Source organism: Streptomyces sp. R-74717, from assembly GCF_047305335.1.
GTDB lineage: Bacteria > Actinomycetota > Actinomycetes > Streptomycetales > Streptomycetaceae > Streptomyces > Streptomyces atratus.
Genome location: NZ_CP102361.1, coordinates 1,996,249 through 2,865,000, shown reverse-complemented (window position 1 = coordinate 2,865,000; position 868,752 = coordinate 1,996,249). Strand labels below are relative to the sequence as shown.

Genomic DNA, 868,752 nt, shown 5'->3' with positions numbered 1-868,752 from the left:
CCGTGGGAGCGTCGCTGTATGTGCTTGCACATGCAGTCGTGACTGCGTGCCTTTTGAAGAATGAGCCTGCGAGTTTGCGGTGTGTTGCGAGGTTAACCCGTGTGGGGAAGCCGTAGCGAAAGCGAGTCCGAATAGGGCGTTTCAGTAGCACGCTCAAGACCCGAAGCGGAGTGATCTAGCCATGGGCAGGTTGAAGCGGAGGTAAGACTTCGTGGAGGACCGAACCCACCAGGGTTGAAAACCTGGGGGATGACCTGTGGTTAGGGGTGAAAGGCCAATCAAACTCCGTGATAGCTGGTTCTCCCCGAAATGCATTTAGGTGCAGCGTCGTGTGTTTCTTGCCGGAGGTAGAGCACTGGATAGGCGATGGGCCCTACCGGGTTACTGACCTTAGCCAAACTCCGAATGCCGGTAAGTGAGAGCGCGGCAGTGAGACTGTGGGGGATAAGCTCCATGGTCGAGAGGGAAACAGCCCAGAGCATCGACTAAGGCCCCTAAGCGTACGCTAAGTGGGAAAGGATGTGGAGTCGCAGAGACAACCAGGAGGTTGGCTTAGAAGCAGCCACCCTTGAAAGAGTGCGTAATAGCTCACTGGTCAAGTGATTCCGCGCCGACAATGTAGCGGGGCTCAAGCGTACCGCCGAAGTCGTGTCATTCGTACATGTATCCCCAACGGGAGTACGGATGGGTAGGGGAGCGTCGTGTGCCGGGTGAAGCAGCCGCGGAAGCGAGTTGTGGACGGTTCACGAGTGAGAATGCAGGCATGAGTAGCGATACACACGTGAGAAACGTGTGCGCCGATTGACTAAGGGTTCCTGGGTCAAGCTGATCTGCCCAGGGTAAGTCGGGACCTAAGGCGAGGCCGACAGGCGTAGTCGATGGACAACCGGTTGATATTCCGGTACCCGCTTTGAAACGCCCAATACTGAATCAGGCGATGCTAAGTCCGTGAAGCCGGCCCGATCTCTTCGGAGTTGAGGGTAGTGGTGGAGCCGACGAACCAGACTTGTACTAGGTAAGCGATGGGGTGACGCAGGAAGGTAGTCCAGCCCGGGCGGTGGTAGTCCCGGGGTAAGGGTGTAGGCCGTGTGGTAGGTAAATCCGTCACACGTTAAGGCTGAGACCTGATGCCGAGCCGATTGTGGTGAAGTGGATGATCCTATGCTGTCGAGAAAAGCCTCTAGCGAGTTTCATGGCGGCCCGTACCCTAAACCGACTCAGGTGGTCAGGTAGAGAATACCGAGGCGTTCGGGTGAACTATGGTTAAGGAACTCGGCAAAATGCCCCCGTAACTTCGGGAGAAGGGGGGCCATCACTGGTGAGCCGATTTGCTCGGTGAGCTGGGGGTGGCCGCAGAGACCAGCGAGAAGCGACTGTTTACTAAAAACACAGGTCCGTGCGAAGCCGTAAGGCGATGTATACGGACTGACGCCTGCCCGGTGCTGGAACGTTAAGGGGACCGGTTAGCTGACTTTCGGGTCGGCGAAGCTGAGAACTTAAGCGCCAGTAAACGGCGGTGGTAACTATAACCATCCTAAGGTAGCGAAATTCCTTGTCGGGTAAGTTCCGACCTGCACGAATGGCGTAACGACTTCTCGACTGTCTCAACCATAGGCCCGGTGAAATTGCACTACGAGTAAAGATGCTCGTTTCGCGCAGCAGGACGGAAAGACCCCGGGACCTTTACTACAGTTTGATATTGGTGTTCGGTTCGGCTTGTGTAGGATAGGTGGGAGACTTTGAAGCGGCCACGCCAGTGGTTGTGGAGTCGCCGTTGAAATACCACTCTGGTCGTGCTGGATGTCTAACCTGGGTCCGTGATCCGGATCAGGGACAGTGTCTGATGGGTAGTTTAACTGGGGCGGTTGCCTCCTAAAGAGTAACGGAGGCGCCCAAAGGTTCCCTCAGCCTGGTTGGCAATCAGGTGTTGAGTGTAAGTGCACAAGGGAGCTTGACTGTGAGACCGACGGGTCGAGCAGGGACGAAAGTCGGGACTAGTGATCCGGCAGTGGCTTGTGGAAGCGCTGTCGCTCAACGGATAAAAGGTACCCCGGGGATAACAGGCTGATCTTCCCCAAGAGTCCATATCGACGGGATGGTTTGGCACCTCGATGTCGGCTCGTCGCATCCTGGGGCTGGAGTCGGTCCCAAGGGTTGGGCTGTTCGCCCATTAAAGCGGTACGCGAGCTGGGTTTAGAACGTCGTGAGACAGTTCGGTCCCTATCCGCTGTGCGCGTAGGAATATTGAGAAGGGCTGTCCCTAGTACGAGAGGACCGGGACGGACGAACCTCTGGTGTGCCAGTTGTCCTGCCAAGGGCATGGCTGGTTGGCTACGTTCGGAAAGGATAACCGCTGAAAGCATCTAAGCGGGAAGCCTGCTTCGAGATGAGTATTCCCACCAACTTGATTGGTTAAGGCTCCCAGTAGACGACTGGGTTGATAGGCCAGATGTGGAAGCCCGGTAACGGGTGGAGCTGACTGGTACTAATAGGCCGAGGGCTTGTCCTCAGTTGCTCGCGTCCACTGTGTTTGTTCTGAAATAACGAACGGCCGTGTTGTGTTCCGGTGTTGGTTAATTTCATAGTGTTTCGGTGGTCATTGCGTTAGGGAAACGCCCGGTTACATTCCGAACCCGGAAGCTAAGCCTTTCAGCGCCGATGGTACTGCAGGGGGGACCCTGTGGGAGAGTAGGACGCCGCCGAACTCCTTTTACGGGAAAGCCCCGTGCCCTTGTGGCACGGGGCTTTTCTGCGTTCAGCCACGCGTGCGGCTGGCCGGCTCGGACGAGGCAGGCCGGGCCACGCATCGTGGCGAGAGGGGCGACGAGGTCCGGTGACAGACCGTCAGAGTCTTGTGTGGTCAGTGGTTCTGAGTACCCCTGAGTTCAGGGTATGCTTTACCTCGTTGCCACAGCGCAGCAGGCCCCAATAGCTCAGTCGGTAGAGCGTCTCCATGGTAAGGAGAAGGTCTGCGGTTCGATTCCGCATTGGGGCTCAGGCAAGACGAAAGGCCCCCGCCACTCGGCGGGGGCCTTTCGCATGTTCCGATGCTTCCGTGCTCACTGCCCGCCGGCGTGGTCGTCCGTGCCCGCGTTGCGGGAGTCGAGGCTGTAGCGGTTCTGTACGCGCACCACCAGGGCGACGGCCCAGGCCTTGGCGAGGTGATTGCCCTTGATTCCGGAGATGCCGAGGCGGCGGATGAGGCCGGCGTCGCGGAACTCGGACAGGGAGCCGAAGTGTTGTGGGTGAGCGCCTGGTTGATCAGTTCGCCGGCGAACCGCAGCGACGAGAAGTGGAATGCGGCGGTGTCGATGTGGTTCACGCCGAGCTCGATCGCACGCCGGAGCGCGCTGATGGACTGTTCGTCTCTGAAGTCATGGGCCGGAGTTTTTCGGAGCCTTCGGCCCGATGAAGTGCGGTCAGGTAGTGGGCGGTTCAGGTACGCGCATGGCGAGGATGGCCATGTCGTCAGAGGCCGGCTCAGCTGCGAAGCGTTCGACCGCCCGCAGGATGCGTGCTGCCACCGCGCCGGCCGTGAGGCCGGTACAGGTGGCCAGGACGTCCGCCAGACCGTCGTCGCCGAGCATACGGGTGCCCTCACGGCGTTCCGTGACGCCGTCGGTCACGCACAGCAGGACATCGCCCGGAGCGAGGGTCACCGTCTGCTCGTACAGTTCGAGGTCCTCGATGACGCCCAGCAGGGGCTGAGGTTCGGCCGCTGACTCCACCGAGCCGTCCTGGCGCAGGCGCAACGGCAGCGGGTGCCCGGCGCAGACCACCTTCAGGAGTGCGCTGCCGTCCTCCTGGGGCCGCAGCTCCCCGTACAAGAGGGTCAGGAAGCGGCTGCGGGCGCCTTCGTCCAGGATGGCGGCGTTGAGGCGCTCCAGAACGGCCGGACCGCCGAAGCCTTCGCGGGCGAGGAGGCGCAGGGCGTGGCGGGCGAGACCCGTGACGGCCGCGGCCTCCGGGCCCGTACCGCAGACGTCACCGATGGCGAAGCCGTAGGCGCCGTCGCGGATGGGAAAGACGTCGTAGAAGTCGCCGCCGACCTCGTTGCCCTCGCCCGCCGCGCGGTAGATGACCTCGATCTCGACATTGGGGACCTCGGGCAGCCCCGGCGGCAGCAGGCTGCGCTGCAGGGACTGACTGATCGCCATACGCTCCGAGTAGAGGCGGGCGTTGTCGAGGGCGAGGGCCGCGCGACGGGAGAGGTCCTCGGCCAGTTCCAGGATCTCCTGACGGAAGTGGTCGTCGGAGGGCTTCCCGAGCGTGAGCATGCCGATGACGCGGTTTCGGGCGACGAGTGGCAGGACCACCGTCTCCCCGCCCACCGCGGCCGCGGTGGCGAGCGTCGTACGGATGCCGGAGCCGATCCCGCCGGGTTCGCCGAGGCCGAGCGTACGCATCGAGGTGCGCAGGGCTGCTTGGTGGGCGGCCTCCGACGGGGCCGCCCAGACACGGGCACCTGGGGTCGGCACGGGGTCCGGAGGAGCGATCTTGGAGAGCAGGGCCTTGAGGCCGTCGATGAGCTCCTCGTCCTCATGCAGCACATAGGAGAGATACGGCTCCGAGGACTGGTCCGCGATCGTGTAGACGGCGCACCACGTGGCCAGGGTGGGGACCGTCATCTGGGCCATCAGTGCCAGGGTCTGGTCCCGGTCGAGGGTGCCCGCGAGCAGGTCGGAGGCCTCGACGAGGAAGGAGAGAGAACCGCGGCGCAGGCGTTCCAGCTCGCCCAGGCGGGCCGATTCGACGGCCAGCGCGATGCGGTCCGCGGCGAACTGGAGGCGTAGAGCCTCCTCGTTGGAGTAGCGGCCTGCTGCTTCCGCGGCGACACCCAGCGAGCCCGTGAGGCGACCCTCGACCTTCAGCGGGACGGTGACGACGGAGCGCATCCCCGTGCCGCCGAGCAGGGGGACGGCGCCGGGCACGTTGTCGAGGTCTTCGTGGACGGCGGGCATCCGGGCGGAGCCGTAACGTCCGGTACCGGCCTCCACCGGAACCCGGGCGAAACGCTGGCGGGCGGAGGGCAGACCGGTCGTGGCCCGTACCTCCAGTTCCGTTTCGTCGTCCGTCGCCAGCAGCAGGAAGGCCGAATCGGCGTCGAGCATGTCGCGCGCCCGCTCGACCGTGCGCTGGAGCAGGCCGTCGAGGTCGTCGGGGGCGGGGGAGCCGATGAAGATCTCGAACGGGTCCGTCTTGTGGCTCTCGGCATTCGCGTCGGAGACCGGTGTGCGTACCGGGGACTGGAGCACGGCACGTTCGTAGTCGCGGACGAGCAGACAGACCGTGGACGGTTCGCCGTGGGTGTCGCGGACCCGGAGATGCGAGGCGTAGACGGGGATGGTGCGGCCGTCGGCGCCCCGGATTCCGTAACTGCCCTCCCAGCGCGAGAGCTGCAGTGCGTCCACGATGCCGGTGTTGGTGCCTGGTGTCTGCGGCCAGGCGGTGAAGTCGGTGAGTTGCTTACCGGTGACCTGGTCCGCGGCGTATCCGAAGAGAAACGCGGCGTCCTCGTTCCAGGCGGCGATGGAACCGGTGCTGTCGATCTGGACGACGGCCACCCGCACGCGTTCATCGGCGACCGGGAGCAGGCCGACCGGGAGCAGGGGGCCGGCGGAGCGGATGCCCACAGGGCGCTCGGGAAGATCGAGCTGGAACCAGACATGTTTATGGGTGGGCGAATACTCGACGCCCCACCGGGAAGCGAGCGCCGCGCAGAGCAGCAGTCCGCGGCCGTTCTCACGGTCCGGGCTGCCGAAGTCCAGACCTGTGCTCTGGAGGGGGATCTCGCGTTCCGGGTAGTGGTCGGAGACCTCGATCCGGACGCCGTCCTCCGTGCGCAGACACAGCACGTCCGCGGCGGTGCCTGCGTGCACCACCGCGTTGGTCACGAGCTCGCTGGTGAGTACGACGGCGTCGTCGACGACGTCTGTGTATCCCCACCCTTGGAGGGTGTCACGGACAAAGGCGCGGGCGGTCGCGACGGAGCGCCCGACCGGGTCGAAGGTGGCAGCCGCGCGCGCGGTGATCACAGCACTCCCCATATGGTGTCTCGTCGCTTCCCCGAGTCCTGTGCCCGTTTCTCGCCGCTTCGATTCGCCTGCCAGGCTAGACGCTCGCTCTCGGTACCGGGTACACGAGGGCTGACTTCGGGCAGGAACGACCAGGAACAGGCATGTGAATGGACAAGTGTGGGCTTCCCAACAGGGCGATGCGGGACAACCGTTGGAGGCTGCACCCCGATTGGTTCGGGCCTGGTACGTTTCAACGATTTGACGTCCGCATGGTCACCCGTCGACGGTGGGCTGTGGCGGTGAGCCAATGAGGAACTGGGCAAGCTCCCAGATAAGGCCCGAGCGATACGGTCAACCCCTGCGGGAGGGATCACGGTGGAGTCTGGCGTGGCGGCGCGGGGAACAGGCACGCGCACAAAAGGCGGACAGTCCGTGAAGAAGCAGCGCAATGGAACCATCGACGTCGACACGGCAGCGCTCAACAGACTGTTGGCAGGTCTGGTGGCGATGCGCGACGGGAACTTCCGCAGGCGCCTGACCGTCTCGGGCGACGGCGTGATGGCGGAGATCGCGGCAGTCTTCAATGAAGTCGCCGACCGGAATCTCCATCTCACCGGCGAGCTGGCCCGGGTGCGGAGGGTGGTCGGACGTGAGGGGAAGCTCACCGAGCGGCTGGAGACGGGCGCCTGCGAGGGCTCCTGGGCCGCCGCGATCGACGCCTCCAACGAGCTGGTCGACGATCTGGCGCGCCCGGTCTCGGAGGTCGGGCGGGTGCTGTCGGCGGTGGCCGACGGTGATCTCGAACAGCGGATGGAGCTGCGGTCGCACACGGCCGACGAGACGGTCCGGCCGCTGCGCGGTGAGTTCCTCAAGGTCGCCCGTACGGTCAACAACCTGGTCGACCAGCTGTCGGCGTTCACCGAGCAGGTGACGCGGGTCGCGGTCGAGGTGGGTACCGAGGGCAAGCTGGGCGGGCAGGCCCAGGTGCGCGGGATGTCCGGGTCTTGGAAGGACCTCACGGACTCCGTGAACACCATGGCGTACCGGCTGACCGCGCAGGTGCGGGACATTGCCCTGGTGACGACGGCGGTCGCCAAGGGTGATCTGTCGCGGAAGGTCACCGTCCATGTGGCCGGCGAGATGCTTCAGCTCAAGAACACCGTCAACACGATGGTCGACCAGCTGTCGTCGTTCTCCTCCGAGGTGACCCGGGTGGCCCGTGAGGTGGGCACGGAGGGCGAACTGGGCGGGCAGGCGACCGTGCCCGGTGTGGCCGGGGTGTGGAAGGACCTCACCGACTCCGTCAACACCATGGCCGGGAACCTGACCTCCCAGGTGCGCGGGATTGCCGAGGTGACGACCGCGGTCGCCAACGGTGATCTGTCCCAGAAGGTCACTGTGAGCGCCCGCGGCGAGGTCGCACAACTCGCCGAGACCATCAACCAGATGACCGAGACACTGCGGACCTTCGCCGACGAAGTGACCCGTGTGGCCAGCGAGGTCGGTGGCGAGGGGCTGCTCGGCGGGCAGGCGCAGGTGCCGGGTGCGGCGGGGACCTGGAAGGACCTCACCGACTCGGTGAACACGGTCTTCCGGAACCTGACGACTCAGGTGCGCGACATCGCGCAGGTGACCACGGCGGTGGCCAGCGGCGACATGACGCAGAAAGTCACCGTCGACGTGGCCGGCGAGATGCTGGAGCTGAAGAACACCGTCAACACGATGGTGGACCAGCTCCAGTCCTTCGGTTCGGAAGTGACCCGGGTGGCCCGGGAGGTCGGCGTCGAGGGCCGGCTGGGCGGTCAGGCCGAAGTGCCGGGTGCGGCGGGGACCTGGAAGGACCTCACCGACTCGGTGAACACCGCGTTCCGGAACCTTACGGGGCAGGTGCGGGACATCGCGCAGGTGACGACCGCGGTCGCCAACGGTGACCTCTCGCAGAAGGTCACCGTCGATGTCGCGGGCGAGATGCTGGAGCTGAAGAACACCGTCAACACGATGGTGGCGCAGCTGTCGTCCTTCGCCGACCAGGTCACGCGGATGGCGCGTGACGTGGGCACGGAGGGCCGCCTCGGTGGCCAGGCGCGGGTCGACGGCGTTTCCGGTACGTGGAAGGAGCTCACCGACTCCGTCAACTTCATGGCGGGGAATCTGACCTCCCAGGTGCGCCAGATCGCGCAGGTGACCACGGCGGTGGCACGCGGCGACCTGTCGCAGAAGATCGATGTGGACGCGCGCGGCGAGATCCTGGAGCTGAAGAACACCATCAACACGATGGTCGACCAGCTCTCCGCCTTCGCCGAGCAGGTGACGCGGGTCGCCCGCGAGGTGGGCACCGACGGACGGCTCGGCGGGCAGGCTCAGGTGCCCGGCGTGGCCGGTGTGTGGCGTGATCTGACCGATTCGGTCAACGGCATGGCGGGAAACCTCACCGCTCAGGTCCGTAACATCGCGCAGGTCGCCACCGCGGTGGCGCGCGGCGACCTGTCGCAGAAGATCGATGTGGACGCGCGCGGCGAGATCCTGGAGCTGAAGAACACCCTCAACACGATGGTGGACCAGCTCTCGAACTTCGCCGAGCAGGTGACGCGGGTCGCCCGTGAAGTGGGTACGGAAGGCATCCTCGGCGGCCAGGCCGAGGTGCAGGGGGTGTCCGGTACGTGGAAGGACCTCACCCAGTCCGTCAACGGCATGGCCAACAACCTGACCCTGCAGGTCCGTAACATCGCCGAGGTCACCACAGCGGTCGCCAAGGGCGATCTCTCCAAGAAGATCACGGTCGACGCCAAGGGCGAGATCCTCGAACTGGTCACGACCGTCAACACCATGGTCGACCAGCTGCTCAACTTTGCCGACGAGGTGACGCGGGTCGCCCGCGAGGTGGGTACCGAGGGCATCCTGGGCGGTCAGGCCCGGGTGCGCGGTGCGACCGGTATCTGGAAGGACCTCAGCGACAACGTCAACCTGATGGCCAACAACCTGACCAGTCAGGTGCGGAACATCTCCCGGGTCTCGTCCGCGGTCGCCAACGGCGATCTGACGAAGAAGGTCACCGTCGAGGCGCGCGGCGAGGTCGCCGAGCTCGCCGACACCGTCAACACGATGGTGACGACGCTGTCCTCGTTCGCCGACGAGGTGACGCGGGTCGCCCGCGAGGTGGGCACGGAAGGTGAGCTGGGCGGCCAGGCACGCGTTCCGGGGGTCTCCGGTACGTGGAAGGACCTCACCGAGTCCGTGAACTCGATGGCGTCCAATCTGACCGGGCAGGTGCGCCAGATCGCCACGGTCACCACGGCCATCGCCAAGGGCGACCTCACCAAGAAGATCGACATCGACGCCCGTGGTGAGATCCAGGAACTGAAGAACACCATCAACACGATGGTCGACCAGCTGTCCTCGTTCGCCGAGCAGGTGACCCGGGTCGCTCGCGAGGTGGGCACGGAGGGGCAGCTGGGCGGCCAGGCCCGGGTCCGGGACGTCGACGGCACCTGGCGCGACCTCACCGAGTCCGTGAACGAGATGGCCGGGAACCTCACCCGTCAGGTGCGGGCCATCGCGGCCGTCGCCACCGCGGTGACCCGCGGCGATCTCAACCTCAAGATCGATGTGGACGCGGCCGGCGAGATCCAGGCCCTGCAGGACAACATCAATACGATGATCGCCAACCTGCGTGACACCACGGCCACCAACAAGGAGCAGGACTGGCTGAAGGGCAATCTCGCCCGGATCTCCGGTCTGATGCAGGGGCGGCGCGATCTCGACGACGTGGCCTCGCTGATCATGAGCGAGCTGACCCCGGTCGTCTCCGCGCAGCACGGTGCGTTCTTCCTGGCCATGCCGACCGGTGACACCGACACGGTGGGATCGGACAGCGACAAGGACAGCTCGTACGAACTCCGCATGAGGGGCAGCTACGGATACTCGGCGGGATCGATGCCGACATGCTTCCGGCCCGGTGAGACGCTCCTCGGCACGGCGGCGGAGGAGAAGCGGACCATCCAGGTGGACAATGTTCCGCCGGGTTATCTGAAGATTTCCTCCGGGCTCGGTGAGGCACCGCCCGCGCATGTGATCGTGCTGCCGGTGCTCTTCGAGGGGAAAGTTCTCGGTGTGATCGAGCTGGCCTCCTTCCAGCCGTTCACCCATATCCAGCGGGACTTCCTCAATCAGCTGGCCGAGATGATCGCGACGAGCGTCAACACCATCAGCGTCAATACGAAGACCGAGAAGCTCCTTGAGCAGTCGCAGGAACTGACAGAGCAATTGCGGGACCGTTCACAGGAGCTGGAGAACCGGCAGAAGGCACTTCAGGCCTCCAACGCCGAACTGGAGGAGAAGGCCGAGCTGCTGGCCCAGCAGAACCGCGACATCGAGGTCAAGAACACCGAGATCGAGGATGCCCGGCAGGTCCTGGAGGAGCGCGCCGAGCAGCTCGCGGTCTCGATGCGTTACAAGTCGGAGTTCCTGGCGAACATGTCGCACGAGTTGCGTACCCCGCTCAACTCGCTGCTCATTCTGGCCAAGTTGCTCGCGGACAACGCCGAGGGCAATCTCTCGCCGAAGCAGGTGGAGTTCGCCGAGACGATCCATGGAGCCGGTTCCGATCTGCTTCAGCTGATCAATGACATCCTCGATCTGACGAAGGTCGAGGCGGGCAAGATGGACGTCAGCCCGACCCGGATCGCACTTGTCCAGCTGGTCGACTATGTGGAGGCGACATTCCGGCCGCTCACCGCGGAGAAGGGGCTCGATTTCTCCGTACGGGTCTCGCCGGAGCTGCCGGCGACACTGCACACGGACGAGCAGCGGCTGCTCCAGGTGCTGCGCAATCTCCTTTCCAACGCGGTGAAGTTCACCGACAGCGGGGCGGTCGAGCTGGTGATCCGGCACGCCAACGAGGATGTGCCGAATGCCATCCGTGAGCAGCTCCTGGAGGCCGGCTCGCTGCGTGACGCCGATGCCGATCTGATCGCCTTCTCGGTCACCGACACCGGTATCGGGATCGCGTCCAGCAAGATGCTGGTGATCTTCGAGGCGTTCAAGCAAGCGGACGGTACGACCAGTCGCAAGTACGGCGGTACGGGGCTCGGCCTGTCCATCAGCCGGGAGATCGCCCGGCTGCTGGGCGGCGAGATCCACGCGGCGAGCGAGCCGGGCCGCGGCTCGACATTCACGCTCTATCTGCCGCTGCACCCGAGCGAGTTGCCGCCGCAGGGCTATCCGCAGATCGGTCCTGGGCCCATCGAGGCACACGGTGCCGCAGTCGAGGAAGGTCTGCTTCCGGAGGCCGGTCCGGGCGCCGACTCGACGGCCACCGTGCGCGATTCGGCGGGCGCCGCCGGGCTGATGCGGCGTCGCCGCAAGACTCTGGGGAGCGCGGAGCGGCGGCCCGCGCTGCCGTCCCGTGCCGCGGCCCCGGCTGCTCCGCAGGAGCCGTGGACGCTTGCCGGGCAGGAGGAACCGGAGGTCCGCAGGACGTTCCGGTTCCACGGCGAGAAGGTGCTGATCGTCGACGACGACATCCGTAACGTCTTCGCGCTCACCAGCGTGCTGGAGCAGCACGGTCTTTCGGTCCTGTATGCGGAGAACGGACGTGTGGGCATCGAAGTCCTGGAACAGCACGACGATGTGACGGTCGTACTGATGGACATCATGATGCCGGAGATGGACGGCTATGCCACGACGGCTGCGATCCGCAGGATGCCGCAGTTCGCCGGGCTGCCGATCGTCGCGCTGACCGCGAAGGCCATGAAGGGTGACCGGGAGAAGGCGATCGAATCAGGCGCCTCCGACTATGTCACCAAGCCTGTCGATCCCGATCACCTTCTTTCTGTTATGGAGCAGTGGATGCGCGGAGAGTGATCACTAATTGAGAGAATCGCGATGAGTTGATGAGTGGCTGTGCTCGCAGGGGTGTGAGAGGGCGCTGTACGGGGAACCTTCTGGTCCCCCACCGCGTTTCTGTTGTGTGCACAGTGACATCATGGTGACAGGGTGTGGTGACGGGCGGGGTGCGGCTACCATGACCGGCACAAGGACGGACGGCGTAAGGGAGTCGTCCCCTGGGGCGGCGCCCGGTGCAATTCCGGGGCGAGGAGGACGGGCCATGGTACAGAAGGCCAAGATCCTCCTGGTCGATGACCGGCCGGAGAATCTGCTGGCGCTGGAGGCCATCCTCTCTGCGCTCGATCAGACACTGGTACGGGCATCGTCAGGGGAGGAAGCGCTCAAAGCGCTGCTCACGGACGACTTTGCGGTCATTCTGCTGGACGTCCAGATGCCAGGCATGGACGGTTTCGAAACCGCCGCGCACATCAAGCGGCGGGAACGGACCCGGGACATCCCGATCATCTTCCTCACCGCGATCAATCACGGTCCGCATCACACCTTCAGGGGTTACGCGGCGGGCGCGGTGGACTACATCTCGAAGCCGTTCGATCCATGGGTGCTGCGGGCCAAGGTTTCGGTCTTCGTCGAGCTCTACATGAAGAACTGCAAGCTGCGCGAGCAGGCGGCGCTGCTGCGGCTCCAGCTGGAGGGCGATGCCAACGGCAGCGCGGGCCACGAGAAGGAGCCCGCAGGGCTGCTGGCCGAGCTCTCGGCGCGGCTCGCGGCCGTCGAGGAGCAGGCCGAAGCGCTCTCCAAGCAGCTCGACGACGAGTCGGCGGACGCCGCGGCCGTGGCCACCGCCGCCCATCTGGAACGCAAGCTGACCGGCCTGCGCCGGGCACTCGACGCGCTGGAGCCCGGCACCGGCAGCGGCGCGGCAGCCCTTCCCTCGTAGCGCCGTACCGTCCCGCCACTCCGTGGCGGGGAGCGGTCCGGCGGTACGACCTCAGGTCGAGGAACGGGCGGTTGTCAGGACGCTCGGCCCAACTGCCTTGCCGTCTCGGCCGTTCGACGGTTCGGCGGCAGGGGCATCCAGCGGCGCGGCGGCGTGAGGACGCGTCAGTTTCCTGCCTCTGTACAGCGACACGGTCGGGTGAAGCGGCAGGCACACGTGTTCACGGCCGTCGACACCGGTAACCTCGGCACCATGGCCTCACGTACGTCCGGCAAGGGTTCCCAGGGCACGGCGGGCACCGCGAAGCGCGTCGGCCGTACCGCGGGGCCGGCAAAGAAAGCCGCACCCGCGAAGAAGACCGCTGCGAAGAAGACCGCGCCCGCGAAGAAGGCCCCCGCCAAGAAGGCGGTGGCCAAGAAGGCGGCCGCGCCCAAACCGGCACCGTCGCCCACCGGCGGTGTGTACCGCCTGGCGCGCGCCGTCTGGCTCGGTGCGGCCCACGCCGTCGGCGCGATGTTCCGTGGCATAGGGCGCGGCGCCAAGGGACTCGATCCCGCGCACCGCAAGGACGGCATCGCGCTGCTGCTGCTCGGTCTCGCGCTGGTCGTCGCCGCGGGCACCTGGTCGAATCTGCGCGGGCCCGTCGGCGACCTCGTCGAGATGCTCGTCACCGGAGCCTTCGGCCGACTCGATCTGCTCGTGCCGATACTGCTCGGCGCCATCGCCGTACGGCTGATTCTCTACCCGGAGAAGCCCGAGGCCAACGGCCGCATCGTCATCGGGCTCTCGGCCCTGGTCATCGGGGTGCTCGGACAGGTCCACATCGCGTGCGGATCGCCCGGCCGGGGAGACAGCACCACGGCGATGCAGGACGCGGGCGGACTCATTGGCTGGGCGGCCTCCAAGCCGCTGGTCTACACGATGGGCGAGGTCCTCGCCGTACCGCTGCTGCTGCTGCTCACCGTCTTCGGACTGCTGGTCGTCACCGCCACCCCGGTGAACGCCATTCCGCAACGGCTCCGGCTGCTCGGCACCAAGCTGGGCATCCTCGACCCGGTGTACGACCCCGACGCGGACGAGGAGAGCGACGACGAGCGCTACGACGAGCAGTGGCGCGAGGCGCTGCCCGCCCGCTCCCGCCGCTCCTCCGCACGCCGCTCCGAAGCGCCCGCGGAGTACGACCCCGAGCAGGCGGAAGCCGACGCGCTCTCCAAGCGCCGCAGGCCGCGCAGGCCCTCCGTACAGCCCACGATGAACCGCACCATGGACGCGGTGGATGTCGCGGCCGCCGCGGCCGCTGCGCTCGACGGGGCCGTGCTCAACGGCATGCCGCCCTCGCCGATCGTTGCCGACCTCACCCAGGGCGTCTCCGTCGAGCGCGAACGCCCGGGCACGCCGGTGCCGGGCGCCAGGGAGGGCGAACCCGCCGGCGGGGGAGGGAAACCGGAGAAGGGGGCGGTGGCCTCGGGCGGCGTACCCGATCTGACGAAGCCCGCGCCCGACCGGTCGCAGTCCGAGCCGTTGCCCGCCCGCGCCGAACAACTGCAGCTCTCCGGCGACATCACGTACTCACTGCCCTCGCTCGACCTGCTGGAACGAGGCGGGCCCGGCAAGACCCGCAGCGCCGCCAACGACGCGATCGTCGCGTCCCTGACGAACGTCTTCACCGAGTTCAAGGTCGACGCCGCCGTCACCGGCTTCACCCGTGGACCCACGGTCACGCGGTACGAGGTGGAGCTCGGCCCCGCGGTGAAGGTCGAGCGGATCACCGCGCTCGCCAAGAACATCGCGTACGCAGTCGCCAGTCCCGACGTCCGGATCATCTCCCCGATCCCGGGCAAGTCGGCGGTCGGCATCGAGATCCCCAACACCGATCGGGAGATGGTCAACCTCGGCGATGTGCTGCGCCTCGCGGACGCCGCCGAGGACGACCATCCGATGCTGGTCGCGCTCGGCAAGGACGTCGAGGGCGGATATGTGATGGCCAACCTGGCGAAGATGCCGCACGTGCTGGTGGCCGGTGCGACCGGTTCCGGCAAGTCGTCCTGCATCAACTGTCTGATCACCTCGGTCATGGTGCGGGCGACGCCGGACGATGTACGGATGGTGCTGGTCGACCCCAAGCGGGTCGAGCTGACCGCGTACGAGGGCATCCCGCACCTGATCACGCCGATCATCACCAATCCCAAGCGCGCCGCCGAGGCTCTCCAGTGGGTCGTGCGGGAGATGGACCTCCGGTACGACGATCTCGCAGCGTTCGGGTACCGGCACATCGACGACTTCAACCAGGCCGTACGCAACGGCAAGGTCAAGCCGCCGGAGGGCAGCGAGCGCGAGCTCTCGCCGTACCCGTATCTGCTGGTGATCGTCGACGAGCTGGCCGACCTGATGATGGTCGCTCCCCGTGATGTGGAGGACTCCATCGTCCGTATCACCCAGCTGGCCCGCGCTGCCGGTATCCACCTGGTGCTTGCGACCCAGCGGCCCTCGGTCGACGTCGTCACCGGTCTGATCAAGGCGAATGTGCCCTCCCGGCTCGCCTTCGCGACGTCTTCGCTGGCCGACAGCCGCGTCATCCTTGACCAGCCCGGCGCCGAGAAGCTCATCGGAAAGGGTGACGGTCTGTTCCTGCCGATGGGGGCCAACAAGCCCACCCGTATGCAGGGTGCCTTCGTTACCGAGGGCGAGGTCGCGGCCATCGTCCAGCACTGCAAGGATCAGATGGCGCCCGTCTTCCGCGAGGACGTGGTGGTCGGCACCGCCAAGAAGAAGGAGATCGACGAGGACATCGGCGACGACCTGGATCTGCTCTGCCAGGCCGCCGAACTGGTCGTCTCCACCCAGTTCGGGTCCACCTCGATGCTTCAGCGCAAGCTGCGGGTCGGCTTCGCCAAGGCCGGCCGGCTGATGGACCTGATGGAGTCGAGGAACATCGTCGGGCCGAGCGAGGGATCCAAGGCGCGCGACGTCATGGTGAAACCGGACGAGCTGGACGGGGTGTTGGCACTGATCCGCGGGGAAACCGCTTCATAGGAGAAGTACGGGCAACCGTTTCGTCGGGTCGTACGTCAAGTTGAAGGGAGGGGCGGCAAGATTGTCCTTCCAGGGGTGTCCCAGAGAATCGGACGACGTTCGAGTCTGATGGCGTACAAAGTCCTTCCTCCCGGTTGCCCCACCCTTTCGTACCCCCCCTAGACTGAACACCCAGCAGGTGGCTCACGCTCGAAAGGCGCCCCCGTGTCCATCGGCAACTCCCCCGAAGACGACCGGCCTTCGATCGGTCGAGTGCTCCAGCAGGCTCGTATCGCCGCAGGTCTCACGGTCGAAGAGATCAGTTCGTCCACCCGGGTGCGCATCCCCATCGTGCACGCGATCGAAGAGGACGACTTCTCCCGCTGTGGCGGCGACGTGTATGCGCGCGGCCATATCCGTACCTTGGCGCGTGCCGTCGGGGCCGATCCGGAACGGCTGGTTTCGCAGTACGACGCCGAGCACGGCGGCCGTCCCGCACCCACGCCCGCGGCGCCGCTGTTCGAGGCCGAGAGAATCCGTTCCGAACCCCGTCGGCCCAACTGGACGGCGGCCATGGTCGCCGCGATCGTCGCTGTCGTCGGTTTCGTCGGCTTCACCTTCTTCAAAGGCGGCGACGACGCCTCCACGACCACACAGGTCGCGGAGGGCTCGACGCCGAACACGAAGAGCCCCAAGCCGAAGACCGGCAAACCCGTCGACCCCAAGCCGCAGCCCTCCGACAGTGCCATCGCCGCGGCCCCCAGGGACAAGGTGACGGTGAAGCTCAGCGCCAGCCAGGGCAAGAGCTGGATCTCCGCCAAGGACCACAACGGGCGACTGCTCTTTGACGGGCTGCTGCTGCAGGGCCAGTCCAAGACCTTCCAGGACCAGGAGCGGGTCGACCTCGTCCTCGGTGACGCCGGGTCCATCGAGCTCTTCGTGAACGGCAAGAAGGTCGAGGACAAGTTCCAGCCGGGCCAGGTCGAGCGACTCTCGTACACGAAGGGCGACCCGGCGGTCGGCTGACCCGTACACGCACGGTTTCCCAAGCGGCATCAGCAACACGGCGAGCGCCCGGCAATCCTGCCGGGCGCTCGCCTGCTTTGTCACTCGGTGTGACGGTGGAACCCTGCACGGCAGGGCGAGTGCCGGGACAAAGTAGTCTTGAGCCCATGCCCGAACGCCGTACCGTCGCCCTTGTCACTCTTGGCTGCGCCCGTAACGAGGTGGACTCGGAGGAGCTCGCAGGCCGCTTGGCAGCGGACGGCTGGGAGCTCGTCGAGGATGCCTCCGACGCGGATGTCGCCGTCGTCAACACCTGTGGATTCGTCGAGGCCGCCAAGAAGGACTCCGTCGATGCCCTTCTCGAAGCCAATGATCTGAAGGACCACGGCAGGACCCAGGCCGTGGTCGCCGTCGGCTGCATGGCCGAGCGCTACGGCAAGGACCTCGCCGAGGCCCTGCCCGAGGCGGATGGCGTCCTCGGATTCGACGACTACGCCGATATCTCCGACCGCCTTCAGACCATCCTCAACGGTGGCATCCACGCCTCGCACACCCCGCGCGACCGTCGCAAGCTCCTGCCGATCAGCCCGGCCGAGCGGCAGGACGCCGCCGTGGCCCTGCCGGGGCACGCACAGGAGGCCGCACCGGCCCCCGCCCCCGAGGACCTCCCGGACGGAGTCGCTCCGGTCTCCGGGCCGCGGGCGCCGCTGCGCCGCCGGCTGGGCACCAGCCCCGTCGCCTCGGTGAAGCTTGCCTCCGGCTGCGACCGCCGCTGCTCCTTCTGCGCCATTCCTTCCTTCCGCGGTTCCTTCATCTCGCGCCGCCCGTCGGACGTGCTGGGGGAGACCCGCTGGCTGGCCGAGCAGGGAGTGAAGGAGGTCATGCTGGTCTCCGAGAACAACACCTCGTACGGCAAGGACCTCGGCGACATCCGGCTGCTTGAGACGCTGCTGCCGGAGCTCGCCGACATCGAGGGGATCGAGCGGATCCGGGTCAGCTATCTTCAGCCGGCGGAGATGCGGCCGGGCCTCATCGACGTACTGACCTCGACCCCGAAGGTCGCCCCGTACTTCGACCTGTCCTTCCAGCACTCGGCCCCCGGCGTGCTGCGGGCGATGCGCCGCTTCGGTGACACCGATCGCTTCCTGGAGCTCCTGGACACCATCCGTAGCAAGGCGCCGCAGGCCGGTGCACGCTCCAACTTCATCGTGGGCTTCCCTGGCGAGACCGAGGCCGACCTGGCGGAGCTGGAACGCTTCCTCACCGGCGCCAGGCTCGACGCCATCGGCGTCTTCGGCTACTCCGACGAGGAGGGAACCGAGGCGGTCGGTTACGAGAACAAGCTGGACGCCGACGTCATCGCGGAGCGGCTCGCGCACATCTCGCAGCTGGCCGAGGAACTGACCTCGCAGCGCGCCGAGGAGCGCCTGGGCGAGTCCCTGCAGGTGCTGGTCGAGTCCGTGGACGAAGAGGACGGTGCGGTGGGGCGCGCGGCGCACCAGGCCCCCGAAACGGACGGCCAGGTGCTCTTCACCGCACGCGAGGGCCTCGTGCCCGGCCGTATGGTCGAGGCAAAGGTTGTGGGCACCGAAGGAGTGGACCTGGTGGCCGAGTGTTCCGAGCTCGTGGAGGCGGCCAGATGACGGGAGTCCCGGCATCCGCGGCAGGCGGCTCCGGCGCGAAGCCGGTCCGCGGCGGCAAGCTGGGTACTGCGGCCGTCAACCAGGCCAGCCTGTGGAACATCGCCAATCTGCTCACCATGCTGCGGCTGGTGCTGGTGCCCGGCTTCGTGATGCTGCTCCTGCACAACGGCGGCTACGACCCGGTCTGGCGGTCGTTCGCCTGGGCGGCGTTCGCCATCGCCATGATCACCGACCTGTTCGACGGCCATCTCGCGCGCACATACAACCTGGTCACCGACTTCGGGAAGATCGCCGACCCGATCGCGGACAAGGCGATCATGGGTGCGGCTCTGATCTGTCTGTCGTATCTCGGTGATCTGCCCTGGTGGGTCACGGGCGTGATCCTCTTCCGCGAGATCGGCATCACGCTGATGCGGTTCTGGGTGATACGGCATGCGGTGATCCCGGCCAGCCGCGGCGGGAAGATGAAGACTCTGGCACAGGGGACGGCTGTCGGGATGTACGTCCTGGCGCTGACCGGTCCACTTGCCACCCTGCGCTTCTGGGTGATGGCGGTGGCTGTCGTGCTGACGGTCGTCACGGGGCTCGACTATGTGCGCCAGGCCGTCGTGCTGCGACGCCAGGGGCTCGCGGCCGAGCGGGCCGCCGCGGAGGAGGCTGTTGGGGGGTCCGGAGCCGCTGGGGCGTCCGGGGTATCTGCGGGGCCTGGGGTGTCCGGGGCCGCTGAGGGTGCAGGGCCGGTCTCCGGGGCCTCGGGTGCCCGTGGTTCGGTGGAGGCCGAGCGGTGACTGCCGCGGCCCGGGTGCTGGAGCTGCTCGTGGAGCGCGGTGAGACTCTTGCCGTCGCCGAGTCGCTGACCGGCGGTCTGGTCGCGGCGGAGCTGACTTCCGTACCGGGTGCCTCGAATTCCTTCCGCGGGTCCGTGACGGCGTACGCAACGCCCCTGAAGCGGGATTTGCTGGGTGTCGACGGCGTCCTCCTGGCGGAGCACGGTGCGGTCGACCCGGAGGTGGCGCGGCAGATGGCGGCAGGTGCGCGCCGCGTTCTCGGGGCAGACTGGGGTATGGCCACCACCGGCGTTGCGGGCCCCGAGCCGCAGGACGGCAAACCCGTCGGCACGGTCTATGTTGCGGTGGCCGGGCCGGACGGCGCGGAGAAGGTGACCGCGCTGCGATTGAACGGCGGGCGTGCGGACATCCGTAGAGCGAGTGTACGGAGCGTGCTGGCATTGCTCTCCGCCGAACTCGGCAAGAATGCAAGCGCACAGGATACGGAACAGAACGGGGGGAATTGATGTTTGCAGCCCTGAGTGAACACGACATCGCTCCCCGCACGGCCGCGGCGCAAGGCGGTACGGTGGGGCGTGAAGGATGCGGCTACGCGGTCCGAGGAGGGAGCCACCGATGATTCTGCTCCGTCGCCTGCTTGGTGACGTGCTGCGTCGGCAGCGCCAGCGCCAAGGCCGTACTCTGCGCGAAGTCTCCTCGTCCGCCCGAGTCTCGCTCGGCTATCTCTCCGAGGTGGAGCGGGGGCAGAAGGAGGCATCCTCCGAGCTGCTCTCCGCTATTTGCGACGCGCTTGACGTACGGATGTCCGAGCTCATGCGTGAAGTGAGCGATGAGCTGTCGCTGGCCGAACTGGCCGAGTCGGCAGCAGTCAGCGATCCGGTGCCTGTGCCGGTACGTCCAATGCTCAATTCCGTCTCCGTGACGTCGGTGGCAGGCGTGCCGACGGGACGGGTGACCATCAAGGCGCCCGCGGAAGCGGTGGATGTCGTCGCCGCCTGACCCGCGAGGTCCGGTGTGAAGCGGAGCCCCGGCCGCCCCTCAGGGGGCGGCCGGGGCTTCTGCATGGTCCGGGGCGGGTGGGCGTGGTCAGGTTCTGGATGCGGCTCGGGAGTGTCTGGGTGAGACTGCGAGTAAGAGGCATTGATCAGGAAGATCACGGTGGCCCGACACGGTCTGACGTGGCCTGACATGTCTTGCTGTGGCCTGCGCCGGGGTGCCTGAGTGCCTCTGGCCCGGGTGGAGCCGCGATCCGGAGCAAGCCCGGATGTCCCGGGCGGAGAGCGCACAACGGTCTGCGGCAGCGCACTGCGCGCCGGTGGTGCACCGATGCGCCCTCCCGCCGGGCGAGCGGGCCGGACTAGGTTCGGCCGGAGGAGGCAGCCATGGTACGGCGATGGGTGCCGGCGCTCGTTCTCGGCGGGGTGTGGTGGTGGGCCGTGCTGCGGCTCGTGCTGGAACCGGCCCATGCGGGGCTTGTCGAGGGTGCGGTGGCGGCGGGCGGATGGGGGCTGAGCCTCCTGCCCGTGCATGTGGCCGCGGCCGCTGGGCCGACGGGGGCGCGCGTGGCGGATGCGGGTGCGGGGCTGTGGTCTGCTCTTGGGATGCGGTGTGCGGGTTGGTGGTCCGACACCGGGACGCGGTGCCTGCGGCGGTGGTCCGCACTTGGGATGCGGTGCGTGAATCGATGGTCCGCTGCTGGGGTGCGGTGCGGTGGCCGGGCCTGGCGGACTACCAAGGCATGGCTACGCCGCCGTTCGGGCGGAGGATCTGACCGGTCATGAAGGCCGAGGCATCGGATGCCAGGTAGACCAGGGTGTGGGCGACGTCCTCGGGCTCGCCGACCCGGCCGAGCGGGGAGATCCGCGCCATCGTGGCCTCCGCCCGTTGTTGTTGTTCCGCGTCGTGGCGGGCGGTCATGGGCGTACGGATCCAGCCCGGGGCGACGGCGTTGACACGGATGGAATGGGGCCCCAGCTCGGTTGCGAGGGTCTTCGTCAGCTGGACGACCGCCGCCTTGGCCGCGCTGTAGCAGAGCAGCCCGGGGCTCGCGGCGTCGACCGCTCCCGAGGCCATGGTGATCAGCGAGCCGGGTGCGCCGCGCGCGATCATGCTGCGGGCAACTTCCTGACAGGCGTACAGAACGCCCTTGAAATTGACCGAGAGGACGCGATCGAGGTCGTCGTCCGCGGTCTCCAGGACGCTGCTCGTATGCATGATTCCGGCTACGGCGGCCAGGATGTCGAGGTTGCCCGCGGCGGCCACCGCGGCCTTGATCCGGCTGCGGTCGGTGACATCGAGGGTGTGGATGTGGGATGTGCCACCCGCTTCGGCGATCAGGTCCCGGGTCTCCAGCAGGCCCTTCTCGTCGTGGTCCGCGCAGTGCACAGTGGCGCCCGCCGCTGCGAGCAGGATGGCGCCTGCGCGGCCGATGCCACCCGCCGCGCCGGTGATGAACGCGGAGCGGCCCGTGAGGTCGTACGCGGTGAGGGACATGACCGGACGGTACGACTGGATCTGACGGATCGTCAACTAGCTTGTGGGGCCCGATTGGCAGCGCGGGCACCAGTAGGTGGGGCGGGCGTCCTGATCGGCTGTGCGGATGGGTGTGCCGCAGCGCAGGCAGGGGCGGTTGGTCCTGCCGTAGACCCAGAGCCGTTCGTTCGCGCCGTATCCGCGGGGGGCTGCGCTGGTGGTCGTGCGCATGGGGCGGTCTCGGTTGGCTTCGAGGAGTTGTTTGGCCGTGGTGACAAGACGGGCGGCGGTGGGGGCGGCCAGGTCGCCGATGGGGAGCCAAGGGGTCGCACGGGCGAGGAAGCAGAGCTCGGCCTTGTAGATGTTGCCGATTCCGGCCAGGTTGCGCTGGTCCAGGAGGGCCTCGCCCAGGGGGCGGGCGGGGTCGCTGAGCAGATTGTGCAGAGCGGTTTCGGCGCTCCAGTCGGGGCCCAGCAGATCGGGGCCGAGGTGACCGACCGCTTTCTCTTCGTCCCGGGTGCGGAGAAGTTCGAGGGCCGGGAGCCGGTAGCCGACGGCGGTGTGTTCCGCGTTGGCTAGCACGGCGCGGATCTGGTGGGCGGGGCCGCCGCGCCAGCGCTCGCCCGGAGCATAGATGCGCCAGGCGCCGTCCATCTGCAGATGGCTGTGGAGGGTCAGGCCGCCCTCGATACGGGTGAGGAGATGCTTGCCGCGCGAGGTGACGTCCAGAACCGTCCGGCCGGTGAGGTCGGCGGTGGCGAACCGGGGGACGCGCAGGTCGGAGCGGGTGAGGACCCGGCCGGCGAGTGCGGTGTGCAGACGTTTGGCGGTCTGCAGGACGGTGTCTCCTTCGGGCATGCCTCCATGATGCGGGGTCGGGTGGGGAGTGTGGCGTGCTGGGCGGGGGCGGCGTGGGGTGGTTCGGATGGTGTTGGCGGCGGGCGGAGTGGCCTACGAGGCGTGAGGTGTGCAGGTTGTTCAGGCGCGCAGGCGGAGTCCCCTCGGGGTGGCCAGGAATCCGGCCGCCTCCAGCGTGCGGCCGAGCGGGGAGGTCAGGGACGAGGCGCCGTTGGTGCGCTCCACCGTGACTGTGCCGAGTGCCCCCGCACGGGCGGCTGCCGCCAGTGCCCCGGCAGCCGCGAGAAGTGCCGGGTCCTCCGGGTCGGTGGGCCAGGCCAGCAGCGTCTTGCCGCCACGCTCCATGTACATCGCCAGTTCGCCGTCGACCAGCACCACCAGGGCGCCCGCCTTGCGGCCGGGCTTGTGCCCGGCGCCGTCCGGCGGCTCGGGCCAGGGCAGGGCCGCGCCATAGGCATTGGCCGGGTCCGCCGCGGCGAGGACCAGGGCGTGGGGTGCGGCGCCCGGCTCCGTACGGTCGCGGACGGCGGACGTGGCACGCAGCCGGTCTACCGCGCCGTCCATCGCGAACTGGGCCGCTCCCAGGCCCTCGACGACATAGCCGCGCCGGGCCTGCCCGTTGTCCTCGAAGGCGGAGAGGACGCGGTACGTAGCGGAGAAGCCGCCCTCGACGCCTTCGGCCTGGACCGCGCCGCGGGTCACCACCCCATGGCGGTCGAGAAGCGTGCGGGCCAGGGCGTGCGCACGGTGCGTGGGGTCGGGTTCGGTGGCGGGCAGCAGGGACCAGCGGCCCGAGACAGTAGGTGGTCCGGTGCGGGACACAGGCCGGGCGGCGGCGGTGAGTGAGCCGTAACGCCCGCGCGGGACGCTCCGTTTGGCGCGGTGGGCGGTCGATCCTGCCGTGCGACCGGAGCCGAGGAGTGAACGCAGCGGGGCGAGCGTGTCATTGGTGAGCCGGCCCGACCAGGCCAGGTCCCAGACTGCATCGGCCAGTTGCGGATCGGTGCAGTCCGGGTGGGTGGTGGCGCGGACCTGGTCGGCGATCTGCCGGAAGAACAGTCCGTATCCGCCGGTCAGGGCCGTCAGGACGGATTCGTGCAATGCGCTCAGTTCGAGCGGGTGCGGGGGCGGGAGGAGCAGAGGTGCGCTGTCGGCGAGGTAGAGGGACAGCCAGCCGTCCTTGCCGGGAAGGGCACCAGCACCGGCCCAGACGACCTCGCCGGTGGTGGTCAGCTCGTCCAGCAGCGCGGGGGAGTAGCCGGTGACCCGGCCCGGCAGGATCAGTTTCTCCAGGGCCGACGCCGGGACGGGAGCACCCTGCAACTGCTCGATGGCGCGGGCCAGTCCGTCGATGCCACGCAGGCTGTGGTTGCCCAGGTGCTGCCACTGCGGTAGGAAGCCGGCGAGGGCGGCGGGCGGGACCGGCTCCAGCTCATGTCGGAGCGCGGCGAGCGAGCGGCGGCGCAGTCGGCGCAGCACGGTGGCGTCGCACCACTCCTGGCCGATGCCGGCGGGGTGGAACTCGCCCTGGACGATCCGGCCGGTCGCGGCGAGCCGCTGCAGTGCGCCGTCCGTGACAGCGGTGCCGAGGCCGAAACGGGTGGCGGCTTCGGTGGAGGTGAACGGGCCGTGCGTACGCGCGTATCGGGCGAGGAGATCACCGAGTGGGTCCTTCACCGGTTCGGTGAAAGCCTCGGGGACACCCACCGGGAGGGCAGTGCCCAGTGCGTCGCGCAGCCGTCCCGCGTCCTCGATCGCGGCCCAGTGGTCCGCTCCGCCGATCCGGACCCGGATGGCCCGGCGGGCAGCGGACAGCTCCGGAGCCCAGAGCGGCTGGGCGCCGCGCTCGGCCAACTCCGCTTCGGTGAGCGGACCGAGGACCCGAAGGAGATCGGCGACCCCTTCGATGTCCTTGATCCGGCGGTCCTCGGTCAGCCACTGGAGTTCCTGCTCCAGCTCGGTCAGGACGTCGGCGTCGAGCAGTTCGCGCAGTTCTGCCTGGCCGAGGAGCTCGGCCAGGAGGTGGGAGTCGAGGGAGAGGGCGGCGGCCCGCCGCTCGGCGAGGGGCGAGTCGCCCTCGTACAGGAACTGGGCGACATAGCCGAACAGGAGCGAGCGGGCGAAGGGCGAGGGCTCCGGGGTGGTCACCTCGACCAGCCGGACACGGCGTGCTTCGAGGTCGCCCATGAGTTCCGTCAGCCCGGGGACGTCGAAGACGTCCTGGAGGCATTCGCGGACCGCTTCCAGAACGATCGGGAAGGAGCCGAACTCGGAGGCGACCTGGAGGAGTTGCGCGGCGCGTTGGCGCTGCTGCCAGAGCGGGGTGCGCTTGCCGGGGCTGCGCCGCGGCAGCAGCAGGGCGCGCGCCGCGCATTCGCGGAACCGCGAGGCGAACAGGGCAGATCCGCCTACCTGGTCGGTGACGATCCGGTTGATCTCGCCCTGATCGAAGGTCACGTCCGCAGCGCCGACGGGCGGTTGTCCGCTGTCGTACGAGGGGCCCGGCAACGGTGCCGGATCCTGGGCCGGGTCCTGAGCCGGATCGAAGTCCAGGAGGTCCAGGCCCATCAGGTCTGCGTCGGGCAGCCGCAGCACTATGCCGTCGTCGGCATGCATCACCTGGGCGTCCATGCCGTACCGCTCGGCGAGGCGGGCATTCAGCGCCAGCGCCCACGGGGCATGTACCTGCGCGCCGAACGGGGAGTGGACGACGACCCGCCAGTCACCCAGCTCATCACGGAAACGCTCGACGAGGATGGTCCGGTCGTCCGGTACGTGACCGCAGGCGCGGCGCTGTTCGTCGATGTACGACAGGGTGTTGTCGGCGGCCCAGGTGTCGAGACCGGCGGCGAGCAGACGCTGCCGGGCATCCTCCTGGGACAGTCCGCCGATCTCGCGGAGGAACGCGCCGAGCGCGCGCCCCAGCTCCAGCGGACGGCCCAGTTGATCGCCCTTCCAGAACGGCAGCCGGCCGGGAACCCCGGGGGCCGGCGACACCAGGACCCGGTCGCGGGTGATGTCCTCGATTCGCCAGGACGTGGTGCCCAGTGTGAAGACGTCGCCCACCCGGGACTCGTACACCATCTCCTCGTCCAGCTCGCCCACCCGGCCGCCGCCCTTCTTGGGGTCGGCGCCGGCGAGAAAGACCCCGAAGAGCCCGCGGTCGGGGATGGTCCCTCCGGAGGTGACGGCGAGTCGCTGGGCGCCTGGGCGGCCCGTGACCGTACCGGCCACCCGGTCCCAGACCACACGCGGGCGCAACTCGGCAAAAGCATCGGACGGATAGCGTCCGGCGAGCATGTCCAGCACGGCCGTGAATGCCGACTCCGGGAGCGAGGCGAAGGGGGCCGCGCGACGTGTCAAAGCCAGCAGATCATCCACCTGCCACGTGTCCAGGGCGACCATGGCGACGAGCTGCTGGGCCAGCACATCCAAGGGGTTGGACGGGATCCGGAGCGCCTCGATGGACCCCTCGCGCATCCGCTCGGTGACCACGGCAGCCTGCACCAGATCGCCCCGGTACTTCGGGAATACCACTCCGGTGGAGACCGCACCGACCTGGTGCCCGGCCCGGCCGACCCGTTGCAGCCCGGAGGCGACCGACGGCGGCGACTCCACCTGGACGACCAGATCGACCGCCCCCATGTCGATGCCCAGCTCCAGACTGGAGGTGGCGACCACGGCCGGCAGCCGGCCCGCCTTGAGGTCCTCCTCGACCTGGGCGCGCTGTTCCTTGGAAACCGAGCCGTGGTGTGCGCGGGCGAGGAGCGCGGGGGCGCCCTTCGCCGCGCCCGACTGGGCCATGATCTCGGCCGGGGAGTGTGCTTCCGGCAGCGTCGTGGCGGAGCCGTGTGCATCGAGCACAGTGCCGGTGGCTCGCTCGTACGCGATCTCGTTGAGCCGGTTGCAGAGCCGTTCCGCGAGGCGGCGGGAATTGGCGAAGACGATGGTGGAGCGATGCTCCTGGACGAGATCGACGATGCGTTCCTCGACATGGGGCCAGATCGACGGCTTGTCCGCCTGGCCCGCCTGGTCGGTGTCGGTGGCGGGGGAGCCGCCGAGCTCGCCCAGATCCTCGACCGGCACGACCACCGACAGGTCGAACCGCTTGGTGGACGGTGGCTGGACGATCTCCACCTTCCGCTGCGGTGAGAGGAAGCGCGCCACCTCGTCGACCGGACGGACCGTCGCCGACAGGCCGATCCGCCGTGCGGGCCGCGGCAGCAGCTCGTCGAGACGCTCCAGCGATACGGCGAGATGGGCACCCCGCTTCGTACCCGCCACGGCATGCACTTCGTCGAGAATCACCGTCTCGATGCCGGACAGTGCCTCCCGGGCCGATGAGGTGAGCATCAGGAACAGCGATTCGGGCGTGATGATCAGGATGTCCGGCGGCCGGGTCGCCATCGAGCGGCGCTCGGCGGGCGGGGTGTCGCCGGAGCGGATTCCCACCCGGACCTCGGGCTCGGGCAGCCCCAGACGTACCGACTCCTGGCGGATGCCGGTCAGCGGTGAGCGGAGATTGCGCTCGACATCGACGGCGAGGGCCTTGAGGGGCGACACGTACAGCACGCGGCAACGCTTCTTCGTCTCGGCGGGCGGCGGGACGGACGCAAGACCGTCCAGCGCGGCGAGGAACGCGGCCAGGGTCTTGCCGGAGCCGGTCGGCGCGACGACCAGCACGTCCGAGCCCTCGCCGATCGCGCGCCAGGCGCCTTCCTGCGCGGCGGTGGGCGCGCTGAAGGCACCCGCGAACCAGTTGCGGGTCGCAGGGGAGAACGAGTCGAGCGCAGAGCCGGCCATGTCCCCCATCGTGCACCCCGGCACTGACAACGGCTGTGACGGCCATCGGCGACCGAGCCCGGGAGCTGCGAGAATTCGTCCATGGTGGCAATACCGGAGTCGGGGTCCGGGGAGTGGGCGAGGCACTGGCAGTACGCGGAGCTGCCCGACCTCGATCTGCTGCGTGCCCGGTACGTGCGCCACACCTTCCCGCGCCACAGCCACGAGGGCTATGTCTTCGGCACCATCACCCGAGGGGTGGAGGACGTCGGGCTGCCCGGCGGCACCGTCGTACATGCGGGCCCCGGCACCGTAGTCATGATCAATCCGGAGGTGCCGCACACCGCCCGCGCGGGTGTTCCGGAGGGCTGGGTGTACGCCACGCTGTACCCGTCCACGCAGGTGATCAACGACATCGCGGCCGATACGATGAGTCTGCGCGGCACGGTCGGCTTCACCGAGACCAGCGTCATGGACCCGTACGCCGCCCGGCTGATCGGCGAGGTCCACCGGGCCGCCGAGGAGGGCAACGCACTCGCCGCGGACACCGTGCTGCGAGTGATGGTCGCGCGGCTGCTGAGCCTGCACGGCAGCGCACTGCCCGCACGCGTGCCTCGCTCGGCGGGTGCCCGCGACGCGGCGCGGGCCCGCGCCGTGCTGGAGGGCAGGATGGCGGAGCCGCCCACCCTGGAGGAGCTGGCGGCGGAGCTCGGCACCAGCCCGTTCGCGCTGCTGAGGGCCTTCAAGAAGCAGTACGGGATGCCGCCGCACACCTGGCTCACCGATGCCCGGGTGCGGGCCGCGCGCCGGATGCTCGACGCGGGAACGGCACCTGCGGAGGCAGCCGCCGAGGTCGGCTTCACCGATCAGCCGCACCTCAACCGTCACTTCACCCGGATCGTGGGAGTGCCGCCCGGCGCGTACCGGCGCGAACGTGCAAGAACGTACAAGACCGGGCGCGACCTGCCCACATAGCGTTCCGGGCGTGGCAGAACAGACAACTCTCCCAGAGGGCGTCGGCGAAGCAGCCGGCGCAGCCCAGGGCAGCGCGACCGTTCCCGAGGTGCAGCCGGACGCTGCCGGGGCGAAGTCGGATGCGGCCGTCGTGCGCGACGCGCTCGGTGTCGGCATAGCCGTCGGACTCTCCGGCTTCGCCTTCGGCGTGACCTCGGCCGGTTCCGGACTGAGCCTGCTGCAGACCTGCGTGCTCAGCCTCGCCGTCTTCACCGGCGCCTCGCAGTTCGCCCTCGTGGGCGCTCTCGCGGCGGGCGGCAACCCGTACACCGCGGCTGCCGGGGCCTTCTTCCTCGGCGTACGCAACTCGTTCTACGGCCTGCGGCTGTCGCAGTTGCTCGCCCTTCCACGTGCGCTCCGTCCCTTCGCCGCCCAGTGGGTCATCGACGAGACGACTGCCGTGACACTGCCGCAGCCCACCCGGCGGGCCGCACGGATCGGTTTCGCCGTCACCGGACTCACCCTCTACGTGCTGTGGAACCTGACCACGCTGCTGGGGGCCCTCGGCGCCGAGGCGCTCGGCGACACCGACGCCTGGGGGCTGGACGCGGCATCGCCCGCGGTCTTCCTCGCCCTGCTCGCGCCGATGCTGAAAAGCACGACGGAACGCATCACCGCCGCAATCGCGGTTCTGCTCGCGCTCGGGCTGCTGCCCGTACTGCCCGCAGGCGTCCCCGTCCTGCTGTCCGCGCTCGCCGCACCTGCCGTCCTCTTCCTGAGCGGACGCCGGAAAGGAACGAGCCGGGGCACGGCCGCGGCGGAGGAGAACCGATGAACATCTGGATCGCCATCGCGCTGACCGCCGTCGGCTGCTACCTCGCCAAACTGCTCGGACTGCTGGTGCCCGCCGGTGTGCTGGAACGTCCGCTCGCGCAGCGTCTCGCCGCGCTGCTGCCCGTGGCGCTCCTGGCCGCCCTCACCGCGCAGCAGACGTTCGGCGACGGGCAGCACCTGACGCTGGACGCCAGGGGCGCGGGGCTCGCCGCGGCGGCGCTCGCACTGGTTCTGCGCGCGCCCTTCCTCGTGGTCGTAGGGGCCGCCGTGGTCGTCACTGCAGGGGTACGTGCCCTCGGACAGGCACCTTGGTGAGACACGTGTGTTGAGACACGTGTGTAAGGGGCTCGGTTCCCATAGGACCGAGCCCCTTACACACGTACTTGTCGACCTGTGTCAGTGCACTGCGAGGCCCATCGGCGCGGTCTGGGCCACATCCAGCCGTGCCGCGTCCTTCTCCGGCCGGAGGAAGCAGACGGCGAGCACTCCGGCCACCGCCACCAGCCCCGCCATCAGCAGATACGCCGAGTGGTAGCCCGTGGGCACGGAGGCCGCCGCGTCCACCATCCGGCCAGTGACGAGCGGCGACAGAATCCCGGCGAGCGCATAGACGAAGGCCAGCGCGCCCAGCACCACTCCGCGCTGCCCGGCCGGTGCGATCCGGGCGACGGCCGTCTGCGAGACGGTGAGGATCACATTCGTCAGCGCCATCGGCCCGACCATCAGCGCGATCTTCACGCCCACTGCCTCCACCTCGGCGAACACTGCGATCGACAGGGCGGCCACACACATCAGAAGACCGCCGCCGAGCCCCACGGGCAGCCTGGGCGCGGTCCCGTTCCGGGCCGTCCGTCGTGCCAGCAGCCCATGCCCCAGCAGCACCACGGCGTTACCGACAGCCGTTGCCGTCACTACCGCCCCCGACTGCTTCAGCGTCAGCCCCGACACCTCGTGCAGATAGTCCGGCGCCCAGGTCAGACCCGCCGAGAGCATCCAGTAGGCGGCGAACGCCCCGAAGGCAGCGGTCAGCCAGGTGCCGGAGAGCAGCAGCCTGCGATACGGAACGGACGGACCGGTCCCGCCGGAGACAGCAGAGACGCCCCTTCCCGAGGGAGGCGCGAGCGGCCCCTCCTCGCCCCGTACGTACCAGCACACCGCCCACCCCAGGCCGACCAGCCCCACGGCGCCGAAGGCCCAGCGCCATCCCCACACATCGATCACCACGGTCAGCAGCGGAGCGGACACCGCCACTCCGCCCGCCGCACCGACCATCAGCACGGCGGTCGGCAGCGTCCGTTCCTTCTGCCCGAACCAGCCGTGCAGATGGTGCACCGCCACCGGCGCCGCAGGCCCCTCGGCAGCCCCGAGCAGCACCCGGGTCGCGATCAGCGTCCCGAACCCGGCGGCCCCGAGCAGCATCGGCAGCTGAGCCACCGACCACAGCAACGCCATCCCGAGCAGCAGCACGGTGGTGCGGACGCGACGGGTCAGGAACGACACCCCCAGCGCGGCCAGGCTGAACAGGGCGAAGAACGAGGACTGCGCCGTGCCGAACTCACCCCGGGTCAGTCCCAGTTCGTCGCGGATGGGGTCGGCGGCCAGGCCCATGACGGTCTTGTCCGCGAAGTTCACCAGCATGAAGGTGAGCAGCAGCCAGGTGGTGCCCCAGGCGCCCTTGCGCACCTGCTCCTCCGCGGCGGCCCCGTCTCCCGTACGGAGCCGATCCATGGTCACCCGTCCTCCCCGGGCGCCCCGCCGCAGCCGCACTCGTCCTCGTCCGCGACTCCGACGCTGATCATTCCGGCGGCCCGCTTCCGGCCTTCCGGGGAGCGCGTCAGCTCGGTCTCCAGATCGGTCCCCTCGGCCACCGCCGCCGACTCCGCGGCCGCCCAGTTGAACACCCCGCGGGCCATGGTCGACGTTTCGGACCTCGCCCGCTGCGCGTACACCCGTGCACGTATCCGTGCCACTTCCACATCGGCAGGTGCCGCCAGCGCGGCGGTCTCCGCCAGATGCGAGGCGAGCCTCAGCTCACCCTCCTCCAGCAGCTTCAGCGCCCGCTGAGCCAGTACGGAGGCGCCGCCCGCTGCGTCCGCGAACTCGGTGGCGACCGCGGCGTCCGGGGCCGGCTTGAGGTGGGCCGGGTTCTGGTCGTACCAACCGCCCCAGAGCCGCCACAGGTTACGTACGACGAACTCCGGCTCGTCGTAGGCGGGATGCAGATAGGGCTTCTCCAGCAGTTCCTGCGACACCTGTACACCGTGCAGCACGGCATCGAGGCGGTGACCTGCGTTCATCAAGGCCCTGGTCTGTTCACAGAGCGACTCCAGGAGCCGCGCAGTGTCGTCGAGCGCCCGGTTCACGCGCTCCCTGCCGACGATCGGCACGCCGTGGCCGGGGAGCAGCAGTTCGGCGCCGAGCTCCTGCATGGCGCGCAGCGCCCGCGCCCAGTCCTCCGGGTACCGCTGCACCTTCTGGGGGTTGCCCGCGTTCGGGGTGTTCCAGATGAAGAGGTCACCGGTGCACAGCGTCTTGAGTTCGGGAACCCACACATAGGTGCTGTCGTCCGTCTCACCCTTGGCATGCACCAGCTCGAAGGTCAGATCACCGCGCTCCACGGTCATCCGGTCGCGGTAGGTGGTGTCGGGGTAGCGGTAGGTGGACGGCCAGTCCAGCGACGGTACGCCGAACTGCTTGCGGTTGATCCAGGAGTTGTAGCCCGCCGTGCTGATGTATCGGTCGAAGCGGGCCGTGACCGCCTCGTGTGCGATCACCTCGGGCCGTGTACGCCCCTCGTTGTCCGCCTGCGCGTCGAACGGTGCAACACCGAAGACATGGTCGACATGGCCGTGCGTATAGACGACGGTACTGACCGGTTGTTCACTGAAGGCGCGCACCGCCTCGTGCAGAGGACGCGCCGTGCGGATGTCGCCGGAGTCCACCAGCACCAGCCCGTCGCCGGTGTCGAACACCGCCACATTGGCGAAGGCGGGCAGGAAACCGACCCGCTCGCGCACGGTCACCAGCTCCGCGCCCGAGTACGCCCCGGACAGATGTGCCAGTAGTGTGTCCTCCCCCTGCCACACCCGGTCGATGTAGCTGAGATAGTCCGTCGACTTGTGCTCGGTCATACCTGCGGCTCCTTCGGTGCTGTACGGCGGATCGCCCGGAACCTGAGTGTCGGCCCAATAAGTGACCTGCGACACCCATCCTCGTCACACTTCGATGAGCTGCGTACTGTGACGCATCACAAGGACCGCCGGGGGAGAGGGAACACCGCCATGCCACTGTCCGACGGGGCCAGGGTCCTCGCCCTGCGCTGCGAGCCCAAGGTCAATGAGCTGGCGCGGCGCATGACCCGCCAGTCCTTCGAGCAGCTCCCCGGATATGCCGGACTCCCGGACGACGTGAAGGACCTGGAGATCGCCGCGACCATCCGGCACGGCGTACGTCTCTTCCTTCGCCGCGCCACGGAACCGCACCCCGGTCCCGGCGGTCTCCGCCTCTTCCGCGAACGGGCGGCGCAGCGTGCCGAGGAAGGGATGCCGCTGCATCTGCTGCTGCGCAGTCACGCGCTCGGCATGTACGTCCTGTGGCAGTCGCTGCGTGAGACCGCGGAGCCGGGTGAGGAGGGTGCGCTCATCGAACTGGTCGATCTGCTGCTCCAGTCGCACCACTCTCTGGTCGGTGCAGTGGCCGAGACCTATATGGACGAGCGATCCGCGCTGGAGGCGGAACAGCGCGAGCAGCGCCGCTCCCTGGTACGCGGCTTTCTCGACGGGACGCTGGAACCCGGCCGTGCCCTGCTCGAGCAGCTGGGCCTCGACGGGCCCGCGCTCGTGCTCGCAGTCGTCATGGAACCCTCGGCCGACAGCGATCCGGAATCGGGCGGTTCGGAACTGGGGAGCGCGGTGACCGTACGGCGTCGGATGCGTCGCATCCAGACCGTGCTCGACCAGGGGTTCGGCACGGAACTGCTCTTCCTCTTCGACGCGGGAACCGGACGGGCCGTCGTACCGCAGGGCTGCGAGCCCCCCGGCGACCTGGTCGAGCGTCTGACCCGTGCCTGCGGGGCCGAAGTCCGGGTCGCCGCCGTCCCGGCAGCGGCACCCGAGGCGGTCCCCGAGGCGTCCCGGACGGCCGTGGAGATCCTCCAGGTCGCCCGCGCGTGCGGGCTGCCGCCCGGGTTGCACAGCCTCGACGACGTACTCCTCGAATTCCATCTGTCGCGCCCCGGCCCCAGCAGCCACCGCATCGCCGCCCTGCTGGACCCCGTCGCAGGCCGCCCGGAACTGCTGCAGACCCTCCGCACACACCTGGCACAGCACCAGGACAGGCGCCTCACCGCGGCACTGTTGGGGCTGCATCCCAACACCGTGGACAATCGGCTGGCCAAGCTCACCGAGCTGACCGGACTCGATCCGGCCTCGCCACGTGGCGCAGCGCTGGCCATCGCGGCCCTGTTGCTGCGCGACTCCGCTGCCGGGGCCGACGGCGTGTCCGCAGCCGGCTGACCGATACGGACGGCAACATGCACGGCGACACGACCTGGGGCACGGGCCACGACGCACTGCATACAACGCGCAGTGCACGGGGCCGGGCTACGAGCCCGCTCCGCCGCCTTGCCCGCCCGGTCTCAGTCGAGGCTGCGTCCATGGGCCCGCAGTGTCAGGAGCGCCTTGAGCGTCACGATGGGCCGTCCCTCCAGAGCCGTCCCAGGCGCCCACTGCCGCCAGTTCACCGGCCAGCCGCCGTCCGTCTGCTGCTGGGCCGCAAGGTGGTCGAGCGAGCGGGCCAGCTCCTCGTCGGTGAACCAGTGGCGGGCGAGTGAATCGGGCGTACGGGCGTAGTCGTACGGGAAGTGCTGCTCGCCCGGTGCGTATCCGGCCGCCACCGGGTACTCCGCGTTCCTCTCCGGATCCAGCACGGCGAGCCGCTGTTCCCGCACCAGCCGCCCGAGCCGGTCGGCCGCCGCCTCCGCACGGGCCCGGTCCGGAGCGCCGTCCAGAAAGGCGAGCGCCGCCTCGATCTCGTACGGATGCGACTGGTCCAGAGCGTCGACAGCCGCCCAGCAGAAATCGGTGGCCCGGAACAGCCAGGCATGCCACACCGCATTGCGGTGCAGGAGCCCGACGACGGGTCCGGTGGTCAACAGTGCCGCGGGCGGGTCGTCGACGATCGGGATGAACGGTGCCGCCGGATAGCCGCGCTGCGACGGCAGGAGAGCGGGCAGTGCCCCCTCCTTGGTGGACACCTCGGTCAGGAAGCGGCAGATCCGCTCCACTCGCAGCCCGCTGCAGCGGCCGATGGAGTCGAGGACGTTGAGTGCGTGCGCGGTGTGCAGTGGCTGACTGACGGGGCCACGCAGATCAGGTTCGAGTGCGTGCCCGTATCCGCCGTCCTCATTCAGATAGGCGGCGAGTGCGGTCTCCACGGCCTCCGCACTTCCTTTCAGGAAGTGATGGGCGAACCGCCGCTGTTCTAGGACACGGGCCGTGAGCCAAATGAACTGCTTGGCACGGTTGAGGGTACTTGTTCCGGTTCCAGCCATGGACCGACCGTAGGGCGGTAAGCGCTCTCGGCAGGACTTAGCGGCCTGGCTGCACTCTCAGGAGCGGGATACTGAGGTCATGCGGTTGACGATTTTCTGGGAACGGATGGCGGACCACTTCGGCGCGGGATACGCCGACTCGTTCGCGCGCGATCATGTGATGGCCGAGCTCGGCGGGCAGACGGTGCACCAGGCGCTGGCCGCGGGCTGGGAGGCCAAGGATGTCTGGCGCGGTGTCTGTACCGCGGTCGGCATCCCCGCCGACAAGCGCTGATCGCTGGCTCGTCAATGTCCGGACCTGTGATGTTGTCCGGGGTGGGCGACTGTTTGTCACAGCAGTAGGCGAGACTGGAGCGGTGTCACCGACAGACGAGACAGCCCAGACCCAGACGCCTCTGACCCAGCCCGCCCCGCCGGTCCCGCCGTCCGGCTACGGGCCGGCCCGTATGCCCGCGTGGCTGCCGCGTGCCATGGTGCTCGCCCTGGCGCTCTACGCCTGTTTCCAACTCGGCAGCTGGGCGTTCGACCAGCTCATCGGGCTGCTGATCAATGTGCTGATCGCGTTCTTCCTGGCGCTCGCCATCGAGCCCGCGGTGAGCCGGATGTCGTCGCGCGGCATGCGTCGCGGCCTCGCCACTTTCCTGGTCTTCCTCGCCGTGCTGATAGCCGCCGCCGGTTTTGTCGCGCTGCTCGGCTCGATGCTCGCGGGTCAGATCGTCGACATGGTCGAGGAGTTCCCGAAGTATCTGGACTCGGTGATCAACTGGGTCAACCAGAGCTTCCACACCGAGCTCTCCCGGGTCGAGGTCCAGGACAGCGTGCTGCACTCCGACTGGCTGCAGAAGTACGTCCAGAACAGCGCGACCGGAGTGCTCGACATCTCCACCACCGTGCTCGGCGGGCTGTTCCGTCTTCTGACGATCTTCTTGTTCTCGTTCTACTTCGCCGCCGACGGCCCCAGGCTGCGGCGCGCCCTGTGCTCCGTACTGCCACCCGCCAAGCAGGCCGAGGTCCTGCGGGCCTGGGAGATCGCAGTCGACAAGACCGGCGGCTACCTCTACTCGCGCGGCCTGATGGCACTCATCTCCGGGATCGCGCACTACATCCTGCTGGTGATCCTCGGTGTTCCGTACGCGCCCGCGCTCGCCATCTGGGTCGGGCTGGTTTCCCAGTTCATCCCCACGATCGGTACGTATCTGGCAGGCGCCCTGCCCATGCTGATCGCGTTCACCGTCGACCCCTGGTACGCGCTGTGGGTGCTCGGATTCGTCGTGGTCTATCAACAGTTCGAGAACTATGCGCTGCAGCCCAAGCTCACCTCCAGGACCGTCGACATCCATCCGGCGGTCGCCTTCGGATCGGTCATCGTGGGCACGGCGTTGATGGGTGCCGTGGGTGCGTTGATCGCGATCCCGGCCGTCGCCACGCTCCAGGCGTTCCTCGGCGCCTATGTGAAGCGGTACGACGTGACGGACGACCTGCGGGTGCACGGCCGCCACCAGCAACGTGGTGAGCCGGTGCTCACGCGGCTGCGCCGGTCCTGGGGGACTGCCGGGAGCAATGAGGGCCGGGGCGGACAGGACGGGGCCGAGGAGCATCCGGAACGTGCCTGACCGGCTCGGTGGTGGGGGCTCGTCCCAGCGGTAGCCCGCGACGTCGGCCGGCCGGCCCGGGGCCTGGACCTCGGTGACGTGTCTCCAGGCATCGGGCCACCCGAACCGGGATTCCGTGGCCGCCGGCCTCGTCCATGAGAGCCGCTGTCTCCCCGACGGTCTCGGGGCGGTTCATCTGCGAGCGCTGCGACCCGCTCGTCCGCCCCGTGACGTAGACGGTCGCTGCGGTCGCTCCCGGCTGGACAGCGATGCCGCGGCCCGCACCCCGCGTCGCCCCGGTCACCAGAGCACTTTGCCTGTCGGCTCTGTCCCCATATGGGTGGAATCTGGCGTGGTGTCGATCGCTGATCTTGACTCCCCCGAGGGTGAAGTGCTAGGGCGCTACGCTGGGGGCGGTTCGGTGCGGCGCGGTGCGCTTGACACCAAAATCGAACATCCATTCTCATGGGATTCCGGCCGGGTTTTCCCGGGCCCGACCGTGGAGTTATCCACAGGCCGGGAGGACGTCGAGGCCCATTGTCAGTGGCAGGGGTTAGCGTCTTTGACGTGAAGCGATCGACTCAAGCAAATCGGGTGGAACCCATGGCAGGAACCGACCGCGAGAAGGCGCTGGACGCCGCACTCGCACAGATTGAACGGCAATTCGGCAAGGGCGCGGTGATGCGCCTCGGTGAGCGGCCGAACGAGCCCATCGAGGTGATCCCCACCGGGTCGACTGCCCTCGACGTGGCCCTCGGCGTCGGCGGCCTGCCACGCGGCCGTGTGGTGGAAGTGTACGGACCGGAGTCCTCCGGTAAGACGACGCTGACGCTGCACGCGGTGGCGAATGCGCAGAAGCTCGGCGGCTCGGTGGCCTTCATCGACGCGGAGCACGCCCTCGACCCCGAGTACGCGAAGAAGCTCGGCGTCGACATCGACAGCCTCATCCTGTCCCAGCCGGACAACGGTGAGCAGGCCCTCGAAATCGTGGACATGCTGGTCCGCTCCGGCGCCCTCGACCTGATCGTCATCGACTCCGTCGCGGCGCTCGTGCCGCGTGCGGAGATCGAGGGCGAGATGGGCGACTCGCACGTGGGTCTGCAGGCCCGCCTGATGAGCCAGGCACTCCGCAAGATCACCAGCGCGCTCAACCAGTCCAAGACGACCGCGATCTTCATCAACCAGCTCCGCGAGAAGATCGGTGTGATGTTCGGCTCGCCGGAGACCACGACCGGTGGCCGGGCGCTCAAGTTCTACGCCTCGGTGCGCCTCGACATCCGCCGGATCGAGACGCTGAAGGACGGTACCGACGCCGTCGGTAACCGCACTCGCGTCAAGGTCGTGAAGAACAAGGTCGCGCCGCCCTTCAAGCAGGCCGAGTTCGACATCCTCTACGGCCAGGGCATCAGCCGCGAGGGCGGTCTGATCGACATGGGTGTGGAGCACGGCTTCGTCCGAAAGGCGGGCGCCTGGTACACGTACGAGGGCGACCAGCTCGGCCAGGGCAAGGAGAACGCCCGTAACTTCCTCAAGGACAACCCCGATCTCGCCAATGAGATCGAGAAGAAGATCCTTGAGAAGCTGGGCGTCGGCGTCAGGCCTGATGCCAACACCACCGAGCCCGGTGCGGATGCGGCGGGCGGCGCCGCGGCTTCGGCTGACAGCGCGAAGTCGGTGCCCGCTCCGGCCGGCAAGGCCAAGCCGGCCAAGACCGCGGCGGCCAAGAGCTAGACCGTGACGCGTCGTACGGAGTGGCCGGTCAGCGCCACTGACCATGGCGCCGGTCCCGGCCCCGAATTCGCCGCCGGACACACGGCCGAGTCCGAGGGCGCGTACGAGCCGGAGGCCGGCCACGGCACCGGCTCGGGCACCGGATTCGGTGAGGGGGCGGGGCGTGGTGCCCGCTCCCGCTCCAGGAGCAGCGGCTCCCCTTCCTCGTCGAGGGCCGAGAAGGGGGAGCCGCGAGACCCGGTCGAGCAGGCGCGCAACATCTGTCTGCGGCTGCTCACCGGGACCCCGCGCACCCGAAAGCAGCTTGCGGATGCCCTGCGCAAGCGGGAGATCCCGTATGAGGCGGCCGAAGAGGTGCTGTCGCGCTTCGAGGATGTCGGGCTGATCGACGATGCCGCGTTCGCGGATGCCTGGGTGGAGTCCCGGCACCACGGCCGAGGGCTGGCCCGCCGCGCACTCGTCCGTGAGCTGCGTACCAAGGGGGTGGATTCCGTCGTGATCGACGAGGCCGTCGGGCAGCTCGACTCCGAGCAGGAGGAGGCGACAGCCCGAGAGCTGGTCGCGCGCAAGCTGCGCTCCACCCGCGGCCTGGACCGTGACAAGCGGCTGCGCCGCCTTGCGGGCATGCTGGCCCGCAAGGGATACGGGGAAGGCATGGCCCTGCGCGTGGTGCGACAGGCGCTGGAAGAAGAGGGCGAGGACACGGAAGGCCTGGACGAGCCCTTCTGACCGGGCCCGTAGTGGGCGGGGCGGTTGTGGTGATTACTGCCCGGCGCGAGCGGCGCGGCTGATGGTGGCGTCGATCAGGGCGAGTGCATCCGCGGCGGTGCGGCCGGGGTGCCGGTTCCAGGGTCCGATCAGCCCGGTCCAGCCCTGGGAGCGGAGCTCGGCGACGAGCCAGACGCCGGCCCGGTCCACGGTGTCGCGAGAGCCGTAGCCCAGGCGGTGCGCGGTGAGAAGGGCGCCGCAGATGCACCGCGCGCCGCGGGCGTTGCGCAACCGGTACGGGGTGTTCTGCCAGCCCCACTCGGTCAGGATCTGACGTGCGTAGGCGAGATGGATGGAGGGGCGCACCTCGGGCTGCCCGATGCGCCGCCAGGAGTGGAGCCGGTCGGGGAGGATCGCCCCCAGGCGCCCGGGAAGAGGCCGTTCGCGCGGCGCGGTCGCCGGCAGGGCACGGGCGGAGTCGGCGATGAGCTGGTCGACCGGTACGGACAACAGGTCGCGCCAGTCGGCCGGGTGGCTGACCGGCAGTTGTTCCGCGGTGCCGGGGGAGGAGGGGAGCAAGGGTTCGGGGGTGGCGAGGTCCCAGCCGGAGACGATCTGTTGCCACGCCTCGGTGTCATGGAGGCGAGCGGCCCGAACGTCGAGTTGGTCGGGGGTGAGGGTGGGGGTCGGCATGGGTGCGAGGTCTCCGTCACGTCGGTCCTTGGCGTTGAGGTGAATGTCTGTCGGGTACGGGGATCGCTCCACCGGAGCGTGGCATTCGGGTGTGTCGGGGCGGATTCGAGGGACCGGCGAACGGCGTGCGGGGGATAGCCCCAGCACGAAGACGCAGGCGCGCTCCAGTGCACGGACTTCTGTGCACAGAGCACTGTGTGATGCATGGCAGAGAAGCGACCTATGGCAGCCGCGCACGACACACACGCCGTGCACGACACGGACGCTGCCCACGCCACCAGCCACCACCCGCGTGCACCGGCCCTACGCGCCGACCTCGCCCTCTTCGAGCAGCTCCGACGCGGAAGCGACCCGGCCCCGGACCCGACCGGGATCCCGGACCCGGCAGTGACCCCGGCGGACAACAACAGAAAAGAGACGGACGCACCATGATGCTGCGCTATGCCCTGCAGACGATCCGGGACCGCAAGGGCGGATTCCTCGGTGCCTTCCTGGCCCTCATGTGTGCCGCCGCCCTCATCACCGCCTGCGGCACGCTGTTGGAGACCGGCCTGCGCGGAAGGATCGCCACCGAACGCTATGCCGCCGCGCCGCTCGTGGTCTCTGCCGACCAGAACGTCCACCGCACCACCGTCAAACACAAGGGCAACGGAAAAACCAAGGTCAAACACAAGGCGAAGCCGGTCGCCGAGCGCGCCTGGCTGCCCGCGGCCGTCGCTGACCGGATCAGCAACCTGGAAGGCGTACGGAAGGTCGTTCCCGAGCTGACCTTCCTGGCCCAGCCCGTGACTCGGTCCGCGCCCCAGTTCGCCACCCACCCCTCGTACGGCCACTCCTGGGCCTCCGCCCCACTCACCCCCTTCGCTCTCGTCTCAGGCCGCGCCCCCGCCTCCGAGGACGACGTGGTGATCGACCGCGGCCTCGCCGAACAGAAGGGCCTGAAGCCCGGTGACCGGCTCGTCGTCCAGTCCACCAGCACCCCCCGCCCGTACCGCATCAGTGGCATTGCGGCCCCGGCCGGCCGGGGCGATCTCCGGCAACAGTCCTCGCTCTTCTTCTCCACCGCCGAGGCCGAGCGCCTTGCCGCCCGCCCCGGCCGGATCAGCGCCCTCGGCGTGATGCCCGCGCCCGGTACCGACCTCAACCGGCTGAAGCAGCAGGTCGAACAGGCGCTCAAGGGCACCACCGCGCAGGTCGCCACCGGTGACGACCGCGGGCCCGTCGAGTTCCTGGACGCCGCGGGAGCCCGTATCAAGCTGGTCTCCATGGGCGGCGCCATGGGGGGTACGTCCCTCCTGGTCGCGATCCTCGTCGTGGTCGGCACCTTCGCGCTCTCCATCCAGCAGCGCCACCGCGAACTGGCCCTGCTCCGCGCCATCGCTGCCACCCCCCGTCAGGTCCGCCGCCTCCTCGGCCGTGAGGCCCTGGCCGTCGGAGCCGTTTCCGGTGTCCTGGGCGCACTCGCCGGACTGCCCCTCGCCGACTGGCTGCACAGTCGATTCATCGACATGGGCGTGATCCCGGCGACCCTGGAACGCACCGCAGGCGTTTTCCCGGCCTGCGCAGCCCTGGCCGTCACTCTCCTCGGCGCCTGGGCGGCGGCGAGGATCTCCGGCCGCCGCATCGCCCGTATCCGTCCCGCCGAGGCCATGGCCGAGTCCACGGTCGAGCGCGGCCCGGCCCGCGGCCGGATCGTCGCGGGTCTCGTGCTGCTCGCGGGCGGCGCCGCTCTCGTCGGCGTACTGAGCGTCCTGCGTACCGAGGCCGCCGCGACCCCTGTCACGTTCCTGGCCGTCGTCGTGTCGGCCACGGCCGTGTCACTGTTGGGCCCGTTCCTCGTGCGACTGGCTTCCGTACTGCTTGCGGGACCACTTCGACTGGCAGGTTCCGGGGGACCGCTCGCGACCGCGAACATCCGCGGGAACTCCACCCGGATGGCCTCCGTCGTCACCCCGCTCACCCTGCTGATCGGGATGACCTGCACGGTTCTCTTCGTTCAGCCGACGCTCGGCGACGCCGCCCGCGCCCAGGCCCACGACGGCGTCCGCGCCGCCTGGGTACTGGCCGCGCAGGGGCCAGGTGTCCCGTCCGCGGCCGCCGAGACCATCCGTAGGACGCCGGGTGTCACGGCCGCCACCGAGGTCGTACGGACCACCGTGCGCGTCGGCCTCGACAAGTACCCGGCCCAGGGCGTCACCCAGGCCGGACTCGCCCGCACCTGGGACCCTGACGTGACGAGCGGATCGCTCACCGAGTTCACCACCGGCCCCGGAACCGCCGCGATCAGTGAACTCGCTGCCGACCGGCTCGGCCTTCACCCCGGCAGCAAGCTGAGACTCCACCTCGGCGACGGCACCCCTGCCACCCTCACCGTTGCCGCCGTCTACAGCCGAGGCCTGGGCTTCGGCGACCTGACCCTGCCCCATGAGCTGCTCGCCCGCCACATGGACAACCCTCTTGCCGCCACCGTCCTGGTCGCCGGGAACAGCAACCGTGACGAACTCACCGCCGCACTCGAGCAGTTCCCCAGTGTCTCCGTACTCGCCCCCGCGACCGCCGACCGGCTCCAGGCGGACCGACAGCAGGAGAATGCGGCGGTCAACCATCTCGCCATGGGCCTGGTCCTGGCGTTCACCGCCATCGCGGTCGTCAACACCCTTGCCATGTCCGTGTCCGAACGCATCAGGGAGTTCGCCATGCTCAGGCTGGCCGGCGCGACCCGGCGTCAGGTCCTGCGGATGCTCCGCATCGAGGCCCTGTCGGTACTGCTGATCGCCGCTGCCCTCGGCAGCGGTATCGCACTGGCTGTACTGACCGCCTTCAGCATCGGCATGACCGGCAGTGCGGCGCCCGCGGTTCTGCCGCTGGTGTTCGCGACGGTGGTGGGCGCCGCCGCACTGCTGGCACTGACCGCCACGGCGCTGCCCGGGCGACTGGCACTCAGGGTCCGCCCGGTGGAGGTGGCCACGTCCAGGCAGTGAACCTCCGACGGGATCAGGCGTCGGCGTCCTGCGGCTGGGACGCCCCGCCCGACTCCACCCGCCCCGACGCCGTCCTCCAGCTGGACACTCCCGCCCCTGCTCCGTCCCAGCGCCGTCCGTCAGGCCTCGACCGGAAGCCCCGCCGCGCGCCACGCCTGGAATCCGCCGATGAGATCGGTCGCCCGATGCAGCCCCAGCTGCCGCAGGGACGCGACGGCGAGACTCGACGCATAGCCCTCGTTGCAGAGCACCACGATGCGGAGATCGTGACTCACCACCTCCGGAGCCCGATGGCTTCCCTGCGGGTCGAGCCGCCACTCCAACTCGTTGCGCTCGACGACCAGCGCCCCCGGAATCAGTCCGTCCCGTTCCCGCAGCTCCGCATAGCGGATGTCCACGAGCAGCGCACCGTCCGCAGCGGCGGCGACCGCCTCCTGCGGGCCGACCCGGACGAACCCGGCCCGGACCCGTTCCAGCAGTTCGTCGATCCCGACCGGCTCCGTACCACCCCGACGGCTGTCGCTCACTGCCAGTCCTCCGGCCGTTCGACCTGCTCAAGACGGAGCACCGCACCGGTACGGCTGTAGCGCCGGATCTGCGGCAGTGGTGGGTAGTACGCATGGACGGAGACGGCGTGCTCCGTGCCGGACTCGTTCAGCACCTCGTGGACGTGGTGGCGGCCGAATGCCCTGCCCTGGCCGGGGGCCAACTGCCGGGAACGGTCGATGCCCTCGGTGAGTTCGAGGGTCTTCCAGCCGTCGGTGGGCAGCCGGGCGGCGAGCGACAGTTCCTTGAGGGTGCCGACTGCGGTGGTGAAGGCGCCGATCGAGTCGGCGTGGTCGTGCCAGCCGGTGCCGGTACCCGGCGGCCAGCCGATCAGCCACGCCTCACTGCCGCCCGGTCCTTCCAGCTGGGCCCAGGTGCGGCCCTCGGGATCGAGGGGGAGCGAGGCGACGATCTCGGCGTCGGCGGCGACCCGGCGGACGAAATCGAGCAGCTCTGCGGCCGTCGGACCGGTAGCACCGTCGGCGGCGGAGGAGGGCATGCGTACAGAGGGTGACGCAGGGGCAGACATAGAGACCGTCCTGAGGGTTCGCGCGGATGCACGGCCGCACGACAGAGCGCACGGCGCGGCAGGAGGAGGCGATTCAGCAGGACGGGCGACACACGCAGCCCGCATAGCGGACGAGGTCCATATGGACCCTCCGCCACAGGCGCACATCGGTGTCGGTCACGTTTCGGAGTACACCATGTGCGCCTGCGACGGTCAATTGATGTCCGCTGTCCGGTCGGAGGGTACTGAGGTGCGTGCCGCGCCGCCGCGCGTCGCGTCCGCCGCCGCGAAGAGTTCCTGGGGCCGTACCCCGTCGAACGACGCCACCAGGTGACCGTCCGGCCTGATCAGCAGCACGGTGTGCGCCGACGCCCCCGGATAGCTCTCGGTCACCAGCAGCTCGCCCTTCACCGGCAGCGCGTCGACAGCCGCGACGAGGCGGGGCATGACGCCCGCGGACATCCAGTGGCGCCGGTCCCACACCCCGGTTCCGGGCGCCACCAGGACCACCAGCAGATGACCCTGCCCCAGCCGCTCGCGCAGCCGCACGGTCGTGCCATCGGGTGCCGTCACCCGTACATCGGTGACCGGCGCACCGGGGGGCGTACCCACAGATGTGTGCGCCTCGGCGCGTGCGGGCGCAAGGGGCGAGTGCGAGTACGAGGGGGGCGCACCGAGGGGGCCGCACCCCAGATGTCCATCGGTGAGCAGTGAATCGTGCCCCCGTGCGCTCCCCGGTACCAGGGTCCGCAGACCTCCGCCGCCGCGCAGTATCGGCAGCGACTGGTCCGCGGCGCGCAACCGTGCGGCGACCGCGGCCCGGCGCTCCGCCTGGTAGCTGTCGAGCAGTACGTCGGAGGCGCCGTGGTGCCAGGCCTGGGCCAGCTTCCAGGCCAGGTTCTCGGCGTCCCGCAGCCCCTCGTCGAGCCCCTGGGTGCCCAGCGCGCCCAGCAGATGCGCGGCGTCCCCGGCCAGGAAGGCCCGGTCGACCCGCCAGCGCAGGGCGAGCCGGTGGTGCAGCGTGTACACGCCCGTGTCCAGCAGCTCGTACGGCGGTGTCTCGCCGCACCAGCCCGCCAGGGTGTCCCGGACCCGGGTGATCAGGGCGTCCGGGGTGACGAGCTCGCCACGCGGCGGAAGTAGCCAGTCCAGCCGCCAGGCGCCGTCAGGCAGCGGCCGCGCGGTCACCTCGGCGCCGCCGGTGCGCCACGGCGGCAGCCGGTGCAGCACGGCCCGCCCGGGCCAGGGGAGTTCGGTGCGCAGCGCGGCGACGGCATGCCGCTCCACCGCCGTACGTCCGGGGAAACGGATGTCGAGGAGCTTGCGTACGGTGGACCTGGCGCCGTCGCAGCCCACCAGATAACTCCCGCGCCACCAGGTTGCGTTCGGCTCCCTGGTGTGCACCGTGACCCCGGCCGGGTCCTGATCGAGCGTGTCGATCCGGCTGGGCGGAGCCACCTGCACCAGCTCCTGTGCGGCCACCGCGTCCCGCAGCCCGCGTGTCAGGACGTGCTGCGGCAGATGGATGGGGGCCGACAACGGATCACTGTCGGGGGAGTCCTCGCCGAGCGGCAGCTCACGCACCAGCTGCCTGCGCCGCATGGATCGCCAGCCGGACCACCGCATGCCCTCGTGCCGGAGCGCTTTGCAGCCGAGCCGCTCCACCAGGGCCGCTGTGTCCTCGCGCAGCACCACGGTGCGGGCGGGGCGCGTCTCGTCCTTGGCCGGGTCCTCGTCGAGAAGGACGGAAGGGACGCCCTGCGCCGCGAGGGCGAGCGACAGCACCAGACCGACGGGCCCGGCGCCGACGACGATCACCGGGTCCACGACGAGGCTCCTCGAATCCGTGCAGGCAATGCAGGCGAAAGAAGCGAAGCGGGCGTAGGGGGCGGAGGAGGTGTGGCGGCGGGGGCTCGGTGCGCGATCACAGAACGTATGCAACTAAGTGCTACCGCTTGCGTCAAGTGACAGTGATGCGTGGCCTCAGTCATGTTGCCCCTGCCGTAGCCCAATAACTCTCCAGCGTCTCGTGGATGGGGGCGGCCCGACACGCTGCTTAGGGGGCCGTGGTTACGGCCACGAAGAGTACCGGCGCATGGTCTGGCACAAGGCGTTGAGCCCGCGATCCCCTACCGCGGCATCACACGCGGATCTGGACTCTGCTTCCACTGCCGGGTCGTCGCACCGTCGTCCGGCTCCGTGGCTTTGCCGACTACGTATCTGATGGGAGCAGGCGCGACGCGTCGCCACCTGCCTCACCCAACGTCTTTGCCAGGACCTCTCGCAGGGGCCTGGTCGCCCGGGCTACCGGAGGCGAGGTATGTAAACCGCTCCTCCCCCTGCGAGCGCGCGGCCTCGTATGTGCTCGCACCGCCCCCTGGCTGGGCTCCAGCGCGTCGATGTTCTCGCCAGAAAGATCCCGCGCCGGGCCTGGAAGAAGGTGTCCGCCGGAGCGGGCGCGAAAGGCCACTGCTTCTACGACTGGGTCTTGATCGGCATCACCGAGAACGAGGTGATGGATATCAACACTTACTGACCCGCCGCAATCACACCAGCGGCGAGCTGGCCTTCCATCGTTGCTGCTCGTTGTGACCGGTCCCGCTGACCACCCTGGTCACGGTCGCGAGTGGCGGCTGGACGAAAGAGGAGACGTTCGAAAGCTCGAAGACTCTGACCGGGCTGGGGATGAGTACCAGGTGCGCTGCCGGAACTCCTGGCTCCGTCAGGTCATCCTTGCTCTGCTCGCCGGTGCTTTCCTTACCGCCAGCACTGCGCCCGAACACTGCGTCGTATCAGCGGAGCTCAGATTTAGCTCAAGATGCCGCGTGTGGCATTGAGGTAGCGGCAAGTGCATGACAGGATCTCATTCAGGGCGGCGGTTCAAAACCACCGCAGCGTGAGTCACTAAACGACCAACTCGCGCAAGGGGGAAGGTTAAATTGAACTCCAAATTGAAATCCGGGCTCGCCGCAGGTCTGATGACCATAGGCGCACTCGCAATGACGACATCGAATGCGGAGGCGGCTTCCAAGCACGCTCGTCTGGAGCTTGGGAATGGCTGCTATGCTGACGTGTACGTCACGAACACTAATACCGCTGGAAAGATAAAGGGATTCTTCGGTGCCTTCTGTCGGCCAGGCGGTGAGCTGTGGATAACGCCAGGCATCACGGTCTGGAAAGAGACTCCCAGGCCTCGAGACCGTCCTACGGGTGTGAGTCCCGGAATTCGCGTTATCAACAAGAATCATAGCGTGAACTATAGCTACTCAAGGAGTAATGCAAAGGGAAAGCAGTGCTACAAGGCTTTCCTGCTCGTACAGCTTTTTGATGGCGGGGACGTCATATCGACTAAGTCCAAGGCTACGCCTTGCCTCAACGTGTAGTCCCGTCCCGGTCATGAATGCGTCCCCACGGGTCAGCAGGTGCCGCATGCATGGGATGTGCGGATACAGCCTCGTGAATCTTGCTGATGGGGTCGAGAACGGGTGCGGCCACCGGTGATCACCGGTGCGCGAGGACAGAAGATCAGTTGGTGGCCGTAAGTAGCAGTGTAGATCCTGCCTGTTGGCGGGAAAGGTTCGAGGTGGTGAGCGTTTTCCAACCTCGTGGTGGTGAGCACGGGTTGGACGCGCCTGCCCAACGGCGAAGCTCCTGGTGGACGGGTTCTCGACCGAGATCACCCGTGTCTGCCAGGAGCTTCGCGTGCTTGTCTGTCCGTCCTCGATCGATCTGTCCGGCCGTACCCTTCGGCTTCAGGCCAGACAACTGGCCATCCGGTGGAGGGAGGTCGGGACGCGGTGGCGGCCCTTGTCGGTCGGGCGTCAGGCTCTACTGGCCCTGGCCCACCTGCGGTGCGGCGACGCCTGCGCCCAACTCGCTGGCCGGGTTCGGCATTGGAGTTGCGACCGTGTATCGCTACATACGCGCCGTCATGGTGCTCGCCACTCTCGCCCCGACCCTGGCCGAGGCGATGAAGACGATCCGGCGAAGGCGTTCGTCATTCTGGACGGTACCCTGCTGCTGATCGACCGGATCGCTGCTGATACCCCGCACCACTCCGGGAAACACAAACGCCACGGGATGAACATCCAGGTCCTGACCGATCCTGTCCGGCGCCTCCGCGGTGCGACCCGCGATCTGACCGCCGCCAGCAGCACGGAATCATCGAGAACCTCGCTGATGTGGGGCTCAAATGTTGCGCGGCCAAAACATCCCAAGGAACTACCGAGGCCATTCGGGCCCGCCGACTCAAGAGATGGAAGCGTCGGCACAACAGCAACCACGCCAAAACCCGTTGCCTCAGCGAGCAAGTCATGTTCGCCCCGAAAGGGTTGGCCATGGCTCTGAGGTGACCCCCGGAGTGTGGACACAGGGGTTCATGCTGCGAGTGAGAGTTTAGCTGTCTTGTGGTGGTGCTGTTCGAATTCCATCGGGGAGAGGTAGGAGAGCGCGCTGTGTCGGCGTCGGGCGTTGTAGTAGGTGAGCCACCGGAATATCTCGAGCCTCGCCTGAGACATCGTCACGAACACTCTCCTGTGCATCGTTTCTCGCTTCAGTCCCTGCCAGAAACTTTCGGCCAGGGCGTTGATGCCCCTATGGATGTCAAGCGGCACCTCGGGCTGGTCCCGTGTCGTTGGCCACGGTGTTTGTGGGGACGATGAGCCGGTAGGTCTCTCGTGCGACGTACCGCTTGAGGCAGCGGATAATCTCGCGTTTGGTCTTGCCCTCCGCGAGTCGTCGCCGCAGGTAGTCCTGGGAACGCCCCTCCCATCGCAGGCGGCTGAGGACGATCCGGTAGAGGGCGGCGTTGGCCTGTCGGTCACCGCCTCGGTTGAGTCTGCGGCGCTGGGTCTTGCCGGAGGACGCTTCGACGGGGCTGGCGCCGCACAGGGCGGCGAAGGACGCCTCGTTGTCGAGGCGTCCGGGGTTGTCACCGGCCGAGATGAGCAGGACAGCGGCGCTGTCCGGGCCGACGCCGTGGACGTCGAGCAGATCAGGAGTAGTCGCTTTGATTGCTTCGGTTATCCGCTTGGTGAGGTCGTTGATCTCTTCGGTCAGGTGCTGGATGCGGCGGGCCAGCAGTCGCAGGGTGTGACGCGCGGCTTCTGCCGGCCCGGAGATCTCCGGCTCCGTTAGTGCGGCGCATTGCTGGAACAGCTTCGGGTTCCTCAGCCCGGCCAGGGACTCGCGAAGTTCGGCGTCGGCGCAGACCAGGACTGTCGGCGTACACGTGAACGCGCATAGCCGCGTACGGATGAACGTACAGAGTTCTTGATGCGCTGAGAGTCCGCCCCCGGCACTCTGCTGCCTGTTGTCCAAGGTTGCAGAGAGGGGTGGGCCATGGTCTTGGACCCGCAGCGCTGGCTGGAGCTCCGGCGCTTCCGCGGCCTGGTGGAGTCCGGGGCGATGAGCCTGTCGGAGGTCGCCAAGGAAACCGGGCTGAACTGGCGAACGGTCAGCAAGTACCTGTCCGCTGACTCGTCCGCGCCGCCGCGCCGGACGGCGAGTGGTCAGCCGCGCAAGCGGGTGGTCGACGAGGTCGCTCCGCTGATCGACGCGATGCTGCGGGCCGAGATCCTGATGAAGGCCGCGGTGATTCACGAGCGGCTGGACAAGGAGTACGGATTCACCGGGAACTACCAGCGGGTCAAGCTCTACGTGCAGGAGGCCCGCCCGCGGATCGCGGAGGAATTGGGGATCACCCCACGGGAACTGGCGGGGATGCATCGCAGGTTCGAGGTGATCCCGGGTGCTCAGGCTCAGGTGGACTGGGGCGATGAGGGCAAGATCCTCGCTCATCTGGGCATTCCGAAGGTCTACTCCTTCCATATGGTGCTGTCGTACTCGCGTGATCCGTTCTGCTGCTTCACCACCAGCCTTGACCTGCAGACGTTCTTTGACTGCCACCGGCGGGCATTTGCGCACTTCAACGGGGTGCCGATGACGATCGTCTACGACCGGACCAAGACGGTCGTGCGCCGTCACGTCGCCCCGGGTGAGGCGGTTCCGCTGCATCCGGAGGCGGTTGGCTTTGCCGGCCACTACGACTTCGACATCGATGTGCTGGCCGCCTACCGGCCCCAGGGGAAGGGCCGCGTCGAACGCCAAGTGCTGATCGTCCGTGACCACGTTCTCTCCGGCCGGGCCTTCTCCTCCGTCGAGGAGATGGATGCCGCGTTCGCCGGTTGGGTGCCGCAGCGGCGGGCTCAGATCCACAAGACGCACCGCGAGGTGATCGGGCACCGTGCTGCCCGCGACCACGCGGCTCTCAAGCCGCTGCCGCCAACTCCGTTTTTGGTGGCCGAGCGCCATCTGCGGCCGGTCGGTAAGGACTGCCTGGTCGCCTTCGGCGGGAACCTCTACTCGGTCCCGGCCCGCAAGGTCCGCCCCCGTCAGCTGGTGGAGATCAGGGCCACGAAGTCACAGGTCATGCTGCACTCCACTGTTGCCGACTCCAGCGGTGAGACGCTGCTGGCCACGCACCCACGGGCCGTCGGACGCGGGGTCCGTGTCGTTGAGGAACAGCACTGGGACGGCCTGCCCACCGGCAAAGGGCGCCGGACCACCACCAGCGATGTCCCGCCCCGGCCGCGTCACGAACGCCCGCTGGGCGAGGAGACCGGACCGCTGCAAGCCCTCCTCAACCGGGCTGCGGCGACCCGCATCGAGGTCGGCCGCCGACCGTTGTCGGTCTATGACGAGCTGACCGGGACCCGCCCCTTCACCACCAACCGAGCGACGAAGGAATCGTCTTGAGCGAGCTGACCGGCAACCGCATCCGCACCACGGCGACCAAGCTCGGCCTGCCCCACCTGGCGGAAACCATCAACGAGTACACCCGGCGGGCGGACGAGGCCAAGATGGGCTACCTCGACTTCCTCGACCTGGTCCTCTCCGAAGAACTCGCCGTCCGCGACGACCGCCGCTTCCGCCAGGGCCTGCGGCTCTCCCGGCTGCCACACCACAAGACGCTGGATGAGTACGACTTCTCGTTCCAGCCCGAGCTCGACCCGCGCAAGGTCAAAGACCTCGCTACCTTGTCCTTCGTCGAAGCGAAGGCCAATGCTGCCCTGCTGGGGCCGCCCGGCGTCGGCAAGACCCACATCGCGATCGCATTGGCGGTCGCGGCCTGCCGGGCCGGATACTCGATCTACTTCACCAGCCTCGACGACATGGTCCGCAACCTCAAGGCAGCCGAGGCGGCAGGGCGCCTGACCAGCAAACTGGGCTCCTACCTGCGGCCGAGCGTTCTCGTGGTCGATGAAGTCGGCTACCAGCCCCTCGAACGCGCCGAGGCGAACCTGGTCTTCCAGGTCATCTCAAAGCGCTACGAAAAGGGCTCCATCATCCTGACCTCGAACAAGACCTTCAGCGAATGGGGCCAGGTCTTCGGCGACGAAGTCCTCGCCACCGCCATCCTTGATCGGCTCCTGCACCACTGCGAAGTCGTCGCCATCAACGGTCCCAGCTACCGGCTGAAGAACCGCCTCAAAGCGATCGAGCGCGAGACCGACGTGGCCTGACCCGGCTCCAGCCGTTCGGTGCTGGACCGAGTGAGGTCCTGGCCTGCAGGGATACGGTCACGGAAGACTCTCCGCCACTCTCAACTGCAGGCAACCGCCTCTAAAGTGGCGTCAAGAATGCTCACCGAGCGGCCCGGAGATTCCATGCCTGTGCAGATGAAGCTGATCGCGATAAACCTCGACTGCCCCGATCCGTTGGCGCTGGCGTCGTTCTATCAGCAGGCCACTGGCCTCGAATCCCACCCGCAGTCGGACGCCCACTTCGCCGGCCTCAACGGTGACGATGGACTCTTCATCGGCTTCCAACGAGTCGACGACTATCGAGCTCCGAGCTGGCCTGATCAAACCGTTCCTCAGCAACTTCATGTCTGCTTCAAGGTCGAGGACCTAGACGAGGCAGAGGCCCGGCTGCTGGAACTGGGTGCCGACAAACCGCAGCAGCAGCCTAACAAGGACAAGTGGCGGGTCCTCATCGACCCAGCGGGACACCCGTTCTGCCTCGTCACGTCTTGACTGCCTCGGCTCAGACATCACCATCTCGAAGAGTGAGCACGCCCACCATGAGGGATGGATTGCTCTGCACGTTCATTCGTACCTGACTCTGCACATAGGCATGTACTCCGACAAGGACGCTCTTGAGCTGGTTGATGGCCTGGGTCCTGGACTTGATGGCGGATCCCTTCGCCAGCTTGAAGAGCCGCAGCATCTCCACCGGGCCGTCGCTGGTCTTCGCCGTGGCGGTGGCACGACCGGACAAGACGGCGCGGGCAGCGGCTTCGGCATCGACGGCGTCGGTCTTGCCGTGACGCCGTCGGGCGGCCTTGTCGGGCTGGTTGACCTCGGTCACCTCGATGCCTTCTGCCCGCAGGTGTCGGGTCAGGGCAGCGCCGTAGGAGCCGGTGCACTCGACCCCGGCCCGGTGCAGTCTGCCGAACGAGCGGGCCCAGGATACGAGTTGACGATAGCCATCGGCAGTTGCCGGGAAGCTGCGGCCGTCCAGGGCGGCGCCGAGCGTGGTGACGACGGCTGCGGCGTGGATGTGCTTGTGGGTGTCAACGCCGAGCAGGATGTCTTCCCCGGTGTCGGCCGGGACGTGACATGAGGCCGTGGGCTGCGTGATGCTGGTCAAGGTCGCCTGTCTCCTGATCGCCTTGGGTGCGGGTGGCCGTCGCCGGGCCGGGGCGGTCAAGACTGTGACGGTGCCTGTCGCGAAGGCCCCTATCGGGACACGTCCCCTGCCCGGCGGCAGCGAATACCGCTCCAGGCAGCGGCCGACAGATCAACGCCAAGGCAGCAACGCCAGTCGTAGCTCGGGTCAGGCCGCCGCCCGAAGCGGCATCTGATCATCCTCACAGTCGTAGCTGGAGCCGACCCTGCCCATGTTTCTGCGGATGCCGTGCAGGTCGCAGACCTGGGCGAACGCGGCCGAGGTGTATTGCGATCCGCGGTGCGTGGAAGATCACTCCGGTCACGTTGCCGCCGCGGGTCGCGACCGCGGCCTGGAGTGCGTCGATGACGAGCTCGGCCCGCATGTGCGGGGCCATCGGCCAGCCGAGCACTCGGCGCGACCGGATATCGATGACGCAAGCGAGGTAGAGCCACGCGGCTCCGACCTGCACATATGTGATGTCGCCGCACCACTTCTCGTCCAGCGTACTGGCGGTGAAGTCCCGCTGGACCAGGTCCGCCACTGGCGGCGCGAGGCGGTCCGAGATCGTGGTGCGCTTCTTCTTCCGCAGGTGACGGCCGACGATGCCGTGCTTGCGCATCAGCCTGGCCACGCGCTTGTGGTTGACCGTGTGGCCGAAGCCGCGCAGTTCGGCATGGACTCGAAGCGCGCCGTAGTTCCCGCGGTGTTCGGCATGGATTTCGCGGATCTCCTCGACCAGGGCGTCCTCCTCGAACTGCCGCCCCGCCCGCGCCTCAGCGCCGGTGATCCACCGGTAGTAGCCCGAGCGGGAGACCTCCAGCACCCGGCATATCCGCTTGATGCCGAACATCTCGGCGTGGGTGGAGACGAAGTCCCAAGCGGCGGTCTTCACTTCATCTCCCGGGCGAAATAGGCCGCTGCCCGACGCAGGATCTCCCGCTCCAGCTGTCATTCCTTCTCCGCCTTGGCCAGCCGCGCGTTCTCCGCCCGCAGCCGGGCCAACTCGGCCTCGGTGTCCTGCGACGCGCCTGCGGCGACTGGACGACCGTCGGCATCACGCACCCAGGTCCGCAGCGTTTCGGGGTTGACGTTCAGATCAGCCGCGACGTCCTTGAACGTCCGCCTGCCGGCCGAAGCCCGCCACAACGCGATCGCGTCGGACCGGAACTCCGCACTGTACTTCGAGGGCCGTGCCACGTAGATCTACACCTTCCAGGATCAGCAAGATCCATTGTCAGGTGTGTCCACACCACAGGGGTCACCTCAGCTGCCGCTCGTCCAGGTGTGGGAACAACACCTGGAACCTGGCGGCCAGTTGATCTCGAACCTCTTGCGATATGCCCATACCACGTCAACGAGCCACATCACCGGAAGCAACACGTTGATTCTCTGCGAGCCCTTAGGGCCCGTAAAGAATCAACACGTTGGTTTGGTCTCTGTCGTGAGGGTCGTGCCGTGTGCGGTGGCGTGGACGAGGAGTCCTGCCAGGGTGCTGAGGTGTGCTGCTGGGGGCTGGGGTGTGTGCGCGTGCTGGTCCATCAGTCGTCGGATCTCGCTGGTGGTGTGGCGGATGGTGTCCTTGCTGACGTCGAAGAGGTGGGCCAGCACTGTAGGCGGCAGAGCGAGGTTTTGTTGCAGCACGGTGGCCAGGACCCGGTCGGCCAGGTCGAGTTTGGCTTTGCGGCCGCCGCCCGGGGCCCGGCGCCTGGTGCCGCCGTCGCGTCGGGTGGCCGGGTCCTGTTTCTGCAGCGCCTGCCAGCCGGGGGTCAGGGTCTCGGTCAGCTCGGTCAGTGCGGTGCAGGTCATGCCGGTCAGTACGGGATGTGACAGGGCAGCACGGTCGAAGACCGCCGTCGGCCCGGGCGTCGGCCTGGTAGGGCCTGCCGGGCTGGCGGGGCGGGGGTGCACGGTGTAGTTCCATTCGCCGTGGAAGGCATGCCCGGTGACCGGCACCGCGTTCAGCTCGGCGTCGCTGACCTTCACACCGGTGGGATAGGTGCCGGTGTCGAGTTCCGCCTGGACGGTGAGACCAGTGCGGGTGGTGGTCGCGGCGATGGACTGCACGACGACCTCGTGGCTGTTCAGCGGTCTGCCGCGCCAGTTCATGGTGATCGCGGAGAACAGCCGATGCTCCACCTTGTTCCAGTGTGTCCTGAATGCAGAGGGGAATTCGATGTAGGACGAGTTTCTTGAAGCAGTGCTGCGTGACCGATGAAGGATTGGCCCTTCGAAGTCGCCCTGCGGGGGGAGGCTTCAAACCGCCTCATGCTGCGTTAGCCGAAGACTGTCGTGGTGAGCGATGAGGAAAAGGCGTCCAAGAGGCGTCAGGTGGGGATCAGGGAGACGAACGCAAGTGAATCGTTGCTGACGTGTCGAAAGGATTCCGACGACATCAAAACCGGGAAGCTTGGAACCGTCCCGGGATAAGCCTGGCGGGAGCCCGCCGACTGGCTAGGCGGTGTCCGGCATGGAGACGACGTGAACCTGATCTGCCGCGGTCATGTGGAACAGGAGAAGGCGCGTACCGATACAGCCCGTCCTGGTAGGGCCGGGCGAGAGGGAGCACCCCGAGCGGTTGTGCCGCGAAGGGGCCGAGTACCGACGCGAGACGTGCCGGCGGACCGGCTCGTAGTAGTGGAGAAGCCCCTGTAACGGGGGTGGAGCGAAGGGGCCGGGTCGTCCGTGACTGTGTTGATCGCATCAACCGGACGGTGTCCGGGAGGAGTTCGGTGAGCCAGTTGAAGTCACAGGCCAAGCCGTTTGAGATTTCTAAGTGGGAAGTCAAGGAAGCATGGGAGGAAGTCAGGGCTAGCAAGGGAGCGCCGGGAGTGGACGGGCAGAGCATCGCCGAATTCGAGAAGGACCTGAAGAACAATCTCTATAGGGTCTGGAATCGGATGTCGTCGGGCTCCTACTTTCCTCCGCCGGTGCGTGCGGTGGCCATTCCTAAGCCGCATGGCGGCGGTGAGAGGATCCTCGGGATTCCTGCCGTCGCTGATCGTGTGGCTCAGACCGTAGTGGCCCGGCATCTGGTGCGGAGGGTGGATCCTATTTTCCATCCGGACAGCTTCGGATACCGGCCCGGACGGTCCGCCTTGGATGCCGTGGAGAAGTGTCGGGAACGCAGCTGGAAACGGGACTGGGTTGTCGAGTTCGACATCTCACAGTTCTTTGACAGTGTGCCCTGGGGCCTCCTGGTCAAGGCGGTGGAAGCGCACACCGACGCCGTTTGGGTGAAATTGTATGTGCGGCGGTGGCTTGCCGCCCCGCTCAAGATGCCCGACGGCACCCTGCTGGAGCGGGAGTGCGGGACGCCACAAGGAGCCCCGGTTTCTCCCGTCTTGGCGAACCTGTTCCTGCACTACGCGTTCGACGTATGGATGGCCAGGGAGTTCCCTGCTGTCTCGTTCGAACGCTATGCGGACGACGCGGTCGTGCACTGCGTCACCGAGCGCCAGGCCCGCCAGGTGCTGGCCGCGCTCTCGGACAGGATGGCCGAGGTCGGGCTGCGTCTGCACCCGGCCAAGACCCGGATCGTGTACTGCCAGGACGGATTGCGGCGCGGCTCGTACGAGCACACGTCTTTCACGTTCCTGGGGTTCACGTTCCAACAGCGCCAGATGCGGGACAAGAACGGCCGCATCAGATGGTCGTTCCGTCCCGCGGTCAGCAGGGACGCCCTCAAACGACTCGGCGAGGAGGTCCGCTCCTGGCGGCTCCACCGGCGGGTCAACCTCACCGTGGAAGAACTCGCGCAGCGGATCAATCCGATCGTCGCGGGCTGGATGCAGTACTACGGCCGGTTCTACCGATCGGCCTTGTATCCACTTCTGATGCGCATCAACGCCTACCTGGTGCGCTGGCTCCGCAACAAGTACAGACGGTTTCGCGCGATGAGGAAGGCCATCGCGGCCTTCCAGCGGGCAGCCAAGCGCCGCCCGGGGATGTTCGCGCAGTGGAGATGGGTCAGTTCCCCCTCCTTGGCCTGGTGATCAGGACGACAAGAGCCGTATGACGAGAGATCGTCACGTACGGATCTGTGGGAGCCGGAGGGTGCGAGTCCCTCCGGCTACCCGACCTTCGATGTGCCCGGCGGCATGTGGCAGACCGTGACGGCCAGGCCGGTCCGGGCGGCGAACGCGGCCAGCTCGGTCTTGAAGGCCCGGGTGCGGTAGCCGTTGGAGCCGCCGGCATCGGCAGTGATCAGCAGACGTCTGGCCTGCGGGTAGTCGAGGCTCCCTTGCCCGTTCCACCAACGGCGGATCGATTCGACCGCGAAGGCTGCGGTGTCGTGATCCGTACCGACATTCACCCAGCCGGTGTCCGCCGCCAGATCGTAGATGCCATAAGGCAGGGCCTTGCCCAGTGCATCACCGGGGAAGTCATGGACGTCAACCCGCACGGGTTCACCGGCCGGCCGCCACTGACGTCCCACATTCTTGAACTCCCCAACGACTTCCTTCTTCTTCGTGTCCACACTGACCACCGGCTCGCCCTCCGCCTGATGGTCCTTGACCTGGTCGTTGATGTACCGGAACTGCGCGTCCCGGTCGGGGTGCTGAGCGCCCTCAAGGGTCTTGGCATTGGCCTGCAGACTGAAACCGTTCTCCCGCAGCAGCCTGCCCACGGTCGGCGCTGACGCGGCATGGCCTGCCGCGTCAGCTCCCCGGCCAAAGACCGCAGCGACTTGGTCGTCCACCGCAGCGGCGACATCGGATCGCCCCGCTCATCCGGCTCGACCAGCGCCAGCAACGCTGGAACGAGCAGCCGGTCAAGCTTCTCGGCGCTCTTGCGACCGCCGCCGTCCCGGCGGACCCGGCCATCGGGCAGTGGGTCCTCACCGCCCTCCAACTCGAAGACACCCTTCCGCACCGTCGTCTCGCTCACCCCTGCGGCACGCGCGACGGCCCGGACCCCGCCGTGCCCCAGCAGCCGGGCCTCGGCGGCCAGCGCCAGTCGCTGCTGCCGCTCATTCAGATGAGGGAACAACACTCCGAATCTCAGGGCAAGTTGGTCACGAACCTCGCTCGGTATGCGCATACCACACCAACGACAGGGAGGTCGTGAAGCAACGTGTTGATTCTTTACGGGCCCTTAGCAAACCGAGGAGCTGGCGGAGCTGGCTCGATTTGCACCGGAACGCGGCGAAGGGCGGGGGTAGCCGCACCCCGCCCCTTGGGAATGTCTGTCGACGAGCTGTCAGACGGCACTTCCATTGTCGCTTAGGCGCGACGGCGCACCGATGGTTTCCGGCGCATCCCCGGGGCCCGAGCTCTTCCTAGTCCGCCGTCCGCGCTTCTCGATCCAAGTGGCGAGCGCCGAGAGTAGAAGGCACATGCCGACGTAGATGGCGCCGATGACGATGATGGTCGAGACGTACGGGTACTGCCCGTTCACCTGTGTGTTGGAGGCGATCAGACGGGCGGTCTGAAGCAGCTCCGGGTACAGGATGATGAAGCCCAGCGAGGTGTCCTTGAGGGTGACCACGAGCTGGCTGATGATCGTGGGCAGCATGGCTCGTACCGCTTGCGGGATCAGCACGCTGACCATCACCTGGGTCTTGCTCATACCCAGGGCGTAGGCGGCTTCGCTCTGCCCCTTGGGTACGGAGTTGATACCTGCGCGCAACACCTCGGCCTGGACGCAGCCGTTGTAGACCGACAGGCCGAGTGCCAGTGCCCACATCGAGTAGTCGGTGAGGAAGCCGACCCAGATCGCGTAGATGGTGATCAGCAGCGGGATCGAGCGGAACAGCTCGATGAACGCGGTGGCCAGCCAGCGGACTGGCTTGTGGTCCGAGAGGCGGCCCATCGCGAGGATCACACCGAGGATCAGCGAGCCGATCGCGGCCAGGCCGAAGGCCTTCAGAGTGGCGAGTACGGCGTCGGCGATGTTCTGCCGGATGCCGGCGTAGTTGAAGATGTCCCACATCTCGGGGGCCAGATGCCCCTTGTCGGACAGCCGCACGAAGCTGAGGACGAGCAGAGCCAGGATGGCCAGGGACCCGACGACGGCGTAGAGCCGGTTGCGTACGGTGGCCTTCGGGCCCGGTGTGTCGTAGAGAACGCTGGCACTCATCGGGCGACCTCCATACGACGTTCGACCAGCCAGAACAGACCGCTGATGGCAAAGGTGACGACCAGATAGCCGAGGGCCACCCAGATGAAGACAGGAGTGATGGCGTAACCGCGGTCACTCATGAGCTTCTGCCAGCCGAACAGCTCCGTGACGCTGAATGCGCCGGCGATTGCCGAGTTCTTGGTGAGTGCGATGAAAATGCTGCTCAGCGGCGGAATGACGGTCCGCGTGGCCTGCGGCAGCACCACGATCCTCAGCGTCTGGGAGAACGTCATACCGATCGAGCGGGCGGCCTCGGCCTGCCCCAGCGGAACGGTGTTGATGCCCGAGCGGACTGCTTCGCACACGAATGACGAGGTGTAGAAGCCGAGTGCCAGCGAGCCGAGCAGGAACGGGCTCATGCCGGGGAAGAAGATCTCCGGTACGACGAAGAAGGAAACCAGGAAGAGGAGGGTCAGAGGGGTATTGCGCAGCAGCGTCACCCACGCGGTGCCGAAGATCCGCAGCGGCGGCACCGGCGAGACCCTGAGTCCGGCGACGAGGACACCGAGGGCCAGTGCGATGACCGAACTGACAGCGGTGATCGACACGGTTCCTATGAAGCCGTCGCGAAACTCTGGAAAATTGTCGAGCAGTACATTCATGAGGTCTCCGCGTCGGCAGGCAGCGGCATCGGGGCAGGGGAGAAGGGGTGCCCCGTACGCGCTCGGGGAGGCAAGGGCGCGTACGAGACACTTCAGTCAACTGGAGGCGTCAGTAACGCTCGACAGCCGGCGGAGCGGTGTACTTCGAGCCGGACAGACCCAGGGTCGCCTCGTAGATCTTCTGGTACGTGCCGTCCCCGACGTGCTTCACCAGCGAGTCGTCGATGGCGTCGCGCAGCACCTTGTCGTCCTTGTTGAGGCCCACGCCGTAGGGCTCCTCGGTGAACGGCTTGCCGACGACGCGGAGCTTGCCGTTGTTCTGCGCCGCGTAACCCTTCAGGATCGAGTCGTCGGTGGTGACCGCGTCGACCTGCTTGGTCAGCAACTGCTGTACGCAGTCCGAGTACTTGGCCAGTTCGACGACATTCGCGCCGTACTCCGGCTTCTTGATCTCCTGGAGCGGAGTGGAGCCGACGATGGAGCAGACCTTCTTGCCCTTCACGGCGTCCTTGCCGGTGATGGACGTGTCGTCCTTGCGTACGAGCAGGTCGGCGCCTGCCTTGTAGTAAGGGCCGGCGAATCCGACCTGCTTCTTGCGCTCATCGTTGATCGTGTACGTGCCGACGAAGTAGTCGACCTGCCCCTTGGAGATCGCGGTCTCCCGGATGCCCGAGTCCACGGTCTTCCACTCGATCTGGTCCTTCGAGAAGCCCAGATCGGCCGCAATCATCGTGGCGATCTCGATGTCGAAACCGGAGCGTTCCTTCGTCGACTGGTCCTCGAACCCGAGGTAGGGCTGGTCGGCCTTGGCGCCGATGATCAGCTTGCCGCGCTTCTTCGCCGCCTTGAAGGTCGGCGAGTTCAGGTCGACACCCGTTGCGACGGTGTACTTCGGCAGCTCGGGGGCGCCCGAGGCACCGGGCTTGGTCCCGGTCGGCTTGTCGCCGGCCGAGCCTTCCTTGCCACCACAGGCGGTCGCTGTCAGGGCGAGCACGGCGATGGCCGCAACGGCGGCCGACTTGCGGAGCTTCATGTGAACATTCCTTATGTCGTAAGTCGTTGTCGTCAGTGGTGAAGGATCTTCGACAGGAAGTCCTTGGCCCGGTCACTGCGCGGGTTGCTGAAGAACTGGTCGGGCGTGGCCTTTTCGACGATCTTTCCGTCCGCCATGAAGATGACGCGGTTCGCCGCCGAGCGCGCGAAGCCCATCTCATGGGTGACGACGACCATCGTCATGCCGTCCCGGGCGAGCTGCTGCATGACCTCCAGCACCTCATTGATCATCTCCGGGTCGAGCGCGGAGGTCGGCTCGTCGAAGAGAATGACCTTGGGGTCCATCGCCAACGCCCGGGCGATTGCGACGCGTTGCTGCTGACCGCCGGAGAGCTGGGCGGGGTACTTGTCGGCCTGCGTCGCCACGCCCACCCGGTCCAGCAGCGAACGGGCCTTGTCCTCGGCAGCCTTTTTGTCCGTCTTGCGGACCTTGAGCTGGCCCAGCATCACGTTCTCGAGCACCGTCTTGTGCGCGAAGAGATTGAACGACTGGAAGACCATGCCGACGTCGGCGCGCAGCCTGGCCAGCTCCCTGCCCTCCTGGGGCAGCGGCTTGCCGTCGATCGATATGGCGCCCGAGTCGATCGTCTCCAAGCGGTTGATCGTGCGGCACAGCGTGGACTTCCCGGACCCGGAGGGCCCGATGACGACCACGACCTCGCCACGGGCGACGGTCAGGTCGATGTCCTGGAGCACATGCAGCGCGCCGAAGTGCTTGTTGACGTTGCTCAGTACGACAAGGTCGTTCGCCGCGGGTGCGGCGTCCTCGGCGCCCTTGGTCACTGAAACTCCGCTCATCGGCTTCATGCTCCGTCCTCCTCGGTTGGGAAGGACCCTAATGACGCAGTGCGACCAGCGTCATTACATCTGAGCGGAAATTGAGCATAACGATCCGGCGGCAACCGGACACTCCGCGTGAAGGGGACGGCGGGCGGGACTCCCGGGGCGTACCGGGTGGATAACAGATGGCTCGATGCAGTGGGCGGGCCCTTGACTGACGTACCGGTCATCGGAGTGGATGCCCTGGTACGCCATGACGTGAAACACCTCGGTACGGGGAAGTGACGAGAGGCGTACGAGAAACCGCACCGACACGCACCGGCGCCGCACCGACGGAAGACCGGCGCGCCACACCTTTGGAAAGGGGGGCCATGAGACTGCTGCTCGTCGAGGACGACAACCACGTCGCCGCCGCCCTCTCCGCGATCCTCGCCCGGCACGGCTTCCAGGTCGTGCACGCGCGCAGCGGCGAGGAGGCACTGCAGGCGCTGCTGCCCGCGGACACGGAGCCCTTCGGCGTCGTGCTCCTCGACCTCGGCCTGCCCGACCAGGACGGCTACGAGGTGTGCGGGAAGATCCGCAAGCGCACCTCCACCCCGGTGATCATGGTGACCGCGCGCGCCGATGTCCGGTCGCGGATCCACGGCCTCAACCTCGGGGCCGACGACTACGTGGTCAAGCCGTACGACACCGGCGAGCTCCTCGCCCGTATCCACGCCGTCAGCAGGCGCAAATCGGCCGGCGAGGACACCGTTCCCACACCCGTCGCCGCTCTGCGCCTCGGGCACGTCCACATCGAGCTGCCGACCCGCCGGGTCAGCGTCGACGGATCGGAAGTCCAGCTCACCCGCAAGGAGTTCGACCTGCTCGCGCTGCTCGCCCAGCGCCCCGGTGTGGTCTTCCGCCGGGAGCAGATCATCAGTGAGGTGTGGCGCACGAGCTGGGAGGGAACGGGGCGCACGCTCGAAGTGCACGTCGCGTCCCTGCGTTCCAAACTGCGGCTGCCCGCACTGATCGAGACGGTGCGCGGGGTCGGCTACCGCCTCGTCGCCCCGTCCGCGTAGAGGCGTACGTCCCAGGTGCGCACCCGGCTGCTTCCCCTGCTCATCATTCTCATGGCGAGCGTGCTGCTCGCCCTCGGCTTCCCGCTGGCCGTCAGCGTGGCCGGCGCCCAGCAGCAACGCGTCGTCATCGACCGCATCGACGACACGGCACGCTTCGCCGCGCTCGCCCAGTTCATCGCCGAGCGGACCCCCGGTTACGACGAGAGGCGCCGCACCCTGCGGAGCGAACTCGACACCTACGCATCCGTATACGGCATCCGCGCCGGTGTCTTCTACCGCGACGACAGTGCCATGGCGAAGGCCCCGGCCACCTGGCAGCTCCCGATCGAGGGGGAGGGGAGAGAGGCCTTCAAGGAGGCGCTCCTGGGTCGTCGCAGCCACGATCCGCCGCAGGTCTGGCCCTGGCAGCGGGGCAGGGTCGTCGTCGCCTCACCTGTCGTACGGGACGGCGATGTCGTCGCCGTCGTGGTCATCGACTCGCCCACCTCCGAAATGCGCGCACGCACGCTGCGCGGCTGGTTGCTCATCGCAGTCGGCGAAGTCGTTGCGATGCTGGTGGCGGTCGGCGCCGCGATCCGGCTCACCGGCTGGGTACTGCTGCCCGTACGGACCCTGGACGCGGCCACCCACGACATCGCCAGCGGCCGGATGAGATCCCGGGTCGCGGCCTCCGGAGGGCCGCCGGAACTGAGGCGCCTGGCCCGCTCGTTCAACGAGATGGCCGACAACGTCGAGGATGTGCTGGAGCAGCAGCGTGCCTTCGTCGCCGACGCCTCGCACCAGCTGCGCAACCCCCTCGCCGCGCTGCTGCTGCGGATCGAGCTCCTCGCGCTCGAACTCCCCGAGGGCAACGAGGAGATCGCCTCCGTGCGCACGGAGGGCAAGCGCCTCGGGCAGGTTCTCGACGATCTGCTCGACCTGGCGCTGGCCGAACACGCCGATGCCGATCTGCAGCTCACGGACATCGGCGCACTCACCGCGGAACGCGTCGCTTCCTGGCGGCCGGTCGCCGAGGAGAAGGGAGTACGGCTCAGGGCGGACGGCTCGTCCGCCGTGACCGCCTGGGCGGACCCCATCGCCCTGTCGAGCGCCCTCGACGCCATCATCGACAACGCCCTGAAATTCACCCCTGCCGACGAAGAGGTCCTCGTCACGGTCGCCTCCGGCCGCGATGACGTCACGGTCGTCGTCGCCGACCGCGGACCGGGCCTCACCGCACAGGAGATGGAGCGCGTCGGCGACCGCTTCTGGCGCAGCGCCCAGCATCAGAACGTGAAGGGTTCCGGCCTCGGGCTCTCCATCTCCCAGGCCCTCCTGGTGGCGGGTGGCGGCTCCATCGGCTACGCCGCCCATGAGCCGCACGGGCTGCGGGTGACGGTGTCGGTGCCACGCCAGGGCCCGCAGGGCTGAGCGCGGACGGGAGAGGGCCCGGCTCGGGGACCGGGCCCGACGGAGTGGCGGCGGGGATCAGGGCTTGACCGAGCGGTAGTAGCGCTTGGCCCCTTCGTGCAGCGGCAGCGGATCGGTGTAGATCGCCGTACGCAGATCCACCAGCTGGGCCGCGTGCACCTCGCGCCCGATCCGGTCCCGGCTGTCGATCACGGTCCGGGTGAACGCCGCGGTCATCGCCGGATCCGTACGGTCCGTGGTCACCAGTACATTGGCGACCGCCACCGTCGGCACCGCCTGCCCCTGCTGCGCATTGCGGTAGGCATCGGCGGGCATCACGGCCGACCGGTAGTGGCGGGCGGACCCGCCCACGGCCTGAAGCTCCTTGATCAGCGGTGCCTCCAGCGGCACCAGCCGGATCGCGAACCGGTCCGACAGCTCCTGCACGGCGGAGGTGGGCAGTCCGCCGGACCAGAAGAAAGCATCTAGCAGGCCGTTCTCCAGCTTCTTCGGCATGGTGTCGATACCGTCGGGAACCGGCCTCACATCGTTCGCGGGATCGAGACCGGCGGCCGTCATCAGCCGGTCGGCGACCAGCCGTACGCCCGAACCCGGCTGCCCCACCCCGACGCGTTTGCCGATCAGGTCCGAGACCTTCCGTACCTCCGAGTCCCGGGGTACGACCAGCTGGATGTAGTCGTCGTACAGCCGCACACAGCCCCGCAGCCGGTCGGCGCCGGGCTTGCCGCTGCGCAGATAGGTGGCGAGGGCATCGGTGGTGGCGATGGTGAAGTCGGCCTTCCCGGTCGCCACCCGCGTGATGTTCTGCTGCGATCCCTCACTGGTCTGCAGCCGTATCGACACCTCGGGCAGGTCCTTGGCCAGGTCCCCCTTGAGCCGCTCGCCGTAGCGCTGGTAGACCCCGCTGCGTACGCCGGTACTGAAGGTCAGCGCGCCGCTCGGCGCCGGTTCCCCGAGTGGGAGCAGCCACCACAGCAGCAGCCCGAGCACGACGACGAGGGCGGCGCACGCCTGAAGGGTGCGGCGCCGGCCGGTACGGGACAGTGCCTGGAGCATGGCGGCGATCCTGCCAGCCCGCCGGGGCGATGACCAGGGCCGGGCCCCGGTGGCCCGGAGCACCCGGACACGGAGGCCGTGAGCCCGTGCCGGAGAGGTATTCATCATTGCGGCCCGATCGGAGCCCTTACCCTGGACGGGTGAGCGGCAACGACGTGGCTGGTGGAGTAGTGGACGGTTTGAAGACGTACGAGGTGCGCACCTACGGGTGCCAGATGAACGTCCATGACTCCGAGCGGCTGTCGGGGCTGCTGGAGGACGCGGGTTACGTACGTGCCGCCGAGGGCTCCGACGGCGACGCCGACGTCGTCGTCTTCAACACCTGCGCGGTGCGGGAGAACGCCGACAACAAGCTCTACGGCAATCTCGGCCGGCTCGCCCCGATGAAGACCAAGCGGCCCGGTATGCAGATCGCCGTCGGCGGCTGCCTGGCGCAGAAGGACCGCGACACCATCGTCGAGCGGGCCCCCTGGGTGGATGTCGTCTTCGGTACGCACAACATCGGCAAGCTGCCGGTGCTGCTGGAGCGCGCCCGTATCCAGGAAGAGGCGCAGATCGAGATCGCCGAATCCCTGGAGGCATTCCCCTCCACGCTTCCCACCCGCCGCGAGTCCGCCTACGCGGCGTGGGTCTCCATCTCCGTCGGCTGCAACAACACCTGCACCTTCTGCATCGTCCCGGCGCTGCGTGGCAAGGAGAAGGACCGTCGCACCGGCGACATCCTCGCCGAGATCGAGGCACTGGTCGCCGAGGGCGTCTCGGAGATCACCCTGCTCGGCCAGAACGTGAACGCGTACGGTTCCGACATCGGCGACCGCGAGGCCTTCTCCAAGCTGCTGCGTGCCTGCGGGAAGATCGAGGGCCTGGAGCGGGTCCGTTTCACCTCGCCGCATCCCCGCGACTTCACGGACGACGTGATCGCGGCGATGGCCGAGACGCCGAACGTGATGCCCCAGCTGCACATGCCGATGCAGTCGGGCTCGGACACGATCCTCAAGGCGATGCGGCGCTCGTACCGGCAGGAGCGCTTCCTCGGCATCATCGAGAAGGTGCGCGCCGCGATGCCGGACGCCGCCATCTCCACCGACATCATCGTGGGCTTCCCCGGCGAGACCGAGGAGGACTTCGAGCAGACCATGCACGCGGTCCGCGAGGCGCGCTTTGCCAACGCCTTCACTTTCCAGTACTCCAAGCGCCCCGGAACCCCGGCCGCCGAGATGGAGGGGCAGATCCCCAAGGAGGTCGTCCAGGAGCGGTACATGCGCCTGTCCGTCCTTCAGGAGGAGATCTCCTGGGAGGAGAACAAGAAGCAGGTCGGTCGAACGCTGGAGATCATGGTTGCGGAGGGCGAGGGTCGCAAGGACGGCGCCACCCACCGCCTCTCCGGCCGTGCCCCCGACAACCGCCTGGTCCACTTCACCAAGCCGGACGAGGAGGTGCGTCCGGGCGATGTGGTGACGGTCGAGATCACCTACGCGGCCCCGCACCACCTCCTCGCCGAGGGCGTTCCGGTGGGCGTACGGCGGACCCGGGCCGGGGACGCCTGGGAGAAGCGCACCGCCACCGAGGCCGCCAAGCCCGCCGGAGTGATGCTCGGGCTGCCCGGTATCGGCGCCCCGGCGCCGCTGCCGGCCGCTGCGGCCCCCGGCTGCGGCTGCGACTGACACCGGCAGGACTCAGACGGCGGCGGTGGCCGACGGGCGCATCGCACCCAAGCAGTACGCTGCCCACCATGCTTGTCGCCGCCGCTGTCTGCCCCTGCCCGCCCCTGCTGGTACCCGAGGTCGCCGCCGGTGCCGCGCCCGAGCTCGACGCCCTGCGGGACGCCTGCGCCGATGCCCTCGGCGTGCTCACCGCCGCCCGGCCCGATCTGCTGCTCGTGATCGGGCCTGCGGACCGCGCGGGGCGTGGCCCGCATCCCGAGGGGGCCACCGGTACCTTCAAGGGCTTCGGCGTCGACCTCGGTGTACGGCTGGGGCGCGAAAAGGGGCCGGTGGCTGACCGCCCGCTTCCACCGTCCCTCGCCGTCGGTGCCTGGCTGCTCGCCCGCGCGCAATGGGCCGAGGCGCCGGTCGAAGGGCTCGGCGTGGGGGAGCCGCTCGAAACCATTCGCTGTACCAGTACCGGACGGGATCTGGCCGTCAGGGCGGACCGGGTGGCCCTGCTGGTGATGGGCGACGGCAGTGCCTGCCGCACGCTCAAGGCCCCCGGCTATCTGGACGACCGAGCCGAAGCATTCGATGCGGCGGCCGCCCATGCGCTGGGCACGGCGGACCCCGACGCGCTGATCGCTCTGGACGAGTCGCTGGCGTACGAACTGAAAGCGGCGGGCCGGGCGCCCTGGCAGGTGCTCGCGGGCGCGGCCGAGGGGGCGGGCCTGGGCGGCCGGCTGCTGTACGAGGACGCCCCGTACGGCGTTGGCTACCTGGTCGCCACCTGGTCCTGAGCCCCGTCCGTACTCTTGCCCGCTTGCCCGAGCAGATACGGCCGACGGCCGTGCAGCGTTGTCGCTCCACGGCCGTCCGTCGGGCTTGATCGGTTGATGTTCAGGAAGTGGGCGGCGTGCCCGGCGGCGTACCGCCCGGCGGCGTTCCGCCTTCGTCGTGCTTGGTACCACCCTCGTCGTGCTTGTGGGACAGGCGCTCGACCGCTTCCTTGGCCTTCTTCGTGCCGGACTCGATCTTGTCGCTGTACTTGCCCTTGGTCTTTTGGTCGACCGTCCGTGCGGCCTTGTCGAGCCCTTGGTCGATCTTGTGCCCGTGCTGATGCGCGAGATCGCCGACCTTGTCCTTGGCGGGGCTCAACTTGGCCTTCAAATTGTCCAGGAAGCCCATCGGGCACCTTCCCTGCTAGGGGCTAGGGTCGGGCGTCCTCTCCGACCTCGCTGCCGACGACCTCATCAGGCGGCCCTGAGAGTAAACGGCAAACCGTGAAAAAACGCCCGTATTCACTTACGAATTCTACTGGCACGGGCGAAGATCCGCGCCGCTCGGAGCGTCGCACCCGGCTACTCGCCCTGCCCCGGGGCCAGGGCCGGGGGCTTGTGGCCGGAACGACAGGCGACTCCCGTTCGGAGCCGGTCACCCGACTCGTTCCGGAAGAGGGCCGGAGGTTTGCGAGACTGGGGCGGTGAGAAGTTCAGCTCCCGCACCGCGGGTCATCACCGTCGTCGGTCCCACTGCAGCCGGAAAGTCCGATCTGGGGGTATTTCTTGCTCAGCAGCTCGACGGCGAAGTGGTCAATGCCGATTCCATGCAGCTCTACCGGGGGATGGATATCGGCACTGCGAAGCTGACGCTCTCCGAACGCGGAAAAGTTCCGCACCACCTGCTGGACATCTGGGACGTCACCGAGACCGCCAGCGTCGCCGAGTACCAGCGGCTGGCCCGCGCCGAGATCGACCGGCTGCTTGCCGCAGGCCGTACCCCCGTCCTGGTCGGGGGCTCCGGGCTCTATGTGAAGGGCGCCATCGACGCCCTGGAGTTCCCCGGCACGGATCCCGGCGTACGGGCCAGGCTGGAGGATGAACTGGTCGAGCGCGGCTCCGGGGCACTGCACGCCCGGCTCGCGGCCGCCGATCCCGAAGCGGGCCGGGTCATCCTGCCGAGCAACGGCCGCCGAATCGTCAGAGCCCTCGAAGTCATCGAGATCACAGGCAAGCCCTTCACGGCCAATCTCCCCGGTAACGATGCGGTGTACGACACCGTCCAGATCGGCGTCGACGTGGCCCGCCCCGAGCTCGACGAACGCATCGCGCTGAGGGTCGACCGGATGTGGACGGCCGGACTCGTGGACGAGGTGCGCGCCCTGGAGGCGCACGGTCTGCGCGAAGGACGGACCGCGTCCAGGGCACTCGGCTACCAGCAGGTGCTTGCCGCGCTGGCCCAGGAGTGCACCGAGGACGAGGCGCGTGCCGAGACCGTACGCGCCACCAAGCGATTCGCGCGCCGTCAGGACTCATGGTTTCGCCGCGACCCGCGGGTCCACTGGCTGAATGGCGCCGCGGAGCACCGCGGGGAACTCCCGCACCAGGCGCTGGCGTTGGTCGCACGAGCGGTTACAGCCTGATCACGTGATGGCATCGGGAAGCCCTGCCCGTCATTTCGGTGACCGGGAGCGTGCCATCATCGAGCATCGATCGACCAGTGGAGTCCGAGTTGGGAGGGCGCGTGGCGATGGAGGCCGGCCCTCGCGACACAGAACAAGACGCACCGGACACGCTGCACGAGGCAGGACGCTTGAGCCCCGACGGGCCCGATGAGCTCGAGGTGACCCCCGAGGTCGAGGTCGAGCTGCGGCCCGCGCGGCGTCTGCGCATCTGGCAGCTCGCACCGATCGTCATGCTCGCCGCCGTGGGATCGCTGATGTTCGCGTTCCCGCTGGCCTTCGCGTTCGGCGACGGCGGCGCGGTCGTCGCCATGCTGGGCCTGCTGATCAGCTGCTGCGCCGCGGGCTGGGGCATGATGGCCGCCCGCCGCGTGGGTTACACCTGGCCCGGGCTGCCGCAGCGGGGCTCGGGCGAGCGATCCGACTGGCGCGTGATCGCGCTGTACATCACCGTGTGCGCCGCACTGGTCGCACTGGCCGTCTGGCGCGTGGCACGGCTCCGCTGACGGACGCGGCGGCTCCACCGGCGAGACGTCCGGCTTCCGCCCGGTGTGCTGCCCGTCTCCCGTCCGGTGCGCCCGGGCCGGTTTCATCGGCTGTCGGTGCCGCCTCGTACAGTTGCCCTGTGAGCACCTCGCAGATCGCCTTCCTCAAGGGCCACGGCACCGAGAACGACTTCGTGATCGTTCCCGACCCGGACAACGCCCTCGACCTGCCCGCCTCCGCCGTCGCCCGGCTGTGCGACCGCCGGGCCGGTATCGGTGGCGACGGGCTGCTGCACGTCGTACGGTCCGCCGCGCACCCGGAGGCGCGGGCCATGGCGGGCGAGGCCGAGTGGTTCATGGACTATCGCAACGCCGACGGCTCGATCGCCGAGATGTGCGGCAACGGCGTACGGGTCTTCGCCGGCTATCTGCAGCGTGCCGGGCATATCGAGGAGGGCGACCTCGCCGTCGCGACGCGGGGCGGTGTGAAGAAGGTGCACATCGCCAAGGGCGGCGACATCACGGTCTCCATGGGACGCGCGCTCCTCCCCGAGGAAGGCGTCACGGTCAGTCTGGACGGCCGCAGCTGGGACGCCCGCAATGTGAACATGGGCAATCCGCACGCGGTCGCCTTCGTCGACGACCTGGCGCACGCCGGCGATCTGTTCTCCGCGCCGCCGTTCAGCCCCGCGGCCGTCTACCCCGACGGCGTCAACATCGAGTTCGTCGTGGACCGCGGACCGCGCCATGTCGCGATGCGGGTCCATGAGCGCGGTTCGGGCGAGACCCGCTCCTGCGGCACGGGCGCCTGCGCCGTGGCCGTCGCCGCGGCCCGCAGGGACGGCGCCGACCCCGCGGAGACCGGCACCCCGGTCACGTACACGGTGGATCTGCCAGGCGGCACCCTCGTGATCACCGAGCGGCCGGACGGCGAGATCGAGATGACCGGAGCCGCCGTGATCGTCGCCGAGGGCTTGATCGACTCCGCCTGGCTCGAAACGGCGATCGGCTAGAGCTTCGCTCGAATGGGTGATCCGTTTCACGCTGAGCGAGAGCCGGACTCCGCCACGTGGTGGGCTCGGTAGCATCAAGCACCGGCCCGGAGGCGCGTCCGCACCTCCCCACCGCCGGTCGACGTCGCCGGAGGTGCCCCATGAGTGCAGAGGCCACCAACCCAGGTGCTCCCATCCGCAGACGGGGCCGTCCCCGGATCGATCTCCGCAGGCTCGGCCGCGTCGCGCTCGGCCCCGTCTCCCGCGACCGGCTGCCCGACGCGATCGGCCATGTTGCCGAGGCCCACCGCGCGCACCACCCGGATGCCGACCTCTCCATCCTGCACAGGGCCTACGTACTCGCGGAGTCCTCGCACCGCGGACAGATGCGCAAGAGCGGCGAGCCGTACATCACGCACCCGCTCGCCGTCACACTGATCCTCGCCGAGCTCGGCGCCGAGACCACGACACTCACGGCCTCACTGCTCCACGACACCGTCGAGGACACCGAAGTGACCCTCGATCAGGTGCGGGAGCAATTCGGAAAAGAGGTCTGCTACCTCGTCGACGGCGTCACCAAACTCGAAAAGGTCGACTACGGAGCGGCGGCCGAGCCCGAGACCTTCCGCAAGATGCTGGTCGCCACCGGGGACGACGTCCGGGTGATGTCGATCAAGCTCGCCGACCGGCTGCACAACATGCGAACCCTGGGCGTGATGCGTCCCGAGAAACAGGTCAGGATCGCCAAGGTCACCCGCGACGTGCTGATCCCGCTGGCCGAGCGGCTAGGCGTACAGGCCCTCAAGACCGAGCTGGAGGACCTCGTCTTCGCGATCCTCCGCCCCGAGGAGTACGAACAAACCCGCGCACTGATCGCCGCCGCGTCGGTGCAACCGGACGCCTCCGGCGCCCCGGCCACCCAGGACCCGCTTGCCACCATCGCCGAGAACGTCGCAGCGGTGCTGCGGGAGGCCGGCATCCCCGCAGAAGTCCTCATCAGGCCGCGCCACTACGTCTCCGTACACCGCGTCAGGACCAAACGCGGCGAACTGCGCGGCACCGACTTCGGCCGGCTGCTGGTTCTCGTCGGCGAGGACGCCGACTGCTATGCCGTGCTCGGTGAACTGCACACCTGTTTCACCCCGGTGATCTCCGAGTTCAAGGACTTCATCGCCGCCCCCAAATTCAACCTGTACCAGTCACTGCACACTGCGGTCGCGGGCCCCGACGGGGCGGTCGCCGAAGTCCTCATCCGTACGCACCGGATGCACAAGGTCGCCGAGGCGGGCGTCATCGCCCTCGGCAATCCGTACGCCGCGGACAGCGGCTCCGCCCCGCAGTCCGCCGAACCCGCTGACGGAGAACGCGCCGACCCGACCCGGCCCGGCTGGCTCTCCAGGCTCCTGGAATGGCAGCAGTCCGCCCCGGACCCCGACACCTTCTGGACCACACTCCGCGCCGACCTCGCCCAGGACCGGGAGATCACGGTCTTCCGCACCGACGGCGGCACGCTCGGACTGCCCGCCGGAGCCAGCTGCGTCGACGCCGCCTACGCACAGTACGGGCACGAGGCGCACAGCTGCATCGGTGCTCGGGTCAACGGCCGGCTGGCCACCCTCGGCACCGTACTGAGCGACGGCGACACCGTGCAGTTGCTGCTCGCCGAGGACGCTGCCTCCGGCCCCTCGCCCGACTGGCTCGACCACGCTCGAACCCCAGCCGCCCGTATCGCCATCACCGGCTGGCTGGACGCCCACCCCGAGGATGCCCAGGGCCCGCACAACAGCAGGCCCGCGGAGTCCAGGCACGAACCACAGCCCCAGGAGAACACCGACCCCGGGCGAGCCAGGTCCGCGAGCCGCGCCGCGAGCGCCGTGGTGGACCGGCCGGATGCCACCGTACGACTCGCGGGCTGCTGCACCCCCGTACCACCCGACGCCGTCACCGGATTCGTCGTGCGCGGCGGCGCCGTCACCGTGCACCGGACGGAGTGCCCCGCGGTGGCCCGGATGCAGTCCGTCGGCCGTGCGCCGGTCTCGGTGAACTGGGGCGACGCGGCAGGGTGCCGGGTCACCCTGGTCGCCGAGTCCTTCGGACGGCCCCGGCTGCTCGCCGATCTCACCGAGGCGATCGCGACGGCGGACGCGGCGATCATCTCCGCCACCGTCGAACCACCCAGCGAACAGCGCGTCCGGCACACCTACACATTGCAGCTCCCCGATGCCGCCGCACTGCCCGCGCTGATGCGCGCGATGCGTGACGTACCCGGGGTGTACGACGTGAGCCGCGCCCAGCACCCCGCCGCCACCGTCTGACCCCGCCGCGCAGCGCCATCTGCCACAGCGATCTCGTTCGAGTGGCGTGGCGCGCGCCGCACCTGCACGGGTGGGAGTCGCTGGTAGCGGTAGTTCATGCCGATCATCTCCCGCCGTCTGCGGGCCGCTCTGCTGGCCACCGCATCGGCCGCACTCGTTGCCGCCGCCCTCCCCTCACCCGTGCCGCTCGGAATCGGTGATCCACTCTTCCCGCGCCTCGGCAATCCCGGGTACGACGTCCTCTCGTACGACATCGGACTGACCTACCAGGGCAGCAACAGCAAGCCGCTGGACGCCGTCACCACGATCGAAGCGCGGACCACCGAGCCGCTGGACCGGATCAACCTCGACTTCGCCCAGGGCACTGTCCGTACGGTCGAAATCAACGGTGTGCGGGCCGACTTCGCCGCGGCGGACGAGGACCTGGTCATCCAGCCCCCCGGCCGGCTCCCGGCCGGAGCGCCGCTGCACATCACCGTCCGGCACACCAGCGACCCGAACGGCGGCCAGGACAGCGGCGGCTGGCTGCGCACCGCCGACGGTCTGGCCATGGCCAATCAGGCCGACGCCGCGCACCGGGTCTTCCCGAGCAACGACCACCCCGCCGACAAGGCGTTCTTCACTTTCCGGATCACCGCACCCAAGGACCTCACGGTGGTCGCCAACGGCCTGCCCGCAGGCACGGCCCGCAACGGTGCCGAGACCACCTGGACCTACCGGACCGAACACCCCATGGCCACCGAACTGGCCCAGGTCACCATCGGCCGTTCCACCGTCCTGAAACGGACCGGGCCGCATGGACTGCCGGTACGCGACGTGGTGCCGAGCGCCGACCGCAAGCGGCTGGAACCCTGGCTCAGCAAGACACCCGGTCAGCTGGAATGGATGGAACAGCAGGTCGGCCCCTACCCCTTCGAGACATACGGACTGCTGGTCGCCGCCACCGACACCGGCTTCGAGCTGGAGACCCAGACACTCTCGCTCTTCGAACGGTCCCTGTTCACCCAGACCGCCTACCCCAAGTGGTATGTCGAATCGATCATGGTGCACGAGCTCGCGCACCAATGGTTCGGCGACAGCGTCTCCCCACAGGCATGGTCCGATCTGTGGCTCAACGAGGGACATGCCAGCTGGTACGAGGCCCGCTACGCCGAGGAGCATGCCGACAGGCCGCTGGAAAGCCGGATGTACGACGCCTACATCAGGTCCGACGGCTGGCGCGCCGCGGGCGGCCCCCCCGCCCGCCCCGACGTTCCGGCGCCCGGACAGAAGCTCAGCCTCTTCCGGCCGGTCGTGTACGACGGCAGCGCACTGGTCCTCTACGCGCTGCGCCAGGAGATCGGCGAGAGCGCATTCGACCGGCTGGAGCGGAGCTGGGTGAAGAAGCACCGGGACTCCAACGCCGCCACCGCGGACTTCGTCCGGCTGGCGTCACAGACCGCGGGCCGCGACCTGACCTCGTTCTTCGACGGCTGGCTGTACGGCGAGAAGACCCCGCCGATGCCGGGACACCCGGACTGGCACAGTGCCAAGCCCGACGGACAGCGATAAACCCGGGTGACGGGCCCGGCGGACCATGCCACTATCGACGGGTCGCCGCAGCGGCCGGACCGGATTCCCGACAGCGGGAATCATCGGGAGAGGTCACGCGTTGTGACTGATGTAACGGACTTCCATCGACGTAAGGATCCAATGACCTCCTCTTCTTCCCTTCCCCAGGACGCGCAGGACGCGCAGAGCGCTACGGAGAATGTCACCGAGAGCCTCACCGAGAGCCTTCGGGCCGACGCCCTGATGGAAGAGGACGTCGCCTGGAGCCACGAGATCGACGGAGAGCGGGACGGCGAGCAGTTCGACCGCTCCGAGCGCGCGGCACTGCGGCGTGTGGCAGGACTCTCGACCGAGCTCGAGGACGTCACCGAGGTCGAGTACCGGCAGCTGCGCCTGGAGCGTGTGGTGCTGGTCGGTGTCTGGACCTCGGGAACCGTGCAGGATGCGGAGAATTCCCTCGCGGAGCTGGCCGCACTTGCGGAGACGGCAGGCGCCATGGTGCTGGACGCCGTCTTCCAGCGCCGCGACAAGCCCGACCCGGCCACCTACATCGGCTCGGGCAAGGCGCTGGAGCTGCGCGACATCGTCCTCGAATCAGGGGCCGACACCGTCGTCTGTGACGGTGAGCTCAGCCCCGGCCAGCTGATCCATCTGGAGGACGTCGTCAAGGTCAAGGTGGTCGACCGGACCGCCCTGATCCTCGACATCTTCGCCCAGCACGCCAAGTCCCGAGAGGGCAAGGCGCAGGTGTCGCTGGCACAGATGCAGTACATGCTGCCGCGGCTTCGCGGCTGGGGTCAGTCGCTCTCCCGTCAGATGGGCGGTGGCGGTTCCAGCGGCGGTGGCGGCATGGCAACCCGTGGTCCCGGTGAGACCAAGATCGAGACGGACCGACGTCGGATCCGCGAGAAGATGGCGAAGATGCGCCGGGAAATCGCGGAGATGAAGACCGGCCGCGAGATCAAGCGCCAGGAGCGCAAGCGCAACAAGGTGCCCTCGGTCGCCATCGCCGGCTACACCAATGCGGGCAAGTCCTCGTTGCTCAACCGGCTGACCGGTGCGGGCGTCCTGGTGGAGAACGCACTGTTCGCCACCCTGGACCCGACCGTGCGCCGGGCCGAGACGCCGAGCGGCCGGATCTACACCCTGGCCGACACCGTCGGGTTCGTACGGCATCTGCCGCACCACCTCGTCGAGGCGTTCCGCTCCACCATGGAGGAGGTCGGTGAATCCGATCTGATCCTGCATGTGGTGGACGGCTCCCACCCGGTGCCGGAGGAACAGCTCGCCGCGGTGCGCGAGGTGATCCGCGAAGTGGGCGCGGTGGACGTGCCCGAGGTCGTGGTGATCAACAAGGCGGATGCGGCCGATCCGCTGGTGCTGCAGCGGCTGCTGCGCATCGAGAAGCATGCGATCGCCGTCTCGGCGCGAACCGGCGCCGGTATCGACGAGCTGCTCGCACTCATCGATACCGAACTGCCTCGGCCCTCGGTCGAGATCGAGGCCCTCGTCCCGTACACCCAGGGCGGGCTCGTCTCCAGGGTGCACGCCGAGGGCGAGGTGATCTCCGAGGAGCACACGCCGGAGGGCACCCTGGTCAAGGCACGGGTGCATGAGGAGCTGGCAGCCGTCCTCTCCTCGTTCGTCCCCGTGGCGCACTGACCGCAGCGCGGTACGGCTCAGAACGGACCGAAGGCCCGCTCCCTCGCTATCGTCGGCGTCAGTGACCGCACGGGCCGGAAGTGGCGCAATGGTCGCAGTGCCGACCGGCGGCAGAAGGCGGCACCACCGATTTCCAGAGTGGTGCCGCCTTCTGGTGCGTCCAGTTACCTGCGTGAGGAGGAGCGGATCCACATCGCGGACCGGTTGCGGGAGAAGGCCACGGTGCGGGCGATCGCCGCCGAGCTGGGCCGCAGCCCGTCTACTGTCAGCCGGGAGATCCGCCGCAACCGCACCGACGGCACACGCGGTCAGTGGCACTACCGGCCGCAAGCGGCCCAGGCCCGCACGGACGGCCGCCGGCCCCGCCCCAAGCCCCGAAAGATCAGCCAGAACCCGGAGCTGCGGGCCGCCGTCCAGGCGATGCTGGACGAGAAGTGGAGCCCGGAGCAGATCTGCCACGCTCTACGGCAGAAGTTCCCCGACCGGCCCGAGATGCACGTGGTCCACGAGACCGTCTACCAGGCGCCCTACGTCCAGGGCAGAGGCCAGTTGCGGCGTGAGCTCGCAGGCGCCCTGCGCACTGGTCGCGCCCGCCACAGGCCCCAGCGGCAGGCCAACAGCCGCCAGCCTCGTTTCACCACCCCGATGGTGGTGATCAGCGAGCGGCCGGCCGAAGCCGAGGGCCGGGCCCTGCCCGGCCACTGGGAGGGCGATCTGATCATCGGCAAGGACGGGAAGTCCGCGATCGGCACCCTGGTCGAACGCGCCACCCGCTACGTCATGCTCCTGCACCTACCGGGCGGCGAGAGCGGTATGTACGCGCATATTGCGCTCCTTTGTGTCTAAAGGGATCAAATGGACAGGAGCTGTCCGCCCGGCAGTCAGCAAAACCCACCGGAGTTGAAGATCACTCGATCGGTATTGCACGCGCCGGTGGCCGCATGTCAGGACTACTCCGTTCCGGCCGGAGCTGGCTCGCTGTCGCTTCAGGCTCCCCAGGCGAGCGGTCACAGGGTGGTTTACTCGATCGGCTCCAAAGTGAACTTGACGCTGTCGCCCTCCTGGATCGCTGCATGGCAGCCGCCGTTGGTGACCAGGACGTCGTTGACGTAGATGTTCCACTGGTGAGCGCTGTCGGCCTCGTCGACGTCGGTGGCGGTCACCACGAAGTCCTTGAGGGACTCATCGAACGTGGCCTGCACGTTGAACTCGAACTTGTCGGAGGCGTCGGCCAGGGCAGTGGTCGCCGTCGCGCTGTTGCTGCCGGCGTCGCAGAGCATGCCGTCGATGACGGGATGCGGGCCGGTCGTGATGGGGATGGTGCCCGAGAAGTCCTTCCCGTCGATTTCGAGAGCTACCCTGACCATCCCGGCAGCTGTGGCCGCCGGCGCGGTCCCGAAGGTGAGGCCGAAGGTGAGAGCGGCAGCGGTCCCCGGTGCGAGCTTGCGGAGCACCGCGAGCGTGATTTTCTTCATGGCCGGTAAACGGTCAAGGTCTCAGGAAGGTGCGGCAGCTGCGACCGCTCGCCCGGGGCGCCTGAAGTGACGGCGAGCCGGCTCCGGCCGGAACGGCGGGCGTGGCCGGCCAGTTCCAGGGCAGCGAGCGGCCAGGGGTATCGGAGCCGCTCAAGGTTCGAGTCACCGTTGGCGTCGTAGTAGAACCCGCGCCTTCCTCTGCAGGCCCCCGTCCCGCAGCGCCTCGGCGAGCCCGCCGAGCGGTTTCCGCCCCCCTGGATCGTCACCACCTGGGTGCCGGGCGCGCCAGCCGACCGCGCCCCCGCCACGCGCGCTGCGGAGGCGGCCGACACCCTGGCCGCCTTCCTGACCGCTCTTCACAACCTGTCCCCGAAGGGGCGCCCGTCGGCCGTGGGGGGCCGCTGGCCGACCGCGCTGAGCAGTTCGTCGAGCAGCTCACCTCGGCTACCGAGCTGGGGCTGATCCCCGACCCGGACGTCGTCCGCGCGGTCTGGGAAGACGCCGCCGCGCCCGACTGGGAGGGCCCGGCACTGTGGCTCCACGGCGACCTGCATCCGGCCAACGTCCTCACCGCGGGCGGCACCTTCTGCGGCGTAATCGACTTCGGCGACCTCTGCGCGGGCGATCCGGCCTGCGACCTCGCCGCCCCTTGGGTACTGCTGCCGGACGACGCCACCGACCGCTTCCATGGCGCCTGCCAGCCGGCCGCGGACGCCGCGACCCTGCGCCGCGCCCGCGGCTGGGCGGTACTACGCGCCCTCACCGGCATTCTCATCGGAGAGGCTGGCGTTTACGGCCGCCCCGGCGGCAAGCCCACCTGGGGTTCACCCGTCCACGCCGCACTGCGACGCCTCATCGCAACGGCCCGCTGAACGACCGGGCCGAGCAGGCCGCCGGAGCTGGAGCAGGCCGGCCGCTGCGACCTCACTCGTCCGTGGACGACCGGGCCGTCCTCCCACCTGGAGGTACGGAAATCCCCCTGCGGCCGAAGGGGTTGGCATCATTGGTTTTCGACGGCGGTGCACTTCCCGTCGGGCGGGTGGCCGTCGAACCGCGTCCTCGTCGCCGGCGTCGCTGACGGGACGGGGCGGGACGGAGAAGCGTCTCGCGCTTGTCGTCGACATGTCATGTGATCCAGATCACGGGCCGCAGGTGCATCGTGGGTCGTGTGCCAGTGCCTTCTACAGGGTGTAGGCGACCGGCGAGAACAGGGACAGTGTGGATGGAGCAGAGTCGAGCCCGTGCGTTCGATGAGTTCGTGGCTGCCCGCTGGTCGGTGCTGGTCCACCTGGCCCGTCTGCTCGTCGGAGGCGATCGGCATCGGGCCGAGGACTTGTTGCAGGAGTCCTTGGTCAAGCTCTGGTTCGTCTGGCCCAGGGTCGCGGATGACGCACCGGAGCCGTACGTCCGCAAGGTGATGGTGCGTGCGGCGGCACGCTCGGGACAGCGGCGTTGGTGGGGTGAACGCCCCGTCGAACAGTTGCCCGAGGCGGCGGTGGTCGGCGATGTGTCCGCGGATGTGGTGGAGCGTTCTCGGCTGGAGGCCGCGCTGGCCCAGTTGTCGCCGAAGCAGAGGGTGGCGGTGGTGCTGCGCTACTACCAGGACCTGCCCGAGGGGCAGGTGGCGGAGGCGCTCGGGTGCCCGGTGGGCACGGCTCGGTCCCATGCCGCACGCGGAGTGGCGCAGCTGAGGAAGCTCCTGGGCAATGTGAACGAGCCGGTGCGGTGAAGGGGAACCCCATGGATCACTTCGAGCGGCAGCTGGCACGGATGATGCGCGACATCGAGGCGCCCGCGCCGTTCGAGCCGAAGCACCGGGAACGTCTCTGGGCAGGGGTGCGTGTCCGCGGTCGCAGACGGGCCGCGCAGAGGGCAGTCGGCTCCGTCCTGGCCGTCGTCGGCCTCAGTGCCGGGCTGTTCCTGCTGCCCGGCCAGGCGACCCGGGTCGAGCCCAGCCACCCCGGCCCGCAGCCCGCGACGAGCCTGTCGCCCTCCGCTTCGCCCGCGACACCCGACGTGTCCCCGAGCGCGCCCTCCTCCTCGGGCACCTCCACTGCCCCCGCGTCCCCGGACGGGACCGCCTCAATCATGCCGCCGGCCACGACCGGGAGTACGGGCACGGCCACCGAGTCCCCGCCGGGGAGCACGGAGGGCGCGCCGCCGCCCTCGACCTCGGCCCCGCCTTCGGGTACGGCGACCGCGCGGAACCAGCCGTCGACCGCCTCGTCCTCGCTCGTCACCCCGTAACGCCGTAGCACACCATCGGCCCGAGTGTCTTCGACCTACCCCATACAAGGTCACAAAAAGGACAAAATATGAGACATCAAGGGTCACTTGCCCTGAAAGACCCGAGCCGACTGCCGCACCGCGCACCGGTGGCGACGCACCACCCGGAGCCCGTCCTGGACGTGGTCGTCCCCGTGTTCAATGAGGAGAGAGATTTGGAGCCGAGCGTGCGGCGGCTCCACGCACACCTGTGCGAGACCTTCCCCTATCCGTTCCGTATCACCATCGCCGACAACGCCAGCACGGACAGCACCCCGCGGATCGCCGCTCGGCTGGCAGACGAACTGCCCGAAGCACAGTGGATTCGGCTGGCCGAGAAGGGGCGCGGCCGGGCGCTGCGTACCGCCTGGTCGCTCTCGTCGGCCCCCGTACTCGCGTACATGGACGTGGACCTGTCCACGGAACTGACGGCGTTGCTGCCGCTCGTGGCCCCGCTGCTCTCCGGCCACTCCGATATCGCCATCGGCACCCGCCTGGCCCCCGGTTCCCGGGTGGTGCGCGGCCCCAAGCGAGAGATCACCTCTCGTTGCTACAACGCCCTCCTGCGCTCCGTCCTCGCCGTGGGCTTCTCCGACGCGCAGTGCGGATTCAAGGCGGTGCGGCGTGATGTGGCCGAGCGACTGCTGCCGCTCATACAGGACTCAGAGTGGTTCTTCGACACCGAACTGCTGGTGATCGCCGAGCGTGCCGGGCTGCGCATCCATGAGGTGCCGGTCGACTGGGTGGACGATCCCGACACCCGGGTCGACATCCTCGCCACGGCACTGGCCGACCTGCGCGGCATCGCCAGGATCGGCAGGGCACTGGCGCGGGGCACGCTGCCGCCGGGCGGGTCGCTCCGCGACAGTGGCGCCGACGCACCGGGCAGGCTCGCCACCCAACTCGTGTGCTTCGCCGCCGTAGGAGCCGTCAGTACCCTCGCTTACCTGCTCCTTTACGCGGCGCTGCGCCCGGTGGCCGGATCCCAGGCCGCCAACGCACTCGCGCTGCTGGTCTGCGCCGTCGTCAACACGGCCGTGAACAGGCGGCTCACCTTCGGCCTCCGTGGCCGCGGCGGTGTGCTGCGCCACCAGGGCAGGGGCCTGGTCGTCCTCCTGATCGGCCTGGCGCTCACCGGCGGATCGCTCGCCGCCCTGCACCACGCGGTGCCCTCGGCCGGGCAGGCCACCGAACTCGCCGTACTCCTCGCCGCCAACCTGGCCGCGACGCTGCTGCGGTTCCTGTTCTTCCGAGCGTGGGTGTTCCGCGCATGATCAGGACCACCGCCCGTACGACCGCGACCGGCACCCTGAGCTGGAACGCGAGGCTGTCGCAGCAGCCCGCCGCCACGTGCCCCGACCGCCGGCGTCGGCTGCGCCGCACAGCCGAGCACTACGGCCCCGTACTGGCCGTCTACGGCACGCTCAAGTTCATCGGCTTCGCCGCCTTCATGTGGCTGCTGCACTCCGCCGGGGACTACCGCACGAAGAACCCGCGCTTCGGCGGCGGCGCCCACCCGTGGGACGTCCTGGCCAGCTGGGACGGCTGGTGGTACCAGCAGATCGCCGCGCACGGGTACGACCCTCGGCTGGTCCCGATCCCCGGCGCCACCGGCCCGATCACCCTCGAAGGGAACTCGGCGGCGTTCTTCCCGCTCTACCCGGCGCTGATGCGGCTGGTCTCCGAGCTCACCGGCCTCGGCCTGTACGGCGCCGGCCTGCTGGTCTCCGTCGTCGCCTCCTTGGCCGCCGCCCTGGGCATCTACGCCATCACCGAACGCCTCGGCGGCAGACGGGCCGGGCTGGCCGCGGCCGGGCTCTGGGCCGTCTGGCCCGGTTCCGGCGTGGAATGGGCGGTCTACTCCGACTCCCTCTACGTGGCCCTGGCCGTCTGGGCCTGCCATGCCGTCCTGAGCCGCCGCTGGCTCACCGCCGGTCTCCTCACCTGCGTGGCAGGGCTCAACCGGCCCACCGCCGTGGCGCTGATCGCCGCCGTCGCCGTCGCGGCCCTGCTCGCGCTCCACCGTCGCCGGGACGGCATCCTGCGTCCGGTGGCCGCCATGGCCGTCGCCCCGCTCGGCCTCCTCGCCTATCTCGGCTGGGTGGGTCACCAAATGGGCGACTACGGCGGCTACTTCAGGCTTCAGTCCGATGCCTGGGCCCACGAGTGGGACTACGGCCGGCACACCCTCGACGTCCTCACATCCGTTCCGGTGGGCCACTCCGACTATCTCTCCGCCTGGCCCTTCGCGGACCTGGTCGGCGTCGGTGTCGTCCTGCTCGCGCTCGCACTGCTCACGCTGCTGATCCGGCTGCGTCCCCCGGCCGTCCTGGTGGTCTACACCGTCCTCACCCTCGTCCTCGTCCTGGGCAGCCAGCAGATATTCGGCAACGTCTCCCGCTATCTGCTCCCCCTCTTCCCGCTCTTTCTCCCGCTCGCCCTCGCCCTGCGCCGCCTCAGCCTGACCCACCAGCTCATGCTCCTCGGCATCGCGGCCCTGGCTTCCGGCTCGTACGCGGGCTACGGCCTTTTCGAACTCGGCGTCCCGTAACCGACGGACCCAGGAACGGATGCCCGATGACCACGACCCTGCCCACCGCCAAACAGTCGGCCCGTACGGAACCCCACCGGCGCCTTCGAGCAGCGGCGACTGCTCGACCGACTGACCCTCACGGACCTCCGGGTGCTCCGGCTCTACCTGTTCACGCGCCTGGGGCTGTGGCTCGTCGCCTACTGCGCCGCCTGGCTGTCCCCTGCCGGATCCGACGCCAGGACACCCGCCCCATGGCCGTCCCGCTGGGAGCAATGGGACTGGGCGCACTATCAACACATAGCCCAGTACGGCTACTTCGACCCCTTCCCGGGAATCGATCCCGCGTCCGACAACCGGGTGGCCTTCTTGCGCTGCCGCCTGCTCATCAGCCAGAAATTCCACCGGCACCCGGCGGACGTTAGTCATCCCTCGCCAGCGGCCGACGATCTTCCGGGGAAACCCGACGCGGTACCCCAGCCCTGTGCTGGACGACGTGATCAATCTCAGCGCCAACCACGGTTCCATTGATCCCCGGGGCCGGACTTCGTCCGCCGGTCAACGGTCAAGACTGAACCCCGTTCACAACCTCGCCGCCCACCGGCAGGCCACACAGCCGCGCCGGATGGACCCGACCATCGCGCAGGCGGCGGAGCGGCAGACGTCCGCGGTGCGTGAGCTCAGCCGCCGCGCCTCCCCCGAGACCGAGGCCATACCTCAGGATGCGCCGGTCCCGATCGAGGACGCCCGCGCCCAGCGCCGCCGCCAAGCCGCGGCGACCGAGGCGGCCGCGCTGCGCCGGGCGCGTGCTGAGCGGGCCGGACAGCTGACCGGCGATGCCGCGTCCGCGTTCCGGGAGTCGGACTGACCGGCCTGGTCTGGCTAGGGAAGGGGGCAGGTGAGCGGGAGGACGCGTTCGGTCAGCTGGCCGGTGAGGTGGGTGTCGGTGACGACGGCTTCGGCGAGCCAGTCCGCTGCGATCAGCTGGTCCACCGGGTGCTGCAGCTCGCCGGGGCCCAAGGGGCACCAGGCGGCGAGAGGCTCCAGGCCGACGCCCTGGCCGCAGCGGCCGAGTCGTCCGTCGGCGCTGGTCTGGGTGACCAGCATCAGGGCGAGCAGCCGGGTGCCTGCGGTGGCCTTGGCCTTGCGGAGCTTCTTGTCCGAGACGATCTTCTGGGCCCACCCGCTGAGCTTGGGGCGCATCTTCTTGCCGAACGTGAACGGGCCCGGGCTGTCCCCGTGGGGCGTGAGGGACGGGACGGTGACAGGGGTGGGGTTTTCCGGCCGGGAGGCGAGCAGGTCCCCGGCGGTGCCGGGGATGTTCAGCCAGCCGCAGTCGGTCAGCTGCTCCACCAGGTGCTCCGGGTCGGTCAGGCCTAGCGCGGTGAGGTCCTGCCCGATGAGGTTGCCGGTGCCGGTGTGCGCGGTGCGTAGGGTCAGCATCAGCATCAGCAGGCGTGCTTCCGGGCCGGGCAGCGGGGTGTGGTCGGCCACGTGAGCGAGGACGGCCCGTGCGTGCTCCCACTGCGTCGGCGCGGTCAGCATGCGGGTCACCGCCTGCCCACCGCTGTCCGCACTGTGGCCGGTGCGCTGCTGGTGCTGGAGGCGGGCGGCGGTGGCGGCCTGCTCGGCGCGCTGGGCGTCCAGCCGCAGGCGCGTGTCGCCGGTGACATCGGCCCAGGTGGCGAAGGCGAGTGCCTTGCGCGCCTGGAGGTCGGCGAGCAGCGCCAGGTCGGGTTCGGTGCGCTGCTGGTAGGCGCGGAAGAGATTGCCGAGTTCGACGAGCTCGTCGCGCAGGACAACGGGCCGCAGATCGTAGGGGATGACCCGCTGCGCGATCTTGCCGTACGGATGGCGGTGCCGTGCGGGCGCGGAGCGGGGTGCCGGTACCTCCCGGGGGCTGGCCACGGGTGAGGGGCGGTCGGAGAATTGCGGGTCGCCCGCGGGAGCGGTCGACGGGCGGTCGGCAGTGGCTGGGGCGTCGGCCGTCGGGCCGGTGGCAGCCGGGGTGGTGGTGACGGTCTTCGCGCCGGGCGTGGCGGCCGCGCAGCGTGAACAGCACTCCATGGCCCGCCACCAGCGGCCTTCCCGGTCGGTGACCACGGCCAGGACGACCGCCCCGCCGCACCGCCAGGGTTCGGCACGCATCTGCCGGTCGGCGGGACGGACGTGCGTGTGGCAGCTCTCGGCCCTGCACGCGCAGTACGCCTGGGCCCGAGGCCCGGGGGCGGCCCGTAGGTGGGCCTTGAGGTGGGCGACCGCGGCCGCACGGCCGGCGGCCGCGGACGGCAGACGCTGTTCGGCACAGGAGGGACGGCTGCACGAGACGCGCACCGCTGCGCTGCCACGACCGGCAGCGTCCAGACGCACTGTCCACCTGCGCCCCAGTACCCGTTCGTCCAGCTCGCTCGCCGTGGTCTCTGTCATCCTGCTCTTCCTCCCGTGCCGTGCCCCCACTGCCCGCACCCGTCCTCACCACGACGGACAGGGCGCGGCGGCCGGGCCCACCGTACTCGGCAGGCGGCCCGATGACCGGGGAACTCGCCCTGTTCCGTGGACACCTCGTCAGGGCGACGCCGGGGGCAGAGGTCGGGATGATTCAATCCGGCCCCACTGCCGGAGGCAGGTCGGTAGCGTCTCAGCTCGCTACGGCCGGGTACGCAGCAGCTCGGGTACGCGGCTGGTCTGCCCGAACCAGGTGGCGACGTCCTTGTCGATGCGGTCGCCCGGCACGTTGCCGAACGTGACCCTGCCGCACGTCGTAGGGCGTGACGGCTGCCCTGCTTCAGCGTGGGTCAAGAGATAGGAGACCGGGCCTTGAACGAGTGCAGGTCGGCTACAGCGAGGGTTTGCTCCGCGTCATGCGCCTCGAAGGTGCCCATGCGCTGGAAGCCGAGACGGGTGGCGAGCTTGAGGGAGCGCGCGTTGGCCGTCTGGGTCACCACCAGGACCGGCTGGTCGGGCAGCTCGCTGGCGGCGGCACGCAACATACCGGTGGCGGCCTCGAATGCCAGCCCCGTACCCCAACTTCCGCGCCGGAGCAGGTAGGTCAGCTCCAGCTCCCCGCCTTCCTTGGTGACGTGTCCGGGAAGGTCGGCGGAGCGGCGGTCGAGTACGAGTGTCCCGATGAACCGGTCGGTTTCCTTATCGGCGATGACGTAGGTACCAGGCTTGCCTGCAATAGCGCTGATGCCGTTCCCGTCGAAGTACTGCTCAACGACGCTACGGGGCCGCGGGCCGCCGAGGTGGGCACGGACCTGTGGATCGGTCTGGAGCTCGATGAGGCCGTCGATGTCGGCGTCGTGCGCTTTTCGCAGCCGGAGACGATCAGTGGTGATCTCAGTGGCAGACAGCGTCGGTAATGCGTTCATGAGATCCATTGTCCCGGCTCATTGGATCGAGCCACCAGTCCCGATGCGGCGGCCGGCTCACCCTCGGAGATGCGTGGTTGGGGGGCACTGCTGGTACCCGGGCGGTCAGGTCTAGGTTGAGACGGCTCGGTGAGGGTGTCGGCCCACTTCGGGTCGGCGAGGACCTGCTGCATCAGCAGCGTGTTGACGTGGACCAAGGCCGACTGGAGCGACGGATGCGATGGAGACCGGCTGCTGGACGTCAACCCGATGGCTGGGTGTGACCTCTTCCAGTCGCATTCCTTTTCGAGCACGGGAGGAACCGGCGCGCACGGAGCCCTTGGCGCGCCGCGCGCTGGTGGGAGTGCACCATCTGCCGCGCCCCCGGTAAGGGCGACGTCCCAGAGAGCGGCGCGCGGGGCTTCGCGATGCCCGACGGCAATGTGGTGCCGCTGACGGATGAGGATCTGGCCCACCTTCCGCTGCCGGCCAAGCGTGTCATCGAGGTACTCGGCTTCGTCCCGGGCCAGGACATCGACCCCATCAGCTACGGCAAGCTGTACTTCGCGGGGCCCAACGGTCCTGGGGCCGACCGACCGTACGTCCTGCTCGTCGAGGCCCTCGCCCGAACCGGATTCGTGGGCGTTTCCAAGATTGCCATCAGGAGCCGGGAGCGCCTGGCGCTGCTGCGTCCACGGCACGGAGTGCTCGTTGTCCAGACCCTGCTCTGGGCCGACGAGCTGCGTGAACCCGGTGATCTCGCTCCGTCCGCGCCCGTCACAGACCGGGAGCTCGAACTCGCTGAGACGTTGATCGGATCACTGCCCGGCATCGAGGAGAGCGAGCTAGCAGCGCCCTCGGACCCAGGGCGGCGGATATCTGCATACAGCCTTGCCGTCACGCCAGGCTCGCCAGGGACACGGCGAACCCGGCCACCGCCCGACGTTGCCCAGCGCCGACCGAGCGCATCGATCGCGGCCTGGACGGTCTCTTCGTCCGCCGCGGTGAGGTCGACGTCCAGCAGGCCCGGTTCCGAGACGTGAAGAGGGTCGATCTGTTCCATCCGGGCCGACGCTCCGACGATGGCAGACAGTTCGCTGCCGGTTGCAGTTCCACCCATACGAGCACTCCAGAGGCAGGCGGGGGCGCAACCGACGGTTTCCGCCCCCTCGGTGGTGACGGGGGCAGTCGGACGCCGCATTCGACGGATGTCCTTGAACGGAGAATTCCGGCAGGGAGGTGTCTGCCGAGATTCTCCGACGCCTTGCAGGTCGACTAACTGCGCGCGCAGTTACTCGGAGACCGGCAGAAAACGCCAGGCCGGCCTATCCCCGGGAACGACCGGGAATGCCTTCACGACAACGTTGCTGGTGTCCTCAGTGGCCAAGAGGTACTCCGCCCCGATCGGGGAAGCGGCGTCGGGATGGATGGTGAACACATCGTCAGCGGTGCCGGCGTTGATGACCCGCCACGAGGCCGGGGGAGGGTTCACAATGACCGGCCCGGCATCCCCGGCCTGCTCGGGAGCCAGCCCCGACTCCGGCAGCTGGGAATCAGCAAGGGGGAGTTGGTAGACATCTTCTTGGTCGGACGCAGCCACCCGCCATTTTTGCCGGTCGACGGTGTCAGACCGTGTTTGAGATCTCGCGTTGTGGTCGGGTGGCCGGGGATCAGCAATGGTCTCCGGCCACCCGGCCACATGCATTCACGAGAGAATCGTCTGGTGACTGTATCTCTCGACCGTAGTCGGTCCCTTGAGGAGCTTGAACGTGATCGCTGGCAGGCGCCCCCGCCTGACGCCACCCGTCTCATTGCGACGGCGCATGCCCTGCGGAGTCGGCCGGTCGGGACTCTGACCGTTGAGGACCTGCGCCTGCTGATCGGGCAGGACATTGGGCTGCCGGTGCTTCTTCCGCTCGCGGTGGAGGTGCTTCGTGACAACCCGCTGGCCGAAGGCGACATGTACGAGGGCGACCTGCTGTGCGCGGTCCTGACCAGGAACTCAGCTGTCTGGAGCGCTTATCCGGAACTTGCGAGGCAACTGACCTTCATCGTCGGCGGCCTCTCCGACCTCTCGCCAGACCTGCGGAGCAAGGTCGAGCGGTTCGTAGGCGCCGTCCAGAATTCCTGACGCGTTGCAGGTGCCTGTCGTCTACTCCGGGCCTGTCCACCGAAGACGCCGTGGTCCTGGCCGTTTGGCCGGGCAACCTCGGGTGAGCCGGCGGACCATGATGCCGATCATCGCCCACCGGATCATGGTCTCGGACCGGGCAGGACCGGCCTCGTAGTCACGGGCAAGCCGCCGGTGCGCGGTCATCCAGGCGAACGTCCGCTCAACGGCCCAGCGCTTGGGCTGGACCTGTTCCTCGCTGGTCAGGCGCTTTACGGACGATCTCCAGCTCGCGGCCGAGGATCGAAGCGCTCCAATCGGCCAGCCGCCCGGAGAAGCCATGGTCCGCCCAGACCTTCTGGATGCTCGGATGGTCGAGGCGGGTCCAAAGCAGAGAGCGTTTCGCGCCGTCACGATCCTGGACGCTCGCGGCAACAGCGTGTACCGCCAGCAGGAGGCCGAGCGTGTCGGTGACGATGAACCGCTTGCGGCCTTTGACCTTCTTGCCCGCGTCAAACCCTCTGGTGGAAACGGGGACGGTGTCGGCCGTGCGCACGGACTGCGAGTCGATGAGCCCCGCGCTAGGTTCGACGCTGCGGCCGTCGGCCACTCGGACCTGGTCGCGCAGCGCGTCGTGCAGCCGCTGCGGCCACTCGGGGCCGTAGCGCGACGGAAAAGGCCCCGGCGGGCAGCAGCCGAACCGGGGTCCTTGATGTGCCGTCACCGTCACCCGAACCCGGCCGGGCGACGGTCCGTCGTCACTGCCCTGCGTACTTCTTGCTGACCGACTCGTAGACGCCCTTGGCTTCCTTGCCGAAGTGCGGTCCAGCCAGCCAGCCGGCCGTCACCGGGCCGATGGAGGTGTTCGAGACGAGGGCGGGCTTGCCGTCCTGGCCCGCCGCGACCCAGCCACCACCGGAGGCACCGCCCGTCATGGTGCAGCCGATGCGGTACATCGTGGGGTCCTGTGCGGTCAGCGAGAGCCGACCCGGCTTGTCCGCGCACTGGAAGGCCTTCTGGCCGTCGTAGGGCGGAGCGGCCGGGAAGCCGGTGGTGGTCATGCTGTCGATGCTCGGTACGGCCGGGGCATTGAACTCGACAGGCAGCGCGGAGCCGACCGTTTCCTCCAGGGACTTACCCGTCGAGCCCTTCTCCGGCGTGACATGCAGCACCGCGAAATCGTACGGGGCGCCCTGCCCGCCGATCGAGGACCCCTGAGAGATCCACTGGTCGGACGTCTGCGCCCACTGGCCCCACCACACGCCGTAGGGTGCGATCTCCTGCTTGGTCGCCTTCTGCAGCTCGGCCGTCGACAGACCGCTGTTGTTGTACGACGGCACGAACGCGATGTTGCGGTACCAGCCGCCCTTCTTGCCCGCGTGCACACAGTGACCCGCGGTCCACACCAGGTTGGACTTTCCGGGGTGTGCCGGGTCCTTCACCACGGTCGCGGAGCAGACCATGGAGCCCTCGGGGCTGTCGAAGAGCAGCTTGCCGGACTCCGCGGCATTGGCGTGGTACGGCGTCCGGACACCGGCGGCCTGGACCGGCGCGGGCGTCGGGTCCGTCACACCCACGTCACCCGAGATGTCATTGTCGACCGGCTTCTCCGGCGACTTGTCGGCATCCTGCATCCGGTCCGGGTCCCAGAGGCCCTCGATGATCGGGTTGACGAAGTCCTTGGCCTCGCGCAGCCACTTGTCCTTGTCCCAGTTCTTCCACTCGCCGTTCTTCCACTGGTCGAGGTCGATCCCGTGTTCCTTGAGCCGGTCCTTCAGATCGTCCGGAATGATGATCTTGCCGTCCGAGGACTGGCCGGCGGAACTGCTCGGCTTGTCACTGGCGTTGTCCTCGCTCGGACCGCAGGCAGTGGCGGTGAGTGCAAGGACCGCAGCGACCGCTGCCACGGTGAGCACCGAGGAACGCGTGCGACGTGCGCTCCCCTGACGTGCGGTGAGAGCTGGTCGAATGAGTCGCATGTGGTGATCCCCCTGGGACTTCGTAACTCAACACTTCTGTACTGCACTTCGGTACTGCTCCGAGCCACCGGCTCCGAACGTCCAGCGGACTCCCGGAAATCTGCCCGAGCCCTCCGTGCGGCCCCCACTATGCCGGTGCCGATGGGGACGGTGCGCAGCAGGGCCACGGTTCCGCCCCGCAAGGATCTTCGGATTTACCCGTGATCCCCTGCGTTCTGCGTCGTTGGATACGTGCGAGGGACTCGTGGGCAGCGTTCATCCCCGCAGTCCGTCCGTGCGCCGACGTACTGATGTGCAACGCAACTGTTACAGCGGGAGGACCAACAGCCGTGGCCGTGACCGAACCAGCCCCGGTGGCAGCACCGGCGGTGCACGAGGGGATCCTGCGCCGTCAGTCGCTGCGCGAATCCGCCGCCCGTACCTATGCGCGTTCACTGCCGATCGTGCCGGTGCGCGCCCGTGGAATGACCATCGAAGGCGCGGACGGGCGGCGATACCTCGACTGTCTCTCCGGAGCCGGCACCCTGGCGCTCGGGCACAACCATCCGGTGGTTCTGGAGGCGATCAGGAAGGTGATCGACTCGGGCGCACCGCTGCATGTGCTCGACCTCGCCACCCCGGTAAAGGACGCCTTCACCACGGAGCTGTTCGCCACCCTGCCGCGGCAGTTCGCCGACAACGCCCGGATCCAGTTCTGCGGACCTGCCGGTACTGACGCCGTCGAGGCGGCGTTCAAACTGGTCCGTGCCGCGACCGGCCGCAGCGGACTCCTCGCCTTCACCGGCGCCTACCACGGGATGACGGCAGGAGCCCTTGCCGCCTCGGGCGGTGCCGAGGACGTACGGGTGACGCGTCTGCCCTTCCCGCAGAACTACCGTTGTCCCTTCGGTATCGGCGGTGAGCGCGGCGCGGAGATCGCCGCCCGGTGGACCGAGAACCTCCTGGACGACCCCAAGGGAGGCGCGCCCGCGCCGGCCGGGATGATCCTCGAACCGGTGCAGGGGGAGGGCGGTGTGAACCCCGCCCCCGACAGCTGGATGCGCCGGATGCGCGAGATCACCGAGACCCGGTCCGTCCCCCTGATCGCCGACGAGGTCCAGACGGGCGTCGGCCGCACAGGTGCCTTCTGGGCGATCGAGCACAGCGGGATCGTGCCCGATGTGATGGTGCTCTCCAAGGCCATCGGCGGTTCCCTCCCGCTCGCGGTGATCGTCTACCGCTCCGAACTCGACACCTGGCAGCCGGGCGCCCACGCCGGCACCTTCCGGGGCAACCAGCTCGCGATGGCGGCGGGCACAGCCACCCTTGCCTTCGTGCGGGAGTACCGTCTCGCCGAGCGTGCCGCGACACTCGGCGCCCGGATGGTTGCACGCCTCCAGGCACTGGCCACGGACCACCCGTCCATCGGAGACGTCCGCGGACGGGGCCTGATGATCGGGGTGGAACTCGTCGACCCCGAGGCCGCTGCGCGGAGCGGCAGCCCTGAGCCACCGCCCGCCCCGGTCCTCGCCGCAGCCGTCCAACAGGAGTGCCTGCGCCGCGGGCTCATCGTCGAACTCGGCGGACGCCACTCCACCGTCGTACGACTTCTACCGCCCCTCACCCTCACCGATGAACAGGCAACAGCGGTCGTGGACCGCCTCGCCGACGCCCTGGCGGCCGCCGAGCGCCTGCCGCACCGCCGGACCACGACCGGGTCGATCCACTGACCCCGGACACCATCACAAGAAAGACCGCCGTGAACCCCACCCCCGCACCCCAGGCCGACGGCCCTCCCCCCAACCAGCAGCGAGGACAGGCCGGAGTGACCGGCAACCTCGTCGTCGAGCAGACCACCGTGCCCCGTCAGATGGCGGCACTGCACGACGAGCGGTACGCCCCGAAGGCCACGTTCACCTGTGCGGCACCGGCCGACCTCCTCGACCATCCGGACCCGCTGAGGGCCGCCGACACGGCGGGTGTCGAGAATCTGCTCCGCTGCTGGGTCCGGGAGTGCGACCTGCCCCGGCCGGCCGGGGAAACGCTCCGAATCCCGCTCCCCGCCAGCGGAACCGCTCTGCTCGTCCCCGTCCTCTACTGGTCCGCCACGGGCTGGCACCGCTTCGGCATGCCTGCCCTGGAGGGGGCACCCGAAGGAGCACTGCCCACCGACGCCGTCACGGTCGCCGCTCTCCTGGGCCGCGAGGCCGACCGCCATGAAGGCGCCGACATGGTGGCCCGGGTCGCCGACTCGGTACAGCGGACGGCCGGCTTCATCGCCGAGCGGCGTCGCACCCCCGGCGCCCCGGCCGAAGCGGACCTCTTCCTCACCGCCGAGCAGTCACTTCTCCTCGGACATCCGCTCCATCCCACCCCCAAGAGCCGTGAAGGCCTCTCGGACTCCGAATCCCGCCTCTACTCACCCGAGTTGCACGGCTCCTTCCCGCTGCACTGGATGGCTGTCGACCGGTCCGTGCTGGCCACCGACTCCGCCTGGACCGACGGAGGCCGTCCCGTATCGGCCACGGAACTGATCACCTCCCATGCCGAAGGACTGCAACTCCCCGACAACGCCACACCGATTCCGCTCCACCCGTGGCAGGCCCGCGAACTCGGACACCGGCCCGCAGCCGCCGCCCTGATCGACGCCGGACTCCTGCACGACCTCGGACCGCACGGGAAGCACTGGTACCCCACCTCATCCGTCCGTACCGTGCATCGGCCCGGTGCGGAGCTCATGCTCAAGCTCTCCCTCGGCGTTCGCATCACCAACTCCCGTCGAGAGAATCTCCGCAAGGAACTCCACCGTGGAGTGGAGGTCCACCGGCTGCTCCGCAGCGGACTCGCCGCGCAGTGGCACGCCGTCCATCCGGGCTTCGACATCGTCCGCGACCCCGCTTGGCTCGCCGTCGACGGCCCGGACGGCGAGCCTGTCGCAGGCCTCGACGTGATGCTGCGCCACAACCCGTTCGGTCCGTACGACGACGCGGTCTGCATCGCCGCGCTCACCGCCCCGCGCCCCTGGCCGGGCCGGACGGGCATGCACTCACGCCTCGCCGAGATCGTGATCTCCCTGGCCGCTGCCACCGGAAGAGCTGTAGGTGCCGTCGCCACCGAGTGGTTCCTGCGCTACCTCGACCGCGTCGTACGCCCTGTGCTCTGGCTCGACGCCCACGCAGGCGTGGCCCTCGAAGCCCACCAGCAGAACACCCTGGTGCTGCTCGATCCCCACGGCTGGCCCGTCGGCGGCCGGTACCGTGACAACCAGGGCTACTACTTCCGTGAGTCCCACCGCGCGGCACTGGAGCACCGGCTCCCAGGCATCGGATCGGTCAGCGACACCTTCGTCTCCGACGCGGTCACCGACGAGCGCTTTGCCTACTACCTCGGCATCAACAACGTGTTCGGCCTGATCGGAGCCTTCGGTGCCCAGCACCTCGCCGGCGAACACGTTCTCATCGCCGCGTTCCGTCGATTCCTCGGCTCGGCCGCCGCACTGGGCTCCCCGCTGCCCGCACATCTGCTGGAAAACTCCCACCTGCGGTGCAAGGCCAACCTGCTGACCCGGCTGCACGGCCTCGACGAACTCGTCGGGCCTGTCGACACCCAGTCCGTCTACGTCACCATTGCCAACCCCCTGTGTGCCTGAGGGAATATGACCACCGCCTGAACCGCCGAGAGGAGAGCGACACCGTGGCTCCCGCCGATGCGCACACCGACGCCGGTACCGGCCCTGCCCCACAGGCCGACACAGGCGCCGAGGACACCCTGGACCTGCCGCTCTCCGAAGAACTCCTCGTCCTGTTCGGCGAGGAAGCACCCGCCACCGCGACACGCCCCCAGCCGCCGAACGCGTCCGCGTCATCCGAACCGGACGACGCGGGCCCGGTCACAGGCACGCAGGCAACCATGAGCAGGCCGGCCGCCTCGGATCTGCTCGACCACCCTGCCGACTGGGGACCGGTCACCACCCCGGCCGGCGTGTTCCAACTCGTCCCCGTGCGACTGGAACGCGATCTCGCCGCGATCAGCCGCTGGATGAACGACCCCGCAGTCGCCGCATTCTGGGAACTCGCCGGATCCGAATCCGTCACAGCCGACCATCTGCGCCCTCAACTCGACGGTGACGGACGCAGCGTCCCGTGCCTCGGCGTGCTGGCAGGCGTTCCCATGAGCTACTGGGAGATCTACCGCGCGGATCTCGATCCGCTGGCGCGTCACTACCCCGCGCGACCGCACGACACCGGAATCCACCTCCTCATCGGCGGTGTGAACAACCGCGGACGCGGAGTCGGTACCACCCTGCTCCGGGCCGTCTCCGACCTCGTACTCGACAACCGTCCCCTGTGCGCACGTGTTGTGGCAGAGCCCGACCTGCGTAATACCCCTTCCGTCTCCGCCTTCCTCAGCGCAGGCTTCCGCTTCTCCGCGGAAGTCGAACTCTCCGACAAACGAGCCGCCCTGATGGTCCGCGACCGAACCCACCGTGCCCAGCTGTGAACGATCTGCTGCTTTGCATACACCGCTCGAACCCCATCGGTTTCATCCCGAGGAGTCCCCGTGCCGAAATATCCTGCGAGCCGTGATTCGGCGGAGTCTGCCGACCTGCTCAGCACGCCAGAATTGAACCGGACGGTCTGGGACGGAGCCGCTGCCCGGCTGCTCGCGAAGATGCTCGCTCAATTCGCCTACGAGGAAGTCATCGAGCCGGTCCGGCAGGCCGACGGGGGTGATACGTACACACTCGGGCTCGATGACGGTGGAACCCTGAGCTTCAGCGCCCGGCGGGGCGTGTACGGCAGTTGGCGCATCGCCCCCGATTCGGTTCTGGAGACGTGCGGGAGCGCCCGGGAGTCGCCGGCGGACTCGATGCGGGACAGCGACCGGGGCGCGCCTGCCGAGCCACTGCGGGACCGGAACACCGACACCGTCCCCTTCCGTGACCCACTGCAGTTCCTCGCCCGCGCCCGCCACATCCTCGGGATCGACGGCGCCACCCTCGGCCACCTCATCCGCGAGATCACCACCACCCTTGCCGCCGACGCCCGGCTCGACCACACCGCGCTCTCCGCCGACCGGCTGGCCGATCTCGACTACGCCGAGCTGGAAGGGCACCAGACAGGACACCCCTGGCTCGTCGCCAACAAGGGACGCCTCGGCTTCTCCGCCACCGACGCCTCCCGTTACACACCGGAGGCCCGCACGCCGGTCAGGCTGCCGTGGATCGCCGTCTCCACCAGGATCGCCGCCTACCGCGGAGTGACCGGCCTGGCCACACCCGAGCAGTTGTACGTGCAGGAACTCGACTCGTCGGTCCGCGACTCCTTCGCCGCCGTGCTCCGCGCCCGCGGCCTCGATCCCGGCAGCTATCTGTGTCTTCCCGTGCACCCCTGGCAGTGGGACGAATGGATCGTTCCGGTCTTCGCCCCGGCCATCGCCGCAGGCGACATCGTTCCGCTCCACACCGACGCCGATCTCCGGCTGCCTCAGCAGTCCATCCGCACGTTCACCAACGTCGCCCGCCCCGACCGGCACGCCGTCAAACTGCCCCTGTCGATCCTCAACACGCTGGTCTGGCGAGGACTGCCGACCGAACGCACCCTCGCGGCCCCCGCCGTCACCACCTGGGTCCAGGGCCTGCGCGACCGGGACGCCTTTCTGCGCGACACCTGCCAGGTCATCCTCCTCGGCGAGGTGGCCTCCGTGACCGTCGAGCATCCGCTCTACGACCGCCTCCCGGAGACCCCGTACCAGTTCAAGGAGATCCTCGGCGCGATCTGGCGAGAACCCCTCCAGCCCCGGCTCGCGCCGGGCGAACGGGCCCGGACCCTCGCCTCGTTGCTCCACACCGATCCACAGGGCCGCGCCTTCACAGCCGAGCTCGTCGCCCGCTCGGGGCTCACGCCCACCACCTGGCTGACCCGGCTCTTCGCCGCACTGCTCCCGCCGCTGCTGCATTTCCTCTACCGCTACGGCACCGTGTTCTCCCCGCACGGCGAGAACGCCATCGTCGTCTTCGACAACCAGGACGTACCGGTGCGCCTGGCGATCAAGGACTTCGTGGACGATGTGAACATCAGCGCCCGGCCGCTGCCGGAGCATGAGTCGATGCCACAGGACGTACGCCGCATCCTGCTCACCGAGGAGCCCTCCTTCCTCACCCAGTTCATCCACTCCGGACTGTTCATCGGTGTCTTTCGCTTTCTGTCCCCACTGTGCGAGGAACAGCTGGGAGTTCCGGAGGGCGATTTCTGGTCACTCGTGCGGGCCGAGATCCTGCGGCACCACGCCCGCTTCCCCGAGCTCAAGGAGCGATTCGAGATGTTCGACATGCTGACGCCCCGCATCGAACGTCTCTGTCTGAACCGCAACCGCCTGCACGTGGACGGCTACCGGGACCGCCCCCGGCGCCCGCACGCCGCCATTCACGGGACCGTTCCCAACCCGCTCCACCTCTCCGTCTGAGTCCGGGAGTGATCGCCGTTGTCAGTGGTGGCCCGTAGGCTGGTCGAGCTATGACAAAGCCATCCCTCCCCGAGCTCCTCCACGCCGCCGTGACCGCCGTCGGCGGTACGGAACGGCCCGGCCAGGCCGCCATGGCCGAAGCCGTTGCCGAGGCTGTCGACGACAATGCCCATCTGCTCGTCCAGGCCGGCACCGGCACGGGCAAATCCCTCGGCTACCTGGTGCCCGCGCTGGCACACGGGGAGCGCGTCGTGGTGGCGACGGCGACCCTGGCACTGCAGCGCCAGCTCGTGGAGCGCGACCTTCCGCGCACGGTCGACGCCCTGCATCCGCTGCTGCGCCGCCGTCCCCAGTTCGCCATGCTCAAGGGCCGCTCGAACTATCTCTGCCTGCACAGGCTCCATGAAGGAGTGCCCCAGGACGAGGAGGAGGGGCTCTTCGATCAGTTCGAGGCAGCGGCCCCGTCGAGCAAGCTCGGTCAGGATCTGCTGCGGCTGCGGGACTGGTCGGACGAGACCGAGACCGGCGATCGCGACGACCTCACCCCGGGCGTATCCGACCGTGCCTGGGCGCAGGTCTCCGTCTCCTCCCGTGAATGCCTGGGCGCCAGCAAATGCGCGTACGGCGCGGAGTGCTTCGCGGAGCAGGCCCGTGAGCGTGCCAAGCTCGCCGATGTCGTCGTCACCAATCACGCCCTCCTCGCCATCGATGCCATCGAGGGCGCTCCCGTGCTTCCGCAGCATGAAGTACTGATCGTCGACGAGGCCCATGAGCTGGTTTCCAGGGTCACCGGAGTGGCCACCGGCGAGCTCACCCCCGGCCAGGTCAACCGCGCGGTGCGCCGAGCGGCGAAGCTGGTCAACGAGAAGGCCGCTGACGCCCTGCAGACCGCGTCGGAGGGCTTCGAGCGAGTGATGGAGCTGGCGCTCCCCAGTCGTCTGGAAGAGGTCCCCGAGGACCTCGGCTACGCACTGCTGGCCCTTCGTGACGCCGCGCGTACGGTGATCTCGGCCCTGGGCGCCACGCGGGACAAGTCCGTCCAGGACGAGGACGCCGTCCGTAAGCAGGCACTCGCATCGGTGGAGACGATTCACGGCGTCGCCGAGCGCATCACCCAGGGCTCGGAGTACGACGTCGTCTGGTACGAGCGGCATGACCGCTTCGGCGCCTCTGTGCGGGTCGCCCCGCTCTCCGTATCCGGGCTTCTGCGCGAGAAACTCTTCGCCGAGCGGTCCGTCGTCCTCACCTCGGCCACGCTCAAGCTCGGCGGGGATTTCAACGGGGTGGGGGCGTCGCTCGGACTCGCTCCCGAAGGCACTGCGGGCGACGACATTCCGCAGTGGAAGGGGCTCGACGTCGGGTCGCCGTTCGACTACCCGAAGCAGGGAATCCTGTACGTCGCCAGGCATCTGGCCACGCCCGGTCGGGAGGGTTCGCGCACCGACATGCTGGATGAACTCGCCGAACTGGTGGAGGCGGCGGGCGGGCGCACCCTCGGGCTGTTCTCGTCCATGCGGGCGGCCCAGGCCGCCGCCGAGGAACTGCGCAGCCGGCTCGACAAGCCGATCCTGCTGCAGGGCGAGGAGACCCTCGGCGAGCTGATCAAGAACTTCGCAGCCGATCCCGAGACCTGCCTCTTCGGCACGCTGTCGCTCTGGCAGGGCGTGGATGTGCCCGGGGCCAGCTGCCAGCTGGTGGTCATGGACAGGATTCCGTTCCCGCGTCCCGACGACCCACTGATGAGCGCACGCCAGAAGGCGGTCGAGGAGGCCGGAGGCAATGGGTTCATGGCCGTCGCGGCGACGCATGCCGCGCTGCTGATGGCTCAGGGCGCCGGCCGACTCGTACGGGCCACGGGCGACAAGGGTGTGGTCGCGGTGCTCGATCCGCGGCTGGCCAACGCCCGGTACGGCAGCTATCTGCGCGCCTCGCTGCCCGATTTCTGGTACACCACCGACCGTAACCAGGCGCGCCGCTCACTCGCGGCTATCGATGCGGCAGCCAAGGCCAACGACCAGTAGCCCGCCCCCAGTGCCCGACGGCACAGGCAGGGCCCCGGGATCGGCGCAGTGGATCCCGGGGCCCGGTCGGAACCGGCGAGTCTTCACACCCGCCGCAGCACCGCCACCACCTTGCCGAGAATTGTCGCCTCGTCGCCCGGGATCGGCTGGTACGCGGAGTTGTGCGGGAGCAGCCACACATGGCCGTCCTCCCGCTTGAAGCGCTTGACCGTGGCCTCGCCGTCCAGCATGGCTGCCACGATGTCGCCGTTCTCCGCGACCGGCTGGCGGCGCACGGTGACCCAGTCGCCGTCACAGATCGCCGCCTCGATCATCGAGTCACCGACGACCTTGAGGACGAACAGCTCTCCGTCACCGACCAGTTGGCGGGGGAGCGGGAAGACGTCCTCGACCGATTCCTCGGCGAGGATCGGGCCACCGGCTGCGATCCGGCCGACCAGCGGCACATACGACGCCGCGGGCTTTCCTGTGGTATCGGTGGGCTGCGAGCTGGGCTGGTCCGATCCGCGCACCTCGTACGCCCGCGGGCGATGTGGGTCGCGACGCAGGAAGCCCTTGCGCTCCAGGGCCATCAGCTGATGTGCGACGGAGGACGTGCTGGACAGGCCCACCGCCTGACCGATCTCCCGCATCGAGGGCGGGTAGCCACGCCGCTGCACGGAGTCCCGGATCACCTCGATCACTCGCCGCTGCCGGTCCGTGAGCCCCGAGCTGTCCGCCCGGATACCTGGAGGTCGGCCGGGCAACGAGCGCGCCGGGCGCACGGGCTCTGGCCCCTCCGTGTTCGTGACTGAGTCATTCATGGCATGCACCGGCTCGAGTCGGCTCTGGGAGCGGTCCTGGGCAGTGATGGTGGCACTGTCTGCGGTGGTGGTCACGTCGGCCCCTCTCGAATGGTCTCCCTAGCTGGACAACGGTAGTAGCTTTCGAAAGGTTGCGCCAAACACACGTTCGAGTGAAAAACGAATAAAAGCCTGTCGTGTGTTCACTGCTGGGTGTATGCGCAATGGCTGGAGTGACCGGGACTCTGCTTGGGTCGGCCTCTTGGGCCGACCGGCAATTCGGACTATTACGGTAGCGCTCGCCGGCGCGGCGTCGCCAAGCGGGGTGGCCTCCGCGTCGTTGTCCGAGTCTGACAGCAGGAGCCCCGCAATCCTGGCAGCCGCGCGGTTCCCGTAACCTCGTGCTCGGCCGTACGCTGCCTGCGGTCCGCCCGCGATGCGCGACACGCGCTAGGGCTGAATGAGCGGCCAAACCCAAGATCTAGTGGTTGGATTGTCCCAACCGCCCAGAAGTTGTGGTCCCCGGTCCGCCGGGGGTGCGGCCATCGCCTATGCTTGTGACAGCTTCGAGGGGCCCTGACGGGCCCTGAAGAGGCTATTCAGTCGTGCTGTGAAGGAGGGTTGGGAGCCATGCACTGCCCCTTCTGCAGGCACCCCGACAGCCGGGTCGTCGACAGTCGCACCACCGATGACGGCACGTCGATCCGCCGTCGCCGGCAGTGCCCCGACTGCTCCCGCCGTTTCACGACGGTGGAGACCTGCTCGCTGATGGTGGTGAAGCGCAGCGGTGTGACCGAACCCTTCAGTCGTACCAAGGTCATCTCCGGCGTGCGCAAGGCATGCCAGGGGCGGCCGGTCACCGAGGACGCCCTCGCCAAGCTCGGCCAGCGGGTCGAGGAGGCAGTGCGTGCCACCGGCAGTGCCGAGCTGACCACCCATGACGTGGGTCTGGCCATCCTCGGCCCCCTGCAGGAGCTCGATCTCGTCGCGTACCTGCGTTTCGCGTCCGTGTACCGGGCGTTCGACACACTTGAAGACTTCGAGGCCGCCATCGCGGAACTTCGCGAGCGGCGGCCTTCCGTGGAGGAGCGCGGGAGGGGCGAGACCCTTGAGGTCCCCGTTCCCGCCGTCGCCGCCGACTGAGCGGCACCGGCCGATCGACACAGGTCCGTGGATCGGCGACAGGGCGGCTGCATATAGACCCGCTCCGGGTGCTGTGCGTGGCACCCGAAGCATCAGAGACAGACTGTGCCCCGGGAAGTTCTGGGCACTTCAGGGCGTTTTTGCCCACATATGGGAGGCGGCATGACAGAGACGGCGAGCGGCCCGGCACGAGGTTCCCGAGTCAAGGGATCCAAGTCGAGCAAGGGTCTGCGTATCGAGCGCATCCATACCACCCCCGGCGTACATCCGTACGACGAGGTGGCGTGGGAGCGCCGTGACGTCGTCATGACCAACTGGCGCGACGGCTCGATCAACTTCGAGCAGCGTGGCGTCGAGTTCCCCGACTTCTGGTCGGTGAACGCGGTCAACATCGTCACCAGCAAGTACTTCCGCGGGGCCGTCGGCACCCCGCAGCGCGAGACCGGTCTGCGACAGCTCATCGACCGGATCGTGAAGACGTACCGCAAGGCCGGTGAGGACCACGGCTACTTCGCCTCTCCCGCGGACGCCGAGATCTTCGAGCACGAGCTGGCATACGCCCTCCTGCACCAGATCTTCAGCTTCAACTCGCCGGTCTGGTTCAACGTCGGAACGCCCCAGCCGCAGCAGGTCTCCGCCTGCTTCATCCTGGCCGTCGACGACTCCATGGAGTCGATCCTCGACTGGTACAAGGAAGAGGGCATGATCTTCAAGGGCGGCTCCGGCGCCGGCCTGAACCTCTCCCGTATCCGCTCCTCCAAGGAACTGCTGTCCTCCGGTGGCAACGCCTCCGGTCCTGTCTCCTTCATGCGGGGCGCCGACGCGTCCGCCGGAACGATCAAGTCCGGTGGCGCCACCCGTCGTGCGGCCAAGATGGTCATTCTCGACGTCGACCACCCCGACATCGAGAACTTCATCGAGACCAAGGTGAAGGAAGAGGAGAAGATCCGCGCCCTGCGTGACGCGGGCTTCGACATGGACCTGGGCGGCGACGACATCACGTCCGTCCAGTACCAGAACGCCAACAACTCGGTCCGTGTGAACGACGAGTTCATGAAGGCCGTGGAGTCCGGCGGCAAGTTCGGGCTGCGCGCCCGGATGACCGGTGACGTCATCGAAGAGGTCGAGGCCAAGTCCCTCTTCCGCAAGATGGCCGAGGCGGCCTGGGCCTGTGCCGACCCGGGCATCCAGTACGACGACACGATCAACCAGTGGCACACCTGCCCGGAGTCCGGCCGGATCAACGGCTCGAACCCTTGCAGCGAGTACATGCACCTGGACAACACCTCGTGCAACCTGGCCTCGCTGAACCTGATGAAGTTCCTCAAGGACGACGGCAAGGGCAACCAGTCCTTCGAGTCGGAGCGCTTCGCCAAGGTCGTCGAGCTCGTCATCACCGCGATGGACATCTCCATCTGCTTCGCCGACTTCCCGACCCAGAAGATCGGCGAGAACACCCGCGCCTTCCGTCAGCTCGGTATCGGTTACGCCAACCTCGGCGCCCTGCTGATGGCGACCGGCCACGCGTACGACAGTGACGGCGGCCGTGCCCTCGCCGGTGCCATCACCTCGCTGATGACCGGCACCTCGTACAAGCGCTCTGCCGAGCTCGCCGCGGTCGTCGGTCCGTACGACGGCTATGCCCGCAACGCCGAGCCGCACCAGCGCGTCATGAAGCAGCACGCCGACGCCAACGCCGCGGCCGTCCACATGGACGACCTGGACAACCCGATCTGGGCCGCCGCCACGGAGGCCTGGCAGGACGTGATCCGCCTCGGCGCGAAGAACGGTTTCCGCAACGCGCAGGCCTCGGTCATCGCACCCACCGGCACCATCGGTCTCGCGATGTCCTGCGACACCACCGGCCTCGAGCCCGACCTCGCCCTGGTCAAGTTCAAGAAGCTGGTCGGCGGCGGCTCGATGCAGATCGTCAACGGCACCGTGCCGCAGGCCCTGCGCCGCCTGGGCTACCAGGAGGAGCAGATCGAGGCGATCGTCGCCCACATCGCCGAGCATGGCAATGTGATCGACGCCCCCGGTCTGAAGACCGAGCACTACGAGGTCTTCGACTGCGCGATGGGCGAGCGTTCCATCTCCGCGATGGGCCACGTGCGCATGATGGCCGCGATCCAGCCGTGGATCTCCGGCGCGCTCTCCAAGACGGTGAACCTGCCGGAGACGGCCACCGTCGAGGACGTCGAAGAGGTCTACTTCGAGGCGTGGAAGATGGGCGTCAAGGCGCTCGCGATCTACCGCGACAACTGCAAGGTCGGCCAGCCCCTCTCCGCGAAGACCAAGGAGAAGGGAAAATCCGCAGCGGATGCAGTCACGGCCAAGGCCGAGGAGACCATCCGTACCGCGGTCGAGAAGGTCGTCGAGTACCGCCCGGTCCGTAAGCGCCTCCCCAAGGGCCGTCCAGGTATCACCACCTCCTTCACGGTGGGCGGCGCCGAGGGCTACATGACCGCCAATTCCTACCCGGACGACGGTCTCGGCGAGGTCTTCCTGAAGATGTCCAAGCAGGGCTCCACCCTCGCGGGCATGATGGACGCCTTCTCCATCGCAGTCTCGGTCGGTCTGCAGTACGGCGTCCCGCTGGAGACGTACGTCTCGAAGTTCACCAACATGCGCTTCGAGCCGGCCGGCATGACGGACGACCCGGACGTACGGATGGCGCAGTCGATCGTCGACTACATCTTCCGCCGCCTCGCGCTGGACTTCCTGCCCTTCGAGACCCGCTCGGCACTCGGCATCCACTCGGCCGAGGAGCGCCAGCGGCACCTCGACACCGGTTCGTACGAGCCCTCCCTGGAGGACGAGGAGCTGGACATCGAGAGCCTGGCCCAGTCCGCCCCGGTGCGGACGGAGCCCCTGAAGGCGGTGGCCGCCGTACAGGAGGCCGAGAAGCCGGCCCCGAAGACGGCGCACACCTCGGCGGAGCTCGTCGAGATGCAGCTGGGCATCAGCGCGGACGCGCCGCTCTGCTTCTCCTGCGGTACGAAGATGCAGCGCGCCGGATCCTGCTACATCTGCGAGGGCTGCGGCTCGACCAGCGGCTGCAGCTGACACCGGGCGCCATCGCGTGGGACGCAACGTCCGACGTAACCTGCGCGCCTAGCTGATCAGCAGCTCGCTCGAAGGGGATCGACCGACGGTCGGTCCCCTTCGTCGTGCCGCGGCTCCGGGGCAGGGGCGGGACGCGTGCTGCGTGGACCGCGCCCTGTGACATGTCACGTTCCGGGCGTACGGCTTCCCATCATTCCGGCGAACGAATCGGGGTCCCCGTCGAAGCCCCGGACCGATCCGTGGAACTCCCAGCCGCCGGAGGCACCGCGGATGAATTCGGCGACGGTTGCCGCGGTGGCGGCGCCGACCGCGGAGAAGTCGTCCTCCGCGAGATTCGTGTAGCCCTCCCGAATCTGAACGCCGGTGTTCGCTATTTCGGCGAATGTCCTGCGGCCGTCGCGCTGCTGAATGGCGACTCCGACGACGACCCGGGTGTACGTGGTCGACAACCGGTCCAGTTCCAGAGTCATGGCCTCGTCGAAACCGAGGCCCTGGCCGGTCCTGCTGTCGCGGTTGAGGGTGATGGTGCCGTCCGGGGAGCGGCTGTCGAAGTGCACGAGATATGCAGGGCTGCCGTACGGCGCCTCCGCGAGGTAGGTCGCCGCGATGATGTCGAGGTCATGGGCCGGGGCGCCCGGAGGGCTGGGATCCCATTTGAGCCTGACTTCGACCTTCTCTATGTCCTTGTTGGGCGTGCTCATCGGACTTGCCTCCCTGGCTTGCCGCTGGGCCGTCGTCGGGCTGTTCATACCACCCGATCATGTCCGTAACCGACCGTGGATCCAACTGGCTTGGCCGCCGGCGATGGATTCGGGCCACTGCCGGTTCGGCGGTTCAGTGCGGAATCCGGCGTGGTGGTCTCTGGCGGACCTCTTCCCGGAAGATCTCGATGGCGCTGCTGACCTGTCGGATGAGGTGGGTGTGCTCGATACGGTCGAGGTAGAGGCAGTTGCGGGCCACTCCGTCCAGCTCGAAGGCGAAGCAGAGTGTCATCAGAGGGTTGATGAAGAGTTCGCTGCCCCGGGTGCGCGAGGTGAACTGGGCGTCTCCGAAGGCTCCCTGGACTGCTGCGGCAATCGACCCGTTGACGATGCTGGGGTGGTCGGGAGTGTGATGCTGAGCGTGTGCCACCGCATCGACGAAGAGGGCGCCTTCGCGTGTCGTACGGGACACGGAGAATGCGCCGAGGAAGGAACCGTCGCGTTCGAGGGCGGCGATGTTCTCCAGTACGAGGCCGTGGCTCACCCCGTGATAGGCGTCGATCCCGAAGCCGATGGACACAACCAGGCGTTCCGGTACGTCGATTGCGGCGAGTGCCGCGACGCTGGTCAGGTCCTCCTCCGGTGTGCCGAGGCCGGATTCGTCGCCGCGCATCAGGATGTCCGTACCGCCGTCGACCAGGACGACCGCATCGATGTCGTATGTCTCGATCAACGCCCGGTAGGCGGCGCGCAGCGGTTGCACGCCCACTCGGGAGAAGGCGTGCACACTGCTCGGGTAGCCGTGCAGGGCGAGCCACTGGGCGAGGGTGCGTTCCGGGAAGTAGGCCTGGTGGAGGGCCGTTTCGGGGGTGATGACGGCGGCGTCCGGCGCGAGCCAGGTGTCGACGGGCAGCCCTTCGAGAGCACTGAACGACAGATTGGCGAGCTGGACGTGCTTGCCCTGGTGGAGCAGGGAGAGCGCGATGGGGAGCCCCGCATAGATGTCGAAGCCGCCGCCGGCCCCTGCGACGAGGATGCGTTCTGCGGATTCGAGTCGGGAGAACAGGGAGTTGGTGTGCAACGAGGGCATGGAGATCATTCTGCGAGTCACGGCCATTGTTTCGGGCGCACTCCAGCAGAGCGTGACCCGTGCCACGTTCGGCACCGTACGATGGCGCAGTGCTGGTCAAGTGGATTCGTTGCACCGTGGTGGACCGTCGAGGTTTTGAACGGGGACAGCGAAAGTGGGCGGGGCTGCTGGGTGAGCCGGGGTTCAGAGGACAGGGCGGCGGGTGGAGTCGAGGGCGTCCGGAAGTGGCCCACGTCTTTGCTTTCTGGGAGAACCGCGTCTTCTACGACTCGTTCATGGCGCGTGCGCACGACCGACTGGCTGCCGAGCAGTCCGGCACGTACAGCAGCATCCAGGTCAAGCTGTTCGAGTACCGCTTCGATGTGAAGACCGGCTTTGAGCCCCGCTTCACCGATGCGGATGTTGTCAGGGTGGCGCACAGCAAGGTGCACGAGGACCGGGTCGAGCATTTCGCATTGATGCAGGAGCGGGTGTGGAATCCGGCGATGGCCGGATCGCCGGGCATGCTGCGAGGGGTGTTCGGGGAGGCGCCGGGGCACGAGTTCCTCGTGTTGTCCATGTGGCAGTCGAGCGCCGAGCGCGGCAAGTATCGGGCGGGGAGTATTGAGCGGCTGACTCAACGGGCTCGGACCGAGGACGATGTGGCGGCGGTGGCGGGAGACGTCGTGCAGCTTGAGCCGTCCTGGACGGTGTGATCGGCCGACACGGATCGGTGGGGCGGGGACGGTGCGCCGGGGCGATTCGGCTGCTGATCAGGCAAGTTCGGCCGAGATGGGCGGAGTGCTGAAGACGCCTGCTCGGGCAGCTGCCAGGGCCGCGTCGGCAGCCCGGTCGGCCAGCGTCTCGCCGATGGGCTCGCGGGTGATGAACAGCCTGAAGAACAAGGGTGAGGCTACGGCCCTGACCAGCGCTCCCGCGTCCGTGTGCCGCTCCAGTTCGTTGCGGGCGACGGCGCGCGCGACGATGACCTCGCAGCGGGCGAACCGCTCCGAGTAGAAGGCGCTCAGCGCTTCGGCGGCGCGCTGGGACTGGAAGGCCGCGGCGATGAACGCGATCGGTGCGGCTGCTGCGGCAGGGTCCGTGAAGGCGTCGGCTGTCGTGTGCGCCAGGGCGCGCAGATCGCCTTCCAGGCTTCCGGCGTCGGGCGGTGTCCAGCCGTCCTCTCCAGCCAGGTCCAGGGCGTCCACGACGAGCCCTTCGAGGTTTCCCCAGCGGCGGTAGAGGGTCGTCTTGTGGACGCCGGAATGCTCCGCGACGTATTCGACGGTGAGGCCTGGGTAGCCGTGCTCGACCAGGCCGGTGAGGACAGCGTCCCGGACCGCCGCGCGGGTACGAGCGGTGCGACCGCCCGGGCGGTGAGCGCCGGGGGCGAGCGGGGCTGCCGGAGCGGCAGTCTCCGGGGCGGCTTCCTGCCCGGCCTCCCCGACGCCTCCTTGTCCAGTCAATGGCTGCTCCTGTTGCGTTAGCGCCTTCCAGTCTGCCGTACTCGCCTTAATGCGACATCGATTGCGTTTATTCGCGGTTGCGGGGCGGGGCTGTCCCCGGTCGTTCCCCGCCGGTCGCCTCTGTTTCCGTTGCCTGTTGGTTGTCCTGGTTCGCAGGCCCCTTGCCCACACAGATCTCCCTGCATGATGTGACCGTGTCCCGCGGCGAAAGGCTGTTGCTCGACGATGTCTCGCTGGCCGTGCGCCCAGGTGAGCGGATCGGCATCGTGGGGGAGAACGGCGCGGGGAAGACGACGCTGCTTCGCCTGCTCGCAGGCCTCGAACCGCCCGCTTCCGGTCGTGCGTTCACAGCTGCCGGCCGCGGCATGGGTCTGCTGGCCCAGACTCCACGGCTGCCGCCCGACAGTACGGTCCAGGACACGATCGACGACGCCCTGGCGGAACTGCGCACCATGGAGCGGAAGTTACGGGAAGCCGAGTCGGAACTCGGCACGGTCGACAGCACCGCGCTGGCCGCCTACGGAGACTTGCTCACGGCGTTCGAGCTGCGCGGTGGATATGAAGCGGACGCCCGCGTCGAAAAGGCGATGCACGGCCTCGGCCTGGCACACATACGGTCGGTCAGGAGGCTCGGCAGTCTCTCCGGCGGTGAGCAGGCACGGCTCGGCATCGCCTGTCCGATGGCGGCGTCCCTCGAGGTGATGCTGCTCGACGAACCCACCAATCACTTGGACGGAGCCGCTCTCGAATGGCTGGAGGGTGCCCTGCTGTCCCATCCGGGCACGGTGATCGCCGTGTCCCATGACCGGATCTTCTTGGAACGCGTGGCCACAGCAGTCCTGGAGGTCGACTCCGACCGCCGGACGGTTGTGCGCTACGGCGGTGGATATGCGGGATTCCGGACGGAGCAGAACGCAGCGCGGCGGCGCTGGGAGCAGTCCTATGCGCAGTGGTGCGAAGAGACGGCGCAACTGGATGAGTACACGGCGACCACGGCTCACGATGTCGCGGCCGGCCGCACCATCAAGGACAACAACAAGATGGCGTACGACCGGGCTGCGGGCCGGGTCCAGGCCTCGGTGTCCGGGCGGATCCGCAATGCTCGCAAGCGTCTGGAGCGCCTGCGGAAGGAGCCTGTCCCCAGGCCGCCGGACCCGTTGCGCTTCACCGCTCGGCCCGCGGCCGGCGCGACAGAAGGGGAACTGGTGTCCCTGACGGATGTACGGGTCGGTGATCGCCTCGCAGTCGACCGGCTCTGCGTGGCGGCAGGCGACAGACTGCTGATTCACGGCGGCAACGGGGCAGGGAAATCCACTCTGCTCCGCGTTATGGCAGGCGTACTCGAACCGGACGCGGGCCGAGTGGTCCGGCGGGGTGGAATCGGCTGTCTCGCGCAGGAAATACCCATGCACCGCCCGGCGGAGCGGGTGCTCGCGACATTCGGCCGAGGACTGGCGCTCACCGACGAAGAACAGGCGGAACTGCTGCTTTCGTATGGACTGTTCCGGTCCCGGGATCTCCAGGTGCCGGTCGGATCACTTTCCGCGGGGCAGCGCAGACGGCTCGCACTCGCCCGTCTGCTGGCCCGGCCCGCGGACCTGCTGCTGCTCGACGAGCCCACGAATCATCTGGCACTCGGACTCGTGCAGGAGCTGGAAGAAGCTCTGACCCTCTGGCAGGTCGCGCTCGTGGTGGTCTCCCACGACCGGCTACTGCGCCGCCGCTTCACCGGCGACATCCGTCGGATGGATTCCGGACAACTGCTCGAATGAGCCGCAGTCGATCTAGGGTCGGTACATGGCACGACCGCAACGCATTGTCCTCGTCCGGCACGGAGAGTCCGAGGGCAATGCCGACGACACGGTGTACGAGCGTGAGCCGGACCATGCGCTGAGGCTCACCGCCACAGGGCTGAGGCAGGCCAGGGAGACGGGTGTGCGGCTGCGCGAACTGTTCGACGGCGAGCGGGTCAGTGTGTATGTCTCGCCCTATCGCCGCACGCACGAGACGTTCAGGTCTTTCGGGCTGGACCTGGAGCGGGTGCGTGTGAGGGAGGAGCCGCGCCTGCGGGAGCAGGACTGGGGGAACTGGCAGGACCGGGACGACGTGAGGCTGCAGAAGGCATACCGGGATGCGTACGGTCACTTCTTCTACCGCTTCGCGCAGGGAGAGTCCGGGGCCGATGTGTACGACAGGGTCGGGGCCTTTCTGGAGAGTCTGCACCGCAGCTTCGAAGCCCCCGACCACCCGCCGAATGTTCTGCTGGTCACGCACGGCCTGACCATGCGTTTGTTCTGCATGCGCTGGTTCCACTGGTCGGTGGCGGAGTTCGAGTCACTGTCCAATCCGGGCAACGGGGAGACCCGGACGCTCATACTCGGAGAGGACGGGCGCTACACCCTTGACCGGCCGTTCGAGCGCTGGCGTACCCCTGAGCCGTACGGCATCACCGGATAGAGTGGAAGGGCGATGACAACCGCTGACTCTGCTTCCGACCAACGTTTCGAACGCGCCCTGGCCAGCCTGCGAGGGCTGTCCGTGGGGGACGCACTGGGTTCCCAGTTCTTTGTGCCAGCCAACTATCCGCTGCTGAAGCAGCGCGAACTTCCCCCCGGCCCCTGGCAGTGGACGGACGATACCGAGATGGCCTCGTCGGTGCTGGCCGTGCTGGTGGGGCACGAGCGAATCGACCAGGACGCGCTCGCTCGTTCCTTCGCCGAGCATCATGACTTCGACCGGGGATACGGTCCCGCCGTGAACCGGCTGCTCAGGCTTGTACGGGAAGGCGGCGACTGGCGGGAGCTGGCGTCGGCGCTGTTCAACGGCCAGGGCTCCTGGGGCAACGGCTCGGCGATGCGCATTGCGCCGCTCGGCGCCTGGTACGCGGACGACCCGGAGCAGGCCACACACCAGGCCGAGATCTCCTCGTACCCCACGCACCAGCATCGCGAGGCGGTCGTGGGCGCGATGGCCGTTGCGGCCGCAGCCTCTCTGGCGGCGGCGACCGCGGGACCACCCTCCCCGACGGAGCTCCTCGACGGCGTGATCGCACTCGTACCGCGCAGCGCGGTCGGTGCCGGACTGCGCCGGGCACGCGACATGCTCGACTACGGCGATGCCGGGACGGTCGCCGCGGTTCTCGGCAACGGCCGACGTACCAGTGCACATGACACCGTTCCGTTCGCTCTCTGGTCGGCGGCGCGAAGCCTTGGCGATTTCGATCAGGCTTTCTGGCTGACGGCCCAAGCGGGCGGCGACATCGACACGACCTGTGCGATCGTCGGAGGCATCGTCGCAGCGGGCAAGGTGGGCGCACCGCCTGCCGCATGGTCGGCACAGACGGAAGAGCTGCCGGACTGGCTCCCGCGATAGTCCGAGGGCGACGACAGTGCCGCCCTCGATGCGGCCGCGTCCAGCCGGGCCACCCGACTGTCACGGTACTGCCACAGCCCTTCCTCGCGCGTTCGGAGACAGTAAGGGGAAGCTACTCTTTCGGCCACGCCGCCCTCGGTGATCATCCTGACGGGTGTGCACCGAAATGAGACGCCGGGGTGCCCCCGCGCTGCCCAGCGGCGGTGCGCGCAGACCCCGGTGGGGGAGGGGTCCCATGTCCGATCACATGTCAGAAACGCCCCGGCAGGAAGATGCTCCCGAGCGGTCCGAGCCCTCGGGTCAGGCCGGGACGTCCGAGCCGACCGCGTTGTCGAAGACTCCGCTGCCGGAGCCTCGCGGAGCCGCTCCCGAGCCGCCGAAAGTGCCGGCATACGCGCAACAGGGCGGGCAACAGCATTCGCCCAACCCTTGGCAGCCAGCCAAACCCCAGGTCTCGGCGCTCTCGCGACTGCGCCCGGCCAGGCCCGCCATCATTCAGAGCGCGACGCTCTACTCCGTCCTCGCCACCGCGATACTGAGCGCCCTGCTGCTGGGTGACGGCCTCGGCCTGAATCTGCTGGTCGTCGCGGTCCCCGCAGCGCTCGCGGCCTTCTTCGCCGCACAGGCGGCCGGCCGCCGCCTCCGCCCATGGACAGCTGTCTGGGCGGTCGGTGGCTTGGCGCTCCTCGCCGTCCCGGCCCTTCGGGACGCCGGATGGCCCACCTTCCTTGCCGTCGTGTCGGCCGTCGCACTGGGCTCGCTCGCCCTGCACAGCAGTCGCAGCTGGCTCGGGGTGTTTCTCGGCTCGCTGGGCCTGTTCAGCTCCATCGCCGACGGTCTGGCCTGGGGCGGGCGAGGCGTGCGCGAGCGGATGGCGGGCTCCCGAGGCCGGTTGGGCGTGGTATTCCGCACCACTGCGGTGGCGGTCGTCCTGCTCATCGTGTTCGGGGCACTGTTCGCAAGCGCCGATGCCGCCTTCGCCGATGTGCTCGGCAACCTGATACCCGATGTTTCCGTAGGCGGCAGCCCCTGGCGGTTGTTCCTCTTCGTCGTCGGCCTGATCGGTGCGCTCGCCGCCGCGTACACCGCAGCTGCCCCGGTGCGCTGGGACGGCATCGCCGTTCGTCCGGGGAAGGCCCGTGGGCGGCTGGAATGGGCCCTGCCGCTCATTGTGCTGAATCTGCTGTTCGCCGTCTTCATCGCCATCCAGCTCACTGTGCTGCTCGGCGGATACGACAAGGTGATGGCAGAGACCGATCTCAGCTACTCCCAGTACGCCCGGCAGGGTTTCTGGCAGCTTCTCTGGGCCACACTCCTCACGCTGCTGGTGATCGCACTCGCCCTGCGCTGGTCCCCTCGCGGACGGGGGAGCGACCGCACTCTCGTCCGGGGCGTGCTCGGCGTGCTCTGCCTGCTCACCCTCATTGTCGTGGCGTCCGCGCTGAGGCGCATGGGCCTGTACGTCGATGCGTACGGCCTGACGCGGCTGCGAATATCCGTGGCTGCGGTGGAACTCTGGCTGGGTGTGGTGCTCGTCCTGATCATGGCGGCCGGGGTGTTCGGCGCCCGCCTGCTGCCGCGTGCCGTGGGTGCGAGCGCAGCCGTCGCCGTGCTCGCGTTCGGACTGATCTCGCCCGACGGGCTGATCGCGGAGCAGAACGTTCAGCGGTACCGCAACGACCACTCGATCGACATCGACTACCTCCGAGGCCTGTCGGCCGACGCCGTACCCGCCCTGGACACACTGCCCGAGCCGCTCCGCTCCTGTGCCCTCATGGACATTGAACGGTCGCTGCGAGACTCCGACGATCCCTGGTACGCCACCAGCTGGGGCGAGGCGCGGGCCCGGGACATTCTGAGAAAGCGGAGTTCGAACGATCTGGCGCAGGCATGCAACGCCTCGCGTACAAGCGGCGGAGGCAGTGATCGCGGCGGTGACGGAGACGACCCCTACGACCCCTACGACCCGTACTGACGTGGGCTGACCCGCACAGGTGCAGGCCGAGCGACCGTGGTGCGGCCTGCACTTGCTGTGCGTGTGGCTGCGGCGGCGTGCCCATGCTCTGTGTGACAGCCAGAAGGTCCGCCGCCCCGGCTCGGCGCTGCGTTCCGTGCTTCACGAATGTGATGCAGTCACTGCTGAGCACCTCAGTTGGTGGTCCTCAGTCGCGTTTTCCTGGGGTCGGCACAACATTTCGTGAGCACCGCCTTCGTGCGCACAGCTCTTCGGGCGCATGTACCGCAGCAAACTGAACGCCGGGGCCCATGACCGTGTCGCAATCCGCTCTGCGGCTCGGTATGCGGCCGGGGCGGCCGTCGGGCGCCCCGGGGTGTTGTCGGCGCCCCCATCGGCGTACGCTGACAGGCGCCATGCCGTACGAACCACCCACGCACACCGTCGAGCGCTCACTGCGCGCTACCACTGGTGCCAAGACCGTCGCCGGTGTCGACGAGGTCGGACGCGGAGCGTGGGCGGGACCGGTCACCGTGTGTGCGGCCGTCACCGGCCTTCGCAGACCTCCCGCCGGACTCACCGACTCCAAGCTGATCAGCCCCAAGCGCCGCGCAGAGCTGGCCCCGTTGCTGGAGCGCTGGGTCACTGCGTTCGGTCTGGGTGATGCCTCTCCGCAGGAGATCGACGACTTGGGGATGACGGCCGCACTGCGCCTCGCCGCTGCGCGCGCCCTCGAAGCCCTGCCGATGCGGCCCGACGCGGTGATACTCGATGGCAAACACGACTACCTGGGACGGCCCTGGCAGGTCCGGACAGTGATCAAGGGCGACCAGTCCTGTATCGCGGTCGCGGCTGCTTCGGTGATCGCGAAGGTCCGACGGGACACGATGATGGCCGAACTGGGCGCGGATTCCGGCGAGTACGACGCCTTCGCCTTCGGCGCCAACGCAGGATACCCGTCGCCCGTGCACAGGGCCGCGCTGGAGGAGTGGGGACCCACGCCCCACCACCGCCTCTCGTGGTCCTACCTCGACGCGCTGCCCAGGTGGCAGCACCTCAAGAAGGTCCGCTTCTCCGCCGAGGCGGCTGCACTGGAAAGCGGGGGCCAACTCGGCTTCGACTTCTGATCGCGCACATGTACCCACCCGCTGATGCCTTGCGTGTCGGCGTTTGATAGACAACCACCCATGCCTCTCATCCCCGAGGAGCCTCAGATTCACGAGAGCGTCCAGGGTCCCCGCGTCACTCCGGCCGCAGGCCGCACCGCGTCGACCCCCCGTCCTGTACCTGGTCCGCGTTCAGCGGCCATGCCGCGCCCCGGTCGCCCGGGCCCCGGCCCCGCGAGGCCCGCGCCCCCGGCGCAGCGTCCGCACTCAACCTCCGGCCAGCCACAGGCGGCCCGGCCGGAGAGTCGTTCCGCACCGCAGATCCAGCTGATTCCCGCCTCGGCTGCCAGCGCACTCGACGCTGCCGACGAAGCGGTGGACCTGCTGCTCGATTCCGGACGAGCACCGGGCGACATCCTGGTGATCACCACTGGTGAGCAGCACCCGTGGGCGGCACACGAACTCTCCTTCGGCGAGGCCGCCTACTGGGCGCAGCACGAAGCCGGCGAAGACGTGTTCTTCGCCGGTGCCGCGGTCACGGAGCGGGTGAAGCCCCGCCCCGTGGTGATCGTCGCCGTCAACGGCGACGGAGGTGACGCCGTTGCCGGTGCACTGTCCGGTGCGCGGGAACGCGCCGGTGCTCTGCTGATCGTCTGCGGGGACCCGCAGCGGATCAACACGGTGCTCGGCGCCGGCGTCTGATCCGTAGGGGGCACAGGGCCATGGTGACCCGGCTGCCCGACAGGGCAGCCGGGTCCGCAACCATGGGTCAGCGTGCCGCGGTGCGTCGCAGCGCCTGAGCCGCACCGCCGCCGGTGCGCAGCGGGACCGGATCATGGTCGAGCAATGTGTCGGCAAGAGCGGACGGCTGCGATGTCGAGCTGGGCCGACGCCCGCCCCGGCCCTCGCCCAGCACCTGCCAGCCGCTGCGGGTCAGCGTGATGTACGCGCCGCACCGAAGGCCGTGCAATGTGCAGGCGTCCCGCAGGCCCCACATCCACGCTCCATCTTCCTCCGTCCAACGCTCGTCGCCCTCGCGGCAGTAAAGCAGTACTGCGGTACGGACAGGTGTGCGGCGACGCAGGTCGTGCGGGATGACCCGCCGCAGATGCCCCAGCAGCGCGTTGCGGAACTCCCAGCCGTCCGCGGCTAGGGAGCGGCGGGCGAACGAGGCGCTGGCCGTAAGGCGTTCCTCATGGTCGAGTACGGCGACGACAGCGGTCGCCGGAGTCGGCCGGTGCCGGGCGTGCAGGCCGCTGACCACCTCGCGGGGGCTGCGCAGCAACGGTATGCCCGCTTCGGCCCACTCGGCCGGTTCGAGCATCCTGGCAAGGCGGTTGGCGGAATCGGCAGATGCCGAGGACGCCGACATCGAAGTGGCTGCGGACGGAGCGAATCCGAAGGTCACGATCCTCCCTTCGCATACGCGCCCACGGTGCGGGCAGGGTCGGGTGAGGGCGCACCGCGGCACAGCCCTTCCGGGCCGCGAAAGGGCCGTGCGGGGAGCGAGTCCAATTCTTGCTGGCGTATCGGCAGGCGGCAACGAGCAATTGGCGCAGCTGACGGGAATCAGCCGGAATGACTCTGATATCCCTGCCCACGCCGTGCATGGATGACGCTTCCTGTCACGCCTGAACGGCAAGGACCAGCGGAAACACTCCCTGCGCCCCCGCCCGGCGCAGCAGCCGCGCGGCCACGGCCAGTGTCCAGCCGGTGTCCGAGAGATCGTCCACAAGCAGCACGGGACCGCCCGCCGCGGCCATGGCGTCGGCCAGCTCGGGCTCCACGACCAGTGCTTCGTGCAGAGCCCGGACCCGCTGTGCGCTGTTGGTCTGCGAGATCCGTACACCGGCGGCCGCCGGTGCATAGGCGACGCTGCCGAGCAGGGGCATCCGGCCGACCTCGGCGATGCGGCCGCCGAGTGACTGGATGAGCTGCGGCTTGCTGCGCGAGGCGATGGTGACCACCCCGACCGGTCGGGGCGCGGCGTCCTCCGCCCCGGATGCCCAGCCCCCGGGCCCCTTGGCCCAGTCGGCCAGCACGCTCACCACCGCGTTGGTCACGTCGTCCGGCACGGGGGCATCCGGTGTCTGCGCCGCCAGCATCGGGCGCAGCCGGTTGCCCCAGCCGATGTCGGAGAGCCGGCCCAGTGCGCGGCCGGTGAACGACAGTTCTCCGGCAGGAATACGGCCCTTGAGATCGACGCCCACGGCGGCGAGACCGGTCGGCCACATCTTGCGGGGCTCCACCTCCACGCCGGGCCTGCCGAGTTCGCCCCGCGCACCGTCCAGGGCCGCATCGGACACGTGGTCGTCGAAGCGGGCTCCCGCGCAGTTGTCGCAGCGCCCGCATGCGGTTGCCTGCTCGTCGTCCAACTGGCGGCGCAGGAACTCCATCCGGCAGCCGGTTGTCGTCGCGTAATCGCGCATCGCCTGCTGCTCGGAGGCCCGTTGGCGGGCCACCCAGGCGTAGCGCTCGGAGTCGTACACCCAAGACTCACCCGTGGAGATCCAGCCGCCCTTGACCCGCCTGACCGCGCCATCGACATCGAGCACCTTGAGCATGGTCTCCAGCCGGGTGCGTCTCAGGTCGACCAACGGCTCCAGAGCCGGCAGTGAAAGCGGACGGCCGGCCTGGGCGAGAGCCTCGATCGTCCGCCGGACCTGCTCCTCGGGAGGGAAGGCAACCGATGCGAAGTACTGCCAGATCGCCTCGTCCTCCTTGCCCGGGAGCAGCAGCACCTCCGCATGCTCGACACCGCGGCCCGCGCGTCCCACCTGCTGGTAGTAGGCGATGGGGGACGAAGGTGAGCCCAGATGAACGACGAAACCCAGGTCGGGCTTGTCGAACCCCATGCCCAGCGCGGACGTTGCCACCAGGGCCTTGACACGGTTGGCAAGGAGATCGTCCTCGGCCTGCTGGCGGTCGGCGTTCTCGGTGCGGCCGGTGTACGACGCCACCGTGTGCCCGCACTGGCGCAGATATGTGGTGATCTCCTCGGCGGCCGCGACCGTCAGCGTGTAGATGATCCCCGAGCCGGAGAGTTCCTTGAGATGATCGCCCAGCCAAGCCAGCCGGTGCGCGGCATTGGGCAGTTGAAGGACGCTGAGGCTGAGGCTCTCCCGGTCCAGCGGGCCACGCAGTACGAGCGCATCCGTACCCGCGCCGGTGCCCAGTTGCTCAGCGACATCCGCGGTCACCCGTGCGTTCGCGGTGGCGGTGGTCGCCAGCACGGGTACGCCGGCAGGCAGGTCGGCCAACATGGTCCGCAGACGTCGGTAGTCGGGCCGGAAGTCATGGCCCCAGTCGGAAATGCAGTGCGCCTCGTCGACCACGAGCAGCCCGGTCGCGGCGGCGAGCCGGGGCAGGACCTGATCCCGGAAATCGGGATTGTTGAGCCGCTCGGGGCTGACCAACAGCACATCCACTTCCCCGGCCGCCACCTCGGCCTGGACGGTGTCCCACTCCTCGGTGTTGGACGAATTGATCGTGCGGGCGCTGATTCCGGCCCGGGCCGCTGCCGTGACCTGGTTACGCATCAACGCCAGCAGCGGCGACACGATCACGGTCGGTCCACCGCCCTGCGCACGGAGCAGCGACGTCGCGACGAAGTACACAGCGGACTTGCCCCAGCCGGTTCGCTGGACGACCAGGGCTCTGCGCTTGTCGGCGACGAGAGCCTCGATGGCCCGCCACTGGTCCTCCCGCAGCCGTGCAGTGCCTGAGGTGTCCCCGACGAGTCGGGCAAGTACGGAATCGGCTGAGGCCCTGAGCTCTGCGCGGTCTGCGTTGGTCATGCCCCCATGCAACCCGATGGCTACGACAAACCGCGAACGGCCCCGCGACCCCTGTGGATAAAGTTATCCACAGGGGTCGCGGATTCTGGCCTCCCGCGGGACGGTCATGCCATGAACCAGCACCACGAATCCACCGGTCCGGCCGACGAGCAGCAGATCACTCTGCGGGGGCCTGCCGAACTCGCCGATGCCCTCCCGTATCTCATGGGGTTCCACCCGAACGACAGCGTGGTCATGGTCGCCCTGCACGGCGGCCGGGGCCGTTTCGGCGGGCGGCTCAGGCTCGGGATCCCGCAGTCACCTCAAGAATGGCCACCCGTCGCCGAGCAGCTGGCCGAGTGCCTGATCAAGGGGAGCGAGCGGCGTGGGGAGCGGCCTGACGCGATCGTTATCTTCCTCTGCCAGGATCCTGCCGAAGGCGAGAGCGGCAGTCAGATCATGGAGCGGCTGAAGCCCCTTGCCCAGCGTCTGCGTACGGCCTGCGGTGCGCTCGACGTACCCGTACTCGAAGCGCTCTGCATCTCTGGCGGCCGGTACTGGTCGTACTGCTGCCCGGACGAGCGTTGCTGCCCGGCCGAAGGGAACCAGCTGGCTCTGCCCGGCACCTCGGTGATGGCGGCTGCCGCCGCATACGCGGGCATTCAAGTGCGCGGAACGCTTCGGGAGATGGAGGCCAGGCTTGCCCCCCTGAACACGACGGTGGCTGCAGCACAGCAGCGGGCACTCGACTCGGCCGGGGCCGAGCTGGTGCCGAAGATCCTGGACGAGGTGGGACGCAAGGACGTGGCGCGAGAGACCTTGGGGCTTGCCCGAAGGCTCATGAAACGCCTCAGGGACGCGCCGATTACGGTGCCCTCCGCGTCGGACATCAATGACGACCGGCTGATCAGCCATGACGAGGCCGCTGCGGTGATCCTCGGTCTGCAGGACCGGGAAACCCGTGACAAGGCCGCCGAATGGATGGAAGGGCCCGAAGCCGATTCCGCGTTGCGACTCTGGCGGGCGCTGTCCCGTCGCTGCGTCGCACCGTACGAGGAGCACGCCGCGGCGCCGCTGACCCTGGCCGGGTGGGTCTCCTGGTCGACGGGCGATGAACCGGGCGCACGGGTCGCGCTGGGTCTCGCCCTGCGGGTGGATCCCGGGTACACCTTTGCTCAACTTCTCCATGAGGCGTGCAACCAAGGCCTTGATCCGGAGACGCTGCGCCGATGTCTACGGGGGGAGCGCAGTGCTCGGACGGGCCGTCGCGGCCACCGTACGGTCCGGAGCACGCGGTCCCGCACGCCACGCCCGACTGCCACACGGCGAAGGAAGACCCCATCCGGCTCCGCCCGCCCCGAAACGGCCACCACCCGACGCCGGTCAGGGCAAGCCTCCCCCAGCCGTCGCGGGTCCAGGAGCGGTCGATGACCCTCGTGCCTCGTTGCTCCGACCCAGCAGCACTCCCCGCCTGACGGGGCCGACAGCGCCCGGGCTGTCGTCGTGGACGGCCCTCCTCGGAGGTTGTGAGGGCGGCCTGGGTGCAGCGGCGGTGTGGGTGGCGGCGCTCCGTACGACACCCGGCTTGAGGGGGTACACGGCCCACTGTGGCGAAGTCGGTGCCGACTCAAGGCCGGCTGCGGTTCGACCCCCACGCTGCGGGGACGGCCGGCAGGAGTCGCCATGGTGCGCGGACTCGGTGATCTCCAGGGCGTCCATGACCGGTGCCCTGGAGATCACCGGCCGGCGAGCGGGCCGGGGCCACAGCGAGGATTCCGGCGTCATGACGCACGAAGAGCACGGCGAAGGGAGTGTTTATCGTCAGGCAGACGACTATGATCACCGCATGCCGCCCTACGACCCGTCGACCTTCCCGCCCTTCGCTGTCACCGTCGACCTGGTCGTGCTCACGGTGCGCCGTCATGCGCTCTGCGCGCTGGTGGTGCGCCGCGGTGAGCCGCCGTTCCAGGGCCGATGGGCGCTGCCCGGCGGGTTCGTCAAAGCCGATGAGGATCTCGGAGCCGCAGCAGCGCGCGAGCTCGTCGAGGAGACCGGCCTGTGCGCCCAGGATCCCGCAGCCCCGGCGGTCGGCAACGGCGCCCATCTCGAACAGCTCGCCACCTACGGTGACCCTGGGCGTGACCCCCGGATGAGAGTTGTCAGCGTCGCTCACCTCGCTCTGGCCCCTGATCTTCCGGCCCCCCGGGCGGGTGGCGATGCGAACAGTGCGCGTTGGGCGCCTGTCGAGGATCTGCTTGGACTGGAGGGTGGCTGCGGTCATGAGGGTGAAAACCAGGCCCCACTCGCCTTCGATCATGCGCAGATCCTTGCCGACGGCGTCGAACGGGCGCGTTCCAAGATCGAGTACTCCTCTCTGGCCACCGCTTTCTGCCCGCCGGCTTTCACGGTCGGCGAGCTTCGGAGGGTGTACGAGGCGGTGTGGGGTGTTGTTCTCGACCCGCGTAACTTTCACCGCAAGGTGACAGGCACGCCCGGCTTCCTGGTGCCTGCCGGCGGGACGACCACTCGGCAGGGCGGCCGCCCTGCCCAGCTCTTCCGGGCCGGTGCGGCCACGGTGCTCAACCCGCCGATGCTGAGGCCAGAAGTCTGACCTTGCGGAACGCCCGCAAGGCCGGTGCTGCGCAAAAAGTCGGACATGTCGCGTTATCTTGCTGCGGTACCCGCCCTGCCGCCGAGCGGTCTCACCTTCCGCGAGAGAAGCGATGCTCCAGGCCATCGGACTCACCAGCGCCCGCCGCCGTGGCCTTCCGGCCGCCGTGGACGATCTCACCTTCGAAGCCCGGCCCGGCCGCGTCACCGCACTTCTGGGCGCCCCCGGCTCGGGTAAGACCACGGCCCTCCGCCTGATGCTCGAACTCGACTCGGGGCGAGGGGTCACCTACTTCCGGGGCAGACCGCTGCACCGTATCCCGCACCCCGCGCGTGAGGTGGGCGTACTTCTCGGGGATGTACCGGGTCACCCCGCCCGTACCACCCGCGGCCAGCTCCGCATGCTCTGCGCCGCCGCAGGTGTACCGGCGTCCAGGGCCGACGAACTGCTCGAGGCCGTCGGTCTTGCCGGACTCCGGGATCAGCGCATCGGCACACTCTCGCTCGGCACGAACCGCCTGCTTGCCCTCGCTTCGGCGCTGCTCGGCGACCCGCACACGCTCATCCTCGACGACCTCGCCGAAGGTCTCTCTCCGCGCGAGGAGTGCTGGTTGCATGGGCTGCTGCAGGCCCATGCCGCCCAGGGCGGGACCGTTCTGTACACCACGACCGATCCCAAGGAGGCCGCGCGAGCAGCCGACCATGTGGTCACCATCGACGGCGGACGTCTCGTCGCCGACCAGAGCATCAGGGACTTCTCCCGGACCCGCCTCCGCTCCCGGGTCGCAGTCCGTACCCCACACGCAGCCCGCCTTGCCGCCGTCGTCAGCCGCGAGGCCCGAGCGGCCCGGCGCTCGGTCGAGGTGGTCACCGAAGCAGGCAGCCTCCTGTCCGTGTATGGCTCCACCTGCGCGGAGATCGGCGACGCGGCATTCCGGCACGGGCTCCCGGTGCACCGGCTCGCCGACGAGGTCGGCGACACCGGTCCCGCAGAACCTGCAGATGCCGCAGACCCCGCTGTCGGCGAAGGCGAGGGGCAGGCCGAACCGCGACCGGCCGCGCGGGCGGCCGGCTCGGAACTGTCGTCGCCGATCCGACGCCGCCCGCCCCGTGGTCCGCTCCACCCGCTGCGATACGAACTGCGCCGCCTCCTCGGTGTCAGAACAACAGCCTTGATCGTGGGCGCTGTTCTGGTCGTCTCGGTCGGGCTTTCCGTCCTCCTCGCCCGCTCCGGTCATGCTCAGCTGCCGAAGGTGTTGGCGGCCTGGCCGTCGCTGCTGCCACTGCCGCCCGCAGCGGTCGGGGCCGGACTGCTCGGTGCCCTCTCGTTCGGCGACGAGTTCCGCTACCCCGCGCTGGCGGCGGGGAGAGGCAGCGTTCCGCGCCGCCTGGGGTTGCTTCTTGCCAAGCTCGTGGTGTCAGCAGGCGTCGCCCTGGTGCTTGCTCTGGCAGTCGTGCTGGCCTCCGCCGAAGCCCTTCACCTTGTGTACGGCAACGAGATCAAGGTTCCTTCGAATTCGGAGTATCTGAGCGCGAGTTGGGCGGGTCTGACCGTGGGATGCGCATGGGCGGGCCTCCTGACTGCCGGAGTCTTTAGAGTGACGACGGCCGGTATCGCTGCGGTACTTGCCGTTCCTGTGCTCGTCGTGCCGATTGTCCAGGGCTTGCTGGCGGGTCCGGCCTCTCGTCCGGTCGTCGGGCTTACAGCCAGGCTCCGTGAGCTGGTGTGGCCGCGCTGGCCGCAGGAGACGGACCGATGGGTGGCAGTTGTCGTGCGCGTGGTGGCACACCCGGTGGGGACTGCGTTGTCATTGTCGTTGTCGGTCCTGATCTGTGCGTATCTGTTCACCAGCCTTCGCGGCAGGGTCCGTTGGTGATCGCAGGGCGGTGGCGGATCACTCCGAGCCTCACAACCTCCTTAAAGGTGCCCGATTTCAACCAATAAGGCGTCAATTGGGGGGTGGGTGCCGATCACCCTTTCGTGTGCTTTTCACCAAAGACCTCAAGGGGCGGCTGGGCCGCGCCGACAAAGGATGCGTGAGTACCCTTGCGCACACCATGATGACCGCCGCCCGCTCCGCCGATTCCGGCCTCGCCGGCCCGGGTGAACTCGACCGCTACCCGTATGCGGAGGCGCCGGCCGGCGAGCGTGCCGTTCTTCGCTCCTGGGACGGTGCCGATGCCGAGCTCGGCCGGGCGAGCCGCCGAGGCTCGGCCAGCCGTGGCCGTGGCCTCCACGGCCAACTCGTTCAGCAGCTGGGCCAGATGATCGTCTCCGGTGATCTGGGTGCCGACCGCCCCCTCGTACCGGAAGAGATCGGTCAGCGCTTCGAGGTCTCCCGCACCGTCGTACGTGAATCGCTGCGCGTTCTTGAGGCCAAAGGACTGGTCAGCGCCCGGCCCAATGTGGGCACCCGGGTCCGACCCGTCAGTGACTGGAATCTGCTGGACCCTGACATCATCGAATGGCGTGCATTCGGCCCTCAGCGCGAGGATCAGCGCCGTGAACTGGGGGAGCTCCGGTGGACGATCGAGCCGCTCGCTGCCCGTCTCGCCGCAGGTCACGGCCGTGAGGACATTCAGCAGCGCCTCGGTGACATGGTCGAGATCATGGGGCACGCGCTCGGGCAGGGTGACGCGATCACCTGCTCCCGGGCCGACGTGGAGTTTCATTCCCTGCTCATCCAGGCGGCGGGCAATCGCATGCTTGAGCACCTCTCCGGCATCGTCTCGGCGGCGCTGCAGGTCTCGGGCAGTCCCGTCACGGGCTGCGACCGCCCCAGCGAGACATCCCTCGGCCACCATGCCCGGATCGTCGACGCCCTCGCATCCGGCGACTCGGCGGGCGCCGAAGCCGCCATGCGTCAACTGCTCGTCGTCCACCCCGAGGTGGAGCGGGTGGTGCCCGCGCCCCGCGAGCACTGAGCGCAATACGGCCAGGGTGTACGAACCACGTGTCGCCGGGCCCCAGCGGTCCGGCGGCACAATTGTGGGGGGATGGTACCTCTGGTCACGTTCGTCGCAAATGAGGTGTGACTCGGGCCACGCGGATTGGGCGTAACACTCCTCGAAACAGTGCGATGACTTAAGAGGTGACCGCCGCGGAAGGAATACAGCAGCCATTCAGTGCGCTGTGCAGTTCTGAGGCCAAACCCGCGCCGTCGGTACATTCCCAGCCCGACGGTCGTCGGCTCCAGCCCCCTCCAGGGCCGGGCCGGAAGCCGTTTCCATCGTTCCGAGAGGTTGTTCGTGTCGGCCAGCACATCCCGTACGCTCCCGCCGGAGATCGCCGAGTCCGAGTCTGTGATGGCGCTCATCGAGCGGGGAAAGGCTGATGGGCAGATCGCCGGCGATGACGTGCGTCGGGCCTTCGAGGCTGACCAGATTCCGCCAACCCAGTGGAAGAATGTTCTGCGCAGCCTCAATCAGATCCTCGAGGAAGAGGGTGTGACGCTGATGGTCAGTGCCGCGGAGCCGTCAAAGCGTGCCCGCAAGAGCGTCGCAGCAAAGAGCCCGGTCAAGCGCACCGCCACCAAGACTGTCGCGGCCAAGACGACCGTGACCAGGACAGTCGCGGCCACTGCCGCCCCGTCGGCAGAGACCGTGGACGTGGTGGCTGACGACGCTGCCGCGGCCGGCCCTGCGAAGAAGGTGGCAGCCAAGAAGACGGCTGCCAAGAAGACCGCCGTGAAGAAGACGGCGGCCAAGAAGACAGCAACGAAGAAGTCCGGAAAGCAGGACGACGAGCTCCTCGATGGCGACGAGGCGGCCGAAGAGGTAAAGGCCGGCAAGGGCGAGGAAGAGGAGGGCGAGGGCGAGAACAAGGGTTTCGTCCTCTCCGACGACGACGAGGACGACGCACCTGCGCAGCAGGTCGCCGTCGCCGGCGCAACCGCCGACCCGGTCAAGGACTACCTGAAGCAGATCGGCAAGGTTCCCCTCCTCAACGCCGAGCAGGAGGTCGAGCTCGCCAAGCGCATCGAGGCCGGTCTGTTCGCCGAGGACAAGCTGGCGAACTCCGACAAACTCGCGCCGAAGCTCAAGCGCGAACTGGAGATCATCGCCGAGGACGGCCGCCGCGCCAAGAATCACCTGCTGGAGGCCAACCTCCGTCTCGTGGTTTCGCTGGCCAAGCGCTACACCGGCCGCGGCATGCTCTTCCTGGACCTCATCCAGGAGGGCAACCTCGGTCTGATCCGCGCGGTCGAGAAGTTCGACTACACCAAGGGCTACAAGTTCTCCACGTACGCCACCTGGTGGATCCGTCAGGCGATCACCCGCGCCATGGCCGACCAGGCCCGCACCATCCGCATCCCGGTGCACATGGTCGAGGTCATCAACAAGCTCGCCCGTGTGCAGCGTCAGATGCTCCAGGACCTGGGCCGCGAGCCCACGCCGGAGGAGCTGGCCAAGGAACTCGACATGACCCCTGAGAAGGTCATCGAGGTCCAGAAGTACGGTCGTGAGCCGATCTCCCTCCACACCCCGCTGGGTGAGGACGGGGACAGCGAGTTCGGTGACCTGATCGAGGACTCCGAGGCGGTCGTCCCGGCCGACGCGGTCAGCTTCACGCTCCTTCAGGAGCAGCTGCACTCGGTGCTCGACACGCTCTCCGAGCGTGAGGCGGGCGTGGTCTCGATGCGCTTCGGTCTCACCGACGGGCAGCCGAAGACGCTGGACGAGATCGGCAAGGTCTACGGCGTGACGCGCGAGCGCATCCGTCAGATCGAGTCGAAGACCATGTCGAAGCTGCGCCATCCGTCGCGTTCGCAGGTGCTGCGCGACTACCTCGACTAGGGCGCAGGAGTAAACAGACCGAGGGCCCGGATCCCGTAGGGAACCGGGCCTTCGGCCTATCTGCGGGTGCGGTCGGCGACGGGTCGCATGACTCTGGGTGTGAATGGTTCACCACAGAGTCAGGAGTGTGCATGTCCCGTACAGTTTTTCGTGCCATGGCCGGGGTGTCCGCCCTTGTTGCCGCCACGGCCGCGATACCGCTCGGATCCCCCGCTGCGGCTGTTTCGGACAGCATCGTCATCGGTGGCCAGCCCGCACACGTCAAGGACAGCCCCTGGGTTGTGGCACTGTCCAGCCGTGACCGGTTCGGAGAGCCACGCGCCGGGCAGTTCTGCGGCGGTGTCGTGGTGGCGCCGAAGAAGGTACTGACTGCTGCGCACTGCCTGAGCCGGGAGGCGCTCGGCGTCGATGTCGGTCAGGTGCGCGATCTGCGGGTCATCTCCGGCCGGGACGCCCTGCGCGGGACCGGAGGGCAGGAGACACCGGTACAGGCGGCGTGGAGCAATCCGGGGTTCGACCCCACCACGAACGCGGGGGATCTGGCGGTGCTCACCCTGGCCGACGCGCTGCCCGCCAAGAGCGTGATCCCGATGGCTGAATCCGGTGACGCGGCATACGAGCCGGGGACCGGTGCCATCGTCTACGGGTGGGGTGACACGACCGGCAACAGTGACTATGCGTCGTCACTCCGCTCCGCCGAAGTGAGCGTCCTGCCGGACAGCCTGTGCCAGCAGGCCTACCCGGGTGGCAGAGACGGTACGTACGACGCCTCAGCGATGCTCTGCGCGGGCGAACTGCTGGGTGGGCACGACGCATGCCAGGGCGACAGCGGCGGGCCGCTGGTGGCCCGTGGGCGGCTCATCGGGCTGGTGTCCTGGGGAAACGGCTGCGCCCGGGTCGGGAGCCCCGGCGTGTACACGCGGATCTCCGCTGCGATCGGCTGGATGCCGGGCGGCGGCTGAACGACATCACTGCGGGTGCGAGAACGGGCGGCTCCCCAATCGGGAAGCCGCCCGCCGTCAGGTCCGGGACCTGACCCTGGCTCGTCGTGGATGCGAGGTGTCAGTGTTGTTCCTCTTCGGCGGCTTGGGCCTGCACGGCCGTCAGCCGGTCCGTCTCATCCTGTATTTCCGCGGCGATCTTCTTGAGTTCCGGCTCGAACTTGCGACCGTGGTGGGCGCAGAAGAGCAGTTCACCGCCGCTGATCAGGACGACGCGCAGATATGCCTGGGCGCCGCAACGGTCGCAGCGGTCTGCTGCGGTCAGCGGGCTCGCGGGGGTCAGAACAGTAGTCACGTCGCCTCTTCTCTAGCTCGACGAGCTGTCGTACCAGGGTCAACATCCAACCAGGCCGAAAACGTTCCCGCTCGTGGCTTTTCTTCGAAACTTCTTCTCAAAATGGCTGTCTGTTGCCGGTTGGCGGCGAATGTGCCGTATTGCGTAGCGCTACGGTTTCGCGTTGCTTGTCTTGGTGGATCCTCCCGGCTGGCTTGCCGGTTTGTTCATGAGGACGTGCCCGGAGCCTAAATGGTTCATGCCTGGAAGGGAACGTGATGTTCACGTCACTCCTACGAGGGATCGAACGCGTATGCGAGGCTGGACTAGTGTGAGGGTTCTGGAGGGTGGCGTTACAACCGCTCTACCAGGCCTCGGTACCCTCTCAGCGGCGACCGAAGCCGAGCCCGCTACCGACTGGGCCCCAAATGAAATTCAGCGAGGAGCGAACCGCGTGACCGCCGATACGTCCGTGCCGTCCACTGCGCTGCTGACCGGAGCAGACCGAGACGGTTCCAACTACACCGCGCGGCACCTGCTCGTACTCGAGGGGCTCGAAGCGGTCCGCAAGCGTCCCGGGATGTACATCGGGTCCACCGACAGCCGCGGGCTCATGCACTGCCTCTGGGAGATCATCGACAATTCGGTCGACGAGGCTCTGGGCGGCTACTGCGATCACATCGAGGTCATTCTCCACGACGACAATTCCGTGGAGGTCCGGGACAACGGGCGCGGCATCCCTGTCGACGTCGAGCCCAAGACGGGCCTGTCCGGCGTCGAAGTCGTGATGACCAAGCTGCACGCCGGTGGAAAGTTCGGCGGCGGCTCGTACGCCGCGTCGGGCGGTCTGCACGGCGTCGGTGCCTCTGTGGTCAACGCGCTTTCGGCCCGGCTGGACGTCGAGGTCGACCGGAACAGCGCGACCCACTCGATCAGCTTCCGGCGCGGAGTCCCGGGGATCTTCACCGAGCAGGGGCCTGACAGCCCGTTCGACCCGGCCAACGGCCTGCTCAAGGGCAAGCGGGTGCCGAAGGCGCGCACCGGCACCAGGGTGCGTTACTGGGCGGACCGGCAGATCTTCCTCAAGGACGCCAAGCTCAACCTGGAGACGCTCCACCAGCGGGCGCGGCAGACGGCCTTCCTCGTCCCCGGCCTCACGATCGTCGTCCGTGACGAGCGCGCTCTCGACGGCGAGGGCAAGACCGAGGAGACCTTCCGCTTCGACGGCGGAATCAGTGAATTCTGCGAGTACCTCGCCCAGGACAAGGCGGTCTGCGACGTCCTGCGCCTGACCGGCCAGGGTACTTTCAAGGAGACCGTGCCGGTCCTGGACGAGCGCGGACACATGACGGCGACCGAGGTCACCCGCGAACTCGCCGTCGACATCGCCCTGCGCTGGGGCACCGGATACGACACCAACCTCAAGTCCTTCGTCAACATCATCGCCACCCCCAAGGGCGGCACCCATGTGACCGGATTTGAACGCTCCGTGACCAAGACGGTCAACGAGGCGCTGCGCTCCGCCAAGCTGCTCCGCGTCGCCGAGGACGACATCGTCAAGGACGACGCACTGGAGGGTCTCACCGCGGTCGTCACCGTGCGACTGGCGGAGCCGCAGTTCGAGGGCCAGACCAAGGAGGTGCTCGGCACCTCGGCGGCCAACCGGATCGTCGCCAACGTCGTGGCCAAGGAACTCAAGGCGTTCCTGACCTCGACGAAGCGCGATGCCAAGGCTCAGGCCAGGGCGGTCCTGGACAAGGCCGTGGCTGCCGCGCGCACTCGCATCGCGGCCCGCCAGCACAAGGACGCACAGCGCCGCAAGACAGCGCTGGAGTCCTCCTCGTTGCCGGCGAAGCTCGCCGACTGCCGCAGCGACGACGTGGACCGCAGCGAGCTCTTCATCGTCGAAGGAGACTCCGCGCTCGGTACGGCCAAGCTCGCCCGGAACAGCGAGTTCCAGGCGCTGCTGCCGATCCGGGGCAAGATCCTCAATGTCCAGAAGGCATCCGTCTCGGACATGCTGAAGAACGCCGAGTGCGGTGCGATCATCCAGGTCATAGGAGCCGGGTCGGGGCGGACCTTCGACATCGACGCCGCTCGCTACGGGAAGATCGTCCTGCTGGTGGACGCCGATGTCGACGGCGCGCACATCCGCATTCTGCTGCTGACGCTGTTCCAGCGCTACATGCGACCCATGGTCGAGGCAGGTCGGGTCTTCGCCGCCGTACCCCCGCTGCACCGGATCGAGCTTGTCCAGCCCAAGAAGGGCCAGGACAAGTACATCTACACGTACTCCGACGGCGAGCTGCGTCAGCGGCTGCTGGAACTGCAGCGGAAGAACATCCGGTACAAGGACTCGATCCAGCGCTACAAGGGTCTGGGCGAGATGGACGCCGACCAGCTGGCGGAGACCACGATGGACCCCCGGTACCGCACACTGCGGCGGATCAACATCGGCGACCTGGAATCGTCCGAGCAGGTCTTCGATCTGCTGATGGGCAATGAGGTGGCGCCACGCAAGGAGTTCATCACCAGCTCGGCCGCCACCCTGGACCGCTCACGCATCGACGCCTGAGCGTCGCCGTCTCCACCCCTGGGTGGAGACGGCGGCCCCTGGGTGGAGACGGCGGCTCCACCCGGGATCAACCCCTGAGCCGATCCCCTGACCTGGTGGTTTCCGTAGCGTCGAAGGCGTTCAACCTTCCCGCATCTCGGAGGCAGCCATGTCCGGGCTTGTCAATGTCCTGGTGATCGTCGCCGTCATCGCTGTTGTCGTGGTCCGCCAGTGCTCGGCACGGCGGATCTCCGACGACAAGCGCTGGTGGATCCTGCCGGGCATTCTCCTCGTCATGTCGCTGCGCGAGCCCGGGCTGGTGGATCCGCGTCACGAGGCGCTGTCCCTGGCGGTCCTGGGCGCAGAGCTGGCGGTGGGGCTGGTGACCGGCGCCGGCTGGGGCTGGACCTCTCGGCTGTGGCGCGCGGCGGACGGCTCGCTGTGGAGCAAGGGCAGCAAGGCCACCGTCTTCATCTGGACAGGGGGACTGGCGCTGCGGGCGGTTCTCTACGAGGCTGCCGCGCTGACGGGCATACATCAGGGCAGCGCCGCACTGTTGTCGGCTCTCGCAGTCACGTTGGCGGTGCGCAGTGGTGTGCTGATGTGGCGGGCCGGGCAGATGCGTCCGGCGTACGGTGGCTCTGCCGACGGGATGTCGTCGCAGCCGGCGTGGAAGGGCCGCGTGTGACCCGCACGATCTGGACGAGCTGGCCGTCCAGGGAAGCCCTCTCACGGGCGAGCCGCGCCCGCCCACGGGCGGCGATCGCCTGGTCCATCCGGCTGGGTCTGCTCACGGCCATGCTCTGGGGCACATTCACCGGCGAACGGTTCGGGCCCTGGGAATTTGCGCTCGGGCTGGTGGGCGTTCTGGGCTGTGCGGTTGCCGCGTGGGCGTTCTTCCGAGCCAGCCTGGAACACCGGCTGTGGCCATCGCTGGGACTTCTGGTGTTGCTGATGGTGGCGGCACTCGGTGCGCAACAGGCCGGCGCCGGTGTGCCCGCAGTGATCCTGTGGTGCGGTTGCGCGGTCGCCGCGCTGGAGAGGTTGCCGCTCGCGGCGGGCCTCCCGACCACGGCCGTCGCACTCGGCGCGTACACAGCCGTCAACACCGACGGCTGGCTGACCACGGCCATGACCACAGCGGGCCTCTCCCTGGCGGGCTACGTGATCAGACTGGATGCCGAGGCCCGCGGCAGCGCCCAGAGACTTCTCACGCAGGAGCGGGCGGCCCGCGCGGCGGAGGCCGAGACGGCTGCCCTGGACGAGCGGGCCAGGATTGCCCGGGAGATCCACGATGTGCTCGCTCACAGCCTCTCGGCGCAGCTGGTACATCTGGAGGCGGCGCGACTGCTGATCGAGCGGGAGCCCGCGGGGGAGTTCCGGGACCGGGTGCTCGAGCGGGTGGTGGCTGCACGCTCCATGGCGCGTGAGGGGCTTGCGGAGACCCGTCAGGCTCTGTCGGCGCTCCGGGGGGAGGTGTCCCCGGTGGAGGATTTCCTGCGGCAGCTGGTGGCCGCGGAGCCCGCAGAGGTGAGCGTGTCGGGGGAACAGCGGGCGCTGACTGCTGAGGCGTCGCAGACGGTCCGGCGGGTGGCGCAGGAGGCCCTGACCAATGTGCGCAAGCACGCACCGGGGGCCAGGGTCCTCGTACGGCTGGAGTATCTGCCGGACGAAATCGCCCTGGAAGTGCGGGACTCGGGTGGGCACGGACGCGAGGAGGAGCTCGCCGTCAGTGGCTCCGGATACGGTCTGCTGGGGATGCGGGAGCGGGCCGAGCTGATGGGCGGGACGCTGGAGGCCGGTCCCGGCGAGGAGGGTTTCGTGGTGAGTCTGCGGGTGCCCGCGTGAACGCGCGGGTCGTGGTCGCCGATGACCAGTCGGTGGTGCGCGAAGGAATCGTGATGCTGTTGGGGCTGCTTCCCGGAATCGAGGTGGTCGGGTCGGCGAAGGACGGTGAAGAGGCCGTCGCGCTCGTGGCCGAGCTGGCCCCCGACGTGGTTCTGATGGATCTGCGGATGCCCCGTTGCGACGGGGCGGAGGCAACACGGCGGATCCGCAAGGAGTATCCGGGAACCCAGGTGGTGGTGCTCACGACATTTGCGGATGACGACTCGCTCTTCCCCGCACTGCAGGCGGGAGCCCGGGGCTATCTCACCAAGGACGCCGGGGGCGATGAGATCGTGCGGGCCATCCAGGCCGTGCTGTCGGGCGAGGCCGGGCTCTCGCCTTCCGTGCAGCGCCGTCTGCTGGAGCGCGTCACCACGCAGCCCCCGCCGCCTGGTTCGGCCCCCGAGCCCCAGCTGCCCGACGGTCTGACACCACGTGAGCTGGAAGTGCTGGTTCTGATCGCGGAGGGGCTGTCCAATCTGGAGATCGCCCGCAGGCTGCACATTTCGCAGGCCACCGTGAAAAGCCACATCAACAACCTCTTCGCCAAGGCCGGAGTACGCGACCGGGCACAGGCCGTTCGCTATGCGTACGTTCGGGGCCTCGCACAGCCGCCCGGGTCAACCTTCACCTGAAGAGGTGAAGACCGGCGAATGAATGCCCGAGATCTTCCCGATCTGCCCATTCTTGGGTACGCGGCCGAAGTGGTCCGTGGACAAGGGGAGTTGTTCGGTGGAGAAGGAAGCAGGGCACGAGGCCGCAGCGATGCGACTCGACGACCCGTGGGACGACGCGCTGGCCTCCGGATGGGGCGAGTTGGACGGTGCGGGGAGCTTTGCTCCCGCCGGACCACCCGGGCACGCTGACCCGCAGCGCGGCCACAGTGCGGCCGACATCTATCTGGAGGTGCAGCGCAGCGAGGCCTTCCAGGAAGTGCGCCGTCGGTACCGGCGGTTCGTCATCCCCGCCACCCTCGCCTTCCTCGTCTGGTATCTCGCCTACGTCGTCGCCGCGATCACTGCACCCGGGCTGATGGCCCGTCCGGTGGCCGGCGCGGTCAATGTCGCAATGGTCGCAGGGCTCGGGCAGTTCCTCACGACGTTCCTTCTCACCGGGGCATACGCACGTCACGCACGACTGCGCAGGGACCGGGCCGCACTCGATCTGCGCTGGGAGACACAGGAGATGACGCGGGGGATCGGGCGTTGAACGGGAACCACCAGACCCTGGCGCTCCTGCTGTTCAGCGCCTTCATCGCAGTGACGCTTGCCATCACCACCTGGGTGAGCCGTAACCGGCACGGTTCGGCAGAGGAGTTCTATGCGGGCGGCCGGCTGTTCTCCCCCATGGAGAACGGTTTCGCCATCGCCGGCGACTACATGTCGGCCGCGTCCTTCCTCGGCATCTCAGGCCTGATCGCCCTCTTCGGCTACGACGGCATGCTCTACTCGGTCGGGTTCCTCGTCGCCTGGCTCGTTGTCCTGCTCCTGGTCGCCGAACTGGTCCGCAACTGCGGCCGGTTCACACTCGCCGACGTGGTGGCGGCGCGGATGGCGGAGCGCCCGGTCCGGATCGCCGCCGGCACCTCGTCCGTCACCGTCTCCGTGCTCTATCTCGTCGCACAGATGGTGGGTGCGGGCAGCCTGGTCGCGCTGCTTCTCGGCGGTACGAGCAGCGCCGCCCGCTCCTGGACTGTCATCGGTGTCGGGGCGCTCATGGTGGTCTACGTATCGCTCGGCGGGATGCGCGCCACCACCTGGATCCAGATCGTCAAGGCTGTTCTGCTGATGGCGGGAGCGGTCGTGCTCACCGTGCTCGTCCTGGTCCACTTCCACGGCGACTTCAATGCCCTGCTCAGCTCCGCCGCCGAACGGAGCGGGCATGGAAGCCGGTTCCTCTCGCCCGGCCTCCGGTACGGCGGATCCTGGACGGCACGGATCGACTTCATCAGCCTGGGCCTGGCCCTGGTACTCGGTACGGCGGGGCTGCCGCACATCCTGTCGAGGTTCTACACCGTGCCCACCGCCCGTGCGGCCCGCCGTTCGGTCGTCTGGTCCACCGGGCTCATCGGCAGCTTCTACCTGATGACGATCGTGCTCGGATTCGGAGCGGCGGCACTGGTCGGCTCGGCGGAGGTACGAGCGTCGAATTCCGCGGGGAACACAGCGGTTCCGCTGCTGGCCCTGGTGCTCGGCGGTGGCGAAGGATCCACCGGGGGAACGATTCTGTTCGCCGTGGTCGCCGCCGTCGCCTTCGCGACCATCCTTGCAGTCGTCGCGGGGATCACCCTCGCCTCGTCCGCCTCTGTGGCCCATGACCTCTACGCCTCGCTCAGGCATCCTGGCTCCAAGCAGTACAGCGAGGTCACCGTGGCCCGGGTCGCCGCAGCGGGGATCGGGGTGGCCGCCATCGGACTCGGTCTGGTCGCCCAGGATCTGAATGTGGCGTTCCTGGTGGGGCTCGCCTTCGCCGTCGCCGCTTCGGCCAACCTCCCCGTGCTGCTGTACTCCTTGTTCTGGCGGAACTTCACCACCCGGGGAGCGGTCTGGTCGGTCTACGGCGGGCTGATCCCCGCCGTGCTGCTCGTGCTGCTCTCCCCGGTCGTCTCCGGCAGCCCCACCTCGCTCTTCCCCGGCGTCGACTTCCAGCTCTTTCCCCTGGAGAACCCCGGCCTGGTCTCCATCCCGCTGGGCTTCCTGGCCGGCTGGATCGGAGCGGTCACGTCCACCGAGCCGCCCGACGCCGCCAAACATGCGGAGACCGAGGTGCGTGCGCTGACCGGGGCAGGGGCGGTGTAGCCGCGCGTGCGCACCGTACGGACCGGATCTCTCAGGCCTGCCCGCCGGTGGACCAGGTGTAGCGGTGTTCCGGGCGGCCCGTCTCGCCGTACCGCAGCGTCAGCCGCACCCTGCCGGTCCTTTCCAGCAGCTTCAGATAGCGCTGGGCGGTCTGCCGGCTCATCCCGGCGCTCTCCGCGATCTCCTGTGCGGAGAGCGGCCCTTCGGCGCTCCGGAGTGCTTGTTTGACCAGCTCTGCCGTGGTCGGTGAGTGGCCCTTGGGCAGGTCGGGTTCGCCCGCCGCCCACAGGGCGCCGAAGAGCCGGTCCACCTCACCCTGCTCCGCCTCGCCGCCGCCTTCGAGGGTGTGGCGCAGAGTCGCATACGCCTCCAGCTTGGTGCGCAGCCCCGCGTAGGTGAACGGCTTCACCAGGTACTGCAGCGCGCCGTGTCGCATGGCCTCCTGGACGGTGGCGACGTCGCGCGCCGCCGTCACCATGATCACGTCGGTGTGGTGACCGAGTCTGCGCAGCTCACGCACCATCGTCAGACCGTTGCGGTCGGGCATGTAGTGGTCCAGCAGGACCAGGTCCACACGCTGTTCCTCGATCGTGGCGAGGGCTTCGGCGGCGGAGTGCGCCTGGGCGGCCACCCGGAATCCCGGCACCCTGGAGACATAGGCCGCATTGACCTTCGCGACCCGGATGTCGTCATCCACGACCAGGACCTCGATCACTGAGCCTCTCCCGCGATGCCGGTTTTCGGTTCGGTCATTTCCCGTTCAGTCATTTCAGGATCCGTCATGTCCTGGACGGCCAAGGCTTCCGGCAGCACGACGGTGAACTCGGCGCCACCGTCCGCGGCCCCGTCGACAGTGACTCCGCCACCCTGCCGTTCCGCCAGCCGCCGCACCAGTGCAAGGCCCAGGCCACGCTTGCCGTGCGCCGGGAGTTCCTTCGTCGACCAGCCCTCCGTGAAGATCGATTCGCGTTGCCCGGGCGGAACCCCGGGGCCGCTGTCGCGGACCCGCAGCACCACGGTACGGCCCTCGGCGCGCAGGCCCACCTCGATCAGGGCGCCGTCCGCTCCGGCCGCCGCGTCCAGTGCGTTGTCCACGAGATTGCCGACGACAGTGACCAGCCCGCGAGGGTCCACCAGCCGGTCCGGTAGCAGGGTCCCGGGGGCCATGCGGAGCGCGACGCCGCGCTCTGCCGCGACCGTGGCCTTGCCGACCAGGAGCGCGGCCAGCAGTGGGTCGTGCACCTTCTCGGTGACCTGCTCGGCCGTTGCCCGGTGGACGCCGACGACCTCGGTGACGTACTCCATGGCGTCCTCGTGCATGTCCAGCTCCAGCAGCCCCAGGAGGGTGTGCATCCGGTTGGCGTGCTCGTGGTCCTGGGCCCGCAGCGCGTCGATCAGGCCACGGGTGGAGTCGAGCTCGCGGCCGAGATGTTCGAGTTCAGTGCGGTCGCGGAGGGTGGCGACGGCGCCGCCGTCGTCGGTCGGCATCCGGTTGGCGAGCAGGACCCGGGTGCCCTGCACCGTCAGCAGATCGTCGCCGATCACCCGGCCGGCCAGTACATCGGCGGTCCGCCCCTCGCCGAGCACGGCGTCGAGCGGGCGGCCCGCGGCATCGGGGCCGAGCCCGAGCAGCCGCTGCGCCTCGTCGTTCAGGAGCCGGATGCGGCCGGTCCGGTCGAGTGCCACGACCCCTTCGCGGATGCCGTGCAGCATCGCCTCGCGCTCCGTCAGCAGCGCGGAGATATCGGAGAAGGCGAGGTCATGGGTCTGCCGCTGGAGGCGCCGGGAGATCAGATAGGCGGCCAGCGCCCCGACAGCGAGCGCCCCGCCCGCGTAGGCGAACAGCCCGGGAATCGCCGCGAGGAGCCGGGCGCGGACACTGTCGTACGCGATCCCGACGGAGACCGCGCCCACGATGTGGTCCGTCCCGTCGCGCAGAGGTACCTTCCCGCGGGCCGAGCGGCCGAGCGTGCCGCTGTCGATCTCCATGACGTTCCGGCCGGCGAGCGCGTCACTCGGGTCGGTGGAGACGACCTTGCCGATCTGGTCGGTATCGGTGTGCGACCAGCGCACCCCGCGCCGGTCCATGACGACGATGTACTCGGCGCCGGTGGCGCGTCTGATCCGCTCGGCCGCGGTCTGTACGGGCCCGGTGGGGGTCGGGGCCGTGGCGAGCAGTGACTCCGTGATCTGGGGCTGGGCCGCCGTGCTCTGCGCGATGGCGAGTGCACGGCGCATCGCCTGATCGTCGAGCTGCGCGCTGAGGGGTGCCAGAAAGAGGCCGGTGGCGAGTACGGTGACACCGGTGGCGATGGCCAGCTGCATCAGCAGGACCTGGGAGAAGACCCGCTGCGGCCAGCCGAGTCGGCGTGCTCTCCTGGCGGTGGGCGATGGGGCGGTCATCATATGAACGGTAGAGGACATTCCGGCGCTTTCCGAAATCCCCTTCCGCTTTCCGAGATTCTCCTCGTCTCCATATTTGCGTAATCCGTTTGGGCTTCTTGCGTTAATCATGCGCGCATGGCGCGACGACTTGCTCAGGTGGCGCAGAAGGTGGGGGTCAGCGAGGCCACGGTCAGCCGGGTGCTCAACGGCAAGCCCGGCGCCTCGGACGCCACCCGGAAGGCCGTCCTCTCCGCGCTCGACGTCCTCGGTTACGAGCGCCCGACCCAGTTGCGCGGTGAGCGGGCCCGGCTGGTCGGCCTGGTCCTGCCCGAGCTGCGGAACCCGATCTTTCCCGCCTTTGCCGAGGTCGTCGGCGGCGCGCTCGCCCAGCAGGGCCTCACCCCGGTGCTGTGCACCCGGACCAAGGGTGGCGTTTTTGAGTCCGACTATGTGGAGCTGCTCCTTCAGCGGCAGGTGTCGGGCGTGGTCTTCGCCGGTGGGCTCTACCATCAGGCCGACACCCCGCACGACCACTACAAGGTGCTCGCCGACCGTAGGATCCCGGTCGCCCTGATCAATGCGGCCATCGATCATCTCGGCTTCCCCGGCATCTCCTGCGACGACTCCGTTGCCGTGGAACAGGCCTGGCGCCATCTTGTCTCGCTCGGCCACGAGCGCATAGGCCTGGTGCTCGGCCCCTACGACCACGTCCCCTCGCAGCGCAAACTGGCCGCCGCCCGCGCGATAGCCGCGGAGTCGGGGACGACCGTGCCGGACGAGTGGGTGGCCCGGGTCATGTTCTCGCTGGAGGGCGGGCAGGCCGCCGCCATGCGCCTGGTCGACCAGGGCGTCACGGGCATCGTCTGCGCCAGCGATCCGCTCGCGCTAGGAGCTGTGCGCGCCGCGCGCCGTCGAGGACTTTCGGTCCCCGCCGATGTCTCGGTCGTCGGTTATGACGACTCGGCCTTCATGAACTGCACCGAGCCTCCGCTGACCACCGTCCGACAGCCGATCGAGGCCATGGGGCGCGCCGCCGTCGAGCTGCTCTGCGTGCAGTTCGGGGGCGTACCGTGCCGTCCGACGAACTGCTCTTCGAGCCGGAACCGGTGGTGCGCGGCTCCACCGCCCAGTCGCTGGGCACCACTTCTCGCTGACCGTCGCGATTTTGCGTTGCACGAACCGTCTATCGCAGCGGCCCATCCGCGGGGGTGGGCAGCGGCTGAGGGGGATGGGGGCCTTCGTACTGGCCACTGGGGCGTATGCGCAGCGGCCGTTCCCCGTATTCCTCCAGTGCATGCGCGATCCAGCCCGCCGTGCGCGACACCGCGAACACTGTCTCGCCTGCCTCCGCGGCCATGTCCGAGGAGACCGAGAGCACGGCGAGCGCCAGGTCGACATTGGCGTGCAGGGGTGCGTGGCGGGCGGTCGTGGTGACCACGTCGCGCGCTGCGGCGAGCGCGGGGGCCGCCTGCGGGACGTCTGCGAGCAGGGCGAACAGCGTCTGCGCCCGCGGGTCCTCGGAGGTGTACAGGCGGTGGCCGAGCCCGGGGACCATGCGTCCCGTACGGAGATGATCCGCGACCACCGGTACCGCGCTGCCCCGCTCCAGGACCTCGGTCAGCATTCGGTGCGCCAGACCGCTCGCGGCCCCGTGCAGCGGGCCCTCCAGGACTCCCAGGCCGGCGGAGACCACCGCGTACGGATGGGCATGGGCGGATGCGGCGACCCTGGCGGCCAGTGTCGACGCCGCGAGATCGTGGTCGATCAGCAGGGCGAGGGCGGTGTCCAGAGCGGCGACTGACGGCTCGTCGGCCGGCCGGGCAGTGAGCTTCGGCCACAGTCGCCGTGCCAGCCCGGCCCCGCTCCCGTCCGCCCTCCCTTCGGGTCCGTCACCTGTCGAAGATGTGTCCGAGGCCAGGGGCAGCGCTCCGACCAGGGTCGGAATCAGGCTCCGTGCACTGGCGAGTACTGCCTCGTGCGAGAGGTCGAAGCGGAGCGGATCGGCGGTCGCCGCGGCGATCACGGCCACCCGCAGCCGGTCCGTCGAGCCGCTGTGCGCGGGCAGCGCGTCGACCGCCCGGCGTGCCGCAGCCAGCGCCTCAGCTGATGCCGTGAAGCGGATGCCGGGCCGCAGATTGCCGGTCCAGAGCCATTCGGCGACCTCCTCGTAGGCGTACTGCCTGGCCAGTTCGGTCGCGTCGACGCCACGGAAGTAGTAGCGGTCGCTCTCGATCAGGGTGATGCCGGTGCGGAAGACCAGATCACCGGTGGCGGCCGAGGACTCCCGGCGGCCCGTGCGCCGGGCCAGTGCATCGACCTCCGCGACGTCGAACGTGCTGCCGCGTCCGCCGGGAGCGCGCCTGCTGCTCAGCTGGCCCCGGCTGACATAGGCATACACCGTCTCGGGCTTCACACCGAGGCGCTCAGCCGTCTCCCGGGTGCTGAGCCGCTGCGGGGCCGTCGCACCGGGGCCGTCACCGTGTGCTGCTTGATCCTTCATGTCGCCAACCGTATCCATATTGATTCAATCAACATTGACAGGATTGAAGTCAATCATAGATGGTCGAATCAATATTGATGAGATCCACCGGGACGTTCACGGAGGAAGAGATGCCGACCATGACCAGCGGAACCCCGCTCGACGTACCCCGAGGGCTCTCCGGAGTCGTCGTCACCGACACGGCCCTCGGCGATGTCCGTGGGCGCGAGGGCTTCTACCACTATCGGCACTACTCGGCGATCGAACTGGCACAGACCCGCAGCTTCGAGGACGTCTGGTACCTGATGTTCGAGGGCACGCTGCCCGATACCGCAGCCAGTGCCGAATTCGCCGCCCGCACCGCCGCACTGCGCCGACTGCCCGCGGAGGTACGTGAGGCCCTGCCCGCCATAGCCCGCGCGGGAGCCGTCTCCGGACCCCTGGCCGGCCTGCGCACTGCCCTCTCGCTCCTCGGCGCCTCGGCCGGCTTCCGGCCGGTGTACGACATCGACGCCGGCCGGCGCCGCAGCGACGCCCTGGCCGCCTGCGCCGCAGTCCCCACCGTGCTCACGGCCCTGCACCGGCTCGGCCAGGGCCTCGAACCGGTCGAGCCACGCGACGATCTGCCCTACGCGGCCAACTACCTCTACATGCTCACCGGTTCCGTACCGGACGCCGCACGCGTCAGGGCCGTGGAGCAGTACCTGATCTCCACCATCGACCACGGCTTCAACGCCTCGACCTTCACAGGCCGCGTCGTCGCCTCCACCGGCGCCGACGTCGCAGCCTGTCTCGTGGCGGCCGTCGGCGCGCTCTCCGGACCGCTGCACGGTGGAGCGCCCAGCCGCGCCCTCGACACCCTGGACTCCATAGGCACCCCCGACCGCATCGACGGCTGGATCCGCGAACGGGTGCTCGCGGGCGAGCGGATCATGGGCTTCGGTCACCCCGTGTACCGCACCGAGGACCCGCGCTCACGCATGCTGCGCGGAATCGCCCAGGGCTTCGGCGGCCCACTGGTCGACTTCGCCGTCGAGGTCGAACGGCAGGTCGAGGCGATCCTCGCCGAGCTCAAGCCGGGCCGTGAGCTGCACACCAACGTGGAGTTCTACGCCGGAGTCGTCATGGAGCTGTGCGGGCTGCCGCGCGAGATGTTCACGCCGACGTTCTGCGCGGCGCGGGTGGTCGGCTGGAGCGCCAATATCCTGGAGCAGGCGGAGGACTCGAAGATCATCCGTCCGGCGGCCCGCTACGTCGGTACGCCCCCGCCGCAGCCGGTACCGGCGCCCTGACGTCCCCGAGGAAGGTCCCCGTTGAACCCGTCGTCCCCGCCCCGCAAGCAGCAGATCCCGGTCATCGTCCTTGCGGGGTTCCTGGGATCCGGCAAGACGACACTGCTCAACCACCTCCTCCGTAACCGTGCGGGAAACCGGATCGGCGTGATCGTCAACGACTTCGGCTCCATCGAGATCGATGCCATGACGGTCTCGGGGCAGGTCGGCTCGACGGTCTCGCTGGGCAACGGATGCCTGTGCTGCGCGGTCGACGTGAGCGAACTCGACACCTTCCTGGAGACGCTGACCCGGCCCGCCGCCCGCCTCGACGTGATCGTCATCGAGGCCAGCGGACTCGCGGAGCCGCAGGAGCTCGTGCGCATGCTCCTGGCCAGCGACAATCCGCACATCGTGTACGGGGGACTGGTGGAGGTCGTCGATGCCGCGGAGTTCGACGCCAGCCGGGAGCGCCATCCGGAGATCGACCGCCATCTCGCTGTCGCCGATCTTGTCGTGCTCAACAAGACCGACCGGGTCGGGAGCGAGGAACAGGCCCGTATCCGCGACGTCATCGCCGCGGCGAGTGCCCCGGCCGACGACGCAGCGGCGGGTGGCAGCGCGGCCGCCGTCATCTGCGCCACGTACGGACGCATCGACCCCGAGCTGCTCTTCGATCCGGCGCTGCGGCCGGACGGTGAGGAGAAGGCGCGTCAGCTCACTTTCGAGGATCTGCTCCTGGCGGAGCGGGCCGAGGATGAGGCCGGCGCCGGACACGGTCACCATCTGCATGCCGCGTACGAGAGCGTGTCCTTCACCGCGGACGTACCCATGAACCCCCGCCGATTGACGGAGTTTCTCGACTCCAGGCCGCAGGGTCTCTACCGGATCAAGGGGTTCGTCGACTTCGGCGTGGGCGACCGCGGCAACAAGTACGTCCTGCACGCGGTCGGCAGGTTCCTGCGGTTCGCCCCGCAGCCGTGGACCCGCGACGAACCGCGCCTCACGCAGCTGGTGCTGATCGGCTCAGGCATCGATCCGGAGCAGCTGCACAAGGAGCTGGCCGACTGCCGCGAGAGCGCCGCCCCGACGCCTGACACGACGCAGGACGCCGCACATGAACGAAGCATGTGGGGCGTCCTGCGGTACGTGCAACAGCCCGACGACGACGCGTAGCGGCAGGCCCCCCGTCGTCGGCCGACTGCCTACACCGGCCCCGCGATCACTGCGACCGGCTTGGCCAGCGGCGTCCCCGAACCGTCGCGTCGCGGGTCGGGCTCCGGCAGCTCGGTCGGCGTGCCGTTCTTCTGCGCGGCCCGGGCAGGCGTCGCGCCCGCCCAGCCGAACACCAGAACGTCCTCGCCCTTGAGGAACCGCTGGCAGCGCACCCCACCGGTGGCCCGGCCCTTGCGCGGATACTGGTCGAACGGGGTGAGCTTGGACGTCAGCACCGAGTCGTCCAGCGTGCCGTGCGAGCCCGCCACCGTGAACACCACGGCGTCCGCCGCCGGATCCACCGACGTGAACGAGATCACCTCGGCATCCGCCGTGAGCTTGATCCCCGCCACGCCTCCCGCGGGCCGGCCCTGCGGCCGCACCTGTGCCGCCGGGTAGCGCAGCAACTGCGCGTCGGACGTGATGAAGACCAGGTCCTCCTCGCCCGTACGCAGTTCGGCCGCGCCGACGATCCGGTCACCGTCCTTGAGGGTGATGACCTCCAACTCATCCTTGTTGGCAGGGTAGTCCGGCACAACCCGCTTGACGACTCCCTGAAGAGTGCCGATCGCCAGGCCGGGGGAGGCCTCGTCGAGCGTGGTGAGGCAGATGACCTCCTCGTCGCTCTCCAGCGTGAGGAACTCCGAAACCATCGCACCGCCCGAAAGGTTGGGTGCGGCATGGGTGTCCGGCAGCTGGGGCAGATCGATCACCGCGAGCCGCAGCAGCCGCCCCGCGGACGTCACCACGCCCACATCGCCGCGGGCCGTCGCCGGTACGGCCGACACGATCACATCGTGCTTGGCACGCTTGGCGTCCTCGGCGAAGACGATCGGATCGTCATTGGCGGTACGGGCCAGCAGGCCGGTCGAGGACAGCAGCACCCGGCACGGGTCGTCCGCGACCTCCAGCGGCACCGAGGCGACCTGCGAACCGGCCGACTCCAGCAGCACCGTACGCCGGTCGGTGCCGAACTTCTTGGCGACCGCTGCCAGTTCGGAGGAGACGAGCTTGCGCAGCTCGGTGTCCGATTCGAGGATGGCGGTCAGCTCGTCGATCTCGGTGTTGAGCTGGTCCCGCTCGCTCTCCAGCTCGATCCGGTCGAACCGGGTCAGCCGGCGCAGCGGGGTGTCCAGGATGTACTGCGTCTGGGTCTCGCTCAGCGAGAAGTGCTCGATGAGCCGCTCCTTCGCCTGCGCCGAGTTGTCGCTGGACCGGATGAGCCGGATGACCTCGTCGATGTCGATCAGCGCGACGAGCAGGCCCTCGACCAGATGCAGCCGGTCGCGACGCTTGCCCCGGCGGAACTCGCTTCGTCGGCGCACCACGTCGAAGCGGTGGTCGAGATAGACCTCGAGGAGCTCCTTGAGGCCCAGAGTGAGCGGCTGTCCGTCGACCAGCGCCACATTGTTGATACCGAAGGAATCCTCCATGGGAGTCAGCTTGTAGAGCTGCTCCAGCACGGCCTCCGGCACGAAGCCGTTCTTCACCTCGATGACCAGGCGCAGGCCGTGCTCGCGGTCGGTCAGGTCCTTCACGTCCGCGATGCCCTGGAGCTTCTTCGCCGAGACCAGATCCTTGATCTTGGCGATCACCTTCTCCGGGCCGACGGCGAAGGGAAGTTCGGTGACGACCAGACCCTTGCGGCGCGCCGTCACATTCTCCACGGCGACGGTCGCACGGATCTTGAACGTTCCGCGCCCGGCGGCGTACGCGTCCTTGATGCCGCCCAGGCCCACGATCCGGCCACCCGTCGGCAGATCGGGACCGGGGACGAACCGCATCAGGGTCTCCAGGTCCGCACCCGGATGCTTGATCAGATGGCGGGCGGCGGCGATGACCTCGCCCAGGTTGTGCGGCGGCATATTGGTCGCCATGCCGACCGCGATCCCGGACGACCCGTTGACCAGGAGGTTCGGGTACGCGGCCGGGAGAACGGTCGGCTCCTGCTCCTGACCGTCGTAATTCGACTGGAAAGCGACGGTGTCCTCGTTGATCGACTCCGTCATCAGTGACGTCGCGTCGGCCATCCGGCACTCGGTGTACCGCATGGCGGCCGGCGGGTCGTCGTTTCCGAGCGAGCCGAAGTTGCCGTGGCCGTCGACCAGGGGGAGCCGCATGGAGAACGGCTGCGCCAGACGGACCAGCGCGTCGTAGATCGACGTGTCGCCGTGCGGGTGCAACTTACCCATGACCTCGCCGACGACACGGGCGCACTTCACATAGCCGCGGTCGGGGCGCAGGCCCATCTCGTTCATCTGGTACACGATGCGGCGGTGCACCGGCTTCATGCCGTCACGGGCGTCCGGCAGGGCCCGTGAGTAGATCACCGAGTACGCGTACTCAAGGAAGGAGCCCTGCATTTCGTCGACGACGTCGATGTCGAGGATCTTCTCCTCGAAGTCGTCCGGCGGCGGGGTCTTCGTGCTGCGGCGGGCCATCGCTGCTGCGACTCCTTCACGGATTCTGTTCGGGCAACCTCAGGTTCTGACGCGGACCATTGTGGACCGCCGCACTGACATCGCCGACCTCGACCCGTCCCAAGAGCCGTTCCCGACCCCTGTCGAGGTGGTTTCACGACCCGTCCCGCGGGGGATGCGCCCCTCTTTCACGCGAACTTCCGCGGTATGGGAACTTCGCCAGGCGTCTGTGCGCTTGCTTACAGTGGCAGGTCTCGCAGGAAATCCAGTATCGCGATCGAAGGGACGTACATGCCCATGGGTCACACGGCCACAGCCCAGGCCGGCTCCGGCGGCTTGACAGCGACCGAGCACCGTCTGGCCAACGGCCTGCGCGTGGTGCTCTCCGAGGACCATCTGACCCCGGTCGCCGCGGTCTGCCTCTGGTACGACGTCGGCTCGCGCCACGAGGTCAAGGGACGCACCGGTCTGGCTCACCTCTTCGAGCACCTGATGTTCCAGGGCTCCGGCCAGGTCAAGGGGAACGGACACTTCGAGCTCGTGCAGGGAGCCGGAGGTTCGCTCAACGGGACCACCAGCTTTGAGCGCACCAACTACTTCGAGACCATGCCCACGCACCAGCTGGAGCTGGCTCTCTGGCTAGAGGCCGACCGGATGGGCTCGCTGCTCGCCGCGCTCGACGAGGAGTCCATGGAGAACCAGCGCGACGTCGTCAAGAACGAGCGCCGCCAGCGCTACGACAACGTCCCCTACGGCACGGCGTTCGAGAAGCTGACGGCACTGGCCTACCCCGAGGGTCACCCGTACCACCACACGCCGATCGGCTCGATGGCGGACCTGGACGCCGCGACCCTTGAGGACGCCCGCACCTTCTTCCGTACGTACTACGCGCCCAACAACGCGGTGCTCTCGGTCGTCGGCGACATCGACCCCGAGCAGACCCTCGCCTGGATCGAGAAGTACTTCGGCTCCATCCCGTCCCATGACGGCAAGCGGCCGCCGCGTGACGGCACGCTCCCCGAGATCATCGGCGAGCAGCTGCGCGAAGAGGTGCGCGAAGAGGTTCCGGCACGGGCGCTGATGGCCGCTTACCGGCTGCCGCACGACGGCACCCGTGAGTGTGACGCGGCAGACCTCGCGCTGACCGTGCTCGGCGGCGGCGAGTCGTCGCGGCTGCACAACCGCCTGGTCCGCCGTGACCGCACAGCCGTGGCGGCCGGGTTCGGGCTGCTGCGGCTGGCCGGTGCGCCCTCGCTCGGCTGGCTGGACGTCAAGACGTCCGGCGGCGTCGAGGTGCCGCAGATCGAGGCCGCGGTCGACGAGGAGCTTGCCCGGTTCGCCGCCGAGGGCCCCACGCCCGAGGAAATGGAACGTGCGCAGGCCCAGTTGGAGCGCGAGTGGCTGGACCGGCTCGGTACGGTCGCGGGCCGCGCCGACGAACTCTGCCGGTTCGCCGTGCTGTTCGGCGACCCGCAGCTCGCCCTGACCGCCGTACAGCGGGTGCTCGATGTCACCGCGGCAGAGGTCCAGGCGGTCGCCGAGGCCCAGCTGCGCCCCGACAATCGGGCGGTGCTGGTCTACGAGCCGGTCGAATCGGCCGAGCCCGCAGACGCAGCGGACACCGAGACCGGCGCCGACGGCGCCGACGACACCGACGCGCACGAAGGAGCGGACAAGTGACCGACGCTGCCGCGACTGGAGTTTCGATGCAGTACCACCCGCAGCCGGCCCCCGGCCTCGCCCGCCCCTGGGCCTTCCCCGCGCCGGAGCGTGGCGCCCTGCCCAACGGCCTCACGGTGCTGCGCTGCCACCGCCCCGGCCAGCAGGTCGTGGCGGTCGAGATCTTCCTCGACGCCCCGCTGGACGCCGAGCCCGAGGGCCTCGACGGCGTGGCCACGATCATGTCGCGGGCGCTGTCCGAGGGCACCGACAAGCACACCGCCGAGGAGTTCGCCGCCGAGCTGGAGCGCTGCGGCGCCACCCTCGACGCGCACGCCGACCACCCCGGCGTCCGGGTCTCCCTGGAGGTCCCGGCCTCCCGGCTGGCCAAGGCGCTCGCGCTGGTCGCCGAGGCGCTGCGGGCGCCCGCCTTCGCCGACAGCGAGATCGAACGGCTGGTGCGCAACCGGCTCGACGAGATCCCGCACGAGCAGGCCAACCCGGCCAGGCGCGCCGCCAAGGAGCTCTCCAAGGAGCTCTTCCCGGCCGCGGCGCGGATGTCGCGCCCGCGCCAGGGCACCGAGGAGACGGTGGAGCGGATCGACTCGGCGGCCGTGCGTGCCTTCTTCGACGCCCACGTCCGGCCGTCCACGGCGACCGCCGTGGTCGTCGGTGACCTCACCGGCATCGACCTGGACGCCCTGCTCGCCGACACTCTCGGCGACTGGTCGGGAGACATCGCAGAGCCTCGTCCCGCCCCTTTGATCACCGCCGACGACACCGGCCGAGTGGTGATCGTCGACCGTCCGGGCGCGGTGCAGACGCAGCTGCTGATCGGCCGGATCGGCGCCGACCGGCACGACAGCGTGTGGCCGGCCCAGGTGCTGGGCACGTACTGCCTGGGCGGCACGCTCACCTCCCGGCTGGACCGTGTGCTGCGCGAGGAGAAGGGCTATACCTACGGGGTGCGGGCCTTCGCCCAGGTGCTGCGGTCGTCGGCTCCGGATTCCGCCTCGGGGGCGAGTGGTGCCGCGATGCTCGCCATCAGCGGATCGGTGGACACGGAGTCCACGGGACCGGCGCTGCAGGATCTGTGGACGGTCCTGCGGACCCTGGCGGCCGAGGGACTGACCGATGAAGAGCGTGAGACGGCCGTGCAGAACCTCGTGGGTGTCGCACCGCTGAAGTTCGAGACGGCGGCCTCGGTCGCGGGCACGCTCGCCGACCAGGTCGAGCAGCACCTCCCGGACGACTACCAGGCACAGCTGTACGCCCGGCTGGCGGAGACCGGCACGGTCGAGGCGACCGCTGCGGTGGTCAACGCCTTCCCGGGCGACCGGCTGGTCACGATCCTCGTCGGTGACGCGTCACAGATCGAGGATCCGGTCCGGGCCCTGGGCATCGGAGAGGTGTCGGTGGTCGCCGGCTGACGGGCGTACCCGTTGTGGACACCGGACGACCGGCCGGGCCGAGGCGGGCGACCCCCGCCCGTCCGGCCCGTTGCGTGTGACAGTCCACCGGCCGACTTTCACGTTCGACCGAGCACCGAAGGCCACGGCCGGTCCACAGACCCGTCATACGCCTGCATATCGGGACAGAAGGAAGACCCCTGTGAGTGAGATCTCACCGGAGTCTTCCTTTTTGTCTGTTTTGGCAGGGAGGTTGCCTGTCTGCCCTGTGGGATGCGCTACAAAACGACCTGTCCGTTTGGTGAATGCAAGTGACCCCGCTTAGCGTCGGCTGGGCTGTCCGTCACTCGTATGCCGCATCCGTGACGTACCGGGCAGCCATCGCCGAGTCCCCGTCAGGCGCGAGCCTGGGGAGCCGGGGACCCATGCAGTCCCTGGGGTGAATCGGGTGCCTGAGCCCGGATGAGGCCAGGGCGCCCGTAGGAGACCTTCCTGCTCCGAACCCGTCAGCTAACCCGGTAGGCGAGAAGGAAGGAAAGGATCAGCCACTTCATGGCGTTCACCCGTGCCACCGGGAAGCATCGTGCCCCGAGCCGACTGACGCGCAGCAGCGCGAAGATCGCCGGCGTCGCGGCTCTGGCCACCACCGGCGTCATCGGCGGCATGGCCTCTCCGGCCCTCGCCGCGGACTCCTCCGTCAGTGAGACCGGTCTGAACCAGGTCATCGCCATCGAGGGCGCCCTCGCCGACCAGATCGACGCCCAGGCCGACGCGCAGAAGCACCAGGCCGATGTCGCGGCGAAGGCGAAGGCGGAAGCCCAGCGGAAGGCCGAGGCCAAGAAGAAGGCCGAAGCGAAGGCCAAGGCCGAGGCGAAGCGCGCGGTCGAGGCCCGCGCCGAGAAGGCCCGCGCCGCCCGGTCCGCCGAACGCACCCGCCTGGGTTCCTTCCAGCTCCCGGTCGCAGGTTCGTACGTCACCACCGGCTACAAGTCCAGTGGCTCGCTCTGGTCCTCCGGCAGCCACTCGGGCATCGACTTCCACGCCGCGTCCGGCAGCTCCGTCGTCGCCGTCGGCGCCGGTACGGTCGTCGAGGCCGGCTGGGGAGGCGCGTACGGCAACAACATCGTGCTCCGGATGACGGACGGCACGTACACGCAGTACGGCCACCTCTCCTCGATCGGCGTCTCCGTCGGCCAGAGCGTCGGCGCGGGCCAGCAGATCGGTCTCTCCGGCTCGACCGGCAACTCCACCGGTCCGCACCTCCACTTCGAGGCCCGGACCACGCCGTCCTACGGCTCCGACATGGACCCCGTCGCGTACCTGCGCGCCCACGGCGTCAACGTCTGACCGACGCTGCACCCGCAGTACCCCCTTCGAAGGCCCCGGCGGCACGCCGGGGCCTTCGCCGTGCCCGGCCTCCGCGCCCGTCCGCAGTACCTGCTCCCCGAACCGTCCTCTGGCCAAAAGATATTCATGAATTTCCACCCGGCATCGGATATGCGGCCACATCGCAATAGAGTTGCAGAACAGGCGTCGGTCGGCCGCGTTTCGCGGGAATTGAGGCGGAGGTTCGGACATGCGCATTCCGGCGCATTCGGTATGCATGGCGATCCGTGACGATATCGTCTCCGGTGTCTTCGAGCGCGGAAGCCGGCTCACCGAGGAGTTGCTGGCGCGCCGTTACGGGGTCTCCCGTGTCCCGGTACGGGAAGCGCTGCGCACCCTGGAGTCCGAGGGCTTCGTGGTCACCCGCCGGCACGCGGGTGCCTGCGTCGCCGAGCCCACCGAGGAGGAGGCCGCCGACCTCCTGGAGGTCCGGATGCTGCTGGAGCCGCTGGGTGCCGCGCGCGCCGCGCAGCGCCGCACCGAGGCGCATCTCAAGGTGTTGCGCGGTCTGGTCAGGCTCGGCCAGGAGCGGGCCCGGCGGGGTGAGGGAGAGGACCTGCGCTCACTGGGCGGCTGGTTCCACGAGACGTTGGTACAGGCCTCCGGCAGTCCCGGCCTGATCGCGCTGCTCACCCAGCTCCGGCACAAGATCGCCTGGATGTACACGGTCGAGCAGCCGGCCCGCCCGGTGGACTCCTGGGCCGAGCGCGGGGCCATTGTGGACGCGGTGGCGCGGCGTGACGCGGAACGGGCCAGGGCGCTGGCCGCCCAGCATGCCGAACGGGCCGCGGCCGCGCACCGGCTGCGCCGTGCCGACCGGCCGGGCCGCCGGGCCGACGCCTCGCACGCCGACCGGGTGAGGACTTCGCAACATTCCGTAAACACCACAGGCGTTCGGAATTAACAATTACGCCGTATACAAAGAGTCGACAAAGAGTCGTGATTCCATGAGGGCTTTCTTTGGGCTGCCCGAATTTACTCCCGTCGTCCTGGGTCGGGAAAGCGAAAAAGCCGCGGCCCTCAATAAGGGTGCCGCGGCTCTCTCGCAGGAAATGGTTCAGACGGTCTCCGGAAGCTCGTCGAGCCCTTCGGCGACCAGCTTCGCCAGACGGTCCAGGGCGGCTTCGGAGTCGTCGGCCTCGGACGCGAGCACGATCTCCTCGCCGCCGTGTGCGCCGAGACCGAGCACCGCGAGCATGGAGGCGGCGTTCACCGGGTTGCCGTCGGCCTTGGAGATCGTCACAGGGACGCCGGAAGCCGTGGCGGCACGGACGAAGATGGAAGCGGGGCGGGCGTGCAGGCCCTCGGCCCAACCGACGTTGACGCGGCGCTCAGCCATGGTTCTGCCCTTCGCGAATCAATGGTTGTCTAGACCAGTCTCTCATGTGGTGCGCGATGCTCCGGCCGACCCGCGGCACGCCCACAACCCGCGCTGTACCGCCGATCGGCCCCCTCAGACTGCCCCGGCCCCAAGACCTACGCGACCGCTGACGGAGCCGTAGTCTTTGCGCATGCAGCCCTCGCCGGAGCAGAGTCCGCATCATGCGTACCCCGACCACTGGGAAGCGGACGTGGTCCTCCGCGACGGAGGAACCGCCCGGATCAGGCCCATCACCACGGACGACGCCGAGCGGCTGGTCAGCTTCTACGAGCAGGTCTCCGACGAGTCGAAGTACTACCGCTTCTTCGCCCCGTACCCGCGTCTGTCCGACAGGGACGTGCACCGCTTCACCCATCACGACTACGTCGACCGGGTGGGGCTCGCGGTCACGGTCGGCGGCGAGTTCATCGCGACCGTCCGCTACGACCGGATCGACGAGCGGGGCAGGCCCGCTTCCGCGCCCGCCGACGAGGCCGAGGTCGCCTTCCTCGTCCAGGACGCGCATCAGGGCCGGGGCGTGGCATCGGCGCTCCTCGAACACATCGCGGCCGTCGCCCGTGAGCGAGGAATCCGCCGTTTCGCTGCCGAGGTGCTGCCAGCGAACAACAAGATGATCAAGGTGTTCCGGGACGCCGGGTACACCCAGCAGCGCAGCTTCGAGGACGGCTCCGTCCATCTCACCCTGGACCTCGAACCGACCGCAGAGTCGCTCGCCGTGCAGCGCGGCCGTGAGCAGCGGGCCGAGGCGCGCTCCGTGCAACGGCTGCTCGCCCCCGGATCCGTCGCCGTCATCGGCGCGGGCCGGACTCCCGGCGGGGTCGGCCGCACGGTCCTGCGCAACCTTCTCGGGGCCGGCTTCACCGGCCGTACGTACGCAGTGAACCGCGCCTTCGCCGCCGACCAGGGCACGATCGACGGTGTTCCCGCCCACCGTTCCGTCGGCGAGATCGACGAACAGGTGGATCTCGCGGTCGTCGCCGTCCCCGCCGACCGGGTTCCGGAGGCCGTCGCCGACTGCGGTGAGCACGGTGTCCAGGGCCTGGTCGTCCTCTCCGCCGGGTACGCCGAATGGGGCGCCGAAGGCAGGGAACGGCAGCGTGAACTGGTCCGCCAGGCCCGCTCGTACGGGATGCGGATCATCGGGCCGAATGCCTTCGGTGTCATCAACAACTCCGAAGCCGTCCGGCTGAACGCCTCCCTCGCCCCCGAGCCGCCCGCCCCCGGGCGCATCGGCCTCTTCACTCAGTCCGGAGCGATCGGCATCGCGCTGCTCTCCGGGCTCTACCGGCGCGGCGCAGGCCTGTCCACCTTCATCTCCGCCGGCAACCGCGCCGACATCTCGGGCAACGACTTCCTGCAGTACTGGTACGAGGACCCGGACACCGATGTCGCCCTGCTGTACCTCGAATCGCTGGGCAACCCCCGCAAATTCACCCGCCTCGCGCGGCGCACCGCGGCCGTGAAGCCGGTGGTCGTGGTGAAGGGCGCCCGGCACAGCGGCTCCACCCCGCCCGGCCATGCGGTGCCGGTCAGCCGGATCCCGGACGCGACGGTCTCCGCGCTCATGCGGCAGGCGGGCGTGATCCGCGTCGACACCGTGACGGAGATGGTCGATGCGGGTCTTCTTCTCGCCGATCAGCCCCTCCCGGCGGGCCCGCGGGTCGCGATCCTCGGCAACTCCGAATCGCTCGGCCTGCTCACGTACGACGCCTGCCTGGCCGAGGGGCTGCGCCCGCGCCCGCCCCGCGACCTCACCACCTCCGCCACCCCGCAGGACTTCCGGGACGCCCTGGCCGAGGCCCTCGCCGACGAGGGCTGCGACTCGGTGGTCGTGACGGCGATCCCGTGGGTGGGCGAGAACGGCGAGGCGGAATCCGGCGACGGCGAGGTGCTGGCGACCGCGCTGCACGCGGCCGCCGCGGCCGGTCCCGCCAAGCCGGTGGCTGTCGTCCATGTGGAGATCGGCGGCCTGGCGGAGGCCCTCGCCGCGGCCACCAGCACGGTCGCACTGCCGCGTCCTTCGACACAGTCCTCCGCAGCCGCGACACCCCCGCGCGCCGGAGTCGCCACCACGACCGGCCCCGCCCCTGCGCATACCCCCTCAGTACCCGGAACCGGCAGCGGCACAGCCACCGCCTCCACCGATGCGGGCGCTGACGGCGGCCCCGGCATCCGGGCCGGCCGGATTCCCGCCTACCCCGCCGCCGAACGGGCCGTACGTGCCCTGGCCGAAGCGGTGAGGTACGCACAGTGGCGACGGCAGGCCGCCGTGCCCGGCAAGGTGCCCGAGTTCCTCGACGACACGATCGACGAGCCGGGCGCCGCCGACCTGATCGACACCCTCCTCGGCCCCGACCCCGACCCGCGGGGCAGACCGCTCGCCCACGACGAGGCGCGCGAACTTCTGGGCCGCTACGGCATCACCGTACGGCCGACGCTTCCGGCCCCCGACCAGGAAGTCGCTGTCGCCGCGGCGGCACAGCTCGGCTATCCCGTGGCGCTCAAGACCACCGCACCCCATCTGCGCCACCGTGCCGATCTCGGCGGTGTCCGGCTGGACCTCGCCAACGAGGGCGCGTTGCGCCGGGCGTACGGCGAACTGACCGACCTGCTCGGCAAGCCCGCCGAGCTCCAGCCCGTCGTCCAGGCCATGGCGCCGCGTGGCGTCGACACCGTCGTACGGGCCACGATCGACCCGGCGGCGGGTGCCGTCCTCTCCTTCGGGCTCGCGGGCGCGCCCTCCGAGCTTCTCGGCGACACCGCGCACCGCCTCGTTCCGGCCACCGACCGCGACGCCGCCGAGCTGATCCGGTCCATCCGGGCGGCGCCGGTGCTGTTCGGCTGGCGTGGCGCGGCACCCGTGGACACCGCGGCGCTGGAAGAGCTGCTGCTGCGGGTGTCCCGGCTGGTCGACGACCATCCCGAGGTGGTCTCCATCGCCCTGGAACCGGTCGTGGTCGCCGCCCAGGGGCTGACCGTCCTCGGTGCGAGCGTCCGGCTCTCGCCGCCCCCGGCCCGCACCGACCTCGGTCCCCGCCGCCTCCCCAACTACTGATCGGCGACGCACCGTTTCGTCCCCGATCGCCGGACGGGCGCGAAACCGGGTCCCTTCACCGCTGGGGCCCCGGTCCGCCCTGCTGCACAACGTCCCCGGCAGTCATCCGTCCCCCGTAGGATGGTCCTCATGGCAAAGACCGGTACGACGACCAAGGGGCTGCGCGCGGCGATCGAGCGCAGCGGCTACTACCCGGCCCTCGTGGCCGAGGCGGTGGAGGCCGCTGTGGGCGGTGAGCCGGTCGCTTCGTACCTGGTGCACCAGGAGACCACCTTCGACTCGAACGAGGTACGCCGCCATGTCACGGTCCTGGTCCTGACGGACAACCGTTTCATCGTCAGCCACACCGACGAGCAGAACGCGGACACCAGCTCCCCGACGCCGTACGCCACGACCTCCACCGAGTCGGTCAAGCTCGACCGGATCTCGTCGGTCGTGGTCAGCCGTGTCGTGGCCAACCCCGAGAAGTACGTACCGGGCACGCTGCCCCGCGAGGTCGTCCTCACCATCGGATGGGGCGCGGTCTCCCGGATCGACCTGGAGCCGGCCGCCTGCGGCGACCCCAACTGCGAGGCCGACCACGGCTACACCGGCAGCTCCACCGCCGACGATCTGAGCCTGCGGGTCAGCGAGGCCGGTGACGGCCCGGACACCGTGCGCCAGACCCTCGCCTTCGCCCAGGCGCTCTCCGAGGCCACGGCCGCGACCGCGGCGACCGGCCGCTGATGGCCCAGCCGGCCTGGCAGGACCCCGTTCTGCTCCCCGTCGACACCGCCCCCGTCCCGGAGTACGGCAGCGGCTCGCTCTCCGATCTGCTGCCCACGCTCGCCGCCGGACAGGGCGTACCCGGCTTCACCGCCGCGATCCCCGAACTCACCCCTGCCGACCGGAACTGCGTGTTCCTGATAGACGGTCTCGGCTGGGAGCAGATCAAGGCCCACCCGGACGAGGCACCGTTTCTGCACTCCCTGCTGCCCACCTCGCGCGGCGGCACCGGCCGTCCGATCACGGCGGGCTTCCCGGCCACCACCGCGACCTCACTGGCCTCGGTCGGTACCGGACTTCCGCCGGGGGAGCACGGCCTTCCCGGCTACACCGCGCGCAATCCGGAGACCGGCGAGCTGATGAACCAGCTCCGCTGGCAGCCCTGGACCTCGCCGAAGGCCTGGCAGCCGTACCCCACCGTCTTCAAGCTTGCCGACGCCGCCGGCGTGCGCACCGCCCAGGTCTCCGCCCCCGCCTTCGAGCAGACTCCGCTCACCAAGGTTGCGCTCAGCGGGGGCTCGTTCCTCGGCCGGCTGTCCGGCGAAGAACGGATGGACGTCGCCGCCGAACGGCTCGCCGCAGGTGACCGCTCGCTCGTCTACACGTACTACAGCGAGGTCGACGGCAAGGGCCACCGCTTCGGCGTCGACTCCGACGCCTGGCGCGGACAGCTGATGTACGTGGACGGGCTGGCCCGACGGCTGGCCGAACAGCTCCCGCCCCGCTCGGCCCTGTACATCACCGCCGACCACGGCATGATCGACATCCCCTTCGACGAGCAGTCCCGGATCGACTTCGACGAGGACTGGGAGCTGCGCGCGGGGGTCGCCCTGCTCGGCGGTGAGGGCCGGGCCCGTCATGTGTACGCCGTCCCGGGGGCCGAGAGCGACGTGCTGACCGTCTGGCGGGAAGTGCTCGGCGAGCAGTTCTGGGTGGCGAGCCGGGACGAGGCGATCGCGGCCGGCTGGTTCGGCCCGAAGATCGACGAACGTGTCCATGGCAGGATCGGTGACGTCGTCGCGGCGGCCCGCGACGACGTGGTGATCACCGCGTCGGTCAATGAGCCGCACGAGTCCGCGATGGTCGGCATGCATGGTTCCATGACCCCCGTCGAGCAGCTCGTCCCGCTGCTCGAAGTACGCTCGTAGGCGCGTTTTCCCTCTCCAGCGTTTCCCCACCACCATTTCCTTCCGCCCTGCTTCGCCCCGCCCGAAAGGTGCTCAGCCCCTCATGCCCGAGCTTGTGTTCTTCTCCGGAACGATGGACTGCGGAAAGAGCACGCTGGCGCTGCAGATCGGCCACAACCGTTCGGCGCGCGGCCTGCAAGGCGTGATCTTCACCCGTGACGACCGGGCGGGTCAGGGCAAGCTCTCCTCACGTCTGGGGCTGGTCACCGAGGCCGTCGAGGCCGATGAGGGCATGGATCTGTACGCGCACCTGGTCGACCTCATCAGCCGGGGCGGCCGGGCGGACTACGTGATCGTGGACGAGGCGCAGTTCCTGGCCCCCGTCCAGATCGACCAGCTCGCCCGTATCGTCGACGACCTCGGCATGGACGTCTTCGCGTTCGGCATCACCACCGACTTCCGGACCAAGTTGTTCCCCGGATCCCAGCGGCTGATCGAACTGGCTGACCGGGTCGAGACGCTCCAGGTCGAGGCGCTCTGCTGGTGCGGTGCACGGGCCACGCACAACGCCCGCACGATCGGCGGCGAGATGGTCGTCGAAGGTGCCCAGGTGGTCGTGGGAGACGTCAACCAGCAGGCGGGCGAGGTCGGTTACGAGGTGCTGTGCCGGCGACACCACCAGCGCAGGACGACCAGCGCGAGCGCCCGCGCGGCTGCGCTCTCGCCGGACGTGCTGCCCGTCACCTCTGCCTGAACCGTCCCCTCGGGCGTCCGGCGGAGATGCTTAGGATGACGCTGTGAACACGGTGAGCGGAAAAGAGGCCGAGTCCGAATCGGGCCCGTCGGGCAGGGTGCAGCCGAGGCAGCTGATCGTGACGGTCTACGGGCTGTACGCGCGCGACACCGAAGGCTGGATGTCCGTGGCCTCGCTCATCCAGCTGCTTGCCGACCTCGGCGTCGAGGGGCCGACCGTCCGGTCCTCGGTCTCCCGGCTGAAGCGCGCCGGACTGCTCGAAGCCGAATCGGTCTCCGGAGCTGCCGGATACCGGATCTCACCGGAGACCGAGCGGATTCTGCGCGACGGCGATCCGCGGATCTTCGCGGCGCGGCGGGCCACCGTGGACGAGGGCTGGGTGCTGGTCGTCTTCTCGGTGCCCGAGTCGGAACGCGCCAAGCGGCACACCCTGCGCACCCAGCTCACCCGGCTCGGCTTCGGTTCCGTGTCCGCCGGGGTGTGGATCGCACCGGGACATGCGCACGACGAGGCGGAGGACATGCTGGCCCGGCACGGGCTGCGCTCGTACGCCGACCTGTTCCGGGCCGACTATCTGTCGGTAGGCGGGGGCACGGACGGGGGCGGGGACCTTGCGGCGAAGGTGCGCTCCTGGTGGGACACCGTCCGGCTGCAGCAGCTGTACGTCGAATTCCTCGCGGTGCATCGTCCGGTGGCCGAGCGGATCGCGAGCGGAAGTCCGGTGACGGACCGCGAGGCGTTCACGACGTACATCAGGGTCCTCACCGACTGGCGCCGGCTCGTCTACCTCGACCCCGGTGTTGCGCATGAACTGCTGCCGGCCGAGTGGAGCGGAACCGAGGCGTCCGAGCTCTTCGACGAATTGCACGCCCGGCTGGCCGGCCCCGCCCATCGGCATGTCGAACGGGTCCGGGCCTGCTGACCAGCCCTCGCAGCCCGGCGGCTCAGCGAGCGGCCGTGCGTAGGATCGTGAACACCGCGCCCTCAGGGTCCGCCACGGTCGCCACCCGGCCGCTCGACCCCTCCCGGGCCGGCTGCAGGATGTATCCGCCGAGTTCCACCACGCGGTGCGCGGCCGCGTCGGTGTCGGTGACCTCGAAGTACGTCATCCAGTGCGGGCCCCGATCGCGCGGCACGGCGTGGCCCACGCCGTGCAGCGAGGCCACCGGACGGCCGTTCAGATGCAGGGTCTGGTAGTCGAAATCGGCCGAGACGACCGCCTCCGCCTCGTAGCCGAAAACCGTCTGGTAGAACTTGCAGACCGTCGAGGTCTCGCTGGTCACCAGCTCGTTCCAGACCGGTGTGCCGTGGGCTCCCGCGAGCGCCGTACCTACGTGCGCGGCGGCCTGCCAGATCCCGAAGACCGCGCCGCTGGGATCGGAGGCGATGGCGAGTCTGCCCGCCTCGCCCGCGTCCAGCGGTCCGACGGCGACCGTGCCGCCGCAGGAGCGGATCATCTCCGCCGTGACATCGGCGTCGTCGGTGGCCAGATAGGTCGTCCAGGCGACCGGCAGATGGCGGTCGGGCGGCAGCTGTCCGATGCCCGCGATCACTTTCCCGTCGATCAGTGCGCGGACGTAAGGACCCAGCTGGTCCGGTCCGGGCACGAACTCCCAGCCGAACAGATCGGCGTAGAAGGCCTGGGTCGCGCTCAGGTCGTGCACGATCAGACTCACCCAGCATGGTGTTCCGGGCGTGCGCCGGGCGGCAGCCTCGGTCATCGTCACTCTCTCCTCGGACCATCGTGGTGGCCGTACGGGGGGAACGGGGCCGGTGTGCCGCCGTGCGGTACAGGATGTGTACGCCCCGTGCAGATGCTTGCACCACCCGGCGCACGATGTGCCCCGGCCGCGCCGCACTTTCCGGGATCTCGACAGAGAGAGTCCGGTTTCATGCGATGCGTCCGTTTCAAAGGTGTTACGGGTGGGGCGGCTCCTGCGCGAGGATGGCACCCATGAAGCCCATCATCACCGCATCCGAATGCGCGAGCGAGTCGGCGGGGCCACGTCCGCCGGTGCTCCTGGACGTACGTTGGCAGCTGGGCGGCCCGCACGGCCGTCCCGGCTACGAGGCCGGGCACATCCCCGGTGCGGTATTCGTCGATCTTGATGCGGAACTTGCCGGTCCGGCAGGCAGCGGCGGCCGTCACCCGCTGCCCGATCCGGAGGAATTCGGCGCGGTGATGCGCCGAGCCGGGGTCTCCCGTGACAATCCCGTGGTCGTGTACGACGGCGGTCAGGGCTGGGCGGCGGCGCGCGCCTGGTGGCTGCTGCGCTGGACGGGGCACGAGGACGTCCGGGTCCTGGACGGCGGTCTCGCGGCCTGGAAGGGGGAGCTCCAGACGGAGACCCCGACCCCGGCCGAGGGTGACTTCCGGCCCGTACCCGGCGCTCTGCCGCTGCTGGACGCGGACGGGGCGGCGGCACTGGCCCGCTCGGGTCTGCTGCTCGACGCGCGAGCCGCCGAGCGCTACCGGGGCGATGTGGAGCCGATCGACCGGGTGGGCGGCCACATCCCGGGTGCAGTCTCGGCCCCGACCTCCGAGAACGCGGGGGACGACGGCCGATTCCTGCCCGCCGAATCGCTGGCGGCACGCTTCGAGAAGCTCGGTGCCGACCGGGCGCCGGAGGTGGGCGTCTACTGCGGCTCCGGTGTCTCCGCCGCCCATGAGGTGCTGGCCCTGGCCGTTGCCGGGGTCCCGGCGGCGCTGTACGCGGGCTCCTGGTCCGAGTGGTCCGGTGACGCGTCCCGCCCGGTCGCAAAGGGCCCCGACCCCCAGTAACGGAGCGCACACCGGCCCGAGGGCCAGGAACCGCCGTAACAGGTTCCGTACGCGCACGGTACGAGCGGCGCACACGGTACGAGGGATGCATGCGGTACGAGCGGCGCGCACGGCACGAGGTCCGCATGCCGCATGAGGGCCCGTACGCAACGGCGTACGGGCCCTCGTCATGCTGCGGTCACCCCGCCTCAGTCCTGCTTCTTCCGGCGTGTACCGAAGACGATCTCGTCCCAGCTCGGCACGGCGGCCCGGCGGCCCGGTCGGACGCCGTCCGCCTCGGCCTGGCGGTCCGTCGTCCCGGTCAGTCGGTCGCGGTGGCCGGCCACCGCTCGCGGCATGAGCACATCCGCGTAGGCGGAACCGGCGCCTGCGGAGGCTGCCGCGGCCGGCGGCTCGTCGGCCTCCGGCTCCTGCACGGCGGGCTCGATGGCCGGAGGCTCGGGCGGTGCGGGCCGCTCCGGCACCACCATGTCGCCGCGGAAGCTCGGCACCGCCTCCAGCAGGCTGGTCAGCGAATCGCGCTCGCCGGCCGAGATGCCTCCGATGCCGATGTGCTCTTCCGGCTCGGGCACGGGCGCCGTGGGGCGCTCCATCTGGCGGTCCAGGGCACGGTCCAGCGGCCGGTCGCGGGGCAGCCGGGCGATCCGCGGCACGAACGGGAAGCTCGGCTCGGGCGCGGCGACGTCGTCGGTCTCGCCGATCAGTGAACGCGCCTCGTCGTCCACGGCCTGGACCAGCCGGCGCGGCGGGTCGTACGTCCAGCTCGCCGAGTGCGGCTCGCCCGCGACCCGGTAGACCAGCAGGACTTCCCAGGTGCCGTCGTCACGGCGCCAGGAGTCCCACTGGACGGTCTCCTTGTCGGCGCCACGCAGCAGCAGTCGCTCCTGCACCGCCTCGCCGAGCTGGGGGCCGGTGTTCTCGCCGGGACGGCGCACGGGAGTCTTCCGGGCCCGCTCGGCCATGAAGGCACGCTCCGCGAGCACAGGGCCCTCGAAGCGGCGGACACGGTCGACCGGAATCCCGGCGAACTGAGCAACCTCCTCCGCGGAGGCACCGGCTCGTATCCGGGCCTGGATGTCGCGGGGGCGGAGGTGACTCTCCACCTCGATCTCGATCTGGCCGAGCCGCGCGCGGTCGTTGCGCACGGCGGCTCGCAGCCGCTCGTCGATCGGAAGCGTGTACTCCGTGCTGTCCGCAGCCTTGAGCACCAGTCGTGTGCCGTCGTTGGAGACGGCCACGACACGCAGTTCGGGCATGGGGACCTCCCGGGTGGTGCCTGCCGACGTCACGTGCGTCGCTGCTTCCGCTAGTCGAGTGTGGCCTGCCCGGGTGCAGCCTGCCACAACATTGCCGTGTTGCCCGGCGTGTCGGGCGTGAGCCCTTGATCGCCGATATGACACGGTGACCTATTGTGCAACACGAAGTGACTGATGGTCGCTTCATGTAGCCAGTCTCCGTGCGATGCCGTGGCGCCGCCGGATCGAGTGCCTCCTTCGGCCCCCTCCCGAAGATCCCGGACGCCCACGTGGGAGTCCGGCCCCAGGGCTCGCCACAGTACTCCATTCGGGCCATGTGGGTGGACCGCCGCGCCGCCGAAGTTCTCGTGAGGTGCGGGAGTTGGGCCACCCGGCCGGGTGCGGGGCGACCTCCATGCGTGTCCTGCTTCACAGAATCTCCCGAAGCGGAACTATTCACTTCGCTCAAATGTCCCTTCCTGTTGCATGGTGGGAGAGATGTCAACCAAGGGCTGGAAATGGTGCAGAAGCCAGAAAGTGACATAGAACCCAAAGAAAGGCGTATAGATCTGAGCCTGCCGCAGGTGGCGGGCAGCGCCGTGGCAGCAGTCGCGGCAGCGGTGGCGGCCTCCCAGCTGGGCGTGTACGGAACGATCCTCGGTGCCGGGGTGATGAGCGTCGTCGCCACATGCGGCGGTTCGGTCTTCCAGCACTTCTTCCGCCGCACGGGGGAGCAGATCCGCGAGGTCACGGTCCAGGTGAAGCACCCGGGCCGCGAGGTGACCGTACATACGCGTGAGACGGGTGGTGCGCGCGTAGCCACGGCCGTGCAGCGCGAGACGGACGCCACGACCGTACTGCGCAACGTGGCAGACGATCCGGACCGTACGCAGTTGCTGAGGCCGCTCGACGGGACCCAGTTGCTCACCACGGGGCGCCCGGTCCCGGACGAGGAGTTCTCCGAAGCCACCACCCACGGCACCCGCATCCGCGGCTGGAAGAGGTCGGCGCTCGGGGCGGTCGTGGTCTTCGCCGTGACGATGGTCGGCATCACCACGTTCGAACTGGTCTCCGGCAACGACCTGAGCGGTGGCAAAGGAACGACCGTCGGCTCCGTCGTACGCGGCGGGGAGCGGGGCTCCGGGTCGCACGACCCGGCACCGGCGACCAGCACCGATCCCGGCCAGGGGCGGACTCCGGACCAGGAGAGCGGCGCGACGCCCGGTACGGATTCGCAGGGCGGACAGAGCCGGAGCCCGGACTCGGGTCAGGGCGACGGCTCCTCGGCCGATCCGACGCCCAGCCCCACACCGTCCGACAACACAGGTGGCCAGACGAATCCGCCCCCGGCGGCCACGCCCTCCCCGGCAGCGCCCGGCGACGGCAGCACAGCCGGCCCGGACCCGGCGGGTGCGGGCGGCGCCACGGTGCAGGGCGACCACGCCACCAGCGGCACGGGCACCGCGCAGTGAACGGCCGCGGCGCTCAGTCGCCCAGCACCCGGCGCAGATAGTCGTTGCCGAAGAGACGGTCCGGGTCCAGCCGGTCGCGTACGGCGGTGAACTCGCCGAACCGCGGATACACCCCGGCGAGGTACTCGGCGTCGCGGGTGTTGACCTTGCCCCAGTGCGGGCGGCCGGCGTGGGCGGTCATGATCCGCTCGACGGCGGTGAAGTACGCCTGGTAGGGCGTGCCCTTGTACAGATGGACGGCGATGTACGCGCTCTGACGGCCCGAGGCCGTGGAGAGCGCGATGTCGTCCGCGGGGGCGGTACGGACCTCCACCGGGAAGCTGATCCGCAGGGGTGAACGCTCGACCATCGCCTTGACCTCGCGCAGCGCCTCCACGACGGCCTCGCGCGGCAGCGCGTACTCCATCTCCACGAAGCGGACCCGGCGCGGGCTGGTGAAGACCTTGTACGGGATGTCGGTGTACGTACGGGCCGACAGGGCGCGGCTGGAGAGCTTGGCGATCGACGGAATGGCGGCGGGAACCGCCCGGCCGAGCGAACAGGCCACCTGGAAGATCCCGTTGGAGAGGAGCTCGTCCTCGATCCAGCCGCTGACCTTTCCGGGCGGGGCGGCGGGGCCCGCGCTGCGGTTGTTGCGCTTGGTGTTGCAGTTGCCGGTGTGCGGGAACCAGTAGAACTCGAAGTGTTCGTTCTCGGCGACCAGCTCGTCGAAGTCGTCCGTGACCCGGTCGAAGCTCATCGGCTCCTCACGGGCCGTCAGCAGGAAGACCGGCTCCACGGCGAAGGTGATCGCCGTGACGACCCCCAGGGCGCCGAGCCCGATCCGGGCGACGGCGAAGATGTCGGCGTTCTCCTTCTCCGAACAGGTCAGCACCGTGCCGTCCGCCGTCACCAGTTCGAGGGCGCGGATCTGGGCGGATATGGACGCCGAGTCGCGGCCGGTGCCATGGGTGCCGGTCGAGGTGGCGCCGGCGACCGTCTGTTCCATGATGTCGCCCATGTTGGTCAGCGACAGGCCCTCCCGCGCCAGGGCGGTGTTCAGCCGCTTCAGCGGGGTGCCTGCCTCGACGGTCACCGTCATCGCCTTGCGGTCGATCTCCCGGATGCCGGTGAGCAGATCCGGACGGATCAGCACACCGTCGGTGGCCGCCGTCGCGGTGAACGAGTGCCCGGTGCCGACCGGCTTCACCCTCAGACCGTCCTCGGACGCGCGGCGCAGCACCTCGGCGAGCTCCGCCACGGAGGCGGGGGACACGGCCCGTGCCGGACGGGCGCTGACGTTCCCCGCCCAGTTACGCCACGCGCTCGTCGTCGTCCGTGCGTCGGTGTCGGTCATCTTTCCCGCGCCCTTCCGTAGGAACCGGCCCGCTGAGCCGGCGATACCCCAGGAACGCCACCGCGGCCGCGAGCGCTCCCGCCACGGCGGGCACCGCGTACCCCGCCTCGGCTCCGGACGCGTCGACCACCCAGCCTGCGGCCGAGGAGCCGAGCGCCACACCGACGGCGAGCCCGGTGCTGGTCCAGGTCATGCCCTCGGTCAGTTCGGTGCGCGGTACGTGTTGCTCGACGAGGGCCATGGTGGTGACCATCGTGGGTGCGATGGCGAGGCCCGCGACAAAGAGCGCCACGGCCAGAAACGGGAGGTTCCCGGCCAGTTGGAGGGGGATCATACTCACGGCCATCGCACACACACCCACCAGCCACCGGGTGGACGGCTTCCCCTTGAGGTGCAGCAGACCGAAGACCGCTCCGGCCAGGCAGGACCCCAGCGCGTACACGGCCAACACGAGGCTCGCCGCGGCCTTGTGACCCTGCTCCTCGGCGAAGGCCACCGTCACCACGTCGACCGCTCCGAAGATCGCACCGGTCGCCACGAACGTGACCACGAGCACCTGGAGGCCCCGCGAGCGCAGCGCGGAACCGCCGGTGTGCTGCTCGCGCGGATGCGGCACCGGCTCGGTGGCGCGCTGAGCGGTCAGCCAGAAGACACCGACCAGCAGGAACCCTGCGGCGAGAAGCGGCCCCGCCTCGGGGAACCAGGCGGTGGACAGACCGATCGAGATGATCGGCCCGAAGATGAAGCACACCTCGTCGACGATCGACTCCCATGAGTACGCGGTGTGCAGCTGCCGCGGTGAACCGCGGTAGATCTCCGCCCAGCGGGCCCGGATCATCGAACCCACGCTGGGGACGCATCCGGCGCCCGCCGCGAAGACGAAGAGCGTCCAGTCCGCCAGCCGCTGCTGCGCGCAGATCAGGAGACCGGCCACCGCCGCCAGCGCGACCAGGGTGGCGGGACGCAGGACGCGGCGCTGCCCGTGCCGGTCGACGAGCCGGGAGATCAGCGGGCCGATGACCGCCGCCGACATCGCCAGCGTCGCGGAGAGCGCGCCCGCGAGCCCGTAGCGGCCGGTGAGCTGGGACACCATGGTGACCACACCGATGCCCATCATGGACAGCGGCATCCGGCCGAGGAATCCGGCAGCCGAGAACCCCTTGGTGCCGGGGGCGGCGAAAATCGCGCGGTAGGGACTGGGCAAAGGAGGGCTCCGGAACAGCGTGATCACACGCGCTTGTAATGCGTGAACGTAGCCGATACAGCTTATGGTTCGGGTGGTCCGTGCGACACCGGGGTGGGCCCGGGAGCCGATGTCGATGGGAGCGCTGTCCGAGGCGAGTGGCAGGATCGATGCCATGTCCGATCTGCGCGATCCCGCTCCCTATGACGCCCTGCTGCTGCTCTCCTTCGGCGGCCCCGAAGGCCCGGACGACGTGGTCCCGTTCCTGGCGAACGTGACCCGAGGCCGTGGCATCCCCGAGGAGCGGCTGAAGGAAGTCGGCAAGCACTACTTCCTGTTCGGTGGCGTCAGCCCGATCAACGCCCAGAACAGGGCCTTGCTGGAGGCCCTGCGCAAGGACTTCGCGGAGCACGGACTCGATCTGCCGGTGTACTGGGGCAACCGCAATTGGGCGCCGTACCTCACCGACACCCTGCGCGAGATGACCGCGGACGGACACCGCCGCATCGCAGTCCTCGCCACCAGCGCATACGCCTCCTACTCCGGCTGCCGGCAGTACCGCGAGAACCTCGCCGAGTCGCTGGCCGCCCTGGAGGCCGAGGGGCTGCCGGTGCCCCGGGTCGACAAGCTCCGGCACTACTTCAACCATCCCGGGTTCGTACGGCCCATGGTGGACGGCGTCCTCGCCTCCCTGGCCGACCTCCCCGAGGACGTAAGGGCGGGAGCGCACATCGCCTTCACCACGCACTCCATCCCCGTCTCCGCCGCCGACACCTCCGGCCCCGTGGAGGAGCACGGCGACGGCGGCGCCTACGTCGCCGAACACCTCGACGTCGCCCGCCTGATCGTCGACGCGGTACGCGAGGAGACCGGCGTCGAGTACCCCTGGCAGCTCGTCTACCAGTCGCGCAGCGGCGCCCCGCACATCCCGTGGCTGGAGCCCGACATCTGCGACCACCTGGAGACGTTGCACGGCGAAGGCGTCCCCGCCGTGGTGATGGCCCCCATCGGTTTCGTCTCGGACCACATGGAAGTGCTGTACGACCTCGACACGGAGGCCACCGCGAAGGCCGCCGAACTCGGACTTCCGGTGCGCAGGTCCGCGACCGTGGGCGCCGACCCGCGGTTCGCCGCGGCCGTGCGCGAACTGGTGCTGGAGCGCGCCGCCACCGAACGGGGGCGCATCGCGCAGCGGTGTGCGCTGGGCGCGCTCGGCCCGAGCCATGACCTCTGCCCGGTCGGCTGCTGCCCGGCCCGGGCCCTCAAGCCCGCCGTCGCGGGCGCCGACAGCCCGTACGTGTAAAAGAGCCCCTGCCTTACGCCTAGAGCCCCCTGGAGCGCCGTGACCGACCCGAACCTGTCCGAACTGCTCGACCTCGCCCTGGAGGCCGCCCGCCGTGCCGGTGCGCTGCTGCGCGACGGCCGCCCGGCCGATCTGGGGGTGGCCGCGACCAAGTCCAGCCCGATCGACGTCGTCACCGAGATGGACATCGCCGCCGAGAAGCTGATCACCGGCTTCCTCACCGAGCGCCGCCCCCAGGACGGCTTTCTCGGTGAGGAAGGAGCGAGCGCGGAGGGCAGCAGCGGTATCCGATGGGTCATCGACCCGCTCGACGGCACCGTCAACTACCTGTACGGACTGCCGACCTGGGCCGTCTCCATCGCCGCTGAACGGGACGGCGAGCGGGTCGTGGGCGTGGTGGAGGCACCGATGCGCCGTGAGACGTACCAGGCGGTGCTCGGCGGCGGTGCATATGCGAAGGGCGGTGCGTACGGCGAAGGCACCTCCCTTCGCTGCCGGTCCGCGCCGCCGCTCGACGAGGCGCTCGTCTCGACCGGCTTCAACTACGTCGGCCACGTCCGTGCGCACCAGGCGGACGTGGCCCAGAAGCTGATCCCGCGGCTGCGTGACATCCGGCGCAGCGGCTCCGCCGCCGTGGACCTCTGCGATGTGGCGTCCGGCCGCCTCGACGGCTACTACGAGCGTGGGCTCCACCCGTGGGACCTGGCGGCCGGCGACCTCATCGCCCGCGAGGCGGGCGCCCGCACCGGCGGCCGCCCCGGGCTGCCCGCCGACGGTGATCTGACCGTCGCCGCGACGCCGGGTGTCTTCGAGCCCCTGCAGGGCCTCCTGGAGGAGCTCGGAGCCTGGCACGACTAGAACCCGGTCGACCGGGTTCTTCTGGACGCGAGAAGGGCCCCTGACGCCGGTTGCGGCATCAGGGGCCCTTCTCGCGTGGCTCAGACGCTGGTGGCGCCGATTTCAACGCCGTGCTCGGCGGCGAGGCGGTGCAGGTCGTCCAGCTCGCCCTGCTCGACATCCGCGAGGAAGTCGTCGCCCGTCTCCCGAGCTTTCGTGAGGTCGGACTCGGTGGTCTTGATTCGTTGCAGCAGACCTGCGGTGAAAGCGTCCATAATGCGCCCCCTCATCGTGGGTCGGTGGCACGGGGGTGTGCCCGGGTTTCCCTCCGCACGGAGGCGGTAGGGCGGGTGATCACGCGCTCTCCGGGGACGGAGCGGCCTGTGGCACGCCACATTCAAGGCGTGATCGCGGGTGTGAATTCGTCCTCCCCAGCCCAAAGCTCAGAGAAACCTCAACTGGCCCGGAAATCCGGTGATTTCCCCGGAGCCCCAGGTCGGCCAGCGTCGTCTTACCGCCGGTTTATACGCGTTGAGGGCAGGATGGAGCCGCAGACCAGTGCCGATGAGCGGTCCGGACCACGGACCGTGGTCACGTCGGGACGTTCTGAAGTCACCTACTGAAGTTTCTAAGGAAGGACAGCGCCGTGCGCGTACTCGTCGTTGAGGACGAGCAGTTGCTCGCCGATGCGGTGGCCACCGGATTGCGCCGTGAGGCCATGGCCGTCGATGTCGTGTACGACGGTGCGGCGGCCCTGGAGCGCGTCGAGGTCAACGACTACGACGTCGTGGTGCTGGACCGGGACCTCCCCCTGGTGCACGGCGACGACGTCTGCCGACGGATCGTCGAACTGGGCATGCCCACCCGGGTGCTCATGCTCACCGCGTCCGGGGACGTCAGCGACCGGGTGGAGGGGCTGGAGCTGGGCGCCGACGACTATCTGCCCAAGCCGTTCGCCTTCAGCGAGCTCACCGCGCGGGTACGGGCGCTGGGCCGGCGCACGACGGTGGCCCTGCCGCCCGTCCTGGAGCGCGCCGGAATCAAGCTCGACCCCAACCGCCGCGAGGTCTTCCGGGGCGAGGCGGAGATCCAGCTCGCGCCGAAGGAATTTGCCGTGCTGGAGGTCCTGATGCGCAGCGAGGGCGCGGTCGTCTCGGCCGAGCAGCTGCTGGAGAAGGCATGGGACGAGAACACCGACCCGTTCACCAATGTCGTCCGGGTGACCGTCATGACACTGCGCCGCAAACTCGGCGAACCGCCGGTGATCGTCACCGTGCCCGGCTCCGGCTACCGGATCTGACGGCCGATGCCCAACGTCCCGGCGCCGCCGACGGCGCCCCCGAAGCCCACCTGGGAGCCCAAACAGCAGGAGCCGCCGTACTGGCTGCGTCCGACCATCCGGATACGGCTCACGCTGCTCTACGGCGGCATGTTCCTGATCGCCGGCATCCTGCTGCTGGCGATCATCTACATGCTGGCAGCCGAGGCCCTCCATGTGGGCAGCGAGCTGCCGTTCAAGATCGTGAGCGGCCAGGTCGCCAGTGACGTGTGCAACTTCAGCGGCAAGACCACACCCGACGCCGCCAACGCGGCCATGAACACCTGCGTCAACCACCAGCGCCAGCAGGCGCTGGACACCCTCCTCAACCGGTCGCTGCTGGCGCTGGTCGGCCTCAGCGTCATCGCCTTCGCCTTCGGGTACGCCATGGCGGGCCGGGTGCTCTCCCCGCTGGGCCGGATCACCCGCACCGCCCGCCAGGTGGCCGGAACCGATCTGTCCCGCCGGATCGAGCTGGACGGCCCGGACGACGAGCTGAAGGAGCTCGCCGACACCTTCGACGAGATGCTCGACCGCCTGGAGCGCGCCTTCACCGCCCAACAACGGTTCGTCGGGAACGCATCGCACGAACTGCGTACCCCGCTCGCGATCAACCGCACGCTGCTCGAGGTCCATCTCTCCGACCCCCAGGCCCCGCCGGAGCTGAAGCAGCTCGGCAAGACCCTGCTGGCCACCAATGAGCGCAGTGAGCAGCTCGTCGAGGGCCTGCTGCTGCTCGCCCGCAGCGACAACCAGATCGTCGAGCGCAAACCGGTCGACCTCGCCGAGGTGGCCTCGCGAGCGATCGACCAGACGCACGGCGAGGCCGAGGAGCGGGGCGTGGAGATCCGTGGCGAGCGGGCCCCGGCCGTCATCCAGGGCAACGGCGTCCTGCTGGAGCGGATCGCACTGAACCTCGTACAGAACGCTGTGCGCTACAACGTTCCGGAGGGGGGCTGGGTGGAGGTCACCACCGAGCTCCAGTCCGGCCAGGCCTTGCTGGTGGTCTCGAACACGGGCCCAGTGGTGCCTGCGTATGAGATCGACAACCTCTTCGAGCCCTTCAGGCGGCTGCGTACGGAGCGAACAGGCAGCGACAAGGGGGTGGGGCTCGGTCTGTCGATCGCGCGCTCTGTGGCGCGCGCTCACGGCGGCCGTATCGGCGCGGAGCCCCGCGAGGGCGGTGGTCTTGTGATGCGCGTCTCACTTCCGGTCTGAGAGGCTGGGCGGGGCGAGTCGTGCCCGAATTATTTTGTTCGCTTTGAGCGGAATTTTCGGGACCTGCGCCCGAGGTTGCCGTGTGTGATCGATCACAGGAGCGAATTTCTGGATGTCAACGCTCCGTGATCAGAGCCGTCACCGGAAAACCCGCAAAAGTCGGGGTTTTCGGGGTTCGATATCACGGGAAGTACACGGGGTGGCGCCCGTGAAGCGCGAGACCGGGACCGTGTACGGTCCCCATCGCCACCCAAGGCGACCACTCCCGAGCGGTCCTTTTGGGTGTCGATTGAGTAACAGACCTTGATGTGAGGCAAAATCTCCGCCTCAGGTCGGGCACAAGTCCGGCCTCTCACGCGTTACGTGCGCTGAGACACCGCAGACACCCAGAGGGGGAGAGCGACATGGCAACGGATTACGACACCCCACGCAAGACCGATGACGACGTCGACCAGGACAGCCTTGAAGAGCTCAAGGCTCGCCGGAGCGACAAGACGGCGTCCGCCGTCGACGTCGACGAGTTCGACGCGGCCGAGGGACTGGAGCTGCCCGGAGCAGACCTGTCCAACGAAGAGCTGGCCGTGAGGGTCCTGCCCAAGCAAGCCGACGAGTTCACGTGCATGAGCTGCTTCCTCGTGCACCACAGGAGCCAGCTGGCGCGCGAGAAGAACGGTCAGCCGATCTGCCGCGACTGCGACTAGGTCGAACCAACCGTGGCAGGCGACACACCGTTCCGGAAGCGACGCTTGCGGCGCAAGAGGTCGTCGGAGGCGAATCAGGGCGGCACAGGCCCGGCAGAAGGCGTAGCAGCGCCTGCTGAGCGGTCCGCCCTGCCACCCTCCCCGGGTGAGCGGGACGACGAGCGGGGCCGGTCGGCCTCGCTCGAAGCAGTCGCGGCAGTTGAAGGAGTCGAAGGAGTCGACACGGCCGATGGGGCCGGACAGGTCGACAGGGCGGAGTCCGTGACCGGGGCAGGCCGTCTGAGTTCAGTGAAGCGGGGAGTACACAAGGGTGGGGAGAGCGCCAAGGCAGCGATCGGTCATATCGCCGACCTGATCATCGAGACCGCTCCCCGCATCCCTGTGCGCGACCTCGCGACCCTGCGCAAGCAGTTCCCGGGCCTCGGGCCCGAGGAGCTCGCCGACAAGCTCATCGCGGGCGCGAGCAGGGCCACAGCAACCGTCGGCGCCGGTATCGGCGCGGCGGCCATGATGCCCGTACCGCCCGCCATGCTCGCCGAACTGGCGGCGGAGATCACCGGTGTGGCCGCGATCGAGATGAAGCTCGTCGCCGAGCTGCACGAGGTCTACGGGCTGCGCCCGCCGGGAGGCCTCACCCACCGTTCCACCGCCTACCTCACGTCCTGGACGGAGGAGCGGGGTATCGATGTCACCCAGCCCGCGACGATCAATGCGGCGCTGGGCGGCCAGATGAGGCGTGAGCTGCGCCAGCAGATCACGAAGCGCATGGTGCGCGATCTGCCGAACCTCTTCCCGTTCATGGTCGGCGCCGCCGTCGGCGCGATGATGAACCGGCGTGACACCAGAAAGCTTGCCGAACGGGTCAGGAAGGACCTGCGTAAGCGCCAGGTCCCCTGGGACCGGCTTCCGGAGCTGCCTCCGCTGGAGCGGCAGGGGGGCCTGCGCAAGGATCTCCCGGGCGAGCTGGAGAGCTAGGGCATCCAGGCGCCGGGACGGGGCCGGTCCCCGCCCGACAGGGCCTGTGGGGCCCGGGAGGGCCCGCGAGGAGTCCTCCCGGGGGAAATCCCGAAGCTAGGCCCGCACCGCGCTGAGCGCTGCGACCAGGGCCTGCGGCTCGCGGGTCGACAGATAGACGTACGGAGTCGGGTCCTGCGGGTCGGTGACCTCGACCCGGACCGCCGTCGGGATGTAGCTGCGCAGCAGCATGAACGCGCGGGTGTCCGCCTTGTACGAGCGCCACGCGCGTGCCTCCTCCGCCTCCAGCACCTCGGCCTCGCCGAGCGCCGTCACCGGAATCTGCGCGTCGCCGGCCACCAGGGCGCCCGCGACCACCCGGATCCTGGCCGAACCGTACGAGCTCACCGCGACCGCCGACAGGGCCGTTCCGCCCACCAGACCGGCCAGCAGGGGCAGGGTGCCGAGCGGCAACAGCATCAGGGCACAGGCGATGCCGACCAGGAAGGCGATGAGCCACCACGAACGGGGCGCGGTCAGTCGTTCGTCGAAAGGCGGGGTGGAAGGCTGCATGAATCCAAGCTTGGCACGGCGCGACCTGCGGGTGGCCGCGCGGGTAAGGTCTGCGCCTGTGAGTGGAACATCTGTGGCTCTGAAGCCCCCGGCCGACGCGGTGAAACCGGTCCGGCACCCCGAAGCCCCGGCCCCCGGCGAACTCCTCGGCGCGCACTACGATCACTGTTTCGGGTGCGGCGAAGGACAGCCGCACGGGCTGCACCTCCAGGCGCGGGCCGGCGAGGGTGTCAGAATCACCGCCGAGTTCACCGTGAAGGCCGCCCACCAGGGCGCCCCGGGCCTGGCCCACGGTGGCGTCCTGGCCACCGCGCTGGACGAGACGCTCGGCTCGCTGAACTGGCTGCTGCGGGTGATTGCGGTGACCGGGCGGCTGGAGACCGACTTCGTGCGCCCGGTGCCCGTGGACACCGTGCTGCACCTGGACGCCGAGGTCACCGCGGTGCACGGCCGGAAGATCTACTCCCGGGCGACCGGCCGGATCGGCGGTCCGGACGGACCGGTGGCGGTCCGCGCCGAGGCCCTCTTCATCGAGGTCAAGGTCGACCACTTCATCGAGAACGGCCGCCCGGCCGAGATCCAGGCAGCGATGGCCGACCCGGACCAGACCAAGCGCGTCCGTGCGTTCGAGGTGAATCCCTGATGCGTCACCCCGTAGACGTACTTATCCGCCGTGTCGACCCGGACGTGCCGATTCCGGCCTACGGACACCCGGGCGACGCCGGGGTCGATCTGGTGACCACCGAGGCCGCCGAGCTTGCCCCGGGCGAGCGGGCTGTGCTGCCCACCGGGGTGTCGATCGCGCTGCCCGACGGATACGCCGCGTTCGTGCACCCGCGGTCCGGCCTCGCCGCGCGCTGCGGAGTCGCTCTTGTGAATGCCCCGGGGACGGTTGATGCCGGGTACCGTGGAGAGATCAAGGTGATCGTCATCAATCTCGACCCGCGCGAGCCCGTGCGGTTCGAGCGGTTCGACCGGATTGCCCAACTGGTCGTCCAGCAGGTCGAGAAGGTGCGCTTCCACGAGGTGGCGGAGCTACCCGGCTCGGCCCGCGGTGAGGGAGGCTTCGGATCTACCGGAGGGCATGCTTCCGGTGATGTTGATGGCGTCAGGGGCGGGATTACCCAGGGCGGGAACAGCTACGCTTCGGTCGTACCCGACCGGGAAGGACAGTGACGTGTTCGGACGTCGCAAGAAGAGTGGTTCCGCCGAGGACGTGGCGGACGAAGCGCGCGAGGCCGAGCAGGTCGTCGACGAGCTCGATGACGCCGATGGAGCCGACAGCGGCTCGCGTCGGGTGAATCTCCCGCCGGCGCCGCGGCCGGACGGACCGTGGGACATCACCGAGGTCTCCCAGCCCGGCGAGGGCCGGGTCGACCTGGGCGGCGTCTTCGTGCCCGGCGTCGAGGGCATGGAACTGCGCGTCGAGGTGGCCGGTGACGCGATCGTCGCCGCGACCGTGGTGCTGCGCGACAGCGCCATCCAGCTGCAGGCCTTCGCCGCCCCCAAGAAGGAGGGCATCTGGGGCGAGGTCCGCGAGGAGATCGCCTCCGGCATCACCCAGCAGGGCGGGATCATCGACGAGGTCGAGGGTCCGCTTGGCTGGGAGCTGCGTGCCCAGGTCCCCGTACAGCTCCCGGACGGGACGAACGGCGTGCAGCTGGTGCGCTTCGTCGGCGTCGACGGGCCGCGCTGGTTCCTGCGTGGAGTGATCTCCGGCCAGGGTGCCGTGCAGCCGGAGGCCGCGGGGCTGCTGGAGACGATCTTCCGGGACACCGTGGTCGTCCGTGGCGAGGGCCCGATGGCGCCGCGCGACCCGATCGTCCTCAAGCTCCCCGACGACGCCCAGATGGTGCCCGAGGGCGTCCAGCAGGAGAACCAGGAGGGCTCGAAGTTCTCCGGTGGCATGGGCCAGCTCCAGCGCGGACCCGAGATCACCGAGGTGCGCTGAGCTGATACGGGCAGCCGCCCGGCACAGCCGCAGAAAGGCCGGTGGGCCGTACCCCCTGGAAAGGGGGTACGGCCCACCGGCCTTTCTGCGCCAGGGGCGCACGACAGGGGCGCGTATGGAGCGCGTATAGGGCACGTATGTGCACCGTCAAGGGCTCGCCCTTCCCCGTAAGGAAGCCATCAACGCAGGCCGGGACGGCTGTGACGCGAGGTTTGCTCATGAGGTCCGAGAATCCGTACCTCATCTAGGAGCACACGATGGCCGATGTGGCCTTCGTCGTCACCACGATCGCGGTGTTCGCGTTGGTGGCTCTCGTCGCCAGGGGGGTGGCGAAGCTGTGACTGCCGAGAACATTGTCGGTCTGATCGTGGCCGTTGCCCTGTTGGGCTATCTCGTCCTCGCCCTTCTGTACCCGGAGAGGTTCTGAGCCCGATATGAGCCCCGTCCTCGCTGGTGTGCTCCAGCTGCTCGCGCTCGTTGTGGCGCTGGGTCTGGCGTACCGTCCGCTCGGTGACTACATGGCCGGCGTCTACTCCTCGAAGAAGCACCTCCGGGTGGAGAAGTGGATATACAAGGCCATCGGCGCCAATCCGAACACGGAGATGCGCTGGCCCGCGTATCTGCGTGGGGTGCTCGCGTTCTCCGCGGTGAGTGTCCTCTTCCTCTATCTGCTGCAGCGGCTCCAGGGCGCTCTGCCCGGCTCGCTGGGCTTCGTCTCGATCGATCCTGATCAGGCGTTCAACACGGCGGCGTCGTTCGTCGCGAACACCAACTGGCAGTCGTACTACGGCGAGCAGGCCATGGGCCATGTCGTCCAGACCGGTGGCCTGGCGGTGCAGAACTTCGTCTCGGCCGCCGTGGGTATCGCGGTCGCGGTGGCGCTGGTGCGCGGCTTCGCCCGTTCCCGCACGGGTGAGCTGGGCAATTTCTGGTCCGACCTGGTGCGCGGCACCGTACGGATCCTGCTGCCGATCTCGGTGGTCGGTGCGCTGGTGCTCGTGGCCTGTGGTGCGATCCAGAACTTCTCCGGCATCCATGAGGTCGGGCAGTTCATGGGCGGCTCGCAGGAGTGGAACGGTGGCGCGGTCGCCTCGCAGGAGGCCATCAAGGAGCTGGGCACCAATGGCGGCGGCTACTTCAATGCCAATGCGTCCCACCCGTTCGAGAATCCCAATGGGCTCTCCAACCTCCTCGAGATCTTCCTGATCCTGGTGATTCCGTTCGCGCTGACCCGCACGTTCGGCCGGATGGTCGGTTCGCTGAAGCAGGGCTACGCGATCCTGGCGGCGATGGGCGTCATCTGGCTCGGGTTCACCGCGCTGATGATGTGGACCGAATTCGCCCATCACGGGCCCGCTTTCGACATTGCGGGCGGGGCGATGGAGGGCAAGGAGACCCGGTTCGGGATCGGCGGCTCTTCGATCTTCGCGGTGGCCACGACGCTGACGTCGACGGGTGCGGTGAACTCGTTCCATTCCTCGTTCACCGGTTTCGGTGGCGGGATCACGATGCTGGGCATGCAGCTCGGTGAGATCGCTCCTGGTGGTACGGGGTCGGGCCTGTACGGAATGCTGATCATGGCGATCATCGCGGTGTTCATCGCCGGTCTCATGGTCGGCCGCACCCCGGAGTATCTGGGGAAGAAGATCGGTACCCGGGAGATCAAGTTCGCGGCCTGCTACATCCTGATCACGCCGACGCTGGTGCTGTGCTTCACCGCCGCGGCGATGGCCCTGCCCACCCCGCCCCACTCGATGACGAATACCGGCGCGCACGGCTTCTCGGAGATCCTGTACGCCTACACCTCGGGTGCGAACAACAACGGTTCGGCGTTCGCCGGGCTGAACGCGGACACGCAGTGGTTCAACACGACGATCGGGCTGGCGATGCTGCTGGGCCGGTTCCTGCCGATGGTGTTCGTCCTCGCGCTGGCCGGCTCGCTCGCCGAGCAGAAGCCCGTACCGGCGACCGTGGGAACCCTGGGCACGCACAAGCCGCTGTTCAGCGGGCTGCTGGTCGGCACGATCCTGATCATCACCGGGCTGACCTACTTCCCGGCACTCGCGCTGGGACCGCTGGCCGAAGGGCTGGCGTCATGACCACTCGTCTGAAGCAAGAGGACTCGATGTCCACTGTCACCCCCACCCGGGCACCGCACCAGGACGCGCCCACGGGCCACCAGAGCGAAGGACGCGTCGGCGGGGGCCTGTTCGACCCCAAGCAGCTGCTCAAGTCCTTCCCGGACGCCGTCCGCAAGCTCGATCCCCGGGTGATGGTCAAGTCACCTGTGATGTTCGTGGTGCTGATCGGCTCGGTGCTCACCACCGTGCTCGCGGTACTGGATCCGGGCGACTGGTTCGGCTGGGCGATCGCGGTCTGGCTGTGGCTCACGACGATCTTCGCCAACCTGGCGGAGGCGGTCGCCGAGGGCCGCGGCAAGGCGCAGGCCGACACGCTGCGCAAGGCCAAGACCGACACCGTCGCCCGGCGGCTGACCGGCACGAACGAGGAGCGGGTGCCGGGGACCGAGCTGCGCATCGGAGACCTGGTGGTCTGCGAGGCCGGTGACATCATTCCCGGAGACGGGGATGTCGTCGAGGGTGTCGCGAGTGTGGACGAGTCCGCGATCACGGGCGAGTCCGCGCCGGTCATCCGGGAGTCGGGCGGCGACCGCTCGGCTGTCACCGGGGGTACGAAGGTGCTCTCCGACCGGGTCGTCATCAAGATCACCACGAAGCCGGGCGAGACGTTCATCGACCGGATGATCGCCCTGGTCGAAGGCGCCGCCCGGCAGAAGACACCCAACGAGATCGCCCTGAACATCCTCCTGGCGTCCCTCACCGTCGTCTTCCTGCTCGCCGTCGTCACTCTGCAGCCCTTCGCGATCTACGCGGGCCAGAAGCAGTCGATGATCGTGCTGACCGCACTGCTGGTCTGCCTGATCCCGACGACCATCGGCGCGCTGCTCTCGGCGATCGGCATCGCCGGTATGGACCGGCTGGTGCAGCGCAACGTCCTGGCCATGTCGGGGCGTGCCGTCGAGGCCGCGGGGGATGTCTCGACCCTGCTCCTCGACAAGACCGGCACCATCACGCTCGGCAACCGCCAGGCCGCCGAATTCCTCCCGGTCAAGGGCACGACCGAGGCCGAAGTGGCGGACGCCGCCCAGCTGTCCTCACTCGCCGACGAGACTCCCGAGGGCCGTTCCATCGTCGTGCTCGCCAAGGAGAAGTACGGGCTGCGCGAACGACACCAGGGCGAACTGCGGCACGCCGAGTGGGTCGCGTTCACCGCCCAGACCCGCATGTCGGGTGTCGACGTCGACGGACGCAAGGTCCGCAAGGGCGCGACCGGTTCGGTCGTCGCCTGGGTGAAGGAGCGCGGCGGAAGCGTCACGCAGGACGCGCAGGCACTCACCGACCAGATCTCCCAGGCCGGCGGCACACCGCTGCTGGTCGCCCTGGAGGACGAGCACGGCGCCCGGGTCCTGGGTGTCATCCACCTCAAGGACGTCGTCAAGGAGGGCATGCGGGAGCGGTTCGACGAGCTGCGCCGCATGGGCATCAAGACGGTCATGATCACCGGGGACAACCCGCTGACCGCGAAGGCAATCGCCGAGGAAGCAGGCGTCGACGACTTCCTCGCCGAGGCCACCCCCGAGGACAAGATGGCCCTCATCAAGCGCGAGCAGGCCGGCGGCAAACTCGTCGCGATGACCGGTGACGGCACCAACGACGCACCGGCGCTGGCCCAGGCGGATGTCGGCGTGGCCATGAACACCGGCACCTCGGCCGCGAAAGAGGCCGGGAACATGGTGGACCTGGACTCCAACCCCACAAAACTGATCGAGATCGTCGAGATCGGCAAGCAGCTCCTCATCACCCGCGGAGCCCTGACCACCTTCTCGATCGCCAACGACGTCGCGAAGTACTTCGCGATCATCCCGGCAATGTTCGCGGTCGCCTACCCCAGCCTGGACAAGCTCAACATCATGCAGCTGTCCTCGCCCCAGTCCGCGATCCTGTCCGCGGTCGTCTTCAACGCGCTGATCATCATCGCGCTCGTACCGCTCGCCCTGAAGGGCGTGCGCTACCGGCCCAGCAGCGCCGACTCGATGCTCCGCCGCAACCTCGGGATCTACGGACTGGGCGGCCTCATCGCCCCGTTCATCGGCATCAAGATCATCGACCTGATCATCTCCCTCATCCCCGGAATCGGCTGACCTGCCATGAACAACTCCGTAGGAAACACCGCCCGGCTCCTGTGGGCCGGACTGCGCGCCCTGCTCGTCCTCACCGTCGTGTGCGGCGTCATCTACCCGCTCGCCGTCACCGCAATCGCCCAGGGCATCTTCCCCGACAAGGCCAACGGCTCCGAGATCAGCTCCAACGGCAAGGTCGTCGGCTCCGAACTCATCGGCCAGCGCTACGACCTGCCACTGAAGAAGGGACAGGAAACCGCGGCCCCGGACCTCAAGTGGTTCCAGCCGCGCCCCTCCAACGGACTCGGCACCAACAGCGTCAACACCCAGTACAAACTGATCCTCTCCGGCGCGACCAACCGCTCCGGCGACAACAAGGAACTCATCGACTGGGTCACCGCCGCCAAGGCCGCCGTCGTCAAGGACAACTCCGTCCCCGGCCACCCCGTCAACCCCGCAGACGTGCCCGCCGACGCCGTCACCTCCTCGGGCTCCGGCCTCGACCCCGCCATCTCCCCGGCATACGCACAGCTCCAGACACGCCGCGTCGCCGAGCGCAACCACCTCGACGTGACCCGGGTCGAGAAGCTCGTCGAACAGCACACCGACGACCGGATCCTCGGCTTCGTGGGAGAACCGAGAGTCAACGTCCTCCAGCTCAACGTCGCACTCAAGCAGCTTGTGAACGGGTCTTGAGGACTTGAGGTCTTGAGGGAGCACTGAGGCCGGCCGCAATGGCCGGCCTCAGGCCGTTGACGGACGGGGGAACGGGCCCCGTGGTGCGCCCGTTCAACCAGTCGGCGTGCCCAGGCTGCCCGGATAGAGGTACTTCTCCGGCGGGATGACCGTTCCGTCGGCCCACGCCCCGAAGAACCCCTTGAGGTCCTTGCCCGAGACCTTCGCCGCCAGCGCCTCGAACTGCCGGAACGAAGCATTGCCGTACGCGTGGTCGCGGGTCCAGGTCTTGAGCGTCCCGAAGAACGCATCGTCACCCACTGTGCGCCGCAGCGCGTGCAGCATCAGGGAACCCTTGAAGTACAGCGCGGAATCCAACTCCTTGCCCTGGCCCGGGTCATAGAGCCTGGTGGACCAGAACGACGGGTTGTCCCTGCTGTCCTCGACCTCGGACCGGTAGTAGTCCTTGTCGAGATCGGCGCCCTTGTGCTCCTCCCACAACTGGCCGGCGTACTGGGCGAAGCACTCCGCGACGCAGCCGTCCCGCCAGTCCTTGAACGACACGCTGTCGCCGAACCACTGGTGGGTGTTCTCGTGGACCACCGAGGCGTCGAAGAGCATCGCGCCGTACGTGGGGCGGCTCTGCGTCTCCAGGGCGATGGGGCCGCCGATGGGCTCCTTCGTGGTGCCGACGACGATGGCGCCCGCCGAGGAGAAGGGGTACGGGCCGAACTTCGTGGTCAGGAAGTCCAGAATCTCCGTCTGCTCGGCCTCCGCGTCCGGGTCGATGACGGCGTCCGGGCTGTATGCCGTGATGACCGGTGTTCCGGCGGCCGTCTTCCCCCGGTGGACGGTGAACCTGTCGATGGCGACCGTGCTGAGGTACGTCGCCAGCGGCTTGTCCTCGTACCAGCGGAACGTCTTCCTGCCGTCCTTGACGGCGGCCGGGCCGGGCAAGCCGTTGCCGACGACCGTCCAGCCGTCGGGCACCGTCGCGGTGAGGGCGAAGGTGGCCTTGTCGGACGGGTGGTCGTTGGCGGGATACCAGGAGGTCGCGGCATGTGGTTCGCCCGCCACGTACGCGCCGCCGCTCTTCAGCGTGTGCCAGCCCTCGGCGTCGGGCTTGCCCGCGTACTTCACCCGGACCGCGAACGCCGCGCCCTGCACGACCGGGCGGGCCGGGGTGATGACCAGCTCATGGGCGCCGGACCGGGAGAACGCCTTCACCGGGGTGCCGTTCACCGTGACCGATGCCACGGTGAAGCCCTTGAGGTCCAGGCTGAAGCGGTCCAGGCCGGTCAGGGCGCGGGCGGTGACGGTGGTGTCGCCGTCCAGGTGGTCGGTGCGCGCTGGGTCGTAGGCGATACGTACGTCGTAGTGGGACACGTCGTAGCCAAAGTTGCCGTCGTCGGGGAAGTACGGGTCACCGATGCCCGGGCCGCCGATGGCGGCGGAGGCGGGGACGGTGGCCAGGACGACGCCGCTCACCACAGCGGCCACGAGGGCAACGGCGGCTCTGCGGCGCGGGTTCAGTAGTCTGCGCATGTCTCGTTCCTGAGGATGGGGGTCAGCGCCGGGGCGCGGTGGTGGCGAGCTTCCACAGCACACCGATGAGGGCGTCGGTGCTGGTCGTCTCCGTCTTCGGGTCCACATTGGAGAGGTCGTCGCACGCCTCATGGATGCAGTCCGAGATGCCGGTGCTGAAGCCGGACGACGGGATGCCGGCGTTCCCGAACGACTCGTGGTCCGAGCCGCCGACGCCGATGTCGAACGTGGGGATGTCCCGCTCGGCGAACCATGCCTCGAACGCCTGCTGGGCCTCTGTCTCGCCGTGCTCGTCGTCGTGGATCACGAGCCATTGCCGGGTGTTCCTGCTGCCCGCCTGATCGAAGTTGAGATAGACATCGATCCTGCGGCGGTCGGCCCCGGAGAGTTTCTTGACGTATTCCGCCGAGCCGATCAGGCCCTGCTCCTCCGCGCCCCACCACGCGAACCGAAGGTGCCGCTCGGGCTTGAGGCGGGACTTGGCCACCTGAAGGGCGGTGGCCAGGACCGCGGCAGAGCCCGAGCCGTTGTCGTTGATTCCCGGGCCCGCCTTGACGCTGTCGAGGTGCGCGCCGGTCAGCAGCACATGTTCGGGATCGCCGCCCGGCCAGTCGGCGATCAGGTTGTGGCCGGTGGTGCCGTCATAGGTGAAGGGCACCAGTCTTGTGCGGAAGCCCGCCCGGTCAAGGGCGCTCTTCACACACGCCACCGAGTCCGCGTATCCCTTCGTGCCATGCGCCCGGTTGCCGCCGTTGCGGTCGGCGATGTGCTGCAGGGCGCGCAGGTGGGGCATCACCTGCTGCTCGGAGACGGTGGGGGCGGTGGGGCCCTGCGCATTCGCGGGGGAGGTTGCGGTTGCGGTTGCGGCGGGGACCGCGGACAGGACCAGGGATATCCCGAGGGCTCCGGCGGCCAGACCGGGAAGGCTCCTTCGTAACGTCATGCGCACCCTTTCAAGGACGGGGCACTCGCCCCGGTGGACCCTGGAAAGGCTGGTCAGCCGGTGTCAGGAAGTTGTCGGGAAGCGGTTGTGCTCCGATAAAGAAATCGTCCGTGCCGTTCGGCGCTGTGAAGTGACCGTCCGTCAAGTTCACGCCTGGTGATGGTGTCCAACTTGTCCCGGCCATTGCGGCCCGTGTGGGGTCCACCCATACTGGCCCGATCATCCGGGGGGGGATGCGAGGGGTCAGGGGGACTGGTGGGGAATCGAGGACCGATGCTCTCCGGGCAGGTGCGGCGTACGGTACGCATCCGCGACGGCCGGACCTCCGCGGAGACCCTGCGCGACGGCGGCCCCGACGGCGGCGTGGAAGAATTCGCCGGACTCGACCCGGTGGGGCGGCTGCAGCTGCCCGACGACCATCTGCGACGGTACGGCCTCCGCCGCCGGGTGCGCCTCACCGCCGAGGACGACCACGTCGGCGTCCGGCCGGACGCCTGACCACTGTCCTTCGGCCATTGCCCAGCACTGTGCCCGATGCACATACTGGCGGCCGACGGGACCGAGCACGTACGGGGGAGAGGCATGAACGACAACACCGGCCGGACGAGCACCGGCGGGCAGAGCGGCGCGGCGGTCGCCGAGGACCCGGCCCGCGGGCCCATGGTCCGGGTCGAGGACCTGCACCGCTCGTACGGCACCGGCGCCGCGGCCGTGCACGCGCTGCGCGGGGTGTCCTTCGAGGTGCCGCGCGGTGAACTCGTCGCACTCAAGGGACGCTCGGGCTCAGGCAAGACGACGCTCCTCAACCTCGTCGGTGGCCTCGACAGCCCCGACGGCGGCCGGATCACCGTCGGCGGCACGGTCCTCGCCGAACTCGGCGAGAACGGGCTCCTGGAACTGCGCCGGGACCGGATCGGCTTCATCTTCCAGTCGTTCGGCCTGATCCCGATCCTGACCGCCGCGGAGAACGTCGGCGTACCCATGCGGCTGCGCAAGGCGGACCCGCGCGAGCGCGAGGACCGGGTGGCGCTGCTGCTCTCCATGGTCGGCCTCGCCGACCACGCCGCTCAGCGCCCCGGCGAACTCTCCGGCGGCCAGCAGCAGCGCGTCGCGATCGCCCGCGCGCTGGCCAACCGTCCCGCGCTGCTGATCGCGGACGAGCCGACGGGGCAGCTCGACGCGGAGACCGGACTCGCGGTGATGGAGCTGCTGCGGGCGGTGGTGCGGAGTGAAGGCGTCACAGCGCTGGTGGCGACGCATGACGCGCAGCTGCTGGGGTTGGCGGACCGGGTACTGGAGCTGAGCGACGGGCACATCGTCGAACACGAGTAGTGGGGCGGGACGGGGGCCGGGTCCGTCCGAGGCGTCAGAATCCTGTCAATTCGGCCCCTCGCCCCACCCCCCGTCCCATTTGTCGAGAATCCTCGGGGTAGCTTCGAACCGGCTGCCGCATCGGCGGCAGCCGGTTCAGAGAAGACAATGGGGCCATGGCACGCGGCAAACTTCGGATCTACCTGGGTGCGGCACCCGGCGTCGGCAAGACGTACGCGATGCTCTCCGAGGCCCACCGCCGTGTGGAACGGGGCACCGACTGCGTCGTCGCCTTCGTGGAGCACCACGACCGCCCGCGCACCGAGGTCATGCTGCACGGCCTGGAGCAGATCCGGCGCCGTGAGATCGAGTACCGCTCCGCAGTCTTCACCGAGATGGACGTCGACGCGGTCCTGGAGCGCGCCCCGGCCGTCGCCCTGGTGGACGAACTGGCGCACACCAATGTGCCGGGCTCCCGCAACGCCAAGCGCTGGCAGGACGTCGAGGAGCTCCTCCAGGCCGGCATAGACGTGATCTCCACCGTCAACATCCAGCACCTGGAATCACTCGGCGACGTCGTCGAGGCCATAACCGGCGTACGGCAGCGCGAGACCGTCCCCGACGAGGTCGTCCGCAGGGCCGACCAGCTCGAACTCGTCGACATGTCGCCCCAGGCGCTGCGCCGCCGGATGGCCCACGGCAACATCTACAAGCCGGACCGGATCGACGCGTCCCTGTCCAACTACTTCCGCCCCGGCAACCTGACCGCCCTGCGCGAGCTGGCCCTCCTCTGGGTCGCCGACCGGGTCGACGAATACCTTCAGCAGTACCGCGGCGAGCACAACATCCGCACCACCTGGCAGGCCCGCGAACGCATCGTCGTCGGACTCACCGGCGGCCCCGAGGGCCGTACGCTCATCCGCCGCGCGTCCCGGATGGCGGCCAAGGGCTCCGGCAGCGAGATCCTCGCCGTCTACATCGCCCGCAGCGACGGACTGACCTCCGCCTCGCCCAAGGAACTCGCCGTCCAGCGCACCCTCGTGGAGGACCTCGGCGGCACGTTCCACCATGTCATCGGCGACGACATACCGTCGGCCCTCCTCGAATTCGCCCGTGGGGTGAACGCCACGCAGATCGTCCTCGGCTCCAGCCGCCGCAAGGCCTGGCAGTACATCTACGGACCGGGCGTGGGAGCCACTGTCGCCCGCGAGTCCGGCCCCGACCTCGACGTCCATATCGTCACCCACGAAGAGGTCGCCAAGGGTCGCGGTCTGCCCATCGCCCGCGGCGCCCGGCTGGGCCGGGTCCGGATCATCTGGGGCTGGCTGGTCGGTGTCGGCGGCCCGGCCCTTCTCACGCTGCTCCTGACGCGCCTGGACAACGGCCCCGGACTCGCCAACGATGTCCTGCTCTTCCTCTTCCTGACCGTCGCCGCGGCCCTGCTCGGCGGGCTGCTGCCCGCCCTGGCATCGGCCGCCGTCGGCTCGCTGCTGCTGAACTACTGGTTCACCCCGCCCACCCACACCCTGACCGTGCAGGACCCGGAGAACTTCGTCGCCATCGTGATCTTCTTCGCGGTGGCGGTCTCGGTCGCCTCGGTCGTGGATCTGGCGGCCCGCCGCACCCATCAGGCGGCCAGGCTGCGCGCCGAGTCGGAGATCCTCTCCTTCCTCGCCGGCAGTGTGCTGCGCGGCGAGACCACCCTGGACGCCCTCCTGGACCGGGTCCGCGAGACCTTCGGCATGGAGTCCGTCGCTCTGCTGGAGCGGCAGAGCGACGTCGATCCGTGGACGTGCGCCGGGAGCGTCGGACCGAGCCCGGTGGCCCGGCCGGAGGACGCGGATGTGGACATGCCCGTCGGCGACCACATGGCGCTCGCGCTCTCCGGCCGGGTGCTGCCGGCCGAGGACCGCCGGGTGCTCGGCGCGTTCGCCGCCCAGGCCGCCGTCGTACTGGACCGCCAGCGCCTGGTCGACGAGGCGGAGGAGGCCCGACGGCTCGCCGAGGGAAACCGGATCAGGACGGCCCTCCTCGCCGCCGTCAGCCACGATCTGCGTACCCCGCTCGCCGCCATCAAGGCCGCCGTCAGCTCCCTGCGCTCCGACGACGTCGCCTGGTCCGACGAGGACCAGGCCGAACTCCTGGAGGGCATCGAGAACGGCGCCGACCGCCTCGACCACCTCGTGGGCAACCTCCTCGACATGTCCAGGCTGCAGACCGGCACCGTCACCCCGCTGATCCGCGAGATCGACCTCGACGAGGTGGTCCCGATGGCGCTCGGCGGCGTCCCCGAGGGCAGCGTGGACCTGGACATCCCCGAGACCCTGCCGATGGTCGACGTCGACCCCGGGCTGCTGGAGAGAGCCGTCGCCAACATCGTCGAGAACGCCGTCAAGTACAGCCCCTACGCAGAACGCGTCACGGTGGCCGCCAGCGCGCTCGGCGGACGCGTCGAGCTACGGGTGGCCGACCGCGGCCCCGGCGTCCCCGACGACGCCAAGGAGCGTATCTTCGAGCCCTTCCAGCGCTACGGCGACGCCCCGCGCGGCGCAGGCGTCGGACTGGGCCTCGCCGTCGCCCGCGGCTTCGTGGAGTCCATGGGCGGCACGCTGGACGCCGAGGACACCCCCGGCGGCGGCCTCACCATGGTGCTGACCCTCAAGGCGGCATCGGGATACGTTCCCGTCAGCCCCGACCTGCCCGCGCGGGTCACCTCATGACCTCGCAGGTCACCTCATGATCTCCGCAACGTCCCAGGAGATCGCCATACAGCAGAAAGGCAGGGCCCCCATGACCCGGGTGCTTGTGGTCGACGACGAGCCGCAGATCGTACGCGCCCTCGTGATCAACCTGAAGGCGCGCAAGTACGAGGTGGACGCCGCGCCCGACGGCGCGACCGCCCTCCAGCTCGCCGCCGCCCGCCATCCCGATGTCGTCGTCCTCGACCTCGGACTGCCGGACATGGACGGCGTCGAGGTGATCAAGGGGCTGCGCGGCTGGACCCGGGTGCCGATCCTGGTGCTCTCCGCCCGCCACACCTCCGACGAGAAGGTCGAGGCCCTGGACGCCGGAGCCGACGACTACGTCACCAAGCCGTTCGGCATGGACGAGCTGCTGGCCCGGCTGCGCGCCTCCGTCCGCCGCGCCGAACCCGTCGGCCAGCACGGCTCCGACGACGTCGTGATCGTCGAGACCGAGGGGTTCACCGTCGACCTGGCGGCAAAGAAGGTCCACCGCGAGGGACGCGACGTACGGCTCACCCCCACCGAATGGCACCTGCTGGAGGTCCTGGTCCGCAACAGCGGCCGGCTGGTCAGCCAGAAGCAGCTGCTCCAGGAGGTCTGGGGGCCCTCGTACGGCACCGAGACCAACTATCTGCGGGTCTACATGGCGCAGCTCAGGCGCAAGCTGGAGGCCGACCCCTCGCACCCCCGGCACTTCGTCACCGAGCCGGGGATGGGCTACCGCTTCGAGCGCGGCTGAACGGGCCACCGGGTCCTGTCCCGTAACCCTTGCGAGTATCTCGTTCGAGTGAGACCCGGGACACCCGCCCGGAGTACGGGAGACCGGTACCCTTCGGATATGAGTGCTGTTCCTCGATTCGAGAAGCCCGGCAAGGCTGTGAAGCCGTCCGGCCGCTTCCGGCGGATGCTCGACCGGCTGTCCAGCTCCCAGGAGGACCTGGAGTCCGAGGAGCTGCAGGAGGACTCGCAGGCTTCGGGGTGCACGCGGATCTCCGAATGCACCGACCGCCAGATCGTCAAGGTGACTGGTACGTTGCGGACCGTCACCCTGCGGCCGCGCGCCGGAGTGCCCGCCCTGGAGGCGGAGCTCTTCGACGGCACCGCGCCGCTGGACGTGGTCTGGCTGGGCCGGCGCTCCATCGCGGGCATAGAACCGGGCCGCAGGCTCATCGCCTCGGGCCGGATCGCCATGAGTCATGGGCGCCGGGTGCTGTTCAACCCCAAATACGAACTCCGACCGCTCGGCAAGGAGTAGCCGGTGACGTCTCTCGACAAGCCGACGTCCGACAAGGACCGCACCACCCGCACCGACCAGCAGGAGGCCGACGCGAAAGCGGTCACCGAGGCCGCGCTCTTCGAGGCGTTCGGCGGTGTCCGGGGGATGGTGGAGACAGTCGTTCCCGGGCTGCTCTTCGTCACGATCTTCACGATCAACAAGGATCTGCACCTCTCCGCCATCGCGGCCCTGGTGGTGTCCCTGGTCCTCGTCGCCGTACGGCTGATCCGCAGGGACACCGTCAAGCACGCCTTCAGCGGTGTCTTCGGCGTGGCCTTCGGTGTGGTCTTCGCGATGATGACCGGCAATGCCAAGGACTTCTATCTGCCGGGCATGCTCTACACCCTCGGCCTGGCACTCGCCTACCTGATCACCACCCTCGCCGGGGTGCCGCTGATCGGTCTGATGCTGGGCCCGGTGTTCAAGGAGAACCTCTCCTGGCGCACCAGGAACCCCGGCCGCAAGAAGGCGTACGCCAAGGCCAGCTACGCCTGGGGGCTGATCCTGCTCGCCAAGTGCGCGATCCTCTTCCCGCTGTACTGGTGGGCCGACACCACCCAGTTCGGCTGGGTCCTGGTCGCCCTGAAGATCCCGCCGTTCCTGCTCGCGGTGTATCTGACCTGGGTCTTCCTCGCCAAGGCGCCGCCGCCCATCGATGTCTTCGCCGAGATGGAGGCGCAGGAGCAGGCCGAGAAGGCCCGCAAGGCGGAGGCGGCCGCCGCCGCGACGCGCCACCAGGAGTTCTGAACCGCCCACGACAGACGGAAGGGGCCCGGCACCGTGTGAGAACGGTGCCGGGCCCCTTCCGTCTGCCTGCCCTGTGCCGGTCAGTCCTCCGGGTCGCCCCGGCGTACCGACAGCAGGTCCTCCAACTGCTCCTCGCGTGCCTGTGCGGCCACGAACAGCAGCTCGTCACCGGCCTCCAGCGTCTCCTCGGTGCTCGGCGTCAGAACGCGCTGCCCGCGGATGATGGTGACCAGCGAGGTGTCCTCGGGCCAGGCCACATCGCCGACCTGGGTGCCGGCCAGCGCCGACTCCGGGGGCAGCGTCAGCTCGACCAGGTTGGCGTCGCCATGGCTGAAGCGCAGCAGCCGGACCAGATCGCCGACGCTCACCGCCTCCTCGACCAGGGCCGACATCAGACGCGGCGTGGAGACCGCCACATCGACGCCCCAGGCCTCGTTGAACAGCCACTCGTTCTTCGGGTTGTTGACCCGGGCGACGACCCTCGGCACGCCGTACTCGGTCTTGGCGAGCAGCGAGACGACCAGATTCACCTTGTCGTCGCCGGTCGCGGCGATCACGACGTTGCAGCGTTGAAGCGCCGCCTCGTCGAGTGAGGTGATCTCGCAGGCGTCCGCCAGCAGCCACTCGGCCATCGGCACCCGTTCCACCGAAATGGCCGTCGGCGCCTTGTCGACGAGCAGCACCTCGTGCCCGTTCTCCAGCAGCTCGCCCGCGATGGAACGGCCCACCGCACCGGCCCCGGCAATCGCGACACGCATCAGTGACCGCCCTCCTCAGGACCCTCGGCGAAGGCCGCCTCGACCTTCGCGATCTCGTCCGTACGCATCATCACGTGGACCAGGTCGCCCTCCTGCAGCACCGTCTGCGAGGTGGGCAGAATGGCTTCGCCCAACCGGGTGAGGAACGCCACGCGGACGCCCGTCTCCTCCTGCAGCGTGCTGATCTTGTGGCCGATCCAGGAGGGTGTGGTGTGCACCTCCGCGAGCTGCACACCGCCGCTCGGATCCCGCCACAGCGGCTCGGCGCCCGAGGGCAGCAGCCGCCGCAGCATCTGGTCCGCGGTCCAGCGCACGGTGGCGACCGTGGGGATACCGAGGCGCTGGTAGACCTCGGCGCGCCGGGGGTCGTAGATCCGCGCCGCGACATTCTCGATGCCGAACATCTCGCGGGCCACCCGGGCGGCGATGATGTTCGAGTTGTCGCCGCTGCTCACCGCGGCGAACGCACCGGCCTCCTCGATCCCCGCCTCACGGAGGGTGTCCTGGTCGAAGCCGACACCGGTGACGCGCCGCCCACCGAATCCTGACCCGAGGCGCCGGAACGCCGTGGGGTCCTGGTCGATGACGGCGACCGTGTGCCCCTGCTGCTCCAGGGTCTGCGCGAGAGCGGCCCCCACTCGCCCGCAGCCCATGATGACGATGTGCACCTTGCGCCTACCTCGCAGTCCTGGTCGTCCGGCTGACCTGCGAAAACACCCTGCTCACACTTCTTCCTCAGCTTGCCGGGCAAACAACGGGGCAACGGTCTGTCCCGTTGCCCAGGATGAGCTTATGCGGCTGGAAGTGCGAAGCCTCATCCGAGTGCGCTTTCGCCGCGCCCCGTGATGGGCGCGGGGAGGACCGCCGGATGCAGCCACTGCGGGACGGGCCCTTGAGTGCGACGACTACGGACATCTAACATGTCAGTTCATGGAGACCCTGCGCCCCGTCCGACGGACCCTGCTGCGGGACACCGCGTACGAGGCGATCCGTGACGCCATCGTCCGCGGGGACATCCCGCCCGGTTCCCCCGTCCGCGACGCCGACCTCGCCGAGCGCCTCGGACTGTCCCGGGCCCCGGTCCGCGACGCACTGTCCCGGCTCTCCGGCGAGGGACTCGTCGAATCCAAGCCGCAGAGCTACACCCGGGTGACCCGGCTGGTGCCGCGCGACGTCCGGGACGCGGCGGCGGTCGTACGGGCCATGCAGGAACTCGCCGCCAGGACGGCCGTACCCCTCCTCACGGATGCGGACACCACCGCGATGCGCGTGGCGAACGACCGCTTCCGGGACGCGACCCGCCGCGGCGACGTGGCGGACGCACTGCGCGCCGACGACCGGCTCCACGACGTCCTCGTCACCGCCTGCGGCAACCGCGCGGTGGCCGCCACCGTCCGGCGCTACACGCCCCTGATCCGGCGCCTGGAGTGGCGGCAGTTCGGCACGCCAGGCGCGGCACACGGCTCGGCGGAGCTGCACGACCGGCTGATCGAGGCGTGCGCGGGGCGCGATGCCGAAGCCGCGGCCCGGGTCACCGCGGAGATCTGGCGGGCGCTCGAAGAACTCGCCGACGAACCGTCCGACTAGGCCGACGGCCCGAGCACCGTCCGGACGAGCCGCCAGGCTGCGGACGAGCCGACCGGCATCACCACGCCAACCCCCGCCCGTCATCACCAAACCACCCCCGGCCAAGGGAGCCCCTGTGACGCCCGCATCGCCCGCAGCCCCGTCCTCCCCTTCCCTCTCCTCCTACGACCGCTACCCCCTCCTCTTCGGCCCCTCTCCCGTGCACCGCCTCGACCGGCTCACCGACCACCTCGGCGGCGCCGCGGTCTGGGCCAAGCGGGAGGACTGCAACTCCGGCATCGCCTATGGCGGCAACAAGACGCGCAAGCTCGAATACCTCGTCGCCGACGCCCTGGCGAAGGGCTGCGACACGCTCGTCTCCATCGGTGGCGTCCAGTCCAACCACACCCGCCAGGTCGCGGCGGTCGCCGCCCGTACCGGCCTCAAGTGCGTGCTCATCCAGGAGAGCTGGGTCGAGTGGCCCGACGCCGTCTACGACAAGGTCGGCAACATCCTGATCAGCCGCCTGGCCGGTGCCGATGTCCGCCTGGTGCGCGCCGGGTTCGGCATCGGCGTCAAGGAGAGCTGGGAGCAGGCGCTGCGCGAGGTGGAGGAGGGCGGCGGCAGGCCCTACGCCATCCCTGCGGGCGCGTCCGACCACCCGCTGGGCGGGCTCGGCTTCGCGAACTGGGCGTACGAGGTGGCCGAGCAGGAACGCGCGCTCGGTGTGTTCTTCGACACCGTGGTCGTCTGCTCGGTGACCGGCTCCACCCAGGCCGGCATGGTCGCGGGCTTCGCCGCGCTGGAGGAGGCGGGCGCCCGCCCACGACGCGTACTGGGCATCGACGCCTCTGCCGAGCCCGCCCGTACCCGTGAGCAGATCGCCCGGATCGCGGCCGGCACCGCACGGCTCATCGGGGTGCGCCGGGAACTCACCGTGGACGACATCGAGCTCGACGAGCGCTATCACGCGGGCACCTATGGCATCCCCGACGACACGACCCTCGACGCCATGCGGCTGGCCGCCCGTACCGAGGGCATGGTCACCGACCCCGTGTACGAGGGGAAGTCGATGGCGGGAACGATCGACCTCGTGGGGCGCGGCGAGATCGCCCGGGATTCCACCGTCCTTTACGCACATCTCGGCGGTCAGCCCGCATTGAATGGTTACAGCGCACTTTTCGCGGACGCTTAGTGCAAGGATTTCGTTAAGGATTTCGTGGCTTTCTCGTCCGAGCGCAGGAGATTGCGGGGCCACGGGGGTGGTGGGTCCGCGGCTTCCATACGGAACGCTTACGATCCTCTGCGTGTCCAAACTGACCGACGTGCCCAAACGGATCCTGATCGGGCGCGCACTGCGCAGTGACCGGCTCGGAGAAACGCTCCTGCCGAAGCGCATCGCCCTCCCCGTCTTCGCCTCCGACGCCTTGTCCTCCGTTGCCTACGCGCCTGGCGAGGTTCTGCTCGTCCTGTCTGTCGCGGGCGTGTCGGCGTACCACTTCAGCCCGTGGATCGCCCTGGCGGTCGTGGTGGTGATGTTCACCGTGGTGGCGTCGTACCGGCAGAACGTGCACGCGTACCCCAGCGGCGGCGGCGACTACGAGGTCGCCACCACCAACCTCGGCCCCAAGGCCGGCCTGACGGTCGCCAGCGCGCTGCTCGTGGACTACGTCCTCACCGTCGCCGTCTCCATCACCTCCGGCATCGAGAACCTGGGCTCGGCGATCCCGTTCGTGGTCGAGCACAAGGTGCTGTGCGCCGTCGCGGTGATCCTGCTGCTGACGCTGATGAACCTGCGCGGCGTCAAGGAGTCCGGGTCGCTCTTCGCGATTCCGACGTACGTGTTCGTCGTGGGCGTCTTCATCATGATCGCGTGGGGTGCCTACCGCGCTCTCGTGCTCGGCGACACCATGCGCGCGCCCACCGCCGACTTCCACATCAAGGCGGAGCAGGAGGGCCTCGCGGGCTTCGCCCTTGTCTTCCTGCTGCTGCGCGCCTTCTCCTCCGGCTGTGCCGCGCTCACCGGCGTCGAAGCGGTCTCCAACGGCGTCCCGGCCTTCCGCAAGCCCAAGTCCAAGAACGCGGCGACGACGCTCTCGATGATGGGCGTGCTCGCCATCACCATGCTCGTCGGCATCATCGCCCTCGCCCTGGTCACCGACGTCCGGATGGCCGAGAACCCGGCGCAGGACCTGCTGAAAGGCGGTGTGCCGGTCGGCCCCGGCTATGTGCAGGACCCGGTGATCACGCAGGTCGCCGAGGCCGTCTTCGGCAACGGCAGCTTCCTGTTCATCGTGCTCGCCGCTGCCACCGCCCTGGTGCTGTTCCTCGCGGCGAACACGGCGTACAACGGCTTCCCGGTGCTCGGCTCGATCCTCGCCCAGGACCGCTACCTGCCGCGCCAGCTGCACACCCGCGGCGACCGCCTCGCCTTCTCCAACGGCATCGTGCTGCTCGCCGGCGCGGCCGCCCTGCTCGTCGTCATCTACGGCGCCGACTCGACCCGGCTGATCCAGCTCTACATCGTCGGCGTGTTCGTGTCCTTCACGCTCAGCCAGACCGGCATGGTCCGCCACTGGAACCGGCACCTGCGCACCGAGAAGGACGCCGACAAGCGCCGCCACATGATCCGCTCCCGTGCGATCAACGCCTTCGGCGCCTTCCTGACCGGCCTCGTCCTCGTGGTCGTCCTGGTCACCAAGTTCACCCACGGTGCCTGGGTCGCGCTGCTCGGCATGGTGATCTTCTACGGGACGATGACCGCGATCCGGAAGCACTACGACCGGGTCGCCGAGGAGATCGCCGCGGAGGAGACTCCGGTCGACGAGACGATGCGGCCCTCCAGGGTCCACTCGATCGTCCTGGTCTCCAAGCTCCACCGGCCCACGCTGCGCGCCCTCGCCTACGCCAAGCTGATCCGCTCCGACCGTCTGGAGGCGCTCTCCATCAGCGTCGACCCGGCCGAGACCAAGGCGCTCAAGGAGGACTGGGAGCGGCGGGGCATCGACATCCCGCTGAAGATCCTCGACTCCCCGTACCGCGAAGTCACCCGCCCGGTCATCGAATACGTGAAGGGCCTGCGCCGGGAGAGCCCGCGCGACGTCGTGAGCGTGTACATCCCGGAGTACGTGGTCGGCCACTGGTACGAGCACCTCCTCCACAACCAGAGCGCCCTGCGCCTCAAGGGGCGGCTGCTGTTCACCCCGGGCGTGATGGTGACCTCCGTGCCGTACCAGCTGGAGTCCTCCGAGGCGGCGAAGAAGCGCGCCAGGAAGCGCGCCGAGTGGAACGCACCGGGCTCGGTGCGCCGCGGACCCGTGGAGCGCAGGCCCAAGGAACCCGCCAACAAGGGCTGACCGCGCCCGCCCGCTCGTGGTAAACGGCCGGACGACACCCACGTAGACTCGTAGGTTGTTGTCCGGCCGTTTTCACTTGATCTCTGGAGCCACCCCCTCATGCAGAACGAACCCACGTCGTCGCTGGTCGGGGAGGAGTACGAGGTCGAGGTCGGGCCCGTCGCACACGGCGGCCACTGCGTCGCCCGCACCTCGCAGGGCCAGGTCCTCTTCGTACGGCACACGCTTCCCGGCGAGAAGGTCATCGCCAAGGTCACCGAGGGCGAGAGCGACTCCCGCTTCCTGCGCGCCGACGCGGTACGGATCATCGAGGCGTCCAAGGACCGCGTCGAGGCGCCCTGCCCGTACGCCGGTCCCGGCAAGTGCGGCGGCTGCGACTGGCAGCACGCCAAGCCCGGCGCCCAGCGCAGGCTCAAGGGTGAAGTGATCGCCGAACAGCTTCAGCACCTCGCGGGCCTCACCCCCGAGGAGGCGGGCTGGGACGGCACCGTCATGCCGGCCGAGGGCGACAAGCTTCCGGCGGGCGAGGTGCCGGCGTGGCGCACCCGGGTCCAGTACGCCATCGACGAGGACGGCCGTGTCGGCCTGCGCAAGCACCGCTCGCACGATGTGGAGCCGATCGAGCGCTGCCTGATCGCGGCCCCCGGCGTCACCGAACTCGGCATCGAGAAGAGGGAGTGGCCCGGCATGGCCTCGGTGGAAGCCATCGCGGCCACCGGCTCCCACGACCGCCAGGTGATCCTCACCCCGAGGCCCGGCGGCCGGCTGCCCCTCGTCGAGCTCGACAAGCCCGTCTCGGTGATGCGCGTCGACGAGCGCGACGGCGGCGTCCACCGGGTGCACGGCCGCGCCTTCGTCCGCGAGCGCGCCGACGACCGCACCTACCGGGTCGGCTCGGGCGGCTTCTGGCAGGTCCACCCGCAAGCCGCCGACACCCTCGTCCGCGCCGTCATGCAGGGCCTGCTGCCCCGCAAGGGCGACACCGCCCTCGACCTCTACTGCGGCGTCGGCCTGTTCGCGGGCGCCATCGGCCAGCGCATCGGCGAGAAGGGCGCCGTCCTCGGTATCGAGTCCGGCAAGCGCGCCGTGGAGGACGCCCGGCACAACCTGAAGGACCTGGAGCGGGTCCGCATCGAGCACGGCAAGGTCGACCAGGTCCTGCCGCGCACCGGCATCACCGAGACCGACCTGATCGTCCTCGACCCCCCGCGCGCAGGCGCCGGCAAGCAGACGGTCAAGCACCTGACCGGCCTCGGCGCCCGCCGCATCGCCTACGTCGCCTGCGACCCGGCGGCCCTCGCCCGCGACCTGGCGTACTTCCGCGACGGCGGCTACCGGGTGCGGACGCTGCGGGCGTTCGATCTGTTTCCGATGACGCATCATGTGGAGTGCGTGGCGATCCTTGAACCGGCCGTGAAGGGTTCCTGACCTGCTGTTTTGTGCGTGCGCATTATGTGCGGTGTGGGCGTTACGAGCGATATCCCGACGCTCGGGACGCTCGTTCTGACGGGGTGTCAGGCGAGTGTGGGGGCAGGCCAGGACAGGTGCTCTGTCACCGGCGGTCGCGCGCTGCACTGTTGAAGAAGGGGAGCACATCTGACCCTCTGTCAGCATCCTCCGCATCTCGGGGGAACCCCAGGCCCCCGCCCGCTGCTCCCGTCGCGCGGGCACCCGCCCGCAGAGGCAGCGCAGGGCAAGCGCGGGCTTGCATAGACTGACTCCGGTCCGGGTCTGCCCGCAGTCCAGAGCAGTGGTTGCAAGCCATACAGGGGGAGGCGTAGCGCCGTGGAACCACTTCGAGACAACGACCCGAAGTCGATCGGGGGCTTTGCGCTCGTTTGCCGGATCGGGGCCGGCGGTATGGGCCAAGTGTTTCTCGGTGAATCCGCAGCCGGTCATCAGGCCGCGGTGAAGGTCATCAAGGCCTCCGTGCTCGACGAGGACACCCGCGCCCGGTTCCTGTCCGAAGTGGACAGCATGCGTACCGTGTACGGGCCGTTCGTCGCGGGTTTCGTGGGCGCCGACGCGGCCGCGGAGCAGCCCTGGCTCGCCGTGGAATACGTCCCCGGCCCGGATCTGCGCACCTACGTCGCCGGGCACGGCCCCCTCCCTCTCGCCGAGACCGCCAGTCTCGGGGCGCTGCTGGCCGAGGGCCTCGGCACGGTCCACGATGCGGGACTGCTCCACCGTGACCTGAAACCGCAGAACATCCTGCTGTCCGAGTACGGTCCCAAAGTGATCGACTTCGGCCTCGCCGTGCTCGCCGAGCGTCGCACCATGCTGACGGCGACCGGCTTCGTCGTCGGCAGTGTGTTGTGCATGCCGCCGGAGCAGGCCCGGGGCGAGCACCAGCTGGAGCGGTCGGCCGACGTCTACGCGCTGGGCGCGGTGCTGCTGTTCGCCGCGACCGGACGCTACCCGTACGAAGGGCCGACCTGGCAGGCCGTCGCGCTGAAGATCGAGGACCCTGCGACGCCGCCCGACCTGACCGGCCTGCCCCCGGAACTGGACGGACTGGTCACGGACATGCTGGCGCTGGACCCTGCGGCCCGGCCGACGCTGCCGCAGGTCATAGAGAGGCTCGTCAAAGTCATCCGCGGCCTGGGCCTGACCGCCCTACAGGCCAAGCGCCGGCTCGCCGCCCTGACCCCCGAGATCGTCGTGCCGCAACTGCCCCCGCCCGTTCTCGAACCTGGCGGAAGCGACTCGGCCTACACACCCACCATCGTCGACGCGGCAGCGGCCGAGGACGACGAGGAGACGAGCGCACCGGCGCGCGCCGGAGCCGAGCGGCTCGGCCTCGGTACAGAGCCCGGCGAAGAACCCGAGGACGCCGTCCCCGCCGTACCGACGGGGGCGGTTCCCGGGCCTGGCGGAACCCCGCCCCGAGGCCGCGCGGCCACTGCCGTCCGCCCCGCAGCGCCCCTGCGGATCGCCGAGCGGATCCGTGCCGCCTATGCCCGGGAGGCACGCTTCTGAGCTGTGGCGTCACCCCTCTCGGAAGCACGGCCGGCTGCCCTTGCCCCACGTGACAGACTTGGCGTCGCAGGGCCGCACAGGCGACGACGGAGGGACGACGGGTGACCGACCAGGGGGCGAAGCCGGGGGAGACCCGGTTCCCGCCGGGGGCGCAGATCCTCGTACGCGACGAGGAGTGGCTGGTCCGCAATACCGCCCAGACCGATCACGACGGCGAGCGGATCGATGCGGTCGGCGTCTCGGAGTTCGTCCGTGACGAGGAAGCCGTCTTCTTCAGCGGGATCGACCGCGTGGAGCTGCTCGACCCGGAGAAGACCCGCCTGGTCCCCGACACGTCCTCGTACTTCCGGCGCAGCCGCCTCTTCCTCGAAGCGGTCCTGCGCAAGACGCCGCTGCCCCAGTCCGAGCGGGGTCTCGCCCTGGCCGACCGCTTCCTGCTCGACCCGCTCGTCTACCAGCAGCGCCCCGCCGAGCTCGCCCTGTCCATGCGCAACCTCCGGCCCCGGGTCCTGATCGCCGACGTCGTGGGCCTCGGCAAGACGCTGGAGATCGGCCTGACCCTCGCGGAGCTCATCCGCCGGGGCCGGGGTGAGCGCATTTTGATCGTGACCCCGCAGAGCATCCTGGAACAGTTCCAGCACGAGCTGTGGACCCGCTTCTCGATCCCGCTCGTGCGGCTCGACTCCCTCGGCATCCAGCGCATCCAGCGCGAGATCCCGGCCGGCCGGAACCCGTTCACGCACTACAAGCGCGTGATCATCTCCGTCGATACGCTCAAGAACATCGGCCAGTACCGCCACCACCTGGAGCGCATCCGCTGGGACGCCGTCGTCATCGACGAGTCGCACAACCTGATCAACCCCGGCAGCCAGCGGCGCGCCCTCGCCGAAATCCTGGCCCCGCGCACGGACGCCCTGCTGCTCGCCAGCGCCACCCCGCACAACGGCGACAAGCGCTCCTTCGCCGACCTGATCTCGCTCCTCGACCCGGCCGCCATCGCCGACCCCGACCACTACGACCCGGCCGAGGACCTCGGCCACCTCTACATCCGGCGGACCAAGATCAGCCCCGAGGTCCGGGACGAGATGGGCACCGAGTGGCCCGACCGCGGCCCCACGGTCTCCCTCCACTGCGCCGCCGGTGAGGCGGAGGAGCGGATCTTCGCCGAGCTCGCCGAGCACTGGCTTCCCGCCCCACAGGTGAGTACGGAGTTCGGCACGGCCGACCAGGACCGCACCTCGGTCGCCACCGAGCAGCTCTTCGCCTACAACCTGCTCAAGACGTTTCTGTCCTCCCATGTCGCCCTCGGCGAGACGGTCGACAACCGTGTCGCCACGCTCGGCGAGCGGGTCCGCAAAGCCGGGCAGAAGGGGCTGCGGCCCGACCCGGCCATCGCCCCGGAGCAGGCTGCCCTGGCCCGGCTGCGGGAGATCGTCGCGGGCATGGGCGACGGCACCGCACCCGGTGACTCCGCCAAACTCGACGCGCTCGTCGAGCAGTTGAAGGACATCGGCGTGGGCCCCCGGTCCGCGACCCGGGCCGTGGTCTTCTCCGAACGCGTCCGTACGCTCACCTGGCTGGCCGAGGTCGTCCCGGCCCGCCTCGGCTTCCCGGTCGGGGCCGACGGCACGGCGAAGGCCGTCACCGTCATGCACGGCGGCCTCAGCGACGACGAACAGGCCAAGGTCCTGGAGGCGTTCGGCCTGGCCGACAACCCGGTCCGGCTGCTTTTCACCGGCGATGTCGCCTCCGAGGGCGTCAACCTGCACCGTCAGTGCCACCACCTGATCCACTACGACATCCCGTGGTCGCTGATCCGCATCGAGCAGCGCAACGGCCGTATCGACCGGTACGGGCAGAAGCATGAGCCCCAGTTCCGCGCCCTGATTCTGACCTCCGCGGTCCCCGGTGCCAAGGACGACCGCACGGTCGCCGAGAAGCTGCTCCTCCGGGAGGAGGAGGCGCACAAGCTGGACGGGACGGCCGAGGCCGTGTCCGGTCTCTACCGGGCCGAGGAGGAGGAGCGCCGGCTCATCAGGGAACTGGTCCGCGGCGGCACGGTCGAGGACTTCCTGGAGTCCGCCCCCGCCGAGGACACCGCCCTCGCCGACCTGTTCGGCCAGGTGGGCACGATCACCGAGCAGGAACTGCCCGCACGCGCCGAGCTGATCTCCCTCTTCGAAGGGGACACGGCCGACTTCGTCGACACCGCTCTCGACGAGGTCTACGAGGACCGCGCCCAGGACCTGATCGGCCTGGCGTCCGGCACCGACGCCAAGGGCGGCGCGTACTTCTCGCTCTCCCCGGCCCTGGCCCCCGACCTGCTCCACCGCCTCAAGGCCCTGCCGCCCTCCTACCTGAAGGAGCAGCGCGTCGCCGAGCGGATGCTGGTCACCTTCGACCGCACCCTTGCGCAGCGCAAGCTGACCGAGGCCAGGGAGAGCAGCAGCACGATGTGGCCGGAGGTGTCCTTCCTCACCGACATCCACCCGGTGGTGGAGTGGCTGACGGACAAGGTCCTCGTCGAGTTCGGCCGGCAGGAGGCCCCGGTCATCACCACACCCCACGTCGAGGGGCCCGTGTTCCTCGTCCAGGGCATCCATTCCAACGCTCTCGGCCGCCCCACCGTGGTGCGGTGGATGGCCGTGACCGGGCTCGGCGCCGACGGCACCGGGACACCCGAGGTGCGCCCCATGGCGGACGCGCTGCGTGATGCGAAGGTCGGCCCGAGGCTCGCCCGCACCGGCGGGCCGCGCGACCCGGACCGGCTCCAGGCCCTCGTTCCGGCCGCCGTCGCTGCAGCCCGCACGCACCTGGATACGGGGAGGGCCGCCTGGGAGGAACAGATCAGCGAGCCGCTCGCCACCTACCGCGGCCATGTCGCCCAGTGGCGTACGGAATCCCTGCTGCCCGGCATCACCGGCCGCCGCGAACGCCTCGTCGAGGAGACCGCCGACGAACTGGCCCGGCTGCTCGACCAGTTGCACACCACCGGCCGTCCGCTGCTGCGCGTCCTGGCCGTCCTCGACCGCCCCGGAGACCCGGACGCGACCGGCACCGGGAACGACGCGGACTCATCGGCCGAGTCGTTCACTTCCCACCCTCACCCGTCCGACGCCCAGGCGGAGAACTGACGTGACGTACGACTCGCTGGTCAACCAGGGCGACTACCTCTCGGCCCACTATCTCGCCGAAGTCCTCCCCAAGGATCTCAAAGCCAAGGACGGCCTCCTCGCCCGCTGGGCCGCGTTCGAGGAGGAGGAACGCCGCCGCCACGCCGACGCCGTCGCCGAGGCAAAGCGCCAGGGTCTCGACCCCGCCTCCGTACCGCCGCGCGTCCGCACCCCCCGCGAGGGACTGCGCGCCCTGCGCGGCCCCTACTTCGCGGGCCGCGCCGCCCTCGCCGAGGACGCGGAAGCGCTCGCCGACCCCGACGCTCCCGAGCCCGAGGGCTGGCAGAAGCGGTTCACCGAAGTCCATCTGGACACCCTGCACGTCCTCGGCTACACCGACGCCCACGAGCAGACCGTCACCGTCCACCGCGCCGACCACGCGTACACCGTCCAGGTCGCCCATGCCGAACCCGGCCTGTACGCCGTCTCCTGCGGCTGGACCACCGAGCCCGACGCCGCTCTCGACCCGGACGGCGCCGGCCGACTGCTCCACCCCGTCGCCCTGGAGGGGTCGGCGATCATCGAGGACGCCAAGGCCGTCACCGACTTCCTCTTCGCCTGCGACACACCCCCGCGCTATGTCCTCCTGCTCGTCGGCGGCGTCATCGTCCTCGCCGACCGCCTCGCCTGGCACGAGGGCCGCTACCTGGCCGCCGACCTCGACGCGGCACTCAACCGCCGCGACGACCGCCACGGCGGCGAACTCGACACGGTGGCCGCGCTGTTCGGCGCCGACTCGCTGCGCGTCCCCACCGAGGGCGGCACCGCGCCGCTCGCCGCCTTCCTCGACAAGTCCGGCAAGCACGCCGTCGGCGTCTCCACCGAACTGCGCGAGGGCCTGCGCCTGAGCGTCGAGTGGATCGCGGGCGAGGTCCTGGACCGCCTGCGCGAACCGGAGAACGGCATCACCCCGGCCGAACTCGACGACCCGGCCCGCCTGGCCAAGGAGCTCAGCCGCGAGTCGCTGCGCTACCTGTACCGGATCCTGTTCCTGCTGTACGCCGAGGCCAGCCCGGCGCTCGGCATCCTCCCCTCCGACTACCCGGAGTACGAGCAGGGCTACGGCCTCCAGCGCCTCGGCGACCTCGTCCTGCGCGACCTCGTCGGCGAGCGCTCCCGGCGCGGCTTCCACCTGTACGAGTCGCTGGACCTGCTCTTCGACAAGGTCGAGAACGGCCACCGCCGCTACGGCACCGAGCCCGAGGACCTGACGGCCGAGGCCGCCGCCCGCGAGGCCGCCCGGGCCGAGCAGGAGGCGGCCGAACTCCTCGCCGCCGGCACGATCACCCGGGCCGAGCACACCGAACGCGTCCGCGAGGCCGACCGCGCCCGCCGCGCCGCCGCCCGCAGCACCAGTGCGGGACTGCGCTTCGAGGCCCTGAGCTCCGAACTGTTCACCAAGGAAGCCGTCCGCCTCATCTCGGACGACCAGATCGAGAACCCGGCGTACCGGGGCGGCGAGGGCGAGCGCCGCCGCCCGTTCCTGGACACCCGGCTGCGCAACGAGACCCTGCACAAGGTGCTGCGCCGCCTGATGCTCACGAAGGGCCGGGGCAGGGAGCGCGGCGGGTTCATCTCGTACGCCCAGCTCGGCATCAACCAGCTCGGCGCGGTGTACGAGGGCCTGATGTCGTACTCCGGTTTCATCGCCGAGGAGGAGCTGTACGAGGTCGCCAAGGGCGGCGACCCCTCGGGCGGCAGCTGGATGATCCCCGCCTCCCGCGTCCAGGACTACCGGGACGAGGTCTTCGTCCAGCGGACCAACTCCGAGACCGGCCGCCCGGAGCGGGTGGTCCACCCGAAGGACACGTTCGTCTACCGGCTGGCCGGCCGCGACCGCCAGACCTCCGCCTCGTACTACACGCCGAAGTCATTGACCGAGGTCACGGTCGAACTGGCCCTCAAGCACCGCCTGGACCAGCACGACACCAGGACCCCGGCCAGGGAACTCCTGGAGTGGAAGATCTGCGAGCCGGCTCTCGGCTCGGGCGCGTTCCTCAACGAGGCGATCGACCAGGTGGCCGCCGAGTACCTGAGGCGGCGCGAACACGAGCTGGGCCGCCGCATCGACCCCGAACTGCGGCAGATCGAGCTCCAGAAGGCCAAGGCGTACGTCGCCCTGCACAACGCCTACGGGGTCGACCTCAACGCCACGGCGGTGGAGCTGGCCGAGGTCTCCCTGTGGCTCAACTCCATGCACCCGGGCATGCGGGCCCCCTGGTTCGGCCTGCACCTGCGGCGCGGCAACTCGCTCATCGGCGCGGGCCGCAAGGTCTACAAGGCCGACGTCCTGACCGACGGCCAGTGGCTGGCGAAGAAGAACACCCTGCCGCCGACCGACCTGCCGTTCCGGGACGGCCCGCTGCCCGAGGGCGCGGTGCACCAGTTCCTGCTGCCCGCGATCGGCTGGGGCGCGGTCGCGGGCGAGGCGGAGGCCAAGAAGCTCGCGGAGGACGCGGCGAAGGCGCTCGGCAGGTGGCGCAAGGGCGTGCAGAAGGCCCCGAAGGGGCCGAAGCCGTTCCAGGAGCGCGGCGACGAGACCGACGAGGCACGGCAGAAGCGCTACGACCGGTGGCAGAAGGCGGCGGAGAAGACCGAACTGGGCCGGCTGCAGGGCGTGGCCCGCCGCGCCGAGTTCCTGTGGTCCCTTGTCGCCACCCGGCTGGAACTCTCCGAGCGGACGATCGCCCGCCGTATCGACGTGTGGGGCGCGGACTGGCTGGAACAGTCGTCGGAGGCGGCGGACAAACAGAAGGTCCTGGACGACCTGACGCGCCACGGTACGCCGTACTGGCGGCTGAAGACCGTGATGGACGCGTGGTGCGCGCTGTGGTTCTGGCCTCTGGACAAGACCGGCGAACTCGACGGCACGGACCCGGTGTACGGGATGGGGGGCGCGCTGGTCGACGAGTCGTCGGTTGCGGGGCTGATGCGCGGGGCGCGCGCGGCGGTAGCCGCCGAGGTGCCGGTGGAGTCGACCGCCCCCGCCCCCGGGGACCAGCTGTGGCAGGCGACCGGGCTGTTCGACGACCCGGACGGCGAGCAGGAGGAACTGGGCGCGGGCGCCGGGCTGGCGACCGGGTCCAAGCGGGGCTCGTCGGGCCGCCGGGCCCAGGTCAAGGATCAGCGGCGCGCGTGCATCCCCCTGGTGACGTTCGCCGACTGGCTCGACTTCCTGGAGTCGGTCCTGGGCAAGGAGGACCTGCCCGAGGGTTCGTACCTGGCGGGCATCGAGGACCTGGACCCGGACGATGCGCTGGAGCTGCTGAGTGATGTGGAGGACCGCCTGGAGGGCCTCCTCGGCATGGACACCCCGGCACGGCTGCCGTTCCGCTACCCGTGGCTGAACACGGTCGAGGACATCGCCGGCACGACGGAGAAGGACATAAAGGCGGAGGACGGCCACGGCTTCTTCCACTGGGAGCTGCACTTCGCCCACGTGTTCCGGGGGCGGGCGGGCGGGTTCGACCTTCAGGTGGGGAACCCGCCTTGGGTGCGGCCGGACTGGAACGAAGGCGTGGTACTGGCCGAGTTCGACCCGTGGTTTCAGCTCGTCGAGAAGCAGTCGGTCACAGCGCGGAGGGAGCACAAGAGCGCGATTCTGGAGAACGCCTCCTATCGCATGGCGTACTTGCGTGACTTGACCGCGACGGCAGGTACGGCCGAGCTTCTGAGTAGTGCCGTGTCGTATCCGTTGATCTCGGGAACGCGACCGGACCTGTATCGGGCGTTCATGTGCCGGACCTGGGAGCACTTGGCCGAGAACGGCACTGTGGGTCTCGTCCACCCCGACTCCCACTTCAGTGGGGACAAGGAGGGCCGACTGCGCGAGGCCGCCTACACCAGGCTCCGGGTCCACGGCGACTTCGTGAACGCGGGGAACCGCTTCTTTCCGCCCCCCGTGGGTCGATCCAGCCACTTCGGTGTCCACGTCTACGGTCAGGCGGGAGAGATCGGCTTCGACCACCTGTCGTGGCTCTTCTCCGTGGACGCCCTGCGCCTGTCGGCGGACGACGACGGAACGGCTCCCGACCCCGGGGTCCGCTTCAGCGACAGCTGGGACGAACGCCCGCACCGCAGGCGGATTGTCCGGGTGGACGAGGCCACGCTCGCCCGGTGGCAGAAGTTGACCGGCGACGAAGCGCAGCCCGTACGTCAGGCCCGGCTACTGTCGCCGGTGAGTACGGCGGAGGCAAAGGCGATCGAGGCGCTGGCCGACTACTCGCTGAGACTTGCGGAGTACGACCCACAAATCACCAGCGGCTACAACGAGAAGATCGCCAAGGACGACGACCTCATCGATTACAACGCGCCGGACGACGCGGGTGTGGTCCGGCGGCCAACCGACTGGTCTGAGGTGATCCTTAAAGGACCGCAGATCGGCCTGGCTAACCCCATGTTCAAGCAGCCGAGCCAGGGCGTCGGCGAGATCCTGGGCCTCAATCCGATGACCCTGGCGGACGATGCCTTGCCCGAGTCCGAGTACGTCTACGTTGCAAAGCCTGAGGTGTACCGGGCTGTTCAGGACGTATGGAGCGATGGCAGGACGCTGGAGCAGCTCAAGGCGTCCGAGCGCGAGGTGACCCGGGCGCTGAACGCCGCAGCGGGGCGCATCGGGGTGGCATCGGCCGACGTCACGGACGAGCAGGTGGAGGCGGAGCTTTTGCGGCGGCTGCGACGGCCGTACACGGAGTTCTACCGGGTGGCGTGGCGGCGTCAGATCGCACCGGACACGGAGCGGGCGCTGTATGCGGCGCTGGTGCCTCCGGGACCCGCTCATATCCATATGGTGCACAGCCTGACCGCTGGCAACGATAGAAGGACAGCGCTCGTTGGGGCCTTCTGGGCTTCTCTCCCCGTCGACTACTTCGTACGAACAACAGGCCGAGGGGACCTGCAAGTGCGGGGTGCGCGATCGCTACCCGCACCGAAAGAGGATCACCCACTCGCTTCCTCTTTGCTCCTCCGCACTCTCCGTCTCAACTGCCTTACCAAGACGTATGCGGACCTCTGGGAGGAGCTGTATGACCCCACGTGGCCTGCCTACGAACCGTGGGCGTGCGACTGGCCGGACCTGCAGCCACTGCACACTGTCGGCCCGGCATGGAATCGGAACACTGCCCTCCGCACAGAGCGTGCGCGGCGAGCAGCCCTCGTGGAGATTGACGCGCTCGTCGCCGTCTGGCTCGGCGTCAGTGCTGAAGCTCTCGTAGCCATGTATAAGTCCCGCTTCCCGATCATGCAGGACTTCGACGCAGTCACATGGTTCGACGCCAACGCACGCAAGATCGCGGGCAATCGGTACACGTACGGCTTCGGCCAGACCAAGGAGCACTACGAGCACCTCCTCGCCTTCCAGAAGAAGGAGCGGCCCGAGCCTCCCGAGGGCTACACCGCGCCCTTCTACAAGGCCGACCGGGAGAAGGAGATGCGCGCAGCGCACGCCTACTTCTCCGCACGGCTTCAGGAGGCCGTCGACAAGGGGAAGTGGACGCCGCCTGCCCGGTGAACGGCAGCGCCCCGCGCCGGACGGGTCCGGCGCGGGGCGTGAGGGTCAGCCCTGGGTGGCGTAGGAGACGAAGTCGCCCCACGCAGCGGGGGAGAGGGCGAGTTCGGGGCTCAGTTGGTCCTTGGAGTCGCGGACGTGGATCGCCTGCGTCCCCTTCGCCACCTCGATGCAGGCGTCACCGTCCGAACCGCTGTAGCTGCTCTTGAACCAAGCCCGTTCGTCGATGCTGCTCATAGCGCTCCTCGCAGTTGCTTCAGCAGGCTCCTGGAGTCCTCGGAGGTGAGAGCCTGTGAGCGCAGTTTCGCATACCGCTGGAGTGTGATGCTGACCTCCTTCGGGTCTGAGATCAGCATGCCGCCACGCTGTCCCTCCGCATAGCCGAACCACTTGTTGTCCTGCGATTCCAGCAGCATCAACGGGCCGTCGAACCCAGCATGATCCGGCTGGTATCGCGGCATGATCTGCAACTCGACGTTGAACTGCAACGACCGCTCCAGGAGGCTGTCGAGCAACTCCCGCATCACGTCAGGGCCTCCCGTACCGCGCTCGATAAGCGCCTGTTCGACGATGAAGCTGAACGCGATCGGTGGCTTACGCTCGAACAGTTGATGGCGCTCCAACCGAGCCGTAACCTGCTTGGCTACCTGCTCCTCGTCCTTTACGGGCGGCACGCTTACTGTCACGGCTCGCGCGTACCGCTCGGTCTGGAGCAGTCCGGGAATCACCCGGCACTCATAGGTCCACAAGGTCACCGCTTGCGTCTCCAGCCGCGCCCACTGCCGGAACCAACTCGCCAGCCCCGCCTGCCGCGTCAGATGTGGCGCCGCCTTCCGTAGCGCGCCGGTGTTCCCGAGCGCTTCCTCCGCGCGCTCCACGAAGTCGCGGTCCGGCATCCGGCGGCCCTGCTCGATCGAGGCGACCGTGTGCTTGGAGAAGCGCACCAGGTCGCCGAACTCCTCGCGGCTGAAGCCCGCGTGCTCCCGTAAAGCCTGGACGAACGCGCCGAACGTACGCAGACTGTCCGACATCCCTGGTTCGGCGCCGGCTCCCGCGCCCGTTCCTCCCGTCGCCGCTCCAGCAATGCAGCCATCCGTGTTCTCGTAGGCCACCGTCGGCCACCTTTCGCGCGCACCCACCCCGCCGTACCGCTTCTGACTCGGCTCCATCGTCACGCGGAGTGATGCGTACTGTCCACTCATTGTGTGCGTACGCTGACGCAGCGTACGCACGGCGAGGGTGGTGCATCGTAGTGTCCGCCCCATGCGCGGGGCGCCCGACCGCTTGCCCCGCTCCCCGCCCGTCGAAGTGGCGGCAGATGTACTTCAGTTCAGGCGGAAGCGCGCGGTGGCTCACCTCGACGGTGATACCGGGCTTGGCGGAGGCCCGGACGCCGGCCCCGGAACTCGGGTCCCGAGTCTTGAGGCTTGAGCACCGTGCACCGTCCTGTCACTCGTTCGGTGGTCCGGGAGAGGTGCGCGGCCCGACGCTTGAGCTCCGGGGTTCGAGGGTCGGGATCCGGGGTCCGGGGTCCGAGCGGTGTTGTTCATCCGGGAGGTAGGTAGGGGGTTTTGGGGAAACCTCCCCACCCTCCCCGCCCCGTCCCGGCCGGACAGTATGACTAATTGTGAGCAAGTTGCAGCGGAGAGTCGCGGCTGCTTACGGTGCCCGCAACGAAACGACCCCGACGCGGTGTTACCAGCACCGGCCGGGGTCTCACCTCAAGATCGCACCCATAGAAAGACGATCTCGTGGCTATTCAGCATCCTAACTCCGCGCTGCCCGCCCCCGCAGCCTCACGTCCGTACGGCAAAGCCCGCACCGGCTACGGCAAGCAGTCCGTCCCCGGCCAAGGCCAGCCCGGCGGCCACGACTTCGCCTTCCTGCCGGAGCGTGAGCGGTATGTCGCCGGGTATGTCGACCACCTGCCCGACGGCGCCGCCATGGACATCAAGTCCCTGGCAAAGGACCTTCCCCTGTACGGCCAGATGGCCATCGGTACCGCCCTGCGCGCCCTTGCCGTGGCCGGGCACCTGCGCCGCGTACGCTGCCGCGTCGAGAGCGGCGGTCAGCACCGGTGGGTGACGCTCACCTACTGGTCACGCGCCGCCCACGACAACGAGTGGTGGGCAGCCAGGCTCGCAGATGGAGCTGCCGCGCCGGAGCAGGCATCCGCACCCTCCGCCGTCCCCGGGCCCGAGCCAGTCGTACCCCGGCAGCGCACCGCGGAGCCGTCCCCGGACCGGCCGCTGGAAGCAGGCGCCACGGCGCTCCCCGGACCGAACCCGCCGGTACCCCCGGCGCCGGAATACCAGCCGCCCGCAGCCGACCCTTCGGCTGCTGCGACTCCTTCGCCCGAGTACCTCGCCCTGGCCGAACTCGGGCGCCGCGAACCCCGCCTGGCGCTCTCCGCCGCCGACTGCGCCGCCCTGGAGCCACTTGCCGCCGCCTGGTTCGCGCGCGGTGTCAGCGCCGACTACCTGACTTCGGCGCTCACCGCCGGGCTTCCCGAGCGGATCGGATCACCCATCGGCCTGGTGCGCCGCCGCCTCACCGACAAGATGCCGCCCCAACTGCCCGTGGCACCGGCACCGGCATCGGGCCTGCCCGGCACTCCCGTGCGCAGTCTCCTGGTCGAGTGCGCCGAATGCGGCCGTCCCGGCCCGGCCGAGGCACTCCCGGACGGCCTCTGCAATCCCTGCCGTACCGTGCATCAGAAGCCGGAATCGCCCGACACGGCGGCCCCGAAGCAGGGCGAACGCGATGTCGCAGCCCTCGTCGCCAGCCTCCGCAACCTGATCCGCAGCCCCTGAACGGCCCCGCGCACAGCCCGGCGGGAGGTCGCGGAGTCCAGCCCCGGCGTCACCACGATGGCCGGTCCCCGGCCGTCGACCCGGATCAGATGGCAGACAGGGTCGTCGCCACCGACTGGAACCAGGCGCCGTGGGAGAACGGCTCGGGCGGGCCCACCTCCATGCCGAGTTCGGCGGCGGCCAAGGCGTAGTCCCCCTCGTCCAGGGGGAGCGCGAGCAGCTCGTGGAGTTCGCCCACCAGGCGCGCGACCAGCTGGGGGTCGGTGGTGGCCGCGTAGTCGGCGACGGCGGCGTCGTGGTCGGGGAACTCGTCGACGATGTCCTGCGAGAACCAGCCGCCGAGCAGTTGCGCGGTTTCCGGGAAGCGCGCGTGCCACTCCCAGTGCGTCTGTGGGGATGACGGCTGCGGGACGTCGCCTTCCTCGATGCTCTTCTTCAGGTGGTCGGCCAGCACCATCAGCCAGTCGCCGATCTCCGACTGCGGCTTCCCGGTGTCCGGGATCGCGTAGAACTCTCCCAGGCCGTGCCGGATGCGGCCCGGAGGGTTGCGGCTGTACTCGCGCAGCTGGCGCTCGGCCTCCGCGATGGCCGAAGGGCGGGTGTGCCAGGTGTGACGGAGGTACGCGTCCAGCGCACGACTGCGCCGCTCCGGGGTGTCGTCGGCCGGCTGCCCCAGGTACGCGCGCATCACCTGGTCCAGCTCGCCGTACCGCCGGTCGTGTTCGAGGGGCTTCATGGACATGTGCGTGCGACCCCTACAGGTAGAACGGGACGGTCGTGTGGACGACGAAACCGTGCGGGCTCGACGGCTCGCGGCGCAGCACCACGCGCGCCGCACGGACGTCGACGGGTCCGCGGCCCGCCAGCAGCTCGGCTTCCAGCTGGACCCGGCCCACGGGCTCCTCGCGGAAGGGCCAGGCGGCCTCGACGGTGAGGCGGGCCCGCGTGTTCTGGGCGAGCCAGCGGTGGATGGCCTGCTCGTTGGCGGTCACCACCTGCTGGGTGGCCCATTGGGCGGTCTCGCGGTCGGGGTACGTCGCGGATCGCGTCAGCATGGTTACCTTCCTCCAAGGCGCCGGGAACGGTTGACTCCCGGTCTGTGTGCGTGTTCTCAGTTCGCGTTGAACGACCAGAAGACCCCGACCTCGTCCGCGCTCACGGCGATCAGTCCGAGGTCCATCAGGTGGTAGGTGAAGGCCCGGCCGCCGGCGAGTTCACCGGCTAGGAAGTCCGGCGAGGCGGAGGTCCGGGCCAGGTCGGAGGAGGTACGGAAGTCGGCGTCGGCTCCGAACCGGCCGAGCACCATCCGAGCGTCGGCCAGCACATCGTCCCGGTCGGCGCGCGTCCGGACGGGGCGGCCTTCGAAGAACCACTCCTGGGTCAAGGAAGCTAGCAGCTCGGCGGCGGCAGAGGCCGTGACGGGATACGTCCACGCATGCACCTGCTCGGCCGTGAGCGGAAGAAACGGAAAGGAAGGACGGACGTTCTCGCGCCCCTCCTTGTCGATCTGCCACTCCAGTGTTTGCCAGCCCCGCGGGTCGGTGACCGACCGGTCCATGACGGCCAGGACGTCCCGTCCCCAGTCCTCGTCCCGCCGGGGCCCGGTCATCGCAAAGGCATACACGTCGTCGAGGAGCCGCTCCAGCGTGGCGTCCCAGAGAGCGCTGTCGATGGAGTTCATTCGGCTTCCGGTCGGTCGGTCACGGGGCGGGCATGGACGTAAGGATGATGGAGGGCGGACCGAGTCTGGAATCGTACTTCAGGACCGTATTTACGTTCTTTACGTCGATCGCCCGCACGTTGAGCCCGTGGTTCTTGTACCGGGTCATGGGATGGTGTTGCCCGACCCGTCCGGACGGATCAGTAGTCGGCGAAATTCCAGAACATGCCCACCTCGGTGTCCGAGACGACGATCAGGCCGCAGTCCTCCGAGTAGACGCTCAGCGGGTTGTACGCCCAGCTCGACGACGTGAAGTCGAGCGTGCCGCGAACGTGGCCGGGCATGTTGATGTTGGTGTGATAGCCGGCCCCGTCCCCGTAGCGCGCGAGGATCGTGCGCGCCATCGCACGCAGTTCATCCTCGCCTTCCGTGAAGCGCCTCAGGTTGGACAGGGTGCAGCGGTCGTCCGTGAGGGCAAGGAGCAGGTTCTCGGCGCTGTCCCGGTCGATCTCCTGGAGACGCCTCGCGATGTACTCCGGGGGGTGGGCGACGAAGGGGTACGTGGGGGACGCCTCGCGCTCCGGGTTCTGGGCCGCGTCGTCGAGACCGGCCCAGCCGCGGGGGTCCGGGACCCTCGCCATCAGCGCGAGGACGTCGAGGATCCAGTCCTCGTGGCGGCGTGGGCCCGTGGCGTCGTACGGGTACGCGTCCTCGTACAGGTGGCGTACCGCGGCTTCCCAGGACTTTTGGTCGACGGGCATGTGGTGCTGGCCTTTCTCGGCGGAGCGCTAGGGCTTGTAGGGCATCGACGTCATGACCGTGAACGGCGGGTTGCGGCTGCTGTCGTACCGGATTCGCGTGTCGATGCCGTTCACCTCGTACCCCTTGGCGTTCAGGCCGCCCTGCTTGTACCCGGACAGCGGGTCGTTCGGGTCCACCGGTTGTTTGCTCACGCTGCGGCCACTGGTCTCGCCGTTGGGCGCCGTCGAGTGGAACGGCTCGACGGCGCCGTCGGCCGGCGGGGGAGGGCCCTTGATCCACGCCTCGATGGCGGCTTTGTTCTGGTTGAGGTTGTACTCGGTCAGTTCCTCCGCACGCTGGTAGTTCGGGAAGGCGGAGGAACTGCCGATCTTCGGCTTGCCGTGCGGCCAGGCCAGGGTCGGTCCGTTCGACTGCTGGTCACGCAAGCGCTGCGCCAACTGCTCGTCCGTCTTGCCGACGTGCTTGTCCAGGGTATGGCCGTCTCCCATGTACTCGTTGGCGGCGAGGTTCAGGTCGTAGTTGCCGTTCGAGTCGATCTTCAGCCAGACCTGCGAGCCCTTGAACTCCTCCAGGGCCCGAGTGCCGAAACCGTGCGCACGGGCGACGCCGGCCTCGAACTTGGGGGCACTGCGGTACGCCTCGTCCAGCGGCCCCTTCAGCGCCTCCATGCGGGTGGTCAGGCCTCCCAGGATGCCGGTGTACTTATCGACGATCCCGTTCAGCTTGCCCGTGTCGATGTTCAGTACCGTCTTGACGTCGAACGACAGGATCAGGCCCGCACCCTTGCCGATGGCGGAAGTGACGGTGGTGAGGATGCTCTTGGGGTCCTTGGGCTTGGCGAGGTCCTCGAGGATCTCGTTGGCGGCCTTCCACATGGCGCGGTGGAGCTCGTCCGGGACGTCGCGGTTGAGGTCGACGGCGGCCTCGGCGTACTCGCGCAGGATGGTGGCGATGTTGTCTGCCGTGTCCTTCAGTACGGCCAGGACGGGCTCGGTGCCCGTGGGGACGCGCGGCGTGCCCGGACCGGAGTTGGCGGTCTGCCCCCACTGGTAGCCATGCTGCTGCTGTCCCCAGGCCGTCCCTCCCCACAAGGCGCTGCAGAAGGTCCGCATCGCGGCTTCCCAGTCGGCCTGCTGGTGGTTGGTGATGGCACCGACGGCCTGGGTGAGCTGGTCCGCCCCCAATGACGCGACGATGGAGACGTTCATCCAGCTGTGGCACAGGGAGTTGAGGTAGTGCTGCTGCGGGAAGGGGTGGACGTCCGCCACCCTTCCGACCCGGAACACGTGCTTGCACAGCGGCTGGAGGACGTCCCGGACGATCTCGGGGATGCCTTCCATCAAGCCGCGCAGGATGTCGTCGCCGCCGTCGTCGTCGCCCCACTTGATGTCGGGCACCGAGCCGAAGTTCGGGGCCTTGTCGATGACCGCGGGCCGGGGGCGCTGTTCGGCCGTCTTCCCCGGTTTGGGGTGGGCCGCCACGTCAGCCCTGGTGTAGGCGTTGGCCGTCTCGGTGAACCCGACTGCGACGCCGCCGACGCTGAGTACGGACCGGCCCCAGACCTCCAGCCAGCGGTTGCCGATCTTCTTGTACGCCTGGGCGAACTTCTGGGCCTCGGTGCCGGCGCCTCCTGCGTCGGGGTACTTGCCCAGCTCCTCCAGAAGCTTGTTGGCACCGCGCAGCAGGAACTCCTGTTGCGCGGCGACCCGACCGGAGACCGACCAGAGGTCGCTCGGCTTGACGTCGATGGTGCCGTTGCCGCCCGGCGACTGGGCGGGTGCGGAGGGGCCGGCCATCAGGCGCCGCCTCCCCAGCCTTCGAGTACGGACCTGTTGGCCGCGGTGTAGTTCAGGTGCCCTTTCACCACTACCTCGTGGAGCCAGGCCTGGGTGGCTTTGAGGTCGTCGGCGGAGTGGCTCCACTTGTCCAGCTCGTCGATGAAGGCCTCGCGTGCCTCACCGTCCCAGCTCAGCACGGCTTTGGCGGTCCGCTCGTACAACGTGTCCAGCTTCTCGTTGAGGACGCGGAGTATCGCCTCGAGATCGCCCGAAAGGCGCTGCAGGGTGGCGAAATCGACGGTTATCCGGTCTTCGTCCTGCAAGGTGCTGATCCCCCTCGGTTCAGACGTCCGCGATGCTGCTCATCGGTTGGGCGGCATCAGGTGCGGGCACCGTGTCGAGCATGCCGATCATATGGCCGTCCCATCGGTTGCCCGCCCTTGAGGGATAGGGGATAAGGGTGATGGAGGGGGCGGAGGGGCAGTCGCCACAAGGGCGGCAAGGGGCCCCTATTCCGCTTGAGGGTCGTCCCCCGTGGTGTGGGATATCGCAGGCCTGCGGAGGTGTGACCGCGTTGCTAGGGTGGCTTGCGGCTTGCAGCACAAGTTCGAATGCGGGGGACCGGCATGGGCGATGAGCCCCAACTCGCTTATACATCGTCGCAGTTGAAGAAACTGGCGGACGATTTGGATGACATGCAGGAGTATCTCGGCGAACAAGTCAAGCGCATGGACGAGATCGTCGACGGCATCGAGACCGGCTGGCGGGGTCCCACTGCCAAGTCCTATCGATCGCTCCACCGTGGCGCCGCGGAGGATGCCGTTCGCATCGGGCAGACCATCCAATTCTTGGCGGAGGCCATTCGTCTGAGCGAAGGCGGCTTCACGGACCAGGAATTCGAGACCCTCGAACAGTTCCGCAGAGTCCAGGCCGACGTCGATGTCGAAGTAGCCGCTGACGCGCTGTCCACGCCGGCGACCCAAGCGCCTCGCAGTCGCCTGCACGACTTCTGACGCACGGGAAGCCGTCCGCTCGACCCGGCCGACGGTCTCCAGGGTGCCGTCTCGCGACGGGCCCGGCCTTGACGGTGCGGTTCGGTGCTCCGGCCGTCGTTCGGTCGTCACCGTACTGCCCGCGACGGGCCCGGCCGCCGTGGGCGAAGGCTCGGCTCGGCGTCACGCCCGGTGCCGCGTACAGGCCACCCGGGGTGTGCGTACGCCGATGCGGCGTACGCGCGTCGCCGCTGGTGAAGGGCGCTGAGCGCCGCCATCGTGGGCGCATGACTGCACCGTCCACCCCCGCGACCGGTCAAGCGCTGCTCACCGTAGGTGTGTTCGTCCAGCGCTTCAGCTCCACTCCGCGTGGCGCACGCCTCGCCCGCCGGCTCGTACTGCACCAGCTCGACGCCTGGGGCGTGCCGTACGGCAGCGAGGCGTCCGACACCGCCGCCCTGCTCGTCGCAGAGCTCGCCGCCAACGCGGTCACGCACGGCCGCGTCCCCGGCCGGGACTTCGAGGTCACCGCCGAGATCCTCGGCCGGACCCTGCGTATCGCGGTCTCCGACACCCGGGGCGAACTCCGGCCGCCCGCCCCGGGCGCGCCACGCCCCCCGATGCCGCCGCTGGCGGAGACCGGCCGGGGCATGCTCCTGGTGGAGGCGCTCGCCGACCGGTGGGACGTCCTTGACCGCGTGCCCGTCGGCAAGACGGTCGTGGCCGAGCTGGACCTGCCGCACTGACGGTGCCGACGGCCCCGGACGGTCGCGCTGACAGGCCGTGAGGCCCGTCTATAGGCTGGGCCGGGAACGGCTTCGGACGGCGGCGGAGGGCAACGGGGACCATGACGGGCCTGGAAGACAGCGACGGCGGCGGGGCCGCCGGGCGGAACCTGCCGGTGGGACCCCACGGGTACGCCGAGGCGGAGGACGTCGACGAGCCGGACGCGCTCTTCCTGCCGCTGGGTGCGCCCCTCGAAATCGGTTCCGACGGTCGGCCCACCGGCGTGGAGCTGGAGCTGCCTGCCGACGAGGAGGGCGAGGACTACAGCGACGCGGAGGGTCTCTCCGCCCCGTTCCGGCCCGACAGCATCAAGATCCATACGGAGACCACCACCGTGGACCTGCTGCTGTCCCGGCTGCGGGAGGGCATGATCGACCTCGCGCCGGACTTCCAGCGCCGGGCCGGGATCTGGAGCGACCGTTCGCAGAGCCGGCTGATCGAGTCGCTGCTGCTGCGCATCCCGATCTCCAACTTCCACATGGCCCAGGACGACGAGGACAAGTGGGCCGTGGTGGACGGCGTCCAACGGCTCACCGCCATCGCCCGGTTCATGGAGCCCAAGCTCACGGGCCTCGGCCCGCTGGCCCTCCGGGGCCTGGACTACCTCTGGAAATTTAACGGCAGCACGTACCAGGACCTGACCGGGCGGCTGAAGATCCGGTTGCGTGAAACCCAGCTCACCGTCCACATCATGCAGCAAGGCACCCCGGAGGCCGTCAAGTACAACGTGTTCTCCCGGATCAACACCGGCGGTATGCCACTGAAACCGCAGGAGCTGCGGCATGCGCTGGTGCGGGGTCCCGTCCGGGCGTTCCTCGCCGACCTGGCCGAGGACCCGGCGTTCGGTGAAGCCACCCGGTGGAGCGTGTCCGACGAACGGATGGCCGACCGGGAGATGGTGCTGCGCTTCCTCGCCTTCCGCCTGACCAATCCGGCCGAGCACACCGAGAAGGACTTCGACCAGTTCCTCATCAACGCGATGTACAAGGTCAACGGCCTTACCGAGGAGCGGCGGGAACAGCTGACACGAGAGTTCCGGGTGGCCATGCGGTGCGCGCGGGAACTGTTCGGTGAGCACGCCTTCCGCAAGTGGCGTGGGGGGCCGCGGAGTTCCCCCGCCATCAACAAGGCACTGTTCGAGACGATCTCCGTCCATCTCGCACTACTCGACGATCACGAGCGGGGCAGACTGGTAGCGTCTCGGGCGAAGGTGCACCACAGGTTCTTCGAGCTCATGGACGACTGGGACTTCGACCGGTCGATCTCCGTAGGCACCGGGGGGCCGGGGAAGGTCCGCACCCGATTCCAGGAAGTGGCACGACTGTTCCGAGGGGTGGCTGAACAGTGATCGACTGTCTGACGCTGCATAACTTCAAGGCGTTCCAGCAGGCGGAGCTCCCGCTCGGGCCACTCACCCTCCTCACCGGGCTCAACTCCTCCGGCAAAAGCAGCGTCCTCCAGGCCATTGCGCTGCTGCGCCAGTCGTACGAGGCGGGCGACCTCGCGGTTTCCGAGTACCTCCCCGAAGCGCGACGGGCGGGAATGACGGCCAGTGTCGCGAACCAGGGCTTTCTGCTCAACGGTGAACTCGTGGGTCTCGGCACCGGTGTCGACGTCCTGCACGAGGACTTCCCGGGAGGTGGCGAGCCCCTGATCGGCCTCGGTGTCGGCGAGGGGCCGTACCACTACAGCTGGCTCGTCGAGTACGAGGCCGAGCAGAACTTGCTGCCCCTGTTCCACGCGGATCTGCCGCTGACCTCGGAGGGGGCCGCCGCGCCCACCGGGCCCGAGGCCGTCACGCCGTCGTTCCTCACCGCCCCCTTCCAGTACCTGCACGCCGACCGGATCTCGCCCGCCGAGTTCTACCCGCGCGACCACCATGCCGCCATCGGCCGCGGCTTCCTCGGCGTCCGTGGCGAACACACCGTCAACTTCCTCCGCCACCACGCCCGTGACGAGGTCCCCGAGGGCCCACTGCGCCACCCCCGTGCCGAGTCCTACCTCCTCCTCGACCAGGCCGCCGCCTGGATGGGCGAACTGTGCCCGGGAGTGGACATTCAGGCCGACGCCATCGAGGGCGCCGACGCCGTACGCCTCTCGTACGGGTTCCAGGGCACACTCGGCGCCACCCGGCGCCGCCGCCCCACCCACGTCGGCTTCGGCCTCACCTACGTCCTGCCGATCGTGGTCGCCTGCCTCACCGCACGCCCCGGCTCCCTGGTCCTCCTGGAGAACCCGGAGGCGCACCTGCACCCGCAGGGCCAGACCCGGATGGCAGCGCTGGCCGCCGCGGCCGCCGCGCAGGGCGCGCAGGTGATCATGGAGACCCACAGCGACCACGTCATCAACGGCGTGCGGCTCGCCGTCAAGCGGGGGCGGCTCGCCCCCGCGCAGGTGGTGCTGCACTACTTCCGCGGTGACGGCACCGGCGTGGACTTCGTCAGCCCGCAGGTCGACACGGACGGAATGCTCGACCAGTGGCCCGAAGGCTTCTTCGACGAACTGGAGAACACGCTCGACCAGCTCATAGGCTGACACCCGCCGGGGGATGCGGGGCAAGGCGCACACCATCCGGAGGGGGATACGTGCCGCAGCTGTTCCTGAATGAGAAGTCCTGCGAGACCCGTGCCGACGCGCAGCGGGTCAACCATGCCATGACCCAGATGGTCAAGGCCGTCCTAGCCGCGGCCAGGGAGGACCGGGCCGGGACCCTGCTAGTCTCCCGAGAGCCGGTCACCGCGTTACAGCTCGCCGAGGGCCACGCCATCGGCAAGTGGATCGGTACCCCGGGCACCAAGGAGCTGTGGCAGCGGCTGCTGATCCTCCAGTCCAAGTGGCCCCACCGAGAAGCCTTTCCCGAGGGGGAGACCTACTCGGACGTCGAGTACCGGCACGACGGGGACACCGTCGAGGGGCTCGGAGCCGCGCACCTGACCGGAGGTCTGGGCATCTCCCTGCCTGTCGAGCCGCGCTGGAACGCCGACCGGCTGACCCTCGTCCGCGAGGAACTCCTCGACGACCAGGACGGCGGCTCCGCCCTGACCGAGGTGGAGATCTCGCACGCCGCCACCCCCGAGCACATCACGGCCCATCTGCCGTGGATCCGGCGCGGCGCGAACACCGTCCGGCAGAAGGCCGTCGAAGGCCTGCGGTCCGGTACCGAGCTGTGGGGCCTGCGGGCGGACCTTTTCCCGCTCCTGCAGTTCACGTCGCTAGCGGAGCAGCACTTCGCCGAACTCCCCGAGGTATGGGTGCGGCCGGTGGGCGAACGGCTCGGGGAGCTCCAGGACGCGGTCAGCGATTGGGATCCAGTGCGACAGCCCGTCGCGCCCCAGTGGCGTTCCTACGTTCGCACCGAATTCGAGGCCCGGCGGCGGCTGTGCTGGTTCCCCGACACCGACGGCGAGGACCGGCTGTTCGACTGGCACTGCGACTTCCTGCCGTCACCGGGCCGTATGCACTTCCGGCTGGTCCACGAGGAGTGCACCCTGCGCATCGCGTACGCCGGGCGGAAGCTCGGCATCTGAACCGGTCCGGGATCGGCCGTGGGCCCCCGCTACCGTAGGGCGGTATACGGGAGACCCCGGCCTGCCCCGCTCCCACCCGCCCCACCAGCACCAAGGAGGACCGCGCGTGCGTCCCACCCTCGCCGCCGACCAGGTACGGGCCAGTCTGAGCCAGTACCTCGCGACGACGTACGCGCTGGCCGACGAGAGCACCCGCCGCGCCCTGGAGGGCTTCCTCGGCGACGCCGACGACGGCATCTTCCGCGGCCCCTACCTCCGTATCCGCACACCCTTCCGGAGCGCCGAGGGCGACGACTGGCAGCGGCACCTGACCTGGTGGCCCCGCGATTTCACCCCGCACCGGCACCAGGAGCTCGCCTGGGAGAGGCTGTCCACGCTGCACGGGCCGGCGCGGCCCACCCTCGTCACCACCGGTACCGGGTCCGGGAAGACCGAGTCGTTCCTGATCCCGCTGCTCGACCACTGCCGCCGCGAGCGCGAGGCGGGCCGGGAGGGCGTCAAGGCGATCCTGCTCTACCCCATGAACGCCCTCGCCACCGACCAGGCCCACCGCATCAACAAGCGGCTCGACGACCCCCGGGACACCCGGCTGCGTGATGCGGGTGTGCGGGCCGGGCTCTACATCGGCGACAAGCCGTCGCAGGAGTTCAAGCAGGCCAACCCCGCGATCACCGTCGACCGGGACGAGATCCGGCGCACCCGGCCGGACATCCTGATCACCAACTACAAAATGCTCGACCTGCTCCTCCAGCGTCCCGAGGACCAGCGGCTGTGGCAGGACCCCGCGCTCGCGTACGTCGTCCTCGACGAGTTCCACACCTATGACGGTGCCCAGGGCACGGATGTCGCCATGTTGCTGCGCCGCCTCGGGTCCGTCACCGGACTCGCGGAACCCGGCCGCCCGCTGGGGCCGGTCTGTCCCGTCGCCACGTCGGCCACGCTGGGGGAGAACGACCCCGGTGGGACCGGGCGGGCGGGCGGCGGGCCCGGCATGCTGGAGGTCGCCGAGCAGGTCTTCGGCGTGCCGTTCCCGCCCGAGTCGGTCATCGGTGAGGACCGGCGCTCCACCAAGGACTTCACTGGCGAGAGCGACTTCACGCTGCCGTTCCCCTCCCCGCAGGAGGTCGCCGCGCTCGGCGACCCCACCCGCGATCCGGACGCCATGGACGGCCTCGTCACCGCATTCACCGGCCTGAGCGGTCCCAGCCCCGAGGAGCTGGGCGGCGTGCTGCGCCGCCACCGGCTCACCGCCGCCGTCCTGGAGATCCTCGACGGCACCCCCAAGACCCTCGCCGAGATCACCGAGGTGCTGCCCCGCTACGCCTACCACTGGGGCATGGCCGTGCAGCAGCGGCCGCGCATCGCCGCCCAGGCACTCGCCTGCTACATCGCCCTCCTGTCGTACGCCCGCGACCCCGAGCACCCCGGGCGGCCACTCCTGGCCATCGAGATCCACCAGTGGGTACGGTCGGTCTCCCGCGTGCTGCGCGGCATCAGCGCGGCCCGTGCCGAGTTCCGCTGGGACGACGAGCGGGTCACCTCCCGCGGCGCACTGGCCCGCAAGGACCACGGAGAGGCCGCCCGGACCTCGCCGTACGACGGGGAGGGCCCCGTCGTACCGGCCGACGCGGCCGAGCCGGCCGCCGTACCCGCCGACGACAGCGCCCCGCCGCCCGCCGAGGTGTTCCTGCCGGCGGTCTTCTGCCGTGAGTGCGGACGCTCCGGCTGGGCCGCGTACTCGCCGGAGGTCGACCCGGCCGAACTCGACCTGAACGCTTCGAAGGTCCGCCGCGCCTCGGTCGGCCGCGACAAGCGCCGGGTGCGCAACATGATCGCCGCGACCCCGCAGGAAGTGCACGACGCCGCCTTCGCGGTCGGGGCGGAACGCCGGCGCGGCGGACCCGCCGTCATGGTCCTGGAAGGTGCCGGCGGACGGCTGCGTCCCCTCTCACCCGAGACCGACTTCACCGCCCCCGCCGACGGCGACGGACCACGCCGGGCCAGGCCCCTTCACAACGCCGCGTTCGTCCACGCCGACCTCGACGGCGACCGGGCCGCCGAACGTGACCAGTGTCCCGCCTGCCGCACCTTCAACTCCATCCGCTACCTCGGCACCGGTCTGGCCGCGCTTGCCGCCGCCGCCGTCACCCAGCTCTTCACCGGCGGCGAACTGGACAAGAACAAGGGCGAGAACAAGACCCTCCTCTTCAACGACTCCGTCCAGGACGCCGCCCACCGCGCCGGATACGTCGCCAGCCGCTCCTACACGTTCTCGCTGCGCGCGCTGCTCGCCAGCCGCATCGACGAGGACGAACCCATCACCCTGAGCGATCTGGCCGCCGACCTGATCGCCGACGTCGTCGACAGCAAGGCGGTGCAGGCAGCCGTCATCCCGCCGGACCTGCACCTGATCCGGGGCGTGGACACCCTGCTCTCCGGACGCAGCCGCGGATCACGGGCCACCTGGGAACTGATCGCGCAGCGCCTGGCGTTCGCCACCGTCATGGAGTTCGGCCTGCGGTCCCGGCAGGGCCGCACCCTGGAACTCACCCGCACCGTCGCCGCCGACGTGCCCCTGCCCGACGCCGACGCCGTCGCCGACCTCGTACGGGAGACGCTGCTCACCACACCCGGAGAGATCGCGCTGCCCGACGGATCGGTGCCCGGCACCGACCGGTACACCGGCTTCGTCCGGGGCCTGCTGGAGCGGCTGCGTATCCGGGGCGCCGTCCGGCACGCCTGGCTGGACCCCTGGCTCGACCAGGCAGGGGTGCGCCGGTGGGCGATCTGGGGCGGACGCGAGACCGGCATGCCGGCCTTCCCCCGCGGGGTCTCCGCGCCAGCGTTCCTGCTCGGCACCCCCAAGCAGGGCAGTGAGGACTTCGATGTCCTCACCGGCCGGCTCGGCTGGTACCAGGACTGGGCCGTACGCGCCCTCGGGCTGCGCAGGGAGGCCGCCACCGACTTCCTGACCCGGCTGCTGCCCGCCCTCGCCGACACCGGGGTCCTCGCCGTGCGCACCGCACTCGACGGGGCCACTCGCGTCTACGGCCTCCAGCCCGGACACATCCGGGTCCGCAGACTCGCCGACGACACGCTGCCCGACGCCACCGCGCACTGCCCGGTCTGTTTCTGGGAGCAGACCGTCCACCCCGACCTCGCCGACCAGTGGCACGGGCAGCCGTGTCCGCGCTACCGCTGCGCCGGAATCCTCGCCACCGGCCGCGACCTCGACAGCGGCCTGCGGCAACGGGACTTCACCGACGACTTCTACCGGCGTATGTACCGCGAGGCCGGCGTCTTCACCATCAACACGGCGGAACACACCGGCACACTCAGCCGCGCCAAACGCGAGGCCGTCGAGAAGGCCTTCCGCGAGGGCACCGACGTCCACTACGCCAACCCGCAGGTGCTGTCCTGCACCCCCACCCTCGAACTCGGCATCGACATCGGCGACCTGTCGGCCGTCGTTCTCGCCTCCCTGCCGAAGGGCCCGGCCAACTACATCCAGCGCGTGGGCCGGGCCGGTCGCTCGACCGGCAACGCGTACCTGCTCACCATGGTCGACCGCGGTCCGCGCGACCGCTACTACCTGGAAGAACCCCGGCTCATGATCGCCGGGGACGTCCTGCCGCCCGGCTGCTACCTGTCCGCGGCCGAGATCCTGCGCCGCCAGTACCTCGCCCATCTCCTCGACCTCGCGGGCGCCGGACGGCTGACCGCCCCCGACGGGACGCCACTGCGGCCGCTGCCCGGACGCGCCACCGATCTGTTCGGGGCCTCGGCCTGGCAGGCCGAGTTCGCCGAAGCCGCGCTCGCCGGCGGACCACGGCTCGTGCAGGGCTTCCTCGACCTGTTCCCCGCGTACGACGAGAGCCGCGGCACGGGCGTCAGCCCGCAGGCCCGCGCCGCTCTCGTCACCTACGCGACCGACACCGGCGAGGAGGGCCTGGGAGGCGCCCTGGAAGCCGCGTGCCGGCGTTGGGAGGACCGCCGCGCCGACCTGCAGCGCCGGACCGAGGCCATCGACCGGGCCTACGGACTGCTCGTCGCCGGTGACCCCGACCACGAACGGCAGGGGCGAGAACTGCGCGCCGAGCGCCGGGACGTGGCACGCGTCTCCCGCGACATCAGCCGCACCACCGCGCACGGTGCGCTCGTCGATCTCGGCCTGCTGCCGAACTACAGCCTGATCGACTCGGCGACCGAACTGGAGGCCACTCTCACCTGGACGGAGAAGCAGGCCGACGGCACCCGTAAGGACCACAGCAAGACCCTCCACCACAGTCGTCCCGCGCGCCTCGCCCTGACCGAATTCGCCCCCGGCAACCACTACTACGCCCAGGGCTACAAGCACCGTGTCACCGGACTGGACATCGGCAGTCCCGGCCGCCCGGCCTGGATCTGGTGGCGCGTCTGCCCCGACTGCGGGCACGTCCGCACCCACCGTGCTGAGCAGGACCCCTCGCCCTGCCCCCGCTGCCGGTCCGCGGCCATCGGAGACGTCGGCTGCCTGCACAAGGTCCTGGTGCCGCGCCGCGTCACCTCCCGGGACGAACGCGACGACGTCCGCGTCCGCGACGACAGCGACGAACGGGAGAGGCGGCACTACACCGTCGTGCCCGCCGTCGACATCGACGCGAAAGACGTCGAACAGGCGTGGAAGCACGAACACGCCACCTTCGGATGGGAGTTCACCCGCCAGGCACGCATCCGCCACATCAACACCGGAGCCACCCGGGTGGACGGCGGTACCGACACGGCCTTCGCCGGGCGGGAGGTCCGCCTCAATCCCTTCTGGGTCTGCGACGCTTGCGGCTTCGCCGACCCCGACGGCGGCCCCGCCGCCCAGGACACCGGTGACGCGGCCGCGTACGGCAAGTACCACCGGCCCTGGTGCCCCAGGCGGCGCGGCGGGGCGGATATCGCACGGCGGGGCGAGAGGGTGCTGCTCGCCCACGAGCTGCGCACCGACGCCCTGCGCATCCTCATCCCCGCCGTCACCGCCCACACCCAGGAACGGCTCGCCTCCTTCAAGGCGCTGCTGCTGGCCGGTATCGCCCGCAGCTACGGCGGCGACCCCGACCACCTCGCCGTCGTCACCGACTCCATGCCCGAGGAAGGCGGCGAGGCCGCTCTGCGCCGCCACTTCCTCGTGCTGTACGACACGCTGCCCGGCGGCACCGGATATCTGCACCGCCTCGCCGGCCAGGACGGCCTCAGGGGCGTCCTGGACGACGCCCGCCAAGTGATCGAGACCTGCGTGTGCGTCGGCCAGGGCCGGCCCGCGTGCCACCGCTGCCTGCTGCGGCACGTCACCGATGGCGAGTACGAACTCGTCTCCCGCGAGCACGCGCTGGACATGCTCGGCGACCTCTTCGGCCGCACCGCCGACCGATGGAGTACCGAACCCGTCGCCACCGCCCGGGACATCACCCTCGTGCACCAGGTGGAGAGCGAACTGGAGGCACTTTTCCGGCACGGGCTGCTCGAATGGGCCGAGCGGGTGGACGAGGTCAGCGTCCGCACCGCACTCACCGCCGACGGCACCAGGGACACGACCCTGCGCTTCACCGCACCCGACGGCACGGTCCGCGGCTGGCAGATGGAGACGCAGACACCGCTCGGCTTCACCCGGCCCGACGTCGTCTTCCGCAGCACCGACGACGACCGGCGGGTGGCCGTCTACCTCGACGGCTATCGCTACCACGCGAGCCCCGAGCACCTCACCGCCGAGGACGACGCGGGCAAACGCACCCGTCTGCGGGCGGAAGGCTGGCAGGTCTTCCAGCTCACCTGGGACGACGTGCAGGAGTGGACAGGGCGGACGAAGCTGCAGGCCGACCCCGTCTGGAAGCCGTATCCGAACACCGCGCAGAAGACGGCCATGGACGTTCACCGGCGTATGCACGGCGGAGACACCCGGGACCTGTCGCGCTTCGTGTGGGCCAACCCCGTCGAGACACTGATCGGGTACCTCACCGACCCGGACCCCGACGCCTGGCGGCGCCGCACCCAGAGCGCGCTCGCGGGCTTCGCCGCCGTATCGGCGACCAGCAGGGCGTTGGCCGACAGCCAGGAAACCGGCCGCAGGATCAGCGAAGCGCTGCACGGGCAGCGGCTCGCCGGAGGACAGGGCGCCGTCCAGGTCATGGCGACCCGGGACACATCTGGGTGTCCGCTCACCATCGCGCTCGACCTGCGCAGGGGGCAGACCGGGGCGGTCTGGACGGCACTGGCCGTGCTCGACGACAGCACAGACGCGGTCACGGCGGACGAGGCCGCCCACCGGCGGCGCTGGCAGGCCTGGCTCTACTGGAGCAACCTGCTCCAGTTCCTCGACGCGGGCGAGGGAGACGGGGTCCAGCTCACAGCCGCCATGCTGTCGGGATTCGACCCGGCCGAACTGGCGGTCACCGGCGGCGCCGGGTGGCTCACCTCCCAGCGGCGGGCACACGACCCCGAGGCGGTCGGGCAGACCGCCGAGGAAGCCCCCGCGGCCGTCCGCGAACCCGCCTGGGACGAGGTCATCGAGTTCCTCATCGACGACCCCGGCCTCCCCGACCTCGCACGCGCCCTCGCAGGCCTCGGCCTGCCCGCGCCCGAGGCGGGCTACGAACTCGGAGCAGCCGCCTGGCCCGCCGAACTCGCCTGGCCTGCCCGGCGGATCGGTGTCGTCCTCGCGCACCGGCCGGACCCGGGCAGCAACCGGGACATCGACGCCGAACAACGCGACCGGGCCTACCGGGATGCGGGCTGGCAGGTCCGCACCGCGACGGAATGGGACGCCGGCGAACTCGCCGGGCTGGTGAGCGGAGTCGCCGGTCCGGCCACGAACGAAAACGAGGAGAACGAGCGATGACGGTCACCGGCGCGCCCAGGACGGGCGTGACCCTGCGCCTGCTGGACAAGGCCGACAAGGAAATCGTCAAACTGGACCGCGCCGTCCTCGGGGCGTTCTACAAGTTCCAGCACGACTTCCGCCGCAACCCGGACGCCGGCGGCTTCGACCTCAAACAGCTGGAAGGCCACGACCGGCTCTGGTCGGCGCGCGTCAACCGCGAGTGGCGTGCCCTGATGATCCGTCTCGGCGGTGACGACTGGCTTCTCGTCTCGGTCAAGCACCGCAGCCACGTCCACAAGAACCTGGACCGGCTCAACTACGGCATCAACCACATCACCGGCGCCATCGAATACGTCGACCTCCAGGTCGTCGAGGAGCACGTGCAGCGCCGCGAACCCGCGCCGCGCGCAACCCCCGCTCCGGAACCCGCCCCTCGGCGCAAGCCGGTGGAAGAGCCCCTGTTTGCCGCGTACACCGACGAACAGCTCGCGGACCTCGGCGTCGCCGAACCGCTCATCCCGATCGTCCGGAAGCTCACCACGGACGACGAGCTGCTCGGTCTCGCCGAGTACGCGCCCCGCCACACCGGGGAAGTCCTCCTACGGCTGCGCGACGGTGTTCCCTACGAAGCGGTCATGGACCAGGTCACCGCGCCCGTCGCCGTGAGCGAACCCGAGCAGAACCTCGACACCGACGACTGGCAGGCGGCCGTCGACCGTTCCCAGACCGTGGTGATCACCGACGACGAGTTCCTGCAGAGCATCCTGGAGGAGGGTGACTTCGGGCGGTGGAAGATCTTCCTCCACCCCACCCAGGAGAAGCTGGTCCACCGGCGCTACTCCGGCCCGGCCCGGGTCGGCGGCGGGCCGGGGACGGGCAAGACGATCGTCGCCCTCCACCGTGTGTGCCATCTGGTGCGAGCGCTCCCGCCCGGTCGTAACAAGCCCGTCCTGCTCACCACGTTCAACAAGAACCTCGCTGCCGACCTACGGTCCCGGCTCCTCTCGCTCGGCGGCCCCGACGTACTGGCCCGGGTCGACATCGCCCACGTCGACCAGCTCGCGACCCGCCTGGTCAGCGAGGCCGACCCGGGCAGCGCCAAGCGGCGGATCGACGACACGGCAGCCTTGCGCGAGTGGCGGGAGCTGCTGGTGGAGGCGGGGGAGACCCGCTGGAGCGCCGAGTTCCTCAGCGACGAGTGGAACCAGGTCATTCTCGGCCAGGCCGTGACCTCCCGGAGCGACTACTTCGCCGCCCGGCGCGCGGGCCGAGGACGCAGCGTCACACGCGCCGAGCGAGCCGGAATCTGGCAGCTTGCCGAACGCTTCACCCAGCGCCTGGAGACCAAGGGGCTGGAGACCCACCGTCAGGTCGCCGAGCGAGCGGCACGGCTGGAGATCGCTCGCAAGGCCAGAATCGACCGGCGGTCGGAGGAACGCGACGACCGGGGAGGCCTGGACAATCGTCACGTCGAGGCCGGCTCCGGTGCCTGGCTGCGGTACCGCTACCGACACATCGTGGTCGACGAGGCGCAGGACCTCAGCGCCGCCCACTGGAAGATGCTGCGCGCCATGGTGCCGGCCGAGCCCGACGACATCTTCCTCGTCGGCGACACGCACCAGCGGATCTACGACAATCAGGTCACGCTCGGCAGCCTCGGCGTCCACATCCGCGGCCGGTCCTCCCGGTTGACCCTCAGCTACCGCACCACGCGGGAGATCCTGCGGGACGCCATCCGGGTCCTGGACGACGCGGACTACGACGACCTCGACGGCAGTGCCGAGACGATCGCCGGTTACCGCTCCGTCCTCCACGGTTTGAGCCCGTCCCTGCGGGGCGCACGCAGTTGGGACGAGGAAATGGACCTCGTCGTCGAGCAGCTACGCGACTGGCACGACGTGCCCCGCGAGTCCACGGCGATCTGCGTCCCCACCAACGACATGGTCACCCAGCTCGCCGACCGCCTAGCGCGACGCGGCATCACCCCGACGGAGATCACACAGGACGGACCGCGGAACGACCAGGGTGTCCACATCGGCACCATGTACCGATTCAAGGGACTGGAGTACCGCTGCCTGATCATCGCTGGGGTGGCCGAGGGACTCGTACCCCGCGCCTCTGTGGATGCTTGGGAACGCACGGACCCGAGCCGCCACGAGCGTGAACTGCACCGGGCGCGCTCGCTGCTCTTCGTCGCGGCTACCCGCGCCCGTGACGCGCTCGTCATCACCTGGCACGGTGAGCCGAGCCGCTTCCTGGCACCGCTGCTTCCGCCCCGGTGAAAGGGCGCGCTTCTCTCCACCAGCGTTGCTGACCGTTGAGGCGTGATGTCGTTGGAGTTGTCGGAGTGTTATCGATGCGGTAGGCCGTTCCGCCGGCAACGCGATGTCGGCGGACCGGTTTACGCTCCACTGCGTACCCCATGAGACTTTTCGCTTCGCACCACGGTGCCACCGTGCATATTGCCTTCTCGGTGACAACAACCGACGACGGTGTGTGGTGAAGACCGATTCGCTGAGGGATCTGTCTTTGTCGCGATCGCCTACCGGATAGGTGGTGAACGCTGGAGCGGGTCTCGTCGTTGAATCAACGACGAGACACCACGGGTCAACCTCAGGAAGAGGAAACGCGGCTCTCGTCGGTCTGTCCTTGTAGCCGTACCTGTAGCACTGGTGCGGACCACCTACCGATGTCCGGAAGCACGTGAAGCTCCGACCTCAGCACAGGTACACCAAGATTCGGGCCATCGTGCCGATGTCGGCCGACTTTGCAGGGTCCGCCCCGTCTCCATCAACTCGGCGTCGTTGTGGACGAACTGAGAGACGGCCCCGTCGGCGCCCACCACGGCGTCGGCCGTCATTCCCGTCCTCGCCCAGCCGGGCAGCCATCGGCTCGACCGACTTGCGCTGCCCGTCCATGAGCAGGCCCCGTAGGTAGACCTGCCCCCACCGACGCTGGTCGTTCCTCGCGAACGGCTCGAAAACCTCCGCCGCGAAGCCCTCCAACTCACCACGTACAACGGCAATCTCGTCCGGAGTCACACCCTCTCAACGCAACACCGAGCCAGAAGGAAACGCTCACTACAACCGACCTGACCAAGCCCTACTAGGGCCTCCCACTGAACAGCGGCGGGACTTCCTCTGCGCTCGTCCAAGCAGGCACACCACAGCGCATAGGCGCGACCACGCTCACCATCCTGAAAGGCGACCTCAACTACCGCCGCCTGGTGGAGGACCGGCTGTGGAGTGCCACAGTGTCCTTCGCCGCCGCCCGCACCGCGTACTTCCCTGGAGCCGTCGCGGCCTTGCGCACACTGAAGTGCGACGTCATTGTCGGCCTGGACTGGTTTCAGAATGCGGCTGGGGCGGTCGCTCGTCGTTGAGTCGCTGGAGGATCTGCACGAAGTCTCCGGAGTCGAGCAGACCGGCGAGCGCGCGGGTCATGTTGTCGATGTCCGGATCCCGGACAATCAGGCCGTCGGAGCACCAGAAGTGGCGGCCGTCCAGGTCCTCGCCAGTACGGGACCCCTTCTCCATCAGGCGCTCGACCTCCGCGATGGTGAACACCGTCGCGCTCCAGCGCGAGCCGTCCTCTACCGATCTGACCTCGACATCGACATTGGAGACGGCATCCAGATCCTCACCTGTGCCGGGCAGGAAGGAGGCTTCGAAACGGTCCGTACAGATGCGATACCAGGGTTCGTCCCAACCCTGTTCCGTGGCTGTGGACTGGGCACTGCTGGTCATTCGGGGAGTGTGGCGAGCCGACCCGTCGGGCTCAACCGGGTTGTCTGGCAAGCTCCTCCGACGGCTCCGTAGATCATTCTGAAACGATCAGTGAGCCATCGTGTCCGGCCACGCCCGGAAGAGCGTGGCCGGACAGTCATTCCCCGCAACCGGATGTCAACTTGTCACAGGATCTGGATGGCGACGACCTTCGGTGGCTGGTTCGGGAAGGTGATGTCGTGCCAGCGCTCGATCTTCACCGAGTCACCGTTGGCGTCGTAGTAGATCAGGTCGTTGTTGCCCGTGGAGATCCGGTCGATCCACCACCCGCCGAAGTCGGTCTTCCCGCCGTTCGCGTAGCAGTCGACGCTCTCACGGCCATCGAGGTGCGACCAGATCTTCAAGAAGTTTTCCCCGCCGACACATTGGACGTGGTCGATGGCGAAGGCGTTACCGCTAGGCATGCTGATGGTGAGCGCGGCAGTTGTGGCGAGCGCCACGGCCACGGAACGCGCGGCCCTCTTGCTTTTCGAGATCACAGATTCCCCTTCACGCGAAGGCCGGCGCACGGGCCGACCCTGTCGGCGATGTTGCTTCATGACGGAACGGTGCTTCGTCGAGCCGACAACCGGATACGACCCGCCAGGCAGCCATGAGACCCCATCGGGCAGCTCGAACGATGCTGTCTCCACGCTACAAACGGAACGAGGCAATACCGGCCGCAGTCAGGGAAAACACATCAAAAAGGTGATAACCCGCGGTAAGGTCGTGGCGTACGGTCGAGCAGGCAACAGCCCGAACCCCCGCCGGCCCCGCCCATCCGCCGCTCCGGCAGCGTGCTGATGGGCCCGGCAGACGGTGGAGCCGACGTGTACGTCCCACTTGAGACGACTCCGAACCTCATTCTGAGGAGTCCACCTCGAACTTCCTGCTCTTGACCCCGTGGTACGTCGCGTTTGCCGGCCTGCGCCCGGCCGCTGCGTCAGCCAACCTGACGAACCCTTCACTGCGGCGCACGACGCCCAGGAAGACTCTCAAGGCGTCCTTGTCGTCCCACAGGGCCTGGGCTGCGTTGGTGATCAGACCCTTGAGGGACTCCTCGGCATAGTTGATGTGCGCAGTGGCTTGGTCGGCGTCGAGGGGCGTCTGTGCGTCGGCCGACGGGTCTTTCACAGCTTGTTGGCGCGTGTCTCCGGCGTATTGCTTCGGCTGTCCTTCCGGAGACTCGGCAGGGGCTCCGTTTCGTCGCCGCCGAACGTAGTGGCTTCCGTTGGCGGCTGTACTGATGCCTGCGCGAAGTCGGCGGCAGCACTGCTGATCCCTCGGTCAGAGTCTTCAGGCACTCACCGGGCGCACCGCGCCCTGATCCTGGCGTTCGTCTTCCGTCTTCTCACGCCCCGGAAGCAGCGCCACCACCAGCACGGTGGTGACAGCGGCCAGGGCGGCGCAGATCAGCGCCACGGCCGACATGCCGGAGACGAAGGCGTCCCGGGCGGACTGCGCGATCGCCTTCGCCTGGTCGGCCGGCAGTTTGTCGGTGACGGCAGCGGCTCCGGAGACGTTGTCGTGGATCGCCTCCCGTGCCTGCTCGGGCAGCGTCGACGGGATGTCGTCGTCGACTCCGTTGCGGTAGGCGGAGTTGAGGGCGCTGCCGAGCACGGCGACGCCCACGGAGGCGCCGATCTGGCGCATGGAGTGGCGGCGGCTCCGGCGCCCAGGATCAGTCCTTCTGGTGTGTCGACGAACATGACGAGGGCCGAGCCCGCGCCGAACAGCAACAGGCCGCCGATCAGGACGAGTCTGCGGCCGATGCGATCCCCCAGGACTCCCAGCGGCAGCAGGAGTCCGGCGAAGGGGAGGGTGTAGGCGTCGGTGAACCACTGCAGTTCGGTGGTGGTCGCATCCAGGTCCGAGGCCAGCGTGGGCAGGGCGACGGTCAGGATCGTCGCGTCCAGGCCGACGATCATCAGGCCGAAGACGGGCGCGGCAAGCGCGAGTCAGCGTTTGCGCAGCAGCCCGTTGGTGTCGGCCGATGGCGTATCGGCTGTGGTCTTATGGGGGTTGGCCATTGATGCTCCTCAGCACCTCACGGTGGATGTTCCTCAAGAGCGCAGGGGTCGTCGGCCCGCGTCGCCTCAGCGGTGCACGAGCAGCAGCAGCGGCGGATGCGGGGGTTGAGCCCTGCCGGACGGTCAGCCGGTCCGGAGCGAGACGGTGGCGGTCGTGCCGGTCAGTTGCAGCACGAACAACCCGGGGCGCATCCGCAGTTGTCCTGGGCTTCCCCTGTTTTGGTGACGGTGAGTCCGGCGGGTGTGCAGCAGCCGTCGCCCCGCCAGGCTTCTCTGCCTTCCTTGACCGCGACGACGGCGATGACCAGTGCGGCGATCGGGTCGGCCCAGGCCCAGCCGAGGGCGGCGTTGACCACCAGGCCGACCAGCAGCACCGCGGACAGATAGGTGCACAGCAGGGTCTGCTTGGAGTCCGCGACGGCGGAGGCGGAGCCGAGTTCCTTCCCGGCCCGCCGCTGGGCAGCGGACAGGAACGGCATGATCGCCAGTGACAGGGCGGCCAGCACGATGCCGGGGATCGAGCGATCCGCCTCGCCGGTTCCGGCCAGCGCGCGTACCGCGTCAAAGGCCACGTAGGCGGCGAGCGTGAAGAACGACACTGCGATGATCCGCAGGGTGAGCTTCTCGCGCGCCTCTCGCACCGCGTGCTCCCGGGCGGAGAACTGCCAGGCGACCGCCGCGGCCGAGGAGACCTCGATGACCGAGTCCAGGCCGAAGCCGATCAGCGCGGTGGAGGAGGCGATCGTGCCCGCGGTGATGGCGACAACCGCCTCGATCACGTTGTAGGTGATGGTCGCGGCGACGAACCAGCGTATGCGGCGGATCAGGACGTCCCGCCGTGTGGGGCTCAGACCCAGGGATACCTCGACGGCCATCAGTAGCAGCCTCTCTGATCGGTGTTCTGGCGCATACAAGTCCCCGGCGACAGTGCGCAGCGCGTGCGGTACGCGCTTGCGGAGCAGGTGGACGAGGAGCTGCGGACAGCAGTGGGCAGCACCCCGACGATGTTAGTACACGCTATCCTGAATTCACAATAACCTGAACTAGTGATGGGTGAGGTGGGTGCTGGTGAGTACACCGCTCGGTGAATTCACGGTCTCGTACCCTGGGGATGTGCTGACCATTGCCCCGGACATCGAAGTTCTCGCCCGCTTCGGGCGGGCTCTGGCCGACCCGATCCGCTGCCAGCTGCTGCTCGCGCTGCGTGAGGCGCCCGCACATCCTGCCGATCTTGCGGAACGGCTCGGCATCTCGCGCACCCGGCTGTCCAACCACCTGGCCTGCCTGCGGGACTGCGGCCTGGTGGTCACGGTCCCGGTGGGGCGCCGTACACGCTATGAGCTCGCCGATGAGCGGCTGGGGCATGCGCTGGACGACCTGCGCACCGCGGTCATCGCGGTCGAGGCCGACCGCACCTGCCCGGATGCGGAGGAAAAGGGCTGCTGCTGATGGATGCGGCGCCGGCGGCGAGGCCGTACTCGTTCGCAGAACCTCGCCGCGGGCAGGTGGCTACGCCGATTGGTGTGCCGCTTCCAGGGCTTCCTTCAGGCGCTGCAGGGTGACCTTCATGCCCTGGCGGTTGTGGGTGGCGCGGTCGTGGATGCCGCTCACCTTCGGGCCGATGAAGAGCATGGCCCTGCCCCGGGTGTCGGTCCAGGTTTCGGTGACCTTGGTGCCCTGGTCGTCGTCCGTCGGCTCGAAGCGGTAGCTCCAGATGGAGATGGCAAGACCGATGCGGGCGACGCTGAATGTGAAGCGTTCCCCTGGATCCGCGGCCGTCACGGTGCAGTTGGTGGTCCAGGGCCGGGGCTTGAGCTCGGAGGAGTTACGTCCGGTGAACCGCATCCCCACGTGCACGGCTCCGGCGCCCTGTGGGACGTCGGCGCCCGTGCACTCCGGGCTCCAGCGGCCCATCTCGGCGACATTGGTGACGGCGTCGTACGCCACACGGGGCGGGACGGAGATTTCTATGGTTTCCGAGACGGTCTGGGACATCGGCGTTCCTTTGGGGAGACGGTGGTCGGCGGGACCCTCGAAGGTGCGGGTGCGAGGGGGCGGTCAGCGGCAGATCCACGTGCATGCGGCGGACAGGGCCCCCGCGGCGATCAGTGCGATCGGAGCGATGGTGACAAAGCAGGCCGCGCCGAAGGCGGTTGAAGCGGTCGGTGAGCTGCAACATCGGTCATTGGCCAGCAGGTGGTGGCGCCGGGCGGCGACCGGACAACTGGATCCGGACAGGGGCGCGTCCGCCTCGGTGCTCCAGCGGGCCAAAGCTTGCGCGGTGGCGCGGCGCCCGCACTTGAGGCGGGCGGCGCAGTCCGCACGCATCTCGATCAGGCCGCTGTACCGCTCGGCGAAGCGGACAGCGAACTGCTTCCGCTTGAGCTGCCGTTTCCCACGCGGCTCCGGCACCCCACCCCCGCCAGCACCGTCTTCAACCGGTCCCGGGCCAGGGTCACCCTGATCAGCTTTCGCGGACTGCCGGATCCGGTCGTCGCCGCGCTGCTGTTCGGGACCCAGCAGCGTCTGGACCGGCACGTTCAGCTGCCACACACCGCGTTCAAACTGCTCTGCAATACCGCCCGCGCTCAGCAGATCACCAGTCTGAGCCACTTGGCCGTGGAGCCGAACACGCGCCTGCCAGGGATGTGGCGGAGCATGACCGCCGACATCCGAGTCGGTCTGACCACTCCGGAGCTGGAACGGCTCAAGGACGTCTGGGACGCGGAAGTCTTCGGCCTGGTCGGGGCCGGACGCTGAACTTCACGGGCCTGCGCCAGGAGCGGATGCGCCGCTCGGACATCGAGGCCTTCCAGTAACGGCTGGCCCACCTGGAGCGCACCGGCCGGATCAGCCTGGGCCTGCGGGCGCACCTGCCGGTGGTGCGCCCGCTTCCTGCGCGAGATCCGCGAGATGGGGCTCGCCCGTCCCGGGCAGATGCCGGCCGACCTGCCGGATGACTTCGCGTTCCGCAAGGGCGACATCCCACGCCCGCCCGAAGGCGAAGACGAAGAGGAAGGCACCGGCCGGGCCTTGATCCGTGAGGTCCTGGCCCAGCTGTGTGAGCGGCTTCCCGACCTGGAGACCTGCCGACGGAACGGCCGACGCGGAAGCCCAGTCGGGGGCCGACCCGCCTGGATCGCGCTGGAAGTCCGCCCTGGCTGATCTGCTAAAATGCAGGCCTACGCGAGCCTTCTCGGTGCGGATTTCGATCCGCCGGGGAGGCTTTTTTCATGCCCTGGGCCAGCCTGCCCCGGCACAGGTGGACCCACTTCGAAGGTACTCGCCCCGCCGAGCGACCTGAACGCGCCGCGGGTCCCCGTTCCCAGCCCGCAAGAGGAGATCCAACTCATGAGCCCACGGACGAACACCGCAGCAGCCTCCAGTACATGGCAACTCGGTGACCTGGCCGTCAATCGCGTCGGGTTCGGCGCGATGCGCCTGACTGGTACCGCACCCTTTGACCGCGGCGTGCCGCGTGACCGCGAGCAGTCGATCGGCGTGCTCCGGCGGGCGGTCGAGCTCGGCGTGAACCACATCGACACTGCCGCGTTCTACTTCTCGGCGACGTGCTCCGCCAACGAGCTGATCAACCGGGCGCTGGCGCCGTACCCGGAGGATCTGGTCATCACGACCAAGGTCTGGCCGGGCCGCGATTCCTCGGGCTCGTGGTGGTGGGCCGCACCGTCGCAGTTGCGCGGCCAGGTGGAGGAGAACCTGCGCCAACTCGGGCGCGATCACCTGGACGTGGTGAACCTGCGCGTGCCGCCGAGTCAGCGGACCGGCTCGATCGGCGAGCACTTTGGCGTGTTGGCCGAACTGCGCGAAGCCGGGCTGATCCGGCACCTCGGTATCTCCAACGTCACGTCCGAGCAACTGGCCGAGGCCCTGGCCATCGCCCCGGTCGTCTGCGTGCAGAACCCTTACGGGATCGGTGCGTCGAGCGAGGACCGGGCTCTCCTGCGGCTCTGCGGTGAACTCGGCCTCGCCTTCGTCCCGTTCCTCGCGATCGCCGGTTCCGGGCGCGAGGCGGGTCCGGCGGCCCGTGACAGCGAGGCGGTGCGCGCCGTCGCCCGCGCGCACGGTGTGTCCGTCGCGCAGGTCCGCCTGGCCTGGACCTTGCACCAGGGGCCGCATGTGCTGGCGATCCCGGGGACCGGTGATCCTGACCACCTCGCGCAGAACATGGCAGCCGGCGCGCTGCGGCTCTCGGAGGAGGAGATGACATGCCTCACCTCAGTGCAGCCGGCCGGCGCGTAGCAGGCCGTTGCCCGGCCGCGCGCCGACATCCATTCGGTGCTCAGCGAGATCTGCCAGTCCTGGGCTTGACGGCCTTGCCCTCCACCACGGGGAGCAACCAGGAAGAGATCGCACGCCTCCGGCACTGACGCGAGAACTCCTCCGCAAAGATCAGCGTCTACGACAGCTGTCGTGCAGTATCCGGGCCGACGGCAGGGGGGTGTGGGGCGGGCGCGACCAGGGCCTTTGCGGCCGCCCCGCTCCAGCCGAATGTCCGGAAAACAGCAGTGCGTGACGGGGCGTCACCTCCAAACTGATTCCGTAGCGCTCAATCCCTCCGCCGCCGAATCCTGTCCGGTCCTCGACGCCACGACGGCCAGGCACAAGGGTGCCGCCCCACGAGACGGCGGCCTGCAGACTACATACGGGGAACACCATGACGGAGCGTGCCTCGCACAACATGCAGGTTTCTGGAGGACCTCTGCGAGTGATCGTCCATCGAGGTGGAGGACGCCATCTTCAGCCACCCGGCGGTCGCCGAGGTCGCCGTCATCGGGGTGCCGTACGAGAAGTGGGGCGAGACGATCAAGGCCCTGGTGGTCCTCGCGGAGGGGGCGACGGCGCTGGAGGCCGACATCGTCGCCCACTGCAAGCAGCGGATGGCGGGCTACAAGGCGCCGACGAGCGTCGAGATTCCGCGACGCCACCCCGCGCACCGCCACCGGGAAGATCCAGAAATTCAAGCTCCGCGAGCCGTACCGGGCCGGACACGAGCGGAAGGTCAACTGACTGTTGCGGTTCAGTTGACCTCCAAGGGGCACCCCGGCCGGCCCCAGGACGTGGCAGGCCCGGGGGAGCCGGTCTCATCCGCTCCCCTCCCGCCCCGCGGGACCTACGCGTCCCTGCGCCTCAGGGACCACCACCCCGCCAGCACCGCCACGCCCGCCCACAGTGCCGTAACCCCAAGACCCGCCCACGGCGCCAGGTCGCTCGGCGGGTCCACGTACAGGACCTGCTGTCCGGCGCGGTCGGGGAGGTAGTCGGCGACGGAACCCGACGTCTCGCCCAGGATCATGGAGACGATGAGGATGAACGGGATCAGGATGCTGAGCACGGCGAGGCCGCTGCGCAGCACCGCCGTCAGGCCGGCCGCGAAGAGCGCCATCAGCGCGAGGTAGACGGCCCCGCCCAGGCAGGCGCGCAGCGCGTCCGCGTCGCCCAGGCTCAGCGCCGCGTCGCCCAGGAAGGCGCTGCCGCCCAGGAACGACACGAACGTCGTCACCAGGCCCATCGCCAGCGCGAGGCCCGCCACGTTCGCGAGCTTCGCCGCGTAGAACAGGCCCCGGTTCGGCACCGCCGTCAGCGACGCGCGGATGGCTCCCCCCTGGTACTCGGACGACATGGCCAGCGTGCCGAAGGAGATCGCCGCGATCTGACCCAGATTGAGGCCGAGGAAGACGGAGAAGAGCGCGTCGAAGTCGGCGCTGTCCGCTTCGGAGTCGCCGGTTGCCGCGTTGGCCGCGACGGCGAAGCCGGCCGTCAGCAGGAAGACGGCCAGCAACGACCACGCGGTTCCGCGCAGGGTCCTGACCTTGATCCACTCGGAGCGGAGTACGGCTGCGGTGGACATGGTCAGGCCTCCTGCGGGGCTCGTGCGGAGAATTCCGTGGCGGTAGCGGTGAGGTCGAGGTAGGCCTGCTCCAATGTGGCCTCTTCGGCGGCGAGTTCGAGAAGAGCGATGCCCTCCTGGGCGGCCAGCGGGCCGATGGCGTCGATCTCGGCGTCGTCGATCAGCATGCGCCCGTCGTCCGAGTCGACGGGGGTGTGGCCGTGCCGCAGCAGCACCTCGCGCAGCCGTGCGGGCTCCGTCGTACGGACGCGGACACGCGGCTTGATGCGGGCCGCGATGAAGTCCTTCGTCGGCGTGTCCGCCAGCAGCCTGCCCTTGCCCAGGACGATCAGGTGGTCGGCGAAGGAGGCCGTCTCGCCCATCAGATGGCTGGAGACCAGCACGGTGCGGTTCTCCCGCGCGAGGCGGCGCATCAGCTCGCGGATCCAGATGATGCCCTCGGGGTCGAGGCCGTTCGACGGCTCGTCGAGCAGCAGCACCTGGGGGTCGCCGAGCAGGGCCGCGGCGATGCCGAGGCGCTGGCGCATGCCGAGGGAGAACGTCTTCACCCGGCGGGACGCCACGCTCGCGATGCCCGTCAGTTCGAGGACCTCGTCCACCCGCCGGTCGGGGATGCGGTTGCTCGCGGCGAGAGCCAGAAGGTGGCTGCGGGCGGTGCGGGAACCGTGCGGCGCCTGGGCGTCGAGGAGGGCGCCCACATGCCGCAGCGGCTCGTCGAGCTGCGTGAACGGGCGACCGCCGATCGTCGCCGTGCCGGAGCTCGGGCGGTCGAGGCCGAGCATGAGGCGCATGGTGGTGGACTTGCCCGCGCCGTTGGGGCCGAGGAACCCGGTGACCTGGCCGGGCCGGACGGAGAAGGTGAGGCGGTCGACCGCGCGCACCTGTCCGTAGACCTTGGTCAGGTCCTTCACATCGATGGCTGTCATGGTGACGACGGTGCCGTCCACAGGGGGGTGTCCGCTTCCCCCGGCGGAGGGAACGTCCTCCCCCACGCGGGGGAGGCAGCTGCCCTGCCCCGCTGGGACCATGGCCCTCATGAAGCGTTTCCATCGGCTGCTGCGGCCCGTGTCGCGTGCGGTCACGTACACCCGGTGGCTGCACCTGTTCATGGGCGCGGTGGCCGCCGTGGTGGTGGTCGGGGTGGCCTTCCCGGGCCTTGAGGACCCCAGCGCGCTCCTGCTCTTCGTGCCGCTCCCGCTGCTCGCGCTCGCCGCGTTCATCCCCGGCACCCGGGTCGCCGAGACGATGCAGGCTCGGCTGCTGCTCTACCCCGGGCCGCAGGCACCGCACGAGCATCCGGCGCCGGAGATCGCCGGTTCGCCCTCGTCCTCGTGGGGCGACCGATGGCGGGTCTTCGTGTGGCTGACCCTGCGCCTGTGGCTCGGCTTCGGAGTCACCGTGGTCACGCTCAACGGCGTCGTACTGACGCTGGGTCTGCTGATGCCGTCCCTGTGGCCGCCGTTCGGGCCCGCGCCCATGCTGCTGCCCGGGCGATGGGGGTGGTGGTACCCGCTGCTGGCCCCGGTGTCCGGCGCCGCGCTGGTCGTTGTCGTATGGGGGGCCGGCGCGCTGATGGCCGGTCTCGCACCCCGGCTGCTCGGCCCGTCCCCGGCGGAGCGGCTCGCGGAACTGGAGGAGCGGACCGAGCGGTTGCTGGAGCGCACGCGGCTCGCCCGCGAGCTGCACGACACCATCGGGCACGCGCTCACCATCGCCGTGGTGCAGGCGGGCGCGGCGCGCGCGGCCGGGACTCCGGAGTTCACCGACCGGGCACTGGCCGCCATCGAGGACACCGGGCGCGAGGCGCTGTCCGAACTGGACGCGGTGCTCAGGCTGTTGCGCGAGGACGCCGACCCGACGGCGCAGCGGCCCACGCTCGCGCACGCCGGACGGCTGGTGGAGTCGGCGCGCGGGTCCGGGGCCGACGTGACGACCTGGATCAGCGGGGACCTCAACGCCGTGCCCGGGCCGGTCTCACGCGAGGGATACCGGATGCTGCAGGAGTGCCTCACCAACGTGCTGCGGCACGCGGGCTCGGTGCCGGTGACCGTGCGGATCGAAGTCCTTGACGGCCGACTGGAGTTGGAGGTGCGCAACAAGCAGCCGGCCGAGTCCGGCGGGTCCCGCGGCGGCGGCTCCGGGCTGCGCGGGTTGCGTGAGCGGGCCGTCCTGCTCGGCGGTGCGGCCGCGTACGGGCCGCACGACGGGGTGTGGCGGGTGCACGTCACCCTGCCGTTACAGTGACCGGCATGCCGATCACCGTCCTGCTCGTCGACGACGACGCGCTGGTACGCGCCGGGCTGCGCGCCATCCTGGAGGCGCAGCCCGACATCGAGGTCGTCGGCGAGGCGGCGGACGGCGCGGCCGTCATTCCCCTGGTGGGGAAGGTGAAGCCGGACGTCGTCGCCATGGACGTACGCATGCCGCTGATGGACGGCATCGAGGCGACCCGGGCCGTGCTGCGGACGGTCACCGACCCTCCGAGGATCCTCGTCATCACCACGTTCGAGGAGGACGAGTACGTCTACGGGGCGCTGTGCGCCGGCGCCGACGGGTTTCTGCTGAAGCGCGCCCGGCCCACCGAGATCGTGCACGCGGTGCGGATCGTCGCCGAGGGCGAGTCGTTGCTCTTCCCGCCCGCGCTGCGCTCCCTCGCCGCCGCGCACGGCAACGAGTCGGCGCGGCGCGCACTGGAGAAGGCCGCGCTCACCGAACGCGAGGGCCAGGTGCTGCGGTTCGTCGCGCGCGGCCTGACGAACGCGGAGATCGCCGCCGAGCTGCACCTGGGCACCGAGACGGTGAAGACGCACGTGAGCGCGGTGCTGGCGAAGCTCGGCGCGCGCGACCGCGTCCAGGCCGTGATCACGGCGTACGAGTCGGCCTTCATCACCGCGGGGGCGGACGAGTAGTGGCCCGCCCCGGCCGCACCGGGGCCCACGGGCCGGGCCGGGAGGGGCACTTCACCGTGTAGTCCGGTGACAGAACCGCGCCCGCCCGCGGGGCTAGCCTCTGTGTCCATCGAGCCCACGACGCGATACGTGAGGAAGCAGATGAGCGGTGTGTGGGAGCTCCCGGAGGACTGCACCACGGTGGATCTGGCCGACCCCTGGTTCTTCCAGCTCCACGACCAGTACGAGCTGTGGCGCAGGCTCCGGGCCAGGAACCCGGTGTTCTGGACGGAGCCCGGCGAGGGCCGGCCGGGGTTCTGGTCGGTTACGCGCTTCGAGGACGTGCAGCGCGTCTACCGCGACAACCGGCGGTTCACCTCCGAGCGCGGCAACGTGCTCACCACGCTGCTCGCGGGCGGCGACTCGGCGGCCGGAAAGATGCTCGCGGTCAGCGACGGCGAGCGCCACCGGGAGCTGCGCAACGTCATGTTGAAGGCGTTCTCGCCCCGGTTCCTGCGGTCCGTGGAGCGCCGGGTGCGGGACATGGCCGACCGGCTGATCTGTGAAGTGGTGGAGCGGGGCGGCGACTTCGCGGCGGACGTGGCGGAGAAGATCCCGATGGGGACGATCTGTCATCTGCTGGGAGTTCCGGAGAGCGACCAGGCGTACCTGCTGACCCTCACCAAGTCCGCGCTGAGCTCGGAGCACGAGGACGCCACCGAAGAGGCCGCCGTACGCGCGCGCAACGAGATCCTCCTCTACTTCCTGGACCTCCTGGACGGCATCAGGAAGACGCCCCGCGAGGGCGCCATCGCCGCCCTCGCGGACGGAGCGGTCGGGGGCCGGCCGCTCACGGAGGAGGAGATCGTCTTCAACTGCTACAGCCTCGTCATCGGCGGGGACGAGACCAGTCGGCTCTCCATGATCGGCGCGGTCCACGCGCTGGCGGAGCACCCGGAGCAGTGGAACCTGCTGCGCGCGGGGGAGGTGGGGACGGACACCGCCGTGGACGAGGTGCTGCGGTGGACCACCCCGGCCATGCACTTCGGGCGGACCACGCTGGAGGAGGTGACGATCGGCTCCCGCACGATCGGGCCTGACTCCGTCGTCGTGCTCTGGAACACCTCGGCCAACCGGGATGAGGAGGTGTTCGAGGAGCCCGACCGGTTCCTGCTGTCACGTACGGCGAACCGTCATCTCACCTTCGGCTACGGACCGCACTTCTGCATCGGGGCCCACCTGGGGCGCGCGGAGGTCGGTGCCGTACTGGACGCCCTGCGCACCCACGCCTCGGCGTTGGAGCTCACCGGCGAACCACGGCGGGTGCATTCGAACTTCCTCAACGGCTTCAGCAGCCTTCCGGTCGCCTTCGCCCCGGCCTGAGGAGGGGCCGGGGCTCCGCCCTCGTCAGGCGAACCGCTCGCGGGCGTGCAGCCTGGTGAGCACCGGGAACGCGTAGCGGCCCGCGGAGTCCGGCCCCTCGAGGAGCTGGTGGTCGACGAGTGTCTCGGCCGCGTCCTCGGCGGCGATCAGGCTGCAGCCGAGCGAGGCAGCGGCGGCCCGCAGGGTGAAGGAGCCCCCGCAGGCCCTCGCCAGCGCCAGCAGGGCCCGCCGGGAGGCGCTCGCCAGGGACACGAAGTGCGTGTCGAGGCGGGCGCGGACGTCGAGCTCGCCGTGGGACAGTTCCGACAGTCGGCTCTGTTCGTCGGTGAGCCGCTGGACCATGCGCGACAGGGACCAGTGGGGGCGGGTGACCAGACGCTGGCCCACGATCCGGATGGCGAGCGGGAGATGCCCGCACAACTCGGCGATCTCCTCGGCCATCTGACGCTCGGCGAGCACGCGCTCCTCGCCCACGATCCGGGTCAGCAGCCTGACCGACTGCTCGGCGGTGAAGAGGGAGAGCGGCAAGTGCCGGGCCCCCGGGATCGTGGACAGCGGCGCCCGGCTGGTGAACAGCAGGGCGCTGGTGAACCCGCCGGGCAGCAGCGGCTGCAGTTGCTCGTCCCGTACGACGTTGTCGACGACGACGAGGACACGGCGCTCGGCGAGCAGGCTGCGGTACGCGGAGATCCGCTCGTTGAGCCCGCGCGGGATCTCGGCCTCGGCCATGCCCAGCGCCCGGAGGAAGCGGTGCAGCGTGGTGTATGCGACGTGGCCGTCGGCCTGGGTGTCGCTGCGCAGGTCGGCGTAGAGCACCCCGTCCACGTAGCGGAGCCTGCACGAGTTCGCCACGCGGACCGCGAGGACGGACTTGCCGACCCCCGGCGGTCCGTAGATGGAGGCGACCGGCGAGGGGCCGAACAGGCCGCCGGGCGAACCGCTCTGGGTGAGGTGCTGCAGCACCTGATGGTGCTCGCTGCGGCCCACCAGGTCGGGGGTGTCCGGCGGCAGCCCGTACGGACGCTTGGCCTCCGCCCGGGGCGGGGCGGCCTGCACGCCCTTGTCGTCCGTGGCGCGGCTGACGCCACGCAGCACGGACAGCTGCGCGGCGCGCAGTTCGGGTCCGGGGTCGATACCGAAGTCGATCCGCAGGGTGCGGTCCAACTTGCTGAACAGGCTGAGGGCTTCCACCTGTTGCCCGGCTCCGGCCAGCGCGACCATCAGCTGGGCGTGCAGGCCCTCGTGCAGCGGATGGTGCCGCACGAGGGGCTGCAGCTGGTCGATGGCTTTCTCGTAGTGGCCGTAGGCGACGGCGAGTTCCGCGAGGCGCAGCGCCGCGGTGATCTGCCGCTGGTTGGCGTCCAGGGCGAGCGGGTGCTGCTGCAGCCGCGGCGAGGAGCCGTGCAGCACCGGACCGGACCACAGGCGCAGCAGGTCCGTCAGGAGCCGCACCTCAAGGGTGAGATCCCCGCTGACCCGGGCGTGTTCGGCCTCCTTGGCCAACTCGCGGAAGCGCAGCAGGTCCAGCTGGTCGGCGCCGATCCGCAGCTCGTAGCCCGCGTTGCGGCGCACGATCGCCGACGCGTCGGAGCTCGGGTCGCTGTGCTTCGCCAACAGCGCGCGCAGCCGCGAGACATACGTGTGGACCAGCTGGTTGAAGGAGTTCGGGGGGGCCTCGCCCCACAGCACGTCGACGATCTCCGCCTGGGAGACGCTCTCGTTCGCGTGCAGGGCCATCAGGCCGAGCAGGCTCTGCTGCATGGGGGTGCCGGCGTTGAGCACGCTCCGGCCGCGTACCGCGCTGAGCGGACCGAGGACCCGGAGTATCAGCCGGTCGTCCTCGCCGTACGCGGCCTCGTCCAGCAGGGACTTGGCGGCCGCCTGGTCGAGCAGGCGGGGTTCCTGTAGCACTTCGGCCAGACGCTGTATGGAGTGCCGCCGCGGCAGGCGTACCCGGCCGTTCTCGATCTCCCGCAATGTCCGGAGGCTGATTCCGGACCGCTCGGCCACCACCCGCTGACTCAGCCGGGCTCTGTCTCTCGCGTTTCTCACCAACTCCCCGAGATCGTCGGTCTGGTCTTGCAATGCGCCTTGGACCGCCATCAATTCCCCGTTCGTTGACGAGCAGCCGTTCCTGACACCCATTCCGGCTAGGTATTTCACACGTCTGTACGACGCTACGGAAGAGGCAGATCGTGCATCCAGTGTCTATCCAGTGAGAAGCGTGAGCGCCATGGAAATATTTCTGCGCGTCGACGAAGATCCGCTTTGAAATTGATTGTGCTGGATGATCCCTTGTAAGCGAAGTGTTAGGGTGGGCGTGCCCGGGTGGGAGTGACTCAGCCATGCTGATTCGCGAAAGCAGTGCGCGACTGACCCTGATTGAGCTGGGCGACCTCGCGCGAAATGACCTTCCCTCATGGCTTGAGAAGCATGAGGAGTCCCTGCGTGAAATAGTTGAGTGGGCGTCCAGCTACCTTTCCCGACCCCACCCCGAAGTGGGGCGAAAGGGGCATGTCTGCCCGTTCGTCAAGACGTCGATGAACAGAGAGCTGTTCTATCTGGCGGTGGAATCAGGGGTTCCGGAAAGCTCCGCGGAGACCGCGGAGGCGCTTCGCGGATACCGTGACTGGTTTGTCGAACTCGCCCGTCAGCATGGGGGTGCCGCGCAGTACACGACGATTCTCGTGCTCTTTCCCGATCTGCCGCGGGACAGGGTGGTCGAAATTGTTGAGAACACCCAGGAATTACTGAAAGCGGACTATGTCTCGCGCGGGCTGATGATAGGCGAGTTCCATGACGGTCCGCCGGCCAAGGGTGGCTTATGGAATCCGGAATTCCGCCCGCTGAAGAGCCCTGTGCCGTTGCTGGCGATACGTCACATGGTGCCCACAGATCTGCCGTTTCTGAAGGACGATCCGGAGCAGCTGGCAGAGTACCTGCGCCGCTACGGCAAGGACACACCGCCGGCCATGGCCGCGCGGCCTCCCGCGCGGGAGCGGGGCGAGGGCCACTGAAGAAACCGCCGGCCCCTGAAGAGGGGCCGGCGGTGCCGTGGACCGGACGACCGGGGCTCGTCAGTCGCAGAGCTCCTTGAGCCGTGACAGCAGCCCGGCCTCCGTCTGGCCGTCCTGGGGCACGGGGACGACCTGGAGTTCGGTCACCCCGGCCGCGCGATACGCCGCGACCCGCTCCTTCACATAGCCCTCGGGCCCGCACAGCGTGGTGGCCTCGAGGAGTTCCGCCGGAACGGCCGCCGCCGCCCCCGCGCGGTCACCTGCCCGGAACAGTCGCGCCACGGCCTCCGCCTGGGCCCGGTAGCCGTACCTGCAGACCAGGTCGTAGTAGTAGTTGTGCCCCGCGGCGCCCATCCCGCCGATGAAAAGGGCCAGTTGGCCGCGGGCAAGCTCCCTGGCCCGGGCGGCGTCCGGGCCGATGGCGAGCAGCCCGCCCGCCGAGATCCGCAGCGGGCCGAGCCCCGGGTCCCGCCGCGCCGCCCCGGCCCGCAGGTCGTCGCCCCAGACCTCGTCGCACCGTTCGGGGTCGAAGAACATGGGCAGCCAGCCGTCGGCGACCTCGGCGGTCATCCGGACGTTGCGCGGGCCCAGCGACGCCACCCAGACGGGGACGGCCGGCCGCACCGGCGGGGTCAGCAGCTTCATGGCGGTGCCGAGCCCCGTGCCGCCGCCCTCGCCCGGAGGCAGCGGCAGGCGGTGCACCCGGCCCTCGTACGTCACCGGTTCCTCGCGCCGCCAGAAGGCGCGCAGCACCGCGATGGTCTCCCGGGTCCGTGCCACCGGCTCGCGGTACGGGACACCGTGCAGCCCCTCGACCACGCGGGGGCCGGAGGTGCCAAGTCCCAGATGACAGCGGCCGCCTGAGAGTGCGTCGACTCCGGCGGCCGTCATCGCGAGCAGCGCGGGCGTGCGGGTGTAGACGGACATGATGCCCGAGCCGATCTCCACCCGTCGGGTGCGAGCGGCGATGAACCCCATGAAGCTCGGGGCGTCGTGGCCGTAGGCCTCGGGCACCCAGATCAGGTCGAGACCGGCGCGTTCGAGCTCCGCCACCTGCTCGGCGGCGGCCACGATGTCGCCGTCGTACCGCAACTGCATGGAAATACGCATGGTGCGCTCCGGGTTCAGGGGGTTCAGGCAGTGGAGGTGCCGCTGTCGAGACGTTCCAGGCGGCCGCTGACGGCGAGTTCGGCGACGCGGAACCGCTGGACCTTCCCGGAGGCGGTGAGGGGGAGGTCCGCCGCCAGGAACCAGTGGACCGGGATCTTGTACGGCGTGAGCCGCCCCTCGCACTGGGCCAGCAGGGCCTCCAGGCAGAGCGCCGCACCCGGCACGGGCTGGACCACGGCCGCGACCTCCTCGCCCCACACGTCGTCGGGGACCCCCACGACCACGGCCTCCCGCACCCCCGGGACCTCCGCGAGGACCTCCTCGATGGCGGCGGGCGCGATGTTCTCGCCGCCCCGGATGATGAGGTCGTTCAGCCGCCCGTCGATCCGCAGGGCCCCGGTGACGTCCATCGAGCCGAGGTCGCCGGTGTGCAGCCAGCCCTCCGCGTCCACCTTGCCCGCGGTGGCGGCGGGGTCTCCGTAGTAGCCGATCATCTGCTGGTAGCCGCGGGCGCAGATCTCGCCCTGGACACCGAGCGGCTGCACGGCGCCCGACTCGGGGTGGACGATCTTGCACTCGGCGTGCGGGAGGGGCCGTCCGACGGTGCCGGCCTTGTCCTCGACGGTGTCGTCGGGCCGGGTGAGGGTGAGGACGGAGGCGAGCTCGGTCTGGCCGTAGAGGTTGAACACGGTGGTCGAGAAGAGCCGTTCGGTCTCCGCGATGAGCTGCGGGCGGACCGGGGCGGCACCGGTCAGGACGGACGAAAGCACTGGGCGGTCCGGGACGTCGCGGGCGGCCTCGTTGAGCGTGCTCAGTACCGTGGGAACACTGGTCAGCACCGCGCCGGGCGCCTCGCTCAGCGTGCTGAGCAGCACCTTGGGGTCGAAGCGTTCGAGCAGCACGAACGTGCCGCCGCTCCAGAGCGGGCCCAGACACGAGATGACGCAGCCGGCCGTGTGGAACATGGGGAGCGGACTGACGACCGTGGCGCCCGGACGCACCCCGAGGGCCTCGAAAGTCAGCTTGGGAACGTTCACCACGGCCTGGTGGGACAGGAGAACGGCCTTCGGGGCGCCCGTCGTCCCCGAGGTGAACTGGATCTGGGCCGGGGCGGTCGAGGACGGCTCGTGCTCCGCGGGCAGCGGCCCGCTGCCCTTGAGCTCGTCCCAGTCGGAAAGGGAGACGACATGGCGCAGCCGAGGCAGCCCGGCGGCGACCGATGACACCACGGCCGCCATGTCGTACGTGCGGCTGCGGTCGGCATGGACCAGCATCTCCGCCTCGGAGACACCGAGGGTGTGCGTCAGGTCGGCGGCACGGAACGCCGGGTTCAGGGTCACCAGGGTCACCCCGGCGAGCGCCGCCGCGTATTCGAACACGGGCCACTCGGGGACGTTGGGCGCCCAGATGGCGACCCGGCTGCCGCGCGGGAGCCGGGCGAGGATGCCGGACGCGACGCTCTCCGCCTCGGCGAGCAGCTCGGCGTACGTCCACTGCCGGGGCGTGCCGCCGCCGTCCGGGACGCCGCGCAGGGCGACGGCCTCCGGGCGGCGGGCCACGGTCTCGCGGAGCAGCGCGCCGATGGTCCGGTCGGCGAGCGGGCTGCGCCCGTCCGCGGGCCGGACCGAGCCCGGGCGCGGTCTCGGGCTTCCGTTCACTGCCCGTACGGTTCGGCCGGTCACTGTGGCTCCTCACGTCGTCGGTCTGCGGCGTCGATCTCCGCCAGAACCTCGGCGGTGTGTTCCCCGTGTGCGGGAGCCGCGCCCCGCAGGGATTCCAGCCCTGCTCCGAAGAGCACGGGGAAACGGACCTGGTTCTGCGGGGCGCCGCCGGGCGGGCCCGGAACGGTGCCGACGAGGCCGCGGGCCGCCACGTGCCCGTCGGCGAGGAACTCGTCCGCCGACTCGTAGACCGGGGCCCAGGGCACGTCGAGGTCGGACAGGGCGGCGGACCACCATGTGAGGTCATGCCGCGCGAACACGTCCGCGAGCGTCGCCCGTACCTTCTCCTTGGCCCGGGTGCGGTCGGCCCGCCGGTCGTACGCGTCGTCGGCGAGCGCGGGGAACTCCGCTGCGAACCGGCGCCGGAAGGCGATCCAGAACTTGTCCTCGAAGGTGGCGAGGGTGAGTCGCCGCCCGCACGCCAGGACGAACACATCGTTGTCCCCGGTGACCAGCGGATTCCCGCCCGGCCCCGCCCGGCCGTGGCGCGACAGGGCGAGCGGGGCCGCCCAGGCGGCTGCGGCCTCGTGCAGGGAGACGTCGAGGTGCTGGCCCTCGCCCGTGACCCGTGCCGCGAACACCGCCACGGCCGTGGAGAGCGCCGCGTACATGGCGCCGGCCGTGTCGGCGACCCGGACGCCGACCCGGTCCACCGGGCCCGCCTCGCGGTGCGGCACCGCGAAGAAGCCGGACAGGGCGAGGAAGTTGAGGTCGTGGCCGGGCCGTGTCGCGTACGGCCCGGTCTGGCCGAAGCCGCTGATCGAGCAGAGCACGACCCGGCGGTTGGCGGCGCGCAGCCGCGCGTAGCCCAGCCCCATCTTCTCCAGCACACCCGGCCGGTGGCTCTCCACGACGGCGTCGCTGCGCTCGACCAGGCGCAGCAGCGTGTCGCGGCCCTCGGGCTCCCGGAGGTCGAGGACCACCGACCGCTTGTTGCGGTTGAGCGCGGCGAACGTGTCGGGGTCGACGAGCCTGCCGTAGTCGCCCCTGTCGGGGCTCTCGATCTTGATCACGTCGGCGCCGAGGTCGGCCAGCAGCAGCGTGGCGAAACCGCCGGGCAGCAGGCGGGACAGATCCAGCACCCGCAGCCCGGTCAGGCCGGGCCACCCTGCCGTCCCCGCGGTCTCGGCCGCCCCTGACGTCGCGTCCATGGCTGTTCCTCCCCTGTCGGTGTCAGTGCGGCAGCCGCGTGCCGAGGCCCAGTTCGGCCGCCCCGGTGTGCACCGCGGCGGCCACCGCGATGTCGTGCACGCCCATGCCGAACGGATTGATCACCACGCGGTCCCGGTCGCCCACCTGCCGCCGGTAGGCGCCCGCGAGCAGGTCGGGGAGGGCGGCGTCGACGGACCGGCCGCCCTCGGGGGCGGGGGCGCCGGGACCGGTGATCCGGCCCGCGCCGGCGAGCACGCCCAGCAGGCGGTGGTCGTCCTCGGCGACCAGCTGCCAGTCGTCGACGAACAGGTGGTCGCAGCCGAGCAGCAGGCTCTCGGCCGCGTCGTCGAGGGAGACGTTGACGAAGGTGCCGCCCTCGGGCACCCAGTCGAGTTCGACGTACGGCTCGGTCGTGGTGGTCACCGCGAACGTCAACTCGGCGCGTGATACGGCCTCTTCGGGCCTTTCGACCACGGCCTCGACGACGGGCAGCTCGGCGCAGACGCGTGCCACGTCGGCGCTCGCGAGATAGGTGATCGGTGGCGGGGTGTGCACGGTCATGGCTTCGCCACTCCTTCGGTGACCGGGGGTGTGCCGGGGTGCGCGTACTCGTCGGAGCGGGCGTGCGCCAGGGCGTCGAGGGCCGCCGCGACCTCGGCGGTGACCCCTTCCGGGCTCCGCGTCACGACGCCGGTGAGCTGTGGGTACTTGTCGCCGCCGTCCGGGCACACACAGGCCGCGTCGGCCGTCCCCGGGCGCCGGGCCGCGTCCATGACGGTGGCGAGCACCGAGGCGCCCGCGCTGCCGCCGAGCGACAGGCCGGTCCGATCCCGGATCCGCGCGCAGGCGGCGACGGCGTCCAGGTCGCGGACCCGCACCAGGCGGTCCCAGTGGTGGCGCGCCACGAACCGCGAGGCCTGCCCGGAGCCGAACCCGGCGAGCTTGTCCGGGCGGTGCACCGGGGTCCCGCCCAGCGCCGCCGATCCCACGGCGTCGACCGCGATGATCCGGGTCGAGGGCCGGTGCGCCCGGAAGTAGTCGGCCACCCCGGCCAGCGTCCCACCCGTGGAGACCGCCACGGCGACCGCGTCGAAGCCCCCGCCCGGGGCGTCGCGGGCCAGTTCCACGGCGGTCCGGGTGGTGTGGACGCGGGGGTTGGCGCTGCTCTCGTACTGATCGGTCCACACGGCGGTGTCGTCCTGGCGCAGGATGTCCCTGACCGCTTCCAGCCGGGCGTCGAGAGTTCTGCCGGACGGCAGTTCGGGCACGGTCACCACGTCCGCGCCGTACTCCGTCATCAGCGCGACGCTCGCGCGCGGGGTGCTGGGCTCGACGACCAGGGTGCACCGGTAGCCGCGGGCCGCGCACAGGCCGGCCAGCGCGATGCCCAGGTTTCCCGAGGTCGACTCCACCACCCGGTGCCCGGGGCGCAGCCTGCCGGCCTCCTCCAGTGCGTCGAGCAGCGCCTCGGCGGTACGCGCCTTGATGGAGCCGAAGGGGCCCAGCGCCTCCAGCTTGAGCCACAGGCGCAGGGCCCGCCCGGGCAGGGGAACGCGTACGGGCAGCAGGGGAGTCGGTGAGTGGGTCACGGTCCGGTCAGCTCTCAAGGTTCTCGGCGGAGGTGTGGCCGAGGGCGAGGGGGCCCTGGTGGGTGCCCCGCGCGTGCTCGGGGCCGATGTCGCTGATCCGGTAGCCGCGCGGATAGCCCGGGTACGTCCTGGCGGTCGGCCGGGTCAACAGCCGCGCCATCAGCGCCGGCGCCGCCCGCTCGGCCCGCGCGTGGGCGTGCAGCCCGATCCGGTGCAGGGCTCTGGCCGGGGGAGACGCCCGCGGTATGCCCAGCGCCTGCTGGGCGGCTGCGTCGAGCCGGCACGGCAGCGTGGCGGCCACCAGGTCGGATACGGGACGCGGATACCAGGAGGAGTAGAGCTTCATGACGGCGGCGCCGACCCGCACGCTGCTGGGGGTCAGCCGGAAGTTCGCCCGCTCGTACTCCACGTTGAACCGCTCGAACTCGGTGTACTCGCTGGGGAGGTCCTGGATGTTCATCCGGGCCCCCACTTCCCGGTAGAAGTAGAAGGCGGACAGCCGCTCCGTCTCGACGGTCCCGCGCCAGGCCCAGCGGTCGATCCATCGGATGGGCTCGAAGACGAACGTGGACAGCACGTACAGCATGTCGTCGTTGGAGATCGAGTAGCGGCGGTGCGCCAGGTTGATCTGCCGCAGGGCCTGCCGGCCGCGCTCGGAGGCGTAGCCGTTGCGCACGATCTCGCCGAGCAGGATCCGGGTGTCGTCGTAGCGCTTCTGTGCCTGCCGGGCGAACTCGCTCGTGCCGTCCAGGAGTTCGGCGATGCTCGGTATGCAGCAGGTCCGCCAGATGGCCACCTCGAGACCCCGGCCGTAGTCCCACGGGAACTCCCGGTCGGAGGACGTGCGGTGGATCTCCTCGTGGTCCGCCTTCGGGTCGAGGGACCGCAAGTACTCAACGGTGGCATACCGGTTCCGCATGTCGCTCCTCGATCCGGATCGTGTGGTGTGGCCGTGGACTACAGCGGGGTGGAGCCGGCGGCACTGGTCACTTCGGGGCGCGTGGGGTCGAAGCGCCGGGTCTCGTAGCGCCACCGGAGCTGGCCGGTCAGCCAGCTGCGCAGGCCCGCGACATGGCGGGCCAGCGGAGCGAGCAGGGACGGATCGAGGGAGTCCCGCAGCGGCGCGTCGGGGAACGTCCGGCTGAGGTCGGTGAAGGTGGTGACGCGGCCCTGGACCATCTCACCCACCGCGTCCGCGGCGGTCTGGAGGTCGGTGCCATGGGCGTGCCGGTGGACGACCACCAGGTTGTGCGGGTCGCCCAGCAGGGCCTCCTTCTCGCAGGAGAAGAGGTCGTTGGTCCACAGGTCGGCGTCGGAGAGGGACTGGTTCAGCTCGGCGAACACCGGCAGCCGGTATATCTCCGCCGGGATCTCGAAGTGCGTGGTGACCTCGATGAGGTCCAGGTACGGCATGAGGGCCCGGCCGCGCATCGCGATGTACTCGTCCAGCTCCGGCGTGCGCCCCGTGAGACGGTTCTCGGCCTCCCAGGCGCAGGTGTCGAAGAACGCGCCGATGTGCCCGGCGAGCCGGGTCCGCCAGGCGTCGGAGGTGTACGGACGGGTGCGGCGCCACAGGTCGGCGAAGGCCGGCCGGAAGGCCGTGACCACCGAGTGTTCCGCCGTGTCGGGCACGGCCTCGGCGACGGAGCCGTCGGGGGTGAGCCAGCCGAGCACCTCGCGGCACACCGCGCGCAGCCGCCCGGGGTCCTTGCCCAGGTCCGTCTCGTCGAACTGGTCGTCCAGCACCAGCATGCAGCTGATCCAGTCGGTGACCAGGGCGAGTTCGGTGCGGCCCGCGTGCGGATAGGCACGCGACATCAGGGTGCCGAGCAGCGACCGCTCGTGATGCCGGCGGGCCACCTCGTCGGGCACGAGGCCGAACCGCCGGACGAACGCGCGGGTGCTCTCTTCCACCTGGTCCCGGAAAGGGCTGAGTTCCGTGGGGAAGTCCACCCGGATCTGGGGCATTCGGAGGGTCACGATGACTCCGGCGTCGAAGGAGCGGGCAGGGAGTGGATCGGCGGAACGGACACGCACGGGTGCGGGGGAGAAACAATTCGGGAAAAGTGGAGCGGTCCGCATCCATGGGCGCGCCACATACCGCCGTAAACAGAATTCACGGGCAGAGGTTCCATGCGGGGCGATTACAGCCTACGGGAGAGCTGTTCCCGGGACTGGAAGCAACCTGTACGGCCAACTGCCCCTGCCCGAAAGGGCAGTGACGATGGATGAGGAACCGGCTAGGGTGCCGATTCGGAAGTGACCGACGGTTGTTTGCCGCCCGATGGAGAGGCGACCAGTGTCCTCATCCGCAATTCCCGCTCAGCGTTCCGAAAGCGCCTGGCTCAAGCGGTTCGAGCCGGTGCCGGCGCCTCGGATCCGACTCGTCTGCCTGCCGCACGCGGGGGGTACCGCGGGCGCCTACCATGCCTGGACCCGCGACCTGCCCGCGGACGTGGAGCTCGTCGCCGTGCAGTACCCGGGCCGCCAGGAGCGGTTCGGCGAACCGTGCGTGACGGAGATGGGCACGCTGGCCGACCACGTCACGCGGGTGCTGCTGCCCCTGACCGACCGGCCGTTGGCGCTGTTCGGGCACAGCATGGGCGCGAGCGTGGCGTACGAGGTGGCGCTGCGGCTGATCGTCCGTCACCAGGTGTGCCCCCAGATGTTGTTCGTCTCCGGCCAGACCTCACCGCTGAGCCGGCGCGAGGGCAGGGACCTGCACCTGCGTGACGACGAGGCGCTGTTGGCGGGGCTGCGCGCCCTCGGGGGCGTGGAGGAGGAGGTGTACGCCGACCCCGACCTGCGGCAGTTGGTGATTCCCTCGCTGCGGTCCGATATGCGGCTCATCGAGAACTACCGGCGCACCCAGGTGCAACGGGTGGACATTCCGGTGACGGCGTACGCGGGTGATTCCGACCCGGAGGTCTCCGCCGCCGACATCGGGGCATGGCGTGACCTCACCACGGCGGAATTCGCGGCGCGCACACTTCCGGGCGGTCATTTCTATCTGCGGGATCGGCAGGCGGAACTCGTCGCCGATATCGCTGCACGGCTGACTTCGGTCCGCGCCCGGTAGTTCGAAGGGAACCCACGATGGACAGCAATGACTACGAGTTGGCGGGCGTCGTACGGAAGCTCATGACCGACGTCCTCGACCTTCGGCTGAGCCCGGAGGAGATCAAGGACGGGATGTCGCTCTACTCGCCGACGATTCAGCTCGATTCCCTGAATCTGCTGCAACTGCTGCTGGCGGTCGAGGACGAGTTCGGCGGCCACATCGACGACGAGGATGTCATGGAAGCCGATCTGGAGACCGTCGGCGACCTCATCGGACTGGTGTCCCGGCATGTGCGGGAGAACCGTTCGGAGGCCGGCGCGTGAAGGCGAACCGCAACCAGTACCTTTTGGACGAGAGCGACGTCCCCACCCACTGGTACAACATCCTGGCCGACCTCGACGTGCCGACGGAGGGCGTGCGCAGGGCCCGCCCCGCCCCGAGCGCCCCCACGGCCGCGGCGGAACGGCAGGCACCGAACATCCCCCTGTCCATGTACCGGGACAGCGTCGGCGGCAGGCGCCACGTGGAGATCCCCGACGAGGTGCGTCGGCAGTACCAGCGCTGGCGGCCCACCCCCCTGGTGCGCGCCCACGCGCTGGAGCGGGCCTTGGACACCCCCGCGCACATCTACTACAAGTACGAGGGCGCCAACGCGGCGGGCAGTCACAAGCTCAACTCAGCGCTGGCGCAGGCGTACTACTACAAGAAGGCCGGCGTCCAGGAACTGACCACGGGCACCGGAGCCGGTCAGTGGGGCACCGCGCTGGCGATGGCCTGCCAGGCGATCGGCCTCGGCTGCACGGTCTTCATGGTCCGGTGCAGCTTCGAGCAGAAGCCGTACCGCCGTGTGCTCATGGAGCTCAACGGAGCCCGGGTGATCCCCAGCCCGAGCGGCACCACCGAGGCGGGCCGTGCACTGCTCGCCGCGTCCCCGGACAGTGAGGGAAGCCTGTCCATCGCCAACGCCGAGGCGATCGAGCACGCCAGGTCGGTGACGGGCGGACGCTTCGCCGTCGGCAGCGGCGAGAACCACGTACTGCTGCACCAGACCGTCATCGGCGAGGAGGCGCTGCGCCAGATGGAGATGGCGGGCGAGTTCCCCGACGTGGTCATCGCGTCGATGGGGGCGGGCAGCAACTTCGCCGGACTGGCCTTCCCCTTCTACCGGGAGAAGCTGCGCACCGGGGCGGACACCCGGCTGGTCGCCGTGGAGCCGGAGGCGTGCCCCAAGATGACCAGGGGGCGCTACGCCTGGGACTACAACGACTACTCCGGCACCACGCCGATGACGAAGATGTACACCCTGGGGCACACCTATGTCGCGCCCGGGGTGCACGCCGGCGGTCTGCGCTACCACGGGGCCGCGCCCCTGGTCAGCCTGTTGCACCGGCACGGACGCATGGAGGCCGTGGCCGTCGGGCAGAACGCCGCGTTCGAGGCGGGCGCCCTCTTCGCCCGCACGGAGAACCTCGTGCCCGCCCCCGAGTCCGCGCACGCCGTCCGCGGCGTGATCGACGAGGCCGTACGGGCCCGCGAGGAGCGCCGCGCCACGGTCATCCTGTGCAACATCAGCGGCCACGGCATGCTCGACCTGTCCGCCTACGACCAGTACCTCGCGGGCACGCTCAAGGACCACACGGCCACCGACGAGCAGATCGCGGCCTCGCTGGCCGCCCTCCCGGACGTCGAGCCCGCCGGCGCGGCGTCATGAACCTCAGCCCCACCGAGGAGCAGGTCGCTCTCGGCGAGCGGCTCCGCGACGTGGGCGCCACCCAGCTGGGCGCGGACGTCGAGGCGAGGGAGCGGACCCACAGCCTCCAGCCGGAGGACTGGGAGCGGTGCGCGCGGGCCGGGATCCTCGCGCTGCCCGTGCCGACGACGTACGGCGGGCTCGGACTCGACCCGCTGAGCTGCGCCGTCGGCATGGAGGGCCTCGGCCACGGCTGCCGGGACAACGGCCTGCTGCTCTCCCTCGGCGCCCACATCTGGGCGGTCGAGATCCCGATCCTGGAGTTCGGTACCGAGGAGCAGAAGGAGCGCTACCTGCCCGCGCTGTGCGACGGCCGGATGGTCGGCGCCCACGCGCTCACCGAGCAGGAGGCCGGCTCCGACGCCATGGCGTTGACGGCACAGGCCCGCCGCGACGGGGACGGCTATGTGCTCAACGGCACCAAACGGTTCGTCACCAACGCCCCGATCGCCGACGTCACCCTCGTCTACGCCACCGTCAACCCGGCCCTCGGGTTCACCGGGGTGACCGCGTTCCTCGTCGACCGGGACACCGAGGGGCTGACCGTGGAGAGCCGGTTCGAGAAGACGGGGATGCGCACCGCGCCGTGGGGGGAGATCACCCTCCGGGACTGCCGTGTCCCGGCCGGCGCCCGGCTCGGCGCCGAGAAGCAGGGGTCGCGCATCCTCGCCCGGGCGATGGCCTGGGAGCGCTCGCTGATCCTGGCCCCGCTGCTCGGTACGATGCGGCGCCAGATCGAGCAGTGCGTGCAGTACGCCAGGAGCCGCAGCCAGTTCGGCAAGAACATCGGCCGGTTCGAGTCGGTCGCGCACCGGATCGTCGACATGCAGCTCCGGCTGGAGGCGGCGCGGCTGCTGACCCACCAGGCGGCCTGGAAGCTGGGCCTCCAGGATGCCTCGTACGCCCCCGAGGCGGCGAAACTGACCACCAGCGAAGCAGCCGTGGCGACCTTCCTCGACGCCATGCAGGTGTACGGCGGGCTCGGCTACACCACCGACACGGACATCGAGCGGAACCTCCGTGACGCCCTGGGCACCCGCATCTCGTCGGGCACCTCGGACCTCCAACGGGTGCTGATGGCCGAGAAGATGGGGATCACGGCCAGGGCGCGCCGCACGCCCCCGCCGCGGCCGGCGGCCGCCGCCCGGCCCGGGGGTGAGCGGCGTGCCGACGCTCGTTGACGCCCTGGCGCGGTCGGTGGCCGAGCACCCCACGGGCGAGGCGGTCAGACTGCGCGGCCGCTCCCTCGACTACGCCGGTCTCGACCGGGCCAGCAGCGCCCTCGCCGCCACGATGCGCGAGGCGGGCGTGGTCCCGGGCGACCGGGTCGGGCTGTGGCTGGGCAAGTCGGTGGAGACCGTCGTGGCCGTGCACGCCGTGCTCAAGTGCGGTGCCGCGTATGTGCCCGTGGACCCGGCGGCGCCGCCCGCCCGCGCCGCGTACATCCTCAAGGACTGCGCGGTGGCCTGCCTGGTCACGGACCGCGGACGGCTCGACCTGCTCGCACCGGACACGCAGGGGCAGAGCACGGACGGGCAGGACGGCAGCGACGGACACAGCACGGACGGGCCGGGCACGGACGGCTGGTCGGCCGCGGTCCGGCTCGTCGTGGTCGTCGACGAGGAGGAGGTCGAGGACGGGCAGGCGACGGACGCCGCACCAGCCGTCTTTGTCCCCCCTCGCCTCGGCTGGGGCCGGGCGGCGCGGCGGCCCGTCCCCAAAGGGTTCCGGCCCGCATCCGTGGCCCCCGGCGACCTGGCCTACGTCCTCTACACCTCCGGTTCGACCGGCGTCCCCAAGGGCGTCATGCTCTCCCACCGCAACGCCCGTGCCTTCGTCGACTGGGCCGTCGCGGAGTTCCGCATCACGTCCGATGACCGGCTCGCCTCCCACGCACCCGTCCACTTCGACCTGTCGGTCTTCGACATCTTCGCGGCGGCGGGCACCGGAGCCTGTCTCGTCCTCGTCCCGGAGCACCACAAGGCCCTCGGCATGGCGCTGAACCGGCTCGTGGTGGCCGAGAAGATCAGCGTCTGGTATTCGGTCCCGGGCGCGCTGGTGCGGATGCTCGACGCGAGGAACAGCGGCGAGCTCGCCTCCTGCGGGCTGCGGACGGTGCTGTTCGCGGGCGAGGCGTTCCCGCTCAAGCACCTCAGAAGGCTGCGCGGCGTGCTCGGCGGGGCGGAGCTCTACAACCTCTACGGGCCGACCGAGACCAACGTCTGCACCTTCCACCGGGTCACCGACGAGGACCTGGCACCGGACCGCGTCGCGCCGCCGCCCATCGGCACCCCCTGCCCGTACGCCACCACCACCCTGCTCGACGCGGACGGCCGCGCCGTACCGGACGCACCGGGCGCCGAGGGCGAACTCGCGGTCCGCGGCGACTCGGTGATGCTCGGCTACTGGACGCCCGCGGGCCCGCCCGCCGAGCCCGCGCCGGTCCACCGGACCGGAGACATCGTCAGGTCCGACGGCGCGCGGACCTACACGTTCGCCGGGCGGCGCGACCACATGGTCAAGGTCCGCGGCTACCGGATCGAGCCGGAGGAGATCGAGGCGACGCTGCTGGCGCTGCCCGAGGTCCACGAGACGGTCTGCACGGCCGTCGGGGCCGGGGAGGACGACGTACGCCTGGAGGCGTACGTGGTACCGGAGTCCGGGGCGTCGATCGACGAGGCGCGGCTGCGCCACCACTGTGCCCGGACCCTGCCGCGCTACATGGTCCCGGCCCGCTTCGCCGTCGTGGACGGTCTTCCCCGTACGTCGACGGGCAAGGCCGACCGGCGGGCGCTCGCCGCCGCGGCGGCCCGGAGCGAGGAGGGGCCGTGCACACCCGAGTCATGACCCTGTGCTGGCCCAGCCGGGCGCTGGGCCGTGACAAGCGGGTCAACGTCGTGCTGCCCGACACGTACACGGACCACGGCCCCGCCCACCCGGTGCTGTACCTCCTGCACGGCTACGGCGGCGGGCGGGACACCTGGCTGCGCCGTTCCGTGCTGTGCCAGGCCCTGGCGGGCAGCCGGCTGATCGTCGTCCTGCCGGAGAGCGGCCGCCGCTGGTTCATCAACGACCACGCCGGGCAGCGGTACGAGGACTACCTCGCCGAGGACCTCGTGGCGAGCGTGAACAACGAGTTCAACACGGTGGCCCGCCGCGAGGGCCAGGCGGTCGGCGGATTCTCCATGGGGGGCGCCGCCGCGCTGTTCCTGGCGCTGCGGCACCGTGGGCTGTTCGGCGCGGCCGCCGCGCACGCCGGTGCCTTCGAGGCGGGCACGCGCATCGGCGACCCGTACGCCGCGTTCCGTGGGGACCCCGGCTTCGCCATGCCCACGGAAGAGGTCCACGAGCGGGTCTGGGGCCCGCCGGGCAGCGCCACCCGCCGGCTCTACGATCCGCGCCGGCTGGCCGACGAGCCGCACGACGGCCCCCGTCCGGCTCTTTACCTCGACGTGGGCACCGGCGACCACGACCGTGTGATCGGGATGAACCGCCGTACACGGGACACGCTGCGGGAGCGGGGCTGGCGGCCGGAGTACCACGAGCGGCAGGGCGGTCACGACTGGGACTTCGTGAACCGCGCCCTGCCCGAATCGCTGAAATTCGTGATGCATCACCTTTCCGGAGCGACTGCTGCGGAACGACTGTGAACGGGGTGTCTGCTGCGTGATCTTCGTCGAGGAAGCCATAGGTCTGGTCGAGCGGTACTACGACCTGGTCGACCGGAATGACATTCCCGGTCTTGTGTCGCTGTTCACGACGGATGTGGTGTACGAGCGGCCGGGATATCCGTCCCTGCACGGAATCGGTGAACTGGAGCGGTTCTACCGGCAGGACCGTGTCATCGAATCAGGAAAGCATTCATTGCGCGGAGTCGTGGCGAACAAGGAACTGATCGCCGTGCACGGCGATTTCGAGGGCCGGCTCGAGAACGGGAAAGACGTGTGCGTACGGTTCGCGGATTTCTTCCAGGTCGCCGAGGACGGTCTCTTCCGCCGGCGTGACACCTACTTCTTCAGCCCCCAGGTGTGAGCGGCATGACCGAGGAACAGGGCCCGCTCCTGGTGACCCGCCCCTCTCCGGAGATCGTCGTCGCCGCCCTGCACCGGCCGCACCGGATGAACGCCCTGACCGAGGGGATGTTCCGGGCGCTCGCGGACCTCTGCGCCGAGCTGCGCGCGGACGCCGGCGCGCGCGTGCTCGTCCTGACGGGGACGGGGACGGACTTCTGCTCCGGGTACGACCTCGACGAGGCGGGGCGGATCGCCGCCCTGCCCCCGGCGGAGCTGCTCGGCCTGCTCGAACGGCAGTCGGCCGCGGTGACCGGGCTGCGCGACATCCCGCAGCCGGTGCTCGCCGCCGTGGACGGCGTCGCGGTCGGCGCCGGGCTCTCCCTCGCGCTCGCCGCCGACCTGCGGGTCGTCACCGCCCGCGCCCGGCTGCGGGCCTCCTTCGTGAACATGGGCCTGTCCGGCGGGGACATGGGCGCCTCCTGGCTGCTGCCCAGGCTCACCGGGCTCGGCTTCGCCTCGGAGATGATGCTCACCGGCAGGTTCGTGGCCGCGGACGAGGCCCTGGACCAAGGCCTGGCGAACACGGTGACCGACCCGGACGACCTGCACACCACCGCCCTCGACCTGGCCCGGCGGATCGCCGCGCACAGCCCGGTCGCGGTGGCCCTGACCAAGCGCGTCCTCCAGGCCAACGCCGACGCCCCCTCGCTGGCCATCGCCCTCGAACGTGAGGCGCCGCTTCAGACCGTGGCCGCCCAGTCGCCCCGGATCCGGCAGGCCGTCGCGGACTTCCGCTCGTCGAGGGCCGCCGGGGACACCGAGAACGCACCGGACGCCGCCCCCCTGACACCTACGACACCTACGGAGAACTGATGGTCGACACCGCCCAGACCTGGCGGCCCCTGGAGGTGGATCCGGGCAGCGTCGGCGTACCGGCGAGCCCCGAGGGGCTGGCGGAGTTCCTGCGGGGGCAGGACGTGACGGAGTTGCTGACCCGGGAGAAGGCCGTGGTCTTCCGGGGGTTCGGGACCAGCGCGGAGTCGGCGTCGTACGACATGGCGGCCGATCTGCTGCTGCCGAACCGGCTGGCGTACGTGCACGGCAACTCGCCCCGGACCAAGGTCGGCAGGAACGTCTACACCTCGACCGAGTACCCGGCCGAGTTCGAGATCTCCATGCACAACGAGATGTCGTACAGCCACACCTGGCCCCGGCGCATCCTGTTCTGCTGCGCCTACCCGGCCGCGACGGGCGGGGCCACGCCCGTCGTCGACGGGGCGCTCTGGCTCGCGTCCCTGGACCCGGAGGTACGCGCGGCCTTCGCGTCCGGCGTGCGCTACACGCAGAACCTGCACGACGGGATGGGGTTCGGCAAGAGCTGGCAGGCGACCTTCGAGACCGAGGAGCGGGATGAGGTCGAGGCGTTCCTCGACGGCACGGGCGCCCAGTGGCGGTGGCTCGCCGACGGTTCGCTGCGGATCGGCCGGACCGCGCCCGCGACGGTCGAACACCCCGTCACGGGAACCGAGGTGTGGTTCAACCAGGCCGACCAGTGGCACCCCGCCGGGGTCGGCGAGGAAGCGGCCCTGCTGGCGGAGATGCTGGCCGAGGACGAACTGCCGCAGAGCGTCTGCTTTGCCGACGGCAGTTCCATCCCCGCCGAGTACATCACCCACGTCCAGGAGACCGGGCTGCGCCTGGCGGTCGACGTGGACTGGCGGCGGGGAGACCTGCTCCTGGTCGACAACGTGGCCGCGGCCCACGGCCGCCGGCCCTACACCGGCGAACGCCGGGTGCTGGTGGCCATGTCGGACTAGCCGCACGCCCGGCCACCGGCAGGCGGGGCCGATGAAAGGCCGCGCCGAATTCCTCGCGCGGCAGATATCCGTATAGCGGTCGTCCAGGTGTACAGGACACCCCCTGGATAGTGTCACGACAGTGAGTAATGGGTAGACGGGCGCCGGTCGGCGCGAGCTCGGTCCGAATGATCAGGGCACGTAATTCCGCACGGTCAATTCCCGCTCCACATCGTGCGCGTGTCCACGGCGGAGAGCCCCGTCCTCCTTGAGTTGCCCCCCATCAGGTGAATGTCGAGGAGCTATGGATCGATCGCGGTCTTTCGCCGATGCCGAGCAGGAACTCACGCCGGACGATGCGCGGGAACTCCCGCTGACCGGTGCGCAGGCGGGAGTCTGGTTCGCACAGCGGGTCGATCCGGACCTGGCGATCTTCCGGGCCTCCGAATACCTGGAGATCCACGGGGCGGTGGACCCCGAGCTCTTCGAGCGGGCCCTGCGCCAGGTGACCGACGAGACCGACACCCTGCACATCGCGTTCCTGGACACGGACGACGGACCACGGCAGCGGATCGGCGTGCGGCCCGACTGGCGGCTGAACGTCGTCGACGTCTGCGCCGAGGCCGATCCGCGGCGCGCCGCCGTGGAGTGGATGGAGCGGGACCTCGGCCGGCCGATGGAGCTCACCGAGGCACCGCTGTTCACCTACGCGCTCTTCCGGATCGCCGCGGACCGCTGGTACTGGTACCACGCGTACCACCACATCCTCCTCGACGGGGTGGGCGCCGGACTGCTCGTCCGCAGGGTCGCGCAGGTCTACACGGCGCTGGTGGAGGGCCGGGACCCGGGCCCCGCGCCCTTCGAGTCCGTACGCACCCTGCTCACCGAGGACCTCGACTACCGCCAGTCGCCCGAGTTCGCCGCCGACCGGGAGTTCTGGCTCGGGCAGTACGCCGACCGGCCCGATCCGGTGGCCCTGTCGCCCCGCCCGCTGCGGCCCACCGCGGACTTCATCCGGCGCAGCGCGCACCTGCCCGCCGAGGTCCACCGCGCCCTGACGGAGGCGGCCGAGCGGGCCGGTGTCTCCCGGTCCCGGATCATCGTCGCCGCCACCGCCGCGTTCCTGCACCGGATGACCGGGAACCCGGAGGTGATCCTCGGTCTCTCGGTGACCGGCCGGACCGGCGAACGGTCCTTCAAGGCGCCAGGCATGGCGGCGAACGTCCTGCCGCTGCGCGTCCCGGTCGACCCCGCCATGACCGTCCGGGCACTCCTGGACGGCGCGCGGTCCGCCGTGCGGGGGGTGATGAGCCACCAGCGCTACCGGGGCGAGGAACTCCGCGGCGACCTGGGGCTGCCCAGGGACCACCGCAGGTACTTCGGACCGCAGCTCAACATCGTGCCGTTCGACTACGACGTGCGCTTCGCCGGCAGCCGGGCGGACGCCCACAACATGTCGCAGCGCCTCATCGAGGACCTGGCGATATCGGTCTACGACCGGGTCGGCGACCGCGGCATCAGGGTGGACTTCGACGCCCACCCCGGGCTGTACGACGCCGGTGAACTCGCCGCCCACCAGGACCGCTACATCGACTTCCTCGGACGCATGGCACGCGCGTCGGCCGAGCCCGGCACCTTCGTGGGCCGCGTCGGCCTGCTCGGCGACGAGGAGTACGCGGCCGCGGCGCCGCCGGCCACCGCCCCCCACGAGCCGGGCCCCACGCTGCCCGCCCTCTTCGAGCAGCAGGTGCGCCGTACGCCCGCGGCCACCGCCGTCGAGTGCGAGGGCACCACCCTCGACTACGCCGAACTCAACAGCAGGGCCAACCGCCTCGCCCGGCTGCTGGCGGCCCGGGGAGTCGGGCACGAGGACCGGGTAGCGCTGCTCCTGCCCCGTTCGGAGCTGTTCGCCGTCGCCGCGCTCGGCGTGCTGAAGGCGGGTGCCGCGTACGTGCCCGTCGACCCCGGCTACCCCGCGCGGCGCATCGGCCACATCCTCGACGACGCCGCGCCCACCTGCGTCGTGGTGGCGGCCGGCACCGCCTCCCTGGTGGCCGGTGCGGACGCCCCCACCCTCGTGCTCGACGCGCCCGACACCACGGCCTCGCTCGGCGGGTACGCGGCCGACGACCTCACCGACGCGGAGCGCACGGCCCCGCTGACCGCCGCCTGCCCCGCGTACGTGATCTACACCTCGGGTTCCACCGGGCAGCCCAAGGGCGTCGTCGTCACCCACGCCGGCATCCCGAACCTGACGCGGGCCGTCGTCGCGCACCTCGGGGTGCGGCCGGGCAGCCGGGTGCTGCAGTTCGCGTCCATGGGCTTCGACGCCATGGTCCTCGAACTGTGCATGAGTCTGCTGACCGGGGCGACCCTGGTGTTCGCCCCGGGGGAGAGGCTGCTGCCCGGCCACCCGCTGGCCGATTTCACCCGGCAGGCCGGCATCACCCACGCCCTGCTGCCGCCGTCCTCGCTGGCCGTACTGGACCCGGAGGGCGACCTGCCGCCGGACATGGCCTTCTTCGTGGGCGGCGAGGCGTGCCCCGCCGAGGTGGCCGCCCGCTGGTCGGCCAAGCACCTCATGGTCAACGCCTACGGCCCCACGGAGATCACCGTGGCCGCCACCATGAGCGGGCCGCTCACCGGTGACGGGGAGCCGCCCATCGGCGGCGCCCTCGACGGGACCTGCCTTCACGTGCTCGACTCCGGGCTCGCCCCGGTGCCGCCCGGCGTGCCGGGAGAGCTGTATGTCGCGGGCACCGGAGTCGCCCGCGGGTACCTCGGCCGTCCGGCGCTCAGCGGCGAGCGCTTCGTCGCCAACCCCTTCGGGGCCCCCGGCGAGCGCATGTACCGCACCGGGGACCTGGTGCGCCAACGCCCCGACAGGACACTGGAGTTCGTCGGCCGCGCGGATGAACAGGTCAAGATCCGCGGCTACCGCATCGAGCCCGGTGAGGCCGAGAACGCCCTGCTGAGGCTGCCCGTCGTCGCCCAGGCCGCTGTCGTCGTACGCCCGGACGCGAACGGCGCCCCCGCGCTCGCCGCGTACCTCGTGCCGAACGACGGCGCCGCCGTCGACCCCGCCGCGGTACGGGACGGACTCGCCGAGCTGCTCCCGGCCTATCTGGTCCCCGCGACCTTCACGGTCCTCGACGCGATACCGGTCACCCCCAACGGAAAGACCGACCGCAAGGCGCTGCCGGACCCGGTCGCCGCGGAGGAGAGCTCCGGGACCGCACCGCGCACCGCGCGCGAGAGCGCCCTGTGCGTGCTCTTCGCCCAGGTGCTCAAGACCGAACGGGTCGGCATCGACGACAACTTCTTCGACCTGGGCGGACACTCCCTCCAAGTGGCCCGCCTGGTGCTGCTGATCCGCTCCGGGCTCGGCGTCGAGTGCGGCGTCGAGACGGTCTTCGACGCGCCGACCGTACGCGAGCTGGCCGCACGCCTCACGGGCGAGGCGGACACGGCCAACGCGCCCACCGGGCCGGTACCCGTACCGCGCGACGGCGACCCGGAACTCTCCTTCGCCCAGCGGAGGTTGTGGTTCCTCAGCCGCCTCGACGGGCCGAGCGCCGCCTACCACATCCCCCTCGTCCTCACCCTGGACGGCGCCCTGGACGGCGGCGCGCTGGAAGCCGCGCTCGGCGACCTCACCGATCGCCACGAGAGCCTGCGCACCCTCTACCGGGAGCGGGCCGGCGTGCCGGTCCAGCACATTGTCGCCGCGGGCCCCGCGTCCCGGCCGCGGCTGCCGCTCGCCGACTCCGACGACGACCGGCTGTACGACGAGCTCACCGCGGCCGTGGCCCGGCCCTTCGACCTCGCCGCCGAACCCCCACTGCGCGCCATGCTGTTCTCCCTCGCCCCCGACCGGCACGTGCTGCTCCTGTTGCTGCACCACATCGCGGCCGACGCCGAGTCGTTCGGTCCGCTGCTGCGCGACCTGACCGCCGCCTACACGGCGCGCCGGGACGGACACGCGCCGGACCTCGCCCCGCTGCCCGTGCAGTACGCCGACTACGCCGTCTGGCAGCGCCGCGCCCTCGGCGACGAGACGGACCCCGACAGCGTCGTCGCCAGGCAGGCCGACTTCTGGAAGCGGGCACTGGCCGGGCTGCCGGACCACATCGACCTGCCCTTCGACCGGCCGCACCCGGCCGGCGCGGGGGCCGTGCCCTCGGGACACCTGGTGCTCCGCCTGGACGCGGAGCCGCACCGCCGCATCGCCAAGCTCGCCCGGGCCACCGGCGCCAGCACGTTCATGGTGCTCCAGGCCGCGCTCGCGGTCACGCTGAGCAGGCACGGCGCGGGCGACGACATCGCGGTCGGCGCCCCGGTGGCCGGCCGTCCCGACGAGGCCCTGGCCGACCTGGTCGGCTTCTTCGCCAACACGGTGGTGCTGCGCACCGACACCTCCGGCGACCCCACCTTCCGTGAACTGCTCGCGCGGGCACGGGAGTTCTCGCTCGCCGCCTACGACCACCAGGACCTGCCGTTCGAGCGGCTCGTCGAGGCCCTCAATCCGGCGCGCTCGATGTCCCGGCACCCGCTCTTCCAGGTGATGCTGTCGATGGACAGCTCCCGGCGCGCGCTGCCGTCCGTCGCCGGACTGGAGCTCGGGCTGCTCGACCTGCCCGCGGGCAACGCCAAGTTCGACCTGTCGCTCAACGTTCGCGAGGCCCTCACCGCCGACGGCGCCGCGGACGGCCTGCTGATCGCCATGGAGTACCGGGCCGACGTCTTCGAACAGGCCACCGCCGAAGCCCTGTTGGCCAGGTACGGCCGGCTGCTGCGGGCCTTCGCCGCCGACCCGGACACCCGGATCGGCCGTGTCCCCCTCCTTGACGCGCAGGAGCAACGGCGTCTGCTGCGGGAGTGGAACGAGACCGCCGCGGCCGAGTCCCTCCAGGACGTGGTCGCCCGCGTCCGGTCGCTGGCCGCCGAACAGCCGTCCGCCGTCGCGGTCACCGACGAGGACGGAGACCTCACCTACCGCGAACTCGTCGACCACACCGACAACCTGGCCGCCCGCATCCAGGAGTCGGGTGCCGCCCCCGAGTCGCTCGTCGCGGTCCTCGCCGACCGCGGCCGCCTGCCCGTCGTCGGGTTCCTGGCCGCCCTCGCGGCCTCGGCCGCGTACCTCCCGCTGGACACCGACGCGCCGGCCGAACGCTCGGCCGAACTGCTGACCGACGCGGACGCGCCCCTGCTGCTGGCCGGCCCGGAGCACGGCGACCTCGCCGACGCCATCGCGGCGGCCGCCGGACGCCCGGTGACGGTCCTGCGGATCGGGGAGCCCGGCACCGCGCGCCCGGCACGACCGGCGGCCCCGGCCGCCGACCAACTGGCGTACACCATCTTCACCTCGGGCTCCACGGGCCGCCCCAAGGGCGCGATGGTGCACCACCGCGGCATGAACAACCACCTGCTGGCCAAGGCCGGGGACCTCGGGCTCACCGCGACGGACACCGTCGTGCAGAACGCCCCGCTGACCTTCGACATCTCCATTTGGCAGATGATCTCCCCGCTGCTCGTCGGCGGCCGGACGCTCGCCGTGGGCAGGGCGGTCGCGGCGGACCCGGACGAGCTCCTGCGGCGGGTGGTCCGCGAGCGGGCGACCGTTCTGGAAGTGGTGCCCTCGCTGCTGCGCGCCGCGCTGGAGGCCTGGGACGAGGACACCCCCGTACCCGCCCTGCCGGATCTGCGGTGGCTGGTCGTCACCGGCGAGGAGCTGCCCGGCGAGCTGTGCCGCCGCTGGTCCGCCCGCTTCCCGGCGATCCCGGTCGTCAATGCCTATGGCCCCACCGAGTGTTCGGACGACGTCACCCACGCCGTCATCACCCGGGACCAGGGGGCCGGGCGTACGACCGCGCCGATCGGCCGGGCGATCCGCAACACCCGCCTGTACGTGCTCAGCGACGAGCTCCAGCCCGTACCGGTCGGCGTGGTGGGCGACCTGTACGTCGCGGGCGTCGGCGTGGGCCGCGGCTATCTCGGCGACCCGGCCAAGACCGCGCACACCTTCGTGGCCGACCCGTACGGGACCGGGGGTGGCAGGCTCTACCGCACCGGAGACCGGGTGCGGTATCTGCCGGACGGGCAGCTGGAGTTCCTCGGCCGCCGGGACAACCAGGTCAAGATCCGGGGCCGGCGCATCGAGCTCGGCGAGGTCGAGGCGCGGCTGCGCGAACAGCCCGGGGTGAAGGACGCCGTCGCCACCATGACGACGGGCCCCGGCGGCCTCCCGCGGCTCGTCGCCCACGTGGTGGGGGACGCGGACCCCCGGGCGGTTCGCGAGGCGCTGGCCCGCGCGCTGCCCGACCACCTGGTGCCCTCGGCGGTGCACGCCCTGGACGCCATACCGCTCACCCCCAACGGGAAGACCGACCGCAAGGCGCTGGTGACACCCGAGGAGCCCGGCGGGCCGGCCACGGCGGGCCGGGCTCCGCGGACCGCGCAGGAAGAGCTGCTGTGCATGCTGTTCGCCGACGTCCTCGGCGTCGGCCGGGTCGGGGTGGACGACAACTTCTTCGAGCTGGGCGGACATTCGCTGCTCGCCACCCGCCTGGTGTCCCGGATCCGCTCGGTGCTCGGCCTGGAGGCGCGGGTCGCCGCGGTCTTCGAGGCGCCGACCCCGGCCGCCCTGGCGGCGCGCCTCACGGCCACCGGCAGGCCCCGCCCGGGCCTGGTGCGCCGCGACCGGCCCGAAGTGCTGCCGCTGTCGCACGTCCAGCGTGGGCTGTGGTTCATCAACCGGCTGGAGACCACGCAGGGCACCTACAACATCCCGTTCGTGGTGCGCCTGACCGGCGAGCTGGACACACGGGCGCTCGAAGCGGCGTTCGCCGCGGTGGTGGCCCGGCACGAGAGCCTGCGGACCGTCTTCCCGGAGGTCGACGGCGAACCCCGCCAGGTCGTCCTCGACCCCGCCGCGGCCGCTCCGGCCCTGACCGTGGTCGACACCGTGGGCCACGACCCGGCCGCGCCGATCGCCCGGGCCGCCGGGGAGGGCTTCGACCTCGTCACGCAACCGCCGCTGCGCACCACCCTGTTGAGGACCGGTGAGCGCGAGCACGTGCTGGTCGTCGTCGTGCACCACATCGCCGGCGACGGCTGGTCGTCGGCGCCGCTGGCCCGCGACCTGTCCGAGGCGTACGCCGCCGCCCTCGACGGCGAGACACCCGCCTGGGCGCCCCTCCCGGTCCAGTACGCCGACTACGCCCTGTGGCAGAACGAGCTGCTCGGTGACGATGCGGATCCGGACAGCCTCATCAGTCGCCAACTCGCGCACTGGAAAGCAAAGTTGGCAAACCTGCCGGAGGAGCTGCCGCTTCCCTTCGACCGGCCGCGGCCGGTCGGGACCGGACTGCCGGGCGGCCGCGTCCCCTTCCGGCTGACGGCCGGAACCCACCGCGCGCTGCTCCGGCTGGCCCGGGAGCGCGGCGCCACGCCGTTCATGGTGCTGCACACCGCGCTCACGGCGCTGCTGTCCCGGCTCGGCGCCGGCACCGACATCCCGGTGGGCACCTCCGTGCACGGCCGCGGCGAGGAGGCCCTCGACCCTCTCGTCGGCTACTTCATCAACTCCCTGGTGCTGCGCGTGGACAGCGCGGGCGACCCCACCTTCGAGGAGCTCCTGGAGCGGGTCCGGCAAGCCGACGTCGCCGCCTTCGCCCACCAGGACCTGCCCTTCGAGCGGCTGGTCGCGGCCCTCAATCCGCGGCGCGTGCTCAACCGGCACCCGCTCTTCCAGGTGAAACTGCTGCTGCAGAACCTGACCCGCGCCGACTTCACGCTGCCTGAACTGGCCGCCGAGGCGCTGGACCACGACCCCGACATGGCCAAGGCCGACCTCCAGTTCAGCCTCTCCGAGACCTTCGACGGGCACGGCGAACCCGCCGGCGTCGAAGGGGCGGTGGGCTACTCGGCCGACCTGTTCGACCGGTCCACGGTGGAGTCGTTCGCGTCCCGCCTGGTCCGCCTGCTGGAGGCCGCCCTCGCCGACCCCGGCAGCCGGCTCGGCGCCCTCGACGTCCTTGACCCGGCCGAGCGGCACGAACTCCTGGTGACCCGCAACAGCACCGCCCATCAGGTGCCGGACGCCACGCTGGCGCAGTTGTTCCAGGAGCGTGTGGCGCTCGCCCCGGACACCCCCGCCGTCGTCGACGGCCCGCTCCGCCTGACGTACGCCCAGCTCGACGCGCGCGCCAACCGGCTCGCCCGGCTGCTGGCCGAGCGGGGCGCGGGAACCGAGACGCTGATCGCCCTCGCGCTGCCGCGGTCGGCCGACGCGGTGGCCGCGATGCTGGCCGTGGGCAAGGCCGGCGCCGCGTATCTGCCGCTCGATGCGGACCAGCCGGGCACCCGGCTGGCCACGGTGCTCGCGGACGCCCGGCCCGCCCTCCTGGTGACCTCGACCGGGACACTGGCCGGCACCCCCGCGCTGGCCGAGGCGGACATCCCGCTGCTGCTCCTGGACACGGACGACACGGTCGCCGCGCTGTCCGGGCGGCCCGCCGACCCGCCGCGGGTGAACAGCCGGGCGCATGACGCCGCGTACGTCATCTACACCTCGGGCTCCACCGGCCGTCCCAAGGGCGTCGTGGTCGAACAGCGCTCCCTGGTCAACTACGCGCTGCACTGCGTGGCCCGGTACCCGGGCCTCGCCGGGCGGACCCTGCTGCACTCCCCGCTCTCCTTCGACCTCGGACTCACGGCCCTGTACGGCACGCTGCTCGCCGGCGGCTGCCTGTACGTCGCCGACCTCGACGAGCAGCTGGACGTGCCGGGCGGCCTCACCTTCGCCAAGGTCACCCCGTCGCACCTGCCGATCCTGGAGACGCTGCCGGAGGTTTTCGCGCCCACCGCCCAACTCGTCGTCGGCGGCGAGGCGTTGCGCGCCGACCAGCTGACCGCGTGGCGCGCCGCGCACCCCGAGGCGGACGTCGTCAACCACTACGGCCCGACCGAGACCACCGTGGGCTGCCTGGACCACCACATCCCGGCGGGGACACCTCTCGCTGACGGTTCTGTGGTGGTGGGTGGTCCTTTGTGGAATACGCGGGTGTATGTGTTGGATGGTGGTTTGGGTGTGGTGCCGTTTGGTGTGGTGGGTGAGTTGTATGTGGGTGGTGTGGGGGTGGGTCGGGGGTATGTGGGGCGGCCTGGTGTGACGGCTGGGCGGTTTGTGGCGGATCCGTTCGGGGGTGTGGGTGAGCGGTTGTATCGGACGGGGGATTTGGTGCGGTGGACGGTGTCGGGGTTGGAGTTCGTGGGGCGTGTGGATGGTCAGGTGAAGGTGCGGGGGTTTCGGGTGGAGTTGGGTGAGGTGGAGTCGGCGTTGCGGGGGGTTGTGGGTGTGTCGGGTGCGGTGGCGTCGGTGGTGGTGGGTCCGGATGGTGGGGGGCGGTTGGTTGGGTTTGTGACGGGTGGGGTGGATCCGGTGGTGGTGCGTGGTGTGGTGGCGGGGGTGTTGCCGGGGTATGCGGTGCCGTCGGTGGTGGTGGGGTTGGCTGAGTTGCCGTTGACGCCGAACGGGAAGGTGGATCGGGGGGCGTTGCCGGTGCCGGTGGTGTCGGGTGGGGTGGGGCGTGGTCCGCGGTCTGCGGGTGAGGAGATTTTGTGTGGTTTGTTTGCCGAGGTTCTGGGTGTGGGGGTGGTGGGGCCGGAGGACGACTTTTTTGCTTTGGGTGGGCATTCGTTGTTGGCGACGCGGTTGGTGTCGCGGGTGCGGGGTGTGTTCGGGGTTGAGGTGCCGGTGCGGGCGGTGTTCGAGGCGCCGTCGGTGGCGGGTTTGGTGGGGTGGGTCGAGTCGGGTGTGGTGAGTGGGCGTGCGGGGGTGGTGGTGCGGGAGCGTCCGGAGACGGTTCCGTTGTCGTACGCCCAACGACGCCTGTGGTTCATCAACCGACTCGAAGGCCCCAGCGCCACCTACAACGTTCCGCTCGTCCTGCGTCTCACCGGCGAGATCGACCGCCCCGCCCTCCGCGCGGCCCTGAAGGACCTCGTCACCCGTCACGAAAGCCTGCGCACCGTCTACCCCGAGCGCGACGGAGTGCCCTGCCAGCGCATCCTCGACCCGACGGAAGGCGCCCCCGAACTCGAGGAGTCACGGGTCGCCCCCGACGAACTGCGGGCAGCCGTCGAGGAGGCCGTCCTGCACGGCTTCGACCTGGCCACCCGGCCGCCGCTGCGCGCCGGGCTGCTCACCACCGGCACGGACACCGCCGCGCTCGTCCTGGTCATGCACCACATCACCGGCGACGGCTGGTCGCACACCCCCATGCTGCGTGACCTGTCCACCGCCTACGCGGCACGCCGGGCGGGCGAGGCCCCGCAGTGGCAGCCGCTGCCGGTCCAGTACGCCGACTACACGCTCTGGCAGCGCGAGATACTCGGCGACGACGGCGACCCGGACAGCGAACTGAACCTCCAACTCGCATACTGGAGCAAGGTGTTGGCGGGTCTCCCCGAGGAGCTGGAGTACCGCACCGACCGCCCGCGCCCCGAGATGGCCACCCATCGTGGCGACAGCGTGCCGCTCGAACTCGGCCCCGCGGAGCACGCCGCCATCGTCGAACTGGCCAGGGCGAACGGGGTCAGCGTCTTCATGGTGCTCCAGGCGGCCCTCGCCGCGCTGCTGACCCGCATGGGCGCCGGGACCGACATCCCGCTCGGCGCCCCGACCGCCGGCCGGACCGACAGCGCGCTCGACGACCTCGTCGGCTTCTTCGTCAACACCCTGGTGCTGCGCACCGACACCTCGGGCGACCCGACCTTCCGTGAACTCCTGGCGCGCGTACGGGAGTCGGACCTCGCCGCCTACGCCCACCAGGACGTTCCCTTCGACCGGCTGGTCGAGGAGATCAACCCGGCGCGCTCCCTCGCCCGGCACCCCCTCTTCCAGGTCATGCTGATCCTGCACAACACCGCGGAGCCCGACGTCGACCTGCCCGGGCTGCGGGCACGGGTCGAGGGGGCAGAGGCCCCGGTCGCCAGGTTCGACATGTCGTTCAGCCTGTGGGAACGGTACGGGGACGACGGCGGCGCGCAGGGCATCCAGGGCCAGATACGGTACGCCGTCGACCTGTTCGACCGGTCCACGACGGCCGCCCTCGCGGCCCGCTTCCAGCGGCTGCTCACCGCCGCCGCCCACGACCCCGAACTCACCGTCGACGCGCTCCCGGTGCTGGACGAGGAGGAAGGGCGCGAGCTGCTGGTGGCCCGCAACGACACCGCGCACGCCTTCCCCGACGGCTCCCTGCCCGAACTCTTCCGCGGCCAGGCGGCACGCACCCCGCGGGCCGTCGCCTTCGAAGACGGGGCGACCACGCTCACGTACCAGGAACTGGATGAGCGCTCCGACCGCCTCGCGGCCGCGCTCGCCGCCCACGGCGTGGGCACGGAGGACCGGGTGGCGCTGCTGCTCGGCAGCCGGGCTGAGCACGTCGTCGCGGTCCTCGCCGTGGCCAAGGCCGGCGGGGTGTACGTCCCGCTGGACCGGCGCAGCCCGCAGGGCAGGCTGCGGCACATCCTGGACGGCACCCGGGCCGTGGCCGTCGTCGCGGACCGCACGACCCTCGCGGACGTCCCGGACGGCCCGGCCGCGATCGTGCGGGCCGACGAACCGGCAGCGCCCGCGGCCCAGGAGTCCGGGCTCCGCGGGCCGGGACCCCGCACCCCCGTCCATCCCGACCAGCTCGCGTACGTCATCCACACCTCGGGCTCCACAGGTGTGCCCAAGGGCGTCGCCGTCTCCCACCGCAGCGTCGTCGACATGGTCCACTACCGCTGGTGGGGGCACGGCGCCGACGACCGCGTGCTGATGCATCTGCCCGTCTCCTTCGACGCCTCGACGTACGAGCTGTGGGGGCCGCTGCTGCGCGGCGCGCGGATCGTCGCCTTCGACGGCGAGGCCACGGACATCGAGGGCCTCGCCCGCACGATGACCCGACACCGGGTGACGGCGGGCCTCTTCGGCGAAGGGCTGTTCCGGCTCCTCGCGGAGAACCACCCGGAGTGCTTCGCGGGGCTGCGTGACATCTACGTGGGCGGCGACGCCGTCTCGGCGACCGCCGTGCGCAAGGTCCTCGCGCACGCCGGCGCGGCACGGCTGACCAACACGTACGGCCCCACCGAGTGCACCCAGTGCGCGGTCCACCACGCTCTGACGGCCGAGGACGTGGCGCGCAACTCCGTGCCCATCGGGCGGCCGCTCGACAATACGCGCGTCTACGTGCTCGACGACCGACTGCGGCCGGTGCCGCCCGGCGTCACCGGCGAGCTCCACATCGCCGGCACCGGCCTGGCCCGCGGCTATGCCGAGCAGCCGGGGCTCACCGCCGAACGCTTCGTCGCCGACCCGTTCGGCCCCGCCGGAAGCCGCATGTACCGCACAGGCGACCGCGTCTGGTGGCGCCGCGACGGCGTCCTGGAGTTCGCCGGGCGGACCGACACCCAGGTCAAGATCCGCGGATTCCGCATCGAGCCGGGCGAGGTCGAGTCCGCGGTCGCCGCCTGCCCCGGGGTCTCCCAGGCCGTGGTGGTCGCCCACGAGGCACGACCGGGGGACCGGCGGCTGGTCGCGTACGCCGTGGCCGAGCCGGACGCGTTCGACGAGGCCGCGCTCACCCGGCAGGTCGCCGCGGCGCTCCCCGACTACATGGTCCCTGCCGCCTTCGTCCGCCTGGACGCCCTTCCGCTCAGCCGCAACGGAAAGCTCGACAAGTCGGCCCTGCCCGCACCGGAGTTCACGGTCGGCGCCGGGCGGGCGCCGAGCGGCGCCCGTGAGCGCGTCCTGTGCGAACTCGTCGCGGAACTGCTCGGCCTCCCCGAGGTCGGCGTCGACGACAACTTCTTCGCCGTCGGCGGCGACAGCATCGTCTCGATCCAGCTGGTGGCGCGGGCCCGGCAGGCGGGGCTGCTCATCACGCCGCGCGACGTCTTCCAGTACCAGAGCGTGGCCGCCCTGGCGCCGGCCGCCAGGGACGTCGCCGCCGCGCGGACGCCGGCCGACGACGGCGTCGGCGCCGTCCCCGTCACGCCGATCATGGCGTGGCTGCGCGAACGTGGCGGCTCCTACGCCGGGTTCAACCAGTCGCTGCTGCTGCGCGTGCCGCCCGCCCCGGACCGTGCCGGGCTGGTCCGCGCGGTCCAGGCGGTCCTCGACCGGCACGACATGCTGCGCGCCGTCCTGTTCCGCTCGGACGACGGGCGGTGGACGCTGGAGACCCGGCCCGTCGGCGCGGTGCGCGCCGAGGAGTGCGTACGCCGGGTCGCGCTGCCGCCCGGCGGCGAGGAGGCCGACTGGGCGCGGACCATCGCCGACCACGGCGAGGCGGCACGGCGCGAACTCGCCCCGGACACCGGCGTCATGACGCGGGTCGTCTGGTTCGACGCGGGCCCGGACCGCGAGGGCCGGCTGCTGGTGATCGCCCACCACCTGGTCGTCGACGGAGTGTCGTGGCGTGTCCTCGCCCCGGACCTGATGTCGGTCTGGCACGACCGTACGGCCGGTTCCGCGGCCGAACTCGCGCCCGTCGGCACCTCCTTCCGGGGCTGGTCCCACCGGCTCGCCGAGCAGGCTCTCACCCCCCAGGTGCGGGACGAGCTGCCCTTCTGGCGGGCCGTGGGCGCCACTGCCGATCCGCTGCTCGGCCACCGGCCGCTGGATCCCGCCAGGGATACCGTCGGGACCACCCGCCGGGTCACCGCCGAACTGCCCGCCGAGGACACGGCGCCGCTGCTGACGACGGTGCCCGCGGTGCTGCGCGCCGCCGTGGACGAGGTCCTGCTGAGCGGCTTCGCGCTGGCGCTGGGACGCTGGCGGGCCGACGGTGGCTCCGCCGCGTACCCGCAGGGGCCTGCCCGGCACACCGCGGCCCTCGTCGACCTGGAGGGCCACGGCCGTGATGAGGCGGACGAGGAAGCGGACCTGAGCCGCACCGTCGGCTGGTTCACCACCCTGTACCCGGTCGCGGTCGACCCCGGTGTCGTCTGGCGCGAGGGCGACGCGGCGGCCGCGGGAGAGGGTCTGCGCGCCGTCAAGGAGCAGCTGCGCGCGGTGCCCCGCAAGGGCCTCGGCCACGGCCAACTGCGTCATCTCGACCCGGAGTCAGCCGGCGAGCTCGCCGGGACGGCGACGCCGCAGATCGGGTTCAACTACCTGGGCCGGGTGCGGGTGGACGCCGGTGCGGAGCGCTGGGGAGGCGCGCCCGAGGACGTCCGGATCGCCTCTGCCGACCCGGACATGCCGTGCGCCCACGCGCTGGAAATCAGCGCGATCACGCATGACACACCGTCAGGACCGCGCCTGCGGGCGACACTCACCTGGCCCGAAGGCCTCTTCGACGAGCGGCGGGTCCAGGCCCTGGCCGGCCTCTGGTTCGCCGCACTCGGATCGCTGGTCCAGCACGCGGCGGACCCGGCGGCAGGCGGACACACCCCCTCAGACCTGACCCTGGTGGACCTCACCCAGGACGAGATCGACGAGCTGGAGGCAGAGCTGTGAGCGGAGACCTGCTGACCCGCCTTCTGGTGGGCGCCGCCGTGATGATGGTGCTGTGCCGGGTCCTCGCGGCGCTCGCCGCCCGGGTCGGGCAGCCGCCCGTCGTCGCCGAGATGGTGGCCGGCATCGCCCTCGGACCCTCGCTGTTCGGGCTGGTGCTGCCGGACGCCCAGGCGTGGGTGTTCCCGGCCGACAGCACACCGGTGCTGTACGCGCTCGGCCAGCTGGGGATCGCCTTCTACATGTTCCTGGTCGGGCTGGAGTTCAGCGGCTCCCTCGTCCGGGGATCGGGCCTGGCCCGGCGCTTCGTGTCGGTGTCGTTCGCGGGCATGGCCGCTCCGTTCGTGCTCGGGATCGCCGCGACCTACGCGGTGTTCCGGGCCCAGCCCTCGGCCGTACCGGAGAAGGGCTTGATCGAAGGAATCCTGTACGCCGGTGTGGTCGCCTCCGTCACGGCCCTGCCCATGCTCGCGCGGATCATCGAGGAGGAGGGCCTGCTCGGGTCCCGCGCCGGGACGGTCGCGCTCGGCGCGGCCGCCGTGGACGACGTGGTCGCCTGGGTGGGGATCGGGCTGATGCTCGCGCTCACCGGGGCGGGCCACACCGACCCGCTGCTCACGGTGGCCGGCTTCGCCGTGTTCGTCGCGCTCCTGTTCACCGTGGTGCGGCGCGTACTGCGCACCTTCCTCGCGACCTCCCTGGGCCGGGGTGGGCAGGGATTCCTCCCGCTGGTGTGCGCGCTGCTCTTCGCGGCCTGCGCCGCCACCGAGTTCCTCGGCCTGCACGTGGTGATCGGCGCGTTCGTGCTGGGCCTGGCCTTCCCCAAGAGTGAGGCGCTGTCCCGCTGGGAGGCCTCCGTCCGGCCGTTCGCGGTGGGCGTGCTGCTGCCCTTCTACTTCGTCTACACGGGGCTGCGCACACAGATCCAGGCCCTCGACGCGGGCCCCCTGCTCCTGGGCGTGGGGGTGCTCCTCGCCGCGTCGGTGATCGGGAAGCTGGGCGCCTGCACGGTGGCGGCCCGGCTCCAGGACCCCGGCTGGCTGCCGGCGCTCCGGGTCGGCGTCCTGATGAACACGCGCGGCCTCGTCCAGCTCATCGCGCTCAACATCGGCCTGGAGGCCGGGCTGCTCACCCAGACGCTGTTCACCCAACTCGTGATCGTGGCCGTCCTGTCCACGATCCTGACGGCGCCCGGAATCGCCCTGACCGCCCGGCTCGAACGCCGTCGCCGCCCGGCGGACGCGCCGCCCACGGGAGAGCGGGCGGCCCCGATCTCCGCTCTCCCCGAAGACCGCACCGGTCGACCCGCTCGACCATGATGAAGGGACTGTACGTGTCAGCACCGACCTCGCCCGTCCTGGCGCCCCACGAGGCGCTCGCCCGCGACGGCTTCGTGGGCCCGTTCCCGCGCTTCGCCGACGAAGACACGATCGGCGAAATCGCCGAGTTCTACCAGGACATGCTCGACAACCCGCCCGTGCAGCCTCTCTACAAGAGGTACTCGGTACGCGACTGGCACCTGGTCAACGACAAGGTGCGCGAGCTGCTGACCGCACCGGAGCTCCTCGCCAACCTGCAGCTGGCCACCGGCGCCGAGTCGATGATCCTCTGGCGCACCAAGCTCTTCGAGAAGTACCCCGGAGACGGTGCGATCGACTGGCACCAGGAGTACGGCTACTTCGACGGCGAGGAGGTCGGCGGCCACCGCCCGGCCCTCTTCCCCTTCGGCTCGCCCGGCGAGTGGGACTGGACGCTCTGGCTCGCGCTCACCGACGTGTCCGAGGACGACGGCGTGATGGAGTACGTCAAGGGCTCGCAGCGCAGCGCCTACCCGAAGCGCATGGTCAAGCTCACCGAATCCGGCGCCTTCGTCGACCCGCGCAACCGGATCGAGACCAAGGAGGAGCTGCTGTCCCGCGCGGCCGACAACAGCCTCATCCTCGACATCGACACCCGCCGCGTGTACGAGGGCGTCGACCCGCGACAGCACTCGCTCGACGAGCTGTTCGACATCCTCACCGCGCACGTCGACCAGCTGCAGGCCGTCGTCACCGAGCCCTTCGAACTGAAGCCCGGCGACACCCAGACCATGCCGATGAAGGCCGGCGAGTACGTCATCTTCAGCGAGCGCTGCATGCACCGCTCCCGTGCCTCGCTGCCCGGCGCCAAGATGCGCCTGGCCGTCAACGCCCGCTACACCCTCGGCGACACCTGGGTGTACCCGCAGCGCGTCACGGGCGACACCTTCGACGGCTCGAACCTCGACATCAGCGGCCACCGCTGCGTCCGCCTCTTCGGCGACCGCTTCAACCCCGCCAACGCCTACCTCTGATCGCGGAACCCGCCGGGCCACGGACCCCCGACCCGCCGACACCGGGCGGGCGGGGGCCGGGCCCGTGCGCCTGACCACGACGTACCGCCGAGTGCGACGCTGCCTGGAGGACGACAAGTGACCCGCAAGACACGCTCCGGCGATGCCCGGCCCGCACTCGACGACGTACTGCCCCTGACCTCCCTGCAGGAAGGCATGCTCTTCCACTCCCTGTACGACGACCGGCGGCCGGACGTGTACACCGTCCAGCTCGCCGTGGGCCTGGCCGGACCCCTGGACGCCGAGCGGCTGCACGACGCGGCCCGCGCGCTGCTGCGCCGCCACTCCAACCTCCGGGCCGGGTTCCGGGTGACCGGGTCCGGCAAGGCGGTCCAGTACATCCGCAGCGACACCGAACCGCACTGGCGGGAGACGGACCTGACCGGCCTCGCCCCCGACCGGCGCGCGGCCGCACTCGACGCACTGCGCGAGGAGCAGCGCACCACCCGCTTCGACCTCGACCGGCCGCCGCTCATCCGCTTCCTGCTGGTCCAAGAGGAACCGGAGCTGCACCGCCTGGTCGTCACCAACCACCACATCCTGATGGACGGCTGGTCCGGCCCGCTGCTGCTGCGCGACCTGATGGCACTGTACGAGCACCGGGGCGACACCGCGCGGCTGCCGGCCGTCACCCCCTACCGCACCTTCCTCGGCTGGCTGGCCGGACAGGACACCGAGAGCGGGCTGCGCGCCTGGAGCGCGGCGCTGGACGGGCTCCAGGCTCCGACGCTGCTGGCCCCCCGGGGCGAGACGGCGCCCCCGGTCCGGCCCGAGCAGCTCACCGTGGAGCTGCCGGACCGGCTCGGTGAGGCGCTCCAGCGCCAGGCGGCCGCCCACGCAGTGACCGTGAACACCGTGGTCCAGGCCGTGTGGGCGCTGCTCCTCGGCCGGCTGACCGGCCGGGACGACGTGGTGTTCGGGGCCACGGTCTCCGTCCGGCCGCCGGAGATCCCCGGCGTACAGGGCATGGTGGGCCTGTTCATCAACACCGTGCCCGTCCGGATCCGGTTGCGGCCCGCCGAGACCTTCGCCGACCTCCTCACCCGGGTGCAGCGCGAACAGGCGCTGCTGATGGACCATCAGCACATCGGGCTCGGCGACATCCAGCGGACGGCCGGCCTGGGCGGCCTCTTCGACACCACCGTGGTGACCGAGAACTTCCTGGTGGAGCGGGAGTCGCTGGAGCGCGCCGTGGCCGGCGTGCGGCTGACCTCCGCCGACGGGCACGACGCCACGCACTACACCCTCGGCCTGATAGCCGCGCGCTCCGGCGAACGCCTGGAACTGCGCCTGGAGCACCGCCCGGACGTCTACCCGCGCGCCGCCGCCGAGGCCCTCATGCGGCGCTTCAGGCTGCTGCTCGAAGCGCTCGCGGACACCCCCGACCTGCCCACGGGCCGGGTCGGTGTGCTCAGCGCCGACGAACGCCGCGTCCTGCTCGACGACTTCAACGACACCGCGTTCCCGCTGTCCGGCGACTGTCTCGTCGACATCTTCCAGCGGCGGGCCGCGCAGACCCCCACGGCCGCGGCCGTCGTGCACGACGGCGAGAGCACCGACTACGCCGGGCTCAACGCCCGTGCCAACCGGCTCGCCCGGTATCTGACAGGCCTCGGCATCGGCGCCGAGGACGTCGTGGCCCTCGCCCTGCCCCGCTCCACGCGGGCCGTCGCCGCCCTGCTTGCCGTGCTCAAGACCGGTGCCGCGTATCTGCCGGTCGACCTCGACGACCCGGCGGACCGCGTCGCCGGGCTCCTCGCCGACGCCCGCCCCGCCCTGCTGCTCACCGAGTCCGGGCCGCTGCGGCGGCTGCCCGCCACCGACGTCCCCGTCACCCTCCTCGACGACCCGGACACGGCCGACGCCCTCGGCGGGTGCGCGGCCACGGACCCCGGACCGGCGGAGCTCCGGCGTCCCGTGCACCCGGACCACGCCGCCTACGTGCACTACACCTCGGGCTCGACCGGAACGCCCAAGGGCGTCGTCGTGCCCCGCGGCGCCCTCGCCAACCTCTTCCTCAGCCACCGGGAACACGTCTTCGCGCCCGCCGCGGCCGGCGCCGGACGGGAACGGCTGCGGGTCGCCCACACCGCCGGTCTCTCCTCCGACGCGCTCTGGCCGCCCCTGCTGTGGATGATCGCCGGACACGAGCTGCACCTGGTCCCCGACGACGTGCGACGCGACGCCCAGGCGCTGTGCCGGTACGTCGCCGAACACCGCGCCGACATCGTGGACGTCACCCCCACCTATGCCCAACTCCTTCTGTCCCAGGGGATCCTGGAGTCCGGCCTGCGGGGCTTCATGGTCGGCGGCGAGCAGGTCGGCGAGGGCCTGTGGAACGATCTGCGGGCAGCAGGTGTCGTGGGCAGGAACTTCTACGGTCCCACCGAGACGACCGTCGACTCCCTCGTCGCCTCGCTCCAGGACGACGACCGGCCCGTCATCGGACGCCCCATCGGCAACACCCGGGTGTACGTGCTCGACGGCGGGCTCCAGCCGGTGCCGCCGGGCACCGACGGCGAGCTCTACATCGCCGGCGCCGGACTGGCCCGCGGCTATCTGGGCCGCGCGGCGCAGACCGCCAGGCGGTTCGTCGCGGACCCGTTCGGCGGCCCGGGCGAGCGCATGTACCGGACAGGGGACCTGGTGCGCCAGCGCGCCGACGGCGTGGTGGAGTACCTCGGACGCACCGACGACCAGGTCAAGATCCGCGGCTTCCGCGTCGAGTTGGGCGAGGTCGAGGAGACCCTGCGGGAACTGGGCGACCTGGCCCAGGTCGCGGTCGTGGTACACGAGGTGACCCCCGGCGACCGGCGGCTGGTCGGCTACGCCGTGCCGCGCCCCGGTGCCGCGCTCGACCCCGACGCGTTGCGCCGGGCCGCCGCCGCGGCGCTGCCCGCCCACATGGTCCCGGCCGCCGTCATGGCCCTGGACGCCCTCCCGCAGCTCGCCACGGGCAAGGTGGACCGCAAGGCCCTGCCGGCACCGGAGTTGACCGGCAGCCGCGATGCCCGCGGCCCGCGCGACCCGCGGGAGGAGGTGCTGTGCGGCCTGTTCGCCGAGGTCCTCGGCGTGGCACGGGTCGGCGTCGACGAGGGCTTCTTCGACCTGGGCGGGCACTCGCTGTCCGCGACCCGTCTGGTGAGCCGGATCCGGGCGACGCTCGGCACCGAGCTGCCGGTCCGCGCGCTCTTCGAGGCGCCGACGGTGGCCGCGCTCGCGGAGCGGCTCGCGCACGCCGACGAGCGGCCGGCCGAGCCCGTGGTGCCGGTGGCCCGGCCCGAGGTGGTGCCGTTGTCGTCCGCCCAGCGCCGGATGTGGTTCCTCAACCGGCTCGGCGGCCAGGCCTCCGCGTACAACATCCCGGTGGCCGTGCGGCTCCGCGGGGAGCTGGACCGAGGCGCGCTGCGCGCCGCGCTCGCCGACGTCGTGGCCCGGCACGAGGCGTTGCGGACGCTCTTCCAGGAGACCGGCGGTGAGCCGCACCAGGTGGTTCTCGACGCCGCGGACGCCGTCCCCGCGCTCGACGTGGTCGAGACGGACGAGACCGGGCTGGCCCGGGAGATGTCCGGGTGCATCGGCCGGGGCTTCGACCTGGCCGGCGAACTCCCGCTGCGCGCCCGGCTCGTCGCCCTCGCGCCGCGCGAGCACGTACTGGTCCTGGTCACCCACCACATCGTCAGCGACGGCTGGTCGTCGGCGCCGCTCGCCAGGGACCTCGGGACGGCCTACGCCGCGCGGTGCGAGGGACGTGCCCCCGCGTGGCGCCCCCTGCCCGTCCAGTACGCCGACTACACGCTCTGGCAGCACCGGCACCTGGGCGCGGAGGGCGACGAGGACAGCCGGATCAGCAGCCAGCTCGCCCACTGGACCGAGACCCTGCGGGACCTCCCGGACAGCCTGGACCTGCCCTTCGACCGGCCCCGGCGCACGGCCGAGGGAACGCCGGGCCGCACCGTGCGCTTCACGCTCGACGCGAAGCTCCACGGCCGCATGGCCGCCCTCGCCCGGGCCCGCGGTGCGACCGTCTTCATGACGCTTCAGGCCGGTCTGGCCGCGCTCCTGTCCCGGCTGGGCGCGGGAGACGACATCCCGATCGGAGCCCCGATCGCCGGGCGCACGGACGAGGCGACCGAGGACCTCGTCGGCCTGTTCCTGAACACCCTCGTCCTGCGGACGGACACCAGCGGCGACCCGAGCTTCCGGGAGCTGATGGACCGGGTGCGCGCCGTCGACCTGGCGGCCTACGCGCACCAGGACCTGCCGTTCGAGCGGCTCGTGGAGGTGCTCAACCCCGATCGCGTCCCGGGCCGCAACCCGCTCTTCCAGGTGTCGCTCACCCTGGACAACGCCCCCGACGCGCACCTGGCACTGCCCCGCCTGGAGGTGGCCCCGGAGCCGCTGCCGGGCGCGGCGGTCAAGCTCGACCTGCTGTTCAACCTCCGTGAGCGGCGCGGCGCCGACGGCAGCCCCGGCGGCATCGAGGGCATCGCGCAGTACAACGCGGACCTGTTCGACCACGCCACCGTGGAAACCCTCATGGAGCGTCTGGAGCGGCTGCTGCGCGCCGCCGTGGCCCAGCCCGGCCGCCCCCTCAGCGGCCTCGACCTGCTCGACCCCGGCGAGCGCACCCGGCTCCTCGCCGAATGGGGCACGGGGAAGGGCGGCCACCCGGATGCGGACCCGGCCGTGCTGCTCCCCGCCCTCTTCGAGCGGCAGGTGTACCGGACGCCGGACGCGCCCGCGGTCACGGACGGCGATACCGAGCTCTCGTACGCTGAGCTGAACGCCCGCGCCAACAGACTGGCCCGGCTGCTGATCGACCAGGGCGCGGGCCCCGAGCGGCTGGTGGCCGTGGCGCTGCCCCGGTGCGCCGACCTGGTCGTCACCCTGCTCGCGGTGCTGAAGTCCGGTGCCGGCTACCTCCCCGTGGAACCGGAGCTCCCCGCCGACCGCGTCGCCGCCATGCTGACCGACGCCCGGCCCGTCCAGGTGGTCACCGGCAGCGGTGTCGCCGGGCCGCTGCCGGCCACCGCGATCCGGCTGGACGCGCCCGCGACCCGGGCCGCGCTGGCCGCCCGCCCGGCGGACGACCCGGACGACGGCGACCGGACGGCGCCGCTCACCCCGCGCCACCCGGCCTACGTCATCTACACCTCCGGAACCACCGGCCGCCCCAAGGGCGTGGTGATCGAGCACCGCTCCCTGCGCGAGTACCTCGGCTGGGCCGCCGCCCGTCATCCGGGCACGCGCGGTGTGACGGCGGTGCACTCGCCCGTCTCCTTCGACCTGACGGTCACGGCGCTGTACACGCCCCTGGTGTCCGGCGGCTGCGTACGCGTCGTCGATCTCTTCGGCGCCTCGGGTCCGGGGCCCGAGGTGACGCCCGAGCCCGGCTTCGCCTCCTTCATGAAGATCACGCCGAGCCATCTTCCGCTGCTGTCCGCGCTCGACGACGGCTTCTCCCCTTCGGAGGAACTCGTCGTCGGCGGCGAGGCGCTGACCGGCCGTGACCTCGCGCGGTGGCGGCGCCGCCACCCCGGGGCCACCGTCGTCAACGCCTACGGACCCACCGAGTCCACCGTCAACTGCACCGAGTTCCCGGTGGCGCCCGGCGACGCCCTGCCCGACGGGAACGTCCCCATCGGCAGGCCACGGGGCAACTGCCGGGTCCTGGTCCTCGACGATGCGCTCCAGCCCGTGCCCGCGGGAACCGTGGGACAGCTGTACCTCGCCGGACCGCAGCTCGCGCGCGGCTATCTGGGCCGGCGCTGACCGCCGAGCGGTTCGTCGCCGACCCCTTCGGCGGCCCCGGCGAGCGCGTGTACCGGACCGGAGACCTGGTGCGCTGGCGCGCCGACGGCAACCTGGAGTTCGTCGGCCGGGCCGACGACCAGGTCAAGATCCGCGGATTCCGCGTCGAACTCGGCGAGATCGAGGCGGCGCTCGCCGCGCACCCCACGGTCGGCCAGGCCGTGGCGACGGTGCGCGAGGACCGCCCCGGGGACAAGCGGCTGGTGGCGTACTGCGTGCCCGCCGACGCCGGGGCAGGGAGGCACGAGACGCCGGACCCGGCAGCACTGCGCCGGTTCGTCGCCGGACACCTGCCGGAGTACATGGTCCCCGCGGCGATCGTGGTTCTCCCCGAGCTGCCGCTGACCGCCAACCGCAAGCTGGACCGCGCCGCCCTGCCCGCGCCGCGCCACGGCTCGGCGGAGCAGGCCCGGGGACAGCGCACCCCGCACGAGGACATCCTCCGCGGCCTGTTCGCGGACGTCCTCGGCACCGACGAGGTCGGCCCGGACGACAACTTCTTCACGCTCGGCGGCCACTCGCTCCTCGCGATCCGGCTCCTGAGCCGGATCCGTCGGGCCTTCTCCGTGCAGCTGGGCATCCGCACCCTCTTCGAGACGCCCACCCCGGCGGCCCTCGCCGAGGTGGTGCGCGGCTCCGACTCGGGACCGCGCCCGGCGCTCGCCCCCGCCGACCGACCCGACCCGCTGCCGCTGTCGTACGCCCAGCGCCGCCAGTGGTTCATCAACCGGCTCGACCCGGACAGCCCGCTCTACAACCTGCCGATCGCGCTGCGGCTGCGCGGACCGCTGGACCGGGCGGCCCTGGACGCCGCGCTGGCCGACGTGGTGGCCCGCCACGAGAGCCTGCGCACCGTCTTTCCCGAGCGGGACGGCGAACCCGGTCAGCGGATCCTCGACCCCGCGTCCCTGGCCGGCCGGCTGCTGCGCACCGTCGCGGTGTCCGAGGCCGACCTCGGCGAAACCGTCGACGAGGCCGCCCGGGAGGGCTTCGACCTGACGGTGCGCCCGCCGCTGCACGCGACCCTCCTCGAACTGGGCGAGCGCGACCACGTGCTCGTCCTGGTCCTGCACCACATCGCGGGCGACGCGATGTCGATGCGCCCGCTCGGCGCGGACCTGGCCGCCGCGTATGCGGCGCGCCGGGAGGGCGGGGCCCCGAGGTGGGAGCCGCTGCCGGTCCAGTACGCCGACTACACGCTCTGGCAGCGCGAGGTACTCGGCGACGAGAGCGACCAGGACAGCGAAATGTCCCGACAACTCGCCCACTGGAAGCAGAGGTTGGCGGACCTGCCCGAGGAGCTCGCGCTGCCCGCCGACCGGCCGCGCCCCGCCACGGGGCCCCAGCGGGGAGCGCGGCTCCGCTTCTCCTGTGACGCCGCCCTGCACCGGCGGCTCCTCGAGCTGGCCCGTGCCACCGGCACCAGCCTGTTCATGGTCGTCCAGGCGGCGTTCGTGGCCGTGCTCAGCAAGACCGGCGCCGGTGACGACATCCCGATCGGTACCCCCATCACCGGACGGTCCGACGGGGCCCTGGACGACCTGGTCGGCTTCTTCCTCAACACCCTGGTGCTGCGCACCGACACCTCGGGTGACCCGACCTTCCGTGAGCTGCTCGCGCGGGTCAGGGACACCGACCTCGCCGCGTACGACAACCAGGAGCTGCCGTTCGAGCGGCTGGTGGAGGAGCTGAACCCGCCGCGCTCGCTCGCCCGTCACCCCCTCTTCCAGGTGGCCCTGACCGTGCAGAGCGGCGGCGGCGCGCAGCTGACGCTGCCGGGCCTCGCGGTCGAGGCCGTGTCGAACGAGACCCTGTGGGCGCGCTTCGACCTGTCCCTGGCCCTGGGTGAACTGCGTGACCCGGACGGCGCGCCCGACGGGCTCGACGGCGTCGCCGAGTACTCCGCCGAGCTCTTCGACGCCTCGACGGTCGAGTCGCTGCTGCGGCGCCTGGAGCGGGTGCTCGTCGCGGTGACGGACGACCCCGGCAGCCGGCTCGGCGCCCTCGACGTCCTTGACCCGGCCGAGCGGCACGAACTCCTGGTGACCCGCAACGACACCGCGCACCCGGTCCCGCAGGCCCCGGTGCACCGGCTCGTCGAGGACCAGGCCCACCGGACCCCGGCGGCCGTCGCCGTGACGGACCATCAGGTGACACTGAAGTACGCCGAGTTGGATGAACGGGCAAACGGCTTGGCGCGCCTGCTCGCCGAGCGGGGCGCGGGGCCGGAGTCGGTGGTGGCGCTCGCCGTGCCGCGGTCCGTGGACGCGGTCGTGGCGATGCTGGCGGTGTCCAAGGCCGGTGCGGCGTTCCTGCCGGTGGACGTGGACTTCCCCGCGGAACGCGTGAGTTTCGTCCTCCAGGACGCCGCCCCGGTGCTGGTGCTCGCGACGCGGGAGACGGCGGCGAAACTGCCCGCCGAGCCGGCCGTCCCCATGGTCCTGATCGAGGACGCGCGGCCGGTCCCCGAGTGGGCGGCCGCGGTGCCGGCCCTGCCGGAGAATCCCGCGTACATCCTCTACACCTCGGGCTCCACCGGCCGCCCCAAGGGCGTCGTGATTCCGCACGCCGCGCTGTGCAACTTCCTTGCCTCGATGGGCGAGTTGGTGCCGCTGACGCCGCACGACCGCTGGCTGGCCGTGACGACCTTCGGCTTCGACATCTGTCTGCTGGAGGTCTTCCTGCCGCTGGTCTCGGGAGCGACCGTGCTGGTCGCCGGGAGCGACGTCGTCCGCGATCCCGCGGAGCTGGCCCGCCGGCTGCGCGCCGACGGCGCCACGGTGATGCAGGCGACGCCGAGCCTGTGGCGGACGCTGCTCGACGCCGCCCCGGACGCCGCCGACGGGCTGCGGGTGCTGGTCGGCGGCGAGGCCCTGGACGACGTCCTCGCGGCCCGGCTCGCGGACCGGGCGCTGTCCGTACGGAACATGTACGGCCCGACGGAGACCACCATCTGGTCGACTTCCGCCCCTGTGGTGCCCGGTGGTTCTGTGGTGGTGGGTGGTCCTTTGTGGAATACGCGGGTGTATGTGTTGGATGGTGGTTTGGGTGTGGTGCCGTTTGGTGTGGTGGGTGAGTTGTATGTGGGTGGTGTGGGGGTGGGTCGGGGGTATGTGGGGCGGCCTGGTGTGACGGCTGGGCGGTTTGTGGCGGATCCGTTCGGGGGTGTGGGTGAGCGGTTGTATCGGACGGGGGATTTGGTGCGGTGGACGGTGTCGGGGTTGGAGTTCGTGGGGCGTGTGGATGGTCAGGTGAAGGTGCGTGGGTTTCGGGTGGAGTTGGGTGAGGTGGAGTCGGCGTTGCGGGGGGTTGTGGGTGTGTCGGGTGCGGTGGCGTCGGTGGTGGTGGGTCCGGATGGTGGGGGGCGGTTGGTTGGGTTTGTGACGGGTGGGGTGGATCCGGTGGTGGTGCGTGGTGTGGTGGCGGGGGTGTTGCCGGGGTATGCGGTGCCGTCGGTGGTGGTGGGGTTGGCTGAGTTGCCGTTGACGCCGAACGGGAAGGTGGATCGGGGGGCGTTGCCGGTGCCGGTGGTGTCGGGTGGGGTGGGGCGTGGTCCGCGGTCTGCGGGTGAGGAGATTTTGTGTGGTTTGTTTGCCGAGGTTCTGGGTGTGGGGGTGGTGGGGCCGGAGGACGACTTTTTTGCTTTGGGTGGGCATTCGTTGTTGGCGACGCGGTTGGTGTCGCGGGTGCGGGGTGTGTTCGGTGTTGAGGTGCCGGTGCGGGCGGTGTTCGAGGCGCCGTCGGTGGCGGGTTTGGTGGGGTGGGTCGAGTCGGGTGTGGTGAGTGGGCGTGCGGGGGTGGTGGTGCGGGAGCGTCCGGAGACGGTTCCGTTGTCGTACGCCCAACGACGCCTGTGGACCCTCGGCAAGCTGGCCGACACCGGCTCCCTCTACCACATCTCCCTGGCGGCCCGGCTGCACGGCGCCCTGGACCGGGACGCCCTGGAGATCGCGCTGGCCGACGTGGTGGCCCGCCACGAGAGCCTGCGCACGGTCTACCCCGAAGTGGACGGTGTGCCGCACCAGGTGGTCCTGGACCCCGACGCCGCGCGTCCGCGCCTCGGCGTCCTGGAGGTCCGGCCCGAGGAGGCGGGCCGGGCGGTCGACGCCGTCGGCGCCGAGCCCTTCGCCCTGGCTGCCGAGCCCCCGCTGCGGGCGAGGCTGCTCACGTTCGGGCCGGAGAGCCACCTGCTGGTCCTGGTCCTCCACCACATCGCCGGTGACGCCGGTTCGGTGCGGCCGCTGGTTCGGGACCTGTCCGCGGCCTACGCGGCGCGCCGGGCGGGCGAGGCCCCGCGGTGGCAGCCGCTGCCGGTCCAGTACGCCGACTACACGCTCTGGCAGCGCGAGATACTCGGCGACGACGGTGACCCGGACAGCGAGCTGAACCGCCAACTCGCCTACTGGCGGCAGAAGTTGGCGGACCTGCCCGAGGAGCTGGCACTGCCCGCCGACCGCCCGCGCCCCGCGGAGGCCCGGCACGAGGGCGGCGTCGTCCCCTTCGAGGTGGACCCGGAGCTGCACCAGAAGCTGCTGGACCTGGCCCGCGCGCACGGCGCGACGCCGTTCATGGTGCTGCACGCAGCGCTCGGCGTGCTCCTGACCCGCCTCGGCGCGGGAACGGACCTGCCCATCGGCGCCGCCGTGTCCGGGCGCGGTGACGAGTCCCTCGACGACCTCGTCGGCTTCTTCGTCAACACCCTGGTGCTGCGCACCGACACCTCGGGCGACCCGACCTTCGACGAACTCCTCGACCGGGTCAGGGAGTCGGACCTCGCCGCCTACGCCCACCAGGACGTCTCCTTCGACCGGCTGGTCGAGGAGATCAACCCGGCGCGCTCCCTCGCCCGGCACCCCCTTTTCCAGGTCATGCTCGTCCTGGACAACTTCACCCGGCCCGAGACCGGACTCGACGGACTGGGCGGCACGGAGCCGGCGGGCGACGCCACGGCCGCCGCCGTGGAGCCGCCGCCCGAGGCGCCCGGCCGGGCCAAGTTCGACCTGTCCGTACGCCTGGTGGAGCAGGCCACCGACGGGGAAGCGGCGGGCCTGGCCGGATCGGTCGCCTACGCGCGCGATCTCTTCGACCGGTCCACGGTCGCCGCGATCGCGGAACGGTTCGTCCGGCTGCTGCGCGCCGTGGTCACCGACCCCGGCCGGCCCATCGGTGAGGCGGACATCCTGGGCGAGGCCGAGCGCGACCGGCTGCTGCGCGGCTGGAACGACACCGAGCGCCCGCTGCCCGCGCTGCTCCTGCCGCAGCTGTTCGAGGAGCAGGTCGCGCGCACCCCGGACGCCCCGGCCGTCATCTGCGGCGCGGACACCGTGTCGTACGCGGAGCTCGACGCCCGCGCCAACCGGGTGGCCCGGTTCCTGGCCGAGCGCGGCGCGGGACCCGAGAGCGTGGTCGCCCTGATGGTGCCGCGCTCCGTGGAGATGATCGTCGCCGTCCTGGCCACGCTGAAATCCGGCGCCGCGTACCTGCCGGTGGACAGCGAGTACCCTGCCGACCGGATCGGATACATGCTCGACGACGCGCGTCCGGTCCTCGCCGTGACCACCAGGGCGACCGCGGACCGCCTGCCGTCCGCCGTCGACCGGATCGTGCTCGACGACCCGGCCACCGCCGAGGAGCTGTCGCGCCGTTCGGCGGCCGACCTCACCGACGCCGACCGGCGGGCCCCGCTCACCCCGCGCACCCCCGCCTACGTGATCTACACGTCCGGCTCCACCGGCCGGCCCAAGGGCGTGGTCGTGGAGCACCGCTCCGTCCCGAACATCGTGCTGGCCAGGATCGGGGCGTACGGCATGGGGCCGGGCAGCCGGGCGCTGCAGTTCGCCTCGCTCAGCTTCGACGCGGCCGTGTCCGAGATCTGCACACCGCTGTGCGCGGGAGCCTGCCTCGTGCTGGGCCCCGCCGACATGCTCGACCAGGCCGACCAACTGCCCACGCTGATCCGGCAATACGGGGTGACGCACGCGACGCTGCCGCCCGCGATCCTCGCCCAGCTCCCCGGCGACAGCCTGCCCTCCGTGGTGAACCTGGTCATCGCGGGCGAGGCGGCGCAGGCGTCCCTGGTGCCCAAGTGGGCCGCCGGACGACGCATGTTCAACGCGTACGGCCCCACCGAGACCACCGTCTCGTGCACCATGGCCGGGCCGCTGCCCGCCGTGCCGGGCGTGCCGCCGATCGGCGGACCGCTGCCGAACGCCCGCGTGTACGTCCTCGACGACGCGCTGCGGCCCGTCCCGGTCGGCGTGCCCGGAGAGCTGTACGTGTCCGGCCTCGGCGTGGCCCGCGGCTATCTGGGGCGCACGCCACTGACCGCGGAACGCTTCGTGGCGGACCCCTACGGCCCCGCCGGAAGCCGCATGTACCGCACGGGTGACCTGGCGCGCCGGCGGGCCGACGGCCAACTGGAGTTCGCCGGCCGCGCGGACGGCCAGGTGAAGATCCGCGGCTTCAGGATCGAACTGGGCGAGATCCAGAGCGCGTTGACGTCCTGCCCCGACGTGGGCAGGGCCGTCGCCGTCGTGCGGGAGGACCAGCCCGGCCGCAGGCGGCTGGTCGGCTATGTGACCCCGGCGCCGGGCGCCGGCACCGAGGTCGACACCGAGCGGATCCGCGCCCGGCTCGCCGAGCTCCTGCCCGAGCACATGGTGCCGACGGCGGTGGTGGTGCTCGACCGCATACCCCTGACCCTGAACGGCAAGGTGGACCACGCGGCCCTGCCCGCGGTCCGGCCGGTCGCGGCCGACACCGCACGCCGCCCCGGCGACCCCCGGGAGGAACTGCTCTGCCAGGTGGTCTCGGACGTGCTCGCGATACCCCGGATCGGCGTCGACGAGAACTTCTTCGCCCTGGGCGGCGACAGCATCACCGCGCTCCAGGTCGCCAGCCGGGCACGCGCCGCCGGACTGGTCGTCACCCCCAGGGACCTGTTCCGGCATCAGACCATGGCCGAACTCGCCGCTGCGGTACGCGAGTCCGCGCACCAGGACGACCGACGCCGCGACGACGGCATCGGCGCCGTACCGGCGACCCCCGTCATGCGCTGGCTCGCCCAGCGGCGCGGCCCGGTCGCGCACCTCAACCAGTCGGTCCTGCTGACGGTGCCCGCACTGGGACTGGAGGCACTCGTCGCCGCCGTGCAGAGCCTGCTCGACCACCACGACGCGCTGCGCGCCACCCTGGTCGGCGGCGCCACCAAGGTCACCTGGGGCCTGAAGGTCGCCCCGCGCGGCGACCTCCCGGCGCGGGAGCGCGTGCGGCGGGTGGACATCACCGCCCACCCGGACGGCTCCCCGGAGCTCGCTGCCCTGGTCGCCCGGGAGGGCGAGGCCGCGCGGGACCGCCTGGACCCGGAGTCCGGGGCGATGTTCCAGGTGGTGTGGTTCGACGCGGGGCCCGAACGCCCGGGCCGACTGCTGCTGATCGCCCACCACCTGGTCGTCGACGGGGTGTCCTGGCGCATCCTGGTGCCCGACCTGGCCCAGGCGTGGCGGACCGCCGCGACCGGCGGCGAACCCAGGCTCGCCCCGGTGGGCACCTCGCTGCGGCGCTGGGCCCAGATCCTCCTCGCCGAGGGCCAGGACCCGGAGCGCGCCGCCGAACTGGACCTGTGGACCGGCATGCTGGACGGCGACGACCCCCGCATCGGCGCCGGGGCGCTCAGGCCCGCCCGGGACACCCGGGGGACGGCCGAGTACCTGACCGCCACCCTGCCCGCGGACCTCACCGGCACGCTGCTCACCTCCGTACCGGAGACGTTCCAGGTCCGCATGAACGACATCCTGCTGACCGGGCTCGCGCTCGCCGTCGCCGACTGGCGGGAGCGGCACGGCTGGGGCACCGACCGCACCGTTCTGCTGGACGTGGAGGGCCACGGCCGGGAGGAGATCGCCGACGAGATCGACCTCTCCCGCACCGTCGGTTGGTTCACCAGCGTGTTCCCGCTGCGGCTCGACCCGGGAGAGGTGGACCCGGGCCGGACGCCGACAGGGGAGCCCGCGGTGGTCGACGCCCTCAAGCGGATCAAGAGCCGCCTCAGGGAACTCCCCGACAACGGGCTGGGATTCGGACTGCTGCGCTACCTCAACCCGGACACGGCCGGTGTCCTCGCCCCGTACGGCTCCCCGCAGATCGGCTTCAACTACCTGGGCCGGATGAACGGCGGCGCCCTCGACGGCGAGAGCCCGGTGCCCATCGAGTGGTCGGTCAGCACGGACCTCGCCGCCGGCGTCGACCCGTCCGACGACGACCTGCCGTTCGCCCACGCCCTCGAACTGGCGGCGGCCGTCCGGGACATGGCCGACGGGCCCCGGCTGAGCATCAGCTGCGCCTGGCCCGCCGCACTGTTCCCCGCCGAGGAGGTCCAGGACCTGCTCGACTCCTGGCTGCGGGCGCTGCGCGCCCTGGCCGACCGGGCCGGGCGGTCCGGCGCCGGCGGACTCGTCCCCGCCGACCTGCCGCTCGTCTCCGTCACCCAGGAGGAGATCGACGCCTGGGAGGCCGAGCCGGACGGCGTCGAGGACGTCCTGCCGCTCTCGCCGCTCCAGGAAGGACTGTTCTTCCACGCCCTGTTCGCGGGTACCGGCCCCGACGTCTACACCATGCAGACCACGCTCGACCTGACAGGCCCGCTGGACGCCACGGCGCTGCGGGCCGCCGGGCAGGGCATCCTGGACCGCCATCCCAACCTGCGGGCCGGGTTCCGTCACCGCAGCGGGGGCGACAGCGTCCAGATCATCCCCCGGCGGGTCGAACTGCCCTGGACGGAGGTGGACCTGTCGGGGCTCGACGAGCCCGCCGGACAGGCCGAGTTGACACGGCTGACCGACGACGCCCGCACCCGGCGGTTCGACCTCGGCCGGCCGCCGCTGATCCGGTTCACCCTGATCAGGCTCGGCGAGGACAGGCACCGGCTGCTGATCCTCAAGCACCACATCCTGCTCGACGGCTGGTCGGTGCCGCTGTTCATGCGCGACCTGTTCGCGCTCTACCGGCACGGCGGCCAGGGCGCGCTGCCGTCGGTCGTCCCGTACCGCGGCTATCTCGACTGGCTGTCGCGGCAGGACCGCGCGGCGACCGAGGCGGCCTGGCGCGAGGCCCTGGCCGGTGTCCCGGAGCCCACGCTCCTGGCGGGTGCCGAGCCGGGCCCGCCGACCGAGATGCCCCGCAACATCGTCCGTGACCTGCCCGCCTCGCTCACCACGGCGCTCCAGGAGCAGGCGGCACGGTCCGCAATCACCGTCAACACGTTCCTGCAGGGGGCGTGGGCGGTGCTGGCCGGCCGGCTCCTCGGCCGCGACGACGTGGTCTTCGGGACCACGGTCTCCGGCCGCCCGCCGGAGATACCCGGCATCGAGTCCATGCTCGGCCTGTTCATCAACACCATCCCGGTCCGGGTCCGGCTGCGGCTCGGCGAGACCTGGCAGGAGCTGACGGCCCGCATCCAGCACGAGCAGACCGCGCTCAGCGCCCATCACCAGCTCGGACTCGCCCGCATCCAGCAGCTGGCCGGCGTCGGCGAACTCTTCGACACGCTGGTGGTCTACGAGAACTTCCCCGCGCCCACCTCCCGGGAGTCGACCGACACCGGGCTGAGCGCCAAGGCCAGGGAGGGCCGCGCGGCGGCGCACTACCCGCTCGCCCTGATCGCCAACATGACACCGACGGGACTGCGGCTGCGCCTGGAGTACCGGCCCGAACTCCTCGCCCACGAGCGGGTCGAGGAGCTCCTGGACCGCCTCGTACGCGTCCTGGAACAGGTTGTCGACGACCCGCGGCGGCCCGTCGGGCGGATCGACGTCCTCGACCCGGCCGAGCGGCGACAGCTCCTGGACGGCTGGAACGGCGACACGTTCACGCCGGCCGCCGCCCGGCCCGCCACGATTCCCGGCCGGTTCGCCGACGCCGTGGCCCAAGGGCCCGAGGACACGGCGATCCGCTACCGCGACCAGCGGCTCACCTACCGTGAGCTGGACGAGCGCGCCAACCGGCTCGCGCGGCTCCTCGGCGAGCTGGGGGTGGGCCGGGAGACCCGCGTGGCGGTGCTCCTCGACCGGGGCGTCGACCTCGTCGTCGCCGTCCTCGCCGTCCTCAAGGCCGGTGCCGTGTACGTACCGCTGGAGCCCGGCACCCCGGAGCGGCGCCAGCAACTGCTCGTCTCCGAGACCGCCGCGCCCGTCCTGCTCACCCACGAGGGACTCACGCCCGCGTGGACCGCCGGGCCCGACGCGGGGGTCCGGGTCGTCGCGGTCGACGGCGTCCCCCGGCTGTCCGGCCAGGACGTCACCGCGCCGCACGTCGACGTGGCACCCGACCAACTGGCCTACGTCATCTACACCTCCGGATCCACCGGCACCCCCAAGGGCGTCGCCGTCACCCACCAGAACGTGGTGGAGCTCGCGGCGGACCGCTGGTGGGGCCTCGACAGCCGCCGCAGGGTGCTCTTCCACTCGCCGCACGCCTGGGACGCCTCCACGCTGGAGTGGTGGGTGCCGCTGCTCAACCACGGGGAGATCGTGGTCGCCCCGCCGGGCAAGCTCGACCTGGACGCCCTCGCGACCCTCGTGGTCGAGGAGCGCGTCACCGGCCTGTGGGCCTCCGGCGGCCTGTTCCGGCTGCTCGCCGAGGAACACCCGGAGTGCTTCGCCGGCCTGAGCGAGGTGCGCACCGGCGGCGACGTGGTCCCCGCGGACGCGGTGCGCAGGGCACTGCGCGCCTGCCCGGACACGGTGGTCACCGCCGGGTACGGGCCGACCGAGACCACGGTGTTCTCCACCCGGCACTCGATGCGCGCGGGCGACCCGGTGCCGGAGAGCGTGCCCATCGGCCGCCCGCTGGACGGCACCCGGGCCTACGTCCTCAGCCCGGGCCTCGAACCCGTGCCGGTGGGCGTCGTCGGCGAGCTGTACCTGGCGGGCTCCGGGGTGTCGCGCGGCTACGAGAACAACCCGGCCATGACGGCCGAGCGCTTCGTCGCCGACCTCTACGGCCCGCCCGGCACGCGCATGTACCGCACCGGCGACCTCGTCCGCCGGCGCGCGGACGGGCTCATGGAGTTCGCCGGGCGCGCCGACGAGCAGGTCAAGCTGCGCGGATTCCGGGTGGAGCTGCGCGAGGTGGAGGTCGCCGTCACCGGCCACCCCGGGATCGGCCAGGCGGTCGCGCTGGTCCGGGAGGACCGCCCGGGCGACAAGCGCCTGGTCGCGTACGTGGTGCCGGACGCCGGCTCGCCGGCCCCCGACCCGGCCGCCCTGCGGGAGCGGCTGGCCGGTCTGCTGCCGGAGTTCATGGTGCCGTCCGCCTTCGTCGTCCTCGACCGGCTGCCGCTGACCGACAACACCAAGCTGGACCGTGCGGCGCTGCCCGCACCCGACCACCGGGCCGAGCAGACCCGCCCGCCGCGCACCCCTCAAGAAGAGGTGCTGTGCGGTCTGTTCGCCGACGCGCTCGGCGTGCCCGAGGTCGGCCTCGACGACGACTTCTTCATGCTGGGCGGCAACTCGCTGACGGCCGCGGCGCTCGTCAGCCGCATCCGCGCCACCCTGGGATCCGGGCTGAGCGTGCAGGCGCTGTTCACCGCGCCCACCGTCGCGGCGCTGGCGCGCCGGCTGGAGCCGGACACCGGCCCCGACGAGCACGGCGGCCTGGAGGTACTGCTGCCGCTGCGGACCACCGGAGACCAGGCCCCGGTCTTCTGCTTCCACGCCGGCGGCGGACTGAGCTGGCGGTACGCGGGACTGCTGCGGCACCTGCCGTCCGAGCACCCGGTGTACGGACTGCAGGCCCGCGCCTACAGCACGCCCGGCTACCGGCCGACCGGCGTCGAGGAGATCGCCGCGGACTTCGTCGAGCAGATCAGGAAGGTACGGCCCACCGGCCCCTACCACCTGCTCGGCTGGTCCTTCGGCGGCCTTGTCGCCCACGCCGTGGCCGCGCGGCTCCAGGAGGACGGCGACGAGGTCGCCACGCTCGCCCTGCTCGACGCCTACCCGGTCGAGGCGGGCACCGAGCCGCCCGCGGCGGCCGGCGACGACGGCGAACTGCTGCGCGCCCTACTGGAAGTGACGCACGCGGCGCCTTCCTCGCCCGGCACCGAAGCCGTCACCCGAGAGGAGGCGGCCACGGCGCTGCGTGCCCTCGGCAACCCGCTCATGGAGCTGCTCGCCGACCGGCTCGACACGGTCCTCGAGACCTTCGAGGACCACGTGGACCTGCGGCAAGCGTTCGTCCCGCAGGTGTTCCGCGGGGACGCTCTGCTCTTCGCGGCCCTGCCCGACGGCGCCGGCGCCCAAAGCCGGGCCGAGCGCTGGCAGCCGTACGTCGAGGGACGGGTGCACGCCCACGGGGTGCGCTGCACCCACGAACACATGATGGATCCGGAGCCGCTCGCCGAGATCGGGCGGATCGTCACCGCGCGGCTGCGCCGCACCACGAGGGGAACGGACCGCTGATGGGCCAGGACATCTACGAGATCGGTGAGATACCGCCGCTGGGGGAGGTGCCGCGGTACATGCACGCGGCCATGATCCGCCAGGAGCGCTACGGCGCGCCCGCCGACGCCATACGCATCGAGCAGACCGAGGTGCCGCCGGTGGGCCGGGGCCAGATCCTGCTCCTGGTGATGGCGGCCGGGGTCAACTACAACGGCGTGTGGGCCGCGCTCGGCGCGCCCGCCGACGTCATCGCGGCCCGCCGCAAGCAGGGTGATCCGCACGACTTCCACATCGCGGGCTCCGAAGGGGCCGGGGTGGTGTGGGCGGTCGGCGAGGGCGTCACCCAGTACCGCGTCGGCGACGAGGTGATCGTGGGCGGGGTCCGCTGGGACGAGTCCGCCCCCGACATCCGGCTCGGCACCGACCCCACCGCCTCCCGGTCGCAGCGCGCCTGGGGCTATGAGCTCAACTACGGTTCCTTCGCCCAGTTCACGGTCGTCGACGAGTACCAGTGCCACCCGAAGCCGCCGCGGCTGACCTGGGAGGAGGCCGGCTGCTTCCTCGGCGGCGGCTCCACCTCGTACCGCATGCTGACCAACTGGCACCCGCACCATGTGCGGCCCGGTGATCCGGTGCTGATCTGGGGCGGCTCCGGCGGCCTCGGATCGATGGCCATCCAGATCGTCAACCACTTCGGCGGGATCCCCGTCGCGGTCGTCTCCGACGACGCCAAGCGGGACCACTGCATGCGGCTCGGCGCCCACGGGGTGGTCAACCGGCGTGAGTTCACCCACTGGGGCGCCCTGCCCGGCCCCGACGACACCGCGGCGTACGACGCGTGGCTGGACGGCGCGCGCTCCTTCGGCCGTCGGATCTGGGAGGTGCTCGGCGAGCGCCGGTCACCGCGCATCGTCCTCGAACACCCGGGCCGGGACACGCTCGCCACGTCGGTGTACGTCTGCGACAACGCCGGCATGGTGGTGACCTGCGCGGGCACCAGCGGCTACATCGGCCACATCGACCTGCGCTTTGTGTGGATGTTCCAGAAGCGGCTCCAGGGCTCGCACGCGGCCAACGTGCGCGAGACCCGGGCGATCATTGACCTGGTGGCGGCCGGACGCGTCGATCCCTGCCTGAGCGAGACCGTGCCCTTCGAGGAGATCGGCCGGGCCCATCAGCAGGTGTACGAGAACCGGCATGCGGCGGGCAACACCGCGGTACTCGTGAACGCCCCGGGCCCCGGCCTGACGGGCATGCCGTGACCGGCGGCCCGCCGGCCGGGCGGCACCCGTTCCGGTTCGGTGTGTACGCGGGGGCGCTCTCCGGCATCGGCGCCCTGCGCGCGCTGGCGGTGGGCTCCGAGGAGGCGGGCTACGCGTCCCTGCTCGTCCCCGACCACCTGGACGAGCGCTGGTCGCCCGTGGTCTCGCTGGCCCTCGCGGCCGGCTGGACCTCACGGATCGCCCTGGGCACCCTGATGCTCTCCGCCGACCTGAGGCGCCCCGCCGTGCTGTTCAAGGACCTGGCCACGCTCGACCAGGCGGCACCGGGGCGCCTGGAGATCGGCCTCGGCGCCGGCTGGTATCCCCCCGACTTCGCCCGCGCCGGCATCCCCATGGCCCCTCCCGGCATCCGCATCGAACGGCTGGCGGAGACCGCGCACATCCTCAAGGAGCTCTGGGAGAAGGGGGCGGTCTCGTACGAGGGACGCCACTGCTCGGCCGTCGACGCGATCGGCGCGCCTCGGCCGGGCCCGGCCGCCTGGGTCATGGGAGGAGGTGGCCCCCGGATGCTGCGGACCGCCGTGGAGCACGCGGACATCGTGTCGCTGACCGCGCGGCTCTCCTCCGGCCGCCGTGACAAGCCGCTCGGCGACAACGCCCGCGCCGAGCGGTTCGACGAACGGGTGTGCTGGGTGCGGGAGTTCGCGGCCGAGGCCGGCCGGACCTCCGCCCCGGAGCTGCAGTGCCTGCTCATCGACGCCGCGGTCGTCACCGACTCCGAGGAGTACGCCACGCGCGAGCTGGCCCCCCGGTTCGGCCTGCCGCCCGGCGAGGTCCTGGACTCGCCCGTGGTCCTCGCGGGCACCGTCGACGAGATCTGCGCGCGGCTGCGGGATCGCCGCGAGCGGTTCGGGATCAGCTACTGGGTGCTGCCCGCGGCACGGTGGGAGGAGTTCGTGCCGGTCGTGGAGCGGCTGACCGGCACATGAGCCCCGCCTCCGTCAGCGCAGCAGCCCGCGGTGCGCCGCCCAGCCCGCGGCGATGTCGGCCTCCAACTGATTCAGCCGCGCCGTGACCACCTGGTCGAAGCCGTCCATGAAGTACTCGTCACCGGCCCGCGGGGCCACCGGGGCGCGGGCCGTGACGAAGTCCCCGACCACGTCGAGCAGTGAACGGCCCGGCTCCACCCGTCCGGCGATGTAGCGGTCGGCGCCCTCCAGGCCGGGGAAGCCCGCCTCGCGGTACAGGTACACGTCGCCCAGCACGTCGACCTGGACCGCGATCTGCGGATGCGCCCGCGGCCGCATCGTCTCCGGCCGGATGCGCACCAGCTCCGCCTCGGTGCCCGACTTGAGGGCGTGCAGGGCGTAGCCGTAGTCGACCCGCAGGGCGGGGGCCAGGCGCCGGGCCTTCTCCTCGAAGGCGAGCAGGATGTCCTGGAGTTCGGTGCGCTCGGCCGCCGAGAGCGCCCCGTCCGGCCGTGCGCTGTAGTCCTCGCGCAGGTTCAGGAAGTCCACGGGCCTGCCGGGGGCGGCGGCGTCCAGCTCGGCGACGAAGTCCAGCACGTCGAGCAGCCGCCGGGCGCGCCCCGGCAGGATGATGTGGTTCAGGCCGAGCCGCACGGGCGCCTCGCGCTCGGCCCGCAGCCGCTGGAAACGCAGCAGGTTCGCCCGCACACGGCCGAAGGCCCGCCGCTTCCCGGTGGTGGCCTCGTACTCCTCGTCGGACACCCCGTACAGCGAGGTGCGGACGGCGCCGAGGTCCCACAGTCCCGGCTGGCGCTCCAGTGTCTGCTCGGTGAGGGCGAAGGAGTTGGTGTACAGCGTCATGGGGAAGCCGCGCCCCGCGGCCCGCCGCACCAGGTCGCCGAGCCCGGGATTGGTGAGCGGCTCCAGGCCGCCGGAGACGTACAGGGACTCGGGGGAGCCGGCGGGCAGTTCGTCGATGACCGAGGCCAGCGCCGCGTTGCCGTCCGCCAGCGCGGAGGCCGGATAGCGCGCCCCCGTCACCCGTACGCAGAAGTGGCACCGGAACATGCAGCTCGGCCCGGGGTACAGGCCGACGATGTGCGGGTGGCCGGGCCTGCCCTCCAGGACCGCGTCGAACACTCCGCGCCGCTCCAGCGGCAGCACGGTGTTGGACCAGTACTGGCCGGACGGGCCCGCGATCACCGCGTCCCGGAGCTCGGGAAGCCGCCCGAAGAGGTCGAGGAGCCGCCGGAAGCGGTCCGTGTCCAGGGCGAGTTCCCGCCGTACCTCCTCCAGCGGCGTGAACGGCCGGTTGCCGTAGTGCCGTGCCAGGGCGACGAGTCGGCCGGCGGCGGTGTCCGCCTCGTCCGGTGGGCAGTGGCGGCGCTCCGTCAGCAGGTGCCGCACGGCCGCCGCCGCCGAGTCCGGGTCGTGGCCGGGGGTCGCGCAGCGCGCCACCGCCCCGGTACGCGGATCGAGTGCCGACGTCATGTGGGTCGTCCCTTCATCTGCTGCCAACGGGAGGTCACTTCATCGCTGCGGGAGACGACTAGCCGCAGCACGTCGCAGATCCTGCGGATGCTCTCGCGCGACACGGCCGAACCGGTGGGCAGGGCCAGCACGCGCCTGGCGAGCCGTTCGGTGTGCGGGAGCCGGAAGGTGCGGCCGGACCGGTAGGGCTCCAGTTCATGGCAGGCGGGGGAGAAGTACGGCTTCGCCATGATGTGTTCGGCCTGCAGGATCTCCAGGACGAGGTCCCGGTCGACACCCGCCACGGACTCGTCGATCTCGATGATCACGTACTGGTAGTTACGTGACTCCGACGGGTCGTGCGGCACCAGCCGCACCCCGGGGATTGCGTCCAGCCCCGCGGCATAGGCGTCGAAGTTCGACCGGTTGTGGGCGACGGCCCGTTCGAATCCGTCGAGCGAGGTCAGCGCCATGGCCGCGGCGGCCTCGCTCATCTTGCCGTTGGTGCCGCCCGCCGGACTGCCGGCCCCCGGTCCCATACCGAAGTTGCGCAGGCTGCGCAGCCGCCCGGCCAGGGCGTCGTCGTCGGTGACGATCGCGCCGCCCTCGAACCCGGCCACCACCTTGGTCGGGTGGAAGGAGAAGACCGACGCGTTGCCGAAGGAGGCGACCGGCCGTCCGTCGAGGGTGCAGCCGATGGCGTGAGCCGCGTCGAAGAAGAGCGGAAGCCCGTAGTCGACGGCGACCTTCTCCAGCTCCGGGGCCGGGCACGTCCGGCCCCACAGGTGCACGCCGAGGATCGCCGAGGTGAGCGGGCCGACCGCCTCGGCCGCGAGGGCGGGATCCAGCTGACCGGTCTGCGGGTCGACGTCCACGAACACCGGGTCGAGGCCGACCCAGCGCGCGGCGTGCGCGGTCGCGGCGAACGTGAGCGAGGGCATGATCACCTCACCGCTGAGCTCCAGCGCATGGCAGAGCATCTGGAGCGCGACCGTCGCGTTGCAGGTGGCGACGGAGTTGCGCACACCGGCGAGCTCGGCGGTCCGGGCCTCGAATTCCACGGCCAGCGGGCCGCTGTTGGAGAGCCACTGGTTGTCCAGTGCCCAGTTGAGGCGGTCGAACAGGCGGTCACGGTCGACCGTGTTGGGGGAGCCGACGTACAAGGGCCGCAGAAAGGCGTGTACTCCACCGAATATCGCGAGATCGCCTGTGGTCAGTTTCACAACGCTCCCCTGTATATTCGCCTATTCATTCCGCGCGGTCGCGGTCGCGGGATTCCGGAATGGGTGGCAGAGCTTACAGATAACCAACTCCCTTGCCAGATCGTTATGTTGACAGAAGAGTCGATGGATTGCGACGGCAGTTTCGCGTACAGGTCGGGTACAGCCGATCCGCACCCGTGTCGTGCACCATTCGAATTCCATGACTCTCGCGATTTCAGGACACAAACCCAAGGGAGTGCCCGCATGACGAACCCGTTCGAGAATCCTGACGGCCGGTATGTTGTGCTGGTCAACCACGAGGGCCAGCACTCGCTCTGGCCGGTCTTCGCGGAGGTGCCGGCCGGCTGGACGGTCGCCCACCCGGAGGACAGCCGCCAGGCCTGCCTCGACTACATCGAGGAGCACTGGACCGACATGCGGCCCAAGAGCCTCGTCGAGCAGATGGGGGGCCGATGACCGGGACCGGGGAAGGGGCGGTCCAGGCCCCGCCGAGCCGCACGGTCACCGGCTGGAGCGGCGACGCCGACTACTTCAGCTTCCCCGAGCACCGCGAGTTCCGCCCCGAGCTGGTCGTCGACGTCCTGCGCGGCCGCCGCGCGGGCGTCATCTTCCGGGGCATGGTCGCGCGGGACGTCTGCGCCGAACTCGCCGCCCGGTTCTGGGACAGCCCGGACCGGGGGCGGCGCAGCACCGAGGCCCCCAGCTACCACCTCGGCGCGTACCACTACCACAAGACGACCGAGCACTACCTGGACGAGTCCGAGCGCGGCGCCGCCGCCCTCGACAAGGTGCTCGACCTGCCCGACGACCCGCTGACCGCCTTCTACACGGGCCTGGCCCAGGAGCTCGCCCCCGAGGGTGTGGACGTGCGCCTGGCCCGCCACCACGGGCGCACCGCGTCCCGCGGCCTGCTGCGCTCCTGGCACGGCGACGGCAGGTACGCCCTGGACCCGCACGAGGACCGCTCCCAGTGCACCGAGCCCCGGCAGGCGGACTTCGAGATCCAGCGGGTGGTCGACCACGAGGTCTGCGCCCTCAACATCTGCCTGGAGAAAGGCGACGGCGGCCGGCTGCTGGTGTGGAACATCCAGCCGGACGACGCGTCCAAGCGGCGGATGGGCCTGCACCGCACGGGCTCCCCGTATCCGACCCAGACCTTGGACGGCATCGAGTGCCGGTGGATCGACGTCCACCCGGGAGACGTCTACGTCTTCAACGGCTCCCATGTGCACGCCGTGGAGCCCAACTCCGACCCCGGCAGCAGGCGTACCTCGTTGGCGGGGATCTTCGGGTTCATCGACGACGCCACGGTGGTCTCATGGACGTGACCGCCCGGCACCGACGCGGCGGGTGGTGGGGCCGGAGGAGAAACCGGCCGCGCCCAAGGGAGGCCACGTCGTCGTCGGCGTGTACCTGTTCACCCCGGCGGTCCACGAGGCGGTGCGCGCCATCTCCCCCTCCCGGCGCGGCGAGCTGGAGATCACCCACGCCGTCCAGTGGCTGATCGACCGGGGCGCCGACGTCCGCTCCACGACCCACTCCGGCTACTGGAAGGACACCGGCAACGTCGCGGACCTCCTCGACGCCAACCGGGTCGCCCTGGAGTCCCTGGAGCCGCTGGTGGCCGGGGACGTGGACCCGGCCACGGAACTCGTGCGGCCGGGTGCGGATCGCGGAGGGGGCCGTGGTGCGCGGTTCACGCATCGCGGGCCCCGTGGTCGTCGACGCCTGCACGGTGATCACCGGTTGTCGGGTGGGCCCGTACACCGCGATCGCCGAGCGGTGTCACGTCGAGGACAGCGAGACCGAGTTCTCGATCGTGCTCCCCGGCTCCTCGATCACCGGCGTGGGTCGCATCGAGGCGTCCCTCATCGGCCGCCATGTGGAAGTCACCCCCGCCGCCCACCGCCTCGTCCTCGGCGATCACTGCAAGGTGCAGATCTCCTCCTGACCACCAGGATCCTCGTCACCGGCGGAGCCGGGTTCATCGGCTCCTACTCCGTACGTACGCTGCTGGGGCCGCGGGGGCCCGAGGACGTCCGCGTGACGGTGCTCGAACGCCTCGATTACGCGGGCAACCCCGCCGATCTCGCTCCGGTCTGCGCCCGCCCCGGCTTCGCCTTCGTCCGGGGCGACATCTGCGAACCGGCCCTGGCCGAGGAGCTCGCGGGCCGGCACGACCAGGTCGTGCACTTCGCCGCCGAGTCCCATGTGGACCGTTCCATCCTGGGCGCGGCGGAGTTCGTGCGCACCGGCGTCCTCGGCACGCAGACGCTGCTTGAGGCCGCGCTCCGGACCGGCCTTGCGACCTTCGTGCACATCTCCACGGACGAGGTGTACGGCGACGTGCCCGAGGGCCGCTCGACCGAGTCGGACCGGCCGGCCCCCAGCTCGGCGTAGGCGGCGTCCAAGGCGTCGGCCATCGGCCGCGCAAGGACTTCGACACCGGGTTCGCCGAGACGGTCCAGTGGTACCGCGACCACCGTGCCTGGTGGGAGCTGCTCGTCCGGCGCGCCGCACCGTGAAGGGCGGCGCGCCGCACGGTCAACCTGCCGGGGGCGGCGGGACGTCAGCGCCCCCGCACCCCCTCGGCGTGGACCTTCTCCAGGACCCGGACCGCCGCCCCCAGCCCGTCCTCCGCGCCGAGCAGCGCGCCGAAGCGGGCGGCGGCGGCCGCGATCCCCGGGTCCGTCACCGCGTGCCGGATGTCGGCGGCGAGCCCCTCGGGGGTGAGGTCGCGCTGCATGACGGGGGGCGGGGCCACCCCCAGCCGGTTGAGGTGCTCGCCCCACATCCGCTGGTTCGTCTCGAACGGGCAGATGACCTGGGGGATTCCGGCGCGCAGCGCGTCGTTGTACGTGCCGGGCCCGCCCGCGTGGACCACTGCGCGCACCCGTGGCAGCAGCCACGGGTAGGGCACGTCCTTGACGGTGAGGATGTCGTCCGCGTAATCGGTGACCTGGATGCCGCCCCAGCCCTCGACGACCACGGCCCGCTGCCCGGACGCCCTGACACCTTCGAGGACGACCCTGGCCGTGGCCTGCGGATCGGGGCTCAGGGTGCTGCCGAAGCCCACGAACACCGGCTTCTCGCCCGCCTCCAGGAAGCGCACCAGTTCGGCCGGCGGCTGCCAGCCGGGAGCCGGCGGCAGATGCCAGAAGCCCGCGGTGTGCACGGTGTCGGGCCAGTCGGCCGCGGGCGTGATCACGTCCGGGCTGAAGATGTGCAGCACCGGGGTGGGGCTGCCGTCGGCCCGGTACCGGAAGTCCAGGAAGCCGTCGCGGGGCGGCAGGCCGAGCGTCTCGGACCGCCAGTGCTCGATCATCGTGATCAGCTGCGGCGGAATGTAGCTGTACGGGTCCGCCCCGCTCTCGTCCACCTGGTCGCTGAAGACGTCCGACAGCCGGCCGAAGGCCGGGTACTGGCTGGAGACCACGAAGTTCGGGTAAAGCACCGCGAACACGTTCGGGATTCCCAGCTTCTCCGCGATCTGGGCTATCTGTTCGCGTGACGCCTGCGAGTGGATGATGATGTCGGCGCCGTCGGCCGCCGCCTCCCACATGTCCTTGAGGATGATCGGGTAGCGGTCCACCGCCTCCTGCTTCAGGGCGGCCCGCTGACGCTCCGTCTCCGGCGTCCGCCGGTCGCTCGTCCAGCGCAGCTTGCGGACCTCGGGCCTGCGCCACAACGTGATGGACCAGTCGTCCAGACCGGCGAATTCCACGTCGTATGCGGCGGCGAAGGGAGCGAAGAGCCTGGGCGCCACCAGGGTCGCGGAGTGCCCGGCCCGGTTCAGGGCATGGGCCAGGGCCAGATACGGCTGTACGTCCCCACGGCTCCCGTGGCAGTACACCAGAGCCTTCATCTCGGTCTCCTCCGCTGGTGGACGACGTGGATCACGGTCATGCTCATCGACCGCCACGGCACTGACAAGAGGCAGCTCCCCGCGTGCAGACGGCGTCCAGCCGGCCACGGTCCGGCGCCCCTAATGTCGCCGGGATGAAGGTGCTCATCTATTCCCATGGCACGCGTGGCGATCTGCAGCCCTATCTGGCCGTCGCCCACGCGCTCAATCGCGCCGGGCACACCGCCACCCTCGTCGGTCCGAGCATTTTCGAACCCTTTGCGGAGTCGTACGGTGTGCGGTTCGCCCCGGTGACCGACGAGGGCGTGAAGCTGCTGCAGCGGCCGGACGTCCGCAAGCTGCTCCTCACCACGGACCCGGAATCCGAGGAATACCGAAAGGCCCGCGAGGCGATATTCCGCGAATTCATGCCCAAGACGTACCCCGTCCTGCTCCGGCAGTTCTGGGACGCGGCACGCGGCGGGGCCGATCTGCTGGTCCACTCGCACCATTCACGCCAGGTCATGCACCAGATGGCCGAGAAGCTGGGCATCCCGAGCGTGCTCGCCACGCACCACCCCAACCTCGTGCCGTCCCGCCGCTACCCCGCACAACTCGGCTCGCTGGAGGCCAGGCCGGACAACCTGGAGCAGCACGCCCGGGTGAACAGCGCTCCCCTCAATCCGCTGCTGGCGGAGATGATCTCCACGTGGCGGACGGAGACCCTGGGGCTGCCGCTCCGCGACGACTACCTGGACTGCCGGCACCGCCCCGACGGCAGGCCCACCCCGGTCCTGCACGGCTTCAGCCCGCACGTCCTCGAACCGGCCCCGGAGTGGCCCGACTGGGTCCACACCACCGGCTTCTGGTCACTGCCCGCCAACCAGCGGCCCTCGGCGGAGCTGCTCCGCTTCCTGGAGGCCGGCGAGCCACCGGTCTTCTTCGGCTTCGGCAGCCTCTCGCACGGCGATCCGGAGAAGACCGGGCAACTGGTGCTGGACGTGGTGCGCCGGACGGGCGTGCGTGCCGTGGTCGTCACCGGCTGGGGCGGCATCAGCATCACCGATCCGCCCGCGAACGTCCTGGTGGAGAGCGACGTTCCGTACGACTGGCTGTTCCCCCGGGTCCGCGCGGCCGTGCACGCCGGGGGCCCGGGCACTCTCAACGCGGCGCTCGAGGCCGGCATCCCCCAGATGGCCTGCCCCTTCCACAAGGAACAGCTGATGTGGGGCAACCACCTGCGCGACCTCGGTGTCGCACCGGCGCCCATCCCGTACAACGACCTCACCATGGACGGACTCGTCGGGGCGGTGCGGCACACGATCACCGACCCCGGGATCGCCGACAACACCCGTCGCCTTGCGGAGAAACTCAAGGGGGAGAACGGAGCGGAGAACGCGGTCAAGGCGCTGGAACACATCCACCGGGAAGCCTGAGGCCGGCGTGGCGCGTGCGGGCGTGACCGTGCTGTGGGGACCCACGGCCGGCGACGCACGCGCCGCGGCGCACACCGCCCTGCTCCGCGGCGCGGCGCTGCTGACCGGGGAGCCGGCCGACGCGTTCCGCCTGACGTACGAACCGGGTGGCCGCCCCCGCCTGGCCGGCGCCGCCGCGCCGCCGCACGTGAGCATCAGTCACGGCCGCGGTGTCTGGGCCGTGGCACTCGGCACCACGGGGCCGGTCGGCGTGGACGTCGAGGCCGTACGGCCCGTCCCCGCCCTGCGCATGGCCGGGCGGTGGCTGGACGCCGCCGCCGCGGACTGGCTGGTGTGCGTCCCGCCGGCCGCGAGGCCCGCGGCGTTCCTGTGGCTGTGGACCCAGAAGGAGGCGATCGGCAAGGCGCGTGGCCGGGGACTGCGCGGCGGAGGCCTCGGCCGGCCGGTGCCGGTCCCGGAGCGCTGGCCGCCCACGCCCGCGGCGTGCGGTCTGCCCGCCCTGCGTCCCCTTGCCGACGACCCCGGGATCTTCTGTGCCGCCCTGCTCGCCGACTCCGGACGGCATGTCCTCGCGCTGGCCTCGGCCGCCCCCACGACCGTCGAACTGCGCGGACGCTTCGGACCCGGTGGCGGAGACCCGGCCGATGTTCGCCGCGCGCGAGGGTAGGCGCCCGAAGGTCGGCACTTCGCGCGTAGCACCCACTCCGTACGCACTGCACATCAACGTTGTGCCTGATGTGCGCCAGACGGGCTTCGGGTCTGCAGCTTCCTTCCGGGGACTCCGCTGCCGAGCGAGAGTGAGCGGCCGCCGTTGCACTTTGCAACGGCGGCCGCATTCAGAAGGCCGTTACGACAGCTCGCGCTCGATCTGGCTTTCGTTGATCTTCTCTTCTCGCATGGTCTTCTCGTTCTGGACGGCGTAGCGAGTCTGCGCCCCACTGCCCTCGGTCTGCCGGATCTCGCCCTGCTGCTTCTGGTTCTGCTGGTCCCGGTACTCGACGCGCTGTCCCTGGCGGTATGTCATGGGAATCTCCAAGTCTCGTGTGGGTTGACGGAGGGCCGACCCCGCCCGTTCGGCGAGGGGCGCGCCTCCTCGGCGCCTGCGACTGTCGCTCGGCGTCCTCTGACAGCCCACCCCCACGTCCGTGCTACAGCAACCACTGCGAGGCGAATGGGGTATGGCTCGCGCCGGCCGAGGTCGCACTCGGCGACCGGGTCGACAGGGCTCGTACGCCCTGGCTCGGCAGGCGCAGGACCGCGTCGAAGGAGTCGCCTTCGGGGCCGGGTGGCGCGGTCGGCCGCACGTCGGCCCGTGCCGGCCGGTGCGACGTCAGCGGCGGCCCTGCCGGTCACGGCACTGTCGGCGCCCGGGATCCGGTTGCAGACGCCACGCACCCGGGCACCTTCGTCAACCCCATCGGCGTCGGCTGACGGAGGCGCGGGCGTTCGGCGGCGGGGAACCCGGGGGCGTACGGCACACCTGGCGACGTGTCACCTCAATGCGGTGCGGTATGCGCAGTGTTCGGGGGAGTGAGTTCGGGATCGTGATCCCGTCGGCCGTGCTCGCACGGACGGACTCCGTCGCCATGTCCCTCGTCCCGTTCACGCTGCGGGGTGTCACCGATGCCGGGTCGCCATTCCCCGCTCGCACCCTGCCGCAATGACGGCGATCCGTGGTTGCCGTGCTAGGAACGGGTGCGTGGCCGATATGCGGATTGACGTGGTGATTGCTGATGACCAGGAACTGGTGCGGGCTGGATTCCGCATGATTCTGGAGGCGCAGCCGGGCATCGACGTGATCGGCGAAGCCGTGGACGGTGTGGAGTGCGTTGATCTGGCACGCCGGTTGCGCCCCCAGGTGGTGCTGGCGGATATCCGGATGCCGCGGCTCGACGGCCTGGAGGTGACCCGGCAACTGGCCGGACCCGGGGTGGCTGATCCGATGAACGTAGTGGTGATCACGACGTTCGATCAGGACGACTATGTGCGCACCGCTCTGCGGAATGGCGCGTGCGGGTTTTTGCTGAAGGACGCCACGCCGGTATTGCTGGTGGAAGCGGTGCACGCGGCTGCCCGGGGGGACGCGTTGGTGTCGCCGGCGGTGACGGTGCGGTTGCTGAAGAGACTGGAGCAGGCCGAGCTCGGCACAGCATCCGGCGGTGCTGAGGCCTTCGGGCTGAGCGGACGGGAGCTGGATATCGTCCGACTGGCTGCGGTGGGCCGTACCAACCAGGAGATCTGCGATGAGCTGTTTCTGTCGCTGTCGACGGTCAAGACCTACCTGAGCCGTATCCAGGCCAAGCTGGAGGCCCGCAACCGAGTGGAGGTCGCGGCGTGGGCGTGGGAACACGGGGCGGTCCGGCCAGGCAGATGAGCATCGGCCTCGGTCAGACGGTCGGTGGGCGCTGGGCTGACGAAAGGCGCTCTGGCCGGGGGGCTGGTGCGGGCAGCGGCAAGGCTGCTCTGACCTCCCACCCGCCGTCGGGCAGCGGGCCGGAGTGGAGGGTTCCGTCGAGTGCTTCGACACGTTCGCGCAGGCCGATCAGTCCGAAGCCGCCATGTCCGCCGGCGGGGGACGGCGTGCGCTTGAGGGCTGCGGTGTTGGTGACCGTCACCCACAGCCAGGTGCCGTCGGTGTCGAGGCGCACACCGGCCTGGGCTCCGGGGGCGTGGCGGCGGATGTTGGTGAGAGCCTCCTGCACGACACGGTGGGCGGAGATCTCCACTTCGGGGCTGAGACGGGCGGTGCGTACGGCAGCGGTTGCCTCCAGCCGCGCGGCGGAGGGTGAGGCGTCGGCGGCCGCGGAGTGGCTCGCAGTCAGCTCGGAGAGTTCGCTCAGCAGATCACCTGGGCGCAGCGCGGTGTGGTTGTCCTCTCTCAGTACGCGCACGAGGCGGCGCATGGATTCCAGTGTCTCGGTCCCGGCCTGGGCGATGTTCTGCAGGATCGGCTCGACCTTGTCGGGCGCGGTGGGGTAGATGGCCGTCGCGGCGTGGGCCTGGACGATGATGCCGGTCATGTGGTGGGCGATCAGGTCGTGCAGGTCGCGGGCGAGCGCCATACGCTCGGCCTGCCGGACATCGGCGATGGCCCGTCGGCGGCGGGCTTCCAGGGCGCGGAGGGCACAGCCGATGGTGATGGCTATGGCGAGCGCGACGGTCAGGACGTAGCCGCCCGCCACGATTGCCGACCACGAGCCCCTGCGCACGGGCAGCGCCAGGACGGCGAAACTCAGGGCGGCCGCCGAGGCGGCTGCTGTGGCTGTGCGCGGGGTCTGGGCGGTGGTGCGGATGACCAGAACGACCAACCCGGCGCTTTCCAGTCCGCCGAAGGACGAACCGTGCTGGGGCACGGCGATGCTGACGCAGCTCAGCGTCAGCGACATCACCACGATCACCCAGACGCGCCGCGGCAATGGGGGCGAGAAGCGTGTCTCCATGGCGGCGAGCGTTGCGACAGGGCCGGTGACCAGGACGGGCAGCCAGTTGGTGGTGGGGTGGAACGGATCGGGGCTGCGAGTCAGCAGAGCGATGTCCGCCAGCCACGTCAGGGCGAACGCGAGCAGACCGCAGACGGTGATGAGGCGCTTAACAGCCGGAGTAAACGGAAGGTGCCAGTCCACGCCCACCAGCGTAGGGACCGGTCCGGATTGCGGTGTCGGCCGAATGACCGACAGACCGGCGCCAGGACGGTACGTACGGCTGACACCGGTGGACGGCTGAGCGGGCCACCATAGTGATCAACGGCGACCGACCCTCCCCCGAGACCGGTCGCCGGTACATATTCGGCGCCGTCGACGGTGAGGCGCACACTCCCAGCGGCGCGGGGTTGTGCGTGCGGCCGGCCCTGAGGTTCATGGGGCGGGCGGCGCCGCTGAGTGACCGGCCCATGGCATGCGTGGCGACAGAGCCGGACGGCGTTGACGGCGGCGCCACCGGGGTCACCACCGGCCTCGCCGGGGCCGGGCAGTGATCCGCGGTCCGGCTGCACACGGCCGGAGCCATCCGGGGTCCCCGCCATCGTCCGTGCGGTCAGCACTCCTGTACGCGTACCGCGCTGTGTGGACGGCGCCTGTCCCTCGACCAAGCACCTTCTTTACGGAGTCTCACACTCTCATGGCTACTTTCCTGCACAGGATCGGCCGGCTCGCCTTCCGGCGGCGCTGGCCGGTCGTCCTCTTGTGGGCTGTCGTCCTCGGCGCCGTGGGCGCCGCCGCCGCCAGCAGTACGGGCTCTGCCAGCTCAACCATCACCCTGCCCGGTACGGAGGCCCAGCGCGCGTTCGACCTCCTCGGTGAAAAGTTCCCCACGGCCAACGCCGACGGTGCAAGTGCCCGCGTCGTCCTGCGGGCGCCCGACGGCCGGAAGATCAGTAACGCTGACACCCGGGCTGCCGTGGAAGCGACCCTGAAGGACCTGAAGGACTCGTCCCCGCGCGTCGGCCAGGTCAGCGATCCCTTCGCGGCCAGGACGGTCAGCGCGGACGGCACCACCGCCTACGCCCAGGTCACCTATACCGTCAAGGGCACCGACCTGACCGACGCCGATCACACCGGCATCGACGAGGCCCTTGCCGACGGCCGTGACCGGGGACTGACGGTCGAGGCGTCGGGGGACGCACCGGCCGCGCCCGAGGGGAGCGCCTCCGCCGAAGCCATCGGCTTCGCCCTTGCCGCCGTCATCCTGGTCATGACCTTCGGTTCTCTGATCGCCGCGGGCCTCCCCATGCTCACCGCCGTCGTGGGGGTCGGCGTGAGCATCGCCGCCATCAAGGCTCTCAGCGCGACGTTCGACCTCAACAGCAGCACCTCCGCACTGGCGACGATGCTGGGCATTGCCGTCGGCATCGACTACGCCCTGTTCATCGTCTCCCGGTACCGTTCCGAACGTGCCGCCGGATACGGCGCGAGGGAGGCCGCCGCGCGTGCGAACGGCACGGCCGGCTCCGCCGTCGTCTTCGCGGGCCTGACCGTGGTGATCGCCCTCGCGGGCTTGGCCGTGGTCAACCTGCCCATCCTCACCGCGATGGGGCTCGCCGCCGGCGGCGCCGTCATCATCGCTGTACTCGTGGCCGTCACCCTCGTGCCCGCACTGCTGGCATTCGCCCCCGAACGGGTACGGGGCAAGGCACGCAAGCAGACTGTCCGGGAGACGCCCGCAGTCAAGTCGGCCAAGGCGACGCCGGGGCAGCGATGGATCGCATACGTCCTGCGCAAGCCGGTGAAGGTCCTGGTACTCGCGGTGGTCGCCCTCGGTGCCCTCGCCCTGCCCGCCACGCAGCTGCAGCTCGGACTGCCGGACGACGGTTCCAAAGCCACTTCCTCCACACAGCGCAAGGCCTACGACATGCTGGCCGAGTCGTTCGGCCCCGGCTTCAACGGTCCGCTGACCGTGACTGTCGACGACCAAGCCCCTGGTACCGCCCGCAGCGCCGCAGCTGACATGGGTGAGGCCATCGCAGACCTGCCGGATGTGGCGACCGTGGCACCCGCCGTCTTCAACGAGGCCGGTGACACCGCCATCATCAACGTCATCCCCAAGAGCGGACCGAGCGGCGATTCCACCAAGGATCTGGTCGCCGACATCCGCTCGCTGGCCGCCGACACGGAGTCGGCCTCCGGGGCCCGCTCCATGGTCACCGGCACCACCGCGCTCAACATCGACATCTCCGACAAGTTCAGCGCCGCGATCATGCCCTATCTCGCCCTCGTTGTCGGCTTGGCCGTCCTCGTGCTGATCCTGGTCTTCCGTTCGGTCCTCGTGCCGCTCAAGGCCGCGCTCGGCTTCCTGCTGTCGGTGCTGGCCGCCCTCGGCGCACTCGTCGCGGTCTTCCAGTGGGGCTGGCTCAAGGACCTGGTCGGCCTCGACCAGACCGGCCCGATCATGAGCCTGATGCCGATCCTCATGGTGGGCATTGTGTTCGGACTGGCCATGGACTACCAGGTGTTCCTGGTGACCCGTATGCGCGAGGCATACGTCCACGGCGCGGATGCCCGCACGGCGATCGAGTCCGGCTTCCGGCACAGCGCGAAGGTCGTCACGGCCGCAGCCCTCATCATGATCTCCGTATTCGCCGGCTTTGTCGGTTCGCACGACGCCATGCTCAAGTCGATGGGCTTCGGCCTCGCGATCGCGGTCCTCTTCGACGCCTTCATCGTCCGCATGACAATCGTGCCCGCAGCGCTTGCCCTGCTCGGCAAGCGCGCCTGGTCCCTGCCCGGCTGGATCGACCGCATCCTGCCCGACGTCGACATCGAAGGCGAAAAGCTCACCCAACGGGCACCGGACAAGCAGCACGAGGACGAGGACAAGCTCCCGCAGTACAGCAGCAGCCACTGACCGAAATTCTGGGGTGCAGCACGCCCGTGTGCTGCACCCCAGGCATGTATCCCAAGTCCTGGACCGACGGCTGCAGGACTTTTGACGTCATTGACGGCATGCGCGTGCGGGCGAGTAAATCCCGAGGTCATCCAGGTGTGCGGCCCGTGACTGGTGTCACGTAGCACTGCTTTGCTTTCGCCCTGCGCGGTCAGTCGAACAGGTCCGGATCGGATGCCGTGATCTGGTCCCACAGCGGGCGGGCCTGGAACCAGCCCGCCAGGTGGGTGCCGACCTGGCCGCGGGGCGTTTTCGGGGATTTCCAGGTATCTACTGGTGTGGCGGTGGAGTCCGGCCCCGCGTGCGCCGTTACCAGCGGCTCCAGTTGCTGCTGTGGGCCGCTGCGACCGGAGTGCCGGCCGCCACGCCGACAGTCGGTAACGCGTTCGGTCTGCTCCCGTCGGGCCGCATCGTCAGGACAGTTGCCCTGGTCCACGGCCGGGAGAGCTGATGAACCGGCAGCCTCCCGATGCGCGACTGGCGTTGTGCGAGCCATGAACGACTGGTCCGCGCTCTCTATGAAGGATGTTGTGAACGCGGCAGCGGAACTGGTGTCCATGGGCATCGCAGTCGTCCCGGTCATGATGGTGCTGGCCCGCGTCTTCGCCGACGGCCGGCGCAGCCGCTGGGGCGACGGACGCATTGGCCCTGGTGGCCGCCATGGGAAGAACGGGTTGGCCGGCCGGGCCCGCGGTGATCGGCTTCATGGCGAGCGCCGACAGCCTGGTGTGGGGCATGGGCGCCGTTGCCGCCTCGGCCATCCCCGTATCCCTGTGTGCCACACAGATCCGTTGGCCGAGCCTCGCCGAGACGCAACCCGATCCCTCGGTCCTGACGTGACAGTGGCAACACCGGTCCGGTTCGCGACGAACTGAAAATTCTTCAGTCTTCAGGCAGGCTTCAGAGACGATGCAGAGGATGGATCAACCAGCCGGTACGAGGGGGAACATGATCGAGAAGATTCTGCCGTCCCAGGTGGCCGTTGCCGAGGCGCTCTCCGACCCGCCCGACGCGGCTCTCTTTCCTGGCGAGGCCGAGCTGATCCGAAATTCCGTGGAGGGCCGCCGCAAGGAGTTCACCACCGCACGCTGGTGCGCCCGGCGCGCGCTCGGCGAACTCGGTCTCGCACCCGCCCCCATCCTGAAAGGCGAACGCGGTGCGCCGATATGGCCGGGAGGAGTGGTCGGAAGCATGACCCACTGCGCCGGCTACCGAGCAGCTGCAGTGGCTCGCCGGGCGGATGTGCTCACCGTCGGCATCGACGCCGAACCGCATGAGCCGCTGCCCGACGGGGTGCACGAGTCCATCGCGCTCGAGACGGAACTGCAGCGCGAGCTCGAGCTGCGTCGGACGTGCCCCGAGATCCACTGGGACCGGCTGCTGTTCAGCGCGAAGGAGAGCGTCTACAAGGCGTGGTTCCCGCTCACCCACCGCTGGCTCGGCTTCGAACAGGCCGACATCGTGCTCCATTCGAACGGCAGCTTCACCGCCGGGCTGCTGATCTCCACCACGGTGCCAGACCCGGCCGCGGGGGCAACGGCGACCCCCACGGCTTTCAGTGGCCGCTGGCTGGTCGCGGACGGTCTCGTGGTGACCGCCATCGCTGCCGGGAGCGAGGCGAACGGGCCCACCGGGTAGCGGGGCGCCGCAAGCGGTCACCGCTGCGGTACTTGGCACGGCGCGCCGTCAGGGGTGACGCGTGCGGAGACCGGCGAGAGCCATGCCGGTGACCGGGCGCGTCGTCCCGGACATCAGCGGTGGGGAGGCCGGATACGACGAATTGTCGGCTCGCACCTCGTCCGACGTGCGGGTGTACCCGTAATCTCTGACCGCATGAGCGCAGACCGCATGGGCGAAGACCGCAAACGTGCACGTGAGTTGGGCATCCCTCTGGCAGGTGAGCCGGGGCCGTGGAACGCGATCACGGACGTGCCCGGTGTCGAGGTCGGGTACGTCACCCTGGTCGAGGGCGAGGACGTACGCACCGGAGTGACGGCGCTCCTGCCGCGCGGGCGGGACGGTGTGGGTACGCCCTGCGCGGCCGCCTGGCACTCGTTCAACGGCAATGGTGAGATGACCGGAACCGCCTGGATCGAGGAGAGCGGCTCGCTCGCCGTGCCGGTGGTCATCACCAACACGTACGCGGTCGGCCCAGTGCACCGCGGCGTGGTCGAGTGGGTGCGTGCCAACCGTCGTGGCATGGCGCCGGAGTGGCTGCTGCCGGTGGTCACCGAGACCTGGGACGGCCACCTCAACGACATCCATGGCTCGGCCGTGGAATCCCGTCATGCGGCGGACGCGATCGAGGCGGCGGCCTCCGGCCCGGTCGAGGAGGGATGCGTCGGCGGCGGAACGGGCATGCGCTGCTACGGCTTCAAGGGCGGCTCGGGTACCGCATCGCGGATGGTGCAGTACGGCGAGGACCGCTACACCGTCGGCGCCTTCGTGCAGGCCAACTTCGGCGCGCGGCGCGAACTGGTGGTCGCCGGTGTGACGATGGGGCGTGAGCTGTCCGATCCGGCCGAGACGCCGGCCCCCGAACCGGCGCTCGGTGGGGAGCCCCAGGTGCCGCCCGGCGCGGGCTCGGTGATCGTGGTCGTGGCGACCGACGCGCCCCTGCTGCCGGGGCAGTGCAAGGCGTTGGCCCGTCGGGTGACGCTGGGCCTCGCCCGGACCGGCACCACCGGCAGCCATTTCTCCGGGGACCTCTTCCTGGCCTTCTCCACGGCCAACCCGTCCGCACTGACCAGTACGTTTCCCACGGACGACGGCAGCACGCCGTACGAGTCGATGCGCTTCGTGCCGTGGGGCCGGATGGATCCCTTCTACGGTGCCGTGGTCGAGTCGGTGGAGGAGGCGGTGCTCAATGTGCTCACCGGCGCACACTCGATGACCGGCCGGGCCGGCCACCACGTCCCGGCGCTCCCGCTGGACCAGGTGACCGAACTCCTGGCGGCGCGAGGACAGTGATGCCGCGCGGCAGGTGCTGCTGACGGCGCATTCGGAGGTCGCAGCCGGCGGAGACAGGCGCAGGGCGTGGTGGTCACTGGTCTCGTACAGGTTCGTCGGCCATACTGCCCGCCGTGGAGCAGCGCATAGATCCAAACACTCAGCCCGGCTACGCCGCGGGAACAGACCCGGCGTACATCCCTGGTCTCACGGCCCCCGCTACTGCCGGAAAGCCGGATACGAGCCAGGAGCAGACGGACCAGGAACGGACGGACCAGGAAAGGACAGAGAAGCGGGCGCCCGGCGCCGCCGCCCCCGACGATGCCGTGGCGGAGGCCGTATCCGAGGATGCGGAAGCCGACGGGGAGGCCACTGCCGAAACGGCGGCTGACGACAAGGAGGCAGAGGACGGCCCCGCATTCGAGGTGAGCGACCGCCGTGGGTCGATCACCGCGAACCGTGACGGGGTCCGGTTCCGGCTGGACGACCAGGAGGCCGAGTTCCGCTGGGACGAGATCGGTGCGGTTGAGGTGAAGACTCCTCGGTTGGGCCGCCGGTTCACCGTCACGGTCCATGTGTCGACCCGTCGATGGTTCAACGCCGAGGTCGAGGCACCGGCCAGGAGCGACCTCAAGCAGTGGGCGGGAGAACTCGACGCGGTCCTGGACGTCTACTTCGAGGAGTCCTGACCACGGCGGTGTCGCCCGAGAGGCTGGGCCGGCGGCCGAAACGACCGTCGGCCCCGTCGCGACCGCAGGAATGGCTCCGCCCCTGACCCGCCGACCGGGCATACGCCGGGCGGTGGGGTGGCTGAGAGGCCGGCACGGGGCGTGCGGCAGCGCGGTGCGTGAGGGGACCTGGCGCCCGGCCGGGGCCTCGGCCGTCGCCGCAGCGGACGCCTGACACTCAAACACAGCGGCGGAGACCTTGACACTCAAGCGCCGCGTCGGACACTGACGCTCAAGCGCCGTCACGCGCGCCGCAGCAGACGCCCGACGCGCTCGAGTGCCTCAGACGCCACCCTGACACGCGCCGCGAAGCACGTCGAGGATGTGGGGCCAGGCTGCCGCGCCAAGTGCCGCGTCCGCCGCGGGTGAGCCTCCGTACAGGAAGTGCGCGGATGAGGAAGCAGGGCCCTCGCCCGGAAGCCGTGGGCGGTGGCCTGCGTCGGGGCTGCTGATCACCCGTACGGGCAGGCCGGCCGCCCTGCGACGGGCGGCCAGTTCCTCGGCGTAGGGCAGCGAAGGCCACATCGCATCGTCCCCGCCCGCGACAAGCACGAATTCGGCAGTGGACTTCTCCACCGCGATCGTCGCCGCATCGACGCGGTCGGCGAATGTCTGCCGGCTGCGCTCGTACCAGCCACGGATGGCGACGGGAACGCCCTCGGGCTGTGCGGGCGCCGGCGCCCAGGAAGTGTCATAGGGGACGAACGGCAGCGGCTCACCCCGCCAGGTCCAGGAAGACCGGTGGGGCCGGGTCTGCCCATCCCGGCCGGGGCCGACGTTTGCCCAGGTCATTGATGTGGGGGAGACCGCCACCACCGCGTCGATACCGGGCAGCAGCACGGACAGGTGCAGAGCGGCTTCAGCCCCCTTGGACACACCCAGAACGCCGATCCGCCGGGCACCGCCCGCGCGGAGCACCTCGATCGCGGGCCCGAAAGTCTCCAGCGGGATTTCACAGAGGCCGGGCGGCTGCCCGACCCCGCCGAACCAGCGGATCGACAAGGCCGTCAGGCCCTCCCGGGCCAGTATCCGGCACCGCTCGCCCTCGATGCGCCCACTGGACCCGGAGAGGACGAGCACCCCGATATCGCCGCCGCGTACGCGGCCACACGCGGGCCTGGCCAGAAACCCCTCACGAATGCCCGGGTGAGGGACTTCGTAAGGGGTTCCGTGGGCAGCCTTGCGAGCGCCCCCGCTCGGACCGTTGAAGGTGCGCTCGACGATGTCCATCGGTCGGTCAGGCGCCCGCGAGCACCACCGAGCGGGTCAGGTGGCGAGGGCTGTCCGGGTCCAGGCCGCGGGCGGCGGCGCGGGCGATCGCCAGACGCTGGACGCGTACCAGCTCGGCCAGCGGGTCCAGGCCGCTCTCCACCCAGCGGGCGCCGGTCGAGAGCACCTGCTCGGCAAGGCCCTCGGGGGCGGTGCCGAACATCCAGGTCGCGGTGCCGGTGGTGGCGATGCTGATGGGGCCGTGACGGTACTCCATCGCGGGGTACGCCTCCGTCCAGGACAGGGACGCTTCCTTCATCTTGAGCGCGGCCTCGTTGGCGAGACCTGCCGTCCAGCCACGGCCGAGGAAGGTGAACTGGGTGCAGTCCAGCAGGCCTTCGGGCAGCGGCTCTGCCAGTGCGGTCTCCGCATCGCGGACCACGGCGTCGGTGTGCAGACCGAGGTGGGCGCGGAGCAGTGTGAGCAGGGTGGTGGCGAACCGGGTCTGTACGACGGACTGCTCGTCGGCGAAGTCCAGCACGACAACCTCGTCGGCGGACGTCATGACCGGGGTGTCCGGGTCGGCGGTGATGGCCACTGTGCGGGTGACACCACGGAGCCGGTCGAGCAGTTCCAGCACCTCGGTCGTGGTCCCCGAGCGGGTGAGGGCGACGACCCGGTCGTAGCCGCGGCCGAAGGGGAACTCCGAGGCGGCGAAGGCATCGGACTCGCCCTGCCCGGACTCCTCACGGAGCGCGGCGTATGCCTGAGCCATGTAGAAGGAGGTGCCGCAGCCGACGACCGCGATGCGCTCACCGGTGGCGGGCAGAGCGGCCGCCTGCGTCTGGGCCAGCTCGGCGGCGCGGCGCCAGCACTCCGGCTGACTGGCTGTCTCGATCTCGACAAATGACACTCTTGCACTCCGTATTCGTAGTGGGATGCTCGTTTATGCACGTTACACATGAGGCGCACGCATTATCAAGCATCCTGCTTGCAGGAGGCTTGACTGGGCGAAGCCTTGTGCGACGCTTGCGCGTGTCCGGTGACACGTACCCAAGGGGATGGGTGCCCGAAGCCCGGGCTCGTAAGGAGATTTCTCTTGTCCAGGGATGCCCGGTGGAACGCGCTGCTGGAACTTGTCGGTAAGAACGGCAGGGTGGAGGTCGAGGACGCCGCCGCGACGCTGGATGTCTCGGCTGCGACCATCCGTCGTGACCTGGACCAGCTCGCCGAGCAGCAGCTGCTCACGCGTACCCGCGGCGGCGCGGTCGCGCACGGCGTCAGTTACGAACTGGCCCTGCGCTACAAGACCGGCCGTCACGCCCCGGAGAAGCAGGCCATCGGCCGCGCCGTCTCGGAACTGGTGGCGGTCGGCGAAGTGGTGGGGCTGACCGGCGGTACGACGCTGACCGAGGTGGCCCGTTCGCTGGCGGTGCGCTCCGATGTCGTCGGTGACACCGCGGCAGGGATGGGCGGTCAGCCGACCCTGACCGTTGTCACCAACGCCCTCAACATCGCCAACGAGCTGGTCATCCGGCCGCAGATCAAGATCGTGGTGACCGGCGGAGTGGCCAGGCCGCAGTCGTACGAGCTGACGGGCCCGCTGGCCAGCGGGGTGCTGGGCGAAATCACGCTGGATGTCGCCGTGCTGGGCGTCAACGCGATCGACACCGAGCGCGGCGCATATGTACACCACGAGGGCGAGGCCAGCATCAACCGGCTGCTCGCCGAGCAGGCGCAACGGGTGGTCGTGGCGGCCGATTCCTCGAAGATCGGCAAGCGGGCCTTCGCGCGGGTCTGCGATCTCGGGCAGGTCGATTTCCTGGTCACGGACAAGGGGATCACGCCCGAGGCGACCGCCCGCTTCACGGAGGCCGGCGTCACCGTCATTGCCGTCTGAACCAGTCGTCCGAACGGCGGGTCGCCACCACGGGGTGGCGACCCGCCGTTTCCGTTTCGTGGCCGGAACCGGGTGCGGCCACGCAGAAGGGCGTATGGGTGGCGTCCCGGACCCTGCTTGAGGATGTTGTCAGAAGTGGCCTTGAGCGCATGATCGTGCGTGATCGAGCATTCAGGGACCGGCTCCGGGCCTACCGGCAGGACTCCCTGATGGTCTCTTCGTGCCCCTTCCGTGCCACTTCTGTGCCCTTTTCGGGTCTTGGGCAACGCCGACGAGGTGCTCATGGGGTCCACGCGGAAACTTTTCTATGCCAATAGATGTTCGTTACCTCTGCGAAATGAACAAGTCTTGCCATCGGAGCGCACAGTCGTGAACTATGTGCCTGTCGCCGCGAAGGAGCGTCGGCCGCATCCACGGTGGTGCGGGCCGCCTCCGTGGATGCGGGACACTCCCTTGCTCCATCAGCCCTGGAGGTGCCTGTGACGATGGCAGATGCGCCGGTCTCGGCCGTGCGGTCGCCTGTGCCGCAGCCCCGTGATCCCGACGACGCGGATCGCTCCGCCGGGAAGAAGCGCAAAGACATACGAACAAAGCAGCCGCTCCGCCACCGCCTCAAGCGGGACAGGGCACTTCTGCTGTTCTGCCTGCCGGGTGTTCTCTACTTCGCGCTCTTCTTCTACCTGCCGCTCGCAGGCAACGTCATCGCCTTCCAGGACTACCAGCCGTTCCTGGGCTTCAAGCAGAGCCCGTTCGTCGGCCTCGCGAACTTCACCGCGCTGCTGGCCGAACCGGACTTCTGGAGCGCGGTCTCCAACACCCTGCAGATCACCGCGATCCAACTGCTGCTCTACTTCCCCGCACCGATCGCCCTGGCGCTGCTGCTCAACTCGCTCATCAGCGAGAAGATCAAGCGGTTCATCCAGACCGTCGTCTACCTCCCGCACTTCCTGTCCTGGGTCGTCGTGGTCGCGATGTTCAAGCAGGTGCTCGGCGGCGCGGGTTCGGTCACCACGCTCCTGATGGAGCACGGGGTCAACATCGGCAACGTGATGACGGACCCCGGCACCTTCAAGCTGCTGATCACCGCCCAGGCCATCTGGAAGGACTGCGGCTGGGGGACGATCATCTTCCTGGCGTCCATCGCCTCGATCGACATGGCCCAGTACGAGTCCGCCGCGATGGACGGAGCCGGCTGGCTCCGCAGGATCTGGCACATCACCCTGCCGGGCATCCGGCCGGTGATCCTCATGCTGCTGATCCTCAGGCTCGGCGACATCCTCTCGGTCGGCTTCGAGCAGATCATTCTGCAGCGCGACGCCGTCGGCCCGGACGCTTCCGAAGTCATGGACACATACGTCTACTTCCACGGCGTCATCGACGGCGACTGGGGGATGAGCACGGCCGCGGGTCTCATGAAGGGCGTCATCGGATTTGCCCTCATCCTCGCCGCAAACAAGCTGGCCCACCGCTTCGGTGAGCAGGGAGTGTACCGATGAGTCAGCAGACCCTTGCGTCACGGCTGCGCACCGCCCGGTTCGGCCCCCGCCGCGCCTCGTCCGGCCGCCCGCCATGGATGGAGCGCCCGCACTGGTACGGGCAGGGCGCGAAGGCAGCCGCCCTGATCGTCCTGACAGTGATCGTGCTCTACCCGTTTGTCCTCGCCATCGGCACCAGCCTCGCCGGACGCGAGGAGCTCAACGCCAACGGCGGCTACGTCCTGCTTCCCAAGCACCCGACGCTGGAGGCATACCGGGTCGTCCTCTCCGGCGGAGTCGTCACCCAGGCGGCCGTGGTCTCCATCTTCATCACGCTGATCGGCACCGCGCTGAGCCTGGCGTGCACGGTGATGATCGCGTACGGCACCTCGCGGCCGGGCACCGTTCTCGGCAAGCCGATCCTGCTGCTGGTACTGGGCACCTTCCTCTTCGCCCCGGGCATCATCCCCACGTACCTGGCCGTCCAGCAGTTCAAGATGCTCGACACCTACGCCGCGCTGATCCTTCCCGTACTGCTCAACGCGTTCAACATCGTGGTCGTGCGCTCGTTCTTCCAGAGCATTCCCGAGGAGCTGTACGACGCCGCGCGGATCGACGGCGCAGGTGAGGCGACCGTCCTCTTCCGGATCGTCCTCCCGCTCTCCAAGGCGGTCCTCGCCGTGGTCGGCCTCTTCTACGCGGTCGGCTACTGGAACAGTTTCTTCAACGCGGTGCTCTACCTCAACGACTCCAGCAAGTTCCCCATTCAGGTGATCCTGCGCAGCTACGTCCTCAACGGCCAGAGCATCAACGCGCAGGCCATGGGCGTTCACGCGGTGCCGCCCGCGACCTCCTTGCAGATGGCCGTGCTGATCATCGCCATCGTGCCCATCTTCTGCGTCTATCCCTTCCTGCAGAAGTTCTTCGTCAAGGGCGTCCTCACCGGGGCGATCAAGGGCTGATCCGCCCGCCCGGACACCGCCCCACGCACTTCACAAACTTCAAGGAGCATCCATGTCCACCAACTTGTCCAGGCGCGGTTTCATGGGCGCGGCGGGGATCGCCGGCCTGACCGCGACCGGTCTGACGTCCCTGACCGCGTGCGGCAGCGGCGCCACCATCAGTAAGGGCGGAGCCAAGGCGTCCGCCAAGCTGAAGCTCCCGGCGTACGTCGCTGCGCAGACAGCCCCCGCGGACCTCGCGGGCAATGCGGCCGGGCTGGACGCCACATATCTGCGCTACCCGAAGAAGCTGACCAAGTCCGTGGCCAAGGTGCCCGGCGACGGCAGCCGCATCACGGCCCTCACCGAGACGTTCACCACCCCCGCGCCGCCGCAGGCCAAGAACGCCTACTGGCAGGAGCTGAACAAGCGTCTCGGGGCGCAGTTCGACATGACGATCGTCGTCGACCAGGGCGTCGACGCCTACCTCACCAAGTTCAACGCCATGATGGCCAGCGGTGACATCCCCGACCTGGTCTGGTTCCCCCCGAACCAGGGCATCCAGCGGGTGCCCGAGCTGCTGGACGCCAAGTTCCACGACCTCACGCCGCACCTGTCCGGCGACGCGGTCAAGCAGTACCCCAACCTGGCGAACCTGCCGACCACCGCGTGGAAGACCGCCGTGATCAATGGCAAGATCCGCGGCGTCACCGTCGCCTACGGCTCCATGGGCCAGGTCTACGTCGTCAACCAGGACTTCTGGAAGCCGGTCGGTGGCGCCGAGTTCACCAGCGCCGAGGACTTCCTCGCCAAGGGCAAGGAGCTCCTCGACGCCAAGCGCAACAAATACGTCCTGGAGCCGGTGTACGTGAACCACGTCGGCATGTTCGGTCAGTGGTTCGGCGCTCCCAGCAGTTGGCGGCTGGAGGGTGGCAAGCTCACCCATATGTACGAGACCGATGAGTACCAGGAAGCCCTGGCCTTCGGCGTCAAGGTGGCCAAGGCCGGTCTCTTCTGGCCCGACCCCAACCTCTCCACGACCATGGAGAAGATGGCGCAGGGCTCGCTGGGCGCCTATGTGCAGTCTTTCCCCAGCTTCCTGGTGGACGTCAAGAACTACGACTTCCCGTTCGGCGTCATCGTGCCGTTCGCCGCCAAGCCCGGCGCGAACCCGCGGTACACCATGGGCTACGGCTCCGTCGGCTACACCGCCATCAGCAAGAAGGCCGACGACAAGCGGGTCAAGATGCTGCTGGGCGTGCTGGACTACCTGGCGGCTCCATTCGGCACCGAGGAGCGGCTCTTCCTCGACAACGGTATCGAGGGCAAGCATTTCACCCGCGCGTCGAACGGTGATGTCAAGCTCACGGCCAAGGGGAACGCCGAGGCAGTCACCACCGCCATGCCGCTGGCCTTCCTGGCCGCCGGGCCCGAGTACATCTACCTGCCCGGCAAGGCAGAACTGGCCGGCCAGATCCACGGCTGGCAGCAGGAACTCCTCAAGATCAGCCAGACGAACCCGGCCAGCGGTCATTTCTCCGACACATACACCCGCAAATATGCGTCTCTCACCACGGCCATGAGCGACGTCCAGAAGGACATCGTCGCGGGCCGAAAGCCGATCTCCGCCTACAAGGAGGAGTTGCGCAAGTGGCGCTCCGGTGGCGGCGACAGGATGCGCGCCGAGTACGAGGCATCGCTCGCCGGTAAGTAGCCTCCGTCCGCACCACCAGCACGGACACGCCCGCACCACCAGTACAGACAGAAGGGACCACCGTGTCAGACCTGCGACTCGGCGTCATCGGGCTCGGCCTGCGCCGTTCCATCGCAATGTCCGCCCACCACCCCGGGCAGGGTTCGGCGATCACCGCCGTCTGCGACCTCGACCCCGAGGTGCGACAGCGCGAAGCCGAGCGCTTCGGTACCGATGTCGCGGTCGAGGACTACAAGCTGCTCCTCGACCGGGACGACCTCGACGCGATCATCATCGCCACACCGGACGACACGCACGAGACCATCGCCATCGATGCGCTCCGGGCCGGCAAGGCCGTCTTCGTCGAGAAGCCGCTCGGCATCACCGTCGAGAGCTGCGACAACGTCCTGCGTGCCGCGTACGAGACCGGAACCCGGCTGTACGTCGGACACAACATGCGCCACATGGGTGTCGTGCGGCTGATGCGCGACATCATCGCCCGCGGGGACATTGGCGAGCCCAAGGCCGTGTGGGTGCGGCACTTCGTCGGTTACGGCGGTGACTACTACTTCAAGGACTGGCACGCCGACCGGACCCGTACCACCGGACTGCTGCTCCAGAAGGCCGCCCACGACATCGACGTCCTGCATTGGCTGGCCGGCGGCTATACCCGCCGGGTCAACGCGCTCGGCGACCTCCTCGTCTACGGGGATCTGCCGCGCCGCGAGCCGGACACCCCGCGCCCGGCGAACTGGCTGCGCGAGTTCGACTGGCCGCCGACGGCCCGCAAGGACCTGCACCACATCGTGGACGTCGAGGACGTCTCGGTGATGAACATGCAGCTCGACAACGGCGTCGTGGCCGCCTACCAGCAGTGCCACTTCACCCCGGACTACTGGCGGAACTACACCGTCATCGGTACCGAGGGCCGTCTGGAGAACTTCGGTGACAGCCCCGGTGACGAGGTCAAGGTCTGGAACACCGGCCCCAGCGGATACCGCCGCGACGCCGACATCACCTACCGGGTGCCGGACGCCGGCGGTTCGCACGGCGGCGGGGACACCCGGATCATGGAGGAGTTCTGCCGGTTCGTGCGCGACGGGGGCGTCACCGACACCTCGCCGGTCGCCGCCCGGATGAGCGTCGCCGCCGGTGTGCTCGCGACCCGTTCCCTGCGCGAGGGCGGTGCACCGTACGACGTACCGGCCCTCGGCCCGGAGCTGATCGCGTACTTCGAACGTGGTCAGGTCCGCTAGGAACCGGCACGAGACGTTTCGACGACCTTCGGTGACTGCGCTTCCGGCGCCGTCACCGAAGGTCTTGGTGCAGCTGTTTTCAGCCATGCTCGGTGGGTAGTCGGCTCTTTCGGGTTTGGCGACGGCGCGATCGGTGTCCGCCGCGAGGTGTGACCCCGTTGGGTGAATTGTGGGTGATCATCCGGAAGGTGTCGTATGGGGGTGCGGGGCGCCGGTCTCGTAGGGTCACCGAGCCTCCGGTGCCGGAGAGTATGAGCGGCGATTTTGCGCCAATGGGATCTCGTGGTGGCCGAGTTCGAACGCATGGCCGGATCATGGTCGGCATAATCGCGTCCATGTCGATCACGGGTGGAGACGTCGTTGACCTGGGGCGGGGCCTGTACGCATGGCTCCCGCCGAAACGGGGCTGGGGGCTGGCGAACTGCGGTCTCCTCGTCTCGCCCCGTGGCGCGCTCTGGATCGACACCCCGTACGACGCCGCGCTGGCCGGCCAGTTCCTGGCCGAGTCCACGAAGCGGCTGCCCGACGGTGTCTCCATCGACCGGGTGATCGTCACCCACGCCAACGGGGACCACTTCTGGGGCGCGGGCGTACTCCCGGACGCGGAGATCATCGCGACCCGCGAGGCCCGCGAGCACATCCACTACGAACCCACGCCGCAGCAGCAGCACGCCCTTGTCGCGGCCGGTGATCGGGCCACCCCGCTCGGTGGGTATCTCGCGCGTCACTTCGGCACCTTCGACTGGTCGCGGACCGAGCCGGTGGTGCCGACCACCTACTTCACCGGCGAGCTCGAACTGACGCTGGGGGAGTACCCGGTCCAGATCTCCGCGCTGCCGTCCGCGCACACCACCGGCGACCTGATGGTCCATCTGCCCGCGCAGGGTGCCGTGTTCACCGGGGACATCATCTTCTCCTCCACCCCGGAGCAGCCGGGCGACCACCCGGTGCACTGGGCGGGCCCGCTGAGCAATCTGATCTCGGCCTGCGAACGGGTGCTGGCCACCGGCGCCGAGACCGTAGTCCCGGGACACGGCCCGCTCCTCGACCGGGCCGGGGTACGCGATCACATCGTGTACCTGGAGTACGTGCGCGAGCGCGCCCACGCCTTCCACGCGGCCGGGATCCCCGCCGTCGAGGCCGCCCGCCGGGTCATCGCCGAGGGCCGCTACCCGGAGCTTGGGCTTCCCGAGCGGCTGGTGGTGACAATCGGCAGCGAGTACCGGCAGCTCGACGGCTCCGAACTGCCCGGTGTGCTCCAGGTGATGACCGAGGTCGCCGTGGTCGCTCAGGAACTGGAGCAGCCGCATGAGCCGGCCGGACCCACGGAGCGGTAGGGGCGTTCCTGCCAGGAGGGCTACCCCTTTTCCCCGGACGACCTGTCCGACAACAGAAACGCGGTGACGGCATGGGATGGATAGTGGCGGTGATCGCCGTCGCCGCCGCCGTGGCGGCGATGGTCCACGCGGAGAACATGGCGCGTGCCCAACGCATCGCCGCGGCCCGCGCCGAGCTGGCCGAACGGCAGATGAAGGCCGCCGAGGCCCGTACCGCGGCCCTCACCGACGAGATCGGCCAGCTGGCCCGGGAACGGATACCCGTCGCCGCGCTCGCCCTCTCCCACCCCACCGCCCAGGTCCCCGGACTGCGGGAGGCGGCCGAGATCGACGGCGATGCCGCGCGGCTGCTCACCGAGGCGGTGCAGGCCGCGCGCACGGCCGTCCTGGAGGAGCGGGGCCGCGTCGACGCGGCCGCCCGCGCGGCGATGCGCGGCACCTCCGCCAAGATCCAGTCCCTGCTCAACCAGTCCCAGCAGCTGCTGCACGAGCTCCAGCACGAGTACGACGATCCGCGCATCCTGCAACTGGACTTCCGCAACGAACTGGCGCTGCGACGCACCCAGGCCACCGCGGTGCTCTGCGACGCCTGGCCCGGCCTCGCCCGCCAGAACTCGCCGCTCGTCGAGATCGTGCTCGGCGCCCAGTCCCGGGTCGCCGGCTACGAACGCGTCAAGGTCGCCAACCACCTGCGCGACGAACGGCTCGGCCTCGTCGCCCGTGCCGCCGAACCCCTCGCCATCGCCCTGGCCGAACTGCTGGCCAACGCCACCGCCTACTCGCACCCCGACACCGATGTCCAGGTCACCCTCCAGCAGAGCGGCGGCCGGGGCGCGTTCCTGATGGTCGACGACGCGGGCATCGGCATGGACGACGACGCGCTCGACCGGGCACGGGCCCTGGTGGCGGGCCCGCCGGAGATCCTGCTGACCGAGCTGGGCGATCCGCCGCAGACCGGCTTCGCCGTCGTCGGCCGGCTGGTGCTCCAGTACGGCTTCAACTGCCACATCGAGGAATCGCCGTTCGGCGGCATGCGCACGATCCTGCGCGTCCCCGCCCATCTGCTGACCGTGCTGGAGGACGACCGCAGCCTCTCCGCCCTCGCCCCGAAGCCGGTGCGGACGCTCGCCTCGCCCACCGTTCCCGCGCCGACCGAGCAGGAGACCGCCCCCGTGCCGCAACCCGCCGGCGGACAGGCCCCCGCGCTGCCCAGCCGACGCCGTCGCACACCACGCCCGGCCCCGGCCCCGCAGGCGCCCGTCGGCGCCGCCCCGGAGCGCGAACAGGTGCCCCGTACACCCGAGCAGGCCGGGGCTTCCTGGGCGGCACTCCAGCAGGGCACCCTCAACGGCAGGAGCGTCGCCGGGCCGCCATCCGCCCCGGCACCGGACGACCACGACCACCCGGACGACCGGGACGAGCAAGGAGACGACCAGACGTGAGCGCCCCCACTTCCACCACCGGTGACCTCGCATGGGTGCTGACCCCGCTGCTGGAGCTCCCCGGAGTCCAGCACGCCGTGGTCGCCACCGGAGACGGCCTCGTCGAGGGCGCCTCACCCGGCCTGGACCGGGCCTCCGGCGAACGGGTCGCCGCCATGACCGCCACGCTGCACGCCGCGGCACGCGCCTTCACCACGGCCTTCACCGACGTCGAGGCACCGCGCCTGGCCCAGACGGTCGTCGAGTCCGACCAGGGCTTCGCCATCGTCGTACCGGCCGGGAACAACACCACACTCGCCCTGTTCGCGGAACCGGGAGCCAAACTCGGCGACATCGCCTACCAGATGCAGGTGCAGGTCACCGCCCTGACCCGGGCGATGAACGCGCCCGCCCGCCAACCGGACACTGCCGCCCGGCCATGACCTCCGGCCCCGGACGCCGTCTGATCCCCGCCTATCTGGTCACCGGCGGCCGGACCCGGCCCGCCGGTCCCGCGCTCGACCGGCTCGCCGTGCTCGTACGCACCGACACGGACCTGCCCCCGGACACCGGCTCGGAACAGCGCAGGCTGTGCGAGCTGCTGGAACCGGGCGCGCTCACCGTCGTCGAATCCGCGGCCCACCTGGATCTGCCGGTCAGCGCCACCGTCTTCCTGGCCACGGACCTCGCGGCCGCCGGACACCTGTACACCCGACCGCCCGTCCCCAGCGCCGGGGAGATCGACCGGTCGCTCGTCGAGAGGCTGCTCGTTGGACTCCGCTCCCTCCACTGACCGCACCGGCATCGGCTATCTGCCGCCCGCCGCCCGGAACCTGATGAAGATCGTCGTCACGGGTCCGTTCGGCGTCGGCAAGACCACCCTGATCCGTACGCTGTCGGAGATCGCCACGCTCCACACCGAAGAGGCGATGACCCAGTCCAGCACCCGGCTCGACGACACCGCGGGGCTGCCGGACAAGACCACGACCACCGTCGCCGTCGACTTCGGCCGGCTGACCGTCCTGGACGACCTGGTGCTCTACATGTTCGGCACCCCCGGCCAGCAGCGGTTCCTGCCGCTCTGGGAGGACATCGCGCGCGGTGCGCTCGGCGCGGTCGTCCTGGTCGACACCCGCAGGCTCGCCGACTCCTTTGCGGTCATGGACATGGTCGAGGAGCAGGGCCTGCCGTACGCGGTCGCGGTCAACCGTTTCCCCGATGTCCCCGCCCACGCCGACGAGGTCCTGCGCAAACACCTCGACCTCGCCCCCGAGACCCCGCTGGTGCAGTGCGACGCCCGCGAACGCCGCGGCAGCATCGACGCCCTGATCGCGCTGGCCGAGCACGTACTCACCAAGATGCCCAGGCCCGAGGACCCGTCATGACAGCGTTCGCACAGCCGCCGGAGCCGCTCGCCCTGTACGGTCCGGAATTCGCCGCCGACCCGCAGAGCCACTACCGGCGCCTGCGCGAACACGGCCCCCTCGCGCCCGTCCGGCTCGCCCCCGGCATCGACGCCCTGCTGGTCACCGACTACCAGGCCGCCGTCGATCTGCTCCGCGACACCCACACCTTCACCAAGGACCCGCGCGCCTGGCAGGCCACCGTCCCCGAGGACTCGCCGGTCCTGCCCATGCTCGGCTACCGGCGCACCGCGCTGTTCAGCGACGGCGACGTGCACGCCCGCTACCGTGGCGCCATCAACGACAGCCTCGCACTGATCGAACCGCACGCCCTGCGGGCCGAGGTCACCCGGGTCGCGGGGCGCCTGATCGGCGAGTTCGCCGCCACCGGAAGCGCCGACCTCATCGCCCAGTACGCCCGACGGCTTCCGCTGCACGTCCTCGCCATCTGTTTCGGGGTGGAGCCGGGTGACGGCGAACGCATCGTCAACGGCGTCGCCGGCATGTTCAACTCCGCTGAGAACGCCGCCGCCGCGTACGCGGACCTCGTCGAGGTCGTCACTGCGCTGGTCACCGACCGCCGTGCCTGCCCGCGCCGCGACCTCACCTCGTACCTGCTGGGCCACCCGGCCAATCTCGACGACGACGAGACTGTGCGTCAGATCACCCTGATCATGAGCGCGGGCCACGATCCGACGACCAATCTGATCGGCAACGCGCTGCTGCACATGCTCACCGACGCCCGCTACGCCGGTTCGCTGCACGGCGGCGCGATGACGGCACACGAGGCGATCGACGAGGTCCTCTGGCAGGACCCGCCGCTGGCCAATTTCGCGGCCCACTATCCGCGCCACGACACGGAGTTCCACGGCGCCCGACTGCGCGCCGGACAACTGCTCCTCGTCTCCTACGCCGCCGCCAACACCCAGTCCGTGCCCGGCCTTTCGGACCCCGGGGTCCGCTCCGGCGCCAGTGCCCATCTGGCTTGGTCGGCCGGTCCGCACCGGTGCCCGGCGAAGCAGCCGGCGCTGCTCATCGCCATGACCGCGATCGAGCAGCTCACCAGCCAGCTGTGCGACGCAGAACTGGACGTTCCGGTCAGCGGACTGAAGTGGCGGCCGGGACCGTTCCACCGCGCTCTGGTGCGGCTTCCGGTACGTTTCACGCCCGTCGACCTGACTACGGAAACGGACCGGCACGACGCGGCCGAGGGTGCTTCGGACGGGCCGTCAGAGGTGTCGATCAGTCCGTGAACCGTGTCGGTGGTACGCCGAACGGGTGAGGGACGAGAGAATTGCCCGATGAACAGCGAGCGCAGCGGGCGCAACGCCGACCGAAGCACAGACGGGGTGGTCCGGTGAGCAGGTACGACAGGTACGACGTCACGGACGAGCAGTGGGAGGGGCTTGCCCAGGTCGTACCTCTGCGCGGCCGCGACGAGTGGCCGTCCAGGGTCGATCACCGTACGGTCCCCGACGAGAGCGCGGCAGCCGCACAGCGGCGCCTCGTCGTGCTGCGGGTCCAGGTCTTCGCGGACGCGCGGGAGGTGGCGGAGTACCTGGTCGCACAGATCCCGGTACTGCTCGATCTGACCAGCGCGGAGACGGATGTGGCCAAGCGCATCCTGGACTTCACCAGCGGGGTGGTCTTCGGTCTGGGCAGCGGAATGCACCGGGTCGACCGGAATGTCTTCCTGCTGTCGCCGCTCGGCATGGAGGTCGAGGGGGTTACGGCGGCAGGCGTACCCGGGTCGTAGGAAGGCCGCCGGGGGTGTTGGCGGGGTGGGCGCGGCGGTGGACGTCCTTCGATCGTGGGAATGCCGTCCGGGGCGGGGTAGCCGCGGCAGGCGTAGCCCGATCGTAGGAAGGTCGTTCAGGCGGAACGGTTCGCCGCTCCGCGGTCTGCATACGGTCCGCCCATGAGTGCACTCCGCCCGGGGACCACCCCGCCACCGTCCGCCCGTACATCCGTGCCTGATGATGCGCCTGCCGCAACCGGCACGTCCGTGTTCGGTGACGGCCCCGCCGCTACGGACACGTCGGCCCGCCCGGAAGCCCTGTGGCGTTCCGGCGGTCCCGTCCGCTCCGCCGGACCTGTCGTCACCGAACTGCGGTTGTCCGCCTTCGCCTCGCACCGGGGCGCCAACTTCCCCATCGGCCCGGTCACGCTCTTCGCCGGCCCCGGCGGCAGCGGCAAGTCGAGTGTGTTGCGGGCGTACGAGGCGCTGGCGCGGCTGGGCAGCGGAGACCCGCTCGACGAGGTCTTCCCGGACCCGGCGGGGTGCGTACCGGAAGGCGCCGTGGCCGATGTGCAGGGCCGCCGCGGATTCCGGATCGGCTGCACGACGGACGGTCCGGCAGGACCGGTACGGCTCGACCTGGCAGTCCAGGCGGAGCCCACCCTCCGTATCGTCGGTGAACGGCTCACCGGCGGTGGCGAGACCCTGCTCACCACCGCATTGCGCGACCCGGGGCGTTCGACGGTCCAGGCGGCCTGGCACACCGCGGGCGCTGTCCCGGTGACGCGTGCGCCCCTGCCGGACGACCGCCTCGGAACGGCCCTGCTGCCGCTGCGAGTGGCGGGCAGGACCGAGGGGCAGTTACAGGTCCTTGCCGCCGCCGAACAGATGGTCGTGGCCCTGCGGTCGGTCTTCGCCTGTGAACCGCAGCCGCCGCGGATGCGTGGGCCCGTACCGGCGGGCGACGGCCGGCTGCGCCGCGGCTGCGACAACCTCGCGGCGGTGCTGGAGCGCACGCACACACAGTGCGCCCAACGCCACGCCCGGCTGGTCGCGGCGGCTCACACCGGATGCGCGGGACCGGTGACCGCACTCGGTGTCGAGCGGTTCGCGGACGGGTTGCTGCGCGCGACCGTCGGGCGCGACGGGGGGCATGCGACGCCGGTCGGCCGGCTCGGCGACGGTGAGCTGAGGTATCTCGCGCTCGCTCTGGTGCTGCTCACCGGCCCCGGGGTGCTGGCGGTGGACGCCGCGGGCGAGGTGCCGTCGGCCATGCAGACCCTCACCGTGCTGGCCGACGGACTCGACCGGGACTTGGACGGACGGCAGTTGCGCGGACTGCTGGATCTGGCGGCGTCGATCGGGGCGGCCGGGCACCTCAGACTGGTGGGGACGGTCACGGAGCCGGGTGCGGTGCGAGCCCGGGAGACGGCCGGGGTGACGGTGGTAGACCTGAAGCCGTGACAGAACTTGATGTACGTGCCCTGCAGCAACGGCTCGCCGCGTTCGCGGCTGCACGGGACTGGGAGCAGTACCACACCCCGAAGAACCTGGCGGCGGCACTGAGCGTCGAGGCATCCGAACTGGTCGAAATCTTCCAGTGGTTGACGCCGGAGCAGTCGGCGCGGGTGATGGAGACACCCGAGACGGCGCACCGGGTGGCGGATGAGGTCGCGGATGTTCTCGCCTATCTGCTGCAGTTCTGCGAGGTGTTGGGGATCGACGCACTGACGGCGCTGGCGGAGAAGATCGACCGGAATGAGGCCCGATTCCCGGTGCCGGAGCCCCCGGACACCCTTGATTCGCCAGATCGTCACTCTTCGGAGTGATCCACTTATTCACAGTCGACTTCGTGTCCACAGATTTCCGAATTCCCCTGGCTTTTCGGTACCGACGCCCTCACTGTGGGTAATGGATGAGTTGAGCGGCTTTTCGTACGGATGGGGGTAACGCATGGAAGCGGAGCGGCTTGTGGGAGTCAGCCGGCGTGCTCTGGCACAGAGCCGCTGCACGCCGGACATCATCGCCGAGGCATGGCAGGCCCAGGCGCTCGCTCAGGCGATCGGCAGTCGGCTGGCGGCGGACGGGCCCAAGGAACTACGCGGAGAGGCGCGCGGGCTCAGCGAAATCGGCGGAAGGAGCGGCGGGGCGCTGGACCACCCGGCGGCGCGGGCCGGAGTGGCGCGGGCCGCGCAGCTCTCCGAGCTCGCCGAACCGCGGGCGACGCTGACGGGGCTGGGCACACTGCTCGGAGAGGTGGGGATAGCCCTGGTCGGGGTGGCCTGCGAGACCGACGAGCAGGGGCTCTACTGGCAGTGCATGGAGGCGATCGACGCGGCCGACGAGTCCATGGACCGGGTGCACGGAATGCTCCGGCGCCTCGACGAGCAGGACCGGGAGCGGCAGCAGGATCTGGAGCGAGGCCGGGGGCGGGACGGCCCCTACGGTGCGATCCGCGGACCGGCGGGCTCGGCGGCGGGCCAGCCGTGACCGCGCAGGATTCAGGGAGTGACGAGGGACGGGACGGTGTACGGGACGGCCGTGACCGTAGATGCCTTCGGCAGCGGCGGCGCGTGGGAGGGAGAAGGAGGGGAATGACCGGCATCCGGAGGTGCAGGATGGATGCATGGATCTTCGAATCTTCACCGAGCCCCAGCAAGGGGCCGACTACGACACCCTGCTCACCGTCGCCAAGGCGGCCGAAGACCTCGGCTTCGACGCCTTCTACCGCTCCGACCACTACCTCCGCATGGGCCCGGGGGACGGGCTGCCCGGCCCGACCGACGCGTGGATCACCCTGGCCGGGCTGGCGCGCGAGACCAAGCGGATCCGGCTCGGCACGCTGATGACCGCGGGCACCTTCCGGCTCCCCGGCGTGCTCGCCATCCAGGTCGCGCAGGTCGACCAGATGTCCGGCGGACGCGTCGAGCTCGGCCTCGGCGCAGGCTGGTTCGAGGAGGAGCACAAGGCTTACGGCATTCCGTTCCCCAAGGAGAAGTTCGGCAGGCTGGAGGAGCAGCTGGAGATCGTCACCGGGCTCTGGGCGACCGAGATCGGCAAGACGTTCAGCTTCGACGGCACGTACTACCAGCTGACCGATTCGCCCGCGCTGCCCAAGCCGGCGCAGGCCAAGGTGCCGGTGCTGATCGGCGGTCACGGTGCGACGCGCACACCGCGGCTGGCCGCCCAGTACGCGGACGAGTTCAATATTCCCTTCGCGTCGCTGGAGGACAGCGAGAAGCAGTTCGGCCGGGTCAGGGAGGCGGCGAAGGCGGCTGGCCGCGGACCGGACGACCTGGTGTACTCCAACGCCCTGGTGGTGTGCGTCGGCAAGAACGACGCCGAGGTGGCGCGGCGCGCCTCCGTCATCGGCCGTGAGGTGGCGGAGCTGAAGGCGAACGGGCTCGCGGGCTCACCCGCCGAGGTGGTCGACAAGATCGGCAGGTACGGCGCGATCGGGTCGTCCCGGATCTACCTCCAGGTCCTGGATCTGGACGACCTGGAGCACCTGGAGCTGATCTCCTCCCAGGTCCAGTCCCAGTTCACCTGAACCGGGAACCGTCCCGGGCTCACCTGGACCGGGCACCATCCACGCTCACCCGAGTCAGGGATCGGTCGCCGCTCACCCGAGCCAGGTCCGGGCCCGGCTCACGAGGGAGTCACCCGTGCAACCCGTCCGGTCAGTCAGCGGTCCGCCCGCCCGTGTGCTCGATCGTGCCCTCTTGGAGGGGACGGTCCTGCTCGACGGTGGTCTCTCCAACCAGTTGGAGGCGCAGGGCTGCGATCTGTCCGACGCTCTGTGGTCGGCCCGGCTGCTGGCCGACGGGCCGGGGCAGATCGAGGCCGCGCACACTGCCTATGTGCGGGCGGGTGCGCAGGTGCTCATCACGGCCAGTTACCAAGCGACCTTCGAGGGATTCGAGGAGCGGGGGATCGGACGGGCCCAGGCTGCGGAGCTGTTCGCCCGCAGTGTGCGGCTGGCACGGCGGGCCGCGGGTGCGGTGGAGCGGGAGATCTGGGTCGCCGCCTCGGTCGGCCCGTACGGGGCGATGCTGGCGGACGGCAGCGAGTACCGGGGCCGCTACGGGCTCTCCGTCCGGGAGCTGGAGCGGTTTCACCGGCCGCGGGTGGAGGCGCTGGCCGCCGCAGGGCCCGATGTGCTGGCGCTGGAGACGGTGCCGGACATCGACGAGGCCGAGGCGTTGCTGCGGGCGGTCGAGGGGTGTGGGCTGCCCGTCTGGCTCTCGTACAGCGTGGCGGGGGACCGGACCAGGGCGGGGCAGTCGCTGGAGACGGCCTTCGCCCTCGCCTCGGGGCAAGACCGTGTGCTGGCAGTCGGGGTGAACTGCTGTGATCCGGCGGACGCGGACCGGGCGGTGCGGGTGGCGGCGGAGGTGGCCGGGAAACCGGTCGTGGTCTATCCGAACAGCGGTGAGCGGTGGGATGCCGGCGGACGGGAGTGGGCTGGTGCCCCCACCTTCGAACCGGGGAGAGTACGGGCCTGGCAGGACGCCGGCGCCCGGCTGGTGGGCGGCTGCTGCCGGGTCGGCCCGGAGACCATCGCGGAGCTGGCCGGGCTGCTCGGCGCAGCGACGGCAGGCGAGGGGAAAGGAGGGGCAACAGTGCCGTAGACACATGAAAATACCTGGTGGGGGGCGAGTGAAGCGGACCATACTCGGACGTGTGTTCCTGACAATCAGCACGACCGGCAACCCGGAACGTCCCGCGACCGATCTCGGCTTTCTGCTGCACAAGCATCCCGAGAAGGCGCAGACGTTCTCCACCTCCCATGGCACCGCGCATGTCTTCTATCCCGAGGCATCCGCCGAGCGCTGCACAGCGGTGCTCCTGCTGGAGGTGGATCCCGTGGCGCTGGTGCGGCGCGGCAAGGGCAAGGGCCGGGGCGGCGCCCCCGATGCGGCGCTCGCGCAGTACGTCAACGACCGTCCGTACGCGGCGTCCTCGCTGCTCTCCGTCGCGATGAGCATGGTGTTCAAGACCGCACTGAACGGTGTGTGCCGCGCACTGCCCGAACGTGCACAGGCGCCGCTTCCACTGAGAATCGAGGTGCCCGCACTGCCGGCGCGCGGCGGCGCGGAACTGGTGCGCAAGCTGTTCGGGCCGCTCGGCTGGAAGAGCGTGGACGCCGTGGCCGTACCTCTGGACGAGCAGTTCCCGGAGTGGGGGGACTCGCGGTACGTACGGCTGGTGCTGGAAGGCGAGTTGCGGCTGGCGGACGCGTTGCGGCAGCTGTATGTCCTGCTGCCGGTGCTCGACGACGCCAAGCACTACTGGGTCGCACCGGACGAGGTGGACAAGCTGTTGCGGGCCGGTGAGGGCTGGCTGGCCGGCCACCCCGAGCAGAAGCTGATCACCAGCCGCTATCTGTCCCGGCGCTGGGGGCTGACCCGGCAGGCGATGCAGCGGCTCGAACTGGTGCGGCTCGCCGAGTCGGACGACCTGGACGTCGAGAGCATCGACAACGCGGTGGACGAGACGACCGACACCGAGGAGAAGCCGGTGCCGCTCGCCGAACAGCGGCGCACCGCGATCCTCGACGCGCTGCGCACCGCCGGGGCGAGCCGGATCCTCGACCTGGGGTGCGGTCAGGGCCAGTTGGTGCAGGCACTGCTCAAGGACGTGGGCTTCACGGAGATCGTCGGCGTCGATGTCTCGATGCGCGCCCTCACCATCGCCTCACGACGGCTGAAGCTGGACCGGATGGGGGAGCGGCAGGCCGGACGGGTCACGCTTCAGCAGGGCTCGCTCACCTACACCGACAAGCGGCTCAAGGGGTATGACGCGGCCGTGCTCAGCGAGGTCATCGAGCACCTCGACCTGCCGAGGTTGCCCGCGCTGGAGTACGCCGTGTTCGGTTCGGCCCGACCGCGGACCGTGCTCGTGACGACGCCGAACGTCGAGTACAACGTCCGCTGGGAGACCCTTCCGGCCGGGCATGTGCGCCACGGCGACCACCGGTTCGAGTGGACCAGGGCCGAGTTCCGCGACTGGGCCCAGGAGGTGGCACAGCGGCATGGATACGCGGTCGGTTTCGTCCCCGTGGGGCCCGACGACCCCGAGGTGGGGCCGCCCACACAGATGGCCGTGTTCACGATGACCGCGGCCGATGAGAGCAGGAACGAGAGCAAGAACGAATCCTGGCACGAGACTGCCGACGAGACCGAGAAGGGGGCGAAAGTCGCATGACCAGTACTTCGCGCACGTTGCCGGTGACCGACCTCTCCCTCGTGGTGCTCATCGGAGCCAGCGGTTCCGGCAAGTCCACCTTCGCCCGTGAGTACTTCAAGCCCACGGAGATCGTCTCCTCGGACTTCTGCCGCGGCCTGGTCGCCGACGACGAGAACGACCAGAGCGCCAGCCGTGACGCCTTCGACGTCCTCCACTACATCGTGGGCAAGCGGCTCGCCGCCGGGCGGCTGACCGTCGTGGACGCCACCAGCGTCCAGGCCGAGAGCCGCAAGCAGCTGGTCCAGCTGGCCAGGAGCCACGACGTGCTGCCCATCGCGATCGTTCTCGACCTGCCCGAAGAGGTCTGCATCGCGCGCAATGCGGCCCGCCCCGACCGCGCCGACATGCCGCGCCACGTCATCCAGCGCCACCGTCGCGAGCTGCGCCGCTCGCTGCGCGGCCTGGAGCGCGAGGGCTTCCGCAAGGTGCACATTCTGCACACCGAGGAGGAGGCGGAGCACGCCGAAGTGGTGCTGGAGCGCCGCTACAACGACCTCCGCCACCTCACCGGCCCCTTCGACATCATCGGCGACATCCACGGCTGCAGTTCCGAGCTGGAGGCCCTGCTCGGCAAGCTCGGCTACGTCGACGGCGCGCACCCCGAAGGGCGTACGGCGGTCTTCGTCGGCGACCTCGTGGACCGCGGCCCCGACAGCCCCGGGGTACTGCGCCGCGTCATGTCCATGGTGTCGGCGGGCAACGCCCTGTGCGTGCCGGGCAACCACGAGAACAAGCTCGGCCGCTATCTCAAGGGCCGCAAGGTCCAGCACACCCATGGACTCGCCGAGACCATCGAGCAGTTGGACCGGGAGGACGAGAAGGACCCCGCCTTCCGCGAGCAGGTGCGGGAGTTCATCGACGGGCTCGTCAGCCACTACGTCCTCGACGAGGGCAAGCTCGTCGTCTGTCACGCCGGACTGCCCGAGAAGTACCACGGGCGCACCTCCGGACGGGTCCGCTCGCACGCGCTGTACGGGGACACCACCGGTGAGACCGACGAGTTCGGCCTGCCCGTGCGCTACCCGTGGGCGGAGGAGTACCGCGGCCGTGCCGCCGTGGTCTACGGCCACACCCCGGTGCCCAATACCTCCTGGGTCAACAACACCATCTGCCTGGACACCGGTGCGGTCTTCGGCGGGAAGATGACCGCGCTGCGCTGGCCGGAGCGCGAGCTCGTCGACGTACCGGCCGAGAAGGTCTGGTACCAGCCGGCCAAGCCGCTGACCACCGAGGCGCCCGGGGGCAGGGAGGGCAGGCCGCTGGACCTCGCCGATGTGCACGGCCGCCGGATCGTGGAGACCCGGCACATGGGACGCATCTCGGTCCGCGAGGAGAACGCCGCGGCGGCGCTCGAAGTCATGAGCCGGTTCGCCGTCGACCCGCGGCTGCTCGGCTACCTCCCGCCGACCATGGCGCCCACCGCCACCTCGCACGAGGACGGTTACCTGGAGCACCCGGCCGAGGCCTTCGCCCAGTACCGGGCGGACGGTGTCACCGAGGTCGTGTGCGAGGAGAAGCACATGGGCTCGCGTGCGGTGGCGCTGGTCTGCCGGGACACGAACACCGCCCGTGAGAGGTTCGGCGCAGGGGGAACCTCCCACGCTTCCGCCGGTGAAGGAGGCCCGACCGGGGCGCTCTACACCCGCACCGGAAGGCCGTTCCTCGACGACGTCGCACTCACCGAGGTGATTCTCGGCAGGCTGCGCACCGCCGTCACCGCCGCCGGACTCTGGGAGGAGTGGGACACCGACTGGGTGCTGCTCGACGCCGAGCTGATGCCGTGGTCTCTCAAGGCGGCCGGGCTGCTGCGCTCGCAGTACGCCGCGGTCGGTGCCGCATCCGGGGCGGTCTTCCCGGAGGCCAACGTGGCCCTCGCGGCAGCGGTGGCCCGTGGGGTGGACGTGGGCGCGCTCGCGGACCGCCAGCAGGGGCGGGCCGAGGACGCGACCGCGTTCACCGAGGCGTACCGCCGCTACTGCTGGAGCACCCAGGGCCTGGACGGGGTGCGGCTCGCGCCGTTCCAGATCCTCGCCGTGCAGGGCCGCTCGCTGGCCTCCGTACCGCACGACGAGCAGCTGGCCTGGCTCGACCGGCTGGTCGAGCACGATCCGACCGGGCTGCTCCAGGTCACCCGCAGGCTCGTCGTCGACACCGGTGACGAGGCGTCGGTGCGCTCCGGCATCGACTGGTGGCTGGAGATGACCGGCCGCGGCGGCGAAGGCATGGTCGTCAAGCCGCTCGCCGCGTTCGTACGGGACGGCAAGGGCAGGCTGGTCCAGCCGGGCATCAAGGTGCGCGGCCGGGAGTACCTCCGGATCATCTACGGCCCCGAGTACACCCGCCCGGAGAATCTGGAGCGGCTGCGCGGCCGGTTCCTCGGCCACAAGCGGTCGTTGGCGCTCCGGGAGTACGCGCTGGGCCTCGAAGCGCTGGACCGGCTGGCCGACGGGGAGCCGCTGTGGCGGGTCCACGAGGCGGTGTTCGCGGTGCTGGCCCTGGAGTCGGAGCCGGTCGACCCGCGGCTGTAGGCAGTGGTGCCGACGGGCTTTCCGATGAGATCAGCGGAAAACCGCTGGCGATTCGCCGGGTGCACGGCGCTCCGCACGGTGAGGATGGATGCATGGGATTCCATGTCGACTCCGAGGCCGGGCGGCTGCGCCGCGTCATCCTGCACCGCCCCGATCTTGAGCTGAAGCGGCTCACCCCCAGCAACAAGGACGCGCTCCTGTTCGACGATGTGCTCTGGGTGCGCCGCGCCCGCCAGGAGCACGACGGCTTCGCGGACGTGCTGCGCGACCGCGGAGTGGAGGTGCACCTGTTCGGCGATCTGCTCCGTGAGTCGCTGGAGATCCCGGTGGCCAGGCGGCTCGTCCTGGACCGGGTCTTCGAGGAGAAGGAGTACGGCCCGCTCGCCACCGAGCATCTGCGGGCCGCCTTCGAGGAGTTGCCCAGCCCCGAGCTGGCCGAGGCGCTGGTGGGCGGGATGACCAAGCGGGAGTTCCTGGAGCGGCACAGCGAGCCGACCTCCGTCCGCTTCCATGTCATGGACCTGGACGACTTCCTGCTCGGCCCGCTGCCGAACCATCTCTTCACCCGGGACACCTCGGCCTGGATATACGACGGGGTGTCGATCAATGCGATGCGCTGGCCGGCCCGGCAGCGCGAGACCGTCCACTTCGAGGCGATCTACCGCCACCACCCCCTCTTCACCGGCCCCGACGCGGGCGTCTTCCACCACTGGTCGGAGGGGCAGGACGACTACCCCTCCACCATCGAAGGCGGCGACGTACTGGTCATCGGCCACGGCGCCGTACTCATCGGGATGAGCGAGCGCACCACCCCGCAGGCGGTGGAGATGCTGGCCCGTGGACTGTTCGACGCCGGCTCGGCGCACACGATCGTGGCGCTCGACATGCCCAAGCGCCGGGCGTTCATGCACCTCGACACGGTCATGACGATGATCGACGGCGACACCTTCACCAAGTACGCGGGCCTGGGCATGCTCCGCTCGTACACCATCGAGCCCGGTGAAGGGCCGAGGGACCTGAAGGTCACCGACCATCCGCCCGAGCACATGCACGACGCGATCGCGCACGCCCTGGGCCTGGACTCGATCCGGGTTCTCACAGCCACCCAGGATGTGCACGCCGCCGAGCGCGAGCAGTGGGACGACGGCTGCAATGTGCTGGCCGTCGAGCCGGGCGTCGTCGTCGCGTACGAGCGCAACGCCACCACCAACACCTATCTGCGCAAGGAGGGCATCGAGGTCATAGAGATCCGCGGCAGCGAACTCGGCCGGGGCAGGGGCGGCCCCCGCTGCATGAGCTGCCCCGTGGTGCGCGATCCGGTGTAGCGGCGCACGACCCGGTGCGGCGGTACGCGACACGGCGCAAGGAAGGAGACTCCGCACGCACAAAGAGTCTCTGCGTGAAGCGACTCCGCACGAAGCGTCTCTGGCCGAAAGACTCCGCCCAGGAGCCGTCGTACAAGGAAAGAGGCTCCGTATAGCGATGCAAGGCTTCGTATAGACTTCCAGGGTCACTGTATGCGCGATCCTCGCCCGACCCAGGAGCAGTCTCATGGCCATAGACCTCGCAGGCCGCCACTTCCTCAAGGAGCTGGACTTCACGGCCGAGGAGTTCCGCGGCCTGATCGACCTCGCGGCCGAGCTCAAGGCCGCCAAGAAATCGGGGACCGAAGTGCAGCGGCTGCGCGGCAAGAACATCGCGCTCATCTTCGAGAAGACCTCGACCCGCACCCGCTGCGCCTTCGAGGTGGCGGCCGCGGACCAGGGTGCGTCCACGACGTATCTCGACCCCTCCGGCTCGCAGCTGGGGCACAAGGAGTCGGTGAAGGATACGGCCCGCGTCCTCGGCCGGATGTTCGACGGCATCGAGTACCGCGGTGACAGCCAGGTGGCCGTCGAGGAGCTCGCTGCGTACGGCGGCGTTCCGGTCTTCAACGGACTCACCGACGACTGGCACCCGACCCAGATGCTCGCCGACGTCCTCACCATGGCCGAGCACAGCGAGAAGCCGCTGGAGCGGATCGCCTTCGCCTACCTCGGCGACGCCCGCTTCAACATGGGCAACTCCTACCTGGTCACCGGTGCCCTGCTGGGCATGGACGTGCGGATCGTCGCGCCGAAGTCGTACTGGCCGGCCGAGGAGATCGTCACCGAGGCCCGCAGGCTGGCCGAGGCCGGCGGTGCGACGGTCACTCTCACCGAGGACATCGCCGAGGGCGTCAAGGGCGCGGACTTCGTCGCCACCGATGTCTGGGTCTCCATGGGCGAGCCCAAGGAGGTCTGGGGCGAGCGCATCGAGGCCCTCGCGCCGTATGCCGTGACCATGGACGTCCTGCGCGCCACCGGCAACGCCGACGTGAAGTTCCTGCACTGCCTCCCGGCCTTCCACGACCTCGGCACCAAGGTCGGGCGGGAGATCGAGGCCGCCCACGGGCTGACGGAGCTCGAGGTCACCGACGAGGTCTTCGAGTCCACGCACTCGGTCGTCTTCGATGAGGCCGAGAACCGGATGCACACGATCAAGGCTGTTCTGGTGGCAACCCTGGCGGCCGCAAGCTGACTGCTGCATGATCATGCGCCCGATTGGGTGAACATGCGTGAAGGCGACTAATATGTTGTCTCTTGGTGGGGTTCGAGCTCGCACGCTCGAACCCCATTTTCGTGTGTGTCACCAGAGCCCGGAGCTCCCCCACAGGGCCCCGGGTGCACACCCCCCCCACATGCTCCACCAGAGAAGAGACCATCCCCGTGAGTCCGCTGCGCCCACCGAGCTCCCTGCGCCCCTCCGGGCCACGCATCAAGAGCCCCCACCAGCTGATCGCCGAGTCCGGCGCCGACCTGGAGGGGCACGGTCTCAAGCGCACCATGGGACTCTTCCAGCTGGTGTGCTTCGGTGTCGGCGCCGTCGTCGGCACCGGCATCTTCGTCGGCCTCTCCGACAGCGTCGCCGAGGCGGGCCCCGCGGTCGTGCTGTCCTTCGTGCTCGCCGCGATCACCTGCATCTTCACCGCGTTCTCCTTCGCCGAGCTGGGCAGCGCGATCCCGGTGTCCGGCAGCTCGTACTCCTTCGCCTACGCGACCCTCGGCGAACGCATCGCGTTCCTCGTCGGCTGGTGTCTGCTGCTGGAGTACGGAGTCTCGGTCTCCGCGGTCGCCGTCGGCTGGAGCCAGTACGTCAATGAGCTGCTGAACAGCTTGTTCGGCTGGCAGCTGCCTGCGGCCCTCTCGGCGGGGCCCGGCGACGGCGGAGTGATCAATCTGCCCGCGGTCCTGGTGGTCATGATGGCCGCCACCCTGCTGGTGCGCGGCGTCCGGGAGAGTGCGGGGGCCACCACCGCGATGGCGGTCCTCAAGATCGCCGTTCTGATCATGTTCTGCGTCATCGCCTTCACGGCCTTCGAGCACGGGAATCTCACGCCGTTCGTCGCCCACGGGGCGGGCGGGGTCACCGCCGGTGCGTCGCTGGCCTTCTTCTCGTACATCGGCTTCGACGCCATCACCACCGCGGGCGAAGAGGTCAAGAACCCGCGGCGGAACATCCCGATCGCGATCATGGTCTGCATCGGCCTGGTCACGCTGCTCTACTGCGCCGTCGCGCTCGCGGCCATCGGTGCCCTCGGCCCGCAGGCCGTCGCCGACAAGCCGGCCGCGCTCTCGATCGTCGTCGACCAGGTCACCGACTCGACCGTCGGCGGTGGAATCATCGCTTTCGGAGCGGTCGTCGCGATCGCATCCGTCGTGCTCGCGGTGATGTACGGGCAGACCCGCATCCTGATGTCGATGTCCCGCGACGGTCTGATCCCGCGGGTCTTCGAGCGGGTCTCGGCGCGGACGGCGACGCCGGTTGCGAACACCTGGATCGTGGCGGTCGTCTTCGCGGTCCCGGCGGCCTTCTCGTCGCTCGACGTGGTGGTGAATCTGACGACCATCGGCACGCTGGGCACCATGGTCGCGGTGAACATCGCGGTGATCGTGCTGCGCCGTCGAAACCCGGAGGTGACGGGCTCGTTCCGGGTGCCGCTCTACCCGGTGAGCCCGCTCCTGGGCGTCGTCTTCTGCCTCTATCTGATGTACGGGACGGGCTGGGCGACCTGGGTGCAGTTCGCCGTCTTCCTGATCGTCGGTGCGGCGGTGTACGCCTTTTACGGCCGCAGTCGTTCCAGGCTGGCCGCGGCCGACGCGGGTTGATGAGCGCGACCGGTCGGCTCCGAGATGTCCGATCAGCTCCGAGGTGTACGGGACGGCAGGGTGAACCACACCGCCTTGCCCTGCTCCGTCGTGCGGTGACCGCAGGACGAGCTGAGTGTACGGATCAGCAGCAGACCCCGGCCGTGTTCCTGCCAGGGGTCCGCCGCACTGCCGGGCTCCGGATGGGAGAGATCGCCCGGCGGGGCCGGGTCGCGGTCGTGCACCTCCACCTGGCAGCCGGTCGGCAGGAGCTCCACCACCAGCTCGATGGGTTCGTCGCTGCGGGTGTGCTCCACGGCGTTGGCGACCAGTTCGGCGGTGAGGAGCTCGGCGGTATCGGAATCGGCCGGTGCTTCGATGTCCGCCAGTGCCGTACGGATCAGGGCGCGAGCGACCGGTACGGCCACCGTCGAATGCGGCAGGGCAATCCGCCAGGAGGCGGGGAGAGGGGCATCGGAGGGCACAGCACGGTTTCCGTTCCGGAGTTCATGAACTTTCTGGAGGTCGAGACTTCTCGGTTTCAACCTTACGAAGTGCAACGACACGGGCAAGGGGCCGCCGACCGGCACAAAGGGGACGTTCGGCACTGAGTTCTCACGCTCCACCTATTGCGTGCTCGTGACGGGAGTCACGTACGAGTGATAAGTTCGTTCGCAGGTAGCAGCCCGACGGCTGAAGGGGAGCCCCCTCGATGAGCCCGTTTCCCAGCTCCGCCCCCCGTACGGATGACTGGCGCCATCTGCGGCTGACGACGGACGACGGAGTCGCCACCGTCACCCTCGCCCGCCCCGAGAAACTCAACGCTCTCACCTTCGGTGCCTACGCCGACCTGCGCGACCTGCTTGCCGAACTGTCCCGCGAACGCACTGTGCGCGCTCTGGTGCTCGCGGGGGAGGGCCGCGGTTTCTGCTCAGGCGGAGATGTCGACGACATCATCGGCGCGACACTCGCCATGGACACCGCCCAGCTCCTCGATTTCAACCGCATGACCGGACAGGTGGTGCGGGCCCTACGTGAAACCCCCTTCCCCGTCATCGCCGCCGTACACGGCGTGGCCGCAGGTGCCGGTGCGGTTCTTGCGCTCGCCGCCGACTTCCGGATCGCCGATCCGTCCGCCCGCTTCGCCTTCCTCTTCACCAAGGTCGGTCTCTCCGGCGGCGACATGGGCGCCGCCTATCTGCTTCCGCGCGTCGTCGGCCTCGGCCATGCCACCCGGCTGCTGATGCTCGGCGAACCGGTCCGCGCACCCGAAGCGGAACGGATCGGACTGATCAGCGAGCTGACCGAAGAGGGCCAGGCGGATGTGCGCGCGGCAGCGCTCGCCCGCCGCCTCGCCGACGGACCGGCCCTCGCCCTCGCCCAGACCAAGGCGCTGCTCACCGCCGAACTCGACATGCCGCTCGCCGCCGCGGTCGAGATGGACGCCGCGACCCAGGCCCTGCTGATGCACGGCGACGACTACGCCGAATTCCACGCAGCCTTCACCGAGAAGCGGCCACCGAAGTGGCAAGGCCGGTAGCACGATGCCGCCCGACACGAGTGCGACCGGAACCGGGCCGTCCGCCGGGACGGCGCCCGGCGCGAATCGGACCGGCGTGAAGCGCATCGCGGTCATCGGCGGCGGCCCCGGCGGACTCTACGCCGCGGCCCTGCTCAAGCGGCTCGACCCGGAACGCGACATCACCGTCTGGGAGCGCAACGCCCCCGACGACACGTTCGGCTTCGGCGTCGTCCTCTCCGACGAGACGCTCGGCGGCATCGAGCACGCCGACCCCGTCGTCCACCGGGCACTCCAGGACGAGTTCGTACGGTGGGACGACATCGACATTGTCCACCGCGGCGTGACGCAGACCTCCGGCGGCCACGGCTTCGCGGCGCTGGGCCGGCGCAGACTCCTGGAGATCCTGCATGAACGCTGCGACTGGCTCGGCGTACGGCTCCGCTTCCGCACCGAGGCACCGCCGGCCGCCGAGCTGGCCGCCGCATACGACCTGGTGATCGCCGCCGACGGTGTACACAGCCTCACCCGCGCCGCTCACGCCGAAACCTTCGGCCCCCGCCTCACCACCCACCGCTGCCGCTACATCTGGCTTGCCGCCGACTTCGCCCTCGACGCCTTCCGCTTCGAGATCGCCGAGACCGCGTACGGGGTGATGCAGTTCCACGGCTACCCCTTCTCGGCCGACGCCTCCACCGTCATCGTCGAGATGCGCGAGGAGGTCTGGCGCGCCGCCGGATTCGACACCTGCGACGTGGAGCACTCGACCGTACGCTGCGCCAAGATCTTCAGCGAGGCGCTCAGCGGCCGGCCGCTGCGCTCCAACAACTCCTCCTGGCTCACCTTCCGTACCGTCGTCAACGCCCGCTGGTCGCACGGCAACACGGTCCTCATCGGCGACGCCGCCCACACCGCGCACTTCTCCATCGGCTCCGGGACCAAACTCGCCGTCGAGGACGCCCTCGCGCTCGCCGCCTGCATCGAGGAACAGCCCGACCTGCCGGGCGCACTGGCCGCGTACGAGACCGAACGCCGGCCGGTCGTCGAATCGACCCAGCGGGCCGCCGCGGCCAGCCTGCGCTGGTTCGAGGAGCTCGGTACCTACGTCGATCAGCCGCCCCGCCAGTTCGCCTTCAACCTCCTCACCCGAAGCCGCCGCGTCACCCACGACAATCTGCGGCTGCGCGACGCCTCCTTCACCGCCGCCGTCGAGGAGGAGTTCGGCTGCGCCCCGGGCACCCCGCCGATGTTCACCCCGCTGCGGCTGCGCGGCCTCGAACTCCGCAACCGCGTCGTCGTCTCACCCATGGACATGTACTCGGCCGTCGACGGCGTCCCCGGCGACTTCCACCTCGTCCACCTGGGCGCACGTGCACTCGGTGGCGCCGGGCTCGTCATGACGGAGATGGTGTGCGTCAGCGCCGAGGGCCGCATCACCCCCGGCTGCACCGGCCTCTACACTCCCGAACAGGCTGCCGCCTGGACCCGGATCACCGACTTCGTCCATGCGAGCGCACCCGGTACGGCCATCGGCGTCCAGCTCGGCCACTCCGGGCGCAAGGGCTCCACCAAACTGATGTGGGAGGGCATCGACCAGCCCCTCGACCACGGCAACTGGCCGCTCACCGCCGCCTCCCCGATCCCGTACGCCGACGGCGTCAACCAGGTTCCGCACGCCCTGGACCGGGCCGGCCTCGACGCCGTACGCGAACAGTTCGCTGCGGCGGCCCGGCGCGCCGACCTCTGCGGCTTCGACCTGCTCGAACTCCACTGCGCCCACGGCTACTTGCTCTCCGGCTTCCTCTCGCCGCTCACCAACCACCGCACCGACCACTACGGCGGATCGCTGCAGGGCCGGCTCCGCTTCCCCCTCGAAGTCTTCGACGCGATGCGCGCCGACTGGCCCGACGACCGGCCCATGACCGTCCGTATCTCCGCCACGGACTGGGCCGAGGGCGGCACGACGGCCGAGGACGCCGTAGAGATCGCCCGCGCCTTCGTCGCCCACGGGGCCGATGCCATCGACGTCTCCACCGGTCAGGTCGTCCCCGACGAGCGCCCCGAGTACGGCCGCTCCTACCAGACCCCGTACGCCGACCGGATCCGCAACACGCTGTGCGTGCCCGTCATCGCGGTCGGTGCGATCTCCTCCTGGGACGACGTGAATTCACTGCTGCTCGCGGGCCGGGCCGACCTGTGTGCCCTGGCCCGTCCGCATCTCTACGACCCGCACTGGACGCTGCACGCAGCGGCCGACCAGGGCTACAGCGGACCGGGCGCGCCCTGGCCGCTCCCGTACCGCGCGGGCAGCCGCACCCCGCCGACGGGCCGCACGGACGCACCGAAGCCGCGGCTCACTCTGGGGTGACGGGCCCCTCCGCCGCGCTGATCAGCAGCCGGTCCGAGACCGCCCGGTAACCGATGCGCTGATACACGCCGTTGCTGGTCGGGTTCGCGAGGTCGGTGAAGAGCAGCACCTCCTGCGCGCCCGACTCCCGTGCCGCCCGGCTGGTCTCCGCCGTCACCGCGGCCGCGTACCCCTGGCCGCGGTACTCGGGAGGTGTGTAGACCGGCGCGATCCGCACCATGCCCGCGATCCGCGGGGAGACGCCCGCCATCGACACCGGGACGCCGTCGGCCTCCCAGAGGGTCAGCCTGCCGGACGCCGTCCGGTCGTCCACCTGCCGTTCGGCATGGGTGGCGGGCCGGCCGACCTCATCGGCGAACGCGAGGAACCAGCGCACCAGTAGTTCCCGGTCGGTGGCGGTGGCGGTCCTGGGCCGGCCCGAGGGGGCGGGGGAGGGCGGGATCAGCGTCTTCAACCGGTAGAGCCGCTGCTCCTGGACGACCCGGTGGCCGGGCCAGGTGGCGGCCAGCGCCTCGGCGATGGCCCGGTCCGCGTTGACCGCGGTCAGGGGGAGCGAGGCGGCCAGCGGAGCGACCGCCTCCGGGGTGACGGCTGTCAGTACCGGCGGATACGGCGGGGTCTGCACCAGCGTCCCCGCGACCTCGCCGTCCGCCCCGCGCCACCAGCCCAGCAGCGGGGCGGCGTCCCCGTAGGCGTGCGGGCCGCTGCGGCGCAGGGTCGCGGTGACGGTCAGAACCAGGGTGTTCTCGGCGGGCCGGGCGGCCAGCGAGGCGCCGGTCGCATCGAGAAAGACGTTGACGTCATCGGTGAAGGTCCAGGTCATGCCTCATCCTGCCGGGTGTGCGTGGAGCGCGGCACCCGCATTTCCGGGTCAGTCGTTCCGCAGCCGGAAACGCTGCAGTTTCCCGGTGGCGGTCCGGGGGAGGGTGGGCAGGAACTCGATGACGCGCGGGCATTTGTGCGGGGCCAGCTCGCTCTTCATGTACGTGCGCAGCTCGTCGGCGTCCAGTTCCGCGCCCTCGCGCAGCACCACGTACGCCACCACGATCTGTCCGCGCAGCTCGTCCGCACGTCCCACCACCGCGGCCTCGGCCACCGCGGGGTGGTGCAGCAGGGCGTCCTCGACCTCGGGGCCCGCGATGTTGTACCCGGAGGAAATGATCATGTCGTCGGCGCGGGCGACGTAACGGAAGTAGCCGTCCGGCTCGCGCACGTAGGTGTCGCCGGTGAGATTCCAGCCGTGCGCCACATAGTCGCGCTGGCGCTCGTCGGCGAGATAGCGGCAGCCGACCGGACCTCGGACGGCGAGGAGTCCGGGCTCCCCGTCCGGCACCTGCCTGCCCTCGCGGTCCAGTACCCGGGCCTGCCAGCCGGGCACGGGAACTCCGGTGGTGCCGGGGCGGACCGCATCGTCGGCGGCGGAGATGAAGATGTGCAGCAGTTCGGTGGCGCCGATGCCGTTGATGATGCGCAGACCCGTCCGCTCGTACCAGGATCGCCAGGTGGCGATTGGGAGGTTCTCGCCGGCCGAGACACAGCGCCTCAGCGCGCTCAGATCGTGGTCGTCGATGTGGTCGAGCATCACGCGGTAGGCGGTCGGCGCGGTGAACAGCACCGAGACACGGTGGGCCGCGAGCGCGGGCAGCAGCTGCGTCGGGCCGGACTGTTCGAGCAGCAGGGCACTGGCACCGGCCCGCAGCGGGAAGACCACCAGACCGCCGAGCCCGAAGGTGAAGCCGAGCGGCGGACTGCCCGCGAACACATCGTCGGACGTGGGGCGCAGGACATGGCGCGAGAACGTGTCGGCGATGGCGAGCACATCCCGGTGGAAGTGCATACAGCCCTTGGGGCGCCCGGTGGTGCCCGAGGTGAACGCGATCAGTGCGACATCGTCCGCCGCCGTGTCCACCGGACGGTACGGCCCCGTCCTGGCCTCGGCCAGGTGCAGCAGATCGTCCGGGGCGTCACCTCCGTACGCCGTGATCCGCAGCCCCGGCACCTGGGCCTTCACCAGGTCGTCGACCGTCCGGATGTCGCACAGTGCGTGGCTCACCCGGGCGATCGAGCAGATGGTGGCGAGCTCGGCGGACCGCTGCTGGGCCAGCACCGTGACGGCGATCGCGCCCGCCTTCAGCACCGCGAGCCAGCAGGCGGCCAGATGGGGTGTGGTGGGGCCGCGCAGCAGGACGCGGTTGCCGGGTACGACCCCCAGATCGGAGGTGAGGACATGGGCGATCCGGTCCACGTGGTCCCGCAGCTCCCCGTAGCTCCAGACTCCGCCGTCAGGGGTACGGAAGGCGGGGCGCCCGGGGCCGAAGCGGTCGACCGTACGGTCCAGCAGTTCGGCCGCGCAGTTGAGGCGGGCCGGATACTGCAGTTCGGGAAGGTCGAAGAGCAGTTCCGGCCACTGGTCCGCGGGTGGCAGGTGCTCCCTGGCGAAGGTGTCGAGGTGCGCTGAGGTCTTCGGGTCCATGACGGATCGCCCCCTTGTCGCCTCTGGAGCGTATCGTTTGGGTGACGGTAGTCAACGGTCCGCGATAAGAACAGAAGACGAGACGCGACAAGAGAGGCGCCGGTATGACGGCATTCTCGCTCGATCCGGCACAAATCGCCTGGTGTGAAGAGCTAAGAGTCCTTGCCGAGCAGCAACTGCGCCCCCTCGCCGAAAAAGGCGAACCGGGCCATGTCAACCGCCCCCTGATCGCCGCACTCGGTGAGTCCGGCCTCCTCGACCGGCTGCTGAATTCCGGCGCCCTCGACCTCTGCCTGCTCCGCGAGTCCCTGGCCCGCGGCTGCACGGAGGCCGAAACCGCACTGGCCCTCCAGGGCCTCGGCACCCACCCCGTGGTCCAGGCAGGCACTCCGGCCCACCGCGAACGCTGGCTCCCCGAGGTGCGCGCCGGCCGCGCCGTCGCCGCCTTCGCGCTCAGCGAACCGGGCGCGGGCTCCGACGCGGCGGCCCTGGCCCTGAACGCCGAACACGCCCCCGACGGCTGGCGGCTGACCGGCGAGAAGTGCTGGATCTCCAATGCACCCGAGGCCGACTTCTACACCGTCTTCGCCCGTACGACCCAGGGCGCCGGATCTCGTGGCGTCACCGCGTTCCTGGTCCCCGCCGACCGACCCGGACTGACCGGCACCGCACTCGACATGCTCTCGCCGCACCCCATCGGGGCCCTGGTCCTCGACGGCGTCCCGGTCACCCCCGACGATGTGCTCGGCGAACCGGACCGCGGTTTCCGGGTCGCCATGAACACCCTCAACCTGTTCCGCCCCAGCGTCGGCGCCTTCGCCGTCGGCATGGCCCGCGCCGCCCTCGATGCCACGGTCGCGTACACCGCCGAACGCACCGCGTTCGGCGGTCCGCTGAAGGACCTCCAGGCCGTCTCCCACCAGGTCGCCGAGATGGCCACCCGCACCGAGGCCGCCCGGCTCCTGGTGTACGCGGCCGCCGCCGCGTACGACGCGGGGGAAGCCGGAGTACCGCGCCGCGCGGCCATGGCGAAGCTGTACGCCACCGAGACCGCGCAGTTCGTCGTCGACACCGCCGTCCAACTGCACGGCGCCCGCGCCCTGCGCCGCGGCCATCTTCTCGAACACCTCTACCGGGAGGTCCGCGCCCCACGGATCTACGAGGGCGCCAGCGAGGTCCAGCGCACGATCATCGCCAAGGAGCTGTACGCGAACCGGGAGGCGTCCGCATGAGTCCGGTCCACCGGATCAACCCCGCCGAACTCTCGCCGCCCGCGGGCTTCTCGCACGCCGTCACCGCCACCGGCGGCCAACTGGTCTTCCTGGCCGGGCAGACCGCCCTCGACCAGGACGGCAAGGTCATCGGCACCGCCCTGCCCGAGCAGTTCGCGACGGCGCTCACCAATCTGCTGACCGCCCTGCGCGCGGCGGGCGGAGCCCCGGCGGACCTGGCCCGGGTCACCGTGTACGCCACCGACGTGGCCGACTACCGGGCCCATGCCGGGGAACTGGGCCGTATCTGGCGGCAATTGGCGGGCCGCGACTATCCGGCGATGGCGGTCATCGGCGTGGCGAGACTCTGGGACGAGCAGGCCCTCGTCGAGATCGACGGGGTGGCGGTACTGCCGTGAACGCGCCGGACGGGACTGGCATGCCGAGCCCGTCCGGCAACGCGCGGATCCGCGCGGATCAGTACGGCTTCACCAGCACATGCGCCGCGCCCGGAATGCCGATCTTCAGCAGTTCGTCCTCCTCGGGCGTGGTCTCGTTGCCGGTCTCCTGCTTGAGCACCGCACGCGACATGGCCTGCACCCACATGGCCCGGGGGCGGCGGCGCGCCTCCCACGCTTCGAGGGCCGCTGCCACATCGGCCTCGGTGTCCAGCGACTCGGCGAGCACCAGCGCGTCCTCGACGGCCATCGCCGCACCCTGGGCGATGTGCGGGGTGGAGGCGTGCGCGGCGTCACCGGCCAGCACCACCCGGCCGACGTGCCACGGCTCCTCGACGGTCACCTGGGAGATCCGCGAGTACACCACCGCGGCCGGGTCGGTGACGGTGGCGAGCGCCTCGGCGACCGGTCCGGAGAACATCGCCAGCCGCTCCGTGAGCTCCTCATGGGCCCGCTCCGGGTCCGGCCGGAAGTCCTCGGACTCCGCGAACACCGCACCCAGGTACATCAGTTCATCGGTGATCGGGGTGAGGAGCGCCTTGGCCTCCTTGCCCGCGGTGCCCATCACCACGCCCCGCACCTGAGGCTGCCGGGGCACTGTCACCCGCCAGTTGGCGAAGCCGGTGTACTCGGGGGCGTAACGGTCCCCGTACAGGCGGGTGCGCAGCGGCGAACCGATGCCGTCGAAGCCGGCCACCAGGTCCCAGCGGCCGGTGCAGCCGTCGGAGAGGGCGACGTCCACGCCGGATCCGTCGTCGGTCAGCTCGGTGATGGTGGTGCCGAAGCGGATCGTGGCCCCGGCGGCGACGGCGGCGGCGTTCAGTACCTGGGCCAGGGCGGGGCGCGGGATGCCGTTGTTGGAGGGGGCGTCGCCCATCCGCGGCTGCGGGATCTCCGCGAGCGTGTTGCCCGCCGGGTCGGCGATGGTCAGGATCTCCCACTCGAAGCCCGCCCTGAGGCAGTCGTCGAGAACCCCGATCTCCCGCATCACATGGAGGGCGTTGGACGGCTGGATGATGCCGACGCCGAGTGCGTCCAGCTCGTCGCGGAGCTCGGCGATCTCGACGGTGTGGCCGCGCCGGGCCAGCGCGGTGGCGAGGGTGAGCCCGCCGATGCCGCCGCCGTGAATCAGGACGCGCAGGGGTGATGCCATCTCAGATCTCTCCAGAGTGGGAAAAGTAGGACCGACCGGAAAATGGGGGGTGGGGGAAGGAGCGGGGCTGGGTGCATGCAGTTGCAACGCGGAGCGTTGTCGACCGCCGACAACGCTCCGCAGATGTGCGTGCCCAGCCCCGCGACGCCGCCCCCTATTTGCCGGTCGGTCCGAGAGGGAACCGAACGGTCAGCCGGCCGCGACGGGCAGGCTCATCAGGTGGTCCACCAGGGCCAGCAGCACGTCCCGGCCGAACGGCCGCTCACGTACATCGCCGATCAGCAGCGGAACATGCGGATCGAGGTCGAGAGCTGTCCTGATCTCGTCCGGCGTACGGGTGTTGTGGCCGTGGAAGCAGTTGATCGCGACCACGAACGGGATGTCCCGGCTCTCGAAGAAGTCGATCGAGGCGAAACTCGTCTCCAGCCTGCGGGTGTCGGCGATCACGACACCGCCGAGCGCCCCGTTGACCAGGTCGTTCCACATGAACCAGAAGCGTTCCTGGCCGGGGGTGCCGAAGAGGTAGACCACCAGCTCGGAACTGACCGTGATCCGCCCGAAGTCCAGGGCCACGGTGGTGGTGTCCTTGTCGCCGACACCGGCCAGGTCGTCGACACCGATGCTGGCCTTGGTCAGGTACTCCTCGGTGCGCAGCGGGGCGACCTCGCTGACCGCGCCCACCATGGTGGTCTTGCCGACGCCGAAACCTCCGGCGATGAGGATCTTGACGGCGGCGGAAGCCGCCTGACTGCTTGTCATCTTGGTTCAGAGTCTCCGGAGTCCGTCACGAACGGTGGCCAGCAGGCCCATGTCGACCCCGCCGGCCACACGCGCCACCGAGAGCGGGGCACGGGCCAGCAGCAGGCCCGGGGCGACGAGGTCGGCCAGCAGGATCTTGGTCACCGACACCGGGAGGCCGAGGTCGCACGAGACCTCGGCGACCGCGGACGGGCGGCGGCAGCGCTCCAGGATCAGCCGGTGCTCAGGCTGGAGCTTCCCCGGCAGGATCGGCGCACCGTGCTCGTCCCGTGGGTCCTGCGCGGTCGTGAGCACGGTGATGAGGGTGAAGTCGTCCCGCTCGGGAGCGGTCCGGCCGCGGGTGATGGTGTACGGGCGCACCATCGTGCCCGCCCCGTCCTCCTCTTCCTCCTCCCAGTACGGGGTCACGCGCGCTGTCCGTCTCCGGTGCTGAAGGCGTCGAACTCACCGCGGGCCGGGGTGCCGAGCTTCTGGCCGACCTGCTGCACGAGGTTGTGCATGGCGAGCGACATGATCTCGGCATCCACCTCCTGGGAGGCGATCACGGCCAGGTGGGTGCCCTGGGCGGCCGCGATGATGAAGAGCCAGAGGTCGTTCAGCTCGACGATGACCTGGTGCACGCTGCCGCCGTCGAAGAGCTGGCCGACGCCGCGGGCCAGGCTCTGCTGGCCGGTGCAGATGGCGGCCAGCCGCTCGGCGTCTGCACGCTCGATGGTGCGCGAATGACTCACCACCAGACCGTCGTCGGAGAGCAGGACGGCGTTCCGGGTCTCGGCCACCGAGTCCACCAGGCCGTCGAGCAGCCAGTCGAGATCCTGATGGGTTGCAGTTGTGCGTGTCATGACCGTTCTTCTCTCGTGGGGAGGGGGGTGGCGGACTGTGTCGGCGGCTCGTCGGTCGCGCGGGCTGCGCGGGACCGACGCTGGAACGCCCCGATCGCGGCTCCGGCCCGTTGCGGGGCTGGTCGCAGCAGCGGGTTCTCGTACCGGCTCGCCGGCTTGGGCTCGGCGGACCGGGCGGCCGGGTCGCTCCGCAGTTCGTCTGCCAGGTTGGCCTGCCGTACCCGGCGCGGCAGCGGGGGTTCCGTGCCGGGCGCGGGGAGGGCGGGCCGGTCGGACCGGTTCTCCGTGCGGACGGCCTCCGGCTCCGGCGGGGCCGAGTGATCGGGTACGGACACCGGCAGCTGCGCGGGGCGGGCGGTGTCCGGTCCGGAGTGCCGGGGCCCGGGGATCGGGAGGCAGGGACGGTCCGCCTCGACGTCGGAGGGGTACGGGGCGGCGTAAGGCTGCTGCGGGGCCGGGTACGGCTCATCGGTCGTCGCGTACGGCGGCTGGTCCACGGGGTACTGGCCGGCGGCCGTCATGTACGGCTGCTCGGGCGGGCCGTACGGGGCCTCGTGCGCGGCGTACGGGCTCGTAGGCGCCCCATAGGGCTCGTCCCACGCCGGAATCGTGTTCTCCGGTGCCGCGTAGGGCTGTTCCTGGCCGCCCGTGAACGCGTCCTCGGACGCCTGGTACCGCTGCTCTTCCTGCTCCGGCGCCGAGTACGGCTGCTCCGGGGCGGAGTAGGGCGCGCCTGCCGTGTTCAGCGCGGTGACTCCGGCCAGTGCCTGACCCTGGATGCGGGTGGGCAGTGCACCGTCGGCGGCGGGGGCGGCGGGGGCCGCGGGGGCGACGGGCGCGGGGGCGGCGGGGGCGGTAGCAGCGGGAGACGGCACACCGACCGGACCGGTCTGCGGTGCGGAGACGGTGAGCTCGTCGGGGACGAGCACGACCACCCGGGTACCGCCGTACGCCGAGGAGCGGAACTCCACCCGCAGGTCGTGCTGGACCGCGAGCCGTGCGATCACGTAGAGACCGAGACGGATGTCGTCGGAGTGGGCGAGCATGTCCATCCGGGGCGGCCGGACCATCAGCTCGTTGGCAGCGGCCAGCTGATCCTCCTCCATCCCGAGGCCACGGTCCTCGACCTCGATGACCAGACCGCGGCTCACCCTGGCGGCCCTGACCTCGACCGGGCTCGGCGGCCGGGAGAAGCTCAGCGCGTTCTCGATGAGCTCGGCCAGCACATGCGAGACCGGGCCGACGGCCCGCTCCGACAGCCAGGGGCTGCCGTCGAGATCCAGCACCACACGCCGGTAGTCCTGCACCTCGCCCTGGGCGGAACGCATCACGTCCAGCAGCGGAACCGGCTTGCGCCAGCGCCGGTGCGGGGAACCGCCCGCGAGAATCACCAGGTTCTCCTCGTACCGCCGCAGTCGGGCGGTGAGGTGGTCGAGGTCGAAGAGGCCGTCCAGCACCTCAGGGTCCTCGTGCTTGCGCTCCAGCTCGTCCAACTTCTTGAGCTGCTGACCGATCAACTGCTGGGTGCGGCGCGCGATGCGCTGGAGCAGCCGCTCGAAGCCGCGGTGCTGGTCGGCCTGTTTGACGGCCGCCGCCAGCGCACTGGTGCGCGCCAGATTGAGCGCGTCGCCGAGCCGGCTCAGCTCGTCGGTCTTGCTGCCCTTGCTGTCGTGCTCGATGGCGCGGGCCTCGGCCTCGACATCGATGCGCTCCCCCTGTCCGAGGCGCTCGACGACATCGGGCAGGGCCTTCTCCAGCTCCTCGGCCCGCTCCTGCAGGCTGCCGATCCGGCGGCGGAGGTTACGTGTGAGGCGCCAGGTGGTCCAGATGACCGCGATCACGGCGATCAGGCTGACCACCGTGGTCAGCACCATCTTGAACAGCAGCGACATCACATTGCTTTCGCCCTCCTCGATCACGAGAGCGGTGGAGTGCTCCAGCAGCTCTTCGATCTGCGGGCCGACCTCGTCCATCGCGCCGCGCCAGGCCTTCTCCTCGGCGTCGATGGCGACGAACCCGTCCGCGTCGGCATCGGCCGGACGCAGCACCTCGTTCTCCACCCGCGTCTTGGTCTTCCAGGCCGGACTGCGGGTGATCTTCTCCCACATGGCCTTCTCGTCCGGCGGCAGGTAGGGGATGACCTTGGTGGAGTACTGGAGCGACTGGCCGGAAACAGCCTCTCGAACCTGCTTCAGATCCTCGGTGCTCAGCTTCCCCTTCGACCAGCCGCGCGCCAGCAGAGCATCCGAACGGGAGATCATCTCCTTGGTCCAGAACAGGTCGGCCAGCGGCTGTGAGAGCGTGGTGATCCTGCCGTTGTCGACATGGCTGAGCGCCGTGAAGAGCTGGAGGTCGACCGCGATCAGGTCCGTGTAGTAGCCGTATACGACCTGCTGCTGGTCGTTGCCGCCCTCGTTGACGAGGGCGCGCTGGGCGGGCAGTTGATTGATCTCCTTGCGGGCCTCGGTGACCGCGTCACGGACCTCGGCGGGGGCGGCGTCGGCCGCCACATCGGAGAGCGACTGGAAACTCTCGATCGCCTTGTCGGTCAGCCTGCGCTGCTTCTGCAGCGCATCGGTGGCGCCCTTGTGCCGGGCGAGCGCCTCGGCGCTGAGCCGACGCTCCTCCTGCAGGTTGTAATACACGATGTTGGAGGGCTGGCCCGCCTTCTGGGCCAACTGCCCCTGGGCTGACTGGCGCTGGAAGTCCAGCAGGGTCTGACCACTGGTGTCGGCCCAGAAGGCGGCCAGTGTGACGCCGGGAACGATAGCCAGTACGAGCAGGGCTGTCCGCAGCGACATGGTGGTCGACTCGGTCCGCCGTGAGGCGCGCGTGCGCAGGGCGTGCTCCTTGATGGTGGTGCCAGCCTCACGACTGGTCAAATCAGTTGAGAACTTTGACACATTGATATTAGTTGCACTGCAAGAATGGCAAGAAAGTGGGCTCACAAGCGCATCACTGATCAACTAAATCTCTGCCACCGAGCCCCGGAGGTGACCGGTTCGAACCGGTTCGGGCCGGTTCGAGTAGCGGGCCGGGTGATCGCGCGGGACGCTTGAGGCGTCCGTAAGGAGCCACGAACCGACCGAGGAAGGTCACCGGTGGGCGCCGACCGCCCCCGCGCCCTGCGGCGAGCACAAGTGAACCCACCGCGCCGAGCGGGGCGCGGCGCGCCGTACGGGTGAAGCGCGGTCGGGGATATATCTGTATTTAGTGCTCTTTGCCCTTAACGCATCGCCCAGGCCCCGGATGCCCGTCCGGGGCGGGCGCGGGACGCCCCCCGGGGCCGTATGACCGCGCTTATCGTCTGCCACTTCGTCCTGGCCGCCTGCGCGCGCCCGCTGGTACGGACGCTGGGCAGGCGCGCCTTCGTCGTCCTCGCACTGCCACCGGCCGCCGCCACCGTATGGGCGGCCACGCAGTGGAACACCGCGGCGTCCGGCTCCGCGGTCACCTGGTCGTGGCGGTGGATGCCGGCGTACGACGTCACCGTCGACCTGCGGCTCGACGCGCTCGCCGAACTGATGGTGCTGCTCGCGGCCGGAATCGGCACGCTCGTCCTGCTGTACTGCGCCTCGTACTTCACGGACGAGACCCCACAGCTTGCAGGCTTCGCCGGGAACCTCCTGGCGTTCGCGGGCGCCATGCTCGCCCTGGTCCTCGCCGACGACCTGATCTCGCTCTACGTGTTCTGGGAACTGACCACGGTCTTCTCGTACCTGCTGATCGGGTACGACAGCGAGCAGAAACACAGCCGCCGCTCCGCGCTCCAGGCGCTCACCGTGACCACGCTCGGCGGCCTCGCGATGTTCGTCGGCTTCCTGATCATCGGTCAGTCGGCGGGCACCTACCGGATCTCCGCCATCCTCGCCGACCCGCCCGGGGCGAGCCTCGCCGTCTCGGTCGCCGTGGTGCTGATCCTGTGCGGGGCCCTGTCGAAGTCGGCGATCTGGCCGTTCAGCCTCTGGCTGCCGAACGCCATGGCCGCGCCCACCCCCGTCAGCGCCTACCTGCACGCCGCCGCGATGGTGAAGGCCGGTGTCTACCTGGTTGCCCGGCTTGCGCCAGGCTTCGCCGACGTGCCGGTCTGGCGCCCCGTCGTGATCGTCCTCGGCGCGGCGACCATGCTGCTCGGCGGTTGGCGCGCGCTGCGCCTGAACGACCTCAAGCTCGTCCTCGCCTACGGCACCGTCAGCCAGCTCGGCTTCCTCACCCTGCTCGCCGGCGTCGGCAGCCGGGACGCGGCACTGGCCGCCGCCGTCATGATCCTGGGCCACGCCCTGTTCAAGGCCCCGCTGTTCCTCGTCACCGGCATCGTCGACCACGCGGCCGGTACCCGTGATCTGCGCAAGCTCTCCGGTGTCGGCCAGGCGTTGCCGCACGTCTGCACGGTCGCGGCACTGGCCGCGGCGTCCATGGCCGCACTGCCCCCGCTGCTCGGCTTCGCCGCGAAGGAGGCCGCGTTCGAGGCGCTGCTGCACGGAGACACCGCCGACCGCTGGGCGCTGGGCATCACGGTCGCGGGCTCGGCGCTGACCGTCGCGTACACCGTGCGGTTCCTCTGGGGCGCCTTCGCCCGCAAGCCCGGCGTCGAGGACACTCCGGTCCACCGGGTGGGCTGGGCGTTCCTCGCGTCGCCTGCTCTGCTCGCGGTCTGCGGGCTGGTGCTGGGACCTGGCGTCGGATGGACCGACCGGCTGCTCAGTGCGTACGCGGACACGTTCCCCCCGTCCGCGCATCCCTACCATCTCGCGCTCTGGCACGGATTCGGGACCGCCCTCCTGCTCTCGGCCGTCGCCCTGGCGGGCGGCGTGGTGCTCTTCGCCGTACGCACCACCGTGACCCGGCTGTCCCGGCGGATCGCCTGGCCGACCGCCGACAGCGTCTTCGGGCACCTGCTGCTCGGCCTGGAACGGCTCTCCCTCCAGCTCACCGGCCTCGTCCAGCGCGGCTCGCTCTCCGTCTACCTCGCCACCACCCTGCTCGTGATGCTGGCCGGCCAGCTCACCGTCCTCGGAGTGGACCGGCCCTGGCACGGGGCGGCCGCCCCGAGGGTCTGGGACGTCCCGCTGCAGGGCGCCATCGCCGTGCTGACCTGCGCGGCCGCACTCCTCTGTCTCACCGTCAGCCGCCGGATGAAGGCCGTGGTCCTGGCCGGGCTGACCGGATACGGCGCGGCGCTGCTCTTCGTCGTCCAGGGCGGTCCGGATCTGGCGCTCACCCAGTTCTGCGTCGAGACCGTGTCGATGATCGTGTTCGTGCTGGTGCTGCGGCGGATGCCGGTGCACTTCCAGGAGTCGGCCAGTACCTGGCGGCGTGCCGTACGCATTCCGGTGGCGCTGGCCGCAGCGGCGACGCTCGGCGTGGTGGTGTGGGTCGCTGCGGCCGCCCGCAGGGCCGCCCCGGCGGGCGCGGCCATGGTGGAGGAGACCGCCCACCACGGCCTCAAGGACGTCGTGGCCACCATCCTGGTCGACCTGCGCGCCTGGGACACGATGGGGGAGTCCGCCGTGCTCGCCGCGGCGGCGATCGGGGTGACGAGCCTGATCTATCTGCACCGCCGTACCGAGGGATCGTCACTGCGGGAAGAGCTGCACGGGCGTACCGCGTGGTCGCTGACGGCCCCCGAGATGACGGGACTTCCGCACGGCGACGAAGGGGCACCGGAGCGCAGCTGGCTGGCGGCCGGCTCGACGCTCGCACCCGAGCACCGCTCGATCGTCTTCGAGGTCGTGGCCCGGCTGCTGTTCCACCCGATCCTGGTGCTCTCGGCCTATCTGCTGTTCTGCGCCGAGAACATGCCGGGCGGCGGCTTCGTCGGCGGGCTCGTCGCCGGGCTCGCCCTGATCACCCGCTACCTGGCCGGCGGCCGTTTCGAACTCGCCGAGGCCGCGCCGCTGCAGCCCGGACTCTTCACCGGCCTCGGCCTGTTCATCTCCACCGGCGTCGCCCTGCTCGGCCTCGCCGAGGGAACGGTCCTGCACGCCTGGACCCACCACGGCCGGCTGCCCCTGATCGGCGAGTACCACCTGGGCACCCCGGTCCTCTTCGACTTCGGCGTCTATCTGCTGGTCCTGGGCGTGGTGCTGGACATCGTGCGCGCCCTCGGCGCCAAGATCGACCGGCAGATCGAGCGAGCAGCGGTCGAAAAGGCAGCCGCGGCGAACACCGCCACCCCACCGGGAACAGCACCCGGGACGGGAGGAACGCCCGGATGACGGTCAGCTTCTCGCTCCTGGCCACCGCCGCGGTGCTGTGCGCGGTCGGCGGCATCCTCATGCTCACCCGGCCCCTCACCCGCATCCTGCTCGGCGCGGTGATCGCGGGCAACGGCATCAATCTGCTCGTCCTCGCCGCGAGCGGATCGGCCGGCCGGGAACCGCTCCTCTACGGCGTCCCGCTGGGAAGGGTCACCGACCCCCTGCCGCAGGCCATCGCGCTCACCGCGATCGTCATCACCCTCGCCACCACGGCGTTCCTCCTCGCCATGGCCTACCGCAGCCACCAGCTGACCGGCACGGACGAGGTCCACGACGACCTGGAGGACCGGCGCATCGCGCTGCGCTCCGAGGTACTGGGGGAGCGGGACGAGCTGCGTGAGCGGTACCGGGCCGCCCCGGACGTCACGGACGAGGAACGCGCCCGGTACCGCGAGGAGCGCCGCCGCCTGAGGGCCAGGCTGCGCGCCGACCGCGCCCTGCAGGCCCGCGGCCGGTACGCCACCGGGGACCTCTGGCACGACGTACTGGGCGCGGACCCCGCGGACTACGCCCAGCAGCAGGACCACCCCGCCGGCGCCGACCCGGGAGCCACCGGATGAACGCACTCGTCCCCCTGCCGGTGCTGCTGCCGCTCTGCGCCACCGGCCTGAGCCTCGCCTTCGGCACCCGGCTCAAGCAGGTCCAGCGCCTCATCAGCGTCGCCGTGCTCAGCGCCGTACTCGGACTCTCCCTCACCCTGATGATCGTCGCCGACACCCGCGGCCCGCTCTCCGTCCACCTCGGCGACTTCGCACCACCGCTCGGCATCACCCTGGTCGCCGACCGGCTGTCCGGGCTGATGCTGACCGTCTCCTCCGCCATCACGCTCTGCGTGCTGGTCTACTCCCTGGGCCAGGGCATGGCCGACCGGGACGAGGTAACACCCGTCGCGGTCTTCCACCCCGCGTATCTGATCCTGGTCGCCGGGGTCTCCTGCACCTTCCTCGCCGGTGACCTCGTCAACCTCTATGTCGGCTTCGAGATCATGCTGGTCGCCAGCTTTGTCCTGCTCACCCTCGGCGGCACCGGACCCCGCGTCCGCGCAGGCTCCACCTACGTGATCATCTCGCTGTTCTCGTCGATGCTGTTCCTCACCGCCATCGCCATGACATACGCGGCGACCGGCACCGCCAACTTCGCCCAGCTGGCCGGACGGCTCGCCGAACTCCCGCTCGGGGTACAGACCTTGATCCAGTCGATGCTGCTCACCGTCTTCGCCATCAAGGCCGCCGTCTTCCCGCTCGCCGCCTGGCTCCCCGACTCGTATCCGACCGCGCCCGCACCCGTCACCGCGGTCTTCGCCGGTCTGCTCACCAAGGTCGGTGTCTACTCCATGCTGCGTACGGAGACCCTGCTCTTCCCCGGCAACCGGCTCGGCGACCTGCTGATGGCCGCCGCACTCGCCTCGATGGTTGTCGGCATCCTCGGAGCCGTCGCCCAGACCGACCTGAAGCGGCTGCTCTCCTTCACCCTCATCAGCCACATCGGCTACATGGTCTTCGGTATCGGCCTCGCCACCCGGGACGCTTACGGCGGCGCGATCGTCTACGTCGCCCACCACATCACCGTCCAGACCACGCTCTTCCTGGTGGCAGGGCTGATCGAACGCCGGGGCGGCACCACCGAGCTCACCCGGATCGGCGGACTGGCCAAGGCCGCCCCGCTGCTCGCCGTCCTCTTCTTCGTACCCGCCATGAACCTGGCCGGCATCCCGCCGCTGTCCGGATTCATCGGCAAGCTCGGGCTGATGCGGGCCGGTGTCGCCGACGGCAGCGTCTGGGCGTGGATCCTCGTCATCGGGTCGGCCGTGACCAGCCTCCTCACGCTGTACGTGATGGCCAAGGTCTGGAACCTGGCGTTCTGGCGGGCCGCGCCCCCCGGGCAGGCCGCGTACGGCACCGTCCTGGAGTCCGACTCCGACGAGGACGACAACGACGCCGACGAGGGCCCCGACCACATCCCGGGCAGCGGCGACGAACCCGTCCGCCCCCGCCATCAGCCCGCCGGACGCGCGGTCGCGGCCACCCTGCACGGACACGCCGTCACCACCACCACGAAACTGCCGCGGCCGATGACCGCGGCCACCGCCGCAGCCGTCGCCCTCGGACTCGCCTTCACCGTGTTCGCCGGACCGCTGACCTCCTACACCGACCGCGCGGCCGCCGAACTCCTCGCACGCACCCCCTATGTCGAGGCGGTGCTCGGCCGGTGAAACGCCAGATCAAGCCGTCCTTCCGGAACAAGGACCTGCCGCCCTTCAGCTGTGAGTTCGGCGGGCGGGGACGTGTGCTCGACGTCCCGCTGATCGCCTGGCTCACCCTCATCTGGGTGCTGTTGTGGTCCAGCCTCAGCTGGGCCAACGTACTGACCGGCGTGCTCGTCGCGGTCGCCGTCTGCCTGGCCTTCCCGCTGCCGCGGGTCGACCTCGGGCTCCGCCTGCACCCATGGGGCATCCTGATGCTCGCCGGCTATCTGTTCTACGACATGTACACCTCGGGTGTACGGGTCACCCGGCAGATCTTCGTCGACCATCCGCACCGGGCCGCCGTCATCGCCGTACCGCTGCGCTGCCGCTCCGACCTCATGCTCGCGGCCACCGCCGTCGCCGTGTCGAATGTGCCCGGCGGATCGGTCGTCGAAGTGCGCCGCGCCACGGCCACCGTCTTCCTGCACGTCCTCGACGCGGACAGACCCGCCGCACTCGACGCGGCGCGGCACTCCGTCTGGCGGCTCGAGGAGCTGACGGTACGGGCCTTCGGCACCCCCGACGAGATCGCCCGCGTCGCCGAACCACCGCCACCGATCAGGTACGACAGGGGGGAGGGCGCATGAGCGGGCCGGAGTCCGTCGACCGGGTGCTGCTCACCGCGGCCGTCGTCTTGATCACCATTGCCGGAGCGGGGCTCCTCACCCGGATCTGGCGAGGCCCCTCCATGCTGGACCGGGCCATCTCGCTGGATGTGTGCGCCGCCCTCATCATCGCGGGTCTCGGCGCCAAGTCCGCCTTCGCGCGCGACCCCTTCTACTTCCCGATCATGCTGGTGCTGGCCTTTCTCGGGTTCACGGGGTCGGTCGGCATCGCCCGCTTCATCGCCGCACGCGACCGGCCGACGCTGCGGCGAGGTGCGGACGGAACCGAAAGCAGCGACGGACGCGAGGGGGAAGCCCGGTGAGTGTCTGGCTCCAGATCCTCGACACCACCGGCGCGGTGCTGGTCTTCATCGGTGCGGCCATCTGTCTGCTCGGTGTGATCGGGATGCTGCGGCTGCCGGACGTGCTGTCCCGCAGCCATGCCGCCACCAAACCGCAGACGCTCGGCATGCTCCTGGTCCTCGCCGGGGTGGCCCTGCGGCTGCGCAGCGGCATGGATCTCGCCACCCTCGCGCTGATCGGCTTCTTCCAGCTGATGACCGGCCCGGTCGCCGCCCACCTGGTGGCGCGATCCGCCTACCGGACCGGCCAGACCGGCCACAGTGAGCTGCTCTTCGACGAACTGGACGAGCAGCTGACCGAGGAGCGCTGACCCTCTCCCGCTGTCAGCAGTCGTGGTGCGCCGCACTCCGGCCGAGAGCGGGCGCGGTTCGGTACGGGGGACATCGGTGCCGTCCGGCGCCCTGAATGTGAGGCGGGATGACGGTCAGCGCGTCGGGGTTCGCGCGGCCCGGCGGGTGTACTGGTCCGGGGAGGTGCCCACGGCGGCGGTGAAGTCACGGACGAGGTGGGACTGGTCGCTGTAACCGAGTTCGGTGGCCAGTTCCGCCCAGTCGATGGACGCCCGGCGCATGGCCGCCTCCGCGGCTTCGTGGATCCGGCACCGGTTGATGACCCACTTGGGGCTGAGGCCCACATGATCGGCGAACAGCCGTTGCAGCTTGCGCGTGTTCATGCCCAGCCGATCGGCGAGATCGCCCACTCGGGTCAGCGACCTGTCGGCGACGATGAGGCCGACCACGGCGTTCAACGGCCCGGTCTCGGGCAGCGGTTGTGCGTCCAGGGAACGGAGGAGGTTCTCGACGACGGCCGTCGACCCGTTCACGTCGTCGGCCCCGGCCAGCACACGGGCCGTGTCGTCGGCCTCCGCGCCGAACACGGCCGACGCCGCGAACCGCTGCCCGGCTACGGCGGACACCCGGCCACGCAGGAAGGGCCGGAATCCCGCCGGCCGGAATTTGACGCCGAACACCTGGCCACGGCGCTCCAGCCGCCGCACGAACTCGTGCGGCGAAATGGCCTCGATCGTGGCGGCACCGGCCTCGAACACCAGATGTACGGCAGCGTGCGGGATCACGCGCTGTTCGTAGGACTCCCCGTCCGGCATGTCCCAGCGAACGACCCAGTAGCAGTCGACTGCCCAGGCCAGGTCGGGCGAGGGCAGGTGCCGGGTCAGCTCGAAGTGCTCGAATCCGGTGCGGGGGTCGACGATGCCGCGGGTGTCCTGATCGGTCGGCCGGGTCACGGAACCATGCTAGCGAGGCCGCGGTGTCGTGTTTCTTCAAGACTGCTTTCCCGGCCCCGTCTAGGCTCCGGCCATGAGTGAAGTCGATCTCCTTGCGGGTGTGCTGTCCAAGACCGGCGACGTCATCGAGGGAGTCGGAGCCGGCCAACTCGGCCTTCCGACCCCGTGCGACGACTACGACGTCGAGGCCCTGATCAATCACATCGTCGGGTGGCTCCTCGTGTTCGAGGCCGGCGCCCAGGGCCGGTCCCACGACGCCGATGCGGCCGACCACAGTTGCGGCTCCGACCCCGCCCGCGAGTTCCGCGCCGCCGCGGCCGGCGTCGTCGAGGGCTGGGAGAAGTATGGCTTCGACCGCCAGGTCAGCGTCACGGGCGGCAAAATGCCGGGCGAAACGGTGTTCAGCATGACCCTCATGGAGTATCTGACCCATGGCTGGGACCTGGCGGTCGCCACCGGGCAGCCGATTCCCTACACCGACCAGGAAGCGGCAGAAGCCCTCGCCCGTGCGGAGGTCACCCTGCCGCCGCAGTACCGGGGCGAGAACCTGCCCTTCGGCCAGATCGTTCCGGTCGACGCGGACGCGTCGGCCGTGGACCGGCTCGTGGCATTCCTCGGACGCCGGCCGGTGCCGTCCCCGGCGCGGTAGCCGCTGCTCCCGGACACGGCCCATGGCCATGCGGCAGCGGAACGGCCAGGCTCTCAGTCCGGCCGGGAGTACCCTGGAGTCACCGAGGACAATCCGTGCGCCCGCTTTCAGGCTGGTGCCGCTCTCGGCGATTCACGACACCGGGCCGGTCATGACCGGCCCGGGGCAGGGTTCGCGTCATGACCGCGACCATTCAGTACACGTCCGCGGTCGAAGACCGGACCCCTTCTTCGTTGCCGCTCCGACTCATGCTGGCGCCCGCCGGCACCTCTCCGGCTCTGGTCGACGGTGCATGGTGGCCCCGCTCCCGCGACCTGACGGCGGAACTGCCGTCGCTGACGGCCGTACTGGATCCGTTGTGGGGCCGGATCACCCGGGTCACCGTGAACCCCACGTTCTGGCCGGTCGTCCCGCACAAGGTGCGCGTCGCCGGGCATCTGGTCCATGTCGGCTGGTTCAAGGCCGAACAGGACCCCCATAAGCTCCTGCTGCTCTCCTACACGACCGGTCGCTGGGACCTGCTGGTGGTCCCGCCGGAAACCGGCCCGGCCACAGCTGCCCGGCTGATGACCGCAGCCACCGATCCCTTGCGGGTTCTCACCGCGAGCGGTCTGATGCGGGAGGCGGAGTTCTTCCGGATCGCGGCCGAGGCCGACTGGGACTCGACCCGGGAACTGGTCTGGGACTCCGAGGGTGGCCAGGGCGCATCTCCCCGGATGCCGGCCGCCCGACGAGCCGTTCCCGAGGGAACGGCCCCGGGCGGAGGGGCATGAAGATCTTCGGCACCAAGGGTTGCCGGATCCAGCAGGTGATCTCCAGACAGGTGGCAACTCATGACTGCCGACGAACGTACCCCGGAGCTTCTCCTGCTCCTGGCGGACACCAGTGATCACCCGGTGCCTGGTAGTGCTGTTCTGCGGATGGAGACGACCTCCAGCCGGGCCGGGTTCTTCGACGGCGCCTGGTGGCCGCGCTCCCGTGACATCAAGAGCCAGTTGCCCGACCTGATCGACGCGCTGACGGTCAGGCTGGGCCCCATCGCGCGGGTCGGCCTCGACGCGAGTGCCTGGGACGAAGCCCCGGGACACCTGGTCATCGGCGACCGCAGGATTCGTATCGACTGGTCCGCAGTCGACGACAGCACAATGATCATCACCCGCGGCCATCAGGACCACTTCTCGTTCCTGGTGATCCCGCCGCAGGCCTCCGCCTCGGCCGCACACACCGCGATGACCATGGCCGTACGGGACGGTAACTGCACATCGGCGGAGCAGATTCTCGACGCCGCCGGCATCGTCGCCACGTAGCCGGGAGGCAGTACATGACAACGACCCCGGCAATAAGCGCCGGGGCCGCCCTTCCGGGCCGTGCACGTGAGCGTGCACCAACCCGAACCCCATGATACGCCTGGGGGACATTTACGTCATAAGGCGTCAATGGTGCGGACTGATGGGCTGAAGCGGCGCGGGCCCGTCATCCCCGCCCCACGTGCTGCTCCATGATGTGCAACACCGCCGCCCCGACCGGTTTCTCCCACGAGCGGGTGGTGCCCGCGACTAGCCTCCGAACATGCTGCGTATCGCCGACACCCGCACCGGTCACCTCGTGGAGATCCCCGCCGCACCCCGCCGCCTGCTGCGCAGCTGCGTCCATCTGCCGGCCATCGGTACCGGGGCCGGCCCGATGTACCTGCGTGTGCCGCTGGTCGGTGACGTACTGGCGCGCACCGCGGAGCTGAACGGTTTGCAGGTCGTCACGGTGCTCACCACCCCGGACCTGACGCACGATCAGGCCCGGGCGCTCGACCGCGTCATGACGGTGTTCGGCATCCATCCGCCCCTCGTCGTCGCAGGCCACCATCCGGACGGGGCACTCGGCGGCCCCGCCGACGTACACGTGGTCGCCCAGGGCACCGACACGGACGACGCCATGGGCGGGGTCCGGATCGATGTGGGGCAGGTCAGCACGGCGCCGTTGGACGAGGGCGTCCCCGACCCCGGCCACCTTCTCTCGCCGGATCTACCGGACGTACTCGTACCGGAGGTCGCCGATCCACTGGCTGTGCGCCTGCTGTTGCTCGGCCGCCCCTACGGCACACCTGTCACGGTCACCGGTGGAGCGCTGGCCGACGCCCGGCGCACACTGCGGCAGTGGCGCCGGCAGGTGGCCGACTGGGCGCAGGAGCCGTCCAGGCCGATCCCCGCCGACCTGCTGCGACAGTCTCATGCGGCGCTCGTCGACGATCTCGGTGTCGACGCCGTACTGGATCTGCTGGCCGACGTCGCGGGCCGGTCCGATGTGCCGGCGGGTGCCAAGTTCGAGACCTTCGCCCATCTCGACCGCGTCCTCGGCCTGGACCTCGTCCGCGACGTCGGCCGCCAGAGCGGCCCGGACCGGCCGACGCCCCGGTGAACAGGCACGACCAGCGGTTTCGGCGCCCCGACCGGGCGGAATGCCGATTCCCGGGACCAGGCGCATGGCCACGCCCAGGGCCGGCTCGTCCGGCTGCCGTGGAGGATCGTGATTCGGGGCGGGTCCTCCCAGGTCGTAACTGGTCCCGCTCAGGAGACCTTTACCGAGGCGGGCAGCGTGCTGGGCACGACGGGCTTGTTCTGGCAGTCGAGCGTGTTCGCCATGACGCGGGCCGAGTGCAGGAGGAGCGCGAGATGGTCTCGAACGTTCACACCGTCGGTGAGCGTGTCGGTCAGCTCGCCCGTCAGAGGGACTTCGCGCTCCTGTCCTGCCGGGGTGCCCGGTACCTTGCACTGCACGTAGACCTGGTATCTGGCTTCCCTGTATTCATCGGTCCCGTAAACGAGCTTCACGTCCGAGTTGACCTGCGTCAGACGAGGCTCCGAAATAATTCCGTTCTTGGTCCCTTTGTCGAAAGCGGTATCGAAAGGGAAGGGAGAAGGTTTGTATGTGAGGCCGATTTGCATCCCCGTGGAGATATCGGTCCGGATCATGCACATATTCGACTCGACGTACGGGGTTGGCTTACTCTCGGGAGTCCACTTCCGGACTTGATCACGGTGGCGAGATCGGGCATCGGCCAAAGAGGCCGGGCTCCTGAAACGCAGCTCTTCGGATCCTTCGACCCCACGGTCTATCTGTTTCAGCCCGGACGCGCCGAGCAGTTCCTGGCATGCCTTGCGCTGTGCGGCAGCCACATCCGCATCTGTTTCATCCGTCGTTTCCGAGCAGGCGCTCACTCCGAGAGCCAAGGAACACATCACGAGGATGTGGATAGGTGTAAGTGTCCTCATACGTCGCCACCCCCGGGCGTCGTCGGTGTCGCTGAGCCGTCCGCCCCTGTTGTACGCGTCCTCAGCCTTGTCCCTCAACTCGCGGACCTCACCGCTCTCCATGTTCCTTGAGTCACTGCATGGTTTCGTTGCCGAATTGTGTGTTGGCAGCGCCGCCGATGGTCTCGATGGCCAGAGGAAGAGCAACCACGTTTTGCGCGCGGCCTCGATAGCAAGCGCGATCCGGTGCACGGGGTTCGGCGGTGCCGTCTCCCGCAGCGACACGATGCCGACCCAGCGTTTCATGCCCCTCCCTCCGACCGGGCAGAGCGGAGGCGGTACCCACTTGGTAGCGCATCGGCACGCTCCCCCGCGGCACCGGACCCTCCCCACCCTGCTGTTCTCCCCTCCCGTTGTGCACCACCGACCGCGGCGGCCACAGCGGGACTCCCGAGCCAGGGTAGATCCCCAACTGCGCGTTGGGCAGGGGATTCGAGGGGTGCGGATCGTCCCGTCTTGCCCGTAGCGTGAGACCGGCAGGACACGGTCCGGAGGAAACGTCCCACAGTGCTGACCGGATCTGTCGGCCCTGTGGGTGCTGCAGTTCGGTGGTTGCCGTGCTTGCCCGCGGTGGCCGCGGTTTCCAGCCGCTGGTGAGACAACACCAACTACCTTGTAAGTAAAATGACTTCATTGGTGCTGGCTGGGGGGAATGCGACCATGACGTTCAACGACGAATGGGCAGCGCTGAAGGCCAATGCGGCTCGCCAGGTGCAGATGCGGCTCAACAGCACCATGTCCGGCTCGGTGGACGACGGCGATCTGGTCGTTCACCAGGACGATCTGGGCGCGGTCGGCAACGCTGCCTTCCGGCTTCACAGCGACCTGCGGAAAAAGGCGGACATCGCGGGTGCGGGTTTGAACAGGGAGGGCGCCGGATCCACCGCTCAGGCAGCCACGGAACTGTCGGCTCACAACTTCACCGCCGGCGGAGAGCTGATGACCACGCTGGAAGTGTGGGGTTCGCAGGTCAAAACGGTGCTCCAGATGTGCGCCCATATATCCAACCACCTCGATTACTCGAAGAAGGCCCACGCGAAGGATGACGATTGGATCGCAGCCGAGTTGACTCACCGGAACGGCTCGGCCGCAACGGTCTCCGAGCTCTCCAAGTACGCCAAGTAGCGGGACGGTTATGAGCACGTTCACGTACACGGATCTTCAAGAGGTGGACCTCGGCAAGCTGGCCGCGGCGTCCGTCGACTGGAAAACGATGGTGGCCGGACTGGAGCAACTCCGCACCGACGTGGACGAAGGACTGGTGCCTCTCTCCGACGCGGCCCGGTGGGCCGGCACCAACGCGGGGGTCACCAAGGACTTTGTACGTAAGGCAGCGAAGGAGTTCGACGATCTCTGCCGTGAGGCCAAAAGCATCACGAGTATCCTGGACGACGCGCACAGCGAGCTGACCGTCATCCAGAAGCGTGCCGGCGAGATCGCCGCCGAGGCACGCAGGGGTGATCCCACCCGAATGCCTCCCGATTCCGGCCTTGTGGTGACGGACCCCGGGGACGGCACGGTACGGGTCATCGAAGCGGTCTGTACGGCCGAGGGCCCCACCCAGCGCACCAGGGATCTGATGCAGTGGTACGCCGATACCCTCACCGGACTGGTCTCGCACGCCGCCGAGATCGACGCATCCGTCACCCGGGCACTGAAGAAGAGCCACGGAGGCGACCCGCACAACGCCGGGCATGCTTCATACACGTCTCTCGACGAGGACATGGTGCCCCGGGCGACCCGGCTTGCCGCGCTGGGTGACGACGCCGACCCGAAGCAGCGGGCGGAGTTGCGGCGGCTGTGGCAGTCCTTGAGCCCGCAGTCCCGCGCGGAGCTCTGGAACGCACACAGGGACGACCTGCTGGCGGCCGGGCTGCTGAGCCCCACCACCAAGAGGGCGGCTCCGGACGAGGGATCCGGAAAGCACGGCGCGGAGTCCCCGGGCTTCGACGAACGGGTGACCCGCGAGAAGGTCAGGATGCTCGCCGAGGGAGCCGACTGGAAGGGCATGGGCGACGCGTCACGGCACATGCAGCACTACCTGGACAACAATGGCGAGCCGCTCGATCTGCCCGTGGACAAGATGATGCACGATGACGAGGGCTTCCAGACACACATCGCCCAGACCGTCCGGGACCACCAGGACGTCTGGCGCGAAGAGGCGCTGGCGGAGTTCCACAGGAACGGCGGTCAGCCGGTCGCCATTCCGGTGCAGACGAAGAACCACGACTACAGCTTCCCCCAGAGCACCGACGAGAACTGGTACTTCGCTGTGGGGTCGACCAGGTCGAATGTCACCGGTGTCGTTACCGTGGTTCCAGGGCCTGGCGGCGAACCGGAAGTCGGGCTCGACTACCAGGCAAATGCCTGGGACCGTTACAACTGGGACGAGGGCAAGGCCGTGGACATCGGACCGCTGCACATTCCGGACGGGCAGATGGCCAGGCTGCACACCACGGGACTGGCCCAGGAGTACGACATGCAGGGCAGCAGTTCTGTCAAGCACTACGATCTCGGGTCCAGCGCACCCAATGGCGGCCCGCTCCCGTCGCCGGACGAGCCGGGCCGTGACGGTGGCCGGACCGATCCGGGCCGGGAGGGCACGTACCGTTGAGCAGCTCGCGCACCACCCACACCCGGCAGTCCTCCCTGCGGCCGCTGCTCCTGGCTCTCGGCGTCACCGTCGTGGTCGTGGTCGGCGGGATCGTGGCTTTTTCTGTCCTGTCCGACAAGTGGCTGTCCGACGCAGCGAAGAAGGACAAGAACTGTTGTTGGGAACAGAGCGCCACACCGGTCGGCATCAGCGAGCGGATCGGTATTCGGATTCCTCAGGGCGCGGTGGACCGGCGCGCCGCTTTCAAGAGCAACTCCCGTTACGACACGGGCATCCTGGCCTTCACCCTGCCCACCGACGAGGCCGACGGCTACGTCGGGCGCCTGATCGACGCCGACACGAGGATGGCCCCCAATGTGGCTCCCAAGCCGGACGCCTACCAGGGTGACGCGCCGTTCACCCACCTCGGTCTCCCCGAGCCGGAGACGCTCGCCTCGAATCTCGGGCGCTCTTCGGTGTGCCCGGAGGACACCGAGACCGTCGAGGGGAAGTACCTCCGCAACTGCGTCGACGTCTACGCCCACGAGTTCGAGCCGGGCAGTACGCGCATCTACATCCGGTCACACATCGAGGCGGGGAGCAGCGGCAGCTGATTCAAGCAGTGTGTGAGGGCGTCAGGTCTGCCCGAAACTGCCTCAGTTCGAGGAACGCCATGTGGGCATGGCCGGGCCGATCGGTGGTCGGTGCATGACCGGGTGCCCGTGGGGAAGACCGTACGGGCGGAACTCGACCTGCCACGGCCGTCCGTAGTCCCTCGCAGGGGAGCTGGGCCTGCGGTGCCGTCAACGGCCCCTTCCGGCCCGCTGCCTCTATAGGCTGGTCCGACGGGCGGCGACGCGCAGCGAGACGGGGAGGGCGGCAGGGCAACGAGATGGGCGACCTGGAGGGCAGCGGCTTCCGGCGGTCGACGGGGCGGGAGCGGACCGTTGGGTAACAGCGGTACGTCGTCGACTGGGAGAAGGACCCGCTCCCGGCCGTGCACAACCCCGTGGAGATCGGCTCGGACGGATTGCCGGCCGGCGTCGAGCTGGAACAGCCCGCAGACGAGGTGGAGTCGCAGGCCGCGGCGTTTCCGTTCACTTCGGTCGCTGGAAGGTCTTCCTGCACCCGACGCAGCGCAAGCTCGTGGACCGTACCTACAGCGGCTCCGCCAAGGTCGGCGGCGGTCCCGGCACGGGCAAGACCATCGTGGCGCTCCACCGGGTCAAGCACCTGGTCGACCAACTGCCCCCCGGCCATACCAAGCCGGTCCTGTTCACCACGTTCAACAAGAACCTCGCCGCCGACCTCCGTGCGCGGCTGCTGTCCCTCGGCGGCCTCGACACGCTGGCCCGCGTGGAGATCGTCTACGTCGACCAGTTGGCGACCCGGGTCGTACGGGAGGCCGACCCCGGCAGTGCCAAGCGGCGCATCGACGACGGCCAGGCTCTGCGCGAATGGCGTCAGATGCTGGTCGAAGCCGGCGAGAGCCGCTGGGAGGCCGAATTCCTGAGCGACGAGTGGAACCAGGTGGTCCTCGGCCAGGCTGCTCACACCCGCTCCGACTATTTCCAGGCCCGCCGGGCCGGACGCGGACGCAGCGTGAACCGTTCCGAACGGGCCCAGATCTGGCAGCTCACGGAACGCTTCACCCAGCGCATCGACCTCAAGGGCCTGGAGACCCACCGACAGGTCGCCGAACGCGCGGCTCGGCTGGAGATCGCCCGTAAGGCCAAGATCGACGAGGCCCAGCAGACGAAGGACGACAACGGCGGCCTCGGCAACATCCACGTCGAATCTGGCACTGGCGCCTGGCTGCGCTACCGCTACCGCTACCGGCACATCGTCGTCGACGAGGCGCAGGACCTGAGCCCCGCACACTGGAAGATGCTGCGGGCCATGGTCCCCACCGGACCCGACGACATCTTCCTCGTCGGCGACACCCACCAGCGCATCTACGACAACCAGGTCACCCTCGGCAGCCTCGGCATCAACATCCGCGGCAGATCGGCCGAACTCACCCTCAGCTACCGCACGACCCGCGAGATCCTGGGCTCGGCACTCGGCGTCCTGGACGGCACGGAGTACGACGACCTCGACGGCGACACCGATTAACTGCTCCGTGCTGCACGGCTTGCGCCCCACCCTGCGTTCCGCGCGGAGCTGGGAGGAGGAGCTGGACCTGGTGGCCGACCAGGTACTGGCCTGGCACGACGTCCCCCGCGAATCGGTGGCGGTCTGCGTCCCCACGAACGACATGGTCACTCAGGTCGCCTACCGGCTGAAGCAACGGGGCATCGAGCCGACCGAGATCACCCCGGAAGGCCCGAAGAAGCCTGAGGGAGTACATATCGGCACCATGTACCGTTTCAAGGGCCTGGAATACCAGCGCATGATCAGCGCGGGCGTCTCCGAGGGCCTGGTCCCACGGGCGTCGGTGGACCAGTGGGAACGTACCGACCGCACCCGCCACAAGCGCGAACTGCAGCGCGCCCGCTCGCTGCTCTTCGTCGCGGTGACCCGCGCGCGGGACGCCCTCGCGATCTTGTGGAACGGAGAGCCGAGCCGTTTTCTGACGCCCCTGCGGGCGGCTGTCACCGATCGGAACCAGTGACCGCCACACCGCAGGACGTTGGAGCGGGATCACGCGTCGGGACGCTGCCGGAGCACATTCGGTCCAGCATCCACTCCGGCAGATCGTTACGCGTGGTGGGGTGCAGTGGCCCTTCGGGCAGGACCCGTTCAGATGTCCCGGAAGATCTCGATCTGCGCGCCCACGGAGTTGAGCCGCTCCGCCAGCTCCTCGTAACCGCGGTTGATGACATACACATTGCGCAGTACGGAGGTGCCTTCCGCCGCCATCATGGCGAGCAGCACCACCACGGCGGGCCGCAGCGCGGGCGGGCACATCATCTCGGCGGCGCGCCAGCGGGTCGGGCCCTCGACCAGTACCCGGTGCGGGTCCAGGAGCTGCAGCCTGCCGCCGAGGCGGTTCAGATCGGTGAGGTAGATGGCCCGGTTGTCGTAGACCCAGTCATGGATGAGGGTCTGGCCTTGGGCCGAGGCGGCGATGGCCGCGAAGAAGGGCACATTGTCGATGTTGAGCCCGGGAAACGGCATGGGGTGGACCTTGTCGATCGGCGCCTCCAGCTTGGAGGGGCGGACCGTGAGGTCGACCAGCCGGGTACGGCCGTTGTCGGCGGCGTACTCGGTCGTACGGTCGCAGTCGACGCCCATCTCCTCCAGCACCGCGAGCTCGATCTCCAGGAACTCGATCGGCACCCGGCGGATCGTCAGCCGGGACTCCGTCACCACGGCGGCGGCGAGGAGACTCATCGCCTCGACCGGGTCCTCGGAGGGGGAGTAGTCGACGTCCACGTCTATGTGCGGGACGCCGTGCACGGTCAGTGTGGTCGTGCCGATGCCGTCCACGCGTATGCCCAGTGCCTCCAGGAAGAAGCACAGGTCCTGGACCATGTAGTTGGAGGATGCGTTACGGATGACGGTCGTGCCGTCGTGCCGGGCGGCGGCCAGCAGCGCGTTCTCGGTCACGGTGTCCCCGCGCTCGGTCAGCACTATGGGACGGTCGGGCGTGACCGAGTGGTCTATCTGGGCGTGGTAGAGCCCTTCCGTCGCGGCGATCTCCAGCCCGAACCGGCGCAGCGCGATCATGTGCGGCTCGATGGTCCGCGTACCGAGGTCGCAGCCGCCCGCGTACGGAAGCTTGAACGAGTCCATCCGGTGCAGCAGCGGACCGAGGAACATGATGATGGAACGGGTCCGGCGGGCGGCGTCCGCGTCGATGGCGTCCATGTCGAGCCGGGCCGGCGGGACGATCTCCAGATCGACTCCCTCGTTGATCCACCTCGTCCGCACGCCGATGGAGTTCAGCACCTCCAGGAGCCGGTAGACCTCCTCGATGCGGGCCACGCGGCGCAGCACCGTACGGCCCTTGTTGAGCAGCGAGGCGCAGAGCAGTGCCACGCACGCGTTCTTGCTCGTCTTGACATCGATGGAGCCCGAGAGCCGGCGCCCGCCGACCACCCGCAGGTGCATGGGCCCGGCGTAGCCGAGCGAAACGATCTCGCTGTCGAGTGCCTCACCGATGCGCGCGATCATCTCAAGGCTGATGTTCTGATTGCCGCGCTCGATGCGATTGACGGCGCTCTGACTGGTGGCGAGCGCCTCGGCGAGCTGACTCTGTGTCCAGCCCCGGTGCTGACGGGCGTCACGGATGAGCTTGCCTATGCGTACGAGATAGTCGTCTGACATGACGAAAGGTTATCTCAGATATGAGATGGGACCTGTGGCGGGGTGTGGTGTTCGGGTGACGGCTGCGTGTGGAGGCACGGCAGTTACGCAGCCTGATGTGCGTGAAAGGTGCGGCTACGGGTGCACCGTGCGTTCCATGGTCCACCCGGATCGCCGCGACGGCGCGCGGTGTACGTCCATCCGGGGGGACGGGCGTCGGGCTCGCCCCGGCCCCACTCGCCGGGCCGGGGCGAGGCCGGGGAACGGCGCAGGCCTGACGGAAGCCTGGCGTCGAATCAGCCCTCGAATCAGCCCTCGAAGCCGCCTTCGGCCAGGATCTTGTCGATACGGGCGCGATGCGCTTCCTCCCACACATCGAGGGATTCGCCGGCCTCCTTGGCCAGCTTCTTCCGGGCGTCGAGGAGTACCTGCTCCCGGCGGGCGCGGGGAGTGACCGCGATGCCCTCTTCGTCGGCCACCACGATGTCGCCCGCGTCGACGCTCACGCCGCCGCACCGCACCGGGCCGTTGAGCGGCTCAACGGCCTTCTTGGCGCCAGGGACGGGGATGACTCCCCTGGCGAAGACGGGAAAGCCCATCTCGCGCACCTCGGCGAGGTCACGGATCACCCCGTCGGTCACGAACGCCGCGATCCCGCGGCGCTGAGCGACGGCGCACACGTTTCCTCCGGCGAGTGCGTAGTCGACGTCACCTGCCTCGACGACGATGACCGAGCCCGGCTCCGCGCGGTGGACGGCCGCGTGGAGCATGAGGTTGTCGCCCGGAGGGCACCGCACGGTGAACGCCGGGCCGGCGACGCGCGGGATCGAGGGCCACAGGGGGCGGATGCCGATGTCCATGACCTGCTCGCGGCCCAGGAGATCGGCGAGGGTGGTCGGGGAGATGTCCTTGAACTCGGTGACGTCGTTCATGTTCCTCCTTCGTCCGGGCGCCCGTACCACCGATGACGGCACGTTCCCGCGCCGCCGCGGGATCGATATGTTCATCGGAAGAAGAGGTGTGCGGCGGCGAGACTAGCGGGCGCGGCGCAGCCGTGCCTGTCCTTTGACAGTGAAGTTAGTCGTCTTGGTCGCGCTGACCTGCCACGACTGAGTTGGTTGGCAAAAGATCACGTGAGATGGGCCGCGGTGCCGACGGTCACGTGGGCAGGTCAGTCCCAGTCGGACGCTGGCTGATCGACTCGGCCGCCTGTGTGCGGTGTGGGGATGTAGTCCTTCGCACCGTCGGGCAGTTCGGCGACACATGCCGACGAGCAGGCGCTGACCAGCAGAGGAAGCACGTCGGTGGCCACGCGTAGCGAGATCCATACCTGATGGAATCCGCTCTGTGCGATCGGATGGTTGCAGACACTGCAGCGATGGATGGCGATGATGCCCCATCGCCGGGGATCCAGGTTCTCCGGATCGAGGTCCGCGACGGAGTCCTGGGCAGGCTGAAGCCTTGGGAAGGGTGGCCGCAGCTTCTCGTTGCCGAACAACGCGCGCGTGCTCACGGTGCTGCGGGTCAGCTTCTGGCATCGGTGAGAGCCGCCGCTGAAGATGAGACTTGACATGCCCTCTGACCTGGCCACTGTTGATTTGATGAATATCTAATCGAGGCCATTCCGGGGCATGGGAAATGAGAGTGGAGCTGACCAGGGGGTTCTCGCTGCGTGTGAGCTCAGATCGCCATCACGCCGCCGCTTTTGTCGTGGACGATGGCCTGCCACTCCAGCACCGGGCAGGCGGCGACCAGCAACGTGTCCAGCCCGTCCACGCCACTCCCTTCCGGCTACATTTCCGCACCGGCTCCATTCGAGGGGCCATTTTCGACGCCCCCGCCATCGGGCAGGGGCGTTGCTCGAGATGGTCTGTTTCAGGATGCCTTTTGGTCGGCGGGCTTCTCGATCTCGGTGGTCACCCGTGCCCCTCGGAAGAGCACCGGGAGCCACAGGAGACATGCCAGCAGGGGGACCGCGGCGTAGGTGGCCATGCCCACACTGGAGCCCAACCCGCCCATGAGCGCGCCGAGGACGAGATAGCCGATGCCGATGAGCGCCGACTCCACGAATGCGATCACCGACAGCAGGCTCGCCCGGTGGCGCGACGGCACTGCCTCGTTGAACACGTTGTCCACGATCACGGCGGTGATCTCGGGAATTCCGACCAGGACCAGGAACGCGGCGATGGTGACCCAGACAAGGCCGAGGCCGCTCAGGCCGAGCGCCACGGCGAGCGTCAGGAGAGACACCGGGACGATGACCCGATACCCGATGCGCCGGTCCGCGCGGTCCGACAGCAATGGAGTGAGCCCGCCTGCGAAGAATCCCGCCGATATGACCACGCTGACCAATGCGGTGCCCGCTCCCTGATCGGAGAGGGTCTTCTGCGTAAAAATGATGTACGGCGTCAAAGTCGCATGCATCAATCCGGACACCACGACAAGCGTCACGAGCGCCGGCGTGGCGACCCGAAGCATCGCCCGCCATGCTGTGGCGTCGCCGTGCTCCTCCTCGGCTCCGTCCTGCTCGTCCACCGCGTCCGCGCCGCGGATCTCGGGCACCCGTGACATCAGCACCACCACGGCCAGGACGAGGCACGCCGCCGAACCGACGTAGACGACTCCCCAGGAAATCTGCTGCAGTTGGCCGCCGAAGACGATGGCGGCTCCCGAGGTGACCGTCCCGAGCATGGTGAACCGGGACTTGATCTTGACGTAGCTGGCCGTTGCACCACGACGCACGAGCAGGTCGTACAGCAGGGCGGTGTCCGAACCGGACACACATGCCATGCCCACGCCCTGCCCGATGAACAGCGCCAGGAACACCCAGTAGTTGGAGAACGCCACCTGACCGAGCAGACATCCAGCTATCAGCACCTGGCCGATCACGATGCTGGCACGCCTGCCGATTCGGTCGGCGATGACTCCCGTCGGCAACTCCGCAAGTCCGCTGACCAGGTAGAGCAGTGTCTGCAGTAGGGCCACTTGCCCGGCGGAGAAGCCTCGCTGATAAAGGAAGAGGACGAATACGCCGCGCTGGAACAGCGTGTTGGCGAGCACGGCGTATACGTAGAACGGGCGCGTGACGCTTCGTGCTGCATTGTCGACTGCAGCCGACCCGCCAAGGGCCTCCGTGGTGCCGGTCATGCTGCGGGCTCCCCCTGGTGACTCCGGTGATCATTAGTGTTGGACCTCCGCCGCCGAGATGACGATGCGTCGGCGGGGACCAAGACGCGTGTCGTCGACGGAGATGAACGCCGGACCGCGCCGTGCGAGGAGCTGCGCATCAGCTCGCTCGAACGCCTCGCCCGCCCGAGGAGCCGTGACCAGCGCTAATCGCCGTGGCGACACGCGCGCACCCCCCCGAAGGCGACCCCATCACTCTCATCTCGGGGTTCACACTATGAAAGTGCACTACCAGGTTGGGGTCCGCACTCTCATTCTGAGCTTCGGCTCTCAATCGGGTGATCTCGTAGGGGAACCAGCGAAGTCGGTATGAGGTGTATGGGGTGAACTCCTCCAGGCTGGTCATGGATCCGATCTCGGGCGGGATGCGGACCAAGTTGCTGCCGTAGAGCACCAGGTGTTTGACCGCTGTCAGCCTGGCGATGCTCGGCGGCAGGGTGATTACCTGCTGCCGCTCTTCCAGGCTCAGCTCGGTGAGGGGGCGGAACTCTTCGCGCCCGTCGGCGGCGGCCTCATCGACCAGCTCCAGCAGGTGTTGCCAGCCCGGGGCAGAGGTGTCCTGCCGTTCGGTGTGGAATCCGACGCGGGCTCGCGGGTGCGGCCTGGACTGGTCGAAGCACGAGCACGCGTCCTGGCGGGGCCCCCGCCGCTCCGGGGCTGGATCTGATGTGTCGCCCCAGCGGTTCACGTAGAGCTTCGGTTCTTCCGTGTCCGTCATGGCACCAAGATACGGAGGTTGCTGAGGGCCGCTTCAGTGACTATGCGCGCGCGAGAGACTCAGGGGCGAACGCTTGCGTGGGGAAGCTGGCGCTGCTGATGGGGAATTGCGTGACGTTCCACATGCGGACGGGACCGGAAGTAGACGTTGATGGAGGAGTAGGACACTGAGGCGTCGTGGTCGTCCATCAGCCGGTTCCAGATCTCTCGGAGATCGAGGCGTTGGGCGAGCTGGCGTCAATCAGGGTTCGTGTTGAGTCGTTGATCGCGGGGGCGGGCCGTCTGGCTGGCTGCCCCGTCCTGGGACCTTTCCTGGACCTGTAGGTGCTCGGCGCCGGCATTTCCAGGATGGTGCGGATGGTCTGGGAGGGCAGTTGGTGGCGTCTGGACAGGTCACGGATGGTCGCGGTCCCGGACTGGGCAGTCTCGCGGATGCGGAGGGCCAGGTCCGGGCGGTCGGCCAAGGGGACGGTGCTGGGGCAGCGGACGTTCGGCTTGTTGCGTCGTCGTGGCGATGCGACGTCGGCCAGGGCCCGTTCGAGCGAGCGTCTGGGGCGGCCGGAGGCTGCTGCGAGGCGGGAGAGACTGTCCGCGATCCTGCCCGTCGGAGGCACTCGTCGCACTTTCCCCGTCACCGTCCACCTCCGTCCGCCAGGCGCACGATGGTGGACGGCCCCAGCAACTCGACCGCCAGTCCCTCGGCGGCCACTTCCTGGAGCCAGAGGAGATGGAACAAGCCAGGCAGCGTCTCAAGCCGGTCGCCGGCGGCATCGGCTCCGATCATCAGCGGGACCGGGGCCGAGAGAGCTGCCCGGAGCCGGTTCACGACCGGTCCGTGCAGGCACCGCGGGTGCCGGTAGCGCGACAGCCACCGAACATTCGCCAGAAGCACCGCATCCGGCACCCCGACCCGCTCGAAGCCCCATCCTGCCTGGCCGCAGGCCAGGCGGGTGACCTCGAACGCTTCCGCGTCCTTCGGCTCGATCCGTTCATCGGCGCGGACATCGACGGCCACCGCCGAGCCGTCCGTGCGGCGTACGAAGTAGTCCGGAGCGTGCCGACGCTCCCGCTCGCCGTCGTGCCAGTGCAGCCAGAAGGGTTGCGAGGCGATTCCCACCACCTCGGGATCGAAGTCCATCAGCAGAAGCCGGTCCCGCTCCAGCCACGATTCGAAACCGACGTGCTGCCCGGTCGTTGCCGCCCAGTACCAGCCGGAGAAGTGACGCTCACCGCGCGCCCAGCGAAACGGCCGTACGGCGGCCACGTCCTCGAACCGGGCCGTCACACAGTCCAGCAGCGGACGCCGCCGACGCTCGCGTACAGCATCCACGTACGACAGCTCGACGTACGGCTCTGCAAGATTTACCCCGACCGGTACGGCCATCCAGCACCCCCAGCGCGTCACCTCGTACGACTAGGTTCGCTGGCAAGGAAGCCGAAACGACTGGGTTCGCTGCCAAACGCCTCGATTGGATGGCAGCGGTCAGTGCCGCCCGCGCATGACCGTGCGGCGGTGATGTACTAGAGTTATCTCGACATCGAGATATATGCCGAAGGCGCACCGCAGTCCGCCAACCGGTAAGGGTTACCTAACTAAGCCTTACCTTAGCGGATGGTCGAGGGGCCGTAGGCGGCACCACGCGGCGCCCGCCGTAATGAGGCGCGGCGCGGAGTACGCGCACATTGATGAAGGAGACTGTCGTGTCGGCGAACAGCTTCGACGCCCGCAGCACGCTGCGCGTGGGCGACGAGTCGTACGAGATCTTCAAGCTGGACAAGGTCGAGGGCTCCGCGCGCCTCCCTTACAGCCTGAAGGTGCTGCTGGAGAACCTGCTCCGCACCGAGGACGGCGCGAACATCACCGCCGACCACATCCGGGCGCTCGGCGGCTGGGACTCCCAGGCGCAGCCCAGCCAGGAGATCCAGTTCACGCCGGCCCGCGTGATCATGCAGGACTTCACCGGTGTGCCGTGTGTCGTGGACCTCGCCACCATGCGTGAGGCCGTCAAGGAGCTGGGCGGTGACCCGGCCAAGATCAACCCCCTCGCCCCGGCCGAGCTGGTCATCGACCACTCCGTCATCGCCGACAAGTTCGGCACCAACGACGCGTTCGCGCAGAACGTCGAGCTGGAGTACGGCCGCAACAAGGAGCGCTACCAGTTCCTGCGCTGGGGCCAGACCGCCTTCGACGAGTTCAAGGTCGTCCCCCCGGGCACCGGCATCGTCCACCAGGTCAACATCGAGCACCTGGCCCGTACGGTCATGGTCCGGGGTGGCCAGGCGTACCCCGACACCCTCGTCGGCACCGACTCGCACACCACCATGGTCAACGGCCTCGGTGTGCTGGGCTGGGGCGTCGGCGGCATCGAGGCCGAGGCCGCGATGCTCGGCCAGCCGGTCTCCATGCTCATCCCGCGCGTCGTCGGCTTCAAGCTGACCGGCGAGCTGAAGCCCGGCACCACCGCCACCGACCTCGTGCTGACCATCACCGAGATGCTCCGCAAGCACGGTGTCGTCGGCAAGTTCGTCGAGTTCTACGGTGAGGGCGTCGCCGCCACCTCCCTCGCGAACCGCGCCACCATCGGCAACATGTCGCCGGAGTTCGGCTCCACCGCCGCGATCTTCCCGATCGACGACGAGACGCTGAAGTACCTGCGTCTGACCGGCCGTGACGAGCAGCAGGTCGCGCTCGTCGAGGCGTACGCCAAGGAGCAGGGCCTCTGGCTGGACCCGGCCGCCGAGCCGGACTTCTCCGAGAAGCTGGAGCTCGACCTCGCCACGGTCGTTCCCTCCATCGCCGGCCCGAAGCGCCCGCAGGACCGCATCGTCCTCGCCAACGCCAAGGAGCAGTTCGCGCAGGACGTCCGCAACTACGTCTCCGAGGACGAGGAGTCCGGCAAGGAGTCCTTCCCGGCCTCCGACTCGCCGGCCTCCTCCAACGGTGTGCCGTCGCGTCCGACCACGGTCACGGCCCCCGACGGGACGACGTACGAGATCGACCACGGCGCCGTCACCGTCGCCGCGATCACCTCCTGCACCAACACCTCGAACCCGTACGTCATGGTCGCCGCGGCGCTCGTGGCCAAGAAGGCGGTCGAGAAGGGCCTGACCCGCAAGCCGTGGGTCAAGACCACCCTCGCCCCGGGCTCGAAGGTCGTCACCGACTACTTCGACAAGGCGGGCCTGACCCCGTACCTCGACAAGGTCGGCTTCAACCTCGTCGGCTACGGCTGCACCACCTGCATCGGCAACTCCGGCCCGCTGCCGGAGGAGGTCTCCAAGGCGGTCAACGAGCACGACCTGGCCGTGACCTCGGTGCTCTCCGGCAACCGTAACTTCGAGGGCCGGATCAACCCCGACGTCAAGATGAACTACCTGGCGTCCCCGCCGCTGGTCGTCGCGTACGCCATCGCCGGTTCGATGAAGGTCGACATCACCAAGGACGCCCTGGGCATCGACCAGGACGGCAAGCCGGTCTACCTCGCGGACATCTGGCCCTCCGAGGCCGAGGTCAACGACGTCGTCGCCAACTCCATCGGCGAGGACATGTTCAACAAGTCCTACAAGGACGTCTTCGCGGGCGACGCCCAGTGGCAGGCGCTGCCGATCCCGACCGGCAACACCTTCGAGTGGGACGCCGAGTCGACGTACGTCCGTAAGCCCCCGTACTTCGAGGGCATGACGATGGAGACCACCCCGGTCTCCGACATCGCCGGCGCGCGCGTGCTCGCCAAGCTGGGCGACTCGGTCACCACCGACCACATCTCCCCGGCCGGTGCGATCAAGGCCGACACCCCGGCCGGCAAGTACCTGACGGAGCACGGCGTCGAGCGCCGCGACTTCAACTCCTACGGCTCGCGCCGCGGCAACCACGAGGTCATGATTCGCGGCACGTTCGCGAACATCCGTCTGCGCAACCAGATCGCCCCGGGCACCGAGGGTGGCTTCACCCGCGACTTCACCCAGGCCGACGCCCCGGTGTCGTTCATCTACGACGCCTCGCAGAACTACCAGGCCGCCGGCACCCCGCTGGTCATCCTGGCGGGCAAGGAGTACGGCTCCGGTTCGTCCCGCGACTGGGCCGCCAAGGGCACCGCGCTCCTCGGCGTCAAGGCTGTCATCGCCGAGTCGTACGAGCGCATCCACCGCTCGAACCTCATCGGCATGGGCGTCCTCCCGCTCCAGTTCCCGGAGGGCGCGACCGCCGAGGCCCTCGGCCTCACCGGCGAGGAGACCTTCTCCTTCACCGGCGTGACCGAGCTGAACAACGGCACCACGCCGCGCACGGTCAAGGTCTCCACCGACACCGGTGTGGAGTTCGACGCGGTCGTCCGCATCGACACCCCCGGTGAGGCGGACTACTACCGCAACGGCGGCATCATGCAGTACGTGCTCCGCAGCCTGATCCGCAAGTAGGCGCCAGGCAGTCAGCAGAGCCGAAGGGCCGCATCCCGGGTCTCCCGGGGTGCGGCCCTTCGCGTTGTACGACGCCTGCGGTCGTCCCTACCGCTTGATGGTCTGCACGAACGCTGCCCAGCCTGCGGCCCGGAAGGCCAGGACCGGGCTGTCGGCCAGCTTGGTGTCGCGTACGGGGACGAAGCCGGGGACGTTGTCGGCGACCTCGACGCATTCACCGCCGTCGCCGTTGCTGTACGACGACGTACGCCAGTCAGCGGTACTCAGGTCAGGTGTGACGCTCATCGGTCGCGAACTCCTTCGCCGCCGACACGATCCGATCCAGGGACGCCTCCGGCGACAGCGCGGCGGCCCTGGCCAGATCGTATGCGGATCGGTACTGCTCCACCAGCCGTGGTTCTTCGACGAGTTGGCCGCTGTACGCGCTCTCCGTGTACACGACGGACGGAGCCTCGGCGAACTGCATCAGTGTCATGGACGAGTGCAGGAAGGGGTGCGCCCCGGCAGAGAACGGGAGCACCTGGGCGACGACACGAGGGCGGGAAGCGATCTGCTCGGCGAGATGATTGAGCTGCTCAGTCATGACCGCAGGCCCACCAACAGGCAAGAGCAGCGCGGCTTCGTGAAGCACCACCCAAAGCACTGGTGCCGTGGGCGAGTCGAGAAGACTGGTGCGTTCCATGCGCGTCTTGACATGTCCCTCGATGACTTGCGCGTCGGCGAACGGGTGGGCAGCCCGGGTCAGCGCACGTGCATAGGATTCTGTCTGTAGCAGTCCGAGGACCACCATCGACGTGTAGCTTTCGATGGACGAGGCTTGCAGCTGGAGTTCCGCCGCATCCGCGAAGTACCCCGCCACCTTCGACTTCCGCGCCAGCCGGCACAGCCGCTGAAGGTGCTCGCCGCTCCCCAGCAGTTCGTCGAAGGCACGGGACATGTCCTCCTGCGGGCGCCGCTCCGCCATCTCGAACAGCCCGATGTACGTGCCCGAGCAGAAAACCTTGTCGCCCAGCTCGCTCTGGGACATCCCGGCGGCCTCGCGCAGGCGGCGCAACTCGGAGCCGTAGAAGGAGCGGGCGTCGGTGTACGGATCGAGGTCCTTGGGCTGCGGCATACGCCGAAATGTAACGGCGCACGGACGTGCCGGTCCGGGAACCGGGGAACGCGCCACCCGTAGGTGGCTGCCGCCGCCCGGTTGTCGAGGGCCGCCGCGCGGTAAACGAGTTGACGGGCGGCGCGCGCGAGCGTTCGTATGGCCGTCGGCCGCCAACCGTCGGCCGGTGCCCCACTCCTGAAGGGTCCTCATGCACACGGGCAAGATGCATGCCGACGAACCGGACATCGGCGAATCCCTCGTGCACCGGCTGATCGCCTCGCAGTTCCCGGGCTGGGCCGGACTGCCCGTCGAACCGGTCGTCCCCGTGGGCACGTCCAACGCCATGTACCGGCTCGGCGAGGACCTGGTGGTGCGACTGCCCCGTACCGCGGGAGCCGCCGACGACGTGGAGAAGGAGCACCACTGGCTGCCCCGGCTCGCCCCGTCGCTTCCCGCCGCGATCCCCGTACCGCTGGGCAGGGGCGGGCCCGCGGAGGGCTATCCGTGGCACTGGTCGGTCTTCCGATGGCTCGACGGCGCGAACCCGGCGGTCGGGGAGGTCGTCGAACCCGGCCCGCTCGCGGCGGACCTGGCGGACTTCGTCGCCGCGCTGCACCGGATCGACCCCGCCGACGGGCCACCCTCCTTCCGCAGCGAGCCCCTGGCGGCCCGCGACGCCGCGACGCGCGCCGCGATCGCGGAGCTGCACGAGGCCGTGGACACCGGCGCGGCGCTCGCCGTGTGGGAGGCGGCGCTGCGGGCCTCCGCGCCGACAGGTCCGGCCGTCTGGATCCACGCGGATCTGCAACCCGGCAACCTGCTGCTCGTGAACGGACGGCTCAGCGCCGTCATCGACTTCGGCTGCATGGGGCTGGGCGACCCCGCCGTCGACCTGATCGCGGCGTGGTACCTGCTGCCGGCGCACGCGCGCGGCGTCTTCCGTACGGCTCTGCGGGCCGATGACGCGGCCTGGGCACGAGGCCGCGGCTGGGCGCTGTCCACCGCGCTCGGCGAGCTGAGTTACTACCGGGACACGAACCCCGCCATGGCGGCCATCGCACGACACGTCATCCACGAAGTGCTCACGGACGATGAGCGGGCCGCGTGACACCCGCCTGCACGAGGTCACGGCTGACCTTCGTCGGGAGCCCGGCGGCGGCCGGAAGGGTGCGGATCCGGGTGATTGTCGAGAGAGCGTCGGCGGCGTACTGCCGGTGGCCGCCATCGTCGCGGTGCGAGGTGAGGAGGCCGTGGTCCTCGCAACAGCGCAACAGGCGCACACTCACGCCCCTCTCACGGGTGGGGCTGCGTACATCGGCACCACGCTGAGCCCCTGCCAGGCGATCGACAGCAAGCGGTCGAGCCGGGCCGAGGAGCGGCATCGGAGCCCCCCCGGCTGGGACATCTGAAGGAATGTCACGGACCGCGGGGCTGCCGTACCCGGAAACGAGGCATCGTCCGCCCTGTCTCGGGTGCGCGGAATGCGATGGTGGAACAGCGGGTTTGCAGATCTGCGAGCTACGCGGAACGAACGGCACAGAGAGCGGATGACACCCATGGGCGAGCTGATCCTGATCCGGCACGGCGAGACGGAGTGGTCGCGGTCCGGGCAGCACACGAGCCACACCGACCTCCCCCTGACCCCCCTCGGCGAACGTCAGGCACGCGCGCTGGCGCCCCTGCTCGCCGACCGGCAGATCGCACTCACCCTGGTCAGTCCCGCGGTGCGCGCCCGGCGCACCGCGGAGCTCGCCGGACTCGTCGCACCCCGCATCACACCCGAGCTGCGCGAATGGGACTACGGCGGCTACGAAGGGGTGACCACCGAGGAGATCCACCGCACCCGTCCCGAGTGGAACCTCTGGACCGACGGAGTCGCCCCCGGCCCCGAGGCGCACCCCGGAGAAACCCCTGCCGAGGTCGGAGCCCGCGCCGACCGGGTGCTGGCCGAAGTCGCGGAGGCGGCGAGCCGCGACGCGGACGAGGACATCGCGCTCGTCGCCCACTCCCATTTCCTGCGCGTACTGACCGCCCGCTATCTCGGCCTGACCCCGGCCGAGGGCACGCTGTTCCAGCTCGCCACGGGGGCCGTCTCCCGGCTCGGCACCGAGCACGGTCAGCCGGTCATGACGGCGTGGAATGTGACATTGCCCGAGGGCCTGTTCCCCCGGGCTGTTCCGGATTCCCCGAGCGGGAGCGAGGGCGTCGTGCCCAGCTGAGCGGGCACCGGCTGCTGCCTCGTCGTCCTGAGCGCCGTGGCCGACCGCAGCCGCGATGTCGTCCCCGCCCCACCGTCGGAGCGCGCAGGACGGCCGGTAACCCACAGGGGAGGTACCGGCCGTCCGTGTGAAACGCGGGTAGTGCTACAGGCGAGGTGAGCGTCGGATCAGGAGAGCAACTCCAGCTCCGCGAGCGTCCCTTCACCGGCGAACACCAGGCGGTAGTGCGCGTACGAGCCCGGCGTGCTCACCGAGAACACCCTCGTCTGCTTGTCCCAGGCGAACGACTGGGCCGACCGCTTGTCGAGGTTCTTCCATGTCGTGCCGTCCGACGAGCCCTGCAGGACCCACCCGGCCGGGGCCTTGTCCGCCGCGCTCGATGTCAGCGTGTACTGGACCGCGTTCGTGGCCGAGGGCACCGGCAGGTCCACCGAGGTGACCGATGCCGAGGTGGCCGATGTGTTGTCGAACAGGGCACCCTCGCCCTTCAGCACGTCCGCCTTCGGCGATGCCACCTTGTCGTCCGTGGTGATGGAGGTCGGCGCCGCGTCCTTGCCGGTGCCCCACGACGACGGCTCGGCGCCCATGTCGAAGTCCAGCACACCGCCCTTGGCCAGCAGGTCGTGCGGCAGTGAAGTCGAGTTCCACTTCTTGCCGTTGACCTTCAGGCCCTGCACATAGATGTTCTTCGCGCTGTTCTTCGGCGCCCTGACGACCAGGTCGTGGCCGTTGTCCAGGTGGACGGTCGTCTTTGTGAAGAGCGGCGAGCCGATCGCGTACTCGCCACTGCCCATCACCAGCGGGTAGAAGCCGAGCGAGGAGAAGAGGTACCAGGCCGACTGCTCGCCGTTGTCCTCGTCGCCGTGGTAGCCCTGGCCGATCTCGCTGCCCGTGTAGAGACGGCCGAGGACCTCGCGGACCTTCTCCTGGGTCTTCCAGGGCTGCGACGCCGCGTCGTACATGTACGTGACGTGGTGCGCGACCTGGTTGCTGTGGCCGTACATGCCCATCCGCACGTCACGAGCCTCCGTCATCTCGTGGATGACACCGCCGTACGAGCCGACGAACTCCGGGCCCGCTGTCTCGGGAGTGGAGAAGTACGTGTCGAGCTTCTTGGCCAGGCCGTCGCGGCCGCCGTACAGGTTCGCCAGGCCCTTGCTGTCCTGCGGGGCCGTGAAGGCGTAGCCCCAGCCGTTCGTCTCCGTGTAGTCGTAGCCCCAGACCCGCGGGTCGTACTGGTTGGACGGGAGCCGCCAGTCGCCCTTGGCGTCCTTGCCCTGGAAGAAGCCGGCCTTGCTGTCGAAGAGGTCGACGTAGTTGCGGGCGCGGTTCAGGAAGTACTCGGACTCCTCCTTGTACCGCTCCTTCTTCGTCTTCTTGTAGAGCGCTCGGCCCATCTGCGCGATGCCGTAGTCGTTGAGGTAGCCCTCCAGCGACCAGGACAGGCCCTCGTGCGTGGAGGTGTTCGCGTAGCCGACGAACGGGGACGTCTGCATGCCCTTGCGGCCGACGCCCGAGGACGGCGGGACCACGGTGGCGTTCTTCAGGGCCGCGTCGTACGCCGCCTCGGCGTCGAACTTCACGCCCTTGACGTAGGCGTCCGCGAACGCGACGTCCGAGGAGGTGCCGGTCATCAGATCGGAGTAGCCGGGGGACGACCAGCGGGAGATCCAGCCGCCGTCCTTGTACTGCTGGACGAAGCCGTCCACCATCTCGCCGGCCTTGCCCGGTGTGAGGAGGGAGTAGGCGGGCCACGTCGTCCGGTAGGTGTCCCAGAAGCCGTTGTTGACGTACACCTTGCCGTCGACGATCTTCGCGCCCGTGTGGGTCGGGGTGTCGGAGCCGACCTGCGGTGAGAAGGGGCTGGCGTACTTGTCCTTGCCGCCGACCTTCTCGAAGCCCGAGTTCGGGTACAGATACAGGCGGTACAGGCTGGAGTACAGCGTGGTCAACTGGTCGGCCGTCGCGCCCTCGACCTCCACCTTGCCCAGGATGTCGTCCCAGGCCCGCTGCGCCCGGTCCTCCACCCGGCCGAAGGAACGGGAGGCGGGGATCTCGGCGGCGAGGTTCTGCTTCGCCTGGTCGATGCTGATCAGTGAGGTCGCCAGTCGCAGGTTGACCGTGCGGTCCTTGCCCGCGTCGAAGCGGAGGTAGCCGGTGACATCGTCGCCACCGCCGCCGGACAGCTTACCGCTCGCGGTGACCGGCGCGTCGAAGACGCCGTAGACGAAGAGGCGGGTGGCTCCGGTCGAGCCGCCGCTCTTCACATCGGAGAAGCCGGTGAAGGAACTGCTCTTCGGGTCGAGGGTGAGCCCGCCGTCGTTGGAGACGTTGTCGAAGACGATGCTCGCGTCGTCACCGGGGTAGGTGAACCGCATCCGGGCGGCGTGGTCGGTCGGTGCCATCTCGGCCTTGAGACCGTTGTCGAATGTCACACCGTAGTAGTGCGGCTTCGCCGTCTCGTTCTCGTGGTGGAACGGCAGCGCACGCGCCGTCCGGGAGGCGTCCGGGGTGCCGGAGACCGCCGACGGCATCAGCTGGAAGGTCTGCCGGTCGCCCATCCAGGGACTCGGCTCATGGCTGGCGCTGAAGGCCTGGAGGGTGGGCAGGTTGTCGTCGTTGTTGCCACGCGCGTAGTCGTACAGCCAGCTGGTCGATCCGGCGTTGGTGACCGGCGTCCAGAAGTTGAAGCCGTTCGGGACCGCGGTGGCGGGGAAGTTGTTGCCGCGCGAGAAACCACCGCTGGAGTTGGTGCCACGGACCGTCGACGCGTAGTCGGAGAGGTGCGAGCGGCGCTTCTCGGGTGCCTTCGGGGCGATCTTGATGTCGTCGATCCAGCCCTGGAACTTCGCCGGGCCCTTGGGGGAGTCGTACGCCACCAGAATCCGGTCGACGGTCTTGCCCGCCGCGACCGAGCCGATCGTCGAGTCGACCTTGTTCCACTGGTTGACGTACAGCCGCTTGGCATCGGCCTGGCCCTGCGGGGTCAGCAGGCCGCCGTTGCTGTCGGTGGCCCGCAGATCGCTCAGATACGTGCCGTCCGTGAACGCCAGGTCCACCGAGACATGCGTCGCCGGGTAGGAGAGGTCCGTCTCGCCCATCTGGGGGTAGATCAGATAGGAGAGTGAGGTGTCACGGGTGACAGCCGTGTTCACATCGAAGATCTTGTTGTACGAGTAGGCCCGGCCGTCCGCCTTGTGCGTACCGGCGTACCGCAGGGCCTTCTTGCCCGTGAAGCCGGCGCCCGCCTTGGCGGTGGGGGAGCCGGACGGGCCGCGGTCGGTCTGGCTGCGCATCTCGTCGGGCGCCGGGACCGAGGTGTCGCCGTCGGAGAACTGGACGTCGGCGAGCTGGGTGGCGTCCAAGGCGCCGTTGTTCTTCGTGATCTGCAGCCGGTAGTGCTGGTATGCCGTGTGAGATGTGAAATCGTACGACTTCGTCTGGAACCGCTCGGTGAACGTCTGGCCGGTCCGGGAGTCGAGGTCCTTCCAGTCCTTGCCGTCGGCGGAGCCCTGCAGGGTCCAGTCCTTCGGATCGCGCTCGTCGTGGTCATTGGCCGAAGTCAGCGCGTATGTCACGACCTTGACCGGTTCGTCGAGATCGAACTCGATCCAGCCGGTGGGTTCGAAGGCCAGCCACTTGGTGCCGGACTCCCCGTCGATCAGATTCTCCTTCACCTCCCCGCCGCCGGTGTTCTCGTCACTGGCGCGGACATCTGTCACCTTGTCTGTGACATTGCCCGGTATTCCTGCGGAGAAGCCGCCATCGACACCCGATGACCGCTTCTTTCCATCAGGGCCTTCTTCTACGGTGTTGCGCCAGTCCGGCTGCTTTTCGTCCGATTCGAAGGACGAACCGAATGTCCGTTCCCCCAAGGGGCTTTGGCCCTTTTCGCCTGTCGCGGCCGACTGAGCGGCGGCCGCGGTGGGGGCTGTCACGACCAGAACCAGTGAAGCCGCGATCAGCGCGGCCGTACGGCTTTGTCTCTTGCGAGAACCATGTCGGGGCTGCATGCCGAGCCATTCCTCCCGAGGAAGTGCGCTTGGACAACGTTGTCATGGAGATGCGCAAGGTCCAGTAGGGAGCCAAGTGCCGGGATGTGTCAAGGGTGTTGGGCGTGAATCGCCAGCCGAATCGACCGTAATGCGGAAATCGTTACACCCGGACCGGGGCGCACGGGGCCCAGGTATCCGCGAGGTCTCAACTCGGGAAAGACTGCTGCTCAACCTTGCATTCGATCTTGCTCAGGCGGCCGTGAGTGGACTATACCTGTCGGCGTCCGCACAGCTTTTTCCGGCGACGCGGGCAAGGGGGACACGGGGGAACGGCCAAGGAGTGCACAACAAGTGCATCCGATGCCCGTTCTCCCGAAGCCCCCCACTGCACATGGCTAGCCTGAGATCAGCACTACCCAAGCGCAACTGACCGCGGTGGCGGGGCCCTTCGCCTGAGGCGAGATTCGACGGGCGACCGGTACACACCGCCTGAGTCCTGGAGAAGGCGAGGACTTGAGCATGGGATCCACCTCCGCCCACAAGAATGAGGGCCTTGGCCGTCGCGATGTGATCAAGCGATCGGCCGCACTCGGCCTGATCAGCGTTCCGACGATGGGCTTCCTGTCGGCGTGCGCCAGCGGCGACAGCAGCAGCGACAAGAAGGTCGAGAAGGGCAAGGTCACCAAGGCCAACCCGCTCGGCGTCAACGAGACGGCCCCGCTCGAGGTGGTCATCTTCGACGGCGGCTTCGGTCAGCAGTACGCGATCGACGCGGAGAAGAAGTACAACGCGGCGTTCCCGAAGGCCCCGAAGGTCAAGCACGTCGCGACCCAGAAGATCCAGTCGCAGCTGCAGCCGCGCTTCAACGGTGGCACCCCGCCGGACCTGATCGACAACTCCGGCGCCGAGCAGATGGACATGGGTGTCCTGGTCGGCAAGAAGCAACTGTTGGACCTGACGCCGCTGATGGACGCCCCGTCCATCGACGACCCGGCCAAGAAGGTCCGCGACACGCTGCGCCCGGGTGTCCTGGAGATGGGTCAGTTCGACGGCGACCCGGTCTGGATCATGTACTACGCGTACACCGTGTACGGCGTCTGGTACTCGCAGACCGCGCTGGAGAAGCTCGACGCGCAGTACCCCGAGAACTGGGACGACATGCTCGCCCTCTGCGCGAAGGCGAAGAAGCAGGGCATCGCGGGCTGGACGTACGCCGGTAAGTACCCGTACTACCTGCCGTTCTCGCTCTACCCGTTCATCGGCAAGATCGGTGGCCGGGAGGTTCTCGACAAGATCGACAACCTGGAGCCGAACGCCTGGAAGGACCCCGCGGTCAAGGCGGCGTTCGAGGCGTACTACGAGCTGTACAAGAAGGGGTACATCCTCAAGGGCACCCCCGGTCTGACCCACATCCAGTCGCAGACCGAGTGGACCAAGGGCAAGGCGCTCTTCCTCCCGAACGGTTCGTGGGTGGAGAACGAGGCCGCGCCGACCACGCCCAAGGACTTCAAGATGATGGTCGCGGCGCCGTCCAGCCTGGACTCGTCCGACAAGATGCCGTTCGGCACCATCTGGGCCTCCGGCGGCGAGCCCTTCGTCGTCCCGGCCAACGCGAAGAACCCCCAGGGCGGCATGGAGCAGCTGCGCATCATGCTCTCCGAGGAGTCCTCGAAGAACTTCACCAAGCAGGTCAAGTCGCTCAGCGCGTTCAACGGCGGCACCGACGGTCTGACCCTGTCGACCGCCATGCAGTCCGGTGTCGACGCGCTGAAGAAGGCCGGCGACAACGTGGTGAACCCGCGCCTGCAGGACTGGTACGTGAAGCTCCAGAAGGAGCAGATCGGTGTCGCCGGTATCGGCGAGATGATGGCCGGCCGCGCGACCCCGGCGGAAGCCATCAAGAAGATCCAGGCCTTCGCCGACGCGGCGGCCAAGGACCAGTCCATCAAGCACTACAAGCACCAGTGAGCAACCGTCACCAGCGGCGGCACCCGCGGAAAGATCGGGGTCGGTAAACGATGCAGCACGGCAAGTACCGTTTCATCGTGGGATTCTTGGTACTCCCACTCGCGTTGTACGCGGTCTTCGTCATCTGGCCGTTCATCCAGTCCATCTACTACTCGTTCACGGACTGGACCGGCCTGAGCCCGGACTTCAAGATGGTCGGGTTCGACAACTACACGAGGATGCTGAAGGACGACATCTTCTGGAAGTCGTTGCAGCACAGCGTGTTGCTCGTGCTGCTGCTGCCGCTGGTGACGCTGGGCCTGGCGCTCTTCTTCGCCTTCATGCTCAATGTCGGGGGCCGGCGGCGCAAGAACGCCGCGGTCTCCGGCGTGCGTGGCTCAAGTTTCTACAAGATCGCCTATTTCTTCCCGCAGGTGCTCTCGATCGTCATCGTGGCCCTGCTCTTCCAGTTCGCTTTCAACCCCCGTGACGGGATGCTGAATTCGACACTGGAAGGAATCGGTCTGGGTTCCATCCAGCCGGACTGGCTGGGCGACCCCAGTCTCGCACTGGTCTGCGTCATGTCGGTGCTGGTCTGGTCGACGGTCGGATTCTTCGTCGTCCTGTTCTCGGCCGGAATGGCGTCCATCCCGAAGGACTTCTACGAGGCGGCGCTGCTCGACGGCGCCAACCGCTTCACCACGTTCTTCAAGATCACACTTCCGCTGCTCTGGGACACGGTGCAGTCGGGCTGGGTCTACATGGGGATCCTGGCCCTCGGCGTGGAGGCATTCACCGCTGTACAGGTCATGACCGTGGGCCCCGGTGGTCCCGACTACTCGACCACGGTCCTTCCGCTGTACGTGTACCAGACGGCCTTCCGCGACGGGCAGGCCGGATACGCAACGACGATCGGTGTCGGACTGCTCATCGTCACCATGGCCTTCGCCGCCATCGTGATGCGACTGGGCCGGCGCGAGCGGCTGGAGTTCTGATGCTGCGATTGACGGGAGACGGCCCCCGGACCCCCAGCAGGCACCACAGGTCGGCCTCCGTGTCCGGCTCGACAGTACGAGGTGAGAACACGTGAAGACCACTGACACCCCGCCCGCGGTCCCGGACGTGGACCCGGCCCCCGTGGCCAAGGCGTCGGCGCCCGCAGTCAAGGAGAAGAGCAGCGAGGGCCAGGTCCTCAATGTCTTCTCGCACGGTGTGCTGATCATCTGGGCGATCCTGGTCGTCATGCCGCTGCTGTGGGCGGTGATGGCGTCGTTCAAGACCGACGACTCGATCCTGTCGACGCCCTGGGCGCTGCCGGACAAGCTGCACTTCGACAACTGGTCGCGCGCCTGGAGCCAGGCGCACATGAGCGACTACTTCTTCAACACGGTCGTGGTGGTGGGCTGCTCGCTCGTCGGGACGCTGCTGCTCGGCTCGATGGCGGCGTACGTACTGGCGCGGTTCGACTTCCCCGGCAACCGTTTCCTCTACTACCTGTTCATCGGCGGGATGAGCTTCCCGATCATCCTGGCGCTGGTTCCGCTGTTCTTCGTCATGAACAACATGGGTCTGTTGAACACGCGGCACGGACTGATCATGGTCTACATCGCGTACTCGCTGCCGTTCACCGTCTTCTTCCTCACTTCGTTCTTCCGGACGCTGCCGAGCTCGGTGGCGGAAGCGGCGATGCTCGACGGGGCCTCGCACACCCGGACGTTCTTCCAGGTGATGCTGCCGATGGCGAAGCCCGGCCTGATCAGCGTCGGTATCTTCAACTTCCTCGGGCAGTGGAACCAGTACATGCTGCCGACGGTGCTCAATACCGATCCGGGCCACCGGGTGCTCTCCCAGGGGCTGGTCGAACTGGCCAACAGCCAGGGATACAAGGGTGACTGGTCCGGTCTCTTCGCCGGTCTGGTGATGGCGATGCTGCCGGTCCTCGCGGCCTACATCATCTTCCAGCGTCAGGTCGTCGCAGGGCTCACCGCGGGTGCGGTGAAGTAGCACTCGCACCCTCCGTACACACACGAACCGCCCGCCGGCCACGCGCCGGCGGGCGGTTCGCGTGTGCAGGTGGCTGCCTCGGTGCGGGCAATGTGCTCATCCGAGGCTTCGCATGCTCAAGGTCTTGACGGGGAGCACCCCAAAACGCTCAGCTTAGAGTTCACATGTTAGAGAAAACGGTAGGAGTGAGAGAGTCGATGGAGACTCCGGGGTCGCAGACATCTCTGCATCGCGCCAACCTTGAGCGGGTCGTGCGCGCGGTACGTATGGCCGGCTCGCTCACCCAGGCGGAGATTGCACGGAGCACCGGCCTGTCAGCGGCCACCGTCTCCAACATCGTTCGCGAACTGAAGGACGGCGGCACGGTCGAGGTGACCCCCACCTCGGCGGGCGGCCGCCGGGCCCGCAGCGTCTCGCTCAGCGGTGACGCGGGCATTGTGATCGGCGTCGACTTCGGGCATACGCATCTGAGGGTGGCGGTCGGCAATCTCGCCCACCAAGTGCTCGCCGAGGAGGCCGAGCCGATGGATGTCGACGCCTCTGCGGCGGAGGGGTTCGGACGGGCGGAGCGGCTGGTCAAACGGCTGATCGAGACGACCGGGATCAGCCCGGACAAGGTGATCGGGGTGGGCCTCGGTGTTCCCGGCCCGATCGATGTCGAGTCCGGCACACTGGGCTCCACGTCGATCCTGCCGGGCTGGACGGGCATCAACCCCAGCGAGGAGCTCGCCGGCCGTCTCGGCGTTCCGGTGTACGTCGACAACGACGCCAACCTCGGGGCGCTCGGGGAGCTGGTCTGGGGGAGCGGGCGCGGGGTCAAGGACCTCGCCTACATCAAGGTCGCCAGCGGTGTCGGCGCCGGTCTGGTGATCGACGGGCGTATCTACCGGGGGCCGGGCGGCACGGCCGGTGAGATCGGGCACATCACGCTCGACGAATCGGGCCCGGTGTGCCGCTGCGGCAACCGGGGGTGCCTGGAGACGTTCACGGCCGCGCGATACGTCCTTCCGCTGCTCCAGCCCAGTCACGGGCCCGATCTCACCATGGAACGGGTGGTCCAGCTGGCCCGCGGGGGCGATCCGGGCTGCCGTCGGGTGATCGGGGACGTCGGGCGGCACATCGGCAGCGGGGTGGCCAACCTCTGCAATCTGCTCAACCCCAGCCGGGTGGTGCTCGGCGGATCGCTCGCCGAGGCGGGCGAGTTGGTGCTCGCGCCGATCCGCGACTCGGTCTCCCGCTATGCCATTCCCAGTGCCGCCAGGCAGCTCTCGGTGCTGCCCGGGGCGCTCGGCGGCCGGGCCGAGGTGCTGGGCGCGCTGGCCCTGGTACTGAGCGAGATGGGGGATTCAACCCTTTTGGAAAGCAGCCTGTCGACGGCGACCCCTGTCTTCACTTAGATAACGAATGGCACCGTTGTCATCTCGTTAAGGATTTACTCCTTGACGCTGACGTCGCGGCCGAGTTGACTTCCAGCCACCTCGGCCGCAACGTTGCGGCCTCGTCAGGGAGGCAAACCCGCAATGAACGCAATGACGCGACGCATCGTCATAGGCACGGCCGCAGTTTCGATGGCCGTCTCCCTCGCAGCCTGCGGCAAGGCGGGCGGTGACAAGGACAGCGCCGGCGGTGGCGACGGCAAGACCATCGGTCTGCTGCTGCCGGAGAACAAGACCACGCGTTACGAGACGTTCGACCGCCCCATCATGGAGGCGAAGATCAAGGCGCTCTGCGCCGACTGCGAGGTCAAGTACAACAACGCCGCGCAGGACACCGAGACCCAGAAGAAGCAGTTCGACGCGCTCGTCACGCAGGGTGTGAAGGTCATCATCCTCGACACCGTCGACTACAAGGCCGCGAAGTCCTGGGTCCAGCAGGCCGCGAAGAAGGACGTCAAGGTCGTCGCGTACGACCGTCTCGCGGAGGGGCCGATCTCCGCCTATGTGTCGTACGACAACGAGAAGATCGGCCAGCTCCAGGGTGAGGCACTGGTCAAGGCGCTGGGCGCCAAGGCCAAGGACAGCAACGTTGTCATGATCAACGGCTCGCCGACCGACCCGAACGCCCCCTTCTTCAAGAGGGGCGCGCACAGCGTCCTCGACAAGCAGGTCAAGAAGGTCGTCTACGAGCAGGACATCCCGGACTGGTCGGCGGACGAGGCCAACAAGAAGATGGGAGCGGCCATCGACTCCCTGGGCAAGGACGGCTTCCAGGGTGTCTACTCCGCCAACGACGGCATGGCCGGCGGCATCATCACGGCCCTGAAGAAGCAGGGTGTGAAGGTTCCGGTCGGCGGTCAGGACTCCGAGCTCGCCGGTCTGCAGCGCATCATCGCGGGCGAGCAGACCTTCTCGATCTACAAGCAGATCAAGCCGGAGGCCGAGACCACCGCCGAGATCGCCGTCAGGCTGCTCAAGGGCGAGAAGATCGACGATCTGGCCCCGATCAAGGTCGACAGCCTCTCGGGCGAGTTCAAGGGCACCCCGTCGAAGCTGTACGACGCCTCGGTCGTGACCAAGGAGAACATCGCCTCCACGATCGTCGCGGACAAGGTCTACAAGGTCGAGGAGATCTGCACCGCCCAGTACAAGGCGGCCTGCGACGCAGCCGGCATCAAGTAACACCCGAGGGCAAGCTCCCCCGGGCACCTCTGCCAGTCCGGCACCCACCCCGTCAACGCCCCGCAAGCGGGGGCGGGCGCCGGACTCCTTCCCAGGTCCGGTCGTCTGACCGCCGCCGCCCCCTCGGGCGACGGCGGCGGCCCGACGACGGGACCTGGAGGCGCGTCGTCACCCCGCCGTCTGTCGAGCGACGGCCCTCCGGGGCAGGACAGCGGTCGGACGACGGCCCTACCCCCCTGTGCTCAGCAGCACCATCCCCGCCGGTCAGGCGGCGAAGGAGATGATTCACGTGTCCGCTACGCCCGTGCTGGCGTTGCGCGGAATCTCCAAGCGGTTCGGCGCCGTCCAGGCGCTCACCGACGTGGACCTGGAGATTCACCCCGGCGAAGTGGTTGCCCTGGTCGGCGACAACGGCGCCGGCAAGTCGACCCTCGTCAAGACCATTTCGGGTGTCCACCCGATCGACGAAGGCGCCATCGAGTGGGAGGGCGAGACGGTCCGGATCAACCGGCCGAACGACGCCCAGGAACTCGGAGTCGCCACCGTCTACCAGGACTTGGCCCTCTGCGACAACCTCGATGTCGTCGCCAACCTCTTCCTCGGCAGCGAACTGCGCAAGGCCTCCGTCCTCGACGAGATCGCGATGGAGAAGCGCGCCAAGGAACTGCTGGACACGCTGTCCATCCGGATCCCCAGCGTCCGCATCCCGGTCGCCTCGCTCTCCGGTGGTCAGCGCCAGGTCGTGGCCATCGCCCGCGCCCTGATCGGCGACCCCAAGGTCGTCATCCTGGACGAGCCGACCGCGGCCCTCGGTGTCGAACAGACCGCCCAGGTCCTCGACCTGGTCGAGCGGCTGCGCGAGCGTGGCCACGGCGTCATCCTCATCAGCCACAACATGGCCGACGTGCGCGCCGTCGCGGACAAGGTCGCGGTGCTCCGCCTGGGCCGCAACAACGGTGTCTTCGACGTCGCGAGCACCTCCCACGAAGAGATCATCGCCGCGATCACCGGCGCCACGGACAATGCCGTCACGCGCCGCCAGGCACGCACAGATACGAAGGAGGACGCGAAGTGAGCGACCTCGCCAAGACCCCCGGGAATTCCACCGAGAAGCCCGCCGCCACGGCACCGGCCGCCGAGCAGCCGGCAGCCCCGATCCCCGCCGTGGACCCGCGGCTCCTCGTACGTGAAGAGGGCTTCAAGGGCTACTGGTCGGAGTTCACCCGCAAGGTACGTGGTGGTGAGCTGGGCTCCCTGCCGGTCTTCGTCGGCCTGATCGTCATCGCGATCGTCTTCCAGTTCCAGAACAGCAACTTCCTCTCCGCCAGTTCCGTCGCCAACGTCGCGGTCTACAGCTCCGGCCTCGGCATCATGGCGGTCGGCATCGTGTTCGTCCTGCTGCTCGGCGAGATCGACCTCTCGGTCGGCTCCGTAGCCGGCGTCGGCGCGGCCGTCTGGGCCGTGCTCAACGTCAACAACGGCTGGAACGAGTGGCTCGCGATCATCGTCGCCGTGCTCTCCGGAATGGCTCTCGGTGCGCTGCACGGCTTCTTCTTCGCCAAGATCGGTGTACCGGCGTTCGTCGTCACCCTGGCGGGCTTCCTCGGCTGGAGCGGTCTTCAGGACTGGATGATGGGCGGGGAAGGCTCGATCAACACGCCATCCGGCAGCGCCGTCGAGAACCTGACCAACTACTTCTTCGAGGACAAGGCCGCCGGCTACGGACTCGCCCTGGTCGCCGTCCTCGCGTACGCCGCCTCGCTCCTGGTGGACAGCAGGCGCCGCAAGGCCGCAGGCCTGACCGCCCGGCCAACCAGCGAGGTCGTGCTGCGCACCGCCGTCGTCGCGGTCCTGTGCTTCGTCGTCGCGTATGTCCTGAACGAACCCGAAGGCGCCCGTGGCCTGCCGCTCGCCCTGGTGCTCTTCCTCGCCGTCCTGGTCGTCGCGGACTTCGTCGCCCGGCGCACGAGCTTCGGCCGTCAGGTCTTCGCGGTCGGTGGTAACCCGGAGGCCGCGCGCCGTGCCGGCATCAACGTCGACCGGGTCCGGATCACCGTCTTCGCCCTGTCCGGCACGCTGGGCGCCTTCGGCGGCCTCTTCATCGCCAGCCTCTCCGGCGGCGCCACCAAGAGCGTCGGCGGCGGCAACACACTGATGCTGGTCATCGCCGCCGCCGTCATCGGCGGCACCAGCCTCTTCGGAGGCCGGGGCAAGGTCTGGTCCGCGCTGCTCGGCATGATCGTGATCCAGTCGATCCAGCAGGGCCTGAACATGATCGGTATGGCCAACGCCATTCAGTACATGATCACCGGCGCGGTTCTGCTGGCCGCCGTGGTCATCGACTCGGTCTCCCGCCGCACCCAGAAGACCGCAGGTCGCGCGTAACATCACGCCCGCCCGATCCAGTGCCCGGCGCCCGATTCGGGCGCCGGGCACTGTCGGCTGCGGGGAGGGGTGTGACAGCACACCCCCTGCCCGATGCGGGCGACGACGGACGGAACATTAGACTCATCGGATCGGCATGCTCGACCAGCTCGAACGCAAGGAGGAACGGGTGGCTCTGCTGACCCGCATCGGTGGACCGCGTGACCTGGACCGGCTCACTCCCGAGCAGCTGGACCAGCTCGCCGAAGAGATCCGGACCTTCCTCGTCGACGCCGTTTCGAAGACCGGCGGCCACCTCGGCCCCAACCTGGGCGTGGTCGAGCTGACCATCGCCCTGCACCGGGTCTTCGATTCGCCGAAGGACAAGGTGCTGTTCGACACCGGTCACCAGAGCTATGTGCACAAGCTCCTCACCGGTCGCCAGGACTTCTCGAAGCTCAAGAGCAAGGGCGGCCTCTCCGGCTACCCCTCCCGCGCCGAGTCCGAACACGACGTCATCGAGAACTCGCACGCCTCCACCGTGCTCGGCTGGGCCGACGGCCTCGCCAAGGCCAACGAGGTGCTGAAGAAGGACGACCACGTCGTCGCGGTCATCGGCGACGGCGCACTCACCGGCGGTATGGCCTGGGAGGCGCTGAACAACATCGCCGCCGCCAAGGACCGCCCCCTCGTCATCGTCGTCAACGACAACGAGCGCTCCTACGCCCCGACCATCGGCGGCCTCGCCAACCACCTCGCCACCCTGCGCACCACCGACGGTTACGAGCGTTTCCTGGCCCGCGGCAAGGACATCCTGGAGCGCACCCCCGTCGTCGGGAAGCCGCTGTACGAGACGCTGCACGGCGCCAAGAAGGGGCTGAAGGACTTCATCGCCCCGCAGGGCATGTTCGAGGACCTCGGCCTGAAGTACGTCGGTCCGATCGACGGACACGACATCGAGGCCCTGGAGTCCGCGCTCCAGCGCGCCAAGCGCTTCGGCGGGCCCGTCATCGTGCACTGCCTCACCGAGAAGGGCCGCGGCTACACCCCCGCCCTGCTCGACGAGGCCGACCGCTTCCACGCCGTGGGCAAGATCCACCCCGACACCGGCCTCCCGGTCGCCACCTCGGGCCTCGACTGGACCTCCGTCTTCGGCGAGGAGATGGTCAAGCTCGGCAAGGAGCGCAAGGACATCGTCGCGATCACCGCGGCCATGCTCCAGCCCGTCGGCCTGACCAAGTTCGAGAAGGCGTTCCCGGACCGGATCTACGACGTCGGCATCGCCGAGCAGCACGGCGCGGTCTCCGCGGCCGGCCTCGCCACCGGCGGACTGCACCCCGTCTTCGCGGTGTACGCCACCTTCCTCAACCGTGCCTTCGACCAGGTCCTCATGGACGTCGCCCTGCACAAGTGCGGTGTGACGTTCGTCCTGGACCGGGCCGGTGTCACCGGCACCGACGGGGCCTCGCACAACGGCATGTGGGACATGTCGATCCTGCAGTGCGTGCCCACCCTCCGGATCGCCGCCCCGCGCGACGCCGACCAGGTCCGCGCACAGCTGCGCGAGGCCGTCGAGGTCGACGACGCCCCGACCGTGGTCCGCTTCTCCAAGGGCGCCGTCGGCCCGGCGGTCAAGGCCGTCGGCCGGGTCGGCGGCATGGATGTGCTGCGCACGTCCGACGCGCCCCGCCCGGACGTCCTCCTGGTCTCCGTCGGTGCGCTCGCCCCGATGTGCCTGGAGATCGCGGACCTGCTGGACGCCCAGGGCATCACGACGACGGTCGTCGACCCGCGCTGGGTCAAGCCCGTCGACGAGGCCATGGCCCCGCTCGCCGAGCAGCACCGGGTCGTCGTCACCGTCGAGGACAACAGCAGGGCCGGCGGCGTCGGCTCCGCAATCGCCCAGGCGCTGCGCGACGCCGGGGTGGACGTACCGCTGCGCGACTTCGGCATCCCGCCGCGCTTCCTCGACCACGCCTCCCGCAAGGAGGTCATGGCCGAGATCGGACTGACCGCGCCGGACATCGCCCGTCAGGTCACCGGCCTGGTCGCCAAGCTGGACGGCCGCTACGAGACGGAGACGGACAGCAGCTCCGTGATCGAGCCCGTCCGCGACTGACCCGTACGACCCCGGTCCTCGCGGCCGGTACGCGATACGGCCAATGGGCCGGTCGGCCACCCTGTACGAGTGGTCCGACCGGCCCATTCGTGTGAAATCGCCCGATGCGGAGTCCTGCACCGCAGATACGGTCCCAATCATGGCGTACACGACGAGTGCGTGGAGGTACGCCGGTGACTGCCCAGCAGGACACACCACCCAGCAGTGGCGGACTGTTCCGGACCAAGACGGTCGAACAGTCCATCCGCGATACCGAGGAGCCGGAGCACGCGCTCAAGAAGTCCCTCTCCGCGCTGGACCTCACAGTCTTCGGAGTGGGCGTCATCATCGGCACCGGCATCTTCGTGCTCACCGGCAAGGTGGCCAAAGAGACCGCGGGTCCCGCCACCGCCCTCGCCTTCGTGGCCGCGGGCATCGTCTGCGCCCTGGCCGCGCTCTGCTACGCCGAGTTCGCCTCCACCGTCCCGGTTGCCGGCTCCGCCTACACCTTCGCGTACGCCTCGCTCGGCGAACTGGTCGCCTGGATCATCGGCTGGGACCTGGTGCTGGAGTTCGCACTCGGCACGGCGGTGGTGGCGGTCGGCTGGTCCGGTTATGTCCGCTCACTGATGGACAACTTCGGCTGGAACATGCCCGAAGCGCTCTCCGGACCCGATGTGGCGAAAGGATTCGGCTTCGACATCCTGGCCTTCGCCCTGGTACTCGTTCTGACCGTCGTGCTGGTGCTCGGCATGAAGCTCTCCGCCCGGGTCACCACCATTGTGGTCGCCATCAAGATCGCTGTGGTCCTGATCGTGATCGTCGCGGGACTGTTCTTCGTCAATGCCGTCAACTACTCGCCCTTCATCCCCGAGGCGCAGCCACAGTCCTCCGGTTCCGGACTGACCGCACCGCTGATCCAGCTGATCTTCGGCTATGCGCCCACGAACTTCGGCGTCCTGGGCATCTTCACCGCCGCCTCCGTCGTCTTCTTCGCCTTCATCGGCTTCGACGTGGTGGCCACCGCCGCCGAGGAGACGAAGGTTCCGCAACGTGACATGCCACGTGGCATCCTCGCTTCGCTCCTCATCTGCACCGTGCTCTATGTCGCCGTGTCACTGGTGGTCACGGGCATGCAGCACTACAGCGAGCTGTCGGTCGAGGCCCCGCTCGCCGATGCCTTCAAGGCCGTCGGCCATCCCGTCTACGCGGGATTCATCAGCTTCGGCGCAGCGATCGGCCTCACCACGGTCTGTCTGATCCTGCTGCTCGGACAGACCCGGGTGTTCTTCGCGATGAGCCGCGACGGTCTGCTCCCGAGGTTCTTCTCCGTGACGCACCCCCGCTTCCGCACCCCGTACCGCCCGACCATCCTGCTCGGCGTGATCATCGCGATCGTCGCGGGCTTCACGAGCATCAACGAACTGGCGACGCTGGTGAACATCGGCACGCTCTTCGCGTTCGTCGTCGTGGCCCTGGGCGTCATGGTGCTGCGCCGCACCCGCCCCGATCTGCACCGCGCGTTCCGCACCCCGTGGGTGCCGCTGATCCCGATCCTCTCGGTGGCCGCCTCGGTCTGGCTGATGCTCAATCTGCCGGCCGAGACCTGGCTGCGGTTCGCCCTCTGGATGGCCATCGGCGTGGTCATCTACTTCGTGTACGGGCGCAGGCACAGCCGGATCGACGAGCCCGTCGGCCGGCCGTAGATCAGTCGCTGCGCGACGGAGGCAGCGGCCGTACCGCACGGGGGCCCACGCACTGCGCTCCGTACGCCTCCACCCGCTGCCGCAGCCCCCGGTCGGCGGTGACGACCACACAGATACGGTCCTCCGTACGGGACATGGCGTCGGCGACCAGCTCGACGATCCGGTCGTCACCGCTCCCGGGGGCCGATTCCACCCGTACCCCGGGAAGCGGTTCGATGCCCCGGGCCGCGCCCTCGACGACCAGGATCAGCTCGGCGCGACCGGGAAAGGCGTCCAGACCGTCCGCGGCGAACGGGACCAGCGAATCCCGCAGCCGTACGGCCGCCCCACGCCGGTCCCGCCACCATCCGTCCGGTACCGACCCGACCACATTGGCCGCGTCGACGATCACCAGGGTCGGTTCGCTCAGCATCCCCGAAGGGTGCCATGTGCCGACCGCGGCCGGAGTCCGTCAGCCGCCGGTGGCCGGTGACTTCTTCGCGGACTCCGGGATCGTGGCGTCCTCGCGGATCGCCTTCCACAACGTGTTGGCCTGCGGCTGCGCTGCCACGACCCGGTTCGGATCGGCCTTGTCGTACGCCACCGGGAGCATGATCGTCTCCATCGAGGCAGGATCGACGCCCTGCATGGAGCGGGCGAACTTCGAGAGCGACGTCAGCGAGGCGAGACCTTCGTCGGTCGTCAGCGACTCGGTCGCCGAGTTGGCGATCTTGTACGTGTCCGTCGGGCTGCTCAGCAGATCCTGCGACTTGACCTCGCTCAGCAGCGCCAGCAGGAACTGCTGCTGCAGCCCGATCCGGCCGAGGTCGCTGCCGTCCCCGATGCCGTGCCGGGTGCGTACGTACGCGAGTGACTGGGTGCCGTCGAGCTTGTGCGGCCCCGCGGTGAGGTCGAGGCCGGACGACTTGTCGTGGATGTCCTGCGGAACATCGACCGTGACACCGCCGATCGCGTCGACCAGATCCTTGAACCCGGCGAAGTTGATCTCCAGGTAGTGGTCGATCCGGACCTTGGACATCTTCTCGACGGTCTTGACCACACAGGCCGGACCGACCTGCGAATAGACGGAGTTGAACATCACGCGGTTCGCCGACGGAACGGCCGAGCCGTCGGCCTTCGTGCACTCGGGCCGGGTCACCAGGGTGTCACGGGGTATGGACACGGCGACGGCCTTGGTGCGGCCCTCGGGAATGTGCACCACCATCGCGGTGTCGGACCGGGCGCCGCTGACGTTTCCGCCGCCGCCCAACTCCTTGTTCTCGGCACCGGCCCGGGAGTCGGAGCCGAGAACCAGCAGGTTCTGACCGCTGGTCGGCAGCTTCTCGGGGCGGTCGTCGCCGAGCGCCTTGTCGATGTCGACGCCCTTGATGTTCCCGTCGAGGCTGCTGTAGAGCCAGTAGACGGTGCCACCGCCGGCGAGCAGCAGCACGAGCAGAACACCAAGGGTGATCTTCAGGCCGCGTCGGCGCTTTCGGGGGGCCCGTCTTGACTGGTGGTCATGGGATATGCGCGATCCGGTGCCAGTGGTCTGATCTGTCATGGATTTGTCTGGTTCTTCCGTCGGGACACGCCTGAATGCGTGCGGGAGGAGAGGAATGGATAACGGGCGGGCCATATGTGCCGAAGTCGCTCCGTGGGGTACCGCGCTTCTGCCCGGGCATGATTCGTGCCTCAAAGTCGCATTGTGCGACAGGAATCACCCAGAAATCGCCCCCTGTCGAGTAGTATTGTGACATCAGTTGTTGCTGTTATGGCGAAACTGGACGCTCGACAGAGATACATGGGACTCCGACCAACGCCGTTCGGCACCGGAGAAAGCATTCAGTGGAGAACGGTCGGGGAACGATGAGTTTGCGTACTGGGCGTAGGCGTGCCGCAGTTCGTTCCGGGAGGGGCCCTGCCGACCCGGCCCAGCGGGCCGCGGCGGCACCGGAGGCACTGGCGGCAGCACCGCCGAGGGCCGGCTGGCTGATATCCGCGCCGGACGGCCGTCTCACCGCGTACGCCCCGGCCCGGACCGGAGGTGTCGTCCGCTGGACCGAGACGCCCGAGGGCCGCAACGGCTGGACACCGGCCGAATGCCTGCTTCCCGACGACCGGCTGCTTCCGTACCTCTCCGTGGCACACGGCTCGACAGGCTTCGTCGACCTGTTCGGCCTGCGGCGCAAGGGCGACAGCCCCCAGGCGCCCGTCGAGATCGTGTATGCCTCCCAGTACCAGACCGGCCGTCCGATGACCGGCTGGCACACGATCGGCAACCCGCATGCCAACGACGCCGAGCAGGCCGCGGCCATCGGCGCGCCCGTCGCCGTTGTCGACGGCAGCGACGCACTCCATGTCTTCGTCCGCAATGCCGTCGGGGGCGTGTCCACCCGCAGGCGTGACCCCAAAGGCGTGTGGGGCAAGTGGACGGCCATGCCGTGCAAGCGGGTGCGGGAGGGACTGTCCGCCGTCGTCACACGTTCCGGTCGCATCGAACTCTTCATGCCCGCCGACAAGGGGGTGTACGTCTGGCGTCAGGAAGCCCCGGGGGGCCCGTTGGACCGCGCCCCGAACCTGGTCTTCATCGCCCGGCCCGATACGGCCTGCGGCACCGAGTCCTACGAGGGCAGGATCACCCACTACTGGCGTGACGAGGAGGCCGGCGAGGTGGTCGCGTACCGCCTGCCGGCAGCGGGCGTCCCGGATGTGCCGCCCGCCCCGCTGGGCGGGCACTCGGGCCGCGGACCTCTCGCCCTCACCCGGTGTCTCGTCGACGGCTACGACTGCACCGTGCTGGCCCAGAGGGAGGAGACGGGCACTCTTGCCCTCACCGCCTACCCGACCGAGCTGGAATCCGCCGGAGCCTGGTGGGCGGACACCCGCGAACCCTGCGAGGGCACACCGGCGCTCACCCTGGACCGGAACGGGCGGCTGGTCGTCGCGATCATCGGCCGGGACGGCCGGCTGAACGTCACCAGGCAGCGCACCGACCAGCAGGGAATGGCGCTGGAGGGCTGGCTGCGGCTGTGAGCCGCTGCCGGTGATCCGTGTGCGGTGCCCCTGGCCCGCTGTTCCGGTCATGTCCCACGTACCGCCGTCACTCGGCCTTCTCGGAGACCCGGACGGACAGCTCCGTACCGGCCGTGTAGTACGGCTTCACCATGACCGGCGGCCCCTCATCGGTGGGCACGACCACGGTGGGATAGGCGAACACACTCTTCACGTCCACCACATCCGTCAGGAAGCGGCCCAGCCGCGCTACGACCGGGTCGTGGCGTCGGCCGACCCACAGGTCCCACAGTTCGTGCCGGGACACCAGATGCTCGGACAGATCGGATGCGGGCAGCGAGAAGGAGAAGTCCGCGCCGCCGGAGGAGACACCGGGCAGCCAGAAACCCGATTCCTCGACACCGCGTCTGCGCATCAGCAGCAAGGGCTCCGCAGTGCCGAAGTCGGAGCCGTAGAGCAGACCCCGCAGATGCATGACTCCTTGGTCGACCCAGACCTCGGTCGCCTCGGCGTGACGCTCCCGGGTCCAGGTACGCAGCGCGAGATGGCCACTCTCGGAGGCGTAGGGAAGCTGCACCACGGTGTACGCGGGTCCGGTGGCCACCGGACCGAAGCCACGCAGATCCAGGGTTCCGGGCCGCACCTTCGTCGGTTTGCCCTCCCCGGTGTCCAGATGGACGTCCCAGCGGCCCTCCGCGAGGACACCCGGGTCCGATGGGACGAGGGCCTCGTACTGATGGGGAGCGGGCCCCTCGGCCGGCACCAGCGGCAGCGTGACGGGCCGTTCGTCGCGCGCGGCCTTCCGCTTGCGCAGCACCAGCCGGAGGTCGTCGCGGCCGTCCCGCACACCTTCCAGGCGCAGATTGATCAGCCCGCTCGGCGCCACCGAGCAGGAGACGGTGACCTCGGCGGCGGGTCGGGCCTCCCGGCGGGTCCTGCGGGCCATTCTGATGACACTCTCGAACCGTCCCGCCGAGACCTCCGGACCGTAGGCACGGGCATCCTCCCGCGCCTGGCGGCCCAGCGCGACGCGTGCCGGGTCGTCGTCGATCAGGCGCAGCAGCGCGGCGGCGAACGCGTCGACGTCGTCCACCGGAGTGAGCAGGCCGTTGATCTCATGGCGGACGATCTCCTGCGGCCCGCCCGGGCAGGCGGTGGAGACGACAGGCACTCCGCACCGCATGGCCTCGGCCAGCGCCAGACCGAAGGACTCCCGGTCCGACGTCACGGCGGCGATGGCGGCCGCGGCCCACTGAGCCTCCAGCCGAGGCTCCTCCATCATCAGGAACACATGGTTGTACAGGTCCAGTTCGGCCACCAGGGCCCGCAGTTGACCGTACTCCGGACCGGTCCCGAAGATCCGCAACTGCCAGTCCGGATGGTGCTCCACGACCCGCGCGAACGCCTGGACGAGCAGGTCGAAACGCTTCTCCGGAGCCAGTCGCCCGGCAGCCATCACCACCCGGGACCGTCCGTCGGCGGGACGCACCCGGGGATCGGGCACACAGTCGGGATGGGCGTAGACCGCGATGTCGCCCGCCAGCCCCGCCTCGGTGATCGCCCTCGCCTCGTCGGCGCTCGGCACCACAACCGCGTCGAGCCTTCCCAGCCCGGCCCAGGCCCGGCTCTGCTCCTGAGCGGAGAGCACGGTGCTCAACTTGTGCAACTGGCCCAGGCGCAGCGCCCGCGGCCGGCCCCAGCGCGCGACATAGGCGGCCAGTTCGAGGCTGGTGCCGACGATCACCTGTGCCTGGCTCGCCCGCAGGTGCTCCTCGACCTTGTCGTCCGTCAACTGGCTGTAGCGCCAGGACATCTCCTGCGTACGCGGAATGATCCGGGACGGAGTGAGCCTGCGCACATCCTGTTTGTCCGGACGGCGGCCTTCGCGCAGATCGAGCAGTGAGACGATCCGTACCCCGTGGGCGGGTGCGATGGCGGGACGGTCGAGCCAGCGGAACACCGAGACCACCCGGACCTCGTGCGTATCGGCGAGCGCGCCCGCGAGGTTGAGCACGGCGCGGGTCGAGCCGTCCGCGGCGTAGGCGTTCTGAATCAGGAATTCGATCTTCATCGCGTCGCCGCGGTTTTCTCGTACGGGCTCGGAAGCGGAAAGTACGCCTCGAAGAAGGGGTGGATCAGCGCTTCCTGATCGGCCACATCGTCCTCGGTGGTGAAGGAATCGTTCACGCAGAAGACCGCCGCGTCACGCCGCTTGAGCAACCGGTCCAGTTTCTTGGAGAGCTGGACCATCGAGAGATGGAGATAGGCGTACGGAATGGTGTCGGGCACCCCGCGCCCCGTGAAGTAGGAGTAGTACGGATACATGCAGGTGCCGACGTCGATATCGGTCCGGCTGCGGAATCGCGCGGCCGCGGTTGCCCGGAACACCTCCGCGAACTCCCGCTCCATCTCCTCCAGCACACTGCGCCGCAGCGGCACGGGGGTGTGCTTCATCGCATCGATGATGGTGCGACCGAACCGGTCCTCCAGCAGGGCCCGGACGTTCTTGCGGGCCACCTCGTGCGGCAGGTCTTCCGGCTGAACCGGTCCCATGGGGATGCGGACGCTGTCCGGGTAGTACTTGGACGCCCCGTTGGGCAGGAAGAACTCGTGCGGGGTGATCGGCCGGCCGACGAACACATCGTCGTTGAAGTGGATGAAGTGCTCCGAAAGCCCCGGCACCCGGTGCAACTGGGCACTGATGGCATGAGAGTTGAAGACCGGGAGCCGGCTGGTCTCGCGGAAGATCTCCCGGTGCGAGACCACGGTGATGCCTTCGGCCGCCTCATCGAGCCACTGGGGGACCTGATCGTCGGTGACCAGGAAGATGTGTCGCACCCAGGGTGCGTACATGTGGAGCGAGCGCATCGAGTAGAGCAGCTCGTCACGGTTGATGTAGCGCCCGGCGCTCGCCGATTCCTCGTGGAAGACGTCGCCGGAGGCCTCGGCGCGGCGGCGCTGCCAGGCAGGGTCGTCGCTGTCCACCCAGGTGTAGACGACGTCGATGGGGAAGGTGATCTCGTCGGCGCCGGTGCAGACGAATTCCTGTCGGGTCGGCAGTCCGCTCCGTTCCGGTTTCCGACCCCAGCGGCGCTGCTTGTGCGGGACGTCCGCCTGCGGTGGGGCGAGGCGGGAGAAGCGGTGCGGCGAGACGAGCGTCATTTCGCCGTGCGCAGGCAGGAAGCTCGCGCCCCGGTTGATCCGCGGCGGTAGCAGCCGCCCTTCCTCCTCCCGCCAGAACTCGATGTCACAGCCGTACTCGGTGCCGTACACCAGCTCACCCGACGGATCGGCCTGGAACCAGACGGCACGCAGCACGTCGACGGTCTCCAGCCCCTGCCAGGACGCCTCGCGGGATCCGAGGTGCAGCAACTCGCTGGTGCGCTGGACGGGCACCTTGCGCTGGATGTACCCGGGGCTTCTCCTGAAGAGCGACCGCAGCGTCTGGGCGACCCGTCCGCGATCGGTGTCCCGGACGCCGATCGCGGACGAGGTGTCCTCGGTTCCGGGCACCACGAAGTGCTCGACGCCGGCCTGGGTCAGCGCCGCGGACACCAGCGACAGGTGCTGGGCGCGGACCGCGAGCGGCGTGAGGCCGGGCTGCACGTGCGCCAGGCGGCGGTGCATGCCTACGGGAACCTCGTGCAACCCCGGTGGCAACGGGTGCTGTGGACGGGCGACCGCGGCGTTGATCGGGTGGATCACCGAATTCTCCAGTACATCAGTGCGTCCTCAAGACGCCGGAACGACTCCGTCGGGCCCGGGGCCTGCGGGACAGGACCCCGGGTGCCGGACGAGTCAGACGGAGGCCAGCGGCTGGCCGGGCGTCAGATCGACGGCGGTCCTGCTCGCGGCCGCCGAGAGTACGGCTTCGGCCACCGCGACAGTCCCGGTGGCCTGCTCCAGCGTCACGATGTCGGCCTCCTTGCCGAGCACGGCGTCACGGAAGGTTTCGTGCTCGACGAGCAGGGGTTCGCGCTTGACGATCGCGTAGCGCGTCACGTCACCCTCGGAGACGCCCCGGAACTGCCGCAGTCCCTCCCACTCGGTGGGCTGCGAGCCGTTCGCGTAGAACCACAGGTCCGCGGTGAGAGTGTCGGCCACGAAGCAGCCGTGCTCACCCGTCACGATGGTTACCCGCTCCTTGAGCGGGGACAGCCAGTTGACGAGATGGCTGGTGACGGCCCCGCCCGAGAGGTGTCCGACGAACGCCACCATGTCCTCATGAGCCCGGCCGCTGCGCGAAACGGTTGCCGAACTCACCGACTCATAACGGCTGTTGGTCAGCCATGCGGTCAGGTCGATGTCGTGCGTGGCCAGGTCGTACACCACGCCGACGTCCGCGATACGGGCCGGGAAGGGGCCCTGACGGCGTGTCACTACCTGGTAGATGTCGCCGAGTTCGCCCAGATCCAGACGAGCGCGCAGCTCGCGGAGGGCCGGGTTGAAGCGCTCGATGTGACCGACGCCGGCCACCAGGCCGCGTTCCTCGAAGGCCCGCCTGATCGTCTCGGCCGATCGCACCGAGGGGGCGATCGGCTTCTCGATGAGAACGTGGATACCACGTCCGGCCAGATCGAGGGCGACCTCTTCGTGCAGCGCCGTGGGGCAGGCGACGACCGCGTAGTCGATCCCTTCGGCCGCGAGCTCGGCCACCGAGCGCACCACGGGCACGCCCGAGGGGGCGCTGCTCGGGTCGGCCACCGGGTCCGCCACGGCGACGAGTTCGACGCCCTCCAGACCGTGCATGACACGGGCGTGGTTGCGGCCCATCGAGCCGAGGCCGATCAGTCCTGCCCGCAGCGGCTTCTGCGTGCTCATGCCTGGCCTCCCACGACCTCGTTGACGGTGGCGATCAGGCGGTCGAGCTCCTGCGACGTGAGCATCGGATGGACGGGTATGGAGAGCGCCTCCGCCGCGGCCCGCTCGGTCTCGGGCAGATCGCCGACGGCGTATCCGAGCGCCTTCTCGCCGGTCGCGAACGGCGCCAGACGGTGCACCGGAGTGGGGTAGTAGACGGCGTTGCCGATGCCCCGCTCCTGCAGTTCGCGCGATACCGCGTCGCGGTGCTCGCTGCTCCCGTCGCCCACTCGGATCGTGTACTGGTGATAGACGTGCTCCGCCCCTTCCGCGACCGGCGGGGTGACCACTGCGCGCAGACCGGCGTCGAGTGCGGCCGCGTTGGCCCGGCGCTGCTGCGTCCAGGTGTCGAGACTGCGCAGCTGTACGCGGCCGATCGCGGCGGCGACATCGGTCAGCCGGACGTTGAAACCGACGATCTCGTTGGCGTACCGCTGCTCCATGCCCTGGTTGCGCAGCAGACGGAGGGTTCGGGCGACCGCGGCGTCGCCCGTGGTGACCATGCCGCCTTCGAGGCTGTGCATGTTCTTGGTCGGGTAGAAGCTGAAGCAGGCGGCTGCACCGAAAGCACCCACCGGCGTGCCGTCCAGCGAGGCGCTGTGGGCCTGTGCCGCGTCCTCGACGATCGCGATACCGTGCCGCTCGGCCAGCGCGGTGAACCGGCCCATCGCGGCCGGATGCCCGTAGAGGTGCACGGGCATGATCGCCGCGGTGCGCGGGGTGATCGCGGCCTCGGCCGCCTGCGGGGAGAGGCAGAAGCTGTCGCGCTCGATGTCCGCGAAGACCGGGGTCGCGCCGACCAGGCGGACGGCGTTGGCGGTTGCCGCGAAGGTGAAGGACGGGACGATCACTTCATCGCCGGGACCGATGCCGAGCGCCATCAGCGACAGGTGCAGCGCACTGGTACCGGAGTTGACCGCGACGCAGTGCCGGCCGTCGACGAACTTCGAGAACTCCTCCTCGAAGGCGGCGACCTCGGGGCCCTGGGCGACCATGCCGCTGCGCAGTACGCGTACAGCGGCCTCGATCTCGTCCTCTCCGATCACCGGAGCTGCTGCGCGGATCACGCGCTGGTCATTGGTCATCGTTCCACTTCACAAAGGTCGGGGTGCTGGGTGTTGCTCAAAGCGGCCGGTGTCCAACCGGTTCGCGGGAGGCTGTGGCGAGCCCGGTCCGGGTCGCTCGTAGGGGCTGGGTACGGGGAAGTAGCTCTCCAGGAAGGTCTTCAGCATCGACGTGCGGGCCTCCGCCGTGTCGGGGTCGTCCACCGTGTCGTTGATGCAGAAGGTGTGGTAGTCGCGCTGGGCGAGCAGGCGGTTCAGATGCCGTCCGGTGTTCGGCGCGGCCAGATCCAGGTAGGTGTAGCGGATCTTTCCCGTCACGGAACGGCTCGTCTGCTGCCCGTAGTAGTGGTGCAGCGAGGAGGTGATCGACAGGTCGCTGGAACTGCGGAACCGCGAGTGCTGGGTCAGCCGGTGCTCGGCCGCGTACCGCTCTTCGATCTCCTGGAGGATGTCGCGGCGCAGCGAGTGCGGCACATGCTTCATCTTCCTTGTCAGTACCCGGTCGAAGGTCCCGGCTATGACGACGCGGTTGTTCTTCGCGGCGATCTCCGACGGCGGGTCCTGCGGCGAGGGCGGGGTCATCGGGACCAGCGCGTTGGAGGGAAAGTACTTCGAGAGTCCATTGGCGTGGAAGAACTCTCCCGGCGTGACGCTGCGGCCGAGGAAGACGTCGTCGTTGAAGTACAGGAAGTGGTCGGAGAGGCCGGGAATGTGGTGCAGCTGGCTCTCGATGGCATGCGAGTTGAAGGTCGGCAGCGCGGTGGCGTCGGTGAAGATGTCGCGGTGGTGGACGACCTTCACGCCGGGGTGATCGCTGTTCAGCCAGGCCGGCACCTGACCGTCCGTGACCAGGTAGATGGTGCGCAGCCAGGGGGCGAACTGGTGCAGTGAACGCAAGGAGTAGCGCAGTTCGTCGCGGCTGGTGAAGCGTGCGGCGCTGACGGCCTGCTCGTGGTAGTCGGTACGGCCCAGGGCGGTGGCCCTGCGGCGGATCCACTCCGGGTCGGCTCCGTCCACCCAGGTGTAGACGGCGTCCACTGGGAAGGTGACTTCGTCCGGGAGGGAGAGCGTGAACTCCGACCGGGTATCCACCTGCGGTGGGGTGCCCACAGTGCCGCTGATCGGTCCGGTGAAGTGGCTGACCGGTACCTGCACGGCACTCTCGGCGGCGACCACGGCCGTGGCGGTGAGGTTGGGGACGGGGGCGATCAGCAGGCCCTTGTCCTCGGCCCAGAACTCGATGATGCAGGCGTGGTTGGGCCCCAGAGTCCAGCGCCCCATAGGGTCGGTGAGCAGCCACCAGATGCGCAGAATCGTTTCCTCGCCGAGCTGCGACCAGGAGCCTCGCTGATCCGCGCGCAGCGGGCGGCCCCCCGTCGCGCCGCCCGCGAGCAGCGCGCCCTCGGTGAGCGGGCTCACCCGCAGCGCTCGTTCGGCCCGGGCTCGTTCGCTCGTGGGGACCGCGACGGCGGTCATCGTGACGGAATTGCCGCGCACGCAGAAGTGCGGGATGCCGTGGCGCTCCAGGACCTCGCAGACGCGCAGGAGGTTGGTGGCCCGGGCGACGGAGGCTGTCAGGCCTTCGGTGATCTCGGCGGCCCGTACCTTGCGTCCGGACCAGACCAGTCGTACGCCGGCCCGGCGTGCGTCCCGGCGGAGCCGCTTGCCGAGTCGCAGGGCCAGGTGTTTGCGCAGGCCGCGCCAGGCGCCGCCCAGGCCCGCGAGGCACTGCTGAAGGAACAGCCGACTGTCCGCCGGGAAGATCCTCACGAGCCGCCGTCGCAGCGCATGGGGCAGGAGACGCCTGTAAAAGCGCACCAGTGTAGAGGCCTCGGGATTACCCATCGCTCGACTACCTCATGCTCCCCCGCTCTGCCTCTGGCCGAGCGACCACTACCGGTGACAAGGACATGCTCATCTGCTCGATCCGGCGGAGTGTGGGGGTGGACGTCCACCGTTCAGTGCTGCCGAGTGAAACAAACATGTCGTAGGGGTGAAGATTAACAAGAATCTAAGGTTGAGTCTGCAAGTAAAAGGTTCCGATCCGGCTACGTTTCGGACTTTTGGTACGCGAAAGCGGGCCGTACGAGGGGTTCGTACGGCCCGCCGGGGTTCCGCTTGTGTGTATTTCGTGGACGTGCGTCAGCTGATCAGTCGCACTGAGCCGGAACGCTCGCCACGCCCGGCTCCAGGAACTTCTTGCCGTTGACCCGCTCCGAGACGCCCTCACGGTCCAGGTATGGCGTGATGCCGCCCAGGTGGAAGGGCCAGCCCGCACCGGTGATCAGGCAGAGGTCGATGTCCTGGGCCTCGGCGACGACGCCCTCGTCCAGCATCAGACCGATCTCCTGCGCCACCGCGTCCAGGACGCGGTCGCGGACCTGCTCCCCGGACAGGACGACATCGCCCTGCTTGAGGAGCGCGGCGACCTCCGGGTCCAGCTCCGGCTTACCGGAGTCGTACACGTAGAAGCCGCGCTTGCCGGCCTTGACCACCGCGGCCAGGTTCTCGGAGACGGTGAAACGCTCCGGGAAGGCGCGGTTCAGGGTCTCGGAGACATGCAGACCGATGGCCGGGCCGACCAGCTCCAGGAGGACCAACGGGGACATCGGCAGGCCGAGGGGCTCGATCGCCTTCTCGGCGACCTCGACCGACGTGCCCTCGTCGATGACGTTCTGGATCTCGCCCATGAAGCGGGTGAGGATGCGGTTGACGACGAACGCCGGGGCGTCCTTCACCAGCACCGCGGTCTTCTTCAGCTTCCGTGCCACACCGAACGCCGTGGCCAGCGAGGCGTCGTCGGTCTGCTCGCCGCGGACGATCTCCAGCAGCGGGAGGATCGCGACCGGGTTGAAGAAGTGGAAGCCGACGACCCGCTCCGGGTGCTGCAGCTTCGACGCCATCTCGGTGACCGAGAGGGACGAGGTGTTGGTGGCGAGGATCGCGTGCGCCGGGGCGACCGCCTCGACCTCCGCGAACACCTGCTGCTTGACGCCGATCTCCTCGAAGACGGCCTCGATGATGAAGTCGGCGTCGGAGAAGCCCTCGGCCTTGTCCAGCACACCGGAGACCAGGGCCTTGAGGCGGTTGGCCTTGTCCTGGTTGATCCGGCCCTTGCCCAGCAGCTTCTCGATCTCGGCGTGGACATAGCCCACACCCTTGTCGACGCGCTCCTGGTCGATGTCGGTCAGGACGACCGGCACCTCCAGGCGGCGGAGGAACAGCAGCGCCAGCTGCGAGGCCATCAGACCGGCACCGACGACGCCGACCTTGGTGACCGGGCGGGCCAGGGCCTTGTCCGGAGCACCGGCCGGGCGCTTGGCGCGCTTCTGGACCAGGTTGAAGGCGTAGATCCCGGAGCGCAGCTCGCCGCCCATGATCAGGTCCGCGAGCGCCTGGTCCTCGGCGTCGAAGCCGGCACTCAGGTCGCCGTCCTTCGCCGCGGCGATGATGTCCAGCGCGCGGTACGCGGCCGGGGCGGCACCGTGCACCTTGGAGTCGGCGATGGCCTTGCCACGGGCGACGGCCTGGTCCCAGGCGTCACCGCGGTCGACCTCGGGACGCTCCACCGTGACCGTGCCGTTCAGCACGTTCGCGGTCCAGATCAGCGACTGCTCCAGGAAGTCCGCACCCTCGAAGAGGGCGTCGGCGATCCCGAGCTCGAAGACCTGCTTGCCCTTGAGCTGGCGGTTCTGGTTCAGCGAGTTCTCGATGATCACGGAGACCGCACGGTCGGCACCGATCAGATTCGGCAGCAGTGCGCAGCCGCCCCAGCCGGGGACCAGACCGAGGAAGACCTCGGGCAGCGAGAACGCGGGCAGCGCCTTGGAGACGGTGCGGTACGAGCAGTGCAGGCCGACCTCGACGCCGCCGCCCATCGCCGCGCCGTTGTAGTACGCGAACGTCGGGACCGCGAGGCCGGAGAGGCGGCGGAAGACGTCGTGGCCGCCCTTGCCGATGGCGAGCGCGTCGTCGTGGTTCTTCAGCAGCTCGACGCCCTTGAGGTCGGCGCCGACCGCGAAGATGAACGGCTTGCCGGTGATGCCGATACCGGCGATCGCACCCTCGGCGGCCTCCTTCTCGACCTGGTCGATGGCGGCGTTCAGGTTCGCCAGCGACTGCGGTCCGAAGGTGGTCGGCTTGGTGTGGTCCAGGCCGTTGTCCAGCGTGATGAGGGCGAACCTGCCCGCGGCCGCCGGCAGGTCGAGGTGGCGTACGTGCGCCTGCGTGACGACCTCGCCCGGGAACAGCTCGGCCGCGCCCTTCAGAAGCTCAGTGGTGGAGCTCACTTCTTGCCTCCGTCTGCCTTGTCGAAGTGCGGGTTCTCCCAGATGACCGTCGCGCCCATGCCGAAGCCGACGCACATGGTCGTCAGGCCGTAGCGGACTTCTCGCTGCTCCTCGAACTGACGGGCCAGCTGTGTCATCAGACGCACACCGGACGAGGCCAGCGGGTGACCGTACGCAATGGCGCCGCCGTACTGGTTGACGCGCGCGTCGTCGTCGGCGATGCCGTAGTGGTCGAGGAAGGCGAGCACCTGGACGGCGAACGCCTCGTTGATCTCGAACAGACCGATGTCACCGATCGACAGACCGGCCTTGGCGAGGGCCTTCTCCGTCGACGGGATCGGGCCGTACCCCATGACCTCGGGCTCGACACCGGCGAAGGCGTACGAGACGAGGCGCATCTTGACCGGGAGGCCGAGCTCGCGGGCGACGTCCTCGGCGGCGAGCAGCGAGGCGGTGGCGCCGTCGTTGAGACCCGCGGCGTTACCGGCGGTGACGCGGCCGTGGGGGCGGAACGGGGTCTTCAGACCGGCCAGGGACTCCAGCGTGGTGCCCGGACGCATCGGCTCATCGGCGGTGACCAGGCCCCAGCCCGTCTCGCCGGCCTCGGCGTTTGTGCGGCGCACGGAGATCGGCACCAGGTCCTGCTGGATCTTGCCGTTGGCGTACGCCTTGGCGGCCTTCTCCTGCGAGCGGACCGCGTACTCGTCGGCGCGGAGCTTGGTGATCTGCGGGTACCTGTCGTGCAGGTTCTCCGCGGTCATGCCCATGAACAGGGCGGACTCGTCGACCAGCTTCTCCGACACGAAGCGCGGGTTCGGGTCCACGCCCTCGCCCATCGGGTGGCGGCCCATGTGCTCGACACCACCGGCGACGACGACATCGTACGCGCCGAAGGCGATGGAGCCGGCCGTCGAGGTGACGGCGGTCAGGGCGCCCGCACACATGCGGTCGATGGAGTAACCGGGGACGGACTGTGGCAGACCGGCCAGGATCCCGGCGGTGCGGCCCAGCGTCAGACCCTGGTCGCCGATCTGGGTGGTCGCGGCGATGGCGACCTCATCGATCTTCGCGGGGTCCAGGGCCGGGTTGCGGCGCAGCAGCTCCCGGATGGCCTTCACGACGAGATCGTCGGCGCGGGTCTCGTGGTAGATGCCCTTCGGGCCCGCTTTGCCGAACGGGGTGCGGACGCCGTCGACGAAGACGACGTCCCGGATGGTACGAGGCACGGTGGCTCTCCTCCAGGGTGCGGGATGGCACTGCTGCAGGGCACGCCCACAGGCGCGCCGCTCCCCTCATGCTACTTGCGGGTAACCAGACTGCCCAGCCCTTGGGGCGGGAGCGGCGAAGGTCACATGCGGGTGGGGCGGGCGCGAGGGCCGTTTCGGCCTCGGACGCCGGCCGTGTCGAGGCTGCGCCGGAAAACGGCAATCGCCGGACGGGGCGGTGAAAGCAGCCCGTCCGGCGATTGAGGACAGAGTGCGGCCGGAGGCCGCGCAACCTGGCGTGATTACGACCCTCAGGGGCGAGCCCTCAGGCCGCCGACATCAGCGCTCGGACCAGGAGCGGGGTCACCTGTTCGATCTGCCAGCGCCGCGCACCGTACTCGGTGAGCGTGGACTCGATCGCGTCCGAGGTCGGATTCTTCGGCGGCTCCCAGCAGACCCGGCGCACCGTGTCCGGGGTGATCAGGTTCTCCTGCGGCATGTGGAGCCGCTCGGCGAGCTCCGACACCGCGGCGCGGGCGGCCGAGAGCCGGGCCGCTGCCGCCGGGTCCTTGTCCGCCCAGGCGCGGGGCGGCGGCGGACCGGCGAGGGTCTGGCCGGGCTGGGGGAGTTCGGCGTCCGGCAGCGCCTTGGCCCGGTCGATGGCCGCCTGCCACTGCTCGAGCTGACGCCGCCCCATGCGGTGGCCGAACCCGGGCAGCGCGGTCAGCGCATGCGTGTTCGGCGGAAGCGCGAGCGCCGCCTCGACGATCGCGGCGTCACCCAGCACCTTGCCGGGAGAGATGTCCCGGCGCCGGGCGACCTGGTCACGGGCGGTCCACAGCTCCCGTACCACCGCCATCTGACGGCGGCGGCGGACCTTGTGCATGCCGGAGGTGCGGCGCCACGGGTCCTTGCGCGGGGGAGCCGGCGGCGCCGAGGCGATCGCGTCGAACTCCTCCCGCGCCCACTCCAGCTTGCCCTGCCGGTCGAGCTCGTCCTCCAGGGCGTTGCGCAGATCGATCAGCAGCTCGACATCGAGCGCCGCATAGCGCAGCCACGGGTCGGGCAGCGGACGGGTTGACCAGTCGACGGCGGAGTGGCCCTTCTCCAGTGAGTACCCGAGCACGCTCTCGACCATGGCGCCGAGGCCGACCCGCGGGAAGCCGGCCAGCCGTCCGGCCAGTTCGGTGTCGAAGAGCCCGGTGGGAGTCATCCCTATTTCGCGCAGACAGGGCAGGTCCTGAGTGGCGGCGTGCAGGATCCACTCGCTGCCGCTCAGGGCGCTGCCGAGTCCTGACAGATCGGGGCAGCCGACAGGGTCGATCAGTGCGCTGCCCGCGCCGTCGCGGCGCAGCTGCACGAGATAGGCGCGCTGGCCGTAGCGGTAGCCGGAGGCGCGCTCGGCATCGACGGCCACCGGACCGGAGCCCGCGGCGAAGGCGGCGATCACCCGGGCGAGGGCGTCGTCGGATGCCACCACCGGGGGAATGCCCTCTCGAGGTTCGAGCAAGGGGATCGGCGCCGGGGCGACGTCGTCCGGGGGAGCGCCCCCGGTGGTTCGCAGTGAAGTGTCTGCTGCGGTCTCTTGGGCGTCGGTCACGTGTCAAGGGTATCTGTGTATGTACGGCGCCCGTCGACGGAACGTTCCGTCGACGGGCGCCGATGAATGTAAACCAGCCGGTGCGGCCGGCTGTGTGTACTTGCCGGGGTACGGGGGTCAGTGGATGATGCCCGTTCGCAGGGCGACGGCGACCATTCCTGCGCGGTCTCCGGTGCCGAGCTTGCGGGCGATTCGGGCGAGGTGGCTCTTGACGGTCAGGGCGGACAGGCCCATGGAGACGCCGATGGCCTTGTTGGACTGGCCTTCGGCGACCAGCCGGAGGACCTCGACCTCGCGGCCGGACAGTTCGCGGTAGCCGCCCGGGTGGCTCGGGGTGCCGGGGGGGCGGCGGTGCATACGGGCGGCAGTGGCGCCGATGGGAGCGACGCCGGGACGGGTGGGGTGGCCGATATTGGTTCGGGTGCCGGTGACGACGTAGCCCTTCACGCCGCCCGCGAGGGCGTTGCGTACGGCGCCGATGTCATCGGCGGCGGAGAGGGCGAGGCCGTTCGGCCAGCCGGCGGCTCGGGTCTCGGACAACAGGGTCAGCCCGGAACCGTCGGGCAGGTGGACGTCGGCTACGCAGATGTCGCGTGGATTGCCGACGCGGGGACGGGCCTCCGCGATGGACGACGCCTCGATGACGTCACGTACTCCGAGTGCCCACAGATGGCGGGTGACGGTGGAACGGACGCGCGGGTCGGCCACGACGACCATGGCCGTCGGCTTGTTCGGGCGGTAGGCGACCAGGCTTGCGGGCTGCTCTAGGAGAACGGACACCAGGCCTCCTGGGGAGTGGCGGGACGGGCCGGCTCGGGGATGAAGCCGGGGCGAACCGTGCTTGAAGGGTCATTGACCTCTTCGGCAGCAGAGCCGTCCTCCTTTAGAGGAAGATCACTATTTGGTGAGTAACAATTCGGGCAAATCGGACACGCGATCGATTGTACGAAAAAATTGCCGGTGACATTGCGACGGTTGTGACGCAGTGTTACCGGCAAGGGGAAGGGTTCGGGGCAGATTCAGGACAGGTTCAGGGAACCTGGGGGCCGCGCCGCTGGGGGAGTGTCACCACCGCGGCATCGGCGGGGCCGGATGGTGGCAGGCCGGCGATCTGACACAGCAGATCGCCCCACGCCATCAGATGCGCCGCCGTGTCCGGCACCCCGCCGCGGCCCTCGCGCGGTGTCCATGACGCCCGGATCTCGATCTGCGTCGCCGGGCGTCTTGTGGCCAGTGTGCCGAAGTAGTGCGACCCCGCCCGGGTCACCGTGCCGCCCGCCTCCCCGTACGACAGACCGCGCGCCTCCAGCGCGCCGGTCAGCCATGACCAGCACACCTCCGGCAGCAGCGGATCGGAGGCCATCTCCGGCTCCAGCTCGGCCCGTACCAGCGTCACCAGGCGGAAAGTGCCGTGCCAGGCGTCGTGCCCGGCCGGATCGTGGAGCAGTACGAGGCGGCCGTCGGCGAGATCGTCCTCGCCGTCCACGACCGCGGCCTCCAGTGCGTACGCGTACGGGGCGAGCCGCTTGGGCGGCCGCGTCGGCTCCACTTCCAGCTCGGGACGCAGCCGCGCCGAGCGCAGCGCGTCCACTGCCGACCGGAACGCGGGCGGGACGGAATCACCCTCCGCGCTGTCCTTGCTGTCAGCGCCATCGGTTTGATCGGAGAACTGTCCCTGAGCCGGAGCCATGCGGGGAAGAGTAGGCGGAACCGGAGCCTCGCGCAGGGAGGGACACCCGGGCGGGCCCGGCTGCTTGCGGCTTCGTGCGAAGATTCTGTGTGTGAGTGCCAACGACCGCCCCATGGGCCAGCAGACGAAGACATCCACCACCCATGAGTCGGCGTTCCTGAAGGCGTGCCGCCGCGAGCCCGTGCCGCATACGCCGGTCTGGTTCATGCGCCAGGCAGGGCGTTCGCTGCCGGAGTACCTGAAGGTGCGCGAGGGCATCCCGATGCTCGACTCCTGCATGATGCCGGAGCTGGTCGCGGAGATCACGATGCAGCCCGTCCGCCGCCACAAGGTCGACGCCGCGATCTACTACAGCGACATCGTCGTACCGCTCAAGGCCATCGGGATCGACCTCGACATCAAGCCCGGCGTCGGCCCGGTCATCGCCGACCCGATCCGCACCCGCGCCGATCTGGCCCGGCTGCGCGACCTCACGCCCGAGGACGTCGGCTACGTCACCGAGGCCATCGGCCTGCTCACCGCCGAACTGGGCTCCACCCCGCTCATCGGCTTCGCGGGCGCGCCCTTCACGCTCGCGAGCTACCTCGTGGAGGGCGGCCCGTCCCGCAACCACGAGCACACCAAGGCCCTGATGTACGGCGACCCGCAGCTCTGGGCGGATCTGCTCGACCGGCTCGCCGAGATCACCGGCGCCTTCCTCAAGGTCCAGATCGAGGCCGGCGCCTCGGCCGTCCAGCTCTTCGACTCCTGGGTGGGCGCGCTGGCCCCCGCCGACTATCGGCGTTCGGTGCTCCCCGCCTCGGCGAAGGTCTTCGAGGCCGTCGCCCCGTACGGGGTCCCGCGCATCCACTTCGGTGTCGGCACCGGCGAACTCCTCGGCCTGATGGGCGAGGCGGGCGCGGATGTCGTCGGCGTCGACTGGCGGGTTCCCATGGACGAGGCCGCGCGCCGCGTCGGCCCCGGCAAGGCGCTCCAGGGCAACCTCGACCCCGCGGTGCTGTTCGCGCCGACGGCGACGGTGGAGGAGAAGACCCAGGAGGTGCTGGACGCGGCCGCAGGTCTCGAGGGCCATGTCTTCAACCTGGGCCACGGCGTCATGCCGTCGATGGACCCGGACGCGCTGACGCGGCTCGTGGAGTACGTGCACGAACGGACCGCGCGCTGAGCGGGAGAGGACACCGGGCACCGCGCACTCAGGCGGTGCCCGCCCTCCGCAGTGCCGTCACCGCCTTGCGGGCCGCCACCAGGACGGGGTCCCAGACCGGTGAGAACGGCGGGGCGTAGCCCAGGTCCAGGGCGGTCATCTGGTCCACCGTCATCCCGGCCGTGAGTGCCACGGCCGCGATGTCCACGCGCTTGGCCGCCCCCTCCCGGCCCACGATCTGCACACCGAGGAGCCGCCCCGTGCGGTACTCCGCGAGCATCTTCACCGTCATGGGCTGCGCCCCCGGGTAGTAGCCCGCCCGGCCCGTCGACTCGATCGTCGCCGTGACGAACCGCAGGCCCACCGCGCGGGCGTCCTTCTCCCGCAGCCCGGTGCGGGCGATCTCCAGATCGCACACCTTGCTCACCGCGGTGCCCACCACCCCCGGAAACGTCCCGTAGCCGCCGCCCGCATTGGCCCCGATGATCTGGCCGTGCTTGTTGGCATGGGTGCCCAGCGCGATATGGCGGGTACGGCCCGCCACCAGGTCGAGGACCTCGACACAGTCGCCGCCCGCATAGATGTTGTCGTGCCCGACGACCCGCATCGACAGATCGGTGAGCAGGCCGCCGTGCGGGCCCAGCGGGAGGCCGACGGCCCGCGCCAGCGTCGTCTCCGGCTCCACACCGATACCGAGCACCACCACGTCCGCCGGGTAGGAGGTGTCGCCCGCAGCGACGGCGCGGACCCGGCCGTCCGGGCCGGTGCGGACCGCGGTGACCTCGGCCCGGTTGACCGTGGTGATGCCGAGGCCGTCCATCGCGTCATGGACCAGCCGCCCCATGTCGGGGTCGAGCGTCGCCATCGGTTGCTCGCCGCGGTTGAGCACGGTCACCTCGAAGCCGTGCTTCAGCATCGCTTCCGCCATCTCGACGCCGATGTAGCCCGCCCCGACGACGACCGCCCGCCTGCGCCCCGGCGCCACCCGGTCCAGCGACTCCAGCAGCGCCTGCCCGTCGTCCAGCGTCTGCACCCCGTGCACCCCGGACGCGTCCATGCCGGGCAGCGCCGGACGCACCGGCCGGGCTCCCGTCGCGATCACCAGCTTGTCGAAGCCCGTCCAGTACGTCTCACCGGTCTCCCGGTCCAGGGCCCGCACCCGCTGACCGGCCACATCGATCTCGGTGATCTCTGTTCGCATCCGCAGGTCGATGTCGCGGGCCCGGTGCTCCTTCGGCGTACGGGCGATGAGGGCGTCCCGCTCCGCGACATCGCCACCGACCCAGTACGGGATGCCACAGGCGGAGTACGAGGTGAAATGGCCCCGCTCGAAGGCGACGATTTTCAGCTCGTCGGGACCCTTGAGCCTGCGGGCCTGGGACGCGGCGGACATGCCCGCCGCGTCACCGCCGATGACCACCAGTTGCTCCGCCGTCATGCCTGGTCCCTTCGACACCGAGTCCGAAGGGACCACGCTACGACGCCGGGGGCGTGGACGAGGACTCGGACCGCTCGGGCGCCCGCGGCGCGCGGCGTCCGGGCAGGCGGCCCGGGAGCAGCCGCCACAGCAGCAGGAGTACGGCGGCCGCGGCCAGGAACGGGGCCGCGGCACCCACCGCCATCGCGAGCCACCGCAGCATCGTGACGAACGCGTGCCAGCCGCCGCCGAGCGCGTCCAGGAAACCGGGGTCGTCGTCGCCGTCCTTCGTCACCGTCTCCGGCTCGGAGAGGTCGAGCGTGATCGTGGCGAGCGTGGTGCGGTCCTTCAGTGACTCCTGCTGCGCGAGCAGCGACTCCAAGGAGGCCTGACGACTGCTTAGTTCACCTTCCAGCGCGACCACGTCGGTGAGCTTCTCGGCCCGGTCCATCAGCTTGCGCACCCGCGCCACACTCGCCCGCTGGGTGGCGATCCGGCTCGCCACGTCGACCACCTGGTCGGTGACGTCCTTCGCGGACGACGTGCGCGACAACAGCTTCCCGGCGCCCGCGAGATCCCGCAGCACCGCGTCGTACTCACCCTGCGGAACACGCAGCACGATATGTGACATTTCATGTGTGTCGTCGACCCGCTCCGTCTCCTCGCGGGCCACCAGACCGCCCGAACTCTCCGCGGCCGAGCGGGCGGCCGCGGCGGCCTTCGGAACGCTCTTCACCTCCACCGAGAGCGTGGCGGTACGGATGACATGGGTGCCGGCGGGCAGGGCGTCGGGCTTCTTCCGTTCCGCCGACGAACCGCCGGCCGCCTGCGGATCCTGCGCCGTCTTTCCGGCCGCGGCGCCCCGCTCGTCCGCGGAGATCGCCTTCTTGCTGTCCCCGGAACTCGCGTCGCTCGCGCTGTCGCCGGCGCCGCAGCCGCTCAGCGAGAGGAGGCCGGCCAGCAGCCCGGCGGCCAGGATCGCGCGCGAACGACGGACGGATGAACGGCCAGGATGCCGGTCTGTCTGCATAACTGCTCCCCCGAGGTGGGTGGTTGATGGTGCCGGTTCGACGCGCGGGGCGGTGGTGTGGGTTGCCTGATACCGGTTTCGAACCGGTCACGTTCAGGACTCGGAAGAGGTTTGAGAGAGTGGAGGCATGCAGCGTTCAATTAACCGCGCGGACACAGATACGGGTCATGTCGTCGTCATCGGCGGTGGTATCGCCGGTCTCGCCGCCGCCCACCGGCTCCTCGGGGCCGGGCTGCGGGTCACTCTCCTCGAGGCCACCGAACGGCTCGGCGGCAAACTCATGACCGGTGACATCGCGGGTACCCGGGTCGACCTGGGCGCCGAGTCGATGCTCGCCCGGCGCCCCGAAGCGGTCGCCCTGGCGCGCGCCGTCGGGCTCGGCGACCGCCTTCAGCCGCCTGCCACCGCCACCGCATCGGTCTGGACGCGCGACGCCCTGCGGCCCATGCCCAAGGGCCATGTGATGGGTGTACCGGGCGACCCGGCGGCGCTCAGCGGGGTGCTCTCTCCGGAGGGCCTCGCGCGCGTCGCACAGGAACGCGACCTCACCCCGACCACCGTCGGCGACGATGTCGCGGTCGGCGCGTACGTCGCCGACCGGCTGGGCCGCGAGGTCGTCGACCGGCTCGTGGAACCGCTGCTCGGCGGCGTGTACGCGGGCGATGCCTACCGGATCTCGATGCGTGCCGCCGTACCGCAGCTCTTCGAGGTGGTGCGGGAGGGCGGCTCGCTGCTCGACGGTGTCCGGCGCATCCAGGAGCGGGCCGCGGCCCGGCAGCAGACCGGACCGGTCTTCCAGGGCATCGACGGCGGCATCGGCACCCTGCCGTACGCGGTCGCCGACGCCGTACGCGCGGCGGGCGGGGAGATCCTGACCGCCACCCCCGTCCTCGGTCTGACCCGTACCACCGACGGCTGGGACGTTCGCACGGACACCCGGGTGATCACCGCCGACGGCATCGTGCTCGCCGCCCCGGCCTGGTCCGCCTCCACCCTGCTCGCGGCCGAGTCCCCGGCCGCCTCCGCCGAGCTCGCCGGTGTCGAGTACGCGTCGATGGCACTCGTCACCATGGCGTTTCGCCGCTCCGACGTGGCCGCCACCGGCGCACTCGACGGACGCTCCGGCTTCCTCGTGCCGCCGGTCGACGGCCGCACGATCAAGGCCTCCACCTTCTCCACCCACAAGTGGAACTGGGTCGCCGACTCCGCCCCCGACCTCTTCGTCCTGCGCACCTCCGTCGGCCGGTACGGCGAGGAGGACCACCTGCACCGCGAGGACAGCGAGCTGGTCGACGTATCGCTGCGTGACCTCGCCGAGGCGACCGGACTGGCCGCGAAGCCCGTGGACACCGAGGTCACCCGGTGGATCGGCGGACTGCCCCAGTACCCCGTGGGCCACCTCTCCCGGGTCGCCCGGATCCGTGACGAGGTCGCCAAGCTGCCCGGCCTGCGGGTCTGCGGAGCGGTCTACGACGGGGTCGGCATTCCGGCGTGCATCGCGAGCGCCCACCGTGCCGCCGACGAGATCGCCCGCGACCTCGCCGGCGGGTCCGGGGAAGAGATCATCGCCACGTCGACCCTGGTTCAGGGCACACGGAGCGAGGCGGGACAATAGCCGTATGAGTGCGCCTGAGAAGATCCCCAACGCCGGTAAGAAGGCCAAGGACCTCAACGAGGTCATCCGCTACACGCTGTGGTCCGTCTTCAAGCTGCGCGATGTCCTGCCTGCGGACCGTGCCGGTTACGCCGACGAGGTCCAGGAACTGTTCGACCAGCTCGCGGCCAAGGACATCACCGTCCGCGGCACCTACGACCTCTCCGGTCTGCGTGCCGACGCCGACATCATGATCTGGTGGCACGCCGAGACCGCGGACGAGCTGCAGGAGGCGTTCAACCTCTTCCGGCGCACCAAGCTGGGCCTGGCGCTGGAGCCGGTCTGGTCGAACATGGCGCTGCACCGCCCCGCCGAGTTCAACAAGTCGCACATCCCGGCGTTCCTGGCCGACGAGACGCCGCGCAACTACATCAGCGTCTACCCCTTCGTGCGCTCCTACGACTGGTACCTGCTGCCGGACGAGGACCGTCGCCGCATGCTCGCGGACCACGGCAAGATGGCCCGTGGCTACCCCGACGTCCGGGCCAACACCGTCGCCTCCTTCTCGCTCGGCGACTACGAGTGGATCCTCGCCTTCGAGGCCGACGAGCTGCACCGCATCGTCGACCTGATGCGCCACCTGCGGGCCTCCGAGGCGCGGATGCACGTCCGCGAGGAGGTTCCGTTCTACACGGGGCGCAGGAAGTCGGTTGCAGACCTGGTGGCCGGACTCGCGTAGCGAGCGGGCTCCGACCACCCCAACCCGGAAGATCAGACGACGGGCACCGGCGCGTTCCGTGCTGCCCGTCGTTCCAGCGACACCGGGTTCGGCTCCGGGTTCGCCGCAGGCTCCGACCTGCGGCGACCCCGGAACCCACAGAGAAGCACGCGGACCACGGTTCCCCTCTGCGGTGCTGTTGAAGGCGCGGTGCTCGAACGGGACAGCTGTCTCTTCGAGTTGCCCGCAGCACAGCCCGGAGTGGCGAGGCTAGAGACTCAGCGTGATGGCGGCGCCGATGCCGCCGAGACACAGCGCGAAGGCGGCTTCACGCCAACCGCCCTTTCCCCAGCGGAAGGGCCGGTCGAGAGCGAGCCGTCCGGGGCCGATGGCGGCGATGGCGAGTGCGACGACTGTGATGCACAGGTTGTACTCCACGCCACCCTGTGTTGCCCATAGACCGTGTGTCGCGCTGACGGTCACCATGGCGTTGATCATCACGCCGATCAGGGCAGCCGCCGCCAGTGGCGTGAACAGTCCCAGAGCCAGACCGATGCCTCCCAGGAACTCGGAGCCGCCGCCGATGGCGGCGTAGACCGTCCCGGGGCGGTAGCCCAGTGCGGCGAACCCCTCGCCCGTGGCGGTGAGGCCGTCACCACCGAATATTCCGAAGAGTTTCTGACTGCCGTGCCCCGCCATCAGCAGGCCGAACGTGATCCTGATGAGAAGCAGCCCGCAGTCCCCGGCGGACACCGCCGACCGCGCCGGGGCGTCGGCCGCAGGCTTGGGTGGGGCGCGCAGCCGCTCAACCATGTTCTTCACCGGGGGCTCTCTTCTGCTCCGAGGTTTCGGGGCGGTGCCGACCGACCACCAAGGAAACGGCAGGGCGGGTTCAGCCACTATGGCGTTTGCAAGGGAATGCCGTGGGCGGAAGACCGCGACGATGCCGGGACACAGTCGCAACAGTAAGTCCGCTGGACTGTCGCCACCGTTCTCGCATCAGTCCGGCCAGCCCGCCGGTCATTTTCATGAAACGTGAAATACGTGACGTCGGCTGGTCAATCTCCATCATTACTCCTTCCCTCCCCTGATGCCGAGCCTGCAGCGGGGGAGTGCATGAGTTACCTGCGGGAGAAGGTGACAACCGACTGGACCGGCTGTGATGCGGAGGCATCAGCCCGTCCTGGTGTCGGCCCGTCGTGCCACTGCTGTCCTTGCTTGTCAACGGCGGCCTCCATGACGGGAACTGACTCACCATCAGTGATCAGCTGGATGGACGATGGACCCCGAGCGCGGCCCGCAGCGCCGGATCGTCCACGGCGCGCACACCCCGCACGGCAATCGCCGCCAGGAGGCCATGGTCCTTTGACGCCGCCGGGATCTCGTTCGCGGCAAGCAGTCGCTGCCCGGCGGGTGAGGCCCAGGAGCTGTACGGATGGATCTCCATCCGGGCGATGACCAGACAGCCCAGCGTCAGTGCGAGCGGCAGTCCGAACCAGACGAGCAACGGGACCACCGGACCGTCTGCGCTGCGTTCCTGACCGGGTGTCAGCAGCGCGACAGCGCCCATCGCGACCACCAGCAGAGCCGCGCCGCGCACCGCCCGGACCGCGGCGGCGACATCGGTTCCGGCCCCGCCGGGGACGGCCAGGCCCGCGGCGACGAGCCGGTCGGCCAGGGCGCGCACGGTTTCGGCAGCCGCCGCGGCCGTCCGTACAGGCGGTATGGGGGACTGGCCCTGCGGACCGATGGCACGGATCACCGTGCGCTCCATCTCGTCCCGGCCCTCCGGGTCGAGAACCGTTGCCCACCCGGTGTGGGCGAGCAGCAGGCGCCGCCGCAGATGCATGGTGACCAGCGCCAGATCGACCACCCGGTGCGGGCCGCCGGCCAGGAACGCGGTCTCGTACAGGGTCAGTTCAGGGCCGTCCGGCACCTTCCGTACGGAATCCGCGGATGCGTCGTGCAGCAGCCCCGTGCGGGCGGCGACGATGCAGAGCCGGATGCACGAGATGGCTGCCGCACCCCATGCGACCAGCAGAAACAGTACCCAGAGCATGGCGGATTTCTATGCGGGACGGGCGTGGAACGCCAGGGCCTGTTCATCATACGGACGGTTCGGCGGCGTGGGACGAGTGGCGGGACTCCGCCGTCGCTCATGAGCTGCTGCCACAACTGGAGCCGCCACCGCAGCTGGAACCGCTGCTGCTGGAGCAACTGGAGCCGCTCGACCCGCCGCAGCCGGACCCGGAGCTGCAACTGGACCCCGAACCACAGCTCGACCCCGAACTGCACCCGCCACCACCACCACCACCTCCGCCGCCGCCACCTCCGCCGCCACCACCGCTGCTGCCACCACCACCATTGGCGCTTCCGCAGCTGCCGTTGCGGGGGCCCGTACCGGCGCACCACACCGCCGGTGCGACGAACATGCCGGAGGAGTCCGAGGACGAGCGCGAGCCCGAGTGCAGGGGCCGTCCCGCCGGGCGCATCCGGGCCGCCGCGATCAGCTGCGTCTGCAGTACGGGATCGGGGAGTGCCCGCAGTCCGTGCGTGGCCACCAGATGCGCCGGCTGCGGGTTGTACGCATGGGCGGTGCGGTACGCCTCGGCGGCCCGGCGCCCCGCCTCGGTGACCCGCCCCCGGGCGATGGCGGCGCAGACGAAGCCGATCGGGAAGCCGACCAGCAGGAAGGGGAGGACTTTGAAGATGAACGGTATGGAGAAGCCCACGTCGGCCGCGTAGTCGTTCACGGACTGCACAGCCGTCGTCACGGCCGTGAGCGGGATGGCCAGCACACAGACCAGCCCCTGCGCGATGCCCCAGCGGAGCCACGTACGGCTCGCCGTGGGCGAGGCCAGCAGACCGCGGGCCGCGAGCCCGTCGCCGATCTCCTGCACCGCGGGGTGCCGCATCACCGCGTCGCGCAGGGTGTGCAGTGCGCCACTGGGTGCCATGGAGTGCTCCTGGAGCACCGCACGCTCCACCGGGTCACGGGCGTCCACCTGCTGGACGGCGACGATGCCGGGACCGCCGATGGCGAGCCGCCCGTCCGTCTGCATCGCGGTGAGCGCGGTGTCCACCACCCTGCCCGGACCACCGTTCAGGAAAGCGACTTCGAAGAGGTCGTGGGCGGGGCCGCCGGACCCGCCACGGGCACGGGTGAGCCCCACGATCAGGAGGACCGAGGAGACCACGATGCCGAGATCCACCAGCAGTGCGAGGGTGTTCATGCCGTTCACCTTCCGACCAGGGCCGCGCGGGCCGCTCGTACCAGCAGGGTGGAGCGGCGCGGCGGTCGCGCGGCGGCCCGGTCCTGCCACCAGTGGGTCAGCCGGCGCCGGGCCGCGTCGTCGGCCGGCAGACCGGTGATCAGCAGCCCCTCGGCGAAGTCCAGCGCGTCGCGCCGGTAGCCGGCGGACATGGGACGGGTCCTCGCGTACGCGAGGAAGGCGTCCCGGTAGCCGGCGCCCAGAATCTCCGGCAGCTCGGGCGCCACCTTGGCGACGACCCCGGCCCGTTTGGCGGCCAGGGCACGGCTCTGGATCCCGAGACGGCGGTGGTCGAAGCCCTGCGGGGCGGGGGTGCCCGCGACGAGGGCGGAGAGCAACGCGGTCTGGGCGACCGCGACCCGGTCGCGCACGGATTCCGGGGGCGGACCGGGGCTCCGGGCAGGTCGCGATACGCAACTCCCGGTGTGCGCCGACGTACCGGCGCCGAGGGCAGCAGCCCGGTCCAGCGTGGCGCGGATCGTGATCAGTTCGCCCGCCAGCTCCTCGGCCGGCGGGAAGTCGTCGTCCCGTTCCAGGAGTACGCCGGGCGGGTCGACCCGGGAGCGGAGTTCGGCGAGGATGCCGAGCACGGGCTCGGTGACCGGGTGGGCGTGGGTGTCGTGCCAGACGCCGTCCTTCTCGACGCCGCCCGCCACATGCACGTACGCGATGGCCTCCACCGGCAGCTCGTCGAGCGCGGTGGCCGGGTCCTCGCCGCGGTTGACGTGGTTGGTGTGCAGATTGGCGACATCGATCAGCAGCCGGACGCCGGTTCGTTCGACCAGCTCCGCCAGGAACTGCCCTTCGCTCAGCTCCTCGTCGGGCCAGGAGATCAGCGCCGCGATGTTCTCCAGTGCCAGTGGCACCGGCAGCGAGTCCTGCGCGATCCGTACGTTCTCGCACAGCACGTCCAGCGCGTCCCAGGTCCGCGGCACGGGCAGCAGATGGCCCGCTTCCAGCCCCGGCGAAGCGGTGCGTGGCCCCCCGGCCCGTACGAACGCGATGTGCTCGGTGACCAGTGGCGTGGAGAGCAGCTCGGCCCGGGCCGCGAGATCCGCGAGCCGGCCCGCGGCGGGGCGCTCCGCCCCGCCGAGGCCGAGCGAGACGCCATGCGGGACGACGGTGACACCGCGTGCCCTGAGCCGCACCAGCGAATCGGGCAGATGGTCGGTGCAGATGTTCTCCGCGACCGCCTCCACCCAGTCGATCCCCGCCAGTGCCTCGACGGCGTCCGCGATCTCCGGCCGCCAGCCGATGCCGGTTCCCAGCTTCATGTCGTCCCCCTCCTCCACTCCGTGCAGGGCTAATGGCCCTGGCGGGCGGTGGTGAATCCGAAGAGGGTGACGTTCAGAGGTTGATTTGAGGTTCCCGGTCCGGGGCGGTCAGGGCATCGGCATCGTGGAAGGCCGCGAGGTGAACGACATGTCCCCGGTCGGCTCCGCCGGCACCGGCGGTACGACTGTGCCGGCCCGGAGCAGGCGGCCCTGTCGGGCCGGCCGTCGCCGCGCCCGCTGTCTCGCGCGCGATCGCGTCGAAGTCGAATACTGCCGGTACGGCAGTACCGGCAGGTACGCATCACCGCACCGGGATGTTCAACGGGCCCCGCGGACAAGGGGGAGCGGCCCCCGTCCCCGCTCAGCCGCGCAGCGCGGGATGGTCGGCGACCACGGTGCACGACCCCGGAGCGATCTCGGTGAACCCGGCGTCACGCACCACCGGAAGCCCGCTCACCGTGAGTTCCTGCCAGTGGCCCGCCTCCGGAGTGGCGACCGACAGCGGGAAGCCCGCCTCGCGCCACGCCTTGCGCTCCGTCTCCGACAGCTCCCACCAGGCGAGCTGCGCACCGTGCCCGGCCTGCGCCATCGCCTTGCCCGCCGACATGTCCAGCTCCGGGTTCAGCCACAGCACCGGGCCCGCGGTGTCGGGCGCGGCCGGCGGCTCGGGGTCGTCCAGATCCGTCCCCGAGACCTGGAGCTTCGCCAGTTCCTTCGGCCAGCCGTCCAGAGGCACGGGCGGGAAGACCCGCACCTCGGCGCTCTCGCCGGTGACCGTGATGCCGGGCAGCGTGGACGCCTTGCGCCACTCCGCGCCGCGCGCCCGGCGCACCACCTTGCGGATCCGGGCGTCCTGCCAGTCCCGCATCGCCTGCGCCCACTCGCCCTCGCCGGCCGACCGCTCGTCGGAGAGCATCACGAGCACGGCGCGGGCGGCGGTCCGCAGCGCGTCGGTACGGGCCGGGGGAGCCGTCTTCTCGATGTGCACGACCAGCGGCAGCACGTACTGCTGGGCCTCGTCGCGGTGTGTCCGCTCGGACCTGAACGGGCTGTCCGCCACGGGGGAGTAGGACGTGGCCGGGGATTCCGACGGGGATACGGGGGTGTCGTTGTCGCTCACTCGTCCCAGTCTGCCAGCCGCCCGAGAAACGCTTCTTGGCGGAATGAATCGCTCCGGGTGAGGATGCACCGCATGAAGAGCGATCTCTTTTCCAGTGAGAACATGGCGCAGCAGGCAACCGCCCCCGGAATGACCCTGCAGAACGCCAAATCCATCAAGTACGCCGTCAACGGCGAGATGCACGCACGCCAGGGATCGATGATCGCCTTCCGCGGTGATCTGCAGTTCGAGCGCAAGGGCCAGGGCCTCGGCGGCATGCTCAAGCGCGCCGTCACCGGCGAGGGGCTGCCGCTGATGGCGGTCCGCGGCCAGGGCGAGGCCTGGTTCGCGCACGAGGCCGCCAACTGCTTCATCGTGGACATGGAGCAGGGCGACGTCCTCACCGTCAACGGCCGCAACGTGCTCTGTTTCGATGCCACGCTCTCCTACGAGATCAAGACCGTGAAGGGCGCCGGGATGACCGGCGGCGGCATCTTCAACAGCGTCTTCACCGGATATGGCAAGCTCGGCCTCGTGTGTGAGGGCCACCCCATCGTGATACCCGTCACGCCCCAGCAGCCGGTCTGCGTCGACACGGACGCGGTGGTCGGCTGGAGCGCCAACCTGACCACATCGTTGCACCGCTCGCAGAGCTTCGGCTCCATGATGCGCGGCGGGTCCGGAGAGGCCGTCCAACTGCGGCTGGACGGGGAAGGATTCGTGATCGTACGGCCCAGCGAGCTCAAGCCCGAGAAGGCGTCGGCCAACTGAACCTGCGCGGGGTGGGCCGCCGGTACGGCCTCGGCGGCCCATGGGTGCTGCGCGGGATCGACCTCGACCTGCCCGCGCACACCCTGATCCGGATCGAGGGTGCCAACGGCACCGGCAAGTCGACGCTGTTGAAGCTGCTCGCCCGTATCGACGCCCCGACGGAGGGCCGGATCACCGGCCGCAGGCCCCGTACGGCATACGTGCCCGAGCGCTTTTCGGCCGCGCTGCCGTTCACCGCGGCCGGGTACCTCGTCCACCTCGGCCGGGTCCACGGCCTGCGGACCTCCGAGGCGGCGGACCGGGCGCAGGCGTGGCTCGCCCGTTTCGGGGCCGCCGGCCATGCCCGTACACCTCTCCCGGAACTCTCCAAAGGGACCAGTCAGAAGGTCGCCGTCGCCCAGGCGCTCCTCGCCGAACCGGAGCTGCTGGTCCTGGACGAGGCATGGACCGGCCTGGACGCCGCGGCCCGCGACGAGCTGGACCGGGCCGTGGCCGAGCGGGTCGCGGCGGGCTCCACCGTCGTCTTCGTCGACCACGACCCACGCCGGCTCGCCGGGGCGGTCCACGCCGTGTTCCGGGTCGAGAGGCACGGACTCGCCGCCGTACCCGTGGCACGAGCCGAGGGGGCCGGGCCGCAGGTACGCATCGAGGCGGCGGGCCCACCGGGCGCCGCACTTCCCGCCCAGCTGCCGGGTACGCCCGAGCGCACGCCCGCGGCAGACGGGGCAGTACGGCTCACCGTCGCGGCCACGCACTCCGACGCGCTGCTGCGCGCCCTGCTCGCCGCGCGCCCGCCCTGGCACATCCGACATCTGACGACCACCCCCGGCGCCGCTCCGGAACCGGAGGCCGCTCCGCATCCGAAGGCTGCCCCGGCCCCCGGTGCCCGCTCGACCCCCGAGGCACCATGACCGCCCTCCTCCGTTACCAGACCGCCCTGCTGATCCGCTCCCAGCGCTGGCTCGCCCCCGTTCTGCTGTACGCGGCCTTCCTCGGCATCGGCGTGCAGTCGGGGCAGCCCGTCCTCGACTCGCTCGGATACGCCGCCGCCGGGCTCCTGCCCGTCACCGCCTGGCTCGTACAGCTCTGTGTCAACCAGGAGCCGCCCGCCGCCCGGACCGTCACCGCCGCGGTGGCGGGATCGCCGCGGGTCCATCTGGCGTCGCTGCTCGCCGCGCTGGGGTGCGCCGGGCTGCTGGGCGCGGCCGCCACTTTGATCGTGCTGCTGATCAGCAAGCCGGCCAGCGCCGACAACGCCGTCCGGGTGCCACTGCTGCCCGCCGGGCTCGCCGGACTGCTCGCCGCCGTCTGCTGCGTGCTGCTGGGGGCGGCTGTCGGTGCGCTGTGCACCCGGCCACTGCTGCACCGGCGCGGCTGGTCCGTTGCCACCACCGTGCTCGCCGCACTGCTGGCCCTGGTGACCAGCGGCTCGCCCGCGAACCACGCCGTGACGGGCCTGGTCACCGGCTCGCGGACCGGCACGGTGCACGTGCCGCTCCTGCCGCTCGTCGCAGCCGCCGCTCTCGCAGCGGCGGTGGCCGCGCTCGCCTGCAAGCTCACTTCGCTGCGCGGCTGAGTAGGCTCGTACGCATGGATGAGCGCATCGACGTACGCGTGGACGAGTCGTACTGCGGAACGCCCGCCGTGGCCCCCGCGCCCGCCGCGGGACCTCCGTACGCAGAGTGCGTGCTGTGCCGGAAGCCGACCGAGTACCCGGAGTCGGTCAAGGGCGTCACGCTCTGCCCGGTCTGCGAATGGCAGGAGGCCCAGCGCACGGCGTGCTCCGGCTAGGACGGGCGCGTTCGCATCAGGTCGAGCGCAGCGACCTGCCCGGTATCGGTGTCGTCATCGACCGTGACGAGGCCCGCGAGTACCGGGCCACTGCCGCCGAACGGCCTCATCTGCGCACGGTGGACAGGGCGTTCACCCATTGGTAGAAGGCTTCGCAGAGGCCCGGCCCCGTAGTGTGCAGGGGGCGGGCAACAGCTGCCCGCCCCCTGCACATCAACGCATCAACGCATCAACGCATCAGCGCATCAGCGCATCAACGCATCAGCGCATCAACGCATCAGCGCATCAGCGCATCAGCGCATCAGCGCATCAGCGCATCAGCGCATCAGCGCCACGGCCCCGTCACCGCGAACGTCGTTCCTGGCGTATAGCAGTTGACGAACATCGTCCCGCCGTCCGGAGCGAACGTGACCCCGGCGAACTCGCCCCACGCGGGCTCCTCGGACGTCCCGATGTTCTGCCGGCCCCGCGCCATCGCGTACACCTCGCCTCCCCGCGTCACGCCGAACACATGCTGCGCGCCGTCGCCGTCCTCGCACACCATCAGTCCGCCGTCGGACGCCAGGCAGATGTTGTCGGGGGACTCGCCGGGCAGTTGCACGTCCGTACCGGGACCGAAGACGATCACCAGCGTGAGACGGCGCCGCTTCGGCTCGTACTTCCACACCTGGCCGTAGTGGTCGGCCGCCGAACCCTGCGAGCTGTGCGCGAAACTGGAGACGAAGCAGACCGCGGACCCGCCCCAGTAGCAGCCCTCCAGCTTCTGCGCGTGCGTGATGCCCTTCGGACCGAAGTCCTGGAACCGGATCGGAGTCCCGGCCGCCTGCGGATCCGGTACGGGAACCCACTCGACGCCCTCGAAACTCGCACCGGTCTCCTGGATCACGGAGAGGTCGGGGACACCGGGCACCCGCATGGCCTCCAGATGGCCGCCGGCCCGCAGCGAGCCCGTCCCGCCGAGCGGTTTCCTCGGCAGGAAGCGGTAGAAGAGCCCGAACGGCTTGTCGAACGCGTCCTCCGTCTCGTACACGATCCCGCTCTTCGGGTCGATCGCGATCGCCTCGTGCTGGAAGCGGCCCATCGCGGTGAGCGGCACGGCCCCGGTGCGGTGCGGATCGGCGCCGTCCACTTCGAAGATGAAGCCGTGGTCCTTGGTGTAGCCGTTGGTGCCGGCCTTGTCCTCGGTCTCCTCGCAGGTCAGCCAGGTGTTCCAAGGGGTGCGGCCGCCCGCGCAGTTCACCGCCGTACCGGCGATGGCGACGCGTTCGCCGAGGACGTTGTTGCGGCCGTCCAGCTCCAGGGCGGTACAGCCGCCCTTGCCCATCGGGTCGTAGGTGAGGCCCTCGACGGTCGGGACCGGGATTCTTCCGGTGGCGCGGTTCTCGTGATTGCGTATGAGACGGACGTGTCCGTGCCGGCCCATGAAGGCAGCCATGCCGTCGTGGTTGCTGGGGACCTGGCCCTCGCCGGAGCGGAGCGGGTCGCCCTCCCGGGACAGGACCCGGTAGCGGAAGCCCTTCGGGAGGTCGAGCAGACCGTCCGGGTCGGGCACGAGCGGGCCGTAGCCGCTGTGCCCACGGGCGGCGGCGGTACCCGCGAAGAGTTCGGAGAACGCCCCGGCGAAGGCGACCGAGGCAACGGCCGCGCCGCTGCCGGCCAGGACCTGTCGTCGTGTTGCGAGTCGTCGTGCTGCTGCTGATGACATGAGGCAACTCCCTGCTGGCGGACAGGAGAAGTGACCCGCATGTGTGTACCACGCGTATCGCCGCGCGGGAACCATGCGGGTCACTGAGCCTCGTGCGTGTCACGGGCCCGCAGGGGCCCGTGGGGTCAGGCCAGGGACGCGGTGAGCGTGATCGTCGTGCCCGTCAGCGCCTGGCTGACGGGGCAGTTCGCCTTGGCGTCCTCGGCGGCCTTGACGAAGCCCGGCTCGTCGAGACCCGGCACCTCGCCCTGGACGGTGAGGTGAATACCGGTGATGCCGGTACCGGGCTGGAAGGTGACCTCGGCCCGGGTGTTCAGCCGGGTCGGAGGGGTGCCGGCGGTGGCCAGGCCGTTGGACAGCGCCATCGAGAAGCAGCTGGAGTGTGCCGCCGCGATGAGCTCCTCGGGACTGGTCTTTCCGTTCGCCTTCTCCGCGCGGGACGGCCAGGAGACCTCGTAGTCGCCGATGCCGGAGGAGTCGAAGGTGACGACACCCTTGCCCTCGATCAGGTTGCCTTCCCAGACCGTGTGCGCCTGACGCGTGGTAGCCATGCTGGATCCCTTCAAACGGTGTGCGCGGTGATACGGGAGATACGAGGCGCGCCGGGGCACCTCGGTGATACGCCCCCGAAGGGTGGTACGCCCCGAACCTACTGCGCCACCAGACCCTTTGCGTCGCGTGCCAGCGCCGTCAGCCGGGAGATCGCCCGGAAGTACTTCTTCCGGTACCCGCCGTTCAGCATCTCCTCACTGAACAGCTTGTCGAACGGCACCCCGGAGGCGAGCACCGGAACCTCCCGGTCGTACAACCGGTCGGCGAGGACGACGAGCCGCAGCGCGGTCGACTGGTCCGGCACCGGCTGGACCTCGGTGAGGCAGACCGCCCGCAGTCCGTCCGTCAGCGCGCCGTAGCGGCTCGGATGGACCCGGGCGAGATGGTCGAGGAGCGAGGGGAAGTCGTCCAGGCTGGCGCCCTCGGTGGCGTACGCGGCCTTGGTGACCTGCTCGTCGGAGTACGGCGCGGGAGCCTCGGGCAGCCCTCGGTGGCGGTAGTCCTCGCCGTCGATCCGCAGCGGACGGAAGTGCGAGGACAGCCCCTGGATCTCCCGCAGGAAGTCGGCGGCGGCGAACCGGCCCTCACCGAGCTTGCCGGGCAGCGTGTTGGAGGTGGCGGCGAGCGCGACCCCCGCCTCGACCAGCCTGCTGAGCAGCGATGACACCAGTACCGTGTCACCCGGGTCGTCCAGCTCGAACTCGTCGATGCACAGGAGCCGGTGCCCGCTCAGCGTCTGCACGGTCTGCTGGAAGCCCAGCGCACCCACAAGGTTGGTCAGCTCGACGAAGGTGCCGAACGCCTTCAGTGACGGCGCGGCGGGCGTGGCGTGCCAGAGGGAGGCCAGCAGGTGCGTCTTGCCGACGCCGTAGCCGCCGTCGAGGTAGACCCCGAGAGGCGACGCGGGCGCCGCCGGCTTCTTGCTGAACCGCCCACCCGTCGCCCGCCACCATCCCTCCGAGGATGCGCTTCGCGCTCTTCTGTTCTTGCCGGAGCCGGTGGCGTGTGCCCCGCCGAGCCCGGCCGCGAAGCCGCTCAGGACCTTGACCGCCTCGACCTGGCTCGGCTGGTTGGGGTCCGGGACATACGTATCGAAGCGTACGGAGTCGAAGCGCGGCGGCGGCACCATCTCGGCGACCAGGCGGTCGGCGGGGACGTGCGGCTCAAGGGCACACAGGGACAGCGGGGCCGTTTCGGCTATGGGGCTCTGCCCCGGCACGGCGGTGGAGGACGACACAACTCTCAACCTTAAGCGCCGTGCCAGACTGCAGAACATGCGACGCCTCTTCCCTGTGACCGACCTGACACCGCCTGACGACGAGGGGGAGTGGAGTCTGGACCATCTGGCCGACGCCTACGCGTACCCAGAGCAGGACGGCCCCTGGCTGCGCGCCAACATGGTTTCGACGCTCGACGGCGCCGCTCAGCACGACGGGCGCTCGCAGCCGATCTCCTGCGAGAGTGACATGCGGATCTTCGGCACCCTGCGCGGTCTGGCCGACGTGGTCGTGGCGGGGGCGGAGACCGTACGGCTGGAGGGCTACCGGCCCGCCAGGGCCCGCGAGGCCTTCGCCGCCCGCCGGGCAGCGGCCGGGCAGGGGCCCGCACCGGCGATCGCCGTGGTGAGCGGCAGCCTGGACCTGGACTTCTCGTTGCCGCTCTTCGTCTCGCCGCTCGTCCCGACTCTCGTGCTGACCGGCAATGGAGCCCCTGCGGACCGGATCGAGGCGGCGCGGAAGGCGGGCGCCGAGGTGGTGATCGCGGGGGAGGGTTCCCGGGTGGACCCCGCCAGGGCCGTACGGGAGCTGGCGGACCGCGGACTCAAGCGGCTGCTGACCGAGGGCGGACCCAGGATGCTGGGCCAGTTCGTGGCGGCCGGGGTGCTGGACGAGCTCTGTCTGACCCTCTCGCCGATGCTGACCGCCGGAGACGCGCAGCGGATCGCCGGTGGCCCCTCGGTGGCCGTGCCGGAACGATTCGCCCTGACATCGATGCTGGAAGAGGCCGGGTTCCTCTTCACCCGATACCGTCGGATCTGACAATCGTCGGAATTTGTCGTTCCGGTTAGCCCCCGGTGGGCACAATTACTCGCAGACCCCGTGCGAGCACGGGGAAGGATGGTTTCGGCAGAGACTGGCGACGGTTACTGAAGCAGAAGGGCGCCCGTGGTGTTCACCAGCGTTTTGATGATCGAGAAGCCCCTCACTTCCGAGGACGTCGAGTTCGTCACCACCCTGCACGGGGAGGAGCGGACCTCCTTCGTCGTGCTCATGCAGCCGCGCGGTGACCAGGCCGATGTGCTGTTGCGGGCCATCGACGACCTGGCGATGGGCGAACTGAAGGAAGCCGCCCGGGAGCGTGAGGAGCCGGAGGGCAAGAATGCCAGGCAGTCCGCCGAACTGGCGCTCGAAGTGTCGCTCGAGGCCCTGCGTCAGGCAGGCTCCGAAGCGGTCGGGCAGGTGATCGAGGAGCACCCGCTGGCCAAGCTGAAGTCCGTGGTCGACGACGCGGAGGCCGATGAAGTCATCGTGCTGACCGCGCCCCACTACGTGGAAGAGTTCTTTCACAGGGACTGGGCGTCCAGGGCCCGGCACAAGGTCGGCGTACCGGTGCTCAAGCTCTTCGCGCACAGCGAATAGGCTGGGCGGGTACTCGTTTCGACTTCTGGGGAGACACACGTATGGCACCCGGTATTCCTGCCGCCATGGAACGACCGCACTTCATCGGCATCGGCGGCGCCGGAATGTCGGGCATTGCGAAGATCCTCACCCAGCGCGGCGCGAAGGTCGCGGGCAGTGACTCCAAGGAGTCGGGTACGGCCGAGGCGCTGCGAGCCCTGGGGGCGACCGTGCACATCGGGCACGCCGCCGGACATCTGGCGGACGACGCCTCGTGCGTGGTCGTCTCCAGCGCCATCCGCGCCGACAACCCGGAGCTGGTGCGCGCCGCCGAGCTGTCGATCCCCGTCGTGCACCGCTCCGACGCGCTGGCCTCCTTGATGGGGGGCCTGCGCGCGATCGCGGTGGCCGGTACGCACGGCAAGACGACCACCACATCGATGCTGGCCGTCGCCCTGTCCGAGCTGAACCTCGACCCCTCGTACGCCATCGGCGGCGACCTCGCGGGCCCCGGCACCAACGCCGCGCACGGCGAGGGCCAGATCTTCGTCGCCGAGGCGGACGAGAGCGACCGCAGCTTCCAGAAGTACGACCCCGAGGTCGCGATCGTGCTCAACGTCGAGCTGGACCACCACGCGAACTACGCCTCGATGGACGAGATCTACGAATCCTTCGAGACGTTCGCAGGCAAGATCGTCCCCGGCGGCACCCTGGTGATCGCCGCCGACCAGCCCGGCGCCGTGGAGCTGACCAAGCGGGTGCGCGCCCTGTCCTCGGTGAAGGTCGTCACCTACGGCGAGTCCGAGACCGCCGACGTACGCGTCCACAAGGTCACCCCGCGCGGTCTGACCAGCGAGGTCACGGTCATCCTGAACGGGAAGTACCTCACGTTCACGGTCTCCGTGCCCGGCCGCCACTACGCCCACAACGCGGTCGCGGCCCTCGCCGCCGGTGTCGCCCTCGGCATCCCGGCCCACAACCTGGCCTCGGCCCTCGGCAAGTACACCGGGGTCAAGCGCCGCCTCCAGCTCAAGGGCGAGGCCGCGGGCGTGCAGGTCATCGACTCGTACGCACACCACCCCACCGAGATGACCGCGGACCTCGAAGCGATGCGCGGCGCCGCGTCCGACGCCCGCCTCCTGGTCGTCTTCCAGCCCCACCTCTTCTCCCGCACCCAGGAGCTCGGCGCCGAGATGGGCCAGGCCCTCGCACTGGCCGACGCCTCCGTGGTCCTGGACATCTATCCGGCCCGCGAGGACCCGATCCCCGGCATCACCAGCGACCTGATCATCGACGCCGCGAGGTCCGCGGGCGCCGATGTCACCGCCGTCCACGACAAGGCGGCCGTCCCCGAGGTCATCGCGGGAATGGCGAAGCCCGGCGACCTCGTTCTCACCATGGGGGCGGGCGACGTCACGGACCTCGGCCCGCAGATCCTGGACCACCTGTCGAGCTGAGGGAGCGACGTGTCGTACGACATCGAGAAGCCGGACGAGCAGTGGCGGGCGGAGCTGACGCCCGCCGAGTACGCGGTCCTGCGCCAGGCCGGCACCGAACCCGCCTTCGTCGGCGAGTACACCGACACCAAGACCACGGGCGTCTACTCCTGCCGCGCCTGTGACGCGGAGCTGTTCCGCTCCGACACCAAATTCGAGTCGCACTGCGGCTGGCCGTCCTTCTACGACCCGAAGGACACGGACGCGGTCGAACTGATCCAGGACCGCAGCCACGGCATGGTCCGCACCGAGGTCCGCTGCGCCCGCTGCGGATCGCACCTCGGCCATGTCTTCGAGGGCGAGGGCTACCCGACCCCGACGGACCAGCGGTACTGCATCAACTCGATCTCACTGCGCCTGACGCCCGACGAGGGCTGACGGCCTCGACCCGAGCGAGGGCTGACGCCGGGCGTCAGCCCTCGTCCTCGCCCTCGGGGTTCTCCGGCCGCAGCAGCGGGTGGGCGACCCCCGGGAAGACACTGGCCCGCACGACCGGCTCCGCGGACCCGCCCTGGACGACCGTCTCGGCGACACCCCACGGCCGGCCGGGCAGCGCGACCGTCAGGATGTACGAGGAAGCGCAGCCCGTGCAGTCGTAACGGTCCGCCCAGGTCTCCACGTCCGTGACACTGCCGGGGTAGCGCGCCACATGCCGGTGCAGCGCATGGCAGCGCTCGCACCGCTCGCCCGGCTCGCACGTACCACCGCAGGGGCACGGAACGTCGAACGAGTCGGCGGGACGCCAGCGCTGGGTGAGGACGGCCTCACGCGTGGCGCCCATGTCCTTCATCGCCTTCAGATTGCGGGCGGCGACGTTGTACGACTCGCCGGTCGCGGCCATCCGGTCCCGGATGACGTCCTTGCGTCCGCGGTTCGTCGTCATGGCTTCCTCATCTGTTCCTCTGGCGGTTCACGCAGTCCGTCAGGAGGCCCACGAGATCGTACGTTCTACGGTACCGGTCGCTCCGGGGAAGCCGTGACGTATGTCCGGCCGGGTCCGGAAGCTCAGGACGGGCCGCAACCTCACCGCCACCCTTCAGTGCGCCTGGGTGTGCCTCAGCTCGTGCTGGAATTGCTGGCACGGCACGCTGTCCGGGAAAGCCCACTCGTCGCCCTGCTACGCACGAGCGTTTGGAATTCTTTCCGGTCACGCCACTATGAACTGATGCGCCCTCTCGCTACCCTCCGCGCATGATTTCCACGGTTGTCTGGGGTACTGGCAACGTCGGCCGCGCGGCGATCCGTGCCGTCGATGCCCATCCGGCGCTGACGCTCACTGCCGTGCTCGTCCACAACCCCGACAAGGTCGGCCGCGACGCGGGCGACCTCGGAGGGCTCGACCGCGGTCTGGGGGTTGCCGCGACCGACGACATCGACAGTGTGCTGGCCTCCGGCCCCCAGGCGGTGGTGTACGCGGCGTCCGGCGACATCCGCCCCGACGAGGCCCTCACCGACATCATCAGGGCCATCCGGGGCGGAGCCGTAGTCGTCACCCCTGCGGTGTACGCGCTCTACGACCAGCTGGGCGCCCCGCCGGAGTTGCGGGATCCGGTGCTGGCCGCCATCGCTGAGGGCGGCGGCTCGCTGTTCGTCTCCGGTGTCGACCCCGGCTGGGGCAACGACGTGCTGCCGCTGCTGATCAGCGGACTCGGCACCACCGTGGATGTGATCCGCTGTCAGGAGATCTTCGACTACTCCACCTACGACCAGGAGGACTCGGTCCGGTACTTGGTCGGCATGGGACAGCCGATGGACTACGAGCCGCTGATGCTCGCGCCGACGGTCCCCACGATGGTCTGGGGCGGCCAAGTGCGACTGATGGCCAGGGCCCTCGGTGTCGAACTCGACGACATCCGCGAGACGTTGGACCGGCGCCCTCTTGAGACCATGGTGAGTACCAGGACGATGGGCGAGTTCGAGGCGGGCACCCAGGGCGCTGTCCGGTTCGAGGTGCAAGGCATCGTCGAGGGCGAACCCCGCATCATCATCGAGCACATCACGCGCATCCATCCGTCCTGCGCACCGGACTGGCCGACGCCGCCCGACGGCGACGGCGCACATCGGGTGGTCATCGAGGGCCGCCCGCGCATCGAGGTCACGGTCGAGGCCACCGACGAGGGCGAGAACCGGTCCGCGGGCGGGAACGCCACCGCAGTCGGCAGGCTCGTGAGCGCCATCGACTGGCTTGTGGGCGCGGACCCCGGACTTTACGACGCGCTCGACGTCCCACTGCGCCCCGCGGTCGGCAGACTCGGAAGGAGACAACGATGAACATCGATATCCCCGAAGGCAAGGATGCGATCGAGTACGTGTGGGGGGAGATGATCCCCGGGATCGGGATCGCCGCCGCGAATTTCTCGATGTCGGTGTATGCCCACACGACCCTCGGACTACGCGAGTTCGAGGCCGCGCGGTTGCGGATCGCACAGATCAACGGGTGCATCTTCTGCCTTGATTGGCGGACCGAACGGGACGGAGCGAAGGTCGAGGAGGAGTTCGCCGACGCGGTGGCCCAGTGGCGCACCACTGACGCCTTCGACGACCGGACCCGGTTGGCCGCCGAGTACGCCGAGCGGTACGCCCTGGACCACCACGGCCTCGATGACGAGTTCTGGACTCGGATGACCGCGCACTACAGCCAGCCCGAGATCGTGGAGCTGAGCATGAGCATCGGCTCGTGGCTGGCGTTCGGCCGGCTCAACCATGTGCTGGGCCTCGACACCGTGTGCGCGCTGCCCGGGCACTGAAGTGGTCCGGGGCCGCTCGGCGAGCCCGCCCGGCCCCGGGCTTCGATCTCACCGTTACAGGTCGGCAGCGATGATCTCTTCGATGTTCCGTTCGGCGAGCGCGGTGATGGTGACGAACGGGTTGACACTGGTGTTGCCGGGGATCAGCGAGCCGTCGATGACGTACAGGCCGGAGTAGCCGTGGAGGCGGCCGTAGTTGTCGGTGGCCTTGTTCAGCACCGCGCCTCCGAGCGGGTGGTACGTGAGGTGATCGCCCCAGATCTTGTAGGTGCCGAAGAGGTCGGTGCGGTAGATCGTCCCCTCCGTCTGGTTGATCTTGTCGAAGACCGTCTTGGCCGCGTCGATGGACGGCTGCTTCCAGGAGGTCTGCCAGCTCAGATCGACCTTGCTCGTCGCGGCGTTCCAGGAGAACTCGGCGCGGTTCGGGTTCTTGGTGATCGACAGATAGAACGAGGCGTACGTCTCGATCCCGGTGGGCAGCGGCGCGACCTCGGCGAACGCACCACCAGTAGCCCAGTTGTCGATGCCGCCCGTGGGTATGGACGCCTGGACCTTGCCGGTCGGGTCCCACAGGTGGTTGGCGCGGCCGCACATGACGTTGCCGTTGTCGCCCCAGCCCTTGCCGATCTCGTCGTTCAGGCGGGGCAGCGCTCCGGTGGCCTTCAGCGTGACCAGCAGCTTGCTGGTGCCGACGCTGCCTGCCGCGAAGAACACCTTGTCCGCGGTCACGGACTTGGTGGTCGCGGTGTCCCCGTTGGTGTCGATCTGGTCGATGAGGACGGTGTAGCCGCCACCGGCCGCCGGGGCGACCGAGGTGACTTTGTGCAGTGGAGAGATGGTGACCTTGCCGGTGGCCCTGATCTGGGCGATGTAGGTCTTCGCCAGCGACTTCTTACCGTAGTTGTTGCCGTAGAGGATCTCGCCGTCCAGCGCCGATCTGGGGACGGTACCGGCCGCCTCCTGCTTCATGTAGTCCCAGTCGTACACGGTGGGAACGAAGACGAACGGGAAGCCGGAACGCTGGGCTTGCTTACGGCCGACCCGGGCGTACTGGTAGCACTCGGCGGTCTCGAACCAGGCCGGGTCGATGGTGTTGACCCCGAGCCCGGCGTTGGCACGCGGGTAGTAGATGCCGTACATGTCGTCGGCGTTCACCGACGGGAGGATGGCGCCGAAGTTCTCGCGCTTGGGAGTGACCGCCATGCCGCCGTTGACCAACGAACCGCCTCCGACACCGCGCCCCTGATAGACCGTGATGCCGCCGAATTCCTCGGCGTCCAGGATCCCGGTGTAGCGGGAGATGTCCTTGTCGATGGGGAAGCCGAGGAAGTTGCTGAGGGGCTGTTTGGTTTTGGTGCGGAGCCAGTAGGACCGGTTGTCCGGCTGGGTCGTGTTGGCGAAGATCTTGCCGTCCGGGCCGGGCGTGTCCCAGGCCATGCCCATCTCGATCATGTGTACGTCGATGCCGGCCTGGGCGAGACGCAGGGCGGCTACGGAGCCCCCGTATCCGGTGCCGATCACCAGGGCCGGGACATGGGTCCCGGAGTCGATCGGAGCCGCAGTGGAGACAGCTTTCGCCTGAGCCGAGGTGGCGTGGCCGATGAGAGCCACGGCTCCCAGAATAGAACTGGTTCCTGCGATGAACCTTCGACGCGAGACACTCTTGGATCCAGCATCATGCATGGTGGTGTCATTCATGTGGCGTCCTTCACTCTCGACAGAGTGAAGCAGGTTCTACTGTCGATTGCGCACAAAGTCACTACATACTTATAGGTAACTTCCGCCTGATCACGGACTCCGGGCAGCACGGTCCGGCACAACTGACGCCCGCGGGTTGCCCGAGGACTCGCGACCTCTTGATGTCCTGAGCTCGGCTACGACCGCCGCACCCGTGCCGTCAGCCTGCTGCCGAGCCGTCTGCCGAAGCCGCCCGGCCGGTTCCACGCCCGGAACGCCTCCGCCGTGCGGCTGCTGCCCGTACGCTCGGCGGCCTCCTCCACGGCGGCCACCTCGCCGCCGGACAGTCCGCGCACCACAGGCCGCAGCACCTCCTCCAGCAGCGCCGCCCGGGTCTCGTTCCAGGCGCGGCCCGCATGCGGGTGGGAGCTCCAGACGGTGAAGCAGTCGGCCACATAGGCGGTTTCGGAACGCAGCCGGCCGAGGACCGTGTCCTGGCGGGCGGCCCTGCCGTAGGCCGCGATGAGGTCCGCGTCGTCGCTGTGGACGAACGCGTACAGCTCGGCCTCGGGCCGGTCCGGAGCGAGCAGCCTCCCGGCCAGGGCGCCGAACGCCTGGTCGCGCACGCCCGGCTCCACCGGTTCGACCCCGGCGCACAGCTTCCGGGCCCGTTCCGTCCAGCCGGGCTCCGCCGCCCCCGACCGCACGTCCCGTGCGAAATCCAGGAGCAGCAGGGCGCCGCGCACCCGCGCGTCGATCTCCTGCGGGAAGCCGCGCAGCAGGTCATGGGCGAGTTCGGGGGCCTCCTCGTCGGCGGGGGCGCCGAGCGCCGCCGCGACAAGAACGGACCACGTACCGGCCATACGGTGTGCGTCGGAGGTGGTCCCGCCGAGCAGCAGCCGCGCCTCGCCCGCGGTGGGTGTGTCCTCGCCCCAGACCAGCCCCACCGCCGTGCGCAGCACCAGTGGTTCGGTGAAGGGTGACATTCCACCGGCTCGGAGCACCGTGTGCAGCACCTTCACGCGGTCGCCGTCGCCCGCCCTGGCGTCCGGTGCCGCCGCGCACATCCGCAGATGCGGCAGCGCCTGCGTCCCGGTGAACGGCAGGGCGACACCGGTCAGCAGCCGCTCCGTTCCCGCCGGATCGTGCGGGGCGATCCGGTCCAGCTCGCCCAGCAGCGTGGTACGGACATCGAACTGTTCGTCCAGGAGGTCGAGCAGCACCGGCCCGCAGCCGGCCGCCCCTTCGTCCAGCAGGGACCGGGCCATCCGGTGTACGACATCGGGGAGCAGGTCCGCGCAGTCCACGTCGAGCAGCCGCGCGATCCGCAGCAGCTGCACGGTGCGCGCCACACTGCGGCCGGGCACGGTGGGCGCACCGGTGGCGAGTTCGGTACGGAGGTCGTCGCCCAGGGCCGTGACGAGTGCGGCGGAGGCGCGCTCCCCGGCCGGTTCGGCGAAGGCCGAGCGTGCTGGGGGTTCGAGTGTGACATCGCCTCCGTGTACCGCCTCCGTCACCAGCAGAGCGGCGAGCGATGCGGTCGTCGCGGCGGGCGACCGCCCATCGAGTGCGGTCAACAGCCGTGCCACGCAGGCGAGTTCGTTGCTCGTGCGGTCGACGCCGGGGGCGGTCAGCGCGTCGGTCAGCAGCCGCGTCCGCTCCTCGTCCAGCGCGTACGGCCGCTCGGCGGCCCAGTCGGCGGCCGCGGCGCGCTCGACGGTGCCGAGCGCGACGCCCGCGCAGAGTGCTGTGACGGCGAGCGGTCCGGCGGCGAAGGGCTCTCCGGGCAGCTCCGCCGCCGCCCGGAACAGCTCCGGGGACCGACTCCGCCAGATCCGGGCGCAGGTCTCGGCCCAGGCGTCATCCACCGGCCCCGCCGGGCGTGGCCCGGTGCAGTTGTGCACCCGGAGCCCGTGCCCGTCGTCGGAGCGGTTCGGTTCCGGTACGTCCTGCGGCAGCACTCCGACGACCTGGTGCGGAGACTGCGCCGGATGGCGCGTGTAGGTCGTGAAGGTCAGCCGCCGCGCGTTCTCCGGCGGGAGTACGGCCCCGGCCAGGGCGATCCACCGGGCCACATCGGCGCTCTGCCGCTCCACGAGTACCACTCGCGTCGACGACGATTCCTCGCTCGCCCGGCGCAGGTCGGCGAAGACCGCCGCCAGCCAGGGGCTCCGGGAGACCGCGAAGTCGTTCAGCGCCTCCGGCCCGAAGGCGGCGGAGGCGGGCAGGGAGGCCATTCGGCCGGGCGTGCCGCCGTGCGGTGTGGTGGAGGCCCAGTTCGGCGACCGCCAAGCCGTGATCGCCGGAACGTCGCCGGGCAGCCCGGTACCGGCAGGCAGGTGCACCGCGTGCGCGTGGAAACGGCCGGCGCCGGAGCCGCCGAGCGCCACTGTACGGCTCAGCAGATGGCTGCCGTCGGACAGTGCACTGAAGCTGAACGCCTCGGGGAACGAACGGAGTTCAGCGGTCGTGGGGTGGTACGGGGCCCCGGCCGGCGGCTCGTAGCCGAGGAGCTGCTCGGCCTCGGCCAGCACCGGCGTGGGTATTCCGGCGCTGACCGCCGTGAACCGTGCGCCGCCCCCGTCTTCCCCCGCAGAGGCAGAGGTGTAGTGCAACTGCGCGAGGCTCATGCGTCGGCCCTCTTCGTCCTTGCCGCGAACGTCCCCGTAGCGTCAGCACGCCCGCTCCGTCGGCCGTCGAGGGCAGGCCGTCCGGGCGCAGCGACGACCCCGGCGGGGAGCGGTCCGCAATCGCGGGAGCGACGCTATCAAGGCGCACCGTTCCCGCATGCACCGTGCCGGAAGGTCGCCCGGTCATCCCTTGCCGGGGCATTCAGTCCAACGGGGCGGTACGCAGCGCCCGTACGCCCGGCACGGTCGGGGTTCCGACGTTCAGTCGGCCCTTGTGGGCCGCTCAAGGCGCCGAGAGGTGAAACCACACCCATCATGACAGTTCAACGGCCCTTTTTCGTAGGACCGACGGCACAGCTCAGGAGCCTTGTCCCGCAGTGTTTCCGGCTCTCAGAATCACCGTCATGAATCTTTCCGAGAACGTCGATCAGGACGCGGTGCTGCGGGCACGGACGATGCTGCTCGGATCCGGTGGGCTGAGCGTCGAGCAAGAGATCGACGCGTACCGGGTGCTGGCCGAGGTGAGCCCCCTGACCTACCTGCCGAAGCTGTCCAAGGCACTGCTCTCGTTCGGTTACGCGCAGGAGTTCCGGGACCGCCCGGACATACAACTCGCTCTGCACGCCCAGGCGGCGGCCGCCGCCCGGCGGATCGGCGCAGGTGAGCCGAGAAGGACGGAGTTTCTTATCCGTGCCCTGACCGCCTACCAGCACCAGCTGTACTCCGCCGGCCGACGAGTGGATGGCTTCGCGATATGCGAGGAGATGGCCGAGGCCGGGCGGCAGGGGTTCAAGCAGGGGCAGGTGCAGAGCCCCGTGTACGGGCACGGGCGGCTGGCCGCCGTACTGGCCGAGGAGGGACGCCACCGGGAGGCTGCGGAGATCTGCGGGAGGATCGTCCAGGCCGCACGCTCGGAAGGCTCGGCCGATGTTTCCTTCTGGGCCACGGTGGAATGGGCGGCTGAACTGGACGCAGCCGGATTTCACGACGCGGCCCTGGACGCCTTCGCGGAAATGGTGGACGCCGACCGCAGCAAACTCGTTGCCGGGAGCACGTCGCTGGCCATCCTGACGTGGGAACTGGTCCGCCATTCCCAGATGCTGGACGCCGCCGGGCGCCGGGCCGGGGCCGGAGCGGCCCGGAAAGAGGCTCTCGGCCTCCTTGCCGAGCTGGGGGAGACCGGGGAGCGCAGGAGCTGGAGCGACATCCTCTCCTGGTGGACCATGCTGCTCGGCCTGTCGGGCCGAGCGCAGGAGCCGGAGGCGTCTCCCCGTGCACCGGCACCGCCGTTCGGTTCGACTCTCTGGTCGCACGACACCAGGCAGGCTTACTTCGACAGCCTCCCCGCCCTGGAAGAGGAGACCGCCCGACTGACCGAGGCGGCCAGGACCGACCCGCACCGCCACCTTCCGGGACTGATCGCCGCACACCGCAGGTTGACCATCCGTTCGGCGCTCCACCGGGAGAACCGCACCCATCGCATTCTGAAACCGCTGCGGCCGCTCTTCGACAACGGTGTGGCACTCGCCCGCCGCCTGGACGACCTGGGAGCGGAGGAGGGCCGGGCCCTGCTGGCCAGGGCCCTGACAGACCGTGCCATGTTCCTGCTCGCCGCCAAGCAGTACGGCGAGGCCTACGACGACTTCCTGGTTGTCACGACCCTGCTGGACTGAACAGTCACGAAGGCGTTGGGGCGCGCTCGGGCACTCGTACTGAGTCTGCCAACCCTTGTCGGTGCGTGCAGTTCAACGGGACCTTACGCAGCGCCCGCCGGTGACCGTCCTTCCGACGGACAGCGCCATCCTGCGCGTCGCGACGACGGAACTGGGCAAGTCCTGCTTCGCGTACTGATCCGAGCCGGTGGTTACGTCCTTGCCGCCCCAGCCCGGCGCGCGACGCGCGGCGAGGACCCTGCCCAGTGCTCCCCCATCACTGCAATGGCCTACGCATCCCAGGCTGTGCCAGTCGTTGATCGTCTTCGGATTGATCAATCCCCCGTGGGCGCCGCGATCCGGGCCCAAGAGTCGCTCTGCGTACAGGAGTTACTCGGATGAATCTCAAGACTCTCTCCGAGGCCGCCGCCTTCTGGCGCTGGCCGGCCTCACCGATGCGTCCACGGCCAACGCGGTGCCCGGCACGGTCTCCGGAGACGGCGGCAATCGCATCGGCACCTTGCGTGACAACGGCGATGCCCACGTGAAGGAGGGCGGCCTCAGCGCGACCTGGGTCAAGGAAGCCGGAGAGGTCAAGTAGGTCGCCCTGTCCGGCAAGCGCATCGGCGTCCTCAAGGGCAACGGCGAGGAACGGGTCAGGAAGGCGGCCTGAGCGCGACGTGGGTCCTGCAGGCCGAAAACGTCACCGAGCTGGCGCTGTCCTGACGTTTGGCGCTTGACAACTGATACCCGCCGCGCCGCGCAACGGAGTTGATCCGGTGTGCGGCGCGGTGTCGTGCCGGTTCGCGTACGATCAGCCGTTCATGGCGTACGCGACGAAGCCGGTCCAGGCGGCGGGGGAGAGGGCGAGTTGGGGGCCCTGCTCGACCTTGGAGTCCCGGACGTGGACGGTGGTGGGGCAGGTGGCGACCTCTACGCAGTCGTCGCCGGAACCGCCGCTGTAGCTGGACTTGTGCCAGGAGAGGGCGACTTCTACGCAGGAGTCGCCGTCGCCGCCGCTGTAGCTGCTCTTGAACCAGGCCAGGTCTGTGGTGCTCATACCGCTCCTCGCATCCGCTGCAACAGGCCCACGGAGTCTTCGAGGGAGTGGGCCTGTGAACGCATCCTGGCATACCGCATCTGGAGCACGCTGACGACTGCCGGGTCGGCATGGAAGTGGCCGCTCTTCTGTCCCTCGCCGTAGCCGAACCACTTGTGGTCCGGGGACTCCAGCAGTTGCATCGGTCCGTCCAGCCCGGCGTGACTCTCCCGAACCTGCGGCATGATCTGGACCTCGACGTTCCGGAGCTGGACCAGCCGGAGAACGTGATCGATGAGGTTCCTTGTGACCTCTGCACCGCCCGTCCGCCGCAGGAACAGGTGCTCTTCCAGGATGAAGCTGTACGCGGTGTTCGGCCGTTCCGTGAGCAGTCGCTGTCGGTCGAGTCGAGCCGAGAGCTGTGCCTCGATCTGATCGTCACCCAGCGGCGGAAGCTGATTCACGAACAACGCCCGCGCGTACGGTTCCGTCTGCAGCAGCCCCGGAATCAACCGGCATTCGTACGTGTACAGGCTCAGCGCCTCCGCCTCCAACTGCGCCCACTGCCGGAACCAGCTAGCCAACCCCGGCCGTCGCGAAAGATGCCTTGCCGCCGCCTTGATGACCCCGAACGCGTCCAGCACCTCCTCCGCCCGTTCGACGAAGGCCAGCGGCGGAAATCGGCGCCCCTGCTCGATCGAGGCGACCGTCGGCACCGAGTACCGCACCATCGGGGCGAACTGCTCCTGGGTCAGCAGCGCTCGCTTACGGAAGACCTTGACGACCTCGCCGAACGCCTTCAGGCTGTCCGAGGGTTCCGGCTCCCCGTTCGTGCCCGCCGCCCCACCCGTTCCGCCGACGCCGTCCGTCATGTCCGGCCACCTCCCGTGCCTTGCCTGCCGGTCCGCAACTCGCCCATGGTCACGGACTGTTACGCGTACCGTCTACCCTCTGCGCCCGTACGCTGACTCAGCGTACGAGTTGCTGAGCTGGTCCGATGGGTGTTCCGGCCGTCACGGTGGGCGCATGGAAGCACTCGCCACTCCTCAATCGCCGTTCACCGTAAGTGTGTTCGCGCAACGCTTCAGCTCCACGCCGCGAGGAGCAAGGCTCGCCCGGCATCTCGCACTGCACGTGCTGCATGACTGGGGCATCCCGTACCGCAGTGACGCATCGGAGACGGCGGCGCTGATCATTGCCGAGCTGGCCGCGAACGCGGTAACGCACGGCCGGGTGCCGGGCCGTGACTTCGACTTGCGGCTCACCCACGCACCGGGCGACACGCAGGTGCTCGGCGTCCTGCGGATCGAGGTCGGTGATACGCGGGGCGAGCGACGCCCGCCGGGGCCGGGGGAGCTTGTACCGCCGCCGCCCGGTTCCGGCAGCGGACACGGGCTGATTCTGGTCGAGGCACTGGCCGACCGGTGGGCGGTGCTGGACCGCGTACCGCCGGGAAAGACGGTCCGCGCCGAGCTGGACCTGCTGTACTGACCGGCGCGGGACCGCCTGTCGCGGCCGGATCATCCGGGCAGTGAGGACGCCTCACCGAAAGCCGCGAGCAATTGGAGCGGAAACTCGGGATCGGCCTGGCCGATGGTCAGCGCGAGCCATCGGCCGGGAGCGGCAGGCCGCCAGACCTGCATGCTGCCTGCGACGCCGCACAGGAATCCCAACGGCTCGGGTGCCACGAAGTCGGGGTCGGGACTGTCGAAGCCGAGATACGGCCACAGGTCGACGGTCTCAGGTTCGCCCCAACGGTCGGTCAGAACCGCCGCCAGCACGGCAAGATCGCCTTCGAGCGACTGCTCGGCCGCCTCGACGATCTCCTCGCTGCGGTCCTCCCAGAAGTCCTGGCTCTCCCGGAGCACGGCCAGGTGATATCCGGGGCCGCTCCACCACTCCCCATCCCCCTGCCGCTCTTCCTGGTCGGGGAACGGCAGTGTGCTGAGGCTGTCGATGACGGACAGTTGGTCATTCGTCGAACGCGTCGGACGCTGGTTCTGCACGGTCGCAGCCTAAGGACTCCTAACACAATGAGCTACCGGGAATGACTGTCTGTCAGAGAGACGTGGGGGTGGGGGTGGGGTGCGTGACGGCTCGCGGCCGACCCGACCTGCGACGGTTACTGCGCAGGAGAACTACACGCATGCTGTTCGGTGCCGTTCTCTGATCTCGTTGAGTGGTTCGGGACGGGGACCGGGGATGTGGGCGGGTGCCAGGTGAGAATCCAGCCGGCGGTAAGCGCCACCGCGCCGCCTGCCAGGGCGATTGCGCCGCCTGCTCCGATGCCTGCGGCCACCGAGCCCAAGCAAACCGGCCCGACGCCCTGTAGCGTCATGCTGCCGGAGCCGAGCAAGCCGAAGGCCTGACCTTGGCCGTCCTGCGGCAGGGCGTCCAGGAACGGGCGTTGCAGGCCGAGACCGTAGGCGTATCCGAGGCCGCTGAGCAGCAGCAGACAGGACGAGACGCCCACTCCGGGCTCGGCAGCAAAGCCGATCAGTGGCAGCCCCGCCAGCGCAATCAACGGGACTACCAGTCGCTCCCGGGCGCGTGGCCGTAGCAGTCGACCCACCAGCAGGTCACCGACAAGCATGCCGACCGGCAGACAGCCCATCAGCACCGCGTACCAGCCGGGCGCGAAGTGGCGTTCTCCCGCGTAGGCGACGATGAGGCCTTCCGCGCCCGCTACGAGCGCGACGGGTAGCCACTGGGCCAGCATCAGTCGTCGCACCGTGCGTCCGCGCAGCAGCAGGCCGGCACCGTGCAGGCTTGCACGGACGGCCCCGCCATCGCCCCCAGCGCTGCCGGGTGTGCCGCCGAACTCTCCCGGCTGCAGCCGGGGTAGCCGGATGCGGATAGCAAGCGCGCAGCCGAGGTAAAGGACGGCGCTGACCGCGAGCGCCCGGCGTGGGCCGAGTGCCGCGACGGCCGCACCTCCCAGCGCCAGACCGAACAATTGCGCGCCGGCGCCAGCGATGTTGTTCAGCGAACGGCCCAGTACATAGGCGTCACCCTCCAGCGACTGAGCGACCAGCCGACTCGACGCGCCGTGAAACACCGGTGTGGCGAGAGAGACTAGCGCCACGACACCGAGGCTTGCCGCGATCGGCATCCGCACCAGGGCGAGCAGCAGGGCGGTGGCGCACGTCAAGGCGTAGCCGCCGGTGATGAGCGCGCGGGGCGGCAGTCGGTCGGCCAGTGAGCCCAGCAACAGCGAGCCGAACAGCTGCGGGATGAAGCCGATGCCGAAGGCCACTGCGCTCAGCAGCGGGGAGCCGGTGGCCGAGAAGACCAGAACCGAGAACGTGGTGATCCGCAGCGCGTCCGCAGTGATCGAGACGGCGCGGGTTGAGAAGAGCAGCCGGAATCGCGGCTCGGCCAGCACCTCCCGGTAGGTGGCACGGTGGTTGCCCTGTGCGGGCTCGGCGGTTGGGGTCATGACGCCCAGCCTCGCCGTGCGCCCACGCCACTCACCAATGATTCGTCGCTGGACGAATCGGAACAACGTCCCGCGGTAGCATGGCGCGGTGCTCCGCTTCGAAGTCTCCGTCGAGGACCTGCTGCGCAGCCGCTTCGCACTGTCGCCCGCGATGGACCTGTGCTTCCTGCTGCGCTCGCTCGCCGGTCAAGACCGGCTGCTGCCGCGAGCCTGGGCCACCCGGCTCCTGCCGGCCTTTGAACGGCTTCGCCGCGAGAGCGAACTGAACGCCGCCCTCGCCCTGCACACCCCGCAATCCGGACCGAACTTCGTCGCCCCGCCCCCGCGCGGCCTCAACCAGACCTGGGCAGACGACCTAGCCATTATCCGGGCCACACCGCTGGAAGCGGCCCGCCACGAAATCGCCGCCAACGCGACCGGCCCGTCCGCCCGTGATCCCCGCGTACGCGCAGTGCTGGACTCGACGGACGCCGTCTCCAGGATCGCCGAGGCGATGGACCAGGCGTGGCACGAGCTGCTCGCCACGGACTGGCCGCAACTGCGCGCGATCTGTGAGCGCGACGTCGTGCACCGGGTGGGGGTGATCGGCGAACACGGCTGGGTCACGACCATCGAGAGCCTGCACCCGAGCATCGCCTGGCAAGCCGGCGGTATCGAGATCGGCCACTTCCCCCAAGTCGGAACAGTCCGCCTCGCCGGCGACGGGCTACTGCTGATCCCTTCGGTCTTCGTCGCGAATATCGCCGCCCACCTGGAAGACCCCTGGCCCCGGACCTTGATCTATCGTGCCCGCGGCACCGCCGCCCTGTGGGGCGAACAGGAGAGCGTCCCCCGACCGGACGCCCTGACCGCTCTGGTCGGCCGGGCCCGAGCCCGGCTGCTGGTGGCGCTGGACGCCCCGGCCAGTACCAGCCACCTCGCCCGAAGCCTCGCCATGGCACCCGGCGCGGTGGGAGACCACCTCGCCATCCTGCGCGGCGCGGGGCTGCTCGTCCGCGCCCGGTCCGGACGGTCGGTGCTCTACCGGCGCACCCCGCTCGGCGAGGCGCTGGTCGCCGGTTCGGGCTGAGGGATCACATCAGCACTTTTTTGAGGCGCCGCCAGCAGATGATTGCGCAGCCGAGGGTGAGGAAGGCCTGGTGGATGTCGGCGCGGATTTCCCAGCGGATGCGCAGCCGGCGAAACCAGCGCAGAAGTGCGAAGGCCGCTTCGACGACCCAGCGGTTCTTGCCCAGGCCGCTTCCGTGCTCGGTGCCGCGCCGGGCGATGAGCGGGCGGATACCCAGCTCACGGACCTGGCGGCGGTAGATGTTGTGGTCGTAACCGCGGTCGGCGTAGAGGACGTCGGGGCGCTGACGGGGACGTCCGCGCTTGCCGCGGATGGGCGGTACGGCGTGGATCAGGGGCAGGAGTTGGGTGACGTCGTTGCGGTTGCCGCCGGTCACGGTGGCGGCCAGGGGTATGCCGTGGGCGTCGACAATGACGTGGTGCTTGCCGCCCGTCTTGCCCCGGTCCACTGGCGAGGGCCCAGTGGCGTCCCCGCCCTTCAGGGCCCGCAGGTGGAAGCCGTCGATGGAGGCGCGGGACAGGTCCAAGGCGTCGCCAGCTCGGAGTTCGCCGAGCAGGAGTTCGTGCAACTGCTGCCACACGCCGGCCTCCTTCCAGTCGCGCAGCCGACGCCAGCAGGTCATCCCGGAGCCGAAGCCCAGCTCCTGCGGCAGGAACTCCCACCGGATCCCCGTGTACAGCACGAACAGGATCCCGCACATGGCTCTGCGCTGGTCAAGCCGTTTGCGTCCGGGATAGCGGTAGCGCCGCTCCACTACCGGGAGCAGCGGTTCAATCCGCTCCCACAGCCCGTCCTCGACCTCCCACGGCTTGCGCTTTACCGCCCCAGAAGCCGTCGCACACCCCCGCACCCCGCCGATATCGATACGAGGAAAACACAACCCGGGCCTGGCAGGACACCGGCAAGGTGTTCACACGGGAGGACGGATTCCGGCTCCACCCCGAGACCGTCTCGGAGACCTTCCGCTGCATCCTCGCGCGGACCGACCTTCCGCCCATCACCCTGCGGGACCTGCGGCACGTCTCCGCGACCCTCACCCACGGCGGTGGTGGCGACCTCCCCACGATCAAGGAGACGCTGCGGCACTCCACGATCACGCTGACGTCGGACACGTACACGAGCCTGCAGCCTGAGGTCGACAGAGCCGCAGCTGAAGCGGCCGCCAACCTGGTGCCACGTGCCCGTAAGGTCGCCCTCCGTAGCGGCTGCTGCCGGACCGTCCGCTCACGCACGAGGCCGGGAACGATGGAGCGCCCCGACCGGCTGAAACCGGTCGAGGCGCTCCGTAGCAGGTCAGATGGAGATCCCCTGCCTGCCAGCAGTGGGCCGTGTGGGACTCGAACCCACAACCAACGGAAAGGTCCCGGCCGGATCCTGCCGGGACTTCCGTTGATTGAGCAGCCCATCCAGAAACACCTGGTCAGAGGTCGACCTCTTGACGACCGGTCCAGGCCGAGGTGCCTCGTGCCGGCACGTCCGCTCACGCATCGCTCACGCACGGGAGGTCTTCTGACCTGGGCATCCGCCTCGTTGATCTCGGCTCAGCGGGCCTGCCCGGACGGACCCTCGGCATTGGCCGATCGGCTATGTGCCTGCAAGATCAATCATCCAGCCGGCCTGCGCCCGGAGCGTTACCGAAGTTGGGTATCTCCAGTCGGTTGCCTCCGTGCAGGGCGGATTGGTGAGCGACGATCCCGGGCAGGGTGTAGCGGGCCGCGGTCCAGGCATTGACCGGGGGCAGTGTCCCGGTAGTAACGGCCGTCACGAAGTCGTCGGCAAGGAACTGGTGGCTGCCCTCGTGGCCGTTGGGGGCGTGGGCGAACTGGTGGGGGAGCCGGGAGCGGTCGTGGACCGGTGCCGTGCCGGAGGCGAAGGCGTCGCGCAAGGCGGGGGCGAGATGGGCCAGTGAGGGGTCGTCCGGGGCGAGCGTGGGCCTTGGGTGCAGGTGGTCGGTGACGTCTTCGACGCCTTTCTTGTCCTGCCAGAGGCTGACGGTTGCGAGCTGTTCGAAGCTGCCTTCGGTTCCGAAGAAGCGGAACCTGGATTCCCGGATGTGGGAGGGGTATCCGACCCTGCGGAACTCGTTGATCCGGAACGAGCCGCCGTCGGCTACTTCGAACAGTGCGGTGGCGTTGGAGATGTCGTTGTCGAACTGGCTGAGCTCGCGGTCGAACACTCCGTCCTTGCGGTCGTCGACGACACCGATCGCGCTGACGCTCGTGGCGTGGGTCTGCCAGGCTCCCAGGACCCCGCCGATGGAGTGGGTCGGGTACAGCAGCGGCGGATAGCTCGCGGTGGCCTTCCAGTTCTCGCCGCCGCTGTACTGGTATGCCTCGTAGAAGCCGAGGTCCATGTCGTGGATGTAGTCGCCCTCGGCATGGAACAGCCGGCCGAAGGCGCCCTTGGCGACCTGCTCGCGGGCGTAGACGGTTGCCGGGTTGTAGTGGCTGGTCTCGCCCATCATGTACGTCAGCCCGGTCTCCCGGACCGCTTCGATGATGGCCGCGATCTCCTGTTCGGACACGGCCATCGGCACAGCCGAGTACACGTGCTTGCCTGTGCGTAGTGCCTGGACGGCGAGCGATCCGTGCGTCCAGCGCTGAGTGAAGATCGCGACTGCGTCGATGTCCGAGTCGAGCATTGCCTCGTACGACGGAAGGGTTCCGGCGAGGTCGTAGTCGGCGGCCAGGCGTGCGGCTCGCTCCGGCAACAGGTCGGTTGCCACGATGTCGCCCACGCCAGGGTGCAGTCGCCAGAGCTTGGCGAACGACCCGGCGAACTGGCCTGCTCCGACGATACCCAGAGAGAACACAGAAGACTCCTTACCCGCGGACTACTCGCGCGGCATCACAGATTGACCCGGCACCCGACGGCTGCCGGTGCGACACAGAATGCGACGATAGGCGCCTAGGAACCGTGAAGTCTTCATCGATGAGAGCGGGAATTTCTTGGATCCTCAGGTCGAACCGTCGGGACCCATCGGCTGGATGGGCCAACCCCTGCTGATGAACGCCGCCCATCAGCACGACGACTTGGAGATCAACCTCGTGGCCGAGGGCGGCACGATGCTCTATCTGTTCGGCGGCGTGCCGGTCGAGGTCGGCCCCGGCAGCGTGGCCGCGTTCTGGGCCGCCGTGCCCCACCAACTCGTCGCGAACTCGGCAACCCGTGTCCACTGGGTCCATGTGCCATTTGCGGCTTTCATGCGCTGGGGACTGCCTGACTCGCTGGTCAGCCGTCTACTGTCCGGCACGCCAATGGTCTCCTCGCCATCGGCTGCAGTGGCGACCGATCCGGCGACCTTCGCCCAGTGGGCCATCGACCTGGCCAGCGGCCAGGCCGAACAACACCGGATCGCCATGCTCGAACTCGAGGCCCGGGTTCGCCGCCTTGCCTTGGCCACGCTCGGGGAACCGGTACGCCAGTTCACCGGAGGCGACCCTGCGCTGCGCCAGGTCGTCGCCATGGTGCGACACATCGCCGAACACTTCCGTGAACCACTCCCTGTTGCCGAGATCGCCGCGGCAGCAGGGCTGCACCCTACCTACGCGATGACTCAGTTCCGTAAGGTCGTGCGCACCACAGTGGGTGACTACGTCATGCGCTGCCGTCTGGCCGAAGCCCGACGGCTGCTCGTCACCACCGATCTGCCGATCGGCCAGGTGGCTTCGGCATCCGGTTTCGGATCTGTGAGCCGGTTCTACAGCGCCTTCTCCAACGAGTGTGGCGGACCACCGGCCAGATTCCGGCGCGAGCACCTGAACAGTGGGTTGGGATGAGCCACCCACCGGCCACCGTGATGCTCAGCCCCGTCGACCGCGTGCTTCGCACGGCGGGACAGCGGTGATCTGCGGAATACAGCAGTTCCAGCTCAGCGAACCGTTGCCTTCATTGTCGCGGCGGCCTGCGGCGCGTCAGCGGGTCGGGCGGGTCGTTGGGCGAACGCCCCACGGTGGCGGACGTGCAGCCTCGTCAGCTGTGGCCAGGTGGTGCGGGCGTGTTCGCCAAGGCATTGCTCGAGCGAGAGCCTGGTGGGCTCCGGGGGTGTGGGCATGACGGCCATCCTGCCCGAGGGGCCGGGGACCGGACACGGCAGGCTACGGCCTGTTGTGATCCACTTCTGTCGATCGACCCTCGCCTCATGCCCGTTGCCACCGCACTCCCGATAGCTCCGACCGCCGCCGAGCGTAAGCGGCTGAAGAAGATGGCCTACGGCCACAAGACCGAGCACCGGCTGCGGATGCGCGCACAGGTCGTGCTGCACGCGGTGCGGGGACGCTCCAATGCGCGCATCGCCCGCGAGACGGGCCTGCACCTGGACACCGTGCGCACCTGGCGGGGCCGGTTCGCCGAGGGCGGCCTTGCCGGCCTCGCCGACCGCAAGCGCTCCGGGCGCCCGCCCGCATTCACCGCCTTACAGGCCGCCCAGGTCAAGGCGATGGCCTGCCAGTTGCCTGCCGAGACCGGAGTACCCCTGTCCCGCTGGTCGTGCCCAGAACTCGCCCGCGAGGCCATGCAACGGGGCATCGCCACCTTCGTGTCGGCCTCCACCGTGCGCCGTTGGCTTGGCCAGGACGCGCTCAAGCCCTGGCAGTACCGCTCCTGGATCTTCATCACCGACCCGGACTTCCGCCCCAAGGCCGAACGCGTCCTGGACCTGTACGCCCGCACCTGGCAGGGCAAACCGCTCGGCGATGACGAGGACGTCATCAGCGCGGACGAGAAGACCTCCATCCAGGCCCGCTGCCGCTGCCACCCCACGCTCGCCCCCGGGCAGGCCCGCGCCATGCGCGTGAACCACACCTACGGCCGCGGCGGCGCCTTGGCCTACCTGGCGGCCTACGACGTCCACCACGCCCGAGTCTTCGGCTGCTGCGAACCCACCACCGGAATCGTGCCGTTCATGAACCTGGTCGAACAGGTCATGACCCAAGAGCCCTACGCCAGCGCCAAACGCGTCTTCTGGATCGTCGACAACGGCTCCTCCCATCGCGGGCACGAGGCCGCCGGCCGGCTGACTGCGGCGTTCCCGAATGCGGTCATGGTGCACACCCCCGTGCACGCCTCCTGGTTGAACCAGGTGGAGATCTACTTCTCCGTCGTGCAGCGCAAAGTTGTGTCACCCAACGACTTCCCCGGCCTGGCCCAGGTCGGGGACCGACTCCGAGCCTTCGAAGACCGCTACAACGCCACGGCACAGCCATTCCAGTGGAAGTTCACCACCTCCGACCTGGACGATCTGCTGACCAGGCTCGACCGGCGCACCGCCGACCACCAGGAAGAATCCTCCGTCGCACTGGCAACATGATCGGACCAGACCACTTAGTTAGTGGCGGCTGAGATAGGTGAGGACTGCGAGGACGCGGCGGTGGCCGCTGTCGGCCGGTGAGAGGCCGAGCTTGGCGAAGATGTTGCCGATGTGTTTGTGGACGGCGTTCTCGGTGATGACGAGCCGGGCCGCGACCGTGGCGTTGTCCTTTCCTTCGGCCATCAGGGCGAGAACTTCGCGTTCGCGTGGCGTGAGGGCGGCAATCGGGTCGCGGGCGTGACGGGTGAGGAGCTGCCCGATCACCTCGGGGTCCATGACGGTACCGCCGGCGGCGACCCGCCGCAGCGCGTCGATGAACTCGCTCACCCGGCTCACCCGGTCCTTGAGAAGGTAGCCGACGCCGCCGCGTCCATCGGAGATCAGCTCGCCGGCGTACTGCTGCTCGACGTATTGGGAGAGGACGAGCACGGGCAGGCCGGGGTGCTGGCGACGGGCGTGGATGGCGGCGTGGATGCCCTCGTCGCGGAAGGTCGGCGGTAGCCGTACGTCGACGATGGTGACGTCCGGTCGGTGTTCGGTGACGGCAGCGACGAAGCCGGGGGCGTCCTGGGTGATCGCGGCGACATGAAAGCCCTTGGCGGTCAGCAGGAGTTCCAGCCCATTGGACAGCAGGACGTTGTCCTCGGCGATCACGACCCGCACGCCAGCCTCACAGTGATCGTGGTCGGGCCACCGCTGGGGCTGTGGATGTGGACTGTGCCGTCGAGCGCCAGGACACGGTGGCGGATTCCGGCGATGCCGGTACCCAGCGTCTCGTCGGCGCCGCCGACTCCGTCGTCGGTGACCTCGATCGACAGCCGGTCACCTTCGCTTGCGACGCGGACGGTGGTCCGGGTGGCGTGGCTGTGCTTGGCAACGTTGGTGAGCGCCTCGGCGATCGTGAAGTAGGCCACGGCCTCGACCGCGGCGGGGATCGTGCCGAGGTCGCCGATATCGAGGGTGGTGTCGATCGCCGATCGGGTCCCCAGCGCGGCCAGCGCCCCGGCGAGGCCGCGATCGGCGAGGATCGGCGGGTAGATCGTCCGGATCACCGCACGAAGCTCCACCATGGCCTCCTCGGTACTCTCATGCGCTTCCTCCAAGAGTCTGGCCACCGTCTGGGGGTCCTCGCTCAGCGACTCACGGGCCACGCCCAGCCGCATCGCGATGGCCACCAGCCGGGCCTGGGTGCCGTCGTGCAGGTCACGTTCGATCCGGCGGAGTTCCGCGCCGTGCGCGTTCATGGCGTCGGCCCGCGTCTCGGTCAGCGTCTCCACACGCTGCGCCAGCCTCTCGGCGGCCGAGGGGGACAGCAACGCAACACAGATCCGGGCGTGTAGGCGCGCCAGCAGTGGAACCAGCCAGTAGGTCAGGGCCGCGAAGATGACGACTTGCGCGGTCCCCAGGGTCAAGGCCGTGCCCCACCCGGACAGTGGAACACCGGCGGCGAAGCCGCCCGCGCGGGTGCCGGCGGGCAACGCCCACCACAAGGGCACCGTGATGGCCGTGGCCACCGCGTTACCTGCGCACAGCACCACGACGAGCCCGAACGCCAGACTGGTCACCATGCATGTGCACAGCCACCCGAGAACACGCCACGTACCGACACGGACGGGACCAGAACGCGGAGAGAGCAGCAGCCGGTCGGCGCGGCGACGATGCCAGGACGCCCAGGCGCGAGCCATCATCGGGACGATGAGTACGGGCAGCGTGAACAGGGCGACCGCAGCGGTGAACAGGCTTCCCAGTAGATAACCCAGACCGCGCCACATCGCCGAAAGTCGACTGGCCCCATGGTGGTTCATTCGCACAAGTCTGAGCCATGGCGACCGAGCCTGGCACTACAGCCCACTACCCCTTTTTCTCACGGGTGAGCGGTACCGTCTGCTCACCTCAGCCAGACCTAGTGTCAACGCCCATGAAGAGTTCACCGATTCGTACACCGCGGCGGCGCGGCCGATCCATCCGACGGAACCTGACGCTGGCCGCCATCGTGGCCGGAACCCTTTCCACCAGTGTGCCCGGCGCAATAGCCACCCAACAGCAGGACGACCGAATCCAGCTCCAGATCCAGAACGACGCCGATGCGCTCACCGCACTCGGCGTGACAGGAGTGCAGGCCCGCCTGGTCACCTCCGACGGCCGGAACCTGACCGCCACGAGCGGCGTCGCCGACCTGACGGACCGTCGACCGGTGCCTCAGGATGGTCACTTCCGGATGGCCAGCGTCACCAAGACGTTCGTGGCGACCGTGATCCTGCAACTCACCGGCGACCACAGTCTCTCCCTGGACGACTCGGTCGAACGATGGTTGCCCGGTGTGGTCTCCGGAAACGGCAATGACGGTCGCGCGATCACCATCCGCCAACTGCTTCAGCACACCAGCGGCATCCACGACGACTACCCGGACTACACCTCGGCGGAGGACTTCTACCAGCACCGGTACGACACCTACACACCCGAGCAGACCGTCGCCCGGGCGATGCGCCACCGCCCGGACTTCCGGCCCGGCAAGCACTGGCGTTACGGCAACACCGGTTACGTCCTGCTCGGCCTGATCATCGAGCGGGTCACCGGGCACCCCTGGCATGAGGAGGTAAGGGATCGGATCGTCCGGCCGCTCGGCCTCGATCACACCTTCTGGCCAGGTACTTCACCCACACTGCCCCAGCCACATGCCGAGACCTATCAGAGGTTCAAGGCCGACGAGCCGCTCGTGGACGTCACCGAGCAGGTCGGCTCGGGCACCAATGGAGAGGCCGGGCTCGTCTCCACCACCGCCGATCTCAACCGATTCTTCCGCGCCCTGCTCAGCGGCCGACTCCTGCCACCGGCACAGCTGACGCACATGAAACGGACCATCCGGGTCAGCAAGGAGTTCAAGCAGTTCATGCCGGGCGCCCGTGACGGGCTAGGGCTCTTCTCACGCCCGCTGTCCTGCGGCGGGGTGTACTGGGGCCACGAGGGCGGCGACTCCGGCTGGATCAGCGCCGCCGGCGTCACCGCCGATGGCCGGCGCAGCGTCACGGTCTCGTTGTCGGGCGTCCACACCGATTCCGCGGACGACGTCCTGCGCGTGGAACAGGCCGAGAGCAAGCTGGTCGACGACGCCCTGTGCACGACTCCGAACGCCGACCGTCAGCGGCGTTGAGGTCCTCCGCATGGAGTGGGTACGGGACATCTGCGCGGCGCACGGTCCGGAATCAGGAGGGCCGGGCGGCGACGGCGGCGGCGTACGCACTCCCGCAGCGGATCCGGCGTCATCTTGACTACATCGCCCGGCTGGTCGATAGATGCAACACCGGCTCCGGAGTCAACCCCCGAAGGACTTCCGGAGCCAACCACTAAGCCGCGATGCACCGACGCGGATGCGGGGCCGGCGCCGGTGGTGCGTCTGGCAGAGCAGGCGCGGCTGCTGCAACTGACCGGCCGGGCGATCACCCCCTGTGCCGCAACGACCGACGGTTCGCCAAACCGCAGCACAAGTCCGTAGAAGCTCACTTGCGACGTCCGTCGCCTGGACCGGGGGTCGGCGATCGCGGTCGACGCGGGCTTGCTCAGTCCGGGATGGCGGCGTCGACCTGGGCGGCGGCTACGGTGCGAGCCGCTGTTTCGGCGCTGGGGTCGCGGTCCAGCCAGGCGCTGACTCCGGCGCCGTTGTAGAGCAGTACCAGCTGTTCGGCGAGTGATTTCGCGTCCTTCGCACCTGCCTGCCGGGCGAGGCCGAAGGAGAGGTCGTGCAGCCAGGTGCGGTAGTGGTTCGCGGCCTGTTCGACGACACCGCCGGGCGGGACGTCGGCGCTCGCGCTGATGAACGCGCAGCCACGGAACCCCGGCTCGGTGAACGACAGCCCCTGCACCTCGAACGCGCCGACCAGGCGCTCCTTCGGGGTGTCGTAACGCGCTTCGAGCTCGTGTGACATGCGCTCGGCGGTCGCGGCATGCCGTGCCTGGAGGTAGGCCCGGACCAGGCCGTCCTTGCTGCCGAACGCGCTGTACAGCGTTGCCTTCGCGACTCCGGCGTGCGCGATGACTCGGCCGATCCCGACCGACTGGACTCCTCGGCGTAGAACAGCTCGCTGGCGGCGGCCGGCAACCGCGCCCGCGCTGCCGTGCTGCGTGCCTGCGGCATCTGGACAGGTCTGTCTAGATTGGAAGTGTTATCGGACATTCCGGTCTGGAGAACAATTCGGAAAGGCGCATCCCCATGTCTGTGGAGCACGCGAACCCCGACCTGCACCCCATTACTGCCCTGGTCACCGGGGCCACGTCCGGCATCGGCCGGGCGGTCGCCAAGAGGCTCGCCGCCGACGGAATGTCCGTCGTCGTGGCCGGCCGCAACGCCCAGCGCGGCGCCGAGACCGTCAACGAGATCACCGCGGCCGGCGGCCACGCGCGGTTTGTCGAGGCGGACCTTGAGGACCCGGCCGGCATCGACCGGCTCGCCTCGGAGGTCGGCGAGATCGACGTCCTGGTCAACAACGCCGGGCGAGCCGTCTGGGCACCGACTGAGGAGATGAAGCTCTCCGACTACGACGCGATGTTCTCCGGCAACGTCCGCGCACCGTTCTTCCTCGTGGCGGCCTTCGCCCCGGCCATGGCGGCGAAGGGATCGGGCAGCGTGATCAACATCGGCAGCATGGCCGGCAGCCTCGGCCTGGCCAACGGCGCCGCGTACGGTGCGACCAAGGCCGCGCTGGCGTCACTGACGCGAGGCTGGACGGCCGAGTACAGCGGCCGCGGCATCCGCTTCAACACCGTCGCCCCCGGCCCCGTCTACACCCGGCCCGAGGCACGCGACCTGTTCGACGCAATCGCCGAGACCACCGCGATGAAGCGGGCTGCCGAACCCGCCGAGATCGCCGAAGTCGTCGCATTCCTCGCCTCGCCGAAGGCCGGCTACGTCACCGGCGCGACCGTCGCCGTCGACGGCGGCCGCACCGCCATCTGAGCCCGCCGGCTCTGAGACTCGCCCACTTCTGGGTCGAGGCGCTCCAGCCCTGCCTTCGAGGCCGACGCGCAGCGGCTGGGCGCGCTCGGCGCGTCCCGGATCCGCGATGTCGCCCAGGGGCCGGCTCGCTCAACCAGAGGCTTCGATCTGCGGAGGGCTGCCGTGCACGCCGCGCACGAGGTGCGCGTCGGTCCCTATACGTCGCGGGCGATGGCGATGAATCGTTCGAGCTCGCCGGGGATGTCGGGGCCGGTGGGCTGGTAGGAGATCTCGGTGATGCCGTCTCGGGCGTAGGCGCTGAGCCTGTCGCGGATGCGGTCGGGGGTTCCGGTGACGGTGGTGGAGGTGATGGCCTGCCAGCTTCCCGCGTTCCAGGCAGCGGTGTCGGCCGCGTTGAGGTCGGTGAGGTGCTGGTCGTGTACGGCCAAGTGGCGTTGGGCTCGGGGATGGGCGGTGATGGCGTCGAGCCAGACTTGTCCGCCGGGCAGGGCGGTGGGGTCGCCGCCGAATTCGTAGGCGGCGTGGTAGGCCAGAGCGTTGCCGGGTCCGGCGGCGGCGCGGACGCGCGGGGAGTCGAGTGGTTCGTCCTCGCCCAGGACGGTGCCGTGGATGCCCAGCGCGGCCCAGGTGAACTCGTGGGCGTGGGCGGTCTCGCCGTTGACGCTGAAGAGGCCGTCCGCGATCTCGCGGGTGACAGCGAGACCTTTGGGGCCGAGCGCGGAGAGCAGTACCGGAATGTCGATGGGGCGCTGCGGTGCGTTCGCGCCGGGATGCATCATGCGCATGGGGGCGCCGTCCCATTCCACGGTCTCACCGCGCAGCAGACCGCGTACCGTTCGGACGTAGGCGCTGAGATAGGACCAAGTGGCCGCGGGTGCGCCGAGGGCGCGCGTGCCGTTGAAGCCGGTGCCGAAGGCAAGGGCCACGCGGCCGGGTGCGAGGGCGGCGAGAGTGGCGGCGCCGGAGGCGTTGACCATCGGATGGCGCAGTGTCGGGACGAGGACACCGGGGGCGAGGCCGATGCGGTGGGTGCGTTCGGCGGCCAGCGCCAGCATCGCCCACACGTCGGGACTTTGGGCGGGTGTGTCGTAGAGCCAGGCGCGGTGGTAGCCCAACTGATCCGCGACGGCGATGTGTTCGGGTGAGTGCAGGGATGTGGCGAACTGACAGGAGATGTCCATCGGTCAGGCTCCTTGGGCAGGAAGGAAATTCCTCACCTCGCAGGCTCAAGCCTTCGGGGCTCCGAGCTGGACGGGGTGATCAATCGGCACGTGCGGCGTCAGCGGAGTGGGGCTGATCTGAATGCTCTCTGTCCGCGGGTGGTCACGACGGGCCCACGAACTGAACGACATTGTCAGATGCGCCGTTGCGCTATCAGATTTGCGCTCTGCCGCCATCAACGAATAGTTCGATTCCCGTGACGAAGCTGGAGTCGTCCGAGGCCAGGAAAAGAGCCGCCTTGGCAACTTCGTCGGGCTCCCCCATGCGGCCCATCGGAATGGTGGACGCAATCCTCTCGATGGCGTCCTGGGGTTGCGCCGCCACAAGCGGCGTCTCGATCGGACCAGGGCTGAGGACGTTGGACCGGATATGGCGATCCTTCAGTTCTACCGTCCATCCTCGAACGAAATTCCGGATGGCAGCCTTGCTGGCGCCGTAGACCGAGAACTCGGGTGTTCCCTTGACGCTTGCAACGGAGCCCGTGAGGATGATGGAGGCACCGTCATTCAATAGCGGTAGGGCCTTTTGTACCGTGAAAAGTGCCCCCTTCACGTTGATGTCGAAAATTTTGTCGAAATGGTCTTCCGTGACGTCTTCCAGTGAAGCGAACTCGGCTAGACCGGCGTTGGCGAAGACGATATCGATTCGCCCCTTCGCCTTGACGGTCTCGTAGAGGCGGTCAAGGTCGGCCAGATCGGCGACGTCACCCTGAACGCCGGATACGTTGCTGCCGATTGCCTGCACGCCCTCATCAAGTTCTTTCTGGCGGCGGCCCGTGATGAAGACATAGGCGCCCTCTCTGACGAACAGTTTTGCTGTGGCCAGCCCGATCCCTGTGGTGCCACCGGTGATGACCGCCGTTTTTCCCTGTAGCTTGCCCATGGCCACTGCTCCCGATAGTGGTGGATACGGATGGTCGGATGGTCCGGGTTCATCCCGGATGAAGCCATCATTATTCGGAAAGATCAGGTCGAGCCGATACATGCACGCCCAATGGTGAATTAAACAGCCAAGCGGCGGTCCGAGCGGTGTTGTCTGCCGCACCTGGTGGCTGAGAAAGTGGCGCCGACCGGCGCGACGAATAGCAGCGCGGGCGCGTCGGCGCATGACCAGGTCGTGAGCATCGCTGGGGGCTTGGCTGTCGGAGCGGACGGTAATCGATGACCTGGACGTTCTGCGTCACGGCGCGAGGTTGCGACCGCGGGCCCGGAACCGTGCTCCGCGATGGTTCTCTCGGGTGGTGATGGGGGCGGGATCACCCGGGGCGGGTAGTCAGGGATCTGTGCCGCCAGTTCCTTTCCCGTACTCGCCCCTTTGAGGAGCCGTCGTGAAATTCGGGGTCTCGACCTTCATCACCGACCAGGGCATCCGCCCGACCTCGCTCGGAACCGCCCTTGAGGAACGTACGTTTGACTCGTTGTTCATTGCCGAGCACAGCCATATCCCCGCGAGCCGTGAGACGCCCTACCCCGGCGGTGGTGAGCTGCCGGAGATCTACTACCGCACCCTTGACCCCTTCGTGGCCCTGACCGCGATCGGTGTGGTGACCGAGCGGCTGCTGCTGGGCACCGGCATCGCGCTGATCCCGCAGCGCGACCCGATCATCACGGCGAAGGAGGTGGCCTCGCTCGATCTGGTCTCCGGTGGCCGTGTGATTCTCGGCGTCGGCGTCGGCTGGAACCGTGAGGAGATGAGGAACCACGGCACCGACCCCTCCACCCGCGGCCGGCTCACCGACGAGCGGCTGCGCGCCATGCGGGAGCTGTGGACCGAGGAGAAGGCCGAGTTCCACGGCGAGTTCGTGAACTTCGATCCGGTCTTCGCCTGGCCCAAGCCCGTGCAGCGCCCCCATCCACCGATCTACGTCGGCGGCGGCGAGGGCGCGTTCCGACGGGTGGCGCAGCTCGGAGACGCGTGGCTGGCCAACAGCATGTCGCCGCAGGAGCTCGGTCCGCAGATCGAGCGGCTGCGCGCACTCGCCGACCGCGAAGTGCCGGTGGCGGTGTACGCGGCTCCCGACGACCCCGAGCAGATCGAGGGCTACATCGGTCTGGGGGTCGAGCGGCTGTTGTTCTACGTACCGACGATGCCGGAACGGGAGACGCTGGAGTACCTGGACCGACTGGCCGAAGTCGCTGCCCGGTACCGCTGAGGCGCCGGAGACCGCTGCGCCTCGGGAGCGGGGCCGATCCGAAAGTCCTTAACCGCTGTGACTGTTGGGAAGAAGTGCGATGCCTGCTCTGACGAATGCTGAGGCACGGGAGCGGTTCGCCGCGGCGCGCATCGCCCACCTTGCGACGGCCGACACGGAGGGCCGCCCGCACCTGGTGCCGGTGGTGTTCGCCGTGGACGGCGACACGGTGGTGCTGGCCGTGGACGACAAACCGAAGCGGACGACGCGGCTGAAACGTCTGGCCAACATCGCCGCCAACCCGTCGGTCTGCCTGCTCACCGACCACTACGAGGAGGACTGGGACTGCCTGTGGTGGGCGCGGGCCGACGGCACGGCCCGCGTGCTCCCGCCACCGGACCGGTCCTCCGAGGCGGCCCGCGGCATCGGCCTGCTCACGGCGAAGTACCGGCAGTACGCCGACCGGCCCCCCGGCGGACCGGTGGTCGAGGTCTCGGTCCTGCGCTGGAGCGGCTGGCGCGCGTCGTGACAGCACGTCGCCGGAGAGTGCGAGCACACTTCGGCCCCTCAAATCCAGGAGGCGGCAGCACTTCGACGTAACGGGCGGACTGCCGGCACCGCCCGCACCGGGCTTTGCCCGGCTGTTCAGTCACGTACACCGTCCCGTCCGGGCCTGCCTGGGGCGTCCTCCGCTGCCGTCGCAGGTCAGGGGCGGACAGAGTCGACCGCGGCGAGCCAGGCATCGGCGATCAGCCTGTGACCGAGGGGACTTGGATGGACCCCGTCCGGGGCCAGCTCCGCTGCCGCCCTCTCCTCCGCGGCGCGGAGCAGGGCGAGGTCCGCACGGACCACCTGGGCTTCGTTGGCCAGCGCGGCGCGAAGCACGGCGTCGGTACGGGGCGACAAGTCCTCGTACCAGTCGTTCTGGTCGGAGGTGACCGGGAGCAGAAAAGGGGTGATGACGACCAGTCGTGCGGACAGTTTGCGCGCGGTGTCCGCGAGGAGGCGGTCGAGGCATGCCTCGAACTCGTCGACCGGGCTGATGATCCCCCGGTCGTAGCGCCGCCAGGTGTCATTGATGCCGATCTTGACCGTGACCACAGTGGGCCGGTGGGAGATGACGTCGGTGGTCCAGCGGGATTCGAGGTCGTACACACGATTGCCGTTGAGGCCCTTGTTGATGACAACAGGGCCGGGTCCGGCGTCCGCCCGGGCGCGCAGGGTCCGCGCGATCTCCTGGACGTAACCGCTGCCGAGCGATGCGGAATGTGTGCGGTCGCGGCCCGCGTCGGTGATGGAGTCACCGATGAACAGGAGTGTGTCCTTCTCGTTGATGCGCATGTCTGCCGTCCTGGCGTCGGGGTGGTGTGGTGGAGTGAGGGCCGCTCGTCAGCAGGTTGTGTACACCAGCAGACCGCCTCCTGTGGTCAACTACGCCGGAGGCCCAGGTCGGTGAGCCACCGCGCGCCGCAGCGTCGCGGCCTCGCGCGCCAGCACGGCGGGATCGTCGCCGGGTACGAACTCCAAGAGCGCATCAAGCTCCAGGCGCCGCTTTTTCAGCAAGTCGAAGACCCCGGCCCACAGGTCCTCACGGTCTGCCAGCCGCAGTCGGCGATTGCCCGGCCACCACGAAAAGACATGCACCGCGCTGACCCGGTCGCCGAGCTCGGCGAGCCCCGCCACCGCCTCGTCGTCGGGAGCGTCGAGCGGCGGCTGCCAGTAAGTGCGGAGATTGTCCGCGCCCACCTCGTCCAGCAGCCGGAGGGTCGAGGCGACGGTGTCGGTGAGGGTCATCGAATGGAACTCCAGCGCGAGCTCCAACCCATGGTCCGCGGCAATCCTGGCCGCCTCCCGGAGGCCGGCCACGGTTCCGCGCCGCTCCTGCGGCGTGGCGGCCCGCGACCCGACTCCGCCCGCCCAGACCCGCACCCGCGGCGCCCCGAGGAGCACCGCGGCACGCGCGACCGCCGGAAATTCGGCCAGTTCGCCCGGGGTGGCGCGGAAGTACGAGCCGTACGAGCAGCAGGCGAGCCCGTACCTGTCGGAAGCGTCACGGGTCGCGCGGACAGTGCCGGGCTCCGCCGGAGGCGCATGCACGTCCGCTCCCCACTCGACCACCTCCAGTCCCGCGTCCGCGGCGCAGCGTGCGACCTCGGCGGCGGGCAGCCGCCGGAAGGTGACCGAGCACAGACCCAGCCTGGTCACGGTGCCACCCGACCCGGTCGATGGACGGCTCGGAACGCGGTACGCCGCGCTACGCCCTGTTGCCTCACGGTCACGTCATTCCCTTTCTGCGGTCGCCTCGCGGCGGCACTTCTGTGGCCCTTCCCGGGGCCGTACGACGGCGGCCGGTGGGCCGGGGCGGCCGATGGGCCGGGCGGACCGTCTCACCGGCCGCCCCGTCACCGGTGGCCGCTCACGATGCGTTCGGACCCACGTCCGCAGTCGTGAGGGGGTGGCGGAGGGCGGGCAGTGTCGAGTACTCGTCGGCACCGATGTCCCGCGTGCTGCCGCGCTGGTCGCCGTCGATGTCATCGACCACTGCCGGGCTGCCCAGCGTGGCCGCGCCGATCGCCGGGCTTCCCGCCGACAGCCGGAGGATGCCGTCCGGTCCCTGACTGAGCCGGGGGTCGGCCCGTGTGTAACCTCCGGATGGGATATTGCCGTTGGAGGCCGCACCCCACACCATGTTGCTCTGCCAGGTGAAGCCGGTGGTGGCCCCCATCGCGACGAGGCTGCCGGAGTCGCCGACAAGCAGGTTGTCGGCGATGACGACGTCCCGCGGCTCGTACTCCCTGGTCTCGCCCGAGAGCATGCCGGCGTTGTTGAGCAGGGAGTTGTGCACGATCACCGCGCGGTCGCACGCGTCGTTCCCCCGCCTTTCGTCCGCCGTCTCGCCGGAGTTGTGGTCACGGGTGGTGCCACTGCCGACCACCAGGGCCCGGCCCGACAGCCCGTTGAGGTAGTTGTTGACGATCAGGTGGTCGTTGCCGTACAGCCGCACCCCGTCGGTGCCGCCGATCAGGTAATTGCCCTCCACCGTGGAGTGGTTGCCGTGGCGCAGCACGATCCCGCCGCGGCTGTTGCGGATGGTGTTGTAACGGACGGTGTTGTCGGAGGACTTCACCGAGATGGCCTCGGGGTCTCCGTCGCAGCGCTCGAACAGGTTGTACTCCACGACCGCGTGGGCGCTGGACAGCGCCCGGCCGCTGACGCCGAGCCGGATCGGCTCACCGCCGTTGGCACCGGTGAAACTGTGGTCGGAGAAGTGGTTCTTGACAATGTGGAGGTTCTGGGCCATGTCGGTCGAGCCGGGGCCGTCGACGACGATGAAGATGCCGGCGGTGGTCTTGTTGTGGAAGTGGTTCCGGTCGATCTCCGAGTCGTTCGCCCGCACGACGACCCAGTAGAGGCCGTCGATGTCCGCGAACTGGAAGTCGTTGCGGGTCAGCCGGATCGTCGAGCAGTTTGCCGGGATCTCCATCGTGGCGCTCTGCCGGAAGGCGAAGCCGCTGACGGTGATGTTGCTCGAATTGCTGAAGACGAAGCTGCGTTCGCCGCGCAGCACGGCACCGCCGCGGGTCTTCGAGACGATGCTGATCGGTGCGGCGCCGGTGCCGTTCTTACCGGAAACGTTGATCGCGCCCCCCGACGGCACGGTATAGGTACCGTCAGCCACGACGATCCGGTCGCCGGGTGCGGCGCCGTTGATCGCGCTCTGGAGTTCGGCCAGGGAGCCGACCGGTATGTCGGCCGCCGATGCGCTCCCCGACAGCGAGGTGGTGAGGGGCACGGCGGCGAGGGCTGCCACCGCGGTGCTTCTGAGGAACGTGCGTCGTTGCATGATGCCTCCTGTAGCGACAAGGATGTACCGGGCCGATCTGTACAGCCCCCGCGGCTGGACGTGCTGGGTGACCGGCGGTGAAGACAGTCGGAGGTGAACCGGACCGGCTGTCCCTCTCGGGCGCGTGCTCAGCGGGAGTGGGGGCCGACAACGGCCGGGGTCAGCGGCCGGCGCCTGGGTGGCCTGCTGGAGTACTCGTCCGCGCCCACGTCCCGGGCCCGGCCACGCGGGTGCCCGTCGATGTCGTGGGTGACGGGCGGCCGTCCGAGCGTGCCCGCGTCGATCGCCGGGCTGTCCGGGGCCAGCCGGGCGACGCCGTCCGGACCCGTCACCAGCTTCGGGTCGATACGGGTGTAGCCACCGGCCGGGATATTGCCGTCGGCGGCAGCGCCCCACAGGATGTTGCCCGACCAGGTGAACCGAACGGTGTCCGCCATCGCGACCAGCTCGCCCGAGTCCGAGACGAGCAGGTTGTCGGCGACGGTCACGTCCCGCGGCTCGTGCGGGCGCTGGCTCTCCCCGGAGAGCGTGCCCTTGTTGTTCACAAGGGTGTTGTACGCGATGACGACCCGGTCGGGTGCGTCGTTGCCGCGGCGCTCCTCGGGCGTTTCGCCGGGCAGGTGGTCGCGGGCCGAACCGCTGCCGATCACCAGGGCCCGCCCGGCCAGGCCGGCGAGGTAGTTGTTGACGATCACATGGTCGTTGCCGTAGATCCGCAGACCTTCCGTGCCGGCGACGAGATGGTTGCCCTCCACCCGGCTGCGGTTGCCGTGCCGCAGGACGATCCCGCCGAAGCTGTCGCGGATGGTGTTGTACCGGATGACGTTGTCCGAGCTCTTGACGGAAATCGCCTCGGGGTCGCCGTCGCAGCGCTCGAACAGGTTGTACTCCACGACCGCGTGGGCACTGGACAGCGCCCGGGGGCTGACGCCGAGCCTGATCGGCTCACCGCCGTTGGACCCGGCGAAGCTGTGGTCGGAGAAGTAGTTCCGGTACACGTGGACGCGCTGGGCCATCTCCTCCGTGCCCGCGCCCTCGATACCGAGGTAGATGCCGAGCGTGCTCTTGCCGTGGAAGTGGTTGTGGTCGACCGAGCTGTCGTCCGCACGCACCATCACCCAGTGAACGCCCTCGATGTCGGCGAGCTGGAAATCGTTGCGGGTGAGCCTGATGTGCGAGCAGGTCTCGGGGATCTCCAAGGTGGTGCTCTGACGGAAGGAGAATCCGCTGACAGTGATGTGGCTGGACCGGTCGAAGACGAAGCTGTGGGCGCCGTCGAGGACGACGCCGCCGCGGGACTGGGCGACGACGGTCACGGGCGCGCGCTCGGTGCCCTGCTTGTTCCGGATGGTGACGGGCCTGTCCGACGGGACGGTGTATCTGCCGTCGGCGACGACGATCCGGTCACCGGGCCGTGCATGGTCGATCGCGGCCTGGAGCTCGTCCAGTGAGCCGACGGCGGCCGGGGCCGCCGTCGCGCTTGCGGTCAGGAGACCGCCGGTGGGGACGGCGACCAGCGCCGCCCCTGCCGCGGTACCCATGAGGAACGTGCGGCGTTGCATGATGCCTCCGTGAGTGTGGTGGTGGATCGGGGCCGGGACCTGTCTCAGCCGTCGGCCCGGTCGGCCGGAGCGTCCAGGTACAGCTCGATGACGGGCACGGGGGTGTCGGGGCGCTGGACGGGGATCTGGAGCGTGAGCGTTCCGGCGGGCTGCCCGCCCATCTCGGTGTTGAGCGCGGGCCGGTCGGGGTCGATATGGACCTGGGTGATCTCGGACGCGTCGTTCAGCAACTGGGCGTAGCGCACCCGGCCGGCGAGTCCCGGCAGGTGCAGATGGCGCAACGGCCAGGCGAACAGGTGGACGTAGAGCCGGTCGCCGCGCTGGGTGTACCGGCACTCGGTGGGGGCGGTGTACGGGGACGGGCCGCAGCCGTGGACCGACCGCTCGTGCAGCTCCATCCACCTGCCGATTTCCCCGAGGACGGCGACGGCGCGCGGGTCGAGGTCGCCGCGGCCGGTGGGGCCGACGTTGAGCAGCAGGTTGCCACCCTTGGACACCCCGTCGACGAGCATGCGGATCAGCAGGTCGGCGCTCTTGTAGTCGAGGTTGTCGCGGTCGTAGCCCCAGCTTCCGTTCAGCGTCTGGCACGCCTCCCACAGCACAGGCCGCCCGTCCTTGGTCATGGGGCCGGAGGGCTGGTACTGCTCGGGGGTGACGAAGTCGCCGGGAAGGCCGGTCCTGTCATTGACGAGGACGTGCGGCTGGAGTTTGCGGATCGTCTCAAGAAGCTTCGGGGAATCCCAGTCGTCCGGGCCCTTGCCGCCCCACCAACTGCGGCCCGCGTACGAGAAGTCGAAGAAAAGGTAGTCGACGCGTCCGAAGGACGTGAGCAGTTCACGGACCTGGCCGTGCAGATAGCGCTGGTAGTCGCGGATGTCGCGGTCGGCGGTCGCGGCCTTGAACTCCTCGTCGTCACGCTGCGGGTGGGTGCCGTCCACGGGAAAGGACGGGTGGTGCCAGTCGATCAGGGAGTAGTAGAGGCCGACCTTGAGCCCTTCGGCGCGGCACGCCTCGACGAACGGCCCGACGAGGTCGCGGCCGTGCGGGGTGTTGGTGACCTTGTAGTCGGTGAGGGCGCTGTCCCACAGGCAGAAGCCGTCGTGGTGCTTGGTGGTCAGGACGACGTACCGCATGCCCGCCGCTTTGGCTGCTCTGGCCCACTGGACCGGGTCGTAGCGGTCGGGATCGAAGTGGTCGAAGTAGACCTGGTACTGCTCGTCGGTCAGCTTCTCCCGGTTCTTGACCCACTCGTGCCGTGCGGCGAGGGAGTACAGGCCCCAGTGGACGAACATCCCGAACCGGTCAGTGGTGAACCAGGCCGTGTCCGGGGTCGCCGCGGGACCCGTGGTCGCGGCAGGCGCGGACGGGTACGCCTGTGGGGTGTCGGCGCTCGGGGTCATGGGGGCATCGCTCCTTGTCGTCGGCGTCCGATGGCGCGTTCGGTGCGCTGTCGGCGCTCCGGTCGGCTCGACCGGAGGGCTGGTTGTGCGGTGTGGTTCGAGATATGGCGGGCGGGAATCGGACCGGCTGACGGACGTCCTCGCGCAGCCGGCCGGTGGGGCGACACGTGCCAGGTGGGCGGTGTCGTCGCCACGCGTCGGCCCGCAGGCCAGGCACCGCTCGAGCGGGCGAGCGCGTCGCGGTGCAGCTCCACTCCGGGACCGGGGTCCTGACGGGTGGACAGCTTGCCGGGTCAGCCCTTCAGGGCGCCGGAGGACAGACCGTGGACGAAGGAACGCTGGAAGAAGAGGAAGACGATCACGGAGGGAAGCAGGGCCAGCAGGGAAGCGGCCATCACCACTCCGGGGGTTACGGCGGGGTCGATCCGCAGGGTTCGCAGCGCCAGCGGGAGCGTGTAGGAGGAGGAGTCGGTGGAGACGAGGAGGGGCAGCAGGTACTGGTCCCAGATCATGGTGAAGCCGAAGACTCCGATGACCCCGAGCGCGGGCTTGCACATCGGCAGGATGATCTGGGCGAAGATGCGCAGGTCGCCCGCACCGTCGATACGAGCGGCCTCTTCGAGTTCCCGGGGCACGTCCTTCATGAACTCGGTCATCACCAGGATGGAGAACCCCCAGGCTCCCAACGGGACGATCATTCCGGCCAGGGTGCCGATGAGGTTGAAGTGGACGACCGGCAGGTCGGCGAGGATCAAGGACAGCGGGAGGGCCAGGATCTCCTCGGGCAGCATCAGTGTTGCCAGGATGGCGACAAGCACCAGCGTCATCCCGGGGAAGACCTTCCTGGCCAGCGCGTATCCGGCCAGGACGGAGACGGCCACCTGGAGCAGCAGTCCGAAGCCGACCACGAAGAACGAATTCAGCAGGTACGCGAGCACGCCCTGGTCGAAGGCGATCCTGAAGTTGTCCAGAGTGGCGCCCGAGGGGATGATGCTCAGCTGTGTCGGGTCCTTGACATGGCCGAAGGCGCTGACCAGCAGGGCCAGCAGGGGCCCGGCGAAGACGATCAGGACCAGCAGGTAGGTGACGGCCTTCAGGATCCGCCCGCCCGGGCTCCTGCTCTCGGTCAGGCCCAGCGCGGTCTCGGTCGGCGCGTTCATTTGCTCTCCCTCCGTCGCAACAGGTGGACGACGACTGTCAGGATCAGCGTCGCGATGAACAGCAGGACGGCTCCCGCCGCGCCGACGCCGAGTCGGTTCTGCTCCAGCCCGAGCTTGTAGATCAGGGTCATCACGACCTCGGTGGAGCCGTCGGGCCCGCCGTTGGTGAGCAGGAACACCTCGGTGAACACGCGCAGTCCGCGGATCGCGGCGAGGATGAACAGGATCGAGAACACCGACCGCAGTCCGGGCACCGTCACATGCCACACCCGCTGCAGCCTGGAGGCGCCGTCGACCTTCGCGGCCTCGTACAGACCGCGGTCCACACTCGTGAGCCCGGCGAGGAAGATCATCATGTCGTAGGGGGCGCCCCGCCAGATGCCGGTGAGCATGATGGAGGCCATCGACGTGTCGGGGTCGTTGATGAATCCGGAGGGGCCGAGCCCCACCAGGCCGAGGATGGAGTTGAGCATTCCGTCCTCGGTCGGGTGGTACATGATCCGCCAGAGTTCGGCGACGACCGCGATGGGCACCACGACCGGCAGGAACGCCGCGGAACGCACGAATCCCAGTCGGCGGCCCTGTCCTTCCATCAGCAGCGCGAGTACGAGGCCGAGAGCCATCGAGCCGGCTGTCTGCCCGGCGGCGAGGACGACGGTGTGCCACGCGGCCTCGCGGAAGCCGTCGGAGTGGAGCACCGTGGAGTAGTTCTCGGTGCCGACCCACTTGTTCCCGAGATACGGCTGGACGTCCTGGAAGGACATGGTCAGCGCGTTGGCCATGGGGATGAACTTGAAGTACAGGAAGAGGAGCAGTGCCGGGGCCAGGAACAGCCAAGGCGTCCACCATCGGCCCGCCCGGCGGTTGCGGCCGCGGCGGTCGGCGGCGGTCGCGCCGGGCGGGCGGCCCGTTTTCCGGGCGCCGGGGCCGGCCTCCGCGGGGGCGGCCGGATTCGCCTGGTCGAGACTCATGACGCGGCGATTCCCTGTTCTTTGAGGATGCCGGCGAGCTGATTGTCGAGCTCGCCCAACTTGGTCTCGATGTCCAGGTCGCAGTCGGCCATCAGCGCGTTGATGGTCTCCGCGGTCGTCTGCCGAACCGGGGTCCAGTTCGGGATGGACGGTGCGTACCGCCCGGAGTTCTGGTACGCCTCGGCATAGGTCGTCCAGCGGGGGTCGGGACGTACCTTGGAGATGTCCACCGTCTTGTTGACGGGCAGTTGCACGGTGAAGCCGGTGTCGCCCTGCATCCCGGTCTTCTGGCCCTCGGCGGAGATGGCGAAGTCGGCGAAGGCGTCCTGGCCCGCCCGGTTCTCGGAGCCCGCCATCAGGTAGATGGAGCCACCCTCGGCAAGTACGGTGGCGTCCTTCGGGCCCTTGGGCATCGGCACGACCTCGTACTTGTCCTTGCCGAGGGTCTCGTCGAAGCGAGGCATGAGGTACGGGCCGACGACGAACATGCCGGTCCGGCCCGCCTCGAACGTCTCATTCGTGGGCGGGGTCTCCATGGTTACGGCACCGGGCTGGATGACCTTGTTCTTGCAGCCGAGGCTGCGGAACCACTGCACGGCCTCGACCGATTGCTTCGTGGTCATCGCGGGCTTGTACTTGCCGTCTCCGGTCTCGGTGATGAAGTCTCCACCCGCGGCCCAGAGGAAGTTGGAGAAGTACCAGGAGGCGTATCCGCGCTTGGTGGACAGGGGAGCGGCGAGGCCGAAGGTGTTCTTCTTGCCGTCACCGTCGGGGTCCCTGGTGGTGAAGGCTTCGGCCATCGCGGCAAAGTCGTCCCAGTTCTGCGGGACCTGGAGCTTCAGTTTCTCCCGCCAGTCCTTGCGGATGAGCAGCGCGGACGCCTGCGCCGAGTACGGCAGGCCGAACTGCTTGCCGTCCACGCTCTTGCCGGAGTCCAGCGCCTGGCCAACGGCCTGCTCACTGCTCTTGACCTTGTCCAGGTCGATCTCCCGGAGCAGGCCTTGGCTGTGCATGGCACCGAGCTGCGTCACATCGTTCATGACAATGTCGGGGAGGTTCTTCTGCGCGGCCCGCTGCTGCAGCTTGGTCTCGAAGTCGTCGAAGATGGCCGTGACCTTGACTTTGTAGCCCGTGGCCTTCTCGAAGGCGGCAGCGACCTTGAGCGTGCCCTGCTCTCCCGGTCCGCCCGGTGTGGTCCTGGTCCACAACTCGAGCGGTGCCTTGGAGTTCTGCTTGGCGTCCACTCCCGCAGGCCCGGATGTACAGCTGGTGAGGACCAGTGCCGAAGCGAGGAAACCCGCACCGACCCACCGCGATCTCTGCATGACAACTCCCGTTTTCCGCATCACAGTTGGCCTGGAAAGCGCTTACTGGGGACGCTAACGGGGACCGAATCGGCGGTCAATAGTCCGATGAATACAAAAATCTTGCGATGGCTCGCGAGATCTGCGCAGATACGTCTCCGTGCGCCACCCTCGCAGTTCGACGCCCCGGCGAGGGTCGTGGATGCCTCGAAGTATTACCTGGAAGAAGGGCGGTTCAGTCACCCTGGGCGCCGAACGCCCAACTTTGTGCACGATCGTGACAGCCGCTGGGACGGCGAACGTCAGGCGACCAAGCTTCACTTGACTGTTTTTCAATCATCCGATGTATCGTGCTGCAGTGTGTTGTCGGGGCGCTGAACAAGTCACGCCAATCTTCGACATCCGGTCAGACATTTCCCCACACGCCCGACCGGGGGTCGTGAGCCGAGTCACTGACGGCCTGTCAGCGAAAGAGCTGAGGAGTGCAACCGATATGAACGAGCCGGCACCCAGACCGACAGCACTGCTGGTCATGGAGGAAGAACGCAGGGCAGACGTCTATCCGCGCGAGGTTCTGGCCGAAATCGACCGGCTCGTGCACTGGCAGGGGCCACCTCTCACACGGCAGCAGCTCGACGAGGATCCCGACGTGTTGGGACGGACCGACGTCCTGCTCACGGGCTGGGGCGCGCCCGTCCTCGATGCCGCCTTCCTGGCGCATGCCCCTCAGCTGCAGGCCGTCCTCGTCGCGGCGGGCTCCGTACGGCACCTGACCACGCCCGCTTTCTGGGCACGCGGTATTCCGATCGTCTCCGCGGCCGAGGCCAACGCCATTCCGGTGGCGGAGTTCACTCTCGCTCAGGTCCTGCTCGGGCTGAAGCAGGTACACCGCATCACCCGGGAGGTGGCGAGCAGTCGTCGTTTTCCTCACAATCCCAAGGTCCCGGGTGCCTACCGGTCACGCGTGGGCCTGCTGGGGCTCGGGCACATCGGTCGTCTCGTTGCGGCCCACCTCAGCCGCTTCGACATCGAGATCCTCGCCACGGACCCCATCGCCTCCGCAGACACCGCCCGGCGGGCAAACGTCCGGCTCGTCGGCATTGAGGAGCTCTTTGCCACCTGCCACGTCGTCAGTCTTCACGCACCACTCCTGCCTGAGACCCGCGGCACGATCGGGGCACGGCTGTTGAACTCCCTGGGGCCGGGCGCGACGCTGATCAACACCGCGCGTGGCGCGCTCATCGACGAGCGAGCCGCAGTCGAGGTCCTGCGTGCCAGACCCGACCTCACCGCTGTACTCGATGTCACGCACCCGGAGCCTCCGGCCCGTGACTCGCCACTCTTCGCCCTTCCCAACGTTGTCCTGACACCCCATCTCGGCGGTGCCCTCGGGGCCGAACGTCACCGTCTCGGAGAGCTGGTGCTCGACGAACTCCGCCGCTTCATAGGGGACCAGCCTCTTCAGTACGCCATCGACCCCACCCGCGCCCCGTCCCTGGCCTGACGCCGCAGAAGTCGCAGCGGCACCTGCGGGCCCGGGGGTTAGGGCAGGTGCAGATGGTGAGCCAACGAACCTCGCAATGCGGCAATTTGCGCCACTGTTGGGGTGCTCGCCGGCAACCGTGTGCCGGGTCGGAGCCCGCGTCGAGCACGTCTTCGCCCGTATGAAGAACTACAAGATCCTCCGCGACTGCCGACAACGGGGCGACGGCCTCCACCACGCGGTCCAGGCTGTCGCCCACATGCGCAACTTCGCCCCGACCGCGCGGCCAGAACCCACGAATCCGGCTCTGACCTGTCGGAATACAACCTTCTGCAATACGCGTTAGCCGGCACTGTCCTGGGTGGATTCGCTGCTCCGCGTCAGCCACAGGCCGATCCCGGAGCCGACCGCGACGACCGCGGCGGCCACCCGGGCCAGGATCGATGTGGTGCCGGTGAGGTCACCGAAGTTGGTGAAGTAGACGGCTGCGGCGAGAGCGGCTACGAACAGAGTCCAGAGCATGGCCTTCATGTGGGACGTCTCCTGTGCGGGGAAGTGACCGGCCATCCTCGTGCGGGGCAGCCTCGCTTACGTGATCAACTCTCCTCGCAGCCCCGGCCGTGCGCAGCGGAGCTGTCTCCCGAATCGAGGGTGTAGCCTGCGCCACCCCGGACCGGCGCTACCGAAGCGCTGAGGTGGTTCAGTCGTCAGCCGCCCGGGCACGGCGGTGTGTACGGAAGCTGCGGAATATGCCGTTTCCACTGCTGACGGCTCAGGGCACCGGCGCTGCTCTTGCAGATTCGCCGGATCGCGGCGTCGACGTTCAGATTCCACAAGCCGGCGACGCCGTCGTCGGTCGTGGCTGCGAGGGTGCGCCCGTCGGGGCTGAACGCCACCGGGGCCCGGTCACGCTCAGGGGCCGGCCACGGGGCGTGGCGTGTCGGGGGCGGGGTGCCCCGGCGTGCGCCACCGGCGTAGGTTCGGGTCAGCGCATGACCCTGTCCGTCGGAAACCGAGGAGAGTGCACACGCCGTGACCGAACAGCCCCACACATCGCCGGCACCGCAAGCGTCCGAGGTCCAACTGTCCGCAGGCCCGGTGGAGTATCAGGACACCGGTGGTGACGGCCCCGTCGTCGTCCTGCTGCACGGTGTGGCGATGGACGGCTCGCTCTGGCGGCATGTCGTCGCCGATCTGCGCTCCGATTGCAGATGTGTCGTACCGACCTTGCCGCTCGGTGGCCACCGCCGGCCCATGAAGCCGGACGCCGACCTGTCGGTGCTCGGGGTGGCCCGGCTGGTCGCGGAGTTTCTCGATGCGCTCGATCTCGCCGATGTCACCCTCGTGATGAGTGACTGGGGCGGGGCGCAGGCTCTCGTTGCCGACGGGCGGGATCAGCGGATCGGCCGGCTCGTCATCACCTCCTGCGAGGCGTTCGACAACTTCCCGCCGGGGCTGCCCGGTAGCAATCTCCACACCTCCGCGAAACTGCCCGGCGGGCTGAAATTGGCCTTTTCCCTGTTGAAGGCGAAGCCGATGCGGCGGCTGCCCATGACCTGGGGGTGGATGAGCAAGCGTCCGGTGCCGCATGAGGTGATGGACGCGTGGTTCCGGCCGCTGTGGACGTCAAAGGAGATCCGGCGGGATCTGCGGAAGTACGTCCTCGGCGTGCCGCCCAAGAGCGAACTCCTGCGGTGGGCGGAGAAGCTGCGCGACTTCGACCGCCCGGCTCTGGTGGCCTGGGCGGCCGAGGACAAGGTCATGCCGCCCGAGCACGGGCGCAGGCTCGCCGAGGTGCTGCCCAAGGGTGAACTCGTGGAGATCGCCGACAGCTACACCCTCATTCCCGAGGACCAGCCGCAACAACTCGCCCGGTGTATCAGGGACTTCTTGCGGAGTTCCTGAAGCTTGGCACTCCAGCCGGACTTCTATGTTTGTCCTGTGAGCACACCCGTGTGCTGTGGCTGCGGCCAGGAAGGCGTGCGTGAGGACGGGCCCGTGCGTGGCGCCGGACCGCTGAGCATCCGCTCACCTGACGCAACCTCGGGTGAGGCGGCACAGCTTGCGCTGCGACAGCGGATCGGTGACTCCGGTCATCTGCGTTGTTCGACGGCGCTACGTTCTGGTGCGTACCAGTTGACTGATCGGGCGGGGCCCCAGGCGAACGCGACTTCCCCGGGGCGTGGGCAAGGCCCACTCGTGATCGCGTCATCAGCTCTGCGGGTATCGCTCAACCGCTAATATCGACGCATCCCGCGCGGGGTGCCCCCTGTAACGGTGGCATTTGTGGTTACAGGCCCATGCCCCATGGTGCGTTCCAGGGAGTTCGGGGCCTTCGGCCAGTTGGTGAACGTCACGGTCATGGCCGTCCGGCAGGCCGTCACCCCGAACGGGATGCAAGGCCGCGCGGCGGCGACCATCACGTTTGTCGGCACGGGACTGCCCCCGCTCGGCTCACTGCTCGGCGGCCTCCTCGCGCATGACGGGGGGCACCAGCCTCCTGGCGACGGTCGCCGGCATGGTGCTGTCCCCGCTGCTGATGGCTTTGTCCTCGCTCGCCCGCCTGGGACGGACGCTTCCGGCCCCGCAGGACGCGCCGCCGACGGCCGCTCGCTGAGAAGCCGACGAGCACGCGACGGCGCCGTCGTGCTGACCCGGCCGTTCCAGTGGCGTCGTGTCCCTCCTGGGATCCGCTGCCCCTCGAGTGGGCGTCCGCCTTCGAGTCCTGATCGTGCCGTGTTCGCTCGGGCTTCGCCCTGCCGTTGCCAACTATCCGTAAAATGCCGCCCGTTGACGGTGGCAACGGATGAGGTGAGCGCGGTTGGACGGCTCGGGCGTGGGTGTGGCGGCTGTGATGGGGCGGGGGGTCGGTAAAAGGTTTGGCTCCACTGTCGCCCTGGACCGGGTCGATCTGACTGTTCGAGTCGGGGGAGTGCACGGGCTGCTCGGGCCCAACGGGGCCGGGAAGACGACGTTTCTGCGGATGGTGCTCGGGCTCGTGCGGCCCGACGAAGGTGAACTCCATGTGCTGGGGCGCGAGGTGCGGCGGGCCGGGGGCGGGGGACTCGATGGGCCGGCCGGGTTTGTGGAGAGTCCGCGGTTCTATCCCTATCTGTCCGCCGAGCGGAATCTGGCGCTGCTGGCCGCCTACGACGGCGGCGGGGCCGATGAGACGGCCGTCGGCGATGCGTTGGCGCGCGTCGATCTGAGTGGGGTGGCGCGGCAGAAGGTCGGCGGGTTCTCGTTCGGGATGCGGCAGCGGCTCGGAATCGCGGCCGCACTCTTGCGCAGCCCCGGGCTTCTTGTGCTCGACGAACCCGCCAATGGGCTGGACCCCGCCGGGGTCCGCGACATGCGGGCGCTCGTGCGGGAGCTCGGTGAGGGCGGGCTCACCGTGCTGCTCAGCAGTCACAACATGGCCGAGGTCGAGCAGCTCTGCGACACCGTCACGATCATGAATCATGGGCGGATCGTGTACGCCGGGGGACTCGACGAACTCCGGGATCACGCCCCTGACCCCGCGCACCGTCTGCTGACCAGCGACGACCGGGCAGCCGAGAAGGCCGCTGCGGATGCGGTAGGGGTGTCGGTCGCGCGTGAGGGGGCTGCCGGGCTCGCCGTGCGGGCGCAGCGCGAGGCGCTCGACCGGTTCGTGCTGGAGCTGGGCAGGGCCGGCGTCGCCGTACGTGAACTGCGGCTGGAGACCACCTCCTTGGAACAGCAGTTTCTTCGCCTGACCGAGGAGGCGTCGGACCGATGAGTGATGTGACATGCGACAGTTCGGTCGAGGTGCCTGAAGCCGAGCGGACCGCCGCCCGCCGTCGGGGCGGAGCCCGTACCGTCTACTTCTGGGAGCTGGAGAAGCTCAGCGCACAGTGGCGGATCAGGGCGGTGCTCGCACTCTGCCTGGTCGCGCCGTTCCTCTTCGCGCTGGGGCTCAAGGCCCAGGACACCCTGCCGTCGGACACGCTGTTCGGACGGTGGGCGCACGACTCGGGGTTCGCCGTGCCGCTCGTCGTCCTCGGGTTCGCCGGGCAGTGGGCGTTGCCGCTGCTGGTGTGCCTGGTGGCCGGGGACATCTTCTCCTCCGAGGACCATCACGGCACCTGGAAGACCATCCTCACCCGCTCCCGTACCCGTGGGCAGATCTTCGCAGGGAAGACCCTGGCGGCCGTCACCTACTCGGTCGCGGTGGTGCTGTTGCTGGGGGCGGGGAGCCTTGCCGCGGGGGTGCTGGTCATCGGTCACCAGCCGCTCGTCGGGCTGTCCGGACAGGAGATCGAGGCGGGGCGGGCGGCCGGGATCGTCGTGGAGAGCTGGCTGTACATGCTGCTGCCCTGCCTCGCCTTCACCGCGCTCGGCGTGTTCTTCTCGCTGGCCACCCGGCACAGCGCGGCCGGTATCGGCGCACCCGCCGTGCTCGGGCTGCTGTTGCAGCTTGTGTCGCTGGTGGACGGGCTCGGACCGGTCCGGCGCCTCCTGCCGACGACAGCGTTCGACGCCTGGCACGGGCTCACCACCGAACCCGCCTTCCACCGGCCGCTGGTGACCGGGGCGTACGTCAGCGTCGGCTGCGCGGTCGTATGTCTGACCGTCGGCTATTTCCACATGCTCCGACGCGACTTCACGAAGGGATGAGCTCGATGATGCGACGGATCATCCTGACGGCCGGAGCAGTGGCCGCGCTGATCGTCACGGTCGGCGGATGCGCCGGGACCGATGTCACCAAAGCGCGCCTCGAAGGCGCGCTCGGACCGGAGTTCAGCAATCTGTACGTGCTCCAGCAGCGCGCCCAGCACGGCAACGACCGGGCCGAACGCCCGGACCGCTGGGCCGACTGCAACCGTGGCACGAAGTCCTCGCCGGACCGGGGCGCGGCGGACGACTGGACGTGTGTGGTGCGCTGGCCGTCACCCGGCGGGGTCACCCGGCCGCTGACGTACGAAGTGCATGTGCTGCCCACCGGGTGCTTCACGGCGCAGGGGCCCGCCACCCAGGTCGGGCAGCAGCTGATGAAGGACATCGACGGAGTGATCCGTACCAACCCGCTGTACGAGTTCGACGGCTGCTTCGACGTCTCTTGACCGACAAATGCCTTTCAGTCATGGGGTGTTGGGAACAGACTGTTTGCCGAGTGGACGCCGCCGCGACACATGGACACGGCACGTACCGTTCACGGCCAGATCCTAGCGTCGCCGTGGCATCCGGACCGGATGCCACGGAGCGAGACAGGAGACAGGATGCTCGGCAAACCCCTCAGGAGAATGAGCGGTACGGCGATCGCGGCCATCGCTCTGGTGGCCGCACTCGGCACCACGGCCGCGGCCACCGTCGTCGGTATCAACGGCGGACTCGGCGGACTCGGCGGTTTCGGCGAGAACAAGGTCGACGGGACGACGACCGCCCAGGGCATACTGCTGCCCGGCAACCAGCGCGTCGCCCCGTTCGGCACCCGCCACCTGGTGAACGACGCACGGATGCTGTCCAGCACACTGAGCCCCGACGGACGCACCCTCGCCGCCCTCACGTATCTGCACGGCACCGGCTATCTGACCCTCATGGACGTCACCACCGGCGCTGTCCTCCAGCGCGTCGGCACCGGGGCGAGCGGGGACAAGAAGATCGGCGACGGCAAGGCCGGCACCGACGGGCCGCTCTACTCGTCCGACGGCAGGACCCTCTGGTTCCCGCAGTCCCACACCCTGCTGCGGTTCACGGTCAACGGCGACGGCACCGTCGTTCCCGCGCCCGCCGCTTCGATCACGCTCAAGGGTTCGCACGGCGACGCCCTGCCCGGCGGCATGGCCCTGTCCGACGACGGAGCGAAGCTCTACGTCGCACTCAACGGCAGCAACACCCTCGGCGTCATCGACACCGCGACGAACATCCTGGCCAAAGAGATCCCGGTCGGCAACGCGCCCCGCCAGGTGGTCCTGACCGGCGGCGAGGCCTACGTAACCAACGAAGGCGGACGTCCGGCGAAGGACGGCGACAACACCAACCTCTCCAACGGCACTCCGGTGGTCGCCGACACCAAGAACGGCGCCGTCACCAACGGCACCGTCTCGGTCGTCGACCTGGCCGAGGAGAAGGAGACGAAGACCGTACGCGTCGGCCTGGAGCCCAGCGCCCTGCTGCTCCACGGGCGTTCACTGCTCGTCGCCAACTCCAACAACGACAGCGTCTCCGTCATCGACGTGAAGTCGAAGAAGGTCACCCAGACCTTCAACGTCAACCCACTGCCCGGCTCCTCGGTCGGCAGCGCCCCCAACGCCTTCGCCTTCACCGACGACCACACCCTGCTCGTCAGCCTGGGCCGGGACAACGCACTGGCCCAGTACCGCTGGAACGGTGGCATAGCCCCCGTCCGCTACGAAGGACTGATCCCCACCGACTGGTACCCGAGCGGCGTCCAGGTGAGCCGGGCCACCGGGGACGTCGTCGTCACCAACGCCAAGGGCATCGGAACCCGCGGCACCCCCAGCCGGAACAGCCAGGGCCCGAGCGCCGGACCCAACAACGGTGGTACGGCGACCGGTCACAACACATACAACGACACCGCCTCCGTCACCACCTTCCCGATGCCGTCCAAGCGACAGCTCGGGGGGCTCACCCACCGGGTCTTCATCAACAACGACTGGGCGAAGCTGCTGAAGCAGAAGCAGACCTACGGCTCGGCGCACGACCGCGAGCAGGTCATCCCGGCCAAGCTCGGCAGCCCCTCCAAGATCAAGCACATCTTCCTGATCATCAAGGAGAACCGCACCTACGACCAGGTGCTCGGCGATATCGGCAAGGGCGACAGCGACCCGTCCCTGGCCCAGTTCGGCCGGACCGTCACACCCAACCAGCACGCCCTGGCGGACGAGTTCGGCGTCAACGACAACTTCTACGACGTCGGTACGCTCTCCGCCGACGGCCACAACTGGCTGACCCAGGCCGACAACAACGACTACATCGAACACGAATTCGGCACCTGGTACCGCAGTTACCCCTCGCTCGGCAATGACGCCCTCGCCTACCAGCGCAGCGGGTTCCTCTGGAACACCGTCGAGCGGGCCGGCAAGTCCGTCGACAACTTCAGCGAGTACGCGGGCAATATCGCCCTCCCGGCGACCGGCGCGCCCACCTGGGCGCAGTGGTACCACGACTCCCAGGTGTTGGAGGGCAAGGCGACCGGGGAGCTCAACACCCCCATCGGCGCCTACCCTTCGACCTCCGACGTCCCCTCCGTCAACAAGATCAACCACCCGGACTACCCGACCTTCGACACCGACATCCCCGACCAGTACCGGGTCGACATCTGGCAGCGGTACTTCAAGGAGTACGAGAAGAAGGGCAAGCTCCCCAACTTCACCATGATGGCGCTGCCGCAGGACCACACCAACGGCACCAGCGGCATCGACCCCTACCCGACCGCGATGGTCGCCGACAACGACCTCGCCGTCGGCCGGGTCGTCGACACGATCTCGCACAGCAAGTTCTGGAAGGACACGGCGATCTTCGTCCTCCAGGACGACTCGCAGGCCGGTGTCGACCACGTCGACGGGCACCGCGCACCCCTCTGGGTGATCAGCCCCTACGCCAAGCGGGGCGCCGTCACCTCCACGTACTACACCCAGATCAACGTGGTGAAGACCATCGAGCAGATGCTCGGCGCCCAGCCGATGAACCAGATCGACCGGGCCGCCGAGCCCATGCGTGACCTGTTCACGGAGAAGCCCGACTTCACCCCGTACACCAGCCTGCCCAACCGGATCCCGCTGGACTACGGGCTCAAGAAGCCGGCCTCGGCGGCTGCCGCGAAGGCGGCCGACAGGGGTGCGCAGCGCCCGCAGGTGCCCGCCCATCTGCGGGAGATCGCCGCGCAGTGGGAGGCCTGGAGCGCGATCCAGGCGAAGAGCACGGGCGGTTCCCACCCCGTCGAGGACCAGGTGAACCCGGCCCAGCTGAACCGGATCACCTGGTACGCGTCCACCGGATGGGCCAAGCCGTACCCGGGCGACAGCCGCGTCCTGGCACCCAATGAGGTGCCGGGCCGCGACAACCCGCCGCAGGAGCTCGGCGACTGATCACGGACACATGCGCGGGGGCCGGTCGCCCTTTGAAGGGCGGCCGGCCCTTCGACCGGCCGTACGGAGATCAGAGGGCATGAAGCGGAGCTGCGGGCGCGCTTAAGAAAACCTCGATGGACCTGTGGCGCGGGGTGCGGCAGATTTCTCCGTGACGGCAGAGGATGGTGCGCGGCAGCCGATCGACGCGTGCTGCCATGCCGTCCCTCTTTCTTCCCCGGGCCGCAGGCTTCCTCAAGGCTGCCCCGGCCCGGGGTACTCAACGCCGTACCAGCGCAGGGAGCCGCAGCCGTGAAGGCACTCGTGAAGCAGAAGGCCGAGCCGGGACTCTGGCTGATGGACGTGCCCGAGCCGGAGATCGGCCCCTCGGACGTACTGATCAAGGTGCTCCGCACCGGCATCTGCGGCACCGATCTGCACATCCGCAACTACGACGGCTGGGCGCAGCAGGCCGTGAAGACCCCGCTCGTCCTCGGCCACGAGTTCGTCGGCGAGGTCGCGGAGATCGGCGCCGATGTCGTCGACATCAACGTCGGTGACCTGGTCAGCGGCGAGGGCCACCTCGTGTGCGGGAAGTGCCGCAACTGTCTGGCGGGTCGCCGCCACCTGTGCCGCTCCACGCTCGGGCTCGGCGTCGGCCGGGACGGGGCGTTCGCCGAGTACGTCGCCCTGCCCGCGTCGAACGTGTGGGTCCACCGGGGCCCCGTCGACCTCGACATCGCCGCGATCTTCGACCCGTTCGGCAACGCCGTGCACACCGCGCTGTCGTTCCCGCTGGTCGGCGAGGACGTCCTGATCACCGGCGCCGGACCGATCGGCATCATGGCCGCGGCCGTCGCCCGGCACGCCGGCGCCCGTAACGTCGTCATCACCGACGTCAGCGAGGCCCGGCTGGAACTGGCCCGGAAGGTCGGCGTCAGCCTCGCTCTCAACGTCAGCGAGGAGACCATCTTCGAAGGGCAGAAGCGCCTCGGACTGCGCGAGGGCTTCGACATCGGCCTGGAGATGTCCGGGCGGCCCGAGGCGATGCGCCACATGATCGAGAACATGACGCACGGCGGCCGGATCGCCATGCTCGGACTGCCGTCCGAGGAGTTCCCCGTCGACTGGTCCCGCATCGTCACCTCGATGATCACCATCAAGGGCATCTACGGCCGCGAGATGTACGAGACCTGGTACGCCATGTCCGTACTGCTGGAAGGCGGCCTCGACCTCGCCCCCGTGATCACCGGCCGGTACGGCTACCGCGACTTCGAAGCGGCCTTCGACGACGCGGCGAGCGGCCGCGGCGGCAAGGTCATCCTCGACTGGACCTCCTGACCCGACGCCCTCGTAGACAGCTGGGAGACACCCCTCATGTTCGACTCCGTACGCGACGACATGCGCACCACCCTCGAAGAGATCGAGGCCGCCGGACTGCACAAGCCCGAGCGCGTGATCGGCACCCCGCAGTCCGCGACCGTCGCCGTCACCGCGGGCGGCCGCCCCGGTGAGGTGCTCAACTTCTGCGCCAACAACTACCTGGGCCTCGCCGACCACCCCGACGTGATCGCCGCCGCCCACGAGGCGCTGGACCGCTGGGGCTACGGCATGGCCTCGGTCCGCTTCATCTGCGGCACCCAGGAGGTACACAAGGAGCTGGAGCAGCGGCTCTCCACGTTCCTCGGCCAGGAGGACACGATCCTCTACTCCTCCTGCTTCGACGCCAACGGTGGTGTCTTCGAGACCGTCCTCGGCCCACAGGACGCGGTCATCTCCGACGCCCTCAACCACGCCTCCATCATCGACGGCATCCGCCTCTCCAAGGCCAAGCGGTTCCGCTACGCCAACCGCGACATGGACGACCTGGAGAAGCAGCTCAAGGAGGCGTCCGACGCCCGGCGCCGGCTCATCGTCACCGACGGCGTGTTCTCCATGGACGGCTATGTCGCCCCGCTGCGCGAGATCTGTGACCTGGCCGAGCGCTACGACGCCATGGTCATGGTCGACGACTCGCACGCCGTCGGCTTCGTCGGCCCCGGCGGCCGCGGAACGCCCGAGCTGCACGACGTGATGGACCGCGTCGACATCATCACCGGCACCCTCGGCAAGGCGCTCGGCGGTGCGTCCGGCGGCTATGTCGCGGCCCGCGCCGAGATCGTCGCGCTGCTGCGCCAGCGCTCCCGCCCGTACCTCTTCTCCAACTCGCTCGCCCCGGTCATCGCGGCGGCCTCGCTCAAGGTCCTGGACCTGCTGGAGGCCGCGGGCGACCTGCGCGAGCAGCTCAATGCCAACACCGCGCTCTTCCGTACCCGGATGACCGAGGAAGGCTTCGACGTCCTGCCCGGCGACCACGCCATCGCCCCCGTCATGATCGGGGATGCGGCGAAGGCAGGCCGGATGGCGGAGCTGCTCCTGGAGCGCGGTGTGTACGTGATCGGGTTCTCCTACCCGGTGGTTCCGCAGGGCGCGGCCCGTATCCGCGTCCAGCTCTCCGCCGCGCACTCCACGGCGGATGTGAACCGCGCCGTGGACGCGTTCGTCGACGCGCGGGCCGCATTGGGGGAGTAGCGCCCCGGACGGGGGTGCCGTCCCGGGCTCCGTCCGGGCCCACCTGGCATCCCCGTCCGACAGCCTCACCCGGGCGGCAGGGTTACCTCCGTGACCTGGGACAATGGGGCACATGATCGATGCACGGCGGCTGCGCATTCTCCGTGCGGTGGCGGACCACCGCACGGTGACTGCCGCAGCCGCCGCGCTGTATCTCACGCCCTCCGCGGTCTCCCAGCAGCTCGCCGCGCTGGAGCAGGAGACCGGGCACCGGCTGGTCGATCGCAGCGCGCGCGGCGTCCGGCTCACCGCCGCCGGGGAAATCCTGCTGACCCACACCAACGCGGTCCTCGCCCAGCTGGAACGGGCGGAGGCCGAGCTCGCCGCGTACGGCGCGGGGGACGCCGGTACGGTCACGGTCGCCGCGTTCGCCACCGGCATCGGCCTGGTCCTGGCCCCCGCGATAGCCGAACTGACGCTCACCGCGCCCGGCATCCGGGTCCGTGTCCAGGACGCCGAGGGCGATGCGAGCGTGCCGATGGTGCTCGACCGGCAGGTCGATGTCGCGGTCGCCGTCGAGTACCGGGGGGCGCCCGGCGAGGACGACCGGCGCCTGACCCGGGTGCCGCTGTACTCGGAACCGTTCGACGCGGTGCTGCCGGTGGGACATCGGCTGGCCTGCCAGGAACAGGTGGCGGTCGCCGACCTGGAGAAGGACCCCTGGATCGGTCCGTACCCCGGCAACCCGTGCCATGACGTGGTGGTCCTGGCCTGCGAGTTCGCCGGGTTCCAGCCGAGGCTGGAGCACTCCTCGGACGACTTCCGCGCGGTGGTCGCGCTGGCCGGCGCGGGTGCCGGGGTGGCGCTGGTGCCGCGGTCGGCGTTGCGGGGGATGGACCTCACGGGGGTGGTGGTGCGGCCGGTGGAGGGCAGCGCGCCGACCCGCCGGGTCTTCGCCGCGGTGCGGCACGGCGCGGAGGGGCATCCGCTGATCGCGCCGGTGCTCGACGCGCTGGCCACGGCGGCGGTACGGGAGGCGGCGCTGCCGCTGCCGGCCTCACCGTGACGCGCGCCCGGGGGAGGGGCGTCCGCCTCCCGTGACGCGCGTCGGCGGCGGGCGTCATCCTCAACCGTCGGACGGGCTCAGGCTCGGCGTTTGAGGACGAACCGGCCGCCGGACGAGCCCGGCCACATCGTCCCCGCACCCGCCGCCACCGTCACGGCCAGTGCCAGCACCCCGTACTGCACCGGCGGCAGATACGGCACCGAACCGGCTGTCGACACCGCGAACGCCACCAGCGGGACCGCCGCGACCAGTGTGCCGATCGCCAGGCCCGCCACCGCCACCAGTCCCGTCTCCAGGACCAGCATCCGCCTCACCTGGCGGCGGCCCGCGCCGACCATCCGCAGCAGGTGGAATTCGGGGCGGCGGCCCACCGTGATCAGGGACAGCGTGCTGATCACCGCGAGCAGGGCGAAGCCGCCGATCACCCCGACACCGATGGTGACCAGGGCGTTGTCCTGGTCCGACGACGGCGGGGCGATCCGTACGTCGTCCGCCGTCGCGGTACGGACCTGCGCACCCGTGTACGGGGAGAGGGCGCGCGCCGCAGCCGAGGCCGATGCCGACGCGCCGTCCGCCGAGCGGATCAGGATCTGCTGGTCGCGCGGTGCCGAGACATGCCCGGCCAGGGCCTCGCGCGGCAGCATGAACTCGCCGAGTCCCAGGGCCCGTTCGTAGAGCGCCACCACTCGGAGCCGTACCTCCGTACCGTCACCCAGGCGGAGTTTCACCGTGTCGCCGGTTCCGATGTCGAGGTCGGCGGCCCGGTCCTTGCCGACCGCGACCGTGCCCCTGCCGGTGAGGTCCGCCAGATCACCCGCCGTGACGTGCGGGTCGAGTGTGCCGGGCAGTTGGTCCGCCGTCACACCCAGCACGGGGAACCGGTCCAGCTTCGGATCGCCCATCTCCCGATGGGCGAGGACGACGCTGGAGCGCAGCACACCGGTCGCCGCCTTCACCCCGGGAGCCCTGCGCACCGCCTGCGCCGCATCGGCCGGCAGTCCGGCGGCCGGACCGGTCGCCACGAGGTCCGCCCGGAGCGCGGCAGCGGCCTGCCGGTCGGAGGCCCGCTCCAGCGTCGAGGCGGCCGCCAGCTGTACACAGACGAACGCGACGACCAGCACGATCGGGGTGATCGCCGCACCGAGGCGCCGATTGTGCGCGGCGGCGGACTTGGCGGCCAGGAACCCGGAGACCCCGCCCACGCGCCGTACCGGTGTACCGAGCACCCGCATCGCCACCCGTGCGATCCACGGACCGAGCAGCGCCACCGCGATGATCAGCGACGTCGCCGCACCCGAGGCGGCCACCGCGGCGGCCTGCCCGCCCTGCGCCGTTGCCGCGCCCGCCGAACCGACACCCGCGACGGCCAGCACCGCTCCGGCGGCCGTACGCAGCCGACCGGGCTCGCCCGGCTCGGGTGCACGGGCCGCGCCCAGCGCCGCGGCGGGCCGCAGCCGGGTGATGGACCTGGCCGCGAGCATCGACACCGGACGGGCCGCCGACGCGACGAGCACCGCGGCCGTGGCGCCCGCGGCGAACGGCAGCCACACCGGCACGGGCAGCGGCAGCGGGTCCGTGGTCAGCAACGACCGCATCAGCAACCCCAGCGGTACGGCCCCGATCCCGCCCAGCACCGCGGCGGCGCATGCCACCCGGCTCACCTCACGGCCGACTGCCGACCTGAGCTGCCGGGGCGTCGCCCCGACCGCGCGCAGCAGCGCCAGTTCACCGGAGCGCTGGTGGACCGCCTGGGAGAGGGTGGTGGCGATCACCAGGAGCGCCACCATGAGGACCGTTCCCGCGATGGAGGCGAGCAGCGGGAGCAGATCGCCCCGTGCGCCGAGTGCGTCGACGTACTCGGCCTGCCCGCGTCCCGAGCCGGTGAGGACCCGGACCTCGCGGTCGCCGTGTGTGCGGTCGGGCAGTGCGGTGTCCAGTGACGCCCGCAGTTCGTCGGCCGACACGCCCTTCACAGCGATGACGCCGACGGCGTCGACCGTGCCCGGGTGTCCGGCCAGGGCGGTCAGCCGCTGCTCGGTGAAGAAGACGGCGGGGGCGGCGCCCCGGTGACCGGTTTCGGCGACACCGGTGACGGCGTACGGATGGGGAGCCCCGTCGACCTGCAATGTCACATGGCTGCCGGGCTTGCTCCCGGCCGCGGCCGCCAGCGCGCTGTCGATGACCACCTCGGTGGACGTCCTCGGCGCGTGTCCATCCGTCAGCCGGTACGGAGTGAGTGTGGCGGACGCCCAGGAACGGCCGACAGCCGAAGCCCCGCCGGCCCCGGTACCACTGCTCCCGCCGCCCACAGCCACCGGGACCGAATCGTCCGCGACGGCCTTCGCGACGCCGTCGGCGGCGGCCGCCTTCGCCACCGCGGAGCGGTCGAGACGGACCCGTTCCGACAGATACGTCGTCGCGGTCTGCGGTTCGCTGCCCCACGGCTTCGCCGTGTACGTCACCTTCTGGTCGGCCGCCACCACGGCGTCGGCCCCGGCATGACGCTCCACCGGCGGCTGCGCCAGCAGCAGCGAACCGAGGACGAAAGCGAACGCGCCGATCAGCGCAGCCGCGGCCGTCGTCGCCGCGAACACCGCGGCCCAGGCCCGGCGATGAGTCTTCAGCGAACGCCGGGCGAGGAACGCCGACGCCCGCCGCACCCCGGACCGCACATCCGCGTGAGGCCTGCGCGTGTCCGTACTCGTGCCCATGCCCGTACTCGTGCTCATCGCAGCCGGCCGCCGTCCATCGTCAGCACGGTGTCGGCCCAGCTCGCCGCCACTGGATCATGGGTGACCATGACGACCGTACGGCCGTCGATCCGTACCGCGTCCCGCAACAGACCGAGCACCAGCGACGCCGACTCCGGGTCCAGGGACGCCGTCGGTTCGTCCGCGAAGATCACATCGGGTTCGGTCACCAGCGCCCGTGCCACCGCGACCCGCTGCTGCTGACCGCCGGAGAGCGTCGCGGGGCCCTGCCCACCGCGGCCCGCCAGGCCGACCCGGGCCAGCAGATCCCGGCCGCGGGCCAACACCCGTTCGTCCGCCGGGTCGGCGCCCGCCAGTACCAGCGGCAGCACGACGTTCTCCTCGATGTTCAGCGAAGGCACCAGATTCAGGGCGTGCGACTGGAAGACGAAGCCGATCCGGTCACGGCGCAACCGGGTCAGTGCGGCCTCGGACAGCGAGCCGAGATCGGTGCCCCCGACCCGTACCGTCCCCGCCGTCGGACGGTCCAGGCCCGCCGCACACTGCAGGAACGTGCTCTTCCCCGATCCCGAGGGGCCCACCACAGCGGTGAAGCTCCCGGCCGGGACCGCACAGCTCACCGCGTCGAGCGCGATCGCCTCCCGGCCGCCGCCACGCCGTCCGTAGCGTCGGCTTACCGACTCCAGACTCAGCGCGGTCGCCCGCACCGCTGTGATCGTGTCCACCGTCGACTCCACCGTTCCTTCTCTGCCTCGTCCATTCCGACCTGCATAAACGCTATGAAGAAGGGGGTGCCCGGGCGAGGGTGCGCGCTCCCGGACAGGGGGTTCAGCCAGCTCCACCACGGTCAGGGGGAGGCCCCCACTCCGGCGGCGGGTGAACCCCCGTAACGTGCTGTGTCATGAGCACCACTCCCGCCCCGCTGACGGTCGCCATCCGGCGTTCGTGGGATGCGTCGCGCTATCTGTTCATCGGCATTCCGATCGCGCTGCTCGCATACGTGGGCACGTTCCTGGTGGTGGCGGCCCTGATGTTCGCCGCCGTGATCATCGGGCTGCCCGCCCTGCCCGAGGCCGCCAAAGTGCTGCGCCGGTTCGCGGAGTTCGAGCGCCGCCGGGCAGCCGCGCGGCTCGGCGTGCCGTTCACGCCGACGCCGTATCCACCGCTGGACGGCGGTGAACTCTCCGAGCGGGTCCGACGCGTACTCACCGACCCGACGGTCTGGCGTGACGCGCTCTGGCTGCCGATCCAGGCGCTCATGGGCAACGCCCTCGGCTACCTCACGATGGTGCTGTGGCCGGTCGGGCTCCTCGTCGACGGGGCCGCGCTGCCCGTCGTGCACCTGCTGGACCGGCGGGCCGCCGACGAGTACGGGACACCGCTGCCCGCGCGCCGGGGATGGGTGCTGCGCTGGCATTCCGTACTCGCGGATCTGTCGGCGAGCTGGACCCGGTCCCTGCTCACCTCCTCGCCGTCCACCGCGCTCGCCGACCGGATCGCCCAGCTGACCGAGAGCCGGGCCGGGGCGGTCGAGGCGCACGGCGCCGAACTGCGACGCATCGAACGGGATCTGCACGACGGCGCCCAGGCCAGGATCGTCGCCCTGTCGATGCGCATCGGCCTCGCCAAACAGCTCCTCGACCGCGACCCGGCCGCCGCGCGCATCCGCCTCGACGAGGCACAGGACGGCGCGGAGGCGGCCCTCGCGGAACTGCGGCACGTGGTGCGCGGCATCCATCCGCCCGTACTGACGGACCGAGGCCTGGCCGGTGCGGTACGGGCGTTGGCCGCCGACGTCAGCGTGCCCGTCACCGCGGAGCTCGACGGTGTCGAGGACGGGCGACGGCTGCCCGCCGCGATCGAGGCCGCCGCCTACTTCGTCATCGCCGAGGCCCTCACCAACATCAGCAAACACAGCGGCGCGACCGCCGCGACCGTACGGATCGACCGGACCCCCGGCACCCTGCGGGTGGCCATCGGCGACGATGGTCACGGCGGCGCGGACGAACGCGCCGGCAGCGGGCTGGTCGGAATCAGGCGACGGATCGCCGCCCTCGACGGCATCACCCGCATCAACAGCCCCACCGGGGGGCCGACGCACATCGAAGTGGAGCTGCCGTGCGGATCGTGATCGCCGAGGACAACGCGCTGCTGAGGGAGGGGCTGATCCTGCTGCTCACCAGCTCGGGCCACGAGGTGGTGGCCGACACGGCGACCGGGCCCGAGGTGCTGCCCGCCCTGCTGGAACACCGCCCGGACGCCGCCGTGCTCGACGTACGGCTCCCACCCACCTTCCGTGACGAGGGGCTGCGCGCCGCACTCGCCGCCCGCGCGGAGATGCCCGAACTGCCGATCCTGGTCCTCTCGCAGTACGTCGAGGAGACGTACGCCGCCGAGCTGCTCGCCCAGGGCGCCCAGGGCATCGGGTACCTGCTGAAGGACCGGGTGGGCCGTGTCGACCAGTTCCTCCAGGCGCTCGACCGGGTGGCGGGCGGCGGCACTGCGCTCGACCCCGAGGTCGTGACCCAGTTGCTGACCCGTAAGTCGTCGGCCCAGCCCCTGCAGAGCCTCACTCCGCGCGAGCGCGAAGTCCTGGAACTGATGGCACAGGGCAAGGCGAACGGCACCATCGCCACCGAACTGGTGGTGACGGAACGGGCCGTGAGCAAGCACATCGGCTCGATCTTCGCCAAGCTCGGCCTGGAAGCGGACGACGGCACGGTGCACCGGCGGGTGCTCGCGGTGCTCGCGTATCTGGAGGGCAAGGGCACGCGCTGACGCGTGCCGTGCCCGGTCGACGGGGAAACTGTCCGGCCGGGCCGGTTGCGTACGATCTCGCCCGGTCCGTTCGTTCAGTCGTGCCGGTCGTGCGGCGCGCGACCGGCAGGGCGGGTCATTCAGCCGGGCTGGTCCTTCATGCGGGCCATGGCCCACTTCGCCTCCTGGGCCAGTTCGCCGATGCCTGCCTTCACTGCCGGTTCCGGTGGTCGTGGCCCTGCCGCAGACCGACAACTCCCGCGGACGCAGGCGCCGCAGGTCAGGGCCGTGCGGGCTGGAGCAGATCCCAGCGATTGCCGTACAGGTCCTCGAAGACTGCCACCGATCCGTATGCCTCGTGCCGCGGCTCCTCCAGGAACCGCACCCCGGCGGCCAGCATCCGGGCGTGGTCGCCCGCGAAGTCCTCGGTGTGCAGGAAGAAGCCGACCCGGCCGCCCGTCTGTGCGCCGACGCTCGCCCGCTGCGCCTCGTCCTTGGCGCGGGCCAGGAGCAGCCCGGTCCCCTCCGTGCCGCGCGGACGCACGACCACCCAGCGCGAGCCGTCGCCCCGGTCGGTGTCCTCCACCAGCTCGAAGCCGAGGGCGTCGGTGTAGAAGGAGACGGCTTCGGCGTATTCGCGGACGACCAGGGTGGCCAGGGCGATGTGCGGCATGGGATTCCTCGGACGGGGGCGGGCAATGGTGTGATGAGCCAGTTCGTTATACGTAACACTACCCGCGCCTGCGGAACCGTGCAGTCCGCACCACCATGACATCCGTCGGGCACGCGGCGGGACAATGCCCCGCATGGACATCAGCGACCTCAGCGAGCTGACGGCGCGCGCCCTGCGCCTCGCCGTCCCCGGCCACCGCCGCATCCTCGGCATCGCGGGACCGCCCGGAGCCGGGAAGTCCACCTTGGCTGTACAGCTCGTCGATGCTCTCGACGGTCGCGCCGTCCTCGTCCCCATGGACGGCTTCCACCTCGCCCAGGCGGAGTTGGAACGGCTCGGCCGCGCTGGACGCAAGGGCGCCCCCGACACCTTCGACGTCGCCGGTTACGCGGCCCTGCTCCGGCGCCTGCGCCTGCCGGAACCGGAAACCACCGTGTACGCCCCCGCCTTCGACCGCGCTCTGGAGGAGCCGATCGCCGGGGTCGTCCCCGTACCCCCGGACATCCCGCTGGTCGTCACCGAGGGCAATTACCTCCTGCACGACGAAGGGGCCTGGGCGTCCGTACACGGGCTGCTGGACGAGGCCTGGTTCCTGGAACTCGAACCGGCCCTGCGGGTACGCCGGCTCGTCGACCGGCATGTGCGGTTCGGTAAGCCCCGGCCGTACGCAGAACAATGGGTGGCCGGGTCCGACGAACCCAACGCACGCCTGGTCGAACGGGGCCGCCCCCGCGCCGGCCTCGTCGTACGGCTGCACCCGGAAACCCTGACCGTTCCTAGCCAGTGCGCATGAGTGAGTCCTGGACCCACCGATGTGTACTGGGCGCATCCCGAACGGTGTTGGATGCACTGGGTCCCCGCTTTCTCGTCCCCTTCGGCGGCACGTCTCTGGGGGCGTGGTCCGATGCGGGTGGGCGGGTTCCCTCACGCCCCCAGTTGCCCGGTGGGGCCTGGGCGGTCCGATGCCCCGCACGATCACTCCGGTCGTGCGGGGGCGGTGCCGTCCTTCCCCAAGCTCTCAACTTCGTTCGAGCAGGGGATACCCCATCCCGGACCGGGTGTCCGAGGGCGCGTCGTCCGATCGCGATGCCGGCGGCATCGTGACGGGACATCTTTCGATGCGGGGTGGCCAGTGGCTTCTGCCAGTGCTGGGCACCCCACATGCTGGTGTAGGCGGGGTCGACCGCGACAATGCTCAGGCCGTGCTCGGCGGCCATGGAGACCAGCCGGGCCTTGAGCTTCCCGGTGGGCATACCTGAGATCAGCTGGCGGAACCGCTTCTTGCGGCCGTGCTTCTCGCGGGTCTTCTCGGTGGTGAAGTCGAGGTCTTCGATGCCGATCGCGGCGACCCGGACGTGCTTGGCCCAGTTGATCAGCCGGGTCAGGGCATGGCGGATCTGTGCGTCGCGGTGATCGGCTGTGCCGGACAGGTCGTAGGGAAAGCGGTGCGGGTCGCCGACCGGGTTGCCGTGTGGGTCGAGGTGGTAGGCGGCGAAGTGGTCGGCGTTGGTGTCGACGCCGATCACGCCCCGGGCGCGGGCGGCCTCCAGCGGGATGGTCTGCACGACGGGGCGTTGCCAGGACGCGGTGAGGTACCAGCGGCCACGGTCCACGTCGAGGTGGATGCGGTAGGCGACGGCCCGGTTCGCGCTGATGCGGTCGGCCCACTCCTGGCCCCGGTGCGCGAAGCCGATACGGGTGGTGAGGGTGTACCGGCCGTGCCGGGTGTTGGCCAGGTGAGCGAGTGGGGCGGGCAGTTTGATGCTGACCTCGCCGTCCGGGGTGACGCGGATCGTCTCGTTCCCGAACCGCTTCCCCGTCTCGCCATCCGCGGCGATGAACCAGCGTTCCGCCTCCCAGCGATCCCGCCACTGCTCTTCGGTCAGCCGGGCCCGGGTGAGGTGGTGGCGGGTGTTGAGGAGACGTTTGCCACCCCGTACCACGCGCACACGTCCGGCCTGCCGGTCGGCGACAACGGCCGCATGCCGTGCCTCCAGTGCGGCGAGGCGGCGGGACTTGCTGAACCGCTCACTCCGGGAGCGGTAGCCGCCCGCGGCCTGCTTCGTCCCGGGTTCCCCGATCGGGAGGGACAGGCGGTGCCGCAGCGTCCTGATCCCGGCTTCCAGCGTCTGGATGTGCGCGGCCTGGCAACGGCGGGCCAGCGCCCATTGATCGTGCGTGGCCTTGGTGATCGCACCCGCGATCCGCGACGACGACTGTGCCGTCAGGTCCCGCTTACGCGATGCCCAGGTCTCCGCACCGTGCTCCAGACCATCCACACAGCGGGTCCTGAGATCATGCGAAGCCAGACGGCCCTGATGCTCACCGACCGCACGCAGAACACTCTCGTCCCGGGGCGTGAGGTGCTTGAGACGGTCCCGGATCGCCACCCCGCAAGGCCCGGGCACCACGAAGGGCGCGGACAGCTCCCGCAAACCACCAACCACATCACCGCCTCGCCCCAGGCCGGGCACCTGCCACCCAGTCCAACGAGCAGCAGTCGCCAAGGTCACCCATTCGGCTCCGGAACCTCTGTTCCCACCCCGTGAACCCGCCGACAGGACTCACTCCTGCTCACCACAACTCACTTCAGTGCAACAAACCGACAGCAGCTCACAACCCCCGCTCGCGTGGACGGGCACGTACGGGCAGGATGCTGTATGCCGTGTCGCGTCGCCAGGAGGTCCGCATGTCCAGCCCGAACCAGCCCGTACCGTTCACCGCCGACGACTACCGGGCCCGGATGACGCGTGCCGCCGAGAGCGCCGCCGAGGCCGGGCTCGCGGGAGTGCTGGTCGCCCCCGGACCCGATCTCGTCCACCTCACCGGCTACCAGCCCGTGAACACCGAACGCCTCACCGTCCTCGTCCTCACACCGGGCCAGGACCCGGTCCTGGTCGTTCCGACCCTGGAGGCCCCGGACGCCGAGAAGGCCGTCGGGGCGCCCGCCCTCACCTTCCGGGACTGGACCGACGGCAAGGACCCGTACGCCGTCACCGCCCCGCTGCTCGACGGCCCGGGCCGGTTCGCGGTCAGCGACAACGCCTGGGCGATGCATCTGCTCGGGCTGCAGCGGACGCTTCCGGACACCTCGTACGTCTCCCTCACCGAGGCCCTGCCGATGCTGCGCGCGGTGAAGGACGCCGCTGAGCTGGAGCGGCTCGCAGCTGCCGGGGCCGCCGCCGACGCCACGTACAGCGAGATCCTCAAGGTGCGCTTCGCCGGTCGCAAGGAGACCGACATCGCCACCGATCTGGCCGATCTGCTCAAGCGGTTCGGGCACTCCCAGGTCGACTTCACCGTCGTCGGATCCGGCCCGAACGGCGCCAACCCGCACCACGAGGCGGGCGACCGCACCATCGAGCAGGGCGACATGGTCGTGCTCGACTTCGGCGGCCTCAAGCACGGCTACGGCTCCGACACCTCCCGTACGGTCCATGTCGGCGAACCCACCGCCGAGGAGCAGCGGGTCCACGACATCGTGCGGGAGGCCCAGGAGGCGGGCTGCAACGCGGTCCGGCCCGGCGTCGCCTGCCAGGAGATCGACCGCGCGGCCCGCGCCGTCATCACCGAGTTCGGATACGGCGAGCGCTTCATCCACCGCACCGGCCACGGGATCGGCGTCACCACCCACGAACCGCCGTACATGATCGAGGGCGAGGAGCAGCCGCTGGTGCCCGGGATGTGCTTCTCCGTGGAGCCGGGCATCTATCTGCCGGGCCGGTTCGGTGTCCGGATCGAGGACATCGTGACCGTGACCGAGGACGGTGGCCGACGCCTCAACAGCACCGCGCGCGAACTGGCGATCGTCGAGTAGCGCCCGGCCCTGCCGGTCGCGGTCGCTCAGCCGCTCCAGGATGTCGTACGGATACGACAGCGGGCGGTCGCTCGCCGCGTCCGGCCTCGCCGTCCGGTCGGCCGTCAGCTCCCGGCCCACCGCGCCGAGAATTTCGGTGAGCTGCTCGATCGTGCGCGCCCCGATGATGGGGGCGGTGCCGCCCGGCCGCCCGAGGAGCCGGCGGAGTGCGACCTGGACGGGGGCGCGGCCGGCTTCCTCGGCCACGGCCAGGACGGCGTCCACGACCCGCCAGGTCTCCTCGTTGTCCCGGCGCCGCCAGTCGTCGCCCCCGTTCGCCCGGTTGCGGGCCACGCGGGAATCGGCTGTTTCATGGCCATGACCGTACGAGTCGGAGCGCACCCGAAGGCAAGGGCGCTACCGCGCGCCCCCGGAGATCAGTCGTCGGCCAGCACCACGCACGACTCCGGCGGCAGATGCAGCAGCCCGTCGCCGCCCGGGGCCTCCACCGGCTCCCACGCGGCCACGACGCTGCCGTCGGCTCCGCGGCGCCGGCCGCCGCCCAGCGGGATCGCGGCCGGCTTCTCGCCGAGGTTGACGGCGATCCGCAGATCTCCCCTCCGGTATGCCAGCCAGCGCGCCTGTTCGTCGTGGGCGGTCCGCACCGACGCCAGGTCCGGGTCGGAGAGGTCGGGCAGGGAGTGGCGCAGTGCGATCAGCTCGCGGTACCAGGCGTGCAGACGGGCGTGCGGCTCCTGAGCCGGTTCGCTCCAGTCCAGGCAGGAGCGGTTCCGGGTGGCCGGGTCCTGCGGATCCGGAATGTCGTCCGCCGTCCAGCCGTGCGCCGCAAACTCCCGCCGTCTGCCGTCCCGGACCGCTTCGGCGAGCGCCGGGTCGGTGTGGTCGGTGAAGAACTGCCAGGGGGTGCGGGCGCCCCACTCCTCGCCCATGAACAGCATCGGGGTGAAGGGCCCTGTCAGGACGAGGGTCGCGGCGCAGGCCAGCAGACCGGGTGAGAGTGTGGCGGAGAGCCGGTCGCCCAGTGCCCGGTTGCCGATCTGGTCATGGGTCTGGGCGTAGCCGACGAAGCGGTGGGCCGGGGTGCGGGCGATGTCGACGGGGCGGCCGTGGGTACGGCCGCGGAAGCTGGAGTACGTACCGTTGTGGAAGAACGCGCTCGTCACGGTCTTGGCGACGGCGGCCATCGGGGCGGCGGCGAAGTCCGCGTAGTAGCCCTGGGACTCACCGGTGAGCGCGGTGTGCAGGGCGTGGTGGAAGTCGTCGTTCCACTGGGCGTGCAGACCGATGCCGCCCGATTCGCGCGGTGTCGTCGTCCGCGGGTCGCAGAGGTCGGACTCGGCGATCAGCGAGAGCGGACGGCCGAGTTCGGCGGCGAGCGCGTCGGTCGCCGTGGACAGCTCCTCCAGGAAGGTCAGCGCCCGTGTGTCGGCCAGGGCATGGACCGCGTCCAGCCGCAGTCCGTCGAGCCGGTAGTCGCGCAGCCAGGCGAGCGTGCTGCCCAGCAGATACGCCCGCACCTCGTCCGAACCGGGCGCGTCGAGGTTGACCGCCGCGCCCCACGGTGTGTGGTGGGTCTCGGTGAAGTACGGGCCGAAGGCCGGGAGGTAATTGCCGGACGGGCCGAGGTGGTTGTGGACGACGTCCAGGACGACCGCGAGCCCGAGACCATGCGCCGTGTCGACAAAACGCTTAAGCCCCTCCGGGCCGCCGTACGGCTCGTGCACGGCCCAGAGCGACACCCCCTCGTACCCCCACCCGTGGGTCCCGGGGAAGGGGCAGACCGGCATCAGCGACACATGGGTGATGCCCAGTTCGGCGAGATGGCCGAGCCGGGCCGCCGCGGCGTCGAAGGTGCCCTCGTCGGTGTACGTACCGATGTGCAGCTCGTACAGGACGGCGCCCGGGAGCCCCCGGCCCGCCCAGTCGTTGCGCCAGGTGTACGCCGAGTGGTCGACCACGGCGCTCTCGCCGTCCGGCCCGTCCGGCTGACGGCGCGAGCGCGGATCGGGCAGCACGGGCCCATCGGCCCCGCCGTCCGCGCCCCCGTTCAGCACAAAGCCGTAGCGGTCCCCGTCCGACGCCTCCGCCTCGGCAGCCCACCAGCCGGCCCGTACGGGATCACGCCCCATGGCCCGCAGCGCACCCGCCAGCCGCAGTTCGACCGAGTCCGCATCCGGTGCCCATACCTCGAACAGCATGCAACGCTCCTCGTCTCCTCGCCCCCGTGCCCCATGGTCGGCATCAGCCGCGACGACTGACTCGCGACACTGGATCGAGCCCGTTACTGGCGATTAAGGTCTGGTTCTGATCACTGCCCCGCCAGGTTCTGCTCAATACGCACTCCGCAATACGCACTCCCTTCCATACGCACTCCCTCTTACGGCTGTGGAGGCCGAGATGAATGTGCCGTCGTTCCCGCCCGGTTTCCTCTGGGGAGCCTCCGCCTCGGCGTTCCAGACCGAAGGGGCGTCCGACACCGAAGGCAAGGGCCCCTCCGGCTGGGACGCCTTCGCCGCACAGCCCGGACGGATCAAGGACGGCACCGACACCACCCGCGGGACCGGCTTCCACCAGCACTACCGCGAGGACGTCGCCCTCCTGGCCGGCCTCGGCGCCGACGCCTTCCGGTTCTCCGTCAGCTGGCCGCGCGTGGTGCCCGGCGGCAGTGGACCCATCAACCCGCAGGGGCTCGACTTCTACGACCGCCTCGTCGACGAACTCTGCGCCCACGGCATCACCCCGGCCCCCACCCTCTACCACTGGGACACCCCGCTGCCGCTGGACGAGGCGGGCGGCTGGCTCAACCGGGACACGGCCTACCGCTTCGCCGAGTACGCGGGCATCGTCGCCGAGCGCCTCGCCGACCGCGTACCGATGTGGATCACCATCAACGAACCGGCCGAAGTGACGATGCTCGGCTACGCCCTCGGCGAGCACGCACCGGGCCGCACCCTCCTCTTCGACGCCCTGCCCGCCGCCCACCACCAGCTCCTCGCCCACGGCCTGGCCGTCCGTGCCCTGCGCGGCGCGGGCGCCGACAACATCGGCATCGCCGTCTCGCACACCCCCGTCTGGACCGCCGGGGACCGTGACGAGGACCGCCTGGGCGCGCAGCTGTACGACACGATCACCAACTGGATGTTCGCCGACCCGATCCTCACCGGCCGCTACCCCGACGAGAACTTCGCCGCGCTGATGCCGGGCCCCGTCGAGGACGACCTGTCGACCATCTCCACCCCGATCGACTGGTACGGGGTCAACTACTACAACCCCACCCTTGTCGGCGCCCCGGACCCGGCAGCCCTGGAGTCCTTCTCCGGCTTCGAGATGCCCGCCGAACTCCCCTTCGGTATCCGCGAGATAGAGGGCTACGAGAAGACCGACTTCGGCTGGCCCGTCGTCCCCGACGGACTGCGTGAGACCCTCGTCCAGCTCCGCAGCCGCTTCGGCGACCGGCTCCCGCCGCTCTACATCACCGAGAACGGCTGCGCCGTCGACGAGCCGGCCCGGGACACCCGCCGGATCGCCTACCTCGAAGGACACCTGAAGGCCCTGCGGACGGCCATCGACGCGGGCATCGACGTCCGCGGCTACTTCACCTGGTCGCTCACCGACAATGTCGAATGGATCGAGGGCGCCAGTAAGCGGTTCGGCCTGGTCCACATCGACTACGCGACGCTGCGCCGGACGCCCAAGGACTCGTACGCCTGGTACCGCGATCTGATCCGTGCGCAGAAGACCGGCACCGGCGGCTCAGCTCACTGACCTGATCCGCCACACCAGCGCACCGCCCAGGATCCACGGATTCCTGCGGCCGAACCGTCCGCCCGTACGGTCCGACAGCGCGCCCGCGACAGGGTTGGCGATCACCGCGACCAGCGCCCCGGCCCCGGTCGCCCAGCCGAGCGCAACCTCCTTGCCGGACGAGGTCAGATCGTCGATCTGCTCCGCGAGCAGCACCTGGATCGGGGTGAGAAAAGCCATGTACAGGCCCAGGTTGGCCAGCACCAGGCCGCCGATCCAGCCACCGCCGACGCGGCGCTGCGGTTCCGTACGGGGATCGTCCAGGATCATCGGCCGCTCGTCATCAGCTCGTCAGGGTCCGGCAAGGTGCCCCGGAGGTGCCCGGATCTTACGAACGACCCCCTGTGTGATCAATACTTCGCGCCATGGTTGCTTCATGGTGGTCCCGGGCCCGACTGGGGATCTTTGTGCACTGGACGCCCGCCTCCGTACCGGGCTGGGCCCCGCCGTACGTCCCCGCGGACGAGCTGCCCCTGGCGGGCCGCCGCTCGCCGCTCGGCTGGACGTCGTACGCCGAGTGGTACGAGAACGCGCTCCGCTTCCCCGACAGCCCCGTCTGCGCCCACCACCGCGCGACCTATGGCACCCGCCCGTACACCGCCTTCGGGGGCGACTTCAACGACGCCCTGGACACCTGGGACCCCGCCGCCTGGGCCCGCAGCTTCCGCGCCGCGGGCGCCCGCTACGCCGTCCTCGTCACCAAGCACCACGACGGCTTCTGTCTCTGGCCCTCCGAGGTCGGCAACCCGCACCGCACCGGCTGGCACACCTCGCGCGATGTGGTCGGTGAATTCGCCGAAGCCGTACGGGCCGAGGGCCTGCGCTTCGGCGTCTATTACTCCGGCGGCCTCGACTGGACCTTCGACGACCGGCCCATCGGTACCGGCGCGGACACCGTCTCGGCCGTCCCGCGCGGCAGCTACCCCGCGTACGCGGGCGCCCAGATGCGCGAACTGATCCGCCGCTACCGCCCCGACATCCTCTGGAACGACATCGCCTGGCCCGGCTCCCGCTCCGACGTCCAGCGGCTCGTGGAGTACTACCGCTTCACCGTCCCGCACGGCGTCGTCAACGACCGGCTGTTCCCGTACGCACCGATGTGGCGCGCACTGCAACTCCCGGGCGCCAAGGCCCTGTACGACCGCTGGGAGCGCCGCACCATCGCCCAGGGCGAAGGCTTCGTCCCGCGCGAACCCCCGTACTACGACTTCCGTACACCCGAATTCGCCCGCTACACCGGCCCCGATCCGTACGAGATCACCCGTGGCATCGACCACAGCTTCGGCTACAACCGCAACTCACCGCCCGAGGCGTTCCTCGGCCGGGACGCGCTGGACTCGCTGGTACGGGAGACGGCGTCCGCGGGCGGCAATCTGCTGCTCAATGTGGGGCCGCGCGGCGAGGATGCGACGATCCCCGCCGAGCAGCAGCTCCGCCTGGACTGGCTGGCGGAACGAAGGCCGGGCTGCTGGAGCGGTTGATGGAAGTCGCGAGGCCGGAGTTCCGGGCCGAGGAGTTCTGTCTGCCGCGCGACAGCCGGGTGTTCGCCAGGGCGAGTGCCGCATCCCGTCGTGCGAGCGGATGCTGAGCTTCGCGGTCAAGCGGCTGTGCTTGTCGCACTACAACTGGTGGGTGGAGGCGGGACGCCCCGATATGGCGCAGGCTGCGTGCTTCTTCCCGCCCTGGCGGGCTGAGCTCCTGACCGGTCCCGCGTCTGGCGACGTCTCGGGGGACGACCTTCACCGGACGTCCTCCTGCGAACGTGGGAGAAAACCGGACGAGCAGGGTCGTCGTGGTCCACTTCGCGATCACCAGTGGGCCGCGGCGCCCCGTGGAAAGCAGAGGCGTGACAGCCGGGCCATCCCCTCGCCACGATCAGCCCACAACACGGCCCGCTAGGCAAAGCGCCGGGTGTCGTAGAAAACCATTCTAAAGAGTGAATGGGCCGATCTGATGGAAAGAGCCAGGAAGTGATCATGAATGCGGTCTTCTCGCCGATACCAAGGGGGCGGTGAATTCCACCTGCACCTGTGACCCCCTCAACGGAGGATCAAGATGCGCAGAAGTATTGCGGCCGCTTCGCTCGTAGCCGGCCTTGTGGCGGCTCTGGCTGTCCCCCTCCCGGCATCGGCCGATCAGAGCGGAACCACACCGGTGACACTCTCGGTCACCACCGGCACCATCGACATCACTGTGCCGACGGGACCTGTGAGCCTGGGAACCGTTGCCGCCAGCAGCACCCCCCAGACGGTCAGCGCACAGCTCGGGAACGTCACTGTGACCGACAACCGGGGCGGTACGACCGGCTGGGTCGTCACCGCGAACGGGGTCGACTTCACAGGACCTCAGAACATCTCGGTCTCCGCCCCTGGCTCCAGCAGCTACAACACCCCATCCGCCACAGTCACGGGCACCGCCACCGTCAACGCCAGCAACCTGAATCCCCTCTACCCGCCGGGCCCCGTTCAGACCGCCACTGGCGTGTCCGGCATCAACACCGCCGTCTGGAATCCGACCATCTCCGTCACGATCCCGGCGGACGCCCTGGCCGGCACCTACAGCTCGACGATCACCCACTCCGTGGCCTGATCGCAGCACACCGAGATCATCAGGGGGGGTCCCCATCATGCGCAGTTTCGTTCCCGTTCTGGCTCTGGTGTCCGCGGCACTCATCGCGGCCACCGGCGCTGCCCCACCTGCGGCCGACGCAGCGGGTCCGGCCCGTTCGTCGGCCTCCGACCAGGGAAGCGTCGGCATTCGCCTCGTCGACATCCCGGTCGACCTGGCCGACGATCCAAGAGCACGGCACTACATCGTCGACAATCTGACGCCGGGCACGACTGTGCACCGCCGTATCGAAGTGCTGAACACCACCGATTCCACCCTGCACGTCGACGTGTATCCGGCCGCCGCCACCATTGCCCACGGCTCGTTCGTGGGGGCAGCCGGCAGGAAGCGGAACGAGCTTTCGTCCTGGACAAGGCTGAAACACAGGAAGCTCGATGTTCCCGCCCACGACACCGTCCGCGACACCGTGACGATCGCGGTGCCCAAGGACGCGGCGCCGGGCGAGAGCTATGCAGTGGTCTGGGCGCAAGTCAGTGGCGGTCGAGGTGGTGGTGTCGCCCTGGTGAGCCGCACCGGCATCCGGGTGTATCTCTCAGTCGGCGGCCACAACCCTCCGGCCCCGGACTTCACCGCGCGCACGATGACGGCTGAACGCGGTCCGGACGGGCGCGCGATCGTGCGCGCCCAGGTCATCAACACCGGGGGCCGAGCTCTGGACCTGTCCGGCACCCTGAAGCTTTCCTCGGTGTCGGGAAGCCTCAGCGCGGGTCCCTACCAGGTACAGCTGGGCACGAGCTTGGCACCCCATCAGTCTGAGCCGGTGATGATTCCGGTCACCGACGAAGTGGCCGACGGCCCTTGGCGCGCCACCCTTGAACTCAAAAGCGGACTGCTCGTCAAGAAGTTCCACGCGAAGATCAGATTCCCGCACGGCCAAGGCATCGCCCCGGCCGCAGCCGTGGACGCCGAAGCGTCCGGCGGTGTCGCACTCAAGGCGCTGATCCCGGGGATCCTGCTGTTGGGTACCGCCCTTCTGACCGGCGGCGTCCGCGTCCGCCGCCGACGCAGTGGAAGAACGGCCGACGTGTGACGGCCTCCCCTGTTTCAACGGCTTGGACCGACCGGCAAATGGGGGGCGGCGTCGCGGGGCTGGGCACGCACATCTGCGGCGTTGTCGTCAATCACCATGGCTCCTTCCCCAAGCTCTCGGCTGCGCTCGAGCAGGGGAGGCCCCATCTGTCTCAATCCTCCGCCTTGCAGCTGCACGCACCCAACCCGCTCATTCTCCCACCCCCCATTTGCCGGTCGGTCTTGTCCGTGGCGGGCGTGTCCACCACGCGAACAACCAGCTCGGGCGCCATGACCACCAGCTGAATTGCCCATAGAGCGGAACTTTCCTCGGTTCTCGGGCGGGTGTCACCGCAACCGGCAGTCCGGCGGACCGTCCACCGGATCAATCCCAGACCATGTCGAAGGAGCGCTCGAAGTTCACATATCCGAGGCGCTCGAAGGACTTGGCCATCGGGACGTTGCCGAGGTCGGTCGAGGCCCGGATCCGTTCCACTCCGTCCTGCGCGGCCAGCACCCTGGTCCCCTTGGCGAGGATGTCGTCGATGTAGCCGTGGCCGCGCAGGGCGGGCAGCACGCCGATGTAGGCGATGACCGGGTTGTAGTTGTTGCGCGCCGGGATCACGAACCCGACGGGTTCACCGCCCGGGAGTTCGGCGATGCGCCACCACTCGCGCGGTGTCGTGTACGTCGCCAGCTCCTCGTCGTAGTGCTTCTCGGCCGCCTCGCGGGCGCCGAGTCCGGATGCCAGGTCGGCCCGGCCGTGGGCATCGAGGGTGCCCTCCATCACCGGTGTCATCAGCGCGAGGAGATCCTCCCGCCCGTCGACCGGGCGGAACCGCAGCCGGCCGCTGTCGGCGGGGACGGGCGTACCGGCGCGCCATTCCAGGCGCAGCCGCTCGACCAGCATCCGCGCACCGGAGCGCTCCATGACCCGTATCCGGGCCTCGACGACATCACGGGCCGCGGGGTCCTCGCGCCAGTCGGCCGGTACAAAGCGTCCGTACTCGGGGCGTGGGGCACCGGCGGGTACGACCGCTGCCGTCGCCGCCTCCAGCAGTCGCAGGCCCGCCTCGCCGCGTTCGGGCTCGGGCAGGGCGTCATCGAGGTCGAAGAGGTCGAGAAACAGCGGTATGTCACCGCCCTGGCTCCACCAGGCGATCCGCGCGACCACGCGTTCGCCGCGCAGCGCCACCCACATCCATTCGGGACGGCGACGCCCGCTCTCCAGGTCCTCGGCGAGCTCGTGATCGAGTACGTACGACAGCCGGCGGAAGAGCATGAGCTCCTGCGGACCGGCGAGCGGACGGATGGTCAACTCCTGTGGTGCATGGGTCACAAAGTCTCCTCGAGACGCGCAGATGGCTTCCGGCGATCGACCGGTGGCCTGCGGCGGGAGGGAGTAGCAACGTCTTCCCGGCACTCCTCAGAAATTCCGGAGCAGGTGTTCCGAGGCCGGAAGCGGGGTAGGGAACTGTTGGCGTTTAAGTGAACTCTAGTACGTATAGCATCCTTTGAGTGCATGTTAGGGTCGCTGTATGAACCTCAAGGAATGGGCAGTGGCGAACGGTGTGCATCCGCATACCGCGTATCGCTGGTTCCGTGAGGGCACGCTTCCGGTCCCGGCTGAGCGAGTCGGACCGCGTGTGATCCTGGTCAACATCGACGCGAACACCTCACCGTCCGTGACGGGTGGGGTGGGTCTGTATGCCCGTGTCTCCTCGCACGATCAGAAGCCGGACCTGGAGCGCCAAACAGCACGGTTGTCAAAGTGGGCGGCGAAGGCGGGGCACCGGGTGGTGCGGGTCGAGTCCGAGATTGCCTCCGGGGTGAACGGCTCGCGTACCAAGGCCCGGCGGCTGCTGGCCGACCCGGACGTGACGACCGTTGTGGTCGAGCACAAGGACCGGCTTGGCCGGATGAACGTCGAGCTGGTCGAGGCCGCGCTGTCTGCGACTGGCCGCCGCCTGGTGGTTCTGGATGACGGCGAGGTCGAAGACGACCTGGTACGTGACATGGTCGAGGTGCTGACCTCGTTCTGTGCCCGCCTGTACGGCCGCCGCTCCGCGAAGAACCGGGCACGCAAGGCCCTTGAGGCGGCCGAGCATGGCTGAACCCAGGAAGAAGAGGCAACTGCGGTCCATCGACCCTCCGTTCGTGGCGCTGGGTCCGTCCGGGGTGGCGATACGCGACCGGCTCAAGGACCTGACCGAGCAGGATGGCAAGGTGTTGCGGTTGATGGGTGGGCACCTGGGCGTGCTCGCCTCCCGTGACCTCAAGGCCCGTTGCGCGGATGGCAGCGAACACGACTGCGAGAAGTGGGCAGCGCGTAAACAGGGGCTGACCGCCGATTCCTCGTCCCGCTGGGCCGGGAGCATCACCAAGGCCACCCATGACCAGTGGGCGCTGTCACGGCGCTGTCAGCTCGCGCATATCAAGTCTCTTGAGGCCGGTGTCCAGACGCTACGGCACCGTCTGTCACTCCCCATCGGGGAACCCGGCACGAAGCGGGCTCCGGGCGGTTACCGCTCCGGACACGAGTGGTTCCAGAAGTCCCGCCGCCTGGCCACCCTGGAGGACCGGCTTGCCCAGGAGACAGCCGACCGGGAGAACGGGATCGTGCACGTCGTGCGCGGCGGGAAGAAACTGGCCCGTAACCGTCACAACCTCGAAGCCGCGCAGCTCACCGAAGCACAGTGGCGTCAGCGTTGGGAGGCCGAGCGCTGGTTCCTGGCTGCCGACGGGGAGTCGGGGAAGCGTTTCGGGAACGAGACGATCCGTGTCACCCCCGACGGCGAGGTGTCCATCAAGCTGCCCGCACCGCTCGCGCACCTGGCGAACGCCCCACGCGGCAGGTACGTCCTGGCCGCGAAGGTCGCGTTCGCGCATCGGGGCGCAGAGTGGCGGGACCGCATCGACTGCAACCGGGCCGTGGCCTACCGCATCCACCTGGACGTGGCCCGTGGGCGCTGGTACCTGACCGCATCCTGGCAACGCCCCGTCGTCCAGACGATCCCCCTGGCCACCGCCCGTGCCAAGGGCATGGTCGGCGTCGATACGAACGCCGACCACTTCGCCGCCTACCGGCTCGACACTCACGGCAACCCGATCGGTGAGCCCCGCAGGTTCTATTACGCCCTGTCCGGCACCGCGAACCACAGGGACGCGCAGATCCGGCACGCCATCACCCAGGTACTGCACTGGGCGAAAAGCATCGGCGTCAACGCCATCGCGATCGAGGACCTGGACTTCACCGCCGAGAAGACCCGCGAGAAGTACGGCCGCAAGAAGCGGTTCCGGCAGCTCATCTCCGGAATCCCGACCGGCAGACTCAAAGCTCGGATTGTCTCCATGGCAGCCGATACGGGCCTGTCGATCGTTGCAGTCGATCCGGCTTACACCTCCCAGTGGGGAGACGAGCACTGGCGCAAGCCACTGGTCACCCCGCGACGCAAGATGTCCCGTCACGATGCCGCTGGTATCGCGATTGGCAGGCGCGCCCTCGGACACCCGATCCGGCGACGGACGGCACCGCCCCACGACGACCGGAGTGATCGGCGTGGGCATCGGACCGTCCAGGCCGACCGTGGTGTCCGGGGGCGTGACGAAACCCGCCGCCCCGTCACGGAGCGTGCACACGATGCGCGTGACCGAACGGGGACACACCAGGGAACGCGGGCGACCAGCGCATCCAAAACCGTTCGGGATGCGCGCAGTGCCGGGCAGTGGGTCCAAGACTCACTCCTGCTCACTGATTAGGAACGGTTGTTCTGGACACTCCGGGGCGGTCGGCCCGACAATTGGCTCCGTGACGTCCCCCTTCGAGTTCCACACGTATCCCGCGCGGCTGTCCGACGCCCAGCGCGACCGTGTTCTCGGCGTGCTCAGAGACGGCGCGGCACAGGGCAAGCTGTCCCACGACACCTTCATGCGGCGCATGGAACTGGCCCTCGTCGCCCGGCGCTCGGAGGAGCTGGAGGCGCTCACCGCCGACCTGGAGAGCGAAGACCGCTGGTCACGGCGGATACTCCGGGTCGTGAGCGGATTGTCCGGCTTTCCCGGCCGGGTGCGCCGGGTCTGGCAGACCGAACGCCTCCCGAAACTCCTGCTCCCCACTCCCAGCCCGTACCCCCTGCTGATCGGCCGCGATCCGGGTAACGGGCTGCGGCTCAACCACGAGACGGTCTCCCGGCTCCATGCGGAACTCACCGTGCAGGGCGGCCGCTGGCTGCTGCGCGACCTCGGCTCGACCAACGGCACCTGTGTCAACGGGCAGCGGGTCACGGGTAGGGTCCCGGTCCGCGACGGGGACCAGGTGAGCTTCGGGCGGATGAGCTTCCGGCTCTCCGCGCCCGTCCTCGGGCCCCCTGCCTGAGCCGGACGCAGGCCCGGCGAGGCGGCAGCAGGACTGCGACGGAGACCGCGGCCGACGAGGGTGAAACAGGCTTCGCCGAACGCGTCGCAGAGCGCCGGACGGTCGTGCTCGTCCAGCACGGCCGCATCTCCCGTGCCGAGCTGACCGGGCCCGCCGCCGCGTTCACGGATCTGCTCGCAGTCTCCCGGCCGTTCCGTCCCCGGTCGCCCACGGACCGATACCCGGCCCGACCGGGCACGCCGTCGTCACCCGGACGGCCGTGCACCGACTGCGCAACGCCCCCGTCGGTGATCCGCTGGTGAGGAACCGCGCCGCACACCGGCGCCCTTACGCCCCGGGGGTACCGATGCAGGCCGACGCGCCCGAGGGCATACCCGCAACGGATCCCGGCCGCAGGGCCGCCCGGACGGCGCGCGGATCCCGCCCCGGCACCGGCCCCAGCCTGCTCGCACCCGGCGCCGCACACGACCCGTACCGGCTCTACCGCATCCTGCGCGAGGAATACCCGCTCAGCTACGACGCGCCCCTGGGCGCCTGGCTGGTCAGCCGGTACGCGGATGTGACCACGGCCCTCAGCGACCCCCGGTTCACCGGGTTCCCGCACGACAGTGTGCCCCGCGGCGGCCCCGCACCCCTCGGACTCTGCCACGGCAGCACCCTGTGCACGCCCAGCAAGCAGCGCAGGGCCGCGACCGGTTCAGTACCACGTCACATGGCCGAGCGGATCGAGCGCACCGCCTATGTGCTGGCGCACCGCATCGCGGGCCGCCAACAGGCCGACCTCGTCGAGGAGTTCTGCCGCTGGCTGCCCGCCGGTTCCGCAGTCGACTCGCCCGCCCGACCGTACGCGAGCCGGCTGCCCCGCACCGGAGGACAACCGGGAGGCACCGCCACCACACCCTGCACCCGGCACACCGGCCTCCGCGAGACCGCGCTCGCCTCCTTCCTCGCCAACCTGCTCGACGGCCCCGACCTCCTGGCCGCGCTGCGCATCGAACCCGCCCTGGCCGTCCGTGCCTGGACGGAGTCGCTGCGCCGTGACCCGCCCGTCCAGGTCGTGCTGCGCCGCACCGTCACCGAGGTCACCCTCAGCGGCGGCATGCTGCCTGCCGGGGCGCCCGTCGCCTGTCTGATCGGCTCGGCGGGCCGCGATCCGGAACGGTTCTGTGCACCCGACCTCTTCGATCCCTTCCGCCGCGACCAGGGGCGGTCCCTCACCGGACCGGCCGGCTGCCCGGCCGTCGTGCTCGGCCGGCTGGAGGCCCGGCATGGCCTGCGGGCGCTGCTCGACGCGATGCCCAGGCTCCGCTGGGCGGAGGGATTCCGCCCGGCCGGCACGGGGGTGCTCACGCGCGGTCCGCGGGCCCTTCTCGTCCGACCCGGCTGAGCAGCGCCACCGGACGTTCCGTGAAGAGCTCGACGAGCGCGACCGTGGCTCCGGTGAACTTCCGGCCGGGCGACAGCAGATCGGTCCACGGCCCTTCGCCCGGCAGCGTCAGCTCCGTCCCGCGCCAGCCGCCCGACTCCGCCAGCCGCAACGACAGCCTGGTCACCGCGGTGACCACCTCGTCCGAGCGGCAGAAAGCCAGACAGTGCGCGGCCGCCGGGCCATGGGCGCTCAGCGGGGCGTACGTACCCGACTCGCCGAACACCTCCGGCCGTTCGCGCCGCAGCCGCAGCGCTGCCGCGGTGAGCTCCCCCTTCTCACTGAAGCCCCCGTCCCCGGACGGGTGGCGAAACGGCCGCCGGTTGTCCGGGTCGACCAGCGCCAGGTACTCCCGTTCCGTGCCCTGATACAGATCAGGCACACCCGGCATCGTCAGCTGCACCAGCGCCGCGCCGAGCACATTGGCCCGTACGTACGGGTCGAGCGTGCCCGCGAAGCGCTCCAACGCCTCGCGCACCGGACCGTTGCCGGCGGCCGGTCCCGCCGCGACGAAGTCCGTCATCGCCCGCTCGTACGCCGGATCGGGCTCGGTCCAGCTGGTGAAGAGACCCGACTCGCGGACCGCCTTCAGCAGTGCGGGCTCCAGCCGGCCCGCCATCTCCCGGACCGGCAGCTTCACGCAGCCGAAGGCCGTCTGCCAGGCCTGCCAGGCGAACTGCGCATCGGGAGCGGCCGCGGGAGTCACCCGCCCCAGCTCCACCAGCAGCCAGGACCACTGCTCCGGGCACTGGGTCAGCACCGCGACCCGGGCCCGTACATCGGCGCTCCGCTTGGTGTCGTGCGTGGTCAGCGCCGTGCCGGTGGCCGGCCAGTCGCGCACCAGCCGGGCACAGAACGCATGGAACTCCTCCGGCGTCACCGCAGGCTGCCCGGGATCGCCGCCCACCTCGTTCGCCGAGATCAGCGGTACGTACCGGTAGAACGCCGTGTCCTCGACCGACTTGGCGCGCAACGCCGACGCGGTCTGGGCGAACCGGGCGCAGAACGCCGCCCGGTCGGGCCCCTCGCCCAGCCGCCCCATGGCCAGATCCCGCACGACCGCGACGGCCGAAGCCTCCTCCGGAACGGAGAACACCGCCTCCGCATCCCGTACGGTCGCATCCGAGAGCGTCGCCTCAGCGGTCTTTGTGCGGAACCCGCCGGGTTTCGCGTACGGGCGGTAGACGGGTACGCGCACAAGAAGTTCACACAGGGCGGTGTGCAGCGTCCATGGTGCGTGGTCGCGCAGCGCGGGGTCCTCGGCGCAGATTCGTACGGCGAGCCGGGTCAGCAGCCCGGTCTCGGCGGCCAGCTCATGCGTCACCACCTGGTACGCGGCCCGGCGGACGGTCGACGTCCAGTCACCCCCGCGGTCCTGGGCGGGCCCCGCGTACTCCCGGTAGCGGCCGAGCAGCTCCGCGGCGCCCATCGGATCGACGAAGAGGCCGTCGATCCGGTGCAGCGCGTCGTACCCGGTCGTCCCCGCGACGGCCCAGCCCGCGGGCAGCGGCTCGGTACGGTCGAGGATCTTCTCCACCACCGTCCACCGCCCGTCGGTCGCCGCCGAGAGTCGCTCCAGGTAGGCCTCAGGATCGGCGAGCCCGTCGGGGTGGTCGATGCGCAGCCCGTCGACGACCCCGTCCCGGACCAGTTCGAGGATCTTGCCGTGGGTGGCGGCGAAGACCTCGGGGTCCTCCACCCGCACCCCGATGAGGTCGGAGATGGTGAAGAACCGCCGGTAGTTCAGCTCGGTGCGGGCCAGCCGCCACCAGCCGAGCCGGTAGTGCTGGGCATCCAGCAGCTCGGGCAGCGGCAGGCGGGTGGTGCCGGTCCGGAGCGGGAACTCCTGCTCGCCGTAGCGCAGCACCTCCCCGTCGACCCGGAGCCTGTCGATCTCGTCGCCGATCCGTCCGGCCAGCACCGGCAGGAGCACCTTGCCGCCGCCCGACGCCCAGTCGATGTCGAACCAGCGGGCGTACGGGGACTCGGCGCCCTCGCGCAGTACCTCCCGCAGTGCGTGGTTGTGGCGGGGGTCGGCGGCCATGTGGTTCGGCACGATGTCCACGACCAGCCCGAGGCCGTGCTCATGCGCCGTGCGGGCCAGCTCCCGCAGCCCCTCCTCGCCGCCGAGCTCCGCGCGTACCCGGCTGTGATCGACGACGTCGTACCCGTGCCTGGAGCCGGGCACGGCCTCCAGGACCGGTGACAGATGCAGATGGGAGACGCCGAGCGCGGCGAGATACGGCACGGCGTGTCCGGCGGCCGCGAACGGGAAGTCCGGCTGGAGCTGCAGCCGGTAGGTGGCGGTGGGCGTCATGCGCCGTTACGTACCCAGCCTGCGGGCTCCTGTGTCACCGAACGCCGCAAAGGGCTCGACCGGCGGTGTCGTCGAGTCGACGGCCGGGCCGGAAGCCCGGACCCAGGACCTGTCCGGCGGATCTTCGCGGGCCCGCGACGCCTGGCACGGCACCTCGCTGCGTTGTCGGGGTCGTCCAAGTACGTCCAGTACGAGGACGGTCCTTCGCCTTGCGGTGCACCGCACCAGATGCCGCGGGCTGATCCGCGAAGATCCGCCGGACAGGTCCTAGGCGGGCCGCTGCAGCACCGCCATGCTCCGCCCGACCAGCGTCACCCGTTCGCCCGCCGACACCTTCGGCCCCGAGCCGGGAAGAACGCCGGCGGGGCGCGCGGTGTCGACCACCACCATCCACTGCCGGCCGTGATTCACCGGAACGGAGAACTCCAGCGTGTCGGCGCTCGCGTTGAACATCAGCAGGAACGAGTCGTCGGAGATCCGTTCGCCGCGCGGCCCCGGCTCCGAGATCGCATGGCCGTTGAGGAAGACCGTCAGCGCCTTGGCGTGCGCGGCCTGCCAGTCCCGTTGCTTCATCTCGCCGCCCTCGGGTGTGAACCACGCGATGTCCGAGAGCTCGTCGTGTGTGCCCTCGACCGGACGGCCGTGGAAGAACCGGCGGCGCCGGAAGACCGGATGGTCGCGGCGGAGCCAGACCATTGCCCGGGTGAACTCCAGCAGACTGCTCCCGAGACCGTCCCCTTCGGCCGGATCGGCCTCGTCCACGTCGCCCGTCGCGGCCTCGGCCGGATCCGGCCAGTGCACCCACGACAACTCGTTGTCCTGGCAGTACGCGTTGTTGTTGCCCCGTTGCGTACGCGCGAACTCGTCGCCGTGGCTCAGCATCGGCACACCCTGCGACACCATCAGAGTGGCGATGAAATTCCGCATCTGCCGTTCGCGCAGCTCCAGAATCTCCGGCCGGTCCGTCTCGCCCTCCGCGCCGCAGTTCCAGGACCGGTTGTGACTCTCGCCGTCCCGGTTGGCCTCGCCGTTCGCCTCGTTGTGCTTGTCGTTGTACGAGACCAGGTCATGCAGCGTGAAACCGTCGTGGCAGGTGGTGAAGTTGATCGAGGCGAGCGGCCGCCGGCCGTCGTCCTGGTACAGGTCCGACGACCCCGTCAGCCGCCCGGCGAACTCGGCGAGGGTCCTCGGCTCGCCCCGCCACAGGTCCCGCACGGTGTCCCGGTACTTGCCGTTCCACTCGGTCCACAGCGGCGGGAAGTTCCCCACCTGGTAGCCGCCCTCACCCACGTCCCACGGTTCGGCGATCAGCTTCACCTGGCTGACCACCGGGTCCTGCTGCACCAGATCGAAGAACGACGACAGCCGGTCGACCTCGTGGAACTGCCGGGCCAGGGTGGCCGCCAGATCGAACCGGAAGCCGTCCACATGCATCTCCGTGACCCAGTACCGCAAGGAGTCCATGATCAGCTGCAGCACGTGCGGCGAGCGCATCAGCAGGGAGTTCCCGGTCCCCGTGGTGTCCATGTAGTACCGCTGGTCGTCCGCGAGCCGGTAGTACGAGGCATTGTCCAGGCCCCGGAAGGAGAGCGTCGGACCCAGGTGATTGCCCTCCGCGGTGTGGTTGTAGACCACGTCGAGGATCACCTCGACACCGGCCTGATGCAGCGCCCGAACGGCCTGCTTGAACTCCAGCACCTGTTCACCGCGGTCCCCCCAGGAGGCGTACGCGTTGTGCGGGGCGAAGAAACCGATGGTGTTGTAACCCCAGTAATTGGCCAGCCCCGCATCCACCAGCCGGTGGTCCTGGGCGAACTGGTGAACCGGCATCAATTCGATCGCCGTGACGCCCAGTTCCGTCAGATGGGCGATCACCTCCGGATGGGCCAGCCCCGCGTAGGTGCCGCGCAGCTCCTTCGGCAGCCCCGGATGGAGCATCGTCAGACCCTTCACATGGGCCTCGTAGATCACCGTGCGGTGGTAGTCCGTACGGGGCCGCCGGTCGTCGCCCCAGTCGAAGTACGGGTTGACCACGACCGAGGTCATGGTGTGCGGCGCCGAGTCGAGATCGTTGCGCGCGTCGGGCCGGCCGAACGGATAGCCGTACACCGCCTCGCCCCACTGGATCTGCCCGGCGACGGCCCTGGCGTACGGGTCGAGCAGCAGTTTGGCAGAATTGCAGCGGATGCCGCGCTCCGGTTCGTACGGCCCGTGGACCCTGAATCCGTATCGCTGACCGGGCATCACCCCGGGCAGATAGGCATGGCGGACAAAGGCATCGGTCTCCCTGAGTTCCACCGCCGTCTCGGAACCGTCGTCGTGCAGCAGGCACAACTCGATTCGGTTGGCGGCTTCCGAGAAGACCGCGAAGTTGGTCCCGGCGCCGTCGTACGTGGCACCGAGGGGATACGCCTGTCCCGGCCAGACCTGCATAGGTTGACTCTTCCACTTCTGATCCGGGTGCCTGGGGCTTGCGGGCTGCTTGAGCCAGATCTTCCCCGAAAGAGGTGCGGCTACCTAGGACGTCGCGCGGTCCGGTCAACATCGGGCCCATCTGTGTCGCCCGGATCCGGGATCCGGGGACCTGAGCCGGTCGCAGGCCCGGTACAGGGCCCCGGACAGGGGGCTCAATCACTATGAATCCGCTCACTACGGCAGATCTTGCCATCGGGAACGTGCCTGCGTCATAGGGGAGTTGAAGAAGCAGCCTGTGCATCCGGCTGCACCGGATCCCGCTCGCGGAGTACCCTTCCTTGATCGTTGGTGGGGGAGTGGAAGGCGGTGCGCGGGTGAGCTCGGGAGGGTTCGAGCTGCCCCCAGGTGACACAGGTCACGAGGGGGACTCAACCGATGCCCCGCCCGGGGCGGTCTCACTTGCGCAGCCCATGGAGATCGGCGCGGAACTGGACTGGGGAGCGGACGCCTGGAGCGAGGTGCGCACGCGCGCCCAGCGGGCCGGGCGGGCCTACATCTGGCTGAATCTCGTGGAGCAGCGGCTGCGCGCCGTGGTCGCCGCGGTGCTCCGGCCCATCTACGAGCCGGTTCATGGCGAGGACTGGGTGGTGGCTGCCGCCGGCCCCGCCGGGCAGGAGTGGGTGCAGCGCGCCGTCGCCGTACGTGAGGTCTCCCGCCGCAAGGGCTATCTGCTGGACCCGGCCGACGACAACGTTCTCAGCTTCCTCACGCTGCCGCAGCTGCGTGAGCTGATGGTCCAGCACTGGCCCTGCTTCGAGCCGTACTTCGACGACCGGCGCGAGGTGGAGCTGGCGCTCGACGAGCTGGAGGTCGCCCGCAATGTGGTCTCCCGCAACCGCGCCCTGAACGAGGCGGTCCTCGCCCAGGCCGAGCGCGCCTCGGCCCGGCTCCTGGAGATCCTGGGCAGCGGCGCCGCGGTCCCGTCGGCCGACCGGCTCCCGGTCGACGCCGTCGAGGAACTGGTCGGCGACCGGTACGCGGACGTGGTCTCCGTCCACTCCGACCGGGTGCGGCTCCAGCGCCAGCTGCCCGCCGAGGATCTCTTCGGGGGTTCGCGCCGGCTCGACGCGATCGGCATAGGACTCAACCTGCTCGTGCAGAACTTCTCCGGCCGCAGGCTGATCCGGCTCGCCGAGTCGGGCTGCCGGGTCCGGCTGCTCTTCATCAACCCGGCGAGCAGCGCGGTCAAGCGCCGGGAGCGGGAGCTGGGTCTCAAGAAGGGCGAGCTGAGCCGGTCGGTGGAGATGAACATCCTCCATATGCGCCGGGTCCGTTCCAAGCTCCGCGATCCGGGCGCCTTCGAGATCCATGTCTTCGACGAGACGCCGCGCTTCACGGCCTATCTGGTGGACGGCGACGGGACGGACGCGGTCGGGGTCGTCCAGCCGTATCTGAGGCGAGCACGCGGCATGGAGGCGCCCGTGCTGGTGCTGCGGGGCGGTGGGCGCGCGGTGGTCCGGGCGGGTCAGGACAACGAGCACGGGCTGTTCGAGACGTACCGCGAGGAATTCGAGTCCGTGTGGACGGACTCCCGGCCCGTCTCCTGAGGGGCTGTTCCTGAGGGGCTGTCCGTCCGTTGTCAGTGGTGCATGCGAGGGTGGTCATCACCTGGGGGAGAGCACCACGAAGGAGGTACGGGATGAGCTGGCACCGGGAGGCGCTGGTCGGCTTCGACCTGGAGACGACGGGCACGGAACCGCTGGAGGCCCGGATCGTGACAGCCGCGGTCGTCGGCGTCGGCGGCAGGGACGGGGAGCCGGTGCGGCAGCGCACCTGGCTGGCTGATCCGGGCATCCGGATTCCGGCACAGGCCTCGGCGATCCACGGCATCAGCAGCGAGCGGGCGGCGGCGGAGGGCCGGCCGGTGCGCGAGGTGGCCGACGAGATCGCCGAGACACTCACCGGCTACTGGCGTCAGGGGGTGCCGGTCGTCGCGTACAACGCGGCTTTCGACCTGACGCTGCTGACGGCGGAGTTGCGGCGGCACGGGCTGCCGTCGCTGAGCGACCGGCTCGACGGGGCCGGGATCGGGCCGGTCATCGACCCGTACACCATCGACCGGGCCGTCGACCGCTACCGCAAGGGCAAGCGCACCCTCGAAGCGGTCTGCGTCGAGTACGGCGTGGTGCACGGGGGCGCCCATGACGCGGGGGCGGATGCGCTGGCCGCGGTCCGGGTGGCGTACGCGATAGCCGAGCGGCACGGCTCGGTGGCCGAGCTGACCGCCGCCGAGCTCCATGAGCGCCAGGTGGAGTGGTACGCGCAATGGGCTGCGGACTTCCAGCAGTTCCTGCGCCGCAAGGGCACGGCGGACGCGGTGATCGACGGCCACTGGCCCCTGCGGGAGCCGGCCCGGGTGACCGGCTGAGAATTCGACCCCGTCCGGCGCGCGCATCTGCGGCGGCGGGGGAATATCAAGCCCGTCCGGCGCTTGCGGACATCCTTTGAGCCCGTCCGGCGCCTGAGGACGCAGCGGCCACCGGACGGCCCCGGTCAGCCGCGCCCTAGAACGGGTACCACCGCACCGCCGTGTCACCGTCGCGCAGCGACGCCACCCGGCGGCGGAACTCCGCGAGCGCTTTCGGGTTGGTCGGCGCGTGCTGGGACACCCACGCGCAGCTGGCCGTCTCCCGCGCCCCGCGCAGCACGGCGCAGCCGCCCCATTCGCGGACGTCCCAGCCGTACGTGGCGGTGAAGGCGTCGTACGCCTCGGCCGCCAGCCCGTACCGGTCCCGGGACAGCACCAGCACCACCAGGTCGTGCTCGCGCAGATCCGCGGAGAAGGTCTCCAGATCGACCAGCACCGGCCCGTTCGGACCGACATGGACATTGCGCGGAAGAGCGTCGCCATGGATCGGCCCGGGCGGCAGATGGGGAATCAGCGCGGCCGCGGCCGCCGCGAAGCCGTCGCGGCGCTCACGCAGATAGTCGGCGTCGGCCGGGTCGATCGCATCGCCCGCGAGCCGCAGCCAGCGCTCGACCCCGCCCAGCAGCTCACGGCGCGGAAGGGCGAAACCGTCCGGGGCGGGCAGCGCGTGGACCAGGGTGAGCAGCCGCGCCAGATCCTGCGGCTCGGCAGGGCGTACTGCGTCGGGCAGCCGGTGCCAGAGCGTCACCGGGTGGCCCTCCACCAGCCGCGCCCCGGGCTCGGCGACCTGTACGGCGGGGACACCGGAGGCGGCCAGCCACTGAGCGACGGCCACCTCGCGCTCGGCCCGGTCCCGCAGTTCCGGGTTCCGCACGGCGTCCCGGCCGACCTTGACCACCAGGTCGTCCACGGCGAACACCGCGTTCTCGCCCAGCGCGAGCAACTGCGCACCGCCGGACAGTCCGGCAGCGGTCAGCACCTCGCGCGCACGCATCTCGTTCATGGCTCCGATTTTCGCATCTGTGCAGGCCGGCTTGACGAACCGATGGCCCGTCAGCACGATGACGAGGGCCACCTGAGCGGCCAGAACGGTATGAAACCGATCGAATGACGCAAGGGGGCGAATTTATGACATTAGCGAGTGCAACCGCACGTTCCGGAAGGCACGGTCCGCCCGGAAGCCCGCACGACAAGCAGACCCGGCCGGTCACCCGGAATGCCGGCACCTGGTTCCTGGTACTGCCCGCGCTGATCCCGATCCTGATCCTCAGCGTCGGCCCGCTCCTCTACGGCATCGCGCTGGCCTTCACCGATGCCCAGTCCGGCCGCACCCGCTCCACCCAGTGGGTCGGCGGGCTGAATTTCCAGGACCTGCTCCACGACGCCCTGTTCTGGGACTCGTTCCGGATCGGTCTGCTGTGGGCGGTCGGCGTCACCGTCCCGCAGTTCGTACTGGCGCTCGGCCTCGCCCTGCTGCTCAACCAGAATCTGCGCATGCGCTGGCTGGCGCGGGCGCTGGCGATCATTCCGTGGGCGATGCCCGAGGTGGTCGTCGGCATCATGTGGCGGCTCGTGTACAACCCGGACGCGGGCATCCTCAACGAGACGATCCGCGATCTCGGCCTCGGCGACGGCCGGGACTGGCTCACCGGGCTCGCCACCGCCCTGCCCGCCGTGATCGTCGTGGGCGTCTGGGCCGGCATGCCCCAGACCACCGTCGCCCTCCTGGCCGGCCTGCAGAACACCCCGCACGAACTCCACGAGGCGGCCGCCCTGGACGGAGCAGGTGCCTGGCGCCGCTTCCGCACGGTCACCTGGCCCGTACTCAGACCGGTCGCGCTCTCCATCACCGCGCTCAACTTCATCTGGAACTTCAACTCCTTCGCCCTGGTCTACGTACTGACCAACGGAGGACCCGGCGGCCGCACCCGGCTGCCGATGCTCTTCGCGTACGAAGAGGCCTTCCGCTACGGACAGTTCGGCTACGCCGCGGCGATGGGCTGTGTGATGGTCGCGGTGATCTCCGTGATCCTCGCGGTGTATCTCGTCGGCCGGCTCAGGGGAGGCGAGGACCGGTGAGCCTGCGTACCAGCAGATCCGCACGCGCCGGACAGTACGTCGCACTGCTCGGCTATCTCGTCTTTCTGGCGTTCCCGTTCCTGTGGCTGATCTCCACCGCCTTCAAACCGGCGCGCGAACTGGGTTCCCTGCACCCGACCTGGATCCCCGAGCATCCGACGCTGGACAACTTCCGCAAGGCATTCGACGAACAGCCGCTGCTCCAGGCCGCCGCCAATTCGCTGATCGCCGCGCTCTGCGCCGCCGTCGTCGCGGTGCTCATCGCCACGCCCATGGCCTATGTCATGGCCCGCCACCGCTCCAGGCTCTCGACGGCCACCACCGGATGGGTCGTGGTCAGCCAGGCGTTCCCGTTCGTCCTGCTGATCATTCCGCTCTTCCTGGTCCTGAAGAATCTCCATCTGATCAACACCCTGTGGGGGCTGATCATGGTGTACGTCGTCTGGGCGCTGCCCTTCGCGCTGTGGATGCTGGTGGGGTACGTACGGGCCGTGCCCGCCGAGCTCGAAGAGGCCGCCTCGGTCGACGGTGCGGGCCGGCTGCGGACGCTCGTCTCGGTCACCGCCCCGCTGCTGGCCCCCGGCATCGTCGCCACCGCACTCTTCGCGTTCATCACCGCATGGAACGAGTTCTTCTTCGCACTCGTCCTGCTCAAGACACCGGAGAAGCAGACCTTGCCGGTCGTACTGACCCACTTCATCGGGGCGGAGGGCGCGGCCGACCTCGGGCCGCTCGCCGCCGCCGCGTTCCTCGCGACCCTTCCCTCGCTGGTCATCTTCGCGGTCATCCAGCGGCGGATCACCGGCTCCCTGCTGGCCGGGGCGGTGAAGAGCTGATGCGCGCATCCGTGACGACGACGGCGGCCGCCGTGGCCACGGCACTGGCCCTGCTGCTCACCGGCTGCTCGGGGACGGGCGACGGCGGGGACGGCAACGGGCGGACCGAGCTCAGCTTCCAGTCGCTGGCCTGGCAGAAGGAGTCCGTCGATGCCAACAGGCAACTGGTGAAGGAGTGGAACGAAACCCACCCCGACATCCATGTCAACTACGTCCAGGGCAGCTGGGACACCGTCCACGACCAGCTGCTCACCTCCTTCGAGGGCGACGAGGCGCCGGATGTCATCCATGACGCCTCCGACGACCTCGCCGACTTCGCGTACGGCGGCTACCTCGCCGATCTGCGGACGCTCCTGCCGGACCGGCTGACCGCCGACATCCCGCAACAGAGCTGGCGGACGACCACCTTCGGCGACGGCGTCTACGGAGTGCCGTTCCTCCAGGAGCCCCGCGTCCTGATCGCCAACACCAAGATCCTCAAGAAGTCGGGGGTCCGTATCCCGACCCCTGGCAACCCCTGGAGCTGGACCGAGTTCCGGCAGATCACCAAGGAGCTGACGGGCAAGGGGAGATACGGCGTCGCCTGGCCGCTCAAGGAGCCCGTCTCCGTCACCCTCAACCTCGGCCTCTCCGCCGGCGGTCGGCTCTTCCACCCGGGCGCCGACGGCAAGGTGACCATCCGCGCGGGTGAGGGCGACCATGTCGTCCCCGGCACCATTCACGATCAGGTCGACATCGATCACAGCGCCGCCCGCACCGCGCTCGGCATGGGCGGCTCCGACACCCTCCCCGGATTCTTCGGCGGCAAGTACGCGATGGTCCCGCTCGGCTTCTCGTACCGTCAACAGGTTGTCGAGCAGGCCCCCGAGGGCTTCGAGTGGACCGTCCTGCCCGCTCCGGCCGGCAGCGGGGGCCTCGCCCAGGGGGTGAGTCCGCAGACCCTCTCCGTCTCGGAGGCCAGCCCGCACAAGAAGGAGGCCGCGCAGTTCATCGACTTCCTGCTCCGGCCGCAGAACATGGTGCGCCTGGCCAAGGGCGACTGGATGCTCCCGACCGGCACCGCGGCCCTCGCGGATCCGGCCCTGCACACCGACAAGGACGGCTGGTCGACCGGTGTCGCCGTGGCGAAGGCGCTGCGGCCGGCGCCCGCCCAGTCGGTCCGCGGCTACCCGGAATGGAAGGACAAGGTCGCCACACCGGCCCTCCAGGAGTACTACAGCGGGGCGATCGGCGCGGAAGAGCTGAGGAAACGTCTGGTCGACGACGGGAACCGGGTGCTGGCCCGCTATCAGCGCTGAGGTGTCCCGAAAACCAAATGCACGAGACGTCTCGTCTCGCCTAGGGTGAGGGCATGACGAATACCGAGCGTGCCCATATCGCCATGTTCTCCATCGCAGCCCACGGGCACGTGAACCCGAGCCTGGAAGTAATCCGGGAGCTCGTCGCCCGTGGGCACCGCGTCAGTTACGCCATCCCGGCGTCGTTCGCCGAGAAGGTCGCCGCCACCGGCGCCGAACCGGTGCTCTACACCTCGGTGCTGCCGACCGAAGAGTCCCCGGATGCCTGGGGCGCCGAACTCATCGACAACCTCGAACCCTTCCTCGACGACGCCGTCCAGGCCCTGCCTCAGCTCATCAAAGCCTTCGACGGGGACGAGCCCGACCTCGTCCTGCACGACATCACCTCCTATCCGGCGCGGGTCCTTGCCCACCGCTGGGGTGTGCCCGCCGTCTCCCTCTCGCCCAACCTGGTCGCCTGGGACGGATACGAGGAGGAGGCCGGCGAGCCGATGACCGCCGAACTGAAGCGGTCCGAGCGCGGGCGGGCGTACTACCGGCGCTTCCAGGACTGGCTCACCGAGAACGGGATCGACCAGCACCCGGACCCGTTCGTCGGCCGGCCGCCGCGGTCGGTCGTCCTGATCCCCGAGGTGCTCCAGCCGAACGCCGACCGTGTCGACAGGGCGGTCCACACCTTCGTGGGCGCCTGTCAGGGCGACCGCGCGGACCAGGGGGAGTGGCAGCGCCCCGAGGGTGCCGAGAGGGTGCTGCTGGTCTCGCTCGGCTCGACCTTCACCAGCCAGCCCGGTTTCTACCGCGACTGCGTCACGGCCTTCGGCGGTCTGCCCGGCTGGCATGTCGTGCTCCAGATCGGCGCCTGGGTCGACGCCGCCGAACTCGGCGACGTACCGGCCAATGTGGAGGTGCATCCCTGGGTGCCGCAGCTCTCGGTGCTGAAGCAGGCGGACGCCTTCATCACTCACGCGGGCGCCGGGGGCAGTCAGGAGGGGCTCGCCACCGCCACCCCGATGGTCGCCGTGCCGCAGGCCGTCGACCAGTTCGGCAACGCCGACATGCTCCAGGCGCTCGGCGTCGCCCGCCATCTCCCGATGGCGGAGGTGACCCCCGAGTCGCTGCGGACTGCCGTGCTCGGCCTGGTGGGTGACCCCGAGGTGGCGAAGAGGGCCGCGGCCGTGCGGGAGCGGATGGCAGGGGAGGGCGGCACGAAGAGGGCGGCCGAGCTCATCGAGGCCGAACTGCCCGCCTGACGGGCAGGGGCGGAATCAAGCCGTCTCCTTGTCCACCCGGGTGCGCCGGCGGGGTCCGCCTTCCCTCTTGCGAAGTGCGCGGGTCGCCGCCGCGGGAGCGGCAAGCCCCTTACGTGAGACGGATGTTGTCGCGACCGCGCCCGACTTGGGTACGGCTGGCCGGTTTCTTATTACGAAACCTTGTTGAGTAAGTCACAGCCGCATGAAGGTCTTGATCTGAGCGCGTCAATCGGCGAGGGTTTCGAGCCAGCCCCCGGAGATTGTCCGGCCGGGGGTCAATCCCCCCACAAAGAATGACGAGGAGATCCCTCTTCATGGCAATTCACAAGCGCGCACGTCGGATGAAGCTGACCGCGGCGATAACCGCAGTGGCCGCAGCGGCCGGAGTCACCCTGCTGGGTACCTCCCTCGCGGGAGCCGCACCGGCTCCCGCGACGGGCACCGTCTACGGTGCTGACGCGGCGACCGCCGTCTCGGGCAGCTACATCGTGATGCTGGACCAGAAGGCCGACAAGGCGAAGCTCGCGAAGGAGTACGGCGGCAAGCTCAAGCGGAACTACAACTCCGCCATCAACGGCTTCTCCGCCAGCGGCCTTTCACTGACCGAGGCCAAGCGTCTGGCGGCCGACCCGGCCGTCTCCAAGGTCGTCCAGAACAAGAAGTTCCACATCGACGCCACCCAGGACAACCCGCCGTCCTGGGGGCTGGACCGGATCGACCAGACCCAGACTGCCGGCGACAACGCGTACACCTACCCGGACAGCGCGGGCGAGGGCGTCACCGCATACGTCATCGACACCGGTGTCCGTACCACGCACAACGAGTTCGAGGGCCGGGCCGCCTCGGGCTACGACGCCGTCGACAACGACGACAGCGCCGACGACGGCAACGGCCACGGCACCCACGTTGCGGGCACCATCGCCGGTGCGACCTACGGGGTCGCCAAGAAGGCGAAGATCGTCGCCGTCCGGGTCCTCGACGACTCCGGCTCGGGCACCACCGAGCAGGTCGTCGCGGGCATCGACTGGGTCACCGCCAACCACGAGGGCCCCTCGGTCGCCAACATGAGCCTCGGCGGCGGCGCGGACGAGGCGCTCGATGCCGCGGTCCAGAAGGCCATCGCCTCCGGAGTCACCTTCGCGGTGGCCGCCGGAAACGAGTCCACCGACGCGAGCGAGAGCTCCCCGGCCCGCGTCCCGGAGGCCATCACGGTCGCCTCGTCCACGGTGGACGACGAACAGTCGTCGTTCTCCAACTACGGCTCGATCGTGGACATCTACGCCCCCGGATCCGACATCACCTCGTCCTGGAACGACAGCGACGACGGCTCCAACACCATCTCCGGTACGTCCATGGCGACCCCGCACGTCGTCGGTGCCGCCGCCGTCTACCTCTCCGGACACCCGGACGCCACCCCGGCGGAGGTAGCCACGGCACTGACCGAAGGAGCTACCCCCGACGCGATTTCCAACGCGACCGAGGGCACGCCGAACAAGCTGCTGAAGGTCGTTGAGTAACCGACCCCCGCAGCCGTGACCGGGCGGCAGACGCCCGGCGCAACGCAGTCGGCGGCCGCCGCGCCCTCCCCCACGGGGCGCGGCGGTCGCACTGCGTGGACGGACCGTCCTATGGTGTGCCCATGACGATGTACGCGGCGCTGTTGCGCGGGATCAATGTGAGCGGCCACAAGAAGGTTCCGATGGCCGAACTCCGCACGCTGCTCACCGAACTCGGTCACGGGGACGTCCGGACCCACCTGCAGAGCGGCAACGCCGTCTTCAGCAGCGCGTCGGACGACGAGAACGCACTCGCCGCCGAGTTGGAACGGGCCATCGAGAAGCGGTTCGGCTTCCCCGTCCCCTGCCTCGTCCGGGACGGCGCCTACCTCACGGCAGTTGCCGCGGCCTGCCCGTTCCCGGCCGCCGAACTCGAAGGCAAGCAGCTGCACATCACCTACTACGGGCAGCCGGTCGACGCCGAACGCTTCGCCGGGATCGACCCGGCGGCCTTCCTCCCCGAGGAGTTCCGGCTCGGCGACCGCGCGCTCTACCTCTACGCCCCCGACGGACTGGGCCGTTCCAGACTCGCCGATGCCCTGTCCCGGCCGGCCCTCACCAAAGGCGTCATCACCACCTCGCGCAACTGGAACACCGTGGTCAAGCTGGTGGAGATGACCGCACCGACGGGTACCGCAAACAACGGAGCCCGCACGTGAGCGAACCGTCCCCCGGCGTGGCCGCAGCGGTGGAGGGAGAGCTCCGCCTCCTCGACCCGGTGGTACGCGCCTCCGCAGAACTCCTCTCCCAGGTGCTGCACCCCGAGTACCGCGAGATCGACTCCACGGGCCGGGTCTGGGACCGCGACACGATGATCGCCTCGCTCACCGCCGAGAACGCCCCGCATCCCGGCCCGCTCACCGCGTCCCGGATGCGCGGAGTCCAGCTGGACGACGAATTCGTCCACCTCACCTACGACACCGAGACGAAGGGGCACCTCGCCCACCGCAGTTCGCTGTGGCGGCATACCGGCGCGGGCTGGGTGCTCTACTTCCACCAGGCCACGCCGTTCAGCGACGCCGCGAACGCCGGTCCCGACGCCGACGGATGAACCAGTTCAGCGACGGGCGACGCGCTGCGCCCGCGCCGTCCACCGGCCGTCCGTACGGGAGATCCGCACCGGATGCCCGAAGCAGCCGCTGACCTGATCGGTGGTCAGTACCTCGTCGGCCGGGCCCGATGCCACACACCGGCCGCCCCGCAGCAGCATCGCATGCGTGGTCGAGGCGGGCAGCTCCTCCAGATGGTGTGTGACCAGGACCGTCGCCGGCTCCGGATGCTCCTCGCGCAACGTGTCCAGACTGTCGAGCAACTGCTCACGGGCGGCAGGATCGAGCCCCGTGGCCGGCTCGTCGAGCAGCAGCAGCCTTGGTTGCGGCATCAGGGCGCGGGCGATGAGCGTACGGCCCCGCTCACCCTGCGAGAGCGCGGGCCGGCGCGATCGGGTCCTGCCACCCATGCCGAGCATCTTCAGCAGCCGTTCCGCCCGGGCCCGCTGTTCCCGGCTCGCGGACCAGCGCGGCACCGGCTCGACCGAGTTGGTCAGACGGGTCAGCACCACCTCGTGCACCGACAACGGCGAACGCGGCGGATGGCGCGGATCGACATGCCCGAGCAGCGACCGCAGCTCTCGCAGATCGACCCGCCCGAGGGTGCGCCCCAGCACCTCGACCGAGCCCCTGGTGGGGTGATCGACCGCGCCGAGCAGCCCCAGCAGCGTGCTCTTGCCGGCTCCGTTCGCACCGAGCAGGGCCCAGTGCTCACCGCTGCGTACGGTCAGGGAGACCGAGTCGGGCAGGACATCGCCCTCCCGTACGAGCGACACACCCTCGGCCCGGATCACCGGGACGGCGGCGGGGGAACCGGAAGCACCGGCCGGGGCGGGAACAGTGGCGGTGGTACGTGTGGTCACGCGCGGGTACTCCTTCATGCGGGTGCGAGCGCCTCCAGGCAGCTCATGTCCTCGGCGGACAGCCGGATCTCCCGCGCCTCCAGGTTCTCCGCCAGATGGACGGGCGAACCGGTGCCCGGGGTCGGGCACAGCACAGGGGAGCGGTGCAGCAGCCAGGCGAGGGCGATCTGCCCACGGGTGGCACCGTGCCGATCGGCGACACCGGCGAGCGCCGCAGCTGCCTCGCCGGTCAGAGCACCGTTGGCCAGTGGGAACCAGGGCAGAAAAGCCAGATGGTGGGCCTCGCACACCTTCAGTACCGCGTCCGACGAACGGTCGAGGAGATTGAAGCGGTTCTGCACCGAGGCGATCCCGGTCAGGGAGAGAGCCTGCTCCAGCTGGTCGGCGGTGAGGGTGTCCAGACCGATGTACCGGATCTTACCCTCCTGCCTCAGCGCATCCAGGGTGCCCAGCTGGTCGGCCATGGGTACGTCCGGGTCCAGCCGGTGCAACTGGTAGAGGTCGATCCGGTCGGTCCGCAGCCGTCGCAGACTGGCCTCGCACATCGCCCGCAACTGCTCGGGACGGCCCGCGACGTGCCAGGCACTGTCGCTCGTGCGCACCACCCCGCCCTTGGTCGCGATCACCAGATGCTCGCGATACGGGTGAAGGGCCTCGGCCACCAGCTCCTCGGCCAGCCCGGGGCCGTAATTGTCGGCGGTGTCGATGAGCGTGACGCCCCGCTCGACGGCCGTCCGCAGCACGGCCACGGCGTCCTGCCGCTCCCCGCGCGGCCCCCAGTACCCGGGACCGGTCAGCTGGGCGGTGCCATAGCCGAGACGGCGTACGGGCAGCTCGCCGCCGAGCAGGAAGACATCATCGAGAGGGGGTGACGTGGAAGACATAACGGGAACACTAGTGGCAATCGGCACCACAACTTTTCGTCCTGTGCTGAGGTGTTGCCGGCCCTTCGGGGATCGGCGTTCTCACCTGTGAGGCTGCGGAACGGGGAGTCGGGATGCGGGATGCGTTACGTCATCGTCGGGGCGGGTGCCGTCGGCGGTGCCGTCGGGGGACGGCTGGCCGAGGCCGGCCACGATGTCGTGCTCGTCGCACGAGGCGCGCAGTACGAGGCGCTGCGCACCGGCGGGCTGCGCCTCGGCACACCCGACGGGCCCCGCACCCACCCGCTCCCCGTCGTCGACCGGCCCGAGGCGCTCGATCTGACCGCGGACGACGTACTCGTACTCGCCGTGAAGACGCAGGACAGCACGGCCGCCCTCGACGCCCGGAGCGTCCGGCCTGTCGCGGGCGGCTCCATGGCGGGCGAGCGGCTGCCGCTGATCTGCGCGCAGAACGGGGTGGAGAGCGAACGCCTGCCACTGCGCCGCTTCCGGCACGTGCGTCTGGCTGCCCGCCACCTTTGTCGTACCCGGCGAGATCTCCGCCGCCGGGTACGACGCTGGCCGGCGTCCTGCACCTGGGCCGCTACCGTTCCTGGGCAGTGAGCAGGAGCGGTCCCTGTCTCGACCTGGAGAAGCCCAAGCTGCTCGCCGCGGTCGAGCCGGATATGGCGTCGCCCTCGTCGACGCCGCCACCTGAGGCGGCGGGTCCGGTCGGCGTCGCCTTTCTTCAATACCGTTGTCAGTGGCCCGTCCTAGTCTGGGACGCATGAAGAACGAGCACGCTCACATGACCGAAGTCGCCGGCGAAGCGGCCCGCATCGCCCGTTCCATCACCACCGATCAGCTCGAACTGCCCACACCCTGCGGCGACTGGGACCTGCGCGGACTCATCAACCACTGGGTGCTGTACACCTCCTACGGCCTGGAGCACCGCGCCCTGCGCAAGGACCTTCCCGACGAGCTCACCACCTGCGACTTCACCGCCGACGCCGACTGGGCGCAGAAGTACGCGGCGCAACTGGACCGCGCCGTCGCCGCCTGGTCGGACCCGGCGGTCTGGGAGGGCGAGATCGACCTCGGGGGTTCGACCTCCCCGGCCTCCGAGATCGCCGCGATGCTCATCGAGGAGACGGCCCTGCACACCTGGGACGTGGCCCGCGCCGTCGGAGAGGAAGTCCGGCTCTCCGACGCGGCGGCCGCCTATGTCCTCGATGTCGTCGACGGTACCGCCGCGCTCTACCGGCAGTACGACGGCTTCGCCGACGAGGTGACGGTGTCCGCATCGGCATCGGTGTTCGAACGGGCGCTGGCCCACAGCGGCCGCGACCCGCACTGGACCGGGGCCTGAAAGTGGCCCAGCTGACCGGACGGTGAATGGCCCGGGCCGGTAAGCCAATGCCTGGCTAGGCTCGACGCATGACCACTCACCGCACTCCGGATACGGGCAGGACCGCCGTCGATTTCTACTTCGACCCGGCCTGCCCGTTCGCCTGGATCACCTCCCGCTGGATGCTGGAGGTGGAGCAGCAGCGCGACATCGAGCTCCGCTTCCACGTCATGAGCCTCTACCTGCACAACATCGGCAATGAACTCCCCGACTGGTACCGGGAACTGGTCGACAAGTCGATCGGTCCGGTGCGGGTCGCGGTCGCGGTGGCCGCCGACCACGGTGATGCTGTGCTCCGCGATCTCTACACCGCGATGGGCAGCCGCATCCACCAGCAGAAGAACGAGGACTTCGACGAAGTGATCGCCGAATCCCTCGCGGAGCTCGGTCTGCCCGCCGAGCTGGGTGCTGCCGCGCACTGTGAGACGTACGACGAGGCACTGCGGCGCAGCCACGACGACGGCAAGGATCCGGAGGCGGACGCCTACGTCGGAACGCCCACGATCCATGTCGACGGCTCGGTCTGGTTCGGGCCGGTCCTGCGGGCCGTACCGCGTGGCGAGGAGGCGGCGCGGATCTTCGACAGCTTCCGGGTACTTGCCGGGAATCCGGACCTCTTCGAACTCAAGCGGACCCGCACGGGCAGCCTGGACGTGGGCTGATGAACGCCGGCCTCTACGCGCTGAGCGACGCCGGCCGTGCGAGCGGGACGCGGGCCTCGTCGTACCGGGTCAGCAGCAGTCGCGCCAACTCCAATGACGCGCCCAGGACATCGGCCAGTACATCCGCCCCGGCCGCGCCCGCGGCGATACGGTCCGGGAGCCGGCCGGGTGCGATGACGTAAGGGGCCACCGCCACCCGCCGTACACCTTCGGCCCGCAGGGCCTGTACCGCGTCCTCGGTGCGGGGGAACCCCGCGGGAGATGTAGCGGAGGCGAACGCAGGCCGCACGGCGCACCAACCGGTGTGCCGCAGCTCCCGCGCGATTTCAGCGATCACTGCGATCGCCTCCGGGTCTGTGGAGCCCGCCGAGGCCAGGACGAGCCCGGTCGAGCTTCGGTCACCGGGACGGATCCCGGCTTCGTACAGCCGCCGTTCCAGTGCCGAATTCAGCAAAGGTGACGGGCCGAGCACCTCGGCCTGCCGGATGCGCAGCCGAGGCAGTCCGGTCCGGGCCTCGTGCAGCACCGTGGGGATGTCGGACTTGGCGTGGAAGGCCCGGGTGAGCAGCAGGGGGAGCGCGATGACATCCCCCGCACCCTGTGCCGCCAGCCGCTCCAGCACCCGCGGCACCGACGGCGCGTTGAAATCCAGGAAACCGGTCTCCACGCGCAGCCCCGGCCGCAGCGACCGTACCCGCGCGGTGAGCGCGTGCACGGTCGCCGCGTGCCGCGGGTCGCGGCTGCCGTGGGCGATGACGAGGAGGACCGGGGCGGACATGGCGTGGCTCAGCTCTTGACGAGGAGACCGCGGCTGCGCAGCACCCACCGCTCCAGCGGACTGAAGATCAGCAGGTCGATCGCGATGCCGACGAACAGAATCAGGATGATGGCGAGGAAGATGCCGGGCATGTCCGCGTTGTTGCGACCGTTCTCCAGCAACTGACCGAGCCCCAGGCCGAGATCGGGCGAGGACGCGATGATCTCGGCGGCCATCAGCGAGCGCCAGGAGAACGCCCAGCCCTGCTTGAGACCGGCCAGATAGCCGGGCAACGCGGCCGGCAGCACGATGTGCCAGGTCCCGCGCAGCCCGGTCGCGCCGAGCGTACGGCCCGCCCTCAGGAACAGCGGCGGCACCTGGTCGACGCCGGAGACCAGCCCGTTGGCGACCGAGGGGACGGCGCCCAGCAGGATCACGGCGTACATCATCTTGTCGTTCAGCCCGAGCCAGATCACGGCCGGTGCCACCCAGGCGACCGACGGCAGGGACTGCAGCCCGGACAGGATCGGGCCGATCGCGGCCCGTACGAACTTCACCCGGGCGACCAGCAGACCCAGCGGCGTACCGATGGCCACGGCCATCAGGAAGCCGAGCAGACCGCGAGAGATACTGGTCCAGACGACCTCCAGCAGCGTTCCCTGCAGCCACATGTCGGCCGCGCTGTTCCACACCGCGGCCGGTGACGGGAGCTTGTAGTCGTCCGTGACCTGCGCCTCGATGAGCAGCTGCCAGACGATGATCACCAGCGCCACCGCGAGCACGGGCGGCAGCACCTTGCGCAGCAGCACCTCGCGCACCGGGGTGCGGCGCACCTGCACGGCGTCCAGCGCGTCGAGCCCGGCCTCCAGACCGGCCAGATCGTCGGGCTTCGTGTCAGTGCTGGCCATGACGGCGGATCTCCCCACGCAGTTGTTCGGTGATCTCGACGGACAGCTCCGCGACCGCGTTGTCCTCGATACGGCGCGGCTGCTCGATGTCGACCGTCCACTCGCGGGCGATCCTGCCGGGGCGGGACGACAGCAGGACGACCCGCTCGGCGAGCCGCACCGCTTCGCGCACATTGTGTGTGACGAAGAGGACCGAGACGTTCGTCTCGCGCCAGATCCGGGTCAGCTCGTCGTGCAGCACATCCCGGGTGATGGCGTCGAGCGCGGCGAACGGCTCGTCCATCAGCAGCAGTTGACTGTCCTGGGCGAGGGCCCGGGCCATTGCCACCCGCTGCCGCATACCGCCCGAGAGTTCATGCACACGTTTCCCGTACGCCCCGCCCAGCCGTACGAGTTCCAGCAGCCGCTCCGCCTCCGTGCGGCGCTCCGACTTGGGTACGCCGCGCAGCCGCAGCGCGAGTTCGATGTTCTTCCCCGCGGTCAGCCACGGGAACAGGGCGTGCTCCTGGAACATCAGGGCCGGCCGGCCGCCGGGGGTCTCGATGGACCCCGCGGTCGGGCGGTCGAGTCCGGCCACCAGATTGAGCAGCGTCGACTTTCCGCACCCGGAGGCTCCCAGGAGGGTGACGAACTCGCCCGGCGCGACATCGAGCGTGATGTCGTCCAGGACGAGGTGCTGCCCCTCCGGTCCGCCGAAGGACTTGGAGACATGTGCGATACGGGCGGCGTGCCCGACCGCTGTACGGTCCTCGGCCTTGGTGAGGGTGGTCGCCATGGTCGTCACCTCCTGGGAATCCTGGGTTCGGGTTCGGGTGGCTTACTTGACGCCGAGACCGGCGTCGGCGACCTCGGGCTTGCCCGCGGCCTTCAGGACCTTGTTCAGCGGCTTCAGGTCGTAGATGCCGGTCAGGTCCGGCTTCTCCAGCAGACCGGCCTTCACCGCGTGCTCGGCCTCCGCGTCCAGCGTGGCGGCCAGCGGGTCATCGGTGATCTGGATCGACTTCCACGCCGGGTCGAGGACCTCGGCGGGCAGCGCCTTGCCGGTCAGCTTTTCGAGCGCGGCGTTGGCGGAGGCCTTCGCCTTGTCCGGGTTGGCGTTGATCCACGCGTTGGTCTTCACCGAACCGCACAGCACCGCCTCGACGACATCCGGGTGCTCGCTCAGGAACTTCTGCGACACGATGATGTTCGTGATCACGAACTTGTTGTCCGGCCACAGCGTCGACTCGTCGAGCAGTTCCTCGGCGCCCTCGGCGACCAGCTTGGACGCGGTGGGCTCGGGGACCCAGGCGCCGTCGATGGAACCGGACTTGTAGGCGTCCGGGGTCACCTTGTTGTCGGTGCGGACCACAAAGACGTCGCCCTTGCCGCTCTGGGCGTCGACCTTCCAGCCCTTCTCGGAGATCCAGTTGAGGAAGGCCACGTCCTGCGTGTTGCCGAGCTGCGGGGTGGCGATCTTCTTGCCCCTGAGGTCGTCCAGGGTCTTGATCTTCTTCGGGTTCACGACCAGCTTCACCCCGCCGGAGGCGGAGCCGCCGATGATCCGCAGGTTCTTGCCCTTGGACTTGGTGAAACCGTTGATGGAGGGCGACGGGCCGATGAAGCCGATGTCGATCGAGTCGGCATTGAGCGCCTCGATCTCGGAAGGGCCCGCGTTGAACTGCGAGGTCTTGAGCCGGGTGCCGCCGAGTTCCTTCTGGAAGAGACCCTCCTGGTCGCCGACCAGCGCGGTGGCGTGCGTGAGGTTGGGGAAGTATCCGATCCGCACGGTGTCCGTGGAGAGCTTCTTCGCGTCGGCGGCGACGTCCGACTTCTTGGAGTCGTCGTCCTTCGCCTCGGAGCCGTAGCCACAGGCGGTGAGCGCCACGGCGAGCAGTGGCAGGGCGGCGGCAGCGGCGAGGCTGCGGTGCAGCGTGGTACGGGGGGCAGGCACGGGAGGTCTTCCTCTCGTTGGCCCGGTGATCGTGTCCCCCCGCAAACTACGGGGACGCGGCCGGGAAGTCGACAGGTCTTCGTCTGAACTGGCTGTGCAGGCGGTGCGGTTGGTGCAAGCGGGCGCGCAGGCAGTGCGCGTACGTCATCGCGCACATCGTGCGACCCCGCCCTGGCCGCTGCCGAGGGCGCCGCTGCCGACGCGGCCGCCCTCCTTCGCGAAAGTGGAGTAGATGTCGATACTCATCAGAAGTTCCATTCGGCGTCGTCGGTGGCTGCGGCCTCGGCCACGGCGGCGAACGAGGCACCGGCCATACCGGCCGTCAGCGTAGTCCCGTCCGCCGGGTCGATCAGGAGGAAGGAGCCGGTGCGCCGGGAGTCCGCGTACGCGTCGAGCGCCAGCGGCTCCGCGGTGCGGACGACGACCCGGCCGATGTCATTGGCGACGAGCCGGCCGGGCGCCGGGTGCTGGGAGAGGTCGTCCAGCGTGAGGCGCGAGGGGATGTCCTTGACGATCGCCTTGACCGTGCGGGTGGTGTGCTTGAGCAGCACCCGCTGGCCCACAGTGAGCGCCTGGTCCGCGACATGGCAGACGGTCGCCTCGACGTCCCTCGTGACCGGCGGTGCGTCGTCGGCCGGGGCGATCAGATCACCGCGCGAGATGTCGATGTCGTCGGCCAGCCGGATCGTCACCGACTGGGGCGCCCAGGCGATGTCCACGCTCTCGCCGAGCGCGTCGATCGCGGTGACCGTCGACGTGCGGCCCGAGGGCAGGACGGTGACGGCCTCGCCGACGCGGAAGGCACCGGCCGCGATCTGGCCCGCGTAGCCCCGGTAGTCCGGGTGCTCTGCCGTCTGCGGCCGGATGACGTACTGGACGGGGAAGCGGGCATGGCAGGCGGTGAGGTCATGGCTGACCGGCACCGTCTCCAGGTGTTCCAGGACCGTCGGGCCGCCGTACCAGCCCATGTGCGAGGACGGTTCCACGACGTTGTCACCGGCCAGCGCGGAGATCGGGATCGCGGTGATCTCCGGGACGCCGAGGGATGCGGCGTACGCGGTGAACTCCTCGGCGATGGCGGCGAACACGGGCTCCGCGTAGTCGACCAGGTCCATCTTGTTGACGGCCAGCACCACATGCGGCACCCGCAGCAGCGCGGCGACCGCGGCATGGCGGCGGGTCTGCTCGACGACACCGTTGCGGGCGTCGACCAGGACGACGGCGAGCTCGGCCGTCGAGGCCCCCGTCACCATGTTCCGGGTGTACTGCACATGCCCCGGGGTGTCGGCCAGGATGAACCGGCGGCGCGGCGTCGCGAAGTAGCGGTAGGCGACATCGATGGTGATGCCCTGCTCGCGCTCGGCCCGCAGCCCGTCGGTCAGCAGCGCCAGGTCGGGCGCCTCCTGGCCCCGGCTGCGCGAGGCGTGCTCGACGGCCTCCAGCTGGTCGGTGAGGACCGACTTGGAGTCGTGCAGAAGACGTCCCACGAGGGTGGACTTGCCGTCGTCGACGGACCCCGCGGTGGCGAACCGCAGCAGGGTGGTGGTCGACAGCTGCTCTGAGTGCCGGGTGAGTGTGGTCATCCTAGAAGTACCCCTCGCGCTTACGGTCTTCCATCGCGGCCTCGGACATCTTGTCGTCGGCACGCGTCGCGCCCCGCTCGGTGAGCCGGGAGGCGGCGATCTCGGTGATCACGGCGTCCAGCGTCGTCGCATCCGAGTCGACGGCGCCGGTGCACGACATGTCGCCGACCGTGCGGTAGCGCACCTGCCGGGTCTCGACCTGCTCGCCCTCCTTGGGGCCGCCCCAGTCGCCCGCGGTCAGCCACATGCCGGAGCGGTTGAAGACCTCGCGCTCATGGGCGAAGTAGATCTCCGGAAGCTCGATGCCCTCACGGGCGATGTACTGCCAGACGTCCAGCTCGGTCCAGTTGGAGATCGGGAAGACCCGGACGTGCTCACCCGGGGCGTGACGGCCGTTGTACAGCTGCCACAGCTCGGGGCGCTGGCGGCGCGGATCCCACTGGGAGAACTCGTCGCGCAGCGAGAAGACCCGCTCCTTGGCGCGCGCCTTCTCCTCGTCACGGCGTCCGCCGCCGAACACGGCGTCGAAGCGGTGCTGCTGGATCGCCTCGGTCAGCGGCACGGTCTGCAGCGGGTTGCGGGTGCCGTCCGGGCGTTCGCGGAGCTTCCCGGCGTCGATGTACTCCTGCACGGAGGCGACATGCAGCCGCAGCCCGTGCCGGGCCACCGTCCGGTCGCGGTACTCCAGCACCTCGGGGAAGTTGTGCCCGGTGTCTACGTGCAGCAGCGTGAACGGCACCGGCGCGGGCGCGAACGCCTTGAGCGCCAGGTGCAGCATCACGATGGAGTCCTTGCCGCCGGAGAACAAGATCACCGGCCGCTCGAACTCGCCCGCCACCTCGCGGAAGATGTGTACGGCCTCGGACTCCAGGGAGTCCAGGTGGCTGAGTGCGTACGGATTGTCGGTGCCTTCCGACACAGTCGCGACGGTCGTCACGCCGCACCCCTCTCGCTCAGCAGCGCATACAGCTCCGCCGCGGACTCCTGCACGGTCTGCCGGTGCGACTCGATCCGCAGATCCGGCGACTCGGGCGCCTCGTAGGGGTCGTCGACCCCGGTGAGCCCGCTGATCTCGCCGGCCGCCTGCTTGGCGTAGAGGCCCTTCACATCGCGTACGGAGCACACCTCGACCGGAGTCGCGACATGCACCTCCAGATAAGCGGTGCCCTCGGCCTGGTGCCGCTTGCGTACCGCGTCCCGGCTGTCCGCGTACGGGGCGATGACCGGGACCAGCACCTTCACGCCGTTGGCCGCCAGCAGCTCGGCGACGAAGCCGATCCGCTGGACGTTGGTGTGGCGGTCCTCGCGGGAGAAGCCGAGACCCGCGGAGAGGAACTCCCGGATCTCGTCGCCGTCGAGCACTTCCACGCGGTGGCCCTCGCCGCGCAGCCGCCCGGCGAGTTCGTACGCGATGGTGGTCTTGCCCGCGCTCGGCAGACCGGTCAGCCAGATGGTGGCTCCCGTCTCCGTCACGCTCATCGAAGTCTCCTGATCAGTCGTCATCAGTCGTGCAGCCCGCACTCGGTCTTGCCCCGGCCGGCCCAGCGTCCGGCGCGTGCGTCCTCGCCCTCCAGCACTCGGCGGGTGCAGGGCGCGCAGCCCACGGAGGTGTATCCGTCCATCAGCAGCGGGTTGGTGAGAACGCCGTGCTCGGCCACGTACGCGTCGACGTCGTCCTGCGTCCAGCGGGCGATCGGCGAGATCTTCACCTTCTGCCGCTTCTCGTCCCAGTCGACGACCGGGGTGTTCGCCCGGGTGGGGGATTCGTCGCGGCGCAGCCCGGTCGCCCAGGCCGCGTACGAAGTCAGGCCCTCATCAAGGGGCTTGACCTTCCGCAACTTGCAGCACAGGTCCGGGTCGCGGTCGTGCAGCTTCGGTCCGTGCTCGGCGTCCTGCTCGGCCACGGACCGGCGCGGAGTCAGCGTGATGACGTTGACGTCCATCACGGCCTCTACCGCGTCGCGGGTGCCGATCGTCTCGGGGAAGTGGTAGCCGGTGTCGAGAAAGACCACGTCCACACCCGGAAGGGCGCGCGAGGCGAGGTGGGCGACGACGGCGTCCTCCATGGACGAGGTGACGCAGAACTTCCTGCCGAAGGTGTCGGCGGCCCATTGGAGGATCTCCAGCGCGGAGGCGTCCTCCAGCTCCCGGGCCGCCCGCCCGGCCAGCTCCTTCAGCTCCTCGACGGTGCGTTCTGTCATCTGGGCATGCGTCATATCCCCTCCCCTTCAACGTCGTTACGCTGCAATCCCCGGGTCAGCAGGCCCAGGAACTTCAGCTGGAACGCGCGGTTGCAGGAGGCACATTCCCAGGCGCCGTGGCCGGTCTCGTGCGGGCGCAGGTCCTCGTCACCGCAGTAGGGGCAGTAGAACGGTGCGGCGCGTTCGCTCATGACAGCGACTCCGCACTGGCACGCGCCGCCCAGGTCGCGAACCGCTCGCCGTCCTCGCGCTCCTCCCGGAAGCGGCCCAGGACCCGCTCGACATAGTCGGGCAGTTCGGCCGAAGTGACCTTCAGACCACGGACCTTCCGGCCGAACCCGGCCTCCAGGCCCAGGGCGCCACCCAGGTGCACCTGATAGCCCTCGACCTGGTTGCCGTCGGCGTCCAGGACGAGCTGGCCCTTGAGGCCGATGTCCGCGGTCTGGATGCGGGCGCAGGCGTTGGGGCAGCCGTTGATGTTGATGGTGAGAGGCTCGTCGAACTCCGGCAGTCGGCGCTCCAGTTCGTCGATCAGCGAGGCGCCGCGCGCCTTCGTCTCGACGATCGCCAGCTTGCAGAACTCGATGCCGGTGCAGGCCATCGTGCCCCGCCGGAACGGAGAGGGCCTCACCTGGAAGTCGAGCGCTTCGAGGCCGGCGACCAGGGAGTCCACCTGGTCCTGCTCCACATCGAGGATGAGCATCTTCTGCTCGACGGTGGTGCGCAGCCGGTCCGATCCGTGGGCGGCCGCCAGGTCGGCGATCTTGGCCAGGGTGGAGCCGTCCACACGGCCGACCCGGGGTGCGAATCCAAGGTAGAACCGGCCGTCCTTCTGCTGGTGGACGCCGATGTGGTCGCGCCAGCGGCTGCTGGGCTCCGCGGGCGCGGGCCCGTCGACGAGCGGACGCTTCAGGTACTCGTCCTCCAGTACCTGGCGGAACTTCGCCGGGCCCCAGTCGGCCATCAGGAACTTCAGGCGGGCGCGGGTGCGCAGCCGGCGGTACCCGTAGTCTCGGAAGATGCCGATGACCCCGGCCCAGACGTCCGGCACCTCGTCGAGAGGCACCCAGGCGCCCAGCCGCTCGGCGAGACGCGGGTTGGTGGAGAGCCCGCCACCGACCCAGACGTCGAAGCCCGGGCCGTGCTCGGGGTGGACGACGCCGACGAACGCGATGTCGTTGATCTCGTGCACCACGTCCTGCACCGGCGAGCCGGAGATCGCGGTCTTGAACTTGCGCGGCAGGTTCGAGAATTCCTTGTTGCCGATGTAGCGCTCGTGGATCTCGTCGACCGCCGGCGTCCCGTCGATGATCTCGTCGGCGGCGATCCCGGCCACCGGGGAGCCGATGATCACGCGGGGGCAGTCACCGCATGCCTCGGTGGTGGAGAGCCCGACGGCCTCCAGCTTCTCCCAGATCGCCGGGACGTCCTCGATGCGGATCCAGTGCAGCTGAATGTTCTGCCGGTCGGTGATGTCCGCGGTGCCGCGCGCGTACTCCTGCGAGATCTCGCCGATGACCCGCAGCTGCTCGGTGGTCAGCCGGCCGCCGTCGATCCGGACCCGCAGCATGAAGTACGTGTCGTCCAGCTCCTCCGGCTCCAGGATCGCGGTCTTGCCGCCGTCGATCCCGGGCTTGCGCTGGGTGTAGAGGCCCCACCAGCGCATGCGTCCACGGAGGTCGTTGGGGTCGATCGAGTCGAAACCGCGCTTGGAGTAGATCGTCTCAATGCGTGTCCGTACATTGAGACCGTCGTCGTCCTTCTTGAACTGCTCATTGCCGTTGAGCGGAGTGTGATGTCCCACGGCCCACTGGCCTTCGCCACGGTGGCGTCCGGTCTTGCGGCGGGGCGTGGTGGTCGCAGGCTGTTCCGGGGTAGCGGCCATGACGGTACGTCCTTCGGGACTGCAGGAGGGCGGCTCTGAACTGCACACTCGCGCTGAGGCGCGGCGGTGCGCAGGATTTGCAGAGAAAAGAGAAAAGGGGATCGCGGCGGTGCTGGGACTCTCAGCTCGCCGGACAGATGGCGCTGGACACGCGGCCGAGGTCGACGTGGCGTCGACTCACCAAGGCGATTCCAGTTCCAGACATGACGGAAGCCTGTCACGCGAATCTCGGACCAGTCCACCACTATCCATGATGTGGACGGCACTGTCCCGTGATGCGAGACGATGTGGTGCCCATCACCCGATCCGCCGGGCCGGGCCGTCCGTAATGGCCGCAATCTCCCTACCTGCCGCCGGGAGTTGCCGTCCGCGCGCTACCGCGCCGCCCCCGGCCACGGCCCCGGCGTCGCCGCCTCGGGTTCCAGCACCACCTTCGTGTCGAACAGCTTGAAGCCGCGCCGCAGATAGTTGTCCATGGCGTGCGGGCCGTCCTTGGAGCAGGTGTGCAGCCACACACGCTTCGTCGGTGTCCGCTCCGGCCGGCGTTCCGCCAGGTCCCAGGCGCGGGCGACGCCGTGCGAGAGCAGATGGCCGCCTATCCGGCGTCCCCGGAAAGCCGGTATCAGCCCGAAGTACATGATCTCCACCTCGCCGTCGTCCTGCGGGTCCAGCTCGATGTATCCGGCCGGGGTGCCGTTCTCGTACGCCACCCAGGTCTCCGCCCCGGGCCGGTCCAGGGCCTCCTGCCACTGCGCGTACGTCATCGTGAGCCGGTCCGTCCACTGGATGTCGCCGCCGACTGCCGTGTACAGGAACCGGCTGAACTCGGGCAGCGGGACCTGGGACCGCACGATCCGCACGTCGCCCTCCGGGACCGCGGCGGGGCGCAGATCGTCGGGGGAGGTCTGTTCCAGGGACCAGATGGTGACCTCGGCGGTGGTCGCAGTGGTGTGCGCGGGGTTGCTCATGGCTGCCAGGGAACCATGCCGTGCGGCCAGGGCCCAAGCCGGTCCCGCGGCTCGGACAGCGGGACCGCCGGCAAGCGGCGGGGGAGAGGTCCTAGGAGCCCTTACGTGCCCTGACCACCACCGGAGCCGTCGAGCGCGGCAGCAGATCGGCCGGATGATCCGGTTGGATCACCTCGACCTCGACCCCCTCGCCGAAGCGGTACGGGCGGTGTGCGAGCACCTCCGCGAGATGGCGGCGTATCCGCGAGATCTCCGCCCGCACCGTCACCGTCCGGGTCGCGTCGCCGAAGATGTCCTTCGCCAGCTCGGATGCCGTACGCCCCTCGCGGTGCAGCGCCAAGGCGTACAGCAGCTCCGCATGGCGGGGCGAGAGCCGCTGCGTCCAGGTGCCCACCGCACTCACCACATTGACTGCGAGCCCGCGCGGCCGGCTCAGGTCCAGCACCACCCGTCGCGGCGGCCCGTCCGAAGGCCCGTCCGTGACCTGCACCAGCCAGCCGCCGGGCAGCGGCTCGACCTGGCACATACCGAGCGACGGCAGCCACACCCGGCCCGGCTGCAACGACTTCGGCAGCGGCAGCCGGTCGACCGGCGGCATCCCGGTCACCGCGGCGAGCCAGCCGTGGGCGTCCACCGCCAGGGCCCGCCCGCCAAGTCGGCACAGCAGCGGCGCCGCCACCGAACGCAGCCGGTCGATCGCCTGGAGATGGCGGTTCCTGATCTCGCTCTCGGCCAGCCTCGCGACCGCACCGACCAGGGCGAGCGAGGTCGGATGGAACGTGGACGCCGGACCGCTGATGTCGACGATGCCGATCAGCCGGCTGTCCCGCGGATCACGCACCGGGGCCGCCGCACAGGTCCAGTTGTGCAGACTGCGCACGAAATGCTCCGACGAATGAACCTGGACCGGTGTGCGTGAGACAAGCGCCGTACCGATCGCGTTCGTCCCGGTGCTCGCCTCCGCCCAGGCCGCGCCCTCCGCCAGACAGATGCCGTCAGCCCGGCGCAGCACCCCCGTATTGCCCTGGCGCCACAGCACCCGGCCCTCCACATCGGTGACCACCACGATCTGCTGGGCGGCATCCGCCAGGGAGACCAGGCCCTCGCTCAGCAGCGGCATCACCTCGCCCAGCGTCGAACTCCGTCGCCGGTGCTCGATCTCGTCCAACTCCAGCAGCACACTCTCGGTGGACTGATCCGGATCGATACCGCTTCGCAGCACCCGGTCCCACGAGGCGCCGATCTCCGCGCGCGGGGCAACCGGTGAACGCTCGCCCACGACCTTCGCCTCCCTGGCGCGGTGGATCGTGCGTAGGGCCTGGACGGACCGCGGCACAGCCGATCGCGTCACCTCGGCAGCGCTTGTGTCCACTCTCATTCCCCCCAGATGCCGGCGCCGGACAAACGGCCCCGGGCCCATCCTGCCCGCTGCGAGGGTCCCGGCAGTGCGCACTCCGCACAATGGTTGCAACCCTTTGCAACTCTGGCGAGAGAGTGCAGGTCCGTACGAGAGTGACGGAACACCGCACGGTGGTGCCTGTGCCCCGCTGCTCGGTGTGCACAGCATGGAGGGTGGTGCCGTGTCGGCGCAGCACCACCCTCCGTTGCCGTACCCCTCCGGCTAACGCTCGACGGGCCGCGCCCGTTCCACGACCGATGCCAGATCGAGGCTGTGCGGCAGCGTCCCGAATGCCGTGCCCCAGTCCCCGCCCAGCCGTGACGCACAGAACGCGTCGGCGACTTCCGGCGGCGCCCAGCGCACCAGCAGCGAACCCTGCAGCACCAGAGCCATCCGCTCGACCAGCCTGCGAGCCCGCGCCTCGATCCCGTTCAGATCGGCGAGCTCCGTCAGCATGTCCTTGATCGCCCCGTCCAGCCGGTGATCGGCGCCGCGCGCCCTGCCGACCTCCTGGAGGAACGCGTTCAGGGCCAGCGGCTCGCGCTGCAGCGCCCGCAGCACATCCAGCGCCTGCACATTCCCGGAGCCCTCCCAGATCGAGTTGAGCGGCGCCTCGCGCAGCAGCCGCGGCATCCCGGACTCCTCGACGTAACCATTGCCGCCGAGACACTCCAGCGCCTCACCCACCATCGGCGTGCAGCGCTTCGTCACCCAGTACTTCGCCGTCGGCACCGCGATCCGCAGGAAGGCCCGCTCGCTCTCCGTGTCGGAGTCGTACGCCGCCGCCAGCCGAAGCGCCAGCACCGTCGCGGCCTCCGACTCCAGCGCCAGATCGGCCAGCACATTGCGCATCAGCGGCTTCTCGATCAGCACCCCGCCGAACGCGCTGCGGTATGTGCAGTGGTGGATCGCCTGCGCCACCGCCTGCCGCATCAGCGCCGCAGAACCGACCACACAGTCCAGCCGGGTCGCCGCCACCATCTCGATGATGGTGCGCACCCCGCGCCCCTCGTCGCCGACCCGGCGCGCCCACGTCCCGTCGAACTCGACCTCGCTCGACGCATTGGACCGGTTGCCCAGTTTGTCCTTCAGCCGCTGGATCGCGAACGTGTTCCGCGTGCCGTCGGGCAGCACCCGGGGCAGCAGAAAACACGTCAGGCCGGCGGGCGCCTGCGCCAGCACCAGGAAGCCGTCGGACATCGGCGCCGAACAGAACCACTTGTGCCCGGTGAGCAGATACTCGCCCTCCGCTGCCAGCGGCTCCGCCCGCGTCGTATTGGACCGTACGTCCGTGCCGCCCTGCTTCTCCGTCATGCCCATCCCGAAGAGCACACCGGCCTTCTGCGCCGCGGGCCGCAGCCCTTGCTCGTACACCTTCGAGGTCAGCAGCGGCTCCCAGTCGGCGGCCAGCGCCGGATCGGTCCGCAGCGCGGGCACCGCGGCGTGCGTCATCGACAGCGGGCAGCCGTGCCCCGCCTCGGCCTGCGTCCACACCAGGAAGCCGGCCGCCCGCCGCACATGACCGCCCGGCCTGCCCCAGGCGTCGGTCAGACCCGCGGCGACCGCATGACCCAGCAGCCGGTGCCAGGCCGGATGGAACTCCACCTCGTCGACGCGATTCCCGTACCGGTCGTGGGAACGCAGCACCGGCGGATTCTCGTTCGCCTGCACCCCCCACGCCTGCGCCTGCGCGGAGCCCGCGGATCTGCCCAGCTCGCCGAGCTCGCCCCGGGCCTCGGCGAGGAGCTCGGGCGGCAAGTGACGTTGCACCGCCTCCGTGAGCGCGCGGTCGGCGGCGAAGACGTCGTAGCCGACCAGCGGCGGTACCTGGTTGGACACTGTGTGGGTGGTGGCTGCCATGCCGCTACGGTAAGGACGTGCAGGCAGCAAATGAAACACCCGAGCGGCCACCGGGTCGGCTCCACCGGGCCCGAGTCCTCTACCGCAACGTTTCCAAGCGGCAGATGGTCTGGCAGTTGCTCAAGGACACCGTCAACTCGTGCATGGAGTACCGCATTCTGGGACTCGCCGCCGAGGCGGCGTTCTTCACCCTGCTGTCCCTGCCTCCGCTGCTCCTCGGTCTGATCGGTCTGCTCGGTTACGTCGACGCGTGGACCAGCACCACCACGGTCGCCTCCATCGAGCGCAACATCCTCAATGCCGCGCAGACGGTGCTGAGCGAGCGGGGTGTGAACGACTTCGCCAAACCGCTCCTGGCGGACGTCACCACCGGCGCCCGGCCCGATGTCATCTCCATCGGCTTCGCCATCGCGCTCTGGTCCGGCTCCCGCGCGGTCAATGTCTTCATCGACACGATCACGGTGATGTATGGTCTCGACGGCCAGCGCGGCATCGTCAAGACGCGGCTGCTCTCCTTCCTGCTGTACGTCGTCGCGCTGCTGCTCGGTGCCGTCGTGCTGCCGCTGCTCGTGGTCGGCCCCGACCGGGTCGTGGAGTTCATCCCGTGGGGCACCGAGCTCATAAGCGTTCTGTACTGGCCGCTGGTGATCCTGCTGTCGATCGCGTTCCTGACGACGCTCTATCACGTGTCCGTACCGGTCCGTTCACCGTGGATCGAGGACGTGCCGGGTGCGCTGGTGGCACTCGGGATGTGGGTGCTCGGCAGCTTCCTGCTTCGGATCTACCTCACGAGTACGGTCGAGGGGCCCACGATCTACGGCTCGTTGGCGGCCCCGATCGCCGTCCTGCTGTGGATCGGTATCTCCGCGTTCGCGGTGCTGGTCGGAGCGGCGGTCAATGCCGCGATCGACCGGGTGTGGCCCTCGCTGGCGACGGCCGCGGCACGTGCGGCCAATGAGCGGGTACGGGCGGCCCAGGCCGCGGAGTTCGTCGCGCGGACGCAGGCGGAGAACCGGGACGGGGACTGGGACGACGATGACGACGACGGTGACAGTCCCTATATGCCGTCCGAGTTCCCGGAGCGCTGGTCGAGGTTCCTGCCGCCGGACGATGTGAAGTCCAGGCTGCAGCCGAGCCGCGACAAGGAGTCGGACAAGTCGAACAACCCGTCCGACGACTGAGGACGCCCGCCGTCCTGCGGGTACGGCCGGTGCGGCGCCCGCACAAGCCGAGTCCGTTCGCCGACGGGAACAGCGTGAGGTATGGCCGACAGATACGAAGAGTGGGCGTCGCGGTTCGACGGTGCGACCGTGTGGACACTGAGTATGCCGGGAGGATCGGTCCATCCGGTGCTGCCCGACGGCTGCATGGACCTGCTCTGGATCGGCGGACGGCTGCTCGTCGCGGGCCCCGACACCCATGCCGGGACGTCGGCCGTCGGGACCGGCGGGCAGTACACCGGCATCCGCTTCGCGCCCGGCACGGCCCCCGCGCTCCTCGGCGTACCGGCGCACGAACTGCGCGACCGCCGGGTCGACCTCGCGGACCTGTGGCCGGGCGCGCTGGTCCGCGTACTCAACGAGCGCCTTGCCGAAGCCCCCGACCTTGCCGCCGCACTGGAGACCATCGCCCTGCGGCGGGCGGCCGACACGACACCGCCGGACCCTGTGATGCGGTCCGTCGCCGCACAGCTCGGCGCCGGGCGGTCCGTCGCAGACACCGCGCAGACGGTCGGCCTCGGCGCCCGCCAGCTGCACCGCCGCTCACTCGCGGCCTTCGGCTACGGGCCCAAGACGCTTGCCCGGGTCCTGCGGCTGCAGCGCGCGCTCACCCTCGCCCGGTCCGGAATGCCGTACGCCGAGGCGGCGGTCGAAGCGGGCTGCACCGACCAGGCCCATCTGGCGCGGGAGATGCGCGACCTGGCCGGGACCACCCTGACCGCCTACCTCACGCCCACGTAACGGGGCCGGGCAGGCGCTCGGCCTCAGCCGTTGGCGGCGAACAACGACACCGCGCAGCCGTCCGGGTCGAGGACCGTCGCGTAACGCTGCCCCCACATCGCGTCCCACGGCTTCAGATGTCCCCGGTATCCGGCGCCGGTCAGGTCGTCGTACACCGCGTCCACCTCCGCCGGGCTGTCGCAGAGGAAGGCGAGTCCGAGGCGTTCCCCGCCGCGCGGCGCGGTCCAGTCGGGGTCGAACGAACCGATGACGTCCTCGGTGTCCCACAGCAGACGCTGCCCGCCCGGGAGCGTCACTTCGACATGAGGTGCGGATTCCGCATCGGCGGGGATATCGAGACCGAGCCGGCGGTAGAAAGCGAGCGATGCGGCCAGATCCGCGGTGATGATGCCGATCGCGTCCATTCGTGGAGTCATGTTCCGACCGTAGGCCGGGCCCCGCCACGGGTCTTGTACGAAACGGACATGGGCCGTGATCCTCGGACAGCTCCGGGGACGCGGACCGCGTACGGCGGGACCTGCCGGGACTGCAAGCCCCCCGGCAGGTCCCGCCGCGCCGTCACGACGACGCGGTGCCGGCCGTGCAGTCGGCGGGTGACGTCCCCGGGTCCGTCAGTGCCAGACCGAGCTGGGCGCGTTCGGTGACCCAGCGGCTCGGACGGTGACGCGGGTCGCCCGTCGTGCGGTGCAGCGCCCGGTGCAGCTCCAGCATCCGTTCGGCGCCGATCCGGTCGCCCCAGGCCAGCGGGCCGACGGGGTAGCCGAGTCCGGCCGTGACGGCCAGGTCGATATCGGCGGGGGTGGCGATGGAGCGCTCCGCGATCGATGCCGCGACCGAGACGATCGAGGCAAGCAGCCGCTGAGCGACCGAGCCTGCCGTGTCCCGTACCACCGAGACCGCGTAGGGCTCGTCGCCGTCCGCCGCCCGGGCCAACACCGCGCGGGCGTCGCGCGCGGCGGCCGGGTCCGCCGCCGGGGTCACGGCCAGCACCCGCCGCCGGCCGGCCGGAGGCAGCGGGTCCACGCCGAAGGTGCGCCCCGCGGGCAGCCGGTGTGCGGCGATCGCGGAGGCCACCGTGATGCCCCAGACCGGGACCAGTACAAGGGCGTCGGTGGACGGCTCCGTGCCTGTCTCGACGACGGCGCCCGCAGCGGTCAGCGCCTCACGCAGTGCGGCCGCGTCCCGGTCCTGCGGTGCGGCGCCGTGGACGAACACCGGGCGGTCCGCGTCGCCCGTGACCGGTGGTTCCGGGGCCGGGGCGGGCGCCTCGGGGCCGTGGTCGAACCAGCCGCGCCCGGTCTTGCGGCCGTGCAGCCCGGCTGCCACCCGGTTCGGGGTGAGATAGGAGGGGCGGAGCCGGTCCGCGTACCGGAATCCCTGCCAGATCGAGTCGATCACCGCGGCCGTCACATCCAGACCTGTGAGGTCCATCAGCTCGAACGGGCCCATCCGCAGGCCGAGCACATCACGGGCGATCCGGTCGATGCCCGCCGGGTCTCCGACCGTCTCCTCCAGCAGCGCGAGCGCCTCGGTCACCAGACCGCGGCCGGCGTGATTGACCAGGAATCCAGGGGTGTCGGCAACCGTGACCGCACGGTGCCCGCAGCTCTCGACGAGCGCGGTGAGGGACGGCACGATCTCCGCACGGGTGGCCGCACCCGGCACGATCTCGACGATCCTCATCAGCGGTACCGGGTTGAAGAAGTGCAGCCCTGCCAGGCGCGTCGGGTCCTTCAGCGCCGCGGCGATCCGGGTGACCGACAGGGAGGAGGTGTTGGTCGCGAAGACGGCCGTCGCGGGCAGCGCCTGCTCCAGCCGGCCGAAGACCTCCGTCTTGGTGTCGAGGTCCTCCCGCACGGCCTCGATGACCAGCTCGACGTCCAGGCCCTCCACCCAGGGGTCGTCGAGCGGGATCAGCCGCTCCAGGGCGGCGGCGGAGTCCTCGGCGGACATCCGGCCCTTCTGCACGGCCCGTTCGAGCATGGACCGTACGAAGTCCACGGCGGCCGTCACCGCCTCCGTACGTACGTCGCACAGCTCGACGGTGTGTCCGGCGGTCGCCGCCCACTGGGCGATGCCGCGGCCCATGGCCCCGGCGCCGACGATCCTGATACGCATGGCGGTTGTGGTCCTCTCGGGGTGTGACATGTGATTCGTCTCAGCGAAGATAGACGCGGTCCGGGTCCACGTCCTCGCGCAGCAGCCGTAGTTCGGCCGCGGTCGGCGGCGGTACGGTCCCGACCTTGTCGGCGACCAGCAGGTCCCAGCCGGTGGCCGCCCGTACCTGTTCGACGGTGACGCCCGGGTGGACGGCGACCAGCCGCAGCTCCTCGCCGATGCCCGCACGGGCCAGGATGCCCAGTTCGGTGATGACCCGGGTGACACCGGCGCCCAGCGGCCGGATGCCTTCGGCCAGTGCGCGGTCGGGGCCGGGGGCGGTGCAGAAGTCGAGGGTCTCGGTGAAGGAGCGTGGATTGTGGCGGCGCATCACGACGAAGACCTCCCGGGAGTTGGCCATCACCTCGATACCGCCGCCGGAACCGGGCAGCCGGACCGAGGGGCTGTCCCAGTCGCCGATCACGGACGTGTTGAGGTTGCCCCACCGGTCGATCTGCGCGGCGCCGAGGAACCCCACGTCGATATGGCCGCCCTGGAGGACGCAGCCGAAGAGTGCGGGCATCGAGAGCACCGCCTCGGCACCGGTGATCAGGACGGCGTCGGCGATGGTCTCCGGCAGATGCGAGGGATGGGCGCCGCAGACCCCCGACTCGTACACGACCTCGATCTCCGGGGCGACCGTCAGATGCGCCAGCTCGGTGGCGAGCGTCGGCAGGCCGATCCCGGCGAAAACGGTGCGGCGCGCGGCCAGTTCGCGGGAGGCGACGACGGAGAGCAGCTCCGACGAGGTGATGGTGTCCGGTGCGGTGGTGGTCATGGCCCGTTCCTTCTCGTGTCCCGTTTCCGTCCCGTGTCCTGTCTCCGTGCTCACAGCCGCCGTCCGTAGTTCACCGGCAGGCTCAGCGCATTGCCGACCGCCAGGCCCGCCCAGAACTCCTCGCCGAGCTTGTCGACGTACTCGGCGTGATCGGCCGTCCCGCGCACCCACTCGTCCAGCCACTCCTGGAGCCGCTGCGGGTCCTTGCTGATGTGCGACCAGGCCCGGTAGAAGGCGTTGTCCCGGTCGTAGTACCCCTGTGCGAACGAGGGATGGGCGCCGCGCGGGCAGACGACGACCGCGTCGACCGCATGGGCGGGGACGAGCGTACGGTTCGGGTCCGAGCGGATCACCTCGTCGTCGACGATCTCCTCCACGACGACGACCGCTTTGTCCGCCGCGTAAACCGCCTCGGCCTGGACACCGGTCAGGCCCCACATCTGGGTGTTGCCGCTGCGGTCGGCGCGCTGGGCGTGGATGATCGTCACATCGGGGTTGACGGGCGGTACGACATAGATCTGCTCGGCCTCGCCGTCCGGGCCCGGGTAGGGCGAAGTCACCTTGCGCAGATCGCTGTTGACGGACGGCAGATCGCTGCCGCCGTAGCTGCGCAGCGGGTGGAACGGCAGCCGCTGGGCACCGGCGAGATAGCGGCAGATCATTCCGTAGTGGCTGTACTCCTCGAAGGCGAGCGGCGCCGGGTCGGCGCTCTCGACGCGACGGCGCAACTCGCCGAGCGATCCGGCGGAGGAATTGCCCACGAAGGAGGAGACCAGCCGCGAGACACAGCCCGCGGCGATCATCTGGTCCACCACGATGTCCGCGGTCATCCGGACGACGGTGAGGTCCCGGCGGGCCTGGCGGATGATCTCGTGGCCCGCGGCGGTGGGGACGAGATGGGTGAAGCCTTCGAGGCAGACAGTGCCACCGTCGTGGACGAAGGCGGCTACCGCAGCCTTCATCGACATCGTCTTGTCTTTCCGGTCCGTCGTGGCCACGGTGCTCCTCCGGCTCTGCGTGCGCCCCTGTTCATGCGCGTGGCCCCACCGTGTCAGCGGCTATTGATTGCTGTCCAATACCAAATTAAGGTCGCATCAAGACGTCTGATTAATGAATCGGATCGATGGATCCGGCCGGTGGAGACCGGCCGGTGGCCGGAGGAGCGGGCATGGAACTGCGCCATCTGTCCGCGTTCGTCGCGGTTGCCGAGGAACTGCACTTCGGGCGGGCCGCGAAGCGGCTGCAGATGGCCCAGCCGCCGCTGAGCCAGCAGATCCGGCAGCTGGAGAAGGAGCTGGGCGTCCAGCTCTTCGAACGCAACACCCGGTCGGTACGACTCACCAGCGCGGGGGAGTCCTTCCTCCAGCCGGTACGGACCGTGCTCGACGACCTCGACACAGCGGTGCGGGCCGCGAAGGCGGCCGGCCGCGGCGAGTACGGACGGGTCACCATCGGCTTCGCGGGCGCCTCCAGCCACGAGACGCTGCCGCTCCTCACCAGGGCCGTGCGCGCCGCCCACCCCGCCCTCGAACTGGTCATGAAGGGGCAGACGTACGCCAATGTCGCCCTCGACCGGGTCGCAGACGGCTCGCTCGACCTGGGGTTCGTCCGGCTGCCGGTGACCCAGCCGGGGGTGGCGTACCGGGTGATCGACGAGGAGGAGCTGGTGTGCGCACTGCCCTCGGACCACCGGCTCGCCCGGCTGGAGAGCGTCCCCATCGACGTCCTCGCCGAGGAGCCCTTCGTCTCCTTCCCCGCCAACACCGGCTCCACGGTGCGCGACGCGATGGTCGGGGCCTGCGAGGTCGCCGGGTTCAACCCGCGTGTGGTGCAGGAGGCACCCGACTCGTACACCATCCTTGCGTTGGTCGCCGCAGGCGTCGGCGTGACGCTCACCGTCACCTCCGTACAGCACATCCAGCAGAACGGCCTCGTCTACCGTCCCCTGTCCGGACCGCCCATCCGGCTCCAGGCGGCGCTGGCCTGGCGGGCCGACAACCCCTCCGCCGCTCTGCGGGCGGTGCTCGCGGTGGCGGAGGAGGCCCTGCCCACGCCGGAGGGTCCGGCCGGGGACCGAACCACCCCAGGCCGCCATTGAGACGCGCCACGTCTTGAACCAGGGTGAACTGGATATTGGACCGACTCAGTCGCCGGGTGCAAGGGTCGGCGGCATACGCCCCTCGCCACCGAAAGGTCACGCCGTGCCCGACCAGCAGCTCGATGTCGTCATCTGTGAACCGCTGCGCACCCCCATCGGCCGTTTCGGCGGAGTGTTCGCACAGCAGACGCCGGCCGCACTCGCCGCACGCGTCATCGCCGAGGTCGTAGCCCGTACCGGAATCGACCCCGCCGCGGTCGACGAGGTGATCCTCGGACACGCCTACCCGTCCGCAGAGGCCCCCGCCATCGGCCGGGTGGCAGCCCTCGACGCCGGACTGCCCGAGACCGTCACCGGATCCCAGATCGACCGCCGCTGCGGTTCCGGCCTCCAGGCCGTCCTCGACGCGGCGATGCAGATCCGGGCCGGCTTCAGCGAGGTCGTCATCGCGGGCGGCGTCGACGTGATGAGCGCCGCCCCGTACTACACGCACGACGGCCGCTGGGGCATCAAGGGCCCCGGTCTCCAGCTCCACGACGCGCTGGCCCGCGGCAGGGTCACCGCCGGCGGCGTCAACCACCCCGTACCGGGCGGCATGATCGAGACCGCCGAGAATCTGCGCCGCGCGTACGGCATCAGCCGCGCCGACCAGGACGTGCTCGCCCTGCGCTCGCAGCAGCGCGCCGGCCGGGCCGCTATGGAGGGACGGTACGACGCGGAGACCGTCCCCGTCACCGTGCGGACCCGCAAGGGCGAGACGCTTGTCACCACCGACGAACACCCCCGCCCCGACACCACCGCCGAACAGCTCGCCGCGCTGCGCCCGATCATGGCGAAGTCCGACCCCGGGGCGACCGTCACCGCGGGCAACGCCAGCGGTCAGAACGACGCGGCCGCAGCCTGCCTGGTGACCAGCGCGGCCACCGCCGAACGGCTCGGCCTCACCCCGCTGGTCCGGCTGGTCTCCTTCGCCCGCGCCGGGGTGCCCGCCGCGACCATGGGCATCGGCCCCGTCCCGGCGACCCGGGCCGCCCTCGACCGCGCCGGACTCAGCCTCACCGACCTCGACCTGATCGAGCTCAACGAGGCCTTCGCCGCCCAAGTGCTCGCCTGTACCCGCGAGTTGGGTCTCGGCGACACCGACCACGAGCAGCGCGTCAACGTCAACGGATCCGGCGTTTCCCTCGGCCACCCGGTCGGCGCCACAGGTGCCCGGATCCTCGCCACACTGACCCGCGAGCTGCACCGCCGCGAGGCCCGGTACGGCCTGGAGACCATGTGCATCGGCGGCGGACAGGGTCTCGCCGCGATCTTCGAGCGCATCGCGTCCTGAGGAACACCACGTGCAGTGAGACGCACAGCGGCCGCTTCGGCGAGTGCGTCCAGTACGGCCGTCGCGCTGTCCCGGGCCGGGGTGGGCCGGGTGCGCCGTGCCAGGACCGTGCCGTCGGTACCGAAGAGCGCGGCGGCGATCTTCGTACCACCGAGATCGAGACCGATCACCGTGGCTCCGGCAACGGCTCCGGTACGGTCGGGTCGACATTGCCGATGCCCGGCACGACACCGTCGGCCCCGGCCAACAGGGCAGCGTCCACGGTGAGTTCGGAGCCGGTGAGCACGCTGAACCGAGGCGCCGGGCCGTCCTTGCGGCCGTCGCGGCCACCCAGCTCGACGATCAGCCGGCGCAGTCCGCCCTCGTCGCCGCTGCTGTCCTTGAGGCCGGCCAGCGTGCCGTCCTCGGCCAGCTCGCGCACCAGCGCGGCGGAGAGCTTGCTGTGCACGGCGGCCGGAATGTCGTACGCGAACAGTGGCAGGTCGACCGCCGCGCGCAGCCGCCGGAAGTGCTGGGCGATCTCCTTGCTGTGGGTGCGGGTGTAGAACGGCGCGGTCGCGACCAGGGCGTCCGCGCCCAGCTCGGCGGCGAGGCGGGACGCCCGCGCTGCGGGCGAGCCGTTCTTGAAGTCGGCGGAGTTGTCGAAGCGGTTCATCACCGAGGCGAAGAAGACCACCGGGCGTGGCTGGCTGGGTGAGGTGTCCGCTGTGGTGCTGCAGCAGTCGCTGCGGTACCCGGATACGGCGTACTCCAACTTCTTCGCCTCGTTGAAGGGCACCCGCAAGGGGCCGAGGGTTGCCGAGCCCCGGTTCAAGTCGAAGCGGGACAACCGGCAATCCGTGCGGTTCACCGCGAATGCCCGCTGGTCGCTCACCGGGGACGGGAAGCTGAACCTTCCCAAGATCGGGCCGGTGAAGGTGCGCTGGTCGCGTCGGCTTCCGTCCGTGCCGTCCACGGTGACGGTGATCAAGGACAGTGCCGGTCGGTACTTCTGCTCGTTCGTCGTGGAGACCGACCCGGCGGACGAGTTGCTGCCCGCGCTGGAGACGGATCAGGGCATCGACCTGGGGCTGACCCACTTCGCCGTCATGGCGGACGGCTCCCGCGTGAAGTTGCCCCGGTTCCTGCGCCGGGCGGAGAGGAAGCTGAAGAGGGAGCAGCGTCGGCTGTCTCGTAAGGCGAAGGGGTCGAGGAACCGGAACAAGCAGCGGATCAGGGTGGCCCGTGCTCATGCGAGGGTGGCCGATGCGCGCAGGGACTTTCACCACAAACTGTCCACGAAGCTGATGCGCGAGAACCAAGCTGTCAGCGTGGAGAGCCTGAACGTGAAAGGGCTCGCCCGCACCCGCCTGGCGAAGTCCGTGCACGACGCGGGATGGTCCAGCTTTGTGACCATGCTGGACTACAAGGCGACCCGATATGGGCGCACCCTGACCAAGGTGGACCGCGCCTTCCCGTCCTCGCAGGTGTGTTCCGCCTGCGGTTACCGCGACGGGCCCAAACCGTTGCACATCCGGGCATGGACCTGCAGCGCGTGCGGCACCCGGCACGACCGGGACCACAACGCGGGCCAGAACATCAAGCACGAAGGACGGCGCATCCGCGCCGCACAACAGGCTGTACCACCCACCCCCGGACCGGGGGCCCTCGCCCGGCAACGGACAAGGTAAACGCCTGCGGAGCGCACGTAAGACCAGGACCCGTCCCGGCAGCGCGCACAACCCCCACCCATCGGTGGGGAGGAACCAGGAACCCGCCTCAAGGCGCACCGCACACACGGACGCCAGGGAGAGAATCCCCCACACCCATGCGGGGGAGGAGGTCAAATGTTCCAGAGCGGCAATCTGCTCTCCGGACTGGCAGCCGTCGAGCAGCTCCTGGCCGCCGCGTACATCAGCGGCGAACGGCCCCGCACGCACCGTTCCCGTGCCGAAGAGGCCCTGACCGGGGTGGGCCTCGGCCACCGCCTGCGCCACCGCCCCGAACAGCTCTCCGGCGGCGAACGCCAGCGCGTCGCACTGGCCCGTGCGCTCTTCCTCTCTCCGAAACTCCTGCTGGTCGACGAACCGACCGCGGCCGTCGACCGGTCGCAGGCCGGCGAACTGGCCGAACTGCTCGCCGAGCGCACCCGCCGGGACGGCTGTGTGACGGTCGTCGCCACGCACGACCCCGCCGTGGCCGAGGCGGCCGACCGGGTCGTGGACATGGCCGAACTGAGAGCCACCGGAGCTTCGGCCGGGCTGTCCAGCTGCTGAGCCGCGTGGTGACGGGCCCGTCAGCGCCGATGAACGCCGCCGTACAGATAACTTCTGGCGCCGTTCAATGTGGCACGGCTCCACGCGTCCACATCGGCGGGCCCCATCACCGGCCAGTCGGGCGTGTTCTCGACCAGTGCACGCCCCAGCCTGCGTCCCAGCCCGACCAGGCGGGCCCCCTCGGCGGTGCGCTCGTCCGCGTACCGGCGCAATGCCGCGGCGGCCGAGGGGGATTCGCGCAGCGTCCGCTCCAGACACAGTGCGTCCTGGAGCGCCTTGACCGCGCCGCTGGCGGTGTGCGGTCTGGTGACGCTCGCCGCGTCGCCCGCCAGCAGGAACGGAGGTTCGGCCGCCCGGGGCACGACGAAGTCGGCAACCGGATGGAGCGCCTGGGAGGTGTGCTCCCCCCGGGCGACGACATCGGCCCATTCCGCCGGGAAGTGCTCATCGGCGATGTTCCGCACATACGCGGCGGAGACCGGGACTACCGAAGCCGAAACCGGGGGAGACGCGTAGATGGCGTACGCCAGCAGACGCGATCCCGGATCCGCACCCGGAATCAGGTAGAACACACCGTGCCCGCCCGGAAATCCCAGCGTGATCCAGGCGGTCTTCAGCAGCTCCAGTTCCTTGGGATGGTCGCGGAGCGCGCTCAGCGGAATCGTGCCCCGCCACACCAGGTATCCGGCGGGAGCAGGACGTACCTCGGGTGCGATCAGCTCGCGGGTGACGGACCGGTGCCCGTCGGCCCCGACGACGATGTCGTATTCCTGCTCCCCGTCCGCGGTGCGGATCAGGGCGTGGCCGGAGTGCGTGCGGCCGACGGAGCCGACGGGCAGCCCGCGGTGATACGCGCTCTCCCCGATGTTCGAGCGCAACGACCGCCACAACAGGCCCCAGTTGCACGGCGTCACCGGGCTCGACTGCCGAGCCAGCTCCCGCGCCGAGTGCCGCCCCGGCGCCCGCGCGAGCCAGATGCGGGTGGCGACGGGCGTCGTGGGCATGTCCGCGCCCAGGTACCCGCCCGCGACCAGCTCCTGATGCAGCGGCGGCGGGATGACGATGCCGAACCCCCGGTCCTGCAACTCGCCGCTGCTGCGCTCGTGGACGGTGACCTCCGCCCCGGCTCGGGTTCCGGCGATCGCCATGGCGCAGCCGGCGATGCTGCCGCCGACCACCCCGATGCGTAAACCCGTCACTGCCACCGTGCTACCACCTGTTCTGACGCTCCGGGAGGTGCTGAACGCCCTCATCGTCGCACCCGGGCACGGGCGGGACGGTGACGCGCGCACCTCCCGGAGGGTCCGTCCGGGTGTTACGGAGTCACGGCCGCCGTCCCGCTGCCGGAGGCCTGCAGCCCGCCCGTGCGGTACGTCGCGGTGAGTGCGGCGTTGCCCGACGCCCCGGCCGCCACGGTGACCGGAACCTTGACGTTCGCGCCCTGGCCCGGGTTCAACGCGGGGACGGTCACCTGCTTCGCCGTCCAGGCGGCCGGCACGGTCGGACCGACCGTTCCCGGCCCGCGCCGCACGTCCATCCGGTTGACGACGCGGACCGTGATCTCCGCGTCCCCTCCCGCCTTCAGGGTCGTGGGCGGGTGATCGTGGTGTCCGCGCAGGTGCCGCCCAGCCACTTCAGATCGAACGACGCGTAGGTGATGTGCTGGTAGACGGCCCGCTCGTAGAGCAGCCCGAGGCGCCCGTCGGGCAGCCGGGTGAGCGTCGAGTAGGCTGCGGCGCCCGGGTCGACGACCTTCCTGATCGGCCAGGTCCTCCCGTTGTCGCGGGACATCTTCACCGTGAGGTTGCGCCGTGCCCAGGCTTCCTCCGTGTTGCCGAACAGCAGCCAGGACGACTGTGGGTCCGACGCAGGGGCGTCGGCGTTGTGGCGCATCACCGATGCGTTGTCGGCGGGGTCGGTCAGCTGGGTGTCCTGGGTGAACGGGGTGTAGTTGACCCCGCCGTCGGTGGAGTAGGCGATCGTCCGGTACGGCTTGGAACGGTTGTTGAGCATGATCCGGCCGTCGGACAGCTCGACGGTCTTGTTCTCGTCGCCACCGGGACCGACAGGGTTGCCCATCTTCCAGGTCTCGCCGTGGTCGTCGCTGTAGGCGCTGGCCGCGTAGTTGGCGCCGCTGCTGCGGACGGCGTACTGCTGGATCAGCCGGCCCCTGGAAGGGGGGCGAGAGGGTCAGCCCCGGGCGTCGTCGCGGGCGCGGGCCTCGGAGATCCGACGCCTGACCGGGGCGTAGTGCTCGCTCAGTGCCTTGGTGAAACCGGCGATGTCCCCGGCCCGCGCGGCGTCCACGATGTTCTGATGCGCCGCGATCGTCTCCATCTCGTCGGCGTGTGTGAATCCGTCGAGATGCGGCGCGACGATCGTGTACACGTCCCAGAAGGCCATCGAGAGCTGGCCGATCAGTTCGTTGCCGAGCGGCGCCACCAGCAGCGCGTGGAACGCTCGGTCCGCCTCTACGAAACCGTGCCCGTTCTGGACGCCGGTCTCGCGCATGGTGGCGATCAGGCCGTCCAGTGCGTCGAGCTGGTCCTCGCTGAGCAGCGAGACGATCCGGTCGGCCATCCCGCGCTCGAAAAGCTCGCGTACGTCGACGAGGTCGGCCATCACCTGGAAGTCGTCGTCGGGGGAGAGCAGTCCGCGGAAGGTCAGGCTCTCCACCAGGGCCGACAGGCTCAGTCTGCCCACGTATGTGCCGTGCCCGTGGCGTACCTCCACGATGTCCAGCGCGTTGAGGATCTTGACCGCCTCGCGGACGCTGGACCGGCTGGCGCCGAGCGCCTCGCACAGGGCGGGCTCGGCGGGCAGCGGGTCCCCGGGGCGGAGCCGCTCATCGAGGATGTAGCGCTTGATGCCCTCGACGACTTCCTGCCGGAGCAGCTGCCGGCCGGGCCTCGCACCGGACATATGTGAACTCCCCACCTCTTGACCCCTCTCAATTGTCAAGCTACGTTCCCACGCCATCAAGGCATCAGACATCTGACGTCTGATGCTTTAGATTCCTTGATCCTCGCGATCCTGCGTTCCGCCGCCCGTTTCCCCGCCCCGACCGTTCCACCTTCGACGTCCCTGGAGGACCCGTACCCGAGCTGAGACCAGCCGGTGTCGAGCGCCGCGCCTGCCTGCGTCACACCAGTGCTGTCGGTGCGGCAGCCGCCATCACGGCGAGCCTTTCCGCCGTCGGCGGCCCTTCCTCGACCGCCGACGGCACGGGGGGAAGGAGCAGCGGCAACGGCCTCATCGAGGCCGGTCTCTCGTACCCCCTGTCGACCGGCTTCGACCCGGTGATCACCTCGGGCGCGACTCCGTACGCCGCCGACATGCACATCTTCGAGGGCCTCGTGGACCTCGATCCGGCAACACTCGTGGCCCGCCCCGCACTGGCCACCGAGATGCCGAAGAAGATCAACGCCACCACATACCGGGCCACGCTCCGCAAGGGCGCCCCATTCCACGACGGGTCGCCCGTGACCGCCGATGACGTGGTGTTCAGCTTCGAACGCATCCTGGACCCGAAGAACTCCTCGCTCATGGCGCAGTTCGTCCCTTTCGTCGACACGGTGAAGGCCGTCGACGCCGGCACGGTCGAGTTCAAGCTCAAGTACCGTTCGCGCTTTCCGCCCCGTATCGCCGTGGCCCGGATGGTCCCGAAGGAGATCGTCGAGCCGGATCCCAAGGCCTTCGACGCCAAGCCGGTCGGCTCCGGACCGTACAAGTTCGTCGAGGCGACCCGCGAGGACAAGATCGTCTTTGAGGCGTCCGACATGTACAACGGCGCGCACCCGGCCAAGGCCAAGAAGATGATCCGGCGCCTGATGTCCGACCAGTCGGCGCGCGTCAGCGCCATGGAGTCCGGCCAGGTCCAGGCCATCGAGGACGTCCCCTACATCGACATATCGACGTCACGCGCCTCGCGGGCGAGACGGCCTATCTGACGCCCGGGCAGCAGGACGGGGTCATCAAGGTCATCACGGCCGCGGCCGCCGGACAGGTCCCGGTCCGCGTCGGTGCGATCGAGACCTCCACCGACCGGGCGATCGAGCGGGCCCGCGCCGCCGCGGGCCTCCGCGCCGACGCCGTTGTCGTCACCGCGCCGTTCTGCACGCGCACGCACGACACCGAGGTCGGCCGCCACATCCGCGACGTCTCCGCCACTCTTGACCTGCCGGTCCTCGCGTACGACGTGCCGGCCTGCGTGCACAGCAAGCTCGACCCGGAACTGCTGCTGCCACTTGCCGCGGACGGTGTGCTGGCCGGGGTGAAGGACTCCAGCGGCGACGGCGGTTCGTTCCGACGCCTGGCCATCGGGGCCCGTGAACTGCCGGAGTTCGCTGTCCTCACCGGGCACGAACTGGTCGTCGACGCGATGATGCTCGTCGGTGCGGACGGCTGCGCCCCCGGGCTCGGCAACGAGGACCCGCGCGGGTATGTACGTCTCCACGAGGCCGCCGTACGTGGTGACTGGGCCGCCGCCAGGTCCGAACAGGACCGTCTCGTCGCGCTCTTCGGCATCGTTCGTGCGGCTCGTCCCGGCACCGTGTCCGCCACCGCCGCCGGCCTCGGCGCGTTCAAGACGGCCCTGATGCTGCGCGGGCTCATCACCACCAACGTGATGAGCCCGCCGATGCGTCGGCTGGACGCGGCAGAGACTGCGACGATCGCGGCCTGCTTGGACCGCGCGGGGCTCTCCCGGGCCTGAGCCGGGGCACACCGGTCCGCGTTCCACCCGCTCGGCACCGACTGACCGCGTGGACCGTCGGAGGGGCCCACCGGTCGAGTTCCGTACGCACAGCAGGTCCGGTCGGACAGCATCGGCTGTCCGACCGGACCCGTTTGTCTTGCGGCTGACTGATTCGTGGATCAGCCCTGCGAGCGGCGGACCCGGCGCATCAGTACCGCGCCACCGAGCATCAGCGCGGCGCTCGCGCCCGCAGCCACGCCGAGATCAGCGGCACCGGTGTGGGCCAGTTGCGCCCCGGCGGCCACCGGCACACTGTTGGTCAGGGGCTCACCGACGACGGACGTGGCCACCGGGGGTGCGACTACGGGCGGTTCGACCACCGGCGGTTCGACGACGGGCGGTTCGACCACCGGCGGTTCGACTACGGGCGGTTCGACGACGGGCGGTTCGACGACGGGCGGTTCGACGACGGGCGGTTCGACCACCGGCGGTTCGACGACGGGCGGTTCGACCACCGGCGGTTCGACGACGGGCGGTTCGACGACGGGCGGTTCGACCACCGGCGGTTCGACGACGGGCGGTTCGACCACCGGCGGCTCGTCGTCCGGCCCGCTCACGGTTGAGCACTCGTTGCCGAGCGCCGGGTTCAGGGCGCCGACGACATCGACGCTGTTGCCGCAGGCGTTGACCGGAACGTCCACCGGGGCCTGGATGAGGTTTCCGGACAAGACACCGGGAGAGTCGGTCGTGCCTCCCTCGGCGCTCGCACCCCCACCGCCGTTGCCGTTCCCAGCGCCGCCCTCGTTCTCGCACTTATTGCCGAACGTGGGATTCAGCAGACCGACCACATTGACCGTGTTGCCGCACACGTTGACGGGAACGTGCACCGGCACCTGCACGGCGTTGCCCGAGCCGACGCCCGGCGAACCGCTGGCGGCGCCATCGGCCGACGCGTCCGCGAACGCGTACCCGCCTGCCGCGGTCAGAATGCCTGACGCCGCCGCCATGACCAGCACGCTCTTACTCAAGGCTTTTCGCATTGGTTGCCCTTTCCTAGGACATTCCGTGCGAGCAGAAGGCTCGCGATTCATTCATCAGTCGATGCAGCTTGCGCCGGGGACGCCACCCCGGGGGTCTTCCCACGTGAGTCGGCAAGCGGCGATTGCGGAAAGACGGAGAGACCACGAAGAAGCGTTCTTCATGTGATAAGTCCTATTTCTGCTCGGTGAACGCCCAAGCTGCACGCTCGATAGAAGTCATAACGAGGAGGAATTGTTGAGGAAACTTGAAAGTTCGTGGGAATTTTGTGACCGCTCGAACGGATTACTCGTGCGCGTTCACGCTGACGCCGCTCGCCGCGCGCGGGTGGCTCGATTCTGCATGGCGCGCGGGCCGTTGATGCCCCGGGGAAGGGCTGGGGTCGCTGAATACTCCTACGGCCCCGCGGCGTTGCTTCGTACTGCTGTCCGTGCGCGGTTGGCAATCGGGTGAACGGAGAGAACCAAACGCCCGGTCACGAGTTGGGCAAGGGGTCCCGGTACGGGGCATTCAGTACGAGGAGGGCTGATCGTGATCAAGAAGGTTCTGGCTACGGGTGCCGTTGCCGCCTCCATCCTCGGTCTGGGCGCGACGCAGGCCATGGCGATCGGCGACGGCAACGGTACGACCTCGGTCAACGGCAACGGAGCCTCGCAGTCGTTCGGCAACTCCGAGAACCGTGGTGACGGCAGCCCGCAGTTCAGCCTGTTCCAGGGCAGCCTGAACAAGCCGTGCATCGGCCTGCCGGCCAAGGCCGACGTCGGCTCGCTCGTCGGCCTGGTCCCGGTCGCGGCCCAGGACGTCAACGTGCTGTCCTCGCCGCAGAACCAGCAGTGCGCGGAGAACTCCACCCAGGCCAAGGGTGACGAGCCGCTGTCGCACACCCTGAGCGGTATTCCGGTGCTCTCCGGCAACGGTGCCGGCAACAGTTGATCCAGCCGTAATGACGGGCCCGGGCCCTCGGTATTCCTCCTCCGTGCGGCTCGGGCCCGCTGCCGCCTTTCCCTGTACCGGTGCATCGGGTTGTCCGATGATCGGGCCCGTGACATTGAGTGAACGATACTGCGTCATTCGGGCGGTTTTTCGGGAATCTTCTTCTCAAAGAGTTTCGTCTACGGTCTTACATCGTTACGAATTGCAGCGGCGGAGTTACGAGTGATCAGGACCGCGCTCGTGCGGCACGAAAGACGTGGCCGCTCCGGACTCCGTCAAAGAAAGGGAAAAAAGTGAAGTACACCAAGGTTGCCGCCATCGCCGCCGGAACCCTGATGGCGATGGGTGCTGCCGCGCCCGCCTTCGCCGACGCAGGTGCCGAGGGCAGCGCCGCCAACTCCCCGGGAGTGGTGTCCGGCAACGTCGTCGAGGCTCCGGTCCACGTTCCGGTCAACCTCTGCAGCAACACCGTGAGCGTGGTCGCTCTGCTCAACCCCGCCTTCGGCAACTCCTGCGCCAACACCTGATCTCCGGTCGGCCCAGCCGAACGCTCATGACCGGAAGGCCCCGGCACGCATCCGATGCGTGCCGGGGCCTTTCCCCATTTCCGATGGTCGATCGAGTGGCCCCGGAGAAAAGGTGGCCCCGTCCAGTTGCCGTGTCACAACCACATCGTTACCCAGGGAGAAAGCGGCAGAAGGCACAGCTAAAGAAGGCTTGTGCGGCGCGGATATGCGACCGAAACAGATGCCGCTGCAGAAGGGAACCTGAAAGTGAAGTACGCGAAGACCGCTGCGTTCGTTGCCGGTTCCGTGGTTGCTCTCGGAACGGCTGCTCCCGCCTTCGCCGTTACCATCGCCACGGCCCCCGACTTCAGCCTCAACCAGGTCGTGGAAGGCACCCCGCAGGCTGTCGACCCGATCGTCGACAACATCGGCGGCGCCGCCGATTCGGTGCAGAAGAACGGCACCGTCACCAAGCTGGCCGGTCAGGCCACCGGTGCGGCCAAGGGTGCGGCCCCGCTGATGGGTGGCCTGCCGCTCGGCGGCTGATCCGTCGCGCCACGGCAGTTCCCCGTTCATCGGCACAACTGTCCCCGCCGCCCTGAGTTGGTTCAGAGTGCTCCGGACAGGCGGCAACAGAAATCCCCAGAAGGGCTATTTTGTGATCAAGAAGATTATGACCTCGGTAGCCGTCGCTGCTTCGATCGTCGGCGTCTGCGCCGCGATCGCTCCGTAGGCCATGGCCGTCGGCAATGACGGTGGCACGACGTCGTTCAACGGCAACGATGCTGTCCAGTCGTACGGCAACTCCGCCACCCACGGTGACTGGAGCCCGCAGTTCGCGCTCATCCAGGGCTCGCTCAACAAGCCTTGCATCGCCCTGCCGGCCAAGGCCAACGCCGGTTCGGTCCTCGGCGCCGTTCCGGTCTCGGTCCAGGACATCAGCGTCCTGGCCTCGCCGCAGAACCAGCAGTGCACCGAGAACTCCACCCAGGCAAAGGGTGATGAGGCTCTGTCGCACATCCTGAGCGGCATGCCGGTCCTGTCCGGTAACGGTACCGGCAACAGCTAGAACCGTGGGGCGCCAGCCGCTCGTCGCTGATTCCTCGAACTCGAGGAAGACAGCGTCACGGGCGGCTTCGAGTACGCCTGCCCGCAGTATGCGAAACACCCGTGGGGCCGGCACATCCACGTGGCAGCCGTTCTTCGGCGGCCCGGATGCGCCGGCCCCGTGACGTGCTTCCGGGGTGCCACCGACCCCTCGAAGGGACGGGCGTACTGGGCCGGTTGCCGTAGTGACGGCAGAAGTCACCCCTCGCACCGGGTAGGGGCTGTTCATGGACCAGTACGACAGCCAACGCCCCAGCGGCCGGCAGCGGCACGCGCAGGATGTCACACCCATCTACGACCGGCTGCTCGCCGAATGGCAGGCGGCCCGCGGCGGCCCGGAGCCGGCGCCGTCCGCGCAGCCCCATCGGCCTTGTGCGGGAAGTCGCGTTCCTGCGGCCCGTACCTCCGAAGAGGACGTCGACGGGTGAGGGCGTGGCGTCGAACTCACGCCGGATCGCACCCATTTGAGTGGTACTGCGGAAACGGCGCTTCCGTAGCAGGTTGATCAATACGTTCCACAACGGGACGCTCCGAAAAAGGTGAAGCGTGATGAAGAAGGTGAGGGTCGGCGCAGCAATGGCCGTGTCCTTGGTCGGTCTGTCTGCCGCCGTGGCCCCCGCGGCCATGGCGATCGGTGATGACCAGGGGACCACGTCGGTCAACGGCAACGAAACCGTGAGCGAGTTCGGCAACAGCGTGACGCAGGGTGACGGCAGCCCGCAGTTCCAGCTCGTCCAGGGCACGCTGAACAAGGCCTGCGTCGGCGTGCCGCTCAAGGCCGACGCCGGTTCATTCATCGGTGTGCTGGTGCCGGTCGCGGTTCAGGACGTCAACGTCCTGGCTTCGCCGCAGAACCAGCAGTGCGCCGAAAACTCCACCCAGGCCAAGGGCGAGGCGCTGTCGCATCTCGTGGACGGCATCCCGGCGCTCTCCGGCAACGGGGCCGGCAACAGCTGAGACGCCTGAAGTGCGGGCGATCCGGGGATTCGCCCGGCTATCGCCCGCACTCCGGCGTACGGCACCACCGAGCAGTATCCGGGGCGCGGCCCCAGGGCTCCACACACAATGAAGCCCACCGTTCCACGGGGGCGGTGGGCATCTGGCGTACGGGGCGGCTCAGCCCAGGCTGCGTACCGGAAGGACGCAGTGGGCGGAGGTCATGATGACCTCTTCGTCGCCTGCGAACGACCGCAGCAGCTCCTCGCTGACCGGCCGGCCCGGCGTGCCCTGGGCCACGGGCGGGTGGCGGACATCGCGTGCACCTCGCCCCGTTCGCGGGCCGCGGCCGGCCACTCGGGCGGTGCGGGGTACTGCGCGGTGAAATGAGGCAGCGTCAGAACCGCCTGGCCGGCCTGGACGAGCAGCTTCACCGGTAGGCCCGGGGCCTCGGCGGCGTGGACGGGGCCGGCGCCGACCGGCAGTCCACTGCGGTCCAGGGCCACGCGCATGGCGGCCTCACCGGCGGCCGGGCCGTCCGTCCCGTCGCCCAGTGAGTAGACGAGAAGGAAGGCGACGCCGTGGCCGCCACCGGGGTGTTCGCCGCTCCACCCGATCAGCGTGATCGTTCCCAACTGGGCTTGTGCGAACGTGCCGGTGGCGGTCTGGGGGAGGTCACGCTCGGCGCCATGACGGCCCGGGACCGGTCGTTGTGCATGTGTATCACCTGATCGAGGGCGATCGATGGATATCTCCGACGAATGCGGTCGTGAAGTGCCCCGGGGCCGGGCTGCCGGATCCCGTGAATCAAATGTGTTGACGTCACCCGACGGTCGCGGGCTATCGTGTGCAGCGTTCCGGACGGCGGACAAGAACCGCCGTGTCGGCCCCGTGCTCGAACCAGGAGGTGAGGACATTGATGACTGTCGCTGCGGTGGGCGTTGCCCACAACCAGAAGAGCATCGTTCCCACCCCCGTGGTCGCCGGCTGACCTTTCCGTAACTCTCCGCGCCTGTGTGCGCGTTGCCGGGGCCACCCTTTGAAGGGTTTCCCTTGTCTTTCCCGTCTTCTCCGTCCTTCGCCTCTTCTCTTCAGGGCTCGTCCGCGTCGCATCCGCTGTCCCCGTACGGCTGGGACGACGACTGGGCCGCCGAGTTCGCTCCGTACGCCGGACAGGGTCTGCTGCCCGGACGCGTGGTGCGGGTGGACCGCGGGCAGTGCGATGTCGTCACACCGCACGGCACGCTCCGGGCCGACACCGCCTTCGTCGTCCCGCGTGATCCGATGCGGATCGTCTGCACGGGCGACTGGGTCGCCGTCGACCCCGACGGCGATCCGCAGTTCGTACGGACGCTGCTGCCGCGGCGTACGGCCTTCGTCCGCTCGACGTCGTCGCAGCGCTCCGAGGGGCAGGTGCTGGCCACCAACGTCGACCACATCGCCATCTGTGTCTCGCTCGCCGTGGAACTCGACCTGGGGCGGGTGGAGCGCTTCCTCGCGCTGGCCATGTCCAGCTCCAGTGGCGATGCGCTGCTGCGCGACGGGGCGTCCGCCGCGGACGGCGCCGCCCAGCCGATCGTGGTGCTGACCAAGGCCGATCTGGTTCCGGACACCGCCACGCTGTCGTACCTCGTCCAGGACATCGAGGCCATCGCGCCCGGTGTTCAGGTGCTGCCCGTCAGCTCCGCCACCGGGGAGGGGCTCGATGTGTTCGCCGCCATCGTCTCGGGCGGGACGAGCGTGCTGCTCGGGGCGTCCGGCGCGGGCAAGTCGACCCTCGCCAACACCCTCCTCGGCCGCGATGTGATGGAGGTGCAGGCCGCCCGCGATGTCGACGGCAAGGGCCGGCACACCACCACGACCCGCAACCTGCTGGTCCTGCCCTCCGGGGGCGTACTGATCGACACCCCCGGACTGCGCGGGGTCGGGCTCTGGGACGCCGAGACCGGCGTCGGCCAGGTCTTCTCCGAGATCGAGGAGCTGGCCGAGCAGTGCCGGTTCCACGACTGCGCCCATGAGTCGGAGCCCGGCTGCGCGGTACTCGCCGCGATCGAGGACGGTTCGCTCTCCGAGCGGCGCCTCGACAGCTTCCGCAAGCTGCTGCGCGAGAACCAGCGCATCGTCGCCAAGACCGACGCCCGGGTGCGGTCCGAAATGCTGCGTGAATGGAAGCGCAGAGGGGCCGAGGGCCGGGCGGCCATGGACGCGAAGCGTGGCCGGCTGCGGTAGACCACAACCCTGGTCGACGTCCGAATACCGCCAGTGCGGTACCCGGAGGTGCCGCACACTGGACGGTGTGATGGACGAACAGACCAGGTACGAGGCGGTGAGCAGCCGCGACGCCCGTTTCGACGGGGAGTTCTTCTTCGCCGTCGAAACGACCGGCATCTACTGCCGGCCGAGCTGCCCCGCCGTCACCCCCAAGCGGAAGAACGTCCGCTTCTACCCGACCGCGGCCGCCGCCCAGGGCAACGGCTTCCGGGCGTGCCGACGCTGCCGCCCGGACGCCGTGCCCGGCTCCGCCGACTGGAACGTCCGGGCCGATGTCGTCGGCCGAGCCATGCGGATGATCGGCGACGGCGTGGTCGACCGGGAGGGTGTGCCCGGTCTCGCCCACCGGCTCGGCTACAGCTCACGGCAGGTGCAGCGGCAGCTCAACGCGGAGCTGGGCGCCGGACCCGTCGCGCTCGCCCGCGCCCAGCGGGCGCACACCGCGAGGGTGCTGCTCCAGACGACCGGACTGCCCGTGACCGAGATCGCCTTCGCGTCCGGCTTCGCCAGCGTGCGGCAGTTCAATGACACGATCCGGCAGATCTATGCCCGTACGCCGAGCGCACTGCGCGCCGAGGCCGGGACGGGGCTGGGAGCGGCGGTACGGGAGGCGCGCACCACCGGGATCCCGCTGCGGCTCGCCCACCGGGGGCCGTACGCGGCCCGCGAGGTCTTCGATCTCCTGGCGGGCGAGACGGTCGCCCGGATCGAGGAGGTCAGCGGGGATCCCGGCGCCCGTACCTACCGGCGCACCCTGCGGCTCCCGTACGGCACCGGCATCGTGGCCGTCGACGAACGGTCCGCCGGGTCCTGGCTGGACGCCCGGATCCACCTCACGGACCTGCGGGATCTGACGACGGCCGTACAGCGGCTGCGGCACCTCTTCGACCTGGACGCCGATCCTTACGCCGTCGACGAGCGGCTCGGCACCGACCCGCCACTCGCACCGAGTGTCGCCGCCCGCCCGGGGCTGCGCTCGCCGGGTGCCGCGGATCCGGAGGAGTTCGCCGTACGGACGCTGGTGGGCGGGGCCGGGGCCGGGCGGCTCGTCGAGATGTACGGGAAGGTCCTCGACATCCCCTGCGGCGGGCTCACGCATGTCTTTCCCGAGCCGGGAGTGCTGGCCGGTGCGGTGGACGACCCGGCACTGCGGGCTCTGGCGACCGCGCTCGCCGACGGGGACGTACGGCTCGACGCCGGGGCCGACCGAGACGAGGCCGAGCAGGCGCTGCTGCGGCTGCCGGGGATCGGTCCGGCAGCCGCGGCGCTCATCAGGATGCGTGCGCTCGGCGACCCCGATGTGGATCCGGACGGGAGGCCCGAGGCGGAGCGGTGGCGGCCCTGGCGTTCGTACGCCGTACGGCACCTGAGCCTCTAGGCCTCTTCGCCGAGGCCCCAGCCGTCCGGACACCGGTCCCAGGACTCCGGGCCGGGGCTCAGGCCGGTAGGCCCCAGCGGGGCGCGGGCGCGTTCGCCGTGACCGGGCGGACGGTCAGGTCCGGGCGGTCGCCCTTCGCCGTGATCAGCGCCGAGTCGCCCTTGCGCAGGCGGATGCGTACCGCACCGTCGGCCAACTCCTCGTAACTCAGCGGGCGCCCGTGTCGGTCGCGGATCTCGATGGCACCCTCGATGCCATGGCGTACGACACAGGGTGCGCCCGCCTCGCTGGTCAACCGCACCCAACGGGTCCGCCCCTCTTCGCGTACCGCGCTGAGCAGGAACGCCCCCTGCGTACGGAAGTCATGGACGGTCATCTCCCGCCAGGCGGCGGGCAGCGCCGGGAAGACCCTGATCGTGCCGCCCCACGACTGGCACACCATGTCGTGCAGCGACTGGGCTGCCGCGAGCGGGGTCTCGATGACGGGGCCGGACTCCTTGTACATCGTGTTGGCCTGAATGAAGCGGCTCATCAGCTCGCCGAGGTATTTCAGCGCGTCCTCGCCCTTGCCGAGCAGGGCGGATATGGAGGCGGCACCCGTGAAGGTGTAGCCCTGCAGGGCGCCCTCGAAACCGACCCAGTGGGCCAGGGACTTCTCGATCAGGGCGCGTTCGTCCGCGGTGGAGCCATTGACCTCGTACAGCGGGTAGACCGCCAGGAGGTGCGAGAAGTGGCGGTGAGACTTCGCGAACGGGGCCCCGGCGCCGATCATGAAACCGTTCCCGTCGACCGGATAGGGGGTGAGCTTGGACAGCACCTCCTGCCAGCGGGCGGTCAGCGGGTCGCGGACGCCGAGTTCCTTCGCCGAGTCGAGCAGGGTGCGGCAGCCCCAGCGCAGCAGCATCAGGTCGTAGTTGCAGTCCGGCGCGTTGACGCCGTACTCGGGAGAGAACGTGGCCGGGAGATGCAGCTTGCCGTCCGCACCGGGCGCCAGGAAGTGCAGGTAGTAGTTGACGGCCTTGCGCAGCAGCGGGAACAAGGTGTCGCGCAGGATCGACTTGTCCATGGTGTGGCGGTAGGAGAGCCAGACGTTGTGCAGCGCCCAGGTCAGATTGCCGACCTCGGGGGTGGGCGGGTCCTGGCCCGGAATGCCGACGCCGTAGCCGAGGACGGGGGCGGTGGCGCCGCCGTTGATCAGGTGCGGGTCCGTGGTGCGTGGCAGTCCGGCCGAATCGGCTCGGTAGGGGGTGGCCACTTCCTTGGAGAGGTTGTCGCGGAATTCGCTCAGGGACCGGGTGATCGCGTCGAGCTCCAGGTGGTTGGAGCCATGGATCAGCCAGTACTCCAGCTGGGCGTTGAGGTTCCACCAGGTGTTGGGCCAGGGAGTGGGTTCGAGCCAGGGACCGGAAGTGGCCATCACGGGCGCGTCCTTACGCGCCGCCGATGCCGTCTTGTACAGCTGTATCCAGTAGAAGCGCTGCAGCCGGGCGTCCGGGAGCGACAGGAAGCTCTTTCGGTAGTACCGGTCCCACCAGATGTGATGCGGTCCGACGAGCCGGCCGTACGGGAGGTCGGCCGCGGTCCTCACGTGGCGCAGCGCACGGTCGCGGGCTGTCGCCCTCGGGTGCGAGTGCGTGACCGTGACGTACAGGGTGCGTGCCCCACCGCGGGTGACCTCACGCCAGGCGGTGACATGCTCGCCGCCCGCCAGCAGCGGCTGGACGGCGGCCGATGATCCCTCGTGCTCCTCGACGGTGGCGGGCGGATTACCGGTGTAGCCGGCGGGAAGCTTCTGGAAGTCGGCACGCGGGCTGATCGCGTCGGCCGGGTGGAAGACCCAGCGGAAGTCCATTTCGCCCGCGCTCGGGGTGACTTCCACGGCGAGCAGATCGCTGGAGGAGTGGACGAAGGCGCGGAGCTTCAAGGTGCCCGCGGTGGTGGTGATCGTGCCTTCGAGCTCGGCGGTGCGCAGCCGCATCCACCACTCGATGCCGGTGATGGTGCCGGCCGGTTCCAGGGTGAAGTGCCCGATCGGCAGGCGGGCGAGGCCGAAGAGGGAGCCGAACTCGGGGCGGTGGTCCTGGACCTCGGAGTGCTGGACGTTGAAGCGGACGGCCGTGGTGGTGGCGCCGGGCTCGGCGTAGATGCCGGAGCCGAGGCGGCCGTTGCCCAGATACGGGCCCTCGTACCAGGTCTTCGGCAGCTTCTGCCAGAGCAGGTCGGCGTCGTCCAGGACCGTGCGCCAGCTGTCGTCGGGGGAGCGCACGGTGACAGGGGCCGGGGCGGCGGGTGCAGGGGCGGCCGGGGCGGCTGCCCGGGCGGGGACGGACGCACCGCCCACCACGAGTGCGCCGCCGATCGCGGTACCGGTGGCGAGAACACTTCTTCGGGAGGGGGACGGGGCTTCGTTCCGGGACGGGCGGGAGGGGTCCGGTGCTGTGGGCAAGGCGTCTCCTGGCGACTCGTACGCAGGCACATCAATTCATCCGAGCTATTCCTTCAGGGAAAGTAGGCACGGGGCATTCTTGCGTCAATAGAGCGGGAGAGATCCGATGTGTTCCCCTCTATCTGGATAGCATCCATCCAGATGGTCAGGGGGCCGGAGGTCAGGCCCAGATCACCGCGCTCAGCCAGGCTCCCGTCACCAGCAGACATGCGTAGAGCTCGACGAGTACGGAACGGCCCGTCGCCCGCATCACCGAGCGGACCGATGCCCACCCCGCCCCATGGCTGCCGAGTCGCAGCCGCTCCGCCCCGTAGATCGCCCCCACATAACCGACGATCCCGCCCACCACCGGCACTACGAAGAAGCCCACGATCGCGCCGGCCCCGCCCAGCATCAGAGTCCTGCGTGGTGCACCGGACTCACGGGGGCGGCGCGGCGGCAGCAACAGCTTCAGCGCCTGGTTCAGCAGAAGCAGTGCGGTGGCACCTATGAGCACCCCCCAGGCGGCCGGAGTCATGTCGGTCAATGCCCACCACAGCACGGCGGCCCAGACGATCGCCTGCCCCGGCGCCCCCGGCACCAGCACGCCGATCAGGCCGAGAAGCATCACCAGGCCGACGGCGACGAGCTGCCACACTCCCATCTGACCAGCCTGCCGGAGTCCGGCCGGTCCCGCCCGTCAGCGCGGCTCGGGGGCTGTCGGTGCAGCTCAGAGCCGTAACGAAGCGGCGGGGACACCGGGCCGGGGTATCCGGCGGGGGCCTCGTTCAGGTCCGTGGAGTCCGGGACACCCAGCCCCGCTCGTACGCGTGCCAGCCCAGCTGCAGCCGGGTCGACACCCCGGTCAGCTCCATCAGGCCCTTCACCCGTCGCTGTACGGTCCGCAGCCCCAGCTCCAGCTGCTTCGCCACGCTCGCATCCGTCAGCCCGGCCAGCAGCAGCGAAAGAATCTCCAGGTCCGTCGCATCGGGTCCGGTGGACTCCTCCTCCATCCGGCCGTTCTCGCCGAGCCTGAGCGGCATGGCCTCGCGCCACACCGCCTCGAAGAGCCCCATCAGTGACTCCAGCAGCCCGGAGGCATGAACCACCAGTGCCGCAGGCTCGGCGCCCCGTCCGGTCAGCGGCACCATCGCCAGGGCCGTGTCGGCGATGACCAGCTTGGTGGGCACCCGGTCGACGACCCGGCACTGCTCGTCACGGCTCAGCGCGGCCGACAGCTCCGTGATCCCGGACGGCAGCGCGAGCACCTCGCGCTCGACCACCACCCGGAACGACACCCCGCGCGTGGCGGCCTGCTCCTCGGACTCGTTCTCCATTCCGGTGACCGCGATCGGCTTCCCGGTGACCAGGGCGCACACCTCGCTCGTCGCACCCAGCTGCAACTGGTGGAAACGGTGCGCCACCGCGCTCGCGCCCGTGACCACCTCGACCAGATCGTGCACGGCCGACTCGGTGGCCTCCGCCCGGTACTCCTCGGCGAGCAGCGCCGCCGCCAGTTCCGCCTGCTCCAGCTCATGGCGCTGCTGGGTCAGCAGCGCACCCAGCGCCACGCCCGGCGGCGCGGCCACCCAGCGGCCCGTACGGGCCGACGACTGGGCGGCCAGCCCATGCTGTTCCAGCCGGCGCAACGCCCGTTCGGTGTCCGACTCGGGGAGTGCCAGCCGGTGCGCGAGATCGGAGACCTCCGCGGCTCCCACCGCCACGAGCGCGCGGTACGCCGACTCCTGTATCTCGTCGAGACCTATGGCTCCCAGCATCCCCGGACCCCTCCCGGACGCATTGATTCCGCACGATGTCGCTGTCTTCGGGCACCCGGTCGTGGCGGAAAGCGGCCACGGCGTAAACCCGCCGTGTACATCATCCCTTTATCGCTCGTCGCTCTGCCAATGTGGCGCCACCGCAGTACCAACAACCTCCGGAATGCTGCGGTTTGTTCAGAGGCGTTCCGGTTTTACTTGGGGAGAGCGATGCGCCCGATATCGCGTACGGCACTGGGAGTGGCCACCGCCGCCGTCCTGGCCGTCACCGCGATCGCACCGTCCGCGGCAGCGCCGCAGGACGAGACGACCGCGAAGAGACCACTGACCGGCAGTGCTGCCGCCGACGCCAAGGGGGACAAGCCGGTCACCGTCACCCTGGTCACCGGCGACAAGGTCCTGGTGAGCACGGACAGTTCGGGGGCCGCATCGGTCGTCGCACTGCCGCGCGAGGACGGCACCGTCCCCCTCGTACAGACCAGGCAGTCCGGCAAGGACCTCTACGTCTACCCCGACACCGCCACCGACGCGCTGGCCGCGGGCACGGTGGACGAGGAACTCTTCAACGTCACCGGGCTCATCCGTCAGGGTTACGACGACGCGAGCACCAAGTCGCTGCCGCTGATCGCGGTCTACGGCAAGGACGTGGCCCGCTCCGCGCCCGCCACCCCGCGCGGTGCCAAGCGCGGACTCGAACTCGACGCGATCGACGGCGTTGCGCTCAAGGCGGACAAGGAGAAGGCCGCCGACTTCTGGTCGGACGTCACCGACACCCGTTCCCGCTCGGCCTCGGGTCTGAAGAAGCTCTGGCTCGACCGCAAGGTTCAGGCCACTCTCGACAAGTCGACCAAGCAGATCGGCGCCGACCTTGCCTGGGCTGCCGGATACGACGGCAAGGGCACCAAGGTCGCCGTGCTCGACACGGGTGTCGACGCCGAACACCCCGACCTCAAGGGCCGGATCGCCGCCTCGGAGAACTTCACCGACTCCGAGACCACCGACGACCGGCAGGGGCACGGCACCCACACCATCTCCACCGTGGGCGGCTCCGGCGCGGCCGGCGACGGCAAGAAGAAGGGCGTCGCCCCCGGCGCAGACCTGCTCGCGGGGAAGGTCCTCAACGACAGCGGCTCCGGCGCCGAGTCCTGGATCATCGCCGGTATGCAGTGGGCCGTCGACCAGAAGGCCGACGTCGTCTCCATGAGCCTGGGCAGCCCGGCACCGACCGACTGCACCGACCCGATGAGCGTAGCCGCCGAGGAACTCGCCCAGAGCAAGGACACCTTGTTCGTGATCGCGGCCGGAAACGAGGGACCGGCGCTGAACACCGTCTCCTCGCCGGGCTGCGCCCCCAGCGTGCTGACCGTCGGCGCCGTCGACCGCGACGACTCCACGGCCCAGTTCTCCAGCCGCGGACCCGTGAACGGATCGCACACCCTCAAGCCCGAGATCACCGCTCCCGGTGTCGGCATCTCGGCCGCCGCAGCAGGCGGCCGCGGCGTCTACGCCTACCGGACGATGTCCGGTACGTCGATGGCCACCCCGCATGTCGCGGGCGCCGCAGCCATCGTGAAGCAGCGTCACCCGAAGTGGTCCGCTCAGCAGATCAAGGCGGCCCTGGTGTCGTCCGCGAAGAGCGACATCCCCGGCGACGTACGCGAGACCGGCGGTGGCCGCCTCGACGTGAAGGCCGCCATCGACACCACCGTCGTCGGCGCCCCCGCCGTCCAGGGCGGTACGTTCAACTGGCCGCAGGACAAGAGCGACCGCACCACGGTCGACGTCCCGTACACCAACTCCGGCACCGAGCCGGTGAAGCTGTCGCTGAAGGTGCAGGGCGTCACCGGCAACGACGGCTCGGACGTCCGCTCCTTGGCCGCCAAGCTCGACGCGAGCACCGTCACCGTCCCGGCCGGAGCCACCGTCAAGGTCCCGCTGCACATCGACCCGACCGCGAAGCTGAAGGCATCCCAGTACGGCGATGTCACCGGACGTGTGCTCGCCACCGGGCCCGACGGCGTCAAGGTCTCCACCCCGTTCTCGATGTACGTCGGACCGGAGACCGTCACGCTGCGCGTCAAGCTCGTCGACGGAACCGGCAAGCCCGCCACGGGCCCCTCCTCGGTGGACCTCATCGGCACCGACACCGCCGGCGGTGAGCGACGCTTCAACGACGGCGCCACCGAACAGGTCTACCAGGTCCGCCCCGGCGCGTACTTCGTCTCCAGCTTCATCACCACGCCCGACACGAAGGACGCCACAGGCCAGTTGGTCGAGTCCGTCGGCTACCTCGCCAGGCCGCAGCTGAACGTCACCAAGGACACCACCCTGGTACTGGACGCCCGCAAGGCCCACCGGATCCAGGTGAAGACGGAGGACCGTGCCTCCGAGAGCCGCTCCACGACGCTCTCCTTCGGCCGCAGTTGGGACGACGTCTGGCAGCACTCAGGCTCCATCACCGGCACCGGCATGAACTACCTGGCCGACGTGCAGGGCAAGGCGAGTGACGGCGACTTCGAGTTCGCCAGCCTCTGGCGCGCGTACGCCCCGCAGATCGAGAAGCTGTCGGTCGTCGGCGGCGCCGCACTGCACCCGACGGTGGCGAGCACCGGCTCCGTCAACCTCGACGGTACCGGGGAGGCCGCTCTCGTCGACGCGGGAACCGGCACCCCCGAGGAGCTGAAGGCCGCAGGTGTCTCGGGCAAGATCGCCCTGGTCAAGATCGCCGATGACGGGATGATGGCCACTCAGGCGCGGAACGCCGAGGCCGCGGGCGCAAAGGCGGTCATCGCGTACCGGCCGTCCGCGGGCCCCTGGAGGCCGTCCGTCGGATACGGTCCGGCGCCGCTGCCCTCTCTCGGTATCGAGTCGAGCGAGGCCGACGCCCTGAAGGCCGCCCTGGCCGACGGCCCCGTGAAGCTGAGCTGGAAGGCCACCGCCGCCAGCCCGTTCGTCTACAACCTCGCCTTCCCCGAGACCGGCCCGGTCACCTCGGACCGTACGTACAAGGTGCGTGACAGCAAGCTCGGCAAGTCCACCGCCACGTACGAGGCGATGGGCGTCGCGGCCGACTACATGGACACGATGATCACCAACCGTCCGTACGGCGGGAGTTACTCCGGTGGCTTCGACACCGTCGCTGTCCCCGGCAAGCGCACCGAGTACTACTCGGCGGGCGACACCGGCTGGGAGCGGTATCTCTCCTCCAGCTTCCCCTTTGGCGAGTACATGGTCGACCAGCCCCGTACCTACACGGCAGGCTCCGAGCGCACGGAGAACTGGTACCGGGGCATCCCGGTCCCGGCCGCTCCGCGTGACGCCGCGGGCAAGGTCCAGCTCGCCGCCGAACGGCAGGACAACGTGATCGGCGTCGCCCCGGGCTTCTGGAGCGACACCGAGCACGCCGGTCTCCAGGGCTCCTTCGGAGACATCGGCAACATGCGACTGACCAGCGGTGGCGAGGTGCTCGGCGAGTCCGGCTGGCCGTCCGGGGTCTTCACCGTCCCGGCCGGGGACGCCGCGTACGAACTCACCATGGACACCTCCAAGTTCGGTCAGCCCGCAGCCGTGTGGAAGCGGTCCACCCACACCGAGACCACCTGGAAGTTCCGCTCGAAGCGGGACGAGAACGTCTACTCGCAGGGGATCCCGCTGCTCTTCCCGGGCTACGACCTGGAGACCGACGGACTCAAGACCCTCCCGGCGAAGGACGGCCAGACGATCGGCCTGAGCGTCACCGGCCACGCGGGCTACACGCCCGGCAAGCTGGTCGCCGCCGAGGTCTCCTACTCGTACGACGATGGCGAGACCTGGACCCGGGCCACCACCGCACAGCAGGGCGGCCACTGGACCGCGACCGTGAACCACGCGGGCGCGGCCGGCAAGCCGGTCACCCTGAAGACCGAACTGACGGACGCCAACGGCAACTCCGTCATCCAGACCGTGAACGACGCGTACGCCGTGCGTTGATCATGTTCTGACCGGTCCGCCGGGCGTCCTCCCCGTGGGGGGTGGGGCCGCCCGGCGGACCCTTTTTCATGGCCACTTTTTCCGGATGCCCCGTTTTCTTAAGGCCCGTGCGGTGGACAATAAGGGCATGAGCCAGCAGGGGGAGAGGTCCGCCGCCCACGAGGACGACTGGTGGCGCAGGCTGTACGACGAGACCGCCAGGGACACCGGGGCGAGCAGCGCGGCCGACAGTCTCGACGACCGCTTCGACTCGGCGTCGGACGCGGTGAGTCAGGGCGGGCCCGGGGGGCTTGACGGGGCGGGGGAGGGGGCTGGGCTTCTGCTTCCGCCTTCGGCGGTGGCGCCGGGCACGTCGGCTGGGCCGCCACCGCCGTCCGCGCCTCCCCCTTCGCCGGTCGCGCCGGCCGGGTCTGCGCCGTCCGCGCCCGTGGCGCCTGAGCCGGTGCGGGTGCGTGCTCCGTGGGAGCCGCCGGTTGCGCCCATACGCGGCCCGGGTGCGTCCCCGGCCGGCCCTTCGCAGCCGCGCACCTTCGCCGCACCGCCGGTTCCGGCCGGTCCTCCGGACGCCGCTGACCTGCCGTCGGGGCCGGACTTGCCGCCGGGGCCCGAGCCCGCGCCCGAGCCGTGCATCGCCGACGGGGCGTCCACGCCGGCGCCGCCTCTGCCCAGGCGGCCGGTGGGCGAGGGATCCGCCGCCCCGCAAGCCCCCGTCACCACGGTCACCGCACAGGCACCTGCACCCGGGCCGGAACGCGTACCCGCCGTACCCGCACCCGCCCCACTCCGCCCCGTTGTCGGCCACGTGGGTGACCGGCCGCCCACCTACGACGCCGAGCCCACCGCACCGCCCGCCACCGTCCCCCAAGAGCTGGACGGTCTCGTCGCCGACACCGTGCTCGACGGCGCCGGATACGGCACGTACACCCTGCGCGCCGCCTCCGTGCGCGGGGACTCCGCACGGTTCCGGGGCGAGCCCCGCCGCGATGCGCTGCTCACCGTGCGCTTCGGCACCGACAGGAGTGCGCTCGTCCTGGTCGCCGTCGCCACCGGGGCCCGCGCCACCGAGCGGGCGCATCTGGCGGCGGCCGACGCCTGCCGCTGGATCGGCGGTGCCGTCGGCCGCAGCCATGTCCGGCTCTCCGAGGACATAAGGGCCGGCCGCCGTGGCGACCTCAAATCCGGCCTGCACCGCCTCACCGGCCGCAGCTACGGCAAGCTGCGCGCCCGCGCCGCCGAGCTGGGACTCCCTGCTGCTGCGCAGCAGCGGCCTCACTGAACCCCCGCGCGCGGAGCCCTCGCTCGCCCAGGAGCTCGCCGAACGCTGGACCCCTGACCAGGCACCCGGGCTCGCCACTTTCCTCGCGGACACCCAGCTCAGGGTGAAGGGGTTGGTAACTGCTCGCCGGGGAGTGCGCATAACGTCGGTTTAGCTCAATCGTGTGATGGTCCGCTCGCGGGCTTGCGGTGCCCTGGGCCGACCCGGTTAACGTGATCGTGTGATCTGGGACGCCGGGTGCGGCGCCAGCGTGCGGGGCCCCCGTTCTACCGGAGTGATGGTTCGGGGCCTCCCCGTCGCCTCTGGCCGTATCCACATGGCCAGGTCGCGCAGGGAACTGGCCTCCCGAGATCGGACCACGCACGGGATGCGTGTCGCCGCCCCGGGGTTGAGTACGCCGGGGACCAGTGCGCCCAAGACCGTTCGGGGCGTGCGGCTGTCGGGACTCACTCCCGCTCAGTCTTCAGGAACGGTACTCCGACGACCGTACGAGTGTCGGCGTCTGGGAGGCGTAACCGCGCGCGCCATGGGTTGATGGATGCGGAGTCCGGAAGCCGAAGCGCGGAAAGGGTACGCACCCATGGCCAAGCAGAACGTGTCGGAGCAGTTCGTCGACATCCTCGCCCGGGCGGGCGTCAAGCGTATGTACGGCGTCGTCGGCGACAGTCTCAACCCGGTCGTCGACGCCATCCGCCGCAACTCGGCCATCGAGTGGATCCAGGTCAGGCACGAGGAGACCGCCGCGTTCGCCGCCGGTGCCGAGGCCCAGATCACCGGTGACCTGGCCGCCTGCGCGGGCTCCTGCGGCCCCGGCAATCTGCACCTCATCAACGGCCTCTACGACGCCCACCGCTCCATGGCACCCGTTCTCGCCCTCGCCTCGCACATTCCTTCGAGCGAGATCGGTCTCGGCTACTTCCAGGAGACCCATCCGGAGCTGCTCTTCCAGGAGTGCAGTCACTACAACGAGATGATCTCCAATCCGCAGCAGATGCCGCGGCTGCTCCAGACGGCCATTCAGCACGCGATCGGCCGAGGTGGCGTCAGCGTCGTATCGATGCCGGGTGACATTGCATCGCAGCCCGCCCCGGAGAAGTCGGTCGAGCATGCCCTGGTCACTTCGCGGCCGACGGTACGGCCCGGTGACGAGGAGATCGAGAAGCTCTGCCGGATGGTCGACGAGGCGAAACGTGTGACACTGTTCTGCGGCAGCGGCACGGCGGGTGCCCACGCCGAAGTGATGGAGTTCGCCGAGCGGGTGAAGGCCCCGGTCGGGCACGCGCTGCGCGGCAAGGAATGGATCCAGTACGACAACCCGTACGACGTCGGCATGAGCGGACTGCTCGGTTACGGCGCCGCCTACGAGGCGACCAACGAGTGCGATCTCCTCATCCTGCTCGGCACCGACTTCCCGTACAACGCCTTCCTCCCCAACGATGTGAAGATCGTCCAGGTCGATGTGCGCCCCGAGCACCTCGGCCGCCGCTCCAAGCTGGATCTGGCGGTCTGGGGCGATGTCCGTGAGACGCTGCGCTGTCTGACCCCGCGGGTCAAGACCAAGACCGACCGCAAGTTCCTCGACCGGATGCTGAAGAAGCACGCCGACGCGCTGGAAGGCGTGGTCAAGGCGTACACCCGCAAGGTCGAGAAGCACATCCCGATCCACCCGGAGTACGTCGCCTCGGTGCTGGACGATCTGGCGGACGACGACGCCGTGTTCACCGTCGACACCGGGATGTGCAACGTCTGGGCCGCCCGCTATCTCTCTCCCAACGGCAAACGCCGCGTCATCGGTTCGTTCAGCCACGGCTCGATGGCCAACGCGCTGCCGCAGGCCATCGGCGCCCAGTTCGTCGACCGGAACCGGCAGGTGGTGTCGATGTCCGGCGACGGCGGATTCACCATGCTGATGGGTGACTTCCTCACCCTGGTGCAGTACAACCTGCCGGTGAAGGTCGTGCTGTTCAACAACTCCTCGCTCGGCATGGTCGAGTTGGAGATGCTGGTCGCCGGCCTGCCGTCGTTCGGTACGACCAACAAGAACCCGGACTTCGCGGCGATCGCCCGGGCAGCCGGGGCGTACGGCGTACGGGTGGAGAAGCCCAAGCAACTCGAAAGCGCCCTCAAGGACGCCTTCAAGCACAAGGGCCCGGCGCTCGTCGATGTCGTCACCGACCCCAACGCGCTCTCCATCCCGCCGAAGATCAGCGCGGAGATGGTGACCGGCTTCGCGCTCTCCGCCAGCAAGATCGTGCTGGACGGCGGAGTCGGCCGGATGCTCCAGATGGCCCGCTCCAACCTGCGGAACGTGCCCCGCCCCTGAGCGAGCCCGAGCAGCGGGGCGGGACTGGCCGGGACTTCACGCCGGGGCCGGCCGGGACCTCATGCAGGGGTCAGGCGGACCGTCAGGATCTGGAACGGCCGCAGCGACAGTACGAGACCGTGCTCACCGGTGTCCGCCTTGTGCAGCGGCCGTTCCAGCAGGTCGGTGATCCGGGCCTGTACGACGGGGAATCCGACGCGCAGCGTCGTATCGGCCCGCCCGCCCGCCGACTCGTACAGCCGCACGATCACATCACCGCTGCGGTCCTCGGCGAGCTTGACCGACTCCACCGTGACCGCCGGATGCCCGGTACTGATCAGTGGCGGCAGGACCGGCGCAACGGCCGCCCGCAACGGCAGATTGAGCGCCAGCCCCTCCCGTACCGCATCCGTGACCTCACCGCCCGGCGCCAGCGCGTACGTGAACCGATGCCTGCCGAGGTCGGTCTCCGGGTCCGGGCTGTGCGGGGCGCGCAGCAGCGTCAGCCGTACGGTCGTGCCCAGGCCCGAACCGTGCGGGGTCCGGGTCACCTCGTGCCCGTACGTCGAGTCGTTGAGCAGGGTGATGCCGTACCCCGGCTCGGCGACCCGCAGCCAGCGATGGGCGCAGATCTCGAAACGGGCCGCGTCCCAGCTGGTGTTGTCGTGCGTCGGGCGGTGAATGTGCCCGAACTGGATCTCGGCCGTCGACCGTTCGGCGTGCACATCGAGCGGGAACGACACCTTGAGGACCTTCTCCGACTCCCGCCAGTCCACCTCGGTGTCGATGTCGATCCGCCGGCTGCCGGCGGTCAGCCGGATCTCCTGCACGATGCGCGACGCCCCGAACGACCGCATCACACGGACGGCGGCCCGCAACGGCCCCTCCTCGACCAGTTCGACGGAGTCGGCGTCGGTGAGATCGGTGCGGGTGCGGCGGTAGTGGCGGTCGATGTCCCAGGCGTCCCAGTGATTGGGGTGATCCGGATGCAACTGGAGGAGGTTGGCCCGGTGACCGGGGGCGAGGGCGTCCCGCCCCGCCCCGAGATCGCGGACGGCGGCGATCAACCCGTCGCCGTCGACCACGACCCGCAGCAGCCCGTTGTCGAATACGAAACCCTCGTCCGCCGAGCCGGTCACCGTGACCGCGTGCTCCACAACCGCCGAACCGTCCAGCAGACCCGCGCCCAGCCCGGGTGTCACGGCCAGCACCGCCGTACGCCCCTCGCCCAGCGGCTGCACATGCGCGCCCGAGGGCAGCACCGCGCTCGCCTCGGCGTTCAGCTCGACCACCTGACTTCGGTGGTACGGCGATGAGTTGAGCGCCACGAGACCCTCGGCCCCACCCAGCGCAGCCACCGCGTCCGCCACCAGACCGGCCAGCTCCTCCCGCACCCGTTCGTATGTCTCGTGGGCCTCCCGGTGCACCCAGGCGATCGACGAGCCCGGCAGGATGTCATGGAACTGATGCAACAGCACCGTCTTCCACAGCCGGTCCAGCGCCTCGTACGGATAGGGGTGGCCGGGAGTCCGCAGCGCCGCCGTGGTGGCCCACAACTCGGCCTCACGGAGCAGGTGTTCGCTGCGCCGGTTGCCCTGCTTGGTCTTGGCCTGGGTGGTGTACGTGGCCCGGTGAAGCTCCAGATACAGCTCACCGGACCAGACCGGTGCCTGCGGCCCGTACTCCTCCTCGGCCGCCGCGAAGAACGCCGACGGCCTCTCGATCTCGACCCTGGGCGAACCCTCCAGATCCCTGAGCCTGCGTGCCTTCTCCAGCATCTCGCGGGTCGGACCGCCCCCGCCGTCACCCCAGCCGAACGGGACGAGGGAGCGCGTCGCCGGTCCCTTCTCCGCGAAGTTCCCTTCCGCATGGGCCAGTTCGCGGCCATGGAACTGTGCGTTGTAGGTGTCCACAGGAGGGAAGTGAGTGAACACCCTGGTCCCGTCGATGCCCTCCCACCAGAAGGTGTGATGTGGCATTTTATTGCTCTGGTTCCAGGACAGCTTCTGCGTCAGGAACCATTTCACCCCTGCCAGTCGCGCCAGCTGCGGGAAGGCAGCCGTGCAGCCGAAGGAGTCCGGCAGCCAGATCTCCTCCGTCTCCACCCCCAGCTCCTGCTCGAAGAACCGCTTGCCGTGCACGATCTGCCGGACAAGCGCCTCACCACCCGGCATATTTGCATCGGACTCCACCCACATCGACCCCACGGGCGCCCACTGCCCGTCCGTCACGGCCTGCTTGATCCGCTCCCAGATGTGCGGCTGATGCTCCTTCACCCAGGCGTACTGCTGTGCCTGCGACGCGGCGAAAACCAGCTCCGGATAGTCCTGGGCCAGCGCGGTGACATTGGCGAAGGTGCGCGAGGCCTTGCGTACCGTCTCACGCAGCGGCCACAGCCACGCCGAGTCGATGTGCGCATGCCCGGCGGCCGAGATCCGGTGTGCGCTCGCCGACGCCGGCCGGGACAGCACCTCGGTGAGCCGGCCCCGGCCGGCTCGCGCCGTGCCCGCCACATCGTGCAGATCCAGTGCGTCGAGCATGCGCTCCAGCGCCCGCAGGATCTCGTGCCGCCGCGACCGGTCGACGGGCAGTTCCCGCATCAGCTCGGAGAGCACCTCGATGTCCAGAACGAGATGCCAGACCTCCTCGTCCAGCACGGCGAGGTCCGCGGAGGCGAACCGGTAGAGGGGCCGGTCACCCGCCGTAGTCACGTCCCCGAGCGGCGTCGGCGCGAAGCCGTCCTCCAGAACCGCCGGGTTGGCCGCCGCCTCCAGGAGCAATGAGACCGGTTCACCGCCGATGGCCGGGGACGCGACCGTCAGATGCCGATTTCGCGGGTGGATGCCCTTGAGCGGAACGCCCGCGGTGTCGTACAGCATCCCCTCGGCCTGGAATCCGGGCCCCTGACCGGAGAAGCCGGGGTCGACGACCACCTCGACGCGCCGCCCCGCCCAGTCCTCGGGCACCGTCCCCTCCAGCCGGAACCAGCTGGTGGACCACGGCTTCCCCCACTCCGTACCTGCCCTGAACGGCTCGTAGGTTCCCTCCAGTACCTCGGCCACCGGTACGGGTTCGCCGGGGATGTGCCGGACGGAGAGGGCGAGCGGGGTCCGGGCCGGGTACTGGGCCGGGCGGATGAACTGGTGCAGGGCCCTTTCGAGGCGGTCCTCCACCAATGTGCGGTCGTTGTGCATCACGGCTCCTCGGTTCGGCGCCTTGGGGCGTTCATGGCTCCACTTCCCCGGCGGCGGAACCGGCACCCCTGCGAACGGCGCGACGGGGTGACGGTTGATCAACTGTCCCTGCACACACCCTTGGCGGCGCCAAAACAATGTGACATATTACTGTCGTGTTCATGAGACAGCCCCTGGATGTCGTCATCGTCGGGGCCGGAATGGTTGGTGCCGCCTGCGCCTACTACGCCTCCCGGTCCGGACTGTCCGTAGCCGTCGTCGACCGAGGGCCGGTCGCCGGAGGCACCACCGGAGCCGGGGAGGGCAACCTCCTGGTCTCCGACAAATTGCCGGGACCCGAACTGGAACTGGCCCTGCTCTCCGTCTCCTTGTGGCGCGAACTGTCGGAAGAACTTTCTTCGGACATCGAGTACGAGATCAAGGGCGGCCTGGTCGTGGCGGCGTCCGAGGAATCCCTGACCACCCTGTCCACGACGGCCGCCGCCCAGCGGGGAGCCGGAGTCGAGGCGTACCACGTCACATCCGACCGGCTCCGCGATGCCGAGCCCCACCTCGCACCGCACCTCGCCGGAGGCTGTCACTACCCGCAAGACGCTCAGGTCCAACCAGCTCTGGCCGCAGCCGAGTTGTTACGGGCAGCCGGCCGCTCCGGAGCACGCCTGTGCCCGGGGGAGGAAGTCGTCGGGATACTCAGGGACCGGGATGGTGCGGTAGGCGGGGTGCGCACCGCACGGAGTGAACTGCGCGCCCCGGTGGTCGTCAACGCGGCGGGCACCTGGGGCGGTGACCTGGCCGCAATGGCCGGGGTGGACCTGCCGGTCCTGCCGCGCAGGGGATTCGTGCTCGTCACCGAGCCGTTGCCGCGGCTGATCCGGCACAAGGTCTACGCGGCGGAGTACCTGTCCGATGTGTCGAGCGGGTCCGCGGCGCTGCAGACCTCGCCCGTGGTGGAGGGAACCCCGTCGGGGCCGGTGCTGATCGGGGCCAGCCGCGAACGGGTCGGCTTCGACCGGACGTTGTCGGTTCCGGCGGTCGCCCGAATGGCCGCCCAGGCCGCCGCTCTCTTCCCCGTATTGGCGGATGTGCGGGTGATGCGCGCCTACCACGGGTTCCGCCCCTACCTGCCCGATCATCTGCCGGCGATCGGCCCGGACCCCCGGGTGCCAGGCCTCTTCCACGCCTGCGGCCATGAAGGGGCCGGGATCGGGCTGGCCCCCGCGACCGGACTGCTGATCGCCGACGCGATCGCCGGGCGGCAGCCGGTACTCGATCTCGGACCGTTCGCCCCGGAACGCTTCGACACCACGTGCCATGTCGCATGACTGCGAAGGGGGCTCGCGTGCCCCAGGAGAGGACCCTGTGAGACGTACCCGTGCACGTACCCCGGCCGAGCTCGTCGCGGCGCAGCCCGAACCGGAATTCCAGCTGACTTTCGACGGGCGCCCGGTTCGTGGACTGCCGGGGCAGAGCATCGCCGCCGTCCTCTGGTCTGCGGGCATCCTGACCTGGCGCACCACTCGGGTCCACGGCCGGCCGCGGGGAGCCTTCTGCGGCATCGGTGCCTGCTACGACTGCCTGGCCACGGTCAACGGCCGGCCGAACCAGCGTGCATGCCTGCTTCCCGCCCGCCCCGGCGACGCCATCACCACACAGAAGGGCGACGGGCATGCCGCACTCGACAGATGAACGCCGCCCACGGGACGCGGACTGCGCAGGACTCGCCGTGGTGGGCGCGGGACCGGCCGGCCTGGCCGCCGCCGTCACCGCGGCCGATCACGGGCTCGACGTGGTTCTGCTGGACTCGGCCGTCACGCCCGGCGGGCAGTACTACCGAAGCCCGCCCGGCGGGCTCGGCGCGACCCGGCCCGGCGCCCTCCACCACGGCTGGCCCGTCTTCGCCGAACTCTCCGCACGACTCGCCACGCATCGCGGCTCCGGCGCGATCCGCCATCTCCCCAACCATCAGGTGTGGACGGTCGAACGAGCCGGTGAAGGCGACTGGATCCTGCACGCCGTCACCGGAGCCGAAGGGGAACAGCGTTCCGCTGTCCGGGCCCGCCGACTGCTGCTGGCGACGGGCGCCCATGAACGTCAACTTCCCTTCCCCGGCTGGACGCTTCCGGGCGTGGTGAGCGCGGCCGGCGCCCAGGCCATGCTCAAGTCCGGCCTGGTGCTGCCTGGCCGGCGGATCGTGGTCGCGGGGAGCGGCCCGCTTCTGCAGGCCGTCGCTCTCTCGCTGACGCGCGCCGGTGCGAGCGTTCCCGCACTCATCGAAGCGTCCGGTTACGGGGCGTACGCGCGCGCTCCCCGGGTGCTGGCCGCCAACCCCGGCAAGATGGCGGAAGGCGTCCGGTACGGGGCGGCACTGACCGGCGCCGGAGTTCGAATGCTGACTCACCGGGCGGTGACCGAGGTGCACGGCGACGACCGGGTGGAGGCGGTGACCGTCAGCCGGGTGGACCGCCGGTGGCGCCCTGTGCCGGGGACCGGCCGCACGATCGCCTGCGATGCGCTCGCCGTCGGTCACGGGCTCGTTCCCCAGCTGGAACTCGCCGTGGCGGCGGGCTGCGGTACGCGCGCTTGCGCGGACGGCACGCATGTGGTCACCCTCGACGAGCAGCTCAGGACCACCGTGCCGGGGGTCTGGGCGGCGGGAGAGGCCGGCGGCATCGGCGGCGTCGAACTCGCTCTCTGCGAAGGAGAGTTGGCGGCACTGTCGGTCATTCGTGAGATGCGGGGCGGTGTGCAGCGGGCAGCGGCACGCAGAGCGGTCGCTCTGCGTCGTTCCCGACGCCGTCTGCGGGCCTTTTCCGCGCTGATGGGTGCTGTGCACCGGCCGGGGGCGGGGTGGAGCGAATGGCTGACCGGCGACACGGAGGTCTGCCGTTGCGAAGAAGTCACCGCGGGCCGGATCCGTACCGCGTGCGAGGAGCTCGGAGCCGGTGACACCAGGACCGTCAAACTGCTCACCCGGGCCGGAATGGGGTGGTGCCAGGGCCGGACCTGTGGATTCGCCGTCCGCGAACTGGCCGGCGCGCACGGCAGCGGACACAGCGCCGGTGAAGAGCCGGACGGCCCCGACCGGCGCCCGCTGGCCTGCCCGGTAAGGCTGTCCACGCTCGCCGACCTGGCCGACCCCGGATAGACCCGCAGCCACTCCCCGACACGCCTCGGCCGCGCCTCGGTACTTCGCGCCGCCGGCTGTTGCCCATGCTTCCCCCCACGCCGTGAATGTCACACCACTCAAGGAGCCACGATGCAGACGAACGCCCACCCGCGCACCCGCCCCTGGCACGGGGTCATGGTCGCCACCCCGCTCACATTGCGCGAAGACTGCACGATCGACTACGACGCCTATGCCACGCATGTCCAACAGCTCATCGCGGAGGGTTGCGACGGTGTGGTGCCCAACGGGTCACTGGGGGAGTACCAGACCCTGACCGACAGCGAACGCGAGCAGGTGGTCCGGGTCGCCGTCGCGGCGGCAGGCGACGGCAGCCGCGTCATGCCGGGCGTCTCCGCCTACGGCAGCGCGGAGTCGCGGCGCTGGGCGGAACAGGCGGCAGAGGCGGGCGCCGGTTCCGTGCTGCTCCTGCCGCCCAACGGATACCGCTGCGAGGACGCGGCGGTCCGAGCCCACTACGCCGCTGTGGCCGAAGTCGGGGTTCCGGTCGTCGCGTACAACAACCCGTACGACACCAAGGTGGATCTGACACCGAGCCTGCTCGCCGCTCTCCACCAGGATGGCAGCATCGTGGCAGTCAAGGAGTTCAGCGGCGATGTCCGACGGGCCTACGAGATCGCCGAACAGGCGCCCGGCCTCGACCTGCTCGTGGGCGCCGACGACGTACTGCTGGAACTGGCACTCGCCGGGGCCGTCGGCTGGATCGCCGGCTGTCCGAACATGCTGCCGTCCTGCTGTGCCGAGCTGTACCGGGCCGCTGTGACAGGTGACATGGCAACTGCCCTGTCTCTGTACCGCGAGCTGCATCCCCTGCTGCGGTGGGACTCGAAGCCGGAGTTCGTCCAGGCCATCAAGGCATCCATGGACGTTGTCGGACGCCATGGCGGCCGTACCCGTCCGCCACGTCTTCCCCTGTCCGCCGACGACGCGGCCGCCGTATGTGCCGTGACGGAGAAGGTACTGGCCGCGGGCCTCGGCTGAGCGCCGTTTTGCTGTCGCACGTCCGGTCAGTGCCCGGCCCAGCCCGTTCTTTCCGTTCTTCGTGTTCACCGTGACGAACCAGGAGGAGCCTTGCAGACACGTCACATCTTCCACGCAGTCGACTCACACACCGAGGGCATGCCCACCCGCGTCATCACCGGCGGCATCGGCACCATTCCCGGTGCCACGATGGCTGAACGGCGCGCGTACTTCCGGAAACACCGGGACGCCGTGCGAACGCTGCTCATGTACGAACCGCGCGGCCATGCCTCCATGAGCGGCGCGATCCTCCAGCCGTCGACCCGGCCCGACGCGGACTTCGGCGTCCTCTTCATAGAGGTTTCCGGGTATCTGCCGATGTGCGGGCACGGCACCATCGGGGTCGCGACCGTTCTGGTGGAGACCGGCATGGTCGAGGTCACCGAACCCGTCACCACCGTACGGCTGGACACCCCAGCCGGACTCGTCAGCGTCGACGTCCGGGTGAGGGACGGCGCGGCCACCGCTGTCACCCTGACCATGGTTCCCGCGTTCAGCGTCGCACTCGACCGGACGGTGGACGTACCCGGCTACGGACCGGTCCGCTACGACCTCGCCTACGGCGGAAACTTCTACGCGATGGTGCAGCTGTCCGACCTCGGGCTGCCCTTCGACCGGGCGCGCAAGGACGACATCCTGGCGGCCGGACTCGCCCTGAAGGATGCGGTCAACGCCGCTGACCGGCCCGTTCACCCGGAAGATCCCGACATCCACGGCCTCAAACACGTGCAGTTCATCGCACCCGGCTCCGATGCCCGCCACTCCCGACATGCGATGGCCATCCACCCCGGCTGGTTCGACCGGTCGCCCTGCGGAACCGGCACCTCGGCACGCATGGCCCAACTGCACGCACGCGGTGAACTTCCCCTGGACACCGACTTCGTGAACGAGTCCTTCATCGGAACGAAGTTCACCGGGCGTCTCATCGAGAAGACCACCGTGGGCGGACTGCCCGCCGTCGTCCCGACCATCACGGGCCGTGCCTGGATCACCGGTACCGCACAGTTCTTCCTGAACCCGTCCGACCCCTTCCCCGAAGGATTCCTGCTGTGAACCTGCCCCTGCTCGGCGCCGACGACATCGAGGCACTGGGACCGACCGGAGCCTTGGACGCCCTGGAGGCGGCGCTGAGCGGGGGACTCGATCCGGAGACGTCCCCGGCCCGGCACCATGTCACAGTGCCCGGCGGAGAACTGCTGATCATGCCCGCCACCACCCATCAGGTGACCGGAGTGAAGATCGCCGGAGTCGCCCCCGACAACCCGGCACGCGGCCTGCCACGGATCACTGGAAGCTATCTGCTGCTCGACGGCCCCACCCTGCTGCCGCTCGCCCTGCTCGACGGGGCCGCGCTCACCACGCTGCGCACACCGGCCGTGTCGGCACTCGCGATCCGCCACCTCACCCCGCCCGTCCTGCGCCATCTGGTGCTCTTCGGAACGGGCCCCCAGGCGTACGGACACCTTGCCGCGGTGCTCGCGGAACGGCACGTCGAACGTGTCACCGTGGTCGGCCGTACCCCGCGCCGGGTCGCCGCACTGGTAGAGCACGCCCATCAACTCGGCGTGGACGCCCGTGCGGGTGAGGCGCACGGGACCGAGGAGGTCGCCACGGCCGATCTGGTGCTCTGCTGCACCACGTCCGCAACCCCGTTGTTCGACGGCACCCTGGTACCGGACGGGGCGACGGTCGTCGCGGTCGGCTCGCACACCCCGGACGCCCGGGAGGTCGACACGGCTCTGGTGTCACGCTCCGCCGTGATCGTCGAATCGAGGGCGGCAGCCCTGTCGGAGGCGGGCGATCTGCTGATCCCGATGGCGGAAGGAGCCTTCGGCGCCGAGGACATCGCCGGCAACCTCGCCGACCTGGTGACCGGTCGGATCCTCGGTGAGAAGCCGGCCGCCTTCGAGCGCCCCCGGTTCTTCAAAAGCGTCGGAATGGGGTGGGAAGATCTCGCGGTCGCCGCGGCGGTGCACCGGAAGTCGGCGCCCTGACCGAGTTGTCCACAGGTCAGGAGCGACGGGCCCGAGCGGAAACGTGACATTGTATTCTGAGGGCCCGTACGGCGTTGGAGGAACAAACATGGCCCGCCTGTCGACGCTCAATGTCATCTCGGCGCAAGAGCACTTGCGCGATCAGGTGGCGAACGCTCTCAGGGCGGCCCTGATCGCCGGAGACCTCCGTCCGGGCGTGATCTACTCCGCCCCCGCGCTCGCTGCCGAATTCGGGGTGTCCGCCACCCCGGTCCGCGAGGCCATGCTCGACCTGGCGCGTGAGGGCCTGGTCGAAGCGGTCCGCAACAAGGGTTTCCGCATAACGGAGCTGACCGACCAGGACCTCGACGACTTCACCGAACTCCGCGCCATGATCGAGGTACCCACCGTCGGCCGCATTGCCCGGATGGGCAAGGTCAGGGAGCTGAAGGCACTTCGGCCGCTCGCCCTGGCGATTGTCGCTGCTGCCGCCGAGCACGACATCATCGGTTATCTGGAGGCCGACCGCCGCTTCCATCTCGAACTGCTCAGTCTGGCGGGCAACCGCAGGCTGGTGGAGGAAGTCGGCAACCTGCGCAAGCGATCGCGCCTCTTCGGGCTGAACCGGCTTGACGCAACAGGGCAGCTGACCGCATCGGCCGAGGAGCATGTCCAACTGCTCGACCTCGTGATCGCCGGTGACGCCCAGCGCGCCGAGGCCTGCATGCTGGCCCACATGTCACATGTCAGGTCGATATGGGCCGAGGAGGGCGGCGACGACGCCGGCGCCGGAGGCACCCGGGGCAGAAGGTCGTCGCTGCCGGTCGCAGAGGCCTGAGCCACCGGTTTCGTCCCGGAGCCTCAAACAGTACTCCGTCCTCCACCGGCCGCCCCCGCCCCCGCGCGGGGGCGGCCGGTGGAGTGGGTCGTCCGGTTCAACCGTCCAGCACGGCGGCCATCCACTCCTCGATTCCGTCGGCGGTGCGCGGCAGTGCGGACGACATGAGGTGTGCGCCGTCGGCCGTGATCACGAGGTCGTCCTCTATCCGCACCCCGATTCCGCGCAGCGACGGGGGCAGCGTTTCGTCGTCGGGCTGGAGATAGAGCCCCGGTTCCACGGTCAGTACCTGGCCGACTTCCAGGCGCCCGTCCAGATAGCGGTCGGCACGCGCCTGGGCGCAGTCGTGAAGGTCCATACCGAGCATGTGACCGCTGCTGCAGAGCGTGTACCGACGGTAGAAGCCGTTGTCGGCGTCGAGAGCCTCATCGGCGGACATCTGCAACACGCCCCATCCGTACAGCCCTTCGGCGATGACCCGCATGGCCGCCAGGTGGAAGTCACGGAATCGTGCCCCAGGGCGCAGGGCTGCGATGCCCGCTTCCTGCGCGGCGAGCACCAGCTCGTAGACGCTGCGCTGTACGGGGGAGAAGCGGCCGGACAGCGGCAGGGTGCGGGTGATGTCGGCCGTGTAGAGCGAATCGGTCTCCACCCCGGCGTCCAGGAGCAGCAACTGGTCGCGTTCCAGGGGGCCGTCATTGCGGATCCAGTGCAGGACACAGGCGTGCGCCCCGGCCGCGGCTATCGTGGAGTACCCCGGACCATTCCCCTCCAGCCGGGCCCGCAGATCGAAGACGCCCTCGATCCAACGCTCACCGCGCGGGTGTCGCAGCGCCTGCGGAAGGCTCCGCACCACATCCTCGAATCCTGTCACCGTCGCATCGACGGCTTGCTGCAACTGCCCGGTCTCCCAAGGGTCCTTGATCAGTCGGAGCTCGCTGAGCACTGCTTCAAGTCCTGCCGGCGCCGACCGTCGGCGCTGGAACGAGCGGCAGGAACGCAGTAGTTCGTCGACGGCAGGGTCCACCCCTCCCAGCGCCCGTACCGGTGGCTGTGGCCCGGTCAGCAGCTTCTCCCAGTCGTCCAGGTGTGCACAGCGGATGCCGGTCATCCGGGCGGCTTCCTCCAGATCGGGTCTGCGCCCGACCCAGAACTCCCCGTATCGGCGGTCGCGGTAGAACTCGCGGCCGGTGCGAGGTGACCGAGGCCGCAGATACAGCACCGCCTCGTGCCGCTCGTCGCCGTCGGGTTCCAGGACGAGGACGTGTCCGGCCTGGTCCTCGCCGGTGAGGCCGGTGAGCCAGGCGTAGCCGGTGTGCGGCCGGAAGCGGTGGTCGGTGTCGTTGGAGCGGACCGCGAGCGCGCCCGCCGGAATGATCAGGCGCTCGCCGGGGAAGCGGGCGGCCAGCCGGGCCCGGCGGGCCGGGGTGACGTCGTAGGAGGGGACGCGGGCGTCCGCCGGCAGGGGGGTGTCCGCCCACGCCGTACTCATGAAGGCGTCCAGTGCCGGCGACACCGGCAGGTCGTGGCTGCTGGTGCAGGGCGCGGAGAAGGAACGGGACACGGGCATTGCTCCTCGGGGGCTCTGTGGGACCGGGGTCGGGGCCGGAATTCCGGATCTCCGGGGACACGGTGGTGCGGTGGTCGGGAAACCGGTGGTGGCGGCCGGTGCGTTCGGGGCCGCGCGTCATATCCCTTGCCGCGACGAGAAGTTGTCGCGCAGATGAATGTGTGTGAGAGGGGTTCCAAAGAACATGTGACATGTGCCATTGTACAGCGCGCAAGAGGAAAGGAGCCGTGCTCATGTCACGACGTGAGTGCACTTCAGATCCGGTCCGGCACCGACCTCTTGCATTCCCCCACAACCGCGCCCTGTCGCGCGGTCACCACTCCGCTGGAGGCGGCACGTGAAGAACCTGAGGGTTCGGCAAAAGATAACCGGATTGTCCACTGCGGTCCTGGCAGCATGCCTGGGTGTGGGCCTGTTCACGGCACCGAGCCAGGCCGTCGAGCAACGCCCCGCCGTGTCGACCGTGACCCCCCACTTCTCGGACGCCGCCCAGAAGCGGGCGGAACCCCGGACCGAGGACCCCGGCGGCCCCACCGCCGAGGCGCTGACGGCACCCGCCGACGATGCCGCTCACGTCGAACGAAAGTCGCTCAAGGCCGCCGACCTGCCGCCGCTGTCCGCGTCCAAGGACGCGCTCAAGCGGGACTACGACGACCCGTCCACCGCGCTTCCGAGCCACCAGGCACCTTCGATGAAGGCAGAGAAGCGCCGCGCCAAGAAGCTCGGTACGGCCGCTGCCGAGTGCAACGTCACCGATTTCACCAACAACACCGGAAGCGCCCTGGTCGAGAAGGTCAAGGCGGCGACCACCGACTGTGTCAACACACTGTTCCGTATCCAGGGCCAGGACGGCTACAACGCCTTCCGTGAGGACCAGATGGTCACCATCGCCAATGCGATGCGCGACGCGTCGGCCTCCTATCCGGGCGACGACAGCACCGGCATGCCGCAGCTGATCCTCTTCCTCCGGGCCGGCTACTACGTGCAGTTCTACGACCCCGACACCGTCGGGGAGTACGGGCCGCGCCTGCGCACCGCCATCCAGGGCGCGCTCGACGGCTTCTTCGGCTCCTCGCACGCCTTCGACGTCACCGACGCCAACGGCGAGAGCCTGTCCGAGGCGATCATCCTGATCGACAGCGCCGTGGAGAACGCCCGCTACCTGAACATCGTCAAGAAGATGCTGGCCGACTACGACGAGTCGTACAACGCCTCGTGGTACATGGTCAACGCCGTGAACAGCGTGTACACGGTCATGTTCCGCGGTCACCAGGTGCCGGAGTTCATCAGCGCCATCGAGGCCGATTCCAGTGTGCTGACCTCGCTGCGCGACTTCGCCGCGAACCACCTCGACCTGCTGGGCACCAAGAATTCGTTCCTGGCCGCCAACGCGGGGCTCGAGCTCGGCCGCTTCCTCAAGGAGGACTCGCTGCGCGACAAGGCGAGCCCGCCGGCGATCGACCTGATGGGCAAGAGCTCCATCGACGGCCCCACCGCCCCGCTCTGGGTCAACCTGGCCAAGATGGTCGACGCCTACGACAAGGACAACTGCGCGAAGTACGACGCCTGCAACCTCGCGGAGCGTCTCGAGAAGGTCGTCCTGCCGGTGAAGCACACCTGTAGCGACAGCATCACCATCCGGGCGCAGGACATGGCCGCGGAGGAGCTCGAAGCCAGCTGTACCAGCCTGCGCGACCAGGACGCCTACTTCCACGAGGTGGCCCGGGACAACGGCGCGGTCGCCGACGACAACAACAAGACCATCGAGGTCGTGGCCTTCAACTCCAGCGCCGACTACCAGACCTACGCCGGAGTGATCTTCGGCATCGACACCAACAACGGCGGCATGTACCTGGAGGGCGACCCCAAGGCCGAGGGCAACCAGCCCCGGTTCATCGCCTACGAGGCCGAGTGGGCGCGTCCCGACTTCCAGATCTGGAACCTCAACCACGAGTACACGCACTACCTCGACGGCCGCTTCAACATGTACGGCGACTTCGCCGCCGGAATGACCACGCCGACCGTCTGGTGGGTCGAGGGCTTCGCGGAGTTCGTCTCCTACTCGTACCGCAAGCTCGACTACGAGGCCGCCATCGCCCAGGCCGCGAACCGCACCTACCGCCTGAGCACCCTGTTCGACACCACCTACGAGAACGCCGACCAGACCCGCGTGTACAACTGGGGCTACCTGGCCGTCCGTTACATGCTCGAATCCCACCGCTCTGACGTCGACACCCTGCTCGGCCTCTACCGCAAGGGCGACTGGGACGGCGCCCGCACCCTGCTCACGTCGACCATCGGCAGCCGTTACGACGCCGACTGGGACACCTGGCTGGCCGCCTGCGCGGCTGGCGCCTGCGGCAGCGGGTCCACCAACCCGCCCGGTGAGATCACCGAGTGCAAGGACACCGACACCAGGCTGCTGGGCCGGAATTGCATGCGCAGCGAGCTGAAGGCCGTCAAGGGCGACTACGCCTACCTGACCGTCCTCATCCCGGCCGGCACCACCCAGTTGAAGATCACCGCCTCCGGCGGCACGGGTGACGCCGACCTCTACTACAGCGCGAAGGAGTGGGCGACCACCGAGGTCTACACCGACAAGTCCGTCGGGGCGGGCAACGAGCACACCCTGACCGTCAACAACCCGGCGCCGGGCTACCACTTCATCAGCCTCTACGGCACCGAGCAGTTCGACGGCGCCAAGGTCACCACCGAGTTCTGATCCCTACGACCCCCATGGCATCGGCCGGCCGAGTGATGATCCCGCTCGGCCGGCCGGTGCCGTCCTCCGGGCCGCGTCCGCCGGACACGGCCCGGGGCTCACGACAGCCGCAGCCCGCCGGGCGCCGTTCCGTTCGTCAGGGCCTCCACGAGCAGGTCGAACAGGGTCGGTCCCTGCCCCACCAGCGCCTCGTCCAGCCGCTGCTGGACCGCCGCGCGGTTTGTGGGATGCACCCGGCTCAGGCTCTGCCGCAGCCAGCGCGCCGTCTCCTCATGGCCCAGGGCCCGTGCGGAGAGAGCGTGGTCCCGCCACTCGAAGACGAAGTCACCGTCGTCCGGAGTGCCCATCCCGCCGCCGAGGCAGTCCGCGAGCGCGTCGAAGTTGCGGCCGAAGTACCCGCCCGGGCCGTTCACGGCCTCGCCGATCACTTTCCAGAACTGCTCCAGGCCGGTGACCCGGGAGCCGTCGATCACATAGGTCACGGTCATGGGGGGAGGGTACAAGTCCGGCCGCTTCCGACAGTCCGTGATCCGCGCCGCAGGTGGGGGGGGCTACGGCGCGGATCGGCTCGGAGGACCGGGCTTCAGCAGCCCTGGTCGATCAGGTCGAACGTGGCGTAGTGGTCGCTGGTGTAGTAGTCCTCCTGCACCTCTTCACCCGTGACGATCCGACGTGCGCCCCGGGTGGGGGAGCCGGGGGTGATGACCGTGTACTCGTGGTAGTAGCCGGTGCTCTGGCTCGGCAGGACGCCTTCACGGTTCTGGAACACGGCACCGTCCTGCGAGTAGGGGAACGGGCCGCCCGCGTCGATCAGGTCGAGGGTGTCGTGCGCCTGGGCAGGCAGCGCCGAGTAACAGATGCTGCCGACCGAGGTGGTGGCGGCCGTTGCGGTCGTGGGGACCGGGCCGCCGATGAAGAGGACGGACAGGAGGGCGGCAGCGCCACCGAGCGTGGTGATCCGTGGGGGGATTCGCATGGCCACCATGATGACGCGCGTAGACATGGTCCCGTCAACGTCAACCGGTGTGAATTTTTTGGAAGTTAACCGGGGAGGCAGAAATGTGACATCGATGTGTCCGCCGCTCCGGTCCGTGCCGCCCGTTCTCCGTTCACTTATTGATGAGTCGACAAGCGTGGCGGCCCGCCTGTGGGGCATGCATCCCCAGGCGACGAGAAAACGAGATGTCGAGAAGGGGGCGATTCACTGTGCGGGCGGGGGAAACGATGGAGCGTCAGGGAGATGCCGATTCCGTGGCAGACGGGGCGGCGCACGAGCCAGGGGCACCGGGGCAGCAGTCGGTCCGGCTGCGTCGCAGACTGGCCCACACAGATCTGGCGGCGGTAAGCGAAGTGCGCTGTGCGCTGCGGGAGTTCCTGCGATACCGGTGGCGGGCCGAGTCGGCCGAGGTGGCGGAGCTCCTGCTCAGCGAGCTGGTGACCAATGCGCTGATCCATACGAGGCACGGCGCGGTCGTCACGGTGAGTGTGGCGCCCGCGAAACTACGGGTGGAGGTTCGGGACTTCGTGTCCGGAATGCCGCTGTCCTACGTACCGAACGCCGACGACGGTACGCATGGCCGAGGTCTGATCCTGGTGCAGAGCCTCGCGGACGCCTGGGGGGTCAGCGCACGCGCGCTGGGCAAGGTCGTCTGGTTCGAGCTGGACGGCGAAAAGCCCTGAGAGCCCGGAAGAGACCGGGCCATCAGGGCCTTTTGTGGCAGATCAGCCGAATTGCTGCTCCAGGTCCTTCAGTTTCCGCTCCAGCGAATCGAGCCGGGGCAGTGCCTGGGTGTCGTCCTCGGCGGTGAGGTCGACGGTGACCGGATCATTGGAGTTCCGGTCCGAGGCGCTGGAGCTCGGACCCGTCACGGCCTGCAGGGACGGCCGGGAGCGCAAGGGCAGTTGACCCGGCTCGGATATGGCGGGCTCCATGACGGACTGCGCGGAGCCCGTCGCGGGAGCGATGGCCTGAACGTCCACCTGGGTGCCGCCCCGGCCGACCCTGCGCCAGGCCCGGTTCTGCCGGTTCAGCGCCTTGATGTGGGCCCGGTCCAGCTTCTCCTGGTCCTTCCGGCGGAGACGGTTCTGCTCCTTCTCCCGCCGGTCCTCACGTACCTCTTCGACCGCTTCGTCCAGGGTGCGTACGCCCTCCAGCAGCATCAGCGACCAGGCGCCGAAGGTCTCCCGGGGGGCGCGCAGCCACCGTACGATCCGGATCTGCGGCAGCGGACGGGGCACCAGGCCCTGTTCGCGCAGAGCGGCCCGGCGGGTCTGCTTCAGTGCCCGGTCGAAGAGCACGGCTGCCGAGAGCGACATCCCCGCGAAGAAGTGCGGGGCGCCCGCGTGGTCGATACCGCGCGGCGCGTGCACCCAGTTGAACCAGGCGGCCGCGCCGGCGAACGTCCATACGAGCAGCCGGGATCCGAGCGCCGCGTCACCGTGACTGGCCTCGCGCACCGCGAGTACGGAACAGAACATCGCGGCCCCGTCGAGGCCGAACGGAACGAGATACTCCCAGCCCCCGGAGAGGCCGAGGTTCTGCTCGCCGAAGCCGACGAGCCCGTGGAAGGAGAGGGCGGCAGCGACCGCCGCGCAGCAGAACAGCAGGACGTACGAGGCGGTGGCGTACAGCGCCTCCTTGCGTCTGCGCCGCTCCTCGCTGCGCTCCCAGCTGTCCTCGGCCGCGGAATTGTCAGCGGCGCGCTTGCCGCGTGCGACCACCGCCACCGCCGCCAGGACCCCCACGAGCAGCACGGCGCCCGGAAGCAGCCAATTCAGCGATATGTCGGTAAGTCTCATGCGCGGTCCCTTGCGTCGCGTAGGGCATTTCGGGCGCCATGATTGCCGAAACCCCGTCGCACTCAGGGGGTTTCGGGGCAAGAGAACGCCATTGGGTTGGCAGGGCATGCGGATAGCCGGGATCTGATCGAATATCCGTATGCGGCCAGTGATCTGCGTTCGAATAGTACTACTCGTACGAGCGGTGTCGATCAATGAGTGGGCGTCAGTTTCCGTACCCGCTCGGCGTCACAGGTGCGCGGGCAGGTGACGCAGGTGTCCTCGGGGCGCAGCGTGTAGAAGAGGCAGCAGCTCGCCCGGTCGCGGGTGGGCAGCGACTCGCCGTTCGGCCCGGTCAGTTCACGGAAGCCCGCCGAGCCGACGTAGGGCTTCGTGGTGCCCGGCAGGAGCGCCTCCAGCTCGGTCATCGCACGCCGCTCCTCGCCGAGCAGGTGGGCGATGTACCAGAGGCCCTCGACGACCTCGTCCGTCGCCATGCCCCACAACGCCCGCCTGCCGCGCCGCATCCGCGGTCCGAAGCCGTCCAGCACCGGACCGATGTGGTCGGCCACGGCGGCAAGTACTTCCGCCCGCAGCGCCGCCTCGTCCGGGACCACCCGGGCGCCCGGCAGTCCGGCCGCCGGATCGCCCGGAAGACAGGTGAATTCCCTTATGCGGACGGTCAGATGGCCCAGAGCCCGCTGGAATGCCACATCCTCGACGGGGATCCGGGGCACCCGCCGGTGCAGGAACCACGGCACTGTCACCAGCAGGCAGGCGGGCCAGGCGTACCGGTGCAGCCCGAAGCTGGCCACCACGTCGGGCCGGGGCTGCTGCCCGTAGTCCCGCAGCACCTGCGCGTGGTCCCAGGCGAGGAAGGCGTCGAGTGAGGCGCCCCCCGCCGCGAGCTCGTCCGCACCCACCCAGCCGCCACCTCGAGGGGCGGTCCTGCCGTCCTCCAGCACCTCTGCGCGGAGCCCGGGGAAGACCTCGGCCAGACGTGCGTACGCGCCCGTCACGGCGGACGCGGTGGTGCCGGGAAGCAGAGTGGCGAGTGTCATGCAGGGCCCACCGAATCGCGGTCGTTTGCAGGTAAGCCTTACCTTACCCGAATGGATCGATGTTTGAACTGCGGCCTGTGCCGCCTATCGTGCAGAGGGGCATGGCGCACGCGAGCCGCGCCCACGGCAGGCCGAGGAGGTCCGAGTGGAGCAGGGCAGAGCGCGTGAGCAGGCGCGGCCGCCGTACGCGTCCGTCGCGTCCGCGACGACCCCGGCGTCCGTACGCGTGCCCGAGCAGGCACGTGGCGGGCCGGTACATGGCGAGCAGGTACGTGGCGAGCACACCCACAGCGAGCCGCCCGCCCCGCGGCCGGCGGTGCAGCGGCACTCCGTGCGCGGCCAGATCCTCGACGCCCTGCGTGCCGCGCTGGTCGACGGTCAGCTGGTTCCGGGGCAGGTCTACTCCGCCCCGGCTCTCGGTGCCCGCTTCGGGGTCTCGGCGACTCCCGTGCGCGAGGCGATGCAGCAGTTGGCCGTCGAGGGCGCCGTCGAGGTCGTACCGAACCGCGGTTTCCGGGTGTCCCAGCGGGGCCCGCGCGAGCTGGCCGAGCTGGCCGAGGTACGGGCCCTGATCGAGGTCCCCGTCATGCTGCGGCTGGCCCGCACCGTCCCCCCGGCCCGCTGGAGCGCCCTGCGCCCGCTGGCCGAAGCCACGGTTGCGGCGGCCGCCGTGGGCGACCGGGCGAGTTACGCCGAGTCCGACCGGGCCTTCCACAGCGCGGTCCTCGCACTCTGTGGCAACGAGCAGTTGGTGATGGTCGCCGACGAGCTGCACCGCCGCTCCCAATGGCCGCTGGGAAGCACCCCCGCCACTCGCCGCGCCGACCTGCTCGCCGACGCCGCCGAGCACACCGCCCTGCTCGACGCGCTCATCGCCCAGGATCTGAACGTCGTGCAGTCGCTGGTACGGGAACACTTCACCGGCGCCGAGAGCTGACGTCACACCGGCCCTGCGGGGCTCAGTTCGCCTCGGCCGTCTCCGGGGGCGGTGGGTCCAGGTGCGGAGCCAGCCATGTCGGAACGCCCCCGAGCAGCCGGAAGAGCCGGCCCGCCTCGGCGCGCAGCCGGTTCGCCGCCTCCGGCTCCGGCTCGGAGTCCGCCAGCGCGATGAGGGCCGGAGCCGTACCGATCAGATAGCCCAGCTCCTCCCTTATCCGCAGGGACTCGGCGAAACCGTGCCGCGCCTCCGCCAGTTCGCCCTCGCGCAGGGCGAGCAGGGCGAGATGGCGCCAGGTCGAGGAGAGCAGCAGCGCGTCGCCCTGGGCGGTGGCGCCGGCGTGGGCCCTGCGGTACGCGGCACGCGCGGCCTGAGGCGAGTCGGCGATGTTCTGCGCGATCAGGCCCCGGCGGAAGTCCAGCAGCGGGCGTCCCGGCGCTGACGGGGCGAGCAGCGCGGCGGCCCGGCTCAGGGCGACGCTGGCCTCGTCGGCCCGGTCCCGTACGCCGAGAAGCGTCGACGCGTAGGCCAGATGGCCACGCTCACAGGCGGCTGCGCCGCGTTCGGCGTCGTCGTGGGCCAGCGCCTCGGCGGTGCGCAGGGCGTCCTCGGCGTCGGTCCAGCCCTGCCCGGTGTACAGGCAACGCTCGGTCAGCAGGGCGGTGCGCTGGAGTGCCGCTGCCGGATCGGTGGCGGCGTCGTGTTCCAGCAGCGCGGCGGCGTCCGTCCAGCAGGCGCGTGACCGCAGCCGCCATACCGCTGTCTGGAGCGGCGGATCGTCATCTGCTGTCGTTCCGGAACCAGACATGGCGGTATGCGCCACATTGCCCTCCCCGAGCGCGCCATTGAGCTGTTGGGTCTGGCCGCATCTCAGCACGGAATGGCACGCCGGGCCAAGGGGTCGGGTCAATGTCAGGTGAAAGATTTCACAAACGCCCCAACCCGCCGAGAGTCGTGGCAGGGCCCGGAAGTCAGCTCATACGCAGGGCGAGGAAGAAATCGAGCTTGTCCTCCAGGCGCGAAAGGTCACGCCCCGTCAACTGCTCGATTCGCCCGACCCGGTAGCGCAACGTGTTGACGTGCAGATGGAGGCGGGACGCGCAGCGGGTCCAGGAACCGTCGCAGTCCAGGAACGCCTCCAGCGTCGGGATCAGCTCCGCGCGATGGCGCCGGTCGTAGTCGCGCAGCGGGTCGAGCAGCCGTGCGGTGAACGCACGGCGCACGTCGTCGGGGACGAATGGCAGCAGCAGTACGTGCGAGGCCAGCTCGTGGTGCCCGGCCGCGCAGACCCTGCCCGGGCGGGCCGCCGCCACCCGGCGGGCGTGCCGGGCCTCCTCCAGTGCGCCGCGCAGACCTTCGGGGGAGTGCACGGCCGCGCTGACACCCAGTGTCAGCCGGCCGTCGTCGGCGAGGCCGGCGGAGAGCGGTTCGCGGACGGCGGCGAGCAGCACATCGGCGTGCAGCGCGGGATCCTCGTCGGCGGATGCCTCGGCGGGCGCCATGTCCGGGGCGGAGTCGGGGGCCGCTGCGGGCGCGGAGACGGCGGGCAGGGGTACGAGGGCGATGGCCTCGTCGCCCGTGTGGGCGACCGCGATCCGGTCCGCGGAGTCGGGGCCGGTGACCGCGGGGTCGACCAGGATCTCCTCCAGCAGCGCCTGGGCGACCGGGCCGCCCGCGACGGCGGAGCCGGAGGCGACGGCCGGGGCGCCCGTCGTTGCGGACCCCTCCGCGACACCCCATTCGACCCGCGCCACCACGACCTGCCAGTGCGGCGCGGTCCCGAGACCCGGGAGCAGCACCGGGGCGGCGACCCGCAGCCTGGCGGCGATCTCGGCCGGCGGGGCGCCCGTCTGGACCAGTTCAAGGACTTCCTGGGCGAGCCTGCGGCGTACTGTGCGGGCCGCGTCGCGCCGGTCCCGTTCGACCGCGATCAGCTGGGTGACGCCCTGGAGCAGATCCAGCCGGGCGGGCGGCCAGTCGCTCGCGTCCGCCTCGACCGCGAGCAGCCAGTCGGAGAGCACCGACTCGCGCACATCGCGGGAGGCGGGGACCGGGCCCCGCCCGGCGTTCCGGATCGGGAAGAGCGAATACGTGGTGCCGCCGACCGTGGCCCGGTGCGGGGCCGGGCGGCCGGTGCGGGTGGCGGCCAGATGGTGGCCGGCGAGCGCCGCGCCGACCGGTCCGGCCAGCGGTGTATCACCGGCGCCCGCGATCTGCCGGCCGGTGGGGGAGAGCACCCAGGCGTGCAGGTCGAGGTCGGAGCCGAGCAGATCGAGGACCACCTCGGGCCCACCGCCCGCCGGGCCCGAGGTCATGAGCCTGCGGTGCCGGTCCACGACCGCGGCCAGATCGCCCGCACGCTCACCGGACACCTGGCGCACCACATGTTCGGTGATCGTTGCGAACGCGACGGTCTCATGGACGGCGAAGAGCGGCAGCCGGTGCCGCGCACATGCCTCCACCAGATCGCCGGGGATGTCGCCGAGCTCCGCCTCGCCCGCCGCGAGCCCGGCGACCCCGGCGCCCGCCAGGATCCGTACGAACGGCTCCGAGTCCGTCGCGTCCCGGCGCCAGGCCAGGCCCGTCAGGACCAGCTCGCCGCCCGACAGATATCGGCTGGGATCCCGCAGGTCGGTGGTCATCACGCCGCGGACGGACCGGTCCAGCTCGTCCTCGCCGCCGAGCAGCCGCAGGCCCAGCGCGTCGGTCTCCAGCAGTGCGCGCAGCCGCATCTCGTCGCCGCCGATCTCTTTCGTTGGTGCGGGTGAAAACTGGGTATTGCGGTGAGGTTACTGACCCCCACCATTCGTTCGAATCTACAAGACGAGGAGATCGACCAGCCAACTCCTTCATGGTTTCGGTGACTGCACCGGGTGGAGCACGGCTTGTGTACTTGGCCCCACACCGCGTTAACAACCCATGAACGACCAGTCGAGGGCTGGCCGTCCCCAGCCCCAGCGAACGACCCGATTGAGAAGAAGAGAGCCACTCATGGACTTCCTTCGCCCCGCCAGCTGGGAGGAGGCGCTCGCCGCCAAGGCCGAGCACCCGACGGCTGTGCCCATTGCGGGGGGCACCGATGTGATGGTCGAGATCAACTTCGACCACCGGCGGCCCGAGTACCTCCTGGACCTGAACCGCATCGGAGAGCTGTTCGAATGGGAGGTGGGCCAGGAGAACGTACGGCTCGGCGCCTCCGTGCCGTACAGCCACATCATGGAGCACCTGCGGGCCGAGCTGCCAGGACTGGCGCTCGCCTCGCACACCGTTGCATCCCCGCAGATCCGCAACCGCGGGGGCGTCGGCGGCAACCTCGGCACCGCATCGCCCGCCGGGGACGCCCACCCGGCGCTGCTCGCCGCGGGCGCCGAGGTCGAGGCCGCATCCGTACGCGGGACCAGGATGATCCCGATCGACGCCTTCTACACCGGCGTCAAGCGCAACGCCCTCGCCCCGGACGAGCTGATCCGGGCCGTGCACATCAAGAAGGCCGACGGGCCGCAGCAGTACTCCAAGGTCGGCACCCGCAACGCGATGGTCATCGCCGTCTGTGCCTTCGGCCTGGCCCTGCACCCCGAGACCCGCACGGTCCGCACCGGTATCGGCTCGGCCGCCCCCACACCCGTACGGGCGACGGAGGCCGAGGAATTCCTGAACGCCGCGCTCGAAGAGGGCGGATTCTGGGACAGCCGCACGATCATCACCCCGTCCATCGCCAAACAGTTCGCCGACCTCGCCGCCGGTGCCTGCAACCCGATCGACGATGTACGCGGCACCGCGAGCTATCGCAGGCACGCGGTCGGGATCATGGCCCGCCGCACCCTCGGCTGGACCTGGGAGTCGTACCGCGGCAACGGCCGCAGCACCGAAGGAGCTGCCTGATCATGCGCGTCAATTTCACGGTCAACGGCCGCAGGCACGAGGCGGACGACGTCTGGGAGGGCGAGTCCCTCCTCTATGTGCTGCGTGAGCGGATGGGCCTGCCCGGCTCGAAGAACGCCTGCGAGCAGGGCGAGTGCGGTTCCTGCACGGTCCGGCTGGACGGTGTCCCGGTCTGCTCCTGTCTGGTCGCCGCGGGCCAGGTGGAGGGCCGCGAGGTCGTCACCGTAGAAGGTCTCGCCGACTTCGCCGCCCACCGCTCCCAGGCACACCCCGGCAGGGGGTACCTCCCACACGCGGAGCGTAGTGGGGGAGGCTGTGCCTCCGGCGCCTGTGGCACCGCACTCGACAAGGCCCGGCAGTGGGAGGCCGAGCCGGCCGGCGAGGAGACCCGGGACACCGGTGAACTCTCCCCGATCCAGCAGGCGTTCATCGACGCGGGCGCCGTCCAGTGCGGCTTCTGCACCCCCGGTCTGCTGGTCGCCGCCGACGAGCTGCTGGAGCGCAACCCGGAACCGTCCGACGCGGACATCCGCGAGGCGCTCTCCGGCAACCTCTGCCGCTGCACCGGCTACGAGAAGATCCTCGACGCGGTCCGTCTCGCGGCCGCCCGCGCGGAAGAAACGGTCTGACGATGGGCGTTACCGGCAACCCCACCAGCATCAACCAGGGCACCCGCACCAAGGGCGGCATCGGTGAGTCCACGCTGCGCCCCGACGGCATCCTGAAGGTCACCGGCGAGTTCGCGTACTCCTCCGACATGTGGCACGAGGACATGCTCTGGGGCCACACGCTGCGCTCCACGGTCGCGCACGCCGAGATCGTCTCCATCGACACTTCGGAAGCGCTCGCCACGTCCGGCGTCTACGCCGTACTCACCTACGACGACCTGCCGACCTCGGTGAAGAACTACGGGCTCGAGATCCAGGACACCCCGGTCCTCGCCCACGGCAAGGTCCGTCACCACGGCGAACCGGTGGCGCTCGTCGCCGCCGACCACCCGGAGACGGCCCGCCGCGCCGCGGCGAAGATCAAGATCGACTACCGCGAGCTGCCCGTCATCACCGACGAGGCTTCCGCCACCGCTCCCGACGCGATCCTCGTTCACGAGGGACGCAGCGACCACCACGCCGGGCACGTCCCGCACCCGAACATCGTCCACCGCCAGCCCATCGTCCGCGGCGACGCGGACGCGGCGGCGGCCCGCGCCGATGTCATCGTGAGCGGGGAGTACGTCTTCGGCATGCAGGACCAGGCCTTCCTCGGCCCCGAGTCCGGTCTGGCCGTGCCCGCCGAGGACGGCGGCGTCGACCTGTACGTCGCCACCCAGTGGCTGCACTCCGACCTGCGCCAGATCGCCCCCGTCCTCGGCCTGCCCGAGGACAAGGTCCGCATGACGCTCTCCGGCGTCGGCGGTGCCTTCGGCGGCCGCGAGGACCTGTCGATGCAGATCCACGCCTGCCTGCTCGCCCTGCGCACCGGCAAGCCGGTCAAGATCGTCTACAACCGCTTCGAGTCCTTCTTCGGGCATGTGCACCGTCACCCCGCCAAGCTCTGGTACGAGCACGGCGCCACCCGCGACGGCAAGCTGACCCATATGAAATGTCGCATCGTACTGGACGGCGGAGCTTATGCCTCCGCTTCTCCGGCCGTCGTCGGCAACGCCTCCTCGCTCAGCGTCGGCCCTTACGTCGTCGACGACGTCGACATCGAGGCCATCGCGCTCTACACCAACAATCCGCCGTGCGGCGCCATGCGCGGCTTCGGCGCGGTCCAGGCATGCTTCGCCTACGAGGCCCAGATGGACAAGCTCGCCGCCGAACTCTCCATGGACCCGGTCGAGTTCAGGCAGCTCAACGCCATGGAGCAGGGCACCCTCCTGCCGACCGGACAGGTCGTCGACTCGCCCGCGCCGGTCGCCGAGCTGCTGCGCCGGGTCAAGGCCAGGCCGCTGCCGCCCGAGCGCCAGTGGGAGGTGGCCGGCGAGCAGGCCGATGTACGGGCCCTGCCCGGCGGGCTGTCCAACACCACCCACGGCGAAGGCGTCGTACGAGGCATCGGCTACGCCGTCGGCCTCAAGAACGTCGGCTTCTCCGAGGGCTTCGACGACTACTCCACCGCCCGGGTGCGCATGGAGGTCATCGGCGGCGAACCCGTCGCGACCGTGCACACCGCGATGGCCGAGGTCGGGCAGGGCGGCGTCACCGTCCACGCCCAGATCGCCCGTACCGAACTCGGCGTCGCCCAGGTCACCATCCAACCGGCCGACACCCAGGTCGGCTCGGCCGGCTCCACCTCCGCCTCCCGGCAGACGTATGTCACCGGCGGCGCAGTGAAGCACTCCTGCGAGGCCGTCCGCGAGAAGGTCCTGGAGATGGGCCGCCGCAAGTTCGGTACGTACCATCCCGCCTGGGCCACCGCCGAACTGCTCCTGGAGGGCGGCAAGGTCGTCACCGACGGCGGCGAGGTGCTGGCCGATCTGGTCGACGTACTGGAGGACGAGGCGGTCGACATCGAGCTGGAGTGGCGCCACCGGCCCACCGAGGCGTTCGACCTCCGTACCGGACAGGGCAACGGCCATGTCCAGTACTCCTTCGCCGCCCACCGCGCGGTCGTCGAGGTCGACACCGAACTCGGCCTGGTCAAGGTCATCGAACTGGCCTGCGCCCAGGACGTCGGCAAGGCCCTCAACCCGCTGTCCGTCGAAGGACAGATCCAGGGCGGTACCACCCAGGGCCTGGGCGTCGCCGTCATGGAGGAGATCATCGTCGACCCGAAGACCGCGAAGGTGCGCAACCCGTCCTTCACGGACTATCTGATCCCCACCATCCTCGACACCCCGACGATCCCGGTCGATGTGCTCGAACTCGCCGACGACCACGCCCCGTACGGGCTCCGTGGCATCGGTGAGGCCCCCACTCTCTCGTCTACCCCGGCCGTTCTCGCGGCGATCCGGAACGCGACGGGCCTGGAGCTCAACAGGACGCCGGTACGCCCCGAGCACATCACCGGCACCTGAGACCGACCGGCAAATGGGGGGCGGCGTCGCGGGGCTGGGCACGCACTCCCCCAAGGCCTTAAGGGCCAGGGGGGGACCCCCTCCGGCGTTGTCGTCAATCACCAACTTCCCCAAGCTCTCGGCTTCGCTCGAGCAGGGGAGACCCCATCGCGTTGGCTCAATCCTCCGCCTTGCAGCTGCACGCACCCAGCCCCGCTCCTTCTCCCACCCCCCATTTGCCGGTCGGTCTGAGTCACCGCTCCCTCCTGATCTCTCCGGGCGGTGCGCGCCTCCCAGGAACGTCACACTTCCGCCGCCCGCACCGCCCGGAGTACCCAAGTGCCATACCGCTCGCGGCCATTGAGTCCACCACGCACCGAAAGGGCAGTACTACGCAGTCCCCGTAGTCGCAGCACTGCAGCACCAGCAGTGCGGGTGACACCGCATGCAACACGGCACACGTCACACGTCGCATTCCACTCTGCATCAACAGTTCGTCTCGGGCCGTCCCCCGGGTCGTGCCGCCGGCGCAGTCATCCCAAATCCCGCATATCGATTCTTCATCGCGGGTGCCCCTGTGAACCTTGGGAGTCAGGCATCATGACCCAGCAGTCAGTGGAGCCCAGGACCAGTGCGGAGGATGCGGGCCCGGGCTCGCGCGTCCCCGCCGGAAGATCCTGGCTCGACCGGTACTTCCACATCTCCGACCGTGGCTCCACCGTCGCACGCGAAGTGCGCGGCGGCATCACCACCTTCATGGCGATGTGTTACATCCTTCTGCTCAACCCGCTCCTGCTGTCCGGCCCGGACGCGGCGGGCCACCGCCTCAGCCACGCCGGGCTGATCACGGCGACCGCGCTCGCCGCAGCCGTCTCCACCCTGCTGATGGGTTTCATAGGCAAGGTGCCGCTCGCTCTCGCCGCGGGGCTCTCCGTCTCCGGCGTGCTCGCCACTCAGGTGGCACCCCATATGACCTGGCCGCAGGCCATGGGCATGTGTGTGATGTACGGCGCGGTGATCGTGCTGCTGGTCGTCACCGGGCTGCGCGAGATCATCATGAACGCGATACCCCTGGCACTGAAGCACGGCATCACCATGGGCATCGGCCTGTTCATCGCGCTGATCGGCCTGGTCAACGCCGGCTTCGTCGGCAAGGGCGCCCCGGTCACGCTCGGCGTGGGCGGGCAGCTCTCCGGCTGGCCCGTACTGCTCTTCTGCGTCACCCTGCTGCTCATCTTCATGCTCCAGGCCCGTAATGTGCCCGGCGCGATCCTGATCGGGATCGTGGTCGGCACGATCCTCGCCGTCGTCGTCAACGCGGTCGGTGACATCAGCCCCAAGGCATGGGGCGGCAGCGCACCCGAACTGCAGGGCAGCGCCGTCTCGATGCCGGACTTCGGGCTCTTCGGCCATGTCGAGTTCGGGGGCTGGGGCGACATCGGCGTCATGACCGTCGGCATGATCGTCTTCACCCTGGTACTGGCCGGCTTCTTCGACGCGATGGCGACCATCATCGGCGTCGGTACGGAGGCCGGGCTCGCCGACAGCAAGGGCCGGATGCCGGGCCTGTCCAAGGCACTGCTCATCGACGGCGCGGGCGGGGCGATCGGCGGTGTCTCCGGAGCCTCCGGCCAGACCGTCTTCATCGAGTCGGCGACCGGCGTCGGCGAGGGGGCCCGCACGGGTCTGTCCTCCGTCGTCACCGGTGTGCTCTTCGCCGCCGGACTGTTCTTCACCCCGCTCGCCCAGATCGTGCCGGGGCCGATCGCCGCCGCCGCGCTGGTCGTCATCGGCGCGATGATGATGCAGAACGCCCGCCATGTCGACTGGAGCGACCGCTCCGTCGCGGTGCCGGTCTTCCTGACCGTGGCCCTGATGCCGTTCACGTACTCCATCACCGCCGGAGTGGGTGCCGGGGTGATCTCCTTCGCCGCGATCAAGGCGGCGCAGGGCAAGTTCCGTGAGGTCGGTGCCTTCATGTGGGTGCTGACCGGCGTGTTCGTCGTGTACTTCGCGCTCAGCCCGATCGAAAGCTGGATCGGCGCCAAGTAGGACCGGCCCGCACAGGCTCTTCCGCCCCTCCGCACACCCGTAGAAGGAGAAACGCCATGCTGGACATCGCCGAAGAGCTCAACCGGTGGGTCGAGCAGGGACGCGACTTCGCCGTGGCCACTGTTGTGGCGGTCGGCGGCAGCGCGCCCCGGCAGCCGGGAGCCGCCCTCGCCGTCGACCGCGACGGCACGGCGATCGGATCGGTCTCCGGCGGGTGTGTGGAGGGCGCGGTGTACGAACTGTGCGGGCGGGCGCTGGACGACGGCATCACAGTGCGCGAACAGTTCGGCTACAGCGACGAGGACGCCTTCGCGGTCGGACTGACCTGCGGCGGCGTCATCGACATCCTGGTGACACCGGTCCGTGCGGACGACCCCGCCCGGGCGGTGTTCGCCGCCGCGCTCGCCGCCGCCGCACGGGGTCGGGCGGCGGCGGTCGCCAGGATCACGGACGGGCCCGCGGAACTTCTCGGCCGCCCCCTGCTCGTCCACCCCGACGGCTCGTACGAGGGCGGGCTCGGCGGGCACCCGGAGCTGGACCGCACCGCTGCGGCCGACGCCCGCGCGATGCTGGACGCGGGCCGCACCGGCTCCGTCACCATCGGCGCCGAGGGCTCGCGCTGCGGGCAACCGCTCACCCTGCTCGTCGAATCGAGCGTCCCGCCGCCCCGGATGATCGTCTTCGGGGCCATCGACTTCGCCTCGGCGCTGGTCCGGGCGGGAAAGTTCCTCGGGTACCACGTCACATTGTGCGACGCTCGCCCCGTCTTCGCCACGAAGGCCCGTTTCCCGCAGGCCGATGAGCTGGTCGTCGACTGGCCGCACCGCTATCTCGCGACGACCGACGTCGACGCGCGCACCGTCCTGTGCGTGCTCACCCACGACGCCAAGTTCGATGTTCCGCTGCTGGAACTGGCGTTGAGGCTGCCGGTGGCGTATGTCGGAGCGATGGGCTCGCGCCGTACCCATCTGGAGCGCAACGACCGGCTGCGTGACGTCGGCGTCACGGAGCTGGAACTGGCCAGGCTGCACTCGCCGATCGGCCTCGACCTCGGCGCCCGTACCCCTGAGGAGACCGCGCTGTCGATCGCCGCCGAAATCGTCGCCGACCGGCGCGGCGGCAGCGGCGTACCGCTCAAGGGCGCCCACACCCCGATCCACCACGAGGGCGGCCGGCCGTCGACGGGATTGATCACGTCCGTGGCCTGAACCGTCCCGTGAACCATGATGGTCCGTGGGCGGGTTGCCGCCACGGCGGCTTCACGCCAGGTGTGAACTCAACCGTAGCTTCGGTTTTGCCTCTAGACCTGCTGCATGACATTCACAGCTTCCTCCGCTTCCGGCCGGGCGAGATCCGCTCGTGCGGGACGCAGGGCTCTGCTCATAGCGACTTCGGTCGCCCTGGTGAGTGGTGCACTGCTACCCGCAGCGGGCTCCGCTTCCGCCGCCGCAGGTCAGTCCAGGCCCCTCGACCGCCAGGCCGCCGCCCCCGTCAAGGAGTACGACATCACCCTGCTCACGGGTGATGTCGTGCACTACTCGGACGGTGTCGGCAAGCAGGACACCGTCACCGTGGACCGCCCCGACGGAGCGGTCGGCGGCGTGCATGTCCAACAGGCAGGTGACGATCTGTACGTACTGCCCGACGAGGCCAACTCACTTCTCGCAGCGGGCAAGTTGGACCGTCGGCTGTTCAATGTCTCGGCTCTGGCCAAGATGGGGTACGACGACAAGAAGTCGGGCGGCATTCCGCTGATCGCCACCTACTCGGCGAGCCCAGGCCGTTCACTGCCCGCCGTCCCTCGTGGTGCGAAGAAGACCCGCACTCTGGAGAGCATCCACGGCGCCGCGCTGAAGGCCGAGAAGGACACCACCAGGGCCTTCTGGAACGACATCGCCCGTACCTCCACGGCCCGTTCGCTGGACAACGGCATCGCCAAGCTCTGGCTCGACGGCCGGGTGGAGGCCGCGCTCAAGGATTCCGTGCCGCAGGTCAACGCCCCGCAGGCGTGGGCCGAGGGCTACGACGGCAAGGGCTCCAAGGTCGCCGTCCTGGACACCGGCATCGACGCGACCCACCCGGACGTCAAGGACCGCATTCTCGAAACCAAGAGCTTCGTGCCGGGCGAGGAGGTCGTGGACAGGAACGGCCACGGCACGCATGTCGCCTCCACGATCGCGGGCTCCGGCGCTGCCTCGGAGGGCGTCAACAAGGGCGTCGCCCCCGGCGCCGGCCTGATCGTCGGCAAGGTGCTCAACGACGGTGGTTCCGGCGCCGACTCCGGCATCATCGAAGCCATGGAGTGGGCGAAGGCCGAAGGCGCCGACGTCGTCTCCATGAGCCTCGGCACCAGTATCCCGGACGACGGCTCCGACCCGATGTCCCAGGCCGTCGACGCCCTTTCCGCCGACGACGGCCCGCTGTTCGTGATCGCCGCGGGCAACTCCTACGGCGCGGGCACCATCGGCTCGCCCGGCTCGGCGGAGAAGGCGCTCACCATCGCCGCCGTCGACAAGCGGGACAACCGTGCGGACTTCTCCTCGATGGGCCCGCTGGTGAGTTCCTACGGCCTCAAGCCCGACCTGTCCGCACCGGGCGTGGGTATCAACGCGGCCGCCTCGCAGTCGGTCCCGGGCGTCAGCGGGATGTACTCGACGAAGTCCGGCACATCGATGGCGACCCCGCATGTCGCGGGCGCCGCAGCCATCCTGAAGCAGCGTCACCCCGACTGGTCCGGCCAGCGGATCAAGGACGCGCTGATGAGCTCGTCGAAGAAGCTCGACGCGTACACCCCGTACGAGCAGGGCACCGGCCGACTCGATGTGAAGGCGGCGGTCGACAGCACGATCGAGGCCACCGGCTCCGTCGAGGTCGCCTCCTACGACTGGCCGCACTCCGCGTCCGACCCGGTCGCCCAGCGGACCGTCACGTACCGCAACACCGGTACGAAGGACGTCACCCTCGACCTGGCCACGGACACGGACGCCGACGCCTACACCCTGTCGACGAAGCAGCTGACCGTCCCGGCCGGTTCCACCGCCGAGGCCGTGCTCTCGCTGGACCCGTCGAAGGTCGCGAACGACACCCGGTTCTCCGGTCAGGTCATCGCCAAGGACGCGGCGGGCTCCGTCGTGGCGCACACCGGCTTCGCTCTGAACAAGGAGCAGGAGCTGTACGACCTGACGCTCAGGCTCCGTGACCGCGACGGCAAGCCGATGGACGGCCGGGTCGTCCTCGGCGCGCTCGGCGACCCGAACCTGGGCGTCGTCCAGGTGTCGGGCGAGACCACGCTGCGACTGCCGCCGGGCAACTACACCGCCTGGAGTTCCGTCGCCATCGCCGGTGACCGCCCCGACTCGAAGGCCGTGGCCTTCCTCGCCGCCCCCGAGACCATCCTCGACAAGACGACCACGGTCACCCTCGACGCGTCCAAGGCTCGCAAGGTCAGCGTGCGGACGCCGAAGGAGACCGAGACCCGGCAGCTGCGATATGACATGGCACGTACCGCACCGGACGGCACCGTCCAGCGCGACGCGTACCAGATCCCTTTGACGTATGACCAGCTGTGGGCCAGCCCCACCAAGAAGGTCACCCAGGGCAGCTTCTCCTTCCTGACCCGCTGGCGGCAGGGCGAGAAACTGATAGACGTCACGGCCGAGGGACATGACGTGCGGGTTACCCCGCAGGGCGGTGCGGCCATCGCCGAAGACAGCGAGAAGCAGCTGGCCGGTGTCTTCGCGGGCAACGGCGCCGTGGCCGACTACAAGGGCCTGGATGTCAAGGGCAAGGCCGTCGTGATCCGCCGCAGCGACGCGGTCGCTCCCGCCGACCGGCTCGCCAATGCTGTGGCCGCAGGCGCCGAGGCGCTGTTCGTCGTCAACGACGGTGACGGCGTCCTGATGGAGAGCTACACCCCCTACGGAACCAAGGGCACCATCCCGGTCGCCTCGGTCCAGCGCCTGGCGGGCGAGAACCTGATCAAGTCCGTCCAGCGTGACGTCGAGCTGACGATCGATCAGCACCGGTTCGCACGCTACATGTACGACCTGGTCGACCGTCACGACGGCGTCGTCCCGGACCGCTCGCTGGAGTTCGCCCCCTCGACCCGTCAACTGGCGAAGGTGGAGAACACCTTCTACGGCCACAAGGACATGCTCGGCGGCGGCTACCGCTACGACATCCCGGACTACGGACCCGGCCTCGGCTTCCGGGAGTACGAGAAGTTCCCCAGCACCCGTACCGAGTGGGTCAATCCGCTTCCCGGCGCATCGTTCTGGTACGAGGACCACTCGATCTTCAACGCGGACCAAACGGACTTCGCGCAGGAGGTACGCAGCGGCGACCTGGACTACCAGGCGGGCCGCACCTACCCCGCCGAGTGGTTCGGGCCGATCACCCGCCCGCGTCTGGGCACCGGCTACTGGGGTCCGTTCCGTACCGTCCGCAACGAAATCCAGTTCAATCTCACCCCGTGGACGGACTCGGGCGCGGGCCACTCGGGCTCCATGCTGAACGAGTACGGCACCACCACCACCGCCTTCTACGAGGGTGACGCCCTGATCAAGAAGGTCGCGGGCCGGGCCGGATACGCCGGGCACCTCTCGCCCGAGAAGCTGCCGTACCGCTTGGTGCTCGACTCAACCCGGGACGGCGATGTGTGGAAGACCTCCACCCGCACACACACCGAGTGGAACTTCGTCTCGGGTGCCATGGACGAGAACGGCCCGTACCAGGCCGACATCCCGATGCTCCAGCTGGACTACCAGGTCGACACCGACTTTGCCGGTGACGTCGAGGCCGGCCGGTGGACCGAGATCGGTCTCACCTCCGGTACGCAGGAGTGGCTGGACGGTGCCGTGAAGGCGACGAAGGCGTCGCTGTCGGTCAGCTACGACGACGGCAAGAGCTGGAACGCCGTGGAGCTGCACAAGACTTCCGAGGGCAACTGGACCGCCCGGTTCAAGACCCCCGAGAAGGCCGGCGGCTTCGTCTCGATCAAGGCGCACTCCGAGGCCGGGGACGGGCTCGGCATCGATCAGGAGATCATCCGGGCGTTCGGCCTGAAGTGACTTTCTGAGGTGCGCACTTGAGGCGGCCGTACACCCCCGATCGGGGTGTGCGGCCGCCTCTTTTGCCGACCGGTACGTCTCCCCGCAACTGGAGTGACGGGTCATCACCATGGTGTGGACCGGCGGGGTTTCCCCCACTCGGGGCGGGGGTTTGCCCCATGGTCGCCACCGGACACGCCCGGATAGCCTGCGCTGAGCACCGGCCCCGAGCGGGCCGGAGACCAGGCTGATCGGGATCCAGGGGGAGATTCATGCGTCACCGGCTCAGGGCGTTCATGGCGGCAACGACGGCAGGTAGCGGTCTGATCGCGCTCGGCGCATGCGGCCTGATCGACTGGAACACCTTCGAGGACGACGCCCACGTGTCGCAGAAGATCACCTCCGTCCGGCTGGATCTCGGCTCCGGCCGGGTGAATCTGCGGGGCGTGGCGAAAACCGCGGACGTGTCCCTGCATCGCTCGGTCCGCTACCGGGGGGACAAGCCCGAAGGCGCGTCGCACCGGGTCGAGAACGGCGTCCTGGTGCTGAGCGGCTGCGGCAGTCGGTGCTCGGTGTCCTACACCGTCGAGGTGCCCGAGGGCCTCCCGGTCTCCGGCCGGACCTCGTCCGGATCCGTGGTCCTGGCCCGAGTGGGGCCGGTTGACGTGACCACGCACTCCGGACGGATCGAGCTGGACGGAGTGACCGGCCCGGCCGATGTGCGCACCTCCAACGGCCGGATCGAGGGGCGTGGACTGGCTGGTCCCATCCGGGCCAAGACCTCCAACGGCCGGATCGAACTGACCCCGGTGAACCCGCAGGATGTCCGGGCCAGGACATCCAACGGGGCCATCGTCGTCACTGCGCCGACGGGCCGGTACGTGGTCGCCGCCGGCACTCACCACGGTCACAAGGACATCGGCATCGCCAATGACCCGGCGGGCGACCACAAGATCGATCTGGCCACCGCCAACGGTTCCATCACGGTCAAGAACGGCTGACCGCGCCGCGCGCCACCGCAGCCGCACACAGCAGCGCAGGGACCGCCGCGACCGCGAAGCAGACGGCCGGCGGCAGACGGTCCACCAGCACACCCACTGCCGCGGTGCCCGCCGAGGAACCGGCATTGACCGCGGTGTTGACCCATGCACCCGCCTGTGTGCGGCTGTCCGCGCCCACGGACTCGTCCGCGACGAGATACGCGGTGGTCAAGGCCGGGGCGACGAAAACCCCGGCGGCCGTGACCACCGCGACCAGCACGTACACATTGGGCGACATCCCGGCCACGACCATCGCCACACCGAGACCGGCAGCCGGTACCGGCAGCCGCACCCGGTTCGACGCACGCCATGGGACGGCACCGTAGGCGAGCCCACCGACCGCGCTTCCGGCGGAGAGTGCGGCCAGCACCCACGCCACCGCCGCGCCCCGCTGATGCTGCTCGGTGGACGCCACCACCAGCAGATCAAGCGCCCCCAGGCACAGCCCCACGGCGGCTGCCACGATCGCGGCGTGCCGCAATCCGACGATGCTGAGCAACCGCTGCCTGCGGGGCGTGTCCTGTGACGCAGCGGCCTTCTCCGTCGACGGTGGCGCGCCGATACCGCGCACCGCGGGTGAGGACACCAACGCCGTCGCGCCCACCAGCACGAGCGCGGCACTGATCGCGACACCTGCCGCGGGGACGGTGAACCTCATGACCAGACCCACGAGCAACGGCCCGGTGACGAACAGCAGTTCCTCGGCGACACCGTCCAGGCTGTACGCACGCTGCAACAGCTCACGGTCGGGAACGAGAATGCTCCACAGGGTCCGCATCACCGGTCCCAGTGGCGGGGTGCAGGCGCCTGCCGTCACGGCAAGCGCCCCCAGCAGGAGCGAGGAAGCCCCCGGCCGCCAGGTGACGTAGGCCAGGGCGGCGAGCAGTGCGGCGTAGACACCGGCCATCGGCGGCAGTGCCCGCCGCGGACCGTACCGGTCGATCAGCGCGGCACGGGCGGGGGAGAGGAAGACACTGGTCGCCCCGAACAGAGCCATGACGGCGCCCGCGACGGAGTACGAGCCGGTGGCGTCCTTCACCGCCAGCATCAGGGAGAGGGAGACCATCCCGTACGAGAGCCGCCCCAACAGAGCGGCACCGAAGGTGCGGGAAGCGTGAGGAGTGCGCAGGACGGTGGCATACGAAGGGGCGCGCGAGGGCGCGGGTGACGGCGAGAGCACAGGGACGTTCCTCGTGAGGGCAGCGCGGCATGCGGCGCTGCGGGCATGCGGGGACACCGGAGTGCCGCACCCTGTGGGACGGGGTGCGGTCAGTACGGGGTCCTACGCACGGGAGAGGAACATGCCGGCCAACTTATCAGGGTGACAAACGTGTTGTGGAGAGTCGCTTCAGGGTCGCATCGGTCAAAAATCGCTGTGCGGTGTGACAGCGCATCGAGTAGCCTCGGCGCCCATGTCGCCTTCCCCTTCCCGTAATCGCCCTCCCTACGACGCGGACGAGCGGACTCAGCTCGTCGGCTGGCTCGATATGCAACGGGCGGTCGCCCGCTGGAAGTGCGAAGGGCTTTCCGAGACCGACGCCCATCGGTCCGTCCTGCCGTCCTCGCCCCATATGACGGTGGCGGGTGTCCTGTCACACCTTCGATGGGTCGAGCACCTCTGGTACGAGGTCGTCCTGCTGGGCCGCCCGGCCGTCGGGCCCATGCTCGACGGGCCCGAGGACGCCGACATGATGGTCGAAGGTGTCCCGCTCGCAGAGCTCCTCGACAACTACGACCGGCAGATCGCGGTGTCGAACGAGATTGTTGCGGCGAAGTCGCTCGACGACGTAGGCCGGCACCCGGACTTCGACGCCTCGGCCGCGAGCGTGCGCTGGATCATGTTCCATATGATCGAGGAGACTGCCCGGCACGCGGGCCATCTTGACGCCATCAGGGAGATCCTGGACGGCGAGACGGGCTACTACTGACCCGGTTTCCGCCGCCTCATCCGATGATGTCGGTATTGGCCGCCAGGATTTCCTCGGCGGTCTGCCTCAGCCGCGGGAGGAAGCCGATGACTTCCTCGGCACGGTGGAGAAGGTCACCGGTGGAGGTGACACCGAGGTCGGCGACGGCCTCCCGGAACGCCGGGAGACGTGCGAGGTGCTGGTCGGGGGCGTCCGCGGCCAGGACGGTGTGACATCGGGCGAACGTCGCGGTGATCCAGAAGACGGCTTCGCAGTGGTCGCCCCGCTCGATGAGGTGCCGGCTTCCGTCGATGGCGATCGGCCGTGCCGCGGCGGTGATGTCACTGGTGAAGAAGAACGGGGTGCGGGCGACCTGCGCGGCGACGTCGAAGGTGCGGGCCAGCTCGTCCAGATGATGCCCGGTCCTTTCGGCGGACAGCCGCGCGCACCCCAGGAGTTCCAGCAGCTCCGGGTACCGGCGCGCCAGTCCGTGGTCGGTGAGTACTGCGCGCGCCGCCGGGTACCGCAGCCGGACCGTGGGGTTGCGCAGGGCGGCGACCAGCAGGACGTGGGTGGTCACCCCTGTCGGGAACAGCCAGGCCGTCACCTGTTCATGGAACGGCGCCGAGGCGTCGAACGCGGCGAGGCGGGTCCCGATCCGGCGCTCCGCGTCCAGGCATCTGCGACGCACCCAGGACCGCTCGGCGAACCGGCGCGACACGTCAGCCCGCAGCCCGCGCAGATGGCCCGTCGGGTCGTCGATGACCGTGTCGCAGCGGAAGCTCCCTGCCAGGTGGTACGAGGAGAGCACACCGTCCGCCGAGGAGAGGTCGTCCCACGACAGATACGTGACTTCCAGCAGCGCACCGCGGAAGCGGAGTTTGCCGGGCTTGGCGGGCGGGTCAGGCTCGGCGGTGACGACGACGATGTCCACGTCGGAGAAGGGGGACAGCTCGGCGTCGTCCGGCAGACCGACCGTCGAGCCGCTGAAGTAGGCGCCGCGGAAGCCGGAATCGGGCCGGGCGTGCTCTTTGACCCACTGCACCGCGGCTGCTCGGGCTGTACCGACTCTCACACCAAGTCCCCCTGAGTGGGCCCCGGACACCAACCGGTCGGAGTACCGGTCTGATGGAATCAAGGCATGACGAAGCTGCTGCACCGAGTCTTCCACGCACTCGAACGCTTCCACGCCGCCCATCCCTGGGACCACAACGCCCACTACCACCGGTGGATTCTGCGTCAGCTCCCCAGCAGATGCGACAGCGCCCTGGACGTCGGCTCCGGCAGCGGAGAACTCGCCCGGCTCCTGGCGACACGGGCGAAGACGGTGCACGGAATCGACTCGGACCCGGACATCGTGGCCCGGGCCGGTGAACTGACCGTCCCGGCCGCTCCGGTGACCTTCACCGTCGCGGACGCGCCCGCGGGGATACCGCCCGGCCCGTACGACGTCATCACCTGCGTCGCCACCGTCCACCATCTGCCGTTCACCGACGCTCTCACCCACTTCCGCGAGCATTTGGCGCCTGGCGGGACCCTGGTGGTGGTCGGCCTCTCCTGCGAGGCGACGCTCGGGGATCATCTGCTGAGTCTCGCCTCCATTCCGCTGAATGTTGCCATGGCCTTGATCAAGAACAAGGGGCGCAGGGCGCTCCGCCCCGACTCGATGACTGCCAGGACCCGGCCGGCGGAGATGACCTTCTCCGGCATCGTTCGCGAGGCGCGTCAGGTGTTGCCAGGCGTGCGGCTCAGGCGTCGACTGTTCTGGCGCTACACACTCGTCTGGTGCGACGGCTCCGGCGAGAGAGGACTGCGATGAGAAATGAGAGAGGACTGCTCCACTGCTCCACCGGGATGAACTCCTCGAGCCCACGGTGGCAGGACCGCTGCATTGCCGGGCCATACGGGGAGCTCTCCCCGTATAACTGCCGAACCGTCGCGAGATCTCACGAAAGGACCGGCGAATGACACTCGGAGCCGAGGATCGCCTGGCCATCAATGAACTGATCGCCCTGCAATGGCACCTGGTCGATGACGGTGAACTCGACCGACTGGACGAGCTGTTCACCGCCGACGTCGTCTACGACGCCTCCGACCTGGGCCACGGATCGATGCACGGGCTGGAGGCCTTCCGGGACGCGGCCAGGGCGATGGGGCAACGCGGCCCCGTCAGTCACCACGTCACCAATGTCGTCCTCGTCGAGGTCGGTGAGGATCAGGTGCGTGCCCGGTCCAAGGCGATCGGAATCAAGGCGGACGGTACGAGCGGAAGTGTGACGTACGAGGACGTGATCGTGCGCGGTGAGACGGGGTGGCGCATCAACCGTCGCAAGGTTTCCGTACGGCGCGCGCCTGCCGGTGCGAATGACGCGAACAAGCGGCCCGAATGAGATGTCACATGTCCCCGGATGCCGCGGGTGGATACTGACGGCGCCCCTGCACCGGCAGGGGCGCCGCCGCCAACGGATTCCGGGCGACGCGTCAGGCGTTCAGCATCCCCGACGTGTCGATGACCTGGCGGATCGCCCGGCCCGAAGCCAGCTCCTCCATCGCCGCGTTGATGTCGGCCAGCGGAAGCGTGCCCGTGTGCATCTGTTCCACCGGCATCAGGCCCGCCCGCCACAGGTCCAGGAACCTGGGGATGTCACGGCGCGGCACCGCGTCGCCCATGTACGAGCCCAGCAGGGACTTGCCCTCGCCCGCGAACGCCAGGGCCGGGACCTCCAGCACCCGGTCGGGGGCGGGAAGGCCCACCGAGACGACCCTGCCGCCCCGGGCCACGACCGTCAGGCACTCGGCCATGACCTTGGGGCTGCCTACCGCCTCCACTGCCAACTCGGCGCCACCGGAGGTGAGTTCGCGGACCGCCTCGATCGCGTCGCCGGGGCCGTACGCATGCGTCGCACCGAGTCGGATGGCCAGGTCGCGTTTCTCCTGGACCGGGTCGACCGCGATGATCGGATACGCCCCTGCCGCGCGGGCGCCCAGGACCGCGGAGAGGCCTACGCCGCCCAGGCCGTAGACCACCGTCGACTGGCCGGGGCGCAGGGTCGCCGTGTTGATGACGGCACCGGCACCCGTGAGGACCGCGCAGCCGAACATCGACGCGACGGTGAAGGGGATGTCCTTGGGGATCGGCACCACCGACTCCTGGGCCAGCACCGCGTGTTCGGAGAACGCGGAGACGCCCAGCTGGTGGTGGACCGGGTCGCCGGAGGCGTCGGTCAGCAGCGACGGGCCGTGCAGCAGCGCGCCCGAGCCGTTCGCCGCCGCTGCCTGCGCGCACAGGGCCGGGCGGCCCGCCGCGCAGTCGCCGCAGAAACCACAGCTGGGCACGAAGACGAGGGCCACATGGTCGCCGGGGGAGACACGGCCGACGCCCGGTCCGGTCTCCTGGACGACGCCCACCGCCTCGTGACCCAGGGCCATCGGCAGCGGGCGGACCCGGTCGCCGTTGACCACCGAGAGGTCCGAGTGGCAGAGCGAGGCGGCCGCGATACGGACCAGCACCTCGCCCTCGCGCGGGGCACCCAGCTCCAGCTCCTCCACCTCGACCGGGCGGGTCCCGGAGTAGGGGCGGGCCGTCGATATCCCCCGCAGGACCACCGCACGGGTTTTCACGACTGCACCTGTGCACGCGGAGCGCAGCGCAGCACGTCGCGGCTCTCCAGCAGCGGGACGACCTTCCCGAGCACGATCTCCTGGAAGTGCGGGGTTGCGCAGTGCGCGGTGAAGTCCGCCTCGGAGGCGTACTCCTCGTACAGCACGATCGCCTGCGGGTCCTCGATGCCCTGGTGGACCCGGTAGGCGAGATTGCCCGGCTCCTTGCGGGAGGCGGCGGCCATCGTGTCGAGCAGGGGAAGGACGGTGTTCTCCTCACCGGCCTCGGTGCGGTAGCGGGCTACGACCACATATGTCATGGGGGGATTACTCCTGGGGTGCGGCGGGCCTCTTCAGGGCGGCAGGCGGGACGGGTGGCAACTGGTCCCGGCGCAGGTGCCAGAGGCGGGGGTCGGACGTGGCGGCCGCGGCCGACCCGAGGGCCAGCGCGAGCGCCACGTCCGCGGCGGTTTCCACGAAGCCGGCGGCGACCGACGGGGACATCGCGCGTTGTGCCTGCGCGCTCATCCGGGCGACGATCGGGGCGGGCATGATCTCGACCAGGTCCGGTGCCCCGCGCGAGATGGCGTCCGTGGAGCGGCGAAGGTTGGACCGGTCGGTGACGAACACCTTCATCATCGTCAGCAGGCCGAGCGGGCGGCCCTTCTCTATGAGGGAGAGCCGGGTGCTGACCACGCCGTGCGCGCCCATGTTCTTGATGAACTCCAGCGCGCCCCGGTCCTGAGCCAGACCGGGGCTGCTGTCCACGTTCACGAACACGGTCTTCCCCGCCCGGCCCAGCGCCGGCACGACCTGGGGCAGCTGCCCCACCGCGAGCGACGCGAGGATGCACACCTTCGCCGGTGCGGTCAGGAACTGCCGCAGCGGCTGGGTGCCGACGACCGACGCGACGACCGGCACCTCGGCGAAGGCCGAGACGAGCCGGGGGTCGAGTGCGGCACCGGACCGGGACGGGGAAGGAGTCATGGCAAGGGCCTGCCTGGGGAAGGAGGATTCGTGGCTGCTGACGTCAGTTCAGCGGGGACGTACCGAATCGGCTGGGAAGGCCCAGTTTGCCAGGGTTGAGAATGCCGGCCGGGTCCAGGGCCTTCTTCACCGCGACGAACGTCGCGAAGCCCGCCCCGAGGGACTCCTCCAGGTAGGGGCCGCGCAGCAGACCGCAGCCGTGGTGGTGGCTGAGCGCCGCCGCGTGCTCGATGAGTACGGCGTTGGCCGCGTCCCACACCGAGCGGTACCAGTCGCGGCGCGACTCGGGCGCCACGTCGCCGCGCAGCGAGAAGTAGACGCAGGCGCCGTCGGTGTACGCGTGGGACTGGTGGGCCGAGGCGGCCAGGGTGCCGGGCACCGACTGGATCGCGGCGACCACCTCGTCGTAGATGACCGGGAGGTCGGTCCAGGACGCGGCCATCTCCAGGGTGTCGGCGACGAAGCCCGGACCCGGCTTGAAGCCGTCGGCGGACTTGCCGACCAGCATCCGTTCGTCCAGCCAGCGCTCGAAGACCGCTTTGCTGTCCAGCTCGGGGCCGTACGCCCCGCAGACCTCCCTCGCCACCTCGATCGAGGCGTCGACGATGGCGGGGTCGCCCTCGTCGGCGATGAGCAGGAGGTTGGTCTCCGGGTGGCCGAAGTGGGTGCCCGACTCAAGGGTGTCGTACAGCCGCAGGACGGCCGGGGTCGCACCGCGCTGCATGATCCTGCGGCAGGCGTCCAGGCCCTGTGCGAAGGTCTTGAAGCCGAATGCGACGGCATTGGCGTACTCCGGCAGCGGGTGGACCCGCAGACGCGCCGAGACGATGACACCGAGGGTGCCCTCGGAGCCGACGAACAGCTGGCGCAGGTCCGGGCCGACCGCGGCACGGGCGTAGTCGCCGTACGTGGCGCGCGTACCGTCGGCGTGCACGACGTCCACGCCGACGACCATGTCCTCGATCTTGCCGTAACGGGTGGAGAGCTGACCGGCGCCGCGGCAGGCGATCCAGCCGCCGACCGTGGAGACGGCGAACGCGGACGGCCAGTGGCCGGTGGTGACGCCGTACTCCTCCTGGAGCTGCTTCTCGAAGAGGTCGCCGAACATGCCGGCCTGGACGTCCACGATGTTCGACTCGGCGTCGAAGCCGGTGATCCGGTTCAGCCCGCAGACATCCAGGACGACGCCGCCGAAGACAGGGAGCGCCGCGCCCGTGACGTTGGAGCGGCCCGCGGACGGGGTGACCGGGATGCCGGCCTCGTGGCAGATCCGCAGCACGGCCGCGACCTGGTCGGCGTCGGCCGCCTCGACGACCACGGCGTTCGGCGTCGCCGGACGGCCCTCGGTCTCGCCGATCATCGAGCCGGCCCACCAGTCACGGGTCCGGGTGACGACCTCGTCGCGGGAGGTGTGCACCGCGTGCGCGGCCTCGCGCAGCGCCTCGACCACGGTCTCGGGGACCTCGACCGGGTCGGTCTGGAGGGCGGCCTCGCCGTCCCCGATCGGGGTGTTCTGCGCCCACTTGGCGAAGCTGGGGGCGCCGATCGTGTAGTTGCCCCGGTTGAACGGGTGGGTGATGGTCTGACGGCTGATCATGCTGCTGCCCCTTCGAGGAGTACGGACTTTTCATGGCGGACGGCTGCGAGGTACTCGGCGACCGAGCGGTCGGCCTCGGCCTGGGAGAGGTTCAGTTCCTGGCCGAGGATCGCGCCGACGGCCTCGGCTGCGTCGACGGAGGCGTCCCGGGCGAACAGACGGGCGCGCATCCGGCGGGAGAGCACATCGTCGACCGAGCGGGCCAGTTCGGCACGGGCCGCGTACACGACCTCCGCCTTGGTGTACGGGAGTCCCGCGACGATCGGCTCGGCCAGTGCGGGGTCGTCCTGGATCAGGTCGCCGACGAACCGGGCCTCGGTGCCGAAGCGTTCGCCGAGATGGGCGGCGATGCCACCGGATGCGGCGACGGCCTCGGCGTCGTAACCGGCGCCGCCGAGCAGCGGGAGATCGGTGGTGCGGCTCTTCCCCTTGCGGCCGAGGACGCTCATCACCTTGTCGATGACGAGTTCGCCCATGTGGCGGCTGGTGGTGAGCTTGCCGCCGGTCACCGTCACCATGCCGGTGCGGCCGACGGTGATGTGGTGGTCGCGGCGCATGTCGAGTGTCGCGCCCTCCTTGCCGCCGACCAGCGGACGAAGACCGCCGATGGAACCGACCACGTCGTCCGGGGTGAGCTTCCCCTCGAATGCGGTGTTGGCGCCCTCCAGCAGGAAGTCCATCTCCTCACGGGTGCAGTGCACATCGTCCGGGGAGCCCTGGTAGTCCTCGTCCGTCGTGCCCAGCACGACACTGTTGCCCCAGCGGGTGCAGGTCGCGCGGCGGGCCCGGCCGGGAATCGGCACGGTGACCGTGCAGTTGATCCGCACCTTGTCCCACGGCACCACGATGTGGACGCCCTTGGCGGGCCGGACCTGCGGCTTGTGACCGTCGTCCGCCTTCGCGTCGAGTTCGTCGGTCCACACCCCGGTGGCGTTGACGACGGCCCGCGCACGGATGTCGACGGTGTCGCCGTCCGCCGAGACCCGGGCACCGGACACCTTGCCCGTCTGCATCAGCAGCCCCTCGGCCCTGGCACCGTTGAGGACCGTCGCGCCGAGCGCGGCGGCGGTGCGGACGATGGTGAGGACGAGCCGGGCGTCATCGGTACGGGCGTCGAAGTACATCAGCCCGCCCTTGAGGTTCTCGGCACGCAGCGTCGGCGCCTGGGCGAGGACCTCGGGGACGGTGAGCCGCTGGTGGAGCTTGCCGATCCGCCAGCCGCCGACCAGGTCGTACGTCCACAGCAGACCCTCGAACCCCTTGGCGAGGCGGGCGTCGAAGATGCCCTCCTTCTCCAGGATCGGGAAGAGGAACGGCAGCCGGTGCACCAGATGCGGGGCGTTCTTGCGGAAGCGGTGACGCTCCAGGAGCGAGTGGCGGACCAGGTTGACGTTGCCCTGCTCGATGTAGCGCAGGCCGCCGTGCACCATCTTCGACGACTTCGACGACGTGCCGGATGCGAAGTCGTCCTTCTCGATCAGTGCCGCGCGCAGCCCGCGCGAGGCCGCGTCGAGCACGGCGTACGCCCCGGTGATGCCGCCGCCGATGACGAGCACGTCGTACGTGTCGTCGGCCAGCCGGCGCTTGAGGGCTGCCCGGTCGAGCAGCAGGGGCGCTCGGCGGGTCGCCGCGGCGCTGCGCCGCGGTTTCCGGGCGGGCATGGTGATCACAACATCAACTCCTGGTGTTTCGGTGCGGCGGCCGCGTGGTCGGGCACGGGGCGCCAGTGCGACGGTGAGGGGCCGTCAATGGGGGGTGTGAGGCTTGGGTGCGGGATCCTTCAGAGGGAGCAGTGCGGGGTCGTCGAGGTGGGCGATCAGCACGTCGCGCCAGGCGGACCGCTGTGCGGCGCGCTCGGCCCCGGTGATCGCGGGCTCGAAGATCCGGCCGTGCGGCTGCGCCTCGACGACCTCTTCCAGCGAAGACCACAGGCCCTGGGCGACACCGGCCAGATAGGCGGTGCCGCGCAGGCTGGCGGTGGCGGAATCGGAGACCCGCTCCAGCGGCAGGCCGGTCAGGTCGGCCTGGATCTGCATGAGCGGGTCGCTGCCGGAGACGCCGCCGCCGACCCGGAGCCGGGTAAACGGCGTGCCCATGGTGTCGGCGACCCCGTCGATCAGGTCGCACACCGAGTGCGCGATCCCGTCCAGCACGGCGCGCGCGAGGTCGGCGCGGGTGGTGGCGAGGGTGAGCCCGGTGAGGGATGCGGTGGCCTCCGGGTGCCAGACCGGCGTACGGACCCCGGCGAGTGCCGGGACGAAACGCGGGGTGCGGCCCGGCCGGGTGGGGACCCGGCCCGCCTCCTCACCGAGCTCCTTCGGCGATGCGAACAGGCCCAGGTCGTCGCAGAGCCAGCGCAGCGCCGAACCCGCCGTGGAGGTGTAGGCCTCCAGGCTGTAGTGGCTGGTGTCGCCCTGCCGCCGGCCGGGCTGGGCGAGCACCCCGGAGATGTCCGGCCGGGGCAGGGCGGGCGTGGTGCCGGTCGCCGCGTCGACGAAGGCGCCGGTCCCGTACACGCACATGCCCTGCCCGGCGGCGAGACCGCCGAGCGCGACGAGTGCGGCGTGCTGGTCGCCCATGGAGGCGGCCAGCGGGACGGAGATTCCGAGGGCGGCAGGGTCGGTCGTACCGAATCCGGCGTCGTCGGAGCGGAGTTCCGGCAGCAGGTCGAGGGGGAAGCCGAGGTGGCTGATCCACTCCTCGTCCCAGGCGTGCCGCTTCAGTAGATAGCCGCCGGTGGATGCGGCGTTGGTCGGTGTGGTGGCGTGCACGGCGCCGCCGGTGAGGCGCCAGATCAGCCACGTGTCGACGGTGCCGAAGAGCAGCCGGCCCTCGCGGTGGGCGGCGGCCACCTCCGGGTGCGAGGCGATCTGCCGGGCGGCCCAGAGGAACGGGGCGCGGGCGCCGACCGGCCGGCCCTGACGGGCCAGCAGGGCGGCGTCCCACTCGGCTTCGTACGCGGTGAGCTCGGTCGCGTACCGCCGGTCCTGCCACACCACCGCGGGCAGCAAAGGCCGCCCGCTGACCCGGTCCCACAGCATCGCGGTGGCCCGCTGGGTGGAGAGCGCGACCGCGGTGATTGCGATGCCCTCCTCGCGGGCCCGGCCGACGGCCCGGCGCGCCACCTCGACGGTGGCGGTCCAGATCTCCATCGGGTCCTGCTCGACCGAGAGGTCGTCCGGATGGCCGACCTTGATCGACCGGTAGAACACCTCGTGGGCGGCGCCCGAGTCGAGGACGACTCCGGCCCGGGTGCCCGTGGTGCCCTCGTCGATGGACAGCACACCGCGCCGTGGGGCGGCGCCGGGGAACGTCTGCGTCATTGCAGCCCTTTCATTGCGAGCATCGCGAGCTGTGCGGAGGGGATACGGAGGCGGTACGGGAGAGGGGACCATCGTGTGATGTGACGGGTCCGGTGGCCGGTCAGCGCGCGGTCACGGACTCCGCGGATTGCGTCGAGCCGGCCCGGGCGCCGGCCGCGGCCCGGTCCTGTCCGGCGACCTCGTCGGGCGAAGCGGCCTTCGTCGGATCCCACTTGATCGCCAGACAGGTGATCAGGCCGAGCAGCGGTACGACGGAGAGCACCAGGAACGTGTCGGCGAGCCCGAGCGAGTCCTTGATCTGCGGGAAGACGTACAGCCCGACGACACTGCCGAAGCTGCCGACCATCCCGGTGACACCGGTGCCGAGCGCACGGACATCGCTGCTGTAGGAGAGCGCGGCGATGGACTTGCCGTTGGCACCGGGGCCCGAGGAGTGGCAGAGGATGAACAGGACCGGCAGCAGGAATGCCACGGCGGTGGGCACCTTCTCGAAGGTCAGACCCATCGCGAGCAGGGCGACGAAGACTCCGGCGAATCCGGCGGCGGAGCTGAGCCGCAGTCCGAGCCGACGGCCGAAGTACGCGGACAGGAGCCCGCCCGCGATACCGAAGGCGTTGAAGACCATCGAGCCGATGGTGGCCTTCTCGAAGCTCTCACCGAAGATCGTCAGGCTGATCAGCGGGAGGTACCAGCCGACCGCGAAGTACTGCATCGACTGCCCGAGCGATATCACCGAGGAGAGGACCGTGCGCGGCAGGTAATCGCCCTTGAAGAGCAGTCCGGCCTGGCGGAACCCGATGGCGGGAGCGTCGGTGGCGGCGCGGGTCGCCTCGTCGGGATTGCCGGCGACGGCCTTGATCTTGTAGATCCTGTCCAGATTGACGACCGCCTCGTCCAGACGGCCCTTGCTCGCCAGCCAGGTGGGGCTCTCCTTGAGCATCAGCCACTGGCCCACGAGCAGCGCGGCGGCGACGACCGCGGCCGAGCCGACCGACCAGCGCCAGATGTCCGCGCCGACGTCCAGGTTGAAGAAGAGCAGGGCGAGCGCGAGGTTGCTGGTGGTGGCGACGTACCAGACCGCCTGCCACAGGTTCAGCCGGCCACCCAGTTTCGCGGGGGTGTACTCGGCGAGCAGCGCCATGGCGACAGCGAAGTCGATGCCGTACGCGACACCCACCAGGACCCGGCCGAACCAGACGACGGTGAAGTCACCGGCGAAGGCGGCGAGCAGGGCGCCCGCGATGGCGAACACCTTGGCGATGAGCAGCGGGGGGACGCGGCCGATCCGGGTGGCGAGCCAGCCGCCGACCGGGTTGAAGATGATCGCCAGGGCCGGAGCGGTGGCCGTGAGGATCGAGACCTGGGTGCTGGTCAGCTCCATCTGGGACGTCATCGGTCCCAGACCGGCGCTCAGCGCGGCATTCGAATAGGCGTCGAGAAACAGCCCGCCGAACACGAGAAACCAGATGACTTGCGCCCGGCCGGTGATCTTTCCCAGCCCATCGATGAGCGCAACGACGTCGGCGACGCCTTTGACGCTCGGACGTTGTGCCATGAATCCGCCTTCGAGGAAGACCCATCGGCGGCACGGGGAGCACAAAAAAACAGGCATGACGAAACCACCGACAGGTGGTCTATGTCTGTGCCTGTCAAAACACTGCGGAAAGCGCCGCAGCACGTGAACTGCAAGAAGTACGTACTACGCAGTGAGGTTAAGAACGAGTCAGGAGAAACGTCAAGGGTTTCCGGCAGGTTACTCAAACGTGACGCGGGCCTTGACGATGCTGGTGGGAGTGTGCTCCAGCGGCCTGTGACGGCCCCCGGAGCACCATCCGTGCCCGGTCAGGCCGCAGCGGTCGCCCGCTTCGGTGCGGCGGCCGGCTCCGGGGCGGACAGGTCGTCCCGGTGACTCTCCCGCGTGGGGGAGATGGCCACGGCGCTGACCACGCAGACGCCCGCCAGGACAGGGAGACGGTGCCGGTGTTGGTGCCGCCGCCTGCCGCGGAGAGCAGGCTGGTGACGATCAGCGGGGCCGGTCCGGCGCCGAGCGTGGTGGCCGGCTGATAGCCGAGCGAGGCGCCCGTGCAGCGGGCCCGGGTGCCGAACATCTCACTGATGAAGGCGGCCATGGGCCCGTACATCGACGCCTGGAGCAGCAGGTTGCCCATCAGACTCATGGTCAGCACCAGCATCGACTCGCGGCCGACCCGGTCGCCGAAGTGTCCGAAGACGATGCCCCCAGCGGGCGCGCGACATAGCCGGCGGCGAGGGTGCCGAGCGCGGCGGCGGTGCCGGTCATCGGGTCGAGGCTGGAGAAGAACAGTTCGTTGAAGACCAGCGAGGCTGCCGCTCCGTAGATCAGGAAGTCATAGAACTCGATGGCGCTGCCGACAAAGCTCGACAACGCGACTCTGCGGGCCTGGGAGTGACGCACGGCATCGTCGGTGGACATGCGGCGGCTGCGAATCGTGGACATCGCGGAGGAGCCCCTGACAGCCTCCATGTGCATATTGCGCACGCTTGCCTGTAGATAACGAACGCAATCGGGGCGTCATGGTGTCCTGTCAAGGGTTGTGAGGGCGGGAGGGCGATGCGCGGCACGAGACAGGGAAGCGCGAGCGGCATGCGAAAGGCGGGGTGGTGCGTGATCCGCACCACCCCGCCCGCGCCCGTGAGGTTTTCGTCAGTGCCCCAACTGCAGCGCCGCCCAGGTGTTCGCCCCCACGACGCCGTCGGTCGTCAGGCTCCGGCTCGCCTGGTAGCTGCGCACCGCCGTCGCCGTCGCCGTGCCGAAGCTCCCGTCGCTGCCGACAGTCGAGCCGAGCGCCGCGGTCAGCGAGCGCTGGAGCCGCTTCACTCCGTCGCCCGAGTCGCCCTGCTTGAGGGTGGTCGTCGGACCGGCCGACAGCAGCGAGGTCCAGGTCCTGTCTCCCACGACGCCGTCGGCCGGCAGTCCGTGGTTCGCCTGATACGCCATCACCGCGTTCTTCGTGGCCGGGCCGAAGCTGCCGTCCACCGCGCCCACCATGTAGCCCTGCTCGCTCAGCAGCTGTTGAACCGCCTTGACCTGGGGGCCCGTCGAGCCGCTCCGCTGGGTCGCGTACGCGGTGAAGCTCAGCGCGTCACCGCTCTTGCCGCCGCCGGTGCCCCCGCCCACCAACTGCATATAGCGATTCCAGTCCCAGTACGGGCCCGGGTCCGTGTGGTCGTTGCCCGGTGCCTCGCTGTGCCCGATGATGTGCGCCCGGTCCTTCGGGATGCCGTACCGGTCGCAAAGGTGGCGGGTCAGGGCCGCCGAGGAGCGGTACATCGTGTCCGTGAACCAGGAGGGGTCGTCGATGAACCCCTCGTGCTCGATGCCGAGCGCCGAGGCGTTCTGGCCCCGTGCGTGGTATGCGGTGTCGCTGTCGCGCACCATCTGGGTGATCTGGCCGTCGGAGGAACGCACCACATAGTGGGCACTCACCTCGGCCGTCGGGTTCTGGAACCAGCTGATCGAGCCCGCGTACGAGCCCTGCGTGACATGGATGATCACCTTGTCGATCTCGGCCGTCCGGCCCACGGTGAAGTTGTTCGCATTGGCCGGAACCCACAGGGCGGACGGGTAGTCGGTGCTCTGTGTGCGTACGTCGGTGGTGTCGAACGAGCCCTTCTGCGGTGAGACCGGACGGGCCGTCACCGAGATGTGCTCACCGCCGGGGACGGTGGCGTAGAGCCCGTGGGCCAGGAAGGTGTACACGGCGTCGGCGTAGAGGGTGGCGGCGGGTCCCGTCGAGCCGCTGTACCGGGCGACGGCCGGGTACCAGGTGTTGACGTCGTCGCGCTCCCGGTCGTCGAGGCCGAGCTTGTCCGCGTAACTGCGCAGCACCGCCGCGCCGCCCAGGATGTTGGCCTCGGTGTCGGTGCGGAGGTCGGCGAGGGGTTCGCCGGTGAGGGCGGCCGCTCGCTCCAGCGTCGGGTTCGTGGGGTTGCTCACCAGGTGCATCACGCCGTACCCGTTTGCCTGGCTGGGGTGCCCGGAGTGGCCGTCGAGATGGGTCTCGCCGTACCCGACGGCGGCGAGCAGATCACGCGGTACGTCGAACTTCGCGGCCGCCTGTGCGAACGCCCGGTTCATGGAGTGGTCGTCGGCCGGGGCGGCGAGGGCCGGGCTTCCGGTCGCGGCCAGGGCCGTGGCGGCGAGGGCCGCTAGGACGGATGCGCGGCGCTTTGTGTGGGCGGCGGCTCGTCTGGGCATACCTGCTCCTGCTCTGTGGGGGAGAAGAACGGCCCCCGGGCCCGAGTGGGGTGGGCCGAGGGGCCGAAGCCCGCACAGGGTATCGGCGTGTCCAGGGCATGACAATCACTTGATCGTGTGTCGAACTCCCTTTCACTCCAATGCAGTTGAGGCGCAGGTCGGGGCCCTGTCGGGTGACCTGTTCGGCGGTCACCCGGCAGGGCCGACGGTCGTCGACCGTATCGGCTCGACGCCTGATGATCGTGGCCGGATGCCGGGCCGCCGACACCGGCCGGCCCGGACCGCGCTGAACACCCGGGGCCGGGCCGGGCGCCGTCCTACCAGCGGTCGCGGTGGATGACGTCCGCCACCGGACGGCGCCGGACCGGACCGAAGTTGCCCTGCGGCCACCCGACCGGAATGGCGGCGAAGGTGTGCATGTCCTCGGGGATGCCGAGGGCCGCCTTCCACTCCTGTTCCAGCATCAGGTGCCAGATGGTGATGTTCGCCGCGAGCCCCAGCGCCCGTGCGGCAAGAAGGATGTTCTGCACACCCGGATAGACGCAGGAACCCTCGGCGAGCGCCTGGAAGCGTGTCCGGGTGTTCATCATGTGCTCGGTCCCGGCCGGGCCGAGCGCCTGCGCGGAAGCCAGCAGCCCCTCCTCGTCCAGGCGCGGCTCCGGGAACCGGTAACAGGGGACGATCAGTGCGGGTGTATCGGCGAAGTGGTCACGCTGGTACTCGATCGCGGCGACCATCCTGCCGTACGCCGAGTCGTCCATGCCCTTCGGCGCGTACTTCCCGGTGGTCGCGAGATAGGCGTCCACGCACCGCTTCCACAGCGGCGCGAGGCGCGCCATCACCTCGCGGTCGGTCACCACCACGTACTCGTAACACTGCATGTTGCCCCCGCTGGGGCCCCAGACGGCAGCCTGTACGAGCTGCTCCAGCGTCTCGTCGGGCACCGGTTCCGACTTGAGGCGGCGCATGGCACGCATGGTGGACATCGTCGGAAAGAGCGCAGGTCCCTCGGTCCCGGCCGCGCCTATCGGCATATTTGTCGTCATGATCGCGGAGTTTACGGGCGAAGCCCCGGCAGGGGGAGGCATGTTGGCCGGTCTCCGGGCGGCGGCCCGCACGATCCGCCTCCCGCAGTCGCGGCGGTGCACCGGGCGTGAGAGGCGGGTCCGGGCAGTCGGTGCGGGCCGGCCCTGATCCACATTTCGACGCAGGTGGGGCCGCCCGGCGACCGGACGTCCCCACCTGCGGCTCGCGCGCTCGCGCAGACTTCGGAGGTCAGTGCCCGCCGTGGCCCGGGGCGTTGACGTCCACCCGTACGATCTGCGGGTCGTGGTCGCTCGCCTGGTCGGCGAACTCCGCGTTGATGTGCACCACGTCGTAGTCGAAACGGCGGACGCCGGGGCTGGTCAGGATGTGGTCCAGCGTCTGCGAGTTGCCCTCGTACACATAGCTGTACTGCTCGCTCGCAGGCAGCGTGGTGATCAGTGGCTTGAGTACCTCGCCGCTGGTCAGCGCGTCCATCGTCGGGGAGAAGGCGAAGTCGTTGAGGTCGCCGAGCGTGATGACCCGGGCCGAATCGTCCGCGGCCAGCAGGGACTTGACGAAGGTGTTCACCTCTGCCGCCTGCTTCACCCGCTTGGTCTCCGAGCTGCGCCGCGGCTCCTGGTACCGGCCGTGCAGGGGCTGGTCGCCGCCCTTGGAGGTGAAGTGGTTGCCGATCACGAAGACCGGCTTCCCGTGGAAGCGGAACTCGCCGACGAGCGGCTTGCGGCTGTCGGCCCACGCGTCACTGGTCGGGGCGATCCGGCCGGGCGACGCCGAGAGCGTCACCCCCTTCTTCGTCTTCACCGCGGTCACGGCGGTGGTCGCGTCGCCGCCCGCGCGGTCCACGAAGTCGACCCTCTCGGGATTGAAGAGGAAGACGTTGCGGATGTTGCCGCCGGGTTCGCCGCCGTCCCTGCCGTTCTCGGGGGCGACATACCGCCATGCGTACTGCGGACCGCCCGCGGCGACGATCGCGTCGGTGAACCGCTTCAGCGTCGCCTCGGAGCCGACCGTGCCGTCGTTCACCGCACCGTTGTCGTCCTGGATCTCCTCCAGCGACACGATGTCCGGGGAGGAGAGGTTGGCCGCGACGCCCTCGGCGAGGGTGTCGAACTTGGCCTGCTCGTCGAGGGCGTCCAGGTTCTCCACGTTGTACGTGGCGACGGCGAGCTCCTTGCCCTTCTGCTTCCGGGTGACTTCGCGCCCGAGGTTGTTGTCGGTGAGCGTGCCGAGCTCGGTGGCCTGGAGGTTGTAGCCGCCGAACGACGCGTAGTCCATGACACCGGTGGTGGCGCCGGACAGCACATCGCCCACGTCGGCGACAGGGACGGGCCGGTCCGGGTCGAGCGACATCACCTTGATACGGCCGGTGTTCTGGTCGTCGTAGGAGGAGTAGAGCGTGCCGCCCCGCCGGGTCCGGTTCTCGTCCGGCTTGACGCTCACCCAGACCTCGTCGTACGCGGTCGTCGCACCCGTCACCCGGGTGTCGGAGATCTCGACGCGAGTACCTTCGAGCGACTCGTAGAGATCGAGGGCGTACGCCGACGGGTCGAGGGTCAGCGAGTCGATCGAACCGCCGTCCGCCGAGGGGACGTAAGCGTCCGGCACCGAGGCCGCATCGAGCACGACCGGGGCGGGCAGCGCGTTGCCCGAGGACAGGACCGTCGTCTTCGGGGCGGTGATCTCGGTGATCGACTGGGTGGTCGACGACGGGTAGTACTCGTCCACCTTGCCGCTGACCAGCACCGAGTCGCCCACGGCGACATCCGGCGTGGTGGAGCCGGTGTGGACGAACACGCCCTCACCGGTACGGGCGTCCGTGTCCGGCGCGGTGTCCTGGATCCAGAAGCCGCGTGAACCGGTGGTCCGTACGCCGGTGACGATGCCGGGGACACCGGTCACCGGGCGGCCCTCCAGCGGCGACACACGGGTGGTGCCCTGGATGTCGTGGATCCGGACGGTGCCGGGTTCGGTCGGGCCGCCGGGGTCCTGCGGACCGGAGCCGCCGGATGTCTCACCGGCCGAGTTGACCGGTGCCGGGGTGCCCGCGGTGAGGTCGGCGGCGTTGTTGTCGGTGTCGACGAGGGACGCACCGCGCGCCACCGAGGACGTGTTCGATGCCCCCGTCGCCGGGCCGCTGCCCTCACGTACGACCGCGGAGCCGTAGCCGACGAGATCCACGATCCGTGTGTCGGCCGCGCAGTCGGCCGCTGTCTTGCAGGTCAGCGGAGTCGTGCCGGAGACCAGCGCGACGGTTCCGCCGCCGGCCGCCATCGCGACTGTGCCGGTGGCGTCCGGCGTCGGCAGGGCGACGGTGCCGCCGGTGCCCGCGGCCTCGGCGACGAGGTAGCGGCCGCCGGGGGCGACGGACCCGCTCAGTGCGGAGACCTGCCACAGCGAACCGGCGGAAGGAGAGGCCGGCAGATACTGCACGCTGAAACCGGACAGGTCGTACGAGGCGGAACCGGCATTGGCCAGTTCGATGAAGTCCCGGGTGAGCGTCGCACCCGAGTTGCCCCCGCCGCCGTACACCTCGGAGATCACGGCGGTCGAGGACGGAGCCGCGAAGGCGGCGGGCAGCGCGGTGGCCGAGAGCGTCACGGCGACGGCGCCGGCCAGCAGGACGGAACGGGGTCTGGATATGTGCACGGTGGGCTGCTCCCGAAGTGTGGTGAGGGCAAAAGCTATGCGCGTAGAACCGGCCGTGACAAGACATCAGAAGTTAATTCCAGAAATCGTTCCGGCGGCCCCGGAGCGATGGGGCGAGGAGCGTGGAAGTGTGGTGGGTGTCTTCGGGCCGGCCCCGCTCGGCATGCAACCAAAAGGTTGCCTATGCTGCAAAGGGGCCGAGAACGCGAACAGGCGATGGTGACCGCGATGGCGGCGATGGACCCGATATTCAAGGCGCTCGCCGATCCGAGCCGCAGGGAACTGCTCGACCGGCTCAACGCCCGTGGTGGTCAGACCCTGCGCGAGCTGGGCGAGGGCCTGGGCATGAGCCGGCAGGCGGTGAGCAAACACCTGGCGGTGCTGGAATCCGCGCTGCTGGTCACCGCCGTGCGCCGGGGCCGGGAGAAGCTGCACCACCTCAACCCGGTGCCGATCCAGGAGCTCGCCGACCGCTGGATCGGCCGATATGAATGCCACCGCCCGACCGCGCTGTCCCCACTCGAACAGACCCTGGAAGGAACGGTCATGGACAAGCCCGAGTTCGTCTACGTCATCTACATCCAGACCACCGCCGAGAAGCTCTACCAGGCGCTGACCGATCCCGAATTCATCGAGATCTACATGGGCGGTTACGGTCCCGAGTCGACCTGGGAGGTCGGCGCGCCGGTCCGCTGGAAGATGGACCCCGACGGCGAGTTCGAGGAGGTCGGCCAGCGGGTCCTGGAGGCGGAGCCCGGCAAGCGGCTCTCGTACACCTGGCACACCCTGCAGCCCATGCACCGCCAGATGTTCGACTTCGCCTCGGACGAGGAGTGGGACAAGGCCGTCCAGGAGCGGTCCGAGGTCACCTTCGACATCGAGCCGGCCGAGGAGCCCGAGATGGGCATCAAGCTGACGATCACCCACGACGGGTTCGACAGCCCGGACAGCAAGATGCTGGAGGGTGTCAGCGGTGGCTGGGTCGTGATCCTCTCGTCGCTCAAGACCCTTCTGGAGGGCGGGAAGTTCCTCGACGAGCCGGCATGACGACCAGGCGGTCCGGCGCGCGCCGCGGCAGCGCAATGCGCGGGCAACACGCGGCAGGCGCAGGCGCGAACACCTGACTGTGCGTCAATCGATACTGTGCGTCAATCGATTGGCCGGCTCGGCGGCGGCCACGGTCACCGTACCTTTCGCCGGTACGGCGGAACGCTCTGCGGCCCCGCGCCCCGCCAACCCGCTGTTCGAGACCGTCGACCGCGGCGACGGTCGCCTCGGCATCGGACTGGCGGAGCTCCCGTGACGGCTGTCTCCTGCCCTCGGCTCAGGCTCCGGGTACCCGGTCGAGGAAGCCGCTGACCGAAGTGATGCGTCCGTCGTCGGCGAGTGTGACTACGTCCGACCCGGCGACAGGCGCCGAGCCGTCGGCGGTGGAGACCAGTTCCCAGCTGAAGCGCACGATGTCGTGGTGCCCGTCCGGGGTGCCGGTCAGCCGGAACTCGAAACCGGGGAACTGCTGATGGGCCCCGTTGATCGCGGCCGTGAGCTCCTCGTGGCCACGCACATCGGCCAACGGGTCGGTGTAGGTGGCGCTCTCGGTGAAGGCGGCCGCGACGGCCTTCTCCAGGTCCTCGGGGGTGGCCGCGTTCCAGGCGACGAAGTAGCGCTGAACGGCGTCCTCGTATGCGGTCATCGTGCTGTCCTCTCCTCGCTTCCCGGCCTCTGGGGCCGGGCTCCCGTGTGCTCGTGAGGAACACGATGTCCGATGGCGCGGAAGGCGTCGATTACCTCCGAGGTCATGGTCGGAGCGCCGCCGGTGAGATGCCGCATCGTAGTAATGCGGAAGTAAAGAATTCCTGGCGTCAATGTATTTCCGCCGGTGCATTCCTGGCGTCGGTGCAAAGGGAAGAAGCGCCTCCTCACCCCAGGTTGTCCGGGACGACATGCATGGCGGCTTCCTCGGCCGATGCTGCCGCTCCGTCGATCCCGACGTCCTCGGCCGCCAGGGTGTCCGGCTCGTTGATGTCCAGCTGCCGGGTCAGTCGGCCGGCGCGTAGCGTACCGACCTCCGCGTCCCAGAGCTCGCCGTCACCGTCGGACAGATCTCCCAGGTCGTCGCCGTCGGCTTCGGTGACATCGGGCAGCTCCCGTGCCAGGCGGCCCTCCAGCGGCTCGCCACTGTGCTGTTCGGCGGCCGTGGTGCCCAGATCCTCCACCGCCCACGGTCGCTCGGGCGGGGAGTAGCCCTCGTCGAGCAGGTCGGTCAGTCCCACCCGGTTGTCCAGGGTGTCCTCGATGTCGAGCTGCTCGGTGAGGTCGGAGGCCTCAGGCTGTTGGGGCTGGTAGACATCGTCTCCCATGTCGGCATCCTTCATGGTGTGTCCCTTCCCGGTTGTGGGGATCCCGGTCGTGCGTGCCGCACACGCGACTCGGGGGAAAGGGGGGCATGTATTCGGTAAGCGCCCGAGTGCCGTTGAACCGCCCGTATGGGTTCAGGATAAGTGGCCCGGGTGTGAGCCCGCAGCCGTGGGCCGCTGCCCGGGCGTGGCAGGCAGGTCCGAGGGGCGATGGAAGACGCAGGCGGAGCATGCCCCGCCCCATTCCGTATCGGGAGATGTGCTGCCGGAATCGTTCCGGAACGCCAGTAGGTTCCTGACCGCTGGAACAACACCCCACGAGAGCCCAGAAGGCCTCTCGGCCCCGAACCCGTGCAGGTGCGGGTCCGGGAAGCGACGGTCGGTTCAATTAATTGAAAATGCGACCGTTTGGGACTCGTGATCATTTCGGTCGTCGCCCGAGCCAACGTGGCTTGACCAGCGACTACCCGACCGACCAGTCCTCAGATCGCGGTCTTGGTTTTGATGAGCGGCGCGTCCCGCGTGAACTCCCGGAACCCGACGCTGTAGTACAGCCCGCGCGCCTGGGGATGCCCCGGCGCGCCCAGGCAGGCGACCGTCATTTGAGTGGCGCCGGCCGCCCGCGCCAGATGCATCCCGTGCAGAAGCATCGCCCTTCCCAGCCCCAGACGCCGGTAGTCCCGATGCGTCCCGACCGGCTCGAACTCGGCGGTCTTGTTCGCTTCGTCGAGCCACATGATCGTCGAGGATGCCATCGTTCCGTCGGGCGCCTCCACCAGGATGTGCAGGTCGCCGCGGTACGTCGCCGTCTGCCGGACGCCCTGGTAGCCCTCGGCCGTGTACGTCGAGGGAGCCCAGGCGTCCAGATGGGCCTGGACCGCGGCCTTCGGACCGGCCTCGTCGGCGGTGCGGAACCGGAATCCGTCTGGCAGTGCCGGCTGTTCCACGTCGTTGAGATCCCGCTGGTTGAGCTGGGTCCAGGACCCGGCGTCGCCGAGCGAGGCCGGGTCGGTCTCATAGCCGTGCGCCGCCCATCGCTTCAGGGCGAACTCATCGGCGGCGCTCGGCATCACCGTACGCTCGATGTCCGCCGCCGTACCCTCGTACCAGTCGATCACCTCGTCAACCAGCCCGGCGTGGTCGGGATGGACCTGATACGCCAGATAGGCGCCGGTGACGTCCTTCACCGACCCGTCGCTCCGCCTCGCCCGGTGCGGAAGACAGGCCCAGCTCCACGCCACCAGATCACCGCCGGAGAACCACAGCCGACGCGGCCAGCTCGCGCCGTGGCCGGCGTGCCCCTTGCCCCAGTTCCAGGCCAGCTCGCCGAACGTCGCGTCGCCGTTCACCAGGTCCGGGCGGGTGGCGGTGACACGCTGCGCCAGACCCTGCATGAGCTGCACGTCCGCGGCGGTCACAAGCTCGAAGTTCGCCATGGTGCGCCATTGTGTCAGGACCCCGAAAAGCCGTCGAACGGTTTTCCGGGGCCGCCGATCGCGGCAGTCAACAGCACAACGCGCGAAGCGCATCGTCGTGGCGGCGGAGCCGATGGCAGGCCGGGCAGCCATGTCGGACGTACGCGCATCTCTTCGCCGAGGCGGAAGAGCGGACGCGGGATGCTCTGGATGCGGCGTGGGGAGTGCCGGAGGAAACTGGGGGTGAGGCGGAATCTTCTGCGGCGAGCGGAAGGATTCCGGAATCCCGGCGGGCTGGGGCGTCTGTTTCCCGGCTCAGGGCGTGATTGGGGACATCCGCCATGGATTACCCGGAGAGCTACCAGTTGGTATTTCAGGCGTCCGCCGTGGAGGACGACACGGTGATCGTCCGGCGTACGGCGCAGTCGGGGGCGGGTGGATACCCGATCTACGAGGACGAGACCGGAATCGTGCGCGCGGAGATCAGCGACCGGGGAGAGGTGCGCATGCTGGCCAGCGGTGGACACCAGGTGCTTGGCACCCCGCTGGTCGTGCGGGAGCCGAGCGCCTGAATGAGCCGGGGCCCGTCCGGCGGATCATGACCGGACGGTCCCCGGCACTACAGGTAAGGCGGGCCGGTGCCGCGCCGTCCCGTCAGCCCTCGGTCCAGCCGTGGTTCTTGGCGAACTGCAGCAACCCGCTTCGGACCTGAAGGATCTGAGCTCCCGTCAGCGAGGGTGCCGACTCCAGCAGCACGTCGGTCACCTCCCTGCTGTACTCGGCCGCACTGAGCACATCGCACAACGTGTCGTCGTCCGCCGACCCGGAAACGCTGACCGAGGCGGGCCTCGGAGGGGTCAGAGGCTTCCCGTCGGGACCCTCTGCGAGCCGGACGGACGAGGCCTTCAGCCCGCGGTCACCGTCCTCGATCTCGAACTCGACCGCCGTTCCCGTGTGCACATAGGACTCGGGGATCAACATGTCGTTCACATGCAGAAACACATCCTCACCGCCGTGATCGGGTGAGATGAAGCCATATCCTCGTGCGCCGTCGAACCGCACCACGCGACCAGAAACCACACCAACCCCCAAGAAAGAACCGGGCCCCTTGCCCGTTTGCCACACATGGCTCGACCGGAGAATAGCCCTGTGCGGCCGGGCGGCGCGACCCTGCGGCGGGAATCGCCCGGATCGGGGCGCGAATCTGCGACGGGGCGGCGGCAGGCTCACCTGAGTCTTCGTGCGGGCGGGGGCGCGGTTCCGGACGCCAGCGGGGAGCGGGCCAGCTCGGTGCAGCCCACCGCGATCAGGGCGAGCGCGACCAGTTCGGGCAGCAACCACCACCCGGTGCGCAACTCCTCGCCGAACAATGTCACCCCGTACAGGACGCTGATCAGCGCGTCGCCGAGGGTCAGCGGCGGCTGGACGGCGACCAGCATGCCCGCCTGGAGGGCGTTCTGGAGGAGGAACAGTGCGCCCACTCCGGCCGCGGCGGTGGCGTACAGCTGCCAGGACGTCAAGAGCGCCACCGCTCCGCCGCCCCCTTCGAGCCGTGCCATGGCGTCCTTCATGAGTGCGGCCGTGAGGGCATACCCGCATGCGGCGGCGAGGCCGAGCAGCGCGCCCCGGGGGTTGCCTCGCGTGCTCAGGGCCGCGCCGATCAGTGCGGCCTCGAAGATTCCGGTCACGATCAGTGCGGTGACCCAGGCCGCTCCCCGCACGGACGTACTGCCGCCGCCCGGGGCCGCGGAGGCCATGCCGAGCGCCAGCCCCAGCGTCACGGCCGCCACCGCGTACCAGATCTGCCGGGGGATACGGACCCGCAGAACGAACCCGGCCATCAGCAGTGTGGCCGGCAGCTCGATCACAAAGATCGGCTGGACCAGGGCGATCGGCCCGGTGGCCAGCGCCACGGCCTGGCAGACGGCCGCGACGATCACCAGGCCGATCCCGGCGAGCCACACCCTCCGGCGCAGCAGATGCCCGATCAGCGCCAGACGCATCGCCTCGCTGTCGGGCACGGTGCGGGCGGCACGGCGCTGGAGAACGGAGGCCGCGCCGTTGCTGATCGCGGTCAGGATGGCGAACAGGACACTGATCACCGACCCATGATGCGGGTGGCGGGCCCACGACCCGGGGTCCTGCGGGGCGGCGGCATGGCGGGCATGCGGATCGGAGCACGTCACCCGATGAGGACCGAAGATGTCCGCAAGTCCGCGTAGCGTGCCGTCCATGGCCGCGAAGAAGAACCCCGCAGCACCCGCCGTGCTCTCCCCGCGCACGCTGGGCCGCGCCACGCTGGAGCGGCAGTTGTTGCTGCGCCGGACCGTGTTGTCCGCGAAGGAGGCGGTCGGGCATCTGGTCGGCCTCCAGGCGCAGAACACCAAGCCGCCGTACTACCAGCTCTTCGCCCGCCTCGACGGCTTCGACCCGGCCGAGCTCGCCGGGCTGATGGAGTCCCGCGAGGTGGTTCGTATCGTCACCATGCGCTCCACCATCCACCTGCACACGGCCGCCGACGCGCTCACCCTGCGCCCGCTCGTCCAGGCGGCGCGCGACCGGGAGCTCAAGATGTTCCGCAAGGGGCTCGCCGGGGTGGACCTGGACCGGCTCGGGGCGGTCGGCAGACAACTCGTCGAGGAGCGGCCCCGCACCCCCAAGGAGATCCGCGAGGCGCTGCTCACCGAGTGGCCCCACGCCGACCCGCAGGCACTGGGTGTGGCCGCCCGCTGTCTGCTGCCGCTGGTCCAGGTCACCCCGCGGGGGGTGTGGGGAAAGAGCGGCCGGGTCGCGCTGACCACCGCCGAACACTGGCTCGGCAGCCCGTCGGGGCCGGTCCCCGCACCGGACGCCACCGTGCTGCGCTATCTCGGAGCCTTCGGACCCGCCTCCGTGCAGGACATGCAGACATGGGCCGGACTGACCCGGCTGCGCGAGGTCTTCGAACGGCTGCGGCCGCAGCTCATCACCTTCCGGGACGAGAACGGCGTCGAACTCTTCGACCTGCCGGACGCCCCACGCCCCGACGAGGACACCCCCGCCCCGCCACGTTTCCTGCCCGAGTTCGACAATGTGCTGCTCGGCCATGCGGACCGTACGCGCGTCATCCCGCCGCAGTACCGGGGGCGCAACGGGAACGGCAATCAGGCGTACGGCACGGTGCTGGTCGACGGATTCCTCGCTGCCATCTGGCGGCTCGGCAGCGGTACCGGTACCGCCGCCGGCTCCGGGGCGACGACCCTCACCGTGCAACCGCTCGGCAGGCTGAGCCGGGCCGATCGAGACGCCGTCACGGCAGAGGCCGTACGGATGCTCCGCACCATGGCGACGGCGGGCACCGACGCGCACGGATACGACATCCGGTTCATGACGTTCGTCGACTTCGAACGGTGAGCTCCCGCCGTCGCGCTACGGCAGCAGCCCCGCCCGCCGCGCCGCCACCACCGCCTCCAGACGTGTGTGCGCACCCAGCTTGCGCATCGCGGAACGCAAATACCCCTTCACCGTCTCCGGCCGCAGCCCCAGCCGTTGTGCCGCCCCGGCGTTCGTCGTCCCCGCCGCCACACAGGCCAGCACGTCCACCTCGCGCGGCGCCAGGTGCACCCCGCAGGGCTGCGGCGCGCGGGCACCGGCCGCCGAGGCGAGCCGCCCGCACACGGAGAGCAACTCGTCGCGCAGCGCCGGGTCCACGACCTTCGGCACCAGGGCACGCAGTTCGCGATGGGCCTCGCGGACGTCCTCCCACGCCTCCGGCGCGGCCCTCGGGTCCGCGACCTGTTCCCGGGTCACGGCCAGGAGCTGCTGCACCTCGTCCCGTACGACCAGGGCCTGTTCCACGTCGCGGGCAGCGGCGACCGCCGCGTCGAACGTACGGTCCCCGAGCGAGACCGGCTCGCGCAGCGCCCCGTACAGCACACCGCGCACCTTGCGCCGTACGACGACGGGCACCGCGACCACCGAGCGCAGGCCCTCCGCCGCCACCGCCATGTCGTACTCGTGGCTGATGTGGCGCGAGGAGCGGTAGTCGGTCACCGCGCACGGCCGGGACAGGGCGATCGACTTGCCGCCGAGCCCGCTGCCCGCCGAGATGACAAGACCGCGCAGGGCGGCGGTCTGCGCCCCGTTCAGCTCGGCGATCCGGGCGTGACGGGCATCCGAGAGCAGCCCGCCGAAGGCCACGGGCAGCCCACTGGTCCGGCGCAGCCGCAGCAGCGCTGCCTGCATCTCGACCGCATCGACGGATTCCGGCACGTTGACGCCCCTCTGCCCGGCTCCGGAGGCTCGGCAGCCTCCGCCTGCTGCACCCCCGTTCGGGGGTGGTGAGACCTGGGTCACTGTTTACATGATGTTAAGTGACCGGTCCGGTCCGCAATGAGGAGGGCACATGTCGGCAATCGGCGCGACGGAGACGTTCCGGGCCGCCCGGGACTTTCTGCTCAAGCACCGCGAGGACTACCACGCGGCCTACGAGGGCTTCCGCTGGCCCCGGACCGACCATTTCAACTGGGCGCTCGACTGGTTCGACGCCATAGCCGAGAGCAACGACCGCACCGCTCTGTACATCGTGGAGGAGGACGGCGGCCGCACCGAGGTGTCCTTCGCCCGGATGTCTGCCCGCTCCAACCAGGCCGCGAACTGGCTTCGCGCCCAGGGGGTACGCGCCGGGGACCGCATCCTCGTCATGCTCGGCAACCAGGTCGAGCTGTGGGAGACGGCGCTGGCCGCGATGAAGCTGCGCGCCGTCGTCATCCCCGCCACCCCGCTCCTCGGCCCGGTCGATCTGCGTGACCGGGTGGAGCGCGGCCGGGTCCGGCACGTCCTGGTACGGGACACCGACACCGCCAAGTTCGACGAGGTGCCCGGCGACTACACCCGGATCTCGGTCGGCGCCGATGTGCCCGGCTGGCTGTCGTACACCGGCGCCGACGATCAGCCGGAGACCTTCGGGGCGGACCGGGAGACCGACGCCGACGAGCCGCTGATGCTGTACTTCACCTCCGGTACGACCGCCAGCCCCAAGCTCGTCGAGCACACCCATGTCTCCTACCCCGTGGGCCACTTGTCGACGATGTACTGGATCGGCCTCAAGCCCGGGGACGTCCATCTCAACATCTCCTCGCCCGGCTGGGCCAAGCACGCCTGGTCGAATCTCTTCGCGCCCTGGAGCGCCGAGGCGACCGTCTTCATCTTCAACTACACGCGCTTCGACGCGGGCCGGCTGATGGCCGAGATGGACCGCTCGGGCGTCACCAGCTTCTGCGCCCCGCCCACCGTCTGGCGGATGCTGATCCAGGCCGACCTCTCCCAGCTGAAGACCCCGCCGCGCGAGGTCGTCGCGGCAGGTGAGCCGCTGAACCCGGAGGTCATCGAGACGGTACGGCGCACCTGGGGCGTCACCATCCGGGACGGCTTCGGCCAGACAGAGACCGCCGTCCAGGTCGCCAACACCCCGGGCCAGCTGCTGAAGGCCGGGTCGATGGGCCGGCCCAGCCCCGGTTTCAAGGTGGAGCTCCTCGACCCGGTCACCGGTGAGCCCGGCGCGGCCGAGGGAGAGATCTCCCTCGATCTGTCGGACCGCCCGGTGGGTCTGATGACCGGCTACCACGGTGACCCGGACCGGACCGCCGAGGCCATGGCGGGCGGTTACTACCGCACCGGTGACATCGGCTCCCGCGACGAGGACGGCTACATCACCTATGTCGGCCGCGCCGACGACGTCTTCAAGGCATCCGACTACAAGATCTCGCCGTTCGAGCTGGAGAGCGCCCTGCTGGAGCACGAGGCGGTGGCCGAGGCCGCCGTCGTCCCGGCCCCCGATCCGGTACGGCTCGCGGTGCCGAAGGCGTACATCGTGCTCGCGGAGGGCTGGGAGCCCGGTCCGGACACGGCGAAGGTGCTTTTCGAGCACTCCAGGGCGGTCCTCGCCCCGTACAAGCGGGTCCGGCGGCTGGAGTTCGCCGAGCTGCCCAAGACCGTCTCCGGCAAGATCCGCCGCATCGAGCTGCGCGAGCGCACGGCCCAGGGCACCGGCACCGAGTACGACGAGGGGGATCTGCGATGAGCGAGCTGTCCTACGCGCACGGAACCGGCACCACGGCGCTGCTCGGCGACACCATCGGACGCAATCTCGACCGCGCCATCGAGGCGTTCGGTGAGCGCGAGGCGCTCGTCGACGTCGTATCGGGGCGACGTTGGACGTACGCCGAATTCGGCGCGGCGGTCGACGAGCTGGCGCGTGCGCTGATGGCGTCGGGGGTGGCCAAGGGGGACCGGGTCGGGATCTGGGCGATCAACTGCCCCGAGTGGGTGCTCGTGCAGTACGCCACCGCCCGCATCGGCGCCGTCATGGTCAACATCAACCCGGCCTACCGGGCACACGAGCTGGAGTACGTGCTGAAGCAGGCCGGGATCTCGCTGCTGGTCTCCTCGCTCTCGCACCGCACCAGTGACTTCCGCACCCTGGTCGACCAGGTCCGCGCGGGCTGCCCCGACCTGCGCGCCGTGCACTACATCGGTGACCCGTCCTGGGACGGGCTGCTTGCTTTGTCCGGATCCGTGAATGCCGGGCAACTCGCGGCCCGGGAAGCCGAGTTGTCCTGCGACGACCCGATCAACATCCAGTACACCTCCGGCACCACCGGCTTCCCCAAGGGCGCCACCCTCTCCCACCACAACATCCTCAACAACGGCTACTTCGTGGGGGAGCTGGTCGCCTACACCGAACAGGACCGGGTCTGTCTGCCCGTCCCCTTCTACCACTGCTTCGGCATGGTCATGGGCAACCTCGGCATCACCTCGCACGGTGCCTGCATCGTGATCCCGGCCCCCGCCTTCGAGGCGGCCGCCGTGCTCGCCGCCGTTCAACAGGAGCGCTGCACCTCGCTCTACGGCGTCCCCACCATGTTCATCGCGGAGCTGAACCTCCCCGACTTCGCCTCGTACGACCTCTCCTCGCTGCGTACCGGCATCATGGCCGGATCGCCCTGCCCGGTCGAGGTGATGAAGCGGGTCGTCGCCGAGATGCACATGGACGAGGTGTCCATCTGCTACGGCATGACGGAGACCTCACCGGTCTCCACCCAGACCCGCCGCGACGACGACCTGGAGCGCCGCACCGGCACCGTCGGCCGCGTCATGCCGCACATCGAGGTCAAGGTCGTCGACCCGGTGACCGGCGTGACCCTGGAGCGCGGTGCGGCGGGCGAACTCTGCACCCGCGGCTACAGCGTGATGCTCGGCTACTGGGAACAGCCCGAGCGCACCGCGGAGGCGATCGACGCGGGCCGCTGGATGCACACCGGGGACCTCGCGGTGATGCGGGAGGACGGTTACGTACAGATCGTCGGCCGGATCAAGGACATGATCATCCGTGGTGGGGAGAACGTATATCCGCGGGAGATCGAGGAGTTCCTCTACGGCCACCCGAAGATCGCGGATGTGCAGGTGGTGGGCATACCGGATGACACCTACGGCGAAGAGGTCCTGGCCTGCGTCATCCCGAGGGACCCGGCGAGCCCGCCGACCCTGGAAGAGGTGACGGGCTACTGCCGTGGACAGCTGGCGCACTACAAGATCCCGCGGCGACTGCAGATCCTGGAGACCTTCCCGATGACGGTCAGCGGGAAGGTCCGGAAGATCGAACTGCGGGAGGGCTACGGGCAGTAGGACCGGATCGCCCCGGGCGTTGTCAGGCGGCCTCGATGATGTCGCCGGCAACGCCCCGGGTCGCGGCCGCCCATTCGATCAGCAGCACTTCGTAGGCGGCGGACTCCACGGAGGACCAGTCCTGTCCGGCGCGCGCGTCGACCAGGGCCCGTATCGCCTCGTTCGCCTCGGCGGCGGACGGGGACGTCGGGCGGGTCGTGCGCAACGGGTCGACAAGTGGTGTGTGCCGTGGAGTTAAAGCCATGTTCCCTACCTTAAGGCCCGACACTGACAACCGGCCGAACATTTGTGGCCCTCGGCCCGAACGTGACCGATTGCACTCACTGTTGTCGGTCGGTTCCGCTGAGGCGCGGGTCGTGCCAGGCGCGCGGGATCTCGCGCCGCATGCAGACCCTCGGCCAGCGGTCCAGGCCGTGTTCCGCCTCCTCCGCCCTGATCTTCCTCAGCCCGTCGGTGAGTTCGGCCTCGCCCAGCGTACGGAAGCCGAGGCGGGCGTAGTACGGCGCGTTCCACGGGACGTGGGAGAAGGTCGTCAGCGTCAGCGCGTCCAGCTGCCGCTCGTGCGCCCACCCGGTGAGGTGGTCGATGAGCGTGCTGCCCAGACCGCGTCGTGCGGCGGACGGATGGACGGAGACCTGTTCGATGTGGGCCGCGCCGTCGACCGGGTCGGCGATCAGGTAGCCGACCGGGCGGTCGTCGGGGTCGGCGGCCACCCAGGCGCGGCCGGCCCGGCGGTAATCGTCCAGCAGTCCGAGCGGCGGGGGATCGTCGTCCGCGATGGCGGACATACCGAGCGCGCGGAACGGTTCGCCGGCGGCGCGCTCGATGTCCTGAAGCAGCGGAAGATCGGAGCGGCGGGCGGTACGGATACGCATACGGCCAGTATGGCGCCCCGGGCTCAGGCGCCGGTGCTGATCAGCTCGTCCGCGGGGCCGTTGAATGGCTGCGGCGTTCCCGTGCGGTCCATGACGAAGAGCGGCATGCCGAGGCCGTCCGCGCGCGCTTCGGCATCCTGTGCGTACCCCGCGAGCGAGAAGAACACGCTCGTGACCGATGCGCTCAGCGCGTTCAGCCAGAGGCACTCGACGTCGCGCAGGACGGTCGGGCGGGAGATAGCGTCGACCTGGGCGATCAGCCCGGTGGCCCGCAGGTCGATCCGCGCGGGGGAGCGCTCCGCCGGCTGTACGACATCGTGGTAGCCCAGCCACTTCAGATACAGGGCGGCGCTCGCGACCGCATCGTGTGCGGTACGGATCGGCAGGGGCTGGAACGCCGGCCGGGGCGGCGGCGCCGTACGCGGCAGCGGAATGTGGGACGGCCGGTCGGGCCGGGCCCCGTCGGCGGGTCCGGGGGTGCCATCGGTTTCCGTCACCGGCCGGACCGGTATCCGCAGCACCGTCCCGCACGGGCAGCACAGCTCCGGCTGCGGCCACTGGTCGTGGCGCCCGCAGGTGCGACAGCGCACCGTCACCCAGTCGTCGTTCCAGGTGCGGTGCGTGATGGGTACGACCGGGGCGCCGCGTAGCACGGGCGGGGCGCTCGGCGCACCGCACGGGCAGGGATAGACCGGCGTGCTGTACGTGTGGTCGCGGCGGCAGGCCGGGCAGCGTACCGGCACCGACTCCACCATGAACTCCCTCCGGCCCCGGTCGCGCGCCGCGGCGACTGCCACCTCGGCGCACCCGAGCGCGTCGGCGCCGACCGATGCGGGTCGACTCCGCTCCGTATCCCCATGGTCCACCAAGAGCGAGGTCCTGGGGAGTGACTCGGCGTACTTCGTGGACCGGTGCGCGCATCGGCCGCCCCACGCCCGCTCTCTTGACGGTTGCCCGGTCGCACTTTAGATTGACTTCCGTATAGCAGAATCAACTTTCCGCAATGCGGAATCAATGCGGAATTGGTGCTCTCAGGTGGCGCGACAGAGCCCGACTCCACCAGGTCCGAGCAGGAGCACTCAATGCCACGAATGACCGCTGCCCGAGCGGCAGTTGAGATCCTCAAGCGCGAAGGCGTCGGCAACGCGTTCGGTGTGCCGGGCGCGGCGATCAACCCCTTCTACGCGGCCCTCAGGGCATCCGGCGGGATTCATCACACGCTCGCCCGTCATGTCGAGGGCGCCTCCCACATGGCGGAGGGCTACACCCGGGCGCGCCCGGGCAACATCGGCGTCTGCATCGGTACGTCGGGACCCGCCGGCACCGACATGATCACCGGCCTCTACTCCGCCATCGCCGACTCCGTCCCTATCCTCTGCATCACCGGGCAGGCCCCGACCGCCGTGCTCCACAAGGAGGACTTCCAGGCGGTCGACATCGCCTCGATCGCGGCGCCCGTCACCAAGGCCGCGACGACCGTCCTCGAAGCCGCCCAGGTCCCGGGTGTCTTCCAGCAGGCCTTCCACCTGATGCGCACCGGCCGCCCCGGCCCGGTCCTCATCGACCTGCCCATCGATGTCCAGCTCACCGAGATCGAGTTCGACCCGGACCTGTACGAGCCGCTGCCGGTGCACAGGCCCGCCGCGACCCGCAAACAGATCGAGCGGGCCCTGGAGATGCTGAATGCCTCCGAGCGCCCGCTGCTCGTCGCGGGCGGCGGCGTCATCAACGCCGACGCGTCCGAACTCCTGGTGGAATTCGCCGAGTTGACAGGCATCCCGGTCGTCCCGACCCTGATGGGCTGGGGCATCATCGCCGACGACCACGCGCTGAACGCGGGCATGGTCGGCCTGCAGACCTCGCACCGCTACGGCAACGCGAACTTCCTGGAGTCCGACTTCGTCCTCGGCATCGGCAACCGCTGGGCCAATCGCCACACCGGCAAGCTGGACGTCTACACCCGGGGCCGCACCTTCGTCCACGTGGACATCGAGCCCACCCAGCTCGGCAAGATCTTCGCCCCCGACCTCGGCATCGCCTCCGACGCCAAGGCCGCGCTGGAACTGTTCGTCGAGGTGGCGCGCGAGCTGAAGGCGGCCGGAAGGCTCAAGGACCGCTCGGAGTGGGCCGCGTCCACCCAGGAACGCCGGGCCACGCTGCAGCGCCGTACGCACTTCGACAACGTGCCGCTGAAGCCGCAGCGGGTGTACGAGGAGATGAACCGGGCCTTCGGCCCCGAGACCCGGTACGTCACCACGATCGGCCTCTCCCAGATCGCCGGTGCGCAGATGCTGCACGTCTACCGGCCGCGCCACTGGATCAACTGCGGCCAGGCGGGCCCGCTCGGCTGGACCATCCCGGCCGCGCTGGGCGTCGCCACGGCCGACCCGGACGGCTCCGTCGTCGCACTCTCCGGCGACTACGACTTCCAGTTCATGCTGGAGGAGCTGGCCGTCGGTGCGCAGCACCGCATCCCTTACGTCCATGTCCTGGTGAACAACTCCTACCTGGGGCTGATCCGCCAGGCGCAGCGCAACTTCGACATCGACTTCCAGGTCAACCTGGAGTTCGAGAACCTCAACTCGCCGGAGATCGGCGTCTACGGCGTCGATCACGTCAAGGTCGTCGAGGGCCTGGGCTGCAAGGCGATCCGCGTCACCGAGCCGGAACAACTGCTGCCGGCGTTCGAGGAGGCGAAGAAGCTGGCTGCGGAGTTCCGGGTCCCGGTGGTGGTCGAGGCGATCCTGGAGCGCGTGACGAACATTGCGATGAGCGGTACGGATATCGCGTCCGTCAACGAGTTCGAGGACATCGCGACGGACCCGTCCCACGCACCGACCGCGATCCGCCCGCTCACAACGTCCTGACGACCTGCCGGCCCGCCCGTGGCCCCGTCTCCGAGAGTTCGGGGGCGGGGGCCACAGCCGTTCTCCGGCCTGTCCGGCGTTCGAGGACGGAACCGTTCCTGGGCAGTGAGCAGGAGTGAGTCCTGCCTCACCGGCACGCCCCGAACGGTGTTGGGCGCACTGGCCCTCCGCTTTCACGTCCTGGGCGGCGACGCATATCACGTATGCGGTCCGTCCCAGGTGGGCGGAATCCCTACGACCTGGCCATGTGGGTGTGGCCAGAGGCGACGGGGAGGCCCCGAACCATCACTCCGGCGACACGGGGGCCCCGACTGCTGACACCACACCCGGCGTCCCAGATCGCGTTACACACGTTACGCACACCCAGTCAGACACACCCACAGACCGGAACACCGTTCACTCAATCGTGCCCATGTTCGCCAAAACAAGGTACTGGACCAGCAGTTGTGAACCCTTGCGGCGGGTCCGGCACCCTGGGCGCGACCGGTAACGCCGAGAAGGGCGCGGAGCACGGACCGGGCACCCCGTGCGCCGGCGCCTCATGTCGCGTTCAGAGCGACGGTCGGGTGGAGACGGGAGGCGCGGATTGCCGGGTAGAGGCCCGCGGCCACGCCGATCAGGAGGGTGGCGGCCAGGCCGCCTGCCAGGGACCAGAGCGGGACCACCGCGGTCCATCCCTGGACCCGTGCGAAGCCGTATGTCGCTGCCGCGCCCAGCAGTGCGCCCGTCGCGCCGCCCAGCGCCGACAGCAGCAGCGACTCGGTCAGGAACTGGAGCCGGATCGCGCCCCGGGTAGCGCCCAGCGAGCGGCGCAGGCCGATCTCCTGGCGGCGTTCCAGGACGGAGATGACCATGGTGTTGGCGACGCCGACACCGCCGACCAGGAGGGCTACCGCGCCCAGGCCGAGCATCAGGGTCGTCAGGCCCTCGTCGGTGGCGGCCTTGGCTGCCAGTGCGTCCGAGGGGCGGGAGACCTTGACGCTCCCCTCGTTGCCGGGGCTGATGGTGCGGGCCAGGATGGCCCGTACGTCCTCCACCGAGGCGTCCGTGGAGCGCTCGAAGATGGTGGTGGGGTGGCCGTCGAAGCCGAAGTAGCGCTCGGCGGCGGGGAATCCGACCATGGCCACCCGGTCCAGGTTGGGGACCAGTTCGAGCGGTTTGAGGATGCCGACGACGACCACGCGTGTGTCGTTCATCATGATCGTCTCGCCGGTGCGGGTGATGCCGAGGCGTTCCGCCGCCACCGCGCCGAGGACCGTCGTCGGGAGGCGTTCGCCGGCCGGATTCAGCCAGACGCCCTTGTCGACCTCGCCGCCGAGCGCGGACAGCAGGTCGATGCGGGCCGCCTGGGTGGTGACGCCGGCGGTGCGCTCCTCGGGGACCACGTCGCTGCGGCGGATGCGGGCGTCGACGTCGGCGGTGGCCGTGGCGTGCTGTACCGGGCCGATGCGCTCGACCATCGCGACCGCGTTCTTGGGGAGCTTGATCGGCTGCCCCAGGGCGTCCTCGCCCGCCTCGGCGGTAAGGAGGTTGGTGCCGAGGCGGTCGAGCTGGGCCATCAGGTCCGCGCGGCTCGACTCGGACAGGCCGACGACCGCGACCATGGTCGCGATACCGATGGCGATGCCGAGCGCCGAGAGCACCACGCGCGCGCGACGCGCGCGGAGGCCGACCGCACCGACGCGGAGGATGTCGCGGGGTGAGAGGCGGGAGGGCTTGAGGTCGTTCTTCATGAACCGGCCTCTTCCGTACGGGAGGCGGAACGCGCGCCGGAACAGGCGTCGACAACGATCTCGCCGTCCTTGAAGCGGACCCGGCGCGGCAGCGAGTCTGCGATCTCGTTGTCGTGGGTGATCACGCAGATGGTGGTGCCGGACGCGTTCAGCTCGTGCAGCAGCTCCATGACGATCTCGCCGGACGCGGTGTCCAGCGCCCCGGTCGGTTCGTCCGCCAGCAGCAGCCGGGGGTCTCCCACCAGGGCGCGGGCGATGGCCACGCGCTGCTTCTCGCCGCCGGACAGCTCGTTCGGCGTGTGCGAGTAGCGGTGGTCCAGTCGCACCTTGGCGAGCGCTTCCCGCGCACGCGCGCGCCGTTGTTTCAGCGGTACGCCCGCGTACAGCAGCCCGTCGGCGACGTTGTCCACCGCGTCGCGCCCCGCCGCCAGGTGGAAGTGCTGGAACACGAAGCCGATGTGGCGGGCCCGTAGTGCGGAGAGCCGGGAGTCGGAGAGCTCGGCCACGTCGTACCCGGCGACGCGGACGGTGCCCGTGGTGGGCTTGTCGAGGGTGCCCATGACATTGAGCATCGTGGACTTGCCGGAACCCGACGGGCCGACGACGGCGAGCAGTTCGCCCTCTTCGACGGTGAGGTTCACTCCGCGCAGGGCGTGGACGCCGCCGGGGTAGGACTTGGTGGCGTCCCGCAGTTCGATCACCGGGGCCGACGTCATGACTTCGCCACTCCGACCTTCATGCCCTCGCGCACGTCCGGGCCACTGACCTCGATCTGTCCGTCGGTGGTCATGCCCGTCTCCACCCGCACCATCTTCGAGGTGGCGCCCTGGACGACTTGGAGGCCGTAGCCGCCCATCTCGCCACGCAGGGCGACGACCGCCTCGACGGGGACCGCGAGGACCCCCTTGCGCGCCTCGCTGACGAACTTCACGCTCGCCGACGCCTTGGCGTCCTCGCCGGACGCAGCGCTCACCCCGCCGTCCAGGACAACCTCGACCGTGATGCCGTCCTGCGCGCCTGCACCGCCCCCGGAGGCGGTCTCCTCGGGACGCACCGTCCGGGCCACTTTGCCGGCCACGGTCTTCCCGCTCGGCAGGGTGACCTCGACCTTGGTGCCCCGGGAGGTGAGCGCGCCGTCGGTCTGCTCCAGCTGCGCCCGTACGACCGGCTTGGTCGAGGCGACCGTCAGGACCGCCCCGCTCGGGCCGACCGAGTCGGCGAGCGCCGCGTCGGCGGAGACCACTTTGACCGGGCCCGGCTGGAAGACGACGTCGCCCTTGCCGACCCTGCCGGTGGCCTCACGGTTCAGCGACTTCTGCCACTGCTTGACGGCGGCCTCGGTGTCCTTGCCGTACCAGATGTCGACGTACAGATTCGCCCCGTACCCCAAGTCCCGCAGGTTCCGCTCCAGCTGCAGCACGTCGCTGCCCCGGTCACCCGCCTTCATCTCGCGGAACATCGGGACCGGCCCGTACAGGAGGGTGACGGGCTTGTCGTTCAGCTCGTACAGTGCCTGCCCCATCGTCACCGTCTCCCCTTCGGAAGCGGCCACCGTGACGGTGCCCTCGACGGCGGACTTGACGGGGCGGCGCTGCGCGAAGTCGAGCTTTCCGTCGACCGTCTTGGACTGCACGAGGTCGGTGCGTACGACGGTCGCGGTGGCGGGCGGCAGGTCGCCGCCCCTCCCGGAGGCACCCGCGTCGCCGCCGTCGCCGAGGAACAGGACTCCCCCGGTGACGGCGGCGACGGTCGCCGCGCCGAGCGCGAGGAAGGCGGTGCGGCGCTTCACTGCCTGCCTTCCAGACCGTCGAGCAGCTTCGACTTGCACGCCTCGCGGGCCTGCTTGTACGACGGCGACTCCGGGTCGATGGACGGGGACGCCGGGTTCGGGTCGCCGCCCGGCTGGGCGTTGCCGCTGCTCATGGTCGGGTTCGTGAACTTGGAGACGCCGTTGTCCCGCATGCACTTGGCGTGCGCGAGCATCGACTCGTAGTCCTTTTGCTGGTCGCGCTTGGGCTCGGCCATCATGGCGGCCTGTTGCGCGGGAATGCAGAGACGGTCCTTGCCGTCCTTGGTGCCTATGTTGCGGCCGAGCCGGGAGGCGAGCTCGTCGATCTTCGTCGTGTCGAGATACCCGCTGAGCGTGGGGTCGGGGAAGTCCTTGTAGCCGGCCTTGGTACGCATGCACTGGACGTACTTCATCTGGGCGTCGTAGAAGGCGCTCTTGCCCGCGGGCCGGGTGCTCGCCTTGTTCCCGCCCTTCGCGGCGCCCGCGGTCGGAGCGTCCGGTACGTCGGCGATCGCGTCGTCCTTCTTCGCTCCGCCGGCGCTGTCGTCACCGCCGCCGCAGGCGACGGAGAAGGCGAGTACGGGCACGGCCACGAGGGTGGCCATGCGCAGCCGGGCGGGGGTTCGAGGGTTCGTCCTGAGGGAGCTCATGGGTTTCACGTTCGCCGCCGCAGATGATGGCCCGTCCATGGCCACATGATGGGAACGTAACAATGCCCCCGACCTGCGCGTCCACCCCCAGTCCGGAGTAGGCGGAAACGGTCCCGTGTGCCCATAATCGGCCCCATGCCGCATGTACTGCTCATCGAGGACGACGCGTCCGTACGGGACGGAATGGAGCTCGTGCTGCGCCGTCACGGATACGGCGTGGACACCGCCGCCACCGGCGAGCAGGCCCTTGCCCTGCTGGCCGGGGAGCGGGGCGCCAGGGTCGAGCTGGCCGTACTGGACCTGATGCTGCCCGGCATGGACGGCTTCGAGGTGTGCCGCCGTATCCGCGCCCGCTCGGCGACCCTGCCGGTCATCATGCTGACCGCGCGCGGCGACGACTCGGACATCGTGACCGGCCTGGAGGCGGGCGCGGACGACTACGTCGTCAAGCCGGTCACCGCGCCCGTCCTGGAGGCCCGCATCCGGGCCGCCCTGCGGCGCGCGGAACCGTCCGCACGACAGCGTTCGGACGCCGATCTCGCCGGGCTGGTGATCGACCGCGCCGGGCTGACCGTCACCAAGAACGGCACACCGGTCGCGCTGCCGCCCACCGAACTGCGGCTGCTGCTGGAACTGTCGGCCTCCCCCGGCCGGGTCTTCAGCCGCGAGCAGCTCCTCGAATCCGTCTGGGACCACACCTACCTGGGCGACTCCCGGCTGGTGGACGCGGCGGTCGGACGGCTGCGGGCCAGGCTCGAGGACGTACCGGCGAAGCCGCGGTACGTACAGACGGTGCGGGGCTTCGGCTACCGCTTCGGGCCACTGTGAGCAGTTCCGACGAGGGCGAGCGCGGCGTCGCCTCGAAGCGGCGCTCCCGGCGGCTCGTCGGCGGACTGCGCACCCGGCTCGTCGTCGCCTTCGTCGTCGTCGCCCTGATCAGCGCGGTGACCTCGACCGCCCTCGCCTACCGGGACGCCCGCACCGCCGTCCTCCAGCGCGCACAGAACGCCGCCGTGAACGACCTCCGGGAGCGGGTCGGCACGGTGGCCGCCGACTTCGACGTACCGCCCGACCAGCAGTCGCTGTCCCGGTTCGCGGCGAAGGTCTCGGACGGCATCGGCGGGAAGATCGTGGTCGCCCGCTACCAGGACCTCACCGCGGTCTCCGACTCGTACGCCGATACGGAGAGCCGGATCACCACCGAGCTGCGCGCCGCCGTCATGACCGGCGACGACGCCAAGTTCCAGCGGGTGCAGTGGCGGGGCGAGCCCTACCTGGTCGTCGGTATGCCCGTGACATACGCCGACGGGGACCGCCGCACCTCCGGCCTGGACGTCTTCACGATCACCGATCTGCGGGCCGAACGCGACGACACCGCCGCCCTGCTGGACTCCGTACGGAAGGGCACCGTCCCGGTGGTGCTGCTGGCCGCCGTCCTGGCGCTGCTGGCCGCGGGGACGGTCCTTCGTCCGGTACGGAAGCTGGGCCGGGCCACCCGCGAGCTCGCGACCGGAGACCTCGGCAGCCGGGTCGCCGTCACCGGGCATGACGAACTCGCCGACCTGGCAACGACGTTCAACGAGACCGCCGACGCGCTCCAGGCTTCCGACACGGAACTGCGCGAGCAGGAGGCGAAGGCGCGCCGCTTCGTGGCGGACGTGTCGCACGAGCTGCGCACGCCCCTCGCGGCGATGACGATGGTGGCAACCGTCCTGGAGGAGGACGCCGACCAGCTGCCGCCGGACGCGGCACGGGCGGCCCGTACCGTCGGCGCGGAAACGGCACGGCTGTCCCGGCTGGTCGAGGACCTGATGGAGATCTCCCGCTTCGACGCCAAGGCCGTACGGCTGAACGCGGCCGAGACGGACCTCGCCGACACCGTACAGGCGTCGCTGGCACTGCGCGGCTGGACGGACCGGGTGCAGACACACCTCCACGAGGGCGTACGGGCGGTGGTCGACCGGCGCCGCATCGACGTGATCGTCGCGAACCTGGTCGGCAACGCGCTGCGGCACGGAGCCCCGCCGGTCACCGTGACCCTCGGGACGGTCCGCGAGGCGGACGAGGAGTGGGTGACGCTGGAGGTCGCCGACCACGGTCCCGGGCTGCCGCCGGGGGCTCGGGAGCGGGTCTTCGACCGGTTCTACAAGGCGGACGCGGCCCGCACGCGTGGCACGGCCGACGACAGCGGACAGGGCAGCGGCCTCGGCACGGCGATCGCGCTGGAGAACGCACGGCTGCACGGCGGCACGATCGACGTGACCGACGGACCGCAGCGCGGCGCGGTGTTCACGCTGCGGCTGCCCCTGCGACGCACAGAAGAGGGCACGGAATGAAGGTCCGACAGGGGGTCGTGGTCGCCGCGCTGGGGATCGCTCTCGTGGGCTGCGGCGTCCAGCCGACCGGAGTGATAGGCGCGGGCGAGCCCGCGTCCGGGCTGACGCGCGGCATGCGGCTGTACTACGCGTCCGACAACGGACTGCGCGCAGTGCCCCTGCCCGACAAGGAGGTCAAGAGCCTCGACGCGGTGGTGAAGCTGCTCACCACGGGGCCTTCGCCCGCCGAGCAGCGCGACGGGCTCACCTCTCTCGTTGAGCAGCTCCTCGCCTACTCGGTGACCGGAACGGGCACCCGCGTCACGGTGCACCTCGACGGCCCCTATGCGGAGTCGGGACGCGACCAGGGCACGGGGCAGCTGGTGTGCACGCTGGCGCGCGCCCAGTCCGTACTCGACCCGAAGGTCAGGACCGACGACGTCGAGGTCACCCTGCGGCCGTCCGAAGGCGCCGCGCTGGGCCCCTACCGGTGTGCGGAGTTCCTCAACACGTGAGGCGGGCGAGTGAGTTCGCGGCGGCGTTCCGGGTGGGCGTCCGCGCAGCCGTCCAGCGGCGTCGGCCGCGGCCGACGGCTGCTCTTCCAGGACGTACCCGAGGGCAAGTCCGGCGAGAACTGCTTGCACCTCGACGTCCACAGCGAGCCCGGCGGCCTCGACGACCTGGCGGCCAGGCTGGAAGACCTGGGGGCAGCCCGCGCACGCGAGGTCGACAAGGGACCTGCCGGGCACTGGTGGATCATGCAGGACCCGGAAGGAAACGAGTTCTGCGTGGCATGAGTCGGGCCGCGGTCTGCTGCGGGGAGAGCGGCCATGCCCCCGCTCGGGCCGTCTGCCAAGCCCCAGACGGTTGTGGGCCCGACGCTCGTCCTCGATCTTGAAGGCCCCAGGCGTCAGTCCGCACCCTGGCGCGGGTGAGGCAGAACAAGGGTCGCGGCGGCGGCGATCGGGCTCAAAGCCTCGTCTCCTTCAGGTCAGGAGACGGGAGACCCCGGGCCCCCACCACCGCACTGGTGTCGCACAGCCGCCGCGACCTCGTCCTGCCCGCGCCGCATGACACCCCTCATGCGGGTACACGGCGCGAGCAGGGTTCAGCGGGAGGCTCAGTCCTCGCGCAGGGCGCGGACGGCCTCCTCCACGCGCTTGCCGTAGTCGGCATCGGCGGCGTGGAAGTGGGCGAGGTTCTTCTCGATCACGTCGTCGCGGGTGACCTGGGAGAGGCCTCCGGCGATGTTGGCGACCAGGCGGCCCTTCTCGTCCTCGGACATCAGCCGGTACAGCTCGCCCGCCTGGAAGAAGTCGTCGTCCTTGGTGTGGGCGGGCGCCTCGTGGGTGCCGGTCCAGCCGTGGATCGCGAGCGGGGCGGAGAGCGCCGCGCCGGTCTGGGCGGGGCCCGCGTACGAGTTGGGCTCGTAGTTCTTGTCGTGGCGCGCACCGTTGCGCGTGGCGTGCAGTCCGTCGCGGCCGTAGTTGTCGACGACGGCGGTGCGCGGCGCGTTCACCGGGAGCTGGGTGTGGTTGACGCCCAGCCGGTAGCGGTGCGCGTCCGCGTAGGCGAAAAGCCGGCCCTGGAGCATCTTGTCCGGGGACGGACCGATGCCGGGCACGAAGTTGTTCGGGGAGAACGCGGCCTGCTCGACCTCGGCGAACACATTGTCCGGGTTGCGGTCGAGGACCAGCCGGCCCACCCGCTGCAGCGGGTAGTCGCTGTGCGGCCACACCTTGGTCAGGTCGAACGGGTTGAAGCGGTAGTCCGCGGCCTCGGCAGCCGGCATGACCTGCACATACAGCGTCCAGGACGGGTACACCCCGCGCTCGATGGCCTGCAGCAGGTCCGTCTGGTGCGAGTTGCCGTCCTTGCCCGCGAGTTCGGCGGCCTGCTCGCTGGAGAGGGAGCGCACACCCTGGTTCGTCTTGAAGTGGTACTTGACGAAGAAGGCCTCGCCCTCGGCGTTCGTCCACTGGTACGTGTGCGAGCCGTAGCCGTTCATGTGGCGGTACGAGGCGGGGATGCCGCGGTCACCCATCAGCCAGGTGACCTGGTGCGTCGCCTCGGGCGCGTGGGCCCAGAAGTCCCACACGTTGTCCGGCTCCTGACGGCCCGTGAACGGGTCGCGCTTCTGCGAGTGGATGAAGTCGGGGAACTTGATCGGGTCCTTGATGAAGAACACCGGGGTGTTGTTGCCGACGAGGTCGTAATTGCCCTCGTCCGTATAGAACTTGAGGGCGAAGCCGCGCGGGTCGCGGACGGCGTCCGCGCCGCCCAGCGAGTCGGCCACAGTGGAGAAGCGGATGAACGTCTCGGTGCGCTTGCCGACCGCGGAGAGAAAGTCGGCGCGGGTGAAGGCGGTGACGTCGTCGGTCACTTCGAAGTAGCCGTACGCGCCGGAGCCGCGGGCGTGGACCACGCGCTCCGGTATGCGCTCCCGGTTGAAGCGGGCCAGCTTCTCCAGCAGGTGCTGGTCCTGGAGGAGGATCGGGCCACCGACGCCGGCGGTGGCAGAGTTCTGGTTGTCGGCGACCGTGGCGCCTGACTCGGTCGTAAGCACACGCTGCGTCATGGTGTCGGGGCGACCTTCCGTACGGGAGCTGCTGAGCTGCTGAACTGAGACGGCTTGAGGCTCCAGGAGCGTAAATACGCCCCGAACCGGACGTCAACAGTTTGTTGAAATTTGGAGTCTGGTGTTCCGGACGGCGCCGACGCCTGGGCGCGACAGGACAGGTGTCAGCGCCGACGCCATCCGGAAGTCTCTGGGTGGCCGATCCGGGTTGCCGATCCGGGCCGGACCGGTCAGGCCCGGACGGGCTGCCCCGACAGGCGCTCGACCGAGCGCAGCAGTGCCGAGTGGTCCAGGCCGCCGTCGCCCTGTGCGCGCAACGAGGCGACGAGTTGCGCGACCACGGCGCCGACAGGCAGCGCTGCACCGACATTGCGGGCGGCGTCGGTGACGATGCCCATGTCCTTGTGGTGCAGGTCGATCCGGAAGCCCGGCGCGAAGTCCCGCTTCAGGAAGTTGTCCTTCTTGCGGGTCAGCACGGTCGAGCCGGCCAGTCCGCCGTTCAGCACGTCGAGCGCGGCGCCGAGGTCGACCCCGGACTTCTCCAGGAAGACGACCGCTTCGGCGCACGCCTGGATGTTGACCGCGACGATCAGCTGATTGGCGGCCTTCACCGTCTGGCCGGAGCCGTGCGGACCGCACAGCACAATGGTCCTGCCGAGTGCCCGGAGGATCGGCTGCGCCGCGTCGAAGTCCGGCTGCTCGCCGCCGACCATGATCGACAGCACGGCCTCGATCGCACCGGCCTCGCCGCCGGACACCGGGGCGTCCAGGACCCGTATGCCCTTCTCCTTCGCGTTCTTCGCGAGGTCCACGGAGGTCTGCGGGGTGATCGATGACATGTCGATCAGCAGCGCGCCGCGCTTCGCGTTCTCCAGGATGCCGTCGGGGCCGTACGCGATGGCCTCGACCTGCGGGGAGGCGGGCACCATCGTGATGACGACATCGGCGTCTCCGACCGCCTCGGCGATCGAGCCCGCGCCCGTGCCGCCGGCCGCGACCAGCCGGTCGATCTTCTCCTGCTCCAGGGTGTGACCGGTGACGTCGTACCCGGCCTTGATCAGGTTCTCGGACATGGGGGAGCCCATGATGCCGAGTCCGATCCATGCAACCTTGGGGAGGTTGTTGCTCATGAGGGTGCCTTCCGATAAGCGTGTGTACGAGGGGGAGTCGGCCGCCCTCAGCGGGCGGCCCGCGCGGTGGCCGGGAGCCACTCGAAGGCCTCGGCGCTCGGCCGGTCGCCCGGCTTGTACTCCAGGCCGACCCAGCCGTCGTAACCGGCCTTCGTCAGCTCGTCGAGGAGCTGCTCCAGCGGGAGCGAGCCGGTGCCGGGCGCGCCGCGCCCCGGGTTGTCCGCGATCTGGACGTGGCCGGTCTTGCCTGCGTACGCCGTGATGACCTGGCCGAGGTCCTCGCCGTTCATCGACAGGTGGTACAGGTCCAGCAGGAACTTGGCGTTCCCGAGTCCCGTCGCCGCGTTGACCTTGTCGACGATCTCGATCCCGGCCGGTGCGCTCACCAGGGGATAGCGCGGCGATTCCGGCTCATTGAGGGTCTCGATCAGCAGGACCGCCCCGATCCGGTCGGCCGTACGGGCGGTGACGACCAGGTTCTCCAGGGCGAGTTCGTCCTGCACGGTCGGGTCCACACCGTCGACGCGGTTGCCGTAGAGCGCGTTGAGCGCCTTGCAGCCGACCGAGGCGGCGAAGCCGGCCGCCACCTCGATATTGGCGCGGAAGCGGTCCGACTCCGGGCCGGGCACGGAGAGCGCGCCGCGGTCGGGGCCGGGCAGCTGTCCGGCGTAGAAGTTCAGCCCCACCAACCGGGTGCCTGCGTCGTCGAGCGCCTTCTTGAGGGCGTCGAGCTCGGCCTGTGGCGGAGTGGGGGTCTCGATCCATGGCCACCACAGCTCGACCGCGGTGAAGCCGGCCGCGGCGGCGGCCGCGGGACGCTCCAGGAGCGGGAGTTCCGTGAAGAGGATCGAAAGGTTCACATCGAAGCGCTGGTCCGGGTAGCCCATGAGGGTTTCGGCGCTCCTTCCGTATCGCGGAAGTTAGTTTCTACGTAACGGAAGATTGCCCGGAGCTGGGAAAGCTGTCAAGGGGGTGTCCGGAATTCGGCCCGGTGCCTTCGTGCGGGTTGTGCAAGGTGCAACCGGAATTGCGCCGCTTGCCGAGGGGGTGCGGGGCGGGTCAGGGTGGCTGGTGCATCCGATGCAGCCGACCCCCACACGAGGTGCCTCGCATGAACCACGCCACCAGCCGCCGCGCCGTCCTCGGGGCCCTGTTCGCCGGTGCCGCCCTGACCGTGGCCCCCGCGCTGCCCGGCTCTCCCCGGCCTGCGCCGGACTCCGCACCCACGGTCGGTCCGCGCCCGCGCGCCACCCGGCAACTGCTGCTCGGTACGTACACCTCGGCCGAGGGCGGCGGTAAGGGAATCGGCACGGCCTCGTACGACGCCACCACCGGGGAGATCTCCGCCGGCCCCGCGATCACCGGCATCGACAACCCCTCGTACCTGGCCATGCACCCCTCGGGCGCCACCGTCTACGCAGTCGACGAGCAGGACCGGGGCGGGGTGACGGCCGTCGCCCTGTCACCGGACGGCGGCCACCGGGTGCTGGGAACCCGCAGCACGGGCGGGGCGGGGCCGACCCATCTCTCCGTCCATCCCACGGGAAGGTGGCTGCTCACCGCGAACTACACCTCCGGCAGCGTCGTGGTGCACCCCATCCGGGGCGACGGCTCGCTGGGGGAGCGCACGGACCTGGTCGCCCACACCGCGCCGCCTCCCGGCCCCGGCCAGGACGGGCCGCACGCCCACCAGATCGTCACCACCCCGGACAGCGACCACATCCTCGCCGTGGACCTGGGCAACGACTCCGTGTACACGTACCGGCTCGACGAGAGCCGCGGCACGCTCGACCAGGTCTCCTGTGCGACCCTGCGCCCCGGGGCCGGGCCGCGCCACATCACATTTCACCCGGGTGGCCGCTTCGCCTACCTGGCCTGCGAGGTCGACAACACCGCGGTCGTCTGCGGCTACGACCCGGCCACCGGCATCCTGTCCCCGGGCGCCCCGCAGCCCACCGGGACCGGCGCCGGCACCAGCTATCCCGCGCAGTTCCTGGTCACCGGCGACGGCCGGTTCGCCTACCTCGCCAACCGGGGCCACAACAGCCTGACGCGATACGCCGTCGAGGACGACGGCGCCGTGCTGCGGCTGCTCGACACGGTGCCCGTAGGCGGCGACTTCCCCCGGCAGATCGCCTTCTCGCCGGACGGGAAGCTGCTCTTCGCGGCGAACCAGAGGTCGAGCACGGTGACGGTGTTCCGGGTCGACGCCCGCAGCGGCGGTCTGACCCGCACCGGTGACGCCTTCCCCGCCCCGGTGGCCGTCTGCGTGCTTCCGTACCGGAGTGCGAGCCCGGCCGGCGATTGAGGGCGAAACCGTCACCGGACGGCGCCGGCATCCGTCCGTTAGGGTCGGGCCCGAGCCGCGGGTTCACGAAGACGTGGCGAACGCATGAGGGAGACACAGTGCGCTTGAGAGTGGAGTTCACCACCGAGCCCTTCGATCTCGACGAGGCGCCCGCCCACGCGGTCGTGGCCCGCGAGGTCATCCAGACGGCCGATCTGGAGGCCGTGGATGTCGGCCCCTTCGGCAACACGGCGGAGGGCGGCGCGGACCAGGTGCTCACCGCGGTGGACTCCTTGCTGCGCAGAGCGCTGGCATCGGGTGCCACCCGGGTGTCGCTCCAGGTCAACGTCATCGGGGAGGGCTCGAAGTGACCGAACCGGCGGACCACCCCCTTGTCGCCGCGGTCAAGCCGCTCGTCGACGCCATGGGTGCCGAACTGCTCGGGACCGAGCAGGCGCAGGCCGATGACGTCGTGCTGGCCTGGGAGGGCGAGGACGTCATAGCCGTCCGGCTGCCCCAGCTCTCGGAATCGCTCGACCACATCCTGGCCGCCATGGAGCGCCGGCACGGCATGCCGCTCGCCGAGCTGGACCGCAAGGCCAAGCAGTCGGTGGTGCGAACCCTGGAGGCACGCGGCGCCTTCTCCGTACGGCACGGCGTGGAGACGGTGGCGGGTGCGCTGGGGGTCAGCCGCTTCACCGTCTACAACTACCTCAACAGGGAAAAGGAAGCCTGATGTGGAAGCGATATCCACACAGGTGAAAGGCTCGAATCTCGTAAGACCGCGGGGGCTTTCGTCATGCCGCTTCGTACCGGTGCGCCCGCCGGCCGCGCCATTCAATCCAGTGCGGGTCGTCGAGGAGATCCCAGGCGTCGTCGAGTCCGGCCCGCCTCAGGAATTCGACGAGGTCGCGGTCATCGTGGGCGAGCCCGGCAATCTGCCCGTTGATGGCGACCCTCCGCCCGCCAGAGCGGGACAGACCGTGGACGACTATCGGGGCACTCATGTCTTCAGGGTGCGCCCGCTCGGAGGCTGGTGCCCGCTGGGCGGGGTGGGCGCGTGGCGGTGGGGGCTGTGGAAACCGCCAGCTTGGCCCCTGGCGCGCTTGAAGTGCCGTTGGTGTCGAGGTAGCCCCCGTCGCCCTGATAGAGGTTCTGCAGGTGCAGCCGGTCGCCGTAACGCAACTCGTTCGCCATCACTGGTCCTCTCTTCGATGGATCCGCGTTGAGCCGGTTCTCGCGCTGGTGAGCAGGCGGGGCCCGACACTTCGGATGGTGTCGGCGGCAGCGACGACGCGCCCCGGCGATACATGCAAAACACACCTTCAGATGAATTGCGCTGATAGCGCGCGTACTGCACCAACAGTCCTTTCAGGACAAAGGTGCGAGCAGGCGTATCCCCTTGTCGGCCGCGTGCGGACACGGAAGAAGTGGCGAATGGAGCCCGCCCCACGCCTTCGGCGTATGTGGAACTGGCCAGCCAGAGGTCCAGGACCGGAGTCATGTGTGGGACAGCGCGAGTCCATAGGCCCCCAATCCGCTCGCCAACTGCGGTGTGCAGCGCCGCAAGCAAGGCGCTACGCGTCAGCAGGTCAAGCTGATCGGATTCAAGTTCCTGTGGAGACCACCTTGCGCGCCCGCCTCCTGCCGCACTGGCCGTGGCCCGCCGTCACCGCGGGCCGCCCCGGTTGTCATACCGGCCCAGTACCGTGGACTCATCACATTCGGGCCTATGGCTGGGCGCAGCTACGAGACCGCCCCGCCCGGAACGGCGCCCGGGTGGGGCGCACGTGCGTTAGCCCTCGGAGCCGCGCAGGTCAGGCCGCTGTGACGACGTCAGCTTGGACTGCGGCTTCCCACTCCACCAGCAGCCGCTGATACTCCGCCTCACCCTCCGGCGGCAGCGCGTCGGCCGCCCACAGTGCGCGGATGTCCGCGTTCACCGCGGCGGGGGAGCGCACAGGGGTGGCAGGCGAAGGGGTGATCGACATGAGAGAAGGCTACGAGGTGGGACTGACAACCGCGCCGACCGCGTCGAGGGCGAGATGCCAGAGGTACGCCTGCGGGTTGCCCTGCTTCGGAGGGTGCGACTCGTGCCCGTCCGGCCCGTCGAGGAGGACCACGCCTTGGTTGCGGAGGTCAGCGATGCTGCGGGCCACGGCCGGCTGGGCGCCCTGTGCCTGCCACTTCCCAATCCGGGGACGCTGACCTGGGACCAGTCCATGGGCCGCGCCTGCATCTGGTGCAAGAAGCCGCTCACCACTGGTGCGGTGAGTGCTGGGATCATCCGCGACCGGCTCGGCGTGCATGTCCTGGACACCGAGGTCTGGGCGGGGCCGTGCCGCCAGGGTGATGAATCGAACATGTGTTCGTAAACGCGGCTTGGCCGTCGTCCGGAGCATCGGGCGACGGCCTTTTGCATTCGCGTAATTTCAACAAACTGTTGACGTGGTGTTGTGGAGGGCGTTAGCTATCCGCAGCCCGACCGACGTGACGCGAAGAGACGCACAGCGAAAACAGCCACGGAGGTTCCCGTGACTTCGAGCTCCACACCGGGCCTCGCCCGGTTCAACACCCTGGCGGACGACGAGGCCGCCGCCGCGTTGCACGAGGTGTGTGCCAGTGCGGCATGGGGGAGAGCGATCCTCTCCCGACGCCCGTACGCCACCGCGGAAGCCCTTCTCCTTGCCGGTGACGCCGCCACGGCGGCGCTGACCGCGGAGGACCTGGCCGATGCGATGGCCGGTCACCCGCCGATCGGCCGCCCGAAGCCCGGAGATCCGACCTCTTCCCGCGAACAGCGGGGGATGGCGGACGCCACCGAGGAACTCAAGGCCGAGATGCTCGAACTGAACCTGGCCTACCAGGAGCGGTTCGGACATGTCTTCCTGATCTGCGCCACCGGAGCCACCGGTGAGCGGATGCGCGACGCGGTGAAGTCCCGGATCGGGAACTCTCCCGAGCAGGAGCGCGACATCGTGCGCACCGAACTCGGGAAGATCAACCGAATCCGGCTGACCCGTCTCGTGGAAGAGGACAAGGACTGATGAGCACCGAAACCACCGCATCGGTGTCCACGCACATCCTGGACACCAGCGTCGGACGCCCCGCCGAGGGTGTCGCCGTCTCGCTCGCGGCCCGCTCGGGCCGCGAAGGCGCGTGGGTGGCGCTCGGCGGCTCCGCGACCGACGCGGACGGGCGGTGCAAGGACCTGCCGGCCCTGCCGGAAGGCACGACTCACGTGCGACTCGACTTCGAGGTCGAGACGTACTTCTCCAAGAAGCAAGCCGAGGCGCAGCAGGACGCCCCCCGCGTAAGGGACAGCGGTGCGTTCTTCCCGGAGGTGGCGATCACTTTCGCCGTCAGGCCGGGCGAGCACTATCACGTACCGCTGCTGCTCAACCCGTTCGGCTACTCCGTTTACCGAGGGAGCTAGCACCGACATGACCGCCGATTCCCACCGCCCCCGCCCTGTGATCCTCGGCCAGAACCAGTACGGCAAAGCGGAGAACCGCGTCGTCAGGATCACGCGGGACGGCGACACCCACCACATCAAGGACCTGAACGTCTCCATCGCCCTCTCCGGCGACATGGACGATGTCCACTACTCCGGCTCCAACGCCCACGTCCTGCCGACCGACACCACCAAGAACACGGTGTACGCGTTCGCCAAGGAACACGGCATCGAGTCGGCCGAACAGTTCGGCATCCACCTCGCCCGCCACTTCGTGACGTCGCAGGAGCCGATCAGGACGGCCAGGATCCGGATCGAGGAGTACGCCTGGGAGCGCATCGCCACCTCGGACGCCAACTCACAGTTCATCGGCGCCGACGAGGTCAAGCACTCCTTCGTACGCAAGGGCCAGGAGACGCGCACCACCCAGATCACTTTCGACGGCGAGAAGTGGCAGATCATCTCGGGGCTCAAGGACCTCGTGGTGATGAACTCCACCAACTCCGAGTTCTGGGGCTACGTCAAGGACAAGTACACGACGCTCAAGGAGGCGTACGACCGCATCCTCGCGACCGAGGTGTCCGCCAAGTGGCGGTACAACTGGACCAGCGACGACGCTCGGATGCCCAACTGGGAGAAGTCCTACGAGCAGACGCGCAAGCACATGCTCCAGGCCTTCGCCGAGACGTACTCCCTCTCCCTGCAGCAGACCCTGTACCAGATGGGCTCGCGCATCATCAACAGCCGCAGCGAGGTCGACGAGATCCGCTTCTCGCTGCCGAACAAGCATCACTTCCTGGTGGACCTGGAGCCGTTCGGTCTAAAGAACGATACCGATGACGGCGCTGTCTACTTCGCGGCGGACCGCCCGTACGGCCTGATCGAGGCCACCGTGCTGCGGGACGGAGTCGAGCCGCAGATCCCGGTCGACATGACCAACCTCTGACGCGGCGCCGAGCCGGTCCCCGCCCGCACACAGCCGGGCGGGGACCGGCCGGACCGAAGGGAATCCCCATGACAAAGGTGCGCAGCCGCTATGTCGTCGCGGGCATCATCCCGCTCGCCGCGCCCGGCTTCTACGCGGGATTCCCGTCCTGGGCCCAGACCGTCCTGGGCTCCGGCATCAGCGCCGGAGCGCTCGCCGCGGTCCTGCTCAATCTGTTCTTCCACCATCTCGGCACCCACGGCCGCCCGGCTGTGGCACTCAAATCCTCCTAGGGTCCTGCCGTGCCCGTATCGCCGGAAAAGAAGAGGAAGCACCATGGCAGCATCGGCAGCTCCTGAGCACGTGGAACGCATCGTCATCGAGAACTGTTCGATCGCGACCGTCGACGCCGACGACACCGAGTACGCCTCGGGCCATGTCGTCGTCGCGGGCAATCGCATCGAATTCGTCGGCGCGGGCCGGGCACCCGAGGGCCTGGAGAACGTCGTACGCCGCATCGACGGCACCGGGCATCTGGCCACCCCAGGCCTGATCAACACGCACCACCACTTCTACCAGTGGATCACCCGCGGCCTGGCCACCGACCACAACCTGTTCGACTGGCTGGTCGCGCTGTACCCGACGTGGGCGCGCATCGACGAGCCGATGGTCCGTGCCGCCGCGCAGGGTTCGCTCGCCATGATGGCGCGCGGCGGCGTCACCACGGCCATGGACCACCACTACGTCTACCCGCGGGGGACCGGTGATCTGTCCGGCGCCATCATCGGGGCCGCCCGTGACATGGGTGTACGGTTCACCCTCGCCCGCGGCTCCATGGACCGCAGCGTGAAGGACGGCGGGCTGCCGCCGGACTTCGCCGTGGAGACCCTGGACGGTGCGCTCGCCGGAACGGAGGCGACCGTCGACGCGCACCACGATGCCTCGTTCGACGCGATGACCCAGGTCGCCGTCGCACCCTGCTCCCCGTTCTCCATCTCCACCGAACTGCTGCGACAGGGAGCCGAGTTGGCCCGCCGCAAGGGGGTGCGCATGCACACCCACGGATCGGAGACCGTGGAGGAGGAGAAGTTCTGCCACGAGCTGTTCGGGATGGGTCCGACCGACTACTTCGAGTCGACCGGCTGGCTCGGCGACGACGTATGGATGGCGCACTGCGTCCATATGAACGACTCCGACATCGCCGCCTTCGCCCGCACCGAAACGGGCGTGGCGCACTGCCCCTCGTCCAACGCCCGGCTCGCCGCAGGCATCGCCCGGGTGCCCGACATGCTCGCCGCGGGCGTCCCGGTCGGCCTCGGTGTCGACGGCACCGCCTCCAACGAGTCCGGCGAACTCCACACCGAACTGCGCAACGCCCTCCTCATCAACCGCCTCGGCGCCCACCGCGAAAAGGCCCTGAATGCCCGTCAGGCCCTGCGCCTGGGAACGTACGGCGGCGCCCAGGTACTCGGCCGCGCCGACCAGATCGGCTCCCTGGAGCCCGGCAAGCTCGCCGACCTGGTGCTCTGGAAGCTGGACACTCTCGCCCACGCCTCCATCGCCGATCCGGTGACCGCACTCGTCTTCGGCGCCGCGGCGCCCGTCACCCTCTCCCTCGTCAACGGCAAGCCGGTCGTCGAGGGCAACCACCTGATCACCGCGGACGAGGACGCCATCGCCCGCGCCACCCGCGACGAGGCCCGCCGCCTCGCGCAGATCGCCGCCGGAGCCTGACGCTCCGGGGCACCCCCCGATACCGGCCGGCCGAGGGGGACGGCCCTCGGCCGGCCGCCGTGGACCCGAGCGGGGCCCACGGCAACCGGTGCAGGGGGCGGGTACTTGCACGTACGCGCCCCCGTACCGGTGAACAAAGCTGCCCGCACCAGCTGCACGACCTGCCCCACCTGCACCAACGCACCACTTGCATCACCTCCCTGACACCCACGTCGCCGCAGACGTGCACCCGACCGGAGGAACCGCCGTGGCAGCTACGCCCAGGTTTCGCAACGACGCAGTCGCAGCACCCGATGCCGACCCCCACCTCGACCCCGTCCGCGATTCGGCCTCGGCAGACCGGAAACACCCGGTCGACGAAACACTTCCCCCGCTGAGGATGTTCACCAGCGGCCTCCAGCACGTGGCCGCGATGTACGCGGGTGTGGTGGCCCCGCCGATGATTCTGGGACCCGCCGTGGGCCTCACCCCCGAGGAGACCGCCTTCCTGATGGGGGCGAGCCTCTTCACCGCGGGCCTGGCCACCCTGCTCCAGACCCTCGGCTTCTGGCGCATCGGCGCCCGGCTGCCGTTCGTCAACGGTGTCTCGTTCGCAGGGGTGACCCCGATGGTGGCGATAGGAAAGGACCGCGGACACGACGGCATCGCCGTCATCTTCGGCGCGATCATCGTCGCCGGCCTGCTCGGCTTCCTGCTCGCCCCGTACTTCTGCAAGCTGGTCCGCTTCTTCCCGCCCGTCGTCACCGGCACCGTGATCACGCTGATCGGCGTCTCGCTGTTGCCGGTCGCCTTCAACTGGTCCCAGGGCGGCAATGCCACGGCCGGCGACTACGGCTCGACGACCAACATCACCATGGCCGCGGTCACGCTGGTGATCGTCCTCGCCCTGCGCAAACTGCTGCGCGGCTTCCTCCAGCAGATCGCCATCCTGCTCGGACTGGTCGTCGGCACGCTGATCGCGATCCCGGTCGGCATCACCGACTTCGGCGCCATCAAGGAAGCCGACCTGGTCGGCTTCCCGACGCCGTTCCATTTCGGGGCACCGCAGTTCGAGGTCGCCGCGATCGTGTCCATGTGCATCGTGATGCTGGTCTGCATGACCGAGTCCACCGCGGACATGCTGGCTCTCGGCAGGATCGTCGGCCGTCCGGCGGACGAGCGGACCATCGAGGGCGGCCTGCGTGCCGACACCCTGGGCAGCGCCATCAGCCCGCTCTTCAACGGCTTCATGTGCAGTGCCTTCGCCCAGAACATCGGGCTGGTCGCGATGACCAAGGTCCGCAGCCGCTTCGTGGTGGCCGCGGGCGGCGGCATCCTGATAGTGCTCGGGCTCGTCCCCGTAGCCGCATCCGTCATCGCGCTCGTCCCGCTGCCCGTCCTCGGCGGCGCGGGCATCGTGCTCTTCGGTTCGGTCGCCGCGAGCGGCATCCAGACACTGGCGACCGCCGCGTTGGAGAAGGGCGAGAACGCGCTGATCGTGGCAGCGGCCGTGGGCATCGGCCTGATCCCGATCGCCGCCCCCGACTTCTACCACGCGTTCCCGAAGGATGCGCTCGTCGTGCTCGACTCCGGGATCTCGACCGGATGTGTTGTGGCGATCGTGCTCAACCTGGCCTTCAACCACCTCGGCAGGAAGCCGGATCCGGATCCGACGCCGCAGGAGCAGAGCCCGGAGGCCGCGGCTCCGGTGGCTGCACACTGACCGGAGCCGAATTCGGCCGGTACGGCGCTGTGGCGCGTACGCAGACCCCGACGGGTACTGCCGTACGCGCCACAGGCGTGACCCGGGTGTGCGTCAGCCGATGTGGTAGCTGTCGCCGTACACCTTCCAGTCGAGCGGCGGATCCAGGTTCAGATTGCCCTTCTTCAGGAAGACCCGCTGAGCGGTGTCCACCCGGCTGGTGTCCGAGTGGGCCTCCTCCTGCTGCATCGCCCAGACCCGGGCGTCCAGGAAGGCGTTGAGATACGTGACCTCGTTGCCGCCCTGGGCCGGCGGCTTCGCCTTCGCCAGGGCCCGCTTGCGGATGGAGCTGAAGCTGGTGCTGTCGCCGCCGTCGCCGTGCATCACGATGGCGTCGTAGTACGCGAACTGGCCCAGCGTACCGATGCCGTCGGCCTTGCCCTGCTTGACGGCCGGGTTGAAGTACACCCGGTCCCGCTCGTCGTCCTGCGCCTTCTTGAACGCGGAGTCGGAGGCGGCCTTCGCCCAGTCCTTGGTGAAGTTCGGGTCGAGACCGCTGTGCGAGGGGGTGCCGTTGACCTTCCGCAGCGCGGGGAGGTACTTGGCGAGGACGTTGTCGGACTTGCGCTCGGTGTACAGCTCGACGAGGTCGAGCATGTCGCCCGTACCGGAACAGAAACCGATGATGCCTGCGGTGTAGCCGCGGTCGTCGTCGATGTCCTCAATGTACTTGTACTGGGACTTCCAGTTGAGGGAGGAGTTCTCGGCGCTGGAAACCAGCTGCATGGCGATTTCCTTCTTCGCCGGATCGTCGAGCCCGGTCGCGGCGGCGTGCTGAACCACCGCCGTCTGCTGATGTACCGCCGGATGCGTGGGTGCACCGGCGTAGGCCGTGACGGGTATCGCCGTGAGGGTCAATCCGACCGCGATGACCGCGATGCGCACGGAGCGGGTGTTGCGACGTGCGGTGCGTGTGTGGGGAGTGTGCACCAGTCCTCCAAGGGGAGTTCGTCGTTCCATCAGTTTGTTAGGAAGCTTTCCTATCAGAGTTGAGCGAGTGCCGTACACCCCTTTGACGCAAGGGAGTTGGGAACGTGCCCCGGGACACAGGAAGGCCCCGCACCGCACGGAAGGCGGACGCTGTCGGTTGATTCGGTGCCTGCTTCGGCCCGTCGGTCGTTTGATCGGCGGGGCGAAGTGCTGCGAAGCGGCGGGTGCGGGCGCGGGTGCGGGCGCGGGCGCGGGGTGTGTCGGTGAGGTGGGCGCCGACGCGGGCAAGGTTGATCGCTGCTCCGGTGAGCTGGTCCTGGCGAGCCCGCGGCAGCGGGATCTGCGTAGGCCGCAGCGTCGAACGCCGTGGGAAATTGTGCCTTCGACGCCGGCACGCATCTTGTCACGCTCTTTCCACCGCGTGGTCTGCTGCTCGGCCCGGCGCTGGTGCAGGACCTCAGGCCGCCCGTGCCACCCGCACCGTCTCCGCCGGAACCCCACCCGGTCCACTCGGCCGCATCGACATCGACACACTCCCCATACGGCAACGTCGGTTCCCAGGACCACAACCAGGTCTTGGGAACCGACGTCAAACGAGGCCTCGAATTAGCCAACAGTGTCCGCAAAAGGCGCGGTGCGGGGCACAGTGCTGTTTCGGGTGAGCCTGCGGCCTACTTGTCGGCCTTGTCCAGGCGCCAGGCCACCATTCCTGTGGCCCCCGGCATTCCCTCGGTGTCGATCCTGATCTTGGCCGCTGAGGCTGTGAGGCGCTGGCGAAGTGGGACGCCGTCGCATTTCACGGTCTGGCGGACGGTGTTCTTCAGGGCTATGGACAGGGTGATCTCGCCCTTTCCGGCGCAGGCGACCGCCAACTTGTACGAACGCCCTCGCATCAGCTCCGGTTCGGTGTGGAGTCCATCGCTGACACGTTCAAGGCCGGCCTCGACAAACAGCGGATCGCTGTCGCTGACCTCCTCTGTGTCGAGAGCTTCTTGGACCTGCTTACCGAGTCTCTCCTCAGCGCGGTCGGACGTTTCGGAGGGGTGCTTCCGTTGCTGCCCAGGACTGCTTTCCGGCGTGCTCGGCCCGGTTGGCCCGCCGGAGTCGCTCATGCACCCAACGGTGAGGGCAACGCACACTACGGAAACGCAACAGAGGGCGAGGCTACGCCGCAAGGGGCGCGGTTGGGGCGTCATGAATTCGTCGTCCAGAATCGCCAACCGGTCTCCGTGGTAGGAAGCTTCGCAGTGCCTGAGCCAATCTTTACCTTTCTACAACGGTCGGAACTGGTCTTGTACTTTGCCCAGTTCACCTTGTAGCCCCAAGAACCGTACTGCAGGTGACCGTACTTCTTTGCGGGGATGGCATGCGTGTATGAGTGCCCCACGGTGACCCCCACTTCCGCAACCACCTTGACGCTGTACTCCGCCTTGACCTCAGCGATAATGGCACTGAAACTGGCCCCCCCCGGTGCCACTGACCTCGCCCGCCTTCTCGACGCTGACCCTCATCGATCCGCCCGGACCGTCCTTGAAGCTGGTGCCGTTCCACCAGGACGGAACGTGGTAGGCCGTCTTGCCGCTTACTTCGTACCACTGCTTGACCGGGTTGTCGCAGCGCATGGGCCCGATATCACCGTCGGCGCTCACCTCAGGCAGAGCAGCAAGGGCACGATCGGCGGCAGCCTCGACGGCCGACTTGGAAGGGCCCTCCACCACGCTGTCAGCTGATTCCTGCGTGGCGATCTGGTCGGCTGTGACAGCTTCAGGTGCTACATCGGCTGAGGCCTCTGTTGCGTCGGCTGCGGTAGCCAGTGCCGCAGTGAGGATCAAGGCCGTGACTGGAGTGAGAACGCACCGCATTGTTGCTTTTCGCACGTGGATTCCCCCTGTGGGTGACACCCATTTGACTGGTCGGGTCTGTACACAACCTATGCAACTTCCCTGGTTTCATTGGGTGCTTATCGTATTTTCTGAGGAAGGCTTGAGGGGGCGGATCCGGGGCGGCATATGTCATCAAGCGGTGAGGAGAAGGTCGATGGCGGAGGCATCGGCCGTCCAGGCGGCGGTCGCAGGGACGACGAAGGAGGTCCTTGGGGGTGCCGAAGTAGATCACCGCAGCAGGAGGGCCAGCTCCAGAACGGTCAGCTGCATGCACCTGTAGTCGCTCACCATCGGTTCCATTCACCGTCCGCGCCAGGCTTCGGGGCGGCCGGGCGCGGCTGCTACGGTGGAATTCTCACTCCAAGAGCGACAACGACCCCCGCCACTGGCGGGGGTCGTTGTCGTTACCGGCTCAGCTGTTCGACGGCTGGGTGTTGTACAGCGGCGCCTTCGCGTATCCGAGCAGCCAGCCGAACCGCGGGCTCACCTGCTTCTCGGCCAGGCAAAACAGGTACTAGTACACGAACACGGCGGGCCTTGGGGCAAGGCCCGGCGGTGGGCGTGAGGATGCCGCTCACCGCGCCCTTTCGAGTTCGAGTCCGATGGTCGTAGCCCGGGTGATCACACCCGCCCGACCACGGCGGGACTCCGGTGCGCAGTAGCGATACGTACAGATACGGATGCGGTGCGACGGGGCCAGTCGCGGGTCTGCCACTGAAGTGCCGGGTTCTGGTCTCGCCAGTTACTAGCAGACAGGTTTGACGAAGCATCAGGTTGTCATCGCCACCGATACCCGCCGCCTGTCGCTCTCCTGCGGATGTGCCCCGAGTCGGCGTTCTCGACGGCCAGGACAGGGCCGCGGTCGTCGCGCCGACGGGCTCCTGGTGGAGCTGGCTGACGTCGACTACAGCGGTCGGGCCGCACCCGGGGCTGGCCGCGCCCCGGATCTACCGGGCGAGTCGCTGGTCGCGGATCTCGGCAGCCGGGCGGCGAGGGGTTCGGGCCGTTCACCTGCGGGTGTGACCAGGCGGTCACGGAACTCCGACAGCACCGAGAAATCGAAGCCCGGATCAGCCAGGTCCAGCCCGAGGGCGTACTTGAAATCGATCCTCGCCCGCAATGCCTCCGTGGCCTGCCGGTCGGTGAGCCCCTCCACAAACTGCATGACCGGCATCAGCGCCGCCCGGCCCAGTGACCGAGCCTGCTTCCCCCGCGACGGGAACAGGTCCGCGAACTCCTCGCCGCTGAACAAGGGCCCCAGCTCGTCCCGGCCCCGGATTGCCGGACTGCCCTCCGGGAAGGCCGCCCGCCACCCGCACTGTCTCCGCCGGAACCCCAACCGGTCCACTCGGCCGCATCGGCATCGGCACACTCCCCCTACGACAACGTCGGTTCCCAGGACCACAACCAGGTCTTGGGAACCGACGTCACACGTGCGCCGTCCTCAGCAGTCGAGGTAGGCGGCGTGGATCCAGACGCCTGTGGGGCCGCCCCACAGGTCGCCCATGACCCAGTTGCCCTGCCGGCCGCGGTAGTTGAGGTTCTGGCCCCGGTTCACCTGACCAAGAACCGGGTACTCGGAGCCCGGTCCGCCGCGGAAATTCACCCCGTTGTCGTTGACGGTGCAGACCGCGGCCGGCGCCTTCGCCGCCTGCACGGCGGCGGGGCTCTGCACGGCCTGGGCGGTGGGGCTGAGGGCCAGCCCGAGACCGGCGGCCAGGACCGTCGCGGCCAGCATCATCTTCTTCATCATGCGGAACTCTCCTCCGTATTCCGGCCCACATCCGCGTGTGCCGTTCGTCAGCCTCAACTGAGCCGCAGACCGTCGGGTCACGGGTCCGGATCGCCCTGCGTGGAGGAGTGAAAGCGCAGGTCAAATGACATGTGCACCGGCGTACGCAGTCAGCGGGGCGGACGCTTCCCGCGCCCGTCGATCACGGGTTTAACGGGCGTCGATCCGGTAACCGTCGCCGTACACCCGCCACCGCAGCGGTGTCTCCAGCCCGAACCTGCCCTCGCTCACGAACACCCGCTGGGCCGTCTCGATCCGGCTGGTGTCGGAGTGCGAGGGCTCCTTGCGCATCGCTGCGACACGGGCGTCGAGGAAGGCGTTCAGATAGGCCGCCTCGTCCCCGCCGCGCGCCGGTGGCGCAGCCGCGGTGATCGCCTCACGACGGATCGTACGGAAGCCGACCGTGCCGTCCGTGTCGCCGTACCCGTGCATCACATAGGCGTCGTAATAGATGAACTGCCCCAGGGCGCCGAGTCCGTCCGCCTCGGCCCGGACGACCGCCGGGTCGAAGTACGACCGGTCGCGCTCGGCGTCCTGCGCGGACCGGAAGGCGGGGTCGGCGGCCGCCGCGGCCCAGGCCTCGGTGAACGGGCGGCCGAGCCCGTCGTGCGCATCGCTGCCCCGTACGGCGCGCAGGGCGGGGAGGAACCGTGCCAGCGGATTGCCGGGACGTGCCGCCGCGTACCGCTCGACGACCTTCAGCATGTCGCCGGTGCCGGAACAGAAGCCGATGATGCCGGCGGTGTAGCCGCGGCCGTCGTCGATGTCCTCGATGTACTTGTACTGGGCTTTCCAGTCGAGCGAGGAGTTCTCCGCGCTGGAGACCAGCTGCATGGCGATTTCCTTCTTCGTCGGATCGTCGAGCCCAGCTTCCGGCCCGCTCTCGGCGGACCCGGCCGCCGAGCAGCCGGAGAGCACGGAGACGGCCATGACGACAGTGGCGACAGCGATGAGCAGCGGGCGGGGAACGATATTCACCCCTCAACCCTGCCAGGCCGCGGGGAGCCGGGGGTGAAAGGTCTTCGCTCATTCGGCTGTAGCGTCATGGGTATGGAAGATCAGTCTGTTGTGGATGTCGGCGATGTACGGCTGGCGTATCGGACCTGGGGCGACCCCTTCGGCTCGCCCGTGGTACTGCTGCACGGCCTCGGCGGCTCCGCCGCGAGCTGGGAGGCGGCCGGGAGTCTGCTCGGCGAACAGTGGCGGGTGTACGCCATCGACCTGCGCGGTCATGGCGAGAGCGACTGGCCGGACGAGTACTCCGTCGAGCTGATGCGGGACGACGTCCTCGGCTTCCTCGACGAGTGCGAGCTCGACCGGGTGGGCCTGGTCGGCCACTCGATGGGCGGTGTCGTCGCGCATCTGCTCGCCCAGGAGCACGCGGACCGGGTGGAGCGGCTGGTGCTGGTGGAGACCCCGCCACCGTTCCCGAGCGAGCTGAAGCCGGCCGCCGAACCGGAGGGGCCGGTGGACTACGACTGGGCTGTCGTCGCTCCCATCCGGGCCGAGGTGGCCGACCCCGACCCCGAGTGGGCGGCCGGCCTCGGCGAGATCGTCGCGCCGACGCTGATGATCGCCGGCGGCCCGGAGTCCACCATGCCCCAGGGGCGCCTGCAGGACATGGCCTCGCTGATCCCGGACTGCCGGCTGATCACGATCGGGGGCGGTCACCGGGTGCATGAGGTCCACCCCGACCAGGTCGCCCAGCAGATCACGGAGTTCTTCACCAGCTGAAAGACCTGCGGCTGTCGGCCCACCGCCCGGCCCCGCCGCGTGTGCTGCCCTTCGGCTCCGCCCGCGGCCGGGGCGTTGTCAGTGCCGGGTGCCATGATCCGTTCCATGGAGCTCGCACTGTTCTTCGCCGATGTCGACGCCCAGCCGTGGGCCGAACTGCAGCATGCCTACGGGAGCGCCGCCGACGTGCCCGACTGCCTGCGGGCACTGGCGGGGGACGACGCGGATGCGGCGTCCGAGGCGATCTCCGAGCTGTACGGCAGCATCCTGCATCAGGGTTCGGTCTACGAGGCCACGGCTCGTGCCGTGCCGTACATCGCACAGCTCGCCGGGGCCGGGTACCGCACGGAGGACCTGCTGGTGCTGCTCGGCGGGATAGCGGAGGGCGGCGCGGACCACGGCGACACGGACGAAGCCGCCTGCCGGTCGGCCGTCGTCGGCCAACTGCCCCTGATTCTCACATCGGTCGACGCCGAGGAGTCCGGGCTGCGGCGGGCCGCGGTGTGGGCCGCCGCGATGACGGGGGCGGCTGATCGGGTGCTGCCGGTGCTCCGGCGGCGCCGGAGGCAGGAGAGGGATCCCCTCGTACGCGCCGAACTCCTCGGGGCCATGGCGCATCTTGATCCGGCGGGGACGGCTGCCGCGGCAACCGAAACCATGGGCACGGACGAGCCCGGCGAGGTGAGGATCGCAGCGCTGCTGGCCTGTGTGGACGCCGGACTGCCGTGGACCTCCGCGCACCACGAGGCGATGCTGTCCCTCCTTCCCGCGGACGAGCTCGTCGAGGGCCGCCTCGACCTGGAGCGGAACGAACCGCTGCAGTATGTCGTCGAAGCGCTGCTGCTCCGCGACACCGACGCGGATCGCGAAGCGGTGTACAGCCTGCTCGACGCCGCACTGCGCAGCGCGGTGCCCGAAGCGCGTGCGGAGGCGCTCTGGGCGGCCGAGACGGCCTGTCAGCTCTCGCGTAGCGCCCCGGAACGGCTGGTCGCCCCCGTGGTGGCGTCGGTCGCCGACCCGGCCTCTGTACCGCCGGCGTACTCGCTCCTCAAGAAGCTGGGCACACATGCCGTGTCGGCTGCTCCGGTGCTGGCCCGGCTGGCCGAGGGAGAGGGCGATCCCGCGGACCGGGCCCTGGAAGCGCTCGTCGCCGTGGCCCCGGACCGGGCCGCGCCCCTCCTGGCCCGTGACCTGGGGCAGCGCCCGCGTGCGCTCGGTGCGGCGTGCGGCTTCCTGATCGGAGGGACGGCCGACACCTCGTTCCCGTACGACGCCGCACTGCTGGACGCGATCCGTGCCCGGCTGGGTGCGGACGACCTGGACGGCAATGAGCCCATCCGGCTCACGGCCCTGCTCGGTGCCTGGGGGAGCCGGGCGTCCGCCGCCCTGCCCGAACTGCGGTCCGCGCTGCCAAGATTCCCGAGGGTGGTGCCGAAGGCGCTGGCCGCAGTCTGCCCACCGGAACACCGCGCGGCGACGGCAGAACTCCTGACCACTGCGGCCCGCTCCGGACCGGAGGACGGCCGGCTCGCTGCGGCACAGGCCGTGCGCCGACTGACCGGGGAGACCGGCCCCCTGCTGGCGGCGGTTGCCGCCCAGTTGGCCCGGGGCGGCCATGACGTCCGCGAGGCTGCGGGACTTGCCGCCGAGTTGGGCCCTGAGGCGGCCGGCCTGGTGCCCGCCCTGCGGTCCGCGCTCAGCGCGCCGGAGGAGGACCGCAACATTCCGCAGCTCGACAGCGACGTCGAGATCGCCGCAGCCCTGTGGCGCATCACCGGTGATGCGGAATTGGCGGTGCCGGTCCTGGCCGGTGTGCTCGCCGAGGACGGGCCGAGGTGGATGCGCTGGACGTTCAGCCGTGCCGCACGGGCAGCGGCCCGCATGGGCGCCGCGGCCCGGCCGCTGGTTCCCGCGCTGGAGGGCTTGCTGACGGACCGGCTGCAGACTCCGGCCGCCGTGCTCGCGCTGCACGCGATCGGACCCGAATCCCTCGACGGCCCCCGTCTGGCGGGTCTGGTCCTGGACTCCGCCGAGGAGGACGCCGACGCCGTGACCGCGCTGGAGGCGCTCGTCGCCCTCGGCTGCACCGCCCTCTCCGAAGACCACCGCCGCCGCCTGACGGCTCTTGCCGAGCGGGACCTCAGGGTGACGGCCTCGGGCCTGGAATCGGGGATGGCCCCGGCCGACGAACGACTGCGCGAGCAGGCACGTGAGGCGGCGCGCATGCTGAGCTGACCCGGGCCGGGTCCGGCCACCGGCCGTCCCGGCCCAGCGCCTCGGGCCGCCCCGTTTCGCCCCGGCCCAGCGGCCTCAGCTGCCCACCGCTCAGTCGCCCGGCTGCCAGTCCGGGCGGCGGCCGCTCATGGCGACGGCCCGGTCGACCAGGGGTGCGTCGGCCGGGACCGGAACCGGCGGACCGAAGATGCGCTCGGACCGGGGGACGGTGTCGCTGGGGGTCAGCATGGCCAGCGAGACGCGCAGGCTCGCCTCGTCCGCCTCATACTTCTGGCCGGTCGAATGGGCCAGGTCCCAGCCGTGGATCACCAGCTCGTCCAGCACGACCGCCGCGGCCACCTCGCCCGGCATGTCGACGCCGCCCGCCCTGGTCATGCCCTGCCGGGCGGCAGGATCGCGCCAGGCCGTCACCAGCTCGTCCAGCAACGGCGGCAGCGCTTCGCGCCAGCTGTCACGCAGGACCGGAAGTGCGGCGTCGGGGGCGGTGTCGGTCGTCGGTCCGAAGTCCTTGCGCGCCGCGTCGCGGAAGGCCGTGGTCAGCCCGACCACGTGGGCGAGCAGCTCCCGTACCGTGTAGTCGGGACAGGGCGTCGGGCCGGCCAGCTGCTGTTCGTCGATACCGTCGAGCAGGCCGGCGATCTGCCGGGCCGCAGGCTCCAGATCGATCGTGGGAATCGTGGGTGTCGTCTCCGTGTGCGTATCCATACAGTGTGGACTGCTCCGGCGCCCGGAACTCATCGCTCATCGCACGACGCGTCCCCGGAGCACGATCCGGCTCGGGTGATCCAGCGCGGCAGAGTCCAGGGTCGGGTCGGTGGCGTACGCGACGACGTCGGCGGGAGCGCCGTCCACGAGCCCCGGCAGACCGAGCCAGGCCCTCGCCGTCCAGGACGCCGCGCCCAGCGCTGCCTGGGCCGGCAGCCCGGCCCGTACCAGCCAGTCCATCTCGCCGGCGACCGTCCCGCACGGGAAGGAGTCCGTCCCCGCCAGCACCGTCACATCCGCCTCGTGGGCCGCGCGCACATTGCTGAGCATGGTGTCCCAGCCGGCCAGCCAGAGATCACGTCGCACGCTCGGCTCCCGCGCTCGCATCGCGTCCACCTTCGCGCCGAAGACGCTCAGTGTCGGCCCGAACGCCGTGCCCTGTGCGGCCATTTGGTCCAGCAGCGCCGGGTCCAGATGCATACCGTGCTCCAGACGGTCAGCGCCCGCCAGTACGGCATTTCGCGTGCCCTCGGCGGTCTGGCAGTGCACCGCCACCTTGCCGCCGGCCGCGTGCACCGCCTCCACCACCGAGGTCAACAGCGGCGGCGGTAGGGCGGGTTCGTCAGCGTGCCAGTCACCGATGACCTTGCACCACCCGGACGACGCGGCCGCCTCCTCCACGGCCGCGCGCACCAACTCGGCCTCGCTCACATCCCGTCCGAACCCGGGGAAGAACCGGCCGGGCGTCGCCAGCCACCGCCCCGCCGATGTCACGCGCGGCAACTCAGGGTCCTTCTCCACCCACGCGGGCATCCGTTGCGAGGTGCCAGGGGCGCGCACTCCCGCATCCCGGTGCTCGCCCAACTGCCTGCGCAGCTCCTCGTCGAAGGGGGTGCCCGGCTCCAGCGCCCCGGGATGCGTGTGTACGTCGACGAGTCCGGGCAGCAGCCAGCCAGCCGCCGTCGACGATCGTCTCCGCATCCCGGCCCGCGAGCCCGCCCGGCGGCCCGCCGGCGCGCAGTACCTCGCCGTCGATCCGGAACTCGCGCTCCTCGCGCTCCGACAGCACAACCCCGCGTATGCACAGCATCAGCCGACCGTACGTCACATCCGCCACCCCGCCAACGGACCGCCGACGCACGATCGCCCGCGCACACCGGCACATTGCGGAACGTTCCGCTCGACCCTCTTGTCGGCGACCCCGCGCCATGCGATACAGGTCTGGACCATTGCTGCCGGATGGAAGGCACGACCGTGCAAAGCCCCCACGCAACCGCCGCGTCGGCCTGCTCCGCCGCCCTGCTCCTCGCCGCGCTCACCGCCTGCGGCTCCACCCCGGAAGCGGACACCCGGAAACCCACGACACCGGGCCATGTGACAGCACGGGCCAGCAGCGCCACCTCCGTGCACGTCATGTGGGAGCCGGCCACCGACAACAAGGCGGTCACCGGCTACGAGGTCTACCGCAAGGGCGAGAGGGTGAAGTCCGTCGCGGCGACCAAGGTGATGATCGACGTCGACGGACTGACCGCCTCGACCGCCTACACCTTCACCGTCCACGCCCGTGACGCCGCCGGGAACCTCTCCGCGCCGAGCGCCGCCGCGACCGTCACCACACCCGCCCCGACCCCCGCCGACCACGAGCCGCCGACCCGCCCGGTGAAACTGCGCGGCACGGCGGACGGCAGCCGGGCGGCGAACCTCTCCTGGGGCGGCTCGACGGACGACGTCGGCGTCACCTCGTACGACATCTACCAGGAGGACTCCCGGATCCACAGCGTGCCCGGCACGCAGACCACGGCGCATCTGACCGGACTGCGCCCCGGCACCGTCTACACCTTCACCGTCCGCGCCCGCGACGCCGCCGACACCTCCTCGCCCGACAGCAACGCCCTCGACCTCACCACCGCGTCGGCGCCGGGCGCACCGGCCGGTACCGCCCCCACCGACCTGCGGATCAGCAACCACGCCCAGGGCAAGGAGTACGCCATCGACCTGGATTGGAAACAGCCCGGGACGGGCGGCGAGATCCCGGCGTACCAGCTCTTCATGGACCGCCGGCTGACCACCACGATCGTGTGGGGCTCCACCCCGCCCACAGGCCGGGCGAGTTACCGGCTCACCGTCAGCGACCCTCGCGGCACCCGCTATTCGATGAAGATCCGCGCCAAGCTGCCGGACGGGAAGTGGGGTGACTTCTCCGCCCAGCGCACGGTCGTCCTCGGCGACTGAAGCCACATACCGTCCGCTGTCCCCGGGGCGGGTGCAGTGGGTGACGCGACGTCCCGGCCGGCCTCAGGAGGTGACGCGCACGGTCTCCACCCACCTCGGGGGCTGCGGGGCGTCCGGGCCGATGAGCGCCGCGACGAGCCGGCACGAGGGGGCCTCGTCAGGCCAGGGCGTACAGCCGTCGGTGAGGACGACGACGATGTTCGGACGGTCCCGCGCCGCGAGGGCGGCCGCGATGCCCACCCGCATGTCCGTGCCACCGCCCCCGCTCAGCGTGATCTGCTCGGCGGCCGTCACCCGGGACACGGTCTGTACATCGGCGTCGCAGGCCAGCACGGTGACGCGGTTGCCCCGGATGCCCACCTCCCGCAGCACTCCGGTGACCTCCGCCAGTGCCGAGGCGAGCTCCTCGTCGCCCATCGACCCCGAGGTGTCGATCACGACGGCGACACGGGGCAGCGGACGGCGCAGGCTGGGCAGGACGACGCCGCGGAGCGCCGCGCTGCGGCGGGACGGGCGGCGGTAGGTGTAGTCGATCGCCCCGGCGGCCCACGCGGCGGCCTCCCGTACCGCGCCCGCGAGCGCCTGCCGCCAGTCGACCGTGGGCTCCAGGACCTGGTCCGCCCAGCGCTGCCAGCCCGCCGGGAGGCTGCCCCGGCTGCGCCGGTGAGCGCGCATGGCCTCCGCGGTGTGGCGCCGCAGCGCATCCGCCTCGACCGGGCCGAGACGCGTCGGCCCGTCGGCCCCGGTCAGCTCCCAGAGCGCCGGTTGTCCATGGGCGCCGGACCCGCAGTTGTGCGGGGGCGGGCCCGGCGGCAGACCGGGGAGATACGCCTCGAAGAGCTGCCCGTTCGGCAGGCCGAAGAGCCGCGGCTCCATCCGGCCGGCCGGCAGAGGCAGCCCGTCGGCGATGAGGTCGTCGTTGATCTCGCAGTCCTGGGCGACATTGACGCGGTGCGGGTCACGCTGGTCGGCGGCGGGCAGCCGCTCCGCCCGCCCGTGGTGATCACGCAGCAGGTGCGCCACCTCGTGCACCCACACCGCCGCGAGCTCCGCCACCGGTGTCGCGTCGACGAAGGCGGGTGACACATAGCAGCGCCAGTGCCGGTCCACGCCCATGGTCGGCACCTCGGTGCTCGCCACCACCGACAGGGCGTACAGCGCCGAGGCCAGGTAGGGCCGGTCGCTTGCCGCCCGGTAGCGGGCGGCGAGCAGCTTCGTCATGTCCAACTGGGGCCGCCCTGGGGCGGTTTCCGGTTCCGGCACCGACGTGCCCGCCTCAGCCGCTCTGCGGCAGGGCGCCGGACAGCTGCAGCAGTTCCACGAAGGCGTCGATGCCTTCCGGCACCGGCCAGTCGGCGTCCCGCATCGCCGCCAGGTCCACCGCCGCCCTGGCCGCCACATCGGGCACACCCGTGTCCACGGCCTTCGCCAGCACCGCCCAGCCGGCCTCCCAGCGGGAGCGGGTGAGGTCGCCCTGGACGGCCGCGACGACCGCGATGAGGAAGGCAAGTTGCCGGTCGCCGCGTTCGGGCAGGGCGAACGCGGCGGGGTTCGCCAGTACGCGGTCGGGGTCGGGCAGATCGAGGTTCTCCAGGTAGGACAGCAGCTCGATGCCCGCACCGTCCCCCACGGCCCCGGTCAACGCGGCCGCCATCGCCTCCCGCCCGGTGTCCGTCGCGTACCCGGTGGCGAGCAGCCGCAGCGCCATGTCCCAGGTCCGCGGGGACGGCCAGGCCCGGCCCCGGCTCTCCGCGTCGGCCGGAATGTGATGGACGAGGCCGGGGCGTGCGGTCAGGAAGCCGGAGATCGCACCCCGGGCCCGTGCCGCCGAGCCCGCGACCCTGGCGGCGTCGACGACCGGCACCGCGGCCTTCGGCCACGTACCGGCCATGCCGCGCGCCACGGTGCGCGGATCGTGCGTCCACTGGAGGTGTACGAAACGGTTGGCGAGCGGTGGGCTGAGGTGCCAGCCGTCCGCCGCGCTCGACGGCGGATTCGCCGCCGCCACGATGCGCACGGACTCCGGCAACGCCAGACTGCCCACGCGGCGTTCGAGCACGACGCGCAGCAGCGCCGCCTGCACGGCCGGGGGAGCAGAGGACAACTCGTCGAAGAACAGCAGTCCCCGGCCCGTGCGCGCGAGCCGGACCGCCCAGTCCGGCGGGGCCATCGGCACCCCGGTCACGGCCGGATCGTCGCCGACGACGGGCAGACCGGCGAAGTCGGAGGGTTCGTGCACACTTGCGATGACCGTTTCCAGCGGGAGGCCGAGCCCGGCAGCGAGCTGCTCCATGCCGGCCGACTTGCCGATGCCCGGCTCACCCCAGAGCAGTACCGGCTGATTGGCCGTCACTGCCAGTGCCAGTGCCTCCAGTTGGGGAACGGCGGCCGCTTCCGTGCGCGAGGTGCGCAGCCTGCGATTCAGCTCGTCCGCGGCGTCCAGCGGTCCCGGTACGGTGGCCGGAGGCGGCGGTACGGGCGGCTGGCCGGGTGTGCTGGAGGCGATGGTACTCACCCGTCCTCATCCTCTTCGTCTTCGTCGTCCTTCTCTTCCTCCCACTCCTCCCACCAGTCGGCCCCGATGCCCGGATGCTCCTTCTCCACCCGTTCCCTGAGGAAGTCCAGGTCCGTCCGCCGGTACTGGCGGATCAGCTGGTCCAGCGAGAGTTCCATCTGGTCGACGACGTCGATCCGTGCCCCCGCCTCGATCAGCGCCCTCACGAGGCCCGGAGAACCGCCGCCGTTGACCGCCGCGTAGAGCGGAGTACGGTCCAGGTGATCCGTCGCCTCCAGATCGAGACCGGCTGCCAGGAGCCGGGGCAGGAGGAGTTCGTGGTCGAGCAGATGCAGCACATGGAGCAGGCTGCGCTGTCCGCCGTCCCGCACCCGGAGGTCGACCCCCGCGTCCAGGAGCTCCAGAACCCCCGGCGTGTCCCCGTGCTGGACGCGCAGAAAGAGTTCCCGGCGCTGCGCCTGCAGGGCCTTGGGCAGCCGTCCCGTGCCGGACATGCACGCGTGCTCCACGGCGAAGCAGCCGGTGACCGCGCCGCCGAAGGCACGCAGGGCGCTCTCGCGCTGTCGTTCCTGCGGGCTGTGCGGGGAGTCGAGCCGCCCGTCGCGGAAGACGACCTCGTGCCATTCGCCGCGGCACCTGACCCGTACCGGTGCGGGAGGCGTCGGCCCCGGCGGGCCGGCCACTGTGCCGAGGCCGGTGAAGAGGGAACCGGCGACGAGCGGGTGCAGCTGGTCGGGAGACGCCCCGCCCGTCCGCAGCAGATCGAAGTCCGGCAGCCGGCGCCAGACCGCCTCGGGCACGAAGGCCGCGCCGTCGGCCTCCCCCCGCCCGACGAGCCTCATCCGCAGCGGTCCGCGGGCCGTGAACTCCAGCAGGATGTTGGCCCGCCAGTCCTCACCGATCTGGAAGCGCTGTGCCGGGCTGTGCTCCGCGAACCGCCGGACCGCTGCCTCCAGGCGGGGAACGTCGAGCGCCAGCCCGGCCACGATCGATTCGGGAGTCGCGCCGTACCACGCCGGCATCTGCGGTGGTGTCGGATCCCACTCGATTCCTGCCGCCGCCAGGGACTCGGCCACCCGGCCGTTCTGGTGCAGCAGCGTCAGCCACTCGGCGCGGGCCACCGGATCGCCGGAGCCCGGGTCCGCCGTGGGCAGTTCATCGGCGGCGCGCGGTGTGCCGTCGGCGTGGAGGAAGGGCGGCCGGTCCGCGACACCGACGTGTGCCCGCAGTTCGCCGGTACGGCGCGCGTCCCACAGATACCGGGCGGTGCGCCAGTCCTCGATGCCCGAGCGGAACACGCCGGGCGCCGACTGGCTCCCCTTCCCGGCCGTGCCGAACCGGAGGGCGATCCGCTGCGGTCCGTCGACCATCGGGAGTGTACGGAGGTACAGATACGGCGACGCCGGCCCCGGTCCGTCCGGCGTACGGCCGTAGCCCGCCAGGATCACGATCCGGTCGGTGGCCAGCGTCGAACGGCCACCGAGGATGCGCGGCAGATGCCAGCGCACCAGGTCGGGGACGAGATGTCGGAGATCGGCCCCGAGCGCCCCGGCCACGTCCGGACCGTAGCGTACGGACACCTGGGCAAGGTCGAACTTCACGTCGAACCGGGCCGCCGCGCAGGCGCCCTGCCAGTCACCGGCCGCCCGCCGCTCGGCCGACTCCTCGATCATCCACCGGGGCACCGCGTACCGGCGGACCTGACGTCGGCTCGCCATCTCGTCCGGCGCGAAGTACCCGGCGACCGTGCCCGGGCTCACCGGTAGACGCTCCTCACCGCGCGCAGGTCCGCATGGGGCCCGCCGTCCGGGCGCAGCCGCGCCGCGAAGGACCGCTTCACCTTGCGCGGCAGGCCCGGCCCCAGCCCCACGTACTCCAGACGCGAGTCGGCGTCGACGGCGGCGAGCAGAGTCTTCGCGCCCCGCCCGGTGAGCCCGGTGTGGCACAGCTCCAGCCGCCGCAGGGGACTGCCGCGCAACGCCCCGGCCAGCGCATCGGCTCCAATGTCACCGGTGACATTGGACCGAGCCCCGAGACTGCGCTCCGAGGGCGGCCGCCCCAGGTCGAGCGCCTCGATCCCGTCGAGCGCGTCGGCCAGGGCACGCGCGCCGGCGGGCCCGATCCCGTTGCCGCCGAGACCGAGCCGGACCGGACGGGCGGGGTCGGCCGCGGCCGCCAGCACGGCGGCTCCGTCGTCACCGAGGTGGTTGGCCGGAAGGTACAGCTCCCGTACCCCGGCGTCGCGGATGAGCGCGGCCAGCAGCCCAGCCGCCTCGGCGCCGAGTCCGTTGCCTCCGAGGAACAGCCGCTCGACCGGCCGGGACCGCTGGCTCAGTACGGTGAGCAGCGCCGCGAGGCCGTCGGCCGTGAGCCCACTGTTCACCAGGTCGAGGGTGCGCAGAACGGTGTTGCGGCGCAGCATCGGAACGAGCGCCCGGACACCGGCGTCGCCCAGGGGATTGCGTTTCAGCCACAACGCCCTGACTGTGTCGTCCTCGCTCAGCGCACCGGCGAGCGCCGTGACCCCGTCGGCTCCGATGCGATTGCAACCGAGGTAGACCGTTCGCAGCCCGTGGCCGTCCCGGCCGAGCGCGTCGGCGACGGCCCGCGCTCCTTCGTCGCCCAGCGAGTTGGTGCCGAGCAGCACATGCGCGGCGTGCGGGGAGCGGGCGACCGCGGGCATCACCCGGACCGCGCCCGCTGCCCCGAGCCCCTGCTTGCAGAGATCGACCCGGCCGTCCATCCGCAGCGTGCCGAGCGGAAACGTCTCGTCGGCCTCGACGGGATGTACCGATTCCAGCCGCTCCAGCAGCGGGTCCAGCAGGGCCGCGTCGGCGAGCGGAATGTCCGGGTGCTCGATCGCGGGACAGCGCACGGGCATCGGCTGCAACATCACTACTCCCCAGGTCCCCCGTCGGCACCCGGCCAGGAGAGGGCGACCGCGTTCTCCGCCCGCTCAGGACGAACCGACGCCATCGACTCTCCTCCACGAAAAGGTGGCAAGACCGGTCGGATTCGAACCGACGTCCTCCAGCTCGCTGCTAGGGCGCGACGACCTCTGCGCTACAGCCTTGCCGTGCGTGATCCTAGCCGTATCGATGCCGAATTCGCACACCAGTACCTCTGTTTGAGCACCTCGCCACCTCGCCGCCTCGGCCCGCTGTACGACGACCACCGCAACCATCGGCGGACTGTCGCCCTCGACCTGGTACCCCGGTGGCTCCTCTTGATCAGGGCGCTCATCCGCTGGGCCTCTTCGGTGGTCGACTGGAGACCCGCCAGGAGCATGGGTATCACCAGGCGCCGGGCAAGGAGTTCGTTCTCGGAGGTGACCTGCGGCCGACGCATGACCGAGAGGTTGGTCCGTCGCGCAACAGCGTCGGGGCCGGCCAAGCCTCGGCATCGGTCTACGTCTGCTCGGCGGACCACCGGGCGGCCTCGTGTTCGCCGGCACTGACCAGCCCTGTCTCGTAGGCGACGATGACAGCCTGGACACGGTCACGGAGTCCGAGCTTGGCGAGGATGCGGGCGACGTGGGTTTTGACGGTCGCCTCGGCCAGGTGGAGGCGGGTGGCGAGCTCGGCGTTGCTCAGTCCTCGGGCCAGCAGGCCGAGGACCTCCAGTTCGCGCGGGGTGAGCGAGGCGAGGTCGCGGTGGAGGGCGGCGGTGTCGCCGCCGCGCTGGGCGAACCGCTGCACGAGGCGGCGGGTGATGGCGGGCGCCAGGAGGGCGTCGCCGGTACGGACCGTGCGGACGGCCGCGGCCAGGTGCTCGGGGGTGACGTCCTTGAGGAGGAAGCCGCTGGCCCCGGCGGACAGTGCCGCGTAGACGTACCGGTCGAGATCGAAGGTGGTCAGGATGATGACGCGGGGTTTGTCGGGGAATGGGGTCTCCCCTGCTCGAACGGAGTTGAGAGCTTGGGGAACGGTGAGGATGCGGCGGGTCGCCTCCAGGCCGTCCATCTCGGGCATCCGGACGTCCATCAGAACCACGTCGGGCCGCGTGCGGCGGACCGCTTCGACCGCTTCGACTCCGTTGGTCGCCTCGGCGACGACGTCGATGCCGTCGGCGCTGAGGATCATCCGGAATCCGGTGCGGACCAGGGTCTGGTCGTCGGCCAGGAGGACACGCGGCGGCTGCTCGGTCACGGTGCCTCCAGGGGGATCAGCGCTTCCACACGGTAGCCGCCGGTCAGGCGTCGGCCGGTGCTCAGGGTTCCGTCGTAGACGGCGAGGCGCTCGCGCAGGCCGATCAGGCCCCGGCCGTTTCCGGTGTCCGCGCCCGCTCCCGGGCGTCCACCGGTGTCGGTGACTTCCACCCGGAGCCGTTCCGGTCCGTATTCGACGGTCACGGCGGCGGTGGCGCCGGACGCGTGCTTCACGGTGTTGGTCAGGGCTTCCTGGACCACGCGGTAGACGGCGAGCTCGATGCCGGGCGGGATCTCGCAGGGTGGGCCGGTTACGGTCAGGTCGACCGGCAGTCCAGCGTCCCGTACTCGTCCGACGAGCGTGTCCAGCTGGTCCAGGCCGGGCTGGGGGGCCAGCTCCGCCGCCGTGTCCGCCATGTCCGCACCTCCGTCCGTCTCCTCGCCCTCGCCGGCCATGGTGAGCAGTCCCATGACATGACGCAGCTCGGTCATGGCCGCCCGCCCGCCCGCCTCGACGGCGAGCAGGGCCTCGCCGGCCTGCTCGGGGGCGGTCTCCATGATCTTGCGGGCGGCGCCCGCCTGAATGACCATCACGCTGACGTTGTGCGTGACGACGTCGTGCAATTCGCGAGCGATCCTCGCGCGCTCGTGCTCGACCGCCCGGCGCAGTGCCTCGGCCTGTTCGCGTTCCAGAGCGGAGAGCCGGGTCCGGCCTTCGTCGGTCCGGAGTTTCCAGGTGCGCAGCCCGAGGGCGGCTCCTGCCATCGGGACCAGGATCAGCAGGGCGATGTATTCGTTGGGGACGATCGGTGTCACCGAGTTCCCCGAGGTGCCGACCAGGAGGACCGACACCGGCAGCGCCGCCAGGGTCGTCACCCGGTAGGGGCTGTACACGGCGGCGCTGTAGACAGCGATGACGAACGCGTAGAACGTCAGCCGCAGAACGCTCTGCGGTGTCGCCAGTACCGCGGCCGTCACGATGCACAGCACGGCGAGCGGGAAGCGGCGGCGCAGCGCCACGGCACCCGAGGCGATGACCGCGAGGGTCACCATGAAGGCCATGCCGCCGGGGCCGGACGGGCGCGGCACGACGTGCTCCACGCCGGGTGCGATCTCACGCACCACGATGTTGTTCGCGTTGTCGATGCCGTAATAGACAGTGGTGATGCCGAGCGCCAGCGCCACCAGCACGTCGAACTGCCAGGCGCGACGGCCGAGCCGCAGCGGCGGACCGGTCGGGATCCTGGCGTCGCGGACCCCCTCGCGGGCCAGGACCCACAGCCGCTCCAGCGTCGTACGTACGTTCATCACCGGTTCATTGTCGTCGCCGCCCGAACCCTCGGAGTCCGCCTCAGTGGTCGTTCCCGGCGCCTCGCATACATCGGGCGCCTACATCGCAAGGATGACGTTCCGGCAGATCATCCCGATGCGGTACGGCAAAGGGTTCGGGCGGGCGACGCGCAGAGGCCGGGCGCGCTCCTAGCGTCCAAGGAGTCTGATGCCCGCATTGAAGGAGCCCTTTCATGACCATGCCGGTGATCGAACTGCGCGAGGTGAGCCGACGATACGACGACGGCCCGCCCGCACTGCACGACGCGTCGCTGACCGTGCAGCCCGGCGAGGCCGTCGCGATCCTCGGCCCTTCCGGCAGCGGTAAGTCCACGCTGCTCAATCTGATCGCGGGTCTCGATCGGCCCGATACGGGGACCGTCACCGTGGACGGAGTGCGGGTGGATCAGCTGGGCGAGGCCGGATCGGCGCTCTACCGGCGGTCGAAGATCGGCATGGTCTTCCAGTTCTTCAACCTGCTCGACGATTTGACCGTCGCCGACAATGTCGTCCTGCCCGCGCGGCTCGCGGGCACGGCACGTGTCGAGGCTGACCGCCGGACGGCGGAACTCCTGGAGAACCTCGGCATCGACCAGCACGCCGACGCCTACCCGGGGCGGCTGTCCGGTGGCGAGCGGCAGCGTGTCGCGGTGGCCCGGGCGTTGATGAACCGGCCGGCGCTGCTCCTGGCCGACGAGCCGACCGGGGCCCTGGACACGGCCGCCGGACAGGACGTCAGCAGGCTGCTCACCGGCCTCAATGCGGAGGGCCAGACCATCGTCGTGGTCACCCACGACCTGCCTTTGGCCCGGTCCTGCACGAACCGTACGGTCCGGATCGCCGACGGCCGGATCAACGAGGACGTCCGGTCGCAGGCTGTCGCCTCGGAGGCCGTCCGATGAGCGTGCTCGGCAAGGTGGTGCGCTCGGGGGTGGGACGCCGCCGGGTGCAGACGTTGGTGATCGGGCTCGCCACGATGATGGCGGTGGCCGCCTCCGTCCTCGGCGGATCGCTGCTCGTGGTTTCCGGCGCGCCCTTCGACGACGCCTTCGCCAAGCAGCACGGCGCGCATCTGTCCGTCCAGTTCGACGGGGGCAAGGTGGGTGCCGCGCAGCTGTCGAAGTCCAAGGATGCCGAAGGGGTGAGCAGCGCGGCCGGGCCGTTCCGTACGGCGACGGTCACCCCGCGGTCGGACGGGGCGGGCCCCGGGTGGCCGATGACCGTGGTCGGCCGGGGCGATCCCGGTCGAGATGTGGACGAGGTGGCACTGCTCGACGGGCGGTGGCCCACGCACTCCGGCGAGATCGTGCTGTCCGCCAACTCCTCGCTCTTCCCGACCATTGGCATGACGCTTGCCTTCCCCGATCTGTCCGGCGGTCCGACACTGACGGTGGTCGGTGTGGCCCGCTCGGTCACGCAGACCGCTGACGCCTGGGTGGTTCCGTCCCAGATGCCGGCGCTCACCGCGCCCGGCAGTGGTGGCTACCAGATGCTCTACCGCATCACCGACGCGGGCACTGCCGCGCAGATCACCGCGGGCGGCAAGGCCGTGACGGAATCCTTGCCGCCGGGAACGGCCGTCGGCGAACAGTCATGGCTCACCGTCAAGAAGACCGCCGAGCGCGACACCGCCCTCTACGTCCCATTCCTCATCGCGTTCGGCGCCCTGGGCCTGGTCATGTCGGCGCTCGTCGTCGGCAACGTCGTCGCGTCGGCCGTCGGCACGGGAACGCGCCGCATCGGCATCCTCAAGGCCGTCGGCTTCACCCCGGCCCAGGTCGTGCGGGCCTACGTGGGCCAGGCGCTGATCCCGGCCGCCGTCGGCACGGCCCTCGGTGTCCTCGCGGGCCACCTGCTTGCCGTCCCGGTACTGGCCGAGGCCGAGGAGGTCTACGGCACCTCGTCCCTGACCATCGCCCCCTGGGTCGACCTGGCGGTGGTCGCCGGGGTGCTCGGCCTGGTGGCGGCGACCGCATGGGCGAGTGCCTGGCGGGCCGGCCGGCTGCGTACGGTCGACGCGCTCGCCGTCGGGCGTACCGCGTCGGCGGGGCGCGGCCGGTGGGCGGCCCGCCTGGCCGGCCGGCTGCCGCTGCCGCAGCCGGTCGCCCTGGGCCTGGCCCGGCCCTTCGCGCGGCCCGCCCGCGCGCTGGCCATGGGCACGGCAGTCCTGTTCGGCGCCATCGCCGTCACGTTCACCGTGGGGATGGGCGCCTCGCTCGGCGAGGTGATGAAGGCAAAGGCCCACGCCGCCGCCGATGTCGTCGTGCCTGCGCCCTTGCCCGACTTCGGACCCCAAGGCCCTGTACCCGATAAGCAGCCCAGGGCCGATCCCGCCCAGGTCGCCGCGGCGATCGAGGCCAACTCCGGGACCGGGAAGTACTACAGGGCCGCGACGACACGGGCGACCGTCTCCGGCATGACCGGCATCACCGACGTGATCGCCTTCACCGGCGACGCCTCCTGGGGCGGCTACACGATGGTTTCGGGCCGCTGGATCGACGAGCCCGGCGAGGCCGTGGTCCCGACCCAGTTCTTGGCCGCCACCGGCACCCGCATCGGCGACACCGTCACCCTGAACGGCCTGGCCGAGCCGGTGACGGTCCGGATCGTCGGCGATGTCCTCGACCCCCGCAACGACGGCATGCAGGTCTTCACCGACGCCGCGACCCTCGCGGCTGCACATCCCGACCTGACGGAGACGAGCCACCACATCGCGGTCACGTCAGGCACCGACGTGACCGGCTACGTCGACGCGCTGAACAAGGACTTGGCACCGCTGGGGGTCAGTGCCCGGGCCGGCGGGCTCGACGCCGGTGGTGACATGGTCGTCACGCTCAACGCGCTGTCCTCGATTCTCACGCTGATACTCGTCGCCGTCGCAGCGCTCGGCGTGCTGAACGGCGTACTGCTCGACACCCGCGAACGCGTCCGGGAGATCGGTGTTCACAAGGCGCTGGGCATGACCCCCCGGCAGACCATCGCCATGGTCCTCACCTCGGTCGTCGTGACCGGACTGGCTGCCGGCGCTCTGGGCGTGCCGCTCGGCGTAGCCCTGCACGGCTGGGTGATCCCCGCGATGGGCGACAGCGCGGGGCTCCGCCTCCCCGACTCCGTCATCGCCGTCTACCACGGGGCCGAACTGTTCCCGCTCGCACTCGGCGGCCTGCTCATCGCCACCCTGGGCGCGTTCCTGCCTGCCGGCTGGGCCGCCAGGGCCCGAACCGCTACGGCCCTGCGCACCGAATAAGAGGCCAGGTTCCGAGCTCCTGGCTCCGACCCCCACCGCAAGCAGCGGTGGGGGTCACTTGGCTGGTTCCCTCCAACTGGCGCGGGACGCCGGAGTTCCGGAGCTCCTTCAGGGGGCCAGCCACGGTGAGGCCTAAAGCCGCAACGGCTCCGCCGTGATCTACGAGGTACCGCCTTCGAGCTGGCGCGGAACGCGGGAGACGCGTAGTTCGCGCAGGTCGGGGATGTGGTTGTAGAGGGTGCCGGAGGAGACGCCGAGGAGTTTCGCGATGGACTCGATGCTGTTCTCCCGGTCGGGGAGCATGTCGCGGGCCGCGCGCAAGAGCTCGGGCGTGATGACCGAGGGGCGCCCACCGGTTCGGCCGCGGGCGCGGGCGGCGGCCAGGCTCTCGTTCGTCCCCACGACGATGAGCTCGCGGATGAACTCCGCGAGCGCGGCGAAGACGTGGAAGATCAGACGCCCGCCAGGGGTGGTGGTGTTCAGGTTCTCGTGAAGCGAGGTGAAGCCGACACCCCGCTCGCGCAGCTCGGCGACCATCGTCACGAGGTCCTTGAGGGAGCGGCGGTGCGGTCGAGGGAGGGCACCACGAGGGTGTCGCCCTCGGCCAGGAAGGCGTGGCACGCCATGAGCCCGGGGCGCAGGCCGTACCCAAGACCACCATCACCGAGAGCTACTTGTCACTTCGCCGTAGCTTCGGGAGAACAGGGCCTCGAGGCCCGCGAGTTCGCGAAAACTGAAGGCTGTTCAGCAGGAACCCGGGGTCCGGTGCCCGGATTCTAGGGGGTGGATCCTCGGGTTCGTGGTGAAGTCGCGGGGTCGGCTTCCAAGGGTCGTTCCAGGATCTGGCGTGCGGCGGCCGCGTAGCGGATCGCCGTTGTCTCGTCGAGGCCGAAGACTTCGGCGAGGTGGAGCGGGTCGGGGCCGTGGGTGAGAGCTTCTTCGAGCTGCCGGTCGACGCGGAGCCGCTCCAGGGTGGCAGCCTGGCCGCGGAGGGCGTTGGTGATCCAGACGCCGCTGACCGGGCAGGTGTCCATGGCGGTGTGCTGGCTGACGATCAGGTGTGGGTTGGTGGTGTTGGGCCATCGCTGCCGCCGGTGATCGAGCCAGGCGAGGATCGCGTCGCGGGTGAGGTCGTCGAGCGGACGGACACGGCCAGCGAGCGTGAGGCGGCGGTTACCCAAGTCCAGGTCTTCCAGGAGAAGTTCGCGCACGGTCTTGGGGCGGGCGGCATGGATGGCGGCGAGAGCCAGAGCGAGCTGGGCGGCCGGAGTGGTCGAGGCATCCACCGCCGCACGGACCTCGTGCGGATCGAGGGGGAGAATGACGCCGTAGTCCTGACGGCCGACACGAATCCGGCTGGTCGGATTGCGGAAGTTGGTGCCGTTCTTCTTGCAGTGCCGAAACAGCGACCGCAGGACGCTGAGGGTGTGGTGCCGCTTGGCCCCTTCCAGTTGGTCGCGGACGGCCAGGACATCGTCGCGGGTTACTTCCCGCAGATGGTCATAGCGGGCAGACCAGTCCAGCAGCACCGGCCGGGCTTCGTTGAGGTAGGTCCAGACGGTGGACAGGTCGCGCGGGCGGCTGCGTGGTCCGCCGTCCCGAAGGGTCCTGATCCAGTCCTCGGCGTCCTGGCGGATCCCGTCGGTGAGGCCGTCGAGCTTGCGCTCCAGCCAGGACTCGAAGGCCGGGATGCGGTCGTCGTCGAGGAGGTCGAGCTGACCGAGGACTTCGGCGGTGCGTTTGATGTTGAGGCCGAAGTGCCTCAGCCCGTCGAACATTTCCGAGTACCTGATCTTCTCGCCCGGTAGGTGACCGGACAGCAGGATGACCAGAGCCCGGTTGACTTCCAGCGTGACCCACCGGGTCCAGCCGCGGGCCTCGCCGATGGTGCGGGCCCGACGGCGGGCCAGATCCAGGGTGGGGTTGGTCAGGTCCCGGCGGCGGTGGTCGTACCGGCTCAGGACACGAGGGGCTTCGGCCAGCCTCAGCTGGGCCCACGGAGTGCGAAGCTGCACCGGCTCGGGGACCGGTCGGGGCTTGAGGACGCGGCGGCCTTCCTTGCCGACGGGCGGTCCGCCGTTGCGGGGCCGCTGCATGTTCGCGAAGAACAGTTGCTGATGGCGGACTTGCCGAAGGAACGGCATGATCGAGGCTGCTTCGCCGGTGACACCGGCGGCTTTGATCGCCCACGTGGCCTGGGCCTTGCAGAGACGGCAGTAGCCGTAGTCCTGGTTGACTGGCACCCGTCGCCGGCATCCCGCGCACTCACCGACGGCGTGCTGCTGTCCGTAGGTGTAGCAGCCTCGGCAGAAGCGACCCGGCAGCTGCCCCCAGGCGAAACATCCTGCGCAGGAGGCCGCCGGCTTGTCGGCGCTGATCTTTCCCATCGCGATGGTGTCTCCGTCACATCGGCGGCAGGGACCGGCCGTCACGGCGCTTCGGCACGACCACCGGGGCCACCGTCGCCCCGACCGCCGCTTCCCGGCCCTCGCTCTGCTGGCCGGGACGGCTGACCTTGCCCGGCTCGGGGATCAGCAGGTCTCCGATCTCGCAGCCAAGGACGACGCAGATCACGTCCAGATCCTCCAGCTTGAGGGAGACGGGATGGCCGGACCAGAGCCCGGACATCTTTCCCGCCGAGATCACCAACCCGTGCTCGGCCAGGCTCCGTTGCAGCTCGGATGCCTTCCAGACGCCCTTGTTCGCGGCCGTCAGCCGCAGGTTCCACTTCATCGGATCAGTCCTTCCAGCCGCTTCGCGGCCCGCTCTTGTCCGGCGGCCCAGGCATCTTCGACCCGGGTCTGCTGCACGTGGACGTACCGCATCGTTGTGGCGATCCAGGAATGCCCCAAAACCTCCTGAATCGAGATCAGGTCGAGCCCGTTCAGATAGAGCTGCGACGCGCAGAAGTGCCGCAGGACGTGCGGCGTCAGCTTGTCCGTCCAGCCCGGCAGGTGGGCCTTGGTCGCGTCCGAGAGCCCGTTGCGCAGGGCGTCGTCGCCGACCCGGCGTGAGGAGCCGTCGGTGTTCTTGCGCTCGGAGGGGAACAGCGGGGCGCCGGGCCGGGTGTGGTCGTCGCCGAACTGGCCCCACACGTCCTCGATGAACCACCGCAGGGTCCGGCCCGCACCGTTGATCAGCGGCACCATCCGCTCTCGCGGACCCGAACCGCGTTTGCCCTTGCCGTAGCGGACATGGAGCTTGCCGAACCGGCCAAGGTTCCACTTGATGTCGTCCAGGTCCAGCCTGCGGGCCTCGTTGACTCGCAGTCCCACCTCGGACATCAGCTTCGAGGCGGTGTAGTTCCTGGCCATCGGGGCGAACTTCCGGCAGGTGGCCAGCTCGCCGGCCCAGCCGGTGAACAACTGCCCGACCTCCGGCTCCAGCGGCGGGATCCGCAGCTGGGCGTCCTTGGACCCGCGCGGCCGGTTCATCTCGTCGATCGGGCACTCGACGACCCGCCCGGTCATCTGGTGCAGCTCGACCTTGTGCCTCAGCTCCAGGAAGGCGAAGTATGTGGTCAGCGCCTGCGACCGAGCGAGACGGGTGCCGCTCGGAGAGTTCCGCAGAACCTTGCCGAAGTACGTGTCCGCGTCGGCAGGTTCCATGTCCCACAGTGGTCGGCCGAACCAGGTCCGCATCTGTTCCAGGTGACCGACGTCCCCGCGGATGGTGCCGTCTGTCAGCCCGGCTGATGCCCGCGCGAGCACGAACCCGGCCAGCGCGTCGGTCTCGAACTGCTCCAGCTCCTCGACCGAGACCGGAGCGCGTACATCGCGGAGATCCCGCACGACTGCCAGCGCCGCCAACCCGAGCCTCCTCGCCTTCAGCCCGACTACGGATCGGTCGGACGAGGTGAGAACGCTTCAAGAATCCCGAAGTTACGTCACAAGCCCACAGAGCACACGAAGGAGGAAGAACCCTCTGGCCACAGGGCCAGGGACTCAGTGGGGCTCAGGGGAACTCACGGGATGTCGCACATGCCCGGCCATTCTTCACAACCTGCTGAACCCGTGGGGCCGTTGCCCGGTTACGGTCACCGTGCTGCTTCCTCCCGGGGCTGCCCCCGGCCGGCGTCCTGCCACGGGAAGGGAGCGAGGTCGGGCTCGATCCAGTCTGTCTTCGCCTGTGAGGAGGCCAGCGTCGACGGGCGGTAGAAGCGGGCTGTCAGGAGTCGCTTGTCGAGCAGGGCGGGGTGGTGGTCGGCGAATGCGGTGAAGTCGTCTTCGTCGTGTTCGGCCGCGTGGTGACCGACCAGCTCCACCCAGGCCCGGCTGACGGTCGCGTGGTACTTCTGGGGCGCCCCCGCATAGCGGGCGGTGCGCTGGATGCCGTCGCTGACCAGGCCGACCGCCGCGCGCACACCGACTTGCCGCACGGCCAGCCACGTCAGATGGACATGTTCCCGGTGGCCGAACCGCTCGGTGGTTGCCATTACTTCGGCCATCAAGGCCTCGAAGTCGGGCGCGTTGGCAGCGTGCGGGGGATGAGCGGTCATGAGGGCACCTCCGTCAGGGCCTGCAGGGCAGCGCGCAGGCCTGCGATCGCGTCCTTCGGCAGGCCGTCGAGCGCGCGATGCTCCAGACCGGCGATGGCCTGTCGGATCGTGGTGGCGGTCAGCTGTCCGGAGGGGGTGAGTTCGATGAGCACCGCGCGGCGGTCTCCCGGGCTGGCGCCACGGGTGATGTGGCCGCGTCGTTCCAGGCGGTCCAGGACGCTGGTCAGTGTGGTGGGGCGGGTGCCCACGGCCGCGCCGAGTTCGGACACGGTCCGGCCGCGGCCGTCGGCCAGGTTGGCCAGTGCGTTGATCTCGGAGGGGGTCAGGTCCAGGTCGACGAGCTCTGCGGCGAGCACGTGCAGGGTGGCGTGGGTGGCCCGCTGCAGAGCAAGCAGGGCCGACCACTCAGATGGCACGGATTCGGATTTCACGATTTCGAACTATACGATTTCGTACTACCTGCTGCAAGCGAGACCGGAGCCATGTTCGGCCTCAATCGCCCCCCACGTCGTAGGGGCTGCTCCGTGGATGACTTGTCCGCTGACGTGTACCGACGGCTGGGAGACGCAGGTCACATTCGTCCATGTCGCAGGGGGGCGGGCTACCCCGTCTCAGGGGGTGTAGCCACTGACGACCACAGAGGAGCACACCGTGGACGCGCGACTGAACTGCTTCGCCGACCCGACCGCCGGCAAGGCCGGCAAATACTTCATGTCGGCGGGCAAGGCGCTCAAGGACTTGGTGCTGCCGACCGCCACGCAGGAGCTGGTGGCGCTTCGCGTAAGCAAGATCAACGGCTGCGCCGTCTGCATCGACATGCGCGCCAAGGAGGCCGCCGATGCCGGCGAGACCTCGGTGCGGCTGAACCTGGTGGCGGCGTGGCGGAGGCCACGGTCTTCACCGCGGTCGACGTGGTGGTGGCGGCGTCTCTGGTGCCGGTGCCGCCCATCGAGTCAGTACGCGACCCCATCAGCATGTGCGGGACAGCCCTCAGGCGACGACGCCCAGCTCGGACGTTTCGCTGTTCAACACGCTCCACTTGGCTGGGAAGGTCGCGCGTACAGCCGCGTACAGAGGGCCGCCCGCAGCGGGGCGGCCCTCTTCCGGCAGGTCAGCCCCGGGCGGCGAACTCGACGAAGGCGGACCAGCCCCGCGCGGTCAGGGAGAGGACCGGTCCCGTGAGGTCCTTGGAGTCGCGGACGTGGACGACGCCGGGACGGGTGGCGACTTCAAGGCAGTCGCCCCCTTCGGCGCCGCTGTAACTGCTCTTGAACCAGCGCAGCGCGGCGGGGGAATCGGTGGTCTCTTCGACGTTCATACCTCTCCCAGCAACTTTTCGATGAAGGCCAGGGACTCGCGCGGAGTGAGAGCCTGCGATCGGATGATCCCATAGCGGGCCGCCAGTGCGCGGACCTCCTCCCGGTCGGTCATCAGTGTGCTCCTGCCCTGCACCTCCAGGTAGCCGATCTGGTCGCCGTTCTGCCGGGTGATGACGGTGAACGGGCCGTCGACTCCCGCGTTGTCCTCACGGTCCGCGGGCATGACCTGGAGCTCCACATTGCGCTTCTGGCCGATCAGCAGGAGCTGTTCGAGCTGGCCCCGGCGGACCGCGCGGCCGCCGAGCCCGCGTGTGAGCACCCATTCCTCCATCACGAAGCTGAGCAGCGGGGCCGGCCAGCGGCCGAAGATCTCCTGCCGGGCCTGCCTGGCCGCGATCCGCTGCTCGATGGTCGCCTCGTCCAGCAGCGGACGCCGCTCGACCAGCAGGGAGCGTGTGTACTCCTCGGTCTGGAGCAGCCCTTTGACGACCAGGGTGTCGTAGGCGCACAGCTCCACCGCCTCCGCCTCCAGGCGTGCCGCGTCGCGGAAGAACGCCGGGTGCTGGGCGCGGGCCACCTCCTCCTTGGCTGCCTTGAGCACGCCGTGCGCGTTCAGCAACTCGTCCGCCTGGTCGATGAACCTCGGCGGCGGAATCCGGCGACCCTGCTCGAAGGAGGCGATGGTCGAGGCGGAGTAGCCGGTCATGGTCCCGAACTCCGCCCGCTCCAGACCCGCCGCCACCCGGAACAGCTTCAACTGCCGTCCGAAGAAGGCCAGAATGCCCGCCCCCGGCTCGTACGTCTGCTCCGGCCGCTCCTGCTCCGGCATGCCCCACACCTCCGCGCTCGCCCGCACCGCCGCACCCGGTCACGCGACGTGCCGTGTACAGCCCACACCGCACGCGCGTACAGCCGATCGCCGTCCGCGCGTCCGTCCTGGTCAACGCTACGCATGCGCCGCGAGGGTTTTCCTCATGAACGAAGCAATTGACCCGTCCGTGCGAGGCGCGGAACCAGGCGTGCGGGTACGGGAGTTCGCCATGTGCTTCACCGCCACCGCGCGCGGGGCACGGCTGGCCCGCAGGCTGGTCTCGCTCCGGCTGGACGAATGGGGGTACCCCTACACCTCGGAGCCGAACGAGACGATGACCCTCATCGCGGCCGAACTCGCCGCGAACGCGGTGCGTCACGGCCGGGTGCCGGGGCGCGACTTCCATCTGCGGCTGACGGAGACGGGTGGGCGCACGCTGCGGATCGAGGTGACCGACACGCGCACCGAGCGCCTCCCCCCGGCCGGGGTGCCGCAGTGCCCGGCGGCGGACGAGGAGTCCGGGCGCGGCCTGCTCCTGGTCTCGCGGCTCGCGGACCGCTGGTGTGCCGTGCCGCGCACCGGAGCCCCGGGCAAGTGTGTCTGGGCGGAGGTCGGCCTGGACACCGGAACGCGCTGAGGCCGCCTCCTCGCGGGCCGGCCCGACGCATCCAAGAACGCCCCGGCACTCCGCCCCCGGTGCTGTGCGGTACCGGGGGCGGAAGCGGGGGCTCAGCCCAGCTGCTCGTACGCCGGCAGCGTCAGGAAGTCCGCGTAGTCCTGGTCCAGGGAGACCTGGAGCAGGAGGTCGTGCGCCTGCTGCCACTTGCCGGACGCGAACGCCTCCTCGCCGATCTCCGCCCGGATCGCGGCGATTTCCTCGGCCGCGACCTTGCGGGCCAGGTCCGCCGTGGCGTGCTTGCCGTTCTCGAAGACCACGTCCGCGTTGATCCACTGCCAGATCTGCGAGCGCGAGATCTCCGCGGTGGCCGCGTCCTCCATGAGGTTGAAGATGGCGACGGCGCCCATGCCGCGCAGCCAGGCCTCGATGTAGCGGATGCCGACCGCGACGGCGTTGCGCAGGCCGTCGTACGTGGGCTTGGCGTCCAGGGTGTCGATGGCGATCAGGTCGCCCGCCGCCACCGAGACGTCCTCGCGCAGGCGGTCCTTCTGGTTCGGCTTCTCGCCGAGGACCGCGTCGAAGGAGGCCATGGCGATGGGGACCAGGTCCGGGTGGGCGACCCAGGAGCCGTCGAAGCCGTCGTGGGCCTCGCGGTCCTTGTCGGCCTTGACCTTCTCGAAGGCGACCTTGTTGACCTCGGCGTCACGGCGGGAGGGGATGAAGGCCGCCATGCCGCCGATGGCGTGCGCGCCGCGCTTGTGGCAGGTGCGGACGAGGAGTTCGGTGTACGCGCGCATGAACGGGGCGGTCATCGTCACCGCGTTGCGGTCCGGGAGGACGAACTTGGCGCCGCCGTCACGGAAGTTCTTGACGATGGAGAAGAGATAGTCCCAACGGCCCGCGTTCAGCCCGGAGGCGTGGTCGCGGAGCTCGTACAGGATCTCCTCCATCTCGTACGCGGCAGTGATCGTCTCGATGAGGACGGTCGCGCGGACCGTGCCCTGCGGGATGCCGACGTAGTCCTGGGCGAAGACGAAGATGCCGTTCCAGAGACGGGCCTCCAGGTGTGACTCCGTCTTCGGGAGGTAGAAGTACGGGCCCTTGCCGAGGTCGATCAGGCGCTGGGCGTTGTGGAAGAAGTAGAGGCCGAAGTCGACCAGCGCACCCGGCACCGGGGTGCCGTCGAGCTGGAGGTGACGCTCGTTCAGATGCCAGCCGCGGGGACGGGTGACGACCGTCGCGAGCTCGCCGGCGGGCTTCAGGGCGTACGACTTGCCGGACCTGGGGTCCGTGAAATCGATGTTACGGGTGTAGGCATCGATCAGATTGAGCTGGCCGAGGATGACGTTCTCCCATGTGGGGGCGGACGCGTCCTCGAAGTCGGCGAGCCAGACCTTGGCGCCCGAGTTCAGGGCGTTGATGGTCATCTTGCGGTCGGTCGGACCGGTGATCTCCACCCGGCGGTCGTTCAGCGCGGCCGGGGCCGGCGCGACCTTCCAGGAGTCGTCCGCGCGGATCGCCGCCGTCTCGGGCAGGAAGTCCAGCGTGGAGGTACGGGCGATCTCGGCGCGGCGCTCTCCCCGGCGGGCGAGCAGCTCGTCACGGCGGGGCGTGAACTGCCGGTGCAGCTCGGCCACGAACGCGAGGGCCGCGGGGGTCAGGACCTCATCCTGCCGGGGCAGGGGCTCGGCATCGACGATGGCCAGCGGGGACGGCGCTGGTGCGGACATGAGCTGTCACTCCTTCAGCGGGCGGTGCGGGCGGCTTCTCGCGGCCGCCGGGTCGCCTGAAACGGCACGGCGTGCCAGGGCTCCGGGATACGGCCGCAGGCGCCGTCCGGGGTGCAGAGGGCTTCTGACCAGTGGATAGTAGTTTCCTCATAGTGGAAGTTCAATGGTTTGTTGATGTCGAGATTCTCCGGGTCGACAGAAGTGGGGCGGTGCCGGTGCCGGGTGCCAGTAGGTTCACTCAAGGTGCTTGAGGTCCTCCACCGTGTCGATGTCGTACGCCTGAGCCACATCGGAACACTCGACGAGCGTGATCGCATCGCGGTGCGCCCGCAGATACGCCCGAGCGCCCCGGTCGCCCACCGCTCCCGCCGCGATGTCCGCCCACCGGTCGGCCCCGAACAGCACCGGATGGCCGCGTTCACCGTCGTACGAGGCGGCCACGAGACTCGTCCGGGAGCGGTACGCCGATCGCACCCGCGCCACCGCGTCCGCGCCGATCCCCGGCTGGTCGACCAGGAGGACGAGCGCCGCGTCCGCTCCCGTACCGGAGAGCGTCCCGAGCCCCGCCCGCAACGACGAGCCCATGCCCTCGGTCCACCCGGGGTTGACGGTCACCGTGCAGCCGGCGAGGTCGGCGCGTGCTCGTACCTCTTCCGCCGCGGCGCCCAGGACCACATGGACGCGGTCACAGCCGCCCTCCCGCAGCACGCGTACCGCGTGCTCCACCAGCGGCCGGCCGCGGTGTTCGAGCAGTGCCTTGGGCTGCCCGCCGAGTCGCCGTCCGCCGCCCGCGGCGAGCAGCAGCCCGACGACCATCGGGGTCTGTGTTGTCCGAGTCATGCGGACTGGATACCTCAGATGTGCCCTCCTCGCGCAAGCGGGCCCCAGGAGGGTACGGACGGGCGGCGCCGTCCCCGGAGCCACATGCACGTCACCCTTACGGGACACCCTGAATTCTGCCTGCGGAGTGGCGCTCGACACCTGTCATGGCGTTAACTTGCGGGCGTCCCCGGACACTTGGCCGCGGTCCGGGACCCGGTCGGAACACTGGCACGAGGATGTGCGAGGGGGAGTGCTTTGTTGCGAAGCGTGGGGCAGACGCAGGTGACGAGCAGTGGTGAGGATCCGAGGGCGACGGAGCTGCGTACGGCCGTCTCCCGACTCCGCCGAGAGCTGGCGGGGCATCCCGCGGAGTTCCCGGACCGGGGGATCGCCGAGGACGAGCTGGCCGCGCTGGATGCGATGGCCGTCAGTGGCGCACCCGAGATTCCGCGCCTGCGCCGTTCGCTGCTGCTGATCGCGGGGGCGATCGGCTCGGTCAGCGCACTGGCCTCCGCACTCAGGGACGTACGGGTCGCCGTGGATCTCTTCGGCGAGCCGCAGCGCCGCTGACGTACGGCGGCCGGGGATCAGCGGCGGATCAGCCGACGGGCCGTCGCCGCCGCGACCGCAGAGGTACGGGAGTCCACGCCCAGCTTGGCGTAGATGTGCACCAGGTGGGACTTCACCGTCGCCTGGCTCAGAAAGAGTCTCTTGCTGATCTGCAGGTTCGAAAGGCCCTCGCCGACCAGCTGCAGGACTTCCAGCTCGCGCTTGGTCAGGGCCTCGGCCGGAGCCCGCATGCGGTCCATCAGCCGGTGGGCGACGGCCGGGGCGAGCGCCGACCGGCCGGCCGCCGCGGTGCGTACCGCCGCCGCCAGTTCCTCCGGCGGGGCGTCCTTCAGCAGATACCCGGCGGCGCCCGCCTCGACCGCGGCCAGGATGTCGGCGTCCGTGTCGTACGTGGTGAGGATCAGGACCCGGGGCCCGTCCGGTTGTGCCGTGATGGCCGCGGTGGCCCGGGAGCCGTGCATGCCCGTGCCGAACTGGAGGTCCATGAGGACGACGTCGAACTCGCCGGTCGCGGCGAGCGCGACGGCCCGCTCGGCGGTGGCCGCCTCGGCGACCACACAGAAGTCGGGTTCGGCGTCGAGCACGGCCCGTAGCCCCGCCCGTACCACCGGGTGGTCGTCGGCGAGCAGCAGCCTGATGGGAGTGGTCATGCGGCGTCCTGTCCTGGCCGGCCGTCGGGGAGCGGAACGGGAAGCGGAAGGGTGAGGGCGACCGCCGTGCCCTGACCGGGCGCCGACTCGACACTCAGCGTGCCGCCCAGCGAACGGGCCCGGGAGCGCATCGCGGGCAGGCCGAAGCCGCCGGTGTCGGTGTGCGCCGCGACCGGCCCGCTCCCCGGGGCGAAACCGCGGCCGTCGTCGACGACGTCCAGCGACACCGAGGTGTCCATGAAGCTGAGAGTGATCTCCGCGCGCCGCGCCCCGGAGTGCTGCACCGTGTTGGCCAGCGCCGACTGGGCGGTACGCAGCAGCGCCACCTCGTACGGGGTGGGCAGCTCCACCGGTGAGCCGCTGACCGCGAACTGCACCGTGAGGCCGGGGGCCGTGGTGCGGGACGAGAGGCGTTCCAGTGCGGCCGCCAGGGAGCCGTTCTCCAGGTCGGGCGGCGACAGGGCGCGTACGAAGCGGCGGGCCTCGGCGAGATTGTCCTGTGCGGCCTCGCGGGCCCGGCGGACGTGCGCGGTGGCGGGGGCGTCGGCGGACAGGGTGCGCTCGGCGGCGCGCAGCAGCAACTGGATGCTGGACAGGCCCTGCGCCAGGGTGTCGTGGATCTCGCGGGCCAGCCGTTCACGTTCGGCGAGCGTTCCTGCGGTGCGTTCCGCCTCGGCCAGCTCCGCGCGGGTCGCCATCAGCTCCTCGATGAGCTCGCGGCGCCGTTCGTTCTCCCGGAACAGCGCGTCGTACCCGAAAACCGTCGCGACCGCGACCGCCGCGCCGAGCACCGGACCGATGAAGGTGCCGGGCGTGACGGCCTGGCCGTGCAGCACGAAGCCGGCGATGGCGGCGGCAGCGGTGACCGCGACGGCCGGCAGGGCCCAGCGCGTCGGCAGCAGATGCAGCTGCAGGAAGTAGAGCGGGAACGCCACCCACAGGGCGTCGGGCGACAGGGCGAGCAGCACCAGCCAGACAGCGCCCAACAGCGCCAGCCACAGGGCGGCCGGTCGGCTGTGCGGCTGCACGGCGGGGATGAGCGCCCCCGCCGCGTACACGGCGGCCATCACACAGGTGACCACGATGACGGCGGCGGTGTGCGGGGCGCCGTCACGGACGGCTTGTACGGCCGCGAGCGCGAGCAGCCCCACGAGCAGCGCATGCAGGCACAGCCGCAGCGCGGCGGCGACCGGAGGGTGGGCACGGGAATTCATGATTCGTCCAGCGTAGACGGACGGCGCCGGCGCCCGGTCAATCGAAAGGTTGATGTCAGGCCCCACCGCCGAGCGATGTCTCCGAAGGCCGGCGTACCGAGACTGGGAGCATGTTCGTCGCATGGAGAGATCTCAGGTTCGCCAAGGGGCGGTTCGCGCTCATGGGCACGGTCGTGGTGCTGATCACGCTGCTCGTGGGCTTGCTGTCCGGCCTGACGGCCGGTCTGGCCCGGGAGAACACCTCGGCCGTCACAGGGCTCAACGCGGACCACCTCGCGTTCGCCGCCCCGCCCGACGGGCAGTCGGTGTCCTTCACCAACTCGACCGTCGGGGAGAGCACCTGGCAAAAGTGGGCGGAGCGGCCCGGTGTGAGCGGCGCGGAGCCGCTCGGCATCCGCATCCTCAACGCCGCCACCGTCGAGGGGGAGCGCACGGCCGCCGTCTCGGCCTTCGGTGTCGAGCCGGACGGGGACCTGGCACCCATCGGTGGCGCGCGGGTCGGCACGGGGAAGGTGGTGCTGTCCGAACAGGCCGCCGACGACCTGGGCGCCGGGGCCGGAGACCGGCTGCGGCTGGGCGGCACCGAGGTGTCCGTCGTGGCGGTCGCGGGAGATGCCTCGTACAGCCATACGCCGGTCGTGTGGACCTCGCTCGACGACTGGCAGCGATTCGGGGCGGACGGCGACGGCCGGGCGCAGCACGCCACGGTGATCGCCCTGACCGCCACCGCCGGCGCCGACCTCGCCGCAGGCGACAAGGCGGCGGGCACCAGCACGCTCTCCCTCGAGGAGTCGCTCACCGCGATCGGCTCCTACCAGGCCGAGAACGGCTCGCTCCAGATGATGCGCGGCTTCCTCTTCGCCATCTCCGCCCTGGTCATCGGCGCCTTCTTCACCGTCTGGACGATCCAGCGCAGCGGTGATGTCGCCGTCCTCAAGGCGCTCGGCGCCTCCACCTCGTATCTGCTGCGCGACGCACTCGGGCAGGCCGTCGTGATGCTCGCCATCGGTACGGGGGTGGGCACTGCGCTCGCCTCGGGCATCGGTGCGCTGGTCAGCGGAGGGGCCGTGCCGTTCGTCCTCGACGCGGCGACCGTCCTGGTCCCGGCGGCCGTGATGATCGTCCTCGGCGCCGCCGGGGCGGCCCTGTCCATCCGGCGGATCACCGCCGTCGACCCGCTCACCGCACTCGGGAGTGCCCGATGACCCTCACCCTCGCCGATGTCACCCTCACCTACCCCGACGGCGACGGCCGGCTCACCGCCCTGGACCGCGTCTCGCTGGATGTGCCCGCCGGTTCGCTCACCGCGGTCGTCGGACCGTCCGGCTCCGGCAAGTCCAGCCTTCTGGCGGTGGCCGCGACCCTGGTCACCCCGGACGAGGGACAGGTCGTCGTCGCCGGTACGGACACCGCGGGCCTCGGCCGTGCGGAGAAGGCGGCGATGCGCCGCGAACGCATCGGCATCGTCTTCCAGCAGCCCAACCTGCTGCCGTCCCTCACCGCGGCCGAACAGCTCCAGGTGATGACCCATCTGTCGGGCGGCGCCGTACGCGGAGCCCGCGGCCGGGCGCTGGAGCTGCTGGACGCGGTCGGCCTCGCGGACAAGGCCGACCGCAGGCCCCACCAGCTGTCGGGCGGACAGCGTCAGCGGATCAACATCGCGCGGGCCCTGATGAACGATCCGGCGGTGCTGCTCGTCGACGAACCGACCAGCGCGCTCGACCACGAGCGGGGTGCGGCAGTGCTCGAGCTGCTGGTCAGGCTGACGACGGAGCGGTCGACGGCGACAGTGATGGTCACGCACGACCGGGCCCATCTGGACCGGGTGGACCGCACGGTCACGATGGACGACGGCCGTCTGACGGTGCCCGCACCGGCCTGAGAGGTGTGGGAGGGACGGCCGGGGGGCCGCCCCTCCCACACCTCTCAGCCGGTGGGACCGCTGCTGGCCAGCGCGTCGGACAGCTCCTTCGCGGCCTGCTGCAGAATCGGCACGATCCGCTCCGTCGCCGCCTCCGTCACCCGGCCCGCCGGACCCGAGATCGAAATCGCGGCCGAGGTGGGGGAGTTGGGTACGGAGACCGCCAGACAGCGCACCCCGATCTCCTGCTCGTTGTCGTCGACCGCGTAGCCGACCCTGCGGACCTGCTCCAGTGCGTCGAGGAAGCCGTCAGGAGTGGTGATCGTCTTCTCGGTGGCGGCCGGCATTCCGGTACGGGCGAGCAGGGCCCGTACCTCCTCCGGGGGCGTATTCGCCAGCAGTGCCTTGCCGACCCCCGTGGAGTGGGGGAGCACCCGGCGGCCCACCTCGGTGAACATGCGCATCGAGTGCTTTGACGGCACCTGCGCCACGTACACGATCTCGTCGCCGTCGAGCAGCGCCATGTTCGCGGTCTCGCCGGTCTCCTCGACCAGACGCGCGAGATACGGGCGGGCCCAGGTGCCGAGCAGCCGGGACGCGGACTCGCCGAGCCGGATCAGACGCGGGCCGAGCGCATAGCGCCGGTTCGGCTGCTGGCGTACATATCCGCAGATCACCAGCGTGCGCATCAGTCGGTGAATGGTCGGCAGCGGGAGTCCGCTGCTCGCGGAGAGTTCACTCAGCCCGACCTCGCCCCCCGCGTCCGCCATCCGCTCCAGCAGATCGAAGGCGCGCTCAAGGGACTGCACACCACCGCTGGAAGCGGCGGGCTTGGAGTCGGATGTGCTGGCGTGGGACGGCGGCACGTCAACGGTCCTTTCGAGGCGGAAGAGCAAGGCAGCAGCCTACCGGGCGGTTCCCGATCGGCCCACTGCTCCGGGTGCGGCGTCCTGGCCGGTCAGAGCCTGTTTGTCCCGGTGTCTGCAGTCGGCGGGGCAGTTCTGCGGCGCCGCACTGGTCCCATGTTACGTTCCGCTCTCCGAAATCGGTCTTTTGCTTTGTGGAAATCTCCAGTTGTGGGCGCGGGTGGTCCACCGGCTGCCCGGCGGGGAAAGTGGGGTCTTGACGGGCCCGAATCCCGAGTGAAGACTCCTTCAACAGTTCGTTGAATTTGTCAGTGGCCGAAAGTCCGAAGTGAGGAGTACGGGTGTCCGGTGCGGACGTGAATCTGGTACTGCGCTCGACGCGTGTCGTCACCCCGGACGGGACGCGTCCCGCGGCGGTCGCCGTCGCCGACGGGAGAATCGACGCCGTCCTGCCGTACGACACCGAGGTGCCGGCCGGTGCCCGGTCGGAGGACTTCGGTGACGACGTCCTGCTGCCCGGACTCGTCGACACCCATGTCCATGTGAACGACCCCGGCCGCACCGAGTGGGAAGGTTTCCACACCGCCACCCGCGCCGCGGCGGCGGGAGGCATCACCACCCTGCTCGACATGCCGCTCAACTCCCTCCCGCCGACCACGACCGTCGGTCATCTGCGCACCAAGCAGCAGGTGGCCGCCCCCAAGGCGCACATCGACACCGGATTCTGGGGCGGAGCGATCCCGACCAACGTCAAGGACCTGCGCCCGCTGTACGAGGCCGGGGTGTTTGGCTTCAAGTGCTTCCTCTCGCCCTCCGGCGTCGACGAGTTCCCGGAGCTCGACCAGGAGCAGCTGGCCAGGTCCATGGCCGAGATCGCCGGCTTCGGCGGGCTGCTGATCGTGCACGCCGAGGACCCGCGCCATCTGGCCTCCGCACCGCAGCGCAGCGGGCCCGCGTACGCCGACTTCCTCGCCTCCCGGCCCCGTGACGCCGAGAACACCGCGATCGAGGGGCTCATCGCGCACGCCAGGCGGCTGAACGCCCGGGTTCATGTGCTGCACCTCTCCTCCAGTGACGCGCTGCCGACGATCGCCGCCGCCAAGCGCGAGGGCGTACGGATCACCGTCGAGTCCTGTCCGCACTTCCTCACCCTCACCGCCGAGGAAGTCCCGGACGGCGCGACGGAGTTCAAGTGCTGCCCGCCGATCCGGGAGGCCGCCAACCAGGACGCGCTGTGGGACGGGCTGGCCGACGGGACGATCGACTGCATCGTCTCCGACCACTCGCCGTGCACCACCGACCTCAAGACGCCGGACTTCGCCTCCGCCTGGGGCGGCATCTCCTCCCTCCAGCTGGGGCTCCCCGTCATCTGGACCGAGGCCCGCAGGCGCGGCCACTCGCTCGACGACGTCGTCCGCTGGATGTCGGCCGCCCCCGCGGAGCTGGCCGGGCTCACCCGCAAGGGCGCCATCGAGGCCGGCCGCGACGCCGACTTCGCCGTCCTCGCCCCGGATGAGACCTTCACCGTCGACCCCGCCGACCTCTTCCACCGCAACCAGGTCACCGCCTACGCCGGCAGGACCCTGCACGGCGTCGTGAGATCGACCTGGCTGCGCGGCGCAAGGATCGCGGCGGACGGCATCGTCACCGAACCCACCGGACGCCTCCTCGAAAGGAACCACTGACCATGACGGCGACAGCCCGCTTCACCGGCGACGCGAACCCGTACGGCGGCGGCGATCCGTACGCCGACTACCGCACCGCCGACTTCCCCTTCACCGACCTCGTCGACCTCGCCGACCGGCGGCTCGGCGCGGGAGTGATCGCCGCCAACGACGAGTTCTTCGCCGAGCGCGAGAATCTGCTGAAGCCGGAGCCCGCCGAGTTCGATCCCGAGCGCTTCGGCCACAAGGGAAAGATCATGGACGGCTGGGAGACCCGCCGCCGCCGCGGCGCGAGCGCCGACCGGCCGCACCCCACGGACGAGGACCACGACTGGGCACTCGTACGGCTCGGCGCGCCCGGAGTCGTACGCGGCATCATCGTCGACACCGCCCACTTCCGCGGCAACTACCCGCAGGCCGTCTCCGTCGAGGCGGCCTGCGTCCCCGGCTCCCCGTCGCCCGGGGCACTCCTCGCGCCCGGCGTGAAGTGGACAACGCTCGTACCACGTACGGCTGTTGGGGGGCACGCGGCCAATGGATTCGTCGTCGCGGCCGAGCAGCGTGTCACCCATCTGCGGGTCAATCAGCACCCCGACGGCGGGATCGCCCGGCTCCGGGTGTACGGCGAGGTCGCCCCCGACCCCGCCTGGCTGGCCGCCCTCGGCACCTTTGATCTGGTCGCCCTGGAGAACGGCGGCATGGTCGAGGACGCCTCCGACCGCTTCTACTCCCCGGCCACCAACACCATCCAGCCGGGCAGGTCCCGAAAGATGGACGACGGCTGGGAGACCCGCCGCCGACGCGACAAGGGCAACGACTGGATCCGCTACCGGCTCGTCGAGCAGGCGGAGATCCGCGCAGTCGAGATCGACACCGCGTATCTGAAGGGCAACTCGGCGGGCTGGGCGAGCCTTTCCGCATGCGACGGGGAGAGCGGCGAGTGGACCGAGGTGCTGCCCCGGACCCCGCTGCAGCCCGACACGAACCATCGCTTCGTCCTGCCGGAGGCGGTGCGGGCCACGCACATCCGGATCGACATCTTCCCCGACGGCGGCATCTCCCGGCTGCGGTTGTTCGGCTCAGCGACACAGGAGGGCGCCACGCGACTGGCCGCGCGCCACCGCGAGCTCGGCGGTTAGGGTCTGTGGCCCACCCGAGAGCCGGACGGGCCGATATCCAGCCCGTCCGGCTCCATCCGGGTGTGCCCGATCGGTCCTTATCCAAGGCATATGGGACCCTGGGGGCATGATCTTCATCGCCGTCAAATTCACCGTCCACAGCGCCGACCGCGACAACTGGCTCCCGGCCGTCGAGGACTTCACCCTTGCCACCCGGAAGGAGCCCGGCAATGTGTTCTTCGAGTGGTCGTACAGCGTCGAGAACCCGGACCAGTTCGTCCTGCTGGAGGCCTTCGCCTCTCCCGAGGCCGGGGAGGCCCATGTGAAGTCGCAGCACTTCGCCGCGGCGATGGACACGATGGCGGATCTCGTCGCCCAGACTCCGGAGATCATCAACGTCGAGGTGCCGGGCGAGGGTTGGTCCCGGATGGCGGAGCTCACCCCGCGCGCGCGGTGATCCGCACGTCGGTGTGTCCGTGCCGAGTGACGCGGACACGGCGGCACGGACACACACCGACGCGACAGGCCCCTCAGAACTCCTCGTGCACCTCGGGATCCCCGCCGAACCGCTGCCGCGGCCCGGCCGAGATGCGGGTCAGCTCGTCCGCCGTCAGCTCGAACCCGAACAGGTCCAGGTTCTCGCGCTGGCGCCCCGGATCGGCCGACTTGGGGATCGGTACGGCACCGAGCTGGGTGTGCCAGCGCAGCACGGCCTGAGCGGGCGTCACACCGTGCGCGTCGGCGACGGCGACCAACTTCGGGGCGGCCGGCAGATCGCGCCCGCGGCCGAGCGGGCTCCAGCTCTCCGTGACGATGCCCTTCGCGGCGTGCGCGGACCGCAGCTCGTCCTGCGGCAGGCGCGGGTGCATCTCGATCTGGTTGACGGCCGGCAGCACCCCCGTCTCCTGCTCCAGCCGGTCGATCTGGGCCGAGGTGAAGTTGGAGACGCCGATCGAGCGCACCAGACCGTCCTCACGGAGCCGGATCAGCGCCTTCCAGGTGTCGACGTACAGATCGAGCCGGGGCAACGGCCAGTGGATGAGATACAGATCCACGTACTCCAGCCCGAGATTGCGCCGCGACTCCTCGAACGACGCCAGGGTCGGCTCGTAACCGTGATGCCGGCCCGGGACCTTGGTAGTGACGAAGACGTCCTCCCTCCGCACGCCGCTGCGGGCGATCCCGCGGCCGGTACCGGTCTCGTTGCCGTAGCTCAGTGCGGTGTCGACGAGCCGGTAGCCGAGGCCCAGGGCCCCGGCGACGGCCTTCTCCGCCGCGTCGTCGCCCAACGGCCAGGTGCCGAGCCCGACGGCGGGCATGGCGCGGCCGTCGTTCAGGGTGTGAACCGGGGTCTCGGTCATGATCTCCCTTTTCGTTCGGAAACCTTACTGGCCACGGTAGGACGGACCGGGGCGCGAGACATGGACCGTGCGGGTGAGTCCGGCCCGCAGCCCGACGAGCCCTGCGCAGTTGGGTGACGGCCTCGTCGCCCCGGTCATGGCCGTAGCCCCGCCGGATCAGGCCGAGGGCCGGGAGACCGGCCGGCGGGTTGCCACTGCGAAGCCGGGTCAAGCGGTGTGGCCCCCGTCCACCGTCACCTCCGTACCCGTGATGTACGCCGCCTCGGCACTGGCCAAGTAGGCGATCAGGGAAGCCACTTCGTCCGCGGTGCCGAACCGGTCCAATGCGGTCGCGGACAGCTGTCCGGCGGCGAGCGGGCCGTCGGCCGGGTTGAGGTCCGTGTCGACCGGACCCGGCTGGACCAGGTTGACGGTGATGCCGCGCGGGCCGAGTTCGCGGGCGAGCGGCTTGGTCAGGCCGGCCAGCGCCGACTTGCTCATCGTGTAGAGGGTGGAGCCGGGACCGCCCGCGTGCCGGCTGAGGGCCGTGCCGAGGGAGATGATGCGGCCGCCGTCCCCCATCAGCCCTGCCGCCGCGCGGCAGGCCAGGAAGACCGCCCGTACGTTGACCGCGAGCACCCGGTCGACGTCGGCGGGGGTGAGGGTTTCGATGGGGCCGAGGACGCCGATGCCCGCGTTGTTGACCAGGATGTCGAGCCGGCCGAGCGCGTCAGCGGCACGGCGCACGGCCGCCGGGGCGGCATCCGGGTCGGCCGAGTCGGCGCGCAGCGCGATTCCGCGACGGCCGTACGACTGGATCTTCTTGACGACCGCCTGTGCGCCGTCCTCGTCCCGTACGTATGTCAGCGCCACATCGGCGCCGTCCCGGGCCAGCCGCAGGGCGGTCGCGGCACCGATGCCCCGGCTGCCGCCGGTGACGAGTGCGGCCCTGTCCGAGCCGGTGGTCGTGGTGGTGCTGGTCATGGTCATGGTGGGTCTCCTGGTCCGTGAGGCCGGGTCCTGCGCGGCGTCGGGTCCTGCGACGCCCGTGTCTTTCGACGCCCGGGTCTTTCGACATGGACAAGGAAAGATCTTCTGCGCGGCGGAAACCGGCGGGAATCGGACGCCCACCCCGATGCACCCGGGAGCGGGGGCGTCCCGTGCGGCGCGGCGTCCGCCGTTCTGCCCCTCAGCCGGAGGCGTAGCGCATCGCCAGCGCGCGTACTGTCGCGGCGAGCGCGGCCCTCAATTCGGGTGGGCCCAGTACCTCGACATCCTCGCCCAGGGCCAGGAACACGCCGTGGGCATGGTCGAGTGACTCGACGGGCAGCACCGCGCGGATCCAGCCGTCCGGATCCGGCGTTCCGCTGTCGGCCAGCGCCCGGGCCGCCGCCCCCATGAGGCGTGACGCGGCGTGCGGTGCGATGCGTACCAGTGCCTCCGCCTGATGGAGGCGGGCGTGGAAGTCCGCCTGATGGCGCTCCCAGTGTCCGGCAAGGTCGAAGTTCTCGGGAGGGGTGAACTTCTCGTCGAGGACGGTGAGCCGGAGGATCTGGTCGACCCGGTACGTACGCGGTCCCGGCCCGGCGACGACGTACCAGCGTCCTGCCTTGAGTACCAGCCCGTACGGCTCCAGCCGCCGGTCGACATCGGTCGGCTGCTGCCAGCGGCGATAGCGGACGTCGAGGACCCGGCTGTGCCACACCGCGTCGGCGACCTGCTGGAGGTACGGGGTCTCCTCGTCCTGCGCGTACCAGCCGGGCGCATCGAGATGGAAGCGGGCGCGCATCCGGTCGGCCTGCTCGCGCAGTTCGGGCGGCAGCGCCGCGCGCAGTTTGAGCTGGGCCGCCGCCAGGGGCGCGCCGAGACCGAGATCCGCCGCGGGCCCGGGGATGCCGGACAGGAAGAGGGCCTCCGCCTCGCCCGCGCTGAGCCCGGTCAGCCGCGTGCGGTAGCCCGCGAGCAGATGGTAGCCGCCACAGTGCCCGGCATCCCCGTACATCGGAACGCCCGCCGCGTGCAGCGATTCGATGTCGCGGTAGACGGTCCGCACGGACACCGCCAGCTCCGCCGCGAGCTGTGCGGCGGTCATTCGGCCCCGGGTCTGGAGCAGCAGGACGATCGAGAGGAGTCGGCTGGACTTCACTGACACAAGGTGTCAGTGAAGTCCGTCTACGGTCCAGCCATGGCCTTGGAGGAAGACCCGGCCGGGATCGATTTCCGGGACGAGGAGGGGTAGCCGCTGCCCCTCCCGCCGGCCTTCTTCCACCGACCCTTTCCGACGAACCGCAGGAGACCTCTCGTGAACGACTTCGACTTCCTCGCCGGCACGTGGGACGTCACCAACCGCCGGCGGACCGACTTCCTCGACGAGACGAGTGCGTGGGAGGAGTTCCCCGCCGTCAGTCACGCCTCGCGTCACTTCGACGGCGGGGCGAGCTTCGACGAGATCGACTTCCTGGAGCAGGGGCACTGCGGGCTCACCCTGCGGCTGTACGACCCCGAGCGGGAGCAGTGGTCCCTGTACTGGTCGAGCAGCCGCACCGGAGCGCTGTTCCCGCCGGTCGTGGGCCGGTTCGAGGACGGCCGGGGCGAGTTCCACGGAGACGACACGTACGACGGAAAGCAGGTCCGGGTGCGATTCATCTGGTCGGGGATCACCGCGGAGTCGGCCCGCTGGGAGCAGGCGTTCTCCTTGGACGACGGCGAGAGCTGGCTGACCAACTGGATCATGGAGCTGACGCGCCGCTGACACCGACGGCGAAGCACGGGAGGACGGATGGGACGGGTATTCCCCGGGCCGGGCACTGCCCGGTACGGTGATCGTTCCGCGTGCGAGCCGTCGAGGTCTCCACAGCGTTCGCGCATCATTCCCGCCGTGGAGAGCCAGGAAGCCGGCGGCCGCCTCGACCACGGTCCGAAGCCGGACGGGGGCTTCGGCATCTGGGCCTGGCTGCCGTGGTCGCCCTGATCGCCGGACGGTCCGGGGCGGACGCAAGGATTCCCGGCGCATCCGGTGTCCGGACCTGACCACGGTTGGCGTCATGACCGCCCCGACCGTTCCTAACCAGTGCGCATGAGTGAGTCCTGGACCCACTGATGTGTACTGGGCGCATCCCGAACGGTGTTGGATGCGCTGGGTTCCCGCTTTCTCGTCCCGTTCGGCGGCACGCCTCCAGGGGCGTGATCCGTTGCGGGTGGGCGGGTTCCCTCACGCCCCGGGGTGCCGAACCCGACCTGGACGGTCCGATGCCCCGCACGATCACTCCGGTCGTGTGGGGGCGGTGCCGTCCGACGCCGGACCCGGTGCCCGAGGGCGCGTCGTCCGATCGCGATGCCGGCGGCATCATGACGGGACATTCTGCGGTGCGGGGTGGCCAGTGGCTTCTGCCAGTGCTGGGCACCCCACAGGGAGGTGTAGGCGGGGTCGACCGCGACAATGCTCAGGCCCTGTTCGGCTGCCATGGAAACGAGCCGGGCCTTGAGTTTGCCGGTCGGGATGCCGGAGATCAGCTGCCGGAACCGCTTTTTGCGGCCATGTTTCTCATGGGTCTTCTCGGCGGTGAAGTCGAGGTCTTCGATGCCGATTGCGGCGACCCCGACGTGCTTGGCCCAGTTGATGAGGCGGGTCAGTGCGTGGCGAATCTGGGCGTCGCGGTGCGTGGCGGTGCCGGACAGGTCGTAGCCGAAGCGGTGCGGGTCGCCGATGGGGTTGCCGTGTGGGTCGAGGTGGTAGGCGGCGAAGTGGTCGGCGTTGGTGTCGACGCCGATCACACCGAGGGCGCGGGCGGCCTCCAATGGGATGGTCTTGACGATGGGGCGTTGCCAGGATGCGGTGAGGTACCAGCGGCGACGGTCCACGTCGAGGTGGATTCGGTAGGCGACAGCCCGGTTCGTGGTGACGCGGTCGGCCCACTCCTGGCCCCGGTGCGCGAACCCGATACGGGTGGCGAGGATGTACCGGCCGTGCCGGGCATTGGCCAGGTGTGCGAGCGGGGCGGGCAGCTTGATGGACACTTCGCCATCCGGGGTGACGCGGATGGTCTCGTTCCCGAACCTCTTCCCCGACTCACCATCAGCAGCGATGAACCAGCGCTCCGCCTCCCAGCGTTCCCGCCACTGCTCTTCGGTGAGCCGGGCGTCGGCGAGGTGGTGGCGGGTGTTCAGGAGACGTCTGCCGCCGCGCACCACACTCACCCGTCCGGCTTGCCGGTCGGCGACAACGGCCGCATGGCGTGCCTCCAGTGCAGCGAGGCGACGGGACTTGCGAAACCACTCACCCCTGGAGCGGTAGCCGCCCGCAACCCGCTTCGTTCCTCGCTCACCGATCGGGAGGGACAGGCGGTGCCGCAGCGTCCTGATCCCGGCCTCCAGCGTCTGGATGTGCGCGGCCTGGCAACGGCGCGCAAGCGCCCACTGATCGTGCGTGGCCTTGGTAATCGCACCCGCGATCCGCGACGACGACTGTGCCGTCAGGTCCCGCTTACGCGACGCCCAACTGTCCGCACCGTGCTCCAGACCGTCCGCACAACGGGCCCTGAGATCACGGGAAGCGAGCGCCCCCTGATGCTCACCGACCAGGCGGAGCACGTTCTCGTCCTGGGGCGTGAGGTGCTTGAGGCGGTCCCGGATCGCCACCCCGCACGGCCCGGGCACCACGAACGGCGCCGCCAACTCCCGCAATCCACCCACCACAACACCCCCTCCCCAAGACTGGAAACCTGCCACCCAGCCCAACGAGCAGCAACCGCCAAGGTCACCCATTCGGCCCCAGAACCCCCGTTCCCACCACCACGCACCCACCGACAGGACTCACTCCCACTCACTACAACGCATTTCAACTCAGCAAACCGACAGCAGCTCGCAACCCCTCCGGACCGGATCGTCGACTCGGTGCGGCGGGTGGCGGCCGGTGATCCGGTGCTGTCGCCGGCGGTGACCCGCAGGCTCATGGCCCGCGCCGCCGAGACCGGGCCCGGCGGCGGCCGGGACGGCCGGGTGGACCGCGCCGACCGGGCACGACGGCGGATCGCCACGCTCGCCGACCGGGAACGCGAGGTCGCGATCGCCGTCGGACGCGGCCGCTCCAACGCCGAGATCGCCGCCACGCTCCATCTGAGCGTGGCGACCGTGAAGACCCAGGTGTCCCGGATCCTGGCCAAATTCGATTTCAACAACCGTGTCCAGATCGCGCTGTTGGTGCACGATGCGGGCCTGCTGGACGACGACGGTGCAGGCCCGGCGGCATAGGCTGAACCGGTCGATCGCGAGCGATCGAGCCGACCAGACCGGGAGGGGCGATCCCATGTCCGATGCCAGCAGCCACGTCGATGTCGATCTGCGCGGGGTCAAGGACTTCACCGCGAATCCCTATCCGTACTACGAGAAGCTGCGCGCCGCGGGTCCCGTGCACACCATCCGTACCGACGAATTCGAGCGGATCTGGCTCGTGGTCGGGTACGGCGAGGGCCGCGCAGCCCTCGCCGACCAGCGGTTCGGCAAGGAGTGGCAGGGGCTGGTGGACCGGCCCGAGGGGAGCGATCCGATCTTCGCCAACATGCTGGAGCTGGACGCACCCCATCACACCCGGCTGCGCAAGCTCGTCACCCGGGAGTTCACCGCACGCCGGGTCGAGGCCCTGCGCCCGCGCGTCCAGCAGATCACCGACGAGCTCCTCGACGCGATGGTGCCCGCCGGGCGCGCCGATCTCGTGGACGCGCTCGCCTTCCCGCTGCCGATGACCGTCATCTGCGAACTGATCGGTGTGCCGGACCTGGACCGGAACACCTTCCGCAAACTGTCGAACGACGTCGTCACCCCGTCCACGCCGGAGCAGGAGCGCGAGGCGGTGGCCGCCATGGGCGTGTACCTCGCCGAGCTCATCGAGGACAAGCGGTGCTCGCCGGGTGACGACCTGATGAGCGCCCTGGTCAGGACACGTGACGAGGAGGGGGACGGGCTGTCGCCCGACGAGCTCGTGGGCATGGCCTTCCTGCTGCTCGTCGCCGGCCATGAGACCACGGTCAACCTGATCTCCAACGGGGTACGGGCATTGCTTCAGCACCCGGACCAACTGGCCGCACTTCGCGCGGACTTCGGCCTGATCGACGGCGCGGTCGAGGAGATGCTGCGCTATGACGGACCGGTGGAGACCGCCACGTTCCGCTTCCCCCGTGAACCGGTCGAGATCGGGCAGAGGGTCATTCCGGCGGGCGAGCCGGTTCTGATCTCCCTGGCGGGCGCCGACCGCGACCCCGGCCGCTACCCGGAACCGGACCGCTTCGACATCCGCCGCGACGCCCAGGGCCATCTGGCGTTCGGGCACGGCCTGCATTTCTGTCTGGGTGCGCCGCTGGCCCGGATGGAGGGCCGGATCGCGATTCGTACGCTGCTGGAGCGGTGCCCTCGTCTCGCACTGGACGCGGATGCCGGGGAGCCGGACTGGCTCCCGGGGATGCTGATCCGTGGGGTCCGCGAGCTGCCCGTCCGCTGGTGAGGTAAGAAGTTCTGTCATGACCGGACTTGATTTGCAGATGGCGCAGAAGGTCCTCGACAGCCAGCCGTTCAGCGGGCTCGTCGGGGCGCGGATCACCGCCTTCGGGGACGGCGCCGCCACACTCGAAGTGGACATCCGTCAGGAACTCCAGCAGCAGAACGGCTTTCTGCACGGCGGAGTCCTGGCCTACGCCGCCGACAACTCGATCACCTTCGCCGCCGGGACGACCCTCGGCCCGGCCGTGCTGACCGGCGGTTTCTCCATCCAGTACATACGGCCCGCCACCGGCCGCACGCTCATCGCCCACGCCGATGTCGTGCACACCGGCCGCCGTCAGGCCGTGGTCCGCTGCGAGCTGTTCACCGCGGGGGAGGACGGGGCGAAGGCCCTCTGCGCGGTCGCCCAGGGGACCGTACTGTCCGCCGCACCGTCCTGAAGTGCCTTGACCGCGCCGCCGGCGCTCGGCCGGCGGCAGTTCATCCCGCGGCGCGAGCGCCGGACCGGACGGCTGCTGCGTCGGCGATCTCCGCGATCAGCACGGGGCGCCGCTCCCGGCGGGACACCTCGCACGCCTCCGCGATCAGCAGCGCGTACCACGCTTCCCGCCCGTCGCACGGATTGGGCAGCTCGCCCCGCACCACCCGTACGAACGCGTCCAGTTCCGCCTCGTACGCCGGGGCGAACCGCTCCAGGAAGCCCGGCCAGGGGCTGCACGGTGCGGCGGGGCCCTGCGGCTCCGCCGAGGTGACCGGTGTCCGGTCGTCCAGGCCGACCGTGATCTGGTCCAGTTCGCCCGCCAGTTCCATCCGTACGTCATAACCGGCGCCGTTGCAGCGGGTGGCCGTCGCCGTGGCCAGAGTGCCGTCGTCGAGGGTCAGCAGGGCCGCCGCCGTGTCGACGTCGTCGGCCGCCCGGAACATCTCGGGCCCGGCATCCGATCCGGTGGCATACACCTCGGTGACCTCGCGGCCCGTCACCCACCGCAGCATGTCGAAGTCATGGACCAGACAGTCCCGGTACAGCCCCCCGGAGAGCGGCAGATACGCGGCGGGCGGCGGTGCGGGGTCCATGGTCATCGCCCGTACGGTGTGCAGCCTGCCCAGCGCCCCTGCCCGCACGGCGGCGCGCGCCGCTCCGTACCCCGCGTCGAACCTGCGCATGAAGCCCAGCTGGAGGACGCTCCCCGCCCGGTCGACCTCGCACAGCGCGCTCAGTGTCCCCGACAGGTCCAGTGCGATCGGTTTCTCGCAGAACGCGGGCAGTCCCGCGCGTGCGGCCCGCCCGATCAGTTCCGCGTGCGCCGAAGTGGCCGAGGCGATCACCACGGCGTCCACCCCCGTGCCGAACATCTCGGCGGCGCTGTCCGCGGCCGTCGCGCCGACGCGGTCCGCGACCTCGGAGGCCCGAGCCCGGTCGGTGTCCGTCACCACCAGGGCGTCCACCTCGGGATGGCGGGCCAGCACGCCCGCGTGGAAGGAACCGATCCGGCCGGTGCCGATGAGTCCGATACGCATGGACCCAACGTGCCGCCCACCGACTGCTCTGTCAACTATATGTCCTGACAAAGTGAGGGTTTGTTCGGTGTTCATGCTGTCCGGACAACAGAACGACCTGACTACCGGAGGTTCTGACGTGGGGGATACCCTCCACGCGTGCCCAAACCCACCGCCGACCCGGCCGCACTCGAACTCGGCGTCGACCGATCCAGTCCGGTTCCCCTCTACTACCAGCTCGCCCAGCAGCTGGAAGCGGCCATCGAGCAGGGCCGGCTCGCCCCCGGCAGCCTCCTCGGCAACGAGATCGAACTCGCGGCCCGGCTCGGCCTGTCCCGGCCCACCGTCCGCCAGGCCATCCAGTCACTGGTCGACAAGGGGCTGATGGTCCGTCGCCGCGGCGTCGGCACCCAGGTCGTGCACAGCAGGGTCAGGCGCCCACTCGAACTGAGCAGCCTGTACGACGACCTGGAGGCCGCGGGCGGGCACCCCACGACCCGTGTCCTGCGCAACACCGTCGAGCCCGCCGACGCCTCGGTCGCCGACGCACTCGCAGTCGCGGAGGGCACCGACGTACACCTCGTCGAGCGGCTGCGGTACGCGCACGACGAACCGCTGGCATTCCTGCGCAACCACCTGCCCCTCGGGATCGTCGACCTGGGCACCGAACGGCTGGAAACCACCGGCCTCTACCGGATGATGCGTGGCGCGGGCATCACCCTGCACAGCGCCCGCCAGACCGTCGGTGCCCGGCTCGCCACCGCCGACGAGGCGGCCTCACTCGCCGAGGCCGAGGGGGCCGCGCTGCTGACGATGGAGCGCACCACCTTCGACGACACCGGGCGGGCCGTCGAGTTCGGCTCCCACATCTACCGGGCCTCGCGCTACTCCTTCGATTTCCAGCTGCTCGTACGTTGACGACGGCCACGGGGCCCGTTGACGTCGAAGGCGCCCACCGCTAGAACTGCCGCCAGCCGCATTCGGGCGGCGGGGAGAGAGGGCGGACCCACGATGCGCAGCTTTCGCAAGTCGGCAATCCTGATCGCCACGGCCGCCATCGGCATCGGCCTCACCGTCACCGGATGCAGCAGCTCCGGAGGCAAGAGCACCGAGGAGAAGCCCCAGGACGCAAGTGGCGGCGGGGGCAAGGCTGTCTCGACTCCCCGGATGAAGATCGCGATGGTCACGCATTCCGGGGAGGGCGACACCTTCTGGGACATCGTGCAGAGCGGCGCGAAGCAGGCGGCGGCCAAGGACAACGTCGAGTTCCTGTACTCGGCGAACAAGGAGGGCAAGGAACAGGCCCAGCTCGTCCAGGCCGCCATCGACCAGAAGGTCGACGGCATCATTGTCACGCTCGCCAAGCCGGAAGCGGTCAAGGACGTCGTCGCCAAGGCCGTGAAGGCCGGCATACCCGTCGTGACCATCAACTCGGGCGCGCAGTTCTCCAAGGAGATCGGCGCGCTCGGGCACATCGGGCAGGACGAGAAGGTCGCGGGTGAGGCCGTCGGCGAGGAGCTCAACGCGCGGGGCCGCAAGAAGGCCGTCTGCGTCATCCACGAGCAGGGCAATGTGTCGCTGGAGGAGCGCTGTGCAGGTGTGCGCAAGACCTTCAGGGGCACCGTCGAGAACCTCAACGTGGAGGGCACCAACATGCCCGCCTCCACCTCCTCGATCGAAGCGAAGCTCCAGGCCGACAAGGGCATCGACGCGATCGTCACCCTGGGCGCACCCTTCGCCGCCGCCTCCGTCAAGGCCAAGGAGGGCTCCGGCAGCAGGGCGGAGGTCGACACATTCGATCTGAACGCCGAGGTCGTCAAGCGGCTGAAGGCCGATGAGGTCGGCTTCGCCGTCGACCAGCAGCCCTACCTCCAGGGCTATCTCGCCATCGACGAACTGTGGCTGAACAAGACCAACGGAAACGTCATCGGCGGCGGAAAGCCGGTGCTCACCGGCCCGGCTATCGTCACCGCCGACGACGTGCCGCAGCTGGAGGAATACACCGCGCGCGGCACCCGATGACGGTCCCGCGCGCTGCTGTGCACACCCGGTGCCGACACACGTGCCCCGCCCCTGCCGGGCGGCGCCGTCGGCGGCTCGGGGATACTTGGCCAGCCGGGCAGGGTGTGAATCGTCCCCGGCCCCACCAAGCAGCACAGCGAGCAGCACAAGAAGGGCACGGCGTCGTGGCAAGGGTTCGGACAGGGGTACGTGCGATGGGCGCCGTGCTTGCGGCGGTGCTCGGGGCTTCCCTCGTGGGATGCAGCAGCACCGGTGGCAAGCGGGCGGAGGAGCGCGCGGCCCAGGCCGCCGCCGAGGGCCGGTCCGCGGTGAACACGCCCCGCTGGACCTTTGCCATGGTCACCCACTCGGGCGACGGCGACACCTTCTGGGACATCGTCCAGCGGGGCGCCGAGCAGGCGGCCGTCAAGGACAACATCAAGTTCCTGTACTCGCACAACGACGAGGCGCAGCAGCAGGCCCAGCTCGTCCAGGCCGCCATCGACCAGAAGGTCGACGGGCTGATCGTCACACTCGCCAAGCCCGACGCGATGAAGGACGTCGTCGCCAAGGCCACCAAGGCCGGTATCCCGGTGATCACGGTGAATTCGGGCTCCGCGGAGTCCAAGCAGTTCGGCGCGCTCACGCATATCGGCCAGGACGAGTCGATCGCGGGTGAGGCCGTGGGCGACGAGCTCAACGCGCGGGGCCGCAAGAAGGCCCTGTGCATCCTGCACGAGCAGGGCAACGTCGGCCACGAGCAGCGCTGCGCCGGAGCGAAGAAGACGTTCGACGGGCAGATGCAGAACCTGTACGTCGAAGGCACCAACATGCCCGACGTCCAGGCGTCCATCGAGGCCAAGCTCCAGGCCGACAAGAACATCGACGCGGTCGTCACCCTCGGGGCGCCGTTCGCGGACGCCTCCGTCAAGGCGAAGAAGACCGCGGGCAGCAAGGCCGAGATCGACACCTTCGACCTGAACGCCAAGGTCGCGACGGCGCTCCAGGACAAGACCCTCGGCTTCGCGGTCGACCAGCAGCCCTACCTCCAGGGGTACGAGGCCGTGGACCTGCTGTGGCTGTACCGCTTCAACGGCAATGTGCTCGGCGGCGGACGCCCGGTCCTCACCGGCCCGCAGATCATCACCTCGAAGGACGCCGCCGAGCTGGCGCAATACACGAAGCGGGGGACCCGATGAGCACGGTTGCAGGGCCATCCGCCCCGGCCGGGGCCGACGAGCGGCTGCTGCGCACCTCGCCGCTGCGCAAGCTGCTCGGCCGCCCCGAGCTCGGCTCGGTGGTCGGTGCCGCGGCGGTCTTCATCTTCTTCTCGATCGTCGCCGAAAGCTTCCTGCGTGCCTCCAGCCTCGGCACGGTGCTGTACGCGGCCTCCACCATCGGGATCATGGCCGCGCCCGTGGCGCTGCTGATGATCGGCGGCGAGTTCGACCTCTCCGCCGGTGTGCTGGTCACCAGCTCCGCGCTGATCTCGTCGATGTTCAGCTATCAGATGACGGCCAACGTCTGGGTCGGCGTCTTTGTGTCACTGCTGGTCACGCTGGCCATCGGGGCGTTCAACGGCTTCATGCTGACCCGTACCAAACTGCCGAGCTTCATCATCACGCTCGGTACGTTCCTGATGCTGACCGGCCTCAATCTGGGCTTCACCAAGCTGATCAGCGGGACCGTGTCGACGAAGTCCATCGCCGACATGGAGGGCTTCGAATCGGCCCGGCAGGTCTTCGCCTCGCAGTGGACCATCGGCGGCGTCGAGCTGAAGGTCACCATTCTGTGGTGGGCCGTGCTCGTCGCGATCGCCACCTGGATCCTGCTCCGAACCCGCTTCGGCAACTGGATCTTCGCGGTCGGCGGCGAGGCCGACGCGGCCCGCGCGGTCGGCGTCCCGGTGATCCGTACCAGGATCGGGCTCTACCTCGGGGTCGCGTTCGCCGCCTGGGTCTCGGGGCAGCATCTGCTGTTCTCGTTCGACGTGGTGCAGTCCGGCGAGGGCGTCGGCAACGAGCTGATCTACATCATCGCGGCCGTCATCGGTGGCTGTCTGATCACCGGCGGCTACGGCTCCGCGATCGGCTCCGCGGTCGGTGCCTTCATCTTCGGCATGACCAGCAAGGGCATCGTGTACGCGGAGTGGAACCCGGACTGGTTCAAGTTCTTCCTCGGAGCCATGCTGCTCCTGGCCACCCTGCTCAACGCATGGGTACGCAAGCGCGCGGAGGCGACGAAATGACGGCCCCCCAGGCACCGGCCGACCGGGAGACGTCCCACCGGGCGCTCGTCGAGCTGGATCACGTCAGCAAGTTCTACGGCAACATCAAGGCCCTGACGGACGTCTCGCTGGAGGTGCACGCGGGGGAGATCTCCTGTGTCCTCGGTGACAACGGCGCCGGCAAGTCCACCCTGATCAAGATCATCGCGGGGCTGCACCGGCACGACGCGGGGACCTTCCTCATCGAGGGCGAGGAGACCACCCTCGCCAACCCGCGCGACGCCCTCGACCGCGGCATCGCCACGGTCTACCAGGACCTGGCCGTCGTCCCCCTGATGCCGGTCTGGCGGAACTTCTTCCTCGGCTCCGAGCCGACCACCGGCGCGGGCCCCTTCAAGCGCCTCGATGTGCGGCTGATGCGCGAGACGACCCGCTCCGAGCTGCTGCGCATGGGCATCGACCTGCGCGACGTCGACCAGCCGATCGGCACGCTCTCCGGCGGTGAGCGCCAGTGCGTCGCCATCGCGCGGGCCGTCTACTTCGGCGCCAAGGTCCTGGTCCTGGACGAGCCCACCGCCGCGCTCGGCGTCAAGCAGTCCGGGGTCGTCCTCAAGTACGTCGCGGCCGCCCGCGACGCGGGGCTCGGCGTGGTTCTCATCACGCACAACCCGCACCATGCGTATCTGGTCGGTGACCGGTTCGTCCTGCTCAAGCGGGGCGCCATGTCCGGCAGCCACACCAAGGCGAGCATCACTCTGGACGAGCTGACCCGCCAGATGGCGGGCGGCAGCGAGCTGGAGGAGCTCAGCCACGAGCTGGAGCGGGCCCAGGGTCCGACCCATCTGGGCGGCCACCCGGTCGCCGACGACCCCCGGTAGTCCCGGGCCGGTACCGGCCCTCAAGAACCCGGTCCGCCAGCCGCGGTGCCCCGGCAGTGGCAGAATCGAGGCCGACGGGCGCAGTCCGCCGCCGGGAGCACCGCCCCCGGCCCCCCAGACCCCGCAGGGACGATGAGCACGTACCGCGACTTCACACACCGCGGCTCCGCCCGCGCCACCGTCCTGCGGACCGTAGGCACCCGGGAGCGGCGCTCGCACCTCACGGCGCCGCGGGTACCCACCGTCGGCATCGACATCGGGGGCACGAAGGTGATGGCCGGCGTCGTCGACGCCGACGGCAACATCCTGGAGCAGCTGCGCACCGAGACGCCGGACAAGTCCAAGAGCCCCAAGGTCGTCGAGGACACCATCGTCGAGCTGGTCCTGGACCTCTCCGACCGGCACGATGTGCACGCCGTCGGCATCGGGGCGGCCGGCTGGGTCGACGCGGACCGCTCCAAGGTGCTCTTCGCCCCGCACCTCGCCTGGCGCGACGAACCACTGCGCGACGCCCTCGCCTCCCGCCTCGTCGTCCCCGTCATGGTCGACAACGACGCCAACACCGCCGCCTGGGCGGAGTGGCGCTTCGGCGCGGGCCGTGGCGAGGACCACCTCGTCATGATCACGCTCGGTACCGGCATCGGTGGCGCGATCCTGGAGGACGGTCAGGTCAAGCGCGGCAAGTACGGCGTCGCCGGTGAATTCGGCCACATGCAGGTGGTGCCCGGCGGGCACCGCTGCCCCTGCGGGAACCGTGGCTGCTGGGAGCAGTACAGCTCAGGCAACGCCCTGGTCCGCGAGGCCAAGGAGCTGGCCGCGGCCGACTCCCCGGTGGCGCACGGCATCATCGAGCGGGTCAAGGGGAACATCCCCGACATCACCGGGCCCCTCATCACCGAACTGGCCCGCGAGGGCGATGCGATGTGCGTCGAACTCCTCCAGGACATCGGCCAGTGGCTCGGCGTCGGCATCGCCAATCTGGCCGCCGCGCTCGACCCTTCCTGCTTCGTCATCGGAGGCGGCGTCAGCGCCGCCGACGACCTCTTGATCGGCCCCGCCAGGGAGGCCTTCAAGCGCCACCTCACCGGCCGTGGCTACCGCCCCGAGGCCCGCATCGCAAAGGCGCAGCTCGGCCCGGAGGCAGGTATGGTCGGCGCCGCCGACCTGGCCCGGCTGGTGGCCCGCAGATTCCGCCGTACCAATCGTCGCCGCGTCGAGCGGTACGAGCGGTACGCGCAGATCTACGACCAGGCCGCGAGCACCATCCGTAATACGCGCAGCACTCGCACCTCCTAGGGATCTTCACAGACATGACCGCAGCCGAGCACCCCGTCCTGCCGCGCCAGTCCTCGCCGCCCGACGACGACAAGCCGCCGCAGGACCGGCGCCGGGTGATCCGCCGCCGCCTGATCACGGCGACGATCATCGTGCTGCTCATCGGCATTCCGGCCGGCTATCTGCTGATCTCCGCGGGGCAGAGCCGCCGCTCCGGCCAGAACAAGGAGGCCGAGGCCTCCGCACAAGGGCTCAGGGAGGGCTGGCCGTCCCGGATGCAGCGCCGGATCTTCGAGCTGCCGATGCCCGGCAACGCCCTGGACGTGCAGTACTACGAGACCAACAACTGGAAGGCCAGCCGGCTGTACGTGGAGTTCCGTACCACGTCCGCCGGGCTCGACCGGTTCCTGAGTCGGCTGGGCAGCGGCCGCGCCGCCCTGGAGACCGGCAAGGTCAGCATCGGCGACCGCGACCAGAAGATCACGGGCTGGAGCTTCGGTCCCGGCGTCGAGTGGGCGGGCACCACGCACACCAACAAGGACCCGCGGCCCACCCAGGACATCACCGTCAACATGTCCGATCCGATGAACCCTGTCGTATATGTCGTATCCGCGGCGACCCCCTGACCGGAAGCCGACAGACCGCTCAAGGCCCTGCCCGCCGACTTGCGGACGGTCCGGGGGCTCGGTACCCCGCCGAGCTGCGCTCGGACGAGGCAAAGACCTCTGCCCGCGACCTCAATCCGCCTCGCAGCGCGGCGGGGGCAACGGCGCTTGGGCTATGGGAGTGATTCCGGCAGAACCGTCGGGTCGCAGTCCACGCGCTGCCGGAGGATCGGTGCGCCCTTTCGCTAATGTCCAGGGCGCCGCGCCTTCGCGGGCGTACGTGCAGGCACCCCAGCTCATCGATTCCCACAGCAAGGAATGATCATCCATGGCCGTGTGCGAGGTCTGCCACAACGACTACGAGCTGGCATTCGAGGTGCGTGCCGCGGGAGGGGCCGTCCACGTCTTCGACAGCATCGAGTGCGCCGCCCAAAAAATCGCCCCGACCTGTATCAACTGCCAGTGCCGCATCCTCGGCCACGGCCTGCAAGCCGACGGACGGTTCTTCTGCTGCGCACACTGCGCGCGTGCGAAAGGTTTGTCCCGGTCCCAGCTCGTGGATCACGCCTGAGCCCCTCGACCCGGTCGCCGGACCACATCCGACCTTTGCGGGACACCTGCGCCAGCTCGCCCGCCGCGCCATGGCCTCCCCGTCATCGTGGCTCTCCGGGGCGGCGTGACCTGGCGCCTCGCGATGCTCCAGACCCCCGTTCCAGGTCTGAATCGCACCGTTGGATCTTCCTGAGCGCGACATTCCTGAGACGGCCATCTCGATTCCTGAAGACTGACGCCGCGGGCCGCCGGGGGCGCGTCGCCGGGCTCATCCATGCACGGTCAGGACACATCGATCGGGCATCGAGGGCTTCTCTTTGGCTGCCGAGTGTGACCAACCGAGCTGGGCCCCCTGTAGCCGGGTGGTCTTCTGGTCCCGGGGATTGACCAGTTCGTCGGCGAGGTGACGTACTCATCGGACGAGGCCGGGACCCGGACTGGTCGGCTGCAGGATGCTGATGTCCTGCAAGCCCTGCCCCTACTCCATGCTGCGACCGCTGTCCCGGGTCGCGGCGGAGTCTGCAGCCTTCGGCGTATCTGCTGCACAGTCCGGGTCTTCGCGGCTGGACAGGCGTGTTCGTCGGAGTTTCGATGGATATCTGCCGTACTTGGAGCGGTTGTGCGGCAGAGGGGTGGCCGAGCCTCGGGCACGTCGGCATGTGAGGCCCGGCACGCTGACGTGGGGAGCCTGTGTGCATGGGTATTGCAACGGCCGGTCGTGCGGCCCTCGTCAGATGATCCCGTGGCACGTCCGCCGTCTGGATCGCGCCCATTCTGTGCACCCGCCCGACAAGGAGGTGTTCCCGCCATGGAGCGAGGAAGCAGCCGGCTCAGCCCCCATGAGGACGATCAGCGCAAGCACGAACTGCAGGGATTCCTGCGGTCCGGCCACATCACCCGCGTAAGCGAGGCGTACGACCCCGAGCCTCCCGCCGACGACGACGTGCGCGTTGACCCGGGCGGCCCCGTCCCCCCACCCGGTGAGGAACGAGAGCGGGCGCGCGCCGAGGCCGAGGCCGAGGAGCTCAGAGCCGAACTCGCGCGTCGCCTGAGCCGCACGGTCTTCCCTGCGGATCGCGCGTCCCTCCTGCGCACTCTTTCCGGCTCGTACGCTCCGGACGCGCTGATGGACGCGGTACGAGAACTTCCCACGGACGACCGGTATGCGAACGCCGGAGAGATCACAAGAGCACTGGGCTACCGGCCACGCGTCTGAACCTCGGCAGGGCAGATCTGGGTTCACATGGGCAGGCGTACGGCGAATTCAGGGAAGGGAGTGTCATGGGACACGGCGGCGATGTGATCGCGGAGCTCACGGCAGATCATCGTGAGCTGGAGGCGCTGTTCGCGCAGATCGAAGCGCAGCCGGTCGACCATCCCCAGCGGCGTGAGCTGGCGGACCGGCTGACCGCGGAACTGGTACGGCACTCGGTCGCCGAGGAGTTGCACCTGTATCCGGCGGTACGCAAGCACCTGTCGCACGGTGCGGTACTGGCGGACAAGGAACTCGCCGATCACGCCAAGGTCGAGCAGATGCTCAAGGACCTCGAAGGCCGTCACGCCGACGATCCACAGTTCAACGACATCGTCGCGAAGCTGAAGTTCGAGGTCGCCTCCCACGTGCGCGGGGAAGAGCACGAGCTGTTCCCGAAACTCGCAGCGTCCTTCCCGCCCGAGAAGCTGGACGAGCTCGGGCGGCTGGTGCGCCGGGCCAAGGAAAAGGCTCCCACTCGCCCCCACCCTTCCCTCCCGAACACCCCGCCCGCCAACAAGCTGCTCGTGCCCGGGGTCGGACTGGTGGACCGCGTACGCGACCTGCTCAGCAGCCGCACGACCACAGACTGACCCCCGACTCCGGCATACCTCACCGTCCGCCACGCATCCGGAGGCGCTTCGAATGCCGACCCTCGAAAGAATCATGCCGGTGATCGGCGCGCCCTGCTGGGTGCATCTGATGGCAAAGGATCTGCACGCAGCACAGTCCTTCTACACCGATGTCATGGACTGGAAGTTCAGGACCAGCACACTCGGCAGTAACTTCTCGGTGGCTCTGGCGCACGGCAAACCGGTCGCCGGAGTCGGATGCTGCTCACCCGGTGGTCCTCCTGCCGTCTGGACCCCGTACTTCGCCGTCAAGAACGCGGATGACACGGCGGGCCGGATCAGCGAGCACGGCGCCACGCTCGCCGTCGGCCCTCTTCCCCTGGGTGAGGGCCGCGCAGGGATCGCCGCCGATCGGGACGGCGCCACGTTCGGATTCTGGGAAGGCCCGGCACTGGCCTGGTCCGTGGGGCGGGGCAGCGCACCCGCCCGGCTGGACCTGCAGACCCGCGACGCGTTCGAGGCCGCCGTTTTCTACGCGGAGGTCTTCGACTGGGCCCAGCCTCCCGGCGGCTGCACGGTCGACTACGCGCATGACCACGTCCTCATCCAGGCCGCGGGGCACACCGTCGCCACCTTGCGAGGCGGTGGTATCGAGAACCACCCGGACCCGGGAATCAGACCACGGTGGGTCGTCGACTTCCACGTCGAAGACAGCAAGCGGGCCGCGGCGGCCGCCGTCGCGGCCGGGGGCGATTCCTCACCGGTTCCCTCACTCGCCGGTGCCCCGAACGACGCCTTCATCATCCGCGACTCCGATGGCGCCCTCTTCACCGTGTCCGACAATTGACGGCAGCCACCTCATCCAGCGTAATCACGTCGACTGCACCGCCGACCGGGTGCGCGGCTGTAGCAGCGCACGCACCATCCAAATCCGAACTCGGGGTCCGACCGGCACAGCGCATGGCGGACGTTGCGCTTGCGGGTCATGGATGTCGCGCGAGTCGGACTTGGGCGGACGCCGGTGCGTACAACTGCGTGAAATGGGTGCCCTGTTGCGCGTGCGGGCGCCGCTTCTCGCAGGCGGACGACAACCAGGGCGATGTCGTCACTGGCGCCTCTGCTGACGCCGAGGTGAGTCAGGAGAGTGTCAGCGACGTGTTCCGGATCGAGCCCGGTGCACCTTTCCACGAGGGCGTCGGTCAGTCGGTGAATGACGGTGTCGTTCCCGAGCAATCCGGGCAGCAGCTTGTCCTCGATCTTGCCCTCGCGGTCCTCCGAGACCAGTTCGGCACCCCAGCTCCCCGGACGCAGGTTGCCCGGCTGCGACATCCGATGGAGGAAGTCGCCCATCTCGCCCCACAGGGGAAGCCCGGCCTGTGTCCGGTCGTTCATGGGCCCGAAGGCGTTGAATCCGGCACTGGCCCACTGCAGGAGCCGTTCCTTTCCTTCGTCCTCGGGCCACCCCAGCAGATCTGGTACCACGGCCAGTGGGAACGCGACTGCGAAGTCCCGGACGGCGTCGAACGACCCCCGCTCGACGAGTTCCCGCACCAGCCGATCCGCCCAGGAGGTGACGTACTCCGTGATGTCAGCCATCGCACGGGGCTTCAGGTGCCGCGCCACCAGACCACGTACGTAGGCGCGGTACGGCGGGTCACTGGTGAAGCTGCTTCCCTTCTGCGCCTTGTTCAGGGCGTCCGTCAAACCCACGCCTTCGCCGGACACGAACGTGCTGTGGCGGTGCAGAGCCGAATACACCTCGTCGTAGCGGGCGGCGCAGTGAACCTGATGGGAAGCCAGAAAGACCACCGGCGCAGCATCGCGAAGAGCGCTGTACACCGGATACGGGTCGGCGATCGACAAGTCGGTGTACGGATCGAGATCGGTCCGAGGGATCGTCAATGTCGAAGTCACTGCTTCACCTTCCCCGCGCGACGAGGTCTTCGATCAGCGGAACCATGCCTATGGCCGTTGGCGCGGTTGCGGCCTGCTGTGCCAGATCCCGGGCCCTGGAGCAGTACGAGGAGTCCCCCAGCATCTCCTTGACGACCCGCGCGATCGCCTCAGGAGTGCCTTCCTCACGGTAGAGCGTCCGCGCGCATCCGTAGACCGTGAGGCGTTTCAGGGCCGGGACGAAGGCCTCGAACGGGTTGAGGATCAGCTGCGGTGTGGCGGTGTTGATGGCGTTGACCGCCGTCAGGCCGCCCGCCGGATGGATGATCACCTCACAGGTGGGCAGGATGGCCTCCAACGGAATCCAGCCCGCTCGAACCTGCGGGTACTTCTCCTCGATCTGCTTCCCCTCCGCCTCGCCGATGGCCACGACGACTTCGACCTCGAGTTCCAGCAGCTCCTCCACGATGGCCGAGATCCGGTCCATCGCACCCGGGAAGGCGAACCGAAAGCTCCCCATCGTCAGGCACACCCGCCCCCTGTCCGGCGCTGAGCAGGAGGCGCTCTCTAGGAGGCGCGGGTCTGTCCGGCGTTGACTCCGGCGTCCGGCGCCACGCCGTTTGCGTACTCCTCTCCCCACTGCTGGGCATCCGATTTGGGCCGGGGGATGAGGAAGGTCGCCAGCATTCCGAGTGCTAGCAGCGCGGCGCAGGTATAGCCGTTGATCTGGATCGCGTGGGACATGGCATCACGAGCGGCGTCAGCGGCGGATGCCGTCTGCGGGTTCTCGCTCAGCCCGGAGATCATCGCGCCGGCGCTGTCGGAGACCGCCGAGGACAGCTGGTCCGCTCCGGATGCGGGCGTTCCCTGCTTGACAAGCCGATCCGACAGATCGGAGGCCAGCGCCGTGAAGAACGTCGACGTCAGAATCGCGATGCCGAGTGCGGAGCCGAGTTGGCGCGCGGCGCTCTGGATTCCGGATCCCTGGCCGGCCTGCTGCGGCGGTACGTCCGCCAGGACGACGTTGGTGACCTGCGCAGTGGCGAAACCGACCCCCATGCCGTACAGGAACAGGGCGATTCCGATGACCCACCACTGGGAGTCGCTGCTGGCCAGCAGGCCGAACATCAACAGACCGACGGCCTCAAGGACCAGGCCGATCCGGACCAGGCCGATAGGACCGGCCTTCTCGGCCATGCCGAAGCTCGCACCGCTCGCGAAGAAACTGCCGATCGCGACGACGAAGACCAGCAGCCCGGTCTGGACCGCGGAATACCCCAGGGTGTACTGGAGCCACAGAGGCAGCACAGCGAGCATGCCGAACTCGGCCAACGCGATGATGAGCGTCGCGATATTTCCCGTACTGAAGGAATTGATGCCGAACAGCGAGGTGTCCATCAGCGGCGCCGTGCCGTTTTTCCGGGTCAACCGCACCTGCAGGAACAGGAAGAGTACGAGGCATGCCACTGCGATGACCAGGGCGACCGGGATGACCGACAGATTCACCCCGTCCCTGAAGGGACCGAAGTTCTTCCGCGGCTCCCACCACCCGTAGTTGCGTCCCTCGATCAGTCCGAACGCGAGAAGTCCCAGGCCCAGCACCGACAGCACTCCGCCGGCAGCGTCGATCCTTCCTGGCTGCCGAGGGGACTTCTGCAGGAACTTCATGACGCCGGCAAGGATCAGCAGTACGACAACGATGTTGATGCCGAAGGCCCACCGCCAGGAGTAGTCGGCGAGCCAGCCGCCCAGCAGCGGTCCGACCGCGGCGGCCGCTCCGATCGTGGATCCCCAGATGGCGAAGGCCTTGCCTCGGTCCGGGCCCCGGAAGGTCATGTTGAGCAAAGCCAGCGACGTCGGCATGATGATCGCGCCACCGATACCCTGCGCGAACCGGCTGGCGATCAGCAGATCCCCGGTGGGCGACAGTGCTGCGGCGATGCTGGCCAGTCCGAAGATCACGGTTCCGATCAGGAACAGTCTGCGCGCTCCCAGGATGTCCGAGAAGCGGCCCATCACCAGCAGCAGAGCGGCCAGAACGATCGCGTAGGACTCCTGGATCCACTGGGCACCGAAAGCCGAGATCTCCAGGTCATCGATGATGGGCGGCATCACCACATTGACGATGGTGAAGTCCACGACCACCAGCGAGACACCGAGGGAAATGGCGACCAAGCCCAACCAGGCGTCCCGGTTGGTCGGTGAGGGCCGAGTTGGATTCTCGGACACTGCGTACCTCCGTTCTGTTCGATGCAACGCACCCGGATCGGTCGCCGAGGGCGAGGTACTGGGGTTGGCGGGGGACGCGTCTCGCCCCCGAGCCAGTGCTACCTTGACGGAAGAAGAGGACGCATTCTGACCTCTACTGACACCAATCCGGAGGGCAATCCGTGATCGCCAACCGAACGCTGGAACTTCTCAGTCTGCTTCAGGCCCAGAAGGAGTGGACCGGCGACGGTCTGGCCGAGCGGCTGGGCGTGTCCCCGCGGACCGTCCGGCGCGATATCAATCGGCTGCGCGAACTCGGTTACCCCGTCACGGCGACGAAAGGCCCTTCCGGCTACTACCGGTTGTCCCGCGGAGCGCGACTGCCTCCGCTGATAGTCGACGACGAGCAGGCCATCGCCATCGCGCTGGCCCTCCAGACGGCGCCGGCCTCGGTGACCGGCATGGGGGACGCCACGAAGCGTGCGCTGAACTCCATCAGGGAGCTCCTGCCGCCCCACCTGGCCCGCCGGCTTGCGACCTTCTCGATCGAACAGATCGAGAACGCCTGGGAGCTTGCCCCGCCCCAGGTCGATCCCGCACTGCTGGCGCAACTGAGCGCCGCCGCGCAACAACGTGAACTGGTGAGGTTCTCCTACCGTTCCATCAACCTCGACTCGGTGGAGGACAGCGAGGTCCTGGCCGAACCCCACCGGCTCGTCGTCTGGTCCGGACGCTGGTACATGGTGGCTTACGACCAGCACAGGAACTCCTGGCACACCTACCGGCTCGACCGCATCAGAGATCTGGTCCCCACCGCTTGGCGATTCGGCCGGCGGGACGTTCCCGAAGCGGACATCACCCGCTTCGTCCAGGGCCAGCCCGATCGTGGAGATACCGCGGACGCCTGGCCCTGCTGGGGCACCGTCCTGATGGAGTGCCCCGCGACGCTGGTGGCGAAATGGGCTCCGGGCGCGGCGAGTTTCGAAGCGATCGACGAGCGGATCACCCGGATTCGGATGGGAGCGTGGTCGTGGTCAGCGCTCATCGGCTTCCTGGTCACCTTCAACTGCCGTTTCACCGTCGAAGGCCCGCCCGAACTCGCCGAAGCGGCCCGCGAAGTGATCGGCCGCCTCGACGTCGAGATCCCCCTGACCGGCGAGCACTCGGGGCCGTCAGCCGGAATCCCCGCCTGAGAGGGCGTTCGCGTTACTTTTGTAGAGCTTTGAGGACCTTTGCCTCTTGCCGTGATTGGTCGTATACGGGGGAAGCAAGCGAAATGTCGCAGCTATTGAAGCGGGCCTGACTTTGCGCTTCGTGCGGGTTGGAGGAGATAGCTCCTGTCCGGTTCGAATACGTAACGGATAGCCGCATTCGTATCGCTCGATCGAGCGATATGCCGGAACAGGGACCGCATGCGTCAGTATCCCCATGACCTCACCTCAGCAGCGCAAGCCGTACCCGAGCGACCTGTCCAACGCCCGCTGGGCCCTGATGGAACCGGTCCTGACGGCCTGGCGAAACGAGCGGCAGAAGACCTCGCTCAACCTCGGCGGCAAGGTTACCGACCTGCGTGAAGTGATGGACGCGATCCTCTTCGTCAACCGCACCGGCGTCCCGTGGCGCTACCTGCCGCACGACTTCCCGCCGCACACCACCGTGTTCAGCTACTTCAGCGCCTGGTCGGCCGACGGCACGATCGAGAAGCTCGGCGTTCGCCTGCACCGACTGGTCCGTGAGCAGGAAGGACGCGCCGCCGAGCCGACCGCCTGCGTCATCGACGCGCAGAGTGTCAAGACCGCTCCCAGCGTGCCCATCGACACCCAGGACACCGACGCCGGCAAGAAGATCGTAGGCCGCAAGCGCAGTATCGCCGTCGACACGCTCGGCCTGTTGCTGCTGGTCATGGTGACCGCGGCCAGCGTCTCGGACAACGAGGCCGGCAAACAACTACTCACCCAGATCTCCGGTTCCCACCCCACGATCACCAAGGCGTGGGTCGACACCGGCTACAAGGTCCAGGCCATCGAGCACGGTGCCAGCCTTGGCATTGACGTCGACGTCGTCCCGCGGAACACCCAGGTCAAGGGCTTCTCAGTAGTCCCGCGACGCTGGGTGGTGGAACGCAGCTTCGGATGGATCATGATGCACCGCCGCCTCGCACGCGACTACGAGACCAAACCCGCCCACTCCGAGAGCATGATCCGACTCGCGATGATCTCGAACCTCGCTAAACGAGCAACCGGCGAAACGCCCATAACTTGGCACAATCCATGAACCATTCCTCATTCAAACGGGACGTCCTCGCAGGCCGGGCGGCCAGCCCCGACATCACCCAATCAAGTTCAGTAGATTCCCCCGGCGATGTGAGATCTCGTGAGATAGGGGAGCGTGGGCAGGTGAGTGAGACGGCGACTGAAACCCTGCGATACCGCTTTGACGGGCCGGAAGACGCACCGGTCCTGGTCCTGGGCCCCTATCTCGGTACCACATGGCACGGGTTGTAGATCGTTTCCTGTGCGGTCCAGGTGGTCCATGTGAGGCGCGTAAGTGCAGGTCAGGTCTTTGTGGTCCAGGTGCGTCGAAGCTGTTGGTGATAGGCGTGTGAGAGGTGGCGAGCCCCCGTCGGATTGTGCCGGCGGGTCCGGCTCTGGGGAGCTCGATGCGGTCTTGTCGGGCTCTGGTCGTCCACGTCGCTCCTGCTGCGGGCAGGCGGTGACGACGCTGTGGTGCGTTCAGCGAGGGTGCCTTCTGCGGATGGGGAGGACGCTCAGGGCCATGATGGTGCCGTCGTTGTGGAAGGAAATCGGCCCGTTCCATCTGCCGGTTCCGTGGGTGTTGTGCGGGGTCGAGCGGCTCTGGAAGGCGGCCTGACGGTATTCCTCCACACGGCCCTTCTTGATTAGTTCGTACAGGTGCTCGGCCATGCCGGAGAATGCCTCGATGCGTACGGACCCCATACGGAAGACATGGTCCGTGCCGACGAATTTCGTGCCGCCGACTTGGATGTCTGCGTCGTCAACGCTTGATGTGGCGGCGAAGGTGGGCACGTCGTAGTGCTGTCGTCCCCTCGAGCAGGTGACCGACGCGCACCACCGCCTCGCCCTGGTCCTCGCGATCGTCAAGCGCAGCGACGACATGCGTGGCTTCGTGGTGCTGCCCAGGCGGTGGATCGTCGAGCGCCTCTTCGCCCACCTGATGCGAACCCGTCGCCTGGTGCGCGACTTCGAGCGCCGCACCACCAGTGCCGAGGCGATGGTCTACTGGTCGATGATCCTGCTCATGACGCGCCGCCTGGCCCGGCCACACCCTGCGCGAGCGTGAACCGGCCCGGTGCCAGCTCGGTCAGCCAGCCGCGCGCGACCAGTCGTTTCGCCTTCGACCGCAGGGCCTCCACCCGCGCCGGCACCACCTCCATGCCGAACATGGCAGCCATCTCCTGGCAGGTCAGCGGACCTTGCCCGAGCCGGAGACGGTCCGCGAGGGTCTGCAGGATGCACTGGTAGTCCACCGAAAGCACCGACCAGGAAAGGCCCTCACGCCACACCGGCACCTGCGACTTCGACTTCGCCGCATCCCGTGGACCCGGGGCGTCCTCCGTGTCGGCGGTGCCGCCGCCATGCGGAGCCAGCACCGTATCGACCCGCCTGCGAGCGATCGCCCACTCCTTCCATTCCTGCTCGGCCACGGCCAGCTCGGCCTGGATGCGGTCGGCCTCCTCACGCAGCCCGTCGACCCGACGGCGAGCGGCGAGCTCGTGCTGTTCCAGCAGTCCGACAACCGACGGCATCCGCGATCTCCCAGGGAGCGACAACACGACAGGCCACGACTCCCACGGAATCACCACCCCTATGCCTGACCAGCGAAAACGCCGTCCTCAAGTCCGGAAAGACAACAGCTTCTCAGCGCGGAACGGTTGGTTCGGCTCTGATGCGATGGGCCCAGATCTGGGCCCATCGGGCACTGGCCTGGATCTGCTCTGGCGTCCCGGCCTGCCAGTGGTAGTAATTGTCCAGGGTGACGTGTTCTCCCGGACACTCCATCTGTTTGGCGACGCCGGGCCCGGCGGAATGTCGTCCTGCCCCGCGCACGTCGTTCACATCGCCAGCAGGGACCACGACGGCGCCGAGGCCGCCCTCGCGAAGAGACCTGCCGATCGTCACGACTCGCCGTCACCATTGGCTTGCCGACACCGGGCACCGCGGGGATCGCCGTGCAGTCCGGCCCCGCTCAGCCCAGGGCGCCGGGTCCAGGACAGGTAATACGTCTGGTAAGCGCAGATGAACCTGCGATGACACATGCGCCCAGCGCGGAGCGTCTCGTCGCCCGCATCGCGAGCCGGCCGCGCACCCGGGTCCATGCCAGTGCCTGCGCCTCCCCTCTCACCTCGCCCTCACAACCGGGTCAGCCCAGCAGTGCGCTCAAAGAACCCTCGGTGGTGTGCTGTTCGCGGCGCATCGCGCCCCGGGCCAGATGTACCAGCTCTTCTGGCGTGAGGGCGGTGAGCGTGCGGTGAAAATGTGCGATGAGGTCGTTCGTGGCCCCGGTCAGCGCTGCGTCGTCGTTGGGCCGGGCGGGCAGTCCGCCGCCGTCCAGCAGGAGTGCCTCAAGAACGGCGTACAAGTGGGCGGAGCCGGCCTCGCGGACCGTGAACGAGAGGTGAGCGGACGCGCTCCCCCCGGCGGCTTCGGCCACATGCGCGAACCCCCTCGGTACGTAGAGGACTTCGCCCTGACGCAGAACCACGTCCAGCAGCGGATCCCCCGGGTCGCCGTCCACGCGCTCGGGCTGCCAGTTCCCGCCGGGCGGTCCCGGATACACACGCCACCGCTTCGAGCCGTGTATCTGCACGGCCAGCACGTCGGTGTCGTCGCGGTGCACAGCACGGCCCTGCGTCCCTGGCGGGGTGAGAAAGAAGAACGCCTCCACCTGGCGTTGAAAACACTCCGCAAGCCCATCGGCCAGTTCCCGCACGCCTGCGTGCCACTGGTCGACGTACCGCAGAAGGAGCGTGGCTCCCTCATCGCCGATCAGTCGGCGCACCGCCCCGGCATCCACGTAGCGGTTGTCGATCCCGCCCAGGACGACACGGGGGGAACAGTAACGCTCCTCCGGTACAGGACCGTCCTCGTGCACGAGCGTCGCGTAAGGGGTGGTGAGGAGACCTGCATCCAGGATGCTGTCCAGCTCTGCAACCGTCAGCATCTCCATCGGGGGTGTGCGGGGATGCAGTACAGCGGGTGTGCGGCGCCACAGGGTGTGATGAAATGCCTGCTCGTCGTCCACAAATCGTGCAAGCGGGTCCATCGTTGCCTCTCCATGTTCCATGCCGTCGGCGTGATCAGACAGTCTGACGGTTGCTGTACGCACGCGGTCGTGCCCGGCCGATGACATCATCCGGGGTGACTGCGTCTAGCCGCGCGCTGAGATGGTCCAGGAGGTCGGCCGCGGTGCGCAGTAGGGCGTCATCGTCCAGCGGACGGCCCGGCAGAGCCAGGCCGTCGACGATCCCCGTCAGGAGAGCGGTGCGCAGATGCTCCGCACCGGCTTCCCTCACCACCACTGTCAGATGAGCCGACGAGGAGTCGCCCACGGCCGCGGCGGTGTGCGCGAAACCTCTGGGCACGTACAACACTTCACCGGCCTCAAGGACCGTGTCCAGCAGTGGCGCTCCCGGATTCTCCTCGCGGACCGGCGCCCAGTCGCCGTCGGCCGGCCCCGTGTACACCTGCCAGTGCTTGGCACCGCTGAGCTGGATCGCCAGCAGGTCCCCGTCGTCCCGATGCACCGGACCCCGGCGGCCGGGACGACTCAGGAAAAAGAACGCCTCGACAAGACGGCCAAGCCGCTCGGCAACGCCCCTCGTGAGTTCACGCACCGGGGGATGCCATTGGTCGACGTAACGGAACTGCAGGGTCGCCCGTTCCTCATCGATCAGTCGTCGGACCGCCGCCGCATCAACGTACCCCTGGGCAGGGCTCCCGGTGATGACGCGCGTCGGACAGAAACGCTCGTCGGCGATGCTCCCCTGTGCGGTGTACAGGCCGACATACGGAACGCGCAGCAGCCCCGCGTCGAGGAGCGCGTCCACGTCCGAGAGTGTCAGCACCTCCAACGGCGGGTCCTGCGGCCGCAGAAGCACCGGTTCCTTCCGCCAATACGTACCCAGGAGCTGCTCCACGTTCGGTACGCACCGTTCCAGCCAGTCCATTGTTCCGTCCCTCTCTGAGCGGACCCGCCGGTGTGAGCACCGGCGGGTCCCGGACGCGCTTGCGCGCACTCGCGTGCGCGTCGGTCAGCCGATCACATGACGTCGGGGTAGCAATCCCCGCACCCGGCCTCGATCTTCTGGTCCGAGGTCGGGGACGCGGCGGCATCCCCGACAGACGGCACGAAGAACGCCCCTCCGGCAACGGCGAGCGCCGCCACGCTCAGCGCGGCACGCTTGGAGATCTCCGCACGCTTCAACGGCTCTACGGCCTGGGAATACGACATGACCACTCCTTTCCCCGGCAGCGGTTTCCGCCGCGCCCGGGTGTTCACTCGGCCCCGGTTCCGAGGCCGAGACAGATCTTGCGTCGGCCCACGTACGGAGGAGAAGCAGCACTGACGTATTCCATACGCCACTTACGGATCTCTGATGCGCCCTCTCCCTCTCCTTCGGTGTCGCAGAGGGTGACGGCGAGTCCGAGGACGGCGAGGTAGTTGCGGGGGGTGGCGTTCGTAGCGGTGGTTGAGTCTGCGGTAGCCGGTCAGCCAGGACGTTGGGTCGGCCGCGGCCGAGCAAACGAGGAGGGCGGACCCGTAGCACCACCGTCCAGCAACTGGCAAAGGGCGCCGAGCTGACCGAAGGCATGCACATCGGTCCGTGGAATACGACGCCGTGCCTGATCCTGTCCACAGAACTTATGGGGCAGGGCGGAATCGTGGTCAATGCCCTGCAGGTGCGAGGCGAATTCCTTCTCCCTCTCCGCACACCGGGTGCCCCGGGAAACGCCGATGTAGAGATCCGAGACAAGGCCGGCATCCCCTACCCGAACACCATTCACATACCCGCCCGCGACGGGAAACGGGCACGGACCGTCGACGGCTTCCAAGTAGCCGAGGCCGACCGCGATTGGTTCGGTCAGCTCCTGGCCCGTACCGGAGCTGCCAACCTGACCGCTCTGGCTGGCGGAGGACCCCAAACTGTCTCCTCCCCAGAAGCCGAGAGCGCCTTCATCGTCAGCGTGTCCGACACCCTGCAGGAGGCGCTGGCCTCGGCAACGCACGCTTCCCTGGCCGAGGCCGCTGGGCCGTGGTCTGAGACCGATGAGCTTCGGCAGTACGGAATCACCGCCGAAACCGCGACCGGGGTGTTGGACCTTCTTTCGGGCCTGGCCAGTCGCGCACTCTCGGCAGGATGTCGCCTGTAGGCGGGGCTCAGCGGTTCCTGTCCGCGTTCAGCGGCATCTCGCCCCACTTCCGCCCTCACCGCCACCTGATGACAGCCTCCGACCACCGAGCCGAGACGACCGTCCGCTTCGCGATCCGGGACCAGATCACCCAAGCTGCCAGCCGGCCCACCACGGCCTGACCACAGGCCCGGACCGCAACCCCACCATGCCCCAACGCGCCGTCAGGCACCGACATACTCAACAACTTGACAGCGCCTCGCTGGCGGGTCACCATGCTGAGCCTCTGGCCCGCGGACGACCGCACCGTGCCGCCTGCATACGATCAAACAAGGCGTGATCGCGCATCTTTTTTTTGCAACAGGGCCTTGCCTAGTATGTGCCCAGCCATTTAAATGTGGGCACTCGATCGAGGCGTCTTGGTGGCCACTGTGGGCCACATGGCGGCGGCCGATCGGTCAATGACGCGACCGGAAGGCCTGCAGCAAACACCGAGTAGATCTCCTCCGGCTCCGCGTCCGGGGAGTGTGACAACGTTGTCAATTCGTAGTTCCCACCCTGGAGGCATTGGTGATCGCCAGTCGGTATCCGGACAGTCCGGGGAGAGCCCCGGCCCGGACTTCGCTCGTGAGGCACGTGAAGTCGGCCCCCAGGGGGCTAGCAGCCCTGATCACGGGCGGACTGCTGGCCGCATTGGTCCCGTGGATCGGCGTGACAGTCCCGGCGGCCGCAGCGCCGTCTGGCGTGACTGCGGCGTCCAACGTCGAGCATGTCGATCCCTTCATCGGGACGACGGGCGCCAGTAGCAGCGAGTACGGGGGCATGATCCCCAGTACGGCGCTCCCTTTCGCGATGACCCGATGGTCGCCGATGACCCGCACCAACTACGTCAGCAGGCTGCCCTACCACCACAACGACACGAAGATCACCGGGTTCATCGGCACCCATCAGCCGGCGATCTGGATGGGCGACTCCGGCTATGTGGTGGGCATGCCCGGAATCGGCGCAGTCAAGACGGCCGAGGCGGATCGAGGCCTGCCCTTCACTCACTCCGATGAGACTGCCGCGCCGGACAAGTACACGGTGAACATGACCCCTGCGCCCGGGCAGGTACTCAAGGCCGAACTCACCGGAACCTCCCGGGTCGGGCACCTGCGGCTGACCTATCCCGAGGGGGCCGCGACGAACTTCGTGATGCAGGCCACCCGGTCCGGCATCACCGGGAATGTGCACATCGACCCGGCCAAGAAGGAGATCACCGGCTACAACCCCGACCGCCAGGACAGCAAGCTCGGCCCGTCCAGGGCACCCGGTTTCAAGGGGTACTTCGTCGCGCGGTTCGACACCGCCTTCGACAGCTACGGCACGGCCAAAGGTGCGACGCAGTTCGACGGGGAGGCCGACCGTACGGACCAGGACCTCGCAGGCTACGTCCGGTTCCCCGCCGGCAGCGAGACGGTAAACGTCCGGATCGCGACCTCGTTCATCTCGGTGGACCAGGCGCGGGCCAACCTCAATGCAGAGGTTCCCGACGGCCAGAGCTTCGATGCCACCGCGGCCAAGACCAGGGCCGCCTGGGCCGACAAGCTCGACCGCGTCGACATCTCCGGCGCCACCCCCGATCAGCGCACCACTTTCTACACCAGCATGTACCACGCGTTGCAGTACCCCTCGGAGATGTCCGAGCAAGGCCGCTACTACAGCGCCTACGACGACAAGGTCCACGAGGGCGTCAGCTACACCGGATACTCGCTCTGGGACACCTTCCGGGCGCAGAACGCGTTCCTCACCCTCTTCGCTCCGGAACGCATCAACGACATGGTCACCTCGATGCTGCAGGACTACAAGCAAAGCGGCTGGCTTCCCATGTGGAAGAACTTCGCCGAGACCAACATCATGGTGGGCACGAACGCCGACTCGATCATCGCGGAGAGCATCGCCAAGGGCTTCGACGGGTTCGACCTGGACCTCGCCTACGAGGCCGTCCGCAAGAACGCGATGACACCTCCCGACAAGGACACCGAGTTGTGGTGGGGCGACCGGCAGGAGGGAACGCCCGCCGAGGCACGCGCAGGCCTGACGACGTACAAGCAGAACGGCTGGGTCGCCGCCGACCGCACCGCGGAAGCAGGCAGCCGCACCCTTGACTACGCCTACGAGGACTGGGCCGTCGCACAGGTCGCCAAGGCCGTCGGCAACACCGACGACGCCCAGTTCTTCCTGGACCGCAGCAAGAACTACAAGAACCTGTACAACCCCACGACGGGCTTCATGCAGGCCCGCAACTTCGACGGCTCCTGGAACAACGGCGGCTGGACCGAGGGCGACAAGTGGGTATACACCAACGATGTCATGCATGACGTCCCTGGCCTGATCGCTCTCAAGGGCGGCGACGCCAAGTTCGCCGAGTGGCTCGACAGCTACTTCGACGGCGGGCACAACAACCAGACCAACGAGCCCAGCCACCACTCTCCCTACCTGTACAACTACGCCGGCCGGCCATGGAAGACCCAGGAACTGGTCCGCCAGATCGCAGACGAGCACTACCACGCCACCCCCGACGGTCTCTCCGGCAACGACGACTGCGGCCAGATGTCCGCCTGGTACCTGTTCTCCGCGATGGGCTTCTACCCCGTCAACCCGGCCTCCGGTGAGTACGCGGTGGGCAGCCCCATGTTCGACAAGGTCACGCTTCGGCTGCCCGGGACCACCAAGCCGCTGGTGATCAACTCCAAGGGCGCAAAACTCAAGCCGTACGTGAAGGGACTGAGCCTCAACGGCAAGCGCATCACCAAGCCGTTCCTGAGCCACTCCGACCTCACCGGCGGTGGAAACCTCAAGTTCACCATGAACGCGGCGCCGCAGAGCTGGGGCGCTTCGACCACCCCCCCGCCCGCGAAGCCCGTGAATCTCGCCGCCCACAAGCCGGTCACGATGATCAACGGCACCCCGGCAACCACCTGGGGCAAGCCCACCGAGAACGCCGTCGACGGCAATCTCACGAACATGGCACAGTCGACCACCAGCGATCCCTGGAGCCTGAAGGTCGACCTGGGCGCCAGCACCGCGGTCCGCCGGATGGAGGTCAACCCCGACTGGGAGAACTACCCGGCAAGTTATGACCTCAAGGTCTCGCAGGACGGCACCAACTGGAAAACAGTGGCCGGCGAAGCCGACTCCGGCGGCACCACCGACTGCGCCGCCCACGGCGTCCAGAAATGCGGTCAGCCGCACTCGTACACCTTCCCCAAGGTGAAGGCCCGCTACGTGCTCCTGAGCGTCAACAGCTGGGTCTCCGCCAAGACCGGCGCACCAGCCAACGGATGGGGCTGGGGCCTCAACGAGTTCGGAGTCTTCGCCACCAGCTGAGGACCGGCCGGACAGCTGCCTGCCGAGCAGCTGTCCGGTGCTGTTCGCCGGCACGAACATGAGCAACGCCACCGAGGGCACTGTCACGTTGGCTGACGAGTGGGATGATCTTCGGGTTGATCATGGTGGAGGGGGTTGTCCGTGGCCAGTACGCCGCCGTCGTACAAGGGGCACCGGTACCCGGTCGAGGTGATCTCCCACTGCGTGTGGCTGTACTTCCGCTTCCCGTTGTCATTCCGTGAGGTGGAGGAGCTGATGGTGCAGCGCGGCATCATCGTCTCCTACGAGACGGTCCGCCGCTGGTGCCTGAAGTTCGGACAGGCCTATGCCGACGGACTGCGCCGCCGTCGGCCACGGCCCGGGGACAAGTGGCACCTGGACGAGGTCTTCATCAAGGTCAACGGCGAGCTGAAGTATCTGTGGCGGGCCGTCGACCAGAATGGCAACGTCCTCGACATCCTCGTCCAGAATCGGCGGGACAAGACCGCGGCAAGACGCTTCTTCCACCGCCTGATAAGGAAGACCCGTACGGTGCCGAGGGTGGTCGTCACCGACAAGCTCCGCTCCTGCAGTGCGGCGCACCGCGAGGTCAGGCCCTCGGTGGAACACCGCTCCCACAAGGGCCTGAACAACCGGGCGGAGAACTCCCACCAGCCCACGCGGCAGCGTGAACGCGCGATGAAGGGATTCCGTTCCGTAGGCGGGGCCCAGCGGTTCCTGTCCGCGTTCAGCGGCATCTCGCCCCACTTCCGCCCTCACCGCCAGCTGATGACAGCCTCCGACCACCGAGCCGAGATGACCGTCCGCTTCGCGATCCGGGACCAGATCACCCAAGCTGCCAGCCGGCCCACCACGGCCTGACCACAGGCCCGGAGCGCAAGCCCACCATGCCCCAACGCGCCGTCAGGCACCGACATACTCAACAACTTGACAGCGCCGTTCCGTGCACTCGTTGTCGTCAGCGGGCGCCAGTTGGCGAATGGTCGCCGCAGGCGGTCGGGTTTGAACGCATCTTTTGATGCGTCGTGTTGGGCGGGACGATGGGTGGGTGCTGTCCTGGGTCCGGGGTCTGACTCATGAGACGTTTGACCGGGGTGTCCTTCTCACACAGCGTCGACTGTGGTCCGGGGATGGTGCGTTGTCGGTACCGGGCTGGCGGGGTGTGTCTCGATAGGGGCTTGCCGATCAATCAGGCGTCATCACAATTCTGACCGCCCGACGCGGCCCGGTGCCGGCAACGCGATGAGCCATCGGACCGGAAGGCGAACGGGTATGCCCAGACAGAACACGTCCAGTACGTCCCCTGCCCCGCGTGCCCGCTGACGCCGGCCAACGGGGGAGGTGATCCTCGGGGTGGACACGCACCGGGACACTCATGTGGCTGCCGTCCTCTCCCCGCTCGGGGCAGTGTTCGGCACCGAAGAGTTCCCGGCCATCGCCGCCGGATACCGCGGGCTGCTCGCGTGGGCCGGCGACTTGGGCACGGTACGGCGGGCCGGGGTGGAGGGGACCGGGTCTTTCGGAGCGGCCCTGTCCCGCTACCTGCTGACCCAGGGCGTGGAAGTGTTCGAGGTGAACCGGCCGGACCGGACCGACCGTCGTCTCCGTGGCAAGTCGGACCCCTTCGATGCCCAGAACGCCGCCCGGGCGGTACTGAGCGGGCGGGCACGCGCCCGGGCCAAATCAGGCGACGGACCCGTACAGATAGCCCGGATGTACAAACTCACCAAGGGGTCGGCCGTCAAAGCCCGTACCCAGGCGATCAACCAGCTCAAGGCCGTCCTCATCACCGCTCACCCTGACCTGCGGGAAGAGCTGGCCGGGCTGAACAACCCGGACCTCTTCCGTGCCTGCGCACGGTTCGCCGAGGGCAGCAAAGACGACGAGGGCGAGGAGGAGACGGTGCTGCAGGCCACCCGCACGACTCTGCGCTTGCTGGCCCACCGGATCGAGCAACTCACCGAACAGATCCAGGACGTGGAGCACCGCTTGACCCGGCTCGCGGAACGCCACGCCCCGCAGCTGCTCGCTGTGGTGGGCATCGGCCCGGACACGGCCGTGACTCTGCTGATCACGATGGGGGACAACCCGGAGCGTCTGGCCAGTGAAGCGTCGTTTGCCGCACTGTGCGGGGTCAGCCCTGTCGAGCGTTCCTCAGGCGCGAGGCAGTACCGTCGCCTCAACCGCGGCGGCGACCGGCAGGCCAACGCCACCCTGCACCGGATCGTGCAGACCCGCCTGCGCTGCGATCCACGCACCCAGGAGTACTGGTGCCTCAAACGCTACGCCGCCCGTGAGGTGTTTCACCTGGTCAGGGCCATACAGTCGTAACCCAGTCATAGAGGCTGTTGTGAGATGTGGGAGCGTGGGCGGGTGAGTGAGACGACGACTGAAACCCTGCAATACCGCTTTGACGGGCCGGAAGACGCACCGGTCCTGGTCCTGGGCCCCTATCTCGGTACCACATGGCACATGTGGGACCGGCAGATACCGGAGCTCACCCAGCACTGGAGAGTCTTCCGCTTCGACCTCCCCGGCCACGGCGGCGCCCCCGCCCACCCCGCGACCGCCGTCACCGAACTCTCCGACCGGCTGCTCGCCACCCTCGACGGGCTCGGCGTCCAGCGCTTCGGGTACGCGGGCTGCTCCATCGGCGGCGCAATCGGCGCCGACCTCGCGCTGCGCCACCCGCACCGGGTCGCCTCGCTCGCGCTGGTCGCCGCCTCGCCCCGGTTCGGCAGCGCCGACGAGTTCCGCCAGCGCGGGGTGGTCGTCCGCACCAACGGCCTGGAGCCGATGGCCCGCACCGCGCCGGAGCGCTGGTTCACCCCCGGTTTCGCCGCCGCCCAGCCGGCCATCGTCGAGTGGGCCGTCCAGATGGTCCGCACCACCGACCCCGGCTGTTACATCGCCGCCTGCGAAGCCCTCGCCGTCTTCGACATCCGCGGCGAACTCGGCCGTATCACCGTTCCGACCCTCGTGCTGGTCGGCGCCGAGGACCGGGTCACCGGACCGGGCGACGCCCGCACCCTGGTCGCGGGCATACCGGACGCCCGGCTCGCCCTCGTCCCCGGCGCCTCCCACCTCGCGCCGGTCGAGCAGCCCGGAGCCGTCACCGATCTGCTCCTCACCCACTTCTCCACGGCCTGGCAGGACACCCTCGCCGCCATCCCCGCCCCGCCCTTCGCCCCGCAGCTCTCCGCCCCGGTGCTGCCCATCGCGGAGATCACCGCAGCCACACCGCAGCCCGAGACCGGGACCACCGGACGCGCCGACCCGTACGAGCCCGGCATGAAGGTGCGCCGCGAGGTGCTGGGCGACGCCCATGTGGACCGGACCATGGCCGCCTCCGACGATTTCACCGACGACTTCCAGGAGCTGGTCACGCGCTACGCCTGGGGCGAGGTCTGGACCCGGGAGGGCCTGGACCGCCGCACCCGCAGCTGTGTCACGCTCACCGCGCTGGTCACCTCCGGCCATCTGGAGAGCCTGGCCGCCCATGTCAGGGCCGCGCTGCGCAACGGCCTCACCCCGGCCGAGATCAAGGAGGTGCTGATGCAGACCGCCGTGTACTGCGGCGTACCGGCCGCGAGCGCCGCCTTCTCGATCGCCCAGACCGTGATTCAGGAAGAAACGAAGCCCCGCCCGTAGCAGGATGGAGTCCATGAACGCCGTGAACCCCGTGCACCTGACACTGACCAAGAAGACGCACTCCTGCATCCGTCTGGAGAAGGACGGGCGGACGCTCGTCATCGACCCGGGCGGCTTCTCGGAGCAGGACGCCGCCGTCGGCGCCGACGCGATGCTGGTGACGCACGAGCACCTCGACCATTTCGACGAGGGGCGGCTGCGCGCCGGTATGGAGGCCAACCCGGCCGCCGAGATCTGGACTCTTCGCAGCGTCGCCGACCAGCTCTCCGCGGCCTTCCCGGGTCGTGTCCACACCGTCGGCCACGGCGACACCTTCTCCGCGGCGGGCTTCGACGTACAGGTGCACGGCGAGCTGCACGCGGTGATCCACCCGGACATTCCGCGGATCACCAACATCGGCTTCCTGGTGGACGGCTCGATCTTCCACCCGGGCGACGCGCTCACCGTCCCCGACCAGCCGGTCGACACGCTGATGCTCCCGGTGATGGCCCCCTGGAACAAGATCTCCGAGGTCATCGACTACGTACGCGAGGTCAAACCGCGCCGCGCCATCGACATCCACGACGCGCTGCTCACCGATCTCGCCCGCCCGATCTACGACACCCAGATCGGCAACCTCGGCGGCACCGACCACGGCCGGCTGACCCCCGGGGATTCGACCGGCCTGTGACCGCCGCCGGTCCGGCGACTGTCAGTGGGAGCCGCTAGGTTTACGTACATGCGCATCGCCACGTGGAACGTCAATTCGATCACCGCCCGGCTCCCGCGGCTGCTGGCCTGGCTGGAGAGCACCGGCACGGATGTGCTGTGCATCCAGGAGACCAAGTGCACAGCCGAACAGTTCCCGGCGGACGAGCTCCGCGAACTCGGCTACGAGTCCGCGGTCAACGCCACCGGCCGGTGGAACGGGGTCGCACTGGTCTCCCGGGCCGGCCTGTCCGACGTCGTCCGGGGACTGCCCGAGGGTCCCGAGTACGACGGGGTGCAGGAGCCCCGGGCGATCTCCGCGACCTGTGGCCCGGTCCGTGTCTGGTCGGTGTACGTGCCCAACGGCCGCGAGATCGAGCACGCGCACTACGCGTACAAGCTGCGCTGGTTCGAGGCCCTGCAGAAGGCCGTCGCCGCGGATGCCGCGGGCTCGCAGCCCTTCGCGGTCCTGGGCGACTTCAATGTGGCCCCGACCGACGAGGATGTCTGGGATCCGGCGCTGTTCGAGGGCGCGACCCACGTCACTCCGGCCGAGCGCGCCGCCCTCGCCGCACTGCGCCAGGAGGGCTTGTCCGACGTCATGCCGCGCCCGCTCAAGTACGACCGCCCATACACCTTCTGGGACTACCGGGAGCTGCGGTTCCCGAAGAACAAGGGCATGCGGATCGACCTCGTCTACGGCAACGGGCCCTTCGCCGCGGCGGTCAAGGACAGCTATGTGGACCGCGAGGAGCGCAAGGGCAAGGGTGCGTCGGACCACGCCCCGGTGGTCGTGGACCTCGATCTCTGACGCCTCGGACGTCGGCCGTCGTTGTCAGTGGTCGCCGATACGGTGGTCGATGTCCTTATCCCGCTTGCTGGCTGCTTGCTGTGACCAGGACAGCCCCGCCCGTTCAGCGCCGGGCGGGGCTTCATTCATCGCCGGTCAGACCGCAGGGACTCCGTCCCGACTCCGGTCGGCGGCCCGGCGCATCCCCTGTGACGCCCCGGCGGTGCCCAGCGCCAGGACCATCAGGAGTGCGCTCACCCACAGCGGTGAGCGGAAGCCGAACCCCGCGTCGATCGCGAGCCCGCCGAACCAGGGGCCGAGCGCGCCGCCCACATTGAACGCGGACGTGGCGAACGAGCCGGACAGGGTCGGTGCGTCGGCCGCCAGCCGGAACACCCACGAGATCAGCGCCGTCCCGGTGCCGAACGCAAGCATGCCCTGGACGAAGACGAGCGCGACCGTTGCGAACGGGCTTCCCGCGGTCAGCGCGAACCCGGTCCAGCCGACGGCGAGCGAGAGCAGACCGGCCGTGGTGAGGGCGACCGGCCGGGCATCGATGAACCGGCCGGCGACGGTGACCCCGACGAACGAGCCCAGGCCGAACAGCGCGAGCAGGGCGGGCACCCAGGCGGCACCGAGTCCGGTGACATGGGTTGCGAGCGGCTCGAAGTAGGAGAACGCGCAGAACGTCGCCCCTTGCACGAGGGCGCTCGTCAGCAGGGTCAGCAGCAGCAGCCGCGGACGGGCCAGGGCCCCCAGCTCGTCGCGTGCGGGTGCGGGGGTGGACTCCGGCCGTGCCCCCGGAATCGTCCTGGCGATCACGACGACAGCCGGTACGGAGACGAGGGCCACGGCCCAGAACGCCGACCTCCACCCCCAGTGCCCGCCCAGCGCCGCACCGGCGGGCACCCCGGCCACACAGGCGATGGTGACGCCCCCGACCACCACGGACGTGGCGCGTGCCCGGGCCTCGGGTCCGACCATGGAGACCGCCGCCACCAGGGCCACGGCCCAGAAACCGGCATTCGCCAGCGCCCCGACGACCCGCGTCGCGAGAAGCACCCCATAGCTGGGGGTGAGTGCGCCGATGACATGGACGGCGCTGAAGACACAGAGGAAGAACAACAGGGCACGGCGGCGCGGCCAGTTCCGGCTGAAGAGCGCCATCAACGGCGCCCCGACGACCATGCCGATCGCGAAGGCCGAGGTGAGCAGCCCCGCAGCCGGAATGGATACGTGGAGGTCGGCGGCGATGTCCGAGACCAGACCGGACAGCATGAACTCGGATGTGCCCTGGGCGAAGACGGCGAGCCCGAGCGCGTAGACAGCAAATGGCATGAAGAAACCCCATGGACGGCTGATGGATGGACCAGACAGGGGGTGTGGGCCGCGCCCGCCCGTCATGACGAGCGGCAACACGGAGGAACGTCCGGGGTGTTCAAGGACGGGACTCGACAACTCGGCCGACGCCGCAGCCGGAGAATCTGCGCACGAGTGCGTCACGAGCGCATACGGGAAAGCGCAGCCCACACAGCGGTGGTCCTGCGGCGGCAGCCCGACGGCAGCGAACCCACGACCGGTACTCGGCCGTACGGGATCAACTCGACAATGGATCAGCCACCGGTGGACCGGTGGCTAGTCTCTGTCGGACTCGGGGCTGGACATGATCGCGAAGCTACCAGCTCGGATCTCCTCGCTGCCACCCCTTTTGCCGCCGGAGCACCGGCGCGTCGGCACATCTCGGCCACGTCTGTTGCCGCGCGTGCGGAACTCCGCCGCCAGGCAGGCCCGTCGGCGGAGTCACCGGTGCGGACTCAACCCAATGATGCGGACTCAACCCGATGACACGAGGCGCGCGCCACCGTCGGACTCGATGACCGTGCCCGTGGTGTTGGCATTGGTCGCGGCGAGAACGACCACCTCGGCGATGTCCTCCGCGGTGCCGACGCGCCGCGTCGGCAGGACCGCGGCGACCTGCGCGAAGTACGCCTGCTTGGCCTCCTCGGGCATGACGTTGCACCACGGGGTGTCGACGACCCCGGGCGAGACCGCGTTCACCCGTATCGGAGCGAGTTCCGTCGCCAGAGGCTTGACCAGGGACTCGACTGCGCCGTTGATCGCCGCGACGCCCGAGGTCCCCGGCAGACCGGCGCGGGCGGTGATCGCGCCGAGCAGAGTGATCGAGCCGTCCTCGGCGAGATGGGGCAGGGCGGCCTTGACCGTGGTGAGGTGCGCCCAGAACTTGGCGTCGAAGGCGCCGCGAAGCACCTCCAGGTCCAGCTCGGCGATCGGGCCGATGCCCTCGCTGCCGCTCAGTGTCAGGACCGGCCAGTCGATGGTGCCGATGGACTCGGCGAGGGCGCCGATCTCGTCGGCGTTCGAGGCGTCGGCCCGGTGGCCGATCAGCTCGGGGTCGGTGGCCGCGACCTCGCCGAGACGGCTCTTGCTGCGGTCGGCGAGGTGCACCGTCGTACCGCGGCGGTGCAGCAGCCCGGCCGAGGCGAGACCGATGCGGGAGGCTCCCCCGACAACGAGTGCGGTGCGCAGAGACATAGGACATCTCCTGATTCGAACCGTGGCGTCTCGTATTGAGCCAGCAGCATGTCGACGGAGAACACACCCCCCCACCGCGGCCCGCCCCGGCCGCAAGCGGAGCGAAGAGAGCCGGGTGGCGATTCTGGCCGCCGCGTTCGAGCTGATGAGCGATGTCGGATACGCGGGTCTGACCATCGAAGGCATCGCAGCCCGGGCCGGCTGCGGGAAGCAGACGATCTACCGCTGGTGGCGGTCGAAGGCCGATGTCACCTCCGGTTCCTGGCCCGTCCGGTGCGACCGGGCGGGCCGGGGCCGACTCCACTGTTCCGGGACCGGCCGGACCTGCGGGACCGCCCGGTCCTGCAGGGAAGGACAGCGCCGCAGGGACGGCACGAACGGCCGCGATGGCATCAACGGGCAGACCTGCCCGGCCGGGTACAGCCTCCAGCCACCGCCGGACGATCCGGACGCGCTGGTCTGCCGCCGCGATACGCCGAGCAGCCCCGGCTCCAACCCGAGCCCTGCCATCTACGGACTTCCGCCGGACCGCCGCCGCTCATGAACCACCGCCCCCTGCCCGGCTTCGGCCGGGGCAGGGGGCTTTCGTCATGCTGCTTCGTACCAGTGGGCCCAGCCGCCCTGCTCCACCACCCAGTCCGGTGCCGCCGGCCGCCGCTCCTCGCCCTGCTGCTGCTCGGCTTCTCGCTGCTCGGCCGCCGCGATTGCTTCGTCGATCCGACCCAGCCACATGGCGTACCAGGTCCGCAGGGTGCGGAGGCGTGGCAGATCAGACGGAAGATCGTACATGTGTTCGGGTCTCTCGCTGTGCCAGCTGCACGGAAGCCGACGAGCGGAGCTGGCTCCTGTCGCACCAAACCTTGAGCGAATCTCACCGAAGCCTGACGGATTGCAGTTCGTCTCATCGAATATTGAGCACACAGGGCAGGACGTTGCCGAAGCCGGCACCACCATGGCCGGAGCGCGTCATGCCCTTAGCGGAAGTCTCCTGAGAGCCAAGCCAGGAGGCGCGACCTGTCGTCACAGCCCCGGAGCGTGTCGGCCGCCAGGTGGTCGCTGTACCGCACGGGTGCCGTCGGCACCTCGCACCGTGAGGGCAGGACGGGCTGTCCCAGGTACCAGCCGGCCGCGAATACGGCAGCCAGGACGGTGGCGGTCATCAGGCGGTGCGGGGTGAGCCATGCGGGTCTCGGTATACGCATGATCAGCGAGCCTACGGCCCCTGGTGATGAGCGCGGCACGCGGATGTTCGTACTCACCTGCCGAAGGCCGCAGCACCCCTTCGCTCAAGGTTGATCGAGATCGCTCAAGCTCGGGTGAGACAGGACAGGAGCCGCATGGACGCCGCCGGCTTGCTGCGGGCCCTCGGCGTAGCGCGGCCGCCGTATGCCCCGCCGTAGACTTATCAGGGAGCTTGAGCCTTGCCAGACGTCCAGTTCAGGCGGGCCCCGCGACATTGATCCCGCCAAGGGTAGCGGGATTGGAGTTTCCCACGGCTCCTGCCATCGCGGGCTCTCTCTCAAATGAGCGGAAGCCTCTGCCTCGCTTTGTGAGCGGTGGAATCCCCTCAGGAAGGACGTGGGCCAGATGATCCACCATGTGAGCCAGGTGCCCATCAGTGACATCACAGTGGCCGCTTCGGCTGTGCGCTGGATTTTCCCCGTCGGCATAGCAGTGGTCGTAGTCGCTGTTCTGATTGGCCTCGTCTGGTGGGACGCGCACCGTCGGTCTCGGGTACGACAGCAGGGACCACGGGCCGAGCCTTCCTCCCGAAGCGACGAAAACTTGAGGGCTGCAGATGATTTCGGGGAAGGTCTCAGCCCATATGAGCTCAACCGGCCCTCTTCGCCGAGGGACGCACGCAAGGATGACAACGGTGGGGCTTTTGGCAGTGGAGGACCCGGCGGCTGACGGGTCGGCGACATAGGCGGCACTTGCCGAGATCATCGCGCGGTCAAGATCTACTTTCGTAGTGAACAGAGCCACAGAAGAGGCGGACTGATACCGCCCCAACTGTCGACGGCGTCTGGAACACTGGCCTTGGCCCTGCTGCATCCCCCGTCGGCGGGGCCACCTGCTGCCCAGCCCGGTTGTCATACCGGCCCAGTACCGTGGACTCATCACATTCGCGCCTATGGCTGGGCGCAGCTACGAGACCGCCCCTCACCCGGAACAGCGCCCGGGAGAGGGGCGGACGTGCATCAGCCGTCTTCCGGCTTCGGAAGCAGTACTGCCTTCTTCACGGCCATCTCCAGCTCGGACTGGGACACACCAGTTGCCTCGGCGTGCGCGGTCACCGCGGCCTGGAACTTCGCCGCCGCCTCACGCCACGGCGCCCACGCCCCCTCCACGTACGGCTCGGCCAGGGCCTTGCGCTGATCTTCAACGGCGGAACGTTCCAGCATGATCAGATCTTCAGGGATATCGATTGCCACGGCCGGATCGTGAACGGCAGCACTGACAATCGACCGAAGCCGCGCAGGTCAGGCCGCCGCGACGACATCCGCCCGGACCGCGGCTTCCCACTCCACCAGCAGCCGCTGATACTCCGCCTCACCCTCCGGCGACAGCGGGCCGGCCGCCCACAGCGCGCGGATGTCCACGTTCACCTCGGCGGGGGAGCGCACAGGCGTGGCAGGCGAAGGGATGATCGGCATGAGAGAAGGCTACGAGGCAGGACTGACAATCGCGCCGACCGCGTCCAGGGCGAGATGCCAAGGAAAGCCCTCAGGATGCCGTTCGCCCGGCTGGTTCGGCTCGAACCCGCCCGGCCCGTACAGCACGGTCACCCCGGCCCCGCGCAGGGTCTCGACCGATCGGTCAAATTGCGGATGCTGCACATAGGCCGCGTTCACGCACGGCATCGCCACGGTCGGGATCCTCTTTCCGATCCCCTCGGCGACCACCCCGACGACGAATGACGACGTCAGCCCGAGTGCCCAGGCATTGACCGTGTTGAAGGTGGCCGGCGCCAGCAGAATCGCGTCCGCTGGTGGCCACACATCCGGCTCCCCGGGCAGTTTGTACTCGGAGCGCACTGGATGCCCGGTCAGCCGCTCCAGTTCCGGGAGTTGCTCACCCAGCCACCGGGCCGCCGTCGGCGTCAGCCCGAGGCACACATCCCACCCGCGGGCCTGAGCGTTCTCAATGACCTCGGCAACCTCGAAGACGGGTGGGGCGGCCGGGCCGAACAGGTACAGAGTCGCCATGCCGCCATCCGACCACACATGCAACCGCCCCCGAACCGGGTGGAATCGGGGGTGAGGCGGGATCCAGCGCGCGGACGCGCGGGTACCGTTCCGGATGACGAGTCAGGAACGGAGACCAGTATGCCCAGACTGGACGACGACCACACAGGCGCCCGGATCAAAGAGCAGCGGAAGCTTGCCAGGCTGACACAGCGGCAGCTGGCCGACCGGCTCCCGTACTCGTACAGCCTCCTCAATCAAGTTGAGTGCGGCGCCAAGCCCGCCAACCTTGACTTCGTCGCGGCGGTTGCCCAGGCCCTTCGGATCGACGTCACCGTGCTGACGGGACAGCCCTACGTGACCGAACTGCAGCAGGACCGCCTCGCCGAACTCGTGCGCCCCATCCGGGAAGCGCTCGACCTGTACGACCTGGGGGCCGACGACGCCATCCCTGACAGGCCCGCCGAGCGGCTGATCGCCAACGCCGAAGACCTTTGTGCCCAGGTGCGGGCTACGCGCTTGAGGAACGCGGCCCGCCTGCTGCCCGCCACGATCGCGGAACTCACCACCGCGGCTTGGCGTAGCCAGTCGACGGAGCTGTGGCAGGCGCTGGCCTCGACGTACCGCACCGCACACGACATCTCGGTGAAGCTCGGTTACTACGACCTCAGCTCAGTCGCCCTGGACCGTATGGACTGGGCAGCGCACCGAGCGTCCGATCCGTGTCTGGCCGCCATCCGCCAGTACATGCGGGCTCTGGTGTACTTCCGGGAAGGTGAGTACACGATTGGGCAGCGCCTCGTTGCCGCCGGCCACGGCATCGTCGGCGCGGCAGAGCAGACTCGGGAGGCAGTGGCCGTCACCGGGCAACTCCACCTCGGGGCGTCCGTCATCGCAGCCCGCGCCGACCGGCAGACCGCGGTCGACACCCACATCGCCGAAGCCCGCGACTGCGCCAGGCAGACCGGAGACGCCTCCGAAGTCCACTGGCTCAGCTTCGGGCCGACGAACGTCGCGCTCCACAAGATGTCGGCCGCGGTCGAGATGCGGCAGTACGACGAAGCCCTCACCCAGGCCCGGCAGATCACCCTGCCGACGGCGCTGGCCACATCGCGGCGCGCCCACTTCCTCATCGACAAGGCCCGCTCGGAGATGGAAACCGGCCGGACCGAGGCCGCGCTCAGTAGCATCGTCGACGCCCGGCACGCCGCCCCGGAGCAGACGCGCTATCACCCCGGGGCCCGCGAGACCATCAAGGGCCTGGTGCACATCTCGCGCCGCACTCCGGACACCCTCGGCCACATGGCTGCCTGGATCAGCCTGTAGCCGCACTCACGCCCTGACCTGCCAACGCTCACGAATCTGTGAGCGTTGAGCCCCTTCCCGCCCATCACGCTGGTCTCGTACCTGATCAACGACGAGCCGGGGACGCCATAACCGTGAGGGACTTACCGCCAGTCGGCGAACTGACGGAACAGCAGCAGCGCGGATGGTCCTGCGTCTGGTGCAGGACCGCTCTCACCGTCGGCGAGGACATGGACCTCGGCGAGAAGCGGGCCCGGCCCGAAGGAGGCGCCGCGTACAGCTGGTTCCCGAGGGCCTGCTCGGATGCCGCCGCCTGCGCCGCCCGGGAGACAGGCAAGATGCCGTGACGGCCTTGGCTGAGGGCCCAGGCCCAGCGTCCCGGCCGCTCCCTGACCCGGGGACGCTGACGTGGGACCAGTCCGCCGGCCGCGCCTGCATCTGGTGCATCCAGACGCTCACCACTGGTGCGGTGAGCGTCTGGATCATCCGCGACCGGCCCGGGGCCCACAACCTCGATACCGAGGTATGGGCCGGACCTTGCTGCCAGGGCGCGGGGCCGTAAGCGGGCTGCTACTCGCCGAGGAGCGCGCCGACTGTGGTGTCGAGCGTGTCGGCGATGCGCCTTGGGTGGCTGATTCGAGCGTCGTTCTGGGCGCCTTCGATGCGCTGGATCGTGTCGCGGGAAATCTCGGCCCGATGGGCGAGCTGCTCCTGGGTGAGGTTTTGGTGCATGCGCCGGTCACGGATGCGGTCGCCGAGAGTACGGCGGTGTTCGAGGATCCAGGGCGGCAGGTCGGCAGGCACTCGACAAACGCTGTGACCTGCAAGGTCATACGTCAGCAGCTACTTTCCGGCATTTTTTGATCTTGAATGATCGCCCCATCCGCCGAAGGGCGGGCTGAAACCGCCCTGCGGCCTCCTGGCATATGCCGCATGGCTACCAGTACTGTCGCGGATTCGAACGCTTGTTCACTTGAGTGGGTGGCCAACGGGAAGCGATCTCCATCGTTGGTCATATTGCCGGTCTCGGGTCGCAGTCCACACCCCCCAAGGTGCAGCGACCCGGGGCCGGTTTTGTGTCATGGTGGGCTGATGTTCGCACTTCGCTACGTTGACGCGATGGGAGCCCGGTGGGAGTCGAGTGGGAGATGATCATGGGGAACGTGAGCGAACTGACGCCGACTGGAGCTGGCTACTCGACGTTGCCTGCGTGCGACGCCGCTCAGGCCGGGGCTGTATTCAGCGGCGACGCGTCAAAGGGGAATCGATCATGAACATCCCTTTCTTGGACAACTGGCGTAAGCGTCACGACGGTACGCGAGGGGTGGGGCTCGCAGCCGCCGTCGCGGCTGATCCTGAGGGCGTGGCCGAGCTCCTCGCCGAGTGCGAGCTGCTGCGTGTCCGGGCGGGGCAGCGTGGGCTCGAACTCGATGACAGCCCGGCCTCGTTGGCGGCTCTCGACCAGTTGCCGCCGCGCTGGCGCGACGATCCCGAGGAGTTGCCCTGGCTGGGCAACGACGCGGGGCTGTACCTGGGCACGGTTCTGGTGCGCAACGTCCCCGGTGCGGTCTGGAACATCTGGCCGGGCGGACAGCCTGTGGTGCGGCTCGCCTCGGGGCGGGAGATCGATGTGGTCGAGGCCGGGCTGGACTGGGCGATCGCGGGCAGCCCCGAGCTCTCGCAGGTGTACTCGGAGTCAGCCGAGGGGCAGAATTTTCACTAAAACCAAATAAGACGCCTTATGTCCCATTTATGCGTGTCGGAGGCGAAGTCCCTTTTCGCGCTGGATAGTTTGCGCTGACCTCGACATAGCGACAAGTGGGTGGGGCAGCGTATGGCCGTCGATCCGTTGATCGAGCTGCGGGACGTCAACAAGTTCTACGGACAGTTGCACGTATTGCGGGACATCAATCTCACCGTCGGCCGCGGGGAGGTGGTGGTGGTCATCGGCCCCTCCGGCTCCGGCAAATCAACGCTCTGCCGGACCATCAACCGGCTGGAGACGATCGAGTCGGGTCACATCGCGATCGACGGCAGACCTCTTCCGGAGGAGGGGAAGGGGCTGGCCGAGCTCCGGGCCGAAGTGGGCATGGTCTTCCAGTCGTTCAACCTGTTCGCGCACAAGACCGTGCTGGCCAATGTCTCGCTCGCCCAGCTCAAGGTCCGCAAGCGGAAGAAGGACGACGCCGACCGGCGCTCCCGGGAACTGCTGGAGCGGGTCGGACTCGCCTCGCAGGCCGAGAAGTTCCCCGCCCAGCTCTCCGGCGGCCAGCAGCAGCGGGTGGCCATCGCGCGCGCCCTCGCCATGGACCCCAAGGCCCTGCTCTTCGACGAGCCGACCTCAGCGCTCGACCCGGAGATGATCAACGAGGTGCTGGAGGTCATGCAGCAGCTCGCCCGGGACGGCATGACCATGGTCGTCGTCACGCACGAGATGGGCTTCGCCCGCTCCGCCGCCAACCGTGTGGTCTTCATGGCCGACGGCCGCGTCGTCGAGGACCGCACTCCCGAGGCGTTCTTCACCGCTCCGGAGAGTGACCGCGCCAAGGACTTCCTGTCCAAGATCCTCAAGCACTGACGGGGAGCTCCGTGTTGCGTACGAGAAGAGTTCTGGCCGCCTGCGCCGGTCTCCTGCTGGTCGTGCTCGCCGCCGGTTGCGGCAAGGAGGGCAGCCCGCCGGTGAAGGGCCCGAAGCCCGAGCAGTTGCCCGTATACAAGGTCGACACCAGCTTCCGGCTGCCCGAATCACCGACCTGGAAGAAGGCGAAGAAGCGCGGATACCTCAGGGTCGGGGCCAAGGAGGACCAGCCCTACCTGGGCGAGAAGGACCCGGCCACCGGCGTCTACTCCGGCTTCGACATCGAGATCGCCAAGATGATGTCGGCCGCACTCGGCTTCGACCCGAAGACGATCCGCTTCAAGACCATCGCCTCCGCCAACCGCGAGACGGCGCTTCAGAACGGCCAGATCGACTACTACGTCGGCACCTACACCATCAACGCCATGCGCAAGAAGCTCGTCGGCTTCGCCGGGCCCTACTTCATGGCCGGGCAGTCGCTGCTCGTCCGCACCGACGAACACGACATCAACGGCCCTCAGGACCTGGCGGGCAGGACGGTCTGCTCGGCAGCCGGATCGACCCCGTACCAGCGCGTCGCCGCCGACTACCCGAAGGCGATCCTGGTCGCCTACGACACGTACTCGATCTGCGTGGACAACCTGCTGACGTACCAGGTCGACGCCGTCACCACCGACGACGCGATCCTGTTGGGCTTCGCCGCCAAGGCGCCCAAGGAGCTGAAGGTGGTGGGCAAGCCGTTCTCCGAGGAGCCGTACGGCATCGGCGTCCCGCGCAGCGACAACGCGCTGCGGTTCGCCCTCAACGACGCCCTGGAGGCGAACGAGAAGAACGGCAACTGGAAGAGGGCGTTCGAGGCCACACTCGGTCTGTCCGGGGTGCCCGCGCCGACTCCGCCGCCCATCGACCGCTACCCGGCGACCTGAGAGGGCGGGCATCGACCATGGACGTACTCACACAGAACTTCTCGCTCTACGGCAAGGGTTTCCTCGGCACGGTCGAGCTGACCGTCTACTCCTCGATCCTGGCCCTGCTCCTCGGCTTCTTCATGGCCTCCTGCCGGGTGGCTCCCGTCGGCTCGCTCCGGGTGTTCGGCACGGTCTGGGTGATGGTGCTGCGCAACACCCCGCTGACGCTGCTCTTCTTCGCCGTCCTGCTCGGACTGCCGCGCTTCGGCCTGGTGCTTCCCTTCAAGGTCTTCGCGGTCCTCGCGCTCGGCTGCTACACCTCCGCGTTCATCTGCGAGGTGCTGCGCTCCGGCATCAACACCGTGCCGACGGGGCAGGGCGAGGCAGCCCGCAGCCTCGGTATGACGTTCGGCCAGACGCTGAACAACATCGTGCTGCCGCAGGCGTTCCGTTCGGTGATCCCACCGATCGGCTCGACGCTGATCGCCCTCGCCAAGAACTCGGCGATCGCCGGGGCCTTCAGCGTCACCGAGCTGCTCGGCACCTACAAGACCCTCAATGAGCTGGGTTACAGCATCATCTGGACCTTCGTCTGGATCGCCGTCGGCTACCTGATCATCACCCTGTCCATCAGTGCGCTCTTCAATGTGCTGGAGAAGCGCTGGGGAGTCGCCCGATGACCACCCACACCGCGCCGTCCCCCACCGCGCTCTACGACATCCCGGGCCCGGTCACCCGTAAACGCCACCGCTTGTACGGGATCGTCTCGACGGTCCTGATCCTCGCCCTGGTCGGCTGGGTCATCTATCTGCTCTTCGATACCGATCAGTTCACCAGCGCCAAATGGACACCCTTCGAGTACAAGGGCATTCAGGAGCTGCTGCTGCGCGGACTGGGCAACACCCTCAAGGCGTTCGCGTACGCCGCCGTGCTCTCCCTCGTGCTCGGGGCGGTGCTCGCCGTCGGCCGGCTCTCCGACCACCGGGTCGTGCGCTGGGTCTCTACGCTGCTGGTCGAGTTCTTCCGGGCCATGCCCGTTCTGGTGATGATCTTCTTCATCTTCGTGGCGCTGAAGGTGCAGCCGCTGCTCGCGCTGGTCACCGGTCTGACCCTGTACAACGGCTCGGTGCTCGCCGAGGTGTTCCGTACCGGAATCAATTCGGTGGAGCGCGGCCAGCGCGAGGCCGCGTACGCCCTGGGGATGCGCAAGACGCAGGTCACCACGTTCGTACTGGCCCCGCAGGCGGTGCGTGCCATGCTGCCCACGATCATCAGCCAGCTGGTGGTGGCTCTGAAGGACACCTCGCTCGGCTATCTGATCACTTACGAGGAATTCCTCCACGCGGGCAAGCTCATCGCGTCCAACCTCGACTACGATCTTCCCTTCATCCCTGTGGTGATGGTGATCTCGCCGATCTACATCGGGATGTGCATGCTGCTCTCCTGGTTCGCGACCTGGGTGGCCAAGCGGGAGCGGCGCAATCCGAAGACGAAGGCCGTGGAGGTCGCACCGGCCGAACCAGGAACGCTGCTGCCGGGAGTGCAGTAGCCGGGACCCGCTGCGAAGCGGTCCCCGAGGGGCAGTGCCCGCCCGGCAGCAGCCGGTGATCACTTCTCGCGCAAGGGAACGGACACGTACGACGGGTCCGCCTGGGGCGAGGAGAAGGTCAGCTGTGAGCCGTCAGGGTTGTGCTCGATGTACAGCGGGTCGACGGTGTCGATCACCAGGGCGAGTCGGTGACCGGCCGGGACGTCGTAGGCGGTGGAGAACAGCTCCAGGTCCACGGGGAACGGCTGGTTCGGCGTCTGCCCGTGGAAGGTATAGGGGGCGTTACTGACCAGCTTGCCGAGGCCGAGCGGCCCTTCGTCGTAGAGATACGCGACGAAGGTGCCGCTCTCCTTGTTACTGGTCACTGTGGTGTGGAGCCTGGCCGTGCCCCGGATGTGCTGCTCCGACGCGTACTTCTCGGACTGCCAGACACCTGCGAAGGTACGGGGCAGCAGCGGGATCGAGGCGAGCGGCGGCAGCTTCACGAACTGGTCGAGGGCGTTGGACAGCATGGTGATGCCGCCGTTGGCGCCCGAGTCGATATTCGCGTAGATCTCCTTCGTGCCGCCGAGCGCGATCCGTTCCTCGGCGGCGCCGACGGACTTCCAGTCCGGATAGCCCTCGTAGCCGTCGTCGTTGCGGGACTTGAGCTGGACCGGCAGCTCCTGGTCGATGCCGTTGTGCTCGCCCTTGAGGTAGCGGTCGAACCAGCGGTGGGCGTCGGTCCAGGTGTCGTTGGGCAGGCCGAGCAGTCCGGTGGCCTCGGCGGTGGCGTGGTCGCCGGGGCGGAACTCCAGGCGCTTGGGGCCGGTGAGCTTGTCGTAGAACGAGGCGTACTGGTTGGGCGGGAAGATCGTGTCGCCCCAGGCGTTGCCCATCATGATGGCGGCGCCGTTGGCGTTGATCTCGTCGAGGTGGGTGGCGGGGGAGCGCTTCTTCCCCCAGGCGATCATGTCCTGTTCCTTGGCGAGGTTGGAGCCGAGGAAGTCGGTGAGTGTCCGGTTCAGTTCGTCGCCCGGGCGGCCGGTGAGCAGGCCGAGGCCGCCGAGGAGGGCTGCGGCCTGGAGGTGCTGGGTGCGGCCGCTGTAGATGGAGCCGATGAGATCGGCCCAGCCGCTGAGGGCGACCACGGCCTTGATCCGCTTGTCGTGCCCGGCGGCGAGGAGGCTGATGCCCGCGCCGTAGGAGACCCCGCCCATGCCGATGCGGTCCGGGTCGGACGGGGTGTTGGCGAGGGCCCAGTCGATGACCGAGGAGGCGTCGGCGAGGTCGGGCGGGCCCGCGACCTCGATGTTGCCGCCGGAGAGCCAGAAGCCCCGTGAGGTGTAACTGACCACCACGTAGCCGGAGTCGGCGAGCTGCTGGGCCTGGGCGAGGTACTCGACCTGCGGCAGGCCCCAGCTGGTGGGCAGCACGATCAGTGGATGCCGCTCGCCCGGCTCCGTACCGGCGGGCGTGAACACATTGCCCTTGAGCGTGATCCCGCCGGAGCCGGGGATGTCGTAGAACTTCAGGCTCGGCGCGCCCGCCGCCACGGCTGCGGCGGCGGGCCGGGCGGCGGCCGCCGGGGCCGCGCCGAGGGCGGCTCCGGCGATCAGGGCGGCGACTGTTCCGAGGGAAGCGGTGGTGCGCAGGGCCGGGTACGGGCGTGCCACGAGTCACTCCTCACGCGTGTCGATGCAAAGTGACCCGACGGTAACCCCGACTCCTTACTTGAGGTAACTCGTCGGTAAGTTACGTGAGAGTAACGATTGTTGGATGTGATGTCAGTAGTGCGACGCGGCTGTGCGGCTCACTTCAGCGCGCTCTTCGCCTGCCAGTCGGACCATGCCACATTCCATGCCCCGTACCCGTTGCCCTCCGCGACCGTGCCCTTGGCATCCGCGCCGGTGATCTCGAACGGGTCGCCGACCCGCACCTGCTGGTACAGCGCAGCGGCATTGGCGTCACTCATCCCGACACAGCCCGAACTGTGGTTGGCCACCCCGAAGTAGGCGGCGTTCCACGGCGCCGCGTGGGCGTACATGCCCGACCAGGTCAGCCGCATCGACGAGTCGACCATCTTGTCGTAGGCGTCGCCCAGGCCGACCGTCTCGGAGCGCATGTTGATCGTGCCCTCCTTGGCCATCAGCACGGCCGTCCCGCGCCAGGACGCCTTCTCGCCGCCCGGGGTGCCGGCCGACATGGGCACGTCCACGACGGTCTTCCCGTCCCGCCTCAGCGCCAGCCGGTGACGGTCGAGGTCGACCTTGACCACCTGGTTGCTTCCGATGGTGAAGGTGGTCCTGTAGTCGCGGACGAACCAGCCGCCGGACGGGCCCGAGTCGATTCCGTTGAGGTCGGCGTCGAGCGTGACCTTCGTACCGGACTTCCAGTACTCCTTGGGCCGCCAGTCGACGCGGTCCTTGCCGGAGTAGTCCTGCAGCCAGCCCCAGGAGCCCTCGGTGTTGTTCGAGGTGGAGACCTTCAGAGCCTTCTCGACCGCGGCCCTGTCCTTCACCGGGTTGTCGAAGACGATCGACAGGGGCTGCGCGATGCCGACCGTGGTGTTCTTGCCGGGGGCCAGGGTCAGCTTGTTGACCTTGTCGGCCCCGGCGGTGGTGAACCCCGCCTTGCCGCTGCCGCCCTCGGTGTCCTTCGCCTCGACGCTGTACGTGGTGCCGGGCGCGGCCGGCCGGTCCGACGTCCAGGTCCTGCCGTCGGCGGATATCCGGCCGGTGAGCGTGTCCCCCTCGGTCGCGCTCACCGTGACCGTCTTCAGCTTGCCGCTGTCGAGAGTCACCTTCACCGGCTTCCCGGGGGTGGCACTGCCGCCTTGGAGGTTCACGGAGATCTTGGTGTCCTGCGCCGATGCCTCTCCGGCCACGTGCCCCGATCCCTTGCCCGAGTCCGATGCGGACGCGCCGGAACAGGCAGTGAGCGTGGCGCCGAGCACCGCGGTACCCGCGATCAGGGTGAGCCGGACCGGGCGGCCGAGCGGGGCGGTACGGCGTATGCGCCGGCGTGCAGAGATCAACGGAAAAACCTCCAAGGCATTGCTTCTCGTCGGTGGAGAGGTATTCACCCGACGATAGGTTCCGCAAATCGGCCGAAAACCGGGAAATCCCCTGTGTGACATGGACCGCAGCGCAACGGTCATCGGCCGGTCACATTCGCCGCTCGGCTCCGTCACGGACCGCTGTGAGCATCCTGTGCAGCCCCGCAGAGCCGACAACGGGGCGGACCAGGGAGGGCCACGAACATGTCAGCGCTGCTCGCGACCGGAGACCGCAGCCATGACCACGAGCTACGGATACGCAGCCTGACCGCCGCCGAGCACCGGGCCTTCGTGTCCACCCGTACGGAGGCAAGCTTTCTGCAGTATCCGTCCTGGGCCTCGGTGAAGGACCAATGGACGTCCGAAATGGTCGGCTGGCACAGCGACTCGGGTGAACCGGCCGGGGCCGCGCTGGTGCTCTACCGGCAATTCCCGGGAACCCGCAAATACTTCGCATACCTGCCTGAGGGGCCGGTGGCCGACTGGGCCGACCCCGACATCGACCGCTGGCTGCGGCCGCTCATGGCGCACCTGCGGAAGTCCGGCGCGTTCGCCGTACGTATCGGCCCCTCGCCGGCGTACCGCCGCTGGGACACCGCCCGCCTGAAAGCCGCCACCGGTCCCCGCCGCAAGGTCGGCGACGTACTCGCGACGGAGGTGGACCCGCTCGGCGCGGCCGTCGCCGACCGGCTCCGGGCCCGCGGCTGGCGCCGGTGCGGCGGCGACGGGGGAGGGGACGCCGACGCACAGCCGCGCTATGTCTTCCAGGTGCCGCTCGCCGGACGGACCCCCGGCGAACTGTGGTCGGGACTCAATCAGGAGTGGCGCCGCAATGTACGCAAGGCCCAGAAGGCCGGGGTGCGGATCGTCATCGGCGGCGCGGCCGAACTGCCGGAATTCCACCGCCTGCTGCGGATCACCGAGGAGCGCGACGGCTTCCGGCTCGGCCGCTCCCTCGCGTACTACCAGCAGCAGTACGCCGTACTCAACGCCGAACACCCCGGCCGGATGAAGCTCTATCTGGCCGTCCACCAGGGCGAGATCCTGGCCGCCCACACCATGATCAGCACCGGCCGGCGGGTCTGGTACCAGACCGGCGCCTCCGCCGACCACCGCCGCGAGGTCCGCCCCAGCAACGCGCTGCAGTGGAAGATGATGCTCGACGCCCATGGGCTCGGTGCCGATGTGCACGACATGCGCGGGGTACCCTCCACCCTTGACCCCGACGACCGCCCCTTCGGGCTGCTCCGTTGGAAGCTCGGCACCGGAGGCCAGGTCGTCGAGACCCTCGGAGAGTGGGAGGCATCGGTGGGCGGAGCTGCCAACAACACCCTGTACCGGGCGTTCCAGGCGTACCTGGCGCGCCGATGACGGCCACCGAGGCGGCCTCCGCGAAGGCCGCAGAGCGCAAGTCCGGCTCGGTGCTGCGCAGCGGCGCCGTCATGGCGTCCGGCTCCATCGTCTCCCGGGCGACCGGCTTCATTCGCTCGGCGGTCGTCGTCGCCGCACTCGGCACCGGACTCCAGGCGGACGGGTACACCGTCGCCAACACCGTGCCCAACATCCTCTACACACTGCTCATCGGCGGCGCGCTCAACGCCGTCTTCGTCCCCGAGCTGGTGCGGGCCGCCAGGAACCATGCCGACGGCGGCGCCGCGTACACCGACCGGCTGCTCACCATCTGCACGATCGGGCTCCTCGCCCTCACCGCGCTCACGGTCGTCGGCGCCCCGTGGATCGTCTCGGTCTACGCCCCCGACTACCACGGCGAACAGGCCGATCTCACCATCGCCCTGGCCCGCTACTGCCTGCCGCAGATCCTCTTCTACGGACTGTTCACCCTCCTCGGTCAAGTGCTCAACGCCCGCGACCGGTTCGGCGCGATGATGTGGACCCCAGTCCTCAACAACGTGGTGATCATTGCGGTGTTCGGGATCTATCTGGCCGTCGCGGCAGGCTCCGACGGTACGTTGACCCCGGCGCAGGCCCAGTGGCTCGGCTGGGGGACGACCGCCGGGATCGCGGTCCAGACGCTCGCCCTGGTGCCCGCGCTGCGCGCCGCGAAGTTCCGCTGGCGGCCGCGGTTCGACTGGCGGGGCAGCGGACTCACCCGGCCGCTGCGCGCGGCCGGCTGGCTCGTCATGCTCGTGGCTACCAACCAGATCGCCTACTGGGTGGTCACCCGGCTCTCCACCGCCACCGGTCAGCACGCCGTGGAACAGCATGTGCCGGGCGGCGTCGGCTACACCGCGTACAGTTACGCCTTTCAGCTGTGGGTGGTGCCGCACGGCATCGTGACCGTCTCGCTCGTCACCGCGCTGATGCCCCGGATGAGCCGGGCGGCGGCCGACAACGACCTGACGGGTGTCCGGCGCGATGTCTCGTACGCCCTGCGCACCTCGGCCGCGGTCGTGGTCCCCGCGGTGGCCCTGCTGTTCGCGCTGGCACCGTGGGTGGTGGGGGCCGTGTACGGATACGGGCGCACCGGCGACGCGGACATTGCGGTGATGGCGGGGATGATGATGGCGTTCGCGCCGGGGCTGATCGCCTACTCCGGGCAGTACGTGCTCTCCCGCGCGTTCTACGCGATGAGCGACACCCGCACCCCGTTCCTCCTCAATCTGGTGATCGCGGCGCTCAATGCCGGGCTCTCGATTGCCGCGTATCTGCTGCTGCCGGTCCGCTGGGCCGTGACCGGGATGGCCGGGGCGTACTCGGTGGCGCTGTTCGCGGGCTTCGGCATCACCGCGTATGTGCTGCACCGCAGGGTTTCCGGCAGCGATGCCGCCCGTCCCTCACTGGTGCGTTCGCCCGGGCTGTGGGCGCAGCTCCGGCTGGTGGCGGCGTGTGTGCCCGCCGGGGTGCTGGGATACCTGGCCGCTCGCGCCTGCGAGGGGTCCGGGGACTTTGCCGCCGTGGGGGCGGGCGCTGTCGTACTCCTGCTCACGGTGGCGCTGCTGGCACGGCCGTTCCGGCTGCGGGAGGTCAGTGCCGTGATCGCGGCGGGCCGGGGGCGGCTGCGGCGGGCGTGAGCCCCGGCGCACATTCCGGTCACCGGTTCGAATCCATTCCTTGATCGCTGGGATACTGCTGCCATGCCTCGCGTGTTGCTGATCGAAGACGACCCCTCCGTACGGGAAGGGGTCGAGCTGGGGCTGCGGCGGCGCGGTCATGAGCTGCGGGCCGTCGAGACCGGTGAGGAGGGCCTCGCCGCGCTGGGCGAGTTCCGGCCCGATCTGGTGCTCCTCGATCTGATGCTCCCCGGAATGAACGGGGTCCAGGTCTGCCGCCTGATACGGGAGACCAGCCAGCTGCCGATCATCATGCTCACGGCGCGCGGTGACGACTTCGACGTGGTCGTCGGGCTGGAGGCCGGCGCCGACGACTACATCGTCAAGCCCGCGCGTACCGAAGTGATAGAGGCCAGGATCCGCGCCGTACTGCGCAGGCTCGTCGAACCCGCGGGGCGCGGCGGCATCGAATTCCACGGCGAACTGGCCGTCGACCGCGCCGGGCTCTCCGTCGCCAAGGCGGGGCAGCGCATCCTGCTCGCGCCCTCCGAACTGAAGCTGCTGCTCCACCTCTCGGCCTCGCCCGAGCAGGTCTTCAGCAGGCAGCAGCTCCTCGAATACGTCTGGGAGCACAGCTACCACGGAGACGCGCGCCTGGTCGACGCCTGTGTGCGGCGGCTGAGGCAGAAGATCGAGGACGTGGCCGGCAGCCCGCGAGATATGTGCGGGCGATCCAGCCCAGCGCTGATACCGGCGGCTATCACACCCAGCACGATGTTGCGTACGTCGTCAGTCGGGCGGGCATGTCAGCGGGCGATCGGCCCCGGGTCCACGGCGGTCCTGACGAGGTGGGCGGGGCGGCGTTACCCTGCGGCGGACAATCCTTCACTGGAGGTGCCCATGCGACGTCTCGTCGCGCGGAATGTGTCGTTGCCGCTTGTTCTCGCCGCTGTCGTCACGGTTGTGGCAGCCGCCCCGTCCTCGTCTGCACCACCGACCGCACCACCGCCCAAGTCGCCTGTCGCGGTGGGTTACGGAGGGGCGGTCGCCAGCGTCGATGCGGATGCCTCGGCCGCCGGTATCGAGGTGCTCCGCAAGGGCGGCAATGCGGTGGACGCCGCGGTGGCGACCGCGGCGGCGCTCGGTGTCACCGAGCCGTACTCGTCAGGTCTCGGCGGTGGCGGCTACTTCGTCTATTACGACGCCAGGAAGCACACCGTGGAGACGATCGACGGCCGGGAGACCGCACCGCGCAGCGCGGACTCCTCGCTGTTCCTGGAGAACGGCAAGCCGCTCGCCTTCGCCGACGCGGTCACCAGTGGACTGAGCGTGGGCACCCCCGGCACCCCGGCCACCTGGGACACCGCGCTCGACACCTGGGGCAGTAAGTCGCTGCGGCAGGTGCTGAGGCCGGCCGAGCGGCTCGCCAGGGGCGGCTTCGTCGTCGACAGCACGTTCCGCTCGCAGACCGAGGGGAATCAGGCCAGGTTCGCCGACTTCCCCGCGACCAGGAAGCTCTTCCTGCCGGGCGGTCAACTGCCGGCGGTCGGGTCCGTCTTCAAGAACCCCGATCTGGCGCGTACGTACGAACAGGTGGGCCGTAAGGGCATTGACGAGCTGTACAAGGGCGAGCTGGCCGACGACGTCGTACGGACCGTACGCAACCCGCCCGTGGACCCGAAGGCCACCCGGGTCGTGCGTCCCGGCGACCTCACAGACAAGGACCTGCGGTCCTACCGGGCGCTGCGGCAGGCTCCGACGAAGGTCGGCTACCGCGGTCTCGACGTGTACGGCATGGCACCCTCCTCGTCCGGCGGCACGAGCGTCGGCGAGGCACTCAACATCCTTGAGTCCACGAACCTTTCGAGGGCGAGCGAGGCGCAGTATCTGCACCGCTACATCGAGGCGAGCCGGATCGCGTTCGCGGACCGCGGGCGATGGGTCGGCGACCCCGCGTTCGAGGACGTACCGACGCAGGGGCTCCTCAGCCAGCGGTTCGCGGACGCGCGGGAATGCCTGATCAGGGACGACGCGGTGCTCACCAGTCCGCTCGCGCCGGGAGACCCCGGCCATCCGGCCGACTGCAAGTCCGGTGGCACGGCCGCCCCGACGACGTACGAGGGGGAGAACACCACACATCTGACGACGGCCGACAAGTGGGGCAATGTCGTTGCGTACACGCTGACGATCGAGCAGACCGGCGGCAGCGGCATCACCGTGCCCGGGCGCGGCTATCTGCTCAACAACGAGCTGACCGACTTCTCGTTCGCGCCCGCCAGTCCGGCGGTCCACGACCCGAATCTGCCGGGTCCGGGCAAGCGTCCGCGCTCGTCCATCTCGCCGACGATCGTGCTGAAGCACGGTGAGCCGGTGCTGGCCCTGGGCTCGCCGGGTGGCGCCACGATCATCACGACCGTGCTGCAGTCGCTCATCGGCAAGGTCGACCGGGGGCTGCCGCTGGTCGACGCCATCGCGGCGCCGCGCGCCAGCCAGCGCAACTCGGCGACGACGGAGCTCGAACCGGGGCTGTGGAACAGCCCCGTGCGGGCGGAACTGGAGTCGCTGGGGCATGTCTTCAAGCTGAACCCGGAGATCGGGGCGGCGACAGGTGTGCAGCGGCTGCCGGACGGACGCTGGCTGGCGGCCGCGGAGAAGGCGCGCCGGGGTGGGGGCTCGGCCATGGTCGTGAAGCCGAGCGGACGATCATGACGATGCGTCAATAGTCCTATGTAGAGGGCTGGTTCCTCGTGAAGCTCCACGAGGAACCAGCCCCCGGTCTTGACGGGTACATGACTTCGGGTCCATCTTGGCCACGTTGGTAAGGAAAGTTTCCTATTAGAAGGGCATCCCCACTGTGCGTACTCGAACGCTCGCCCTCGCTGCTGCCTCCGGCGCCGCCCTGCTCGCGGCCGCCACGCTGACGCCCGCCGCCCAGGCTCGCCCGGCCTCGGGCGCCGTCACCACTGCCGCCGCGCCCCGCGCGGATTCAGGCGCCGCCGACCGGGCCGGGGCCGGCGTCAAGGAGGGCTCCGTCAGTGCGGCCGATCTGCTGGCCGAGGTCACCTCGTGTTCGCAGATCTCCAACGGCAAGTACCGTACGGACGAGGAGACTTCGGCGACCGTACCGGTCTGCGGCAAGAACGGAGCCGTGTTCTGGAAGGCCGACATGGACATCGACTGCGACGGCCAGATCACCACCGCCTGCAACGAGAACACCGACCCGTGGTTCCAGGACGACACGGCGTTCCATACCTCCGGCGACAAGCCGCTGAACGCCGAGAAGCTGCCGTACGTCGTCGTGCCGAGCAGCAGCAGCATCTGGGACTACAGCAACGCGGGAATCAAGGGCGGTGGCGTCGTCGCCGTCATCTACAACAACAAGGTCGAGTACGCCGTCGTCGGCGACACGGGCCCCAACAAGATCATCGGCGAGGCCTCGTACGCCACCGCCAAGGCGCTGGGCATCGACCCCGACCCGGAGACCGGCGGCGCCGAATCCGGCGTCACCTACATCCTGTTCAAGAACTCCAAGGTGTCGCCGATCGAAAGCCACAGCGCCGCCGTCACCGCCGGTGAGGCCCTCGCCAAGCAGTTCATCCAGAACAACTGGACGTTCGCGAAGGAGGGTTGATCACAGCGCGGTCAGGATGCGCGGACCGTCGTCGGTGATCGCCACCGTGTGCTCGGCGTGCGCCGCCCGGCTGCCGTCGGTCGTACGCAATGTCCAGCCGTCCCGGTCCGGATGGAACGCGTCCTTGCCGCCGCCGATCAGCATCGGCTCGATCGCCAGCACCATTCCGTGCCGCAACGGCATGCCGCGGCCCGGTCGTCCCTCGTTGGGGACGGCCGGGTCCTCGTGCATCGACCGGCCCACGCCATGGCCGCCGAACCCCTCCGGAATGCCGTAACCGGCGCTGCGGCACACCGTGCCGATCGCATGCGCGATGTCACCGATCCGATTACCGACGACCGCCGCCGCGATCCCCGCCTCCAGCGCCGCGAAGGCCGTGTCGATCAGCCGGGTGTCCGCCGGCCGGGCGCGCCCGACGGTGAAACTGATCGCCGAATCGCCCGCCCAACCACCGAGCGTCGCGCCTGCGTCGATGCTCACCAGATCGCCGTCGCGCAGCCGCTGGTCGGTCGGGATGCCGTGCACGATCGCGTCGTTGACCGATGCGCAGATCACGGCGGGAAACGGGGTGGGGGCGAAATGCGGCCGGTAGTTCAGGAACGGCGACCCGGCGCCTGCCTCGCGGAGGACCCCGCGGGCGACCTTGTCGAGTTCGCGCAACGAGACGCCGACCGCCGCCGCTTCCCGTACGGCCGTCAGTAGCTGCGCCACGCCCCGGCCGGTCTCGCGCATCGCTTCGATGGATGTGTCTGTCTTGAGCTGCACCATGCCAATTACTATACCGGTCGCAGCGGTATTAGAATGACGGCATGGTACGAACACCCCTGACCCCGGAAGAGCGCCGTCGCGGCGAACGCCTCGGAGCGCTGCTCCGCGAGGCGCGTGGCGGGCGCAGCATGGTCGAGATCGCGGCGAGCGCCGGAATCTCCGCCGAGACGCTGCGCAAGATCGAGACCGGCCGCGCCCCGACCCCCGCCTTCTTCACCGTCGCGGCACTGGCCGGGGCGCTCGGACTCTCGATGGACGAACTGCTCACCCGCTGTGCCCCGGAGCCGGACGTGGTGCCGCTGGCGGGGTAGGTCCTGTCAGGCCCCGGCCCGCCGGGATGGGCCCTGATCGGCCGGGTGGGCGCTGGCGGCGGTGGCTCGGTCGTCGAACGAGTCCCTGCCCGGGGCGTGGGGGTTGGCGTGTGTCCCCGCAGGGGCGCTCAAGGGGGGTGTGCGCCGCACGGCGCTTCGGCCGCACCGCAGTCGAAAAGCGCGCGTAGCCGTGCCGTAACAAGGCTGAGGTCGAATGCCTGCGGACTGGAAGGCTCCAGTCGACGTTGGCGAGGGCGACGATGACGGTGCATCAAGGTGCTTGGGAAGTACGGGATTTCACGAAATACCTACGGGATCTGGTGGCGCTGCTGGACCCCGGGAGCGGCTGGTACGGCGTCTTCTGCCGACGGGATCCCGCAGGGATGCGCGCCTGTCTCGACGGTGCCGAGATTCCGCCCTGGGACGTGATGGAGTCGCTTTTCCAGGACCTGGCGGCCCTGCGCGGCACAGCGTACGCACAGCGGGAGTCGGTACGGGTCGCCGAGCTGTACTCCGCCTCTGTGGCCGCCCATGACCGACGGCCCGGTGGACGGCAGGTGCTCGTCGAACGGCTGGAGCTGATGCTGCGGGAGCAGACGTACGCGGCCCAGCGACTCCGGGCGGCCGGAGCGGGCGCAACGACGATCCCGGACACGGAGGAGGTGGCCTGGGCCCGGGACGACCACGAACGCGCCACCGCCCGCTGTACGGAGCTGCGCAGGCGACTGGCCGCGGTGACCGTGCCGAAGGGCTGGTTCCGCACGGAGGAGCCGGCACCCGACCGGGACCGGGACCGGGATCGGGACCGGGAACCCGAGCCCGAGCGCGGCTTTGACGCGGCACCGCGAACTCCTCGGCCGCCCGCCCCCAAGCGCAAGAAGCCGCGCGGCGCCCGGTTCGCCGGCCTGGACGTCGACGAGGCCGATGACGACGGAGTTCTGGTCGCACCCGTCCTGCCGGTACCGCCGACGACGGCCTCCGTACCACGCGGGGCCCGCTTCGGCGCTGCCCCGACCGGGGACGACACGCACGTGGTACCGGCCTCCACCGGCCTGGACCCCGAGGCGCACCGGGCCGCCGCCGACGCCGTCGAATGGCTGCTCCAGCTCCGGGCCGAGAGCCGCAGTGGCGAGGCGCACGTCGTGCTGTGCGAGGCGGCCGGCTGGCCCGCGGACCGGCTGCCGGTGCTTGCCGTCGAGCTGCACCGGGCGGGCCTCGACGCGGACTGGGCGACCCTGTTGTGGGAAGTGTCCTCGCTGCCGCCTGCCGAACTCGCCGCGGCTGCGGGCGCGCTGGCCGCTGCGCGACGCCCGGACGACTGCGACCGGTTGCTGCGCCAGGGGGTGGCGCGGCCGGCCGCAGAGATCGCCGATGCGGTGGTGGCGCTGGACCGGGCAGGGCGAGGGCCGCAGGCGCAGGCGTTGCTGGGCGCCTTCATCCGCGTACGGACTCCGCAGGACGCGGCCCGGGTCGCAGCGGGCGATCCGCGCCAGCTGGTACCGCAACTGCTGGCCGCAGCCCGTGCGGTGTCGCCGGCGCGGGAGTGGGATGTCGTCCATGCACTGCGGGTCGCGGGCATCGTGGGTGCGCCCTAGCCAGGCAGGGTCCTGGAGATCAGCCGGTGAGAGCCGAATGGCTGCCACATCCGGAGGACGGTCGGTTCCAGAGCAGTCACGGCACCTCAGCTCCGTCGCTTCGCTCGCTGTGGTCGAGCCGGGTCCCCCCGAGCTCCCCCGGTGACGGATAGAACCGCCGGGCCCAGCGCCGGAACGGGCCGATCGGCCCGTCACCGGGAGCGAGCCGGGGCGGCTGCTGGTACTGCTTGTGATCCCAGATCGGAAAGTCGGCGGCGGTGAACTCGCAACTGGAACGGAAGACGGCGCGGTCCAGCAGCCGGGCGGCGGTTCGGCTCACCACCCGTGCGAGCGGGGCCGGCAGCCGGGCCGGTTCCGTGAAGGCGATGCGGTTCTTCTGCCGGAACTGCATCCGGTTGGGCGCGATCGCCGTCGGCATCACCATCGTGCACATCCGAAGCCCGATCCGAGGCGTGTACACATCCGCGTGCAGGCAACCGAGTCCGTAGCCGTCCACCTCCACCTCGACGACGAAGTTTCCCAGCAGCGGCGCCGACTCATGGGCCCGCATGGACACGTGGAACGCGGCATCGTCGTAGACGACAGGCCCGCCGATCTCGGCCTTGGCCCAGCCGTGCAGGGTGGCGAAATGCCCGAGGTCCACCGAGTTCTCGATGACTTCCTGGACATTGCCGGCCAGCTCCCAGGCGGCGCTACGGGCAGGCCGGTGGCCGATCTCGTGCCAGTCGGGGATGAACCAGTCCGGTGCCCGGCCGTCGTGGTGCCGCCAGACGAAGACAGCACCGTTGACCTCGTGCACCGGCAGTTGCGTCAACGGCGACCTCGGCGGCTTTGTGTCGTATCCCGTGCGCACGCACCTGCCGTCGGGGCCGAACGCGAAGAAATGGAAGGGACATACGAGATCGTCCCCGTCGACCTTCGCCAGACCGAGATGGGCGCCGAGGTGCGGACAGTACGGACGGATGGCGCGGACACCCCCGGTACCGAGCCGGTACAGCACCACGTCCTGCCCCGCCAAAGGCCGGGTGAGCACAGCGCCCGGCCGCAGCTCCTCGGAGAAGGCCAGCGCGGACCAGCCGCTCGGACAGGGCAGGGCAAGCGCCCCCGCAGCATCGGCCGGCGTCGGCCCCTCACTGATGCCGCGCCCGTACTCGTGTGACAGTCCCACGACTTCCCCTCTCAGGATCGGTCTCCGGAGACTGCCCAGACCGCTCCGAGATCCTCCCGACACGCCGCACATCACCCGAACGGGAAGGGAAGTGAAAGGCGTTGACGGTACGTGATGGCACGGTCCATGCAGTCCGCTCGGTGACGCAGAGGGTCTCCGCCTACCGCTCCGCCGCGGAGTCGATGGCCTCCTGCACCACTTCCAGCAGTCCGGCCAGGCCGGGCAGGTCACCCCACTCCGCGGCGGAGTACTTCCACATGTGACGCATCCCCGGTGCTTCCGGCGGGCCATGGCTGATCTCCACGATCCTGGCCCCCTTGCGGTCCGGGCCTTTGACACAGAGGTGCATATGGCACACGTGGAAGCGGACGGCGCTGCCGCCGAAGACCTCCAGCACGCGGCCGTCGAAGGAGTAGAGCTGTCTGCCGACCGTGGTCGTGATCTCGCTGTCCATGCCGCGACGCTAGCCGCGCCGGCGGCCGGCTGACAGTGGCATGCCGCAAAATCCGTCGATCACCTCCGCCGATCGCAAGTAATCTCCGCGCATGGCCGATGAGGTGGATGCCCGTGAGCTTTACAAGGCTTTGGGAGACCACGACGGGGCGGACGCCCATGACGTGATCGTAGCGCCGTGGCTCGATCGGGCCCGGGGCGATTACCGTGCCTTGCTCGCGACTGCAGCTGGAGACGGGGCCTGGTGGTCCGGGGAGGGACCTCAGGGGAGCGAGTACCTGCTGCAAGAGCTCTACGCTCTCAGCCGCGTCAGCGATCTGCTCCTCCTCGCCTTCCAGCCTCCTGCTGACGAGGCGCCCGAGTGGCCGCGGGGCAACAGACACGATCCGCTGAACCAAGGGCCGGTGCTCTCACAGCACGAGTACCTCGACTTGTTCACCGCGCTGGGCATGACGCCGTTCGACGACACCGTCTTCGACCCGTTCCTCCACGAAATCGTCGACGTCGAGCAAGCCGACGACCCGCACGCCCCGATTCGGATCACCCAGGTCGTCTGGCCGGGTCTGATGCTCGGACAGCTGCTCTTCAGCCGGGCCGGAGTCCGTGTCCGCGCCGGAGCCAACCATGCGCAGCGCGGCGTGGCCGACCGGTCCCCGTTGTACTGGACGTACCTGCGACGCCACCGGCCGACAGTCGACCTGTCGCACGGCTGGGGGCACAATTCACAGTGGGCCACCGATTTTCGCCTCGACTACCGGACGCCGACATCCCGGCGACTCAATGCGGCAGGACGCGTCGAAATCGACGGCGCCGAGGGCCTCAGTCCGGATCACCCCAAGAACCTCAGCCCGCAGGAGAGGCTGTTGACCCCAGGCGAGCGACGTGAACTACTGCGTCACCGCTGCCTTCTGCGGGTTCCCGAGGCTGCCGGCACACTGGCCGTGGCGCCGGGGTGGCAGATGGATCTCTTTCCCTTCGACTGGCGGCTCCCCGGTTCGGAGCAGTGACACACTTTCCCCGGCCCGTCGGACCACCTGGTCTTCGAGAGCACGGGCCCTGCTGATGGCAGTGCACTTCGAATTCGGCACGCTCCACCCAAGGTCACCGGAGATGCCTCCGTCACGCCGAGCGCGTCATCTCCGGCCAGGCTCGACGGCCGGCGGAATCGGGTGTGCCAGCGCGGCGAGCGGCCCCTCGTCGACAAATTTTGCCATCATGGCATCTGCTCTCCGAGCCGGAAGGCGAATGAACATGTGGACCGCACGGGTGTGAAACGTGATCGACTCCGCCGGTTCACGGCGATGGTCTTGCCCCGCTGTGTGACGGGGCTTACGTTCTCCTCTACGCACGTATCTACGGGCGTAGAAACGCGTAGAGGCTCTCTGACGCCGCGTCGAAGGAGCAGCTCATGTCCCAAGTCGTACGCGCCGCACTCGTCCAGGCGACCTGGACCGGCGACACCGAATCCATGATCGCCAAACATGAGGAGCATGCGCGCGAGGCCGCCCGTCAGGGCGCGAAGATCATCGGCTTCCAGGAGGTGTTCAACGCCCCCTACTTCTGTCAGGTGCAGGAACCCGAGCACTACCGCTGGGCCGAGGCCGTCCCGGACGGGCCGACCGTCCGGCGGATGCAGGAACTCGCCCGCGAGACCGGCATGGTGATCGTCGTGCCGGTCTTCGAGATCGAGCAGTCCGGCTTCTACTTCAACACCGCCGCCGTCATCGACGCCGACGGTTCTTATCTCGGCAAGTACCGCAAACATCACATCCCGCAGGTCAAGGGGTTCTGGGAGAAGTACTACTTCAAGCCCGGAAACGTCGGCTGGCCCGTCTTCGACACCGCCGTCGGCAAGGTCGGTGTCTATATCTGCTACGACCGGCACTTCCCGGAGGGCTGGCGTCAACTAGGGCTCAACGGAGCTCAGTTGGTGTACAACCCGTCCGCCACCTCGCGCGGCCTCTCCAGTTATCTCTGGCAGCTGGAACAGCCTGCGTCCGCCGTCGCCAACGAGTACTTCGTCGCCGCGATCAACCGCGTCGGCCAGGAGGAGTACGGCGACAACGACTTCTACGGAACCAGCTACTTCGTCGACCCGCGCGGCCAGTTCGTCGGCGAGGTCGCCAGCGACAAGGAGGAGGAACTCCTCGTCCGAGACCTCGACTTCGGGCTCATCGACGAGGTCCGCCAGCAGTGGGCGTTCTACCGGGACCGCCGACCCGACGCGTACGAAGGACTGGTGGAGCCGTGAGCAGCCTGCACCAACGCCATCTCGCCGTCAGCCCCGACTGGTTGGCCCTCTACTACAAGAACCCCGTGGAGATCACCCACGGCGAGGGCCGCCATGTCTGGGACGCCGACGGCAGGCGCTACCTCGACTTCTTCGGTGGCATCCTCACGACGATGACCGCCCACGCCCTGCCCGAGGTGACCAAGGCGGTCAGCGAGCAGGCCGGGCGGATCATCCACTCCTCCACGCTCTACCTCAACCGGCCGATGGTCGAGCTGGCCGAACGCATCGCCACGCTCTCCGGCATCCCGGACGCCCGGGTCTTCTTCACCACCTCCGGTACCGAGGCCAACGACACTGCCCTGCTGCTCGCCACCACGTACCGCAGTTCGAACCAGATCCTCGCGATGCGCAACAGCTACCACGGCAGATCCTTCTCCGCGGTCTCCATCACCGGTAACAGCGCCTGGTCGCCCACGAATCTGTCGCCGCTGCAGACGCTCTATGTGCACGGCGGCGTCCGCACCCGGGGGCCGTACGCGCACCTCAGCGACGCGGAGTTCATCGCGGCCTGCGTCGCCGACCTGGAGGATCTGCTCGGCCACACCCGCGAGCCCGCCGCCCTGATCGCCGAACCCATCCAGGGCGTCGGCGGGTTCACCTCTCCGCCGGACGGTCTGTACGCGGCCTTCCGACGGGTCCTCGACCGCCACGGCATCCTGTGGATCTCCGACGAGGTGCAGACCGGCTGGGGCCGCTCCGGCGAACACTTCTGGGGCTGGCAGGCGCACGGCGAGAACGGACCGCCGGACATCCTCACCTTCGCCAAGGGCATCGGCAACGGCATGTCGATCGGCGGTGTCGTGGCCCGCGCCGACGTCATGAACTGCCTCGACGCCAACTCCATTTCGACCTTCGGCGGCTCCCCGGTCACCATGGCGGCCGGCCTCGCCAACCTCTCCTACCTCCTCGAACACGATCTGCAGGGCAACGCCCGGCGAGTCGGCGGACTGCTGATCGAGCGGCTGCGAGCGATCGGCGTGGCCTCGGAGTGTGTGCGGGAGGTACGCGGCCGGGGACTGATGATCGGCATCGAGCTGGTGAAGCCCGGCACCGACGAGGCGAACCCGGAGGCGGCCGCCGCCGTACTCGAAGCGGCCAGGGAAGGCGGCCTGCTCATCGGCAAGGGCGGCGGCCACAACACCAGCGTGCTGCGGATCGCACCGCCGCTCTCGCTGACCATCCCGGAGGCGGAGGAGGGTGCGGAGATCCTGGCCGAGGCTCTTCGATCGGTGGAATGAGAAGCGACGGATGAGCGACGGGGGTGTGGGCGGCGGCCGGTACGCGGCTGTGTAGCTTGGCCGCCATCACACCCCCGTGCAGTCATCGCACCCCCGTGTCCGCCCAGGAGCACCACCATGCCCGAGAACACCCTCCCTCTCCCGTCCACCGCCAGGCCCGGCGCATCGGCGGCCGACGCCGACGCCGTCTGGGCCGTCCTCACCGGAATGTACGAGGCGTACGACGCCGGCGACCGGTCGAGGATCGACCAGGCACTCGACCCCCGGGCCACCGTCTGGGACTCCGCCGCCGACCCGCTCCTGCTCGGCAAACCCGACCTGGACCGGATCCGCGACGCCCGCCCGGAAGCCGGTGAGGGACCGCAGGAGACCGGCCTCACCGCGTACGACCGCACCATCGACGTCTTCGGCGACATCGCCGTCCTGCGCTACTGGCTGCGCGTCGACTTCGCACCCGCCCCGGACGGCACCCCGGGCCGCCCCGAGCTCATCCGGAACACCGTGATCCTGCACCGGGCCGGGGAAACCTGGCGGATCGTCCACCTCCACGAGGACGTGCGGCAGCCGGGCCCCGTCGGCTGACTCGGCCAGGACCCAGCGCTGCGCACGGGCGGACCCTCCGCACCGTGCGCAGCGCACAGCCGCCGGCCGCGCCCCGTCGATAGCGTCACGCCATTCCCTTGAGAGAGCCGGGAGGCGGCATGACTTACCGGGTGGCCATGGACATCGGTGGCACATTCACCGATGTCGTCGCGTACGACGAGACGCGCGGCACCTTCGACGCGGCGAAGACCCCCACCACGCCGGGAGACCTCGCCGAGGGCGTCTTCTCCTCGCTGGGCCGGGCGGTGGACGACCCCGCCGACATCTCCTTCTTCGTCCACGGCACCACCCAGGGCCTGAACGCCCTGCTGGAGCGCAAGGGCGCCCGCGTCCTGCTGCTGGCCTCGGCCGGGCTGCGCGACGTCTACCAGATCGCCCGCGGCAACCGGGACCGCATGTTCGACCTGCACTACCGCAAGCCCGTCCCGCTCGTGGACCGGCATGCCACCGCCGAGGCGGGCGGCCGCTTCGACTCGCGCGGCACCGAGCTGGTCCCGCTCGACGAGGACGCCGTACGGGCCGCGGCCCGCCGCGCCCGCGACGAAGGCTTCGACGCCGTCGCCGTCGCGCTGCTGTTCTCCTACGTGAACCCCGCCCATGAACTGCGGGCCGGCGAGATCCTCGCCGAGGAGCTCGGCGACGACGTGATGATCGTGCTCTCCCATCAGGTGGCGCGCGAATGGCGTGAGTACGAACGCACCTCGTCCGCCGCCCTGGAGGCGTACACCGGTCCGGTCGTACGCCGCTACCTCGGCCGGATCGAGGACCGCTTTGCCGCACACGGGCTGACCGTACCCGTACAGGTCATGCAGTCCTCCGGCGGCGTCGTCAACGCCTCATTCGCCCGCCGCCACCCCCTGCAGACCCTGCTGTCCGGACCGGTCGGCGGCACCATGGGCGGCGTCGCGGCCTCCGCGCTGCTGGGCAGGCCGAACGCGATCTGCGTCGACATGGGCGGCACCTCCTTCGATGTGTCGCTCGTCCTCGGCGGGCGGCCCAATGTCTCCAACGAGGGCGCAGCCGACGGCTTTCCCGTCCTCATGCCGCTCGTCGACCTGCACACCATCGGTGCGGGCGGCGGCTCCCTCGCCTACGCCGAGGCGGGCGGACTGCGCGTCGGCCCCGAATCGGCGGGCGCGGTACCCGGACCCGCCTGCTACGGGCGTGGCGGCACACAGGCCACCGTCACCGACGCCAACACCGTCCTCGGCCGCGTCGACCCCGACTGGTTCGCCGGCGGGCACATGACCCTGGACACCGAAGCGGCCCACCGCGCCGTCGCGGAGCTCGCCGGCGCCCTCGGCCTCGACCCCATCGAGCTGGCCGGCGGCATCTGCGACGTCGCCAACGCCAAGATGGCCCAGGCGATCCGTACCCTCACCGTCGAACACGGCCTGGAGCCCCGTGAGTTCGTACTTCTCGCCTTCGGCGGCGCCGGACCCATGCATGCCGTGGAGATCGCCCGCGAACTCGGCATCGAGGAGGTCGTCGTACCGCGCTTCCCCGGCGCGTTCTCCGCCTGGGGCATGCTCGGCACCGAGGTCCGGCGCGACCTCACGCTCCAGTTCTTCACCCCGGGCGCCGACCTCGACGGCGCGGCCATGGCGGACGCCCTCGCCGGTCTGCAGGCCGAAGGCTTCGAGGCCCTCGCCGAGCAGGGCGTACCGGCGGCCCGGCACCGTATCGAGCATGCCGTCGACATGCGGTACGAAGGCCAGGACTGCACCCTGACCGTGTCGCTGTCCGGCCCCGCCGAGCCCGCCGCCGAAGGCTTCCTCACCTCGGTCGCCGAACGCTTCGCCCGGCTCCACGAACGCCGCTACGGCCACGCGACCCCCGAGGCGCCCGTCGAGTTCGTCACCCTGCGCACCACCGCGCTCGGCGGACTCCCCGAACTCGCCGCCGTCCCGTACGCCGCAGCACCGGGCGAAGCCCCTGAAGTCCCCGTCAAGCCGGTCGTCTTCGGTGGCGCCGCGCACGACACCGCGGTGCTGCGCCGTGAACACCTCGCCCCCGGGCAGCACATCCCCGGCCCCGCCGTCATCGTCGAGGCCACCTCCACCACCGTCGTCCCGCCGGACGCCACGGTCACCGTGGACGACAACGGATTCCTCGTCATCAAGCTCGGAGGCGTCGCATGACCAGTACGGCCCAGGCCGCCATCGACCCGACCACCCCGGTCGCCGTCGACCCCATCACCAGGAGATCATCCGCTGCGCGCTGCTCCAGGCAGCCGAGGACATGAACACCACCCTGATCCGGTCCTCGTACACCCCGACCATCTACGAGGCCAAGGACTGTGCCGTCGCGCTCCTGGACCGCGACCACCATGTCCTCGGCCAGTCCTCCGGCCTGCCCATCTTCCTGGGCAACCTGGAGGAGTGCACCCGTGCCACGGAGCAGATGTACGGCGCCGGGGTCTGGCGGCCCGGCGACGTCTGGGTGCTCAACGACTCCTACATCGGCGGCACGCATCTCAACGACGTCACCGTCTACGCGCCGATCTTCGTCGACGCCGAACTGGTCGGCTTCGCCGCCTCCCGCGCGCACTGGATCGACATGGGATCCAAGGACCCGGGCGGTTCCATGGACTCCACGACGATCCATCAGGAGGGCCTGCGCATGGGCCCGTTGAAGATCTACGAGGACGGCGAACCGTGCGTACTCGTCCATGACCTGATTTCACGTCAGGTCCGTTTCCCGCACCCCACCCTCGGCGACATGCGCGCCCAGGTCGCCTGTGCCCGCACCGGTGCGCGACGGCTCGCGGAGATCGTGGGACGGTGGGGCATGGAGACCGTGCTCGCCGCCCGTGACACGATCTTCGACCAGACCGAACGGCTGGAGCGCCAGGAGATCGCCGCGATCCCCGACGGTGTGTACGAGGCCACGGGGCATCTCGACAACGACGGCATCGACCTCGGCACGCCGCTGCATGTCACCGTCCGCATCACCATCGACGGCGACCGCATGACGATGGACGTCACCGACTGCGCCGACCAGGCCACCGGACCCGTCAACTGCGGTGCCGCACAGACCGTCGCGGCCTGCAGGGTCGGCTACAAGCTGCTCGTCAGCGGCGAAGTCCCGCTGAACGGCGGCTCGTTCAAGCCGCTCGACGTGCTGACCCGGTCCGGCACCATGCTCGCCGCCGTCGAACCGGCCGCCTGCCAGTACTACTACTCGCACCTCGGTCTGGTCATCGACCTGGTCGTCAAGGCGCTCGCCCCGGCCGTCCCGGACCGCGCCGCGGCGGCAAGCTACGGCGACTCGATGATCGTCCAGTTCACCGGCACCGACCCGCGCAGCGGAAAGCTCTTCGTCTCCCAGGAGGCGACGGTCGGCGGCTGGGGCGCCTGGGAGGCCTCCGACGGCGAGTCCTGCCTGATCAACAATGTCAACGGCTCGCTGCGCGACATGCCGGTCGAGGTGCTGGAGACCCTCTTCCCGGTGCGCGTCGAGGAGTACGCGCTGCGCCCCGACTCCGCCGGTGCGGGCCGTACGCGCGGGGGCAACGGTGTGGTGCGCCAGTACCGGTTCGCCGCCGACCAGCAGCTCTCCCTGTGGTGGGAGCGGTCGGTCACCCCGGCCTGGGGGGTCTTCGGCGGTACGGCCGGTGCACCGCCGCAGGTGACACTCAACCCGGTGCGTGACGGTGAGCGTTCACTGCTGAAGGTCAATGCGCTGGCCGTGCGCGAGGGTGATGTGCTGCGCTGCGAGAGCGGTGGCGGCGGCGGATTCGGCCCCGTGGGGGAGCGGTCCGCCGAGGCGGTGGCCGAGGACGTGCGGCAGGGGCTGCTGACGGCGGGGTATGCGGCGGCCGTCTACGGAGCCTGACGGACCGACGGCGAGCCGGGCCAGGCGCGGGAGCGGCCGGCGCGCGAGAGCCTGCGCAGCAGCCGGGAACTCCGCAGGCGCGGCGGCCGGTGAGTCGCTCAGTGCTCGCCGTCGCCGTCCCCGGACAGCAGCACCCGGCACGCCAGATGGAGCGCCAGCCGCTGTGAGGCATCGTCAGGATCGAAGCCCAGTGCGCGGATACGCTCCAGCCGGGCCGCCACCGTGTTGCGGTGCACCCCGAGCACCTCGGCCGCCGCCGTCGGCGACGCGCCCGCGTCGAGGACGACCGCCAGCGTACGCAGCAGGGTGCCGTCCCGGTCCGCCTCGATCAGCGGGGCGAGCACCACCTCCGCAGGGCCGCGCAGCAAGTCCGTCGGTACGGCGGACAGGAGTTGGGCCGCGCCCATCCGGTCCCCGCGCACCACGCTGCCCGGATCCCCGGCGGCCGCGACCCCGGCCGCCGCGCACGCGTCGAGGACGACCGCCAGCGTACGCAGCAGGGTGCCGTCCCGGTCCGCCTCGATCAGCGGGGCGAGCACCACCTCCGCAGGGCCGCGCAGCAAGTCCGTCGGTACGGCGGACAGGAGTTGGGCCGCGCCCATCCGGTCCCCGCGCACCACGCTGCCCGGATCCCCGGCGGCCGCGACCCCGGCCGCCGCGCACGCGTCGGCGAGGACCGGGCCGAGGGCGGACAACGAGGCCGCCGTGCCCGCCACACCGCCCGCGACCGGCACATAGGCGGCCAGGGCACAGAGGGCGTCGGCCAGATGCCGGCCCGCGTCGTCTAGCGGGTCCGCGCCGTCCGCCGGGGTCACCGACTGCCAGGCCACCCAGCAACCCTGGTACGCGACCAGCGGCCCACCCGGACCCGCCGCCGCCCACACCGCGCGCAGCGCAGGGCCGGGGTCGGGCCCGGCCCGGCCCGCGACGGGGCGCAGCGCGTACGCGACGAGCGGGCCACGGGCCGGCCAGCCCAGCGCCGCCGCCTCGGCACGCTCGTCCTCGCCCGGCCCCGCCCCGGGCCCGTCGTCGCCCGTAGCCCCGGCATCCGCCTCCAGCAGCCGGTGTAGCAGCAACTCCGCGCGGTGGCCGGTCCGTTCGTCGTCCAGGCGGCGCACCGCGCACCACGCCGTGAGCGGAGCGACCGCGAGGCGGAGCACATCCCGGACCGTCTCTCCCCACCCCGCGACGCGCGAGCCCGACCGGGCGAGCAGGGCGCCCAGCGAGCCGCCGCCGCAGTCCGGGACCTCCACCCGGACGGTGAGCGCACCGCCCTCCGCCGAGAGCGCGGCCCGTCGGCCCGCCAGGACCTCACCGGTCGGCCCGGTCAGCGCCACCGCCGCGGACGGCAGTACCGCGTGCAGCGCGGACAGCACCCGCCCGGCGTGCGGTCCGGCGTCGGCGAGCGCCCGGGCAGCCTGCGCCACCAGAGCGGTCCGCCCGGCGTCCGGGCGGGCGACGGCGGAGGCGATCCGGACGGCGGCATCCAGCGCGTCCTCGTCGATCACCAGCAGCGGCACCCCGAGCCGGTCGGCGAGCGCCCCCACCGAACCCGGCCGGCCCGCGGACTCGGTGACCACGACACAGGCCGCGGCGTGCTCCCACGCCTTGCGCAGCGCCATCTCCACGGTCCAGCCCGCGGCGGCCACCCGGCCGGTCAGTACGACCGCCGTGTGCGGTTCGAGGGTGTCGAGCGCCGTCGTACGGTCCACGATGCGCACCGACCGCACCTCGGTGTCCCGGCCGCTCGCCCCGGACATACGGACCCCGGCGAGCCGTCCCTGCTGGACGAGTTCGGCGACGGTGAGCGCGCCCTCGCGGACCGGGCGGCCGGATGGCCGGTTCACCATGAGTCCTCCTGTGTGCCGTGCGGATCGACCGCGCCCGCATGGGCCAGCCGACGGCCCTCGGGTGTCTGCCAGGCGGGCGCGGCGGGGATGACCACCACTTCGACCTCCACGCCCGGCACCGCCCGCTCCACGTCCAGCACGCGCCGGTCGGCGGAGGCCGACAGGATCAGGATCTGGTCCGGGGCCGCGGCGACAGGCGCCCCGTCCGCCAGCGCCAGCAGCACCTCGTTGTGCGCCTCCAGACGGAAGTGGCGGCCGAGCCCCTCCGTCTCGGCGACCAGCACACTCGTCGGGCGCGACGGCAGCGCGGGCCACGGGGACGCCTCGGGGCCGGTGAGCCGGCTGTACGGTTCCGGCGCCCCGTAGCCGTACTCGTCCGCCGGGTGCTCCACCGCCGTGATCCGGCCCCGGCACAGCCGCCGCAGCGACCAGGGTGCGAACAGATCGCGGGGCGCCGCCGTGCCCGCGCGGATCGCCCTGCTCACCGTGCCCGGCACCACACAACCGGCCAGGACCTCGCCCGGCATCGCGTAGCAGACGGCCACCGCCCAGCCGCCCGCCGCCGGAACCAGCGGCCGCACCAGGTCCTCCACGCGTCCGCCCGCGGACTCCACCACGACCACATCGCCCGAAGGGGTCGCCAGCGCGAGTGGTGCCGCGGACACCCCGGCCAGGGTGAACGTCGACTGTTCCAGCAGCGGCAGCACCCGCCCGCAGCCGTCACCGTCGACCAGCGGGAGCCCGCAGTCCGCCGCGGCGGCCACCGAGAGCAGGGCGTTCTCCGCAGCCGTGTTCAGCGCGACGACCGCGTCCGCCCGGGCGCCGAGCAGCCGTTCCAGAGCGCGCACCGCCCCTGCCGTCTCCGCACCCGTCGGCAGCTGCTCGGCGAGGGCCGCCGACGAGCCGATCAGGGTGACGGTCACACAGAGCCGCAGCCCGCTCAGCTCGTCGGGGACCAGCAGCCGCACCGGCCCCTGCGCGGCCACCGACGCCCGCGCCCAGTCCAGCGCCACCCGGAACGCCGACTCCGCCGTGCCCGCCGCCAGCACCAGCGCCCCGGCCGCCAGCTGCTCCAGCACGGCCGCGTCCACCCGGAGCGGTTGTCCGCTCATGACGTCGCTCCCGCGGGTGCGCCCACGGCCCGGACCCTGATGCGGTGCACCCCGCCCGGCAGATACGAGACGGGCGTGTGGACCGCCCGTGCCACCCGGGCCCCGCCCGGCGCCGCACCCGCCGACACGACCCGCGCCAGTGCCTGGTCGCGGGCCAGCGCGATGAGCCGGTCCAGTTCCGCCCGGCCCGGTGCGACCACCACCTGCTCCAGCTCCACCCGGGTGTCCGCGCGCGCCGCACCGTACGCCGCCGCCGAGATCGCATCAGGGGCACCGCCGAAGTGCGGGGCCGCGCCGCCCGCGTACAGCACCGTGCTGCCCGGCGAGCGCTCCAGCATCCCGGCCACCAGCGCGTCGACCCGGGGCCGTGCGTCGGCGGGCAGCTCCTCGCCGCCGAACGGCAGGGTGTCCAGACGGGGCCTGCCCACATCCATCCAGAGCCCGCAGGGCCCCGGGCCCGCGTCCCCGGCCTCCAGTTCGCCGTCCGTGACAGCCGAGCAGCGGATCGAGGAACCGGCCGCGTCCACCACGACCGCCCACTCGGCGCCGGCCCGCAGCGCGGCGCCACGCAGGGCGCAGGCCGTGGCGGAGACCGTGGCGATCACCGGGTAACGGCGGACGTACTCGGCGGAGACGAGACCGGCGTCGTCCCGGGCGAAGAACAGCGGGGCGGTGATGCCACAGGCGCGCAGTGCCCGTTCGGCGGTGGTGGTGAGGTGCTCGGCCCAGTGGCCGAGCGCGGCATTGGCGGCCGCGGCGTTCTCGCGCTCGCGCAGACCGGGGGAGCCGATCTCGTACGAGAGGGTGATGTGCGCACCGGGCAGGTGGCGGGCGATCACGGAGGCCGCGGTCAGTTCCGGTTCCGGGCGGGCGGGCGAACCGGCCGCGCAGAGTGCGAACGAGGTGATCGAGGCAGCCGCCGCGTCCCGGGCGAACGCCTCGACCCCGGCCCGGTCCAGCGGCGCCAGCGGCCGGCCGGTGAGCGAGGACCCGCCCGCGACCACGCGGGTCAGCCCGCCCGGGTGCGGGGACGGGCCGAGCGCGGGATGGCTGGGAGGCGATATGCGCAGCACGGCCACGGGCGACGGGGTGTAGGGCGTGCGGTCCAGGTCGGTCGTGAGACAGACGACCCCGACACGCTCGTACGGGGCGTTCGTGACGGGGGCCAGCGCGTCGAGGACATCGCGCAGCGAACGGCCGAGGGAGGGCGACGAGTCCACCACGGCGTGGGCCGACGTGGTGCCGTCGGGGCCGACAAGAACGGCGACCGTCGTTGTACGTCCCACGTCCACACCGAGTCTCACCTGCATCATCCTGCCATCAGACCCTGGGGCGCCGCGCTGTGGAAACCGTCCGCCGGGCCGGTACGAGGAGACCTATTCCAGGTCCCGGCCCTCGGTCTCGGGCAGCGGAGCGGCGAAGAGCAGCGCCACCACCAGGAAGGCCGTGATGAACAGGATCGTCGTCGAGAAACCGGTCGCCTGCGCCAGGAGGAAGCCGACCACCGAGGGGGCGAGGGACGTGGCGACCAGCTGGGCCGCGGTGGCCCAGGAGTACCCCGTACCGCGCAGCGCGGTCGGGAAGAACTCACCGTTCCAGGTGTTCCACACGCCCCAGGCGCCGAGGCTGAAGAAGGAGAGCGCGAAGTTCGTGATGTACAGCTCCGTCATCGAGCCGGAGTAGGCGAAGAGGATTCCGCTGGCCGCGGCGAGCGCGACGTACGGCAGGAAAACCTTCTTGCGGCCGAAGCGTCCGGTCAGCAGTGACGCGGACACATAGCCGGGGATCATGAACAGCGCGCTGAGGGCGACGAAGCCGAGGCTCGCCGACATGCTCAGGCCCTTGTCCTGGAGCAGCGTCGGCAGCCAGGTCTGCAGACCCCAGTATCCCCAGTTGAAGGTGAAGTTCACGACGAGCATCAGCAGCGTGATCCGCAGCAGCCTGCCGCGCAGCAGCTCCACCGGACGCCCTGCCCGCTCGGGGGCTACGACCTCGAAGCGGGTGCCGGCGGGAACGTCGGCACCCAGCCTGCGCAGTACGGCCGCCGCGTCGTCATGCCGGTTCTGCGCGGCCAGCCAGTACGGGGACTCCGGCACCCAGGCGCGGATCGCGAACACCCAGAGCCCGGCCAGGGCCGAGGCGATGGCCACCACATGCCAGCCCAGGCCGGCCAGCAGCTGCGTCACGCCGACCGCGGCCAGCACACCGATCGGCCAGCCGATCGACAGATAGACCGCGGCCCGGCCACGCATCCGGGACGGCAGCAGCTCCAGGAAGTACGGGAAGGTGACCGTGTAGATCCCGGCGAGCGCCAGACCCGACAGTACCCGGGTGACCAGCAGGACCGTGAAGTTCGGCGAGAAGGCACTGGCCAGCGCGATGACTCCGTACGCGGACAGGCTCCACAGACATACCGCGCGCCGGCCGATCCGGTCCGAGACCGGACCCCAGACCAGCGCACCCGGGATCATGCCGAGCGCGACGGCGGAGAGCACCCAGCCGATCCGGCCCGCGTCGATGGAGAACGCGTCACCGAGATCGCCGGAGACATAGACGAGGGCGAGCTGTTCCCACGACTCGATGACGAAGGCCATGAACAGGGCCAGCGCCGCAAGGACATGGGCGCGGCCGAACGGCATGGCCTCGAAGTAGGAGCCGACGGGGCGGAGCCCGGCGGCCTCGGCCTTGCCCGGCCCCGGGGCCAGGGGTTCTCCGGTTGCACCGGAACGTGCAGTTGTCGCGCTCACCGGCTGTCCTCCAGGCTTTCGTACCGACCGACTCACCACTCAGCGGGTGGGGATGGCGGCACAGTAGACAGGCCCGGGAGCGGGAACCTGTGCGCAGCGCACAGTGGCGTGGGGAGCCGCTGTGCTGTGTGCCCCGGCGGCCTGGGGAGGCCGCACCGGCGGGAACTGCCACGGTAACCCGGTGCGGGAGCGGCGTGGCCGGGAACGACGGTGGCGGCGGCCAGCACCGTACGCGCGGAGCGCGACAGGGACACGTGATCCTTCCGGATCGGTCAGTGGACACCGGACATCGGGTTCGTCCGGTGATGCGTCCGAGACTCGCCGTCGGTGGTGATCGGACCACGCCGCGTAAGGGACGAGCGCATGAACCATACCCAACATTTGGACCAGACCCTTCATCGTTTCGATACCTTTCGGCGTCGCTATCATCGGCCGATGAACTACCGGCGCCTCCTCTATTTCCTCGCCGTCGTCGAGGCCGGGACCATCACTTCCGCCGCTGCCACCCTCCATGTCGCCCAGCCGGGACTGAGCCGTCAGCTCAAGACGCTGGAGCGCGAGGTCCGGATGACGCTCTTCGAGCCGCGCGGCAACCGGCTGGTGCTGACCGCCTCCGGACGCGCCTTCGTCCCCCTTGCCCGTCGGGTCATCGCGGAGACCCGCCAGATGGAGGCCGCGGTCGAGGGGCTCCGCTCCGGGCGGGTCGCGCAGTTGACGGTCGCCGCGACTGCGGCAACCATCCGGGGCTTCCTCGCGCCGTTCATCGCCACGACGGGCCCGGACGATCCGCCGCTGATCACCCGGCAGGCCGGCCACTTCGCGCTCAACGACGAACTCCTGGACGAGGCGGACTTCATCGTGTCCCCGACGCCGATGGTCGAGGGCTTCGAGACCGTCGACCTCGGCGGCACCGCGCTGAAGGCGCATGTCGCCCCCGACCACCCCTGGGCAGAGGAAGGCCGCACGGAGGTCGGCCTCGCCGAGATCTGCGGCGACCGGCTGTTCGCCCACTCGCGTTCGAGCGTCAGCCGCGCCGTACTCGACAACGCGCTCGGCGCGGCACATCTCGTTCCCGAGCGGCTCACCGAATGCGAGGACGGCCCGACCGTGGAGGCACTCGCGGTGGCAGGGCACGGGATCGGGGTCAGCACGGATCTGCCGCGGTACGGGGCGCATGCGCTGTGGATCACGGCGGAAGAGGCCGGGCGCGGGGAGGTGCTTCAGGTGCCGCTCCATGTGGCCTGGCTGCCGGGCCACTTCGCGGCCGACACCATTCGCGCGACGGCGGTGCGGCTGCGGGACTTTCTGGTGGGACAGGGGGACGCCGTGATCCCGGCGCCCCCGCGTCCCTGACGGTTCCGCGGAGGCGTGCGGATGCGCGAGAGCTACGGTGTGACGCGGTCGAACTTCACCCAGCCGCCGTGGTTCTCGTCGTCCGTGCCCCAGACGGCCCGCCCACCGGGCAGGAACGCGATCGCTTCGATCTTGCGGTCGTCCTGCTTGGTGAAACGGCGGAGCGGGGTGAGCTCGTCGGCCGTTCTCAGCCGCAGCACGGCGTCGTGCGCGCCGTTCACGGTGAGCCGTCCGGCGTTGTAGACCGCGGAACTGAACGGCCCGTCGTCCACATTGGGATCCGATGCCGACGACACCAGGACGGTCCCGTCCGCCAGGACCTTCAGGTCACTGATGTGCCGCACCTCGTCCTCGTTCGGATACGGTACGGCGAACTCCTGCCCAGTGGTGGGGGAGCCGAAGCCGAGACCACGTGCGTCGATGGTCGCCGACGCCGCGCGTACGACGGCCTTCCGTTCGCCGCTGCCCCGGGTGGCCCACACCGCGAAGACCTTGCCCGACTCGTCGCGGTGCAGTGCGAAGCTCTCGTAGTTGTCGCCGTCGTGCCTGCCCGGCACGGTGACGGGACCGGCCTGAACGGTCGCGCGACCGTTCGCCACGACGATGTGGTACGCGTCGCCGTTGCTTGCCAGGGCGATGTAGTGGCCGACGAGGCCGGGCACCGCGTCGAGCGCCTCCAGATCCTTCGGCAGTACGCCGAGCCAGGGCAGTTCGGTGGTGACGGGTGCCCTGCCGGGCCTCAGCCGCACGGTGGCCACCCGGCTCTCGCGGTCCGCCTTGTTGTCCCGCACGATGACGGCATCGGCCCCGTCGGGGTCCACGGGTGCGCTTTCGGCCAGCGCCATGCCGCTCACGCCGCCCTGGATGCCGGTCCCGACCTGCTTCCATCCGTCCGAAGGGGCGGCCGCCCAGGCCCCCAGAGCTGCTGCGGCGATCGAGGCACAGGCCACGGCCGACATGATGAATCCATTTCTGATCATGGGACCGAAGCTAGGCCGCGGGCTCGTCCACGGCCCGGACCGGTTCCGTGCCGCCCGGCAGATTCCCTCGCCCGGTGGCCACGTCGTACGCCACCTGGCTTTCATGCTCAATGGTTATGGGCGGGTTGCCATTTGTGTATTGGGCGGCATGACCGATGCCTTCCGATACTGAGGGACCTGCCGAGCGCATCCGTATCCGCAGTTGCGCCGCACCTCCCCGAAGGACCCGTCCGTGACCGTCATGTCACCCGCTTCCGCACGCCCCGGCACCGACCGCGCCCGCACCCGCTCCGCCGGTCACGCCATCGTCGAGTCCCTTGCCCTGCACGGGGTCCGGCGCGTCTTCGCCGTCCCCGGCGAGAGCTACCTCGACGTCCTCGACGGGCTGCACGACTCCGACATCACCACCGTCGTCTGCCGCCACGAGGGCGGCGCCGCCTATATGGCGGAGGCGCACGGAAAGCTCACCGGTGAGCCCGGCGTCGCCATGGTCACCCGCGGCCCCGGCGCCGCCAACGCCTATGTGGCCGTCCACGCCGCCTGGCAGGACGCCACACCGCTCGTTCTGTTCGTCGGCCTGATCCCGAGCGACCACCGCGACCGCGAGGCCTTCCAGGACTTCGACCCGCGTGCCTGGTTCGGTACGCAGGCCAAGCGCGTCCTTCTCCTCGACCAGCCCGAGCGCGCCTCCGAACTGGTCGCCGAGGCCTTCTTCGCCGCCCGTTCGGGCCGTCCCGGGCCGGTCGTCGTCGGGCTGCCCGAGGACATCATCACCCGCCCCGCACCGCCGGAGCTCCACCCGGTCGTCCCGGTGACGGACGGCGGCGTCGCCCCCGCCGAACTCGACGCGCTGCGCGAGCTGTTCGTCCGCGCCGAACGTCCGCTCATCCTCGTCGGCGGCCCCCGCTGGACGCCTCGCGCCGCCGCCCGGCTCACCGCCTTCGCCGAGCGCCACCGCATTCCGGTCGCCCAGGACTGGCGGGCCTCCGACCGGGTGCCCTTCGGCTCACCGGTCAACACAGGCCAGTTGGGATATGGCCGGCTCGACTCGCTGGCCCGCCGGGTCGAGGAGGCCGACCTGCTGCTCTGTATCGGCGGCGTACTGACCGACGTGCCCAGCGACGGCTACACGCTGCGCCAGTCCCCGTCGTCCACCACCGTCGTCGCCAACATCGACGTCACCCTGCGCGGTCGCAGCGGAGCCCTCACCCGGCAGATACTCGCAGCCCCCGACACCTTCACCGAAGCCCTGGCCGGCCTCGACCTGACCGGTCACCCCGACTGGACGCAGTGGACCGCCGGCGCCCGCGAGGAGCAGGCGCGGCACGCAGCGCTGCCCGCCGAGGCCCGCACCGGCGCCGGGCTCCCGGCGACCGCACCGGGCACCGCCCACATGACGAGCGTCGTCGCCGAACTCGTCGAACGGCTCCCCGACGACGCCGTCTACACCTTCGGCGCCGGCAACCACTGCATCTGGGCCCAGCGTTATCTGCCGACCCGGGTCTTCCCCAGCCAGCTCAGCATGCGCAACGGCTCCATGGGCTACAGCGTCCCGGCCGCCCTCGCCGCCTCGCTGGAGAGCCCCGGCCGGCTGGCCGTCGCCATCGCGGGCGACGGCGAGTTCCTGATGAATGGTCAGGAAATCGCCACGGCAGTGCAGTACGGTGCGGCCTTTCTCGTGATCCTGATGGACAACCGGCAGTACGGAACGATCCGCGAGCACCAGGAACGCCACTATCCGGGCCGGATCAGCGGCACCCAGCTCGCCAACCCCGACTTCGCCGCCTACGCGCGTGCCTTCGGCGCCCACGGCGAGACCGTCACCGCCGACGGCCAGGCGGCCGGAGCCGTCGAGCGTGCGCTCAAGGCCGTGACGGACGAGCACAGGCCCGCCGTCATCCACGTCGTCGTCGACCAGAACATCCCCCTGCCGTAAGCGAGTACACACCATGACCACCACTCAGTACGCCATCGTCGACCCGGCCACCGGAGCAACGGTCCGGCACTATCCGCAGGCCACCGACGCATCGATCGCCCAGGCCCTGACCGCCTCCGCCGCCGCGCAGACCGACTGGCGCGGGCGCCCCGTCGAGGAACGGGCCGCCCTGCTGCACCGCGTCGCCGATCTGCTCGCCGAACACAAGGACGACCTGGCCGCCCTGATCACTCAGGAGATGGGCAAGCCCGTCACACAGGCCGGGATCGAGATCGACATCGTCGTGTCGATCTACCGCTACTACGCCGACAACGGCGCCGCCTTCCTCGCCGACGAGGAACTGGCCGTCGTCGCGGGCGGCACCGCCGTCGTCCGCAAGGAGGCGGTCGGGCCGCTCCTGGGGATCATGCCGTGGAACTACCCCTACTACCAGGTCGCCCGGTTCGCGGCGCCCAATCTGATGCTGGGCAACACGATCCTGCTCAAGCACGCCCCCCAGTGTCCCGCGTCCGCGCTCGCCATGGAGCAGATCTTCCGTGACGCGGGCCTGCCCGGGGGTGCGTACATCAACCTCTTCGCCTCCGACGAGCAGGTGGCCGACGTCATCGCCGACCCGCGGGTGCAGGGCGTCTCGCTGACAGGCTCCGAGCGGGCGGGCGCCGCGGTCGCCGAGATCGCCGGAAGGCACCTGAAGAAGGCCGTACTGGAGCTCGGCGGCTCCGACCCCTTCCTCGTGCTCGGCGGCGCCGACCTGACCCGCGCCGTCCAGCAGGCCTTCATCGGCCGGTTCGGCAACGCGGGCCAGGCCTGCAACGCCGCGAAGCGCATCATCGTCCTCGACGAGCAATACGACGCGTTCGTCGAGCAGTTCACCGCCGAGGTGCGAGCGATCGAGCCCGGCGACCCCACCGACCCCGCCACCTTCCTGGGCCCGCTCTCCTCCGTCGCCGCCGCCGAGGGTCTCGCCGCCCAGGTCGACGACGCGGTGGCACACGGCGCGACGGTCCTCACCGGAGGCCGCCGCATCGACCGCCCCGGTGCCTGGTACGAGCCGACGGTCCTCACAGGGGTGACCGACCGGATGCGCGCCTTCCACGAGGAATTGTTCGGCCCCGTCGCCCTCATCCACCGAGTGGCCGACGAGGAAGAGGCGATCGCGCTCGCCAACAACAGCCCGTACGGCCTCGGCGCGGTCGTCCAGTGCGACGACGAGGCGCACGCACTGCGAGTCGCCGACCGCCTGGAAGCCGGGATGGTGTACATCAACGACGCCCCCGGCACCGCCGCCGAGCTCCCCTTCGGAGGAATCAAGCGGTCCGGGATCGGCCGTGAACTCGGCAGGTACGGCATGGACGAGTTCGCCAACAAGAAGCTGATTCGAGTCAAGCGCTAGCCAGGGCCCCTCGAACGTCACCCGTCGCCCGGACGCAAACCGCCACCGCCGTCCGTTACCTGCCTGTTCGCCGTCGGCGGCGCACGTATACAACGCGGCGCCGCGCCGTTCCCCACCCGGGATCGGCGTCGCGCCGCGTCGCGCTGTGGGCCGGTGGAGTGCCAGGCGGGTGAAACAGAAACGTCTTCAGCGGTTAGCCGCAGCGGTATTGCCACAGTGGGTAACCCACTTCTACGTTCTTCACCACGCACCTTGTCTACGTGCGTAGACCCATTCCGCCACAGTGAGGAGGGGTACATGAGCCGCACCGTCATCCACGGTGGTCTCGTCATCACCGCGTCCGACGAAATCCATGCCGACGTACTCATCGAGGGCGGCCGCATCGCCGCCCTCGCGGCGCACGACACCGATACGGCCGAGAGCTGGAGCGCCGACCGAAGGATCGACGCCACCGGCAAATACGTCATCCCCGGCGGTGTCGACGCGCATACGCACATGGAGATGCCGTTCGGCGGCACCTACGCCGCCGACACCTTCGAGACCGGCACCCGGGCGGCCGCCTGGGGCGGTACGACCACGATCGTCGACTTCGCCATCCAGTCCGTGGGCCGCGCGGTCCGCGAAGGGCTCGACGCCTGGTACGCGAAGGCCGACGGCAACTGTGCCATCGACTACGCCTTCCACATGATCCTCTCCGATGTGAACGAGTCCTCGCTCAAGGAGATGGACCTGCTGGTTTCGGAGGGCGTCACCTCCTTCAAGCTGTTCATGGCCTACCCCGGTGTCTTCTACAGCGACGACGGCCAGATCCTGCGTGCCATGCAACGGGCCTCCCACAACGGCGGCCTGATCATGATGCACGCGGAGAACGGCATCGCCATCGACGTCCTCGTCGAACAGGCACTGGCCGAGGGCCGCACCGACCCGCGCTACCACGGCGACGTCCGCAAGGTGGCGTTGGAGGCCGAGGCCACCCACCGCGCCATCCAGCTCGCCCGCGTCGCCGGATCCCCACTGTATGTCGTGCACGTCTCCGCCGACGAGGCCGTCGCCGAGGTCGCCGCCGCCCGCCACAAGGGACTTCCCGTCTTCGGCGAGACCTGCCCGCAGTACCTTTTCCTCTCCACCGACAACCTCGCCGAGCCCGACTTCGAGGGCGCGAAGTACGTCTGCTCGACCCCCTTGCGCCCCAAGGAACACCAGGAAGCACTCTGGCGGGGCCTCAGGAACAACGAACTCCAGGTCGTCTCCACCGACCACTGCCCCTTCTGCTTCTTGGGACAGAAGGAGATGGGACGCGGCGACTTCTCGAAGATCCCCAACGGCATGCCCGGCGTGGAGAACCGGATGGACCTCCTCCACCAGGCGGTCGTGGACGGTCACCTCTCGCGCCGCCGCTGGATCGAGATCGCCTGCGCCTCCCCGGCCCGGATGTTCGGCCTCTACCCGAAGAAGGGCACCATCGCCCCCGGCGCCGACGCCGACGTGGTCATCTACGACCCCGCGGCCGAACAGACCATCTCCGCCGAGACCCATCACATGAACGTCGACTACTCGGCGTACGAGGGGAGGCGCATCACCGGCCAGGTCGAAACGGTCCTCTCGCGCGGTGAAGTCGTCATCGACGGAAGGAAGTTCACCGGCCGGGCCGGCCATGGAATGTACACCCCGCGCGCCACCTGTCAGTACCTGGACTAGGAGCACCCGTCATGGACTTCGGACTCGTCCTCCAGACCGACCCGCCCGCCTCGGCCGTCGTCGGCCTGATGCGCCGCGCCGAGCGCAACGGCTTCCGCTACGGCTGGACCTTCGACTCGGCGGTGCTCTGGCAGGAGCCGTTCGTCATCTACAGCCAGATCCTCGAACACACCGAACACCTCGTCGTCGGCCCCATGGTCACCAACCCGGGCACCCGCACCTGGGAGGTCACCGCCTCCACCTTCGCCACCCTCAACGACATGTTCGGCAACCGCACCGTCTGCGGCATCGGGCGCGGCGACTCGGCGATGCGCGTCGCGGGACGCAAGCCCAACACCCTGGCCCGCCTCGGCGAGGCCATCGACGTCATCCGCGACCTCGCCGAGGGACGGGAGGCAACCGTCGACGGGCAGCCGGTCCAGATCCCCTGGGTGAAGGACGGCAGACTGCCCGTCTGGATGGGCGCGTACGGCCCGAAGGCGCTCGCTCTGGCCGGACAGAAGGCCGACGGCTTCATCCTCCAGCTCGCCGACCCCTTCCTCACCGAGTGGATGGTCAAGGCCGTCCGGCAGGCCGCCGCCGAGGCCGGCCGCGACCCCGACGCCCTCACCATCTGCGTCGCCGCCCCCGCCTACGTCACCGCCGACGACTCGGCCGGGGCCCTCGCCCATGCCCGCGACCAGTGCCGCTGGTTCGGCGGCATGGTCGGCAACCACGTCGCCGACCTCGTCGCCAAGTACGGCGAGCACTCCGCCATGGTCCCGCAGGAGCTCACCGCGTACATCAAGGACCGGCACGGCTACGACTACAGCCACCACGGCCGCGCCGACAACCCGTCCACCGACTTCGTCCCCGACGAGATCGTCGACCGCTTCTGCCTCCTCGGCCCCGCCGAGGCCCACATCGAGAAGCTCCGGCACCTGAGGGACCTCGGCGTCGACCAGTTCGCCGTCTACAACATGCACGACGCCCGGGAGGCGACCATCGACGCGTACGGCTCCCACGTCATCCCGTCATTCAGCTGACTCTCGCCGGGGGCGCGGGGCCGACGAGGGAGTCGGCCCCCAGCAACTCGGGTTGTTGGCGATCCTCTTGCGGATACTCAGCCTTGATCCACCGATCCGATGGCTGTGGATGACTCCCACTTCTCGGTCACCACCGGGATGAACCCCTCCATCAAACGGGCCATCCACACCCTCCCCGACCAGGCCTGGCAGCAGATCATGTACCCCACCGCGGTGCCCGACCCCGCCACCGGCGGACTCATCTCGGACGAAGCCCTGAACGAGCACCTGCTCTTGATCCAGGAAGCCGGTGTTGCGACGACCGATTGAGTCCGGGCAGTACACGAGCCGGTCCTTCGCCGACGCCTGCCGCAGGGCCGGCGTCCGCCAGAGCATGAGCGCGGTCGGCTCCAGCGCGGACAACGCCGCCGCGGAATCGTTCAACGCAACCTTCAAAAGGGAGACGTTGAAGGGGCGAAAGGGCTGGGCAAACGAACGTGAGGCCCGACTCGACGCCTTCCGATGGCTGTCCCGCTACAACACCCGACGTCGGCCTTCCCGGCTCGGCCGGCGATCCCCGATCGCTTACGAGAACACCTTCCACTCGACATCAACTACCCTGACCCGAGCCGCATAGACGTGTTCAAGATCCGGGGGCAAGGCCCCGCAGCTCTTCCACCCGCTGCCGGGCCGCCTCCTCGTGCTGCTTCAGCAGCGCCAGCAGCTCCTGCTCCACGCGCCCCTCCCGGCGATGCCGCCGACGCGACCGCGTCTAGCTCAAACCCCGCACCACCCAAGGACATACCGGTCTTCCAGAACGCGAAACTCCTCGCGATCAACGTCCCTCAAACCGAGCCGCACCCAAGTTACTTGTGCGGCGCGGGCCCCGTTGTGGAGCGGATCACCAGTTCGGGGTCGAAGAAGAGTTCTCCCGTCGGTACTTCGCGGTTGCTGACGAGCGACAGGATGCTGCGGCCGACTTCGAGGGCGAGCCGGTCGGCCGGCTGCCTCACGGTGGTCAGGGGCGGATCGACGAACTCCGTGATCATGGAGCCGTCGTAGCCCACGACGGAGACATCCCCAGGGACCGAGAATCCCTGTCGGCGGATGCCGCGGATCGCGCCGAGGGCCATGTAGTCGCTGGCTGCGACTATGGCGGTGGCACCGAGCTGTAGCAGGGTCTGCGCGGCTGCCTGACCGCCTTCGACGGTGTAGGACTGCCTTATCACCCAGCGTTCGGCGTCCTGGCTGCCCCGTTTGGCCATGGCGTCGAGGAAGCCCTGCACACGTCGGTCGGCCGGGAGGTTGCCGGCCGGCCCGGATGCCATGCCGATGGCGCGGTGACCGAGACGGTGGAGATGGTCCACGGCCAGTTCGGCGGCCAATGCGTCGTCGGTGGAGAAGACGGGCGCGGGAACGTTGTCGGCGAACCCCCCGTTGACACCGATGTACGGGATGCGCCGGGAGCGGAGCATCTCGTACGTTTCGGTGTCGGCACCCTCCACGGTGTTGGACGAGGACAGGAACACGACGGCCGCGATGCCCTTGTCGATGATCGAGGCGATGAACTCCCGTTCCTGGACCCCTCCGGGAAACGCCGGGCACAACACGGCCTTGAGTCCGTGTGGTGCCAGTGCCGCCTCGATGCGTTCGGCGACGTCGGCGAAGAAGGGGTTGGAGACGTGCTCGGTGATCACCGTGACCAGTTGGCCCTCCACGGGCCTTTCGTAGCCGAGTTCTGCCATGGCCTTTTCGACGGCGTCCCTGGTCTTCGTCGCCACTCCTTGACGCCGGTTGATGACCCGACTGACGGTGGCTTCGCTCACACCCGCCCGGGCAGCGATCTCAACGATGCCGACCTTCATTCGTCCCCTTTTCGCTGGCAGGGTCATGCGGTTTTCCTGATCAAGGCCAGCCCCATGTTCGGCACTGGCAGGATGTGCAGGCCGGGGGTGAGCGTGATCCGGGTCTGCTCGATGATACGGCCGGAGGGATCACGGATCTCGGCCTCCACCTGCGCTCCCTCGTCCTGGACCTCCAGCACCAGTCGGTTCTCGGCAGTCGCGTTGATCAGGACCGTCTCGCGATGGACCGCAGGCTGCACCGGTACGGTCCGGTCGCTGAACACGGACACCACGTTCACCCCGTCCGCTCCGGCCTGCACCAGGGTGTAGAGATCGTCAGGGCGGCCGGGCTCGACCGTTCCGTCGAGCAGTTGGGGGCGCAGGCGGCGCCACTGGGCCAGCCAGAAGCGGACCGCTTCGGCGTGGTCCTCGGGGAGTGCGTCGAGGCGCACGGAGACCTGCGGAACGGAGTGAAGTGCCCCGATGAGCTGCCGTGCGGCGGTCGCCGCGGGGGCCGTGGTGTCCCACAGCAAGGGGTCGGAGTGGACGACACCGCCAACGGCGAGCAGCGCGGTGTCGATCGTGCGGACACGGTTAGCCGTGGAGTCGGCCGGGCAGTCGAAGGATCTGAGCATGTTACCGAACGCGGCCATGCCCGGACCGACGTAGGGTTGACGCAGTTCCAGTAGCAGATCGGACCGCTCGGCGAGCAACGCGGTGCGCAGTTCGGTGAGCAGGAGTGTGAGTGCCTGTCCGACATCGCCCCTGCCGTCGCCTGCGTAGGCCATGGCTTCGTCGAGGAAGTCGACCTTGAGTCCGTCGAGACCGTAGTCGCGCACCAGACGCACGCACAGGCGGACGACGTGGGAGCGGACTTCGGGGCTGCGGGGGTCGAGGACGTGAGCACCGGGAACCTTGGCGAGGGCCGGGGCGTAGGAAGCCCACTGCTCGTAGCAGTCGGTCCGGGGGCCCAGGAGCAAAGGCGCGACCCAGGCCATGTAGCGCAGTCCGAGTCGGCGTACGCGGGCGACGTGAGTGGCGAAGTCGGGGAATTTGTCGGGGTCGGGGAGCCAGTCCCCCACACCGGCGTATCCGCGGCCGCTGCCGAAGCGCTGCCAGCCGTCGTCCAGGATGAGCGTGCCGAAGCCCATGTCCGCGGCGAGTGCGGCCTGCCGCTCGACGGCTGTCGCATCGACCTGCTGGTTGAAGGCGTACCAGGTGCAGTACAGAGGCAGTCGGGCCGCTTCGGGAACTGGCATGGCAGCCGGGGTCTGCTTTTCGTACCAGCCGCGCAGCAGGCGCATGGCCCAGGCAACTGACGGGCTGCGTGGTACGAAGAGGATGCGGTGCGGTGTGGTGGAAGGCGGCAGTTCGAGGTGGACGACGTGGGTGTCGTTCTCCTCGGACACTCCGAAGCGCAGGGCGACCTCGGGGACGGGGTCGGCTGCGGCGAAAGCGAGCAGTGTGGCGCCCGAGTAGTCGTAGAGGCAGCCGGCGGCGAGGCCGTCGATGAGGCTGACCCTGGACCTGCCTTCCCAGTCGGCGACCAGGGTCCGGCTCCAGCCTGCCTTCGGGTGCCAGTAGCCGGCCGTATCGCCAAGCGGGGCGGAGAGTCGGATCTCCACCGGTGAGCCGGGGGCTTCGACATGCAGCATTCTCAGGCCGCCGGGCACTTCGGACAGTGTCCAGGCGGGGTCGGCGCCCGGGGCCAGGACGGCGATCTCCACGGTGTCGAGCAGTGGCTCGAAGGTGGCGGGTGCCAGTTCCGCAGTGGTGACGGCCTCGGTGGACAGGGTGCTCACGATCACTCCTTGACAGCGCCGGCGAGCAGGCCGGAGACGAAGTGGCGTTGAAGGGCGAGGAAGACGATGATCATGGGAATGGCGGCGACGGCCGTTCCGGTGAGGATGGCCCCGTAGTCGGTGTCGTCGACGCCCTGCAGCGAGGCGAGTGCGACGGGAATGGTGAGGGAGGCATCGTCGCGCAGCACGATCAGGGGCCAGATGAAGTCGTTCCACTGGTAGAGGAACAGGAAGATGCCCAGTGCTGCCAGGGCGGGCCTCATTGGCGGCAGGACGACCCGCAGGAACAGACGCAGTTCGCCGCAGCCGTCCATGCGGCCGGAGTCGAGCAGCTCGTCGGGCAGCGCAGCCATCGACTGGCGCATGAGGAAGATGCCGAACGGCAGCGCCAGATTCGGCATGATCACGGCCTGATACGTGTTGAGCCAGTGCAGCTCGGCCATCATCTTGAACAGCGGAACCAGTGTGACCTGGGTCGGGATGACCAGCCCCAGCATCAGCATGCCGAAGAGTGCATCACGGCCCTTGAAGCGGTACTTGGTGAAGGCGTAGCCGGCCAGCGTGCAGACGGCTCCTGCACAGACTGTGTAAATGACCGCGATGAGCAGAGAGTTGAGCACGACCTGCCCGAAGGATGCGGTCTCCTGCAGGCTGGAGAGGTTCTTGCCGAGGTCCCCGCCGGGTAGCAGTGGCGGTGTGGAGTCGAAGATCTCGTCAGTGCTGTGGGTGCTGGCGATGACGAGCCAGTAGAAGGGAAGGAGCACACCGGCGAGCACGATGGCCAGCCCCGAGGTCAGCAGGATGCCGCGGCCTGGGCGGTGCAGGCCGGTGCGTGGTGCGCGGGCGGCGCCACGTGCGGGGGTCGTCATGATTTGTCTCCCAGGACCCGGAACTGGATCAGGCCGAGGACTCCGATCAGCACCGCAAGGACGTAGGCGATGGCCGACGCGTAGCCGAAGTCGAAGTACGTGAAGGCGTTCTGGTACAGGTACACGCCGATGGTCAGCGTCGCGTTGTCGGGGCCGCCGCGTGTGAGGATGTACGGCTCGTCGAAGATCTGCAGGGTGCCGATCGTGGAGAGCACCGTGGCGAGGAGGATCGCCGGACGCAGTCCCGGAAGCGTCACGTGACGGAAGGACTGCCAGGCTCCGGCCCCGTCGACTGAGGCGGCGTCGTACAGCTCCTTGGGAATGGTCTGCAGACGGGCCAGCAGAATCACCGCGTTGTAACCGGTGTAGTGCCAGGTCAGTGCCAGACAGAGGGAGATCTTTGCCCACAGCGGATCAGTCAGCCACGGCACTTCGCCGATTCCGACGAGCGAGAGCAACCAGTTGACCAGCCCGTACTTCTCGTTGAGCAGGACGGAGAAGATGACACCGTACGCCACGAGGCCGGTGACCATCGGCATGAAGAATCCGAGCCGGAACACCGAACGTGCCCGCAGGAAAGCCGAGTTGAACGCGACCGCCAGGCCAGTGGCAAGCGCCAGCATGATCGGCACCTGGACCACCAGGATGACTGCCGTGTTCTTCAGTGCCGTCCAGAACAGCGGGTCGTCCAGCAGCCGCTTGTAGTTGTCCGCTCCGACGAAGGTGTCGACGCCGTCGACCGTCTTGTGGAGGCTGAGAACGAACGACCAGCCGATCGGGTAGAGCTTGAAGGCGGCGAACAGCAGCACGGCGGGCAGGACGAAGGCGTACGGCGCGAGACGGCGGGCGCTCAAGCGCGGTGGCCGGGAGTCGCGCACACCCGCCGATCGCACCGTACGGGTCGGGGAAGTGACAACGCTCATCGGGCGACCTTGCGTCCGGTCTGGGAAGCGAGCTGGTCCGCCGCCGCATGCAGCACTTTGGCCGGGTCGGCGCCCTTGAGCAGCACCTTCGTCTGGGCGTCGGTGACCACCTTGAGCGCTCGGGCGTAGTCGGAGGTGTAGTTGTACGCCGGCGAGGGCGCCTTGAGGGCACCGAAGAAAATCTCACCCTTCTTCTGACCGCCGAAGAACTTCGACGGCTCGTGGAAGACCGGATCGTCGTACGCCTTCAACAGGGCCGGGGCGATCCCCTTGCCCCGGTAGATCGTGACCTGCGACTCGGGCCGCGTCAGCACGAACTCCACGAAGTTCCAGGCCGCGGCCTGGTGCTTGCTGGTACCGGCAACGGCCAAGTGCGTGGAGTTCACGGTGGCCGCGGTGGTCCCACCGCGGCGTACGGACGGGGGCAGACGCACACCCCACTTGCCCGCCTGGTCGGGGACCGTCTCCTCGATGATGCCGCCGAACCAGGTCGGCCACGGCAGGACCGCCGCCGTTCCCTTCTTGATCGAGCTGATCAGCGCGTTCCAGCCGCCGGAGATGTCGCTGACGAGCCCGGCGTCGTTCATCTTCTTGATGAGCGACATGGCACGCACGGCCTCGGCGGAATCGAGGGTGATGTCGCCGTCGGTGTTGAAATAGAAGCCGCCCTGGAGCTGGAGCAGCAGCTGGAAGAAGTTCGCCGAGTCCGGCTGCGAGGCGGGCTTGTCGATCCCCAGAAGGTACTTGCCCGTCTTCTTCTTGATCTTCTTGCCGGCTTCGATCGCGTCGTCCCAGGTGTCGAGCGCTTCGACATCGACACCGGCCTCCTCGAAGACATCGGCGCGGTAGTAGAACCCGGCCGAGTTCGCCTCCCACGGAAGCGCGTTCACGCGCTCGCCGTTGGGCGAGACCGTCTCCCACAGGCCCTTCGCGAAGGCGTCCTGGTACTTGTGGGCTCCCAGCTTGCCGAGATCGGCAAGCTGGCCCGGGAAGCGGTCCACGTATCCGGGCAGGTAGTCGACGCCTATGTGCAGTACGTCCGCGAGGCCCGCCCCTCCGGCTGCCATGCCCGTGGTGATCTTGTCCCAGATCGCAGGGTTCCCGATGTCCTGCACGGTGACCTTGATGTCCGGGTACTTCTTGTTGAACGCCGGAACCAGTGCCCGCATTTCCGCCGCCGGGCCCTGCCAGCTCCACACCGTGATTGAGCCCTTGGTGGCGTCACCGACACCGCCTCCCGGAGCGCCTGTGCTGCCGGTGCCGGAGCAGGCGGTCAGGCCGCCGAGGCCCGCTCCTGCGGCAAGCACGCCGCCCACTCCAAGAACTCTGCGACGACTCATGTCCATGAGATGACCACCTCTACATGCGGCTCGGACATCGACCGAACGCCAGGTCGACTGGAGGGAAGTTAGCAACCAGCCAATGCCACTTGCAATGGTTGATTGAAAATTTTCCGACGGATTCCGCATCGCAAGTCTGCAGGACTCTTGCAACCCGTCGCGTGCCGCTGCTAGCTTTCGGCCACTCATTCGAGCCCCGCACTGGAGTACGCCATGAGGCATCGCCGTCCTGCCCGCCTGGCAGTCGTAGCCACACTCGCCATACTCGCCCCGCTCACACCACTGACCCTGGGCAGTCCGGCCATCGCAGCCACCTCAGCGCTGACCCTCAGCAATCTCGGATTCGAGGACGGCACCCCGGGCTGGACGTTCACTTCCGGCACCGGAGTCGCCACCAACGCACCGCACGGTGGCTCAAAGCTCGCGTACCTGGATGCCGGAAGCGGTAACAAGGTGGCGCAGGCCATCACGGCGTCCGGTGACGGTACGTACGACTTCTCCGCCTGGATCGCCACAGGCGGCACGGGGGGAAGGTTCGTCGCCCGGGTGAACGGCGCGCAGGCCGGTGCGGTGGATCTGCCCAGCCGGTCCGGCTACGCCCGGTACACGATCAGCCGGGTGTCTCTGAAGAACGGCGACAACCTGGAGCTCGCCTTCGAATCCGGCAGCAACTGGATCAACGCCGACGACGTCATGGTCTCCCCCGCGGCCCCGGTCGACCCGGAGATTTCGTCTTCCGACCCGAAGATCGTCGAGATGTTCAACTGGTCGAAGCGCAAGGCCAACAGCTGGGTCCAGCTGCCCGGCGCGACCGGTCCGCTGAATGTCGACGAGAACCACCTGTCCGGCACCGGAACCGGGACCTACGGCCCGTCCTACTGGGCCGGATATGCGCATCGCAGCGCCTACTACTCACGCGATATGGCCCACCAGCTCGCCGGCGCCTCCATCCTCGGACTGAACGACGCGAACAAAGCCATGCTGCGTGCCTTCGCCGGCTCCGCGACGCCCGAGCACAAGTACTACCCCGTATGGGCCATCAACTTCGACAACAAGACATACCTCTCGATCGACTACCGGAGCCCAACCTCCTTCGTCCGAGAGGTCCCGGCCACGTTCGAGCTGGTGGAGAAAGCCAAGCACGCCTACCGCTGGAGTGGCGACAGCGCCTACGTCAACGACGGCACGCTCTGGGACTTCTACAAGCACGCGACCAAGGACTTCGTCGAACTCCACGACGCCAACAAGCCGAACGGCGTCGCCGAAGGCACCGGCAACGGCATCTTCGCGGGCGCCGCCAGCTACAACGAGGTCGGAGAGGAGCACCTGGCCGAGTCCGGGGACTCCATCGGATCCCAGTACCAGGCCTACCGGGCGATGTCCGACCTGGCCGCCGCCAAGGGCGACAGCACCCTGTCCAAGAAGTTCCGGCAGAAGGCCGACAGCCTCAAGGCGTACTTCAACGACACCTGGAGCGGCTCCGGCTCAGGGGCCGACATGGTCCGCGGATACACCACCGACGGCAAGGCGCTCACCGGCTGGGGCAAGGAGAACAGCTGGTTCATGCCCATGAAACAGATCATGAATCCGGGAGCGCGCGCCGACGCCTACCTGGACTACGTCGACGAGCAGGCGAGCGGCAGCGGCAAGCCGTCCAACGTCGAGGCGATCAGCTACCTGCCGGACACCTTCTTCGCCTACGAGCACAACGACACGGCCTGGAAGTGGATGCAGTACGTCTACGACAAGCGGAACGACCAGCACCCGGCGTCCAGCCAAGGCCCCAACGGCGACTATCCCGAAGTCTCCTACACCCTGCTGAGCCAGACCGTCGAGGGCCTCATGGGCGTGCAGCCCAACGCCCCGGGGCGCGCCCTGAGCACCCAGTCCCGCATGCCCGCCGGAATGGGCTGGCTGCAGATCAAGGACATCAAGATCGGCGGCAACACCTTCACCCTGCGTCATGACGGTGCCACCAAGTCGACCCTGACCAACGCCTCGGGTTCGGCCCGCTACAAGTGGGAGGCCCGCTTCCCCGGCAGCCACTCGACGATCAAGGTCAACGGCGTCCCTCAAGCAGTCAAGACGAAGACCGTCAACGGAAAGACCTGCACCTACGCAAAGGTGTCCGTCGCCCCCGGACAGAAGGTCACTGTGCACGTCTCGTAACGAAGGAGTGTCATGAATCAGTACTGCAGCGGCGCTTGAGGTGACGAGGTCGCAGTTCATGAGCTGTGGCCTCGTACACCTGGACGATCTGGAGCACCGACGAGCGCGCGGGTGTCTGGGGTGAGAAGCAGGCCTTCGCCAGCGAGTCCGGCGCCCTGTGCGAGCTCGTGTACCGAATGCGACTGAGCCTCGATCCACCGATCGTTGCCCGTGGATAACGCCTAGGAATCTGATCGCGCATGCCGGGCTGGTCCCGGTGATGCGGCTGGCCGAACGGTGCGGTCTTTCGCGACTGGTGACGGAGAAGGTGAAGCTGACCAGGGCGAAGAATGGTGCGGGCGCCTCGGCGGACGCCGAGGTCATCAGCATCGTGGCCGGCATGGTCGCAGGCGCGGACAGCATCGACGACCTTCATATCCTGCGCCACGGTGCGATGCCGACCCTGTTCGGCGGCATCCGTGCCCCGTCCACGCTCGGCACGTTCCTGCGCGCGTTCACCCACGGTCACGCACTCCAACTCCACGCCGTGCACCGCAGATTCCTGGCCGCACTGGCCTCGCACACCCCATTGCTGCCCGGTTCCGGCAAGAAGGCGTTCATCGACGTCTACTCCACCCACAAACGGACCTACGGCCGGGCCAAACAGGGCGCCGAGTACGGCCGGTTCAAGGGCGCTGACGGCAAGGGCGCCCCTGTCTGATCGGCGCGGGGCGGCCTTCTGCGGGCACGGCCCAGCCCCCGAGTACGTCGCCTGTGCCGACTGGACCGACGAGATCGTCCAGCTCGCCAAGGCTCTCAAGCAGTGGGTTCCGGCGCGGGCTCTGCGCGATTGTCCGGCTTTCTGGGCGGGTAACGGAAGTCGCCGGAGGGGCACCCGGCCGTCCATCGGTGAGTACTGGAGCCGGATCGGCGGGCACGCTGGGACACGAGAGACGAGGGACAGTGTGGAAGCGAAATCGATGACCCTGCGCGACCTGTTCGGGCCGGACCGGAGACTCGTCGTACCGGTTTTTCAGAGGCCGTACGTCTGGACGGAGGGCCGGAACTGGCGCCCGCTGTGGGAGGACGTCACCGCTCTGGTCTACCAAAGGATGGCGGATGAGGAAGTCCATCCGCACTTTCTTGGCGCGGTCGTGCTGGATCAGTTGCCGACACTCACGGGGTCAATGCCCTGCTCTCGGTCCTGGTCACCTCAGGCTCACAGGCCGTGTACGGGGAGGTGATCTGGCATCCGGTCCAGCTCTTCGCCAGGACCGACAACGTCTTCGGTCTGCTCTACGCCCTGGTCACGGTGCTCGTCGCGACGGTCTCCGTGAACATCGCGGCGAACGTCGTGTCACCCGCGTACGACCTGGCGAACCTCGCACCCAAACTCATCAACTTCCGTACGGGTGCCCTGATCACGGGTGTCGTCGGCGTTCTCATCATGCCGTGGAAACTCACAGAGACCCCCGAGCTGTACATCTTCACCTGGCTCGGTCCGGTCGGTGGACTGCTCGGTACGGTCGCGGGCATTCTGATCGCCGACTACTGGATCGTCCGCCGCACCGCGCTCGACCTCGCGGACTTGTACCGGCGGCCGCTTCTGGTACGCGAACGGCTGGAACTGGCGGGCGGTCGTCGCGTTCGCCGTCGGCGGCATCCTGGCGATCGGCGGCTCCCACTCGGCCCCCGGCACGGGCCCGTTCCCGGCCGACGGCCTGATCCCGTTCCTCAAGCCGCTGGCGGACTACGGCTGGGCGGTCGGGCTGGCCTCGTCGCTGCTGCTGTACGTGGTGCTCAGCGGTCGGTCCGGAGTCACACCGGCGACATCGGACGGCTCAGTAGCGCGCTGATGTCGTACGTCTGGTCCGGTGGCGGCGTGGACTTGGGCACCGGCTTGTCGAAAGCCGAGAAGCCCATGACCGCGCTCGCCCCACCACCCTGCACCATGATCCTCAGCGGGTACGGCTTGCCCGTGGCCGCGACGTACGTCGTCAGCGTCCTACCGTCCCTGAGCCTGGTCAGCGGTACCACCGAAGCCCCGTCGAGCGTGGTCTTCCTGCCCTTGTTCAGCGTCCCACGGTCGTTGTTCGCGTGGTCGCTGACCAGCTTCTGGAAGGTGTCCAGATCGCAGCCGTTCACCAGTTCGCGCAGTCTCGGGTCGTCGGCCGAGCCCTTCATGTACCGCCCGTTGAGGATTGCGGCGAAGGCCGAGCCGACGCCGGGAACCTGGCGCTTCCAGAAGTTCGCATCCGGCTTGACCCAGACGTCGTCGCCGCGCTTCACGATCCGGGCCGAGCCCTGATCGTTGCCGAGGTTTACCGAACCGTCGCAGTTGCCATCCCGGTCCAGGGTGAGCTCCAGGGTGGGCGCAGGGCTGCCGCTGTCGTAGTGGCCACGCGCGCTCAGGTGCAGGGAATGGACGCTCAGCAGCGCGTCACGTGACCGGTCGGCGATCTGCTGGGCGGGGAGCGTGTCGATGTCGTTGTCCGCCCGTGCCACACCACCGCCGATGACGCTGCCGCTGGTGATTCCCAGTACGAGGACCGCCGCCCAGGCGGCCCGGCGTGTGCCGATGAGTTGGCCGGTCACGGCGCCTCCCTCGAAAGGCCCGTCGGGCCTGTTCAGGTGTGCGATCCGATCCTCTTGAGCGTACGTCGGGGCGGGGCGGGGCGCGCGACGGAGGGGGCCGCCGGACCGGCCGTCGGCCCCGGTGACCGGTCCTGTCCTCATCGCTGCCGGGCGCTCCGCTCCAGCAGTCGTGGAAGCGCACCCGTCAACCGCTCCCGCAGCCGGCCCGGATCGCCGTCCACCCACGGATGGACGGCGTGGAAGGTGGCCCAGCCCACCAGCCGGTCCAGCACCGTTCCGGACGTGAACCGTTCCGCGTGCGGGCCGAGCACGGTGCGCAAGAGGCGGGGCGACAGCCGGGTCGACGGGTGCTCCGCGAGCAGCACCGCGTCGTACAGGTCCTTGGCCGCCGACCGGCCCTCGGGCCGTGCACGGCCTTGGGTCACTGCTGGACGACCTCCGAACGTAGCAAGCGGCACTGACAGCCTCCGGCCACTCTCCGCCGAACGGTTGAGCGGACCGCCCACTACTCGTTACCCTCCGGTAAGTTCGTTCGGGCGTACAGGTGCGGGCGCGCGCACCTGCCGATACGAGGAAGGCAGGCAGCCCATGTCCTCAACGGAAGCCGTCGAAACGACCGAACCGGCCGGCCCCATCGGACTGGCCGACAGCGCACTGGAGCTGGCCGAAGGCCGTACCACCTCGACCGAGCAGGTGTCCGCCGCCCTGAGCCGTATCGAAGCGAGCCAGGGCACCCTCAACGCGTTCAGGCACCTGCGTGCCGAGGCCGCACTCGCCGAGGCCGCCGAGGCCGACCGCCGGCTCGCCGCGGGGGAGCGGCTGCCCCTGCTCGGGGTTCCGGTCGCCGTCAAGGACGACACCGATGTCCTCGGGATGCCGACCTACTTCGGCTGCGACGGCGATCTGCCCGCCGCCACCGCCGACAGCGAGGCCGTACGCAGGCTGCGGGCGGCCGGGGCCGTGATCGTCGGGAAGACCAATTCCTGTGAGCTGGGCCAGTGGCCGTTCACCGAGGGCCCGGCCTTCGGCGCCACCCGCAACCCTTGGAACACGGGACACACCCCCGGCGGCTCGTCCGGCGGTTCGGCTGCGGCCGTTGCGGCCGGGCTCGTACCCGGCGCGCTCGGCTCGGACGGCGCGGGATCCGTCCGTATCCCCGCAGCCTGGACCCATCTCGTCGGCATCAAACCGCAGCGCGGCCGGATCTCCGTCCACCCGCACAGCGACGCCTTTCAGGGCCTGACCGTCAACGGCCCCCTGGCCAGGACCGTCGCCGACGCCGCCCTGCTGCTCGACGCGGTCGCCGGACCACACCCCGACGACCCGCACCGCCCGCCCCCCGTCGAGGCATCGGCCGCAGCCCGCCGCGACCCGGGCAGACTGCGCATCGCCGTCGCCTGGCGCCCCCCGCTCACCCTCACCGGCTCCACGCCCCACCCCGATGTGCGGAGGGCCGTCACCGCACTGGCCGAGGCCCTCGCCCGCCTCGGCCACGACGTCGAGGAGGCCAGGCCCCGCTACGGACTGATCGGCCTCGGCTTCGTGCCCCGCGCCACCGTCGGGATCGCCGAACTCGCCGCCCGCCACCCCGACCCGGCCCTCCTCGACCCGCGCACCCGCAGCGCCCTGCGTACCGGCACCCGACTGGGCGGCCGGGTGGTGCGCGCGGCCAGGGAGCGGGAGGTGCGCCAGCACCGCAGAATCGGAGCGTTCTTCCACACGTCCCGGGCCGGCGCCGGGTACGACGTACTGCTCACTCCGACGACCGCCCTGCCCCCGCCCCCGATCGGCAGGTTCGACGGGCTGAGCGCCTGGCGCACCGATGTGACGATGGCCGAGGCCTGCCCGTACGCCTGGCCCTGGAACGTACTGGGCTGGCCCGGCATCAACGTACCGGCCGGGTTCACCTCCGACGGGCTGCCCGTCGGCGCCCAGCTGCTGGGCCCCTCCCGCAGCGAGGAACGGCTGATCTCCCTCGCCGCCCAGCTGGAGGCCGACCGCCGCTGGTACGAGCACCGGCCCCCCGCCGCTCCCGCCTCGGTCAGACCGGGCGGCGGGCGCTGACCAACCACACCCCCGCCCGCATCAGCACACCCTCCGGGGTCGGGCCCGTTCCAGGAGCGGCGCCGAGATGTCCACGCCGGTGACCCGCCCCTGCGGGGCGCGCCGCGTGGCCATACGGGTCGTGAGGCCGCTGCCGCAGCCGATGTCGAGGACCCGTTCGGCGGAACCGATCGCCGCCACGTCGAACAGCGGCGCGTCGAATTCGGCCAGCATGGCGTTGTAACGCTCCGGATGGTCGGCCCAGTGCAGGCCGAGCGGACCGTTCCAGGCGTCGGCGACAGTCATGCCTGCTCCTTCATGGTGGTGGTGAGGGTGGCCTCGATGCGTTCGACTGCGCAGAACGCACCGAAGGCGATCAGATGGACCAGGCAGTGATCGGTGCGCGGCGGTGCGAGCCAGGCGGCCACGTCGTCGTCGTTGATCCGGTACGGCGCACGGGCCGCGAGCAGCGCCAGCCGGGCGCCCGGCAGCTCGTCCCGGTCCGGCAGCTGTGCGCCGCGCAACGGCAGGCGAGTGACACCGTCCCAGGCCGCCACCGATTCCCGTACGACAGCCAGCTCCTCGTCGCTCAGCAGCCCCGCGCCGAGATGCGCCGCCGTACGCAGCGCGCCGAATGCCGTGCCGATCGCCGTGCCCGCCGCCCAGCACGGTGACTCGCCCTCCGTTTCGAGCAGCGCCAGGCTCTTCCCGGACATCAGCTCACGGCGTACGGTGCCGGCCAGGGAGCGGCCCGCCACGGTCCGCACGAGGCGGTACTTCTGGGCGCCGCCGGGCAGCATGTCCTCGGTCAGCAGCGACGACACGATCCGGTTGATGAAATGGAAGGCGAGCGCCGTCCCGATGTACTCCGCGGCCTGCTCGGCCGGGAACGGCTGTGCGGTACTCATGTCCTTTCCCCAGGCGAGCAGTTGGCGGTGTACGGGGTCTTTCGGCTGCTCGCCGCGCACGATCGTCTCGGCCAGTCGATGGTCGCCGGTGGCGTGCAGCAGCACGGTGTGCGCGACCACACAGAACGGGCAGCGGTTGGCGAGCGACACCCCGGCAGCCACCACCTCCTTCTCCGTGCGCGGCGCCCGCCCGGCCAGCAGGGACTCCCGCATCACGGCCCAGGCACCGGCCAGCAACGGTGGCGCGGCGGACAGGACGACAAAGGTAGAGGCACGTTCGATGCCGAAATCGATGCCCAGTTGGGCGTACACATCGGCCACCGTGCCGGTCGCCGACTTCGGCGGTACGGGTGAGGTGTAACGGAAAGGTCCGGTCATGGCGACGATGCTCGCCCGCCGCCCCGCCCCCGGTCGTCGTACACCCGAAGGCGGTTTCCACTGATCCCGCGTGATTCACCGCCGCCGCGACTACTTCCCCGGGAGTAGTCGTGTCCCCGTCCCTGCGGGTGATGCCGCCGCAGTCGTACGGAGGTTAGGGTGCCGCACATGCGGGGGGAAACGAAGGACATCGACCGGCGAACCAGCCTGCTGGACACGGCACTTGCCGTCGTCGTCGCCGCGGCGGTCACCGCCGCGGCCCTCGTCGCCTCGACGCCCGGCGTCCTCGACCTGCTGCTCATCGCGGCCGGCGCACTCACACTGGCCGGGCACCGCAGCGCCCCGCGCGCGGTCCTCGCCGTCACCACGCTCTGCATGCTCGGGTACGTGATTCACGCCCATCCGGGAAGTTGGGCGGCGTTCCCCGTGCTGGCCGCCGTGCACGCGGCCGCCCGCAGCGGACACCGCGCCTGGGGCGTCGGCGCGGGCGCCGTCTTCCTCACCTGCTACTTCACGGTCCTCGCCGTCACCGCACCGGCCCCCCAGGACACCGTCGAACGTACCCTTCTGCTGCTCGGCTGGTTCCTCTGCGCAGGCGTCACCGGACTCATCGACCAGAACTGGCAGGCGTATCTGCGCCAGACCGAACAGCGGGCCCTGGACGCCGAACGCAGCCGGGACGAGACCGCGCTGCGCCGGGCGGGGGAGGAGCGGCTGCGGATCGCCCGCGAGCTGCACGACTCGCTCACCCACTCCATCTCGATCGTCAAGCTCCAGGCAGGAGTCGCCGTGCACCTCGCCCGCAAACGGGGCACCGAGGTGGAACCCGCACTGCTCGCCATCCAGGAGGCGAGCGGCGAGGCGATGCGTGAGCTCCGGGCAACACTGGAAGTGCTCCGGACCGACGTCGTGGAGCCCGGCACCGGGCTCGACCGCATCGACGAGCTGGCCGAGCGGGCCCGTACCGCGGGCATCGCGCTCGCCGTCACGGTCAGCGGTGACGAACGGCCCCTGCCCCCGGCCGTCGACCGGGCCGCGTACCGCATCGTGCAGGAGGCCCTCACCAATGTCGCCCGGCATGCCGACCGTGCCACGACGACCGTCCGCCTCACCTACACCGAACGGGCCCTGACCGTGCACGTCGACGACCAGGGCCCCCGTGTCGCCGGTGACACCGTCACCGCGGGCACCGGCCTCACCGGCATGCGGGAACGCGTCACCGCACTCGGCGGGATCCTCGACGCCGCACCCCGCCCGGCCGGTGGCTTCTCCGTACGCGCGGAGCTCCCCCTGCGCACCGCCGGAACCGTCGGATGACCGACGGGGACGCCCCGACGATCCGGGTGCTGATCGTCGACGACCAGGCGCTGATGCGGGCCGGATTCCGCGCGCTGCTCGAAGCGGAGGACGGCATCGAGGTGATCGGCGAGGCCGCCGACGGCCGCCACGGCCTGGAACTCGCCCGGCTGCACACTCCGGACGTCGCCCTCGTCGACGTACAGATGCCGGTGATGGGAGGCATCGAGGCCACCCGCGAGATCGCCGCCGACCCCCTGCTGGCGGGCGTCCATGTCGTGATCCTCACCAATTACGGCCTCGACGAGTACGTCTTCGACGCGCTGCGCGCCGGAGCCGCCGGTTTTCTCCTGAAGGACACCGAGCCCGCCGAACTCCTGAGGGCCATCCGCGTCGCGGCCGGCGGTGACGCACTGCTCTCGCCCGCCGTCACCCGCCGGCTGATCGGCGAATTCGTCGCCAGACCACCCGACCGGAGCACTGCGCCCGGCTTCGAGACCCTCACCCGCCGGGAGCGCGAAGTCAGCGCGCTCGCCGCCCGTGGACTCACCAACGAGGAGATCGCCGCACACATGGTGATCAGCCCGTTCACCGCGAAGACCCACATCAGCCGCGCCATGACGAAGCTGGGCGCCCGCGACCGGGCGCAGCTCGTCGTCTTCGCCTACGAATCGGGCCTCGTCGCACCCCGGGAACCCCGCCCCTGAAGGCGGCGCGACAGCAGCCCCGCCCGCGCGGTCCATGGTGGCGGACGTTCGCACCGGAGCGCAGCAGGCGGGAACATGGACTGGAACGGAGTGGATGGGTGGTGACCAGTATGGCGTCCGAAGGCCCGCAGTCGGCGTCCGGAGCCGAACCGTCGCAGCCCAGGACCCCCCAGCACTTCTTCGACACGGCGAACGACGCGACCGCGGTGGTGGCCGCTACCGGAACGGTCATCGGCTGGACGCACAGCGCACAGGACCTGCTGGGGTACCGCGCCGCCGAGGTGGTCGGGCGGTCCGCCGGTTTCCTCCTCGCGATGCCCGAGGACCCGGTGAGAGTGGCGAGGATCGCCGAACGGTGCCGTGCGGGCGTGGGGTGGAGCGGTGTGGCCGACGTGCGGCGGCGCGACGGCGGGCGGATCAAAGTGGATCTACGGATCTCGGCCTCGTTCCACCTGGACGGCCGGGAGTGCTTCCTGGTCTCCGCGCGCGAACGGCGACCGGTACGGACGGTCGGGCAGTCGGTGCTCGATGCCTTCCTGACCAGCTCGCCGATCGGTATGGCGGTCATGAGCCCGCAACTGCGCTACGTCTGGATGAACGAAACCCTGGAACGCATCGGCGGCGTCCCGCGTGAGCAGCGCGTGGGCCGCCGGATGGGCGAAGTGTTCCCGGGACTGGAGACCGACGCCATAGAACCCCTGATGCGCCGTGTGCTGGACACCGGGGTCCCCGTCATCGACTTCGAGTACCGGGGCTGGAGCTGGGCCGATCCGCACCGTGAGCGCGCCTACTCCACGTCGTTCTTCCCTCTGACCGACGCCGACGGCACCGTCACCGGCATCTGCTACATGGTCCTGGACGTCACCGACCGGTGGAAGGCCCAGCAGCGCCTGGCCCTGGTCAACGACGCCGGAGCCAGCATCGGCTCCACCCTGGACGTGATGCGCACGGCTCAGGAACTGGCCGACTTCGCGGTGCCGCGGTTCGCCGACTTCGTCACCGTCGACCTGCTGGAGCCGGTCGCCAGCCCCGAGGAGCCCGGCCCATGGCCTTCGGGCACAGCGCCTTCCGGTACGGGAGGAGCCGCTCGCTCCGGTGGCGGTGGTGCGTCGTCCCGGCCGACGATGCGCCGGGCAGGGATGAGCTCGGTGCGGGAGGGCTGCCCGGAAGCGGTCTACCGGATCGGGGAACAGGTGGATTCCCTGCCCCCGCCCCACGACGTCCGGTTCCTCAGCGACGGCGAACCCGTTCTGATCCCGGCCCTCGACACCGTCAGGCATCTGTGGGCGGTCGAACAACCCGCCAGGGAAGCGACCATCCGCGAGTTCGGTTTCCACTCCCTCATCGCCGTTCCCATGCGGGCCCGGGACACGGTGCTCGGCCTGACCACCTTCGTGCGATCGGTGAACCCGGCCGCTTTTGAGCCGGACGACGTGCTTCCGGCCCGCGACCTGGTGGCACGGGCGGCGGTGTGCGTGGACAACGCCCGCCGCTACACCCGCGAGCACGCCGCCGCGCTCACACTGCAGCGCAGCCTGCTTCCGCACACGCTGCCCGGAGGCATGGCCCTGGACGTGGCCTCCTCGTACCTCCCGGCGGATGCCAAGGACGGTGTCGGGGGCGACTGGTTCGACGTGATCCCGCTGTCCAGCGCCCGGGTCGCCCTGGTCGTCGGCGATGTCGTCGGACACGGCATCAGCGCCGCCGCGACCATGGGCCGGCTCCGCACCGCGGTGCACACCCTCGCCGACATGGACCTTCCCCCCGATGAACTGCTGGCCCACCTCGACGACCTGGTGATCCGCCTGAGCGACGAGGAACCCGAGGGCGAGTCGAGCGGCACGACCGTGCTGGGCGCCACCTGCCTGTACGCCGTCTACGACCCGGTCACCCAGCTCTGCACGATGGCGCGAGCCGGCCACCCGCCCCCCGTCGTCGTCGCCCCGGACGGGCGCGTCAACTTCCCCGAACTGCCCGCAGGCCCCCCTCTCGGCCTGGGCGGGCTGCCTTTCGAGACAGCGGAGATCGAGCTGCCGGAGGGCAGCCTGATCGCCCTTTACACCAACGGTCTCATCGAAGGCAGGGACCGGGACGCCGAACTCGGGATGTCCCGCCTCGGCGGTGCCCTGGCCCAGCGCGGACTTCCGCTCGACACACTGTGCGCGACGGTCGTGGAGCAGCTGCTTCCCGTGCCGCAGCCCGACGACGTCGCCCTGCTCCTCGCCCGCACCCACGAACTGAGCGCCGACCACGTCGTCTCATGGGAGGTGCCCTCCGACCCGGCAGCCGTCGCGGGCATCCGGGCCCGGACGGCCCGACTGCTGAGGACCTGGGGCCTGGAGGAGCTGCAGATGACGACCGAGCTGATCGTCAGCGAGCTGGTCACCAACGCGCTGCGTCACGCCACCGGCCCGATCCGGCTGCGGCTGCTGCGCCAGTCCGTCCTGATCTGCGAGGTCTCCGACGCCAGCAGCACCTCACCCCGGCTGCGCCACGCCAGGACCACGGACGAGGGCGGTCGCGGCCTCTTCCTCGTAGCCCAGCTCACCCACCGCTGGGGTACCCGCTACACGCCCGAAGGCAAGATCATCTGGACCGAGCAGGAACTGCCGGTGACGGGAATGTGAGAGGGCTACGGAACCCGGGCCGTCCACTCGGATGTACCGAACTTGGTGCGTACGAGTTCCTCGGCCCGGGCCATCTCCTCAGGGGTGACCTTGCCGGGGGTGAGGCCGTGGCGCTTCCGAAAGGATTCGATCATGTTGTCGATGACGGTCCGGCGCGGGAGACCGGTCTGCCGACGGAGGGGGTCGACGCGCTTCTTGGCGCTCCTGGTGCCCTTGTCGGACATCTTTTCCTTGCCGATGCGCAGGACATCGAGCATCTTGTCGGCGTCGATGTCGTAGGACATCGTCACGTGGTGCAGCACGGCGCCGGGCCCGCCGTCGGGGCCCACGATGCGCTTCTGGGCGGCTCCGGCGATCTTCCCGATGTCGGTCGCGATGTCGTTGAGGGGCTGGTACCAGGCCTTGATACCCATGTCGCCGAGAGCACCGAGCACCCAGTCGTCGAGATAGGCGTAGCTGTCGGCGAACGAGAGGCCGGAGACGAGGGACTCCGGGACGGAGAGCGAGTACGTGATGGTGTTGCCGGGCTCCACGAACATGGCCCCACCACCGGATACGCGGCGGACGACCGTGATGCCGTGGCGTTCGGCGCCTGCCGGGTCGACCTCGTTGCGCAAGGACTGGAAGCTGCCGATGATCACGGCGGGCGCGGCCCACTCCCACACCCGGAGCGTCGGCGGGCGCCGGCCCGCGGCGACCTCGGCGGTGATGACCTCGTCGAGGGCCATGTGGAGTGCGGGGGACTGCGGGGCCTCATGGACGAGCTGCCAGTCGTAGTCGCTCCACTCGGTGGCGTGCGCGAGGGCCCGGCGCACGGCGACGGCGACGCCCTCGGAGGTGAGGCCGAGCATCACGGTCGAGGCGGGGAGCGCCGCGTCGATCCGGGCGGTGAGACCGGCGGTGCCGGTGTTGGCAGGGGCGCCCTCCAGCGCCGCGTCGATCGTGAGGATCGCCTCGTCCGGCTCCAGGAAGAAGTCCCCGGCCACCCGCACGTTGCGCAGCGCCCCGCCCTCGACATCGAGATCCACCACGACGAGCTTGCCGCCGGGGACCTTGTACTCACCGTGCACGGCCATGCCTCCAGTTCCGCCCGACTCTCATCTCCACGAATCGGCTTCGTTCAGGGACAACCCCGCCGCCGTACGGTTTAATCCGCACCTTCGCGGTGACGGACGTGCTGTCCAGGATCACGCTGCCTGCCGTACGGACGTGGTCCCGTTGACGCATCATGTGGAGTGCGTCGCCATCCTCGAACCGGCCGCGAAGGGATCCTGACCTGGTATTTTGCTGGTGCGTGTGGTGTGCGGTGAGGTTCCCCCGAGATGCGGCGCCTTTCCACCGGGCGAGCGTAGACCACCCGGCCCATCGGAAACCCTGTAGGCCATTCAGACGAAGCACACCTGATTCCTGGTAGACCCAGGTTCTCGCGAACATGCGAGCGCGAGCAGTGGGTGACGGCATCAGGCGGTCTGCGTCGTCGACACGGTCAGTGCGGAGAGCAGCGCCAGGTCGGCCTGTTCGAGGCTGTCCAGCAGGGTGATTCGGTCGGCCTTGGCGATCGGCACGGTGGAGGGAACGGCCACCACCGAGCAGCCGGCGGCGCGCGCGGAGGCGACCCCGGTCGGAGTGTCCTCGACGGCCACGCAGGTCGAAGGGTCCAGCCCGAGTCGATCAGCGGCGGCCAGGTAGGGGGCAGGGTCGGGCTTGGTGCGCTCGGTGTCCTCGGCGGCGAGGGTGACGGTGAACCAGTGATCGCCGAGGCTGCCGAGGACCAGGTCTACTACGCGGCGGGGGGAGGCCGAGACCAGCGCGGTAGGCACGGCGGCGTCGCACAGTTCGGCGAGTAGCGCCAGTGCGCCGGGCCGGGGGACGACCTCGGCGGCGACCTTGCTGCTGAACGCGTCGCTGAGGAGTTCGGCCAAGGTATCCGCAGTGAAGCTGGTCCGGGTCATGCGGTACAGATGGGCGGCGGTGTGGTCGACGGCGCGGCCGAGCACCTCGGGCAGGTCCTCCTCGGTGAGGGTGTGGCCGAGGCCGGCGGCGAGTTCGGCGGTGACCTGGAGCCAGAGGTGCTCGGTGTCGACCAGGGTGCCGTCCATGTCGAACAGGACGGCGGCGGGGAGTGCAGGCACGGCGGTCCTACCTTTTTTGGTCGTGGGTTGGCTGATCACTTGAAAGGTCGGTGGCCCCGGGGCTCCATGGCCGGCATGGTGGAGCAGATGGAGTGGTCCGTCCCGGAGGGTCTTGGTCAGTCACCCGTTCGGGGCCTCAGCCGAAGAGTGAGGATCTGGAACGGGCGGAGTGCCAGGAGCACCCTTCGACCGTCCGCTTGTACGGCGTCCACGTTCTCGCGCGGGTCGAGTTCGCGCTCCAGCAGATCGGTCTCGGTCGCCGACGCCAACGGGAAGCCGGCGGTCAGGACGGTTCGGGCGCGTCCGCGGTGGGCCTCGTAGAGGCGTACGACGATGTCGCCGGAACGATCGTCGGCAAGTTTGACCGTCTCGATGACGACGGCCTCGTTGTCCGCGGTGACGAGCGGTTGGACCTCGGTCGAGCCGGGGAGGCTGCGCTCCGGCTGGTTGAACGTGTAGCCCTCGCGGACGCTGTCGGCGATGTCGGCGCCGATGACGAACCCGTAGCGCAGGCGGTGGTGGCCCTGGTCGGCATCCGGGTCGGGGAAGCGGGGAGCGCGGAGCAGAGAGAGCCGGACGGTGGTGGTGGTGCCGCCGTCGGCGCGGACGTCTCGGGTGACCTCGTGCCCGTAGGTCGAGTCGTTGACCACAGCCGCGCCCCACCCCCGTTCACCGAGGTGCAGGAACCGGTGGGCGCAGATCTCGAACTTGGCGGCGTCCCAACTGGTGTTGGTGTGGGTGGGGCGCTGGACGTGTCCGAAGGGGATCTCCGCACTGGAGTGGTCGGCCCGTACGTCGAGCGGGAAGGCGGCCTTGAGGAGCTTCTCCTTCTCGTGCCAGTTGATCTCGGTGTCGATGTCCAGACGTCGGGAGTCTTCGGGCAGGGAGACCAACTGTTCGATGCGGGAGTCGCCGAAGGTCCGCACGATCCGGACACCGCCTTCCTCTGCCCCGACCGAGTCGGCGTCGAGGAGGTTGTGAACGGTGTTGCGGTAGAAGGCGTCGATGTCCCAGGCGTCGTACTCGTTGGGGAAGTCCTGGTGCAGCTGGAGGAGGTTGGCGGCGGCGCCGGGGGCCAGCGCTTCGCGGTCGGCCGCGATGTCGTACGCCGAGGTCACCAGGCCCTGGGCGTCGATCCGGACGCGGACCAGGCCGTTGTCCAGCACGAAACCGTCCCCGCAGGGGACCGGGGCGACGGGTCGGCTCGGCGGCAGGGTGCGGAGCGTGGCGCCGAGGGCGGGGACACCGTCGCGGGCGAACGGAGCGGCGTTGAAGACCACGGGCAGATCGCCTTCGCCGGCCAGGGCGCGCTGGGCGGCCTCCGTGATCGCGCACAGCTCGGCGGTGACGGCGGCGTAGGTCTGCTCCGCCTCCCGGTGCACCCAGGCGATGGAGGAGCCGGGCAGGATGTCGTGGAACTGGTGCAGCAGGACCGTCTTCCACAGCCGGTCCAAGGCCTGGTAAGGGTACGCGAATCCGGTGCGCACGGCGGCGGTCGCCGACCACAGCTCGGCCTCTCGCAGCAGGTGCTCGCTGCGCCGGTTGCCCTGCTTGGTCCTCAGCTGGCTGGTCAGCGTGCCGCGGTGGAACTCCAGGTACAGCTCCCCCTGCCACACCGGCGCGTCGGGGTATTCGGCGTGTGCCCGCTCGAAGAAGTCCGCGGGGCTCTCGATGACGACCCTGGCCGAGCCCTCCAGGTCGACGAGACGCGCGGCCCGGGCCAGCATCTCCCGGGTGGGGCCGCCGCCGCCGTCTCCGTAGCCGAACGGGAGCAGCGAGCTGTTGGCTGCCTCCTTGTCCTGGAAGTTGCCGACGGCATGGGCGAGTTCGGCGCCGGTGATCTCGGCGTTGTAGGTGTCGACCGGCGGGAAGTGGCTGAAGATCCTGGTGCCGTCGATGCCCTCCCACCAGAAGGTGTGGTGCGGGAATTTGTTGGTGGTGTTCCAGGAGATCTTCTGGGTGAGGAACCACCGGATTCCCGCCAGTTTCATCAGCTGCGGCATGGCCGCGTTGTAGCCGAAGGTGTCGGGCAGCCACATCTCCTCGGTCTCGACACCGAACTCGTCGAGGTAGAAGCGCTTCCCATGGATCAGCTGCCGGGCGAGGGCCTCACCGCCGGTGATGTTGGTGTCGGGTTCCACCCACAGGCTGCCGACAGGCAGGAACTGCCCCTTCTCCGCCTTCTCCTGGACCCGGGCGTAGACCTCGGGGCGGTGCTCCTTGAGCCAGGCCAGCTGCTGGGCCTGGGACATGGCGAAGAGGAAGCCCGGGTGTTCGTCCATGAGATGGGTGACGTTGGAGAGCGTCCTGGCGACCTTGCGGACGGTCTCGCGCAGCGGCCACAGCCAGGCGGTGTCGATGTGGGCGTGTCCGACGGCGGACATGCGGTGGGCGCTGGCGGCCGCGGGGGCGGCGAACGCCGGGCGCAGCACCTCGCGGGCGGCGGTGGCGCTGCCGGCGATGTCCTGCAGGTCGACTGCGTCCAGGGCCCGCTCGATGGTGTGCAGGAGCTGCCAGCGGCGCGGGTCGGCCTCGGGCAGTTCGCGCATGAGCCCCCCGAGGACGTCCAGGTCCTGGGCGAGTTCCCACACCTGTGCGTCGAAGACCGCCAGATCCAGTCGGAGCAGCTGGTACAGGGGCGCGCACTCGGAGCCGGCTCCCGTCATCCAGGAGGGCTGGTCCCCGGTCCGCGTAGGGATGTGGTCGTCGACCAGGTTGGGGTTGGCGGCGGCCTCGACGTAGTAGGTGAAATCCTCGGCGCCGACCGCCGGGTCGGCGACCGGGATATAGGCGTTGCGGGGGTTGAGTGCTTTCACCACGCTGCCGTCCGCCCGGTAGACCAGGCCCTCGGCGGAGAAGCCCGCGCCGGTGACGTTGAAGCCGAGGTCGATGACCGCCTCGACCCGCAGGCCGGCCCACTCCTGCGGAACCCTGCCGCTGATCCTGAACCAGCTCGTGGACCAGGGCGGCCCCCACCGGTGCCCGAGCGTCACGGGTTCGTACGGTGCGGCCAGGCCGTCGGCCACGGGGACCGGCTCGCCCGGCACGGTCCAGATCGCGATCTCGACCGGGACGGTACGGGCGTGGACCGCGGGCCGGATGCGCTGGTTCAGCACCCGGTCGAGCCGCTGCTCGGTGAGGCGTCGCTTGCTGTGCATGGAATCCTCTGTCGTCGGTGGAGGACGGTGATCTTGTTGCGGTCGGCCGTCAGGAGCGGTGCGGGAACGGGGGCGTCAGACCGTCCACCACACCGTGGTGTTCGCGGCCAGATCGAAGCTCGCGCCGTGGGAGCCGTTGGTGGGACCGACCGGGGAGCTGGCGAGCAGCAGACGCCCGGGTGCGGGGATGCGTACCGCCTCATCGGTGGTGTTCATCGTGCAGACGAAGCCCTGGCGACGGAAGACGAGCACGCCCGCAGGCGCGTCGGTCCATTCGACGGTGTCACCCGCGCCGAGCCCCGGATGCGCCCGCCGTACCGCGAGCGCGCTGCGGTACAGCTCAAGCGTCGAGTCCGGGTCGCCGGTCTGGGCTTCGACGCTGAGGGCCCCCCAGCCCTCGGGCTGCGGCAGCCAGCTGCCGCCCGTGCCGAAACCGTACGAGGTGCCCTCGACCGTCCACGGGATCGGTACCCGGCAGCCGTCGCGGAAACCGTCCTTCCCCTGGGTGCGGGCGAAGGTCGGGTCCTGGCGGACCCGGTCGGGCAGGTCTGTGACCTCGGGGAGTCCCAGTTCCTCGCCCTGGTAGAGGTACGCGGCCCCGGGTAGCGCGAGCATCAGCAACGTGGCGGCACGAGCCCGGCGCAGACCGAGTGCGTGGCCCCCCGCCTCAGGGAGCTGGTTGCCGGTCTGTGGTCCGGCGAAGCGGGTGGAGTGCCGGGTAGTGTCGTGGTTGGACAGCACCCAGGTCGTGGGAGCGCCCACGCGCCGCATGGCGTCCAGCGCGGCGTCGATGACCTCGCGGAACTCGTCGGCGCCCCAAGGGGCGCACATGTATGAGAAGTTGAACGCCTGGTGCAGCTCGTCGGGGCGTACGTAGCGGGCGCTGCGCTCTTCCGTCGGCGTCCAGGCCTCGGCGACCGCGATCCGCTGCCCCGGGTATTCGTCGAGGATCCGGCGCCAGGAGCGGTAGATCTCGTGGACCCGGTCCTGGTCGAAGGACGGCATTTCCTCGGTACCCAGCATCTTCCGCTGGTCGGCGCGCCCGATGTCGGGCAGGCCTTCGGCCTTGATCAGGCCTTGGGCTACATCGACGCGGAAGCCGTCGACGCCCATGTCGAGCCAGAAACGCAGGATCGAGCGGAACTCGTCGGCGACGGCCGGGTGTTCCCAGTTGAAGTCGGGCTGCTCGGGAGCGAAGAGGTGGAGGTACCAGACGCCCAAGGTGCCGTCCGGGTTCTTCGTGCGGGTCCAGGCGGGGCCTCCGAAGACGGACGTCCAGTCGTTGGGAGGCAGCTCACCGTTCTCGCCCTTGCCGGGGTGGAAGTGGTACCGCTCCCGGAACGCCGATTCCGGGCCCTCCTCCAGCGCGCGGAGGAACCACTCGTGCTGGTCGGAGGAGTGGTTGGGCACGAGATCCACGATGATGCGCAGCCCGAGCCCGTGGGCGTCCCGGATCAGCGCTTCGGCGTCAGGCAGCGTGCCGAGCGTGGGCTCGACCGCACGGTGGTCGGCGATGTCGTAGCCGGCGTCGGCCTGTGGGGAGGCGTAGAAGGGGTTCAGCCACAGGGCGTCGACGCCGAGTTCCTTCAGATACGACAGCCGGCTGCGCACGCCCGGGAGGTCGCCCATGCCGTCGCCGTTCCCGTCGGCGAAACTGCGCGGGTACACCTGGTAGATGACGGCTTGTCTCCACCAGTTCGCCGGGGATCCGGCCGGGGCGGCGATGTCATGGGCGCTGGCAGGGGGCTGGGGCATTCTCGGTCCTTCTGGAGGTTCATGTCGGCGTGGCCGGTAGGTCCAACTGGCTGAGGCCTGTTGTCCGGTGTCACGGACGTCAGTCCTCGACGGGGCCCAGATCGGGAGTGCCCCGCAGTTCCACCGTGCGGGTGGTGGCGCCGTGCAGTTCGAGGACCGTGATCTCGTTCCGGCCGGCGTTCAGGATCGGTGCGGGGACGTAGAGAGTGGTCTGCGGTCCTCGGGACCAGTACCGGCCGAGTGCGAAGCCGTTGATCCAGACGTGGCCCTTGGTCCAGCCGTCCAGGGCGATCCAGCCGTCGGCCGGCTGCTCGATGTCCAGGTGTCCACGGTGGAACGTGGGGCCGACCGGGGGCGAGGCGGGCTCGAACGCGGTGAAGGACAGCCGGCTCAGATCGTCGAGAGGCAGCGGCCGGCTGTACCAGCTCTCCGGCGCCAGTGTGTTGACGGAGACCTCGCCGAGCAGTCCCTTGCGGTCGTGCATGCCCCGCCCGTAGTTGACCCTGCCCTGGTTCTCCACCAGCACGGCCAGTTGTGCACCGTGCCGGGGGGTGTGGAAGGCGAGGGCGTGCTCATGGTTCTCGCGTTCCAGGACGCCGACCGGCTGGCCGTCGACGAAGACCTGGGCGCGGTCGTGCACCTCGGCGATGCGCAGGACGGTCGGCCCGGCCGCCGGGAGCGCCGTCTCGTACAGGATGAATCCGAAGGACTGGCCGAGCTGTTCCATGACCTGCGGGCGGTCGGCGTGCACCGCGCTGCCGAGCCGCTCGCGCTGGTCCAGGAGGCCGGCGCATGCGGTGAGTTCCACGGCGGCCGGGGCGAGCTTGGGCACGGGGTCGGGTACCGGCTCCTCGGGGACGGGCGCGTGCCGGGCGATGACCTCGCGGAAGGCGGCGTATTTGGGGGCGGGATCGCCGGCCTCGTCCAGAGGCGCGTCGTAGTCGTACGACGTGACGGTGGGGCGGTACGTGCCCTTGTCGTTGGCGCCGTTGGTGAATCCGAAGTTGGTACCGCCGTGGAACATGTAGATGTTGACCGAGGCGCCGGCCGCGAGCAGCCGTTCGAGGTCCGCCGCGGCGTCGGCCGTGCTGCGGGTGACATGGGTGCCGCCCCAGCGGTCGAACCAGCCGATCCAGAACTCGCTGCACATCAGCGGCCCGGACGGCTGATGCGTGCGCAGTTCGGCGAGCCCGGCGTCCACCCGGCTGCCGAGATTGACGGTGCGCAGGACGCCGTCGAGGCCGCCGCGCTCCAGGTCGGAGGGCTGGTCGCAGGTGAACAGCGGTACGTCGACTCCGTGCCGGTGCAGCAGCTCCGCCAGATCCTCCAGGTAGCCGGAGTCGTCGCCGTACGCACCGTATTCGTTCTCCAGTTGCACGGCGAGGATCGGGCCGCCACGAGTGGAGAGGTAAGGAAGGACGGGCGGCAGCAGGGCAGCGAGGTAGTCGTCCACCGACTTCAGGTAGCGCGGGTCGCGGCTGCGCAGTTCGATGTCCTCGTCGGCGAGCAGCCAGGAGGGCAGGCCGCCGCCCTCCCACTCGGCGCAGATGTACGGGCCGGGGCGGAGCAGTACGTGCAGGTCTTCGGCGGCGGCCAGATCGAGGAACCGGGGAAGATCGAGACCTGCGTCCAGCCGGAACTCTCCCGGATGGGGCGAGTGGAGGTTCCATGGGACGTAGGTCTCGATCGTGTTCAGTCCCATCAGACGCGCCTTGCGAAGCCGGTCGGCCCACTGTTCCGGATGGATCCGGAAGTAGTGCAGCCCGCCGGAGATGATCCGCAGCGGTCGGTCGTCGAGACGGAAGCCGTCTGCGGCAACCTCGAGTCGTGGCATGGCCGTGGTCTCCTCGATGATGGAACTGATGGAACTGATGGAACTGATGGAACTGATGGAACTGATGGAACTGATGGAACTGATGGAACTGATGGAACTGATGGAACTGATGGAACTGATGGAGGTGGGTCAGCTCAGCGGACGGCAGAGCAGTGCGTCGGGAACGCCGCCGTGGTTCCACTTCCAGGTGAAGGCGACGCCGGCGATGTACTCGTTGTCGGCGCACTGACCCTTGTAGTAGCCGGGAGCCCAGTCGCTTTCGACCGAGCCGCCGGTGGCGGGGCGGTTGTTGCCTTGGTCGAACCAGACGTTGCGGCCGTTCAGCGGCAGCGGTGCGGCGGACGGCGCACAGAGCAGGCCGGCCATGGAGTTGCCGTTGACGCTGTAGCCGACGGCGAAGGTGTTGTCGGGGCACTGGAGTTTGTTGTAGCCCGAGGCCCAGTCACCGGTGACGTAGCGCTCGTCATGGACGGCCACCCAGTCACCGGCTCCCTTGGCGGGCTGGTTCGCGTCGGTGCACAGGCCGCGCTTGTCGCTACGGCCGAGGCCGGTCAGGCGCTGGCTGTCGGGGCAGTTGCCCTTGCGGTAGCCGGGGCTCCAGTCGCCCTGGGCGAGCATGCGGGAGGAGACGTTGTGGTCGCGGAAGTCGAGGTTGAGCATGTTCCAGTGGTCGACCTGTGCGACCGGACCGGAGACGCCCGAGGCGTTGACCAGCTTGTTCCAGTCGGCGGACCGCCAGTCACCGGAGTCGCTGAGACTCTGTCGTTTGCCGGTGGTGTCGTAGGAGATCAGGGCCCAGGTGTCCTGCGGCGCGCCGTTGGCGCCGGTCCATCCGACCAGCGGCCAGATGGCGAAGTCGGTGTCGTTCTCGACCAGGATGTCGGTGAAGTTGCCGAACCAGGTCTTCTCCTTGGTGTCCTGCGACCCTCGGCCGCCGGCACCGAACTCGCTGATCCAGACGGGGGCAGTGAAGTGCTGGCCGGACTGGGTGACGAACAGGGCCTCGTCGTGAACCAGTTGCTTCAGCTTGTCGAGCGGGAAGTCCTCGTACGGCCAGTCGTTGGTATGCCCCGGTCCGCTGTCGGCACCCGTGTAGTTCGGCCCGGTGTAGCCGTAGAAGTGCGCGGCGTAGACCAGCTTTCCCGAGGTGATCAGGGTGTTGGAGAGTTCGCGGACCGGGGTCAGCATCGGCCTGCCGTAGTTCAGCCCGTCCAGCGGGATGCCGTACCAGTTGATGCCCTCCATGATGACCAGCATGTCGGGGTCGGCTTGCAGGATGCGGGTGCCCGCCAGCTCGAAGGCCGCGTACGTGTCGTGGTCGTCACCCCAGCCCCAGTTGGGGTCGTCCCAGGTGTCGCGGCGGATCTCGTTGCGCAGGTCGGCGCCGACGACACGCTTGTTCGCCTTGTAGCGGTTCACCAGGAAGAGCCAGTCGTCCTGCCACTGCTGGGCGGACTGTCCGCTGTTCCAGCGCTCGTTGCCGTCCAGGCCGCAGCAGAAGCGGTAGGAGGTGGTGTGGTTGTTGAGAATGACCGCGAACCCCTCGGCGGTCAGGGCCGCCACCACCGCGTCGAACACCTGCAGCGGGGTCTTGCCCTTCAGCTGCGGGTTGGCCGCGACCGCGGAGTCCGGTACGACCGTGGTGTCGCGCATCATCGCGTTGGCGAACGGCAGCCGGATGCTGTTCAGCCCGAGCTCGTGGAAGTCGGCCATGATCTGTGTCATCGGCGCGCGGTCCAGGCCCAACGGGAGGTTGTGCGACATCTGGTCCGCCTGGTGGTTCGCGGGGTCGTTGACGTCGCCGCTGCCTTCCCAGGTGCCCTGGGCACCGGCCCAGTTGCCGGCCTTCAGCTTGAAGCGGTTGCCGTTGGCATCGACGATGTACCGCCCGCGGGTACTCAGCGGCCCCGTCCAGGAGGCTGCCAACTGCGGTCCGGTCATGGGAGTGGCGGTGTTGGTGGCGCTGGGGGGCGCCGCGACGGAACCGGAGGTTCCCACGAGGACGAGGGTAACCGCGGCTGCCGTGGCGGGCAGGATTCGGGAGAAGAATCTCCTGACGGCGGGAGCCGACCTGTCGGATCTCATGATTGTCCCCTCCAAGGGTGGGGTGGGTGTGGGGGTTGGATCTTCAGGTGGTGCGGCCCGGACCGGTGGTCCGGAGTCAGGTGCGGCTCAGCCCTTGAGGCCGCTGGTGGCGATGCCTTCGACGATGTAGCGCTGGGCAACCAGGAACATGGCCACCAGTGGGGCGATGGTCACGACGGCTCCGGCGAACAGGCCGGGCAGGTTGATGGTCTGTGAGGTGAGGAACGTCGACAGGGCGATCTGGGCCGTCCACGCGGACGGGTCCTGGCCGATGACCAGCGGCCACAGGAAGGCGTTCCAGCTGTCGATGAAGGCGAGCGCGCCGAGCGAGGCGAGCATCGCTCCGGACGACGGCAACGCGATCCGGCGGTAGAGGCCGAGCCAGCCGAGCCCGTCCAGGCGTCCGGCCTCCTCGATCTCGCTGGGGAACTGGAGGTAGAAGTTACGGAAGAGCAGAACGGCGAAGGGGTTGAACAGCCCGGGTGCGATGATTCCCCACAGCGTGTTGACCCCGCCCATGGAGCCCACGACGACGAAGGTGGGGACGAACGTCACCGAGCCGGGGATCATCAGCGTGGCCACCACCAGGGCGAGCAGGACGCCGCGTCCGGGTACCGGGATGCGCGCGAGGGCGTATCCGGCGGCCGAGGCGAGGAGCGTCGACACCGGGGCGGTGATCGCGGCGATCAGCAACGAGTTGCCGAGGGCCTGGCCCATGTGCACGCTGGGGTCGCTGAAGAGCGAGGTGAAGTTCTCCCAGTGCATCGTCGACGGCCACCAGGTCCAGTCCGGTGACGTCAGGCCCTGCGTGTCCATCAGCGCGTTGCGCAGCATCAGGTAGAAGGGCGCCAGGAACACTGCCGTCAGCAGGCCGGCCAGCACGCCGCGCACGGACCGGCGCAGCACCTGCGGCAGGTGTCGGGCGGTTGTCATGTTGCTCACTCCTCACCCTTTCCGAAGCCGGTGATCCGGCCCTGGATCAGGGTCACGCAGACGATGAGGGCGGTGAGCACGAAGGCTCCGGCCGACCCGAGGCCGTAGTTCTGGGAACCCATCGCGGTGTCGTAGAGATAGCCCAGCGGGGTTCGGATCGGGGCCGCGAGTGCCCCGGACAGCCCGCTGTTGAACAGGTTGTAGAACTCGTCGAACGCCTGGAACGCGGCGATGAACTGCAGCATCAGGACGGCCACCGAGGTGTTGCGCAGCATCGGCAGGGTGATCCTGCGCAGCAGGCGCAGGCCGGTGGCGCCGTCGAGGGCGGCGGCCTCGTACATCTCCTTGGGGATGCCCTGGAGTCCGGCCAGGAAGAGCACCATGTAGAAGCCGACCTGGAGCCAGAGGCGGAGGGTGACGAGGGCGACCCAGTACAGCGGCGGCGAGGTGGTCTGCAGCCATGGTTGGGCGTCCATGCCGAACCAGCCGCCGAGGGTGTTGGCGATGCCGCTCGGCAACCCGTTGAACAGGCTCATCTTCCACAGCAGGGAGGCTGCGACGTAGGAGACGGCGGCCGGGATCAGGAAGGCGGTGCGCAGTACGGCCCGGCCGCGCCGGATCCGGTGCACCAGCAGCGCCAGTCCCAGCGAGGCGGCGAACGTCACCGGCACGATGACCACCGTGAACAGCAGGATCTGGACGAGCGACTTGCGGAACACCGCATCGGAGAGCAGCGCCTGGTAGTTGTCCAGGCCGACCCAGTGCCCCAGGGAGATGGTGCCGCGGGCCTCACTGAGGCTGAGCAGGAAGCTCCAGCCGATGGCGACGTACTTGAAGAGGCCCAGGCCGATCAGCAGGGGTCCGGCGAGCAGCGCGAACGCTCCCCAGGCACGCCAGTCCGTGCGGGAACGGCGGAGGGGGGCGGTGCCCCGCGGCTCAGCCGCGGGGCACCCGACACGCTCGTGGTGAAGCGTGGATGGAGGCGCGGACGTCATGATGCGCGCTGCTTGTCGATGTCACTCTGGGCCCGCTTGGCCGCGTCGGCCAGGAGCTTTTCCGCGTCGCCCTGCCCGCTGACGACCTTCGCCGCAGCCGCGGCGAAGAGGCCGCTCACGGTTTTGTTCCAGGTGCTGGGGTTGTTCCTGCCGTACTTGGCGGCCAGCTCGACGGTCTCCTTGGCGGGGCCCTGGGTGAGCTTGCTGGCGGTGGCGGCGACGGACTTGCGCGGCGGGATGTGGAGGCCGTAGCTCTGCGACCAGTCCGTCTGGAGGTCGGTCTGCTGGACCCAGAGCCACTGGACGAACTTCTTGGCCGCTTCCACGTGCTTGCCCTTGGCGTTGACGCAGGTGCTCCAGCCGCCGACGCGGACCACGGGCTTGCCGCCGGACTTGAAGGCGGGCCAGGGCAGGACGCCGAAGTCGTCGCCGAGCGCGGTCTTGATGGCGGGCATCGACCAGAGGCCGCCCCACTGCATCGGGACGACGTTCTGGGTGAGGGCGGCGGGATCCCACCAGTCGGTGGTGAATCCGAGCAGCAGGGACTTGTCGTCGTGAAGGCGCTTGAGCCCTGCCACGGCCTCGGCGGCCTGGGCGGAGCCGAAGGCTGCCTTGCCGTCGGTGGTGACGAGGTCGCCGCCGTTGGAGAAAACGGCCAGGATGGCGCTGTCGCCCAGGCCGTCCTGGCCGACGAACAGACCCTTGGTCTTCTTGGAGCTCAGGGCCTTGGCCGCGTCGGCGAGCGCGTCGAAGGTGGCGGGCGGGGTGATGCCGGCCTTGGACAGCACGCTCTTGCGGAAGTAGAGCATCATGATGTCGTCGAGCGTCTTGACGCCGTAGAGCTTGCCGTCGACGGTCACCATCTCGCGGGCGCCCGGGTTGAAGTCGGACTTGGCGCTGCCGTAGATGTCGTCCAGCTGGGCTATCTGGCCCTGCCGGGCGAAGCTCTCGCTGAAGTCGCCTATCTCGAAGACGTCCGGGGCGGAGTCGGTGAGCAGGGTCGCGTAGAGCTTGGCGGAGTAGTCGCCAGGGGTCCAGGTGACCTTGACCGCGATGTCCGGGTTGGCCTTGGTGAACGCCTTGGCATAACGGGTGAGGGCCTGCTGGGTGCCGGCCTCGCCGTAGGCGTGGGACCAGACGTTCAGGGTGGTCTTCGCCCCGGAGGAGCCGCCGCCGGTCGGGTCGGTACTGCAGCCGACCGCCGCTCCGGCGACGAACAGGATGGATCCGCCGAGGAATCCTCTGCGACTAAGCTTGGAGCTCCGTGCGCTCACTTCGCGTCCTTCAGGTTAAGAGGGTTGGGTGTACGTCTTGTTGTCCGGCGCAGCCGGTGTCCGGCATTCACCGTTGGCAGACAGTGATGGACATCGGTTGCGCCGGAAGCTTGGGCCGGCGAACAGGATGGTGACGCTCGTTCAGGGGAAGAGGGCCTGGATGCCGACGACGGCGGCTCCGCGGGCCCACTCCTCCCAGGGGAGCGGACGCAGGGTCAGCGGGCATTTCGCCGCTGCTTTGAAGCAGTGCGCTTCGTAGGCGTCCCTGATGTGCATTCCGAAAAGGTCGTAGGTGTCAAGCCCCTCGCCTGTGACGACGACGCGCTCGGGACCTACGAGGTTCACAAGTGTGGCGATGCCGACGCCGATGGCGTGGCCCGCCCTCGCGAAGACGCCCTGCGCGGCGGGGTCTCCACCACGGGCGAGCTGAACGGCGCCGTCGAAGTCCAGGTCCGGGTCGTCGGTGGCACAGCGGATGGCGGCGAGGACGGCGTCGCTGGAGGCGATGGCCTCGACGCAGCCGACCTGGCCGCAGTGGCACCGTGGCCCGGCCGGGTCGATGCTGATGTGCCCCATTTCTCCGGCGACGCCGTACGCGCCGGCGACCAGCTCACCGTTGATGACGATCCCGGAGCCGATCCCGGCTCCGATGGTGACCAGCGCGAAGTACTCGGTGCCGATGCCCTCGCCGAACCAGTGCTCGGCGGCGGTGATGGCCTTGACGTCGTTCTCCACGGTGACGGTCAGGCCGGTCGCCGCGGCGACGGTCTCGGCCAGCGGCACGTCGCGCCAGTTGGGGAGCACGGAGTAGCGGACACGCCCGCAGGGGCGGTCCACGTCGCCGGAGACCGCGATGCCCAGGTGCCGGGTGCGGGCCCGGTACTCGGGGTTCGCGTCGAGGAGTTCGGCGACGAGTTCGGCCAGCAGCCCACATACGGCGGCAGGGTCGCGGTCGCCCAACGGTCGGCTGGCGGTGGTGCGCATGTGGGCCCGCAGGTCGCAGACCGCGCCGAAGAGGGTGTCGGCACTGATCTTCACACCGACGACGAACTCCCGGTCGGGAGTGACGGCCAGCGGGTTCACGGGGCGTCCGGCCCCTGGAGCGGTGCGCTCCGGGGGAAGTTCGTGCAGGTAGCCGTCGTCGATGAGTGGTCGCGCGGCCTTGGTCACAGCGGTCGAGGACAGACCCGTCCGGCGGGCCAGCTCCACCCGGCTGAGCGGGCTTTCGGCCAACAGCAGGGTGAGGATGGCGGTTTCGGCCGGTGCCGTCACCAGTGGTCGCGAGTGGTTTGGAAACACGGCGGCAACCTACGATAAATAAATAACTTCGTCCAGTATTGATTTTCTCGTTCGAGCGGCCCTACGCTCTGGCCCAACTCCGGCCACTTCAAACGTCATTCGGCGTTTCCGTTTGCCCGGGTCCTCACCGACGCTCGACACCCCTCGGGACCTCCTGTGCCTCCCACGCCCTCATCCGTTTCCTTCGACCCCACCCGCGGGCTGGTGGTCCTGCGGACCCCGAGCAGCGTCTACGCCGTGCGCATCGGTGCCGACGGCAGCCCCCGGCATCTGCACTGGGGGGAGAAGCTCGACACCGACGCCCTCTGTGGACTGCCCGCAGCCACCTCACCTGCCGCGAGCAGCTTCGAGACAGACCCCACCCCGGACGAATTGGCCCCGCAGACCGGTGCGCGGTTCGGGCCGGCCTCCAGGTGCGGTTCGCCGACGGCACCCGCGGCGCCCAGTGGTCCTTTACCGGCCACACGGTCCGGGACGGAGAACTCCGCCTGCAACTGGCCGACCGCCGCTACCCGTTGGCGGCCGAACTGGGCTATCGCGTCCGTCCCGGCAGTGACGTCATCGAGCGCTGGGTGGAACTCACCCACACCGGAGCCGACGACTCGGGCCCCATCACCGTCGACCGGCTGGACTCGGCCTCCTGGACGCTGCCGGCACTGCCCGACTACCGGCTCAGCCACCTCGTGGGCGGCTGGAACAGCGAGTTCCAGCTACAGCGCGACCGGCTCCCGGTCGCCGAGACCGTGCTCACCAGCCGCCGCGGAGTCACCAGCCACCACGCCAACCCCTGGCTCGCCCTTGACGACGGCACCGCCGGCGAGGAACACGGCGAGGTCTGGAGCACCGCCCTGGCCTGGAGCGGAAGCTGGCGCATCACCGTGCACCGCGACCCGGTCGGCCGGACCACCTGGACCGGCGGCTTCGGCCACGAAGGACTCAGCTGGACCATCCAGCCCGGCCAGAGCCTGCACACACCCGTCTTCGCCGGCCTCTACACCCCCGACGGCTTCGGCGCCGCCAGCCGCGCCTGGCACACCCACATCCGCACCGGCATCCTGCCCACCTCCGACCAGGACCGGCCCGTCGTCTACAACTCGTGGGAAGCCACCGGCTTCGACGTCGGCCAGCCCGGCCAGCTGCACCTGGCCCGGCTGGCCGCACGTCTGGGCGCCGAACTCTTCGTCCTCGACGACGGATGGTTCGGCGGCCGTACCAGCGACCGGGCGGGCCTCGGCGACTGGACACCCCGGCCCGAGGCGTTCCCCGACGGGCTGCGCCCACTGGCCGACGAGGTGCACCGCCTGGGCATGGCGTTCGGGCTGTGGGTGGAGCCGGAAATGGTCAACCGCGACAGCGACCTCTACCGTGCCCATCCCGACTGGGTCGTCCATGCGGCGACTCGGGACGCGACCGAACTGCGCAACCAGCTCATGCTGAACTTCGCCCGCCCCGAAGTCGAGGCCTGGGCCCATCGGACCCTGGACCAGTTGGTGCGCGACCACGACGTCGACTGGTTCAAGTGGGATGCCAACCGGGTCGTCACCGAAGCCGGATGGGCCGGCCATCCGGACCCCGACCGGCTGTGGATCGACCACACCCGCGCCGTCTACCGGATCATGGACCGCCTCCGTGCCGACCACCCCGGCCTTCGCATCGAGGCCTGCGCGGGCGGCGGCGGACGGGCCGACCTCGGCATCCTCGCCCGCACCGACCAGGCCTGGACTTCCGACAACACCGATCCCGTCGACCGGATCAGCATCCAGCACGGCTTCAGCCAGCTCTTCCCCGCTCAGGTCATGGCGGCCTGGGTGACCGACAACCCCAATGTCACCACCGGCCGCACCACCCCTCTCCGGTTCCGCTTCCATGTCGCCATGGCCGGAGCGCTCGGCCTCGGCGGGGATCTCACCGCCTGGTCCGAGGAGGAGCTCGACGAGGCCACCGCGCTCGTCATCCGCTACAAGCAGATCCGCCCCCTGGTCCAGCACGGCCGCCAGTACCGCCTCCACGGCCCCGACGGAGTGACAGCCGTGCATTATGCGTCCCAGGACGACACCGAACACGCCGTCCTTGCCTGGCGCCCCGCAACCCGCTTCGGCCACCAGCCCCCCGGGCTCGCCCTGCCGGCCCTGGACCCCGCGGCCCGCTACCTCGACATCGACGAGGGCATCACCCACAGCGGCGCCGTCCTGACCCGGCGGGGCATCGACCTGCGGCTGCCCGCCGGCGACTACGCCAGCCGCCTGATCCGGCTGCGCCGCACCGTCTGACCCCCGCCCCCTTCTCTGCCCGACCCACGAAGGAACCGAGAACATGCCCACACCCCGCGTCCTGGTCGTCGGAATCGACGGCGTCCGCCTCGATCTGCTGCCGATGCTGGAAACGCCCAACCTCGACGAAATCGCGAACACCGGCTTCCTCGCGCCCGTCCACATCGACGACGACACACCGACCATGTCGGGCCCCTGCTGGACCACGATCGTCACCGGTGTCGGCGTGGCCAAGCACGGAGTCTGGGGCAACAACTTCACCGGAAACCGGCTTGGGGTGTTCCCCGACTTCACCACCCGGCTGGCCGCCGAGCAGGGGCTGCGGACCTTCGCGGCCGGCGGTTGGGAACCCCTGTTCCTGGCCCGGCAGGGCGGCCCGGTCTTCGCGGCCCCGAGCAGGCTCGCCTACATCGCTCCGCGCGAGGACACCCCGCAGGGCTGGGAGGAATGCGACCAGAGCGTGACCGACGAAGCCGTAAGAATTCTCAGCTCCGGCGAAGACCTCGACGCCTCCTTCGTCTACCTCGGCGCTGTCGACGAGACCGCCCACTTCCTCGCCTGCGGAGCCGAGTACCGAAGCGCGATCGAGACCGCCGACCGGCAACTCGGACAGCTTCTCACCGCCGTACGTGAACGTCCCGACGCCCGGTCCGAGGAGTGGACCATCATCGTGGTCACCGACCACGGCCACCGCGACGAAGGCGGCCACGGCGGTCGCAGCACATTGGAGCGCACCGCCTGGATCGCTGCGAACGGCCCCGGTATCGCCTCCACCACCCCACCGGACAGCCTCCGCCACGCCGATGTCGCCGCCCACGTCTACGCCGCCCTGGGTATCACGCCCGACCTGCACTGGACGCTCGACGGACGGCCCTTCCACTCCCTCACGCCACAGACCGCCTGACGCCGGCAGGAAACCGCCGGCCGGCGACCCCAAGGCGCGGCAGCCAACCACAAGGACGCCCCAGTCGCGTCCCGCAGAGAGGTCCCCTCCGTGGATACCACGTCCCTCGACTCCATCGGCTTGGCCGCCTTCGACCCCGGCCAGTGGGAAGACGGCGCGAACACCCTCGATGTGGGCGACACACGAATCAGCCTGCGTACCCTCGCCGACAGCGCCACCCTGACCCTGTCGCACGACGACGCTGCCGGGACCGATGCTCTTGTCACGGCAACGGCGGACGGCACCGTGACCCTGCGCCTGGACGTCCCACTGGGCGACGCCGCGGGCTTCTGGCACCCCGACGCCGGCTGGGAGCGCACCCTGCCCGCCGACTGGTCGGCATGGCGCGGCCTGTCACTCGTACGATCCGCACCCGTCGGCTGCCTCTACGACACCGCGGGTCGCAGCCTGCTCGCCCTCGCCACCGACCGCACCGTCCAAGAGACCTGGATCCGCTTCGGTGTTTCCGAGGAGCGCAAGCGCTTCGGCGTGTGGCTGCGCCTCTCCCTCGCCGCCGGGCAGACCTGCCGACTCCGCATCCCCGCGCCGGGAACCACCATGGCTGCCGCCCTCCGCCGGCTCCGCCAGTGGCTCGCCTGCCTGCCCGACGGAGAGCCGCTGCCCGTTCCGGAGTTCGCCCGGACGCCCGTCTACTCGACCTGGTACGCCTTCACCCAGGACATGACCGCGGCCGAGGTCGAGGAAGAGGCCGCTCTCGCCGCCGTCCTCGGCTGCGGCCAGCTGTTCCTGGACGACGGCTGGCAACTGCACGGCAACGGCCGCGGCTACGCGGGCTGCGGCGACTGGCAGCCGGACCCCGTCAAGTTCCCCGACTTCCGCGCCCACATCAGAACCGTTCGCCAGACCGGACTGCGCTACACCGCCTGGATCGCCCCGCTCCTTCTGGGAGAGCACTCCTCCGCCTACCAAGCCTGGGCACCGTACGCGCCGCATTACGTCCCGCACCTCGACTGCCACATCCTCGACCCCCGCCACGCCGAGGTGCGCGCGCACATCGCGGACACCTGCCGCACCCTGGTCGACAAATACCAACTCGACGGCCTGAAAATCGACTTCCTCGACGAGGCCATGACCTACGCCGCCGCACCCGCACCCGACCAACCGGCCCCCGGTTACACTCCGGACGTCGGAGAGGCGATGGCCGCGCTGCTCGCCGACATCCGCGACGCCCTGCGGGCCCTGCGCGGCGACCAGTTCGTCATCGAGCTGCGCCAGCCCTACACCGGGCCGGCCATGACCGCACTTGGCAACGCGCTGCGCGCCACCGACTGCCCGGCTGATCCCGTCGCCAACCGCATCCGGACGCTGGACATCGCGCTGCTCTCACCCGGCGGAGCAGTCCATTCCGACATGCTGATGTGGGATCCGCAGGCAACACCGGAAAGCGTGGCCCGCCACTTCCATGGGGCCCTGAACTCCGTGCCGCAGATCTCCACCCGCCTCACCCGGCTCTCCCCGAACCACCGCGACACCCTCGCATTCTGGCTCGCCACCTGGCGTCGACTGGCTCCCGTCCTCACCTCCGGCCACTACGAACCCGGCCGCCCGGACGAACTCTTTCCCCAGGTAACGGCCACCTGCGAAAACCAACGGGTCATCACCAACTACACCGACAAGGTCGTCCCCCTCCCCACTGAGGCCTGGCGTTCTCTCTCCCTCATCAACGCCTCCACCGCTTCACGGATGGTGCTCGACGTGTCCGGACCACGCCGCCGGGTCTGCGTACAGACCTATGACGCCCAAGGTCGATTGCAGCAGGCCACGGCTCTCCTTCTCACACCAGGCATCCACACGATCGAGGTGCCGCCCTCCGGATTGTGTGTCCTCGACGGGAGTGTCATGAATCAGTGCGGACTCTCCACGAAGGAGTCACCTGATCGAGTCCGCTGAGGGCGTGTCGCTCGACTCGCCCTCCCATTGTCCGTGCCGGTCCCGCCGTGCATCGTGCTACCGCTGCCCATTTCCGTTGCCGAGTGGTGGCCCCCCTCTCGCGCGGGAGACTGGGATCAGGCACAGCTCGAACGGACGAGGCTGGTGGCGATGGGTGCGGTAGATGTTACTCATAGTAGTGGCGGATGCGGCGGGCCATCGGCGGCGCGGGCCTGGGCTCGTGTCGTGGTCGACATGAGAGGCGTGGTGGCCGGATGGAGCGCCGCGGCCGAGCAGCTGCTCGGCCACACAGCCGATCGGGTGCTGGGCCGGCCGGTGGCCGAGCTCCTGGCCACGGCGGGGGAATCGGCTGCCGAAACGGGGAGCGGGGTGGTCGTCCTACGTCATCGCGACGGCCGGACGGTGTCCTGCCGGCTCGGCATCCGCCCCGAAAGGGGCCCCGGCACCGACGCGGGAGCCGACGCCGGACGGTGCTGGGAGGTGATGCTGGCCCCGGCCGGCCGGCCTGACGGACGCGGCGGCAGGTCCGCCGTCGGAAGAGGAACTCGACCGGGCGCTCCTGGAGGCGCTGTTCACGCAGTCCCCTGTGGGACTGTTCGTCCTCGACCCTCAGTTGCGTTTCAGGCGGTTCAACACTGCCGCCGAATGGATGCGGGGCACCCGGGTCGCGGAGGCACTGGGGAAGCGCCCAGCAGAGATATGGCCCGACTCCGACGCCGGACTGACCGAACGAGTGATGGGCCAGGTGCTCGCCTCGGGGCAGTCGGTGACCGGATTCGAGAAGCGCGGCCGGCCTCCGGTCGACCCCGGTCGCGAGCACGTCTACTCGGCCTCCGCGTTCCGGCTCCATGACGCGCACGGCCGGATTCTGGGGGTCGCCAACGCAGTCGTCGACGTCACCGACCGTCATCTGGCTCAGCAGCGCCTCGCCCTGCTCGCGGAAGGCGGTGCCCGGATCGGAACCACGCTCGATGTGCTGCGCACGGCCCAGGAACTGGTCGATGTGGCGGTGCCGCAGCTCGCCGACAGCGCCGCGGTCGAGGTCCTGGAACCCGTACTCACAGGCGAGGATGTCGCACCCGGGCCGGTATCCCCGGGTGCGGAGCTGCGCCGGGCGGCCTCCCGTTCCTCCCGGTCCGATGTGTTGCCCGGCGTGTACGAGGTCGACGAGGTGAGCACGCTCCCGTTCGCCGCACGGGGCGTCCCGGTACTTGCCGACCTCCGGCCCCGTCTGGTCAGCCCGGTGCAGACCGACAGCGAGTGGGTGATCGGCGATCCGGTCCGCGGCGGGCGGATGCTGGAGGAGCGGGTGCACTCGGTCATGTTCGTGCCGCTGGTCACCCAGAACCATGCCCTGGGTCTCGTCGCCTTCTACCGCTGGGGAGAGCAAGGCCCGTTCGACGAGAACGATCTGACCCTGGCCACGGAGCTCGCCCGCCGCACGGCCGTGTGCATGGACAACGCCCGCCGCTACCTGCGCGAGCGCAACTCCCTCGTGGCACTGCAACGCAGTCTGCTTCCGGGGGAACTGCCCCATCACAATGGTGTGGAGGTGGCCCACGAGTACGTGCACGCCGGCGCGGGCGGCGACTGGGTCGAGGTCGTACCGCTGTCCGGAGCCCGGGTCGCGCTCGTGGCCGGCAGTGTGCCCGGTCGCGGCGTGCACACCACCGCAGCCATGGGGCGGCTCCGCGCCGCCGTACATACGCTGTCGGACCTGGATCTGGAGCCCGACGAACTGCTGGCCCGCCTCGACGACCTGGTACGCCGCCTTGCCGGGCGCGACGGAACGAGGGGCACCGGCGCCGGGGACGCACTCGACGAACCGGAGCGGGAAACGAGGTCCGGGCTGCCTCCGATGGGTGACGAGGCCGGGTGCAACTGCCTGTATGCGGTCTACGATCCCATCTCCCAGCGCTGCACCATGGCCGGCGCCGGGTGTCCCGACCCCGTCGTCGCCTTCCCGGACGGCACGGTCAGGGCTCTGGACCTGCCCGCCTCCAGGCCCCTCGGCAGCCCCGGACCTCCGTTCGAAAAGACGGACCTCGAGCTGCCCGACGGCTCGACGCTCGCGCTCTACACTGCCGGGCTGCTTCAGGCGCAGCCCGGCGGGTCGGGTCGGGCCGGACTCGTGGGCCTGCTCGCCCGCTCGCCGGGCTCCGTGCGCGAGATCTGCCGCATGCTGACCGAATCCCTGGTCCCCGCCCGGCCTCGCGAGGACGCAGCGGTGCTCGTCGTCCGTACGCACGCACTGGGCCCCGGCCGGGTGGCGTCGTGGGACCTGTCGAGTGACCCGGCCGTCGTCTCCACCGCCCGGTCACTCGTCACCCGCCAGCTCGGATCATGGGCCCTGGACGAGGCGGCCTTCGCCACCGAACTCATCGCCAGTGAGCTCGTCACCAACGCCATCCGGCACGCAAAGGCCCCCGTACGGCTGCGGTTGATCCACGACGACGTTCTGACCTGTGAGGTCTCTGACGGCAGCAGTACTTCACCACGGCTGCGGCATGCCCGCACCACCGATGAAGGCGGCCGTGGGCTGCTGCTCGTCGCTCAGTGCTCGGAACGATGGGGCACCCGCTACACAGGCGAGGGCAAGACCATCTGGACCGAACAGAGCGTCGAGATCGTCGCGTGAGAGGTGGCGCGCCGGCCGACTCCACCCGGACCACTACTACGGGCCGCGGACGGCATCGGTGATCCAGCGTGCGTCCGGTGATTCGCCGTCCGGGTGAATTCGACACCGTACAGCTCATTTGCAGTGTCATCGGAAGCACTGGTGGGGTTGTCTGGTGATCCGGAGTCCGGCGGGAGGTGTGCACATGGTGCCCAGCAGCGGCAGTGCGATGCGCCTGCTGTCCCGTGCCCTCTGTGCGATCACGCTGATCACTCTGGCGACGCTGGTACACGCCGTCTCACTTCCGGCCTGGCAGCAGCCGACGTCCTCGCACATCGGCCTGGAAGGCCGAACCGTTCACACCGTGACCGAGGACATCGACAGTGCCGCTCTCCCCGCAGTGGGGTCCGCCGTCCCGGACTCCGGAGGTCACGCGGGCGGCCATGGCTGGCGAGTGGGTTCGACTTCCATGGGTAAGCCGAAGCATGCTGCCGACCTCGCGGGTGCTTCCTCCGTCATGTCGCACGCGGTCCGCCGGGATGCAGAGGCGGGCAGCGGAACTGCAAGGCCCGCTCCTGCCGCAGCCGCGGGCGCTGCCGGGTTCTCCTCAGGGTGCGCCCTGCGCTGCTGAGCGAGCCCGGCCTCTTCGACGTGCCTGCCAGTGGGCGCGGTGCCACGGAAGAGGCCTGCCGTCACAGTAGTTGACGCTCATCGACTGCGCAGGAGCACTCCGTCATGCCCGCAGACGTCTTTGCGGCCATGGGCGCGTTGGTACGCGCCGAGGCCGCCCGGAAAGTCACCTCACCTGCCCCGCCTGTGAACATCGCCCCATCTCCAGTCGGCGACGGGTCCGTTCACGGCCCCGGTCCGCTTCCACAGGCACCACGTCCTACGAAGGCGCCGTCCGGGTGGTGGCGCCGGGTTGTGGTCACGCGGCACCCCTGGTGTGTCACATTGTGCCGCCACGACCCCATCGGGGACGGCTCACCCGAACCCCGCCTCTGACTGCGTCCCGGCGGTAGGCGGGCCCAGCGGCGTACGCCGCACCGGTCTCTTCTGCCGGGGTGCATTCATCCAAGTCACAGACGCGCCCCGGGGCGCATTGGGGACACCCGCCTGACATGCAATCCTGCTACGAATTCCACATCGGTACCGTGCTTGCCCATCGGCCGCACGAAGACGCGTTTCTCGCATTGTGACCGGCACCCGCGTACCCGGCCGCGATCGGCACCCCAGGGGCAGGGGGGACGACCCCGCAGTCGGTAAAACGCGCGCCGGAGCGGTGGGACGCGAGGCGGCGGCGTCCTTCGTCGTCTTCCTCGTGGCGCTTCCCCTGTGCGTCGGAGTGGCGACTGCGTCCGGCGTTCCGGCTGAACTCGGCCTGGTCACCGGCATTGTCGGCGGACTGGTGGTCGGCTGCCTGCCTGGCAGCAGCCTGCAGGTGAGCGGCCCGGCGGCCGGCCTGACCGTGCTGGTCCACGAGGCGGTCAGCGCTTATGGCATCACCGTGCTGGGGGTGATTGTCCTGGCGGCAGGCGTACTGCAGCTGGCCATGGGCCTGGCCCGCATCGGAGGATGGTTCCGGGCAGTCTCTGTCTCCGTCGTACAAGGAATGCTCGCCGGAATCGGGCTCGTGCTGATCGCCGGTCAGCTCTACGCGATGGCGGACGCGACGGCACCGAGTACAGGCCCGGCAAGGATCACCGGCCTACCGGGACTGTTCGTGGGAGCAGTGGGTTCGTTCGAGGCACAGGCCGCACTCGGACTCGGGGCCACAACCATCGCGGTGATGACCGTGTGGAGACATCTGCCGCACGCTGTACGACGAGTACCGTCTCCGCTCGCCGGGGTCGGTGTGGCCACCGGACTGGCGGTTCTGTCCGACGCCCCTGTGACGAAGGTCGAAGTACAGGGGGTGTTCCAGGCCATTCAGCCTCCGACCGCAGACACCTTGGGGCAGTTGGCCGGGGTGAGTCTGGTCGGCACCGTGCTCGCCTTTGCCCTGATCGCCTCGGCGGAAAGCCTGTTCAGCGCAGCGGCTGTGGACCGGCTGCACGACGGGCCGCGTACCGACTACGACAAGGAGCTGATTGCCCAGGGCGTCGGAAACACGGTCTGCGGGATGCTCGGCGCCCTGCCGTTGACGGCAGTCATCGTGCGCAGCGCGGCGAACGTCCAGGCAGGTGCGCAGACCAAGGCTTCCCGTGTACTGCACGGCGTCTGGCTGCTGCTGTTCGCTGCGATCCTGCCGTCCGCCCTCTCCGCGGTGCCGCTCGCCTCCCTGGCCGGGGTCCTGATCTACTCGGGCGGCAAGCTGATCCCCGTCAGGGAATGGCGCGGACTGTGGCGCGAACAACGTGGAGAGGCCCTGATCCTCGTAGCAACGGCAGCCTCGATCGTCGTGGTCAACATGTTCGAAGGCGTGCTGATCGGTTTGGCGTTCGCCGTGGCCAAGACTGCTTGGGACACCTCCCACCTGCGCTTGGAGGTGTCCGATCAGGGCAATGGGCCGGTCAAGGTGTCCCTGATCGGCAACGCCACCTTTCTGCGACTGCCGAAGATGCTGGACGCGCTGGAGGCACTGCCCCGAAACCGCAGCGTGGAAATCGACCTGACGGGCCTGCGGCACCTTGACCACGCATGCCGCACCGCATTGTCCACATGGGCGGAGCCGCGCAATGAAGGACGCACCCAACCGGTCACCGTCATCGATGCCTCATGACCCGGCCACGCACTCGGGGTCATCCGACAGTCGACGAGTGTTCCGCCCGCAGACCGGCAGTGTCGGGGAAGTCCCGTCGGGGCGGGCGAAAGGCAGCCGGACCATGCCTGCGGTGAGAGCGAACAGCCCCGGGACGATGAGGGACTTGGGTCCGAACCCGGTGACCAGACGCGGCGCCGGAGCTATCAGGGCAATGAGGGTGCTGAGGCAGAACACCAGGGCCGGCCGGCGTACCGGGTGATGACCGCGCCGAAGAAGACGCAGGCGGAGCGCACCGCTGGGCTCACCGGCTGAGTTCCTTAGCAGATTCGCATTGCTCGTACCGGCTCGATGAGGTATTTCACCCTTACCTCCCCATAAATGCGCATCGATTCCTGTTCGGCGATACGGTCGGGGGCGTGCCGTCCGTTGTTGCCCCGGGGCCGGGTGTTCGCCGCCTCGTCATCACTCTGCTCCTGAGCCTGGCGATCGCCGCCGTGGCCCACGTGCTGACATGTGGTGTGCAGGCGCAGGACGGACACCACGTGTCGCTCCTCAGCGGTCCGCTGCCCGCAGCCGATCCCCATGTGCGGGACACGGAGCCCGTGTTGGACACGGCGGAAACCACCGACCGCGACGTGTCCGAGACCGGGCATCATCCAGCGACTCCCGGCGGATGCTGTGACTCGGCGGTGCTCCTGGTCGAGGCGCCGACGCGCTCCGGGCTTCCCTTCCTGGCGGCGCTGCTGCTCACCCTGGCAGCGTGGGGACTCATGGAGGCGGGTCTCTCGAGTCTGCCGTGGCGCCGTCCCGTCGGTCTCGCAGCCGACGGGCCGCCATGCCCCACGGGATTCTCTCTGCTGCATCTGGTCTGCGTCAGCCGGACGTGAAACGGCTCGGTGCGCCCGGCCGCTCCCGCGACCGCCCGCACGAGCCGCCCGTACCCGTACCGCTCTCACGCGACGGCCCCGACCCGGTTCGTGGCCGTGGAAAGACCAGGTTGCCATGACCGCTGCCATGCGCAGCATTTCCACCGACGACGTGCACGCCTTCGTGGCGGCACACGAACTCCCCGAACCGGCAGGTGCGCCCCGCCGCACCCCCGCCGGCATGGTGGGCAACACCCCGGTCCTCTGGGTCGGAAGCCCTTTCACTCCCGCCGGCCGAGGCTTCTGGGCCAAGTTGGAGGGCGCCAATCCCGGCGGCATCAAGGACCGCCCGGCCCTTCACATGGTCGCGGCTGCCCGAGCCCGCGGAGAGCTCCGGCCCGAGGCGCCCGTCATCGAGTCCACCAGCGGGACGCTCGGACTCGGTCTCGCGCTCGCGGGCATCACCTACGGTCATCCGGTCACTCTGGTCACCGACCCCGGCATGGAACCGCTCATGGTCCACCAGCTCCGTGCCCTCGGCGCCCGGGTGGAGGTGGTGGCAGAACCGAGTCCGGCCGGCGGCTGGCAGCAGGCGCGCAGGAACCGCGTCCGCTCCCTGCTCGCCGCGCATCCGGGCTCCTGGTGCCCCGACCAGTACCACAACCCGGACAACCCGGCGGCGTACGCGAATCTTGCCCTCGAACTCACCGTGCAGCTCGGCCGGGTGGACGTGCTGGTGGCCGCCGTCGGAACGGGCGGGCACTCGGCCGGGACCGCCCGTGCCCTGCGCGCGATCTCGCCGGGCGTGCGGCTGGTCGGCGTCGACTCGGTACGTTCCACCATCTTCGGCCAGCCCGCCGGTGTCCGCCTGATGCGGGGCCTGGGCAGCAGCATTCATCCGCGCAACGTCGACCACGCCGCCTTCGACGAGGCCCATTGGGTCGCACCGGACGAGGCGGTCCGGGCGGCCCGACAGCTGGCGAGGCACCACTGTGCGAGCGGCGGCTGGAGCGTCGGCGCCGTTGCGCTGGTGGCCGGCTGGCTCGCCCGCACCCTCACCCCGGGTACCCGCATCGCGGCGATCTTCCCCGACGGAGTCCACCGCTACTGGGACACGGTCTACAACGACGACTACTGCCGCACGTACGACCTCCTCTCACGCCGGCCCGCTGACGACCCCGATGAGATCGCCCATCCCGGCGAGCGCGTCGTGGAGCGCTGGACGCGCTGTGTGAACATCACCGCGCCCCGCGCCGACGAGGAGGCCACACGATGAGGGAGCTCGCCCGGGAGTTCCGCTCCTTCGACGGTGCCGTACGGCTGTTGATGGTCCAGCAGTTCACCATCAACACGGCGTTCTACATGCTCATGCCCTACCTTGCGATCCACCTCTCGGGTGGCCTGGGCATGGCAGCCTGGGCGGTCGGACTCGTGCTCGGCGTAAGGAACTTCAGCCAACAGGGCATGTTCCTCATCGGCGGCACGCTCGCGGACCGGCTCGGCTGCAAGAGCGTGATCACCGCCGGATGCGTGCTGCGGACCGTCGGATTCGGACTGCTCGGTTTCGTCGACTCGCTGCCCGCGCTGATCGTCGCGTCGGCGCTGACGGGCTTCGCGGGGGCGTTGTTCAACCCGGCTGTGCGGGCCTTGCTCGCACGGGAAGCGGGGGAGCGACGGGTGGAGGCGTTCGCGCTGTTCAACGTCTTCTACCAAGTGGGCATGTTCGCCGGCCCCTTGATCGGTCTTGCCCTGATCGCACTGAATTTCCGGCTGGTGTGCGCGGTGGCGGCACTGCTCTTCCTCGGACTCACCCTCGTACAGGTCAAGGTCCTGCCCGGCCGCTGGCGCCCGCCGGCTGCGAAGGAGCGGCGCCAAGGAGTGCTCGCCGACTGGCGCACTGTGGTGTCCAACCGCCCCTTCCTGCTCTTTTCCGCGGCAATGATCGGTTCGTACGTCCTGTCCTTCCAGGTCTACCTGGCGCTGCCGTTGCAGGCGCAGCGGGTGGCGCCGGGGAGCGGGGACGGCGTCAGCACGGCGCTCTTCGCCGTATCGGCGGGTGTTGCCGCGGCCGGACAGCTGCGCATCACCGCCTGGGCGCGGGCGCGTTGGTCTCCGGGCCGGTCCGTCGTCTACGGCTTGACGCTGATGGGCGGCGCCTTCGCACCGCTCCTTGTCGCGGGCGCGCCGCCCCGGGGCGACGGACTGCTGATCCGGGCGGTGGCCCTGGCACCGCTGGTCCTTGCGGCCGCCCTGCTCGCCCTCGGTACGGCCCTGGTGTATCCGTTCGAGATGGACACCGTCGTCGCGTTCTCCGGCGAGCGGCTGGTCGCCACCCACTACGGCCTGTACAACACGATCTCGGGCGTCGGGATCACCGTCGGGAACCTTGCGACCGGCGCCGTGTGGGATGCCTCCACTGAGCAACCGCGTCTGCCCTGGCTCGTGTTGTGCATCGTGGGCGTGGTGTGTGCCGCAGCGATCGCCGGCTTGACGCGCACCGGGAGACTCGGGCCTCTCCGGGTCGGCCGGGCGGGCGAACCGGTTCCGCAGCGGTGAGGCAGTGCCGTCCGGCGCGATGGCCTGCTCAGCTCGCCGGGAAAACTGCGCTCATGAGGAAGGCGGCCTTGACGTGGTCCTGCCGTTCCTCGGTCAAGCTGATCGACCTGGTCGTCTCCGTGGCCCGACCCGGGCCGGCCCGCTCGTCAGAGGGTCGTCAAGGACGGACCGGCCCTCTTGAGGTCTTTGTGGGCGGGCGAGTTGGATGAACCATGTGAACAGCAGTCTGCGCCATGACGACCGGCCGCCGCATACGGTGCCGCCGGTCCTGCACGCTGCTCACCTGCCGGTGCGTTGAGGCAGTCGCTCTGAACGCCTGACGGCGGCCGTTCCTCTGCATGCGGGCCGGCCGTACGCACCACCATCCTCCGCATGGCCGACGCACTTCCCCTGCCCGAACAGGAGAGAGCTGCGCGGCCGTGCCCGTTTCCAGGAATCGATCATGTCTTCTTCCTCCCTGTCCTCCCAGCCTTCCCTTTCCGGACGGACCGTGCTGGTCACCGGGGCCACCTCCGGCATCGGTCGGGAGACCGCGCGCCAGTTGGCGGAGCGCGGCGCCACCGTCCTCGTCCACGGCCGTACCGCCGAAGAGGCGCGGGCGGTGTCCGACGAGCTTGCCGCCGTGGCCGGCATCGACAGTGGACTCCTGTGCTCCTTCGCGGCCGACTTCACCTGTCTCGAGGAGGTCGAGCAACTCGCTCACCGGGTGGCCGAGGAGCACCCGAGCCTGGACGTTCTGGTCAACAACGCGGCCATGGCCGCCCCCGAGCGGCACACCGTCACCACGGACGGCAACGAGATCACGTTCCAGGTCAACTTCCTCGCCCACTACCTGCTCACCCACCTTCTGGAGCCCGCCCTCACTCGCACAACCGGCGGCCGGGTCGTGAGCGTCTCGTCCTCGCTGCACCGCACTGCCTCGGTCCGGTGGAGCGACCCGAACCGCTCCCGTAACTACTCCCGCCTCGCCGCGTACGCCCAGTCGCAGTTGGCTCTCACGGTCTTCGCCGCCGACCCGCGCGTGACCGCGGTCTCCGTCCACCCGGGTGTCTGCGACACCGCTCTGCTGCCTCTGTACTCCCTCAAGGGGGCTACGGCCGCCGAGGGCGCCGCACATGTCGTGCGGCTGTGCGACCCGGCGACCGAGATCGTCAACGGTGCCTACTACGACCGGGATCAGTGCGTCGATCCGGCCCCGGCCGCCACCGAGACGCGCACCGTCCAGCGACTGAACAAGCTCGCCTCCCTGCTCGTCGGCCAGAGCGCCTGAAGGAGGCACAGATGTCCAAGCGCGCACGCAGGAGGAAGGCCTGCCGCAAGAGGAAGGCCAACCACGGCAGCAAGGCCGGCCAGTACTAAACCCTGTGTGGGGCGGCCCCATCAGGGCGGCCCCACACCCGAATCAGGTGGTCTCTCCCGTGATCCAGCTTCAGCCGAACAGTCTTCCCGCCCTCGCCCGGTGCTTCCCCGCGGGGGCGCCGGGCCCCGCAGCTCTGGCCGAACACGTTCTGCGCACCGGCGCCGGGCACTGGTGGGCGGACCACGCCGTCGAGCCGCAGGCCGTTGCCGTCAGCTGCGCAGACCATGTACTGCTGCGTGGTGACCCGCGAGCCCTCACCCCCGGCTCCCTGGCCCCGCTCGCAGGCAGCTACATCGAGACGCCCTCCCGCTTTTTGCCGGCCCTGGGCGCCTCATTCAGCAGGATCGTGCCGGGGGAGCGGATGGTGTACATCCACCGTGCCCCCGCAACATCACCGGCACCCCGGCCACCGCGGGGCGTGACGATACGCCCGCTCGTCCCCGAGGACGCCCAGGCACTCGCCGCGCTCGGTCCCGACGCGGCCTGGCTGCACAAGAGCTGGAACGGCCCATCGGGTCTCGCCGCCTCCGGTCTCGGCCGGGCCGCCTTCCACAAGGACCGGATTCTCGCCGTGGCCTGCACGTACTTCCTCGGCAGTGAGTACGAGGACATCGCCTGCTTCACCGTCCCCGAACACCGCCGCCGGCACCTGGCCCACGCCTGCGTCGCCGGCCTCTGTGCGGACATCGCGGCCCGCGGACGCATCGCGAGCTGGTCCTGCTCCCGCGGCAACCGCCCCAGCCGCCTCCTGGCCTGGACCTCCGGATTCCGGCTGGAGCGCGAGTACGTCCACTACGCCACGGGGAAACCCACCGCGTCGCAACTTCCGAAGACGAGCATCCCCGCATGAGCGGATCCAGGAACGCCCGCCCCTCGTCACCGTGCCGGTCCTCGACGGCCGCCACGAACTCACGGTGCACGGACTGACCGTCCTCGACGACTCGTTCACCCTCCACTACACGGTGCCCCCTCCCCCTCCGGACGAGGCCGACGGACCTCCCGTACTGCTGATGATGCAGGCCGAGGACGATGTCGACACCGCGTACCTCGACCGGGGCGGCGCCTTCGGTACCGGCTCCGACGACTCGTACACCGACGGCAGCATCACGGGCCGTCCGGCCTTCCCGGCCGAGGCAGGTGTCCTCACGGTGCGGATCGCGCAGCCCTCCCGCGCGAGGTGTTACCGCATGGCCGGAGCAGATCCGGAGGGACGCCGGTCAGAGCCAGCCGGCACGGCGGAAGCTTCGGTGGATGACGAGGCAGGCGGTAGCCATGACTCCGAGGGCGAGGGGATACCCGTAGGTCCAGCGCAGCTCCGGCATGTGGTCGAAGTTCATGCCGTACACGCCGCAGACCATCGTCGGTACGGCGATGATCGCCGCCCATGCCGTGATCTTGCGCATGTCCTCGTTCTGCGCGACGGTCACCTGGGCAAGGTGGGCCTGGAGGATCGAATCGAGCAGGGCGTCGAACGACGTGATCTGCTCGATGACGCGGGCCAGGTGGTCGGCGACGTCACGGAAGTACGGCTGGATGTCCGGGCTGACCGGCGGCATGGGCCGGGTGGCCAAGGCCTGCAGTGGCCGGTCCAGCGGTGTCACCGCACGCTTGAGCTCCAACAGTTCGCGCTTGAGCTGGTAGATCCGGCCCGCGTCACCACGAGCGGCGTGCCCACTGAAGACGTCGGTCTCGGCGGCGTCGATGTCGATCTGCACCGAGTCCGCCACAGCCAGGTAGTCGTCGACCACATGGTCGGCTATGGCATGCAGTACGGCTGCGGGCCCCTTGGCCAGCTGCGCGGGGGCAGCCTCCAACGCCTCGCGGAGTGGACCGAGTGAACCGTGCGCGCTGTGCCGGACGGTGATCACGAAGTCGGCACCGGTGAAAATCATCAGCTCCCCGGTGTCCACCACCTCGCTGGTGGCGGTGAGCTCCTCGTGTTCGACATAGCGGCAGGTCTTGAAGACGGCGAACAGCGTCTCGTCGTAACGCTCCACCTTCGGCCGCTGGTGGGCGTGCACCGCGTCCTCGACTGCCAGCGGATGCAGGCCGAACAGCTCGGCGATTCCCGCGAATTCTGTCTCGGAGGGCTCGTGCAGCCCGATCCACACGAAGCCGCGGCCGGACTTGCGGACCCGTCGCAGAGCTTCATCCACCGGGCAGGCAGCGGGCTGCCGTACGCCGTCTTCGTAGATCACGCAGTTGACCACCGCGCTGCCCAGCGGAGAGCGGGCCGGGTGGCTCAGGTCGACCTTCCGGCGGTAGGCGCGGCGCACCGCACGTCGGAGATTGCGGATCACCGGCACATCGAGCTCCTTCGGACAGCAGGTCGCCAGTGTGCCACCGGCCGTTGTGGGCCCGGGGAGGAGGAGGGGCGGGCGTATGGACAAGCGGGGGGTCGGCCGATCTCCCGGTCCATGGGGTCAGAGCCAGTCTCGGCGCTTGAAGACCACATAGAGCCCGAGACATACGACAGCCATCAGCGCGATTGCGAAGGGGTACCCGAGGACCCAGCCGAGCTCCGGCATGTGCTCGAAGTTCATCCCGTAGATGGTCCCCACCAGTGTCGGCGCGAACAGAATCGCCGCCCACGACGAGATCTTCTTGATCTCCTCGTTCTGCGCGTGGCCGGCCTGCGCCAGCTGCTTCATCTCCTCGTTCTGCTGCTGGCTGACCAGCGTGGCATTGACCGCGAGGATGTCCTGCAGCGCCAGGCGGAAACCGTCGACACGTTCGGTGACATGGGTGGAGTGGTCGGCCACATCGCGCAGGTACCTGCGCAGTTCCTCGTCGATTCCGTACTTCTCGAATCCGGCGCTCAGTCCTTCCAGGATCCTCGTCAGGGGACGGGTCGCGCGCGCGAACTCCACCACTTCCCGGGAGAGCTCATAGATACGGCGGGACACCTTCGGGTCACCACTGAAGACCTCGGTCTCGATCTCGTCGACGTCGTTCTCCACGCCGGCGACCACGGGCGCGTAGCCGTCGACGACCGCATCGAGGATCGCGTACAGCACAGCCTCGGGGCCGCGCTTGAGCAGATCCGGGGTGGCCTCCATGCGACGCCGGACCGCTGCCAGATCCGGGGCGGCCCCGTGGCGCACGGTGATGACGAAGTCGGGTCCGACGAAGACGTGCAGCTCGCCGAAATCGACCTCTTCGGCGTCATCCAGGTAGCGGGCGGCGCGCAGCACCACGAACAGGGTGTCGCCGTAACGTTCCAGCTTGGGGCGCTGGTGCGCCTCCAACGCGTCCTCGACCGCGAGTGGATGCAGATCGAACTCGCCCGCAACGGACAGCAGTTCGGCCTCGGTCGGCCGGTGCAGGCCGATCCAAGCCATGCCGCCGTCCGCCTCGCGGAGCTTCTGGAAGGTCTCGGCGAGCGAGTCATGGGTGCTGGTGCGACAGCCGTCGTGATACAGCGCGGCAGTGATGACGCTGGTCTCATGGGGCTGCTGCTCGGCCGATGCAGCCGCGCCGGGCTGCTCATCAGCGGGGCGGGGGCCGGCCGGGCGCTTGGCCGGCTTCTTGAACGCGCGCAGGGCACGCAGACGACGCTCGGACATGACGGAGTCCTTCCGCAGGCAGGAAGTAGAAGGCGTAGGGATGGGCGAGGGCACGCCGCAGACGTCGCCTTCGGATCCGGCTAGGGTCCGGTCGTGGCAGCGTCCCGCGGCGTGCGACTGGGAGGTTCACCACACATCGTGGATCTCACCTGCCTTTCTGTACGCACGGGACGGGGCCGGTGAGCAGGCTATACCTTGCCGGGACTCTCTGGACCGGTGATCACGGCGCCATGGAGTGCGCCTGCCAAGGCGAACCGCCTGCCTCTGGTGTGACCGAGGCCGCGGCCGGCTCGTCGCTGCCCGCCGGGGTAGTGGTGACGAGCCTGTACGGCGCCGGCCTCAACCGCCTGCTGTGGCGCCGCCACCACCGCCTCGCAGAGGCCCGCTGCTCAGTCGTGCAGGGCAGCGCCGCCGAGGTGGTGGTCGGCGAGGTTCAGGACTTCGTCCACCACGCGTCGCAAGTGCCCGTTGGACAGGCCGTAAACCATGCGCCGACCCTCCTTGCGTACGGACACGAGCCCCGCCAGTCGCAGCTTGGCCAAGTGCTGACTGACCGCCGGACGAGCGGCTCCGCAGGCTGCCGTCAGTGTGGTGACATCCGCTTCACCCTTGCCGAGGGTGTGCACCAGTGCGAGCCGGGTGCGGTCGGCGAGCAGGCCCAGGACCGCGGCGGCGTGGGTGAGCTGTTCGGTGCCTGGATCCAGCGGGTGCATACCGTGTGCAGGTGATAGGTGCATGCGTGCGCTCATGCGCACATAATGGGTCAGGGCGCCTTGTGGTGTCCACATCCCCGTCCCGCGTCGAAAGGCCGGACCGTGAGCGAGCAGCCCGGACACAGCCACCACCCGCACGAGTACCGGCACATTCGCGACCATGAGCACGGGCGGGACAGCGGGCATGCCCATGGACACGGTGGCACCGGCCGCCGGGCGCGGTGGCGGCATCGGCTCGGCCACCTGGTGAAACCGCACTCGCACGAGTCCACCGACAAGGTCGACCGTGCCCTGGAGTCCTCCGCGCAGGGCATGCGGGCGCTGTGGATTTCTCTGGCGGTGCTCGGTGCCACGGCTGTGACGCAGGCTGTGGTGGTCGTCCTGTCCGGCTCGGTTGCTCTGCTCGGCGACACCGTGCACAACGCGGCCGACGCGCTGACCGCACTGCCGCTGGGCGTGGCCTTCGTCCTGGGGCGCCGGGCGGCGAACCGCCGCTTCACCTACGGCTACGGGCGGGCCGAGGACCTGGCCGGCATCGTCATCGTGCTGACCATTGCGGCCTCCGCATTCTTTGCCGCCTGGACCGCGATCGACCGGCTGCTGAACCCGCAGGGGATCAGCTACCTGCCCGCCGTCGCTGCCGCGGCCGTGGTCGGCTTCATCGGCAATGAGTGGGTGGCCCGCTATCGCATCCGAGTCGGACGCGAGATCGGCTCGGCTGCCTTGATCGCCGACGGACTGCACGCCCGAACCGACGGATTCACCTCGCTCGCCGTGTTGTTGGGCGCAGGCGGTGCCGCGATCGGCTGGCGGCTTGCCGACCCGATCGTGGGTCTGGTCATCACCGCTGCGATTCTGCTGGTGCTGCGCGACGCCTGCCGGGAAGTCTTCCGTCGGGTGATGGACGCCGTCGATCCCGCCCTGGTCGACGCGGCCGAGCACGCGCTGGGACGAGTGCCGGGCGTAAGGGCGGTGGGTGAACTGCGACTGCGCTGGATCGGCCACCGGCTGCGTGCGGAGGTCGCGGTCGTCGTCGACGGCGAGCTGAATGTGCGTGAAGCCCACCAGGTGGCCGTGGAGGCCGAGCATGCCCTGCTGCACGCCGTACCGAAGCTGACCGCAGCCTTGGTCCATGCCGACCCGACTCCGGCGCCGGGTGCCCCGGACCCGCACCTGGCCCTGGCGCACCACGGGACCTGAGCCGAGAAAGCCGGCTCGATCTGCGGGACTCGGTCACCGGCTGGATCTCCGGCCCGACCTGGGCAACGTCGGCTACATCATCGTCTGTGATCGGAAACGGTCCGGGGCCGCGCGGTGAGTTCACACCGTGCGGCCCCGGACCTTCGGAAAAAAAGGGGGGAAGTGCAGCTGGACGGCGGGTCAGCCCTTGCGGGACTTGACCTCGTCGGTGAGCTGGGGGACGACCTGGAAGAGGTCGCCGACGACGCCGTAGTCGACGAGGTCGAAGATCGGGGCCTCGGCGTCCTTGTTGATCGCGACGATCGTCTTGGACGTCTGCATGCCGGCGCGGTGCTGGATCGCGCCGGAGATGCCGGAGGCGATGTACAGCTGCGGGGAGACCGACTTGCCGGTCTGGCCGACCTGGTTGGAGTGCGGGTACCAGCCGGCGTCGACCGCGGCACGCGAGGCGCCGACGGCCGCACCGAGCGAGTCGGCCAGCGCCTCGATGATCGCGAAGTTCTCCGCACCGTTGACGCCGCGGCCGCCGGAGACGACGATCGCGGCCTCGGTCAGCTCGGGGCGGCCCGTCGACTCGCGCGGCGTGCGGGACAGCACCTTCGTGCCGGTGGCCTGCGCGGAGAACGACACCGCCAGGGTCTCGACCGCACCCGCCGCCGGGGCGGCCTCGACCGGAGCCGAGTTCGGCTTGACCGTGATGACCGGGGTCCCCCTGGAGACACGGGACTTGGTGGTGAACGACGCGGCGAACGCGGACTGCGTGGCGACGGGACCCTGCTCACCGGCCTCCAGGTCGACGGCGTCGGTGATGACGCCCGAACCGATCCGGACCGCGAGACGGGCCGCGATCTCCTTGCCCTCCGCGGAGGACGGGACCAGCACCGCCACCGGGGAGAGTGCCGCGTGAGCGGCCTGCAGCGCGTCGACCTTCGGCACGACCAGATAATCGGCGAACTCCGGCGCATCAGCGGTCAGGACCCTCACCGCACCGTGCTCGGCCAGCACCCCCGCGGTGCCGGCGGCACCCTCGCCGAGCGCGACCGCGACCGGCTCACCGACCCGACGCGCCAGCGTCAAAAGCTCCAGGGTCGGCTTGCGGACGGCACCGTCCACGTGATCGACATAAACGAGAACTTCAGCCATGGGACTTCAATCTCCTGCGAGTAGCGAAGAAACGACGGGGGACGGACAAGGGGGTCAGATGAACTTCTGGCCGGCCAGGAACTCGGCCAGCTGCCTGCCGCCCTCGCCCTCGTCCTTGACGATCGTGCCCGCCGAACGGGCCGGACGCTGCGCCGCGGAATCCACCACGGTCCAGGCACCCGCCAGACCGACCTCGTCCGCCTCGATCTCCAGGTCCTCCAGATCCAGCGACTGAACCGGCTTCTTCTTCGCCGCCATGATCCCCTTGAACGACGGGTAACGCGCCTCACCCGACTGGTCCGTCACCGACACCACCGCCGGCAACGACGCCTCCAGCCGCTCCGAGGCCGTGTCACCGTCCCGGCGGCCCGTCACCGTGCCGCCCTCGACCGACACCTCGGACAACAGCGTGACCTGCGCAACCCCCAGACGCTCCGCCAGCACCGCCGGCAGCACACCCATCGTGCCGTCCGTCGACGCCATCCCACAGATCACCAGGTCGTAACCCGTCTTCTCGATCGCCTTCGCCAGCACCAGCGACGTGCCCATCACATCACTGCCGTGCAGATCGTCGTCCTCGACGTGAACAGCCTTGTCCGCACCCATCGACAGCGCCTTGCGCAACGCGTCCTTCGCATCCTCCGGACCCACCGTCAGCACGGTGATCTCCGCATCGTCCGCATCGTCCGCGATCTGCAGCGCCTGCTCCACCGCGTACTCGTCGAGCTCCGACAGCAGACCGTCGACATCCTCACGGTCCAGCGTCAGGTCATCGGCGAAGTGCCGGTCGCCGGTGGCGTCGGGCACGTACTTCACACAGACAACGATCCTCAAGCTCACGCCGGCTCTCCTACCTGGGTGTGGTTCGTATCGACGACAATATGGCACTCAGTACCCTCTGTAAAGGAACTCAGTGCCAGAAAGGGCCTTCCGGTGCTACGTTCCCCGCATGACTGACGCACGCAGACCAGCGAAGAAGCCCCCCATGCGGGAGGTGCTCGCCCAGGCCGCCTTCCAGCTCTTCCTGGAGCGGGGCTTCGAGCGGACCACGGTGGACGACATCGTGGCGCGGGCCGGGGTCGGGCGCCGGTCGTTCTTCCGGTACTTCCCCTCCAAGGAGGACGCGGTCTTCCCGGATCACGAGCGCTGCCTTGCCGACATGACGGCGTTTCTTGCGGCGGTCGGTGACACGGAGCCGGTCGACGCGGTGTGCGACGCGGCCCGGCTCGTGCTGCGCATGTACTCCGCAAACCCCGAATTCTCCGTTCAGCGCTACCGGCTCACCCGGGAGGTGCCCGGGCTGCGTACCTACGAACTGTCCGTGGTGCGCCGTTACGAGCAGACGTTGGCCGGTTATCTCCGTGACCGGTACGGCGAGTCGGGGGGCGGTGCGCTGCGGGCCGAGGTGATCGCCGCATCCGTGGTCGCCGCGCACAACAACGGGCTGCGGACCTGGCTGCGTTCGGGCGGTGAGGGGGACGCGGAGGCCGCGGTGGATCACGCACTCGCGCTGGTGCGCCAGGTGTGGGGGAGTGCGCCGGCCGAGGGTGCTTCCCCGGCCGCCACCGATGGTGACGTGGTTGTCATGGTTGCCGCCAAGGGGGCCCCGATGTGGCGCGTCGTGCAGCAGATCGAGTCGGTCATCGGCCAGGGCTGACACCGCAGCCGAGCTCGGTATGGCACTGAGTGCCTTTACGTTTCGGCACTCGGTGCCCTATGGTGCGGACGCGCCGACGCGCAGGTGCGGCGCATCCGAGCCGAGCGCAGGGGGTCGAAACGTGTCCCAGTCATCAAGTGGCACCGTGCAGACGGTGCATGAGGAAGCCGGCCTGTACTACCACCGGTGCCGATGGTGTGGCACGGCCTCCTTCCGGAGGCTGCTGTGTCCGGTGTGTGCGTCAAGTGATCTGAAGCCCGAACACAGCGCCGGTCTGGGCGTCGTGGTGAGGTCCGGCGTCGTGCATCGCTACACGGACGCGGCGCGCAACGAGTCCCTGGTCCGGCTCCCGGAGGGCTTTGTGTTCCGTTGCCGCGTCGTGGGCGCCGCACCGCACGAAGTGTCGGTCGGCGCGCGGGTGCGCCCGGTTGCCGGCGGTGATCGGGATACGGGCGAGGTGGTCTTCGAGCTCTGTGACCCGCCCAGGTGTGACGACTGGTTCTGAGGCTGCGCGGGAACGGCCTGCGCGTCGCCGCCGTGGTCCGCGGCGGCGACGCCCTCCCTCTATCTGCTGAATATTCGGCCTCGTCGGCGAGTCCGCAGTGGCAGGTCGACCGTCGGCCGCTGTGTCGTACGCCTCGACGAACCCACCGGCGGCACCGTCCACATCAACGGCACCGACGTCACCCACCTCTCCCGCCGCGCCCTGCGCCCCCTGCGCAAGGACTTCCACCTGGTCTTCCAGGACCCGTCGTCCTCGCTCGACCCCCGCATGACCATCGGGCAGATCATCGCCGAACCGATCAAGCTGCACCGTCAGGCCCGCGGCGAAGCCGTACGGGCACGGGTCGAGCAGCTCCTCGCCCAGGGGCACGCGCCAGGGCTGATTCAAAGTCTCGGTGACCAAGCCTGTGTGCGGCACCCTGGCCGCGGTGCGCGCTGGGCGCCGCACTCACCGGAAGTCCGTTACTGGACGATGACGGCCCACCGCGTGTCACTGATTCCTGTCTTGATGCGCAGCAGCGCCGTGCAGAACGTTTGCGACTGACCGAGGCAGGACGGGAGGGCCCGCAACGGCCCCGGTACCGGCGGGACGAAGAAGCCCGTGCCCACCTGGGCCCGCGGCCCTTCGGGTGAGCCGAGCCGGCTGGCAGCCCTTCCCGCCCGCTCGGCCGCGGTCAGTCGGCGGGCCTTCTCCCGGACCGAGACGCGCCGGCGGCTTTCGCTGGTGAACAGCCCCCGCTTCCACGCCTCCGGCCGGTCGCGCAGCCGCAGCCCAGCAGGGCGTTCACGGAGAAGCGCGACCCGGTCCGGTCCGGGCACCGAGCGCGTCGCGGGGGAGCCCCGGGGCGTGATCGTCGGAATCCGGTATCCCTACGCTGCCACGGCCCGGCAGCCGGTAGCCGCACTCGGCTCGGCCGACGCGACGGGCTCGCCTCATGAACCGCCGTGCGCCGCGGCCGTGCTTCCGCGTTCGATCAGCCCGGGCAGAGGTACCTGTACGGTGCGAGCAGCGCCGCCGTCGAGCAGCGAGGTCAGCTCCCGCGCGGCGATCCGCCCGAACGCGATCGTGTCCCGGGACAGCGCGGTCAGCCAGGGGGCCGTCAGCCGGCACAGCGCGGAGTCCTCCCACGACACGATCGAGACATCGGCGGGGACGCAGTGGCCGAGGCCCGCGATGACCGCGGCTCCGGCCGCGGCCATCACATCGTTGTCGTAGATGATCGCGGTCGGCGGGGCGGACTGTTCCAGCACCCGGCGGGTGACGGCCGCTCCCTCCGTGTCGGAGTAGTCCGTGGTCACCGAGTGGGCCTCGGCCAGCCCGCGCCGGTCGGCCTCGATCCGCAGGGAGCGGATGCGCCGGTCGGTGTGGGCGAGCGAGGGCAGACCGGCGATGTGCACGATGCGCCGATGGCCCAGCTCGTGGAGCCGGCCGACGATCGCCGCCATCGCGCCCGCATCGTCCGCGCGTACCTGCGAGAGGCCGGGATGCGGACCGGTGTCGCTGCCGGGCAGTGCGCCGATTACGACCCCCGGCAGCCCGAGTTCGTCCAGCAGGTCGGTCCGGGGGTCGTCGGTCCGCGGATCGACGACCAGCACCCCGTCGACCCGGTGCTCCGCCCACCAGCGCCGGTAGACGGCGCACTCGGCCTCCACATCCTCCACCACCTGGAAGAGCAGGCCGAGTTGGCGCTCGGCCAGCACCTCCTGGATCCCGGAGATCAACTGGAGGAAGAACGAGTCCACGCCCAGGCTCGCCGCCGGGCGTGCCACGACAAGCCCCACGGTCGCCGACCCCTCGCCCGACAGTGCGCGGGCGGCGGTGCTCGGCCGCCAGCCCAGCTGCTCGGCGACCCGCCGAACGCGGTCCCGGGTGATCTCCGAGACGCCGGGGCGGTCGTTGAGGGCGAAGGACACGGCGCTCTCCGACACTCCGGCACGCTGGGCGATGTCCTTCATGGTCGGCCGTCGCGCAGGTGTGCGCCTGGTAGGCGGAGTCTCTCCGGCCGGCGGCCGCTTCGGTGTCACCCGGTGCTCCTCTTCCTGCGTTGCCCGTGGTCCCTGGGAGGTGCGGTGTTTCCTCGCCCCCGCGGGCATCGTAAGCCTTCCGATCGTATTGGTCGACCGAAGTTCACCGGCGACTAAAGCGCTTGAGTGAAGGTGGCCTAAAGCGCATTAGTCATGCATCGCCGCAGCCTGCTCATACCCATCTGACCTGCAAGGATGGTGAAAGGTGAAGTAGTTTTGAGCAAATGTATTGACTTTGCGCCGTGTGCATTGGAAAGTCTGCTGGGCATACGCAGCCGGTGGGCCCACGTCCCGGCTCGCTGTCCGCACGCCTGGTCCGAGCAAAGGAGCCGTTCACCGTGCGCATCTCCCGCAGGGCAGTCGCCGCTGCCGCCGTTCTCGCCACCGTCCTGCCGCTGAGTGCCTGCGGCGGTGGATCCGATGGAGGCTCGTCCGATGCCTCCGGCAAGGTTGAAGGCAAGATCACCTTCCAGACCTGGAACCTGCAGGCGAACTTCAAGGACTACTTCAACGGGGTGATCGCGGACTTCGAGAAGAAGTACCCGGGGACCGAGGTCAAGTGGGTCGACCGGCCTGGCGAGGGCTACGCGGACAAGATCAGTGCCGACGCGGCCGGAGGCACCCTGCCGGACGTCGTGAACGTCTCGCCCGACCTGGTCGCACCGCTGGCCAAGGCCGGGATCGCACTCGACCTCGACAAGGCGGCATCGAAGTACCGCAAGGAGTACCTGCCGGGCGCCTGGCGGAGCCATCAGATACCGGGCACGGAAGGGACGTACGCCTTCCCCTGGTACCTCAACACCGGACCGCTGTTCTACAACAAGAGCCTCTTCAAGGACGCCGGACTCGACCCCGAGAAGCCGCCGGCCACTTACGACGAGCTCTTCGACTCCGGTCTGAAGCTGGCAGAGAAGAGCAAGGGCAAGATCGCCACACTGGCGAACGTGCCCGCCATCGAGGACTTCGGCCGCTATGGCGGGCGGCTGATGAACAAGGAAGGTACGGGCTTCGCCTTCAATGACGCCAAGGGTGTTGAACTCCTCACGCACTACAAGGAGTTGTACGACGCCAAGGCGCTCGACCCGCAGGCGCTGACCGCGACCCCTGAGTCGTCGGGCCACAAGTTCCTCACCGGGTCCGTGGCGATGAACCCCGGCAGTGCGCTGGATCTGGACCACTTCAAGAAGCAGGCCCCGAGTCTCTACAAGAACATCGGGATCACCGACCAGATCAGCAGCACCGGCAAGGCCAACATGTACGTCATGGGCGTCATGGTGAATGCGCAGACGAAGCAGAAGCCGGCGGCCGTGGCCTTCGCCCACTACGTGACCGACGCGACCCGGCAGGTGGAGTTCGCGAAGCAGGTCGCCATCTTCCCGAGCACCGCCGGGTCCCTCGACGATCCGTACTTCTCCAAGGAGGACGGCACTGACGAGACGCGCGTCCGGGTGGCCGCCGCCAAGTCCCTGAAGACGGCCGTCAATTACACACCGGTTCTCTTCAGCGAACAGATGAAGACCGAGTTGCGCAACCAGATCGCCAAGGCGCTGCAGGGCAAGCAGAGCCCCAAGGAAGCTCTTGACAACGCTGTCAAGACCTGTGACCGGCTACTGCAGCAGAGCTGAGCCCCTCGTGAAGACCCTCACTGTGAAGACCCGCGGCGTCAACACGCGCACCGCAGCGACGGCGACAGGGCCGGATGCCGGCGAGGCGGGACCGGCGGCCCGGAGTGCGTGCTCCGGCAGCCGCCGACCCGCCGACCGGATCAGCCGTCATCTTCCCTTCAGCCCCTGGCTGTTCGCGGCACCCGGCCTGTTCGTCGTCGGCGCCTTCAGCCTGTTCCCGTTCTTCAGCACCCTGGTCAACGCCTTCACGGACCGTCGGACCCTGATACCAGGGAAGTTCGTCGGCCTGGCGAACTTTCAGGAGCTGATCCACGACGAGATGTTCTGGATCGGACTGCGCAACAGCGCGCTGTACGTCGTCGGCGTCGTCCCCGCGCTCGTCATCCTGCCGCTGCTGCTGGCGATGCTCGTCCAGCGCCACATCCCCGGCATCACCTTCTTCCGCTCCGCCTTCTACACCCCCGTCGTCGCTTCCATTGTCGTCGTCGGTCTGATCTGGGTGTGGATGCTCGACGACCGGGGGCTGATCAACGCGCTGCTGGAGGCCGTGGGGATCGGCAAGGTCGGCTTTCTCAGCGACCAGTGGCTGCTGCTGTTCAGTGCGATGACGGTGACGGTCTGGAAGGGGCTCGGCTACTACATGATCATTTATCTGGCCGCGCTGGCCAGCGTCCCCCGGGAGCTCCACGAAGCCGCCTCTGTGGACGGCGCCGGAGCCGTGCGCCGCTTCTTCACCGTGACCGTCCCCGCTGTCCGCTCCACCATGGTCCTGGTCGGAGCGCTGGCGTCGGTCGCCGCCTTCAAGGCCTTCTCCGAGGTCTACCTGATGGCCGGCCCCTCCGGCGGCCCGGCAGGCGAGGACACCACGCTGGTGATGCTCGTCCAGCGCGTCGGTACCGGACTGACCGGGCGGGTCGGCTACGCCTCCGCCATCTCGGTCGTCATCTTCGTCGTGACGGTCGCCCTGATGCTCCTGGTGCTCCGCGCCGACCGCAAGGAGGACGCGTGAGCTTCCTGAGCATCACCGATGCCGAAGGCCGCCGCATCCCGGTCTGGCAGCTCCTGCTGCGCTACGTCCTGCTGCTCGCCGTACTCGTGCTGACCGTCGGACCGTTCCTGTGGCAGCTCTCGACGTCGCTCAAGGGGCCCGGCGAGGACATCTTCAGCTCGCCGCCGAAGTTCTTGCCCAGCCATCCGACCCTGGACAACTACACACGGGTCGCGGACACCATCCCGGTCTGGGACTACGCGCTGAACTCCCTCAAGGTGGCCACCGCCAATGTGGTCACCAACTGCGTCGGCTCCGCCCTGGCCGGCTACGCGCTGGCCCGGTTGCGCTACCGCGGGCGCAGGGCTGCCACGCTGGCGTTCATCCTCGCCATGCTCGTACCCGTCGAGGGCATCATCATCGCCCAGTTCACCACCATGCGTGAGCTCGGTCTGAACAACACCCTGATCGGTGTGCTGCTGCCGGGATCCGTCGCGGCGATGAACGTGCTGCTGATGCGCAACGCCTTCCTCAACCTTCCGCACGAGGTGGAGGAAGCTGCCTTCATCGACGGCGCGAACGTCTGGCAGCGCTTCTTCTGGATAGCTCTGCCCTCGGTCAGAGGGACCCTCGCCGTCGTCGCGATCTTCGCCTTCATGGGGGCCTGGGACGACTTCCTGTGGCCGCTGATCGTGCTGAGCGACCCGGCGAACTTCACCCTGACGATCGGGTTGAACTATCTGCACGGCACGTTCGCGAACGACGAACGGCTCGTCGCCGCTGGCACGATCATTGCCGTGCTCCCGCTCATTTTGCTCTTCGCCTGTCTGCAGCGCTTCTTCTTCCGGGGGGTCGGCGAAGGCGCCGTCAAGGGCTGACCGATTCGCCGCCACCCGCACCACAGAACCAGGACACCCGTACCGTATGAGCAACTCCACGCCGCGCTTCGGCGTCAACTACACGCCCAGCCAGGGCTGGTTCCACCACTGGCTGGACTTCGACCTCGACGCCGTGCGCGCCGACCTGGACTCGATCGCCGCACTCGGGCTCGACCACATCCGGGTCTTCCCGCTCTGGCCGCTCTTCCAGCCCAACCGCACCCTGATCCGGCCGCGCGCCGTCGAACAGCTCGTCCAGCTCGCCGACGCCGCGGCGGAATGCGGCCTCGACGTCAACGTGGACGGACTGCAGGGCCATCTGTCGAGCTTCGACTTCCTGCCGGCCTGGACGCAGACCTGGCACCGGCGGAACATCTTCACCGACCCCGATGTCGTGGCCGGCCAGGCCGAGTACCTGCGTACGCTCGCGGCCGCTCTCGCCGACCGCCCCCACTTCATCGGCATGACGCTGGGCAACGAGATCAACCAGTTCTCCGGCCCCCCGCACCCCGACCCGGACGCCATCACCCCCGAACAGGCGGGCAGTTGGCTGCGCACCCTGCTCGACGCCTGTGAGGGGGGAGCACCGGGGAAGCTCCATCTGCACGCCGAATACGACGCCGCCTGGTACCAGGACGACCACGCGTTCACCCCCGCCCACGCGGCCCGGATCGGCGCCCTCACCGCCGTGCACTCCTGGGTCTTCAACGGCACCGCCCAACGGCACGGCCGTACCGGAACTGCCACCGAGCACCACGCCGCGTACTTGATCGAACTGTCCAAGGCATGGGCCACGGACCCGCACCGACCGGTCTGGCTGCAGGAGGTCGGCGCCCCGTCCCCGCTCATTCCCGCCGAGCATGCCGCCGCGTTCACCGAGGCGACCGTCGCGAACGCCCTGGACTGCGAGGACGTGTGGGGCGTCACTTGGTGGTGCTCCCACGATGTGTCCCGCTCTCTGGCCGACTTCCCCGAACTCGAATACAGCCTGGGTCTGTTGACCAACGACCGGCAGGTCAAACCGGCCGGCCGGGCCATCGCCCGGATCGTTGAGGAGCAGCGGGCGAGGGCCGACCGGCCAGCTCCCCGCACCACGGCCCTGGTGGTCGACACCGGTGACGACGAGACCGCGCCCCGCCGTTCGACCTGCGCCCCCGGCGGCACGTTCTTCGAAGCGTTCGCCCGGCTCACCGCTGACGGGGTCCGGCCCACGGCTGTCCTCGCGAGCCAGGCCGGGAACAAGGAACACCTGGACGCCCGCGGGATCACCGACGTCCTCAAGCCCGACGAGGTCCGATGACCGCGCACCCGCACCTGTATCCGCCCCCGCACCCTCATCCAGCTCGGAGCCACCCTCATGCATGACGACCGCAACCTGGTCGAAGCTCGTCTCAAGCGCGTCCTCGACGAGCGCATCCGGCCGGCCGTCCACCCGGAGTCCATACCGTTGGACGTCGCCGTCTGGAACGCGCCCGGTGAGCCCGTTCCGGTCACCGAGGGCCTCGCCGCCCCGACCGAACCGATCGCGGTCGGTGACCGGTGGGGCGCGCCCTGGGGCACCTGCTGGTTCCGGATCTCCGGGACCGTCCCCGAGGCGTGGGCGGGCCGCACCGTCGAGGCGATCCTCGACCTCGGCTTCGACGAGAACATGCCCGGCTTCCAGTGCGAGGGCCTGGTCTACCGGCCCGACGGTACCCCGGTGAAGGGCCTCAACCCGCGCAACCAGTGGGTGCGCATCGGCGCCCCGGTCGCGGGTGGCGAGGATGTGCTGCTGCACATCGAGGCGGCGTCCAACCCGGTCATCCTCGACTACCACCCCTTCCTGCCGACGCAGCTCGGCGACAAGGAGACCGCCGGGAGCGAACCGCAGTACACCCTCGCCCGGATGGACCTGGCGGTCTTCGACGAGAACGTGTGGAACCTCGTCCAGGACCTGGAAGTGCTGGGCGAACTGATGCAGGAGTTGCCCGTCGAGGGGGCCCGCCGCTGGGACGTCCTGCGTGCGATCGGCCGCGCCCTCGACGCGGTCGACCTGCAGGATGTGAACGGCACCGCGGCCGCCGCCCGCGCCGAACTCGCCGCCGTCCTCGCCACGCCCGCGGAGCCGACCGCCCACCGCATCAGCGCCGTCGGCCACGCGCACATCGACTCCGCCTGGCTGTGGCCGCTGCGTGAGACGGTCCGCAAGGTCGCCCGTACGACGTCCAACATGACCGCGCTCCTGGAGGACGAGCCCGACTTCGTCTTCGCGATGTCGCAGGCCCAGCAGTTCGCCTGGATCAAGGAGCACCGTCCCGAGGTCTACGCCAAGGTCAAGAAGGCCGTGGCGGATGGGCGGTTCGTGCCGTCCGGCGGCATGTGGGTCGAGTCCGACACGAACATGCCCGGATCCGAGGCGATGGCCCGTCAGTTCGTGCACGGCAAGCGGTTTTTCCTCGACGAGTTCGGCATCGAGAACGACGAGGCGTGGCTGCCCGACACGTTCGGCTTCGCCGCCGGGCTGCCGCAGATCATCAAGGCCGCAGGCTCCAAGTGGCTGCTCACACAGAAGATTTCGTGGAGCCAGACCAACAAGTTCCCGCACCACACCTTCCAGTGGGAGGGCATCGACGGCACACGGATCTTCACCCACTTCCCGCCTGTCGACACCTACAACTGCTCGATGAAGGGCAGTGAGATCGCCCACGCGGCGAAGAACTTCAAGGACAAGGGCGTCGCCCGGCACTCCCTTGCGCCGACAGGCTGGGGGGACGGCGGGGGTGGCACCACTCGCGAGATGATCGCGAAGGCCGCCAGGATGCGCAGCCTCGAAGGCTCGGCGACCGTGACCTGGGAGACGCCCACCGACTTCTTCACCAAGGCGGAGGCGGAGTACCCGAATGCGCCGGTATGGGTCGGCGAGCTCTACCTGGAGCTGCACCGCGCCACTCTGACCAGCCAGGCGAAGACCAAGCAGGGCAACCGCCGCAGCGAACATCTGCTGCGCGAGGCCGAGCTGTGGGCCGCCACCGCCGCCGTACGGACCGGTTTCCCCTACCCGTACGAGCAGTTGGACCGGATCTGGAAGACGGTCCTGCTGCACCAATTCCACGACATCCTGCCCGGTTCGTCGATCGCCTGGGTGCACCGCGAGGCCGAGAAGACGTACGCGGCCGTCGCAGAGGAGCTGAACGGCATCGTCGACGCTGCGATGCGCGCCCTGGCCAAAGACACCCCGTCGGGGGAGACGCTTGTCTTCAACTCTGCGCCGCACACCCGCGGAGGGGTTCCGGCCGGTGGCGCCGCGGCCGTCACCGTCGGCAGCGGCGGGCGGCTCGCACCGCGCGAGGACGGCGGATACGTACTCGACAACGATCTGCTCCAGGTGGAGATCGACAGCCGTGGTCTGGTGGTGTCCGCGTACGACATCGGTGCCGAGCGCGAGGCCGTGGCGCCCGGCCAGGCCGCGAACCTGCTGCAGATCCACCCCGACTTCCCGAACATGTGGGACGCGTGGGACGTCGACGCGTTCTACCGAAACACCGTCACCGACCTGACGGACCTCGACGAGCTCACCCCCGTCGAGGAGGGGGGAGTGGTCGGCGTACGCATCGTTCGCAGCTTCGGCGACTCGAAGGTCACCCAGCAGCTGACGCTCTCCCCGGGTGCCAAGCGGCTCGACATCGACACCGAGGTCGAGTGGCACGAGACGGAGAAGTTCCTCAAGGCGGCGTTCCCGCTGGACATCCACGCCGAGAGGTATGCCTCCGAGACGCAGTTCGGGCACTTCTACCGGGCCACCCACACCAACACCAGCTGGGAGACTGCCAAGTTCGAGGCCTGCAACCACCGCTTCGTCCACCTGGAGGAGCCGGGCTGGGGCGTTGCGCTCGTCAACGATTCGACGTACGGCCATGACGTAACCCGGTCCGTCCGCGACTGCGATGCCGGGACGACCACCACCGTCCGGGTGTCGCTGCTGCGCGCCCCGCGCTTCCCCGACCCGGAAACGGACCAGGGCGTGCACCGCTTCCGGCACGCGCTCGCGCCGGGCGCGGCGATCGGCGACGCGGTCCGCGAGGGCTTCCGGATCAACCTGCCGGAGCGCCGGGTCGTCGGCGAACGCGCGGTGGCTCCGCTGGTGACCGTCGACAACGACGCGGTCGTCGTCAGCGCCGTCAAGCTGGCGGACGACGCGAGCGGCGATGTCGTCGTACGGCTCTACGAGTCGACGGGTGGCCGTGCCAGGGTCCGGCTCGGTACCGGGTTCGAACTCGTCGGCATGACAGTGACCGACCTGCTGGAGCGGCCGCTCGCCGTGGGGAACGTGCCGGTGCGGGTGGACGGCGGCGTACAGCTGTCGCTGCGCCCGTTCGAGCTGGTCACGGTGCGTCTGACGCGCGGCTGAGCGGAGCCGGGCCCGCCCCTCGGCAGGGGGGCGGGCCAACTCCGATCAGTAGCAGGGCATTCGGTGCCGTCCGCCCGTCCGCGCTCGACGCCTTTCCGTTATCGATCGTCAGCAAAAATCGTCCGCTATGTGGGAACCCCTCTTGCCTTGCGGACTGTATGCGAAATACGGTCTGCGATATTCCTTGAGGCGGGTCGCGAGGGGCGATCGATAGCCTGCTCGACGACCAGGTGAACGAGTCGGCAGGGTCGAACTCCCCAGATTCTCCCAAAGGCCCGATTGTGAGCCTTGATTGGTTCGCTTGATACGTACAAGCAGCAAGGTGACGCGCATGTTCACGACCCGGCCGACCCTTCAGGGCACCTTCGGCATGGTGTCCTCCACCCACTGGCTCGCCTCGCAGTCCGCGATGGCCGTCCTGGAGGACGGCGGCAACGCCTACGACGCCGCCGTCGCGGCCGGATTCGTCCTGCATGTCGTCGAACCGCACCTCAACGGCCCGGCCGGTGAAGTGCCGATGATCGTGGCGCCGAAGGACGGCGAGGTGCAGGTGCTGTGCGGCCAGGGCCCCGCCCCCGCCGGTGCCACCGTCGCCCACTACCGCTCCCTCGGCCTCGACCTGGTCCCCGGCACCGGACCGCTCGCCGCGGCCGTGCCGGGCGCGTTCGACGCCTGGATGCTGCTGCTGCGCGACCACGGCACCAAGACCGTCGCCGAGGTGCTTCGGTACGCGATCGGGTACGCGGAGGACGGCCACGCGCCCGTCGAGCGGATCGGCCAGACCGTCGAGACCGTCCGCGAACTCTTCGAGACCGAGTGGCAGTCCTCCGCCGACGTCTACCTGCCCGGCGGCAAGTCGCCGAAGACGGGCGAGCTGTTCCGCAACCCCGCACTCGCCGCCACCTGGCGCCGGCTGATCGCCGAGGCGGAGGAGACCGGCGGCGAGGACCGCATCGCCCAGATCGACGCCGCACGGAAGATCTGGAGCGAGGGCTTCATCGCCGAGGCCATGGTGCGCCAGGCAGCCCGCCCCACCATGGACACCAGCGGCTCCCGCCACACCGGTACCCTCACCGCTGCCGACCTGGCCGGCTGGTCCGCGTCGTACGAGGCGCCCGCCACGTACGACTGGAACGGCTGGACGCTCGCCAAGGCCGGTGGCTGGAGCCAGGGCCCCGCCTTCCTCCAGCAGCTCGCCCTGCTCCCCGCCGAGCTCCCGCAGTACGGCTCCGCGGAGTACGTACACCTGCTCATCGAGGGCTGCAAGCTCGCCATGGCCGACCGCGAGGCCTGGTACGGCGACGCCGCCGACGTACCCCTCGACGTGCTGCTCTCGGAGCCGTACAACGCCGAGCGCCGTGCCCTCATCACCGACGAGGCCTCGTGCGAACTGCGCCCCGGCAGCCCGGACGGCCGCGCCCCCGTCCTCAGCGAGCACGCCCACGCCGTCGCCTCCGGCGAGGCCGGCTTCGATGCCATGGGCATCCCGGCGGCGGGCGTCGGCGAGCCGACCGTGGCGAAGAACCGCGCCGGTGCCGGCGAGCCGACCGTCGACAAGGACGGCACGACGCGCGGCGACACGTGCCATGTCGACGTGGTCGACCGCTGGGGCAACATGGTCTCCGCCACCCCCAGCGGTGGCTGGCTCCAGTCCAACCCGGTCGTGCCGGAGCTCGGCTTCCCGCTCGGCACCCGGCTCCAGATGGCCTGGCTCGACGAGGGCCTGCCGAACTCCCTCACCCCCGGCCGCCGCCCCCGCACCACCCTCACCCCGTCCCTCGCCCTGCGCGACGGCGTTCCGGTGATGGCGTTCGGCACGCCAGGCGGCGACCAGCAGGACCAGTGGCAGGTCCACTTCTTCCTGGCGGTCGCCCTGCGCGCCGAGGTCCGTGGCGGCCTCGACCTCCAGGGCGCCATCGACGCCCCGAACTGGCACAACGACAGCTTCCCCGGCTCCTTCTTCCCGCGCGGGATGCGCCCCGGCAGCGTCACCGTCGAGGAGGGCATGGACCCGGAGGTCGTCGAGGAGCTGCGCCGCCGCGGCCATGACGTCAGCGTCGGCGACCCGTGGTCCGAGGGCCGGATGTGCGCCGTGGCCCGTGACCCGGAGACCGGAGTGCTGTCCGCAGCCGCGAACCCGCGCGGCATGCAGGGGTACGCCGTCGGACGCTGACCGGCCACCTCCCCTCATGACCAGGTCGTCGGCTCCGCGGTGGACCGTGCTTAGCTGGGGTCATGATCGATGAATTCCTTGCCGGAGACCTGACCGAGGTCGAGGCGGCGGTCCGTGCAGCGGCCGCCGCCGAGATCATGCCGCGCTACCGGCAGCTCGCCGCGCACGAGATCGTCGAGAAGAGCGGCCCGCACGACCTGGTCACCACCGCCGACCGACTCGCCGAGGAACACCTCACCGCGTCCCTGACCAGGCTCCTGCCCGGCTCGGTCGTCGTCGGCGAGGAGGCGGTCCACGCCGATCCGAAGGTGTACGACGCCCTGGGCGGCGACGCGCCGGTGTGGGTCGTCGACCCGGTCGACGGCACCCGCCAGTTCGTCCGCGGCGAACCGGGCTTCTGCACCCTGGTCGCCCTCGCCCACCGCGGCGAACTCCTGGCCTCCTGGACGTATGCCGCGGCCCTGGACGAGATGGCGATCGCCGTCCGCGGCCGCGGTGCCACGCTCAATGGCAAGCCGATACACTCCGGCTCGCCCGCGCCCGGGGCTGTGCTGCGGGTGGCGATGTCGCACCCCGACTACACCACCGAGGCCCAGAAGCGCGCCCTCCTGGGCCTGCGCACCGAGGGCATCGATGCCCGCCCCTGTGGTTCCGCGGGCCTCGAATACCTCGCCGTCGCCCGCGGCGACCAGGACGCGGTCGCCTTCAACTGGGAGTACGCCTGGGACCACGCGGCAGGCCTGCTCCTGGTCACCGAGGCGGGCGGCGCCCAGGCCACGCTCTTTGGCGCCCCGTTCCGTATCACCGGCGGCAACGCCCTGCCGTTCACGGCGGCCCGTGACGAGGCGACCGTCGAGCGCGTCCTTCAGGCGCTCCGCGGCGAGGCCTGACCGACCGCCGCCTCGCCGTTGCCGTGCTGGACCAGGCAGAACGGATGCCCGGCCGGGTCCGCGTAGATCCGCCACGGGCGCCCCGTCCCGGCTCCGTCGTCGAGGACCACCGCACCGGCCGCCACTGCCTGTGTCTGTGCCGTGTCCAGATCCGGGACGCCGAAGTCCAGATGGAACTGCTGCGGGTGCACCGGGTCCCCCCACCGCGGCGGCCGGTGGTCCGCCACCCGCTGGAAGGCGAGGACCGGCCCGGCTGCCGTGTGGAGCGTCGACCAGCCGTCGCCGAGGGCCCATCGCCGGTCCGGCCGGTCGACCTCCCCGCCGAGCAGACGGTGGTAGAACCCGGCGAGGCGTGCGGGATCGGCGCAGTCGAGTACCACGCACTGGAGTTCGGCGATCACGAACAGCTCCCGGGTTCTCCGGCGCCGGTCGCCAGCACCGATCGGACGTCCCGCACCAACTCCGCGGCCCTCCGCACCGCCGCCGCGTCCAGCCCCCGCAGGGCCTCGCCGACCCGTTCGGCGAAGTCCGCGGGGGTGTCCGGCAGGGCTGCCGCAGCGGCCAGCGCACCCTTCTCGTTCAGACACCAGGTGCGGTGGTGGGCGTGGAGCGACTGGGTGAGGATGCCGAACGCCCGCGACAGGCACAGGGCGACATGGAGCGGGTCCCCGGCAGGGGCCGACTTGCGGGCGGCCGCAACCGAGAATTCCGCCTCCCACGCGGCTTCGACGAGCGCGGTGCGCAGGGGCTCCGGATAGGTCCGGGTCTCCTGCTGAAGCACTGCCAATTCGTTTCGGGGATCGGCGAGTACCCGCCCGAGCGCGACCTCGCCGGGATAGGCGGGGGACCAGAAGCCGAGCGGGTGCCCCGGCTGCACGCCCACTTCGAAGCGGCCTTCGAGGCAGTCGGACCAGACCGCCTCCACCCGGTCCAGATCGCGCAGGATCCAGTCCACCGGGGCGCCGTCCACCCGCAGCCAGGCTCCGCCGTCGACCCAGGGCCCCCAGCCGCCGGGACCCGCGACCTCTGCCGGGGAGCCCTGCACCTCGGACGCCAACGCGGTCAGTGCGGCCAGGTCAGGAGTGCCGCGGTAGTACACGCCCAGATCCCAGTCGGAGTCCGGGCGATGCGTGCCGCGGGCCCGGCTGCCGCCCAGGGCGACGGCCCGGATGCCGGGCAGCGCGGCGAGCCGGGAGGCCATGTCCGCGATACGGACGGGCGTGACAGAGCCGGATCGCGCCACTGGCGCGGTGGGAGATTTCGGCGTGTTCATCGAGCGGCGACCCTACCCGCGACCGGGCTGTCGGCGCCTCGGAATATCCTGGGTGTCCTGGCCGCCGGCTGACGAAGGAGTCCGAAGGTGCCGTCGATGCTTGATGCTGTCGTCGTGGGGGCGGGGCCCAACGGACTGACCGCCGCGGCCGAACTGGCCCGCCGTGGTTTCGCCGTGGAGGTCTTCGAGGCGGCCGAGACCGTCGGAGGCGGTGCCCGTACCGAAGAGCTCACCCTCCCCGGCTTCCGCCACGACCCCTGCTCCGCCGTTCATCCGCTGGGCATCGGCTCGCCCGCGTTCAACGCGATGCCGCTGTCCCGGCACGGCCTGGAGTGGCT

At 69.6% G+C, this 868,752-nt stretch carries 703 protein-coding genes, 2 tRNA genes, 2 rRNA genes, 48 pseudogenes and 1 riboswitch (2 of these 756 cut by a window edge); of the genes and pseudogenes, 428 read left to right on the top strand and 327 right to left on the bottom strand.

What is annotated here, in order from left to right:
- The 3 genes from NRF20_RS12735 to NRF20_RS12725 form a co-directional block, all read left to right on the top strand.
- Positions 1-2,509 (top strand): 23S ribosomal RNA (locus NRF20_RS12735) (it extends 616 nt beyond the left edge of the window).
- Between the two features lie 79 nt (positions 2,510-2,588).
- Positions 2,589-2,705, top strand: a 5S ribosomal RNA gene (gene rrf, locus NRF20_RS12730).
- 217 nt (positions 2,706-2,922) lie between these two features.
- A tRNA-Thr gene (locus NRF20_RS12725) sits at positions 2,923-2,995 on the top strand.
- Between the two features lie 82 nt (positions 2,996-3,077).
- On the opposite strand, the pseudogene NRF20_RS12720 reads toward NRF20_RS12725, so the two are convergent.
- Positions 3,078-3,355: pseudogene (locus NRF20_RS12720) on the bottom strand (hypothetical protein); the annotation flags it as partial.
- Positions 3,356-3,419: 64 nt separating this feature from the next.
- Complete coding sequence (locus NRF20_RS12715) at positions 3,420-6,047, bottom strand: SpoIIE family protein phosphatase (RefSeq protein ID WP_398634130.1); 2,628 nt, start codon at positions 6,045-6,047, stop codon at positions 3,420-3,422.
- 402 nt (positions 6,048-6,449) lie between these two features.
- Here NRF20_RS12715 and NRF20_RS12710 point away from each other — a divergent pair, with 402 nt between their 5' ends.
- The 9 genes and pseudogenes from NRF20_RS12710 to NRF20_RS12670 all read left to right on the top strand — a co-directional run.
- Positions 6,450-11,879 carry a HAMP domain-containing protein gene (locus NRF20_RS12710; protein WP_398634131.1) on the top strand — a complete coding sequence of 1,810 codons (5,430 nt, stop codon included), beginning with the start codon at positions 6,450-6,452 and terminating at the stop codon, positions 11,877-11,879.
- A gap of 244 nt (positions 11,880-12,123) precedes the next feature.
- Positions 12,124-12,801: a two-component system response regulator gene (locus tag NRF20_RS12705; RefSeq protein WP_114247009.1), complete on the top strand. Its 678-nt coding sequence runs from the start codon at positions 12,124-12,126 to the stop codon at positions 12,799-12,801.
- Positions 12,802-13,053: 252 nt separating this feature from the next.
- Positions 13,054-15,834, top strand: a complete 2,781-nt coding sequence (locus tag NRF20_RS12700) for a DNA translocase FtsK (RefSeq protein WP_398634132.1) — start codon at positions 13,054-13,056, stop codon at positions 15,832-15,834.
- A 204-nt stretch (positions 15,835-16,038) separates the two neighbouring features.
- Positions 16,039-16,839, top strand: coding sequence for a helix-turn-helix domain-containing protein (locus NRF20_RS12695; RefSeq protein WP_413752595.1), 801 nt, complete (start codon positions 16,039-16,041; stop codon positions 16,837-16,839).
- Between the two features lie 146 nt (positions 16,840-16,985).
- Positions 16,986-18,461 carry a 30S ribosomal protein S12 methylthiotransferase RimO gene (gene rimO, locus NRF20_RS12690; RefSeq protein WP_398634134.1) on the top strand — a complete coding sequence of 492 codons (1,476 nt, stop codon included), beginning with the start codon at positions 16,986-16,988 and terminating at the stop codon, positions 18,459-18,461.
- Positions 18,458-19,249 (top strand): CDP-diacylglycerol--glycerol-3-phosphate 3-phosphatidyltransferase, encoded by a 792-nt coding sequence (pgsA, locus tag NRF20_RS12685; RefSeq protein ID WP_398634135.1) that lies wholly within the window; start codon positions 18,458-18,460, stop codon positions 19,247-19,249. Before rimO ends, pgsA begins: the two co-directional genes overlap by 4 nt.
- Positions 19,246-19,755 (top strand): CinA family protein, encoded by a 510-nt coding sequence (locus NRF20_RS12680; protein WP_398634136.1) that lies wholly within the window; start codon positions 19,246-19,248, stop codon positions 19,753-19,755. The genes pgsA and NRF20_RS12680 overlap by 4 nt, the downstream gene beginning before the upstream one ends.
- A 109-nt stretch (positions 19,756-19,864) precedes the next feature.
- Positions 19,865-20,248 (top strand): helix-turn-helix domain-containing protein, encoded by a 384-nt coding sequence (locus NRF20_RS12675; protein WP_114247014.1) that lies wholly within the window; start codon positions 19,865-19,867, stop codon positions 20,246-20,248.
- Positions 20,249-20,631: 383 nt separating this feature from the next.
- Positions 20,632-20,904 (top strand): annotated as a pseudogene (locus NRF20_RS12670) (hypothetical protein); the annotation flags it as partial.
- 73 nt (positions 20,905-20,977) lie between these two features.
- On the opposite strand, the gene NRF20_RS12665 reads toward NRF20_RS12670, so the two are convergent.
- The 3 genes from NRF20_RS12665 to NRF20_RS12655 form a co-directional block, all read right to left on the bottom strand.
- On the bottom strand, positions 20,978-21,742 hold the full coding sequence (locus NRF20_RS12665) for an SDR family NAD(P)-dependent oxidoreductase (protein WP_398634137.1): 765 nt from the start codon (positions 21,740-21,742) through the stop codon (positions 20,978-20,980).
- Between the two features lie 36 nt (positions 21,743-21,778).
- Positions 21,779-22,579 carry a DNA-formamidopyrimidine glycosylase family protein gene (locus NRF20_RS12660; protein WP_398634138.1) on the bottom strand — a complete coding sequence of 267 codons (801 nt, stop codon included), beginning with the start codon at positions 22,577-22,579 and terminating at the stop codon, positions 21,779-21,781.
- Between the two features lie 120 nt (positions 22,580-22,699).
- Positions 22,700-27,382: a DEAD/DEAH box helicase gene (locus NRF20_RS12655; protein ID WP_398634139.1), complete on the bottom strand. Its 4,683-nt coding sequence runs from the start codon at positions 27,380-27,382 to the stop codon at positions 22,700-22,702.
- Between the two features lie 81 nt (positions 27,383-27,463).
- Between NRF20_RS12655 and NRF20_RS12650 the strand changes: the two genes are divergently transcribed.
- Genes NRF20_RS12650 through NRF20_RS12640 form a run of 3 tightly spaced genes read left to right on the top strand, consistent with a single transcriptional unit; the run spans position 27,464 to position 29,464 of the window.
- On the top strand, positions 27,464-28,336 hold the full coding sequence (locus NRF20_RS12650; RefSeq protein ID WP_398634140.1) for an AraC family transcriptional regulator: 873 nt from the start codon (positions 27,464-27,466) through the stop codon (positions 28,334-28,336).
- A gap of 10 nt (positions 28,337-28,346) precedes the next feature.
- Complete coding sequence (locus NRF20_RS12645) at positions 28,347-29,150, top strand: AzlC family ABC transporter permease (protein WP_398634141.1); 804 nt, start codon at positions 28,347-28,349, stop codon at positions 29,148-29,150.
- Entirely contained in the window at positions 29,147-29,464 is a 318-nt protein-coding gene (locus NRF20_RS12640) for an AzlD domain-containing protein (RefSeq protein ID WP_093898877.1), read from the top strand. The genes NRF20_RS12645 and NRF20_RS12640 overlap by 4 nt, the downstream gene beginning before the upstream one ends.
- An 81-nt stretch (positions 29,465-29,545) precedes the next feature.
- Here NRF20_RS12640 and NRF20_RS12635 read toward each other — a convergent pair whose 3' ends face one another.
- Entirely contained in the window at positions 29,546-30,877 is a 1,332-nt protein-coding gene (locus tag NRF20_RS12635) for an MFS transporter (protein ID WP_266365187.1), read from the bottom strand.
- Between the two features lie 2 nt (positions 30,878-30,879).
- On the bottom strand, positions 30,880-32,280 hold the full coding sequence (locus NRF20_RS12630; RefSeq protein ID WP_413752594.1) for an alkyl sulfatase dimerization domain-containing protein: 1,401 nt from the start codon (positions 32,278-32,280) through the stop codon (positions 30,880-30,882).
- Between the two features lie 150 nt (positions 32,281-32,430).
- Between NRF20_RS12630 and NRF20_RS12625 the strand changes: the two genes are divergently transcribed.
- A complete protein-coding gene (locus NRF20_RS12625) occupies positions 32,431-33,663 on the top strand; it encodes a PucR family transcriptional regulator (RefSeq protein ID WP_413752593.1) in 1,233 nt (410 codons plus the stop codon).
- Between the two features lie 122 nt (positions 33,664-33,785).
- Here NRF20_RS12625 and NRF20_RS12620 read toward each other — a convergent pair whose 3' ends face one another.
- Entirely contained in the window at positions 33,786-34,700 is a 915-nt protein-coding gene (locus tag NRF20_RS12620) for a hypothetical protein (RefSeq protein WP_398634144.1), read from the bottom strand.
- A 79-nt stretch (positions 34,701-34,779) separates the two neighbouring features.
- Between NRF20_RS12620 and NRF20_RS12615 the strand changes: the two genes are divergently transcribed.
- Together NRF20_RS12615 and NRF20_RS12610 are read left to right on the top strand one after the other, a co-directional pair.
- Positions 34,780-34,974, top strand: coding sequence for a DUF3046 domain-containing protein (locus NRF20_RS12615; protein ID WP_266357346.1), 195 nt, complete (start codon positions 34,780-34,782; stop codon positions 34,972-34,974).
- 172 nt (positions 34,975-35,146) lie between these two features.
- Positions 35,147-36,313 (top strand): AI-2E family transporter, encoded by a 1,167-nt coding sequence (locus tag NRF20_RS12610; RefSeq protein WP_398634153.1) that lies wholly within the window; start codon positions 35,147-35,149, stop codon positions 36,311-36,313.
- A 97-nt stretch (positions 36,314-36,410) separates the two neighbouring features.
- Here NRF20_RS12610 and NRF20_RS12605 read toward each other — a convergent pair.
- Positions 36,411-36,662 (bottom strand): annotated as a pseudogene (locus tag NRF20_RS12605) (hypothetical protein); the annotation flags it as partial.
- Positions 36,663-36,895: 233 nt separating this feature from the next.
- Between NRF20_RS12605 and recA the strand changes: the two are divergent.
- A complete protein-coding gene (gene recA / locus NRF20_RS12600) occupies positions 36,896-38,023 on the top strand; it encodes a recombinase RecA (protein ID WP_266357345.1) in 1,128 nt (375 codons plus the stop codon).
- A 3-nt stretch (positions 38,024-38,026) separates the two neighbouring features.
- Complete coding sequence (gene recX / locus NRF20_RS12595) at positions 38,027-38,752, top strand: recombination regulator RecX (RefSeq protein WP_398634145.1); 726 nt, start codon at positions 38,027-38,029, stop codon at positions 38,750-38,752.
- Between the two features lie 33 nt (positions 38,753-38,785).
- Here the strand turns inward: recX and NRF20_RS12590 are convergent, their stop codons facing one another.
- Positions 38,786-39,424, bottom strand: coding sequence for a hypothetical protein (locus NRF20_RS12590; RefSeq protein ID WP_398634146.1), 639 nt, complete (start codon positions 39,422-39,424; stop codon positions 38,786-38,788).
- 204 nt (positions 39,425-39,628) lie between these two features.
- Between NRF20_RS12590 and NRF20_RS12585 the strand changes: the two genes are divergently transcribed.
- Complete coding sequence (locus tag NRF20_RS12585) at positions 39,629-39,856, top strand: hypothetical protein (RefSeq protein WP_398634147.1); 228 nt, start codon at positions 39,629-39,631, stop codon at positions 39,854-39,856.
- A complete protein-coding gene (locus tag NRF20_RS12580; protein ID WP_413752592.1) occupies positions 39,853-42,405 on the top strand; it encodes an FtsX-like permease family protein in 2,553 nt (850 codons plus the stop codon). Before NRF20_RS12585 ends, NRF20_RS12580 begins: the two co-directional genes overlap by 4 nt.
- Positions 42,406-42,524: 119 nt before the next feature.
- Here the strand turns inward: NRF20_RS12580 and NRF20_RS12575 are convergent, their stop codons facing one another.
- The 4 genes from NRF20_RS12575 to NRF20_RS12560 form a co-directional block, all read right to left on the bottom strand.
- Positions 42,525-42,932 carry a rhodanese-like domain-containing protein gene (locus NRF20_RS12575; protein WP_398634149.1) on the bottom strand — a complete coding sequence of 136 codons (408 nt, stop codon included), beginning with the start codon at positions 42,930-42,932 and terminating at the stop codon, positions 42,525-42,527.
- Complete coding sequence (locus NRF20_RS12570; RefSeq protein ID WP_398634150.1) at positions 42,929-43,480, bottom strand: cysteine dioxygenase; 552 nt, start codon at positions 43,478-43,480, stop codon at positions 42,929-42,931. The genes NRF20_RS12575 and NRF20_RS12570 overlap by 4 nt, the downstream gene beginning before the upstream one ends.
- 73 nt (positions 43,481-43,553) lie before the next feature.
- A complete protein-coding gene (locus NRF20_RS12565; RefSeq protein ID WP_309506048.1) occupies positions 43,554-43,601 on the bottom strand; it encodes a hypothetical protein in 48 nt (15 codons plus the stop codon).
- A gap of 71 nt (positions 43,602-43,672) precedes the next feature.
- Complete coding sequence (locus tag NRF20_RS12560; RefSeq protein WP_398634151.1) at positions 43,673-45,286, bottom strand: FAD-dependent monooxygenase; 1,614 nt, start codon at positions 45,284-45,286, stop codon at positions 43,673-43,675.
- Positions 45,287-47,161: 1,875 nt separating this feature from the next.
- Between NRF20_RS12560 and NRF20_RS12555 the strand changes: the two are divergent.
- Positions 47,162-47,769, top strand: a pseudogene (locus tag NRF20_RS12555) (transposase family protein); the annotation flags it as partial.
- 66 nt (positions 47,770-47,835) lie between these two features.
- Here the strand turns inward: NRF20_RS12555 and NRF20_RS12550 are convergent.
- Positions 47,836-48,045: pseudogene (locus NRF20_RS12550) on the bottom strand (integrase core domain-containing protein); the annotation flags it as partial.
- A 16-nt stretch (positions 48,046-48,061) separates the two neighbouring features.
- The gene (locus NRF20_RS12545) at positions 48,062-48,778 is read right to left on the bottom strand and encodes a transposase (RefSeq protein WP_413752591.1); all 717 of its coding nucleotides are present in this window, start codon (positions 48,776-48,778) and stop codon (positions 48,062-48,064) included.
- Between the two features lie 21 nt (positions 48,779-48,799).
- On the opposite strand from NRF20_RS12545, the gene istA reads away from it, so the two are divergent.
- The 3 genes from istA to NRF20_RS12530 all read left to right on the top strand — a co-directional run bounded on the left by istA (position 48,800) and on the right by NRF20_RS12530 (position 51,495).
- The gene (gene istA, locus NRF20_RS12540) at positions 48,800-50,215 is read left to right on the top strand and encodes an IS21 family transposase (protein WP_398635362.1); all 1,416 of its coding nucleotides are present in this window, start codon (positions 48,800-48,802) and stop codon (positions 50,213-50,215) included.
- The gene (gene istB / locus NRF20_RS12535) at positions 50,212-50,982 is read left to right on the top strand and encodes an IS21-like element helper ATPase IstB (RefSeq protein ID WP_413752590.1); all 771 of its coding nucleotides are present in this window, start codon (positions 50,212-50,214) and stop codon (positions 50,980-50,982) included. Before istA ends, istB begins: the two co-directional genes overlap by 4 nt.
- 144 nt (positions 50,983-51,126) lie before the next feature.
- Positions 51,127-51,495 carry a VOC family protein gene (locus tag NRF20_RS12530; protein WP_413752589.1) on the top strand — a complete coding sequence of 123 codons (369 nt, stop codon included), beginning with the start codon at positions 51,127-51,129 and terminating at the stop codon, positions 51,493-51,495.
- A gap of 10 nt (positions 51,496-51,505) precedes the next feature.
- Here the strand turns inward: NRF20_RS12530 and NRF20_RS12525 are convergent, their stop codons facing one another.
- The 3 genes and pseudogenes from NRF20_RS12525 to NRF20_RS12515 all read right to left on the bottom strand — a co-directional run.
- Positions 51,506-52,111: an IS110 family transposase gene (locus tag NRF20_RS12525; RefSeq protein WP_413752588.1), complete on the bottom strand. Its 606-nt coding sequence runs from the start codon at positions 52,109-52,111 to the stop codon at positions 51,506-51,508.
- 225 nt (positions 52,112-52,336) lie between these two features.
- Positions 52,337-53,329 (bottom strand): annotated as a pseudogene (locus NRF20_RS12520) (IS3 family transposase); the annotation flags it as partial.
- Positions 53,330-53,548: 219 nt separating this feature from the next.
- Positions 53,549-54,277, bottom strand: a pseudogene (locus NRF20_RS12515) (ISAzo13-like element transposase-related protein); the annotation flags it as partial.
- Between the two features lie 584 nt (positions 54,278-54,861).
- On the opposite strand from NRF20_RS12515, the gene ltrA reads away from it, so the two are divergent.
- Entirely contained in the window at positions 54,862-56,124 is a 1,263-nt protein-coding gene (gene ltrA / locus NRF20_RS12510) for a group II intron reverse transcriptase/maturase (RefSeq protein WP_413752587.1), read from the top strand.
- 86 nt (positions 56,125-56,210) lie between these two features.
- Here ltrA and NRF20_RS12505 read toward each other — a convergent pair.
- The 5 genes and pseudogenes from NRF20_RS12505 to NRF20_RS12485 form a co-directional block, all read right to left on the bottom strand.
- Positions 56,211-57,172, bottom strand: a pseudogene (locus NRF20_RS12505) (ISAzo13 family transposase); the annotation flags it as partial.
- 159 nt (positions 57,173-57,331) lie between these two features.
- On the bottom strand, positions 57,332-58,210 hold the full coding sequence (locus tag NRF20_RS12500) for an amino acid ABC transporter permease (protein ID WP_398630431.1): 879 nt from the start codon (positions 58,208-58,210) through the stop codon (positions 57,332-57,334).
- On the bottom strand, positions 58,207-58,854 hold the full coding sequence (locus NRF20_RS12495; RefSeq protein WP_398630432.1) for an amino acid ABC transporter permease: 648 nt from the start codon (positions 58,852-58,854) through the stop codon (positions 58,207-58,209). Before NRF20_RS12495 ends, NRF20_RS12500 begins: the two co-directional genes overlap by 4 nt.
- 109 nt (positions 58,855-58,963) lie before the next feature.
- A complete protein-coding gene (locus NRF20_RS12490; RefSeq protein WP_398630433.1) occupies positions 58,964-59,887 on the bottom strand; it encodes a glutamate ABC transporter substrate-binding protein in 924 nt (307 codons plus the stop codon).
- Between the two features lie 32 nt (positions 59,888-59,919).
- Positions 59,920-60,705 carry an amino acid ABC transporter ATP-binding protein gene (locus NRF20_RS12485; RefSeq protein WP_398630434.1) on the bottom strand — a complete coding sequence of 262 codons (786 nt, stop codon included), beginning with the start codon at positions 60,703-60,705 and terminating at the stop codon, positions 59,920-59,922.
- 353 nt (positions 60,706-61,058) lie between these two features.
- Between NRF20_RS12485 and NRF20_RS12480 the strand changes: the two genes are divergently transcribed.
- Positions 61,059-61,751, top strand: coding sequence for a response regulator transcription factor (locus NRF20_RS12480; protein WP_189279749.1), 693 nt, complete (start codon positions 61,059-61,061; stop codon positions 61,749-61,751).
- A gap of 15 nt (positions 61,752-61,766) precedes the next feature.
- The gene (locus NRF20_RS12475) at positions 61,767-63,161 is read left to right on the top strand and encodes a sensor histidine kinase (protein WP_398630435.1); all 1,395 of its coding nucleotides are present in this window, start codon (positions 61,767-61,769) and stop codon (positions 63,159-63,161) included.
- Positions 63,162-63,218: 57 nt separating this feature from the next.
- Here the strand turns inward: NRF20_RS12475 and NRF20_RS12470 are convergent, their stop codons facing one another.
- Positions 63,219-64,217, bottom strand: a complete 999-nt coding sequence (locus NRF20_RS12470) for a TAXI family TRAP transporter solute-binding subunit (RefSeq protein WP_398630436.1) — start codon at positions 64,215-64,217, stop codon at positions 63,219-63,221.
- A gap of 170 nt (positions 64,218-64,387) precedes the next feature.
- Here NRF20_RS12470 and miaB point away from each other — a divergent pair, with 170 nt between their 5' ends.
- Both miaB and NRF20_RS12460 read left to right on the top strand, forming a co-directional pair.
- On the top strand, positions 64,388-65,881 hold the full coding sequence (gene miaB / locus NRF20_RS12465) for a tRNA (N6-isopentenyl adenosine(37)-C2)-methylthiotransferase MiaB (protein ID WP_398630567.1): 1,494 nt from the start codon (positions 64,388-64,390) through the stop codon (positions 65,879-65,881).
- A 68-nt stretch (positions 65,882-65,949) separates the two neighbouring features.
- The gene (locus tag NRF20_RS12460) at positions 65,950-66,663 is read left to right on the top strand and encodes a class III extradiol dioxygenase subunit B-like domain-containing protein (RefSeq protein WP_398630437.1); all 714 of its coding nucleotides are present in this window, start codon (positions 65,950-65,952) and stop codon (positions 66,661-66,663) included.
- Positions 66,664-66,763: 100 nt separating this feature from the next.
- Here the strand turns inward: NRF20_RS12460 and NRF20_RS12455 are convergent, their stop codons facing one another.
- Positions 66,764-67,051 carry an antitoxin gene (locus NRF20_RS12455; RefSeq protein ID WP_398630438.1) on the bottom strand — a complete coding sequence of 96 codons (288 nt, stop codon included), beginning with the start codon at positions 67,049-67,051 and terminating at the stop codon, positions 66,764-66,766.
- A gap of 295 nt (positions 67,052-67,346) precedes the next feature.
- Here NRF20_RS12455 and miaA point away from each other — a divergent pair, with 295 nt between their 5' ends.
- The 7 genes and pseudogenes from miaA to NRF20_RS12420 all read left to right on the top strand — a co-directional run.
- Entirely contained in the window at positions 67,347-68,285 is a 939-nt protein-coding gene (gene miaA, locus NRF20_RS12450; protein ID WP_398630439.1) for a tRNA (adenosine(37)-N6)-dimethylallyltransferase MiaA, read from the top strand.
- Between the two features lie 107 nt (positions 68,286-68,392).
- Entirely contained in the window at positions 68,393-68,830 is a 438-nt protein-coding gene (locus tag NRF20_RS12445) for a hypothetical protein (RefSeq protein WP_266365179.1), read from the top strand.
- A 119-nt stretch (positions 68,831-68,949) separates the two neighbouring features.
- Entirely contained in the window at positions 68,950-69,822 is an 873-nt protein-coding gene (gene dapF / locus NRF20_RS12440; RefSeq protein ID WP_398630440.1) for a diaminopimelate epimerase, read from the top strand.
- Between the two features lie 140 nt (positions 69,823-69,962).
- On the top strand, positions 69,963-72,116 hold the full coding sequence (locus tag NRF20_RS12435; RefSeq protein ID WP_398630441.1) for a RelA/SpoT family protein: 2,154 nt from the start codon (positions 69,963-69,965) through the stop codon (positions 72,114-72,116).
- A 96-nt stretch (positions 72,117-72,212) separates the two neighbouring features.
- Positions 72,213-73,667, top strand: coding sequence for a M1 family metallopeptidase (locus tag NRF20_RS12430; protein WP_413752586.1), 1,455 nt, complete (start codon positions 72,213-72,215; stop codon positions 73,665-73,667).
- A 141-nt stretch (positions 73,668-73,808) separates the two neighbouring features.
- The gene (gene hflX, locus NRF20_RS12425; protein ID WP_398630443.1) at positions 73,809-75,329 is read left to right on the top strand and encodes a GTPase HflX; all 1,521 of its coding nucleotides are present in this window, start codon (positions 73,809-73,811) and stop codon (positions 75,327-75,329) included.
- A 129-nt stretch (positions 75,330-75,458) separates the two neighbouring features.
- Positions 75,459-76,127 (top strand): annotated as a pseudogene (locus NRF20_RS12420) (IS30 family transposase); the annotation flags it as partial.
- Between the two features lie 221 nt (positions 76,128-76,348).
- Here the strand turns inward: NRF20_RS12420 and NRF20_RS12415 are convergent.
- On the bottom strand, positions 76,349-76,804 hold the full coding sequence (locus NRF20_RS12415) for a hypothetical protein (protein ID WP_413752585.1): 456 nt from the start codon (positions 76,802-76,804) through the stop codon (positions 76,349-76,351).
- A 198-nt stretch (positions 76,805-77,002) separates the two neighbouring features.
- Here NRF20_RS12415 and NRF20_RS12410 point away from each other — a divergent pair.
- Positions 77,003-77,676 (top strand): annotated as a pseudogene (locus tag NRF20_RS12410) (phosphotransferase).
- A gap of 350 nt (positions 77,677-78,026) precedes the next feature.
- Positions 78,027-78,533, top strand: coding sequence for a SigE family RNA polymerase sigma factor (locus NRF20_RS12405; protein WP_413752584.1), 507 nt, complete (start codon positions 78,027-78,029; stop codon positions 78,531-78,533).
- Between the two features lie 16 nt (positions 78,534-78,549).
- Here the strand turns inward: NRF20_RS12405 and NRF20_RS12400 are convergent, their stop codons facing one another.
- Positions 78,550-79,044 (bottom strand): hypothetical protein, encoded by a 495-nt coding sequence (locus NRF20_RS12400; RefSeq protein WP_413752583.1) that lies wholly within the window; start codon positions 79,042-79,044, stop codon positions 78,550-78,552.
- A 75-nt stretch (positions 79,045-79,119) separates the two neighbouring features.
- On the opposite strand from NRF20_RS12400, the gene NRF20_RS12395 reads away from it, so the two are divergent.
- The 3 genes from NRF20_RS12395 (at position 79,120) to NRF20_RS12385 (ending at position 82,467) form a co-directional block, all read left to right on the top strand.
- Positions 79,120-80,343: a glycosyltransferase gene (locus NRF20_RS12395; RefSeq protein ID WP_398630446.1), complete on the top strand. Its 1,224-nt coding sequence runs from the start codon at positions 79,120-79,122 to the stop codon at positions 80,341-80,343.
- Positions 80,340-81,620: a glycosyltransferase family 39 protein gene (locus NRF20_RS12390; protein ID WP_398630447.1), complete on the top strand. Its 1,281-nt coding sequence runs from the start codon at positions 80,340-80,342 to the stop codon at positions 81,618-81,620. The genes NRF20_RS12395 and NRF20_RS12390 overlap by 4 nt, the downstream gene beginning before the upstream one ends.
- Before the next feature lie 604 nt (positions 81,621-82,224).
- Positions 82,225-82,467 (top strand): hypothetical protein, encoded by a 243-nt coding sequence (locus NRF20_RS12385; RefSeq protein WP_398630448.1) that lies wholly within the window; start codon positions 82,225-82,227, stop codon positions 82,465-82,467.
- A gap of 14 nt (positions 82,468-82,481) precedes the next feature.
- Here NRF20_RS12385 and NRF20_RS12380 read toward each other — a convergent pair whose 3' ends face one another.
- The 3 genes from NRF20_RS12380 to NRF20_RS12370 all read right to left on the bottom strand — a co-directional run bounded on the left by NRF20_RS12380 (position 82,482) and on the right by NRF20_RS12370 (position 84,979).
- On the bottom strand, positions 82,482-84,026 hold the full coding sequence (locus tag NRF20_RS12380; RefSeq protein ID WP_398630449.1) for a hypothetical protein: 1,545 nt from the start codon (positions 84,024-84,026) through the stop codon (positions 82,482-82,484).
- A gap of 219 nt (positions 84,027-84,245) precedes the next feature.
- The gene (locus tag NRF20_RS12375) at positions 84,246-84,398 is read right to left on the bottom strand and encodes a hypothetical protein (RefSeq protein ID WP_398630450.1); all 153 of its coding nucleotides are present in this window, start codon (positions 84,396-84,398) and stop codon (positions 84,246-84,248) included.
- On the bottom strand, positions 84,395-84,979 hold the full coding sequence (locus NRF20_RS12370; RefSeq protein ID WP_398630451.1) for a GNAT family N-acetyltransferase: 585 nt from the start codon (positions 84,977-84,979) through the stop codon (positions 84,395-84,397). The genes NRF20_RS12375 and NRF20_RS12370 overlap by 4 nt, the downstream gene beginning before the upstream one ends.
- 341 nt (positions 84,980-85,320) lie before the next feature.
- Here NRF20_RS12370 and NRF20_RS12365 point away from each other — a divergent pair, with 341 nt between their 5' ends.
- Entirely contained in the window at positions 85,321-85,992 is a 672-nt protein-coding gene (locus tag NRF20_RS12365; protein WP_398630568.1) for a Ku protein, read from the top strand.
- Here NRF20_RS12365 and NRF20_RS12360 read toward each other — a convergent pair.
- Positions 85,878-86,150 (bottom strand): annotated as a pseudogene (locus NRF20_RS12360) (DUF6207 family protein); the annotation flags it as partial. The gene NRF20_RS12365 and the pseudogene NRF20_RS12360 overlap by 115 nt on opposite strands.
- A 90-nt stretch (positions 86,151-86,240) precedes the next feature.
- The gene (locus NRF20_RS12355; RefSeq protein WP_398630452.1) at positions 86,241-86,549 is read right to left on the bottom strand and encodes a hypothetical protein; all 309 of its coding nucleotides are present in this window, start codon (positions 86,547-86,549) and stop codon (positions 86,241-86,243) included.
- A 123-nt stretch (positions 86,550-86,672) separates the two neighbouring features.
- Here NRF20_RS12355 and NRF20_RS12350 point away from each other — a divergent pair, with 123 nt between their 5' ends.
- Positions 86,673-87,080, top strand: a complete 408-nt coding sequence (locus tag NRF20_RS12350; RefSeq protein ID WP_413752582.1) for a contact-dependent growth inhibition system immunity protein — start codon at positions 86,673-86,675, stop codon at positions 87,078-87,080.
- A gap of 202 nt (positions 87,081-87,282) precedes the next feature.
- Here the strand turns inward: NRF20_RS12350 and NRF20_RS12345 are convergent, their stop codons facing one another.
- Together NRF20_RS12345 and NRF20_RS12340 are read right to left on the bottom strand one after the other, a co-directional pair.
- Positions 87,283-87,789: a transposase gene (locus NRF20_RS12345; protein ID WP_413752581.1), complete on the bottom strand. Its 507-nt coding sequence runs from the start codon at positions 87,787-87,789 to the stop codon at positions 87,283-87,285.
- A 28-nt stretch (positions 87,790-87,817) separates the two neighbouring features.
- Complete coding sequence (locus NRF20_RS12340) at positions 87,818-89,038, bottom strand: trypsin-like serine peptidase (protein ID WP_398630455.1); 1,221 nt, start codon at positions 89,036-89,038, stop codon at positions 87,818-87,820.
- Positions 89,039-89,367: 329 nt separating this feature from the next.
- Here NRF20_RS12340 and NRF20_RS12335 point away from each other — a divergent pair, with 329 nt between their 5' ends.
- The 5 genes from NRF20_RS12335 to NRF20_RS12315 are packed head-to-tail and all read left to right on the top strand — an operon-like array spanning position 89,368 to position 97,503.
- Positions 89,368-90,747, top strand: coding sequence for a diaminobutyrate--2-oxoglutarate transaminase family protein (locus NRF20_RS12335; protein ID WP_266357303.1), 1,380 nt, complete (start codon positions 89,368-89,370; stop codon positions 90,745-90,747).
- Positions 90,748-90,776: 29 nt separating this feature from the next.
- Complete coding sequence (locus NRF20_RS12330; RefSeq protein WP_398630456.1) at positions 90,777-92,666, top strand: IucA/IucC family protein; 1,890 nt, start codon at positions 90,777-90,779, stop codon at positions 92,664-92,666.
- 44 nt (positions 92,667-92,710) lie between these two features.
- Positions 92,711-93,517: a GNAT family N-acetyltransferase gene (locus NRF20_RS12325; RefSeq protein ID WP_398630457.1), complete on the top strand. Its 807-nt coding sequence runs from the start codon at positions 92,711-92,713 to the stop codon at positions 93,515-93,517.
- A 60-nt stretch (positions 93,518-93,577) separates the two neighbouring features.
- Positions 93,578-95,482, top strand: coding sequence for an IucA/IucC family protein (locus NRF20_RS12320; protein ID WP_398630458.1), 1,905 nt, complete (start codon positions 93,578-93,580; stop codon positions 95,480-95,482).
- 50 nt (positions 95,483-95,532) lie between these two features.
- Positions 95,533-97,503, top strand: coding sequence for an ATP-dependent DNA helicase (locus NRF20_RS12315; protein WP_398630459.1), 1,971 nt, complete (start codon positions 95,533-95,535; stop codon positions 97,501-97,503).
- A gap of 83 nt (positions 97,504-97,586) precedes the next feature.
- Here the strand turns inward: NRF20_RS12315 and lexA are convergent, their stop codons facing one another.
- Complete coding sequence (lexA, locus tag NRF20_RS12310; protein ID WP_093898912.1) at positions 97,587-98,381, bottom strand: transcriptional repressor LexA; 795 nt, start codon at positions 98,379-98,381, stop codon at positions 97,587-97,589.
- Between the two features lie 534 nt (positions 98,382-98,915).
- Between lexA and nrdR the strand changes: the two genes are divergently transcribed.
- Together nrdR and NRF20_RS12300 are read left to right on the top strand one after the other, a co-directional pair.
- Positions 98,916-99,428: a transcriptional regulator NrdR gene (gene nrdR / locus NRF20_RS12305; protein ID WP_398630460.1), complete on the top strand. Its 513-nt coding sequence runs from the start codon at positions 98,916-98,918 to the stop codon at positions 99,426-99,428.
- 162 nt (positions 99,429-99,590) lie between these two features.
- Positions 99,591-102,494 carry a vitamin B12-dependent ribonucleotide reductase gene (locus NRF20_RS12300; protein WP_266357293.1) on the top strand — a complete coding sequence of 968 codons (2,904 nt, stop codon included), beginning with the start codon at positions 99,591-99,593 and terminating at the stop codon, positions 102,492-102,494.
- Positions 102,495-102,658: 164 nt separating this feature from the next.
- Here the strand turns inward: NRF20_RS12300 and NRF20_RS12295 are convergent, their stop codons facing one another.
- A complete protein-coding gene (locus NRF20_RS12295; RefSeq protein WP_398630461.1) occupies positions 102,659-103,195 on the bottom strand; it encodes a TerD family protein in 537 nt (178 codons plus the stop codon).
- Between the two features lie 133 nt (positions 103,196-103,328).
- Entirely contained in the window at positions 103,329-104,285 is a 957-nt protein-coding gene (locus tag NRF20_RS12290) for a DUF1152 domain-containing protein (RefSeq protein ID WP_398630462.1), read from the bottom strand.
- 89 nt (positions 104,286-104,374) lie between these two features.
- Between NRF20_RS12290 and NRF20_RS12285 the strand changes: the two genes are divergently transcribed.
- Positions 104,375-104,980, top strand: a complete 606-nt coding sequence (locus tag NRF20_RS12285) for a YdbC family protein (RefSeq protein WP_266357288.1) — start codon at positions 104,375-104,377, stop codon at positions 104,978-104,980.
- A gap of 57 nt (positions 104,981-105,037) precedes the next feature.
- On the opposite strand, the gene NRF20_RS12280 is transcribed toward NRF20_RS12285, so the two are convergent.
- Positions 105,038-105,730: a TetR/AcrR family transcriptional regulator C-terminal ligand-binding domain-containing protein gene (locus NRF20_RS12280; RefSeq protein WP_413752580.1), complete on the bottom strand. Its 693-nt coding sequence runs from the start codon at positions 105,728-105,730 to the stop codon at positions 105,038-105,040.
- A 161-nt stretch (positions 105,731-105,891) separates the two neighbouring features.
- Here NRF20_RS12280 and NRF20_RS12275 point away from each other — a divergent pair, with 161 nt between their 5' ends.
- From NRF20_RS12275 to NRF20_RS12250, 6 genes are all read left to right on the top strand, one after another.
- Complete coding sequence (locus NRF20_RS12275) at positions 105,892-107,502, top strand: ABC-F family ATP-binding cassette domain-containing protein (protein WP_413752579.1); 1,611 nt, start codon at positions 105,892-105,894, stop codon at positions 107,500-107,502.
- Positions 107,503-107,527: 25 nt separating this feature from the next.
- Positions 107,528-108,187, top strand: a complete 660-nt coding sequence (locus NRF20_RS12270; RefSeq protein ID WP_189279765.1) for a histidine phosphatase family protein — start codon at positions 107,528-107,530, stop codon at positions 108,185-108,187.
- Positions 108,188-108,199: 12 nt separating this feature from the next.
- On the top strand, positions 108,200-109,102 hold the full coding sequence (locus tag NRF20_RS12265; protein WP_413752578.1) for an ADP-ribosylglycohydrolase family protein: 903 nt from the start codon (positions 108,200-108,202) through the stop codon (positions 109,100-109,102).
- Positions 109,103-109,337: 235 nt separating this feature from the next.
- Entirely contained in the window at positions 109,338-111,077 is a 1,740-nt protein-coding gene (locus NRF20_RS12260; RefSeq protein ID WP_413752577.1) for a DUF4153 domain-containing protein, read from the top strand.
- Positions 111,078-111,472: 395 nt separating this feature from the next.
- A complete protein-coding gene (locus tag NRF20_RS12255; RefSeq protein WP_398630467.1) occupies positions 111,473-112,183 on the top strand; it encodes a ribonuclease HII in 711 nt (236 codons plus the stop codon).
- Between the two features lie 60 nt (positions 112,184-112,243).
- Positions 112,244-112,864 (top strand): hypothetical protein, encoded by a 621-nt coding sequence (locus NRF20_RS12250; protein WP_413752576.1) that lies wholly within the window; start codon positions 112,244-112,246, stop codon positions 112,862-112,864.
- A gap of 67 nt (positions 112,865-112,931) precedes the next feature.
- Here the strand turns inward: NRF20_RS12250 and NRF20_RS12245 are convergent, their stop codons facing one another.
- Both NRF20_RS12245 and NRF20_RS12240 read right to left on the bottom strand, forming a co-directional pair.
- Positions 112,932-113,570 carry a hypothetical protein gene (locus NRF20_RS12245; protein WP_266357282.1) on the bottom strand — a complete coding sequence of 213 codons (639 nt, stop codon included), beginning with the start codon at positions 113,568-113,570 and terminating at the stop codon, positions 112,932-112,934.
- A 217-nt stretch (positions 113,571-113,787) separates the two neighbouring features.
- Positions 113,788-115,959 carry a RecQ family ATP-dependent DNA helicase gene (locus NRF20_RS12240; RefSeq protein ID WP_413752575.1) on the bottom strand — a complete coding sequence of 724 codons (2,172 nt, stop codon included), beginning with the start codon at positions 115,957-115,959 and terminating at the stop codon, positions 113,788-113,790.
- A 111-nt stretch (positions 115,960-116,070) separates the two neighbouring features.
- Between NRF20_RS12240 and NRF20_RS12235 the strand changes: the two genes are divergently transcribed.
- The 6 genes from NRF20_RS12235 to NRF20_RS12210 all read left to right on the top strand — a co-directional run bounded on the left by NRF20_RS12235 (position 116,071) and on the right by NRF20_RS12210 (position 124,307).
- Positions 116,071-117,369 (top strand): DUF4192 domain-containing protein, encoded by a 1,299-nt coding sequence (locus NRF20_RS12235; protein WP_398630470.1) that lies wholly within the window; start codon positions 116,071-116,073, stop codon positions 117,367-117,369.
- A 415-nt stretch (positions 117,370-117,784) separates the two neighbouring features.
- A complete protein-coding gene (locus NRF20_RS12230; RefSeq protein ID WP_413752574.1) occupies positions 117,785-118,549 on the top strand; it encodes an NUDIX hydrolase in 765 nt (254 codons plus the stop codon).
- 112 nt (positions 118,550-118,661) lie between these two features.
- The gene (locus tag NRF20_RS12225; protein WP_413752573.1) at positions 118,662-120,425 is read left to right on the top strand and encodes an ATP-binding cassette domain-containing protein; all 1,764 of its coding nucleotides are present in this window, start codon (positions 118,662-118,664) and stop codon (positions 120,423-120,425) included.
- Between the two features lie 160 nt (positions 120,426-120,585).
- Entirely contained in the window at positions 120,586-121,473 is an 888-nt protein-coding gene (locus tag NRF20_RS12220; protein WP_398630473.1) for a FadR/GntR family transcriptional regulator, read from the top strand.
- Between the two features lie 324 nt (positions 121,474-121,797).
- Positions 121,798-123,345, top strand: coding sequence for an RNA polymerase sigma factor (locus tag NRF20_RS12215; RefSeq protein WP_327272501.1), 1,548 nt, complete (start codon positions 121,798-121,800; stop codon positions 123,343-123,345).
- Positions 123,346-123,476: 131 nt separating this feature from the next.
- Complete coding sequence (locus tag NRF20_RS12210) at positions 123,477-124,307, top strand: S1 family peptidase (protein WP_413752572.1); 831 nt, start codon at positions 123,477-123,479, stop codon at positions 124,305-124,307.
- Positions 124,308-124,407: 100 nt separating this feature from the next.
- Here NRF20_RS12210 and NRF20_RS12205 read toward each other — a convergent pair whose 3' ends face one another.
- Positions 124,408-124,641, bottom strand: a complete 234-nt coding sequence (locus NRF20_RS12205; RefSeq protein ID WP_024489001.1) for a hypothetical protein — start codon at positions 124,639-124,641, stop codon at positions 124,408-124,410.
- Between the two features lie 433 nt (positions 124,642-125,074).
- On the opposite strand from NRF20_RS12205, the gene NRF20_RS12200 reads away from it, so the two are divergent.
- From NRF20_RS12200 to NRF20_RS12175, 6 genes are all read left to right on the top strand, one after another.
- Positions 125,075-127,195, top strand: coding sequence for a DNA gyrase/topoisomerase IV subunit B (locus NRF20_RS12200; RefSeq protein WP_266357128.1), 2,121 nt, complete (start codon positions 125,075-125,077; stop codon positions 127,193-127,195).
- Between the two features lie 148 nt (positions 127,196-127,343).
- Positions 127,344-127,862 carry a DUF1453 domain-containing protein gene (locus tag NRF20_RS12195; RefSeq protein WP_398630475.1) on the top strand — a complete coding sequence of 173 codons (519 nt, stop codon included), beginning with the start codon at positions 127,344-127,346 and terminating at the stop codon, positions 127,860-127,862.
- Positions 127,859-129,022 (top strand): sensor histidine kinase, encoded by a 1,164-nt coding sequence (locus NRF20_RS12190; RefSeq protein ID WP_413752571.1) that lies wholly within the window; start codon positions 127,859-127,861, stop codon positions 129,020-129,022. The genes NRF20_RS12195 and NRF20_RS12190 overlap by 4 nt, the downstream gene beginning before the upstream one ends.
- Entirely contained in the window at positions 129,019-129,696 is a 678-nt protein-coding gene (locus tag NRF20_RS12185) for a response regulator transcription factor (protein WP_266357123.1), read from the top strand. Before NRF20_RS12190 ends, NRF20_RS12185 begins: the two co-directional genes overlap by 4 nt.
- A gap of 130 nt (positions 129,697-129,826) precedes the next feature.
- Positions 129,827-130,270 carry a DUF485 domain-containing protein gene (locus tag NRF20_RS12180; RefSeq protein WP_266365142.1) on the top strand — a complete coding sequence of 148 codons (444 nt, stop codon included), beginning with the start codon at positions 129,827-129,829 and terminating at the stop codon, positions 130,268-130,270.
- Positions 130,267-131,859, top strand: a complete 1,593-nt coding sequence (locus tag NRF20_RS12175; protein WP_398630477.1) for a cation acetate symporter — start codon at positions 130,267-130,269, stop codon at positions 131,857-131,859. The genes NRF20_RS12180 and NRF20_RS12175 overlap by 4 nt, the downstream gene beginning before the upstream one ends.
- 31 nt (positions 131,860-131,890) lie before the next feature.
- Here NRF20_RS12175 and NRF20_RS12170 read toward each other — a convergent pair whose 3' ends face one another.
- Both NRF20_RS12170 and NRF20_RS12165 read right to left on the bottom strand, forming a co-directional pair.
- Complete coding sequence (locus NRF20_RS12170; protein WP_266357121.1) at positions 131,891-132,574, bottom strand: response regulator; 684 nt, start codon at positions 132,572-132,574, stop codon at positions 131,891-131,893.
- Positions 132,571-134,262 (bottom strand): ATP-binding protein, encoded by a 1,692-nt coding sequence (locus NRF20_RS12165; protein WP_398630478.1) that lies wholly within the window; start codon positions 134,260-134,262, stop codon positions 132,571-132,573. The genes NRF20_RS12170 and NRF20_RS12165 overlap by 4 nt, the downstream gene beginning before the upstream one ends.
- 117 nt (positions 134,263-134,379) lie before the next feature.
- On the opposite strand from NRF20_RS12165, the pseudogene NRF20_RS12160 reads away from it, so the two are divergent.
- Positions 134,380-135,398 (top strand): annotated as a pseudogene (locus NRF20_RS12160) (LacI family DNA-binding transcriptional regulator).
- Between the two features lie 29 nt (positions 135,399-135,427).
- Here NRF20_RS12160 and NRF20_RS12155 read toward each other — a convergent pair.
- The gene (locus NRF20_RS12155; RefSeq protein ID WP_413752570.1) at positions 135,428-136,744 is read right to left on the bottom strand and encodes a citrate/2-methylcitrate synthase; all 1,317 of its coding nucleotides are present in this window, start codon (positions 136,742-136,744) and stop codon (positions 135,428-135,430) included.
- Between the two features lie 110 nt (positions 136,745-136,854).
- Here NRF20_RS12155 and NRF20_RS12150 point away from each other — a divergent pair, with 110 nt between their 5' ends.
- Both NRF20_RS12150 and NRF20_RS12145 read left to right on the top strand, forming a co-directional pair.
- Complete coding sequence (locus NRF20_RS12150; RefSeq protein WP_398630480.1) at positions 136,855-138,015, top strand: citrate synthase/methylcitrate synthase; 1,161 nt, start codon at positions 136,855-136,857, stop codon at positions 138,013-138,015.
- A gap of 21 nt (positions 138,016-138,036) precedes the next feature.
- Positions 138,037-139,170 carry a CobW family GTP-binding protein gene (locus NRF20_RS12145; protein WP_398630481.1) on the top strand — a complete coding sequence of 378 codons (1,134 nt, stop codon included), beginning with the start codon at positions 138,037-138,039 and terminating at the stop codon, positions 139,168-139,170.
- A gap of 29 nt (positions 139,171-139,199) precedes the next feature.
- On the opposite strand, the gene NRF20_RS12140 is transcribed toward NRF20_RS12145, so the two are convergent.
- Entirely contained in the window at positions 139,200-141,650 is a 2,451-nt protein-coding gene (locus NRF20_RS12140; protein WP_413752569.1) for a DNA gyrase/topoisomerase IV subunit A, read from the bottom strand.
- A 270-nt stretch (positions 141,651-141,920) separates the two neighbouring features.
- On the opposite strand from NRF20_RS12140, the gene NRF20_RS12135 reads away from it, so the two are divergent.
- From NRF20_RS12135 to NRF20_RS12120, 4 genes are all read left to right on the top strand, one after another.
- Positions 141,921-143,309: a M16 family metallopeptidase gene (locus NRF20_RS12135; RefSeq protein ID WP_398630483.1), complete on the top strand. Its 1,389-nt coding sequence runs from the start codon at positions 141,921-141,923 to the stop codon at positions 143,307-143,309.
- Positions 143,310-143,335: 26 nt separating this feature from the next.
- Positions 143,336-144,718, top strand: coding sequence for a M16 family metallopeptidase (locus tag NRF20_RS12130; protein WP_413754560.1), 1,383 nt, complete (start codon positions 143,336-143,338; stop codon positions 144,716-144,718).
- A 351-nt stretch (positions 144,719-145,069) separates the two neighbouring features.
- Positions 145,070-145,236: riboswitch (cyclic di-AMP (ydaO/yuaA leader) on the top strand.
- Between the two features lie 13 nt (positions 145,237-145,249).
- Positions 145,250-146,044: a M23 family metallopeptidase gene (locus NRF20_RS12125; RefSeq protein ID WP_413752568.1), complete on the top strand. Its 795-nt coding sequence runs from the start codon at positions 145,250-145,252 to the stop codon at positions 146,042-146,044.
- Between the two features lie 229 nt (positions 146,045-146,273).
- Positions 146,274-146,987 carry a GntR family transcriptional regulator gene (locus NRF20_RS12120; RefSeq protein ID WP_413752567.1) on the top strand — a complete coding sequence of 238 codons (714 nt, stop codon included), beginning with the start codon at positions 146,274-146,276 and terminating at the stop codon, positions 146,985-146,987.
- Between the two features lie 153 nt (positions 146,988-147,140).
- Here the strand turns inward: NRF20_RS12120 and NRF20_RS12115 are convergent, their stop codons facing one another.
- Entirely contained in the window at positions 147,141-147,422 is a 282-nt protein-coding gene (locus tag NRF20_RS12115) for an HPr family phosphocarrier protein (RefSeq protein ID WP_093898943.1), read from the bottom strand.
- 172 nt (positions 147,423-147,594) lie between these two features.
- On the opposite strand from NRF20_RS12115, the gene NRF20_RS12110 reads away from it, so the two are divergent.
- From NRF20_RS12110 to NRF20_RS12090, 5 genes are all read left to right on the top strand, one after another.
- Positions 147,595-150,519 (top strand): GNAT family N-acetyltransferase, encoded by a 2,925-nt coding sequence (locus NRF20_RS12110; RefSeq protein ID WP_398630485.1) that lies wholly within the window; start codon positions 147,595-147,597, stop codon positions 150,517-150,519.
- Between the two features lie 129 nt (positions 150,520-150,648).
- The gene (locus NRF20_RS12105; protein ID WP_398630486.1) at positions 150,649-151,245 is read left to right on the top strand and encodes a DUF5998 family protein; all 597 of its coding nucleotides are present in this window, start codon (positions 150,649-150,651) and stop codon (positions 151,243-151,245) included.
- Entirely contained in the window at positions 151,245-152,432 is a 1,188-nt protein-coding gene (locus tag NRF20_RS12100) for an alkaline phosphatase family protein (protein ID WP_398630487.1), read from the top strand. The genes NRF20_RS12105 and NRF20_RS12100 overlap by 1 nt, the downstream gene beginning before the upstream one ends.
- A gap of 82 nt (positions 152,433-152,514) precedes the next feature.
- A complete protein-coding gene (locus NRF20_RS12095; protein ID WP_398630488.1) occupies positions 152,515-153,165 on the top strand; it encodes a thymidine kinase in 651 nt (216 codons plus the stop codon).
- A 43-nt stretch (positions 153,166-153,208) separates the two neighbouring features.
- Entirely contained in the window at positions 153,209-154,087 is an 879-nt protein-coding gene (locus tag NRF20_RS12090) for a PaaX family transcriptional regulator C-terminal domain-containing protein (RefSeq protein ID WP_398630489.1), read from the top strand.
- 22 nt (positions 154,088-154,109) lie between these two features.
- On the opposite strand, the gene NRF20_RS12085 is transcribed toward NRF20_RS12090, so the two are convergent.
- Positions 154,110-154,886, bottom strand: a complete 777-nt coding sequence (locus tag NRF20_RS12085) for a VOC family protein (protein WP_398630490.1) — start codon at positions 154,884-154,886, stop codon at positions 154,110-154,112.
- Between the two features lie 233 nt (positions 154,887-155,119).
- Between NRF20_RS12085 and NRF20_RS12080 the strand changes: the two genes are divergently transcribed.
- Positions 155,120-155,947, top strand: coding sequence for a sulfurtransferase (locus tag NRF20_RS12080; protein WP_398630491.1), 828 nt, complete (start codon positions 155,120-155,122; stop codon positions 155,945-155,947).
- Between the two features lie 188 nt (positions 155,948-156,135).
- Here the strand turns inward: NRF20_RS12080 and sepH are convergent, their stop codons facing one another.
- Positions 156,136-157,203 carry a septation protein SepH gene (gene sepH, locus NRF20_RS12075; protein ID WP_398630492.1) on the bottom strand — a complete coding sequence of 356 codons (1,068 nt, stop codon included), beginning with the start codon at positions 157,201-157,203 and terminating at the stop codon, positions 156,136-156,138.
- 497 nt (positions 157,204-157,700) lie between these two features.
- Between sepH and NRF20_RS12070 the strand changes: the two genes are divergently transcribed.
- Positions 157,701-158,654 (top strand): hypothetical protein, encoded by a 954-nt coding sequence (locus NRF20_RS12070; protein ID WP_398630493.1) that lies wholly within the window; start codon positions 157,701-157,703, stop codon positions 158,652-158,654.
- A gap of 13 nt (positions 158,655-158,667) precedes the next feature.
- On the opposite strand, the gene NRF20_RS12065 is transcribed toward NRF20_RS12070, so the two are convergent.
- Together NRF20_RS12065 and NRF20_RS12060 are read right to left on the bottom strand one after the other, a co-directional pair.
- On the bottom strand, positions 158,668-159,990 hold the full coding sequence (locus NRF20_RS12065; RefSeq protein WP_398630494.1) for a D-arabinono-1,4-lactone oxidase: 1,323 nt from the start codon (positions 159,988-159,990) through the stop codon (positions 158,668-158,670).
- On the bottom strand, positions 159,947-161,194 hold the full coding sequence (locus NRF20_RS12060) for an MFS transporter (protein WP_266357099.1): 1,248 nt from the start codon (positions 161,192-161,194) through the stop codon (positions 159,947-159,949). The genes NRF20_RS12065 and NRF20_RS12060 overlap by 44 nt, the downstream gene beginning before the upstream one ends.
- 154 nt (positions 161,195-161,348) lie before the next feature.
- Between NRF20_RS12060 and NRF20_RS12055 the strand changes: the two genes are divergently transcribed.
- Both NRF20_RS12055 and NRF20_RS12050 read left to right on the top strand, forming a co-directional pair.
- Positions 161,349-162,476, top strand: coding sequence for a ferrochelatase (locus NRF20_RS12055; RefSeq protein ID WP_413752566.1), 1,128 nt, complete (start codon positions 161,349-161,351; stop codon positions 162,474-162,476).
- 39 nt (positions 162,477-162,515) lie between these two features.
- Positions 162,516-163,334, top strand: a complete 819-nt coding sequence (locus NRF20_RS12050; protein WP_398630496.1) for an inositol monophosphatase family protein — start codon at positions 162,516-162,518, stop codon at positions 163,332-163,334.
- 80 nt (positions 163,335-163,414) lie between these two features.
- Here NRF20_RS12050 and NRF20_RS12045 read toward each other — a convergent pair whose 3' ends face one another.
- Positions 163,415-163,588, bottom strand: a complete 174-nt coding sequence (locus NRF20_RS12045; RefSeq protein ID WP_176740391.1) for a hypothetical protein — start codon at positions 163,586-163,588, stop codon at positions 163,415-163,417.
- 371 nt (positions 163,589-163,959) lie between these two features.
- On the opposite strand from NRF20_RS12045, the gene NRF20_RS12040 reads away from it, so the two are divergent.
- The 4 genes from NRF20_RS12040 (at position 163,960) to NRF20_RS12025 (ending at position 167,525) form a co-directional block, all read left to right on the top strand.
- Complete coding sequence (locus NRF20_RS12040; protein WP_266357093.1) at positions 163,960-164,613, top strand: response regulator transcription factor; 654 nt, start codon at positions 163,960-163,962, stop codon at positions 164,611-164,613.
- Between the two features lie 6 nt (positions 164,614-164,619).
- Positions 164,620-165,849, top strand: a complete 1,230-nt coding sequence (locus NRF20_RS12035; protein ID WP_398630497.1) for a sensor histidine kinase — start codon at positions 164,620-164,622, stop codon at positions 165,847-165,849.
- Between the two features lie 404 nt (positions 165,850-166,253).
- A complete protein-coding gene (locus tag NRF20_RS12030; protein ID WP_003965732.1) occupies positions 166,254-166,550 on the top strand; it encodes a DUF4193 domain-containing protein in 297 nt (98 codons plus the stop codon).
- 12 nt (positions 166,551-166,562) lie between these two features.
- Complete coding sequence (locus NRF20_RS12025; protein WP_266357090.1) at positions 166,563-167,525, top strand: hypothetical protein; 963 nt, start codon at positions 166,563-166,565, stop codon at positions 167,523-167,525.
- A gap of 96 nt (positions 167,526-167,621) precedes the next feature.
- Here NRF20_RS12025 and NRF20_RS12020 read toward each other — a convergent pair whose 3' ends face one another.
- A complete protein-coding gene (locus NRF20_RS12020; protein ID WP_266357089.1) occupies positions 167,622-168,077 on the bottom strand; it encodes a DUF3093 domain-containing protein in 456 nt (151 codons plus the stop codon).
- A 58-nt stretch (positions 168,078-168,135) separates the two neighbouring features.
- On the opposite strand from NRF20_RS12020, the gene NRF20_RS12015 reads away from it, so the two are divergent.
- From NRF20_RS12015 to NRF20_RS11985, 7 genes are all read left to right on the top strand, one after another.
- A complete protein-coding gene (locus NRF20_RS12015; RefSeq protein ID WP_266357088.1) occupies positions 168,136-168,720 on the top strand; it encodes a PaaI family thioesterase in 585 nt (194 codons plus the stop codon).
- The gene (dut, locus tag NRF20_RS12010; protein ID WP_093898960.1) at positions 168,720-169,253 is read left to right on the top strand and encodes a dUTP diphosphatase; all 534 of its coding nucleotides are present in this window, start codon (positions 168,720-168,722) and stop codon (positions 169,251-169,253) included. The genes NRF20_RS12015 and dut overlap by 1 nt, the downstream gene beginning before the upstream one ends.
- A gap of 1 nt (position 169,254) precedes the next feature.
- Positions 169,255-170,028, top strand: coding sequence for a DUF3710 domain-containing protein (locus NRF20_RS12005; RefSeq protein ID WP_114247111.1), 774 nt, complete (start codon positions 169,255-169,257; stop codon positions 170,026-170,028).
- Positions 170,029-170,365: 337 nt separating this feature from the next.
- Entirely contained in the window at positions 170,366-170,455 is a 90-nt protein-coding gene (gene kdpF / locus NRF20_RS12000) for a K(+)-transporting ATPase subunit F (RefSeq protein WP_037701211.1), read from the top strand.
- A gap of 7 nt (positions 170,456-170,462) precedes the next feature.
- Positions 170,463-172,127, top strand: a complete 1,665-nt coding sequence (gene kdpA, locus NRF20_RS11995; protein ID WP_398630498.1) for a potassium-transporting ATPase subunit KdpA — start codon at positions 170,463-170,465, stop codon at positions 172,125-172,127.
- Entirely contained in the window at positions 172,124-174,250 is a 2,127-nt protein-coding gene (kdpB, locus tag NRF20_RS11990; RefSeq protein ID WP_398630499.1) for a potassium-transporting ATPase subunit KdpB, read from the top strand. The genes kdpA and kdpB overlap by 4 nt, the downstream gene beginning before the upstream one ends.
- 6 nt (positions 174,251-174,256) lie before the next feature.
- Complete coding sequence (locus NRF20_RS11985; protein WP_413752565.1) at positions 174,257-174,925, top strand: potassium-transporting ATPase subunit C; 669 nt, start codon at positions 174,257-174,259, stop codon at positions 174,923-174,925.
- 93 nt (positions 174,926-175,018) lie between these two features.
- On the opposite strand, the gene NRF20_RS11980 is transcribed toward NRF20_RS11985, so the two are convergent.
- Complete coding sequence (locus NRF20_RS11980) at positions 175,019-176,449, bottom strand: M1 family metallopeptidase (RefSeq protein WP_413752564.1); 1,431 nt, start codon at positions 176,447-176,449, stop codon at positions 175,019-175,021.
- Positions 176,450-176,471: 22 nt separating this feature from the next.
- The gene (locus NRF20_RS11975; RefSeq protein ID WP_413752563.1) at positions 176,472-177,392 is read right to left on the bottom strand and encodes a M20/M25/M40 family metallo-hydrolase; all 921 of its coding nucleotides are present in this window, start codon (positions 177,390-177,392) and stop codon (positions 176,472-176,474) included.
- Positions 177,393-177,647: 255 nt separating this feature from the next.
- On the opposite strand from NRF20_RS11975, the gene NRF20_RS11970 reads away from it, so the two are divergent.
- The 6 genes from NRF20_RS11970 to NRF20_RS11945 all read left to right on the top strand — a co-directional run bounded on the left by NRF20_RS11970 (position 177,648) and on the right by NRF20_RS11945 (position 183,470).
- A complete protein-coding gene (locus tag NRF20_RS11970; RefSeq protein ID WP_398630503.1) occupies positions 177,648-177,890 on the top strand; it encodes a hypothetical protein in 243 nt (80 codons plus the stop codon).
- An 84-nt stretch (positions 177,891-177,974) separates the two neighbouring features.
- Positions 177,975-178,724, top strand: a complete 750-nt coding sequence (locus NRF20_RS11965) for an ABC transporter ATP-binding protein (protein WP_266357076.1) — start codon at positions 177,975-177,977, stop codon at positions 178,722-178,724.
- Between the two features lie 155 nt (positions 178,725-178,879).
- On the top strand, positions 178,880-181,423 hold the full coding sequence (locus NRF20_RS11960) for an ATP-binding protein (RefSeq protein WP_398630504.1): 2,544 nt from the start codon (positions 178,880-178,882) through the stop codon (positions 181,421-181,423).
- A 70-nt stretch (positions 181,424-181,493) separates the two neighbouring features.
- Positions 181,494-182,186, top strand: a complete 693-nt coding sequence (locus NRF20_RS11955; protein ID WP_189544840.1) for a response regulator — start codon at positions 181,494-181,496, stop codon at positions 182,184-182,186.
- 99 nt (positions 182,187-182,285) lie between these two features.
- On the top strand, positions 182,286-182,702 hold the full coding sequence (locus NRF20_RS11950) for an OB-fold nucleic acid binding domain-containing protein (protein ID WP_266357072.1): 417 nt from the start codon (positions 182,286-182,288) through the stop codon (positions 182,700-182,702).
- 3 nt (positions 182,703-182,705) lie between these two features.
- On the top strand, positions 182,706-183,470 hold the full coding sequence (locus tag NRF20_RS11945; RefSeq protein WP_266357071.1) for a DUF3159 domain-containing protein: 765 nt from the start codon (positions 182,706-182,708) through the stop codon (positions 183,468-183,470).
- 80 nt (positions 183,471-183,550) lie between these two features.
- Here NRF20_RS11945 and NRF20_RS11940 read toward each other — a convergent pair whose 3' ends face one another.
- Both NRF20_RS11940 and NRF20_RS11935 read right to left on the bottom strand, forming a co-directional pair.
- Positions 183,551-184,228: a potassium channel family protein gene (locus tag NRF20_RS11940; RefSeq protein WP_266357069.1), complete on the bottom strand. Its 678-nt coding sequence runs from the start codon at positions 184,226-184,228 to the stop codon at positions 183,551-183,553.
- On the bottom strand, positions 184,228-184,896 hold the full coding sequence (locus tag NRF20_RS11935) for a potassium channel family protein (protein WP_072485889.1): 669 nt from the start codon (positions 184,894-184,896) through the stop codon (positions 184,228-184,230). The genes NRF20_RS11940 and NRF20_RS11935 overlap by 1 nt, the downstream gene beginning before the upstream one ends.
- Positions 184,897-185,158: 262 nt before the next feature.
- On the opposite strand from NRF20_RS11935, the gene NRF20_RS11930 reads away from it, so the two are divergent.
- From NRF20_RS11930 to NRF20_RS11900, 7 genes are all read left to right on the top strand, one after another.
- Positions 185,159-185,815 (top strand): GntR family transcriptional regulator, encoded by a 657-nt coding sequence (locus NRF20_RS11930; protein WP_398630505.1) that lies wholly within the window; start codon positions 185,159-185,161, stop codon positions 185,813-185,815.
- A gap of 115 nt (positions 185,816-185,930) precedes the next feature.
- Complete coding sequence (locus NRF20_RS11925) at positions 185,931-186,989, top strand: 1-aminocyclopropane-1-carboxylate deaminase (protein WP_398630506.1); 1,059 nt, start codon at positions 185,931-185,933, stop codon at positions 186,987-186,989.
- 112 nt (positions 186,990-187,101) lie between these two features.
- Positions 187,102-189,150 carry an APC family permease gene (locus tag NRF20_RS11920; protein ID WP_398630507.1) on the top strand — a complete coding sequence of 683 codons (2,049 nt, stop codon included), beginning with the start codon at positions 187,102-187,104 and terminating at the stop codon, positions 189,148-189,150.
- A 99-nt stretch (positions 189,151-189,249) separates the two neighbouring features.
- Complete coding sequence (locus NRF20_RS11915) at positions 189,250-190,578, top strand: class I SAM-dependent RNA methyltransferase (protein ID WP_413752562.1); 1,329 nt, start codon at positions 189,250-189,252, stop codon at positions 190,576-190,578.
- Positions 190,579-190,935: 357 nt separating this feature from the next.
- Positions 190,936-192,129 (top strand): serine/threonine-protein kinase, encoded by a 1,194-nt coding sequence (locus NRF20_RS11910; RefSeq protein WP_413752561.1) that lies wholly within the window; start codon positions 190,936-190,938, stop codon positions 192,127-192,129.
- Between the two features lie 101 nt (positions 192,130-192,230).
- Complete coding sequence (locus tag NRF20_RS11905; RefSeq protein WP_413752560.1) at positions 192,231-195,263, top strand: SNF2-related protein; 3,033 nt, start codon at positions 192,231-192,233, stop codon at positions 195,261-195,263.
- A gap of 1 nt (position 195,264) precedes the next feature.
- Positions 195,265-200,811 (top strand): DNA methyltransferase, encoded by a 5,547-nt coding sequence (locus NRF20_RS11900; RefSeq protein ID WP_413752559.1) that lies wholly within the window; start codon positions 195,265-195,267, stop codon positions 200,809-200,811.
- A gap of 45 nt (positions 200,812-200,856) precedes the next feature.
- On the opposite strand, the gene NRF20_RS11895 is transcribed toward NRF20_RS11900, so the two are convergent.
- Both NRF20_RS11895 and NRF20_RS11890 read right to left on the bottom strand, forming a co-directional pair.
- Positions 200,857-201,045, bottom strand: coding sequence for a DUF397 domain-containing protein (locus tag NRF20_RS11895; RefSeq protein WP_413752558.1), 189 nt, complete (start codon positions 201,043-201,045; stop codon positions 200,857-200,859).
- Positions 201,042-201,920, bottom strand: a complete 879-nt coding sequence (locus NRF20_RS11890; RefSeq protein ID WP_413752557.1) for a helix-turn-helix domain-containing protein — start codon at positions 201,918-201,920, stop codon at positions 201,042-201,044. Before NRF20_RS11890 ends, NRF20_RS11895 begins: the two co-directional genes overlap by 4 nt.
- A gap of 639 nt (positions 201,921-202,559) precedes the next feature.
- Here NRF20_RS11890 and NRF20_RS11885 point away from each other — a divergent pair.
- Positions 202,560-203,621, top strand: coding sequence for a MarR family transcriptional regulator (locus NRF20_RS11885; RefSeq protein ID WP_413752556.1), 1,062 nt, complete (start codon positions 202,560-202,562; stop codon positions 203,619-203,621).
- 85 nt (positions 203,622-203,706) lie between these two features.
- On the opposite strand, the gene NRF20_RS11880 is transcribed toward NRF20_RS11885, so the two are convergent.
- The 6 genes from NRF20_RS11880 to NRF20_RS11855 all read right to left on the bottom strand — a co-directional run bounded on the left by NRF20_RS11880 (position 203,707) and on the right by NRF20_RS11855 (position 208,144).
- Positions 203,707-204,363: a contact-dependent growth inhibition system immunity protein gene (locus NRF20_RS11880; protein WP_413752555.1), complete on the bottom strand. Its 657-nt coding sequence runs from the start codon at positions 204,361-204,363 to the stop codon at positions 203,707-203,709.
- 13 nt (positions 204,364-204,376) lie between these two features.
- Entirely contained in the window at positions 204,377-204,676 is a 300-nt protein-coding gene (locus NRF20_RS11875; RefSeq protein WP_413752554.1) for an RNase A-like domain-containing protein, read from the bottom strand.
- A gap of 56 nt (positions 204,677-204,732) precedes the next feature.
- Positions 204,733-205,302, bottom strand: a complete 570-nt coding sequence (locus NRF20_RS11870; protein WP_413752553.1) for a hypothetical protein — start codon at positions 205,300-205,302, stop codon at positions 204,733-204,735.
- A 179-nt stretch (positions 205,303-205,481) separates the two neighbouring features.
- Positions 205,482-206,042, bottom strand: coding sequence for a hypothetical protein (locus tag NRF20_RS11865; RefSeq protein WP_413752552.1), 561 nt, complete (start codon positions 206,040-206,042; stop codon positions 205,482-205,484).
- A gap of 27 nt (positions 206,043-206,069) precedes the next feature.
- Entirely contained in the window at positions 206,070-207,839 is a 1,770-nt protein-coding gene (locus NRF20_RS11860) for an RNase A-like domain-containing protein (RefSeq protein ID WP_413752551.1), read from the bottom strand.
- Complete coding sequence (locus NRF20_RS11855; RefSeq protein WP_413752550.1) at positions 207,839-208,144, bottom strand: WXG100 family type VII secretion target; 306 nt, start codon at positions 208,142-208,144, stop codon at positions 207,839-207,841. Before NRF20_RS11855 ends, NRF20_RS11860 begins: the two co-directional genes overlap by 1 nt.
- 303 nt (positions 208,145-208,447) lie before the next feature.
- Here NRF20_RS11855 and NRF20_RS11850 point away from each other — a divergent pair, with 303 nt between their 5' ends.
- The 7 genes from NRF20_RS11850 (at position 208,448) to NRF20_RS11820 (ending at position 222,252) form a co-directional block, all read left to right on the top strand.
- On the top strand, positions 208,448-208,834 hold the full coding sequence (locus tag NRF20_RS11850) for a WXG100 family type VII secretion target (RefSeq protein WP_413752549.1): 387 nt from the start codon (positions 208,448-208,450) through the stop codon (positions 208,832-208,834).
- Between the two features lie 266 nt (positions 208,835-209,100).
- Positions 209,101-209,559, top strand: coding sequence for an ATP-binding protein (locus NRF20_RS11845; protein ID WP_413752548.1), 459 nt, complete (start codon positions 209,101-209,103; stop codon positions 209,557-209,559).
- 101 nt (positions 209,560-209,660) lie between these two features.
- Positions 209,661-210,947 carry a DUF262 domain-containing protein gene (locus tag NRF20_RS11840; RefSeq protein ID WP_413752547.1) on the top strand — a complete coding sequence of 429 codons (1,287 nt, stop codon included), beginning with the start codon at positions 209,661-209,663 and terminating at the stop codon, positions 210,945-210,947.
- Positions 210,944-212,134, top strand: coding sequence for an AAA family ATPase (locus NRF20_RS11835; RefSeq protein WP_413752546.1), 1,191 nt, complete (start codon positions 210,944-210,946; stop codon positions 212,132-212,134). Before NRF20_RS11840 ends, NRF20_RS11835 begins: the two co-directional genes overlap by 4 nt.
- Positions 212,135-212,184: 50 nt before the next feature.
- Complete coding sequence (locus tag NRF20_RS11830; RefSeq protein ID WP_413752545.1) at positions 212,185-213,126, top strand: hypothetical protein; 942 nt, start codon at positions 212,185-212,187, stop codon at positions 213,124-213,126.
- A gap of 106 nt (positions 213,127-213,232) precedes the next feature.
- Positions 213,233-219,988, top strand: a complete 6,756-nt coding sequence (locus NRF20_RS11825; RefSeq protein WP_413752544.1) for a DEAD/DEAH box helicase — start codon at positions 213,233-213,235, stop codon at positions 219,986-219,988.
- On the top strand, positions 219,985-222,252 hold the full coding sequence (locus tag NRF20_RS11820; RefSeq protein ID WP_413752543.1) for a UvrD-helicase domain-containing protein: 2,268 nt from the start codon (positions 219,985-219,987) through the stop codon (positions 222,250-222,252). The genes NRF20_RS11825 and NRF20_RS11820 overlap by 4 nt, the downstream gene beginning before the upstream one ends.
- 435 nt (positions 222,253-222,687) lie before the next feature.
- Here the strand turns inward: NRF20_RS11820 and NRF20_RS11815 are convergent, their stop codons facing one another.
- Positions 222,688-223,011: a transposase gene (locus tag NRF20_RS11815; protein WP_398630519.1), complete on the bottom strand. Its 324-nt coding sequence runs from the start codon at positions 223,009-223,011 to the stop codon at positions 222,688-222,690.
- A 137-nt stretch (positions 223,012-223,148) separates the two neighbouring features.
- Here NRF20_RS11815 and NRF20_RS11810 point away from each other — a divergent pair.
- Positions 223,149-223,313: pseudogene (locus tag NRF20_RS11810) on the top strand (ARMT1-like domain-containing protein); the annotation flags it as partial.
- On the opposite strand, the gene NRF20_RS11805 reads toward NRF20_RS11810, so the two are convergent.
- From NRF20_RS11805 to NRF20_RS11780, 6 genes and pseudogenes are all read right to left on the bottom strand, one after another.
- On the bottom strand, positions 223,297-223,716 hold the full coding sequence (locus NRF20_RS11805) for a hypothetical protein (RefSeq protein ID WP_413752542.1): 420 nt from the start codon (positions 223,714-223,716) through the stop codon (positions 223,297-223,299). The pseudogene NRF20_RS11810 and the gene NRF20_RS11805 sit on opposite strands and share 17 nt — an antisense overlap.
- 164 nt (positions 223,717-223,880) lie before the next feature.
- A complete protein-coding gene (locus NRF20_RS11800) occupies positions 223,881-224,234 on the bottom strand; it encodes a beta/gamma crystallin domain-containing protein (RefSeq protein ID WP_398630521.1) in 354 nt (117 codons plus the stop codon).
- 361 nt (positions 224,235-224,595) lie between these two features.
- Positions 224,596-224,868, bottom strand: a complete 273-nt coding sequence (locus NRF20_RS11795; RefSeq protein ID WP_413752541.1) for a hypothetical protein — start codon at positions 224,866-224,868, stop codon at positions 224,596-224,598.
- Between the two features lie 162 nt (positions 224,869-225,030).
- On the bottom strand, positions 225,031-225,387 hold the full coding sequence (locus tag NRF20_RS11790; RefSeq protein WP_413754709.1) for a hypothetical protein: 357 nt from the start codon (positions 225,385-225,387) through the stop codon (positions 225,031-225,033).
- Between the two features lie 32 nt (positions 225,388-225,419).
- A pseudogene (locus NRF20_RS11785) lies at positions 225,420-225,662 on the bottom strand (MFS transporter); the annotation flags it as partial.
- A gap of 263 nt (positions 225,663-225,925) precedes the next feature.
- Positions 225,926-226,639 (bottom strand): cation transporter, encoded by a 714-nt coding sequence (locus tag NRF20_RS11780; protein ID WP_398630523.1) that lies wholly within the window; start codon positions 226,637-226,639, stop codon positions 225,926-225,928.
- A gap of 238 nt (positions 226,640-226,877) precedes the next feature.
- Here NRF20_RS11780 and NRF20_RS11775 point away from each other — a divergent pair, with 238 nt between their 5' ends.
- On the top strand, positions 226,878-227,213 hold the full coding sequence (locus NRF20_RS11775) for an ArsR/SmtB family transcription factor (RefSeq protein WP_266365138.1): 336 nt from the start codon (positions 226,878-226,880) through the stop codon (positions 227,211-227,213).
- A gap of 60 nt (positions 227,214-227,273) precedes the next feature.
- On the opposite strand, the gene NRF20_RS11770 is transcribed toward NRF20_RS11775, so the two are convergent.
- Both NRF20_RS11770 and NRF20_RS11765 read right to left on the bottom strand, forming a co-directional pair.
- On the bottom strand, positions 227,274-227,759 hold the full coding sequence (locus tag NRF20_RS11770) for an SRPBCC family protein (RefSeq protein ID WP_398630524.1): 486 nt from the start codon (positions 227,757-227,759) through the stop codon (positions 227,274-227,276).
- A gap of 63 nt (positions 227,760-227,822) precedes the next feature.
- Positions 227,823-228,377 (bottom strand): hypothetical protein, encoded by a 555-nt coding sequence (locus NRF20_RS11765; protein ID WP_398630525.1) that lies wholly within the window; start codon positions 228,375-228,377, stop codon positions 227,823-227,825.
- Between the two features lie 738 nt (positions 228,378-229,115).
- On the opposite strand from NRF20_RS11765, the gene NRF20_RS11760 reads away from it, so the two are divergent.
- Together NRF20_RS11760 and NRF20_RS11755 are read left to right on the top strand one after the other, a co-directional pair.
- Complete coding sequence (locus NRF20_RS11760) at positions 229,116-230,024, top strand: aldo/keto reductase (protein WP_398630526.1); 909 nt, start codon at positions 229,116-229,118, stop codon at positions 230,022-230,024.
- Positions 230,025-230,494: 470 nt separating this feature from the next.
- Positions 230,495-230,792: pseudogene (locus NRF20_RS11755) on the top strand (AMP-binding enzyme); the annotation flags it as partial.
- Between the two features lie 103 nt (positions 230,793-230,895).
- On the opposite strand, the gene NRF20_RS11750 reads toward NRF20_RS11755, so the two are convergent.
- A complete protein-coding gene (locus tag NRF20_RS11750; RefSeq protein WP_398630527.1) occupies positions 230,896-231,633 on the bottom strand; it encodes an ABC transporter permease in 738 nt (245 codons plus the stop codon).
- Between the two features lie 2 nt (positions 231,634-231,635).
- Positions 231,636-232,559, bottom strand: coding sequence for an ATP-binding cassette domain-containing protein (locus NRF20_RS11745; RefSeq protein ID WP_398630528.1), 924 nt, complete (start codon positions 232,557-232,559; stop codon positions 231,636-231,638).
- Positions 232,560-232,668: 109 nt separating this feature from the next.
- Between NRF20_RS11745 and NRF20_RS11740 the strand changes: the two genes are divergently transcribed.
- The 3 genes from NRF20_RS11740 (at position 232,669) to NRF20_RS11730 (ending at position 235,904) form a co-directional block, all read left to right on the top strand.
- Entirely contained in the window at positions 232,669-233,877 is a 1,209-nt protein-coding gene (locus NRF20_RS11740) for a histidine kinase (RefSeq protein WP_413752540.1), read from the top strand.
- A 5-nt stretch (positions 233,878-233,882) separates the two neighbouring features.
- Positions 233,883-234,542, top strand: a complete 660-nt coding sequence (locus NRF20_RS11735) for a response regulator transcription factor (RefSeq protein WP_413752539.1) — start codon at positions 233,883-233,885, stop codon at positions 234,540-234,542.
- 141 nt (positions 234,543-234,683) lie between these two features.
- Positions 234,684-235,904: a cytochrome P450 gene (locus NRF20_RS11730; RefSeq protein WP_413752538.1), complete on the top strand. Its 1,221-nt coding sequence runs from the start codon at positions 234,684-234,686 to the stop codon at positions 235,902-235,904.
- Between the two features lie 24 nt (positions 235,905-235,928).
- Here NRF20_RS11730 and NRF20_RS11725 read toward each other — a convergent pair whose 3' ends face one another.
- Complete coding sequence (locus tag NRF20_RS11725; RefSeq protein ID WP_413752537.1) at positions 235,929-238,007, bottom strand: BTAD domain-containing putative transcriptional regulator; 2,079 nt, start codon at positions 238,005-238,007, stop codon at positions 235,929-235,931.
- A 242-nt stretch (positions 238,008-238,249) separates the two neighbouring features.
- On the opposite strand from NRF20_RS11725, the gene NRF20_RS11720 reads away from it, so the two are divergent.
- Positions 238,250-238,921, top strand: a complete 672-nt coding sequence (locus NRF20_RS11720; protein WP_413752536.1) for a DUF6875 domain-containing protein — start codon at positions 238,250-238,252, stop codon at positions 238,919-238,921.
- Between the two features lie 60 nt (positions 238,922-238,981).
- On the opposite strand, the gene NRF20_RS11715 is transcribed toward NRF20_RS11720, so the two are convergent.
- Genes NRF20_RS11715 through NRF20_RS11685 form a run of 7 tightly spaced genes read right to left on the bottom strand, consistent with a single transcriptional unit; the run spans position 238,982 to position 246,473 of the window.
- Positions 238,982-240,031 carry an LLM class F420-dependent oxidoreductase gene (locus NRF20_RS11715; RefSeq protein ID WP_413752535.1) on the bottom strand — a complete coding sequence of 350 codons (1,050 nt, stop codon included), beginning with the start codon at positions 240,029-240,031 and terminating at the stop codon, positions 238,982-238,984.
- 23 nt (positions 240,032-240,054) lie between these two features.
- The gene (locus tag NRF20_RS11710) at positions 240,055-241,713 is read right to left on the bottom strand and encodes an AMP-binding protein (protein ID WP_398630535.1); all 1,659 of its coding nucleotides are present in this window, start codon (positions 241,711-241,713) and stop codon (positions 240,055-240,057) included.
- Positions 241,710-242,903, bottom strand: coding sequence for a CaiB/BaiF CoA transferase family protein (locus tag NRF20_RS11705; protein WP_398630536.1), 1,194 nt, complete (start codon positions 242,901-242,903; stop codon positions 241,710-241,712). The genes NRF20_RS11710 and NRF20_RS11705 overlap by 4 nt, the downstream gene beginning before the upstream one ends.
- Positions 242,904-242,925: 22 nt before the next feature.
- Positions 242,926-243,465 (bottom strand): hypothetical protein, encoded by a 540-nt coding sequence (locus tag NRF20_RS11700; protein ID WP_413752534.1) that lies wholly within the window; start codon positions 243,463-243,465, stop codon positions 242,926-242,928.
- Complete coding sequence (locus NRF20_RS11695; protein ID WP_398630538.1) at positions 243,462-244,493, bottom strand: cysteine synthase family protein; 1,032 nt, start codon at positions 244,491-244,493, stop codon at positions 243,462-243,464. Before NRF20_RS11695 ends, NRF20_RS11700 begins: the two co-directional genes overlap by 4 nt.
- A 7-nt stretch (positions 244,494-244,500) precedes the next feature.
- Positions 244,501-245,412, bottom strand: a complete 912-nt coding sequence (locus NRF20_RS11690) for an oxygenase MpaB family protein (RefSeq protein ID WP_398630539.1) — start codon at positions 245,410-245,412, stop codon at positions 244,501-244,503.
- A 38-nt stretch (positions 245,413-245,450) separates the two neighbouring features.
- On the bottom strand, positions 245,451-246,473 hold the full coding sequence (locus tag NRF20_RS11685) for a terpene synthase family protein (protein ID WP_398630540.1): 1,023 nt from the start codon (positions 246,471-246,473) through the stop codon (positions 245,451-245,453).
- Between the two features lie 319 nt (positions 246,474-246,792).
- Here NRF20_RS11685 and NRF20_RS11680 point away from each other — a divergent pair, with 319 nt between their 5' ends.
- The 16 genes from NRF20_RS11680 to NRF20_RS11605 all read left to right on the top strand — a co-directional run bounded on the left by NRF20_RS11680 (position 246,793) and on the right by NRF20_RS11605 (position 292,462).
- Positions 246,793-247,572 (top strand): thioesterase II family protein, encoded by a 780-nt coding sequence (locus NRF20_RS11680; RefSeq protein ID WP_398630541.1) that lies wholly within the window; start codon positions 246,793-246,795, stop codon positions 247,570-247,572.
- 17 nt (positions 247,573-247,589) lie between these two features.
- Positions 247,590-247,877, top strand: coding sequence for a phosphopantetheine-binding protein (locus tag NRF20_RS11675; protein ID WP_266357021.1), 288 nt, complete (start codon positions 247,590-247,592; stop codon positions 247,875-247,877).
- A complete protein-coding gene (locus NRF20_RS11670) occupies positions 247,874-249,265 on the top strand; it encodes a TrpB-like pyridoxal phosphate-dependent enzyme (protein ID WP_413752533.1) in 1,392 nt (463 codons plus the stop codon). The genes NRF20_RS11675 and NRF20_RS11670 overlap by 4 nt, the downstream gene beginning before the upstream one ends.
- Positions 249,262-250,485 (top strand): acyl-CoA dehydrogenase family protein, encoded by a 1,224-nt coding sequence (locus tag NRF20_RS11665; protein WP_413752532.1) that lies wholly within the window; start codon positions 249,262-249,264, stop codon positions 250,483-250,485. Before NRF20_RS11670 ends, NRF20_RS11665 begins: the two co-directional genes overlap by 4 nt.
- The gene (locus NRF20_RS11660; protein WP_398630544.1) at positions 250,469-252,151 is read left to right on the top strand and encodes an amino acid adenylation domain-containing protein; all 1,683 of its coding nucleotides are present in this window, start codon (positions 250,469-250,471) and stop codon (positions 252,149-252,151) included. Before NRF20_RS11665 ends, NRF20_RS11660 begins: the two co-directional genes overlap by 17 nt.
- Positions 252,133-252,954, top strand: a complete 822-nt coding sequence (locus NRF20_RS11655; RefSeq protein ID WP_398630545.1) for an alpha/beta hydrolase — start codon at positions 252,133-252,135, stop codon at positions 252,952-252,954. Before NRF20_RS11660 ends, NRF20_RS11655 begins: the two co-directional genes overlap by 19 nt.
- Before the next feature lie 16 nt (positions 252,955-252,970).
- The gene (locus NRF20_RS11650; RefSeq protein WP_398630546.1) at positions 252,971-253,336 is read left to right on the top strand and encodes a nuclear transport factor 2 family protein; all 366 of its coding nucleotides are present in this window, start codon (positions 252,971-252,973) and stop codon (positions 253,334-253,336) included.
- 5 nt (positions 253,337-253,341) lie between these two features.
- The gene (locus NRF20_RS11645) at positions 253,342-254,190 is read left to right on the top strand and encodes an enoyl-CoA hydratase/isomerase family protein (protein ID WP_413752531.1); all 849 of its coding nucleotides are present in this window, start codon (positions 253,342-253,344) and stop codon (positions 254,188-254,190) included.
- Positions 254,190-255,134, top strand: a complete 945-nt coding sequence (locus NRF20_RS11640; RefSeq protein WP_398630548.1) for a TauD/TfdA family dioxygenase — start codon at positions 254,190-254,192, stop codon at positions 255,132-255,134. Before NRF20_RS11645 ends, NRF20_RS11640 begins: the two co-directional genes overlap by 1 nt.
- 283 nt (positions 255,135-255,417) lie before the next feature.
- The gene (locus tag NRF20_RS11635; RefSeq protein WP_413752530.1) at positions 255,418-269,625 is read left to right on the top strand and encodes an amino acid adenylation domain-containing protein; all 14,208 of its coding nucleotides are present in this window, start codon (positions 255,418-255,420) and stop codon (positions 269,623-269,625) included.
- Positions 269,622-270,941: a cation:proton antiporter gene (locus NRF20_RS11630; RefSeq protein WP_398630550.1), complete on the top strand. Its 1,320-nt coding sequence runs from the start codon at positions 269,622-269,624 to the stop codon at positions 270,939-270,941. Before NRF20_RS11635 ends, NRF20_RS11630 begins: the two co-directional genes overlap by 4 nt.
- A 14-nt stretch (positions 270,942-270,955) precedes the next feature.
- The gene (locus tag NRF20_RS11625; protein ID WP_413752529.1) at positions 270,956-271,954 is read left to right on the top strand and encodes a phytanoyl-CoA dioxygenase family protein; all 999 of its coding nucleotides are present in this window, start codon (positions 270,956-270,958) and stop codon (positions 271,952-271,954) included.
- Positions 271,955-272,071: 117 nt separating this feature from the next.
- Positions 272,072-277,768 carry an amino acid adenylation domain-containing protein gene (locus NRF20_RS11620; RefSeq protein ID WP_413752528.1) on the top strand — a complete coding sequence of 1,899 codons (5,697 nt, stop codon included), beginning with the start codon at positions 272,072-272,074 and terminating at the stop codon, positions 277,766-277,768.
- Positions 277,657-290,268, top strand: a complete 12,612-nt coding sequence (locus tag NRF20_RS11615; protein ID WP_413754559.1) for an amino acid adenylation domain-containing protein — start codon at positions 277,657-277,659, stop codon at positions 290,266-290,268. The genes NRF20_RS11620 and NRF20_RS11615 overlap by 112 nt, the downstream gene beginning before the upstream one ends.
- On the top strand, positions 290,268-291,512 hold the full coding sequence (gene ccrA, locus NRF20_RS11610; protein WP_398630553.1) for a crotonyl-CoA carboxylase/reductase: 1,245 nt from the start codon (positions 290,268-290,270) through the stop codon (positions 291,510-291,512). The genes NRF20_RS11615 and ccrA overlap by 1 nt, the downstream gene beginning before the upstream one ends.
- Positions 291,509-292,462, top strand: a complete 954-nt coding sequence (locus tag NRF20_RS11605; RefSeq protein WP_413752527.1) for a TIGR03621 family F420-dependent LLM class oxidoreductase — start codon at positions 291,509-291,511, stop codon at positions 292,460-292,462. The genes ccrA and NRF20_RS11605 overlap by 4 nt, the downstream gene beginning before the upstream one ends.
- A gap of 12 nt (positions 292,463-292,474) precedes the next feature.
- On the opposite strand, the gene desII is transcribed toward NRF20_RS11605, so the two are convergent.
- Positions 292,475-293,932 carry a dTDP-4-amino-4,6-dideoxy-D-glucose ammonia-lyase gene (desII, locus tag NRF20_RS11600; protein ID WP_413752526.1) on the bottom strand — a complete coding sequence of 486 codons (1,458 nt, stop codon included), beginning with the start codon at positions 293,930-293,932 and terminating at the stop codon, positions 292,475-292,477.
- Positions 293,929-295,134, bottom strand: coding sequence for an aminotransferase class I/II-fold pyridoxal phosphate-dependent enzyme (locus tag NRF20_RS11595; RefSeq protein ID WP_413752525.1), 1,206 nt, complete (start codon positions 295,132-295,134; stop codon positions 293,929-293,931). Before NRF20_RS11595 ends, desII begins: the two co-directional genes overlap by 4 nt.
- Positions 295,135-295,377: 243 nt before the next feature.
- Here NRF20_RS11595 and NRF20_RS11590 point away from each other — a divergent pair, with 243 nt between their 5' ends.
- The 4 genes and pseudogenes from NRF20_RS11590 to NRF20_RS11575 all read left to right on the top strand — a co-directional run.
- Positions 295,378-295,590, top strand: coding sequence for an MbtH family protein (locus NRF20_RS11590; RefSeq protein ID WP_266356999.1), 213 nt, complete (start codon positions 295,378-295,380; stop codon positions 295,588-295,590).
- A complete protein-coding gene (locus NRF20_RS11585; protein WP_413752524.1) occupies positions 295,587-296,462 on the top strand; it encodes a hypothetical protein in 876 nt (291 codons plus the stop codon). The genes NRF20_RS11590 and NRF20_RS11585 overlap by 4 nt, the downstream gene beginning before the upstream one ends.
- A gap of 19 nt (positions 296,463-296,481) precedes the next feature.
- Positions 296,482-297,085 (top strand): annotated as a pseudogene (locus NRF20_RS11580) (sugar phosphate nucleotidyltransferase); the annotation flags it as partial.
- Positions 297,082-297,528: pseudogene (locus NRF20_RS11575) on the top strand (GDP-mannose 4,6-dehydratase); the annotation flags it as partial. The pseudogenes NRF20_RS11580 and NRF20_RS11575, both read left to right, overlap by 4 nt.
- A gap of 175 nt (positions 297,529-297,703) precedes the next feature.
- On the opposite strand, the gene NRF20_RS11570 reads toward NRF20_RS11575, so the two are convergent.
- Entirely contained in the window at positions 297,704-298,999 is a 1,296-nt protein-coding gene (locus NRF20_RS11570; protein ID WP_413752523.1) for a glycosyltransferase, read from the bottom strand.
- 134 nt (positions 299,000-299,133) lie between these two features.
- Here NRF20_RS11570 and NRF20_RS11565 point away from each other — a divergent pair, with 134 nt between their 5' ends.
- Positions 299,134-300,414, top strand: coding sequence for a glycosyltransferase (locus NRF20_RS11565; RefSeq protein ID WP_398630559.1), 1,281 nt, complete (start codon positions 299,134-299,136; stop codon positions 300,412-300,414).
- A 7-nt stretch (positions 300,415-300,421) separates the two neighbouring features.
- Positions 300,422-301,081: a 4'-phosphopantetheinyl transferase family protein gene (locus NRF20_RS11560; protein ID WP_413752522.1), complete on the top strand. Its 660-nt coding sequence runs from the start codon at positions 300,422-300,424 to the stop codon at positions 301,079-301,081.
- Between the two features lie 180 nt (positions 301,082-301,261).
- Here NRF20_RS11560 and NRF20_RS11555 read toward each other — a convergent pair whose 3' ends face one another.
- Entirely contained in the window at positions 301,262-301,438 is a 177-nt protein-coding gene (locus NRF20_RS11555; RefSeq protein ID WP_157987183.1) for a hypothetical protein, read from the bottom strand.
- A 684-nt stretch (positions 301,439-302,122) separates the two neighbouring features.
- On the opposite strand from NRF20_RS11555, the gene NRF20_RS11550 reads away from it, so the two are divergent.
- Complete coding sequence (locus NRF20_RS11550; protein WP_398630571.1) at positions 302,123-302,788, top strand: response regulator; 666 nt, start codon at positions 302,123-302,125, stop codon at positions 302,786-302,788.
- 13 nt (positions 302,789-302,801) lie between these two features.
- Here the strand turns inward: NRF20_RS11550 and NRF20_RS11545 are convergent, their stop codons facing one another.
- Positions 302,802-304,037, bottom strand: coding sequence for a sensor histidine kinase (locus tag NRF20_RS11545; protein ID WP_398630561.1), 1,236 nt, complete (start codon positions 304,035-304,037; stop codon positions 302,802-302,804).
- Between the two features lie 493 nt (positions 304,038-304,530).
- On the opposite strand from NRF20_RS11545, the gene NRF20_RS11540 reads away from it, so the two are divergent.
- Positions 304,531-306,753, top strand: a complete 2,223-nt coding sequence (locus NRF20_RS11540; protein ID WP_398630562.1) for an MMPL family transporter — start codon at positions 304,531-304,533, stop codon at positions 306,751-306,753.
- A 190-nt stretch (positions 306,754-306,943) separates the two neighbouring features.
- On the opposite strand, the gene NRF20_RS11535 is transcribed toward NRF20_RS11540, so the two are convergent.
- A complete protein-coding gene (locus tag NRF20_RS11535; protein ID WP_413754708.1) occupies positions 306,944-307,351 on the bottom strand; it encodes a hypothetical protein in 408 nt (135 codons plus the stop codon).
- Here NRF20_RS11535 and NRF20_RS11530 point away from each other — a divergent pair.
- The 4 genes and pseudogenes from NRF20_RS11530 to NRF20_RS11515 all read left to right on the top strand — a co-directional run.
- Positions 307,284-307,632, top strand: a pseudogene (locus tag NRF20_RS11530) (MFS transporter); the annotation flags it as partial. The gene NRF20_RS11535 and the pseudogene NRF20_RS11530 sit on opposite strands and share 68 nt — an antisense overlap.
- A gap of 108 nt (positions 307,633-307,740) precedes the next feature.
- A complete protein-coding gene (locus tag NRF20_RS11525) occupies positions 307,741-308,430 on the top strand; it encodes a 4'-phosphopantetheinyl transferase (protein WP_398630563.1) in 690 nt (229 codons plus the stop codon).
- A 210-nt stretch (positions 308,431-308,640) separates the two neighbouring features.
- Positions 308,641-309,762, top strand: coding sequence for a P1 family peptidase (locus tag NRF20_RS11520; RefSeq protein WP_398630572.1), 1,122 nt, complete (start codon positions 308,641-308,643; stop codon positions 309,760-309,762).
- Positions 309,763-309,875: 113 nt separating this feature from the next.
- Positions 309,876-310,430, top strand: a complete 555-nt coding sequence (locus tag NRF20_RS11515; RefSeq protein WP_398630564.1) for a hypothetical protein — start codon at positions 309,876-309,878, stop codon at positions 310,428-310,430.
- A gap of 321 nt (positions 310,431-310,751) precedes the next feature.
- Here NRF20_RS11515 and NRF20_RS11510 read toward each other — a convergent pair whose 3' ends face one another.
- The gene (locus NRF20_RS11510; protein ID WP_398630565.1) at positions 310,752-311,699 is read right to left on the bottom strand and encodes an acyl-CoA thioester hydrolase/BAAT C-terminal domain-containing protein; all 948 of its coding nucleotides are present in this window, start codon (positions 311,697-311,699) and stop codon (positions 310,752-310,754) included.
- 7 nt (positions 311,700-311,706) lie between these two features.
- Positions 311,707-312,591, bottom strand: a complete 885-nt coding sequence (locus tag NRF20_RS11505; RefSeq protein WP_398630566.1) for an SIS domain-containing protein — start codon at positions 312,589-312,591, stop codon at positions 311,707-311,709.
- 186 nt (positions 312,592-312,777) lie between these two features.
- Between NRF20_RS11505 and NRF20_RS11500 the strand changes: the two genes are divergently transcribed.
- From NRF20_RS11500 to NRF20_RS11395, 22 genes are all read left to right on the top strand, one after another.
- Complete coding sequence (locus NRF20_RS11500) at positions 312,778-313,578, top strand: DeoR/GlpR family DNA-binding transcription regulator (RefSeq protein WP_093899008.1); 801 nt, start codon at positions 312,778-312,780, stop codon at positions 313,576-313,578.
- A gap of 485 nt (positions 313,579-314,063) precedes the next feature.
- Positions 314,064-315,074 carry an ABC transporter permease gene (locus NRF20_RS11495; protein ID WP_398629749.1) on the top strand — a complete coding sequence of 337 codons (1,011 nt, stop codon included), beginning with the start codon at positions 314,064-314,066 and terminating at the stop codon, positions 315,072-315,074.
- Entirely contained in the window at positions 315,071-316,015 is a 945-nt protein-coding gene (locus tag NRF20_RS11490; RefSeq protein ID WP_398629750.1) for a carbohydrate ABC transporter permease, read from the top strand. Before NRF20_RS11495 ends, NRF20_RS11490 begins: the two co-directional genes overlap by 4 nt.
- Before the next feature lie 52 nt (positions 316,016-316,067).
- On the top strand, positions 316,068-317,708 hold the full coding sequence (locus NRF20_RS11485; protein WP_413752521.1) for a hypothetical protein: 1,641 nt from the start codon (positions 316,068-316,070) through the stop codon (positions 317,706-317,708).
- A gap of 62 nt (positions 317,709-317,770) precedes the next feature.
- Entirely contained in the window at positions 317,771-318,943 is a 1,173-nt protein-coding gene (locus tag NRF20_RS11480) for a Gfo/Idh/MocA family protein (RefSeq protein ID WP_398629752.1), read from the top strand.
- 335 nt (positions 318,944-319,278) lie between these two features.
- The gene (locus NRF20_RS11475) at positions 319,279-320,280 is read left to right on the top strand and encodes an MBL fold metallo-hydrolase (RefSeq protein WP_398629753.1); all 1,002 of its coding nucleotides are present in this window, start codon (positions 319,279-319,281) and stop codon (positions 320,278-320,280) included.
- Positions 320,281-320,351: 71 nt separating this feature from the next.
- Positions 320,352-321,722 (top strand): ATP-binding protein, encoded by a 1,371-nt coding sequence (locus NRF20_RS11470; protein WP_398629754.1) that lies wholly within the window; start codon positions 320,352-320,354, stop codon positions 321,720-321,722.
- Positions 321,719-322,144, top strand: a complete 426-nt coding sequence (locus tag NRF20_RS11465; protein ID WP_385819542.1) for a roadblock/LC7 domain-containing protein — start codon at positions 321,719-321,721, stop codon at positions 322,142-322,144. Before NRF20_RS11470 ends, NRF20_RS11465 begins: the two co-directional genes overlap by 4 nt.
- Positions 322,141-322,494 (top strand): DUF742 domain-containing protein, encoded by a 354-nt coding sequence (locus NRF20_RS11460; protein ID WP_266356978.1) that lies wholly within the window; start codon positions 322,141-322,143, stop codon positions 322,492-322,494. Before NRF20_RS11465 ends, NRF20_RS11460 begins: the two co-directional genes overlap by 4 nt.
- Entirely contained in the window at positions 322,472-323,086 is a 615-nt protein-coding gene (locus tag NRF20_RS11455; RefSeq protein ID WP_398629755.1) for a GTP-binding protein, read from the top strand. Before NRF20_RS11460 ends, NRF20_RS11455 begins: the two co-directional genes overlap by 23 nt.
- Positions 323,083-324,357 (top strand): cytochrome P450, encoded by a 1,275-nt coding sequence (locus NRF20_RS11450; RefSeq protein WP_398629756.1) that lies wholly within the window; start codon positions 323,083-323,085, stop codon positions 324,355-324,357. Before NRF20_RS11455 ends, NRF20_RS11450 begins: the two co-directional genes overlap by 4 nt.
- A 104-nt stretch (positions 324,358-324,461) precedes the next feature.
- A complete protein-coding gene (locus NRF20_RS11445; RefSeq protein ID WP_266356972.1) occupies positions 324,462-324,860 on the top strand; it encodes a cell division protein SepF in 399 nt (132 codons plus the stop codon).
- A gap of 162 nt (positions 324,861-325,022) precedes the next feature.
- Positions 325,023-326,306 (top strand): AAA family ATPase, encoded by a 1,284-nt coding sequence (locus tag NRF20_RS11440; RefSeq protein WP_398629757.1) that lies wholly within the window; start codon positions 325,023-325,025, stop codon positions 326,304-326,306.
- Positions 326,303-326,671, top strand: coding sequence for a nucleotide pyrophosphohydrolase (locus NRF20_RS11435; RefSeq protein ID WP_266356968.1), 369 nt, complete (start codon positions 326,303-326,305; stop codon positions 326,669-326,671). Before NRF20_RS11440 ends, NRF20_RS11435 begins: the two co-directional genes overlap by 4 nt.
- Positions 326,672-326,795: 124 nt before the next feature.
- Positions 326,796-327,332: a DUF6099 family protein gene (locus NRF20_RS11430; RefSeq protein WP_266356966.1), complete on the top strand. Its 537-nt coding sequence runs from the start codon at positions 326,796-326,798 to the stop codon at positions 327,330-327,332.
- A gap of 136 nt (positions 327,333-327,468) precedes the next feature.
- Positions 327,469-328,392: an LLM class F420-dependent oxidoreductase gene (locus tag NRF20_RS11425; protein WP_413752520.1), complete on the top strand. Its 924-nt coding sequence runs from the start codon at positions 327,469-327,471 to the stop codon at positions 328,390-328,392.
- A 172-nt stretch (positions 328,393-328,564) separates the two neighbouring features.
- A complete protein-coding gene (gene mmuM, locus NRF20_RS11420) occupies positions 328,565-329,473 on the top strand; it encodes a homocysteine S-methyltransferase (protein ID WP_398629759.1) in 909 nt (302 codons plus the stop codon).
- 52 nt (positions 329,474-329,525) lie between these two features.
- The gene (locus NRF20_RS11415; protein WP_413752519.1) at positions 329,526-331,049 is read left to right on the top strand and encodes a 3' terminal RNA ribose 2'-O-methyltransferase Hen1; all 1,524 of its coding nucleotides are present in this window, start codon (positions 329,526-329,528) and stop codon (positions 331,047-331,049) included.
- Positions 331,046-333,619, top strand: a complete 2,574-nt coding sequence (locus tag NRF20_RS11410; RefSeq protein ID WP_413752518.1) for a polynucleotide kinase-phosphatase — start codon at positions 331,046-331,048, stop codon at positions 333,617-333,619. The genes NRF20_RS11415 and NRF20_RS11410 overlap by 4 nt, the downstream gene beginning before the upstream one ends.
- A 92-nt stretch (positions 333,620-333,711) precedes the next feature.
- Complete coding sequence (locus NRF20_RS11405) at positions 333,712-334,944, top strand: arginine deiminase (protein ID WP_398629762.1); 1,233 nt, start codon at positions 333,712-333,714, stop codon at positions 334,942-334,944.
- A 226-nt stretch (positions 334,945-335,170) separates the two neighbouring features.
- Positions 335,171-336,178 (top strand): ornithine carbamoyltransferase, encoded by a 1,008-nt coding sequence (gene argF, locus NRF20_RS11400; protein ID WP_398629763.1) that lies wholly within the window; start codon positions 335,171-335,173, stop codon positions 336,176-336,178.
- Positions 336,179-336,366: 188 nt separating this feature from the next.
- Entirely contained in the window at positions 336,367-337,806 is a 1,440-nt protein-coding gene (locus NRF20_RS11395) for an amino acid permease (RefSeq protein ID WP_398629764.1), read from the top strand.
- Positions 337,807-337,838: 32 nt separating this feature from the next.
- On the opposite strand, the gene NRF20_RS11390 is transcribed toward NRF20_RS11395, so the two are convergent.
- On the bottom strand, positions 337,839-338,270 hold the full coding sequence (locus NRF20_RS11390; RefSeq protein ID WP_398629765.1) for an ATP-binding protein: 432 nt from the start codon (positions 338,268-338,270) through the stop codon (positions 337,839-337,841).
- Positions 338,271-338,497: 227 nt separating this feature from the next.
- Between NRF20_RS11390 and NRF20_RS11385 the strand changes: the two genes are divergently transcribed.
- Entirely contained in the window at positions 338,498-339,325 is an 828-nt protein-coding gene (locus NRF20_RS11385) for an enoyl-CoA hydratase family protein (protein WP_114247191.1), read from the top strand.
- Positions 339,326-339,329: 4 nt separating this feature from the next.
- The gene (locus NRF20_RS11380) at positions 339,330-341,672 is read left to right on the top strand and encodes a bifunctional salicylyl-CoA 5-hydroxylase/oxidoreductase (RefSeq protein WP_413752517.1); all 2,343 of its coding nucleotides are present in this window, start codon (positions 339,330-339,332) and stop codon (positions 341,670-341,672) included.
- Here the strand turns inward: NRF20_RS11380 and NRF20_RS11375 are convergent.
- Complete coding sequence (locus NRF20_RS11375) at positions 341,659-342,495, bottom strand: GNAT family N-acetyltransferase (RefSeq protein ID WP_398629767.1); 837 nt, start codon at positions 342,493-342,495, stop codon at positions 341,659-341,661. The genes NRF20_RS11380 and NRF20_RS11375 overlap by 14 nt on opposite strands.
- 48 nt (positions 342,496-342,543) lie before the next feature.
- The gene (locus tag NRF20_RS11370; RefSeq protein WP_413752516.1) at positions 342,544-344,145 is read right to left on the bottom strand and encodes an AMP-binding protein; all 1,602 of its coding nucleotides are present in this window, start codon (positions 344,143-344,145) and stop codon (positions 342,544-342,546) included.
- A 104-nt stretch (positions 344,146-344,249) separates the two neighbouring features.
- Between NRF20_RS11370 and NRF20_RS11365 the strand changes: the two genes are divergently transcribed.
- Both NRF20_RS11365 and NRF20_RS11360 read left to right on the top strand, forming a co-directional pair.
- Positions 344,250-345,377 carry an acyl-CoA dehydrogenase family protein gene (locus NRF20_RS11365; RefSeq protein WP_266356945.1) on the top strand — a complete coding sequence of 376 codons (1,128 nt, stop codon included), beginning with the start codon at positions 344,250-344,252 and terminating at the stop codon, positions 345,375-345,377.
- On the top strand, positions 345,374-345,775 hold the full coding sequence (locus NRF20_RS11360; protein WP_398629770.1) for a RidA family protein: 402 nt from the start codon (positions 345,374-345,376) through the stop codon (positions 345,773-345,775). The genes NRF20_RS11365 and NRF20_RS11360 overlap by 4 nt, the downstream gene beginning before the upstream one ends.
- A gap of 58 nt (positions 345,776-345,833) precedes the next feature.
- Here the strand turns inward: NRF20_RS11360 and NRF20_RS11355 are convergent, their stop codons facing one another.
- From NRF20_RS11355 to NRF20_RS11335, 5 genes are all read right to left on the bottom strand, one after another.
- Entirely contained in the window at positions 345,834-346,967 is a 1,134-nt protein-coding gene (locus tag NRF20_RS11355; protein WP_398629771.1) for an FAD-dependent monooxygenase, read from the bottom strand.
- A gap of 189 nt (positions 346,968-347,156) precedes the next feature.
- On the bottom strand, positions 347,157-347,726 hold the full coding sequence (locus tag NRF20_RS11350; RefSeq protein WP_266356940.1) for a GTP-binding protein: 570 nt from the start codon (positions 347,724-347,726) through the stop codon (positions 347,157-347,159).
- Positions 347,727-347,732: 6 nt separating this feature from the next.
- The gene (locus tag NRF20_RS11345; protein ID WP_398629773.1) at positions 347,733-348,134 is read right to left on the bottom strand and encodes a DUF742 domain-containing protein; all 402 of its coding nucleotides are present in this window, start codon (positions 348,132-348,134) and stop codon (positions 347,733-347,735) included.
- The gene (locus NRF20_RS11340; protein ID WP_398629774.1) at positions 348,131-348,568 is read right to left on the bottom strand and encodes a roadblock/LC7 domain-containing protein; all 438 of its coding nucleotides are present in this window, start codon (positions 348,566-348,568) and stop codon (positions 348,131-348,133) included. Before NRF20_RS11340 ends, NRF20_RS11345 begins: the two co-directional genes overlap by 4 nt.
- Positions 348,565-351,450, bottom strand: coding sequence for a nitrate- and nitrite sensing domain-containing protein (locus NRF20_RS11335; RefSeq protein WP_413752515.1), 2,886 nt, complete (start codon positions 351,448-351,450; stop codon positions 348,565-348,567). Before NRF20_RS11335 ends, NRF20_RS11340 begins: the two co-directional genes overlap by 4 nt.
- Before the next feature lie 408 nt (positions 351,451-351,858).
- Here NRF20_RS11335 and NRF20_RS11330 point away from each other — a divergent pair, with 408 nt between their 5' ends.
- The 6 genes from NRF20_RS11330 to mnhG are packed head-to-tail and all read left to right on the top strand — an operon-like array spanning position 351,859 to position 358,351.
- Complete coding sequence (locus tag NRF20_RS11330) at positions 351,859-354,786, top strand: Na+/H+ antiporter subunit A (RefSeq protein WP_398629776.1); 2,928 nt, start codon at positions 351,859-351,861, stop codon at positions 354,784-354,786.
- Positions 354,783-355,388, top strand: a complete 606-nt coding sequence (locus tag NRF20_RS11325; protein ID WP_398629777.1) for a Na(+)/H(+) antiporter subunit C — start codon at positions 354,783-354,785, stop codon at positions 355,386-355,388. Before NRF20_RS11330 ends, NRF20_RS11325 begins: the two co-directional genes overlap by 4 nt.
- The gene (locus NRF20_RS11320) at positions 355,385-357,040 is read left to right on the top strand and encodes a Na+/H+ antiporter subunit D (RefSeq protein WP_398629778.1); all 1,656 of its coding nucleotides are present in this window, start codon (positions 355,385-355,387) and stop codon (positions 357,038-357,040) included. Before NRF20_RS11325 ends, NRF20_RS11320 begins: the two co-directional genes overlap by 4 nt.
- Positions 357,037-357,660 carry a Na+/H+ antiporter subunit E gene (locus tag NRF20_RS11315; RefSeq protein ID WP_398629779.1) on the top strand — a complete coding sequence of 208 codons (624 nt, stop codon included), beginning with the start codon at positions 357,037-357,039 and terminating at the stop codon, positions 357,658-357,660. Before NRF20_RS11320 ends, NRF20_RS11315 begins: the two co-directional genes overlap by 4 nt.
- Complete coding sequence (locus NRF20_RS11310; protein WP_398629780.1) at positions 357,657-358,001, top strand: monovalent cation/H+ antiporter complex subunit F; 345 nt, start codon at positions 357,657-357,659, stop codon at positions 357,999-358,001. The genes NRF20_RS11315 and NRF20_RS11310 overlap by 4 nt, the downstream gene beginning before the upstream one ends.
- Positions 357,998-358,351, top strand: a complete 354-nt coding sequence (gene mnhG / locus NRF20_RS11305) for a monovalent cation/H(+) antiporter subunit G (protein WP_398629781.1) — start codon at positions 357,998-358,000, stop codon at positions 358,349-358,351. Before NRF20_RS11310 ends, mnhG begins: the two co-directional genes overlap by 4 nt.
- Positions 358,352-358,465: 114 nt before the next feature.
- Here mnhG and NRF20_RS11300 read toward each other — a convergent pair whose 3' ends face one another.
- Positions 358,466-359,284: a DUF6597 domain-containing transcriptional factor gene (locus NRF20_RS11300; RefSeq protein WP_398629782.1), complete on the bottom strand. Its 819-nt coding sequence runs from the start codon at positions 359,282-359,284 to the stop codon at positions 358,466-358,468.
- 73 nt (positions 359,285-359,357) lie between these two features.
- Here NRF20_RS11300 and NRF20_RS11295 point away from each other — a divergent pair, with 73 nt between their 5' ends.
- The 4 genes from NRF20_RS11295 (at position 359,358) to NRF20_RS11280 (ending at position 362,345) form a co-directional block, all read left to right on the top strand.
- A complete protein-coding gene (locus NRF20_RS11295; RefSeq protein WP_398629783.1) occupies positions 359,358-359,933 on the top strand; it encodes a TIGR03086 family metal-binding protein in 576 nt (191 codons plus the stop codon).
- Positions 359,934-360,112: 179 nt separating this feature from the next.
- On the top strand, positions 360,113-360,706 hold the full coding sequence (locus tag NRF20_RS11290; protein ID WP_398629784.1) for a DUF5994 family protein: 594 nt from the start codon (positions 360,113-360,115) through the stop codon (positions 360,704-360,706).
- Positions 360,707-360,766: 60 nt separating this feature from the next.
- Entirely contained in the window at positions 360,767-361,240 is a 474-nt protein-coding gene (locus NRF20_RS11285) for a DUF5994 family protein (RefSeq protein WP_398629785.1), read from the top strand.
- A gap of 262 nt (positions 361,241-361,502) precedes the next feature.
- Entirely contained in the window at positions 361,503-362,345 is an 843-nt protein-coding gene (locus NRF20_RS11280) for a hypothetical protein (protein WP_398629786.1), read from the top strand.
- Between the two features lie 149 nt (positions 362,346-362,494).
- Here NRF20_RS11280 and NRF20_RS11275 read toward each other — a convergent pair whose 3' ends face one another.
- Complete coding sequence (locus NRF20_RS11275; protein WP_398629787.1) at positions 362,495-363,484, bottom strand: hypothetical protein; 990 nt, start codon at positions 363,482-363,484, stop codon at positions 362,495-362,497.
- Positions 363,485-363,898: 414 nt separating this feature from the next.
- On the opposite strand from NRF20_RS11275, the gene NRF20_RS11270 reads away from it, so the two are divergent.
- The 4 genes and pseudogenes from NRF20_RS11270 to NRF20_RS11255 form a co-directional block, all read left to right on the top strand.
- Positions 363,899-364,363: a hypothetical protein gene (locus NRF20_RS11270; RefSeq protein ID WP_398629976.1), complete on the top strand. Its 465-nt coding sequence runs from the start codon at positions 363,899-363,901 to the stop codon at positions 364,361-364,363.
- A gap of 10 nt (positions 364,364-364,373) precedes the next feature.
- A complete protein-coding gene (locus tag NRF20_RS11265) occupies positions 364,374-365,852 on the top strand; it encodes a hypothetical protein (protein ID WP_398629788.1) in 1,479 nt (492 codons plus the stop codon).
- A complete protein-coding gene (locus tag NRF20_RS11260; protein WP_398629789.1) occupies positions 365,849-366,445 on the top strand; it encodes a hypothetical protein in 597 nt (198 codons plus the stop codon). The genes NRF20_RS11265 and NRF20_RS11260 overlap by 4 nt, the downstream gene beginning before the upstream one ends.
- A 487-nt stretch (positions 366,446-366,932) precedes the next feature.
- Positions 366,933-368,445: pseudogene (locus tag NRF20_RS11255) on the top strand (UvrD-helicase domain-containing protein); the annotation flags it as partial.
- Positions 368,446-368,573: 128 nt separating this feature from the next.
- On the opposite strand, the gene NRF20_RS11250 reads toward NRF20_RS11255, so the two are convergent.
- The 6 genes from NRF20_RS11250 to NRF20_RS11225 all read right to left on the bottom strand — a co-directional run bounded on the left by NRF20_RS11250 (position 368,574) and on the right by NRF20_RS11225 (position 375,369).
- On the bottom strand, positions 368,574-370,103 hold the full coding sequence (locus tag NRF20_RS11250) for a helix-turn-helix domain-containing protein (RefSeq protein WP_093893507.1): 1,530 nt from the start codon (positions 370,101-370,103) through the stop codon (positions 368,574-368,576).
- 287 nt (positions 370,104-370,390) lie between these two features.
- The gene (locus NRF20_RS11245) at positions 370,391-371,014 is read right to left on the bottom strand and encodes an RraA family protein (RefSeq protein WP_398629791.1); all 624 of its coding nucleotides are present in this window, start codon (positions 371,012-371,014) and stop codon (positions 370,391-370,393) included.
- 239 nt (positions 371,015-371,253) lie between these two features.
- Positions 371,254-371,595 (bottom strand): hypothetical protein, encoded by a 342-nt coding sequence (locus tag NRF20_RS11240; protein ID WP_413752514.1) that lies wholly within the window; start codon positions 371,593-371,595, stop codon positions 371,254-371,256.
- 362 nt (positions 371,596-371,957) lie between these two features.
- The gene (locus NRF20_RS11235; RefSeq protein ID WP_413752513.1) at positions 371,958-373,229 is read right to left on the bottom strand and encodes an MFS transporter; all 1,272 of its coding nucleotides are present in this window, start codon (positions 373,227-373,229) and stop codon (positions 371,958-371,960) included.
- Positions 373,230-373,368: 139 nt separating this feature from the next.
- On the bottom strand, positions 373,369-373,986 hold the full coding sequence (locus NRF20_RS11230) for a hypothetical protein (protein WP_413752512.1): 618 nt from the start codon (positions 373,984-373,986) through the stop codon (positions 373,369-373,371).
- Between the two features lie 630 nt (positions 373,987-374,616).
- A complete protein-coding gene (locus tag NRF20_RS11225) occupies positions 374,617-375,369 on the bottom strand; it encodes a TnsA-like heteromeric transposase endonuclease subunit (RefSeq protein ID WP_413752511.1) in 753 nt (250 codons plus the stop codon).
- Between the two features lie 317 nt (positions 375,370-375,686).
- Here NRF20_RS11225 and acnA point away from each other — a divergent pair, with 317 nt between their 5' ends.
- Positions 375,687-378,401 carry an aconitate hydratase AcnA gene (acnA, locus tag NRF20_RS11220; protein WP_413752510.1) on the top strand — a complete coding sequence of 905 codons (2,715 nt, stop codon included), beginning with the start codon at positions 375,687-375,689 and terminating at the stop codon, positions 378,399-378,401.
- An 87-nt stretch (positions 378,402-378,488) separates the two neighbouring features.
- Here acnA and NRF20_RS11215 read toward each other — a convergent pair whose 3' ends face one another.
- Positions 378,489-378,686 carry a DUF397 domain-containing protein gene (locus NRF20_RS11215; protein ID WP_398629797.1) on the bottom strand — a complete coding sequence of 66 codons (198 nt, stop codon included), beginning with the start codon at positions 378,684-378,686 and terminating at the stop codon, positions 378,489-378,491.
- Positions 378,670-379,515 carry a helix-turn-helix domain-containing protein gene (locus tag NRF20_RS11210; protein WP_413752509.1) on the bottom strand — a complete coding sequence of 282 codons (846 nt, stop codon included), beginning with the start codon at positions 379,513-379,515 and terminating at the stop codon, positions 378,670-378,672. Before NRF20_RS11210 ends, NRF20_RS11215 begins: the two co-directional genes overlap by 17 nt.
- Positions 379,516-379,705: 190 nt before the next feature.
- On the opposite strand from NRF20_RS11210, the gene NRF20_RS11205 reads away from it, so the two are divergent.
- The gene (locus NRF20_RS11205; protein WP_413752508.1) at positions 379,706-380,605 is read left to right on the top strand and encodes an aminoglycoside phosphotransferase family protein; all 900 of its coding nucleotides are present in this window, start codon (positions 379,706-379,708) and stop codon (positions 380,603-380,605) included.
- Here the strand turns inward: NRF20_RS11205 and NRF20_RS11200 are convergent.
- On the bottom strand, positions 380,580-380,879 hold the full coding sequence (locus tag NRF20_RS11200; protein WP_398629800.1) for a MerR family DNA-binding transcriptional regulator: 300 nt from the start codon (positions 380,877-380,879) through the stop codon (positions 380,580-380,582). The genes NRF20_RS11205 and NRF20_RS11200 overlap by 26 nt on opposite strands.
- Before the next feature lie 174 nt (positions 380,880-381,053).
- Here NRF20_RS11200 and NRF20_RS11195 point away from each other — a divergent pair, with 174 nt between their 5' ends.
- Complete coding sequence (locus NRF20_RS11195; RefSeq protein WP_398629801.1) at positions 381,054-381,716, top strand: histidine phosphatase family protein; 663 nt, start codon at positions 381,054-381,056, stop codon at positions 381,714-381,716.
- Between the two features lie 167 nt (positions 381,717-381,883).
- On the opposite strand, the gene NRF20_RS11190 is transcribed toward NRF20_RS11195, so the two are convergent.
- Positions 381,884-385,729: a GH92 family glycosyl hydrolase gene (locus NRF20_RS11190; RefSeq protein ID WP_413752507.1), complete on the bottom strand. Its 3,846-nt coding sequence runs from the start codon at positions 385,727-385,729 to the stop codon at positions 381,884-381,886.
- A 501-nt stretch (positions 385,730-386,230) separates the two neighbouring features.
- Here NRF20_RS11190 and ngcE point away from each other — a divergent pair.
- The 9 genes from ngcE (at position 386,231) to NRF20_RS11145 (ending at position 398,448) form a co-directional block, all read left to right on the top strand.
- Entirely contained in the window at positions 386,231-387,679 is a 1,449-nt protein-coding gene (gene ngcE, locus NRF20_RS11185; protein WP_266356889.1) for an N-acetylglucosamine/diacetylchitobiose ABC transporter substrate-binding protein, read from the top strand.
- Between the two features lie 50 nt (positions 387,680-387,729).
- Complete coding sequence (locus NRF20_RS11180) at positions 387,730-388,653, top strand: carbohydrate ABC transporter permease (protein ID WP_398629803.1); 924 nt, start codon at positions 387,730-387,732, stop codon at positions 388,651-388,653.
- A 91-nt stretch (positions 388,654-388,744) separates the two neighbouring features.
- Entirely contained in the window at positions 388,745-389,662 is a 918-nt protein-coding gene (locus NRF20_RS11175) for a carbohydrate ABC transporter permease (RefSeq protein ID WP_398629804.1), read from the top strand.
- Between the two features lie 197 nt (positions 389,663-389,859).
- Complete coding sequence (locus NRF20_RS11170; RefSeq protein WP_413752506.1) at positions 389,860-391,059, top strand: ROK family transcriptional regulator; 1,200 nt, start codon at positions 389,860-389,862, stop codon at positions 391,057-391,059.
- A gap of 123 nt (positions 391,060-391,182) precedes the next feature.
- Complete coding sequence (locus NRF20_RS11165) at positions 391,183-392,280, top strand: substrate-binding domain-containing protein (protein WP_398629806.1); 1,098 nt, start codon at positions 391,183-391,185, stop codon at positions 392,278-392,280.
- Positions 392,281-392,560: 280 nt separating this feature from the next.
- Complete coding sequence (locus NRF20_RS11160; protein WP_114249365.1) at positions 392,561-393,355, top strand: ATP-binding cassette domain-containing protein; 795 nt, start codon at positions 392,561-392,563, stop codon at positions 393,353-393,355.
- Positions 393,352-394,665, top strand: coding sequence for a sugar ABC transporter permease (locus NRF20_RS11155; RefSeq protein WP_398629807.1), 1,314 nt, complete (start codon positions 393,352-393,354; stop codon positions 394,663-394,665). The genes NRF20_RS11160 and NRF20_RS11155 overlap by 4 nt, the downstream gene beginning before the upstream one ends.
- Before the next feature lie 169 nt (positions 394,666-394,834).
- On the top strand, positions 394,835-396,763 hold the full coding sequence (dxs, locus tag NRF20_RS11150; protein WP_398629977.1) for a 1-deoxy-D-xylulose-5-phosphate synthase: 1,929 nt from the start codon (positions 394,835-394,837) through the stop codon (positions 396,761-396,763).
- Positions 396,764-396,936: 173 nt separating this feature from the next.
- Positions 396,937-398,448: an amino acid permease gene (locus NRF20_RS11145; protein ID WP_413752505.1), complete on the top strand. Its 1,512-nt coding sequence runs from the start codon at positions 396,937-396,939 to the stop codon at positions 398,446-398,448.
- 1 nt (position 398,449) lies between these two features.
- On the opposite strand, the gene NRF20_RS11140 is transcribed toward NRF20_RS11145, so the two are convergent.
- Positions 398,450-398,860 carry an NTP pyrophosphohydrolase gene (locus NRF20_RS11140; protein WP_266356881.1) on the bottom strand — a complete coding sequence of 137 codons (411 nt, stop codon included), beginning with the start codon at positions 398,858-398,860 and terminating at the stop codon, positions 398,450-398,452.
- A gap of 39 nt (positions 398,861-398,899) precedes the next feature.
- Positions 398,900-399,988, bottom strand: coding sequence for an LCP family protein (locus NRF20_RS11135; protein WP_413752504.1), 1,089 nt, complete (start codon positions 399,986-399,988; stop codon positions 398,900-398,902).
- A gap of 305 nt (positions 399,989-400,293) precedes the next feature.
- Here NRF20_RS11135 and NRF20_RS11130 point away from each other — a divergent pair, with 305 nt between their 5' ends.
- A complete protein-coding gene (locus NRF20_RS11130) occupies positions 400,294-401,460 on the top strand; it encodes a hypothetical protein (RefSeq protein ID WP_398629809.1) in 1,167 nt (388 codons plus the stop codon).
- Between the two features lie 67 nt (positions 401,461-401,527).
- Here NRF20_RS11130 and NRF20_RS11125 read toward each other — a convergent pair whose 3' ends face one another.
- The 10 genes from NRF20_RS11125 to NRF20_RS11080 form a co-directional block, all read right to left on the bottom strand.
- Positions 401,528-403,510 carry a glycosyltransferase gene (locus NRF20_RS11125; protein WP_266356874.1) on the bottom strand — a complete coding sequence of 661 codons (1,983 nt, stop codon included), beginning with the start codon at positions 403,508-403,510 and terminating at the stop codon, positions 401,528-401,530.
- Entirely contained in the window at positions 403,507-405,066 is a 1,560-nt protein-coding gene (locus NRF20_RS11120) for a stealth family protein (protein ID WP_398629810.1), read from the bottom strand. The genes NRF20_RS11125 and NRF20_RS11120 overlap by 4 nt, the downstream gene beginning before the upstream one ends.
- A gap of 171 nt (positions 405,067-405,237) precedes the next feature.
- The gene (locus NRF20_RS11115; protein ID WP_398629811.1) at positions 405,238-406,260 is read right to left on the bottom strand and encodes a Gfo/Idh/MocA family oxidoreductase; all 1,023 of its coding nucleotides are present in this window, start codon (positions 406,258-406,260) and stop codon (positions 405,238-405,240) included.
- Positions 406,257-407,384 (bottom strand): DegT/DnrJ/EryC1/StrS family aminotransferase, encoded by a 1,128-nt coding sequence (locus tag NRF20_RS11110; protein ID WP_413752503.1) that lies wholly within the window; start codon positions 407,382-407,384, stop codon positions 406,257-406,259. The genes NRF20_RS11115 and NRF20_RS11110 overlap by 4 nt, the downstream gene beginning before the upstream one ends.
- A 9-nt stretch (positions 407,385-407,393) precedes the next feature.
- Positions 407,394-409,133: a stealth family protein gene (locus NRF20_RS11105; protein ID WP_413752502.1), complete on the bottom strand. Its 1,740-nt coding sequence runs from the start codon at positions 409,131-409,133 to the stop codon at positions 407,394-407,396.
- A 380-nt stretch (positions 409,134-409,513) separates the two neighbouring features.
- The gene (locus NRF20_RS11100) at positions 409,514-411,652 is read right to left on the bottom strand and encodes a 3-hydroxyacyl-CoA dehydrogenase NAD-binding domain-containing protein (RefSeq protein WP_413752501.1); all 2,139 of its coding nucleotides are present in this window, start codon (positions 411,650-411,652) and stop codon (positions 409,514-409,516) included.
- Positions 411,649-412,878, bottom strand: coding sequence for a thiolase family protein (locus NRF20_RS11095; protein ID WP_413752500.1), 1,230 nt, complete (start codon positions 412,876-412,878; stop codon positions 411,649-411,651). Before NRF20_RS11095 ends, NRF20_RS11100 begins: the two co-directional genes overlap by 4 nt.
- A 304-nt stretch (positions 412,879-413,182) precedes the next feature.
- Positions 413,183-414,457 carry an HRDC domain-containing protein gene (locus NRF20_RS11090; protein WP_413752499.1) on the bottom strand — a complete coding sequence of 425 codons (1,275 nt, stop codon included), beginning with the start codon at positions 414,455-414,457 and terminating at the stop codon, positions 413,183-413,185.
- A gap of 117 nt (positions 414,458-414,574) precedes the next feature.
- Positions 414,575-415,237, bottom strand: a complete 663-nt coding sequence (locus NRF20_RS11085; protein ID WP_093899280.1) for a helix-turn-helix transcriptional regulator — start codon at positions 415,235-415,237, stop codon at positions 414,575-414,577.
- A gap of 250 nt (positions 415,238-415,487) precedes the next feature.
- Complete coding sequence (locus tag NRF20_RS11080) at positions 415,488-416,147, bottom strand: DUF3000 domain-containing protein (protein ID WP_398629816.1); 660 nt, start codon at positions 416,145-416,147, stop codon at positions 415,488-415,490.
- Positions 416,148-416,238: 91 nt separating this feature from the next.
- Between NRF20_RS11080 and hemE the strand changes: the two genes are divergently transcribed.
- Positions 416,239-417,312: a uroporphyrinogen decarboxylase gene (gene hemE, locus NRF20_RS11075; protein WP_413752498.1), complete on the top strand. Its 1,074-nt coding sequence runs from the start codon at positions 416,239-416,241 to the stop codon at positions 417,310-417,312.
- Positions 417,313-417,340: 28 nt separating this feature from the next.
- Here the strand turns inward: hemE and NRF20_RS11070 are convergent, their stop codons facing one another.
- Positions 417,341-418,729, bottom strand: a complete 1,389-nt coding sequence (locus tag NRF20_RS11070; RefSeq protein WP_398629818.1) for an FAD-dependent oxidoreductase — start codon at positions 418,727-418,729, stop codon at positions 417,341-417,343.
- Positions 418,730-418,766: 37 nt separating this feature from the next.
- A complete protein-coding gene (locus NRF20_RS11065; protein ID WP_398629819.1) occupies positions 418,767-419,738 on the bottom strand; it encodes a DUF4349 domain-containing protein in 972 nt (323 codons plus the stop codon).
- 127 nt (positions 419,739-419,865) lie between these two features.
- Between NRF20_RS11065 and hemG the strand changes: the two genes are divergently transcribed.
- A complete protein-coding gene (gene hemG, locus NRF20_RS11060; RefSeq protein WP_398629820.1) occupies positions 419,866-421,353 on the top strand; it encodes a protoporphyrinogen oxidase in 1,488 nt (495 codons plus the stop codon).
- A gap of 4 nt (positions 421,354-421,357) precedes the next feature.
- A complete protein-coding gene (gene hemQ, locus NRF20_RS11055; RefSeq protein ID WP_114247285.1) occupies positions 421,358-422,071 on the top strand; it encodes a hydrogen peroxide-dependent heme synthase in 714 nt (237 codons plus the stop codon).
- A 249-nt stretch (positions 422,072-422,320) separates the two neighbouring features.
- Here the strand turns inward: hemQ and NRF20_RS11050 are convergent, their stop codons facing one another.
- The 5 genes from NRF20_RS11050 to NRF20_RS11030 form a co-directional block, all read right to left on the bottom strand.
- Complete coding sequence (locus NRF20_RS11050) at positions 422,321-422,863, bottom strand: DoxX family protein (protein ID WP_398629978.1); 543 nt, start codon at positions 422,861-422,863, stop codon at positions 422,321-422,323.
- Positions 422,864-423,314: 451 nt separating this feature from the next.
- The gene (locus NRF20_RS11045) at positions 423,315-424,109 is read right to left on the bottom strand and encodes a TIGR04222 domain-containing membrane protein (RefSeq protein WP_398629821.1); all 795 of its coding nucleotides are present in this window, start codon (positions 424,107-424,109) and stop codon (positions 423,315-423,317) included.
- A 97-nt stretch (positions 424,110-424,206) separates the two neighbouring features.
- The gene (locus NRF20_RS11040) at positions 424,207-425,283 is read right to left on the bottom strand and encodes a TIGR04222 domain-containing membrane protein (RefSeq protein ID WP_413752497.1); all 1,077 of its coding nucleotides are present in this window, start codon (positions 425,281-425,283) and stop codon (positions 424,207-424,209) included.
- Positions 425,284-425,288: 5 nt separating this feature from the next.
- Entirely contained in the window at positions 425,289-426,596 is a 1,308-nt protein-coding gene (locus NRF20_RS11035) for a DUF692 domain-containing protein (protein WP_413752496.1), read from the bottom strand.
- A 361-nt stretch (positions 426,597-426,957) separates the two neighbouring features.
- A complete protein-coding gene (locus NRF20_RS11030; RefSeq protein WP_413752495.1) occupies positions 426,958-427,716 on the bottom strand; it encodes a peptidyl-tRNA hydrolase in 759 nt (252 codons plus the stop codon).
- 72 nt (positions 427,717-427,788) lie between these two features.
- Here NRF20_RS11030 and NRF20_RS11025 point away from each other — a divergent pair, with 72 nt between their 5' ends.
- From NRF20_RS11025 to NRF20_RS11005, 5 genes are read left to right on the top strand one after another with little or no spacing between them, the layout of a single operon-like run.
- The gene (locus NRF20_RS11025) at positions 427,789-428,466 is read left to right on the top strand and encodes an AIM24 family protein (RefSeq protein WP_398629825.1); all 678 of its coding nucleotides are present in this window, start codon (positions 427,789-427,791) and stop codon (positions 428,464-428,466) included.
- A 44-nt stretch (positions 428,467-428,510) separates the two neighbouring features.
- Positions 428,511-429,377 (top strand): ATP-binding cassette domain-containing protein, encoded by an 867-nt coding sequence (locus tag NRF20_RS11020; RefSeq protein WP_413754558.1) that lies wholly within the window; start codon positions 428,511-428,513, stop codon positions 429,375-429,377.
- Entirely contained in the window at positions 429,374-430,042 is a 669-nt protein-coding gene (locus NRF20_RS11015) for an ABC transporter (RefSeq protein ID WP_413752494.1), read from the top strand. The genes NRF20_RS11020 and NRF20_RS11015 overlap by 4 nt, the downstream gene beginning before the upstream one ends.
- A 14-nt stretch (positions 430,043-430,056) precedes the next feature.
- A complete protein-coding gene (locus NRF20_RS11010; protein WP_266356846.1) occupies positions 430,057-430,257 on the top strand; it encodes a hypothetical protein in 201 nt (66 codons plus the stop codon).
- Positions 430,245-430,403, top strand: coding sequence for a hypothetical protein (locus NRF20_RS11005; RefSeq protein ID WP_398629827.1), 159 nt, complete (start codon positions 430,245-430,247; stop codon positions 430,401-430,403). The genes NRF20_RS11010 and NRF20_RS11005 overlap by 13 nt, the downstream gene beginning before the upstream one ends.
- Positions 430,404-430,582: 179 nt before the next feature.
- Here the strand turns inward: NRF20_RS11005 and NRF20_RS11000 are convergent, their stop codons facing one another.
- From NRF20_RS11000 to zapE, 3 genes are all read right to left on the bottom strand, one after another.
- A complete protein-coding gene (locus NRF20_RS11000; protein ID WP_398629828.1) occupies positions 430,583-431,962 on the bottom strand; it encodes an alkaline phosphatase PhoX in 1,380 nt (459 codons plus the stop codon).
- 125 nt (positions 431,963-432,087) lie between these two features.
- Positions 432,088-432,513, bottom strand: coding sequence for an OsmC family protein (locus NRF20_RS10995; RefSeq protein WP_266356842.1), 426 nt, complete (start codon positions 432,511-432,513; stop codon positions 432,088-432,090).
- 98 nt (positions 432,514-432,611) lie between these two features.
- Entirely contained in the window at positions 432,612-433,751 is a 1,140-nt protein-coding gene (gene zapE / locus NRF20_RS10990; RefSeq protein WP_398629829.1) for a cell division protein ZapE, read from the bottom strand.
- 37 nt (positions 433,752-433,788) lie between these two features.
- Here zapE and NRF20_RS10985 point away from each other — a divergent pair, with 37 nt between their 5' ends.
- From NRF20_RS10985 to msrB, 4 genes are all read left to right on the top strand, one after another.
- Complete coding sequence (locus NRF20_RS10985) at positions 433,789-434,553, top strand: pyrimidine reductase family protein (RefSeq protein WP_398629830.1); 765 nt, start codon at positions 433,789-433,791, stop codon at positions 434,551-434,553.
- 147 nt (positions 434,554-434,700) lie between these two features.
- Positions 434,701-435,153, top strand: a complete 453-nt coding sequence (locus NRF20_RS10980; RefSeq protein WP_398629831.1) for an indole-3-glycerol phosphate synthase — start codon at positions 434,701-434,703, stop codon at positions 435,151-435,153.
- A 41-nt stretch (positions 435,154-435,194) separates the two neighbouring features.
- A complete protein-coding gene (gene murC / locus NRF20_RS10975; RefSeq protein ID WP_266356836.1) occupies positions 435,195-436,589 on the top strand; it encodes a UDP-N-acetylmuramate--L-alanine ligase in 1,395 nt (464 codons plus the stop codon).
- A gap of 9 nt (positions 436,590-436,598) precedes the next feature.
- Positions 436,599-437,006 (top strand): peptide-methionine (R)-S-oxide reductase MsrB, encoded by a 408-nt coding sequence (gene msrB, locus NRF20_RS10970; protein ID WP_114247299.1) that lies wholly within the window; start codon positions 436,599-436,601, stop codon positions 437,004-437,006.
- A 34-nt stretch (positions 437,007-437,040) separates the two neighbouring features.
- Here msrB and NRF20_RS10965 read toward each other — a convergent pair whose 3' ends face one another.
- On the bottom strand, positions 437,041-437,511 hold the full coding sequence (locus NRF20_RS10965; protein WP_398629832.1) for a hypothetical protein: 471 nt from the start codon (positions 437,509-437,511) through the stop codon (positions 437,041-437,043).
- Positions 437,512-437,819: 308 nt separating this feature from the next.
- On the opposite strand from NRF20_RS10965, the gene NRF20_RS10960 reads away from it, so the two are divergent.
- Complete coding sequence (locus tag NRF20_RS10960) at positions 437,820-438,899, top strand: dihydrodipicolinate reductase (RefSeq protein WP_398629833.1); 1,080 nt, start codon at positions 437,820-437,822, stop codon at positions 438,897-438,899.
- Positions 438,896-439,375 (top strand): carboxymuconolactone decarboxylase family protein, encoded by a 480-nt coding sequence (locus NRF20_RS10955; RefSeq protein ID WP_329836149.1) that lies wholly within the window; start codon positions 438,896-438,898, stop codon positions 439,373-439,375. Before NRF20_RS10960 ends, NRF20_RS10955 begins: the two co-directional genes overlap by 4 nt.
- Positions 439,376-439,429: 54 nt before the next feature.
- Here NRF20_RS10955 and NRF20_RS10950 read toward each other — a convergent pair whose 3' ends face one another.
- Both NRF20_RS10950 and NRF20_RS10945 read right to left on the bottom strand, forming a co-directional pair.
- Positions 439,430-441,073, bottom strand: coding sequence for a GMC oxidoreductase (locus NRF20_RS10950; RefSeq protein ID WP_398629834.1), 1,644 nt, complete (start codon positions 441,071-441,073; stop codon positions 439,430-439,432).
- A 176-nt stretch (positions 441,074-441,249) separates the two neighbouring features.
- On the bottom strand, positions 441,250-443,682 hold the full coding sequence (locus NRF20_RS10945) for a GTPase-associated protein 1-related protein (protein ID WP_413752493.1): 2,433 nt from the start codon (positions 443,680-443,682) through the stop codon (positions 441,250-441,252).
- Between the two features lie 404 nt (positions 443,683-444,086).
- On the opposite strand from NRF20_RS10945, the gene NRF20_RS10940 reads away from it, so the two are divergent.
- Positions 444,087-445,355 (top strand): hypothetical protein, encoded by a 1,269-nt coding sequence (locus tag NRF20_RS10940; RefSeq protein WP_413752492.1) that lies wholly within the window; start codon positions 444,087-444,089, stop codon positions 445,353-445,355.
- Positions 445,356-445,809: 454 nt separating this feature from the next.
- Positions 445,810-445,935: a hypothetical protein gene (locus tag NRF20_RS10935; RefSeq protein ID WP_413752491.1), complete on the top strand. Its 126-nt coding sequence runs from the start codon at positions 445,810-445,812 to the stop codon at positions 445,933-445,935.
- A gap of 213 nt (positions 445,936-446,148) precedes the next feature.
- On the opposite strand, the gene NRF20_RS10930 is transcribed toward NRF20_RS10935, so the two are convergent.
- Positions 446,149-446,394 carry a DUF397 domain-containing protein gene (locus NRF20_RS10930; protein WP_413752490.1) on the bottom strand — a complete coding sequence of 82 codons (246 nt, stop codon included), beginning with the start codon at positions 446,392-446,394 and terminating at the stop codon, positions 446,149-446,151.
- Entirely contained in the window at positions 446,391-447,245 is an 855-nt protein-coding gene (locus tag NRF20_RS10925) for a helix-turn-helix domain-containing protein (protein WP_413752489.1), read from the bottom strand. Before NRF20_RS10925 ends, NRF20_RS10930 begins: the two co-directional genes overlap by 4 nt.
- A gap of 154 nt (positions 447,246-447,399) precedes the next feature.
- On the opposite strand from NRF20_RS10925, the gene NRF20_RS10920 reads away from it, so the two are divergent.
- Entirely contained in the window at positions 447,400-447,864 is a 465-nt protein-coding gene (locus NRF20_RS10920; protein ID WP_413752488.1) for an ATP-binding protein, read from the top strand.
- Between the two features lie 29 nt (positions 447,865-447,893).
- Here the strand turns inward: NRF20_RS10920 and NRF20_RS10915 are convergent, their stop codons facing one another.
- Complete coding sequence (locus NRF20_RS10915) at positions 447,894-448,379, bottom strand: hypothetical protein (protein ID WP_398629841.1); 486 nt, start codon at positions 448,377-448,379, stop codon at positions 447,894-447,896.
- A gap of 116 nt (positions 448,380-448,495) precedes the next feature.
- The gene (locus NRF20_RS10910; protein WP_398629842.1) at positions 448,496-449,812 is read right to left on the bottom strand and encodes an MFS transporter; all 1,317 of its coding nucleotides are present in this window, start codon (positions 449,810-449,812) and stop codon (positions 448,496-448,498) included.
- Positions 449,813-449,900: 88 nt separating this feature from the next.
- Here NRF20_RS10910 and NRF20_RS10905 point away from each other — a divergent pair, with 88 nt between their 5' ends.
- A complete protein-coding gene (locus NRF20_RS10905) occupies positions 449,901-450,881 on the top strand; it encodes an ArsR/SmtB family transcription factor (RefSeq protein ID WP_398629843.1) in 981 nt (326 codons plus the stop codon).
- Between the two features lie 4 nt (positions 450,882-450,885).
- On the opposite strand, the gene NRF20_RS10900 is transcribed toward NRF20_RS10905, so the two are convergent.
- On the bottom strand, positions 450,886-451,731 hold the full coding sequence (locus tag NRF20_RS10900; protein ID WP_398629844.1) for an IS5 family transposase: 846 nt from the start codon (positions 451,729-451,731) through the stop codon (positions 450,886-450,888).
- A gap of 35 nt (positions 451,732-451,766) precedes the next feature.
- On the opposite strand from NRF20_RS10900, the pseudogene NRF20_RS10895 reads away from it, so the two are divergent.
- Positions 451,767-452,069: pseudogene (locus tag NRF20_RS10895) on the top strand (site-specific integrase); the annotation flags it as partial.
- A 412-nt stretch (positions 452,070-452,481) separates the two neighbouring features.
- Here the strand turns inward: NRF20_RS10895 and NRF20_RS10890 are convergent.
- Positions 452,482-453,693, bottom strand: coding sequence for a Gfo/Idh/MocA family protein (locus tag NRF20_RS10890; RefSeq protein ID WP_413752487.1), 1,212 nt, complete (start codon positions 453,691-453,693; stop codon positions 452,482-452,484).
- Positions 453,694-453,868: 175 nt separating this feature from the next.
- Between NRF20_RS10890 and NRF20_RS10885 the strand changes: the two genes are divergently transcribed.
- A complete protein-coding gene (locus NRF20_RS10885) occupies positions 453,869-454,660 on the top strand; it encodes a helix-turn-helix domain-containing protein (RefSeq protein WP_413752486.1) in 792 nt (263 codons plus the stop codon).
- Between the two features lie 362 nt (positions 454,661-455,022).
- The gene (locus tag NRF20_RS10880; protein ID WP_398629846.1) at positions 455,023-456,189 is read left to right on the top strand and encodes an IS630 family transposase; all 1,167 of its coding nucleotides are present in this window, start codon (positions 455,023-455,025) and stop codon (positions 456,187-456,189) included.
- A gap of 18 nt (positions 456,190-456,207) precedes the next feature.
- On the opposite strand, the gene NRF20_RS10875 is transcribed toward NRF20_RS10880, so the two are convergent.
- The gene (locus NRF20_RS10875; protein ID WP_189275635.1) at positions 456,208-456,852 is read right to left on the bottom strand and encodes a LuxR C-terminal-related transcriptional regulator; all 645 of its coding nucleotides are present in this window, start codon (positions 456,850-456,852) and stop codon (positions 456,208-456,210) included.
- A complete protein-coding gene (locus tag NRF20_RS10870; RefSeq protein WP_398629847.1) occupies positions 456,840-457,994 on the bottom strand; it encodes a histidine kinase in 1,155 nt (384 codons plus the stop codon). Before NRF20_RS10870 ends, NRF20_RS10875 begins: the two co-directional genes overlap by 13 nt.
- A gap of 113 nt (positions 457,995-458,107) precedes the next feature.
- Between NRF20_RS10870 and NRF20_RS10865 the strand changes: the two genes are divergently transcribed.
- Complete coding sequence (locus NRF20_RS10865) at positions 458,108-459,340, top strand: serine hydrolase domain-containing protein (RefSeq protein WP_413752485.1); 1,233 nt, start codon at positions 458,108-458,110, stop codon at positions 459,338-459,340.
- A gap of 406 nt (positions 459,341-459,746) precedes the next feature.
- Here NRF20_RS10865 and NRF20_RS10860 read toward each other — a convergent pair whose 3' ends face one another.
- Positions 459,747-460,112: a hypothetical protein gene (locus NRF20_RS10860; RefSeq protein ID WP_413752484.1), complete on the bottom strand. Its 366-nt coding sequence runs from the start codon at positions 460,110-460,112 to the stop codon at positions 459,747-459,749.
- Positions 460,113-460,396: 284 nt separating this feature from the next.
- Between NRF20_RS10860 and NRF20_RS10855 the strand changes: the two genes are divergently transcribed.
- Positions 460,397-461,140, top strand: a complete 744-nt coding sequence (locus tag NRF20_RS10855) for an SDR family NAD(P)-dependent oxidoreductase (RefSeq protein ID WP_413752483.1) — start codon at positions 460,397-460,399, stop codon at positions 461,138-461,140.
- Between the two features lie 194 nt (positions 461,141-461,334).
- Here NRF20_RS10855 and NRF20_RS10850 read toward each other — a convergent pair whose 3' ends face one another.
- Positions 461,335-462,321 carry an LLM class flavin-dependent oxidoreductase gene (locus NRF20_RS10850; protein WP_413752482.1) on the bottom strand — a complete coding sequence of 329 codons (987 nt, stop codon included), beginning with the start codon at positions 462,319-462,321 and terminating at the stop codon, positions 461,335-461,337.
- Between the two features lie 193 nt (positions 462,322-462,514).
- Entirely contained in the window at positions 462,515-463,243 is a 729-nt protein-coding gene (locus tag NRF20_RS10845; RefSeq protein WP_413754557.1) for a glucose 1-dehydrogenase, read from the bottom strand.
- A gap of 445 nt (positions 463,244-463,688) precedes the next feature.
- Between NRF20_RS10845 and NRF20_RS10840 the strand changes: the two genes are divergently transcribed.
- Together NRF20_RS10840 and NRF20_RS10835 are read left to right on the top strand one after the other, a co-directional pair.
- On the top strand, positions 463,689-464,513 hold the full coding sequence (locus tag NRF20_RS10840) for an LLM class F420-dependent oxidoreductase (RefSeq protein WP_398629852.1): 825 nt from the start codon (positions 463,689-463,691) through the stop codon (positions 464,511-464,513).
- Positions 464,514-464,592: 79 nt separating this feature from the next.
- Positions 464,593-465,021 carry a TIGR03668 family PPOX class F420-dependent oxidoreductase gene (locus NRF20_RS10835; protein WP_413752481.1) on the top strand — a complete coding sequence of 143 codons (429 nt, stop codon included), beginning with the start codon at positions 464,593-464,595 and terminating at the stop codon, positions 465,019-465,021.
- Between the two features lie 176 nt (positions 465,022-465,197).
- Here the strand turns inward: NRF20_RS10835 and NRF20_RS10830 are convergent, their stop codons facing one another.
- The 8 genes from NRF20_RS10830 to NRF20_RS10795 form a co-directional block, all read right to left on the bottom strand.
- Entirely contained in the window at positions 465,198-465,833 is a 636-nt protein-coding gene (locus NRF20_RS10830; RefSeq protein ID WP_398629854.1) for an SGNH/GDSL hydrolase family protein, read from the bottom strand.
- Between the two features lie 90 nt (positions 465,834-465,923).
- A complete protein-coding gene (locus tag NRF20_RS10825; protein ID WP_398629855.1) occupies positions 465,924-466,697 on the bottom strand; it encodes a sugar phosphate isomerase/epimerase family protein in 774 nt (257 codons plus the stop codon).
- Between the two features lie 211 nt (positions 466,698-466,908).
- Entirely contained in the window at positions 466,909-468,336 is a 1,428-nt protein-coding gene (locus NRF20_RS10820) for a chondroitinase-B domain-containing protein (RefSeq protein ID WP_398629856.1), read from the bottom strand.
- Between the two features lie 128 nt (positions 468,337-468,464).
- Positions 468,465-469,898: a chondroitinase-B domain-containing protein gene (locus tag NRF20_RS10815; RefSeq protein WP_398629857.1), complete on the bottom strand. Its 1,434-nt coding sequence runs from the start codon at positions 469,896-469,898 to the stop codon at positions 468,465-468,467.
- Between the two features lie 44 nt (positions 469,899-469,942).
- A complete protein-coding gene (locus tag NRF20_RS10810; protein WP_398629858.1) occupies positions 469,943-471,298 on the bottom strand; it encodes an alpha-L-fucosidase in 1,356 nt (451 codons plus the stop codon).
- Between the two features lie 293 nt (positions 471,299-471,591).
- The gene (locus NRF20_RS10805) at positions 471,592-472,458 is read right to left on the bottom strand and encodes a carbohydrate ABC transporter permease (protein ID WP_398629859.1); all 867 of its coding nucleotides are present in this window, start codon (positions 472,456-472,458) and stop codon (positions 471,592-471,594) included.
- On the bottom strand, positions 472,455-473,429 hold the full coding sequence (locus NRF20_RS10800) for a carbohydrate ABC transporter permease (protein WP_398629860.1): 975 nt from the start codon (positions 473,427-473,429) through the stop codon (positions 472,455-472,457). The genes NRF20_RS10805 and NRF20_RS10800 overlap by 4 nt, the downstream gene beginning before the upstream one ends.
- Positions 473,426-474,754 (bottom strand): extracellular solute-binding protein, encoded by a 1,329-nt coding sequence (locus NRF20_RS10795; RefSeq protein ID WP_413752480.1) that lies wholly within the window; start codon positions 474,752-474,754, stop codon positions 473,426-473,428. Before NRF20_RS10795 ends, NRF20_RS10800 begins: the two co-directional genes overlap by 4 nt.
- A 472-nt stretch (positions 474,755-475,226) precedes the next feature.
- On the opposite strand from NRF20_RS10795, the gene NRF20_RS10790 reads away from it, so the two are divergent.
- Complete coding sequence (locus NRF20_RS10790; protein WP_413752479.1) at positions 475,227-476,237, top strand: hydroxyacid dehydrogenase; 1,011 nt, start codon at positions 475,227-475,229, stop codon at positions 476,235-476,237.
- 124 nt (positions 476,238-476,361) lie between these two features.
- A pseudogene (locus tag NRF20_RS10785) lies at positions 476,362-476,490 on the top strand (IS5/IS1182 family transposase); the annotation flags it as partial.
- 68 nt (positions 476,491-476,558) lie between these two features.
- Here the strand turns inward: NRF20_RS10785 and NRF20_RS10780 are convergent.
- Entirely contained in the window at positions 476,559-476,747 is a 189-nt protein-coding gene (locus NRF20_RS10780) for a hypothetical protein (protein ID WP_398629863.1), read from the bottom strand.
- A gap of 176 nt (positions 476,748-476,923) precedes the next feature.
- Positions 476,924-477,112, bottom strand: a complete 189-nt coding sequence (locus tag NRF20_RS10775; RefSeq protein ID WP_413752478.1) for a hypothetical protein — start codon at positions 477,110-477,112, stop codon at positions 476,924-476,926.
- A gap of 136 nt (positions 477,113-477,248) precedes the next feature.
- On the opposite strand from NRF20_RS10775, the gene NRF20_RS10770 reads away from it, so the two are divergent.
- The 9 genes and pseudogenes from NRF20_RS10770 (at position 477,249) to NRF20_RS10730 (ending at position 487,883) form a co-directional block, all read left to right on the top strand.
- A complete protein-coding gene (locus NRF20_RS10770) occupies positions 477,249-478,121 on the top strand; it encodes an alpha/beta fold hydrolase (RefSeq protein WP_413752477.1) in 873 nt (290 codons plus the stop codon).
- 420 nt (positions 478,122-478,541) lie between these two features.
- A pseudogene (locus tag NRF20_RS10765) lies at positions 478,542-478,833 on the top strand (MFS transporter); the annotation flags it as partial.
- 237 nt (positions 478,834-479,070) lie between these two features.
- A complete protein-coding gene (locus NRF20_RS10760; RefSeq protein WP_398629982.1) occupies positions 479,071-479,976 on the top strand; it encodes an ABC transporter ATP-binding protein in 906 nt (301 codons plus the stop codon).
- Positions 479,973-480,854, top strand: a complete 882-nt coding sequence (locus tag NRF20_RS10755) for an ABC transporter permease (RefSeq protein WP_413752476.1) — start codon at positions 479,973-479,975, stop codon at positions 480,852-480,854. The genes NRF20_RS10760 and NRF20_RS10755 overlap by 4 nt, the downstream gene beginning before the upstream one ends.
- Before the next feature lie 5 nt (positions 480,855-480,859).
- On the top strand, positions 480,860-481,300 hold the full coding sequence (locus NRF20_RS10750) for a hypothetical protein (protein ID WP_398629867.1): 441 nt from the start codon (positions 480,860-480,862) through the stop codon (positions 481,298-481,300).
- 156 nt (positions 481,301-481,456) lie between these two features.
- Positions 481,457-484,288 (top strand): bifunctional YncE family protein/alkaline phosphatase family protein, encoded by a 2,832-nt coding sequence (locus NRF20_RS10745; RefSeq protein WP_413752475.1) that lies wholly within the window; start codon positions 481,457-481,459, stop codon positions 484,286-484,288.
- A 291-nt stretch (positions 484,289-484,579) separates the two neighbouring features.
- Positions 484,580-485,608, top strand: coding sequence for an L-threonine 3-dehydrogenase (tdh, locus tag NRF20_RS10740; RefSeq protein ID WP_398629869.1), 1,029 nt, complete (start codon positions 484,580-484,582; stop codon positions 485,606-485,608).
- A 36-nt stretch (positions 485,609-485,644) separates the two neighbouring features.
- Complete coding sequence (locus tag NRF20_RS10735) at positions 485,645-486,838, top strand: glycine C-acetyltransferase (RefSeq protein ID WP_398629870.1); 1,194 nt, start codon at positions 485,645-485,647, stop codon at positions 486,836-486,838.
- Between the two features lie 112 nt (positions 486,839-486,950).
- Positions 486,951-487,883 carry a LysR family transcriptional regulator gene (locus tag NRF20_RS10730; protein ID WP_398629871.1) on the top strand — a complete coding sequence of 311 codons (933 nt, stop codon included), beginning with the start codon at positions 486,951-486,953 and terminating at the stop codon, positions 487,881-487,883.
- A 77-nt stretch (positions 487,884-487,960) separates the two neighbouring features.
- Here NRF20_RS10730 and NRF20_RS10725 read toward each other — a convergent pair whose 3' ends face one another.
- Together NRF20_RS10725 and NRF20_RS10720 are read right to left on the bottom strand one after the other, a co-directional pair.
- Positions 487,961-490,612 (bottom strand): ABC transporter permease, encoded by a 2,652-nt coding sequence (locus tag NRF20_RS10725; RefSeq protein WP_413752474.1) that lies wholly within the window; start codon positions 490,610-490,612, stop codon positions 487,961-487,963.
- Positions 490,609-491,331: an ABC transporter ATP-binding protein gene (locus NRF20_RS10720; RefSeq protein ID WP_398629873.1), complete on the bottom strand. Its 723-nt coding sequence runs from the start codon at positions 491,329-491,331 to the stop codon at positions 490,609-490,611. Before NRF20_RS10720 ends, NRF20_RS10725 begins: the two co-directional genes overlap by 4 nt.
- Before the next feature lie 164 nt (positions 491,332-491,495).
- On the opposite strand from NRF20_RS10720, the gene NRF20_RS10715 reads away from it, so the two are divergent.
- On the top strand, positions 491,496-492,725 hold the full coding sequence (locus NRF20_RS10715; protein WP_398629874.1) for a sensor domain-containing protein: 1,230 nt from the start codon (positions 491,496-491,498) through the stop codon (positions 492,723-492,725).
- Positions 492,713-493,372, top strand: a complete 660-nt coding sequence (locus NRF20_RS10710; protein WP_266356783.1) for a LuxR C-terminal-related transcriptional regulator — start codon at positions 492,713-492,715, stop codon at positions 493,370-493,372. Before NRF20_RS10715 ends, NRF20_RS10710 begins: the two co-directional genes overlap by 13 nt.
- A gap of 259 nt (positions 493,373-493,631) precedes the next feature.
- Here the strand turns inward: NRF20_RS10710 and NRF20_RS10705 are convergent, their stop codons facing one another.
- On the bottom strand, positions 493,632-494,024 hold the full coding sequence (locus NRF20_RS10705) for a VOC family protein (RefSeq protein ID WP_398629875.1): 393 nt from the start codon (positions 494,022-494,024) through the stop codon (positions 493,632-493,634).
- A gap of 133 nt (positions 494,025-494,157) precedes the next feature.
- Between NRF20_RS10705 and NRF20_RS10700 the strand changes: the two genes are divergently transcribed.
- Positions 494,158-494,817 carry a nucleoside/nucleotide kinase family protein gene (locus NRF20_RS10700; RefSeq protein ID WP_398629876.1) on the top strand — a complete coding sequence of 220 codons (660 nt, stop codon included), beginning with the start codon at positions 494,158-494,160 and terminating at the stop codon, positions 494,815-494,817.
- On the opposite strand, the gene NRF20_RS10695 is transcribed toward NRF20_RS10700, so the two are convergent.
- Positions 494,801-496,498: an IS200/IS605 family accessory protein TnpB-related protein gene (locus tag NRF20_RS10695; RefSeq protein WP_413752473.1), complete on the bottom strand. Its 1,698-nt coding sequence runs from the start codon at positions 496,496-496,498 to the stop codon at positions 494,801-494,803. The genes NRF20_RS10700 and NRF20_RS10695 overlap by 17 nt on opposite strands.
- Positions 496,499-496,713: 215 nt before the next feature.
- Between NRF20_RS10695 and NRF20_RS10690 the strand changes: the two genes are divergently transcribed.
- Complete coding sequence (locus NRF20_RS10690; protein WP_398629878.1) at positions 496,714-497,841, top strand: aminopeptidase P family protein; 1,128 nt, start codon at positions 496,714-496,716, stop codon at positions 497,839-497,841.
- An 84-nt stretch (positions 497,842-497,925) separates the two neighbouring features.
- On the opposite strand, the pseudogene NRF20_RS10685 reads toward NRF20_RS10690, so the two are convergent.
- Together NRF20_RS10685 and treZ are read right to left on the bottom strand one after the other, a co-directional pair.
- A pseudogene (locus NRF20_RS10685) lies at positions 497,926-498,174 on the bottom strand (aldo/keto reductase); the annotation flags it as partial.
- Between the two features lie 83 nt (positions 498,175-498,257).
- Positions 498,258-500,039: a malto-oligosyltrehalose trehalohydrolase gene (treZ, locus tag NRF20_RS10680; RefSeq protein ID WP_413752472.1), complete on the bottom strand. Its 1,782-nt coding sequence runs from the start codon at positions 500,037-500,039 to the stop codon at positions 498,258-498,260.
- Positions 500,040-500,238: 199 nt separating this feature from the next.
- On the opposite strand from treZ, the gene NRF20_RS10675 reads away from it, so the two are divergent.
- Positions 500,239-501,606: a GH1 family beta-glucosidase gene (locus NRF20_RS10675; protein ID WP_413752471.1), complete on the top strand. Its 1,368-nt coding sequence runs from the start codon at positions 500,239-500,241 to the stop codon at positions 501,604-501,606.
- Here the strand turns inward: NRF20_RS10675 and NRF20_RS10670 are convergent.
- A complete protein-coding gene (locus NRF20_RS10670) occupies positions 501,595-501,915 on the bottom strand; it encodes an MFS transporter (protein ID WP_413752470.1) in 321 nt (106 codons plus the stop codon). The two genes, NRF20_RS10675 and NRF20_RS10670, sit on opposite strands and share 12 nt — an antisense overlap.
- A 95-nt stretch (positions 501,916-502,010) precedes the next feature.
- On the opposite strand from NRF20_RS10670, the gene NRF20_RS10665 reads away from it, so the two are divergent.
- The 3 genes from NRF20_RS10665 (at position 502,011) to NRF20_RS10655 (ending at position 505,303) form a co-directional block, all read left to right on the top strand.
- Entirely contained in the window at positions 502,011-503,126 is a 1,116-nt protein-coding gene (locus NRF20_RS10665; RefSeq protein WP_398629882.1) for an alpha-L-fucosidase, read from the top strand.
- A 574-nt stretch (positions 503,127-503,700) separates the two neighbouring features.
- Positions 503,701-504,234 (top strand): hypothetical protein, encoded by a 534-nt coding sequence (locus NRF20_RS10660; protein ID WP_398629883.1) that lies wholly within the window; start codon positions 503,701-503,703, stop codon positions 504,232-504,234.
- A 37-nt stretch (positions 504,235-504,271) separates the two neighbouring features.
- On the top strand, positions 504,272-505,303 hold the full coding sequence (locus NRF20_RS10655; RefSeq protein ID WP_398629884.1) for a hypothetical protein: 1,032 nt from the start codon (positions 504,272-504,274) through the stop codon (positions 505,301-505,303).
- Between the two features lie 363 nt (positions 505,304-505,666).
- Here the strand turns inward: NRF20_RS10655 and NRF20_RS10650 are convergent, their stop codons facing one another.
- Positions 505,667-506,563 carry a GNAT family N-acetyltransferase gene (locus NRF20_RS10650; RefSeq protein WP_398629983.1) on the bottom strand — a complete coding sequence of 299 codons (897 nt, stop codon included), beginning with the start codon at positions 506,561-506,563 and terminating at the stop codon, positions 505,667-505,669.
- Between the two features lie 256 nt (positions 506,564-506,819).
- Between NRF20_RS10650 and NRF20_RS10645 the strand changes: the two genes are divergently transcribed.
- The 4 genes from NRF20_RS10645 to NRF20_RS10630 all read left to right on the top strand — a co-directional run bounded on the left by NRF20_RS10645 (position 506,820) and on the right by NRF20_RS10630 (position 511,043).
- The gene (locus NRF20_RS10645; protein ID WP_398629885.1) at positions 506,820-507,395 is read left to right on the top strand and encodes an IS607 family transposase; all 576 of its coding nucleotides are present in this window, start codon (positions 506,820-506,822) and stop codon (positions 507,393-507,395) included.
- Positions 507,388-509,040 (top strand): IS200/IS605 family accessory protein TnpB-related protein, encoded by a 1,653-nt coding sequence (locus tag NRF20_RS10640; protein ID WP_413752469.1) that lies wholly within the window; start codon positions 507,388-507,390, stop codon positions 509,038-509,040. Before NRF20_RS10645 ends, NRF20_RS10640 begins: the two co-directional genes overlap by 8 nt.
- A 49-nt stretch (positions 509,041-509,089) precedes the next feature.
- On the top strand, positions 509,090-509,656 hold the full coding sequence (locus NRF20_RS10635; protein ID WP_398629887.1) for an FHA domain-containing protein: 567 nt from the start codon (positions 509,090-509,092) through the stop codon (positions 509,654-509,656).
- Positions 509,657-510,002: 346 nt separating this feature from the next.
- Positions 510,003-511,043: a cytochrome P450 gene (locus NRF20_RS10630; protein ID WP_398629984.1), complete on the top strand. Its 1,041-nt coding sequence runs from the start codon at positions 510,003-510,005 to the stop codon at positions 511,041-511,043.
- Here the strand turns inward: NRF20_RS10630 and treY are convergent.
- Positions 511,003-513,399 (bottom strand): malto-oligosyltrehalose synthase, encoded by a 2,397-nt coding sequence (gene treY, locus NRF20_RS10625; RefSeq protein WP_413752468.1) that lies wholly within the window; start codon positions 513,397-513,399, stop codon positions 511,003-511,005. The genes NRF20_RS10630 and treY overlap by 41 nt on opposite strands.
- A 267-nt stretch (positions 513,400-513,666) precedes the next feature.
- On the bottom strand, positions 513,667-515,832 hold the full coding sequence (gene glgX / locus NRF20_RS10620; protein ID WP_398629889.1) for a glycogen debranching protein GlgX: 2,166 nt from the start codon (positions 515,830-515,832) through the stop codon (positions 513,667-513,669).
- 356 nt (positions 515,833-516,188) lie between these two features.
- Between glgX and NRF20_RS10615 the strand changes: the two genes are divergently transcribed.
- Together NRF20_RS10615 and NRF20_RS10610 are read left to right on the top strand one after the other, a co-directional pair.
- On the top strand, positions 516,189-517,421 hold the full coding sequence (locus NRF20_RS10615; RefSeq protein WP_398629890.1) for an SAV2148 family HEPN domain-containing protein: 1,233 nt from the start codon (positions 516,189-516,191) through the stop codon (positions 517,419-517,421).
- A 92-nt stretch (positions 517,422-517,513) separates the two neighbouring features.
- Positions 517,514-518,242, top strand: a complete 729-nt coding sequence (locus NRF20_RS10610; RefSeq protein WP_266356769.1) for a 3'-5' exonuclease — start codon at positions 517,514-517,516, stop codon at positions 518,240-518,242.
- A gap of 136 nt (positions 518,243-518,378) precedes the next feature.
- Here NRF20_RS10610 and NRF20_RS10605 read toward each other — a convergent pair whose 3' ends face one another.
- A complete protein-coding gene (locus NRF20_RS10605; protein ID WP_398629891.1) occupies positions 518,379-519,245 on the bottom strand; it encodes a phosphotransferase enzyme family protein in 867 nt (288 codons plus the stop codon).
- Positions 519,246-519,370: 125 nt separating this feature from the next.
- On the opposite strand from NRF20_RS10605, the gene NRF20_RS10600 reads away from it, so the two are divergent.
- The 7 genes from NRF20_RS10600 (at position 519,371) to NRF20_RS10570 (ending at position 526,312) form a co-directional block, all read left to right on the top strand.
- Positions 519,371-520,321, top strand: a complete 951-nt coding sequence (locus NRF20_RS10600) for a carbohydrate ABC transporter permease (RefSeq protein ID WP_398629892.1) — start codon at positions 519,371-519,373, stop codon at positions 520,319-520,321.
- Positions 520,318-521,157 carry a carbohydrate ABC transporter permease gene (locus NRF20_RS10595; protein WP_398629893.1) on the top strand — a complete coding sequence of 280 codons (840 nt, stop codon included), beginning with the start codon at positions 520,318-520,320 and terminating at the stop codon, positions 521,155-521,157. The genes NRF20_RS10600 and NRF20_RS10595 overlap by 4 nt, the downstream gene beginning before the upstream one ends.
- On the top strand, positions 521,157-522,455 hold the full coding sequence (locus NRF20_RS10590) for an ABC transporter substrate-binding protein (RefSeq protein WP_413752467.1): 1,299 nt from the start codon (positions 521,157-521,159) through the stop codon (positions 522,453-522,455). The genes NRF20_RS10595 and NRF20_RS10590 overlap by 1 nt, the downstream gene beginning before the upstream one ends.
- Before the next feature lie 53 nt (positions 522,456-522,508).
- Complete coding sequence (gene mgt, locus NRF20_RS10585) at positions 522,509-523,705, top strand: macrolide-inactivating glycosyltransferase (RefSeq protein ID WP_398629895.1); 1,197 nt, start codon at positions 522,509-522,511, stop codon at positions 523,703-523,705.
- A 314-nt stretch (positions 523,706-524,019) separates the two neighbouring features.
- On the top strand, positions 524,020-525,222 hold the full coding sequence (locus tag NRF20_RS10580) for a S8 family serine peptidase (RefSeq protein ID WP_413752466.1): 1,203 nt from the start codon (positions 524,020-524,022) through the stop codon (positions 525,220-525,222).
- Positions 525,223-525,344: 122 nt separating this feature from the next.
- Entirely contained in the window at positions 525,345-525,920 is a 576-nt protein-coding gene (locus tag NRF20_RS10575) for a DUF1697 domain-containing protein (RefSeq protein WP_398629897.1), read from the top strand.
- Positions 525,917-526,312 carry a DUF4440 domain-containing protein gene (locus NRF20_RS10570; RefSeq protein WP_398629898.1) on the top strand — a complete coding sequence of 132 codons (396 nt, stop codon included), beginning with the start codon at positions 525,917-525,919 and terminating at the stop codon, positions 526,310-526,312. The genes NRF20_RS10575 and NRF20_RS10570 overlap by 4 nt, the downstream gene beginning before the upstream one ends.
- 6 nt (positions 526,313-526,318) lie before the next feature.
- Here the strand turns inward: NRF20_RS10570 and NRF20_RS10565 are convergent, their stop codons facing one another.
- Positions 526,319-527,104, bottom strand: a complete 786-nt coding sequence (locus tag NRF20_RS10565; RefSeq protein ID WP_398629985.1) for an ABC transporter ATP-binding protein — start codon at positions 527,102-527,104, stop codon at positions 526,319-526,321.
- Positions 527,105-527,187: 83 nt separating this feature from the next.
- A complete protein-coding gene (locus tag NRF20_RS10560) occupies positions 527,188-528,057 on the bottom strand; it encodes an aldo/keto reductase (protein WP_398629899.1) in 870 nt (289 codons plus the stop codon).
- A gap of 120 nt (positions 528,058-528,177) precedes the next feature.
- Between NRF20_RS10560 and NRF20_RS10555 the strand changes: the two are divergent.
- The 3 genes and pseudogenes from NRF20_RS10555 to NRF20_RS10545 form a co-directional block, all read left to right on the top strand.
- Positions 528,178-528,725 (top strand): annotated as a pseudogene (locus NRF20_RS10555) (ketopantoate reductase family protein); the annotation flags it as partial.
- A gap of 98 nt (positions 528,726-528,823) precedes the next feature.
- Positions 528,824-529,405 carry a TIGR03086 family metal-binding protein gene (locus NRF20_RS10550; protein ID WP_398629900.1) on the top strand — a complete coding sequence of 194 codons (582 nt, stop codon included), beginning with the start codon at positions 528,824-528,826 and terminating at the stop codon, positions 529,403-529,405.
- Between the two features lie 68 nt (positions 529,406-529,473).
- The gene (locus tag NRF20_RS10545; protein WP_413752465.1) at positions 529,474-530,106 is read left to right on the top strand and encodes a DsbA family protein; all 633 of its coding nucleotides are present in this window, start codon (positions 529,474-529,476) and stop codon (positions 530,104-530,106) included.
- Between the two features lie 13 nt (positions 530,107-530,119).
- Here the strand turns inward: NRF20_RS10545 and NRF20_RS10540 are convergent, their stop codons facing one another.
- The 14 genes from NRF20_RS10540 to NRF20_RS10475 form a co-directional block, all read right to left on the bottom strand.
- Complete coding sequence (locus NRF20_RS10540) at positions 530,120-530,884, bottom strand: sirohydrochlorin chelatase (protein ID WP_413752464.1); 765 nt, start codon at positions 530,882-530,884, stop codon at positions 530,120-530,122.
- A gap of 8 nt (positions 530,885-530,892) precedes the next feature.
- Positions 530,893-531,771 carry an ABC transporter permease gene (locus NRF20_RS10535; RefSeq protein ID WP_413752463.1) on the bottom strand — a complete coding sequence of 293 codons (879 nt, stop codon included), beginning with the start codon at positions 531,769-531,771 and terminating at the stop codon, positions 530,893-530,895.
- Positions 531,758-532,546: an ABC transporter ATP-binding protein gene (locus NRF20_RS10530; protein WP_398629904.1), complete on the bottom strand. Its 789-nt coding sequence runs from the start codon at positions 532,544-532,546 to the stop codon at positions 531,758-531,760. The genes NRF20_RS10535 and NRF20_RS10530 overlap by 14 nt, the downstream gene beginning before the upstream one ends.
- Positions 532,547-532,588: 42 nt before the next feature.
- A complete protein-coding gene (locus NRF20_RS10525; RefSeq protein WP_413752462.1) occupies positions 532,589-533,704 on the bottom strand; it encodes an aliphatic sulfonate ABC transporter substrate-binding protein in 1,116 nt (371 codons plus the stop codon).
- A gap of 245 nt (positions 533,705-533,949) precedes the next feature.
- On the bottom strand, positions 533,950-535,287 hold the full coding sequence (locus tag NRF20_RS10520) for a sulfate adenylyltransferase subunit 1 (protein WP_398629906.1): 1,338 nt from the start codon (positions 535,285-535,287) through the stop codon (positions 533,950-533,952).
- A 1-nt stretch (position 535,288) separates the two neighbouring features.
- On the bottom strand, positions 535,289-536,224 hold the full coding sequence (gene cysD, locus NRF20_RS10515) for a sulfate adenylyltransferase subunit CysD (protein ID WP_327272172.1): 936 nt from the start codon (positions 536,222-536,224) through the stop codon (positions 535,289-535,291).
- Positions 536,221-536,766 carry an adenylyl-sulfate kinase gene (cysC, locus tag NRF20_RS10510; protein ID WP_229845811.1) on the bottom strand — a complete coding sequence of 182 codons (546 nt, stop codon included), beginning with the start codon at positions 536,764-536,766 and terminating at the stop codon, positions 536,221-536,223. The genes cysD and cysC overlap by 4 nt, the downstream gene beginning before the upstream one ends.
- Positions 536,767-536,789: 23 nt before the next feature.
- On the bottom strand, positions 536,790-537,488 hold the full coding sequence (locus NRF20_RS10505) for a phosphoadenylyl-sulfate reductase (protein WP_413752460.1): 699 nt from the start codon (positions 537,486-537,488) through the stop codon (positions 536,790-536,792).
- 11 nt (positions 537,489-537,499) lie between these two features.
- On the bottom strand, positions 537,500-537,679 hold the full coding sequence (locus NRF20_RS10500; RefSeq protein WP_398629908.1) for a hypothetical protein: 180 nt from the start codon (positions 537,677-537,679) through the stop codon (positions 537,500-537,502).
- Positions 537,676-539,373, bottom strand: a complete 1,698-nt coding sequence (locus NRF20_RS10495; RefSeq protein ID WP_398629909.1) for a nitrite/sulfite reductase — start codon at positions 539,371-539,373, stop codon at positions 537,676-537,678. Before NRF20_RS10495 ends, NRF20_RS10500 begins: the two co-directional genes overlap by 4 nt.
- A 121-nt stretch (positions 539,374-539,494) precedes the next feature.
- Entirely contained in the window at positions 539,495-539,578 is an 84-nt protein-coding gene (locus tag NRF20_RS10490) for a putative leader peptide (RefSeq protein WP_311203059.1), read from the bottom strand.
- A gap of 169 nt (positions 539,579-539,747) precedes the next feature.
- Complete coding sequence (locus NRF20_RS10485; protein ID WP_398629910.1) at positions 539,748-540,341, bottom strand: GNAT family N-acetyltransferase; 594 nt, start codon at positions 540,339-540,341, stop codon at positions 539,748-539,750.
- A gap of 91 nt (positions 540,342-540,432) precedes the next feature.
- Positions 540,433-541,719: a GAF domain-containing protein gene (locus NRF20_RS10480; RefSeq protein ID WP_398629911.1), complete on the bottom strand. Its 1,287-nt coding sequence runs from the start codon at positions 541,717-541,719 to the stop codon at positions 540,433-540,435.
- Positions 541,720-541,962: 243 nt separating this feature from the next.
- Positions 541,963-543,600 carry an acyl-CoA dehydrogenase family protein gene (locus NRF20_RS10475; RefSeq protein WP_413752459.1) on the bottom strand — a complete coding sequence of 546 codons (1,638 nt, stop codon included), beginning with the start codon at positions 543,598-543,600 and terminating at the stop codon, positions 541,963-541,965.
- 17 nt (positions 543,601-543,617) lie between these two features.
- On the opposite strand from NRF20_RS10475, the gene NRF20_RS10470 reads away from it, so the two are divergent.
- The gene (locus NRF20_RS10470) at positions 543,618-544,781 is read left to right on the top strand and encodes a YihY/virulence factor BrkB family protein (RefSeq protein ID WP_398629912.1); all 1,164 of its coding nucleotides are present in this window, start codon (positions 543,618-543,620) and stop codon (positions 544,779-544,781) included.
- An 81-nt stretch (positions 544,782-544,862) separates the two neighbouring features.
- Positions 544,863-545,645 (top strand): annotated as a pseudogene (locus NRF20_RS10465) (DUF6597 domain-containing transcriptional factor).
- On the opposite strand, the gene NRF20_RS10460 reads toward NRF20_RS10465, so the two are convergent.
- The 4 genes from NRF20_RS10460 to NRF20_RS10445 all read right to left on the bottom strand — a co-directional run bounded on the left by NRF20_RS10460 (position 545,585) and on the right by NRF20_RS10445 (position 549,464).
- Positions 545,585-545,977, bottom strand: coding sequence for a VOC family protein (locus NRF20_RS10460; RefSeq protein WP_398629913.1), 393 nt, complete (start codon positions 545,975-545,977; stop codon positions 545,585-545,587). The pseudogene NRF20_RS10465 and the gene NRF20_RS10460 overlap by 61 nt on opposite strands.
- Before the next feature lie 142 nt (positions 545,978-546,119).
- Entirely contained in the window at positions 546,120-547,679 is a 1,560-nt protein-coding gene (locus tag NRF20_RS10455; RefSeq protein ID WP_413752458.1) for a 3-hydroxyacyl-CoA dehydrogenase, read from the bottom strand.
- 40 nt (positions 547,680-547,719) lie between these two features.
- A complete protein-coding gene (locus tag NRF20_RS10450; RefSeq protein ID WP_398629915.1) occupies positions 547,720-548,496 on the bottom strand; it encodes a CoA-transferase subunit beta in 777 nt (258 codons plus the stop codon).
- Positions 548,497-548,546: 50 nt separating this feature from the next.
- Positions 548,547-549,464: a CoA transferase subunit A gene (locus NRF20_RS10445; RefSeq protein WP_413754556.1), complete on the bottom strand. Its 918-nt coding sequence runs from the start codon at positions 549,462-549,464 to the stop codon at positions 548,547-548,549.
- Between the two features lie 200 nt (positions 549,465-549,664).
- On the opposite strand from NRF20_RS10445, the gene NRF20_RS10440 reads away from it, so the two are divergent.
- Entirely contained in the window at positions 549,665-550,594 is a 930-nt protein-coding gene (locus tag NRF20_RS10440) for a LysR family transcriptional regulator (protein ID WP_398629916.1), read from the top strand.
- 103 nt (positions 550,595-550,697) lie between these two features.
- Positions 550,698-551,927 carry an acetyl-CoA C-acetyltransferase gene (locus tag NRF20_RS10435; RefSeq protein WP_398629917.1) on the top strand — a complete coding sequence of 410 codons (1,230 nt, stop codon included), beginning with the start codon at positions 550,698-550,700 and terminating at the stop codon, positions 551,925-551,927.
- Between the two features lie 26 nt (positions 551,928-551,953).
- Here the strand turns inward: NRF20_RS10435 and NRF20_RS10430 are convergent.
- A pseudogene (locus tag NRF20_RS10430) lies at positions 551,954-552,097 on the bottom strand (ROK family protein); the annotation flags it as partial.
- 29 nt (positions 552,098-552,126) lie between these two features.
- Positions 552,127-552,525 (bottom strand): annotated as a pseudogene (locus NRF20_RS10425) (dihydrodipicolinate synthase family protein); the annotation flags it as partial.
- Here NRF20_RS10425 and NRF20_RS10420 point away from each other — a divergent pair.
- Positions 552,515-553,644: pseudogene (locus NRF20_RS10420) on the top strand (RNA-guided endonuclease InsQ/TnpB family protein); the annotation flags it as partial. The pseudogenes NRF20_RS10425 and NRF20_RS10420 overlap by 11 nt on opposite strands.
- A 103-nt stretch (positions 553,645-553,747) precedes the next feature.
- A pseudogene (locus NRF20_RS10415) lies at positions 553,748-554,182 on the top strand (ATP-binding cassette domain-containing protein); the annotation flags it as partial.
- Between the two features lie 20 nt (positions 554,183-554,202).
- On the opposite strand, the gene NRF20_RS10410 reads toward NRF20_RS10415, so the two are convergent.
- The 3 genes and pseudogenes from NRF20_RS10410 to NRF20_RS10400 all read right to left on the bottom strand — a co-directional run bounded on the left by NRF20_RS10410 (position 554,203) and on the right by NRF20_RS10400 (position 557,104).
- On the bottom strand, positions 554,203-555,381 hold the full coding sequence (locus tag NRF20_RS10410) for an FAD-dependent monooxygenase (RefSeq protein WP_413752457.1): 1,179 nt from the start codon (positions 555,379-555,381) through the stop codon (positions 554,203-554,205).
- 116 nt (positions 555,382-555,497) lie between these two features.
- Positions 555,498-556,354, bottom strand: a pseudogene (locus NRF20_RS10405) (exo-alpha-sialidase); the annotation flags it as partial.
- An 18-nt stretch (positions 556,355-556,372) separates the two neighbouring features.
- Positions 556,373-557,104 carry a FadR/GntR family transcriptional regulator gene (locus NRF20_RS10400; protein ID WP_413752456.1) on the bottom strand — a complete coding sequence of 244 codons (732 nt, stop codon included), beginning with the start codon at positions 557,102-557,104 and terminating at the stop codon, positions 556,373-556,375.
- A 182-nt stretch (positions 557,105-557,286) separates the two neighbouring features.
- Here NRF20_RS10400 and NRF20_RS10395 point away from each other — a divergent pair.
- Positions 557,287-558,111, top strand: a pseudogene (locus NRF20_RS10395) (ABC transporter substrate-binding protein); the annotation flags it as partial.
- Positions 558,111-558,896 (top strand): annotated as a pseudogene (locus NRF20_RS10390) (dihydrodipicolinate synthase family protein); the annotation flags it as partial. The pseudogenes NRF20_RS10395 and NRF20_RS10390, both read left to right, overlap by 1 nt.
- 161 nt (positions 558,897-559,057) lie before the next feature.
- Here NRF20_RS10390 and NRF20_RS10385 read toward each other — a convergent pair.
- Positions 559,058-559,918 (bottom strand): chaplin, encoded by an 861-nt coding sequence (locus NRF20_RS10385; RefSeq protein WP_413752455.1) that lies wholly within the window; start codon positions 559,916-559,918, stop codon positions 559,058-559,060.
- 529 nt (positions 559,919-560,447) lie between these two features.
- Here NRF20_RS10385 and NRF20_RS10380 point away from each other — a divergent pair.
- The 6 genes and pseudogenes from NRF20_RS10380 to NRF20_RS10355 all read left to right on the top strand — a co-directional run bounded on the left by NRF20_RS10380 (position 560,448) and on the right by NRF20_RS10355 (position 563,419).
- A complete protein-coding gene (locus NRF20_RS10380) occupies positions 560,448-560,849 on the top strand; it encodes a rodlin (protein WP_398629921.1) in 402 nt (133 codons plus the stop codon).
- A gap of 293 nt (positions 560,850-561,142) precedes the next feature.
- Complete coding sequence (locus tag NRF20_RS10375) at positions 561,143-561,376, top strand: chaplin (protein WP_323180626.1); 234 nt, start codon at positions 561,143-561,145, stop codon at positions 561,374-561,376.
- Positions 561,377-561,622: 246 nt separating this feature from the next.
- The gene (locus NRF20_RS10370; RefSeq protein WP_398629922.1) at positions 561,623-561,901 is read left to right on the top strand and encodes a hypothetical protein; all 279 of its coding nucleotides are present in this window, start codon (positions 561,623-561,625) and stop codon (positions 561,899-561,901) included.
- A gap of 112 nt (positions 561,902-562,013) precedes the next feature.
- Positions 562,014-562,424: pseudogene (locus NRF20_RS10365) on the top strand (rodlin).
- 265 nt (positions 562,425-562,689) lie between these two features.
- Positions 562,690-562,890 carry a hypothetical protein gene (locus NRF20_RS10360; RefSeq protein WP_398629923.1) on the top strand — a complete coding sequence of 67 codons (201 nt, stop codon included), beginning with the start codon at positions 562,690-562,692 and terminating at the stop codon, positions 562,888-562,890.
- Between the two features lie 121 nt (positions 562,891-563,011).
- Positions 563,012-563,419 (top strand): rodlin, encoded by a 408-nt coding sequence (locus tag NRF20_RS10355; RefSeq protein ID WP_398629987.1) that lies wholly within the window; start codon positions 563,012-563,014, stop codon positions 563,417-563,419.
- A gap of 159 nt (positions 563,420-563,578) precedes the next feature.
- On the opposite strand, the pseudogene NRF20_RS10350 reads toward NRF20_RS10355, so the two are convergent.
- A pseudogene (locus NRF20_RS10350) lies at positions 563,579-564,033 on the bottom strand (DUF5949 family protein).
- A 418-nt stretch (positions 564,034-564,451) separates the two neighbouring features.
- Between NRF20_RS10350 and rsgA the strand changes: the two are divergent.
- Together rsgA and NRF20_RS10340 are read left to right on the top strand one after the other, a co-directional pair.
- Positions 564,452-565,627: a ribosome small subunit-dependent GTPase A gene (rsgA, locus tag NRF20_RS10345; protein ID WP_398629924.1), complete on the top strand. Its 1,176-nt coding sequence runs from the start codon at positions 564,452-564,454 to the stop codon at positions 565,625-565,627.
- A 70-nt stretch (positions 565,628-565,697) separates the two neighbouring features.
- Positions 565,698-567,047, top strand: coding sequence for a DNA-3-methyladenine glycosylase 2 family protein (locus NRF20_RS10340; RefSeq protein ID WP_413754555.1), 1,350 nt, complete (start codon positions 565,698-565,700; stop codon positions 567,045-567,047).
- A gap of 58 nt (positions 567,048-567,105) precedes the next feature.
- On the opposite strand, the gene NRF20_RS10335 is transcribed toward NRF20_RS10340, so the two are convergent.
- The 3 genes from NRF20_RS10335 to NRF20_RS10325 form a co-directional block, all read right to left on the bottom strand.
- A complete protein-coding gene (locus NRF20_RS10335) occupies positions 567,106-569,493 on the bottom strand; it encodes a glycosyl hydrolase family 95 catalytic domain-containing protein (RefSeq protein WP_398629926.1) in 2,388 nt (795 codons plus the stop codon).
- A 160-nt stretch (positions 569,494-569,653) separates the two neighbouring features.
- Complete coding sequence (locus NRF20_RS10330; protein WP_398629927.1) at positions 569,654-570,136, bottom strand: DUF456 domain-containing protein; 483 nt, start codon at positions 570,134-570,136, stop codon at positions 569,654-569,656.
- Positions 570,137-570,260: 124 nt separating this feature from the next.
- Positions 570,261-571,250 (bottom strand): helix-turn-helix domain-containing protein, encoded by a 990-nt coding sequence (locus tag NRF20_RS10325; RefSeq protein WP_398629928.1) that lies wholly within the window; start codon positions 571,248-571,250, stop codon positions 570,261-570,263.
- Between the two features lie 210 nt (positions 571,251-571,460).
- Between NRF20_RS10325 and NRF20_RS10320 the strand changes: the two genes are divergently transcribed.
- The 3 genes and pseudogenes from NRF20_RS10320 to NRF20_RS10310 all read left to right on the top strand — a co-directional run bounded on the left by NRF20_RS10320 (position 571,461) and on the right by NRF20_RS10310 (position 578,818).
- A complete protein-coding gene (locus NRF20_RS10320; protein ID WP_413752454.1) occupies positions 571,461-575,219 on the top strand; it encodes a S8 family peptidase in 3,759 nt (1,252 codons plus the stop codon).
- A 127-nt stretch (positions 575,220-575,346) separates the two neighbouring features.
- Positions 575,347-576,649 (top strand): annotated as a pseudogene (locus tag NRF20_RS10315) (protein phosphatase 2C domain-containing protein).
- A gap of 426 nt (positions 576,650-577,075) precedes the next feature.
- The gene (locus NRF20_RS10310) at positions 577,076-578,818 is read left to right on the top strand and encodes a pyruvate dehydrogenase (protein WP_398629930.1); all 1,743 of its coding nucleotides are present in this window, start codon (positions 577,076-577,078) and stop codon (positions 578,816-578,818) included.
- A 59-nt stretch (positions 578,819-578,877) separates the two neighbouring features.
- On the opposite strand, the gene NRF20_RS10305 is transcribed toward NRF20_RS10310, so the two are convergent.
- The gene (locus NRF20_RS10305; RefSeq protein WP_398629931.1) at positions 578,878-581,991 is read right to left on the bottom strand and encodes an alpha-mannosidase; all 3,114 of its coding nucleotides are present in this window, start codon (positions 581,989-581,991) and stop codon (positions 578,878-578,880) included.
- A gap of 161 nt (positions 581,992-582,152) precedes the next feature.
- Here NRF20_RS10305 and NRF20_RS10300 point away from each other — a divergent pair, with 161 nt between their 5' ends.
- From NRF20_RS10300 to NRF20_RS10270, 7 genes are all read left to right on the top strand, one after another.
- On the top strand, positions 582,153-583,313 hold the full coding sequence (locus tag NRF20_RS10300; protein WP_398629932.1) for an NAD(P)/FAD-dependent oxidoreductase: 1,161 nt from the start codon (positions 582,153-582,155) through the stop codon (positions 583,311-583,313).
- A gap of 37 nt (positions 583,314-583,350) precedes the next feature.
- Complete coding sequence (locus tag NRF20_RS10295; RefSeq protein WP_266356701.1) at positions 583,351-583,677, top strand: (2Fe-2S)-binding protein; 327 nt, start codon at positions 583,351-583,353, stop codon at positions 583,675-583,677.
- Complete coding sequence (locus tag NRF20_RS10290) at positions 583,658-585,136, top strand: NAD(P)/FAD-dependent oxidoreductase (RefSeq protein ID WP_398629933.1); 1,479 nt, start codon at positions 583,658-583,660, stop codon at positions 585,134-585,136. Before NRF20_RS10295 ends, NRF20_RS10290 begins: the two co-directional genes overlap by 20 nt.
- A gap of 111 nt (positions 585,137-585,247) precedes the next feature.
- The gene (locus tag NRF20_RS10285) at positions 585,248-586,156 is read left to right on the top strand and encodes a dihydrodipicolinate synthase family protein (RefSeq protein ID WP_398629934.1); all 909 of its coding nucleotides are present in this window, start codon (positions 585,248-585,250) and stop codon (positions 586,154-586,156) included.
- A gap of 90 nt (positions 586,157-586,246) precedes the next feature.
- Positions 586,247-587,248, top strand: a complete 1,002-nt coding sequence (locus NRF20_RS10280; protein WP_413752453.1) for a proline racemase family protein — start codon at positions 586,247-586,249, stop codon at positions 587,246-587,248.
- Entirely contained in the window at positions 587,245-588,189 is a 945-nt protein-coding gene (locus NRF20_RS10275) for an ornithine cyclodeaminase family protein (RefSeq protein WP_398629936.1), read from the top strand. The genes NRF20_RS10280 and NRF20_RS10275 overlap by 4 nt, the downstream gene beginning before the upstream one ends.
- Before the next feature lie 88 nt (positions 588,190-588,277).
- On the top strand, positions 588,278-589,006 hold the full coding sequence (locus tag NRF20_RS10270) for a GntR family transcriptional regulator (protein WP_398629937.1): 729 nt from the start codon (positions 588,278-588,280) through the stop codon (positions 589,004-589,006).
- 97 nt (positions 589,007-589,103) lie between these two features.
- On the opposite strand, the gene NRF20_RS10265 is transcribed toward NRF20_RS10270, so the two are convergent.
- A complete protein-coding gene (locus NRF20_RS10265) occupies positions 589,104-590,576 on the bottom strand; it encodes an aminopeptidase P family protein (protein WP_413752452.1) in 1,473 nt (490 codons plus the stop codon).
- Positions 590,577-590,913: 337 nt separating this feature from the next.
- Here NRF20_RS10265 and NRF20_RS10260 point away from each other — a divergent pair, with 337 nt between their 5' ends.
- Positions 590,914-593,298 carry a M9 family metallopeptidase gene (locus NRF20_RS10260; protein WP_398629939.1) on the top strand — a complete coding sequence of 795 codons (2,385 nt, stop codon included), beginning with the start codon at positions 590,914-590,916 and terminating at the stop codon, positions 593,296-593,298.
- A gap of 98 nt (positions 593,299-593,396) precedes the next feature.
- Here the strand turns inward: NRF20_RS10260 and NRF20_RS10255 are convergent, their stop codons facing one another.
- Positions 593,397-593,786: a barstar family protein gene (locus NRF20_RS10255; protein WP_398629940.1), complete on the bottom strand. Its 390-nt coding sequence runs from the start codon at positions 593,784-593,786 to the stop codon at positions 593,397-593,399.
- A gap of 95 nt (positions 593,787-593,881) precedes the next feature.
- Complete coding sequence (locus NRF20_RS10250; RefSeq protein ID WP_266356688.1) at positions 593,882-594,274, bottom strand: ribonuclease domain-containing protein; 393 nt, start codon at positions 594,272-594,274, stop codon at positions 593,882-593,884.
- A gap of 341 nt (positions 594,275-594,615) precedes the next feature.
- Between NRF20_RS10250 and NRF20_RS10245 the strand changes: the two genes are divergently transcribed.
- Positions 594,616-594,978: an ATP-binding protein gene (locus NRF20_RS10245; RefSeq protein WP_398629988.1), complete on the top strand. Its 363-nt coding sequence runs from the start codon at positions 594,616-594,618 to the stop codon at positions 594,976-594,978.
- 42 nt (positions 594,979-595,020) lie between these two features.
- Here NRF20_RS10245 and NRF20_RS10240 read toward each other — a convergent pair whose 3' ends face one another.
- A complete protein-coding gene (locus NRF20_RS10240; protein ID WP_266356685.1) occupies positions 595,021-596,097 on the bottom strand; it encodes a DUF2637 domain-containing protein in 1,077 nt (358 codons plus the stop codon).
- A gap of 191 nt (positions 596,098-596,288) precedes the next feature.
- Positions 596,289-597,137 (bottom strand): (2Fe-2S)-binding protein, encoded by an 849-nt coding sequence (locus NRF20_RS10235; RefSeq protein ID WP_398629941.1) that lies wholly within the window; start codon positions 597,135-597,137, stop codon positions 596,289-596,291.
- A 145-nt stretch (positions 597,138-597,282) separates the two neighbouring features.
- On the opposite strand from NRF20_RS10235, the gene NRF20_RS10230 reads away from it, so the two are divergent.
- Positions 597,283-598,074: a GntR family transcriptional regulator gene (locus NRF20_RS10230; protein WP_398629942.1), complete on the top strand. Its 792-nt coding sequence runs from the start codon at positions 597,283-597,285 to the stop codon at positions 598,072-598,074.
- A 22-nt stretch (positions 598,075-598,096) separates the two neighbouring features.
- Here the strand turns inward: NRF20_RS10230 and NRF20_RS10225 are convergent, their stop codons facing one another.
- Positions 598,097-598,882, bottom strand: coding sequence for a hypothetical protein (locus tag NRF20_RS10225; RefSeq protein ID WP_266356680.1), 786 nt, complete (start codon positions 598,880-598,882; stop codon positions 598,097-598,099).
- 163 nt (positions 598,883-599,045) lie between these two features.
- Positions 599,046-600,806, bottom strand: a complete 1,761-nt coding sequence (locus NRF20_RS10220) for a PucR family transcriptional regulator (RefSeq protein ID WP_398629943.1) — start codon at positions 600,804-600,806, stop codon at positions 599,046-599,048.
- Between the two features lie 259 nt (positions 600,807-601,065).
- Here NRF20_RS10220 and NRF20_RS10215 point away from each other — a divergent pair, with 259 nt between their 5' ends.
- The 7 genes from NRF20_RS10215 to NRF20_RS10185 all read left to right on the top strand — a co-directional run bounded on the left by NRF20_RS10215 (position 601,066) and on the right by NRF20_RS10185 (position 613,052).
- Complete coding sequence (locus NRF20_RS10215; protein ID WP_398629944.1) at positions 601,066-601,956, top strand: FAD binding domain-containing protein; 891 nt, start codon at positions 601,066-601,068, stop codon at positions 601,954-601,956.
- A gap of 2 nt (positions 601,957-601,958) precedes the next feature.
- Positions 601,959-602,585: a (2Fe-2S)-binding protein gene (locus tag NRF20_RS10210; RefSeq protein WP_398629945.1), complete on the top strand. Its 627-nt coding sequence runs from the start codon at positions 601,959-601,961 to the stop codon at positions 602,583-602,585.
- Between the two features lie 2 nt (positions 602,586-602,587).
- Positions 602,588-604,972, top strand: coding sequence for a xanthine dehydrogenase family protein molybdopterin-binding subunit (locus tag NRF20_RS10205; RefSeq protein WP_398629946.1), 2,385 nt, complete (start codon positions 602,588-602,590; stop codon positions 604,970-604,972).
- 579 nt (positions 604,973-605,551) lie between these two features.
- Entirely contained in the window at positions 605,552-607,003 is a 1,452-nt protein-coding gene (locus tag NRF20_RS10200) for an NCS2 family permease (RefSeq protein ID WP_413752451.1), read from the top strand.
- 56 nt (positions 607,004-607,059) lie between these two features.
- Positions 607,060-608,211, top strand: coding sequence for an XdhC family protein (locus NRF20_RS10195; RefSeq protein ID WP_413752450.1), 1,152 nt, complete (start codon positions 607,060-607,062; stop codon positions 608,209-608,211).
- 105 nt (positions 608,212-608,316) lie between these two features.
- On the top strand, positions 608,317-612,072 hold the full coding sequence (locus NRF20_RS10190) for a S8 family serine peptidase (protein WP_413752449.1): 3,756 nt from the start codon (positions 608,317-608,319) through the stop codon (positions 612,070-612,072).
- A 251-nt stretch (positions 612,073-612,323) separates the two neighbouring features.
- Positions 612,324-613,052: a DUF4097 family beta strand repeat-containing protein gene (locus NRF20_RS10185; RefSeq protein ID WP_413752448.1), complete on the top strand. Its 729-nt coding sequence runs from the start codon at positions 612,324-612,326 to the stop codon at positions 613,050-613,052.
- On the opposite strand, the gene NRF20_RS10180 is transcribed toward NRF20_RS10185, so the two are convergent.
- Positions 613,039-614,271, bottom strand: a complete 1,233-nt coding sequence (locus NRF20_RS10180; RefSeq protein WP_413752447.1) for an MFS transporter — start codon at positions 614,269-614,271, stop codon at positions 613,039-613,041. The genes NRF20_RS10185 and NRF20_RS10180 overlap by 14 nt on opposite strands.
- 232 nt (positions 614,272-614,503) lie before the next feature.
- On the opposite strand from NRF20_RS10180, the gene NRF20_RS10175 reads away from it, so the two are divergent.
- On the top strand, positions 614,504-615,019 hold the full coding sequence (locus NRF20_RS10175; RefSeq protein ID WP_398629952.1) for a DinB family protein: 516 nt from the start codon (positions 614,504-614,506) through the stop codon (positions 615,017-615,019).
- 16 nt (positions 615,020-615,035) lie between these two features.
- Here NRF20_RS10175 and NRF20_RS10170 read toward each other — a convergent pair whose 3' ends face one another.
- Complete coding sequence (locus NRF20_RS10170) at positions 615,036-616,073, bottom strand: hypothetical protein (RefSeq protein ID WP_398629953.1); 1,038 nt, start codon at positions 616,071-616,073, stop codon at positions 615,036-615,038.
- Between the two features lie 66 nt (positions 616,074-616,139).
- Between NRF20_RS10170 and NRF20_RS10165 the strand changes: the two genes are divergently transcribed.
- Entirely contained in the window at positions 616,140-616,817 is a 678-nt protein-coding gene (locus NRF20_RS10165; protein WP_398629954.1) for a class I SAM-dependent methyltransferase, read from the top strand.
- Between the two features lie 145 nt (positions 616,818-616,962).
- Positions 616,963-617,388: a nuclear transport factor 2 family protein gene (locus NRF20_RS10160; RefSeq protein WP_398629955.1), complete on the top strand. Its 426-nt coding sequence runs from the start codon at positions 616,963-616,965 to the stop codon at positions 617,386-617,388.
- 91 nt (positions 617,389-617,479) lie between these two features.
- Here NRF20_RS10160 and NRF20_RS10155 read toward each other — a convergent pair whose 3' ends face one another.
- From NRF20_RS10155 to NRF20_RS10105, 11 genes and pseudogenes are all read right to left on the bottom strand, one after another.
- A complete protein-coding gene (locus NRF20_RS10155; protein WP_413752446.1) occupies positions 617,480-618,619 on the bottom strand; it encodes a zinc-binding dehydrogenase in 1,140 nt (379 codons plus the stop codon).
- Positions 618,616-618,918 (bottom strand): putative quinol monooxygenase, encoded by a 303-nt coding sequence (locus NRF20_RS10150; RefSeq protein WP_398629957.1) that lies wholly within the window; start codon positions 618,916-618,918, stop codon positions 618,616-618,618. Before NRF20_RS10150 ends, NRF20_RS10155 begins: the two co-directional genes overlap by 4 nt.
- Positions 618,919-618,925: 7 nt before the next feature.
- Positions 618,926-619,585, bottom strand: a complete 660-nt coding sequence (locus tag NRF20_RS10145; RefSeq protein ID WP_398629958.1) for a glycerol-3-phosphate responsive antiterminator — start codon at positions 619,583-619,585, stop codon at positions 618,926-618,928.
- Positions 619,586-619,628: 43 nt separating this feature from the next.
- Positions 619,629-621,182, bottom strand: coding sequence for an FAD-binding oxidoreductase (locus NRF20_RS10140; protein ID WP_398629959.1), 1,554 nt, complete (start codon positions 621,180-621,182; stop codon positions 619,629-619,631).
- On the bottom strand, positions 621,179-622,852 hold the full coding sequence (locus NRF20_RS10135; protein ID WP_413752445.1) for an FAD-dependent oxidoreductase: 1,674 nt from the start codon (positions 622,850-622,852) through the stop codon (positions 621,179-621,181). The genes NRF20_RS10140 and NRF20_RS10135 overlap by 4 nt, the downstream gene beginning before the upstream one ends.
- A gap of 75 nt (positions 622,853-622,927) precedes the next feature.
- Entirely contained in the window at positions 622,928-624,505 is a 1,578-nt protein-coding gene (locus NRF20_RS10130; RefSeq protein WP_413752444.1) for an FGGY family carbohydrate kinase, read from the bottom strand.
- Positions 624,506-624,605: 100 nt separating this feature from the next.
- Complete coding sequence (locus NRF20_RS10125; RefSeq protein ID WP_413752443.1) at positions 624,606-626,060, bottom strand: MFS transporter; 1,455 nt, start codon at positions 626,058-626,060, stop codon at positions 624,606-624,608.
- A 607-nt stretch (positions 626,061-626,667) separates the two neighbouring features.
- Positions 626,668-626,957: pseudogene (locus NRF20_RS10120) on the bottom strand (MFS transporter); the annotation flags it as partial.
- A gap of 231 nt (positions 626,958-627,188) precedes the next feature.
- Entirely contained in the window at positions 627,189-628,742 is a 1,554-nt protein-coding gene (locus NRF20_RS10115) for a peptidoglycan-binding protein (protein WP_413752442.1), read from the bottom strand.
- A gap of 317 nt (positions 628,743-629,059) precedes the next feature.
- Positions 629,060-629,788, bottom strand: coding sequence for a nitroreductase family protein (locus tag NRF20_RS10110; protein ID WP_413752441.1), 729 nt, complete (start codon positions 629,786-629,788; stop codon positions 629,060-629,062).
- Positions 629,789-630,017: 229 nt separating this feature from the next.
- Complete coding sequence (locus NRF20_RS10105; RefSeq protein WP_413752440.1) at positions 630,018-632,435, bottom strand: endonuclease/exonuclease/phosphatase family protein; 2,418 nt, start codon at positions 632,433-632,435, stop codon at positions 630,018-630,020.
- A 237-nt stretch (positions 632,436-632,672) separates the two neighbouring features.
- On the opposite strand from NRF20_RS10105, the gene NRF20_RS10100 reads away from it, so the two are divergent.
- Both NRF20_RS10100 and NRF20_RS10095 read left to right on the top strand, forming a co-directional pair.
- The gene (locus NRF20_RS10100) at positions 632,673-633,482 is read left to right on the top strand and encodes an ArsR/SmtB family transcription factor (protein WP_398629989.1); all 810 of its coding nucleotides are present in this window, start codon (positions 632,673-632,675) and stop codon (positions 633,480-633,482) included.
- Between the two features lie 79 nt (positions 633,483-633,561).
- Positions 633,562-633,738, top strand: coding sequence for a hypothetical protein (locus tag NRF20_RS10095; protein ID WP_413752439.1), 177 nt, complete (start codon positions 633,562-633,564; stop codon positions 633,736-633,738).
- 21 nt (positions 633,739-633,759) lie between these two features.
- On the opposite strand, the gene NRF20_RS10090 is transcribed toward NRF20_RS10095, so the two are convergent.
- From NRF20_RS10090 to NRF20_RS10080, 3 genes are all read right to left on the bottom strand, one after another.
- Positions 633,760-634,128, bottom strand: coding sequence for a nuclear transport factor 2 family protein (locus NRF20_RS10090; RefSeq protein ID WP_398629967.1), 369 nt, complete (start codon positions 634,126-634,128; stop codon positions 633,760-633,762).
- A 226-nt stretch (positions 634,129-634,354) separates the two neighbouring features.
- Positions 634,355-634,810 carry a DUF5709 domain-containing protein gene (locus tag NRF20_RS10085; RefSeq protein WP_398629968.1) on the bottom strand — a complete coding sequence of 152 codons (456 nt, stop codon included), beginning with the start codon at positions 634,808-634,810 and terminating at the stop codon, positions 634,355-634,357.
- Between the two features lie 464 nt (positions 634,811-635,274).
- Positions 635,275-636,228 carry a GNAT family N-acetyltransferase gene (locus NRF20_RS10080; RefSeq protein WP_398629969.1) on the bottom strand — a complete coding sequence of 318 codons (954 nt, stop codon included), beginning with the start codon at positions 636,226-636,228 and terminating at the stop codon, positions 635,275-635,277.
- A gap of 320 nt (positions 636,229-636,548) precedes the next feature.
- Here NRF20_RS10080 and NRF20_RS10075 point away from each other — a divergent pair, with 320 nt between their 5' ends.
- The gene (locus NRF20_RS10075; protein ID WP_093895936.1) at positions 636,549-636,779 is read left to right on the top strand and encodes a DUF6296 family protein; all 231 of its coding nucleotides are present in this window, start codon (positions 636,549-636,551) and stop codon (positions 636,777-636,779) included.
- An 82-nt stretch (positions 636,780-636,861) separates the two neighbouring features.
- Here the strand turns inward: NRF20_RS10075 and NRF20_RS10070 are convergent, their stop codons facing one another.
- Both NRF20_RS10070 and NRF20_RS10065 read right to left on the bottom strand, forming a co-directional pair.
- On the bottom strand, positions 636,862-637,287 hold the full coding sequence (locus NRF20_RS10070; protein ID WP_266356633.1) for a cold-shock protein: 426 nt from the start codon (positions 637,285-637,287) through the stop codon (positions 636,862-636,864).
- A gap of 146 nt (positions 637,288-637,433) precedes the next feature.
- Positions 637,434-638,309: a DMT family transporter gene (locus tag NRF20_RS10065; RefSeq protein WP_266356632.1), complete on the bottom strand. Its 876-nt coding sequence runs from the start codon at positions 638,307-638,309 to the stop codon at positions 637,434-637,436.
- A gap of 130 nt (positions 638,310-638,439) precedes the next feature.
- Between NRF20_RS10065 and NRF20_RS10060 the strand changes: the two genes are divergently transcribed.
- Positions 638,440-639,600, top strand: coding sequence for a winged helix DNA-binding domain-containing protein (locus NRF20_RS10060; RefSeq protein ID WP_413752438.1), 1,161 nt, complete (start codon positions 638,440-638,442; stop codon positions 639,598-639,600).
- Positions 639,601-639,615: 15 nt separating this feature from the next.
- Here the strand turns inward: NRF20_RS10060 and NRF20_RS10055 are convergent, their stop codons facing one another.
- The gene (locus NRF20_RS10055; RefSeq protein ID WP_266356629.1) at positions 639,616-640,458 is read right to left on the bottom strand and encodes a response regulator transcription factor; all 843 of its coding nucleotides are present in this window, start codon (positions 640,456-640,458) and stop codon (positions 639,616-639,618) included.
- Between the two features lie 133 nt (positions 640,459-640,591).
- Here NRF20_RS10055 and NRF20_RS10050 point away from each other — a divergent pair, with 133 nt between their 5' ends.
- Positions 640,592-642,268, top strand: a complete 1,677-nt coding sequence (locus tag NRF20_RS10050; RefSeq protein ID WP_398629971.1) for an AMP-binding protein — start codon at positions 640,592-640,594, stop codon at positions 642,266-642,268.
- Positions 642,265-643,872, top strand: a complete 1,608-nt coding sequence (locus tag NRF20_RS10045; RefSeq protein WP_398629972.1) for an AMP-binding protein — start codon at positions 642,265-642,267, stop codon at positions 643,870-643,872. Before NRF20_RS10050 ends, NRF20_RS10045 begins: the two co-directional genes overlap by 4 nt.
- 22 nt (positions 643,873-643,894) lie before the next feature.
- On the opposite strand, the gene NRF20_RS10040 is transcribed toward NRF20_RS10045, so the two are convergent.
- The 3 genes from NRF20_RS10040 to NRF20_RS10030 form a co-directional block, all read right to left on the bottom strand.
- A complete protein-coding gene (locus NRF20_RS10040) occupies positions 643,895-644,116 on the bottom strand; it encodes a hypothetical protein (RefSeq protein ID WP_266356623.1) in 222 nt (73 codons plus the stop codon).
- 76 nt (positions 644,117-644,192) lie between these two features.
- Positions 644,193-644,747 carry a GNAT family N-acetyltransferase gene (locus NRF20_RS10035; RefSeq protein ID WP_413752437.1) on the bottom strand — a complete coding sequence of 185 codons (555 nt, stop codon included), beginning with the start codon at positions 644,745-644,747 and terminating at the stop codon, positions 644,193-644,195.
- A 23-nt stretch (positions 644,748-644,770) separates the two neighbouring features.
- Complete coding sequence (locus tag NRF20_RS10030; protein ID WP_398629990.1) at positions 644,771-645,499, bottom strand: hypothetical protein; 729 nt, start codon at positions 645,497-645,499, stop codon at positions 644,771-644,773.
- Positions 645,500-645,838: 339 nt separating this feature from the next.
- Between NRF20_RS10030 and gcl the strand changes: the two genes are divergently transcribed.
- Positions 645,839-647,614: a glyoxylate carboligase gene (gene gcl / locus NRF20_RS10025; RefSeq protein ID WP_398629974.1), complete on the top strand. Its 1,776-nt coding sequence runs from the start codon at positions 645,839-645,841 to the stop codon at positions 647,612-647,614.
- 539 nt (positions 647,615-648,153) lie between these two features.
- Here the strand turns inward: gcl and NRF20_RS10020 are convergent.
- From NRF20_RS10020 to NRF20_RS10005, 4 genes are read right to left on the bottom strand one after another with little or no spacing between them, the layout of a single operon-like run.
- The gene (locus NRF20_RS10020; RefSeq protein WP_413752345.1) at positions 648,154-649,347 is read right to left on the bottom strand and encodes an ABC transporter permease; all 1,194 of its coding nucleotides are present in this window, start codon (positions 649,345-649,347) and stop codon (positions 648,154-648,156) included.
- Positions 649,344-650,063: an ABC transporter ATP-binding protein gene (locus NRF20_RS10015; protein WP_413752346.1), complete on the bottom strand. Its 720-nt coding sequence runs from the start codon at positions 650,061-650,063 to the stop codon at positions 649,344-649,346. Before NRF20_RS10015 ends, NRF20_RS10020 begins: the two co-directional genes overlap by 4 nt.
- The gene (locus NRF20_RS10010; protein WP_413752436.1) at positions 650,060-651,136 is read right to left on the bottom strand and encodes a peptidoglycan-binding protein; all 1,077 of its coding nucleotides are present in this window, start codon (positions 651,134-651,136) and stop codon (positions 650,060-650,062) included. The genes NRF20_RS10015 and NRF20_RS10010 overlap by 4 nt, the downstream gene beginning before the upstream one ends.
- A complete protein-coding gene (locus tag NRF20_RS10005) occupies positions 651,133-651,786 on the bottom strand; it encodes a hypothetical protein (RefSeq protein WP_413752435.1) in 654 nt (217 codons plus the stop codon). Before NRF20_RS10005 ends, NRF20_RS10010 begins: the two co-directional genes overlap by 4 nt.
- A gap of 135 nt (positions 651,787-651,921) precedes the next feature.
- Here NRF20_RS10005 and NRF20_RS10000 point away from each other — a divergent pair, with 135 nt between their 5' ends.
- The 4 genes and pseudogenes from NRF20_RS10000 to NRF20_RS09985 all read left to right on the top strand — a co-directional run.
- Complete coding sequence (locus NRF20_RS10000) at positions 651,922-652,614, top strand: response regulator (protein WP_413752434.1); 693 nt, start codon at positions 651,922-651,924, stop codon at positions 652,612-652,614.
- Positions 652,611-654,122, top strand: a complete 1,512-nt coding sequence (locus NRF20_RS09995) for an ATP-binding protein (protein WP_413752433.1) — start codon at positions 652,611-652,613, stop codon at positions 654,120-654,122. The genes NRF20_RS10000 and NRF20_RS09995 overlap by 4 nt, the downstream gene beginning before the upstream one ends.
- Positions 654,119-654,616, top strand: a complete 498-nt coding sequence (locus NRF20_RS09990; RefSeq protein ID WP_398634049.1) for a hypothetical protein — start codon at positions 654,119-654,121, stop codon at positions 654,614-654,616. Before NRF20_RS09995 ends, NRF20_RS09990 begins: the two co-directional genes overlap by 4 nt.
- 51 nt (positions 654,617-654,667) lie before the next feature.
- Positions 654,668-654,898, top strand: a pseudogene (locus tag NRF20_RS09985) (VOC family protein); the annotation flags it as partial.
- Positions 654,899-655,221: 323 nt separating this feature from the next.
- On the opposite strand, the gene NRF20_RS09980 reads toward NRF20_RS09985, so the two are convergent.
- From NRF20_RS09980 to NRF20_RS09970, 3 genes are all read right to left on the bottom strand, one after another.
- The gene (locus tag NRF20_RS09980) at positions 655,222-656,679 is read right to left on the bottom strand and encodes a catalase (protein ID WP_413752432.1); all 1,458 of its coding nucleotides are present in this window, start codon (positions 656,677-656,679) and stop codon (positions 655,222-655,224) included.
- Positions 656,680-656,909: 230 nt separating this feature from the next.
- Positions 656,910-657,809: a 2-hydroxy-3-oxopropionate reductase gene (locus NRF20_RS09975; RefSeq protein ID WP_398634047.1), complete on the bottom strand. Its 900-nt coding sequence runs from the start codon at positions 657,807-657,809 to the stop codon at positions 656,910-656,912.
- 47 nt (positions 657,810-657,856) lie between these two features.
- Entirely contained in the window at positions 657,857-658,696 is an 840-nt protein-coding gene (locus tag NRF20_RS09970; RefSeq protein ID WP_413752431.1) for a TIM barrel protein, read from the bottom strand.
- Positions 658,697-658,920: 224 nt separating this feature from the next.
- Between NRF20_RS09970 and NRF20_RS09965 the strand changes: the two genes are divergently transcribed.
- From NRF20_RS09965 to NRF20_RS09955, 3 genes are all read left to right on the top strand, one after another.
- Positions 658,921-660,117, top strand: coding sequence for a lactonase family protein (locus tag NRF20_RS09965; protein WP_413752430.1), 1,197 nt, complete (start codon positions 658,921-658,923; stop codon positions 660,115-660,117).
- Between the two features lie 98 nt (positions 660,118-660,215).
- Positions 660,216-660,467 (top strand): hypothetical protein, encoded by a 252-nt coding sequence (locus NRF20_RS09960; protein WP_093895925.1) that lies wholly within the window; start codon positions 660,216-660,218, stop codon positions 660,465-660,467.
- Complete coding sequence (locus tag NRF20_RS09955) at positions 660,464-660,832, top strand: helix-turn-helix domain-containing protein (protein WP_413752429.1); 369 nt, start codon at positions 660,464-660,466, stop codon at positions 660,830-660,832. The genes NRF20_RS09960 and NRF20_RS09955 overlap by 4 nt, the downstream gene beginning before the upstream one ends.
- A 61-nt stretch (positions 660,833-660,893) precedes the next feature.
- Here the strand turns inward: NRF20_RS09955 and NRF20_RS09950 are convergent, their stop codons facing one another.
- From NRF20_RS09950 to NRF20_RS09940, 3 genes are all read right to left on the bottom strand, one after another.
- The gene (locus NRF20_RS09950; protein ID WP_398634043.1) at positions 660,894-661,103 is read right to left on the bottom strand and encodes a hypothetical protein; all 210 of its coding nucleotides are present in this window, start codon (positions 661,101-661,103) and stop codon (positions 660,894-660,896) included.
- A gap of 4 nt (positions 661,104-661,107) precedes the next feature.
- Positions 661,108-661,293, bottom strand: coding sequence for a hypothetical protein (locus NRF20_RS09945; protein WP_413752428.1), 186 nt, complete (start codon positions 661,291-661,293; stop codon positions 661,108-661,110).
- A 620-nt stretch (positions 661,294-661,913) separates the two neighbouring features.
- Positions 661,914-662,087, bottom strand: coding sequence for a hypothetical protein (locus NRF20_RS09940; RefSeq protein WP_398634041.1), 174 nt, complete (start codon positions 662,085-662,087; stop codon positions 661,914-661,916).
- A gap of 102 nt (positions 662,088-662,189) precedes the next feature.
- Here NRF20_RS09940 and NRF20_RS09935 point away from each other — a divergent pair, with 102 nt between their 5' ends.
- The 7 genes and pseudogenes from NRF20_RS09935 to NRF20_RS09905 all read left to right on the top strand — a co-directional run bounded on the left by NRF20_RS09935 (position 662,190) and on the right by NRF20_RS09905 (position 667,911).
- The gene (locus NRF20_RS09935; RefSeq protein ID WP_398634040.1) at positions 662,190-662,471 is read left to right on the top strand and encodes a hypothetical protein; all 282 of its coding nucleotides are present in this window, start codon (positions 662,190-662,192) and stop codon (positions 662,469-662,471) included.
- A gap of 159 nt (positions 662,472-662,630) precedes the next feature.
- Positions 662,631-663,143, top strand: a complete 513-nt coding sequence (gene uraD, locus NRF20_RS09930) for a 2-oxo-4-hydroxy-4-carboxy-5-ureidoimidazoline decarboxylase (protein ID WP_398634039.1) — start codon at positions 662,631-662,633, stop codon at positions 663,141-663,143.
- Positions 663,143-663,532, top strand: a complete 390-nt coding sequence (uraH, locus tag NRF20_RS09925; protein ID WP_398634038.1) for a hydroxyisourate hydrolase — start codon at positions 663,143-663,145, stop codon at positions 663,530-663,532. Before uraD ends, uraH begins: the two co-directional genes overlap by 1 nt.
- A 7-nt stretch (positions 663,533-663,539) precedes the next feature.
- Positions 663,540-664,496 (top strand): factor-independent urate hydroxylase, encoded by a 957-nt coding sequence (gene pucL / locus NRF20_RS09920; RefSeq protein ID WP_398634037.1) that lies wholly within the window; start codon positions 663,540-663,542, stop codon positions 664,494-664,496.
- A 98-nt stretch (positions 664,497-664,594) separates the two neighbouring features.
- Positions 664,595-664,768: pseudogene (locus NRF20_RS09915) on the top strand (purine permease); the annotation flags it as partial.
- A gap of 43 nt (positions 664,769-664,811) precedes the next feature.
- Complete coding sequence (locus NRF20_RS09910) at positions 664,812-666,209, top strand: 8-oxoguanine deaminase (RefSeq protein WP_398634036.1); 1,398 nt, start codon at positions 664,812-664,814, stop codon at positions 666,207-666,209.
- Between the two features lie 247 nt (positions 666,210-666,456).
- The gene (locus NRF20_RS09905) at positions 666,457-667,911 is read left to right on the top strand and encodes a nucleobase:cation symporter-2 family protein (protein WP_398634035.1); all 1,455 of its coding nucleotides are present in this window, start codon (positions 666,457-666,459) and stop codon (positions 667,909-667,911) included.
- A 93-nt stretch (positions 667,912-668,004) separates the two neighbouring features.
- Here the strand turns inward: NRF20_RS09905 and NRF20_RS09900 are convergent, their stop codons facing one another.
- From NRF20_RS09900 to NRF20_RS09870, 7 genes and pseudogenes are all read right to left on the bottom strand, one after another.
- The gene (locus NRF20_RS09900) at positions 668,005-668,880 is read right to left on the bottom strand and encodes a chitosanase (protein WP_398634034.1); all 876 of its coding nucleotides are present in this window, start codon (positions 668,878-668,880) and stop codon (positions 668,005-668,007) included.
- A 161-nt stretch (positions 668,881-669,041) separates the two neighbouring features.
- Positions 669,042-669,324, bottom strand: a pseudogene (locus NRF20_RS09895) (IS5/IS1182 family transposase); the annotation flags it as partial.
- Between the two features lie 227 nt (positions 669,325-669,551).
- On the bottom strand, positions 669,552-669,992 hold the full coding sequence (locus tag NRF20_RS09890; RefSeq protein WP_413752427.1) for a hypothetical protein: 441 nt from the start codon (positions 669,990-669,992) through the stop codon (positions 669,552-669,554).
- Between the two features lie 324 nt (positions 669,993-670,316).
- The gene (locus NRF20_RS09885) at positions 670,317-670,712 is read right to left on the bottom strand and encodes a hypothetical protein (protein ID WP_413752426.1); all 396 of its coding nucleotides are present in this window, start codon (positions 670,710-670,712) and stop codon (positions 670,317-670,319) included.
- 1,054 nt (positions 670,713-671,766) lie between these two features.
- Positions 671,767-672,127 (bottom strand): annotated as a pseudogene (locus NRF20_RS09880) (transposase); the annotation flags it as partial.
- Between the two features lie 80 nt (positions 672,128-672,207).
- Positions 672,208-672,516, bottom strand: a complete 309-nt coding sequence (locus NRF20_RS09875; RefSeq protein ID WP_413752425.1) for an SH3 domain-containing protein — start codon at positions 672,514-672,516, stop codon at positions 672,208-672,210.
- Between the two features lie 189 nt (positions 672,517-672,705).
- Entirely contained in the window at positions 672,706-673,485 is a 780-nt protein-coding gene (locus NRF20_RS09870) for a chitosanase (RefSeq protein ID WP_413754554.1), read from the bottom strand.
- A gap of 120 nt (positions 673,486-673,605) precedes the next feature.
- Here NRF20_RS09870 and NRF20_RS09865 point away from each other — a divergent pair, with 120 nt between their 5' ends.
- Both NRF20_RS09865 and NRF20_RS09860 read left to right on the top strand, forming a co-directional pair.
- Positions 673,606-674,289 (top strand): alpha/beta fold hydrolase, encoded by a 684-nt coding sequence (locus NRF20_RS09865; protein ID WP_093895914.1) that lies wholly within the window; start codon positions 673,606-673,608, stop codon positions 674,287-674,289.
- A 105-nt stretch (positions 674,290-674,394) separates the two neighbouring features.
- Entirely contained in the window at positions 674,395-676,524 is a 2,130-nt protein-coding gene (locus NRF20_RS09860) for a hypothetical protein (RefSeq protein WP_398634029.1), read from the top strand.
- A gap of 90 nt (positions 676,525-676,614) precedes the next feature.
- On the opposite strand, the gene NRF20_RS09855 is transcribed toward NRF20_RS09860, so the two are convergent.
- Positions 676,615-677,229, bottom strand: a complete 615-nt coding sequence (locus NRF20_RS09855; protein WP_398634028.1) for a TIGR03086 family metal-binding protein — start codon at positions 677,227-677,229, stop codon at positions 676,615-676,617.
- A gap of 36 nt (positions 677,230-677,265) precedes the next feature.
- Positions 677,266-678,210, bottom strand: coding sequence for an amidohydrolase family protein (locus NRF20_RS09850; protein ID WP_398634027.1), 945 nt, complete (start codon positions 678,208-678,210; stop codon positions 677,266-677,268).
- Between the two features lie 258 nt (positions 678,211-678,468).
- Between NRF20_RS09850 and NRF20_RS09845 the strand changes: the two genes are divergently transcribed.
- A complete protein-coding gene (locus NRF20_RS09845) occupies positions 678,469-679,461 on the top strand; it encodes a fibronectin type III domain-containing protein (RefSeq protein WP_413752424.1) in 993 nt (330 codons plus the stop codon).
- A 63-nt stretch (positions 679,462-679,524) separates the two neighbouring features.
- On the opposite strand, the gene NRF20_RS09840 is transcribed toward NRF20_RS09845, so the two are convergent.
- The 7 genes from NRF20_RS09840 to NRF20_RS09810 form a co-directional block, all read right to left on the bottom strand.
- Complete coding sequence (locus NRF20_RS09840; RefSeq protein ID WP_398634025.1) at positions 679,525-680,682, bottom strand: DUF2201 family putative metallopeptidase; 1,158 nt, start codon at positions 680,680-680,682, stop codon at positions 679,525-679,527.
- Between the two features lie 55 nt (positions 680,683-680,737).
- Positions 680,738-681,967 carry an AAA family ATPase gene (locus NRF20_RS09835; protein WP_398634052.1) on the bottom strand — a complete coding sequence of 410 codons (1,230 nt, stop codon included), beginning with the start codon at positions 681,965-681,967 and terminating at the stop codon, positions 680,738-680,740.
- Positions 681,968-681,972: 5 nt separating this feature from the next.
- Positions 681,973-683,736 (bottom strand): ankyrin repeat domain-containing protein, encoded by a 1,764-nt coding sequence (locus NRF20_RS09830; RefSeq protein ID WP_398634024.1) that lies wholly within the window; start codon positions 683,734-683,736, stop codon positions 681,973-681,975.
- Entirely contained in the window at positions 683,733-684,869 is a 1,137-nt protein-coding gene (locus tag NRF20_RS09825) for a gala protein (RefSeq protein ID WP_398634023.1), read from the bottom strand. The genes NRF20_RS09830 and NRF20_RS09825 overlap by 4 nt, the downstream gene beginning before the upstream one ends.
- 104 nt (positions 684,870-684,973) lie before the next feature.
- A tRNA-Arg gene (locus NRF20_RS09820) sits at positions 684,974-685,049 on the bottom strand.
- A gap of 334 nt (positions 685,050-685,383) precedes the next feature.
- A complete protein-coding gene (locus NRF20_RS09815) occupies positions 685,384-686,124 on the bottom strand; it encodes a response regulator (RefSeq protein ID WP_266356573.1) in 741 nt (246 codons plus the stop codon).
- On the bottom strand, positions 686,121-687,431 hold the full coding sequence (locus NRF20_RS09810) for a sensor histidine kinase (RefSeq protein WP_413752423.1): 1,311 nt from the start codon (positions 687,429-687,431) through the stop codon (positions 686,121-686,123). The genes NRF20_RS09815 and NRF20_RS09810 overlap by 4 nt, the downstream gene beginning before the upstream one ends.
- A gap of 215 nt (positions 687,432-687,646) precedes the next feature.
- Between NRF20_RS09810 and NRF20_RS09805 the strand changes: the two genes are divergently transcribed.
- Both NRF20_RS09805 and NRF20_RS09800 read left to right on the top strand, forming a co-directional pair.
- A complete protein-coding gene (locus tag NRF20_RS09805) occupies positions 687,647-688,354 on the top strand; it encodes an ABC transporter ATP-binding protein (protein WP_413752422.1) in 708 nt (235 codons plus the stop codon).
- Positions 688,351-690,699 (top strand): ABC transporter permease, encoded by a 2,349-nt coding sequence (locus tag NRF20_RS09800; protein WP_413752421.1) that lies wholly within the window; start codon positions 688,351-688,353, stop codon positions 690,697-690,699. Before NRF20_RS09805 ends, NRF20_RS09800 begins: the two co-directional genes overlap by 4 nt.
- Before the next feature lie 159 nt (positions 690,700-690,858).
- Here NRF20_RS09800 and NRF20_RS09795 read toward each other — a convergent pair whose 3' ends face one another.
- The 6 genes from NRF20_RS09795 to NRF20_RS09770 form a co-directional block, all read right to left on the bottom strand.
- Positions 690,859-691,236 (bottom strand): recombinase family protein, encoded by a 378-nt coding sequence (locus NRF20_RS09795; protein WP_398634051.1) that lies wholly within the window; start codon positions 691,234-691,236, stop codon positions 690,859-690,861.
- A 239-nt stretch (positions 691,237-691,475) separates the two neighbouring features.
- Entirely contained in the window at positions 691,476-692,942 is a 1,467-nt protein-coding gene (locus tag NRF20_RS09790; RefSeq protein ID WP_413752420.1) for a hypothetical protein, read from the bottom strand.
- Between the two features lie 160 nt (positions 692,943-693,102).
- Complete coding sequence (locus NRF20_RS09785) at positions 693,103-693,432, bottom strand: helix-turn-helix domain-containing protein (protein WP_413752419.1); 330 nt, start codon at positions 693,430-693,432, stop codon at positions 693,103-693,105.
- Entirely contained in the window at positions 693,429-694,508 is a 1,080-nt protein-coding gene (locus NRF20_RS09780; RefSeq protein WP_413752418.1) for a tyrosine-type recombinase/integrase, read from the bottom strand. The genes NRF20_RS09785 and NRF20_RS09780 overlap by 4 nt, the downstream gene beginning before the upstream one ends.
- A 227-nt stretch (positions 694,509-694,735) precedes the next feature.
- A complete protein-coding gene (locus tag NRF20_RS09775) occupies positions 694,736-695,197 on the bottom strand; it encodes a hypothetical protein (RefSeq protein ID WP_398634019.1) in 462 nt (153 codons plus the stop codon).
- On the bottom strand, positions 695,194-695,628 hold the full coding sequence (locus NRF20_RS09770; protein WP_413752417.1) for a MarR family winged helix-turn-helix transcriptional regulator: 435 nt from the start codon (positions 695,626-695,628) through the stop codon (positions 695,194-695,196). Before NRF20_RS09770 ends, NRF20_RS09775 begins: the two co-directional genes overlap by 4 nt.
- A 220-nt stretch (positions 695,629-695,848) precedes the next feature.
- Here NRF20_RS09770 and NRF20_RS09765 point away from each other — a divergent pair.
- Positions 695,849-696,108, top strand: a pseudogene (locus NRF20_RS09765) (carboxymuconolactone decarboxylase family protein); the annotation flags it as partial.
- A gap of 200 nt (positions 696,109-696,308) precedes the next feature.
- Here the strand turns inward: NRF20_RS09765 and NRF20_RS09760 are convergent.
- Positions 696,309-696,515, bottom strand: a complete 207-nt coding sequence (locus NRF20_RS09760) for a DUF397 domain-containing protein (protein WP_398634017.1) — start codon at positions 696,513-696,515, stop codon at positions 696,309-696,311.
- The gene (locus tag NRF20_RS09755; protein WP_413752416.1) at positions 696,512-697,345 is read right to left on the bottom strand and encodes a helix-turn-helix domain-containing protein; all 834 of its coding nucleotides are present in this window, start codon (positions 697,343-697,345) and stop codon (positions 696,512-696,514) included. The genes NRF20_RS09760 and NRF20_RS09755 overlap by 4 nt, the downstream gene beginning before the upstream one ends.
- A gap of 145 nt (positions 697,346-697,490) precedes the next feature.
- Here NRF20_RS09755 and NRF20_RS09750 point away from each other — a divergent pair, with 145 nt between their 5' ends.
- Positions 697,491-697,964: an ATP-binding protein gene (locus NRF20_RS09750; protein WP_413752415.1), complete on the top strand. Its 474-nt coding sequence runs from the start codon at positions 697,491-697,493 to the stop codon at positions 697,962-697,964.
- A gap of 92 nt (positions 697,965-698,056) precedes the next feature.
- Here the strand turns inward: NRF20_RS09750 and aceB are convergent, their stop codons facing one another.
- Both aceB and NRF20_RS09740 read right to left on the bottom strand, forming a co-directional pair.
- The gene (aceB, locus tag NRF20_RS09745; RefSeq protein WP_413752413.1) at positions 698,057-699,676 is read right to left on the bottom strand and encodes a malate synthase A; all 1,620 of its coding nucleotides are present in this window, start codon (positions 699,674-699,676) and stop codon (positions 698,057-698,059) included.
- A 234-nt stretch (positions 699,677-699,910) separates the two neighbouring features.
- Entirely contained in the window at positions 699,911-700,516 is a 606-nt protein-coding gene (locus NRF20_RS09740; protein ID WP_398634013.1) for an NTP transferase domain-containing protein, read from the bottom strand.
- A gap of 237 nt (positions 700,517-700,753) precedes the next feature.
- Between NRF20_RS09740 and NRF20_RS09735 the strand changes: the two genes are divergently transcribed.
- Entirely contained in the window at positions 700,754-701,068 is a 315-nt protein-coding gene (locus tag NRF20_RS09735; RefSeq protein WP_398634012.1) for a DUF5955 family protein, read from the top strand.
- A gap of 17 nt (positions 701,069-701,085) precedes the next feature.
- Here the strand turns inward: NRF20_RS09735 and NRF20_RS09730 are convergent, their stop codons facing one another.
- The gene (locus NRF20_RS09730) at positions 701,086-701,718 is read right to left on the bottom strand and encodes a response regulator (RefSeq protein ID WP_398634011.1); all 633 of its coding nucleotides are present in this window, start codon (positions 701,716-701,718) and stop codon (positions 701,086-701,088) included.
- The gene (locus NRF20_RS09725) at positions 701,715-702,932 is read right to left on the bottom strand and encodes a sensor histidine kinase (RefSeq protein ID WP_398634010.1); all 1,218 of its coding nucleotides are present in this window, start codon (positions 702,930-702,932) and stop codon (positions 701,715-701,717) included. The genes NRF20_RS09730 and NRF20_RS09725 overlap by 4 nt, the downstream gene beginning before the upstream one ends.
- Positions 702,933-703,042: 110 nt before the next feature.
- Here NRF20_RS09725 and NRF20_RS09720 point away from each other — a divergent pair, with 110 nt between their 5' ends.
- Together NRF20_RS09720 and NRF20_RS09715 are read left to right on the top strand one after the other, a co-directional pair.
- On the top strand, positions 703,043-704,137 hold the full coding sequence (locus NRF20_RS09720; RefSeq protein ID WP_413752411.1) for an ABC transporter permease: 1,095 nt from the start codon (positions 703,043-703,045) through the stop codon (positions 704,135-704,137).
- Entirely contained in the window at positions 704,134-704,814 is a 681-nt protein-coding gene (locus NRF20_RS09715) for an ABC transporter ATP-binding protein (RefSeq protein WP_266356553.1), read from the top strand. Before NRF20_RS09720 ends, NRF20_RS09715 begins: the two co-directional genes overlap by 4 nt.
- A gap of 44 nt (positions 704,815-704,858) precedes the next feature.
- Here the strand turns inward: NRF20_RS09715 and NRF20_RS09710 are convergent, their stop codons facing one another.
- Positions 704,859-705,659 carry an IclR family transcriptional regulator gene (locus NRF20_RS09710; RefSeq protein ID WP_266356551.1) on the bottom strand — a complete coding sequence of 267 codons (801 nt, stop codon included), beginning with the start codon at positions 705,657-705,659 and terminating at the stop codon, positions 704,859-704,861.
- A gap of 341 nt (positions 705,660-706,000) precedes the next feature.
- Between NRF20_RS09710 and allB the strand changes: the two genes are divergently transcribed.
- From allB to NRF20_RS09695, 3 genes are all read left to right on the top strand, one after another.
- Entirely contained in the window at positions 706,001-707,344 is a 1,344-nt protein-coding gene (gene allB, locus NRF20_RS09705; RefSeq protein WP_413752410.1) for an allantoinase AllB, read from the top strand.
- 2 nt (positions 707,345-707,346) lie between these two features.
- Positions 707,347-708,462 carry an allantoicase gene (gene alc, locus NRF20_RS09700; protein WP_413752409.1) on the top strand — a complete coding sequence of 372 codons (1,116 nt, stop codon included), beginning with the start codon at positions 707,347-707,349 and terminating at the stop codon, positions 708,460-708,462.
- Positions 708,463-708,568: 106 nt separating this feature from the next.
- Complete coding sequence (locus NRF20_RS09695; RefSeq protein ID WP_266356545.1) at positions 708,569-708,898, top strand: putative quinol monooxygenase; 330 nt, start codon at positions 708,569-708,571, stop codon at positions 708,896-708,898.
- 73 nt (positions 708,899-708,971) lie between these two features.
- Here NRF20_RS09695 and NRF20_RS09690 read toward each other — a convergent pair whose 3' ends face one another.
- The 3 genes from NRF20_RS09690 to NRF20_RS09680 form a co-directional block, all read right to left on the bottom strand.
- The gene (locus NRF20_RS09690) at positions 708,972-709,802 is read right to left on the bottom strand and encodes an aldo/keto reductase (protein WP_413752408.1); all 831 of its coding nucleotides are present in this window, start codon (positions 709,800-709,802) and stop codon (positions 708,972-708,974) included.
- A gap of 207 nt (positions 709,803-710,009) precedes the next feature.
- Positions 710,010-710,765, bottom strand: coding sequence for an SDR family NAD(P)-dependent oxidoreductase (locus NRF20_RS09685; protein WP_398634500.1), 756 nt, complete (start codon positions 710,763-710,765; stop codon positions 710,010-710,012).
- 205 nt (positions 710,766-710,970) lie between these two features.
- Complete coding sequence (locus NRF20_RS09680; protein WP_413752407.1) at positions 710,971-711,927, bottom strand: helix-turn-helix transcriptional regulator; 957 nt, start codon at positions 711,925-711,927, stop codon at positions 710,971-710,973.
- 156 nt (positions 711,928-712,083) lie between these two features.
- Between NRF20_RS09680 and NRF20_RS09675 the strand changes: the two genes are divergently transcribed.
- Positions 712,084-712,533: a hypothetical protein gene (locus NRF20_RS09675; protein ID WP_398634495.1), complete on the top strand. Its 450-nt coding sequence runs from the start codon at positions 712,084-712,086 to the stop codon at positions 712,531-712,533.
- A gap of 311 nt (positions 712,534-712,844) precedes the next feature.
- Here NRF20_RS09675 and NRF20_RS09670 read toward each other — a convergent pair whose 3' ends face one another.
- Entirely contained in the window at positions 712,845-714,473 is a 1,629-nt protein-coding gene (locus tag NRF20_RS09670) for an IS200/IS605 family accessory protein TnpB-related protein (protein WP_413754553.1), read from the bottom strand.
- 174 nt (positions 714,474-714,647) lie between these two features.
- Between NRF20_RS09670 and NRF20_RS09665 the strand changes: the two are divergent.
- The 3 genes and pseudogenes from NRF20_RS09665 to NRF20_RS09655 form a co-directional block, all read left to right on the top strand.
- Positions 714,648-715,031 (top strand): annotated as a pseudogene (locus tag NRF20_RS09665) (response regulator transcription factor); the annotation flags it as partial.
- Between the two features lie 55 nt (positions 715,032-715,086).
- Positions 715,087-716,277, top strand: coding sequence for a cytochrome P450 family protein (locus NRF20_RS09660; protein ID WP_413752405.1), 1,191 nt, complete (start codon positions 715,087-715,089; stop codon positions 716,275-716,277).
- A gap of 16 nt (positions 716,278-716,293) precedes the next feature.
- Positions 716,294-716,713 (top strand): PaaI family thioesterase, encoded by a 420-nt coding sequence (locus NRF20_RS09655; protein WP_266356539.1) that lies wholly within the window; start codon positions 716,294-716,296, stop codon positions 716,711-716,713.
- 40 nt (positions 716,714-716,753) lie between these two features.
- On the opposite strand, the gene NRF20_RS09650 is transcribed toward NRF20_RS09655, so the two are convergent.
- Positions 716,754-717,791: a Gfo/Idh/MocA family oxidoreductase gene (locus tag NRF20_RS09650; protein ID WP_398634493.1), complete on the bottom strand. Its 1,038-nt coding sequence runs from the start codon at positions 717,789-717,791 to the stop codon at positions 716,754-716,756.
- Positions 717,792-717,929: 138 nt separating this feature from the next.
- Here NRF20_RS09650 and NRF20_RS09645 point away from each other — a divergent pair, with 138 nt between their 5' ends.
- From NRF20_RS09645 to NRF20_RS09595, 11 genes are all read left to right on the top strand, one after another.
- Complete coding sequence (locus NRF20_RS09645; RefSeq protein ID WP_398634492.1) at positions 717,930-718,688, top strand: GntR family transcriptional regulator; 759 nt, start codon at positions 717,930-717,932, stop codon at positions 718,686-718,688.
- A gap of 93 nt (positions 718,689-718,781) precedes the next feature.
- Positions 718,782-719,792 carry a sugar ABC transporter substrate-binding protein gene (locus tag NRF20_RS09640; protein ID WP_398634491.1) on the top strand — a complete coding sequence of 337 codons (1,011 nt, stop codon included), beginning with the start codon at positions 718,782-718,784 and terminating at the stop codon, positions 719,790-719,792.
- 194 nt (positions 719,793-719,986) lie between these two features.
- A complete protein-coding gene (locus tag NRF20_RS09635; RefSeq protein ID WP_413752404.1) occupies positions 719,987-720,970 on the top strand; it encodes a sugar ABC transporter substrate-binding protein in 984 nt (327 codons plus the stop codon).
- Positions 720,967-722,019, top strand: a complete 1,053-nt coding sequence (locus NRF20_RS09630; RefSeq protein ID WP_266356531.1) for an ABC transporter permease — start codon at positions 720,967-720,969, stop codon at positions 722,017-722,019. Before NRF20_RS09635 ends, NRF20_RS09630 begins: the two co-directional genes overlap by 4 nt.
- Positions 722,016-722,876 (top strand): ATP-binding cassette domain-containing protein, encoded by an 861-nt coding sequence (locus NRF20_RS09625; protein WP_413752403.1) that lies wholly within the window; start codon positions 722,016-722,018, stop codon positions 722,874-722,876. Before NRF20_RS09630 ends, NRF20_RS09625 begins: the two co-directional genes overlap by 4 nt.
- 132 nt (positions 722,877-723,008) lie before the next feature.
- On the top strand, positions 723,009-724,172 hold the full coding sequence (locus NRF20_RS09620) for an ROK family glucokinase (RefSeq protein WP_266356528.1): 1,164 nt from the start codon (positions 723,009-723,011) through the stop codon (positions 724,170-724,172).
- Positions 724,173-724,186: 14 nt separating this feature from the next.
- Positions 724,187-724,777 carry a hypothetical protein gene (locus tag NRF20_RS09615; RefSeq protein ID WP_398634488.1) on the top strand — a complete coding sequence of 197 codons (591 nt, stop codon included), beginning with the start codon at positions 724,187-724,189 and terminating at the stop codon, positions 724,775-724,777.
- A gap of 307 nt (positions 724,778-725,084) precedes the next feature.
- Positions 725,085-725,327 carry a hypothetical protein gene (locus NRF20_RS09610; protein WP_398634487.1) on the top strand — a complete coding sequence of 81 codons (243 nt, stop codon included), beginning with the start codon at positions 725,085-725,087 and terminating at the stop codon, positions 725,325-725,327.
- A gap of 789 nt (positions 725,328-726,116) precedes the next feature.
- Positions 726,117-726,524, top strand: a complete 408-nt coding sequence (locus NRF20_RS09605; protein ID WP_398633478.1) for a DUF2795 domain-containing protein — start codon at positions 726,117-726,119, stop codon at positions 726,522-726,524.
- Between the two features lie 65 nt (positions 726,525-726,589).
- Positions 726,590-727,153, top strand: a complete 564-nt coding sequence (locus NRF20_RS09600; RefSeq protein WP_413752402.1) for a hemerythrin domain-containing protein — start codon at positions 726,590-726,592, stop codon at positions 727,151-727,153.
- A 52-nt stretch (positions 727,154-727,205) separates the two neighbouring features.
- Positions 727,206-727,979 (top strand): VOC family protein, encoded by a 774-nt coding sequence (locus tag NRF20_RS09595; RefSeq protein WP_413752401.1) that lies wholly within the window; start codon positions 727,206-727,208, stop codon positions 727,977-727,979.
- An 11-nt stretch (positions 727,980-727,990) separates the two neighbouring features.
- On the opposite strand, the gene NRF20_RS09590 is transcribed toward NRF20_RS09595, so the two are convergent.
- The 3 genes from NRF20_RS09590 to NRF20_RS09580 are packed head-to-tail and all read right to left on the bottom strand — an operon-like array spanning position 727,991 to position 731,254.
- Positions 727,991-729,046 carry a hypothetical protein gene (locus NRF20_RS09590; RefSeq protein WP_398634484.1) on the bottom strand — a complete coding sequence of 352 codons (1,056 nt, stop codon included), beginning with the start codon at positions 729,044-729,046 and terminating at the stop codon, positions 727,991-727,993.
- A 4-nt stretch (positions 729,047-729,050) separates the two neighbouring features.
- On the bottom strand, positions 729,051-729,545 hold the full coding sequence (locus tag NRF20_RS09585; protein WP_398634483.1) for a nucleotide disphospho-sugar-binding domain-containing protein: 495 nt from the start codon (positions 729,543-729,545) through the stop codon (positions 729,051-729,053).
- Positions 729,546-729,592: 47 nt separating this feature from the next.
- The gene (locus tag NRF20_RS09580; RefSeq protein WP_398634482.1) at positions 729,593-731,254 is read right to left on the bottom strand and encodes an MFS transporter; all 1,662 of its coding nucleotides are present in this window, start codon (positions 731,252-731,254) and stop codon (positions 729,593-729,595) included.
- Between the two features lie 161 nt (positions 731,255-731,415).
- On the opposite strand from NRF20_RS09580, the gene NRF20_RS09575 reads away from it, so the two are divergent.
- Positions 731,416-732,426: a helix-turn-helix transcriptional regulator gene (locus NRF20_RS09575; protein WP_398634481.1), complete on the top strand. Its 1,011-nt coding sequence runs from the start codon at positions 731,416-731,418 to the stop codon at positions 732,424-732,426.
- A gap of 235 nt (positions 732,427-732,661) precedes the next feature.
- Positions 732,662-733,507 carry an IS5 family transposase gene (locus NRF20_RS09570; RefSeq protein WP_413752400.1) on the top strand — a complete coding sequence of 282 codons (846 nt, stop codon included), beginning with the start codon at positions 732,662-732,664 and terminating at the stop codon, positions 733,505-733,507.
- Positions 733,508-733,965: 458 nt separating this feature from the next.
- Here the strand turns inward: NRF20_RS09570 and NRF20_RS09565 are convergent, their stop codons facing one another.
- Positions 733,966-734,280: a hypothetical protein gene (locus NRF20_RS09565; protein ID WP_413752399.1), complete on the bottom strand. Its 315-nt coding sequence runs from the start codon at positions 734,278-734,280 to the stop codon at positions 733,966-733,968.
- Between the two features lie 28 nt (positions 734,281-734,308).
- On the opposite strand from NRF20_RS09565, the gene NRF20_RS09560 reads away from it, so the two are divergent.
- Complete coding sequence (locus tag NRF20_RS09560) at positions 734,309-734,554, top strand: hypothetical protein (RefSeq protein ID WP_398635106.1); 246 nt, start codon at positions 734,309-734,311, stop codon at positions 734,552-734,554.
- Here the strand turns inward: NRF20_RS09560 and NRF20_RS09555 are convergent.
- From NRF20_RS09555 to NRF20_RS09540, 4 genes are all read right to left on the bottom strand, one after another.
- Positions 734,511-735,020 (bottom strand): hypothetical protein, encoded by a 510-nt coding sequence (locus NRF20_RS09555; RefSeq protein ID WP_398635105.1) that lies wholly within the window; start codon positions 735,018-735,020, stop codon positions 734,511-734,513. The genes NRF20_RS09560 and NRF20_RS09555 overlap by 44 nt on opposite strands.
- Positions 735,021-735,634: 614 nt before the next feature.
- A complete protein-coding gene (locus NRF20_RS09550; protein WP_398635103.1) occupies positions 735,635-736,537 on the bottom strand; it encodes a JmjC domain-containing protein in 903 nt (300 codons plus the stop codon).
- A 34-nt stretch (positions 736,538-736,571) separates the two neighbouring features.
- The gene (locus NRF20_RS09545; RefSeq protein ID WP_405683383.1) at positions 736,572-737,441 is read right to left on the bottom strand and encodes a JmjC domain-containing protein; all 870 of its coding nucleotides are present in this window, start codon (positions 737,439-737,441) and stop codon (positions 736,572-736,574) included.
- 92 nt (positions 737,442-737,533) lie between these two features.
- Positions 737,534-737,725 (bottom strand): hypothetical protein, encoded by a 192-nt coding sequence (locus NRF20_RS09540; RefSeq protein WP_327277389.1) that lies wholly within the window; start codon positions 737,723-737,725, stop codon positions 737,534-737,536.
- Between the two features lie 359 nt (positions 737,726-738,084).
- On the opposite strand from NRF20_RS09540, the gene NRF20_RS09535 reads away from it, so the two are divergent.
- The 8 genes and pseudogenes from NRF20_RS09535 to NRF20_RS09500 all read left to right on the top strand — a co-directional run bounded on the left by NRF20_RS09535 (position 738,085) and on the right by NRF20_RS09500 (position 747,142).
- Positions 738,085-738,645 (top strand): hypothetical protein, encoded by a 561-nt coding sequence (locus NRF20_RS09535; RefSeq protein WP_398635101.1) that lies wholly within the window; start codon positions 738,085-738,087, stop codon positions 738,643-738,645.
- Positions 738,642-738,806, top strand: a pseudogene (locus NRF20_RS09530) (IS6 family transposase); the annotation flags it as partial. The gene NRF20_RS09535 and the pseudogene NRF20_RS09530, both read left to right, overlap by 4 nt.
- A gap of 562 nt (positions 738,807-739,368) precedes the next feature.
- A complete protein-coding gene (locus NRF20_RS09525) occupies positions 739,369-741,993 on the top strand; it encodes a GH92 family glycosyl hydrolase (RefSeq protein ID WP_413752398.1) in 2,625 nt (874 codons plus the stop codon).
- Between the two features lie 135 nt (positions 741,994-742,128).
- Positions 742,129-742,854 (top strand): IS6 family transposase, encoded by a 726-nt coding sequence (locus tag NRF20_RS09520; protein ID WP_413752397.1) that lies wholly within the window; start codon positions 742,129-742,131, stop codon positions 742,852-742,854.
- A gap of 492 nt (positions 742,855-743,346) precedes the next feature.
- On the top strand, positions 743,347-744,324 hold the full coding sequence (locus NRF20_RS09515; protein WP_398632928.1) for an IS110 family transposase: 978 nt from the start codon (positions 743,347-743,349) through the stop codon (positions 744,322-744,324).
- 24 nt (positions 744,325-744,348) lie between these two features.
- Positions 744,349-745,644 carry a 4-carboxymuconolactone decarboxylase gene (pcaC, locus tag NRF20_RS09510; protein ID WP_398632929.1) on the top strand — a complete coding sequence of 432 codons (1,296 nt, stop codon included), beginning with the start codon at positions 744,349-744,351 and terminating at the stop codon, positions 745,642-745,644.
- Positions 745,645-745,657: 13 nt separating this feature from the next.
- Entirely contained in the window at positions 745,658-746,314 is a 657-nt protein-coding gene (locus NRF20_RS09505; protein WP_398632930.1) for an MBL fold metallo-hydrolase, read from the top strand.
- A 48-nt stretch (positions 746,315-746,362) separates the two neighbouring features.
- Complete coding sequence (locus NRF20_RS09500) at positions 746,363-747,142, top strand: exodeoxyribonuclease III (RefSeq protein ID WP_398632931.1); 780 nt, start codon at positions 746,363-746,365, stop codon at positions 747,140-747,142.
- A gap of 135 nt (positions 747,143-747,277) precedes the next feature.
- Here the strand turns inward: NRF20_RS09500 and NRF20_RS09495 are convergent, their stop codons facing one another.
- Together NRF20_RS09495 and NRF20_RS09490 are read right to left on the bottom strand one after the other, a co-directional pair.
- Positions 747,278-748,459, bottom strand: coding sequence for a Cmx/CmrA family chloramphenicol efflux MFS transporter (locus tag NRF20_RS09495; protein WP_413752396.1), 1,182 nt, complete (start codon positions 748,457-748,459; stop codon positions 747,278-747,280).
- 495 nt (positions 748,460-748,954) lie between these two features.
- The gene (locus tag NRF20_RS09490) at positions 748,955-749,674 is read right to left on the bottom strand and encodes an SDR family oxidoreductase (protein ID WP_398632933.1); all 720 of its coding nucleotides are present in this window, start codon (positions 749,672-749,674) and stop codon (positions 748,955-748,957) included.
- 34 nt (positions 749,675-749,708) lie between these two features.
- Here NRF20_RS09490 and NRF20_RS09485 point away from each other — a divergent pair.
- Positions 749,709-749,924 (top strand): annotated as a pseudogene (locus NRF20_RS09485) (TetR/AcrR family transcriptional regulator); the annotation flags it as partial.
- A gap of 338 nt (positions 749,925-750,262) precedes the next feature.
- On the opposite strand, the gene NRF20_RS09480 reads toward NRF20_RS09485, so the two are convergent.
- The 5 genes from NRF20_RS09480 to NRF20_RS09460 all read right to left on the bottom strand — a co-directional run bounded on the left by NRF20_RS09480 (position 750,263) and on the right by NRF20_RS09460 (position 752,883).
- Positions 750,263-750,463 (bottom strand): hypothetical protein, encoded by a 201-nt coding sequence (locus tag NRF20_RS09480; protein WP_398632935.1) that lies wholly within the window; start codon positions 750,461-750,463, stop codon positions 750,263-750,265.
- 185 nt (positions 750,464-750,648) lie between these two features.
- On the bottom strand, positions 750,649-750,876 hold the full coding sequence (locus tag NRF20_RS09475) for a hypothetical protein (protein WP_266356395.1): 228 nt from the start codon (positions 750,874-750,876) through the stop codon (positions 750,649-750,651).
- Between the two features lie 999 nt (positions 750,877-751,875).
- On the bottom strand, positions 751,876-752,109 hold the full coding sequence (locus tag NRF20_RS09470) for a hypothetical protein (RefSeq protein ID WP_398632936.1): 234 nt from the start codon (positions 752,107-752,109) through the stop codon (positions 751,876-751,878).
- Positions 752,110-752,157: 48 nt separating this feature from the next.
- Positions 752,158-752,331 carry a hypothetical protein gene (locus tag NRF20_RS09465; RefSeq protein ID WP_398632937.1) on the bottom strand — a complete coding sequence of 58 codons (174 nt, stop codon included), beginning with the start codon at positions 752,329-752,331 and terminating at the stop codon, positions 752,158-752,160.
- A gap of 9 nt (positions 752,332-752,340) precedes the next feature.
- A complete protein-coding gene (locus NRF20_RS09460) occupies positions 752,341-752,883 on the bottom strand; it encodes a flavoprotein (RefSeq protein WP_398632938.1) in 543 nt (180 codons plus the stop codon).
- A gap of 120 nt (positions 752,884-753,003) precedes the next feature.
- Here NRF20_RS09460 and NRF20_RS09455 point away from each other — a divergent pair, with 120 nt between their 5' ends.
- Complete coding sequence (locus tag NRF20_RS09455) at positions 753,004-754,188, top strand: helix-turn-helix domain-containing protein (RefSeq protein ID WP_398632939.1); 1,185 nt, start codon at positions 753,004-753,006, stop codon at positions 754,186-754,188.
- A 113-nt stretch (positions 754,189-754,301) separates the two neighbouring features.
- Positions 754,302-754,514, top strand: a complete 213-nt coding sequence (locus tag NRF20_RS09450) for a hypothetical protein (protein WP_398632940.1) — start codon at positions 754,302-754,304, stop codon at positions 754,512-754,514.
- Between the two features lie 223 nt (positions 754,515-754,737).
- Here the strand turns inward: NRF20_RS09450 and NRF20_RS09445 are convergent, their stop codons facing one another.
- A complete protein-coding gene (locus NRF20_RS09445) occupies positions 754,738-754,971 on the bottom strand; it encodes a helix-turn-helix domain-containing protein (RefSeq protein ID WP_398632941.1) in 234 nt (77 codons plus the stop codon).
- 466 nt (positions 754,972-755,437) lie between these two features.
- Between NRF20_RS09445 and NRF20_RS09440 the strand changes: the two genes are divergently transcribed.
- The 5 genes from NRF20_RS09440 to NRF20_RS09420 all read left to right on the top strand — a co-directional run bounded on the left by NRF20_RS09440 (position 755,438) and on the right by NRF20_RS09420 (position 759,202).
- On the top strand, positions 755,438-755,890 hold the full coding sequence (locus tag NRF20_RS09440; protein ID WP_398632942.1) for a DUF6278 family protein: 453 nt from the start codon (positions 755,438-755,440) through the stop codon (positions 755,888-755,890).
- Positions 755,891-756,001: 111 nt separating this feature from the next.
- Positions 756,002-756,745, top strand: coding sequence for an amino acid ABC transporter ATP-binding protein (locus NRF20_RS09435; protein ID WP_266365095.1), 744 nt, complete (start codon positions 756,002-756,004; stop codon positions 756,743-756,745).
- Positions 756,746-756,759: 14 nt separating this feature from the next.
- Complete coding sequence (locus tag NRF20_RS09430; RefSeq protein ID WP_398632943.1) at positions 756,760-757,671, top strand: glutamate ABC transporter substrate-binding protein; 912 nt, start codon at positions 756,760-756,762, stop codon at positions 757,669-757,671.
- A 17-nt stretch (positions 757,672-757,688) separates the two neighbouring features.
- Positions 757,689-758,333 carry an amino acid ABC transporter permease gene (locus NRF20_RS09425; RefSeq protein ID WP_266356380.1) on the top strand — a complete coding sequence of 215 codons (645 nt, stop codon included), beginning with the start codon at positions 757,689-757,691 and terminating at the stop codon, positions 758,331-758,333.
- The gene (locus tag NRF20_RS09420) at positions 758,330-759,202 is read left to right on the top strand and encodes an amino acid ABC transporter permease (RefSeq protein ID WP_398632945.1); all 873 of its coding nucleotides are present in this window, start codon (positions 758,330-758,332) and stop codon (positions 759,200-759,202) included. The genes NRF20_RS09425 and NRF20_RS09420 overlap by 4 nt, the downstream gene beginning before the upstream one ends.
- 59 nt (positions 759,203-759,261) lie before the next feature.
- On the opposite strand, the gene NRF20_RS09415 is transcribed toward NRF20_RS09420, so the two are convergent.
- Together NRF20_RS09415 and NRF20_RS09410 are read right to left on the bottom strand one after the other, a co-directional pair.
- Positions 759,262-760,857, bottom strand: a complete 1,596-nt coding sequence (locus NRF20_RS09415) for a CocE/NonD family hydrolase (RefSeq protein ID WP_413752395.1) — start codon at positions 760,855-760,857, stop codon at positions 759,262-759,264.
- A gap of 137 nt (positions 760,858-760,994) precedes the next feature.
- Positions 760,995-762,218, bottom strand: coding sequence for an Ig-like domain-containing protein (locus NRF20_RS09410; RefSeq protein WP_398632947.1), 1,224 nt, complete (start codon positions 762,216-762,218; stop codon positions 760,995-760,997).
- 225 nt (positions 762,219-762,443) lie between these two features.
- Between NRF20_RS09410 and NRF20_RS09405 the strand changes: the two genes are divergently transcribed.
- The 5 genes and pseudogenes from NRF20_RS09405 to NRF20_RS09385 all read left to right on the top strand — a co-directional run bounded on the left by NRF20_RS09405 (position 762,444) and on the right by NRF20_RS09385 (position 768,881).
- On the top strand, positions 762,444-763,610 hold the full coding sequence (locus tag NRF20_RS09405; RefSeq protein ID WP_413752394.1) for a lipid II:glycine glycyltransferase FemX: 1,167 nt from the start codon (positions 762,444-762,446) through the stop codon (positions 763,608-763,610).
- Positions 763,607-765,271, top strand: a complete 1,665-nt coding sequence (gene murJ / locus NRF20_RS09400) for a murein biosynthesis integral membrane protein MurJ (protein WP_398632948.1) — start codon at positions 763,607-763,609, stop codon at positions 765,269-765,271. The genes NRF20_RS09405 and murJ overlap by 4 nt, the downstream gene beginning before the upstream one ends.
- Positions 765,272-765,334: 63 nt before the next feature.
- Positions 765,335-765,904 (top strand): annotated as a pseudogene (locus NRF20_RS09395) (response regulator); the annotation flags it as partial.
- A gap of 246 nt (positions 765,905-766,150) precedes the next feature.
- On the top strand, positions 766,151-767,959 hold the full coding sequence (gene ggt / locus NRF20_RS09390) for a gamma-glutamyltransferase (protein ID WP_413752393.1): 1,809 nt from the start codon (positions 766,151-766,153) through the stop codon (positions 767,957-767,959).
- A 145-nt stretch (positions 767,960-768,104) separates the two neighbouring features.
- A complete protein-coding gene (locus tag NRF20_RS09385; protein WP_413752392.1) occupies positions 768,105-768,881 on the top strand; it encodes a glycoside hydrolase family 75 protein in 777 nt (258 codons plus the stop codon).
- Here the strand turns inward: NRF20_RS09385 and map are convergent, their stop codons facing one another.
- The gene (map, locus tag NRF20_RS09380; protein ID WP_413752391.1) at positions 768,882-769,649 is read right to left on the bottom strand and encodes a type I methionyl aminopeptidase; all 768 of its coding nucleotides are present in this window, start codon (positions 769,647-769,649) and stop codon (positions 768,882-768,884) included.
- A gap of 41 nt (positions 769,650-769,690) precedes the next feature.
- Here map and NRF20_RS09375 point away from each other — a divergent pair, with 41 nt between their 5' ends.
- A complete protein-coding gene (locus tag NRF20_RS09375) occupies positions 769,691-769,960 on the top strand; it encodes a helix-turn-helix domain-containing protein (protein WP_114247546.1) in 270 nt (89 codons plus the stop codon).
- Between the two features lie 260 nt (positions 769,961-770,220).
- Positions 770,221-771,555 (top strand): hypothetical protein, encoded by a 1,335-nt coding sequence (locus NRF20_RS09370; protein WP_413752390.1) that lies wholly within the window; start codon positions 770,221-770,223, stop codon positions 771,553-771,555.
- A 76-nt stretch (positions 771,556-771,631) separates the two neighbouring features.
- Here NRF20_RS09370 and NRF20_RS09365 read toward each other — a convergent pair whose 3' ends face one another.
- Positions 771,632-772,723, bottom strand: coding sequence for a Rieske 2Fe-2S domain-containing protein (locus NRF20_RS09365; protein ID WP_398632952.1), 1,092 nt, complete (start codon positions 772,721-772,723; stop codon positions 771,632-771,634).
- 160 nt (positions 772,724-772,883) lie between these two features.
- Positions 772,884-773,177 (bottom strand): hypothetical protein, encoded by a 294-nt coding sequence (locus tag NRF20_RS09360; RefSeq protein ID WP_398632953.1) that lies wholly within the window; start codon positions 773,175-773,177, stop codon positions 772,884-772,886.
- Positions 773,178-773,268: 91 nt separating this feature from the next.
- On the opposite strand from NRF20_RS09360, the gene NRF20_RS09355 reads away from it, so the two are divergent.
- The 6 genes from NRF20_RS09355 (at position 773,269) to NRF20_RS09330 (ending at position 781,147) form a co-directional block, all read left to right on the top strand.
- Positions 773,269-774,183: a hypothetical protein gene (locus NRF20_RS09355; protein ID WP_398632954.1), complete on the top strand. Its 915-nt coding sequence runs from the start codon at positions 773,269-773,271 to the stop codon at positions 774,181-774,183.
- Between the two features lie 401 nt (positions 774,184-774,584).
- Entirely contained in the window at positions 774,585-775,427 is an 843-nt protein-coding gene (locus NRF20_RS09350; protein WP_114247549.1) for a nitrilase-related carbon-nitrogen hydrolase, read from the top strand.
- The gene (locus tag NRF20_RS09345; protein WP_413752389.1) at positions 775,424-776,707 is read left to right on the top strand and encodes an aspartate aminotransferase family protein; all 1,284 of its coding nucleotides are present in this window, start codon (positions 775,424-775,426) and stop codon (positions 776,705-776,707) included. Before NRF20_RS09350 ends, NRF20_RS09345 begins: the two co-directional genes overlap by 4 nt.
- A gap of 117 nt (positions 776,708-776,824) precedes the next feature.
- Positions 776,825-777,289 carry a nuclear transport factor 2 family protein gene (locus tag NRF20_RS09340; RefSeq protein ID WP_398632956.1) on the top strand — a complete coding sequence of 155 codons (465 nt, stop codon included), beginning with the start codon at positions 776,825-776,827 and terminating at the stop codon, positions 777,287-777,289.
- A gap of 119 nt (positions 777,290-777,408) precedes the next feature.
- Entirely contained in the window at positions 777,409-779,451 is a 2,043-nt protein-coding gene (locus tag NRF20_RS09335; RefSeq protein WP_413752388.1) for a hydantoinase/oxoprolinase family protein, read from the top strand.
- A 100-nt stretch (positions 779,452-779,551) separates the two neighbouring features.
- Positions 779,552-781,147, top strand: coding sequence for a hydantoinase B/oxoprolinase family protein (locus NRF20_RS09330; protein ID WP_413752387.1), 1,596 nt, complete (start codon positions 779,552-779,554; stop codon positions 781,145-781,147).
- Positions 781,148-781,245: 98 nt separating this feature from the next.
- Here the strand turns inward: NRF20_RS09330 and NRF20_RS09325 are convergent, their stop codons facing one another.
- The 4 genes from NRF20_RS09325 to NRF20_RS09310 all read right to left on the bottom strand — a co-directional run bounded on the left by NRF20_RS09325 (position 781,246) and on the right by NRF20_RS09310 (position 786,856).
- On the bottom strand, positions 781,246-782,997 hold the full coding sequence (locus NRF20_RS09325) for a helix-turn-helix domain-containing protein (RefSeq protein ID WP_413752386.1): 1,752 nt from the start codon (positions 782,995-782,997) through the stop codon (positions 781,246-781,248).
- Positions 782,991-784,109, bottom strand: coding sequence for a DUF917 domain-containing protein (locus NRF20_RS09320; protein ID WP_398632960.1), 1,119 nt, complete (start codon positions 784,107-784,109; stop codon positions 782,991-782,993). Before NRF20_RS09320 ends, NRF20_RS09325 begins: the two co-directional genes overlap by 7 nt.
- The gene (locus NRF20_RS09315) at positions 784,106-785,395 is read right to left on the bottom strand and encodes a hypothetical protein (protein WP_398632961.1); all 1,290 of its coding nucleotides are present in this window, start codon (positions 785,393-785,395) and stop codon (positions 784,106-784,108) included. The genes NRF20_RS09320 and NRF20_RS09315 overlap by 4 nt, the downstream gene beginning before the upstream one ends.
- A 90-nt stretch (positions 785,396-785,485) precedes the next feature.
- A complete protein-coding gene (locus NRF20_RS09310) occupies positions 785,486-786,856 on the bottom strand; it encodes an MFS transporter (protein ID WP_398632962.1) in 1,371 nt (456 codons plus the stop codon).
- A gap of 435 nt (positions 786,857-787,291) precedes the next feature.
- Between NRF20_RS09310 and NRF20_RS09305 the strand changes: the two genes are divergently transcribed.
- A complete protein-coding gene (locus NRF20_RS09305; protein ID WP_266356343.1) occupies positions 787,292-788,209 on the top strand; it encodes a LysR family transcriptional regulator in 918 nt (305 codons plus the stop codon).
- Positions 788,210-788,241: 32 nt separating this feature from the next.
- Here NRF20_RS09305 and NRF20_RS09300 read toward each other — a convergent pair whose 3' ends face one another.
- Positions 788,242-789,189: a hypothetical protein gene (locus NRF20_RS09300; protein WP_413752385.1), complete on the bottom strand. Its 948-nt coding sequence runs from the start codon at positions 789,187-789,189 to the stop codon at positions 788,242-788,244.
- Between the two features lie 241 nt (positions 789,190-789,430).
- On the opposite strand from NRF20_RS09300, the gene NRF20_RS09295 reads away from it, so the two are divergent.
- The 6 genes and pseudogenes from NRF20_RS09295 to NRF20_RS09270 form a co-directional block, all read left to right on the top strand.
- Positions 789,431-791,125, top strand: coding sequence for a thiamine pyrophosphate-dependent enzyme (locus NRF20_RS09295; RefSeq protein WP_413754552.1), 1,695 nt, complete (start codon positions 789,431-789,433; stop codon positions 791,123-791,125).
- A gap of 13 nt (positions 791,126-791,138) precedes the next feature.
- Complete coding sequence (locus tag NRF20_RS09290) at positions 791,139-792,518, top strand: NAD-dependent succinate-semialdehyde dehydrogenase (RefSeq protein WP_398632964.1); 1,380 nt, start codon at positions 791,139-791,141, stop codon at positions 792,516-792,518.
- Positions 792,519-792,815: 297 nt separating this feature from the next.
- Positions 792,816-794,216, top strand: coding sequence for a dihydropyrimidinase (gene hydA / locus NRF20_RS09285; protein ID WP_413752384.1), 1,401 nt, complete (start codon positions 792,816-792,818; stop codon positions 794,214-794,216).
- Between the two features lie 11 nt (positions 794,217-794,227).
- Positions 794,228-795,241: a TIGR03842 family LLM class F420-dependent oxidoreductase gene (locus NRF20_RS09280; protein WP_398632966.1), complete on the top strand. Its 1,014-nt coding sequence runs from the start codon at positions 794,228-794,230 to the stop codon at positions 795,239-795,241.
- Positions 795,242-795,340: 99 nt separating this feature from the next.
- On the top strand, positions 795,341-795,550 hold the full coding sequence (locus NRF20_RS09275) for a hypothetical protein (protein WP_398632967.1): 210 nt from the start codon (positions 795,341-795,343) through the stop codon (positions 795,548-795,550).
- Positions 795,551-795,557: 7 nt separating this feature from the next.
- Positions 795,558-795,857 (top strand): annotated as a pseudogene (locus tag NRF20_RS09270) (integrase core domain-containing protein); the annotation flags it as partial.
- 229 nt (positions 795,858-796,086) lie between these two features.
- Here NRF20_RS09270 and NRF20_RS09265 read toward each other — a convergent pair.
- Genes NRF20_RS09265 through NRF20_RS09245 form a run of 5 tightly spaced genes read right to left on the bottom strand, consistent with a single transcriptional unit; the run spans position 796,087 to position 802,004 of the window.
- Positions 796,087-797,112 (bottom strand): LacI family DNA-binding transcriptional regulator, encoded by a 1,026-nt coding sequence (locus NRF20_RS09265; protein ID WP_398632968.1) that lies wholly within the window; start codon positions 797,110-797,112, stop codon positions 796,087-796,089.
- Positions 797,109-798,866 (bottom strand): alpha-galactosidase, encoded by a 1,758-nt coding sequence (locus NRF20_RS09260; RefSeq protein WP_413752383.1) that lies wholly within the window; start codon positions 798,864-798,866, stop codon positions 797,109-797,111. Before NRF20_RS09260 ends, NRF20_RS09265 begins: the two co-directional genes overlap by 4 nt.
- A gap of 2 nt (positions 798,867-798,868) precedes the next feature.
- Positions 798,869-799,735 carry a carbohydrate ABC transporter permease gene (locus tag NRF20_RS09255; RefSeq protein ID WP_398632970.1) on the bottom strand — a complete coding sequence of 289 codons (867 nt, stop codon included), beginning with the start codon at positions 799,733-799,735 and terminating at the stop codon, positions 798,869-798,871.
- Positions 799,732-800,658 (bottom strand): carbohydrate ABC transporter permease, encoded by a 927-nt coding sequence (locus NRF20_RS09250; RefSeq protein WP_398632971.1) that lies wholly within the window; start codon positions 800,656-800,658, stop codon positions 799,732-799,734. Before NRF20_RS09250 ends, NRF20_RS09255 begins: the two co-directional genes overlap by 4 nt.
- On the bottom strand, positions 800,655-802,004 hold the full coding sequence (locus NRF20_RS09245) for an ABC transporter substrate-binding protein (RefSeq protein ID WP_398632972.1): 1,350 nt from the start codon (positions 802,002-802,004) through the stop codon (positions 800,655-800,657). Before NRF20_RS09245 ends, NRF20_RS09250 begins: the two co-directional genes overlap by 4 nt.
- Before the next feature lie 207 nt (positions 802,005-802,211).
- Between NRF20_RS09245 and NRF20_RS09240 the strand changes: the two genes are divergently transcribed.
- From NRF20_RS09240 to NRF20_RS09225, 4 genes and pseudogenes are all read left to right on the top strand, one after another.
- Complete coding sequence (locus tag NRF20_RS09240) at positions 802,212-804,167, top strand: hypothetical protein (RefSeq protein ID WP_398632973.1); 1,956 nt, start codon at positions 802,212-802,214, stop codon at positions 804,165-804,167.
- Between the two features lie 307 nt (positions 804,168-804,474).
- Positions 804,475-804,867 carry a hypothetical protein gene (locus NRF20_RS09235; protein WP_413752382.1) on the top strand — a complete coding sequence of 131 codons (393 nt, stop codon included), beginning with the start codon at positions 804,475-804,477 and terminating at the stop codon, positions 804,865-804,867.
- A 259-nt stretch (positions 804,868-805,126) separates the two neighbouring features.
- Positions 805,127-805,390 carry a DUF262 domain-containing protein gene (locus tag NRF20_RS09230; protein WP_398632975.1) on the top strand — a complete coding sequence of 88 codons (264 nt, stop codon included), beginning with the start codon at positions 805,127-805,129 and terminating at the stop codon, positions 805,388-805,390.
- Positions 805,330-806,002, top strand: a pseudogene (locus NRF20_RS09225) (cytosine permease); the annotation flags it as partial. The gene NRF20_RS09230 and the pseudogene NRF20_RS09225, both read left to right, overlap by 61 nt.
- Here NRF20_RS09225 and NRF20_RS09220 read toward each other — a convergent pair.
- Positions 805,965-806,741, bottom strand: coding sequence for a hypothetical protein (locus tag NRF20_RS09220; RefSeq protein WP_413752381.1), 777 nt, complete (start codon positions 806,739-806,741; stop codon positions 805,965-805,967). The pseudogene NRF20_RS09225 and the gene NRF20_RS09220 overlap by 38 nt on opposite strands.
- Before the next feature lie 137 nt (positions 806,742-806,878).
- Positions 806,879-807,166 (bottom strand): hypothetical protein, encoded by a 288-nt coding sequence (locus tag NRF20_RS09215; RefSeq protein WP_398632977.1) that lies wholly within the window; start codon positions 807,164-807,166, stop codon positions 806,879-806,881.
- A gap of 163 nt (positions 807,167-807,329) precedes the next feature.
- On the opposite strand from NRF20_RS09215, the gene NRF20_RS09210 reads away from it, so the two are divergent.
- Positions 807,330-808,805 carry an amidase gene (locus tag NRF20_RS09210; protein ID WP_398632978.1) on the top strand — a complete coding sequence of 492 codons (1,476 nt, stop codon included), beginning with the start codon at positions 807,330-807,332 and terminating at the stop codon, positions 808,803-808,805.
- Positions 808,806-808,826: 21 nt separating this feature from the next.
- Here the strand turns inward: NRF20_RS09210 and NRF20_RS09205 are convergent, their stop codons facing one another.
- Both NRF20_RS09205 and NRF20_RS09200 read right to left on the bottom strand, forming a co-directional pair.
- The gene (locus NRF20_RS09205; protein ID WP_413752380.1) at positions 808,827-809,090 is read right to left on the bottom strand and encodes a class I SAM-dependent methyltransferase; all 264 of its coding nucleotides are present in this window, start codon (positions 809,088-809,090) and stop codon (positions 808,827-808,829) included.
- Positions 809,087-810,070: a carboxymuconolactone decarboxylase family protein gene (locus tag NRF20_RS09200; RefSeq protein ID WP_398632980.1), complete on the bottom strand. Its 984-nt coding sequence runs from the start codon at positions 810,068-810,070 to the stop codon at positions 809,087-809,089. The genes NRF20_RS09205 and NRF20_RS09200 overlap by 4 nt, the downstream gene beginning before the upstream one ends.
- 168 nt (positions 810,071-810,238) lie before the next feature.
- Between NRF20_RS09200 and NRF20_RS09195 the strand changes: the two genes are divergently transcribed.
- The 3 genes from NRF20_RS09195 (at position 810,239) to NRF20_RS09185 (ending at position 814,700) form a co-directional block, all read left to right on the top strand.
- Complete coding sequence (locus NRF20_RS09195) at positions 810,239-811,387, top strand: sensor histidine kinase (protein WP_398632981.1); 1,149 nt, start codon at positions 810,239-810,241, stop codon at positions 811,385-811,387.
- Positions 811,384-812,073 (top strand): response regulator, encoded by a 690-nt coding sequence (locus NRF20_RS09190; RefSeq protein WP_398632982.1) that lies wholly within the window; start codon positions 811,384-811,386, stop codon positions 812,071-812,073. Before NRF20_RS09195 ends, NRF20_RS09190 begins: the two co-directional genes overlap by 4 nt.
- Before the next feature lie 110 nt (positions 812,074-812,183).
- Complete coding sequence (locus NRF20_RS09185) at positions 812,184-814,700, top strand: SpoIIE family protein phosphatase (protein WP_413754551.1); 2,517 nt, start codon at positions 812,184-812,186, stop codon at positions 814,698-814,700.
- 5 nt (positions 814,701-814,705) lie between these two features.
- Here NRF20_RS09185 and NRF20_RS09180 read toward each other — a convergent pair whose 3' ends face one another.
- The 5 genes from NRF20_RS09180 to NRF20_RS09160 all read right to left on the bottom strand — a co-directional run bounded on the left by NRF20_RS09180 (position 814,706) and on the right by NRF20_RS09160 (position 823,579).
- Positions 814,706-815,770 carry a biotin/lipoate A/B protein ligase family protein gene (locus NRF20_RS09180; protein WP_413754550.1) on the bottom strand — a complete coding sequence of 355 codons (1,065 nt, stop codon included), beginning with the start codon at positions 815,768-815,770 and terminating at the stop codon, positions 814,706-814,708.
- 390 nt (positions 815,771-816,160) lie between these two features.
- Complete coding sequence (locus tag NRF20_RS09175; RefSeq protein ID WP_413752379.1) at positions 816,161-816,832, bottom strand: HAD family hydrolase; 672 nt, start codon at positions 816,830-816,832, stop codon at positions 816,161-816,163.
- Between the two features lie 116 nt (positions 816,833-816,948).
- Positions 816,949-819,990: an alpha-mannosidase gene (locus tag NRF20_RS09170; RefSeq protein WP_413752378.1), complete on the bottom strand. Its 3,042-nt coding sequence runs from the start codon at positions 819,988-819,990 to the stop codon at positions 816,949-816,951.
- Between the two features lie 75 nt (positions 819,991-820,065).
- Complete coding sequence (locus NRF20_RS09165; RefSeq protein ID WP_398632985.1) at positions 820,066-821,745, bottom strand: glycoside hydrolase family 13 protein; 1,680 nt, start codon at positions 821,743-821,745, stop codon at positions 820,066-820,068.
- 79 nt (positions 821,746-821,824) lie between these two features.
- On the bottom strand, positions 821,825-823,579 hold the full coding sequence (locus NRF20_RS09160; RefSeq protein WP_413752377.1) for a glycoside hydrolase family 35 protein: 1,755 nt from the start codon (positions 823,577-823,579) through the stop codon (positions 821,825-821,827).
- On the opposite strand from NRF20_RS09160, the gene NRF20_RS09155 reads away from it, so the two are divergent.
- Positions 823,578-823,808, top strand: coding sequence for a hypothetical protein (locus NRF20_RS09155; RefSeq protein WP_413752376.1), 231 nt, complete (start codon positions 823,578-823,580; stop codon positions 823,806-823,808). The genes NRF20_RS09160 and NRF20_RS09155 overlap by 2 nt on opposite strands.
- Here the strand turns inward: NRF20_RS09155 and NRF20_RS09150 are convergent.
- The 5 genes from NRF20_RS09150 to NRF20_RS09130 form a co-directional block, all read right to left on the bottom strand.
- Positions 823,709-825,664 carry a glycoside hydrolase family 5 protein gene (locus NRF20_RS09150; RefSeq protein ID WP_413752375.1) on the bottom strand — a complete coding sequence of 652 codons (1,956 nt, stop codon included), beginning with the start codon at positions 825,662-825,664 and terminating at the stop codon, positions 823,709-823,711. The two genes, NRF20_RS09155 and NRF20_RS09150, sit on opposite strands and share 100 nt — an antisense overlap.
- 87 nt (positions 825,665-825,751) lie before the next feature.
- Entirely contained in the window at positions 825,752-826,597 is an 846-nt protein-coding gene (locus NRF20_RS09145) for a carbohydrate ABC transporter permease (protein ID WP_413752374.1), read from the bottom strand.
- A 5-nt stretch (positions 826,598-826,602) separates the two neighbouring features.
- Positions 826,603-827,592 carry a carbohydrate ABC transporter permease gene (locus NRF20_RS09140; RefSeq protein ID WP_413752373.1) on the bottom strand — a complete coding sequence of 330 codons (990 nt, stop codon included), beginning with the start codon at positions 827,590-827,592 and terminating at the stop codon, positions 826,603-826,605.
- On the bottom strand, positions 827,589-828,866 hold the full coding sequence (locus tag NRF20_RS09135) for an ABC transporter substrate-binding protein (RefSeq protein WP_413752372.1): 1,278 nt from the start codon (positions 828,864-828,866) through the stop codon (positions 827,589-827,591). Before NRF20_RS09135 ends, NRF20_RS09140 begins: the two co-directional genes overlap by 4 nt.
- 141 nt (positions 828,867-829,007) lie before the next feature.
- On the bottom strand, positions 829,008-830,165 hold the full coding sequence (locus tag NRF20_RS09130) for an ROK family protein (RefSeq protein ID WP_398632991.1): 1,158 nt from the start codon (positions 830,163-830,165) through the stop codon (positions 829,008-829,010).
- A gap of 413 nt (positions 830,166-830,578) precedes the next feature.
- Between NRF20_RS09130 and NRF20_RS09125 the strand changes: the two genes are divergently transcribed.
- The 12 genes and pseudogenes from NRF20_RS09125 (at position 830,579) to NRF20_RS09070 (ending at position 846,242) form a co-directional block, all read left to right on the top strand.
- A complete protein-coding gene (locus NRF20_RS09125; protein ID WP_413752371.1) occupies positions 830,579-832,435 on the top strand; it encodes an alpha-galactosidase in 1,857 nt (618 codons plus the stop codon).
- A 43-nt stretch (positions 832,436-832,478) separates the two neighbouring features.
- Positions 832,479-833,339 (top strand): alkaline phosphatase family protein, encoded by an 861-nt coding sequence (locus NRF20_RS09120; RefSeq protein ID WP_398632993.1) that lies wholly within the window; start codon positions 832,479-832,481, stop codon positions 833,337-833,339.
- Positions 833,340-833,429: 90 nt separating this feature from the next.
- Positions 833,430-835,289, top strand: a complete 1,860-nt coding sequence (locus tag NRF20_RS09115) for an alpha-galactosidase (RefSeq protein ID WP_413752370.1) — start codon at positions 833,430-833,432, stop codon at positions 835,287-835,289.
- A gap of 150 nt (positions 835,290-835,439) precedes the next feature.
- Positions 835,440-835,571 (top strand): annotated as a pseudogene (locus NRF20_RS09110) (hypothetical protein); the annotation flags it as partial.
- A gap of 304 nt (positions 835,572-835,875) precedes the next feature.
- Positions 835,876-837,927, top strand: a complete 2,052-nt coding sequence (locus NRF20_RS09105) for a SpoIIE family protein phosphatase (protein WP_413752369.1) — start codon at positions 835,876-835,878, stop codon at positions 837,925-837,927.
- A gap of 184 nt (positions 837,928-838,111) precedes the next feature.
- The gene (locus NRF20_RS09100) at positions 838,112-838,537 is read left to right on the top strand and encodes a hypothetical protein (protein ID WP_413752368.1); all 426 of its coding nucleotides are present in this window, start codon (positions 838,112-838,114) and stop codon (positions 838,535-838,537) included.
- Positions 838,538-839,188: 651 nt separating this feature from the next.
- Positions 839,189-840,628 (top strand): SulP family inorganic anion transporter, encoded by a 1,440-nt coding sequence (locus NRF20_RS09095; RefSeq protein ID WP_413752367.1) that lies wholly within the window; start codon positions 839,189-839,191, stop codon positions 840,626-840,628.
- A 398-nt stretch (positions 840,629-841,026) separates the two neighbouring features.
- Positions 841,027-841,497 carry a hypothetical protein gene (locus NRF20_RS09090; protein ID WP_398632997.1) on the top strand — a complete coding sequence of 157 codons (471 nt, stop codon included), beginning with the start codon at positions 841,027-841,029 and terminating at the stop codon, positions 841,495-841,497.
- A 127-nt stretch (positions 841,498-841,624) separates the two neighbouring features.
- Positions 841,625-842,752 (top strand): PLP-dependent cysteine synthase family protein, encoded by a 1,128-nt coding sequence (locus tag NRF20_RS09085; RefSeq protein ID WP_413752366.1) that lies wholly within the window; start codon positions 841,625-841,627, stop codon positions 842,750-842,752.
- The gene (locus NRF20_RS09080) at positions 842,749-844,032 is read left to right on the top strand and encodes an MFS transporter (RefSeq protein ID WP_398632999.1); all 1,284 of its coding nucleotides are present in this window, start codon (positions 842,749-842,751) and stop codon (positions 844,030-844,032) included. The genes NRF20_RS09085 and NRF20_RS09080 overlap by 4 nt, the downstream gene beginning before the upstream one ends.
- A gap of 442 nt (positions 844,033-844,474) precedes the next feature.
- The gene (locus tag NRF20_RS09075) at positions 844,475-845,302 is read left to right on the top strand and encodes an SDR family NAD(P)-dependent oxidoreductase (RefSeq protein ID WP_398633000.1); all 828 of its coding nucleotides are present in this window, start codon (positions 844,475-844,477) and stop codon (positions 845,300-845,302) included.
- Positions 845,303-845,450: 148 nt separating this feature from the next.
- Positions 845,451-846,242, top strand: a complete 792-nt coding sequence (locus tag NRF20_RS09070) for a GNAT family N-acetyltransferase (protein WP_398633001.1) — start codon at positions 845,451-845,453, stop codon at positions 846,240-846,242.
- 367 nt (positions 846,243-846,609) lie between these two features.
- On the opposite strand, the gene NRF20_RS09065 is transcribed toward NRF20_RS09070, so the two are convergent.
- The 3 genes from NRF20_RS09065 to NRF20_RS09055 form a co-directional block, all read right to left on the bottom strand.
- Positions 846,610-847,692 (bottom strand): magnesium and cobalt transport protein CorA, encoded by a 1,083-nt coding sequence (locus NRF20_RS09065; protein WP_398633002.1) that lies wholly within the window; start codon positions 847,690-847,692, stop codon positions 846,610-846,612.
- 123 nt (positions 847,693-847,815) lie between these two features.
- Complete coding sequence (locus NRF20_RS09060) at positions 847,816-848,958, bottom strand: magnesium and cobalt transport protein CorA (RefSeq protein WP_398633003.1); 1,143 nt, start codon at positions 848,956-848,958, stop codon at positions 847,816-847,818.
- Positions 848,959-849,347: 389 nt separating this feature from the next.
- Positions 849,348-849,707, bottom strand: coding sequence for an ArsR/SmtB family transcription factor (locus tag NRF20_RS09055; protein WP_413752365.1), 360 nt, complete (start codon positions 849,705-849,707; stop codon positions 849,348-849,350).
- Between the two features lie 66 nt (positions 849,708-849,773).
- Here NRF20_RS09055 and NRF20_RS09050 point away from each other — a divergent pair, with 66 nt between their 5' ends.
- Entirely contained in the window at positions 849,774-850,871 is a 1,098-nt protein-coding gene (locus tag NRF20_RS09050) for a cation diffusion facilitator family transporter (RefSeq protein ID WP_413752364.1), read from the top strand.
- 180 nt (positions 850,872-851,051) lie between these two features.
- Here the strand turns inward: NRF20_RS09050 and NRF20_RS09045 are convergent, their stop codons facing one another.
- Positions 851,052-852,014 carry an electron transfer flavoprotein subunit alpha/FixB family protein gene (locus NRF20_RS09045; protein ID WP_398635371.1) on the bottom strand — a complete coding sequence of 321 codons (963 nt, stop codon included), beginning with the start codon at positions 852,012-852,014 and terminating at the stop codon, positions 851,052-851,054.
- Positions 852,015-852,068: 54 nt separating this feature from the next.
- Positions 852,069-852,854, bottom strand: a complete 786-nt coding sequence (locus NRF20_RS09040) for an electron transfer flavoprotein subunit beta/FixA family protein (protein WP_413752363.1) — start codon at positions 852,852-852,854, stop codon at positions 852,069-852,071.
- Between the two features lie 145 nt (positions 852,855-852,999).
- On the opposite strand from NRF20_RS09040, the gene NRF20_RS09035 reads away from it, so the two are divergent.
- The 3 genes from NRF20_RS09035 (at position 853,000) to NRF20_RS09025 (ending at position 854,719) form a co-directional block, all read left to right on the top strand.
- On the top strand, positions 853,000-853,671 hold the full coding sequence (locus tag NRF20_RS09035; protein ID WP_398633447.1) for a TetR family transcriptional regulator: 672 nt from the start codon (positions 853,000-853,002) through the stop codon (positions 853,669-853,671).
- A 121-nt stretch (positions 853,672-853,792) separates the two neighbouring features.
- Positions 853,793-854,176 carry a Zn-ribbon domain-containing OB-fold protein gene (locus tag NRF20_RS09030; protein WP_398633392.1) on the top strand — a complete coding sequence of 128 codons (384 nt, stop codon included), beginning with the start codon at positions 853,793-853,795 and terminating at the stop codon, positions 854,174-854,176.
- 63 nt (positions 854,177-854,239) lie between these two features.
- Positions 854,240-854,719 carry an ATP-binding cassette domain-containing protein gene (locus NRF20_RS09025; RefSeq protein WP_413754549.1) on the top strand — a complete coding sequence of 160 codons (480 nt, stop codon included), beginning with the start codon at positions 854,240-854,242 and terminating at the stop codon, positions 854,717-854,719.
- Here the strand turns inward: NRF20_RS09025 and NRF20_RS09020 are convergent.
- Positions 854,638-854,994, bottom strand: coding sequence for a hypothetical protein (locus tag NRF20_RS09020; RefSeq protein WP_413752362.1), 357 nt, complete (start codon positions 854,992-854,994; stop codon positions 854,638-854,640). The two genes, NRF20_RS09025 and NRF20_RS09020, sit on opposite strands and share 82 nt — an antisense overlap.
- 114 nt (positions 854,995-855,108) lie before the next feature.
- On the bottom strand, positions 855,109-856,131 hold the full coding sequence (locus NRF20_RS09015; RefSeq protein ID WP_398633393.1) for a LacI family DNA-binding transcriptional regulator: 1,023 nt from the start codon (positions 856,129-856,131) through the stop codon (positions 855,109-855,111).
- Positions 856,132-856,538: 407 nt separating this feature from the next.
- Here NRF20_RS09015 and NRF20_RS09010 point away from each other — a divergent pair, with 407 nt between their 5' ends.
- The 7 genes from NRF20_RS09010 (at position 856,539) to NRF20_RS08980 (ending at position 867,141) form a co-directional block, all read left to right on the top strand.
- Positions 856,539-857,825 carry an ABC transporter substrate-binding protein gene (locus NRF20_RS09010; protein ID WP_413752361.1) on the top strand — a complete coding sequence of 429 codons (1,287 nt, stop codon included), beginning with the start codon at positions 856,539-856,541 and terminating at the stop codon, positions 857,823-857,825.
- Positions 857,826-857,964: 139 nt separating this feature from the next.
- Positions 857,965-858,834 (top strand): carbohydrate ABC transporter permease, encoded by an 870-nt coding sequence (locus tag NRF20_RS09005; RefSeq protein WP_398633449.1) that lies wholly within the window; start codon positions 857,965-857,967, stop codon positions 858,832-858,834.
- Complete coding sequence (locus NRF20_RS09000) at positions 858,831-859,691, top strand: carbohydrate ABC transporter permease (RefSeq protein WP_093894819.1); 861 nt, start codon at positions 858,831-858,833, stop codon at positions 859,689-859,691. Before NRF20_RS09005 ends, NRF20_RS09000 begins: the two co-directional genes overlap by 4 nt.
- A 46-nt stretch (positions 859,692-859,737) precedes the next feature.
- Entirely contained in the window at positions 859,738-860,991 is a 1,254-nt protein-coding gene (locus NRF20_RS08995; protein ID WP_398633395.1) for a glycosyl hydrolase, read from the top strand.
- 57 nt (positions 860,992-861,048) lie between these two features.
- Entirely contained in the window at positions 861,049-864,078 is a 3,030-nt protein-coding gene (locus NRF20_RS08990) for an alpha-mannosidase (protein ID WP_413752360.1), read from the top strand.
- Between the two features lie 331 nt (positions 864,079-864,409).
- The gene (locus NRF20_RS08985) at positions 864,410-866,251 is read left to right on the top strand and encodes a gamma-glutamyltransferase family protein (protein WP_413752359.1); all 1,842 of its coding nucleotides are present in this window, start codon (positions 864,410-864,412) and stop codon (positions 866,249-866,251) included.
- Positions 866,252-866,313: 62 nt separating this feature from the next.
- Positions 866,314-867,141, top strand: coding sequence for an inositol monophosphatase family protein (locus NRF20_RS08980; protein WP_266356238.1), 828 nt, complete (start codon positions 866,314-866,316; stop codon positions 867,139-867,141).
- Here the strand turns inward: NRF20_RS08980 and NRF20_RS08975 are convergent.
- Positions 867,117-867,542: a VOC family protein gene (locus NRF20_RS08975; protein WP_266356237.1), complete on the bottom strand. Its 426-nt coding sequence runs from the start codon at positions 867,540-867,542 to the stop codon at positions 867,117-867,119. The two genes, NRF20_RS08980 and NRF20_RS08975, sit on opposite strands and share 25 nt — an antisense overlap.
- Positions 867,539-868,342, bottom strand: a complete 804-nt coding sequence (locus NRF20_RS08970) for a nucleotidyltransferase family protein (RefSeq protein WP_413754548.1) — start codon at positions 868,340-868,342, stop codon at positions 867,539-867,541. The genes NRF20_RS08975 and NRF20_RS08970 overlap by 4 nt, the downstream gene beginning before the upstream one ends.
- Positions 868,343-868,501: 159 nt before the next feature.
- Here NRF20_RS08970 and NRF20_RS08965 point away from each other — a divergent pair, with 159 nt between their 5' ends.
- Positions 868,502-868,752 carry the beginning of a phytoene desaturase family protein gene (locus NRF20_RS08965; protein WP_398633398.1) on the top strand. The gene runs 1,165 nt beyond the window's last position, so only the first 251 of its 1,416 coding nucleotides appear in the window; the start codon lies at positions 868,502-868,504; its stop codon lies off the right edge, out of view.

Bases quoted from the DNA above. Each gene is read 5' to 3' on its own strand.
- NRF20_RS11225 (WP_413752511.1), bottom strand. From the start codon at position 375,369: ATGGCCGTACCGGTCGGGGTAAATCTTGCAGAGCCGTACGTCGAGCTG.
- NRF20_RS10995 (WP_266356842.1), bottom strand. From the start codon at position 432,513: ATGGCTACCACGCGTCAGGCGCACACGGTCTGGGAAGGCAACCTGATC.
- NRF20_RS12155 (WP_413752570.1), bottom strand. From the start codon at position 136,744: ATGAAGGATCAAGCAGCACACGGTGACGGCCCCGGTGCGACGGCCCCG.
- istA (WP_398635362.1), top strand. From the start codon at position 48,800: ATGGTCTTGGACCCGCAGCGCTGGCTGGAGCTCCGGCGCTTCCGCGGC.
- NRF20_RS10650 (WP_398629983.1), bottom strand. From the start codon at position 506,563: ATGCTCTTCCGCCGGCTGTCGTACGTACTCGATCACGAGCTCGCCGAG.
- NRF20_RS09230 (WP_398632975.1), top strand. From the start codon at position 805,127: ATGACCCTGCGCGACCTGTTCGGGCCGGACCGGAGACTCGTCGTACCG.
- NRF20_RS12385 (WP_398630448.1), top strand. From the start codon at position 82,225: ATGGACCCGACCATCGCGCAGGCGGCGGAGCGGCAGACGTCCGCGGTG.
- NRF20_RS09320 (WP_398632960.1), bottom strand. From the start codon at position 784,109: ATGAGCGGACAACCGCTCCGGGTGGACGCGGCCGTGCTGGAGCAGCTG.
- aceB (WP_413752413.1), bottom strand. From the start codon at position 699,676: ATGTCCGCACCAGCGCCGTCCCCGCTGGCCATCGTCGATGCCGAGCCC.
- NRF20_RS11955 (WP_189544840.1), top strand. From the start codon at position 181,494: ATGACCCGGGTGCTTGTGGTCGACGACGAGCCGCAGATCGTACGCGCC.
- NRF20_RS09800 (WP_413752421.1), top strand. From the start codon at position 688,351: ATGAGCGTGCTCGGCAAGGTGGTGCGCTCGGGGGTGGGACGCCGCCGG.
- NRF20_RS11450 (WP_398629756.1), top strand. From the start codon at position 323,083: ATGACAGCGTTCGCACAGCCGCCGGAGCCGCTCGCCCTGTACGGTCCG.
- NRF20_RS10290 (WP_398629933.1), top strand. From the start codon at position 583,658: ATGCCGCACTCGACAGATGAACGCCGCCCACGGGACGCGGACTGCGCA.
- NRF20_RS09825 (WP_398634023.1), bottom strand. From the start codon at position 684,869: ATGTTGCAGCCGATGCCCGTGCGCTGTCCCGCGATCGAGCACCCGGAC.
- NRF20_RS10165 (WP_398629954.1), top strand. From the start codon at position 616,140: ATGACGAAGCTGCTGCACCGAGTCTTCCACGCACTCGAACGCTTCCAC.
- NRF20_RS12180 (WP_266365142.1), top strand. From the start codon at position 129,827: ATGCGACTCGACGACCCGTGGGACGACGCGCTGGCCTCCGGATGGGGC.
- NRF20_RS11750 (WP_398630527.1), bottom strand. From the start codon at position 231,633: ATGTCCACCGCAGCCGTACTCCGCTCCGAGTGGATCAAGGTCAGGACC.
- NRF20_RS10760 (WP_398629982.1), top strand. From the start codon at position 479,071: ATGGGGCGGGGGGTCGGTAAAAGGTTTGGCTCCACTGTCGCCCTGGAC.
- NRF20_RS09255 (WP_398632970.1), bottom strand. From the start codon at position 799,735: ATGACGACCCCCGCACGTGGCGCCGCCCGCGCACCACGCACCGGCCTG.
- NRF20_RS11460 (WP_266356978.1), top strand. From the start codon at position 322,141: ATGACCTCCGGCCCCGGACGCCGTCTGATCCCCGCCTATCTGGTCACC.
- NRF20_RS09505 (WP_398632930.1), top strand. From the start codon at position 745,658: ATGAACGCCGTGAACCCCGTGCACCTGACACTGACCAAGAAGACGCAC.
- NRF20_RS11270 (WP_398629976.1), top strand. From the start codon at position 363,899: ATGACGTTCAACGACGAATGGGCAGCGCTGAAGGCCAATGCGGCTCGC.
- NRF20_RS10575 (WP_398629897.1), top strand. From the start codon at position 525,345: ATGACGATGTACGCGGCGCTGTTGCGCGGGATCAATGTGAGCGGCCAC.
- NRF20_RS11535 (WP_413754708.1), bottom strand. From the start codon at position 307,351: ATGGACACCAGTTCCGCTGCCGCGTTCACAACATCCTTCATAGAGAGC.
- NRF20_RS12615 (WP_266357346.1), top strand. From the start codon at position 34,780: ATGCGGTTGACGATTTTCTGGGAACGGATGGCGGACCACTTCGGCGCG.
- NRF20_RS10810 (WP_398629858.1), bottom strand. From the start codon at position 471,298: ATGACCCCGAGCGCCGACACCCCACAGGCGTACCCGTCCGCGCCTGCC.
- NRF20_RS11740 (WP_413752540.1), top strand. From the start codon at position 232,669: ATGAAGCGTTTCCATCGGCTGCTGCGGCCCGTGTCGCGTGCGGTCACG.
- NRF20_RS11140 (WP_266356881.1), bottom strand. From the start codon at position 398,860: ATGCTGAGCGAACCGACCCTGGTGATCGTCGACGCGGCCAATGTGGTC.
- NRF20_RS10645 (WP_398629885.1), top strand. From the start codon at position 506,820: ATGAACCTCAAGGAATGGGCAGTGGCGAACGGTGTGCATCCGCATACC.
- NRF20_RS12095 (WP_398630488.1), top strand. From the start codon at position 152,515: ATGCCCGAGCTTGTGTTCTTCTCCGGAACGATGGACTGCGGAAAGAGC.
- NRF20_RS11265 (WP_398629788.1), top strand. From the start codon at position 364,374: ATGAGCACGTTCACGTACACGGATCTTCAAGAGGTGGACCTCGGCAAG.
- NRF20_RS10500 (WP_398629908.1), bottom strand. From the start codon at position 537,679: ATGAGCGAACGCGCCGCACCGTTCTACTGCCCCTACTGCGGTGACGAG.
- NRF20_RS11325 (WP_398629777.1), top strand. From the start codon at position 354,783: ATGACGGTCAGCTTCTCGCTCCTGGCCACCGCCGCGGTGCTGTGCGCG.
- NRF20_RS10045 (WP_398629972.1), top strand. From the start codon at position 642,265: ATGAGCGAGCTGTCCTACGCGCACGGAACCGGCACCACGGCGCTGCTC.
- ccrA (WP_398630553.1), top strand. From the start codon at position 290,268: ATGGGCCAGGACATCTACGAGATCGGTGAGATACCGCCGCTGGGGGAG.
- NRF20_RS12380 (WP_398630449.1), bottom strand. From the start codon at position 84,026: ATGACAGAGACCACGGCGAGCGAGCTGGACGAACGGGTACTGGGGCGC.
- NRF20_RS11760 (WP_398630526.1), top strand. From the start codon at position 229,116: ATGAGCCCACGGACGAACACCGCAGCAGCCTCCAGTACATGGCAACTC.
- NRF20_RS11235 (WP_413752513.1), bottom strand. From the start codon at position 373,229: ATGACCGGCACCACGGAGGCCCTTGGCGGGTCGGCTGCAGTCGACAAT.
- NRF20_RS09545 (WP_405683383.1), bottom strand. From the start codon at position 737,441: ATGGACTGGCTGGAACGGTGCGTACCGAACGTGGAGCAGCTCCTGGGT.
- NRF20_RS09370 (WP_413752390.1), top strand. From the start codon at position 770,221: ATGACGGTGCATCAAGGTGCTTGGGAAGTACGGGATTTCACGAAATAC.
- NRF20_RS11485 (WP_413752521.1), top strand. From the start codon at position 316,068: ATGTCCACCAACTTGTCCAGGCGCGGTTTCATGGGCGCGGCGGGGATC.
- NRF20_RS10235 (WP_398629941.1), bottom strand. From the start codon at position 597,137: ATGACACTCGCCACTCTGCTTCCCGGCACCACCGCGTCCGCCGTGACG.
- NRF20_RS11865 (WP_413752552.1), bottom strand. From the start codon at position 206,042: ATGCCCGTCGACCAAAAGTCCTGGGAAGCCGCGGTACGCCACCTGTAC.
- NRF20_RS09280 (WP_398632966.1), top strand. From the start codon at position 794,228: ATGGACTTCGGACTCGTCCTCCAGACCGACCCGCCCGCCTCGGCCGTC.
- NRF20_RS09480 (WP_398632935.1), bottom strand. From the start codon at position 750,463: ATGTACGATCTTCCGTCTGATCTGCCACGCCTCCGCACCCTGCGGACC.
- NRF20_RS12140 (WP_413752569.1), bottom strand. From the start codon at position 141,650: ATGGCCCGCCGCAGCACGAAGACCCCGCCGCCGGACGACTTCGAGGAG.
- NRF20_RS09190 (WP_398632982.1), top strand. From the start codon at position 811,384: ATGACCGACGGGGACGCCCCGACGATCCGGGTGCTGATCGTCGACGAC.
- NRF20_RS11550 (WP_398630571.1), top strand. From the start codon at position 302,123: ATGCGGATTGACGTGGTGATTGCTGATGACCAGGAACTGGTGCGGGCT.
- NRF20_RS12415 (WP_413752585.1), bottom strand. From the start codon at position 76,804: ATGAAGAAAATCACGCTCGCGGTGCTCCGCAAGCTCGCACCGGGGACC.
- NRF20_RS12530 (WP_413752589.1), top strand. From the start codon at position 51,127: ATGCCTGTGCAGATGAAGCTGATCGCGATAAACCTCGACTGCCCCGAT.
- NRF20_RS10830 (WP_398629854.1), bottom strand. From the start codon at position 465,833: ATGCGCATCAACGAGAAGGACACACTCCTGTTCATCGGTGACTCCATC.
- NRF20_RS11360 (WP_398629770.1), top strand. From the start codon at position 345,374: ATGAGTCCGGTCCACCGGATCAACCCCGCCGAACTCTCGCCGCCCGCG.
- NRF20_RS10355 (WP_398629987.1), top strand. From the start codon at position 563,012: ATGAAGAAGGTGAGGGTCGGCGCAGCAATGGCCGTGTCCTTGGTCGGT.
- NRF20_RS11035 (WP_413752496.1), bottom strand. From the start codon at position 426,596: ATGAAGCTGGGAACCGGCATCGGCTGGCGGCCGGAGATCGCGGACGCC.
- NRF20_RS11425 (WP_413752520.1), top strand. From the start codon at position 327,469: ATGGATCTTCGAATCTTCACCGAGCCCCAGCAAGGGGCCGACTACGAC.
- NRF20_RS11135 (WP_413752504.1), bottom strand. From the start codon at position 399,988: ATGACAGATCAGACCACTGGCACCGGATCGCGCATATCCCATGACCAC.
- NRF20_RS11170 (WP_413752506.1), top strand. From the start codon at position 389,860: ATGGAGACTCCGGGGTCGCAGACATCTCTGCATCGCGCCAACCTTGAG.
- NRF20_RS11190 (WP_413752507.1), bottom strand. From the start codon at position 385,729: ATGCAGCCCCGACATGGTTCTCGCAAGAGACAAAGCCGTACGGCCGCG.
- NRF20_RS12480 (WP_189279749.1), top strand. From the start codon at position 61,059: ATGAGACTGCTGCTCGTCGAGGACGACAACCACGTCGCCGCCGCCCTC.
- NRF20_RS11200 (WP_398629800.1), bottom strand. From the start codon at position 380,879: ATGCCGCTCCTCGGCCCGGCTCGACCGCTTGCTGTCGATCGCCTGGCA.
- NRF20_RS12240 (WP_413752575.1), bottom strand. From the start codon at position 115,959: ATGACCAACGCAGACCGCGCAGAGCTCAGGGCCTCAGCCGATTCCGTA.
- NRF20_RS10160 (WP_398629955.1), top strand. From the start codon at position 616,963: ATGACACTCGGAGCCGAGGATCGCCTGGCCATCAATGAACTGATCGCC.
- NRF20_RS09305 (WP_266356343.1), top strand. From the start codon at position 787,292: ATGAACTACCGGCGCCTCCTCTATTTCCTCGCCGTCGTCGAGGCCGGG.
- NRF20_RS10630 (WP_398629984.1), top strand. From the start codon at position 510,003: ATGCAGGCCGACGCGCCCGAGGGCATACCCGCAACGGATCCCGGCCGC.
- NRF20_RS10725 (WP_413752474.1), bottom strand. From the start codon at position 490,612: ATGAGCACGAGTACGGGCATGGGCACGAGTACGGACACGCGCAGGCCT.
- NRF20_RS10125 (WP_413752443.1), bottom strand. From the start codon at position 626,060: ATGGCACAACGTCCGAGCGTCAAAGGCGTCGCCGACGTCGTTGCGCTC.
- NRF20_RS11475 (WP_398629753.1), top strand. From the start codon at position 319,279: ATGTCGATCACGGGTGGAGACGTCGTTGACCTGGGGCGGGGCCTGTAC.
- NRF20_RS10865 (WP_413752485.1), top strand. From the start codon at position 458,108: ATGAAGAGTTCACCGATTCGTACACCGCGGCGGCGCGGCCGATCCATC.
- NRF20_RS10960 (WP_398629833.1), top strand. From the start codon at position 437,820: ATGATTTCCACGGTTGTCTGGGGTACTGGCAACGTCGGCCGCGCGGCG.
- NRF20_RS10560 (WP_398629899.1), bottom strand. From the start codon at position 528,057: ATGTCTTCCACGTCACCCCCTCTCGATGATGTCTTCCTGCTCGGCGGC.
- NRF20_RS11730 (WP_413752538.1), top strand. From the start codon at position 234,684: ATGAGCGGTGTGTGGGAGCTCCCGGAGGACTGCACCACGGTGGATCTG.
- NRF20_RS09435 (WP_266365095.1), top strand. From the start codon at position 756,002: ATGGCCGTCGATCCGTTGATCGAGCTGCGGGACGTCAACAAGTTCTAC.
- NRF20_RS11585 (WP_413752524.1), top strand. From the start codon at position 295,587: ATGACCGGGACCGGGGAAGGGGCGGTCCAGGCCCCGCCGAGCCGCACG.
- NRF20_RS12470 (WP_398630436.1), bottom strand. From the start codon at position 64,217: ATGCTCCAGGCACTGTCCCGTACCGGCCGGCGCCGCACCCTTCAGGCG.
- NRF20_RS09405 (WP_413752394.1), top strand. From the start codon at position 762,444: ATGTCAGCGCTGCTCGCGACCGGAGACCGCAGCCATGACCACGAGCTA.
- NRF20_RS10520 (WP_398629906.1), bottom strand. From the start codon at position 535,287: ATGACCACACTCACCCGGCACTCAGAGCAGCTGTCGACCACCACCCTG.
- NRF20_RS09150 (WP_413752375.1), bottom strand. From the start codon at position 825,664: ATGAGATCCGACAGGTCGGCTCCCGCCGTCAGGAGATTCTTCTCCCGA.
- NRF20_RS11590 (WP_266356999.1), top strand. From the start codon at position 295,378: ATGACGAACCCGTTCGAGAATCCTGACGGCCGGTATGTTGTGCTGGTC.
- NRF20_RS10750 (WP_398629867.1), top strand. From the start codon at position 480,860: ATGATGCGACGGATCATCCTGACGGCCGGAGCAGTGGCCGCGCTGATC.
- NRF20_RS09975 (WP_398634047.1), bottom strand. From the start codon at position 657,809: ATGAGCAACAACCTCCCCAAGGTTGCATGGATCGGACTCGGCATCATG.
- NRF20_RS10340 (WP_413754555.1), top strand. From the start codon at position 565,698: ATGGACGAACAGACCAGGTACGAGGCGGTGAGCAGCCGCGACGCCCGT.
- NRF20_RS11340 (WP_398629774.1), bottom strand. From the start codon at position 348,568: ATGACACGCACAACTGCAACCCATCAGGATCTCGACTGGCTGCTCGAC.
- NRF20_RS10955 (WP_329836149.1), top strand. From the start codon at position 438,896: ATGAACATCGATATCCCCGAAGGCAAGGATGCGATCGAGTACGTGTGG.
- NRF20_RS10800 (WP_398629860.1), bottom strand. From the start codon at position 473,429: ATGAGTCTCGACCAGGCGAATCCGGCCGCCCCCGCGGAGGCCGGCCCC.
- NRF20_RS12610 (WP_398634153.1), top strand. From the start codon at position 35,147: ATGCCCGCGTGGCTGCCGCGTGCCATGGTGCTCGCCCTGGCGCTCTAC.
- NRF20_RS12250 (WP_413752576.1), top strand. From the start codon at position 112,244: ATGCCTCTCATCCCCGAGGAGCCTCAGATTCACGAGAGCGTCCAGGGT.
- NRF20_RS10130 (WP_413752444.1), bottom strand. From the start codon at position 624,505: ATGACGCAGACGTTCCCCGGCGCCGCCCCACGGCGCGGTGTGCTGTCC.
- NRF20_RS11380 (WP_413752517.1), top strand. From the start codon at position 339,330: ATGCCGCCCGACACGAGTGCGACCGGAACCGGGCCGTCCGCCGGGACG.
- ggt (WP_413752393.1), top strand. From the start codon at position 766,151: ATGCGACGTCTCGTCGCGCGGAATGTGTCGTTGCCGCTTGTTCTCGCC.
- NRF20_RS10240 (WP_266356685.1), bottom strand. From the start codon at position 596,097: ATGAGACTTACCGACATATCGCTGAATTGGCTGCTTCCGGGCGCCGTG.
- NRF20_RS12110 (WP_398630485.1), top strand. From the start codon at position 147,595: ATGCAGCCCTCGCCGGAGCAGAGTCCGCATCATGCGTACCCCGACCAC.
- NRF20_RS10040 (WP_266356623.1), bottom strand. From the start codon at position 644,116: ATGGCTTTAACTCCACGGCACACACCACTTGTCGACCCGTTGCGCACG.
- NRF20_RS12395 (WP_398630446.1), top strand. From the start codon at position 79,120: ATGAGACATCAAGGGTCACTTGCCCTGAAAGACCCGAGCCGACTGCCG.
- NRF20_RS10820 (WP_398629856.1), bottom strand. From the start codon at position 468,336: ATGCAACGACGCACGTTCCTCAGAAGCACCGCGGTGGCAGCCCTCGCC.
- NRF20_RS10945 (WP_413752493.1), bottom strand. From the start codon at position 443,682: ATGAGCCTCGCGCAGTTGCACTACACCTCTGCCTCTGCGGGGGAAGAC.
- NRF20_RS11160 (WP_114249365.1), top strand. From the start codon at position 392,561: ATGATTCACGTGTCCGCTACGCCCGTGCTGGCGTTGCGCGGAATCTCC.
- NRF20_RS09585 (WP_398634483.1), bottom strand. From the start codon at position 729,545: ATGGGGAGCTTTCGGTTCGCCTTCCCGGGTGCGATGGACCGGATCTCG.
- NRF20_RS09160 (WP_413752377.1), bottom strand. From the start codon at position 823,579: ATGCCACGACTCGAGGTTGCCGCAGACGGCTTCCGTCTCGACGACCGA.
- NRF20_RS09145 (WP_413752374.1), bottom strand. From the start codon at position 826,597: ATGACAACCGCCCGACACCTGCCGCAGGTGCTGCGCCGGTCCGTGCGC.
- NRF20_RS12295 (WP_398630461.1), bottom strand. From the start codon at position 103,195: ATGAGCACGCCCAACAAGGACATAGAGAAGGTCGAAGTCAGGCTCAAA.
- NRF20_RS12105 (WP_398630486.1), top strand. From the start codon at position 150,649: ATGGCAAAGACCGGTACGACGACCAAGGGGCTGCGCGCGGCGATCGAG.
- NRF20_RS09810 (WP_413752423.1), bottom strand. From the start codon at position 687,431: ATGAACGTACGTACGACGCTGGAGCGGCTGTGGGTCCTGGCCCGCGAG.
- NRF20_RS10980 (WP_398629831.1), top strand. From the start codon at position 434,701: ATGATCGAGAAGCCCCTCACTTCCGAGGACGTCGAGTTCGTCACCACC.
- NRF20_RS11725 (WP_413752537.1), bottom strand. From the start codon at position 238,007: ATGGCGGTCCAAGGCGCATTGCAAGACCAGACCGACGATCTCGGGGAG.
- NRF20_RS10050 (WP_398629971.1), top strand. From the start codon at position 640,592: ATGTCGGCAATCGGCGCGACGGAGACGTTCCGGGCCGCCCGGGACTTT.
- NRF20_RS11790 (WP_413754709.1), bottom strand. From the start codon at position 225,387: ATGCGCCAGATCGGCGCCTCCGTGGGCGTCGCCGTGCTCGGCAGCGCC.
- NRF20_RS11440 (WP_398629757.1), top strand. From the start codon at position 325,023: ATGAGTGCACTCCGCCCGGGGACCACCCCGCCACCGTCCGCCCGTACA.
- NRF20_RS10605 (WP_398629891.1), bottom strand. From the start codon at position 519,245: ATGAACGAGATGCGTGCGCGCGAGGTGCTGACCGCTGCCGGACTGTCC.
- NRF20_RS11250 (WP_093893507.1), bottom strand. From the start codon at position 370,103: ATGTCAGACGACTATCTCGTACGCATAGGCAAGCTCATCCGTGACGCC.
- NRF20_RS10195 (WP_413752450.1), top strand. From the start codon at position 607,060: ATGCTGGACATCGCCGAAGAGCTCAACCGGTGGGTCGAGCAGGGACGC.
- NRF20_RS10210 (WP_398629945.1), top strand. From the start codon at position 601,959: ATGCGCGTCAATTTCACGGTCAACGGCCGCAGGCACGAGGCGGACGAC.
- NRF20_RS09265 (WP_398632968.1), bottom strand. From the start codon at position 797,112: ATGACCCTGCCAGCGAAAAGGGGACGAATGAAGGTCGGCATCGTTGAG.
- NRF20_RS09610 (WP_398634487.1), top strand. From the start codon at position 725,085: ATGGCCGTGTGCGAGGTCTGCCACAACGACTACGAGCTGGCATTCGAG.
- NRF20_RS09535 (WP_398635101.1), top strand. From the start codon at position 738,085: ATGCACATCGGTCCGTGGAATACGACGCCGTGCCTGATCCTGTCCACA.
- NRF20_RS11355 (WP_398629771.1), bottom strand. From the start codon at position 346,967: ATGGCATCACCCCTGCGCGTCCTGATTCACGGCGGCGGCATCGGCGGG.
- NRF20_RS12150 (WP_398630480.1), top strand. From the start codon at position 136,855: ATGCCGACCATGACCAGCGGAACCCCGCTCGACGTACCCCGAGGGCTC.
- NRF20_RS09620 (WP_266356528.1), top strand. From the start codon at position 723,009: ATGAGCACGTACCGCGACTTCACACACCGCGGCTCCGCCCGCGCCACC.
- NRF20_RS10580 (WP_413752466.1), top strand. From the start codon at position 524,020: ATGGCAATTCACAAGCGCGCACGTCGGATGAAGCTGACCGCGGCGATA.
- NRF20_RS10920 (WP_413752488.1), top strand. From the start codon at position 447,400: ATGGAAGCACTCGCCACTCCTCAATCGCCGTTCACCGTAAGTGTGTTC.
- NRF20_RS09625 (WP_413752403.1), top strand. From the start codon at position 722,016: ATGACGGCCCCCCAGGCACCGGCCGACCGGGAGACGTCCCACCGGGCG.
- NRF20_RS11845 (WP_413752548.1), top strand. From the start codon at position 209,101: ATGACTGCACCGTCCACCCCCGCGACCGGTCAAGCGCTGCTCACCGTA.
- rimO (WP_398634134.1), top strand. From the start codon at position 16,986: ATGCCCGAACGCCGTACCGTCGCCCTTGTCACTCTTGGCTGCGCCCGT.
- NRF20_RS11960 (WP_398630504.1), top strand. From the start codon at position 178,880: ATGGCACGCGGCAAACTTCGGATCTACCTGGGTGCGGCACCCGGCGTC.
- NRF20_RS11495 (WP_398629749.1), top strand. From the start codon at position 314,064: ATGGCAGATGCGCCGGTCTCGGCCGTGCGGTCGCCTGTGCCGCAGCCC.
- NRF20_RS11915 (WP_413752562.1), top strand. From the start codon at position 189,250: ATGCAGAACGAACCCACGTCGTCGCTGGTCGGGGAGGAGTACGAGGTC.
- NRF20_RS11930 (WP_398630505.1), top strand. From the start codon at position 185,159: ATGGAGACCCTGCGCCCCGTCCGACGGACCCTGCTGCGGGACACCGCG.
- NRF20_RS09720 (WP_413752411.1), top strand. From the start codon at position 703,043: ATGTTCGTCGCATGGAGAGATCTCAGGTTCGCCAAGGGGCGGTTCGCG.
- NRF20_RS10835 (WP_413752481.1), top strand. From the start codon at position 464,593: ATGCCTGCTCTGACGAATGCTGAGGCACGGGAGCGGTTCGCCGCGGCG.
- NRF20_RS12435 (WP_398630441.1), top strand. From the start codon at position 69,963: ATGAGTGCAGAGGCCACCAACCCAGGTGCTCCCATCCGCAGACGGGGC.
- NRF20_RS12130 (WP_413754560.1), top strand. From the start codon at position 143,336: ATGCAGTACCACCCGCAGCCGGCCCCCGGCCTCGCCCGCCCCTGGGCC.
- NRF20_RS11665 (WP_413752532.1), top strand. From the start codon at position 249,262: ATGAACCTCAGCCCCACCGAGGAGCAGGTCGCTCTCGGCGAGCGGCTC.
- NRF20_RS11195 (WP_398629801.1), top strand. From the start codon at position 381,054: ATGGGCGAGCTGATCCTGATCCGGCACGGCGAGACGGAGTGGTCGCGG.
- NRF20_RS11555 (WP_157987183.1), bottom strand. From the start codon at position 301,438: ATGACATACCGCCAGGGACAGCGCGTCGAGTACCGGGACCAGCAGAAC.
- NRF20_RS10100 (WP_398629989.1), top strand. From the start codon at position 632,673: ATGGACCCGATATTCAAGGCGCTCGCCGATCCGAGCCGCAGGGAACTG.
- NRF20_RS10780 (WP_398629863.1), bottom strand. From the start codon at position 476,747: ATGAAGGCCATGCTCTGGACTCTGTTCGTAGCCGCTCTCGCCGCAGCC.
- NRF20_RS10385 (WP_413752455.1), bottom strand. From the start codon at position 559,918: ATGCGAAAAGCCTTGAGTAAGAGCGTGCTGGTCATGGCGGCGGCGTCA.
- NRF20_RS12655 (WP_398634139.1), bottom strand. From the start codon at position 27,382: ATGGCCGGCTCTGCGCTCGACTCGTTCTCCCCTGCGACCCGCAACTGG.
- murJ (WP_398632948.1), top strand. From the start codon at position 763,607: ATGACGGCCACCGAGGCGGCCTCCGCGAAGGCCGCAGAGCGCAAGTCC.
- NRF20_RS11745 (WP_398630528.1), bottom strand. From the start codon at position 232,559: ATGACAGCCATCGATGTGAAGGACCTGACCAAGGTCTACGGACAGGTG.
- NRF20_RS09600 (WP_413752402.1), top strand. From the start codon at position 726,590: ATGGGACACGGCGGCGATGTGATCGCGGAGCTCACGGCAGATCATCGT.
- NRF20_RS09950 (WP_398634043.1), bottom strand. From the start codon at position 661,103: ATGAGTGCCCCGATAGTCGTCCACGGTCTGTCCCGCTCTGGCGGGCGG.
- NRF20_RS10150 (WP_398629957.1), bottom strand. From the start codon at position 618,918: ATGACATATGTGGTCGTAGCCCGCTACCGCACCGAGGCCGGTGAGGAG.
- NRF20_RS09475 (WP_266356395.1), bottom strand. From the start codon at position 750,876: ATGCGTATACCGAGACCCGCATGGCTCACCCCGCACCGCCTGATGACC.
- NRF20_RS11675 (WP_266357021.1), top strand. From the start codon at position 247,590: ATGGACAGCAATGACTACGAGTTGGCGGGCGTCGTACGGAAGCTCATG.
- NRF20_RS12300 (WP_266357293.1), top strand. From the start codon at position 99,591: ATGACAGAGACGGCGAGCGGCCCGGCACGAGGTTCCCGAGTCAAGGGA.
- NRF20_RS10745 (WP_413752475.1), top strand. From the start codon at position 481,457: ATGCTCGGCAAACCCCTCAGGAGAATGAGCGGTACGGCGATCGCGGCC.
- NRF20_RS10455 (WP_413752458.1), bottom strand. From the start codon at position 547,679: ATGCGTATCAGGATCGTCGGCGCCGGGGCCATGGGCCGCGGCATCGCC.
- NRF20_RS10610 (WP_266356769.1), top strand. From the start codon at position 517,514: ATGAGCTGGCACCGGGAGGCGCTGGTCGGCTTCGACCTGGAGACGACG.
- NRF20_RS11850 (WP_413752549.1), top strand. From the start codon at position 208,448: ATGGGCGATGAGCCCCAACTCGCTTATACATCGTCGCAGTTGAAGAAA.
- NRF20_RS09140 (WP_413752373.1), bottom strand. From the start codon at position 827,592: ATGACGTCCGCGCCTCCATCCACGCTTCACCACGAGCGTGTCGGGTGC.
- pgsA (WP_398634135.1), top strand. From the start codon at position 18,458: ATGACGGGAGTCCCGGCATCCGCGGCAGGCGGCTCCGGCGCGAAGCCG.
- NRF20_RS08980 (WP_266356238.1), top strand. From the start codon at position 866,314: ATGATCGATGAATTCCTTGCCGGAGACCTGACCGAGGTCGAGGCGGCG.
- NRF20_RS09845 (WP_413752424.1), top strand. From the start codon at position 678,469: ATGGAAGGCACGACCGTGCAAAGCCCCCACGCAACCGCCGCGTCGGCC.
- NRF20_RS10360 (WP_398629923.1), top strand. From the start codon at position 562,690: ATGGACCAGTACGACAGCCAACGCCCCAGCGGCCGGCAGCGGCACGCG.
- NRF20_RS12210 (WP_413752572.1), top strand. From the start codon at position 123,477: ATGTCCCGTACAGTTTTTCGTGCCATGGCCGGGGTGTCCGCCCTTGTT.
- NRF20_RS11735 (WP_413752539.1), top strand. From the start codon at position 233,883: ATGCCGATCACCGTCCTGCTCGTCGACGACGACGCGCTGGTACGCGCC.
- NRF20_RS12700 (WP_398634132.1), top strand. From the start codon at position 13,054: ATGGCCTCACGTACGTCCGGCAAGGGTTCCCAGGGCACGGCGGGCACC.
- NRF20_RS10140 (WP_398629959.1), bottom strand. From the start codon at position 621,182: ATGATCAGCCGTCAGACCATCACCCACCCGTTCAACCGGGGCAACTAC.
- NRF20_RS10805 (WP_398629859.1), bottom strand. From the start codon at position 472,458: ATGAACGCGCCGACCGAGACCGCGCTGGGCCTGACCGAGAGCAGGAGC.
- NRF20_RS12460 (WP_398630437.1), top strand. From the start codon at position 65,950: ATGCTTGTCGCCGCCGCTGTCTGCCCCTGCCCGCCCCTGCTGGTACCC.
- NRF20_RS11520 (WP_398630572.1), top strand. From the start codon at position 308,641: ATGGGCGAAGACCGCAAACGTGCACGTGAGTTGGGCATCCCTCTGGCA.
- NRF20_RS10115 (WP_413752442.1), bottom strand. From the start codon at position 628,742: ATGCCCAGACGAGCCGCCGCCCACACAAAGCGCCGCGCATCCGTCCTA.
- NRF20_RS09875 (WP_413752425.1), bottom strand. From the start codon at position 672,516: ATGATGAAGAAGATGATGCTGGCCGCGACGGTCCTGGCCGCCGGTCTC.
- NRF20_RS11120 (WP_398629810.1), bottom strand. From the start codon at position 405,066: ATGCACCGCCGCCTGGCGCACGTGCAGCCCGGCCTCACGCCGCTCGCG.
- mgt (WP_398629895.1), top strand. From the start codon at position 522,509: ATGACGAATACCGAGCGTGCCCATATCGCCATGTTCTCCATCGCAGCC.
- NRF20_RS10445 (WP_413754556.1), bottom strand. From the start codon at position 549,464: ATGTCGATGAAGGCTGCGGTAGCCGCCTTCGTCCACGACGGTGGCACT.
- NRF20_RS09980 (WP_413752432.1), bottom strand. From the start codon at position 656,679: ATGACGCAGCGTGTGCTTACGACCGAGTCAGGCGCCACGGTCGCCGAC.
- NRF20_RS08995 (WP_398633395.1), top strand. From the start codon at position 859,738: ATGAGCAACTCCACGCCGCGCTTCGGCGTCAACTACACGCCCAGCCAG.
- NRF20_RS11385 (WP_114247191.1), top strand. From the start codon at position 338,498: ATGAGCCCGTTTCCCAGCTCCGCCCCCCGTACGGATGACTGGCGCCAT.
- NRF20_RS12630 (WP_413752594.1), bottom strand. From the start codon at position 32,280: ATGACCGAGCACAAGTCGACGGACTATCTCAGCTACATCGACCGGGTG.
- NRF20_RS09015 (WP_398633393.1), bottom strand. From the start codon at position 856,131: ATGAAGGACATCGCCCAGCGTGCCGGAGTGTCGGAGAGCGCCGTGTCC.
- NRF20_RS10815 (WP_398629857.1), bottom strand. From the start codon at position 469,898: ATGCAACGCCGCACGTTCCTCATGGGTACCGCGGCAGGGGCGGCGCTG.
- NRF20_RS10080 (WP_398629969.1), bottom strand. From the start codon at position 636,228: ATGGCGAACTTCGAGCTTGTGACCGCCGCGGACGTGCAGCTCATGCAG.
- NRF20_RS11540 (WP_398630562.1), top strand. From the start codon at position 304,531: ATGGCTACTTTCCTGCACAGGATCGGCCGGCTCGCCTTCCGGCGGCGC.
- NRF20_RS10185 (WP_413752448.1), top strand. From the start codon at position 612,324: ATGCGTCACCGGCTCAGGGCGTTCATGGCGGCAACGACGGCAGGTAGC.
- NRF20_RS11950 (WP_266357072.1), top strand. From the start codon at position 182,286: ATGAGTGCTGTTCCTCGATTCGAGAAGCCCGGCAAGGCTGTGAAGCCG.
- NRF20_RS09615 (WP_398634488.1), top strand. From the start codon at position 724,187: ATGACCGCAGCCGAGCACCCCGTCCTGCCGCGCCAGTCCTCGCCGCCC.
- NRF20_RS10000 (WP_413752434.1), top strand. From the start codon at position 651,922: ATGCCGCATGTACTGCTCATCGAGGACGACGCGTCCGTACGGGACGGA.
- NRF20_RS11330 (WP_398629776.1), top strand. From the start codon at position 351,859: ATGACCGCGCTTATCGTCTGCCACTTCGTCCTGGCCGCCTGCGCGCGC.
- NRF20_RS10075 (WP_093895936.1), top strand. From the start codon at position 636,549: ATGGATTACCCGGAGAGCTACCAGTTGGTATTTCAGGCGTCCGCCGTG.
- NRF20_RS10020 (WP_413752345.1), bottom strand. From the start codon at position 649,347: ATGAAGAACGACCTCAAGCCCTCCCGCCTCTCACCCCGCGACATCCTC.
- NRF20_RS11050 (WP_398629978.1), bottom strand. From the start codon at position 422,863: ATGGTTGAGCGGCTGCGCGCCCCACCCAAGCCTGCGGCCGACGCCCCG.
- NRF20_RS09460 (WP_398632938.1), bottom strand. From the start codon at position 752,883: ATGGCGACTCTGTACCTGTTCGGCCCGGCCGCCCCACCCGTCTTCGAG.
- NRF20_RS11880 (WP_413752555.1), bottom strand. From the start codon at position 204,363: ATGTCCATGAAGCCCCTCGAACACGACCGGCGGTACGGCGAGCTGGAC.
- NRF20_RS10005 (WP_413752435.1), bottom strand. From the start codon at position 651,786: ATGAGCTCCCTCAGGACGAACCCTCGAACCCCCGCCCGGCTGCGCATG.
- NRF20_RS10015 (WP_413752346.1), bottom strand. From the start codon at position 650,063: ATGACGTCGGCCCCGGTGATCGAACTGCGGGACGCCACCAAGTCCTAC.
- NRF20_RS11525 (WP_398630563.1), top strand. From the start codon at position 307,741: ATGATCGAGAAGATTCTGCCGTCCCAGGTGGCCGTTGCCGAGGCGCTC.
- NRF20_RS12270 (WP_189279765.1), top strand. From the start codon at position 107,528: ATGGCACGACCGCAACGCATTGTCCTCGTCCGGCACGGAGAGTCCGAG.
- NRF20_RS09730 (WP_398634011.1), bottom strand. From the start codon at position 701,718: ATGACCACTCCCATCAGGCTGCTGCTCGCCGACGACCACCCGGTGGTA.
- NRF20_RS12085 (WP_398630490.1), bottom strand. From the start codon at position 154,886: ATGACCGAGGCTGCCGCCCGGCGCACGCCCGGAACACCATGCTGGGTG.
- NRF20_RS09250 (WP_398632971.1), bottom strand. From the start codon at position 800,658: ATGAGCGTTGTCACTTCCCCGACCCGTACGGTGCGATCGGCGGGTGTG.
- NRF20_RS09195 (WP_398632981.1), top strand. From the start codon at position 810,239: ATGCGGGGGGAAACGAAGGACATCGACCGGCGAACCAGCCTGCTGGAC.
- NRF20_RS09640 (WP_398634491.1), top strand. From the start codon at position 718,782: ATGCGCAGCTTTCGCAAGTCGGCAATCCTGATCGCCACGGCCGCCATC.
- NRF20_RS12225 (WP_413752573.1), top strand. From the start codon at position 118,662: ATGCTCCAGGCCATCGGACTCACCAGCGCCCGCCGCCGTGGCCTTCCG.
- NRF20_RS11290 (WP_398629784.1), top strand. From the start codon at position 360,113: ATGACCGCGACCATTCAGTACACGTCCGCGGTCGAAGACCGGACCCCT.
- NRF20_RS09750 (WP_413752415.1), top strand. From the start codon at position 697,491: ATGAACGAAGCAATTGACCCGTCCGTGCGAGGCGCGGAACCAGGCGTG.
- NRF20_RS11365 (WP_266356945.1), top strand. From the start codon at position 344,250: ATGACGGCATTCTCGCTCGATCCGGCACAAATCGCCTGGTGTGAAGAG.
- NRF20_RS10300 (WP_398629932.1), top strand. From the start codon at position 582,153: ATGAGACAGCCCCTGGATGTCGTCATCGTCGGGGCCGGAATGGTTGGT.
- NRF20_RS12030 (WP_003965732.1), top strand. From the start codon at position 166,254: ATGGCAACGGATTACGACACCCCACGCAAGACCGATGACGACGTCGAC.
- NRF20_RS10085 (WP_398629968.1), bottom strand. From the start codon at position 634,810: ATGAAGGATGCCGACATGGGAGACGATGTCTACCAGCCCCAACAGCCT.
- NRF20_RS09540 (WP_327277389.1), bottom strand. From the start codon at position 737,725: ATGTCGTATTCCCAGGCCGTAGAGCCGTTGAAGCGTGCGGAGATCTCC.
- NRF20_RS10265 (WP_413752452.1), bottom strand. From the start codon at position 590,576: ATGCCCGTGTCCCGTTCCTTCTCCGCGCCCTGCACCAGCAGCCACGAC.
- NRF20_RS09595 (WP_413752401.1), top strand. From the start codon at position 727,206: ATGCCGACCCTCGAAAGAATCATGCCGGTGATCGGCGCGCCCTGCTGG.
- NRF20_RS11045 (WP_398629821.1), bottom strand. From the start codon at position 424,109: ATGCTCTGGGTACTGTTTCTGCTGGTCGCATGGGGTGCGGCAGCCATC.
- NRF20_RS09805 (WP_413752422.1), top strand. From the start codon at position 687,647: ATGACCATGCCGGTGATCGAACTGCGCGAGGTGAGCCGACGATACGAC.
- NRF20_RS12230 (WP_413752574.1), top strand. From the start codon at position 117,785: ATGCCGCCCTACGACCCGTCGACCTTCCCGCCCTTCGCTGTCACCGTC.
- NRF20_RS09495 (WP_413752396.1), bottom strand. From the start codon at position 748,459: ATGCCATTTGCTGTCTACGCGCTCGGGCTCGCCGTCTTCGCCCAGGGC.
- NRF20_RS09035 (WP_398633447.1), top strand. From the start codon at position 853,000: ATGCGGGAGGTGCTCGCCCAGGCCGCCTTCCAGCTCTTCCTGGAGCGG.
- NRF20_RS10930 (WP_413752490.1), bottom strand. From the start codon at position 446,394: ATGAGCACCACAGACCTGGCCTGGTTCAAGAGCAGCTACAGCGGCGGC.
- NRF20_RS10325 (WP_398629928.1), bottom strand. From the start codon at position 571,250: ATGCTGGGAGCCATAGGTCTCGACGAGATACAGGAGTCGGCGTACCGC.
- NRF20_RS11405 (WP_398629762.1), top strand. From the start codon at position 333,712: ATGGGATTCCATGTCGACTCCGAGGCCGGGCGGCTGCGCCGCGTCATC.
- NRF20_RS09335 (WP_413752388.1), top strand. From the start codon at position 777,409: ATGACTTACCGGGTGGCCATGGACATCGGTGGCACATTCACCGATGTC.
- glgX (WP_398629889.1), bottom strand. From the start codon at position 515,832: ATGCAGGTCTGGCCGGGACAGGCGTATCCCCTCGGTGCCACGTACGAC.
- NRF20_RS10310 (WP_398629930.1), top strand. From the start codon at position 577,076: ATGGCCAAGCAGAACGTGTCGGAGCAGTTCGTCGACATCCTCGCCCGG.
- NRF20_RS09465 (WP_398632937.1), bottom strand. From the start codon at position 752,331: ATGCCGATCATCCCTTCGCCTGCCACGCCTGTGCGCTCCCCCGCCGAG.
- NRF20_RS10255 (WP_398629940.1), bottom strand. From the start codon at position 593,786: ATGACCGTGACCTATGTGATCGACGGCTCCCGGGTCACCGGCCTGGAG.
- NRF20_RS12125 (WP_413752568.1), top strand. From the start codon at position 145,250: ATGGCGTTCACCCGTGCCACCGGGAAGCATCGTGCCCCGAGCCGACTG.
- NRF20_RS10035 (WP_413752437.1), bottom strand. From the start codon at position 644,747: ATGCGTATCCGTACCGCCCGCCGCTCCGATCTTCCGCTGCTTCAGGAC.
- NRF20_RS11165 (WP_398629806.1), top strand. From the start codon at position 391,183: ATGAACGCAATGACGCGACGCATCGTCATAGGCACGGCCGCAGTTTCG.
- NRF20_RS10490 (WP_311203059.1), bottom strand. From the start codon at position 539,578: ATGTCTGGAACTGGAATCGCCTTGGTGAGTCGACGCCACGTCGACCTC.
- NRF20_RS10545 (WP_413752465.1), top strand. From the start codon at position 529,474: ATGACCACTCACCGCACTCCGGATACGGGCAGGACCGCCGTCGATTTC.
- NRF20_RS09870 (WP_413754554.1), bottom strand. From the start codon at position 673,485: ATGGCCGTCTCCGTGCTCTCCGGCTGCTCGGCGGCCGGGTCCGCCGAG.
- NRF20_RS09290 (WP_398632964.1), top strand. From the start codon at position 791,139: ATGACCACCACTCAGTACGCCATCGTCGACCCGGCCACCGGAGCAACG.
- NRF20_RS11715 (WP_413752535.1), bottom strand. From the start codon at position 240,031: ATGCGTATTTCCATGCAGTTGCGGTACGACGGCGACATCGTGGCCGCC.
- NRF20_RS10450 (WP_398629915.1), bottom strand. From the start codon at position 548,496: ATGACCACCACCGCACCGGACACCATCACCTCGTCGGAGCTGCTCTCC.
- NRF20_RS11065 (WP_398629819.1), bottom strand. From the start codon at position 419,738: ATGCAGACAGACCGGCATCCTGGCCGTTCATCCGTCCGTCGTTCGCGC.
- NRF20_RS12070 (WP_398630493.1), top strand. From the start codon at position 157,701: ATGGTGCAGAAGCCAGAAAGTGACATAGAACCCAAAGAAAGGCGTATA.
- NRF20_RS10845 (WP_413754557.1), bottom strand. From the start codon at position 463,243: ATGGGCAAGCTACAGGGAAAAACGGCGGTCATCACCGGTGGCACCACA.
- NRF20_RS12715 (WP_398634130.1), bottom strand. From the start codon at position 6,047: ATGGGGAGTGCTGTGATCACCGCGCGCGCGGCTGCCACCTTCGACCCG.
- NRF20_RS11070 (WP_398629818.1), bottom strand. From the start codon at position 418,729: ATGACGGCGGAGCAACTGGTGGTCATCGGCGGTGACGCGGCGGGCATG.
- NRF20_RS12445 (WP_266365179.1), top strand. From the start codon at position 68,393: ATGGAGGCCGGCCCTCGCGACACAGAACAAGACGCACCGGACACGCTG.
- NRF20_RS09685 (WP_398634500.1), bottom strand. From the start codon at position 710,765: ATGACCAGCACCACCACGACCACCGGCTCGGACAGGGCCGCACTCGTC.
- NRF20_RS09655 (WP_266356539.1), top strand. From the start codon at position 716,294: ATGACCGGACTTGATTTGCAGATGGCGCAGAAGGTCCTCGACAGCCAG.
- NRF20_RS10535 (WP_413752463.1), bottom strand. From the start codon at position 531,771: ATGGCCAGCACTGACACGAAGCCCGACGATCTGGCCGGTCTGGAGGCC.
- NRF20_RS12660 (WP_398634138.1), bottom strand. From the start codon at position 22,579: ATGCCCGAAGGAGACACCGTCCTGCAGACCGCCAAACGTCTGCACACC.
- treZ (WP_413752472.1), bottom strand. From the start codon at position 500,039: ATGCTGTTCGAGGTATGGGCACCGGATGCGGACTCGGTCGAACTGCGG.
- NRF20_RS10220 (WP_398629943.1), bottom strand. From the start codon at position 600,806: ATGCGGCTGCGCGCACTGCTGGAGACCGACGCGCTGGGCCTGCGGCTG.
- NRF20_RS11820 (WP_413752543.1), top strand. From the start codon at position 219,985: ATGACGGTCACCGGCGCGCCCAGGACGGGCGTGACCCTGCGCCTGCTG.
- NRF20_RS09940 (WP_398634041.1), bottom strand. From the start codon at position 662,087: ATGTCGATCACCCCTTCGCCTGCCACCCCTGTGCGCTCCCCCGCCGCG.
- NRF20_RS09205 (WP_413752380.1), bottom strand. From the start codon at position 809,090: ATGACTGTCGCCGACGCCTGGAACGGTCCGCTCGGCCTGCACTGGGCC.
- NRF20_RS10540 (WP_413752464.1), bottom strand. From the start codon at position 530,884: ATGTCCGCCCCGGTCCTCCTCGTCATCGCCCACGGCAGCCGCGACCCG.
- NRF20_RS10550 (WP_398629900.1), top strand. From the start codon at position 528,824: ATGAAGAACGAGCACGCTCACATGACCGAAGTCGCCGGCGAAGCGGCC.
- NRF20_RS09330 (WP_413752387.1), top strand. From the start codon at position 779,552: ATGAACACCACCCTGATCCGGTCCTCGTACACCCCGACCATCTACGAG.
- NRF20_RS10215 (WP_398629944.1), top strand. From the start codon at position 601,066: ATGGACTTCCTTCGCCCCGCCAGCTGGGAGGAGGCGCTCGCCGCCAAG.
- NRF20_RS12635 (WP_266365187.1), bottom strand. From the start codon at position 30,877: ATGGATCGGCTCCGTACGGGAGACGGGGCCGCCGCGGAGGAGCAGGTG.
- NRF20_RS11965 (WP_266357076.1), top strand. From the start codon at position 177,975: ATGAACGACAACACCGGCCGGACGAGCACCGGCGGGCAGAGCGGCGCG.
- NRF20_RS10200 (WP_413752451.1), top strand. From the start codon at position 605,552: ATGACCCAGCAGTCAGTGGAGCCCAGGACCAGTGCGGAGGATGCGGGC.
- NRF20_RS10475 (WP_413752459.1), bottom strand. From the start codon at position 543,600: ATGGCAGCCACCACCCACACAGTGTCCAACCAGGTACCGCCGCTGGTC.
- NRF20_RS09300 (WP_413752385.1), bottom strand. From the start codon at position 789,189: ATGATCAGAAATGGATTCATCATGTCGGCCGTGGCCTGTGCCTCGATC.
- NRF20_RS09155 (WP_413752376.1), top strand. From the start codon at position 823,578: ATGGCCGTGGTCTCCTCGATGATGGAACTGATGGAACTGATGGAACTG.
- NRF20_RS12570 (WP_398634150.1), bottom strand. From the start codon at position 43,480: ATGTCTGCCCCTGCGTCACCCTCTGTACGCATGCCCTCCTCCGCCGCC.
- NRF20_RS11310 (WP_398629780.1), top strand. From the start codon at position 357,657: ATGAGCGGGCCGGAGTCCGTCGACCGGGTGCTGCTCACCGCGGCCGTC.
- NRF20_RS09785 (WP_413752419.1), bottom strand. From the start codon at position 693,432: ATGAAGTGGAACCTGCGGCTGACGGCCGCGAACAAGGGCGTCTGGAAG.
- NRF20_RS10855 (WP_413752483.1), top strand. From the start codon at position 460,397: ATGTCTGTGGAGCACGCGAACCCCGACCTGCACCCCATTACTGCCCTG.
- NRF20_RS09045 (WP_398635371.1), bottom strand. From the start codon at position 852,014: ATGGCTGAAGTTCTCGTTTATGTCGATCACGTGGACGGTGCCGTCCGC.
- NRF20_RS10690 (WP_398629878.1), top strand. From the start codon at position 496,714: ATGTCCAGCCCGAACCAGCCCGTACCGTTCACCGCCGACGACTACCGG.
- treY (WP_413752468.1), bottom strand. From the start codon at position 513,399: ATGACGCCCACCGCCACCTACCGGCTGCAGCTCCAGCCGGACTTCCCG.
- argF (WP_398629763.1), top strand. From the start codon at position 335,171: ATGGCCATAGACCTCGCAGGCCGCCACTTCCTCAAGGAGCTGGACTTC.
- NRF20_RS12705 (WP_114247009.1), top strand. From the start codon at position 12,124: ATGGTACAGAAGGCCAAGATCCTCCTGGTCGATGACCGGCCGGAGAAT.
- NRF20_RS11015 (WP_413752494.1), top strand. From the start codon at position 429,374: ATGACCGCCCTCCTCCGTTACCAGACCGCCCTGCTGATCCGCTCCCAG.
- NRF20_RS10485 (WP_398629910.1), bottom strand. From the start codon at position 540,341: ATGAGCAACCCCGCGCACACCACTGCGACCACCGCCGAGGTCACCATC.
- NRF20_RS11410 (WP_413752518.1), top strand. From the start codon at position 331,046: ATGACCAGTACTTCGCGCACGTTGCCGGTGACCGACCTCTCCCTCGTG.
- NRF20_RS09990 (WP_398634049.1), top strand. From the start codon at position 654,119: ATGAAGGTCCGACAGGGGGTCGTGGTCGCCGCGCTGGGGATCGCTCTC.
- NRF20_RS10440 (WP_398629916.1), top strand. From the start codon at position 549,665: ATGGAACTGCGCCATCTGTCCGCGTTCGTCGCGGTTGCCGAGGAACTG.
- kdpB (WP_398630499.1), top strand. From the start codon at position 172,124: ATGACCACTCGTCTGAAGCAAGAGGACTCGATGTCCACTGTCACCCCC.
- NRF20_RS11230 (WP_413752512.1), bottom strand. From the start codon at position 373,986: ATGACGGACACGGAAGAACCGAAGCTCTACGTGAACCGCTGGGGCGAC.
- NRF20_RS12055 (WP_413752566.1), top strand. From the start codon at position 161,349: ATGTCCGATCTGCGCGATCCCGCTCCCTATGACGCCCTGCTGCTGCTC.
- NRF20_RS09455 (WP_398632939.1), top strand. From the start codon at position 753,004: ATGCCCAGACTGGACGACGACCACACAGGCGCCCGGATCAAAGAGCAG.
- NRF20_RS10795 (WP_413752480.1), bottom strand. From the start codon at position 474,754: ATGCAGAGATCGCGGTGGGTCGGTGCGGGTTTCCTCGCTTCGGCACTG.
- NRF20_RS09240 (WP_398632973.1), top strand. From the start codon at position 802,212: ATGAGGCATCGCCGTCCTGCCCGCCTGGCAGTCGTAGCCACACTCGCC.
- NRF20_RS10925 (WP_413752489.1), bottom strand. From the start codon at position 447,245: ATGACGGACGGCGTCGGCGGAACGGGTGGGGCGGCGGGCACGAACGGG.
- NRF20_RS12625 (WP_413752593.1), top strand. From the start codon at position 32,431: ATGCCACTGTCCGACGGGGCCAGGGTCCTCGCCCTGCGCTGCGAGCCC.
- NRF20_RS10755 (WP_413752476.1), top strand. From the start codon at position 479,973: ATGAGTGATGTGACATGCGACAGTTCGGTCGAGGTGCCTGAAGCCGAG.
- NRF20_RS09210 (WP_398632978.1), top strand. From the start codon at position 807,330: ATGTCCTCAACGGAAGCCGTCGAAACGACCGAACCGGCCGGCCCCATC.
- NRF20_RS12255 (WP_398630467.1), top strand. From the start codon at position 111,473: ATGCCGTACGAACCACCCACGCACACCGTCGAGCGCTCACTGCGCGCT.
- NRF20_RS09295 (WP_413754552.1), top strand. From the start codon at position 789,431: ATGTCACCCGCTTCCGCACGCCCCGGCACCGACCGCGCCCGCACCCGC.
- NRF20_RS11180 (WP_398629803.1), top strand. From the start codon at position 387,730: ATGCAGCACGGCAAGTACCGTTTCATCGTGGGATTCTTGGTACTCCCA.
- NRF20_RS10910 (WP_398629842.1), bottom strand. From the start codon at position 449,812: ATGACCCCAACCGCCGAGCCCGCACAGGGCAACCACCGTGCCACCTAC.
- NRF20_RS09185 (WP_413754551.1), top strand. From the start codon at position 812,184: ATGGCGTCCGAAGGCCCGCAGTCGGCGTCCGGAGCCGAACCGTCGCAG.
- NRF20_RS11000 (WP_398629828.1), bottom strand. From the start codon at position 431,962: ATGTCATCAGCAGCAGCACGACGACTCGCAACACGACGACAGGTCCTG.
- NRF20_RS12115 (WP_093898943.1), bottom strand. From the start codon at position 147,422: ATGGCTGAGCGCCGCGTCAACGTCGGTTGGGCCGAGGGCCTGCACGCC.
- NRF20_RS12065 (WP_398630494.1), bottom strand. From the start codon at position 159,990: ATGACCGACACCGACGCACGGACGACGACGAGCGCGTGGCGTAACTGG.
- NRF20_RS09060 (WP_398633003.1), bottom strand. From the start codon at position 848,958: ATGTCCGAGCGTCGTCTGCGTGCCCTGCGCGCGTTCAAGAAGCCGGCC.
- NRF20_RS09760 (WP_398634017.1), bottom strand. From the start codon at position 696,515: ATGAACGTCGAAGAGACCACCGATTCCCCCGCCGCGCTGCGCTGGTTC.
- NRF20_RS11805 (WP_413752542.1), bottom strand. From the start codon at position 223,716: ATGACCAGCAGTGCCCAGTCCACAGCCACGGAACAGGGTTGGGACGAA.
- ngcE (WP_266356889.1), top strand. From the start codon at position 386,231: ATGGGATCCACCTCCGCCCACAAGAATGAGGGCCTTGGCCGTCGCGAT.
- hflX (WP_398630443.1), top strand. From the start codon at position 73,809: ATGACCTCCTCTTCTTCCCTTCCCCAGGACGCGCAGGACGCGCAGAGC.
- NRF20_RS09860 (WP_398634029.1), top strand. From the start codon at position 674,395: ATGGAGCTCGCACTGTTCTTCGCCGATGTCGACGCCCAGCCGTGGGCC.
- alc (WP_413752409.1), top strand. From the start codon at position 707,347: ATGACGGCGACAGCCCGCTTCACCGGCGACGCGAACCCGTACGGCGGC.
- NRF20_RS09350 (WP_114247549.1), top strand. From the start codon at position 774,585: ATGTCCCAAGTCGTACGCGCCGCACTCGTCCAGGCGACCTGGACCGGC.
- NRF20_RS11705 (WP_398630536.1), bottom strand. From the start codon at position 242,903: ATGGACGCGACGTCAGGGGCGGCCGAGACCGCGGGGACGGCAGGGTGG.
- NRF20_RS12490 (WP_398630433.1), bottom strand. From the start codon at position 59,887: ATGAAGCTCCGCAAGTCGGCCGCCGTTGCGGCCATCGCCGTGCTCGCC.
- NRF20_RS10715 (WP_398629874.1), top strand. From the start codon at position 491,496: ATGAGCACCACTCCCGCCCCGCTGACGGTCGCCATCCGGCGTTCGTGG.
- NRF20_RS10205 (WP_398629946.1), top strand. From the start codon at position 602,588: ATGGGCGTTACCGGCAACCCCACCAGCATCAACCAGGGCACCCGCACC.
- NRF20_RS10145 (WP_398629958.1), bottom strand. From the start codon at position 619,585: ATGACTCCTTCCCCGTCCCGGTCCGGTGCCGCACTCGACCCCCGGCTC.
- NRF20_RS10985 (WP_398629830.1), top strand. From the start codon at position 433,789: ATGCGACGCCTCTTCCCTGTGACCGACCTGACACCGCCTGACGACGAG.
- NRF20_RS09100 (WP_413752368.1), top strand. From the start codon at position 838,112: ATGGTGCCCAGCAGCGGCAGTGCGATGCGCCTGCTGTCCCGTGCCCTC.
- NRF20_RS09275 (WP_398632967.1), top strand. From the start codon at position 795,341: ATGGCTGTGGATGACTCCCACTTCTCGGTCACCACCGGGATGAACCCC.
- NRF20_RS10950 (WP_398629834.1), bottom strand. From the start codon at position 441,073: ATGAATGACACCACCATGCATGATGCTGGATCCAAGAGTGTCTCGCGT.
- NRF20_RS09630 (WP_266356531.1), top strand. From the start codon at position 720,967: ATGAGCACGGTTGCAGGGCCATCCGCCCCGGCCGGGGCCGACGAGCGG.
- NRF20_RS09120 (WP_398632993.1), top strand. From the start codon at position 832,479: ATGCCCACACCCCGCGTCCTGGTCGTCGGAATCGACGGCGTCCGCCTC.
- NRF20_RS11215 (WP_398629797.1), bottom strand. From the start codon at position 378,686: ATGAGCGTCACACCTGACCTGAGTACCGCTGACTGGCGTACGTCGTCG.
- NRF20_RS11490 (WP_398629750.1), top strand. From the start codon at position 315,071: ATGAGTCAGCAGACCCTTGCGTCACGGCTGCGCACCGCCCGGTTCGGC.
- NRF20_RS12265 (WP_413752578.1), top strand. From the start codon at position 108,200: ATGACAACCGCTGACTCTGCTTCCGACCAACGTTTCGAACGCGCCCTG.
- NRF20_RS08990 (WP_413752360.1), top strand. From the start codon at position 861,049: ATGCATGACGACCGCAACCTGGTCGAAGCTCGTCTCAAGCGCGTCCTC.
- NRF20_RS09605 (WP_398633478.1), top strand. From the start codon at position 726,117: ATGGAGCGAGGAAGCAGCCGGCTCAGCCCCCATGAGGACGATCAGCGC.
- NRF20_RS11700 (WP_413752534.1), bottom strand. From the start codon at position 243,465: ATGACCGTGCACACCCCGCCACCGATCACCTATCTCGCGAGCGCCGAC.
- NRF20_RS09650 (WP_398634493.1), bottom strand. From the start codon at position 717,791: ATGCGTATCGGACTCATCGGCACCGGCCGGATCGGTTCCTTCCACGCG.
- map (WP_413752391.1), bottom strand. From the start codon at position 769,649: ATGGTGCAGCTCAAGACAGACACATCCATCGAAGCGATGCGCGAGACC.
- NRF20_RS10675 (WP_413752471.1), top strand. From the start codon at position 500,239: ATGAATGTGCCGTCGTTCCCGCCCGGTTTCCTCTGGGGAGCCTCCGCC.
- NRF20_RS09890 (WP_413752427.1), bottom strand. From the start codon at position 669,992: ATGAGCGACTCCGGCGGGCCAACCGGGCCGAGCACGCCGGAAAGCAGT.
- NRF20_RS11280 (WP_398629786.1), top strand. From the start codon at position 361,503: ATGCTGCGTATCGCCGACACCCGCACCGGTCACCTCGTGGAGATCCCC.
- NRF20_RS09170 (WP_413752378.1), bottom strand. From the start codon at position 819,990: ATGCACAGCAAGCGACGCCTCACCGAGCAGCGGCTCGACCGGGTGCTG.
- NRF20_RS11375 (WP_398629767.1), bottom strand. From the start codon at position 342,495: ATGACCTGGACCTTCACCGATGACGTCAACGTCTTTCTCGATGCGACC.
- NRF20_RS10330 (WP_398629927.1), bottom strand. From the start codon at position 570,136: ATGGGAGTGTGGCAGCTCGTCGCCGTCGGCCTGGTGATGCTTCTCGGC.
- hemG (WP_398629820.1), top strand. From the start codon at position 419,866: ATGCAGCGTTCAATTAACCGCGCGGACACAGATACGGGTCATGTCGTC.
- NRF20_RS12585 (WP_398634147.1), top strand. From the start codon at position 39,629: ATGGCAGAGAAGCGACCTATGGCAGCCGCGCACGACACACACGCCGTG.
- NRF20_RS09965 (WP_413752430.1), top strand. From the start codon at position 658,921: ATGAACCACGCCACCAGCCGCCGCGCCGTCCTCGGGGCCCTGTTCGCC.
- NRF20_RS10670 (WP_413752470.1), bottom strand. From the start codon at position 501,915: ATGATCCTGGACGATCCCCGTACGGAACCGCAGCGCCGCGTCGGCGGT.
- NRF20_RS10530 (WP_398629904.1), bottom strand. From the start codon at position 532,546: ATGGCGACCACCCTCACCAAGGCCGAGGACCGTACAGCGGTCGGGCAC.
- NRF20_RS11980 (WP_413752564.1), bottom strand. From the start codon at position 176,449: ATGCGCAGACTACTGAACCCGCGCCGCAGAGCCGCCGTTGCCCTCGTG.
- NRF20_RS10270 (WP_398629937.1), top strand. From the start codon at position 588,278: ATGGCCCGCCTGTCGACGCTCAATGTCATCTCGGCGCAAGAGCACTTG.
- NRF20_RS10460 (WP_398629913.1), bottom strand. From the start codon at position 545,977: ATGACTCCACGAATGGACGCGATCGGCATCATCACCGCGGATCTGGCC.
- NRF20_RS09500 (WP_398632931.1), top strand. From the start codon at position 746,363: ATGCGCATCGCCACGTGGAACGTCAATTCGATCACCGCCCGGCTCCCG.
- NRF20_RS11350 (WP_266356940.1), bottom strand. From the start codon at position 347,726: ATGACAAGCAGTCAGGCGGCTTCCGCCGCCGTCAAGATCCTCATCGCC.
- NRF20_RS11295 (WP_398629783.1), top strand. From the start codon at position 359,358: ATGAGTGAAGTCGATCTCCTTGCGGGTGTGCTGTCCAAGACCGGCGAC.
- NRF20_RS10790 (WP_413752479.1), top strand. From the start codon at position 475,227: ATGAACGAGCCGGCACCCAGACCGACAGCACTGCTGGTCATGGAGGAA.
- NRF20_RS12485 (WP_398630434.1), bottom strand. From the start codon at position 60,705: ATGAGCGGAGTTTCAGTGACCAAGGGCGCCGAGGACGCCGCACCCGCG.
- NRF20_RS09660 (WP_413752405.1), top strand. From the start codon at position 715,087: ATGTCCGATGCCAGCAGCCACGTCGATGTCGATCTGCGCGGGGTCAAG.
- NRF20_RS10735 (WP_398629870.1), top strand. From the start codon at position 485,645: ATGTTCGACTCCGTACGCGACGACATGCGCACCACCCTCGAAGAGATC.
- NRF20_RS09165 (WP_398632985.1), bottom strand. From the start codon at position 821,745: ATGCCCCAGCCCCCTGCCAGCGCCCATGACATCGCCGCCCCGGCCGGA.
- NRF20_RS12650 (WP_398634140.1), top strand. From the start codon at position 27,464: ATGGTGGCAATACCGGAGTCGGGGTCCGGGGAGTGGGCGAGGCACTGG.
- NRF20_RS09695 (WP_266356545.1), top strand. From the start codon at position 708,569: ATGATCTTCATCGCCGTCAAATTCACCGTCCACAGCGCCGACCGCGAC.
- NRF20_RS12455 (WP_398630438.1), bottom strand. From the start codon at position 67,051: ATGGGCTTCCTGGACAATTTGAAGGCCAAGTTGAGCCCCGCCAAGGAC.
- NRF20_RS11205 (WP_413752508.1), top strand. From the start codon at position 379,706: ATGCACACGGGCAAGATGCATGCCGACGAACCGGACATCGGCGAATCC.
- NRF20_RS09865 (WP_093895914.1), top strand. From the start codon at position 673,606: ATGGAAGATCAGTCTGTTGTGGATGTCGGCGATGTACGGCTGGCGTAT.
- NRF20_RS10110 (WP_413752441.1), bottom strand. From the start codon at position 629,788: ATGACGACAAATATGCCGATAGGCGCGGCCGGGACCGAGGGACCTGCG.
- hemQ (WP_114247285.1), top strand. From the start codon at position 421,358: ATGAGTGCGCCTGAGAAGATCCCCAACGCCGGTAAGAAGGCCAAGGAC.
- NRF20_RS09910 (WP_398634036.1), top strand. From the start codon at position 664,812: ATGGCAGCATCGGCAGCTCCTGAGCACGTGGAACGCATCGTCATCGAG.
- NRF20_RS11430 (WP_266356966.1), top strand. From the start codon at position 326,796: ATGGAAGCGGAGCGGCTTGTGGGAGTCAGCCGGCGTGCTCTGGCACAG.
- NRF20_RS10590 (WP_413752467.1), top strand. From the start codon at position 521,157: ATGCGCGCATCCGTGACGACGACGGCGGCCGCCGTGGCCACGGCACTG.
- kdpA (WP_398630498.1), top strand. From the start codon at position 170,463: ATGAGCCCCGTCCTCGCTGGTGTGCTCCAGCTGCTCGCGCTCGTTGTG.
- nrdR (WP_398630460.1), top strand. From the start codon at position 98,916: ATGCACTGCCCCTTCTGCAGGCACCCCGACAGCCGGGTCGTCGACAGT.
- NRF20_RS11040 (WP_413752497.1), bottom strand. From the start codon at position 425,283: ATGAACACCCTCGCACTGCTGGTGGATCTCGGCATCGTGGTCTCCTCG.
- NRF20_RS09440 (WP_398632942.1), top strand. From the start codon at position 755,438: ATGAACATCCCTTTCTTGGACAACTGGCGTAAGCGTCACGACGGTACG.
- NRF20_RS11370 (WP_413752516.1), bottom strand. From the start codon at position 344,145: ATGGACCCGAAGACCTCAGCGCACCTCGACACCTTCGCCAGGGAGCAC.
- NRF20_RS10660 (WP_398629883.1), top strand. From the start codon at position 503,701: ATGCGCAGAAGTATTGCGGCCGCTTCGCTCGTAGCCGGCCTTGTGGCG.
- NRF20_RS11320 (WP_398629778.1), top strand. From the start codon at position 355,385: ATGAACGCACTCGTCCCCCTGCCGGTGCTGCTGCCGCTCTGCGCCACC.
- NRF20_RS10860 (WP_413752484.1), bottom strand. From the start codon at position 460,112: ATGTCACACGAGCTCGAAGCGCGTTACGACACCCCGAAGGAGCGCCTG.
- NRF20_RS09850 (WP_398634027.1), bottom strand. From the start codon at position 678,210: ATGCGGAGACGATCGTCGACGGCGGCTGGCTGGCTGCTGCCCGGACTC.
- NRF20_RS09085 (WP_413752366.1), top strand. From the start codon at position 841,625: ATGCGCAGCATTTCCACCGACGACGTGCACGCCTTCGTGGCGGCACAC.
- NRF20_RS10965 (WP_398629832.1), bottom strand. From the start codon at position 437,511: ATGACGACGAACCGCGGACGCAAGGACGTCATCCGGGACCGGATGGCC.
- NRF20_RS09775 (WP_398634019.1), bottom strand. From the start codon at position 695,197: ATGACCGCTCATCCCCCGCACGCTGCCAACGCGCCCGACTTCGAGGCC.
- NRF20_RS09945 (WP_413752428.1), bottom strand. From the start codon at position 661,293: ATGGCGAACGAGTTGCGTTACGGCGACCGGCTGCACCTGCAGAACCTC.
- NRF20_RS11470 (WP_398629754.1), top strand. From the start codon at position 320,352: ATGGGATGGATAGTGGCGGTGATCGCCGTCGCCGCCGCCGTGGCGGCG.
- NRF20_RS09340 (WP_398632956.1), top strand. From the start codon at position 776,825: ATGCCCGAGAACACCCTCCCTCTCCCGTCCACCGCCAGGCCCGGCGCA.
- NRF20_RS09080 (WP_398632999.1), top strand. From the start codon at position 842,749: ATGAGGGAGCTCGCCCGGGAGTTCCGCTCCTTCGACGGTGCCGTACGG.
- NRF20_RS09425 (WP_266356380.1), top strand. From the start codon at position 757,689: ATGGACGTACTCACACAGAACTTCTCGCTCTACGGCAAGGGTTTCCTC.
- NRF20_RS10880 (WP_398629846.1), top strand. From the start codon at position 455,023: ATGCCCGTTGCCACCGCACTCCCGATAGCTCCGACCGCCGCCGAGCGT.
- NRF20_RS09690 (WP_413752408.1), bottom strand. From the start codon at position 709,802: ATGACCGAGACCCCGGTTCACACCCTGAACGACGGCCGCGCCATGCCC.
- NRF20_RS09840 (WP_398634025.1), bottom strand. From the start codon at position 680,682: ATGACGAAGCTGCTCGCCGCCCGCTACCGGGCGGCAAGCGACCGGCCC.
- NRF20_RS09200 (WP_398632980.1), bottom strand. From the start codon at position 810,070: ATGACCGGACCTTTCCGTTACACCTCACCCGTACCGCCGAAGTCGGCG.
- NRF20_RS10190 (WP_413752449.1), top strand. From the start codon at position 608,317: ATGACATTCACAGCTTCCTCCGCTTCCGGCCGGGCGAGATCCGCTCGT.
- NRF20_RS09355 (WP_398632954.1), top strand. From the start codon at position 773,269: ATGGCCGATGAGGTGGATGCCCGTGAGCTTTACAAGGCTTTGGGAGAC.
- NRF20_RS10705 (WP_398629875.1), bottom strand. From the start codon at position 494,024: ATGCCGCACATCGCCCTGGCCACCCTGGTCGTCCGCGAATACGCCGAA.
- NRF20_RS10730 (WP_398629871.1), top strand. From the start codon at position 486,951: ATGATCGATGCACGGCGGCTGCGCATTCTCCGTGCGGTGGCGGACCAC.
- NRF20_RS12290 (WP_398630462.1), bottom strand. From the start codon at position 104,285: ATGCCCTCGTTGCACACCAACTCCCTGTTCTCCCGACTCGAATCCGCA.
- sepH (WP_398630492.1), bottom strand. From the start codon at position 157,203: ATGCCCGAACTGCGTGTCGTGGCCGTCTCCAACGACGGCACACGACTG.
- NRF20_RS10060 (WP_413752438.1), top strand. From the start codon at position 638,440: ATGGCCGCGAAGAAGAACCCCGCAGCACCCGCCGTGCTCTCCCCGCGC.
- NRF20_RS08970 (WP_413754548.1), bottom strand. From the start codon at position 868,342: ATGGCCTCCCGGCTCGCCGCGCTGCCCGGCATCCGGGCCGTCGCCCTG.
- NRF20_RS11985 (WP_413752565.1), top strand. From the start codon at position 174,257: ATGAACAACTCCGTAGGAAACACCGCCCGGCTCCTGTGGGCCGGACTG.
- NRF20_RS10640 (WP_413752469.1), top strand. From the start codon at position 507,388: ATGGCTGAACCCAGGAAGAAGAGGCAACTGCGGTCCATCGACCCTCCG.
- NRF20_RS09725 (WP_398634010.1), bottom strand. From the start codon at position 702,932: ATGAATTCCCGTGCCCACCCTCCGGTCGCCGCCGCGCTGCGGCTGTGC.
- NRF20_RS11275 (WP_398629787.1), bottom strand. From the start codon at position 363,484: ATGAAACGCTGGGTCGGCATCGTGTCGCTGCGGGAGACGGCACCGCCG.
- NRF20_RS09715 (WP_266356553.1), top strand. From the start codon at position 704,134: ATGACCCTCACCCTCGCCGATGTCACCCTCACCTACCCCGACGGCGAC.
- NRF20_RS11870 (WP_413752553.1), bottom strand. From the start codon at position 205,302: ATGAACTCCATCGACAGCGCTCTCTGGGACGCCACGCTGGAGCGGCTC.
- NRF20_RS11125 (WP_266356874.1), bottom strand. From the start codon at position 403,510: ATGAAGATCGAATTCCTGATTCAGAACGCCTACGCCGCGGACGGCTCG.
- gcl (WP_398629974.1), top strand. From the start codon at position 645,839: ATGACCGCTGCCCGAGCGGCAGTTGAGATCCTCAAGCGCGAAGGCGTC.
- NRF20_RS11860 (WP_413752551.1), bottom strand. From the start codon at position 207,839: ATGGCCGGCCCCTCCGCACCCGCCCAGTCGCCGGGCGGCAACGGCACC.
- NRF20_RS11130 (WP_398629809.1), top strand. From the start codon at position 400,294: ATGAGTTTGCGTACTGGGCGTAGGCGTGCCGCAGTTCGTTCCGGGAGG.
- NRF20_RS10495 (WP_398629909.1), bottom strand. From the start codon at position 539,373: ATGGCCGCTACCCCGGAACAGCCTGCGACCACCACGCCCCGCCGCAAG.
- NRF20_RS10305 (WP_398629931.1), bottom strand. From the start codon at position 581,991: ATGCACAACGACCGCACATTGGTGGAGGACCGCCTCGAAAGGGCCCTG.
- NRF20_RS12260 (WP_413752577.1), top strand. From the start codon at position 109,338: ATGTCCGATCACATGTCAGAAACGCCCCGGCAGGAAGATGCTCCCGAG.
- NRF20_RS09325 (WP_413752386.1), bottom strand. From the start codon at position 782,997: ATGGTGAACCGGCCATCCGGCCGCCCGGTCCGCGAGGGCGCGCTCACC.
- NRF20_RS09855 (WP_398634028.1), bottom strand. From the start codon at position 677,229: ATGGATACGCACACGGAGACGACACCCACGATTCCCACGATCGATCTG.
- NRF20_RS11875 (WP_413752554.1), bottom strand. From the start codon at position 204,676: ATGCTGACGCGATCCGCGACGTACCCCGACCGCGAGACCGCCCAATGG.
- NRF20_RS11645 (WP_413752531.1), top strand. From the start codon at position 253,342: ATGACCGAGGAACAGGGCCCGCTCCTGGTGACCCGCCCCTCTCCGGAG.
- NRF20_RS11640 (WP_398630548.1), top strand. From the start codon at position 254,190: ATGGTCGACACCGCCCAGACCTGGCGGCCCCTGGAGGTGGATCCGGGC.
- NRF20_RS11780 (WP_398630523.1), bottom strand. From the start codon at position 226,639: ATGGCCGTCGAGGTATCCCTGGGTCTGAGCCCCACACGGCGGGACGTC.
- NRF20_RS11895 (WP_413752558.1), bottom strand. From the start codon at position 201,045: ATGAGCAGCATCGACGAACGGGCTTGGTTCAAGAGCAGCTACAGCGGT.
- NRF20_RS10320 (WP_413752454.1), top strand. From the start codon at position 571,461: ATGCGCCCGATATCGCGTACGGCACTGGGAGTGGCCACCGCCGCCGTC.
- NRF20_RS12640 (WP_093898877.1), top strand. From the start codon at position 29,147: ATGAACATCTGGATCGCCATCGCGCTGACCGCCGTCGGCTGCTACCTC.
- NRF20_RS12315 (WP_398630459.1), top strand. From the start codon at position 95,533: ATGACAAAGCCATCCCTCCCCGAGCTCCTCCACGCCGCCGTGACCGCC.
- NRF20_RS09555 (WP_398635105.1), bottom strand. From the start codon at position 735,020: ATGCCGTCGGTTGTCGGACTGCTGGAACAGCACGAGCTCGCCGCTCGC.
- NRF20_RS10225 (WP_266356680.1), bottom strand. From the start codon at position 598,882: ATGTCTGGTTCCGGAACGACAGCAGATGACGATCCGCCGCTCCAGACA.
- uraH (WP_398634038.1), top strand. From the start codon at position 663,143: ATGAGCACCGAAACCACCGCATCGGTGTCCACGCACATCCTGGACACC.
- NRF20_RS10655 (WP_398629884.1), top strand. From the start codon at position 504,272: ATGCGCAGTTTCGTTCCCGTTCTGGCTCTGGTGTCCGCGGCACTCATC.
- NRF20_RS11010 (WP_266356846.1), top strand. From the start codon at position 430,057: ATGGATGAGCGCATCGACGTACGCGTGGACGAGTCGTACTGCGGAACG.
- hydA (WP_413752384.1), top strand. From the start codon at position 792,816: ATGAGCCGCACCGTCATCCACGGTGGTCTCGTCATCACCGCGTCCGAC.
- NRF20_RS12495 (WP_398630432.1), bottom strand. From the start codon at position 58,854: ATGAATGTACTGCTCGACAATTTTCCAGAGTTTCGCGACGGCTTCATA.
- NRF20_RS11115 (WP_398629811.1), bottom strand. From the start codon at position 406,260: ATGAGCACGCAGAAGCCGCTGCGGGCAGGACTGATCGGCCTCGGCTCG.
- NRF20_RS11690 (WP_398630539.1), bottom strand. From the start codon at position 245,412: ATGCGGAACCGGTATGCCACCGTTGAGTACTTGCGGTCCCTCGACCCG.
- NRF20_RS10175 (WP_398629952.1), top strand. From the start codon at position 614,504: ATGTCGCCTTCCCCTTCCCGTAATCGCCCTCCCTACGACGCGGACGAG.
- dut (WP_093898960.1), top strand. From the start codon at position 168,720: ATGCGTCACCCCGTAGACGTACTTATCCGCCGTGTCGACCCGGACGTG.
- NRF20_RS12165 (WP_398630478.1), bottom strand. From the start codon at position 134,262: ATGACCGCCCCATCGCCCACCGCCAGGAGAGCACGCCGACTCGGCTGG.
- NRF20_RS10400 (WP_413752456.1), bottom strand. From the start codon at position 557,104: ATGTCCGGTGCGAGGCCCGGCCGGCAGCTGCTCCGGCAGGAAGTCGTC.
- NRF20_RS09550 (WP_398635103.1), bottom strand. From the start codon at position 736,537: ATGGACCCGCTTGCACGATTTGTGGACGACGAGCAGGCATTTCATCAC.
- NRF20_RS12675 (WP_114247014.1), top strand. From the start codon at position 19,865: ATGATTCTGCTCCGTCGCCTGCTTGGTGACGTGCTGCGTCGGCAGCGC.
- NRF20_RS12195 (WP_398630475.1), top strand. From the start codon at position 127,344: ATGTCCGGGCTTGTCAATGTCCTGGTGATCGTCGCCGTCATCGCTGTT.
- NRF20_RS10870 (WP_398629847.1), bottom strand. From the start codon at position 457,994: ATGAACCACCATGGGGCCAGTCGACTTTCGGCGATGTGGCGCGGTCTG.
- NRF20_RS12340 (WP_398630455.1), bottom strand. From the start codon at position 89,038: ATGCGACTCATTCGACCAGCTCTCACCGCACGTCAGGGGAGCGCACGT.
- murC (WP_266356836.1), top strand. From the start codon at position 435,195: ATGGCACCCGGTATTCCTGCCGCCATGGAACGACCGCACTTCATCGGC.
- NRF20_RS11565 (WP_398630559.1), top strand. From the start codon at position 299,134: ATGAAGGTGCTCATCTATTCCCATGGCACGCGTGGCGATCTGCAGCCC.
- NRF20_RS11635 (WP_413752530.1), top strand. From the start codon at position 255,418: ATGGATCGATCGCGGTCTTTCGCCGATGCCGAGCAGGAACTCACGCCG.
- NRF20_RS10600 (WP_398629892.1), top strand. From the start codon at position 519,371: ATGACATTAGCGAGTGCAACCGCACGTTCCGGAAGGCACGGTCCGCCC.
- NRF20_RS12035 (WP_398630497.1), top strand. From the start codon at position 164,620: ATGCCCAACGTCCCGGCGCCGCCGACGGCGCCCCCGAAGCCCACCTGG.
- NRF20_RS12100 (WP_398630487.1), top strand. From the start codon at position 151,245: ATGGCCCAGCCGGCCTGGCAGGACCCCGTTCTGCTCCCCGTCGACACC.
- NRF20_RS11245 (WP_398629791.1), bottom strand. From the start codon at position 371,014: ATGAACGACGTCACCGAGTTCAAGGACATCTCCCCGACCACCCTCGCC.
- NRF20_RS11285 (WP_398629785.1), top strand. From the start codon at position 360,767: ATGACTGCCGACGAACGTACCCCGGAGCTTCTCCTGCTCCTGGCGGAC.
- NRF20_RS10885 (WP_413752486.1), top strand. From the start codon at position 453,869: ATGGGCCAACCCCTGCTGATGAACGCCGCCCATCAGCACGACGACTTG.
- NRF20_RS09755 (WP_413752416.1), bottom strand. From the start codon at position 697,345: ATGCCGGAGCAGGAGCGGCCGGAGCAGACGTACGAGCCGGGGGCGGGC.
- NRF20_RS12405 (WP_413752584.1), top strand. From the start codon at position 78,027: ATGGAGCAGAGTCGAGCCCGTGCGTTCGATGAGTTCGTGGCTGCCCGC.
- NRF20_RS09375 (WP_114247546.1), top strand. From the start codon at position 769,691: ATGGTACGAACACCCCTGACCCCGGAAGAGCGCCGTCGCGGCGAACGC.
- NRF20_RS10285 (WP_398629934.1), top strand. From the start codon at position 585,248: ATGCAGACGAACGCCCACCCGCGCACCCGCCCCTGGCACGGGGTCATG.
- NRF20_RS09795 (WP_398634051.1), bottom strand. From the start codon at position 691,236: ATGGTCGCCGAGCTGCGCGAGCGGGGTGTCGGCTTCACCTCGCTTCAC.
- NRF20_RS12120 (WP_413752567.1), top strand. From the start codon at position 146,274: ATGCGCATTCCGGCGCATTCGGTATGCATGGCGATCCGTGACGATATC.
- NRF20_RS08985 (WP_413752359.1), top strand. From the start codon at position 864,410: ATGTTCACGACCCGGCCGACCCTTCAGGGCACCTTCGGCATGGTGTCC.
- NRF20_RS09740 (WP_398634013.1), bottom strand. From the start codon at position 700,516: ATGACTCGGACAACACAGACCCCGATGGTCGTCGGGCTGCTGCTCGCC.
- NRF20_RS10850 (WP_413752482.1), bottom strand. From the start codon at position 462,321: ATGGACATCTCCTGTCAGTTCGCCACATCCCTGCACTCACCCGAACAC.
- NRF20_RS10665 (WP_398629882.1), top strand. From the start codon at position 502,011: ATGGTTGCTTCATGGTGGTCCCGGGCCCGACTGGGGATCTTTGTGCAC.
- NRF20_RS12590 (WP_398634146.1), bottom strand. From the start codon at position 39,424: ATGCCGACCCCCACCCTCACCCCCGACCAACTCGACGTTCGGGCCGCT.
- NRF20_RS11975 (WP_413752563.1), bottom strand. From the start codon at position 177,392: ATGACGTTACGAAGGAGCCTTCCCGGTCTGGCCGCCGGAGCCCTCGGG.
- NRF20_RS11940 (WP_266357069.1), bottom strand. From the start codon at position 184,228: ATGCGTGTCGCGATTGCCGGGGCCGGTGCGGTGGGCCGTTCCATCGCG.
- NRF20_RS11025 (WP_398629825.1), top strand. From the start codon at position 427,789: ATGAAGAGCGATCTCTTTTCCAGTGAGAACATGGCGCAGCAGGCAACC.
- NRF20_RS10480 (WP_398629911.1), bottom strand. From the start codon at position 541,719: ATGAGAGTGGACACAAGCGCTGCCGAGGTGACGCGATCGGCTGTGCCG.
- NRF20_RS12135 (WP_398630483.1), top strand. From the start codon at position 141,921: ATGCCCATGGGTCACACGGCCACAGCCCAGGCCGGCTCCGGCGGCTTG.
- NRF20_RS09420 (WP_398632945.1), top strand. From the start codon at position 758,330: ATGACCACCCACACCGCGCCGTCCCCCACCGCGCTCTACGACATCCCG.
- NRF20_RS10700 (WP_398629876.1), top strand. From the start codon at position 494,158: ATGGACATCAGCGACCTCAGCGAGCTGACGGCGCGCGCCCTGCGCCTC.
- NRF20_RS12370 (WP_398630451.1), bottom strand. From the start codon at position 84,979: ATGGATCTCATGAACGCATTACCGACGCTGTCTGCCACTGAGATCACC.
- NRF20_RS11210 (WP_413752509.1), bottom strand. From the start codon at position 379,515: ATGCCGCAGCCCAAGGACCTCGATCCGTACACCGACGCCCGCTCCTTC.
- NRF20_RS11570 (WP_413752523.1), bottom strand. From the start codon at position 298,999: ATGAAGGCTCTGGTGTACTGCCACGGGAGCCGTGGGGACGTACAGCCG.
- NRF20_RS11080 (WP_398629816.1), bottom strand. From the start codon at position 416,147: ATGGCTCCGGCTCAGGGACAGTTCTCCGATCAAACCGATGGCGCTGAC.
- NRF20_RS11840 (WP_413752547.1), top strand. From the start codon at position 209,661: ATGACGGGCCTGGAAGACAGCGACGGCGGCGGGGCCGCCGGGCGGAAC.
- NRF20_RS09055 (WP_413752365.1), bottom strand. From the start codon at position 849,707: ATGAGCGCACGCATGCACCTATCACCTGCACACGGTATGCACCCGCTG.
- NRF20_RS09970 (WP_413752431.1), bottom strand. From the start codon at position 658,696: ATGGGCTACCCGGACCAGCGCTTCGATGTGAACCTTTCGATCCTCTTC.
- NRF20_RS12665 (WP_398634137.1), bottom strand. From the start codon at position 21,742: ATGTCCCTCACCGCGTACGACCTCACGGGCCGCTCCGCGTTCATCACC.
- NRF20_RS11720 (WP_413752536.1), top strand. From the start codon at position 238,250: ATGCTGATTCGCGAAAGCAGTGCGCGACTGACCCTGATTGAGCTGGGC.
- NRF20_RS10940 (WP_413752492.1), top strand. From the start codon at position 444,087: ATGAATCTTTCCGAGAACGTCGATCAGGACGCGGTGCTGCGGGCACGG.
- pucL (WP_398634037.1), top strand. From the start codon at position 663,540: ATGACCGCCGATTCCCACCGCCCCCGCCCTGTGATCCTCGGCCAGAAC.
- NRF20_RS12080 (WP_398630491.1), top strand. From the start codon at position 155,120: ATGAAGCCCATCATCACCGCATCCGAATGCGCGAGCGAGTCGGCGGGG.
- NRF20_RS12045 (WP_176740391.1), bottom strand. From the start codon at position 163,588: ATGGACGCTTTCACCGCAGGTCTGCTGCAACGAATCAAGACCACCGAG.
- recA (WP_266357345.1), top strand. From the start codon at position 36,896: ATGGCAGGAACCGACCGCGAGAAGGCGCTGGACGCCGCACTCGCACAG.
- NRF20_RS12500 (WP_398630431.1), bottom strand. From the start codon at position 58,210: ATGAGTGCCAGCGTTCTCTACGACACACCGGGCCCGAAGGCCACCGTA.
- NRF20_RS09490 (WP_398632933.1), bottom strand. From the start codon at position 749,674: ATGTCTCTGCGCACCGCACTCGTTGTCGGGGGAGCCTCCCGCATCGGT.
- NRF20_RS10090 (WP_398629967.1), bottom strand. From the start codon at position 634,128: ATGACCGCATACGAGGACGCCGTTCAGCGCTACTTCGTCGCCTGGAAC.
- NRF20_RS12580 (WP_413752592.1), top strand. From the start codon at position 39,853: ATGATGCTGCGCTATGCCCTGCAGACGATCCGGGACCGCAAGGGCGGA.
- NRF20_RS12390 (WP_398630447.1), top strand. From the start codon at position 80,340: ATGATCAGGACCACCGCCCGTACGACCGCGACCGGCACCCTGAGCTGG.
- NRF20_RS09245 (WP_398632972.1), bottom strand. From the start codon at position 802,004: ATGGACATGAGTCGTCGCAGAGTTCTTGGAGTGGGCGGCGTGCTTGCC.
- cysC (WP_229845811.1), bottom strand. From the start codon at position 536,766: ATGAGCGTGACGGAGACGGGAGCCACCATCTGGCTGACCGGTCTGCCG.
- NRF20_RS10505 (WP_413752460.1), bottom strand. From the start codon at position 537,488: ATGACAGAACGCACCGTCGAGGAGCTGAAGGAGCTGGCCGGGCGGGCG.
- NRF20_RS09570 (WP_413752400.1), top strand. From the start codon at position 732,662: ATGACCTCACCTCAGCAGCGCAAGCCGTACCCGAGCGACCTGTCCAAC.
- NRF20_RS12020 (WP_266357089.1), bottom strand. From the start codon at position 168,077: ATGCAGCCTTCCACCCCGCCTTTCGACGAACGACTGACCGCGCCCCGT.
- NRF20_RS12235 (WP_398630470.1), top strand. From the start codon at position 116,071: ATGAACCAGCACCACGAATCCACCGGTCCGGCCGACGAGCAGCAGATC.
- NRF20_RS12620 (WP_398634144.1), bottom strand. From the start codon at position 34,700: ATGGCTGGAACCGGAACAAGTACCCTCAACCGTGCCAAGCAGTTCATT.
- NRF20_RS10250 (WP_266356688.1), bottom strand. From the start codon at position 594,274: ATGCGAATCCCCCCACGGATCACCACGCTCGGTGGCGCTGCCGCCCTC.
- NRF20_RS11110 (WP_413752503.1), bottom strand. From the start codon at position 407,384: ATGACCAATGACCAGCGCGTGATCCGCGCAGCAGCTCCGGTGATCGGA.
- NRF20_RS09075 (WP_398633000.1), top strand. From the start codon at position 844,475: ATGTCTTCTTCCTCCCTGTCCTCCCAGCCTTCCCTTTCCGGACGGACC.
- desII (WP_413752526.1), bottom strand. From the start codon at position 293,932: ATGACGTCGGCACTCGATCCGCGTACCGGGGCGGTGGCGCGCTGCGCG.
- NRF20_RS11510 (WP_398630565.1), bottom strand. From the start codon at position 311,699: ATGGACATCGTCGAGCGCACCTTCAACGGTCCGAGCGGGGGCGCTCGC.
- NRF20_RS11770 (WP_398630524.1), bottom strand. From the start codon at position 227,759: ATGTCCCAGACCGTCTCGGAAACCATAGAAATCTCCGTCCCGCCCCGT.
- NRF20_RS09360 (WP_398632953.1), bottom strand. From the start codon at position 773,177: ATGGACAGCGAGATCACGACCACGGTCGGCAGACAGCTCTACTCCTTC.
- NRF20_RS12430 (WP_413752586.1), top strand. From the start codon at position 72,213: ATGCCGATCATCTCCCGCCGTCTGCGGGCCGCTCTGCTGGCCACCGCA.
- pcaC (WP_398632929.1), top strand. From the start codon at position 744,349: ATGTGGGAGCGTGGGCGGGTGAGTGAGACGACGACTGAAACCCTGCAA.
- NRF20_RS09635 (WP_413752404.1), top strand. From the start codon at position 719,987: ATGGGCGCCGTGCTTGCGGCGGTGCTCGGGGCTTCCCTCGTGGGATGC.